This is a genomic window from Achromobacter sp. EB05 (genome assembly GCF_044232075.1).
In the GTDB taxonomy this organism is placed as follows: Bacteria; Pseudomonadota; Gammaproteobacteria; order Burkholderiales; family Burkholderiaceae_B; genus Achromobacter; species Achromobacter dolens.
Genome location: NZ_CP155917.1, coordinates 1,863,614 through 2,768,611, shown reverse-complemented (window position 1 = coordinate 2,768,611; position 904,998 = coordinate 1,863,614). Strand labels below are relative to the sequence as shown.

At 67.5% G+C, this 904,998-nt stretch carries 821 protein-coding genes, 6 tRNA genes, 3 rRNA genes and 8 pseudogenes (1 of these 838 running past the window's edge); 360 read left to right on the top strand and 478 right to left on the bottom strand.

From position 1 onward, the window contains the following. The 12 genes from AAID08_RS12780 to AAID08_RS12725 all read right to left on the bottom strand — a co-directional run. Positions 1-201 carry the start of an MFS transporter gene (locus AAID08_RS12780; protein ID WP_054502685.1) on the bottom strand. 1,017 nt of this gene lie to the left of the window's left edge, so 201 of the gene's 1,218 nt are visible here — the first part of the coding sequence; its start codon is at positions 199-201; its stop codon lies off the left edge, out of view. Between the two features lie 123 nt (positions 202-324). Then, positions 325-1,929, bottom strand: coding sequence for an ABC-F family ATPase (locus AAID08_RS12775; protein WP_054502686.1), 1,605 nt, complete (start codon positions 1,927-1,929; stop codon positions 325-327). A 145-nt stretch (positions 1,930-2,074) separates the two neighbouring features. Then, positions 2,075-3,124, bottom strand: coding sequence for an LD-carboxypeptidase (locus AAID08_RS12770; protein WP_116793049.1), 1,050 nt, complete (start codon positions 3,122-3,124; stop codon positions 2,075-2,077). Next, positions 3,121-3,612: a tRNA adenosine(34) deaminase TadA gene (tadA, locus tag AAID08_RS12765; protein ID WP_064527664.1), complete on the bottom strand. Its 492-nt coding sequence runs from the start codon at positions 3,610-3,612 to the stop codon at positions 3,121-3,123. Before tadA ends, AAID08_RS12770 begins: the two co-directional genes overlap by 4 nt. A 10-nt stretch (positions 3,613-3,622) precedes the next feature. Then, positions 3,623-4,471 carry an HAD family hydrolase gene (locus tag AAID08_RS12760; protein ID WP_054502690.1) on the bottom strand — a complete coding sequence of 283 codons (849 nt, stop codon included), beginning with the start codon at positions 4,469-4,471 and terminating at the stop codon, positions 3,623-3,625. Positions 4,472-4,585: 114 nt separating this feature from the next. Further along, a complete protein-coding gene (locus AAID08_RS12755) occupies positions 4,586-5,089 on the bottom strand; it encodes a hypothetical protein (protein ID WP_372413505.1) in 504 nt (167 codons plus the stop codon). A 228-nt stretch (positions 5,090-5,317) separates the two neighbouring features. Further along, a complete protein-coding gene (gene mnhG / locus AAID08_RS12750) occupies positions 5,318-5,656 on the bottom strand; it encodes a monovalent cation/H(+) antiporter subunit G (protein WP_054502692.1) in 339 nt (112 codons plus the stop codon). Further along, positions 5,653-5,934: a K+/H+ antiporter subunit F gene (locus tag AAID08_RS12745; protein WP_006394683.1), complete on the bottom strand. Its 282-nt coding sequence runs from the start codon at positions 5,932-5,934 to the stop codon at positions 5,653-5,655. The genes mnhG and AAID08_RS12745 overlap by 4 nt, the downstream gene beginning before the upstream one ends. Then, positions 5,931-6,413, bottom strand: a complete 483-nt coding sequence (locus AAID08_RS12740) for a Na+/H+ antiporter subunit E (RefSeq protein ID WP_054502693.1) — start codon at positions 6,411-6,413, stop codon at positions 5,931-5,933. Before AAID08_RS12740 ends, AAID08_RS12745 begins: the two co-directional genes overlap by 4 nt. Beyond that, the gene (locus AAID08_RS12735; RefSeq protein WP_175188725.1) at positions 6,413-8,044 is read right to left on the bottom strand and encodes a monovalent cation/H+ antiporter subunit D; all 1,632 of its coding nucleotides are present in this window, start codon (positions 8,042-8,044) and stop codon (positions 6,413-6,415) included. The genes AAID08_RS12740 and AAID08_RS12735 overlap by 1 nt, the downstream gene beginning before the upstream one ends. After that, on the bottom strand, positions 8,041-8,385 hold the full coding sequence (locus AAID08_RS12730; RefSeq protein WP_006227452.1) for a Na+/H+ antiporter subunit C: 345 nt from the start codon (positions 8,383-8,385) through the stop codon (positions 8,041-8,043). Before AAID08_RS12730 ends, AAID08_RS12735 begins: the two co-directional genes overlap by 4 nt. Further along, a complete protein-coding gene (locus AAID08_RS12725) occupies positions 8,385-11,300 on the bottom strand; it encodes a monovalent cation/H+ antiporter subunit A (protein ID WP_054502695.1) in 2,916 nt (971 codons plus the stop codon). The genes AAID08_RS12730 and AAID08_RS12725 overlap by 1 nt, the downstream gene beginning before the upstream one ends. A gap of 551 nt (positions 11,301-11,851) precedes the next feature. Between AAID08_RS12725 and AAID08_RS12720 the strand changes: the two genes are divergently transcribed. Together AAID08_RS12720 and AAID08_RS12715 are read left to right on the top strand one after the other, a co-directional pair. After that, positions 11,852-12,838 (top strand): tripartite tricarboxylate transporter substrate binding protein, encoded by a 987-nt coding sequence (locus tag AAID08_RS12720; protein ID WP_144655060.1) that lies wholly within the window; start codon positions 11,852-11,854, stop codon positions 12,836-12,838. Positions 12,839-13,356: 518 nt separating this feature from the next. Beyond that, on the top strand, positions 13,357-14,238 hold the full coding sequence (locus tag AAID08_RS12715; RefSeq protein WP_395757707.1) for a hypothetical protein: 882 nt from the start codon (positions 13,357-13,359) through the stop codon (positions 14,236-14,238). A gap of 122 nt (positions 14,239-14,360) precedes the next feature. Here the strand turns inward: AAID08_RS12715 and AAID08_RS12710 are convergent, their stop codons facing one another. The 5 genes from AAID08_RS12710 to AAID08_RS12690 all read right to left on the bottom strand — a co-directional run bounded on the left by AAID08_RS12710 (position 14,361) and on the right by AAID08_RS12690 (position 21,004). Then, complete coding sequence (locus AAID08_RS12710) at positions 14,361-15,233, bottom strand: DMT family transporter (RefSeq protein WP_175142412.1); 873 nt, start codon at positions 15,231-15,233, stop codon at positions 14,361-14,363. 170 nt (positions 15,234-15,403) lie between these two features. Further along, positions 15,404-15,598, bottom strand: a complete 195-nt coding sequence (locus tag AAID08_RS12705) for a hypothetical protein (protein ID WP_175142413.1) — start codon at positions 15,596-15,598, stop codon at positions 15,404-15,406. Between the two features lie 168 nt (positions 15,599-15,766). After that, positions 15,767-18,394 carry an AAA family ATPase gene (locus AAID08_RS12700; protein ID WP_175142414.1) on the bottom strand — a complete coding sequence of 876 codons (2,628 nt, stop codon included), beginning with the start codon at positions 18,392-18,394 and terminating at the stop codon, positions 15,767-15,769. Further along, positions 18,391-19,518: an exonuclease SbcCD subunit D gene (locus AAID08_RS12695; RefSeq protein WP_395757706.1), complete on the bottom strand. Its 1,128-nt coding sequence runs from the start codon at positions 19,516-19,518 to the stop codon at positions 18,391-18,393. The genes AAID08_RS12700 and AAID08_RS12695 overlap by 4 nt, the downstream gene beginning before the upstream one ends. Before the next feature lie 184 nt (positions 19,519-19,702). Further along, positions 19,703-21,004 carry a D-amino acid dehydrogenase gene (locus tag AAID08_RS12690; RefSeq protein WP_395757705.1) on the bottom strand — a complete coding sequence of 434 codons (1,302 nt, stop codon included), beginning with the start codon at positions 21,002-21,004 and terminating at the stop codon, positions 19,703-19,705. A gap of 135 nt (positions 21,005-21,139) precedes the next feature. Between AAID08_RS12690 and AAID08_RS12685 the strand changes: the two genes are divergently transcribed. The 6 genes from AAID08_RS12685 to AAID08_RS12660 all read left to right on the top strand — a co-directional run bounded on the left by AAID08_RS12685 (position 21,140) and on the right by AAID08_RS12660 (position 25,660). After that, on the top strand, positions 21,140-21,607 hold the full coding sequence (locus AAID08_RS12685) for a winged helix-turn-helix transcriptional regulator (protein ID WP_006394672.1): 468 nt from the start codon (positions 21,140-21,142) through the stop codon (positions 21,605-21,607). Positions 21,608-21,714: 107 nt separating this feature from the next. After that, positions 21,715-22,398 carry a DUF502 domain-containing protein gene (locus tag AAID08_RS12680; protein ID WP_395757815.1) on the top strand — a complete coding sequence of 228 codons (684 nt, stop codon included), beginning with the start codon at positions 21,715-21,717 and terminating at the stop codon, positions 22,396-22,398. 34 nt (positions 22,399-22,432) lie between these two features. Further along, on the top strand, positions 22,433-22,657 hold the full coding sequence (locus AAID08_RS12675) for an RNA-binding S4 domain-containing protein (protein ID WP_049073430.1): 225 nt from the start codon (positions 22,433-22,435) through the stop codon (positions 22,655-22,657). Next, positions 22,654-23,229, top strand: coding sequence for a restriction endonuclease (locus tag AAID08_RS12670; RefSeq protein WP_054502704.1), 576 nt, complete (start codon positions 22,654-22,656; stop codon positions 23,227-23,229). The genes AAID08_RS12675 and AAID08_RS12670 overlap by 4 nt, the downstream gene beginning before the upstream one ends. 113 nt (positions 23,230-23,342) lie before the next feature. After that, positions 23,343-23,735, top strand: a complete 393-nt coding sequence (locus tag AAID08_RS12665) for a DUF2784 domain-containing protein (RefSeq protein ID WP_116793171.1) — start codon at positions 23,343-23,345, stop codon at positions 23,733-23,735. 11 nt (positions 23,736-23,746) lie between these two features. Then, positions 23,747-25,660: a tetratricopeptide repeat protein gene (locus AAID08_RS12660; protein WP_395757704.1), complete on the top strand. Its 1,914-nt coding sequence runs from the start codon at positions 23,747-23,749 to the stop codon at positions 25,658-25,660. A gap of 96 nt (positions 25,661-25,756) precedes the next feature. On the opposite strand, the gene AAID08_RS12655 is transcribed toward AAID08_RS12660, so the two are convergent. Together AAID08_RS12655 and AAID08_RS12650 are read right to left on the bottom strand one after the other, a co-directional pair. Further along, positions 25,757-26,884 (bottom strand): acyl-CoA dehydrogenase family protein, encoded by a 1,128-nt coding sequence (locus AAID08_RS12655; protein ID WP_175167388.1) that lies wholly within the window; start codon positions 26,882-26,884, stop codon positions 25,757-25,759. A 132-nt stretch (positions 26,885-27,016) separates the two neighbouring features. Continuing rightward, positions 27,017-27,922, bottom strand: a complete 906-nt coding sequence (locus AAID08_RS12650) for a LysR family transcriptional regulator (RefSeq protein WP_064528109.1) — start codon at positions 27,920-27,922, stop codon at positions 27,017-27,019. Between the two features lie 134 nt (positions 27,923-28,056). On the opposite strand from AAID08_RS12650, the gene AAID08_RS12645 reads away from it, so the two are divergent. Then, the gene (locus tag AAID08_RS12645; RefSeq protein ID WP_054502708.1) at positions 28,057-28,941 is read left to right on the top strand and encodes an NAD(P)H-binding protein; all 885 of its coding nucleotides are present in this window, start codon (positions 28,057-28,059) and stop codon (positions 28,939-28,941) included. Here AAID08_RS12645 and AAID08_RS12640 read toward each other — a convergent pair. Then, on the bottom strand, positions 28,916-29,356 hold the full coding sequence (locus AAID08_RS12640; protein WP_054502709.1) for an Rrf2 family transcriptional regulator: 441 nt from the start codon (positions 29,354-29,356) through the stop codon (positions 28,916-28,918). The two genes, AAID08_RS12645 and AAID08_RS12640, sit on opposite strands and share 26 nt — an antisense overlap. A 93-nt stretch (positions 29,357-29,449) precedes the next feature. Between AAID08_RS12640 and AAID08_RS12635 the strand changes: the two genes are divergently transcribed. Beyond that, positions 29,450-30,409 carry an NAD(P)/FAD-dependent oxidoreductase gene (locus tag AAID08_RS12635; protein ID WP_169536305.1) on the top strand — a complete coding sequence of 320 codons (960 nt, stop codon included), beginning with the start codon at positions 29,450-29,452 and terminating at the stop codon, positions 30,407-30,409. 75 nt (positions 30,410-30,484) lie between these two features. On the opposite strand, the gene AAID08_RS12630 is transcribed toward AAID08_RS12635, so the two are convergent. Together AAID08_RS12630 and AAID08_RS12625 are read right to left on the bottom strand one after the other, a co-directional pair. Then, entirely contained in the window at positions 30,485-31,840 is a 1,356-nt protein-coding gene (locus AAID08_RS12630) for a hypothetical protein (RefSeq protein ID WP_395757703.1), read from the bottom strand. Then, on the bottom strand, positions 31,837-32,472 hold the full coding sequence (locus tag AAID08_RS12625; protein ID WP_395757702.1) for a DUF2971 domain-containing protein: 636 nt from the start codon (positions 32,470-32,472) through the stop codon (positions 31,837-31,839). The genes AAID08_RS12630 and AAID08_RS12625 overlap by 4 nt, the downstream gene beginning before the upstream one ends. 90 nt (positions 32,473-32,562) lie before the next feature. On the opposite strand from AAID08_RS12625, the gene AAID08_RS12620 reads away from it, so the two are divergent. Beyond that, positions 32,563-33,015: a hypothetical protein gene (locus AAID08_RS12620; RefSeq protein WP_144655065.1), complete on the top strand. Its 453-nt coding sequence runs from the start codon at positions 32,563-32,565 to the stop codon at positions 33,013-33,015. Between the two features lie 68 nt (positions 33,016-33,083). Here the strand turns inward: AAID08_RS12620 and AAID08_RS12615 are convergent, their stop codons facing one another. Next, positions 33,084-34,043, bottom strand: a complete 960-nt coding sequence (locus AAID08_RS12615; RefSeq protein ID WP_343719198.1) for a serine aminopeptidase domain-containing protein — start codon at positions 34,041-34,043, stop codon at positions 33,084-33,086. A gap of 61 nt (positions 34,044-34,104) precedes the next feature. Beyond that, positions 34,105-35,349, bottom strand: coding sequence for a hypothetical protein (locus AAID08_RS12610; RefSeq protein ID WP_343719199.1), 1,245 nt, complete (start codon positions 35,347-35,349; stop codon positions 34,105-34,107). Between the two features lie 158 nt (positions 35,350-35,507). On the opposite strand from AAID08_RS12610, the gene catB reads away from it, so the two are divergent. Then, on the top strand, positions 35,508-36,158 hold the full coding sequence (gene catB / locus AAID08_RS12605; RefSeq protein ID WP_064528087.1) for a type B chloramphenicol O-acetyltransferase: 651 nt from the start codon (positions 35,508-35,510) through the stop codon (positions 36,156-36,158). On the opposite strand, the gene AAID08_RS12600 is transcribed toward catB, so the two are convergent. Both AAID08_RS12600 and AAID08_RS12595 read right to left on the bottom strand, forming a co-directional pair. Further along, positions 36,133-36,495 carry a winged helix-turn-helix domain-containing protein gene (locus AAID08_RS12600; protein ID WP_064528084.1) on the bottom strand — a complete coding sequence of 121 codons (363 nt, stop codon included), beginning with the start codon at positions 36,493-36,495 and terminating at the stop codon, positions 36,133-36,135. The two genes, catB and AAID08_RS12600, sit on opposite strands and share 26 nt — an antisense overlap. Positions 36,496-36,516: 21 nt before the next feature. Continuing rightward, entirely contained in the window at positions 36,517-36,822 is a 306-nt protein-coding gene (locus AAID08_RS12595; RefSeq protein ID WP_064528081.1) for a DUF4148 domain-containing protein, read from the bottom strand. 221 nt (positions 36,823-37,043) lie between these two features. On the opposite strand from AAID08_RS12595, the gene AAID08_RS12590 reads away from it, so the two are divergent. Next, positions 37,044-38,432 (top strand): hypothetical protein, encoded by a 1,389-nt coding sequence (locus AAID08_RS12590; RefSeq protein ID WP_155755610.1) that lies wholly within the window; start codon positions 37,044-37,046, stop codon positions 38,430-38,432. 45 nt (positions 38,433-38,477) lie between these two features. Here AAID08_RS12590 and AAID08_RS12585 read toward each other — a convergent pair whose 3' ends face one another. The 6 genes from AAID08_RS12585 to AAID08_RS12560 all read right to left on the bottom strand — a co-directional run bounded on the left by AAID08_RS12585 (position 38,478) and on the right by AAID08_RS12560 (position 44,509). Then, positions 38,478-40,208 (bottom strand): ABC transporter substrate-binding protein, encoded by a 1,731-nt coding sequence (locus AAID08_RS12585; RefSeq protein ID WP_054502716.1) that lies wholly within the window; start codon positions 40,206-40,208, stop codon positions 38,478-38,480. 111 nt (positions 40,209-40,319) lie between these two features. Beyond that, the gene (locus tag AAID08_RS12580; RefSeq protein ID WP_054502717.1) at positions 40,320-40,628 is read right to left on the bottom strand and encodes a DUF2160 domain-containing protein; all 309 of its coding nucleotides are present in this window, start codon (positions 40,626-40,628) and stop codon (positions 40,320-40,322) included. A 15-nt stretch (positions 40,629-40,643) separates the two neighbouring features. Further along, complete coding sequence (locus AAID08_RS12575; protein ID WP_006385279.1) at positions 40,644-41,456, bottom strand: carbohydrate ABC transporter permease; 813 nt, start codon at positions 41,454-41,456, stop codon at positions 40,644-40,646. Then, positions 41,449-42,339 (bottom strand): carbohydrate ABC transporter permease, encoded by an 891-nt coding sequence (locus AAID08_RS12570; protein WP_006385278.1) that lies wholly within the window; start codon positions 42,337-42,339, stop codon positions 41,449-41,451. Before AAID08_RS12570 ends, AAID08_RS12575 begins: the two co-directional genes overlap by 8 nt. Further along, a complete protein-coding gene (locus tag AAID08_RS12565; RefSeq protein ID WP_395757701.1) occupies positions 42,336-43,424 on the bottom strand; it encodes an ABC transporter ATP-binding protein in 1,089 nt (362 codons plus the stop codon). Before AAID08_RS12565 ends, AAID08_RS12570 begins: the two co-directional genes overlap by 4 nt. Continuing rightward, on the bottom strand, positions 43,424-44,509 hold the full coding sequence (locus tag AAID08_RS12560) for an ABC transporter ATP-binding protein (RefSeq protein ID WP_175142422.1): 1,086 nt from the start codon (positions 44,507-44,509) through the stop codon (positions 43,424-43,426). The genes AAID08_RS12565 and AAID08_RS12560 overlap by 1 nt, the downstream gene beginning before the upstream one ends. A 230-nt stretch (positions 44,510-44,739) precedes the next feature. Between AAID08_RS12560 and AAID08_RS12555 the strand changes: the two genes are divergently transcribed. Together AAID08_RS12555 and AAID08_RS12550 are read left to right on the top strand one after the other, a co-directional pair. Beyond that, positions 44,740-45,531, top strand: coding sequence for a DeoR/GlpR family DNA-binding transcription regulator (locus tag AAID08_RS12555; RefSeq protein WP_054502720.1), 792 nt, complete (start codon positions 44,740-44,742; stop codon positions 45,529-45,531). Positions 45,532-45,634: 103 nt separating this feature from the next. Then, positions 45,635-47,233, top strand: coding sequence for a glycerol-3-phosphate dehydrogenase/oxidase (locus AAID08_RS12550; protein ID WP_054502721.1), 1,599 nt, complete (start codon positions 45,635-45,637; stop codon positions 47,231-47,233). Between the two features lie 155 nt (positions 47,234-47,388). On the opposite strand, the gene AAID08_RS12545 is transcribed toward AAID08_RS12550, so the two are convergent. From AAID08_RS12545 to AAID08_RS12535, 3 genes are all read right to left on the bottom strand, one after another. Beyond that, positions 47,389-48,003, bottom strand: coding sequence for an HD-GYP domain-containing protein (locus tag AAID08_RS12545; RefSeq protein WP_054502722.1), 615 nt, complete (start codon positions 48,001-48,003; stop codon positions 47,389-47,391). Between the two features lie 136 nt (positions 48,004-48,139). After that, a complete protein-coding gene (locus AAID08_RS12540) occupies positions 48,140-48,820 on the bottom strand; it encodes a type 1 glutamine amidotransferase domain-containing protein (RefSeq protein ID WP_054502723.1) in 681 nt (226 codons plus the stop codon). Between the two features lie 23 nt (positions 48,821-48,843). Next, entirely contained in the window at positions 48,844-49,881 is a 1,038-nt protein-coding gene (locus AAID08_RS12535; protein ID WP_064528071.1) for an NADP-dependent oxidoreductase, read from the bottom strand. Between the two features lie 121 nt (positions 49,882-50,002). Here AAID08_RS12535 and AAID08_RS12530 point away from each other — a divergent pair, with 121 nt between their 5' ends. From AAID08_RS12530 to AAID08_RS12485, 10 genes are all read left to right on the top strand, one after another. Continuing rightward, positions 50,003-50,788 carry a TetR/AcrR family transcriptional regulator gene (locus AAID08_RS12530; RefSeq protein ID WP_175142424.1) on the top strand — a complete coding sequence of 262 codons (786 nt, stop codon included), beginning with the start codon at positions 50,003-50,005 and terminating at the stop codon, positions 50,786-50,788. Between the two features lie 2 nt (positions 50,789-50,790). After that, a complete protein-coding gene (locus tag AAID08_RS12525; RefSeq protein ID WP_064523332.1) occupies positions 50,791-51,762 on the top strand; it encodes an HlyD family secretion protein in 972 nt (323 codons plus the stop codon). Next, complete coding sequence (locus AAID08_RS12520; protein WP_064523321.1) at positions 51,759-52,721, top strand: ABC transporter ATP-binding protein; 963 nt, start codon at positions 51,759-51,761, stop codon at positions 52,719-52,721. The genes AAID08_RS12525 and AAID08_RS12520 overlap by 4 nt, the downstream gene beginning before the upstream one ends. Continuing rightward, positions 52,718-53,863 (top strand): ABC transporter permease, encoded by a 1,146-nt coding sequence (locus tag AAID08_RS12515; RefSeq protein ID WP_395757700.1) that lies wholly within the window; start codon positions 52,718-52,720, stop codon positions 53,861-53,863. Before AAID08_RS12520 ends, AAID08_RS12515 begins: the two co-directional genes overlap by 4 nt. An 8-nt stretch (positions 53,864-53,871) precedes the next feature. Then, positions 53,872-55,353, top strand: coding sequence for an efflux transporter outer membrane subunit (locus tag AAID08_RS12510; RefSeq protein WP_064523326.1), 1,482 nt, complete (start codon positions 53,872-53,874; stop codon positions 55,351-55,353). Positions 55,354-55,496: 143 nt separating this feature from the next. Then, positions 55,497-56,216, top strand: coding sequence for a response regulator transcription factor (locus AAID08_RS12505; protein ID WP_054502730.1), 720 nt, complete (start codon positions 55,497-55,499; stop codon positions 56,214-56,216). 88 nt (positions 56,217-56,304) lie between these two features. Beyond that, on the top strand, positions 56,305-56,793 hold the full coding sequence (locus AAID08_RS12500; protein WP_054502731.1) for a YbaK/prolyl-tRNA synthetase associated domain-containing protein: 489 nt from the start codon (positions 56,305-56,307) through the stop codon (positions 56,791-56,793). Between the two features lie 79 nt (positions 56,794-56,872). Next, complete coding sequence (locus AAID08_RS12495; RefSeq protein WP_395757699.1) at positions 56,873-58,801, top strand: FUSC family protein; 1,929 nt, start codon at positions 56,873-56,875, stop codon at positions 58,799-58,801. Positions 58,802-58,804: 3 nt separating this feature from the next. Then, positions 58,805-59,614, top strand: a complete 810-nt coding sequence (locus AAID08_RS12490) for an NRDE family protein (RefSeq protein ID WP_064523922.1) — start codon at positions 58,805-58,807, stop codon at positions 59,612-59,614. Positions 59,615-59,691: 77 nt separating this feature from the next. Further along, positions 59,692-60,126: a carboxypeptidase-like regulatory domain-containing protein gene (locus tag AAID08_RS12485; RefSeq protein ID WP_064523924.1), complete on the top strand. Its 435-nt coding sequence runs from the start codon at positions 59,692-59,694 to the stop codon at positions 60,124-60,126. A gap of 71 nt (positions 60,127-60,197) precedes the next feature. Here the strand turns inward: AAID08_RS12485 and AAID08_RS12480 are convergent, their stop codons facing one another. After that, on the bottom strand, positions 60,198-60,572 hold the full coding sequence (locus tag AAID08_RS12480) for an MAPEG family protein (RefSeq protein WP_054502733.1): 375 nt from the start codon (positions 60,570-60,572) through the stop codon (positions 60,198-60,200). A 229-nt stretch (positions 60,573-60,801) separates the two neighbouring features. Here AAID08_RS12480 and AAID08_RS12475 point away from each other — a divergent pair, with 229 nt between their 5' ends. Continuing rightward, positions 60,802-61,653, top strand: a complete 852-nt coding sequence (locus AAID08_RS12475; protein WP_395757698.1) for a CPBP family intramembrane glutamic endopeptidase — start codon at positions 60,802-60,804, stop codon at positions 61,651-61,653. Between the two features lie 49 nt (positions 61,654-61,702). On the opposite strand, the gene AAID08_RS12470 is transcribed toward AAID08_RS12475, so the two are convergent. From AAID08_RS12470 to arfB, 3 genes are all read right to left on the bottom strand, one after another. Beyond that, positions 61,703-62,761: an alkene reductase gene (locus AAID08_RS12470; RefSeq protein WP_054502735.1), complete on the bottom strand. Its 1,059-nt coding sequence runs from the start codon at positions 62,759-62,761 to the stop codon at positions 61,703-61,705. A 45-nt stretch (positions 62,762-62,806) separates the two neighbouring features. Beyond that, positions 62,807-63,148 (bottom strand): helix-turn-helix transcriptional regulator, encoded by a 342-nt coding sequence (locus AAID08_RS12465; protein ID WP_054502736.1) that lies wholly within the window; start codon positions 63,146-63,148, stop codon positions 62,807-62,809. A 99-nt stretch (positions 63,149-63,247) separates the two neighbouring features. Then, entirely contained in the window at positions 63,248-63,664 is a 417-nt protein-coding gene (gene arfB / locus AAID08_RS12460) for an alternative ribosome rescue aminoacyl-tRNA hydrolase ArfB (protein ID WP_049073397.1), read from the bottom strand. A gap of 618 nt (positions 63,665-64,282) precedes the next feature. Here arfB and AAID08_RS12455 point away from each other — a divergent pair. The 12 genes from AAID08_RS12455 (at position 64,283) to AAID08_RS12400 (ending at position 77,072) form a co-directional block, all read left to right on the top strand. After that, positions 64,283-65,638 carry an IS110 family transposase gene (locus tag AAID08_RS12455; RefSeq protein WP_049073553.1) on the top strand — a complete coding sequence of 452 codons (1,356 nt, stop codon included), beginning with the start codon at positions 64,283-64,285 and terminating at the stop codon, positions 65,636-65,638. A 274-nt stretch (positions 65,639-65,912) separates the two neighbouring features. Further along, a complete protein-coding gene (gene queE / locus AAID08_RS12450; RefSeq protein ID WP_049073396.1) occupies positions 65,913-66,545 on the top strand; it encodes a 7-carboxy-7-deazaguanine synthase in 633 nt (210 codons plus the stop codon). Further along, a complete protein-coding gene (gene queD / locus AAID08_RS12445; protein ID WP_054502738.1) occupies positions 66,542-66,985 on the top strand; it encodes a 6-carboxytetrahydropterin synthase QueD in 444 nt (147 codons plus the stop codon). The genes queE and queD overlap by 4 nt, the downstream gene beginning before the upstream one ends. A 176-nt stretch (positions 66,986-67,161) precedes the next feature. Then, the gene (locus AAID08_RS12440) at positions 67,162-67,635 is read left to right on the top strand and encodes a MarR family winged helix-turn-helix transcriptional regulator (RefSeq protein ID WP_006387237.1); all 474 of its coding nucleotides are present in this window, start codon (positions 67,162-67,164) and stop codon (positions 67,633-67,635) included. Next, the gene (locus AAID08_RS12435) at positions 67,632-69,683 is read left to right on the top strand and encodes an FUSC family protein (RefSeq protein WP_144658086.1); all 2,052 of its coding nucleotides are present in this window, start codon (positions 67,632-67,634) and stop codon (positions 69,681-69,683) included. Before AAID08_RS12440 ends, AAID08_RS12435 begins: the two co-directional genes overlap by 4 nt. Beyond that, a complete protein-coding gene (locus AAID08_RS12430; RefSeq protein ID WP_020927916.1) occupies positions 69,680-69,892 on the top strand; it encodes a DUF1656 domain-containing protein in 213 nt (70 codons plus the stop codon). The genes AAID08_RS12435 and AAID08_RS12430 overlap by 4 nt, the downstream gene beginning before the upstream one ends. A 2-nt stretch (positions 69,893-69,894) precedes the next feature. Next, on the top strand, positions 69,895-70,815 hold the full coding sequence (locus tag AAID08_RS12425; RefSeq protein WP_049073393.1) for an HlyD family secretion protein: 921 nt from the start codon (positions 69,895-69,897) through the stop codon (positions 70,813-70,815). A gap of 55 nt (positions 70,816-70,870) precedes the next feature. After that, positions 70,871-72,292, top strand: a complete 1,422-nt coding sequence (locus AAID08_RS12420; protein ID WP_054502741.1) for an efflux transporter outer membrane subunit — start codon at positions 70,871-70,873, stop codon at positions 72,290-72,292. A gap of 383 nt (positions 72,293-72,675) precedes the next feature. Then, positions 72,676-73,539 carry a hypothetical protein gene (locus AAID08_RS12415; protein ID WP_395757697.1) on the top strand — a complete coding sequence of 288 codons (864 nt, stop codon included), beginning with the start codon at positions 72,676-72,678 and terminating at the stop codon, positions 73,537-73,539. Beyond that, positions 73,523-75,256, top strand: coding sequence for a thiamine pyrophosphate-binding protein (locus tag AAID08_RS12410; RefSeq protein WP_395757696.1), 1,734 nt, complete (start codon positions 73,523-73,525; stop codon positions 75,254-75,256). The genes AAID08_RS12415 and AAID08_RS12410 overlap by 17 nt, the downstream gene beginning before the upstream one ends. Positions 75,257-75,298: 42 nt before the next feature. Next, the gene (locus tag AAID08_RS12405; protein WP_047990922.1) at positions 75,299-76,276 is read left to right on the top strand and encodes a tripartite tricarboxylate transporter substrate binding protein; all 978 of its coding nucleotides are present in this window, start codon (positions 75,299-75,301) and stop codon (positions 76,274-76,276) included. Position 76,277: 1 nt separating this feature from the next. Continuing rightward, positions 76,278-77,072, top strand: coding sequence for an SDR family NAD(P)-dependent oxidoreductase (locus AAID08_RS12400; RefSeq protein WP_054444730.1), 795 nt, complete (start codon positions 76,278-76,280; stop codon positions 77,070-77,072). Positions 77,073-77,102: 30 nt separating this feature from the next. Here AAID08_RS12400 and AAID08_RS12395 read toward each other — a convergent pair whose 3' ends face one another. Together AAID08_RS12395 and ypfH are read right to left on the bottom strand one after the other, a co-directional pair. Further along, positions 77,103-77,909: an IclR family transcriptional regulator gene (locus AAID08_RS12395; protein WP_372413542.1), complete on the bottom strand. Its 807-nt coding sequence runs from the start codon at positions 77,907-77,909 to the stop codon at positions 77,103-77,105. 10 nt (positions 77,910-77,919) lie between these two features. Further along, positions 77,920-78,639 carry an esterase gene (gene ypfH / locus AAID08_RS12390; protein WP_054502746.1) on the bottom strand — a complete coding sequence of 240 codons (720 nt, stop codon included), beginning with the start codon at positions 78,637-78,639 and terminating at the stop codon, positions 77,920-77,922. 161 nt (positions 78,640-78,800) lie between these two features. Here ypfH and AAID08_RS12385 point away from each other — a divergent pair, with 161 nt between their 5' ends. After that, on the top strand, positions 78,801-80,342 hold the full coding sequence (locus tag AAID08_RS12385; protein ID WP_244976894.1) for an amino acid permease: 1,542 nt from the start codon (positions 78,801-78,803) through the stop codon (positions 80,340-80,342). 64 nt (positions 80,343-80,406) lie between these two features. Here the strand turns inward: AAID08_RS12385 and AAID08_RS12380 are convergent, their stop codons facing one another. Further along, complete coding sequence (locus tag AAID08_RS12380; protein WP_175167405.1) at positions 80,407-81,459, bottom strand: methyl-accepting chemotaxis protein; 1,053 nt, start codon at positions 81,457-81,459, stop codon at positions 80,407-80,409. Between the two features lie 326 nt (positions 81,460-81,785). Here AAID08_RS12380 and imuA point away from each other — a divergent pair, with 326 nt between their 5' ends. From imuA to AAID08_RS12355, 5 genes are all read left to right on the top strand, one after another. Next, complete coding sequence (gene imuA / locus AAID08_RS12375; RefSeq protein WP_054502749.1) at positions 81,786-82,484, top strand: translesion DNA synthesis-associated protein ImuA; 699 nt, start codon at positions 81,786-81,788, stop codon at positions 82,482-82,484. Beyond that, positions 82,414-83,883, top strand: coding sequence for a DNA polymerase Y family protein (locus AAID08_RS12370; protein WP_049073384.1), 1,470 nt, complete (start codon positions 82,414-82,416; stop codon positions 83,881-83,883). The genes imuA and AAID08_RS12370 overlap by 71 nt, the downstream gene beginning before the upstream one ends. 7 nt (positions 83,884-83,890) lie before the next feature. After that, positions 83,891-87,118: an error-prone DNA polymerase gene (locus AAID08_RS12365; RefSeq protein ID WP_395757695.1), complete on the top strand. Its 3,228-nt coding sequence runs from the start codon at positions 83,891-83,893 to the stop codon at positions 87,116-87,118. Positions 87,119-87,271: 153 nt separating this feature from the next. Further along, positions 87,272-87,652 (top strand): I78 family peptidase inhibitor, encoded by a 381-nt coding sequence (locus tag AAID08_RS12360; protein ID WP_049073382.1) that lies wholly within the window; start codon positions 87,272-87,274, stop codon positions 87,650-87,652. A 311-nt stretch (positions 87,653-87,963) separates the two neighbouring features. Beyond that, complete coding sequence (locus AAID08_RS12355) at positions 87,964-88,992, top strand: MerR family transcriptional regulator (protein WP_175167408.1); 1,029 nt, start codon at positions 87,964-87,966, stop codon at positions 88,990-88,992. Between the two features lie 138 nt (positions 88,993-89,130). On the opposite strand, the gene AAID08_RS12350 is transcribed toward AAID08_RS12355, so the two are convergent. Then, complete coding sequence (locus tag AAID08_RS12350) at positions 89,131-90,030, bottom strand: LysR family transcriptional regulator (RefSeq protein WP_175167409.1); 900 nt, start codon at positions 90,028-90,030, stop codon at positions 89,131-89,133. Between the two features lie 108 nt (positions 90,031-90,138). Between AAID08_RS12350 and AAID08_RS12345 the strand changes: the two genes are divergently transcribed. From AAID08_RS12345 to AAID08_RS12325, 5 genes are all read left to right on the top strand, one after another. Beyond that, complete coding sequence (locus AAID08_RS12345; RefSeq protein WP_144658095.1) at positions 90,139-91,011, top strand: aldo/keto reductase family oxidoreductase; 873 nt, start codon at positions 90,139-90,141, stop codon at positions 91,009-91,011. Between the two features lie 72 nt (positions 91,012-91,083). Then, positions 91,084-91,734, top strand: coding sequence for an NUDIX domain-containing protein (locus AAID08_RS12340; RefSeq protein WP_049073378.1), 651 nt, complete (start codon positions 91,084-91,086; stop codon positions 91,732-91,734). Positions 91,735-91,824: 90 nt separating this feature from the next. Further along, positions 91,825-92,667 carry a ribose-phosphate diphosphokinase gene (prs, locus tag AAID08_RS12335; RefSeq protein ID WP_395757694.1) on the top strand — a complete coding sequence of 281 codons (843 nt, stop codon included), beginning with the start codon at positions 91,825-91,827 and terminating at the stop codon, positions 92,665-92,667. Between the two features lie 20 nt (positions 92,668-92,687). Continuing rightward, the gene (locus AAID08_RS12330; RefSeq protein WP_395757693.1) at positions 92,688-94,379 is read left to right on the top strand and encodes a nicotinate phosphoribosyltransferase; all 1,692 of its coding nucleotides are present in this window, start codon (positions 92,688-92,690) and stop codon (positions 94,377-94,379) included. Between the two features lie 115 nt (positions 94,380-94,494). Then, positions 94,495-95,151, top strand: a complete 657-nt coding sequence (locus tag AAID08_RS12325) for a hypothetical protein (protein WP_064523920.1) — start codon at positions 94,495-94,497, stop codon at positions 95,149-95,151. 79 nt (positions 95,152-95,230) lie between these two features. On the opposite strand, the gene AAID08_RS12320 is transcribed toward AAID08_RS12325, so the two are convergent. The 8 genes from AAID08_RS12320 to AAID08_RS12285 all read right to left on the bottom strand — a co-directional run bounded on the left by AAID08_RS12320 (position 95,231) and on the right by AAID08_RS12285 (position 101,748). Continuing rightward, a complete protein-coding gene (locus tag AAID08_RS12320; RefSeq protein ID WP_395757692.1) occupies positions 95,231-96,196 on the bottom strand; it encodes a LysR family transcriptional regulator in 966 nt (321 codons plus the stop codon). 92 nt (positions 96,197-96,288) lie between these two features. Next, positions 96,289-97,023, bottom strand: coding sequence for an amino acid ABC transporter ATP-binding protein (locus AAID08_RS12315; protein WP_054502760.1), 735 nt, complete (start codon positions 97,021-97,023; stop codon positions 96,289-96,291). 63 nt (positions 97,024-97,086) lie between these two features. Further along, positions 97,087-97,776, bottom strand: coding sequence for an amino acid ABC transporter permease (locus AAID08_RS12310; RefSeq protein ID WP_006386294.1), 690 nt, complete (start codon positions 97,774-97,776; stop codon positions 97,087-97,089). Beyond that, the gene (locus AAID08_RS12305) at positions 97,769-98,458 is read right to left on the bottom strand and encodes an amino acid ABC transporter permease (RefSeq protein ID WP_006386293.1); all 690 of its coding nucleotides are present in this window, start codon (positions 98,456-98,458) and stop codon (positions 97,769-97,771) included. The genes AAID08_RS12310 and AAID08_RS12305 overlap by 8 nt, the downstream gene beginning before the upstream one ends. Positions 98,459-98,474: 16 nt before the next feature. Beyond that, positions 98,475-99,296 (bottom strand): ABC transporter substrate-binding protein, encoded by an 822-nt coding sequence (locus AAID08_RS12300; RefSeq protein WP_054496940.1) that lies wholly within the window; start codon positions 99,294-99,296, stop codon positions 98,475-98,477. A gap of 72 nt (positions 99,297-99,368) precedes the next feature. After that, entirely contained in the window at positions 99,369-100,622 is a 1,254-nt protein-coding gene (locus AAID08_RS12295) for an aminotransferase class I/II-fold pyridoxal phosphate-dependent enzyme (RefSeq protein WP_395757691.1), read from the bottom strand. Beyond that, a complete protein-coding gene (locus AAID08_RS12290) occupies positions 100,619-101,299 on the bottom strand; it encodes an RraA family protein (RefSeq protein WP_054498853.1) in 681 nt (226 codons plus the stop codon). The genes AAID08_RS12295 and AAID08_RS12290 overlap by 4 nt, the downstream gene beginning before the upstream one ends. A gap of 119 nt (positions 101,300-101,418) precedes the next feature. After that, positions 101,419-101,748 (bottom strand): hypothetical protein, encoded by a 330-nt coding sequence (locus AAID08_RS12285; protein ID WP_395757690.1) that lies wholly within the window; start codon positions 101,746-101,748, stop codon positions 101,419-101,421. 481 nt (positions 101,749-102,229) lie between these two features. Here AAID08_RS12285 and AAID08_RS12280 point away from each other — a divergent pair, with 481 nt between their 5' ends. Beyond that, complete coding sequence (locus tag AAID08_RS12280; protein WP_395757689.1) at positions 102,230-104,002, top strand: DUF262 domain-containing protein; 1,773 nt, start codon at positions 102,230-102,232, stop codon at positions 104,000-104,002. Between the two features lie 136 nt (positions 104,003-104,138). Here AAID08_RS12280 and AAID08_RS12275 read toward each other — a convergent pair. The 3 genes and pseudogenes from AAID08_RS12275 to AAID08_RS12265 form a co-directional block, all read right to left on the bottom strand. Then, positions 104,139-104,765 (bottom strand): annotated as a pseudogene (locus AAID08_RS12275) (tyrosine-type recombinase/integrase). Between the two features lie 176 nt (positions 104,766-104,941). After that, positions 104,942-106,231, bottom strand: coding sequence for a serine/threonine protein kinase (locus AAID08_RS12270; RefSeq protein WP_395757688.1), 1,290 nt, complete (start codon positions 106,229-106,231; stop codon positions 104,942-104,944). Positions 106,232-106,256: 25 nt separating this feature from the next. Then, positions 106,257-106,919, bottom strand: coding sequence for a HEPN domain-containing protein (locus AAID08_RS12265; RefSeq protein WP_395757687.1), 663 nt, complete (start codon positions 106,917-106,919; stop codon positions 106,257-106,259). A gap of 299 nt (positions 106,920-107,218) precedes the next feature. On the opposite strand from AAID08_RS12265, the pseudogene AAID08_RS12260 reads away from it, so the two are divergent. Further along, positions 107,219-107,590, top strand: a pseudogene (locus AAID08_RS12260) (macro domain-containing protein); the annotation flags it as partial. Between the two features lie 55 nt (positions 107,591-107,645). Here the strand turns inward: AAID08_RS12260 and AAID08_RS12255 are convergent. Continuing rightward, positions 107,646-108,896 (bottom strand): IS256 family transposase, encoded by a 1,251-nt coding sequence (locus AAID08_RS12255; protein WP_395756634.1) that lies wholly within the window; start codon positions 108,894-108,896, stop codon positions 107,646-107,648. A gap of 58 nt (positions 108,897-108,954) precedes the next feature. Here AAID08_RS12255 and AAID08_RS12250 point away from each other — a divergent pair. Continuing rightward, positions 108,955-109,125, top strand: a pseudogene (locus AAID08_RS12250) (O-acetyl-ADP-ribose deacetylase); the annotation flags it as partial. Here the strand turns inward: AAID08_RS12250 and AAID08_RS12245 are convergent. From AAID08_RS12245 to AAID08_RS12210, 8 genes and pseudogenes are all read right to left on the bottom strand, one after another. Continuing rightward, positions 109,092-109,524: pseudogene (locus AAID08_RS12245) on the bottom strand (hypothetical protein); the annotation flags it as partial. The pseudogenes AAID08_RS12250 and AAID08_RS12245 overlap by 34 nt on opposite strands. Before the next feature lie 71 nt (positions 109,525-109,595). Beyond that, the gene (locus tag AAID08_RS12240; RefSeq protein ID WP_395757686.1) at positions 109,596-110,147 is read right to left on the bottom strand and encodes a cytochrome b; all 552 of its coding nucleotides are present in this window, start codon (positions 110,145-110,147) and stop codon (positions 109,596-109,598) included. A 25-nt stretch (positions 110,148-110,172) separates the two neighbouring features. Beyond that, positions 110,173-111,150 carry a cation diffusion facilitator family transporter gene (locus AAID08_RS12235; RefSeq protein ID WP_063580756.1) on the bottom strand — a complete coding sequence of 326 codons (978 nt, stop codon included), beginning with the start codon at positions 111,148-111,150 and terminating at the stop codon, positions 110,173-110,175. Between the two features lie 124 nt (positions 111,151-111,274). Next, positions 111,275-111,466 carry a hypothetical protein gene (locus AAID08_RS12230; RefSeq protein ID WP_064524525.1) on the bottom strand — a complete coding sequence of 64 codons (192 nt, stop codon included), beginning with the start codon at positions 111,464-111,466 and terminating at the stop codon, positions 111,275-111,277. 263 nt (positions 111,467-111,729) lie between these two features. Further along, positions 111,730-112,299: a cysteine hydrolase family protein gene (locus AAID08_RS12225; RefSeq protein ID WP_241076779.1), complete on the bottom strand. Its 570-nt coding sequence runs from the start codon at positions 112,297-112,299 to the stop codon at positions 111,730-111,732. Between the two features lie 158 nt (positions 112,300-112,457). Further along, positions 112,458-114,080: a methyl-accepting chemotaxis protein gene (locus tag AAID08_RS12220; protein ID WP_395757685.1), complete on the bottom strand. Its 1,623-nt coding sequence runs from the start codon at positions 114,078-114,080 to the stop codon at positions 112,458-112,460. Between the two features lie 243 nt (positions 114,081-114,323). After that, on the bottom strand, positions 114,324-114,659 hold the full coding sequence (locus AAID08_RS12215) for a Rap1a/Tai family immunity protein (protein ID WP_244976895.1): 336 nt from the start codon (positions 114,657-114,659) through the stop codon (positions 114,324-114,326). A gap of 101 nt (positions 114,660-114,760) precedes the next feature. After that, on the bottom strand, positions 114,761-115,381 hold the full coding sequence (locus AAID08_RS12210; protein WP_395757684.1) for a hypothetical protein: 621 nt from the start codon (positions 115,379-115,381) through the stop codon (positions 114,761-114,763). Positions 115,382-115,467: 86 nt separating this feature from the next. On the opposite strand from AAID08_RS12210, the gene AAID08_RS12205 reads away from it, so the two are divergent. Continuing rightward, positions 115,468-116,007: a hypothetical protein gene (locus AAID08_RS12205; RefSeq protein WP_155755508.1), complete on the top strand. Its 540-nt coding sequence runs from the start codon at positions 115,468-115,470 to the stop codon at positions 116,005-116,007. Positions 116,008-116,031: 24 nt separating this feature from the next. Here the strand turns inward: AAID08_RS12205 and AAID08_RS12200 are convergent, their stop codons facing one another. The 11 genes from AAID08_RS12200 to AAID08_RS12150 all read right to left on the bottom strand — a co-directional run bounded on the left by AAID08_RS12200 (position 116,032) and on the right by AAID08_RS12150 (position 126,976). Beyond that, on the bottom strand, positions 116,032-116,856 hold the full coding sequence (locus AAID08_RS12200) for a hypothetical protein (RefSeq protein WP_241076781.1): 825 nt from the start codon (positions 116,854-116,856) through the stop codon (positions 116,032-116,034). Between the two features lie 37 nt (positions 116,857-116,893). Next, entirely contained in the window at positions 116,894-117,502 is a 609-nt protein-coding gene (locus AAID08_RS12195; RefSeq protein ID WP_054502769.1) for an LON peptidase substrate-binding domain-containing protein, read from the bottom strand. 9 nt (positions 117,503-117,511) lie between these two features. Continuing rightward, positions 117,512-117,919, bottom strand: coding sequence for a carboxymuconolactone decarboxylase family protein (locus AAID08_RS12190; protein WP_026384362.1), 408 nt, complete (start codon positions 117,917-117,919; stop codon positions 117,512-117,514). A 110-nt stretch (positions 117,920-118,029) separates the two neighbouring features. Further along, a complete protein-coding gene (locus tag AAID08_RS12185; RefSeq protein WP_395757683.1) occupies positions 118,030-119,523 on the bottom strand; it encodes a M81 family metallopeptidase in 1,494 nt (497 codons plus the stop codon). Further along, positions 119,520-120,173 carry an ANTAR domain-containing response regulator gene (locus AAID08_RS12180; RefSeq protein ID WP_082380490.1) on the bottom strand — a complete coding sequence of 218 codons (654 nt, stop codon included), beginning with the start codon at positions 120,171-120,173 and terminating at the stop codon, positions 119,520-119,522. Before AAID08_RS12180 ends, AAID08_RS12185 begins: the two co-directional genes overlap by 4 nt. A gap of 2 nt (positions 120,174-120,175) precedes the next feature. Beyond that, a complete protein-coding gene (locus AAID08_RS12175) occupies positions 120,176-121,336 on the bottom strand; it encodes a transporter substrate-binding domain-containing protein (RefSeq protein WP_054502884.1) in 1,161 nt (386 codons plus the stop codon). Positions 121,337-121,389: 53 nt separating this feature from the next. Continuing rightward, positions 121,390-122,100 carry an ABC transporter ATP-binding protein gene (locus AAID08_RS12170; protein WP_054502771.1) on the bottom strand — a complete coding sequence of 237 codons (711 nt, stop codon included), beginning with the start codon at positions 122,098-122,100 and terminating at the stop codon, positions 121,390-121,392. Beyond that, positions 122,097-123,998, bottom strand: a complete 1,902-nt coding sequence (locus AAID08_RS12165) for an ATP-binding cassette domain-containing protein (RefSeq protein WP_395757682.1) — start codon at positions 123,996-123,998, stop codon at positions 122,097-122,099. The genes AAID08_RS12170 and AAID08_RS12165 overlap by 4 nt, the downstream gene beginning before the upstream one ends. Next, the gene (locus AAID08_RS12160) at positions 123,991-124,824 is read right to left on the bottom strand and encodes a branched-chain amino acid ABC transporter permease (RefSeq protein ID WP_054416553.1); all 834 of its coding nucleotides are present in this window, start codon (positions 124,822-124,824) and stop codon (positions 123,991-123,993) included. The genes AAID08_RS12165 and AAID08_RS12160 overlap by 8 nt, the downstream gene beginning before the upstream one ends. A gap of 55 nt (positions 124,825-124,879) precedes the next feature. Then, positions 124,880-126,046: a substrate-binding protein gene (locus AAID08_RS12155; RefSeq protein ID WP_054502774.1), complete on the bottom strand. Its 1,167-nt coding sequence runs from the start codon at positions 126,044-126,046 to the stop codon at positions 124,880-124,882. 39 nt (positions 126,047-126,085) lie between these two features. Beyond that, entirely contained in the window at positions 126,086-126,976 is an 891-nt protein-coding gene (locus AAID08_RS12150) for a nitrilase family protein (RefSeq protein WP_116792273.1), read from the bottom strand. A 264-nt stretch (positions 126,977-127,240) separates the two neighbouring features. On the opposite strand from AAID08_RS12150, the gene AAID08_RS12145 reads away from it, so the two are divergent. The 3 genes from AAID08_RS12145 (at position 127,241) to AAID08_RS12135 (ending at position 130,441) form a co-directional block, all read left to right on the top strand. After that, entirely contained in the window at positions 127,241-127,669 is a 429-nt protein-coding gene (locus tag AAID08_RS12145) for a VOC family protein (protein ID WP_054502776.1), read from the top strand. 50 nt (positions 127,670-127,719) lie between these two features. Further along, positions 127,720-129,165, top strand: coding sequence for an MFS transporter (locus tag AAID08_RS12140; RefSeq protein ID WP_395757681.1), 1,446 nt, complete (start codon positions 127,720-127,722; stop codon positions 129,163-129,165). 100 nt (positions 129,166-129,265) lie between these two features. Beyond that, complete coding sequence (locus tag AAID08_RS12135) at positions 129,266-130,441, top strand: low temperature requirement protein A (protein WP_054502778.1); 1,176 nt, start codon at positions 129,266-129,268, stop codon at positions 130,439-130,441. Between the two features lie 36 nt (positions 130,442-130,477). On the opposite strand, the gene AAID08_RS12130 is transcribed toward AAID08_RS12135, so the two are convergent. Next, a complete protein-coding gene (locus tag AAID08_RS12130; protein WP_395757680.1) occupies positions 130,478-131,398 on the bottom strand; it encodes a helix-turn-helix transcriptional regulator in 921 nt (306 codons plus the stop codon). A gap of 211 nt (positions 131,399-131,609) precedes the next feature. Between AAID08_RS12130 and AAID08_RS12125 the strand changes: the two genes are divergently transcribed. The 3 genes from AAID08_RS12125 to AAID08_RS12115 are packed head-to-tail and all read left to right on the top strand — an operon-like array spanning position 131,610 to position 136,016. Beyond that, entirely contained in the window at positions 131,610-133,673 is a 2,064-nt protein-coding gene (locus AAID08_RS12125; RefSeq protein ID WP_395757679.1) for a TonB-dependent receptor, read from the top strand. Between the two features lie 22 nt (positions 133,674-133,695). After that, the gene (locus AAID08_RS12120) at positions 133,696-134,718 is read left to right on the top strand and encodes a class I SAM-dependent methyltransferase (protein ID WP_144658119.1); all 1,023 of its coding nucleotides are present in this window, start codon (positions 133,696-133,698) and stop codon (positions 134,716-134,718) included. Further along, positions 134,715-136,016, top strand: coding sequence for an MFS transporter (locus AAID08_RS12115; RefSeq protein ID WP_395757678.1), 1,302 nt, complete (start codon positions 134,715-134,717; stop codon positions 136,014-136,016). The genes AAID08_RS12120 and AAID08_RS12115 overlap by 4 nt, the downstream gene beginning before the upstream one ends. 20 nt (positions 136,017-136,036) lie before the next feature. Here AAID08_RS12115 and AAID08_RS12110 read toward each other — a convergent pair whose 3' ends face one another. Next, positions 136,037-136,876 (bottom strand): IclR family transcriptional regulator, encoded by an 840-nt coding sequence (locus tag AAID08_RS12110; protein WP_175167435.1) that lies wholly within the window; start codon positions 136,874-136,876, stop codon positions 136,037-136,039. A 205-nt stretch (positions 136,877-137,081) separates the two neighbouring features. Here AAID08_RS12110 and AAID08_RS12105 point away from each other — a divergent pair, with 205 nt between their 5' ends. Together AAID08_RS12105 and AAID08_RS12100 are read left to right on the top strand one after the other, a co-directional pair. Next, complete coding sequence (locus AAID08_RS12105; protein ID WP_064524493.1) at positions 137,082-138,734, top strand: GMC family oxidoreductase; 1,653 nt, start codon at positions 137,082-137,084, stop codon at positions 138,732-138,734. Between the two features lie 68 nt (positions 138,735-138,802). Beyond that, positions 138,803-140,137 (top strand): MFS transporter, encoded by a 1,335-nt coding sequence (locus tag AAID08_RS12100; RefSeq protein WP_395757677.1) that lies wholly within the window; start codon positions 138,803-138,805, stop codon positions 140,135-140,137. A gap of 40 nt (positions 140,138-140,177) precedes the next feature. Here the strand turns inward: AAID08_RS12100 and AAID08_RS12095 are convergent, their stop codons facing one another. After that, on the bottom strand, positions 140,178-141,188 hold the full coding sequence (locus tag AAID08_RS12095; RefSeq protein ID WP_395757676.1) for an aldo/keto reductase: 1,011 nt from the start codon (positions 141,186-141,188) through the stop codon (positions 140,178-140,180). Positions 141,189-141,359: 171 nt separating this feature from the next. Beyond that, positions 141,360-142,418 carry a serine hydrolase gene (locus AAID08_RS12090; protein ID WP_064524487.1) on the bottom strand — a complete coding sequence of 353 codons (1,059 nt, stop codon included), beginning with the start codon at positions 142,416-142,418 and terminating at the stop codon, positions 141,360-141,362. A gap of 190 nt (positions 142,419-142,608) precedes the next feature. Between AAID08_RS12090 and AAID08_RS12085 the strand changes: the two genes are divergently transcribed. Beyond that, complete coding sequence (locus AAID08_RS12085; RefSeq protein ID WP_395757675.1) at positions 142,609-143,628, top strand: tripartite tricarboxylate transporter substrate-binding protein; 1,020 nt, start codon at positions 142,609-142,611, stop codon at positions 143,626-143,628. A 61-nt stretch (positions 143,629-143,689) separates the two neighbouring features. Here AAID08_RS12085 and AAID08_RS12080 read toward each other — a convergent pair whose 3' ends face one another. Then, positions 143,690-144,250, bottom strand: coding sequence for a TetR/AcrR family transcriptional regulator (locus AAID08_RS12080; protein ID WP_231132919.1), 561 nt, complete (start codon positions 144,248-144,250; stop codon positions 143,690-143,692). A 103-nt stretch (positions 144,251-144,353) separates the two neighbouring features. Between AAID08_RS12080 and AAID08_RS12075 the strand changes: the two genes are divergently transcribed. Then, on the top strand, positions 144,354-144,824 hold the full coding sequence (locus tag AAID08_RS12075; RefSeq protein ID WP_064524485.1) for a hypothetical protein: 471 nt from the start codon (positions 144,354-144,356) through the stop codon (positions 144,822-144,824). A gap of 114 nt (positions 144,825-144,938) precedes the next feature. Next, positions 144,939-145,460 carry a hypothetical protein gene (locus AAID08_RS12070; RefSeq protein WP_054502789.1) on the top strand — a complete coding sequence of 174 codons (522 nt, stop codon included), beginning with the start codon at positions 144,939-144,941 and terminating at the stop codon, positions 145,458-145,460. Between the two features lie 99 nt (positions 145,461-145,559). On the opposite strand, the gene AAID08_RS12065 is transcribed toward AAID08_RS12070, so the two are convergent. The 9 genes from AAID08_RS12065 to AAID08_RS12025 all read right to left on the bottom strand — a co-directional run bounded on the left by AAID08_RS12065 (position 145,560) and on the right by AAID08_RS12025 (position 151,861). Continuing rightward, entirely contained in the window at positions 145,560-145,886 is a 327-nt protein-coding gene (locus AAID08_RS12065; protein ID WP_054502790.1) for a hypothetical protein, read from the bottom strand. Beyond that, entirely contained in the window at positions 145,876-146,382 is a 507-nt protein-coding gene (locus AAID08_RS12060) for a DUF523 domain-containing protein (protein WP_054502791.1), read from the bottom strand. The genes AAID08_RS12065 and AAID08_RS12060 overlap by 11 nt, the downstream gene beginning before the upstream one ends. A gap of 13 nt (positions 146,383-146,395) precedes the next feature. Then, positions 146,396-147,085, bottom strand: a complete 690-nt coding sequence (locus AAID08_RS12055) for a VIT family protein (RefSeq protein ID WP_054502792.1) — start codon at positions 147,083-147,085, stop codon at positions 146,396-146,398. A 58-nt stretch (positions 147,086-147,143) separates the two neighbouring features. Then, on the bottom strand, positions 147,144-147,581 hold the full coding sequence (locus tag AAID08_RS12050) for a PaaI family thioesterase (protein ID WP_054502793.1): 438 nt from the start codon (positions 147,579-147,581) through the stop codon (positions 147,144-147,146). 1 nt (position 147,582) lies between these two features. After that, positions 147,583-148,473 carry a 3-hydroxyisobutyrate dehydrogenase gene (gene mmsB / locus AAID08_RS12045; RefSeq protein WP_054502794.1) on the bottom strand — a complete coding sequence of 297 codons (891 nt, stop codon included), beginning with the start codon at positions 148,471-148,473 and terminating at the stop codon, positions 147,583-147,585. Between the two features lie 80 nt (positions 148,474-148,553). Then, a complete protein-coding gene (locus AAID08_RS12040) occupies positions 148,554-149,729 on the bottom strand; it encodes an enoyl-CoA hydratase/isomerase family protein (RefSeq protein ID WP_395757674.1) in 1,176 nt (391 codons plus the stop codon). Next, positions 149,726-150,880 carry an acyl-CoA dehydrogenase family protein gene (locus tag AAID08_RS12035; protein WP_054502796.1) on the bottom strand — a complete coding sequence of 385 codons (1,155 nt, stop codon included), beginning with the start codon at positions 150,878-150,880 and terminating at the stop codon, positions 149,726-149,728. Before AAID08_RS12035 ends, AAID08_RS12040 begins: the two co-directional genes overlap by 4 nt. Before the next feature lie 209 nt (positions 150,881-151,089). Beyond that, positions 151,090-151,437 carry an RnfH family protein gene (locus AAID08_RS12030; protein ID WP_054472210.1) on the bottom strand — a complete coding sequence of 116 codons (348 nt, stop codon included), beginning with the start codon at positions 151,435-151,437 and terminating at the stop codon, positions 151,090-151,092. Continuing rightward, on the bottom strand, positions 151,427-151,861 hold the full coding sequence (locus tag AAID08_RS12025) for a type II toxin-antitoxin system RatA family toxin (RefSeq protein ID WP_006385176.1): 435 nt from the start codon (positions 151,859-151,861) through the stop codon (positions 151,427-151,429). The genes AAID08_RS12030 and AAID08_RS12025 overlap by 11 nt, the downstream gene beginning before the upstream one ends. Before the next feature lie 104 nt (positions 151,862-151,965). Here AAID08_RS12025 and smpB point away from each other — a divergent pair, with 104 nt between their 5' ends. Next, the gene (gene smpB, locus AAID08_RS12020; protein WP_006385177.1) at positions 151,966-152,433 is read left to right on the top strand and encodes an SsrA-binding protein SmpB; all 468 of its coding nucleotides are present in this window, start codon (positions 151,966-151,968) and stop codon (positions 152,431-152,433) included. 1 nt (position 152,434) lies between these two features. Here smpB and AAID08_RS12015 read toward each other — a convergent pair whose 3' ends face one another. The 3 genes from AAID08_RS12015 to AAID08_RS12005 all read right to left on the bottom strand — a co-directional run bounded on the left by AAID08_RS12015 (position 152,435) and on the right by AAID08_RS12005 (position 155,169). Beyond that, complete coding sequence (locus AAID08_RS12015) at positions 152,435-153,625, bottom strand: GGDEF domain-containing protein (protein ID WP_054502797.1); 1,191 nt, start codon at positions 153,623-153,625, stop codon at positions 152,435-152,437. A 26-nt stretch (positions 153,626-153,651) separates the two neighbouring features. Continuing rightward, positions 153,652-154,578 carry an SPFH domain-containing protein gene (locus AAID08_RS12010; protein ID WP_006385179.1) on the bottom strand — a complete coding sequence of 309 codons (927 nt, stop codon included), beginning with the start codon at positions 154,576-154,578 and terminating at the stop codon, positions 153,652-153,654. Between the two features lie 150 nt (positions 154,579-154,728). Beyond that, entirely contained in the window at positions 154,729-155,169 is a 441-nt protein-coding gene (locus AAID08_RS12005; RefSeq protein WP_006394517.1) for an NfeD family protein, read from the bottom strand. 156 nt (positions 155,170-155,325) lie between these two features. Between AAID08_RS12005 and AAID08_RS12000 the strand changes: the two genes are divergently transcribed. Both AAID08_RS12000 and AAID08_RS11995 read left to right on the top strand, forming a co-directional pair. Continuing rightward, on the top strand, positions 155,326-156,063 hold the full coding sequence (locus AAID08_RS12000) for a glutamine amidotransferase (protein ID WP_395757673.1): 738 nt from the start codon (positions 155,326-155,328) through the stop codon (positions 156,061-156,063). 111 nt (positions 156,064-156,174) lie between these two features. Further along, a complete protein-coding gene (locus tag AAID08_RS11995; RefSeq protein ID WP_080977580.1) occupies positions 156,175-157,017 on the top strand; it encodes a bifunctional transcriptional activator/DNA repair enzyme AdaA in 843 nt (280 codons plus the stop codon). Between the two features lie 202 nt (positions 157,018-157,219). Here AAID08_RS11995 and ppsA read toward each other — a convergent pair whose 3' ends face one another. After that, the gene (ppsA, locus tag AAID08_RS11990; RefSeq protein ID WP_064524473.1) at positions 157,220-159,583 is read right to left on the bottom strand and encodes a phosphoenolpyruvate synthase; all 2,364 of its coding nucleotides are present in this window, start codon (positions 159,581-159,583) and stop codon (positions 157,220-157,222) included. Between the two features lie 192 nt (positions 159,584-159,775). Here ppsA and AAID08_RS11985 point away from each other — a divergent pair, with 192 nt between their 5' ends. Further along, positions 159,776-160,603 (top strand): pyruvate, water dikinase regulatory protein, encoded by an 828-nt coding sequence (locus tag AAID08_RS11985; protein ID WP_054502802.1) that lies wholly within the window; start codon positions 159,776-159,778, stop codon positions 160,601-160,603. Between the two features lie 73 nt (positions 160,604-160,676). Here AAID08_RS11985 and AAID08_RS11980 read toward each other — a convergent pair whose 3' ends face one another. The 17 genes from AAID08_RS11980 to rpsB all read right to left on the bottom strand — a co-directional run bounded on the left by AAID08_RS11980 (position 160,677) and on the right by rpsB (position 176,916). Beyond that, on the bottom strand, positions 160,677-161,105 hold the full coding sequence (locus tag AAID08_RS11980; protein WP_054502803.1) for a hypothetical protein: 429 nt from the start codon (positions 161,103-161,105) through the stop codon (positions 160,677-160,679). 82 nt (positions 161,106-161,187) lie between these two features. Further along, positions 161,188-161,976, bottom strand: a complete 789-nt coding sequence (locus AAID08_RS11975; protein ID WP_064524471.1) for an RNA methyltransferase — start codon at positions 161,974-161,976, stop codon at positions 161,188-161,190. Continuing rightward, positions 161,973-162,581: a ribonuclease HII gene (rnhB, locus tag AAID08_RS11970; RefSeq protein ID WP_054502805.1), complete on the bottom strand. Its 609-nt coding sequence runs from the start codon at positions 162,579-162,581 to the stop codon at positions 161,973-161,975. Before rnhB ends, AAID08_RS11975 begins: the two co-directional genes overlap by 4 nt. After that, on the bottom strand, positions 162,568-163,764 hold the full coding sequence (lpxB, locus tag AAID08_RS11965) for a lipid-A-disaccharide synthase (RefSeq protein WP_054502806.1): 1,197 nt from the start codon (positions 163,762-163,764) through the stop codon (positions 162,568-162,570). The genes rnhB and lpxB overlap by 14 nt, the downstream gene beginning before the upstream one ends. Beyond that, positions 163,761-164,555: an acyl-ACP--UDP-N-acetylglucosamine O-acyltransferase gene (lpxA, locus tag AAID08_RS11960; RefSeq protein WP_054502807.1), complete on the bottom strand. Its 795-nt coding sequence runs from the start codon at positions 164,553-164,555 to the stop codon at positions 163,761-163,763. The genes lpxB and lpxA overlap by 4 nt, the downstream gene beginning before the upstream one ends. Continuing rightward, positions 164,556-165,011, bottom strand: coding sequence for a 3-hydroxyacyl-ACP dehydratase FabZ (gene fabZ / locus AAID08_RS11955; RefSeq protein ID WP_006385190.1), 456 nt, complete (start codon positions 165,009-165,011; stop codon positions 164,556-164,558). 71 nt (positions 165,012-165,082) lie between these two features. Then, the gene (gene lpxD, locus AAID08_RS11950; protein WP_395757672.1) at positions 165,083-166,180 is read right to left on the bottom strand and encodes a UDP-3-O-(3-hydroxymyristoyl)glucosamine N-acyltransferase; all 1,098 of its coding nucleotides are present in this window, start codon (positions 166,178-166,180) and stop codon (positions 165,083-165,085) included. A gap of 14 nt (positions 166,181-166,194) precedes the next feature. Beyond that, a complete protein-coding gene (locus tag AAID08_RS11945) occupies positions 166,195-166,755 on the bottom strand; it encodes an OmpH family outer membrane protein (RefSeq protein WP_054502809.1) in 561 nt (186 codons plus the stop codon). A 110-nt stretch (positions 166,756-166,865) separates the two neighbouring features. Then, entirely contained in the window at positions 166,866-169,211 is a 2,346-nt protein-coding gene (bamA, locus tag AAID08_RS11940) for an outer membrane protein assembly factor BamA (protein WP_054502810.1), read from the bottom strand. Between the two features lie 53 nt (positions 169,212-169,264). Then, a complete protein-coding gene (rseP, locus tag AAID08_RS11935) occupies positions 169,265-170,596 on the bottom strand; it encodes an RIP metalloprotease RseP (protein WP_395757671.1) in 1,332 nt (443 codons plus the stop codon). Between the two features lie 71 nt (positions 170,597-170,667). Beyond that, complete coding sequence (locus AAID08_RS11930) at positions 170,668-171,867, bottom strand: 1-deoxy-D-xylulose-5-phosphate reductoisomerase (RefSeq protein ID WP_054502812.1); 1,200 nt, start codon at positions 171,865-171,867, stop codon at positions 170,668-170,670. Further along, the gene (locus tag AAID08_RS11925; protein ID WP_054502813.1) at positions 171,864-172,721 is read right to left on the bottom strand and encodes a phosphatidate cytidylyltransferase; all 858 of its coding nucleotides are present in this window, start codon (positions 172,719-172,721) and stop codon (positions 171,864-171,866) included. Before AAID08_RS11925 ends, AAID08_RS11930 begins: the two co-directional genes overlap by 4 nt. Before the next feature lie 64 nt (positions 172,722-172,785). Further along, on the bottom strand, positions 172,786-173,550 hold the full coding sequence (gene uppS, locus AAID08_RS11920) for a polyprenyl diphosphate synthase (protein WP_054502814.1): 765 nt from the start codon (positions 173,548-173,550) through the stop codon (positions 172,786-172,788). A 166-nt stretch (positions 173,551-173,716) separates the two neighbouring features. Continuing rightward, complete coding sequence (gene frr / locus AAID08_RS11915; RefSeq protein WP_049074267.1) at positions 173,717-174,277, bottom strand: ribosome recycling factor; 561 nt, start codon at positions 174,275-174,277, stop codon at positions 173,717-173,719. A gap of 15 nt (positions 174,278-174,292) precedes the next feature. Continuing rightward, the gene (gene pyrH, locus AAID08_RS11910; RefSeq protein ID WP_006394495.1) at positions 174,293-175,009 is read right to left on the bottom strand and encodes a UMP kinase; all 717 of its coding nucleotides are present in this window, start codon (positions 175,007-175,009) and stop codon (positions 174,293-174,295) included. Between the two features lie 97 nt (positions 175,010-175,106). Further along, on the bottom strand, positions 175,107-175,985 hold the full coding sequence (gene tsf / locus AAID08_RS11905; protein ID WP_049074268.1) for a translation elongation factor Ts: 879 nt from the start codon (positions 175,983-175,985) through the stop codon (positions 175,107-175,109). A gap of 181 nt (positions 175,986-176,166) precedes the next feature. Continuing rightward, the gene (gene rpsB / locus AAID08_RS11900; RefSeq protein WP_054502815.1) at positions 176,167-176,916 is read right to left on the bottom strand and encodes a 30S ribosomal protein S2; all 750 of its coding nucleotides are present in this window, start codon (positions 176,914-176,916) and stop codon (positions 176,167-176,169) included. Positions 176,917-177,737: 821 nt separating this feature from the next. On the opposite strand from rpsB, the gene map reads away from it, so the two are divergent. The 6 genes from map (at position 177,738) to AAID08_RS11870 (ending at position 183,436) form a co-directional block, all read left to right on the top strand. Next, positions 177,738-178,559, top strand: a complete 822-nt coding sequence (map, locus tag AAID08_RS11895; RefSeq protein ID WP_054502816.1) for a type I methionyl aminopeptidase — start codon at positions 177,738-177,740, stop codon at positions 178,557-178,559. A 19-nt stretch (positions 178,560-178,578) separates the two neighbouring features. Continuing rightward, positions 178,579-181,185, top strand: a complete 2,607-nt coding sequence (locus tag AAID08_RS11890) for a [protein-PII] uridylyltransferase (protein ID WP_054502817.1) — start codon at positions 178,579-178,581, stop codon at positions 181,183-181,185. A 75-nt stretch (positions 181,186-181,260) separates the two neighbouring features. Beyond that, positions 181,261-181,974 carry a MarC family protein gene (locus AAID08_RS11885; protein ID WP_054431130.1) on the top strand — a complete coding sequence of 238 codons (714 nt, stop codon included), beginning with the start codon at positions 181,261-181,263 and terminating at the stop codon, positions 181,972-181,974. 67 nt (positions 181,975-182,041) lie between these two features. Further along, positions 182,042-182,524, top strand: a complete 483-nt coding sequence (locus AAID08_RS11880) for a disulfide bond formation protein B (RefSeq protein ID WP_054502818.1) — start codon at positions 182,042-182,044, stop codon at positions 182,522-182,524. Positions 182,525-182,631: 107 nt separating this feature from the next. Then, positions 182,632-182,931, top strand: coding sequence for a nucleotidyltransferase family protein (locus AAID08_RS11875; protein WP_395757670.1), 300 nt, complete (start codon positions 182,632-182,634; stop codon positions 182,929-182,931). Positions 182,932-182,935: 4 nt separating this feature from the next. Then, on the top strand, positions 182,936-183,436 hold the full coding sequence (locus AAID08_RS11870; protein WP_054502820.1) for a M48 family metallopeptidase: 501 nt from the start codon (positions 182,936-182,938) through the stop codon (positions 183,434-183,436). Between the two features lie 27 nt (positions 183,437-183,463). Here the strand turns inward: AAID08_RS11870 and AAID08_RS11865 are convergent, their stop codons facing one another. The 7 genes from AAID08_RS11865 to AAID08_RS11835 form a co-directional block, all read right to left on the bottom strand. Next, complete coding sequence (locus tag AAID08_RS11865; RefSeq protein WP_395757669.1) at positions 183,464-184,885, bottom strand: efflux transporter outer membrane subunit; 1,422 nt, start codon at positions 184,883-184,885, stop codon at positions 183,464-183,466. A gap of 10 nt (positions 184,886-184,895) precedes the next feature. Next, positions 184,896-185,825 carry an efflux RND transporter periplasmic adaptor subunit gene (locus AAID08_RS11860; protein WP_395757668.1) on the bottom strand — a complete coding sequence of 310 codons (930 nt, stop codon included), beginning with the start codon at positions 185,823-185,825 and terminating at the stop codon, positions 184,896-184,898. Next, complete coding sequence (locus tag AAID08_RS11855; protein ID WP_054502823.1) at positions 185,818-186,012, bottom strand: DUF1656 domain-containing protein; 195 nt, start codon at positions 186,010-186,012, stop codon at positions 185,818-185,820. The genes AAID08_RS11860 and AAID08_RS11855 overlap by 8 nt, the downstream gene beginning before the upstream one ends. Then, positions 186,002-188,014, bottom strand: coding sequence for an FUSC family protein (locus AAID08_RS11850; RefSeq protein ID WP_395757667.1), 2,013 nt, complete (start codon positions 188,012-188,014; stop codon positions 186,002-186,004). Before AAID08_RS11850 ends, AAID08_RS11855 begins: the two co-directional genes overlap by 11 nt. 241 nt (positions 188,015-188,255) lie before the next feature. Continuing rightward, positions 188,256-189,188, bottom strand: a complete 933-nt coding sequence (locus AAID08_RS11845; RefSeq protein ID WP_395757666.1) for a LysR family transcriptional regulator — start codon at positions 189,186-189,188, stop codon at positions 188,256-188,258. A 111-nt stretch (positions 189,189-189,299) separates the two neighbouring features. Further along, positions 189,300-190,160, bottom strand: a complete 861-nt coding sequence (locus tag AAID08_RS11840) for a DMT family transporter (protein ID WP_054502825.1) — start codon at positions 190,158-190,160, stop codon at positions 189,300-189,302. A gap of 7 nt (positions 190,161-190,167) precedes the next feature. After that, on the bottom strand, positions 190,168-191,052 hold the full coding sequence (locus AAID08_RS11835) for a MurR/RpiR family transcriptional regulator (protein WP_064522888.1): 885 nt from the start codon (positions 191,050-191,052) through the stop codon (positions 190,168-190,170). A gap of 74 nt (positions 191,053-191,126) precedes the next feature. Between AAID08_RS11835 and AAID08_RS11830 the strand changes: the two genes are divergently transcribed. Next, complete coding sequence (locus tag AAID08_RS11830) at positions 191,127-192,023, top strand: oxidoreductase (protein ID WP_395757665.1); 897 nt, start codon at positions 191,127-191,129, stop codon at positions 192,021-192,023. A gap of 265 nt (positions 192,024-192,288) precedes the next feature. Here AAID08_RS11830 and purF read toward each other — a convergent pair whose 3' ends face one another. The 4 genes from purF to folC are packed head-to-tail and all read right to left on the bottom strand — an operon-like array spanning position 192,289 to position 196,487. After that, a complete protein-coding gene (gene purF / locus AAID08_RS11825; protein WP_006385207.1) occupies positions 192,289-193,809 on the bottom strand; it encodes an amidophosphoribosyltransferase in 1,521 nt (506 codons plus the stop codon). 30 nt (positions 193,810-193,839) lie between these two features. After that, positions 193,840-194,328 (bottom strand): CvpA family protein, encoded by a 489-nt coding sequence (locus AAID08_RS11820; protein WP_006385208.1) that lies wholly within the window; start codon positions 194,326-194,328, stop codon positions 193,840-193,842. Further along, on the bottom strand, positions 194,328-195,155 hold the full coding sequence (locus AAID08_RS11815; protein WP_175167450.1) for an SPOR domain-containing protein: 828 nt from the start codon (positions 195,153-195,155) through the stop codon (positions 194,328-194,330). The genes AAID08_RS11820 and AAID08_RS11815 overlap by 1 nt, the downstream gene beginning before the upstream one ends. 21 nt (positions 195,156-195,176) lie before the next feature. Continuing rightward, positions 195,177-196,487 carry a bifunctional tetrahydrofolate synthase/dihydrofolate synthase gene (gene folC, locus AAID08_RS11810; RefSeq protein WP_054502828.1) on the bottom strand — a complete coding sequence of 437 codons (1,311 nt, stop codon included), beginning with the start codon at positions 196,485-196,487 and terminating at the stop codon, positions 195,177-195,179. A gap of 164 nt (positions 196,488-196,651) precedes the next feature. Between folC and AAID08_RS11805 the strand changes: the two genes are divergently transcribed. The 4 genes from AAID08_RS11805 to AAID08_RS11790 all read left to right on the top strand — a co-directional run bounded on the left by AAID08_RS11805 (position 196,652) and on the right by AAID08_RS11790 (position 200,513). Beyond that, the gene (locus tag AAID08_RS11805) at positions 196,652-197,068 is read left to right on the top strand and encodes a cupin domain-containing protein (protein WP_054502829.1); all 417 of its coding nucleotides are present in this window, start codon (positions 196,652-196,654) and stop codon (positions 197,066-197,068) included. 78 nt (positions 197,069-197,146) lie between these two features. Next, the gene (locus AAID08_RS11800; protein WP_175167451.1) at positions 197,147-198,118 is read left to right on the top strand and encodes a tripartite tricarboxylate transporter substrate binding protein; all 972 of its coding nucleotides are present in this window, start codon (positions 197,147-197,149) and stop codon (positions 198,116-198,118) included. After that, entirely contained in the window at positions 198,115-199,347 is a 1,233-nt protein-coding gene (locus AAID08_RS11795) for a CaiB/BaiF CoA transferase family protein (protein ID WP_395757664.1), read from the top strand. Before AAID08_RS11800 ends, AAID08_RS11795 begins: the two co-directional genes overlap by 4 nt. Further along, on the top strand, positions 199,347-200,513 hold the full coding sequence (locus AAID08_RS11790) for an acyl-CoA dehydrogenase family protein (protein WP_144658140.1): 1,167 nt from the start codon (positions 199,347-199,349) through the stop codon (positions 200,511-200,513). The genes AAID08_RS11795 and AAID08_RS11790 overlap by 1 nt, the downstream gene beginning before the upstream one ends. Before the next feature lie 79 nt (positions 200,514-200,592). Here AAID08_RS11790 and AAID08_RS11785 read toward each other — a convergent pair whose 3' ends face one another. Beyond that, complete coding sequence (locus AAID08_RS11785) at positions 200,593-201,330, bottom strand: IclR family transcriptional regulator (protein ID WP_395757663.1); 738 nt, start codon at positions 201,328-201,330, stop codon at positions 200,593-200,595. 143 nt (positions 201,331-201,473) lie between these two features. On the opposite strand from AAID08_RS11785, the gene AAID08_RS11780 reads away from it, so the two are divergent. The 7 genes from AAID08_RS11780 to AAID08_RS11750 all read left to right on the top strand — a co-directional run bounded on the left by AAID08_RS11780 (position 201,474) and on the right by AAID08_RS11750 (position 206,710). Further along, entirely contained in the window at positions 201,474-201,851 is a 378-nt protein-coding gene (locus AAID08_RS11780; protein ID WP_054502834.1) for a flagellar protein FlaG, read from the top strand. A 143-nt stretch (positions 201,852-201,994) separates the two neighbouring features. Next, positions 201,995-203,383, top strand: a complete 1,389-nt coding sequence (fliD, locus tag AAID08_RS11775; RefSeq protein ID WP_064522908.1) for a flagellar filament capping protein FliD — start codon at positions 201,995-201,997, stop codon at positions 203,381-203,383. A gap of 18 nt (positions 203,384-203,401) precedes the next feature. Beyond that, a complete protein-coding gene (gene fliS / locus AAID08_RS11770) occupies positions 203,402-203,830 on the top strand; it encodes a flagellar export chaperone FliS (RefSeq protein WP_054502836.1) in 429 nt (142 codons plus the stop codon). Between the two features lie 47 nt (positions 203,831-203,877). Beyond that, positions 203,878-204,231 (top strand): flagellar protein FliT, encoded by a 354-nt coding sequence (locus AAID08_RS11765; protein ID WP_035360316.1) that lies wholly within the window; start codon positions 203,878-203,880, stop codon positions 204,229-204,231. Further along, entirely contained in the window at positions 204,228-205,574 is a 1,347-nt protein-coding gene (locus AAID08_RS11760) for a flagellar hook-length control protein FliK (protein ID WP_395757662.1), read from the top strand. Before AAID08_RS11765 ends, AAID08_RS11760 begins: the two co-directional genes overlap by 4 nt. Next, complete coding sequence (locus tag AAID08_RS11755) at positions 205,574-205,888, top strand: EscU/YscU/HrcU family type III secretion system export apparatus switch protein (protein WP_054502838.1); 315 nt, start codon at positions 205,574-205,576, stop codon at positions 205,886-205,888. The genes AAID08_RS11760 and AAID08_RS11755 overlap by 1 nt, the downstream gene beginning before the upstream one ends. 24 nt (positions 205,889-205,912) lie before the next feature. Then, positions 205,913-206,710 carry a flagellar brake protein gene (locus AAID08_RS11750; protein WP_054502839.1) on the top strand — a complete coding sequence of 266 codons (798 nt, stop codon included), beginning with the start codon at positions 205,913-205,915 and terminating at the stop codon, positions 206,708-206,710. A gap of 175 nt (positions 206,711-206,885) precedes the next feature. On the opposite strand, the gene fliE is transcribed toward AAID08_RS11750, so the two are convergent. After that, positions 206,886-207,218 (bottom strand): flagellar hook-basal body complex protein FliE, encoded by a 333-nt coding sequence (gene fliE / locus AAID08_RS11745; protein WP_035360311.1) that lies wholly within the window; start codon positions 207,216-207,218, stop codon positions 206,886-206,888. Between the two features lie 347 nt (positions 207,219-207,565). Here fliE and fliF point away from each other — a divergent pair, with 347 nt between their 5' ends. The 13 genes from fliF (at position 207,566) to fliR (ending at position 218,848) form a co-directional block, all read left to right on the top strand. Next, positions 207,566-209,239, top strand: a complete 1,674-nt coding sequence (fliF, locus tag AAID08_RS11740) for a flagellar basal-body MS-ring/collar protein FliF (protein ID WP_395757661.1) — start codon at positions 207,566-207,568, stop codon at positions 209,237-209,239. Beyond that, on the top strand, positions 209,229-210,239 hold the full coding sequence (gene fliG / locus AAID08_RS11735; RefSeq protein WP_064523625.1) for a flagellar motor switch protein FliG: 1,011 nt from the start codon (positions 209,229-209,231) through the stop codon (positions 210,237-210,239). The genes fliF and fliG overlap by 11 nt, the downstream gene beginning before the upstream one ends. Next, entirely contained in the window at positions 210,232-210,975 is a 744-nt protein-coding gene (fliH, locus tag AAID08_RS11730; RefSeq protein WP_064523621.1) for a flagellar assembly protein FliH, read from the top strand. The genes fliG and fliH overlap by 8 nt, the downstream gene beginning before the upstream one ends. Continuing rightward, positions 210,972-212,447: a flagellar protein export ATPase FliI gene (gene fliI, locus AAID08_RS11725; protein WP_054502843.1), complete on the top strand. Its 1,476-nt coding sequence runs from the start codon at positions 210,972-210,974 to the stop codon at positions 212,445-212,447. Before fliH ends, fliI begins: the two co-directional genes overlap by 4 nt. Continuing rightward, positions 212,440-212,889 carry a flagellar export protein FliJ gene (gene fliJ / locus AAID08_RS11720; protein WP_054502844.1) on the top strand — a complete coding sequence of 150 codons (450 nt, stop codon included), beginning with the start codon at positions 212,440-212,442 and terminating at the stop codon, positions 212,887-212,889. The genes fliI and fliJ overlap by 8 nt, the downstream gene beginning before the upstream one ends. A gap of 20 nt (positions 212,890-212,909) precedes the next feature. Further along, the gene (locus AAID08_RS11715; RefSeq protein ID WP_395757660.1) at positions 212,910-214,265 is read left to right on the top strand and encodes a flagellar hook-length control protein FliK; all 1,356 of its coding nucleotides are present in this window, start codon (positions 212,910-212,912) and stop codon (positions 214,263-214,265) included. A gap of 170 nt (positions 214,266-214,435) precedes the next feature. Then, a complete protein-coding gene (locus AAID08_RS11710; protein ID WP_035360305.1) occupies positions 214,436-215,044 on the top strand; it encodes a flagellar basal body-associated FliL family protein in 609 nt (202 codons plus the stop codon). Positions 215,045-215,046: 2 nt separating this feature from the next. Beyond that, entirely contained in the window at positions 215,047-216,054 is a 1,008-nt protein-coding gene (gene fliM / locus AAID08_RS11705) for a flagellar motor switch protein FliM (protein WP_006394458.1), read from the top strand. Further along, positions 216,047-216,607: a flagellar motor switch protein FliN gene (gene fliN / locus AAID08_RS11700; protein WP_395757659.1), complete on the top strand. Its 561-nt coding sequence runs from the start codon at positions 216,047-216,049 to the stop codon at positions 216,605-216,607. The genes fliM and fliN overlap by 8 nt, the downstream gene beginning before the upstream one ends. Before the next feature lie 13 nt (positions 216,608-216,620). Beyond that, the gene (gene fliO / locus AAID08_RS11695) at positions 216,621-216,944 is read left to right on the top strand and encodes a flagellar biosynthetic protein FliO (RefSeq protein ID WP_116793262.1); all 324 of its coding nucleotides are present in this window, start codon (positions 216,621-216,623) and stop codon (positions 216,942-216,944) included. A 22-nt stretch (positions 216,945-216,966) separates the two neighbouring features. Beyond that, complete coding sequence (fliP, locus tag AAID08_RS11690) at positions 216,967-217,749, top strand: flagellar type III secretion system pore protein FliP (protein ID WP_020927351.1); 783 nt, start codon at positions 216,967-216,969, stop codon at positions 217,747-217,749. Between the two features lie 9 nt (positions 217,750-217,758). Continuing rightward, positions 217,759-218,028: a flagellar biosynthesis protein FliQ gene (fliQ, locus tag AAID08_RS11685; RefSeq protein WP_025138879.1), complete on the top strand. Its 270-nt coding sequence runs from the start codon at positions 217,759-217,761 to the stop codon at positions 218,026-218,028. A gap of 31 nt (positions 218,029-218,059) precedes the next feature. Further along, entirely contained in the window at positions 218,060-218,848 is a 789-nt protein-coding gene (gene fliR / locus AAID08_RS11680) for a flagellar biosynthetic protein FliR (protein ID WP_054502848.1), read from the top strand. Between the two features lie 91 nt (positions 218,849-218,939). On the opposite strand, the gene AAID08_RS11675 is transcribed toward fliR, so the two are convergent. From AAID08_RS11675 to flgB, 16 genes are all read right to left on the bottom strand, one after another. Beyond that, positions 218,940-220,535: a PAS domain-containing methyl-accepting chemotaxis protein gene (locus AAID08_RS11675; protein ID WP_054502849.1), complete on the bottom strand. Its 1,596-nt coding sequence runs from the start codon at positions 220,533-220,535 to the stop codon at positions 218,940-218,942. Positions 220,536-220,851: 316 nt separating this feature from the next. Then, positions 220,852-222,582, bottom strand: a complete 1,731-nt coding sequence (locus tag AAID08_RS11670) for a methyl-accepting chemotaxis protein (protein WP_175167455.1) — start codon at positions 222,580-222,582, stop codon at positions 220,852-220,854. A gap of 138 nt (positions 222,583-222,720) precedes the next feature. Continuing rightward, positions 222,721-223,194: a hypothetical protein gene (locus AAID08_RS11665; protein ID WP_054504566.1), complete on the bottom strand. Its 474-nt coding sequence runs from the start codon at positions 223,192-223,194 to the stop codon at positions 222,721-222,723. A 29-nt stretch (positions 223,195-223,223) separates the two neighbouring features. Beyond that, positions 223,224-225,116 carry a methyl-accepting chemotaxis protein gene (locus AAID08_RS11660; protein WP_395757658.1) on the bottom strand — a complete coding sequence of 631 codons (1,893 nt, stop codon included), beginning with the start codon at positions 225,114-225,116 and terminating at the stop codon, positions 223,224-223,226. 114 nt (positions 225,117-225,230) lie between these two features. Beyond that, the gene (locus AAID08_RS11655) at positions 225,231-227,141 is read right to left on the bottom strand and encodes a methyl-accepting chemotaxis protein (protein ID WP_395757657.1); all 1,911 of its coding nucleotides are present in this window, start codon (positions 227,139-227,141) and stop codon (positions 225,231-225,233) included. 143 nt (positions 227,142-227,284) lie between these two features. Then, positions 227,285-228,544 carry a flagellar hook-associated protein FlgL gene (gene flgL, locus AAID08_RS11650; RefSeq protein ID WP_054504532.1) on the bottom strand — a complete coding sequence of 420 codons (1,260 nt, stop codon included), beginning with the start codon at positions 228,542-228,544 and terminating at the stop codon, positions 227,285-227,287. A 48-nt stretch (positions 228,545-228,592) separates the two neighbouring features. Further along, positions 228,593-230,269: a flagellar hook-associated protein FlgK gene (flgK, locus tag AAID08_RS11645; RefSeq protein WP_054504533.1), complete on the bottom strand. Its 1,677-nt coding sequence runs from the start codon at positions 230,267-230,269 to the stop codon at positions 228,593-228,595. Positions 230,270-230,342: 73 nt separating this feature from the next. Beyond that, on the bottom strand, positions 230,343-231,326 hold the full coding sequence (gene flgJ, locus AAID08_RS11640) for a flagellar assembly peptidoglycan hydrolase FlgJ (protein WP_054504534.1): 984 nt from the start codon (positions 231,324-231,326) through the stop codon (positions 230,343-230,345). A 5-nt stretch (positions 231,327-231,331) separates the two neighbouring features. Further along, the gene (locus tag AAID08_RS11635) at positions 231,332-232,468 is read right to left on the bottom strand and encodes a flagellar basal body P-ring protein FlgI (RefSeq protein WP_054504535.1); all 1,137 of its coding nucleotides are present in this window, start codon (positions 232,466-232,468) and stop codon (positions 231,332-231,334) included. 2 nt (positions 232,469-232,470) lie between these two features. Continuing rightward, a complete protein-coding gene (locus tag AAID08_RS11630; protein WP_054504536.1) occupies positions 232,471-233,163 on the bottom strand; it encodes a flagellar basal body L-ring protein FlgH in 693 nt (230 codons plus the stop codon). Beyond that, a complete protein-coding gene (flgG, locus tag AAID08_RS11625; RefSeq protein WP_006385244.1) occupies positions 233,163-233,948 on the bottom strand; it encodes a flagellar basal-body rod protein FlgG in 786 nt (261 codons plus the stop codon). Before flgG ends, AAID08_RS11630 begins: the two co-directional genes overlap by 1 nt. Before the next feature lie 69 nt (positions 233,949-234,017). After that, positions 234,018-234,779 (bottom strand): flagellar basal body rod protein FlgF, encoded by a 762-nt coding sequence (locus AAID08_RS11620; protein WP_054504537.1) that lies wholly within the window; start codon positions 234,777-234,779, stop codon positions 234,018-234,020. A gap of 38 nt (positions 234,780-234,817) precedes the next feature. Further along, positions 234,818-236,287 carry a flagellar hook-basal body complex protein gene (locus tag AAID08_RS11615; RefSeq protein ID WP_054504538.1) on the bottom strand — a complete coding sequence of 490 codons (1,470 nt, stop codon included), beginning with the start codon at positions 236,285-236,287 and terminating at the stop codon, positions 234,818-234,820. A gap of 70 nt (positions 236,288-236,357) precedes the next feature. After that, a complete protein-coding gene (locus tag AAID08_RS11610; protein WP_054504539.1) occupies positions 236,358-237,053 on the bottom strand; it encodes a FlgD immunoglobulin-like domain containing protein in 696 nt (231 codons plus the stop codon). Positions 237,054-237,110: 57 nt separating this feature from the next. Next, a complete protein-coding gene (flgC, locus tag AAID08_RS11605) occupies positions 237,111-237,530 on the bottom strand; it encodes a flagellar basal body rod protein FlgC (RefSeq protein ID WP_054504540.1) in 420 nt (139 codons plus the stop codon). 22 nt (positions 237,531-237,552) lie between these two features. Continuing rightward, positions 237,553-237,960 (bottom strand): flagellar basal body rod protein FlgB, encoded by a 408-nt coding sequence (gene flgB / locus AAID08_RS11600; RefSeq protein ID WP_006394438.1) that lies wholly within the window; start codon positions 237,958-237,960, stop codon positions 237,553-237,555. A 165-nt stretch (positions 237,961-238,125) separates the two neighbouring features. Here flgB and flgA point away from each other — a divergent pair, with 165 nt between their 5' ends. From flgA to AAID08_RS11585, 3 genes are all read left to right on the top strand, one after another. Continuing rightward, a complete protein-coding gene (flgA, locus tag AAID08_RS11595; RefSeq protein ID WP_054504548.1) occupies positions 238,126-238,836 on the top strand; it encodes a flagellar basal body P-ring formation chaperone FlgA in 711 nt (236 codons plus the stop codon). Positions 238,837-238,963: 127 nt separating this feature from the next. Next, complete coding sequence (gene flgM, locus AAID08_RS11590) at positions 238,964-239,257, top strand: flagellar biosynthesis anti-sigma factor FlgM (RefSeq protein ID WP_006394436.1); 294 nt, start codon at positions 238,964-238,966, stop codon at positions 239,255-239,257. 52 nt (positions 239,258-239,309) lie between these two features. After that, positions 239,310-239,786, top strand: coding sequence for a flagella synthesis protein FlgN (locus AAID08_RS11585; protein WP_054504549.1), 477 nt, complete (start codon positions 239,310-239,312; stop codon positions 239,784-239,786). Between the two features lie 76 nt (positions 239,787-239,862). Here the strand turns inward: AAID08_RS11585 and flhF are convergent, their stop codons facing one another. From flhF to flhD, 16 genes are all read right to left on the bottom strand, one after another. Further along, positions 239,863-242,742, bottom strand: coding sequence for a flagellar biosynthesis protein FlhF (gene flhF / locus AAID08_RS11580; RefSeq protein WP_395757656.1), 2,880 nt, complete (start codon positions 242,740-242,742; stop codon positions 239,863-239,865). Continuing rightward, the gene (gene flhA, locus AAID08_RS11575; RefSeq protein ID WP_054504542.1) at positions 242,739-244,859 is read right to left on the bottom strand and encodes a flagellar biosynthesis protein FlhA; all 2,121 of its coding nucleotides are present in this window, start codon (positions 244,857-244,859) and stop codon (positions 242,739-242,741) included. The genes flhF and flhA overlap by 4 nt, the downstream gene beginning before the upstream one ends. A gap of 3 nt (positions 244,860-244,862) precedes the next feature. After that, entirely contained in the window at positions 244,863-246,017 is a 1,155-nt protein-coding gene (flhB, locus tag AAID08_RS11570; protein WP_054504543.1) for a flagellar biosynthesis protein FlhB, read from the bottom strand. 197 nt (positions 246,018-246,214) lie between these two features. Further along, entirely contained in the window at positions 246,215-247,762 is a 1,548-nt protein-coding gene (locus AAID08_RS11565) for a methyl-accepting chemotaxis protein (RefSeq protein ID WP_395757655.1), read from the bottom strand. Between the two features lie 205 nt (positions 247,763-247,967). Then, positions 247,968-248,600: a protein phosphatase CheZ gene (gene cheZ / locus AAID08_RS11560; protein WP_049074394.1), complete on the bottom strand. Its 633-nt coding sequence runs from the start codon at positions 248,598-248,600 to the stop codon at positions 247,968-247,970. A gap of 8 nt (positions 248,601-248,608) precedes the next feature. Beyond that, positions 248,609-248,998 carry a chemotaxis response regulator CheY gene (gene cheY / locus AAID08_RS11555; protein WP_006387517.1) on the bottom strand — a complete coding sequence of 130 codons (390 nt, stop codon included), beginning with the start codon at positions 248,996-248,998 and terminating at the stop codon, positions 248,609-248,611. A gap of 50 nt (positions 248,999-249,048) precedes the next feature. Then, the gene (locus tag AAID08_RS11550; protein WP_049074396.1) at positions 249,049-250,107 is read right to left on the bottom strand and encodes a chemotaxis response regulator protein-glutamate methylesterase; all 1,059 of its coding nucleotides are present in this window, start codon (positions 250,105-250,107) and stop codon (positions 249,049-249,051) included. 45 nt (positions 250,108-250,152) lie between these two features. Next, positions 250,153-250,989: a CheR family methyltransferase gene (locus tag AAID08_RS11545; protein ID WP_116793268.1), complete on the bottom strand. Its 837-nt coding sequence runs from the start codon at positions 250,987-250,989 to the stop codon at positions 250,153-250,155. Between the two features lie 26 nt (positions 250,990-251,015). Next, positions 251,016-252,722 (bottom strand): methyl-accepting chemotaxis protein, encoded by a 1,707-nt coding sequence (locus AAID08_RS11540; RefSeq protein WP_064528004.1) that lies wholly within the window; start codon positions 252,720-252,722, stop codon positions 251,016-251,018. Positions 252,723-252,861: 139 nt separating this feature from the next. After that, positions 252,862-253,362, bottom strand: coding sequence for a chemotaxis protein CheW (gene cheW / locus AAID08_RS11535; RefSeq protein WP_006387513.1), 501 nt, complete (start codon positions 253,360-253,362; stop codon positions 252,862-252,864). A gap of 15 nt (positions 253,363-253,377) precedes the next feature. Then, the gene (gene cheA, locus AAID08_RS11530) at positions 253,378-255,504 is read right to left on the bottom strand and encodes a chemotaxis protein CheA (RefSeq protein ID WP_269874910.1); all 2,127 of its coding nucleotides are present in this window, start codon (positions 255,502-255,504) and stop codon (positions 253,378-253,380) included. 29 nt (positions 255,505-255,533) lie between these two features. Then, a complete protein-coding gene (locus tag AAID08_RS11525; RefSeq protein ID WP_054504153.1) occupies positions 255,534-255,914 on the bottom strand; it encodes a response regulator in 381 nt (126 codons plus the stop codon). 2 nt (positions 255,915-255,916) lie between these two features. Further along, complete coding sequence (gene motB, locus AAID08_RS11520) at positions 255,917-256,906, bottom strand: flagellar motor protein MotB (RefSeq protein ID WP_054504152.1); 990 nt, start codon at positions 256,904-256,906, stop codon at positions 255,917-255,919. 11 nt (positions 256,907-256,917) lie between these two features. Beyond that, positions 256,918-257,787 carry a flagellar motor stator protein MotA gene (gene motA, locus AAID08_RS11515; RefSeq protein WP_006387509.1) on the bottom strand — a complete coding sequence of 290 codons (870 nt, stop codon included), beginning with the start codon at positions 257,785-257,787 and terminating at the stop codon, positions 256,918-256,920. A gap of 117 nt (positions 257,788-257,904) precedes the next feature. Continuing rightward, positions 257,905-258,486 (bottom strand): flagellar transcriptional regulator FlhC, encoded by a 582-nt coding sequence (gene flhC, locus AAID08_RS11510; protein WP_054504151.1) that lies wholly within the window; start codon positions 258,484-258,486, stop codon positions 257,905-257,907. Between the two features lie 31 nt (positions 258,487-258,517). Further along, positions 258,518-258,841 (bottom strand): flagellar transcriptional regulator FlhD, encoded by a 324-nt coding sequence (flhD, locus tag AAID08_RS11505; RefSeq protein WP_006219025.1) that lies wholly within the window; start codon positions 258,839-258,841, stop codon positions 258,518-258,520. A 429-nt stretch (positions 258,842-259,270) separates the two neighbouring features. On the opposite strand from flhD, the gene AAID08_RS11500 reads away from it, so the two are divergent. From AAID08_RS11500 to rfbF, 5 genes are all read left to right on the top strand, one after another. Next, positions 259,271-260,026: an RNA polymerase sigma factor FliA gene (locus AAID08_RS11500; RefSeq protein ID WP_064525472.1), complete on the top strand. Its 756-nt coding sequence runs from the start codon at positions 259,271-259,273 to the stop codon at positions 260,024-260,026. A 194-nt stretch (positions 260,027-260,220) separates the two neighbouring features. After that, positions 260,221-261,825 carry a methyltransferase regulatory domain-containing protein gene (locus AAID08_RS11495; RefSeq protein ID WP_054460763.1) on the top strand — a complete coding sequence of 535 codons (1,605 nt, stop codon included), beginning with the start codon at positions 260,221-260,223 and terminating at the stop codon, positions 261,823-261,825. A 279-nt stretch (positions 261,826-262,104) separates the two neighbouring features. Then, positions 262,105-263,784 (top strand): flagellin, encoded by a 1,680-nt coding sequence (locus AAID08_RS11490; protein WP_116793272.1) that lies wholly within the window; start codon positions 262,105-262,107, stop codon positions 263,782-263,784. A gap of 246 nt (positions 263,785-264,030) precedes the next feature. Beyond that, on the top strand, positions 264,031-267,432 hold the full coding sequence (locus tag AAID08_RS11485; RefSeq protein WP_116793273.1) for a bifunctional class I SAM-dependent methyltransferase/glycosyltransferase: 3,402 nt from the start codon (positions 264,031-264,033) through the stop codon (positions 267,430-267,432). Then, the gene (gene rfbF, locus AAID08_RS11480) at positions 267,429-268,199 is read left to right on the top strand and encodes a glucose-1-phosphate cytidylyltransferase (protein ID WP_116793274.1); all 771 of its coding nucleotides are present in this window, start codon (positions 267,429-267,431) and stop codon (positions 268,197-268,199) included. Before AAID08_RS11485 ends, rfbF begins: the two co-directional genes overlap by 4 nt. 78 nt (positions 268,200-268,277) lie before the next feature. Here the strand turns inward: rfbF and AAID08_RS11475 are convergent, their stop codons facing one another. Continuing rightward, entirely contained in the window at positions 268,278-269,027 is a 750-nt protein-coding gene (locus AAID08_RS11475) for a class I SAM-dependent methyltransferase (RefSeq protein WP_054431985.1), read from the bottom strand. Positions 269,028-269,281: 254 nt separating this feature from the next. Here AAID08_RS11475 and rfbG point away from each other — a divergent pair, with 254 nt between their 5' ends. The 10 genes from rfbG (at position 269,282) to AAID08_RS11425 (ending at position 277,180) form a co-directional block, all read left to right on the top strand. Next, complete coding sequence (gene rfbG, locus AAID08_RS11470) at positions 269,282-270,352, top strand: CDP-glucose 4,6-dehydratase (RefSeq protein ID WP_116793275.1); 1,071 nt, start codon at positions 269,282-269,284, stop codon at positions 270,350-270,352. Continuing rightward, positions 270,349-270,906: a dTDP-4-dehydrorhamnose 3,5-epimerase gene (gene rfbC / locus AAID08_RS11465; protein WP_395757654.1), complete on the top strand. Its 558-nt coding sequence runs from the start codon at positions 270,349-270,351 to the stop codon at positions 270,904-270,906. The genes rfbG and rfbC overlap by 4 nt, the downstream gene beginning before the upstream one ends. After that, positions 270,903-272,147 (top strand): class I SAM-dependent methyltransferase, encoded by a 1,245-nt coding sequence (locus AAID08_RS11460; RefSeq protein WP_116793277.1) that lies wholly within the window; start codon positions 270,903-270,905, stop codon positions 272,145-272,147. The genes rfbC and AAID08_RS11460 overlap by 4 nt, the downstream gene beginning before the upstream one ends. After that, on the top strand, positions 272,144-272,968 hold the full coding sequence (locus AAID08_RS11455) for an NAD(P)-dependent oxidoreductase (RefSeq protein WP_116793278.1): 825 nt from the start codon (positions 272,144-272,146) through the stop codon (positions 272,966-272,968). The genes AAID08_RS11460 and AAID08_RS11455 overlap by 4 nt, the downstream gene beginning before the upstream one ends. After that, positions 272,969-273,724 carry a cephalosporin hydroxylase family protein gene (locus tag AAID08_RS11450; protein WP_116793279.1) on the top strand — a complete coding sequence of 252 codons (756 nt, stop codon included), beginning with the start codon at positions 272,969-272,971 and terminating at the stop codon, positions 273,722-273,724. Between the two features lie 19 nt (positions 273,725-273,743). Next, a complete protein-coding gene (locus AAID08_RS11445) occupies positions 273,744-274,244 on the top strand; it encodes a DapH/DapD/GlmU-related protein (RefSeq protein ID WP_116793280.1) in 501 nt (166 codons plus the stop codon). 123 nt (positions 274,245-274,367) lie between these two features. Next, entirely contained in the window at positions 274,368-275,105 is a 738-nt protein-coding gene (locus AAID08_RS11440) for a phytanoyl-CoA dioxygenase family protein (RefSeq protein ID WP_395757653.1), read from the top strand. Beyond that, the gene (locus tag AAID08_RS11435; RefSeq protein ID WP_116793282.1) at positions 275,102-275,878 is read left to right on the top strand and encodes a TylF/MycF/NovP-related O-methyltransferase; all 777 of its coding nucleotides are present in this window, start codon (positions 275,102-275,104) and stop codon (positions 275,876-275,878) included. The genes AAID08_RS11440 and AAID08_RS11435 overlap by 4 nt, the downstream gene beginning before the upstream one ends. 128 nt (positions 275,879-276,006) lie before the next feature. After that, the gene (locus AAID08_RS11430; RefSeq protein ID WP_395757652.1) at positions 276,007-276,876 is read left to right on the top strand and encodes a hypothetical protein; all 870 of its coding nucleotides are present in this window, start codon (positions 276,007-276,009) and stop codon (positions 276,874-276,876) included. A 109-nt stretch (positions 276,877-276,985) separates the two neighbouring features. Then, the gene (locus tag AAID08_RS11425) at positions 276,986-277,180 is read left to right on the top strand and encodes a putative motility protein (RefSeq protein ID WP_054431993.1); all 195 of its coding nucleotides are present in this window, start codon (positions 276,986-276,988) and stop codon (positions 277,178-277,180) included. A gap of 114 nt (positions 277,181-277,294) precedes the next feature. Here AAID08_RS11425 and AAID08_RS11420 read toward each other — a convergent pair whose 3' ends face one another. The 5 genes from AAID08_RS11420 to aceE (AAID08_RS11400) form a co-directional block, all read right to left on the bottom strand. Then, positions 277,295-278,203 carry a LysR family transcriptional regulator gene (locus AAID08_RS11420; protein WP_054418566.1) on the bottom strand — a complete coding sequence of 303 codons (909 nt, stop codon included), beginning with the start codon at positions 278,201-278,203 and terminating at the stop codon, positions 277,295-277,297. A gap of 168 nt (positions 278,204-278,371) precedes the next feature. After that, positions 278,372-279,145: an SDR family oxidoreductase gene (locus tag AAID08_RS11415; protein ID WP_054418568.1), complete on the bottom strand. Its 774-nt coding sequence runs from the start codon at positions 279,143-279,145 to the stop codon at positions 278,372-278,374. A gap of 182 nt (positions 279,146-279,327) precedes the next feature. Beyond that, positions 279,328-281,100 (bottom strand): dihydrolipoyl dehydrogenase, encoded by a 1,773-nt coding sequence (lpdA, locus tag AAID08_RS11410; protein ID WP_395757651.1) that lies wholly within the window; start codon positions 281,098-281,100, stop codon positions 279,328-279,330. Between the two features lie 12 nt (positions 281,101-281,112). Next, on the bottom strand, positions 281,113-282,771 hold the full coding sequence (gene aceF, locus AAID08_RS11405; RefSeq protein WP_395757650.1) for a dihydrolipoyllysine-residue acetyltransferase: 1,659 nt from the start codon (positions 282,769-282,771) through the stop codon (positions 281,113-281,115). Between the two features lie 12 nt (positions 282,772-282,783). After that, positions 282,784-285,492 carry a pyruvate dehydrogenase (acetyl-transferring), homodimeric type gene (gene aceE / locus AAID08_RS11400; protein ID WP_054504143.1) on the bottom strand — a complete coding sequence of 903 codons (2,709 nt, stop codon included), beginning with the start codon at positions 285,490-285,492 and terminating at the stop codon, positions 282,784-282,786. 432 nt (positions 285,493-285,924) lie between these two features. Here aceE (AAID08_RS11400) and AAID08_RS11395 point away from each other — a divergent pair, with 432 nt between their 5' ends. From AAID08_RS11395 to AAID08_RS11380, 4 genes are all read left to right on the top strand, one after another. Next, positions 285,925-287,679: a PAS domain S-box protein gene (locus AAID08_RS11395; RefSeq protein WP_020927319.1), complete on the top strand. Its 1,755-nt coding sequence runs from the start codon at positions 285,925-285,927 to the stop codon at positions 287,677-287,679. Then, a complete protein-coding gene (locus tag AAID08_RS11390) occupies positions 287,676-288,302 on the top strand; it encodes a response regulator transcription factor (protein WP_020927318.1) in 627 nt (208 codons plus the stop codon). Before AAID08_RS11395 ends, AAID08_RS11390 begins: the two co-directional genes overlap by 4 nt. 55 nt (positions 288,303-288,357) lie before the next feature. Then, complete coding sequence (folD, locus tag AAID08_RS11385) at positions 288,358-289,209, top strand: bifunctional methylenetetrahydrofolate dehydrogenase/methenyltetrahydrofolate cyclohydrolase FolD (protein WP_020927317.1); 852 nt, start codon at positions 288,358-288,360, stop codon at positions 289,207-289,209. Positions 289,210-289,426: 217 nt separating this feature from the next. Then, positions 289,427-291,493 (top strand): M3 family metallopeptidase, encoded by a 2,067-nt coding sequence (locus AAID08_RS11380; protein ID WP_336236228.1) that lies wholly within the window; start codon positions 289,427-289,429, stop codon positions 291,491-291,493. 59 nt (positions 291,494-291,552) lie between these two features. Here the strand turns inward: AAID08_RS11380 and AAID08_RS11375 are convergent, their stop codons facing one another. Then, complete coding sequence (locus tag AAID08_RS11375; RefSeq protein ID WP_343719971.1) at positions 291,553-292,284, bottom strand: methyltransferase domain-containing protein; 732 nt, start codon at positions 292,282-292,284, stop codon at positions 291,553-291,555. 221 nt (positions 292,285-292,505) lie between these two features. Between AAID08_RS11375 and AAID08_RS11370 the strand changes: the two genes are divergently transcribed. Both AAID08_RS11370 and AAID08_RS11365 read left to right on the top strand, forming a co-directional pair. Continuing rightward, complete coding sequence (locus tag AAID08_RS11370; RefSeq protein ID WP_054504173.1) at positions 292,506-293,120, top strand: SCO family protein; 615 nt, start codon at positions 292,506-292,508, stop codon at positions 293,118-293,120. A 142-nt stretch (positions 293,121-293,262) separates the two neighbouring features. Further along, positions 293,263-293,514, top strand: a complete 252-nt coding sequence (locus tag AAID08_RS11365; RefSeq protein WP_049074432.1) for a GlsB/YeaQ/YmgE family stress response membrane protein — start codon at positions 293,263-293,265, stop codon at positions 293,512-293,514. 78 nt (positions 293,515-293,592) lie between these two features. On the opposite strand, the gene adeC is transcribed toward AAID08_RS11365, so the two are convergent. From adeC to AAID08_RS11350, 3 genes are read right to left on the bottom strand one after another with little or no spacing between them, the layout of a single operon-like run. Beyond that, on the bottom strand, positions 293,593-295,083 hold the full coding sequence (gene adeC, locus AAID08_RS11360; RefSeq protein WP_054504141.1) for an AdeC/AdeK/OprM family multidrug efflux complex outer membrane factor: 1,491 nt from the start codon (positions 295,081-295,083) through the stop codon (positions 293,593-293,595). Continuing rightward, on the bottom strand, positions 295,080-298,262 hold the full coding sequence (locus AAID08_RS11355; protein ID WP_372414542.1) for an efflux RND transporter permease subunit: 3,183 nt from the start codon (positions 298,260-298,262) through the stop codon (positions 295,080-295,082). Before AAID08_RS11355 ends, adeC begins: the two co-directional genes overlap by 4 nt. A 14-nt stretch (positions 298,263-298,276) precedes the next feature. Beyond that, complete coding sequence (locus AAID08_RS11350) at positions 298,277-299,470, bottom strand: efflux RND transporter periplasmic adaptor subunit (RefSeq protein WP_049074437.1); 1,194 nt, start codon at positions 299,468-299,470, stop codon at positions 298,277-298,279. Positions 299,471-299,806: 336 nt separating this feature from the next. On the opposite strand from AAID08_RS11350, the gene AAID08_RS11345 reads away from it, so the two are divergent. Beyond that, positions 299,807-300,712 carry a LysR family transcriptional regulator gene (locus AAID08_RS11345; RefSeq protein WP_006394388.1) on the top strand — a complete coding sequence of 302 codons (906 nt, stop codon included), beginning with the start codon at positions 299,807-299,809 and terminating at the stop codon, positions 300,710-300,712. 89 nt (positions 300,713-300,801) lie between these two features. Here AAID08_RS11345 and AAID08_RS11340 read toward each other — a convergent pair whose 3' ends face one another. Beyond that, on the bottom strand, positions 300,802-301,533 hold the full coding sequence (locus AAID08_RS11340; protein ID WP_054504139.1) for a pseudouridine synthase: 732 nt from the start codon (positions 301,531-301,533) through the stop codon (positions 300,802-300,804). Between the two features lie 126 nt (positions 301,534-301,659). Between AAID08_RS11340 and AAID08_RS11335 the strand changes: the two genes are divergently transcribed. Beyond that, complete coding sequence (locus AAID08_RS11335) at positions 301,660-302,280, top strand: chorismate--pyruvate lyase family protein (protein WP_395757814.1); 621 nt, start codon at positions 301,660-301,662, stop codon at positions 302,278-302,280. Positions 302,281-302,356: 76 nt separating this feature from the next. On the opposite strand, the gene AAID08_RS11330 is transcribed toward AAID08_RS11335, so the two are convergent. The 8 genes from AAID08_RS11330 to ggt all read right to left on the bottom strand — a co-directional run bounded on the left by AAID08_RS11330 (position 302,357) and on the right by ggt (position 310,935). Continuing rightward, positions 302,357-303,775, bottom strand: coding sequence for a DHA2 family efflux MFS transporter permease subunit (locus tag AAID08_RS11330; protein WP_054504138.1), 1,419 nt, complete (start codon positions 303,773-303,775; stop codon positions 302,357-302,359). Between the two features lie 56 nt (positions 303,776-303,831). After that, positions 303,832-304,530 (bottom strand): SDR family oxidoreductase, encoded by a 699-nt coding sequence (locus AAID08_RS11325; RefSeq protein ID WP_064525525.1) that lies wholly within the window; start codon positions 304,528-304,530, stop codon positions 303,832-303,834. A 125-nt stretch (positions 304,531-304,655) separates the two neighbouring features. Beyond that, the gene (locus tag AAID08_RS11320; protein WP_054504136.1) at positions 304,656-305,255 is read right to left on the bottom strand and encodes a TetR/AcrR family transcriptional regulator; all 600 of its coding nucleotides are present in this window, start codon (positions 305,253-305,255) and stop codon (positions 304,656-304,658) included. A gap of 120 nt (positions 305,256-305,375) precedes the next feature. Beyond that, positions 305,376-305,831, bottom strand: a complete 456-nt coding sequence (locus AAID08_RS11315; RefSeq protein ID WP_395757649.1) for a hypothetical protein — start codon at positions 305,829-305,831, stop codon at positions 305,376-305,378. Between the two features lie 5 nt (positions 305,832-305,836). Further along, a complete protein-coding gene (locus AAID08_RS11310; RefSeq protein ID WP_054504133.1) occupies positions 305,837-306,715 on the bottom strand; it encodes an ABC transporter permease in 879 nt (292 codons plus the stop codon). Then, entirely contained in the window at positions 306,712-307,656 is a 945-nt protein-coding gene (locus AAID08_RS11305; protein WP_116793295.1) for an ABC transporter permease, read from the bottom strand. The genes AAID08_RS11310 and AAID08_RS11305 overlap by 4 nt, the downstream gene beginning before the upstream one ends. A 75-nt stretch (positions 307,657-307,731) precedes the next feature. Next, the gene (locus AAID08_RS11300) at positions 307,732-309,246 is read right to left on the bottom strand and encodes an ABC transporter substrate-binding protein (protein WP_054504131.1); all 1,515 of its coding nucleotides are present in this window, start codon (positions 309,244-309,246) and stop codon (positions 307,732-307,734) included. Positions 309,247-309,306: 60 nt separating this feature from the next. Further along, positions 309,307-310,935, bottom strand: a complete 1,629-nt coding sequence (ggt, locus tag AAID08_RS11295; protein ID WP_054504130.1) for a gamma-glutamyltransferase — start codon at positions 310,933-310,935, stop codon at positions 309,307-309,309. 105 nt (positions 310,936-311,040) lie between these two features. Here ggt and AAID08_RS11290 point away from each other — a divergent pair, with 105 nt between their 5' ends. Continuing rightward, positions 311,041-311,943, top strand: coding sequence for a LysR family transcriptional regulator (locus AAID08_RS11290; RefSeq protein WP_054504129.1), 903 nt, complete (start codon positions 311,041-311,043; stop codon positions 311,941-311,943). A gap of 104 nt (positions 311,944-312,047) precedes the next feature. Here the strand turns inward: AAID08_RS11290 and AAID08_RS11285 are convergent, their stop codons facing one another. From AAID08_RS11285 to AAID08_RS11275, 3 genes are read right to left on the bottom strand one after another with little or no spacing between them, the layout of a single operon-like run. Continuing rightward, positions 312,048-314,222: a phosphocholine-specific phospholipase C gene (locus tag AAID08_RS11285; protein WP_395757648.1), complete on the bottom strand. Its 2,175-nt coding sequence runs from the start codon at positions 314,220-314,222 to the stop codon at positions 312,048-312,050. Positions 314,223-314,259: 37 nt separating this feature from the next. After that, positions 314,260-314,427: a hypothetical protein gene (locus AAID08_RS11280; RefSeq protein ID WP_167517661.1), complete on the bottom strand. Its 168-nt coding sequence runs from the start codon at positions 314,425-314,427 to the stop codon at positions 314,260-314,262. Between the two features lie 21 nt (positions 314,428-314,448). Then, a complete protein-coding gene (locus tag AAID08_RS11275; protein WP_395757647.1) occupies positions 314,449-316,437 on the bottom strand; it encodes an alkaline phosphatase family protein in 1,989 nt (662 codons plus the stop codon). Positions 316,438-316,700: 263 nt separating this feature from the next. On the opposite strand from AAID08_RS11275, the gene AAID08_RS11270 reads away from it, so the two are divergent. From AAID08_RS11270 to AAID08_RS11220, 11 genes are all read left to right on the top strand, one after another. Continuing rightward, entirely contained in the window at positions 316,701-317,147 is a 447-nt protein-coding gene (locus AAID08_RS11270) for a type II secretion system protein N (RefSeq protein WP_395757646.1), read from the top strand. Positions 317,148-317,279: 132 nt separating this feature from the next. Further along, positions 317,280-317,651, top strand: coding sequence for a type II secretion system major pseudopilin GspG (gene gspG / locus AAID08_RS11265; RefSeq protein ID WP_240317415.1), 372 nt, complete (start codon positions 317,280-317,282; stop codon positions 317,649-317,651). Continuing rightward, on the top strand, positions 317,623-318,111 hold the full coding sequence (gene gspH, locus AAID08_RS11260) for a type II secretion system minor pseudopilin GspH (protein ID WP_054504125.1): 489 nt from the start codon (positions 317,623-317,625) through the stop codon (positions 318,109-318,111). Before gspG ends, gspH begins: the two co-directional genes overlap by 29 nt. Next, entirely contained in the window at positions 318,098-318,502 is a 405-nt protein-coding gene (gspI, locus tag AAID08_RS11255; RefSeq protein ID WP_064523810.1) for a type II secretion system minor pseudopilin GspI, read from the top strand. Before gspH ends, gspI begins: the two co-directional genes overlap by 14 nt. Beyond that, complete coding sequence (locus AAID08_RS11250; protein ID WP_064523807.1) at positions 318,499-319,119, top strand: prepilin-type N-terminal cleavage/methylation domain-containing protein; 621 nt, start codon at positions 318,499-318,501, stop codon at positions 319,117-319,119. Before gspI ends, AAID08_RS11250 begins: the two co-directional genes overlap by 4 nt. After that, positions 319,116-320,060, top strand: a complete 945-nt coding sequence (gene gspK / locus AAID08_RS11245) for a type II secretion system minor pseudopilin GspK (RefSeq protein ID WP_175143088.1) — start codon at positions 319,116-319,118, stop codon at positions 320,058-320,060. The genes AAID08_RS11250 and gspK overlap by 4 nt, the downstream gene beginning before the upstream one ends. Then, on the top strand, positions 320,057-321,049 hold the full coding sequence (gene gspL, locus AAID08_RS11240) for a type II secretion system protein GspL (RefSeq protein WP_175143087.1): 993 nt from the start codon (positions 320,057-320,059) through the stop codon (positions 321,047-321,049). The genes gspK and gspL overlap by 4 nt, the downstream gene beginning before the upstream one ends. Then, a complete protein-coding gene (gene gspM, locus AAID08_RS11235) occupies positions 321,046-321,633 on the top strand; it encodes a type II secretion system protein GspM (RefSeq protein WP_175143086.1) in 588 nt (195 codons plus the stop codon). The genes gspL and gspM overlap by 4 nt, the downstream gene beginning before the upstream one ends. Then, the gene (gene gspN / locus AAID08_RS11230; RefSeq protein WP_175143085.1) at positions 321,633-322,400 is read left to right on the top strand and encodes a type II secretion system protein N; all 768 of its coding nucleotides are present in this window, start codon (positions 321,633-321,635) and stop codon (positions 322,398-322,400) included. Before gspM ends, gspN begins: the two co-directional genes overlap by 1 nt. A gap of 257 nt (positions 322,401-322,657) precedes the next feature. Next, positions 322,658-324,835: a TonB-dependent siderophore receptor gene (locus tag AAID08_RS11225; protein WP_175143084.1), complete on the top strand. Its 2,178-nt coding sequence runs from the start codon at positions 322,658-322,660 to the stop codon at positions 324,833-324,835. Then, complete coding sequence (locus tag AAID08_RS11220) at positions 324,835-325,365, top strand: TlpA disulfide reductase family protein (protein ID WP_054504117.1); 531 nt, start codon at positions 324,835-324,837, stop codon at positions 325,363-325,365. Before AAID08_RS11225 ends, AAID08_RS11220 begins: the two co-directional genes overlap by 1 nt. 136 nt (positions 325,366-325,501) lie before the next feature. Here the strand turns inward: AAID08_RS11220 and gspE are convergent, their stop codons facing one another. Then, positions 325,502-326,929: a type II secretion system ATPase GspE gene (gene gspE, locus AAID08_RS11215; protein ID WP_054504116.1), complete on the bottom strand. Its 1,428-nt coding sequence runs from the start codon at positions 326,927-326,929 to the stop codon at positions 325,502-325,504. Beyond that, positions 326,926-329,547, bottom strand: coding sequence for a type II secretion system secretin GspD (gene gspD, locus AAID08_RS11210; protein WP_054504115.1), 2,622 nt, complete (start codon positions 329,545-329,547; stop codon positions 326,926-326,928). Before gspD ends, gspE begins: the two co-directional genes overlap by 4 nt. A 174-nt stretch (positions 329,548-329,721) precedes the next feature. Here gspD and gspF point away from each other — a divergent pair, with 174 nt between their 5' ends. Both gspF and AAID08_RS11200 read left to right on the top strand, forming a co-directional pair. Next, entirely contained in the window at positions 329,722-330,927 is a 1,206-nt protein-coding gene (gspF, locus tag AAID08_RS11205) for a type II secretion system inner membrane protein GspF (RefSeq protein ID WP_064523084.1), read from the top strand. 635 nt (positions 330,928-331,562) lie between these two features. Further along, complete coding sequence (locus AAID08_RS11200) at positions 331,563-332,918, top strand: IS110 family transposase (protein ID WP_049073553.1); 1,356 nt, start codon at positions 331,563-331,565, stop codon at positions 332,916-332,918. A gap of 213 nt (positions 332,919-333,131) precedes the next feature. On the opposite strand, the gene AAID08_RS11195 is transcribed toward AAID08_RS11200, so the two are convergent. From AAID08_RS11195 to AAID08_RS11185, 3 genes are all read right to left on the bottom strand, one after another. Then, positions 333,132-333,470 (bottom strand): P-II family nitrogen regulator, encoded by a 339-nt coding sequence (locus AAID08_RS11195; protein WP_006386376.1) that lies wholly within the window; start codon positions 333,468-333,470, stop codon positions 333,132-333,134. Between the two features lie 138 nt (positions 333,471-333,608). Next, positions 333,609-335,675: an NAD(+) synthase gene (locus AAID08_RS11190; RefSeq protein ID WP_395757813.1), complete on the bottom strand. Its 2,067-nt coding sequence runs from the start codon at positions 335,673-335,675 to the stop codon at positions 333,609-333,611. A 93-nt stretch (positions 335,676-335,768) separates the two neighbouring features. Then, positions 335,769-337,100 carry a mechanosensitive ion channel domain-containing protein gene (locus AAID08_RS11185; protein WP_336236237.1) on the bottom strand — a complete coding sequence of 444 codons (1,332 nt, stop codon included), beginning with the start codon at positions 337,098-337,100 and terminating at the stop codon, positions 335,769-335,771. Positions 337,101-337,361: 261 nt separating this feature from the next. Here AAID08_RS11185 and argH point away from each other — a divergent pair, with 261 nt between their 5' ends. Further along, entirely contained in the window at positions 337,362-338,780 is a 1,419-nt protein-coding gene (argH, locus tag AAID08_RS11180; RefSeq protein ID WP_006386379.1) for an argininosuccinate lyase, read from the top strand. A 177-nt stretch (positions 338,781-338,957) separates the two neighbouring features. Beyond that, positions 338,958-340,997, top strand: coding sequence for a PEP/pyruvate-binding domain-containing protein (locus tag AAID08_RS11175; protein ID WP_395757645.1), 2,040 nt, complete (start codon positions 338,958-338,960; stop codon positions 340,995-340,997). Positions 340,998-341,168: 171 nt separating this feature from the next. On the opposite strand, the gene lpdA (AAID08_RS11170) is transcribed toward AAID08_RS11175, so the two are convergent. From lpdA (AAID08_RS11170) to AAID08_RS11140, 7 genes are all read right to left on the bottom strand, one after another. Next, positions 341,169-342,572, bottom strand: coding sequence for a dihydrolipoyl dehydrogenase (gene lpdA / locus AAID08_RS11170; protein WP_064523730.1), 1,404 nt, complete (start codon positions 342,570-342,572; stop codon positions 341,169-341,171). 2 nt (positions 342,573-342,574) lie between these two features. Next, positions 342,575-343,927, bottom strand: coding sequence for a dihydrolipoamide acetyltransferase family protein (locus tag AAID08_RS11165; protein WP_064523726.1), 1,353 nt, complete (start codon positions 343,925-343,927; stop codon positions 342,575-342,577). Between the two features lies 1 nt (position 343,928). Then, positions 343,929-344,972 carry an alpha-ketoacid dehydrogenase subunit beta gene (locus AAID08_RS11160; RefSeq protein WP_395757644.1) on the bottom strand — a complete coding sequence of 348 codons (1,044 nt, stop codon included), beginning with the start codon at positions 344,970-344,972 and terminating at the stop codon, positions 343,929-343,931. Between the two features lie 3 nt (positions 344,973-344,975). Further along, positions 344,976-346,208 carry a 3-methyl-2-oxobutanoate dehydrogenase (2-methylpropanoyl-transferring) subunit alpha gene (locus AAID08_RS11155; RefSeq protein WP_006386387.1) on the bottom strand — a complete coding sequence of 411 codons (1,233 nt, stop codon included), beginning with the start codon at positions 346,206-346,208 and terminating at the stop codon, positions 344,976-344,978. 205 nt (positions 346,209-346,413) lie between these two features. After that, complete coding sequence (locus AAID08_RS11150; protein ID WP_064523723.1) at positions 346,414-348,816, bottom strand: TonB-dependent siderophore receptor; 2,403 nt, start codon at positions 348,814-348,816, stop codon at positions 346,414-346,416. A gap of 61 nt (positions 348,817-348,877) precedes the next feature. Further along, positions 348,878-349,849 carry a FecR domain-containing protein gene (locus tag AAID08_RS11145; protein ID WP_064523770.1) on the bottom strand — a complete coding sequence of 324 codons (972 nt, stop codon included), beginning with the start codon at positions 349,847-349,849 and terminating at the stop codon, positions 348,878-348,880. Further along, a complete protein-coding gene (locus tag AAID08_RS11140; protein WP_064523718.1) occupies positions 349,846-350,358 on the bottom strand; it encodes a sigma-70 family RNA polymerase sigma factor in 513 nt (170 codons plus the stop codon). Before AAID08_RS11140 ends, AAID08_RS11145 begins: the two co-directional genes overlap by 4 nt. A 221-nt stretch (positions 350,359-350,579) precedes the next feature. Between AAID08_RS11140 and AAID08_RS11135 the strand changes: the two genes are divergently transcribed. Continuing rightward, positions 350,580-350,906, top strand: coding sequence for a hypothetical protein (locus AAID08_RS11135; RefSeq protein WP_054504110.1), 327 nt, complete (start codon positions 350,580-350,582; stop codon positions 350,904-350,906). 55 nt (positions 350,907-350,961) lie between these two features. Here AAID08_RS11135 and AAID08_RS11130 read toward each other — a convergent pair whose 3' ends face one another. After that, positions 350,962-351,555: a nitroreductase gene (locus AAID08_RS11130; protein WP_064523713.1), complete on the bottom strand. Its 594-nt coding sequence runs from the start codon at positions 351,553-351,555 to the stop codon at positions 350,962-350,964. Between the two features lie 125 nt (positions 351,556-351,680). Next, complete coding sequence (gene cadR, locus AAID08_RS11125; protein WP_006386392.1) at positions 351,681-352,115, bottom strand: Cd(II)/Pb(II)-responsive transcriptional regulator; 435 nt, start codon at positions 352,113-352,115, stop codon at positions 351,681-351,683. A 98-nt stretch (positions 352,116-352,213) separates the two neighbouring features. Between cadR and AAID08_RS11120 the strand changes: the two genes are divergently transcribed. Then, entirely contained in the window at positions 352,214-354,676 is a 2,463-nt protein-coding gene (locus tag AAID08_RS11120; RefSeq protein ID WP_395757643.1) for a heavy metal translocating P-type ATPase, read from the top strand. Positions 354,677-354,735: 59 nt separating this feature from the next. On the opposite strand, the gene AAID08_RS11115 is transcribed toward AAID08_RS11120, so the two are convergent. The 4 genes from AAID08_RS11115 to AAID08_RS11100 all read right to left on the bottom strand — a co-directional run bounded on the left by AAID08_RS11115 (position 354,736) and on the right by AAID08_RS11100 (position 357,988). Next, positions 354,736-355,725, bottom strand: a complete 990-nt coding sequence (locus AAID08_RS11115) for an IS3 family transposase (protein ID WP_395757799.1) — start codon at positions 355,723-355,725, stop codon at positions 354,736-354,738. After that, entirely contained in the window at positions 355,691-356,113 is a 423-nt protein-coding gene (locus AAID08_RS11110) for a helix-turn-helix domain-containing protein (protein ID WP_395757418.1), read from the bottom strand. The genes AAID08_RS11115 and AAID08_RS11110 overlap by 35 nt, the downstream gene beginning before the upstream one ends. A gap of 149 nt (positions 356,114-356,262) precedes the next feature. Further along, the gene (gene speG / locus AAID08_RS11105) at positions 356,263-356,847 is read right to left on the bottom strand and encodes a spermidine N1-acetyltransferase (RefSeq protein ID WP_049074529.1); all 585 of its coding nucleotides are present in this window, start codon (positions 356,845-356,847) and stop codon (positions 356,263-356,265) included. Between the two features lie 226 nt (positions 356,848-357,073). Further along, entirely contained in the window at positions 357,074-357,988 is a 915-nt protein-coding gene (locus tag AAID08_RS11100) for a LysR family transcriptional regulator (protein ID WP_144655087.1), read from the bottom strand. A 258-nt stretch (positions 357,989-358,246) separates the two neighbouring features. Between AAID08_RS11100 and AAID08_RS11095 the strand changes: the two genes are divergently transcribed. Then, positions 358,247-359,548 carry an MFS transporter gene (locus AAID08_RS11095; RefSeq protein ID WP_395757642.1) on the top strand — a complete coding sequence of 434 codons (1,302 nt, stop codon included), beginning with the start codon at positions 358,247-358,249 and terminating at the stop codon, positions 359,546-359,548. An 18-nt stretch (positions 359,549-359,566) separates the two neighbouring features. Beyond that, positions 359,567-361,060: a M81 family metallopeptidase gene (locus tag AAID08_RS11090; protein ID WP_395757641.1), complete on the top strand. Its 1,494-nt coding sequence runs from the start codon at positions 359,567-359,569 to the stop codon at positions 361,058-361,060. 52 nt (positions 361,061-361,112) lie between these two features. Here AAID08_RS11090 and AAID08_RS11085 read toward each other — a convergent pair whose 3' ends face one another. After that, positions 361,113-361,817, bottom strand: coding sequence for a riboflavin synthase (locus AAID08_RS11085; protein ID WP_054499899.1), 705 nt, complete (start codon positions 361,815-361,817; stop codon positions 361,113-361,115). Between the two features lie 110 nt (positions 361,818-361,927). After that, entirely contained in the window at positions 361,928-363,361 is a 1,434-nt protein-coding gene (locus AAID08_RS11080) for an aldehyde dehydrogenase family protein (RefSeq protein WP_054504103.1), read from the bottom strand. A gap of 336 nt (positions 363,362-363,697) precedes the next feature. On the opposite strand from AAID08_RS11080, the gene AAID08_RS11075 reads away from it, so the two are divergent. Both AAID08_RS11075 and AAID08_RS11070 read left to right on the top strand, forming a co-directional pair. After that, positions 363,698-364,501 carry a FadR/GntR family transcriptional regulator gene (locus AAID08_RS11075; protein ID WP_064523704.1) on the top strand — a complete coding sequence of 268 codons (804 nt, stop codon included), beginning with the start codon at positions 363,698-363,700 and terminating at the stop codon, positions 364,499-364,501. A gap of 107 nt (positions 364,502-364,608) precedes the next feature. Further along, entirely contained in the window at positions 364,609-365,385 is a 777-nt protein-coding gene (locus AAID08_RS11070) for a 3-oxoacyl-ACP reductase (protein ID WP_064523701.1), read from the top strand. Between the two features lie 28 nt (positions 365,386-365,413). Here the strand turns inward: AAID08_RS11070 and AAID08_RS11065 are convergent, their stop codons facing one another. Beyond that, complete coding sequence (locus AAID08_RS11065) at positions 365,414-368,755, bottom strand: DEAD/DEAH box helicase (protein WP_175143077.1); 3,342 nt, start codon at positions 368,753-368,755, stop codon at positions 365,414-365,416. 426 nt (positions 368,756-369,181) lie between these two features. Between AAID08_RS11065 and AAID08_RS11060 the strand changes: the two genes are divergently transcribed. From AAID08_RS11060 to AAID08_RS11045, 4 genes are all read left to right on the top strand, one after another. Continuing rightward, the gene (locus AAID08_RS11060) at positions 369,182-369,496 is read left to right on the top strand and encodes a type II toxin-antitoxin system RelE/ParE family toxin (RefSeq protein WP_054504100.1); all 315 of its coding nucleotides are present in this window, start codon (positions 369,182-369,184) and stop codon (positions 369,494-369,496) included. Then, positions 369,493-369,804, top strand: a complete 312-nt coding sequence (locus AAID08_RS11055; RefSeq protein WP_054504099.1) for an addiction module antidote protein — start codon at positions 369,493-369,495, stop codon at positions 369,802-369,804. Before AAID08_RS11060 ends, AAID08_RS11055 begins: the two co-directional genes overlap by 4 nt. A gap of 95 nt (positions 369,805-369,899) precedes the next feature. Beyond that, complete coding sequence (gene xth, locus AAID08_RS11050; protein WP_064523698.1) at positions 369,900-370,682, top strand: exodeoxyribonuclease III; 783 nt, start codon at positions 369,900-369,902, stop codon at positions 370,680-370,682. A 70-nt stretch (positions 370,683-370,752) separates the two neighbouring features. Continuing rightward, a tRNA-Ala gene (locus AAID08_RS11045) sits at positions 370,753-370,828 on the top strand. Positions 370,829-370,904: 76 nt separating this feature from the next. Here AAID08_RS11045 and AAID08_RS11040 read toward each other — a convergent pair. From AAID08_RS11040 to AAID08_RS11000, 9 genes are read right to left on the bottom strand one after another with little or no spacing between them, the layout of a single operon-like run. Then, on the bottom strand, positions 370,905-371,894 hold the full coding sequence (locus AAID08_RS11040; RefSeq protein WP_395757799.1) for an IS3 family transposase: 990 nt from the start codon (positions 371,892-371,894) through the stop codon (positions 370,905-370,907). Continuing rightward, a complete protein-coding gene (locus AAID08_RS11035; protein ID WP_395757418.1) occupies positions 371,860-372,282 on the bottom strand; it encodes a helix-turn-helix domain-containing protein in 423 nt (140 codons plus the stop codon). The genes AAID08_RS11040 and AAID08_RS11035 overlap by 35 nt, the downstream gene beginning before the upstream one ends. Positions 372,283-372,334: 52 nt before the next feature. Next, the gene (locus AAID08_RS11030) at positions 372,335-373,009 is read right to left on the bottom strand and encodes a hypothetical protein (RefSeq protein ID WP_116793320.1); all 675 of its coding nucleotides are present in this window, start codon (positions 373,007-373,009) and stop codon (positions 372,335-372,337) included. Next, entirely contained in the window at positions 372,984-373,367 is a 384-nt protein-coding gene (locus tag AAID08_RS11025; RefSeq protein ID WP_054504096.1) for a thioesterase family protein, read from the bottom strand. Before AAID08_RS11025 ends, AAID08_RS11030 begins: the two co-directional genes overlap by 26 nt. Then, entirely contained in the window at positions 373,368-374,153 is a 786-nt protein-coding gene (locus AAID08_RS11020) for a hypothetical protein (RefSeq protein ID WP_395757640.1), read from the bottom strand. Between the two features lie 58 nt (positions 374,154-374,211). After that, positions 374,212-375,168, bottom strand: coding sequence for a nitronate monooxygenase family protein (locus AAID08_RS11015; RefSeq protein WP_054504094.1), 957 nt, complete (start codon positions 375,166-375,168; stop codon positions 374,212-374,214). Positions 375,169-375,181: 13 nt separating this feature from the next. Next, on the bottom strand, positions 375,182-376,075 hold the full coding sequence (locus AAID08_RS11010) for a diiron oxygenase (protein ID WP_064523684.1): 894 nt from the start codon (positions 376,073-376,075) through the stop codon (positions 375,182-375,184). A 19-nt stretch (positions 376,076-376,094) separates the two neighbouring features. Further along, positions 376,095-376,343, bottom strand: coding sequence for an acyl carrier protein (locus AAID08_RS11005; protein ID WP_054504092.1), 249 nt, complete (start codon positions 376,341-376,343; stop codon positions 376,095-376,097). Positions 376,344-376,374: 31 nt separating this feature from the next. After that, a complete protein-coding gene (locus AAID08_RS11000) occupies positions 376,375-377,364 on the bottom strand; it encodes a methyltransferase (RefSeq protein WP_395757639.1) in 990 nt (329 codons plus the stop codon). 340 nt (positions 377,365-377,704) lie between these two features. Here AAID08_RS11000 and AAID08_RS10995 point away from each other — a divergent pair, with 340 nt between their 5' ends. Then, entirely contained in the window at positions 377,705-378,469 is a 765-nt protein-coding gene (locus AAID08_RS10995; protein WP_006386411.1) for a sulfite exporter TauE/SafE family protein, read from the top strand. A gap of 123 nt (positions 378,470-378,592) precedes the next feature. Further along, positions 378,593-379,294 (top strand): YoaK family protein, encoded by a 702-nt coding sequence (locus AAID08_RS10990; RefSeq protein WP_047992824.1) that lies wholly within the window; start codon positions 378,593-378,595, stop codon positions 379,292-379,294. On the opposite strand, the gene AAID08_RS10985 is transcribed toward AAID08_RS10990, so the two are convergent. The 3 genes from AAID08_RS10985 to AAID08_RS10975 are packed head-to-tail and all read right to left on the bottom strand — an operon-like array spanning position 379,282 to position 381,228. Further along, complete coding sequence (locus AAID08_RS10985) at positions 379,282-379,485, bottom strand: hypothetical protein (protein ID WP_054504090.1); 204 nt, start codon at positions 379,483-379,485, stop codon at positions 379,282-379,284. The two genes, AAID08_RS10990 and AAID08_RS10985, sit on opposite strands and share 13 nt — an antisense overlap. Continuing rightward, entirely contained in the window at positions 379,482-380,546 is a 1,065-nt protein-coding gene (locus AAID08_RS10980) for a DUF4105 domain-containing protein (protein WP_064523675.1), read from the bottom strand. Before AAID08_RS10980 ends, AAID08_RS10985 begins: the two co-directional genes overlap by 4 nt. Beyond that, entirely contained in the window at positions 380,530-381,228 is a 699-nt protein-coding gene (locus AAID08_RS10975; protein WP_395757638.1) for a MarC family NAAT transporter, read from the bottom strand. The genes AAID08_RS10980 and AAID08_RS10975 overlap by 17 nt, the downstream gene beginning before the upstream one ends. 200 nt (positions 381,229-381,428) lie before the next feature. Between AAID08_RS10975 and AAID08_RS10970 the strand changes: the two genes are divergently transcribed. Continuing rightward, positions 381,429-382,823, top strand: coding sequence for a lysozyme inhibitor LprI family protein (locus AAID08_RS10970; protein WP_395757637.1), 1,395 nt, complete (start codon positions 381,429-381,431; stop codon positions 382,821-382,823). On the opposite strand, the gene AAID08_RS10965 is transcribed toward AAID08_RS10970, so the two are convergent. Together AAID08_RS10965 and AAID08_RS10960 are read right to left on the bottom strand one after the other, a co-directional pair. Then, positions 382,820-384,202: an amidase gene (locus AAID08_RS10965; RefSeq protein ID WP_395757636.1), complete on the bottom strand. Its 1,383-nt coding sequence runs from the start codon at positions 384,200-384,202 to the stop codon at positions 382,820-382,822. The two genes, AAID08_RS10970 and AAID08_RS10965, sit on opposite strands and share 4 nt — an antisense overlap. Further along, positions 384,199-385,539: an MFS transporter gene (locus AAID08_RS10960; RefSeq protein WP_064523665.1), complete on the bottom strand. Its 1,341-nt coding sequence runs from the start codon at positions 385,537-385,539 to the stop codon at positions 384,199-384,201. The genes AAID08_RS10965 and AAID08_RS10960 overlap by 4 nt, the downstream gene beginning before the upstream one ends. 140 nt (positions 385,540-385,679) lie before the next feature. Between AAID08_RS10960 and AAID08_RS10955 the strand changes: the two genes are divergently transcribed. From AAID08_RS10955 to AAID08_RS10940, 4 genes are all read left to right on the top strand, one after another. Beyond that, on the top strand, positions 385,680-386,720 hold the full coding sequence (locus AAID08_RS10955) for a LacI family DNA-binding transcriptional regulator (protein ID WP_049074573.1): 1,041 nt from the start codon (positions 385,680-385,682) through the stop codon (positions 386,718-386,720). A 132-nt stretch (positions 386,721-386,852) separates the two neighbouring features. After that, positions 386,853-387,233 carry a DUF4180 domain-containing protein gene (locus AAID08_RS10950; protein ID WP_054416029.1) on the top strand — a complete coding sequence of 127 codons (381 nt, stop codon included), beginning with the start codon at positions 386,853-386,855 and terminating at the stop codon, positions 387,231-387,233. Positions 387,234-387,417: 184 nt separating this feature from the next. After that, a complete protein-coding gene (locus tag AAID08_RS10945; protein ID WP_175143070.1) occupies positions 387,418-387,999 on the top strand; it encodes a TetR/AcrR family transcriptional regulator in 582 nt (193 codons plus the stop codon). An 86-nt stretch (positions 388,000-388,085) separates the two neighbouring features. Next, positions 388,086-389,294 (top strand): MFS transporter, encoded by a 1,209-nt coding sequence (locus AAID08_RS10940; RefSeq protein ID WP_175143069.1) that lies wholly within the window; start codon positions 388,086-388,088, stop codon positions 389,292-389,294. Here the strand turns inward: AAID08_RS10940 and AAID08_RS10935 are convergent. Then, positions 389,282-390,469: an MFS transporter gene (locus AAID08_RS10935; RefSeq protein WP_254607623.1), complete on the bottom strand. Its 1,188-nt coding sequence runs from the start codon at positions 390,467-390,469 to the stop codon at positions 389,282-389,284. The two genes, AAID08_RS10940 and AAID08_RS10935, sit on opposite strands and share 13 nt — an antisense overlap. Positions 390,470-390,658: 189 nt before the next feature. Here AAID08_RS10935 and AAID08_RS10930 point away from each other — a divergent pair, with 189 nt between their 5' ends. The 3 genes from AAID08_RS10930 (at position 390,659) to AAID08_RS10920 (ending at position 393,664) form a co-directional block, all read left to right on the top strand. Next, positions 390,659-391,588, top strand: a complete 930-nt coding sequence (locus AAID08_RS10930) for a LysR family transcriptional regulator (protein ID WP_054504085.1) — start codon at positions 390,659-390,661, stop codon at positions 391,586-391,588. Between the two features lie 241 nt (positions 391,589-391,829). Continuing rightward, on the top strand, positions 391,830-392,630 hold the full coding sequence (gene hutG, locus AAID08_RS10925) for an N-formylglutamate deformylase (protein ID WP_144655105.1): 801 nt from the start codon (positions 391,830-391,832) through the stop codon (positions 392,628-392,630). Positions 392,631-392,650: 20 nt separating this feature from the next. Then, on the top strand, positions 392,651-393,664 hold the full coding sequence (locus AAID08_RS10920; RefSeq protein ID WP_054504083.1) for a LysR family transcriptional regulator: 1,014 nt from the start codon (positions 392,651-392,653) through the stop codon (positions 393,662-393,664). A 22-nt stretch (positions 393,665-393,686) separates the two neighbouring features. On the opposite strand, the gene AAID08_RS10915 is transcribed toward AAID08_RS10920, so the two are convergent. Both AAID08_RS10915 and AAID08_RS10910 read right to left on the bottom strand, forming a co-directional pair. Then, entirely contained in the window at positions 393,687-394,874 is a 1,188-nt protein-coding gene (locus AAID08_RS10915) for an NAD(P)/FAD-dependent oxidoreductase (protein WP_395757635.1), read from the bottom strand. A 96-nt stretch (positions 394,875-394,970) separates the two neighbouring features. Continuing rightward, complete coding sequence (locus AAID08_RS10910) at positions 394,971-395,438, bottom strand: helix-turn-helix domain-containing protein (RefSeq protein ID WP_231132876.1); 468 nt, start codon at positions 395,436-395,438, stop codon at positions 394,971-394,973. A 226-nt stretch (positions 395,439-395,664) separates the two neighbouring features. Here AAID08_RS10910 and AAID08_RS10905 point away from each other — a divergent pair, with 226 nt between their 5' ends. After that, positions 395,665-396,084, top strand: a complete 420-nt coding sequence (locus tag AAID08_RS10905) for a tautomerase family protein (protein ID WP_116793335.1) — start codon at positions 395,665-395,667, stop codon at positions 396,082-396,084. Positions 396,085-396,170: 86 nt separating this feature from the next. Here the strand turns inward: AAID08_RS10905 and AAID08_RS10900 are convergent, their stop codons facing one another. Further along, positions 396,171-397,142 (bottom strand): LysR substrate-binding domain-containing protein, encoded by a 972-nt coding sequence (locus AAID08_RS10900; protein ID WP_064523640.1) that lies wholly within the window; start codon positions 397,140-397,142, stop codon positions 396,171-396,173. A gap of 93 nt (positions 397,143-397,235) precedes the next feature. Here AAID08_RS10900 and cydC point away from each other — a divergent pair, with 93 nt between their 5' ends. Continuing rightward, on the top strand, positions 397,236-400,847 hold the full coding sequence (gene cydC, locus AAID08_RS10895) for a thiol reductant ABC exporter subunit CydC (RefSeq protein ID WP_395757634.1): 3,612 nt from the start codon (positions 397,236-397,238) through the stop codon (positions 400,845-400,847). On the opposite strand, the gene AAID08_RS10890 is transcribed toward cydC, so the two are convergent. Then, positions 400,813-403,416 carry a penicillin G acylase gene (locus AAID08_RS10890; RefSeq protein WP_395757633.1) on the bottom strand — a complete coding sequence of 868 codons (2,604 nt, stop codon included), beginning with the start codon at positions 403,414-403,416 and terminating at the stop codon, positions 400,813-400,815. The two genes, cydC and AAID08_RS10890, sit on opposite strands and share 35 nt — an antisense overlap. Positions 403,417-403,566: 150 nt before the next feature. Between AAID08_RS10890 and AAID08_RS10885 the strand changes: the two genes are divergently transcribed. Then, complete coding sequence (locus AAID08_RS10885) at positions 403,567-404,529, top strand: LysR family transcriptional regulator (RefSeq protein ID WP_175188911.1); 963 nt, start codon at positions 403,567-403,569, stop codon at positions 404,527-404,529. Here the strand turns inward: AAID08_RS10885 and AAID08_RS10880 are convergent. The 7 genes from AAID08_RS10880 to AAID08_RS10850 form a co-directional block, all read right to left on the bottom strand. Next, positions 404,516-404,860: a hypothetical protein gene (locus AAID08_RS10880; RefSeq protein ID WP_020927230.1), complete on the bottom strand. Its 345-nt coding sequence runs from the start codon at positions 404,858-404,860 to the stop codon at positions 404,516-404,518. The genes AAID08_RS10885 and AAID08_RS10880 overlap by 14 nt on opposite strands. A 74-nt stretch (positions 404,861-404,934) precedes the next feature. Next, positions 404,935-405,327 carry a PPC domain-containing DNA-binding protein gene (locus tag AAID08_RS10875; protein ID WP_006387040.1) on the bottom strand — a complete coding sequence of 131 codons (393 nt, stop codon included), beginning with the start codon at positions 405,325-405,327 and terminating at the stop codon, positions 404,935-404,937. Between the two features lie 2 nt (positions 405,328-405,329). Then, positions 405,330-405,893: a PCC domain-containing protein gene (locus AAID08_RS10870; RefSeq protein ID WP_049054485.1), complete on the bottom strand. Its 564-nt coding sequence runs from the start codon at positions 405,891-405,893 to the stop codon at positions 405,330-405,332. A 58-nt stretch (positions 405,894-405,951) separates the two neighbouring features. Beyond that, positions 405,952-406,716, bottom strand: a complete 765-nt coding sequence (locus tag AAID08_RS10865) for an SDR family NAD(P)-dependent oxidoreductase (RefSeq protein ID WP_054504074.1) — start codon at positions 406,714-406,716, stop codon at positions 405,952-405,954. Between the two features lie 84 nt (positions 406,717-406,800). Beyond that, positions 406,801-408,432, bottom strand: coding sequence for an acyl-CoA synthetase (locus AAID08_RS10860; RefSeq protein ID WP_395757632.1), 1,632 nt, complete (start codon positions 408,430-408,432; stop codon positions 406,801-406,803). Then, on the bottom strand, positions 408,429-409,601 hold the full coding sequence (locus tag AAID08_RS10855) for an acetyl-CoA acetyltransferase (RefSeq protein WP_144655111.1): 1,173 nt from the start codon (positions 409,599-409,601) through the stop codon (positions 408,429-408,431). Before AAID08_RS10855 ends, AAID08_RS10860 begins: the two co-directional genes overlap by 4 nt. Positions 409,602-409,645: 44 nt before the next feature. Then, positions 409,646-410,473, bottom strand: a complete 828-nt coding sequence (locus AAID08_RS10850) for an IclR family transcriptional regulator (protein WP_231132845.1) — start codon at positions 410,471-410,473, stop codon at positions 409,646-409,648. A 235-nt stretch (positions 410,474-410,708) separates the two neighbouring features. Between AAID08_RS10850 and AAID08_RS10845 the strand changes: the two genes are divergently transcribed. The 3 genes from AAID08_RS10845 to AAID08_RS10835 all read left to right on the top strand — a co-directional run bounded on the left by AAID08_RS10845 (position 410,709) and on the right by AAID08_RS10835 (position 415,926). After that, positions 410,709-411,722: a TRAP transporter substrate-binding protein gene (locus AAID08_RS10845; RefSeq protein ID WP_064522872.1), complete on the top strand. Its 1,014-nt coding sequence runs from the start codon at positions 410,709-410,711 to the stop codon at positions 411,720-411,722. Further along, entirely contained in the window at positions 411,719-413,611 is a 1,893-nt protein-coding gene (locus AAID08_RS10840; RefSeq protein ID WP_175188908.1) for a TRAP transporter large permease subunit, read from the top strand. Before AAID08_RS10845 ends, AAID08_RS10840 begins: the two co-directional genes overlap by 4 nt. Positions 413,612-414,027: 416 nt before the next feature. Continuing rightward, positions 414,028-415,926, top strand: coding sequence for an ABC transporter ATP-binding protein (locus tag AAID08_RS10835; RefSeq protein ID WP_175188907.1), 1,899 nt, complete (start codon positions 414,028-414,030; stop codon positions 415,924-415,926). 38 nt (positions 415,927-415,964) lie between these two features. On the opposite strand, the gene AAID08_RS10830 is transcribed toward AAID08_RS10835, so the two are convergent. Further along, positions 415,965-416,594: a LysE family translocator gene (locus tag AAID08_RS10830; RefSeq protein ID WP_054504067.1), complete on the bottom strand. Its 630-nt coding sequence runs from the start codon at positions 416,592-416,594 to the stop codon at positions 415,965-415,967. A 135-nt stretch (positions 416,595-416,729) separates the two neighbouring features. Here AAID08_RS10830 and AAID08_RS10825 point away from each other — a divergent pair, with 135 nt between their 5' ends. Then, entirely contained in the window at positions 416,730-417,212 is a 483-nt protein-coding gene (locus tag AAID08_RS10825) for an Lrp/AsnC family transcriptional regulator (protein ID WP_054504066.1), read from the top strand. Here AAID08_RS10825 and AAID08_RS10820 read toward each other — a convergent pair. Further along, positions 417,169-417,873, bottom strand: a complete 705-nt coding sequence (locus tag AAID08_RS10820) for a DJ-1/PfpI family protein (RefSeq protein ID WP_395757631.1) — start codon at positions 417,871-417,873, stop codon at positions 417,169-417,171. The two genes, AAID08_RS10825 and AAID08_RS10820, sit on opposite strands and share 44 nt — an antisense overlap. Here AAID08_RS10820 and AAID08_RS10815 point away from each other — a divergent pair. Both AAID08_RS10815 and AAID08_RS10810 read left to right on the top strand, forming a co-directional pair. Continuing rightward, positions 417,868-418,842 (top strand): GlxA family transcriptional regulator, encoded by a 975-nt coding sequence (locus AAID08_RS10815; protein WP_082401991.1) that lies wholly within the window; start codon positions 417,868-417,870, stop codon positions 418,840-418,842. The two genes, AAID08_RS10820 and AAID08_RS10815, sit on opposite strands and share 6 nt — an antisense overlap. Then, positions 418,839-419,219, top strand: coding sequence for a hypothetical protein (locus AAID08_RS10810; RefSeq protein WP_054504064.1), 381 nt, complete (start codon positions 418,839-418,841; stop codon positions 419,217-419,219). Before AAID08_RS10815 ends, AAID08_RS10810 begins: the two co-directional genes overlap by 4 nt. A 45-nt stretch (positions 419,220-419,264) precedes the next feature. Here AAID08_RS10810 and AAID08_RS10805 read toward each other — a convergent pair whose 3' ends face one another. Together AAID08_RS10805 and AAID08_RS10800 are read right to left on the bottom strand one after the other, a co-directional pair. Next, a complete protein-coding gene (locus AAID08_RS10805) occupies positions 419,265-419,987 on the bottom strand; it encodes an SDR family NAD(P)-dependent oxidoreductase (protein WP_116793349.1) in 723 nt (240 codons plus the stop codon). Beyond that, positions 419,984-420,988, bottom strand: a complete 1,005-nt coding sequence (locus AAID08_RS10800) for a tripartite tricarboxylate transporter substrate binding protein (RefSeq protein WP_116793350.1) — start codon at positions 420,986-420,988, stop codon at positions 419,984-419,986. Before AAID08_RS10800 ends, AAID08_RS10805 begins: the two co-directional genes overlap by 4 nt. A 158-nt stretch (positions 420,989-421,146) precedes the next feature. Here AAID08_RS10800 and AAID08_RS10795 point away from each other — a divergent pair, with 158 nt between their 5' ends. The 4 genes from AAID08_RS10795 to AAID08_RS10780 all read left to right on the top strand — a co-directional run bounded on the left by AAID08_RS10795 (position 421,147) and on the right by AAID08_RS10780 (position 426,009). Further along, positions 421,147-422,181, top strand: a complete 1,035-nt coding sequence (locus tag AAID08_RS10795) for a cyclase family protein (RefSeq protein WP_054504061.1) — start codon at positions 421,147-421,149, stop codon at positions 422,179-422,181. Positions 422,182-422,185: 4 nt separating this feature from the next. After that, positions 422,186-423,793 (top strand): AMP-binding protein, encoded by a 1,608-nt coding sequence (locus tag AAID08_RS10790; RefSeq protein WP_175168116.1) that lies wholly within the window; start codon positions 422,186-422,188, stop codon positions 423,791-423,793. Between the two features lie 11 nt (positions 423,794-423,804). Next, the gene (locus tag AAID08_RS10785; RefSeq protein ID WP_064527991.1) at positions 423,805-424,548 is read left to right on the top strand and encodes a GntR family transcriptional regulator; all 744 of its coding nucleotides are present in this window, start codon (positions 423,805-423,807) and stop codon (positions 424,546-424,548) included. A 174-nt stretch (positions 424,549-424,722) separates the two neighbouring features. Continuing rightward, the gene (locus tag AAID08_RS10780; protein ID WP_372414669.1) at positions 424,723-426,009 is read left to right on the top strand and encodes an ABC transporter substrate-binding protein; all 1,287 of its coding nucleotides are present in this window, start codon (positions 424,723-424,725) and stop codon (positions 426,007-426,009) included. A gap of 23 nt (positions 426,010-426,032) precedes the next feature. On the opposite strand, the gene AAID08_RS10775 is transcribed toward AAID08_RS10780, so the two are convergent. The 4 genes from AAID08_RS10775 to AAID08_RS10760 all read right to left on the bottom strand — a co-directional run bounded on the left by AAID08_RS10775 (position 426,033) and on the right by AAID08_RS10760 (position 429,853). Then, positions 426,033-426,632: a 2-hydroxychromene-2-carboxylate isomerase gene (locus AAID08_RS10775; protein ID WP_175168114.1), complete on the bottom strand. Its 600-nt coding sequence runs from the start codon at positions 426,630-426,632 to the stop codon at positions 426,033-426,035. 7 nt (positions 426,633-426,639) lie between these two features. After that, entirely contained in the window at positions 426,640-427,968 is a 1,329-nt protein-coding gene (locus AAID08_RS10770; protein ID WP_175168113.1) for an MFS transporter, read from the bottom strand. A 43-nt stretch (positions 427,969-428,011) separates the two neighbouring features. Then, positions 428,012-428,791: an aldolase gene (locus AAID08_RS10765; RefSeq protein WP_395757630.1), complete on the bottom strand. Its 780-nt coding sequence runs from the start codon at positions 428,789-428,791 to the stop codon at positions 428,012-428,014. Between the two features lie 186 nt (positions 428,792-428,977). Further along, complete coding sequence (locus AAID08_RS10760) at positions 428,978-429,853, bottom strand: LysR family transcriptional regulator (protein ID WP_116793354.1); 876 nt, start codon at positions 429,851-429,853, stop codon at positions 428,978-428,980. Positions 429,854-430,140: 287 nt separating this feature from the next. Between AAID08_RS10760 and AAID08_RS10755 the strand changes: the two genes are divergently transcribed. From AAID08_RS10755 to AAID08_RS10745, 3 genes are all read left to right on the top strand, one after another. Next, complete coding sequence (locus AAID08_RS10755; RefSeq protein ID WP_064527988.1) at positions 430,141-430,587, top strand: NUDIX hydrolase; 447 nt, start codon at positions 430,141-430,143, stop codon at positions 430,585-430,587. A gap of 50 nt (positions 430,588-430,637) precedes the next feature. Continuing rightward, positions 430,638-431,447, top strand: a complete 810-nt coding sequence (locus AAID08_RS10750) for an aminoglycoside phosphotransferase family protein (protein ID WP_064527985.1) — start codon at positions 430,638-430,640, stop codon at positions 431,445-431,447. 150 nt (positions 431,448-431,597) lie between these two features. Next, complete coding sequence (locus AAID08_RS10745; protein ID WP_054504054.1) at positions 431,598-431,849, top strand: hypothetical protein; 252 nt, start codon at positions 431,598-431,600, stop codon at positions 431,847-431,849. A 55-nt stretch (positions 431,850-431,904) separates the two neighbouring features. Here AAID08_RS10745 and AAID08_RS10740 read toward each other — a convergent pair whose 3' ends face one another. Further along, positions 431,905-432,663 carry a helix-turn-helix domain-containing protein gene (locus tag AAID08_RS10740; protein WP_144655124.1) on the bottom strand — a complete coding sequence of 253 codons (759 nt, stop codon included), beginning with the start codon at positions 432,661-432,663 and terminating at the stop codon, positions 431,905-431,907. Positions 432,664-432,801: 138 nt separating this feature from the next. Between AAID08_RS10740 and AAID08_RS10735 the strand changes: the two genes are divergently transcribed. Together AAID08_RS10735 and AAID08_RS10730 are read left to right on the top strand one after the other, a co-directional pair. Next, positions 432,802-434,961, top strand: a complete 2,160-nt coding sequence (locus tag AAID08_RS10735) for a TonB-dependent siderophore receptor (protein ID WP_372414604.1) — start codon at positions 432,802-432,804, stop codon at positions 434,959-434,961. Positions 434,962-435,080: 119 nt separating this feature from the next. Beyond that, the gene (locus AAID08_RS10730) at positions 435,081-436,475 is read left to right on the top strand and encodes a GntP family permease (RefSeq protein WP_372414606.1); all 1,395 of its coding nucleotides are present in this window, start codon (positions 435,081-435,083) and stop codon (positions 436,473-436,475) included. Here the strand turns inward: AAID08_RS10730 and AAID08_RS10725 are convergent. After that, positions 436,454-437,374, bottom strand: a complete 921-nt coding sequence (locus AAID08_RS10725; protein WP_175143009.1) for a LysR family transcriptional regulator — start codon at positions 437,372-437,374, stop codon at positions 436,454-436,456. The two genes, AAID08_RS10730 and AAID08_RS10725, sit on opposite strands and share 22 nt — an antisense overlap. A gap of 110 nt (positions 437,375-437,484) precedes the next feature. Here AAID08_RS10725 and AAID08_RS10720 point away from each other — a divergent pair, with 110 nt between their 5' ends. The 3 genes from AAID08_RS10720 to AAID08_RS10710 all read left to right on the top strand — a co-directional run bounded on the left by AAID08_RS10720 (position 437,485) and on the right by AAID08_RS10710 (position 439,978). Further along, on the top strand, positions 437,485-438,228 hold the full coding sequence (locus AAID08_RS10720; RefSeq protein WP_395757629.1) for an SDR family oxidoreductase: 744 nt from the start codon (positions 437,485-437,487) through the stop codon (positions 438,226-438,228). A 27-nt stretch (positions 438,229-438,255) separates the two neighbouring features. Beyond that, positions 438,256-439,152 (top strand): SDR family NAD(P)-dependent oxidoreductase, encoded by an 897-nt coding sequence (locus AAID08_RS10715; RefSeq protein ID WP_064527979.1) that lies wholly within the window; start codon positions 438,256-438,258, stop codon positions 439,150-439,152. Positions 439,153-439,261: 109 nt separating this feature from the next. Next, a complete protein-coding gene (locus tag AAID08_RS10710; protein WP_269874520.1) occupies positions 439,262-439,978 on the top strand; it encodes a YiiX family permuted papain-like enzyme in 717 nt (238 codons plus the stop codon). 60 nt (positions 439,979-440,038) lie between these two features. Here the strand turns inward: AAID08_RS10710 and AAID08_RS10705 are convergent, their stop codons facing one another. Next, positions 440,039-440,920 (bottom strand): dienelactone hydrolase family protein, encoded by an 882-nt coding sequence (locus tag AAID08_RS10705; RefSeq protein ID WP_175168109.1) that lies wholly within the window; start codon positions 440,918-440,920, stop codon positions 440,039-440,041. 204 nt (positions 440,921-441,124) lie between these two features. Between AAID08_RS10705 and AAID08_RS10700 the strand changes: the two genes are divergently transcribed. The 4 genes from AAID08_RS10700 (at position 441,125) to AAID08_RS10685 (ending at position 445,222) form a co-directional block, all read left to right on the top strand. Next, complete coding sequence (locus tag AAID08_RS10700; protein WP_054504164.1) at positions 441,125-441,919, top strand: enoyl-CoA hydratase; 795 nt, start codon at positions 441,125-441,127, stop codon at positions 441,917-441,919. Next, positions 441,916-443,061, top strand: a complete 1,146-nt coding sequence (locus tag AAID08_RS10695; RefSeq protein WP_395757628.1) for a CaiB/BaiF CoA transferase family protein — start codon at positions 441,916-441,918, stop codon at positions 443,059-443,061. Before AAID08_RS10700 ends, AAID08_RS10695 begins: the two co-directional genes overlap by 4 nt. 73 nt (positions 443,062-443,134) lie before the next feature. After that, positions 443,135-444,079: a LysR family transcriptional regulator gene (locus AAID08_RS10690; protein ID WP_395757627.1), complete on the top strand. Its 945-nt coding sequence runs from the start codon at positions 443,135-443,137 to the stop codon at positions 444,077-444,079. A 159-nt stretch (positions 444,080-444,238) separates the two neighbouring features. Beyond that, positions 444,239-445,222: a tripartite tricarboxylate transporter substrate binding protein gene (locus AAID08_RS10685; RefSeq protein WP_054504044.1), complete on the top strand. Its 984-nt coding sequence runs from the start codon at positions 444,239-444,241 to the stop codon at positions 445,220-445,222. A 15-nt stretch (positions 445,223-445,237) separates the two neighbouring features. Here AAID08_RS10685 and AAID08_RS10680 read toward each other — a convergent pair whose 3' ends face one another. The 3 genes from AAID08_RS10680 to AAID08_RS10670 all read right to left on the bottom strand — a co-directional run bounded on the left by AAID08_RS10680 (position 445,238) and on the right by AAID08_RS10670 (position 448,164). Then, positions 445,238-445,558, bottom strand: a complete 321-nt coding sequence (locus AAID08_RS10680) for a DNA-binding protein (protein ID WP_024068535.1) — start codon at positions 445,556-445,558, stop codon at positions 445,238-445,240. Continuing rightward, positions 445,539-445,898, bottom strand: coding sequence for a type II toxin-antitoxin system RelE/ParE family toxin (locus AAID08_RS10675; RefSeq protein ID WP_006384375.1), 360 nt, complete (start codon positions 445,896-445,898; stop codon positions 445,539-445,541). Before AAID08_RS10675 ends, AAID08_RS10680 begins: the two co-directional genes overlap by 20 nt. A 166-nt stretch (positions 445,899-446,064) precedes the next feature. After that, positions 446,065-448,164, bottom strand: a complete 2,100-nt coding sequence (locus AAID08_RS10670) for a TonB-dependent siderophore receptor (RefSeq protein WP_336235968.1) — start codon at positions 448,162-448,164, stop codon at positions 446,065-446,067. A 435-nt stretch (positions 448,165-448,599) separates the two neighbouring features. On the opposite strand from AAID08_RS10670, the gene AAID08_RS10665 reads away from it, so the two are divergent. Continuing rightward, the gene (locus tag AAID08_RS10665; protein WP_054504043.1) at positions 448,600-449,484 is read left to right on the top strand and encodes a crotonase/enoyl-CoA hydratase family protein; all 885 of its coding nucleotides are present in this window, start codon (positions 448,600-448,602) and stop codon (positions 449,482-449,484) included. A gap of 21 nt (positions 449,485-449,505) precedes the next feature. Here the strand turns inward: AAID08_RS10665 and pdeR are convergent, their stop codons facing one another. Together pdeR and AAID08_RS10655 are read right to left on the bottom strand one after the other, a co-directional pair. Further along, complete coding sequence (gene pdeR, locus AAID08_RS10660) at positions 449,506-451,503, bottom strand: cyclic di-GMP phosphodiesterase (RefSeq protein WP_054504042.1); 1,998 nt, start codon at positions 451,501-451,503, stop codon at positions 449,506-449,508. Positions 451,504-451,806: 303 nt separating this feature from the next. Then, positions 451,807-452,802 (bottom strand): tripartite tricarboxylate transporter substrate binding protein, encoded by a 996-nt coding sequence (locus AAID08_RS10655; protein ID WP_054504041.1) that lies wholly within the window; start codon positions 452,800-452,802, stop codon positions 451,807-451,809. A gap of 220 nt (positions 452,803-453,022) precedes the next feature. Between AAID08_RS10655 and AAID08_RS10650 the strand changes: the two genes are divergently transcribed. Together AAID08_RS10650 and AAID08_RS10645 are read left to right on the top strand one after the other, a co-directional pair. Continuing rightward, positions 453,023-454,798 (top strand): IlvD/Edd family dehydratase, encoded by a 1,776-nt coding sequence (locus AAID08_RS10650; RefSeq protein WP_175168105.1) that lies wholly within the window; start codon positions 453,023-453,025, stop codon positions 454,796-454,798. A 17-nt stretch (positions 454,799-454,815) separates the two neighbouring features. Beyond that, positions 454,816-455,499, top strand: coding sequence for a GntR family transcriptional regulator (locus tag AAID08_RS10645; protein WP_064528476.1), 684 nt, complete (start codon positions 454,816-454,818; stop codon positions 455,497-455,499). A gap of 19 nt (positions 455,500-455,518) precedes the next feature. Here AAID08_RS10645 and AAID08_RS10640 read toward each other — a convergent pair whose 3' ends face one another. Further along, positions 455,519-456,427 carry a LysR family transcriptional regulator gene (locus tag AAID08_RS10640; protein WP_064528485.1) on the bottom strand — a complete coding sequence of 303 codons (909 nt, stop codon included), beginning with the start codon at positions 456,425-456,427 and terminating at the stop codon, positions 455,519-455,521. 173 nt (positions 456,428-456,600) lie between these two features. Here AAID08_RS10640 and AAID08_RS10635 point away from each other — a divergent pair, with 173 nt between their 5' ends. Together AAID08_RS10635 and AAID08_RS10630 are read left to right on the top strand one after the other, a co-directional pair. Further along, positions 456,601-457,563 carry a 3-hydroxyacyl-CoA dehydrogenase family protein gene (locus tag AAID08_RS10635; protein WP_054504039.1) on the top strand — a complete coding sequence of 321 codons (963 nt, stop codon included), beginning with the start codon at positions 456,601-456,603 and terminating at the stop codon, positions 457,561-457,563. Further along, on the top strand, positions 457,560-458,414 hold the full coding sequence (locus AAID08_RS10630; protein ID WP_175168103.1) for a 3-keto-5-aminohexanoate cleavage protein: 855 nt from the start codon (positions 457,560-457,562) through the stop codon (positions 458,412-458,414). Before AAID08_RS10635 ends, AAID08_RS10630 begins: the two co-directional genes overlap by 4 nt. A 73-nt stretch (positions 458,415-458,487) precedes the next feature. Here AAID08_RS10630 and AAID08_RS10625 read toward each other — a convergent pair whose 3' ends face one another. The 7 genes from AAID08_RS10625 to AAID08_RS10595 all read right to left on the bottom strand — a co-directional run bounded on the left by AAID08_RS10625 (position 458,488) and on the right by AAID08_RS10595 (position 468,316). Continuing rightward, on the bottom strand, positions 458,488-461,676 hold the full coding sequence (locus AAID08_RS10625; protein WP_395757626.1) for a tetrathionate reductase subunit A: 3,189 nt from the start codon (positions 461,674-461,676) through the stop codon (positions 458,488-458,490). A gap of 37 nt (positions 461,677-461,713) precedes the next feature. Then, positions 461,714-462,748 (bottom strand): NrfD/PsrC family molybdoenzyme membrane anchor subunit, encoded by a 1,035-nt coding sequence (nrfD, locus tag AAID08_RS10620; protein ID WP_175168101.1) that lies wholly within the window; start codon positions 462,746-462,748, stop codon positions 461,714-461,716. Between the two features lie 13 nt (positions 462,749-462,761). Continuing rightward, positions 462,762-463,529 carry a sulfate reduction electron transfer complex DsrMKJOP subunit DsrO gene (dsrO, locus tag AAID08_RS10615; RefSeq protein ID WP_049074705.1) on the bottom strand — a complete coding sequence of 256 codons (768 nt, stop codon included), beginning with the start codon at positions 463,527-463,529 and terminating at the stop codon, positions 462,762-462,764. Positions 463,530-463,631: 102 nt separating this feature from the next. Further along, positions 463,632-464,303, bottom strand: coding sequence for a molecular chaperone TorD (gene torD / locus AAID08_RS10610; RefSeq protein WP_336235964.1), 672 nt, complete (start codon positions 464,301-464,303; stop codon positions 463,632-463,634). 56 nt (positions 464,304-464,359) lie between these two features. Continuing rightward, positions 464,360-466,885, bottom strand: coding sequence for a trimethylamine-N-oxide reductase TorA (torA, locus tag AAID08_RS10605; protein WP_395757625.1), 2,526 nt, complete (start codon positions 466,883-466,885; stop codon positions 464,360-464,362). A gap of 7 nt (positions 466,886-466,892) precedes the next feature. Continuing rightward, positions 466,893-468,113: a pentaheme c-type cytochrome TorC gene (torC, locus tag AAID08_RS10600; RefSeq protein WP_175142997.1), complete on the bottom strand. Its 1,221-nt coding sequence runs from the start codon at positions 468,111-468,113 to the stop codon at positions 466,893-466,895. Between the two features lie 38 nt (positions 468,114-468,151). Beyond that, complete coding sequence (locus tag AAID08_RS10595; protein WP_269874532.1) at positions 468,152-468,316, bottom strand: periplasmic nitrate reductase, NapE protein; 165 nt, start codon at positions 468,314-468,316, stop codon at positions 468,152-468,154. A 131-nt stretch (positions 468,317-468,447) separates the two neighbouring features. Here AAID08_RS10595 and AAID08_RS10590 point away from each other — a divergent pair, with 131 nt between their 5' ends. Genes AAID08_RS10590 through ccmI form a run of 10 tightly spaced genes read left to right on the top strand, consistent with a single transcriptional unit; the run spans position 468,448 to position 475,539 of the window. Continuing rightward, complete coding sequence (locus AAID08_RS10590; protein ID WP_395757624.1) at positions 468,448-468,708, top strand: hypothetical protein; 261 nt, start codon at positions 468,448-468,450, stop codon at positions 468,706-468,708. Between the two features lie 21 nt (positions 468,709-468,729). Then, complete coding sequence (gene ccmA / locus AAID08_RS10585; protein WP_116793369.1) at positions 468,730-469,356, top strand: cytochrome c biogenesis heme-transporting ATPase CcmA; 627 nt, start codon at positions 468,730-468,732, stop codon at positions 469,354-469,356. Continuing rightward, positions 469,353-470,033 carry a heme exporter protein CcmB gene (ccmB, locus tag AAID08_RS10580; RefSeq protein WP_116793370.1) on the top strand — a complete coding sequence of 227 codons (681 nt, stop codon included), beginning with the start codon at positions 469,353-469,355 and terminating at the stop codon, positions 470,031-470,033. The genes ccmA and ccmB overlap by 4 nt, the downstream gene beginning before the upstream one ends. An 11-nt stretch (positions 470,034-470,044) precedes the next feature. Next, on the top strand, positions 470,045-470,842 hold the full coding sequence (ccmC, locus tag AAID08_RS10575) for a heme ABC transporter permease CcmC (RefSeq protein WP_343719876.1): 798 nt from the start codon (positions 470,045-470,047) through the stop codon (positions 470,840-470,842). Then, on the top strand, positions 470,839-471,048 hold the full coding sequence (gene ccmD, locus AAID08_RS10570; protein ID WP_395757623.1) for a heme exporter protein CcmD: 210 nt from the start codon (positions 470,839-470,841) through the stop codon (positions 471,046-471,048). Before ccmC ends, ccmD begins: the two co-directional genes overlap by 4 nt. Further along, positions 471,045-471,494 carry a cytochrome c maturation protein CcmE gene (gene ccmE / locus AAID08_RS10565; protein ID WP_395757622.1) on the top strand — a complete coding sequence of 150 codons (450 nt, stop codon included), beginning with the start codon at positions 471,045-471,047 and terminating at the stop codon, positions 471,492-471,494. Before ccmD ends, ccmE begins: the two co-directional genes overlap by 4 nt. Continuing rightward, positions 471,491-473,482 carry a heme lyase CcmF/NrfE family subunit gene (locus tag AAID08_RS10560; RefSeq protein WP_395757621.1) on the top strand — a complete coding sequence of 664 codons (1,992 nt, stop codon included), beginning with the start codon at positions 471,491-471,493 and terminating at the stop codon, positions 473,480-473,482. The genes ccmE and AAID08_RS10560 overlap by 4 nt, the downstream gene beginning before the upstream one ends. Next, positions 473,479-474,012, top strand: coding sequence for a DsbE family thiol:disulfide interchange protein (locus AAID08_RS10555; RefSeq protein ID WP_395757620.1), 534 nt, complete (start codon positions 473,479-473,481; stop codon positions 474,010-474,012). Before AAID08_RS10560 ends, AAID08_RS10555 begins: the two co-directional genes overlap by 4 nt. Further along, positions 474,002-474,565: a cytochrome c-type biogenesis protein gene (locus AAID08_RS10550; RefSeq protein WP_395757619.1), complete on the top strand. Its 564-nt coding sequence runs from the start codon at positions 474,002-474,004 to the stop codon at positions 474,563-474,565. The genes AAID08_RS10555 and AAID08_RS10550 overlap by 11 nt, the downstream gene beginning before the upstream one ends. Continuing rightward, entirely contained in the window at positions 474,562-475,539 is a 978-nt protein-coding gene (gene ccmI, locus AAID08_RS10545) for a c-type cytochrome biogenesis protein CcmI (RefSeq protein ID WP_395757618.1), read from the top strand. The genes AAID08_RS10550 and ccmI overlap by 4 nt, the downstream gene beginning before the upstream one ends. Before the next feature lie 118 nt (positions 475,540-475,657). On the opposite strand, the gene AAID08_RS10540 is transcribed toward ccmI, so the two are convergent. After that, positions 475,658-476,200, bottom strand: a complete 543-nt coding sequence (locus AAID08_RS10540; protein WP_054504027.1) for a DNA-deoxyinosine glycosylase — start codon at positions 476,198-476,200, stop codon at positions 475,658-475,660. 252 nt (positions 476,201-476,452) lie between these two features. On the opposite strand from AAID08_RS10540, the gene AAID08_RS10535 reads away from it, so the two are divergent. Further along, on the top strand, positions 476,453-477,316 hold the full coding sequence (locus AAID08_RS10535) for a pirin family protein (RefSeq protein ID WP_064522632.1): 864 nt from the start codon (positions 476,453-476,455) through the stop codon (positions 477,314-477,316). A gap of 495 nt (positions 477,317-477,811) precedes the next feature. Next, positions 477,812-478,012, top strand: coding sequence for a hypothetical protein (locus tag AAID08_RS10530; RefSeq protein ID WP_054485608.1), 201 nt, complete (start codon positions 477,812-477,814; stop codon positions 478,010-478,012). A gap of 220 nt (positions 478,013-478,232) precedes the next feature. Here AAID08_RS10530 and AAID08_RS10525 read toward each other — a convergent pair whose 3' ends face one another. Then, the gene (locus tag AAID08_RS10525; protein WP_045953178.1) at positions 478,233-479,651 is read right to left on the bottom strand and encodes a PLP-dependent aminotransferase family protein; all 1,419 of its coding nucleotides are present in this window, start codon (positions 479,649-479,651) and stop codon (positions 478,233-478,235) included. Between the two features lie 156 nt (positions 479,652-479,807). Here AAID08_RS10525 and AAID08_RS10520 point away from each other — a divergent pair, with 156 nt between their 5' ends. The 7 genes from AAID08_RS10520 (at position 479,808) to AAID08_RS10490 (ending at position 490,291) form a co-directional block, all read left to right on the top strand. Further along, the gene (locus AAID08_RS10520) at positions 479,808-480,254 is read left to right on the top strand and encodes a carboxymuconolactone decarboxylase family protein (RefSeq protein WP_029580638.1); all 447 of its coding nucleotides are present in this window, start codon (positions 479,808-479,810) and stop codon (positions 480,252-480,254) included. Between the two features lie 329 nt (positions 480,255-480,583). After that, positions 480,584-481,105 carry a sigma-70 family RNA polymerase sigma factor gene (locus AAID08_RS10515; protein WP_054504024.1) on the top strand — a complete coding sequence of 174 codons (522 nt, stop codon included), beginning with the start codon at positions 480,584-480,586 and terminating at the stop codon, positions 481,103-481,105. Between the two features lie 16 nt (positions 481,106-481,121). Continuing rightward, positions 481,122-482,117, top strand: coding sequence for a FecR domain-containing protein (locus tag AAID08_RS10510; RefSeq protein WP_054504023.1), 996 nt, complete (start codon positions 481,122-481,124; stop codon positions 482,115-482,117). 207 nt (positions 482,118-482,324) lie between these two features. Continuing rightward, positions 482,325-485,090 carry a TonB-dependent siderophore receptor gene (locus AAID08_RS10505; protein ID WP_395757617.1) on the top strand — a complete coding sequence of 922 codons (2,766 nt, stop codon included), beginning with the start codon at positions 482,325-482,327 and terminating at the stop codon, positions 485,088-485,090. Between the two features lie 249 nt (positions 485,091-485,339). Beyond that, on the top strand, positions 485,340-486,230 hold the full coding sequence (locus tag AAID08_RS10500) for a hypothetical protein (protein WP_054504021.1): 891 nt from the start codon (positions 485,340-485,342) through the stop codon (positions 486,228-486,230). Between the two features lie 170 nt (positions 486,231-486,400). Next, on the top strand, positions 486,401-487,933 hold the full coding sequence (locus AAID08_RS10495) for a surface lipoprotein assembly modifier (RefSeq protein WP_258955795.1): 1,533 nt from the start codon (positions 486,401-486,403) through the stop codon (positions 487,931-487,933). A gap of 729 nt (positions 487,934-488,662) precedes the next feature. Continuing rightward, positions 488,663-490,291 (top strand): diguanylate cyclase, encoded by a 1,629-nt coding sequence (locus tag AAID08_RS10490; protein ID WP_395757616.1) that lies wholly within the window; start codon positions 488,663-488,665, stop codon positions 490,289-490,291. Positions 490,292-490,341: 50 nt separating this feature from the next. Here the strand turns inward: AAID08_RS10490 and AAID08_RS10485 are convergent, their stop codons facing one another. From AAID08_RS10485 to AAID08_RS10475, 3 genes are read right to left on the bottom strand one after another with little or no spacing between them, the layout of a single operon-like run. Next, positions 490,342-490,956, bottom strand: coding sequence for a flavin reductase family protein (locus AAID08_RS10485; protein WP_054504017.1), 615 nt, complete (start codon positions 490,954-490,956; stop codon positions 490,342-490,344). A 3-nt stretch (positions 490,957-490,959) separates the two neighbouring features. Continuing rightward, positions 490,960-491,919, bottom strand: coding sequence for a carbon-nitrogen hydrolase family protein (locus tag AAID08_RS10480; protein ID WP_054504016.1), 960 nt, complete (start codon positions 491,917-491,919; stop codon positions 490,960-490,962). A 20-nt stretch (positions 491,920-491,939) separates the two neighbouring features. Continuing rightward, positions 491,940-493,592 carry an MFS transporter gene (locus AAID08_RS10475; protein ID WP_336235949.1) on the bottom strand — a complete coding sequence of 551 codons (1,653 nt, stop codon included), beginning with the start codon at positions 493,590-493,592 and terminating at the stop codon, positions 491,940-491,942. Between the two features lie 172 nt (positions 493,593-493,764). On the opposite strand from AAID08_RS10475, the gene AAID08_RS10470 reads away from it, so the two are divergent. Beyond that, entirely contained in the window at positions 493,765-494,610 is an 846-nt protein-coding gene (locus AAID08_RS10470; RefSeq protein ID WP_054504014.1) for an IclR family transcriptional regulator, read from the top strand. 85 nt (positions 494,611-494,695) lie between these two features. On the opposite strand, the gene AAID08_RS10465 is transcribed toward AAID08_RS10470, so the two are convergent. Next, positions 494,696-495,586: a LysR substrate-binding domain-containing protein gene (locus tag AAID08_RS10465; protein WP_054504013.1), complete on the bottom strand. Its 891-nt coding sequence runs from the start codon at positions 495,584-495,586 to the stop codon at positions 494,696-494,698. Between the two features lie 115 nt (positions 495,587-495,701). Between AAID08_RS10465 and AAID08_RS10460 the strand changes: the two genes are divergently transcribed. From AAID08_RS10460 to AAID08_RS10435, 6 genes are read left to right on the top strand one after another with little or no spacing between them, the layout of a single operon-like run. Beyond that, positions 495,702-496,583 carry a hypothetical protein gene (locus tag AAID08_RS10460; protein ID WP_059269900.1) on the top strand — a complete coding sequence of 294 codons (882 nt, stop codon included), beginning with the start codon at positions 495,702-495,704 and terminating at the stop codon, positions 496,581-496,583. A 42-nt stretch (positions 496,584-496,625) separates the two neighbouring features. Next, positions 496,626-498,221 (top strand): ABC transporter substrate-binding protein, encoded by a 1,596-nt coding sequence (locus AAID08_RS10455; protein WP_395757615.1) that lies wholly within the window; start codon positions 496,626-496,628, stop codon positions 498,219-498,221. A 7-nt stretch (positions 498,222-498,228) separates the two neighbouring features. Then, entirely contained in the window at positions 498,229-499,170 is a 942-nt protein-coding gene (locus AAID08_RS10450; RefSeq protein ID WP_054416094.1) for an ABC transporter permease, read from the top strand. Continuing rightward, positions 499,167-500,024, top strand: coding sequence for an ABC transporter permease (locus AAID08_RS10445; RefSeq protein ID WP_049074743.1), 858 nt, complete (start codon positions 499,167-499,169; stop codon positions 500,022-500,024). The genes AAID08_RS10450 and AAID08_RS10445 overlap by 4 nt, the downstream gene beginning before the upstream one ends. Further along, positions 500,021-501,658: an ABC transporter ATP-binding protein gene (locus tag AAID08_RS10440; RefSeq protein WP_395757614.1), complete on the top strand. Its 1,638-nt coding sequence runs from the start codon at positions 500,021-500,023 to the stop codon at positions 501,656-501,658. Before AAID08_RS10445 ends, AAID08_RS10440 begins: the two co-directional genes overlap by 4 nt. Before the next feature lie 34 nt (positions 501,659-501,692). Next, a complete protein-coding gene (locus AAID08_RS10435; protein ID WP_395757613.1) occupies positions 501,693-503,009 on the top strand; it encodes an aminotransferase class III-fold pyridoxal phosphate-dependent enzyme in 1,317 nt (438 codons plus the stop codon). Positions 503,010-503,062: 53 nt separating this feature from the next. Here the strand turns inward: AAID08_RS10435 and AAID08_RS10430 are convergent, their stop codons facing one another. Further along, positions 503,063-503,995, bottom strand: coding sequence for a LysR family transcriptional regulator (locus AAID08_RS10430; RefSeq protein WP_175168082.1), 933 nt, complete (start codon positions 503,993-503,995; stop codon positions 503,063-503,065). A gap of 191 nt (positions 503,996-504,186) precedes the next feature. Here AAID08_RS10430 and AAID08_RS10425 point away from each other — a divergent pair, with 191 nt between their 5' ends. From AAID08_RS10425 to AAID08_RS10410, 4 genes are all read left to right on the top strand, one after another. Continuing rightward, positions 504,187-505,167, top strand: coding sequence for a Bug family tripartite tricarboxylate transporter substrate binding protein (locus AAID08_RS10425; protein ID WP_395757612.1), 981 nt, complete (start codon positions 504,187-504,189; stop codon positions 505,165-505,167). After that, positions 505,167-505,952 (top strand): SDR family oxidoreductase, encoded by a 786-nt coding sequence (locus AAID08_RS10420; protein ID WP_054504006.1) that lies wholly within the window; start codon positions 505,167-505,169, stop codon positions 505,950-505,952. The genes AAID08_RS10425 and AAID08_RS10420 overlap by 1 nt, the downstream gene beginning before the upstream one ends. Before the next feature lie 12 nt (positions 505,953-505,964). Continuing rightward, a complete protein-coding gene (locus tag AAID08_RS10415) occupies positions 505,965-506,642 on the top strand; it encodes an RraA family protein (protein WP_175188876.1) in 678 nt (225 codons plus the stop codon). A 64-nt stretch (positions 506,643-506,706) separates the two neighbouring features. Beyond that, positions 506,707-507,855 carry a mandelate racemase/muconate lactonizing enzyme family protein gene (locus tag AAID08_RS10410; RefSeq protein ID WP_395757611.1) on the top strand — a complete coding sequence of 383 codons (1,149 nt, stop codon included), beginning with the start codon at positions 506,707-506,709 and terminating at the stop codon, positions 507,853-507,855. 82 nt (positions 507,856-507,937) lie between these two features. Here the strand turns inward: AAID08_RS10410 and AAID08_RS10405 are convergent, their stop codons facing one another. After that, the gene (locus tag AAID08_RS10405; RefSeq protein ID WP_395757610.1) at positions 507,938-509,095 is read right to left on the bottom strand and encodes an alpha-hydroxy acid oxidase; all 1,158 of its coding nucleotides are present in this window, start codon (positions 509,093-509,095) and stop codon (positions 507,938-507,940) included. Positions 509,096-509,267: 172 nt separating this feature from the next. Between AAID08_RS10405 and AAID08_RS10400 the strand changes: the two genes are divergently transcribed. The 5 genes from AAID08_RS10400 (at position 509,268) to AAID08_RS10380 (ending at position 514,437) form a co-directional block, all read left to right on the top strand. Continuing rightward, entirely contained in the window at positions 509,268-510,167 is a 900-nt protein-coding gene (locus tag AAID08_RS10400) for a LysR family transcriptional regulator (protein ID WP_049074773.1), read from the top strand. Positions 510,168-510,293: 126 nt separating this feature from the next. After that, a complete protein-coding gene (locus AAID08_RS10395; RefSeq protein WP_054416106.1) occupies positions 510,294-510,962 on the top strand; it encodes an RraA family protein in 669 nt (222 codons plus the stop codon). Next, positions 510,959-512,002 carry a hydroxyacid dehydrogenase gene (locus tag AAID08_RS10390; protein WP_395757609.1) on the top strand — a complete coding sequence of 348 codons (1,044 nt, stop codon included), beginning with the start codon at positions 510,959-510,961 and terminating at the stop codon, positions 512,000-512,002. Before AAID08_RS10395 ends, AAID08_RS10390 begins: the two co-directional genes overlap by 4 nt. Positions 512,003-512,079: 77 nt before the next feature. After that, positions 512,080-513,069 carry a tripartite tricarboxylate transporter substrate binding protein gene (locus AAID08_RS10385; RefSeq protein ID WP_395757608.1) on the top strand — a complete coding sequence of 330 codons (990 nt, stop codon included), beginning with the start codon at positions 512,080-512,082 and terminating at the stop codon, positions 513,067-513,069. Positions 513,070-513,369: 300 nt separating this feature from the next. After that, on the top strand, positions 513,370-514,437 hold the full coding sequence (locus AAID08_RS10380; RefSeq protein ID WP_175168079.1) for an AraC family transcriptional regulator: 1,068 nt from the start codon (positions 513,370-513,372) through the stop codon (positions 514,435-514,437). 153 nt (positions 514,438-514,590) lie between these two features. On the opposite strand, the gene AAID08_RS10375 is transcribed toward AAID08_RS10380, so the two are convergent. The 11 genes from AAID08_RS10375 to AAID08_RS10325 all read right to left on the bottom strand — a co-directional run bounded on the left by AAID08_RS10375 (position 514,591) and on the right by AAID08_RS10325 (position 527,471). Then, positions 514,591-515,016 carry a hypothetical protein gene (locus AAID08_RS10375; RefSeq protein ID WP_395757607.1) on the bottom strand — a complete coding sequence of 142 codons (426 nt, stop codon included), beginning with the start codon at positions 515,014-515,016 and terminating at the stop codon, positions 514,591-514,593. A gap of 12 nt (positions 515,017-515,028) precedes the next feature. Then, positions 515,029-515,403, bottom strand: a complete 375-nt coding sequence (locus AAID08_RS10370) for a glutathione S-transferase N-terminal domain-containing protein (protein ID WP_049074789.1) — start codon at positions 515,401-515,403, stop codon at positions 515,029-515,031. Positions 515,404-515,572: 169 nt separating this feature from the next. Beyond that, entirely contained in the window at positions 515,573-516,466 is an 894-nt protein-coding gene (locus AAID08_RS10365) for a transporter (protein WP_064523599.1), read from the bottom strand. After that, positions 516,463-518,091 carry a phytoene desaturase family protein gene (locus AAID08_RS10360; RefSeq protein WP_395757812.1) on the bottom strand — a complete coding sequence of 543 codons (1,629 nt, stop codon included), beginning with the start codon at positions 518,089-518,091 and terminating at the stop codon, positions 516,463-516,465. The genes AAID08_RS10365 and AAID08_RS10360 overlap by 4 nt, the downstream gene beginning before the upstream one ends. Continuing rightward, positions 518,091-518,594, bottom strand: coding sequence for a flavin reductase family protein (locus AAID08_RS10355; protein WP_054432234.1), 504 nt, complete (start codon positions 518,592-518,594; stop codon positions 518,091-518,093). Before AAID08_RS10355 ends, AAID08_RS10360 begins: the two co-directional genes overlap by 1 nt. Continuing rightward, the gene (locus tag AAID08_RS10350) at positions 518,594-519,835 is read right to left on the bottom strand and encodes a styrene monooxygenase/indole monooxygenase family protein (RefSeq protein WP_395757606.1); all 1,242 of its coding nucleotides are present in this window, start codon (positions 519,833-519,835) and stop codon (positions 518,594-518,596) included. The genes AAID08_RS10355 and AAID08_RS10350 overlap by 1 nt, the downstream gene beginning before the upstream one ends. A 68-nt stretch (positions 519,836-519,903) precedes the next feature. Beyond that, positions 519,904-520,692 carry an SDR family oxidoreductase gene (locus tag AAID08_RS10345; RefSeq protein ID WP_395757605.1) on the bottom strand — a complete coding sequence of 263 codons (789 nt, stop codon included), beginning with the start codon at positions 520,690-520,692 and terminating at the stop codon, positions 519,904-519,906. Positions 520,693-521,090: 398 nt separating this feature from the next. After that, complete coding sequence (locus AAID08_RS10340; RefSeq protein WP_049073553.1) at positions 521,091-522,446, bottom strand: IS110 family transposase; 1,356 nt, start codon at positions 522,444-522,446, stop codon at positions 521,091-521,093. Between the two features lie 560 nt (positions 522,447-523,006). Continuing rightward, on the bottom strand, positions 523,007-523,636 hold the full coding sequence (locus AAID08_RS10335; RefSeq protein WP_116792112.1) for a class I SAM-dependent methyltransferase: 630 nt from the start codon (positions 523,634-523,636) through the stop codon (positions 523,007-523,009). 189 nt (positions 523,637-523,825) lie between these two features. Next, positions 523,826-525,682, bottom strand: a complete 1,857-nt coding sequence (locus AAID08_RS10330) for a phosphoenolpyruvate carboxykinase (GTP) (protein ID WP_059269881.1) — start codon at positions 525,680-525,682, stop codon at positions 523,826-523,828. A gap of 166 nt (positions 525,683-525,848) precedes the next feature. After that, on the bottom strand, positions 525,849-527,471 hold the full coding sequence (locus tag AAID08_RS10325; protein WP_395757604.1) for an acyl-CoA synthetase: 1,623 nt from the start codon (positions 527,469-527,471) through the stop codon (positions 525,849-525,851). A gap of 132 nt (positions 527,472-527,603) precedes the next feature. Here AAID08_RS10325 and AAID08_RS10320 point away from each other — a divergent pair, with 132 nt between their 5' ends. Beyond that, positions 527,604-528,329, top strand: coding sequence for a TetR/AcrR family transcriptional regulator (locus AAID08_RS10320; RefSeq protein WP_395757603.1), 726 nt, complete (start codon positions 527,604-527,606; stop codon positions 528,327-528,329). Here AAID08_RS10320 and AAID08_RS10315 read toward each other — a convergent pair. Further along, positions 528,293-529,204, bottom strand: a complete 912-nt coding sequence (locus AAID08_RS10315) for an SDR family oxidoreductase (RefSeq protein ID WP_054503991.1) — start codon at positions 529,202-529,204, stop codon at positions 528,293-528,295. The genes AAID08_RS10320 and AAID08_RS10315 overlap by 37 nt on opposite strands. A 135-nt stretch (positions 529,205-529,339) precedes the next feature. Between AAID08_RS10315 and AAID08_RS10310 the strand changes: the two genes are divergently transcribed. The 4 genes from AAID08_RS10310 (at position 529,340) to AAID08_RS10295 (ending at position 532,795) form a co-directional block, all read left to right on the top strand. Then, positions 529,340-530,131, top strand: a complete 792-nt coding sequence (locus AAID08_RS10310; protein ID WP_054503990.1) for an enoyl-CoA hydratase/isomerase family protein — start codon at positions 529,340-529,342, stop codon at positions 530,129-530,131. 89 nt (positions 530,132-530,220) lie between these two features. After that, positions 530,221-531,492 (top strand): Zn-dependent hydrolase, encoded by a 1,272-nt coding sequence (locus AAID08_RS10305; RefSeq protein WP_395757602.1) that lies wholly within the window; start codon positions 530,221-530,223, stop codon positions 531,490-531,492. Positions 531,493-531,509: 17 nt separating this feature from the next. Further along, positions 531,510-531,845: a co-chaperone YbbN gene (locus tag AAID08_RS10300; RefSeq protein WP_049074821.1), complete on the top strand. Its 336-nt coding sequence runs from the start codon at positions 531,510-531,512 to the stop codon at positions 531,843-531,845. A gap of 62 nt (positions 531,846-531,907) precedes the next feature. Further along, a complete protein-coding gene (locus AAID08_RS10295; protein WP_175189732.1) occupies positions 531,908-532,795 on the top strand; it encodes a DMT family transporter in 888 nt (295 codons plus the stop codon). Between the two features lie 113 nt (positions 532,796-532,908). Here AAID08_RS10295 and AAID08_RS10290 read toward each other — a convergent pair whose 3' ends face one another. Both AAID08_RS10290 and AAID08_RS10285 read right to left on the bottom strand, forming a co-directional pair. Then, positions 532,909-533,796: a DMT family transporter gene (locus AAID08_RS10290; protein WP_054503788.1), complete on the bottom strand. Its 888-nt coding sequence runs from the start codon at positions 533,794-533,796 to the stop codon at positions 532,909-532,911. Next, positions 533,787-534,521 carry a GNAT family N-acetyltransferase gene (locus AAID08_RS10285; protein ID WP_049074824.1) on the bottom strand — a complete coding sequence of 245 codons (735 nt, stop codon included), beginning with the start codon at positions 534,519-534,521 and terminating at the stop codon, positions 533,787-533,789. Before AAID08_RS10285 ends, AAID08_RS10290 begins: the two co-directional genes overlap by 10 nt. Positions 534,522-534,643: 122 nt before the next feature. Between AAID08_RS10285 and AAID08_RS10280 the strand changes: the two genes are divergently transcribed. Further along, entirely contained in the window at positions 534,644-536,185 is a 1,542-nt protein-coding gene (locus AAID08_RS10280; RefSeq protein WP_395757601.1) for a PLP-dependent aminotransferase family protein, read from the top strand. A gap of 105 nt (positions 536,186-536,290) precedes the next feature. Here AAID08_RS10280 and AAID08_RS10275 read toward each other — a convergent pair whose 3' ends face one another. Next, positions 536,291-536,923 carry a LysE family translocator gene (locus tag AAID08_RS10275; RefSeq protein ID WP_054503790.1) on the bottom strand — a complete coding sequence of 211 codons (633 nt, stop codon included), beginning with the start codon at positions 536,921-536,923 and terminating at the stop codon, positions 536,291-536,293. Between the two features lie 306 nt (positions 536,924-537,229). Here AAID08_RS10275 and AAID08_RS10270 point away from each other — a divergent pair, with 306 nt between their 5' ends. Continuing rightward, positions 537,230-538,060 (top strand): DUF72 domain-containing protein, encoded by an 831-nt coding sequence (locus AAID08_RS10270; RefSeq protein WP_116792058.1) that lies wholly within the window; start codon positions 537,230-537,232, stop codon positions 538,058-538,060. A gap of 66 nt (positions 538,061-538,126) precedes the next feature. Here the strand turns inward: AAID08_RS10270 and gorA are convergent, their stop codons facing one another. Next, entirely contained in the window at positions 538,127-539,485 is a 1,359-nt protein-coding gene (gene gorA / locus AAID08_RS10265; protein ID WP_064526332.1) for a glutathione-disulfide reductase, read from the bottom strand. Positions 539,486-539,747: 262 nt separating this feature from the next. Between gorA and AAID08_RS10260 the strand changes: the two genes are divergently transcribed. Beyond that, positions 539,748-540,371: a LysE family translocator gene (locus tag AAID08_RS10260; RefSeq protein ID WP_395757600.1), complete on the top strand. Its 624-nt coding sequence runs from the start codon at positions 539,748-539,750 to the stop codon at positions 540,369-540,371. A gap of 8 nt (positions 540,372-540,379) precedes the next feature. Here the strand turns inward: AAID08_RS10260 and aceE (AAID08_RS10255) are convergent, their stop codons facing one another. Further along, complete coding sequence (aceE, locus tag AAID08_RS10255) at positions 540,380-543,037, bottom strand: pyruvate dehydrogenase (acetyl-transferring), homodimeric type (RefSeq protein ID WP_395757599.1); 2,658 nt, start codon at positions 543,035-543,037, stop codon at positions 540,380-540,382. Between the two features lie 257 nt (positions 543,038-543,294). Here aceE (AAID08_RS10255) and AAID08_RS10250 point away from each other — a divergent pair, with 257 nt between their 5' ends. Together AAID08_RS10250 and AAID08_RS10245 are read left to right on the top strand one after the other, a co-directional pair. Further along, positions 543,295-543,750: a MarR family winged helix-turn-helix transcriptional regulator gene (locus AAID08_RS10250; protein ID WP_175189726.1), complete on the top strand. Its 456-nt coding sequence runs from the start codon at positions 543,295-543,297 to the stop codon at positions 543,748-543,750. Positions 543,751-543,771: 21 nt separating this feature from the next. Further along, positions 543,772-544,479 carry an aspartate/glutamate racemase family protein gene (locus AAID08_RS10245; protein WP_395757598.1) on the top strand — a complete coding sequence of 236 codons (708 nt, stop codon included), beginning with the start codon at positions 543,772-543,774 and terminating at the stop codon, positions 544,477-544,479. A 36-nt stretch (positions 544,480-544,515) separates the two neighbouring features. Here the strand turns inward: AAID08_RS10245 and AAID08_RS10240 are convergent, their stop codons facing one another. Further along, a complete protein-coding gene (locus AAID08_RS10240) occupies positions 544,516-545,226 on the bottom strand; it encodes a Crp/Fnr family transcriptional regulator (protein WP_049074844.1) in 711 nt (236 codons plus the stop codon). A 461-nt stretch (positions 545,227-545,687) separates the two neighbouring features. Between AAID08_RS10240 and AAID08_RS10235 the strand changes: the two genes are divergently transcribed. The 6 genes from AAID08_RS10235 (at position 545,688) to AAID08_RS10210 (ending at position 552,305) form a co-directional block, all read left to right on the top strand. After that, positions 545,688-547,325, top strand: a complete 1,638-nt coding sequence (locus AAID08_RS10235) for an acyl-CoA synthetase (protein ID WP_116792062.1) — start codon at positions 545,688-545,690, stop codon at positions 547,323-547,325. A gap of 28 nt (positions 547,326-547,353) precedes the next feature. Next, positions 547,354-549,123, top strand: a complete 1,770-nt coding sequence (locus tag AAID08_RS10230) for an acyl-CoA dehydrogenase (protein WP_395757597.1) — start codon at positions 547,354-547,356, stop codon at positions 549,121-549,123. Next, positions 549,120-549,632: a hypothetical protein gene (locus tag AAID08_RS10225; RefSeq protein ID WP_395757596.1), complete on the top strand. Its 513-nt coding sequence runs from the start codon at positions 549,120-549,122 to the stop codon at positions 549,630-549,632. Before AAID08_RS10230 ends, AAID08_RS10225 begins: the two co-directional genes overlap by 4 nt. Before the next feature lie 116 nt (positions 549,633-549,748). Continuing rightward, the gene (locus AAID08_RS10220; protein ID WP_054503800.1) at positions 549,749-550,762 is read left to right on the top strand and encodes an ABC transporter substrate-binding protein; all 1,014 of its coding nucleotides are present in this window, start codon (positions 549,749-549,751) and stop codon (positions 550,760-550,762) included. Continuing rightward, positions 550,759-551,577: an ABC transporter permease gene (locus AAID08_RS10215; protein WP_263900725.1), complete on the top strand. Its 819-nt coding sequence runs from the start codon at positions 550,759-550,761 to the stop codon at positions 551,575-551,577. The genes AAID08_RS10220 and AAID08_RS10215 overlap by 4 nt, the downstream gene beginning before the upstream one ends. Beyond that, positions 551,565-552,305 (top strand): ABC transporter ATP-binding protein, encoded by a 741-nt coding sequence (locus AAID08_RS10210; protein ID WP_372416206.1) that lies wholly within the window; start codon positions 551,565-551,567, stop codon positions 552,303-552,305. The genes AAID08_RS10215 and AAID08_RS10210 overlap by 13 nt, the downstream gene beginning before the upstream one ends. Positions 552,306-552,326: 21 nt before the next feature. Here the strand turns inward: AAID08_RS10210 and AAID08_RS10205 are convergent, their stop codons facing one another. Next, entirely contained in the window at positions 552,327-553,523 is a 1,197-nt protein-coding gene (locus tag AAID08_RS10205; protein WP_372416228.1) for an MFS transporter, read from the bottom strand. Between the two features lie 43 nt (positions 553,524-553,566). Between AAID08_RS10205 and AAID08_RS10200 the strand changes: the two genes are divergently transcribed. Together AAID08_RS10200 and AAID08_RS10195 are read left to right on the top strand one after the other, a co-directional pair. Then, the gene (locus AAID08_RS10200) at positions 553,567-553,785 is read left to right on the top strand and encodes a hypothetical protein (protein ID WP_395757851.1); all 219 of its coding nucleotides are present in this window, start codon (positions 553,567-553,569) and stop codon (positions 553,783-553,785) included. 75 nt (positions 553,786-553,860) lie between these two features. After that, a complete protein-coding gene (locus tag AAID08_RS10195; protein ID WP_395757595.1) occupies positions 553,861-554,319 on the top strand; it encodes a winged helix-turn-helix transcriptional regulator in 459 nt (152 codons plus the stop codon). Between the two features lie 69 nt (positions 554,320-554,388). Here AAID08_RS10195 and AAID08_RS10190 read toward each other — a convergent pair whose 3' ends face one another. From AAID08_RS10190 to AAID08_RS10175, 4 genes are all read right to left on the bottom strand, one after another. Further along, positions 554,389-555,432 carry a pyridoxamine 5'-phosphate oxidase family protein gene (locus AAID08_RS10190; protein WP_240317318.1) on the bottom strand — a complete coding sequence of 348 codons (1,044 nt, stop codon included), beginning with the start codon at positions 555,430-555,432 and terminating at the stop codon, positions 554,389-554,391. Positions 555,433-555,462: 30 nt separating this feature from the next. Then, positions 555,463-556,092: a glutathione S-transferase family protein gene (locus tag AAID08_RS10185; RefSeq protein ID WP_020927112.1), complete on the bottom strand. Its 630-nt coding sequence runs from the start codon at positions 556,090-556,092 to the stop codon at positions 555,463-555,465. 101 nt (positions 556,093-556,193) lie between these two features. Continuing rightward, on the bottom strand, positions 556,194-557,081 hold the full coding sequence (locus AAID08_RS10180) for a LysR family transcriptional regulator (protein WP_144655177.1): 888 nt from the start codon (positions 557,079-557,081) through the stop codon (positions 556,194-556,196). 1 nt (position 557,082) lies between these two features. After that, a complete protein-coding gene (locus AAID08_RS10175) occupies positions 557,083-558,033 on the bottom strand; it encodes a LysR substrate-binding domain-containing protein (protein ID WP_395757811.1) in 951 nt (316 codons plus the stop codon). A gap of 97 nt (positions 558,034-558,130) precedes the next feature. On the opposite strand from AAID08_RS10175, the gene AAID08_RS10170 reads away from it, so the two are divergent. After that, entirely contained in the window at positions 558,131-559,465 is a 1,335-nt protein-coding gene (locus tag AAID08_RS10170) for an MFS transporter (protein WP_395757594.1), read from the top strand. A 37-nt stretch (positions 559,466-559,502) separates the two neighbouring features. Here AAID08_RS10170 and AAID08_RS10165 read toward each other — a convergent pair whose 3' ends face one another. After that, positions 559,503-560,387, bottom strand: a complete 885-nt coding sequence (locus AAID08_RS10165; protein ID WP_054518896.1) for a LysR substrate-binding domain-containing protein — start codon at positions 560,385-560,387, stop codon at positions 559,503-559,505. Positions 560,388-560,512: 125 nt separating this feature from the next. Here AAID08_RS10165 and AAID08_RS10160 point away from each other — a divergent pair, with 125 nt between their 5' ends. After that, positions 560,513-561,175 carry a flavodoxin family protein gene (locus tag AAID08_RS10160; RefSeq protein WP_395757593.1) on the top strand — a complete coding sequence of 221 codons (663 nt, stop codon included), beginning with the start codon at positions 560,513-560,515 and terminating at the stop codon, positions 561,173-561,175. On the opposite strand, the gene AAID08_RS10155 is transcribed toward AAID08_RS10160, so the two are convergent. The 7 genes from AAID08_RS10155 to hmpA all read right to left on the bottom strand — a co-directional run bounded on the left by AAID08_RS10155 (position 561,084) and on the right by hmpA (position 568,350). Beyond that, positions 561,084-562,022: an alpha/beta fold hydrolase gene (locus AAID08_RS10155; RefSeq protein ID WP_395757592.1), complete on the bottom strand. Its 939-nt coding sequence runs from the start codon at positions 562,020-562,022 to the stop codon at positions 561,084-561,086. The genes AAID08_RS10160 and AAID08_RS10155 overlap by 92 nt on opposite strands. Before the next feature lie 121 nt (positions 562,023-562,143). Further along, positions 562,144-562,953 carry an AraC family transcriptional regulator gene (locus AAID08_RS10150; protein ID WP_336235488.1) on the bottom strand — a complete coding sequence of 270 codons (810 nt, stop codon included), beginning with the start codon at positions 562,951-562,953 and terminating at the stop codon, positions 562,144-562,146. Between the two features lie 63 nt (positions 562,954-563,016). Next, positions 563,017-563,976: a proline dehydrogenase family protein gene (locus AAID08_RS10145; RefSeq protein WP_372416196.1), complete on the bottom strand. Its 960-nt coding sequence runs from the start codon at positions 563,974-563,976 to the stop codon at positions 563,017-563,019. Positions 563,977-564,056: 80 nt separating this feature from the next. After that, on the bottom strand, positions 564,057-564,971 hold the full coding sequence (locus AAID08_RS10140; RefSeq protein WP_054416136.1) for a DMT family transporter: 915 nt from the start codon (positions 564,969-564,971) through the stop codon (positions 564,057-564,059). Between the two features lie 283 nt (positions 564,972-565,254). Beyond that, positions 565,255-566,502 carry a D-amino acid dehydrogenase gene (locus AAID08_RS10135; protein ID WP_175142964.1) on the bottom strand — a complete coding sequence of 416 codons (1,248 nt, stop codon included), beginning with the start codon at positions 566,500-566,502 and terminating at the stop codon, positions 565,255-565,257. Positions 566,503-566,675: 173 nt separating this feature from the next. After that, a complete protein-coding gene (locus AAID08_RS10130; protein WP_054503809.1) occupies positions 566,676-567,113 on the bottom strand; it encodes an Rrf2 family transcriptional regulator in 438 nt (145 codons plus the stop codon). A 19-nt stretch (positions 567,114-567,132) separates the two neighbouring features. Continuing rightward, positions 567,133-568,350: an NO-inducible flavohemoprotein gene (hmpA, locus tag AAID08_RS10125; protein WP_175142963.1), complete on the bottom strand. Its 1,218-nt coding sequence runs from the start codon at positions 568,348-568,350 to the stop codon at positions 567,133-567,135. Between the two features lie 168 nt (positions 568,351-568,518). On the opposite strand from hmpA, the gene AAID08_RS10120 reads away from it, so the two are divergent. Further along, entirely contained in the window at positions 568,519-568,980 is a 462-nt protein-coding gene (locus AAID08_RS10120; RefSeq protein ID WP_054503811.1) for a GatB/YqeY domain-containing protein, read from the top strand. Positions 568,981-568,982: 2 nt separating this feature from the next. Next, on the top strand, positions 568,983-570,122 hold the full coding sequence (locus AAID08_RS10115; protein ID WP_395757591.1) for a hypothetical protein: 1,140 nt from the start codon (positions 568,983-568,985) through the stop codon (positions 570,120-570,122). A 22-nt stretch (positions 570,123-570,144) separates the two neighbouring features. On the opposite strand, the gene dinB is transcribed toward AAID08_RS10115, so the two are convergent. After that, a complete protein-coding gene (gene dinB, locus AAID08_RS10110; RefSeq protein WP_054503813.1) occupies positions 570,145-571,227 on the bottom strand; it encodes a DNA polymerase IV in 1,083 nt (360 codons plus the stop codon). A 167-nt stretch (positions 571,228-571,394) separates the two neighbouring features. Between dinB and AAID08_RS10105 the strand changes: the two genes are divergently transcribed. From AAID08_RS10105 to AAID08_RS10090, 4 genes are all read left to right on the top strand, one after another. Beyond that, positions 571,395-571,820 carry a PaaI family thioesterase gene (locus AAID08_RS10105; RefSeq protein ID WP_054503814.1) on the top strand — a complete coding sequence of 142 codons (426 nt, stop codon included), beginning with the start codon at positions 571,395-571,397 and terminating at the stop codon, positions 571,818-571,820. 108 nt (positions 571,821-571,928) lie between these two features. Continuing rightward, a complete protein-coding gene (locus AAID08_RS10100) occupies positions 571,929-575,810 on the top strand; it encodes a S6 family peptidase (protein ID WP_395757590.1) in 3,882 nt (1,293 codons plus the stop codon). A 458-nt stretch (positions 575,811-576,268) separates the two neighbouring features. Continuing rightward, positions 576,269-581,356, top strand: a complete 5,088-nt coding sequence (locus AAID08_RS10095; protein ID WP_395757589.1) for a S6 family peptidase — start codon at positions 576,269-576,271, stop codon at positions 581,354-581,356. Positions 581,357-581,478: 122 nt separating this feature from the next. Further along, positions 581,479-585,378, top strand: coding sequence for a S6 family peptidase (locus tag AAID08_RS10090; RefSeq protein ID WP_395757588.1), 3,900 nt, complete (start codon positions 581,479-581,481; stop codon positions 585,376-585,378). Between the two features lie 62 nt (positions 585,379-585,440). Here AAID08_RS10090 and AAID08_RS10085 read toward each other — a convergent pair whose 3' ends face one another. Then, entirely contained in the window at positions 585,441-585,896 is a 456-nt protein-coding gene (locus AAID08_RS10085) for a BPTD_2524 family lipoprotein (protein WP_054503816.1), read from the bottom strand. A 163-nt stretch (positions 585,897-586,059) separates the two neighbouring features. On the opposite strand from AAID08_RS10085, the gene AAID08_RS10080 reads away from it, so the two are divergent. Then, the gene (locus tag AAID08_RS10080; protein WP_374700857.1) at positions 586,060-587,967 is read left to right on the top strand and encodes a S9 family peptidase; all 1,908 of its coding nucleotides are present in this window, start codon (positions 586,060-586,062) and stop codon (positions 587,965-587,967) included. Here AAID08_RS10080 and AAID08_RS10075 read toward each other — a convergent pair. Beyond that, complete coding sequence (locus AAID08_RS10075) at positions 587,957-589,222, bottom strand: GGDEF domain-containing protein (RefSeq protein ID WP_175142959.1); 1,266 nt, start codon at positions 589,220-589,222, stop codon at positions 587,957-587,959. The genes AAID08_RS10080 and AAID08_RS10075 overlap by 11 nt on opposite strands. Positions 589,223-589,777: 555 nt before the next feature. Here AAID08_RS10075 and pgaA point away from each other — a divergent pair. Genes pgaA through pgaD form a run of 4 tightly spaced genes read left to right on the top strand, consistent with a single transcriptional unit; the run spans position 589,778 to position 596,103 of the window. Beyond that, a complete protein-coding gene (gene pgaA / locus AAID08_RS10070; RefSeq protein ID WP_395757587.1) occupies positions 589,778-592,285 on the top strand; it encodes a poly-beta-1,6 N-acetyl-D-glucosamine export porin PgaA in 2,508 nt (835 codons plus the stop codon). 7 nt (positions 592,286-592,292) lie between these two features. After that, positions 592,293-594,326: a poly-beta-1,6-N-acetyl-D-glucosamine N-deacetylase PgaB gene (pgaB, locus tag AAID08_RS10065; protein WP_175167688.1), complete on the top strand. Its 2,034-nt coding sequence runs from the start codon at positions 592,293-592,295 to the stop codon at positions 594,324-594,326. Then, entirely contained in the window at positions 594,323-595,660 is a 1,338-nt protein-coding gene (gene pgaC / locus AAID08_RS10060; protein ID WP_054503820.1) for a poly-beta-1,6-N-acetyl-D-glucosamine synthase, read from the top strand. Before pgaB ends, pgaC begins: the two co-directional genes overlap by 4 nt. Continuing rightward, a complete protein-coding gene (pgaD, locus tag AAID08_RS10055; protein ID WP_024068435.1) occupies positions 595,657-596,103 on the top strand; it encodes a poly-beta-1,6-N-acetyl-D-glucosamine biosynthesis protein PgaD in 447 nt (148 codons plus the stop codon). Before pgaC ends, pgaD begins: the two co-directional genes overlap by 4 nt. A gap of 60 nt (positions 596,104-596,163) precedes the next feature. Here pgaD and AAID08_RS10050 read toward each other — a convergent pair whose 3' ends face one another. After that, complete coding sequence (locus AAID08_RS10050; protein WP_395757586.1) at positions 596,164-597,417, bottom strand: MFS transporter; 1,254 nt, start codon at positions 597,415-597,417, stop codon at positions 596,164-596,166. Between the two features lie 168 nt (positions 597,418-597,585). Between AAID08_RS10050 and AAID08_RS10045 the strand changes: the two genes are divergently transcribed. The 5 genes from AAID08_RS10045 to AAID08_RS10025 all read left to right on the top strand — a co-directional run bounded on the left by AAID08_RS10045 (position 597,586) and on the right by AAID08_RS10025 (position 605,559). Next, positions 597,586-598,392, top strand: coding sequence for a helix-turn-helix domain-containing protein (locus AAID08_RS10045; protein ID WP_054503822.1), 807 nt, complete (start codon positions 597,586-597,588; stop codon positions 598,390-598,392). 214 nt (positions 598,393-598,606) lie between these two features. Beyond that, positions 598,607-601,309 (top strand): PBP1A family penicillin-binding protein, encoded by a 2,703-nt coding sequence (locus AAID08_RS10040; protein WP_395757585.1) that lies wholly within the window; start codon positions 598,607-598,609, stop codon positions 601,307-601,309. 119 nt (positions 601,310-601,428) lie between these two features. Continuing rightward, the gene (locus tag AAID08_RS10035; protein WP_175142955.1) at positions 601,429-601,944 is read left to right on the top strand and encodes a sigma-70 family RNA polymerase sigma factor; all 516 of its coding nucleotides are present in this window, start codon (positions 601,429-601,431) and stop codon (positions 601,942-601,944) included. Beyond that, on the top strand, positions 601,931-602,929 hold the full coding sequence (locus tag AAID08_RS10030) for a FecR domain-containing protein (RefSeq protein WP_395757584.1): 999 nt from the start codon (positions 601,931-601,933) through the stop codon (positions 602,927-602,929). The genes AAID08_RS10035 and AAID08_RS10030 overlap by 14 nt, the downstream gene beginning before the upstream one ends. 143 nt (positions 602,930-603,072) lie before the next feature. Beyond that, positions 603,073-605,559: a TonB-dependent siderophore receptor gene (locus AAID08_RS10025; protein WP_395757583.1), complete on the top strand. Its 2,487-nt coding sequence runs from the start codon at positions 603,073-603,075 to the stop codon at positions 605,557-605,559. Positions 605,560-605,590: 31 nt separating this feature from the next. Here the strand turns inward: AAID08_RS10025 and AAID08_RS10020 are convergent, their stop codons facing one another. Continuing rightward, complete coding sequence (locus tag AAID08_RS10020) at positions 605,591-606,310, bottom strand: metallophosphoesterase (protein ID WP_054503825.1); 720 nt, start codon at positions 606,308-606,310, stop codon at positions 605,591-605,593. 188 nt (positions 606,311-606,498) lie between these two features. Here AAID08_RS10020 and AAID08_RS10015 point away from each other — a divergent pair, with 188 nt between their 5' ends. After that, positions 606,499-607,674: a PepSY domain-containing protein gene (locus tag AAID08_RS10015; RefSeq protein ID WP_054503826.1), complete on the top strand. Its 1,176-nt coding sequence runs from the start codon at positions 606,499-606,501 to the stop codon at positions 607,672-607,674. Next, entirely contained in the window at positions 607,671-607,868 is a 198-nt protein-coding gene (locus tag AAID08_RS10010) for a hypothetical protein (protein WP_054503827.1), read from the top strand. Before AAID08_RS10015 ends, AAID08_RS10010 begins: the two co-directional genes overlap by 4 nt. A gap of 72 nt (positions 607,869-607,940) precedes the next feature. Here the strand turns inward: AAID08_RS10010 and AAID08_RS10005 are convergent, their stop codons facing one another. Continuing rightward, a complete protein-coding gene (locus AAID08_RS10005) occupies positions 607,941-608,768 on the bottom strand; it encodes an aldo/keto reductase (protein WP_049074951.1) in 828 nt (275 codons plus the stop codon). Between the two features lie 291 nt (positions 608,769-609,059). Between AAID08_RS10005 and AAID08_RS10000 the strand changes: the two genes are divergently transcribed. Both AAID08_RS10000 and AAID08_RS09995 read left to right on the top strand, forming a co-directional pair. Further along, on the top strand, positions 609,060-610,862 hold the full coding sequence (locus tag AAID08_RS10000) for an ABC transporter ATP-binding protein/permease (protein WP_162876637.1): 1,803 nt from the start codon (positions 609,060-609,062) through the stop codon (positions 610,860-610,862). A 51-nt stretch (positions 610,863-610,913) separates the two neighbouring features. Further along, entirely contained in the window at positions 610,914-611,300 is a 387-nt protein-coding gene (locus AAID08_RS09995; RefSeq protein ID WP_395757582.1) for a Rieske (2Fe-2S) protein, read from the top strand. 48 nt (positions 611,301-611,348) lie between these two features. On the opposite strand, the gene AAID08_RS09990 is transcribed toward AAID08_RS09995, so the two are convergent. Next, on the bottom strand, positions 611,349-612,335 hold the full coding sequence (locus AAID08_RS09990) for a bile acid:sodium symporter family protein (RefSeq protein WP_116792086.1): 987 nt from the start codon (positions 612,333-612,335) through the stop codon (positions 611,349-611,351). A gap of 108 nt (positions 612,336-612,443) precedes the next feature. On the opposite strand from AAID08_RS09990, the gene AAID08_RS09985 reads away from it, so the two are divergent. Beyond that, entirely contained in the window at positions 612,444-613,286 is an 843-nt protein-coding gene (locus tag AAID08_RS09985; RefSeq protein ID WP_064528673.1) for a LysR family transcriptional regulator, read from the top strand. Positions 613,287-613,358: 72 nt separating this feature from the next. Here the strand turns inward: AAID08_RS09985 and AAID08_RS09980 are convergent, their stop codons facing one another. The 8 genes from AAID08_RS09980 to AAID08_RS09945 form a co-directional block, all read right to left on the bottom strand. Beyond that, positions 613,359-613,889 (bottom strand): OsmC family protein, encoded by a 531-nt coding sequence (locus AAID08_RS09980; RefSeq protein WP_064528671.1) that lies wholly within the window; start codon positions 613,887-613,889, stop codon positions 613,359-613,361. Positions 613,890-613,958: 69 nt separating this feature from the next. Then, positions 613,959-615,389 (bottom strand): c-type cytochrome, encoded by a 1,431-nt coding sequence (locus AAID08_RS09975; RefSeq protein WP_244976917.1) that lies wholly within the window; start codon positions 615,387-615,389, stop codon positions 613,959-613,961. Continuing rightward, positions 615,383-616,180 (bottom strand): ABC transporter ATP-binding protein, encoded by a 798-nt coding sequence (locus tag AAID08_RS09970; RefSeq protein ID WP_054503833.1) that lies wholly within the window; start codon positions 616,178-616,180, stop codon positions 615,383-615,385. Before AAID08_RS09970 ends, AAID08_RS09975 begins: the two co-directional genes overlap by 7 nt. Beyond that, the gene (locus AAID08_RS09965; RefSeq protein WP_054503834.1) at positions 616,174-617,193 is read right to left on the bottom strand and encodes an ABC transporter permease; all 1,020 of its coding nucleotides are present in this window, start codon (positions 617,191-617,193) and stop codon (positions 616,174-616,176) included. The genes AAID08_RS09970 and AAID08_RS09965 overlap by 7 nt, the downstream gene beginning before the upstream one ends. Continuing rightward, positions 617,180-618,211, bottom strand: a complete 1,032-nt coding sequence (locus tag AAID08_RS09960; protein WP_175167683.1) for an ABC transporter substrate-binding protein — start codon at positions 618,209-618,211, stop codon at positions 617,180-617,182. Before AAID08_RS09960 ends, AAID08_RS09965 begins: the two co-directional genes overlap by 14 nt. A gap of 109 nt (positions 618,212-618,320) precedes the next feature. Next, positions 618,321-618,641, bottom strand: a complete 321-nt coding sequence (locus AAID08_RS09955) for a hypothetical protein (RefSeq protein WP_064528667.1) — start codon at positions 618,639-618,641, stop codon at positions 618,321-618,323. 144 nt (positions 618,642-618,785) lie between these two features. After that, on the bottom strand, positions 618,786-619,664 hold the full coding sequence (locus AAID08_RS09950; protein WP_064528665.1) for an N-formylglutamate amidohydrolase: 879 nt from the start codon (positions 619,662-619,664) through the stop codon (positions 618,786-618,788). A 2-nt stretch (positions 619,665-619,666) separates the two neighbouring features. After that, positions 619,667-620,656 carry a tripartite tricarboxylate transporter substrate binding protein gene (locus AAID08_RS09945; RefSeq protein ID WP_049074970.1) on the bottom strand — a complete coding sequence of 330 codons (990 nt, stop codon included), beginning with the start codon at positions 620,654-620,656 and terminating at the stop codon, positions 619,667-619,669. Between the two features lie 148 nt (positions 620,657-620,804). On the opposite strand from AAID08_RS09945, the gene AAID08_RS09940 reads away from it, so the two are divergent. Further along, positions 620,805-621,737, top strand: coding sequence for a LysR substrate-binding domain-containing protein (locus tag AAID08_RS09940; RefSeq protein WP_054503838.1), 933 nt, complete (start codon positions 620,805-620,807; stop codon positions 621,735-621,737). A 95-nt stretch (positions 621,738-621,832) separates the two neighbouring features. Here the strand turns inward: AAID08_RS09940 and AAID08_RS09935 are convergent, their stop codons facing one another. The 5 genes from AAID08_RS09935 to AAID08_RS09915 form a co-directional block, all read right to left on the bottom strand. Beyond that, complete coding sequence (locus AAID08_RS09935; RefSeq protein WP_006388022.1) at positions 621,833-622,048, bottom strand: hypothetical protein; 216 nt, start codon at positions 622,046-622,048, stop codon at positions 621,833-621,835. Between the two features lie 102 nt (positions 622,049-622,150). Then, complete coding sequence (locus AAID08_RS09930; RefSeq protein WP_116792092.1) at positions 622,151-623,257, bottom strand: AGE family epimerase/isomerase; 1,107 nt, start codon at positions 623,255-623,257, stop codon at positions 622,151-622,153. Positions 623,258-623,406: 149 nt separating this feature from the next. Further along, entirely contained in the window at positions 623,407-623,619 is a 213-nt protein-coding gene (locus AAID08_RS09925) for a hypothetical protein (RefSeq protein ID WP_006218759.1), read from the bottom strand. A gap of 293 nt (positions 623,620-623,912) precedes the next feature. Next, on the bottom strand, positions 623,913-624,137 hold the full coding sequence (locus tag AAID08_RS09920) for a hypothetical protein (protein ID WP_006394087.1): 225 nt from the start codon (positions 624,135-624,137) through the stop codon (positions 623,913-623,915). A 42-nt stretch (positions 624,138-624,179) separates the two neighbouring features. Further along, a complete protein-coding gene (locus tag AAID08_RS09915) occupies positions 624,180-625,091 on the bottom strand; it encodes a DMT family transporter (RefSeq protein ID WP_064528659.1) in 912 nt (303 codons plus the stop codon). Positions 625,092-625,251: 160 nt separating this feature from the next. On the opposite strand from AAID08_RS09915, the gene AAID08_RS09910 reads away from it, so the two are divergent. Together AAID08_RS09910 and AAID08_RS09905 are read left to right on the top strand one after the other, a co-directional pair. Beyond that, entirely contained in the window at positions 625,252-625,722 is a 471-nt protein-coding gene (locus tag AAID08_RS09910; protein ID WP_006388018.1) for an Lrp/AsnC family transcriptional regulator, read from the top strand. Between the two features lie 100 nt (positions 625,723-625,822). Next, positions 625,823-626,056: a hypothetical protein gene (locus tag AAID08_RS09905; protein WP_054432335.1), complete on the top strand. Its 234-nt coding sequence runs from the start codon at positions 625,823-625,825 to the stop codon at positions 626,054-626,056. A 104-nt stretch (positions 626,057-626,160) separates the two neighbouring features. Here AAID08_RS09905 and AAID08_RS09900 read toward each other — a convergent pair whose 3' ends face one another. The 3 genes from AAID08_RS09900 to AAID08_RS09890 form a co-directional block, all read right to left on the bottom strand. Then, positions 626,161-626,754: a YSC84-related protein gene (locus AAID08_RS09900; RefSeq protein ID WP_054503841.1), complete on the bottom strand. Its 594-nt coding sequence runs from the start codon at positions 626,752-626,754 to the stop codon at positions 626,161-626,163. Positions 626,755-626,996: 242 nt separating this feature from the next. After that, the gene (locus tag AAID08_RS09895; protein WP_054503842.1) at positions 626,997-627,251 is read right to left on the bottom strand and encodes a hypothetical protein; all 255 of its coding nucleotides are present in this window, start codon (positions 627,249-627,251) and stop codon (positions 626,997-626,999) included. Between the two features lie 207 nt (positions 627,252-627,458). Further along, complete coding sequence (locus AAID08_RS09890) at positions 627,459-628,322, bottom strand: MurR/RpiR family transcriptional regulator (protein ID WP_054503843.1); 864 nt, start codon at positions 628,320-628,322, stop codon at positions 627,459-627,461. Positions 628,323-628,478: 156 nt separating this feature from the next. Here AAID08_RS09890 and AAID08_RS09885 point away from each other — a divergent pair, with 156 nt between their 5' ends. The 3 genes from AAID08_RS09885 to AAID08_RS09875 are packed head-to-tail and all read left to right on the top strand — an operon-like array spanning position 628,479 to position 630,797. After that, entirely contained in the window at positions 628,479-629,477 is a 999-nt protein-coding gene (locus AAID08_RS09885; RefSeq protein ID WP_395757581.1) for a Bug family tripartite tricarboxylate transporter substrate binding protein, read from the top strand. Between the two features lie 9 nt (positions 629,478-629,486). Next, positions 629,487-630,440: a succinylglutamate desuccinylase/aspartoacylase family protein gene (locus tag AAID08_RS09880; RefSeq protein ID WP_116792095.1), complete on the top strand. Its 954-nt coding sequence runs from the start codon at positions 629,487-629,489 to the stop codon at positions 630,438-630,440. Then, the gene (locus tag AAID08_RS09875) at positions 630,441-630,797 is read left to right on the top strand and encodes a hypothetical protein (protein ID WP_116792096.1); all 357 of its coding nucleotides are present in this window, start codon (positions 630,441-630,443) and stop codon (positions 630,795-630,797) included. It abuts the gene before it with no gap. A gap of 19 nt (positions 630,798-630,816) precedes the next feature. Here AAID08_RS09875 and AAID08_RS09870 read toward each other — a convergent pair whose 3' ends face one another. The 5 genes from AAID08_RS09870 to AAID08_RS09850 all read right to left on the bottom strand — a co-directional run bounded on the left by AAID08_RS09870 (position 630,817) and on the right by AAID08_RS09850 (position 633,837). Then, positions 630,817-631,320 carry an ankyrin repeat domain-containing protein gene (locus AAID08_RS09870; RefSeq protein WP_144655197.1) on the bottom strand — a complete coding sequence of 168 codons (504 nt, stop codon included), beginning with the start codon at positions 631,318-631,320 and terminating at the stop codon, positions 630,817-630,819. Between the two features lie 53 nt (positions 631,321-631,373). Continuing rightward, on the bottom strand, positions 631,374-631,808 hold the full coding sequence (locus tag AAID08_RS09865) for a GNAT family acetyltransferase (RefSeq protein WP_049075013.1): 435 nt from the start codon (positions 631,806-631,808) through the stop codon (positions 631,374-631,376). A gap of 279 nt (positions 631,809-632,087) precedes the next feature. Beyond that, entirely contained in the window at positions 632,088-633,005 is a 918-nt protein-coding gene (locus tag AAID08_RS09860; protein ID WP_395757580.1) for a PhzF family phenazine biosynthesis protein, read from the bottom strand. A gap of 135 nt (positions 633,006-633,140) precedes the next feature. Further along, on the bottom strand, positions 633,141-633,446 hold the full coding sequence (locus AAID08_RS09855; RefSeq protein ID WP_006388009.1) for an NIPSNAP family protein: 306 nt from the start codon (positions 633,444-633,446) through the stop codon (positions 633,141-633,143). 70 nt (positions 633,447-633,516) lie between these two features. After that, a complete protein-coding gene (locus AAID08_RS09850; RefSeq protein WP_395757579.1) occupies positions 633,517-633,837 on the bottom strand; it encodes a hypothetical protein in 321 nt (106 codons plus the stop codon). A gap of 299 nt (positions 633,838-634,136) precedes the next feature. On the opposite strand from AAID08_RS09850, the gene AAID08_RS09845 reads away from it, so the two are divergent. Continuing rightward, positions 634,137-634,295: a DUF6726 family protein gene (locus AAID08_RS09845; RefSeq protein WP_064526947.1), complete on the top strand. Its 159-nt coding sequence runs from the start codon at positions 634,137-634,139 to the stop codon at positions 634,293-634,295. A 102-nt stretch (positions 634,296-634,397) separates the two neighbouring features. On the opposite strand, the gene AAID08_RS09840 is transcribed toward AAID08_RS09845, so the two are convergent. Further along, positions 634,398-635,045, bottom strand: a complete 648-nt coding sequence (locus tag AAID08_RS09840; protein WP_231133017.1) for a hypothetical protein — start codon at positions 635,043-635,045, stop codon at positions 634,398-634,400. A gap of 260 nt (positions 635,046-635,305) precedes the next feature. Here AAID08_RS09840 and AAID08_RS09835 point away from each other — a divergent pair, with 260 nt between their 5' ends. From AAID08_RS09835 to AAID08_RS09820, 4 genes and pseudogenes are all read left to right on the top strand, one after another. Further along, entirely contained in the window at positions 635,306-636,064 is a 759-nt protein-coding gene (locus AAID08_RS09835; RefSeq protein WP_395757578.1) for an MFS transporter, read from the top strand. A 285-nt stretch (positions 636,065-636,349) separates the two neighbouring features. Continuing rightward, positions 636,350-636,508, top strand: a complete 159-nt coding sequence (locus AAID08_RS09830) for a DUF6726 family protein (RefSeq protein WP_006388004.1) — start codon at positions 636,350-636,352, stop codon at positions 636,506-636,508. 210 nt (positions 636,509-636,718) lie between these two features. After that, positions 636,719-637,156: a hypothetical protein gene (locus AAID08_RS09825; protein ID WP_049051322.1), complete on the top strand. Its 438-nt coding sequence runs from the start codon at positions 636,719-636,721 to the stop codon at positions 637,154-637,156. Between the two features lie 72 nt (positions 637,157-637,228). After that, a pseudogene (locus AAID08_RS09820) lies at positions 637,229-637,768 on the top strand (hypothetical protein); the annotation flags it as partial. Positions 637,769-638,058: 290 nt separating this feature from the next. On the opposite strand, the gene AAID08_RS09815 reads toward AAID08_RS09820, so the two are convergent. Beyond that, positions 638,059-639,003 carry a hypothetical protein gene (locus AAID08_RS09815; RefSeq protein ID WP_157810491.1) on the bottom strand — a complete coding sequence of 315 codons (945 nt, stop codon included), beginning with the start codon at positions 639,001-639,003 and terminating at the stop codon, positions 638,059-638,061. Between the two features lie 121 nt (positions 639,004-639,124). On the opposite strand from AAID08_RS09815, the pseudogene AAID08_RS09810 reads away from it, so the two are divergent. Next, a pseudogene (locus AAID08_RS09810) lies at positions 639,125-639,802 on the top strand (SOS response-associated peptidase). 63 nt (positions 639,803-639,865) lie between these two features. Continuing rightward, complete coding sequence (locus tag AAID08_RS09805) at positions 639,866-640,051, top strand: hypothetical protein (RefSeq protein ID WP_395757577.1); 186 nt, start codon at positions 639,866-639,868, stop codon at positions 640,049-640,051. Between the two features lie 3 nt (positions 640,052-640,054). On the opposite strand, the gene AAID08_RS09800 is transcribed toward AAID08_RS09805, so the two are convergent. Further along, complete coding sequence (locus AAID08_RS09800; protein WP_395757576.1) at positions 640,055-640,231, bottom strand: hypothetical protein; 177 nt, start codon at positions 640,229-640,231, stop codon at positions 640,055-640,057. A gap of 227 nt (positions 640,232-640,458) precedes the next feature. Here AAID08_RS09800 and AAID08_RS09795 point away from each other — a divergent pair, with 227 nt between their 5' ends. Further along, a complete protein-coding gene (locus tag AAID08_RS09795) occupies positions 640,459-641,394 on the top strand; it encodes a hypothetical protein (protein ID WP_395757575.1) in 936 nt (311 codons plus the stop codon). Positions 641,395-641,682: 288 nt separating this feature from the next. Continuing rightward, positions 641,683-642,495 carry a hypothetical protein gene (locus tag AAID08_RS09790; RefSeq protein ID WP_395757574.1) on the top strand — a complete coding sequence of 271 codons (813 nt, stop codon included), beginning with the start codon at positions 641,683-641,685 and terminating at the stop codon, positions 642,493-642,495. On the opposite strand, the gene AAID08_RS09785 is transcribed toward AAID08_RS09790, so the two are convergent. Both AAID08_RS09785 and AAID08_RS09780 read right to left on the bottom strand, forming a co-directional pair. Then, on the bottom strand, positions 642,458-642,934 hold the full coding sequence (locus AAID08_RS09785) for a DUF488 family protein (protein ID WP_194957042.1): 477 nt from the start codon (positions 642,932-642,934) through the stop codon (positions 642,458-642,460). The genes AAID08_RS09790 and AAID08_RS09785 overlap by 38 nt on opposite strands. A 2,083-nt stretch (positions 642,935-645,017) precedes the next feature. Continuing rightward, positions 645,018-645,511: pseudogene (locus tag AAID08_RS09780) on the bottom strand (hypothetical protein). A gap of 105 nt (positions 645,512-645,616) precedes the next feature. Here AAID08_RS09780 and AAID08_RS09775 point away from each other — a divergent pair. Both AAID08_RS09775 and AAID08_RS09770 read left to right on the top strand, forming a co-directional pair. Further along, positions 645,617-646,468, top strand: coding sequence for a DUF2971 domain-containing protein (locus tag AAID08_RS09775; protein ID WP_395757573.1), 852 nt, complete (start codon positions 645,617-645,619; stop codon positions 646,466-646,468). Between the two features lie 233 nt (positions 646,469-646,701). Then, the gene (locus AAID08_RS09770; protein ID WP_395757572.1) at positions 646,702-646,968 is read left to right on the top strand and encodes a hypothetical protein; all 267 of its coding nucleotides are present in this window, start codon (positions 646,702-646,704) and stop codon (positions 646,966-646,968) included. A gap of 122 nt (positions 646,969-647,090) precedes the next feature. On the opposite strand, the gene AAID08_RS09765 is transcribed toward AAID08_RS09770, so the two are convergent. Further along, positions 647,091-647,501, bottom strand: a complete 411-nt coding sequence (locus tag AAID08_RS09765; protein ID WP_395757571.1) for a hypothetical protein — start codon at positions 647,499-647,501, stop codon at positions 647,091-647,093. Beyond that, positions 647,498-647,920: a M15 family metallopeptidase gene (locus AAID08_RS09760; RefSeq protein ID WP_395757570.1), complete on the bottom strand. Its 423-nt coding sequence runs from the start codon at positions 647,918-647,920 to the stop codon at positions 647,498-647,500. Before AAID08_RS09760 ends, AAID08_RS09765 begins: the two co-directional genes overlap by 4 nt. A gap of 49 nt (positions 647,921-647,969) precedes the next feature. Here AAID08_RS09760 and AAID08_RS09755 point away from each other — a divergent pair, with 49 nt between their 5' ends. Genes AAID08_RS09755 through AAID08_RS09745 form a run of 3 tightly spaced genes read left to right on the top strand, consistent with a single transcriptional unit; the run spans position 647,970 to position 649,300 of the window. Continuing rightward, entirely contained in the window at positions 647,970-648,179 is a 210-nt protein-coding gene (locus AAID08_RS09755; RefSeq protein ID WP_395757569.1) for a hypothetical protein, read from the top strand. Positions 648,180-648,236: 57 nt separating this feature from the next. Next, the gene (locus AAID08_RS09750) at positions 648,237-648,809 is read left to right on the top strand and encodes a 3'-5' exonuclease (RefSeq protein ID WP_395757810.1); all 573 of its coding nucleotides are present in this window, start codon (positions 648,237-648,239) and stop codon (positions 648,807-648,809) included. 14 nt (positions 648,810-648,823) lie between these two features. After that, complete coding sequence (locus AAID08_RS09745; RefSeq protein ID WP_395757568.1) at positions 648,824-649,300, top strand: hypothetical protein; 477 nt, start codon at positions 648,824-648,826, stop codon at positions 649,298-649,300. Between the two features lie 104 nt (positions 649,301-649,404). Here AAID08_RS09745 and AAID08_RS09740 read toward each other — a convergent pair whose 3' ends face one another. Then, positions 649,405-649,818, bottom strand: a complete 414-nt coding sequence (locus AAID08_RS09740; protein WP_395757567.1) for a hypothetical protein — start codon at positions 649,816-649,818, stop codon at positions 649,405-649,407. Positions 649,819-650,256: 438 nt separating this feature from the next. Between AAID08_RS09740 and AAID08_RS09735 the strand changes: the two genes are divergently transcribed. Next, positions 650,257-651,438 (top strand): tyrosine-type recombinase/integrase, encoded by a 1,182-nt coding sequence (locus tag AAID08_RS09735; protein WP_395757566.1) that lies wholly within the window; start codon positions 650,257-650,259, stop codon positions 651,436-651,438. 45 nt (positions 651,439-651,483) lie between these two features. On the opposite strand, the gene AAID08_RS09730 is transcribed toward AAID08_RS09735, so the two are convergent. The 10 genes from AAID08_RS09730 to AAID08_RS09685 all read right to left on the bottom strand — a co-directional run bounded on the left by AAID08_RS09730 (position 651,484) and on the right by AAID08_RS09685 (position 659,487). Beyond that, positions 651,484-651,560, bottom strand: a tRNA-Pro gene (locus AAID08_RS09730). A gap of 177 nt (positions 651,561-651,737) precedes the next feature. Then, positions 651,738-652,169, bottom strand: coding sequence for a MerR family transcriptional regulator (locus AAID08_RS09725; protein WP_054503851.1), 432 nt, complete (start codon positions 652,167-652,169; stop codon positions 651,738-651,740). Positions 652,170-652,226: 57 nt separating this feature from the next. Then, positions 652,227-652,565 (bottom strand): integration host factor subunit alpha, encoded by a 339-nt coding sequence (locus tag AAID08_RS09720; protein WP_006388001.1) that lies wholly within the window; start codon positions 652,563-652,565, stop codon positions 652,227-652,229. A gap of 3 nt (positions 652,566-652,568) precedes the next feature. Next, positions 652,569-654,986, bottom strand: a complete 2,418-nt coding sequence (gene pheT / locus AAID08_RS09715) for a phenylalanine--tRNA ligase subunit beta (protein ID WP_395757565.1) — start codon at positions 654,984-654,986, stop codon at positions 652,569-652,571. A 14-nt stretch (positions 654,987-655,000) separates the two neighbouring features. After that, positions 655,001-656,023, bottom strand: a complete 1,023-nt coding sequence (gene pheS, locus AAID08_RS09710; protein WP_054503853.1) for a phenylalanine--tRNA ligase subunit alpha — start codon at positions 656,021-656,023, stop codon at positions 655,001-655,003. 77 nt (positions 656,024-656,100) lie between these two features. Then, positions 656,101-656,460, bottom strand: coding sequence for a 50S ribosomal protein L20 (rplT, locus tag AAID08_RS09705; protein WP_006387998.1), 360 nt, complete (start codon positions 656,458-656,460; stop codon positions 656,101-656,103). Between the two features lie 17 nt (positions 656,461-656,477). After that, positions 656,478-656,675, bottom strand: coding sequence for a 50S ribosomal protein L35 (gene rpmI / locus AAID08_RS09700; protein ID WP_006387997.1), 198 nt, complete (start codon positions 656,673-656,675; stop codon positions 656,478-656,480). A gap of 346 nt (positions 656,676-657,021) precedes the next feature. Further along, positions 657,022-658,560, bottom strand: a complete 1,539-nt coding sequence (locus AAID08_RS09695; protein WP_064526958.1) for a YifB family Mg chelatase-like AAA ATPase — start codon at positions 658,558-658,560, stop codon at positions 657,022-657,024. Between the two features lie 86 nt (positions 658,561-658,646). Continuing rightward, positions 658,647-658,898 (bottom strand): accessory factor UbiK family protein, encoded by a 252-nt coding sequence (locus AAID08_RS09690; protein WP_006394062.1) that lies wholly within the window; start codon positions 658,896-658,898, stop codon positions 658,647-658,649. A gap of 151 nt (positions 658,899-659,049) precedes the next feature. Beyond that, positions 659,050-659,487, bottom strand: a complete 438-nt coding sequence (locus AAID08_RS09685) for a DUF5339 family protein (protein WP_064526960.1) — start codon at positions 659,485-659,487, stop codon at positions 659,050-659,052. A 546-nt stretch (positions 659,488-660,033) separates the two neighbouring features. Between AAID08_RS09685 and AAID08_RS09680 the strand changes: the two genes are divergently transcribed. Together AAID08_RS09680 and amt are read left to right on the top strand one after the other, a co-directional pair. Then, entirely contained in the window at positions 660,034-660,372 is a 339-nt protein-coding gene (locus AAID08_RS09680; RefSeq protein ID WP_006218735.1) for a P-II family nitrogen regulator, read from the top strand. 31 nt (positions 660,373-660,403) lie between these two features. Next, the gene (gene amt, locus AAID08_RS09675; protein ID WP_054503856.1) at positions 660,404-661,642 is read left to right on the top strand and encodes an ammonium transporter; all 1,239 of its coding nucleotides are present in this window, start codon (positions 660,404-660,406) and stop codon (positions 661,640-661,642) included. Between the two features lie 172 nt (positions 661,643-661,814). Here the strand turns inward: amt and ptsP are convergent, their stop codons facing one another. The 7 genes from ptsP to rfbD all read right to left on the bottom strand — a co-directional run bounded on the left by ptsP (position 661,815) and on the right by rfbD (position 669,385). Then, the gene (gene ptsP / locus AAID08_RS09670) at positions 661,815-663,509 is read right to left on the bottom strand and encodes a phosphoenolpyruvate--protein phosphotransferase (protein ID WP_395757564.1); all 1,695 of its coding nucleotides are present in this window, start codon (positions 663,507-663,509) and stop codon (positions 661,815-661,817) included. 124 nt (positions 663,510-663,633) lie between these two features. Continuing rightward, positions 663,634-663,903 carry an HPr family phosphocarrier protein gene (locus tag AAID08_RS09665; protein ID WP_006387993.1) on the bottom strand — a complete coding sequence of 90 codons (270 nt, stop codon included), beginning with the start codon at positions 663,901-663,903 and terminating at the stop codon, positions 663,634-663,636. Positions 663,904-664,013: 110 nt separating this feature from the next. Continuing rightward, complete coding sequence (locus AAID08_RS09660; protein WP_064526963.1) at positions 664,014-664,415, bottom strand: PTS sugar transporter subunit IIA; 402 nt, start codon at positions 664,413-664,415, stop codon at positions 664,014-664,016. A gap of 17 nt (positions 664,416-664,432) precedes the next feature. Continuing rightward, complete coding sequence (gene gshB / locus AAID08_RS09655) at positions 664,433-665,413, bottom strand: glutathione synthase (RefSeq protein WP_175142939.1); 981 nt, start codon at positions 665,411-665,413, stop codon at positions 664,433-664,435. A gap of 164 nt (positions 665,414-665,577) precedes the next feature. Next, positions 665,578-666,129, bottom strand: a complete 552-nt coding sequence (gene infC / locus AAID08_RS09650; RefSeq protein ID WP_076410237.1) for a translation initiation factor IF-3 — start codon at positions 666,127-666,129, stop codon at positions 665,578-665,580. Between the two features lie 20 nt (positions 666,130-666,149). Beyond that, a complete protein-coding gene (gene thrS, locus AAID08_RS09645) occupies positions 666,150-668,102 on the bottom strand; it encodes a threonine--tRNA ligase (RefSeq protein ID WP_395757563.1) in 1,953 nt (650 codons plus the stop codon). Between the two features lie 368 nt (positions 668,103-668,470). After that, entirely contained in the window at positions 668,471-669,385 is a 915-nt protein-coding gene (gene rfbD, locus AAID08_RS09640) for a dTDP-4-dehydrorhamnose reductase (RefSeq protein ID WP_395757562.1), read from the bottom strand. A gap of 290 nt (positions 669,386-669,675) precedes the next feature. On the opposite strand from rfbD, the gene AAID08_RS09635 reads away from it, so the two are divergent. Further along, positions 669,676-670,410 carry a response regulator gene (locus AAID08_RS09635; protein WP_054503862.1) on the top strand — a complete coding sequence of 245 codons (735 nt, stop codon included), beginning with the start codon at positions 669,676-669,678 and terminating at the stop codon, positions 670,408-670,410. Between the two features lie 53 nt (positions 670,411-670,463). Here AAID08_RS09635 and hemN read toward each other — a convergent pair whose 3' ends face one another. Next, complete coding sequence (gene hemN / locus AAID08_RS09630) at positions 670,464-671,891, bottom strand: oxygen-independent coproporphyrinogen III oxidase (protein ID WP_175189103.1); 1,428 nt, start codon at positions 671,889-671,891, stop codon at positions 670,464-670,466. 98 nt (positions 671,892-671,989) lie between these two features. Here hemN and AAID08_RS09625 point away from each other — a divergent pair, with 98 nt between their 5' ends. Next, entirely contained in the window at positions 671,990-672,256 is a 267-nt protein-coding gene (locus AAID08_RS09625) for a hypothetical protein (RefSeq protein WP_054503863.1), read from the top strand. 43 nt (positions 672,257-672,299) lie between these two features. On the opposite strand, the gene AAID08_RS09620 is transcribed toward AAID08_RS09625, so the two are convergent. After that, entirely contained in the window at positions 672,300-673,724 is a 1,425-nt protein-coding gene (locus AAID08_RS09620) for a glycosyltransferase family 39 protein (RefSeq protein ID WP_054503864.1), read from the bottom strand. Positions 673,725-674,077: 353 nt separating this feature from the next. Here AAID08_RS09620 and AAID08_RS09615 point away from each other — a divergent pair, with 353 nt between their 5' ends. The 11 genes from AAID08_RS09615 to AAID08_RS09565 all read left to right on the top strand — a co-directional run bounded on the left by AAID08_RS09615 (position 674,078) and on the right by AAID08_RS09565 (position 687,102). Continuing rightward, the gene (locus AAID08_RS09615; RefSeq protein ID WP_175189102.1) at positions 674,078-674,815 is read left to right on the top strand and encodes a FadR/GntR family transcriptional regulator; all 738 of its coding nucleotides are present in this window, start codon (positions 674,078-674,080) and stop codon (positions 674,813-674,815) included. Between the two features lie 96 nt (positions 674,816-674,911). Beyond that, entirely contained in the window at positions 674,912-676,627 is a 1,716-nt protein-coding gene (locus AAID08_RS09610; RefSeq protein ID WP_175142935.1) for a thiamine pyrophosphate-binding protein, read from the top strand. Positions 676,628-676,644: 17 nt separating this feature from the next. Beyond that, entirely contained in the window at positions 676,645-677,886 is a 1,242-nt protein-coding gene (locus tag AAID08_RS09605) for a Zn-dependent hydrolase (protein ID WP_064523310.1), read from the top strand. A gap of 15 nt (positions 677,887-677,901) precedes the next feature. Further along, entirely contained in the window at positions 677,902-679,401 is a 1,500-nt protein-coding gene (locus tag AAID08_RS09600) for an aldehyde dehydrogenase (protein WP_064523307.1), read from the top strand. Between the two features lie 195 nt (positions 679,402-679,596). Beyond that, positions 679,597-681,171, top strand: a complete 1,575-nt coding sequence (locus AAID08_RS09595) for an ABC transporter substrate-binding protein (protein WP_054503869.1) — start codon at positions 679,597-679,599, stop codon at positions 681,169-681,171. Between the two features lie 93 nt (positions 681,172-681,264). Continuing rightward, entirely contained in the window at positions 681,265-682,272 is a 1,008-nt protein-coding gene (locus AAID08_RS09590) for an ABC transporter permease (protein ID WP_006387978.1), read from the top strand. Continuing rightward, positions 682,269-683,108, top strand: a complete 840-nt coding sequence (locus AAID08_RS09585) for an ABC transporter permease (RefSeq protein WP_006387977.1) — start codon at positions 682,269-682,271, stop codon at positions 683,106-683,108. The genes AAID08_RS09590 and AAID08_RS09585 overlap by 4 nt, the downstream gene beginning before the upstream one ends. A 9-nt stretch (positions 683,109-683,117) precedes the next feature. Next, the gene (locus AAID08_RS09580; protein ID WP_269873625.1) at positions 683,118-684,752 is read left to right on the top strand and encodes an ABC transporter ATP-binding protein; all 1,635 of its coding nucleotides are present in this window, start codon (positions 683,118-683,120) and stop codon (positions 684,750-684,752) included. 49 nt (positions 684,753-684,801) lie between these two features. Next, the gene (locus AAID08_RS09575) at positions 684,802-685,122 is read left to right on the top strand and encodes a cupin domain-containing protein (RefSeq protein ID WP_269873626.1); all 321 of its coding nucleotides are present in this window, start codon (positions 684,802-684,804) and stop codon (positions 685,120-685,122) included. A 16-nt stretch (positions 685,123-685,138) separates the two neighbouring features. Next, positions 685,139-686,197, top strand: coding sequence for a histone deacetylase family protein (locus AAID08_RS09570; RefSeq protein WP_395757561.1), 1,059 nt, complete (start codon positions 685,139-685,141; stop codon positions 686,195-686,197). 8 nt (positions 686,198-686,205) lie between these two features. Then, complete coding sequence (locus AAID08_RS09565; RefSeq protein WP_395757560.1) at positions 686,206-687,102, top strand: DMT family transporter; 897 nt, start codon at positions 686,206-686,208, stop codon at positions 687,100-687,102. A gap of 7 nt (positions 687,103-687,109) precedes the next feature. Here AAID08_RS09565 and AAID08_RS09560 read toward each other — a convergent pair whose 3' ends face one another. After that, positions 687,110-688,135: a LacI family DNA-binding transcriptional regulator gene (locus tag AAID08_RS09560; protein ID WP_269873631.1), complete on the bottom strand. Its 1,026-nt coding sequence runs from the start codon at positions 688,133-688,135 to the stop codon at positions 687,110-687,112. 130 nt (positions 688,136-688,265) lie between these two features. Here AAID08_RS09560 and AAID08_RS09555 point away from each other — a divergent pair, with 130 nt between their 5' ends. From AAID08_RS09555 to AAID08_RS09540, 4 genes are read left to right on the top strand one after another with little or no spacing between them, the layout of a single operon-like run. Continuing rightward, positions 688,266-688,808, top strand: a complete 543-nt coding sequence (locus AAID08_RS09555; RefSeq protein WP_116793103.1) for a TRAP transporter small permease — start codon at positions 688,266-688,268, stop codon at positions 688,806-688,808. Between the two features lie 32 nt (positions 688,809-688,840). After that, positions 688,841-690,121: a TRAP transporter large permease gene (locus AAID08_RS09550; RefSeq protein ID WP_054503876.1), complete on the top strand. Its 1,281-nt coding sequence runs from the start codon at positions 688,841-688,843 to the stop codon at positions 690,119-690,121. Positions 690,122-690,180: 59 nt separating this feature from the next. Continuing rightward, positions 690,181-691,197 carry a TRAP transporter substrate-binding protein gene (locus tag AAID08_RS09545; protein ID WP_116793102.1) on the top strand — a complete coding sequence of 339 codons (1,017 nt, stop codon included), beginning with the start codon at positions 690,181-690,183 and terminating at the stop codon, positions 691,195-691,197. Between the two features lie 55 nt (positions 691,198-691,252). Continuing rightward, on the top strand, positions 691,253-693,034 hold the full coding sequence (locus tag AAID08_RS09540; protein ID WP_054503878.1) for an IlvD/Edd family dehydratase: 1,782 nt from the start codon (positions 691,253-691,255) through the stop codon (positions 693,032-693,034). Between the two features lie 9 nt (positions 693,035-693,043). Here the strand turns inward: AAID08_RS09540 and AAID08_RS09535 are convergent, their stop codons facing one another. From AAID08_RS09535 to AAID08_RS09525, 3 genes are all read right to left on the bottom strand, one after another. Beyond that, positions 693,044-693,991, bottom strand: a complete 948-nt coding sequence (locus AAID08_RS09535; protein WP_144655222.1) for an alpha/beta hydrolase — start codon at positions 693,989-693,991, stop codon at positions 693,044-693,046. Positions 693,992-694,149: 158 nt separating this feature from the next. Then, positions 694,150-694,533: a YbaN family protein gene (locus AAID08_RS09530; protein WP_395757559.1), complete on the bottom strand. Its 384-nt coding sequence runs from the start codon at positions 694,531-694,533 to the stop codon at positions 694,150-694,152. Between the two features lie 82 nt (positions 694,534-694,615). Further along, positions 694,616-695,329, bottom strand: a complete 714-nt coding sequence (locus tag AAID08_RS09525; RefSeq protein WP_054503880.1) for a hypothetical protein — start codon at positions 695,327-695,329, stop codon at positions 694,616-694,618. Positions 695,330-695,460: 131 nt separating this feature from the next. Between AAID08_RS09525 and AAID08_RS09520 the strand changes: the two genes are divergently transcribed. From AAID08_RS09520 to AAID08_RS09510, 3 genes are all read left to right on the top strand, one after another. Further along, positions 695,461-695,994, top strand: a complete 534-nt coding sequence (locus AAID08_RS09520) for a phosphonate degradation HD-domain oxygenase (protein WP_054503881.1) — start codon at positions 695,461-695,463, stop codon at positions 695,992-695,994. Positions 695,995-696,188: 194 nt separating this feature from the next. Then, positions 696,189-696,500, top strand: a complete 312-nt coding sequence (locus AAID08_RS09515; RefSeq protein ID WP_231132860.1) for a TM2 domain-containing protein — start codon at positions 696,189-696,191, stop codon at positions 696,498-696,500. Positions 696,501-696,574: 74 nt separating this feature from the next. Further along, complete coding sequence (locus AAID08_RS09510) at positions 696,575-696,787, top strand: hypothetical protein (RefSeq protein WP_395757558.1); 213 nt, start codon at positions 696,575-696,577, stop codon at positions 696,785-696,787. 33 nt (positions 696,788-696,820) lie between these two features. Here the strand turns inward: AAID08_RS09510 and AAID08_RS09505 are convergent. From AAID08_RS09505 to AAID08_RS09450, 12 genes are all read right to left on the bottom strand, one after another. Next, a tRNA-Val gene (locus tag AAID08_RS09505) sits at positions 696,821-696,897 on the bottom strand. A gap of 174 nt (positions 696,898-697,071) precedes the next feature. Then, positions 697,072-697,725, bottom strand: coding sequence for a phosphoribosylanthranilate isomerase (locus AAID08_RS09500; protein ID WP_254603868.1), 654 nt, complete (start codon positions 697,723-697,725; stop codon positions 697,072-697,074). Positions 697,726-697,826: 101 nt separating this feature from the next. After that, entirely contained in the window at positions 697,827-698,921 is a 1,095-nt protein-coding gene (locus AAID08_RS09495; protein ID WP_395757557.1) for a TRAP transporter substrate-binding protein, read from the bottom strand. Positions 698,922-698,956: 35 nt separating this feature from the next. Continuing rightward, positions 698,957-699,778: a tRNA pseudouridine(38-40) synthase TruA gene (truA, locus tag AAID08_RS09490; RefSeq protein ID WP_064523274.1), complete on the bottom strand. Its 822-nt coding sequence runs from the start codon at positions 699,776-699,778 to the stop codon at positions 698,957-698,959. A gap of 3 nt (positions 699,779-699,781) precedes the next feature. Further along, a complete protein-coding gene (locus AAID08_RS09485; RefSeq protein WP_395757556.1) occupies positions 699,782-701,587 on the bottom strand; it encodes a FimV family protein in 1,806 nt (601 codons plus the stop codon). Positions 701,588-701,837: 250 nt separating this feature from the next. Then, complete coding sequence (gene asd / locus AAID08_RS09480) at positions 701,838-702,968, bottom strand: aspartate-semialdehyde dehydrogenase (RefSeq protein ID WP_049075090.1); 1,131 nt, start codon at positions 702,966-702,968, stop codon at positions 701,838-701,840. A gap of 231 nt (positions 702,969-703,199) precedes the next feature. Continuing rightward, positions 703,200-704,276, bottom strand: a complete 1,077-nt coding sequence (gene leuB / locus AAID08_RS09475; protein WP_054503886.1) for a 3-isopropylmalate dehydrogenase — start codon at positions 704,274-704,276, stop codon at positions 703,200-703,202. A 37-nt stretch (positions 704,277-704,313) separates the two neighbouring features. Further along, positions 704,314-704,964 carry a 3-isopropylmalate dehydratase small subunit gene (gene leuD, locus AAID08_RS09470; RefSeq protein ID WP_054417925.1) on the bottom strand — a complete coding sequence of 217 codons (651 nt, stop codon included), beginning with the start codon at positions 704,962-704,964 and terminating at the stop codon, positions 704,314-704,316. 22 nt (positions 704,965-704,986) lie between these two features. Beyond that, positions 704,987-706,390 (bottom strand): 3-isopropylmalate dehydratase large subunit, encoded by a 1,404-nt coding sequence (gene leuC, locus AAID08_RS09465; RefSeq protein ID WP_395757555.1) that lies wholly within the window; start codon positions 706,388-706,390, stop codon positions 704,987-704,989. Positions 706,391-706,587: 197 nt separating this feature from the next. After that, positions 706,588-707,427, bottom strand: coding sequence for a M48 family metallopeptidase (locus tag AAID08_RS09460; RefSeq protein ID WP_054503888.1), 840 nt, complete (start codon positions 707,425-707,427; stop codon positions 706,588-706,590). Between the two features lie 42 nt (positions 707,428-707,469). Further along, positions 707,470-708,537, bottom strand: coding sequence for a chorismate synthase (gene aroC / locus AAID08_RS09455; RefSeq protein WP_054503889.1), 1,068 nt, complete (start codon positions 708,535-708,537; stop codon positions 707,470-707,472). A 36-nt stretch (positions 708,538-708,573) separates the two neighbouring features. Beyond that, a complete protein-coding gene (locus tag AAID08_RS09450; protein WP_395757809.1) occupies positions 708,574-709,983 on the bottom strand; it encodes a putative bifunctional diguanylate cyclase/phosphodiesterase in 1,410 nt (469 codons plus the stop codon). 590 nt (positions 709,984-710,573) lie between these two features. On the opposite strand from AAID08_RS09450, the gene AAID08_RS09445 reads away from it, so the two are divergent. Beyond that, positions 710,574-712,547 carry an EAL domain-containing protein gene (locus AAID08_RS09445; RefSeq protein WP_240806413.1) on the top strand — a complete coding sequence of 658 codons (1,974 nt, stop codon included), beginning with the start codon at positions 710,574-710,576 and terminating at the stop codon, positions 712,545-712,547. Positions 712,548-712,711: 164 nt separating this feature from the next. Beyond that, positions 712,712-714,094, top strand: a complete 1,383-nt coding sequence (locus tag AAID08_RS09440) for a sensor histidine kinase (protein WP_395757554.1) — start codon at positions 712,712-712,714, stop codon at positions 714,092-714,094. On the opposite strand, the gene AAID08_RS09435 is transcribed toward AAID08_RS09440, so the two are convergent. Continuing rightward, positions 714,076-714,726 carry a response regulator transcription factor gene (locus AAID08_RS09435; RefSeq protein ID WP_231132862.1) on the bottom strand — a complete coding sequence of 217 codons (651 nt, stop codon included), beginning with the start codon at positions 714,724-714,726 and terminating at the stop codon, positions 714,076-714,078. The two genes, AAID08_RS09440 and AAID08_RS09435, sit on opposite strands and share 19 nt — an antisense overlap. On the opposite strand from AAID08_RS09435, the gene AAID08_RS09430 reads away from it, so the two are divergent. Beyond that, positions 714,616-715,023 (top strand): hypothetical protein, encoded by a 408-nt coding sequence (locus tag AAID08_RS09430; protein WP_240317403.1) that lies wholly within the window; start codon positions 714,616-714,618, stop codon positions 715,021-715,023. The two genes, AAID08_RS09435 and AAID08_RS09430, sit on opposite strands and share 111 nt — an antisense overlap. Here AAID08_RS09430 and AAID08_RS09425 read toward each other — a convergent pair. After that, complete coding sequence (locus AAID08_RS09425; RefSeq protein WP_064523260.1) at positions 715,015-716,502, bottom strand: YdiU family protein; 1,488 nt, start codon at positions 716,500-716,502, stop codon at positions 715,015-715,017. The two genes, AAID08_RS09430 and AAID08_RS09425, sit on opposite strands and share 9 nt — an antisense overlap. Next, positions 716,499-716,870 (bottom strand): DUF2069 domain-containing protein, encoded by a 372-nt coding sequence (locus tag AAID08_RS09420; protein ID WP_054503895.1) that lies wholly within the window; start codon positions 716,868-716,870, stop codon positions 716,499-716,501. Before AAID08_RS09420 ends, AAID08_RS09425 begins: the two co-directional genes overlap by 4 nt. Positions 716,871-716,887: 17 nt before the next feature. On the opposite strand from AAID08_RS09420, the gene AAID08_RS09415 reads away from it, so the two are divergent. Continuing rightward, positions 716,888-718,201, top strand: a complete 1,314-nt coding sequence (locus AAID08_RS09415) for a YihY family inner membrane protein (protein WP_054503896.1) — start codon at positions 716,888-716,890, stop codon at positions 718,199-718,201. A gap of 31 nt (positions 718,202-718,232) precedes the next feature. Continuing rightward, positions 718,233-718,691, top strand: a complete 459-nt coding sequence (locus tag AAID08_RS09410) for a CBS domain-containing protein (RefSeq protein ID WP_006387928.1) — start codon at positions 718,233-718,235, stop codon at positions 718,689-718,691. A gap of 108 nt (positions 718,692-718,799) precedes the next feature. On the opposite strand, the gene dusA is transcribed toward AAID08_RS09410, so the two are convergent. Next, complete coding sequence (gene dusA / locus AAID08_RS09405) at positions 718,800-719,780, bottom strand: tRNA dihydrouridine(20/20a) synthase DusA (protein ID WP_244976920.1); 981 nt, start codon at positions 719,778-719,780, stop codon at positions 718,800-718,802. Between the two features lie 221 nt (positions 719,781-720,001). On the opposite strand from dusA, the gene AAID08_RS09400 reads away from it, so the two are divergent. Both AAID08_RS09400 and AAID08_RS09395 read left to right on the top strand, forming a co-directional pair. Beyond that, positions 720,002-720,970, top strand: coding sequence for a homoserine kinase (locus AAID08_RS09400; protein ID WP_395757553.1), 969 nt, complete (start codon positions 720,002-720,004; stop codon positions 720,968-720,970). 65 nt (positions 720,971-721,035) lie between these two features. Beyond that, positions 721,036-721,839 (top strand): BPSS1780 family membrane protein, encoded by an 804-nt coding sequence (locus AAID08_RS09395; RefSeq protein ID WP_064523254.1) that lies wholly within the window; start codon positions 721,036-721,038, stop codon positions 721,837-721,839. 6 nt (positions 721,840-721,845) lie between these two features. On the opposite strand, the pseudogene AAID08_RS09390 reads toward AAID08_RS09395, so the two are convergent. The 10 genes and pseudogenes from AAID08_RS09390 to AAID08_RS09345 all read right to left on the bottom strand — a co-directional run. Next, positions 721,846-722,010, bottom strand: a pseudogene (locus tag AAID08_RS09390) (DUF192 domain-containing protein); the annotation flags it as partial. Between the two features lie 65 nt (positions 722,011-722,075). Continuing rightward, on the bottom strand, positions 722,076-722,732 hold the full coding sequence (locus AAID08_RS09385; RefSeq protein WP_395757552.1) for a type II secretion system F family protein: 657 nt from the start codon (positions 722,730-722,732) through the stop codon (positions 722,076-722,078). A gap of 261 nt (positions 722,733-722,993) precedes the next feature. Beyond that, positions 722,994-723,839, bottom strand: a complete 846-nt coding sequence (locus tag AAID08_RS09380) for a type II secretion system F family protein (protein WP_175142925.1) — start codon at positions 723,837-723,839, stop codon at positions 722,994-722,996. Continuing rightward, positions 723,836-725,497: an ATPase, T2SS/T4P/T4SS family gene (locus tag AAID08_RS09375; RefSeq protein WP_395757551.1), complete on the bottom strand. Its 1,662-nt coding sequence runs from the start codon at positions 725,495-725,497 to the stop codon at positions 723,836-723,838. Before AAID08_RS09375 ends, AAID08_RS09380 begins: the two co-directional genes overlap by 4 nt. A gap of 4 nt (positions 725,498-725,501) precedes the next feature. Next, positions 725,502-726,863 (bottom strand): type II and III secretion system protein family protein, encoded by a 1,362-nt coding sequence (locus AAID08_RS09370; protein ID WP_395757550.1) that lies wholly within the window; start codon positions 726,861-726,863, stop codon positions 725,502-725,504. After that, the gene (gene cpaB, locus AAID08_RS09365; protein WP_395757549.1) at positions 726,860-727,750 is read right to left on the bottom strand and encodes a Flp pilus assembly protein CpaB; all 891 of its coding nucleotides are present in this window, start codon (positions 727,748-727,750) and stop codon (positions 726,860-726,862) included. Before cpaB ends, AAID08_RS09370 begins: the two co-directional genes overlap by 4 nt. After that, positions 727,690-728,349, bottom strand: coding sequence for a hypothetical protein (locus tag AAID08_RS09360; protein ID WP_395757548.1), 660 nt, complete (start codon positions 728,347-728,349; stop codon positions 727,690-727,692). The genes cpaB and AAID08_RS09360 overlap by 61 nt, the downstream gene beginning before the upstream one ends. Positions 728,350-728,459: 110 nt before the next feature. Beyond that, entirely contained in the window at positions 728,460-729,062 is a 603-nt protein-coding gene (locus AAID08_RS09355) for a TadE family protein (protein ID WP_395757547.1), read from the bottom strand. After that, positions 729,059-730,477 (bottom strand): hypothetical protein, encoded by a 1,419-nt coding sequence (locus tag AAID08_RS09350; protein WP_395757546.1) that lies wholly within the window; start codon positions 730,475-730,477, stop codon positions 729,059-729,061. The genes AAID08_RS09355 and AAID08_RS09350 overlap by 4 nt, the downstream gene beginning before the upstream one ends. Beyond that, entirely contained in the window at positions 730,474-730,704 is a 231-nt protein-coding gene (locus tag AAID08_RS09345; protein WP_006393994.1) for a hypothetical protein, read from the bottom strand. The genes AAID08_RS09350 and AAID08_RS09345 overlap by 4 nt, the downstream gene beginning before the upstream one ends. A 509-nt stretch (positions 730,705-731,213) precedes the next feature. Here AAID08_RS09345 and AAID08_RS09340 point away from each other — a divergent pair. Further along, the gene (locus AAID08_RS09340) at positions 731,214-732,350 is read left to right on the top strand and encodes an acyltransferase (protein ID WP_254603863.1); all 1,137 of its coding nucleotides are present in this window, start codon (positions 731,214-731,216) and stop codon (positions 732,348-732,350) included. 13 nt (positions 732,351-732,363) lie between these two features. Here AAID08_RS09340 and mdtD read toward each other — a convergent pair whose 3' ends face one another. Beyond that, positions 732,364-733,752: a multidrug transporter subunit MdtD gene (gene mdtD / locus AAID08_RS09335; protein WP_395757545.1), complete on the bottom strand. Its 1,389-nt coding sequence runs from the start codon at positions 733,750-733,752 to the stop codon at positions 732,364-732,366. Between the two features lie 122 nt (positions 733,753-733,874). On the opposite strand from mdtD, the gene AAID08_RS09330 reads away from it, so the two are divergent. After that, positions 733,875-734,795, top strand: a complete 921-nt coding sequence (locus tag AAID08_RS09330; RefSeq protein WP_054503907.1) for a glycosyltransferase family 9 protein — start codon at positions 733,875-733,877, stop codon at positions 734,793-734,795. A gap of 93 nt (positions 734,796-734,888) precedes the next feature. Here the strand turns inward: AAID08_RS09330 and AAID08_RS09325 are convergent, their stop codons facing one another. The 3 genes from AAID08_RS09325 to AAID08_RS09315 form a co-directional block, all read right to left on the bottom strand. Continuing rightward, the gene (locus AAID08_RS09325; protein WP_064523227.1) at positions 734,889-736,031 is read right to left on the bottom strand and encodes a glycosyltransferase family 4 protein; all 1,143 of its coding nucleotides are present in this window, start codon (positions 736,029-736,031) and stop codon (positions 734,889-734,891) included. Between the two features lie 535 nt (positions 736,032-736,566). Beyond that, positions 736,567-736,701, bottom strand: coding sequence for a hypothetical protein (locus AAID08_RS09320; protein ID WP_336235450.1), 135 nt, complete (start codon positions 736,699-736,701; stop codon positions 736,567-736,569). A gap of 137 nt (positions 736,702-736,838) precedes the next feature. Further along, positions 736,839-737,447 carry a hypothetical protein gene (locus tag AAID08_RS09315; RefSeq protein WP_269873658.1) on the bottom strand — a complete coding sequence of 203 codons (609 nt, stop codon included), beginning with the start codon at positions 737,445-737,447 and terminating at the stop codon, positions 736,839-736,841. A 211-nt stretch (positions 737,448-737,658) separates the two neighbouring features. Between AAID08_RS09315 and AAID08_RS09310 the strand changes: the two genes are divergently transcribed. The 3 genes from AAID08_RS09310 (at position 737,659) to AAID08_RS09300 (ending at position 739,090) form a co-directional block, all read left to right on the top strand. After that, the gene (locus AAID08_RS09310) at positions 737,659-737,898 is read left to right on the top strand and encodes a hypothetical protein (RefSeq protein WP_155755463.1); all 240 of its coding nucleotides are present in this window, start codon (positions 737,659-737,661) and stop codon (positions 737,896-737,898) included. A 64-nt stretch (positions 737,899-737,962) separates the two neighbouring features. After that, positions 737,963-738,244: a hypothetical protein gene (locus tag AAID08_RS09305; RefSeq protein WP_081273379.1), complete on the top strand. Its 282-nt coding sequence runs from the start codon at positions 737,963-737,965 to the stop codon at positions 738,242-738,244. A gap of 3 nt (positions 738,245-738,247) precedes the next feature. Continuing rightward, on the top strand, positions 738,248-739,090 hold the full coding sequence (locus AAID08_RS09300) for a DUF2243 domain-containing protein (RefSeq protein WP_064523219.1): 843 nt from the start codon (positions 738,248-738,250) through the stop codon (positions 739,088-739,090). 82 nt (positions 739,091-739,172) lie between these two features. Here the strand turns inward: AAID08_RS09300 and AAID08_RS09295 are convergent. The 20 genes from AAID08_RS09295 to ndk form a co-directional block, all read right to left on the bottom strand. After that, positions 739,173-739,251, bottom strand: a tRNA-Ile gene (locus AAID08_RS09295). A gap of 7 nt (positions 739,252-739,258) precedes the next feature. Further along, complete coding sequence (rpoD, locus tag AAID08_RS09290; protein ID WP_049075163.1) at positions 739,259-741,526, bottom strand: RNA polymerase sigma factor RpoD; 2,268 nt, start codon at positions 741,524-741,526, stop codon at positions 739,259-739,261. A gap of 718 nt (positions 741,527-742,244) precedes the next feature. Then, on the bottom strand, positions 742,245-744,311 hold the full coding sequence (dnaG, locus tag AAID08_RS09285) for a DNA primase (protein WP_395757544.1): 2,067 nt from the start codon (positions 744,309-744,311) through the stop codon (positions 742,245-742,247). 19 nt (positions 744,312-744,330) lie between these two features. After that, on the bottom strand, positions 744,331-744,543 hold the full coding sequence (gene rpsU / locus AAID08_RS09280; RefSeq protein ID WP_006218592.1) for a 30S ribosomal protein S21: 213 nt from the start codon (positions 744,541-744,543) through the stop codon (positions 744,331-744,333). 484 nt (positions 744,544-745,027) lie between these two features. After that, positions 745,028-745,570: a phosphoribosyltransferase gene (locus AAID08_RS09275; protein WP_006387865.1), complete on the bottom strand. Its 543-nt coding sequence runs from the start codon at positions 745,568-745,570 to the stop codon at positions 745,028-745,030. An 82-nt stretch (positions 745,571-745,652) separates the two neighbouring features. Then, the gene (locus AAID08_RS09270) at positions 745,653-746,948 is read right to left on the bottom strand and encodes an adenylosuccinate synthase (protein ID WP_054417791.1); all 1,296 of its coding nucleotides are present in this window, start codon (positions 746,946-746,948) and stop codon (positions 745,653-745,655) included. Between the two features lie 76 nt (positions 746,949-747,024). After that, positions 747,025-748,182, bottom strand: a complete 1,158-nt coding sequence (locus AAID08_RS09265; protein WP_054503914.1) for an ATP phosphoribosyltransferase regulatory subunit — start codon at positions 748,180-748,182, stop codon at positions 747,025-747,027. Positions 748,183-748,451: 269 nt separating this feature from the next. Next, positions 748,452-749,354: a protease modulator HflC gene (hflC, locus tag AAID08_RS09260; protein ID WP_064523210.1), complete on the bottom strand. Its 903-nt coding sequence runs from the start codon at positions 749,352-749,354 to the stop codon at positions 748,452-748,454. Between the two features lie 18 nt (positions 749,355-749,372). Further along, positions 749,373-750,677: an FtsH protease activity modulator HflK gene (gene hflK, locus AAID08_RS09255; RefSeq protein WP_064523207.1), complete on the bottom strand. Its 1,305-nt coding sequence runs from the start codon at positions 750,675-750,677 to the stop codon at positions 749,373-749,375. Beyond that, positions 750,643-751,749 (bottom strand): GTPase HflX, encoded by a 1,107-nt coding sequence (hflX, locus tag AAID08_RS09250; protein WP_116793124.1) that lies wholly within the window; start codon positions 751,747-751,749, stop codon positions 750,643-750,645. The genes hflK and hflX overlap by 35 nt, the downstream gene beginning before the upstream one ends. An 84-nt stretch (positions 751,750-751,833) precedes the next feature. After that, positions 751,834-752,070, bottom strand: a complete 237-nt coding sequence (hfq, locus tag AAID08_RS09245; RefSeq protein ID WP_006218585.1) for an RNA chaperone Hfq — start codon at positions 752,068-752,070, stop codon at positions 751,834-751,836. 161 nt (positions 752,071-752,231) lie between these two features. Then, positions 752,232-753,299 (bottom strand): histidinol-phosphate transaminase, encoded by a 1,068-nt coding sequence (gene hisC, locus AAID08_RS09240; protein ID WP_054503917.1) that lies wholly within the window; start codon positions 753,297-753,299, stop codon positions 752,232-752,234. Positions 753,300-753,302: 3 nt separating this feature from the next. Continuing rightward, positions 753,303-754,658 (bottom strand): ribosome biogenesis GTPase Der, encoded by a 1,356-nt coding sequence (gene der, locus AAID08_RS09235; protein ID WP_054417793.1) that lies wholly within the window; start codon positions 754,656-754,658, stop codon positions 753,303-753,305. A gap of 25 nt (positions 754,659-754,683) precedes the next feature. Continuing rightward, complete coding sequence (gene bamB / locus AAID08_RS09230; RefSeq protein WP_054503918.1) at positions 754,684-755,841, bottom strand: outer membrane protein assembly factor BamB; 1,158 nt, start codon at positions 755,839-755,841, stop codon at positions 754,684-754,686. Between the two features lie 5 nt (positions 755,842-755,846). Beyond that, on the bottom strand, positions 755,847-756,485 hold the full coding sequence (locus AAID08_RS09225) for a tetratricopeptide repeat protein (protein WP_064523204.1): 639 nt from the start codon (positions 756,483-756,485) through the stop codon (positions 755,847-755,849). Positions 756,486-756,488: 3 nt separating this feature from the next. Beyond that, positions 756,489-757,775, bottom strand: a complete 1,287-nt coding sequence (hisS, locus tag AAID08_RS09220; RefSeq protein WP_116793158.1) for a histidine--tRNA ligase — start codon at positions 757,773-757,775, stop codon at positions 756,489-756,491. A gap of 56 nt (positions 757,776-757,831) precedes the next feature. Beyond that, positions 757,832-759,118 carry a flavodoxin-dependent (E)-4-hydroxy-3-methylbut-2-enyl-diphosphate synthase gene (ispG, locus tag AAID08_RS09215; protein WP_054503921.1) on the bottom strand — a complete coding sequence of 429 codons (1,287 nt, stop codon included), beginning with the start codon at positions 759,116-759,118 and terminating at the stop codon, positions 757,832-757,834. A 15-nt stretch (positions 759,119-759,133) separates the two neighbouring features. Continuing rightward, positions 759,134-759,634, bottom strand: a complete 501-nt coding sequence (locus AAID08_RS09210) for a helix-turn-helix transcriptional regulator (protein ID WP_006387853.1) — start codon at positions 759,632-759,634, stop codon at positions 759,134-759,136. After that, positions 759,631-760,785, bottom strand: coding sequence for a 23S rRNA (adenine(2503)-C(2))-methyltransferase RlmN (gene rlmN / locus AAID08_RS09205; protein WP_049075192.1), 1,155 nt, complete (start codon positions 760,783-760,785; stop codon positions 759,631-759,633). The genes AAID08_RS09210 and rlmN overlap by 4 nt, the downstream gene beginning before the upstream one ends. Before the next feature lie 41 nt (positions 760,786-760,826). Continuing rightward, positions 760,827-761,252, bottom strand: a complete 426-nt coding sequence (gene ndk, locus AAID08_RS09200; RefSeq protein ID WP_006387851.1) for a nucleoside-diphosphate kinase — start codon at positions 761,250-761,252, stop codon at positions 760,827-760,829. 432 nt (positions 761,253-761,684) lie between these two features. Here ndk and AAID08_RS09195 point away from each other — a divergent pair, with 432 nt between their 5' ends. Beyond that, a complete protein-coding gene (locus AAID08_RS09195) occupies positions 761,685-764,579 on the top strand; it encodes a valine--tRNA ligase (protein ID WP_175167647.1) in 2,895 nt (964 codons plus the stop codon). 77 nt (positions 764,580-764,656) lie between these two features. Here the strand turns inward: AAID08_RS09195 and AAID08_RS09190 are convergent, their stop codons facing one another. The 8 genes from AAID08_RS09190 to rpsP all read right to left on the bottom strand — a co-directional run bounded on the left by AAID08_RS09190 (position 764,657) and on the right by rpsP (position 770,903). Beyond that, a complete protein-coding gene (locus tag AAID08_RS09190) occupies positions 764,657-765,946 on the bottom strand; it encodes an FAD-binding oxidoreductase (protein WP_064523199.1) in 1,290 nt (429 codons plus the stop codon). A gap of 9 nt (positions 765,947-765,955) precedes the next feature. Continuing rightward, positions 765,956-766,687: an amino acid ABC transporter ATP-binding protein gene (locus tag AAID08_RS09185; RefSeq protein ID WP_024068345.1), complete on the bottom strand. Its 732-nt coding sequence runs from the start codon at positions 766,685-766,687 to the stop codon at positions 765,956-765,958. Beyond that, positions 766,684-767,337 (bottom strand): amino acid ABC transporter permease, encoded by a 654-nt coding sequence (locus tag AAID08_RS09180; RefSeq protein WP_006393967.1) that lies wholly within the window; start codon positions 767,335-767,337, stop codon positions 766,684-766,686. Before AAID08_RS09180 ends, AAID08_RS09185 begins: the two co-directional genes overlap by 4 nt. Positions 767,338-767,457: 120 nt before the next feature. Beyond that, positions 767,458-768,210, bottom strand: coding sequence for an ABC transporter substrate-binding protein (locus AAID08_RS09175; RefSeq protein WP_024068344.1), 753 nt, complete (start codon positions 768,208-768,210; stop codon positions 767,458-767,460). Between the two features lie 90 nt (positions 768,211-768,300). After that, the gene (locus AAID08_RS09170; protein ID WP_175167646.1) at positions 768,301-768,975 is read right to left on the bottom strand and encodes a helix-turn-helix domain-containing protein; all 675 of its coding nucleotides are present in this window, start codon (positions 768,973-768,975) and stop codon (positions 768,301-768,303) included. Between the two features lie 164 nt (positions 768,976-769,139). Continuing rightward, the gene (gene trmD, locus AAID08_RS09165; protein ID WP_175189087.1) at positions 769,140-769,958 is read right to left on the bottom strand and encodes a tRNA (guanosine(37)-N1)-methyltransferase TrmD; all 819 of its coding nucleotides are present in this window, start codon (positions 769,956-769,958) and stop codon (positions 769,140-769,142) included. Next, positions 769,958-770,575, bottom strand: a complete 618-nt coding sequence (rimM, locus tag AAID08_RS09160) for a ribosome maturation factor RimM (protein ID WP_049075203.1) — start codon at positions 770,573-770,575, stop codon at positions 769,958-769,960. Before rimM ends, trmD begins: the two co-directional genes overlap by 1 nt. A 67-nt stretch (positions 770,576-770,642) precedes the next feature. Continuing rightward, positions 770,643-770,903, bottom strand: a complete 261-nt coding sequence (gene rpsP, locus AAID08_RS09155; protein WP_006387841.1) for a 30S ribosomal protein S16 — start codon at positions 770,901-770,903, stop codon at positions 770,643-770,645. 493 nt (positions 770,904-771,396) lie between these two features. On the opposite strand from rpsP, the gene AAID08_RS09150 reads away from it, so the two are divergent. After that, a complete protein-coding gene (locus AAID08_RS09150) occupies positions 771,397-771,978 on the top strand; it encodes a hypothetical protein (RefSeq protein WP_144655239.1) in 582 nt (193 codons plus the stop codon). A 77-nt stretch (positions 771,979-772,055) separates the two neighbouring features. Here AAID08_RS09150 and AAID08_RS09145 read toward each other — a convergent pair whose 3' ends face one another. The 7 genes from AAID08_RS09145 to panD all read right to left on the bottom strand — a co-directional run bounded on the left by AAID08_RS09145 (position 772,056) and on the right by panD (position 779,937). Beyond that, positions 772,056-772,325: a sulfurtransferase TusA family protein gene (locus tag AAID08_RS09145; RefSeq protein ID WP_054417798.1), complete on the bottom strand. Its 270-nt coding sequence runs from the start codon at positions 772,323-772,325 to the stop codon at positions 772,056-772,058. Next, on the bottom strand, positions 772,312-774,936 hold the full coding sequence (alaS, locus tag AAID08_RS09140; protein ID WP_049075208.1) for an alanine--tRNA ligase: 2,625 nt from the start codon (positions 774,934-774,936) through the stop codon (positions 772,312-772,314). Before alaS ends, AAID08_RS09145 begins: the two co-directional genes overlap by 14 nt. 33 nt (positions 774,937-774,969) lie before the next feature. Further along, positions 774,970-775,407, bottom strand: coding sequence for a TrbG/VirB9 family P-type conjugative transfer protein (locus tag AAID08_RS09135; RefSeq protein ID WP_054503928.1), 438 nt, complete (start codon positions 775,405-775,407; stop codon positions 774,970-774,972). A 243-nt stretch (positions 775,408-775,650) separates the two neighbouring features. Continuing rightward, a complete protein-coding gene (locus tag AAID08_RS09130) occupies positions 775,651-776,991 on the bottom strand; it encodes an extracellular solute-binding protein (protein WP_054503929.1) in 1,341 nt (446 codons plus the stop codon). Between the two features lie 4 nt (positions 776,992-776,995). Next, positions 776,996-778,252: a D-amino acid dehydrogenase gene (locus AAID08_RS09125; RefSeq protein ID WP_054503930.1), complete on the bottom strand. Its 1,257-nt coding sequence runs from the start codon at positions 778,250-778,252 to the stop codon at positions 776,996-776,998. A 194-nt stretch (positions 778,253-778,446) separates the two neighbouring features. Then, complete coding sequence (locus AAID08_RS09120; RefSeq protein ID WP_372415375.1) at positions 778,447-779,493, bottom strand: CDP-6-deoxy-delta-3,4-glucoseen reductase; 1,047 nt, start codon at positions 779,491-779,493, stop codon at positions 778,447-778,449. 75 nt (positions 779,494-779,568) lie between these two features. Further along, complete coding sequence (gene panD / locus AAID08_RS09115) at positions 779,569-779,937, bottom strand: aspartate 1-decarboxylase (protein WP_054503932.1); 369 nt, start codon at positions 779,935-779,937, stop codon at positions 779,569-779,571. Between the two features lie 267 nt (positions 779,938-780,204). On the opposite strand from panD, the gene sugE reads away from it, so the two are divergent. Then, positions 780,205-780,522, top strand: coding sequence for a quaternary ammonium compound efflux SMR transporter SugE (gene sugE, locus AAID08_RS09110; RefSeq protein ID WP_054503933.1), 318 nt, complete (start codon positions 780,205-780,207; stop codon positions 780,520-780,522). Between the two features lie 49 nt (positions 780,523-780,571). Here the strand turns inward: sugE and AAID08_RS09105 are convergent, their stop codons facing one another. The 6 genes from AAID08_RS09105 to AAID08_RS09080 form a co-directional block, all read right to left on the bottom strand. After that, positions 780,572-781,444 (bottom strand): MOSC domain-containing protein, encoded by an 873-nt coding sequence (locus tag AAID08_RS09105; RefSeq protein ID WP_395757543.1) that lies wholly within the window; start codon positions 781,442-781,444, stop codon positions 780,572-780,574. 219 nt (positions 781,445-781,663) lie between these two features. Further along, positions 781,664-782,590 carry an ectoine hydroxylase gene (gene thpD / locus AAID08_RS09100; protein ID WP_064526313.1) on the bottom strand — a complete coding sequence of 309 codons (927 nt, stop codon included), beginning with the start codon at positions 782,588-782,590 and terminating at the stop codon, positions 781,664-781,666. Positions 782,591-782,605: 15 nt separating this feature from the next. Further along, a complete protein-coding gene (locus tag AAID08_RS09095; protein WP_006387829.1) occupies positions 782,606-783,010 on the bottom strand; it encodes an ectoine synthase in 405 nt (134 codons plus the stop codon). After that, on the bottom strand, positions 783,007-784,314 hold the full coding sequence (ectB, locus tag AAID08_RS09090) for a diaminobutyrate--2-oxoglutarate transaminase (RefSeq protein WP_054503936.1): 1,308 nt from the start codon (positions 784,312-784,314) through the stop codon (positions 783,007-783,009). Before ectB ends, AAID08_RS09095 begins: the two co-directional genes overlap by 4 nt. Before the next feature lie 120 nt (positions 784,315-784,434). After that, positions 784,435-784,998, bottom strand: coding sequence for a diaminobutyrate acetyltransferase (gene ectA, locus AAID08_RS09085; RefSeq protein ID WP_144655245.1), 564 nt, complete (start codon positions 784,996-784,998; stop codon positions 784,435-784,437). Next, positions 784,995-785,543 carry a MarR family winged helix-turn-helix transcriptional regulator gene (locus tag AAID08_RS09080; protein ID WP_395757542.1) on the bottom strand — a complete coding sequence of 183 codons (549 nt, stop codon included), beginning with the start codon at positions 785,541-785,543 and terminating at the stop codon, positions 784,995-784,997. Before AAID08_RS09080 ends, ectA begins: the two co-directional genes overlap by 4 nt. 248 nt (positions 785,544-785,791) lie before the next feature. Between AAID08_RS09080 and AAID08_RS09075 the strand changes: the two genes are divergently transcribed. Then, positions 785,792-786,733: a MurR/RpiR family transcriptional regulator gene (locus tag AAID08_RS09075; RefSeq protein ID WP_054503937.1), complete on the top strand. Its 942-nt coding sequence runs from the start codon at positions 785,792-785,794 to the stop codon at positions 786,731-786,733. Between the two features lie 70 nt (positions 786,734-786,803). Next, the gene (locus AAID08_RS09070; protein ID WP_395757541.1) at positions 786,804-788,144 is read left to right on the top strand and encodes an aspartate aminotransferase family protein; all 1,341 of its coding nucleotides are present in this window, start codon (positions 786,804-786,806) and stop codon (positions 788,142-788,144) included. 12 nt (positions 788,145-788,156) lie between these two features. Here AAID08_RS09070 and AAID08_RS09065 read toward each other — a convergent pair whose 3' ends face one another. From AAID08_RS09065 to parE, 5 genes are all read right to left on the bottom strand, one after another. Beyond that, positions 788,157-789,419 (bottom strand): DUF418 domain-containing protein, encoded by a 1,263-nt coding sequence (locus tag AAID08_RS09065; protein WP_395757540.1) that lies wholly within the window; start codon positions 789,417-789,419, stop codon positions 788,157-788,159. Then, positions 789,416-790,036, bottom strand: a complete 621-nt coding sequence (locus tag AAID08_RS09060) for a TetR/AcrR family transcriptional regulator (RefSeq protein WP_064526308.1) — start codon at positions 790,034-790,036, stop codon at positions 789,416-789,418. Before AAID08_RS09060 ends, AAID08_RS09065 begins: the two co-directional genes overlap by 4 nt. A gap of 134 nt (positions 790,037-790,170) precedes the next feature. Further along, a complete protein-coding gene (gene parC / locus AAID08_RS09055; protein WP_395757539.1) occupies positions 790,171-792,492 on the bottom strand; it encodes a DNA topoisomerase IV subunit A in 2,322 nt (773 codons plus the stop codon). 35 nt (positions 792,493-792,527) lie between these two features. Beyond that, positions 792,528-793,139, bottom strand: a complete 612-nt coding sequence (locus AAID08_RS09050) for a YcxB family protein (RefSeq protein WP_054503941.1) — start codon at positions 793,137-793,139, stop codon at positions 792,528-792,530. Further along, a complete protein-coding gene (parE, locus tag AAID08_RS09045) occupies positions 793,139-795,100 on the bottom strand; it encodes a DNA topoisomerase IV subunit B (protein WP_054503942.1) in 1,962 nt (653 codons plus the stop codon). Before parE ends, AAID08_RS09050 begins: the two co-directional genes overlap by 1 nt. A gap of 326 nt (positions 795,101-795,426) precedes the next feature. On the opposite strand from parE, the gene trxA reads away from it, so the two are divergent. Together trxA and rho are read left to right on the top strand one after the other, a co-directional pair. Then, entirely contained in the window at positions 795,427-795,753 is a 327-nt protein-coding gene (trxA, locus tag AAID08_RS09040; RefSeq protein ID WP_006387817.1) for a thioredoxin TrxA, read from the top strand. Positions 795,754-795,870: 117 nt separating this feature from the next. After that, on the top strand, positions 795,871-797,130 hold the full coding sequence (gene rho, locus AAID08_RS09035) for a transcription termination factor Rho (protein WP_006387816.1): 1,260 nt from the start codon (positions 795,871-795,873) through the stop codon (positions 797,128-797,130). A gap of 197 nt (positions 797,131-797,327) precedes the next feature. Here the strand turns inward: rho and AAID08_RS09030 are convergent, their stop codons facing one another. After that, the gene (locus tag AAID08_RS09030) at positions 797,328-797,675 is read right to left on the bottom strand and encodes a hypothetical protein (RefSeq protein ID WP_081273544.1); all 348 of its coding nucleotides are present in this window, start codon (positions 797,673-797,675) and stop codon (positions 797,328-797,330) included. Between the two features lie 53 nt (positions 797,676-797,728). Then, on the bottom strand, positions 797,729-801,349 hold the full coding sequence (locus AAID08_RS09025; protein WP_395757808.1) for a YhdP family protein: 3,621 nt from the start codon (positions 801,347-801,349) through the stop codon (positions 797,729-797,731). A 100-nt stretch (positions 801,350-801,449) separates the two neighbouring features. Between AAID08_RS09025 and glnE the strand changes: the two genes are divergently transcribed. Continuing rightward, positions 801,450-804,215: a bifunctional [glutamate--ammonia ligase]-adenylyl-L-tyrosine phosphorylase/[glutamate--ammonia-ligase] adenylyltransferase gene (glnE, locus tag AAID08_RS09020; protein ID WP_175144035.1), complete on the top strand. Its 2,766-nt coding sequence runs from the start codon at positions 801,450-801,452 to the stop codon at positions 804,213-804,215. Between the two features lie 103 nt (positions 804,216-804,318). Next, positions 804,319-804,993 (top strand): epoxyqueuosine reductase QueH, encoded by a 675-nt coding sequence (locus AAID08_RS09015; protein ID WP_054503945.1) that lies wholly within the window; start codon positions 804,319-804,321, stop codon positions 804,991-804,993. 40 nt (positions 804,994-805,033) lie between these two features. On the opposite strand, the gene AAID08_RS09010 is transcribed toward AAID08_RS09015, so the two are convergent. The 10 genes from AAID08_RS09010 to AAID08_RS08965 all read right to left on the bottom strand — a co-directional run bounded on the left by AAID08_RS09010 (position 805,034) and on the right by AAID08_RS08965 (position 814,299). Continuing rightward, on the bottom strand, positions 805,034-806,005 hold the full coding sequence (locus AAID08_RS09010) for a helix-turn-helix domain-containing protein (protein ID WP_054503946.1): 972 nt from the start codon (positions 806,003-806,005) through the stop codon (positions 805,034-805,036). 139 nt (positions 806,006-806,144) lie between these two features. Beyond that, a complete protein-coding gene (locus AAID08_RS09005) occupies positions 806,145-806,735 on the bottom strand; it encodes a c-type cytochrome (protein ID WP_395757538.1) in 591 nt (196 codons plus the stop codon). Next, the gene (locus AAID08_RS09000; RefSeq protein ID WP_049075261.1) at positions 806,732-807,247 is read right to left on the bottom strand and encodes a methylamine dehydrogenase light chain; all 516 of its coding nucleotides are present in this window, start codon (positions 807,245-807,247) and stop codon (positions 806,732-806,734) included. The genes AAID08_RS09005 and AAID08_RS09000 overlap by 4 nt, the downstream gene beginning before the upstream one ends. Further along, positions 807,231-807,869, bottom strand: a complete 639-nt coding sequence (gene mauD, locus AAID08_RS08995) for a methylamine dehydrogenase accessory protein MauD (protein ID WP_064526301.1) — start codon at positions 807,867-807,869, stop codon at positions 807,231-807,233. Before mauD ends, AAID08_RS09000 begins: the two co-directional genes overlap by 17 nt. 20 nt (positions 807,870-807,889) lie before the next feature. Further along, entirely contained in the window at positions 807,890-808,447 is a 558-nt protein-coding gene (locus AAID08_RS08990; protein ID WP_144655249.1) for a MauE/DoxX family redox-associated membrane protein, read from the bottom strand. Then, on the bottom strand, positions 808,444-809,634 hold the full coding sequence (locus AAID08_RS08985; RefSeq protein WP_395757537.1) for an amine dehydrogenase large subunit: 1,191 nt from the start codon (positions 809,632-809,634) through the stop codon (positions 808,444-808,446). Before AAID08_RS08985 ends, AAID08_RS08990 begins: the two co-directional genes overlap by 4 nt. A 31-nt stretch (positions 809,635-809,665) precedes the next feature. After that, positions 809,666-810,547: a transporter gene (locus AAID08_RS08980; protein ID WP_395757536.1), complete on the bottom strand. Its 882-nt coding sequence runs from the start codon at positions 810,545-810,547 to the stop codon at positions 809,666-809,668. A gap of 67 nt (positions 810,548-810,614) precedes the next feature. After that, positions 810,615-812,111 carry a phenylacetaldehyde dehydrogenase StyD gene (gene styD, locus AAID08_RS08975; protein ID WP_395757535.1) on the bottom strand — a complete coding sequence of 499 codons (1,497 nt, stop codon included), beginning with the start codon at positions 812,109-812,111 and terminating at the stop codon, positions 810,615-810,617. A gap of 154 nt (positions 812,112-812,265) precedes the next feature. Continuing rightward, positions 812,266-813,255, bottom strand: coding sequence for a quinone oxidoreductase (locus tag AAID08_RS08970; RefSeq protein ID WP_054487367.1), 990 nt, complete (start codon positions 813,253-813,255; stop codon positions 812,266-812,268). Between the two features lie 63 nt (positions 813,256-813,318). Next, a complete protein-coding gene (locus AAID08_RS08965) occupies positions 813,319-814,299 on the bottom strand; it encodes a DMT family transporter (RefSeq protein WP_054503952.1) in 981 nt (326 codons plus the stop codon). 115 nt (positions 814,300-814,414) lie between these two features. On the opposite strand from AAID08_RS08965, the gene AAID08_RS08960 reads away from it, so the two are divergent. The 5 genes from AAID08_RS08960 to AAID08_RS08940 all read left to right on the top strand — a co-directional run bounded on the left by AAID08_RS08960 (position 814,415) and on the right by AAID08_RS08940 (position 820,278). Continuing rightward, positions 814,415-815,302, top strand: coding sequence for a DMT family transporter (locus AAID08_RS08960; protein WP_064526292.1), 888 nt, complete (start codon positions 814,415-814,417; stop codon positions 815,300-815,302). A gap of 31 nt (positions 815,303-815,333) precedes the next feature. Beyond that, positions 815,334-815,834, top strand: a complete 501-nt coding sequence (locus tag AAID08_RS08955) for a MarR family winged helix-turn-helix transcriptional regulator (protein ID WP_054503954.1) — start codon at positions 815,334-815,336, stop codon at positions 815,832-815,834. Positions 815,835-815,938: 104 nt separating this feature from the next. Continuing rightward, complete coding sequence (locus AAID08_RS08950) at positions 815,939-817,366, top strand: efflux transporter outer membrane subunit (protein WP_054503955.1); 1,428 nt, start codon at positions 815,939-815,941, stop codon at positions 817,364-817,366. A 20-nt stretch (positions 817,367-817,386) separates the two neighbouring features. Further along, the gene (locus AAID08_RS08945; RefSeq protein WP_269875969.1) at positions 817,387-818,646 is read left to right on the top strand and encodes an HlyD family efflux transporter periplasmic adaptor subunit; all 1,260 of its coding nucleotides are present in this window, start codon (positions 817,387-817,389) and stop codon (positions 818,644-818,646) included. Positions 818,647-818,658: 12 nt separating this feature from the next. Beyond that, a complete protein-coding gene (locus tag AAID08_RS08940; RefSeq protein WP_054503957.1) occupies positions 818,659-820,278 on the top strand; it encodes a DHA2 family efflux MFS transporter permease subunit in 1,620 nt (539 codons plus the stop codon). Positions 820,279-820,346: 68 nt separating this feature from the next. Here AAID08_RS08940 and AAID08_RS08935 read toward each other — a convergent pair whose 3' ends face one another. The 3 genes from AAID08_RS08935 to AAID08_RS08925 all read right to left on the bottom strand — a co-directional run bounded on the left by AAID08_RS08935 (position 820,347) and on the right by AAID08_RS08925 (position 824,065). Further along, positions 820,347-821,303, bottom strand: a complete 957-nt coding sequence (locus AAID08_RS08935) for a hypothetical protein (protein WP_116793145.1) — start codon at positions 821,301-821,303, stop codon at positions 820,347-820,349. 27 nt (positions 821,304-821,330) lie between these two features. Continuing rightward, the gene (locus AAID08_RS08930) at positions 821,331-822,398 is read right to left on the bottom strand and encodes a tartrate dehydrogenase (RefSeq protein WP_054503958.1); all 1,068 of its coding nucleotides are present in this window, start codon (positions 822,396-822,398) and stop codon (positions 821,331-821,333) included. 143 nt (positions 822,399-822,541) lie between these two features. Then, entirely contained in the window at positions 822,542-824,065 is a 1,524-nt protein-coding gene (locus AAID08_RS08925) for a helicase HerA-like C-terminal domain-containing protein (protein ID WP_395757534.1), read from the bottom strand. A gap of 159 nt (positions 824,066-824,224) precedes the next feature. Here AAID08_RS08925 and AAID08_RS08920 point away from each other — a divergent pair, with 159 nt between their 5' ends. The 7 genes from AAID08_RS08920 (at position 824,225) to AAID08_RS08890 (ending at position 829,541) form a co-directional block, all read left to right on the top strand. After that, complete coding sequence (locus AAID08_RS08920; RefSeq protein ID WP_116793147.1) at positions 824,225-824,956, top strand: YebC/PmpR family DNA-binding transcriptional regulator; 732 nt, start codon at positions 824,225-824,227, stop codon at positions 824,954-824,956. Between the two features lie 156 nt (positions 824,957-825,112). Continuing rightward, on the top strand, positions 825,113-826,420 hold the full coding sequence (gene purD / locus AAID08_RS08915; protein ID WP_049075285.1) for a phosphoribosylamine--glycine ligase: 1,308 nt from the start codon (positions 825,113-825,115) through the stop codon (positions 826,418-826,420). A 12-nt stretch (positions 826,421-826,432) separates the two neighbouring features. Next, positions 826,433-827,344 (top strand): oxygen-dependent coproporphyrinogen oxidase, encoded by a 912-nt coding sequence (gene hemF, locus AAID08_RS08910; RefSeq protein WP_054503962.1) that lies wholly within the window; start codon positions 826,433-826,435, stop codon positions 827,342-827,344. Then, positions 827,341-827,928 (top strand): nicotinate (nicotinamide) nucleotide adenylyltransferase, encoded by a 588-nt coding sequence (gene nadD, locus AAID08_RS08905; RefSeq protein ID WP_064526283.1) that lies wholly within the window; start codon positions 827,341-827,343, stop codon positions 827,926-827,928. Before hemF ends, nadD begins: the two co-directional genes overlap by 4 nt. Before the next feature lie 73 nt (positions 827,929-828,001). Beyond that, positions 828,002-828,406: a ribosome silencing factor gene (gene rsfS / locus AAID08_RS08900; RefSeq protein ID WP_049075289.1), complete on the top strand. Its 405-nt coding sequence runs from the start codon at positions 828,002-828,004 to the stop codon at positions 828,404-828,406. Positions 828,407-828,415: 9 nt separating this feature from the next. Then, positions 828,416-828,886 (top strand): 23S rRNA (pseudouridine(1915)-N(3))-methyltransferase RlmH, encoded by a 471-nt coding sequence (rlmH, locus tag AAID08_RS08895; protein ID WP_116793151.1) that lies wholly within the window; start codon positions 828,416-828,418, stop codon positions 828,884-828,886. Between the two features lie 40 nt (positions 828,887-828,926). Continuing rightward, positions 828,927-829,541, top strand: a complete 615-nt coding sequence (locus AAID08_RS08890) for a nucleoside triphosphate pyrophosphatase (protein WP_054503964.1) — start codon at positions 828,927-828,929, stop codon at positions 829,539-829,541. Positions 829,542-829,614: 73 nt separating this feature from the next. On the opposite strand, the gene AAID08_RS08885 is transcribed toward AAID08_RS08890, so the two are convergent. Beyond that, positions 829,615-830,949, bottom strand: coding sequence for a dicarboxylate/amino acid:cation symporter (locus AAID08_RS08885; protein ID WP_054503965.1), 1,335 nt, complete (start codon positions 830,947-830,949; stop codon positions 829,615-829,617). 295 nt (positions 830,950-831,244) lie between these two features. On the opposite strand from AAID08_RS08885, the gene AAID08_RS08880 reads away from it, so the two are divergent. Beyond that, positions 831,245-833,197, top strand: a complete 1,953-nt coding sequence (locus tag AAID08_RS08880; protein ID WP_395757533.1) for an ATP-binding protein — start codon at positions 831,245-831,247, stop codon at positions 833,195-833,197. Positions 833,198-833,231: 34 nt separating this feature from the next. Beyond that, on the top strand, positions 833,232-834,626 hold the full coding sequence (locus AAID08_RS08875) for a sigma-54 dependent transcriptional regulator (RefSeq protein WP_175167706.1): 1,395 nt from the start codon (positions 833,232-833,234) through the stop codon (positions 834,624-834,626). Positions 834,627-834,766: 140 nt separating this feature from the next. Here the strand turns inward: AAID08_RS08875 and rrf are convergent. The 5 genes from rrf to AAID08_RS08850 form a co-directional block, all read right to left on the bottom strand. Then, a 5S ribosomal RNA gene (rrf, locus tag AAID08_RS08870) occupies positions 834,767-834,879 on the bottom strand. A gap of 200 nt (positions 834,880-835,079) precedes the next feature. Continuing rightward, positions 835,080-837,960 (bottom strand): 23S ribosomal RNA (locus tag AAID08_RS08865). 296 nt (positions 837,961-838,256) lie between these two features. Beyond that, positions 838,257-838,332: transfer RNA gene (locus AAID08_RS08860), tRNA-Ala, on the bottom strand. A 30-nt stretch (positions 838,333-838,362) separates the two neighbouring features. After that, positions 838,363-838,439 (bottom strand) — tRNA-Ile (locus AAID08_RS08855). Between the two features lie 130 nt (positions 838,440-838,569). Next, positions 838,570-840,100: ribosomal RNA gene (locus AAID08_RS08850) — 16S ribosomal RNA — on the bottom strand. Together the 16S, 23S and 5S rRNA genes with 2 tRNA genes alongside form the textbook arrangement of a ribosomal RNA operon. A 1,239-nt stretch (positions 840,101-841,339) precedes the next feature. Between AAID08_RS08850 and rng the strand changes: the two genes are divergently transcribed. Next, positions 841,340-842,803 (top strand): ribonuclease G, encoded by a 1,464-nt coding sequence (gene rng, locus AAID08_RS08845; RefSeq protein ID WP_006393908.1) that lies wholly within the window; start codon positions 841,340-841,342, stop codon positions 842,801-842,803. Positions 842,804-843,099: 296 nt separating this feature from the next. Beyond that, positions 843,100-843,801 carry a DUF3053 domain-containing protein gene (locus tag AAID08_RS08840; RefSeq protein ID WP_054501249.1) on the top strand — a complete coding sequence of 234 codons (702 nt, stop codon included), beginning with the start codon at positions 843,100-843,102 and terminating at the stop codon, positions 843,799-843,801. Between the two features lie 85 nt (positions 843,802-843,886). Here the strand turns inward: AAID08_RS08840 and AAID08_RS08835 are convergent, their stop codons facing one another. Next, positions 843,887-845,359 carry a sensor domain-containing diguanylate cyclase gene (locus AAID08_RS08835; RefSeq protein ID WP_175144107.1) on the bottom strand — a complete coding sequence of 491 codons (1,473 nt, stop codon included), beginning with the start codon at positions 845,357-845,359 and terminating at the stop codon, positions 843,887-843,889. Positions 845,360-845,485: 126 nt separating this feature from the next. On the opposite strand from AAID08_RS08835, the gene AAID08_RS08830 reads away from it, so the two are divergent. Continuing rightward, the gene (locus tag AAID08_RS08830; protein ID WP_054501251.1) at positions 845,486-846,631 is read left to right on the top strand and encodes a GGDEF domain-containing protein; all 1,146 of its coding nucleotides are present in this window, start codon (positions 845,486-845,488) and stop codon (positions 846,629-846,631) included. Between the two features lie 51 nt (positions 846,632-846,682). Here the strand turns inward: AAID08_RS08830 and AAID08_RS08825 are convergent, their stop codons facing one another. The 3 genes from AAID08_RS08825 to msbA all read right to left on the bottom strand — a co-directional run bounded on the left by AAID08_RS08825 (position 846,683) and on the right by msbA (position 850,688). Further along, the gene (locus tag AAID08_RS08825) at positions 846,683-846,910 is read right to left on the bottom strand and encodes a hypothetical protein (RefSeq protein WP_054501923.1); all 228 of its coding nucleotides are present in this window, start codon (positions 846,908-846,910) and stop codon (positions 846,683-846,685) included. Between the two features lie 145 nt (positions 846,911-847,055). Beyond that, the gene (locus AAID08_RS08820) at positions 847,056-848,873 is read right to left on the bottom strand and encodes a monovalent cation:proton antiporter-2 (CPA2) family protein (RefSeq protein ID WP_064526532.1); all 1,818 of its coding nucleotides are present in this window, start codon (positions 848,871-848,873) and stop codon (positions 847,056-847,058) included. Between the two features lie 39 nt (positions 848,874-848,912). Continuing rightward, the gene (msbA, locus tag AAID08_RS08815) at positions 848,913-850,688 is read right to left on the bottom strand and encodes a lipid A export permease/ATP-binding protein MsbA (RefSeq protein ID WP_054501253.1); all 1,776 of its coding nucleotides are present in this window, start codon (positions 850,686-850,688) and stop codon (positions 848,913-848,915) included. Positions 850,689-850,796: 108 nt separating this feature from the next. On the opposite strand from msbA, the gene AAID08_RS08810 reads away from it, so the two are divergent. Genes AAID08_RS08810 through AAID08_RS08800 form a run of 3 tightly spaced genes read left to right on the top strand, consistent with a single transcriptional unit; the run spans position 850,797 to position 852,826 of the window. Then, positions 850,797-851,768: a glycosyltransferase family 9 protein gene (locus tag AAID08_RS08810; RefSeq protein ID WP_395757532.1), complete on the top strand. Its 972-nt coding sequence runs from the start codon at positions 850,797-850,799 to the stop codon at positions 851,766-851,768. Between the two features lie 15 nt (positions 851,769-851,783). After that, entirely contained in the window at positions 851,784-852,551 is a 768-nt protein-coding gene (locus AAID08_RS08805; RefSeq protein WP_054501254.1) for a YdcF family protein, read from the top strand. A 2-nt stretch (positions 852,552-852,553) separates the two neighbouring features. Next, positions 852,554-852,826, top strand: coding sequence for a YkgJ family cysteine cluster protein (locus tag AAID08_RS08800; RefSeq protein ID WP_054501255.1), 273 nt, complete (start codon positions 852,554-852,556; stop codon positions 852,824-852,826). A gap of 57 nt (positions 852,827-852,883) precedes the next feature. Here AAID08_RS08800 and AAID08_RS08795 read toward each other — a convergent pair whose 3' ends face one another. Genes AAID08_RS08795 through dnaE form a run of 7 tightly spaced genes read right to left on the bottom strand, consistent with a single transcriptional unit; the run spans position 852,884 to position 862,041 of the window. Beyond that, positions 852,884-854,032, bottom strand: a complete 1,149-nt coding sequence (locus AAID08_RS08795; RefSeq protein ID WP_372415765.1) for a glycosyltransferase family 4 protein — start codon at positions 854,030-854,032, stop codon at positions 852,884-852,886. Next, positions 854,007-854,732: a polysaccharide deacetylase family protein gene (locus AAID08_RS08790; RefSeq protein WP_116792804.1), complete on the bottom strand. Its 726-nt coding sequence runs from the start codon at positions 854,730-854,732 to the stop codon at positions 854,007-854,009. Before AAID08_RS08790 ends, AAID08_RS08795 begins: the two co-directional genes overlap by 26 nt. Before the next feature lie 17 nt (positions 854,733-854,749). Next, positions 854,750-855,865: a glycosyltransferase family 4 protein gene (locus AAID08_RS08785; RefSeq protein WP_054501258.1), complete on the bottom strand. Its 1,116-nt coding sequence runs from the start codon at positions 855,863-855,865 to the stop codon at positions 854,750-854,752. Next, positions 855,862-856,617: a glycosyltransferase family 2 protein gene (locus AAID08_RS08780; protein WP_054501259.1), complete on the bottom strand. Its 756-nt coding sequence runs from the start codon at positions 856,615-856,617 to the stop codon at positions 855,862-855,864. The genes AAID08_RS08785 and AAID08_RS08780 overlap by 4 nt, the downstream gene beginning before the upstream one ends. Continuing rightward, on the bottom strand, positions 856,614-857,462 hold the full coding sequence (locus AAID08_RS08775) for a polysaccharide deacetylase family protein (protein WP_064526546.1): 849 nt from the start codon (positions 857,460-857,462) through the stop codon (positions 856,614-856,616). Before AAID08_RS08775 ends, AAID08_RS08780 begins: the two co-directional genes overlap by 4 nt. Further along, positions 857,459-858,550, bottom strand: coding sequence for a glycosyltransferase family 4 protein (locus tag AAID08_RS08770; RefSeq protein WP_054501261.1), 1,092 nt, complete (start codon positions 858,548-858,550; stop codon positions 857,459-857,461). The genes AAID08_RS08775 and AAID08_RS08770 overlap by 4 nt, the downstream gene beginning before the upstream one ends. After that, positions 858,550-862,041 (bottom strand): DNA polymerase III subunit alpha, encoded by a 3,492-nt coding sequence (gene dnaE / locus AAID08_RS08765; protein WP_054501262.1) that lies wholly within the window; start codon positions 862,039-862,041, stop codon positions 858,550-858,552. The genes AAID08_RS08770 and dnaE overlap by 1 nt, the downstream gene beginning before the upstream one ends. A 129-nt stretch (positions 862,042-862,170) precedes the next feature. On the opposite strand from dnaE, the gene lpxO reads away from it, so the two are divergent. Next, a complete protein-coding gene (gene lpxO / locus AAID08_RS08760) occupies positions 862,171-863,070 on the top strand; it encodes a lipid A hydroxylase LpxO (protein ID WP_054501263.1) in 900 nt (299 codons plus the stop codon). Here the strand turns inward: lpxO and AAID08_RS08755 are convergent. The 3 genes from AAID08_RS08755 to hrpA form a co-directional block, all read right to left on the bottom strand. Next, entirely contained in the window at positions 863,057-864,430 is a 1,374-nt protein-coding gene (locus AAID08_RS08755; protein WP_395757531.1) for a nitrate/sulfonate/bicarbonate ABC transporter ATP-binding protein, read from the bottom strand. The genes lpxO and AAID08_RS08755 overlap by 14 nt on opposite strands. Before the next feature lie 8 nt (positions 864,431-864,438). Continuing rightward, entirely contained in the window at positions 864,439-866,172 is a 1,734-nt protein-coding gene (locus tag AAID08_RS08750) for an ABC transporter permease (protein WP_395757530.1), read from the bottom strand. Positions 866,173-866,341: 169 nt separating this feature from the next. Further along, a complete protein-coding gene (gene hrpA / locus AAID08_RS08745; RefSeq protein WP_395757529.1) occupies positions 866,342-870,280 on the bottom strand; it encodes an ATP-dependent RNA helicase HrpA in 3,939 nt (1,312 codons plus the stop codon). Between the two features lie 137 nt (positions 870,281-870,417). Here hrpA and argA point away from each other — a divergent pair, with 137 nt between their 5' ends. The 3 genes from argA to AAID08_RS08730 all read left to right on the top strand — a co-directional run bounded on the left by argA (position 870,418) and on the right by AAID08_RS08730 (position 874,248). Next, positions 870,418-871,776 carry an amino-acid N-acetyltransferase gene (argA, locus tag AAID08_RS08740; protein WP_059269702.1) on the top strand — a complete coding sequence of 453 codons (1,359 nt, stop codon included), beginning with the start codon at positions 870,418-870,420 and terminating at the stop codon, positions 871,774-871,776. 118 nt (positions 871,777-871,894) lie between these two features. Then, on the top strand, positions 871,895-872,167 hold the full coding sequence (locus tag AAID08_RS08735) for an oxidative damage protection protein (RefSeq protein ID WP_006384045.1): 273 nt from the start codon (positions 871,895-871,897) through the stop codon (positions 872,165-872,167). Between the two features lie 128 nt (positions 872,168-872,295). Next, the gene (locus tag AAID08_RS08730) at positions 872,296-874,248 is read left to right on the top strand and encodes a phosphocholine-specific phospholipase C (protein WP_395757528.1); all 1,953 of its coding nucleotides are present in this window, start codon (positions 872,296-872,298) and stop codon (positions 874,246-874,248) included. An 84-nt stretch (positions 874,249-874,332) separates the two neighbouring features. On the opposite strand, the gene phoU is transcribed toward AAID08_RS08730, so the two are convergent. The 5 genes from phoU to rmuC form a co-directional block, all read right to left on the bottom strand. Beyond that, positions 874,333-875,058, bottom strand: coding sequence for a phosphate signaling complex protein PhoU (gene phoU, locus AAID08_RS08725; RefSeq protein WP_049072639.1), 726 nt, complete (start codon positions 875,056-875,058; stop codon positions 874,333-874,335). Positions 875,059-875,215: 157 nt separating this feature from the next. After that, entirely contained in the window at positions 875,216-875,896 is a 681-nt protein-coding gene (gene rpiA, locus AAID08_RS08720) for a ribose-5-phosphate isomerase RpiA (protein ID WP_054501267.1), read from the bottom strand. Between the two features lie 36 nt (positions 875,897-875,932). After that, a complete protein-coding gene (locus tag AAID08_RS08715) occupies positions 875,933-877,597 on the bottom strand; it encodes an isovaleryl-CoA dehydrogenase (protein ID WP_064526560.1) in 1,665 nt (554 codons plus the stop codon). A 67-nt stretch (positions 877,598-877,664) separates the two neighbouring features. Beyond that, positions 877,665-879,194 carry an amidase gene (locus AAID08_RS08710; protein ID WP_116792797.1) on the bottom strand — a complete coding sequence of 510 codons (1,530 nt, stop codon included), beginning with the start codon at positions 879,192-879,194 and terminating at the stop codon, positions 877,665-877,667. Between the two features lie 99 nt (positions 879,195-879,293). Then, positions 879,294-880,697, bottom strand: a complete 1,404-nt coding sequence (rmuC, locus tag AAID08_RS08705; protein WP_155755567.1) for a DNA recombination protein RmuC — start codon at positions 880,695-880,697, stop codon at positions 879,294-879,296. Between the two features lie 261 nt (positions 880,698-880,958). Between rmuC and AAID08_RS08700 the strand changes: the two genes are divergently transcribed. Then, complete coding sequence (locus AAID08_RS08700; protein ID WP_231133004.1) at positions 880,959-881,606, top strand: YrbL family protein; 648 nt, start codon at positions 880,959-880,961, stop codon at positions 881,604-881,606. A 9-nt stretch (positions 881,607-881,615) separates the two neighbouring features. Here AAID08_RS08700 and AAID08_RS08695 read toward each other — a convergent pair whose 3' ends face one another. The 9 genes from AAID08_RS08695 to AAID08_RS08655 form a co-directional block, all read right to left on the bottom strand. Further along, complete coding sequence (locus AAID08_RS08695; protein ID WP_254607734.1) at positions 881,616-882,296, bottom strand: DNA-3-methyladenine glycosylase; 681 nt, start codon at positions 882,294-882,296, stop codon at positions 881,616-881,618. Between the two features lie 49 nt (positions 882,297-882,345). Continuing rightward, a complete protein-coding gene (locus tag AAID08_RS08690) occupies positions 882,346-882,702 on the bottom strand; it encodes a Spx/MgsR family RNA polymerase-binding regulatory protein (protein WP_049072630.1) in 357 nt (118 codons plus the stop codon). After that, positions 882,699-883,508 carry an ABC transporter permease subunit gene (locus AAID08_RS08685; RefSeq protein WP_006384055.1) on the bottom strand — a complete coding sequence of 270 codons (810 nt, stop codon included), beginning with the start codon at positions 883,506-883,508 and terminating at the stop codon, positions 882,699-882,701. Before AAID08_RS08685 ends, AAID08_RS08690 begins: the two co-directional genes overlap by 4 nt. Next, positions 883,505-884,425: an ABC transporter permease subunit gene (locus AAID08_RS08680; protein ID WP_049072628.1), complete on the bottom strand. Its 921-nt coding sequence runs from the start codon at positions 884,423-884,425 to the stop codon at positions 883,505-883,507. Before AAID08_RS08680 ends, AAID08_RS08685 begins: the two co-directional genes overlap by 4 nt. Continuing rightward, positions 884,422-885,549 carry an ABC transporter ATP-binding protein gene (locus AAID08_RS08675; RefSeq protein ID WP_068951450.1) on the bottom strand — a complete coding sequence of 376 codons (1,128 nt, stop codon included), beginning with the start codon at positions 885,547-885,549 and terminating at the stop codon, positions 884,422-884,424. Before AAID08_RS08675 ends, AAID08_RS08680 begins: the two co-directional genes overlap by 4 nt. Before the next feature lie 5 nt (positions 885,550-885,554). After that, a complete protein-coding gene (locus tag AAID08_RS08670; protein WP_049072626.1) occupies positions 885,555-886,658 on the bottom strand; it encodes a polyamine ABC transporter substrate-binding protein in 1,104 nt (367 codons plus the stop codon). A 150-nt stretch (positions 886,659-886,808) separates the two neighbouring features. After that, positions 886,809-887,474: a 3-deoxy-D-manno-octulosonic acid kinase gene (locus AAID08_RS08665; protein ID WP_372415894.1), complete on the bottom strand. Its 666-nt coding sequence runs from the start codon at positions 887,472-887,474 to the stop codon at positions 886,809-886,811. Positions 887,475-887,529: 55 nt separating this feature from the next. Then, positions 887,530-887,952, bottom strand: a complete 423-nt coding sequence (locus tag AAID08_RS08660; RefSeq protein WP_081273551.1) for a group II truncated hemoglobin — start codon at positions 887,950-887,952, stop codon at positions 887,530-887,532. Further along, positions 887,952-890,483: an ABC transporter permease gene (locus tag AAID08_RS08655; RefSeq protein ID WP_395757527.1), complete on the bottom strand. Its 2,532-nt coding sequence runs from the start codon at positions 890,481-890,483 to the stop codon at positions 887,952-887,954. Before AAID08_RS08655 ends, AAID08_RS08660 begins: the two co-directional genes overlap by 1 nt. A 113-nt stretch (positions 890,484-890,596) precedes the next feature. Here AAID08_RS08655 and AAID08_RS08650 point away from each other — a divergent pair, with 113 nt between their 5' ends. The 4 genes from AAID08_RS08650 (at position 890,597) to AAID08_RS08635 (ending at position 894,899) form a co-directional block, all read left to right on the top strand. Further along, positions 890,597-891,571 (top strand): TRAP transporter substrate-binding protein, encoded by a 975-nt coding sequence (locus AAID08_RS08650; protein ID WP_049072622.1) that lies wholly within the window; start codon positions 890,597-890,599, stop codon positions 891,569-891,571. A 111-nt stretch (positions 891,572-891,682) separates the two neighbouring features. Next, entirely contained in the window at positions 891,683-892,183 is a 501-nt protein-coding gene (locus AAID08_RS08645) for a TRAP transporter small permease (RefSeq protein ID WP_116792793.1), read from the top strand. A 34-nt stretch (positions 892,184-892,217) separates the two neighbouring features. After that, positions 892,218-893,495: a TRAP transporter large permease gene (locus AAID08_RS08640; protein WP_395757526.1), complete on the top strand. Its 1,278-nt coding sequence runs from the start codon at positions 892,218-892,220 to the stop codon at positions 893,493-893,495. Positions 893,496-893,648: 153 nt separating this feature from the next. Further along, the gene (locus tag AAID08_RS08635) at positions 893,649-894,899 is read left to right on the top strand and encodes an IS256 family transposase (RefSeq protein ID WP_395756634.1); all 1,251 of its coding nucleotides are present in this window, start codon (positions 893,649-893,651) and stop codon (positions 894,897-894,899) included. An 835-nt stretch (positions 894,900-895,734) separates the two neighbouring features. Here the strand turns inward: AAID08_RS08635 and AAID08_RS08630 are convergent. From AAID08_RS08630 to AAID08_RS08595, 8 genes are all read right to left on the bottom strand, one after another. Next, on the bottom strand, positions 895,735-896,718 hold the full coding sequence (locus tag AAID08_RS08630) for an oligopeptide/dipeptide ABC transporter ATP-binding protein (RefSeq protein ID WP_343719697.1): 984 nt from the start codon (positions 896,716-896,718) through the stop codon (positions 895,735-895,737). Then, positions 896,708-897,715 (bottom strand): ABC transporter ATP-binding protein, encoded by a 1,008-nt coding sequence (locus AAID08_RS08625; RefSeq protein WP_395757525.1) that lies wholly within the window; start codon positions 897,713-897,715, stop codon positions 896,708-896,710. Before AAID08_RS08625 ends, AAID08_RS08630 begins: the two co-directional genes overlap by 11 nt. Continuing rightward, positions 897,712-899,199 (bottom strand): amidohydrolase family protein, encoded by a 1,488-nt coding sequence (locus AAID08_RS08620; protein ID WP_395757524.1) that lies wholly within the window; start codon positions 899,197-899,199, stop codon positions 897,712-897,714. The genes AAID08_RS08625 and AAID08_RS08620 overlap by 4 nt, the downstream gene beginning before the upstream one ends. Next, a complete protein-coding gene (locus AAID08_RS08615; protein ID WP_395757523.1) occupies positions 899,199-900,392 on the bottom strand; it encodes an amidohydrolase family protein in 1,194 nt (397 codons plus the stop codon). Before AAID08_RS08615 ends, AAID08_RS08620 begins: the two co-directional genes overlap by 1 nt. A 30-nt stretch (positions 900,393-900,422) precedes the next feature. Then, positions 900,423-901,364 carry an ABC transporter permease gene (locus tag AAID08_RS08610; RefSeq protein ID WP_395757522.1) on the bottom strand — a complete coding sequence of 314 codons (942 nt, stop codon included), beginning with the start codon at positions 901,362-901,364 and terminating at the stop codon, positions 900,423-900,425. Beyond that, complete coding sequence (locus AAID08_RS08605; RefSeq protein WP_054434346.1) at positions 901,354-902,346, bottom strand: ABC transporter permease; 993 nt, start codon at positions 902,344-902,346, stop codon at positions 901,354-901,356. The genes AAID08_RS08610 and AAID08_RS08605 overlap by 11 nt, the downstream gene beginning before the upstream one ends. Before the next feature lie 87 nt (positions 902,347-902,433). Next, complete coding sequence (locus AAID08_RS08600) at positions 902,434-904,011, bottom strand: ABC transporter substrate-binding protein (RefSeq protein WP_064528746.1); 1,578 nt, start codon at positions 904,009-904,011, stop codon at positions 902,434-902,436. A gap of 71 nt (positions 904,012-904,082) precedes the next feature. Then, positions 904,083-904,826: an aspartate/glutamate racemase family protein gene (locus AAID08_RS08595; RefSeq protein WP_054419807.1), complete on the bottom strand. Its 744-nt coding sequence runs from the start codon at positions 904,824-904,826 to the stop codon at positions 904,083-904,085. Positions 904,827-904,998 lie beyond the last annotated feature (172 nt).

Sequence of the window (904,998 nt, the reverse complement as noted above, 5' to 3'; positions counted from 1 at the left end):
GTACTGCACGCTGATGGCCAGCCCCGCCAGCACCGAGCCGTAGCCGAGCTGGCCATGCACGTAGCCAGGCAACACCGCCAGCGGCAGGCCGATGGCGAGATAACAGATGAAGGTGAAAAAGGCGATCGCGACGATGCGCGCGGTCAAGGCGACCGTCCCGATGGGCTGGCCATCGGGCGTGGTATGCGGTGTGGGAGACATGTCGAACGGGGTGGAGCCTGGCGCAACGGGCCAGGGTTTACCCGGATGATAGCCCAGCAGGATTGCGGCAGGCTGAACGGACGCCAGCCCGCCGCATGGGCGCGGGGCTCAAGGCCCCGGGTGTCAGGCTTCGATGCCGCGCGAGGACAGGTAGTCTTCGTAGCCGCCGCGGTAGTCGACGATCTCGCCCGAGGGCAGGATTTCGATCACGCGGGTGGCCAGGCCCGACACGAATTCGCGGTCGTGCGAGACGAAGAACAGCGTGCCTTCGTACTTTTCCAGCGCGAACTGCAGTGATTCGATCGATTCCATGTCCAGGTGGTTGGTCGGCTCGTCGAGCAGCATGACGTTGTGACGGCCCAGCATCAGGCGGCCGAAGGTCATGCGGTTCTTTTCGCCGCCGGACAGCACCTTGGGCGCCTTGGGCAGGTCGTCCGCCGAGAACAGCAGGCGGCCCAGCACCGAACGGATCGACTGGTCGTCGTCGCCCGGCTGGCGATGCTCGCCCATCCAGTCGAGCAGGTTGATATCGGTCTGCAGAAACTGATCCGACACGTCCTGGGCCATGTAGCCGAGGTCCGCGTTATCCGACCACTTGACCGTGCCGGCGTCGGGCGCCAGGTCCGTGGCCAAGAGACGCAGCAAGGTGGTCTTGCCGACCCCGTTGGCGCCGATGATGGCGATCTTCTCGCCGGCGTCGACCATGGCCGAGAAGTTGCGGATCACGGGCGCGTCGTAGGACTTGGACAGATTCTCGACCGTGACCGCCAGCCGGTGCATGACCTTGTTCTGCTCGAAGCGGATGTACGGGTTCTGGCGCGACGACGGCTTGACCACGACCTGCTCGGCCTTGATGCGGTCGATCTGCTTCAGGCGCGAGGTGGCCTGGCGCGACTTGGACTTGTTGGCGGCGAAGCGGCGCACGAAGTCCTGCAGTTCGGCCACGCGTTCCTTGGCCTTGGCGTTGTTGGCCACCAGGCGCTCGCGCGCCTGCGTCGAGGCCAGCATGTAGTCGTCGTAGTTGCCCGGGTAGATGCGGATCTCGCCATAGTCCAGGTCGGCCATGTGGGTGCAGACCTGGTTCAGGAAGTGGCGGTCGTGGCTGATGATGATCATCGTGCTCTGGTAGCTGTTGAGCACGTTTTCCAGCCAGCGGATAGTGTTGATGTCCAGGTTGTTGGTCGGTTCGTCCAGCAGCAGCACGTCCGGGTTCGAGAACAGCGCCTGCGCCAGCAGCACGCGCAGCTTCCAGCCCGGCGCCACTTCGCGCATCGGCAGGTTGTGCTGGTCCACGGCGATTTCCAGGCCCAGCAGCAGCTCGCCGGCGCGGGCTTCGGCGGTGTAGCCGTCATATTCGGCGAACTTGGCCTCCAGGTCGGCCGCGCGCATGTAGTCGTCTTCCGACGCTTCCGGATTGGCGTAGATCGCGTCGCGCTCGGACATCGCGGCCCACATCTCGGTGTGGCCCATCATCACCACGTCCAGCACGCGCAGGTCCTCGAAAGCGAACTGGTCCTGGCGCAGCTTGCCCAGGCGCACGCCCGGCTCCAGCGAGACGTTGCCGGCCGACGACTCCAGGTCGCCGCCGATGATCTTCATGAACGTCGACTTGCCGGACCCGTTGGCCCCGATCAGCCCGTAGCGGTTGCCTTCCCCGAACTTGACGCTGACGTTCTCGAAAAGGGGCTTGGGACCGAACTGGATGGTGAGATTGGCGGTGGATATCACAGTGTTTTAGCAGCGGGAGAATGGATGTGGCGCCAGGATGGCGCGACAACGCCGGCATGCGGCGAAACCTGATAGTGTACCAAGCCCGGATGGCAAACCGCCCGGCGCGGGCCGGGCGGTCGGAAAAACCAGGCGGGCCGGGGCCTCAATGGTGGTGTTCGTCCAGCACCAGGTGGGCCAGGCCCTTTTCGGTGGCGATGCCGACCTTCTGGCCGATCGGCAGCGTCGCCTTGGTGGCCACGTGGCCGTACGGCAGGCCGGTCACCACCGGCACCTTGACCGTCTTGCGCAGCCAGGCCACCACTTCGTGCAGGTCGTAGCCCTTGTCGTGCGGCGCCAGCTTGTAGTCCGAGAAGCGGCCCAGCACGATGGCCTTCTGCTTGCCCAGGATGCCCGCCTGCCACAACTGGATCAGCATGCGCTCGATGCGGTACGGATGCTCGGCCACGTCTTCCAGGAACAGGATGCCGCCGCGCACCTTGGGCATGTAGGGGGTGCCCACCAGCGAGGTCAACATCGCCAGGTTGCCGCCCCACAGGATGCCGCGGCAATCGACCGGGTCGGCGTCCTGGGTCTCGAAGCTGAGGATTTCCAGCTCGCCGCGCATCACTTCGCCGAACAGCGCTTCGGTCAGGTCGTCGACCTTCTTGCCGCCGAAGTCGTAGATGGCGGTGGCGCCGGTGTAGCTGACCGCGCCGGTCTGCGCCAGCAGCGCCAGGTTGAACGCGGTGAAGTCGCTCATGCCGACGAAGCGCTTGCCGCTGTCGGCCATGGCCTTCCAGTCGATCGCGTGCAGCAGCCGGCCCATGCCATAGCCGCCGCGCGTCACCATGACGATCGGCAGTTTCTGCTTGGCGGCGCGCGTCAGGCTGGCCAGGCGCTGCGCGTCGGTGCCGGCAAAGCGCTGATGCTCGGCCAGCGCGGTGCGGTCCAGCGCGGTCTTGAAGCCCTGCGCGGCCAGGCGCTCGCGCGCCACTTCGACGGTCTGCGGGTCGCGCACCGCCGACGACGGCGAAATCAGGTAGATGCCGCGGGCGTCCGGGAAGCCGTGGACGTGGCCCGGCTCGTGGTCGTGGCTGTGATCGTGGCCGCAGGCCTCGTCGCATTCGTGGTCGTGATCGTGGCTGGCGTGGTCATGCGCCGGGGCGGCGGCCGCCTTGGCGGCGCGCGCCTTGGCGCCTCGGGTGTTGCTCATGCGATGGATTCCTTGGCGCGGCGTTCGCGGAAGAACCGGCGCAGCAGCTCGCCGCAGGGTTCCGCCAGCACGCCGCCGGTGACTGAAGTGTGATGATTGAGTTTGGGCACCGAGCCCACGTCCAGCACGCTGCCGCAGGCGCCGGTCTTGGGGTCGTAGGCGCCGAACACCACCCGCGCCAGGCGCGCGTGCAGCATGGCGCCGATGCACATGACGCAGGGCTCCAGCGTGACGTACACGGTGATGCCCGGCAGGCGGTAGTTTTCGAGCGCGCGCGCGGCGCCGCGCAAGGCGACGATCTCGGCGTGCGCGGTGGGGTCGTGGTCGATGATGGTGCGGTTGTAGCCGCGCCCCAGGATGTCGCCCTGGGCCGAGACCACCAGCGCGCCCACCGGCACCTCGCCGATGTCATAGGCCGCCTGCGCCTGTTCCAGCGCCAGCGTCATGAACTCGGCATCCTGCGCGGTCCAGGGCGGCACGGCCGCCATGGCGATCGGCTCAACCACGGTACACCCGCGATTTGAGCGCGATGCGGCCGGCCAGGCTGGTCACGGCCTCTTCCAGCCACTGGTAGAGCTCGGCGTTCTCGTCGTAGCGCGCCTGGTTCAGGTTCGACACCCGGCCTTCCTCGATGAAGCCCCAGGCGCGGCTGCGCTTGTCGCGGTGCTTCGGATCCCAGACGCCGAAGGCGTAGCCGCCGGCGCGCCGGATCAGCGAGAAGCACGGGATGTCGGTGTAGCCGTCGCCGACGAACACCATCTGGTCGAACGGCACCCGCAGGCGGTCCTCGGGCACCTTGCGGTTGACCTCGAACGGCTTGTTGCGGAAATCGCGGCCGATGATGCCCTTCTGGATGTGGAACAGGTAGCGCGTCTTGTCGGTGAAGCTGACGATGCGGCGCGGAAACTCGATGCCGCCGTCGGCGCCGTAGGTGAATTCGGAGGCCCAGATCTCGGTGAACTCGTGCGCGATGGGCGTGGAGCGCACCACGTCGCCGATGCCGCTGGAGATCAGGTAGAACTCGAGCTGCACCTGCGGCTGCGCCGCCCGCACCGCGGCGCGCAGGCGCTGGAACAGCGTGGCCACGCCGTCGTGCAGTTCGAGGCGCGCGCCCCAGTCGCGCAGCCGCTGCTGCGTGATGAGGCCGTGCTTGCCCTCGCGCGAGAGCTGGATCATCTGGTAGAGATAGGCCGGGACCGGGTCCCAGTCCTGGTGGGACAGCAGCGGATCGACCTGGTCTTTCCAGAAGGACGCCGTGTCCACCCCGATGCTGTCCAGGAAACCGGACGTGCTGTCCGAGGCCAGCGTGTCGTCGAAGTCGAAAATCAGGGCGATGACGTCGGACATGGATATGCGTGAGTAAGGGCGACAGCCGCCATTTTGCCTGATTGTGGCGGCGGCCGGGCCCCGTGGCCGCGGGGAAAGGACGCGCCGCGCCCTCCCCTGGCCCGCCCAGCGTCGTTACTGGCGCATCGGCGCGGGCGGCGGCGGCGCCATGCCCGGAGCCGGCGCCATGCCGGGCGCGGTGGCCGGCGGCGGAGGCGGCGGCACCGTGCCGGCGGTGCCGGCCGGCACCTGGATCACGGTTTCACGCAGCACGCCGCCACCCTGGACGCTGCCGCGCACCTGGGTCGGCGAGGTCATCTGCGTGATGCAGTCCTGGCGCGAATCGGCGGGCAGGCGGTTGCAGCGATCCAGCATGTTCTGCTGGTGCTGGTCGGTGGTGCCATCGCTCAGTTGCTTGCGCATGGCTTCCTGGCGGGCGGCGCCAGCCTCGCGCATGCAGGCGGAGCGCTCCTGTCCGGTGCTGCCGTTCTTGCAAGCCGCCACATCCTGTTCGTATTGCGCCTGGATGCCGGCGCGGCCGATCGGGTCGGCCGCCTGCGCCGCTCCGGCGGCCAGCATCAGGCCAGCCGCGCAAAGGGAAGCCGCAAGGCGTTTGGTGTGCATGGGACGTACATTCATGGCCAGCTCCTTGGAGAAAGAGGATTGAACCCGAACGGCGCGGGCCTGGCTGGGCCGGCACCGTCTGCTTGATACAACTATCCCACGATGGCACGACGGGGACATGTCCAGCAACGTGCAATCGTAAGCTGAAGTTTCCGCTGCTGCGGCGCAATATTCCTTGCGCCGGCGCAATTCGTCCCTAAAAAGCGCCGATACGTCCCCGTGTATCCGGCGCCGCCCTGCCCGCTACCTCGCGTCCAGATCGGCGTCGGCCTTGGTCAAACGGTTACGGTAAACCGCCGCGCGCATCAGCAGCATCGCTGTCACCGGCGACGACACGATCAGCAGCAGCGTGATGATCACCTCATGGAACACGGGCCGCGACGATAGCGCCGAGAACACCAGGATCGACGCCGCCAGCACGCAGCCGCAACCCAGCGTGTTGCCCAGCGTCGGCGCATGGATGCGGGCGTAGAAGGTCCGAAAGCGCAGCAGGCCGGCCGAGCCGGTCAGGGCCAGCAGGCCGCCCAGCACCAGCAGCACGCTGGCCGGGATGCTGGCCCACAGGGGCAGGTTCTCGATCATGGCTCGATCACCTCGCCGCGCAGCAGGAAGCGGGCCATGGCTGTCGAGCCCACGAATCCGAAAAGCGCGATCAGCAGCGCGATATCGAAGTAGACCGATGTGCCCGAGCGGATGCCGAACACCAGCATGGTCAGCATGCCGTTGATGTAGAGCGTGTCCAGCGCCAGCACGCGATCCTGCGCGGTGGGGCCGCGCAGCAGGCGGATGGCGGCAAACACCATGCCCAGCGCGAAGCACACCAGGGCAAAGGACGCCGCCCAGTAAAGTATGGCGTTCATTCGAAGATCTCCATCAAGGGGCGTTCGTAGCGATCCTGCACCAGGCGCACCCAGTCTTCCTCGTTCTGCAGGTCGAGCACGTGCAGCTTGAGGCGGTGGTCGTCGCCCAGTTCGACCCAGACAGTGCCGGGCGTGTAGGTGACGATGCAGGCCAGCATCGCCAGGCCGTGCGGATCGCGCATGGTCAGCGGAATCTTGATGAACCCGGGCGAGAAATCATTGCGCCGCGGATTCAGGATCAGCCTGGCCACCGCGATGTTGGACTTGATGATGTCCACGGTCACGTGCAGGAACAGCGGAATCGCCTTCCACAGGCGCCGCGGCCGCGCCTTCAGCGGCCGCAGGCGCGAAGCGGCCCAGGTGAACCACAGGGCCAACGCCACGCCCAGCGCAATCTGGCCGGCCGACAGGCTCTCATTGAGCACCAGCCACAGGACGAACAGGAACACCGGCAGGAAGAGGAAATACAGGCGGCGCATCAGTTTCCTCCCAGCGTGGCGCGCACCGTCTGCGCGGACATGACGGCATCGATATAACTCTTGGGCTGGTCCAGCGAACGCGCGGCGTCGTCCAGGTAGGCCGACACCGGGCCCGCGCCCGCCGCCAGGCCCACGCACAGCAGCAGCAGAACCGCCACCGGCCCCGCTTCGATCAGCCGCAGGCGCGGCGTGCTGCGGTCGTCGCTGGCCCAGAACACGCGGATGCCGGTGCGGCCCAGGCCGATCAGGCCCGCCAGGCCGGACACCAGCACGGCCGCCACCAGGATCCAGGCGTCCATCGGCGGCGCCGATTCGTTGGCCGCCGAAACCGCCGCCGACAACAGCGAAAACTTGGCCACGAAGCCCGACAGCGGCGGCAACCCGGTCACCAGCAAGGCGCAACAGATGAAGGCCAGGCCAAGAAAGGCCATGGCCGCCGGAATGGCGACGCCGACCACGTCATCCGAACGATTCACCGAGGTCGGGTCGTCCAGATCGAAAGCGTCCAGCGTCACCGCCAGCACGTTGGCGCCGAAGCTGCGGGTGCGTTCGATGAGCTCGGCCAGCATGAAGAACGCGCCCGTGGTCAGCACCGAACTGATCAGGTAGAACAGCGCCGGGCCGGTCAGCGTCACGCCGGGCATGCCCAGCGCCGTCAGCAGCGTGCCGGCCGAGACGATGACGCAATAGCCCACCATCTTCTCGAGCTGCTGCGTGGCCAGCAGGCCCAGACCGCCGAACAGCAGCGTGGCCAGGCCGGCCGCGAACATCCAGTCCAGGCTGAACGCCGCGGGCGCGCCGCTCGGCAGCAGCAGCGAACCGATGCGCAGCAGCGCGTAGATGCCGACCTTGGTCATGATCGAGAACATGGCGGCGATCGGCGCGCCGGCCGAGCCATAGCCCTTGACCAGCCAGAAGTTCAGCGGCCAGGCGCCCGCCTTCACCAGGAAGGCCACGCCCAGGATGGCGGCGCCGGCCTCGAACAGCATGCGGTCCGAACCGGTCAGGTCGCCGGCGCGCAGCGCCAGGTCGGCCATGTTGAGCGTGCCGCTCACGCCGTAGATCAGCGCGATGCTGATCAGCAGCAGGAACGAGGCCACCAGATTGACCGCGATGTACTGCAGGCCGGCGCTGACGCGCGCCACGCCCGAGCCGTGCAGCAGCAGGCCGTAGGAAGCGGCCAGCAGCACCTCGAAGAACACGAACAGGTTGAACAGGTCGCCGGTCAGGAAAGCCCCGTTCAGGCCCATCAGCAGGAACTGGAACAGGGAATGGAAATGCACCCCGGCCCGGTCCCAGCGGGCCAGCGCGTAGGTCAGCGAGGCCAGGCCCAGTACCGCGGTCAGGGTCAGCATGACCGCCGCCAGGCGGTCCACCACCAGCACGATGCCGAACGGCGCGGGCCAGTCGCCCACCAGGTAGACGCCGACCCCATGCGGCCAGACGTCCGGCACGGCGCCGCCGGCGACCGCCAGCAAGGCGATGGCCGCGGCAAGTTGGGCCAGGGTCGACAGCATGGCGATGGCGCCGCGCGTGTAGCGGCGGGTGTCGCCCAGCAGCAGCATCGCGGCGCCGGCCAGCAGCGGCGTGACGATGGGCAGGACGGGAAGGTGTTGCAGCCAGAAACTCAAGATTGGGACTCCCGTCCATCGACGTGGTCGGTGCCCGTCAAGCCGCGCGAAGCCAGCAGCACCACCAGGAACAGCGCGGTGGTGGCGAAGCCGATCACGATGGCCGTCAGCACCAGGGCCTGTGGCAGCGGATCGGCATACCAGGAAGGATCATGGGCCATGGCCGGATCCACCACCGGCGGCCGGCCCGAGGTCAGGCGGCCCATGCCGAAGATGAACAGGTTGACCGCATACGAGACCAGCGACAGGCCCATGATGAACTGGAAGGTGCGCGGCCGCAGCAGCAGCCAGACCCCCGAGCCCGCCAGGACGCCGATCGCGACGGCATAAATCAATTCCATCAGGCTTCCCCCGTTTGTGCGGCGGCCGCCTGGCTTTCGGCGGCTGCCTTGCGTTGTGCGCGCAGCGATTGGTGGGCCAGCGCCACCAGCACCAGCACGGTGGATCCGACCACCAGCATGTAGACGCCCAGGTCGAACAGCAGCACGCTGGACAGGTGCACGTGTCCCACCAGCGGCAAGGCGATGTCCCAGGCCAGCGCGGCCAGGAACGGCTTGTAGGCGAGCCAGGCCGACACCGCCGCCGTGCCCGCGAACAGCAGGCCGATGCCGATCCAGTTCTGCGGGTTCAGGCGGCTGCGCGATTCGACCCAGTAGACGCCGCCCACCATGTATTGCAGGATCACCGCGGTGGCGAAGATCAGCCCGCCGACGAAACCGCCGCCGGGCTGGTTGTGGCCGCGCAGCAGGAAATACACCGAGATCAGCGCCGCCGTCGGCAGCAACAGCCGCACCAGCACCGTCGGCACCATCATCGGGCCGGTCGGCACGATCGTCTTGATGTCCGGCGTGGCCGGCACCGGCCCGTCCTGGTCGATCTGCTGGCGCGGCAGGTCGGCGCTTTCGGCGGCCGGGCGGAAGCGGCGCAGCAGCGCGTACACCGTCAGCGCCACGATGCCCAACACCGTGATTTCGCCAAAGGTATCGAAGCCGCGGAAGTCCACCAGGATCACATTGACCACGTTGGTGCCGCCGCCGTCAGGCAGCGCGCGGTCGACGAAATATGACGAGATCGTGTCGGTCTGCGGCCGCACCAGCACCGCGTACGCCAGCGCCGCCATGCCGGTGCCGGCGGCGGTCGCCATCAGCAGGTCGCGCAGGCGGCGGCCGCGGGCGCGCAGGGTCGCCCCCAGCCCCTCGTCCTCGTCCTGCTCGATGCGGCGGGGCAGCCAGCGCAGGCCGAGCAGCAGCAGCACCAGCGTCACCACCTCGACCGACAACTGCGTCAGCGCCAGGTCGGGCGCCGAGAACCAGACGAACGTGAGACAGGTCACCAGGCCGGCGCCGCCGGCCAGCGCCAGCGACGCCAGGCGGTGATACTTGGCCTGGTAGGCCGCGGCCACCGCGCAGACGCAACCCACCAGCCACAGCAGGGCGAAGGCCGGATCGACCTCGGCCGCGCGGCCGGTGCCCTCGAGCCAGCCGCCGGCGCGCAGCGGCAGCCAGGCCACGAACAAGGTGCCCAGCACGATCAGCAGCATCTGCACCTGCAGGCGCGACGACGCGAGCCAGCGCAGCAGCCAGGCGGCGGCCACGCTGGAGCCGTCCAGCAACGCCTCGAACGAACGGCGGCCGTCCAGGCGGTAGATGAATGGCACCCGGCCCGGATTGGCGCGCTGGTGCGCGCGCAGCGCCAGGTAGAGGATCACGCCAGCGGTCATGGCCACGAAGCTCATCACCAGCGGCAGGTTGACGCCGTGCCACACGGCCAGGCTGTATTCGGGCATGTCGGCGCCCAGGATGCTCTGCGCGGCGGTGGCCAGGAACGGGCCGAGCGTCAGGCCCGGCAGGATGCCCACCACCAGGCACATCAGCACCAGCAGGCCGCTGGGCAGCAGCATCCAGCCGGGCGGCTCGTGCGGCGCGCGCGGCAGGTCGGTCGCCGGCGGGCCGAAGAACACCTGCAGGATGAAGCGCAGCGAATAGGCCACGCTGAAGGCGCCCGCCACCGTGGCCGCCAGGGGCAGGCCCACTTTCGTGATCATGTCGCCGCTGACGAAGGTGGTCTCGGCGAAGAACATTTCCTTGGAGATGAAGCCGTTGAGCAGCGGCACCCCGGCCATCGAGGCCGCCGCCACCATGGCCAGCGTGGCCGTGATCGGCATGGCCTTGTACAGTCCGGACAGCCGGCTCAGGTCGCGCGTGCCGGTCTCGTGGTCGACAATGCCCGCCGCCATGAACAGCGAGGCCTTGAAGGTGGCGTGGTTGACCATGTGGAACACCGCCGCCACCAGCGCCAGCGAGCTGTTCAGCCCCAGCAGCAAGGTGATCAGACCGAGGTGGCTGATGGTCGAGTACGCCAGCACCCCTTTCATGTCCTGCTGGAAGATGGCCGCATAGCCGCCCAGCACCAGCGTGATCAGCCCGGCGCCGCCGATGATCCAGAACCATTCGTCGGTGCCGGACAGCACCGGCCAGAAGCGCGCCAGCAGGAACACGCCGGCCTTCACCATGGTCGCCGAGTGCAGGTAGGCCGACACCGGCGTGGGCGCGGCCATGGCGTTGGGCAGCCAGAAATGGAACGGAAACTGGGCGCTCTTGGTCAGCGCGCCCAGCGCCACCAGCACCAGCACGGCGGGATACCACGGGTCGGCGCGCACCAGGTCGCCGGCGGCCAGCACACGGTCCATGTCATAGCTGCCGACGATGTGGCCCAGGATCAGCACCCCGGCCAGCAGGCACAGCCCGCCGGCGCCGGTCACCGTCAGCGCCATGCGGGCGCCGCGGCGGGCATCCAGGCGGTGATGCCAGTACGCAATCAGCATGAACGAGGCCAGGCTGGTCATTTCCCAGAACATGACCAACTGGATCAGGTTGCCCGACAGCACCACGCCCAGCATGGCGGCCATGAAGGCCTGGAAGAAGGAGAAGAAGCGCGGCACCGGGTCTTCCGGCGACATGTAGTAGCGCGCGTACAGCACCACCAGCGCGCCCATGCCGGAGACGATCAGGGCGAACAGCCAGGCGTAGCCGTCCATGCGCAGGGTGAACTGCAGGCCCAGGGCGGGCGCCCAGGGAATGTCGACGCGGACCACGCCGCCGCCGGCGACCTGCGGATAGAGACTGGCGACCAAAACCGCGCAGGCCAGGGCGATGATGCCCGCCAACCAGGCCTCGGCATTGCGGGCGTTGGAAGGCAGCAGCGCGGCGCACAGGCTGCCGGCGAACGGCAGAGCGAGGATCAGTATCAGCGACATGGCGTTCCGAGAATGTCCGGGCCCCCTCCCGCCAGCGCAGCAGCGAGAGACGAAACAGACCGGGGATTGAAAAACGGACGGAACCCTGGCCCGGTGCGTCGCTGCACTACACGTTGCCCCGCGGGGACGTCAACCTACGCCATTGAACGGCGCGGACAGAAACAAACGCAATAGTTTTCTTGCAAGACCGGCCAAGAATCTCATCCGAAAAATATCAGATTCTTGTAAGTTATGCAGAGATTTATGCGCGTACCGGGGGGATGACGACATGATCGCTGCGCAATCATTACGCATCGATGACTGGCCCCGATTTCGTTCAAGTTCTTGTCAGCATACGATTTTTTGCGCCATCGTCGCACTTCTGGCGGGCTTCTTCCGGGGTAAAAATACCCACACGCGATGCAGGGGGAATACGGATTGACCGGTTCCGCGTAACTGTGTGGAATGGCGCCCACGAAGCGTCGGCCAGGCCAGCATCCGAGCCCGGCGCGCTTCGCCGACGCCGGCCATCGTAGCCGGCCGGCTCGGATTCAATAATATGGAGAAGACTCTTGACCGTGCTGTCCCAAGCCAAGGCCGTCCTGGCCACCGCCCTCGCCGGCCTCTGTCTCAGCGGCGCCGCGCAAGCCGCTGACGCCTACCCGAACAAACCCATCCGCCTGATCGTGCCGTTCGCGGCCGGCGGCACCACCGATATCGTCGCCCGCGTGGTGGCCGAAGGCCTGGGCCGCGAACTCGGCCAGGCGGTGGTGGTGGAGAACCGCGGCGGCGGCGGCGGCTCGATCGGCGCCGACGCGCTGGTCCGCTCCGCCCCGGACGGCTATACCCTGGGCGTGGCCACTGTCAGCACCATGGCCACCAATCCGGCCACCAACCCCAAGAACCCGTACAACCCGCTCAAGGACTTCGCGCCCATCACCAATATGGTGAACGTGCCCAATGTGCTGACGGTGAACCCGGCGGTGCCGGCCAAGAACCTGGCCGAGTTCATCGCCCTGCTCAAGGCCAACCCCGGCAAGTACAGCTACGCCTCGTCCGGCGCCGGCGGCATCGGCCACCTGGACGGCGAACTGTTCAAGTCGCTGACCAAGACCGACATGGTGCACGTGCCGTACCGCGGCTCGGGTCCGGCGCTCAACGACGTGATCGCCGGCCAGGTCAACGCCCAGTTCGACAACCTGCCCTCGTCCATGCCGCACATCCAGGCCGGCAAGCTGCGCGCCCTGGCCGTGGCCGCGCCCAAGCGCCTGCCCGCCCTGCCGGACGTGCCGACCTTCTCGGAAGGCGGCCTGCCGGAAATGGACAACATGGCCTGGTACGGCCTGGTCGCGCCCGCCGGCACGCCCCAGGCGGTGATCGACCGCATCCACGACGCCACCGTCAAGGCGCTGAAGGATCCGAAGATCATCCAGCGCCTGGCCGACGGCGGCTCGCTGGTCGACGGCAACACGCCGGCCGAATACGCCGCGCAGATCAAGCGTGAACTGGAGCTGCGCCAGCGCATCGCCAAGGAGCGCAACATCCAGTCGACGAACTGAGGCTTGTCACGCGGCATCGCCGCGTGACCCGGGCGGCCAGTCCGTCTGCCCGCCGCCACGCCGTGCCGGCGGGCCCTTTCCGAGGCCGCCGGCGCAATGCGCGCCCTGCGCGGCGCCAGATTCGGACCGTCCCACGCCACATCGGCGATCGCCGGGCAGATGACGCGCCCGCGCTCTGCTACCATTTCGCCCGTGCGAATCGATTTCTCCCATCCTTCCGACACCGCTTGCGTGCTTTGCGCCCTGCGCTCGACCCTGTTGAGCTCGCAGGAAGTCGCCGCGCGTTCCGCCTACGCGCGTTCCAAGCCCGGCTAATCGCCGGCACCCCCCCTTCCCGCTTTCCGTCACCGGCCCGCCGCCGGCCGCCTGCACGCCCGTACCCTTGTCGCGCGCGTCGCGGTTCGAGGCCGGCCGGCGCGACCGCCCTGCCGCATGGTCGGGCGGTCTTGCCACGTTTTCCGTCCGCGCGCCGACTGTGACCGGCGGGCGGCGCCACGCCTTGATTGCCACCGAACGCCATGCAACTCACCAAGAAATTCGTCAAAGCCAAGAACCCCTGCGCGGGCGGCTACAAATGGTTCCTGCGCGACCACAACGGACAGGGGGACTATCAGGCCGTCCTCGATGCCCTGGTGGCCGACGGCCGCGTCGGTGACGCCTGCTGGCTGCTGGACCAGTTCGGGCCGACCGACGCGGTGTTGAAGCTGGACACGCTCGACGCCCACGCCATCGTCTTCGCCGGCACGCTGGAAGTGCGCATGGGCATCAACGTCGACAGCGTGGTGCGGGCCGGACGCAGCATCATCACCGGCGGCGGCATCCGCGCCGGGGAATCGATCGTGGCCGGCGAAAACATCACGGCCGGCGCCAACATCGCCAGCGCCGGCGACCTGCGCGCGGGCGGCGACGTGTCCGCCGAATGGGGCATCGAGGTCGCCACCGCCTTCGACTGCCGCGGCAACCTGCGCGCCAAGTGGGACATCTGCGCCGGCCAGGACCTGGCCGTGACCGGCCACTTGCGGGCCGGGCAGGACGTGCAGGTGCAAGGCGCCCTCAAATGCGGCCAGGGCATCAAGGCCGGCGGCGGCGTCCAGGCCGCCAAGGACATCGAGGCCGCCTGCGGCATCCAGGCCGGCGCCAGCATCGCCTGCGGCGGCCACCTGGCCGCGGGCTGGGGACTGATCGCGGGCGAAGACATCCGCGCCGACGGCTCGATCCGCGCCGGCGAAGGCGTGCAGGCCGACGGCCGGATCGAGGCGGGCGACGGCCATGGCGTCTATGCCGGCCTGAACGTGCGCCTGGACGCCTGGGCGGTCTGCGCCCGGGTCCAGGCGCGCGAACGGCCGGCGCAGCTGGTCAGCGGCCACTGGGCCGGCCAGGAAGAAGCCGCGCACGCGTAGCGCGGACGAAGCGGCAGGACGGCCACGTCCCGGAGCGCGCCCTCGCCCCGCCCGCGCGCGCGACGCGCACCCGGGGTATGCGCCGCGCGGCGAACATCCCGCGACGCGGCGGCAAACCGCGATCAGTCGCCCGAGCGCGCCGCCGGCGTGCGCAACACCAGCATCAGCCCCAGCAGGATCCCGGCCATGCCGCCCAGGCTCAGCAGCGACAGGCTGTTGCCCAGCACCAGGTAATCCAGCGCCGCGGTGCCGGCCGGCACCAGGTAGAACAGGCTGGTGACGTTGACCAGGTTGCCGGACTGGATCATGCGGTAGAACAGCAGCGTCGCGCCGACCGAGATCACCAGCCCCATCCACAGCAGCGGCAGCACGAATCCCAGGCTCCAATCCACGTGCAGCGGCTGGAACGGCGCGAACAGCAGGCACAGCGCCAGGCTGGCCACGTACTGCAGCGGCATCACGTCCGTCGGCGCCTGGCGCACGCGCTTTTGCAGGATGGCGCCGGCGGTCATGCTGAGCAGCGCCGCGAACGCGAAGGCCATGCCGGCGAGCGAGAAACGCGCCATGCCGATGCTCTGGAACATCACCATGCCCAATCCGCACAGGGCCAGCAGCAGCCCCGCCAGCCGCAGCGGCGGAAAGCGGCGCTCGAGCAGCGCCAGGGTCAGGATGGGTTGCGCCCCCAGCAGCGTGGCCAGCACGCCGGGCGTGATGCCGTGGTCCAGCGCCAGCAGATAGCAGATGGAATAGCTGCCGATCAGCAGCAGCCCGGTCAGCGCGACGATGCCGCGCGTGCCCGGCGCCGGCAGCCAGCGCCGGCGCCCAACGCAGAGCGCCAGCAGGACGGCCAGCGCCAGGACGAAGCGCCACAGCAGGAAACCGAAGGCCGAGGCGTGCGCCAGGCCCCATTTGGCGAAGATCGCGCCGCCGCTCCACAGCAGCACGAACAAGGAAGTGGAGCCGTAGGCGGCCCACGCATTGCGATTGAAAGACATGAAGATTTCTACCTGTCGGGTATGGAACAGGCTCCCGCGGCGCGCACGCGTCTTGCGACGCGCGAACGGATCAGGCGTGGACGCGCGGCGGGCGGGCGCGAACGCAAACGCGTCGGCGCATCAGCGCGGCGGATCCAGGCGATAAGGCGGGAGCGGGAAGTGTGCGGCGGTCAGCCGACGACGGCGACCACGGGCGGATAAGCGCCCGCGACACCGACGACGACATCGCACGGCGGCGATACGACCGTCGAGACGACAGGAGAAACAACGGGGGGCGACACGGCATGCCGCCGGCTTGCGCGCAGGCCGGCGCCGGCTGCGCGGGCAGCGAAGGCGGATTCGGCGGAAGGCGTGAAGTCGGGCATGTGAAGCGCGTCGGGTTCGGTGATGAACCCGTGTAGGCTACCGGCGCCGCGCGCCAGCGTCAAGTTGCGGGGCGCCCGCACGCGGCCGGCGACGCGCTTGACGACACCGGTCCGCCCGTGCGGGGGCGGTTTGCACGTGCGGACGCGGCTCGCACCGCCGCCAAGGCGTCAAGCGCCGATGCGGCGCTGCTCGACGCCCAGGTCGCGCCAGGCCTCGCCGTGGCAGGTGAACATCAGGATCTGGTGGCGCGTGGCGGCATCGAACAGCGCGCGCTTCATCAGGTGGCGCCGCTCGTCGTCGGTGTGCACCAGCGCATCGTCCAGCAACAACAGCGTCGGCCGTCCGGCCTCGCGCAGCAGGTCGGCGTAGGCAAAGCGCGCCAGGATGCCCAATTGCTCGCGCGTGCCGAAGCTGAGCGCGTCCAGCGGGTCCTCGCCGCCCGCGCGCTGCAGGGCCGCGGGCAGCAGCGCCTCGTCCAGGCGCAGCGCGGACTCGGGGAACAGCAGCGCCAGATAGTGGCTCAGGCGGCGCGCCAGCGGCGCCTGCAGGCGCTGGGTGGCGGCGTCGCGCTTGCCGGCCAGCAGGGTGGACAGCAGTTCGAGCGCCTGGGCGCGGCGCTGGAATTCGTCGCGGCGGCGCTGCAGGCGCTCGCAGGCGGCCTCGGCCTCGGACAAGCGTTCGCCCAGGCCCTGCGCGCCGGCCTGCTCCAGCTTGCCCAGCAACTGCTGGATCTCGCTGTGGCGTTTGTGCTGGGCGTCGCGTTCGATGGCGGCGGACTTTTCGTAGCGCTGCGCGTCCTGTTCCAGCAGTTCCGGCCGCAGCGCTTCCAGCGCGGCCTGCGCCTGGCGCAGGCGTTGTTCGAGCAGGTCGTGGCCGCTGCGGGCCTCGGCCAGCCGGCCGGCGCGGGCCTGACGCTGCGCCGCGCGTTCGGGCGATTGCAGGTCGGCGCCGCGCGCGGCGGCCTGGGTTTCGAGTAGCTGGGCGCGGGCGCTGTCGGCATCCAGGGCGCGCTGCGCGGCCGCCAGGGCCTGCTCGGCCTGCGCCGCGCTGGCTTCGGCATCGCGCAGCGCCTGGCGCGCGGCGGGCGCATCGGCATCGCCCGCCTCAGCCGCCGGCGGCAGCAACGCCAACCGCTCGGCCAGTTGCGCGCGCCGCGCCTGGGCTTCGTTGCGTTGCCCGCGCAGTGCGTCCACGCCCTTGGGCGCATGGATCGCCAGCGTCTTGCGCATGGCCTCCAGTTCGCGTTGCAAGTCGACGCCGCGCGCATGGCGTTCCTCGGCCTCGGCCACGTGCGCCACGCCCAGGCGCGACAGCAAGGCCGCGCTGGCCGCCTGCACGTCGGCCAGTTCGCGCTTGAGCGCCGGCAGGTCCTGGCCGCCCGGCTCGATGCGCAGCCGGCCCAGGCCGGGCAATTCGAGTTCAGCCGCCGCGGTCAGCAGCAACTCGCCGTTGCCGGCCAGCGCGGCGCCGTCCAACCGGGCCTCGCGGCCCGCGTCCAGCGCGTACGACAGGCGCGTGGCGATGGCCTGCTGGCGCAGTTGCAGGTCGCCCAGCGCGCGTTCGCTCTTGCGCAGGGCCTGGATGTCGGCGTCGGCGATCTCGATGCGCACGGCTTCGGCCTTCAGGATCGTGCCCTGCTCGATCAGGCGGGTGGCTTCTTCGAGCGCGCCGTCCAGGCGCTCGACGTCGCGCGCCAACTGGTCGATCTGGTGTTCGAGGTCGCGCCGGTCGGCCACGGCTTGCACCGCAGCGACCCGCTGGCGCGCCTGCTCGGCGGCGGCGGCGTGCGTGTCGCGCAGCGCGCGGGCCCGAGCCAGCGGCTCCTGGGCCTGCTGGACCGCGGCGCGGGCGGCCCGCGCCTGCGCCGCCAGGGCCTGCAATTCGGATTCGTCCTGCTGGTCGCGGCGCACCTGTTCCTGCAGCACGGCCAAGGTTTCGGCCGCCTGGCGCTGTTCGCGTTGCAGCCCTTCGAGCGCCTCGCGTTCCTTGGCCACGGCCGCGAGCCGGGCGCGCGCCTCGGCGGCGCGGGCCTCGAAGTCCTTCCAGGGCTGGCCGGCCTCGGCGCGCGCGTGTTCGGCGCGCAGCGCCGCCAGCCGGTCGACGTCGGCGTCGAGCTGGGCCTTGGCCTGGGCGCATTGGTCGCGCTCGGCCAGGGCGGCGGCGAGCGCGTCCTCGGCGTCCTTGTAGATGCCCTTGGGGCGGCCGTTGCGCGCATCCAGCAAGGCGGCGCGCTCGGCGGCGACGCGCTCGTAGAGCCGGTCGCCGTCGCCGGAGGCCAGCTCGCCCGACAACTGCGTCAGGGCCTCGCGCAGATGCCCGCCGGCGTGACTAGCGGCGGTTTGCAGGTTCTGGCCGTCGCCCTGCTGGATCCACAGCAGACCCGGCACGCCGGCCAGGTCGGGCTTGCTCTGGCCGCGCGCAGCCAGTTCGAAGCCCAGCAACGCGGCCAGTGCGTTCTCGGCTTCCTCGCCATCGAGCCGTTGCGCGCCGTCGTCGATCAGCAGTTCGCAGCGGGCCCGCGACAGGAATTGTTTTTTCAGCAGGTAATCGTGGCCCGCATGGCTGAACGCCAGTTCGACGCCGGGCCGCGCGCCGCTCTCGCCGCGCGGCGCCAGGTCGGACACGGTACGGGTGCTGTAGCGTTCCAGGAACGCGGCGCGGATGGCCGCGGCCACCGTGCTCTTGCCGGCCTCATTCGGACCGACGAACAGGTTCAGGCCGTCCTGCAAGCCATCCAGCACCAGGGGCTGGCGGAATTTGCGGAATTCTTCCAGGGCGATGCGCGTGAGCTTCATTGCGCGCCTCCCGCCGCCGCGCCTTCGCGCTGGAACCGCAGCAGCAGCCGCAGGGCCTCGCCGGCCACCGCCGCCTGGTCGGGATCGGCCTGCATGGCCTGCAGTTGCGCGGCCACTTCGCCGACGTAGCCGCTCGCGCCCAGTTGCGCCAGGTCGGCCTCGTCGGGTTCGAGCAGCAGGCCGGAGAAGTCCGGCAACACCGCCCTCGCCTGCGCCGCCGCCTGGTCCACGGCGCGTTGCAGCGCCTCCCAGGTCGGCACGTTGACGTGGCCCTGCAGTTCCAGCCGCAGCACGTCTTCGGCGCGCAGCGCCGCCAGGCGGTCGGCCAACGCCTGGGCGTCGGTCGGCAGGCTCAGGGTTTCGGTCCAGGCGGACCAGCGGTATTTGCCGGTGGCCACGCGTTCGACGCGTGGCGGGGTGCCCGGCGCATCGATGCGCACGTCCAGCGCATAGCCGGGTTCGTTGCCGCGAAAGCGGTCTTGCTCGGGCGTGCCGGCGTACCAGGTGCGTTCGTCGATGGCCAGGCAGCCGTGCCAATCGCCGAGCGCCAGGTAGTCGAGCCGCGCGCGGGCGGCGCGGTCGGGCGCGATGGGGTTGGTGGCGTCGATGGCGTCGGGCAGGCGGCCGGCGACACTGCCATGGGCCAGGCCCACGCGGACGCGGCCGGGTTCGGATTCCAGCGCGTCGAAGGCCTGGGTGACGTCGTCGTAGGTATGGCGCTGGGTCAGCGGCGCGGCCAGCACCGCGAGGTTCTGCGCTGGCAGGTCGACCACGCCAGTACGCAACGGCACCCGCACGTTGGGCGGGATGCAGCCCAGTTGCGCGGCGCGGCTCCAGACGCTGTCGGCCAACGCCGCGTCGTGGTTGCCGGCGATCATGACCCACGGCCCGGCGTAGGCGGCCAGCGCGGCGAACAGGCGGCGGATGGTGCGGTCGGACACCGCCTGGGTGTCGAACACGTCGCCGGCCACCAGCACCGCGTCGACCTGGCGCTCGGCGGCAAGCGCGGCGATGCGCGCGACGACATCGAAGCGGGCCTCGGCCAGCAAGGCGGCGTCATCGGTTTCGAACTGGCCGTACTGACGGCCGATCTGCCAATCGGCGGTATGCAGGAAATGGATCATGCCGCCGATTGTAGAGGCCGGCGCCGATTCCCTGTGGCCTCGACGGGCCTGCGAGTGTCGCGGCAATGTCGCGCCGCGCCCGCTGGAACAACGGCCCGGCCGGCATCGTGCGCCGGGCGGGCCGTCGGGACGCCGGCTTGTGGCCCGCGCCCGGGGGGAAACTGGTTGGGAAAGCAGGCCGGAATCAGGCGCCCTTGCCGTCCAGCACCAGCGGCCGTTCGGCCGGCGCGTGGCGGTCGTAGCGCGACAGCGCCAGGCCGTCGGTACGGATCTGCGGACGCTGGCCCAGCACCTGGTCGGCCACCAGCTTGCCGGAGCCGCAGGCCATGGTCCAACCCAGCGTGCCGTGGCCGGTGTTCAGGAACAGGTTGCCGTAGCGGGTCGGGCCGACCACGGGCGTGCTGTCCGGCGTCATGGGGCGCAGGCCGGTCCAGAACTCGGCGCGGGCCACGTCGCCGCTGCCGGGGAACAGGTCGTTGACCACCAGTTCGAGCGTCTTGCGGCGCGCGTCCTTCAGGCGCAGGTCGAAGCCCGACAGCTCGGCCATGCCGCCGACGCGGATGCGGTCGTCGAAGCGGGTGACGGCGATCTTGTAGGTTTCGTCGAGAATGGTGGAGACCGGCGCGGCGGCCTCGTCCTTCATGGGGATGGTCAGCGAGTAGCCCTTGACCGGGTACACCGGCAAGTCCAGGCCGAGCGGTTCCAGGAAGCCGCGCGTGTAGCTGCCAAAGGCCGCGACGTAGCGGTCGGCCGTCAGCACCTCGTTGCCGACACGCACGCCGGTCACCTGGCCGCCGGCGGTGTTCAGGCCAGTGACCGACTGGTTGTAGCGGAACTCCACGCCCAGCGCCGCGGCCATTTCGGCCAGGCGGGTGGTGAACAGGCGGCAATCGCCGGTCTCGTCATTCGGCAGGCGCAGGCCGCCGGCCAGCTTGTGCAGCGAACGCGCCAGCGCCGGCTCGGCGCTCACCAGGCGGTTGCGGTCCAGCAGCTCGTAGGGCACGCCGACCTCTTCCAGCACCGCGATGTCGCGGCGCGCGGCTTCCATCTGGGCCTCGGTGCGGAACAGTTGCAGTGTGCCGCGCGCGCGTTCTTCATAATGGATGCCGGTATCGGCGCGCAGTTCGCGCAGGCAGTCGCGGCTGTATTCGGCCAGGCGCAACATGCGTTCCTTGTTGACCGCGTAGCGATCGGCCGAGCAGTTGGCCAGCATCGCCGCCATCCACTTGAGCTGGTACAGGCTGCCGTCCAGGCGGATCGCCAGCGGCGCGTGCTTCTTGAACAGCCACTTGATGGCTTTCAGCGGGATACCGGGCGCGGCCCAGGGCGTGGAATAGCCCGGCGACACCTGGCCGGCGTTGGCGTAGCTGGTCTCCTGGGCGGCGCCGGGCTGGCGGTCCAACACCGTCACTTTGGCGCCCTGGCGGGCCAGGTAATAGGCAGTGGTGGTGCCGATGACGCCGCTGCCGAGGACGATGACGTGCATGATTCGTTCCGAAGTTTGGATTTGGTCAGGAATTTCGGTAGTCTATGAGCCTCATCACAGTGAAAATCACTGAAGATTTTCATTCGGCAGTGGTTTTTCCCGGCCAAGCTCCTTTTTTCGACCGCCAGAAGTGAAATGCGCGATCTCGATCGTATCGACCTGAAAATCCTGGATATCCTGCAGCGGGAAGGCCGTATTTCCGTCACGGAACTGGCCGAGCGCGTCAGCCTGTCGGCCACGCCCTGCTCCGACCGCGTCAAGCGCATGGAGCGCGAAGGCGTGATCTCCGGTTACCATGCGCGCGTCAACCCGGCGGCGCTCGGCAAGAACCTGCTGGTGTTCCTGGAGATCAAGCTTTCGGCCAAATCGGGCGACGTGTTCGACAAGGTCAAGAAAGAGCTGCTGTATGTGCCCGAGGTCATGGAGTGCCACCTGGTGTCGGGCGACTTCGACTACCTGGTCAAGGCCCGCCTGACCGAGATGAACGAATACCGCCGTCTGCTCGGCGAGATCCTCAAGCGCCTGCCCGCGTCGGCCGAATCGCGCAGCTATGTGGTGATGGAGGAGATCAAGGAGACGCTGTACCTGCCCGTCGACCGGTAGCAATTCCCGCGTCTTGTTACCGGACTTTGCGCCGCCTGCTGCTATGCTTTCGGCCCTTCCGGTCCGCGCGGCGCAGGACCCGACCCCGATTTCCTGGCTTCATGACTATGACCCGTCTCTACAAATACTTCTTCCGCGGCCTGATCACCGTGCTGCCGCTGGCGCTGACGATCTACCTGCTCTACATCTTCCTGGCCTGGACCGAGGCGGTGGCGCTGACCTTCCTGCGCCCGTTCATCGGCGGCTTCTATTTTCCGGGCCTGGGGCTGCTGCTGGGCATCCTGGGCATCCTGGCGATCGGCTACCTGGTGTCCAAGGAGCGCGTCAAGCGCGTGATGGCGCTGCTGGAAATGCCGTTCACCAACCTGCCGGTGGTCAAGAGCATCTACTCGTCGCTCAAGAGCTTCGCCGACTACTTCTCGCCCAGCTCCAAGGCCACCGCCCAGCAGGTCGTGATCCTGCGCATCCCGGGCCAGCAACTGGAGCTGGTCGGCCTGGTGACGCGCCGCAACCTGGACGGCCTGCCGGAAGGCTTCACGCAGGGCGACCGCGTGGCGGTGTACCTGCCGATGGGCTATATGATCGGGGGCTATACCGTATTCGTGCCGCAGGAATGGGTGCAGCCGATCCAGATGTCGGTCGAGGAAGCCATGCGCTCGTCGCTGATCGCCTGGATGGCGCGCGCAGAAGCCCCCAACGACCGCCCCGTGGCGCCCGCCGACGTGCCCCCGGCGCCCCCCGCGCCGCCGGCCCCGCCCGTTGGCGGCAACGCCCCCGGCAGCCAGGCCTGAACCGCCCGATCCCCATTCAACGCCCCTCCGTGCCATGCCCATCATCGAATTCACGCTTGCCGAAGGCAGCCCCTTTATTGAAGTCAACCAGTTGCTCAAGGCCACCGGCGTCTGCGACAGCGGCGGCGCCGGCAAGATGCTGGTGGCCGAAGGCCACGTGAGCGTGGGCGGCGTGGTCGAAACGCGCAAGACGGCCAAGATCCGTCCCGGCCAGATCGTCACCTGCGGCGACGTGCGTATCGTGGTGCGCGCGTCATGAAGTTCAAGATGTCGCAGAACTCCATCTTCGCGGTGCTGCTGCGCTCGCCGTGGTGGATGAGCGCCGGCGTGGCGCTGCTGCTGTCGGTGGGTGGATTCGCCGCGCTGCCGCTGGAGTATGCGGCCATGGGCGTGTTCGCCGCCGTGCCGTTCGCGGTAATCGCCATCATGGCGGCCTACAAGCAATTGCGCGCGCCGTCGGGCGCCCGCGTCGAGGCCGTGGCGCAGGCCGCCGCGGCCATGTCGTGGCAGCAGTTCGCCGCCACGGTCGAGGCCGGTTTTCGCCGCGATGGCTGCGAGGTCGAACGGCTGCAAGGCCCCGGCGCCGATTTCGCCTTGGCCAAGGACGGCCACGTCGCCATGGTCAGCGCCAAGCGCTGGAAGGCCGCGCGGGTCGGCGTCGAGCCGCTGCGCGAACTGCAGGCGGCGCGCGAGAAGCGCGGCGCGCGCGAAGCCATCTACATTGCGTTGGGCGAGGTGTCCGACAACGCCCTGCAATACGCCCGCGCCGAGGGCGTGTCGCTGATGACCGCGCCGGAACTGGCCAAGTTGCTGCGCGACCTGAAACCCTGACGACCGGCGCCGGCGCCATCCGCGCCCGGCGCCCCTTCCGCCCGTCGCCACGAACGCGTCGTGTCGGCCCCGTCGCCCCGGCGACAGCGGATGCCCACCAGAGGAATGCCCGCATGATCCCTCGCCTGCTGGCCGACGCCGTCCTGATCATTCACGGCCTGTTCGTCGCCTTCGTGGTGTTCGGCGGCCTGCTGGCGCTTTGGCGCTGGCGCCTGGCCTACCTGCACCTGCCGGCGCTGGCCTGGGGCGCGATGGTCGTCGGCATGGGCTGGATCTGCCCGCTGACGCCGCTGGAAGTCTCGCTGCGCCAGCAGGCGGGCCAGCAAGGCTATGCCGGCGGCTTCGTCGAGCACTATATCCTGGCGCTGATCTACCCGGACGGCCTGACGCGCGGCGTCCAGGTCGCGCTGGCGCTGCTGCTGGTCGCCGGCAACCTCGTCATCTACACCCTCTGGGCGCGTCGCCGCCTTGCCCGCCGCGTCCGCGCGGCGGGCGCCCGAACCTAGGAACCGACCCGATGAGCTTTCTGAAGAAACTGCTCGGCAAGCAAGCCGCTCCCGCCGACGCCGCCGCGCACGCCGATCAGCCCGCGCCGCAGCCCGCCGACGCGGCGGCCTCTGACACACAGGCGCCGCAGGACGCCGACATGATCCGCGCCTACGACGCCTACGGCCGCGAGATCTTCGTGCCGCGCGACCAGTGGCGCGACAACGTGCTGGCCGGCGCCATCGAGCGCCACTGGGACGACCCCGACTCGCTCGCCGGCCTGATCATCCAGTCGCTCGGCGACGGCTTCATCGATGAAATGGTCAGGCCCGCCGACCGACTGGTCGAACTGCAACCGGGCGCCGAGCGCGGCGTGGTGCTGCAGGCCATCGTCTACATGAAGACCGGCCGGCTCGACGACGCCGAACGGGTGCTGCGCGATTTCATGGCCGCGCGCGGCGAGACCGGCATCGTCCTGACCAACCTGGCCAAGATCCAGGACGAGCGCGGCGACGAGGCCGGCGCCCTGGCCACGCTGTGGCATGCGCTGGAGCTGGATCCCAACCAGGACAACGGCCTGGGCTGGTACGAGGCGATCCACCGCGAACATGGCGGCGACGCCGCCGGCGTGGCCGCCATGCGCAAGGTCGCCGCCCTGCCCGGGAGCTGGCGCGCGCAACTGTGGCTGGCGCACGGTGAACTGGGCGCGCACAACCTGTCCGGCGCGCTCGCCATGTATGAAGAATCGCTCGCCCGCGCCGGCACGCCCGCGCCCGCCGACCTGCTGGCGCAGATGAGCGGCGACCTGGGCAACGCCGGCGCGATCGAGCCGATCGTGCAACTGGCCGGGCCGCGCTTCGAGGCCGCCCACCACGGCATCCAGGTCGGCAACAACCTGATCCGCGCCTACGTCGAACTGGGCCGCCACGACGAGGCCCGCGCCATCCTCGACCAGCTCTACGCGCAGCAGCGCCCCGACTGGAAGGACAACCTGGGCTATTGGGACACCGAACTGGCGCGCGCCGCGCTGGGTGACGGCGCCGCCGAACCGGCGCAGATGCGGCTGGCGATGCTGCTGGGCCGCGGCCCGGTCTGGCTGACGCCCGATTCGCCCGCGGCGGCGCTGTTCACGCCGGTGACGCCCGACCGTCCGCTGGTGTCGTTCCTGGGCGGCTCGGCCGAGATCGGCGCCGCGCCCGAGGGCGCCGAGCGGCAACTGGCCGACGCCACCGGCCGCCTGAGCCGCGCGCTGCCGCTGTACTTCAACGAACAACTGGCGCTGCGCTGCGGCCTGCGCACGCAGACGCTGGTGCCGTGGCTGACCGAGCCGCATCCCGGCTTCCTGCTGAGCGGCGCGGCCTGGGACGACACCGACGCCATCGGCTACGCGCAGCAATGCGAGGCGCAGAGCGATTACGTGGTGATCTCGCACCTGGTCACCGTGGCCGAGCCGTGGCGCGCCGAGGTGCGCCTGGTGCGCACCGAGGACGCCGAGTGCATCGGCGCGTTGTCGGCCGAATTCCCGATGGCCGATCCGACCGCCGCGATCCAGCGCCTGACCGAGGAACTGGTGGCGCTGGTCGGCCGCGCCACCGCGCAGGCGCCGCTGGCGGCGCCTGCCAACTACACGGTGCCGGACGGCGCCGCCTTCCCGTACTACCTGTTGCGCCTGGAACAGTTGCTGGCCGTGCGCTGCAACGGCGCCGACCCGGACCAGCCGGGCCAGCTCAATGGCGAACGCGAGATCATTGACGGCAACCTGCGCCAGTGCCTGGACTTCCCGCGCAGCGTCAACGCGCGCCTGCTGCTGGCGCAGACGGTGCGCGCCATGAAGAAGGTGCGGCCGGATGTGGCGGGCGAGTTCGAGGAAAAGATCGCGCGGCTGCAACGTGAACAGCCGCTGGCGGCGCCGGCGCAGGCCGCCGTGCAGGCCTTGTTGGACTGAGCTCCCGGCAGGCCCTGCCGGCGCGCAGCGTCAACCATGCCGCCGGCGCCCGCGGGCCGCCCGCCTGGGCCGACACCGCCCACGCGTCGCGCCGTCCTACAAAGCGCGCGCGATCACCAGCCGCTGGATGTCGCTGGTGCCTTCGTAGATCTGGCACACGCGCACATCGCGGTAGATGCGTTCCACCGGGAAGTCGGCCAGGTAGCCGTAGCCGCCCAGCGTCTGGATGGCGGCCGAGCAGACCTTCTCGGCCATCTCGGAGGCGAACAGCTTGGCCATCGAGGCCTCGGTCAGCGCCGGCCTGCCGGCCTCGCGCAGCGCCGCCGCGTGCAGCACCATCTGCCGCGCGGCGTGGATCTGCGTGGCCATGTCGGCCAGCCGGAACGACACCGCCTGGTGCTCCATGATGGGCTTGCCGAAGGCCTGGCGGTCGCGCGCATAGTCGCGCGCGCATTCGAACGCCGCGCGCGCCATGCCGACCGACTGCGAGGCGATGCCGATGCGGCCGCCCTCCAGGTTCGACAGCGCGATCTTGTAGCCCTCGCCCTCCTCGCCCAGCCGCCACGCGGCGGGAATGCGCATATCCTCGAAGGCGATCTGGCAGGTGTCGGACAGGTGTTGGCCGAGCTTGTCCTCGACCCGCACCACCTGGTAGCCCGGGGTGTCGGTCGGCACGATGAAGGCCGAGATGCCGCGCTTGCCGGCCTGCGGATCGGTCACCGCGAACACGATCACCAGTTGGCCCGTGCGGCCCGAGGTGATGAACTGCTTGGCGCCGTTGAGCACGTAGTGGTCGCCGTCGCGCACCGCGCGGGTGCGCAGGCTGCTGGCGTCGGAGCCGGCCTGCGGCTCGGTCAGGGCGAAACCGCCGATGGCCGCGCCCGTGGCCAGCGGCCGCAGGAACAGGTCTTTCTGCGCGTCGCTGCCGTACTTCAGGATCGGCATGCAGGCGACCGAGTTGTGCACGCTCATGATGGTCGAGCAGGCGCCATTGCCCGCCGCGATCTCCTCGAGCGCCACGGCGTACGACAGGTAGCCGCTGGCGTTGCCGTCCCATTCCTCCGGCACCAGCATGCCGAAGAATCCCAGGTCGGCCATCTCGCGGATGGCGTCGGCCGGATAGTGGTGTTCGCGGTCCCAGCGCTCGGAATTGGGCGCCAGGCGTTCCTGGGCGAAACGGCGCGCCATGTCCTGGACGCTGAGCTGTTCTTCGGTCAATAGCATGTTCGATGTCTCCTGGTCGGGCAGTGCCGGACTGGCGCGGGTGGCCGCCGTCCGTGTTCTCTTGCGCGGGCCGGCGTCCGGGATGCGGGGCGGGCTCGCCTGCGAGGATACACCGGCAGCCGGCGGCGTGCCCTACCCCGCGGGATCGTCCAGGATGCCGACCACGAACTCGATGAACGCACGCACCTTGGCAGCGGGCAGATGGCGGGAAGGATACAGCGCGTAGAGGGCGTAGCGGTCACCGACATAGTCCGGCAATAACTCGACCAGCTCGCCTTTGCGGATCAGTTCACGCACGCCGCTGGCCTTGAAACGGGCGATGCCTGCGCCCGCCAGGCACGCGCCCAGCATCGTCCAGCCGTCGGACAGGTGCAATTGGCCCGAGGTCTGTACTTGTGTGGTCCGGCCGTTCTTGCGGTACGACCACGCCAACGGCTGGCCGGTCATGGGACTGCGCATCTGAATGCAGGCATGACGCGCCAGATCGGCTGGCGTCGCGGGCGCGCCATGCTTGCGCACATAGGACGGCGCGGCCACGGTCAGCGAACGGGTATCGAGCAGCTTGCGCGATACCAGCGAGGAAGACGGCGGCTCGCCGAAGCGGATCGCCACGTCGAAGCCCTCGGACACCAGGTCTCCCAATTGCTCGCGCGTGGCCAGATCGAGCGTCAGCTCGGGATGCGCCTGCAGAAACCGCCCCACGTGGGGCGCCAGGATCAGACGGGCGAAAAAGGCATCGGCGTTGACGCGCAGGCGGCCCTTGACCGCCACCGACGCGCCGCTGGCGCTGTCGATCGCTTCGCCGATGCCGGCGACGAGCGGATTGATCTGTTCGTACAGCCGACGCCCCTCTTCGGTCAGCGCCACCGCCCGCGTGGTGCGGTCCAGCAGTCGCACGCCAACGCCGGCCTCCAGCCGGCTCACGGCGCGGCTGACCCCGGAGGCTGTGATTCCGAGCGTTTGCGCCGCGCGCGCGAAGCTGCCGCTTTCCACCACGGCGGCCAATACGCCGATATTCGCCAATATGCGGCCATCCATCGAGACATTCCAGATAAGTGAGCAAACGTCATGAATGTTATGACTGAATTGCCATTCTCTCAATGATCACCAGCGCCTACGATGCGTTCCGGCGTGATCGATCCGCATCCCGCCCCCCACCTGGAGAGAATCCCATGTATGCCATTACCGGAATCAGCGGCAAGGTCGGCGGCGCGCTCGCCGCCTCTTTGCTGCAAGCGGGCCTGCCCGTGCGCGCCGTGCTGCGCAACCCTGCCAACGCCGCCGCCTGGATCGCCCGCGGCTGCGACGTGGCCATCGCCGACATGACCGATGCCGACGCCTTGGCGCGCGCCTTCGCCGGGGCCGACGGGGTATTCATCCTGCCGCCGTCCGAATTCGATCCGAGGCCCGGCTTTCCCGAGGCCCGCGCCGTCATCGACGCGGTCACCTCCGCCATTGCGCTGGGCCAACCCGCCAAGGTCGTATGCCTGTCGACCATCGGCGCCCAGTCCGACCAGCAGAACCTGCTGACCCAGCGCACCCTGATGGAACAGGCGCTGCGCCGCCTGCCATTGCCGGTGACGCTGCTGCGCCCGGGCTGGTTCATGGAGAACCTGGCCTGGGATGTCGCCAGCGCGCGCGACCAGGGCGTCATCGACTCGTACCTGCAACCGCTGGAGCGCGCCATTCCGATGGTGGCCACGGCCGACGTCGGCCGGGTCGGCGCGCAACTGCTGCGGGAAGACTGGACCGGCCTGCGTGTGGTGGAACTGGAGGGCCCGCAACGGGTCAGTCCGCTCGATGCCGCCCGGGCCTTTGCCGAGGTGCTGGGCCGGTCGGTGGCCGTCCGCGCCGTGCCGCGCGAGCGCTGGGGCGCGCTGTTCACGGCCCAGGGCATGCGCGATCCGATCCCCCGCATTCAGATGCTGGACGGCTTCAATGAAGGCTGGATCGACTTCGAAGGTCCGCGCGACCGGATCATCAAGGGCCAGGTCGCCCTGGTGGATGTGGTGCGCGCGCTGACGACCGCCGTCAGCCGCAATGCGGATGCTGCTTGAGCCGTTCCTGGAAGTCCCGCGCCAACTGATCCATGCGGATGGTCGCGAAGCGTTCCAGCAGCAGCCGGCGCGACTCGGCCATCGCGCCTTCCAGCCCGGCGTTGACGGCCTGCTCCACCAGGCACTTCGGTTCGCTCTGGTCCAGCCCGAGCGCGAAGATCGGCGGCTCGCCCAGCGCCTGGTAGACGTCCAGCAGCGTCAGCTCGGACAACGGGCGCGTCAGCACCCAGCCGCCGCCGTGGCCCTTTTCCGATTGCACGTAGCCGCGATCGCGCAGGCCGGACATCATGCGCCGCACCACCACGGGATTGGTGCTCAGCATCTTGCCGATGGTCTCGGAAGTCAGCGGCGCGTCCTGCTCCGCCATGTGCAGCAGCACGTGCAGCATGCGGGACAGGCGGTTATCGCTGCGCATGGAAAGACTCCTGGTTCATGGTTTGAAACATTATAAGTTGCATGACCGGGCGGGATCGCCGTATCATGCAACTTTTAAAGTATCGAGATAGCGATGAAGCCCGAAAAACTGCCCCCCTGCTACGACGCCATCATCATCGGCGGCAGCTTCGCCGGCCTGTCGGCCGCGATGCAGTTGGCCCGCGCCCGCCGCCGCATCGCGCTGGTGGATGCCGGCCTGCCACGCAACCGCTTTGCCGCGCATTCGCACGGGTTCCTGGGCCAGGACGGCAAGACGCCGGCCGAGATCGTCGCCGTTGGACGCGCCCAACTGGGCGCCTACCGCACCGTGGACTTCATTGACGGCGCCGCCGCCAGCGCCGCCGGCGAATCGGGCCGCTTCCTCGTCACCATGGAAGACGGCCGCGAACTGCGAGGCGCCCGCCTGATCCTGGCCATCGGCGTGCGCGACGAACTGCCCGCGCTACCCGGCCTGCGGGAACGCTGGGGCCAGACGGTGCTGCATTGCCCCTACTGCCATGGCTATGAAGTGGCCGACCAGCCGCTGGGCGTGCTGGCCGCCCACCCCATGTCCTCGCACCAGGCCGCGCTGCTGCCCGACTGGGGCCCCACCACCTACTTCACCCAGGGCGAGTTCGAGCCCGATGCCGAGCAGGCCGCGCTGCTGACCGCCCGTGGCGTGCGCATCGAGCGCACCCCGGTGACGCAGTTGCTCGGTTCGGCGCCACGCATCGACGCGGTGCAGTTGGCCGATGGCCGCCGCCTGCTAGTCAATGCGCTGTTCGTCGCCAGCCGCGTGCACATGGCCAGCCCGCTGGCAATGCAGCTGGGCTGCGCCTTCGACGAGGGCTTGCTGGGGCCTTACCTGCGGGTCGACGATTTCAAGCAGACCACGGTGCCGGGCGTCTACGCCGCGGGCGATGCCAGCCTGCAGATGGGCAATGCCACGCTGGCCAGCGCCTCGGGCGTGATGGCTGGGATCGGCGTGCACCAGTCGCTGGTGCGCGATGACCCCGTCAAGTGCTGGCGCGCGCAGGCCAGCCGGCCGGTGTAGGCATGCGCGCGGTCCGCGTCGCGTACGCAGTGAAAGGCGCGGCGGGGATCCCGGCTGATGCCGGCGGCGCGACGTTCAGGTGCATTGCCACAGATGCGCGCTGACGCGGCAGTGGCCGCACCAGAAGCTGTAGTTGCAGCCGCCGCTGCCCCACATCCAGTCGCCGCCGTCCGCCTGCGGCAGGTCGGAATCGAGCTGCATCGCGAACGACATGCGCTGGTCGCAATCCGGACAGGCGGGGTAGTCCGCCGACTGCACCCAGCTGGGCGGGCCGCCGACACGGCTCAGGTTCTGGCGGCCGTTGGAATCGCCCCAGTCCTGCCAGGCCCAGCGCGACGGGGCCTGGAACAGGGCCACGTCGGCCTCGCGCAGCGGTTCGGCGGGAAACTCCGGCGTCACCGGCTCGGCCCGGCGCTGCGACGGATGCGCTTGCGGCGCGCCGTCGCCGTCGTGTTGGAAGAAGAGGATCGGGCCGTCCTGTTCCCACCCCTGGCACGACAGGCAGGTGGCCAGCGTCAGCGATGTGGCGCAATCGATACCGGCCACCTCGGGCCGCGGCAAGGTCAACAGGCGATGCAAGGGTCCATGGCACAGGCCGCAGGCGGCCGCGAGCGTGCCGCCCATGCGGCCCGCCGTCACGGTGGCCATCGGCGACTCGGCGTCCGGCGCCGGCGAACCCCAGGTGGGATGCAGGCGCTGGATCTCGCGCCGCCACGCGGGTTGCGAGGCCGTCATCTGCTTGCGTTGCGCCGCGTCGAAACGGATGTGCAGGGGCTGCTCGCCATGCAGCGCGCGCGCCTGGCCGTCGTCGTCGGCATAGCCCACTTCCATCAGCCAATAGATGGCGTCGGGATCCACGCCGCCCCCGAAGCCCTGGCGCCAGGCGCGCGACACCGTCCGCGGCTGGCGCGAGTGCAACAGGGCGCGGGCGCGTAGTTGGTCCGGGGAATCCGCTTCGATCGTCGGCGGCAGTTGCGCCAGCCACGCCCGCGCCGTCTCGGCGTCCAGCGCGCGCCACGCCCGGTCGATATTGAAACGCGGGCCGCCCGCGCCGGCTTCCGCCATGGCCAGCAGCGCCGGCCAGTGGCCCGCGAACAGCTGCGGCCTTTGCAGCGCGGCTGAATCCAGCACTTCCGCCACGCCTTCCGAGGCCGGCCCGCGCAGCGCCCGCTGCCACGCCTGCCGCAACGTGGCGGCATAAGTGGCGTCGTCCATCAGGTCGAGCGCGGCGTCGATGAAGGTGGCGTGCTTGAGGCCGCGATCCAGGAACCGCGTGACCAGTTCCCCCAGCGCCGCCGGGTCATCGCGGCGCAGCCGCAACACCTGGCCCATGGGGTCGTTGTTCGTCCAGCCCAGCCGCTCAAAGGCGTCGACGATCTGCGCCGGCGACAGCGCGGCCTGCGCGGCCATCTTGTCGTTGCCGTCCGTCATGCCGGCTCCTTGCGGCCGGCGCTGGCGAATTTCTTCCAATCCTCGTTCTCGACCAGCGTCGAGCGGAACACGCGCAGTTTCTCGCAGCCCTTGATCGACTTCAGCACCTTCTTGACCTGGTCGCACACGGTGGCCGGCAGCCACGGGCTGAGCGTGACGCGCTTGATGGTCGCGGGTGCCACCGGAATGCGCAGCACCGGCGTATCGCGCGTCCTGCGGCAGACGAACAGGCGGAATTCCTTTTCATCGCGGAAGGCGTGGCGCTTGAGGAACGGCAGGTCGGCCTCGACGGGCGGCTGCTCGCGCAGCGACTTGATGGTGCGATACTGCACCGCCTCGGCCCGCAGGTCGGGCACGGCTTTGACCTGCTCCACCAGCTTTTCCTTGTCGAACTCGATGCAGACCCCGCCGCTGCCGTGCGAGAACACGCGCCAGTGGTGATAGGTCTCGGAGGCCTCGGCCAAGCACAGCGCATAGATGCCGAGCAGGCGCTTGGCGCGGGCGTATTCCTCGATGTAGAACGAGTCGTTGCGGTCGTCCCACGCCTTCGGATTAAGCAGCGCCAATTCGCCCGTCTGCAGGTAGTCGATCAGGTAGGGAAGCTCGGTGTATCTGCGCAACGAGGTGGCCAAGGCGGTGCTCCGGTGTGTACCCAGCCGCCAGTCTACCCGCATCGCCGCCGGCACGACGTTACACTGGCCCCTTGGCAAAAAGGAGACTCCATGCAGCAGAACAATGGTGAAGGAAGGCAAGCTCCCCGGCGTCACGCGCCTACCAGTCAGCGGTTCTGGTACATCGTCCTGGCGGGCACGCTGGTCACCCTCAGCTATGACCTCATGCCGCTGCTGCGCGGGCAGCTCTCGCCCCTGCTCAAGCTGATCATTCCCGGGCTGCTGCTGGCCGGGCTATACCGTGGCAGCGAATGGGCGCGATGGCTGCTGATGGTATTGCTGCTGGGCTTCGGCGTGCTGGTCATGTACCTGACGACCTCGCTGATGCCCTACTCGATCGACATCTGGCTGCACCGCTTTGTGTGCAGTGCCGCCATGATCGCGACGGGGCTGTACCTGGCGCTGGCCAGGAAGGACTTCCAGCGCTATTGCAGCTACGTGGCGTTTCGCGACGGCCCCAAGGCCGCGGCCAGGAAGCGGGCCGCCGCCGACGCCCGCCGCTAGCGCCCGGCACGCCAGGGCGCATCGACCGTCAACCGCTCACGCCGGCAGGCCGGCGCTTCCCGGCGCGTTCAGCGCAACGCGGTCTTGAAGAACGCGACCACCGCCGCGTTGAAGTCACGGTGCCACGCCGCGCGGTCGAAACCCGGCGCGTCGCGGCAGATCGCCGGCCCGGCCTCGGCCTGCGCGGCCGAGCACGGCGCCAGGAACGCGAAGTGCCCGGCGCCAGCCACCGGGCGGAACTCGGATGCCGGCAACCCCTCGCGCACCGCCTCGACACTGGCCGGCGTGACGCCGTCGCCGCCCCGCTCCGAGGCCCACAACTGCACCGGCATCGACACCGCCTTGAGCGCATCCGCGCCGAACGCGTTGAGCGGGTCGGCGATGACCAGCGCCCTGATGCGCGCATCCTTCACATAGGGTTGCGCCGGCACCTTGCCGTCGCGGATGTCGCGGCACATCGGCAGTGACGGTTCGCCGCCGCAGAGCGCCAGGCCGCGCGTGAAATCGGGCGTCGCGCCGGCCAGCACCAGGCCGGTGTAGCCGCCGCGCGAAAAGCCGAAGAAACCCACCGCGCCGTCCAGTTGCGCCCGCTGCGGCCAGGCGCCGGCCAGGTAGTCGATCAGCCGCTTGATCTCGCGCGGCCGGGTCGAGAAGATCGACAGATAGCCCTGGCGCGAGCGGTCCACCGCATTGTCGCCGACATGGTTGATCGCCGCCACCACGAAGCCGGCGTCCGCCAGCGCCGCGGCGGTGTCGTGATGGCCCAGGTACGAGCCGGCCGATCCGTGCGACATGACGATGAGCGGCTTGCGCCCGTCGGTCATCGGACAGTCCGGCGTCGCCGCGAGGGTGACGCGGCCGATGGCCACTTCCCTTGGCGGCGCGGCGCACGGATACCAGATGCCGCCCTGCAGGGCCGGGCCGTTCATGTCCATCGGCAGGTTCAGGCGCTGGAACCCCGCGGCGTGAACGCCGCCCCCGAAGGCGAACGACAGGACGAGGCAGCAGCGCAGGAAGGTCTTGAACATGGAATCGCAAGGAAATGGCGGCTTCGCGCCGCCGCGCCGGCCGCCCGAAAAGAATTTCATCCTAAACCTCCTCGATCACCGCCGTGGGCGCGAACGGCGTGCCCAGCCCCAGCGCGCGATAGATGCGCTCCAGGATGCGCTGGCGCCGCGTCGGCCTGCCCATGCGCCAGCGCGTGTCCAGGATCAGCAGCGGCAAGGCGACGCAAAGCCAGGCCACCAGCAGAAATACGAACGCCACCGCGGCCAGTTCGGGCGCCGTCTCGCGACTCGACGGCGAATCGGAGGAGGACAGCACCGCCACCACCACCAGCCAGCTCACCAGGAGCAGGATCGCCAGCAAAGACAGCATCGGCACGCGCTGCCTCAGGCCCACGCCCACGGGCGCGATGTCGGTGAAGGCGGCTCGAAAATAGTGGTGGCAGACATAGACGCGGCCGTCTTCCAGGTTGCGCAGGCCGTAGACCAGTTGCTCGGGCCCCGCGCCGGCGATCTGGCCGGCATAGGCGGCCACCTCCACCTGGTCGCCTTCGGCCAGGAACGGCAGCGCATCGCCGAAATTCTCGGCGACGTACATGATGAAGCGGCGCGCGCCCACCTGGAAGCGATAGACGCCATAACTGGGCGCGGTGCGGACCGACGGCCTGGACTCGTGCGTCAGCGACGCCAGGACGCCGCGTATCAGCAGGATCTCGGGCGACGCGTCGGCGATCAGCGTCTCGCCCTCGCCTTGCGGGTGCGAGACGGACGCCTGCGCCGTCGGCGCGACGTGCCGCACGGGGGTCTGCAGCAAGTCGCGGTACAACGCTTCGCTGCGCAGGATCGCCGCCCGATGCCGGCGGTTGTCCCACAGGCCGTAGAGCGAGTAGCCAGCCAGCAGCACGGCAACCAGTGCCACCGTCAGCGCCAGCACAAGCAACAGCACCTGCGCGAACGACGACAGGTCCAGCAGGCTGGCGCCGGCGCCGGCCACCGCGGCCACGGCCAGGCTGATGCCGATGCCGCGCCATCCCCGGCGGCGCTGATCGACGTAATAGCGCGGCGGGATGCCCCGGCCCTGCCCCGCGTTCAACCAGGAAAAATGACGCAATCCCCGAGGGCCGCCTTCAAGCACGCCGACGCGCACCGGCGCGGCCTGTTGCCGCAAGCCCTGCAGCGTGCGGATATCGGCCGGGTCGTCGAAGGTGCCGTTGACCGCCACGCCGTTGACCCGGAACCACACCTGGCCGCGGACGAAAGGCACCGCGACCCGCATCGCGTCGATGCGGCCTTCGACCGTTGCGGCCACCGTGTTCGTGCGTCTGGACATGCGCGCTGACGGGCCGCAACGCGGGCGGCCAATGTTGGAAAGCGCCCAGCATACCGCAAGCCGCGGCGGGCTCGGGAATGTGCGATCATCGACGGTTGCGAGCCGCTCCGCCAGCCGCCGCGACACCACGCGGGCCGGAGCCGGCCACCGAGACCGCCATGACCAATCACTTCGAAAGCCCCTTCAAAGGCAAGCTGCTCTCCGACGACGTCACCAACAGGAACATCAAGGTCGGCCGCTACAGCTACTATTCCGGCTACTACCACGGCCATTCGTTCGACGACTGCGCGCGCTACCTCATGCCGGACCGCGACGACGTGGATCAACTGATCATCGGCAGCTTCTGCTCCATCGGCTCGGGCGCCGCCTTCATCATGGCGGGCAACCAGGGCCATCGGTACGACTGGGCGTCGTCGTTCCCGTTCTTCTACATGAGCGAAGTGCCGGCGTTCGCGCAAGCACGCGACGCGTTCCAGAAGGCCGGCGACACCGTCATCGGCAACGACGTCTGGATCGGTTCCGAAGCCATGATCATGCCCGGCATCACGATCGGGCACGGCGCGGTGATCGGCAGCCGCGCCCTCGTCACCCGGGACGTGGAGCCCTACACGATCGTCGGCGGCAATCCCGCCAAGCCGATCAGGAAGCGCTTTGCCGATGACGATATCGCCTTGCTATTGGAAATGCAGTGGTGGGACTGGCCCGAGGACAGGCTGGCCGGCGCCATGCCCCTGCTGTGCTCGGGCGATATCAAGGGCCTGCACCGGTATTGGCGCGACGGCGTCACAACGGCGCCGCGGCCGGCATGAAGCCGCCGCCGCGGATCACGTGCAGCAAGCGCGGCCGGCTGCCGCCATCGACCTTCCTGCGCAGGCGGCGCATGGCGATCGCGACGGCCTGGCACTTGACGTGTCCCGCGCCCAGGCCGGGCGTCCGGGCCTTCCAGACCGACTCGGCCAATTGCCAACTGGTGAACACCGCGCCCGGCCTGCCCATGAGCATGGCGAGCAGCCCGAACTCCTTCGGCGTCAACAGCAGCGGTTCGCCATCCCGGTACGCGCGACAGCGCAGCAGGTCCAGCTCCAGGTCCGCGAATTGCAGCCTGTCGCCGGACTCGGGCATGCACGTCAACGAAACGTGGCCCATTTCGGCCTGACTCCGGCGCCGTTATCGGCGCAGTTCGTTCTGGCGCTGCACTTCGGCCTGGTAGTCCGGGCCCGAGCGCAGCCGCACATACTCCGAGAACGCCGCCTTGTACTCGGGACTGTAGATGTCCGGCGTGGCCTCGCCGCTCCAGAACCGGTCCACGCCGGCGCGCTTCCACAGCGCCAGGTCGGCCAGCACGTCGGCGCGCGAGAGCGACGCGCCGTAGGGGCTGGTCAGGGCCGTGGACGGCGCCTGCTGGGCCAGCGCCGTGCCGGAAACGCCCGCCGCCAGGGCCAGGATCAGTGCGGTTTTACGAAGAATCTGCATGCTTCACTCCTATGAATCGTGGGGGGTAGTGCACGGGATTCATTCTAGGAAGGCGATGCAGACAGAAAGCGGATAAGGGGATTACGTTTTTGAAAGGTGCGGAATGACCTCGATTAGCTCCTTTTTTTCCCTCCATATTTTCGAATACCTTGTCCTGGCAATGCTCTATATTTCGCGGGATCGATGCAGCAGCATCAACGTGTGATTCGGAGAGTTCCCTCGTGCACACTACATCCCAAACCGAAACGCAGCCAGATCATGCCCGCGATCAGGCCCCCTACTATCTGATTATTGAGAAGATACGTCCGGGCGATGTGCTGTTGACTCGCGGCACGACACCGCGCGCGGGCCTGATCGCCTACGGCACGAAAGGCCGGTATTCACACGCGGCGTTATGGGTCATACCGAAGGAAGGGGCCATCCCCATCCTGATGGAGGCGGACAGTGTCGGAGTCGGCCCCACATTCCTTCCAACAGTGACTTTGACAGGCCCGGACGGCTTGCCGATCTTCGCCTATGCCCTAGGTGACCTCGAGGAAATTTCCCTCTTGCGGCATCCGCAGATTCAAAACCTGGACGCCGGCATTGTGTCGGAAGTCACCGAAGAGCTCATCGAAGATGTCTGGAGCCGCCGCTATTCAGCGTTGGTTCGATTGTCGGACATGCTCGATACTTCGTATCTCAGGGGCCCAGCTCGAAAACTGTTCGCGGCGATCGATGCGGTCAATCGCGATCCTCGTGGGCACCACGGCATATTCTGCTCTGAGCTAGTGGCCATGTATTTCGAGCGTTTATCCCTGCCTCTGTTCCAGGGACGGCCTCCGTCTGCCATGTCGCCGAACCATCTGGCCGAGGCAGCGAGCGGACTTCAGCCAGTGACCGATGCCATCATCGATTCCGAAGCCGCCAGGTTCATGACAAAGGCCGCCAGTAGCGCGTTGCGGCCGACTCGTAAGGAATGGCTGGGTCCATTAGTGAACGGACGCCATCGCCACGAAGTCATGACGGCCGCGACGGATAGACTAACTGACACGCTCCAGTCGATGCGAGACCAGTGGATCTCGTTGGCGATCGATGGTAGTCAAAACATGACGATACAAATGCAAGCTGCGATTCGTCAGGCCGCTCAGGCAAGGGACCAGATTTACCTGGAAAAATTCTGCAAACACACTTGCACGCAGATTTTCTTAAACCACTTACTCGTTGTCTTGCAACAGCATTCTCAAGGCGACCAAAACGAAGATAACGCCTCCTACCGCACTGCGGCACATCAGTACCTGACGGATTTATTCAACGCGCTTAACGAAGAAAACACTCATGCCTTCTTAAGAGCCCAACACCTCTTCGCACTATCTCTAGCCAGAGATCACAAAGAAAACGGCTCCTCTTTGAGCAAACGACAAATCAGATCGACGCGCAGAAAGCTCCTGAATCAATGGCGCAAATATCGCGAAGACCGACTCAACTTACTGAGATTGGTTGACTCGCGTGCCCTCCATACTTGTCCCACTCACTCGGAACTAATTTACCGTGACACACTCCTCGCTGCTGCACTCACGGGCTCGCAAGACACATCAAGCAAAATAGGCTCGGAATTTCCATCCTCATAACAGAGGGCAACGCCGAAGACGCTGCCCTCTGTTCGCCTCACAGAATTACCGCACCTTCCCTTCCTTCCAGGCCTCCAGCAGCTTCTCGTACGCCACCGTTTCGCCCTTGGGCTTTTCATTGGCCAGCTTCTTCCACGGCGCGTGCTGGTCCGACAGCCACTTGTTCGGATCGCCCTTGGCGTTCAGCTTGGGCGCGCATTGCGCCATGCCGGCCCGCTCCAGCCGCGCCATCACCTGGTCCATTTCGTTGGCCAGGTTGTCCATCGCGGCCTGCGGCGTCTTTTCGCCGGTGACGGCGGTGGCGACGTTCTTCCACCACAGTTGCGCCAGCTTGGGATAGTCGGGCACGTTGTTGCCGGTCGGCGTCCAGGCCACCCGCGCCGGGCTGCGGTAGAACTCGATCAGGCCGCCGTAGTTGGCCGCGTTCTTGCTGAAGTAGTCGCTGTGGATGTCGCTGTCGCGGATGAAGGTCAGGCCGGTGATCGACTTCTTCAGCGACACCGTCTTGGCCGTGACGAACTGGGCGTAGAGCCAGGCGGCGGCCATCTTGTCGGGGTTGGTGGACTTGAAGAACGTCCACGAGCCCACGTCCTGGTAGCCGTTCTGCATGCCGTCCTTCCAGTACGGACCGTACGGCGACGGCGCCATGCGCCACTTGGGCGTGCCGTCCTCGTTGACCACCGGCAGGCCCTTCTTGGTCATGTCGGCGGTGAAGGCCGTGTACCAGAAGATCTGCTGCGCGATCTGGCCCTGGGCCGGCACCGGGCCGGATTCCGAGAACGTCATGCCCATGGCCTGCTGCGGCGCGTACTTCTTCATCCAGTCGACGTACTTGGTCAGCGCATAGACCGCGGCCGGACTGTTGGTGGCGCCGCCGCGCGCCACCGAGGCGCCCACCGGCGTGCACTTGTCGTCGGCCACGCGGATGCCCCACTCGTCCACCGGCATGCCGTTGGGCAGGCCCTTGTCGGCGGCGCCGGCCATTGACAGCCACGCGTCGGTGAAGCGCCAGCCCAGCGACGGGTCCTTCTTGCCGTAGTCCATGTGGCCATAGACCTTCTTGCCGTCGATCTCCTTGACGTCGTTTGAGAAGAAGTCGGCGATGTCCTCGTAGGCGGACCAGTTGGTCGGCACGCCCAGCTCGTAGCCGTACTTGGCCTTGAACTTGTCCTTCAGGTCCTGGCGCGCGAACCAGTCGGCGCGGAACCAGTAGACGTTGGCGAACTGCTGGTCGGGCAACTGGTAGAGCTTGCCGTCCGGCGCGGTGGTGAACTTGGTGCCGATGAAGTCCTTCAGGTCCAGGCCCGGATTGGTCCATTCCTTGCCCGCGCCAGCCATGTAGTCGGACAGCGGCAGGATGGCGCCGTAGCGATAGTGGGTGCCGATCAGGTCGGAGTCGGAGATCCAGCCGTCGTAGATCGACTTGCCCGACTGCATCGAGGTCTGCAGCTTCTCGACCACGTCGCCTTCCTGGATCAGGTCGTGGTTGACCTTGATGCCGGTGATCTCGGTGAAGGCCTTGGCCAGCACCTTGGACTCGTACTCGTGGGTGGTGATGGTTTCCGACACCACGTTGATTTCATTGACGCCCTTGGCCTTGAGCTTGGCGGCGGTCTCGATGAACCACTTCATCTCGGCCATCTGCTGGTCCTTGGACAGGGTCGACGGCTGGAATTCCGAATCGACCCACTTCTTCGCCTCCGGCTCGCCGGCCCAGGCCCCTGACGTACCGATCAGGGCGATGGCGGCCGCCATGGCGTGCATGCGCAATTTCATGACCTGTCTCCTCGATAAGTCCTCCCCATGGGTGCTGCGGACTTCTGGCCGGGGAAGACACTGGCCGATCGTCCTTCCAAACCGCTGATATCGCGCGGGGTCTGCGCCCCGTCAGCCTTTCCTCATGATGAAGGCCAGCAGCAGCATGGACAGCACGAAGCTGATCCACACCGATGGCGGCTCATCCAGCGAAAACCATTCCACCGCCTTCTGCCCGAACCCCAGGAACGCCAGGTTGAGCCAGGCCGCGGCCATCAGGCCGATGAAGAGGCGGTCGCCCCGGGTCGTGCGCAGCGGCAGGAAGCCCTTGCGCTCGACCGTGGGCGATTTCAGTTCCCAGACCGTCATGCCCACCAGCATCAGCACGATGCAGGAGAAGAACACGGCGACGGGGGTGGTCCATACCATCCAGCTCAACATGTGGCGTCCTCCCCCTCAGACCCGGCCCATCGCGAAGCCCTTCGCGATGTAGTGCCGCACGAACCAGATGACGATGCCGCCGGGCACGATGGTCAGCACCCCGGCCGCCGCCAGCACGCCCCAGTCCATGCCCGAGGCCGAGACCGTGCGCGTCATGGTGGCGACGATGGGCTTGGCGTTGACCGAGGTCAGCGTGCGCGCCAGCAGCAGCTCGACCCAACTGAACATGAAGCAGAAGAACGCCGCAACGCCCACGCCCGACTTGATCAGCGGCAGGAAGATCGTCAGGAAGAAGCGCGGGAACGAATAGCCGTCCACGTAGGCCGTCTCGTCGATCTCGCGCGGCACGCCGGACATGAAGCCTTCCAGGATCCACACCGCCAGCGGCACGTTGAACACCAGGTGCGCCAACGCCACCGCCAGGTGCGTGTCCATCAGCCCGAACGAGCTGTACAACTGGAAGAACGGCAGCAGGAACACCGCCGGCGGCGTCATGCGGTTGGTCAGCAGCCAGAAGAACACGTGCTTGTCGCCGATGAAGCGGTAGCGCGAGAACGCGTAGGCCGCCGGCAGCGCCACGGCCAGCGAGATGACCGTGTTGATGACCACGTAGATCAGCGAGTTGATGTAGCCCGAATACCAGGCCGGATCGGTGAAGATGGTGCGGTAGTGCTCCAGCGTGAAATCGCGCGGCCACAGCGTCAGGGTGCTGACGATCTCGGTATTGGTCTTGAACGACATGTTCAGCATCCAGTACAGCGGCAGGATGGCGAACACCAGGTACAGCGCCAGGAAGGCGCCGCGCCACCAGGTCGATTGCTCACGCATTGGCGCGCTCCTCGTCGAAACCGCCGGTGGTGCCGGCGCGCTGCATCCAGTTGTACAGAATGAAGCAGAGCAGCAGGATGATCAGGAAGTAGATGATCGAGAACGCCGCCGCCGGGCCCAGGTCGAACTGGCCCACGGCCTTCTGCGTCAGGTACTGCGACAGGAAGGTGGTGGCGTTGCCCGGCCCGCCGCCGGTCAGCACGAACGGCTCGGTGTAGATCATGAAGCTGTCCATGAAGCGCAGCAACACCGCGATCATCAGCACGCCGCGCATCTTGGGCAACTGGATGTAGCGGAACACCGCCAGGCGCGAGGCGCCATCGATGCGCGCGGCCTGGTAATAGGCGTCGGGAATGGCGCGCAGGCCGGCATAGCACAGCAGCGCCACCAGCGGCGTCCAGTGCCAGACGTCCATCACCAGCACCGTGACCCAGGCGTCGAGGTCGTTGCCGGTGTAGTTGTAGTCCACCCCCAGCCACGACAGCGTCGCCCCCAGCAGGCCGATGTCGGTGCGGCCGAACACCTGCCAGATGGTGCCCACCACGTTCCACGGGATCAGCAGCGACAGCGCGATGATGACCAGCACCGCCGAGGCGCGCCAGCCGCTGGCCGGCATCGACAGCGCCAGCAGGATGCCCAGCGGGATCTCGATGGCCAGCACCGCCAGCGAGAAGCCGATCTGGCGCAGCAGCGCGCCGTGCAGTTCCTCGTCCTGCAGCACGGCGGCGAACCATTCGGTGCCGACGAACACGCGGCGCTCGGGCGAAATGATGTCCTGCACCGAGTAGTTGACGATGGTCATCAGCGGCAGGATGGCCGAGAACGCCACGCACAGCACCACGGGCAGGACCAGGAACCAGGCCCGGTGATCGATCGGTTTCATCGGATCAGCTCCTCGTCGCGGTAGAAGCAGGTATGCGGATTGAGCGCCGACAGCCAGACCGTGGCGCCGGGCGCGATGGATGCCGCGTCGGTGCCCAGGCGGGCGCGCAGCGGCGTGCCCTCGAAGTCGGCCAGCAGCAAGGTGTAGGTGCCCACGTCCTGCACCCGCTGGACCGTGGCCGGGATGGCGCCAGGCGCGTTGGCGTCGGCCAGGCGCAGGTATTCCGGGCGCACGCCCAGCTTGACCGGGCCGGCGTCGGCCAGCCGGGTCGCCATCGCATCCGGCAGGCCGTCGACGCGGCGCTGGCCCACCATCAGGCCGCCGTCGCGCCATTGCGCCGGCAGGAAGTTCATGCCGGGCGAGCCGATGAAATGGCCGACGAAGGTATGCGCCGGCCGCTCGAACAGGTCGTCGGCGCTGCCCACCTGCACCGCGCGGCCGCGCGCCATCACCATCACCTGGTCGGCGAAGGTCAGCGCCTCGGTCTGGTCGTGCGTGACGTAGATCAGCGTCAGCTTGAACTCGTGGTGGATTTCCTTGAGCTTGCGGCGCAATTCCCACTTCAGTTGCGGGTCGATCACGGTCAGCGGTTCGTCGAACAGCACCGCCGACACGTCGTTGCGCACCAGGCCGCGCCCTAGCGAGATCTTCTGCTTGGCGTCGGCCGTCAGGCCGCTGGCGCGGCGCTCCAGCACGTGCGACATCTCCAGCATCTCGGCGATGCGGCCGACGCGCTCGCGGATCTGCTTGGCGGGCACGCCGCGGTTGCGCAGCGGGAACGCCAGGTTCTCGGCCACGGTCATGGTGTCGTACACCACCGGGAACTGGAACACCTGGGCGATGTTGCGCGCCTGCGGCGTCTTGTGGGTGAAGTCCTGGCCGTCGAACAGGATGCGGCCGTGCGAGGGCCGCAGCAGGCCCGAGACGCAATTGAGCAAGGTGGTCTTGCCGCAGCCCGAGGGACCCAGCAAGGCGTAGGCGCCGCCGTCGCGGAAGGTGAACTTGAGCGGCAGCAGCGCGTAGTCCTCGTCGGCCTGGGGATTGGCGACGTAGGAATGGGAGAGGTCCAGCTCGATCTGCGCCATCAGGCGATCCCTCCGCTGGCGTGGGGTCGGGCGGGGGCCGCCAGCAAGGCGCCGTCGGCGCCGAAGGCGTAGGTCTGGGCCGGGTCGAAGTACAGCGTCAGGCGCTGCTCCAGCGTGTAGCGATGCACGCCCGGCAATTGCGCGACCACGTCGCCGGCGGCCGTTTCGGCGTGCACGAAGGTGTCGGACCCGGAGATCTCGGCCAGCTTGACCACGCCGTCCAGGCCGATGTGGCCAGGGCGCGGCGCAATGTCCAACGCGCCCGCCCGCAAGCCGGCGGTGAGCGCCCCGCCCGCGCCGGGCGGCAGTGGCCGCGCGACGGCGACGCCGCCCTGCAGCGTGAAGCCGGCGGCGTCGCGCTGCGCGGCGAACAGGTTCATGGGTGGATCGCTGAAGGCGCGCGCCACCCGGATCGAATTGGGCCGGTGAAAGACCTCGGCGGTCGGGCCGTACTGCAGCAGTTCGCCCGCGTCCAGCACGGCGGTGTGGCCGCCCAGCAGCAACGCTTCGCCCGGCTCGGTGGTGGCGTAGACCACGGTCGAGCGGCCCTCGGCGAACAGGGCCGAGAGCTCGTCGCGCAGTTCCTCGCGCAGCTTGTAGTCCAGGTTGACCAGCGGTTCGTCCAGCAGGATCAGCGGCGCGTCCTTGACCAGGGCCCGCGCCAGCGCCACCCGCTGCTGCTGCCCGCCGGACAGTTCAGAGGGATGACGGGCCAGCAGGTGGTCGATGTGCAGGCGCGCGGCCATGGCCCCGACCTTGTCGGCGATACCCGACGCGCCGCGCAGCTTGAGCGGCGAGGCGATGTTGTCGAACACCGTCATGGACGGATAGTTGATGAATTGCTGGTACACCATGGCGACGTTGCGCTGGCGCACCGGCACCCCGGTCACGTCGACGCCGTCGGCCAGCACGCGGCCCTCGGTGGGCCGGTCGAGCCCAGCCATGATGCGCATCAGCGATGTCTTGCCCGCCAGGGTCACCCCCAGCAACACGGTCATGGCGCCCGGCACGGGGGCCAGGCTCATGGGATACAGGTGCGTCTGCGAGCCGGCTCGCAACGCAATCCTGTCCAGGGTCAGCTGCATCTGGTCTCCTCTGCCTTTAATACGTCCCCGGTTTATCAACCGGACTTCGGTACATCGGGTACAGCGGCCCTGCAGGCGCGCAAGAACGCGCCGGGTCGGGTTTTTCTTTCAGATCGCTTTCGTTTTTTGTGCGTTTTACTCAAGAAGCGAAAAAAATACAATCTTGCAGCGCGTCATTATTTTTCGCTTTTGTTGTTTTATGATGCGACTGTGACACTCCATACGCCAACATGACACTCAATCCCAGACAGAGCGCCTTGATCGAAATGGTGCGGGCCCAGGGCTCGGCCACGATCGAAGAGCTGGCCAAACGCTTCGACGTCACGCTGCAGACCGTGCGGCGCGACGTCAACATCCTGTCCGAGGCCGGCCTGCTGTCGCGCTTCCACGGCGGCGTGCGCATCGAAGCGTCGACTATCGAGAACATCGCCTATCGCAAGCGCCAGGGGCTGCACGCGGCCGGCAAGCAACGCATCGCCGAGGCCGTGGCCCGCGCCGTGCCCGACGGCTGCTCGCTGATCCTGAACATCGGCACCACCACCGAAGCCATCGCCCGCGCCCTGCTGCGCCATCGCGGCCTGCGCGTCATCACCAACAACCTGCACGTGGCCGACATCCTTTCCGACAACCCGGATTGCGAAGTCATCGTCGCCGGCGGCGTGGTGCGTTCGCGCGACCGCGGCATCGTCGGCGAGGCCACCATGGACTTCATCCGCCAGTTCCGGGTCGACATCGGCCTGATCGGCATTTCCGGCATCGAGGCCGACGGCACGCTGCGCGACTACGACTTCCGCGAAGTGCGCGTGGCCCGCACCATCATCGAACAGTCGCGCGAAGTGTGGCTGGCCGCCGACAGCAGCAAATTCAAGCGCCAGGCCATGGTGGAGCTGGCGCACATCTCGCAGATCGACCGCTTCTTCACCGACGCGCATCCGCAGGAACCGCTGGCGCAAGTGCTGCTGGACGCCGGCGTGCGCTGCGAAGTGGCCGCCGCGCCGAACGCGGCCAAGGTATCCGCCTGACCGGCTTGACCCGGACCGGAGCAAGGCGCTTGCGCCCCGCCCGGCCGGCACGAAAAGAAACGAACACCGCACCGAACCCTAGCGGCCCCGCCGCCCCACGCATATGAACCAACCGCTCGCCACCGTCACCCCGCCCGACCGCAACCGCCTGCTGGCGCAACTGGACAACACGCCCGCCTGGGACGTGATCGTCATCGGCGGCGGCGCCACCGGCCTGGGCACCGCCGTCGACGCCGCCAGCCGCGGCTACCGCACCCTGCTGATCGAGGCCGCCGACTTCGCCAAGGGCACCTCCAGCAAGGCCACCAAGCTGGTGCACGGCGGCGTGCGCTACCTGGCGCAGGGCAACATCAGCCTGGTGCGCGAAGCGCTGCACGAGCGCGGCCTGCTCAACCGCAACGCGCCGCACCTGGTGTGGCCCCTGGGCTTCGTGGTGCCGGCCTACAACCTGCTGGACCAGCCCTTCTACGGCATCGGCCTGAAGATGTACGACATGCTGGCCGGCAAGCTCAACCTGTCGCCCAGCCGCTGGCTGTCGCGCCGCGACACGCTGGCCAACGCGCCGACGCTGGCCGAGAACGTCAACGGCCGCGGCCTGAAGGGCGGCGTGCTGTACTACGACGGCCAATTCGACGACGCGCGCCTGGCGCTGAGCCTGATGCGCACCCTGTTCGACCTGGGCGGCACGGCGGTCAACTACGTGCGCGCCACCGGCCTGACCACCACCGGCGGCAAGGTCGACGGCGTCACGGCGCAGGACGCGCTGGGCGGCGCCAGCTTCACCTTGCGCGCGCGCTGCGTCATCAACGCCACCGGCGTCTGGGTCGACAGCGTGCGCCGCATGGAAGACAAGAACGCGCCCACCATGGTGGCGCCCAGCCAGGGCGTCCACCTGACGCTACCGCACGACTTCCTGCCCGGCAAGCGCGCCATCCTGATCCCCAAGACCGACGACGGCCGCGTGCTGTTCGTGGTGCCATGGAACGGCCACACCATCGTCGGCACCACCGACTCGCCGCGCAACGACCTGCCGCTGGATCCGGAAGCCGGCGCCCAGGACGTCGATTTCATCCTGAGCACCGCCGCGCGCTATCTCAGCCGCAAGCCGACCCGCGACGACGTCACCAGTGTCTGGGCCGGCCTGCGGCCGCTGGTCAAGGCCACCGGCGACGCCGCCACCAAATCGCTGTCGCGCGAGCACACCATCCTGGTGTCGCAGGCCGGGCTGGTGACGGTCACGGGCGGCAAGTGGACCACCTACCGCCGCATGGCGCAGGACGTGGTCGACACCGCCATCCAGCACCAGTTGCTGACGCAGGCCAGTTGCCGCACCGAGTCGCTGGCGCTGCATGGCGCCAACGGCCTGGCGCCGTCGCAGGAACACGCCGGCACGCCGGACAGCTACTACGGCAGCGACCTGGCCACGCTCAAGGCCCTGCCCGGCGCCGAGCGCATGCTGGTCAAGAGCAGCGGCCTGTCCGAAGCCCACGTGCGCTTCGCCGCGCGCTTCGAACTGGCGCGCAGCGCCGAGGACGTGCTGGCGCGCCGCAACCGCGCGCTGTTCCTGGACGCAGAGGCCGCCATGCTGGCCGCGCCCGAAGTGGCCCGCATCCTGGCCGAGGAACTGGGCCACGACGCCGCCTGGCAGCAGCGCACGCTGCAGGAACTGGCCGGCGTCGCCGCGCACTACCGCCTGAAATGACGCGCTGAAAAGTGACGCGCCGACAATCGACGCGCTGAAGCCGCGCGCCCGGGGCGCGCCGTGATTGTCCGCACCCGCAACGCCGCGCCGGCATGGCGCGGCGTTGTCGCATGGCGCCGGAGCCTGAGCAAGGCGCCTTGCAGGGAAAACAGGCGCTAGGGCACGCGCAGCGGACTGGACTGGATCATGGTCTCGAACACGCGCAGCAGGTCCGGATCGCACTTGGCCCCGGCCTCGCGGTTGAGGATGCGCATGATCTCGGCGTGCGTGCGCGCCGGATGATAGGGCCGCGCGTCGCCCAGCGCATCGTAGGAATCGGCCAGCGAAATGATGCGCGCGTGCAGCGGGATGTCGTGCCCCGCGAGTCCGTCGGGATAGCCCGAGCCGTCGAAATGCTCGTGATGATGGCGCACCGCCAGCGCGATGCGCTCGCGCTGGGGCATGTTGCTGTGCAGGATGATGTCCGCACCCACGGCGGCGTGCGACTTCATGATCTCCCAATCCTCTTTTTCGAGGCGCTTGGGCGAGAACAGCACGCGATCGGGGGTGCCGATCTTGCCCACGTCATGCAGGCGGGCGGCCACGGCCACGGCGTGTTGGTCATCTTCGTTCAGGCCGCAGGCCCGCGCCAGCGCCACGCTCAGCGCGACGACGCGGTGGCAATGGCGGCCGGTGGCGGCGTCGCGGGCCTGCATCGCGGCGAACAGCGCCGCTTCACAGGATCCTGCGGCCTGCGCGGCAGGCGCGCTTGGGGGGACATCTGGAGGCATCGGTCTTGGCGCGCGCGGTTGCAACGGAACCGCGCGCCTGTGTCAGAAAGTATCAATTCTGACACAAGCACGTACCGTTCCGACAACACGCCGCGCCCCTGGACGCGAACGCCCGTAACCATGCCCCGCCTTGCGTTCAGGCCCGCAGGCGTTCTAGCAGCGCCTGCGCCACGCCGACCGACGATGCCGGATTCTGCCCGGTGATCAAGAGGCCATCGGAGACGATGTGCGGTTGCCAGTCGGCGCCCTTGCTGTAGAGGCCGCCCAACAGCGCCAGCTCGTCTTCCACCAGGAATGGCACGACGGCGGTCAACTGCACCGCCGCCTCTTCCGTGTTGGAAAAGCCGGTCACCTGGCGGCCCTGCACCAGCGGCTTGCCGTCGGCGGTCTTGGCGTGGCGCAGCACGCCCGGCGCGTGGCAGACCGCCGCCACGGGCTTGCCCGCCGCCAGCATGGTCTCGATCAACGCCACCGACTTGGGGTCTTCGGCCAAGTCCCATAGCGGGCCGTGGCCGCCGGGATAGAACACCGCGTCGTAATCGGCGGCCTGCACCTCGGCCAGCCGGCGTGTGCTGGCCAGGCGCCGCTGCGCCTCGGCATCCTGGCGGAAGCGGCGCGTGTCATCGGTCTGGGCGTCGGGATCGTCACTCTTGGGATCGAGCGGCGGCTGCCCGCCCTGCGGCGAGGCCAGCGTCAGCGTGGCGCCCGCGTCCAGGAAGGCGTAGTACGGCGCGGCGAACTCCTCCAGCCAGAAGCCGGTCTTGCGGCCGGTGTCGCCCAGCGTGTCGTGGGAAGTCAGCACGATCAGGATATTCATGTTGCGCTCCTCATGTTGCGTTCCTATTCATCCGGCCCGACGCGCACGATGCGCTTGCCGGCGTTCTCGCCCTTGAGCAGGCCCATCAGCCCGCGCGGCGCATTCTCCAGGCCATCGACCACGTCTTCGCGGTACTTGATGCGGCCGTCGCGCAGCAGCTCCTGCATGGCCGCGCGGAACTCGCCGAAACGCGGCGCGTATTCGTTGAAGATGATGAAGCCCTGCATCTTGATGCGCTTGGTCAGGATGGTGCGCATCAGCAGCGGCAGGCGGTCGGGGCCGTCGGGCAGGCTGGTGGCGTTGTAGGCCGAGATCAGGCCGCATACCGGCACCCGCGCGCGCGGATTGAGCAGCGGCAGCACGGCGTCGAACACCGCGCCGCCGACGTTCTCGAAATACACGTCGATGCCCTGCGGCACCGCCTTGGCCAGCAGGTTGGCCATGGCCGGATCGCGGTGGTCGATGCAGGCGTCAAAGCCCAGTTCCTCGACCACGTAGCGGCACTTGTCGGGGCCGCCGGCGATGCCCACCGCCTTGCAGCCGTGGATCTTGGCCAACTGGCCCACCACCGCGCCGACCGCGCCGCTGGCGGCGGCCACCACCACGGTTTCGCCGGCCTTGGGCTGGCCGATGTCCAGCAGGCCCATGTAGCCGGTGAAGCCGGGCATGCCCAGCACGCCCAGCGAATACGACGGACGCTCGGGCGCCGAACCCAGCTTGAGCAGGCCGCTGCCGTCGGAGACGGCGTAGTCCTGCCAGCCGGACTGGGACAGCACCCACTCGCCCACCGGATAGTCGGCGTGGCGCGAGGCCACCACCCGGGCCACGGTGCCGCCCACCATGGGCTGGCCGACCTGCACCGGCTCGGCGTACGAAGGCGCGTCGCTCATGCGGCCGCGCATGTAGGGATCGAGGGAAAGATAGACCGTGCGCAGCAGCAGTTGGCCCGGCCCGGGTTCGGGGACCGCGCCGGTTTCCAGGCGGAAATCGCTGTCGGCGGGTTCGCCGCTTGGCCGCGAGGCCAGGACGATGCGGCGGTTGAGGGAGGACGATTGCGGCATGGCGTGCTGACTCCTTCTGTTCCGATCAGCTCATTACACCACCTCCGCCGGCCGGCCCGCCCGCCAACCCTGCCAGCCGCTGCCCTTTTAATTAATTAAGTATTTAATTAGAATCTGCCTCATGCCTGCCAAGCCATCCCCCGCGCGCCGTCCCGGCCGCCCCGCCCGCCCCGACAGCGCCGCCGTGCGCGACCAGTTGCTGGACATCGCCACCGACCTGTTCGCCACCCAGGGCGTGGCCGCCACCCGCCTGGCCCACATCGCCGAACGCGCCGGGTTCACCTCGGCCATGCTGCACTACTACTTCAAGAGCCGCGACCAGTTGCTGGACGCGGTGGTGCTGGAACGCGTGGTGCCGGTCATCGGCTACGTCTGGAGCCCGGTGCCGCAGACGGCGCGGCGCCTGGACGGTTCGGCCGACACGGCGCGCATCGTCATCACCGAGATCGTCTCGCGCATCGTGCGCTGCGGCACCGACCGCCCCTGGCTGCCGTCCTTGTGGATGCACGAGGTCGTCAACGAAGGCGGCCAGTTGCGCGAGCGCGTGCTGCGCCACCTGCCGGCCCAGCGCCTGCAGGTGTTCGCCGGCCTGATCGCCGACAGCCAGCGCGCCGGCGCCATCACCCCGGGCGTGGAGCCGCGGCTGGTGTTCCTGTCGATCCTCGGCCTGACGCTGCTGCCGCTGGCCACGTCCAGCCTGTGGCGCCGCATCTGGCAGAACGATCCGCAGGTCCAGGCCATCGACCACGACGCCATTGCCGCGCACGCCATCGCCATGCTCACTGGCGGGCTGTTTTCCCCGCCGGCCCCGGGGCCCGAGGCCCCCGGCACGCCCGCCGCGCCGGCACAGCGGACCCGGCGCGCCAAGCCGGCCGCCACCACCGAACCGCCCGCCACAGGACGCTGACCATGCGCACCCCTTCCCTCCCGCGCTATGCCCTGCCCGTCGCCGCCGCGCTCGGCCTGTCGCTGCTGGCCGCCTGCGGCAAGCGCGACGATGCCGTCTACCAGGGCTACGTCGAGGGCGAGTATCTCTACATCGCCTCGTCCGAGGCCGGCCGGCTCGACACGCTGTCGGTGCAGCGCGGCCAGCAAGTCGCCGCCGCCGCGCCGCTGTTCGCGCTGGAGGCGACGCGCGAAATCGCGGCGCGCGACCAGGCCGGCGCGCAGTTGGCGGCGGCCAGCGCGCAGTTGGAAGACATCGCCACCGGCAAGCGGCCGCCCGAGGTCGATGTCGCCCGCGCCCAACTGGCCCAGGCCGAGGCCGCCAGCCGGCGCTCGGCGGCGCAACTGGCGCGCGACACCGCGCAGTTCCGCGCCGGTGGCGTGGCGCGGGCGCAACTGGACGACAGCCGCGAGCAGGCCCGGTCGGACGCGGCCCGGGTGCGCGAGCTGCGCGCCCAACTGGAAGTGGCCAACCTGCCCGGCCGCCAGGACCAGCGCCGCGCCCAGGCCGCCCAGGTCGAGGCGGCGCGCGCGACGCTGGCGCAGGCCGACTGGACCCTGGCGCAGAAACGCCTGGCGGCGCCCACCGCCGCCCTCGTTTTCGACACGCTGTACCGCGTGGGCGAATGGGTGCCGGCCGGCAGCCCGGTGGTCAGCCTGCTGCCGCCCGGCAACATCAAGGTGCGCTTCTTCGTGCCCGAAACCGTGGTCGGCGCGCTCAAACCCGGGCAGCAGGCCACCGTGCGCTGCGACGGCTGCGGCGACCCCGTGCCGGTGCGCATCGACTACGTCTCGCCGCAGGCCGAGTACACGCCGCCGGTGATCTACAGCCGCGAAACGCGCGGCAAGCTGGTCTACATGGTCGAGGCCCGCCCCGCGCCGGATGCGGCCACGCGGCTGCATCCGGGCCAGCCGGTCGAGGCGGCGCTGCAATGAACGGCGCCCCCGCCCGCCCCGCCGCCGAGCCCGGCTACGTCATCGACGTGCACGGCCTGAACAAGCACTTCGGCAACAAGCACGTGGTCAACGACGTTTCGCTGCAAGTGCGCGAAGGCGAGATCTTCGGCTTTCTCGGCCCCAACGGCAGCGGCAAGACCACCAGCATCCGCCTGATGTGCGGCCTGCTCACGCCCGACTCGGGCAGCGGCACCTGCCTGGGCTACGACATCCTCAAGGACAGCGCCCAGATCAAGCGCCACGTCGGCTACATGACGCAGAAGTTCTCGTACTGGGACGACCTGACCATCCGCGAGAACCTGGACTTCGTGGCCCGCATGTACGGCATGCCGAACCGCCGCGAGACCGTTGACCGCGCGCTCGAGGACCTGGGCCTGCAGACCCGCGCCAACCAGCTCACCGGCGCGCTGTCCGGCGGCTGGAAGCAGCGCCTGGCGCTGGCCGCCTGCCTGCTGCACGAGCCGCGCCTGCTGCTGCTGGACGAGCCCACCGCCGGCGTCGACCCGACCGCGCGGCGCGACTTCTGGGAGCAGTTGCACGAGCTGGCCGCGCGCGGCATTTCGGTGCTGGTCAGCACCCACTACATGGACGAGGCCGAGCGCTGCCACAAGCTGGCCTACATCTCGTACGGCAAGCTGCTGATCCAGGGCACCGCCGACGAAGTCATCGCCCAGCAGCGCCTGACCACCTGGGCCATCCATGGCCATGACCTGGTGCCGCTGGCGCAGCGGCTGCGCGGCGCGCCGGGGGTGGACCAGACCGTGGCCTTCGGCACCGCGCTGCACATCAGCGGCCGCGACGCCGCCGTGCTCGAACGCACCTTGCGAGACGTCGTGGCCGGCCAGGACCTGCGCCTGGAACGCATCGACACCAGCCTGGAGGATGTCTTCATCTACCTGATGAACCGCTCCGACGACAACTACGCGAGCGCGGCATGAGACGCCACCTGGAGGGTTTCTCGTGGTCGCGCTGGTGGAGCATGGTGCTCAAGGAATTCCTGCAACTGCGGCGCGACCGCATCACCTTCGGCATGATCGTCGGCATCCCGATCATGCAACTGGCGCTGTTCGGCTACGCCATCAACACCAACCCCAAGCAACTGCCGACCGCCGTCATCGTGGCCGACCACAGCCCGTTCACCCGCAGCTTCGTGGCGGCGATGACCGCGTCCGACTACTTCGACATCGTCGAGACCCTGCCCGACGAAGAGGCCGGCCGCGCCGCGCTGGCGCAGGGCCGGGTGCTGTTCGTGCTGACCATTCCACCGGACTTCTCGCGCCAGTTGCTGCGCGGCGAGCGGCCGGCGCTGCTGATCGAGGCCGACGCCACCGACCCGATGGCCACGGGGCTGGCGATCGGCTCTGCCACCCAACTGGCGCAGGCGGTGGCGCGCAAGGACCTGACCGGCCCGCTGGCGCACCTGGCGGGCGGCCAGCCGCCGTTCGACGTGCGCGTGCACCAGCTCTACAACGAAGAACAGATCTCGCAATACAACACCGTGCCCGGCCTGATGGGCGTGATCCTGACCATGACGCTGGTGATGATGACCGGCCTGGCCATGACGCGCGAACGCGAGCGCGGCACCATGGAAAACCTGCTGGCCATGCCGGTGCGGCCGCTGGAGGTGATGACGGGCAAGATCGTGCCCTACATCGCCATCGGCCTGATCCAGTCCACCATCATCCTGCTGGCGGCGTATTTCGTGTTCCACGTGCCGTTCCTGGGCAACCTGGTCACGGTGTACGTGGGCGCGCTGATCTTCGTGGCGGCCAACCTGACCGTCGGCATCACGCTGTCGTCGCTGGCGCAGAACCAGTTGCAGGCGATGCAACTGACGATGTTCTATTTCCTGCCCAACATGCTGTTGTCCGGCTTCATGTTCCCGTTCCTGGGCATGCCCAAATGGGCGCAGTACCTGGGCAACCTGCTGCCGCTGACGCACTTCAACCGGCTGATCCGCGGCATCCTGCTCAAGGGCAACGGCTGGTGGGACCTGTGGCCCGCCATCTGGCCCATGCTGCTGTTCACCGTGGTCGTCATGACCGCCGCCGTGAAGTTCTACCGCCGCACCCTGGATTGAAGGCCGCCATGCCCCGCCCCCACCTGCCCTTCGCCCGCCGCGCCGCGCTCGTGGCCGCCTGCGCCCTGTTGCCCGGCTGCGCCGTCGGACCGGACTTCGAGCGACCCGCCACGCCGCCGGTCGCCGCCTACACGTCGCCGACCGACAGCGCCGCCCCCGCCAGCGGCGCCCAACCGCGCCTCACCGGCGCCGACATCCCGGCCCAATGGTGGCGCCTGTTCCGCTCCAATGCGCTGGACACGCTGGTGCGGCAGGCGCTGGAGGCCAGCCCGACCCTGGAACAGGCCCGCGCCCGGCTGCGCCAGGCCGGCGAGGATCTGAACGCGGAAACCGGCGGCCGCCTGCTGCCAGCCGTCGACGCCAACCTGTCGGCCACCCGGCAGAAGGTCGATCCTTCCGCCTACGGCGTGCCGGTGACCGAGCAGCCCGCGCCGTTCACGCTCTACAACGCATCGATCGACGTGTCCTACACGCTCGATGTGTTCGGCGGCAACCGCCGCGCGCTGGAGGGGCTGGCGGCGCAGGTCGACTACCAGTCGCACGAACTGCAGGCCGCGCGCATGACGCTGGCCGCCAACGTCGTGACCACCGCCATCCGCCAGGCCGACCTGGCCGCGCGCCTGGCCGACACCCGCGAGCTGCTGGCGGCCCAGCAGCGCCAGCGCGACATCATTGCGCAGCGCCTGCGGGCCGGCGGCATCGCCGAGGCCGACCTGCGCAACCAGGAACTGCTGCTGGCGCAGACCGCCGCGACCGTGCCGCCGCTGGAATACCAACTGGCCCAGGCCACGCACCAGTTGGCCACCTACCTGGGCCAGCCGCCCGCCGCCTGGCAGGCGCCGCCGCTGCGCCTGGCCGACCTGGCGCTGCCGGCCGAGATTCCCACCGGGGTGCCGTCGGCGCTGACCCGCCAGCGGCCCGACATCCTGGCCGCCGAGGCCCTGCTGCACCAGGCCTCGGCCAACGTCGGCGTGGCCACCGCCAACCAATACCCGCGCTTCACCCTGACCGCCAGCTTCGGTTCGCAACGCACCCGGGCCGGCGATATCACCGATGGCGTCAATGTCTGGAACCTGGGCCTGGGCCTGGCGCAACCGCTGTTCCATGGCGGCGAACTGCGCGCCCGCAAGCGTTCGGCCGAGGCCGCCTACGAGGCGGCGGCGGCCGGTTATCGGCAGACCGTGCTGGATGGTTTCCGCCAGGTGGCCGATGCGCTGCGCGCGGTGCAGGCCGACGCCCGGGCGTATGACGCCTACGACACCGCCTGGCGTCGCGCCGACGACGCCGCGCGCATCGCTGGCGCGCGCTACCAGGCCGGCGGCATCAGCCACCTGGCCCTGCTGGACAGCCAGCGCCAGTTGCTGCAGACGCGCATCGCCCGCGGCGCGGCCGACGCGGCGCGCTACGCGGACACCGCCGCCTTGCTGCAGGCGCTGGGCGGCGGCTGGTGGAACGAGCCGCCGGACAGTCTGGCCACTCCCGCCCGCTAGCCCGCAAACCCGCGCCAATACATACATTGCCCGGTCATGTCCGAGAATTCGGGTCAGAAAGTGGCGTTGTGCGACGTTTAGGAATCCGTTGTATCCGATGCATCATGCATGCGCTGAAGCTGCACTGATCCCGACAACGATTCATGAATGACTTACTAGACCTGATCGTCTTCTCACCCGATGCCCACCAACGCGCACGCCGCTGCGACGCGCTGGCGGGCATGGGCTTCTCGCCGCGCGGATGCGAGGACTCCAACGGCCTGTTCCGCCTGTTCCAGGCGCGCCGCACGCCGCTGCTCGTGATGGAAGCCGAGCTGACCGATCTATGCATGGCCGTCGCCGGCCTGCGCGCCATGGACACCACCGCCGGCATCGTCGCCGTCTCGACCTTCGATTCGCCTGAAAACCGCATCCTCGGCCTGCACTGCGGCGCCGACGCCTGCTTTCCGCCCGACGTGGCCACCGCCGAGATCGCCGCCGCGCTGCAGGCGCTGGTGCGCCGCGTGCCCGTGAGCGGTCGCCGGCCGGCCGACGCCGAGGCGCGCCCGGCCGCCGCCGCCCCCGCCGAGGCCACCGGCAAATGGCAGTTCCAGGATGCCGCCTGGACCCTGGTCAGCCCGCGCGGCACGCGCCTGCCGCTGACCCAGGCCGAACGCGACTTCCTGCTCAAGCTGACCACCAGCCCCGACAAGCGCCTGCCGCGCGGCGACGTGCCGCCCGGCGATCCGCAGGCCGGCCGCGAATCCGTGCGCCGCACGGACGTCGTGGTCAGCCGGCTGCGCCGCAAGGCGCAGGAGACCGACATGGAATTGCCGATTCGTACCGTCTGGGGCTGGGGCTACGCCTTCACTGGCGACATCTAGCCCGCGCCGCCGGCCCGGTGGCGGCGTATCATGCGGCATGGCCCGCCGGATCCCCGGCGCCGGCCTTGCCAACCCACCATTTCCCGCCATGGAAGTCTACGACCGCCTGCAGGCCCTGCTGACCGAGCACCAGGCCCGCTACCGCCTCATCTCCCACCCCGCCGCCGGCCGCTCCGTGGAAGTCGCCGCCGTGCGCGGCACCGCCGTCAGCCAGGGCGCCAAGGCGCTGGTCTGCCGCGTCAAGATCTCATCCAACCAGCGCCGGAACGTGCTGGCGGTGTTCCCCGCCGACCAGCAGGCCGACCTGGACGCCATCGCCCGCGCCGCGGGCGGCAAGAAGGCCTCGCTGGCCTCGCAGGACCTGGCGCGCGAGCTGACCGGCTGCGAGATCGGCGCGATCCCGCCCTTCAGCTTCAACCCCGACCTGCACCTGCTGGTGGATCCCACCCTGCGCCAGCGTCACGATGAAATCGTGTTCAACGCCGGCCGTCTCGACGCGTCCATCCTGATGGCCACCGCCGATTATTTCCGCCTGGCCGCGCCGCAGGAAGCGCCGCTGATCAAGGGCCAGGGTTAACCGGCCCGGGACCGCCGTGCCGCACTCAGCCGCCTCCCGCGAAAACCGCCGCGCGCGCGCCTCCAACATGCGCTGGCTCATGAGCCTGGCGCACATGGAACCGTCGCCGGTCAGCCGCTGGGTGGCGCTGCGCGCCGCGCTGGCCATCGGCCTGCCGACCGCCGCCGGCCTGCTGCTCGACCAGAGCGCGGCGGCCGCGCTGGTGGCGCTGGGCGCGCTGCCCGCCATCACCGGCGACAACGGCGGCCCCTACCGCAACCGCGCGCTATCCATCGGCAGCACCGTGTTCGGCGGCGCGCTGGGTTACTTCCTGGGCACGCTGCTGGCCGGCCACGGCCTGTTCAGCGTCGCCGGCATGACGCTGCTGGTGCTGCTGGCCAGCCTGGTCGGCACCTTCAATAACATCGCCGCCGTCGCCACGCTGCAATTCGCCACCTACGTGATCGTCGGCGCCAGCCTGACGTCGCCGCTGCCGCCCTGGCTGCCGCCGGCGCTGGTGGGCGCGGGCGGGCTGTTCGGCCTGGCGCTGACCCTGCTGGGCTGGGTGGTGAACCCGATCGCGCCGGAACGGGCGGCGGTGGCGCTGGCCTATCGCAAGCTGGCGGCCATGTTCGCCGCCATTGGCACCTCGCGCATCATGACGGCGCGGCGCGACATGGAAGCCGCCATGGCCGGCGCCTACGACACGGTGCTGGCGGCCCGGCGCCGCGCCGCCGGCCCCTCGCCGCGGCTGGCCCGGCTGGCCGCGCAGTTGCAGGCCTGCACGCCGCTGTCGGACGCGGCGCTGGCGCTGGCGCGGGCCGGCCGGGTACTGCCGCCCGAGTGCGCGCGGGCCATGAACCGGCTGGCCGACCATGTCGAGAACGCCACGCCGCTGGCGCCGGGCGACGACATCGCGGCCGTGCGCCGGGCCGGCGCGACCGCGCTGGCCGACGCGCTGGAGCAGGCGCGGCCGTTGCTGGAAGGCAGCGGCCCGGCGCGGCCCGACGCTTTCCCGGCCCTGCCGCCGGCCCGCCCGCGCACGCCATGGCGAGTGCTGGCGCGCACCTACCGGCCCGGTCCGACCACGCTGCGCTACCTGGCGCGGCTCGGCCTGTGCCTGGTCGTCGCCGAGGCGGTGGCTCATACCCTGGCCTTGCCGCGCTCATACTGGGTGCCGCTGATCGTGGTGGTGGTGTTCAAGCCCAATTTCGGCTCGGTCTTCGCCCGCGCGCTGCAAAGCTGCGCCGGCAGCGTGGTGGGCGTGGCGATCAGCGCCACCGTGATGGCGCTGGACCGCAGCGGCGTCACCAGCCTCGTCGCCGTGACCGCGCTGGCCGCCTTGCTGCCCTGGTCGATCCGCCGCAACTACGGCCTGTTCTCCGCCATCCTGCTGCCGATCCTGATGCTGCTGATCGGCGCGCTGCAACCCGGCAGTTGGCCGATCGCGCTGGCGCGGCTGGAGGACGTCGCGGTGGCCGCCGCCATCGTGCTGGCGGTGGGCTACCTGCCGTGGATGCGGATCGAGCGCCACAACCTGGACCAGGCCGTGGCCACCGCCATCGAGACCCTGGCCGCGTATCTCAACACCGTGTTCCAGGCCGACCCGGCCACCCGCCACGGCCTGCGCACCCAGGCTTATGCGCGCCTGTCGGACCTGCGCATCGCCCTGCAGCGCGGCCTGTCGGAGCCGCGCCTGGTGAGCCGCCGGGCGCTGGCCTGGTGGCCGGTCGAAGTGGCCCTGGAACGAGTCGCCAACGCCATTTCCGACACCGCCTGGTCGCTGCCGGCCGGACAGCCGCCGCCCGAACCGGCGCAACTGGCGCGCCTGGCCGACGCGCTGCGCGCCATGGCACAGGTGGTGATCCAAAGCGCGCCGGTCGGCGCCACGCCGGTGACGACCGATGCCCCCGCGCTGCGCGAAGCCGCCGCCGCGATCGAATCCCTGCGCGCCACGCTCGCGGGGCCAGGCTTCGCGGCCGAACCGGGCCGGCCCGCGCCGCCCGCCCCTCTCCCCCATCCGGACTGAAACATGTGCCTTGCCGTCCTCGCCCTGCATACCGTGCCGGGCATTCCCGTCCTGATCGCCGCCAATCGCGATGAATTCCACGCCCGGCCGACGCTGCCGGCGGCGCAGTGGGCCGACGCCGCCCACGTGTACGGCGGCCGCGACGCGCTGGCCGGCGGCACCTGGATGGGCGCCACCACTGGCGGGCGCTATGCGCTGGTCACCAATTTCCGCGAGCCCGGCCGCGTGGTCGCCGACGCCCCCTCGCGCGGCGCCCTGGTCGAGAACTTCCTGCGCGGCCGCGCGCCGGCCGCCGACTACATCGCCGCCGCCCATGCCGCCGGCCAGGCCTACAACGGCTTTAACCTGATCGTCGGTGACGCGCAGGGCGCCTGGTACGCCAGCAACCGCGACGGCGCGCCGCGGCCGCTGGCGGCTGGCGTCTATGCCCTGTCGAACCACCTGCTGGATACGCCATGGCCCAAGCTGGCGCGCACCAAGGCCGCCTTTGAGCGGGTGCTGGCACACGCTCCCCAGCCCGACCTGCCGGCGTTGTTCGAGGCGCTGGCCGACCGCAGCCCGGCCGACGACGCCGACCTGCCCGCCACGGGCCTGCCGCCGGATCGCGAAAAACTATTGAGCAGCCCCTTCATCGTCAGTCCGAACTATGGCACCCGCAGTTCCACCGTGCTGGCGCTGCGCGACGACGGCACCGGCCAACTGGTCGAAAAGCGCTTTGCGCCCGATGGCGCCGCCAACGGCGAGAGCGTGCTGGCATTCGCCTGGCGCGACCCCGGCGCGAGCGATACGCTTGGATCGTCCACGCCCCGGTAAAACGGGCAGCGCCGGCGAACTCGGCGCGCATATGCCGGTCGAATTTCCTGCGTGATCATCCCTTCAAGGAGAATTGCATGAACAAGCGCATCGAACGTTGCACCCTGGCCGCCGCGATGGCGGTGGGCACCATGGCCCTGGCCGGCTTCCTGACCGCCGCGCAGGCGGCGCTGCCCGCGGTGCAGCACCAGGGCAGCGTGGAATACGTCAGCGGCGGCATCGGCCTGGACGAATCCGAAGCCATGAAGGCCGCCGCCAAGGACTACCCGCTCTCGCTGACCTTCGCCGCGCAGCGCGACGGCAAGGCCGACTATGTGGCCAACGTCGCCGTCGTCATCAAGGACGGCCACGGCAAGCAGGTGCTGCAGGCCGAGTCCCAGGGCCCCTACATGCTGGTCAAGCTGCCCGCCGGCAGCTACAAGGTCTCGGCCACCTTCAACGGCAAGGCGCAGGAACGCGAAGTCAGCGTGCAGAACAGCGGCACGGCGCGCGCCGTGTTCGAATGGAAGTGAACCCCTGATGGCCATGCCGCCTGGCCAGGCGCGCGGGGCGCCCGGTGCCAGGCCGGGACCGCGTGGGCGCGCTAGACGCCCGCAAACAGGATGGCGATGACAAAGCCCACGCTGATCGTCCAGACCAGCGAGCGCAGCGCGCCCCAGCCCGCCAGGTACATCGCCAGGTAGCCCAGGCGCACGCCCAGCCAGCAGGCCATCAACGTGGCCACGTGCGCGGGCGCCGCCTGGTTGTACAGCGCGAACAGCACCGCCGCGTAGAAGAACGGCAGCGCTTCGAACGTGTTGGCCTGCGCCGCGTTGGCGCGCGCGCGCCAGCCTTCCTGCCGCGCCAGCCAGGCGCGCGGATCATTGTTGTCGAACTTCCTGCCGCCCGCCTTGGCGACGATCGTGCAGACGAACGGCAGGATCGCCGCCGCCAACATCAACCATGCGATCAATTTCATTGCTGCTCCTTGCGCGGAACGAGCCTCTTCCCGCCACCGGGCGGGACGCGCCGCTGCGGCATGGTCGCCCGAAAGCGCGGAAATGAAAAGCCGCCGGCGCGAACGGCAAACGCCAATCGGCCGCCCGCAAACGGCGGCCTCACGATGCGGCGCTTACACTTGCGGCTTTGAGCGCCTCCCGCGCACGCGATGCCGGTGACGCGCCGCCCGTTGTCTCGCAGGAAGAACCATGCCTCTCGCCTCTCCCGGCTCCCTGATGTTCCTGGCCGCCGCCCTGCTGTGGCTACCCGCCACCCGCCGCTGGGCCCTGCTGCCACTGGCGCTCGCCTATGCCTGGGCCTGGACGCAGGGCGGCATCGAGCCCGTGGCGCTGGCCTGGCCCGCGTTGCTGGCGCTGACCGCCGTGCTGGCGCGGCCGACCATGGCGGCGCCAGCTCGCGCCACTGGCCATGCGCTGTTCCTGATCCTGGCGGTGCTGCTGTTCCTGCACTGGCTGCCCGGCTACCACAACCCGCTGGTCATCCCGCGCGCCGCGCTGACGCCCGATGCCGTGCCCTTCGCCATGTACCTGAACCTGGACAAGCCGCTGGTGGCGTTCTGGGTGGTGCTGGTCGCCGCGCCCGCCATGGCCGGCGCCAGCGCGCGCGCCACGCTCACGGCGGCGCTGGCCGCGTGCGCCGGCGCGATCGCGGCCTGCCTGGGGCTGGCCCTGGCGCTGGGGGTGGTGGGATGGGCGCCGAAGTGGCCCGACTCGGGCTGGCTATGGCTGATCAACAACGCGCTGCTGGTGACGCTGGCCGAGGAAGCCCTGTTCCGCGGCTACGTGCAGGAACGGCTGACGCGCGCCTGGCGCGGCCGCCCCTGGGGCGCCACGGCCGCGCTGCTGGTCGCCGCGCTGCTGTTCGGGCTGGCGCATTATGCCGGCGGCTGGCAATGGATGCTGCTGGCCGGCCTCGCCGGCGTTGGGTATGGCATGGCCTACCGCCACGGCGGCCTGGCGGCCGCGGTGCTGGCCCACCTGGGCCTGAACGCGGCGCACTACGGTCTGTTCACCTACCCGATGCGCGCCGCGCTGCATTGAAACGCCCATGCCGTTGCCGACCCGTCGTGGCCGGCAACGGCGCGGCGCTTCAGGCCGTCGCCAGGGCCGGATAGTCGGTGTAGCCCGTCGCGCCCGAGGCGTAGAAGGTCGACGAATCCGGCGCGTTCAACGGCGCGTTCAGCGCAAAGCGGCGCACCAGGTCGGGATTGGCGATGAATTGCACGCCGAACGCCACCGCGTCGGCGCGGCCCGCGGCAATCGCCGCCTCGGCCGATTCGCGCGTGAAGCCTTCGTTGGCGATGTACACGCCGCCGAACGATTCCTTGAGCTGCGGTCCCAGGCTGTCGGCGCCCTCATGTTCGCGCGCGCACAGGAACGCCAGGCCACGGCGGCGCGCCGCCCGCGCCACGTAGTTGAAGGTCGTGGCCGGGTCCGAATCCCCCATCGAGTGGGCATCGCCACGCGGCGACAGGTGCAGGCCGACGCGGCCGCCGCCCCACACGCTGACGCACGCATCCACCACTTCCAGCATCAGGCGCGCGCGCGCTTCGAGCGAACCGCCATAGCCGTCGGTGCGATGGTTGGTGCTGTCCTGCAGGAACTGGTCCAGCAGATAACCATTGGCGCCGTGGACTTCGACGCCGTCGAAACCGGCTTCCTGCGCCAGTTGCGCGCCGCGGCGATAGGCCTCGACGATGCCCGGGATCTCATCGGTCTCGAGCGCGCGCGGCACCACGTAACCGCGCTTGGGACGCACATGGCTGACATGGCCGCCGGCCGCGATCGCGCTCGGCGCCACCGGCAGTTCGCCATTGAGGAACACCGGGTCCGAAATGCGGCCCACGTGCCACAACTGCGCGAAGATGCGGCCGCCGGCCTCGTGCACCGCCGACGTCACCTTGCGCCAGCCCTTGACCTGCTCCTGCGACCACAGCCCCGGCGTATCGGCATATCCCACGCCCTGCGGCGTCACCGAGGTGGCCTCGGTCAGGATCAGGCCGGCGGACGCGCGCTGGACGTAGTACTCGACCATCAGGTCGTTCGGCACCCGGCCCTCGCTGGCGCGCTGGCGCGTCAACGGGGCCATGATGATGCGGTTGGGCAGGGTCAGTTCCCCCACTTGCAAGGGTTCGAACAGCAGGCTCATAACAATCCTCGTGCCCGGCGGGCGGGCGTGGGTAGCGGCGGCAGGCTACATGTCTTGATTCAATTGCCGCAGGAACGCGGCAATCACGGGTTCATTGCGACGGAAGAACACCCACTGCCCCACCTTGGTGGCCGAAATCAGCCCCGCGCGCTGCAGCACCGCAAGGTGCGAAGACACGGTGGACTGCGACAGCCCGCAGCGCCCATCGATATGGCCCGCGCATACCCCGTGTTCGAAGGTATGCCCCGGACGCTCCTCGAAGTGCGCCTGCGGCGTCTTCAACCACCCCAGAATCTCGCGGCGCACGGGATTGGCCAACGCCTTGAGAATGGCGTCGACATCGATCTCCGTGGTGGCCTCGGCGGCGGGGGCAGCAGTGGTCGTCATATTGAAATATCGCAATTTATCGAATCTTATATCGAGACATCCCGATATATCGTTATACCCCTGCCGACCGAGGGGCCTTCTTCGGAATCCGAGGGACCATCACTCCCCCTGCACCCGCCCCCGCAACCGCTTCACCTCGCCGTGCAGCACCTTGCGCTGCACCCGCCGCCGCTGCGACGCCCGCGTCGGCTTCGTCGCCCGCCGCGGCTTCTCCACCTTCGCCGCCGCCCGCACCATATTCACCAGCCGCTCGATCGCCTCCGCCCGGTTCTTGTCCTGGCTGCGGAACGACTGCGACTTGATGACGATCACCCCCTCCTTCGAAATGCGATGGTCGCTCATCGCGCACAACGCATCCTTGATATCCGCCGGCAACGACGACGCCCGCACATCGAACCGCAGATGCACCGCGCTCGACACCTTGTTGACGTTCTGCCCGCCCGCGCCCTGCGCCCGGATCATCGAGAACTCAATCTCGCGCTCGTCGATATAGAGAGAATCTTGAACATGAAACATAGCGCGAGAGTATATAAGCCTTCGCCAGGCGATAAACCCTCCGCTCCCCCCACCCCATGGCGTGAAAATCCCTCACGCCACCCCGCTTGTGGCGCAAGCACATCCGGCAACAGCCCCCAAACACCGTCCCACCCGGATCCCCCCCTCGCGCATCCGCCACGCCTGCGCGCCAGCGAACCCCGCCCAACATCCCACACCGCGTATGCCTGGAGCGGCCGCCCGGGCGGCCACTCCAGGCGGGCCCAGCAAGACTTTCCAGAACCCTGAGGCCTTGCAGCACCACGACCCAAGACGCTCGCAGCCCTGGGCGCGGGCGGGTCGGGAGGCGGGCAACCTCGATGCGCCCGAGGGAATCTGAAGCCCAATAGTCGTCATTCACGACGCCCGTGACGAAGAAACTGTCTTCGTGGCTGCACCTGTGGCAAGGTGGAATGCCGCTCAGGTAAAGACCGACCTTCCAATGGTGCGTGTTTGCCCACGCCCGTACTGAAGCATGGCCCCGGGTGACGTCACCGACATTGGCGAGCACACGCTTAGCGCGTGCATCCCGTTTGAGAGAGTGAGTACAACGACGTACCCATGCCTGGCGGCATTCCGTTAGCGATGATGGAGCAAGCCATGTCACCTCGCAAGTCCGATGCAACCCTAAGCCTGGCCCATCCCGATGCCGCGGGCATCGACATCGGGTCGGCCAGCCACTTCGTTGCCGTGCCTCATGACCGCGACGACCAACCTGTCCGCGAGTTCAAGAGCTTTACGGCCGATTTGTATCGCCTAGCGCAATGGCTCAAGGACTGCGGCGTTACCGCCGTGGCCATGGAGTCCACCGGCGTTTACTGGATCCCGCTTTATGAGCTGCTCGATAGCCAGGGTTTCACCGTTTACCTGGTCAACGCCCGTCACGTGAAGAACGTCTCGGGCCGCAAGTCCGATGTCCTGGACTGCCAGTGGCTGCAACAGCTCATGAGCTATGGCCTGTTGGCCGGCGCCTTCCGTCCCTCTGACGAGATTTGCGTCTTGCGCGAGTTCTCGCGCCAGCGCGAGATGCTGCTTGCCTCGCAGGTGCGCCACGTGCAGCACATGCAGAAGGCACTTGCCCAGATGAACATTCAGCTCACGCAAGTGCTGTCGGACGTGGTCGGGGTCACCGGTCAGGCCATCATCCGCGCCATCGTCGGTGGCGAGCGCGACCCGCATGCACTGGCCCGCCTGAAGAAGCGCCAGGTCAAGGCCAGCGAGGACGATATCGCTGCCGCGCTGCAAGGCAACTGGCGTCACGAGCACTTGTTCGCGCTGCGGCAAGCGCTGGCCCTGTACGACACCTATCAACAACTGCTCAACGATTGCGATCAGCACATCCAAGCCGAACTGCACAAACTGCACCGCCATGACGGCGATCCGGGCAAGTCGCAGCGCCGCTGGCCCAAAAAGGCCATGGCCTTCGATCTGCGCACGCATCTATTTGCCATGTGCGGCGTGGACCTGACCCGCATCAACGGCATCGACGAGATGACTGCCTTTACCGTCCTGGCCGAGGTCGGTCCGGACATGAACCGCTTCCCTTCGGCCAAGCACTTCGCTTCGTGGTTAGGCTTGTGCCCGGGCACACGCATCTCCGGAGGCAAGGTTCTGAACGGCGCCACCAAACGCTCACCCAACCGCGCCGCACAGGCCCTGCGTCTGGCGGCAATGGCGCTACGTCACAGCCAGTCCGCTTTAGGCGCCTACTACCGAAGGCTGTGCGCTCGCCTGGACAAGCGGCGCGCCATCACCGCAGCCGCGCACAAACTGGCTCGACTGATTTACACCCTACTGACCAAAGGGTCCGAATACGTCGACCAAGGTGAGCTGTACTACGAAGAACGCCACCGCCAACGCGTCCTGCATCACCTGACAAAACGTGCAGAGACCATGGGCTACAGCTTGGTGCCGTTAACCGCCTCAGGAGAAACCAATGAGGTATCAATGACTTAAGTGGAGTTTCTTGAGAGGCAGTCGCCGCAGGCGACAACGAAGATGACAACGGGGCAGTCCGGAGCGAACGCTCCGGACCGCAATCGTGGGCGCCCGCCTCCCGACCCGCCCGCGCCCAGGGCGACCTACGAAGCCCCCGCCAACGTCACGCAACCACCCCAACAAACGAGAAAAAGCCCACGACATCAAGGACATCCCAGCCCCCCGCAACCAAGACCGACTAAAATAACGCCCTTTTGCCCCTCCCTGGCGCGCCATCCAGCGCCACTCCCCCATGACCTACACCGCCAAAGAAATCTTCAAAACCCTGCAAGGCGAAGGCGCCCACGCAGGCCGCGCGGCGGTCTTCTGCCGGTTCGCGGGCTGTAATCTCTGGAGCGGCCGCGAAAGCGACCGCGCCAGCGCCGCCTGCACCTTCTGCGACACCGACTTCATCGGCACCGACGGCGACGGCGGCGGCAAATTCGCCACCCCCGAGCTGCTCGCCGACGCCATCGAAGCCGCCTGGGGCCCCGACACCGCCAACCGCTACATCGTCTTCACCGGCGGCGAGCCCCTGCTGCAACTGGACGAAGCCCTGCTGGCCGTCGTCCACGCCCGCGGCTTCACCGTCGCCATCGAAACCAACGGCACCGTCCAGCCGCCCCCCGGCATCGACTGGATCTGCGTCAGCCCCAAAGGCACCGCCCCCGTCGTCATCGAACGCGGCAACGAACTCAAGCTGGTCTACCCCCAGGCCAACGCCCTGCCCCCGCGCTTCGAGCACCTGGACTTCGACCACTTCTTCCTGCAACCCATGGACGGCCCCGCCCGCCTGGCCAACACCGAACAGGCCGTCCAGTACTGCATGCAGCACCCGCAATGGCGCCTGAGCCTGCAGACCCATAAATACATAGGCATTCCATGATTTCCGTGACCCGCAGGCTTGAATTCGACGCCGGCCACCGCATTCCCGACCACCGCAGCCAGTGCCGCAACCTGCACGGCCATCGCTACGTGCTCGAAATCACGCTGACCGGCGACATCGTCCAGGCCCCCGGCGAATCCGACAACGGCATGCTGATGGACTTCGCCGACATCAAGCGCATCGCCAAGACGCATATCGTCGACGTCTGGGACCACGCCTTCCTGGTGTACGAAGGCGACACCGCCGTGCGCGGCTTCCTCGACTCGATGCCCGACCACAAGACCGTGGTGCTGGACCGCATCCCCACCGCCGAGAACCTGGCCGCCGTCATCTTCGAGATCCTCGCGCCGCACTATCACGGCCACTACGGCGCCGACCTGCGCCTGACCCGCGTGCGCCTGTACGAAACGCCCAACTGCTGGGCCGACTGCAACGGTTGATCGTCCAGGGCGGCCAGCGTGGCCGCCCCGCAAGGCGATGCGACAGCATGGCCTTGCCGCCCCGCCTTTCCACCCACGGAAAACCCACCCCTGATTTTCCCGATTGAAAAAATCAATGGAGATCTTCGCCATTTTCAATTAATAGTAAGCTAATAGATAGGATACAATCGATTTCCATGGACACCCCCACCGACTCCCAACTCATGGCCACCACTGCCAACCTGATGGTGCTGTCGCGCGCCTACCGCGGCGCCGCCGACAAGGCCCTGGCCGACTACGGCCTGTCGCAAGCCACCGCCTGGCCCGTGATCCTGGCCGGCCGGCTGGGCGACGGCGTGCGCCAGGGCGCGCTGGCCGAGGCGCTGGGGGTCGAGGGCCCGTCGCTGGTGCGCGTGCTCGACCAACTGGTCGCCGCCGGCCTGATGGAACGGCGCGAAGACCCGCATGACCGCCGCGCCAAGACCCTGCACCTGACCGACGCCGGCCACGCCCTGCGCAAGCAGGTCGAGGACGTGCTGGTGGAACTGCGCCGGCGCCTGTTCGACGGCGTCAGCGAAGCCGACCTGCAAGCCTGCCTGCGCGTGTTCGACGCACTCAAGGCCGCGCTGGGCCGCAGCGCCGCCGGGGCCCAGGAGGACCCGCGGCCATGAAACTGCCCAACGTCCGCGAGACGATCTTCTCCCTCAAGAGCTACCTGAGCGCCATCATGGCGCTCTATCTTTCGTACAGCATCGGCCTGCCACGCCCGTTCTGGGCCATGACCACCGCCTACATCGTGGCCCAGCCCTGGTCCGGCGCGGTGCGCTCGAAGGCGCTGTACCGCCTGGTCGGCACCTTCTGCGGCTCGGCCATGACCGTCTACATGGTGCCGCGCCTGTCCAATTCGCCCGTCGTCATGACCGCCGCCATGGTGGCCTGGGTCGGCTTCTGCCTGTACCTGTCGGTGCTGGACCGCACGCCGCGCTCGTATCTCTTCATGCTGGCCGGCTACACCGCCGCCATGATCGGCTTTCCCAGCGTCACCGACCCGTCGCAGGTGTTCGACACCGCGCTGGCTCGGGTCGAGGAAATCAGCCTGGGCATCGTCTGCGCCACGCTGGTCCACAGCATCGTGCTGCCGCGCGGCCTGGCGCCCGCCCTGACCTTGCAGTTGGACAAGGCGGTGCGCGACGCCAAGCTCTGGATCCACGACACCCTGAGCGGCAAGACCGCCGAACAGAAAGACCGCGACCGCCGCGAGCTGGCCAACGACATCACCCAGTTGCGCCTGCTGTCGACCCACGTGCCGTTCGACACCGGCAACCTGCGGTGGACCGCCGGCGCGGTGCGCGCCATGCAGGACCAGATCGCCGCGCTCACGCCCGCCGTGTCCGCGGTCGAAGACCGCATGCGCGCCCTGCAGGCCAACGGCCAGACGCTGCCGGAGCCGGTCTCGCAAGTGCTGGCCGACATCTCCGAATGGATCAACGCCGGCGCCAAGGCCACCCACGAAACCGCCGTGCAGTTGCGCGCCGCCGTCTCGCGCCTGACGCCCGCCATCGACAGCCGCTCCGGCTGGCGCGACGCGCTGCTGGCCAGCCTGATGACGCGGCTGCGCGAGCTGATCGACACCTACGACGAATGCCTGGCGCTGCGCCGCGAGATCCGCGCCGGCCTGGCCGGGGCGCCGCTGCGCGGCACGCGCGCCCCCGCCCGCACCGCGCCCAGCCGCACGCTGCACCGCGACCGCGGCATGGCGCTGCTGTCGGCGGCCGCCGCCGGCGTCGCCATCTCGGTCGTCTGCCTGTTCTGGATCGGCACGGCCTGGAGCAACGGCGCCACCGCCGCCCTGATGGCCGCCATCTTCAGCTGCTTCTTCGCCTCGCAGGACAACCCGGTGCCGGGCATCATGCAGTTCCTGACCTACACGGTGTATTCGATCCCGCTGTCGGCGCTGTACCTGCTGGGCATCATGCCGGCCATCCATTCGTTCGAGATGCTGGCGCTGGCGATGCTGCCCACCGCCTTCGTGCTGGGCATCTTCATCGCGCGGCCGGCCTCCACCGGCAAGGCCATGGCGGTGCTGTTCGGCTTCCTGGGCACCATGGCGCTGCAGGACACCCACACCGCCGACCTGGTGTCGTTCATCGACACGCAGGTGGCGCAGTGCATGGGCGTGGCCACCGCCGCCATCATCGCCGCCATCTTCCGCACCGTCAGCGCCGACTGGAGCGCGCGCCGCATCCAGGCCGCCAACTGGAACGAACTGGCCACGCTGGCCAGCTCGCCGCGCGCCCCGGCCCGCCACACTTATGCCGCCCGCATGCTCGACCGCATCGGCCTGCTGCAGCCGCGCCTGGCCATGGCCAAGCGCCCCGACGATCTGGTCGCCGCCGACGCGCTCAAGGACCTGCGCGTGGGCCGCGACATCACCGAACTGCAACGCGCCCGCCGCCACCTGCCCATGGCCGACGCCACCATCGCGCCGGTGCTCGACAGCCTGGCGCGCTTCTTCCGCCAACGCTCGGCCTGGCGCGGCGGCGACAAGGCGCCGGAAATGCTGGCGCAGATCGACCGGGCCCTGGCCAGCGTCAGCGCCACGCCCGGCACCGTCGCCGCGCGCGACCGCGCCGTGGTGGCCCTGGTGGGCCTGCGCCGCGCTTTCTTCCCCGACGCGGCCGATTACCAACCCGCCCATCCCACGCTGGAAACACCATGATCGGCGAATTCAACCTCTATGGCATCTACTTTCCCTGGCTGCTGGTGCTGGGCGTGGTCACCCTGGGCGTGGCCTGGGCCGTGCGCCGCGTGCTGGCGCGCGCCGGGCTGTATCGCCTGGTGTGGCACCCGGCGCTGTTCGACCTGGCGCTGTTCATCGTGCTGCTATATGGCGTCTCCCTGATTTCCCCTTATTTTCTGCAGAGATAGGTATGAAACTCCCCAATGCCCTGCGCCCCGCCGCCATCGGCAAATTCGCAGTGACCGCCGCCGTGGTCGCGGCCGCCGTCTACGCCGGCTGGCAACTGTGGGTGCACTATGAAGTCGAGCCCTGGACCCGCGATGGCCGCGTCAAGGCCTACGTGGTGCAGGTGGCGCCGGACGTGTCCGGCCTGGTGACCGCCGTGCCGGTGCACGACAACCAGGACGTCAAGGCCGGCGACGTGCTGTTCGAGATCGACCGCGCGCGCTTCCAACTGGCCTACGACCAGGCCGAAGCGTCCGTGCGCTCGCAACAGGTGGCGCGCGAACAGGCGCTGCGCGACGCCAAGCGCAACCGCTCTCTGGGCCAGTTGGTGGCCGCCGAGGCGCTGGAACAGAGCCAGACCAAGCTGCAGCAGACCGAGGCCGCGCTGGCCCAGGCCGAGGTGCAACTGAACACCGCCCGCCTGAACCTGGAACGCAGCCGCGTGCTGGCCGTGACCGACGGCCGCGTCACCAACCTCGACCTGCGCGCCGGCTCGTACGCCAGCGCCGGGCGCGGCGTGATGGCGCTGGTCGACGCCAGCTCGTTCTACGTCGAAGGCTATTTCGAGGAAACCAAGCTGCCCGGCATCCACGAAGGCGACCCCGTCACCGTCACGCTGATGGGCGACAACCGCCAGATCCGCGGCCACGTCGAGAGCATCGCGCTGGGCATTGCCGACCGCGACCGCAGCACCGGCGCCAACCTGCTGCCCAACGTCAACCCGACCTTCAACTGGGTGCGCCTGGCGCAACGCATCCCGGTGCGCGTGAAGATCGACGAAGTCCCCGCCGGCGTGCGCCTGGTGGCCGGCCAGACCGCCACCGTGGCGGTCGGCGCCGCCGCCGCGCCCGCGCAGACGCGGACCGACGCGCGCCAACCCTCTTGAGCGCGCGCTTTCACCCACTCGTCAACCACTTAGACAACGCCAAGCCGTAACCGCCATGAACACCAGATTCCTCCTGCCGCTGATGCTGTCCGCCGCGCTGGCCGGCTGCGCCGCCGTGGGCCCTGACTACCAGGTGCCCGCCGACGCGGCCGCCGCCCGGCCAGGCGCGCAGGCGCCATTCGCCGAGGCGCGGGAGGGCGTGTTCCAGCGCGACCAGGTGCCCGGCCACTGGTGGCGGCTGTACAACGATCCGGTGCTGGACGGCCTGGTGGAGAAAGCCCTCGCGGCCAACACCGACCTGCGCGTGGCCAGCGCCAACCTCGAACGCGCCCAGGCCGCCGTGCGCGAGACCGAGGCGCAGCAGCAGCCCAGCCTGGGCGTGAACGCCTCGCCCACCTTCGGCCACGTCTCCGGCATCCAGGAACTGGCGCCCGGCATCGATCCGCCCAACCGCTGGTCGTACTCGGCCGGCGCCAGCATGTCGTACCAGGTGGACCTGTTCGGCCAGATCCGGCGCGCCGTGGAAGCGGCCGGCGCCGACGCGCAGGCGGCGCAGGCCGCCTACGACGCCACCCGCGTCACGGTGGCGGCCGAAACCGCCCGCGCCTACGCCAACCTGTGTTCGGCCGGCATGCAACTGGCCTCGGCCGAGCATTCGGTGAAAGTGCAGCAGGAATCGCTGGACGCCGTCAGCCGCCTGCAACGCGCCGGCCGCGGCACCGCGCTGGACGTCACCCGGGCCCGCAGCCAGTTGGAACAACTGCGCGCCAGCCTGCCGCCGTTCCAGGCGCAGCAACGCACCGCGCTGTACCGGCTGGCGGCGCTGACCGGGCAGACCCCGGCCGAGATTCCGACCACGCTGCTGCAATGCGCCGCCGCGCCGCAATTGAGCCAGACGATCCCGGTGGGCGACGGCGCCGCGCTGCTGCGCCGCCGTCCCGACATCCGCCAGGCCGAACGCGCGCTGGCCGCCGCCACCGCGCGCATCGGCGTGGCCACCGCCGACCTGTACCCGAAGATCACGCTGGGCCTGTCCGGCGCCTCGGGCGGCCCGGCCGCCATGTTCGGCGATCGCGGCACCTTCAGTTGGAGCGTCGGTCCGCTGATCTCCTGGACCCTGCCCAACACCGGCGCGGTGCAGGCGCGCATCGCCGAGGCCGAGGCCAATACCAAGGCCGCCGTGGCGCGCTTTGACGCCTCGGTGCTGAATGCGCTGCGCGAAACCGAGAGCGCGCTGGTGGTGTACGCGCGCCAGCTCGACCGCCAGGCTGCGCTGCAAGCGGCGCGCGACCAGGCGGCGCAGGCCGCGTCGCAGGCACGCCAGTTGTTCCAGTACGGCAAGACCGACTACCTGACGGTGCTCGACGCCGAACGCACGCTGGCCAGCAATGAAAGCGCGCTGGCCGCCGGCCAGGCCGAACTCAGCAACGACCAGATCGCCGTGTTCCTGGCGCTGGGCGGCGGCTGGGAAAAGTAGGCGCGGCAGGCGATACCCGGGCGGCCAGGTCGCCGCCCGCCTGTTGTTTCCCACCGGCGCGTGGCGCCGACATCCCCGAACGGGCCGACGCGCCCGCTTCCCCGGGCTTCGCGCCCTTCCCCTCCCTTCTTCGCATGGGTCGCGCCGCGCCCGCGATGCGCGGCCATGCCACGCGCCTTTGCCCCGCGTCGGCGCGCCTGCCTCCCCGATGGATGGCGCCCCTCATTTTCAAATAGCTTCCATAATATGGAGACAGGATTGTTGGCACCGCCCATGGCCTCTTAGAATCGGTCTCACATCATTATTTCAATTCAAGCAGAGACAGATCGATTTCCTGGCGGCCTCCCGTGGCGCCACCAGGAATCAAAACAAACATCCATAATATGGAAAAACAGAACAACGCCGAACCCGCCCGCGTCATGGACAGCATCACCAAGCTGCGCGCCGAAGACGCCGGGCGCGTGGTGATCGCCGGCTCCCATGGCGGCAGCTACGCCGCCTATTGCGCCGCCCGCGGCCGCGTGCGCGCGGTGGTGCTGAACGACGCCGGCGTCGGCTGGCAACAGGCCGGCATCGCCGGGCTGGACGAACTGCAGCAGTGGGGCGTGGCCGCCGCCACCGCCGACTACCGTAGCTGCCGTATCGGCGACGGCGCCGACATGGCGCGCCACGGCATCATCAGCCACGTCAACGGCCTGGCCCATGCGCTCGGCTGCCGGCCCGGCATGGCCGTGGCGCAGGCCGCGCGGCGGCTGGCCGATGCCGACATGGCGCCGACCTGGCCGGCGCCGCGCCACGAGGCCCGCGCCGTCCTGGCCACGGCTGCCGACGGCACGCCGCGCGTGATCGGCGCCGACTCGGTCTCGCTGCTGGAGCCGGCCGACGACGGCCTGATCGCCGTCACCGCCTCGCACGGCGAACGGCTGGCGGGCCTGGCCACCGACGGCGTGCGCCCCCGCCCCTGGCTGGTGACCTTCAACGACGCCGGCATCGGCAAGGACAGCGCCGGCATCGGCCGCCTGCCCCTGCTGCAGCAGCGCGGCATCGCGGCGCTGACCGTGTCGGCCCACAGCGCCCGCATCGGCGACGCGCGCTCCTGCTACGAGGACGGCGTGGTCTCGTGCGCCAACGCCCGCGCCCGCGAACTCGGCTGCCGCATCGGCGCCCCCCTGAAATCCTTTATTGACGCCCTGCTGGCCGGGCGCGCAACCCACCTGGAGCATTCCCCGCATGTCGGAAACCCTTGAAATCACCGGCGGCGAAGCCATCGCCCGCATGTTCGCCGCGCATGACGTCGGCCTGATGTTCGGCATGGGCGGCTTCCAGCTACTGCCGTTCTACGACGCCGTGCGGCGCCTGAAGCTGAACCACAACCTGATCAACGACGAACGCTGCGCGGTGTTCGCCGCCGACGCCTACACCAAGGTCAGCGGCCGTCCCGCCGTGTGCGACGCCACGCTCGGCCCCGGCGCCACCAACCTGGTCACCGGTCTGGCCGAGGCCTACAACGCCGGCACCGCCATGGTGGCGCTGGTGGGCGACTCGCACCGCATGCATTCGTGGAAGAACATGACGCAGGAGGCGCGCCAACTGGAAGTGCTGCGCCCGGTGGTCAAGGACGTGCTGCGGGTCGAGAAGATCGAGCGCATTCCCGAACTGGTGCGGCGCGCCTTCGCGGTCGCCACCAGCGGCCGGCCCGGCCCGGTGGTGCTGGACGTGCCCGAGGACATCGCGCATGAAGTCCACGCCTTCGACGCCGCCGCCTTCCACGCCAGCGAGACCTACCGCCGCGCGCCCGCGCTGCGCTGCCGCCCGGATGCCGACGCCCTGGCGCAGGCCGCCGCCATGCTGGCCGGCGCCGACCGCCCGCTGATGCTGTGCGGCGGCGGCGTGCACATCAGCGAGGCCGCCGAGGCGGTGCAGGATTTCGCGCGGCGCTACAACTTCCCGGTGGCCCACACCATGAGCGGCAAGGGCGCCATCGCTTGCGACGATCCGCTGAACGCGGGCCTGTTCGGCCGCTACAGCCGCATCGCCAACGACCTGATCGCCAAGGCCGACTGCCTGTTCGTGGTGGGCTGCAAGCTGGGCGAAGTGGCCACGCGCCGCTATGACCTGCTGGCCACCGGCGCGCCCATCATCCACCTGGACATCGTGGCCGAGGAATTCGACCGCACCACCACGCCGGCGCTGCGGCTGTGGGGCGACGCCCGCGCCACGCTGGCCGAGCTGGACCAGGCCCTGGCCACCCAGCCCGACAACGGCGGCGCCCGCCGGGAAGGCTACGCCGCCGAAGTCGGCCAGGCGATGCACACCTGGCGCGAATCGGTGCGCGCCAAGCTGACCTCGGCCGACCGGCCCATCGGCATGGCGCGCCTGATGCACGAGATCAACGCCAGCCTGCCCGAAGACGGCGTGCTGGTGGCCGACGGCGGCTTCGCCGCGCACTGGGGCGGCCTGCTGTTCGACACCAAGCGCGCCGGGCGCGGCTTCGTGCCGGACCGGGGCTTCGCGTCGATCGGCTACGGCATCCCCGGCGCCATCGGCGCGGCCGCCGCCGCGCCCGGACGGCAGGTGGTGAGCCTGACCGGCGACGGCGGCTGCAACATGTCGCTGGGCGAACTGGAAACCGCCGTGCGCATGGGCCTGGCCTTCACCCTGGTGGTGGTCAACAATGCCGCCTCAGGCTATATCAAGGCCTTGCAGCACCTGATGTACGGCAGCGGCAGCTACCAGTCGTCCGACCTGGCCGAGACCAACTACGCCAACGTGGCGCGGGCGCTGGGCTGCAACGGCATTCGGGTGGAGGACCCGGCCGAGATTCCCGCCGCGCTGGCCGCCGCCTACGCCTGCAAGGACCGCCCCACCGTGCTGGACGTGGTGGTGACGCGCGACCCCGCGCACATGCTGCCCGGCGTGGACAGCCGCGCCGCCAAGATCAAGCCGGGCGACCGCATCGCCTGAGCCTGAATAACAACACAGACATCCCAAGCGAGGAGACAACCCATGAAGATCCGTACCTGGCTGACCGTGGCGGCCGCCGCCCTGGCCACCGTGCTGGCGCCGTCCGCCGGCGCCCAGAGCAACTATCCCGACCGTCCGATCCGCCTGATCGTGCCCTTCCCGCCCGGCGGCACCTCGGACGTGGTCGGCCGCATCTTCGCCGAGGCGCTGGGCAAGCAGATCGGCCAGCCCGTGGTGGTGGAAAACCGCGGCGGCGCCGGCGGCACGGTCGGCTCGCGCGCGGTGGCCAGCGCGCCGGCCGACGGCTACACGCTGCTGCTGGGCACCTCCAGCACCAACGGCACCAACTCGGCGGTCTACAAGAACCTGCCGTACGACGCGGTCAAGGACTTCACCCCGGTCACGCAGATCATCCGCGTGCCGGGCGTGATCGTGGTCAACAAGGACTTCCCGGCCAAGGACTACGCTTCCTTCGTGGCGCTGATCAAGGGCGCGCCGGGCAAGTATTCGTATGCCTCGTCGGGCAACGGCGGCGCCACCCACATGGCGATGGAATACTACAAATCGCTGTCGGGGCTGGACATGATGCACGTGCCGTATCGCGGCACAGGCCCGGCGCTCAACGACGTCATCGCCGGCCAGGTGCCGATCCTGTGGGACACGGCGGCCTCGTCGATGGCGCACATCCAGTCCGGCAGCCTGCGCGCCATCGTGGTGGCCGCGCGCAAGCGCCTGCCCCAACTGCCCGATGTGCCCACCTTCGCCGAGGTCGGTCTGCCGACGTATGACGCCGAAATGTGGAACGGCCTGCTGGCCCCGGCCGGGCTGCCCGCGCCGATCCTGGCCAAGCTGGGCGAGGCCTCGCGCCGCGCGCTGGCCGACCCCGAGGTGCAGGCCAAGTACGCCGGCGTGGGCGCCTACGTGGTGGCGGACAAGCCGGAGGCCTTCGCCGCGATGATCAAGGAAGACGTGGCCAAGTGGAAGAAGGTGGCCGAGTTCGCGCACATCTCGGTGGACTGACATGGGCCAGCGCATGCAAGGCAAGACCGCGCTGGTGTTCGGCGCGGGTTCTTCCGGCCCGGGCTGGAGCAACGGCCGCGCCGCCGCCGCGCTCTACGCCCGCGAAGGCGCCCACGTGTTCGCGGTCGACCTGCGTGCCGATTCCGCCGAGGAAACCCGCCGCATCATCGCCGAGGAAGGCGGCCGCTGCACCGCGCTGGCGGCCGACGTGACCGACAGCGCGCAGATCCTGGCGGCGGTGCGGGCCATGCTGGCCGAGGCTGGCCGCATCGACGTGCTGCACAACAACGTCGGCATCACCGAGATGGGCGACCCGATCGAAGCCAGCGAGGAGAGCTGGCACCGCGTCATGGACACCAACCTGACCGGCGTGTTCCTGACCTGCAAGCACGTGCTGCCGGTGATGCTGGCCCAGGGCGGCGGCAGCATCGTCAACATCTCGTCGCTGGCCTCGATCCAGGTCAACACCTACCCGTACACCTCGTACTACGCCGCCAAGGCCGGCTTGAACCATCTGACCCGCGCCCTGGCGGTGCGCTACGCGCCCGACAACATCCGCGTCAACGCGGTGCTGCCGGGCGTGATGGACACGCCGCTGATCTACACCCAGATCGCGGGCCAGTTCGAGGACGTGGAGGAAATGCGCCGGCGCCGCAACGCCGCCAGCCCCATGGGCCGCATGGGCGACGCCTGGGACGTGGCGCACGCGGCGCTGTTCCTGGCCAGCGATGAAGCGAAGTACATCACCGGCGTGTGCCTGCCGGTGGACGGCGGCAAGTCCTGCGCGGGGCGATAGCCGGCGGCGCGGGCCGGCCTGTGCCGCGCTTCAGGCCGGGCGCGGCGCCAGCTCGGCGCCCAGTTCCGTGGCGGCGCGCCGCAGCGCCGCCACCACTTCCTGCAGCCGCGCCCCCGACAGCCGCGAGCGGATCGCGGCCACGCTGAGCGCGGCCACCACGTGCTGCTCGCGGTCGTACACCGGCACGCCCACCCCCAGCATGTCCGGGATGATGCGCCCCGGGTTCAGCGCATAGCCATTCTTGCGGGCCACGGCGATGTCCTCGCGCAGCATCGCGGTGGACGGCAGGTCGGGCGCGGCCGAGGCGTCGTAGCGCGCCAGCACCCGCTCGATGTCGTCGTTGGGCAGGAACGCCAGCAGCGCCAGGCTGCCCGCCCCCACGCCGAGCGGCCGGCGGTGGCCGACCTCAAGCGTCAGGATCTTGATGGGAAAGTCGCCCGTCTTGCGGTCGACGCAGACCGCCTCGTGGCCCGACCGCACCGACAGGAAGCTGGTGTCGCCGGTCGATTGCGCCAGCCGCAGCACCGCCGATTCGGCGATCGCCTTGATGCCGTGGCGGCTTTCCGCCGCCAGGCCCAGGATGTACGACTCGCGGCCCAGGCTGTAGGTCTTGAGCTTGGGATTGAGCGCCAGGAAGCCCTCTTGCAGCAGGGCCGACAGCATGCGGTGCGCGGTGGGCGGCGTCAGGCCCAGGTCGCGCGCCACGTCGGTCAGGCCGACCCCGCGCGCGGGCGCGGCGCCCACGTACTTGAGGATGCGCAGCACCCGGAAGATGCTTTGCGCGCCGCCGACCGGATCGGCGTCGCGCGCGGTGGCGGAGGATTTGGCGGGGCTCACCGGCGCGCCTTCAATGCACCGTGGTGCCGTCGGGCGGCGACTGGTTCAGGCCCAGCGCCGCTTCCCAACTGCGCAGCGGCACGCAGGTCTGCAGCCGCTCGATGGCGCGCTGGATCAGCGCCGGATGCAGCTCGTGGCCGACCTGCGAGGCCACGTCGATGGTGGCGTCGCCATGCAGCTCGTCCAGCCGCGCCTGCGCCGCCTGGATGTGCGCCACCGGCATGACGGCGTCGGCCGCGCCGTGCAAGAGATGCAGCGTGGTGTACTGCGGCGCGGCCTTGGGCAATTGCGCATAGCGGCCCGAAAAGGCAATCACGCGGCCGGCCATGCCGTCATGCGCCTGCACCAGCTCCAGCGCCATGATGGCGCCCTGCGAGAAACCCGCCAGCGCGGTGTCGGACTGCAACAGGCCGAAGCGGGCCTGGGCCCGCTGCACGTAGGCCTCCAGCGGCGGCAGGGCCCGGGCCACGCGTTCGGGGCGGTTTTCCTCGGTGACGCCGCGCACCGAGAACCATTGCCGGCCGGCGCCGCCGCCATCGAAGGGCTCGAAGCCCTCGGGGATCAGGATCGCCGCCGCGGGGAACGCGGCGCGCACGGCCTGGGCCAGCGGCAGCAGGTTGTCGGGCGCGCCGCCGACGCCGTGCAGCAGGATGAAAAGCTGCCGCACCTCGGTGCCGGGCTCGGGCAGGAATTCGATTTCGTGGGGGGACGCGGGGGAAGAAGTGGCCATGCTACGGCTCCGGACAGGCACTGGATGGCCCCATTGTAAAATGCCCGTCATACGCAATCCTAGGCAAAGCGCCCCCCGGGCCGGCTCGTGCCCCCGGTGTCCACAAGGCGCCCAGGGGCGTGCGCGGTCGGCGCGGGGCTTTGCATCAACCTGTGCATTCCATGAAAACACCGACGACAGACTCGGGAACCCCGCCGGCCGGCAAGAACCAGTTGCATCGCGTGCTCAAGGCGCGCCACCTGACCATGATCGCCCTGGGCGGCGCCATCGGCACCGGCCTGTTCATCGCCTCGGGCGCGGCCATCGCCCAGGCCGGCCCGGGCGGCGCGCTCACGGTCTACCTGCTGATCGGCCTGATGGTCTATTTCATCATGACCAGCCTGGGCGAACTGGCCACCTTCATGCCCGTGTCGGGCTCCTTCTGCACCTATGCCTCGCGCTACGTGGACGGCGGCTTCGGCTTCGCGCTGGGCTGGAACTTCTGGCTCAGCTGGGCCACGGTGGTGGCGGTGGACGTGGTGGCCGCCCAACTGGTGATGGCGTACTGGTTCCCCGATACCCCCGGCTGGATCTGGAGCGTCGCCTTCCTGGCGCTGACCTTCGGCCTGAACGCCTTCTCGGCGCGCAGCTTCGGCGAGGCCGAGTACTGGTTCGCCATCATCAAGGTGGTGGCGGTGCTGTGCTTCATCGTGCTGGGCCTGGCCATGCTGGTGGGCATCATCCACAGCGACGCGCCGGTCGGCGTGCGCAACTGGACCGTGGGCGAGGCGCCCTTCGTCGGCAACGCCGCCACCTGGGTCGGGGTGGCCATGGTGGTGGCCTATTCGTTCCAGGGCACCGAACTGGTCGGCGTGGCCGCCGGCGAATCCGAGAACCCGCGCCGCAACGTGCCGCGCGCCATCAACCACGTGTTCTGGCGCATCCTGCTGTTCTACGTGCTGGCGATCCTGATCATCGGCCTGCTGATCCCCTATACCGACCCGCAACTGCTGCGCAACGAGGTCGAGGACATCGCCGTCAGCCCGTTCACGCTGGTGTTCCAGCACGCCGGGCTGCTGTCGGCGGCCACCGTGATGAACGCGGTGATCCTGACCTCGGTGCTGTCGGCCGGCAATTCGGGCATGTATGCCGCCACGCGGATGCTGTTCAACATGGCGGTCGAGGGCCAGGCCCCGGCCGTGTTCAAGCGCCTGACCGGCAACGGCGTGCCGCTGTACGCGCTGCTGGCCACCACCGCGCTGGCCTGCCTGTGCATGTTCAGCGTGGTCTACAGCCCCAAGGCGGTCTATATCTGGCTGCTGAATTTCGCCGGCATGACCGAGTTCATCGTCTGGCTCAGCATCGCCGTCAGCCACTACCGCTTCCGCCAGGGCTACGTGAAGCACGGCTACGACACCGCCAACCTGCCCTACAAGGCCGGACTGTTTCCGTTCGGGCCGCTGTTCGCCTTCGTGCTGTGCCTGCTGGTCACGCTGGGCCAGAACTACCAGGCCTTCCTGGACGAGCGCATCGACTGGATCGGCGTGGTCTCGACCTACCTGGCGATCCCGCTGTTCCTGGCGTTCTGGATCGGCCACCGGCTGGTGAAGAAGTCGCGCTGGATCAGCTACGAAGACATGCAGTTCTACGGCTTCGAGGCCGACCGCGCGGCGGGCGTGCCGCAGGACGAACCGGTAGCCGCCGGCCAGGCCGCGCGGACCTGAGCCGCGTGCGGGCCCGGAGGCATCCGGGGCCACGCGCCCGGCCGCCGTCCGGCCCGCGCCGCCCCTATTCGAAGCTGTCGCGCGGACGCTGCGCGATGACGCCGTACCAGCCCAGGCCGGCATAGGTTTCATAGCCCGGCGTCAGCGCGAACCCCACCAGGCCGCGATCGGCGTTTTCGTAGTAGCCGCGCGGCCGCTCGTCGTGGCGCAGCACGTACCGCTCTTTCAGCGATACCGCGCCATCCGAGGCGGCGATGACGCGCTGGCGGCTGTCGACCAGCAGGCAGCGGGTGCGTCCCCATTCCTCTTCCGACAGGCCCACCGACTTGACGATACTGTCGGCCTGCTGGCTCCAGTCGAAGAACACCCCCAGCACGCCCAGCGGTTCGCCCTGCTTGTCGGCGTCGCGCCGGATCGCGGTGGCGTAGGTGGCGACGTGGGCGCCCTCCAGCAGGCGCTCGCTGTCGATGTCCATGGCCACGTACTCGCCGCCGTCGGCCGTGGCCATCCCGCGCCGGAACCACTCGGCCTGGCTGACGTTGGCGCCGCGCGCCTGCGGATAGCGGTCGGGACGGCCGTTGGCCACCACCCGCCCCTGCGCATCGGCCACCCACAGGTCCAGGTAGACCGTATAGCTGTCCAGGATCACGCCCAGCCGGCCGCTGGCGTGGCGGGCGCTGTCGGCGCCGGGTTCCTGCAAGGCCCGCACCACCGACGAATCCGTCGCCCACCAGCGCACGTCGCAGGAACGCTCGTACAGGTTGCGGTCCATGGTCTCGATCATGTTCAGCGCCAGATCGCCCAGGCGGCGGCCCTCGTAGCCGCGGATCTCGTGCAGGGTGTTTTCGCCGATGCGGATCAGGTCGGCGATGGACCCGGCCAACTCTTCCTTGAGCGCGTCGGCGATGCCGGTGATCTGCTCGGACACGTACTGCACCTGGTTGGCCACCACCGCGAAACCGCGTCCCGCCTCGCCCGAGCGCGCGGCCTCGATGCGCGCGTTCAGCGACAGGTACTTGGCCTGCTGGTTGATGTCGACGATGCTCTCGATCTTCTCGTTCGAAATGCGCTCGACGCGGCGCGACAGTTCGACGATGCGTTCCGGTTGATGGGCCATGTTCAGCACTCCTTTTGTTGGACGTTGTTGCGTGAGGAGACGGTGACATGGGGACAGAAGCAGGAAGCGTGCCAAGCCCTGCACGGGTTAACGACCGGCACCTTCCAGGGGCGTGGCGGGGATGGCGACGGCGCCTCGCGCCTCGAAGCGGGCACTGCGGCACGCACCAATACGGTGCAAGCGACAGATACATCCGGTGCCTTCCGGGTCGGGTAAAATACTGTATATTCATACAGCGATAAGCGATTCCGGCCAGGCGCCTCTCCGCCCGGCCGTGCCGCCACCCACCGAATCTTCACCCAGGAAAACCGGGTCGTCCGCCCGCCATGCCGTCGCCAGAACAGATCCATCCCGCGTTGTGGCGCGCCACCCAGTTGGCGCGCGGCGCCGCCCGCAGCCTGCCCACCGGCCACGCCGCCCTGTCGGCCGAGCTGCCGGACGGCGGCTGGCCGCTGGGCTCGCTGATCGAGCTGCTGGCGCCGCAACCCGGCATCGGTGAAATCCGCCTGCTGCGCCCGGCCCTGGCGCAGCTCGAAACGCGCCGCGCCATCGCCCTGGTGCAGCCGCCGCACGCGCCACACATCGCCAGTTGGATGAGCTGGCGGCTCGACCCGCGCCAACTGCTCTGGGTCGCCCCCGAAAAACCGCTGGACGCCCTCTGGGCCGCCGAGCAGATCCTGAAGAACGGCAGTTGCGGCGCCCTGCTCTGTTGGCTGCCGCACGTGCGCCCCGAATCGCTGCGCCGGCTGCACCTGGCGGCCCAGGCCAGCGACCTGCTGTTCGTCGCCCTGCGCCCGGCCAGCGCCGCGCAGCACGCCACCCCCGCCCCCTTGCGCCTGGCGCTCGCGCCCGCGCCGGGCGGGCTGTCCGTCCATATCCTCAAGCGCCGCGGACCGGTCTGCGAGGCCCCGCTGTACGTGGGCCTGGAGCCCGGCGTCCTGGCGCCCACCCGCCATGCGCCTCTGGATCGCCGCCTGCCTGCGCTGCCTGCCGCTGGACGCACTGCGCCCGCACTGGCCGCTTGAGGCGCAGGCCTACGCGGTCCTCGACCAGGAACGCGTCGCCGCCCTCACGCCCGCCGCGCGCCAGGCCGGCGTGCGCGCGGGCATGCGTCGGGGCGGCGCGGCCGCCATCGCGCCCGAGGTCGAACTGCTGGCGCGCGACCCGGTGGCCGAGGCCGACACCCTGCAGGGCGCGGCGCTGGCGCTGCTGCAATACACCCCCGAGGTCGCGCTGGCGGACGCAGACACCGTGCTGCTCAACGTCGGCGCCAGCCTGCTGTTCTTCCGCGGGCCGCGCGCGCTGCACCGGCGCGTGGCCGCCACGCTGGCCGCGCTGGACCTGCGCGTGTCGCTGGGCATGGCGCCCACCGCCGCCGGCGCCTGGCTGCTGGCGCATCGCGGCGGACGCCGGCCGCCGCGCCGGGTGCTCACCCCGCGCACCCTGGCGCGCCGGCTCGACGCCCTGCCCGTGGCCCTGCTGCCCCAGGCCCGGCCGCGCCTGGACTGGCTCAACGACATCGGCTGCCACACCCTGGCCGACCTGCGCGCCCTGCCGCGTGCCGGCCTGCAACGGCGCAGCGCGCCCGACCTGCTGCAAGCGCTGGACGCGGCCTACGGCCAGTCGCCCGAACTGCATCGCTGGATCGAGCCGCCGCCGCGCTTCGAGCGCCGCATCGAGCTGATGGAATACCTCGAACACACCGACGCGGTGCTGGCCGTGGCGCGGCGCCTGGCCGAACAGTTGGGCGGCTGGCTGGCGGCGCGGCAACTGGCGGTGCGGCGCGTGCTGCTGCGCCTGGACCACGAGCGTGGCCGCCACGCGCGCCCGCCCACCGAGCTGGAACTGGCGCTGGCCCAGCCCGTCTGGCAGGCGCCGCAGATCCTCAACCTGCTGCGCGAAAAGCTCGGCCGCCTGACGCTCGAAGCGCCGGTGATCGCGGTGACGCTGCTGGCGCCCGACACCACCGAACAGCCCGCCGCCAGCACCACGCTGTTCCCCGAACCCGGCGGCACCGCCGCCGACCACGCCCGCCTGCTGGACCTGCTGACCGCGCGGCTGGGCCGCGAGCAGGTGCGCCACGCCTGTCCCCTCCCCGACCACCGGCCCGAGGCCGCCAACGCCTGGGGCGACGCGCTGGAACCGCCGCAACGCCCCGAACCGCTGCCCGAGCCCCTGGACCGCCCCTTCTGGCTGCTCGATCCGCCGCTGCCGCTCAAACTTGCCGGTCACCGCCCGCAATACGCCGGCCAGGCACTGCGGCTGATGCGCGGCCCCGAGCGCATCGAAAGCGGCTGGTGGGATCCGGTCCTGACCGTGCGCGACTACTTCGTCGCCGAGGACGCCGCCAGCGCGCGCTACTGGATCTACCGCGAGCGCGACGACGCGCACGCGCGCTGGTACCTGCACGGGCTGTACGCCTGACCCCGCCATGCACGCGCCCGACGATCCCCATGACGACGCCCCCAGTCCGCCTGCCGGACTGCCCGGCTACGCCGAACTGCAATGCCAGTCGAACTTCTCGTTCCTGCAGGGCGCCTCGCACCCCGAGGAACTGACCGCCCGCGCCGCCGAACTGGGCTATGCCGCCCTGGCCATCACCGACGAATGCAGCCTGGCCGGCGTGGTGCGCGCCCACGTCGAGGCCAAGACCCAGAAGCTGCCGCTCATCATCGGCGCCACCTTCCGGCTGCGCGCCGGCCCCGAGGCCGCGCCGCTGGACCTGACCCTGCTGGCACAGACCCGCGAGGGCTACGGCAACCTGTCCGAACTCATCACCCTGGCCCGCACCCGCGCCCCCAAGGGCGAATACCGGCTGGCGCCCGAGGACTTCACCGCTCCGCCGCCGGGCTACGAACACCTGCGCCACCTGCCCGAATGCCTGGCGATCCTGTCGCCGGTCTACGGCGACGACCCCGACCGCATGGCGCAGCAGGCGCGCTGGCTGGCCGCCACCTTCCCGCGCCGCGCCTGGGTCGGCCTGACCCTGCTGTACCGCTCGCGCGACGACCTGCACCGCGCCGCCGTCGACCGCGCCGCGCGCGCCGCCGAACTGCCGGTGGTGGCGCTGGGCCAGGTGCAGATGCACGTGCGCTCGCGCAAGCCGCTGCACGACACCCTGACCGGCATCCGCACCCACCAGTGCGTGTCGCAATGCGGCTACGCGCTGGCGGGCAACGCCGAGCAGCACCTGCGCACCCGCATGCGGCTGGCCAACCTCTATCCGCCCGAGGCGCTGGCGCAGACGCTGGTGGTGGCGCGGCGCTGCGCCTTCTCGCTGGACGAGCTGCGCTACGAATATCCCGACGAGATCATCCCGCGCGGCCACACCCCCGCCACCTACCTGCGCCAGGAAACCCTGGCCGGCGCCGCGCGGCGCTTTCCGGGCGGGACGCCGGACTACGTCAGCGAGCAGATCGAAAAGGAACTGGCGCTGATCGCCGACCTGCAATACGAGGCCTACTTCCTCACGGTCTACGACATCGTGCAGTACGCCCGCGACCACGGCATCCTGTGCCAGGGGCGCGGCTCGGCCGCCAACTCGGCGGTGTGCTACTGCCTGGGCATCACCGAGGTCGATCCGCGCCGCGGCAACAACCTGTTCGAGCGCTTCATCAGCAAGGAACGCAACGAGCCGCCCGACATCGACGTCGACTTCGAACACCAGCGGCGCGAGGAAGTGATCCAGTACATCTACCGCAAGTACGGCCGCCAGCGCGCCGCCCTGACCGCCGTGGTGATCTCGTACCGCCCGCGCAGCGTGCTGCGCGACACCGGCCGCGCGCTGGGCGTGGACCCGGGCGTGATCGACGCGGTGGCGCGCGCCCACCAGTGGTGGGACAGCAAGCAGGAAATGCTGCGCACGCTGGGCGCCTGCGGCCTGGACCCGGAATCGCAGGTGGCGCGGCAGTGGGCCGCGCTGGCCCAGACGCTGATGGGCTTTCCGCGCCACCTGTCGCAGCACCCCGGCGGCTTCGTCATCTCGCGCGGCAAGCTGTCGCGGCTGGTGCCGATCGAAAACGCCGCCATGGCCGACCGCAGCGTGGTGCAGTGGGACAAGGACGACCTGGACGCGCTCAAGCTGCTCAAGGTCGACGTGCTGGCGCTGGGCATGCTGTCGGCGCTGCGCCGCACCCTGGAACTGGCCGGCCAGCGCCGCGGCCAGCCGCTGCGGTTGCAGGACATTCCCGAAGGCGACGCCCCCACCTACGACATGATCTGCGAGGCCGACACCATCGGCGTGTTCCAGATCGAATCGCGCGCCCAGATGACCATGCTGCCGCGCCTGCGGCCGCGCGAATACTACGACCTGGTGGTGCAGGTGGCGATCGTGCGGCCCGGCCCGATCCAGGGCGGCATGGTGCATCCGTACCTGCGCCGCCGCCAGGGCAAGGAAAAGGAAAGCTACCCCAGCGAGAAAGTGCGCGGCGTGCTCAGCCGCACCATGGGCGTGCCGATCTTCCAGGAACAGGTGATGCAGATCGCGGTGGTCGCGGCCGGTTTCTCGCCCGGCGATGCCGACCAGTTGCGGCGCTCCATGGCCGCCTGGCGGCGCAAGGGCGGCGTCGACAAATACCGCGTCAAGCTGGTGGGCGGCCTGCTGGCGCACGGCTACACGCTGGACTTCGCGCAGGCGCTATTCCGCCAGATCGAGGGCTTTGGCGAATACGGCTTTCCCGAAAGCCACGCCGCCAGCTTCGCGCTGCTGGCCTACGCCAGTTCCTGGCTCAAGCGCCACGAACCCGAGGCCTTTCTGGCCGCGCTGCTCAACTCCCAGCCCATGGGCTTTTACGCGCCGGCGCAACTGGTGCAGGACGCGCGCCGCCACGGCGTGCGGGTGCTGCCGGTGGACGTGACCGTCAGCGGCTGGGACGCGGCGCTGGAAACCGCGCCCGCCGACGCGCCGCCGCGCCGGCCGCATCCTCACGCGCCCTCGCCGGACGAAATCCGCCCCGCCGTGCGCCTCGGCCTGAGCCTGATCCAGGGCCTGCACCAAGACAGCGCCCGCCGCATCGAGGCCGCCCGCGCCGAGGCCCCCTTCACCAGCACCGGCGACCTGGCCCGCCGCGCCGCCCTGACGCGCCACGACCTGAACGCCCTGGCCGCCAGCGACGCCCTGCGCACCCTGGCCGGCCACCGCCGCCAGGCCAGTTGGGAAGCCGCCGCCAGCGTCCACAGCCGCGACCTGCTGCGCGACGCCGCCATCCACGAAACCGAGATGCCGCAACTGACCGCGCCGACTGAAAACCAGACCGTGGCGGCCGACTATCGCAGCGTCGGCCTGACCCTGCGGCGCCACCCCGTCGAGCTGCTGCGGCCGCAACTGGCGGCGCGCAACTTCCAGCCGGCCAGCGTGCTCAACGGCTACCCCGACAAGCGCGTGGCCCGCGCCTGCGGCATCGTCACCGTGCGCCAGCGGCCGCAGACCTCCAAGGGCGTGATCTTCGTCACGCTGGAAGACGAAACCGGCCCGGTCAACGTGGTGGTGCGCCCCGAACTGATCGAACGCCAGCGCCGCGAGCTGCTCGGCGCCACCCTGCTGGGCGTGTATGGCTCGTGGCAGAGCGTGGACGGCGTGCGCCACCTGATCGCGCAGCGGCTGGTGGACCTGTCCGAGCTGCTGGGCGGCCTGAGCACGCCCAGCCGCAATTTCCACTGACGGCAGTGCGCGGCGGCCGGCGACGCTCCGGGAATCGACCGGACGCCACGGCCAAGCGCCGCGCGGGCGGCTGGTCTATGATGGATTTTCCGCGCCGCCCGCCCGCCCCGCGCCGGCCGCGCCGTGGAGACGTTTTCTATTTCAGGAGTGATCATGATCCGCAAGCTGATTCCCGTTCTGCTGGTTGCCACGCTGAGCGCCTGCGCCAACACCGGAGCCCCGCGTTCCTCATCCTCATCCGCCGCCTCCAGTTCCGCCAGCTCGCCCGCCGCGTCCGACAGCTCCTCCGGCGCATCGTACGGATCACCCTCCGCCCAGGCCGGCGCCCGCAAGACCTGCGACGCCGCCGCGCTGCAATCGCAGATCGGCCAGAAAGCCACCCAGTCCGTCCTGGAAGACCTGCGCACCCGCAGCGGCGCCGCCACCGCCCGCATCCTGCGCCCGGGCCAATTGGTCACCATGGAATACAACGACACCCGCCTGAACCTGATCGTCGACGACAAGGACGTGATGACGGCGATCCGCTGCGGCTGACGTCCCGGCATTCACGGCAAGACGGGCGCAACGGGCACTCGCCCGGCGCTCGCTTCTTCCAGACGGCGCGGTTGCCCGGGTCGTCCATGGACATCTTCCCGGGGCCGCCCCGCCCGCGGACAACCATCCCCAAGCGAACGACCGGCCAGCCCCACAGGCTGGGCCGGGCCGGCGCGCCAGCAAGCTTGCCGGCGCGACCGCCCCCTGCACGCCCGGCCCACGAATCGATCCACAAATCGATCCGCCAACGCTTGACCCTTACGTAACGTCATGCCCAAAAGTTCGGCCTGCGCCATTCACGAAGGAACCCCATGCGACTGAAAGTAGGAGAACTGGCCAAGCGCAGCGGACTGACGGTCCGCACGCTGCACCACTATCACGCGATCGGCCTGCTGACGCCTTCGGCGCGCGCCGACAACGGCTACCGGCTCTACGGCCGCGACGACATCGCCCGGCTGCACCAGATCCAGGCATTGCGTCGCTTCGGATTGCCGCTGGCCGAGATCGGCGCCTACCTGGACCAGCCCGGCACGCCGCTGGACGAGATCATCGCCAGACAGATCGCGATGCTCGACAGCCAGATCCAACACGCCACCCGGCTGCGCGAACGCCTCGCGCAGTTGCAAGGCCAATTGGCGATGGGAGCGGAGCCGGAACTGGCCGATTGGCTGACCACTCTGGAACTGATGAACATGTACGACAAATATTTCTCCCAGGAAGAACTGGCGCGTCTGCCCATGTACCGCCGAGGCCCGAACGACGATGCCGGCTGGCTTGCGCTCATCGCCGACGTGCGCCGGCAGATGGACGACGGCGCCCCGCCCGAGGACCCGCGTTCGCAGGCGCTGGCCCTGCGCTGGATGACGCTGCTGCTGCGCGACACCAACGGCGATGCGCGCCTGCTCGTGAAGCTCAACCAGATGCACGAACGGGAACCGGCCATGCAGGAACACATCGGTATCTCGCCCGCCATGCGCGACTACGTGGTGCGCGCCTTCTCCGAAAGCAAGCTGCGGCTCTACGAAAAACACCTGACGCCGGACGAGGCCCGGTTCATGCGGGCGCATTATCACGACCGCGCCGGCGAATGGCCGGCCCTGATGGCGCGGGTGCGCGACGCGATCGATGCCGGGCAGGCGCCCGACTCGGCCGCCGGCCGCGAACTCGCGCGGCAATGGCTGGAACTGTTTTGCAGCTACGCCGGCAACGATCCCGCGACCCACGCGAAATTCCGCCACGCCCTGATGACCGAGCCCGAACTGACCGCCGGCACCTGGGCCGATGACGCCACGCTGGCTTTCATGCGCCAGGCCATGGGCGCATTGGCGGCGGCGCGCTAAGCGGCGTCGGCGTCCGCGGACACGGACGCCGACGCGGTTACGGTCGAGGTCGTCGTCGCGGTCGAGGTCACGGTCGAGGTCGAGGTCTCGGTCGCCGTCGCGGTGACAGTCGCGGCGACAGTCGCAGCCGCGACCGCGCTACCAGCGCGCCGCCTGGACGAAATCCACGAAGGCGCGCAACGGCGCCGGCAGATAGTGCCGGCCCGGAAAATACAGCAAGGGGCCGGTGAAGCTGGGCCACCAGTCCGCCAGCACCGGCTCCAGTTCGCCCCGATCCAGGTACGGCTGCAGCCAGTCCTCGAACAGATAGACCACTCCGGCGCCCGCCACCGCCGCATCGACCGCCAGGTCCACCGCCGCCCCCAGGCTGACGATCAGCGGACCATCCACCTCCACCGTGACGGACTGGCCGTCGCGTTCAAACGCCCACGCCGGCATCGCGCCGCTGGTGAAACGGCCGCGCAGGCACAGGTGCTGGCGCAGGTCTTGCGGATGTTGCGGCCGTCCATGCCGGGCCAGATACCCCGGCGCGGCCGCCGCCGCCATCCGCTGGCGCCGCGGCCCGATCGGGACGGCCACCATGTCCTGGTCCATGCTTTCCTCGTAGCGGATGCCCGCGTCGCAGCCCGACTGCAGCAGCTCGACAAAACGATCGTCAACGATCACCTCCAGCCGGATCTCCGGATACTGCGCCAGAAACGGCGGCACGATGCGCGGCAGCACCAGCCGGGACGCCGCCAGCGGCACATTCAGCCGCAGCCGGCCCGCCGGCCGGTCACGGAAATTGTTGGCCACGTCCAGCGCCGACTCGACCGCGTCCAGCGCGGGCGTCAGTTGCTCCAGCAGGCGCTGCCCGGCCGCCGTGGTCGCCACGCTGCGCGTGGTGCGGTTCAGCAGCCGCAGGCCCAGCCGGGCTTCCAGCCGGCGCACCGCCTCGCTCAACTGCGACGCGCTGGTCCCCGTCTGGCGCGCCGCGCCACGAAAGCCCCCATGCGTGGCCACCGCGACAAAGGCGCTGATGTCTTGAAGGTTGGACACGGCAAGCCCCAATTGTTCGCTATTCCGCACAAGCTGTGCAATTACCAGGGATTGTCGCACGCCCCGCGCCGCCCTAGACTCGCTGTCATTCCCTCCCTGGAGCACGTCATGACCTCGATTCAACAAGCCGGCGCCTATGCGCTGGGCGACCTGACCGTCAACCGCCTGGGCTACGGCGCCATGCAACTGGCCGGCCCGCACGTATTCGGACCGCCCAAGGACAAGGCGCAAGCCCTGGCGGTGCTGCGCGAAGCGCTCGAACTCGGCATCAACCACATCGACACCAGCGACTTCTACGGCCCGCACATCACCAACCAACTGATCCGAGAAGCGCTGCACCCCTATCGCGACGATCTGGTCATCGTCACCAAGGTCGGCGCGCGCCGGGGCGACGATGCCTCGTGGCTGCTGGCCAATTCCCCCGCCGAACTGGAATCGGCCGTGCACGACAACCTGCGCAACCTGGGCCTGGACGTGCTGGACGTGGTCAACCTGCGCCTCATGTTCGACGTGGCCGGCCCCGCCGAAGGCGACATCGAACAGTCCTTCACCACCCTCGCGGAATTGCAGCGCAAGGGCCTGATACGCCACCTGGGCCTGAGCAACGCCACCGCGCGCCAGGTGGCGCAGGCGCGCGGCATCGCCGACATCGTCTGCGTGCAGAACCAGTACAACATCGCCCACCGCGCCGACGACGCGCTGATCGGGCAGCTTGCGCAAGATGGCATCGCCTACGTGCCGTTCTTCCCGCTGGGCGGCTTCTCGCCGCTGCAATCGGCCACGCTGGAGCGCGTGGCCGCGGAGTGCCAGGCCACGCCGATGCAGACCGCGCTGGCCTGGCTGCTGCAACGCTCACCCAACATCCTGCTGATCCCGGGCACCTCGTCGATCGAGCACCTGCGGCAGAACGCCGCCGCGGCCAGCCTGGCGCTGCCGCCGCGGGCCGTGGCCGAACTGGACGGGATCGGCGCCGCGGGCTAGTTCAATGGGCGCGGTTGACCAATCCGCCGCATAGTGGCACCTTACCCCGAAGTGCCACGCCCGGAACCCCACTTGGACCACCCACAGCCCCTCGTCACCGTCGACGCCGTCCTGCTCACCCTGCGCGAGACCGGCCTGGAAATCGCCCTGCACCCGCGCGACCGCGCGCCGTTCAAGGGCGCCATGGCCTTGCCCGGCGGCGTGGTGCACGTGGACGAAGACGCCAGCACCGAGGCCAGCATCCGCCGCGTGCTGCGCGAGAAGACCGGCTTCGAGCCGCGCTACCTGGAGCAGTTGCAGGTGTTCTCCGGCCCCGACCGCGACCCGCGCAAGTGGTCGCTGTCGGTGTCCTACGTGGCGCTGGTGCCGGCCGCCGAACTGGAGGCCGCCCCGGCGGGCTTTCGCTTCGTCAGCGTGGACGCGCTGCCGCCGCTGGCCTTCGACCACGCCGACATCGTCGCCGCCGCCGTGGCCCGCCTGCGCGGCAAATCCAGCTACTCCACCCTGCCGTTCTTCCTGCTGCCCGAACGCTTCACCCTGACCGAGCTGCAGCGCACCTACGAAGCCATCCTCCAGACCACCCTCGAGAAATCGAACTTCCGCCGCAAGATGGAAGCCTGGGATGTGCTCGAAGCCACCGACGACTACGCGCTCGGCGCGCAGCGTCCCGCCCGCCTGTACCGCCTGAAAGACTTCGCCCTGTTCGACCGCAGCGTCGGCTGACCTCGCGCCGAACTCCACTTAGTTGCAAACAAACAATAAGTAGGCTTATACTTGCCTCACTTAGTTTTAATTTGCCACTAAGGCCAAATCATGTTCACCCTCACCGCGGTAGTAGCAGGACAACGCCACACCGATACGCCCAGCGCGTTCGTATTCCCCGGCGGCGAAAGCCAGGTCACCGTGCCCGCTGCCTTGCAGGCCCGCGCCGACGCGGCCAGCGAATTCCGCATCCACGCCCTGCTGAAATCGGCCGACGACGTCATGCAGTTGCTGCTGCTGACCGACGCCTTGCGCCGCCTGAACCCGGCCGCGCCCGTGCACCTGGACCTGCCCTACGTGCCCTACGCCCGCCAGGACCGCGTCTGCAATCCGGGCGAGGCGCTCGGCGCGGCGGTGTTCTGCAAGCTGATCAACGACCAGCAATACGCCACCGTCACCGTGGTCGAACCGCACAGCGACGTCACCCCCGCCCTGCTGCAACGCGTCCGCGTCATCGACGCCGCCGCCTTCCTGAAGAACGCGCTGGCCAACCCCGCCTTTGCCAACGGCGTCACCCTGATGGCGCCCGACGCCGGCGCCCGCAAGCGCGTGCAGGCCCTGGCCAAAAAGCTGGGCGTGGCCGACGTGCGCTACGCCGAAAAAGTCCGCGACCCGCAAACCGGCCGCATCACCGAAACCCGCGTGCCCGACGACATCCCCGCGCAACCGGTGCTGGTGGTCGACGACATCTGCGACGGCGGCCGCACCTTCCTGGAACTGGCCAACGCCCTGCGCGACAAGACCGAACAGCCGCTCTATCTGTACGTCACCCACGGCCTTTTCAGCAAAGGCTTCGTCGAACTGAATGCCCGCTACGCCGGGATCTACACCGCCTATGACTGGACCGCCAGCGAAGGCGCCGGCGCGCCCGTGGTCGTCACCCCCAACAACTGAGCACGAAGAAGGACTCCATCATGAATGCCCCCGTCCCCGCCACCAAGAACGGCATCAACCCCTTGCTGCAAGCCGACTTCTACAAGACCGGCCACCCCTTCCAGTACCCCAGGGGCACCAACAAGATCCTGGCCAACTTCACCCCGCGCTCGGCCCGGCTGGCGCCGGTGCTGCCCGAACTGTTCGACAACAAGATCGTCTGGTTCGGCCTGCAAGGCTTCATCAAGGAAATCCTGATCGACCTGTTCAACCGCGAATTCTTCGGCAAGCCCGCCGGCGCCGCCGTGCGCCAGTACCAGCGCCGCGTCGACAACGCGCTGGGCAAGGGCGCGGTCACCGTCGATCACCTGCGGGCGCTGTATGACCTGGGCTATCTGCCGCTGGAAATCCGTTCCCTGCCCGAAGGCGCCCGCGTCGACATTCGCGTGCCGCCCGTCACCTTCGTCAACACCAGGCCCGAATTCGCCTGGCTGGTCACCTACATCGAAACGCTGTTCAGTTGCGAATCGTGGAAGCCGTCCACCGTGGCCACCATCGCCTTCGAATACCGCAAGCTCCTGACCTACTTCGCCCGCCTGACCGGCAGCCCGATGGACTTCGTCAACTGGCAGGGCCACGACTTCTCGATGCGCGGCATGGCCGGCCTGTACGACGCCCGCAAGAGCGGCGCCGGCCACCTGCTGTCGTTCACCGGCACCGACACCATCCCGGCCATCGACTACCTGGAAGACCTGTACGGCGCCGACTCGGACCGCGAACTGGTCGGCGGCTCGGTGCCCGCGACTGAACACTCGGTCATGTGCCTGGGCAGCAAGGAAGGCGAAATCGAAACCATCCGCCGCCTGGTCACGCAGGTCTATCCGGCCGGCATCGTGTCGGTGGTGTCGGACACCTGGGACTTCTGGCAAGTGGTCACCGACTTCGCCGCCGCATTGAAGTCGGAAATCCTGGCGCGCCAGCCTGATCCCTTCGGCAACGCCAAGGTCGTATTCCGCCCGGACTCGGGTGATCCCGTGAAGATCCTGACGGGCTACTTCTGCACCGACATACCCAGTGTGGAAGACGCCGCAGCCCTGGCCGCCGCCCGTCGCGACGGATTCGAAGCCGTGCGGGATATCGAGACCGGCCGCTACTGGCGCCTGGACGACGACGCCCGCGCCAGCCAGGCGCTGCGCGAGGCCGAAGTCAACGGCGCGGTGCAATGCCTGTGGAACATCTTCGGCGGCGTCGTCACCGAGCGCGGCTACAAGCTGCTCGACCCGCACGTCGGCCTGATCTACGGCGATTCGATCACCCTGGCGCGCGGCCGCGACATCCTGGTGCGGCTGGAAAGAAAGGGATTCGCGTCGGGCAACGTTGTGCTTGGCATTGGCTCGTACACCTATCAATACCTGACCCGCGACAGCTTCGGTTGGGCGCTGAAGGCGACGTATGCCGAGGTCAATGGCGAACCGCAGGAACTGGTGAAGGACCCGGTCACCGACTCCGGCGTGAAGCGGTCGGCCAAGGGCTTGTTGCGGGTCGATGAGACAGCGACGGGGTATGTGTTGCACGACCAGCAGACGCCGGAGCAGGCGGCCGGCGGCGCGCTGGTGCCGGTGTTCCGGGATGGGGTTCTGCTGGTGGAGCAGGATCTGGCGCAGATCCGGGAACGGTTGCAGGGGTCGTGGGTTTGTCCGGAGCCGGGGAGCATTGAATGGGGACGGCGTTGATGAGGCATACGAAGCACCCGGGACTCTGTCCGCGATAAATCTGGGAAAAATGGAAAAACTGAAAAAAATTGGCTAAGCTGGCAATCAACCTGACTGTTCGCCTGAGGAGGTGACCATGGGCCTGCCCACCCGAAAGTACCAGGCGACTCCCAAAGATGTCCGGGCGATTGTCAATGGAAGCTATCCAGGCGATCCCCACGCAGTGATCCAAAGCATGGCGTCCACGCTGGCCAAGGAGCTTTCCCCGCTCCAAAAACCTGGCCACACGGATGCCCTGCTGAGCATTCTTGTGCGACAGCTCGAAGACTGGTTGGGATGTGACGCAAATCTAGCGCTGCCTGAAGAAAAGGCGACCGCGCTGCCAGTTACCATGTGGTCTCCCGCCGAGGTGGTGGCCAAGCAAAAGCTGAGCGCGTTGACGACCCTGTATCGATACGACAAGGCCGGCAAGCTCTATTGCGTGAAGCCGTCAGCGAAGCAGAACGGGCGCATGTTCCCGGCCTGGCAGTTCGTTGATCCGGTTCCCAGCCTTTTGCCGCATGTCATCACCGAGTTGCGTGGAGTGTTGCAGTTCGAGCTTCATGCTTTTTTCGTTACCCAGCAAGACGACCTCAATGAACTATCACCCGCGGAAATGTTGGCGGGGCTGCCGTTTGAAAATCGAGGCGCAGTATCGCCCGCACAGGCGCGACTGCTCTCGCTTCCAACGGCAGAACGGTTGCAGCGGGTTCTGGCGCTTGCACGGTATGCAGGAAGGGGCATGACTGATTGAAATCGGTCGTATGCGATTTGATGAACCAACGCGTTACGAGCCGCCGTCTCACCTACAGGCACTAGTTCCCAGTACCGCCCTACTCCCCGCCCGCCCCCACCGCCGGCGGCACATGCGGCAGGAATGCCCCCGCCACCTCGAACGCGCATTCCTCCCGCGCAATATCGATCACCCGCGACACCACCGGATTGACGATGCTCTTCTTGTGCACCGCGTAGTAATTAATCGTCGGCAAATCCGGCTGCACATCCAACTGGCACAGCGCCCCGCGCTCGACCAGTGGCGCGAAATACGCCCCCGGCAGGTAGCTGATGCCCAGCCCCAGCATCGTCAACTGCGCCATCATGCCCAGGCTGTTGCAGGTCAGCACCCGCTTGACCGACAGGCCCTGCTCGGCGAACCAGGCATCGTATAGATGCGACAGCGCCGAATTGGTCGGCTGTGAGATCACCGGGTACGGCGCCAGGTCCTGCGGCGCCAGCCTTGCCGAGAAATCGATGTCCAGCGACGGGCTGGCCATCCAGACGTTGGTCACCGCGCCCAGATGGACGCAGTCGTATTGATAGCTCCAGAACGGCCCCGGCATGATGGCCAGGTCCAACTGGTCTTGCTCCAGCCGCTCGTACAGCGTGATGCCGCCATCGATCTCGGGCATCAACTGCACCTTGGGATAGCGCAGGCTGATCTGGCTGACCAGCCGCGCCAGCCAGGTCATGCCGACCAGTTCGGTCACGCCCAGCCGCACCACGCCCTCGAAGCTGGCCGGATCGGCCATGTTCTGCACGATGCGGCTGTTCAGGTCCAGCATCTCGCGCGCCAGCTCGAACAGCTTGCGGCCCTGGGCCGTCAGCACCAGCTTCTTGGCGCGGCGCTCGAACAGCGGCGCGCCGGCGAAGGCTTCAAGCTCCCCCACCCGCTTGGCGACCGCCGACTGGGTCGTGTGCAGCTTGCGCGAGGACGCGCTGAAGCTGCCCAGTTGCGAGCTCCAGTAGAACGCCTCCAACTGTTTGAGGGTGTACATCGCGGCGGTGGATGTGAAATGCATGAAGAACCCTCACATTATCGTCGACAGGCGCGCGGCTGCGCGCCGTCCGGTCCACAAGGAGCGCCGGGCGGACGGCAAGCTCCGCGCCCGCACTACCCCCGCGGATGCAGGATATCCGCCAGAAACCGCTGCGCCCGCGGATGCCGCGGCGCGCTGAAGAAGCGCTCCGGCGTATCCACCTCCAGGATCTCGCCCGCATCCATGAACACCACCCGGTCGCATACGTCCCGCGCGAAACCCATCTCGTGCGTCACGCAGACCATGGTCATGCCGTCCTTGGCCAGGCCCTTCATCACCTGCAGCACCTCGCCCACCATCTCCGGGTCGAGCGCGCTGGTGGGCTCGTCGAACAGCATCACCGGCGGTTGCAGCGCCAGCGCCCGGGCGATCGCCACGCGCTGCTGCTGGCCGCCCGACAGCGAACCGGGATAGGCGTCGATCTTGTGCTCCAGCCCGACCCGCGCCAATAGCTGGCGCGCCAGTTCGGTGGCCTGCTTGCGCGGCTGCTTGCGGATGTTGACCGGCGCGAACACCACGTTGTCCAGCACGCTCATGTGCGGAAACAGGTTGAACTGCTGGAACACGAAACCGATCTTCTGGCGCAGCGCGTTCAGGTTGACGCCCTTGCCGTAGATGTCGGCGTCGTCGATCAGGATGCGGCCCTTCTCGATGGGTTCCAGGCGGTTGATGGTGCGGATCATGGTGGACTTGCCCGAGCCCGACGGCCCGCACACCACCAGCACCTCGCCGCGCGCGACCGACAGGTCCACGTCCTTCAGAACGTGATGCACGCCATACCATTTATTGACTTTCTCAAGCTTGATCATGATGAATTCCGATAAGCGCCGGCTCAGGGCCTGTTCTCGCTAAAAGGGGCCACGCACGAGGCCCTAGGCCATGGCGCGCTGGCGGCGGATGCGCAGGTCCAGCCACGACAGGCCGCGGCTCAGGCTGAAGCACACCAGGAAATAGATGATGGCCAGGATGCCGAACACCTGCAGCGGCTTGGTCAGCACCAGGTTGTTGACCTGGTTGGCGGCGAACGTCAGTTCGTTCACGCTGATCACATACCCCAGCGAGGTCTCCTTGATGGTCGAGACGAACTGGCTGGTCATGCTGGGCAGCACGTTGAACAGCGCCTGCGGCAGCACCACCCGGCGCATCGTGGTCCAGTAGCCCACGCCCAGCGAGCGCGACGCCTCGATCTGGCCGCGCGGCACCGCCTCGATGCCCGAGCGGATCACCTCCGACAGATAGGCGCTCTCGTACACCACCAGCGCCGCGATCAGCGTCCAGAAGCCGCTGATCACCTGCCCCGTCAGCTTCGGAATGACGAAGTACGCCCAGAAGATCAGCATCAGCAGCGGCATGCCGCGCACCACGTTCACCAGCGTCTTGCTGGCCACGCGCAGCCAGCCAAACGGACTGACCCGCGCCAGCGCGATGGCCAGCGCCAGCGGCAGCGACAGCGCCAGGCCGCACAACGCCAGGATCAGCGTCAGCGCCAGGCCGCCCAGCGGCCCATTGGGGTATTGGCCGACCAGCAGCGTCGGCCAGTATTGCGACAGGAGATCAAGCACCGTGGCCTCCCCGGTTCAGGCGGTAGCGCGCATAGATGCGCGATCCGATCAGCATGATGAGGAAGGATCCCAACAGATACATGAGGGTCGCCGCGCCAAACGTGGCGAAGGTGCGGTAGGTCTCGTTCTCGATCTCGCGCGCCTGGTAGGTCAGCTCCATCACGCCGATGGCCATGGCCACGCTGGTGTTCTTGAACAGCAGCAAGGCGCGGCCCACCAGCGGCGGGATGGAAATCCGCACCGCCTGCGGCACGATCACGAAGCGCATGCATTGCAGATAGCTGGCGCCCAGCGCCCGGGCCGCCTCGAACTGCGTGCCGGGAATGGCGCGCAGCCCGCTGCGGATGTCCTCGGCGATATAGGCGGCCGACCCCAGCGCCAGCGCGATCGCCGCCAGCGACATCTCGGCGTTGTGCTGGTACAGCCACATCCGGAAACCCTCCGGCAGCAGCTCGGGCATGCCGAAGTACCAGAACAGCACCTGCACCAGCAGCGGCACGTTGCGGTGGTATTCCACATAGGCGTCGACCAGCCAGCGGCACGGCGCCAGGTTGGTGGCGCGCACCACGACCAGCGTCACCGCGATCGTGAACGCCATCACCCAGGACACCAGGAACAACTGCAGCGTCACCACCATGCCGCTGGCCAGCAACTGGTATTGCGAAGCGTCAAGTAGGCTCATTGCGCGGTACCGGCGTTCAGCCCGCGATGGGGCCGATCTTGAAACCGCGCTCGAGCTTGTACGGCGTCTGCGCGCCGAACCACTTGTCGAACAACTGCGCGGCCACGCCCGAGCTTTCCGCCTCGTCCAGCGCCTGGTTCACCACATTCAGCATGCCCGGCTCCGACTTGCGCACGCCCAGGCCCCACGGCTCGTCGAACACCGACTTGGCGATCACGCTGACCGGCGCCGTCGGCGGGCTTTGCAGCACCAGGCGCACCAGCACCAGTTCCGACGCGAACTGCGCGTCCACCTTCTTCTGCTGCAGGGCCAGATACGTGGCCGAGCTGTCGCCGTAGCCGATCACCTGCGACTTATCGAGAATGCGCTTGATCTCGCGCTCCGAACTGGAACCTTTGGTCGCGCCGACGCGGCGGCCGTTCAGCGACTCGATCGTGTCCAGCCCCGAATCCTTGCGCACCAGCAGCTTCTGCGGGCTGACGTAGTACGCGTGGCTGAAAGCGATCTGCTGGGCGCGGTCCGGCGAATAACCCAGGTTCGCCGCCAGGATGTCGACACGGCCCTCGTTCAGCTCCGGCACGCGCGCCGCCACCGACAGCAGCTTGTAGCTGATCTTCACGCCCAGCTTGTCGGCCACCAGCTTGCACACGTCCACGTCATAGCCCACCAACTGGCGCGTCGCCGCGTCCTGGAAACTGAACGGCTGCGACGTGCCCAGCGTGCCGCAGATCAATTCGCCGCGGGCCTTGATGTCCGCGACCTGGTCGGCGCGGGCGCCAGCGCCCAGCGACAACGCGGCCAGGCCCAGGCAGGCGGCGATAAGTGAATGGCGTTTCATGGTGATTCCCCTTGTGTTGTGGTTTGAACAGAAAAACGGAACCGGCCCGCTCGTCGGCGGGCCCGGGAACAACTAGGCGAGCTTGGCGCAGGCCTCGCGGATGCCCGCGCAGCCCTGCCGGATATCGTCCAGCGACGCCGCGAACGACAGCCGGAACGTGCCCGGCGCGCCATAGGCATGGCCGTCGATCACCGCCACGCCTGCCTCGCGCAGCAGGTAATGCGTCAGGTCGGTATCGGTGCGGATCTCGACGCCTGCCGGCGTGCGCTTGCCCAGCAGCCCCGAGCAATCCGGAAACACATAGAACGCGCCCTGCGGCACCACGATCGCCAGCCCGGGCGTACCGGACAGCTCCGCCACCGCCAGGTCGCGGCGCTCGCGGAAAACGCGGGCGAACTCCGTCACGCAGTCCTGCGGCCCCGACAGCGCCTCCAGCGCCGCCGCCTGGCTCACCGACGACGCGCCCGACGTGCTCTGCGACTGCAGAATCGCCATGGCCTTGATCAGCTCGTCCGGCCCGGCGCCGTAACCGATGCGCCAGCCCGTCATCGCATAGGCCTTGGACACGCCATTGACCACCAGCGTGCGCGCCGCCAGCGCCGGCGCCACCTGCAACGGATGCACCGTCGGCGCGTCAGTGAAGTTCAGCCGCGCATAAATATCGTCCGTCATCAGCCAGACATGCGGATGACGCTCCAGCACCGCGGTCAGCCCGCGCAGCTCGTCGGCAGTGTAGACCGAGCCCGTCGGATTGCTGGGCGCGTTCATCATCAGCCACTTGGTGCGCGGCGTGATGGCGCGCTCCAGCGCCTCCGGCGTCAGCTTGTAATCCGTGGCCGGCGTGGTCGGCACCGTCACCGGCACCCCGCCGTTGACCAGCACCATGTCCGGATACGACACCCAGAACGGCGCCGGAATCAGCACCTCGTCGCCGTCATTAAGCGTCGCCGCCAGCCCGTTGAAAATCACCTGCTTGGCGCCCGTGCTGACAATGATGCGCGCCGCCGGGTAATCGACGCCGGTCGCTTCCAGCAGATGCGTCCGCGCCGCCTTGCGCAGCGCCACCGTGCCCTGGGCCGGCGGATACTTGGTCTCGCCCCGGTTCATCGCGGCCGTGGCCGCCTGGCGAATATGCTCCGGCGTCGAGAAATCCGGCTCGCCGATCGTCAGGTCGATGATGCGCCGGCCCTGCTCGCGCAGCTCGGCGATGATCGCGCGCGCCGCCACGCTGGGCGACAGCTTGATGCGCTTGATGCGGTCGGCGACGATGCTGGCGGCTTGCGAGGGCTGAGTCTGAGCCTGGGTTTGCGTCGGGGCTTGGTTCACTTCGCGGCTCCCGTCTTCTCGGCCAGCGTCTTCTCCAGCCAGGGCTTGGTGTAGGTGCCGGCGCGCAGCTTCTCCTTGGCCACCGCCTCGTCGGCTTCCTTCTTGACCGCCAGCGCCAGCACCGCCGCGGCATGCTCGGCGGGAATCACCACCACGCCGTCGGCATCGCCGACCACCACGTCGCCCGGGTTGACCACCTGGCCGCCCACCGACACCGGCACATTGATCTCGCCCGGGCCATCCTTGTACGGCCCCTTGTGCGACACCGCGCGCGCAAAGCAGCCGAACTGCCCCTGCGCGAACACATCCAGGTCACGCACCGCGCCGTCGATCACGAACCCGGCGATGCCGCGCCCCTGCGCATCCATCATCATCAACTCGCCGACCAGCGCATTGCTGGTATCGCCGGCGCCATCGACCACGATCACATCGCCCGCGCCACCCAGCGAAATCGCCTTGTGGATCATCAGGTTATCGCCCGGCCGCGTCTTCACGGTCAGCGCCAGGCCGACCGTGCGCTGGTTGCCGGCGTGCAGCGGACGCAGCCCGCTGACGCCGTACAGGCGGTTCATGCAATCGCTGATCTGGGCCGAGCCAATGGCGGCAAAACCGGCCAGCACGTCAGCGGCGACGGCCGGCGCGGGCCGGGGAAGAATGCGGTATCCGATGGGATTCATAGCGAGGAATTTTCTTGAAGGCGTGAACGGCAATAAGCGAACACGCATTACAAGGCCTCGCGGGGCGATCCTCAAAACGATATAAATTCCCGGTTATGTAGGAATTATTTTCGTGGATGCTATTGGATCGCGGGGGGAGCGTTATGGGTGGGGTTGGGGGCTTCCCTGTCGTCGTCGGATTGCAGGGCCTGGTCGAGCATGGCTTCGATCAGGGTGCCGAGGTGCTCGCAGAGGCTTTCTACGCCGCCCATCAGGGCGGTGATGGCCCAGGGGTCCAGCGGTGGAGAGCCGGTGGCGTCGGGTTCGGACGCGCTGTTGCCGACCATGCGGGCGATGGTCTGGATGGCGTAGCGGGTGCGGTCTAGGTGGTGGAGGTGGGAGAGGGAGACGGGGCCGGATTCGCGGCCGGTGTCGATTAGCCAGGGGTTTTGGGTGAGGGGGTGCAGCATGGGGACTGCCTCCTATAGGGAAATTAAGCCGCAAATCGTTGCGGCTGTTCGCCTATAGCTTTCCGGCTTCCAAACCGGCACTGGAGAGGTGATAGTCATGAGTGTATGGCGACATGGCGGCATGTTGGATGCAGGCGGGACAATTTCGCCATCGGCACTTGGCGTCCTACTGCCAATGTCCACTTTCGACCCGTAAGAGACGTTCAAGCACTGGCGGCGGCAACGGCCGCTTCGAGCGGCGCAACGGGCGCGCACCGCGTGAGAAGCGACAGCTTGCGAAGGGGTATTGCGGCTAACCCGCGACTATGAACCGGTGGCGGGATATTCAGCGTTCATCAAGGAATTTCCGCGTTCGAAGATGAGTACTGAGCTCCCTTTTTGCTTACATGAAAACTCCTAAACGCCCAAGCCTGCCTTACAATAAGCGATCCGCGGGCCATTGAGCAGTTCGCTCCAGCAGCCCTTTGAAAATGAGAGAATAATGGCCGAATTAGCGTCACAACCTACGTCGATTCAGACTCTCTATGGCTGGTATAGGGAGAACAGACTTTTTGTCAACCGACGATACCAACGCAAGTTGGTATGGACACAACTCGAAAAGCAAAAGCTAATTGAGTCAATTCTCAAGAAATATCCTATTCCTGCAATTTTAGTCGCTGAAAGAGAAGACGCCGCCGGGACTTACGAAATCATCGATGGACTTCAGCGACTTCATGCCATTGTCTCGTTCATCGAAACATCATTTCCTACCCTCGATGGAAAGCTGTTCGCGCTTGAGTTCTTCCCAACAGCGATGAGCAAAGCTGACGAAGGTGTTTTTGTTCCGAATGTAAACGACTCTCTTCTTAGCCAACGCGAAGTGACAACGATACTAGATTACTCGCTCGCTCTCTCCGTTATGCGAAATGCAAGCGAGGCGGAGGTTAATGATGTGTTCGGACGGATCAATACCTACGGACATCGGCTGAGTGACCAGGAGCGTCGACAAGCGGGTGTACAGAATGATTTTTCGAATATGGTGCGGGGCATCGCTTGCACCATTCGCGGAGATGCTTCTGCGGATGTGCTCGAATTGGCGTCCATGCCGTCTATTAGCATCGATTTGCCGATGACGAAGCATGGCTATGAGATCCAAGCGGACGAGGTCGTATGGGTTACAGAAGGAATTCTAAGGTCAACCGATTTGCGTGACAGCATGGATGAGCAATGCATTGCAGATATTGCCGCATGCATTGTGGGTGGTCAGCTAATTGAGCGTTCGAAGGACGCGTTAGATGATATTTTTTCTGTGGGTAGTGATAGCAGCGACAGGATTTTGAATGCACTTAAACTTTACGGATCCGACAAATTTTCGGAGGAGTTTAAATACTGCTTTGACGAAATTCTGAAGATTTGTACGGCGGATGGATCAGCCGACAAGTTGAGAGATATTGTTTTCACGAAGAAAACCACGAACGCGTTTCCTTCCGTTTTCGCAATCTTGTTGATTTCGATTCATGAGCTTGTAGTGCTCGAGCGTAAGAAAGCTGCTGATTACTCCGGCCTCAAAAAGGCGATAACCAACATTGACGAACGGCTGTTGATTGGCAGAAAGGCCACGTCACCAGAAGAGCGGCGTCGGAACATTGACACCGTAAAGGGGCTTATGCGAGACATGTTCGTGGAGGCCGACGTCGCGGAAGAGATATACGGGAACCACGCCACTACGGACATCGACGTGATCATCCGACGTTCTGAGATCGAACTGGCAGATTATGAACTCAAACAAGGCATGCTTTCCCTCGGGAACGACCGGGCGGTCGATCATGGCTTAGTTGAAAAAGTCATCAAAACTATTGCAGCGATTGCGAACAACGGACCTGGTCGGGCCGGAAAATTAATCATAGGGGTCACGGACAAAGATGCCGACGCGGCACGGGCGAAGGAACTCGACCGAATCGAACCGAAACGCGTCGGTAAGCGTTACGTTGTCGGAGTCAACCGCGAAGCGAAGGTCATGGGGCTCTCGGTCGAAGAATATTTCTCGAAGTGGAAACATGCCATCAAGAATTCCGACCTTTCCGATCACCTCAAGGACGCGGCATTGTCAAGCATGGATTTTAATTCATACTACGATTTGGGTGTCATAGTCATATCCGTGCCTCCTCAAAAGGAATTGAGCTTTGTTGGCGATGAGCTTTACTGGCGTGACGGGGATGCAACAAAATTAGCGGATCAAGCTAAGCAAATTGCGAATTTGGCGAAGCGGTTCTGAGAATTTGCGTCGCGCATCGATGGAGTCGTGTGAGGGGCTGCTTGTTGTAGCAAAGCTGACACTCCGGCGTCAGCTTGCAAATGCGAGCCACCTTCCGAAGATGGCCGGCAAGCGTCCACTCGCCGGCCGGGATGCATCAAACCTCGGTTTGTTCAGCCATCTCAAGCGCATCGTCGACTTCGATGCCAAGGTAGCGAACTGTGCTTTCCAGCTTTGTATGCCCGAGCAGCAGTTGTACAGCCCGAAGATTCTTCGTCCGGCGGTAGATCAGCGAAGCTTTTGTACGGCGCATGGTGTGGGTGCCATATGCGGTATCGTCGAGGCCAATGGATGCGACCCAGCGATGCACAATACGGGCGTACTGCCGCGTCGACAGATGCGGCGACGTATGCAACCGGCTCGGAAACAGAAAGTCCGCCGCCTTTAGGACCCGCGCCTCGATCCATGCTTCAAGGCTCTCACGGGTTTGCTCCGTGATCTCGAATTGGACCGGACGCTGGGTCTTTTGTTGCATGACGGTGGCTCTCGCGGCCACGTGGCTCCCGTGACGGATGTCCTGCACCTGCAATCACGTGAAATCGCACGCTCGAAGCTTGCTATCGATTGCGAGATTGAACATTGCGAGTTCCCGGACGTTCGACGCCATCTTCAGTCTCGTTCGGATTGCCCAAATTTCTCCTAGCTTTAGAGGTGGCTTCTGCCCGGTGAGTTTGCCCTTGTTCCATGGCACACGACGGTCAACGGTGACATTCGCGGATTCCATGACAATCTCCTTTCGCGTAAAGGGAGATTCAGTGTGCTCCTACGGAGGGTCGCTATCCGACCCGATTCGGCCGTTCGAGATTTCATCAAGGTAACGGCTGCTTTTGAGTTGGTCAACCGCCGCCCAGTTGTCCAAATCACTCCGAGCGATGCCAGTTTAAATAGCACCGCCGCACACTATCGACCGAAAATATCGTTCAAGCCGCCAACGAATACATCTTTGATTTTTTGACGAAAAACATCACCAAAATCAGAGTTGATCATATCTGTACGCCAGATAATCTGAGGCTCACCCGTCCGATTTTCTGAAAAGACAGAGATGATGAGTTCATCAGCAACGATTTGAAAGTCAAACGCAGGGCGGAAACGCGGGTATGAAGTACCCGGAGTGTCAAAACCCATGTTGAGCCACGAGTGACGCGGTTCGGATTTATAGAATCCCGATTCTATCCCCGAGAGATGGCCTCCAACCTCTGCATCGACCTGGTTTCGGACAATGCGTATAACGTCAACAGCCGCATGTATCTTCGCGATATAAGTGCGGTTCTGCTCTGCACCCTGTGCCTCCAGCCTCTTTCTGATTTCTGAAAGGACCTCCTTGGTCGCCAGCGTCGGCTTATTTTCCATAATTCGTTTCAGCTCCTGCCTCAGTTCTCGCGCAGACTGGAATCTGCTATTCAACAGCGGGGAAAAACCACGGTCAAATAAAGCAAGCGTTGAAAGCGTCCAATCGTTGGCCACAGCGCGGATACTTTCAGATGCTCCTGGACGCTGGTGCGGTCGACGTCCGGTCTCGGACTCTTCTAACACGCTCGGACTTTTCCCCGTCAATACGTAAAAGAGAATTCCCACTACAAATGTAACGTCACTCCGTTGATCCCGTTTATTAGGACTGTCCGGTGCCAGCTCATTAAGCCTCAGGAAGCGGTTTCCGAGTTCTTGAGCATTATCAGTGGCATGGGCGCCGTCGTCTTGGGGCTGCCAAGCCAGTCCAAAGTCCACCAACACTGCATCCGCGGGCGCTCCGCCTCGGAGCAAAATATTATCCGGCTTTATGTCTCTGTGGACACCATCACGGGAATGATAGTACTCGACGATATCCAACAGACGATCTGCCATGGAGACAGCGTCCTGGAATGACATGGGTCCATTTCCTTCAATGAACTCACGCAACGTTGGACCTTGAACCAGTTCAGTTATCAGATAAAGCTTGTAGCTCGTTTCATCATAGTGAATCGAATTGCTTTCTATGAGCAATGGAATCCCCGGGTGTTTATACGTGGAAAGTGCCACCGCCTCCCGATACATGCGAGCGCGTCGCTCAGGGTCGTTTTGGCTCTTCAATACCTTCAAAAATGCCACATCACCCATGCGGGCCACGGGCCACGCCTCGCCTTGGCCGCCCTCTCTCTTTTCGCCCGTTGCTTGCCAACCGGCCAGCTTCCAAGTCCGCTGATCATTCCACACGTGGTGCACCGTTGCCTCGCCCATTCTAGTCGTAATGTTTAGTCATGAAGTCGCGTACGTCGCGCAACATTGATTCCACATCCGATTTCTCGAAATCGTCCCACTTGCCATGTGCAGCACTGTTCCGAAGATCGGCAATCGCGGTAATTCTTTTTTGCATGAGCTTTGAGTATTTTCCCTTCTTTGCCAATTCGGAATTCATCCAATCTAGCTTTGCTTTATCCGGTAATGTCACGTCGTTTGCCAGGCAGAGTTTTCGCAGGCCGTCCTCCAGGACGCTTCCAGCAAGGACAGCCGCCGGCTGAAAATAGCCTGCCTCCAATAGGTGCTCCGCTTGACCCAAGAACTCATCAAACACCTCTGCTTCGATAAGCGTCTTAATGCTGAAGATGCTGCCAGACTCGTAGTCGTCTTTCGCCGCAAGTAAAACCCCGAAAGCTTGATTAACATTCGCCCACTTAGGGTATTCCGGGAACTGCTCTTTGATGCGTTGATAGTGAGCGCTATTTTCACCTAGCACTCTGGATAGAAGATTAAGGCAACTTGTGAGCCATTGGTTTGCAAGTTGAACGTCAACGAAATCTCCGGTTAAAAAGCCGGGCGAAGGGGAGCGCCGAGTCGCTAGTACGCGTTTGCCAAACGCAACCAATTCGTCCAGGCGGGAAATAATTTTGGCGTCGACAGTCACGAAAACTTCCTCGTAATTCTGATTAGGGAATTCACACGCACGCGAGATGAGCGCAAAAAGCTAAATCATCCAGCAACGCGCGCCCCTCCAGATTCTACTCATTTTGCCGCCCATCGAATCCGACTGACCGCTTCCCGGTGCGAGGCAGTCGCTCCACCGTCCGTTATCCGAGCGCAGCGAACGACGCTTGTTGGCCGATTGCAGACTCTCCTGATCGTCTATCGCGGCGCGCTCGATGAAGGAGCTGGTGGTCTAATGCATGCAGAAAATCAATCTTCTCACGTCCAAGGAGCGTGAACATGCCTACCAACCTGCGAGCAATCCAATCGGATATTACGAAGCTTCACGTGGACGCTATCGTCAATGCCGCGAATTCCTCATTGCTTGGCGGCGGCGGGGTCGATGGCGCCATACACCGCGCCGCCGGCCCCGACCTGGTGCATGAATGCAGGCTGCTCGGTGGCTGCAAAACGGGCGATGCAAAAGCGACCAAAGCCTATCGTCTTTCCGCCCAATACATCATTCATACGGTGGGCCCTGTATGGCGGGGAGGCAACAATGGCGAACCGGCATTGCTGTCCAATTGCTATCGCCGGTGTATCGCGCTGGCGGAGGAAAGGGGTGCCGCCTCGATTGCGTTCCCAAGCATTAGCGGGAGTGTCAGTATTTTTGTGTTTAAGGCATTAAACGCCTGGCCGAGGATCGGTCAGGCTTGTTGATGCTATCTCAGCGATACGGGTCGGTGAAGCGTTCGGCATAAATGATGGCGAACTGGTTCATGGCGGTTTTCCAATCATGAGTGGCACCTCCCCAGGCCTCGGTAATGTTGCGCAGTACCAACCAGAGCAGCTTGGTGGCCGCCTCGTCGCTAGGGAAGTGGCCCCGGGTTTTGACCGCGCGCCGCAACTGCGCATTGATGCTCTCGATGGCGTTGGTGGTATAGATCACCTTGCGGATGGCCGGCGGGAACATAAAGAACGGGATCACGCGGTCCCAGGCCCGGCGCCAGGCATCCACGATCGGCGAGTAGCGTTGCCCCCACGGCCCCCGCTCGAACTCTGCCAGGGCCGCTAGTGCTGCCTCGACGGTCGGTGCGGTGTAAATGGGCTTGAGCGCCGCTGCCACGGTGCGCCGCTCCTTCCAACTGGCATAGTCCAGGCTGGCGCGGATAAGGTGCACGATGCAGGTCTGCAGCGTCGTGGCTGGGAACACCGCGTTCAGCGCCTGCTCCATGCCCTTCAAGCCGTCGGTGACCGCGATCAGGATGTCCTGCGTGCCGCGGGTCTTCAGTTCGTTGAACACCTTCATCCAGAACTTGGCGCCTTCGGTCTGCTCGATCCACAAGCCCAGGATGTCGCGCGTGCCGTCTGGCAGCACACCCAGCGCCAGGTACACCGCCTTGTTGCGCACCACCCCATCCTCGCGGATCTTGACTCGTAGAGCATCGAAGAACACCACCGGATACATCGTCTCCAGCGGCCGGGTCTGCCAGGCGGTGACCTCGTCCATGACTGCGTCGGTCACCGAGCTGATGAACTCCGGCGAGACCTCAGTGCCATACTGCTCGGCCAGGAACCCCTGGATCTCGCGCACCGTCATCCCGCGTGCGTACATCGCGATGATCTTGTCGTCGAACCCGGTAAAGCGACGTTCGTGCTTGGGGATCAGGATCGGGGCGAAGCTGCCGTCGCGGTCCCGGGGAATGTTCACGCGCAGCGGGCCGTCGTCGGTAAGCACCGTCTTGGGGCTCTTGCCATTGCGCTGGTTGGTCGCCTCCTCGGGGCGCTCCTGGCCCTGGGCATAGCCCAGGTGGTGTCCAAGCTCAGCCCCCAGGGCCCGCTCGATCAGCGCCTTCTTGAACGCCATCGACAGGTCCTGCACCGCCTCCGCGGTCATCGGGCCTTTAACGAATTGATCTACCAGGTCTGCCGGAATCGACGGCAACTCGCGCAGGGGAAGTCTCTTCTTTGTGGCCATACACATGCTCCTTGAGCGGTATGTTAGGCCTCAAACACAAAATTTATGACACTCCCGCATTAGCACCGGGATATACGGCTATCCCATCGAATTGGCGGCGCAGGTGGCTGTCAAAACCGTTCGTGAAAGCTTGTCAAAGGACTCATCCATTCAGGAGGTCATCTTCTGCTGCTTTTCGCAGGAAGACCTTCTTCACTATGAGAACATATTGAACGGGCCGCAGGCATGATGCGCCTGGACGACGCGGCGGCATGATTGGACGGCGGCAGCCCCCATCAATATCCCCTCCCCCGCCGATGCATTCCGCGCCTCAGCCCACGCCACCGTCAAATGCATCATCTTCTTCAACTGATCCCTTTCATCCGTCAGCCGCGCCAGCAACTCTCGTAACCGCGCCACCGCCGGCAAATCCGCGATATTTTCAATCGGAATATCCGGCACCGCCTCTTTCGGCGGCGGCGCCTTAGCCTGGCGCACTTCGCGCGCCGCCTGCTGCAATTCCTTTCCTGCCCCCCGCTACCGCAGCCGCCTGCCGCTCCTGCGGCAAGGTCGCGACTGCCCCCGCGGCGTTGATGGAGATCGCCCCATCCTCCCCGGCCCGCACCAGCTCCGGCGCGGCCGCTTTCTGAAACCACGGGACAGGGTTGAATAGAACTTGCTGGTACCCCGGGATCGCGCCTGCCCCCCGCCAGAAGAACCTCACCGCCTCCCCGGCAACATCCGCACCAACGTGTTATCCCGAAACACATAGTGATGCAGCAACGCCGCAGCAGCATGCAGCCCCACCAGGAAATACCCCACCGTAGCCAAGGTCTCATGCAGCTCCTTGACCTGATCCGCCAAGGCCTTATCCGGCCCCACAAGCGCCGGAACCTCCAACCCAAACAACGGAATCGCCTTCCCTCCCGCGCTGAGCGTCAGCCACCCCAGAATCGGCGTGACGATCATGAACGCATACAACGCGTAATGCATCACCCGTGAAAGCACATCCTGCCACCTCGGCATCGGCGGCCGCACGCCAGGCGCCGGGCCCGAAGCCACCCGGATAACCACCCGCAAAACCACCAGCCCGATCACACACAGCCCCAGCGAGAAATGCAGCGCCTTGACGTTGTTGTACAGATCGGTGCCTTTGGTGGCCAGCCCGCGCAATTCCATACAGGCGTAGACCAAAGCCAGGACCACGAGCATGAGCCAGTGCATGGCGATCACCAGGCCTGCGTACTGAGTATCGGTGTTCTTGATTTTCATGTTTCTTCCTTGTCGTCAAAACGCGCTACGGACAGCCTGGTTCGATAATCGCCCTGCCCTCGGCGCCCTGCGTGGGCGCGTCGGGAGGTCTCCAGGGATCAACATGGGTCATCACGTTCAAGACACGATGCCGCTGCATGACGCGTTGGCGCGCTTGCACGGCGATCTTGTGGCCTTCGTCGACGGTCAGCCCGGCGTCGATTTCCAGGTGAGCGTCAACGACGATCATATCCCCCATTTTTCGGGTGCGTAGATCGTGCACGCCTTGAATACCCGGCGTGTCCAGCAAGGTGCGCTGGATCGCGGCGGCCTCGCCTTCGTCGATGGCGCGGTCCAGCAGATCGTGCAGGGCGTCCCAGCCGAAGCTCCAACCCATTCGGGCCACCATGAAGCCCACGATGGCCGCGGCGATGGGATCCAGTATCGGGTAGCCCAGCAGGTTGCCGATGATGCCCAGGCCCACCACCAGCGACGACGCCGCATCGGAGCGCGCATGCCAGGCGTTGGCCACCAGCATGCTGGACTTCACGCGCTTGGCCACGGCAAGCATGTAGCGGAACAAGGCCTCTTTGATGACCAGGGCGGCACAGGCCACCCACAGCGCGACGAGGTGGACCTGCGGGATCGCGTCGGGCTGCTCCAGCTTGGTCACGGCGGACCACAGCATGCCGCCGCCGACCAGCAGCAACAAGACGCCCAGCGCCAGGGACGCCGCGGTCTCGTAGCGGTAGTGGCCGTAGTGGTGGTCCGCGTCGGCTGCTTTCTGGCCATGGCGGTTGGCCAGCAGCACGATAAAGTCGGCAATCAGATCGGAAGAGGAATGAATACCGTCCGCGATCAGGCCTTGGGACTTCGAGAAAATGCCGATGACGATCTGCGCGGTGGCGAGCACCACGTTCACGCCCACGCTCACCCAGGTGCTACGGGCGGCGGCGGCGGCGCGTTCGGCCGGGCTGTGTTCATCGTCCTCCGGGTCTTCCAGCGGAGGCGGAAAGGCTGTCATGGTTCATGCTCCCGTTCTTGCAATCTAGCCTTGCGGCATGCGGGCTGGAGCATAAGCACCGAACCCTGAACGGATGATGAACGTGGAGAAACCGGGCGCCGCCCCGGTCGCAACGAAGCCTGCCCTACGTTGCGCTCATCTCCTTCTCTTTCTCTTGCTCTTTCTTCATCTTTTCCTTGTCCTTTTTGGCGCCTTCGTGGTGCGACTTGATGGCGAGAAACATGCCCGTGCCCAACACGAGGATCTTGAACGTACCGAAGATTACAGGGACCCAAAAATTCATCATTTCCTCAAAACGCTGCTGCGGCAGCTGCATTTACTGCGCGTGGGCCGGGCAAAGCCAAACGGGCGATGGACGCGAGAACCACGAAACGTATCAGCCCGATTCAGCGCGGTGAGCGCCCTGCTCCCTACAAGCGTCAAATTCTACCGCCGAATCCATACAAACTCTTGAATGATTCTCTATGTATGTTTTTTATGAGCCAAAACATGGCTTAAAAATCCATACATTTGGGCCGCGCGGCGAAAAGCGGCGACTCGAACCGGGCATGGCGCGCCGCCCAGGGGCGGCAACTGCGTTCAGCGCAGAGCGCGTAACAGCGCATCCGCGGTGACGACGGTGCAGTACTCGCCGTCCAGGTTGGCGAGCGACATGGCGTGGACATCCTCGGCGCTTCGCGCCGCCCCATTCCAGTCGGTCCGCGCGAAGGTGAAACAGCCGTCGGCCACAAGCCACGCCTGCAAGCCAAGGTTGCCAGCCATGCGGACCGTCGCCTCGACGGAATTGTTCGTGATGACGCCCGCCACGACCAACGTGTCGTGGCCATGGGCGCGCAGCCGCTTTTCCAGGTCGGTGCCGATAAACGCGCTGTTCGTCTGCTTGGGAATGATCGCTTCCCCCGCGATGGGCGCTGTTTCCGGCTTGAAGGCATGCCCTGGCTGGCCCGGCCGATAGTGAGACGCGGGATCCGTGGAGTCATGCCGGACGTGCCAGACCGGCCACCCCTGGGCGCGCCAATGGGCGAGGAGCCGACCGACCTGGCGCTCGGCATCGGGATTGTTGCGCTCGCCCCAACTGGGATGGTCGATCGCGCACTGCAGATCGATCAGCAGAAGGACGGCGCCGCGTGGGGCAAGTGGGGAGCGCATGTGGACAGGCCGGGGATTTTCGAATCGTTTGGCGGGTCGAGACGGGGCCGAAAAGCCGAGCGACGCCGACTATACCGCAGGCCAACCACGGTCGCCGTGCGACGCTTCGGACGCGCCCAACGGCTTTGGGCGCGAAGTCCAGGGCCTTCGTCGGGCGATCAGGTCAACATCAGCGCGCCGCGCTCGCGCGGCCGGGCGCCGATGTCCTCGCGCCGCGCGGCATCCTCGCGCAAGCGGAACACACCGACCGCCCCCACCAATGCATGCGCCTGGTCCTGCATCGAGCCCGCCGCGGCCGCGGCTTCTTCGACCAGCGCGGCGTTCTGCTGGGTCACTTCGTCCATCTGCGACACCGCGCGGTTGACCTGCTCGATGCCGGTGGCCTGTTCCTGCGATGCCGCGGCGATCTCGCCCATGATGTCCGTCACGCGCTTGACCGAGGCGACCACCTCCTGCATGGTGGTGCCCGCGTTTTCCGCGTGGCCCGCGCCCTCGGCCACCTTGCTGACGGACGCTTCGATCAGCGTCTTGACCTCGCGCGCGGCCTGCGCGCTGCGTTGCGCCAACGACCGCACCTCGCCCGCGACCACCGCGAAGCCCTTGCCCTGCTCGCCCGCCCGGGCCGCTTCAACGGCGGCGTTCAGCGCCAGGATGTTGGTCTGGAATGCGATCCCGTCGATGACCGAGACAATCTCGGAAATCTTGCGCGAGCTGGCGGAAATATCGCCCATCGTGCTCACCACCGCCGACACGACGGCGCCGCCGCGCTGGGCGACTTCGGAGGCGCTTGCCGCCAGTTGATTGGCCTGGCGCGCGTTGTCGGCGTTCTGCTTGACGGTCGACGCCAGTTCTTCCATCGATGCGGCGGTTTCTTCCAGCGACGCGGCCTGTTCTTCGGTCCGGCTGGACAAGTCCGCGTTGCCGGCCGCGATCTGCCCCGCGGCGCTGGAGATGGTTTCGGACCCGGCGCGAATGGTGCGAACCGCGCCGGCCAGCTTGTCCTGCATATCGTGCAGCGCACGCAGCAACCGACCGGTTTCATCGCGGGTGACAGCGTGGATGGGTTGCCCCAGGTCGCCACGCGCCACGGTCTCCGCCACCGACACGGCCTGGGCAAGCGGCGCCGTGATCGACTTGGACACCCGCCACGCGAACAGGCCGCCCAGCACGACGGCCAGGCCCGACAGGATCAGGTTCAACATGCCCGCGTTGTCGATGACCTCCCGGCTGTCGGCGCTGGCGTCCGCCATCTCGGCCGCTTGAATCCGCGAAATCTCGATGATGTGGTCTTGCAGGCTGTCCAGAAGCGGAAGGGTCTCTTCCAGCAAGCGCTGGCGGGCGGCGTCGCGCTCGCCCCGCTTGAGGAGCGCGCCCACGCCCTGGAATGACTTCACGTAGCGGCCGCGCACGTCTTCCAATAGCCGCAGTCGCTGACGTTCGTCTTCGGTGCTGAACAACGGCCGCAGGGTCTCCAGCGCCTGGTCGATCACCTTCCGATTGGTGTCGATGCGGGCAAACAGCGCTTCAGCGGCGCGGGGATCGGTATTGACGATCAACTCGAGGTTCGCGCGCGCATTGGCGCGCGTCGTCACGTCAATCCTGTTGATGGCGCTTGCCTCGGCCCAAGTCTGTTCTGTGATCGCCCGGTTGATGCCGCCGATGTGGGACAGTTCGTATTGCGACAGGCCAGTGAGCGCCAGTAGCAGGACAAGTACGGTGCCGAAGCCCAGCGTCAGCCGGGTGCCAATGGAGAGGTTGCCAAGAGTGAGACGCGAGCGCATGAATTTGTATTACGACAAAGGGAAAACCCCTAGTTTAGATTTCATGTCACATATAGCAATGATTTTGTAATGGAAGTTTGCGATTTCGCATGGCGGGGCGGAATTTTCTGTGGCTGCCAGCCGCTTCGTTATTCGGGGCGGCCGCACGCCTTTTTGCTTTTTCCTACGCCCGTGCGGGCGGTAGAAGGCCCGCGGCCCTTCCCCGCTAAGTGTCGCCGGAAGGCGTATTCGCGGAAATGAACCCTACCGGCAAGCGAAAGACTGATGGAGCGCCTCGCTCACCAGCGGGCCGGCATTTTCCGCGAGACGGCTCGCCGGCAGCTTGGACAAGTAGCTGTACACCCTGTCTTTCAATTCGTGAGGAAGGACGCCGGTAGGGGCGCACCAGACCGTGCCTTGTGTCTGGTCGGCGATGCCGACGACGTAGGCCTGCGCATAGGAGGAAGCAAATTGGCGGCGAAGCGATGCATCGCGGAACTCCGAGGGCATCCGGCCTTCAAGGGCCGCGGCCAGCTCGGCGCCAGTGAAGTGCCAGGTCCTGGTTCCCTGCGCCTGGCAGACCGCGCAAGCGGACAGCATGATAACCAGTGGTAGCAATCGCATTGGAAATTCTGCCTCTTTGGCCCGCCTGGCGGCCCTGTCGTGTGTACGCGTTGTCCCTGCTGGACGCAGGTCCGGTCTCAGAGATGGTCGAGTTGATTGCGCGGGTGGAAATCCGGGTCCTCTTGGCCTTCCAGCATCGCGTCCACCATGGCCTCGAATGCGCCTGCGGCTTGGCCGAGTGCTTCGGACGCCAGGAATACGGAGCCGCCGTTTGCGGCGAGTTCCAGCGCCGCCACCGTTTTTCGTTCGTCTTCCTCGCCCCAGAGATAGTCGTGAACCACCGCAAGGCCACGGCCATCCGCCTCGAGAAAATCGGCCGCTCCGCGCGCTATCGAAAAAAAGACGATGAGGTCGTAGAGGTTTTCGGAATAGGTCAGCGAGCCTGCAACGAAGCGCGTTCCTGTACGATCGTAGGCCGCCACTTTGATGTTCTCGGCCTCCGCGGATGCCAGGATGGCCCCCAGGGCCGCGCGGTTGTCCGGATGGCGAGCCAGCATGGCGTCGCATTCCGCAATGAGCCTGCCCAGATCCTGATTGCTGGAGGCAGCCAGATCCTTGCCTTCGGAGAGATACCACTGGCCGCCGATGGAACGCCAGTCCGACCATCTTGTTGCCGCCGGCGCCGGGGCCGCGAGCCATCTGGCAAGATTCTCGCGGGGCATCTGGAGGTTGAGAAAGGCGGAATAGGGTTCGGACATGGCAGCCAACGATTCCTCAGGTTCTGATCAACTTTGCTTTTACCAAATAAGGGCTGTCAGGCCAATTCTCGACAAGATTGCAACCGATGAGCGACTCCCCGATCTACATCGTCGATCTCGATGTCACCCTTGAAGACGCGCCCGCCTTCGCCGACAGCGGCATGCGTTGGATGGAAGCAATGGGCATTGCTGTTCGTTCCACTATTGCCGAGGTCGCCTTTTCACCTGTCAGCCACGCGCCTGGCCCGGGCATCGCTCGATGGACCGATTGGGTAAACGAGCACAGCAATAACGGGATAGGGGCAATCGTGGGGCGCCGTGTCTACAACGCCGGACCGCAAAGCGTCGAGGGGCTGCGCTGCCCATGCTGCGCGGTAGAGCATGACGCAGCTTCTCTCCCTTGGAGAAAAATGATTTCCGCCTGGTATTCGGGCGAACGTGGCGCGCTCGAGTGCCCAAGCTGTCGACACTCGGACAGTATCAATCAATGGCGATTCTTGCCGCTCGCGTGGGGATTGGGAAACCTCGCGTTTGGGTTCGATGGTCCTGGCGTAGGGGACGCACTTGCCCTGGAACTGGGAAAAGTCCTGGGGCATAGGATGGTCGTCGTATTTGATAAGTTCTAGCCGCGAATAATTAACATGCGCCCGTCAATCGTCCCCTGCCTCCGCCGACGCATTCCTGGCCTCGGCCAGCGCCACCGTCAGATGCATCACCTTCTTCTTCAACTGATCCCGCTCGTCCGTCAGCCGCGCCAGCAACTCCCGTAACCGCGCCACCTCCGCCGGCAAATCCGCGATATTCTCGATCGGGATATCCGGCACCGCTTCTTTCGGCGGCGGCGCCTTGGCCTGGCGCACTTCGCGCGCCGCCTGCTGCAATTCCTTTCTGCCGCCCGCCACCGCCGCGGCCTGCCGCTCGGGCGGCAACGTCGCCACGGCCGCCGCGGCGTTGATGGAAATCGCCCCATCCTTCACCGCCCGCACCAGTTCCGGCGCGGCGGCTTTCTGGATCTTCTCGATCTGCCCCAGCGTGTTGCTGCTGATGCGCGCCTCGCGCGCCAGCGCCTGACGGCTCAGCGCGGCGGCCGGCGGGATGGGCGGCGGTTCAGGCGGCGGCGTGCTGCCGTCGTCTTCCCACGGCGGCACGCTGCGGGATTGCAGGATCTCCTTCTTGCGCAGCGCCAGCACCCCGCGCTGGAAGTCCGACACGCTGCGCCGGCCGAGGTGGTTCTCGATCATCCACAGGTGCACGTCGTCCATCGACTTGAACGAGGTGTTCTGGCGCGTTTCGAACGGAATGCCGTGCTTCATGCACAGCGCGTAGCGGTTGTGGCCGTCGATCAGCAGGTCGCCCCACAGCACCAATGCGTCGCGGCAGCCTTCGGCCAGCAGGCTGCGTTCGAGCGCCTCGCGCTCGTCGTCGGTCAAGGGGTCAATATAGGCGCGCAGGCCTTCGTCAATCCTGATATCCATGGTGTCCAAAAAACATTCAAGCGCCGCCCGCCGCTGGCTAGGCCTGCGGCCCTTCCAGCGCGATGCGCACGGCCTCCAGGCGAACGCGGGGGTCCGTCAGCGCCAGCAGCCGGGTCTTGTCGACCGCCGGCAGCGGCAGCAGTTCGCACCAGCGGTCGGCCACCCAGGCGCATTCATCCAGCCGGTACGGCGGCGCCACCGGCATGCGGTCGGCGGGCACGCCTTCCTGCTGCCATTGGGCCACCAGCCTCCCCAACGCGTCGGCGCAGGGTTGCAGCGGCGCCGGCACGGGCAGCGGCGGGTCGTCGGGGATGGGTTCGATTTCGCCCATCCAAAGACCGTATTTTGCCAGTTGGCTGGAGACCAGGCGGAAGCGGCTCGTCCCTACGCAGCGCAGTTGCAGCAAGGCGGGCATGGGCGCGTCCCAGGCGTCGACGCGGGCCAGGGTGCCGGTGTCGGCCAGGACCTCCTGGCCTTCGGGCGAGCGGACCTCGTTGCCGGACAGCAGCGCGACCACGCCGAACTCGGCGCCGTCGGCGATGCAGCGGCGGATCATGTCCAGGTAGCGCACTTCGAAGATGCGCAGGTGCAGCACGCCGGCGGGGAACAGCGCGTTCGACAGCGGGAACAGCGGAATGGTCGCCATGGCGGCGCCCTACTTCACGGTGAAGGCGTCGTCGACGGGCACCTGCATGGCGGTGACCAGCGCGTTGGTCTGGGCGGCCATGCCGATGACGGCGAGCAGTTCGGCGTGCTGGCCGTCGGTCATGCCCTTGGCGCGGGCGGCGGCGGTGTGGGAATGGATACAGTAGCTGCAGCCGTTGGCCGTCGATACCGCGATGTAGATCATCTCGCGCACCAGGGGCGGGATTTCCCCGTCGGCCATCATGACCTGCTTGAGCTGCTCCCAGACGCGCTTGAGCTGGGGCGGGTCGTTGGCCAGGGCGCGCCAGAAATTGTTGACGAAATCCGACTTGCGGGTGGCGCGGATGTCTTCGAACACCGCCCACGCCTCGGGGATCCTGCGCGCTTCTTCATCCGACAGCAGATGCACCGTAGCCATATGCCACTCCAACGGGTAAGGGGCCGGGCGGCGGCGTGCCGCCCGCGCAATGTCCCATTGAACTGGAAAGCCCGACGCGGTTCAAGGCGCGGGGCGACATCCGCCCCACCCTACGCCGACATCTGCGCCGGCTTGAACGGATCGAGCGGATAGCGCGGCCGGTTGCGCCGCTGGTAGGGGAATAGCGAGAAGTCCGAGCTGGTGACGCCGGGGCTGTCGCATTCGATCAGGGCGCACGAGATGGGCACGAACACCGGGCGGCAGTACATGCGCGACTTGACCAGGATGAAGCGGGCGGCGCGCGGGTCGATGCCCAGGCTCTCGAAAACGCCCAGGTCCCAGGGTTCGTGGGTGCGTTCGGTGATGACCAGTTGCGCGGCGCCGATGTCCAGCACGGCGCTGCGGCCCATGCAGGCGGTCTGGCCGGTGTAGGTGGGGCCGGTGATGACGTAGCTGCCGTCGGTGATGGCGCGCACCACGCCGGTCAGCGTCACCGGCGCGGCGGGCCGGCCGATGGCGGGGATGGGCAGCTTGTTGCCGACCGGCAGTTCGACCTGGGCGCCCTCCCCGGCCGCGATCATGGCGGCGACGGCTTCGGGGTCGCAGTACAGGCCGGCGACGATGCCCGTCAGGCCGGCGTCGACGGCGGCGACCAGCACGTCCATCGTGTCGCAGGTGCCGCCGGACATGCAGTTGTCGCCGTGGTCCAGCAGCAGCACGGGACGGTCGGCGCCGCGCGCCAGAGCGGCGGCGCGTTCGAGCGAGGCGGCCAGGGGTTCGGCTTCGTAGACGAAGCCGTCGCGGTCGTCCCAGATGGCGGCGGCCAGGCCCGCGGCGACGCGCTCGGCGGCCTCGGCGTCGCCGGCGGCGACCACCACCACGCTCAGGCACGGGTCGGGGATGTCGGCCAGGGCGAAGCCGGCCAGCACCGACACGGCCAGCATGCCGCCGGCCTCGGCGCCGCGCGCGGCCTGCACGGCGCGGCGCATGGCGCCTTCGGCGGTGTTGCTGCGCAGGGTGTGGCTCATGAGCGGCAGGCGGCGCCAGGCCAGGCGCGGGCGCGGGCCACCCGCGAGCCAGTCGAACAGGAGGCGGCCGGCGTGTTCGCCGGTTTCGTACATGTCGACGTGCGGGTAGGTCTTGAAGCTGACGATGACGTCGGCGTTGTCGATCATCTTCTGGGTGACGTTGCCGTGCAGGTCCAGGGCGACGGCGATCGGCACGCCGGGGGCTTGCTGGCGCAGGCGTTCGAGCAGGTCGCCTTCGCCGTCGTCGGTGGTTTCGACGGCCATGGCGCCGTGCAGGTCCAGCAGCAGCGCGTCGCAGCCGACGGCGGCGGCGACGATGCGGTCGCACAATTCACGATAGGCCTGGCCGTCGACGCGGCCGCTGGGGTAGGCGGTGGCGGATACCGGCGTGACCAGCGTGGCGCCCCGCGCTTCGGCCAGGTCGATGAAGGCGGACATGGCGGTGCGCTTGCCGTGGTTCTCTTCGTAGGCGGCGCGGTCGTAGGTGGGGCCGTCGTTGCCGAAGGCGGACAGCGGCGTGGGCACCGGCGAAAAGGTGTTGGTCTCGTGGTTCATGCGGGCGATCATGACTTTCATGCCTTGCCTCCGTTGTTGCTGTTGTTGTGCGGGTCGGGGCGCGCGCCGCCCAGGCCCAGTTTTTCCATGGCTTCGCTGGCCTCGACGATCATGGCGGCGACCTCGGCCACGCTGACCCGCAGGCCGGTGGCGCGGGTCCGCATGTGTTCGTAGGCGGCGCGCTCGTCCAGGCGCTGGTGGTCCATCAGCACGCGGATCGCCTTTTCGATCACGCGGCGCGCCTTGATGGTGCTTTCCAGCTTGTCGATCTTGTTCTGCTGGCGGTTCTGGAACTGCTTGGCCGAGCGCGCCAGCACCAGGGTGCTGAGGATGCCGGCCGAGCGGAACGGCCGCGTCAGCACGCCGTGGGCGTTGGTCTTGAGCAGTTGCTTCAAGGTGGTGGGGGTTTCGTATTCGGATAGCGCGATGAGGGTGGCGTCGACCTCGCTGGCGGACCAGGCGAACGAGTTCTGGCCGCATTGCGAGACCTGGAAGAACACCACGTCGGCGCCCGCCGGCGGTTTGTCGGGGAACGGCCAGACCAGGTGGATGCGGCAGCCGATGCGCTTGAGCTGTTCGACCAGCAGGTCGCGGTCTTCGCCGGGCGGATAGGCCACGGCGACGGCCACGCTGCGCAGGTCTTCGTAAAGGCGGCGGAGGCTATGGTCCATGATCACGCCAACCAGAACTCGTCCAGGCCGAAAGCCGTCAGGTAGGGGTCCGGCTTGACCGGTTCGCCGCTGGCCCAGACGATGTCGAAGCGGCCGTCGGCGCGGCAGACGCCGATGCGCGGGGTCAGCACGCTGTGGTTGTTTTCGGCCAGGATGGTCAGGCGGCCGCCGGGCGCGTCGAAACCCACCTGGTGCACCGCCTGCGCCAGCTTGCGCGTGTCCAGGCTGCCGGCGCGCTGCAGGGCGCGCGCGAACAGGTGCATCTGGCTGTAGCAGGCCTCGGCGTAGACGCTGGCCGGGCGGTCGCCGAAGCGGGCGCGCCAGCGGTCCAGGAAATGGGCGTTGGCGGGCGAATCGACGGTATTGAAGTAGGTGGCGGCGGTGATGTGGCCGGCGCACAGGGCCGGGCCGATCTCGGCCACCTCGGATTCGGCCATGGTGAGGCTGGCGATGGGGATGTGCGGCGCGCCCGGGTCGGCCTCGCAGGCGGCGTGGTAGCGGCGGTAGAAGCGCTGGGCATCGTCGCCGATCAGGGTCGAGAACACCACATCCGGCCTGATTCGGCGGATGTCGCGCACCACGTCGATGATCTCGCCTTCGTCGCAGCCCAGCGGCAGGTAGGTTTCGTCGAGGATCTCGCCGCCATGCTCCTCGACGGTGTCGCGCATGATGCGGTTGGTTTCGCGCGGATAGATGTAGTCGGCGCCCACCAGGAAGATGCGCTTGCCGCAGTGCTGGATCAGGTAGGCGGCCAGTTGCATGCTGCCCTGGTTGGGCGCGGCGCCGGTGTAGATGATGTTGGGCGAGTATTCGAAGCCTTCGTAGACCGAGGCATACCAGAGCAGCGCATTGTTGCGCTCGACCACCGGCAGCATGGCCTTGCGGCAGTGCGAGGTGCAGCCGCCGAAGATCACGTTGACCTCGTCGTCCAGCAGCAGCCGCGCGGCCAGGCGGCGGTATTCCTCGGCGTCGCTGCGCGGGTCGTAGACCACCGGTTCCAGCGGCCGGCCCAGCACGCCGCCGAGCGCGTTGATTTCCTCGACCGCCAGCACGGTGCCGAAGAAGTGCTGCGATTCGGTGGTGCCGGTCACGCCGCTGCGCGAATACAGCACGCCGATGCGCCATCCCGGCGTGGCGGCGTCCCTGTCAGTGCGGGAGGTCATAGGAGCTTCCTTCTGCAAGATCGTGGCCGGCGCGCCGCGGGCGCCGGGACGGTTCATACCTTCAAGTGGTCCATGATATGGCCGGCGGCCCCGGGCGCGCCAGCCTCGCCCTGGTCGACGATGGCGCCCTGCTTGAGCACCAGGTAGCGGTCGGCCACGTCCAGCGCAAAGGCCACGTTCTGTTCGACGATGAACATGGAGGTGCCGCGCCGCTCGCGTTCCCAGTTGAGCGCCCGGCCGAGCCGCTCGATCACCGAAGGCTGCAGGCCTTCGGTGATCTCGTCCAGCAGCAACAGGGCCGGCCGCTGCATCAGGCCGCGCGCCACCAGCAGCATCTTCTGCTCGCCGCCCGACAGCGTGCCGGCATGCTGGCGCAGGCGGCTGGCGAAGACCGGGAACAAGTCGGCGATTTCACCGAAGCGTTCGTCGAACAGGCGGTCGTTGGCCAGGCCCAGGCGCAGGTTGTCGCGGATGTTCAGGTCGGGGAACAGCGGCTGGTCCTGGGCCGCGTAGGCGACGCCGCGGCGCGCGACTTCGTGCGGCCGCAGGCGGGTGGCGTCGACGCCGCCCAGGCTGACGGTGCCGCGCAGCTTGGGCAGGTAGCCCATGACCGTCTTGAGCAGCGTGCTCTTGCCCATGCCATTCTTGCCCAGCAGCGCCACGCAGGCGCCGCCGGCCACCGACAGCGAGATGTCGTTCAGCACCACGGCGCCTTTGTAGCCGCTGGCGACGTTTTCCAGGCGCAAGGCCGGGGCGGCGTTCATGGTTGGGCTCCTTCGGGCGGGATGGACGGGGTTGCGGATTGGGCGCCTTGCTGCGCGGGTGGCTCAGTGGCTTGCCGACTAGCTTGCCGGGTGGCTTGCGCGGTCTTGTTCGCGGCCGGCGCATTGCCGGCGTAGATGGTGCGCACCAGTTCGGATTCGGCCGCTTCGCGGAAGCTGCCGTCCATGACGATGCGGCCCTGGTGCAGCACGATGATGCGGGTGGCCACCTCGGCCACGAAGTCCAGGTCGTGCTCGACCAGCAGGCAGCACAGGCCGTGGGTATGGGCCAGGGCCGACAGCACCTGGCCGATGCGGGCGCGTTCGTCCTTGCTGAGACCCGCGGTGGGTTCGTCCAGCAGCACCACGCGCGGCTCCAGCGCCAGCACCATGGCCAGTTCCAGCGCCTGCTGCTGGCCATGCGACAGGTCGCGCGCCACGCGGTCGAGTTGCTGGTCCAGGCCGGTCATGCGCAGCACCTCCAGCGCGTAGGCCGGCAGCGCCAAGACGGGCGCGCGGCGTCGCCATGACGGGCGCTCGCGCAGCGTGGTGGCGATGCGCAGGCTTTCGGCCACGGTCAGCGTGTCGAAGATGTTGGCGTTCTGGAACTTGCGCCCCAGGCCGTAACGCACGCACTGCTCCGGCCCGTCGCGCCTGACGGCGTGGCCGCAGAGTTCGACCGTGCCCTCGCTGCGCTCGGCGCCGTCGGCGATGCAGCGCATCAGCGTGGTCTTGCCGGCGCCGTTGGGACCGATCAGGCCCAGCAGCTCGCCGCCGCGCGCCCGCAGGTCGATACCTTCCAGCACCTTGAGGCTGCCGAAGCGCTTGGCCACGCCGGCCAGGCCCAGGCCGCTTTCGGCGGCGGCCTGGGCCGGCGCGCGCGCCACCAATTCCGGCACCGGCGCCGGCCGCCGGCGGCGCCACGGCGCCAGCAGTAACGGCAGCAGCCCGCGCGGCAGCAGCAGGATCACCAGGATGAAGGTCACGCCCAGCACCAATTGGTACAGGAACGGCATGTTGCCGCTGAGGTACGAGCCGGCCACGTTGATCAGCACGGCGCCCAGGACCGGCCCCCAGACCGTGCCGCGTCCGCCCAGCGCCACCCAGATGATGAGTTCGGTGCCGAACACGAAGCCGGTCAGTTCCGGCGCGACCACGCCGCTGAAGGCGCCGTAGCCGAAGCCCGCCAGGCTGGCGACCGCGCCGCACACCACCAGCAGCGCGATGCGCCAGTGCGCGGTGTTCAGCCCCAGGTAGCTGCAGCGGCCCTCGTTGTCGCGCAGCGCGGCCAGGATGCGGCCGCCGTCGCTGCGCACCGCGACCCAGGCCAGCAGCGCCACGATCGACAGGCCGCCGGCGGCGATGACGTACCAGGCCTCCAGCGACAGGTCGAAGGTGTCGTAGCCGGTCAGGCCGGACGACGAACCGGTGTAGGTGCCGCCCGACAGCGCCACCTGGGTCAGCACGATGGGCAATACCAGCGAGATCACGGTGGCGAAGAACGGCGAGGCGCCGCGATAGAACGACAGCCAGCCGGTGGCCAGCGCCAGCAGCGCCGCCGCGCCCACCGCCACCAGCGCGGCCGCGAGCGCGATGCCGGGCGAGAAGCCGTAATGGGTGAAGGCCAGCCCGGCCGCGTAGGCGCCGACCCCGAAGAAGGCCGACTGGCCGAAGGTCAGGTAGCCGGTGTAGCCCCACAGGATATCGACCGTGACCGCCGCCACGGCGAAGAACAGCGCCTTGATCAGCACGTTCAGCAGGTAGGTGTCGAACAGCCAGGGGCCGGCCACGGTCAGCGCCAGGCAGGCGATGGCCAGCCACAGCAGGTCGCGCCCGCGGGCGGCGCGGCGCGGGTCGGCGCGGGTCGCCAGCGCCGGTTGCGCAAGGGACGAATCAGTCATGGGCGAATCCTTTGGGACGCAGGCGCAGGGTCAGGGCCGCCAGCACCGCGATGGTGACGCCGCCCAGGATCGGGCTGATGAACACGCCCACCAGCACCTGGCAGGCGCCGTAGACCAGGCAGGTCAGGAGCAGCGCGGTGATCGAGTTGCCCGACACCATCACCAGCATGAAGGCGCTGACCAGCCACGGCAGCCCCATGTTCGGGTCGACGCTGGACAGCGGCGTGATGAGCGCGCCGGCCAGCGCGCCCAGCCCCGCGCCCAGCGCGAAGGTGGTGAAGCGGATGCGTTCGGCGTTGATGCCCAGGCCGCGTGCCAGGTCCTCGTTCATGATGACGGCGCGGGTCCGCACGCCAAAGCGCGTGCCGTTCAGCAGCAGCGTCAGCGCCACGTACAGCAGCAGCGCGCCCGGCACCAGGAACAGCCGATAGGCCGAGTATTCGGTGCCCAGGAACGGCACCGCGCCCTGGATCGGCGCATCGGCGAACTGCACCTCGCGGCCGAAGGCCATGGTGATGAGTTGGCCGATCACGATGCCCAGGCCCCAGGTCGCCAGGATGGCGTCCAGCGGCCGCTTGTACAGCGGCTGCACGATCAGGCGCTCGACCAGCATGCCCACCAGCACCCCCGCCGCCAGCGCGCACGGCAGCGCCAGCCACGGGTCCAGCCCCAGCCGCGTCACCACCAGGGCGGCGTAGCTGCCCAGTGTGATGATGGCGCCGTGGGCGAAATTGACGATCTTCATCACGCCGAAAATGATCATCAGCCCGGCCGTCACGATGAACAGCATGGCGGCCGTGCTCAGGATGTCCAGCATCAAACCCATTGTGTTCTCCTGCGCCGCCGGCGGACCGGCGGCGCGCAGGGTGTGGCTTACCGCGTTACTTCAGGTCGGGGCACTGCGCGCCCGGATCGACCTGGTCGAAGGTCTGCAGGATCTTGATGGAGCCGTCCGGCTGCACCTGGCCCAGCCGCATGGTCAGCGCGGCGTGGCGCTGGCGGTCCATCTTGACCGGGCCGCGCGGGCCGTCGAACGACACTTCGCTCAGCGCCTGCACCACCTTCTGCGGATCGAGGCTGCCGGCCTTCTCGACCGCCGCCTTGTACAGGAAGAAGGCTTCGTACTGCGGGCCCGAGAACTCGTTGGCGGTCTTGGCGTCGGCGCCGAACTTGGCCTTCAGGCCGTCGAGGAACTTGCGGTTCTGCGGCGTATCGATGCTGGTCAGGTACGAGGCCGACAGGTACATGCCGACCGCCGTGTCGCCCATGGTCTTGGCGGTGGCTTCGTCGATCGCCAGGTTGCCGTAGGGCATGGTCAGGCCGGCCGCCTTGACCTGCTTGGCCAGGCTGACGTTGGGTCCGCCGCCGGCGGTGGAGCTGATCAGCGCGTCCGGGTTGGCAGAGCGGATCTTCGAGACCACCGGCGTCCAGTCGGAGCCGTCGATGGGCAGGTATTCCTCGCCCACCACGCGCCCGCCCTGCTTCTCGATGTATTCGCGGGTGAACTTGAGCATGCCGCGGCCGAAGGCGTAGTCGCTGCCGACCAGGAAGAAGGTCTTGGCGCCGCGTTCCTTCATGAAGTGGTCCACCACCGGCGCCACCTGCTGCTCGGGCACCCAGCCGTTGACGTGCATCCAGCGGTTGCACGAGCGGCCTTCGTAGAACGAGGTGTAGATGTACGGCACCTTGCCGCGCGAGACGATGGGCAGCGCGGCGTTGCGCGCCGCGCTGGTTTCCATGGCGATGATGGCGTCCACCTTCTTCTGGAACACCAGCGTGTCGTAGGCCTTCTGCGCGCCGACCGCGCCCGAGGCGTCGTCGGCGATCTCCAGCACCACCTGGCGGCCGAGGATGCCGCCGGCGGCGTTGATTTCATCGGCGGCCAGTTGCGAGGCCTGCACCACGCCGGGCGCGACCACGCTGTTGGCGCCGGACAGGCCGACCGGCACGCCGATGCGCAAAGGGTCGGCCGCGTGCGCGCCCGCCGCGCCGGTCAGCGCGGCAATGAAGGAAAGTCGGATGAGGAAGCTGCAAGTGGGTTTTTTCATGGGGATTTCTCCTTGGGGGCCGGTTGTCCGCCGTTGTAGTCAACGCTGCCGCGGCGCCTCGGCGGCGCCCAGCAGTTCGTCGTAAAGGTCGCGGCGCCGATCGCGCAGCACGTGGTTGAAGTCGTTCAATTGCCGCGCGCGGCGCGAGGCGGCCAGGTCCACCGGCGCCACCAGCACCTCTTCGCGGTCGTGGCTGGCGGGGCCGGCCACGGTCCAGCCCTGCGAGCCGACGATCAGGCTGCGGCCGACGAAGGGCTGGCCGCGCTCGACGCCGACCCGGTCGGCGCACACCAGCGTCAGGCCGTTGCTGTGGGCGCCGGCCGCCGCCAGCGCGTGCGCCATGGCCGGGCCGTCGGGCGTCTGCCCGGGCATCGGCACCCAGTTGGTCGGCACCGCGACGATGTCGGCGCCGCGCAGCGCCAGCAGGCGGTAGACCTCGGGGAACCAGCCGTCGTAGCAGATCGCCACGCCCAGCCGGCCGAATTCGGTATGGAACACCGGCAGGCCCAGGTCGCCCGGCTCGAAGAACAGGTTCTCGTCGCCCCACAGGTGCAGCTTGCGGTAGGTGCCCAGGTAGCCGTCGGGGCCGGCGATGATGGCGGCGTTGTACAGCCGGCCGCCGCTGCGCTCGGCGATGCCGGCCACCAGGTAGATGCCCAGGCGTTGCGCCAGCGCGATCCAGGCCTGCGAGCTGGGGCCGTCGGGCACGCTTTCGGCCAGGGCGTGGGCCTCCTGGCGGCTGGCGAACACGTAGCCGGTGTTGGCCAGCTCGGGCAGCACCACCAGCCGCGCGCCCTGCGCGGCGGCCTGCTCGACCAGTTCGATGGAACGGGCCACGTTGGCGGCGACCTCGCCCATGACGGGGGCCGTCTGCACACTGGCCACGTGGATCGCGGACGCGGCGGCGTCCGGCGGCGGTGATACTTGCATGCGATCTCCCTGCAACGTTTCGGAAAACAAAAAAGCCCCCGACCACGCATCGCGTGTGAGTCGGGGGCTTCTATAGCCAGACGAAGGTTCGGGCAGCAATCATTGCTGCGGGGCACTGCCGCACCAAGCCGTGCCGGTGCGTGCGGATCAGTCCTGATCCTGTGGCGAATCATAGGGATGGGCGCGGACTGGCGGCAATAAGAGGTTTCCCGGACGGCGCCATGGGTGCGAGAATCAGGGTCGGCCATCAAGGAGGAACCCGCCATGCCCCAACTTTCCGCCTACCTCAGTTTCGACGGCAACTGCGCCGAGGCCATGCGTTTCTACGAGCGCGTGCTGGGCGGCCGCGTCGAGGCCATGGTGCGCTACGCGGATGCGCCCGCCGATGCCGCCATGCCGGCGCTGTCGACCGAAGAATCCGAACGCATCATGTACGCCCGCCTGGCGCTGGACGAACAGGTGCTGATGGCCAGCGACGCCACCGCCGGCCATCCCTACCCCGGCAAGCAGGGCATGGCGCTGTCACTGGCCTACCCCACGGTCTCGGACGCGCAACGCGTGTTCGATCTGTTGGCAGAGGGCGGCAGCGTTACCATGCCGCTCCAGAAAACCTTCTGGGCCGAAGCCTATGGCGCGCTGATTGATCGCTACGACACGCGGTGGATGGTCAGCGGCGGGCGGCTCAGCCACTGACACCCCCACTGACAACCGAATCCGCCACCAGCGGATGGAGCGAGACATCCATGACGCATGGCATACAGGGCAGGCAACGTTGGTGGGCACTGATGGTGCTGTGCCTGGGCGTATTGATGATCGTGCTGGACACCACCATCGTCAATGTTGCCCTGCCCTCGATCCGCGAAGACCTGCATTTCACCGAAACCTCGCTGGTGTGGGTGGTGAACGCCTACATGCTGACCTTCGGCGGCTTCCTGCTGCTGGGCGGGCGGCTGGGCGACCTGCTCGGCCACCGGCGCATGTTCCTGGCGGGCCTGGTGCTGTTCACGGTGGCCTCGCTGGCCTGTGGGCTGGCGCGGGGCCAGGGCCTGCTGATCGCCGCGCGCGCCGCGCAGGGGCTGGGCGGCGCGGTGGTGTCGGCGGTGTCGTTGTCGCTCATCATGAATCTCTTCACCGAGGCCGGCGAGCGCGCCCGCGCCATGGGCGTGTACGGCTTCGTCTGTGCCGGCGGCGGCAGCCTGGGCGTGCTGCTGGGCGGGCTGCTGACCAGCAAGCTGTCGTGGCACTGGATCTTCCTGGTCAACATTCCGATCGGCGTGGCCGTCTACGCGCTGTGCCTGCGGCTGTTGCCGGCGGCGCGCGGCGCGGCCGGCGGCGGCCGGCTCGACGTGGCCGGCGCGCTGGCGGTCACCGCATCGCTGATGCTGGCGGTGTATGCGGTGGTCAACGGCAACGAGGCCGGCTGGACCTCGGCGCAGTCGCTCGGCCTGCTGGGCGCGGCCGCGCTGCTGATGGCGCTGTTCCTGGCGATCGAGGCGCGCGTGGCCGAGCCGCTGATGCCGCTGGCGCTGTTCCGCCTGCGCAACGTGGCCACCGCCAACGTGGTCGGCGTGCTGTGGGCCGCGGGCATGTTCGCGTGGTTCTTCGTGTCGGCGCTGTACATGCAGTTGGTGCTGGGCTACGACGCCATGCAGGTGGGGCTGGCGTTCCTGCCGGCCAACCTGATCATGGCGGCGTTCTCGCTGGGGCTGTCGGCCAAGCTGGTGATGCGCTTTGGCATCCGCGGGCCGCTGGCCACCGGGCTGCTGATGGCGGCGCTGGGGCTGGCGCTGTTCGCGCGCGCCCCGGTCGACGGCCACTTCGCGGCGGACGTGCTGCCCGGCATGCTGCTGCTGGGCCTGGGCGCGGGCATCGCCTTCAACCCGATGCTGCTGGCCGCCATGAGCGACGTCGAGCCGAGCCAGTCGGGCCTGGCGTCCGGCGTGGTCAACACCGCCTTCATGATGGGCGGCGCGCTGGGGCTGGCGGTGCTGGCCAGCCTGGCCGCGGCGCGCACGGCCGCGCTGGCCGGCGCCGGCGCGGCCCCGGTGGCGGCGCTGGCGGGCGGCTATCGCGTGACCTTCCTGGCGGGCGCGGTGATCGCGGCCGTGGCGGCGGCGCTGGCCGCCGCGCTGGTGCGCTCGCGCAACCGCGAGCTGGGCGGACACGGCGACGCGCCGGCCGGCCACTGAGGCGTCGCGGGCGCGCCACGTCTTTTGAATTCTTTACGATTGGACGGCAAGGCCGGGAGTAATCTGGCGACGCCCCCTCCACCGGACAGGAAGCGCCGCCATGCCATTTCTCGCCAGCGCCCATCTGCTGCGTCACCGCGACGGCCATGAGGCCCGTGTCACCTTCGTCGAGCTGTTCTTCGACCTGGTCTACGTCTTCGCGGTCACTCAACTATCCCACAGCCTGCTGCACGACCTGACCCTGATGGGCGCGGTGCACACGCTGGTGCTGTGGTTCGCGGTGTGGCTGGGCTGGCAATACACCTGCTGGGTCACCAACTGGTTCGATCCCGACGCGCTACCGATGCGGCTGATGCTGTTCGGCGTGATGCTGCTAGGACTGGTGGCCGCCGCCGTGCTGCCCGGCGCCTTCGGCGAAAACGGGCTGATCTTCGCGATCTGCTACGTGCTGATCCAGGTGGGCCGCACGCTGTTCGTGGTGCTGCACCTGGGGCCGTCACATCCGCTGGCGCCGAATTTCCGCCGCATGCTGGGCTGGCTGTGCATTTCGGCGGTGTTCTGGATCGCCGGCGGATTGGCCTCGGGTGATACGCGGCTGGCGTTGTGGATCGTGGCGGTGGCCTGCGAGTATTTTTCGCCCATGGCCGGCTTCTGGCTGCCCGGCCTGGGCCGCTCCAGCACCCGCGAATGGACCATCGAGGGCGGCCACCTGGCCGAGCGCTGCCAGTTGTTCGTGATCGTGGCGCTGGGCGAGACGCTGCTGATCACCGGCGCCACGCTGGGCGAGCATCCGCACTGGGACATCCCCACCCTGATCGCGCTGCTGGCCGCGTTCCTGGGCACGGCGGCGATGTGGTGGGTGTATTTCGACACCAGCAGCAAGGACGGCAGCGAGGCCATCGCGCACCACGCCGATCCGGGCCGGGTCGGGGCCTACTTCCATTACGTGCACGTGATCCTGATCGCGGGCGTGATCGTCTCGGCAGTGGCTAACGAACTGGTCATCCTGCACCCGGACGGCCGCATCGTCACGGCGGCGGCGGCCGCGCTGCTCGGCGGCCCGGCGTTGTACCTGCTGGGCAACGGCATCTACAAGACAGTGGTGTATGGCCGCTTCCCGCTGTCACATGTGGTGGGCCTCGCGCTGCTGGCCATCCTGGCGCCGATCGCGTTCGTCACCGACAACCTGATGGTGGGCGGCCTGACGACGTTGATCATGATGCTGGTGGCCGGGTGGGAAAGCGTGTCGCGGCGGCGGATGCGGGTGGCGCACTAGAGCGGCCAGGGGCCAACGGCATCGTTGCGCGCCGCATCAACGCCGCTTGCCGAACACCGACTTCGGCGCGCGGCCATGGAAGCGGGTAAACGCAGCGCTGAAATTGGCCGGGTGGCGGTAGCCGACCCGGTACGCCGCCTGCGCCACCTGGCAGCCGGTCTCCAGCAACTCCCAGGCGCGGCGCATGCGCATCTCGGTCAGCAGCCGCATCGGGCTGTTGCCGTACAGCGCCCGAAAGCCCTGCTTGAGCTTGAATTCATTCAAGCCGGTCGCCAGGCACAGGTATTGCACCGTCAGTTCGCGATCCATCTGTTCGCGCATCAGCGCATGGGCCCGCTCCAGCCGGGCAATGTCGGCCTGGCTGAACCGGCCCGCCGCTGGCGCCGGCGCCAACGCGCGCAACTGGCGTGACAACAGGGTCAATGCCTTGATGTGGATGTCCAGCGGGTCGCTGGCCCGCGCCAGTTCGGCCGCGACGGCGGCCAGGTCGGCGCTGGTGCGGCCCTGCGCCAGCCGCCGCAGGCCGCCGGCGCCGAACAGCGCTTCGGCCTGGGCATGGCCGGCGTAGCGGCGCAGCGCCGCCTCGCCCACCAGCAGGCGCAGTTGCGAGACGGTACTGCCGCCCAGGTAGCGGCGCTCGCCCAGGTGACGGCGGAAGGCGGTTACCGTGGTCTGGCCTCCGCGGAAATCCAGCTCGGCGCCGTCCGCGCCGCGATAGGCCGAGACGCCGCCCAGGGCCAGCGTGATGACCAGCGTGCGCCCGCCATGCGCGGCGGCATTCTCCTCGATCAGGTCGTGCACGGGTGTGTATTGCGAATGCACCAGGGCCAGGCCCTCGCCCAGGTCCAGGCGGTCGGCCACGCACTCGCCCAGATCCGCCGGCAGCGCCAGCCGCGACCAGCCGGGACGGACGGCCGGACCGGGTTGGGCGAGCGTGGCGGAGATGCGCAGGGACATGGTTTCGACGGGAGGTGACGGGTGGCGGGACGGAACCGGGATGGCGCCGGGACGGGTGCCTGAAATCGGCTCAGGCGCGGCTGCGCCGGCATGCATACGAATCCATCCGGTTCGCATATGAATGCTAATGATAGGCGTTCGCATAAAGAAATACCATCTTCGGGACGGCGCCGCGCGTTCGGCCGCCGTGACTGCTTGCACAGGAATCCCGATGAATCGCCCTCTTCCCCACCCCCGCGCCGCCTGGGTTGTGCTGTGGCTTTGCGCCACGCCCGCCGCGCTGGCGCAGCCCGCCGTGCCTTCGGCGGCGCCCGCCTCCCCGCACTCTTCCGCGCCTTCCGCCGCGTCAACGCCGGTTGCCGCCGCCGCGCAACTGCCCGCCATCACCGTCACCGCCGACAAGCAGGAACGCGCCCTCGAATCGCTGCCCGGCAGCCTGTCGGTGTTCGACGGCGACATGCTCGAAAGCCAGGGCGTCGTCGACCTGGAGGGCCTGCAGCGCATCACGCCCGGCCTGTCGTTCCAGCCGTTCGGCCAGGCCGGCGTCAATGCGGCCGTGATGCGCGGTCTGTCGGCCAATTTCTTTTCGTTCTCGACCTCGACCCTGCTGGTGGTGGACGGCGTGCCCACGCTGATGGCGCAGGGCTTCGACGACCAGTTGCTGGACATCGACCGCGTCGAAGTGCTGCGCGGCCCGCAATCGGCGCTCTATGGCCGCAACGCGGAAGCCGGCGTCATCAACGTCCATACCCGCCAGCCGGGCGACAGCCTGCGCGGCAGCGTCTCGACCACCGTGGGCAGCCGCGACCTGCGCATGCTGCGCTTCGACCTGAGCGGGCCGATCATCGACGACGCGCTCTACGCCAGCGTGGCCGGCGCCTGGCGCGGCCAGGACGGCTTCATCGACAACACCTACACGGGCCGGCGCGAGGACGACCGCGAACTGCGCAACGGCAAGCTGGCGCTGCGCTGGACGCCGTCGGCGCGCACCGACGCCACCTTGCGCTATGCGCAGGTCAACTACCGCGACGGCGCCGCGCTGTGGGGCTCGCCCACGGCCTCGCGCGCCACCGTGGCGTCCGGCACGCCGAGCTGGAACCGGTCCATCGGCCGCAGCGCGTCGCTGTCGCTGCGCCACGACCTGGACGACGGCCTGCGCCTGACGTCGGTGACGGCCTGGAACGATCTGCGCGACCGCGTGCAGCAGGACACCGATTTCCAGCCCGCCGACCTGCTGCACATCGCCCGCGACCACCATTTCCGCAATCTGTCGCAGGAGCTACGGCTGGAGGGCGCGCTCGGCCGCGCCCACTGGCTCGTGGGGCTGTACGCCGACGGCGACGACCATGACCTGCGCAACACCCAGAAGATGCCGCGCGGCCTGACCGAAAGCGTGGTGCGGCTGCGCGGCCAGTCCGGCGCCGCCTTCACCCACTGGAGCGTGCCGCTGGCCGAGCGCTGGGCCCTGGAGGCCGGCGCCCGCGTCGAACGCGACGCCGTGCGCTTCACGCCGCAAGGCGACAGCGCGCGCCGCGCCGACTGGACCCGCGTCACGCCCAAGCTGGCGCTGCAATACGCCTTCGCGCCACGCCAGCAGGTCTATGCCTCGGTCGCGGATGGCTTTCGCGCCGGCGGCTACAACGTGTTTTCGCCAGCGGCGGACTACGCCGCCTACCAGCCGGAAACGCTGCGCGCGTACGAGATCGGCGCCAAGGGCTGGCTGCCCGGCAACCGCCTGCGCTACGCCGCCGCCTTCTACGTGATGACGGTCGACAACATGCAGGTGCAGCAGATGCCGCTGCCGGGCCTGGTGTACGTCACCAACGCCGCGTCGGCGCGTTCGATCGGGGCGGAATTCGAGCTCGAATACCTGCTGGGCCAGGGCTGGTCCTTGCAGACCGGATTGGGCCTGAACCGCACCCGCTTCAGCCACTTCCGCGACGGCGCCAACGACTACAGCGGCAACCAGAACCCGTTCGCGCCGCGCCTGAACGGCCACCTGACCGCGCGCTACGACGCGCCGGCCGGCTGGTACGCGCAGGCCTCGCTCAGCGGCACCGGCCCGGTCTACCTGGACGCCGCCAACCGCTACCGCCGCAACGGCTACGCGCTGGTCAACCTGGCCGCCGGCGTCACCGTTCGACAGGTGGAAATCGCCGCCTACGTCAACAACCTCGCCAACCGCCGCTACGACGCGGTGGGCTACCAGAACGGCATCGTCACCGTCTACAGCCCGCCGCGCGAAGTTGGCCTGCGCCTGACCTGGCGCCTTTGATCGTCAACACAAGGAACCCGCCATGCCGACTTCCCCCCTGCCCCTGCAACGCTATTGGGACCTGGCCGCCGCGCCGGTCGAAACCGCCGCGCTCGACGCCGCCCTGGAACTGGACCTGTTCGCGCACCTGGTCGCGCCGGCCAGCGCCGCGCACGTCGCGCAGGCGCTGGCGCTGCGCCCCGCCGCCGCCGAGCACCTGCTGGACCTGCTGTGGAGCCTGCGCCTGCTGCACCGCATCGCCGGCGAGCCGCCGCTCTACCGCTGCGGGGTCACCGCGCGCGACCACTTCGTGGCGGGACGGCCCCACTACTGCGGCGACGCCTGGCGCTACCGGCGCCGCGCGCTGGCGCAGTCCGGCGAGCAGTTGATGCAACGGTTGCGCCAGGATCCCGCCGCAACACCCGCCGCCCCGTCCGAGGCCGGCGCCTGGGCCAACGCGGCGCGCGTGCAGATCGGCCAGGAGCAACGCGCCCTGGCCGTGGCGGCGGCGCGCGAGGCGGTCGCCTGCGTGCCCGGCGCCGACGCGGCGCGCCGCATCCTCGACCTGGGCGGCGGTCCGGGCCTCATCGGCATCGCGCTGGTGCAGGACCGCCCGCAGGCCAGCGGCGTGGTGTTCGACTGGCCCGAGACCGCCGCCGTGGCGCGCGAGAACATCGCCGCCGCCGGGCTGGCGGCGCGCATGGTGGCGGTGGGCGGCGACCTGGCCACGGCCGATATCGGCGCCGGCTACGACCTGATCTGGTGCTCGTCGGTGCTGCATTTCGTGCCCGACGCCGCCGCCACGATCCGCAAGATGCACGACGCCCTAGCACCGGGCGGGCTGCTGGTGATGGCGCATGCCGAGGTCCCGGACGACGCCGACGCCGCCGCGCGCGTGTTGCGCTATTACCTGCCGATGCTGCTGCTGGGGCGGCGCGTGACGCGCCAGGGCCAGTTGGCGCAAGCGCTGCGCGCCGCCGGCTTCGCCGACGTGCGCGGCTTCGATTCCGACCGCTTTCCGCTGGCGCCGCTGCATGTGCTGTCGGCGCGCCGGACCGCGCCATGACGCCGCGCCTGCGCCACGGCCTGGCCCAGGCCCTGTTCGGCTGGCTCAACCTGGCGCTGACCGCGCCGGGCGTCTATCTGTGGCTGGGGCTGCCGCTGGTGCTGCGCCAGCACGGCTGGTCCGGCACCGCCCTGGGCCTGTTCCAACTGGCCAGCCTGCCGACCGTGTTCAAGTTCCTGCTGGCGATGCCGCTGGACCGGCGCGGCGCGGGCCAGTGCGGCTACCGGCGCTGGACGGTGGCGCTGCTGCTGGCCTACGCCGCCGTGCTGCTGGCGCTGGGCTGGCGCGACCTGCTGAATGACGGCGTCACGCTGTTCGCGCTGGCGGCCGCCGCCGCGCTCGCCGGCACCTGGGCCGACGTGCCCGTCAACGCGCTGGCGATCCGCGTGCTGCCTGCGGCCGGCCGCGCCTCGGCGGGCGGCATCCGCTCGATGGCGCTGTGCCTGGGCGCCATCGCCGGCGGCGGCCTGATGCTGCTGGCGCAGGCGCGCTGGGGCTGGCAGGCGCCGTTCCTGATCATGGCGGGCGCGCTGGCGCTGGCCGCGGCGCTGACCTTGCTGCTGCGGGAGAGCATGGATGCCGGGCGAGCCGACGACGGCGCGATTGCCTCGCGCGACGAACACCTCGACACGAACGACGCGGCGACACTGGATGACACCAAGGGGCAACCCCGCTCGCCCCCGCAAGCCGCCGACACCACCTCGACCACGCGCCACGCCATCGCTTACCTGCGCCTGCCCGCCAGCCGCCGCTGGCTGCCGCTGCTGGCCCTGCTGTTCCCCTTCATCGGCGCCGGCTGGTTCTATCTGAAGCCGCTGCTGCTGGACCAGGGGCTGGCGCCGCAACGCGTGGCCTGGCTGGTCGGCGTCGCGGGCGGCGCGGTGGGCGCCGTGGCCAGCATCGCGGGCGCGCGGCTGCTCAAGCGCCTGGGCGCGGGCCGCGCGGTGCGGCTGCATGCCGGCGCCGGGGCCGCCGCGTTGCTGGCGTTGACGCTGGCAATCGGCCTGAACGCGACGCCGGCCGTGCTGGCGGCCTGCGCCATGATGGTGGCCGCGGCCATGGGCGCCACCGCCGCCCTGGCGTTCGGCCTGATGATGTCGCATGCCAGGCCGGGCCTGCAGGCGCTGGACTACGGCATCCAGTCCAGCGTGTTCGCACTGACGCGCATCGCCGCGCCGCTGGCGGCCGGGATCCTGCTCGACATGGCCGGACCGGTCGCGATGCTGGCGGCGCTGACGACAGGCGCGGCGGCGGTGCTGGCGCTGGCTTGGCGGCGGGCGGCCGCGCTGCCGGGCTAGGGGTTCGCGGCGCGGCGCCCTCAACCGCCCGGCCGGTGCCCCGCCAGCACCGCGCTCATGGACTGCGCCGCGCCCTGCAAGACCGGCACCGCGCGCAGCAGGTCGTCGAGCATCAGCCGCGCGGTGGGCGCATGGCACGCCACCGCCGCCACCACGCGGTCCTGCGCGTCGCGCACCGGCACCGCCACCGCGCTCATGCCGCGCACGAACTCCTCGTTGTCGATGCCGATGCCGCGCGCGGCCAACCGTTCCAGTTCGTCTTCCAGCCGCGCCGGATCGGTCAGCGTGCGCGGCGTGTTGCGCGTCAGCGGCAGGCGCGCCAGCACCCGGCCGCGTTCGAGCCGGTTCATCGACGCCAGGAACAGCTTGCCGCTGGCGGTGCAATGCATCGGCACGTGGCTGCCGACCGCGAAGAACAGGCGCAGCGGTTCGGTGGTCTCGACCCGCTCCATGTAGATCACCTGGTCGCCGTCGGGCGCGGTGAGATTGCAGGTTTCACCCAGCTTGCCGACCAGTTGCGCCAGCACCGCGCGGCAGGCGCGCGTGAAGGCCGAGGCGTGCAGCGTCGCCAGCGCCAGCGCGGTGGCCTGCGGCCCCGGCACGAAGCCGTTTTCAGTGGGCGTGGCGGCGACAAAACCGGCGCGCTGCATGGCCGCCAGCAAACGCATCAGGGTGGACTTGGGCATGTCCAGGCGCTGCGCCAGTTGCGCCAGCGTGGGCGGATGCTGGGCGCGGGCCAGGTAGTCCAGCACCAGCAGCGCGCGCAGCGAACGCGCGGCATCCTGCGGCTCGTCGGCGTCGTGCCTCCGCGCCGATGCTGCACTGCGATTTTGAAACCGAAGATCCATGTTCTGTGCCATTTCGCCGTTCCCGCGCTTGCCGCGCTTTCTTTCCCGTGGCGGCTTCCTAGAATCGCCACAGATACGGAACCTTTGCGCGTCGCCGCGCCCCCCTCGCATCAGGCCAGTATATAAGTGCGCGGCGATGCGGCAAGCAGGGTAAACGCGCCGTCCGGACGAGGGACTCCCCGCGTCACGGCACGGCCAGGCCAAGGAGGAAGCAGACATGTCCGATGCCGTGGACTACATCGTGGTGGGGGCCGGTTCCGCCGGCTGCGTGCTGGCGAACCGCTTGAGCGCCAATGGCCAGCACAGCGTGTGCCTGCTGGAGGCGGGACCGCCGGACCGCTCGCCGTGGATCCACATCCCCATCGGCTACGGCAAGACCATGTTCCACAAGGTGCTGAACTGGGGCTACTACACCGAGCCCGACCCCAACATGCTGGACCGCCGCATCTACTGGCCGCGCGGCCGCACGCTGGGCGGTTCCAGCGCCATCAACGGCCTGATCTACATCCGCGGCCAGCGCCAGGACTACGATGCCTGGGTCGCCGCCGGCAACCCGGGCTGGAGCTGGGAGGAATGCCTGCCCTACTTCCGCAAGCTCGAGAACAACGACCTCGGCCCGGGCGCCACGCGCGGCACCGAAGGCCCCCTGAACGCCACCTCCATCAAGACGCCGCACCCGCTGGTCGAAGGCCTGATCGGCGCGGCGCGCGCGCTCGGCCTGCCACACGTGACCGACTTCAACAACGGCGACCAGGAAGGAGTGGGCTACTACCAGCTCACCACCCGCAATGGCCGCCGTTGCTCCACCGCGGTGGCCTATCTGCGCCCGGCACGCGGCCGCGCCAACCTGCGTGTCGAGACCGGCGCGCACACGATGGCGGTGCTGTTCGAGGGCAGCCGCGCCTGCGGCGTGCGCTACCGCCAGGACGGCCAGGTGCGCACGCTGCGCGCCCGCCGCGAGGTGATCCTGTGCGCCGGCGCGCTGCAATCGCCGCAACTGCTGCAACTGTCGGGCGTAGGGCCGGCCGCGTTGCTGCGCCGCTTCGGTATCGGCGTGGTGCGCGACCTGCCCGGCGTGGGCGAGAACCTGCAGGACCACCTGCAGATCCGCCTCATCTACGAGACGCGCCGCCCCATCACCACCAACGACCAACTGCGCACGCTGCACGGCCGCGCCGCGATGGGGCTGCAATGGCTGCTGTTCCGCGGCGGGCCGCTGGCGGTGGGCATCAACCAGGGCGGCCTGTTCTGCCGCGTCGATCCGGCCAGCGCCACGCCCGACACCCAGTTCCATTTCGCCACGCTGTCGGCCGACATGGCCGGCGGCAAGGTGCATCCGTTCTCGGGCTGCACCTATTCGGTGTGTCAACTGCGGCCGTCCTCGCGCGGCACGGTGCGGTTGCGCAGCGCCGATCCATTCGAGGCGCCCGCCATGCAGCCCAACTACCTGTCCACCGAGCTGGACCGGCGCATGACGGTGGCGGCGGTCAAGTACGCGCGCCGGCTGGCCGCCACCGAACCGCTGGCCGGCCTGATGAAGCGCGAATTCCGGCCCGGGCCCGAGGTGCGGAGCGACGACGAGATCCTGCACTTCTGCCGCGAGTACGGCGCAACCATCTTCCACCCCTCAGGCACCGCGAAAATGGGGCCGCGCGAGGACCCCATGGCCGTGGTCGACGAGCGCCTGCGGGTGCACGGCGTGAGCGGACTGCGGGTGGTGGATTGCTCCATCATGCCGACGCTGGTCTCGGGCAACACCAACGTGCCGGTGGTGATGCTGGCCGAGCGCGCGGCCGACTTCATCCTGCAGGACCTGCACGCGGCGCGGCCGCGCGCGCAGGCGCAACCGGCATTGCAACAGGCGGCATGACATGAGCTGACCGCAACCCGCGGAGCGGCGCCGCAGAGCGCCGCCCGCTTCCACCAAAGGAGACAGGCATGGCCAAGCAGAACGAAACCGCGGTGAGAAAAGTCGTCGCCGCGTCGCTGATCGGCGCCACCATCGAGTGGTACGACTTCTTCCTGTACGGCGTAGTCGCCGGCATCGTGTTCAACAAGCTGTACTTCCCCACCGGCGACCCGCTCATCTCGACCATGCTGGCCTACACCACCTTTGCGGTGGGCTTCATCACCCGGCCGCTGGGCGGGCTGGTGTTCGGGCATTTCGGCGACCGCATCGGCCGAAAGAGCATGCTGGTGGTGACGCTGATGATCATGGGCGTGTCGACCTTCCTGATCGGCCTGGTGCCCACCTATGAGAGCATCGGCCTCTGGGCGCCGATCCTGCTGCTGCTGTTGCGCGTGTTCCAGGGCATCGGCCTGGGCGGCGAATGGGGCGGCGCGGTGCTGATGGCCTACGAATACGCCCCGCCCGACAAGAAGGGCTTCTATGCCTCGCTGCCGCAGATCGGCCTGGCGATCGGCCTGTGCCTGGCGTCCGGCACGGTGGCGCTGCTGTCGACGCTGCTGACCGACGCGCAGTTCATGGCCTGGGGCTGGCGCCTGGCGTTCCTGGCCTCGGCGGCGATGGTGGCGGTCGGCATGTACATCCGCCTGAACATCAAGGAAACGCCCGAGTTCACCGCGGTCAAGCGTGAGAACGCCGAAAGCCGCATTCCGTTCATGGACATGATCCGCCGCTATCCCGGCAACGTCGCCAAGGGCATGGGCGCGCGCTACATCGACGGCGTGTTCTTCAACGTTTTCGGCGTGTTCTCAATCTCGTACCTGACCCAGACATTGCAGATCACGCGCACGGAGGCGCTGACCGGGGTGATGGCGGCGGCGCTGGTGATGTGCTTCACCATCCCCTACTTCGGCCGGCTGTCCGACCGCATCGGGCGCACGCGGGTGTATTTCTGGGGCTCGCTGGTCACGGCGGTGGCCGCCTTCCCCGGCTTCTGGCTGATGCTCAACAGCCAGGGCAGCGTGATGCTGGTGTGGCTGGCCATCATCATTCCGTTCGGCATCTTCTACGCCGCCGTCTACGGGCCCGAGGCCGCGCTGTTCTGCGAGCTGTTCGACGCCAAGGTGCGCTACACCGGCATCTCGTTCGTCTACCAGTTCTCGGGCATCTTCGCCTCGGGCATCACGCCCATCATCGCCACCGCGCTGCTCAAGACCGGCAATGGCCAGCCGTGGCTGATCTGCCTGTACGTGCTGTTCTCGGGCGTGGTGTCGGCGTTGTGCGCCTGGCTGATCGGGCGCGGCGGGCGCACCGCGGCGCAGGACGGGCTGGCCCCGCCGGCCAGCGCGACCCTGCGCAAGGCCTAACCGGCGCGCGGGCGGCGCCACGCGCCGCCCCTGCCCGCCGTCAGGCCACCGTGACCGGACGGCCGTGGAACGGATAGTTGGGATCGTTGTAGCCGTGGGTCGAGGCGTGGCCCGGCGTGACCCAGCTGTCCACCAGCGCCTCGTCCTCGGGCGTGATGGCGACGTCCAGCGCGGCGTAGTAATCGTCCATTTGCGCCAGCGTGCGCGGGCCGGCGATGACGCCGGTGACGATCGGATTGGCCAGCACCCAGGCGGTGGCGAAATGGCCCGGCTGCACGCCGCGTGCGGCGCTGTGCTCGAGCAGCCGCTGCGCGATCCGCAACGACTCTTCCCGGAACTCGGTGGCCAGGATGCGGCGGTCGCCGCGCCCGGCGCGGGTGTCGGCGGCCGGCGCCTGGCCCGGCAGGTACTTGCCGGTGAGCACGCCGCGCGCGATCGGGCTGTACGGCACCACGCCCAGGCCGTAGTGCTGGCAGGCCGGCAGGATCTCGACCTCGGGGCCGCGATTGAGCATGTTGTAGTACGGCTGGCACACCACCGGCTGCGGCACGCCCAGTTTTTCGCACAGGCGCAGGGTTTCGGCGATGCGCCAGCCGCGGAAGTTCGACAGCCCGAAGCTGCGCAGCTTGCCGGCGCGGATCAGGTCGCCCAGCGCCCACAGCGCTTCTTCCAGGTTTTCCTCGTGGTAGTCGCGGTGCAGGTACAGGATGTCCAGGAAATCCGTGCCCAGCCGCGCCAGGCTCTGCTCCACGCCGCGGATCAGCCACTGGCGCGAATAGTGCGACTGGTTCGGGCCCTTGCCCACCACGTTGCCGATCTTGCTGGCCAGCACCCAGTCGTGGCGCTGCCCTTGCAGCAGCTTGCCCACCACTTGCTCGGAACGGCCGTCGTTGTAGACGTCGGCGGTGTCGATGAAATTCAGGCCGTGGTCGCGCGCGGAAGCGACGATGCGCGCGGCCTCGTCATCGGGCGTCTGCTCGCCGAACATCATGGTGCCCAGGCACAGGGGCGATACGCGAAGGTTGCTTGATCCGAGACGGCGGTAGTTCATGGCGAAATCCTTGGTCGGCGCGCGGGGTGCGCGGGGGAAGCGAAACAGGAAGCGGTGCGGCGCGCCCGGGGCGCGGCGGGGCAAAGGGTCATGTTGCCAGAAGCCGGCCGGCATGCCGCTGAAAATCCCTGCCCCGGGCAGGGACTCCACCGACGACGCGTCGGCGGCGTGTCAGGCCGGCTGGGCGTCCACCGCCGCCAGGATCCTGCCGAACAGCGCGTCTGCGTGCGCCGAATCGAGCCAGCGCACGATCGCCACCAGCTTGCGTTCGGGCTCGACCCAGGTGAACGAACTGCCCGCGCCCACGCCGAAGAAACTGGACGCCGGCACGCTCGGAAACACGCGGCCCTCGTGGTTCAGCCAGATCAGGTAGCCATAGTACGGCGCGATCGCGCAGGGCTGGCGCATGGCGTTGATCCATTCCGGCGACAGCACCTGGCGGCCGTCGGCCGCGCGGCCCTGGTTCAGCAGCATCTGGCCGATCAGCGCCTGGTCGCGGGCGCTGATCGACATGCCGCCGCCCCAGTGCGAGCCGCCCGGCACCGACGGCATGCGCTGGCCGTCGATCTCGACCCAGGCGTTGTCGTAGCCGACCCACTGCCAGTTCTCGCTGGCGCCCAGCGGCCGCGTGACGGCCTCGCGGAACACCTCGGGCAAGGGCCTGCGGAACAAGTGCAGCAGCGCATACGACAGTTGGTTGATGCGCACGTCGTTGTATTCCCAGTACGTGCCCGGCGCCTGCAAGGGACGGGCCTCGCCCTTTTTGCCGTCGGGCGGCACGCCGAAGGTGACGGCGCGATAGCGGTCGGCCTGGTCGGAGACGCCGAAGCGCTCGCCTTCCCATTCGCTGGTCTGCTGCAGCAGATGGCGCCAGGTGATGTCGGCGTTGCGTCCATGATCGAAGCCGATGCCGGGCACGCGCTTGCCCACCGGCTCGTCGACGTCCGGCAGCAGGCCGCGGTCGTGCGCCAACCCGGCCAGGATCGCCAGGTACAGCTTGGCCACGCTGAAGGTCAGGTCGGCGCGGTCGGGATCGCCCCACGCGGCGATCTCGCGGCCCTCGCGCAGCACCACGCCCGACACCGGGCCCCGGTCGTGCAGCGGGCCCAGCAGGCGGTTCCAGGGCGGCGGATCGTTCTGGTGCACGCCGAAGACCCCGTTGACGCTGCGGTCCCAGGCGGTTTCGTGGTCGTTGGCGAACTGGATCGCCTGCTGCATGAGCGCGTTCATTGTTTTCCCTTGTGTCGTCGTCGGGTGTTGGCTGATGGCGCTAGCGAGTATATCCACCCGGCCGCGCCGCAGCGCCCGTCCGCGCGTTATGGCCACGGGCAATAAGCAACTCGGGAATCAATCGTTGGCGCGCGCCGCCGCGAACGGTAGAGTCCAACGCCCCGCATCCCTCGATGACATTTTCCGCCTCATGCCTGATCGCTTCATCTCTATCGCCGAGCGCGCCGCCCGCGCGACCTTGCCGGCCCTGCGCGGCGCCCGTGTCCGCCTCGGCGCCGCCTTGCTGGCGCTGGCCGCCTGCAACGGCGCCGCGCACGCCGAATCGCGCGTCGTGCGCATCGTCGTGCCGTACGGCACCGGCGCGGTGCAGGACACCATCGCCCGCGCCATCAGCGACGAACTCGGCCGCGCCCTGGATGCGTCCATCGTGGTCGAGAACCGCGCCGGCGCCGGCGGCACCGTCGGCACCGCGCAAGTGGCGCGCGCGGCTCCCGACGGCAACACGCTGGTGCTGGCCGCGGCCAGCCACCACATCGCCGGCTACCTGTACAAGAACCTGAGCTACGACCCCTACAAGGATTTCACCGGCGTCGCCTACCTGGGCAACACCGGCTACATCCTGCTGGCGTCCTCGACGCTGAAGGTGGCCAACACCGCCGAATTCATCCAGGCCGTCAAGGCCAAGCCCGACGCCTACGACTACGCCTCGGCCGGCAACGGCAGCGCCTCGCACCTGGGCATGGCCTCGCTGCTGGCCGCCGCCGGCGCGCGGATGCAGCACATCCCGATGAAGTCCACCGGCGACGCCGTGACCGAGCTGCTGGCCGGCCGGGTGCAGGCCGTCACCGCCGCCACCATCGGCGTCACCGGCTACCGCAACGATCCGCGCGTGACCTTCCTGGCCTACACCGGCAAGCAGCGCTCGCGCTTCGCCCCCGACCTGCCGACCGTGGCCGAGAGCGGCCTGCCCGGGTTTGCCTTCGATTCGTGGCTCGGATTGCTGGCGCCGGCCGGCATCGCCCCGGCCGAACGCGACCGCATCAACGCCGCCGTCAACCAGGCGCTGTCCGATCCCAAAGTACAGGCGCGCCTGGCGGCGCTGGGCGTCGAAGCCGAAGCCAAATCGCCCGCGCAATTCCAGCAGTTGCTGAAAGCGGACTGGGAGGCCACAGGCGGCCTGGTGGCCGCCTCCGGCGCCCGCGTCGAATAGGCGGAACGAAAGATGTTCCCGGCAGGCCGCCGGCAGCGGCCGCTCGGCCGGGATACGCCGGCTAGCGCTGGCGCACGCCTTCCAGGAACATATCCGTGATGAAATCGGCCAGCGCCTCGCGCTCTTCGGCATTGGGCTCGCGGCGCGTGAAGCGCTCGATCACCCCCATGAACGCGTGCGACAGCCATTCCGGCGGAATGTCCTTGCGGAACACGCCCGCGCGCTGGTCGATGCGCACGTTCTCGGAAATCATCTCGACCAGCTCGTCCTTGAGCGCCTCGGCCGCATCGACCTGGAAAAAACCGATGCGCGTCAGGTTGGGATCCTCTTGCAGGATCGCCAGCCAATTGCTGACACCGCGGCGCACCCGCACCTCGACCGGCAGGTCCTGGTCGTCGGACAGCCGCGCCTGGCAGACCTCCTGCCGCAACCGCTGCGCGAACATGCCCACGAGCTCATCGTACGCCGCCTGCTTGCTGGCGAAATACTGGTAAAAAACGGGTTGCGTCACCCCCGCGCGGGCAACAATATCGCTGATCCGGGTGTGCTGGAAACCGCGCTCGGCGAACTCCGCCGCCGCCACTTCCAGCAGTTGCAACCGGGTGCGCTCACCTTTCGTCAAACGCTTTTCTTGCGGTACAGATGGGGGTATTGCCGTCGTCATCGCGTGAAAATACTCTCATTCCGGCTTTTTTGCCATACATTCCTGCATACATAGGATCCTGATGCGCCGACTATCGCGCCCGCTGCACGCTTTCTGCGCCGCCGTGCTCCTGCCGGCCCTGGCGGGCTGTGTACCTTACCCCACTTACAAGACCCTGCAGCCGCGTGCGGCCATCGCTGTGCAGGACGAAGCCGGGCAACCACTGGCCGGCGCCCGCGTGGTGCTGATCGCCGGCGCCTACCCCTATGGCTACGACCGATACCGAGTCGAACAGCGCACCGGCGCCGACGGCCGAGCGGACTTCGATGCGCGCCATGAATGGCGGGTGGAGGTGCTGGCGATCCATGGCTCGGAACAGTTCTTCTGGAACTGGTGCGTCGAAAAGGCCGGCTACGAGACTTACGCCACCCACGACCGCAATGCCGAGGCCTTCGACGCCAAGGCGGTCGTCCGGCTCAAGGCCGGTGTGTCGCAAACCTGCGACAACCCCAATGGTTCGCCGTTCATGCGCGAGACCCGCACAAGCCCCTGAAATCACTTGAAATCTTCGTAATTCTTGACACAACTATTGCGTCGCCTCGGCGTTACAGTACGGTATCGTCGGCCGCCGCAGCACGTGGACGTCCGACGGCTCAGGAGCAAGATCATGAAGCGGTTTACAGGTCGTATGGTCGGCGTCGCGCTGGCACTGGCCTTGGCAAGTTCCCCCGCGCTGGCGGGCGGGTATCGTGGCGGCTATCACCATCACCACGGCGGTGGCGGCGGCAACGGCTGGTGGATTGGTGGCGCGTTTGCGCTCGCGGCCACCGGGCTGATCCTGGCGGCCAATAACTCCGGACCGAGCTACGTACAGACCGGCGTCTACGCCCCGGGCGTGGCCTACTACCCGCCCCCGGTGTACACGGCGCCCGTGTACGAGGCGCCGCCTGTCTATGAAGCGCCGCCCGTCTACCAGGCCCCGGCACAATACGCTCCGGTGCAGTACGAACCGACCCCTCCGGTCAACCGGGCGCAGGCCAGCGCCTCGGCCGACTGCCAGCGCTGGGCCATGAACCAGAGCGGCTACGACCCGGCAACCATTTCGCAATGGACCACCCAGGTCATGGTGGACACCTACAACCGCGCGCTGGATTCCTGCATGAACAGCCGCGGTTACCGGGCCAACTGACGACCATCGCGCCCACGGCGCGTCAGCCAGGGAGGAGCCCCGCCAGGGCCTCCTCCCTGTTGTTTTCACGGCCGTTGACGCCCGCGTGCATGGCGCCCCTCAACCGCGCCCGCCGCCCCATCCGCGCCAGGCGAAAAACGCCCCGGCCAACAGGGCCAGCGCGGCCGGCAGCACCCAGACGAAGCCGCTGTCGGTGTAGACAACCCCATCGACCGGATCGTAGTAGCGGCCCAGCTCGTTGAAATCCCACTTCAGGTACTGCGCGTACCAGAGCCAGAAGAAGAACGCCGACAGCGCCAACGACACCACCGCCCCGGCCCGCGCCAGCAGGCGCCCGCGGCCGGTGCCCGCGATCAGCCGCCAAGCCGACAGTACGCCGGCCGCCACGGCTACCAGGACCAGCCAGTCGCCGACGTTAAAGCCCATGCCCCGCCTCCAGGCGCGCCAGGCAGGCAGCGGCGTCCGCCCATTGCCCTTCGCTGAACACGCGCACCCCGGCATCGGCCAGCAATTGCGCGGTCACGCCCACGCCCGGCCGCCGCTGCCCCGAAAAGCTGCCGTCGTAGACATACCCGCTGCCGCAGGACGGACTGCCCTCCTTGAGCACCGCAATGCGGATGCCGCGCTCGCGCGCAGCGGCCAGCGCCAGGTGCGCGCCGCGCAGGAACGGCACGGTGGCATCCTCGCCCGACACCGCCATCACGCGGGCGCGGCCGCCCAGCACGTCAGCGGCATTGGCGCCCGGCTCGATCTCGGCGGGCGGGCGCGGAATCGGCATGCCACCCGCCACCTCCGGACAGACTGGCACGACCCGGCCTTCATCGAGCCAGCGCGCCAGGATCGCGTGGCCTCGCGGCGCCGAGCGGCCGTCGTAGCGCACGGGGTGGCCCAACAGACAGGCGCTGACCAGGACGTATTGCATGAGCGGGAAACCCCTAGACCACGGTGCCGAACAAGGCGCCGACGCCAGCCGTCACCGCCATCGCCAGCGCGCCCAATATCGTCACCCGCACCGCCGCCGGCCCCTTGGGCGCGCCCCCGGCGCCAGCCGCCAGGGCCCCCAGACAGGCCAGACAGGCCACGGACGCGCCGATCACCCAGCCGATAAGCTGCGGCAACGGCGCCACCGCGGCCACCGCAAGCGGCAACGCGGCGCCGCCGGCGAACGAGGCGGCCGAGGCCACCGCCGCCTGCACCGGCCGGGCGCGATTGTGGATCGAGATGCCGAGTTCGTCGCGCGCATGCGCGTCAAGCGCGTCGTGGCGCGTCAGTTGCCGCGCGACCTGCTCGGCCAGGTCCCGCGACAGCCCGCGGCCGACGTAGATCTCGACCAGTTCCTCGAGCTCTTCGCCCGAGTTGCGCTTGAGCGAACGCTGCTCCATGCGCAGGTCGGCGGCCTCGATATCGGATTGCGACCGCACCGAGACGTATTCACCCGCCGCCATCGACAGCGCCCCGGCCACCAGGCCGGCCAGGCCCGAGGTCAGCACCGCCTCGTGCGAGGCCTGGGCGGCCGCGACGCCGGTGATGAGGCTCGCGGTGGAGACGATGCCGTCGTTGGCGCCGAGCACCGCGGCGCGCAGCCAGTTGCTGCGGAAAATCCGGTGATGTTCTTTGGAAGGCATTGCCGTGGACCCGTTCAAGGCGCGACAAGGCTGGCGGCGGACGGCCGCCGCCAGCGGCTCAACGCGGCGTCACGCGCACCGCGGTGAGCAAGCCTATCACGCAAAGCGTGGCCTGTTCGCCCTCGTAGGCATGCACTTCGACCTGGCAGATCGACAGGCGCTTGCCCGGCTTGACCACGCGGCCGCTGGCCACGTAGCGCTCGCCCTTGGCGGGCGCCAGGAAGTTCATCTTGAACTCCGAGGTCAACACGTCCTCGCCCGGGTGGAACAGGCTGAAGGCGGCATAGCCGCCGGCCGAATCGGCGATGGTGGTGGAGATGCCGGCGTGCAGGAAACCGTTCTGCTGGCACAGATCGGCGCGGTACGGCAGCACGATGTCCACCCTGCCCGGCTCGACCACGTCCAGGCTCGCGCCGAGCAGCCGCATGATGCTCTGCCGCTCGAAGCTCGCCTGGACCCGCCCGGCCGGATCGACACAAGTCGCGGGCGCGGCCATGTCAGTCCTGGTCGCGCTTGACCAGATTGACGATGCTGGAGAAGTCCAGCCGGCCCGAGCCGCCCGCGCTGTGCAGCGAATACAGGTTGCGCGCCAGTTCCCCCAGCGGGATCGAGGCGCGCGCCGACAGCGCCGCCTCGGCCGCCAGGCCCAGGTCCTTGAGCATCAGGTCGACGCCGAAGCCGCCGGCGTAGCCCTTGGAGGCCGGGGCGTGTTCCATCACGCCGGGCCACGGGTTGTACAGCTCGGTGGCCCAGTTGCGGCCAGAGCTCTTGGCGATGATGTCCGACAGCACCTTGGGATCGAGGCCGTTGGCCACGCCCAGCGCCAGCGCCTCGGAGGTGCCGGCCATGAGGATGCCGAGCAGCATGTTGTTGCAGATCTTGGCGACCTGGCCGGCGCCCGCGGGCCCGGCGTGGAAGATGTTCTTGCCCATCTTCTCCAGCACCGGACGGGCGCGCTCCAGCGCGGCGGACTGGCCGCCGACGATGAAGGTCAGCGTGCCCGCGGCGGCGCCGCCGGTGCCGCCCGAGACCGGCGCGTCGATCATGGCGATGCCGCGCACCTCGGCGGCCTGCGCCACCTTGCGGGCCGAGTCCGGCGCGATGGTGCTGCACTCGATCACGAGCGCGCTGGACGCAATCTTGCCCAGCAGGTCCTGGTCCAGGTACAGGCCTTCGACGTGTTTGCTGGCCGGCAGCATCGAGATCACCACCTCGGCCCCCTTGACCGCCTCGGCGGCCGAGGCCGCGGCCTTGGCGCCCGCATCGGTCAGCACCTTGACCGCCGCCGGCACCAGGTCGAACACCGTCAGGCTGTGGCCGGCCTTGACCAGATTCAATGCCATGGGCGCGCCCATGTTGCCCAAACCGATAAACGCGATACTGCTCATGATGTCCTGTCTCCTGTTGCTATTGCTGTAGGTATGAAATCAGTGTTGCGACGCGATGCCGGCCCGCTCCGCGGCGGACGTCAGCGGCCTTCCTTGCCCAGGTCGTCCAGCGGATGCGGCTGGCCCTCGGGCCAGGGCTCGTCGAAGAACTTCTGCACCCAGGCCTCGGTGGCCATGTCCAGCACCGCAGGGTTCCAGCGCGGCGTCTTGTCCTTGTCGATCAGCAGCGCGCGGATGCCCTCGGCGAAATCGCCATGCGCGGTGCAATGGAGCGCGGCGATGTACTCCGCGCGGAAAACATCGTCCAGCGACCGCAGCCGCATGCGCTGCTGCAGCGCGAACGACAGCCGCAGCGAACCGGGCGAACCGGCCAGCATGGTGGCGGCGGCGCGCGCCAGCCACGGGTCGGCATGGTCCTTCAGGCCGGCCAGTTCCTCGTAGATCTCGTCCAGGCGGTTGCCACTGCACAGGCTGTTGATCATGAACGAGTGCTGGCGCAGGTGACCGCCCTCCAGCGGCGTCTGCGGTTCGAGCGCCGTCAGCGCCCGGCGCAACAGGCCGTCGTTGATCGAGCGCGGCGGGATCGCATCCTCCGCGCCGCCTGCGGCCTGGCCGGCCCAGGGCTGTTCCTCCAGCGAAGCCAGCAGCTTGGGCCAGTCTTCGTGGTTCAGGCGGAAGTCCGCCAGGCCGGCGAAAAACGCGTCGGCGGTATTGATCTGCGCGCCGGTCAGCGCCAGGAACACCCCGATGCGGCCCGGCATGCGGTTCAGCAGCCAGCTACCGCCGACATCGGGAAACAGGCCGATGGAGATTTCCGGCATCGCCAGGCGCGAGGTCTCGCTGACCACGCGGTGGCTGGCGCCCATCATCAGGCCGATGCCGCCGCCCATGACGATGCCGTGGCCCCAGCACAGCACCGGCTTGGGGTAGCTGTGGATGCGGTAGTCCAGGCGGTATTCATGCTCGAAAAAACGGCGCGCGTAGGCATTGCCCCACGCGCCCTTGCCGGCGTTCTCGGTCATGCTGCGGTACAGGCCATGCAGGTCGCCGCCGGCGCAGAAGGCCTTCTCGCCCGCGCCCTGAAGCACCACCAGCGCCACCGCCGGATCGCGCGCCCAGGCGTCCAGGCGCTCTGCCAGCAGGTCGACCATCTCCAGCGACAGCCCGTTCAGGGTCTGCGGCGAATTCAGCGTCGCGATCCCGAAGCGCATTCCATTGGCGGTGGCCCTTTCTTCGAACAGCACCGGTGCATTCATCTTATGTCGGCTCCTTTTTCCAACAATTGGCGGGCGATGATCACGCGCATGATCTCGTTTGTCCCCTCCAGAATCTGATGTACGCGAGTATCGCGCACCAGACGCTCCAAGGGATAGTCCCGCAGGTAGCCATAGCCGCCGTGGATCTGCTGGGCGTCCAGGCAGATCTGGAAGCCCATGTCGGTGGCAAAGCGCTTGGCCATCGCGCAGTAGGTGGCCGCGTCGGGCGCGCCGGCGTCCAGCTTGCAGGCCGCCAGCCGCACCATCTGGCGCGCCGCCACCAGGTGGGTGGCCATGTCCGCCAGCTTGAATTGCAGCGCCTGGAATTCCGCCAGGCGGCGGTTGAACTGGCGCCGCTCGTCCATGTAGCGGCGGGCCGCGTCCAGCGCGCCCTGGGCCGCGCCCACCGAGCAGGTGCCGATATTGATGCGGCCGCCGTCCAGGCCCTTCATGGCGATCTTGAAGCCCTCGCCCTCCTCGCCCAGCAGGTTGCCGGCGGGCACACGCACGTTCTCGAACACAATCGGACGGGTGGACTGGCTGTTCCAGCCCATCTTCTCTTCCTTGCGGCCGTAGCTGATGCCCTCGCTGTCGGCGGGCACGGCAAAGGCGCTGATGCCGCCCGCGCCCTCGCCGCCGCTGCGCGCCATCACCACCAGCAGGTCGGTATCGCCGCCGCCCGAAATGAAGGCCTTGGCACCATTGAGCAGGTAGTGGTCGCCCTGGCGCTGCGCCCGGGTCGACAGCGACGCGGCGTCGGAGCCGGCGCCCGGTTCGGTCAGGCAGTACGAGGCCAGCTTCTGGCCGCTGGCCAGCAGCGGCCCCCAGGCCTCGCGCAGGGCCGGCTGGCCCCACTTGCCGACCATCCAGGTGGCCATGTTGTGGATCGTCAGGAACGCGGTGGTCGACGGATCGACGGCGGCCATTTCCTCGAACACCAGGGTGGCGTCCAGGCGCGGCAGCCCCAGGCCGCCGATGTCCTCGCTGGCATAGATGGCGCAGAAGCCCATCTCGCCGGCGCGCGCGAACGCCTCCTTGGGGAAGATGCCCTCGGCATCCCACTGCGCCGCATGGGGCGCCAGTTCGCCCTCGGCATAGTCGCGCGCGGCCTGCGCGAACGCGCGCTGCTCGTCGGTCAGTTCCAAGTCCACAGCCTGTCTCCTGATGTCATCGGTATTGTCTGTTGGCGTTGCTGCCGTCTCGTGAACGTCAGCCAGGCCATTTTGACATGACGTTGACGTAAACGTAAGTGTGCGGCGCAGTCAATCTTACGCCGGAAGCGCCGGCGCGATTTGTCCTATTGATGACAATGTGGCGGCAGCCCGCCGGGCTCCGGCGGCGCGCGCCCCGGGGCCGACTGCTACAGCAATCCGGCCGGACGCACGCGGCCGTTGCGAGCGGTCCTGGCGCGCCGGTGCTCGGCGCGGCGGCGGCGCGATTCCTTGGGATCGAAGCTCAGCCCGCGGTAGATCTCCACCCGGTCGCCGTCCGCCAGCGGCGTGGCGGCCTCGACCGCGCGGCCGAACACGCCCACGCCCCGCTCCCAGGGCTGGACCACCGGGAAGGCCTGGGCGAAGCCGCTGGCGCGCAGGGCGTCCGCCACGGTCGCGCCGGCCGGCAGCCGCACCTCGCGCAGCCAGACCTGGGCCGACAGGGCATAGCAGACCGACACGGCGATCTGTCCGTCGGCGGACGGCTCATTCCCCATACTTGGCCTGCGCGCGCTTGGTGAAGGAATCGATGAAGCTGGTGGCGATGCGGTTGAACACCGGCCCCACCACCATCTCCAGCGCCCGGTTGGAAAAGGCGTATTCCATGGTGAACAGCACCTTGCAGGCATCCTCGGCCAACGGCTGGAACTCCCAGTGCCCCACCAGGCTGGAAAAAGGGCCATCGACCAGTTCCAGGTCGATGCGGTCGGGGTAGACGTGCCGGTTGCGCGTGGTGAAGCGCTGCTTCATACCCGCGAAACTGATCAGGATGGACGCCTGCATGCCGTGCTCGTCGCGCGTCTGCACCTCGGCGCCGCCACACCACGGCATGAACTCGGGGTACTTTTCCACGTCGGCGACCAGGTCGAACATCTGGGCGGCGCTGTAGGGCACCAGGACGGATCGCTGTACTTTGTGCATCGACTATCGCAAATGGCTAGAATGATAGGATTTTACCGGCACTGCGCCGCCGGGGCGCAAACGAGCACAAACGAAGAACAAACGGGCATATTGGGCCCCACAAGATGAGCATTATCGATAACCGCAAGGCCACGCACGACTATTTCATCGAAGACCGCTACGAAGCCGGCCTGGTTCTCCAGGGCTGGGAAGTCAAGGCGATCCGCGATGGCCGCGTGCAGCTCAAGGAAAGCTACGTCATCGTGCGCGATGGCGAACTGTTCCTGCTGGGCATGCACGTCAGCCCCCTGCCCACCGCGTCCACGCACATCCACCCGGACGCCATGCGCACCCGCAAGCTGCTGCTCAAGGCCGAGGAAATCAGCAAGCTGATCGGCAAGGTCGAGCAGCGCGGCTACACGCTGGTGCCGCTCAACCTGCACTACAAGAACGGCCGCATCAAGCTCGACTTCGCGCTGGGCCGCGGCAAGAAGCTCTTTGACAAGCGCGACACCGCACGCGAGAAGGACTGGCAGCGCGAGAAGGAGCGCATCATGAAGCACGACACGCGGGCGTCGCGCAAAGACAGTTGAATCAGGCGGCCGCCGGCAGCGGCACGCGCTCGGCCGGCTGCATGCCCGGCCCCAGCACCCGGTTGCGGCCGCCCTGCTTGGCCGCGTACAGCATGCGGTCGGCGCGCTCAAAAAAGGCCTGCAGGTTCTCGCCCGGCAGCCACTCCGCCACCCCGGCGCTGAACGTATAGGCAATCACGCTGCCGCCATGGGCGCAGGGCGTGCGCTGCACCGAGTCGAGCAAGCGCTGCGCCACGTCCATCACGGCGTCGCTGCGCAAATCGGCGAACAGCACGCTGAATTCCTCGCCCCCCACCCGGCCGACATGATCGCCGGTTCGCAACGTGGCCGTGGCAAGCAGGCCGAAATGGCGTAGCACCGCGTCGCCGGCGGCATGGCCGTGCGTATCGTTGATCCGCTTGAAGTGGTCGATATCCAGCAGCATCAGGGACAATGGCCGCCGCGTGCGCAGCGCCTGGGCGCAAAAGCGCTCCGCCTGCAGCCACCATGCCTTGCGCGACATCAACCCTGTCAGGAAATCGGTGCTGGCCTCATGCTCGCGATCGGCCAGCATGCGGTCGTGGATGATCATGATGGTGCCCAGCGTCAGGCAGGGCATCGCCAGCACGCCCAGCGTCATGAACACAATGTTCCAGTTGGTTGGCTGCAGCAGGAAATCGGCCCGGGCCACGCCGGACGCGAACAGCACCGACCGCAGCGCGCAGGTCAGGCCGGAGATCATCGCCACCGACCAGACGAAGTAATAGCTGTAGCGCGAACGGTTGGCGGGCAGCCCCCGCCACACCGCCGCCGCCACCGCGAACATGAAGCCCATCTGCAGCGTCGACATGGCCACGATGCGGGGCGCCACCTGGTTGTCCAGGTAGGTATATCCCGCCAGCACCAGCCAGGCCGCGCCGCAGGCCAGCCCCATCAGGTGGCGCGGCACCCGCTGCCCCAGCAGGCGCCGGATCCCGGTGTAGTAGGCGCACAGCGCCAGGCCGATCAGCACATTGGGCAGCACGATCGACAGCCAGCGCGGCGCCTCGGTGGCCTGCAGCCCGAACAGAAAAAACGCCAACAGCGTGAGCAGGTTGGCGCGTATGGTTTCGCGGATCCCGGCCATGCCGCTGCGCGCCAGGGACCCCAGGACACACAGCGATAGCACTCCCGTCAGTACTGCGATCGACAGCAAATGGACGGGAGCGATCATGGGCAATGCGCCAGGCGGCGCGCGGTTCAGCTATTGCGGGTGGACTTGACGATGGTCATGGCCGAGGCAATCATGCCGCCCACGTCCGACAGGTTGGCCGGCAGGATCAGCGTGTTGCCTTCCTTGGCCACGTTGCCGAAGGCCTCGACGTAGCGCTCGGCCACCTTCAGGTTGACCGCTTCCATGCCGCCGGGCTGGCGCACGGCGTCGGCCACCTGCGTGATGGCCTTGGCGGTGGCTTCGGCGATCGCCAGCACCGCCGCGGCCTCGCCCTGGGCCTGGTTGATCTGGGCCTGCTTCTCGCCTTCCGAACGGGCGATGGCCGCTTCGCGTTCGCCCGTGGCGATGTTGATCTGTTCCTGGCGGCGGCCTTCCGAGGCCGCGATCAGCGCGCGCTTCTCGCGCTCGGCGGTGATCTGCGCCTGCATCGAGCGCAGGATCTCGTTGGGCGGGGTCAGGTCCTTGATCTCATAGCGCAGCACCTTCACGCCCCAGTTCAGCGCCGCCTCGTCCAGCGACGACACGATGGTGCTGTTGATGGCGTCGCGTTCCTCGAAGGTGCGGTCCAGTTCCATCTTGCCGATCACCGAGCGCAGCGTGGTCTGCGCCAGTTGCGTGATGGCCGAGATGTAATTGGACGAACCGTACGACGCGCGCATCGGGTCGGTCACCTGGAAGTACAGCACGCCGTCCACCTGCAGTTGGGTGTTGTCGCGCGTGATGCAGACCTGGCTCGGCACGTCCAGCGGGATTTCCTTGAGCGAATGCTTGTACGACACGCGCTCGATGAACGGGATCACGAAGCCGGCGCCCGGCGACAGTACGCGGTCGAACTTGCCCAGACGCTCGACCACCCAGGCGTGCTGCTGGGGGACGATGGCGATCGCCTTGATGACGATCAGGATCGCCAGTGCGACGATAACGAGCAGGACGATAGTGGAAGTGTCCATCATGGTGTAGTGCCTCTTCTGGGGTGAATGCGGTGACGCGCCTGCCCGCGATAGCCAGGGCGCCTGCTGCGGCCGGCCCGTCTGCGCGGGTCCGGGTCCTGCCTTGGAACGGGCCGGCGCGCAAAGGCAAGGAGCCTTCCACGCCGCCACGCCCTAGCGCGTGGCGCCGGTCGCGTCCCCCTTCGGAGTCAGGACCAGGCGCGTGCCGCGCATTTCGGTGATGATGTGTTCGCCGCCGTGGGCCGGCTGTCCCTCGGCCAGTTCCGCCTGCCAGTGCGCGCCGCGGTACCAGACGCGCGCGGTGCCGTCCTGGCTCCAGGCTTCCACCTTGACGGTCTGGCCGATGTCCAGGTTGACGTCGGCGTTGCGCGAGGCGTCGACCTCGCGCTTTTTCAGGACGCGCGTCTTGCGCAGCACCAGCAGGCCCAGCAGCAGCACGACGCCACACGCCACCAGTTGCCATTCCAGGCCCGCCAGCAGCCAGGCGGCGACGCCGCCCGCGGCCAATCCCAGCGCCACCAATAGCAGGTAGAAGGTTCCTGTCGCCAGTTCGCCGATGAGCGCCAGCGCGGCCAGCCCTAACCAAATCCACATAGTTACGTTTGCCTGAAAGGATGAGTCGGTCAGCGGATTGTACGTATTTCCATGACGCCGCGGTGACGCCCCCGCCCACCTCGGACAATCGCCTGGATTATGATGTGCGCTGGCTGCCGTCCCCGGCCGCTGGCATTTACCACGCATACACCCCCAATGACCGCTGCAATCTCCCCCGCCCGTCCCGTCCTCATCCTGCACACGGGCGACCCGGACGATACGCTCAAGAGCCAGTTCGGCGGCTATGCCGAACAGTTGGCGCGGGCCTCCGGCCTGGCGCCCGACGCCCTCGAAGTGGTCGCCGTCCACGCCGGCGAACGGCCGCGCGCGCCGGACCAGTACCGCGCCGCCCTGATCACCGGGTCGCCGGCCATGGTCACCGACCTGGAACCCTGGAGCGAAGACACCGCCGCCTGGTTGCGCGAAGCCGCCGCGGCCGACCTGCCGATGTTCGGCATCTGCTACGGCCACCAGCTCCTGGCGCACGCCCTGGGCGGCAAGGTGGGCTACAACCCCGCCGGCCGCGAAGTCGGCACCCAGACGGTCGAACTGCTGCCCGCCGCCGCTGGCGACAAACTGCTGGCCGGCCTGCCGCCCACCTTCCCGGCCCAGATGCTGCATGCGCAGACCGTGCTGCAGTTGCCGCCCGGCGCCGCCGTGCTGGCGCGTTCCGACCTGGACCCGCACCAGATGATCCGCATCGGCCGCAACATCTTCTCGACCCAGTTCCACCCCGAATTCGGCCCCGATTTCGTGCGCGCCCACCTCGAACGCTTCGGCCGCCGCTACGCCGCCGAAAACCTCGACGTGCCCGGCCTGTCCGCCAACGTGCGCGCCACCCCGGTGTCGGGCGAACTGGTGCGCCGCTTCCTGGACGCCTACGCGCCCGCCTGAGGCCCCGGCCAGGGGCACAGGCCGCTCCCGGCAACAACCGGAGTGCGGCGCGGGCAGGCCTTTGAGAACATGGTCGAAAGCGCGCAAACCGGCGCGCCCCTGGAGCCCGACATGACCCACGCCGCCCCCTTGAGCAAACAGCACGCCGCCGCCGTCGAACGCGCCTGCCGGGCGCTGGAGGCCGAGCAGCCGCCCGACCTGAACACGCTGGCCGAACAGGCCGGCATGAGCCGCTTCCATTTCCACCGCATCTTCAAGGCGGCCACCGGCATCACGCCCAAGGCCTACGCCAACGCGCTGCGCGCCGACCGCGCCCGCCAGCAGCTGCGCCAGAGCGCCAGCGTCACCGACGCCATGTACGGCGCCGGCTTCAACTCCAGCGGCCGCTTCTACGAGGCGGCGCCGGCCATCCTCGGCATGACGCCCACCGCCTTCCGAAAGGACGGCGAAGGCGTCGAAATCCGCTTCGCCGTGGGCCAGTGCGCGCTGGGCGCCCTGCTGGTGGCGGCCAGCGACACCGGCATCTGCGAAATCGCGCTGCACGAAGACCCCGAACAACTGGTGCGCAACCTGCAGGACCGCTTCAAGGCCGCCCGGCTGATCGGCGCCGACCGCGAATTCGAGCAATGGATGGCGGCGGTGGTCGGTTTCGTCGAAAACCCCTCGGTGGGCCTGCACCTGCCGCTGGACGTGCGCGGCACCGCGTTCCAGCGCCGCGTCTGGGAGGCGCTGCGCGAGATCCCGGTGGGCACTACCGTCACCTACACCGACATCGCCGAACGCATCGGCTCGCCGCGTTCGGTGCGCGCGGTGGCGCGGGCCTGCGCCACCAACAACATCGCGCTGGCGATTCCCTGCCACCGCGTGGTGCGCACCGACGGCTCGCTGGCCGGCTACCGCTGGGGCATCGAGCGCAAGCGCGAACTGATCGAGCGCGAGGCCAAGGCGGCCTGATTCCAGGGCGCGCCCCCACACGGCGCGGTCGGCCGCGGCGCCCGCCTCTTCCAACGCCGCGCGCGCCAGGCGCCAGGCGCCAAGCGCAAGCCTCGCACGCGCCACCGCCGTGCCCCAGGCGACGTTTTCACCTTGGGACGGCCCGATGGCAAAAAAAACCCGCGCCATCCCTGGCGCGGGTTTTTTGCATGCGGACCGGCGATTACTTCGCCAGGCGCTGCCAGGTGTCGACCACCGTGTCCGGGTTCAGCGACATCGACAGGATGCCTTCGTCCTTGAGCCACTGCGCGAAATCCGGGTGATCGCTGGGGCCCTGGCCGCAGATGCCGACGTACTTGTTGGCGGCCAGGCAAGCCTTGATCGCGCGGCGCAGCATGAACTTGACGGCGTCGTCGCGTTCGTCGAAATCGGCCGCCAGCAGTTCCATGCCGGAGTCGCGGTCCAGGCCCAGGGTCAGCTGGGTCATGTCGTTCGAACCGATCGAGAAGCCGTCGAAGTACTGCAGGAACTCGTCGGCCAGGATGGCGTTGGACGGCACTTCACACATCATGATCAGCTTCAGGCCGTTCTCGCCGCGCGCCAGGCCGTGCTTGGCGAGCAGGTTGACCACCTTTTCCGCCTGGCCCAGGGTGCGCACGAACGGCACCATGATCTCGACGTTGGTCAGGCCCATGTCATCGCGCACCTTCTTGAGCGCTTCGCATTCCATGCGGAAACACTCGGCGAAGTCGTCGGCGATGTAGCGCGAGGCGCCGCGGAAGCCCAGCATCGGGTTCTCTTCCTCGGGCTCGTAGCGCGAACCGCCGACCAGCTTGCGGTACTCGTTGGACTTGAAGTCCGACATGCGCACGATCACGGGCTTCGGGTAGAAGGCCGCCGCGATGGTGGCCACGCCTTCGGCCATCTTCTCGACGAAGAAGGCGCGCGGGCTGGCATGGCCGCGGGCGGCCGATTCCACGGCCTTCTTCAGCTCGCCGTCGACGTTCGGGTAGTCCAGCACCGCCTTCGGGTGGATGCCGATGTTGTTGTTGATGATGAATTCCAGGCGCGCCAGGCCGACGCCGCCGTTGGGGATCTGGGCGAAGTCGAACGCCAACTGGGGGTTGCCCACGTTCATCATGATCTTCAGATCGATGGCCGGCATCTCGCCGCGGCGCACTTCCTCGACTTCGGTCTCGATCAGGCCGTCATAGATGCGGCCTTCGTCGCCCTCGGCGCACGACACGGTCACGGCCTGGCCTTCCTTGAGCACGTCGGTGGCGTTGCCGCAGCCCACCACGGCCGGAATGCCGAGTTCGCGCGCGATGATGGCCGCGTGGCAGGTACGGCCGCCACGGTTGGTCACGATCGCCGAGGCGCGCTTCATGACGGGTTCCCAGTTGGGGTCGGTCATGTCGGTGACCAGCACGTCGCCGGGCTGCACCTTGTCCATGTCGGAGATGTCGCCGACCACGCGCACCGGGCCCGAGCCGATCTTCTGGCCAATGGCGCGGCCGGTGATCAGGACCTGGCCGGTGGCCTTCAGGCGGTAGCGCTGCTGCACGTCGTTGGCGCCCTGCTGCGACTTCACCGTTTCCGGACGCGCCTGCAGGATGTAGATCTTGCCGTCGACGCCGTCGCGGCCCCACTCGATGTCCATCGGGCGGCCATAGTGCTTCTCGATGATGACAGCGTAGCGGGCCAGCTCGATGACCTCGTCGTCGGTCAGCGAGTAGCGGTTGCGCTCGGACACCGGCACGTCGACCGTGCGCACGGCGCGGCCTTCCGGACGCTCGGGGTCGAATTCCATCTTGATCAGCTTGGAACCGATGCGGCGGCCGACGATGGGGAAATGGCCCTGGGCCAGCGTGGGCTTGAAGACGTAGAACTCGTCGGGGTTGACGGCGCCCTGCACCACGGTTTCGCCCAGGCCGTACGACGAGGTGATGAACACCACGTCCTGGAAGCCCGATTCGGTGTCGATGGTGAACATCACGCCGGCGCTGCCCTTGTCCGAACGCACCATGCGCTGGATGCCGGCCGACAGGGCCACATCGGCGTGGGCATAGCCCTTGTGCACGCGGTAGGAGATGGCGCGGTCGTTGTAGAGCGAGGCGAACACGTGGCGGATCTTGTCCAGCACGTCGTCGATGCCGACCACGTTCAGGAAGGTTTCCTGCTGGCCGGCGAACGAAGCGTCGGGCAGGTCTTCGGCGGTGGCGGACGAGCGCACCGCGAACGAGCCCTTGCCGTCGGCGTCGAGCTTGGCGAAGGCGTCGCGGATCTGGGTTTCGAATTCGGCCGAGAACGGCGCTTCGACGATCCATTGACGGATCTGCGCGCCGGCGTTGGCCAGCTCGCGCACGTCTTCGGGGTTCAGCGTGGTCAGGCGTTCGGCGATGCGCTTGTCCAGGCCCGAGGCCTTGAGGAAGTCGCGGAAGGCGTCAGCGGTCGTGGCAAAGCCGCCTGGCACGCGGACACCCGCGCCAGACAACTGGCTGATCATTTCGCCTAGTGATGCGTTCTTGCCTCCTACCGAGTCCACGTCCGTCATGCGGAGCTGCTCGAACAAAACAACGTACGACATTGAAGTCACCTTTTACAATGGAATGAAAGCGAGTTTGGTCAATGCAGATTCGACGCCGGCTTACCGCCCGGATTTCGCCGATCCGCCTGCGCTGACCAAACTGGCCTTGGACCGCCCTTGGGGTGACTTATAGGGGCCTGATTGTACTCGGAGGAGCACATCCGGCCATCCGCCTGGTTGGAATTTTTACATATGACATCTACCCCGATCGTACGCACGGTATACATCGTTTCCGACAGTACCGGCATCACCGCGGAAACCTTCAGCCAGTCGGTGCTTTCCCAGTTCGAACAAGTCGATTTCAAGCCGGTGCGGCTGCCGTTTGTCGACACGCTGGAAAAAGCCGCCGAAGTGGCCATGCGCATCGACCGCAGCGCCCAGGAAGCCGGGGTGCCGCCGATCGTCTTCAGCACCCTGGTCAATCCCGACATCCTCGCCCGTGTTCGCCAGGCGAACGGCATTTTCCTCGACCTGTTCGGCACCTTCGTCAGCCACATCGAGCAGGCGCTGGGGCTCAAATCCAGCCATTCCATCGGCCGCTCGCACATGCAGGCCAATTCGGAAAAGTACCGCAACCGGATCGACGCCATCAACTTCAGCCTGGCGCACGACGACGGCCAGTTCGTCAACCAGCTCGACCAGGCCGACGTCATCCTGGTGGGCGTGTCGCGCTGCGGCAAGACTCCGACCAGCCTGTACCTGGCCATGCAGTACGCCATCAAGGCCGCCAACTTCCCCCTGACGCCGGACGATTTCGAGCGCGGCACCCTGCCCTCGACCATCGCGCCGCACCGCGCCAAGCTGTTCGGCCTGTCGATCCAGCCCGAGCGCCTGGCCGAGGTGCGCAACGAACGCCGTCCCAACAGCCGCTACGCGCAACTGGAGCAGTGCCGCTATGAAGTGGCCGAGGCCGAGCGCATGATGCGCCGCGAGGGTATCTCCTGGCTGTCCACCACCACCAAGTCGATCGAGGAGATCTCGACCACGGTGCTGCAGGAAGTCGGCCTGGATCGCGGCTGAAAATGACAGGGTCCGGCTATGGGCGCCGGCCCCCCTCCGTCGCGCAACCGGCGATCGCCGGCCGCGCGCGCCGTCACTGCCGCACCGCTCCAGGCAGGACGACGGGGCGGGACAGCTCGATGTAACTGCTGTCGGCCGGCAGGTAGAACCCCACCAGCTTGCCGGACGAGGCCACCAGATAGGCGTCCGTGCGGCGCGGCAAGGCAATCGCGAACGGACCGCCCAGCGGCCGGAACACGTCGCCTTGCACGATGGCGCCGGCCCGCCGCCATTGCGAGCCGGAAGGCAGCGTCACGGCGGCGTCGTTGGGCAGCTTCGCCACCACCTCACGCGACAATTGCAGCCGGCCGGCCGATTCGGTCATGTCGACCGGCACCAGACTGACCCGTTGCGGTGCGCCCGAGGCGCATCCGCCCAGCGCCAGCGCGCACAGGCAGGCGGCAAGCAATGACTGGCAGCGGGCGCGGCCTGGCAGGGAGTGAGCGACCGGCAATGACGCCATGGAACACCTAGGGAGCGGCAAAGCGTCGAGTATATGCCGGCCAGGCGCCCGCCTGGCGGGTCAGACACGCACCAATGCAGAATCAGCGCGCCGCGTCCGCCAGCGCCTGGCGGCGGTGCTCGAACAGGCAGATGGCGGCGGCGGCGCCCACATTGAGCGACTCGACTGCGGCCATGTCGTGGGGAATGCGCAGCCTGAGCCGCGCCGCCGCCAGCAACTCGGCCGCGACGCCCTGGCCCTCATGGCCGAAGACCCAGGCGCAACGCTCGGGCAGGCGCCCGGCGTACAGGTCCTGGGCGCCTTCCAGCGCGGTCGCCACCAGCGGCACGCGCAACCGGGGCAGCAGCGCCTGCAGGTCCACGTGCTCGTGGATCGCCAGCGCGAAATGCGCCCCCTGGCCGCTGCGCAACACCTTGGACGACCAGGCCGCGGCCGTGCCGGTGGCCAGGAACACGCGCTTGACCCCGGCCGCGGCACAGGTGCGCAGCAAGGTGCCGACATTGCCCGGGTCCTGGATGCGATCGAACAGCACGCAATTCTCGTCCACCGCCTCAGGCAGGGACGGCAACGGCGGCGTCACCACAAAGGCCACGCCCTGCCCGCTTTCCACGCTGGCCAGCGCCTGCATCAGGCGCGCGTCCAGCGCCAGGCAGCGGGCCTCCGGCACGGCGGCCGCCAGCGCCGCGATATCGGGCTGCGACAGGCGGTCGACGTCGAAGATGGCCTGGTCCGGCGCGCCATGGTGCTGCAACCACGCCTGGCACAGGTGCACGCCGTCCAGCAGCACGGGCGCGCCGCGCTTGCCCGCGGTGCCGGCGAGCTTGACCAGCGCCTTGACCGCGGGATTGTCGCGGGAACTGATGTGTTTCATGAGACCAGGCCGAAGGCCTTGATGGGCGCGAAACTGCGGCGGTGCTCGACACAGGGACCGTGCTCGCGCAGCATCTGCAAGTGCAAGGCGGTGCCATAGCCCTTGTGCTGGTCGAACGCATACTGCGGGTACAGCGCATGCAGGCGCAGCAGATCCGCGTCGCGCGCGGTCTTGGCCAGGATCGACGCGGCGGAGATCGCAGGCACCAGGGCATCGCCCTTGATCACCGTCTGCACCGTGCAACCCAGCTTGGGGGCCTGGTTGCCATCCACCAGCGCCAACTGAGGCGCCGTCGACAGGCCCTCGACGGCGCGGCGCATCGCCAGCAGGGTGGCGCGCAGGATGTTCAGGCTGTCGATTTCGGCCACGCTGGCGCTGGCCACGCACCAGGCCAGCGCATGCGCCTGGATCTCGAGGGCCAGCGCCTCGCGCGTGGCGGCCTTCAGCACCTTGGAGTCGGCCAGGCCGTCGATGGGCCGCGCCGGATCCAGGATCACGGCGGCCGCGTATACCGCGCCCGCCAGCGGACCGCGGCCGGCTTCATCGACGCCGGCCGTCACCAGGGCCGGCTGCGCCGGCGCGGCAAACAGGTCAGGCTGCTCCACCGGCCACCTCCAGGATCGCCTGGGCCGCGAGCGCCGGCGTGTCGCGCAGCAGCTCCTGGTGCAGCGCCGTGAAGCGGGCCTCGATACGCGCCGCCAAGGCCTCGTCGGTCAACGCCGCCCAGGTGGCCTCGGCCAGCTTCTCGGGCGTGGCGTCGTCCTGCAACAGCTCGGGCACCGCGAAGTCGCGCAGCAGCACGTTGGGCAGCCCCACCCACGGCAGATAGGGCCGTTCCTGGCCGGACTTCCAGGCCATGATGCGACGCATCAGCGGCGACAGCACGTAGGAAATCACCATGGGCCGCTTGTACAGCGCGGTTTCCAGGGTGGCGGTGCCGCTGGCCACCAGCACCGCGGTGCTGGCTTCCATCACCGACCACGCCACCGGCGCCTGGCGATCGCCATCCGCGCCGTGCAGATCCTGCGCGGTCACGCAGCGCAACCCCGGCACGGGATACTTGGCCAGGATCGCCTGGAATTCGGCGCGGCGCTGGTCGTTGACCATCGGCACCACGCATTGCAGCGCAGGATCGCGCTTCTGCAGCATCTGCGCGGCCTGCAGGAAGCGCGGCGCCAGCAGGCGAATCTCGGACGAACGGCTACCCGGCAGGATCGCCAGCACGCGCGCGTCCTGGTCGATGCCCAGCCGCGCGCGCGCCGCCGCGCGGTCCGGCTGCATCGGCACCGCGCCGGCCAGCGGATGGCCGACATAGGTGACCGGAATGCCTTCCTTGCGGTAGATCTCTTCCTCGAACGGGAACAGCACCAGCATGTGCGACACCGATTCGCGGATCTTGTGGATGCGATCGTAGCGCCAGGCCCAGATCGAGGGGCCGACGAAATGGACGGTCGGCGTGCCGGCCTGGCGCAGTTGGTGTTCCAAACGCAGGTTGAAATCGGGCGCGTCGATGCCGACGAACACCGACGGCGGCTCGGCCAGCCAGCGACGCGACACGTCGCGATAGGTGCGCAGCAGACTGGGCAGACGCTTGAGCGCGTCGACGTAGCCGAACACCGTCAGCGCATGCATCGGATGCCAGGTATCGAAATCGCGGGCCTGCATCTGCGGGCCGCCGATGCCCTCGCACAGCACGCCCGGGGCGCGCTGCTGCAGACCGGCAATGATGCGGCCGGCCAGCAGATCGCCCGAGGGCTCGCCGGCCACCATGCCGATCCGCATGTTCATGGACGGATGATGCCGCGCGACGCGACGTCGAGGAAATCCAGCAGCGTCTGCAGATGCTCGGCGACTTCGGGCTCGGCCTGCTGGCGGGCGCGCAGTTCGGCCCGGGCCGTATCCAGCGGCAAGCCGCGGCGATAGATGATCTTGTAGGCGTCGCGCAGCGCCGACACCTGGGCGGGCGTGAAGCCGCGGCGCTTCAGGCCTTCGACGTTGATGCCGACCGGCCGGCACGGATTGCCCGCGGCCAGCACGAACGGCGGCGTGTCCTGCATCAGCGAGCTGTTGCCGCCGGTCATGCTGTGCGCGCCGATGCGCGAGAACTGGTGCACGCCGGTCAGGCCGCCCACGATGGCCCAGTCACCCACATGGACGTGGCCGCCCAGTTGCACGGAGTTGGCCAGGATGGTGTTGTTGCCCACGTGGCAATCGTGCGCGATGTGCACGTAGGCCATGATCCAGTTGTCATCGCCCAGCGTGGTGGCGCCGCCATCCTGCACCGTGCCGGTGTTCAGCGTGACGAATTCGCGCACCGTGTTGCGGTCGCCGATGATCAGCCGGGTCGGCTCGCCCTTGTACTTCTTGTCCTGCGGCATCCCGCCGATCGAGCAATACCGATAGAAGCGGTTGTCGCGTCCGATGGTGGTCACGCCATCGACCATGCAATACGGGCCGAGCTCGGTGCCGGCGCCGATCGTCACATCGGGGCCCACGACGCAGAACGCGCCGATGACCACGCTGGGGTCGATTTTCGCCGCCGGATCGACGACGGCGGTAGGATGGATGTTTCCTGCCATTTACTCTTCCAGGCTGCGGATCGCGCACATGAGCTTGGCCGACGCCACTTCCTGCCCGTCCACCGTGGCACGCGCTTGGTATTTACAGATGCTGCGGCTCAGGCGCTCGGCTTCGACCTCGATGCGCAACTGGTCACCCGGCACCACCGGGCGGCGGAAACGCGCGCCGTCGATGCCCACCAGGTAGTACGCCGTCTTGGCGCCTTCGCACTTCAGGCCGCCGTTCTCGTCGGTGAACGAGAACAACGCCGAAGCCTGGGCCATGGCTTCCACGATGAGCACGCCCGGCATCACCGGATGGTGGGGAAAGTGGCCGTTGAAAAACGGTTCATTGATCGAGACGTTCTTGATGGCGACGATGGATTTGCCGGGCACCATTTCGACGACGCGATCAATCAGCAGCATCGGGTAACGATGCGGCAGCCTCTCCATGATCCCCTTGATGTCGAGTTCCATTTTTCTGTGAATTCCTGCGTAATGAATTAAATCTGTCGGCGCCGCGAGCGCCAGGGCGGCATGGCGGCGCCCTAGTCTTTTTCCAGCGTCCGCAAGCGGCGGCGCAATTGCGCCAACTGTTGTATCACGGCGGCGTTGCGCTGCCATTCGCCATGTTCCGCATACGGGTACACCCCGGTATAGCGGCCAGGCTTGGAAACATTGGACGTCACCGCGGTGCCGCCCGAAATGTGTACGTCGTCGCCCAGCGTCAGGTGCCCTGACAGCATGGCCGCGCCGCCGATGGTGCAGCGCTCGCCGATGGTCGTGGACCCCGCCACGCCGACGCACGCCGCGATCGCGGTGTAGGCGCCGATACGGCAGTTGTGGGCCACCATGATCTGGTTGTCGAGCTTGACGCCATTGCCCACGACGGTGTCTTCGAGCGCGCCGCGGTCGATGGTCGTATTGGCCCCGATTTCGACGTCGTCGCCCACCGTCACCCCGCCCAACTGGGGAATCTTGCCCCAGGCGCCCTTGCCCAGCGACGGATCCGGCGCGAAACCGAAGCCGTCTGCGCCGAGCACCGCGCCGCTGTGGATGATGGCGCGCGCGCCGATCTTGACGCCTTCGTACAGCGTGACATGCGCATGCAGGCGGCTGTCCGGGCCGATCGACGAGCCAACGCCGATCACGCAGCCGGCGCCCAGCACGCTGCCGCGGCCGATGCGCGCGCCCGATTCGATCACGCAATTCGGACCGATACGCACGTCTTCCTCGATGTGCGCATCAGGCGCGACCACGGCCGAGGGATGCGTGGACGCGGGCAGGGCCGGACGCCGCGCGGCGTCGAACCACTGCGCCACGCGGGCGTAAAGCAGATACGGATGCTTGCAGACGACCAGCGTGAAACGCGGCCGATCGGCGCCGGCGGCTTCCAGCGTCTCGGCCACGTCGGCCGAGACGATCACCGCCCCCGCCTGCGTGGCGGCGAGCTGGCTCTGGTACTTGGGATTGGCCAGGAAACTGATCTCATGGCCGCTGGCCGAAGCCAGGGTGCCGATGCCGCAGACCCGCAAGGGGTCTGCGCCGGCGGGCGCGCTGATGCGCCAGTCCATGCCCTGGGTATTGGCGGCGCTCAACAGCGCTTCGAGCGTCGGCGCGCGGGCAAGATCCAGTAGAACCGGCATACGGCGACTGCAGCTTACTTGCCCAGGCTCTGGATCACCTTGTCGGTGATGTCGATGCGCGGGTTGACCGTGACGGCGTCCTGGATGATCAGGTCGTAGTTTTCCTGTTCAGCGATGCGCTTGATGGCCTCGTTGGCCTTCGTCACGATGCTGGAAAACTCTTCGTTGCGGCGGCGGTTGAAGTCTTCCTGGAATTCGCGGCGCTTGCGCTGCAGGTCGGTATCCAGGTTCGACAGCTCCCGCTGGCGCTTGACGCGGTCGGACTCGGACAGCACGGGCGCATCCTTGTCGAACTTCTCGGCTTGCGAACGCAGGCTGGAGTTCAGACGCTGCAGTTCGTCGTCACGCTTCTTGAATTCGGCTTCGATCTTGCTTTGCGCCGTCTTGGCCGGACCGGATTCACGCAGGATCCGCTCGGTGTTGACGAAGCCGATCTTGGTGTTCTGAGCCTGAGCGGGCACCGCCGCGACGGAACCGAGAATGAGCGCACCCACCAGGGCAATGGAGCCGCCCAGCTTGCCACGACGATTAACGCGCGGCGAATTCGATGATTTAAGTGCGAAGTCAGACATCATGAAAATCTCACCTTCCAGTAAGGCAAAGCCAAAGTATGTATTGTGCCACTAAACGACAAGGGAGCCGGGCCAGGAGGCCTCTCCCTTGTTTTCAAGCGTAACGCCAGCGCTTAGAACCCGGTTCCGATCTGGAACTGGAAGCTCTGCTTGTCGTCGCCCGGCTTGGCATTGAGCGGACGCGCGTACGACAGTTGCAGCGGGCCCATCGGCGACTGCCACGACAGGCCGATACCCGCCGAGAAACGCCAGCCGCAAGGATCGTCGACCTCGCTGCCCGGCTTGCCGTTGGTGCACGACAGGCCGCTGCCCGCGCCCACCTGGCCCGCATCGCTGAAGATGAACCAGCGCAGCGTGCGGTCCTTGGACGCGCCCGGGAACGGCAGGTACAACTGCGCGTTCGCCACGATGCGGCGCGAACCGCCCAGGTAGTCGCCCGTGACCGGATCGCGCGGACCCAGCGACGAACCTTCGTAGCCGCGCACCGTGCCAATACCGCCGGCGTACACGTCCTTGATGATCGGGTAGTCCTTGCCGCCGTAGCTCTGGCCCCAGTCGACCATGCCGTTCAGCGCCAGGGTGTACGAATTGCCCAGCGGGATGAAGTACTGCTGCTGACCGGTGAGCATGTAGTACTTCAGGTCGACCGTCGAGAAGTCGCTCTTCAAGCGGGTGTACGAACCCTTGGTCGGCGCCAGGGCGCTGTCGCGGGTGTCGTTGGACCAGCCGGCGGTGAAGATCACCGAGTTGGTCGCATCGCCGTACTGGTCGACGAACTTGCGGTAGGCCAGCGGCGAATTCGAGAACAGATCGATCTGGTTGCGCTCGAGGTTGGCGCCCAGGAAGATCCGGTCGTACTCGGAGATCGGCACGCCGAAGTTCATGCCCAGGCCCATGGACTTGACGCGGTAGTCGCCGTCGTTGTTGTTCCAGGGCTCGGTCACGCGGTAGTAAGCGGACGTGGTGCGGCTGATGCCGTCCTTGGTCCAGTACGGGTCGGTGTGCGACAGCACCACCGCGCGGTTGCTCTTGCTGGTGTTCAGTTGCAGCGTGAGGTTGGTGCCGCTGCCGAACACGTTGTCTTCGCTGATGCCGGCCGACAGGATCGCCTTTTCGGACGAACCGTAGCCCACGCCCAGGTTGATCATGCCGGTGGGCTTTTCCTTCACGTCGACGTTGACGTCGACCTGGTCGGGCGAGCCCGGCACCGGATCGGTCTTGACGTTGACGTCGCTGAAGTAGCCCAGGCGGTCGACGCGGTCGCGCGAGGTCTTGATGTCCTTGGCGTCGTACCAGGCGGCTTCCTGCTGGCGCATTTCGCGGCGCACGACTTCGTCGCGCGTGCGGGTGTTGCCGCCGATCTGGATGCGGCGCACGTAAACGCGGCGGCTCGGATCGACGTAGAACGTCAGGTCGGCCTCGTGCTTGGCGCGGTCGAGCTGCGGGTTCGGGTTGACGTTGGCGAAGGCGTAGCCCAGTTCACCCAGGTAGTCGGTGATGGCCTTGGCCGAATCGTTGGCCTTGGCCGCCGAGAACGTTTCGTCGGGCTTGATCTTGACCAGGTTGTTGATTTCCTGGTCCAGGCCGATCAGATTGCCCGCCAGCTTGACGCTGCGCACCTTGTACGGCTCGCCTTCATGGACCGTGATGGTGATGCGGATGTCCTTGCGGTCGGGCGAGATCGTCACCTGGGGCGGCTCGACCGTGAATTCCAGGTAGCCGCGGTCCAGGTAGAACGAACGCAGGCGTTCGAGGTCGCCTTCGAGCTTTTCCCGCGAGTACTTGTCGGTATCGGTGTACCAGGTCAGCCAGCCCGGCGTGGTCAGCTTGAATTCGTCGAGCAGGTCGCTTTCCGAGAAGGCCTTGTTGCCGACGAAGCGGATTTCCTGGATGCGGGCGACCGAGCCTTCGAACACGTCGAAGCTCACGCCAACGCGGTTGCGCGGCAGCGGCGTGACGGTGGAGGTGACCTCGACGCCGTACTTGCCCTTGGACAGATACTGCTGCTTGAGTTCGTATTCGGCGCGCTCGAGCATCGAGCGGTCGAAAATCCGGCCTTCGGCGAAACCCACCTGCCCCAGCGACTTGGTAATGGCCTTGGAATCGAACTCACGCATGCCGTTGAAATTCACGGATGCAATCGTCGGACGCTCCTGGACCACCACGACCACGACATTATTGTCGGTCTGGATCTGCACGTCGGTGAAAAATCCCGTGCCGTACAGGCGGCGAACGGCCTCGGTGGCCTCTTCCTCGGTGAATTTCTCACCGACCTTGACGGGCAGATAACCGAAGACGGTGCCGGCGTCGGTTCGCTGGATCCCCTCTACGCGGATATCCCGCACGACAAAAGGGTCGAAGGCGTGAGCCATGCCTGGCAGCAGCAATGCGGCGATCAGACTCGGCACTACGCCCGGCAGTACACCCTTTTTGTGATGAAACATCCGGCGAAAAGACATCCTTGAGTATCCTCGGTCGTGCAAATGGCGGGGGATTTTATGCTAATTGGCGCTTAAGTGAACAAGCGCGTGAAATCATTGAACAACGCAAGCCCCATCAGGCTTGCCAATAAACCAATGCCTGCGCGCTGTCCGATATCGATCCACCGTGCGGGCGGCGGACTGCCCCGCACAATTTCGACGAGATAGTACAGCAGATGGCCACCGTCCAGCATAGGAATGGGCAGCAAATTTAGTACGCCCAGGCTGATGCTGATCAACGCGATATAGGCGATATACGCAACAATGCCGATGCGGGCGGTCTGGCCGGCATAATCGGCGATCGTGACCGGGCCGCTGACATTGCGCCAGGAAACGTCCCCCGTGACCATGCGGCCCATCATGCGCAGCGAAAACAGGGCGGTGTCCCAGGTGCGGACGGCGCCGCGCCAGAGGCTGTCGAAGACGCCGTAGCGCACCGTCACCATGGGCACGTCGCCGCCTAGCTGGACGCCGAGCCGGCCGATGACCTGGCCGTTGACCGTTTCGGCGCGCGGCGTGACATTCACGGAAATCTGGGCGCCATCGCGCGCCACCGTCAGGGCCAGCGTCTTGCCCGCGCTGTCCTGGATCTGCTTTACCAGCGCGCCGGTGTCCAGCGTGGGCTGGCCATCGACGGCCAGGATCAGGTCGCCCGCGCGCAGGCCGGCCGCCTGCCCTTCGCCGCCATCGTTGACGACGCGCACGGCGGGCTTGGGTTGGGCCAGGCGGATGCCGGCGGCCAGCAGCGGATCGCCGCCGGCCGGATCCATGGCGTTGGCCGGCAGGGTCAGTTCCCGTTGCTGCGATGCACCACCGGGGGTGCCGACTTCGATCTGGGTGCGGCCACCCGTGGCCATCACGTCCATCAGGCGCCAGCGGGCGTCCGACCACGACGCGACCTCCTGGCCGTCGATGGCCAGGATGCGGTCGCCCGCCACCAACCCGGCGCGCGCCGCGGGCGTATCGGCAGCGGGTTGGGCGATGACAGCCACCGGCTCCTCGGTGCCCGCCATGTTCAGGCCGGCATACAGGAAGACCGCGAGGATGAGATTGAAAATGGGACCGGCGGCAACGATCGCGATGCGCTTGCCGACCGATTTGTTGTTGAAGGCGCCTGCCGCTTCGGCCGGGCTGGCGCCCGCCGGGGCATCGTCCTGCATCTTGACATAGCCGCCCAGGGGCAAGGCCGACAGGGCCCATTCGGTGCCATGGCGGTCGGTGCGGCGCAGGACCACCTTGCCGAAGCCGACCGAAAAGCGCAGCACCTTGACGCCGCACAGCCGCGCCACCCAATAGTGCCCCAACTCATGGAAAATGATCAGGGAGCCAAGCGCAACGGCAAAGGCCAGCAGGGTGAAAAGCATCGGGGTCAGGAAATCAAGGAATCAACGCACGGGAAAAACGGCGCACGGTCCGGGGAACGATCCATGCGCCATCACGCCAGGCCGAGATTGCCGGCGTAAACGCGCGCGGCGGCATCCAGCGCCAGCACATCGTCAAGACTATTGAGCGTAACAGATGATTGCCCCCCCTGCCACTCCAGGGTCGCCTCGATAACCCGCGGTATCCAGGTATACCCCAGACGGCCCGCCAGGAAGGCGTCCACCGCCACCTCATTGGCCGCGTTCAGGGCGATGCAGGCGCCCTGCCCGGCACGCAGCGCCTCGAACGCCAGCGCCAGGCACGGGAATCGCGCCAGGTCCGGCTTTTCGAAATCGAGCCGGCCCAGACGGGTCAGGTCCAGCGGCCCCACGCCGCTGTCCAGGCGCTCGGGAAAGCCCAAGCCGTAGGAGATCGGCGTGCGCATGTCGGGCTGGCCCAATTGCGCCAGGATCGAGCCGTCGTCGTATTCGACCATGGAGTGAATCACGCTCTGCGGATGCACCACGACCTCGATGCGGTCGGCCGGCATGGCAAACAGCCAGTGCGCCTCGATCACCTCCAGGCCTTTGTTCAGCATGGTGGCGGAATCGACCGAGATCTTGCGGCCCATGCTCCAGTTGGGATGGGCGCAGGCCTGCGCCGGCGTCACCTCGTGCAGGTCCTCCAGGTCGCGGCCCCGGAACGGGCCGCCGGAGGCGGTCAGCAGCAGTCGGCGCACGCCCGGCGCCGGCGCATCGGGCGCCCCGGCCCGGCCGCCATGGGGCAGACACTGGAAAATCGCATTGTGTTCGCTGTCGATGGGGAGCAATTCGGCGCCGTTGTCGCGAATTGCCTGCATGAACAGCGAGCCGGCGGCGACCAGCGCTTCCTTGTTGGCCAGCAAGACCCGCTTGCCGGCACGCGCCGCGGCCAAGGCCGCGGGCAGGCCGGCAGCGCCGACGATGGCCGCCATGACGGCGTCGCACTGCGCATCCGCCGCCGTATCGGCCAGGGCCTGCGCGCCGATCCGGATTTCCGGCGCGGCCTGCCCGGCCGGCCAGGCCGCCACGAATTTGTCACGCGCCTTGGCATCGGGCACCACGACCACCGCGGCGCGGCTGGCCAACGCCTGCTCGGCCAGCCGTTCCATGCGGCTGTAGGCAGACAGGGCATACACCGCCAGGCGATCCGGATGGCGAGCGATCACGTCCAGCGTGCTCTCGCCAATCGAGCCGGTCGATCCCAGCACCACGACGCGTTGAAAAGCCGTCAAAACAACACTCCAGACAAGATTAGCGCCAACGGCGCGACCGGCAGGATCGCGTCGATACGGTCATAGACCCCGCCGTGCCCCGGCAGCAGCGCGCTGGAATCCTTGCGGCCCGCGCGGCGCTTGAGCAACGACTCGAACAGGTCGCCGATGATGGATAGCACGCCCAGCAACGCCGCGATCGGCAGCGCCAGCCAGAACGACCAGTGCGCCACCAGCGCATGGCCGAACGTGCCGTCCCACAGGCTCGACAGGCCGATCCAGATGACGGCGCCCAGCACGCCGGCGACCGCGCCGGCCACCGTCTTGCCCGGGCTGACCCGCGGCGCCAGTTTACGCTTGCCGAATGCGCGGCCGGCGAAATAGGCGGCGATATCGGCGACCCAGACCAGGGCCAGCAACGACACCACGAAGGCGGCGCCGCGCGCCATGAACATCTGGGCCAGCACCGCCCAGGCGGTGAACGCGGCGGGGACCGAAAACAGCGACCACCCCAGATTCGCCGGCGCCGCGTCGGATCGGCCGCGCACCACGGCGGCGGTGGCCCCGAACAGCCAGACCACGGCAACCAGCGGCGCGGCGTAGCGCAGGATCCAGGACGGATCCGCGATGCCGTCGCGCTGGCCCGACAACCAGGCCGACGCCAGGGCCAGCATGGCCGCGAACAACAGGACGGGAATGCCCGCGGCGATCACGGACGACGGCGGTTGCGGCAGCGTCAGGCGCAGCCACTCCCAATTGGCGCAGGCCGCCGCCAGCGCGAGCAACGCCACGAACCACCAGGGATTGGCGCTCATCATTGCGGCCGCCAGGACGGCGAGCAGGACGATGGCGGTAACGATACGCTGGCCCAACATGGTGACGATCTCCTCGGGTCGACCCACAGCCGCCGCGCGCGGGGCACGGCGAGCCGCGGCCGGACTATTTTTCGCCGGTTTCGGTGAGCTGGGCGCTGGTGCGGCCGAAGCGGCGCTCGCGCGTCCGGTACCAGTCAAATGCCTGGCGCAGTTCGTCGGCGCCGAAATCCGGCCAGTAGCGGTCCGTGAAATAGAACTCCGCGTACGCCATCTGCCAGATCAGGAAATTGGAAATGCGCTGCTCGCCGCCGGTGCGGATGAACAGGTCGGGCTCGGGCGCCCAGGACATGGAAAGATGCCGCGCCAGGCGCTCTTCGTCGACCCGCTCCGGATGCGCCGCCAGCTCGGGCTCGGCCGCCAGCATCGCGCGGGTGGCCTGCAGGATGTCCCAGCGACCGCCGTAGTTGGCGGCCACCGTCAGGTGCAGGCGGTCATTGTGGGCGGTGCGCGCCTGAGCGGCGAAGATCAGTTCCTGCAGGCGCGGCTCGAACGCGGACAGATCGCCGATGACGTGCAGGCGCACGCCCTGCTCTTCCAGCTTGCCGACTTCGCGCTCCAGCGCCTGCACGAACAGGCGCATCAGCAGCGACACCTCCTCGGCAGGCCGGCGCCAGTTCTCGGAACTGAAGGCGAACAGCGTCAGGTAGCGCACCCCCGCGCGGCCGCAGGCCTCGACCACGCGGCGCACCGCCTGCACCCCCTTGGCATGCCCGGCCGTGCGTGGCAACAGCCGCCGCGTCGCCCATCTGCCGTTGCCATCCATGATGATGGCCACGTGCTCCGGGATGTCGCGGGTATCGGGAACCGCCTGGGTAGAACTGGTTGCCATGGGTCTGGGGAGCGCCGTCGACCGGCGTAAAACAGGGAATACGGGGAAAAACCCGCGCCGTCGATCCACCGCTGCGTCAGTGTGCTGCGAAGCAATGGATAGGACGGCGCGAAGGCAAAAATCCTGGGACCGGGGCGGCTTGCTGCCCGCTCCGGCTCTGCAAGGATTATACGGTCATGATTTCCGCTTCTTTTTGGGCAACCATCTTGTCGATGTCGGCCACGTTGCGGTCGGTCAGCTTCTGGACGTCGTCCTGGGCGCGACGCTCGTCGTCCTCGGAGATTTCCTTGTCCTTGACCAGCTTCTTCAAGGTGTCGTTGGCTTCGCGGCGCAGATTGCGCACGGCCACCTTGGCGTCCTCGCCTTCGCTGCGCACGACCTTGGTCAGGTCGCGGCGGCGCTCTTCGGTCAGGGCCGGCATCGGCACGCGGATGGTATCGCCCATGGACATGGGGTTCAGGCCCAGGTCCGATTCGCGGATGGCCTTCTCGATCGCGGCGGCCATGCTCTTTTCGTAGGGCTGGACGCTGATGGTGCGCGCGTCGATCAGGTTCACGTTGCCGACCTGGCTGATCGGCACGGGCGAACCGTAGTACTCGACCTGCACGTGGTCCAGGATGCCGGTGTGGGCGCGGCCCGTGCGGATCTTGGCCAGGTTGGTCTTGAGCGTGTCAAGCGACTTGGCCATCCTGGCTTCGGCGGATTTGCGGATTTCTGCGACGCTCATGGATTTTCCTTTTCTTTAAACGTGTACCAACGTGCCTTCGTCTTCGCCGCTGACGACGCGCTTGAGCGCGCCCGACTTATTGATCGAAAACACCTTGATCGGCAGCTTCTGGTCGCGGCACAGGGCGAACGCCGTGGCGTCCATGACTTCCAGGCGGCGGACGATGGCCTCGTCGAAGCTGATGCGCGCGTAGCGCGTGGCGGAAGGATCCTTGTTGGGATCCGCGCTGTAGATGCCGTCGACCTTGGTGGCCTTCAGCACGATCTCCGCGCCGATCTCGGCGCCACGCAGGGCGGCCGCGGTATCGGTCGTGAAGAAGGGGTTGCCGGTGCCCGCGGCGAAGATGACGACCTTGCCTTCTTCGAGGTAACGCAGGGCCTTGGGGCGGATGTACGGTTCGACGACCTGGTCGATGTTCAGGGCCGACTGCACGCGGGTGTCGATACCCTTGTGCTTGAGCGCGTCCTGCAGGGCAAGCGCGTTCATGATGGTGGCCATCATGCCCATGTAGTCGGCGGTGGCGCGGTCCATGCCCTGCGCACCCGGGGCGACGCCACGGAAGATGTTGCCACCGCCGATGACGATGGCCAGCTCGACGCCAGTGGCGGCGACTTCGGCGATCTCATCGGTCATGCGGACGATGGTGGCGCGATTGATGCCGAATGCATCGTCGCCCATCAGCGCCTCGCCGGAAAGTTTGAGAAGAACCCGTTTGTATGATCTGCTGCTCATAGGTGATATCCCGAAGAACATTCCGACGAAAGTGTAAGACAAGAAATAGGCCGGACTAGAAAATATCTAGCGCCGGCCTGTAAGGACTACCCCGAGATCAGGCGCGGCCGGCGGCGGCGGCGGCAACCTCAGCGGCGAAGTCGCTGGTCTTCTTCTCGATACCTTCGCCGACGACGAACAGCACGAACTTGGTGATCGAGGCGCCCTTGGCCTTGAGCATCTGTTCGACGGTGTTCTTGTCGTCCTTGACGAAAGGTTGCGACAGCAGCGTGACTTCCTTCAGGAACTTCTGCACCGAGCCTTCGACCATCTTGGCGACGATTTCAGCCGGCTTGCCCGATTCGGCGGCCTTCTGCTCGGCGACCGAGCGTTCGGCGGCGATGTCGGCCGGGTTCACGCCGTCGGCGTTCAGGGCCTTCGGCTTGGTCGCGGCGATGTGCATCGCCAGGTCCTTGCCCACTTCCTCGGCGCCGGCGTATTCCACCAGCACGCCGATCTTGCCGCCGTGCACGTAGCTGGCCAGCGCGTTCGGGGTCTGGATGCGCTCGAAGCGGCGGATCGAGATGTTTTCGCCGATCTTGCCGATCAGGGCGGTACGGGTCGATTCGATGGTGCCGTCGCCGTAGGGCAGCGCCGACAGGGCGGCCACGTCGGCGGGGTTCTGGGTGGCGACCAGCTCGGCCAGCTTGTTGACGAATGCGACGAAGTCGTCGTTCTTGGCAACGAAGTCGGTTTCGCAGTTCACTTCGATGACGGCGCCTTGCTTGGCGTCGGCCGAGATGAACAGGCCGATCAGGCCTTCGGCCGTGACGCGGGCGGCAGCCTTGCTGGCCTTGTTGCCCAGCTTGACGCGCAGGATCTCTTCAGCGCGGGCCAGGTCGCCTTCGGCTTCCGTCAGGGCCTTCTTGCACTCCATCATGGGCGCATCGGTCTTTTCGCGCAGTTCCTTGACCAGGGCGGCGGTAATTTCAGCCATGTTAGCTCCAAATTTTGCTAAGACATGCCCCGGCGGGCCGGGGCATTGGTGTGATTCGATGAGACGTCCGCAAGCTGCGGATGAGGAAGGCGGGAGTCCGCCTTCGCACTGCCGGCGAGGCGGGGGCACGCCGCATTCCGCGACCGCCCCCTGACACTAACCGCCGGACATGACAGCAGGCTTAGGCCTGGTTGTCCTGCACTTCGACGAACTCTTCCTGGCCTTCGCCGATTTCCTCGACCAGACCGTTCAGGTTCTGTTCGCGGCCTTCCAGCACGGCGTCGGCGATGCCCTTGGCGTACAGCGCGATGGCCTTGGCCGAGTCGTCGTTGCCGGGGATCACGTAGTCGATGCCGTCGGGCGAGTGGTTGGTGTCAACCACGGCGACCACGGGGATGCCCAGGGTCTTGGCTTCGGCGATGGCGATCTTGTGGTAGCCGACGTCGATCACGAACATGGCATCGGGCAGGCCGTTCATGTCCTTGATGCCGCCGATCGACTTGTTCAGCTTTTCCAGTTCGCGCTGGAACAGCAGGCCTTCCTTCTTGATCATGCGCTCGGCGCCGCCTTCGGCGACCACGGCTTCCATGTCCTTCAGGCGCTTGACCGAGGTCTTGACCGTCTTGAAGTTGGTCAGCATGCCGCCGAGCCAGCGGGCATCGACGTAGGGCATGCCGCAACGGGCGGCTTCGGCGGCGACCAGCTCGCGGGCGGCGCGCTTGGTGCCGACGAACAGGATGTTGCCACCGCGAGCAGCAAGCTGCTTCACGAACTTGGTGGCTTCCTGGTACTTATCAACCGTCTTTTCCAGGTTGATGATGTGAATCTTGTTGCGATGGCCGAAGATGAAGGGGGCCATCTTGGGGTTCCAGTAGCGGGTCTGGTGACCGAAGTGGACACCCGCTTCCAGCATTTCGCGCATCAAAGACATAACTTTCTCCAAGGGTTGATTTCTTGCGCCGCACCTGCATCAGCCTGTGGCTGACACCCTGGGTGGTGTTGCGCGCGATTTCCCGCACCTGCGGGATGAACAGAATTTTAACCGGGCCGGCCGATCACTGCCGCACTACTCCGACGTGCCGGGCATGTGCCCTGCGCGCCTTGCTGCCACGCTGCCGCGATAAACCCAGACGGCCGCCACGACGAAGCGCCTGGCGCCGCTTGCACGCATCGCGCCGTCCGACCCGCCAGGAAATTCCTGGCAGTTTCTTCCAGCGCACCCGGACCTGTTTTGTTGGCAGCGAAATCCAGTTCATTCGCGCCATGGCTTTTCAACCATTGCGCGCATCAGTCGCCGGGGGCGGTTCTTCAGGAAAACCTCCAGGAACTGGAAACCTTCCAAGAACTTAAGCCGGCAGCCACCTTGAACCTGCATCGCTGCTCGAAAACGTGACCGGGCTTGCGAGCACGCAGCGCCCCGACCTGTGTCGATGCAAGCCCCCCGCCCGCCCCGGCCCGCCGCCTGCTCTCGTCCGCTGTGCCGCCGTGCTTCCCGGAACCTGGCGACTGGCCCGAACCCCCACCACAACCTTCGCTTGCGATGAAACTCCGAAGCCCGCCACCGATCTCACAAGAAGCGGTGTGGCCCAACGTACCAAATCAGACAACCAACCGGGTGGCCTGGAAGATTCCATCCCCACCCGCCGGGATCGGCGCTTGCCGCTACCCAGATTGCTCCCCAAAATTTTAGGGAAGCCTATAATTCTACTATTCTTTCAAGCAGACATTCAAGCGAGATTCGTCAGTCATTCCATGGGCACCATTACCAATCCGGCCGACCTGGCCAAGATGCGCGCGGCCTGCCAGGACGCCGCCAAAGTCCTCGATTTCATCACCCCCTACGTCAAGCCTGGCGTCACCACCGGGGAACTGGACCGCCTCTGCCTGGAATACCTGACCGACGAACTCAAGGTGAAGTCCGCCACGGTGGGCTATGCCCCGCCCGGCTACCCGCCCTTCCCTGGCGCCATCTGCACCTCGGTCAATCACCAGGTGTGCCACGGCATCCCGGGCGACAAGGCCTTGAAAAACGGGGACTCCCTCAACATCGACGTCACCATCATCAAGGACGGCTGGTTCGGCGACACCAGCCGCATGTACGCCGTGGGCGAACAGTCGATCCTGTCGCGCCGCCTGACCGACATCACCTTCGAGTGCATGTGGAAAGGCATCCAGCAGGTAAAAAACGGGGCCACATTAGGCGACATCGGCAACGCCATCCAGAAGCATGCCGAGTCCAACGGCTTTTCGGTGGTGCGCGAGTTCTGCGGCCACGGCATCGGCCAGCGCTTTCACGAAGACCCGCAAGTGCTGCACTACGGCAAGCCGGGCACCGGAGTGAAATTGGTGACGGGTATGCTGTTCACCATCGAGCCCATGATCAACGCCGGCCGCCGCGAGATCCGCCAGTTGTCCGACGGCTGGACGGTCGTGACGCGCGACCACAGCCTGTCGGCGCAATGGGAGCATGCTGTGTGCGTCACCGACACCGGCTACGAGGTCCTGACCCTGTCGCCCGGCATGCCCAAGCCGCCTGCCTTCATCACCGAACCGATCGTCATCCCCGCCGTCTGACCCCGGCCCGTCCGCCACCATGACCGCCGACATTCTCAGCACCCTGCGCGAACGCATCCAGGAATCCCGGCGCGCCGCGGTGGCCCAGTTCCGCGAGCACGAACGCCCCGATACGCTGCTGGGCGAACTGCGCCGCATCGTGGACGCGGCGCTGCGCGACCTGGTCAAGCACTATCCCCTGCCCGCCGGCGCCACGCTGGCCGCGGTGGGCGGCTACGGCCGCGGCGAACTGTATCCGCACTCGGACGTCGACCTGCTGATCCTGCTGCCGCACGCCCCCACCGCCGACGACGAATCCGCCATCGAGCAACTGGTCGCCTCGCTCTGGGACCTGGGCCTGGAGCCCGGCCACAGCGTGCGCACCATCGAGGACTGCGAGCGCGAGGCCGACGCCGACATCACGGTGGAAACCGCGCTGCTGGAATCGCGCTGGCTGGCCGGCAGCCGCGCGCTGATGAAAAAGTTCGAGGCCGCCACCCAGTCGCGACTGGACGCGCGCGCGTTCTTTCGCGCCAAGCGCGTCGAGATGCAGCAGCGCCACGCGCGCTACCAGGACACGCCCTATGCGCTCGAACCCAATTGCAAGGAATCGCCCGGCGGCCTGCGCGACCTGCAGGTGATCCTGTGGATGGCGCGCGCGGCCGGCTTCGGCGAGAACTGGCGCGCGGTGGCGCAGGCAGGTCTGCTGACCCCGTCCGAGGCGCGCGACCTGCGCAAGGCGGAACAGGCTTTCAAGCGCCTGCGCATCGAATTGCACCTGCTGGCCAAGCGGCGCGAGGACCGCGTGCTGTTCGACCTGCAGCCGGCCCTGGCCGAGGTCTACGGCATCCACGCCACGGCCACCCGGCGCGGCAGCGAACTGCTGATGCAGCGCTACTACTGGGCCGCGCGCCTGGTGACGCAGCTCAACGGCATCCTGGTGCAGAACATCGAGGAACGCCTGTTCCCGCGCCCCGACAGCGATGCGCGCGACATCGACGACGATTTCCGCAACCTGCGCGACCGCCTCGACATCATTCGCGACGACGGCTTCGAGCGCAACCCGACGCTGTTGCTGCGCGCCTTCCTGGTGATGCAGCAGCATCCCGAGCTGACCGGCATGTCGGCGCGCACACTGCGCGCCATCTGGCACTCGCGCCATCGCATCGACGCGCAGTTCCGCCGCAACCCGGTCAACCGCAAGCTGTTCCTGCAGATCCTGCAGCAGCCGCGCGGCGTCGTGCACGAGCTGCGCCGCATGACCATGCTGAACATCCTGCCGCGTTACCTGCCGGTATTCCGCCGCATCGTCGGCCAGATGCAGCACGACCTGTTCCACGCCTACACGGTGGACCAGCACACGCTGGCGGTGGTGCGCAACCTGCGCCGCTTCACCATGCCCGAGCACGCCCAGGAATATCCGCTGGCCAGCCAACTGATCGCCGGCCTGGACCGCCATTGGCTGCTGTACGTCGCGGCGCTGTTCCATGACATCGCCAAGGGCCGCGGCGGCGACCACTCCGAGCTGGGCGCGCGCGAGGTGCGCAAGTTCGCCCACGACCATGGCATGGAGCCGGAAGACGCCAAGCTGGTTGAATTCCTGGTGCGCCAGCACCTGCTGATGTCGGCCGTGGCGCAAAAGCGCGACCTGTCCGATCCCGCCGTGATCCAGGACTTCGCCGCCACGGTCAAGGACGAACGCCACCTGACCGCGCTATACCTGCTGACAGTGGCCGATATCCGCGGCACCAGTCCCAAGGTCTGGAACGCCTGGAAGGGCAAGCTGCTCGAGGACCTGTACAAGCTGACCCTGGCCGCGCTGGGCGGCGCCCATGCCGATGCCCACACCGTCCTGACCGAACGCCGCGAGGAGGCCGCGCGCCTGACCCGCCTGGCGGGCCTGCGCGACGACGCGCGCGAAGCGTTCTGGAGCCAGCTCGACGTGGCCTACTTCCTGCGCCACGACGCCTCCGATATCGCCTGGCATACGCGCCACCTGTATCACCAGGTGGCGCCGGCCCACGCGGTGGTGCGCGCCCGCCCCACCGAACAAGGCGAAGGCCTGCAGATCATGGTCTACACGCGCGACGTGCCCGACCTGTTCGTGGCCATCTGCGGCTACTTCGACGCCAAGTCGCTGTCGGTGCAGGACGCCCGCATCCACACCACCCGCCACGGCTGGGCGCTGGACAGCTTCATCGTGCTGCTGCCCGAAGGCGCCAGCGACCTGCGCGCGCAGGCCACGCTGGTCGAGCACGAACTGGCCGAGCGCCTGAAGGACGCCAAGACGGCCGCCCAGGCCCCCGCCGCCCGCGGCGGCTACTACGGCCGCGGCCGCCAGTCGCGCATGTCGCGGGTGTTCCCGATCATGCCGCAGGCCGAGCTGCAGCCGGACGAGCGCAGCACCTCGTGGCGCCTGTCGGTCACCGCGACCGACCGCCCCGGCCTGCTGCACGCCCTGGCGCGGGTCTTCGCCCAGCATGAAGTGAACCTGCTGATGGCCAAGATCATGACGCTGGGCGACCGCGTGGAGGACGTCTTCATCGTCGATGGCGCGACGCTGACGCGGCCGCGCAGCCAGATGCAGTTCGAGCGCGACATCCTCGATGCGCTGGCCGGCGACGAGGTCCGGCAACAGGCCGCCTGAAGCCGGACCGGCGCCCCATCGCCAGACAGCCGCCGACCGCATACAATCCGGTTTTCGGCTTGGCGATACCGTGCGATGGAGCTAAACGAATACCTGCGGGTGCTGGGAACCAGCTTCTTTTTCGCGCTGGCGACGCTGCTGCCGTTTCTGAACCCGCCGGCGATCGCGCCCATCTTCCTGTCCCTGACCGAAGGCGCCTCGTCCGCCACCCGCACGGTGCTGGCCAAGCGCGTCGCCGTCAACGTCGGCCTGATGCTCATCGTCGCCATGGTCGCCGGCAACGTGCTGTTGAGCTTTTTCGGCATTTCGCTGTCGATCGTGCGGGTGGGCGGCGGCATGCTGGTCATCGCCAGCGCCTGGCGCCTGGTCAATTCCCCCGATGCCGACACCGAGCGCGTGGCCCGCATGGCCGAATCCTTCACGCCGGAAATGGCCAAGGCGCGCGCTTTCTACCCGCTGACCTTTCCCATCAGTTGCGGTCCCGGCTCGATCGCCGCGGCCATCACGGTAGGCGTGTCGCTGCGCGACCAGAACCACGTGCTGAGCCTGCTGCGCCTGGGGGGTTCGATTCCCGGCATCGTGGTCGTTTCGCTGACCTTGTACGTCTGCCTGCGCTTTGCGGCGCAGATGCTGCACCGGCTGGGCGATAATGGCACCGCCGTTTTCATGCGCATGTCAGCCTTCATCATGCTGTGCCTGGGCGTGCAGATCTTCTGGGAAGGCTCGCGCGAGCTGCTGCTGGGGGTATTGCAGCAGGTCATGCAACCAATTCCGATTCCCAAGGCCTAACGCCTGGCGGCCGGACCGGCCATCCCCCGGGGCCCCGCCCCCGCGAACCCCTTACCTTGCAACAACCATGACTTCTCGTTCAGAACGCCTGCTCCGCCTGATCGCCCTTTTCAGCTTCGGCGCCGTCGGCATCGCCCTGATTTCCCAGTACGTCTTCGACATGCCGCCTTGCGCCTGGTGCGTGATGCAGCGCCTGATCTACCTGGTGATCGGCGTCATCGCCCTGATCGGCGGTTTCGGCGGCGGCCGCGCGCTGACGCGCATCTGCGCGTCCCTGGCCGCCCTGCTGTCGATCAGCGGCATCGCCGCGGCCTGGTACCAGTACACCGTGGCCGCCAAGATGCTGTCGTGCGACCAGACTTTCGCCGACCGCTTCATGACCGGCATCGGCCTGGACGGCAGCGTGCCGTGGCTGTTCGGCATCTACGCCACCTGCATGGACGCGGTCGTGCCGGTGCTGGGCATCGAGTATGCGCTGTGGAGCCTGGCGCTTTTCGTGATCCTGCTGGTCATGGCGCTGGCCGCGGCGTTCGGCCGTGGCCGCGCCTGAGCCGCACGCCTCGCCATTGGAAGCGCCCCACGCCGAACGCCTGCGCGCCCTGGTCCGCTATCGCGCACCGCCTGGGCGGCGCCGCGCCGGACGCGCCCTGGGAGGTGGTGAACCAGGCGCGGGTCCACCTGTGGCGCCGCGACGGCGGCATTGCGCCGCCCCCGCTGGCGTCGCTCGCGGCCGGCATCGCCACCTGGCCGGAGACCGCCACCTGTATCGACGTATCGCTGGACGCCGGCGATCACCTGCGCATCCTGGCGCCGCACGGCCTGGAGGACCTGTTCGACCTGGTGCTGCGGCCCAGCCCCGGACTGCGCGACCCCGCCCTCTACACCCAACGGCTGCGGGCCAAGCGCTACACCGAAAAATGGCCGCGCCTGCGTGTGCGGCACCTGCCTCTTTCCTGACGCGATGAAATACCTGACCGGCTATCCGGAAACGCTGCTGGCGCAGGCTCGCGCGCTGCTCGACCAGGGCAAGCTCGGGCCGGCGTTGCGGGCCCGCTATCCCGCCGGCGCGCATGGCGTGCGCACCGACAAGGCGCTGTACGACTATGTGGTGGACCTGAAGAACACCTACATCCGCAACGGCGCGCCGCTCAGCAAGATCGCCTTCGACAGCAAGATCCACGTGATCCAGCACGCCCTGGGCCAGCATACGTTCATCTCGCGGGTCCAGGGCGGCAAGCTCAAAGCCAAGCACGAGATCCGCGTGGCCACGCTGTTCAAGACGGTGCCGGAGGAATTCCTGAAGATGATCACGGTGCACGAACTGGCGCACCTGAAGGAAAAGGACCACAACAAGGCCTTCTACAACCTGTGCCGCTTGATGGAGCCGCAGTATCACCAGTATGAATTCGACCTGCGGCTGTACCTGACCCACCTGGAGGCCAGCGGCGAGAGCCTGTGGTGAAGCCAGCAAGAATGAGGGAGCAATGCCCTACCCTCCCGCGCCCAGCGCCTTGTACAAGGCAATGCCTGCTTGCAACTGCGCCAGTTGACTGAGGGCAAGCGACTCGCGCACCTGGTTCAGGCTGCGCTGGGCCAGCAGCACCGGCGGGTAGGCGCTTAACCCACGCGCATAGAGCCGGGTCGCCTGTTGCAGGGCCTGTTGGCTATCGGCTGCGGCCTTCTGCAACGCGGCTTGCCGCTGGCGCTCGCTGGTCCATGCCGTCAAGGCGTCTTCCACGTCACGCAAGGCCGCACGCACGTCCCGCTCGTAGACGCGCCGCACGGCGTCGGCGTTGGCCTGCGCCGCCGTCACGCCTGCCTTCGCGCGGCCGGCGTCGAAGAGGGACTGGCTGCCTTGCATCGCCGCCGACCACGCCAGGCTGGCGCCCGAGAACAGGTCGTGGATAACGCTGGCGGTGGTGCCGAACCCCAGGGGAATGCGGAACGAGGGAAAGCGCGCGGCCTCGGCCACGCCGATCTGCGCGGTGGCGGCGGCAAGGCGTCGTTCGTCCGCACGCAGGTCGGGGCGTTGGCGAATGAGGTCCGAAGGCAGTGACAGCGGCAAGTCTTTCGGCATGGGCAAAACGGGCGCGGGCGTTGCGAGGTCGGCATGCCAATCGCCGGGAAATCCGCCCGTCAGCACACCGATGGCATGGCTGAAACGGGCGATGTCCGCATCCAGCAGAGGTGGTAGCGCCTCGGCCGCTTCGCGCTCGGCGCGGGCCTGGGTGACGTCGGCCAGCGTGCCCAGGCCGCTGCGGTGCGCCCATTCGGCCAAGCGCTCGGCTTCGGCCAACGTGCGGATATTGTCCTGCGCGATGGCCAAACGCAGTTGCGCGGCGCGCAGCCCGGCGTAATCGGATGCCAGTTCGGCCACCAGGCTCACTTGCAGCGCGCGATGGTCCTCCGCCAGCGCCTGGATGCCGGCATCGGCGGCCTCGACCGCCCGGCGCGTGCCGCCGAATAGGTCCAGCTCCCAACTGGCATCGAATCCCAGGCGCCAGGTTCGTGCCTGCCCGCCGGGCTGCGCGCCGAGCGCCTTGCTGCCACGCACGGCCTCGCCGGCGGCGCCGACCGAGATTTCAGGCATGGCGGCCGAGGCGATCTGCACGCGTTCGGCGCGGGCCTGACGCAGGCGCGCCAAGGCAATATCCAGGTCCTGGTTATGTGTCAGGGCCTGATCGACCAGGCGGTCGAGCAAGGGATCCTGGAAGGCGCGCCACCAGGAACGCAGGCCATCATGGTCGCCATCGGACATGGCGGCGTCGGCCTCGATCCAGTGCGCGGGCACGTCCAGCACCGGCGGGTGGTAGTCCGGACCCACGGCGGTGCAGCCGGTCAGGGCCGCCAACAGCGAGGCCAGCATTGCCTGTCGAAGGCGCGGCGGCGTGCGAGGGACGGGTGCATGCATGGCTTTGTCCTCACATCCAGCGGTGCAGCAGCGAAATCAGCCGGCCCTGCGGGACCGGCGTGCCTGCGGAAGGCGTGACCTCAATGCTGCCGGTCATGCCGGCGGCCAGCACGACCTCGCGCGGGACATGCTCGAACTCGACGCGCACGGGAATGCGCTGCGCCAGCCGGACCCAACTGAAGCTGGGCTCCACACTCGGCAGACCCTGTGCGTCGGCCTGCTGGTTGCTATCGGCGATGCCACGCCCGATGCTGGCTACCCGCCCTGGCAATACCTGGTCGAAGCCCATCAGGCGGATGCGCGCTGCCGCGCCGGGCTGGATGCCGCGCAGCTTGGTTTCCTCGAAATAGCCGGTGATCCAGAAGCTGTGGGCGTCGATCAGGGCGAGGTTCGGCTGGCCCGCCACGGCGTAGTCGCCCTTGTTCAAGCGCAGGCGCGTGACGTAGCCATCGGTCGGCGCACGCAGTTCGGTACGCGCCAGATCCAGCTTCGCCCTGTCCACGGCGACCCGCGCACCGCGCAGTTCGGCCTGGGCAATGGCAACGGCCTGATTCGCCCGCTGGATGTCCTCGGCAGGCACCAGGCTTTCCATGCCCCGGCGCCGCCGCGCCTCCTCGGTTTTCTGGCGCAGGGATGCCTCGGCCGCTGCCAGCCGCGCCTCGGCCTGGGCCAATTCCAGCGTGAAGCTGGCATTGTCGATGCGATAGAGCACCTCACCCCGATTGACGTATTGGTCGTCCGCGACCGAGACTTCGGCGACGGTGCCTGACACTTCGGGAGCGATGCGCACGATCTGCGCGCTGACGCGGCCATCACGGGTCCATGGGGCGACGACGTAGGCACGCCACAGCGCGCTGACCAGGAACCCCGCGGCAACGACCGCTGCGAGAGTGAGTCCTGCCCGCAGCAGGCCCCGGGCGGGAAATGAACGTTCAGACATAAAGCACCAACAGGGAAACAAGGCAAAGGGAAAGGGCGAACTCGAACAGGCCTGGATGCCACACCCAGCGCAGCATCCCGCTGCGCGCCAGCACGAACCGAAGGCCCAGATAGATCGGCAGAGCCAGGCAGGCGTAGGCAAAGAAGGGCGGCAGGTAGATGCCCGCCAACGAGAATTCACTGAGCATGGGTTTGGCCTCCAGAGGGGGACTGAGCGTCGTTTGCATGGCGCTCCAGCAGCGCGGCGATGTCGAGCAGCACGGCTGTCACGCGCCGCGCGTCATCCATCGAGGCGCCGGACCGCGCCGGCAAACGCGCCAAGGAGGCCGCCGCGCGGCGGGCATGGCGCGCGGCCCGCAGCGGATCACCGGCCCGCTGGCGCATATGGCGCAGCGCGCGTGTCGCCAAGCGCGCCCACTCGGCGTCCTGGGGCGCCTGGCCAAGCCAGCGTCGCAGGCGCAGGACTTCCCGGCCCAGATGCAGGCTGGTCAGCGCCCGGGCAATAGCACGATCCATCGCCTGCGGCTGCGTTTTGAGCAAGGCGCCGAGTTGCGCGATGCGATGCTGCTGGCGCCATTGCCAGGCCGACGCGTCTGCCGGGTCGCCGCCCAAGGCGCCCAGCGCCGCGTCGCGGATGCGCTGGCGCAGGCGCGTGACGTCGCGAGCCCCGTTGCGCGGCAGCACGATCCTGAAGCCCAGCAGCGTGAAACACGTCGCCAGGATCCAGGCGACGGCACCATTGAGGAACAGCGCAAAGTCGTAGCGCATCGGGTTGTCAGCCGCCGCCAGCGTCGTGAACGCCACCAGGTAGGCCACGCCCGCCAAGGCATGGCGCGGCATCGTGGTGGCATACACACCGGGCAGCCAGAACAGGCTCAGGATCACCAGCAGCAGCGGCAGGCCCGAGACGTGAGGCAGCACGATGAAGGTGCACAGGAAGGCCATCGCCACGGCGGCCACCGTGCCCTTGATGAATTCGACCGCACCCAGCGCGGGATTGGGCGCGGTGGACAGCAGCGCGCAGGCCGCCGCCAACCCCGCCAGCATCATGTTGCCTTCCGTCCAGCCGGTGGCGATCCAGAAGGCGCCGCCCATCAGCACGGTCAACAAAGCGCGTACGCCGTTCTGAAGGGCTGCCACCGTGTCGCGGTGGAATGGCACGGACACGCGCGCCGGCGTCGGCCTGGGTTGGTGGAAACGCTCGTTGCCTTCGAGGGCTTGCTGGTAATCGTCGAGTTGCTCGAGCAAGCGATCGCCCGCGATCATTAGTGTGGCCTGCTCGGAGGCGTCGTCGAACGAGGTGGCGGTGAGCGCGGCCACCAGCCGGGCGCGCAGGTCGGTCAACAGCCGGATGGCACGCGCTCTTCCGGCCGAGCCAGGCTCCTGCGCCAGCGACTGGCCCACCTCCCGCCATGCCCTTTCCCAGTCCGGCCGCAACGCTCTCAGTGCAGCGAGACTGGCGCTTTGCCCGCTCAGGGGCGGCGCACCGCCCACAAGAGCGGAAAACAACGACACCATTACCTGCCGCACCGTGCCGGCACGATGGGCCAGGTCGGCGGATTCGGCCTTGCCCAGCGCCAGCAGATCGTCCACGCCATAGACCTCGGTGATGAGAGAGCGCCGTCCGGCATCGAGGGGCTTGGCCTCTGCGGCGTCGCTGCCTTGAATGGCCTGGTGATGCGTCGCAAGCACTCCCGCCGTGGCGACCGCAAGACGGTCGAGCGCCGCGGCCAGGCGGCTGTGCACGCTGCGGCTGCTGAAGAGAGCCGAGACCAGCGCCAGGCAGACCACGCCGATCATCACGGATGCCCCGCGTCCCATTACTTGGTCGAAGGTGCGCTCCGGGTGCTGCATGGCGCCGTAGGCCGCCAGGCCCACGGTATAGCCCGCCAGCGCGGCGCCATAGGCCCGGAAATGACGCAGCAGGGTCATGCCCACCACGCACACCCCCAGCCACAGGCCGAAACCGAGCAGGAACAGCCAGGGCATCTGGCCGAAGGCGCTCATCAGCACGAAGGCCGCCAGCATGCCGATCAGCGTGCCCAGTACGCGCCACACCCCCTTGCCCATCACGCCTCCCTGGACGGGGTTGATGACCAGCAGCACGCTGGAAGCCGCCGCGTAGGGCGCGTGCAGTTCCAGCAGATAGGCCACCACCAAGGCCAGGCAGGCGGCCAGGAGCGAACGCATCACATAGGTCGCCCGCGGGGTGGTCAGATCGAGATAAGGCAGGCCATGCGCCAAGCCCTCCCGAAGCCGAGAGCGGCGTAAAGAGGCGCCTGAATCCGCGTCAGGCACGTTAGCCGAATGCACGATGCAACCCTTCCACAGTGATCAATACGCGTCACTGTAGGCAAGGCTGAGCATTGCTAAAAGTGAATTTATTGCACTCGGATGATTGCTCAAAACGCACGCATAGCGCGGCGCTTGGTCAGGGCTTGACGCGCTTGGCGGCCTGCGCGTGATCCTCGTTGCAAAGCGTATGGATGGTCTGCCGCAGCCATTGATGGGCCGGATCGCCTTCAAGGCGCGGGTGCCAGGCCTGGGTCAGCAGCACCGTTTCCAGCGGTGTCGGCAGGTCGAACACGCGAATACGCAAGCCCGCCGACAGCGCGGTACTGGCCAGATGCCGGGGCAACGGCAACAGCAGATCCGAATCTTGCAATGCGAACAGCGCCGTGTACGGATTGGGCAGCACCAGGGCGACGTGTCGGCGCAGCCCCTGCGCCTCCAGTGCGGCATCGACCGGCCCGGCGGCCTTGCCACGCCGCGACACGTTGATGTGCTCCCAGCGCGTGAGGCGCTCGGGCGTGATTTCTTCGTCGAAGATGGGATGATTGACGCGCGCGACGCCCACGAACGTCGTGGTGAACAGGGCTTGAACCCGAATTTCCGGTCCGAGCTTGCGCGAGGCGCTGATGAACAGGTCGATGCGGCCGCTGCGCAGCGCCTCCTCGTCCACATCGTCCTCCTCTGGCGAAAAGCGCAGCATCGCCCGCGGCATGTCCCGTGCCATTGCATCCAGGAGATGACCCAGATGGATGCTCACGAACTCATCGGTGGCGCGGACGCTGAAACGCCGATCCAGCGATTTCAGGTCGATCTCGGCATCGGCAGCGAACACCTGCGAGGCCTGTTCGACCGCCAGCCGCACCTGCTCACGCATTGCCAGAGCCTTGGGCGTGGGTATGAGCCTGCGGCCGACCTGGACGAACACCGGGTCGCCCAACGCCTCACGGATACGGCCCAAGGTGCGGCTCATCGCCGGCGCGCTCAAATGCATGCGGCGCGCGGCACCGATGACGCTGCCCTCGTCGAGCAGCGCATCCAGCGCCAGCAGGAGATTGAGATCAGGACGCGACATGGCTGGCCCTATGATTTACCTTCATGCAATCATAGGCTCTTCCGAATAGCGAATGAAGCATTCAACGGCAAGACTGTATTCCGTTCATCATCAACTGATGAACAACAGGCATTACAGACTGATCGCCACGATTCCGATCAGCACGATGCCCGCACCCACGATGCGGCGCGCGAGATGGCCCTCACGAAAGATCAGATACGCGAAGAGGGAACCGACGATGATGGACGACTCGCGCAAGGGGGCGACGAGCGCAATGGGAGCCGCCTGCATGGCGTTCAGCACCAGGATGTAGGCCAGTGGGGAGAAGACAGCCACAATGAGAATAGGCGCGGCATTGGCACGAAGTGCCGCGGGCATGTGCCGCCGATGCCGCAGCGCGCCCGGTGTCAGAGCCAGGCTTTGCAGCAGAAGCGTTCCCGCGTAGTAGCTCACTGGCGCGACATGCAGCGACGTGACCGCGTAGCTGTCCCAGAGGGTGTAGCTGGCGATGGTGGCACCCGTGGCGGCCCCCCAGAGCATCCCCTGGAGTGGACGGGGACTGCCGCTGCGGAACGGGTTGCCAGTGACGACAAGCACGCCTGAAACGACCAGGAGCGCGCCGAACACCGCGACGACGTTCAGCCGCTCGCCCAGAACGAGAATCGCGAACAGCATCGTCAGCACCGGCCCCGTGCCACGCGCGATCGGATAAACCACCCCAAGATCGGCGCGATCGTAGCCGGCCTGCAAGGTCAGCGAGTACGCGATGTGCAATGCCGCCGAAACAGCCGCGGCCATCGCGAGCTGCCCATCCATCGTCCGCAGCCCGTGCGCCATGAGACCGACCGCGATAGGGATCCACAACAGTGTCGACGCGAAGCTGTACGCCCAGACGAACAGCAAGGTGTTCCCCTGTTTGTACTTCGACGCCAGGTTCCACACCGCATGCGCTACCGCTGCGGCAAGAACCATGGCAATGGTGTCGGGCTGCATCAGGGCTTCAGGAAATGTCAGGCAGATCAATGCCTGCCCGCTCGGCCAGGCGGCTGCGATCTGGATCGCGCAGCGCGAGGGTGGCGACCAGCGCGTCAAGCACGACGAGTTGGGCCAACCGGCTTGCCGCAGCGGCCATCTGTGCCGGTAGCGGCGCGCCGCCGACGACAAGCGCGACGTCCGCGAGGGCTGCCAAAGGCGTGTCGTACTGGTTGGTGATGGCAATCAGCGAGGCGCCGGCCGATGACGCCGCATCGGCAACGGCAAGCGTGGATGACGTGCGGCCAGTCGAACTGACGGCGATGACGACGTCCTCGGCGCCCAGGAGCCGCGCCGCAATCATGGCCGACAAGTGATCGGTGATGCCTACCGTCATCACGCCGACCGCGCGCAGACGGAAAACAGCATCGGCGGCCACCGTCGAGGAAGGGCCGGCACCGAACGCAAAGACCTGCCGCGCGCGCTGGATCAAACCCACGGCCTTATCCAGCGCAGGGAGTTCGATGGCCCCGCCCAGCGCAGTGAGTGCATCGGCGCCGGCACGGATGGAGGTTTCCAGCACGGAGCCCGACGTCGCATCCGCGCCGAGCACTTCGGGCGGAGCGAAGAACCGGGCTGTGCCGCGGGCACGGGCTATCTCGATCTTCAGCTCGGCAAAGCCGCTGAACCCAAGCGCACGCGCCGCGCGGATCACCGTTGGCGGCGAAACGCCGGCCTGGGCGGCAACCTGAGCGGTCGTGCTGACGCCAACAAACAAAGGATCGGTGAGCAGCAGATCGACAACCTTCGCCTCGCTCGCGGCGAGGTCGCCGCTTCGCGCTTGAATGCTGCCGATCCATTGCTGCAATCGGCGCTCGCCTTCTGTAATAGAATTACCATTATCTTTATTCATAGGTAATATATTACATGCACCGCATGAGGGGCACAACGGCCCATGCACAGATGGCGTTAAAGGAATCCGCGTTCATGAACACTGAAATCAACACTGCTGTCGCCATCGTGGGACCCGGTGCGATCGGCACCACGGTCGCGGCGATGCTGCATGAGATCGACTGCACGCCCTTGCTGTGTGGACGGACTCCCCGCGATCACCTGACGCTGCTGGAAGACGGCCGCACCATCAGCGTCCCCGGCCCGGTTCGCACGAGCCCGAAGCAGATCACTCGCCCGGCTGATCTTGTGTTTCTGGCAGTCAAGGCCACGCAGATCGAGGCGGCCGCAGACTGGCTTGCCGCGCTGGTCGGGCCGCAAACCGTGGTGTGCGTCTTGCAGAACGGGATCGAACAGGTGGAGAGGGTTCGCTCACACGTGCCAAGCGGGCACATCGTTCCCGCTGTCGTGTGGTTTCCGGCCCAGGCGCAATCCGATGGCTCGGTGCGCCTGCGCGGCGAGGCACGCCTGACTCTGCCAGACACGGCTGGCGCGCGTGTCGTGGCGCGGGCACTGCAAGGCACGCGGTGCGCCGTGGACTTGGCGGAAAACTTCAGCGCGCTCGCCTGGCGCAAGCTGTTGCAGAACGCGGTGGCGGGCCTCATGGCGCTCACGCATCGTCGCTCGGGCATGTTCAGCCGCGCCGACATTGCCGGGCTGGCGCTGACCTATTTGCGCGAATGCCTGGCCGTGGCACGCGCAGAGGGCATTGAACTCGGCGAGGAAGTATCGCAAGAGATCCTAGGCAAATTCCAGTTGGCCCCTGCCGACATGGGCACCTCCATCCTCACTGATCGGGAAGCAGGCCGGCCACTGGAATGGGATATCCGCAACGGCATCATCGCGCGTCGCGGCCGGGTTCATGGCGTTCCGACGCCGATCAGCGACATCCTGGTGCCGCTGCTCGCGGCCGCGAGTGACGGCCCAGGCTGACGTTACCGCCTACGCTCTCGCTGTCGCTCGGTTTCCTCCTCGCGCTTGGCGCAGGCGTCTTCTTTGCCCAGCATGGCGATCGCCTCTCTGTTCGGCAGTATCGAACGAGTGATCGCCTGGCGGCATGAAATTCGTTGGCGACCGGTGCCTGCCTGCCCGCTGACCGGCGTTTTCTCAGCCGCGTCAGGCGCGCGATGACAGCGTCATCGTGAAACAAAAAAAAGCCGCTCCCCGGGGAGCGGCTTTGGCATGGAGCGCGTCGAACTCAGGCGTCGTTGGCGGCATAGCCCATGTTGAACTGCAGGCCGCTGGCGCCTTCGCCGTCGCCCGACTCCGCGCGCGACTGGCCCAGGCGAGCCAGGTATTCCGCGGTGATGTCGCCGGTGATGTACTCGCCATCGAAGCACGACGCCTCGAAGCGCGAGAGCTTCGGGTTGAGGTCGCGCACCGCCTGCTGCATGTCGTGCAGGTCCTGGTAGACCAGGCTGTCGGCGCCGATCGCGCGGGCGATTTCCTCGTCGCTGCGGCCGGTGGCGATCAGTTCGCTCTGCGTCGGCATGTCGATGCCGTAGACGTTGGGGAAGCGCACCGGAGGCGCGGCCGAGGCGAAGTACACCTTGTTGGCGCCGGCGGCGCGCGCCATGTCGACGATCTCGCGGCTGGTGGTGCCGCGCACGATGGAGTCGTCCACCAGCAGCACGTTCTTGCCCTTGAACTCCATGCCGATGGCATTGAGCTTCTGGCGCACCGATTTACGGCGCACGGCCTGGCCGGGCATGATGAAGGTGCGGCCGACGTAGCGGTTCTTGATCAGGCCTTCGCGGTAGTCCAGGTTCAGGCGCGCGGCCAGTTGCATGGCGGCCGGACGCGAGGAATCGGGGATCGGCATGACCACGTCGATGTCGCCCAGGCGCATGTTGCGCGCAACCTTGTCCGCCAGGTACTCGCCCATGCGCAGGCGCGCGTCGTACACCGACACGCCGTCGATCAGCGAATCGGGACGGGCGAAGTAGACGTATTCGAAGATGCAGGGCACCAGTTGCGGATTGTCGGCGCACTGGCGGCTGACGAAGCGGCCGTCCAGGTCGACGAACACCGCTTCGCCCGGCTCGACGTCGCGCACGAAGGCGAAACCGCTGCCTTCCAGCGCCACGGATTCCGAGGCCACCATCCACTCGACGCCTTCGTCGGTTTCCTGGCGGCCGATGCACAGCGGACGGATGCCGTTGGGATCGCGGAACGCCAGCAGGCCGTAACCGGAAATCTGCGCCACCACGGCGTAGGCGCCACGCACGCGCTTGTGCACGGCGGCAACGGCGCGGAACATGGCGTCGTCATCGAGCGAGACGCCGCTGGCGGCCGATTGCAGCTCGTGGGCCAGCACGTTCAGCAGCACTTCCGAGTCGGAATTGGTGTTGATGTGGCGGCGGTCGACGCGGTAGAGCGACTCACGCAGCTCGCGCCAGTTGGTCAGGTTGCCGTTGTGGGCGAACATGATGCCGAACGGGGCGTTGACGTAGAACGGTTGGGCCTCTTCCTCGCTGGCGCTGGAGCCGGCGGTGGGATAACGCACCTGGCCCACGCCCGAGGTGCCCGGCAGGGCACGCATGTTGCGCGTGCGGAATACGTCGCGCACCAGGCCGTGCGCCTTGTACATATTGAACTGGTTGCCTTGCGACGTCGCGATGCCCGCGGCATCCTGCCCGCGATGCTGCAACAGCAGCAAGCTGTCATAGAGCAGCTGGTTGACCGGCCCGCGCCCGATGACCCCTACGATTCCACACATGGTGAGATTTCCTGGTTGATGTGAAGCTAATCAATACGGCAGCCATGTCGCCAGGGACGGCGGCAGCCACGTCTTGATATGTTTGATGGCCTCGATGGCCGAATGCGAAAACATGGCGTCCTGCCACCACGGCTCCTGCGGCAACGGCGTATAGCCGGCGGCGGCGACCAGCGCCAGCACGATGAGCAGCCCCCGGGCCAGTCCGAACATGCCGCCCAGGCCGTGATCGGCCGGGCTCAGCCCGGTGCTGCGGATCAAGGCGGCAAGCGTCATGTTGACCAACCCCACGCCGAGCAGCACGATAATGAAGACCACCGCGTACGAGACACCCATGCGCAGCAGCGTTGTTTCGATATAGGGCTCCAGCCAGGTATAGACCGTGGGCCCCCACCAGATCGCGGCCACGAAGGCCAGCAGATACGCGACCAGCGACAGCACTTCCTTGAGCAGGCCGCGCACCAGGCCCAGCACACCCGATACCACCAGGATGGCCAGCACGACGAAGTCGAAGCCGGTCACTACTGGGCGGCGATGAAACCGTTGTCATAGCCCAGGGTGCGCAACCGCGCCTGGGCCGCCTGGGCCGCCTCGCGCGAGGGGAACGGCCCCACCCGCAGACGGTACTGCTGCTTGCCCCCGATGGAAGCCTGCTCGACGAACGCGTTGGTGACGCCCGCCTGATGCAGCTTGCTGCGCCGCGACTGGGCGTCCTCGGACGTCGTGTAGGCGGCGATCTGCAGCACGAAATTGCCCTTGGCGGCCTGCGGCTTGGGCGCCGACGTCGCGGCGGGCGCGGAACGGCCTTCGAGCAACGCCAGGGCGCGGGCGCCGTCGTCCGAGCGGGTCTCGGGCTTGGGCGTGGCCGGCTTCGGCTCGGGCTTGGGTTCGGGCTTGGGCGGCGGGGTGCGCGGCGGCGTGGCGGCGGGCGGGGTCGTGGCGGGCGGCGTCGTGACCGGCGGCGGCGTCGTGGTGGACGGCGTCGCGGCCTGCGGCGCGGCGGCTTGCGGCGAGGTCACAGGCGGCGGCGTCGCGACACCGGACGACTCGCCAGGCGTGGCGCCTTGCGTCGGCGCGGCGGGCGCGGTCGCCTGCGGCTCGCTCACCTGCGGCTGGAATGGCGTGGTGCGTTCCGGCACCTTGATGGGGATGTTGTCGGCCACGGGCGTCGGCTGGGAATCCAGCACCATCGGCAGGACGATGACGGCCGCCAGCACCAATGCGATGGCGCCCGCGAGCCGGCGACGGGCGCGCCCGCGCAACTCGGCCGCCTGAACCTCGCTCGGCACGGCCGCTCGCTTGGAGGGTTGCGCCTGGTCGGCAGGATCCTTGCGTTTGAAAAAACCCATGTTTGCCTATGCCGCTCTTGCCTACGCCTTGCGACCCAGAGACTGCAAAACCGAGGCCACGGTGAGAAATGATCCGAACACCACGATTCTATCATTCTCCCCTGCCCGTTCGCGCGCCGCGGCAAAGGCCTGGGCGGGATCGGCGTAGGCCGAGACGCCCGGCGCCTCAGCCCCGGCGGGCGCGGCTGGCAGGCCGGCCGCCACCCGTTCGGCCAGGTGTTCGCCGGAGCCGCCGCGCGGTCCCGGCAGGCCGGCGCAGAACCAGTGGTCGATGCGCGTGCCGATCTTGGCCAGCACACCCGCCAGGTCCTTGTCATTGAGCATGCCGAACACCGCATAGGTATACGGATGGAAACCCATGTTATCCAGGTTCTGGGCCAGCACCGCGGCCGCATGCGGGTTGTGCGCCACGTCCAGGATCACCGTGGGTTGGCCCGGCAGGATCTGGAAACGGCCGGGCAGCGAGGCCTGCAACAGGCCCTGGCGCACCGCCTGCTGCGGCACCGGCAGGCGGTCGCGCACCGATTCCAGCGCGGCCAGGGCCGCCGACGCGTTCAGCAACTGGTTGGCGCCGCGCAGCGCGGGATAGGCCAGCGCGCTGCGGCGCTGTTCGCGGCCGCCATAGGCCCACTGCTGACGGTCGCCGGAATAGTTGTAGTCGCGGCTGAACAGCCACAGGTCGGCGCCGATCTGCTCGACGTAATCAAGCAGCGACTGCGGCGGCACCGGATCGGCACAGATGGCCGGCCGGCCGGCGCGGTAGATATGGGCCTTTTCGAAACCGATCTTCTCGCGCGTGTCGCCCAGGTACTCGATGTGGTCCAGGTCGACGCTGGTGACGATGGCACAGTCGGCATCGATGATGTTGACGGCGTCCAGGCGGCCGCCCAGACCGACTTCCAGCACCACCGCGTCCAGCCGCGATTGCGAGAACAGGCGCAGGATGGCCAGCGTGGTGAATTCGAAGTACGTCAGGGACGTCTCGCCGCGCGCGGCCTCGACCGCGATGAACTGCTCGATCAGGGCCTCGTCCGAGGCGATCTGCCCATTGACGCGCGCGCGCTCGTTGAAATCGATGAGGTGCGGCGAGGTGTATAGCCCGACCTTGTAACCCGCGGCCAGCAGGATCGACTCCAGCATCGCGCAGGTCGAGCCCTTGCCATTGGTCCCGCCCACCACGAACTTCACGCCCGGCAGTTCCAGGTTCATCCGGGCAGCCACTTCCCGCACGCGCTCCAGGCCCATGTCGATCGCGGTGGCGTGGATCGATTCCAGGTACTGCAGCCAATCGGACAGGGTGGCGCCGGCGGCGGGCTTGAGTGCGGAAGACATGAGGCGGGATCGCAAAGGTGAACAGCCCATGATTTTAGCAGCGCATGCCCGGTGTTTTCCCTAATCCCCCTGGGACGCCGCGGGATCGCCGGGAAAACCCGCTTGCCGATGTTTTTCTCATACGTGAAAATGAATTCACATATGAAAACTAACAAGGATGAGACATGACGCAGCGCAAAACCCCCGCCTGGCTGGTCCGCGAGGCCGAGGTGCCCGGCTACCACCCGGCCAACCATACCGGCACCCTCAACCGCCGCCTGATCGGCCCCGACACGGTGGGCTCGCGCGGCGTGGAAGTGCTGCTGGGCGTGATCGACAAAGGCCAGGGCGCGCTGCCGCACGCCCACCCGGGCATCGAGCAGGTCTGTTACCTGCTGTCGGGCAGCGCCCGCGCGCAGGTCGGGGACGAATGGGCCGACATGGGCCCGGGCGACTGCTGCTATTTCCCGCCGGACATTCCGCACGTATTCACCGTGACCAGTGACGAGCCCGCGCGGCTGCTGGTGATCTACACGCCTCCTTACGAGGAATCCCCGGACCGCGTGATCCGCGGTTTCCCCGCATCGACCGCTGGCGCCTGAAGGCGCCACGGAGACCGGCCCATCCCGGGCAGCGGCCGCAGAAGCCGCGCCCGCTTCGCATCCCCCTGGAGACAAACCATGCGACTACTACGCCTGCTGGGCGCCACCCTGGTCGGCGGCGCCATCGCCCTGGCCCTGCCAGCGGCACACGCCGCGGACTATCCGAACAAACCCATCACCCTGATCGTGCCGTTCCCCGCCGGCTCCGGCACCGATGCGGTCGGCCGCATCTTTGGCGCCGAACTGTCGACCATCCTGGGCCAGCAGATCGTGGTGGAGAACAAGCCCGGCGCCAACGCCACCATCGCCGCCAGCTACGTGGCGCGCGCCAGGCCGGACGGCTACACGCTGTTCGTGACCACCAATACCTCGCATTCGGCCGCCCCCTGGCTGATGAAGAACATCCCCTACGATCCGGTCAAGGATTTCACCCCCATCGCGCGCGGCGGCAACCTGCCCTTCATCCTCGTCGTCAATCCCAAGCGGCCGTGGAAGACCGTGGCCGACCTGGTCGCCGACGCGCGCCAGCACCCCGGCCGCATCACCTACGCCAGCGGCAACAGCACCGGCATCGTCGCCGGCGCCACCCTGGCCAACCGCGCCAAGATCGACATCCTGCACGTGCCCTATAAAGGCACGCCGCAAGGCCTGACCGACGTAGTCGGCGGCCAGGTCGATTTCATGTTCACCGACCTGGCGTCCGGCCTGCCGTTCGTGCAGTCGGGCCAGTTGCGGGCGCTGGCGGTGTCCACCGCCGAGCGCAGCGCGATCGTGCCGGACCTGCCTTCCATGGCCGAGTCGGGCGTGCCGGACTTCGACCTGAATTCGTGGAACGGCTACTTCGGCCCGGCCGGAATGCCGCCCGAGGTGGTGGCCAAGCTCAACGACGCCATCAAGCAGGTGGTGGCCAAGCCAGACGTGCGCAAGCGCCTGGCGGGCCTGGGCTTTGACGCGTTTTCCAGTTCGCCCGAGGCCTTCGGCCGGTTCGTCGGCGAGCAACGCGACCTGTGGGGCAAACTGATCCGCGACGCGGGGATCGAGCAGCAATGACAATGTCCGCCGCCGCATCCCCGCAGGCCGCCGGCCCCCTGTCCGGCGTACGCATCCTGGACCTCAGTTCGGTTGTGATGGGTCCTTACGCCACCCAGGTGCTGGCCGACCTGGGCGCCGACGTCATCAAGGTCGAGTCGCCCGCCGGCGACAACATGCGGGCCGTCGGCCCGATGCGCAACCCGGGCATGGGCCACCTGTACCTGCACCTGAACCGCAACAAGCGCTCGGTGGTGCTGGACCTGAAGACGCCGGAAGGCCGCGAGGCCTGCCTGCGCTTGGCCGAGACCTGCGACGCCCTGCTCTACAACATCCGCCCCCAGGCCATGACGCGCCTGGGCCTGTCGTACGAGGCGGTGGCGGCGCGCAACCCGCGCATCGTCTACCTGGGCGCCTACGGCTTCGGCGAGGCCGGCCCCTACGCCGGCCGGCCCGCCTACGATGACCTGATCCAGGGCCAGACCGGCATCGCCGCGCTGGCGGCGCAGCAGAGCGGCGACGTGCCGCGCTACGCGCCGCTGACGCTGGCCGACCGCGCCGTGGGCCTGCATGTGGGCATCGCGCTGGTGTCGGCGGTGCTGCACGCCCGCGCCAGCGGCCAGGGCCAGCAGGTCGAGATCCCGATGTTCGAGGGCATGGCGCACCTGGTGCTGGGCGACCACCTGGGCGGCGCCACCTTCGAACCGCCGCTCGGCCCCACCGGCTACGCCCGGTTGCTGGCGCCGCACCGCCGGCCCTACGCCACCGCCGACGGCTACATCTGCCTGCTGATCTACAACGACAAGCACTGGCGCAACTTCTTCGCGCTGATCGGCCAGCCGGAACTGGCGCAGGATCCGCGCTTTCACACCCACGGCGCCCGCGCCGCCCATATCGACGAGGTCTACGCCTTCGTCGCCGACGTGATCCGCACCCGCGCCAGCCAGGACTGGCTGCGCGAGCTGGCGGACGCCGACATCCCCGCATCGCAGCTCTACACGGTCGACGACCTGCTGCAGGACGAGCACCTGGCCGCCACCGGCTTCGTGCAGGACCACCAGCACCCGACCGAGGGCCGCCTGCGCACCCCCGCCCCCCTCGGCCGCTACCAGGGCACGCCGACCGCCATCCGGCGCCCGGCGCCGACGCTGGGCCAGCACAGCCGCGAAGTGCTGGCCGAGGCCGGCTACGACCCCGCCGGCATCGACGTGCTCTTTGCCAATCGCATCACCCAGGATGGAACCGACTGATGGACTTTGCATTCACCCCCGATCAATTGGCGCTGCGCGACGCAGTATCCCGCATCTGCGCCCGCTATCCCGACGAATACTGGCTGGAACGCGACCGTGAAGGCGGCTTCCCTGAACCCCTGCACGCCGACCTGGCGCGCGACGGCTGGCTCGGCATCGCCATGCCGCCGGAGCATGGCGGCGCCGGCCTGGGCATGACCGAGGCCGCGCTGATGATGCAGACCATCGCCGCCTCGGGCGCGGGCTTCACCGGCGCGTCGGCCGTGCACATGAACATCTTCGGCCTCAATCCCGTGGTCGTGTTCGGCAACGACGCGCAGCGCGCCCGCTGGCTGCCGCCGCTGATCGCCGGTCAACAAAAGGCCTGCTTCGCCGTCACCGAGCCCGACGCCGGCCTGGACACCACCAAGCTCGGCACCCGCGCCGTGCGCCAGGGCGACGAGTACGTGGTGCATGGCCGCAAGATCTGGATCTCGACCGCCCAGGTGGCCGACAAGATGCTGCTGCTGGCGCGTACCACCCCGCTGTCCGAGGTGGCCAAGCCGACGCAGGGCTTGTCGCTGTTCTACACCGACCTGGACCGCGGCAAGGTCGAGGTGCGTGAAATCGAGAAGATGGGCCGCAAGGCGGTGGACTCGAACATGCTGTTCATCGACGGCCTGCGGATCCCGCTGGCGGACCGCATCGGTGAGGAAGGCCGCGGCTTCGAATACATCCTGCATGGCCTGAACCCGGAACGCATCCTGATCGCGGCCGAGGCTGTCGGCATCGGCCGCGCCGCCCTGGAGCGCGCGGTGCGCTACGCCGGCGAGCGCCATGTATTCGGCCGGCCGATCGGCCAGAACCAGGGCATCCAGCACCCGCTGGCGCAGGCCTGGATGCAGTTGGAGGCGGCCGACCTGATGGTGTTCAAGGCCGCCAGCCTGTATGACGCCGGCCAGCCCTGCGGCCCCAGCGCCAACGCCGCCAAGTATCTGGCGGCCGAGGCCGGCTACAACGCCTGCCAGACCGCGGTAATGACGCTGGGCGGCATGGGCTACGCCAAGGAATATCACGTGGAACGCCTGCTGCGCGAGAGCTTCATCCCGCGCATCGCGCCGGTCAGCCCGCAACTGATCATGTGCTTTATCGCGGAAAAGGTGCTGGGCCTGCCCAAGTCCTATTGAGGCCCCTGCCGGCCGGCGCGCACGCCGGACGCGCCGGCCGCCCGGGCCACGCGCCTTGCGCGCCGCCCCCGGCGCCCTCTCAGGACTGCTGTTCCAGCCCGGTGCACGCCGCCCGCAGGATGCAGGCGTATTCCTCCTGGCACGGCTCGATCCGGTAGATGGGGCCGCCCACGGAGATGGCATAGTGCTCGCCCGAGAGCGTCACCGGCCAGGCGATGGCGCCGACGTCGGGAATCGACTCGCCGCTGTTCATGAACCAGCCGCGCTGGCGCGACAGCGTCAGATCCTGCAGCACCGCTTCGCGCGTAACCAGCGTGCGCTCGTTGTAGCGCGTCAAGGGGCCGCTGCCGAGCAGCGCGTCACGGGCCGGCTCATCCATCAGGGACATGAGCGCCTTGCCCAGCGAATTGGCGTGTACGTCCTTGAACTCGCCGGCAACCGGCGCGTATCGGATCGTGTGCGGCGAATCCAGCACGTCCAGGTAGACCACCCGGCCGTCCTGCGTCAACTTGGCGAATACGACGGTTTCCCGGGTTGCGTCCCTTAATTCAACCAGGCTCGGATAGACCCGGTCCAGCACCGGGTCGGCGCGGGCGATGCGTTGCGCCATCGCCAACAGGCGCCCGGTTGGGTAGTAGCCCTGGCGGCGGCCGGTTTCGTAGAGATAGCCCAGGCCGGTCAGGGTGCGGATCAGGGCCAGGCAGCTTGATACCGGCACGTCCAGCAGCCGGGCCAGTTCCGACAGGGGCAGTGCGCGCTTTTCCCGGGCATAGGTTTCGATGATTTCGATGACTCGCAACGCCGTCTTGACACTCATTGCCCGATCCCAACTTGTTAGCACATGAAACAGCCCGCTGTGACGAGGGCTAAAGTTCCCTGCGGCGCTGCCGTAATCGTAGCTGAGAATTCCCTGAAAACAGCGCGTTCCTCCGAGACGCCCGCACAGCCGCTGGAGTGATCATGGCCGTAACCCCCTTAGCCCCCGCTACGTTCGCACCGGCGCCGGTCGCGGCCGTGCCAGTCGTCGCAGATCCATCCGTCACCGTCGCCCCGCCCGCCGCCAGCACCAATGGCAGCGGCACCGATTCCGCGACGTCGGAGCAGTCGAATTCGCAGAAGCTGCCGCTCGACAAGGCGCTGGACGAAATCAACGAGCAGATGAAGGCGTGGTCGACCCAGTTGCAGTTCGAGGTCGACCCGGACGTGCACCAGGTGGTGGTATCGGTGGTGGACGCCAAGTCCGGGGACGTCATTCGCACCATCCCCAGCGAAGCTGTGCTCAAGATCGCCAAAATGATCGTGAACATGCAGGGAAATGGCATCAAGACCTCGGCTTGACATGAATTCCCGTACTTTCTTCTGTGCCCGTTTTGGCGCCAATCGATGATGGAATCATCGAATTAGGCCCGCCTTATGCCCTTACCCGGCCAATCGCCGGCACCCTATTTTTGACAGAATCGCATCGCTAGGAAGGATTTCACATGGCCTCTATCACTAACCTCGGTTCAGTTTCCGGCTTGCCCCTGGAAAAGATCCTGTCGGACCTGCAGGCCGCCGAGGACAAGAAACTCTCGATCTACACCACCCGCGCCTCCAGCTACAAGACTCGCATCGACGCCTACGCGCAGCTGCAAAGCTCGCTGGAAGCCCTGCAGAAGTCGGCTGCGGTACTGGGCAAGACCGAGACGATGGCTGCCATCAAGGGCAGCGTCACCGGCGGCACCGCCTTGACGGCCACTGTGGCCGCCGAGGGCGCCGTCGCGGGCCAATACGTCATCGAAGTGAACAACCTGGCGCGCGCCCAGAGCCTGCAATCGGGCGCCGTGGCCGACCGCACCGCCAAGCACGGCGACACCGGCTCGTTCGAAATCGAGCTGGCCGACGGTACCAAGCGCACCATCGACCTCAAGGGCGACACCTCGCTCAACGGCATCGTCAAGGCCATCAACGCCGACGACAAGTCCGGCCTGCGCGCCACCGTCATCAACGACGGCAATGGCAACAACTACCTGATGCTGACGGCCAAGGACACCGGCGTCCAGGCCTCGGTCAAGAACATCACCGTCACCGGCGACCAGTCGCTCAAGGACATCCTGTCCTTCAGCACCGCCGCCGACGGCACCACCACCGGCATGGCCAACACCAAGGCCGAAGACGCCCAGCTCACCATCAACGGCCTGGCCGTCAAGAGCGGTTCGAACAACGTGGCCAACGTCATCGACGGCGTCACGCTGAACCTGACCGACAAGACCGAGGCCGGCAAGCCGATCACGCTGAAGCTCGAATCCGATACGTCGGTCGCCAACAAGGCCATCCAGGACTTCGTCAAGACCTACAACGCGCTGCAGACGACCATCAAGAACCTGACGGCCTTCGACGCCAAGGCGGCCACCAACCAGCCGCTGACCGGAGACGGCACCACGCGTTCGATCCAGTCTTCGGTGACCGGCGCGCTGCAGGCCGTGCTGGGCTCGGGCACTGTCCGCTCGCTGGCCGACCTGGGCATCACCACCGATCCGCAGACGCGCCAGCTCAAGCTCGACCAGACCAAGCTGGACAAGGCACTGAGCGGCAGCCCGGCCGACGTCACCAAGCTGCTGACCGGCGACAACGGCCTGGCCAAGAATTTCGAAAAGGCGTTCAAGGACGTGTTGGGCAGCACCGGTTCGCTCAAGACGCGCACCGACGGCCTGACCAAGTCGATGAGCGATCTGGACGCCCAGCAAAAGCGGGCCAAGGCCGCCAGCGATGCCGAGATCGACCAGATGCGTACCCGCTTCGTGGCGCTGGACAAGTTCTACATGCAAATGCAGACCACCGCCAACTACCTGACCCAACAATTTGCGGCGATGAACAAATCGAGCAAATAACCTGTAGAAGATGCATTAATGACTTACGCCGCCCGCCGCCCCACAGGGTCCCAATCCGTCCGCTCCTACGCCGATATCGGCCTGGAAACCCAGGTGCTGGGCGCGAGTCCCGAGCGGCTGATCACCCTGCTGTACATGGGTGCCCGGGCGGCGATCGGGCAGGCACGCATCCACCTGCAGGAAGGCCGGGTCGCCGAGCGCGGCGCGGCCATCTCGAAAGCGATCAAGATCGTCGATGAAGGCTTGAAGACCGGGTTGAACATGGAGGCCGGCGGCGAGATCGCCGCCAACCTCGCCCGTCTCTACGATTACATCGTCCGCACCTTGCTGACGGCAAATCTGAAAGCGAACGCCGAGCAACTCGATATCGCCGACCGCCTGCTGGCGGATCTGGCCGAGGCTTGGCAGACTTCCGTCGACCGACCGGCTGGCCTCACCCAGCCCTGATGGCCAAAAACACAAATCCAGCCAGCCATCGAACGCCCGAGATTTCCATGACGTCCCTTACCCAGTACTCATCCCCTATTCTGGAACACTACCAGGAGATCGCCCTCATCACGGGCGAGATGTTGACGGCCGCCCAGGCCGGCGACTGGGATACGGCGATGGCCCACGGGCAGCAATACTGCGAGCTGGTCGAACGCCTGCGGATCGCGGAGCCGACCGCGCCGCTGGACGAAGCCGGCCGCGCCATGAAGTACGACCTGCTGGTGCGCATCCTCGAAAACGACGCGCTCACGCGGGACCTGGCGCTCCCGCAACTGGCCCGGCTGGGCGAACTGCTGGGCCGCATGAAGCGCCAGCAGACGCTGTTGTCGGCCTACGGCTACCAGGCGCCTGAAGCATGAGCGTAGGTCCCGCGGCACTCGGCAACGTCCTAGTGCAGCGGTTGGACGCCGTGCTTGGCACGACGATGTCCGCCGCCAGCGCCAACCAGGTGTCGGGCGCGCGGCCGGATGCGGTCAGCCAGCCCGGCAACCTGGACAAGCCCGGCTCGGCCGACGGCTCCAATCGTGACCCGCGACAAGGCATCCAGACCGGCGGCGCCCGCGGCGACCGCCCGCCCACCGTCCTGGACGCCAAGACCGCCGCCGCGCTGGCGCTGGCCGCCCGCGGCCTGGTCACCAGTAGCGACACCACGGCCTCGGCCCCCACCACGCTGGGCACGACCGCGCGCGCGATCCTGGCGTTGCTGGCCCAGTATCCCGACGCCGCGCCGCCGGTGCAGGGCCGCGCTCCCTTGTGGTCGGCCAACGCGCCGGCCCAGCCTGGCACCGACCAGGCCGCCGCACAGCCGGCGCAACCCGGACAACCCCAGCCCCCCGCCACCGGCGCGGCGGCTCCCGCCACGACCCCGGCCACCAGCGCGGCCGCGGCCCTGGCCACCGCCGCGGCAGCCAGCGCCGACCTCGAAGCCGATACCCCGCTCGGCGCCAAGCCCGGCCGCCCTGGCGGCGCGGCCGACGCCTCCGGCGGCGCCAAGGGCGCCGACGCCACGGCCCACGCCAGCCTGGCGGCGGCCGGACCGTCCGCCCGCGCGCTGGGCCAGGCGCTGCGCGTGGCGCTGCAGACCAGCGGCCTGTTCTACGAATCGCACCTGACCGACATGGTCTTCGGCCGCAGCAATCCGGCCCAATTGCAGCAGGAGCCGCAAGCCAAGCTCACGCGCAGCGGCGTTCCCAGCGAAGCCGACCTGGCCCGGCCGCGCGCCGACAGCGCCGGCACCTCCGCCAACCGCGCGGGCGGCGAGGCGCCGACGACGGGCGGCGGCGCCCACACCCCCGCGCCCGGCACGCCGGTCAGCGGCATCCACCAGGATCTCACCGTGCTGGTGCGCCAGCAGCTCGACGTGCTGGCCAACCAGGCATTGACCTGGCAAGGCGAAGCCTGGCCCGGCGCCCCCATGGAGTGGGAAGTCGAACGCGAGCCCTACGGCGGCGACCCGGAATCCGGCGTGCCCACCTGGGCGACCCGCCTGAAGCTGGACCTGCCCCGCCTGGGCCTGGTGGACGCGCGCCTGAACCTGGCCGGCGACCAGATCGTGCTGCAATTGGTCGCCCCCCATGGCGCGGCCGAACTCAATGAGTCCTCGGACCAACTGCGTTCGCGCCTGCTGGCCGCCGGCCTCACGCTCAGCCACCTGGTGGTGAACGTGGTCGATCCGCGTCCCGTCATGCCCACGGATTTCTGATGCGCACCGCCCCGCCTCCCGACCAGGGTCCCAACGCCAACCGCAACGCCGCGGTCGCGCTCTCGTATGACGACAAGGACGCCGCTCCCCGCGTCGTGGCCAAGGGTTACGGCCAGTTGGCCGACACCATCGTGCGCGCCGCCGAGGAAAACGGACTCTATGTCCACGAATCGCGCGAACTCGTCGGCCTGCTGATGCAAGTGGACCTGGATGCGCATATTCCTCCCCAACTCTACGTAGCGGTGGCAGAATTGCTGGCCTGGCTGTACCGCCTCGAATCGCGCGAGCTTCCCGACGCCGCGCCGCCAGCCTGACCCCTATTTTCCAAGGACATCACTGTGTTGGATGCCAGCGATCCGGAATTCCTGCTCACGCGGCCGGAAGACATGCGCGCCGCCCTCTTCGAACTGACGCACCCGGACAGCCATATCCTGGTGCGCGACGCCGCCGATCGCGAGATGGCGGTACTGGTGCTGGGCGCCGACAAGCAGACCCGCCAGTTCTTCTGGCGCCCGCGCGACTACGCCGGGGCCGACTTCGAACAGTCCGACAGCATGGGCCTGCTGAGCGGCACGACCTTCCATTTCCACGCCACCGCCTACGGCGGCGTGCAGATCCGCTTCCGCGTCGAGCGCCCCGAAGTCATCCATTTCGATGACGGCAGCGCCGCCTTGATGTCGCCCTTCCCCGAACACCTTGCCCGCATCCAGCGCCGCAAGATGTTCCGCGCCTCGCTGATCAGCAACGCCAACCGCTGCCAGGCGTCGTGGCAACCCGACCCGGCCGAGAAGCCGATCAGTTTCTCGGTGCGCGATCTGTCGGTGGACGGCGTCGGCCTGCGGGTGGAACTGGCGGTGCAGGCCCTGCCGGAACGCGGGTCGGTGCTGGAGGACGTGCGACTGGACTTCGGCGACCTGGGCAAGCTCAACGCGCACCTCGAAGTGCGCAATGTGTACCCGATTTCGGGCCAACCCATGGTCCAGTCCGATAACCCCGACGAGCCGGCGCCGCCCCATGTGTCGCTGACCGGCGAACCGCCCATGAGCCACCTGGGCGCGGTGTTCCTGAACCTGGACGCGCGGCAGGAAAACTGGCTGCAACAGGTCGTCTGGCGCCTGGAAAAAAACGCAAGGTAGTGTTGCCCCCACGCGGCGAGTGTTGTGAGCCCCCACGCGGCGCACGCTACGCGTGCTTGCTGCCCCCAGAGGGGGCTGCCCCGCCTACGGGCGGCCGGGCGGCGGGGCGGACGTTCTGGCCTAGATTGGGTTGTGTTCTAGCCAAGGCAGGGCCGTTCTGGCCCTGCCTGCGCCATTACACGGCCATCGACGAGATTTCCTTGTAGGCCGCGACCAGCTTGTTGCGGACCTGGACGGCCGTCTGGAAGCCGATGCTGGCTTTTTGCAGGTCGATCATCACGTCGTTGAGCGAGACGTCGGGCGCGCCCATTTCGAATGCCTTGGCCTGCGCCGTGGCGGCATTCTGCGCGCCGGTGACGCGGCGGATGGAGCGTTGCAGCTCGGCGGCAAAGCCGTCGGGCTGGGCCACCGCCTCGCCGGCGGCGAGGTTGCCGGTTTCGGCCTTGGTGACGGCCACGCGCATCTGCTGGAGCATGCTCTCGATGCCGGACAAGCCTGATACAGCCATTACGTTATTCCTTGCAGGTGGGGCGTGGACTACGCCAACAATGCACGCAGCGTAACCCGGCAACCCCGGCGTCATAGCGACTAAAAGCCGCCAAAACACCCGATATTTCCCCGAATGCGCCGCCCCCGCCGGCGCGCGCCGCCACCCCGCCCGCCCCACCGCCGCGGTCGCTTGTCTACATAGGGGATAAGTAACGCCAAAAAACCGCTGTTTTCGACGATTGGGTTTGCTAACGCAGCAGCAATAATCCAGGCTCTCCCCAGACCAGAAGCACGTTGCATGTGTAATCTGCCCTACCCGAACATGAAGTCCTTTTCCCTGCTCCGCGAAGCCAGCGGGAGCCGCCAATGAATCAGCAGGCTACCCTGAGCGCGTCGCTTCTGGCGAAGTTTCCCGTGTTGGAAAAGATCCGCGCCCTGCCCAAGCCGGTCCTGCTGGGCGCGGCAGCCGCGGTGGTCGCGCTCATCGTCGCCGTGGCGATGTGGAGCAGCGAGCCCAAGTACAAGGTGCTGTTCTCGAATCTGGACGACCGCGATGGCGGCGCCATCGTGACGGCCCTGGGCACCATGAACGTGCCCTACAAGTACAACGACACCGGCACCGCCCTGCTGGTGCCGGCCGACCGCGTCTACGACGCCCGCCTGCAACTGGCGTCCCAGGGCCTGCCGCGCGGCGGCTCGGTCGGCTTCGAGCTGATGGACAATGCCCGCTTCGGCGCCAGCCAGTTCGCCGAGCAGATCAATTACCAGCGTGGCCTGGAAGGCGAGCTGGCGCGCTCGATCGAATCCATGCACACCGTGCAGCACGCCCGCGTGCACCTGGCCATGCCGCGCCAGTCGCTGTTCGTGCGTGAACGCCAGCCGCCCACCGCCTCGGTGCTGCTGAACGTCTACCCCGGCCGCAGCCTCAGCGATGCCCAGGTCTCGGCCATTTCGTGGCTGGTCGCCTCCAGCGTGCCGGAACTGACCGCCGAGAACGTCTCGGTCGTCGACCAGAACGGACGCCTGCTGTCCTCGCCGCTGGGCGAAGGCCGCGGCATGGACGCCGACCAGATGCGCATGGTCCGCGAAACCGAACAGCGCACCGTCGAACGCATCCTGACCATCCTCAATCCGCTGGTCGGCCCGGGCAACGTGCACGCCCAGGCCAGCGCCGAAATGGACTTCGCCCGCCGCGAGGAAACGTCCGAGGTTTACCGTCCCAACCAGGAACCCGGCCAGGCCGCCATCCGCAGCCAGCAGACCAGCGATCAGAACCAACGCGGCATCAATCCCGCCCAGGGCGTGCCCGGCGCACTGTCCAACCAGCCCCCGGGCAACGCCCAGGCTCCCATCGCCAATCCGCCGCAAACCCAGCCGCCGCGCCCGGGCCAGCCGCAGCAGCAAGGCCAGCAACAACAGCAGCAACAGACGGCCACCGGCGCCCAGAACGCCGGCGGCACCATCAACGATCGCCGCGACGCCACCACCAACTACGAAGTCGACCGCACCATCAGCCACATCAAGCAACCGGTCGGCACCGTCAAACGCCTTTCGGTCGCCGTGGTGGTGAACTACGTGCGCGACAAGGATGGCGACCTCAAGGCCCTGCCGCCCGAGGAACTGAGCAAACTGACGAACCTTGTGCGCGAGGCGATGGGTTACTCGGAAAGCCGCGGCGATTCGCTGAACCTGGTCAACAGTCAGTTCAACGACGGTCCGCCGGCCCTGCCGATCTGGCGCGATCCGGAAATGATCTCGCTGTTCAAGACCATCCTGGCATGGCTGGTCGGTGGCGTCCTGGCCCTGTGGCTGTACCGCAAGGTGCGCCGTTCGGTGGGCGACTACCTGTACCCGCCGGTCGATCCGGAAGTGGCCGAGGCCGAACGCATCGAAGCCCAGCGCGAGGCCCAGGACCTGGCCCGCGCCAAGGAAACCGACCGTTACCAGGACAACCTGGAACGCGCCCGCACGATGGCGAACAAGGATCCGCGCGCCGTCGCGATGGTCCTGCGCACCTGGATGACCAAAGATGAAAAATGATTCCAAGCCCATGGACGGCATGACGCGCAGCGCCGTCCTGATGATGTCGCTGGGTGAAGACGCCGCGGCCGAGGTCTTCAAGTACCTCACCGCCCGCGAAGTCCAGCAGGTCGGCGCCGCCATGGCCAGCCTCAAGCAGGTCACCCGCAACGACGTGGCCGTGGTGCTGGAGGAATTCCGCCAGGAAGCCGACCAGTTCATGGCCGTCACGCTGGGTTCGGACGACTACATCCGCACCGTGCTGACCAAGGCGCTGGGCAGCGACCGCGCCGCCGGCCTGATCGAAGACATCCTGGAAGCCGGCGAAGGCGGCAGCGGCATCGACGCCCTGAACTGGCTCGATCCGCACACCGTGGCCGAGCTGATCGGCGACGAGCACCCGCAGATCATCGCCACCATCCTGGTGCACCTGGAGCGCGACCGCGCCGCCGGCGTGCTGGCGCTGCTGACCGACCGCCTGCGCAACGACGTCATGCTGCGCATCGCCACCTTCGGCGGCGTGCAGCCCGCGGCGCTGTCGGAACTGACCGAAGTGCTCAATTCGGTGCTGGCCGGCCAGGGCGCCAAGCGCAGCAAGATGGGCGGCGTGCGCACCGCGGCCGAGATTCTCAACATGATGAATTCGGCCGAGGAGGAAACCGTGGTCGCCAGCCTGCGCGAACGCGACAGCGACCTGGCGCAGAAGATCATCGACGAGATGTTCGTGTTCGACAACCTGCTCGACGTCGAGGATCGCGCCATCCAGCTCATCCTCAAGGAAATCGACAACGACACCCTCATGGTCGCGCTCAAGGGCGCCCAGGAAGAGCTGCGCGCCAAGTTCCTGCGCAACATGTCCAGCCGCGCCGCAGAAATGCTGCGCGAAGACCTGGAAGCGCAAGGCCCGATCCGCATGTCGAAGGTCGAGACCGAGCAGAAGAAGATCCTGCAGATCGCCCGCCGCCTGGCCGAGAGCGGCCAGATCGTGCTGGGCAACTCCGGAGACGACGCGTATGTCTGAAGCGGATACCGGCCAGTCGACGCTCATCTCGCGCAGTGCCGCCTGGCGGCGCTGGCAGATGCTGTCGTTCGACGAGCCGCCGCCCGTCGAAGTCGAACCCGAGCCCGAACCCGATCCGGGCCCCGACCCGGAAGTGGTGATGGCCCAACTGCGCGCCCAGGCCATCGCCGAGGGCCGCGAGGAAGGCTACGCGCAGGGTCATGCCGCCGGCCTGGAAGCGGGCCGCGCCGAAGGCCATGAAGCGGGCCTGGCGGCCGGCCGCGAAGCCGGCTATGCCGAAGGCCTGGCCCAGGCGCGCGAACAAGGCGCCCAGGAAGCGCAGCAGTTGCACGCGCTGATGCAGGCCTGCGCCGAGTCGGTCGGCTCGCTGGAAGAAAAGATGGGCCAGAGCCTGCTGACTCTGGCGCTGGACATCGCCCAGCAGGTCGTGCGCACCACCCTGGCCGAGCAGCCCGACACCGTGGCCAGCGCCGTCCGCGAAGTGCTGCACATCAACCCCACCGCCGGCGGCCAGATGCGCCTGTGGGCCAACCCCGCCGACATCGAGCTGATCCGCCTGCACCTGGCCGACGAACTCAAGGAAGGCCACTGGCGCGTGCTGGCCGACGAATCCATCGCCCGCGGCGGCTGCCGCGCCGAGACGCCGTTCGGCGACATCGACGCCACTTTGCAGACCCGCTGGCGCCGCGTCGCGGCCTCGCTGGGCCGCAACGTCCACTGGGAGGATCCGGCGTGAGCGCCAATCCGGCCCCCGCGCAGCCCGGCCAACCGGCCGTGCCCGTGATCGACCGCTGGCAGACCCAACTGCAGATCGGCTCGATCCGCGCCGCGTCGACCGACCCCTGGCTGGTCAGCGGCAAGATCACGCGCGCCACGGGCCTGGTGCTGCACGCCACGGGGCTGCGCCTGCCGGTGGGCGCCGCCGCCCGCATCGAGATCGCCCGCGGCCACGACCACTGGGCCGACGCCGAAGTGGTCGGTTTCGACGGCCACACCCTGTACCTGATGCCGCAGGCCGACATTTCCGGCCTGCCGCCCGGCGCTCGCGTGGTGCCCGGCGAACCGCCCGTGCAGCGCCAGATCCCGCTGCCGCGCAAGGCCGAACTCAATGGCAACGCCAAGCCCCAGTTGGGCCGCCACTTGCCGGTGGGCAACGCCCTGCTGGGCCGTGTGCTGGACGGCGCCGGCCGGCCGCTGGACGGCCTCGGTCCGCTGACCGGCGCCGAACTGGCGCCGCTATCGGCGCAGCCGATCAACCCGCTGTCGCGCGCCCCGATCGACACCGTGCTCGATACCGGCGTGCGCGCCATCAATGGCCTGCTCACCGTCGGCCGCGGCCAGCGCATGGGCCTGTTCGCCGGCTCCGGCGTCGGCAAGAGCGTGCTGCTCGGCATGATGGCCCGCTACACCAAGGCCGACATCATCGTGGTCGGCCTGATCGGCGAACGCGGCCGCGAAGTCAAGGAATTCATCGAGCACAACCTGGGCCCCGAGGGCCTGGCGCGCTCGGTGGTAGTGGCCGCCCCGGCCGACGTCTCGGCGCTGTTGCGCCTTCAGGGCGCGGCCTATGCCACGCGCCTGGCGGAACACTTCCGCGACCAGGGCCTGGACGTGCTGCTGATCATGGACTCGCTCACCCGCTACGCCATGGCGCAACGCGAAATCGCGCTGGCCATCGGCGAGCCGCCCGCCACCAAGGGCTATCCGCCATCGGTGTTCGCCAAGCTGCCGACCCTGGTCGAACGCGCCGGCATGGGCGCGCCCGGCCCCAGCGGCAAGGCCGGCTCGATCACCGCGTTCTACACCGTGCTGGCGGAAGGCGACGACCAGCAGGATCCGATCGCCGACTCGGCCCGCGCCATCCTGGACGGCCACGTGGTGCTGTCGCGCCATCTGGCCGAAGCCGGCCACTACCCCGCCATCGACATCGAGGCCTCCATTTCGCGCGCCATGACCTCGCTGATCACGCCGCAGCAGTTCTCGGTGGTGCGCCGTTTCAAGCAGACGCTGTCGCGCTACCAGCGCAACCGCGACCTGATCGCCGTGGGCGCCTACGCCGCCGGCAACGACCCGCAACTGGACGACGCCATCGCCCGCTACCCGCGCCTCGAAGCGTTCCTGCAACAGGATATCGGCGAGAACGTCGGCTACGAGGACGCGGTGGAACAGTTGCGCGCCAGCTTTGAATTGAGGGACACCTATGCCTAGCCAATTGCCCCTGGACATGCTGATCAACCTGGCCAAGGAGAGCACGGACGAAGCCGCCCGCCTGCTTGGCCGCCTCAGCACCGAGCGCACCAATGCCGAACGCCAGCTCGGCATGCTGCAGGACTATCGCCAGGACTACCTGGAACGCCTGCAGCAAGCCATGACCACCGGCATGTCCGCCAGCGATTGCCACAACTACCAGCGCTTCATCGGCACGCTGGACGACGCCATCAGCCAGCAGCAAGGCGTGCTGCGCCAGGCCGACGATAACCTGGCCAAGGGCCGGCTCTACTGGCAGCAGGAAAAGCGCAAGCTCAACTCGTACGACGCCCTGGCGCAGCGCGAATTGCGCGCCCAGGCCGTGGTCGAATCCCGCCGCGAACAGCGCGCCAACGACGAATACTCCGCCCGCCTGGTCCAGCGCCGGGCCGGGATGCATTAATTGCCCACAGGAAGCCCGCCATGACCGCTCCCCTGCCCACCCCCGCCATCGCGCCCGCCGCGCCGGTCTCGATCGCCGACACCCTTGGCGCCAAGGCCGCGCCGGCCACATCCAAGAAAGGTCCGTCCTTCTCGGACGTGCTGGCCCAGCAGCGCCCCAATCCGTCCGCCGACGCGCGTCCCGCCGCCAACGGCGGCGCCAAGACGCCGGCCAGCGGCAAGAATTCGGGTGGCGCCGCCGGCAACGCCGAGGATGCCGCCGCGCAGGCCATCGACAATGCCGTGCAGACTGCCGCCCAGGCCGAAGCGGGCGCGCTTGCCGTCGCCGCGCAGCAGCCGGCGGCGCCGGTGCTGCCGCAGCAGGCCCTGGAGATTGCCGCCCAGGCCGCCGAACAGACGCAGTTGGCGCGCGGCACCGCCCAGGCCGCCGCCACGGCCATCAGCGCTGGCGCCGCCGTGGTGCAGGCCGCCCTGACCGCCAACGATGCGATCGCCACGCCGCGCGCGCCGGTGCCCGCCACCGCGCAACAGGCCGAAGCCGCCGCCGCACTGGCCAGCCGCGATGCCCAGGCCGCCCTGCCGGTGGTCACCGCCGCGGCCAAGCCCGGCTCCGCCCCGGTCGCCGAGATCGCCGCCAAGACCGCGCCCGCCGGCGAATTGCCGCGCCCCGCGCCCGAACCCGCGCAGCCCCGCGCAGCCGACGTGCGCGTGGCCGCCGAACCGACGCCGGCCGCCCCCCACCATGTGCGCGCCGAAGAGGAATCCGACGCGCCGGTGCTCAGCACCGCGCAGCAGTTCCAGGTTCCGCAGCACGCCGCCAACGCCCAGGATCACCTGGCCCAGGCCATCGCCGCCGCCTCGCAGCGCCAGCAACCCGCGCCCATCCCCAACCCCGCCAGCATCGCCGTGCCCAACGTGCCGGTCGTGCTGCAGGTCGCCACCCCCGTGGGCGGCACCCACTGGGGCACCGAACTGGGCCAGCAGATGGTCGTCATGAGCAACAACGTGCGCCAGGGCACCCAGACCGCCGAACTGCGCCTGGATCCGCCCGATCTCGGCCCGCTGCGCGTCAGCATCAACCTGGCCGACGGTGTGGCCAGCGCGTCGTTCGTCTCGGCTCACGCCTCGGTGCGCCAGGCCATCGAAACCGCCATCCCGCAGTTGCAGCAGGCGCTGGCCCAGGCCGGCATCTCGCTGGGCCAGACCAGCGTCGGCGAACAGGCCGCGCAACAGGAATTCGCGCAGCAGAACGGCGGCGGTTCCCAGCGCCAGGGTGGCGGCAACGGCGCTGCCGTGGCCGACGGCGCGATCGATGGCCAGCCGGTCGCCGTGACGGCTTCGCGCAACGCCAATGCGCTGGTCGACACCTTCGCGTAACAATCGCGCGGCCCGCGGCCGGCAACGGTTGCGGGCGGTGCAGCAATAGCTTGAGATACACGGCTTTCGCCCTGTTTTTCGCCTCCAAGCCGGGGGCGCATTTCGGGCAGAATGCTTTCATCCACTAAGAATCCGTTTTCATCAGCGGCAAAACACGCATCGACACCGAGATGGCGACTTCCAAACCCACAACCATGCCGCCGCGCGGCGCGCTTCCGACACGCTCCGGCGGCATTGGCCGAATCCTTCGTCCGTTGCTCATGATATTGGTGCTGTTGCTGGTGGCGGCCGCGAGCGCGGGCGCGACCTGGTTCGTCGCGCAGCGCATGCAGCCGCAAGGCGGCGCGCCGGTGCAGTTGGGCGTCGGTCAGACCGGCGGCCAGCCGGGCCAGCCCGGCGCCGCGGGTCCGCAAGCCACGCCGACCACCTTCGTCGCCCCGCCCACCACTCCGGCCGCGGTGCCCGCGCCGATCTTCGTGCCGATCGAGGCCTTCACCGTCACGCTGCAGAACGCCGACACCGAACGCATCATGCACGTCGGCCTGACCCTGCGCGTCAGCGACGAACAGACCCGTATCCGTCTCGAAAAGTACATGCCTGAAGTGCGCAGCCGCATCCTGATGGTGCTGTCTTCGCAATCGCCCACCGGCGTGCAGACGCAACAGGGCAAGACCGACATGGCCAACGCCATCAAGCAAGCCGTCAACCGCCCGTTCGCGCCCCTGCCGGACGGCCAGTATGTCACCGACGTACTGTATACGGCGTTCGTGGTGCAATAAGCATGGCCTACGAGGCGTTTCTTTCGCAGGACGAAGTCGACGCGCTGCTGGCCGGCGTCACGGGCGAGAGCGACAGCAAAAAGGAATCCGCGGGCCCCAACGACGGCGCCCGTGCCTATGACCTGAGCTCGCCCGACCGCGTGGTGCGCCGGCGCATGCAGACGCTGGAACTCATCAACGAACGCTTTGCGCGCCAGATGCGCAGCGTGTTGCTGAACTTCATGCGCCGCAGCGCCGACATCACCGTCGGTTCCATCAAGATCCAGAAGTACGCGGACTTCGAGCGCAACCTGCCCGTGCCCAGCAACCTGAACATGGTGCAGATGAAACCGCTGCGCGGCACGGCCCTGTTCACCTACGACCCGAACCTGGTGTTCCTGGTCATCGACAGCCTGTTCGGCGGCGACGGCCGCTATCACACGCGCGTCGAGGGCCGGGACTTCACCACCACCGAACAGCGCATCATCCGGCGCCTGCTCAACCTGACCCTGGAGAGCTACGGCAAGTCCTGGGACCCCGTCTATCCGATCGAGTTCGACTACGTCCGCTCGGAGATGCACACCAAGTTCGCCAGCATCACCGGCAACAATGAAGTGGTGGTCGTCACCTCGTTCCACATCGAATTCGGCGCGACCGGCGGCGACCTGAACATCTGCCTGCCCTACTCCATGATCGAACCCGTGCGCGACCTGCTCACGCGGCCGCTGCAGGAAACCACGCTGGAAGAAGTGGACCAGCGCTGGTCGCAACAGCTTTCGCGCCAGGTGCGCAGCGCCGACATCGACGTGGTCGCCGAATTCGCGCGCATTCCGTCCAATATCCGCGAACTGATGCGCATGAAGGTTGGCGACATCCTGCCCGTGGATGTGCCGCAGACCGTCATTGCCCATGTCGACGGCGTGCCGCTGATGGAATGCGGTTACGGCGTCTTTAACGGCCAGTACGCCCTGCGCGTGCAGAACATGTTTACCTACGATACCGAATCTAACGAGGCCCCCGACCATGACTGACAAGAACGAGCCCGGCTCCGGCTCGTCCCCGGCCGACGACTGGGCCGACGCGCTCGCCGAACAATCCCGCGCCAATCCGCCCACCCAGGCGGATGGCCTGAAGCCCGCTCAGGACGACTGGGCCGCCGCCATGGCCGAGCAGACCGCGGCCACGCCGCCGGCCGCTGCCGCCACCCCGGCGCCTGCCCCGGCAGCGCCCGCCACGCCCGCCCCGACCGCGCCCGCCGCCCAATCGGCCGCGCAGTCGGTGTTCAAGCCGCTGGCCGGCGCCGCATCGGGCGCCGGCACCGATATCGACCTGATCATGGACGTGCCCGTCCAACTGACGGTCGAGCTGGGCCGCACCCGCCTGACCATCAAGAACCTGCTGCAACTGGGCCAAGGCTCGGTGGTCGAGCTGGACGGCCTGGCCGGCGAGCCGATGGACATCTTCGTCAACGGCTACCTGATCGCCCAGGGCGAAGTGGTGGTGGTGGAAGACAAGTACGGCATCCGCCTGACCGACATCATCACCCCGTCCGAACGCATCAACCGCCTCAACAACCGCCGTTGAAGCCACGCCCGTGATGAACGATTCCGCCCTGCTGCGCGTCATCATCGGCCTGGTGCTGGTGCTGGCGGCCATCCTGGCCGCGGCCTGGCTGGCGCGCCGCGCCGGCCTGACGCAGCGCGGCGGCGGTAACCTGCTCAAGCAGGTCGCCAGCCTGCCGATCGGCGCGCGGCAGAGCATCGTCGTCGTCGAGATCGAAAACACCTGGGTGGTCGTGGGCGTCAGCCCCGGCCAGCTCAACACCCTGCATACCCTGCCCGCCGGCGAACTGCCGCAAGCCGCGACCTTGCCCGCCGCCGCCTTCGCGGCCAAGCTGGGCCAGGCGCTCAAGCGCCGCTAGCCGGCGCGCGCATTTCCACACCATGAGCTTGCCCAACTCCCCTCGCGCCCGCCGCGGTGCGCTCCCCCTGCTGGGCGCCGCCGCCCTGCTGGGCCTGGCCCTGTTCCCCGCCGGCGTGGTGGCGCAGGCGACCCTGCCGGCCCTGACCGCGACGCCGGGCCCGGGCGGTTCCGAAACCTATTCGCTCAGCATGCAGACGCTGCTGCTGATGACATCGCTGTCGTTCCTGCCGGCGGCGCTGCTGATGATGACCGGCTTCACCCGCATCATCATCGTGCTGGGCCTGCTGCGCAGCGCCATGGGCACCGCGATGTCGCCGCCCAACCATGTTCTGATCGGGCTGGCGCTGTTCCTGACCTTCTACACAATGTCGCCGGTGTTCGACAAGATCTACACCGACGCCTACAAACCGCTGTCCGAGGGCTCGATCCAGTTCGAGGCCGCGGTCGAGCGCGCCGCCGGCCCGCTGCGCACCTTCATGCTGCACCAGACCCGCGAGAACGACCTGGCGCTGTTCGCCAACCTGGCCAAGCAGCCGGCGCTGGAGGATCCGTCGCAGGTGCCGCTGCGCATCCTGGTGCCGGCATTCATCACCAGCGAGCTCAAGACCGCGTTCCAGATCGGCTTCACCATCTTCATCCCGTTCCTCATCATCGACCTGGTGGTCGCCAGCGTGCTGATGGCACTGGGCATGATGATGGTGCCGCCCGTGACCGTGGCGCTGCCGTTCAAGCTGATGCTGTTCGTGCTGGCCGACGGCTGGAACCTGCTGATGGGCTCGCTGGCCCAGAGCTTCTATCAATAGGGAATCGCCATGACCGCCGAAACCGTCATGACCATGACCTACCAGGCGATGAAAGTCGCGCTGGCGATGGCCGGCCCGCTGCTGATCATCACCCTGATCGTGGGCCTGGTGATCAGCATCTTCCAGGCCGCCACGCAGATCAACGAAATGACGTTGTCGTTCATCCCCAAGCTGCTGGCCATGTGCGGCGTGCTGGTGCTGCTGGGCCCCTGGCTGATCGGCATCATGGTCGACTACATCCGCCAGCTCATCGGCCAGATCCCCGGCCTGGTGTCGTAGCGGCGCGCCGCCGGCCCCGGGACGCGTCGCCATGTTCTCCTTCACCATCGAGCAGCTCAATGGCTGGATCGGCCAGTTCCTCTGGCCGTTCGTGCGCATCCTGGCGCTGGTGGGCACCGCTCCCCTCTTCTCCGAATCGATCATCCCGGTCAAGGTCAAGATCGGCCTGGCCTTCGTGCTGGCGGTCGCCGTCAGCCCGGCGCTCGACCCCGCGCCACCCATCGCGCCGGGCTCGTTCGCCGGCCTCTGGATGGTGATGCAGCAAGTGCTGATCGGCATCGCCATGGGCTTTTCCATGCGCCTGGTGTTCGCGGCGGTGCAGACCGCCGGCGAATTCGTCGGCCTGCAGATGGGCCTGTCGTTCGCCTCGTTCTTCGATCCCAGCACCGGCGCCAACACGGCGGTGCTGTCGCGCCTGTTCAACATCGTGGCGATGCTGACGTTCCTGGCCCTGGACGGCCACCTGCTGGTGCTGGCGGCCCTGGTGCGCTCGTTCGACACCCTGCCGGTGGCGGCGATCCAGTTGCACCAAAACGGCTGGGGCGTGGTGGTGGAATGGGGCAAGACCGTGTTCGTGTCGGGCCTGCTGCTGGCCCTGCCGCTGATCTGCGCGCTGCTGACCATCAACCTGGCCATGGGCATCCTGAACCGCGCCGCGCCACAACTGTCGGTGTTCTCGGTGGGTTTTCCGGTCAGCCTGATCGTGGGCGTGGTGCTGCTGACCGTGGTGCTGCCCAATTCCGGCCCGTTCCTGGAATCGCTGTTCGAATCCGGCCTGTCGGCGATGAGCCGCGTGACGGACGCGCTGGCGGGCAGATAGCGCCACGACCGACGCCGCCGGCTTTGCCACGCGCAACGCGCCATGAAAAAGCCGGCCCGAAGGCCGGCTTTTTCATGCGTCCTTCGCAGACCTACTGCTGTCCGGTCAGGCGGAACACCCGGATGGTCTCGCGCAAGGTGCCCGACTGGTTGCCCAACTGCAGCACGGCGCCGCCCAGCTCCTGCACCAGCGCGGTGTTCTGCACCGTCATCACGTCCATCTGCGATACCGCGCTATCAACCTGCTCGATGCCGCTGGACTGTTCCTGGGACGCCTGCGAGATCTCGCCGATGATGTCGGTGACGCGATGCACCGCCGCCACGATCTCTTCCATCGTCGCGCCGGCCTGCTCGGCCTGGGCCGAGCCTTCGGTCACGCGCTCGACCGAATCCTCGATCAGGCCCTTGATCTCCTTGGCGGCCTGGGCGCTCTTTTGCGCCAGGCTGCGCACTTCGCCGGCCACCACCGCGAATCCCTTGCCGGACTCGCCGGCGCGGGCCGCTTCGACCGCCGCGTTCAGCGCCAGGATGTTGGTCTGAAAGGCAATGCCCTCGATGATGCTGACGATGTCGACGATCTTGCGCGAGCTGTCGGAAATGCCATGCATGGTGCTGACCACCTGGCCCACCGCGACACCGCCGCGACGCGCCACGTCCATGCTGCTGGCCGCGAGCTGGTTGGCCTGGCGGGCGTTGTCGGCGTTCTGGCGCACGGTCGAGGTCAACTGCTCCATGCTCGCCGCAGTCTGCTGCAACGAGGCGGCCTGCCCCTCGGTGCGTCCGGCCAGTTCCTGGTTGCCGCGGGCAATGTGCACCGCGGCCTGAGTCGTGCCCTCGATGCCGCGGTACACGTCCTGCGCGATGCCGATCAAACTCTTGCGCATGACCTCGAGCGAGAACTTCAGGCTGCCGATCTCGTCATCGGAGTCGGCCACGATCTGGGTGGTCAGGTTGCCGGCGGCGACCTGGCGCGCCATGTTGGCGGCGTCGACCATCGGATCCAGCAGCGAACGGCTCAGGCTCCAGCCCAGGCCGAAGATTCCGGCCACGCCCAACGCCAGCAGGCCACAGGCCAGGCCGGCGCCGGCGGCATCCAGCGAGGCCCAGTTGGCGTTCAGGCCATAGGCGCCGGCCGCCACGACGATGCCCGACGACAGCAGCGCGTGCCGGAACATGCGGCTGCGCACGTTGCGCTTGAACGGGAAGGCCAGCAAGTCCAGGCTGCGGCGCCAGCCGGCGCGCACCGGCCGGCCGCGCACGATGCGCACGCCGCGGGCGCGGCCTTCGCGGATGCGTTCGTACAGCGCCTCGGCCATCTCGATCTGTTCGTCGCTCGGCCGCACGCGCACCGACGAATACGCCACCACTTCGCCGTTCTCGACGATCGGCGTGGCATTGGCGAGCACCCAGTAGTAGCCGCCGTCCTTGCGGCGGTTCTTGACCAGGCCGAGCCAGGACTCGCCGGCTTCGAGCGTCTGCCACAGGTCGGCATAGGCTTCCGGCGGCATGTCGGGATGGCGCACGATGTTGTGCGCCTTGCCGATCAGTTCCTCGCGGGAGAATCCGCTGACTTCGATAAATGCCGGATTCGCGTAGAGGATGCGGCCCTTGGTATCGGTACGCGAGATCAGGTATTGATCCTCTCGCAGCTTGGTTTCCACGTCATTGACAGGAAGGTTTACGCGCACAGCTTGTCTCCGGTTGCATCATGGTGCAGCGAACGATCCGCGAAGGTCGACCCGGACCGGGTGCCCCGCCGCACCGCGTCCGCGCCGTGCCCCGGGGGCTGCGCATGCCGATGCGCGGCGCGACCTGGGCCGGTTCACTGCCCTTGTCCTGGGCGTTATGACCATGAACGGCAATATTTTCGAAAACTTAAGCTGTTCATGACAAAAATCAGACCCACATAAGACATTCGACCCGGCGGCCGCGAACGGGCGCCGGGTCGGCGGAAGCCGCGACCAACAGGCCGGGCTTCGCATCGCGGGGCTCGCGCCCCGATGATCAGTCCTGCGTCAGCGTCGGCGCCTGGTAGCCGCCCAGTTGCTGGGCCGGCACTTCAATCACTTCGCCCGCGTTGATCTTGAACACGGCCACCGCCTCGGCCAGCCGGTGCGCCTGTTCCTGCAGCGAGCCGGCCGCGGCCGCCGCTTCCTCCACCAGCGCCGCGTTCTGCTGCGTCACCTCGTCCATCTGCGAAACCGCGCGATTGACCTGGTCAATGCCGCTGGACTGCTCCTCGGACGCCGCCGAGATCTCGCCCATGATGTCCGTCACGCGCTTGACCGACGCCACGATCTCCTGCATCGTCGCGCCCGCCCGTTCGACCTGCTGCGAACCCGCGCCAACCTTGGTCACCGAGTCCTCGATCAGGCCCTTGATTTCCTTGGCCGCCTGCGCGCTGCGCTGCGCCAGCGAGCGCACTTCGCCCGCCACCACCGCGAAGCCCTTGCCCTGCTCGCCGGCACGGGCCGCTTCCACCGCCGCGTTCAGCGCCAGGATGTTGGTCTGGAAGGCGATGCCGTCGATCACCGACACGATCTCGGAGATCTTGCGCGAACTGGCCGAGATGCCCTGCATCGTGTTGACCACTTCGGCCACCGCCGAACCGCCACGCTCGGCCACGTCCGACGCGCTGGCCGCCAACTGGTTGGCCTGGCGCGCGTTGTCGGCGTTCTGCTTGACCGTCGAGGCAAGCTCTTCCATCGAAGCGGCGGTCTCTTCCAGCGAAGCCGCCTGCTCTTCCGTGCGGCTCGACAGGTCGGTGTTGCCGGCCGAGATCTCGCGCGAACCCACCGTGATTTCATCGACGCCGCGGCGCACCGTGGCCACCGTGCGCGTCAGGCTTTCCTGCATGCGCTTGAGCGCGGCGAACAACTGGCCGATTTCGTTGTGCGAACGCACTTCGACGCGGCTGGTCAGGTCGCCGGCGGCGATCTTGTCGAAATGCTGGCCGGCCTCGACCAGCGGACGGACCACCAGGCGGCCGAACAGCACGCGGCAGAACACCATCAGGGCCAGCGCCAACGCCACCGCGACGGCAACGGCCACCATGGCGCGGTTGAAGTTGTCCTCGGCCTGCTGGATCGTGGCTTCCTGCTGGTCGGCAATGTACTTGCTGAATTCGCCGATGGCCTCGATGAAGGCGGCGCTGCGCGGCGTGCCGTATTCATTGTTGACCATGTAGAAGGTCGAGTAGTCCTCGCTGCGCAGCGCTTCCACCATGGTGTCGACGCCGTCATCGATATACGAACGGTAGCGGCGCACCAGGTTCATCGATAGCTGGCGGCCGGTGTCATCCTGAAGCATGTTCTTCTGGAAGTCGGCGAAGCGGCTGCGCACGCCGGTCAGCAGATCGGTGGCGCCCTTGAGCGCCGCGGCCGCGTCGCGCGCCGAGTTCTCGCCGCTGCCCCAGCCCGACTCCTGCAGGTGGCGGGCCGCGACCATCAGGCTGACGCGGGCGCGCAGCATGTCGCTGTTGATCACATCCACTTGCTTGGAACGCTCGGTCAGCGCATTGACCTCGCGGATGGACTCGTAGTTATGCTGCAGGAAGAAGGCGGCCAGGCCGCCCACCGCCGCGATCAGCACCGCGAAGAATGCCATGACCCACAACAGCATCGTGCCGACGCGTGCGTCGCGCAGTCTCAGCTTGCGTTTCACCTTGGGCGCACGCGAGGCCTTTTTCTTACCGACCTTGCCTGACTTCGCTCCGGATTCCAGACTCGCTTCTATATTCTTTCCCCATCCCTCAGGTACAGCTCTGACCAAATGAAAAACCACCCTGGCGTGCCTTCCTGGCGGAAGTGGCACGCATCAGGGCGACGTACGCGGCGGCCTCCGGGGCCGGCACGCTCTCCGCGAAAACGGGACCTAACGGCCCTGGCGCATCGGCTCGGGCGACACGACGGCCGGCCCCGGTATGACGATGGTTTCCACCTGGACCTCCGGCGCGGGCTGCTGCGCCCATTCCTGACTGACGTCAGGCACAGGCGCGGGGCCCAGCAACTTCTGGCGTTCCCAGGGTTCCAGCAGAATATTGGTGCTGTCCACGAGGCGCATCAGGCGGCCGTCGGGGCCGAACTGCAGCAGCGCTTCCTTGCGGCTGTACAAGCCGTCCGGGACAAACGTGATCTTGAAGGACCAGAGGGCGAGGAAGGTGCCGTCGGTCTGCTTGTAGAACTTGTCGGGCGGGGCGGTGAGCGCCCGCGAGGCTTCTTCCAGCGTCGTCTGCCCCGGCGTCAGGGTCGACAGCTTGCCGGGGTCGAAATTGTGGCCCGTCGCCGAGCAGCCGACGATCAATGCCGTGATCGCCGCTGCCGCCAGAAGATGTAGATAGCCTCGCATACCTGCCCATTTACCGGTCATTGCCGGCGTCAAAAAGATTCCCAGTCATCGTCTGCCGGCGCCTGGCGGCGGGTCGCCGCCGGCGTCGCCGGTTTGGCGTCGTTTGCCGCGGCCGTGGCCGTGGCGGCGCGCGGCGCCGGACGGCGCAGCGGACGCGCCGCGCTCGCCGCCTCCGCCCCGGACGCCGGCTTGGCGCGCGGCGCGGTGTGCGTCAGGCGGACAGCCGGCGCGGCCTGGCGCGGCGCCGGCTCGACGGGCGCCGCAGCTTTCTGTTGCGCGGGCGCCGTTTCCTCGACCGTCGGCGCAACCACGCGCGGGGCGCTGCGCTGCTGCGCCAACTGGCGCGCCGGCACCTCGATCACGTCGCCGGCGTTGATCTTGAACACGGCCACCGCTTCGGCCAGGCGCTGCGCCTGTTCCTGCAGCGAGCCGGCCGCGGCCGCCGCTTCTTCCACCAGCGCCGCGTTCTGCTGCGTCACCTCGTCCATCTGCGAAACCGCGCGATTGACCTGGTCGATGCCGCTGGACTGCTCCTCGGACGCCGCCGAGATCTCGCCCATGATGTCCGTCACGCGCTTGACCGACGCCACGATCTCCTGCATCGTCGCGCCCGCCCGTTCGACCTGCTGCGAACCCGCGCCAACCTTGCTCACCGAGTCCTCGATCAGGCCCTTGATTTCCTTGGCCGCCTGCGCGCTGCGCTGCGCCAGCGAGCGCACTTCGCCCGCCACCACCGCAAAGCCCTTGCCCTGCTCGCCGGCACGGGCCGCTTCCACCGCCGCGTTCAGCGCCAGGATGTTGGTCTGGAAGGCGATGCCGTCGATCACCGACACGATCTCGGAGATCTTGCGCGAACTGGCCGAGATGCCCTGCATCGTGTTGACCACTTCGGCCACCGCCGAACCGCCGCGCTCGGCCACGTCCGACGCGCTGGCCGCCAACTGGTTGGCCTGGCGCGCATTGTCGGCGTTCTGCTTGACCGTCGAGGCAAGTTCTTCCATCGAAGCGGCGGTCTCTTCCAGCGAAGCCGCCTGCTCTTCCGTGCGGCTGGACAGGTCGGTGTTGCCGGCCGAGATCTCGCGCGAGCCAACGTTGATCTCGTCGACGCCACGGCGCACGGTCGACACCGTGCGCGCCAGGCTTTCCTGCATGCGCTTGACCGCCGCCATCAGGGCGCCGATCTCGTTGGTCGATTGCACCTCGACGCGAGTGGTCAGGTCGCCGCCGGCGATCCGGTCAAAGCTCTCGCCGACGGCCCGCAGCGGCCGCAGCACGACGCGGTTCATGAACAGGAAGGCGCCCAGCGACACGGCCAGGATTACCAGGACCAGCGCGAGGTAGACATACGCCATGACCGCGCCCTCCGAGCGCGACGCCGCCACCCGCTCTTCGCTATAGGTGGTGATCGCGGTCGCGAATTCGGTCAACTGCTTGGAAAACGCGCCGCTGGCCGCGGCGGTCTTGGTGTTCTTCAGGTTCAGGTATTCGGCGTTGTCCCCCCGGTCCAGCGCGCCCAGCATGGCCTGCAGGCCTTCGGCAAAGCCGTTGAACGAGGCCAGCAGTTGGCCTTCGGCGGCGCGGCCGATATCGGTGGTCTTTGGAATCGCCTTGAACTTCTCGAGCTTGGCCTTGCCGTCGGTCAGCAACTGCTGGACGATGCGGGTGTTCTCGGCCGCGCCCGCCTTGTCGCCGGCGGCGCGCTGGGCCGCGGCGATGTCCGCGCGGATGGTGGCGCGCAGCATCTGCACATAAGAGTCCTTGACCAGATTGCTCTGCTGGACGCTGAGGCTATCCAAAGCGTTGATCGCTTCGGCGTTGGATCGCATGCTGTTCCAACCCAGGGCGATGGCAACCAGCGCGGCCACGGCGACTGCCAATTGGGCAAGCATCAAACCCGTGCGCACCTTCAGATTGCTTAACATTTTCCGATATTTCCGGTAACCGCCGAGGCGACATGTTGACGTCGCCCCGTCGTAAAAGGGATGTGTTTTCTACTACCTATTCAATGCAACAAAAAACCTTGGCCGAACACGCCGTCAGAAGGATTCCCAATCGTCATCCGCCGGCGGCGCTCGGCGCGAGGATGCCGGGACCGGCTTGACCGCCTTGACGTCGGTGGCGTCGCTGGTCTTGACGACCGGGCGTCGCAGCGGACGCGCCGCGGTGGCGCCGCTATTCGGGGTGGGCCGGGCGCGGGCCGGCTGGGCCAGGCGCGGCGCCGGCGCGGCGGCGGGCTTGGCCGCACGCTGGGCCGGTTCAGCCGCCGCTTCCGGCCTCGCGGCCGGCGCAGCCACGGCCGGAGCCGCTGCCGCAGGCGCGTTTTCTTCCTTCGGCGCCGACACACGCGGGGCGCTGTGCTGCTGCGCCAACTGGCGCGCCGGCACCTCGATCACGTCGCCAGCGTTGATCTTGAACACGGCCACCGCCTCGGCCAGGCGCTGCGCCTGTTCCTGCAGCGAGCCGGCCGCGGCCGCCGCTTCTTCCACCAGCGCCGCGTTCTGCTGCGTCACTTCGTCCATCTGCGACACCGCGCGGTTCACCTGGTCGATGCCGCTGGACTGCTCCTCGGACGCCGCCGAGATCTCGCCCATGATGTCCGTCACGCGCTTGACCGACGCCACGATCTCCTGCATCGTCGCGCCTGCCCGTTCGACCTGCTGCGAACCCGCGCCAACCTTGGTCACCGAGTCCTCGATCAGGCCCTTGATTTCCTTGGCCGCCTGCGCGCTGCGCTGCGCCAGCGAGCGCACTTCGCCCGCCACCACCGCAAAGCCCTTGCCCTGCTCGCCGGCACGGGCCGCTTCCACCGCCGCGTTCAGCGCCAGGATGTTGGTCTGGAAGGCGATGCCGTCGATCACCGACACGATCTCGGAGATCTTGCGCGAACTGGCCGAGATGCCCTGCATCGTGTTGACCACTTCGGCCACCGCCGAACCGCCGCGCTCGGCCACGTCCGACGCGCTGGCCGCCAACTGGTTGGCCTGGCGCGCGTTGTCGGCGTTCTGCTTGACCGTCGAGGCCAACTGCTCCATCGAGGCCGCGGTCTCTTCCAGCGAAGCCGCCTGCTGTTCGGTGCGGCTGGACAGGTCGGTGTTGCCGGCCGAGATCTCGCGCGAGCCGACGTTGATCTCGTCAACGCCACGGCGCACCGTGGCCACCGTGCGCGTCAGGCTCTCCTGCATGCGCTTGACGGCGCCGAACATCTGGCCGATCTCGTTGGTGCTGCGCACATCGATGCGGCCGGTGAAATCGCCGCCGGCAATCTTCTCGAAATGATCACCCGCCTCGTGCAAGGGGCGCAGCACCGTGCGATTGATGAAGATCCAACAGCCGATCGCCAGCAGCGCCGCGATAACGAGCAGCGCGATCGTGACACTGCGCGAGATGTTGTGGTCCACCTGGGCTTGCGCCGCCAACTCATCAGTGCGTTTGTCGACGAAGTCCAGGTACTTTTCGACGGCTTCGCGGAACTTGGTGTTGACGTTGCTGGCGGCGTCGTTGAGATTCAGGTAATCCTGGATCGCCATGTTCGCCAGGGCCTTGGCCTGGCCCTTGAGCACTGCGTCGTATTCCTTGAGCGCGACGTCGACCGCCTGCCCCAGGGCTTCCGTGCCCGGCAACTGGGGCGCCTTGCGGAACTCGTCCATCATCTTGAAGGCATCCTGCATCAGGCCTTCGGAACGCTTGGCCTGGGCGGTCGCCTGTTCGGTCTTGCCCTGCTGCATGTCCATCAACGAGGTGGACAACAGCAGGCGCGCGCGCAGGAAGACGGTATAGGCACGAGTCAGCGGCACCGCCTGGTCGGTGTAGGCCGCGTTGATCTGGTCCAGCTTGTCATTGCTGGAATTCAATCCCATCCAGGCCACGCCATTGGATGCGAACATGGCACCCGTGAAGAGCAACAGCACCAGGATGATGCAGGTGCGAACTTTCAAATTGACAAGCATGAAATATCCGAGCGTTAAGCGTGTGAAACGACAAAATTCCTACCCTGTACGCACACACGGACGCTCCGGCATACCACCGGAAGCGTCCGTAAGGGCGCAACATGCCGAGCCCGCCATCGGGCACGGCCTATGGACTCACCGCATTATTTGCGGCTGAAAAGACTCGACCCCTGGATCGTCATGAAGGCCGCCGACGCCGCCTGCAAAGCCACCTGCCGCAAGGCCAACTGGCTGGCGCCCGAGTAGTAGTCGAGGTCTTCGAGGTCGGACAGCGACTTCGAGTACGACAGGCCCTTCTGCGTACCGGTGGCGTCCAACGCCTCCAGTTCGTTCATGCGAGCGCCGACGGACGCGGCCACGGTCTGCACGTTGTCGTAGTTGGTAGACAGCTTCTTGTTCGCGGTGGCCAGTTCGTTGTTCAGCTTGGCCAGCGCCACGGGGTCGCCGGCGATCGGCGAGTCCAGCGTCTTGATAAGGCTGTCCAGGGTGTTGAAGATGTCGACGTCGGCGGACTGCACGCTTTGCACGTCGATCACGTCGCCGTTCTGCGGCGTTCCCTTGACCACGACCGAGACACCGCCGAAGTCGATCGATGCATCCGGCGTGTACGCGGTCGGGGCGGCCGGCGGCGCGGGCGTGGTAACCGGCGGCACCGGCGGATTGGCGTTGGGATCGGTCGTGATGACGCGATAGCCCATGTTGCCCGTGGCCGGATCCGACTCGAACTGCAGGCTGAAATTCTTGCCGATGTTGGGGCTGCCCGGCGTCACCGACACGGTGCTGAACTGCGCGGTGCCCGTGTTGTGCGCGGCTGCCGTGCTGACGTAGGCCTGCGAACCCGGATTGGCGCGATTGAAGATGTCGCTGCCGATGTCGCTGGTGGACATCTGGCGCGACTGGTCGACCTGCACTGTGCGCTCGCCGGTGGCGCCGCTGTAGACGATCTTGCCAGTGGCGTCCTGGGCGTAGGGGATGACGCCGCCCTGGTAGCCGGAGAACAGGTACTGGCCATTGCCATCGGTGCTGTTGGCCAGGCCCAGCAATGCGTCGCGGGCATTTTTCAGCGCGGTGGACAAGGCCTGGCGATCGCTGTCGGCGAAGGTGCCGTTACCGGCCTGCACCACGCGGGTGCGCACGTCGGCCAGCGCCGTCGTGATCGAATCCAGGACGTTGTTTTCCTGGGACAGGTTGGTCTTGGCGGTGTTGCGGTTGAGCTGGTACGTCGCGTTCATGCTCTGCGTCTGCGCCACGTTGATCGACAACGAGGCGGCCAGCGGATCATCCGCCGGCGTCAGGAACTTCTTGCCGCTGCCGACCTGTTCGACCAGGCGGTTCATGTCGGATTCCTGAGCGAGGACGCCCTTGAGTCCGTTCGAGTACATCATGGAGGTGCTCAGGCGCATGGGGATACTCCGAATTTGTCTTGATGGGTCACGATGTCAACGATCCGATCAGCCGCGCAGGCCCAGCAGCGTATCGAACAGCGTGCTGGCGACGTCGATGATGCGGGCGCTGGCCTGGTATTGCTCCTGGTAGAGCGACAGGCTCACGTATTCTTCGTTCAGGTTGACGCCCGACACCGCCTGCTGGGCCTCGAGCTTCTGGGCGACGAGGTTGGACTGGGCGGTGTTGGCCGACTTGATCTGCGCGGTCTGCACACCAACGGTGTTGACCACCTGCGAGAACATCTCGTTGATGCTCATCGTGCCGTGGCCCAGCACCTTCTTGGTCTGCAGTTGCGCCAGCGCCAGTGCGTTCTTGCCGTTGGCGTCACCACCGGCAGCGTCTGCCGCGGCGACCTTTTCCGGATCGGTGATCAGCACGTTGATGTCACGGGCGGCGTCGCGCGTGGGCGACAGCGACCACTTGTCGCCGGCTTGCGGCGGCGAGTCGATCGTCAGCGTGACGCCCATTTCAGCACTCAGGTCCAGCGTGGCGGTGGGCGGGGTGCCGGTTGCCGGGCCGTTGTACACCTGGGTGCCTTCGGGCAGGCGCGTCACGCGGTAGTTGGCGCCGTCGAAGCTGATTTCGTAGTCTTTGGCATTGATGTTGTTCACGTCGGTGAACGTGCCGCTGATCTGCGCGCCGCTCTTGTTGGCGGCGTTCGGCACGCCTTGCGGCGAGCCGATGCTGAAGAAGTCCGTGCCCGGGTTGCCGGCGGTGTCCAGGCCCTGGCGGTGCTGCTCGTTGAACGACATCGCCAGGCCGACGGCCATCTGGCCCAACTGGGCCTGCATGACGTCCAGCGACGAGGCGCGGAACTGCAGCAGGCCGCCCAGCTTGCCGCCGGTGACGTCGGCGTCGTTCAGCTCGACCGATACGGTCTTGCCGCCCGAGCCAGCCGGCAGCGTGTAGGCGACGACGGTGCGGCTGACGTCCTTGGCGGACGCCACGGCCTGCAGCGGATAGATGGTGTTGCCCGACAGCAGCGCCTGGCCGCCCGAGGCCAGCGAAATGTTGAGCTTGTCGCCCTGCTCGTAGGTCGTGATGCCGATCAGTTGGTTCAATTCCGACACGGCCTGGTCGCGCTGGTCCAGCAGGTCGTTGGGCGGATTGCCGCCAGCCTTGGCGCGGGCGGTGGAGATCTGGTTGTTCAGGTCGTCGATGCGGGTCAGGTAGCTGTTGACCTGGTCGACGGTGGTCGAGATCTGCGTGTTCAGGCCCAGGCGCTGGTTCTGCATTTCCTGGTAGGCCGAGCGGATCTGGGTGGTCAGGCTGTTGGCCTTGCCCAGCAAGTCCTGGCGCGCGGCGGGATCCGCCGGCTTGCTGGCCACCGTGTTCATGCTGGTGAAGAAATTCGACAGGCCCGGGGCGATGCCCACGGTGCGGTCGGCGAACAGGTTGTTGACCTGGGAAATCTGGTCGAACTGGGTCTGAAGCTGGGCGCTGCTGCCCTGCGCGCCGACGAGCTGCTTGTACAGGAAGCTGTCGTAGCTGCGCACCACGGTGTCCACCTGGACGCCGCGACCGATGAAGCCATTGCTGGTGGCCTGGGCGCCGGCGGTCGAGATCATGACGCGCTGGCGGTTGTAACCGACCGTGGTGGCATTGTTGATGTTGTGGCCGGTGGTTGCCAGGCCCGCCTGGGACGCGTTCAGCCCGCCCAATGCCAATTTGTACAGATTCATGCTGACAATGCCCCGTATGTAACCGCGACTGATATTTCTGGATACCCGATTAACGGCAGCAGGTAGTCCAAATTTAGAGTCCTTCCAACATCTGACGCGAAATATCGACCTTGGCGGCCGCGCCCCGCAACTGGCTCATGACGCCGATCAATTTCTGCGCGTACTGCGGGTCGGTGGCGTAGCCGGAACTCTGGATGCGGCGGGCCGCCTCGATTTCGTTGCGCGCCTGCGTCACGCTCTCGTAGCGCGGGCTGGTGCCGATCAGGCGGGCGTAGTCGGCGAACGATTCCTCGTAGGACGAGTAGGCCCGGAAGGGTTGCGTCACCTTTTTCGCCACGCCGCCTTCGTATTCGGTGGTCAGCACATTGACGACCTTGCCCTTCCAGCTCGGCCCCGCCTTGATGCCGAACAGGTTGTAGCTGGTGCGCCCGTCCTCGTGCTTGATCTCGCGCTGGCCCCAGCCGGACTCCAGGGCCGCCTGGCCCATGATGAGACGGGCCGGCACGCCGCTCTGCTGCGAGGCCAGGGTGGCCGCGCGCGACATCTTCGACACGAAATTGATGACGTGCTCGGGCGCGCCCTCGGCCGCCGCCAGGGCGCGGTCGCTGGCGCGGTTGTTGCGCATCACGTCCATCAGCGCCGACACCTGGCGCGAGCCGCCCGTCTGGAAATCCAGGTCGGTGCCCTGCCCCAGGCGTTGCACGGCCTCGGCCGGCAGGTCGCCGGGCTTGCCCTGCTGCATCTGCGCCAGGATCGATTGCGACAGGCCGATGCCCGGCGTGGCCAGGTGCAGCGCCAGTTGCTCGTCGGCCATGGATTGCAGCATCTGGGTCTGCTGCGAGTCGAACAGCCCTTCCTTGGGCGTTGCCTCGCGCATCCGCTTGAGCATCATCTGCAGGAACAGGGCCTCGAACTGCTTGGCCACCTGCTTCTGCTGCTCGGTGCCGGGATTGGCTGGGTCCTTCGTCACATCGCGCTTCAGATCCGACAGGCGCCCCATGTCGAACACGGAATCCTGGCGACTGCCCAGGGCCGCGGAGGTGTTGGTGTAACCCATGGCGGTCAGATGATTTCCAGCTCGGCGCGCAGGGCGCCGGCGCTCTTCATGGCCTGCAGGATCGCCAGCAGGTCCTGCGGCGTGGCGCCCAGGGCGTTCAGGCCCTTGACCACGTCAGCCAGGTTGGCGCTGGTGCTCACGCGCTGCAGCGAACCGTTTTCCTGGCGCACCTCGATCTGGGTGTTGGGCACCACCACGGTCTGCCCCTCGGTGAACGGCGTATCCGGTTGCGACACCTGGTTCTGGCGGTTGATGATGACCGACAGGTTGCCGTGCGCCACGGCGGCTTCCTCGATCATGACCGTGCGGTTCATGACCACCGAGCCGGTGCGGGCGTTGATGATGACCTTGGCCACGGTCGGCGCGCGCGCCACCTGGAGGTCCTCGACCTGCGACAGGAAGCGCGCCTGCGCCGATTGTTCCATCGGGCTGCGCACCTGCACCACGCGGCCGTCCAGCGCCGTGGCCGTGCCCTGCCCGAACTTGCGGTTCAGCGCCGCCACCACGTTCTGGGCGGTGCCGAAGTCGGTGTTGTTCATTTCCAGGTAGATGTAACCGTCGCGGGCGAAGGTGGTCGGCACCCCGCGCTCGACGATGGCGCCGCCGCTGATGCGGCCGCCGTTGAGCTGGTTGATCTGCACACTGGAACCGCCGGCCGAGGCGCCGGCGCCGCCGACCAGGATGTTGCCCTGGGCGATCGCATAGACCTGGCTGTCGGCGCCCTTGAGCGGCGTCATCAGCAGCGTGCCGCCGCGCAGGCTTTTGGCGTTGCCCATGGAGGACACCACCACGTCGAGCGTCTGGCCCGGACGGGCGAACGCCGGCAGGGTCGTGGTGACCATGACCGCCGCCACGTTCTTGAGCTGCATGTTGCTGCCGGCGGGAACGGTGATGCCCAGTTGCGACAGCATGTTGGTCAGGCTCTGCTGCGTGAACGGCGTCTGGCGCACCTGGTCACCGCTGCCGTCCAGACCCACCACCAGGCCATAGCCGATCAACTGGTTGCCACGCACACCCTGGATGGATGCCAGGTCCTTGAGCCGCTCGGCATGCGCCGCCGAGGCGCCGGCCAGCAGCCCCGCCGCGACACAGACGCGCGCCAGCAGGGACAACATGGCGGAAATCGGAGTGGGTTGTTTCATGGTCAGAACGGCGAGGCGATCAGGAAGAAGCGTTGCAGCCAGCCCATGGTCTGGACCTCATCCATGACGCCCTTGCTGCGGTATTCGATGCGGGCGTCGGCTACCTGGGTAGACGACACGGTGTTCGTGCCGGTGATCGAGCGGGGATCGACCACCCCCGAGAAGCGCACGTACTCGCTGCCCCGGTTGATGGCGATCTGCTTTTCGCCGGCCACTTGCAGGTTGCCGTTGGACATCACCCCCACCACCGTGGTGGTGATGGTGCCGGTGAAGGCGTTGTTGGCCGTGCTGTCGCCCTTGCCCTGCGACACGTTGCCGCCCTTGGCGTCGGTGTTCAGGTTGGCATTGGCCCAGCTATCCATGAACGACGGCGCGGCGGCGATGCCCAGGCTGGCATTGCCGCTGCGGTTGGTGTTGGTCGCGACGTTCTTGGAGGCGTTGGTCTTCTCGTTCAGGACGATGGTGACGATGTCGCCGACGTTGCGCGGCCGGCGATCCTCGAACAGGGGGTAGTTGCCGTAAGTCGTCGGCTGGTAGATCGAGCCCGTGGGCTGCGCCGTGGGCATCGGCGGCGGCGGCGGCGCGGCCGTCGTCGGCCCCGTCACGATGGGCTCGGGCGGGATCATGGCGCAACCGGCCACCAGCAACGCCAGGGCCGCACACGAAACCAGACGCAGGACAGACGACATAGGCATCACAGTTGAGTCAGGCGGGCCAGCATTTCGTCCGAGGTCTTGACGGCTTTGCTGTTCATTTCGTAGGCGCGCTGGGTCGTGATCATGTTGACCAGTTCCTCGGCCACGTTCACGTTGGATGTCTCGACGTAGTTCTGCATGAACGTGCCGGCGCCGTCGACACCCGGCTGAAGCAGGTTCGCCGGACCGGAGGCATCGGTTTCCAGGTACAGGTTCTCGCCGACGCTCTGCAAGCCGGTCGGGTTGATGAAAGTGGCGATCTGCAACTGGCCGATCTGCACGTTGACGCCGGCCGCGCCGGGCTGCGTCACCGAGACAATGCCGTCCTTGCCGATGGAGATCGACAGGGCATTGTCGGGCACGTTCATGGGGGGCTGGATCACGTAGCCGCTGACCGTGGTCAACTGGCCGTTCTGGTCGCGTTGCAGCGCGCCGTCGCGGGTATAGGCCTGGGTGCCGTCCGGCAGTTCGACCTGCAGGAAGCCGCGGCCATTGATCGCCACGTCCAGCTCGCCGCCGGTGTTGTTCAGGCCGCCGGTGGTGTGGATGCGCTCGGTGGCGGCCACGCGGGCGCCGGTGCCCAACTGCAGGCCCGACGGCAACTGCGTGGCGTCGCCGACCTGGGCGCCAGGCTGGCGCAGCGTCTGGTACATCAGGTCCTGGAACACGGCGCGACCGCGCTTGAAGCCGTTGGTCGCGACGTTGGCCAAGTTGTTGGAAATCACGTCCATCGAGGTCTGTTGACCTTCCAGGCCCGTCTTGGCAATCCACAGCGAACGCATCATGATGAAGTACTCCTGGTGCGGCGGCCCGGCCGCGCGCGAAAATTATTGGGTTCGGATCGGCTGACCGGATCAGGAAACCGAGAGAATGCCGTTGGCGCGCTCGGCGTTGCGGTCCGCCTGCTGCACCACCTGCATCTGCTGCTCGAAGCGGCGGGCGTTCTCGATCATGCCCACCATCGCCGCCATGGGATTGGTGTTGCTGCCTTCCAGCACGCCGGACAACACCCGCAGGCTGGGATCAGCGGGGGCCGGCGGGGCCGGCTGGCCGTTGACCGGCGCCAGGCGGAACACGCCGTCGTCGCCGTGCACCAGTTGCGCTTCCGGCGGGTTGGCGAGCTTGATGCGACCCAGGTTGAGGATGTTGTTGGGGGCATCGCCGGCGCCGATGGCGGTGATGGTGCCATCCGAGGTGATCGTCAGCGCCGCCTGGTCGGGCACGTCGATGATGCCGTTCTGGTCGGACATCACGGGCTGGCCCAGCGAGGTCTGCAGCAGGCCGTTGATGCCCACCTGCAGGCTGCCGGCGCGGGTGTAGGCCTCGCCTTGCGGGGTCTGCACGGCGATCCAGCCGTTGGAACTGGCCAGGGCCACGTCCAGGTCGCGGCCCGTGGTCTGCATGTTGCCCATTTCAAAGTTGTTGCGGGGCGTCGACGCCACCGTCGAAACACGCGTCGGCAGGCTCACGCCGTCGTTCACCGGAACCGACCGGTACAACGCGATCTGCTCGCGAAAGCCCGGCGTGTTCACGTTGGCCATGTTGTTGGAGAGCGCGGCCTGGTGCTCCGTGATCCGCGCTGCGCCATTCATGGCGGTGTAGATGATTCGATCCATTGCCTATTCCGTCGGTGTCGTCGCGTGCCCGTCAGCCATTACTTCAGGTTCATCAGGACTTGCATGATCTCGTCCTGCGTCTTGATGGTCTGCGAGTTGGCCTGGTAGGTGCGCTGGGCGATGATCATGTTGACCAGCTCCTTGCTCATGTCGACGTTCGAGGCTTCGGTCGCCTGGCCCACCACCTTGGACATGCCGTTGCTGCCCGGCTGGCCCAGGATCGGCTGGCCCGACGAGGCGGTTTCCTTCCAGGCGTTGTTGCCCACCGGCTGCAGGCCCTGGAGGTTGGCGAAGTCGGCCAGCACGATGGTGCCGACGATCGAGGTCTCGCCGTTGGTGTAGCTGGCCACCAGGCTGCCGTCGGCGCCGATGTTGATGCCGCGGAACTCGCCCGAGGTGTAGCCGTCCGGCTGGGCCTTGAGCGCATAGGCGCTGCCGTACTGCGTGGTGCCGGTGTAGTTCACGGCGACCGCCAGCGGATCGGCCGGGGTGGTGCCACCGCCCGGCGTCGCGAACGACAGGTTGACCGTGGCGGCGCTGGTCATCACGCCGGCCTTGTTGAACGTGAACTGGGTCGGGTTGCCCCACACGCCGGCCGCTTCGGTGGTCGGCGCCATGGCCTGGCCGTCGATCGTGTAGTAGACGTCGTAGACGCTGTTGCCGGCGGCATCGGCGGCGCGCTTGGCGAAGTACTGCATCACCTGGTGCGAGTTGCCCAGCGAGTCGTAGACCGTCATGGGCGAGGCGTTGGTGTAGCTGCCGGGAACCTTGGGGTCGAACGGCTTGCCGACTTCGGTCACGGCGGCCGTGTAGTCGACGAAGCCGGGGATGACGTTCAGGTTGCCGGCGGTGACCTGGCCGGTGCCGTCGATGGTGACGGTATTGGGCGCGGTGCCGTAGGTGGCCGCCGGCGGGTTGCCCGGGGTCCAGGTGATCGCGCCGCCGGGCGCCTTGGTGAAGGTGTAGGCGGTGCCGCCAAGTGTCACGGAGCCGGGCACGGCCGGCGACGTCACGGTGTCGACCTGGTAGATGACCTTGGCGTTGGCGTCCAGGTTCGCCACGGTGGTGGCGGTGGAGGTGGCCTTGGGCGCCACGTTGGCGGTCGGCAACTGCAGCTCGACCGGGTTGGCGCCGATGCCGCCGTTGGGGTAGCCCGTCAGGCGATAGCCCTGCGCGTTGACGATGAAGTTGTTCTTGTCGACCAGGAACTCGCCGTTGCGGGTGTACATCACGGCGCCGCTCTGGTCGGTGACGCGGAACATGCCCTTGGCGCCATCGATGGCGATGTCATATTCGCCGCCGCCGCCGTTGACCGTGCCCACCGTGAAGCGCTGGGTGATCGCCGACACCTTGGTGCCCAGGCCGACGCGCGAGCTGGCGTAGACGTCCGCGAACGACGCGGTCGACGACTTGAAGCCGACGGTGCCCGAGTTGGCGATGTTGTTGCCGATGACGTCCAGGTTCTGCGCCGCGGCGTTCAGGCCGCTCAATCCTTGTCCGAAACCCATGTTCTCTCTCGCTAATCTTTAAGGGGGAAACCGCCGCCGTGGCGCCGGCTGATAATCAAACCGGCTGGCCTCAGCCGATCACCTTGCGCACATCCAGCATGCTGGTCTGGCCATCCAGGCCCATATCCAGACGCAGGCCGTTGGTGGAGTAAGCCACGCTCTTGACCTTGCCGTACTTCAGCACTTCGGCGGCCACCTTCTTGTCGTCGCCATCCGTGGCCAGGACGGACACGGTGTAGGCGCCCGCTTCCAGCGCCGCGCCGGCGTCGTTCTTGCCGTCCCAGTCCAGCGTGTACACGCCGGCCTTCTGCTCGCCCAGCTCGATGGTGCGCACGACCTGGCCGTTGGCGTCGGAGATGCGCACCTGGACCTTGGCGGCATCCTTCTGCAGGTCGATGCCGTAGGGCGTGACCACGCGCTCGGAGGGATGCTCGGCATCCACGCCGACCTTGACGTTCGAACCGGGAACCAGCACGCCCTTGCCGATCATCGCGACCGCGTTCATGGACTGCGACACGTCGATCTGGCCGCTGATGGCCAGCATGGTGTTCTTGAGGTTGGTGATGCCTTCCACCGTGGAGATCTGCGCCAGCTGCGAGGTCAGCTCGGCGTTCTGCATCGGGTTCAGCGGATCCTGGTTCTTGAGCTGCGTGACCAGCAGCTTCAGGAACTGATCCTGCAGGCCCTGGGCGGTGCTGGTGCCGTTGGCGCCGCTTTGCGCCAGGCCCAGGCCGGTCTTGCTCGTGGATTGGTCGACGGTGGTCATGGTTTCACTTCTTCAAAAACTTCCGCGCGGGCGGCGCGGCGCGCGGAATCAGGCGGGTCAGGATTGGCCGATGGTGAGGGTTTTCTGCATCAGGCTCTTGGCGGTGTTCAGCACCTCGACGTTGGCCTGGTACGAACGCGACGCCGCGATCATGTTGACGGTTTCGGCGACGGGATCGACGTTGGGCATGCTGACGTAGCCCTGCGCGTCGGCCATCGGATGCTTGGGGTCGTAGACCTGCTTGAGCGGGGACTGGTCCACCACCACCCCGGCCACGCGCACGCCACCGATCTCGCGGCCCTGCGCCTGGCCGGCCGGCGGGTTGACCTGGAACACCACCTGGCGGGCCCGGTACGGCTGGCCGTCGGGACCGACCACGCTGTCGGCGTTGGCCATGTTGCTGGCTGCCACGTTCATGCGCTGTGACTGCGCGCTCAGCGCCGAACCGGCGATATCGAAAATGCTCAACAAGGACATTGCCTGCGGTTCCCTATGAAAATCAATCCTGGATGGCGGCCATCATGGTCCGGATGCGACCCGACAGCAGTTGCATCGTGCTCTGGTAGTGCAAGGTGTTGTCGGCGAACTGGACCCGCTCGATGTCCATGTCGACCGTGTTGCCGTCCATGCTGGGCTGGTACGGCAGGCGATACAGCAGATCGGTCGGCCCCTGCGACACGGCCTTGGCCGGAATGTGGCGAGCCGACGTCAGGGTCAGCGAGGTGTCCGGCAGGCGCTTGGTGCCTTCCATGGCGTTCTGCATCGCCGTCTTGAAATCGAAGTCGCGCGCCTTGTAGTTGGGCGTGTCGGCATTGGCGATGTTCGAGGACAGCACTTCCTGGCGCTGCGCGCGCAGCCCCAGGGACTGCTGGAAGAAGCGGAAATCTTCGTTAAGCCGGTCTAGCATCGGATCGCCTTCAATACGGATGGAGTCCGGGACAGCGGACGCACCGTTATCCCATTGGATGACGGCATCATAGGGGCGGGTGGCAGAACACAATCAGCCAAATAACCCGTCATTTCTCATCCAATTCACGTATTGCCAAGCGGCGCGGGCTTCTACAATTCGGACATGAGGAAATTCCCCGCAAATCTCCGCGCGCGCGCCGCCTGCCTGGCCGCCCTGCTGCTGGCCCCGGCGGCCCAGGCGCAGGACGCCGCCGTCCAGGCGCCCGAGGCGATCATCATCGCCGCGCAGACCTATTTGCTGGAACAACTGGCCTCCCTGCCCGGCCAGGCCTCGGTGAGCATCGATCCGCCGCGGGCGGAGCGCCTGGCACCGTGCGATACTTTGTCCCCATTTATGCCGTCCGGCATGAAGCTGCGCTCGCGCATGACGGTCGGCGTGCGCTGCAACGCGCCCAAGCCCTGGACCACTTACGTGCAGGCCACGGTCAGCGTGCCGGGCTACTACTATGTCGCGTCGCGCATGATCGCGGCGGGCCAGGCCCTGACGCCCGCCGACCTGGCGCCGCGCGACGGCGACCTGGTGGCCCTGCCCCCGGGGGTCATCACCAATCCCGATACGGTGGTCGGCATGACCGCGGCCTACCGGATCAACGCCGGCCAACCGGTCAAGGGCGCCGCCCTGCGCAACGCCCAATCGGTGGTGCGCGGCTCGAACGTCCGTATCAACGCCCGCGGCAAGGGTTTCGTGGTCAGCAGCGAGGGGCAGGCCCTGGACAATGCGGCGCCGGGCGCGACGGTCCAGGTCCGCACCGCCAACGGACAGGTGGTCAGCGGCGTGGTGCGCAACGCAGGCCTGGTCGAAATACAACTTTAGGCAATGTTACATATCGCGTTGCGGCTAGCGCCCTCCTACCCTAAAGTTCCTTCCGACCCGGTCGTTACAGAGACATAAGTAGGCGGAGCCGTCGCAAACCGACCCAGGACGCCCTGCGGAGAAAACCTTGAAAATCAATTCGACAACCAACCGGCCCATCTCGGCAGATGCGGTCAGCCCTCGCGCCGAGTCCGCGGTCGCTCAGGCCTACGGCGCCGGCAGCGGCAGTGGCGCCAGCAGCTCGCAGGTCGCGCTGAGCTCGGCCTCGCGCAAGATGCTGGCCCTGCAAGACGGTTCGAACGACATCAACGTCGAGCGCGTCGCCGCGATTCGCGCCGCCATCGCCTCGGGCCAGCTCAAGATCGACACCAGCCGCATCGCCGATGGCCTGATCGCCAGCGCCCGTGACCTGCTGAAGTAATACTGCCTTTGCAAGATCGCCGTTTTTTCGACCCGTCCGCCCGAGTATGACCATGAGCCCTGTCGAATCCCTGCAAGCCTGCATGAAGCAGGAAGATGCCCTGATCACCGAGTTTTCCGCCATCCTGGAAGAAGAAACCAAGGTGCTGGTCGGGCCGGGCAACGTCGACGCGCTGCATGACATCACCGAGCGCAAGGGCAATATCGCCCAGCAGTTGGTCGACCTCAGCCACACGCGCGATGGCCTGCTCGCCGAAATCGGCCTGCCCGCCGGCCATGCCGGCACCGAGCAGGCCGCCGTGCAGCACCCACAACTGTCCGACGTCTGGCAGGCGCTGCTGGCCAAGTCGGCATCGGCCAACGAAATCAATATGCGCAACGGCGCCCTGATCGACGTGCACCTGCGCTATACCCAGCAATCGCTGGACGCCCTGCGTCAGATCGGCGGCCTGGGCGGCACCTCGACCTACGACGCCCAGGGCCGCGGCGCCCGCGCCACGCCGGGCCGCAAGCCCATCGTCGCCGGCTGAGCCGGATCCCGACGTCCCAATGCAAACAGCCCGCTTTCGCGGGCTGCTTGCATTGAAGGCCCCGCGTCGAAGCGCCCTAGACGCCGCCGGCCATCTCCAGCATCGCGAACATCTTCAACAGCGCGACCGGCAGCAGGCGTCCGGACAGCTTGCGCTCCGGGCTGACGACGCCGGCCAGGGTGGCGCGCACGCCGTCCGCCGCCGAGGCATGCGCCAACTGCCAGCAGGCCGCGCCCAACTGGCCGGCCATCAGCGACTGCCGCGCCAGCGTATGCGCGCCATCGACCGCGGGCAGCGCCTGCCAGGCATTGGCCATGTAGCGGAACCCGGCGCGCGCCTCTTCCTGCAGCACCAGCCAGCGCGCCACCGTGGCGGCGTCCGCCTGGCCGGCGGCAAGGTTGGTCAGGCCGAACAACTGGCCGGCCACTTCGCCACTGGCGGTATCGATCAGGCGGGCGCACACCAGGCGGAAGCGGGTTTCGTCGCCGCGGCCAGGCAGGCCGATCTCGGTGCCCGAGGCCCACAGCGCCAACGGCGCCGGACGGGTGCCGGGCACGGCGCGCAGGCCGGGCATGTCGCCCGGCTGGCCCACCGGCAGATAGCCGACACTCTTGCCCACCGCGTTCAGATTGGTCGGACATTCGTCCTGGATCACGCGCATGCCGCCCGGACTGCGCGCCACCCACGACACGCCCTGCTCGCTCAGGCTCTGCCACAGCGCCGAGGTGCCGGCTTCCAACATGTGCACGGCCGGCACCTGGGCCAGTTGTTCGTTCAGCCAGCGCACCCGCGCCTCCAGGGCCAGCGCCGTGTCCGGCTGCGCGGCGGCGGCCGGCGCGAACGACGACAACATGCCATGGGGCAGCACCAACTGCTGCGCAGGCGCGGCCAGGGCCGCGCCGCGATCGCTCATCAGCACCGCGCTCAGCAGCGTGCCCCCGGGCAAGGCCTCGCCCTTCATGCTGGCCTTGCCGTGCATGACCAGCAGATTGCGGCTGCAAGTGGTTGAGAATTCGCGCCGCACCATCGCCAGCGGCGTTTCGCCCAGCGCCGCGAGGCTCGACCCCGCGCCGTCGCTGACATACTCGCGCCACGAGGCGCGGGCCTGCACGCAGGCAGGGTCGCTGTCGAGCCAGCTCAGGGTGTCGTCCAGGTTCTGCGCGGCTTCGATCGTGCCGGCGCCGCCCTGCGGACGCAGGATCGCCGAAGCCAGCAATTGGCGGCGGCGCGCGGGATCGACACTCGCTTCGGTCTCGCGCGACGTCGACCACAGCGACGCCATGTCGGCCTCGCTGGGCGAATACAGGGCGCGGGCGCGCTCGACCATGGCGAAGGCGCGATCGATGAGCGCGTCGGCGCGCGCCAGCTCCAGGTGCTCCGGCACCTTCTGGCCGATCGACGAATAGTGGATGGGCAGGCGGTGGCGGATCGCCGTGTCCAGTGCCGCACCCAGGCGCGAAGCCTCGTCGAGCTTGGTGATGATGCAGCCGGCCACGTCCTCGCCGACGCCGTTGCGATAGGCGTGGGCGACTTCGTCGAGCGTGTCGCCCTGGCTGGCGGCGTTGAGCACCAGCAGGCGGCGCACCGGCTTGCCGGCGTTGCACAGCATCGCGGCCTGCTCGGCCACCTGGCGGTCGCGCTGGCTGATGCCGGTGGTGTCGATCAGCACGATCTTGCGGTTGCCCAGCTCGGCCAGGACGCGGCGCAGTTCGCCGGCGTCGCGCACGGAGTGCGCCGGCACGCCCATCAGGCGGCCGTAGATCTGCAGTTGTTCGAGCGCACCGATCCGAAAATTGTCGGTGGTCAGCATGGCCACCTGCTCGCGGCCTTCGCGCGCGACGCAGCGCGCCGCCAGCTTGGCCAGCGTGGTGGTCTTGCCGACGCCGGTCGGGCCGACCAGCGCGTACACGCCGCCGCCCAGGAATTCATCTTCCGATCCCAGCACCGGCAGGTGCGTGACCAGTTCATTGCGGGCCCAGGCCAGCGCGGATTCGGCGCTCATGCCCTGCGGCATGCGCTCGACCAGCGCGCGGACCAGCTTGGTGCTGAAACCGGCGTCCAGCAGGCTGCGGAACAAGGCGGCGCCCGCCGGCTCGCGGCCCGGCCCCTGGCGTCCGCCCCACAGCAAGCCGTCCATGCGGCTTTCGAGCGCGCCGCGCAAGGCGCTGATGGCGTCCTGCAAGCCCGCCGCCGCATCGCTGGGCAGCGCCGCGGGCGGCACCCCCGGACCATTGCGCAGCGGCGCATCCGGCATGCGCGCCATCGGCGACGGCGCCACGGGCGGCACCTCTCGCGCCGGCGGCAAGGCCGGCATTTCCATCCGCACCGGCGCGGCGGGCGCCATCACCGCGGGCGCGGCCGCTTCCGCCGTCACGGCGGGCGGCGCCTGACGCGCGACGGGTTCCGCCGACACCTCCGGCTCGGGCTGAGACTGCGCGGCGTAGGCCGACTGGTAGGCGGCGATCGAACGCGACGGCACCGCGTAGGCGGGCTGCGCATCGGCGACGGGCGCAGGCGGCGCTCCGTAGGCCGGTTGCGAGACGCTCGGCGCCGCACCATAGGCGGGTCGCGGCGCGACCGGCTGCGGCGCGGCGGCGGCCGGCGCGACATAACCGGACTGCGCGCCATAAGGCGGTTGCGAGGCCGTGGTCGGGGTGGCGCCATAGGGAGGCGGCGCCAGGTTGGCGGGCGCGGCGTGACCGTACGGCGCGGGCGCCTGCGGCGGCACCGGCGCGGCCGGAGCGCGAGCCGGCGCGTGGCCGTCGGCATACCCCTGCGGCGTCGGCGTCTGCGCCTGCGGCGACGCGTCGTCGAACGCGCCCTCCACCGTGGCCAGCACCTCGATGCCGCCATCGACGCTGCGGTTCGACACGATCAGCGCGTCGGGACCGAGCACCTGGCGCACCTGGCGCATGACGTCACGGCTGTTCGCGCCAAAGAAGCGACTTATTTTCATTGACCATTACCTCCGCCGATGAGCGCCGTCACACGGACCATGCGCTCATCCGGAATTTCCGTATTCGACAACACGCCCAACTGCGGCAGGTGGTGGCGCAGGAAGCGCGACAGCGGCGCGCGCAGCACCGGCGACACCAGCAGCACCGGCGCGTTGCCCTGCGATTCCTGGCGCTCGACCGCCGCCTGGGTTTCGCGCAGCAGGGTATCCGCCAGGCCAGGCTCCAGGCCGCCGCTGGTGGTGAGCGCCTGCGACAGCACGCGTTCGAGCTTGACGTCCAGGCCGATCACGCGCAGTTCGCCCTCGCCCGGGAACCATTGCTGGGTGATGGCGCGACCCAATGACCGGCGCGTCAGCGCGATCAGCTCGTTGATGTCGGGCTGGCCGCCCGTGCCGGCTGCCAGCGCCGCCAGGCGCGGACCGTGCTCGGACAGGGTGTCGATGATGGTGCGCATGTCGCGGATCGGCACTTCCTCGGCCAGCAGGCCCTGCAGCACCTTCTGCAAGGCGGTGAGCGACAGCGTCTTGGGCACCAGGTCTTCGACCAGCTTGGGCGCGTCGCGGCCGATGCGGTCCAGCAACTGCTGCACTTCCTGGCGGCCCAGCAGGTTGGAGCCGTGGCGGTGCATCAGGTGGTTCAGGTGGGTGGCGACCACGGTGCCGGCATCCACCACCGTGTAACCGACCACCTGGGCCTGGTCGCGCAGGCTGCCGTCGATCCACAGCGCCGGCAGGCCAAAGGCCGGGTCGGTGGTGGGCGTGCCCTTGATCTGCATGGTCACGCCGCCCGGGTCGATCGCCAGCCACTGGCCCGGCATCGCCACGCCGTGGCCGATCTCGACGCCGGACAGCAGGATGCGGTAATCGTTGGGCTTGAGTTCGAGGTTGTCGCGGATATGCACCACCGGCGGCAGGAAACCCACGTCCTGGGCGAATTTCTTGCGCAGGCTGCGGATGCGGTGCAGCAGCTCGCCGTTCTGGGCGTGGTCGACCAGCGGGATCAGGCGGTAGCCGACCTCCAGGCCAAGCTGGTCCACCATCGAGACGTCATCCCAACTGGCTTCGGCCGCGGCGGCCTGCGCCTGCGTCACGGCCTGTTGCGGCACCTCGCTGGCCGCCACCTCAGCGGCCTTGCGCCGCTTGTGCATCGCCCAGCCGCCCCAGGCCAGCGCGCCGGCCAGCGTCAGGAAGGCGATGTGCGGCATGTTGGGAATCAGGCCCATGATGCCGATGATGCCGGCCGTCAGGAACATCACGCTGGGGTTGGAGAACAGTTGGCTGATGATCTGCTGGCCGATGTCCTGGTCGGTCGACACGCGCGACACCACCACGCCGGCGGCGGTCGAGATCACCAGCGCCGGGATCTGCGCCACCAGGCCGTCGCCGATGGTCAGCAGCGTGTAGACGCGAGCCGAGTCGCTCATCGACATGTCGTGCTGGGCCACGCCCACGATCAGGCCGCCGATGATGTTGATCGCCATGATCAGCAGGCCGGCGATGGCGTCGCCGCGCACGAATTTGCTGGCGCCGTCCATCGAGCCGAAGAAGTCGGATTCCTGCGACACCTCGGCGCGGCGCTTGCGGGCCTCGTCCTCGCCGATCAGGCCGGCGTTCAGGTCGGCGTCGATGGCCATCTGCTTGCCCGGCATCGCGTCCAGGGTGAAACGCGCGCCGACTTCGGCGATCCGCCCCGCGCCCTTGGTGATGACGATGAAGTTGATGATGGTCAGGATGATGAAGACGATGATGCCGACGGCAAAGTTGCCGCCCACCAGGAAATGACCGAAGGCCTCGATCACCTTGCCCGCCGCGTCCGGGCCGGTGTGGCCGTGCAGCAGCACCACCCGGGTCGAGGCGACGTTCAGCGACAGGCGCAGCAGCGTGGCGAACAGCAGCACGGCCGGGAAGGCGGCGAAATCCAGCGGCTTGCGGGTGAACATGGCCACCAGCAGGATCATCACCGACAGCGCGATGTTGAAGGTGAACAGCAGGTCCAGCAGGAAGGTGGGCAGCGGCAGCACCATCATGCCCAGCACCATCACGATCAGGATGGGACCGGCCAGGAGCCGCGCGTGCGTGGCTCCGTTGCTTTTCAACATGGTGAGCAGAGCGCTCATTCCTTAAGCTCCTTGTGCTGCGGTCTTTGCCTGCGGGTCCAGCGCGGCCGGCACGGGCAGGGACTTGGGCGCCGTCGGTTCGACCCCCCATCCCGAGCGCCACGAGCGCAACTGGAAAACCCACGCCAGCACTTCCGCGACCGCGGTATATAGCTCGGCCGGGATTTCATGCCCCAGCTCGACGTGTTGATACAGGGCGCGCGCCAGGGGCGGCGCTTCCAATGTGGGAATGCGATGCTCGGCGGCCAGTTCGCGGATCTTGGCCGCCACCAGCCCGGTGCCCTTGGCCAGCACTCGCGGCGCGCCGTTCTTGTCTTCCTCGTACTTGAGCGCCACGGCATAGTGGGTCGGGTTGGTCACGACCACGTCGGCCTTGGGCACCTCGGACATCATGCGGCGGCGCGCGGCCTGGCGCTGCTGCTGGCGGATGCGGGCCTTGGTGTGCGGATCGCCTTCGCTTTCCTTGTGTTCCTGGCGCACGTCTTCCTTGGACATGCGCAGCTTCTTCAGGTGGCTCCAGATCTGCCACGGCACGTCCAGCAGCACGATCACCAGCAGCGAAGCGACGATGAAGGCGCTGCACATCGCCACCAGGCTCAGCGCCTTGGTCAGGGCGGCGGCCGGCGCCACGTGCATCAGGCCCAGCATGTCGTCGTGGTAGCGCCAGATGATCCACACCGCCACGCCGCCCACCAGCAGGGCCTTGGCCAGCGCCTTGATCAGCTCGACCACGGTCTGCGACGAGAACATGCGCTTGAGGCCGGCGAACAGGCTGAGCTTGGAGAAATTCGGCGACAGCGGCTTGCCCGAGATGACAATGCCCCCCAGCAACACGCTGGACAGCACGGCGATCACCGCCAGCAGGCCGAAGATCGGCAGAATCACCATCAGGGCCTGGCCGAAGCCGTTGACGGCCTGCTCGACCATCACGCCCGGGTCGGCCACCACGCGCTGGTCGAACGCCAGGCCGTTGCGCAGCACCCCGCTCAGTCCCTTATAAATCGTGCCGCCGCCGGCCCAGATCGCCGCGACACCGGCGGCCAGCATCATGAACGTGCCCAGTTCCCGGGAACGCGCAATCTGCCCCTCCTCGCGCGCCTTTTCCAGGCGCCTGGGAGAGGCGGCTTCGGTTTTCTCGAGGTCGCTTTCTTCGGCCATGCTCTGCGGTGTCGTTGCGGCTCGCGGATTGACGGATTACGAGCTACCCGCCGAGATTCTAGGAGGCCTGGGCCTTGGGCGATAAGCCAAGAAACGGGGGGAAAGCGGCGCTATTCCCGGATGCGCCCGGGCCGGGCCGGCCAGGGCGGGCCGGCGACCGGACGCCCTGCCCCGCCAGCCTGGCGGATCGGTCTGGTTCAGCCGGCCGCCGCGACCACCGGCCGCGCCGATCCGCCGGCGTCCAGGGTGGCCTGAAAACGCACGTAATCGAGCCCGATCCGCACTGCGCCCCAGTGCTCGCCGCCCAGGAACAGGGGCACGGAGATGTCGTTGACGATCTCGCCGGTATCACGGGAGTAGGTCTGAAACAGCAGGGTTTCGGTGTTGGCGGCCAGCCGCGCTCCGACCGGGTCGTCGAAGATGCGCTTGTGCCGCACCCGGGCGATGTCCTGGGCCGGATCGCCGCTGGGCGGGTGCGAATAGCGGCTGTTGTGCGCCGGGGCATACCCGCGCGCGTCCACCAGCAGCGCATAGCTGCCGCCCGGCACGGCCTCCAGCACGCGGTCCAGCAGGCGGGTCAGCGCCTCGTCGATGCCGCGGTCATAGCCGGTGTGGTAGCGCGGCGGCTCGCTGCCCGCGATCCGCTGGTAATGGCGGTCGAACACGTCCAGGCCGCGCTCGCGGGCATGGTCGAGCAGCCGGATCGCCGCCAGCCGGAAAGCGTCCAGCGTCTCGGACAGGCGGTCGAAGGCGGTATTGCCGGTGCGCATGTCCGACAGCACCTCCTGCACGCTTTCGGTCTGGCGCCGGATGCGGTCGATCTCGCCGGACATGCTGGCCACCCGCTCGCGCACGTCGGCGCTCAGCGCGGCGATGCGGCTGACGTCCTGGCTCATGCCATGGTTGGTGGCGTCGACCTCGCCGATCGCCTGCACCACCTCGCCCACCTGGCGGTTCATGCTGTCGAAGTCGCGCACGAAGTGCTGGAAATCCTGGCGCGTCTTGTCCAGCACCGCGCCGGACGCGTCCACGTCCTCGCGCAGGGTGCCGGTCTGGCGCTGGGTCGTATCGACCAGCTCCAGCATCTCGCCGGTATGGCGGCCGATGTCGCTGGTGGCGGCGTTGACCCGCTCGGCCAGCCGGCCCACCTCGCTGGCCACCACCGCGAAACCGCGCCCGGCGTCGCCGGCGCGAGCCGCCTCCACCCCGGCGTTCAGCGCCAGCAACTGGGTCTGCAGGGCGATGTCCTTGATGAGCTTGCTGATGTCGCCGACCGAACGCGCCCGGCCGGTCAGCTGCGCCACCACGTCGGTGAACGCCGCCATCTCGCGCGTCATGCGGTCGACCCGCTCCTTGACCTCGGACAGCTCGGCCAGCGCCTGCTCGGCCGCCCGCAGGTTCTGCCCGGAGACCTGGGCGATCTCGCGCGCATGGGTCGAGGTGGACGCCGACAGCGCCGCGATCTGGGCGCCGCTGGCCGCCAGCGCCTCGGCCGCGCGCGCCTGCTCCTGGGCCAGCAGCGCGCAGCGGCCGGCCTGGAACTGGGTGCGGGCGGCGTTCAGCGCGATCTCGATGCTGGATTGCCGCACCGTGGCGATGCGGCTACGGACGCCGGCCAGGAAGCGGTACAGCGGCCAGGCGGCCGGGCTGAGGGAAATCGGGCGTTCGGACAGCGTGGCGCGGCCACGGTTGAGCCGGCGCAACAAACCCCAGATGCCCCCGAATCGGAATACGGATCTGGCCAAGATGGCACCTCCTTGTGCGGCCCGGATCGCCTTCTGTGGGCATCCGTTGCCTGGGCGCGATGCGCCCTGTCTCCTGCTGCGGCCCCGATTCTTGTTGTGTTGCAGTCTACCCAAGGGCGCGCGTTCGCACCCTTAGGGAATACGACCATGCCCCGCCAGCGGGCATGGCGGCAGGCGGGCCCGCGCGGCCCGCCGCCCGGCGGGCTCAGAAGCCCAGGCTGGCCAGCAGGTCGTCGACCTGGTCCTGGCTGGTGACCACGTCGGCCTTGCCCTGCGGGCTGACCTGCGGGCCGTTGAGCAGGCTGTTGGCTTCGTCGCGACGCTCTTGCGGCACGTTGTCCAGCAGCACCTGCAGCAGCTCGCGCTCGATCGCGCCGACCACGTCCATCATGCGCATGATGACCTGGCCGGTGAGATCCTGGAAGTCCTGCGCCATGATGATTTCCATCAGCTTGGACTGGGTCTGCTGCGTCTGCTTGGGCACGTCCTGCAGGAAGGCGCGGGTGTCCTTGACCAGTTCACGGGCCTCGGGCAGTTCCAGCGGCTGGTCATACCATTGCTGCCAGCGGCTATCCAGCGCCTGGGCCGAGCGCGACATGCCGTCCTGGATCGGACCGGCCGCCTCGGTCGCGTTCAGCACGCGGTTGGCGGCCTGTTCGGTCATCTGCGCCACGTAGCGCAGGCGGTCGCGGGCATCGGGGATGGCGTTGGCCGCGTCCTTGATCGCCTGGTCCAGGCCCAGTTCGCGCATGCTGTCGCGCAGCATGCGGGTGAGCGAGGCGATACGGTGGATCAGGTCGGGCGATTCCGTCGAGTCAACATTCTGCGTCGTGCTCATTGCACACCTCAGCCGCCAATTTTCTCGAAGATCTTGACCAGCTTCTCTTCCAGCGTCGCCGCGGTGAAAGGCTTGACCACGTAACCGTTGGCGCCGGCCTGGGCCGCCGCGACGATGTTTTCCTTCTTGGCCTCGGCCGTCACCATCAGCACCGGCAGCGAGGCCAGGCTGGCGTCGGCGCGGATCTGCTTGAGCATTTCCAGGCCGTCCAGGTTGGGCATGTTCCAGTCGGACACGACGAACTGGAAGCCGCCGTTGCGCAGCTTCTCCAGCCCGATCGCGCCGTCTTCGGCCTCATCCACGTTTTCGAAACCCAGCTCTTTGAGCAGGTTGCGGATGATCCGCCGCATGGTGGGGAAGTCATCCACCACCAGAATCTTGATGCCCTTGTCTACCATCTTTTACTCCAGAAGAAATTTGCTTGAGATCGATCGGGATCACAACCGCGTCAAACGCGGTGTCCCCGGTCGCCCAGGCGAGTCAGAATGCGCTCACTCATTGCCGACAGCGGCACCACTTCGTCAGCCGCACCGATTGCGATGGCCTCCCGGGGCATGCCGAAGACCACGCAACTGGCTTCATCCTGCGCAATGGTATGGGCGCCGGCGCGGTGCATGGCCAGCATGCCGGCCGCCCCGTCCTTGCCCATCCCGGTCAGGATGACGCCGATGGCGTTCTTGCCCGCCGCCACGGCGGCGGAATTGAACAACACATCCACCGACGGGCGGTGGCGATTGACCGGTTCGCTGGCCTCCAGCTCGATCACGTAGTTGGCGCCGCTGCGCCCCAGGCGCATGTGCATCTCGCCGCCTGGCGCCAGGTACACGTGGCCCGGCAGCACGCGCTCGCCGTGCACGGCCTCGCGCACCGTCACCGCGCACAGGGCGTCCAGGCGCTGCGCGAACGAGCGCGTGAAACCGGCCGGCATGTGCTGCGTGATCAGGATCGCCGGGCTATCCGGCGGCAGCGGCTGCAACACTTCGCGGATGGCCTCGGTGCCACCGGTGGAGGCGCCCACGATGACCAGCTTTTCCGAGCTGGCCAGCGGCCGGCGCAGCATCGGCGCCGGCGCGGCGGCCGGGGCGTGCGGGCTGGGCGTGCGCAGTTTGGCGCGCGAAGCCGCGCGGATCTTGTCGGCAATGATCTCGGTGTATTCCAGCAACCCGTCGCGGATGCCCAGCTTGGGCTTGGTGACGAAGTCGATGGCGCCCAGTTCGAGCGCGCGCAGCGTGATTTCGCCGCCGCGTTCGGTCAGCGACGACACCATCACCACCGGCATCGGCCGCAGGCGCATCAGCTTCTCAAGGAAATCCAGCCCGTCCATGCGGGGCATTTCCACGTCCAGCGTCAGCACATCCGGATTGTGCTTTTTGATCAGCTCGCGCGCCACCAACGGATCGGGCGCGGTCGCAACCACTTCCATATCCGGCTGGCTGTTGATGATCTCGGTCATCAGTCCGCGCACGAGCGCGGAATCATCCACACATAGAACTCTGATTTTCTGCATTGTTTACCGCCTCAGTCTGGCCAGGAGCTTGCCCCGAAGGCGCGCCTAGGCCTTACCCGCGCATTCGTAGACTGTCTGCCCGCGCAGACGGAAATCCCGGCTGATATAGGTGAAGTTCTCGGAATGGCCCGCGAACAGCAGGCCGCCCGGCTTGAGCAGCGGCACGAACCGCTCCAGGATCTTCGCCTGGGTCGGCTTGTCGAAGTAAATCATCACGTTGCGGCAGAAGATGACGTCGAACTTCTCGCTGATCGGCCAGGAAGGCGCCAGCAGGTTCAACGTCTCGTACCGCACCATGTCGGCAATCTCGGGACGCACCCGGACCTGTCCGGCGTTGGCGCCGCGGCCCTTCAGGAAGAAGCGCTTGAGGCGGCTCTCTTCCATCTTGGCCACGCGCTCGGCCGGATAGACCGCCGTGCGCGCCCGGTTCAACACGTTGGTGTCGATATCGGTCGCCAGCACCGAGCAGGCGCTGGCGCGCGGGCCCAGGGCCTCGGCCAAAGTGATCGCGATGGAGTATGGCTCTTCGCCCGTGGACGCCGCGCAACACCACACCGACACCGGGCCGCCGCGCTTTTGCGCGAAGTCGGCCAGGATCGGGAAGTGGTGCGACTCGCGGAAGAACGCGGTCAGGTTGGTCGTCAGGGCGTTGACGAAATCTTCCCATTCGGCCGCGTCCGGCTCGTTCTCCAGTTGGTCCAGATAGCTGGCAAAGTCCTGCCGGCCCAGCGCGCGCAGGCGCCGCGCCAGCCGGCTGTAGACCATTTCGCGCTTGTGCGCGCCCAGCGAGATGCCGGCACGCGCGTGAATCATCTTGCGCACGCGGGTGAAGTCCGCGTCGCGAAAATCGAATTGGCGGTCCACCGGAATGGACGGCGCCATGTTTGCTGCTGTCGCCACTGCCGCCCTCAGCGCTCAAGAGCAAGCGCGTCTGGCGCTTGCAGCCGTGAATCGTCGCCGGCGGCGGAGCGACCCGAAGACAGGCGATGGGCCGGCACTTCGATCACTTCGCCGACGTTGATCTTGAACACCGCCACCGCCTCGGCCAGGCGCTGCGCCTGTTCCTGCAGCGAGCCGGCCGCGGCCGCCGCTTCTTCCACCAGCGCCGCGTTCTGTTGCGTCACTTCGTCCATCTGCGACACCGCGCGGTTCACCTGGTCGATGCCGCTGGACTGCTCCTCGGACGCCGCCGAGATCTCGCCCATGATGTCCGTCACGCGCTTGACCGACGCCACGATCTCCTGCATCGTCGCGCCCGCCCGTTCGACCTGCTCGGAACCCGCGCCGACCTTGGTCACCGAGTCCTCGATCAGGCCCTTGATTTCCTTGGCCGCCTGCGCGCTGCGCTGCGCCAGCGAGCGCACTTCGCCCGCCACCACCGCGAAGCCCTTGCCCTGCTCGCCGGCACGGGCCGCTTCCACCGCCGCGTTCAACGCCAGGATGTTGGTCTGGAAGGCGATGCCGTCGATCACCGACACGATCTCGGAGATCTTGCGCGAACTGGCGGAAATGCCGTGCATGGTGTTGACCACTTCCGCCACGGCCGAACCGCCGCGCTCGGCCACGTCCGACGCGCTGGCCGCCAATTGGTTGGCCTGGCGCGCGTTGTCGGCGTTCTGCTTGACCGTCGAGGCCAGCTCTTCCATCGAAGCGGCGGTCTCTTCCAGCGAGGCAGCCTGCTGCTCGGTGCGGCTGGACAGGTCGGTGTTGCCGGCGGCGATCTCGTGCGAACCGGTATTGATCTCGTCGACGCCCCGACGCACCGAGGCCACCGTGCGCGTCAGGCTTTCCTGCATGCGCTTGAGCGCGGCGAAAAGCTGGCCGATCTCATTGGTGTTGCGGACTTCGACGCGCGCGGTCAGGTCGCCGCCGGCGATGCGGTCAAAATGATGGCCGGCGTCCTTGAGCGGCTGCAGCACGCGGCGGCGCAGGAACACATAGGTGGCGAACACCAGCAGCGCGGCGATCACGCCGCCCGCGCTCACCGCCAGCAGCACGAACTGGTAGCGCACCTGGGCCACCTCGAACGCGTCCAGCATCTTGCTGGCGCGCCAGAAATCAAAGCCTTCGACAGCGCGGGCGAAGCGCCCTTCGAGCGCATCCTGCACCTTCTGCACCTGCGCCTGGTAGGCCGGCATGTCGGCCTTTTCAAGCGCGGCGGTCAGCGGCACCACGCCCTGCTGCACCAGCGCGCCATACGAGTCCTCGACTTCCTTGAGGGACTCGGCCGCCTCGGCCGGTCGCGGCAGGGTCTTGAAATAGTCGAACTCCGCCTGGCCCTTGTTCTGCGCCGCCTTGGCGCGTTCCAGCAGGCCGGCTGCCTCGCTCGACAGGCCCTGCGCCAGCAGCGTGGGCTGACCGACGCTGCGGACGATGTCGCCATAATTGGACGTGGCCGCGCGGCCCAGGCCATTGAGGGTGTCCTTGTAGCTCAAGACGACACGGCCCAGCGCGTCGTTCAGTTCTTGCGATTGCTTGATTTCCGCCAGCGTCGCATTGCTGATGCGCAACGACAACACGCCCAGTGCGGCTCCGATCACCAACATGAATGAGAAGAACGCCAGCACCCACAACAGGCTGCTGCGTATCGTCATGTTCGCGAGAAACTTGCGCATCACAAGCACCACTCCTGACTGCAAACGTTAAGGAAAAGCGCCATATCGATTCCCCAATATGGCGCGCCCATCTCCCTAGGAGGTCGCCACCGCCGGGGCCCCGCCCCGCCGGTCGCGCATCCGGGTCCGGTCCTTCCGATCAGGAAGCGACCTTCTCCACCAGGGCCATTTCATCGCTGGTCATCATCTTCTCGATGTCGACCAGGATCAGCATGCGTTCGTCGACCGTGCCCAGGCCCGTCAGGTATTCGGTGGACAGGGTGGCGCCGAACTCCGGCGCCGGGCGGATCTGGCCGGCGTTGAGCATCAGCACGTCCGACACGCCATCGACGACGATGCCGACCACGCGGCGATCGAGGTTCAGGATGATGACGACGGTCTGCTCGTTGTATTCGACGCTGCCCAGGTTGAACTTGATGCGCAGGTCGACGATCGGAACGATGATGCCGCGCAGGTTGGTCACGCCCTTGATGAACGGCGGAACATTGGCGATGCGGGTTACCGTGTCGGCATCGTAGCCGCGGATTTCCTGCACCTTCAGAATGTCGATGCCGTACTCTTCGTCGCCCAGCGTGAACACCAGGAACTCGTTGCCGACATCTTCATTGCGCGCGGCTTGCGCTTGCGGTTTGGCTGCCATGGGGCTATTTCTCCATCAATTCAGAATGGCTTCGGGCTGCGACCAACGCTCACGGTTGGCGCGCGCAAGCGCAAATACGTCGACGATCAGCGCCACGCTGCCATCGCCCAGGATGGTGGCGGCGGAGATGCCGGGGACCTTGCGGTAATTCGACTCTAGGTTCTTCACCACCACCTGGTGCTGGCCGATCAGGTGATCCACCAGCAACGCGAAACGGCGGTCTTCGGCCTGCATGATGACGGCGATGGCCTGGGTCGGGTCGGTCTGGGCCTCGCTGACCGAGAACACGCGGTGCATTTCGACCAGCGGCAGGTACTCGCCGCGCACGTGCATGACGCGCTCGTTGCCAGCCACGGAGTAGATCTGGTCGTTGGTCGGCTGCAGCGATTCGGTCACGTGGTTCAGCGGCAGGATGAAGGTCTCTTCGCCCACCCGCACCGACATGCCGTCCAGGATCGCCAGCGTCAGCGGCAGCACGATGCGCGTGGTGGTGCCGTTGCCCGGCTCGCACGACAATTGCACGTGGCCGCCCATGTCCTGGATGTTCCGGCGCACCACGTCCATGCCGACGCCGCGGCCGGAGATGTCGGTGACCTTCTCGGCCGTGGAGAAGCCCGGCGCGAAGATCAGTTGCCAGATTTCGTCGTCCGGCGAGTTCTCGTTGACAGGCAGGCCCTGGGCCATGGCCTTCTTGAGGATCTTCTCGCGATTCAGGCCGGCGCCGTCGTCGCTGACCTCGATGACGATGTTGCCGCCATTGTGCTGGGCAGACAGCACCAGTTGGCCGACCGGATCCTTGCCGGCGGCGACGCGCTTCTCGGGCGTCTCGATGCCGTGGTCCAGGCTGTTGCGCACCAGGTGCGTCAGCGGATCGATGATGCGCTCGATCAGGCTCTTGTCGAGTTCGGTGGCGCGGCCGTAGGTCTGCAATTCGATCTGCTTGCCCATCTTGCCGGCGATGTCGCGCACCAGGCGCGGGAAGCGGCTGAAGACGTAGTCCATCGGCATCATGCGGATCGACATGACGGCTTCCTGCAGGTCGCGCGCGTTGCGCTCGAGCTGCTCCATGCCATTGAGCAGGCGGTCGTGCAGCACCGGGTCCAGCGTCGACGCGGTCTGCGCCAGCATGGCCTGGGTGATGACCAGTTCGCCCACCAGGTTGATGACCTGGTCGACTTTTTCCACGCCGACGCGGATCGAGGTGGATTCCTTGTCGACGTGGGCCGGAGCCGCGGCGCGGCTGGTGCGCGAGGCCTGCGAGATGGCTTCGGCAGCGGCGGCCGACTCGGCCACGGCGGGCGCGGCAACAGGCGCCGGCGCGGGTTCAGGGGCCACCGCCGGGGCCACGGCGGGCGCCGCCGCCGCGACGGGCGCGGGCGCCGCCTCTGCCGCGCTGGCCGGCGGCGCTTCACGGGCGATGTTGAGCTGGTCGGCGTCGACGATGAAGCAGCAGACGGCCTCGATGTCGTCCGGGGTGCAGGTGCTGTCGACCCAGACGGTCAGCACGCCGTTGGCACGCTGGCTGGCCTTGACCTGGCCGAGGTTGCCCATCTCTTCGAGCAGCGACTCGGCGTCCTTGTCCGACACCTTGGTGATGCGCACGCGCAGCGGCAGGCCGGCGGCATCGGCGGCAGGAGCCGCCTCGACCACGGGCGCGGGCTCGACCACGGGCGGGGCCTGCACCGGCGGCGGGGCGACCGGCGCAGGCGCGGCGGCCGGGGCTGCGGCAGCCGCAGGATCCTTGTGCTCGAGGGCGAGCTGCCTCAACACCGCGCAGATGCGCTCAAACACGGCTTCATCGGGCTCTTCGGAGGCCCGGTAGGCATCCAGTTGGCTTTTGAGCACGTCTTTCGTTTCCAAGAAAATATCAATCATGTCCGTACGCAGCGCCATTTCGCCGCGACGGATCGCGTCCAGAAGGTTTTCAAGCAGATGGGTGGTGCCCGCCAGCTGGTTGAAGCAGCCGAACGTCGCCGCGCCGCCCTTGATCGAGTGGGCCGCGCGGAAAATGGCATTGAGCTGCTCGATGTCGGGCGCGCCGACGTCGAGCTCGAGCAGCAACTGCTCCATTTGCGCGAGCAGTTCGTCCGCCTCGTCGAAAAAGGTCTCGTAAAACTGACTGAGGTCCAAACCAGAACTCATGACCCGTACGCCTTCATAAATGAACTTGCCTACGCGCCGGATTGCTCATCGAGCAATTCGGACGCCAATTCCACCAGCACATCGGGATCGACCGGCTTGGACAGCCAGCCGCATACGCCCAGATCCCGCGCCGCCATCTTGCTGTCCACGTCGTCTTCGGTGGTCAGCACCAGCACCGGCACGTCCAGGTACTGTTCCTGTTCGCGCAGGCCCTGGATCAGTTGCAGGCCGCCCATCACGGGCATGTTCCAGTCGCTCACCACCAGGTCCACCGGATGGTTTTTGGCCACCTCCAGCGCTTCCTGGCCGTTGCCGGCCGTCAATACCTTCCATCCCGCGCCCGTCAGCGTCGCCTGGACGATCATTCTCATCGTCGCCGAATCGTCCGCCACCAGAATCGTTGCCGCCATTGCTATCGAGCCCCTTCGGCGGGCGGCGTTGCCGCCGCGTCGCCCTGCTTGGTTGCCGTCGTGGCCTGGGCGGCGGCGTTCACCGCCTCCACGGCCGTTCCAACCTCGCGGGCATCCTTGGCGCTGACGTCCGCGGCCGCGGCGTTCTCGCTTTCGATGCGCCGCTGGGTGCTCTGGTTGAGCACCACTAGGCTGATACGTCTATTAACGGCCGCATATGGATCATCTTTAACGAGACTCATGCTCGAGGACAGACCCTGGATGCGCATGACCTTGCTTTCATTCATGCCGCCGGCCACCAGTTCCTGGCGCGAGGCGTTCGCACGATCGGCCGAAAGTTCCCAGTTGCTATAGGCGCGCTCGCCGCGGGCGTACTGCGACGCGTCGGTGTGGCCCGAGATGCTGACCTTGTTGGGCAGCTCGTTCAGAACCGGCCCCAATTCCCGCAGGATGTCGCGCATGTAGGGCTGCACCTCGGCGCGACCGGTGGCGAACATGGGGCGGTTCTGGTTGTCGATGATCTGGATCCGCAGACCTTCGGTGGTCAGGTCGATCAGCAATTGGGGCCGGAAGCTCTTGAGCACCGGACTGTTCTCGATGACGTTTTCCAGCCGCCTCTTGAGGTTTTCCAGGCGGTGCTGGTCGCGCCGTTCGGCATCACCCATCGGCTGGGCCTCGACCCGGTTGCCCTGGGCGCGGCGCTCGTCGCCGTCGCTGCGCAGCGGGTCGCGGCCGCCCCCGGGGACCGCGCTGGTCTCGGCCGAGCTGCTGGGACCGCCGGTCAGCGCCACGCGCAAGGGCATGCGGAAGTATTCGGCGATGCCCTTGAGTTCCTCGCGCGGCACGATGCTGATCAGCCACATCACCAGGAAGAACGCCATCATCGCCGTGATGAAGTCGGCGTAGGCGATCTTCCAGCTTCCGCCGTGGTGTCCGCCGCCGTGGACTTTCTTGCGGCGGATCACCACACGGTGGTTGTTTACCGTGCTCATGGCCCGCTCCGTCAGGCCTTGGCGGTGGACTTGGTCTGCCGGACGTGCTCTTCCAGCTCACCGAAAGTCGGCCGCACCGACGAATACAGCACCTTGCGGCCGAATTCGACCGCGAGCTGCGGCGGGTAGCCGTTCATGCTGGCCAGCAGCGTGGTCTTGATACATTCCAGCACCTTCATGGCCTCGTCCGTGCGGCGCTCGATGCGCGAGGCCAGCGGACCGACGAAGCCGTAGGCAAGCAGAATGCCCAGGAAGGTGCCCACCATGGCCTTGGAAATCAGGTCGCCGAGAATGGCGGGCGGCTGATCCACGGCGGCCAGTGCCTTGATCACGCCCAGCACCGCGGCCACGATACCGAACGCAGGCAGGCCGTCGGCCATCTGCCGGATCATGCTGGCAGGCACTTCGCGCTCGTGGCGGTAGGTTTCGATTTCCTCGTCCATGAGCGTTTCGATCTCGAACGAGCTCATGTTGCCGCTGATCATGATGCGCAGGTAGTCCGTGATGAACTCCATGAGCTTCTCGTCCTTGGCGATGCGCGGATACTCGCTGAAGATCGGACTGGAGGCAGGATCCTCGATGTGCGATTCGATCGCCATCAGGCCTTCGCGGCGCGCCTTGTTCAGCAGCACGTACAGGAGCGCCATGAGCTCCATGTAGACGTCCTTGCCGTAGCGCGAGCTTTTCAGCGTGTCGGGCAGCGCCTTCTTCACGAGCATCAGCGATTTCTTGCTGTTGCCGGCCAGGAAGGCGCCGAAGGCCGCGCCGAAGATCAGCGTCAACTCGAACGGCTGGTAAAGCGCGCCCATGTGGCCGCCCAGCGCTACGAAGCTGCCGATGACCGACACGATCACCACTAGAAAACCGATAACAATCAACACATCAGGCCCCTGCCAACGAAGTCTAAAACCGGCGTCAATGATCCCCTGTTCCCCCCGTCCCAAAAAGGCGGGTTACGGGGAGTTTTCCAGGGCTTTTGATGTATTTGGACGCGCCGCTCAGGAACGGGCGGCGTCTACGGCTGGCACGGATCGGCTGCCCGCGCGCGCCTTGGCGGCGGCACGGGTCTTGCCGGCCCGGGGTGGCGGACGGCAGATTGCGCACACGAAATCCGACTGCGGATCATGCGCGTGCGCAATGAAATGCCCGCCACACTGGCGGCAGGCGGAAAGCTGCAGCATGCCGCTATCGAAGAACCGCACCAGCATCCAGGCCCGGGTGAAGCTCAGCACGGGCTCGGCGGATTCGGCGTTGTCCACGCCGGCGTTCTCGAGATAGAGGCGGTACGCGTCGATGATGGCGCGGATGCCCTTGCTGCTGGTGCGCGTGTTCAGGAACGAATACACGTTGTAGAACAGCGAGGAATGGATGTTCGGCAACCAGGTCATGAACCAGTCGACCGAAAAAGGCAGCATGCCCTTCGGTGGCGAGCAACCGCGGATTTCGCGGTACAGACGTGCCAGGCGGTCGTGGCTGAGGCTGGTTTCAGCCTCCAACACCTGCAGCCGCGCGCCCAGAGTGATCATGGAGCTGGCTAGCAGGATGTCATCCGCTTCCTGCGAAACGCTCTTGGTGGCCATTACACGTGTCCGAGTGGGAATCGACAGGCCGTCAGGCCAGTTCTTCAACAGGTTGCTTGGCCAGCAGGATCGTCGCGTGCGCTTGCTGCAGCGCGCCGCCCAGCACGTCGTGGGTCAGGGCCGACAGCAGGCTGTAGTCGTCGAAACGGAAACGGCACAGGAGCGAACTGGAGCTGGCCAGCTTCACCAGCTGAGCCGGAGAAAGACGCATCAGGATATCGGCAACCTCGTTGCTGAAACCCAGACGGAACATCGATGCAGCATAGTCATCGCGCAGCATGCGCTGCGCGAGAAGCAGGTAGGACAGATTCACCTCACGGATATCTGCCAGCAAAGAATTTTCGACTTGTTGCACGCCCGACTCCCTATTCCCTATCCCACCGAAGGGGCTTGATAACCAAGGACAATGGCAACGTTTGTTGCACAGTGTCCGCTGCATCCTGTTTTAATGCGAAATGTATCATTTGTTCGCAATTTAAGTAAAATTTACCACAGGTCATGTCATTTTCTATGACTTATATGACAAATCTTTGTTGATATCGCGCAACTTGAGACTTTAGATACACCTTGACATAGAAAGTCCTGACAAATGTACGTCAATTTGGCAAATAAGCATTCAAAACGTTGCGTGCTTTAAGGAATGAAATACCGGCTTTTGCCGACAATGACACCTTTCGATCACAAAATATTGCTAGCTTTAGCGTAGCCGCGCGTTTGTCGACAATGTCGCAAATTGACAACAACCGACAATGCGTCACGATGGACACCGCCTGACACTCCCGCAATGCCCCACGCAGATGACAGCTTGGTCGAATATGCCCCGCTAGTGCGGAAGCTGGCCCTGCAATTGCTCGCCCGGCTGCCGGCCAGCGTCGAACTCGACGACCTGATCCAGGCCGGCATGATCGGCCTCTTGGATGCGGTGCGCCGCTACCAGGAGACCGCCGACGCCCAGTTCGAGACCTACGCCACCACCCGCATCCGCGGCGCCATGCTCGACGAACTGCGTGGCCAGGACTGGCTGCCGCGCAGCGTGCGCGCCAAGGCACGCAAGATCGAACAGGCCATCCAGCAACTCGAACAACGCCTGATGCGCGCGCCCTCCGAAGCCGAGATCGCGCAGCAGATGGAGATGCCGCTGGCTGAATATCAGACGCTGTTACACGACGCCCAGGGCGTGCAGATCGTCCACTACGAAGACTTCGCCACCGAGCCCGACACCGCGTCGGGCCAGACCGACTGGACCGCCACGCTGAATCACGGCACCGCCGGCGGCAACCCGCTGGACTCGCTGCTGGCCGGCGATTTCCGCCAGGCGCTGATCCTGGCGATCGACACCCTGCCCGACCGCGAGAAACTGCTGTTGTCGCTGTGCTACGAGCAGGGCCTGAACCTGAAGGAAATCGGCGCGATCATGAACGTGACCGAGGCCCGCGTCTGCCAGCTCCGGTCGCAGGCCACGGCGCGCATCCGCGCCAAGCTGCGCGAACAGGCCTGGCAACACCTGCCCCAGGAAGGGCAGATCGCGCAGATTATCTGACGGGCGCAGCCGCCGGACCGGATGCCCCGTCCGACGCCCAGGCGGCGCGCCTTGCGTCCGGAATTCCGGGAAAATCGGACGTTGTTCATGCCATTACGCCCCCGGCGCCCTTGTTAGCCTTCCACGCTGACACCAATAATGGTGCGCGCGGCGATCCGCCGCCGGCCGCGCACCGCGATCCCTGGAATTTCGCCATGAGCGCACCCGACGTCCTGACGCAGGCCATTTCCGACGCCTACGACGAAACCCCGTACATTTCCCTGCCCTTTTCCTACACCTCGCCCGGCAACCTGCGCGCGGTCGCGCACCTGTACCAGTTGCCGGCGCCGGCGCTGGAGCAGGCCCGGGTGCTGGAACTGGGCTGCGCCGCCGGCGGCAACCTGTTGCCATTCGCGCTGGCCTACCCCGAGGCCCGCGTCGTCGGCATCGACCTGTCGCCGCAGCAGATTGACGCGGGCCGGCTGATCGCGGAAGCGGCGGGCGCGCGTAATCTCGACCTGCGGGCCATGAGCCTGACGGACATCACCGCCGACTTCGGCACTTTCGACTACATCATCTGCCACGGCGTGTTCAGCTGGGTGCCGCCGGAGGTGCGTGACGCGATCCTGCGCATCTGCCGCGAAAACCTGGCGCCGCAAGGCATCGCCTACGTCAGCTACAACACCTATCCGGGCTGGAAGGCGTCCGACGTGATCCGCGACGCCATGATCCTGAACAGCTTCGGCGCGGAAACGCCGCAGGACAAGCTGGTTCGCGCCAAGGCCATGCTGGAATTGATCGAGGGCGGCCTGTGGCAGAGCAACCCGCTGCGCTCGGCGCTGCAGGAAGCCGCCCGCAAGTTGCGCGGACAGACCGATCACTATCTGCTGCACGAATACCTGGAGGCGATCAACACGCCCTGCTATTTCCTGGAATTCGCCGCCGCGGCGCAACAAGCCGGCCTGGCCTACGTGACAGATGCCGAACCGCAATTGACGTTCCCCTCCACGTTCGGCGGCACCGTGGCGCTGGGCCTGAACGGGCTGTCGGTCAACGCCGGCCGGGAAATGCGCGAGCAATACCTCGATTTCGCCATCGGCCGCTCGTTCCGCAAGAGCCTGCTGGTGCATGCCGAGCGCGCCGGCGACATTCTCGACCAACCCGAGGGCGGCGCCTTTGTCGCCATGCATTTCGCCGCCGACCTAACGCCGCTGCCCGGCGCGGCGGGCGCCCCGGCCGGGCAACGCCAGTTCCGCACCGCCGCCGGGACCGCCATCACCACCCAGGATCCGGGCATGATCGCGTTGATGGAAACGCTGGCCCAGGCCTGGCCGCGATCGCTGCCGTTCGCCGCGCTGCTCGAAACCCAGCGCGGACACGCGGCCGACGCGGCGGCCGACACCCTGGCCAACGCGATGATCGGCCACCTGGTGACGCTGGTGCAGGCCAGCGCCCTCCACTACCGCCTGGAACCGGCCGCCTACCAACCCGCGCAGGCCAAGCCGCGCCTGATCCCCGGCGCCCTGCAATTACTACAAGAAGTAACAAAACCGAATTCCCAGGTCGGCATGCACAACCTCTGGCATCACCCGGTCACGGCGCCCACCGACGCCCTGCACCAATATCTGATGCGCCACATCGACGGCGAGCACAGCAGCGCCGAACTGCGCACCCTGGCGCGCGACGCGCTGACCGCGGGACGCCATCCGCACCCGGACGGCAAATCCTACAAGGGCGCCCGCAACCTGGATCCGGTGGCCCAGGAAATCGTCAACAGCCTGCTGGCCGCCCTGCGCCGCGCCGGCCTGCTGCTGCACTGACAGGCCCGTCCGGCGGCCGTGCTCCGGCCGTCGGACAAGTCTGTATATGGTGCTTCCTCACCCGTCCGGTCGCCCGGCCAGACCGTAAGACCAGTCTGTAAGTGGTATCCAACAACATTTTGCGAATACCAAAAAAAAGCCCTAAAGATTGATTTGCGACTGCCGTAATCCTTGCAACGGAGAAATTCGAAGACGCAAGAAATCGAATTCTTCCCGTTACAACGATGGGCGGCCCCGCTGCCCGGTTTGAAGAAGCCTTTCTCTCTTGGGAGCCTAAACATGGCTGCAGTCATTAACACCAACTACTTGTCGCTGGTTGCTCAGAACAACCTGAACAAGTCGCAATCTTCCCTGGGTACCGCCATCGAACGCCTGTCGTCGGGCCTGCGCATCAACAGCGCCAAGGACGACGCCGCCGGTATGGCCATTGCCAACCGCTTCACCGCCAACGTGAAGGGTCTGACCCAAGCCGCTCGTAACGCCAACGACGGTATCTCGCTGGCCCAGACGACGGAAGGCGCCGCCTCCGAAATCAACACCCACCTGCAGCGCGTTCGCGAACTGTCGGTGCAAGCCGGCAACGGCAGCTACTCGCAAGAGCAGCTGAACTCGATGCAAGACGAAATCAACCAGCGTCTGTCGGACATCGACCGCATCTCGCAACAGACCGACTTCAACGGCGTGAAGGTTCTGTCGGCCAACGCCAAGCCCCTGACGCTGCAAGTCGGCGCCAACGACGGCGAAACCATCACCCTGAACCTGTCGGAAATCAGCGTCAAGACGCTGGGTCTGGACGGCTTCAACGTGAACGGCACCGGCGTGACGCAAAACCGCACCGCCACCGTGTCCGACCTGCAAGCCGCTGGCGGTTCCGCCACCGGCAACGACTGGACCGTGACCACGAACCACGCCAGCGCCACCGCTGACCAAGTGTTCGCCAAGCTGGAAGGCGGCAACAAGGTCACCATCGGTACCGGCACCGCCGCTACCGTCTACAGCTACGACGCCGCCAACAAGAACTTCACGTTCACCGACAAGTCGGCCTCGAACGCCGCCACCGTCACCTCGCTGGCCAACTCGCTGCGCCCGGCCACCGGCACCACGACCGCCACCTACACCCACAGCAACGGCTCCGCTTCGACCTCGTTCGAAGTCGACGCCACGGGCAAGGTCACCATCGGCGGTCAAGCCGCCTACCTGGACGCCGCCGGCAACCTGACGACCAACAGCGCCAGCGCCACCGCCGCCACGCTCGACTCCGTCATGACCGCTGCGTCGAACAACACCGGCGCCGCCGGTTCGTCGTCGGTCTCCATCAATGGCAAGACGTACTCCAACACGGGTACGGCCAACCAACTGACGTTCACCAACACCATCGCTTCCGATGCGCTGCTGGCCAACGTCAAGGCTGCCGCCAACTCGACGATCCAGCTGGGTCAAGGCATCACCAGCGCCACGGTCACGCTGGCCAACGGCACCTCGTCCGACACGTACGTCGACGACAAGGGCGCGTTCACGACCACCAAGAACTACACCACCGTCTACACCGTCGATCCCAACACGGGCAAGGCCACGGTCAAGAGCGGCACGGGCACGGGCGACTACGCTCCCAAGGTTGGTTCCACCGCCTACGTCAGCGCCTCGGGCAAGCTGACCACGGACACGACCAGCAAGGGCACGCTGACCACCGATCCGCTGAAGACGCTGGACGCCGCCTTCACCAAGCTGGACAAGCTGACCGGTGAACTGGGTGCCGTGCAGAACCGCCTGGAATCGACCATCGCCAACCTGAACAACGTGGTCAACAACCTGTCCAACGCCCGTTCGCGTATCCAGGACGCCGACTACGCCACGGAAGTGTCGAACATGTCGAAGGCCCAGATCCTGCAACAGGCTGGCACCTCGGTTCTGGCGCAAGCCAACCAAGTGCCGCAAACCGTGCTGTCGCTCCTGCGTTAATTCACGGCAAAGCAGTACGGACGGGGGAAGCTCCGGCTTCCCCCCGGCCAGCCGGCCACGGCCCTTCGCGCCATGGCCGGCCCCTCGAACCCGCCTCCCGGCGGGTTTTTTCATTCCCGCTCGCTTCGATCGGTTTCATCCAAACTGGCGGGGAATTGGCATGCTGATTCGCTGAATGGGCGCGGGCCGGCGTCCATAGAATGAGCGCAATAGTCTCCCGAGGCTCGCCCCTCCTTCGCACGCCACATGTCTTATCCGGCCCATACCCAACGACAAGCCGCCGCCGACCCCGGACGCCTGGCTCCCAGCCACTCCCCCGCCCGGTTGCGCGCGACCGCCCATCTGTACGGGGTCGACAGCGTCCCCCTGGAACATGCCCGCGTGCTGGCGATCGGCTGCGGCGATGGCGCCGGCCTGCTGCCCTTCGCCCTGGCCCATCCGCAGGCCCAGGCGGTCGGCATCGACGCATCCGAGGCCCTGGTGGCCCAGGGCACGGCGGCCGCCCAGCGGCTGGGCGCGGCCAACCTGCGGCTGTACGTGGGAGAAGCCGCCGACATCGGCACCCAGCTGGGCCAGTTCGACTACGTGATCGTCACCGGCCTCTATAGTTACCTGCCGGCGCCGGCGCAGCAGGTATTGCTGCAGGCCTGCGGACAGCTGCTGTCGCCGCAGGGCATCCTCTACCTGGACAGCCACGTCTATCCGGGCGCCAAGTCGCTGGAAGTGGTGCGCGACGCCATCATGCTGCACGGCCACGCCGCGCAGAACGACGCCGAACTGCGCCAGAGCGCCACGGCGGCGCTGTCCCTGTTCAAGGACGGCCTGGCGGCGTCCAACCCGCACGCCTCGACCCTGGCGGCCGCGGCGGAGCAATTCGCCCGCGCGCTTAGCGACACGGCGGCCGGCGCCAACCCGCTGTCCTGCAACCCCAGCTATTTCGTCGAACTGGCCGGCGTGGCCGCCCAGGCGGGGCTCGCCTATCTGGGTGATGCACAGCCGCTGAGCGAATTGCCGCTGTCGTTCGGCCAGGGAGTGTCGCTCAACCACAGCCTGCTGGCCATGGGACAGCCGGTTACGGTGCGCCAGCAATACCTCGACTTCGCCACCGGGCGCGCGTTCCGCCAGGGCCTCTGGCTGCGTGACGAACGGGCCGCCGAGGTCCAGCGTCCGGACCTGGCGCGGCTGCGCGACCTGCGTTTCGCGTCCGGCCCGATCCGGCTGGCCGCCAATGGCCAGGAACAAGGCGCCACCTATGTGAATCACCTGGGCCGCGCCCTGGTCACGCACGACGCCGACGTGGTGACGGTGGTGGACACGTTGGCGCATGCCTGGCCCGGCTCGCTGCCCTACAGCACCCTGCTGGCGGTCCTGCTGTACCGCAACCAGATCGACAACGATGCCGGGACCAGGATCCTGCAGCGCGTCCTGCAGACGCTGCTCGAGCACGATCTGGCGCACTACTGCCTCGACCGCGGTCCCTATGACACCGAGGGCGGCGACACCTTCCACCTGCTGCCGTTCATGACCGAAGCGGTGGCGGACGGCGAACCCGCGCTGCCCCGCTTCAATCTCTGGCACGAGGCCGTCAACTACCTGCCGCCGCCCGAGCAGGCGGCGGTCGTGGCCAACCTCGCGGCGGGCCGCCTGCCCAGCGCCGCAGCCGACTTCGGCCCCGCCCCCGAGCCCGCGGACGTGGCGGAGACCCTGGCGCTGCTCAAGCGTTATGCCTTGACCCAAGGCGGCCCCAAGGCCTGGGCCGATCTGCTGCGCCGCACGCTCGAGGCCGCGGGGGAAACCTATATGCCGCTGGCGGGCATGTACGCCAGCGCGCGGGCCTGCCAGAGCCTGAATTCCCGGGTGCTGCAGGCCAGCGGACACCAGTCGAACCCGCCCGCCAGCATCGCGGCCCCCGTCAAGCGCATGCACGAACTGATGGTGCAGAAGGCCTACCTCGAGGCGGAACCCGTGGCGCGCCAGCTGACCAAGCTGTCGCCGCGGTTCTGGGATGCCTGGGAAGTCCTGACCGTCGCCTTGTTCAGCACCTTCCGCAGCCCGCAGGCCCTGCTGCCGGCGCTGAGCATGCTGGACCTGGCGCCGGCCGACCCGCAGAGCCACATCGTGCTCGCCGCCGTCCTGACCCAGCTGGGGCGCACCTCCGAGGCGATCGGCGTGGCCCGCCGCGCGATCGAACTGGATCCGCGCAGCGCCGAAACCCATTCGGCCCTGGCCGACGCGCTGGCCGCCGAGCGCCGCTACAAGGAAGCCGAGGCCTGCAACCAGACCGCGCTGGCCCTCGATCCGACCCACCGCAAGGCGCTCATCAACCTGAGCAAGATCTACATCGACTCGGGCGAGGTAACGCAGGCCGAGCTGATGACCCGCCGGACCCTCACGCACTATCCGACTGCTCCCGTGGCCCGCAACAACCTGTTGTTCGCCATGAACTATTCGGACGATCGCACGGCCGAAGAGGTGTTCCAGGCCTACCGCGACTACGACACCGACCTGTGCGTGCCGCTGCGTTCGACCTGGAAGCCGCACGCCAACAAGCGGGATCCGGCGCGCAAGCTGAAGGTCGGTTATGTCTCGCCCGACTTCCGCCAGCATTCCGGCAACTACTTCATCGAGCCGGTGTTCGCCCACCATGACCGCGAGCGCTTCGAGCTGACCGCCTACGCGGAGCTGGTGGCCGAGGACGCCACCACGCCACGCCTGAAGGCCTATTTCGACCACTGGGTGCCCACGGCGGCGCTGACCGACGTGCAACTGGCCGAACGCATCCGCGCCGACGGCATCGACATCCTGATCGACGTCGCCGGCCATACCGCCGGCAACCGCCTGGGCGCGTTCGCGCGCAAGCCGGCGCCGGTATCGCTGACCTGGCTGGGCTTCGGCTACACCACCGGGCTGTCGGCGATCGACTACATCATGACGGACGGCGTCATGCTGCCCGAGGGCTACGAGCACCTGTTCTCGGAAAAGCCCTGGCGGCTGCCGCAAGGCAATTTCATCTACCGCCCTGGCGGCGGCATGGGCGATCCCGGCCCGTTGCCGGCCCTGAAGAATGGTTACGTGACCCTGGGCACGCTGACCCGCGCGATCCGCATGAACGACCGCACGGTCAAGGTCTGGTCCGAGATCCTGCGCCGCCTGCCGCAGGCGCACCTGGTGGTCAACAGCACCAGCTACCGCGACGGCCCGATGTGCGAGCAGTTGATCCGCCGCTTCGAGGCCCACGGCATCGAGCGCCAGCGCCTGGAGATCGGCTGCACCAGCCCGGCCTGGGACGTGCTGCGCGGCATGGACATCGGGCTGGACTGCTTCCCCCACAATTCCGGCGTCACGCTGGTCGAGACCCTCTACATGGGCGTGCCCTACGTGACGCTGGCCGACCGTCCCAGCGTCGGCCGCATCGGCGCCTCGGTGCTCCAGAGTGTCGGCCACCCCGAATGGATCGCCGACAACGAGGCCGCCTACATCGACAAGGTCGTGGCGCTGGCCGGCGACATCCCGGCGTTGCAAACCCTGCGCGGCACGCTGCGCGAGCAGATGCACGCCAGCCCCCTCATGGACGAGCCGGCCTTCGCCCGCAAGTTCGAAGCCGCCCTGCGCGGCATGTTCACGAATTGGTGCGAGAACCAAGCATGAAAGCAATCATTCTGGCCGGCGGCCTGGGCACCCGTATTTCCGAGGAAACGCATACGCGTCCCAAGCCGATGATCGAGATCGGCGGCCGCCCGATCCTGTGGCACATCATGAAAACCTACTCCGCCCACGGCGTGAACGAGTTCGTGATCTGCTGCGGCTACAAGGGCTACATGATCAAGGAGTATTTCGCCAACTACTTCCTGCACATGTCCGACGTCACCTTCGACATGGCCGACAACCACATGGAAGTGCATCAGCGCAAGGCCGAACCCTGGCGCGTGACGCTGGTCGACACCGGCGAGAACACCATGACCGGCGGCCGCCTCAAGCGCGTGGCCGACTACGTCAAGGAAGAAGAGGCGTTCTGCTTCACCTACGGCGACGGCGTGGCGGATGTCGACATCAGCGCCCTCATCGCGTTCCACCGCCGCCATGGCGGCCAGGCGACCGTCACCGCGGTGCAGCCCCCCGGCCGCTATGGCGCGCTGCGGCGCGAAGGCGACCGGGTCACCGGCTTCACCGAGAAGCCGCGCGGCGACGGCGGCCTGATCAATGGCGGCTTCTTCGTGCTGTCGCCCAGCGTGCTGTCGCTGATCGAGAGCGACGACACCAGCTGGGAAGCGGCGCCGCTCGAAGCCCTGAGCCGCGACGGCCAGTTGCACGCCTATGAACACCTGGGCTTCTGGCAGCCGATGGACACGCTGCGCGAGAAGAACCTGCTCGAGTCGTTGTGGAACACGGGCAAGGCGCCATGGAAAGTCTGGTAAGCAGGGACGGCCCGACGTCCCTGCCACCACCGCGCGCGCCCTTGCGGGCGGCGCGGCGTCACTCGAAACGCCCGCTTTTCATTTGATCACCAGGCCCTGCCCGGTGGGCAGTTCCAATACCCGATACCCACGCTTGGCAAACCAGGGATCTTCGGCGTCCTTCTGGGCGCGATACGCCAACCAACCATAGTCGTCCAGGATCAGGACCGCACCGGGAACCATGCGATCGAACAGTATTTCCAGCGCGCCGATTTCCGCGTCGGCATTATTCAGGTCCAGATGCATGAAGGCGATCTTCTCGGGCGCGACATCGTGCAGGACTTCCGGAACCTTGCCCTGGCTGACGGTGACGTTGGGCAGATCGGCAAAACGCTGCGTCACCCAGCTGAACAGTTGCTTGCTGTGTTCGGGCATGGCGTGATGCGGCTGGGACGGATCGTGATCGAACAGATCGTAAAGATAGTAGTGGCGATCGGGATGGGACGAAAAATCGACCGCATCGCAAACGATCCGCGCCGTCGTGCCCTTGTAACAAGCACACTCGACGAAATCGCCTTCCAGGCGCAGGCCATTGCGCACACCCCACAGGACGACGGAAATCCGCCACAGCACCGCCTGTTCGATCGAGGTGCTGGCGTGGTTGCCAAATGCCGTCATCAGAGCGTCGTCTTCCAGAAAGCCCAGATTACGATGATACGTAAAGAGATTGTCCCCGGCGTAGGCCCCGGACACCGCCCCAATTCCATTCAGGGCCGTCTGGATACCTTCATAAAACATATTGGGGTCCTGCAGCCCGAAAAACACTGTCTTCAGGTGATTCTTGCTCATGTCGGATACGCTCAAAACGAATATTGAATGTGATCGCTCAATCATCCGGAAAATTGGATGGTTTTGCGCTGGGTTGCCTTGGTACTGATGTTACAGAAAGCACCTCGCATTTGGACGAAAAACTAGGGGCCGATTTCTCGACTGATCCCCCTATTGCCGCGCACCCATGTCACTAGAATGGGCAGTGTCGCGGAGAACGTCCCTAGAAATCCCATCCACACCATCGCTCGCACCTGATTCCCACTTAAGTACTCATGACCGGGTCCCCCTTGCCCTCTCCCACTTTCTGGCGCGACAAGCGCGTTTTGCTGACCGGTCACACAGGTTTCAAAGGCGGCTGGTTGGCGCTGTGGCTGCACCGGCTGGGCGCACGCGTCACGGGCATCTCCCTTGCGGCCGAAACGACTCCGGCGCTCCACCAGGCCGCGCGCATCGACAGCCTGATCGACGGCCGGCACTGCGACATCCGCGATGCCGCCGCCCTGCGACAACAGGCCCTGGAGGCGCGACCCGAAATCGTGCTGCACCTGGCCGCCCAGGCGCTGGTGCGGCCCAGCTACGCCGAACCGGTGGACACGTTCGCCACCAACGTGATGGGCACCGCGCACCTGCTGGACGCGCTGCGCTCGGCGCCGGACGCCAGGGTGGCCGTCATGGTCACCACCGACAAGGTCTACCGCAACAACGAATGGCCCTACCCGTACCGCGAGCACGACACGCTGGGCGGCCACGATCCCTATAGCGCCAGCAAGGCGGCCAGCGAACTGGTCATCGCCTCGTACCGCGACGCCTTCCTGAAACAACAGGGCCTGGCGGTCGCCAGCGCGCGCGCCGGCAACGTGATCGGCGGCGGCGACTGGTCGGTCGACCGCCTGCTGCCCGACGCCGTGCGCGCCTGGCGCGATGGCGGCGAGCTGCACGTGCGCCGGCCCCAATCGGTGCGGCCGTGGCAACACGTGCTGGAACCCTTGGCCGGCTACCTGACCCTGGCGGAGACGCTATGGCGGGATCCGGCGCTGGCCGACGCCTACAACTTCGGACCGGATGCCGCCGAGGCCGCGCCGGTGCGCACGGTCATCGACCTGGCGCAGGCCGCCTATGGCCGCGGCCGCACGGTCTATGCCGAGCATCCGCAAGGACCGCACGAAGCCGGCCTGCTGACGCTGGATACCTCCAAGGCCCGCGCCGTGCTTGGCGTGGCGCCGCGCTGGCCGCTGGCCACGGCGGTGGCGCGCAGCATGGACTGGTATCGCCGCTTCGACGCGGGCGAGGACGCGCTGGCGCTTTGCCACGCCGACATCGACCGCTACACGGGGCCGCAATGAGCCTGGAAATCCATGACACGCCGCTGGCCGGCCTGAAGCGCGTGCGGCGCCACCCGCGCGGCGATACGCGCGGCTTCCTGGCGCGCCTGTTCGATGCCGAGGCCCTGCGGGCCGCCGGCTGGGACGGCGCCATCGCGCAGGTCAACCATACCCATACCGCCCAGGCCGGCACGGTGCGCGGCATGCACTACCAGTTGCCGCCGCACGCCGAGATGAAGCTGGTCAGTTGCATCCGCGGCGAAGTGTGGGACGTGGCGGTGGACCTGCGCCGCGGCTCGCCCACCTTCCTGCAATGGCACGCCGAGCGCCTGTCCGCCGACAACGGCTGCGCGCTGCTGATCCCGCAGGGTTTCGCCCATGGCTTCCAGACGCTCGGCGACGACGTCGAGATGCTGTATTGCCATTCCGCGGCCTACGCCCCGCAGGCCGAGGCCGGCCTGCATTTCCAGGATGCCCGCCTGGGCATTGCCTGGCCCCTGCCCCCTACCCTGGTGTCCGAGCGCGATCAGAACCATCCGCGCCTGGATGCCGCTTTCCCGGGAGTAGCACTGTGAAGTGCCGCCATTGCCAGGCCGAATTGAGCCTGCCTTTTCTCGACCTGGGCCACGCGCCGCCGTCCAATGCCTACCTGAGCGCCGATGCGCTGCGCGGCCCGGAAACCTGGTTTCCGCTGCGCCTGCTGGTGTGCGAATCGTGCTGGCTGGTCCAGACCGAGGACCACGCCGGCCGCGAAGCCCTGTTCACCGACGACTACGCCTACTTCAGCTCGTTCTCGTCGTCGTGGCTGGCGCATTCGCGCCGCTACGTCGACGCCATGACGGGCCGTTTCGGCCTGGGCCCGCAAAGCATGGTGTGCGAGATCGCCGCCAACGACGGCTACCTGCTGCAGTACGTCCAGGCCGCCGGCATCCCCTGCTACGGCGTCGAACCCACCGCCAGCACGGCGCAGGCCGCGCGCGAACGCGGTATCGACATCGTGCAGCGCTTCTTTGGCGTCGAACTGGGCGACGAGCTGGCCAGCACTGGCCGCGCGGCCGACCTGATCGCCGCCAACAACGTGCTGGCGCACGTGCCGGACATCAACGATTTCGTCTCGGGCTTCGCCGCGCTGCTCAAGCCCCAGGGCGTGGCCACCTTCGAATTCCCGCACCTGCTGCGCATGGTGCGCGAGAACCAGTTCGACACGGCCTATCACGAACACTATTCCTACCTGTCGCTGACCGCGGTCGCGCGCATCTTCCGCGCCAACGGCCTGGCGGTGTTCGACGTCGAGCACCTGCCCACCCACGGCGGCAGCCTGCGCGTGTATGCCCAGCGGCTCGACACCGGCAAGCATGAGGTGACGGCGGAGGTGGCGCGTACGCTGGACGAGGAGCAACAGGCCGGCATGACCGGCGCGGCCTTCTACGAGCGCTTCCAGCAGCAGGCCGAGCGCATCAAGAACGACCTGCTGGCGCTCCTGGTGGAGCTGCGCCGCAACGGCAAGCGGGTGGCCGCCTATGGCGCCGCCGCCAAGGGCAACACGCTGCTGAACTTCGCCGGCGTGCGGCCGGACCTGCTGCCCTACGTGGTGGACCTGAACCCGGCCAAGCAGGGCAAGTACCTGCCGGGCAGCCACATTCCCATCGTCGCCGAGGACGTGCTGCGCCAGGACCAGCCCGAATACATCGTGGTGCTGCCGTGGAACCTGAAGACGGAGGTCTCGCAGCAACTGGCCTACGCGCGCGAGGGCTGGCACGCCAAGCTGGTCACGGCCGTGCCCGGCCTGGCGATCGACGGCGGCCACGACGCATGAACACCGCGCCGGTCACCGTCCTGGGGGCAACGGGCTTCATCGGCCGCCACCTGCTGGCGCGCCTGCGCGCCGACGGCGTCGCCTGCGAGGCGCCGGCGCGAAATGATGCCGGCCTGTTCGACCGCCCCCTGGGTCACGTGATCTACGCCATCGGCCTGACCTCGGACTTCCGCGGCCGGCCGCTGGACACGGTAGAAGCCCACGTCTGCCTGCTGCGGCGCCTGATCGCCGCCGGCCACTTCGACAGCCTGACCTACCTGTCCAGCACCCGCGTATATGCCGGCGCCAGCGACACCCGCGAACAGGCCGCGCTGACGGTCAATCCGAACCACGCCAGCGATCTCTACAACCTCTCAAAGCTGATGGGCGAGTCCCTGTGCCTGCACGGCGGCCATCCGCGGGCCCGGGTAGCGCGCCTGTCCAATATCGTGGGCCTGCGCGACGCGCCCGACAGTTTCATCGACCAACTGCTCGAGGAAGGCGCGCGCGACGGCCGGATCACGCTGCACACCACGCTGTCCTCGCGCAAGGACTACCTGTACATCGACGATGCCGTGGCCCAGATCCTGGCCCTGGCGCAATCGGACGCCACCGGCATTTTCAACGTCGCCCACGGCCAGGGCGTGGACAACCGCGCCATCGCCGACTGCCTGGAAGCCACCCTGGGCTACCGCGTCACCGAAGCGGCCGACGCGCAGCCCTGGGCCTTCGCCGATATCGACACCCAACGCATGCGCACCCGCTTCGGCCTCGCGCCGCGCGCGTTTTCCGATTATTTCCCGCTTTTTCTGGCGCAGTACCGCCAACGCAAAGGAATCTGAATGTCCTACCTTGAAACCACGCCCGACGCGCATCCCGAATACCGCCAGGAAAAGGCCGCCCGCATCGGCTCGTTCGCGACCGACCAGGAATTCCGCGAACTGTCGATCGCCTGGCGCCAGATGGCGCTGGAGCGCAAGTACATGAACAACTTCTCGTGGGCTGGCCGGCCGCTGATCCAACTGCCCATGGACGCCATGGCCATGCAGGAACTGATCTGGGCGGTCAAGCCGGACCTCATCATCGAGACCGGCATCGCCCACGGCGGCTCGCTGATGCTGTCGGCCTCGATGCTGCAGTTGCTGGGCGCCGGCGAGGTGGTCGGCGTGGACATCGAGATCCGCGATCACAACCGTCGCGCCATCGAGGCCCACCCGCTGGCCGGCCGCATCCACCTGATCGAAGGCTCCAGCATCGACCCGGCCACCATCGCCCAGGTCCGTGCGCATGCCGAGGGCAAGAAGAACATCATGGTGTGCCTGGATTCGAACCACACGCACGACCACGTGCTGGCCGAGCTGAACGCCTATGCCGACCTGGTCAGCGTGGGCAGCTACTGCGTGGTGTTCGACACCTTCGTCGAGGACATGCCGGCCGACTACGAATGGCCGGGCCGCCATTGGGGCAAGGGCAACAACCCCAAGACCGCCGTCTGGGAATGGATCAAGAGCCACCCGGAATTCGAGATCGACCGCTCGGTCGAGGATCGGCTGCTGGTGACCTCGGCGCCCGACGGCTTCCTGCGCCGCAAGGCCTGACCGCGCCACAGGCGGCATCATGATCGAGATCGATCCGAGCGCCCGCGTATCGCCGCTGGCCGACATCGAGGATTCCACCCGCGGCACGCGGATCGTGATCGGCCCCGGCGCCGTGGTGGATTCCTTCGTCAAGATCAAGCCCGCCGGCGGCGCCGGGGACGTCATCATCGGCCCCGACTGCGTCATCAATTCCGGCTGCGTGCTCTATACCGGCAACGGCATCCGGATGGGCGCGCGCGTGGCCGTCGCGGCCAACTGCACCTTCGCCCCCGCCAACCACGAATTCCGCCGGCGCGACCTGCCGATCCGGCAACAGGGTTTCCGCCCCAGCAAGGGCGGCATCGTCATCGAGGACGACGTCTGGATCGGCGCCAACTGCGTGCTGCTGGACGGCGCCATCCTGCGCGAAGGCTGCGTCATTGCCGCCGGCAGCATCGTGCGCGGAGAAATCGCCGCTTTCTCGATACAGGGCGGCAACCCCATGCAGGTGTTGGGTTGGCGCGAAGAAACCAAAGATTGATCTATACCCACGGCGCACAGACGCCCGGAACGTCGCAGACAAGCCCTACGATCGTACATCATGTACGAACGATTCGAAGCAGACGGCTTTTTAGTCCTCCGGGACTTTTGGCAGCACGGCGAGTTGGACACGCTGGAAATGCAATTGCGCGAGTTGGGACGACGCATCGTCGGCCCGCAATTCAGCGTGCACGACGTCAGCCGCTACCAACTTGAGCCCGCCATGCAATCGCTGCTATATGACCGCCTGAAATATTTGCCGGCGCTGGCATGCATGTCTGGCAGCGCGGCCGTGGACCGGCTATGCCGCACGCTGGGGCTGGCACATCCCGGCCTGATGGGCTGCTGCAACATGCGCCTGGACAAGCCGGCCGACGCCCGCCACCTGTTCGCCTGGCATCAGGACACGCTCTACCTGCTGGGCTCCGAAAACGCGGTGACGCTCTGGGTCCCGCTCCAGGACGTCAACCTGGCGTCCGGCACCATCCAGGTCATCCCCGGCAGCCACAAGCGCGGTCTTTATCCCTTCAAGCGCATCAGCGACAAGGTGATCGCGCCCTACGTGCCGTTCCTGCAGCGCGACCTGAGCCTGGACTACGACGTAACGGAAACGCCCGAAACCATCACCGCCGCGCGCGGCGACGTGGTCATCTTCAAGCAATTGCTGCTCCATCGCAGCACGCCCAACCTGGGTCAACAGATCCGCTGGACCACGCAGTTGCGCATCACGGACCTGGCCGACGCCGAATACCGACGCCAGCGCTACCCGACCGGCGATCGCGGCAACATCTTCTATGTCGACTACCCCGGGCACGATGCCCAGCGCCGTCGCGAACAGGAATCCGAGAGAACCGCAGCATGACCGACACCACCGACCCTTCCCGCTTCCGCCAGGATGGTCGCAGCACCACCGGCGAGGTGGGTTACCGCGCAGAACTGGGCGCATTCTTCGACGCGGCGGGCGGCAGCACCGTCGAAAAACTCGAGAACTTCGCCAATTTCGTGCCGCGCCAGAGCCTGGCGCGCTTCCTGTGCTTGACTGAACTGTTCAAGATGGCCTTGCACGTACAGGGCGACATCATGGAATGCGGCGTCAATTGGGGCGGCGGCCTGATGACCTTCGCCCAACTGAGCGCCACGCTGGAGCCGGTCAACCTGCAACGCCGCATCGTCGGCTTTGACACTTTTTCCGGCTTCACCGGCATCGCCGACCAGGATCGCCATGCCGTGGTGCAGACCACGGAGCGCCGCGAACACGGCTACCAGGCCGACAGCTACACGGATCTGCAGCGCGCCATCGCGCTGTTCGACGCCAACCGCTTCATCGGCCACATCCAGAAGGTCGAACTGGTCAAGGGGGATGTCGCCCAGAGCGTGCCCGAATACCTGGCGCGCGAACCGCAGACCGTGGTGTCGCTCCTGCATCTGGACCTGGACCTGTACGAACCCACGAAGATCTGCCTGGAGCATTTCCTGCCGCGCATGCCCAAGGGCGGCGTCATCGTCTTCGATGAGCTGAACAATCGGACCTGGCCCGGCGAGACGCTGGCCGTGATGGAGAAGCTGGGCCTGAACCGGCTGCGGATCCAGCGTTTCACCTACGAACCGCACATCAGCTACGCCATCCTCGAGTAGCCGGCCCACACGCGCCACGACATGATTGGTCGGAAGCCGGCATTTTTGCCGGCTTATTCCTTTTTTGCACGGTCTGGCTGGCGGTCATAATTGCACTCGTACAATTTTGTATCTATATTTTTCGTAACATGACCACCACGCCTCCCGATCCACTCGCTACGCGGCATGACGACACCACGGATCCAGACGACCAGGCGCCGGTGGACGCGCACACTCAGCGCCTGCGCGACGAGAACCGCGCCCTGCGCGAGCTGCTGGCGGCGCAGGTGCAGGCCTCGCTCCCGCGGCCCAGCCTGTGCAAGCGGCTGGGCTGGGCGCTGATCAGCGCGCCCGGCGCCGCCCTGGTGCGCTGGCGCAGCCTGATCGGCCGCGAGGACGCCACCCCGATCACCGGCAAGCGCGTGGGCTACGCCACCCTGACCGTCCTCTACACGCTCGCGATCTATGGCGCGCTGGTGTTGCTGGTGGTGTCGTGGAGCACGCCGAATGCCGCGCGCACCGGCGTGAACGCCGCCGGGCCGGTGCGGGTGCCGCTGGACGGCCCGCCAAGCGCGGGCCAGAAAGCGGCGGGCCCCGCGGCCCCGACCGACTGGAACAGCGGCGACGGCGCCGCCGCTACGCCGCCCAGGGAAGCCGAACGGCCGCCCGTTCCAGAGCAGGCGCGGCAAGATACGTCCCAGGAGGACGACCCGGCAACCGCCACGCCGTCGGACCCGGCCGGCACGCCGGCCGCGCGTCCCGCCACCGCCGCCGGCGCCAATGCCGCGCCGCCTCCCGCCCGCGACCCCGCGCCAGACGCGCCCAAGCCGACGCTGCGGATCACCGAGATTCCCGCCGAGAATCCGCTGGCCTGGCTCGACAGCCTGAAAACCGAGCTGGCGCGCTGCGCCACCCTGGGCTTTTTCGACCGCCCCGATTGCGCCTGGGCCGCGCGCAAGCAATATTGCGGCCCCAACCAGGGTTGGGGTGCGGTCAAGGAATGCCCGCCGCAGCCCTGACGCCGACGCCGACGCCGACGCCGGAAAATTCTGCCGCGATGCCGCAAACTTTGCGATAATCGCTGAACCCCGGGCTTCGGCCCGGACAGCCTTCCACAGGACACCCGCCATGGATCTTTCCATCAGCAACACCGTGAACACCGGCCTGGCCATGCGCGACGCGCAACTGATGCAGGAAGTCCAGGCCCGCGTCACCAAGAAGGCCATCAACGCCCAGGCCGACACCGTCGCCACGCTGATGCAGTCGCTGCCGGTGGTCGCCATCGACGGCAAGATCGGCACCCGCATCAATACCCAGGCGTAAGCCACGCCGGCGCACGCGGCAACGATTGCCGCGCCCGGTCCTCCCGGCCCCTCTCTTCGGCCCCCTTCTTCGCTCTTCCTCCGCGAGTCCCTGTTCCCGCCCGGGCTCCGGCCGTCAGGCCTCCAGGTGCCTGCGCATCAGTTCCTCGAACCACTCCAGAAAAACCGCCAGCCGTCTCGAGCGCTGCCGCCGGTGCGGATACAGCAGCGCCACCGGCATGGACGCGGCGCGATGCGCTGGCATGACTTCCACCAGTTCGCCGGCGTCCAGCAGGTGCTGCACGTCGAAGCGCGGAATCTGGATCAATCCCAGGCCCGCCAGGCAGCAGGCGATATAGCTTTCGGCATTGTTGACCACCACCCGGCTGGGCACCGTGATGGCCTGGCGGTCGCCGTCGCCGGCCGCCACCTCCCAGGGCAGTTCGCGGCCGGTGGTCGGCGAAGCGTATCCCACCATCCAGTGATCCGTCGGCAGCGTGTCCGGCGCCCGCGGCTCGCCCTGCTCACGCAGGTAGGCGGGGCTGGCGCAATTGACCAGGGCGATGTTGCCCAATGGCCGCGACACCAGGCTGCTGTCATGCAGCGCGCCGATGCGCACCGCGCAATCGACGCCTTCCTGGATCAGGTCGATGGCGCGGTCGCTGGACCCCAATGCCAGTTGCAGCCGGGGATGGCGCCGCAACAGGCCGGGCAACGCAGGCGCCACCAGGCGGCGCGCAATGCGGCTGGGCACGTCGACGTTGAGTCGCCCGGAAACCTGGCGCTGGCTTTGCTGGAACAGGTGGTCAATGTCCTCGACCTCGGCCAGCAACGGCCGGACCCGTTCCAGCAATTGGGCGCCGTCGGCGGTCAGGCGCACCTGGCGTGTGGTCCGGTGCAGCAGCCGCGCGCCCAACTGGGCCTCGAGCTGCTGCACGGCGGCCGAGACCGAGGCGCGCGGCAGCTCCAGCGCGTTGGCCGCCTTGATGAAGCTGCCCATCTCCGCCACCTGCGCGAAGACGCGGTACTGTTCGAATCTGTCCATGCTCCCCCGGGAGTCCCCCAGCGCCGGCGGCACGACGCCGCCCGTGACAGCATAGCCGGTTCGCGGGACATCGCAGACACGGGAAATGGCGCCCGCGCCAGGCAGGCCGGGCCAGACCCACGGGGCCTCGAATCGCGGGCGCCAGGCGCCCCCCGTGCGCCAGGCCGGTTACTTGGTGGTGTAGCCGCCGTTGATCAGGATGGTCTGGCCGGTGATCCACCAGCCATCGCTGACCAGGTGGCGGATGAACGGCACCACGTCCTCGATGTCGGTCAGGCCGGTCTTGGAGAACGGCGACAGCGCGGCGGCGGTCTTGTGGTACGCCACGGCATCGGCGCCTTCGGCCGGATAGAAGAACGGCGTGTCCATCGGGCCGGGCCCGACCGCCGTCACCGAGATGCCGCGCGCGCCGAATTCCTTGGCGGCCGCGCGCGTGTAGTGCTCGACCGGCGCCTTGGAGCCGGCATAGGCGGCGTAGAACGGCGTGAACGCGCCCAGCAGCGAGGTCACCAGGGTGCAGACCTTGCCGTTGTCGTTGACGTGGCGGCCGGCCTCTTTCAGAAAGAAGAACGCCGACTTGGCGTTGACCGCGCTCATCTCGTCGTATTCGGCTTCGCTGATTTCGGTCAGCGGCTTCTTGAGCACCTTGCCGACGGTGTTGATGGCGATGTCGGGCCGGCCCACCGCCGCGACCGCGTCGGCGAACAGTTTCTCGACGGCGCCGGCCGTGGTCAGGTCGGCCTGGAATGCGACGCCCCTGGCGCCGGCGGCCTGGATCGCGGCCACGGTGGCGTCGGCGTCGGCCTTGGACGCCGCGCTGTTGTAGTGGATGGCGACGGCCTTGGCGCCCTGTTGCGCCAGGTCACGCGCGATCAGGCCGCCCAGGTTCTTGGCCCCGCCGGCGATCAGGACGACTTTGCCCTTGATGGAATGGTCTGCCATGGAAAATCTCCCGCATGTGTGTCGATGGAGATTCGATTCTAGGCAGCGGCGGGACCGGGATCAGCCGGGCATGGCCGGATGGATTATCCAGAAAAACGTCCCAATGAAAAACAGCCCGAAGGCCGGGAGGCGCTTCGGGCTGCGGTGCCTGCGTCCGGATGCAAGATCCGGCCAGTCAGGGTTTACTTCTTCTTCATCGGCGGCAGGTCGGTGCACACGCCTTCGGCCACTTCGGCCGCCATGCCCACCGATTCACCCAGCGTCGGGTGCGGGTGGATGGTCTTGGCGATGTCGATGACGTCCGCGCCCATTTCCACGGCCAGCGCCACTTCGCTGATCAGGTCGCCGGCATGGGTGCCGACGATGCCGCCGCCCAGGATGCGGTGCGTCTCGGCGTCGAACAGCAGCTTGGTGAAGCCTTCGTCGCGGCCGTTGGCGATGGCGCGGCCGGAAGCGGCCCACGGGAACACGCCCTTCTCGACCTTGATGCCCTGCTTCTTGGCCTCGTCTTCGGTCAGGCCGACCCACGCCACTTCCGGATCGGTGTAGGCCACCGACGGAATCACGCGGGCGTCGAAGAACGACTTCTGGCCGGCGGCGGCTTCGGCCGCCACGTGGCCTTCATGCACCGCCTTGTGCGCCAGCATCGGCTGGCCGACGATGTCGCCGATGGCGAAGATGTGCGGCACGTTGGTGCGCATCTGGCGATCGACCTCGATGAAGCCGCGGTCGGTCACGGCCACGCCCGCCTTGTCGGCGCCGATCTTCTTGCCGTTGGGGCTGCGGCCCACGGCCTGGAGCACCAGGTCGTAGCGCTGCGGTTCCTTCGGCGCGCCCTCGCCTTCGAAGGTGACGTAGATGCCGTCTTTCCGGGCTTCCGCGCCGACCGTCTTGGTCTTGAGCATGATGTTGTCGAAGCGGCCGGCGTTCTTCTTCTGCCAGACCTTGACCAGGTCGCGGTCGGCGCCCTGCATCAGGCCGTCCAGCATTTCCACCACGTCCAGGCGCGCGCCCAGCGTGGAGTACACCGTGCCCATTTCCAGGCCGATGATGCCGCCGCCGATGATCAGCATCTTCTTGGGGATTTCACGCAGCAGCAAGGCGCCGGTGGAATCGACGATGCGCTCGTCCTGCGGCAGGAACGGCAGCTTCACCGACTGGCTGCCGGCGGCGATGATGGCCTGCTTGAAGCGGATGGTCTGCGACTTGCCGTCGGCGCCCTTGACCGCCAGGTGGTTGGCATCGGCGAATTCGCCCACGCCCGTCACCACGGTCACCTTGCGCGCCTTGGCCATGCCGGCCAGGCCGCCGGTCAGCTTGGCGACCACGCTGTCCTTGTAGCCGCGCAGCTTGTCCAGGTCGATCTTGGGTTCGCCGAAGCTGATGCCGTGGGCGGCCAGTTCGCGCGCCTCGTCGATGATGGCGGCGTTGTGCAGCAGCGCCTTGGACGGGATGCAGCCCACGTTCAGGCAGACGCCGCCCAGCGTGGCGTAGCGTTCGACCAGCACCACGGACAGGCCGAGATCGGCGGCGCGGAAGGCGGCCGAATAGCCGCCGGGGCCCGCGCCCAGCACCAGCATGTCGTACTCGGCGTCGGCCGAACCCTTGAAGGTCGCGGCGGCGGGGGCCGCGGCGGCCGGATTGGCGTCGGCCTTGGGGGCCTCGGCCTGCGGCGCGTCGGCCTTGGGCGCTTGCTTGGCGGCCGGGGCAGCCTCGGCCGCCTCGACTTCCAGCACCACCGAGCCTTCGGCGACCTTGTCGCCGACCTTGACGCTGATGGACTTGACCACGCCGCCCGTGGAGGCGGGGATTTCCATCGAGGCCTTGTCGGACTCGACCGTGATCAGGCTCTGTTCGGCCTTGATGGTATCGCCCACGGCGACCAGCACTTCGATGACTTCGACTTCCTTGAAGTCACCGATGTCCGGCACTTTGATTTGAACGGTATTGCTCATAGGGCTCCCCGTTTACAGCGCGATGCGGCGGAAGTCGGCCAGCAAGGCGCCCAGATAGGCGTTGAAGCGGGCAGCGGCGGCGCCGTCGATGACGCGGTGGTCATAGGACAGCGACAGCGGCACGATCAGGCGCGGCACGAACTGCTTGCCGTCCCAGACCGGCTTGTGCGACGAACGCGACACGCCCAGGATGGCCACTTCGGGCGCATTGATGATGGGCGTGAACGAGGTGCCGCCGATGCCGCCCAGCGAGGAGATCGAGAAGCAGCCGCCCTGCATGTCGGCGGGCGAGATCTTGCCTTCGCGCGCCTTCTTGGACAGGTCGGTCATTTCCTGGGCGATCTGCAGAATGCCCTTCTTGTCGGCATCGCGGATCACCGGCACCACCAGCCCGTTGGGCGTGTCGGCGGCGAAGCCGATGTGGTAGTACTGCTTGAGCACCAGGTTGTCGCCATCCAGCGAGGCGTTGAACTCGGGGAACTTCTTCAGGGCCGCGACCACGGCCTTGATCAGGAAGGCCAGCATCGTGACCTTGATGCCCGACTTCTCGTTTTCCTTGTTCAGCGTGACGCGCAGCGCTTCCAGGTCGGTGATGTCCGCTTCGTCGTTGTTGGTGACGTGCGGGATCATGACCCAGTTGCGGTGCAGGTTCGCGCCGGAGATCTTCTTGATGCGCGACAGCGGCTTGGCTTCGACCGGGCCGAACTTGGTGAAGTCGACCTTGGGCCACGGCAGCAGGCCCAGCGCGGCGCCATCGGCCGAGCCACCGGCGGCGGCCACCGGGCCGGCGGCCAGCGCCTGCTTGACGAAACCGCGCACGTCGTCGGCGGTGATGCGGTCCTTGGGACCGGTGCCCTTGACCTTGCTGAGGTTCACGCCCAGTTCGCGGGCGAACTTGCGCACCGACGGCGAGGCGTGCGGCAGTTGGCCGGGCTTGAGGTTGGCGTCTTCCAGCGCGGCGGCGGGAGCCGGACGCGAGCCGGCGGCGGGCGTGGCCGGGGCGGCGGGCGCTTCGGCCTTGGCGGCCGGGGCTTCGGCCTTGGCCGGCGCGGCCTCTGCCTTGGCGGCCGGCGCGGCGGCGGGCGCGCTGCCCTCCACCACGACCACGACCGAGCCCTTGGCGACCTTGTCGCCGACCTTGACCTTCACTTCCTTGACCACCCCGCCCTGCGAGGCCGGGATCTCCATCGAGGCCTTGTCGGACTCGACGGTGATCAGGCTCTGCTCGGCCTTGATGGTGTCGCCGACGGCGACCATGACTTCGATGACTTCCACTTCCTTGAAGTCGCCGATGTCCGGCACTTCGATCTCGACCGGACCGCTGCTGGCGGCCGGCGCGGCGGCCTCGGCCTTGGCGGCGGGCGCGGCGGCGGCAGCCTGCTTCGGGGCTTCGGCCTTGGGCGCTTCCTTGGCGGCCGGGGCGGTGGCATCGGCCGCTTCGACCTCCAGCACCACCGAGCCTTCAGCGACCTTGTCGCCGACCTTGACGCTGATGGACTTGACCACGCCCCCGGTGGAGGCGGGAATTTCCATCGAGGCCTTGTCGGACTCGACGGTAATCAGGCTCTGCTCGGCCTTGATCGTGTCGCCCACCGCCACCAGCACTTCAATGACTTCCACTTCCTTGAAGTCGCCGATGTCGGGAACCTTGATTTGCACGACGTTGCTCATGTCTCTTTACCCTCAGGCGTATTGCGGGTTGGCTTTGTTCGGGTTGATGCCGTACTTCTTGATGGCTTCGGCCACCTTGGCAACCGGCACCTTGCCTTCGTCGGCCAGCGCGCGCAGCGCGGCGACCACGACGAAGTGGCGATCCACTTCGAAGTGCTCACGCAGCTTGGCGCGGAAATCCGAACGGCCGAAACCGTCGGTGCCCAGCACCTTGTATTCGCGGCCCTTGGGCACGAACGGACGGATCTGGTCCGCAAACAGCTTCATGTAGTCGGTCGAGGCGATGATCGGGCCTTCCGTCTTGGCGAGCTGTTCCGTGACGTAGGCCACCTGCGGCTTCTTCTCGTCGGGGTGCAGCATGTTGTGGCGCTCGGCGTCCAGGCCGTTGCGGCGCAGTTCGGTGAAGCTGGTGACGCTCCACAGGTCCGAGGCCACGCCCCAGTCGGCTTCCAGCAGTTCCTGGGCGGCCATGACTTCGCGCAGGATCGTGCCCGAGCCCATCAGTTGCACGCGGTTCTTGCCCTTGCCGTGCGACTTGAGCTTGTACATGCCCTTGATGATGCCTTCCTCGTCGCCGGCGGTCAGGCCAGGCTGCGGGTAGTTTTCGTTCATCACCGTCAGGTAGTAGTAGACGTTTTCCTGGTCTTCCACCATGCGCTTGAGGCCATGCTGGATGATCACGGCCAGTTCGTGGCCGAAGGTCGGGTCGTACGAGACGCAGTTGGGGATGGTCGAGGCCAGGATGTGGCTGTGACCGTCTTCGTGCTGCAGGCCTTCGCCGTTGAGCGTGGTGCGCCCGGCGGTGCCGCCCAAGAGGAAGCCGCGCGCCTGCATGTCGCCGGCCGCCCAGGCCAGGTCGCCGATGCGCTGGAACCCGAACATCGAGTAGTAGATGAAGAACGGGATCATGATGCGGTTGTTCGAGGAGTACGACGTGGCCGCCGCGATCCACGAGCTCATCGCGCCCGCTTCGTTGATGCCTTCCTGCAGGAGCTGGCCGTCGGCCGCTTCCTTGTAGTACATGACCTGGTCCTTGTCGACCGGCACGTACTTCTGGCCTTCCGGCGCGTAGATGCCGATCTGGCGGAACAGGCCTTCCATGCCGAAGGTGCGCGATTCGTCGGCCAGGATCGGCACGACGCGCGGACCCAGTTCCTTGTCGCGCAGCACCTGGTTCAGGATGCGCACGAAGGCTTGCGTGGTGGAGATCTCACGGCCTTCGGCGGTGGGTTCCAGCACGGCCTTGAAGGCATCCAGCGCCGGGGCCTTGAGCTGCTCGTCAGCCTTGGCGCGGCGGCGCGGCAGGTAGCCGCCCAGCGCGGCGCGGCGCTCGTGCAGGTACTTCATTTCGGGCGAGTCTTCCGCCGGCTTGAAGTACGGCAGGTCGGCCAGCTTGTCGTCCGGGATGGGGATGCCGAAGCGGTCGCGGAATTCGCGGATCGAGTCCAGTTCCAGCTTCTTCTGCTGGTGGGTCGGGTTCTTGGCCTGGCCCACGTGGCCCATGCCGTAGCCCTTGATGGTCTTGGCCAGGATGACGGTCGGCTGGCCTTCATGCTTGGAGGCGGCGTCGAACGCGGCGTAGACCTTGTGCGGATCGTGGCCGCCACGGTTCAGGCGCCAGATGTCCTCGTCGCTCATGCGCGAGACGGCTTCCAGCAGCTTGGGGTGCTTGCCGAAGAAATGCTCGCGCACGAACTTGCCGTCGTTGGCCTTGTACGCCTGGTACTCGCCGTCGACGGTTTCTTCCATGATCTTGCGCAGGATGCCTTCCTTGTCGTGCGCCAGCAGCGGATCCCAATAGCCACCCCAGATCAGCTTGATCACGTTCCAGCCCGAACCGCGGAAGTCGCCTTCCAGTTCCTGGATGATCTTGCCGTTGCCGCGCACCGGACCGTCCAGGCGCTGCAGGTTGCAGTTGATGACGAAGATCAGGTTGTCGAGCTTTTCACGGGCCGCCAGGGCGATGGCGCCGAGCGACTCGGGTTCGTCCATTTCGCCGTCGCCGCAGAACACCCAGACCTTGCGCTTGCTCGTGTCGGCGATGCCGCGGGCGTGCAGGTACTTGAGGAAGCGGGCCTGGTAGATGGCCATCAGCGGGCCCAGGCCCATCGACACGGTGGGGAACTGCCAGAAGTCCGGCATCAGCTTCGGATGCGGGTACGAGGACAGGCCCTTGCCGTCCACTTCCTGGCGGAAGTGGTTCAGTTGGTCTTCGGTCAGGCGGCCTTCGAGGTAGGCGCGGCCGTACATGCCGGGCGAGGTGTGGCCCTGGAAGTAGACCAGGTCGCCGCCGTGGTTTTCGTTCTCGGCGTGCCAGAAGTGGTTCTGGCCGCAGCCGATCATGGTGGCCAGCGAGGCGAACGAGGCGATGTGGCCGCCCAGGTCGCCGCCGTCCGGCGGGTTGTGCTTGTTGGCCTTGACCACCATGGCCATGGCGTTCCAGCGCACGTACGAGCGGATGCGCGATTCCAGTTCCAGGTTGCCCGGATGCGCCGGCTCCAGGCCGGGCGGGATCGTGTTGACGTAAGCGGTGTTGGGCGAGAACGGGATGTGGGCGCCGGAACGACGGGCTTCGTCGATCAGGCGTTCCAGCAGGTAGTGCGCGCGCTGCGGTCCTTCGCGATCAAGGACTGCCGCCAGGGCTTCGAGCCACTCCTGGGTTTCTAGGGTGTCTTCGTCGTTGGCAGCCTGCACGGCGCCAGCCTGGGCGAAAGAGGACATCGTGTGTCTCCTGTTGGGGTTCGTTCGTGACCGCACCCGCTTATTTATCTACTCGCGGACATGCCATGGTAGTCGGGATCATCCGGGCTACCATGCCATGCATGGGTCGGGGTGTTGTGCTAGAGACCAGCTACTCGGGAGCGGTTTCCCTATCAGCCGGCATTCTAAGAAAGAAGATTAACCGGTCGCAAGGAAAATTTCATGTTGCGGTACGGCATTTCATAATGCGAAAATATGAATGGAAGCTGAAAAGGATGGAAGGCACTTTTTTAGCCCATCTCCCTTCTGAAGGGCTTGATTCCCGGCAATTCCCGCCGACACGCACTAAAATGCCCCCCACGCCGCGCCTTCGGCTTGCTGCCCCAGCCGGGGCGTTTTCATCTTGAGGCGGCCCGGCGACGAAAAATGCCCGGCCTATCCGGCCCAAACTACATGTCCAGCGCGCCCAAGTCCAATATACCCACACCGTTCCACGACCACGCCCGCACGCGCCGCCGCGGGGTGTACTGGGTCACGCCCGCGATGGTGCTGATCCTCTATATCTGTGTGATGGGGGTGTTCTTCTGGCTGCAGCGCATCCATGACGACAGCGTCATGTTCGTGACCATCGACCAGGAAATGCGGCAGCAGCGCCTGATCTGGGTGGTGCTGGCGCTGTCGTGCGTGATCGTCATCAGCCTGCTGATGCTATGGCGCTATACGCGCTTCCGTTCCGCCGCCGAGGCCGCCCTGATCGCCGAGACCGGCTTCCGCCGCGCCATGGAGAACTCCATGTCCACCGGCATGCGCGTGCTGGATATGGAGGGCCGCATCGCCTACGTCAATCCGGCCTTCTGCCGCATGATCGGCTGGAACGAGGCCGACCTGATCGGCCGCAGCCCGCCCTTCCCCTACTGGGTGCCGGGCCGCCATGAACAGCACCAGCACACCCTGGACGTGCTGATGTCCGGCAAGACGCCCAGCAGCGGCCTGGAAGTCGAGGCCCAGCGCCGCGACGGCTCGCGCTTCACGGCGCGCATGTACGTGTCGCCGCTGCTGGACCCCAACGGCAACCAGATCGGCTGGATGACGTCGATGACCGACATCACCGAGCCCAAGCGCATCCGCGAGGCCCTGACCGCCGCGCACGAGCGCTTCATGACGGTGCTGGAAGGTCTGGACGACGCCATCTCGGTCACCGCCGACACCCACGATGGCCTGGAGCTGCTGTTCGCCAACCGCACCTACCGCCGCGTGTTCGGCGCCCAGACCGGCGGCCACGACGAGCTGCTGGCCGGCCGCCGCGGCCGCTTCACGGATGAATCCGTGGAAGTCTTCGCGCCCTCGGTGCAGCGCTGGTTCGAAGTGCACCACCGCATGCTGGCCTGGACCGACGGCCGCCGCGTGCGCATGCAGGTGGCGCGCGACATCACCGAGCGCCGCACCCACGAAGAGGCCTCGCGCGTGCAGCAGGAAAAGATCCAGCTCACCAGCCGCCTGACCACCATGGGCGAGATGGCCTCGTCGCTGGCGCACGAACTGAACCAGCCGCTGACCGCTATCGCCAACTACAGCATGGGCGCGGTGGCCCTGGTCAAGGCCGGCCACACCAGCCCCAATATGCTGCTGCCGGCGCTGGAGAAGGCCGCCTCGCAGGCCGAGCGCGCCGGCAAGATCATCAGCCGCATCCGCGAATTCGTGAAGCGCAGCGAGCCGCGCCGCCAGCGCGTGGCGATCGGCCGCATCGTCGACAACGCCATCGGTTTCGCCGAGATCGACGCCCGCAAGCGCCGCATCCGCATCGACAGCTTCGTGCCGTCGAACGCGCCTGACGTGCTGGCCGACCCGATCCTGATCGAACAGGTGCTGCTGAACCTGCTCAAGAACGGCCTGGAAGCCATGGAAAAGAGCGAGTCCGACGAGCTCAAGGTGGCCGTGATCCTGCACGAACAGCACATCGAGGTCGCGGTGGTCGACCGCGGCCATGGCCTGGCCGAGCCGGAGCGCCTGTTCGAGCCCTTCTTCAGCACCAAGACCCAGGGCCTGGGCATGGGACTGAATATCTGCCGTACCATTATCGAATCGCACCACGGCCGCCTGTGGGCGGACCCGAACCCCGCCGGCGGTACTATTTTCCGCTTTACCCTGCCCTGCGCTGCGTCCCAGACGCAGGCCCAGAATGATCAGTCCGAGGAGTTGCACGCATGAACACGCCCCACCTGTCGAGCACGGTATTCATTGTTGACGACGACGAAGCGGTCCGCGATTCGCTGCGCTGGCTGCTGGAGGCCAATGGCTACCGGGTTCGCGCCTACGCCAGCGGCGAGTCGTTCCTGGAAGACTATGACCCCAGCCAGATCGGCGTGCTGATCGCCGACGTGCGCATGCCCGGCATGAGCGGCCTGGAGCTGCAGGAACAACTGATCGCCCGCAACGCCCCCCTGCCTATCGTCTTCATCACCGGCCATGGCGACGTGCCGATGGCCGTGTCGACCATGAAGAAGGGGGCCGTCGACTTCCTCGAGAAGCCGTTCAACGAATCCGATCTGCGCGAAATCGTGGCGCGCATGCTGGAGCAGGCCACGCAGCGCGTGAGCAAGCACCAGGCCCAGAAAGACCACGAAGCCATGCTGGCGCGCCTGACCGCGCGCGAGCAGCAGGTGCTGGAGCGCATCGTCGCCGGCCGCTTGAACAAGCAGATCGCCGACGACCTCGGCATCAGCATCAAGACCGTCGAGGCGCACCGCGCCAACATCATGGAAAAACTTGAAGTGACCACTGTTGCCGACCTGATGAAAGTGGCCCTGGCCAAACCGGAGGCGCATGCATGAGCCGCCGGGCCGTTCCCAAGGCGAATACCGTAGCGCACCGCGCGGAGGTTGCCTAATGTCCGCCAGGATTATTGATGGCGCCGCCCTGTCGCAGCGCATTCGCGAAGAAGTCGCCCAACGCGTCGCCGCCCTGGCCGCCAAGGGCACCCGCCCCGGCCTGGCCGTGGTGCTGGTGGGCGAAGACCCCGCCTCCCAGGTGTACGTGCGCAATAAAGTCGCGGCGTGCGAGAAGGCCGGCCTGCATTCCGTCAAGGAACAGTACCCCGCCGACATGACCGAGGCCGAACTGCTGGCCCGCATCGACAAGCTGAACCGCGATCCGTCCATCCACGGCATCCTGGTGCAGTTGCCGCTGCCCAAGCACATGGACGCGCACAAGGTCATCGAAGCCATCGCCGCCGAGAAGGACGTGGATGGCTTTCACGTCAGCAACGCCGGCCTGCTGATGACCGGCCAGCCGCTGTTCCGCCCCTGCACGCCCTACGGCGTGATGAAGATGCTGGAATCGGAAGGCGTGGCCCTGCGCGGCGCCGAGGCCGTGATCGTCGGCGCCAGCAACATCGTCGGCAAGCCCATGGCCATGCTGCTGCTGGCCGCGGGCGCCACCATCACGATCTGCAACTCCAAGACCCGCGACCTGGCGGCGCAGACCCGCCGCGCCGACGTGCTGGTGGTGGCCACCGGCAAGCCCGGCATGATCGACGGCTCGATGATCAAGCCCGGCGCGGTCGTCATCGACGTGGGCATCAACCGCGGCGCCGACGGCAAGCTGTGCGGCGACGTCGACTTCGCCTCCGCCAGCCAGGTGGCCGGCGCCATCACCCCCGTGCCGGGCGGTGTCGGCCCCATGACCATCGCCATGCTGCTGGTCAACACCGTCGAAGCGGCGGAACGGGCCGCGGCCTGAAGACCGGTCCCGCGCCCCGCCGTGGCACCCCTGTGGGTTTGCCCCGCGCCCTTCCGGGGGCCGGGGGCAAACCCACAGTCGTCTCTGGACCCGCCGCGCGGAACCGGGCGCGCCCAGGGCCGGCCCTTGCTTTTCGGCCTGCCGCCCCAACCTGATCCTTATGCCTGCCGGCGCGCTCGCTTGCTGCCCGCCCTCCTCTCACGCTATTGGTAACACCATGACCCAGAATCCCTTGCTCGCCCCCGTCTCAGAACTGGTCGACTACCAGGCGGTCAAGCCCGCTCACGTGGTGCCCGCCATCGAGGAACTGCTGGGCGTCGCCCGTCAGGCCGTGGACCGCGCCGCCGATCCGGCGCTGGCGCCCACCTGGGAAGCCGTGGTCGAGCCGCTGGATACCGCCTCCGAACGGCTGTGGCGCGCGTGGTCGGTGGCCGGCCACCTGAACGCCGTGGTCAACACGCCCGAACTGCGCGAGGCCTACAACGCCGCCCTGCCCCTGGTGACCGAGTTCTCGACCTGGGTCGGCCTGCACGAAGGCCTGTACCAGCAGTACCAGCGCCTGGCCGCCGCGCCCGATTTCGCGTCGTGGTCGCCGGTGCGCCGCCGCATCGTCGAGATGGCCCTGCGCGACTTCCGCCTGAGCGGCGTCGAACTGCGCGGCGCCGACCGCGAGCGCTACGCCGCGATTTCCGACCGCGAAGCGCAGGCCTCGCAGAAATTCTCCGAGAACGTACTGGACGCCATCGACGCCTGGTCGCTGCTGATCGAGGACGAGGCCCGCCTGGCCGGCATTCCCGCCGACGTGCGGGCCGCCGCGCGCGCCGCCGCCGAGGAAGACGGCAAGCCGGGCTGGAAGCTGACGCTGAAGATGCCCTGCTACCTGCCCGTCATGCAGTACGCGCAGGACCGCTCGCTGCGCGAGGCGCTGTATCGCGGCTACGGCACGGTGGCGTCCGAACAGGGCGATGCCCGGTTCGACAACTCGCCCCTGATCGAGGAACTGCTGGCCCTGCGCGCCGAGGAATCCACCCTGCTGGGCCTGGGCACCTTCGCCGCGCTGCGCCTGCAGACGCGCATGGCGCGCGACGCCAAGGAGGTCACCACCTTCCTGCGCGACCTGGCCGCCCGCGCCAAGCCCTACGCCCAGCGCGACCTGGCCGAGCTGAAGGCCTACGCCGCGGCCGAACTCGGCCTGGCCGAATTGCAGCCGTGGGACGTGGCCTATGCTTCCGAGCGCCTGCGCGAGTCGCGCTACGCCTACTCCGAAGACGAGGTGAAGCAGTACTTCACCGAGCCGCGCGTGCTGGCCGGCCTGTTCGAAGTGATCGAGACGCTGTTCGACGTGCGCCTGGCCGAAACGCCGGTGTCGTCGTGGCATGCCGATGTGCGCGGCGTGCGCGTCGAAAGCCCCCAGGGCGACCTGATCGGCTACCTCTACCTGGACCTGTACGCCCGCGCCGGCAAGCAGAGCGGCGCCTGGGTCGACAGCGAGCGCACGCGCCGCGTGGTCGCCGGCCGCGTGCAGACGCCGATCGCCTACCTGACCTGCAATTTCTCGCGCCCCAACGGCGACCGCGCCGCCGTGCTGACGCACGATGACGTCATCACCCTGTTCCACGAAACCGGCCACGCCCTGCACGCGCTGCTGTCGGAGGTGGACGAGCCCGGCGCCGCCGCCTTCGCCAGCGTCGAATGGGACGCCATCGAACTGCCCTCGCAATTCATGGAGAACTTCTGCTGGGAATGGGCCGTGGTGCAGAAGCTGTCGGCCCACGTCGACAGCGGCGAACCGCTGCCGCGCGCGCTCTACGACCGCCTGGTCGCGGCCCGCAACTACCAGAGCGGCATGCAGACCGTGCGCCAGATCGAGTTCGCGCTGTTCGACATGTTGATGCACGACCGCGCCAAGGGCGCCAGCATCAGCGAAGTGCTGGCCCTGCTGCAGGAAGTGCGCGCCGAGGTCGCGGTGCTGTTCCCGCCAGCCTGGCACCGCCTGCCGCATGCCTTCTCGCACCTGTTCGCGGGCGGCTACGGCGCCGGCTACTACAGCTACAAGTGGGCCGAGGTGCTGTCCGCCGACGCCTACGAGGCGTTCGAGGAAGCCGCGGCCAGGCAGGCCGGCAACGCCCTGGGCACGCTCGATCCGGCCACCGGCGCGCGTTTCCGCCGCGAAGTGCTGGCCGTCGGCGGCTCGCGTCCCGCGGCCGAGTCGTTCGCGGCCTTCCGCGGCCGCGCCCCGCGCATCGATGCGCTGCTGCGCCACAGCGGCATGAGCGCGGGTTGATCGATTCGCGCATGATCCATGGCCCGCTTGCGAGCGGGCCATTTTTTTGGCTGGCCGCGCTAGCGCTCCCCCGGCCGGCGCGCCGATACCACCAGCCAGTTCCCATGCGCCGACGGTTCCGAGCCGGCCTGGCGCCAGAAGTGGCGGCTGTCCTCGTCCTGCGCGTGTTTCAGACGCGCCTGGCAATAGCGCCGCGCGGGCCAGGCCAGCAGATGATCGAGCCAGCGCCCTTGCCTGGTTTCGGCCACGGAATGCAGGGTGATGTCGTGGAATCCATGGTGCGCCAGCAATTGATGCAGTTGGGCAAAGCCCAGGGGGAACAGCGCGCCTTCCGTGCGCGCCGCGGCGCTCCAGGGATCGACGTGCACACCGCGCAGCAGCGCCCGCAGGCGGACCCGCACGCGGCCCGCGTTGGGCGTGGTCAGAACCAGCGTGCCGCCCGGGCGCAGCGCGTCATGAAAGCCGCGCACCAGCAGTCCGGGGTTGGACGCCAGGTGGATCGCTTCGCTGCAGACCACGGCGTCGTAGGGCACGGCCGCGGGCAGCGGCGTTTCCAGGTCATGCACGGTCAGGCGCCGGTAGCCATTGGCCGAGGCCGGCAACCCGGCCGGACCGATGCCATCGAGTTCGACATCGCGTCCGGTCGCCGGGCGCACCATGTCGCCCAGCCAGCCGCGGTTGCAAGGCGCGTCCAGCACACGCCCCGCCAGGCGGCTGCGCAGGATGTCGAGCACCACGGGGTAATACGGAAAATAGGGATAGCCCAGCGCATGACTGGCCGCGGTGTTCATAGAGTGGCACCTCGCCGGTAACTGACAATATCCTGACTGTAGCTGTCAACAACCGTTCGCATGGCCCGATTTGCCACTTCTCCAACAATATTTCGACAAAGCTTCACAAGTGCGCCGCACGCGCCTTGCGGCGGGACAAACACCAGCGTTGGCGGCGCGCGGCCAACGCGCCGCCAACGGGTAGAATCGACGGGTTTATCCCCCAACCGGCGATGGAACCCATGCGACACCTGCTTACCGGACGCGCCTGGCGCGGCCTCTTCCTGGCCCTGTGCATGCTGCTTGCCGCCTGCGGCGACCGCAATGTCGATTGGACGCTCTACAACGTCAAGGGCCACCTGCCCGACCTGAAGTTCTCGTTGCCGGGCGCGGGCGGCAAGACCGTCAGCAGCGACGACCTCAAGGGCAAGACCGTGCTGCTGTTCTTCGGCTACGCCAGTTGCCCGGACATCTGCCCCACCACCATGGCGCAGTTGACGGCGGTGCTGCAGAACCTGGGCGACAAGGCGCGCGACGTGCGCATCGTGTTCGTCAGCGTCGACCCGCACCGCGACACGCCGGATATCCTGCAGGCCTACGTCAACGCCTTCAACAGCAACGCCATTGGCGTCACCGGCAACGAAAAGCAGGTGGCCGACCTGGCGCGCCGCTACCGCGTGGCCTACCAGATCGAAAAGCCCCGTCCCGGCGATGACGCCGACCAGTACGAAGTGACCCACAGCCGCGGCGTGTACATTTTCGACAATCAGGGCCGCGCCCGCCTGCTGGCCTCGGACACCGACAGCATCGAGGCGATGACCAAGGACCTGCGCCAGTTGATCGACCTGACTTCGTAAGGCGAGGTGCAACATTGCTGCATGGGCCATGCGGCGCAGCATGTTGCGTCCAGACCCCAAACACCAGTTGTTACAGCCCCGCTGGCGCGCGCGTGGGTAATATCAGGGCACATCGCCCTTTACCCTCGCAAGGAGTACGCGCATGAGCATCATCATCATGATCATCGTCGGCTTCATCGTCGGGCTGCTCGCCCGCGCGATCATGCCCGGAGACCAGAACATGGGGATCATCATGACCACCATACTGGGCATCGTGGGCGCGGTCGTGGCCGGCTTCCTCGGCCAGAAGCTGGGCTGGTACGCCCCGGGCGAACCGGCCGGCTGGATCGGCTCGGTGGTCGGCGCGATCATCGTCCTGTTCGTGGTCGGCCTGATCGCCAAGAAACGCACCTGACGCGCCGCGCGCGCACCACGCAAAGCGGGCCGATCTTTCGATCGGCCCGCTTTTTTTCGCTGTCGGACTGCCCGGGGATCAGCCCCGCTGGCCGTTGGCGGCGGGCGCGGCGTCCGGCCCCGGCTGCGCCGCCGTGACGGTGCGCTCGGTCCAGCCGCCGCCCAGCACCTTGTATAAGGTGACCAGGTTCGACAGCCGCGCCAGGCGCGTATCGACCAGCGACTGCTGCGCGGTGTAGAGCGAACGCTGCGAATCGAGCACCGTCAGGTAGTCGTCGATGCCCTGGCGGAAGCGCTGCTCGGACAGGTCGTAGGCGCGCTGGTTGGCGGCCACCAGCAGTTGCTGCGCCTGGATCTGCTCGTCCAGCGTGCCGCGGCCGGCGAGCGCGTCCGCCACTTCGCGAAATCCCGTCTGGATCGTTTTCTCGTACTGCGCGATCTGGATGTTCTTCTGCACCTTGGCCAGGTCCAAGCCCGCCAGCAGCGAGCCGCCGGCGAAGATCGGCACCGTGATCTGCGGCACGAAGCTCCAGGCGCCCGAACCCGCGTTGAACAAGCCGCCCAGGCTGGCGCTGGCGGTGCCGGCGTTGCCCGTCAGGCTGATGGTCGGAAAGAATGCGGCGCGGGCCGCGCCGATGTTGGCATTGGCGCCCTTGAGCTGGTGCTCGGCGGCGCGGATGTCCGGACGGCGCGCCAGCAGCTCGGACGGCAGGCCGGCCGGCAGCGCGGTCGGCAGCATGCCGTCGTCAAGCTTGACGGCGTTGTCCAGCGCCGCCGAGATTTCCGGCGACAGCGGCTGGCCCACCAGCAGCACCAGCGCGTTGCGGTCCTGCGCGGCCTGGCGCGTGTACTGCGACAGGTTGCGCTGGGCGGTGCGCAGCGACACTTCGGCCTGGCTCAGGTCGAGCGCGGTGGACAGGCCCTGGTCGTAGCTCTGCTTGGTGAGCTTGTAGGAATCATCCTGGCTCTTGAGCGTGTCGCGCGTCAGGCTCAGCAACTCCTGGTCAGCGCGCAGCGTCAGGTAGGCGTTGGCTACTTCGGCGATCAGCGTCAGTTGGGTCGCGGTGCGGGTTTCGTCCAGCGCCAGGTACGATTCCAGCGCCTTGTCGCTCAGGCTGCGGATGCGGCCGAACAGGTCCAGCTCCCACGAGGACAGCGCGGCGCCGACCTGGTAGTTGTGGCTGGTGGTGGCCTGGCCGCTGGGCGACAGGTCGGCCGGCGTGCGCTGGGCGGTTTCCTTGCCGGCGATGCCGACGCTGGGCAGCAGGTCGGCGCGCTGGATGCGGTACTGGGCCCGCGCGGCCTCGACATTCAAGGCCGCCACGCGCAGGTCGCGGTTGTTGGCCAGCGACTGCTCGATCAGTTGCTGGAGCAAGGGATCGGCGAAGAAGTCGCGCCAGCCGATGTCGGCGGTGGCCACCGGACCGGCGGCATCGGCCTTGTAGGCCGGGCCGGCCGGATAGGCCGCCGAGACCGGCGCGTCGGGCCGTTCGTAGGTCGGGGCCAGCGAGCAGCCCGCCAGGGCCGCCGCCAGGGAAAGGGAAACCAGGGTTCTCATCTGCAGCTTCATTGCGGTTTTCCTTCGACGGACACGTCCTGCGCGTCGTTGGCGCTGGGGTCGTGCGGATCGCGTCGCGCGCTCATGCGTTCCACCTTGAACAGGCGCAGCATGATCACGAAGAACGCGGGGACGAAGAAGATGGCTAGGAAGGTCGCGGTCAGCATGCCGCCGATCACGCCCGTGCCGATGGCGTTCTGGCTGCCCGAACCGGCGCCCGAGGAGATCGCGAGCGGCACCACGCCCAGGATGAACGCCAGCGACGTCATCAGGATCGGGCGCAGGCGCTGGCGGGCAGCGTGGATCGCCGATTCCGTCAGACTCGCCCCGGCCTCGTAGTGCTCCTTGGCGAACTCCACGATCAGGATGGCGTTCTTGGCCGCCAGCCCGATCGTTGTCAGCAGGCCCACCTGGAAGTACACGTCGTTGGACAGGCCGCGCAGCAGCGTCGCGCCCAGCGCCCCGATGATGCCCAGGGGCACCACCAGCATGACCGCGGACGGAATCGTCCAGCTTTCATACAGCGCCGCCAGGCACAGGAACACCACGATCAGCGAGATCGCGTACAGCGCCGGCGCCTGGGCGCCCGACAGGCGTTCTTCGTACGACATGCCGGTCCACTCGAAGCCCACGCCGGTGGGCAGCTTGCTGGCGATGCGTTCCATCTCGTCCATGGCCGCGCCCGAGCTGTAGCCCGGCGCCGCGCCGCCCTGGATGTTGTAGGAAGGCACGCCGTTGTAGCGGTTCAGCTTCTGCGGGCCGAAGCTCCAGGTGGCCTTGGCGAACGCCGAGAACGGCACCATGTCGCCATCCTTGTTGCGCACGTACCACTTGTCCAGATCGTCGGGCAGCATGCGGGCCGAGGCCTCGCCCTGCGCGAACACCTTCTTGACGCGGCCGCGGTCGATGAAGTCGTTGACGTACGACGAACCCCAGGCGGTGGACAGCGTGCTGTTGATGTCCGACACGGCCACGCCCAGCGCGCGCGCCTTTTCGCGGTCGATGTCGAGCTGGTACTGCGGCGCGTCCTCGATGCCGTTGGGGCGCACGCCCTGCAGGATCTTGCTCTGCGCCGCCTCGCCCAGCAACTGGTTGCGCGCGGCCAGCAGTTTTTCATGGCCCACGCCGGCGCGGTCCATCAACTGGAAGTCGAAACCGTCGACGTTGCCCAGTTCCATCACCGAAGGCGGCGGCACCACGAACAGTTGGGCGTCGCGCTCGGTCTTGCGGAAGTGCGCATTGGCGCGCGCCGCCACGGCGGCCGCCTTGAGATTGGCGGCGCCGCGGTCTTCCCAGTCGCGCAGCTTGATGAACAGGATCGAGGCATTCTGGCCGCGGCCGCCGAAGTTGAAGCCGTTGACCGCGAACACCGAGGTGACGGCATCCTTCTCTTCGGTCAGCAGGTAGTTGGTGGCCTCGTCGATGACGGCCTTGGTGCGCTCGGCGGTGGCGCCGGCGGGCGTCTGGATCTGGGCGAACAGGATGCCCTGGTCCTCGGCCGGCAGGAACGCGGTCGGGATGCGGGTGAACAGCCAGCCCATGGCGATGACGATGGCCAGGTACACCACCATCAGGCGCTTGGTGCGGCCCAGGCCGCGCGCCACGGTATTGGCGTAGGCGTGGCTGCTGCGGTCGAAACTGCGGTTGAACCAGCCGAAGAAGCCGCGCTTGGTGCCATGGTGGCCCTTCGGGATGGGCTTGAGCAGCGTGGCGCACAGCGCCGGCGTGAAGACGATGGCGACGATCACCGACAGCACCATCGAGGACACGATGGTGATGGAGAACTGGCGATAGATCACGCCAGTCGAGCCGCCGAAGAACGCCATCGGGATGAACACCGCGGCCAGCACCATGGCGATGCCGATCAGCGCGCCGGTGATCTGGGTCATGGACTTGCGCGTGGCCTGCTTGGGCGTGAGGCCCTCCTCGGCCATCACCCGCTCGACGTTTTCCACCACCACGATGGCGTCGTCCACCAGCAGGCCGATGGCCAGCACCATGCCGAACATGGTCAGGGTGTTGATGGAATAGCCGAACGCGGCCAGCACGCCGAAGGTGCCCAGCAGCACCACCGGCACCGCCAGCGTCGGGATCAGTGTGGCGCGGAAGTTCTGGAGGAACAGGTACATCACCAGGAACACCAGGATGATGGCTTCCACCAGCGTCTTGAACACTTCCTCGATCGACAGGCTGACGAACGGCGTGGTGTCGTACGGATAGACCACGTCCATGCCCGGCGGGAAGTACGGCTTCAGGTTGTTGATGGTGTCACGCACCGCCTGCGCCGTATCCAGCGCGTTGGCGCCGGGGGCCAGCTTGATCGCCAGGCCCGAGGCGGGCTTGCCGTTGTAGTAGCTGTCGATGGCGTAGGTCTGGCCGCCCAGTTCGATGCGAGCGACGTTGGCCAGGCGCACCTGGGAACCGTCGGCATTGACCTTGAGCAGGATGCGGCCGAAGTCTTCCGGCTTTTCCAGGCGCGAGGGGCCGATGATGGTGGCGTTGAGCTGCTGGCCGCGCACCGCGGGCAGGCCGCCCAACTGGCCGGACGACACCTGGACGTTCTGTTCCTTGATGGCGTTGACCACGTCGACCGTGGTCAGGCCGTAGTTCACCAGCTTGGCCGGATCCAGCCAGATGCGCATGGCGTACTGCGAGCCAAACAACTGGAAGTCACCCACGCCCTGCGTGCGGCTGATGGGATCCTGGACGTACGAGGCGACGTAGTCGGCCAGGTCGTCCTTGGTCATCGTGCCGTCGGTGGACACGAAGCCCGCCACGATCAGGAAGTTCTTGGTGGCCTTGGTGACGCGGATGCCCTGCTGCTGCACTTCCTGCGGCAAGAGCGGCTGCGCCAGCGACAGCTTGTTCTGCACCTGCACCTGCGCGGTGTCGGGGTTGGTGCCCTGGCGGAACGTCAGCGTGATGGACATGCTGCCGTCGGCGTTGCTTTCCGAGGAGATGTACTCCAGGCCGTCGAGGCCGTTCATCTGCTGCTCGATCACCTGCACCACGGTGTCCTGCACCGTCTGCGCCGAGGCGCCCGGGTAGGTCACCGCGATGCCGATGGCCGGCGGCGCGATGTTCGGATACTGCGAAACCGGCAGCTTCAGGATGGACAACGCGCCGGCCATCATCAGCACGATCGCGATCACCCATGCGAAAACCGGTCTATCGATAAAAAACTTTGCCATGCAAGGCTCCCTGACTACTGCTTGGCCGCCGCGGCGCCCGCCTGCGGTTGCTGCGCCGGCTTGGCGCTGGCTTCAGAGGCAACCACCTCGACGCCCGGGCGCACCATCTGCACGCCTTCCACGATGACCTTGTCACCGGCCTTCAGGCCGTCGGTGACCAGCCACTGGTCGCCAATGGCGCGGTCGGTCTTGATTTCACGCAGTTCCACTTTGTTCTCGGCATTGACCACCAGCGCCGTCGGCAGGCCGCGCTGGTTGCGCGTCACGCCGCGTTGCGGCACCAGCAGGCCGTCGGCGGCAACGCCGTCGACCAGGCGGGCGCGCACGAACATGCCGGGCAACAGGCGGCGGTCCGGGTTGGGGAACACCGCGCGCAGCGTGACCGAGCCGGTGCCCGGGTCGACGGTGACTTCGGAGAACTGCAGCTTGCCCTGCTGGGTGTATTGCGAGCCGTCTTCCAGCGTCAGCGTGACCAGCGCGGCCTGCTCGCCCTCGGCCTTCTTCAGTTGACCGCTGGAGAGCGCGTTCTGCAGGCGCAGCAATTGCACGCTGGACTGGGTCACGTCGACGTAGATGGGGTCGATCTGCTGCACGGCGGCCAGGGCCGTGGCCTGGTTGGCCGTGACCAGCGCGCCCTCGGTGACGGAGGAACGGCCGATGATGCCGCTGATCGGCGACAGCACCTTGGTGTAGACCAGGTTGATGCGCGCGGTGTCGAGCGCGGCCTTGGCCGACAGCACGTCGGCGACGGCCTGGTCGCGCGCCGCCACGGCGTTGTCGTAGGTCTGCTGGCTGACGGCGCGGGTGGCCACCAGCGGCTTGTAGCGTTCGGCCAGCAGCGCGGCGGTCTTCTGCTGCGCCTGGGCACGCGCCAGGGCGGCCTTCTGGCTGTCGAAGCTGGCCTGGTAGAGCGCGGGGTCGATCTGGTAGAGCTGGTCGCCGGCCTTGACCTCGCCGCCCTCGGTGAACAGGCGCTTCTGCACGATGCCGTTGACCTGCGGCCGCACTTCGGCGACGCGGAACGGCGAGGTGCGGCCCGGCAATTCAGTGGTCAGGGAAACCGGCTTGGTGGTGAGCGTGACGACCGTCACCTGCGGCTTGCCCGCCTGGGGTGCTTCCTGTTTCTTGCCGCAAGCGGCCAACGTCAGGGCCGATGCCGTCAGCGTAAGCACCGCCGCACCGCGCCACATCGCGCTTTTCTTGTTCATAGATTGCATTCCCGATTTCCAACTAAAAAGGTAGCGTCATACCCGCCCGCCGTGGCCTGCGCCCGCGGGGCGACCGCGGTGTCCGCCGGGCAACCGGCGACAGCAACGGCGCCACCCGGACCGCGCATCGTTGCGGCTCGTGAGGATTGACTGGGGTGTGGTTTCGCCTCAGACATTCAGGCAGGGCTTCGACGCTTTGCTGCATTGCAGAATCGGCATTTTGCGTTATCCCGCCCGAGAAACAAAGGGGCATATTGAGAAAACATCATTCCAGATATGGGACAATAAATCGCCCCATCGTGTGACAGAATCCCTTCCATGAAACGTCTACAAGGCATGGAACTCTTCGTGGAAGTCGCCAAGACGCACAGTTTTAGCCGTGCGGCGGCCGCCCTGGGGGTGCCCAAATCGACATTGTCTCGCCAGGTGGCCGAACTGGAACGGTCGGTGGGCCTGCGCCTGCTCAGCCGCACCACCCGCAAGGTGGAGCTGACCGACGCCGGCCGGCTGTATTTCGAGCGCTGCCAGCGCATCGTCGCCGAGGCCCAGATCGCCCACGAGGAACTGCAGAAGCTGGTCGACACGCCGTCCGGCCCCCTGCGGGTGAACATGCCGGCCGATTTCGGCACCGATTTCCTGGCTGAATCGTTCATGGAATTCTCGCGCCGTTATCCCGACGTCACGTTTTTCCTGGATCTTGCCAATCCCGATCACGCGCAGCGCGTGTTCCAGACCTGCGATATTTCCATCGAGATCGGCGAACTGCCCGATTCGACGCAGATCGCGAGACTGCTGGGCATGCTGCCCGCCCATCTGTACGCCTCGCGCGAATACCTGGAGAAGCACGGGGAACCGAAGCACCCCAGCGACCTGACCCGCCACGAGTGCATCGAGTTCCGCGCCGAAGGCGCCGGCCGCGTCACCCGCTGGCCGCTGAACAGCGGCGACCAGCACATCCAGTTCACGCCCGGCAACCGCTTTTCCGTGAACGGCGTGGCCATGGCCCGGCGCCTGGCGATGCTGGGCGCCGGCATCACCGTGCTGGTCGGCGGCCAGACCGCCGAACAGAAATCGGGCCAGTTGCGGCGCGTGCTGCCGGACTGGCAACTGGGCCCGTTCCCGGTGTATGCCGTCACGGAAACCCGGCTGCTGCCCGCCAAGACCCGGATCTTCATCGAATTCCTGATGGAGCGCCTGGGCGGAGACGGGCAAGCGAAGGATACCGCGCCGTTCATGAAATGACGGCGGCTCGGAAACAGACTGAAAAACTTGCTCGCGGCCGGGCGGCGGCGGCCCGGCAAGCGCGCGCCGGCGCCGGGCCGGCGCCGCGTTCAGAAGCGTTCGTCGTCGCGCAGGTAGCGCCACTGGCCCAGCGGCAGGTCGCCCAGGGCCACTCGGCCGATGCGCACGCGTTTCAGGCCCACCACCTTCAGCCCGACCAGTTCGCACATGCGGCGGATCTGGCGTTTCTTGCCCTCGCGCAGCACGAAGCGCAACTGGTCGTGGTTCTGCCAGCGCACCTGGGCCGGCTTGAGCGCCTTGCCGTCCAGCGACAGGCCGTGGTTCAGCAGCGCGAGACCGTTCTCGGACAGTTCGCCCTGCACCCGCACCAGGTATTCCTTGTCGATGCTGGAATCTTCGCCGATCAGCAGCTTGGCCACGCGGCCGTCCTGCGTGAGCACCAGGAGCCCCTGCGAATCGATGTCCAGCCGCCCGGCCACGGCCAGGCCGTCCAGGTGGCCGCGCTCGAAGCGCTGCGGGCTGCGGTCGCCGGCAAAGCGCGAACGCGCGTCGATCAGCGCCACCGCGGGCGTGTAGCCCTTTTCGGCCTGCCCCGAGACGTAGCCCACCGGCTTGTTGATGAGGATGGTGACGCGCGATGTCTGGCGCGCCTGCGCGGCGCGTTCCAGCGTAATGACCTGGTGCGGGAAGGCGCGCGCGCCCAGCTCGGACACCACCTCGCCGTCGACCCGCACCCAGCCGCGCTCGATATAGCTGTCGGCCTCGCGGCGCGAACAGAGTCCACGCTCGGACATGAGCTTGGAGATTCGTACTTTTTCCATGGCCAGTATTGTATGCGCAGGCCCCGCCCGCGCCGCCGCCCTGCGGCCGCCAGCGCCCCTGCGGCAATCGGCCACAGGCCGCGACGGCCAGGCCGCGCGCCGGCCTTGGCATAATACGCAGCCATGATGACCTCAGCAGCAGCACATCGCCCTCCCCTGGCCGCCGGCTGGCTGGCCAGCGCCCCGCCCGTCCTGACCCTTGCCCAGCGCCATTGGCTGTTCCGTCCCGGCGCCCTGACCGCCGGCCTGCGCCAGGTCGGCCAGGTGCGCCTGCGGGTGCTGGCCGAGTACGCGGACGGCGCGCCCGCCGACGAAGCGCACGCCATGCGCATCGCGCCCGGCGCGCCCGTCTGGGTGCGCGAGGTGCTGATGTCGGTGGACGGCATCGACAGCGTGCCGGCGCGCAGCCTGACGCCGCTGCGCGCCTCGCACGGCGCCTGGCAGGGCATGCGGCGGCTGCTGACGCGGCCGTTGGCGGACATGCTGTATCACGACAGCACCGTGATCCGCTCGCCGTTCGCGTGCCGCCGGCTGGCCTCGCCGGTGCCGTTTTACGCCACCGCCGCTGGCGCGCTGGCCGCCAATGGCCGCCGGTGCGACGCCGAGCGGGTCTGGGCGCGACGCTCGGTGTTCTGGCGCCAGGGCCAGCCGCTGCTGGTGGCGGAATGCTTCCTGCCGGATTTTTGGCGCCTGGTGGCCGGCCGCGCGGCGCCGCCGCTGGTGCCTCACCAGCGCACGCCGCGCTAGCCGCGAGGCGCCGCCGGGCGCCGCGCCGCACGCCTCCGCCCAGCACACCCCCGCCTCGTTCCCGCCGCGCAGGCGCTTACGCATGCGCGGGGCGCGGCCGGGTGTCCACCGCCAGGCAGAGCAGGCCCGTCAGCAGCGCCAGCCCCACATGGCCGATATACAGCGGATCGAAGTCCGCGTGGCTCAGCGCCCCCTTGCCCAGCAACAGCACCGTCAACGCCACCCCCAGCACCGCGCCGATCTGGCGCGTGGCCTGGTTGACCGCGCTGCCGACCGCGTAGTGCTGCGGCGGCAGGCGGTTGACGGCGGCGCCGGCCAGCGACGGCAGCACCAGGCCCACGCCCAGCCCGCTCAGGATCAAGCCGGGCAGCCAATGCGCCAGGTAGGCGGGCTCGGCGCCCGGCACCAGCAGGAACCACAGTCCGCTGGCGGCGTACACCAGCGAGCCGCCCACCAGGAACGGGCGATGGCCCAGGCGCGCCGCCAGCTTGCCGGTGATGATCGCGGTGGGCATCACCAGCAGCGGGCCCGGCGTCACGGCCAGGCCCGCGCGCGGCAGACTGTAGTGCCAGACGCCGGTCATGTAGAAGAAGAAGGCGAAGAACATCATCGCGAAGGCGATGCCGAAGCTGAGCGTGGCCAGGTTCACGTAGCGATAGGTGCGATGCTTGAACAGCGCCAGATCGACCAGCGGATGCGGCGTGCTGCGGGCCCAGCCCACGAAGGCCGCCAGCGACACCAGCCCCATCGCCGCCACCATCCACAGCTCGCCACGGCTCCAGTGCGGGGATTCCGACTGCACGATGGCCAGCGCCACCGCGCCCACGCCCACCATCAGCAGCGCCATGCCGACGCCGTCGACGCGCCGCCGCGCTTCGGGCCGCACCGATTCCTTGAGGCGGCTGGCGCCGAACCAGAGCGACAACGCGCCCAACGGCAGGTTGATGTAGAAGGCCCACGGCCAGCCGGCGGCATCGACCACGAACGCGCCCAGGCTGGGACCGACCGCCGCCGCCAGCGCGGCCACCGCGCCCCACAGGCTCACCGCCACCGAGCGCTGCGAGGCCGGAAATGCGGCAAGCACGATGGACAGCGAGGCCGGCGTCAGCAGCGCCGCGCCGACCGCCTGCGCCACGCGCGCCGCGATCAGCCAACCGACGCTGCCCGCCAGGCCGCAGGCAGCCGAGGCCGCCAGGAACAGCAGCACCCCGACCATGAACATGCGCTTGCGTCCATGCGTATCGGCCAGCCCGCCGGACGGGATCAGCATGGCGGCGTAGACCACCGTGTAGGCGTTCAGCACCCAGGACATGTCGGCGGCCGAGGCCTGCGGAAAGCCGGCGCGCATGGCGCCGAACGCGGCATAGAGCATGGTTGCGTCCAGGGAAACCAGGAACACGGCCACGCTGGCGATCCAGAAGATCGGCCAGGGAGATTGGGCCGCGAGCGGCGCGGCGGCGGCATGGGGAGCCGCGGAGGTGGCATTGGAATGCATGTCGATCGGACTCGGAAATGGCGTCGGAAAGGTCGCGAGGGCGTAGCGTCCGCGGCTCATGCCTGCAGGTAGACGGGCGGCTCGGCCGCGAGGCCCTGCTTGACCCGGCGCGTGGCGTCGTCGGCCAGCACTTCCTCGGCCCCGGCTTCGAGCGCGTCGAAGGCCTGGCGCACCACCGAGTCAGGAGTGCTCTTGGGCGCGTCCAGTCCCCGCGTCAGGTCGGTATCGACAAACCCCATGTGCAGGCCAAGCACCTGCGTGCCCTGCTCGCGCAGTTCGTGGCGCAGGCCGTTGGTCAGGGCCCAGGCGGCCGACTTGCTCATGCCGTACACGCCCAGCATCGGCCGGTTGATCCAACTGGCGATCGACAGCACGTTCAGCAGCGCGCCGCCGCCGTTGGCCGCGAGCACCGGCGCAAAGCCCTGCGCCACGCGCAGCGAGCCCAGCAGATTGGTTTCCAGGTGGCGGCGCGCCGATTCGATGCTGCCTTCGGCCAGGAAGCCGCCCATGGCGGCGATGCCGGCATTGTTGATGACCAGCGTGACGTCCTTGGCCAGCGCGGCCGCGGCGGCCACGTCCTGGTCGCTGGTGACGTCGAGCTGGATGGCCTGCACGCCCGGCAGCGTGACGCTGGCCGGATCGCGCGCGCCGGCGTAGACCTTGCGGGCGCCGCGGGCCAGCGCCTCGCGGGCGAAGGCCAGGCCGATGCCGCGGTTGGCGCCGGTGATGAGGACGGTGGCGTTCTTCAGTTGCATGATGTCTTTCCTTGGGTGCTGCGTTCTGGCGGGGGGCCGGAAACACCGGCCGGTTATATGAATATGACGATCATCATATTCATGGAGTGAAGAAAGGCCGCGCGCGGCGGCCCGGAAAAAGGGGTTCAGTGGGCGGCTTGACGGCCCTCGCTGTCGTACTGGTCCAGGATCGACTGGCGCGCGGCCGCCAGCATGGCCCGGCCCTGCTCGTTGTCGCCGAGCGCGCGGGCCAGTTGCATGGCGCCGACCAGGTTGCTGGTGATCGCCATCGCCGCATGCGGGCCGGCGTCGGCCGGCAGCGCCTGCCGCACCACGCCGACCAGGCCGGACACCCGGCTGGCCGAGATGTCGCGGACCTCGGGCGACTGGCGCGGCATCTCCGAGGCGAGCGCCGAAATCGGGCAACCGCTCTCGCACCCCAGCAGATGCTTCTCGGACAGATAGCTTTCGACGAGGGCCCGCAGCGGGCTGGCGCCTTCGGCGCGGCGCCGCGCCATGCCCTGCGCCATGCGCGCCGCGCCATCCCGGCCGGCGCGTTCCATCGCCGCCACCAGCATGGCATCGCGCGACGGGAAATGCGCGTAGAAGCCGCCGTGCGTGAGCCCGGCCTCTTTCATGACGTCGGCCACGCCGACGCCGGCGTAGCCTTCCCGACGAATGGCGCGCGCGGCCGCTTCCACGATGCGGTCATGGGATATCTCTTTGCGGGAAGCGGGGCCGGCCATGGTCGGGACTCCGAAATATGATGGCCATAATATAAACCTGCCCCGCACACTTTGCACGCTTTTTTTGTTGCGATGCAAGATCGGGCGCGGAACGTTCCCTGGGCGCGGCGGAGAAGCCCCTCAGGGCGCGCTGAAGCTGTCCAGCACCTTGCGGAACGTCCCGGCCGTGCGGTCGAACCCCTCCCGGGCGACGCCCGGGTGATAGGCTCCAGACGAGCACATGAGGGACCAGGTGTAGCCGTCCGCCAACCGCAGCCGCACCAGCGCCACCTGGCGGTCGTCACCCTGGGTGAGGGTCAGCAGGGCCTGGTGCGCCGGCAGCCCGGCCAGGGTCGACACCCCGTTCTCGAGCACATTCACCTGCTGGTCGGAATACATCATGCTCCAGGCGACTTCGGGCAGGACGGCATCCTGCTCGCCCAGCGGCTCCGGGGGATCGATGGTGCGCAGCGAGACCGAACACGTCTGGTTGTCGGCCGCGGTGGCGCCAGGCCTGGCGATCATGATCATTTCCTGGCCAGCCTGCGCCGGCCCCTGCGCCACCTGGACGACGCGTTTGGGATCCATGGTTGCCATGATGATTACTTGTCCTGACGGGGATCCAGCGCGTCGCGCAGCCCGTCGCCCAGCAGATTGAAGCCCAGCACCACCAGGAAAATGGCCGATCCGGGGAAGATCGACATCCAGGGCGCCTGGGTCATGAAGTTCTTGGCGGTGTTCAGCATCGAGCCCCACGACGGATTCGGCGGCTGCAGGCCCAGGCCCAGGAACGACAGGCTGGCCTCGGCGATGATGGCCGTGGCGATGGTGATGGTGGCCTGCACGATCAGCGGCGGCATGACGTTCGGGAACACGTGGCGGCAGATGATGCGCAGGTCCGAGGCGCCCAGCGCGCGGGCGCTCTGCACGTAGTCCTCGCTCTTGACGGCCAGCACCTGCCCGCGCGTGAGCCGGATGAACTTGGGCGCGGCCGACACGCCGATGGCGATCATGGCGTTGGTCAGGCTCGGGCCGAGGAAGGCGGCCAGCGCGATGGCCAGGATCAGGAACGGGATCGCCAGCAGCGCCTCGGTGGCGCGCGAGATGCAGCTATCGGTCCAGCCGCCGAAATAGCCGGCGGCCAGGCCGAACGGCACGCCCACCACCAGCGCGATCAGCACCGACACCAGGCCGGCCATGAGCGAGGCGCGCGCGCCATAGACCATGCGGCTGAAGATATCGCGGCCGAGCTCGTCGGTGCCCAGCCAGTAGGACGCCGACGGCGCCTTGCGGATGGTGGTAAAGCTGGTCTGGAACGGGTCGTGGTTGGCGATCAGCGGCGCCAGCAGCGCCAGCAGCACGAAGAACAGCACGATCCCCAGGCCCAGCATGGCGACGTGATTGCGTTTGAACTTGCCCCAGGCGCGGTTGCGGCTGCGGGGCGGCGTGACGGCAGCGGCCGTTGCGGGAATGGCGCTCATGCGTGCCTCAGGCGGGGATTGACCAGGATGTAGAGGATGTCGGCCAGCAGGTTCATCAGGATGAAACCCACCGCGACGCAGAGCACCACGCCCTGCACCACCGCGTAGTCGCGCGTGAAGACCGCGTCGACCACCAGCTTGCCGAAGCCCGGGATGGTGAAGACCTGTTCGGTCAGCACCGCGCCCGCCAGCAATTCGCCGAACAACAGCGTCACCAGGGTGACGATCGGCATCAGCGCATTGCGCAGCGCGTGCCGCAGCACCACGCGGCGCGGCGATACGCCCTTGGCGCGGGCGGTGCGCACGTAATCGGCCGACAGCGCCTCGAGCATGGCCGACCGGGTGTGGCGCATGAGATAGGCGGCAATCGCGGTGGACAGCACCAGCGACGGCATCAGCATGGTCTTGATCGACAGCCAGAAGTCCTCGGCCGGCGACACGTAGCCCGAGGCCGGCAGCAGCTTCCATTGCACCGACACCACCATGATGAGGATGATGCCGAGCCAGAAATTGGGAATCGACATGCCTGACAGCGCGGCGATGTTGGCCCCCATCTCGACCGGCCTGCCCTTGCGCACGGCGGCCACGATGCCCATGGGGATGCCCACCAGCAGCGCGAAGAACATGGCCATCGCCGCCAGTTGCAGGGTCACCGGCAGCTTCTGGGCGATCAGCGTGGTCACCGGCACGTCGGTGCGCAGCGACTTGCCCAGGTCGCCTTGCAGCACCTGCCCGGCCCAGGCGGCGTACTGCATCGGCAGCGGATCGTTGAGACGGTATTTGTCGCGCAGATAATCCAGCACGGCGGGATCGCGCTCTTCGCCGGCCAGGGTCAGCACCGGATCGCCGGGCAGGATTTTCTGCAGCATGAAGACGATCATCGACACCAGTATCAGGGTCGGTATCGCGACGATCATGCGGCGCAAGATGAGTTTAAGCATGGGGAAAAACCGTAGAAAACAAAAGGCCACGCGCGCGTGGCCGGCGGGCGCGGCGGCGAACCGCCGCGCACCGGTTTACTTCTGGGCGAACGTCACGCCCTTCAGGCGGATCATGCCGTCCGGATACGGCACGAAGCCCTTGACCTTCTTGGCCAGCGCGAACGGCCACGGCTGGTAGTAGTTGTACACGCCGGGCAGTTCGTCCTGGATGATCGTCTGCGCCTGGTCGTAGATGGCGCGGCGCTTGGTTTCATCCGGCACCGTGCGGGCCTCGTTGAGCAGCTTGTCGACTTCCGGGTTGCAATAGTGGCCGTCGTTGAGCGCGCCCTTGCAGGTCACGAAGCTGTGGATGTTGCCGTCCGGATCGACCCGTCCCGACCAGCCCAGCATCACCACCTGGAAGTTGCCGCCGGCCGATTCCTTCTGCAGGGCGGCGTACTCGGTGGGCCGCAGCGACAGGTCGAAGCCGGCCTCGGAGGCCATGGCCTGCACCATCTCGGCCACCGACGAGGTGGTGGTGTTGTTGCCGAACATGACCTCGGCCTTGACGCGGTCGAAGCCGGCCTGCTTGAGCAGCGCGCGGGCCTTGGCCACGTCGCGCTTGGTCACGGGGAACTTGTCGCTGTGGTAGGGGCTGGCGGGCGGGAACGGCTGCTGCGCCGGTTCGAAGATGCCGCCGCCGGCCACTTCGTTGATGGCGTTGCGGTCGATGGCGAGCTGGAACGCCTGGCGCACCAGCTTGTTCTTGAACGGATTGTCCTCGGCGCGCTTGCCGTTGGCGACGTTGAACATGAACTGCTGGAAGCCCAGGCCGGCCACCGGCGCGAAGGTCAGGCTGGCATCGTTCTTGACCTGCGGCGCGTCGGACGGGTTCAGGCGCTCGAGCAGGTCCAGGTCGCCGGCGCGCAGGTTCGACAGGCGCACGGTGGTATCGGGGATCGGCAGGAAGGTGATGCGCTTGAAGGCGTAGTCCTTGGCGTCGTAGTACTGGTCGAATTTCTCCAGCACGACGCGGTCGTTCTGGATGCGCTCGACGAACTTGTACGGACCCGAGCAGATCGGCTTGCGGCCGACCGCGGCCACGTCGGCGTCGGCGAACGACTTGGGCGACAGCATCATGCCGGCGCGGTCGGACAGTTGCGCCAGCAGCGTGGCGTCGGGCTGCTTGAGGGTCAGCACCAGGGTGCTGGCGTCGGGCGCCTCGACTTTCTCGACCGAGGCCAGCTCGCCCTTGCGCAGGCTGTCGGGCAGCGTCATGGCGCGTTCCAGGTTGGCCTTGGCGGCGGCGGCGTCGAACTTGCTGCCGTCATGGAACAGCGCGTCTTCGCGCAGCTTGAAGGTCAGCACCTTGTTGTCCGGGCTGAACGACCACGAGGTGGCCAGTTGCGGCACGAAGTGCAGCTTGGGATCGATGTCCACCAGCTTGTCGCACAGCGAGGTGAAGACGATGCGGCCGACGTAGGTGCGGGCGCGGTGCGGGTCCAGCACGTCCGGATCTTCCTGCAGGCCGATGCGGATGTTCTGCGCGCAGGCGGCGCCGGCGGCCAGCGCCAGCACGCTGGCGCCGAAGGTCATGGTCAAGCGTTTCATTGTGTTTATTCCCCTTGTGGCTGCAATGCCTGGCTGCGATGCCAGGCGGCAAAGCGCCTGTCAGAAGCCCACGGCCTGGCCGTCGCGGCGGCTGTCGCTGGCGGCGACGTAGCCAAGCTCGTTGTCGCTTTCGGACATGCGCCAGATGAATTGGCCGGCGCCAAAATCCATGTACGGATCGTCCACGGATTTCAAAGCATGCCCGAGGTCTTTCAGGCCCGCAATAGTGGAAGCCTTCATATTGGTCTCGATATCCAGCGTGAAATCGCGGTTGACCTTCCAGCGCGGCGCGCAGCAGGCGGCCTGCGGGTTCTGGTGGTAGTCGACCATGCGGATCACGGTCTGCAGGTGGCCCTGCGGCTGCATGTCGCCGCCCATCACGCCGAAGCTCATGACCGGCTTGCCGCCGCGCGTCAGGAAACCCGGGATGATGGTGTGGAACGGCCGCTTGCCGCCCTCGACCACGTTGGCCGACTTGGGATCCATCGAGAAGCCGACGCCGCGGTTCTGCAGGCTGATGCCCGTGCCCGGCACCACCACGCCCGAGCCGAAACCCATGTAGTTGGACTGGATGAACGAGATCATCATGCCGTTCTCGTCGGCGGCGGTCAGGTAGACGGTGCCGCCGGCGGCCGGGCGGCCCGCGCCGAAATGGGTGGCGCCGTCCAGGCGGATCAGCTTGGCGCGGCTGTCCAGGTAGTCGTCCGACAGCATCTGCTCGGGCGTGACTTCCATCGAGCGCGGGTCGGCCACGTACTTGTAGAGGTCGGCGAAAGCCAGCTTCATGGCCTCGATCTGCAGGTGCTGCGACTGCACCGAGTCGACCGGCATGTCGGCAATGTTGAAGCGTTCGACGATGCCCAGGGCGATCAGGGCGGCGATGCCCTGTCCGTTCGGCGGGATCTCATGCAGCTCGTAGCCGCGGTAGGAACGGGAGATCGGCTTGACCCATTCCGGGCGGTAGGCGCGCAGGTCTTCCAGCGTCATGGCGGCGCCGCATTCCTGGCTGAAGGCGGCGATGCGCTCGGCCAGCTCGCCTTCGTAGAAATCGCGGCCCTTGGAGGCGGCGATGCGGCGCAGCGTGTTGGCCGCGTCCGGAAAGCGGAAGTGCTCGCCGACCTTGGGCGCGCGGCCCTCGGGCATGAAGGCCTGGGCGTAGCCCGGCTGGTTGCTCAGTTCATTGGCGGCGGCGGCCCACTTGTGCGCCACCACCGGCGGCACGGCATAGCCGCGCTCGGCGATCTCGATGGCCGGTTCGAACAGTTGCTCGAACGGCAGCTTGCCGAGCTTTTCGTGCAGCGCGGACCAGCCGGCCACCACGCCCGGCACCGTGACCGCGTCCCAGCCGCGCTTGGGCTGGATCGCCAGGCCGTCGGCGCCGACGCCGTACTTGCGCTTGAAGTATTCGACATTCCACGCGGCGGGGGCCACGCCCGAGGAATTCAGGCCATGCAGTTCCTTGCCGTCCCAGACGATGGCAAAGCAGTCGCCCCCCAGGCCGCAGGAGACCGGCTCGACCAGCACGATGGCGGCGGCGGCGGCGATGGCGGCGTCGACCGCGTTGCCGCCCTTGAGCAGCATGCGCAGGCCAGCCTGGGCCGCCAGGGGGTGCGACGTGGACACCACGTTACGCGCGAACAGCGGGATACGGATGGAGGGATACGGGTTGACCCAGTCGAAGGATTTCATGGCGCCTGTCTCATAGAGGTAAGCAGGCGAAGGTACTCCCGTGATCTAATTAAATCAATTTGATTTTTTGTTCAGTAATAAAAGAAATTTTTGTGAATTGACCCCATGAGCACCATCCGTTTCCTGCGCACCTTTCTGGCCGTCGCCCACCATGGATCCTTCTCCGAAGCGGCCGAGCAGGTGGCCCTCACGCAGGCCGCCGTCAGCTTCCAGATGCGCTCGCTGGAGGCCGAACTGGGGCGCGAGCTGTTCGACCGCAGCGGCCGGCTGGCCATCCTGAACGCGGCGGGCCGGGAATTGCTGCCGGAAATCAAGCACTTGCTGGATTTATACGACCGCATGCGGCTGCCGCGCACCGTGCCGGGCGAACTGGCGGGGTCGGTCTCGGTGGGCAGCATCGTCTCCTGCATGGGCACGCTGTCCAAGGTGGTGTCGGGCATGAAGAAGTCGCACCCGAGGCTGGACGTGCGCATCCTGTCGGGCAAGGCCAGCGAACTGGCCGGCAAGGTCGAGGACGGCGAACTGGACGCGGCCTTCCTGGTGGAGGCCGGCCGCAAGATGGCCAGCACCCGCTGGACCCCGCTGTATGAAGAACCGCTGGTGGTGATCGCCCCGCCCTCGGCCGCCGGCCACGACGCGCGCCAGGTGCTGGCGGGCAACCCCTTCCTGCGCTTTGACCGCACCCAGCGCACCGGCCTGCAGATCGACCGCCTGCTGCGGCGCCTGGCGGTGCCGCTGGACGAATTCCTGGAACTGAACGCGATCGAGACTCTGATCGAACTGGTGCGCCAGGAGGTCGGGGTGACGCTGCTGCCGCTCATCAACGGCTCGAACTGGCGCGACAGCCCGCAGTTGCGCATCCTGCCGTTGCCCGACGACCTGGGGCCGTCGGCCCGCGCCATCGGCATGCTGGAGCGGCGCGAGCATGCCCGCCAGGGCATCACCACGGCCATCTGCGAGGCATGCGCCGCCGCATTCCGGGCGCGCGAGCCGCAGGCCATCCCGTAACCGGCGCGCCGCACGCAAGCACGCCCCGCCTCGCGCCCCGGACGGGAGCGAGGCGGGGCATTGCGCCCGGCGCGGCCGCTGCCGGCCCGCCGCGGGGGGCGCGCTTACAGGCCCATCGCCGGATCGGTGACCGACGGCTTGCCCGTCTCCACCCGGCCGGCGAAGCGGCGGAGATAGGCCGGATCCTCGTTCAGGCGCGCGGTGAAGTCGAACCAGGCGCCGCTCGCCTTGAGCGACCACGACTGCTCGACCTGGCTGCCCGCCGGCACCGTCAACGTCCACTTCTCGTTGTTGGTGTAGTAGGCATTGGGCGTGATGACGAAGGTGCAGGCCTTCTTGCCGTTGTTGATGAAGCTGGTATAGACGTCGCCGTTGGCGATGTCGTAGCAGACACGGATTTCCGCGTCCAACTGCTCGGTGCGGGCCAGCGCCAGGTCGCCGGCAAAATGGCGCAGGTAGCCGTTCGGGCCCATCACCCACAGGTCGTACTTGCCGCCGTCCGCGGCGGCGTCCCAGCTACCTTCCAATTGCTTGCCCGGCTCGACCGCGTAGCGGCGCGGCAGCCGATCCAGGTGCAGGCGGTCATAGACGTGGAACACCGCGGCCGCGCTGCCGGTGTTGGCGAACACCAGCCACATGGCGCTGGTGCCGGGCTGGGCGCGGCCGCTGGTGTGCAGTTCGTAGGGCAGCGCGCGCGAATAGCGCACGCCGGTTTCCTGCTTAGGCTTGACCTGGGTACTGGTGTCCGGCAGCGGCACCTGCGCCAGGGCCTGCTGATCGGCGCGGGTCTGGTCGGCCTGGGCCTTGGTCAGCAGCGTCAGGTCGGGCAGTTGCTCATTGTTGGGCGTGGCGAAGTTGAAGGCCGAGGTCAGGTCGCCCAGCACCGCGCGGCGGTAGGCGCTGATGTTCTTTTCGGCCACGCCGAAACGCGCCTCCAGGAAACGCAGCACCGAAGTATGGTCGAAGGCCTGCGAGTTGACCCAGCCGCCGCGGCTCCAGGGCGAGACGACGTACATCGGCACGCGCGGACCGGGACCGTACACTCGGTTGTCGGCCGCGTCCTGCAGCGACGGTTTGACGTGGCGCTCCAGGTCGGTGTTGATGGTCGAGGCGCCCGCCATCGAACCGTCCGGATTGAGCGACGGCGCGGCCGGCGACGGCACATGGTCGAAGAAGCCGTCGTTCTCGTCGAAGTTGACCAGCAGCACGGTCTTGCTCCAGACGTCCGGATTGGCCGTCAGGGCGTTGAGCGTCTCCTGGATGTACCAGGCGCCCTGCACCGGGCTCGACGGGCCGGGGTGCTCGGAATAGGCCGCGGGCGCCACGATCCACGACACCTGCGGCAGCGCGCCGTTGGCCACGTCGTCGCGCAACGCCTGCAGGAAGCCGCCATCGGGCATGGTGTTGGCCGTGCCTTTGTACAACGGGTTGGCGGCCTCGGATGCCGGCGTCCAGGCCGGCGGATTGGGGTCGACATTGGGATCATTGCCGGCCAGCTCATAGGCCTTGCGGAACTGGCGGAAGCCGGCCAACGGATTGTCGGTGAAATTGTCCGGCAGGTTCTGGTAGACCTTCCAGCTCACGCCGGCTTCCTGCAGGCGCTCGGGATACGTCTTCCAGGTCCAGCCGATCGTCGACGGGCCCAGGTCGTCCCATTGGTTGCGAGTCGAGGGGCCGTTGCCCTGCGCCAGCGGATCGTTGGTTCCGGTCCAATGGAACAGGCGATTGGTGTTGGTGCCGCCGTGCGAAGAACAGTGGTACGCGTCGCACAGCGTGAAGGCCTCGGCCAACGCATACTGGAACGCCAGTTCCTGCCGCGTGTAGTAGCCCATCGACTGGTTCTGCTTGTAGCGCGGCCATTGGTACAGGCGGCCGCCGTCCCAGGCATTCTGGGCGTCGAGATAGTCGTGCGGGGTGCCTGACACGCGCTGGGCGTTGCCTTTGGTGCTGTCCAGGTGATACGGCAGCACTACGCGGGTGCCGTTGGTCTGTTCCCAGACCGAGCGGTTCTGGGGCAGCGGCACCGTGATGCGGTCGCCGAAGCCGCGCACGCCCTTGAACGAGCCGAAGTACATGTCGAACGAGCGGTTCTCCTGCATCAGGATGACCACGTGCTCGACGTCATTGATCGTGCCGGTGCGGTTGTTGGCGGGAATGGCGAGCGCCCGGCGGATGGCCGGCGGGAACATCGACAAGGCGGTCAGGCCGGCGCCGGAGGCGGCGGCGTTGCGCAGGAAGCGGCGCTTGCCGGCGTGGATCGGTTCTTTATGGGACGTCACGGATGCGTTTCCTTGAATGCTGAAAAATGGCGCGGCGTCAGGGCGCGCAACGCAGGAGGGGCTTGGCGGGCTGGGTCGGCGTGTCGGGCTGGCTGCCGGTGTCGTCGTCGTCCTTGTCGCCGCCGCAGGCGGTCAAGGTGGCGGCCAGCATCAGCATGGCGCCCAGGCGCAGGAAGGCGCGCAGGATCGGGGAAGCGGTATTCATGTCGTGTCTATCCTCGGGACATCAGGGGAACAATTCGGAAACCGATTTGCCGGACATGGCCAGCGACTTGACCTCGGTTTCGGTCAGGGCGCGCGACCAGAAGGCCAGGTCGTCGAAATACATGGTGTAGGGGCCCTTGGTGCCGGCGCAGCACACGCCGTAGGTCCCCTTGCCGTCCTCGTTCAGGCCCAGGTGCGGGCCGAACACCCCGGCGATCTGGGCGAAGTTGACGGCGCCGGTGGAAATCGAGCGGCTGAACCAGCCCATTTCCGTGTCGTAGACATAGGCGGCCATGGTCTTGGCGGTCTTGTCGATGACCATCGCCACGTAGACCGGTTTGTTGGCCGTGAACTTCACGCCGTTGATGTCGACGCGGCTGCCGCCGGCCAGGTTGAAGCGCAGCTCGGGGCCAGCCCACTGGGCGATGGTGATGCCGGGGTTGCCGCCGGAGTTGTAGTCTTTGTTGCCCAGGATGGAGCGGTCGTTGGCGGTGCCATCGGACTGGTACCAGAAGCCGATGGTGAACGCCTGGACGCTGTCGAGCAGGCCCGCCGGATAGTCCAGCTTGAAGGCGCCGGTCGGATCGCCCGAGCGCTGGTTCTGGAACATCTTGCCGAACACCCCGCGGTCGCTGAACGCCGGCGCCTGGACGCCGTCGTACGGCGTGATGGCGCCGCCGCCGGCGGCCTTGTCGGTCAGGTTGCCCTCGAACGGGAACAGCATCGCCAGGCCGGTGCGCAGCGACGGCAGCAACGGCACCGGCGCCGTGTAGACCACGGTGGCGCGCACCGCCGTCACGGCGTTGCCGACCGAGATGGCGTAGTTCAGTTCGTGCAGCCCTTCGGTGGTGAAGGTGAAGCCCGTATCGGCGTAGTCGGTGGCGGTGCCCGGCAGGCGCGCGATTTCCGTGCCGTCGCGGGTGATCACGATCTCGCCGGTGGGCGTGCCGACGCGCGTCCAGTTCAGCGCCACGCTCTTGTTGTCCATTGACGTGCGGCTGGTCGCGCGGCGCAGCGCCACCGGCTCGAACAGCGAGGCGCCCGCCAGGTCGTACTGGCCGGCCACGGGCGAAGCGCCCAGGTGCGCCAGGATGGTCGGCGCGGCGTCGGCGCCGCTGGGCAGACCGTACCAGGCGATATTCCAGGCGCCGTCGAACGAGGCGTCGTCGGCGCTGCCGCCCAGCATCTGCGGGCGGTTCACGGCCAGCAGCGTGGTCTTGTTAAGCGACAGCGGCAGGCCGTCGCTGCCGCCGGTGCGATCCAGGCCATGGCTGGAGGCCACCACCACGAGCCAGTTCTCGTCCGGATGGGTATTGCGGCGATCGGCCACCTGAGCCAGCAGCGCGCCGATGGCGGCGTCGGTCTGGCGCAGGATCGCCTGGTAGCCGGCGCCGAAACCGCCGCTCGCGGCGGCGCGCTCGGCCGCGCCGAACTGCGCCAGCACCACGTCATACCCTTCGGTGATGCGGTCGCGCGCCTGGCTGGCGACGCAATCGTCGACGCCGCCGCAGTCCGTCAGGCTCTGCAGGAAACCCGCGTCGCGGTCATTGCCCGTCAGGCTGGCCAGCAGCGACGAGTTGAATGCCGCCGCGGTGCGCGCGGCGGGCTTGGCCGTCCGCACGCGCTGGAACAGCGTCGGGGTCTTGGGCGCCTGGCCCAGCGCGTTGCTGCGCACGCCATGCTGGTCCGCCCACTGGCCGGTCAGCAGCGTGGCCCAGCCGGGCGCCGACAGCGTCGGCTGTTGCGTGACCGCGCCGGTGACGCCGCCGGTCCACGACCGGGTCGCCGTCAATTGCGCCAGGTTGGGCAAGGATTTGTCCGCCGCGCCCTGGCGATAGGCGTCATAGGTCAGGCCGTCCACGCCGATGAACAACACCTTGGCGGCCGAGCCGCCGCCCGCCTGCGCGGCCGGCGCCGGCGTGTCGTCGTCGCTCTTGTCGCCGCCGCAACCGGCCAACGCGCCCAGGGTCGCCAACGCGACGCCCCAGCGCTTCCAATTCGATACCTGCATGTCTTTCCCTTTCCAAACCCGCTTTGTGAGTGGCCCACATAGTGGCGTCGCAAGGTGAACGACCGATGAAGCAAAGAAAGGAATCGTTGATCGACGGATCAGCTTTTTTTCCCAGTGCGATACAGACGGCAACAAACGCAGGGGACCAGCCAGCCGGTCCCCTGCAGGCAGCCCACGCGCTTTCGCGGACTTGTCACGATCGGCTGTTAGAGTCGCGCGCATCGTGGCGCTTGCGCGCCAATCCTCTTTCCGCCGTTTCATTGATGCCTTTTTCCCTGCGCCTGTCCCCGCCCGCGGCCCCCGCCGTCTGCCGTGTCGTTGCCATGCTGGCGTTGGCCGCCGGGCTGGGTGCCTGGGGCGCGGTGCTGCTCGCGCCCAAGCCCCCCGCCCTGCCCGCCGCCGTATCCGCGCCGCCCCCGCGCGCCGCCGACAACATGCCGGTGGCGCTGTGGTTCGGCCGCGATGAAGTGCTGCGCACGCAGATCAGCGTGCTCGGCGTGATCGCCGCCGGCGCCGACGGCGCCGCGGTGTTCAGCGTCGACGGCGGCCCGCCCGCGGCCTGGCGCGTCGGCGACGAAGTCGCGCCGGGCATCGTGCTCAAGGAGGTCGGCGCCGACGCCGTCACGGTCGAGCAAGGCGGCCGGCCCAGCCGGCTGGCCGCGCCCGCCTCGCCGGCGCCGGAAGGCGGCATCACGCGCGCCGCCAAGTGATCCCCGCGCCTCATATTGCTGTCATATTTCATGTCCACAATCGCACGCTTCTCACTGAAATACCGGAGTCGTGAAGTGCGACAGTCATCGCGCGGGCTCGCCCGCCAGCAAGGTTTCACCCTGATCGAGATCATGGTGGTCATCGTGATCATGGGGATTCTTGCCGCCCTGATCGTGCCGCGCGTGCTGGACCGTCCCGACCAGGCCCGCCAGGTCGCGGCGCGCCAGGACATCGCCGGCATCATGCAGGCGCTCAAGCTGTACCGACTGGACAACGGCCGCTATCCCACCACCGCCCAGGGCCTGCGCGCGCTGGCGGAAAAGCCGGAAGGCGCCTCCAACTGGCGTGGTTACCTGGACAAGCTGCCCAATGACCCCTGGGGCCATCCGTACCAATACCTGAATCCCGGCGTCAAAGGCGACATCGATGTGTTCTCGTTCGGCGCCGACAACAAGCCCGGCGGGGAAGGCGGCGATGCCGACATCGGTTCGTGGGAACTCTGAGCGCGGTTTCACGCTAGTCGAAGTCCTGGTGGTGCTGGTGATCGTCGCCATCGCCGCCAGCATGGTGAGCCTGTCCATCGGCAAGCGCGCCGACCCGTTGCGCGACGACGCGCAACGCCTGGTCGACGCCTTCACGGTGGCCGAAGGCGAAGCCCGCAGCGATGGCAGATCGATACGCTGGCAGCCCGCCAGCGGCGGCTGGTCGTTCGAGCGCCAGGGCCGCTCCAATGCCCCCTCCGCCCAGGACGACACGCCCTTGCCCGTCGACACGCTTGAGCGCGACGAGGCCCTGCGCCCGCAGGCCTGGCTGGCGCGCCAGGTGCGGTTGCGGCTGTCGCCCGACCGTCCGCTGGTCTTCAACACCGAATGGGTGGCCGACCCGTTCAGCGTGCAACTGCGCGCGGGCGATTCGCTCGTGACGGTGACGCGCGACGCCGCCGGACGCTATGAGATCCGCTGAATTTATTCCCATCCGCCCCCCGCGGCGCCAACGCCAGCGTGGCTTCACCCTGATCGAGGTGCTGGTGGCGCTGGCCATCATCGCCGTGGCGATGGGCGCGGCCTTGCGCGCCACCGGCGTCATGGCCGCCAACAACCGCGCGCTGCAGGACAAGACGCTGGCGCTGCTGGCCGCGCAGAACGCGCTGACCCAACTGCGGCTGGAGCAGACCCTGCCGCGCGCCGGTTCGCAGACCGTTCCCTGTCCGCAAGGCGGCCTGGCGCTGCAATGCGAACTGGTGTTCACCAATTCCCTGAACCGCAGCTTCCGCCAGGTGTCGGTCAAGGTCCGCGACGCGGGCAATGGCGCGGCCCTGCTGCAACTGGACGGCCTGCTGTCGAGCCTGCGATGACCGCCCGCCGCTGCCGCGCCCGCGCCCGCGCCCAGGCGGGCTTCACCCTGATCGAAGTGCTGGTGGCACTGGCGCTGATGGCGCTCGTCAGCCTGATGGCCTGGCGCGGCCTGGACAGCGTCTCCAGCGCGCGCGACTGGATCGCGCAGCAGGCCGACGACACCGACGCCATCGTGCGCACGCTCGGCCAGATGGGACGCGATGTCGAACTGGCCTACAACGGCCCGTCGTTCGCCGCGCCGGGCATCGACGCGCACGTCTTCACGACGGGCGTGCGCCTGTTGCGCGACGCCGCCGGCGCGCAGCGCCTGGAGATCCTGCGGCCCGCCGCGGATGGCGACGGCCGCTGGCAACGGGTGCAATGGTCGGTGCGCAAGGACGGTCTGTGGCGCGCCAGCGGCCCGCCGGCCGAACAGGGACCGCTGCCGCCCGTCGGCAATGGCGCGCTGCTGCTGCCCGGCGTGCGCGCGCTGACGCTGCGCGGCTGGGTGCCTGGCGCGGGCTGGATGGACACCCGCGCGCCATTTTCCGCCACGCCCAGCGGCATCGAGATCACGCTCGACCGGGGCCCGGCTGGCGACGCGCGGCGCTACAGCCGCATCCTGGAGCTGCCATGAAAACGGCCCCGCCGCGCGAACGCGGCGCCGCCGTCGTCAGCGCGCTGATCATCGTCGCCATTGTCGCGGCGCTGACCACCAGTCTGTTCCAGCGCCAGACCGCCAGCACGCGCCGCATCGAGAACGAAATGGCGCGGGTGCAGGCGCGCATGCTGCTGGCCGGGGGCATCGACTGGGCCCGCCTGGTGGTGCGCGATCACGGCAAGCGCGAGTCGACCACCCGCGGCGACCAGATCTGGGCCACGCCGGTGCTGGACACCCGCATCGAGCGCCCCGGCGACGACCGCGTGGCGGTGTTCTCGGGCAAGGTGCAGGACGAACAGGGCAAGTACAACCTGACCAACCTGGCCAGCAACGGCGTGCCGCAACCGGAACAGGAGCGGGTGTTGCGGCGCTTGCTGGGCGCTCTGCGCCTGCCCGACACGCTGGCGGGACGCATCATCGAGGTCATCGCCGCCAGCCAGCCGCCGGCGCCGGCCGCGGGCGCGCCCACGCCGGCCCAGGGCGGCCAGGCGCCGGATGCGCGCGCGCCGCTGCCGCGCGGCATCGACGACGTGGCCGCGCTGCTGGGGCTGGAGCCCGCCGCTCGCGGCGAACTGCGGCGCACGATGACGGTGCTGCCCAGCGCCACCAACGTCAACGTCAATACCGCGCCGCCCGAAGTCATCGCCGCGCTGGTGACGGGCCTGTCGCTCAGCCAGGCCCGCGCCATCACCGGCGAACGCGACCGCGGCAACTGGTTCAACAACGCCGGCGACTTCGCCAACCGGCTGGCCGCCACCGGCGTCAAGACGCCCGCGCCCGCCGTCAGCACGACCAGCGGCTGGTTCCTGGCCAGCGGCGCCGTCGTCTACGAACGGGCGCGGGTCTCGATGCAGGCGCTGATACGCAGCGCGCCGCCCGCCGCGCCCGACACCATCTGGACAAGAGAAGCCCCTTGAAGAATTCCTTGCGTATCGCGCTGGCCCCACTCGCCGAACTCGGCCCGGGCTCGCTGCTGCCCTTTGCCTGGTTCGATCGCCGCGGCCGCTGCGCGCGCCAGGGCGAGCTGACGCTGCACGCGCTGGGCCAGGCCTACCCGCAGGCCGCCTGCGAGGCCGTGCTGCACCCGGCCGACGTCATCGCCGCCACCGTCCAGGTGCCAGCGGTGGCCAAGGCCCGCTTCGCCGCCGCGGTGCGCGGCGCGCTGGAGCCGCTGGTGCTGAGCGACCTGGACGACCTGGCGATCGGCCATGGCCCGCGCGACGCCCACGGCAACGTGGCGCTGGCCTGGGCGCCGCGCGAACCGGTGCGTCGTGCGTGGGGCCTGCTGAACGCGCAGGGCTTGCGCGCCCACGCCCTGATCGCGCCGCAGACGCTGGCGCCGGACGACACGACGCCTCTGCGCGATCCGGCCGACCCGCGCTGGCAGGCGCCGTCGCCTTCATGGTCGCTGGCGATGCCCCAACTGGCGCCGGCGCGCGTGTCGCGCTGGCGGCCGGCTTGGCGCTGGAGCGCCGTCGCGGCCGCGGTCTGGATCGGCGGCCTGAACCTGCATGCGGCGCAACTGCGCGGCGAGGCGCAGTCGCTGCGCGACGGCATGCGCCGCCAGGTGCTGGCGGCGTTTCCCGAACTGCCGGTGGTGCTGGACCCCGCGCGCCAGGCGCAGCAAGGCCTGGACGCGCTGCAGACCCGCCGCGGCGGCGCCAACGCCGGCGACTTCCTGCCGCTGGCGCGCGCCGCCGCCCAGGCGCTGCCGTTCGCCGCCGACAACGTCGCCCGCCTGTCCTATGCCGGCCAGGCGCTGACCCTGCAACTGGCCGATGCCGGCGCCCAGGCCCAGCGCGTGGCCGAAACGCCCGCGCTGATCCAGCAGGCAGCCTCCCAGGGCCTGAAGCTGGAACGCGGCGACACCGACAACACCTGGCGCATCACGCGCAGCCAACCATGACGCCCACTGAACGCCTGAACGCCGCCTGCCGCGCCGTCCTCACCCCGCTGGCGCCGGCCGCCGACCGCGCGCGCCAGCGCTACCAGGCCCTGGCGCCGCGCGAACGGCGGCTGGTCAACGGCGCTGGCGCCCTGCTGGGCGCGGTGCTGGTCTTCACCCTGCTGGTCGAACCCGCGCTGGACTCGGTGCGCAAGCTGCGCGAGGAACTGCCGCGCCTGCGCAGCCAGGCCGCCGCCGTGGCGGCCATCACCACGCAGGCGATGTCCCTGCGCGGCAGGGCCGCCGCGCCGGCCGCCGCCCTGCCGGCCGTCGCCGACATCGGCGCCAGCCTCGAACGCGCGGGCCTGCCGGCCGACCGCTGGAAGCTGGATCATCCCGGCCAGGGCGACAGCGTCACGCTGGTCGTGACCGAAGTGCCCTCTTCGGCGCTGCTGCGATGGCTCGAGCATGCCGCCGGCGATTGGGGCCTGGCGGTCGGGCAGGTGGAGCTGACACGCGCCGCCAACGTCAATGGCCGGCCATTGCCCGGCCTGGTCAACGGCAGCATCAAGCTGGCCTTGCCGGCCCCGCAGGCCCGCTCCTGATGCGTCTGCCGCGACGCCCCCGCCTCCTGCCCAGGCGCAGCGGCCTGGCGCTGGCCTGCGCCGCCTGCGCCCTCACGGCCGCGGCCGCCGTGCTGCCGGCGCGCTGGCTGCTGGCCTTTTTGCCCGCCGACGCGCCAGTGGCGCTGGCCGACGCCGCCGGCACCGTCTGGAACGGCAGCGCCTGGCTGGCGCTCGGCCCGCCCGGCGCGCGCCGCATGCTGCCGCAGGCCCTTCACTGGCAGTGGCGCTGGTCATCGCTGACGCTGGAACTGTCGCACCCCTGGCTGCGTGGACCGGTGCGCGCCGGCCTGGGCTGGGACGGCCTGTCGCTGTCGGCGCAATCGCTGCGGTTGCCCGCCACGGTGTTGCCGGCGCTGGGCGCGCCCTGGAACACGCTGGCGCCCGAAGGCACGCTGGAACTCGACTGGCAGACGCTGCGCCTGGGCGGCGCCCTGCCCGACGCGCCCCTGGCCGAACTGCGCTGGCGCGACGCCGCCACCGCCTTGTCACCCGTGGCCCCGGTCGGCACCTACGTACTGCGGGTGCGCGGCAACGGCCGGGCCGGCGCCACGCTGGCGCTCAGCACCGAGAGCGGTCCGCTGGCGGTCACAGGCCAGGGCAGCGTCAATGCCCGCGGCGTGCGTTTTCAGGGCCAGGCGACCTTCGCGGCCGGGACCAGCGAGGCCGAGCGCAGCGCGCTCGACGGCCTGATGTCGACCCTCGGCCGGCGCAGCGACGACGTGGTGGTCTTCGGCATCGGCAAGTAGTTTCAGTGTCACGGCCCTGGCGGACGCCCTCGCCGCGGCGCACCGCTCACTATCAGACCGGCTGACGTTGACGCAAATTTTCATAAACCATAACGTTTTGAATTCTTTGCATCACGACAGATCCGCGTCATCCCATGGGCATGCCATCCCGCCTCACGGTCCCCTCCTGTATCAACTGAACGCGCCGCGGCGCGGACGCGCTGCGTCCGCCGCCCGATCGTTCGCACCAGGAAACCGTTCGTCCGATGCCTCCCGCCATGCCTTCCGTCTTCTCCTCTCGCACGCCGTCCCGTTTCCGGCTAGCCGCCCTGGCGGCGGCCCTGACCACCGCCGGCGCCGCCCAGGCCCAGGCCCCATCGGCCGCCGACAACACCGCCACGCTACCCGCCATCACCGTCATCGACCGCTCCAACCAGGGTTCGATGCGGCCCGGCGCCTTGCGCGACGAACTGGTCAAGACGGAATCCATCAGTGAACGCGCCATCGCCAAGGCCGGCGCCACCAACATCAACGAAGCGCTCGACAAGAATCCCGGCATCGCGGTGCAGGTGGAATGCTCGATCTGCAATGTGCGCAACGTGCTGTTGAACAACCTGCCCGGCCGCTACACCACGATGATGATCGACGGCGTGCCGATCTTCTCCTCGGTATCGTCGGCCTATGGACTGGACAGCGTAAGCGTCTACGGCGTCGAGCGCATCGACGTCGCGCGCGGCGCAGGCGCCAGCCTGATCGCCCCGGAAGCCCTGTCCGGCTCGGTCAACATCGTCACCAAGCGCCCCACCGAGGCCGAGAACCGCGCCCGCGCGCAGATCGGCAGCTACGGGTCGCGCCAGGGCGACGCCTACCTGGCGCGACCGTTCGAGGGCGGCGCCATCACCGCCACGCTCAACTACAACAAGCACGACTCGGTCGACGCCGACCACAACGGCATCTCGGAATACACCGGCTACGACCGCAGGCTGGGCGGCATCGGCTTCTTCCTGGACGACGCGGGCGGCTTCAAGGTCCGCGGGCGGATCGACGTGGTCAACGAAAAGCGCGGCGGCGGCGCGCTGGGCGCCGATTATTCGGCCATCAAGCACAGCACCACGGGCAACCCCTTCAACTGGAGCGGCGGCGTACACGGCTCGCCCGACCGCAACGGCTGGGTCAGGCCGGAAGACGGCACCATCGTTGACTACGACGAGGGCCCGGACGGCGATCGCGGCGGCCGCGGCGGCATGTCCGAGATCATCTTCACGGATCGCGTGCAGTTCATCTCCACCGGTGAAAAGCACTTCGGCGACAGCCTGTTGCGCCTGGCCCTCGGCGCGGCAGAGCACAAGCAGGACAGCTTTTACGAGCTGGCCACCTACATCGCCCGCCAGAAGCAGTATTACGCCGAAGCCAGTTGGCAGACGCCCATCGCCGGCTGGTTGACCACCACCGGCGCCAATTTCCGCTACGAAGACCTGAAAAGCCACGGCAGCATGGAAGACGGCACCGCCGTGCGCGGCGTCGACGACTATGCCTATCGCACGCCCGCGCTGTTCGTGCAGGCCTACCGCGCCTTCCTGGACGACGCGCTGGAAATCAACGGCTCCGTGCGCTATGACCGCCACAACGTCTTCGGCGGCATCACCTCGCCGCGCCTGAACGCGCTCTATCACCACACGGCCGAGCTCTCCAGCCGCTTCAGCATCGGCAAGGGCTTCCGCGCGCCCACCAGCTTCTTCGAGCAGGAGCACGGCATCCTCAACACCATCCGCATCGACCGGCGGATCACCAAGCCAGAGGAGTCCCTGAACGCCAGCTATGCGCTCAACTACGCCGACGACCGGCTGGCGGTGACCGGCTCCTACAACTACAACCGCATCAAGAACTTCGCCATGCTCGACCCGAGCCAGATAGATGCCAACGGCGACCCGATCACGGTGTTCAGCAGCGCGCGGCAATCCGTCATCGTGCAAGGCGTAGACGTGACGCTGTCCTACCTGGTCACGCCCGCCCTGTCGGTCATGGCCGCCGCCGAAGGCTTCAACTACCGCTTCCCGGCGGGCTCGCTGATCTTCGCGCGGCCATACGCCAAGGCTTACCTCGGCCTGGACTACGACCGCGGCAGCCTCGACCTGAACGCCAAGCTGGTCTGGACCGGCCCCATGAACCTGCGCAAGTTCCACGGCGACGGCTCGGACGGCCCGAACCGCTACAACCTCGACGGCACGCCCAAGCGCGACAAGAGTCCCGGTTTCTTCACGCTCGACCTGCGCGGCGAATACGCCATCAACAAGAACTTCACCTTCTACGCCGGTGTCGACAACGTGTTCGACTACAAGCAGTCGGACAAGGAAAGCCCGCTGTTCGTCGACAGCGCGGGCGATATCGACGTGACGCAGTTGTGGGGGCCAAGCCGCGGGCGCTACCTGTACGCCGGCACCAAGATCAGCTTCTGATGCGCCGCGGACTGCTGCACGCCTGCCTGGCACTGTGCGCCGCGCCGCTCATGGCGGGCGCACAGTCGCCGCCGGGGTCGCCTCTGCCGGCCGGGCGCGCCTGGGACTTCTCGCTGCCAACGCTGGCCGGCGACCGCTTCGTGCGGCTGGCGGCGCTGGACGGCCCGGTCCTGGTCAATTTCTGGAGCCGCGACTGCCCGCCGTGCGTCGCCGAGCTGCCGCGGCTGCAGGCCTTCGCCGCCGACCATCCGGCGTGGGCCGTGCTGCTAGTCAGCACCGATACGCCGGCCGTCGCCACGGAATTCGCGCGGCGCCACGACATCACTCTGCCGGTATTGCGTCCGGGCGGCAATGTCCTCGCCCTGATGCGCGCCGCCGGCAACCGGGGCGGCGCCCTGCCATTCACGGTGGCGACCCGCGCCGCCCACATCTGCGACGGACAGCTCGGCGCGCTGTCCACGGCGGATCTGCAACGCCTCACGGCGCGCTGCGCAACGGCGCCGGCTACGCCCGTCGCGCCCGGCCCGTGACGCCGCCGCGCCGGGCGCGACGGGCGCGCCATGCGCGCATTGGCCGCCGCCGGTCACGCGGCGCGCTGCATGCCACGCGACACCCGCACCGCCCCGCCTGCTGGCAGGGACGGCCCGGCCGCCATGGCGTGGCCGGCTAGGCGTCGCGTGTCACCCGCAGGATCTCTTCCGGCGAGGTCTCCCCGCTTTCGACCCAGCGCGCGCCATCCTCGCGCATGCTGAACATGCCGGCAGCGCTGGCGGCGCGGCGCAGTTCGCGCTCGTCGCTGCCTTCGTGGATCAGGCGGCGCGCCTCGTCATCCACGGTGAACAGTTCATGGATGCCGGAACGGCCGGCGTAGCCGGTATGGTTGCAGGCTTCGCAGCCCACCGGCTGGAATACCCTCGCACCGTCCCGCATAGACGGCTTCTTGCAGGCTGCGCACAGCTTGCGCACCAGCCGCTGGGCCAGCACCCCCAGCAGCGACGAGGACAGCAGGAACGGCTCCACCCCCATGTCGGTCAGGCGCGTCACCGCCGACACCGCGTCGTTGGTGTGCAGCGTGGCCAGCACCAGGTGGCCCGTCAGCGACGCCTGCACCGCGATCTGCGCGGTCTCCAGGTCGCGGATTTCCCCGATCATGATGACGTCCGGATCCTGGCGCAGAATGGCGCGCAGCGCCAGCGCGAAGCTCATGTCGATCTTGGCGTTGACCTGGGTCTGGCTGATGCCGGGCAGGTCGTACTCGATCGGGTCTTCCACGGTCAGGATGTTGCTGGTGGAGGCGTCCAGCCGGCTCAGCGCGGCGTACAGCGTGGTGGTCTTGCCGCTGCCGGTCGGGCCGGTCACCAGCACGATGCCGTGCGGCTGGCGGATCAGCCGGTCCAGTTGCCGCAGCACACCGGGCGCCATGCCCAGCTTCTCCAGCCGCAGGCGGCCGGCTTCCTTGTCCAGCAGGCGCAGCACCGCGCGCTCGCCATGCCCGGTGGGCAGGGTCGAGACGCGCACGTCGATCGGCCGGCCGCCTACCCGCAGCGCGATGCGGCCATCCTGCGGCAGGCGCTTTTCGGCGATGTCCAGATGGGCCATGATCTTGATGCGCGAGATCAGCGCCGCGTGCAGCGCCTTGCGCGGCGAGACCACGTCGCGCAGCGTGCCGTCGACCCGGTAGCGCACCACCGAATGGGTCTCGAACGGCTCGATGTGGATATCGCTGGCGCCGTCGCGCGCCGCCTGCGCGAACAGCGCGTTGATCATGCGGATCACCGGCGCGTCGTCCTGCGCATCCAGCAGGTCGGCAACCTCGGGCATGTCCTGCAGCAGTCGGTCCAGGTCGATCTCGTTCTCGGCCACGCCCATCACCGAGGCGGCGTCCTCGGCGTGGCTGTAGGCAGCCGCCAACAGCGTTTCCAGGGCGTCGTCGTCCACCCGCGCCACGGCGATGTCGCCATGGCAGCGCTGGATCTCGCGCACCGCCCATTCGGGCGTGCGCGGGCTGACCGTCAATTGCGCGTGGCCGGCGCGCAGCGACAGCACCGCCCGCTGCGCGCGCGCCCAGGCGTAGGGCAAGGGATGCGCGCTCATAGATGCGAGACCAGTTCGCCCTTGAAGCCCAGTTCCTTGAGCAGCGCGGTCGCGGTGGAGATCGTGCCGGGGTCCTTGGACACCTGGCTGCGCACCACGTAACCCATGCCGCCCGGCCCCGTCTGCACGTAGGCCTGCAGCCCGCTGGCCTGCACCCGCTGGGCGATGCGGTCGGCCTCGGCGCGCGTCTTGACCGAGGCGAACTGCAGCGTCGCGCTGGCGCTCTCGGCTTCGCCGTAGAGCGAGGACGGATCGCGCGCCACGCTCACTCCCAGCGGCAGGCTGGCGCGGATCGGCTGCGCCGGATCGCTGGTCTGGCGCGCCGCCGGGTACTGGCGCACCGCGAACGACTCGACCGTCGTGGGCGGCGGACGCCGCATGGTCTCGGCCAATTGGTCGGGACGCATGTCATAGGCATTGTTGGACACCGACGGCGCCGACCCGGGCGGCGGCAGCATCGGCGCCTGCATGTTCGGCAGCAGCCAGTGGTCCCCCGGTTGCGCGCCGCCCTGGGCGCGGCGCATGTAGTCGTAGCGGTCCATCGTCACGCCCGCGCTCTGGCGCGCATCGCGCACCACGTAGGGCCGCAGGAACACCATCAGGTTGGTCTTGGTGCGCTTGCGGCTGTCGTACTTGAACAGCGAGCCCAGCACCGGAATCGAGCTCAGGCCCGGCACGTTGTTGGAGGTCAGCGTCACGTTGTCTTCGAGCAGGCCGCCCAGCACGATGATCTGGCCATCGTCGATCAGCACGCTGGTGTCGATGGCGCGCTTGTTGGTGACGATGCCGGTGGTCGCCGACGAACTGCTCTCGTCGATGCTGCTGACTTCCTGATAGATGTCGAGCTTGACCGCGCCGCCTTCGGAAATCTGCGGCCGGATGTTCAGCTTCAGGCCGACGTCCTCGCGCTGGATGGTCTGGAACGGATTGGAGCTGCCATTGCTGCCGCTAGTGACGTACTGGCCGGTCACGAAAGGCACCGTCTTGCCCACCAGAATGCTGGCAGACTGGTTGTCCAGCGTCAGCAGGTTCGGCGTGGACAGGATGTTGGCTTCGCCACTGTTCTGCATCGCGCGGGCCAGCACGCCCAGGTTGATGACCTTGTTGCCAAGCACGTCAACCGTGCCCTTGACCACGCCCAGGCTCAGGCCGCCGCCCAGCGCGTCGATCGAGGTCGGGCCCTTGCCCGACAGGCCGCTGCCGCCAAGGTTGGTGCCGCCGATGAAGCTGGTGCCGCCGCTGTTGATGTTGCCGGCACCGGTCATCCACTGGATGCCGAATTCGGCCGCCGCCTGCTCGCTGACCTCGACGATCAGGCTTTCGACCAGCACCTGCGCACGGCGCTGGTCGAGCTGATCGATCACTTCCCGCAGGCTGCGGTACAGCGGCTCGGGCGCCGCGATGATGAGCGAGTTGGTGGCCGGATCCGCCTGGATCGTCGCGCCGCCGGCGGAGTAGGACACGGCCTGATTGCCCGAGTCATCCCGCGCGATGCGGTCCTGGTCGCCGGACAGGCCGCCCTTGCCATTGCCGGACCCATTTGGCGTATTGGACGACATGCCCAGGCCCGAAGCGGGATTGGCGCCGCCACCGGACGATTGCGACGGGCGATTGCCGCCGGCCTGTCCGGAATTGCCGCCCGCGCCAGCGGTGTTGGCGCCGGGCGCCGAATTGGCCTGACCGGCCAGCAGCCCGCCCAGCACCTCGGCGATACGGGTGGCCTGCGCGTTGCGCATGTAGACCACGTGCAGGTTGCCGGCGCGGTTCTGCTGCGCGTCCAGCTTGGTGATGAGATCGCGCGCCAGGCGCGTGCGCGCCGGACTGCCGGCGCGGACCAGCACGCTGTTGCTGCGCGGGTCGGCCACCACCGCGATGCGTTGGGTCGGGTCGCTGCTCTGCGTGTCAAGCAATTGCGACGCCAGGATGGCGATGTCGGAGGCGATGCCCGAACGCACCGGCACCACGTCGGTATCGATCGAGCTGGGCACGTCGATGCGCGCGATCACGGCCGCGATGCGGTCGAGGTTGTCGGCATAGTCCGTCACCACCAGCGTATTGTTGCCGGGATACGCGTTGATCGGGTTGTTGGGCGGCACCATCGGGCGCAGCACCGGCACCAGGTTGGCCGCATTCTCGTACTTCAGCGGGAACACCCGCGTCAGCATCTCGCCGCTATTGCCCGAGCGGCCGCGCGCGAAGTCCGCGACCGGCACCGGCGCCTTGCCCGCGCCGCCGGCGGCGGGCGCCGGGCGCGGATCGCCCACCACCGCGCTGCCCTGCAGCTTGGCGTCGGCCTCCGGCACCACGCGGGTCACGCCGTCCACATCGACGATCGCGAAGCCTTGCAACCGCAGCGCGCCGGTCAACATCGACAGCGCCTGTCCGCTATCGACCGGCCGGTCCGACACCAGCGTGAGCTTGCCCTTCACGCGCGGATCCACCAGGAAATTGCGCTTGGTGAACAGCGACAGCGCACGCAGCACGGCGGGGATGTCCGTGTCCACGAAGTTCAGGCTGACACGATTGTCCGCCTGTTGAGCATGGGCCAGACTGGCCGCGGGTCCGAGTTGGCTTGCCGCTAGCAAGACCGCAAGGCTGAGTTGCGCGAGATGACGCATGACGAGATGTGCCTGAGACGTGAAGTCGTGTGAAAAAACGTGAAAGCGCGTCGGAGTATACGGGGTGACACTGCAACACTACGGTCATAATCCAGAGGCAAGGTGACGGGCTGCAAAGCCTTGATTTACGGGCCTTTCCGCCAATCGGCGACGGCCCCGAGCCACCTTCCCACCATGCCATCCTTTCGTTACGAAGCGACTGACGCGCTCGGCAAGATCGTGCACGGCACGATCGACGCCGACAGTGAACGCGGCGCCCGCAACCAGTTGCGCGGCCGCGGCCTGCTGCCCCTGTCCACCACCCCCGCCGCGCGCGTCGAAGGCCTGGGCGCCGCGCTGCGCACGCGGCTGTCCGATGCCGACCTGGCCTGGCTCACGCGCCAGCTCGCCAGCCTGCTGGCCGCCCGCCTGCCGCTGGACGCCGCGCTCGGCGCCACGCTCGAACAGGCCGAGAAGAAACACATCGCCGCCACGCTCGAAGGCGTGCGCGACGATGTCCGCGCCGGCCATCGCCTGTCCACCGCGCTGGCCTCGCGCCCGCGCGACTTTCCCGAGATCTACCGCGCCCTGATCGGCGCCGGCGAGGAATCCGGCGACCTGGCGCAGGTCATGGAGAAACTGGCGGACTACATCGAAGAACGCAACACGCTGCGCAGCAAGGTCATGACGGCGTTCATCTATCCCGCCGTGGTGGCCTGCGTCTCGGTCATCATCGTGATCTTCCTGCTGGGCTACGTCGTGCCGCAGGTGGTATCCGCCTTCAACCACGCCAAGCAGCAACTGCCGCTGCTGACCCGCATCATGCTGGCGCTGTCCGACTACGTGCGCGACTGGGGCCTGGCCACCGGCGCCGTCATCGCGCTGGCCATCGTGCTGTGGCGCTACTCCCTGCGCGCGCCCGCCGCCCGCCGCGCCTGGCACGCCCGCGTCCTGCGCCTGCCCCTGGCCGGCCGCTTCGTGCTCGGCGTCAACGCCGCCCGCTTCGCCTCCACCCTGGCCATCCTCTGCGGCAGCGGCGTCGCCCTGCTCACCGCCCTCGAAGCCGCCCGCCGCACCCTCGGCAACGACGTCCTGCGCGGCGCCGTCGACGAAGCCGCGGCCCGCGTGCGCGAAGGCGCCTCGCTATCGGCCTCGCTGGCCGCGCAGAAAGCCTTCCCCTCGCTCCTCATCCACCTCATCGCCAGCGGCGAAAAGACCGGCCAGCTCCCCGAACTGCTGGACCGCGGCGCGCAGAACCTCTCACGCGACCTCGAACGCCGCGCCATGGCCATGACCGCCCTGCTCGAACCCGCCCTCATCCTGCTGATGGGCGGCTTCGTCCTGCTGATCGTGCTGGCCGTGATGATGCCGATCCTCGAAATGAATCAACTGATCCGCTAGACGCACAAAAGGAAAAGGCCCGCGTCCACCCGCGGGCCTCACAGATCAAACACGAACGCCAGCAGGCACATCAACGCAGCGAACGAAGCAGCCGCGCGCAAACAAGCAGAAAGGCCCGCGCACCAAAGAAATAGCAGCGCCCCAAAAGCCGCCGTCCTCCCATCCCCTCTCTCTTGCCCCCTGCGCGAAGCGCCCCCCTCCCAACGCCCCACCACCGCGTATGCCCGGGACGGCCGCCCGCGCGGCCGTCCCGGGCGGGCCCCGAAAACCCCCACGCAGGCAACCGCCGCAGCAGCGCTTCATTTCTCAATGGTGCGAGCCCGGCGCGCAGGCGCAGCGGGTGCGGGCGCCGTCGATGCGCCCGAGGGAATCTGAAGCCCAATAGTCGTCATTCACGACGCCCGTGACGAAGAAACTGTCTTCGTGGCTGCACCTGTGGCAAGGTGGAATGCCGCTCAGGTAAAGACCGACCTTCCAATGGTGCGTGTTTGCCCACGCCCGTACTGAAGCATGGCCCCGGGTGACGTCACCGACATTGGTGAGCACACGCTTAGCGCGTGCATCCCGTTTGAGAGAGTGAGTACAACGACGTACCCATGCCTGGCGGCATTCCGTTAGCGATGATGGAGCAAGCCATGTCACCTCGCAAGTCCGATGCAACCCTAAGCCTGGCCCATCCCGATGCCGCGGGCATCGACATCGGGTCGGCCAGCCACTTCGTCGCCGTGCCTCATGACCGCGACGACCAACCTGTCCGCGAGTTCAAGAGCTTTACGGCCGATTTGTATCGCCTAGCGCAATGGCTCAAGGACTGCGGCGTTACCGCCGTGGCCATGGAGTCCACCGGCGTTTACTGGATCCCGCTTTATGAGCTGCTCGATAGCCAGGGTTTCACCGTTTACCTGGTCAACGCCCGTCACGTGAAGAACGTCTCGGGCCGCAAGTCCGATGTCCTGGACTGCCAGTGGCTGCAACAGCTCATGAGCTATGGCCTGTTGGCCGGCGCCTTCCGTCCCTCTGACGAGATTTGCGTCTTGCGCGAGTTCTCGCGCCAGCGCGAGATGCTGCTTGCTTCGCAGGTGCGCCACGTGCAGCACATGCAGAAGGCACTTGCCCAGATGAACATTCAGCTCACGCAAGTGCTGTCGGACGTGGTCGGGGTCACCGGTCAGGCCATCATCCGCGCCATCGTCGGTGGCGAGCGCGACCCGCATGCACTGGCCCGCCTGAAGAAGCGCCAGGTCAAGGCCAGCGAGGACGATATCGCTGCCGCGCTGCAAGGCAACTGGCGTCACGAGCACTTGTTCGCGTTGCGGCAAGCGCTGGCCCTGTACGACACCTATCAACAACTGCTCAACGATTGCGATCAGCACATCCAAGCCGAACTGCACAAACTGCACCGCCATGACGGCGATCCGGGCAAGTCGCAGCGCCGCTGGCCCAAAAAGGCCATGGCCTTCGATCTGCGCACGCATCTATTTGCCATGTGCGGCGTGGACCTGACCCGCATCAACGGCATCGACGAGATGACTGCCTTTACCGTCCTGGCCGAGGTCGGTCCGGACATGAACCGCTTCCCTTCGGCCAAGCACTTCGCTTCGTGGTTAGGCTTGTGCCCGGGCACACGCATCTCCGGAGGCAAGGTTCTGAACGGCGCCACCAAACGCTCACCCAACCGCGCCGCACAGGCCCTGCGTCTGGCGGCAATGGCGCTACGTCACAGCCAGTCCGCTTTAGGCGCCTACTACCGAAGGCTGTGCGCTCGCCTGGACAAGCGGCGCGCCATCACCGCAGCCGCGCACAAACTGGCTCGACTGATTTACACCCTACTGACCAAAGGGTCCGAATACGTCGACCAAGGTGAGCTGTACTACGAAGAACGCCACCGCCAACGCGTCCTGCATCACCTGACAAAACGTGCAGAGACCATGGGCTACAGCTTGGTGCCGTTAACCGCCTCAGGAGAAACCAATGAGGTATCAATGACTTAAGTGGAGTTTCTTGAGAGGCAGTCGCCGAAGGCGACAACGAAGATGACGAAGGGGCAGTCCGGAGCGAACGCTCCGGACCGCAATCGTTGGCGCCCGCACCCGCTGCGCCTGCGCGCCGGGCGCCTCAAGAACGCAACCACCCGCCCAAAAAAACAGCGGGGCGACCACTACGATCACCCCGACAGTCAACCCAAAACCGAATCCAGCGCAAACTCAAAGCGCCTCTTCGTCGCTCTCCCCCGTCCGAATCCGGATCGCCTGCTCCACCGGCGTCACGAAGATCTTGCCATCCCCGATCTTGCCAGTGCGGGCCGCCTTCACCACCGCCTCGATCGCCGCCTCGACCTGGTCATCCGGCAGCACCACCTCGACGCGAATCTTCGGCAGGAAATCCACCACGTATTCGGCCCCGCGGTAGAGCTCGGTATGCCCTTTCTGGCGCCCGAACCCCTTCACTTCGGTCACGGTCAGCCCGCTGACGCCGACCTCGGCCAGCGCTTCGCGGACTTCGTCGAGCTTGAAGGGTTTGATGATGGCGGTGACTTGTTTCACGTTGGTCGTCCTGATTGTTCGATCTGTTGCGGCGCCCCGGGGTACATATCGGACCAGGGCACAATGATTGAGAGAATACCACCGGCGCCCGGCCCGCCAAGCCCGGCGCCTCGCCTGCCGGGAAAACCCGCAGACCGGTCAGGCCGGCGGCGTCTGGTCGGGAATCCGGTCGGCGTCGCGCATCCACACCGCCGACTCCGAATCGCTCGGCGCGCGCCAGTCGCCGCGCGGCGACAGCGACCCGCCCGAGCCCACCTTGGGCGCGTTCGGCACGCAGGCGCGCTTGAACTGGCTGAGCCGGAAGAACCGGTCCAGGAAGATCTTCAGGTTGCGCTTGATCGCCGCCAGGTCGTATTGGTTGCGCGCCACGTGGCCGCCTTCCGGCCAGGCGCCGGCATCGCGGTCGCGCCAGGCCGCCAGCGCCAGGAACGCCACCTTGGTCGGCGCGAAACCATAGCGCAAGGTGTAGTACAGGTTGAAATCCTGCAGCTCGTAGGGCCCGATCGTGTCTTCGCTCTTCTGCGTCGGCTTGCCATCATCGCCACCCGGCACCAATTCGGGGCTGACGTCCGTGCCCAGCACGTCCAGCAGCACCGCCGCGCCGGCTTCGCCCAGGCGGCCGGATTCGGCCACCCAGCGCACCAGGTGCGTGATGAGCGTCTTGGGCACGCTGGCGTTGACGCTGTAGTGCGACATGTGATCGCCCACGCCATAGGTGCACCAGCCCAGCGCCAGCTCGCTCAGGTCGCCGGTGCCAATGACAATGGCGTTGTTGAAATTGGCGATGCGGAACAGGTGGTTGGTGCGCTCGCCGGCCTGCACGTTCTCGAAGGTGATGTCGTACACCGGCTGGCCAGCGGCATAGGGATGGCCGAGATCCTTGAGCATCTGCAGGCAACTCGGACGGATGTCGACCTCGGAGGCCGTGCAGCCCACCACCGCCATCAACTGGCGCGCCTGCTGCAGCGTGCGCGTACTGGTGGCGAAACCCGGCATGGTCACGGCCAGGATGTTGGCGCGCGGCAGCCCCAGCGTGTCCATGGCCTGGGCGCAGACCAGCAGCGCGTGGGTCGAATCCAGCCCACCCGAGATGCCGATGACCACCTTGGACATGCCGCTGGCCGAGAGCCGCTGCGCCAGCGCCTGCACCTGGATGTTGTAGACCTCCTTGCAGCGCTCATCGCGGCGCCGGGGGTCGGCCGGCACGTACGGAAAGCGCGCCACGCGCCGCTCCAGCGGCAGCTCGGCGTCCTCCAGCGGCGCCGCGACCGGCACCAGCACCTGGCGGAACTTGCGCACTTCGTCGCGGTGACGGCGCGCCGACTGGCCGAAGGTGGTCTGGTGCATGCGCTCGCGCGACAGGCGCTCCAGGTCGACGTCGGCAAACAGCAGGTGAGATTCGTTCAGGAAGCGCTCGGATTCGCCGAGCAGTTCGCCGTTTTCGTAGATCAGCGCCTGGCCGTCCCAGGCCAGGTCGGTGGACGACTCGCCGCGGCCGGCCGAGGTATACATGTAGGCCGCCAGGCAGCGCGCCGACTGCTGCGCCACCAGTTGGTGGCGGTAGGCCGACTTGCCGACCACGATGTTCGAGGCCGACAGGTTCACCAGCACCGTGGCGCCGGCCAGCGCCGCGAACGAGGACGGCGGGATCGGCACCCAGACGTCTTCGCAGATCTCGACGTGGAACTGGAACAGCGGCAGCTTTTCCATCTGGAACAGCAGCTCGGCGCCGAACGGCACGGTCTGGTCCAGCAGGCGGATCTCGGTGGCGACGGCGCAATCGGCCGCGCTGAACTGGCGCGCTTCGTAGAATTCGCTGTAGTTGGGCAGGAAACTCTTGGGCACCACGCCCAGGATGCGGCCGCCGGCGATGACCACGGCGCAGTTGTACAGTTGGTGCGCCACCCGCAGCGGCGCGCCGACGATGACCGCGATATCCAGCTCGGCCGTGGCCCGCGCCACCTGGTCCAGCGCCGCCTCGCAGGCGTCCAGGAGGGCCTTCTGGTGGAACAGGTCGTCGCAGGTATAGGCGGACAGGCCGAGTTCGGGGAACGCCACCAGCACGGCGCCGCCCTGGGCCGCCTGCTGCGCCAGCGCGATGGTCTGCGCGGCGTTGAAGGCCGGGTCCGCGACCTTGCACTCGGGCACGCCCACGGCGACCCGGGCGAAGCCATGGGAATACAGGTTGAAGAACGGGTTCGACATCGGATCCATCGCCTGGGGCGCCTTGATACGGAACTGCACGAAACGGGCCTGCTGCAGGCCCCGGGAATCCTACCTGGCGATTATCTCACGGCGTCATGCGCCGGACGGCGGCGCCAGGCGCTCCGGATCGGCCCGGTGATGCGCGCCTTCGGCCACCAGCGCCGCCTGGACGGCGCCCTCGCGCAGGTAGGTGCCCATGGCGCCGATGTCCGCGCCAGACGGCTGCTGGTACAGCCGCAGGCCCAGTTCCGGCAGGATCGCCAGCAGATGGTCGAAGATGTCGCCCTGGATGCGTTCGTACTCGACCCAGGCGGTGACGGCCGTGAAGCAATAGACCTCGACCGGAATGCCATCGGCGGTGGGTTCCATCATGCGCACCATCATCGCCATGTCCTGGCGCACCTCGGGGTTCTGCTTCAGGTAGGCCAGGCCGTAGGCGCGGAAGGTGCCGATATTGGTCAGGCGGCGGCGGTTGGCCGGCACGCTGGCCAGCTCGCCCATGGTCTGGTTGGCCTGGGCGATGTCCTGGGTCTTGACCCGCAGGTAGTCGTGCAGCAGCCGGAAGCGCATCAACTGCTGGGCTTCCTCATCGGTCAGAAAGCGCACGCTGCTGGCGTCGATGCGCAGGGTGCGCTTGATGCGCCGGCCGCCCGATTCGAACATGTGGCGGTAGTTGCGGTAGCTTTCCGAGAACAGCTTGTAGGTCGGCACCGTGGTGACGGTGTTGTCCCAGTTCTGCACCTTGACCGTATGCAGGGCGATGTCCTTGACGAAGCCGTCGGCGTTGGACTGCGGCATCTCGATCCAGTCGCCGATGCGCAGCATGTCGTTGCTGGTGAGCTGGGTGCTGGCCACCAGCGACAGCAGCGTGTCCTTGAACACCAGCAGCAGCACCGCCGACAGCGCGCCCAGGCCGGAGATCATCCACAGCGGCGAGCGGTCGATCAGGATCGACAGCACCAACACGGTGCATACCGCCATCAGGATCAGCTTGCTGATCTGGATATAGCCCTTGATCGAGCGGGTCTGCGCCCGGGTGGTGGCCGAATAGGTGTCCTGCCAGGCGCTCAGCACCCCGGAAAACGCCACGAACACGCAGATCCAGGCGCCGGCGTGGGCCAGCCGCCCGACCAGCGTGGCCGCCTTCTCGACGTGCGGGACCAGTTCGATTCCCACCGACACCACCGCGAACGGCACCGCGTACCACAGGTTCTGATAGGCGCGACGGCGCTGCAGCGCCTTGTCCCAGTCCTCGTGGCCGCTGACCACCAGCAGCCGGTGCGCCAGCAGCAGCACCACCCGCGCGACCACCCACTGGACGAACAACGCCGTCAGGATCAGCACGCCGATGCCGACCAGCGTCTGCGCCCACGGCTGGTGCGGCATATAGGTATCCAGTTCGGTGGCCAGCTGTTCCCATTCCATGGGCATAGGTCGTGTGCTCTCTTTCAGGTGACTAAGTGGGAAGGCGCCGACAGCCGCCGGGGAAAGCCCCGCCGCCTTGGGCGTGCCGCCCCCGGAGGGGCGTGTTTCATCCTGAGGCGGCTCGGCGATGGAAAAACGCCGTAGACCGCCGGATATGACCCTGAATTATCCGACAACTCGCGTGGCCGCGCGTTTCCAGCCGCAACAGCGGGGCGCCGGATTCGTCAGGCGCCCGAGGCAGGCCCTATAATCCCCGCCATCATGGCAAACACTCCCTCCCCCGATCAAAACCAGTTCGCCAACAAGGCGCAGGCCTGGTCCGCCCGGTTCTCGGAACCGGTTTCCGAACTCGTCAAACGCTACACGGCGTCCGTGGACTTCGACAAGCGCCTGGCGCGCGTCGACATCCAGGGTTCGCTGGCGCACGCCGACATGCTGGCGGCCCAGGGCATCATCGGCGCCCAGGACCTGGCCGACATCCAGCGCGGCATGACCCAGATCCTGTCGGAAATCGATGCCGGCAGCTTCCAGTGGCTGCTCGATCTCGAAGACGTGCACCTGAACATCGAGAAGCGCCTGGTCGAGCTGGTCGGCGATGCCGGCAAGCGCCTGCACACCGGCCGTTCGCGCAACGACCAGGTGGCCACCGACATCCGCCTGTGGCTGCGCGGCGAGATCGACACGCTGATCGACCTGCTGCGCCAGTTGCGCCACGCGCTGGCCACGGTGGCGCTGGACAACGCCGCCACCATCATGCCGGGCTTCACCCACCTGCAGGTGGCCCAGCCCGTCACGTTCGGTCACCACCTGCTGGCCTACGCCGAGATGTTCGGCCGCGACGCCGAGCGCCTGGCCGACTGCCGCCGCCGCGTCAACCGCCTGCCGCTGGGCGCCGCCGCCCTGGCCGGCACCTCGTTCCCGATCGACCGCGAACGCGTCGCCAAGACGCTGGGCTTTGACGGCGTCTGCCGCAATTCGCTCGACGCCGTCTCCGACCGCGACTTCGCCATCGAGTTCTGCGCCGCCGGCGCGCTGATCATGACGCACGTCTCGCGCCTGTCCGAAGAACTGGTGCTGTGGATGAGCCCGCGCGTCGGCTTCATCGACCTGGCCGACCGCTTCTGCACCGGCAGCTCGATCATGCCGCAGAAGAAAAACCCCGACGTGCCCGAACTGGCGCGGGGCAAGACCGGCCGCGTCAACGGCAACCTGGTCGCCCTGCTGACCTTGATGAAAGGCCAGCCCCTGGCCTACAACAAGGACAACCAGGAAGACAAGGAAGGCCTGTTCGACACCGTCGACACGGTGCGCGACACGCTGACGATCTTCGCCGACATGGCCGCCGGCATCAAGGTCAAGGCCGACAACATGCGCGCCGCCGCGCTGCAGGGCTTCGCCACCGCCACCGACCTGGCCGACTACCTGGTCAAGCGCGGCGTGCCGTTCCGCGATGCCCACGAAGTGGTGGCCCACGCCGTGCGCGACTGCGAACAGCGCGGCTGCGACCTGGCCGATCTGTCGCTGGATGAGCTCAAGGCCTATCACCCGACCATCGGCGACGACGTGCACCAGGTGCTGACGCTGGAAGGCTCGGTCGCCGCGCGCAAGCACGTGGGCGGCACCGCCCCCGAACGCGTGGCCGAGGAAGCCCGCCGCGTGCTGCAGGAAACGGCGGCGTAACACGCCGGCGATTCCCTGGCGGGAAAACAAGCGGCCTCGGATTTCCGGGGCCGTTTTCTTTTGTGGCCACGCTACGCAAATGACCTGTCACGGCGTGTCATTCCTCGTTTCGGATCTCGCACAGGCGGCGGGGACGGGTTCGCTATGATGGGCGCTTTTCCACTCAGCCCCTGCCCCATGCCAGCCCTGCGCGCGTCCTGGTTTCCGTCGCCCCTGTCCCGTCCGGCCATCCTGACGACCGCCTGCCTGCTGGCGCTTGCCGCCCTCCCCGCCGCCCAGGCGCAGACGGCGCGCAAGCCGTCGCCGTACGAAAACAACGTCATCGAGCCCTTCAGGGCCCCCCGGCCGCTGACCCCCGAGGAGATTGCGGCGCGCAAGGCCGAGGACGCGCGCCGCGGCGGTCCCGCCTTCATGGCGCGCATCGACGACGAAGCCGCGTTCCGCCAGTTGGCGCGCGTCTACAACGCCGGCACGCCGCTGGAAATCCCGCACGTGCTGTTCGTGATCGACCGCCAGCGCGGCAATCGCATCCATTACCTGGACACGCCGCGCTACGGGCTGCACGAGACCTTCGCGCGCGAGCGCCGCCTGCTGCCCGGCAAGGACAAGGCCGCGCTGACCGCGCAATACAAGGATCCGAACCGCCGCCTGCTGTTCGGCACCCTCAGCTGGCAGCGCGACCTGCCCGGCTACACCTATGAATTCTGGGAAGGCGACCGCCTCACCCCCGAACTGCTGAAGCTGGCCGACGAGGTGGTCGCCAAGAGCTTTTATGCCCCGGTCCGCTTCAAGACCAACTCGACGCTGCACGAACAGGCCGCCGCTACCGCCGGCCTGACCTTCGTGACCCAGGAAGCGCTGCTGCGCGAACAGGCGTTTCTGCCGCTGAACCCCGGCAGCGCGCAGGGCCGGCTGCGCATCGTCGCCTCGGTCGAGGCCACGCCCGACCTCAAGCGCGACGACATCGTGGTGCTGGACGAAGTGCCGATCGCCATCCCGCCCGTGGCCGGCCTGATCACGCAGCGCCCGTCCACGCTGCTGTCGCACGTCAACCTGCTGGCCAAGGGCTGGGGCATTCCCAACGCCTACGTGCGCGACGCCACCACCGCACTGCGCCAGTACGACGGCCAGTGGGTCACGCTGACTGTCAGCGGCAACGACTACCAGGTGCGGCCCAGCGACAAGCCCGCCAGCCAACCGCCGGCCACGCCGCCCAAGCCGCGCGCGCAACTGCCCAAGCCGGACCTGACGGTGCAGGCGCTCCAGCCGCTCGATGCCCTGGCGGTGCGCGACAGCCGCCATTGCGGCGTCAAGGCCGCCAACCTGGGCGCGCTCCGCTCCGCATTGCCGCCGGCCGCCAGCGTGCCGGACGGCTTCTGCATCCCGTTCGCGCAATACGCCGCCTTCATGAAGCGGCTGAACGTGGCGCAACGGGTGGCGGCGCTGGAACAGCGCGCTGACTTCGTGGCCGACGCCGAAGTCCGGCGCAAGGAACTGGCGGCCCTGCGCCAGGACATCATGCAGGCCGCCGTCGACCCGGCGCAGGCCGAGTCCTGGCGCGCGCTGTGGCAATCGCGCCTGAAGGGCGCGGGCGTGTTCGTGCGCAGCTCGTCCAATTCCGAGGACCTGCCTGGCTTCAGCGGCGCCGGCCTGTACACCACCGTGCCCAACGTCACCCAGCCTGACGCGCTGGCCAAGGCGGTGCAGACCGTGTGGGCCTCGGTCTACAACTTCGACGCCTACGAGGCGCGGCGCGCGGCGGGCATCCCCCAGGACGCGGTGGTGATGGCCGTGCTGGTGCAATTGGCGGCGCCGTCCGACAGCTCCGGCGTCATGATCACGCGCGATCCGTTCGACGCCAGCCGCCGCTACGTGACCTACATCTCGGCCAAGCGCGGCCTGGGCATCAAGGTGGTGGAAGGCAAGCGCCAGGCCGAGCAAGTGATGTATTCGAGCTGGTCCAAGGCGGTGCAGGTGCTGAGCCGCTCGGCCGAGGACACGCAGTTGGTGGCGGACGCCGGCGGCGGCGTGCGCGAAGTGCCGATCGCGGCGGACGCGCGCCAGGTGCTGAACGACGCGCTGGTGGCGCGGCTGGCCGCCGTGGGCCGGCAGGTCAAGCAGCGCCTGGGCCAGGTCGACCAGGACATCGAATGGGCGGTGGTCGGCGACAGGATCATCATCCTGCAGGCGCGGCCCTACATCGACGCGCGCCGCTAGCGAGCACGAAGGCGGGCGTTCCAGGCCTGTTGCCTTGAACGCGTCCGCGCCGCGTGTCCTGCGCGCATCACGGGCAACCCATGCCGTCCGGCAAACGGGCCCGCACAGGAAAAAGCCGCGGCGGCGGGCAGGATGCCCACCACCACGGCTCCGGATACGCCGCGACAGCTTCTAGATGTGCAGCGCGTGCCCCAGCGCCTTGAGCGCGGCTTCCTGCACCGCTTCGCCCAGGGTCGGATGGGCATGGATCGTGCCCGCCACGTCCTCCAGCGTCGCGCCCATTTCGAGCGACTGGCCGAACGCCGTCGACAGTTCCGACACGCCCCGCCCCACCGCCTGCCAGCCCACGATCAGGTGGTTGTCGCGACGGGCCACCACCCGCACGAAACCGTCGGTGGACTCCAGCGTCATGGCGCGGCCGTTGGCGGCGAACGGGAACGAGGCCGCCAGGCAATCCAGCCCGGCCGCTTCGGCCTCGGCCGGCGACAGGCCGGCCACCACGACTTCGGGGTCGGTGAAGCACACCGCCGGGATCGCGGCCGGCTGGAAGTGGCGGCGCTTGCCCGCCACCAGCTCGGCCACCATCTCGCCCTGCGCCATGGCGCGGTGCGCCAGCATCGGCTCGCCGGCGAGGTCGCCAATGGCCCAGACGTCGCGCATGGAGGTGCGGCACTGGTCGTCGATGCGCAGCGCGTTGCCCTTGCGGTCAAGCTGCAGATTCTCCAGGCCCCAGCCCTGCGTGCGCGGACGCCGGCCGACGGCGATCAGCACCCGGTCGGCCAGCAGCGCGGTCTCGGCGCCGCTGGCATCCTGGATCCGCACCGCCGTGCCTGCGCCATTCAGCCCCAGCACCTTGCGGCCCAGGTGCAGCTCGACGCCCAGCCTGGCCAGCGCGGCGGCGACGGGCTTGGTGAGTTCCGCGTCGTAGGTCGGCAGAATGCGGTCCTGCGCCTCGACCACGGCCACCTCGGCGCCCAGCTTGCGGTACACCGTGCCCAGCTCCAGGCCGATGTAGCCGCCGCCCACCACCACCAGCTTCTTCGGGATGTCGGCCGGCGACAGCGCCTCGGTCGAGGACACCACCATGCCGCCGAACGGCACCGAGGGCAGCGGCGTCGGCTCGGAGCCGGCCGCCAGCAGCAGGTGCTCGCACTGGATGCGCTGGCGGCTGCCGTCGGCGCTCTCGACCTCGACGGTCTTGCCGTCCAGCAGGCTGGCCCAGCCCTGCACCACCTGCACGCCGTTCTTCTTGAGCAGCGCGCCCACGCCGCCGGTCAGCTTGCCGACGATGCCGTCCTTCCAGGCCACGGTGCGGCCAATGTCGATGGCGGGCGCCGACACCGAGATGCCCAGCGCCGACTGGCCGGCGTAATGCCGCGCCTTGTCGAATTCCTCGGCCGCGTGGATCAGCGCCTTGGACGGAATGCAGCCGATGTTCAGGCAGGTGCCGCCCAGCCGGTCGCCCTCGACCAGGATGGTGGGCACGCCCAGTTGCCCGGCGCGGATCGCGGCCACATAGCCGCCAGGCCCACCGCCGATCACCAGCAGGGTTGTCGTCTTGGTAGTCTGGCTCATGCTTACTCCACGAAAAGCAGCGCGGGTTGCTCCAGCAGCGCGCGCACGGCCTGGATGAAGCGGGCCGCGTCCATGCCGTCGACCACGCGGTGGTCGAACGAGGACGACAGGTTCATCAGCTTGCGCGCCACCACGGCGCCATTGCGGAAGGCGGGCCGCTCGACGATACGGTTCACGCCCACGATGCCGACCTCGGGATGGTTGATGACCGGCGTGGTGACGATGCCGCCCAGCGGCCCCAGGCTGGTGATGGTGATGGTCGAACCGGACAGCTCGTTGCGTCCGGCGCTGCCGGCGCGCACCGCCTGCGCCAGCCGGCCGATCTCGGCCGCCATCGACCACAGGTCGCGGGTTTCGGCGTGGCGCATCACCGGCACCATCAGGCCGCCGTCGCTCTGCGTGGCGATGCCGATGTGCACGGCGCCATAGCGCGTCACCTGGCCGGCCTCGTCGTCATAGCGGGCGTTGATCTGCGGGAAGTCGCGCAGCGCGATCACCATGGCGCGCGCCAGCAGCGGCAGCAGCGTCAGCTTGCCGCGCGACTCGCCGAACTTCGCGTTCAGGCTGACGCGCAGGTCCTCGAGCTCGGTGACGTCGATTTCCTCCACGTAGCTGAAATGCGGAATGCGGCGCTTGGACTCGGCCATCTTCTGCGCGATCTTGCGGCGCAGGCCGATCACCGGCACCTGCTCTTCGTCGTTGCGCTCGGCGTAGGCCGGGCCGCGCGCGGTCGTGGCCGCGCCCTGCCCTTGCAGGTAAGCGTCCAGGTCCTCGTGCATGACGCGGCCGGCCGGGCCGCTGCCGTGCACGTAGCGCAACTCGATGCCCAGGTCCCAGGCGCGCTTGCGCACCGCCGGCGAGGCCAGCGGCTTTTCGCCGGGTTGGCGGGCCGCGGCGGGCGCCTGGCGCGCGGCGGTCGGACGGCTGGACGGCGCTTGCGGCGCGGCGGCGGACGATTGCAGCGACGCGGCGATCTGGCCGGCAACGCCGCCGGCCGGGGCCTTGTCGGCCTTGGCCGGCGCCGGTGCGGCGGCCGGCGCGCTCGCCGCCGGAGCCGGCGCGGCCGCGGCCTGCGGTTTCTGCGCCGCCGCCTCGCCCTTGACGTTACCCTCGCCTTCCACTTCCAGGCGGATCAGTTCGCCGCCCACCGCCATGACCTGGCCGACTTCGCCGCCCAGCGCGACCACGCGGCCGACCACGGGCGACGGGATCTCGACCGTGGCCTTGTCGGTCATGACGTCGGCCAGCGGCTGGTCCTCGGCGACCGTGTCGCCCACCTTGACGTGCCAGCCCACCAGTTCGACCTCGGCAATGCCTTCGCCGATGTCGGGCATCTTGATGACATGAATCCCCATCTCACACCTCCATCGCGCGCTTGAACGCTTCGCCGACCCGGCGCGGGCCGGGGAAATACGCCCATTCCTGCGCGTGCGGATAGGGAGTGTCCCAACCGGTCACGCGCTCGACGGGCGCTTCGAGGTGATGGAAGCAGTGTTCTTGCACCAGCGCGATCAGTTCGGCGCCGAAGCCGCAGGTGCGCGTGGCTTCGTGCACCACGACGCAGCGACCGGTCTTCCTGACCGAGTTGACGATGGTCTCCAGGTCCAGCGGCCACAGGCTGCGCAGGTCGATGACCTCGGCGTCGATGCCGGTTTCCTCGGCCGCGGTCAGCGACACGTGCACCGTGGTGCCGTAGGTCAGCACCGTCAGCGCGTTGCCCGGCCGCACGATCGCGGCGGTGTCCAGCGGCACGGTGTAGTAGCCGGTCGGCACCACGCTGCCCGGGCGTCCGGTCCACGGCGTCACGGGACGGTCGTGGTGGCCGTCGAACGGGCCGTTGTACAGGCGCTTGGGTTCCAGGAAGATGACCGGATCGTCGTTTTCGATGGACGCGATCAGCAGGCCCTTGGCGTCGTACGGGTTGGACGGCATCACCGTGCGCAGCCCGCAGACCTGGGTGAACATGGCCTCGGGGCTCTGGCTGTGGGTCTGGCCGCCGTAGATACCGCCACCGCAGGGCATGCGGATGGTCATGGGCGCGATGAATTCGCCCACCGAGCGGTAGCGCAGGCGCGCCGCTTCCGACACGATCTGGTCGGAAGCCGGATAGAAATAGTCGGCGAACTGGATCTCGCACACCGGCCGCAGGCCGTAGGCGCCCATGCCCACCGCCACGCCGACGATGCCGCCTTCGGAGATCGGCGTGTCGAACACGCGCGAGCTGCCGTATTTGGCCTGCAGGCCCTCGGTGCAGCGGAACACGCCGCCGAAATAGCCCACGTCCTGGCCGAACACCACCACGTTGCCGTCACGCTCCAGCATCACATCCATGGCCGAGCGCAAAGCCTGGATCATGGTCATCGGCGCGGCCGCCGGACCAACATTGTTATCGATAGCCATGACTCACACTCCGAGCTGCTGACGTTGCCGGCGCAGGTGCTCCGGCATGTCCTTGTAGACGTCTTCAAAGATGCTGGCGGCGCTGGGGACGTGGCCGTCCACCAGGGTGCCGTAGCTTTCCGCTTCCTTCTGCGCCGCCTGGATCTCGGCGTCGAGCTCGGCGCGCACCGCGTCGTGCTCGGCCTCGGACCAGATGCCACGCAGGATCAGGTGCTTCTTGAAGCGCTCGATCGGGTCGCCCAGCGGGAAGTGGCTCCAGTCGTCGCCGGGACGGTACTTGGAGGGATCGTCGGAGGTGGAGTGCGGGCCCGCGCGGTAGGTCACCCATTCGATCAGGGTGGGGCCGAGGTTGCGGCGGGCGCGTTCGGCGGCCCAGCGCGAGGCGGCGTAGACCGCCAGGAAATCGTTGCCGTCCACCCGCAACGAGGCGATGCCGCAGCCGACGCCGCGGCCGGCGAAGGTGGCGCCCTCGCCCCCGGCGATGGCCTGGAAGGTCGAGATGGCCCACTGGTTGTTGACCACGTTCAGGATCACCGGCGCGCGGTACACGTGGGCAAAGGTCAGCGCGGTGTGGAAGTCCGCCTCGGCGGTGGCGCCGTCGCCGATCCAGCCCGACGCGATGCGGGTGTCGCCCTTGATGGCCGAGGCCATGCCCCAGCCCACCGCCTGGATGAACTGCGTGGCCAGGTTGCCCGAGATGGTGAAGAAGCCATTCTCGCGGTCGGAATACATGACCGGCAACTGGCGCCCCTTGAGCGGATCGCGCTCGTTGGACATGAGCTGGCACATCATGGTCACCAGCGACACGTCGCGCGCCAGCAGGATGCTCTGCTGGCGGTAGGTCGGGAAACACATGTCGCCCTGTTCCAGCGCCAGCGCGTGGGCCGAGCCGATGGCCTCTTCGCCCAGGCTCTGCATGTAGAAGGAGATCTTCTTCTTGCGCTGGGCGGTCAGCATGCGGCCATCGAAGATGCGCGTCTTGAGCATGGTGCGCATGCCTCGGCGCAACAGCTCGTCGCTGATCTCCGGCGCCCACGGGCCGACGGCGCGGCCGTCGTCGTCGATGACCCGCACCAGGCTGTAGGCCAGGCTGCCGGTGTCGATCGCGGCGACATCAATGGGGGGTTTGGGCACCTCGCCGGGCGGCGACAGGCGCAGGTAGGAAAAGTCGGTCTTGCAACCCGGACGCCCGGTGGGCTCGGGGACGTGCAACTTCAGCGGCCCGTATTGGCTCATGAATTGTCTCCACGCTTGATCGTGTCATGCGCATTCTTCTTACCAAGACACTGCCCGGGGGGGTGACCTCGGACATTGCCATCGTCGGCCTGTGCAAAGGGATGAACATGCACGGCCGGGAGCCAGAGTAGCACAGGGCGCGGCCCCGAGACAGGGGCCGGCCGGCGCGCGCGGCAGGGGATTGCACTCCCCTGCCGGCCCGCTATCACCAGCGGTAGGTCGCCGTGCCGATCACGCGGCGCGGCTCGCCGTAGAAGCAACCATAGGTGCAGTTGCCGATGTAGGTCTTGTCGGCCAGGTTGGTGGCGTTGAGCGCGAATCGCCATGGCCCGGAGGTGTAGCTGACCATGGCGTCGAACAGCGTAAAGGATGGCACCTCGACCGCCGTGCCGTGCGCCAGGCCGCGCGTGCTGCCGACGTAGCGCACGCCCGCGCCGATCCGCAGCCCCGGCAGGCCGAAGGCGCCGAAGCCGTAGTCGCCCCAGACCGAGAACTGGTTGAACGGCACCGAATTCAGACGCTTTCCGACCTCGTCCGGTTGCAGCGGGCTGGCCTTGAGGGTGCGCGCATCGGTGTAGGCGTAGGCGGCGATCAGGTTGGCGTGGCGGCCGAGGCGGGTGCGCGCTTCCAGCTCCAATCCGCGGGCGCGCGCCTGACCTGCCTGGATCTCGTAGTTCGTGTCGAACGGGTCGGTCACGTTCACGTTCTTGCGGGTGAGCTGGTACACCGCCGCCGACAGCATGGTGTCCGCCCCCGCCGGCTGGTAGCGCACCCCGGCTTCGTACTGCTGACCGGTGGTGGGCTTGAAACGGCTGCCCTGGCGATCCTGGCCGCTGGTCGGCTCGAACGATTCGCTGTAGCTCAGGAACGGCGCCAGGCCGTTGTCGGCCAGGTAGACGATGCCGGCGCGGCCGGTGAAGGCCTGGCTCTTTTCATTGTCCGCGATCTTTTCGCCGGTGAAGAAATTGCGTTCGTTGACCGTGACCCAATCGTGCCGTCCGCCCAGCAGCACCACCCACTTATCGGCGATCTTGACCTGATCCTGCAGGTACACCCCCAGGCGCTTCATGTCGGTTTTCGAGGACGACCACGGGAACGGCGTGGCCGGTCCCAGGGGGACGCCATAGACCGGGTCATAGAGATCGATATTGGTATTGCTGCGCAGGTAGCGCTCGGTCTCGTGCCTGGGCAGCGAGTAGTCCAGGCCCGCCAGCAGCGTGTGGCGCAGCGGGCCGGTCGTGGCGTCGTACTGCAGCGAGGTATCGGCCACAACCGCCGAAGACCGATCCCAGCGCGGCATCGCGCCGCGATCGGCGGTGTGGCGCTGGTCGGCCTGTAGCTGCCAGATGTCGGTGGAGAAATAGGTGCTGTCCGCGTGGAAGTAGCGCACGCTGTTGCGCAGCTTGAGCTGGTCCGTGAACGCGTGTTCGAACAGGTAGCCGATCGAATAGCGCTTCATGATGAACTTGTCGAAGCCAGGTTCCCCCGTGAATCGATTGCGGGGAATCCTGCCGTTGGGATTGGGCAGGACCGTGCCCTGGCCAGGCAGGCCGTATACGTAGGCCGTGCGGTCCTCCTGGTATTCCGCCAGCAGGGTCAGCGAAGTGGCATCGCTGGGTTGCCACTTGAGGGCCGGGGCCACGTAGGTCCGGTCGTCCGGCACGTAATCGATGAAGGTGTCGCTGTCGCGCTTCAAGGCGGTCAGGCGGTAAGACCATTTACCCTCGTCATCGAGCGCGCCGCCGAAGTCGCCGGAGATCTGCTTGCGGCGGAAGTTGCCCGCCTCGACGTTCAGTTCATGCAGCGGCTCGGTCGTGGGCCGCTTGCTGACCGTGTTGATGACCCCGCCCGGCGGCGCCGCGCCGTAGAGCACCGAGGCGGCGCCCTTGAGGAACTCGACCCGTTCCAGCCCGTACAGTTCCTGCCGTCCGTTGTAGATGTTCACGGTGTACAGCGTGCCATCGCGATAGTAGCTGCCCTGACTGCCGCGAAAGCCGCGCAGGAACAGGCTGTCGGAGGTGCGATCCTGGCCTTCCGCGCGGCTCACGCCCGCCACGTAGCCCAGCGCGTCCTGCAGGCTCTGCGCCTTGAGCGTCTCGATTTCCTCGGCGCCGACCACCGTGATCGACTGCGGCGTCTCGATGATGGGCGTATCGGTCTTGGTGCCGGTGGCGCTGACGCGGGCGGCGTAGCCATGCAGCGGGCCGGAGGGCGATTCGGCCGCGCCGGTCACGCGCACCGGCGCCAGCAGGGTGGCGTCGCCCGCCTGCGGCAGGGGCCGCGCGCTGAAGGTGCCATTGGCGGTGACGCGCAATTCCAGGCCGCTGCCCGCCAGCGCCTGGCGCAAGGCCTGCTCGGCGGTGTAGGTGCCGGCCACGGCCGGGGCCTGACGGCCCGCCACCAGCGCCGGATCGACCGACACCGCCTGGCCGCTCTGGCGCGCGATACGGGTCAGGGTCTCGGCCAGCGGCGCGGCGGGCAGATCGTAGCGCTGCGCCATGGGCGCGCCCGATTGGTCGCCCGCCTGGGCCTGGGCGATACCGGCCGGCGCGGCCAGGGCGATGAGGAACGCGGCCGCAAGCTGCGGCGCGGGACGAACGGGGAACATGGAATCTCCTGCGACAAGGGGGTGCTTCAGGAGGTATGTCCAGCGAGCCCGCCGCAAGCGATCATTTTTTTTTGGCGGCATCGGCGCGCAGGTCGATGCTGACCAGCCAGCCGCCCAGCGTGGCGACCTCGATCGGCAGCGTCTGGCGCAGGGATTCCAGCACGCGGTCGGTGTTGTCCAACGGAAACGCGCCCAGCACCCGCAGCCGGGCGGCCTCGGGAGAGATGCGCAAAAAGCCGCGCCGGTATGGCCGCAATGCCGCCACCACCTCGCCCAGCGACTGGTCGCGCACCACCAGCATGCCGTCGTGCCAGGCGGCGGCCTCGGCCAGCGCGGCGTTCGGCGCGCCGATGCCATCCGCGCCGAAGCGCGCGCCCTCGCCCGCCGCCAGCGTGCGCCGCTGGCCTGCCGCGCGGATCTCGACACTGTGCTCGATCACACAGGCGACACTGCCCCGCGCATCGCGCGCCACCCCGAACACCGTGCCCAAGGCCTGCACCTCGCCATCGCGACTGGCGACGATGAAGGGCCGCGCGGCGTCCGCCGCCACCCGCACGTAGACCGCGCCCTCGCGCAACCGCAGCACGCGGACGCGGTCATCGAACTGCAGGTCGACGGCGGAGCGCGCGTTCAGGGTGACCACGCTGCCGTCCGGCAGCGGATAGGCGCGGCGTTCGCCGGTGCCGGTGCGCAGGTCGGCGGCCAGGGTCCGCAACGGCGTCTGGCGATCGACCAGGGCGGCCAGCCCGCCGGCCGCCAGCGCCAGCATCAAGGCATTGCGCAGCGCCCGGCGGCGAGAGGTCGGCGCCAGCAGCGCCGCGCCGGCCGCCCGGGACGAGGCGCCCTCGCCCAGCGGCGCAAAGGTGCTGTCGAGGGCGCCGGTGACCAGGTCCCAGGCGGCGGCGTGGCGCGGGTCGGTCCGGTGCCAGGCCTCGAACCGGGCGCGGTCGGCGGCGCTTGCCTCGCCCGACGACAGCAGCACCATCCAGTCGACCGCCGCCTCGACGGCGGCCGGCAGCGCGGGCGCGCTCATGCGGCCAGGCGCGCGGCCACGCACAGCGTGATGGCCTGCTTCATGCCGCGCCGGACGGTGATGGCCGACACGCCGAGCTGCTCGGCGATCTGCGGATAGGTCAGTTCGTGCAACTGGCTCAGGAGGAATATCTGGCGGGTGCGCGCCGGCAGGCGTTGCAGGGCGCGGTCGATCTGCATCAGGGCCTCGACCACCAGCGCGCGCTGTTCCTCGCTGGGCGCGCAGGCTTGCGGCAGGGATTCGAGGCTGTCGAGATAGGCGCGCTCGAGCTCGCGGCGGCGCCAGAAGGTATACAGCGTGCGCTGCGCCAGCGTGGTCAGGAACGCGCGGGGTTCGTGGATCGGCTCGGTCTGGCGCCCGGCCAACACCCGCAGGAAGGTATCGTGCGCCAGGTCGGCGGCGTCATGGCGGCAGCCCAACCGGCGCCGCAGCCATTCCAGCAGCCACGGATGATGGGCCTCGTACAGCTGGGCGGCGGGGTGCGGCGTCGGCTGCGCGGGATGGGACATGGCGGGGAATGGGAGGGCGGGCTAATCAACAATAAGAATTATTGTCATTTATTGGTGGCCGCGCAAGCCTGCCCGGTGCAGCCGGATGGCGAGCAACGTCGGCCTGGCTCGGTGTCGTGGCTCGGTGTCGTGGCTCGGTGGCTTGGCTGGGCGGCTTGGCTCGCTGGACCGCATCTGGCCGACCTCTATACTTGCGGCTTCCGATTCTCCTGGAAACCGACGTGCCTCGATTGACTGCCTCGAAAGGGTTCAGCTGGACCGGCATCGTGTTTGCCGCGCTTTACCTCGCCATCGTCATCCTCTGCATCGCCGGCGCGCTGTCGGCCGACGGCGACGACAAGGGCCGCTTCGTGCTGCTGCAATTGCCATTGGCCTTGCAGCTTGCGCTGCTGCACGAACTGAACCTGGACCGGCTGCTCGGTGAGCTGTCCTGGGTCGGCGGCTACCTGCTGATCGGGCTGCCGACGCTGGCCCTCTTCTATGCCGTGGGCTGGGGCCTGGAGAAACTCGTGCGCGCGGCCTTCCGGCCCATCGCGTCGCAACGGTAAGCGACGCACGCAAAAAAACCGGCCAGCAGCCGGTTTTTTTGCGCCACGACGCGCCTCAGACCGGACCGGTCCACTCGGTGACGAACTCGCGGTAGTCCGGGCGGTTGGCCGGCGGCACCGCGCACGCCGGCGTGCCGATCGCCAGGAAGCCGAGGAAGCGATAGTCGAGCGAATCCAGGCCCAGCGCCGCCTGCACGTCTTCGACGTAGGTGCCGATGCCGGTGCTCCAGAACGCGCCGTAGCCCAGCATGTGGGCGGCGTTCAGGATGTTCATGGTGGCGCAGCCGGTTGCCAGCAGTTGCTCGGCCTCGGGGATCTTGGTGTTGTCGTGGGCGATCTTCTGCGCCACGGCGACGAATAGCGGCACGCCGGCCATCCACTCGCGCACCGACTTTTCCTTTTCCGGCGTCATGCGCGGATCGCCGCTGCGCTTGACGGCTTCCAGCGCCACGTCGGCCAGCTTGCCGATGGACTCGCCCTGGATCACCACGAAGCGCCACGGGCGCAGCGCGCCGTGGTCGGGGGCCGACATGGCGGCCTGCAGGATCTGTTCAAGCTCGGCGGGTTTGGGCGCCGGACCCCGCAGGAACTTCACGGAACGGCGCGAGGTGATGGCATGCAGGGGCGTGGCGGTGGCGGTCTGGGTCATGGAGTCAGGCACAGGTAACAGGATTCTGGCGGTTTCCCAAATGGGAAAGAGAAGGGTTCTCATATTACGCCATGGCCGCGCGGGGGACGGCTATCCCCCTGCCCGGCGCATGGCGACTGGCGGATTCAACCCAGGTGGGTGTGGCGTTCCTGGCGTTCCTCGACCTGCATTTCCGACAGGCCGTGCAGGATGCCGCAGTCTTCCGCGTCGGGCCGCGCCGACAGGCAGCGCTGGCGCAGATCGGTCAATTGCGTCTTCAACTGGGTCAGCTCGGCGATGCGCTCGTCCACGTGGGAGATGTGCTCATCGAACAGTTCATTAATGGGGCCACATCCTGCCTGGTGATTGTCGGCCAGCGACAGGATGGCGCGGATCTCGTCCTGCGTCATGTCCAGCGCGCGGCAGTTGCGGATCAGCCGCAGGCGCTCCAGGTGGGGCTGGCCGTAGCTGCGGTAGTTGTTCAGTCCCCGTTCCGGGGCGGGCAGCAGCCCTTCCTTTTCGTAATACCTGACGGTTTCGACCGTGGTGCCGGCCGCCGTGGCCAATTCGCCGATACGCATCGTGCCTCCCGGACGCATCCGATGGATTAAAGGGGGTTGACCCTATAGTAACTCCAAGGTGTGGAATACGGTCAATGGCTTACGAAAAGGCAACGCGAATGTCTTGCGCAACGAACAAACATACCGATCCCACCGCTTCCGAACGACCGAACGCCTGCTGCGGCGCCAAGACCCCGGCTGCGTCCGGCGGGCATGACCACGCTGGCGCATGCTGCGGCCCCGCGCAAGGCAAGGCCGCCGTGGCCGACGGCCATCGCCACGAAGGCGCCGGCCATGATCACGATCACGGCCACGATCACGATCACAGCCACGACCACGACCGCGATCACGGCCATGCCCATGCGGGGACGCATGACCACGGCGCCTCGGCCTGCTGCGGCCACGATGCCGGCAACATCCAGATGTCCGCCGGCGGCGCGGCCGTGCTGCAGGCCGGCCCGGGCCAGTTGCTGGCGCGCCTGCGCATCGGCCAGATGGACTGCCCGACCGAGGAAACGCTGATCCGCAAGAAGCTCGACAGCGTCGACGGCGTGCACGCGCTGGACTTCAACCTGATGCAGCGCATCCTGACGGTGGTGCACGCCGAGGGCGCGCTGGAGCGCATCACGGCGGCCATCAAGTCGCTGGGCATGACGCCTGAACCGCTGGCCGACGACGCGCCGCGCACGCCGGCCCCGGCCGCCGCGCGCGTGAACTGGTGGGCCATCGGCGGCGCCGGCGTGCTGGCCGCGCTGTCCGAAGCCTCGCACTTCGCCGGCATGCACTGGGGCGTCACCGCCGCGCTGGCGGTCGCCGCCATCCTGGCCTGCGGCATCAGCACCTACCGCAAGGGCTGGATCGCCGTGCGCAACGGCAACCTCAACATCAACGCGCTCATGAGCATCGCCGTCACCGGCGCGGTGCTGATCGGCCAGTGGCCGGAAGCGGCCATGGTGATGTTCCTGTTCAATGTGGCTGAACTGATCGAGGCCCGTTCGCTCGACCGCGCCCGCAACGCCATCCGCGGCCTGCTGGACCTGGCGCCCGAAACCGCCACCGTGCGCCAGGCCGACGGCGGCTGGCAATCGGTGCCGGCGGCGCAACTGCAGGTCGACGACGTGGTGCGCGTGCGACCGGGCGAACGCATCGCCGCCGACGGCATCATCGTCAGCGGCCGCTCGGCGGTGGACCAGTCCCCCATCACGGGCGAAAGCCTGCCGGTGGAAAAGGCCGAGGGCGATCAGGTGTATGCGGCCACCGTCAACACGGCCGGCTCGTTCGACTACCGCGTCACCGCGGCGGCGGGCAACACCACGCTGGCGCGCATCATCCACGCGGTCGAACAGGCCCAGGGCGCGCGCGCGCCAACCCAGCGCTTCATCGACCGTTTCTCGCGCATCTACACGCCTGCCGTGGTGGGCGTGGCGGTGCTGGTGGCGGTGCTGCCGCCGCTGCTGTGGGCGCAGCCCTGGTTCGACGCGATCTATCGCGCCCTCGCGCTGCTGATCATCGCCTGCCCCTGCGCCCTGGTGATCTCCACGCCGGTCAGCATCGTCAGCGGCCTGACGGCGGCCTCGCGCCGCGGCATCCTGGTCAAGGGCGGCGTGTACCTGGAGGAAGGCCGCAACCTGAAGTGGCTGGCGCTGGACAAGACCGGCACGCTGACCCATGGCAAGCCGGTGCAGACCGACCTGCAGGACTGGGACGTCTCCGACCTGACGCGCCAGCCCGCTGCGCGGATTGCCGCCAGCCTGGCGGCGCGCTCGGACCACCCGGTCTCGCTGGCCGTGGCCAACGCCGCGCGCGACGCCGGCCAGGCCCTGCTGGACGTGGACGACTTCACCGCCCTGCCCGGCCGTGGCGTCAGCGGCAAGGTGGACGGCGTGCTGTTCCAGTTGGGCAACCGCCGCCTGATGCGCGAGCTGGGCGTGTCGGACGAAAAGCTGGAAGCCCGTTTCGACGAACTGGAACAGCAGGGCAAGAGCGCCATCGCGCTCAGCGATGGCCAGCGCGTGCTGGCGCTGGCGGCGGTGGCCGACACGGTCAAGCCCACCAGCGCGGCCGCCATCGCCGACCTGCACGCGCTGGGCGTGCGCACCCTGATGCTGACGGGCGACAACACGCCCACGGCGCAAGCCATCGCGCGCCAGGTCGGCATCGACGAAGCGCGCGGCGATCAACTGCCGGAAGACAAGCTGGCCGCCATCGAAAGCAAGCTGGCGCCCGCCGGCAAGGTCGGCATGGTCGGCGACGGCATCAACGACGCCCCGGCCCTGGCCCGCGCCGATATCGGCTTCGCCATGGGCGCGGCCGGCACCGGCACCGCCATCGAAACGGCCGACGTGGCGCTGATGGACGACGACCTGCGCAAGATCGGCACCTTCCTGCGCCTGTCGCGCGCCACCCACCGCGTGCTGGTGCAGAACATCGCGCTGGCGCTCGGCATCAAGGTGGTGTTCCTGGCGCTGGCGATGACCGGCAACGCCACGCTGTGGATGGCGGTGTTCGCCGACGTCGGCGCCAGCCTGCTGGTGGTGGCCAACGGCTTGCGGCTGCTGCGGGCCGCCCCGGCGGCGAACTGAAGCGAAACGCCCCGGCAGGAATCTCCTGCTGAACTGACCCCCAGAAGTTGGACAGTCAGCTAAAGCCCGAAGGCCTGAGCTCGGTATTGCACCGGGCTCAGGCCTTTTAGCTTGAGCTTGATGCGATCGTGATTGTAGTAACGGATGTACTGTCGAATGCCGGCTTGCAACTGCTCGATGCTTTCGAAGCGATTCAAGTGGAAGAACTCAGCCTTGAGCGTGCCGAAGAAGCTTTCCATAGCGGCATTGTCCAGGCAGTTTCCCTTGCGTGACATGCTTTGCGTCACCGATCTATCTGCCAGCATCCGCCTGTAGTTCTGCTGCTGGTACTGCCAGCCCTGATCGGAGTGCAGCACTGGACGCTCCGTCGGCAGCAGCCGCGCCAGCGCCTTCTTCAGCATGCTGCCCACGAGCTTGAACACCGGCCGGCGGCTGGTCTCGTAGGCCACGATCTCGCCGTTGTATAGGTCCATCACCGGCGACAGGTACAGCTTCTCGCCTCGTACGTTGAACTCGGTCACATCGGTGACCCACTTTTGGTTCGGACGCGCCGCCTCGAAGTCGCGCGCCAACACGTTGGCCGCCACGTGGTGTGATTGGCCTCGGTAGGACCGGTACTTCTTGGCGCGCACCAGCGACTTCAAGCCTAGCGCCTGCATCAGCTTCTGCACGGTCTTGTGGTTCACTAGCTCACCGGCCTGGCGCAAGACCGCCGTAATCCGGCGGTAGCCGTAGCGGCCCTTGTGACGGGCGTAGACCGCGCTGATGCGCTGCTTGAGCTCGGCGTACGGGTCCACGGCTCCGAACGACTTCAGGTGGTAATAAAACGTGCTGCGCGACAGCTTGGCGACGCGTAGCAGTAGTGCCAGCGGATGCTTGGGCCTTAATCCTTGGACCACTTGCGCTTTCCAACCAGCGCCCGGGTCTTCTCCGCTTCGATCAAGGCCTTCATTTTTTTTAGGTAATCGTTCTCCGCGCGCAGATAGGCCAGCTCTTGCTCGAGTTCTTCCTTGGTCATGTCCTTGGACACCGGCTCTGGGGGTACTTATGCGGCATGCTTGCTCCTCGGCGCTTGCGCGCCAGCGCCTCTATACCCCCAGCATCATACTGGGCGCGCCATTTCGTAATGTGCCCTGTATGACGAATCCCCAGCAACACCGCTGCCTGCGTGTCCGACAGACCTTCGCGCCGGATCTTGATCAGCACCGATTGTTTGAAGGCCGCGCTGTACGAGCCAGATTGCCTGCGCAACCCGTTAACGCCATGCGCTCGAAAACTCCCGACCCAGCGCCGCACCATTGAGTGCGGCACTTCGTATCGGCGCGCCACCGATTTGAAGCCGTCCGTGCCTTGCAGGTACGCCTGCACCACTTTGATCTTGAATTGCTCTTCATACTTCGCCATGTAAAAACCCCCGAAGGTCGGATCAATATCCAACTTTCGGGGGTCAGTTCATGCCGGGGCGTTTTTCCACATCGGCGCGGCGTCGCGCTTTCGCGCCGTTCGATCGTTCTAGGCGCACTGCGCGGGAAGGCGGCCTCGGCCGCCTCGATCATGCGGGGATGCAACGCCGATCGCGCCGCGCGTCAGCCGGTCTGTTCTTCCTGCGGCCAGTCGCGCAGCACCGGCGCATCCGGCGCGCCCGGCCCGACCTCGCGCAGGTGATCGTGCTGCAGCAGTGCCATGCGGTAGGCGTCGCGGTAGGCGCCGTTGGAAAAGAACTCTTCCTTGAGCAGCCCTTCGATCTGGAAGCCGCAGCGCTCGTAGATGTGCACGGCGGCGCGGTTGTCCTTGTCCACCACCAGGTAGACCTTGTGCAGGTTCAGCACGCGGAAGGCGTAGCCCACCGCGATGCGGGTGGCGGCCTTGGCGTAGCCGCGCCCCTGGTAGCTGGGCGCGATGATGATCTGGAATTCGGCGCGGCGGTGGATGTAGTCGATTTCCACCAGTTCCACCAGGCCGGCCGGCTGACCGGTGTCGTGCTCGATGATGAAGCGCCGCTCGTTCTGGTCATGCAAGTGGCGGTCATAGAGGGCGACCAGTTCGTCGTAGGCCTCGTAGGGCTCTTCGAACCAATAACGCATGATGACGTCGTTATTGTTGATCTTGTGCACGAAGTGCAGGTCGCCGCGCTCCAGGGGGCGTATTTTGATATCGGATATTACCGACATAGAAACCTCCGAAAGTGCTGCCATTGTAGCTGACACCACCCCGAAAAGCCCATTAGATGGCGATTTCACTAGAAGAATGGCTTGTTTATTGACCTACAGCAGAAAAATGGCTGAAAAAGCGCATGAATACTGGAACTTTCAATATTCACGCGCCGCCATCCGTAACGAAATCCACCCGCAGCCCGGGCCGGGCATTACCCCCCTGCCCTTGGCACACATGCCGCCGTCACGGCGCCGCGAATGCCGGCAGGCGCTGTTCGATGCGACGCACCACCTCGTTGGCGGCCGATGACAGCGGCCGCCCCAGACGCAGCAGCATCTGGCACTCGGGCGCGCTGAGGATCGGATGCGCGATCGGCAGCGCCACCAGTTCGCCGCTGGCCAATTCGTGGTGCACGCCCAGGTTCGGCATCAGCGTCACCCCGGCGCCGCTGATCGCGTACTGCTTGAGCACGCGCAGCGAATTGGTGGTCAGGCTGGGCGTCAGGTGGATGCGTTCCGTGAATTCCAGCAGGTCGACCGCCTGGCGCAAGCCATACGGCGCGGACATCAGCGCGAATGGATACGGCAGGATGTCGGCGATGGTGAGCGGCGCGCGGCGCCGCGCCAGCGCATGGCCGGGCACCGCCAGCAGGCAGACCGGATGCTTGCGGCTGGCGCGGCAGCGCAGCCGCGGATCGACCGGCGGGTTGTAGGCCAGGCCGATGTGCGCGGCATCCGTGGCCACCGCCTCGACCACCTCGTTGACCGAGCCGACGTTGACGCTGACGTTGATGCGCGGGTGTTCGATGCAGAACGGCCCCACCACGTGCTCCATCAGACTGTCGATGAAGCCCTCGCTGATCATCAGATGGACGTTGCCGCGCCGCATGCCGCGCAGTTCCTGCAGGCGCGTGTTCAGGTGTTCCTGCTGGGCGCGACAGGCGCGGTGGTATTCCAGCAGCATGTCGGCGGCCTCGGTCGGCGTCAGTCCGCGCGCGCGGCGCTCGAACAGCGCCACACCCAGTTCCTTTTCCAGCAACTGGATCTGGCGACTGATGACCGAGGGCGCGGTGCCGAGCTTGTCGGCCGCGCCGCGGATCGAGCCACAGGCCACGACCTCGTTGAAGTACTTCAGCCGCGTCTGGCTGATTTCCGCCATGGTTTCCCCTTTTTTGTGGTTATGAACGTGCGGCGCCAGGAACCCGCCGCCCGCCATGGTTTGTCATGGAGGCCGGAACATGGCCGGCGTCTCTTTCTGTTGCCCGTATGTTGCCCTGAAGACAACGATAATTTATCACCCAGGTCATTGTTTCGAACACTGCATGCTCGCAATATGGACGCCGCGCGGACCCGCCCGGGCCCCGCCGCCATCCCACCCACCGCGGCGGGCGCAGACTCGCCCGCGAGGAGACACGCAATGCCCCATCAGGCCACGCCAGGCGCCGATCCGCGCCTGGGTCCGCTATACCGCAAGATCACCTGGCGGCTGCTGCCGTTCCTGCTGCTCTGTTATGTGTTCGCCTACCTGGACCGCATCAACATCGGCTTCGCCAAGCTGCAGATGCAGCAGGACATCGGCATCTCGGATGCCGTCTACGGCCTGGGCGCCGGCATCTTCTTTCTCGGCTACGTGATGTTCGAGGTGCCCAGCAACCTGCTGCTGACGCGCATCGGCGCGCGCCGCACCATCAGCCGCATCATGGTGCTGTGGGGCCTGACCTCGGCCTCCATGCTGTTCGTGCAGGGCGAATGGAGCTTCTACGTCCTGCGCTTCATGCTGGGCGTGTTCGAGGCCGGCTTCGCCCCCGGCATGATCTTCTACCTGACTTACTGGTACTCGCAATCGCGCATGGCCGGCGTCATGGCGGTGGTGATGCTGGCCGGCCCGATCGGCGGCATCGTCGGCGGCCCGGTCTCGGCCTGGATCATGACGGCCTTCTCCGGCGCGCACGGGCTGGACGGCTGGCAATGGATGTTCCTGCTCGAAGGCCTGCCCTGTGTGCTGCTGGGCGTCATCGCCTTCCGCTACCTGGACGACAAGCCGGCCGAGGCGCGCTGGCTCAGCGCCGAGGAGAAGGCGCTGCTGGCCGCCGACCTGGACAGCCGCGGCGCGCACAAGAAGCACGCCTTCGCCCAGGTACTGCGCGACCCGGCCATCTACGGCATGGCGCTGACCTACTTCTGCCTGATCTGCGGCATCTACGCCGTCAGCTTCTGGCTGCCGACGCTGCTCAAGCTGGCCGGGGTGCAGGACACCATGCAGATCGGCCTGTACTCGGCGATCCCGTACGTGGCCGCGGCGGTCTTCATGCTGGGGTTCGCGCGCAGTTCCGACCGCCTGCGCGAACGCCGCTGGCACACGCTGGTGCCGGCGCTGCTGGCCGGCGTGGCGCTGTGCATCGCCACCGCGGCGCCGACGCAATTCGCGCTATCCCTGACGGCCATCACGCTGGCCACCGGCTTCATGTGGGCCGCCTACACGGTATTCTGGGCGATTCCGTCGCAGTACCTGCAAGGGGAAGCCGCGGCGGGCGGCATCGCGCTGATCAACAGCATCGGCCTGCTGGGCGGCTTTCTCAGCCCGTCCATCATCGGCTGGGTCAAGGAATCCACCGGCAGCCTGGCCGGCGGCCTGTACGCGATCTCCGCCCTGCTGGTGGCCGGCGCCCTGCTGCTGCTGGTGAACCGTCCTGCCCAATCCGCGCCCGCGCGCGCCTGACGCTCAAAGGAATCGATCATGCATATTCTGGTGGCTGGCTTCCAGCACGAGACCAATACCTTCGCGCCGTCCAAGGCGGCCTACGAGAACTTCGTGCGCGGCGAGGGCTTTCCCGCCATGGTGCGCGGCGAGGACATGCTGGCGCTGCGCGAGGTCAACATCCCCGCCGGCGGCTTCATCAACGCCGCGCTGGCGCAGGGCCACACCGTGCGCACGGTGATCTGGGCCGGCGCCAGCCCGTCAGCCCACGTCACCCGCGACGCCTACGAACGCATCGCCGGCGAGATCGTGGACGCGGCGCGCGCCGGCGGCTTCGACGCCATCTACCTGGACCTGCACGGCGCCATGGTGGCCGAGCATTTGGACGACGGCGAAGGCGAACTGCTGGCCCGGGTGCGCGCGCTGGTCGGCCCCGGCGTGCCGGTGGTCGGCAGCCTGGACCTGCATGCCAACGTCACCGCGCGGATGCTGCGCGAGGCCGACGGCCTGGCCGCCTTCCGCACCTACCCGCACGTGGACATGGCGGTGACCGGCGAGCACGCCGCGCGCCTGCTGGCCGCGCGCGTCGCGGCCGGCGACAAGTGGGTGCGCGCCGAACGCCGCCTGCCCTTCCTGATTCCCATCAACGGCATGTGCACGATGCTGCAGCCGTCACAGGGCGTGTACGAAGAACTCGAACGCCTGGAACAGACGCCGGGCGTGGCCTCGATCTCGTTCGCGCCGGGCTTTCCCGCGGCCGACTTTCCCGAATGCGGCCCGGTGGTGTGGGCCTACGGCACCGACGCCGACGCGGTCGAACGCGTGACCGAGGCGCTGTACCAGCGCGTGCTGGAACTGGAACCGCAATGGTCGCCCGACTTCCTGGCGCCGGCCGACGCCGTCAAGCGGGCCCAGGCGCTGGCGGCGGGCGCGTCGCGCCCCGTGGTCATCGCCGACACCCAGGACAATCCGGGCGCGGGTGGCGACGCCAACACCACCGGCATGCTGCGCGCGCTGGTCGAGGCCGACGCGCAGAACGCCGCGCTGGGCCTGTTCTACGATCCCGAGGCCGTGCGCCAGGCGACCGCCGCCGGCATCGGCAGCAAGGTGAAGCTGCGCCTGGGCGGCCAGTCCGGCGTGGCCGGCGACGCGCCGTTCGAGGGCGAATTCGTGGTCGAGACGCTGTCGCCGGGCAAACTGCGCTTCGATGGCCCGATGATGAACGGCATGGACGTGGACCTGGAGGCGGTGGCCGGGCTGCGCCTGGGCGGCGTGCGCGTGGTGGTCAGCGCCACCAAGTCGCAGATGCTGGACCGCAACCTGTTCCGCGTCGGCGGCGTGCAGCCCGAGGAGATGGCGATCCTGGTGGTGAAAAGCTCGGTGCACTTCCGCGCCGACTTCCAGCCCATCGCGCATGAGGTGCTGGTGGCCAAGGCCCCGGGCCCGATGCAGGCCGATCCCGCCGACCTGCCCTGGACCCGGCTGCAACCGGGCATCCGCATCAAGCCGATGGGGCCGGCATTCGCGGCTTGAATTCGCGGCCTGGTCTTGAACGGAACGCGGATGGAACGCGAACGGCCGCGTCCTACTTGAGCTTGCCCTGCGGGCTGACGAAATCTTCCAGCGTCAGCCCTTTTTCCTTGAGAATGGCTTCCAGCAGCGGCTGCAGCTTGCCCAGGCTTTCCTGGACCGTCTCGCGCACGGTGTCCACCACCACCTGGGTGCTGCGCTCGATCTCGATGTTGACGTGGTCGCCCACCTGCTTATCCTCGAACACCGTCATGCGGCGGGTCTCGGGGATCAGCCAGACTTCGAACCAGCCTTCGGCGCGGTTGACCTCGGACACGGTCAGGCTGGCGCCGTTGATGGCGATGTAGCCCTTGGCGAACACGTACTTGCGAAAGGCCTCGGGGATGCTGAAGCGCATCAGGCGATTGGTGTCCGAGGACTTCACCATCACCACTTCCGAGGTGAAATCGACGTGGCCGGAGAGCGGATGCCCGCCGATCTCGGCGCCATCCTTGGCGGCGCGCTCGACGTTGGCGCGGTCGCCTTCCTGGTAGCTGCCCAGCGTGGTGATGGCCAGGCTTTGCAGCATGACATCGAAGGTGGCCTGGTTGGCGTCGAGGATTTCGGTGACCGTCAGGCAGACGCCGTCGGTGGAGACGCTGGCGCCGACCGCCAGGTCCTTGCAGAAGCCGTCGGGAAACGCCAGCGTAAACGTGCGCAGGCCTTCGCGGTCCGCGATTTTCGCGATCTTCGCGGTGCCTTGGACAATACCGGTGAACATGCTGATCCTGGATACGGGGCGTGGCGCCCCTGGCAAAACATCAAAGGTAACCGATATTTTGCCACCGGGCGCCCGCCCCTGTCGGGGCGGCGCGCCCGGCCGCCGCCGGATCAGTGGCGGATGGCGATGGTCTTCAGGGTGGTGAAGCCGTACAGCGCCTCGAAGCCCTTTTCACGGCCGTAGCCCGACTGGCGCGAACCGCCGAACGGCAGCTCGACGCCGCCGCCGGCGCCGTAGTTGTTGACGAACACCTGGCCGGCGCGCAGCTTGCGCGCCAGGCGCAACTGGCGGCCGCCGTCGCGGGTCCAGACGCCGGCCACCAGGCCGTAGAGCGTGCCGTTGGCGATTTCCAGCGCTTCCTCCTCGGTGTCGAACACCATGGCGGCCAGCACCGGGCCGAACACTTCTTCCTGCGCCAGCCGGCTCTTGGGCGGCACGTCGCGGAACAGCACCGGCGGCTGGTAGAAGCCGCTGTCGGGCGCGCCGTCCTTGAGCTTGCCGCGCGCGGCGACCTTCAGGCCCTCGGCTTCGGCCTCGGCCAGGAAGCCGCGCACGCGGTCGTGCTGGCGGGCGCTGATCAGCGGGCCGACGTCCAGGTCCTGCGCGGCCGGGCCGGTGACGGTGGCCGAGAACGCCTCGCCCAGGCGCGCCAGCACTTTCTCGTAGACGCCGCGCTGGATCAGCACGCGGCTGCCGGCCGAGCAGGTCTGGCCGGCGTTCTGGATGATGGCGGCCAGCAGCACCGGCATGGCGGCGTCCAGGTCGGCGTCATCGAACACGATCTGCGGCGACTTGCCGCCCAGTTCCAGCGTCACCGGCACGTGGTTCTCGGCGGCGGCGTGCGCCACCATCTTGCCGGTCTGCGGCGAGCCGGTGAACGAGATGTGGTCGATGCCCGGGTGCGCCGACAAGGCGGCGCCGGCCTCGTGGCCGTAGCCGGTGCAGATGTTCAGCGCGCCGGCTGGCAGGCCCACCTCGGCGGCGATCTCGGCCACCTTGAGCAGCGACAGGCAGGCGTCCTCGGCCGGCTTGACCACGCAGGCGTTGCCCGCGGCCAGCGCCGCGCCGACGCTGCGGCCGAAGATCTGCAGCGGATAGTTCCACGGCACGATGTGGCCGGTCACGCCATGCGCTTCGCGCACGGTCAGCACGGTGAAGCCCGGGGTATAGGGAATGGTCTCGCCGTGCAGCTTGTCGACCGCGCCGGCATAGAACTCGAAATAGCGCGCCACGGCGGCCGCGTCGGCGCGGGCCTGCTTGATCGGCTTGCCGGCGTCGGCCGATTCCAGTTGTGCCAGTTCTTCCTGGCGATCGAGCAAGGCGAAGGCGATGCGCATCAGCAGGCGGCTGCGGGCGGCCGGAGCCATCTGGCCCCACTCGCCCTCGAAGGCCGCGCGCGCGGCGACCACGGCGCGGTCCACATCCGCCTCGCCCGAGCGGGCGATGGCATCGAACGCCTTGCCATCGGAAGGGTTCAGCACGGGGATGGTTTCGCCGCTGGCGGCGGGCACCCATTGGTTGGCGATAAAGTTCTTCTGAGTCACGGTGTGCGGAGTAAAGTAGCGGCCGTTGGCCGATTGCGGAACGCGCGGATGCGGGGGTCTCCTGGCGCGGCCGGCGAAGCCGGATCGCGCCACCCGGGCGTCGGTGGCGCGCGGTGTGGTTATGGGGGTGCTGCGGATCCATCCAAGGTAAGGGAGCGCCCCACAATTTGTCAATTGAATTGACAGCTTTCGTCCCACGCTTCAGGATATTTTTCGTCCAACTCGGGTTATCCCTAGGATTTCAAAACCATAAGGCGTTCGTCCCACGGCGGGACGCCTGGTCAGATTTGTCATGACACCGAACAAACCCGGCGCCCGCGCCATGGGAGCAAGTCAATGAGCAAAGTGCGCGATCCGCAGCTGGACAAGCTGCTCACCGCGGCCAGCCGGCCGCGGCCGGAACTTGAGGTCCTGGCCGAAGTGGCCTCGGGCCTGGGCTACGTGCGCGCCGAACGCTTCGCCGAACGGGTCTACGAAAGCCTGTTCTACGCCATCGCCACGGGCAAGATCGCGCCGGGCGCCAAGCTGCCGACCGAACTGGAACTGGCCGCGCTGTTCGAGGTATCGCGGCCGGTGGTGCGCCAGGCGCTGGACCGCCTGCGGGAAGACCAGTTGGTCGAGTCGGTGCGCGGCTCGGGCAGCTACGTGCGCGCCAAGCCCGACCTGATGGGCGGCATGCCCGCCGTCGACCCGGCGCGCCGCGTCGGCCACATCCTGGAAGGGCTGGAATTGCGCATGGTGATCGAACCGGAATGCGCCTACCTGGCCGCGTTGCGCCGCACCGACGACGACCTGCTGGAAATGGACCGCATGCTGGCCGGCTACGAAGCCGCCGACGCCGCCGGCGCCATCGCCCACCATCACGACTATGGCTTTCACCGCGCGATCGCGGCGGCCACCGGCAACCAGCGCTTCGTCCAGGTGCTCAAATCACTGGAGTACGACGTCAGCCACGCCGTCAACATGATGCGCCACCTGGTCCACAGCGAACCCTGGAAGCGCACCCGCGCCGCCATCGACGAACACCGCCAGATTTACCGCCTGATCCGCGAACAGGACGCCGAGGGCGCCCGCAACATCATGCGCGCGCATATCGAAAAAGCCCGCAGCCGCATGCTCAACAGCGGCTCGGAACATTGAGGCGGCGCCGGCGCTGCCCCGTCCGCGCGGCGGCTCATGCGGTCCGTCCGGCGCCACCGCATTTTTCCTGACCCGATTCACTGCCTGATTTCCGCCTGATTCCCACCATGCCCAGCCTTCCCCTCCCCCTGGACCAGCAACTCGTCATCGTCACCGGCGCCAGCCGCGGCCTGGGCGCGGCCATTGCCCGCGCCTTTCTGCGAGAAGGCGCGCGGGTGGTCATCAATTATCTGAACAGCGACGCCGCGGCGCGCGAACTGGCCGCCACCGCCCCGGACCGCGCGCTGGCCGTGCAGGCCGATGTGCGCGATGGCGAGGCCGTCGCCGCCATGGTGGCGCGCGCCAGCGAACATTTCGGCCGGCCGGTCGGCACCGTGGTCAACAACGCCCTGCCCGCCTTCCAGTTCGACGGCGACGCCCGCCCCCACGCCGACACGCTCGACTGGGCGCGCATGAACGCGCAACTGGAAGGCAGCGTGCGCGCCGCCCTGAACACCACCCAGGCCGTGCTGCCGTCGATGCGCGCCGCCGGCGGCGGCCGCATCATCAACGTCGGCACCAACCTGGTCCAGAACCCCGTGGTGCCGTACCACGACTACACCGCGGCCAAGGCCGCGCTGCTGGCGTTCACGCGCACGCTGTCGCACGAGTTGGGCGCGGACGGCATCACCGTCAACATGGTGTCCGGCGGGCTGCTGCGCACCACCGACGCCTCGGCCGCCACGCCGGCGGCGGTGTTCGACCTGATCGCCGCCAGCACGCCGCTACGCGAAGTGACCACGCCGGAACAGTTCGCCGACGCGGTGCTGTTTTTCGCCAGCCCGTGGTCGCGCGCGGTGACCGGGCAGAATTTGATTGTGGACGGGGGGCTGGTCAAGGGGTGATGCGGCCGCGTCGCGTCGACGAATGTAGTTAATGCGAGGGCGGCTCGCTGCCGATACCAAGGCGCTGGTCAAGAACGCGGAAATAGGGGCGTTGGCCCCAAGCGGCACGATCGCCGATCACATACAGCCGGGCCTTGGCCCGGCTGACCGCCACATTGAGCAGGTTGGGGCTTTGCGCAGCCCAATCCTTGGCCCCCGGGCGCTGCGGGTTGCCGCCCAGCACCAGGATAACGATTTCGGCCTCCTTGCCCTGGGTCGTGTGCACCGTCCCGGTCTTGGCAGGGTCGAGTCCCAGCATCCGGGCCATCGCGCGCAGTTGCGTCGCCGCATCCTTGAACGGCGAGATCAGGAAAATGTCCTTGGGCGCGACCTGATGCTCAGCCTGCAACGACCGCAATAGCTTCCTGGCAGCCTCCCCTTCCTCGGGCACCCAATTGCCCACACTGGTTTGCGCGCGTACGTCGATCCAATGGCAATGCGGCCACGAATGGGCGGACGGCGATTTCCCTTGAACCATCAGCCCGTCATAAGCAATGTCGTTGCTGATGGAGAACATCGGATCATCGCAACGGCGGTGCACACGCAGAGGCGAACCGACCCAGACTTTCCCGTTCTCCTTGCCAGGCAGCCAGGTCCCCATCGACATGCTCTGATCCGACAGGCACTGCGCCGATGTGAAGCTGGGCCACCAATCCCGAGGTACTTCATAGTGCCGAGCCAGTGCGCCCTCGACCGCCGCCGGCATGCCCAGCACGGGTTCAAGCTGGTTGGGATCGCCCACCACGACGGTGCGCGCCGAGCGCCAAATGGCGCCGGCGGCCTGTTGTGGCAGCGCCTGGCCGGCTTCGTCGATCAAAAGCCAGCCGATCGACTCCCGGCCAAGCGAATGGAACATGCGAGGAATCGAGGCAAAGGTCGTGGAAATCACCGGCACCACGAGCGCGAGGCTACCGAGCGCCACCCGCGCCATGTCTTCAGGCATGCCCTTACCTTGGAGCCAGTTCGAGGCCAAGCCAAGGTTGTCGATGATCTCCTGGGGATGTGACTCGATGAAAGCGCGATGCACATCCAATCCGGCCAGAAACAGATCTTGCCGCGCGCGGCGCCAAGCCGGCGTTGACCAGGGCGAAGACAATTCGCGGGCGGCGTCATCGGCGCTGGATTGCGGCCAGTACGCCCCCAAGCGTTGCATTGCCTGCAGACATGCATGCCTGGCAGCGTCAAGCCGGTCCAATGCCTCCTGATGAGCGACCTGCTTTTGCCGCAAGGCTGTCCTAAGCTTCTCGTCCCCACCGGCCGCATCCTGATGAGCCGCCTTGGCCTTCTTGCACTCCGCGGCCAGGGCATCGTGATCGGCCCTGGATTGCCTGACTTGAGCATCGATCTGGCTGCGCCTGTTCCACCAATCCCGGTGCGAGCGTCCCCAGGTCGAAAGCCAGATCAGCAATCCAGGCCTGGCCCGATCGTGGCTGGCCAATTCAGCTTGTGCCGCCGCACACTGCTTAAGCGCGCCGGCCATCCGCGCTCGCAGGTCGTCGACGCGCTCCCGTAGCGTCGGCAGCGCGGCCTGTCGCGCCGCGAGTTCGACCTCGATAGCTCGCGCGCCACGCTCTAGTTCCTCGGCCTGAGCGCGCGCCTTGACGACGGCCTCCGGAAGTTTCGCGTTCGCCTCCAAGACGCTTCGGCATTGACGTTCGGCCTCCTGCGCCTGTTCGAACCGGGCCACGGCCTGTGCCCAACCGATCACCGGCTTGCGTCCGCCGTCGATGATCCGGCTCAGGTGATAGCGCAGCCCTTCCCCGCCCTCGACAAAGGGATTGGCGTCCCATCGAGCCAGAAGCGCCGCTTGCGTGGGATCGTCTTGCGCGTCCGGCTGATTTTTCCTGGAATGGACGCCAGGGGGATTCTTCCACCAGAAGCTGTTCATGAACGCGCCACGGTTGGCCTTCGATCCCATGCGCGCGGCCAGGAGGCCCCAGGCGGCATTGCCCAGGACGTTGCCGGCCAGGCACTGGTAATAACCATCCGGATGCGCGCTGCGTCCGGCCGCATCGGCGGGTACGGCCTTGACGCCAGGCAGTTCCAGCGAAATGTTCTCCACCGCGCCGTTGTTGGCCGAGGCCACAACGATGGCGAACCCGCTCAGGTCAGCGTGCAACGGTCGATAGTTGCACCAGAATTCACCCAGTTTCTTTGTCGTCCGCCCGGCAAAGGCCTGCCCTCCCAACCGGGCAAGGTGCGCCGCGCGCGCAGTGACAACCGCCGCCACCACATCGCGTAGCAAGGTGGTCTTGCCCGTGCCCGGCGGTCCATTGATCGCAAAAATTCCAGGCTTGGCTTCGAGCTGGCGCCACAGTTCGTTGACGGCCAGTTGCTGGCTGAACGCAAGCGGATGATCCGAAGGCCAACTTCCCGCAGGAAAAGCCGGAGGATTCAACGCCGCGAAGGCAGTCGCCACTCCATGAGCCTCGCGCAGATCCACGCGCGCAGGATCCACCTTTGCCGCCGCCTGGATATATTCGGCCAGCCCTTTCCCGACATTGCCATCGACCCAGGCTCGGCGCAGCGCGTTGAGATCGCCCACAAAGAAACTATTCAGCAGATCATCGCCCGGCTGGGGATCGGACGTGCCCTGATCTCCCGTCGCGTCGGCTCTCTTGACCTGGACGCATTTGGCGGCGTGGGTCGAGGAGATCATCCCCTCGGGCAGTAGACAAAGGGCGGCAATGCGCCCGCTCAACGCATCGAGCCAGGCACGGGTGGGCGGCGCTTTTTTCTCTCGCGCCGCGGCCGTGGCGCCGACGAGCCACTGCATAAGCCGGCGGACCAGCATGTCGAAGCCCGCATAGCCGCTGTTCGGGCTCGGGATCTCGGGATTGGCCTCTGGCAAGCCGGCGGTGACGATCCTGCCGCCCTCTTCCAGCACCGCGATGCCGTCAGGGTAATGCAGGATCTGCCCTGCAGCCCAACATGCCAGGGACAGCACAAAACTCTGTGGCAGAGGATAGCCGTCTTCGTCGAAAGCCAGGTCAAAGAGGCGGCCTTGGCCACTGGGGCGGCGCTCGTCGAATACATCCTCGTGCGAACCAACCTTGACTTCCAGCAATGCCGCAAACCGCTCGATCTCGTAGAGCCCCGCCTGCAGCGTGTAGCGCCAGGCAAGGCGCGGCGCAATGCGTTTGGCCCGGTGTTTTGGATCGAACCAGGGCAAGGACTCGTCCGCGCGCAACCGGTAGACAGGCTCGGTGAGGTGGGAGGGATTGGCTTTCTCGGCCTTTTGCGGGACGCACGCCTCGACGGCGCGCCAGAACCCTAATATTCGCGGGGCTTGAGATATCGCAGGCTGCCGGCCCTGCTGTTGTTCTGCCATTGTTTTGTTCTCTTTTGAGGACTGCGGAACTTCCGATAAAAGTCGGATATTGGCGTTCTTTAAATTATACAAATTGATAATAATTTATACGGATGCGGTGGCTTTCCGGTTTGAACGGAACCCGCCTTCTGTTCGCGCAAATTACAGAAAGGAGTGAACCATGCGTGAAGCGCTGCCCGTCAACGCTTCCCACGGTTTCGGACGCCCAGAAGGGACGACTCGCCAAAACTCACTGCTTCCGTTGCTAGACTGCCGACAGGGCATTAGTCACCCGCAGGTTCAATGCCTTGGCTCGCGCATTGGCCACACCTTCCAGTGGTACGCGACTCATTCGAGCGCTACCCGCAGGCATCTCGTGCAGGTCAGGCACCGGCATCACTTCGCCGATCCGCTTGTCAAAAAAGTATCCGATCGAATACACTACCCATGTACCACATAAAGCCGCTGCCAGAGTTCGACGCTTGGTTCGACACCCTGACAGACCCGACTACGCGGGCCCGCCTGATCCGCAGGCTTGAAAAGGCCGCACGGGGTTTGCTGGGCGATGTGAAACCGGTCGGAGAGGGCGTGAGCGAGATGCGCGAGTTCTTTGGCCCCGGCTGGCGCATGTATTACGTCGAACGGGGCAATGTGCTGATCGTCATGCTGGGTGGCGGCACCAAGGGCACACAAAGCCGTGACGTCAAACAGGCCAAGGAATTGGCGCGGGCCCTGAGAAACGACGAAGAAGACCAATCATGAGCAAGAAAACGATCAAGGTTTCCGAACTGCCCACCTTCGACCCCGCGCGTTACCTGCGCGACGACAAGGACATCGCCGCCTACTTGACGCAGGTGATCGAGGACGGAGACTTCAGTGAGCTTGCCCAGGCGCTGGGAGTTGCCGCGCGCGCTCGTGGCATGACGCAAATTGCCGAGACGACTGGCATTGGCCGAGAATCGCTATACAAGGCCCTGCGCGCCGGCGCGAGCCCGCGCTTTGACACCATCGCCAAGGTATGCAAGGCATTGGGCGTGCGTCTCGTCGTCCAGGCCAAGCATCCGGCCTAGGCACGCATGACGAGCGTGGCCGGGCCAGTAGCCGGAAACCAAGATTTCCTAGAGAATCCCTCCCACCTTCCGCAACGATAAACTGCATTCCCCCCATGAAATTAGCCACCTGGAACGTCAACTCCCTGAACGTGCGCCTGCCGCAAGTGCTGGACTGGCTGGGCGCCAATCCCGTCGACGTGCTGTGCATCCAGGAACTGAAGCTGACCGACGACAAGTTTCCCGAGGATGCCTTCAAGGAAGCCGGTTACCACGCCGTCTGGGCCGGCCAGAAGACCTACAACGGCGTCGCCATCGTGTCGCGCGTGCCGGGCACGTCCATGGTGCGCAACCTGCCCACCTACGAAGACCCGCAGCAGCGCGTGCTGGCCCTGACCTTCCCCAGCGCCGACGGCGAGGTGCGCGTGGTCTGCGCCTATTGCCCCAATGGCCAATCGGTCGGTTCCGACAAGTATGCCTACAAGCTCGAATGGTTCGCCGCCATGCGCGCCTGGCTGGCCGACGAGATCAAGCAGTACCCGCGCCTGGCGGTGCTCGGCGACTACAACGTCGCGCCGGCCGACGAGGACGTGCACAACCCCGAGAAATGGGAAGGCCAGGTGCTGGTCTCCGAACCCGAGCGCCAGGCGCTGCGCGAGCTGATCGACCTGGGTCTGGCCGACTCCTTCCGCCTGTTCGAGCAGCCCGAGAAATCGTTTTCGTGGTGGGATTACCGCCAATTCGCGTTCCGCCGCAATGCCGGCCTGCGCATCGACCACATCCTGCTGTCGGCGCCGCTGGTCAAGCGCTGCACCGCCTGCGTGATCGACAAGGAGCCGCGCCGCAACGAACAGCCGTCCGACCACGCGCCGGTGGTGGCCACGCTGACGTTCGATTGAGCCAAAAATCTTGCGCGCCGGCTTGCACGGCGCGCGGAAATTCCTGTATAGTTGCGCTCTTGCTTGATTTGGGGCGGTAGCTCAGCTGGGAGAGCGTCGCGTTCGCAATGCGAAGGTCGGGAGTTCGATCCTCCTCCGCTCCACCAATTCAATCTCCAGAGTGATCTGGGCAAGTCCGGAACAGCGCCTTAATGAACTGACCCCCAGAAGTTGGACAGTCAGCTAAAGCCCGAAGGCCTGAGCTCGGTATTGCACCGGGCTCAGGCCTTTTAGCTTGAGCTTGATGCGATCGTGATTGTAGTAACGGATGTACTGTCGAATGCCGGCTTGCAACTGCTCGATGCTTTCGAAGCGATTCAAGTGGAAGAACTCAGCCTTGAGCGTGCCGAAGAAGCTTTCCATAGCGGCATTGTCCAGGCAGTTTCCCTTGCGTGACATGCTTTGCGTCACCGATCTATCTGCCAGCATCCGCCTGTAGTTCTGCTGCTGGTACTGCCAGCCCTGATCGGAGTGCAGCACTGGACGCTCCGTCGGCAGCAGCCGCGCCAGCGCCTTCTTCAGCATGCTGCCCACGAGCTTGAACACCGGCCGGCGGCTGGTCTCGTAGGCCACGATCTCGCCGTTGTATAGGTCCATCACCGGCGACAGGTACAGCTTCTCGCCTCGTACGTTGAACTCGGTCACATCGGTGACCCACTTTTGGTTCGGACGCGCCGCCTCGAAGTCGCGCGCCAACACGTTGGCCGCCACGTGGTGTGATTGGCCTCGGTAGGACCGGTACTTCTTGGCGCGCACCAGCGACTTCAAGCCTAGCGCCTGCATCAGCTTCTGCACGGTCTTGTGGTTCACTAGCTCACCGGCCTGGCGCAAGACCGCCGTAATCCGGCGGTAGCCGTAGCGGCCCTTGTGACGGGCGTAGACCGCGCTGATGCGCTGCTTGAGCTCGGCGTACGGGTCCACGGCTCCGAACGACTTCAGGTGGTAATAAAACGTGCTGCGCGACAGCTTGGCGACGCGTAGCAGTAGTGCCAGCGGATGCTTGGGCCTTAATCCTTGGACCACTTGCGCTTTCCAACCAGCGCCCGGGTCTTCTCCGCTTCGATCAAGGCCTTCATTTTTTTTAGGTAATCGTTCTCCGCGCGCAGATAGGCCAGCTCTTGCTCGAGTTCTTCCTTGGTCATGTCCTTGGACACCGGCTCTGGGGGTACTTATGCGGCATGCTTGCTCCTCGGCGCTTGCGCGCCAGCGCCTCTATACCCCCAGCATCATACTGGGCGCGCCATTTCGTAATGTGCCCTGTATGACGAATCCCCAGCAACACCGCTGCCTGCGTGTCCGACAGACCTTCGCGCCGGATCTTGATCAGCACCGATTGTTTGAAGGCCGCGCTGTACGAGCCAGATTGCCTGCGCAACCCGTTAACGCCATGCGCTCGAAAACTCCCGACCCAGCGCCGCACCATTGAGTGCGGCACTTCGTATCGGCGCGCCACCGATTTGAAGCCGTCCGTGCCTTGCAGGTACGCCTGCACCACTTTGATCTTGAATTGCTCTTCATACTTCGCCATGTAAAAACCCCCGAAGGTCGGATCAATATCCAACTTTCGGGGGTCAGTTCATGCCGGGGCGTTTTTGTTTGGTCGCTTGGCCTGACTATTTCCGGCCAGCGCCCAGGATCCGGCCAGTCCCCACGACTGAAAGGCTGGCGGCCGTTGGGCTGCCGGCCACGGGACTACCGGCCACGGGACTACCGACCACGGGACTACCGGCCACGGCGCCGGCTGCGCCAAGGCCGGGCTGCAGCAAGGATATGGCGGGCTTGCCATATTCCTCCCGGTAACCCACACATAGCAGCACCCTGCCGACACGCTCGCACCGCGCGACGAATCGCCAGCGGCTCAATACCAGGCCGATTTCTTGCGCCCCGTCCTGGCCGCAAGGCCGGGCCCAGGCGATGGACAAGCGCGGCAGCGCGTGCAGCAGCCCCAGCCCCACGCTTTTTGCGCAAGCCTCGCGGGCGACCCAGCCGACCAGGAAGTCCACCACGACGAGGTCCCGCCGCGCCAGCCAAGCCGCCAGGCGGCGTTGGCGGGCGGCCAGATCGGGCCGGTCCAGATGCTCGATATCAATGCCCACATACTTGCGATTGGCATATAGCCGCGCCTGCACGCCGGCACTGTGGCTCACGCCGAAACCGGCAAGGCCGGGAAGGTACGGCTTGCCCAACCGGGTGCGCAGGATCGGGGCGCGCGCGGCCCGCCCGACCAGCACCGGATCGGGACGGCCCAGCACTACCGTGACGTCAAAGTTCGACGAGGGTGCGGTCATGCGTGCCGGTCGCGATCAGGGTGTCGGCCTCGCCCGCCACGGCGCGGGCGCTGAACCGCAGGGAATGGCCGAACATCGCCTCCACCGTGATCGTCAGCCGCACCGCGCTGCCCGGGTGCGCGGGCGCAACGTGGCGCACGCTGACCGCATGCCCGACCGACCCGCAGCGCCCGTCGCCCGCCAGCCGGATGCACTCGGTCGCGTAAGACTCGATCCAATAGACAATCACCGGGGTGGCCAGCACATCCCGATCTCCTCCATAGTTCAATGCGCTTGCGGCGGCATCGACCATGCAGGTTTTCGTGAACTGCTGTCCCGTCTCGAACAGCGCCTGCGCCTGTAGCGTCGGGCCATCCATCTAGGCGCGCTCCAGCGCGGCGAGCGCATCCGCCGCATTGCCGAAACGATCCTTGAACATGGAGATCCATCGCTCCAATCCAAACGCGACACAACTGGTATGCACGAAGCTGTCGGCCAGGCGGATATCGAACTTTTCTCCGAAGTAGTTGCGGTGATAGTTCAGCGACGACACGGCATGGCCGTCGAACACCAGCTCACGCTTGGTGGGCGTCAGCGCCGACAGGCGCGCCACGGCGCTGCCGGAATCAAAGAAGGGATCGTTGGCTTCTTCACAACCCGCGCTGATCCCAAGTTGCGCGAACAGGGAGAACAGGCGGTCGCACCCCGCTTCCAGGTGCGCCTGCGCGCCCTGCGCGGTGCCCAGGTACACGTATTCCTTCATGGTGAAGTTGAAAGCGCGGTAACGATCCAGCGCCTTGTCCTCGTGCCGGAAGCAGCGCGCGATGCAGGACTCCACCCGCGCGTCTTCGAGGTGCTGCCCTTGCAGCCCCAGGTAGACCTTGTAGCAGGTGGCCGGCAACAGCGCCACGTCGGCGCAAAGCGCCTTGAAATCCTGGTCCAGCTTGCGCTGGCCGCGCGCGAACCCCAGCAACTCGCCCTTTTCTATCGAGCACATGACGCAGGTCAGGTGCGGGAAATTGCGCACGTAACCCAGCGCATTGATCTCTTCATGGGCCAGCAAGCTGTCGAACTCGGTGGTGGCGTCGGGCGCAATCGAGAATATGTCGTCCAGTTTGGCCTGCAGCACGTTCTTTACCTGGTGCCATTGCTTTTCGATAATCACGATTCAATCTCCTGAAAATCCCTGAAAGCACTTGAGTGAATGCATGCACGACCCGGCCTTACGCCGTCAGGTCAGCCAGCACCTGGCGGACGGTTCGGATGGAATGCGTGTCCTTGCAGGACGTGCCGCAATACAACGCCATTTCCTCGATCAAACCCTCGGTGTGCACGGTGGGTACCGCAACGCTGTAACGCAGGATGGGATAACGCTTGCCAAAGTAATGCGCGGAACCGATGACACTGGCCGGCAGCGATTGCTCGCAACTGGCATTGCGGATAACCCGGTGGCGATGGGTGTGCCAGCCGATGCTGAAGCGGTCGGTGACCACGGTATCGCCGGGCGTGGCGTTCACGATCGCCTGCTTGTAGCGCTCGTGCGCGGCGGACTCCCGGGCGGCCGCGAATACGGTGCCGCACAGCGCGCCGGAAAATCCGGCCTGCACCACCTGGCGCAACTCCGCCGCATTGCTGATGCCGCCGCTTAGAAACACCATGCGCCTGTCGACGCCATGGCGGCCGGCCTGGTCCAGCGCCTGTCCGCGCGCGGTCGAGCCCAGGTGATGGCCGCCCGCCTCCGTCGTCTGCAACACGCCAAAACGCGCGCCGGCATCGAACCCCGCTTCCAGCTCCTCCCAGGTCCCGCCTTGCACGCCATATTCCATGCCGGCCGGCAAGGCCCGCAGCACGGGGGCATCCGGCAGGCCGAAGAAGGTCACGACCGGCCGCTCCGGGCGGTCCGCCAGAAAGGCGAGCCGCTCCAGCAACGCGTCCGCGTCCAGTACGAAGGGCACCAGATTCACGCCGAAGCGCGCGCGGGTCAGTTGGGCCGTGCGCGCAAGCAACGCGCCGATCTCGTCGAGCGTGTGGCGATACAGGCCTATCATGCCGAACGCGCCCGCCTCGCACACGGCGGCCGCCAGTTCCGGCTGCGCCACGCCGCCCATGCCGGCCTGCAGGACAGGCAAGCACGCGCCAAAAAACGCCTCCACCTCGGGACTGCTGGCAATCCGCGCCATGGTGAGCCTCCGCCTATAGCGCAGCCAGATTCAAGTCCGTCACCAGCCCCTGTTTGGTGAAGTAGGCGGCGCTACGCTTGAACCATTGCTCGTGGATGGCCTTGCGCGCCGGATGCGACCGCAGCGCGTTGCGCATGGCGTTGCCGTTGCGAAACCCCAGCGGCTCGTAGACCTTGGCATCATCATAGACGGCGGGGTTGTACATCAGGCTGATGAAGTACCGGAACATATTCGTTACCGTGCGCGCCACCTCCGCCCGCGTCGCGTCGGGATCGCCGCTGCGCTCCAAGGCCAGCCGATACAGGCGCGGCACCATTTCCCGGCCGAAGGACACGTGGCGGGACTCATCGACATGGTGCTGGTAGTTGATCTGCTTGAGGATCTCGGTGATGCCGTCCGTGGTGCCGACCTTATGGTTGTAGTAGTCGACAAACTCCTCGAAGATCAGCGTGCTGGCGAACATGTACAAGTCGTCCAACTCTGGCGTGGCGGCCTGCGCATCGCCCTGCAACTGAATGGATGGATATATCTTTCCCGCATAATCCAGGCAGGCCTTGGCGAAATACCACATATGGAAATTCTCTTCGCCCATGAAGACATGCAGGTATTCGGAGACATCGGCATAGCGCTCTTCATAGATGCAGCGGCTGACAAAGCCCAGCACCCCTTTGATGCCATGCACGTTCAGGCTGAAGAAATTGACCGCTTCCCACTTGCTGAGCCGTATCTGCTGCGCGGCGTCCAATTGCTCCTGCAAGGGCGTTCCATAGGTGGTGAGCAAGTCATTGCTGCACCAGGGCTGGTCATCCGGGATACGGGCGGGCCACTCGAAACGCTCGTAGGGATCATGCGAACGCCCCTTGGATAGCGTCTTCAGGCGTTCGATTCTTGAGTAGTCGAATGTCATGGTGCGCTCCTCGCTCGGCCTAGCGCTGTGCCTGGACGAAGTTGACGATGGCATCCACAGTGCGCAGGTCGTCGACGGTGATGGCGGTCGAGACATCACGCCCGACCAGTTCGCCCAGGAACATGATGAAATCCAGGAACTGCATGCTGTCCAGGATGCGCTCTTCGATCAGGTTCTTCTCCTTGATGCCTTCGACCTGCGCATTGCGGTTTTCCTTCAGCCAGGCGATCACTTCGGCTTCGGTATCGGTGACGGTCTGTGTGGACATAGGGACTCCGGTTCAATAGGTGGATAACGCGTCAGACCTTGACGGCCGACAGCAGGCAGAACCCGCTGCTCTCCTGGCGCAGCACGGCCTGGCGCTCAAACCCCGCACCCGCGATCCGCGCCTGCATGTCGCCCACCGTCCAACTGCGCCCGCCGTCCCACAGCGCCAGCGCGGACAGGTTGTGCAAGGTGGTGAACAACGGCGCGCGCCGGTCCTCGGCAAGGAAGTAGCCTTGCACCAGCAAGGTTCCGCCCGGGCGCAATGCCTGCCTTGCGCGGTCCAGCATCGATCGGCACACCTGCGCGCTCTCCTGATGCAGCACGTTCGAAAAAAGCAGCGCGTCGGCCGCCTCGCCAAAGCCGTCCTGCCGATAATCGGCCACCTTGGCGCTCACGCGGTCCGCCAGGCCGGCTGCGCGCACGGTTTCGCGCGTGATCTCGACAACCGGCGCCAGATCCAGAACCTGCGCGGTTACATCGGGCCACGCCGCGCACAAGGCAATCGAATACGTGCCCGCGCCCCCGCCCACATCCACCAGATGGCGAATGGGCACGTCTTGCAGGGCCTGCGCGAACGCGGGGCCGGAACGGGACGCGAACTGGTGCATGCCGAGGATGAAATCGCGCATGAACTGGGGGTCCTCGCCCAACCACTTGGATTGGTTGTCCACCGCCTCGCCTCGCCGCACCGCCTCGGCCAGTTGCGTCCAGGGCTGTTTCCAGCGCGCCATGACGCGCAGCCAGCACAACAGGGATTCGGGGCTGTCCTCGGTGAGGAAACGCGCACTGAGATCGGTATTGGCGTAGCGCTCGCCGTCGCATGCCAGCAGCTTTTGCGCGACCGCGCAGTCCAGCAAGCGTTCCAGCGGCTCGGATTCGCAACCGATTTCCCGAGCCAGCTCGGCGCAGGTACGGGGTTCGGTCAAACGCTGGGCAATCCCCAGATCGGCCAGGGCATACAAGGGTTGCCCCTCCCAATGCCCGAATGCCAACCGGGAAAACGCCATGAAGCTCACATCCATCGAGATTCCCTCCTGATTCAACGGTGATGGCCCGCAGGGCCAGACAGGTGAACACGCAACAACTCCGGGGACGGAGTTGGAAACCAGCGATCAGGACGGGATACACGCAAAGCCGATGCAGATCCGGCCGCATGCGCCATCCTGGGGAGTGACAGCGATCTTGCGGGGGCGGCTAAAAGGCGTCGCCGGAGTTTCAATATGGTCCATATATTGGACCATTATTTATTGTTTAATTTTCGAGCATTCTATACCCACGCAGAAAATAGGCAATAATAAATTTCACCCGATATTTTGGTCCATTATATGGACCATAAACATTGTTTAACGAAGAGGTGTGGGCATGGAGTGGACCATCGCGGCACTGCTGGCCGGCGCGGGCACGCTGGGCGGCGTCATCAATGCGCTGGCGGGCGGCGCCACATTGATTACCTTTCCCGCGATGGTGGCGGCGGGCCTGCCGCCCGTCATCGCCAATGCCTCCAGCGCGGTCGCCATCTCACCCGGCCATATCCTCGCGGCGCTGGCGGATCGTGAAAATCTGCCCGCTCCCGATCGGCGCTTCTGGCTGTTATCCATCGCCACCACCGCGGGCGGCGCGCTGGGCGCATTCATCCTGCTTGCCATTCCCCCCGCCTATTTCATCCTGCCCGTGCCGGCCCTGATCGCGTTCGCCACCCTGCTGTTCGCCTTTGCGCCCCAGGTGCAGGCCTGGAGCGCGCGCCGACGCGGCGGCCAGGCGCAGGACGGCCCCGCGCGCGGCGTGCTGCCGATCGCGCTGGCCTCCGTGTATGGCGGTTTTTTCGGCGCCGGGCTGGGCGTGATCCTGACCGCGGTGATTTCCATCACGGATCCCGGAAACCTGCGCGCCATCAAATCGCTGAAAAACCTGCTGGCCACGTTTGTCACCGCCGCGGCAATCGTCATCTTCATCGTGCAGGGTTCGGTGCATTGGCCGGCCACGCTATGCATGCTGGCCGGCGCGCTGGCGGGCGGCTACCTGGGCGGCCACTTGATACGCGTCCTGCCGGCTTCGGCCATCCGGGCGTTCGTGATCGTCACGGGCGCCGCCATGACCGTGATCTATGCGGCGAAGTACTGGTTCTGAACGCCCCGCGCCATCGCCGGCCTGGGCGCATCACCGGCGTCATCGGAACATCGTCCTGCGTGCGTGAACGCCGCAACTGCGATACAACGGTAGGCACTCTGCCGTCACCCGGATGGAACACCGATGCCCGCGCCCGCCACCGCCGCTCCCCCTGCCGCTCCCGCCGGCGAACGCCTGCCGCTGCTGCTGAGCCTGAACGCGGGCTACGTCGACACCCTGGGGTTCATCGCGCTGCACGGCCTGTTTTCCGCGCACGTGACGGGCAACTTCGTCACCATCGGCTACGCGCTCGGCAACGGCGCCTCGGGCGCCTGGACCAAGCTGGCGGCCCTGCCGATGTTTTGCCTGGGCGTGTTCCTGGCGCGCCTGTATGGCCAGGCGCGACGCGACGCGGGCAAGCCGGCGTTCATGCGGCTGCTCACGGCCAAGACGCTGCTGCTGTGCGTGGCGGCCGCGCTGGCCCTGGCGCTGGGGCCGTTTCCGATGGGTGATAGCTGGGGGTTGTTCGCCACCGGCATGACGCTGGTGCTGGCGATGTCGATCCAGAACGCGGTGCACCGCGTCCACCTGGGCGCGGCGCCGCCCTCGACGCTGATGACTGGCACCACCACGCAGATCATGCTGGACCTGGCGGACGCCGCGCGCGGCCAGGCCGACGAAGCGGTCAAGCGCCGCATGGGGCGCATGGGACGGGCTGTGCTGGCGTTCGCGATCGGTTGCGGCGCGGCGGCGCTATTGCACGTGTCGATCGGATTGTGGGCGTTCGTGCTGCCGCCGCTGGTGTCGCTGGCGGGACAGGCGCTGGCGCGGCCCTACCCCGGCTGACGCGCCTGGCTGGCGCGCCGGGCCTGGGCGCCCTTGCCCTGCGGGCGCGGATCGCGCGGCGCCCGGCCGGCCCGCCGGCCGCGCAGGCGGCGGGCAATGGCGTCATAGAGCCGCACGCCGGGCGTGCGCATCAGCAGGAACACCAGTACGCCCGCCAACAGGAGCCACAATACGGCGCGCAGCCAGATCATGGCGTGCCTCCCGCCGGTTCGGCGCGCAGGTGGCGCCGGATCGACCGCGAGAAACCGATCGAGTCTTCGCCCAGGATCGGCGGAATGCCGACAAAGCCGCGTTCACGCAGCGTCTGCAGGGGCTGTCGGGTATCGAGTCCGCCCTGCTCATAGAGATATTCGGGCAGGTAGCCCGACAACAGGATGCGGTAGTCCAGCGGCAGCCCGGGCACGATGGCCCGCACCATGCGATAGACCAGCGTGGTGCAGTTGGCGGTGACCGTATGGTAGAAGCGCGGCGTGTCGGCCAGCTCGTTGGCGGTGCGCACGTACGACAGGAACAGTTCGCGCATGGCATCGACCGGCATCTGCACCGGGTAGATGTAGACATTCTCCGCGCGCGGGCCGGCGCGCACGTAGAGCACGTCACGCTCGTCGGCGGCCACCACGCTCAGTTCGAATTTCTTGAAGAAGCCGCCCAGTTCGGAGAACTGTTCGCCGCGTTCCTTGCGGATCTCGACCGAGAACACCACATGGCGGCCATCGGCGAAACCGAACGAGACCAGGGTGTGGGCGATGGCCGGACCGTCCCAGTACGACAGCACCATGTCCACCGAGCGCAGGTCGTTCAGGTCGTAGACCCGGGTTTCCCAGCGCTGCGTGTAGTCGCTGTCCGAACGCCACTTGAAGTCGCGCACATTGTCCAGCGTGACGATGCTGCCCGCGACACTGCCGCGCAGGGTGCGGGCCACGTCGTCGGCCCAGACCCGGTCATTGGAGGGCGCGATGCCCTGCCACCAGGCCGCCAGCGCGATCACTGCCAACAGATAGGCCCACAGCGCGGGGCGGCGGCGCAAGCGACCGACGCCATGCCACAGCCGCAGCAAGGCATACAGCCCCAGGGCGACCCAGGCCAGCATCAGCACCGCCCTGGCCCAGACGGCCCCGGGCCCCTGATACCAGAACGCCAGGCAGGCCCATGCCATCGAGAACAGCATCAGCAGGCTGAGCGCCAGGCGCCCCGCCAAGCGCAGGCAGCGCCAGGCCCGGCCGGCGCGTTCGCGGTCAGGCACCGGCGCCATGTTGACTCACGATTTCCAGCACGCCATTGATGACGAACTGCACGCCCATGCACACCAGCAGGAACCCCATGATGCGCGAGATGGCTTCGACCCCGCCGTTGCCGATCAGGGCGACAATGCGGCCGGCCGAACGCAGGCAGATCCAGAACAACACGCCCAGCAGCGAAAAGACGATGATCGGCGTGACGGCGATGGTCCAGGCGGGATACTCGCTGGCGGCCTGGCTGCCGACCGTCGAGGCGGCGCTGATGATCATGGCGATGGTGCCCGGGCCCGCCGTGCCCGGCAGCGCCAAGGGCACGAAAGCAATGTTGGGCACCTGGCGATGGATCGCGACATCGGCGGCCACGTCAGCCTCGCGCTCGTCGCTGGCGGCGCTGGCCGCCGCCGGAAACAGCATGGAGAAGCCGATGCTGACCACGATCAGCCCGCCGGCGATGCGCAGACCCGGGATCGAGATGCCGAACGTGGCCATGATCCAGGCGCCGGCGTAGTACGTCACCAGCATGATGCCCACGACATAACAGGCGGCCTGCCGGATCTGGCGTTCGCGTTCTTTGTAGGGAATGTGCTGCCCGAGAGACAGCAGCATGGTCATGGAGGTCAAGGGGTTGGCCAGCGGCAGCATCAGCGCCAGGCCCAGGCTGACCAGCTTGCCCAGTTGAACCAGATCATCAATCATCGCGGCGGAGGAAAAAACGGCGGGTCGGAACGGCTGCGCGGCGCCGTGCCGCAAGGGGCATCAACCACGCTACACCGCACAGTGTAATGTAAGCAAAGGAAATCTCCCGTAATTACCCGGGCCCGCGCTCTTACCCGGGCCCGCGCTCCGGTACGATGCGCCCTTGGCCGCCTGCGGCCCGTCACTGACAGGAGTTTTCCGTGCCCCTCCTCCGTTTGCGCGCGCTGCCCGTCGCCCTGCTGCTCGCGCTCACTCCCTTCGCTGCGTCCGCGGCAGCCGGCATGGATTGCGGCCAGGCGCGCACGCCCACCGAAAAAGCGCTGTGCGCCGACGCCGCACTGCACCGGCTCGACGCCGAGCTGGGCGCGGTCTACGGCAAGCTGCGCGCGGCCCGGCCGCAACAGGCCGATGCCTTGCGCCAGACCCAGCGCGGCTGGCTGAAGCAGCGCGACCTGTGCGGCGCCGATGGCGACTGCCTGCGCCAGCGCTACGAGACCCGGCTGGCCGAATTGCAGGGCCAACTGCGGCGCGCCCAGGGCTACCAACCCGACGCCACCGACAAACTGGCGTTGGAGGACCTGCGCCAGGCGGTGGCCGCTGCCGCCCGGAAGGACCCGGAGATGCCGCTGGAATCCGTGCTGGTGGCGTTCTCGACGCGGGCCGAATCGACCACGTTCGCCAATGTGCGCGCCGCGGATGGCGACGGCCAGGCCCGCCTGCCCGACCAGCGGCCGCCGGGCGTGACAGAGGACGAATGGCGCGCCGTGCTGGCGTCGGGCCTGGACACCGATAGCGACGCCGAAGGCGGCAACGTCTCCTATACCCTGCTGGACCTGGACGGCGACGGCCAGCGCGACCTCGTCGTCGATACCTACATCGGCGGCACCGGCCTGTTCTCCGCCATCGGCGCGTTGCGTCGCGACGGCGCGCGCTTCGTTCCCGCCGATGCCAACGGCGCGCCGGACGCCGGCGGCTCGCTTTACACGATCAACGGCCGCGGCGCCAATCAGTCGGGCGACTGGATCCGGCTGCGCGGCCGGGTCTATGCCACCTACCGGGTCGGCAGCTACGGCGAAGACCGCTTGTATCTATTGCGGCCGCTGCACCTCGTGGGCGATGTGCCGACGCTGGCCGTCCGCTACCGCTACGACCTGTCGGTGCCACGGCAGCAGACGCGGCAGGACACGGGCGCGGCCAGGACGCTGGACGAAGCGCTGCACGCGGCATTGACCCGGGCGCTGGCCGGCCTGCCGCCCGGGCCGGCCAAGGGCGACGCGCCCGGCAGCCAGCCGCTGTGCCCGGTGCCGGCCGGCACGCGCCGGGACGAGCGCGAGGCCTACAACGGCTACGGACCCGGGCATTACAGCTACGAGACGGTCGGCGACCTGACGGTGCAGGTCGGCCCGCGCTGCTACATAGGCCGGGTGGTGGACTGGTTCGGCGACTACAGCGCCAAAGGCGGCCTGTCCGCGCAGCTCTGGATTCGTGATCCGGATCCCGCCGGCAAGCAGGACGCGTTCGACCTGCGCGGCAAACGCCGCGCGGTCGATATCGAGACGTCGATCGGCCCGGTGCAGGGCGACAACGGCGTCTAGGGCCGGCGCCAGTGCCGCGCCGCCAGCGCCAGCAGGCGCGCGTCGGCGCCTTCGGCGGCCACCAGTTGCAGCGCCACCGGCAGGCCGTCGACGAAGCCGGCCGGCAAGGCGATGGCCGGCAGACCCAGCAGGTTCCAAGGATTGGTCAAGCCCAGCAGCGTCTCGCGCACGGCGGCGCTGCCCGGGCCGGCCACGCTGCGCTGTTGCAGCGCCGGCGCGGTGATCGCCACCGCCGGCAACGCCAGCACGTCGACCCGCTCGAACAGGTCCGCGAACACGCCCCGCAACTGCTCGCGCGTATTGCGCGCACGGACGTATTCCCAGCCCTGCACCGGACGCGAGGCGCGCAGGCGCTCCAGCACTTCGGGGTCGAACTTGCCGGGCTCGTCCTCCACGCGCTCGGCATGCACCGCGTAGGCTTCCGAACGCTGGATGGCGCCCAGCGCCGCCTGCAGCGCGCGGGCGTGGCGCGTGACCTCGGCGCCATCCACCAGCTCGCCGCCAAAGCCTTCGGCGGCGGCGCGGACGCACGCCGTGACGGCCGCCTCGTCGATCGCGAACGGCGCGTTCGGCACCCACATCATGCGCGGCGCGGCCAGGCCGGGATCGGCCGCGTCGGCATAAGCGCCGATGGCGCCGCCGGACACCGCCTGCATGAACGCCTGCGCGTCTTCGACGCTGTTGGCCAGCACACCGACATCCTCGATGCTGGGCGCCAGCGGGAACACGCCGCGCGCCGACACGCGGCCGTGGGTCGGCTTGAAACCGACCACGCCGCACAGCGCGGCGGGCACCCGCACCGAGCCGCCGGTGTCGGTGCCCAGCGCCAGCGGCACCATGCCGGCGGCCACCGCGGCGCCGCTGCCCGCGCTGGAACCGCCGGTGATCTGGGTGGTGCGCCACGGATTGCGCGCCGCGCCCTGGACGCTGCGGTCGCCAGTGGGCCCGTAGGCGAATTCGTGCGTGAGCGTCTTGCCGATGACGATGGCGCCGGCCGCGCGCAGCAAGGCCACGCACTCGGCATCGGCGGCCGGCCGGTGCCCCAGGAAATGCGCCGCGCCCATGGTGGTGGGCATGTCGCCGGTGTCGACGTTGTCCTTGATGGCGACCGGGATGCCATGCAGCGGCCCGCGCACCTGGCCACGGGCCCGCTCGGCGTCCAGCACGCGGGCGGCGGCCAGGGCGGCATCGACGTCCACATGCACGAAGGCGTTCAGTTGCGGGTTCAGGCGCTCGATGGCGGCCGCCGCGTGGCGCACCAGCGCTTCGGCGTCAAGCGCGCCCTGGCGCATGGCGTCCTGCAGCTCGGCGACGGTGCGGCCCGCGAAAAAGCCGGGTTCGACGGCCAGCGCCGGAATGGGGTTCGATTGCGGATTCATCGGGTGGCTCCCTGGTAATTGGCGGGCAGGCGCGGGCCGACGCCCGGACGCACCTGCAGCATGGCGATCATGCCGACGGCGGTGGCGACGGAGGCGGCCACGAACATCACGGAATAACCATGGCGCGCCGCCAGATAGCCGGTGAGCGTCGGCGCCAGGATCGAAGCGATATTGGCGAAGAAGTGCATCAGGCCGCTGAAGGTGCCGACGCGGCTGGCCGGGGCGGTGTCGATCACCACGGCCCAATAGACCGAATTCGGCATGGCGTTCAGGGCATTGGCCAGCGTCATCAGCGCGATCACGGCGAACACCGACTGCGCCTGCGACACCATCAGGAAGCACAGCGTGGTGGCCAGCAGGCAGCCGGCGGCGAACCAGCTACGGGCAATCTTCAGGTTGCCGGTGCGCCTGGCCAGCATGTCCGAAATGCGGCCGCCCAGCAGCACGGTGACGCAGGCGCCGGTCCAGGGAATCATGCCCATGTACCAGAGCGAGGACAGGCTGTAGCCGAAGGTGTCCTGCAGGTACTTGGGGGTCCAGGTCAGCAGCAGGAAGTTGACGTAGTTGAACGAAAAATAGCCCAGCGTGTTCAGCAGCAGGGTCTTGCTGCGAAAGAAGCTCCACCACGGCAGCGCCGGCGCGTCGCCGCCCTGCCCGGCCGCCGCCTGCTCGGCGCGCGCCGCCTGGATCTCGCGCAGTTCGGCCGGGGACACGCGCGGGTTGGTGTCGGGGCGGTCGGTGAAGATGCGCATGAACAGCACCAGCACGATCAGGCCGGCCGCGCCCAGGATGTAGAACATGGCGCGCCAGCTGCCGGTCAGGCTCAGCAGGCCCACCGCCACCGGCGCCGTCAGCAGCGCGCCCAGCGGCGTGCTGAGCAGGCCGAAGCCGACCACGAAGCCGCGTTCGCGCGGAGTGGCCCAGTTGGCGATGGTCTTGTTGATGATGGAATACGCCGGGCCCTCGGCCGCGCCGAACAGAATGCGGATGGTGGCAAAGCCCGCCAGCGCCGAGCCGCCCAGGAAGGCCAGGCCGAAGTCGCCGGCCCAGGCGGTCGCGATCTCGAAGATCGACCAGGTCACGCCGGCCACGATCCAGACCTTGCGCGGGCCGAAACGGTCGGCCAGCATGCCGCCAAACAGCGCGCCGACCATGTAGCCGTAACCGAAGTAGCCCAGCACGGCGCCCCAGTCGCCCCGGTCCAGGCCGTATTCGCCGGTGATGTGGGCGGCGGCATAGGACATGGCGCCGCGGTCGATGTAGTTGATCAGTGCCAGCAGCACGACCATGGTGAAAATTCGGTAACGGAACCGCGAGTTCCGGGATTCAAGCGTCATTGCGATCCATCCAGTCGATTTACCCAAACGTTTGGGTTGCGCAATGCTAAGGGGTCGGAAAACAAAAATCGACACCGTGTAAACCCTAGGTTGCCGCCAAAGACCCTGAGACGGTATTCGTGCGTGTATCCTCCAGCCCCATGAACAAATCCCGCCCTGTCACGCTGCAAAGCCTGGCGCGGCAGCTCGGTCTGAACGTGTCGACCGTCTCCCGCGTCCTCAACGGTTCCGAGGATGACGCGCGCGCCGCCGCCGCCCCCGACACGGTCAAACGGGTCCGGGCGCTCGCCGCCGAGTTGCAATATCGGACCAATCCGCACGCAGCCAGCCTCAAGACGCGCCGCAGCCGCACCATCGGCGTGCTGGTGCCGAGACTGTCGGACATGGTGCTGGCCACCATCTACGAAGGCATCGACGAAGCCGCCGCCGAACACGGCTACCTGACCTTCGTTTCCAACACCCAGGATGCGCCCGACAAGCAGCGCAAGCTGATCGACATGGCGCTGGCGCGGCGCGTGGACGGCCTGATCCTGGGCGACGCCCACAGCCACGAGGGCGCGGCGCCCAATCCGCTGCTGGCCGACCTGGCGCAACGCGACGTGCCGTTCGTGCTGGTCAGCCGCCACGCCGATGACCATTGCGCCGTGACCTGCGATGATCTCGAAGGCGGACGGCTGGCGGCGGAGCATCTGTTGGCGATGGGCCATCGGCGCATCGCGGTGATGGTGGGCGAACCCTTCACCAGCACGGGCCGCGACCGCTCGGCGGGCTTTTTCGCGGCCTGCGCGCGGCACGGGGTTCAGGTGCCCGCCCAATGGCGCATCGAAAGCCCGTTCGATACCGACGCCGGCCGCCTGGTCGGCGCCCGCCTGCTGGCCGGTCCCGACCGCCCCACCGCCATCTTCGCGGTCAACGATTTCCTGGCGGTGGGGGTGATGGGCGCGGCGCGCGAGCATGGCCTGGAGGCCGGCCGCGACGTGGCCGTGGTGGGCTACAACGACACGCCGCTGGCGGGCGCCCTGCCCATCGGCCTGACCACCATCCATTCACCCATGCACGAGATGGGGCGGCTGGGGCTGGAACTGCTGCTGCAGAAGATCGACGGCGGCGCCCCGCGCAGCGTGCGGCTGGCGCCGTCGCTGGTGGTGCGCGGCAGCAGCGATCGGCCGATACCGGGCTGAACCGCGCCTGCGGGCAGAGGCCCCGACCGTGGCCGCGGTTCGGCCCGGGCGACCGTGGCTGGCGTTCTTCGTGGGCGCCAGGGATATCATGTTCGCCCCAAGACAACACATGCCGATACTGCCATCCACGCCATGATCAATTCTTCCACGCTCGTCGATATCGGCGGCAAGCGCGTCCTGCAATTCGACGCGACCGGCCCCGCCCTGGCCACCGGCCAGGACACCAACGACCTGATCAGCGCCGCCTGGGAACACGAGGCCGAATGGCTGGCGCTGCCCGCCGCGCGCGTGCATCCCGATTTCTTCCGCCTGGAAACGCGCATCGCCGGCGAGCTGATCCAGAAGTTCGTCAACTACCGCCTGCATTGCGCGGTGGTGGGCGATATCTCGGCCTATCTGGCGGACAGCAAGTCGCTGCGCGATTTCGCCTACGAGACCAACCGCGGCCGCGTGTTCTGGATGCTGGATGACATGGCGGCGCTGACGGCGCGGCTGACGGCAAGCCAGGGCTGAGCGGGTCATAGGCCGGCTGTCTGGCGCGGCCAATGGTTATTACCCGCATGGAAAAAACGGAAGGTCAGGGAAAGCGCCAAGCCCGGCCCAATGCGCAAAGCCCCTTCGGCGCGAACGGTCTTGCTTGACGCAGCACCGCTGCGGACCGTATCGTTATTTGAACGATCATTCCAAAAACAACGCCATGCGTACCAAGGATTTCGAACCCGACGACGTCGCCGACGCCGCCATGCAGGTGTTCTGGCGGCGCGGCTACGCCGCGACCTCCGTGCAGGACCTGGTGGACGGCACCGGGCTGGGACGCGGCAGTCTCTACAACGCCTTCGGCAGCAAGCAGGGCCTGTACGAAGCCGCGCTGCGGCGCTATCACGAACTGACGGCCGCCAACCTCGACCTGCTCGCCCGCCCCGGCAATGCGCGCGAGCGCATCGGCCGGCTGCTCGACTTCATCGCCGACGACGAACTGCGCGAGGCCAGCCGGCGCGGCTGCCTGGTGGCCAACGCCTCGCTGGAAATGGCGGGTCAGGATGACGTGGTGGCCGAACTGGTGCGGCGTAACTTCCAGCGCCTGGAAAAGGCGCTGGAGAAGATCCTGGCCGAAGGCCAGGCCAACGGCGAGATCGACAGCGGCAAGTCGCCGCGCGCGCTGGCCCGCTTCATCGTCACCACCATCCAGGGCCTGCGCGTGGTGGCCAAGGGCAGCAATGCGCGCGAACGCCGCCAATGGCTGGGCGACGTGGTCTCGGTGGCGCTGGGCGCGGTCTAGGCATACCGCGGCATTTCCGTGCCGCCGGTTTTTTTTGGTCTTTTCTGGAACGATCGTTCCATTTCAACCGCAACCGGAGTTTCCGAATGAGTTTCACCCCACCCCTGCCCGCCGGCGCCTGCCCCCAGGATGACGCCGACGGTTTACCGCTGGGCAAGCTGCTGGCCCTGGCGCTGGCGGGTTTCATCACCATCATGACCGAGACCGTGCCCGCCGGCCTGCTGCCGCAGATCGGCCGGGGCCTGGGCGTCTCCGAGGCGCTGGCCGGGCAATTGGTCACCCTGTTCGCGGCCGGCTCGGTGCTGGCGGCGATCCCCATCATCGCCGCCACCCGCGGCTGGAACCGCCGACCGTTGCTGTTGCTGGCGATTGCCGGCCTGTCCGCGTTCAACGTGGTCACCGCGCTGTCGACCCATTACGCGCTGACGTTGGCGGCGCGCTTTGCCGGCGGCATGGCGGCCGGGCTGCTGTGGGGCCTGTTGGCCGGCTATGCGCGCCGCATGGTGGCCTCGCGCCAACAGGGCCGCGCCCTGGCGGTGGTGGGCGCTGGGCAGCCGCTGGCCCTGTGCATCGGCGTGCCCGCCGGCGCCTGGCTCGGCGGCCTGATGGACTGGCGCGGCGTGTTCTGGCTGATGGCCGCCGTGTCGCTGACGCTGCTGCTCTGGGTGCGCGCGGCCGTGCCCGACTTCGCCGGCCAGGCCACGCGCCAGCGTCAACCGATCGCGCGCACCTTCCTGCTGCCGGGCATCCGCCCGATCCTGTTCGTGCTGTTCACCTGGATCCTGGCGCACAACGTGCTCTATACCTACATCGCGCCGTACCTGATCCACCTGGGCAAACCAGCCTCGGTCGACCTGGCGCTGCTGGTGTTCGGCGCCAGCGCGGTCGCCGGCCTGTGGCTGACCGGCATGCTGGTGGACCGGCGCCTGCGCCTGCTGACGCTGCTTTCGCTGGCGCTGTTCGCGCTGACCGCCTGCGCGCTGGGCCTGGCCGGCGGCAACCCGGCGGTGCTGTTGACCGGCGTGGCGTTGTGGGGCTTGAGTTTCGGCGGCGCGCCGACGCTGTTGCAGACCGCCCTCGCCGATGCCGCCGGCGAGCATTCCGACGTGGCGCAGTCGATGCTGGTCACGATCTTCAACCTCGGCATCGCCTGCGGCGGCATGCTCGGCGGCGCCCTGCTGGACACGGCCGGCGCCGGCTCCTTCACCTGGACCGTCGCCGCGCTGGCCGTGATCGCGCTGCTGGCCGCATGGCGCGCGCGCGATCACGGCTTCCGTCCCGGTCACCGGCGGTAGCGTCCGGCCACCGCCGCCAACGCCGCCAGCATGCAGGCGGCGGCCGCGAGCAGCGTGGCGGGCAAACCCCAGTGATCGACGCTGGCCCCGCCCGCCAGCGCGCCCAGCGCGATGGCCAGGTTGAACACGCCGACGAACAGCGACGTCGCCGCTTCGACCGCGCCGCGCGCGGCCTGCATCACCCAGGTCTGCAAGGCGACCGAGACGCCGCCGTACGACAGCCCCCACAGCAGCAGCAAGGCCGCGGCGGCGCCGCGCAGGTCGCCCAGCCAGGGCAGCAGCGCCAGGGTCGCCAGCAGGCCTAGCGTGATCGCCAGCAGCGTCGCGCGCGGATGCCGCGCCGCCGCGCCGCCCGCCACGAAGTTGCCGGCGATGCCGGCCACGCCGTAGGCGAACAGCAGCGGGCCGATCCAGTCCGCCGCGAACCCCGCCATCGTCTGCAGCACGGGACGCACGAAGGTGTAGGCCATGAAATGCCCCGCCACCAGGAACAGGGTGATGAACAGCCCGCGCCGCAGGCCTGGATTGCGCAGTTGATCCACCAATTGGCGCGCCGTGACCGACTGCGCCACCGGCAGCGGCGGCAACGCCAGCGCGGCGAACAGCAGCGCCGCCGCGCTCAGCGCCGCCATCGCGCCGAAGGCGCTGCGCCAGCCCGCCAGATTGCCGATCAACGCGCCCAGCGGCACGCCCAGCACCGACGCCACCGCCACGCCACCGAAGATGACCGCGGTGGCCATGCCGACGGACGCGGCGGGAACCAGCCGGCCCGCCAGGCCGCCGGCCACCGCCCAGATGCCGCCAATGCAGAGGCCGACCAGGACGCGCGCGGCCAGGAACCCTGCCAGGCCCGGCGCCAGCGCGCTGCCCAGGTTGGCAAGGGCCAGCAACAGCAGCAGGCCGCACAGGATCCGGCGCCGGTCGATGCCGCGCGCGCCGACCACCACCAGCGGCGCGCACAGCGCGGCCAGCAGGCCGGGCGCCACCATCAGCCAGCCCACGCGGCCCACCGACACGTCCAGGCTGGCGGCGATCGGCACCAGCAGCCCCACCGGCAGCATCTCCGTGGTGACGACGCAGAACGTCGCCATGCCGGCCGCCAGCACGCCGGCCCAGGCGCCGCGGGACGATTCGCCGCGCGCGGCGGCCGGATTCAGGGAAATACCGCGGGTCATGGAAAGCCTCTCGCCAAACAGGAACAGGAAAAGAACGCCGGGCGGGCGGTCGCGCCAGGCCGTCCGACGGCGCTGGCCCGGCCAGTCTACTGTTTCCATTTCGCTGATAAAGTAGGCTTTCAAAGAAACAAAAGGGACGAATCGTCGCCAATACGCCGCGACATCGCCGCCCTGCCCTGGAGCCGTTCCATGACGCCATCCGCCCCTCCCACCGGCATCGACCACCTCGGCGATGTGATCGCCTTCATCCGCGTCGCCGACGCGCAGAGCTTCACGCTGGCCTCGGAACGCCTGGGGCTGTCGCGCTCGGCCATCGGCAAATGCATCGCGCGGCTCGAACAGGGCCTGGGCGCACGACTGCTGCATCGCAGTACCCGCAGCGTCAGCCTCAGCGACGAAGGCCGGCTGTTCTACGAACACGCGCAGCGCATCGTGGCCGAGGTCGACAACGCCACCGGCGCCATGGCCAGCCGCCAGGAAACGCCGCGCGGCCGCTTGCGCATCGACCTGCCGGTGGCCCTGGGCCGGTTGCACATCCTGCCGCTGGTGGCCGACTACTTGCGGCAATGGCCCGAGGTCGAGGCCGACATCAGCTTTACCGACGACTACACCGACCTGGTGCGCGACGGCATCGACGTCGCCATCCGCATCGGCGGCGAGGTCGACAGCCGGCTGGTGCGTCGCGTGCTGGCGCCGCACCGGCTCATCACCTGCGCCGCCCCGGACTACCTGGCGCGCCACGGCGCGCCGGCCTCGCCCGACGACCTGGCGCGCCACCAGACCCTGGCCTTCACCCACATGGGCGCGCCAGTCCCGTGGCGCTACGCCGGCTCTGGCCAGGAACGCGCTGTCGCAGTCGCCGGCCGCCTGCGGCTGGGCAACACCGAGGCATTGCGCGATGCCGCATTGGCAGGCGCGGGCATCGTCCAGCTTGGCGCCTTCCTGGTGGGCGACGACCTGCGGCAAGGCCGCCTGGTGGCCGTGCTGGAGTCCCACGCGCCACCGGGCGCGCCCGTCTGCGCCGTGTATCCGCACCGGCGCCACCTGGCGCCCAAGGTGCGGTTGCTGATCGACGGCATCGTGGCGCGCTGGCAACACGGCGCGCCCTGGCCGGCGTGAGGGCCGCGCGTGCCGGCATGGCAATTGGGCTTCGGGAACAAACGTCCGGATGCGCACGGCGCCGCCCTCATTTGCATCAGCGATACCGATCATCTATATCCACTAAACTGATGCAAAACCTCTGGCGGGTGGTCCTGTCTAGAGTGCTGTCCGGTCTCCGCGGGACAGCGCTCCGGCGCAAGGGCGCCCGCCATCCGCGGCCCAGCCCGCGGTGCCTTGCCCTTGCCACCCGGAGTTTTTCTTGAGCGACATCTACCACTTCAGCCGCGGCACCGCCCCGCTGCTGATCTCCATTCCCCACCTGGGCAGCCAGCTTCCCGACGCCCAGCGTGCCCGCATGACCGCCGCCGGCCAACAGTCCGGCGACACCGACTGGCATCTGGACACGCTGTACCAGTTCGCCGACGCGCTGGGCGCGTCCGTGCTCGGCGCCCGCTATTCGCGGTACGTGATCGACCTGAATCGCTCGCCCGACGACGAAAGCCTGTACCCCGGCCAGACCAAGACCGGCCTGTGCCCGACCCATACCTTCCGCGGCGAGCCGCTGTACCTGAACGACACCAGCCTGACCGACGACGAGCGCTCGCACCGCCTGCAGACCTACTGGCAGCCCTATCACGCCAAGCTGCGCGAAGAGCTCGACCGCATCCGCGCCGAACACGGCACGGTGCTGCTGTGGGAAGCCCATTCCATCGCCAGCGTGCTGCCGCGCCTGTTCGAGGGCAAGCTGCCCGACCTGAACCTCGGCACCGCGGACGGCGCCAGTTGCGCCCCCGACATCCTCGAGGCCATCGCCGAGCGCCTGCCGGACTGCGGCTACACCTCGGCCGTCAACGGCCGTTTCAAGGGCGGCTACATCACCCGCCACTACGGCTCGCCGGCCGAGGACATCCACGCGGTGCAACTGGAAATGTGCCAGTCGACCTACATGGACGAGTCCTACCCCTATGGCTACCGGGCCAACGCCGCCGCCAAGGTCATCCCGGTCGTGGAAGGCATGGTGCGCGCCGCGCTGGCGCAGACGCTGGCGCGCAAGCGCTGACCCGCCACCGGACCGCGCCGATGCAGCGCCTGCCGTACCGCGACGCCGACCCCTACCCGGAGTGGAGCCTGCTGCTGACCTGGGTGGCGGTGGTGCAGGCGGCGTCGGTATCGGGCGCGGCGCAGTTGCTGGGCCTGTCGCAGGCCGCGGTATCGCAGCGGATCAAGCAGCTTGAGGCCGCGCTGTCCACCGACCTGCTCGACCGCAGCACGCGCCCGGCCCGCCCCACGCCGGCGGGCGACCTGCTGTTCGACCACGCGTCGCGACTGCTGGCGCAGGCCGGCGACATGACTGAAAGCGTGCGCAACCTGAGCCGCGCGCGCCGCAACATCGTGCGCGTCGGCTGCGTCGACTCGTTCGCGGGCACGCTCGGCCCCACCCTGATCCACGGGCTGTCCGGCACGTCGCGCCAGATCCGGCTCTGGTCGGGCATCACACCGGTACTGGACAAGCAACTGGAGGAACGCCTGCTGGACCTGGTCATCAGCACCAGCGCCGCCGCCGAGCCAACCGCCATCCGCAAGCTCGGGCTGTTCAGCGAGCCCTATCTGCTGGTGCTGCCTCGCGCCCTGCCGTGGGAGGGCGCGCCGTCGCTGGCGCAACTGGGACGCCGCAGCCAGTTCATCCGCTACAGCGCGCGCTCGCACATCGGCGCGGCCATCGACCGCCTGCTGGAAGCGCGCGGCATCGTCATTGAACGCACGTTCGAATTCGACAATACCGATCCCCTGCTCAGCCTGGTCACCGCCGGCCTGGGCTTTGCCATCAGCACGCCGCTGTGCATCTGGCAATCACGCCATTTCATCGACCAGCTACGGGTGCTGCCGCTGGCGCCCTGGCTGGACAAGGCCCGCGCCGACGACCCCGACCTGGCGCGCGCCTTCTATCTGGCGGCGCGGCCGCAAGAGGCAGGCAAGCTGCCGGCAGAGGCCCGCAACGTGATCCTGGTGGCGGTCGAGCGCCTGATGCAGCACGACATCGCGCCGGCGCTCGGCCTGCCGCCGGCCTCGCTGTGGCGCAGCCTGCGGCGCTGACCTGTCCGGACCGCCACGCCGCTCACGACACCGCGCCCCGGCCGTACCTGCCGGTCAGCAACGCCCCGCGCGCGAACCGCGCCAGCGCGTAGGGCGCCAGCGGCACATCCGTCGCCAGTCCCAGGGCTTCCTGCGCCAGCACCCGGCCGACCGCGGGCGACAGCTTGAAGCCGTGGCCGGAAAACCCGAATCCCGCCACCAGCCCCTCCACGCCGTCGATGCGGCCCAGCACCGGGTTCCAGTCCGGCGTCACGTCGTACACGCCGGTCCAGGACGATGCCAGGCCGGCCTCGGCATACGCCGGAAAGCGCGCCGCCACCTGCTCGCCAACCGCCGCCACGTAATCCAGCGGGATGTCGCCCTGCTCGGTCTGGCCGGGCGCCAGCGTTTCACCGGCCGTGCCCTCGCTGACCAGCATCTGGCTGCCGCCATAGCTGCGGCAGTACAGCATGCCGGGCGAAGCCAGGTCCTTGTAGACCGGCATGGAATAGGCATAGGGCGCCGCCGCGCATTCCAGCGCCAGCACCGCGTGGCGCTCGGGCGCCAGCGGCAGCGCCAGGCCGGTCCACGCCGCCAGTTCGGCGCTCCAGATGTTCTGGGTGCTGACGACCACGCCGCAGGCGTAGTCGCCCTCGGATGTGGCCACGCCGGTCACGCGCCCGCCTTGCCACGACAGGCCATGCACGGCGACGTTCTCGCGGATCGTGACGCCACGCCGGCGCGCCGCCCGGGCAAAGCTGGTGGCGACCAGATAGGCGTCGGCGAAGCCGGCGTCGGGCTCGAAGCCGATCAACGCGGCGTCGCGGAAATCGGCGATCGGAAGCAGATCGCGCGCCTGCGCCGCGTCCAGCCGCTGCACCGGAATGCCCTGCGCCTGCTGCTGCGCCAGCGCCTCGGCCAGCGGCGCGCGCTTGTCGTCGTCGGCCGCCGCGATCAGGTAGCCGCAGCGCACCAGGCCGCTGGCCGCGTCTTCGTCGCCGACATAGGCGGCGAAATCGGTGAAGGCGCCCCACGAGCGCCGCGCCAGCTCGACGTTTTCGCGCACCGAATAATGGGTGCGCAGGATGCCCGATGACTGCGCCGTGGTGCCGGCGCCGACGGTGGCGCGGTCCAGCACCAACACGCTGTTCGCGCCCAGGGCCGCCAGGTGGAAGGCGACCGAACTGCCGACCACGCCCGCGCCGATCACAATCACGTCATAACGCTTCATGCCCACGCTCCCCAGGGAAGAATGGCGGCAGTGTGACGCCGGCGGCGGCCGGCGGCCTCTACATCAGCGCGACAAATATTGAATAAAAGCGCGGCTTCATGCGCGCTCCGTCTTCTGCGACAGCCGCCAGCGCATCAGGTCGTCCGCGCCGGGGCCGGCTTCCACCCGCAGGTCCTGGTGGCGCACGCGCGCGCCGGAGCCTTCCTCGACCAGCCCCAGTTCGACGCGGCGGCCGGTCTGCGCGTTCATGAAGCGCAGCGGCGATCCGCCGTCAGGCCGCCATTGGTCGCCGACCTGGGCCAGCGCCTGCAGCACCAGCGCGATGTCGCGGCCCTTGGCGGTGGGCAGGTATTCATGGCGGTCGGGACCGCTCTGGTACAGGCGGCGCTCGATCAGCCCGTTCTGTTCCAACTGCCTGAGCCGGTCGGCCAGCGTCGCGTTGGCGATGCCGGTCGAACGGCGCAGGTCGTCGTAGCGCCGCAGGCCGAGCACCAAATCGCGCAGGATCAGCATGGCCCAGCGGTCGCCGACGGCATCGAGCACCGTGGCGATGGAGCAGACCATTCCTTCAAAACTCTTGGAGCGCATGGATTCCCTTTGCCGTGCCGCCGGAGCGCGGCCATCGCAGTATCGCAGCCGCGCGGACAACGCTCAAGCGTCCCTGCCGCGGCCTTTGCTTTACAACTTCAATAATTGAAGTCAATAATTATACCTACTGCTCGACACAGCCCTTTTCCCCTGCCGCCCTTGCCGGACGGCCTTTGCCCCTTCCCCGAAAGGAACCCCCGCCATGCCGCTCTGGAACATCTATCACCCGCAGGACGCCTTCTCCGACGAAGACAAGCAGGCCATCGCCGAGCGCATCACTGCGCTCTACACCGACCTGCCGAAGTTCTACGTCGGGCTGGTATTCCATCCCGTGCCCAGGTCCTCGTTCTTCATCGGCGGCGAACGCGCCGACGACTTCGTGCGCATCTCGGTCGACCATATCGCCCGCCAGATCCACGAGGACGAGACCCGGCGCCGGTTCCTGGCTGCGGTTGGCCGGCTGCTGGCCCCGTATGTCGCGGACCGCGGGCTGCGCTGGGAAATCCATATCGATGAAACGCCGTTCGGCCTGTGGACCATCCAGGACATGCGTCCGCCCGTGCCCGGCACGCCGCAAAGCGAGCAATGGCGCGCCGACAACCGGCCGACCGCGCCAGCCTGACGGCGCCGCTCCCGGCGTGACCGCAGCAGCCTGCCGCGCTCGGATGCCTTGTGGTTCCGCCGCTGCGGCGCGTCGGCGCGGCCGCGCTAGCGCGCGGCGATGACCGGGTCACGCCACGCCACCGTGGCCCCGCGCCCTTCCTCTGCCAGGAATTCCACCAGCGCCGGCAGCGACGCGTCCATCGGCCGATTGGCGTGGATGCGCATCACGTAGCCCCACGAGCCCGGCATGCGCAGGCCCGGCGTCAGCGCCACCAGCCGGCCGCTGGCCAGTTCCTCGTCGATCAGCGGCGCGCGTCCCAGCGCGATCCCGACGCCGGCCGCGGCCGCCGCCACCACCGTGCTCAGGCCGCTCAGCACCAGCGGATCCTGGCCGGCGCTTTCCGCCAGGCCCAGGCGTGGGCGCCAGGTGCGCCAGTCGGTCTCCGGGCTGTCGATGTGCTTTTCCTCGAGCCAGCGATGACGCGTGAAGACGGCGGGATCGTCGCGCTCGTCAGGCGCGACCAGCGCCGGGCTGCACACCGGCACCACGGTTTCCGTCATTAGCGGAATGTCGCCGGGCGCGGCCAGGTGCGGCCCCAGGGCGCGCACGTGCAGGAACGCCAGGTCGATGTCCTGGGCCTTCCAGGCCGGGTCCTGGCTGGCGTGCAGGAACACCTGGATATCGATGTCGGGGTGCAATTCGATGAAGCGGCCGATACGCGGCGCCAGCCACAGCGCCGCCAGCGACGGATTGGCCGACACGTTCAGGTTGTAACGCCGTTTGCCGCGGGCGCTGGCCCGGGCATTGCGGCAGGCGGTCTCCAGCAGGGTCAAGGCCTGTTGTACCGAAGCCAGCAACGCGGCGCCGGCCTCGGTGGTTTCCGCGCGGCGCACCGTGCCGCCCCGGCGCAACAGGCTCACGCCCAGGTCGGCCTCCAGCGCGCGCAACTGGTGGCTGACGGCGCTCTTGGTGACATTGAGCTCGGCCGCGGCGCGGCTGAGGCTGCCCAGGCGGGCGACGGCCTCGAAGGCGCGCAGCGCCGCCAGCGGCGGCATATGGGTGGGCAGGGTCGACATGGGTTGAGTTTATCTCAACCCATGATTGAATAACTATCGCTATCGCCAGCGCGCCGGATGCGTGACCATGCAGGCTCTGGAGGGAGCATTGATATGTATTTCGATTCGAGGCTTTGGCAACTGACCGCGGGGCTGCGCGCCGGCATGGCGGGCGGCATTTTCCTCGGCCTGCTGGCATTGGCGGCGGGCATCGCCCGCTATGTGTTCCTGGGCCAGTTGCTGGCAAGGGTGTTCGACGGCGCGCCCTGGCAGGACTGGCTCGCGCCGGCCCTGTGCGCCGGCGCCATGGTGCTGCTGCGCGCCCTGCTCGACCACCTGCGCACGGTGCAGGCCAACCGCTGCTCGGCCCAGGTACAGCAGACGCTGCGCGCGCGGCTCTACGATCGCATCGTCGCATTGGGGCCGGCCTGGTTCGCCAACCAGCGCACCGGCGGCGTGATGCTGACGGTGGTGGACGGCGTGGAGCAACTGCAGACCTTCTTCGGCCAATACCTGCCGCAGGTCGCCATCGCCGCGGCCGCGCCGTTCGCCATCTTCGCCGTCATCGCCTTCTGGGACGTGCCGACCGCGCTGGTGTTCCTGGTGGCGGCGCTGTTCGCGCTGTTCGGGCCGATGGCCGTGCACATGCTCGACCGCCGCGCCAGCCTGGCGCGCACGCGCTCGCTGAACGAGTTCGGCGAGGAATTCCTGGACGCCGTCCAGGGCCTGCCGACGCTCAAGTCGTACGGCCAGGGCAAGACCTTTGGCCAGCGCCTGGCCGCGCGCGCCCGCGCCCTGTCGGACAACACCTTCTGGGTGCTGTCGGTGAGCCTGCTGACGCGCGGCATCAGTGACCTGGGCGTGGCGCTGGGCGCCGCGCTGGCGCTGACGGTCGGCGCCTGGCGCGTGGCCGCCGGCGACATGAGCGTGGAAGCGCTGCTGATCGTGCTGATGGCCGGCACCGAGATCTTCCGCCCGCTGCGCGACCTGCGCTCGGTGCTGCACCGGGGCATGCTGGGCCAGTCGGCCGCCGCCAGCATCCACGCGCTGATGGACGCGCAGCCGCTGACCGCCGCCCCCGCCGTGCTGGCGGGCTCCGCCCCCGCGCGGCTCGACCCCACCATCGAATTCGACGCGGTGGCGTTCTCGTATTCGCCGCAACGCCCGGCGCACCAGGGCCTGTCGTTCCGCGTCGCCGCCGGCGAACGCGTCGGCATCGTCGGCCCCAGCGGCGCCGGCAAATCCACCATCGTGCGCCTGCTGCTGCGCGAATGCGTGCCGCAGGCCGGCGCCATCCGCGTCGGCGGCCACGACGTCAACCAGCTCGACACGCAGACGCTGCTGGGCCAGATGGCGCTGGTCAGCCAGGACATCACGCTATTCCACGGCACCATCGATGAGAACCTGCGACTGGGCCGGCCCGACGCCAGCCACGAACAGGTACGCGCCGCCGCCCGCGCCGCCAATATCGACGACTTCATCATGGCGCTGCCGCAGGGCTATGCCACCCGCATCGGCGAACGCGGCCTGCAACTGTCGGGTGGCCAGCGCCAGCGTGTGGCGATCGCCCGCGCGCTGCTGCGCGACGCGCCCATCCTGATCCTGGACGAGGCGCTGTCGTCGGTCGACACCGAGAACGAAGCGCTGATCCAGCAGGCGCTGGACCGCCTCATGGCCGGCCGCACCACGCTGATCCTGGCGCACCGCCTGGCCAGCGTGATCGGCGCCGACCGCTGCCTGGTGCTGGACCAGGGCCGCGTGGTCGAGCAAGGCCCGCATGATGCGCTGATGCGCCAGCATGGCCTGTATTACCGCCTGATGCACGAACAGGCCCTGGCCTTGAGCGCGCCGAGCGCGCCGCTCGTCGCCACGGCGCGCGACACCACGCCCGCCGCGCACGCCACTGACGATGAATCCGGCGGCCAGGGCCCGGCGCTGCGCCCGCTGGACGCCGACGCCGAACAGGTCGGCTGGCGCGCCACGCTGGCCACGCTGCTGTCGGTGGTGCAACCGTGGCGCGGCACCCTGATCGCCACCATCCTGCTGGGCGTGGCGCGCGTGGCCGCCTTCATCGGCGTCGGCGTGCTGAGCGCGCTGGTGGTGGCCGCCATCCGCGACGGCCGCGACACGTCGGCGCTGATCATCGGCCTGCTGATCGCCGCGCCGCTGGCCGCGCTGTTCCACTGGCTCGAATCGTGGCTGGCGCACGCCATGGCCTACCAGTTGCTGGCGGACATGCGCGTCAAGCTCTACGACAAGCTGGAGCGGCTGGCGCCCGCCTATCTGCTGCAACGCCGCTCGGGCGACCTGGTGGCGCTGGCGACGCAGGACGTGGAGATGGTCGAGTACTTCTACGCCCACACCATCGCCCCGGCCATCGTCTCGGTGCTGGTGCCGCTGTCGGTGCTGGGCTTCCTGGCGTTCTACAGTTGGCCGGTGGCGCTGGCGCTGCTGCCGTTCCTGGCCTATGCGCTGGTGTCGCCGGTGCGCGGCCGCCGCAAGGTCGACGCGCTGGGCGACCGCGCCCGCCACGCCCTGGGCGAGATGAGCGCGCACACCACCGACACCATCCAGGGCCTGGCCGACCTGACCGCCTTCCAGGCCACCGGCCGCCGCCGCGAGGAATTCCTCAGGGTCGCCGACCAGTACCGCGTGCGCCGCCTGGACATCCTGCGCGACCTGTCGCGCCAGACCGCCTGGTTCGAGACCGCCATGGGCCTGGGCGGGTTGGCGGTGGCCGTGGTCGGCGCGCTGCAGGTGTCGGCCGGCGCCCTCTCGGCAAGCATGCTGCCGCTGCTGGTGCTGATCGCGCTGGCGACCTTCCTGCCGGTGTCGGAGATCTCGCAGGTCAGCCGCCAACTGGCCGACACCATCGCCGCCACCCGCCGCCTGCACGTGGTCAACAACGAACCCGAGCCGGTCACCGACGGCCCGCTGCCGCCGCCGGCGGCGCCGCACGGCCTGTCGCTGGCGTTCGACCACGTGTATTTCACCTATCCCGGCAAAAGCCAGGACACGCTGCGCGACCTGAGCTTCACCGTGCCGGCCGGCGCCACCGTGGCCGTGGTCGGCGCCTCGGGCGCGGGCAAGAGCACCGTGGCCAGCCTGCTGCTGCGCTTCTGGGATCCGCGCCAGGGCGCGGTCAAGCTCGACGGCGTGGACGTGCGCCAACTGCGGCTGGACGGCCTGCGCGAACGCGTCGCGCTGGTGACGCAGGACACCTACCTGTTCAACGACACGCTCGAAGGCAACATCCGCCTGGCGCGCCCCGACGCCAGCCCCGAGGAACTGGCGCGGGCACTGGAACAGGCCGCGCTCGGCGATTTCGTGCGCAGCCTGCCCGAAGGCCTGGCCACGCGCGTCGGCGAGCGCGGCATGCAGTTGTCGGGCGGTCAGCGCCAGCGCATCTCGATCGCGCGCGCCTTCCTGAAGAACGCGCCGGTGCTGATCCTGGACGAAGCCACCTCGCACCTGGACACCCTGTCGGAGATGCAGGTGCGCGGCGCGCTGGACGTGCTGATGCGGCACCGGACCACGCTGGTGATCGCGCACCGCCTGGCCACCATCCGCGACGCCGACCTGATCCTGGTGCTGGACAACGGCACCCTGGCCGAGGCCGGCACCCATGACCAACTGCTGCGCAAGCAAGGCGCCTACGCCCGGCTTGCCAGCCACCAGGGCGCGCGCGACCTTACCGCCGGTAGCGCAACGTCTCTTCCGACGTAGCGTTGCGCCGCACCTCGTCCGCCGTGAACCACACCCGCTTGCTGCCGAAGGTGTTGTACAGGTCGAACTGGTCGCGGGTGTGCGGCGACGGGGTGCCGTCCGGCGCGACGAAGCCGCTCTGCCCCGGCGCCACCACGTCCACCGCCCGCACAGATTTGCCGTCGAACACCGTCATGTTGTTCTCGGTGCCGCGGTTCTGCGTGGCCGGGTAGCTCAGCACCGCCTTGGCGTCGGCCTGCGGCACGCCCAGGAAGTTCTTGGGCGCGAACACCATCGGCGGCGCCGGGATCTTCCACGCGGCCGGATCCTGCCCATAGGCCTGGCGCAACGCCGCCAGCGCATCGTCCAGCGCCGCCAGGATGACGTCGTCGGCGCGCGCGCCGTTGAAGAAGTCATAGCGCTGCGGCACCCCGGCCTCGGGGCCGGCCAGGGCGTTGAACAGCACCTTGACGCCGGCGGTCAGGTTGAGCGAACCGGTGGCCGGCGCCTGCGGCGTCGGGTAGCCGGTGGCGCTGTACCACTTGAAGAAGTCGGCCGGCATCTCGTCGGCCAGCGTGCGCTTGAGCATGGCGCGCAGCCAGGCGTCCATCACCGCCGGACCGGCGTTGTCGAAGTAGCCCGGCTGGCGCTCGCTGGTCGCCATGCCGTCCCACGCCGCCAGCCCCGCCACCAGCCGCGCGCGCGGATCGTCGGCCGGCAGCCCTCGCACGGCGCGCTGCAGGAACGGCAGGAAGTGGCGGCGGTTGACGTCGGCGTAGCTGGTAGTGCGGATCAGGTCCCACATCTGCTGCGCGCTGACCTTGCCGCCGTTGGCGGTCATGGCCTTCAGGCGCGTCTCGATCTCGGCGTAGCGGTCGGCCTGGCCCCAGACGATGGCGAACAGGTCGGTGGACGGGTAGCCGCGCATCGGCTGGTTGTTCCAGTTGGCGATGAAGCCCTGGCGCGGGTTGTAGACCTGCGGATTGGTCGAGAACGGCAGCAGGCCCTGCCAGTCCATCTCGCCCGTGCCCGGCACCGGCAGGCGCGGGTCGTGGCCCGGGCGGCGCCTTGGATAGAAGCCGGTATGGGCGTAGCCGATGTTGCCGCGGTCGTCGGCGTAGTACCAGTTGATGGTCAACGCGTGGCGCGCCGCCTGCGCCTTCCATTGTTCCCAGTTGGCCGACTGCGTCTTGCGGGTCCAGGCCATCAGCGACTGCAATTCGAAGCCTTCCCAGGCGCGCGCCTTGGCGTAGGCCACGTGCTGCGCGTCGTCGAACTTGACGATCAGGCCGTGCACGCTGCGGTACACGTCCAGCGTCACCGGCGCCGCGTCCTTCACCAGGATCAGGTCGGTGCGTTTTTCCAGCGTCTTCCATTGCCCGTCGTGGAAATAACGGGTGCGGTCGGCCGGATCGAGCTTTTCCGCGAAGATGTCGACGTCATCGCCGAAACCGGCGGTCGAGCCCCAGGCCACATGCGCGTTGTGGCCGAACAGAATGCCGGGATAGGCGAACGGCGTGTTGCCGACCACGTCGAAGCCGGCGCCGTGCAGGCCGATGCCGTAGGTGTAGGCCGGGTTCCACCAGCCGAACTGCGGGCCGTTCAGCAGGATCGAACGGGCGTCCTTGGCATGGTCGCGGCCCACGATCCACATGTTGCTGGTGGTGGGAAAGCCGGCGATGCCCGGCTGGCCCGATTGCGCGTACTGCTCCGCCAGTTGCGCCCGCAGTGTCGCCGGCGCGCCATCGACCACGCCGCGCGTGGCCGGATCGCGCACCACGCGTTCGAGCATCGGCGGCGTGCCGTCGTAGCGCGGCAGCGCGTAGGCCAGCCTGTCCGCGCCGTCCGGCTGGAACACGGCCGGCTGGTAGCTGCCCGCTTCGGGCGGCACCGTGGTCGGCGCGCGGCTGTCGGTCAGCCAGCGCAGTTGGTTGAAGATGCGCATGGCCTCGGCGTCGCCGTGCCTGTCCTTGAGCGCCGTCAGCAGCGCCAGGTTGTCGATCTCGCTGTTGGCGTCCGAGAAGCGGTTGGCCATGGTGCCGATGAAGATCATCGCCACGTCGTAGGCGGTCCAGTCGGCCGGCGCGAAGCCCAGGTCGTTGAACTCCTTGGGCATCAACGTGCCGGGCTCGGCCCGCACCCGCGCCAGCCAGGCGTTCATGCCGGCCGCGTAGCCGTCCAGCACCTGGCGGTCCGAGGCCGGCAGCGCCGCCAATTGGCGTTGGATGCGCTCGGGCGAGAAATTGGCGCGGATCGACTTGTCGAACCCCACCATCGACGCGCCCAGCACCTCGGCCACCCGGCCCTGGGTGCTGCGGCGCGCCATCTCCATCTGGAACAGCCGGTCCTGCGCCACCGCGTAGCCGTAGCCATAGAAGATGCCGTACACCGTGTCCGCATAGACGTGCGGCATGCCATAGGCGTCACGCCGGATCGTGACCTTGCCATCGGCGCCCTGCGGCGGCGCCGCGACGGCCTCGGCGGCCTGTCCGGCGGCCGTCGCCACGGGTTGCGCCACGGCCTGCGCCGCCATCGCGGGCAGGCACGAACTGGCCGCCAACAGGGCGGCCGACAACACATGCTGCTTCATTGAATCTGTCTCCGTATCGAATGGGACCGCGCCGCGAGCCTGCCGCGGGCGATGGCGGCGCCTCTGCCGGGCGCCGTCCGCGGACCATCATACGGAGGCCCAATCTATAATTCCAATGCATTTGATTCATATGATTCATGCGGTTGGCACATGGACTTCCAGAAACTCAAGCACCTGCTCGCCGTGGTCGAACACGGCACCTTTTCGCGCGCCGCCGACAAGGTCAACCTGTCGCAACCCGCGCTCAGCCGCAGCATCCAGGCGCTGGAGGCCGAGCTTGGCCTGCCGCTGCTGGACCGCGGCACCCGCCAGGTGCGCCTCACGCCTTACGGCGCCTGCGTCGCGGAACGCGCCCGCCGCATGCGCTACGAAGAAGCCGAGCTGCGGCGCGAGCTCAAGACACTGGCCGGCGGCGAATCGGGCACCCTGTCTATCGGACTCAGTCCCACCCCCGCCTCGCTGTTGCTGACGCCGTTCCTGGCGCACATGGCCGCTCGCCATCCGCAGGTGCGCGTGGCGGCCGAACTCGGCACCACCGCCACCCTGCTCGATCTGCTGCGCGCCGAACGCATCGACGCCATGGTCTGCGACGCCCGCATGCTGTACGGCGCCGCCGACATCGAGACCCGGCCGCTCGCGCCCCTGCGCGCCGGCATGGTCTGTCGCAAGGATCACCCCATCCTGGCCCACCGCCGCCCCACCATCGATCACATCCGCCAGTACCCCGTCGCCTCCAGCACCCTCAGCCCCGAGGTCGCCCTGCGCCTGGCCGAAACCCTCGGCCCCGCCGGCGCCCCCGAGCAGATGGTCAGCGTGCGCTGCGAAAGCCTGGCCCCCCTGGTCCACCTGGCCCTCGCCACCGACACCCTGCTGCTGGGCGTCATCTGCGTCACCCGCCGGGAGCAGCAGGCCGGCCAGCTCGTGGAAGTGCCGCTGCCGCCCGATCCCCAGCGCCAGGGCCACTACGTCCTCGCGCGGCTGGCCGGCCGCAGCCCGCTGAAGGCGCAGGACGCGCTCTACAGCTACACGCAGCAGTGCTGGAGCGGCTTTGCCGGATTTCGCGCGAAGCAGCCGGCGGCGCGGCCGCGGCCAGGGCCGGTCAAGGACCCGTGACGCGCGTGATCCAGTACGGCGCGAGATAGCCGAGCAGGACGCCCAGCGCGACAGCCAGCAGGTAGCCGTCGATGCCGGCGCCGAGCAGGGCCGCGACCAGCAGGCATCCCGCCACGGCGCAGCCGACCTGCCACAGCGCCGGATAGCGGAACGCTTTCGGCTCGATGGCCGGCGCCCCGATCGCGCCGAAGATGGCGCCGGTCAGCGCCAGCCAGATCACGCTTTCCAACGAATAGCCCGTGGTCCAGCCGCCGACGACGGCAAACAGCGCGGCGAAGATCAGGCAGGCCGCAAGGGCCAGTCTGATGCCGGCCGACAGGGTGCGTTTCATGTCATTTTCCTTGGCGCATGGGTGGCCAAGTGTATCCGTCCCGGCCGCCGCATCGCGCCTCACCCGTCCGCGCCTCAGCCGCCGTCCGGCAGCCACTCCTCCAACGTCACCTCGAACGTCATACAGACAGGGTTCGCCCCAGGGACGAACACCCCGCCGTGCACCCGCCCCGCCGGGTCCGCCACCACCCCCGACAGCGAGGCCACCACCGACCCGTCCGCCTGCGCGCGCACCTCTCCCGCCAGGCTCACGATCTCCACCGCCGGCCCCTCAAGCTGCCGCACCTCCCCGCCCCGCGCATACAGGCAGGCATCCACCAGGCTCCCAAGCGCGCCGCGCACGAAGGCATTGCGAAACCCCTCCGCCAGGCACAGCTTCTCGACCCCCTGCACCAGATCCTCGTTGGGCCCGATGCGCGCATACGCCACCCGCCCCATGCTTCCGCTTTCGACCTCGGCCGGCATCATCGTCAGATCTCCCGCGGCTGCAGTAGCCGCAAATTGGTTTCGGCGTCATAAGTGGCGCGCAGTTCGAAGCCTTCCAGCGCCGTCACCAGCACCGTCACCGGCCCCGCGCCCACGATCGATGTCTGCGGAATCAGGTGCCCGCCCAGCAGCGCCCCGCCCTGATCGCAGAACGCGGCGTGACAGTGCACCAGCGGCTCGCCGTTGTCGCCCTTGCCCAGCGTGGCGTTGCCGAAGATCAGCGTGGCCGCGCCCGCCGCGATCGGCGCGGTGTACGCCACCACTCGCAGATGCGCCGGGTCCGGCGGCGCGGTGCAGTAGTCGAGATGGCTGAATTCGCCGCTCAGCAGCGTCATCGAGGCGTTCTCCACGCCCAGCGGCGCCAGGCCATTGACCAGCGCCTCGAACAGGCTGGCGCCGGGCTGCAGCGCCAGCCGGACATGGCGGCCGCGCCGCGCGCAGCGGCTGTGTATCCGTACCGGGTTGAAGGCTCCCGGGTGTATCAGCGTCCTGGGGCGGGGCAATACTGGTGATCCCCGCAACGAACGATCCACGGTGGTGGTTCGCATGATGTGCACTCCGTGCGCTTGTGGCGCAAGATGGGAATGAAAGCTGAAAACGCGGGCGTCAATGCACCGCCGGCAGCATGCCCGCCGCGGTGAAGCCGCCGTCCACACAAATCACCTGCCCCGTCACGTAGCTGGACAGCGAATCGTCGAGCAGCCAGCCGATGGTGCCGTTCAGTTCCTCCGGCGCGGCGTAGCGATGCTGCGGCACCACCTGGCGCCAGGCCGCGCGCGCCTCGTCGGTATGCATCTGCCCCACCAGCGGCGTCTCGATCGGCCCCGGCGCCACCGCGTTCACGCGGATACCGTACGCGGCCAGTTCCACCGCCATCACCCGCGTCAGCGTCACCACGCCTCCCTTGGAAGCCCCGTACGCCGCGCGGCCCGCGTTGCCGCGGATGCCCGACACGGACGCGATGTTGACGATCGAGCCGCGGCCGCGTTCGCGCATGCGCCGGGCCGCCTCGCGCGCCACCACGAACGAGCCCACCAGGTTAACTTCCAGGATCCGCCGCAGCAACGCCGTGTCCGTCTCCAGGAACGGCACATCGCGGCCGATGCCGGCCGAGTTGACCAGCCCGGCGATCGGACCGAAATCGGCTTCCAGTCGCGTCATGACCTCGGTCACCTGCGCCTCGTCGGATACGTCCAGCCGCACGCACCCCAGGCGTTCCGCGGGCGCCAGGCCCCGCACCTCGTCCAGCCGTTCCTGCGACACGTCCGCCACCAGCACCCGGCGTCCCGCGCCCAGCAGGCCCCGCGCGACGGCCAGGCCGATGCCCGACGCGCCCCCCGTGACCAGCACCGCTTCCTGCGCTCCATCCATGATTCGGTCTCCTCGTTGTCTGCTCGCAATGTGTTCGCGATGTCCGCACCCTCTTGCGCGGCCGCCGCGCGGCGGCTCCGTTTCCTAGGCGGGCGCCAGGCAGCCCCGCTCGCGCAGGGCCTCGCGCACCAGCTTCTTGGTGATCTTGCCGTAGCCCGACCGCGGCAGCGCATCCCAGAAGAACACCTGGCGCGGCAGCTTGTAGCGCGCCATGCGCGATCCGAGCCAGGCCAGCAGGGCCTCCTCTTCCAGTGTCTCGCCGGGTCGCAGCACGCACACCATCACCCCCACCTCGCCCCACACCGGATCCGGCACCCCCAGCACCGCCGCCTCCGCGATCGCCGGATGCGCCAGCACCTTTTCCTCGACCTCGCGCGGATAGATATTGGAGCCGCCCGAGATGTACATGTCGGATTCGCGGCCGGTGATGTAGAGGTAGCCCGCGTCGTCCAGGTAGCCCAGGTCGCCGGTGCGGAACCAGCCGTTGCGGAAGGCCTTGGCATTGGCGCCCGGGTTGTCGTAATAGCCGGCGAACACCGCCGGCCCGCAGACGCAGATCTCGCCCGTCCGGCCCGCCGGCAACGGATTGCCGGCCTCGTCCTGGATGCTGACCTGCATGCCGATGCGCTCGTAGCCGCAGGTGCCCACGCGCGCCTCGGGGCCGTCGCCATCATGGTGCTGCTCCGGCGGCAGCACGGTGATGTTGCCCGTGACCTCGCCCAGCCCGAAGTACTGCACCAGCACCCGGCCCAGCTTGGCCAGCGCGCGCTTCTGGTCTTCGCGGTACATGGGCGCGCCGGCGTAGATCACGTAGCGCAGGCTGGAGTGGTCGAAGGCGTCCACCGCCGGGTGCTCGACCAGCAGCTTGACGATGGTCGGCACGGTGAACATGTTGGTCACCCGGTGCGCCTGCACCAGGCGCCAGGCCTCTTCCGGGTCGAAGCGCTCGCCCTCGGGCAGCACGGTGGCGGCGGCGCGCGCCACCTGGGTCAGGAAATGGATGCCCGCGCCATGCGACAACGGCGCCACCACCAGGCTGACGTCGTGCTCGGTGGTGCCCGGCATCAGATCGCACAGGTGGTTGGTCAGCACGAAGGCCATCTGCCCATGCGTCAGCACCGCCGCCTTCGGATGGCCGGTGGTGCCGGAGGTAAAGAAGAACCAGCAGGGATCGTCATAGTCCACGTCGGCGCAGGCCGCCGGCGCGTCATCCAGATGCGCCGCGATCAGGGAAGCGGTGTCGGCCTCGCCGAACTCGCCGGGACCCAGCCGCGCCAGCAAGGCCAGGTCGGGCATGGCCTGCGCCACGGCCGCCGCGTGCCCGGGGGACTGGCCTTCGCACAGGAAGGCCTTGACCCCGGCCGCCCGCGCCAGATAGACCGCCTCGTCCGGCGAGATGCGGCAATTGGTCGGCACCCAGACCGCGCCCAGCCGCAGCACGGCGAACAGGGTTTCGGCGAACGCGAAGCTGTTGCGCGCGTGCACCAGCACCCGGTCGCCCTTGCCCACGCCGCGCTCGGCCAGCGCCCGCGCCAGGGCGGCCGTGCGCGTGTCCAGCTCGCGCCAGTTCAGGCGGGCCTCGCCGCAGACCAGCGCTGCGCGCGTGGGGTGGCGGCGCGCCGCCTGCACCAGGAAATGCGCCAGGTTCATCACCCGCCGCGATACCGGCGCCACGCCGCCGGGCGGCGCCGCGACCTGCTGCAACGGGCCGCTCATTTGACGCGCTCCAGGATGCTGACGTAATTGGCCACGGCCGCGCCGCCCATGTTGAAGACGCCGGCCAGCGTCGCGTCCGGCACCTGCATGGCGCCGGCCTCGCCGGCCAGTTGCAGACACGCCATGACGTGCAGCGACACGCCGGTGGCGCCCACCGGATGGCCCTTCGCCTTGAGCCCGCCCGACGGGTTGACCGGCAGGCGTCCGCCCTTCTGCACCCAGCCTTCCCGCAGCGCCCGCACGCCGTGGCCGCGCGGCGCCAGGCCCATGGCCTCGTACTCGATCAGTTCGGCGATGGTGAAGCAGTCATGCGTCTCCACCAGGCTCAGGTCATCCAGGGTCGCGCCGGCATCGGCCAGCGCCTCACGCCAGGCGCGCGCCGCGCCCTCGAACGCGATCGGATCGCGCCGGCTCAGCGGCAGGAAGTCATTGACGTGGCGCCGGGCGCGAAAGCCGATGGCGCGGCGCAGGCCCGCCGCGGTTTCCGCGTCGGCCAGCACCAGCGCCGCCGCGCCATCGGAAATAGGCGAGCAATCGGTACGGCGCAACGGCGCCGCCACATAAGGGTTTTTCTCGGAGACGGTATTGCAGAACGCGAAGCCCAGGTCCTTGCGGATCTGCGCGTAGGGGTTGTCCAGCGCATTGGCGTGGTTCTTGGCCGCGATGCGGGCCAGCGCCTCGCCGTGGTCGCCATGGCGCTCGAAATAGGCGGTGGCGATGCGGCTGAACACGCCGGCAAAGCCGCCCGGCAGGTTGGCCTCTTCCTTGCGGTAGCTGGCATTGAGCAGAATGTCGCCGGTGTCCTCGGTGGAACGCGCGGTCATCTTCTCGGCCCCCACCACCAGCGCCACGCGGCCGCGTCCGGCCTCGATGAAATCCATGGCCGCGTACAGCGCGGCCGAGCCGGTGGCGCAGGCATTCTCCAGCCGCGTCGCCGGCACATACGCCAGCGCCGGCTCGGCCAGCGCCACCAGCGCCGCCTGGAAATCCTGTTTCTGGAAACCGCTGTTCATGACGCCGGCATAGATGCCGTCCACCGCCTCGGGGCTGATGCCCGCGTGGTCGAGCGCGGCGCCGGATACCCGCGCCATCAGGCTTTCGGTGTCGGGGTCGTCGAGTTTGCCGAACGGGGTGTGCGACCACCCCACGATGACGGCACGCTTGCTCATTGCTGTCTCCTCTGTTGGCAGCCCCGCCCCGCCGGCACGGCGGATCAGGGCCTGGGCTTGGCGGCCTGCGGGCGCGCCCGCGCCTCGCGGCCTGCCGGGTTGGCCTGCGCAAGCAGGCGTTTGGCCTCGCGTGACAACAGCTTGGCCAGTTGGAACTGTCTTTCCTCGTCCATGCGCGATTCGACCGCGGCGATGCTGAGCGCGCCCAGCACGTGTCCCTGTTCATCGCGCAGCGGCATGCCGATGCCCCACGAGCCCGGCACCACCAGGCCGCGGTTGACGGCATAGCCCTGCTCGCGCACCTCATCGACCAGCGTGCGGATCAGCGCCACGGAGTAATGCGGATAGCGCCGCTCGATCAGGGCCGCATTGGCCTGCAGGCAGGCATCGACCTCGTCGTCGGGCAACGCCGCCAGGATCGCCAGGCTGCCGGCGCCGATGCCCAGCGGATGCCGGTCGCCCGGCAGCAGCACGTGGGTCTTGAGCGGATAGTCGCCATCCTCGCGCAGCACGCAGACCGCGAACACGTCGCGGCGCAGTGAAAAGAAGGCGGAATCGCCGCACTCGTGCGCCAGTCGCGCCACCACCGGCGCGGCCAGCCGGTTGATGCCGAAGCGCTCGCTGGCGATGTTGCCCAGCACGTGGCATTCGGGGCCCAGAAAGTAGCGGCGGCTGGCCAGGTCCTGTTCGACCATGCCTTCGGCGGCCAGGGCGGCCAGGATGCGGTGCACGGTGGGCTTGCTCATGCCCGTGTCGCGCGTCAACGCCAGCAGGCCCGCGCCTTCGCCGCGGGTGCGCGACACCGCGCGCAGCACCAGCATGGCGCGGGATATCGCCTGAGTGCCACCGACCTGGGATGAGGTCTCCGTCACGTCTCCGCCTGTGTTTTCATCAGGTCCATTTTGTGGACCATCAATATGATTTTGTTTTTTCATTCTGCACCAGTTTTATTGATTTACGCTAGTGAATCAATGTGATTAAATGAATTTAAGGGTAGTACGCAGGTCCACATAATGGACCTCATGCAAAGATAAAGCAACAAGCCTGGCAAGGCGCTTTATCCGGCCGTCCTCGACGGCGGCCGGATCTCATAACCAAGGAGACAGCATGAACACGACTCGACGCAACCTCATGCGCGCCGCGGGAGGCGGCGCGCTGCTCGCCCTGGCCCCGTTCCAGCGCACGCTGGCGGCGCCCCAGTTCCGTTACAAGTACGCCAACAACCTGCCCCCCTCGCACCCGATGAACCTGCGCGCCAACGAGGCCGCGCAGAACATCCTCAAGGACACCGGCGGCCGCTTCGAACTGGCGGTGTTCCCCAGCAGCCAGCTCGGCTCGGACACCGACACCCTGAGCCAGTTGCGCGCCGGCGCCGTCGAGTTCTTCACCCTGTCGGGCCTGATCCTGTCGACCCTGGTGCCCAGCGCCTCGATCAGCGGCGTCGGCTTCGCCTTTCCCGACTACGCCGCGGTCTGGAAGGCCATGGACGGCGACCTGGGCGCGCACATCCGCGCCGACATCAACGCCAAGGGCCTGTTCGTCATGGACCGCATCTGGGACAACGGCTTTCGCCAGGTCACCACCAGCTCGCGCGCCATCAGCGGCCCCGGTGATTTCCGCGACCTGAAGATCCGCGTGCCTGTCAGCCCGCTGTGGACCTCGATGTTCAAGGCGCTGGGCTCGTCGCCGGCCAGCATCAACTTCAACGAAACCTATTCCGCGCTGCAGACCCGCGTGGTGGACGCGCAGGAAAACCCGCTGGCCATCATCCAGACCGCCAAGCTGTACGAAGTGCAGAAATACTGCTCGATGACCAACCATATGTGGGACGGCTTCTGGTTCCTGGGCAACCGCCGCGCCTGGGAAAAGCTGCCGGCCGACATCCGCGAGGTCGTCGCCAAACACATCAACGCCGCCGGCATGGCCGAGCGCGCCGACGTGCTGGCGCTGAACAACCAACTGCAGGCCAAGCTGGCCGAGGAAGGCCTGACCTTCAACACGCCCGACCCCGCGCCCATCCGCGACGCGCTGCGCCGCGCTGGCTTCTATGCCGGCTGGAAGGAAAAATACGGCGACAAGGCCTGGGGTCTGCTGGAGCAGGCGGCCGGGAGTCTGTCATGAGGGCTGCGCTGACGCATCCGGCGGCGCTGCGGGCCGAGGCGGGTCCGGCGCCCGGCGCGCGCCGCCCCTGGGCCATCACGCTGGACAACGCCCTGGGCCACCTGGTGGAGATTCCCGCGGCCATCCTGGTGGTCGCGGAGATCGTCATCCTGTTCTCGGGCATCGTGGCGCGCTACGTGCTGCACACGCCGCTGGTATGGTCCGACGAACTGGCCTCGATCCTGTTCCTGTGGCTGGCCATGCTGGGCGCGGTGATCGCCTTTCGCCGCGGCGAGCACATGCGCATGGGCGCGCTGGTCAACCACGCCTCGCCCGGCGCCCGCGCGCTGCTGGACATGGTGGCCGTGGCGGCGGCGCTGGCGTTCCTGCTGCTGCTGCAGGCGCCGGGCTACGAGTACGCCTCGGAGGAACAGTACGTCACCACCGCCGCGCTGGAAATCCCCAACGTCTGGCGCGCCGCCGCCTTGCCGGTGGGCACCGCGCTGATGCTGCTGATCGCGCTGCTGCGGCTGGTCGAACGCGCGCAGTGGCGCGTCACCGGCCTGGCGCTGCTGCTGGTCGGCGGCGTGGTGGCCGCCATGACGGCGCTGCAGCCGGTGCTGGCGGGCCTGGGCAACCTCAACCTGCTGATCTTCTTCGTCGGCGTGGTGGCGGCCACGGTGTTCGCGGGCGTGCCGATCGCCTTCTCGTTCGGGCTGGCCACCTTCGGCTATCTGTCGCTGACCACCGACGTGCCGATGATGGTGGTGGTCGGACGCATGGACGAAGGCATGTCGCACCTGATCCTGCTGGCGGTGCCGCTGTTCGTGTTCCTGGGCGTGCTGATCGAGATGACCGGCATGGCCAAGCGCATGGTGGCGTTCCTGGCCAGCCTGCTGGGGCATGTGCGCGGCGGCCTGTCGTACGTGCTGATCGGCGCCATGTACGTGGTCTCGGGCATTTCCGGCGCCAAGGCCGCCGACATGGCGGCGGTGGCGCCGGTGCTGTTCCCGGAAATGCGCGAGCGCGGCGCCGACGAGGGCGACCTGGTGGCGCTGCTGTCGGCCACCGGCGCGCAGACCGAGACCGTGCCGCCCAGCCTGGTGCTGATCACCATCGGCTCGGTCACCGGCGTGTCGATCACGGCGCTGTTCACGGGCGGCCTGCTGCCCGGGCTGGTGCTGGGCGTGATGCTGTGCCTGGTGGTCTGGTGGCGCAACCGCCGCGAAGACCTGAGCGCGGTGCGCAAGGCCAGCGGCCGCCAGATCGGGCGCGCCCTGCTGGTGGCGCTGCCGGCGCTGGCGTTGCCCTTCGTGATCCGCGCGGCCGTGGTCGAGGGCGTGGCCACCGCCACCGAGGTCTCGACCATCGGCATCGTCTACGCCGCGCTGATCGGGCTGCTGGTCTACCGCTGCTTCGACGTCAAGCGACTCAAGCCCATGCTGGTCGACACCGCCTGCCTGTCCGGATCGATCCTGCTGATCATCGGCACCGCCACCGCCATGGCCTGGGCCCTGACGCAATCGGGCTTCTCGACCCAGCTCGCGCAGGCCATGGCGGGCCTGCCCGGCGGCGCCGCCACCTTCATGGCGGTGTCGATCGTGGCGTTCGTCATCCTGGGCAGCGTGCTGGAAGGCATCCCCGCCATCGTGCTGTTCGGGCCGCTGCTGTTCCCCATCGCGCACCAGATGGGCATCCACGAGGTGCACTACGCGATGGTGGTGATCCTGTCGATGGGCCTGGGCCTGTTCGCGCCGCCGTTCGGGGTGGGTTACTACGCCGCCTGCGCCATCGGCCGGGTCGCGCCCGAAGCCGGCATCCGGCCCATCCTGGGCTACCTGGGTTCGATGGCGGTCGGCATCGTGGTCATCGCCGCGGTGCCGTGGATCTCGACCGGGTTCCTGAAGTAGCCCGCCTGGTCGGCCGCCGCGCCTTCGCGGCGGCCGACCCTTCAGCCATTGCGCCTCGCGGCCAGACGCCATCGCCGTGGGGAAAAACCCACACGCCGGCAATCCCCCACCGTCCGCGCGGTTGATCCGCCTACACCACTTCTATAGAATCTTCAATTCGGGCCTGTGCCCATTCTTTTTTCCCTTCACCTACACCTGGGAGGCGCAAGATGATGAATCCGCATACCGCCATCCCGCGCGTATCTCCGCGACGCCATTAAGTCGTCGCCCGCGCGGCCCCATCGCCAGACTACCTGGCGACTGGTCCGCCGTGCCCGCCCCAAACCCCTGAACGCAATGCCCGCGCCCTGAGGCGCAGGTCGTATCACCTTCTTCCCACAAGGAAACCGGCGCCTTCGCGTTGCCGGGCGATCGCAATGAATCGAACAAAAATCGATCTGCGAGGACAAGCCTTCAAGGACGTCCTCGGCTTTACCTTCCGCTATTGGCGCGCCCAACCCTGGCGCACCGCGTTGATCGTCGGGCTGGCGCTGCTGTCGGCCCTGGCCGACGTGCTGACCCCGCTGTACGCGGGCCGCCTGGTCGACGCCGTGGCGTCCGGCGCCGCGGCCGACCAGCAGGCCTGGAGCGCGGCCATCACCGCGTTCTGGCTGCTGATCGCGCTGGGCATCGGCGGCACGCTGCTGCGCCAGGGCGTGTTCCAGAACATCATCGTCTTCACCCTGAAGATGATGAACGGCATGGTCTCCAACGCCTTCTACCGCGTGCAGCGCTTTTCGACCGACTGGCACGCCAACAGCTTCGCCGGCTCGACCGTGCGCAAGATCACCCGCGGCATGTGGGCGGTGGACCTGCTGAACGACACGCTGCTGGTGGCGCTGCTGCCCTCGGTCATCATGCTGGTCGGCGCCACCGTGCTGCTGGGCATCCACTGGCCGGTGATGGGCCTGGTGGTCGGCCTGGGGTCGGTGCTGTACATCGCGGTCACGGCGGCGCTGTCGCTGGGCTACGTGGCGCCGGCGGCGCGGCTGGGCAACGCCTGGGACACGCGCATGGGCGGCGCGCTGGCCGACGCGGTGAGCTGTAACCCGGTCGTCAAGGCCTTCGGCGCCGAGACGCGCGAGGAAGCGCGCCTGGAGCGCGTGGTCGACAAGTGGCGCCGCCGCACGCGCCGCACCTGGATCCGCGCCACGATCAACGGCGGCATCCAGGGCGCGATGCTGGTGGCGATGCAGGCCGGCATCCTGGGCGCGGCGCTGCTGCTGTGGTCGCGCAACCAGGCCAGCGTCGGCGACGTGACCTTCGCGCTGACGATGTTCTTCATGCTGCAGGGCCACCTGCGCGACGTAGGCATGCACATCCGCAACCTGCAGCGCTCGGTCAACGACATGGAGGAACTGGTGGCGCTGGAGAAGCAGCCGCTGGGCGTGGACGACCGTCCCGGCGCGGGCCGGATCCGCGTCACCGCCGGCGAGATCCGCTTCGAGGACGTGACCTTCCGCTACGGCCGCCACGAGGCGCCGCTTTACGACGGCTTCTCGACGCGCATCGCGCCGGGCGAACGGGTCGGACTGGTGGGCCATTCGGGATCGGGCAAGACCACGTTCATCAAGCTGATCCAGCGCCTGTATGACGTCAACGGCGGCCGCATCACCATCGACGGGCAGGACATCGCCCAGGTGAAGCAGGCCTCGCTGCGCAGCCAGATCGCGATCGTGCAACAGGAGCCGGTGCTGTTTCACCGCACGCTGGCCGAGAACATCGCCTACGCCCGCCCCGGCGCGACGCAGGCCGAGATCGAGCAGGCGGCGCGGCTGGCCAGCGCGCACGACTTCATCATGGCGCTGCCCAAGGGCTACGAGACGCTGGTGGGCGAGCGCGGCGTGAAGCTGTCGGGCGGCGAGCGCCAGCGCGTGGCGATCGCCCGCGCCTTCCTGGCCGACGCGCCGATCCTGATCCTGGACGAGGCCACCTCGAGCCTGGACAGCGAAAGCGAGGTGCTGATCCAGCAGGCCATGGAACGCCTGATGGTGGGCCGCACCACGCTGGTGGTGGCGCACCGCCTGTCGACGGTGCGCGCGCTGGACCGCCTGCTGGTGATGGACCGCGGCCGCATCATCGAGGAAGGCAGCCATGACCAGTTGATCCGCTTGAAGGGCGGCCTGTACCGGCGCTTGTTCGAGCGCCAGGCCCTGGAGCTGACCAAGGGCCTGACGCAGGCGGAGATGCTGGCCGACGGCGCGCGTCCCCTGCCGGCACGCGCCGACGACGAGGACCAGGACGAGGACGAAACGTCCCTGGCCTTCGGCAAGTAGGGAAAGGCCTGGCGCGGGTCAAGCATGTGTCGGCCCGCTCAGCGGCTCAGCGTCAACCGCAGGCCGAAAGCGATCAGGGCGCCGCCAAACGCGGCGCCCTGCCATTTCTGCACGCGCGGATGGGCCGCCATCCAGCGCCCCAGCGCGCCGCCAGCCAGCGCGCACAATACGTCGAACGCCAGGCCCAGGCTCACCAGGATCACGCCCAGCAGGGCGAACTGCCGGCCGATCGGCCCTTGCGCCGGCGAGATGAATTGCGGCAGCAGGACCGAGCAGAACAGCAATGCCTTGGGATTGAGGAAGTTGGTCAGCACGCCGCTGAAAAACGCCGCGCCCAGGCCCGGCCCGTGCGCGGCCGCCTGCGCCGCGTGCGCCACGCCATAAGAGAGCGGCCCGGCGCGCAGCAATCGCGCGCCCAGCCAGATCAGATAGCAACCGCCCACGGTGCGCGCCGCGTCGAAAGCCCAGGGATGGGCCTTGAACAGCGCCGCCAGCCCCAGCGCCGCCAGCGTCACGTGAGCGGCGCGGGCGACCGCCAGCCCCCCGGCCACCGCCAGCGCCTGGCCGCGCCCGCGCAGGGCGCCGGTCTCGAGCAGCAGGATCATGTCCGGCCCGGGCACCACATAGACAATCAACAGTGCCCCAAGAAACAACGCCATATCGGCCATGATGCGCCACGCTCCGTGCTGCGGGAAATGGCGATCATTCTAGGGAAAAGGCATCGGCATGTGCTTGCTATTCATACCAACCTGGATAACATGATTGGCATACTGAACCAATCAATCCTGCCTAATCCAAATTTCATGCCAAAACGCCAATTGGACGCCTATGATCGGCGCATTCTCGAGGCCCTGCAGCACAACGGCCGCCTCACCAACGTCGAGCTGGCCGAACAGATCGGCCTGTCGCCTTCCCCCTGCCTGCGGCGGGTACGGCTGATGGAAGAGGCCGGCGTGATCCAGGGCTACGAGGCCCGGCTGGCGCCGGACGAGGTCGGGCTGGGCCTGACCGTATTCGTCGGCGTCAAGGTCGAGCGCCACCACGAGCGCGACGCCGAGCAGTTCCGCAAGGAAGTCTGCGCCCTGCCCGAAGTGGTGGCGGCCCATTTGGTGTCAGGCGAATCCGACTTCCTGCTCCAGGTGGTGCTGCCCGACCTGCGCGCCTATGAACGCTTCCTGCTCGGCACGCTGCTCAAGCTGCCCGGCGTCAAGGACATCCGCAGCAACTTCGCGATCCAGACCGTCAAGCCGCAGAGTCCGCTGCCGCTGGACCACCTGGGACATTGAGCGCCGCCTGCCGCACCTTGGCGCTGCGCTGTTCGAAACGCGCCTGCGACTGCGACAGGTAGCGCTGCACGATGGCCGGTTCCGAGGTCCTGGGCGTGCCGCCGGGAAATGGCGGCTGCGGGTCGTATTCGATCTGAAGCTGGATCAGCTTGGCGACATCGTCGCCGCACAGCGTGGCCACCACTTTCAAGGCCATGTCGATGCCCGAGGTGACGCCGCCGGCGGTGAAAACGTTGCCGTCCACGCACAACCGCGCATCGGTCGGCACGGCGCCGAAATGCGCCAGCAGTTCGCGCGCCCGCCAATGGCTGGAGGCGCGCTTGCCGCGCAGCAGGCCGGCCGCGCCCAGCAGCAGCGAACCGGTGCAGATGCCGAAGACGTAGCGCGCGCCCAACGCCTGCCGGCGCGTGAAGGCTACCCAGTCCGGGTCGAGGATGGCATCATCCGTGCCCGGCCCGCCGGGCACCACCAGCAGATCGCAGGGCGGCGCCGACGCCAGGGTCTGGGTCGGCACGAAACGCAGGCCGCGGTCGCTGCGTACCGGATCGGGCGTTTTTGCGACAAAATCGACGCTGAACCCGGGCGCGGCGGCGAGCACCTCGTATGGCCCGGTCATATCGAGCTGGGTCAGCCCTTCGAACAAGAGAATATTTACATGCACGACGATGCTCCTTCGCAGAACGGAACCGCCAGCGTAGCCCCAGGCGCCGGCGCGCGTGCGCCAAATACCCCCAAGATCGCGCCAAAACGCATCGTCTTCCTGCTCTACGACGGTTTCCAGCCGCTCGACCTGGCCGGCCCGTGGCAGGCCTTCAGCGGCGCCAACGAGGAAGGCGGCGCGGGCTATCAGTTGAGCACCGTCGCGGCGGCGCCGGTGGTCGCCACCTGGGACCAGGGCCTGCGCATGCAGGTCGACGCCACCTTCGCCGAGGACGACGACGCGCCGATCGACATGCTGTTCGTGCCGGGCGGCCCCGGCATCGATCAGGCCAGCGCCCATGGCGAGACACTGGCCTGGCTGCGCCGCCGCGGCCCGCAGGCGCGCCGCACCTGCAGCGTCTGCACCGGGGCCTTCCTGCTGGCCGCCGCCGGCCTGCTGCACGGCCGCCGCGTCACCACCCACTGGCGCTCGGCCGACCGGCTGCGCCAACTGTATCCGGGCCTGCGGGTGGAAGACGACCGCATCTTCATCGAAAGCGGCGTCGTCTGGACCTCGGCCGGCGTCACCGCCGGCATCGACCTGGCGCTGGCCCTGATAGAGCGCGACGTCGGGGCGCAGGTTTCGCAGGACGTGGCGCGCCGCCTGGTGGTGTTCATGCGCCGCAACGGCGACCAGCGCCAATACAGCCAGACGCTGCGGCTGCAGGATCGCGTGGCCGCGCCGTTCCGCGACCTGGTCGAGAAGATCGAGGCAAGCCTGTCGGCGCGCTGGTCGGTGGACGACATGGCCGATGCCTGCCACATGTCGCGGCGCACCTTCCAGCGCAAATTCGCGGCGCATTTCGGCGTGACGCCGAGCGAGGTGCTGCGCCAGTTGCGGCGCGAACGGGACGGCGCGCTGCGCGCCGCGGGCCGGACCTCCGACAGCGGGCCGCGCCATGTGTTCCGGGCCGCCCCACGCACGCCATGACCCCGCCCGCCTCCCCCTGTCCCGAATGCGGCCAGCCCCAGGTCATCAGCGAACAGGGGCTGAGCCTGATCGCGCGCTGTAGCGGCTGCGGCTGGATGGTGGCGACCACCAATCCGAACCACCCGATCATGGACCGCACGCCTTACACGCTGCGGGCGCGGCCCGGCGCCCTGGCCACGGCCAGCGCCATCGCCCGCCTGGCGGTGGCGCTGGGCATCGGCGTCAAGCGGGCGCGCGAGCTGATCGCCCAGGACCTGCCGGTGGCCGAGAACGTCCTGGCGCTGGAAGTCATCCGGCTGCACGGGGTACTGGCCGGCGCGGGGCTGCAAGTGGAGATCACGCCGGCCTTCCGCTGGCCGCTGGACCCGCGCGACTGACGCGGCGCCGCCTGCCCGAGCCGCCCCCGGCTCCCCGTGGCGGTCCTACCCCGCCAGCCCCACCGACATGCCGCCGCAGACGTACAGCACCTGCCCGGTCATGAAACCGGCGCGCCGGTCCAGGAACGAGGACACGGCGTGCGCCACGTCCTCGGGCCGGCCGATGCGGCCGACCGGAATGGCGGCTTCCAGCGCCACGGTCCTGGGGTCGCCCGGCGGGTTGGACTGGTCGAACAGCTCGGTGGCGATCGGCCCGGGCGCCACGGTGTTCACCGTGATGCCGGCCTTGCCCAGCTCCAGCGCCCAGGTGCGCGTCATGCCCACCAGGCCGGACTTGGTGGCGCCGTAGACCGTGCGGCCCGGCTTGCCCAGGCCGGCGCGGCTGCCGATGTTGACGACCCGGCCGTAGCCGGCCTGGCGCATGCCGGGCAGCAGCGCCTGCATCAACAGCAGCGGCGCGGTCAGGTTCACGGCCACCATGCGCGCCAGTTCATCCTGGGTCACGGCCTCGATGTCGGCGACCTGGATCATGCCGGCGTTGTTGACCAGGTGCAGCACCGGCCGCGCCGCCGCCAGCGCGGAGGCCGCCGCGGCCGTGGCGGCGGCGTCGCCCAGGTCCACCGACTGGAAGCGCTCGCCGGGCAACGCCGATTCCGGCGGCCGGCGGCTGAAATTGACGACCTCGAAGCCGTCCTGCAACAGGCGCGCGACGATGGCGCGGCCGATGCCCCGGCTGCCGCCGGTGACCAATGCGATGGGGGTTGTCATTGCGCGCTGATTCCCTTGTCCTTGATGAGGCCGCCCCACTTGGCGCGCTCCTGGCGCTCGAACGCGGCCAGATCCGCGCCGAACAGCGTGCCGGGCCGGGCGCCCATGGTAGCGAAATTGGTGGCGATGGCGGGCGTGGCCAGGCCGCTGCGCGCCGCCTCGATCAGTTGCCGCACCACCGGCTCGGGCGTGCCGCGCGGCGCGTACAGCGCGAACCACGCCGTCACGTCGAAACCTGACAGGCCGGACTCGGCCACGGTCGGCAGGTCCGGCAGCGACGGATCGCGCGCGGCCGACGTGACCGCCACGCCGCGCACCAGGTTGCCGTCCTTGATCTGCGCCAGCGCGCCGGGCAGGTTGTCGAACAGCAGGTCGACCTGGCCGCCGGCCACCGCCGGCAGCGACGCCGAGGTGCCCTTGAACGGCACGTGCAGCATCGTCACGCCAGCCATGGCCTCGAAATAAGCGCCGGTCAGGTGCACCGACGACCCCACGCCCGGCGAGGCGTAGGTCAGCTTCCTGTCCCTGGACTGGCGCGCCGCCTGGATCACGTCGGCCACCGTCCTGTAGGGCGACTTGGCGCTGACGGCAATGACGTTGGGCGTGGTCGACACCAGCGCGATCGGCACCAGGTCGCGCTCGGGATCGAACGTCATGTTGCTGTAGAGGAACTGGTTGATGGTCTGGGTGCCGATGGTGCCCAGGCCCAGGGTGTAGCCGTCAGCCTTGGCGCGCGCCACGTAGGCCATGCCGATGTTGCCGCCCGCGCCCGGCTTGTTCTCGACCAGCACGGTCTGCTTGAGCGCCGGCTGCAGCGCATTGGCGATGGCGCGGCCAAAAATATCGGCGCCGCCGCCCGGCGGATACGGCACGACCACGGTGACGGGATGCTCCGGATAACCGGCCGCCTGGACCGCAGGGATCGGGGCCGCGGCCAGCACGGCCAGCGCCGCCGCGGCCAGCGCGCGCCGCCCGGCGCGCCTGTGCAGGGAATGCGTCATGGATCTGTCTCCTCGCGAATCCGCTCGGGGCGGATTTCTTCTGGCTCCGCCTGGGGGCGGATGCTGTCGATGGGCGTCCGCGGGATGCGGACACTTCCTATAGTACGTAAATACGTACTATATTCACAAGAACACGAAAAACCCATTGGAGACAGACCATGAAACGCTGGACGCGCCGTCCCGAGGGATCGACCTGGGGCGACTTCGGGCCGGACGACGAGATCGGCCGCCTGAACCTGCTGACCGAAGAGAAAGTGCTGCAAGCGGTGCGCGAAGTGCGGGCTGGCAAGGTCTTCTGCCTGTCGCTGCCGCTGGACCTGCCCGGCGGCAACGTGCTCAACCCGCGCCGCCATCCACCGCAGCTCAAGCCGACCTTCCGCGACGGCACGCCCTACCTGAACTTCGCCATGGCGCGCCTGCAGCCCGAGGCCGTGGACGTGCTGTCGGATGACCAGGTCACGCTCAGCCTGCAATACTCGACCCAGTGGGACGGCCTGTGCCACGTCGGCGCGCAGTTCGACATCCAGGGCGACGGCCAGGCCCGCCGCGTCTACTACAACGGTTATGCCGCGGGCGTGGACGTGTTCGGCGGCGATGATGCCGCACCCGACGCCTGCTGCCCGCCGGGCGGCTCGTACGCGCGCAAGCTCGGCATCAACCGCTACGCCGAGAAAGGCATGCAGGGCCGCGGCGTGCTGGTCGACCTGGCGCGCGCCTTCGGCCCCGGCCGCACCCTGGTGGGCCATACCCAGCTACAGGCGGCGATGCGCGAGCAGCGCGTGGTGGTCGAGCCGGGCGACATGCTGGTGCTGCGCACCGGTTTCGCCGAGACACTGGTGGAGATGGACGGCCAGCCCGACCCGCACCGCCTGGAGCAGACCGGCGCGGTGCTGGACGGCGCCGATCCGGCGCTGCTGGAATGGATCACCGACAGCGGCATCGCGGCGATCTGCGCCGACAACTACGCGGTGGAGGCCTATCCGGCCCGCACCGCCGGCCCCGGCCATTCGATCCTGCCGCTGCATCATCACTGCCTGTTCAAGCTGGGCGTGCCGCTGGCCGAGCTGTGGTACCTGAAGGCGCTGGCCGACTGGCTGCACGCGCAGGGCCGCACCCGCTTCCTGCTGACCGCGCCGCCGCTGCGCCTGCCGGGCGCCGTGGGCTCGCCCGTGACCCCCATCGCCACGGTGTAGGCCCATGACGTCGCTCCCCGCCCTGTTTTCGCGGCACCTCGACGCGCTGGCCGCGCACCACCCCGACCGCCCTGCCCTGATCGACCGCGACCAGGCCATCAGCCACGCCGACCTGCGCGCGCGCAGCCGCGCCCTGGCCGCCGGCCTGGCGCGCATCGGCGTGCGGCCCGGCCAGCGCGTGGCGGTATGGCTGCCCAACTGCGCCGCGTGGGTCGAGACCTTCCTGGCCTGCGCCCACCTGGGCGCGCTGATGCTGGCGGTCAACACCCGCTTTCGCGCGCGGGAACTGGCCGACATCCTGGGCCGCGGCGGCGCCGACTGGCTGGTGTTCTGGCCCGGCTTCAAGGGCATCGACTTCCAGGGCATCCTGGACGGCGTCGCGCCCGAGTCGCTGGCGCGGCTGCAAGGCATCGTCGCCGTGTCCGAGACGGACGAGCCCATCGCCGCAGCGCTGCGCGGCAAGCCGGTGCACCGCTATGCCGAGCTGCGCGCCTGCGCCGACACGCCCCCGCCGCCCCAGCCCGACGCGGGCGTGCTGTGCTTCACCACGTCCGGCACCACCTCGCAACCGAAGTTCGTGCTGCACGACCAGCACACGCTGCTGCGCCATGGCGCCACCGTGGCGCAGGCGTTCGGCTACGACGAGCACAGCCGCGTGCTGGCCAGCGCGCCATTCTGCGGCGCGTTCGGCTTCGCCACGCTGGCGGGCGGGCTGGCGCACGGCGTGCCGGTGGTGTGCGCGCCGGTGTTCGACGCGGCCGAGTCGGCCGCCGCGATCCGGCGCCACCGGGTCACCCACACCTACGCCAACAACGAAGCGCTGGTCGCCATGATGCGCGCGGCCGCGCCAGGCGCATTCGCCTCGGCGCGGCTGTTCGGCTTCGCCAGCTTCACGCCGGCGCTGGACCACATGCTGGATCTGGCGCGCGAGGCCGGCGTGCCGCTGACCGGGCTGTATGGGTCAAGCGAACTGATCGCCCTGGTCGCCGGCCAGCCGCGCGACCCTGCCGAGGGCGATGTGGCCGCGCGCCACCAGCCTGGCGGCACGCTGATCTATCCCGAGGCCCGCGTGCGGGCGCGCGACCCGGCCAGCGGCCAGGTGCTGCCGCACGGCGAATCGGGCGAGCTGGAAATCCTGTCGCCCAGCCTGATGCGCGGCTACCTCGACAACCCCGAGGCCACCGCCCGCGCCTGCACCGACGACGGCTACTTCCGGACCGGCGACCTGGGCTACACCCTGAACCCGCGCCAGTTCGTGTTCCAGACCCGCATGGGCGACTCGCTGCGCCTGTCCGGCTTCCTGGTGAACCCGGTCGAGATCGAGCAGATGGTGGAGTCGCTGCCCGGCGTGCGCGCCTGCCAGGTGGTCGGCGCGACCCGCGACGGCAAGACCGTGCCCTACGCCTTCGTGCTGCTGCGGGACGGCGCCAGCGCCGATGCGCCCGGTTGGACGGCGGCCTGCAAACAGGCCATGGCCGGCTTCAAGGTGCCGGCCGGTTTCACGGTGCTGGACGCGTTCCCCTCGGTGGAAAGCGCCAATTCGGTCAAAATCCAGAAACACCGGCTGCGCGAGATGGCCGACGCCCTGCTCGCCGCCCCCGCCACCTCCTGACCGATCCGACCATGCCCGCGCGCCCGCTTTTCTCGCACAGCCCCCAACCGCTCTACCTGCAGGCCGCGGCGCTGTTTCGCAGCCATATCCAGAACCGCACCTGGCGGCCGGGCCAGCAGATCCCGCCGCTGGAAGCGCTGATGGAAACCTACGGCATCTCGCGCGCCACCATCCGCCAGGCCCTCGGCCAACTGGAACAGGACGGCCTGATCCGGCGCTCGCGCGGCTCCGGCACCTTCGTCAACGCCGACCTGCCCGAGACGCCAACGCTGCTGATTCCCAAGACCTGGGCCGAAACCGTCGAACTGAGCAACCAGCTCGGCACGGTATCGCTGGTGGAGTCGAGCGCCGACTCGCCGCTGCCCGACACCCTGGGCATGCCGTGCGCGGCGGACCGCGGCGGCCGTTTCCAGTACCTGCGGCGCGTGCACACCACCGAGGCCGGGCCGTTCTGCTACAGCGAGGTATTTTTGGAAAGCAGCCTGTTCCGCAAGCACCGCGCCCGCATCCAGAAAAGCACCGTGGCGCCGGTGCTGGACCAGTTCTACGGCGCCCGCATCAGCGAGGCGCGCCAGGTGCTCAACGTGACCGAGGCCGGCCAGGAATCGGCCGAATCGCTGCGCATCCCGGTGTCCTCGCCCGTGGCCGAGCTGCGCCGCTACGCCTGCATCGACGGCCGCGTGGTGTATTTCGCGCGATTGGAGTTTCCCTTCCGCAAGGTGCGCATGGAGTTCGACCTGTTGAGCCAGCGCTAGGCCGCATCGCATCGAGAGGAACCAGGCCAGACACGCCAGGCGGCCGCGGAGGGCACCCCGGCTTTGCCCGCCCGCCATCCGATCATCCCACTATAAAAGCGCCGCCCTCCAGCCAAGCGCCGCAGTACCCGCAAGCATCCGGCATAACCATAAATGGAGACAACCATGACCCCCATGCCCCGGATTTCGCAGCAACGCAGCAACCCGACAACCCGCATCCCGCTGGCCAAACCCCTGGCGGCCGCGGCCGCCGCCTGCGGCGCCAGCCTGCTGCTCAGCAGCGCGGCCCTGGCGCAGGCCGCGCCCGCCGCCATCTCCGACGACACGGTTCGTCTCGGCCTGATCCTGGACATGAGCGGCATCTACGCCGACGTGACCGGCAAGGGCAGCGCCACCGCCGCGCAGATGGCCATCGACGACTTCGGCGGCACCGTGCTGGGCAAGAAGATCGACCTGCTGGTGGCGGACCACCAGAACAAGGCCGATATCGCCGCCGCCCGCGCCCGCGAGTGGTACGACACGCAAAGAGTCGACGCCATCATGGACGTGGCCGGCTCGGCTCCGGCGCTGGCGGTGCTGGAAGTGGCGCGCGAGAAGAAGAAGATCGTGGTCTTCAGCGGCCCCGGCACCGAACGCATCACCAACGACCTGTGTTCGCCCTATTCGGTGCACTACACCTACGACACCTGGTCGCTGGCCAACACCACCGCCCGCGCCACCGTCGACCGCGGCGGCAAGAGCTGGTACTTCCTGACCGCCGACTATGCATTCGGCCACACCCTGCAGGCCTCGGCCACAGAGGTCGTCAAGGCCCGCGGCGGCACGGTGCTGGGCGCCGCGCGCCACCCCATCGGCACCAGCGACTTCGCCTCGTACCTCCTGCAGGCGCAGGCCAGCCGCGCCCAGGTGGTCGGCCTGGCCAATGCCGGCGGCGACACGGTCAACGCCATCAAGGCGGCGCGCGAATTCGGCCTGACGCAAAGCGGCCAGAAGATGGCCGGCCTGCTGCTGTACATCAACGACATCCACGCCATCGGCCTGGACGCGGCCGCCGGCCTGATGCTGACCGAGGCCTTCTACTGGGACATGAATGACCAGACCCGCGCCTGGTCGCAGCGCTACTACGACAAGCTCAAGAAAATGCCCAACATGAGCCAGGCCGGCACCTATTCCTCGGTGATGCACTACCTGAAGGCGGTGCAGGCGGCCGGCACCGATGCCCCGGACGCGGTGATGAAGCAGATGAAGGCCATGCCGATCAATGACTTCTTCGCCGCCAACGGCCGCATCCGCGAGGACGGCCGCATGGTGCACGACATGTACCTGTTCGAGGTCAAGACCCCGGCCGAATCCAGGCGGCCCTGGGACTACTACAAGCTGGTGGCGACGCTGCCGGGCGACGAGGCCTTCATGCCGCTGTCCAAGTCGACCTGCCCGCTGGTGAAGGCGGCGGCGAAGTGAACGATCGGTCGCCCCGGGGCGGCTCAGGCCGCCCGGGCGACCGCCTCTTCCAGCATCTCCAGCCGGTCCTGGCCCCAGAACAGCTCGCCGCGATAGAGGTACGACGGCGAACCGAACACGCCGGCAGCCACCGCCGCGTCGGTATTGTCGCGGTAGGCCTGACGCGCCGCCGGTTGTTCGGCGGCGGCCATCAGCGCCTCGGCGTCCAGCCCCTGCTCCCGCAGGATGGCGCGCAGCGTGTCCGGCGACGAGATATCCCGGTCCTCGCACCATTCGGCCGCCAGGATGGCCTTGTACAAGCCCGCCACCGGCAGGCCTCGCGCATCGGCCGCGATCACGATGCGCGAGGCCAATCCGGCGTCCGGGCACATGTAGGCCGGCGTCGGATTGACGTGGATGCCCAGCTTGCGGCACCAGCGCGCCAGCTCGACCACCCGGTAGGCCTGGCGCTCGGGCGCGCGCTGGCCCAGCAGCACGCCGCCGGTGCGTGCGTAGACATCGGGCAGGTCCACCGGCAGGTAGCGGATGCGCGCCTGGTGGCGCGCCGCCAGGGCCTCCAGCCGGTCCGCGCCCAGATAGGCCCAGTCGGAATTCATCCAGAAGTAATAGTCGATGGTCTTCATGTCTTCCTCAGGTCCGCGCGCCGGCAGGCACGGCCAGCGCGGCCCGCGCCGGCGCGTCGCCGCGCATGCGCCAGGCGCTGAACACCGCGACCACGCCCAGCGCGCTCAGGTACCACACCACGTATTTCGGATCGCCGCCGGCGCGCGCCAGCAGCCAGGTCGCGACGATCGGCGCCAGGCCGCCGCCGATCGCTCCCGACACCTGCACCGCCAGCGAAATGCCGGTGTAGCGCACCTCGGCCGGGAACTGGCTGGAGAACAGCGTGCCCTCCGGGCCGTACAGGCAAGCGTAGACCAATCCCACCGCCAGGCATACCGCGACGATGATCCAGCCGGTCTGGCCCGTGGCCAGCAACTGGAAGAACAGCGGCGCGCACGCCAGGATGCCGACCGAGCCGGCCATGAACACCCACTTGTGGCCGACGCGGTCGCCCAGCATGCCGAACAGCGGCATGGTGAACAGCGCCAGCGCCGCGCCCCAGATGGTGGCGTCCAGCATCACCGAACGGGGGATGCCCAGCGTGCCGGTGGCGTAGGCCAGCGAAAACGTGACCACGGTATAGAACCACGTGACTTCGGCCAGCCGCGCGCCCACCACCGTCCACAGCGCGCGCCGGTGATGCTTGAGGACTTCGGCCACCGGCACCTCGACCTTGGCGCCCTGCTCGCGCATCCGCTCGAAGTCGGGCGACTCGGCCACCTTGACGCGAATAAACCAGCCCACCGCCAGCAGCACCACGCTGGCCAGGAATGGCAGGCGCCAGCCCCAGGACAGCATGTCCTGCTCCGGCAACCCGGCCACCGCGCCCATCGCCAGCGACGACAGGATCAGGCCCGGCGCCACGCCGGCTTGGGGCAGGCTGCCGAAAAAGCCCTTCTTGCCCTCGGGCGCGTGCTCGACGGCCATCAGTACCGCCCCGCCCCACTCGCCGCCCACGGCAATGCCTTGCAGGAAGCGCATCAGCACCAGCAACACCGCGGCCCAGTAGCCGATCTGGTCATAGGAGGGAATCAGGCCGATCAGGATGGTGGGCACGCCCATCAGCAGCAGCGTGATCAGCAGCATCGATTTGCGGCCGATCTTGTCGCCGTAGTGGCCAAAGATCACTCCGCCCAGCGGCCGCGCGAAAAAGCCCACCGAATAGGTGGCGAACGCCGCCAGCGTGCCGGTCAGCGGATCGAACGACGGAAAGAAGATCTTGTTGAAGATCAGCGCGGCGGCCGTGCCGTAGAGAAAAAAGTCGTACCACTCGATGGTGGTGCCCATCATGCTGGCCAGGCCGGCCGTTACGTAGTCCCGGCGCGAACGCGCGCGCGGCGTCTTGGTCGTCATCATCGTGACTTCCCCTTGAAAGTATCGTTGTGGGTACGGCTGGGTATCAGCGGGCCGGCAGCGGCGCGATGCCGTGGGTCTGGCGGCACCAGTAGTCGAAGGTGGCGCGCACGATCGACGGCTTGAGCAGGTAGTCGTGCGCCTCGCGCGCCAGCGCGTCGTCCACCGGCGTCAGCGGACCGAAGGCCCGCGCGCGGATCTGCATGCGGGCCGCGCGCTCCAGGTAGACCGACAGGTAGGTCGCCTCCTCGCAGCTGGCGCCGGCCGTCAGGTAGCCGTGGTGCGCCAGGATGATGGCGCGCTTGGCGCCCAGCGCGCCCGAGATGATGACGCCCTCCTGGTCGGCGATCGGCACCCCGGGCCACTCGCCCAGGAAGGCACAGTCGTCGTGCAGCGGCGTCATGTCCATCTGCGCGATCACCAGCGGCTGGCGCGCCGCCGCCAGCGCCGAGGCCCAGGGCGAATGGGTGTGGATGATGGATTGCACGTCGGGCCGCGCCTCGTAGACCCACAGGTGGAAACGCGTCGCCGGATTGGCCATGCCTTCGCCCGTGAGCGTGTGCAGGTCGCGGTCGACCTCGATGAAGTCGGCCGGCGTGGCCTCGTCGAAGCCCAGGCCGAAGCGCAGCGTCCAGTAGGCGCCGGGGCGCTCCGAACGCACGCTGATCTGGCCGGCCAGGCCGGCCTCCTGCTCGGTCATCGCCAGGATGCGACAGGCGTAGGCCATGGTCTCCTGGATGCTGCGCGGCACGGCGCGCAGGTGCTGCGCCATCTCCTGGGTGGCGCGGGTGTCGAAGTACGCTTTTTCGCGCAGGGTGTTGTCCATGCGGCTGCCTCCTGATGCGGTTCGGGATGGCGCGGACGGATACCGCGCCTTGCCGCACAGTATGGAAAGCGCCCCCGCCTCGAGCCATGCAGCCGGGCTCATAGCAGCTATTCGACGCGGCCGCGCCAGGGGACGACGGCGCGGCCCGAGGGTAAACGAGGATCCCGCGGACGCAACCGGACGGACTCAGTCCCGCGCGATGCCGCGGGCGCAGTCCAGCAGCTCGCGCACCAGCGGCAGCGGCTCGCGTTGCGCCAGCGTGACTGCGACCACGCGCCGGCGCAGCACCGGGCTGCCAATGGCGACCTGGCGCAGTCCGTAATCGGTCAGCAGCTTTTGCGGGATGCGCGAGGGCAGGATACAGGCGCCCACCCCCGAGGACACCAGCTTGAGCATGGCGTCGATGGTCTCGGCCTCGGCCACGAATTCCGGCTGCAGGCCGGCGCTGTGGATCATCTTGCGCAGCGCGTAGTGCGAGGGAAAGCCCACCAGCCGCAGCGCCATCGCGCCCAGGTCGACGCCGTCCTCGGCCGCGACGCCGTCGCGCACGATCAGGCACATATCGTCGTCGAACAGCGGCGTCGAGGCCAGCGCGTCCGACGCCACGGCGGCGTCGTAGACGAAGCCGATATCGGCCTTGCCGCTTTCCACCAGCGTCACCACCTCGGGCGAACTGCGGCCCATGACCGACAGATTGACGTGCTCGCGGCTGCTGACGAACTGCGCCACCACGTCGGCCATGAAGTAGTAGCTGAGCGTGTGGACGGTGGCCAGCCGCACCGATCCCTGCGTCACGCCCTCGCGCTGGCGCACCGCCTCCAACGCCTGGTCGATGGCGCGGTAGGCCGGCTGGATGCCTTCCAGCAGGCGCGCGCCCGCTTCGGTCAGTTCGACCCCGCGCCCGGTGCGCACGAACAGCGGCTTGCCCACGTGGGCCTCCAGCGCCGCCAACTGGCGGCTCAGGCCGGACTGGGTCTGGTCCAGGTCCTCGGCGGCGCGCGAAAGCGATTTCAATTCGGCAATGCGCACGAAATAGCGCAATTGCCGGTCCGGCGTGTCCATGCGGCTTCCCCAACGGGCCCGCGCGGGCCCTGTCTTTATTCATCGCGCTCGAATCGGCGCGGCAGGGACAGTGTGCATCAAGGGCCGCGCCGCCACTACCGGGATTTGCGCTAACGCCTGTTCAGCCGGGCAGGAAGGCATAATTCATCAAGCCGGGCCGGAACGTTCATGGCCCAATCGCAGCGCGATGCCGCCACCGCCAACGCGCTCGAATGCCTCGACGAAGTGGGCGTGGACGGCGGGGCTCCCCGCCCAGCGCCAACGGCCCACGCCCAAGGACAACCGACATGACAACCCCCGCCTCGCGTCCCATCCCCGCCACCATCGCCGCCGTGGTGCGCGATGGCCATGTGCTGCTGGTGCGGCGCGCCAACCCGCCCGACCAGGGCCGCTGGGCCTTTCCCGGCGGCAAGATCGAAGCCGGCGAACGGCTCGAGGATGCCGCCGCGCGCGAACTGTTCGAGGAATGCGGGGTGCGCGCGCGGCCGCTGCAAGTCTTCGACGCGGTCGACGTGTTCGACCATGACGAGGCCGGCGCGCTGCGGCGGCACTACATCCTGATCGCGATGCTGTGCCGCTGGCAGGCCGGCGAGCCGGTGGCCGGCGATGATGCGATGGACGCGCGCTGGGTGCCGCTGGCTGAACTGGACGGCCACACCCTGGCCACCAGCTTCGGCGTCGCGGCGCTGGCGCGCAAGGCGGCGGCGCTGGCCGCGGAGGCCGGCATTCTCTGATACCGTAGCCGTTCCGTTGCCGACGATCCGGCGCCCTCCGCGTCCGCCCCATGTTCGAACCCTACCTGTCCCGCTGGAACCTCGTGCCCGACGGCGCTCCCATCACGACCCATGCCGCCCGGCTGCTGCCAGTGCGCCAGGCCGGCGTGCCCGCGATGCTGAAGGTCGCGGTCGAGGAAGACGAGCGCCAGGGCGGCGTGCTGATGACCTGGTGGGATGGCCACGGCGCCGCGCAAGTGCTGGCGCACGAGGGCGACGCGATCCTGCTCGAACGCGCCATGGGCACGCGTTCGCTCGCCGAATACGCCCGCAACGGCCGCGACGACGAGGCCACCCGCATCCTCTGCGGCGTGCTGCGCGAACTGCACGCGCCGCGCGCCCGGCCGCTGCCGCCGCTGCGGCCGCTGGAGGAATGGTTCGTCGAACTGTGGCCGATGGCGCGGGCCCGCGGCGGCATCCTGGCGCACAGCGCGCGCCACGCCCGCGCGCTGCTGGACGATCCGCGCGACCCGGTGGTGCTGCACGGCGACGTGCACCACGACAACATCCTCGACTTCGGCGCGCGCGGCTGGCTGGTGATCGACCCCAAGCGGCTCCATGGCGAGCGCGCCTTCGACTACGCCAACATCTTCTGCAACCCCGACCTGGCCGACCCGGAGCCGCCGGTGGCCATCGTGCCGGGCCGTTTCGAACGCAGGCTCGGGATCGTGCTGGAAGAGTCGGGACTGGAGCGCCGCCGGCTGCTGCAATGGGTGGTGGCCTGGTGCGGGCTGTCGGCGGCGTGGTTCATGGGCGACGGCGACGACGCCGCCATCGACCTGGAGATCGCGCGGCAGGCGCTGTCGTTGCTGGAAGGCTAGCGCGGCCCGTCAAGGACGCGCGCGCCGCCGGCGCGGAAATACGATGAAACGACCAGCCGGTGTGATCCGGCGCGTATTGCGAGTAAGGTATGGAAAAGCGGCCTTGATTGCCTGGCACGTCGGCCGGTGCCGCCAGCAGGAACCCGAATCATGAATACCCTACGTTCAACACTGCGGCCCCTCCTCGCGGTGATCGCCTGCGCGTCGATCACCGCGTGCGCGAGCCGGCCGCCCGCGCAGACCGACCTGCAATACCGCAGTCGGCCGGCCCCGCAGGCGCAGGGCGCGGCCGGCGCCCCGGGCGCATCGGACCAGCGCCTGACCATCCAGTCCGGCGAGGGAGAACGGCTCAACCTGCCCTGGTTCATCCGCGACACGCAGGAATGGATCAACACCAACTGACCCGGGCCCGCCCACCTGAGCGCGCCGGTCACGCGGCGTCCGTCCCGCCCGAGGCTCATGCGCCCGCGATCTGCTCCAGATACCGCGTCGGCGACACCCCCATCGCATTGCGGAACATATAGACGAAGGCGCTGGCGCTGGCATACCCCAGGGCTCGCGCCACGCTCACCACCGACTGCCCCTGCAGCAGCCGGCAGATGCCCTCGTCGATGCGCACCTGCAGGCGCCAGTTGTGAAAGCTCATGCCGGTCTCGTCTTTCATGCGCCGCGCCAGCGTGCGCGCGCTGGCGCCCATCCGTTCGCCCCACTGCTCCAGCGTGTCGTCGTTGCCGGGCGATTGCAGCACGGCGGCGCAGACCTTGCGCAGGCGCCGGTCGAACGGCAGCGGCAACTGGCGATGCTGCCGCTCGGTGCCGGCCAGCAGGTTCAGCAGCAGCTCGGCGCTCAGGCGCTGCACCGGCCCGTGGCGCGCCGCCGGCTGGTTCAGCGCCAGGATCAGTTCGCGCATCAGCGGCGCCACGTCCAGCGCGCAGGTATCTTTCCAAAGCCAGGGCGCGGCGTCCGGCGCGATGAAGGCCGAACGCATCGTCACCTGGCCGACCATGCGCACCTCGTGCGCCACGCCGGGCGGAATCCACAGCGCGCGCATCGGCGCCAGCAGCCAGGCGCCGTCCTCGGTCATGACGCGCATGATGCCGGTGGGCGAATACATCAACTGGATGCGCTCGTGCGAATGCGGCTCTTGCCGCTGGCCATCTTCATAGTGGAACGAGCGCGCCACCACCGGCGGCGCCTCGACGGGAAACTCACGCATTGGCGGGATTTCGATAGCAAGGATTGATCGGCCCGCAATCCAGCCAGTTATGTCCGTTTTTCGACATTTTCTGTCCAGCAAACAGGGAACTTGCTTTTTATCATTAATGCAAATGATTCCCATTGTTTTCAAAAGAAAATGACGCCCCCCGCACTTCCCCCTGTCGCATTTGCCCCACGCCGCCTTCCCGCCTTCCGCCTGACCCTCGCCGCCGCCCTGCTGGCCCAGGCCGGCCTGCCCGTCCTGACCCGCGCCGCCGACGATGTCCCGCAACTGAGTCCCGTGCGGGTCACCGGCACGGCCGAGAAACTCTCGGATCCCGGCCAGACCGAGGGTTCCCAGTCGTACACCGCCAATACCGTCACCGTCGGCAAGACCGGCGCCAACGTGCGCGACATCCCCAACTCGGTGTCGGTGGTGACGCGCCAGCGCATGGACGACCAGAACATGGTCACGGTGGAGGACGCGCTGCGCGAAACCACCGGCGTCAGCGCCATGACCTATGGCGACGGCACCGCCTACTTCACCGCGCGCGGCTACGAGACCGACGTGCAGTTCGACGGCGTTCCCGCCAACGGCGCGCTGCAATACCTGCCGCAGTTCGACCTGGCGCTGTACGACCGCGTCGAGGTGCTGCGCGGCCCGGCCGGCCTGCTGCAGGGCTTCGGCAGCCCGGCCGGCACCGTCAACCTGGTGCGCAAGCGGCCGCTGGACACCTTCAGCCTGACCGGCGCGGTGATGGCCGGCTCGTGGAACAACTACCGCACCGAGCTGGACGCGACCGGCCCCGTCACGGCCGACGGCCGGGTGCGCGCCCGCGCCGGCTTCGCCGCGCAGGACCGCGACTTCTTCTTCGACAAGGCCCACAATCGCCAGGGCCTGGCCTACAGCTCGCTCGAATTCGATCTGACCGCCAACACCACCCTGACGCTGGCGGCGGCCTACCAGCGCCAGCGCGAGGCGCCGTTCGACTACGGCCTGTCGATCTACTCGAACGGCCACATCATCGACTCGCCGCGCAAGGGCTTCTACGGCACCGACTGGTCGCGCGGCGACACCACCCTGTCGGAAATCTATTCGGAACTGAGCCACCGCTTCGCCAATGGCTGGACCGGCCAGGTGTCGATGAACTACCGCTCGACCGACATGGACAGCCGCTACGGCTACGTCAACGGGCCGGTCAATCCCGCCAACGACCGCGCCGGCTACCGCCTGCAGGTGCAGAAGGACCAGATCCGCTGGATCGGCTTCGACACCCATGCCTCGGGCCCCTTCAGCCTGCTGGGCCGCACCCACCAGGCCATGATCGGCGCCAACTACGCCGAACGGCGCCAGGACAGCCGCTCGGGCGGCATGAGCCTCGGCAACGTGTCGATCTACGACATCGACGTGCCCAATCCGGACCTGCCCTACACCTCGGGCGACGACTCCAAGTCCAGCCAGATGGGCGTCTACGGCCAGTTGAGCTTCAACGTGGCCGACCCGCTCACGCTGATCGTGGGCGGACGCCAGAGCTGGTACCGCAACGCCACCCAGGCCATCCTGCCGGTGGCGGGCGACACGCAGCGCGATCCCGAGGTGCGCAAGTTCGTGCCCTACTATGGCGCGGTGGCGCAGTTGAATTCGTGGCTGTCGGCCTACGCCAGCTATTCGGACATCTACGCCTTCTCGGAGGCCTGGCAGATGACGGCCGACGGCAAGCCGCTCAAGCCGCGCACCGGCAAGCAGTACGAGATCGGCCTGAAGGGCCAGTTCCTGGACGGCGCGGCCAATGCCTCGCTGGCGCTGTTCCGCATCCGCGACAAGGACCGCGCGGTGGCCGACGACGCCAACCCGGGCCGCTACCTGGCGCAGGGCGAGGCCCAGAGCCAGGGCGTCGAGGCCGAGGTCAGCGGCCGCCTGCTGCCGAACTGGGACCTGTACGCCGGCTACACCTATCTGCAGACCCGCTACCTGTCCGACCCGACGCAGGAAGGCCAGATCGTCAACCCGGAAACGCCCAAGCACCTGTTCAAGGTCTGGACCACCTATCGCTTCACGCCCGACGTGCTGCCGGGCTGGCGCGTCGGCGGCGGCGTGCGCACGCAGAGCCGCACCAGCCGCAACAACGTCTCGTGGCAAGGCGGCTACGCGGTGGTCGACGCGCAGATCGGCTACAAGGTCAATCGCAACCTGGACGCCTCGCTGACGCTGAACAACGTCTTCGACCGCCACTACTACGCCCGCGTGCCGTCCAACTTCTACGGCATCTATGGCGAACCGCGCAATGTGATGCTGACGCTGCGCGCCACCTACTGACGCGCGCATGGGGTCCGGTCCGACAACGGGCCGGCGCCCCGCCCTGTCAAACGGACGCCGGGAGCGATCGGTTAAGGTGTAGCCCCACACCCCTTAACCCTTCATTCCTGGAGTAATGAATGACCGGATTGATTATCGTGGTGGCGGCGCTGGCATTCCTGATGCTGGCGGCGTATCGAGGCTACAGCGTCATCCTGTGCGCGCCCATCGCGGCCATGGGCGCGGTGCTGCTGACCGACCCGTCGGCGCTGGCGCCGGTGTTCTCGGGCATCTTCATGGAGCGCATGGCGGGCTTCGCCAAGCTCTATTTCCCGGTGTTCCTGCTGGGCGCGGTGTTCGGCAAGCTGATCGAGCTGTCCGGCTTCTCGCGCGCCATCGTGCAGGCGGTGCTGCGGCTGATCGGCGCCGAGCGCGCCATCATCGCCATCGTGCTGGTGTGCGCGGTGCTGACCTACGGCGGCGTGTCGCTGTTCGTGGTGGTGTTCGCGGTCTACCCGTTCGCGGCCGAGATGTTCCGCCAGGGCGGCATTCCCAAGCGGCTGATGCCGGGCGCGATCGCGCTGGGCGCGTTCACCTTCACCATGACGGCGCTGCCCGGCACGCCGCAGATCCAGAACATCATCCCCACCACCTTCTTCGAGACCACCACCTGGGCCGCGCCCTGGCTGGGGCTGATCGGCGCGGCCTTCACGCTGACCGTCGGGGTGGCCTACCTGGAATGGCGCCGCAAGCGCGCCGCGCTGGCGGGCGAAGGCTACGGCACCGAGTTGCGCAACGAGCCGGACACGCCGACCGGCGGACGCGAGCATCACCCGCTGGTCGCGCTGCTGCCGCTGGTGGTGGTGGGCGTGGCCAACTACCTGCTGACGCGCTGGATTCCCGGCTGGTACCCGGCCGGCTCGCAGGTCGAACTACCCGGCCTGCCGCAGCCCCTGCCGGTCAACGCCCATGACCAGGTGGCGCTGTGGGCGGTGATGGGCGCGCTGATCGCCGGCATCGCCACCATCCTGCTGTTCTCGTTCTCGCACATCAAGGCGCATTTCGCCGAAGGCAGCAAGAGCGCGGTCTCGGGCGCGCTGCTGGCGTCCATGAATACCGCCGCCGAATACGGCTTTGGCGGCGTGATCGCGGCGCTGCCCGGGTTCCTGATGGTGGCCAGCGCGCTCAAGGCGATTCCCGACCCGCTGGTGGGCGAGGCGGTGGCGGTAACCTCGCTGGCCGGCATCACCGGCTCGGCCTCCGGCGGCATGAGCATCGCGCTGGCGGCCATGGCGCAGACCTTCATCGATGGCGCCCAGGCGGCCGGCATTCCCATGGAAGTGCTGCACCGCATCGCCGCCATGGCCTCGGGCGGCATGGACACGCTGCCGCATAACGGCGCCGTCATCACGCTGCTGGCCGTCACCGGCCTGACGCACCGCCAGTCCTACGGCGACATCTTCGCCATCACGCTGATCTCGACGCTGTCGGTGTTCCTGGTGATCGCCGTGTACTACCTGACCGGCATCGTCTGAGCGGCCGGCCCGAAGGCCTGGCCGAAGATCTCGGCCAGCCACTGGCTGAACACGCGTACCCGCGCCGACACCTGGCGATTCTGCGGGTACAGCACCGACACCGGCATCGGCGCCGGCGGCAGGTCGGGCAGCACCACCCGCAACCGGCCCGCCGCCAGCGCATCGGCCACCCGGTAGCGCGGCACCTGCGCCAGGCCCAGCCCGGCCAGCGCCGCGCTGGCGTAGAGTTCCGCGCCATTGACGCTGACCACCGACCCGGGCCGCGCCAGCACGTTGCGGCCATCCACCATGAAGTCCAGCGGCAGGCTGCGGCCGGTGGATGACGAGATGTAGTCCACCGCCCGGTGGCCCTCCAGGTCTTCCAGCGTGGCCGGCTCGCCGTAGCGCGCCAGATAGGCCGGGCTGGCCACGGTGACCTGCGGCATCAGGGCGATCTGACGCCCCACCAGCGACGAGTCCTGCAGCGTGCCGGCGCGCAGCACGCAGTCCACGCCCTCGCGCACCAGGTCGACCAGCCGATCGTCTTCGCCCAGGTGCAGCACGATGTCGGGATAGCGTTCGAGAAAGGCCGGCAGGCCCGGCATGACGAACACCCGCGCCAGCGTGCCTTGCAGGTTGACCCGCAGCAGTCCCTTGGGCGCGGTGTTCAGGAAGGCGCCGTCCGCCTCCTCCAGGTCGGCCAGCAGGCGCACGCAGCGCCGGTAATAGGCCTCGCCGTCATGGGTCAGCCGCACCTGGCGCGTGGTGCGCTCCAGCAGGCGCGCGCCCAGGCGTTTTTCCATGCGCTTGACCAGGTTGGTGACGGTCGCGCGGGGAATCCGCAGGTCTTCCGACGCCTTGGAGAAACTGCGCCGTTCGGCGATGCGGACGAATACCTGCATTTCCTGGAAGCGATCCATGCGCCCTCTATTATTAATGTAGATGAAATTATGTTAGCAAAATCCGGATAATTATCTTTTGTTTGGAATAGTCCATGATTCGTCTCACCCACTCACCCCAAGGACAATCCATGACTTCCCAAGCTTCCCAACGCGTCGCCCTGGTCACCGGCGCCTCGCGCGGCATCGGCGCCGCCATCGTCCGCCGCCTGGCCGCCGACGGTTTTGCCGTCGCCATCAACTACGCTTCCAGCGCGGCCGAGGCCGACGCCCTCGCCGCTGAAGTCCGCCAGGCCGGCGGCCGGGCCCTGGCGGTGCGCGCCGACGTCGCCAAGGCCGCCGAGGTGCGCGCCATGTTCGACCAGGTCGAAGCCGGCCTGGGACGCATCGACGTGCTGGTCAACAGCGCCGGCGTGCTCAAGCAGCAGACGCTGGCCGAGGCCACCGACGAGATCTACGACCAGACCTTCGACATCAACACCCGCGGCACCTTCAACACCCTGCGCGAGGCCGGCGCGCGGCTGGCCGACGGCGGCAGCATCGTCAACGTCTCCAGCACCACGCTGGCGCTGAACATGCCCACCTACGGCATCTACATCGCCAGCAAGGCCGCGGTGGAAAGCTTCACCCGCGTGTTCGCCAAGGAACTGCGCGGCCGCCGCATCACGGTCAACGCCGTGGCGCCCGGCCCCGTCGCCACCGACCTGTTCAAGCAGGGCAAGAGCCCGGAACTGATCGAGCATTTCGCCAAGATGCCGCCGCTGGAGCGCCTGGGCGAACCCGAGGACATCGCCGGCGTGGTGTCGTTCCTGGCCAGCGCCGACGGCGGCTGGATCAATGGCCAGGTGCTGCGCGCCAACGGCGGCCTGGCCTGACGGCAGGCGCGTTTCCCGGAGATTTCCATGGCATCCGTCATCCTCATCACCGGCGCCGGCAGCGGCATCGGCAAGCTGTCCGCCGAAACCCTGGCCCGCGCCGGCCACACCGTCTACGCCACCATGCGCGACATCGCCGGCCGCAACGCCGGCCGCGCCCAGGCCATGCGTGACTGGGCCGCGGCCCACGGCGCCGATCTGCATCCGCTGGAACTGGACGTGCTGTCGCAGGCGTCCGCCGACGCCGCCGTGGCCGCCATCGTGCGCGAACAGGGCCGGCTCGACGTGGTCATGCAGAACGCCGGTCACCTGGTGATCGGCCCGACCGAGGCGTTCACCGCCGAAGACATGCAGCACGCCTTCGACACCAACTTCTACGGCGCCCAGCGCGTCAACCGCGCCGCCCTGCCGCAACTGCGCCGGCAGCAGTCGGGCCTGATGCTGTGGATCAGCAGCACCACCACCAAGGGCGGCTTCCCGCCGTTCATGGGGCCGTACGGCGCGGCCAAGGCGGCGATGGATTCGCTGGCGGTGAGCCTGTCGTACGAACTGGCGCGCTTCGGCATCGAGACCTCGATCGTGGTGCCGGGCGCCTTCACCCGCGGCACCGAGCACTTCCCCAGCGCCGGCAAGCCCAGCGACCAGGCCCGCGTGGCGGCCTATGCGCGCTACGACGGCGTGATGGACCAGGTCGGCGCGCGCCTGAGCGCGCTCACGCCCGACGACGCCACGCCGCAGGCGGTGGCCGACGAGATTGCCCGCATCGTCGACCTGCCGGCGGGCAGCCGGCCGGCGCGCTCGGTGGTCGACTTCGTCGGCGATGGCGCCGAGGAGGTGCTGGCGCTGGCCGAGGAACTGCGGATCGCCTTCGCCGAACGCATCGGCATCGCCGACCTGCTGCGTCCGTCGACGCCGCGCGCTTGAAAAAAGCGGCGCCCTGGCCGCGCGGCAACCCGGGCGGGAACGGTAGAATCCCGCATCCCTCGCGCTTGCTCGACGACGCGCGACGAATGGCTTTTCATGGGGAACCGCCATGCCGGCACCGCAACCATCCGCATTGCCACAAGACCGCCACGCCGCGCGCGACGAGCGCCAGGAACAAGCCCCCGCGTGGCCACGCATCGGACGACGCAAGCCGGCCGGCGCGTGGGCCGGCGCCTTCGTCGCGGCCGCGCTGTGCGCCGCGTCCTGGGTCGCCCGCGCCGCGCCGGACGTGCAGACCGGCGACCTGATCTTCCAGCAATCCCGCTCCGCCCAGAGCCTGGCGATCCAGCAGGCCACTCATTCGCCCTACAGCCACATGGGCATGATCGTGATGCGCCAGGGCGCGCCCTACGTGCTGGAAGCCGCCGCCACGGTCAGCTACACGCCGCTGGCGCAATGGGCGGCGCAGGGCGAAAACGGAAAATACGTCGTCAAGCGCCTGCGCGACGCGTCGCGGCTGACGCCCGAGACGCGCGAACAGTTGGCGGGCACCGGCGCGCGCTATCTCGGCAAGCCGTACGACGCGGCCTTCGGCTGGTCGGACGACCGGATCTATTGCTCCGAGCTGGTCTGGAAGATCTACCAGCGCACGCTGGGCCTGCAGATCGGCGCGCTGCAACCCCTGAAGCAGTTCGACCTGAGCTCGCCCACCGTGCGCGCCACGATGCAGGCGCGCTACGGCAAGGACATCCCGTGGGAGGAACCCATCATCTCCCCGGCCGCGATGTTCGACTCGCCGCTATTGGCCACGGTCCCGGACCGCTGAGGCGGCGGGCGGCGCGGCCGATCGCGCAATCGGCGGCGCCGCCGGCCGCTCGGGCCACGCCTATTGCGGCATGTCGAAGCCCTGCTCGCGCAGGTATTTGGCCACCACCGGCTGCCACTTCTGCGGCGCGTGCGTGAACAGGCTGTGGCCGTTCTCGCCGTCCGGCCCCATGGGCACGAAGGTGGCGCGGCCGCCGGCCTGGTTGTAGGCCTCGACCCAGCGCCTGGGCCAGTCCGGCCCCCAGTACAGGTCGTTCTCGGTATAGATCCACAACATCGGCAGCCGCGTGGCCTGGCCATAGCCCGCGTACGTGGCCTGCAGGCGCTCGGGACCGCACGGCTTGCCGGGCGAGCGCACCGGATCGCCACCCGAGCCGCCCGCGAAGTTGATGGCGGTCTTCACCCCCGCGGGGTTCTGCGCCGCCAGCGCCACGGTCGAGCCGCCGCCCACCGACTGCCCCAGCACCACCACCCTGGCCGGGTCCACGTCCGGACGCTGCGCCATGACCCGCAGCACCTGGTCGATCTGGCTGGCGGCGCGGTCGAACATCGGGGTGAAGCGGCGCTCGCCGCAGGGGCCGCTGTTCTCCAGGTCCGGCCCGCCGGTGACGCCATAGCCCAGGCGCACCGGCAGCGCGACCACGAAGCCGGCATCGGTGAAGAACCTGGACGCCGCCGCGTAGCGCGCCCGTCCCAGCTTGGCGCGGCCGGCGGCGTCGCCGGCCCGGCCATGGTTGATCACGATCAGCGGATGACGGCCCTCGCCCGCAGGCGTGAAGACGGTCACCACGACTTCGCCCGTGGCGGTGCCGCCGTTCTCCAGCGCCACCCGCACCGGCACCTTCTGCACGCTTTCGTTGGCAGCCAGCTTGGGCGGCGGCGCGGCGCACGCCGTCAAGAGTCCCAGTCCGCCGATCATCGTGATTCTTGCCAGAACACCCATGTTGCCCCTCGTCAGGAATAGGCTCGCCGCCCGGGTGAGCGCAAGATACTCCGAGCGCGCCCGCCCCGCCATCGTCGCGAACCCGGCCCGCGGCGATTTATTCCAGGCCGGACTCATTCCATGAAAATTACTTGTTTGTCGTGATCAACGGCCAGCCCTAGCATGAGCGGCATCGCCCACGATTCCAACGGAGACAGCAAGCCCATGAGCGCCCCGATTCCCGCCTTCCCCCACAGCCACATCGAGCGCGACGCGCGCGGCGTCTACACGCTGCGGATCGACGACGCCAAGAGCCTGAACATCCTGGCCTCGCCGGTCACGCTGGGCCTGACCGCCGCCGTGCGCTGGATCGCCGCGCAGGCCGACGCCCGCGCGCTGGTGCTGCGCGGCAGCGGCGACAAGGCCTTCGTCGGCGGCGCCAACATCCATGAAATGGCCGAGCTGGATCCGGACGGCGGCCGCGCCTTCATCACCCGCCTGCGCGACCTGTGCGAAGCGGTGCGCGCGGTGCCGGTGCCGACCATCGCCCGCCTGCCCGGCTTCTGCCTGGGCGCCGGCATGGAACTGGCGGCGGCCTGCGACATCCGCCTGGGTTCGCGCGACGGCGTCTTCGGCATGCCCGAGGTGCAGGTCGGCATTCCGTCGGTGATCCACGCCGTGCTGTTGCCGTCACTGATCGGCCCGGGCGCCACCCACTGGCTGCTCCTGACCGGCGCCACGGTCGACGCCGAGCAGGCGCTGCGCTGGGGCTTCCTGCAATTCCTGTGCGAGGCCGGCGAGCTGGACGCGCTGGTCGAGCGCACGGTCGCGCCCATCGCGGCCAGCGGGCCGCTGGCGGTGCGCTCGCAGAAGGCGCTGCTGCGCTACTGGGAGACCTCCACGGTCGAGGCCGGCCTGGACCGCAGCGTCGACGCCTTCGGCGCGGCCTTCGCCACCGACGAGCCGCGCCGCTACATGGCGCCGTTCCTGGCCCGCAAGCGCGCGCGGGAGGCGCAATGACGGCCCCGGCCAGCGGCCCGCTGGCCGGCGTGCGGGTGGTCGACATGACCTCGGTCGGCATGGGCCCCTACGCCACCCAGATCCTGGGCGACATGGGCGCCGAGATCATCAAGGTCGAAGCGCCCGAGGGCGATGTGTTCCGCGCCTCGGCGCCAGCCGCCTCGCCCGGCATGGGCGCGGTCTACCTGAACCTGAACCGCAACAAGCACAGCGTCACCCTGAACGCCAAGGACCCGGACGACCGGCAACGGCTGCTGCGGCTGGTCGACGGCGCCGACGTCTTCATCTCCAACGTGCGGCCGCGCGCGCTGGCGCGGATCGGCCTGGACGCCGCCAGCCTGCGCGCGCGCAACCCGCGCCTGGTCTATTGCTCGGCGGTCGGCTTCGGCCAGGACGGCCCCTACGCCGCCCGGCCGGCCTTCGACGACATCATCCAGGCCATGAGCGGCCTGGCCGACCTGCAGGGCCGCAACAGCGGCGCGCCGGCCTACATCAACACCATCATGGCCGACAAGGTGGCCGGGCTGACGCTGGCCTACGCCATCCCGATGGCGCTGTACGAGCGCGAGAAATCCGGCCAGGGCCAGGCCATCGAGGTGCCGATGTTCGAGACGCTGGTGTCCTTCACCCTGATCGAGCACCTGGGCGGGCGCACCTTCGACCCGCCGCGCGGCGGCATGGGCTACAGCCGCGTGCTGTCGCCCGAGCGCCGGCCCTACCGCACCCGCGACGGTTTCCTGGCGCTGCTGCCGTATACGGACGCGCAATGGCAGCGCTTCTTCACCCTGGCCGAACGCGCCGACCTGGCCGCCGATCCGCGCTACGCCAGCGCCCGGACCCGCGCCCGCCACTTCGACGCGCTGTACAGCGACCTGGCCGCCATCGTCGCGCTGCGCGGCACCGAAGACTGGCTGGCGCTGCTGGCGGACGCCGACATTCCTCATTCGCGCGTCAATCCGCCCGAGGCGCTATTCGACGACCCGCACCTGGCCGCCACCGGCTTTTTCCAACGGGTCGAGCATCCCACCGAGGGCACGCTCACGGCCACCGCGATCCCGGTGCGCTTCTCGCGCACGCCCGGGTCGATCCGCCGCCTGGCGCCACGCCAGGACGCGGATCGCGATATGCTCGATCCGGATTGACCCCCCGGAACGTGGCGGATGCGGGCTTGCGCGCGCCGGCCCCCGGGGCGCCCGCCCCCTTTTCGTCCGGACCATGAACATCACCCTGAAGCAGTTGCGCGTGTTCTGCGCGCTCTACGAGTTGCGCAGCTTCACCGCCGCCGCCCGCGCCGCCTTCGTCACGCAATCGGCCGTCAGCAAGCTGTGCGCCGAACTCGAGGCCGAGGTCGGCCAGCCCTTGTTCGAGCGCTCGACCCGCAGCGTGACGCCGTGCGAGGGCGCGGCCGACTTCTATGCCTATGCCCAGGAGATCCTGGGCACGGTGCGCGCGGCCGAGCGCAGCATGTCCGGCCTGCGCTCGCTGGAGCGCGGCGTGGTCGGCGTGGCCTGCTCGCCGATGATGATGGTCGGCCTGCTGGGCGGCGTGATCGCGCGCTACCACCGGCGCCATCCGGGCGTGAAGCTGGACCTGTTCGAACTGAACACCGACGAGACCATCGAGCATGTGCGGCACGGCCGCGCCGACTTCGGCATCGTCTCCACCGACATCGACGGCGACGAGCTGGCCGCGCGCGTGATCTACCGCGACACCATGCATGCCGTCTTCGCGCCCGACCATCCGCTGGCGCGCCGCAAGCAGGTGCGCTGGGCCGACCTGGCCGCCCACGAACACATCACGCTGCGCAACGTCTACAGCGTGCGCCGCGCGGTGGACCGCATCAGCGGCGAACTCAGCCTGCAATTCCAGTCCGGCATCGAGGCCGGCATGCTGACCTCGGTGCTGAACCTGGTGCGCGCGGGCCTGGGCATCACCGTGGTGCCCGGCTACGTCTGCGCCTTCGCGCGCCAGTTGGGACTGGCCACCGCGCCCATCGGCGGCGCCGGCCAGCGCAGCCACGCACTGTGGCTGATCCAGCGCCACAACGCGCGCCTGTCGCGGGCGGCGGACGCGTTCCTGGCCGACCTGGAGACGACGCTGCGGGCGCGCGAGGCGGCGCCCGACCCGACCCGCTACGACGAGGACGCCGCCGGCCAGTGAGGCCGCGCCGGGCCGAGGCGCACGGCGCGGGACTTATCCGGATACGGAATAGGTCTATGAAAATTAGTCCCTTGTTGCGATAAGCCGCGCGGCCGCATGATGGCGGAAATCGCGGCCGCCACCTGCCATCGCGGCCGCAGAAAAACACAGGAGACTCTCATGACCCGCCCCCCGCAACGCAGCCGCATGCGCCGGTTCGCCGCCTGCTGCGCCCTGGCCCTGGCCGCCGCCACCGGCGCCGCGCAGGCCGACGGCGCCTATCCCGACAAGCCCATCACCATCGTGGTGCCGTTCTCGCCCGGCAGCGCCACCGACACCAGCGCCCGCATCCTGACCGAAAAGCTCGGCCCGCGCCTGGGCGTGCCGATCGTGATCGAGAACAAGCCGGGCGCGTCCGGCACCATCGGTTCGTCCACCGCCGCGCGCGCCGCGCCCGACGGCTACACCCTGATCCTGACCAGCAGCTCCACGCACTCGGCCACGCCGGCCCTGTTCCGCAAGCTGCCCTATGACCCCACCGGCGATTTCATCCACGTCATCCGCATCGCCACCATTCCCATGATGCTGGTGGTGCGCGCCGATTCGCCCTACGGCTCGGTGTCGCAACTGGTCCAGGCCACCCGCGCCAGGCCGCTGAACTATGCCTACGGCTCGCCCACCAGCCAGATCGCCGGGGCCACCTTCAACAGCGTCGCCGGCGCCGCCGCCAACGCGGTGCCCTACAAGAGCCAGCCGCCCGCCGTCACCGACCTGCTGGGCGGCCACGTCGATTATTTGTTCGCCGACCTGTCGGTGGTGACGTCGTTCATGCACGGCGGCAAGCTCAGGGGCATCGCCTTCACCGGCCAGGCGCGCTCGAAGGACTTCCCCGACGTGCCGACGCTGGCCGAACTGGGCTACAGGAATTTCGACCTGGTGGTATGGGTGGGCGTGGCCGCGCCCAAGGACACGCCGGCGCCGGTGGTCGAGCGCCTGAACCGCGAGATCACGCGCATCCTGAGCGAGCCCGACAGCATCGCCAAGTTCGAGGCGCTGGGCATGCAGGTCGCGCCCAACACGCTGGCCGAACACCAGGCCTTCGCCCAGTCTCAGCGCCAGATCTGGACCCAGCGCGCGATCGACGCGAAGATCGAGCCGCAATAACCGCGCCCGGCGGCCTCAGCCCATCCGGACCGGGGCGGCCGCATTGGCCAGCGGCATCACGGCCAGGCGCAGGCCCATCGCCTTGAGAATCGCCAGCAGGCTGGCCAGCGACGGATTGCCCTTGGGCGACAGCGTGCGGTAGAGCTGGGTCGGGTTCAGCCGCGCCTGCTCCGCCACGGCCTGCATGCCGCCGAACGCCTGGGTCATCTGGCGCAGCACCACCAGCAGTTCGCCCTGATCGCCATCGGCCAGGATGCTGTTGATCGTCTCCAGCGCAAGGGCGGGGTCGCTGCGATAGACCTCGACCATTGCTTCATCATGGGGCTTGCTTCTCATCATCCGTTCTCCGTTGCCAGTCATGCCAATATTCCACCGCGCGGTGGATGTCGGCATCCTGCGTGCGCTTGCTGCCTCCGGCCAGCAACAACACCAGCCGTTCACCGGACAGCGCGTAGTAGACGCGCAGGCCCGGCCCCGTATCGATACGCAATTCCCACACGCCCTCGCGGCAGAACCGGTGATCGCCGAAATTCCCCGATGCCAGACGCGCTACACGGCGGATGACCGCCACCTTGTCGCGCATGCCACGCAGGCCGCGTAGCCAGGTGGCATAGGAATCCTTGAGTTTTCCAGGAGTGAGGTAGTGTTCGATTCGGTACATACGATATTCGTCCATAGACGAATTCCAGTCAAGTCAGCGCAGTCAGTTCGCCAACAAGATAGGACACTCCCTTGGTTCCTGCTGGACGGTGCGTGATCTTTTCCTCCCCCACTCATGCCTTCTCCCAACAAAAAACGGGCGCCAAAGCGCCCGTCCGTCCTGCCTGGATCCTGCCTACCCGTCAGAACCGATACTGCGCCGTGGCGATCACCGTGCGCGGCTCGCCCACGCGGATCTGGCCGGCGCTGGTGGCCGAGGCGTAGTAGGTCTTGTCGGTGATGTTGCGCACCGCCAGGCGCCAGTCCCACTGGCCGGCGCGGTAGCCGACCAGCGCGTCCCAGGTGGCATAGCCAGGCAGCACCGCCGTGTTGGCGTTGTCGGCGTAGCGCTGGCCGACGAAGGTCAGGCCGGTCTCGCCATACAGGCCCTCGGCCGGCTTGTAGGTCAGGAACACGCTGCCGTTGCGCCGCGCCACGTTGCTGACGCGGTTGCCGGCCAGGCCGTTGTTGTCCTCGACGATGGACGCGTTCTGCAGGCCGATGCCGCCGCGCAGGTACCAGTTGCCGGTCAGGCGCCCTGCCGCGGTCAGCTCGATGCCGCGCGAACGTTGCTTGCCGGTCAGCAGCACGATGGTCGGATCGACCGGATCGGAGGTGCGGCGGTTGTAGAGCTCGAGCTGGTACAGCGCCAGCGTGGTGCTCAGATTCCCGTCCAGCCAGTCGCTCTTGACGCCCACTTCGTACTGGCGGGTCTGCTCCGGATCCACGTCATTGGTATTGCCGCGCGCGTTCGGCGTGATGCCGATGAGGCTGCCGCCGACCGGCGAGAAGGTCTTGCTGTACGACGCGTAGAACGAGTGATCGCGCGCCGGCGTCCACACCACGCCGGCGCGCGGGCTCAGGCCACGGCTGTCGCGGCGGGCCGAGAGGTCCAGCATGCGGTTGGTGGAATCGACGCTGAAGCGGTCCATGCGCAGCCCCAGCAGCACCTGCCAGGCGTCGTCCAGCTTGATCTGGTCCTGCACGTAGTAGCCCTGGCTGCGGGTCTTGTGACGGGCCGAACTGCTGAGCGTCATGGCGCCGTTGTGCTGCTGGGACAGGTCCGGGTCGTACAGGTCCAGCGTCGGCACCGGCTGCGCGCCCGGGCCCCGCGCCAGCGTGGTGTAGAGGTCGGGCGTGCGCGCCTGATTGGCCACGTCCACGCCGAACAGCACCCGGTGCTCGATGGCGCCGGTATGGAACAGGCCCTCGGCTTCCAGGTTGTTGCTGATGCTGCGGGTAGTCAGGTCCTGCTGCCAGCGGGTGCGGGAGACCTTGCCGGTGGCGGCGTTGTAGCCGGTCAGGTAGGTGTTGTCGAACTTGCTGTCGAGCGCGAACACGCCCAGCGTGTAGCGCAACTGCCAGCCCGGCGCCAGCGTGTAGGCCAGGCGCGAGCGGAACGATTGCGCGCGATCGTCGATGTAGTCGCGGTCGGGATCGCCGTAGACGGTCGATCGGCCGACGTCGGCGGGCCGGCCGTTGACGCTGGGGATGCCGCGATCCGGAGTACGGTCATAGCGGCTGTATTCGTATTGCACCAGCCAGTCCAGGTCGGGCGTGATGCGCCAGTTCAGCGACGGCGCCACCAGTTGGCGGGTGCCGCCGATCTTGTGGCGGAAGCTGTTGCTGTCCTCCTGGCCGATGTTCAGGCGCACGCTGACGTGCTCGCCGGGATCCGCGCTCAGGTCGCCGTAGAAGCTGCGCAGGTCCCAACTGCCGGCCTGGGCCTCGAGCGTGGACTCGCGGCCCGGCTGCGGCGCCTTGCTGATACGGTTGACGATCCCGCCCTGGCTGCCCCGGCCGTACAGCACCGCGGCCGGGCCCTTGAGCACGTCGATGCGCTCGATGTTGTGCAGGTCGCGCACGTACTGGCTGTCGTCGCGGATGCCGTCCAGGTAGAAGTCGTTGCTGGCGTCGAAGCCGCGGATGCGCAGCGAGTCGAAGCGGGTGTCCGAGGCGTTGCTGACATTGGGGATGCCGGACAGGGCCTCGCCGAGGGTGCTGATGCCGTAGTTCTGCAGGTTCTCGACCTTGACCGTGTCGATGGCCTGCGGCACGTAGCGCGCGGCGGTCTGGGTGCGGGTGGCGGTGGTGACTTCGGGCACCCGTGGATCGTCGGCGTTGGCGCCTTCGACGCTGATGGCGGGGAGATGGATGGGGTCGGCGTGGGCGGGAACGACAGGGGCCATCAGGGCCAGCGCGGCCCCCAGGGTCAGGGCGCGCGGGACGGGAAAAACAGGCATCGCAAGCTTTCTGTAAGTTTTATCGAGCCGCGATCATATCGACAATGAATCTCATTTGTATATGAGATTGTTCTCATTGCCCGCAAAGCCGCGGCGGATGTTGCTGTGTCACAACGACCCGGCCCGGCCGGGCCGCCGGCGCCCCGCCCCCGCGCCGTCGCCCCCGCCATTTGCATGAGTCCGGCGCGCCGGCGGCGGCCGCGCCAACCCTCGCGAATTTGCGACGGTCCTCATCCAACCCGGCGAGGCGCGCGTCATCCAGGCGGACGACGGCGACATCATCATCGCCGTGTTTTTCCAACAATCACTCCGATGTTTGCCCTACGGATAACTCTGGCCGGTCGGACGAGGTTTGCATGAGCGGAACGGGGCGCCGGCTGTATTAGGCTGGCCCCGCAGTACTCCGACTCACCTTGATCGATTGGACGAAAGCAAATGAATCAACTCATTCATCCGGACTGCCATCCCTTTACCGCCGCAGGCAATTTGAAGCAAGTCTCCGCGTTCTATGAGGAAGGACGACGTGTCATGTGGATGATGCTGCGCGCCCAGCCGCGCCCCTGCTTCAATCACGAACTGATCGACGAAATCATGACCCTGGCGCGCGCCGCCAGGGACTCCGGCCTGCCCATCGATTTCTGGGTCACGGGCTCGCTGGTGCCGCAGATCTACAACGTCGGCGGCGACCTCAACTTTTTCGCCGAGGCCATCCGCACGGGCCGCCGCGAGGCGCTGCGCGCCTACGCCCGCGCCTGCGTCGATTGCGTGCATGCCGCCACCCGCGGCTTCGACACCGGCGCCGTATCGCTGGCCATGATCGAGGGCACCGCGCTGGGCGGCGGCTTCGAGGCGGCGCTGGCGCACCACTTCGTGCTGGCGCAGAACAACGCCCGCATGGGCTTCCCCGAAATGGCCTTCAACCTGTTCCCGGGCATGGGCGGCTATTCGCTGGTGGCGCGGCGCTCGGGCATGAAGCTGGCCGAGGAACTGATCGGCAGCGGCGAATCGCACACCGCCGAATGGTTCCAGGCGCGCGGCCTGGTGGACGTGCTGTTCGAGCCGGGCGACGCCTACAAGGCCACCCGCACCTTCATCGACGTGATGCGGCCCAAGCTCAACGGCATGCGCGCCATGCTGCGGGCGCGCCAGCGTGTGCTGCAACTGACGCGCTCGGAACTGATGGATATCACCGAGGACTGGGTCGACGCCGCCTTCTCGATCGATCCGAAGGACCGCGCCTACATGGAACGGCTGGTGATGGCGCAGAACCGTCGGTCACCCGCGGGCCCCGATGGCCTGATCGACGCCACCATGCATTGAGGTCGGCGCGCGCCGGCCGCGTCAGGCAATCAGATGCAGCCGGCGCCGCTGCGCCAGCCAGGTGGTCAGCTCGGCAGCCGGCATGGGCTTGGCATACAGGTAGCCCTGCTTGGCGTCCACCCCCAGCGTATCCAGGAAGGCGGTTTCCTCCTGGGTCTCGACGCCCTCGGCGATCACCTTCAGCTCGAGCGTGCGGGCCACCGCGACGATGGCCCGCGCCAGCGCCTGCGACACCGGGTTCTCGTTGACGCCGCGCACGAAGCTGGCATCCAGCTTGATCGCGTCCAGCGGAATGCGGGCCAGTTGCGACAGTGACGAATAGCCCGTGCCGAAGTCGTCCAGGTGCACGCACGCGCCCAACTGGCGGAACTGCTTCATCAGCTCGATCGCGGCGACCTCGTCCTCGATCAGGCAGCTTTCGGTGAGTTCAATGTCGAGCAGGCAGGGATCGAGGCCGGCATCGTTGACCGCGCGCATGAATTCGCTGACCACGCCCTTGTCGTCCAGTTGCCGCGCCGACATGTTGATGGCGACCCGCAGGTCCAGGCCCTCGCGCTTCCAGGCCGCGGCCTGGCGCGCCGCTTCGCGCATCACCCACACGCCCAGTTGCGAGATCAGGCCGGATTCCTCCGCATAAGGAATGAAAACGCTGGGGCAGATCATCCCGCGTTCGGGCGAGCGCCAGCGCAGCAGCGCCTCGACGCCATCAATCTCGCCGCCGCGGCCGGTGAGCTTGGGCTGGTAGTACAGCATCAAGTGGCCTTCGGCCAGCGCCTTGCGCAGGTTGGTGTCGAGCCAGACATAGTCGGCGTTGCGCCGGTCCATCTCGGGCTGGAACACACGGTAGGTATGGCGCCCGGCTTCCTTGGCCACGTACATGGCGATGTCGGCGCTGCGCACCACGCTGTCGAGGTCGTCGCCGTGCTCGGGGTACATGGCGATGCCGATGGAGCAGCTTGTGTAGACCTCGATCAGCTCCTGGCGGAATGGCTCGCGCAGGCGCTCGATGATGCGCGCGGCGGTGGCCTCCAGGTGCCAGGCCTCGGCGCCTTCCTGCAGCACCAGGAATTCGTCGCCGCCCAGCCGCGCCAGCGTCTGGCCGGGCGACAGGCAACTGGAGATCGCCACCGCCACCGACTTGAGCAGGCGGTCGCCGAAGCCGTGGCCGTAGTGGTCGTTGATGCGCTTGAAATTGTCCAGGTCCAGGAACAGCACGCCGCCGCTGGCGCCCTCGCCTTCGGCCAGCGCCGCTTTCAGGCGGGTGGTGATGGCGTGGCGGTTGGGCAGGTTGGTCAGCACGTCGGTGTTGGCCAGCACCCGCAGGCGTTCCTGCGCCTGGCGTTCCTCGGTGATGTCGGTGCCCGAGCAGATCAGGTAGACACGCTTCTCGCCGCTGCCGCTGGTGACGAACTTGTTGCGGAACAGGAACAGCCGCGGGCCCTTGACCGTGTTGATCAGGCGCTCGACCTCGTACGACTGTCCGCGCTTGTAGAACTCGGCGATGTTGCGACGCGAGGCCGCGGCCTCTTCGCGCGTCATGAACATCTCGAACACGCTGCGCCCGACGATGTCCTGCTCGCGTTTGCCGGTGTATTCCTCGCTGACCTTGTTGAAGCGTTGCACGCGGCCGTGCTGGTCGACGATGACGATGACCGAGTTGGCCTCGGACACCACGGTCTCGGCGAACGACAGGCCTTCGACCAGGTCGCGCGCGACCGAATCGGTGTCAGTGTGCGCCGACGCCGTGCCGGCCCATTCGGTGGGGTTGATCTTGCGGCCGACCAGCCGCAACTGGATGGGATCGCCGTACAGGACGATGTCGATGCGCAGGCTGGCGGTGATGCCGGTCAGGGCGCGAATGGCCTGCGCCTGCTCGGGCTGCAGCGCCAATGCAATGTTGGTTGCGCCTTTGACGGCGGCCAGTTCGATCGCGTTGCTGTCGGCCGCCAACCGCCAATAGGGGCTGGACGTACCGAAATGCAGGTACAGGATCGATTTTTCGTCCTGAGTCTCAGTCATTGGTGTCCCCCGCCATCCCAGGAAGGCCTGCGTGAAACATACGGCCTAGTCAGTTCGGGGTCAACCACCCGCCGGAACGGCGTTCGCGCTGTATTGCGGATTATTTCAACTGGCTTGGCAACTGTCTTCCCCTGCCCTCATGCGGCGCTACGCCCGTTTCGCGCGAGAAAGGCAGGCTTGGCAAGCGTTGCGCATACGGCGGCGCAGCATGCAAACAATATCGTCGAAAATTTGTGACCATTTCCTGCGCGTGGCGTAAAAGAAGCAACAAGGGGGGACATATGTCCCCCTTGTCCATATCGCTTATTCCGGCTTGACCCCGGCTTCGTCGATGACCTTGGTCCAGCGCGCCAGTTCGGCGGACACGCGGGCGCCGGCATCGGCGGGCGTGGTCCACTCGGCGATGGCGCCCTGGTTCAGCAGCGACGCCTTGACCGTCGGCTTGGCCAGGATCTTCTTGAGCTCGCCGTTCAGACGGTCGATCACCGGCGCCGGCGTGCCGGCCGGCGCCACGATGCCGAACATGGAGCTGACCTCGAAGCCCGGCAGGCCGGCCTCGGCCGCGGTCGGCACGTCCGGCAGCGCCTCGACGCGTTGCGCCGAGGTCACCGCCAGCGCGCGCAGCTTGCCGGCCTTGATGCTGGCCTGCGAGGCCGGCACGGTCTCGATCATGCTGAGCACCTGGCCGCCCATCAGATCGGTCATGGCCGGGCCGCTGCCCTTGTAGGGCACGTGCAGGATATCCACGCCGGCGGTGCGCTTGAACATTTCGCCGGCCAGGTGCTGCGGCGAGCCGTTGCCCGCCGACGCCATGGTGACGTAGCCCGGACGCGCCTTGGCCAGCGCGATCAGTTGCTTCAGGTCATTGGCCTGCACCGACGGGTTGACCACGAACACCAGCGGCACGGTGCCGACGATGGACACCGGCGCGAAGCTCTTTTCCACGTCGTAGGTGACGCGGCCGCGGTACAGCGCCGCGTTGATCGAATGGCTGGTGAGCGCGCCCATCAGCAGCGTGTAGCCGTCGGGCTGGGCCTTGGCGACCTGGTCGGCGCCGATGTTGCCGGCGGCGCCGGCGCGGTTCTCGACGATCACCGACTGGCCCAGCGCGCCGGTCAGTTCCTGCGCCAGCACGCGGCCGATCACGTCGGTGGCGCCCCCGGGCGGGTACGGCACGATCAGGCGGATGGGCTTGTCGGGATAGGCGTCGGCGGCCACGGCGGGCGCCGCGGCCCCGGTACACAAGGCCAACAGGGAAAGCAGCAAGGCGCGGCGGGGCCGCAGACGCAGGTCTGACATGTAGGTCTCCTGCCGGGATGGGTATAGGAATGGAACGGACGCCCGGCTCGTCAACGGCGCCAGTGTAGGAGGCCAATCTTGATTGATGAATCAGAATTTTTCTATCGACTGATCTTTTTATTAGATCAATAAAAATTCCGATGAAAAACGCTTGCCTGGCATTTCCAAGGGTGGATATGATCGCAGCCCTGGATTATCAATAATATTATCGGGAAGAAAAATGACGGACGAGACCAAGGGCGGCAAGCCCGCCAAGGGCCCCTTCGACAGCGACGGCGCGCGCAGCACCGGCGTGGCGCGCGGGCTGACCAACTACGGCGACACCGGCTTTTCGCTGTTCCTGCGCAAGGCCTTCATCAAGGGCGCCGGCCTGTCCGACGACGCGCTGGCGCGTCCCATCATCGGCATCGTCAACACCGGCAGCAGCTACAACCCGTGCCACGGCAACGCGCCGCAACTGATCGAGGCGGTCAAGCGCGGCGTGATGCTGGCCGGCGGCCTGCCGATGGACTTCCCCACCATCTCGGTGCACGAGAGCTTCTCGCAGCCCACCAGCATGTACCTGCGCAACCTCATGTCGATGGACACGGAGGAAATGATCCGCGCCCAGCCGATGGACGCGGTGGTGCTGATCGGCGGTTGCGACAAGACCGTGCCGGCGCAGTTGATGGGCGCTTCGTCCGCCGGCGTGCCCGCGATCCAGTTGGTGACCGGCTCGATGCTGACCGGCTCGCACCGCGGCGAACGGGTCGGCGCCTGCACCGACTGCCGCCGCTACTGGGGCCGCTACCGCGCCGAGGAGATCGACGCGCCCGAGATCGCCGACGTCAACAACCAGTTGGTGGCCAGCGTCGGCACCTGTTCGGTGATGGGCACCGCCAGCACCATGGCCTGCCTGACCGAGGCGATGGGCATGATGGTGTCCGGCGGCGCGTCCGCCCCGGCCGTCACCGCCGACCGCGTGCGCGTGGCCGAGCGCACCGGCGCCACCGCCGTCGCCATGGCGGCCGCGCGCCTGACGCCCGACCGCATCATCACCGGCAAGTCCATCGAGAACGCGCTGCGCGTGCTGCTGGCCATCGGCGGCTCGACCAACGGCATCGTGCACCTGACCGCCATCGCCGGCCGCCTGGGCATCAATATCGACCTGGCCGGGCTCGACCGCATGAGCCGCGAGACGCCCGTGCTGGTGGACCTCAAGCCCTCCGGCCAGCACTACATGGAAGACTTCCACCACGCTGGCGGCATGCTGGCGCTGCTGCGCGAACTGCGCCCGCTGCTGCACCTGGACGCGCTGACGGTGTCGGGCCGCACCCTGGGCGAGGAACTGGACGACGCCCCCGCGCCGTTCGAGCAGGACGTGATCCGCAGCGTCGCCGCGCCGATCTATCCGGTAGGCGGCCTGGCCGTGCTGCGCGGCAACCTGGCACCCGGCGGCGCCATCATCAAGCAGTCGGCCGCCAATCCCAAGCTGATGGAGCATGAAGGCCGCGCCGTGGTGTTCGAGGACGCCGAGGACATGGCCCGCCGCATCGACGACGAGGCGCTCGACGTGACCGCCGACGACGTGCTGGTGCTCAAGCGCATCGGCCCCACCGGCGCGCCCGGCATGCCCGAGGCCGGCTACATGCCGATCCCCAAGAAGCTGGCGCGCGCCGGCGTCAAGGACATGGTGCGGATATCCGACGGCCGCATGAGCGGCACGGCGGCAGGCACCATCGTGCTGCACGTCACCCCGGAGGCCGCGATTGGCGGACCGCTCGCCTACGTGCAAAATGGCGACCGGATCCGCCTGTCGGTGGCGCGGCGCGAAATCGCCCTGCTGGTCGAGGATGCCGAGCTGGCGCGCCGCATGGCGGCCGGCCCGGTCGAGCGTCCGGCGGCCGAGCGCGGCTACCGCAAGCTGTTCCTGCAGACCGTGACGCAGGCCGACCAGGGCGTGGACTTCGACTTCCTGCGCGCCGGCGCCACCCGCGACACCGTGCCCAAGCAATAACGCTTTTCCTCTCGCCCATGAACGCCATCAGCCCCGCCGCCCTCGAACCCCAAGCGCCCGACGCCCTGGCGGCGGCGGTTGCCGCGCTGGAGGAAGACATCGTCTTCGGCCGGCTGCATCCGCGCGAGCGGCTGACCGAGGACGAGCTGATGGCGCGCTTCGACATGAAGCGCCACGCGGTGCGCCAGGTGCTGGTGGAGCTGGAGCTGCTGGGGGTGGTCGAGCGCAAGCGCAACGTCGGCGCGGTGGTGCGGGCTTTCTCGGCGCGCGAGGTGATGGAGCTGTATGCGCTGCGCGAAGTGCTGGAAGTGCATGCCGCCAGCCTGATGCCGCTGCCGGTGCCGCCGGCGCGGCTGGCGGCGTTAATCGCGGTGCAGCGCGAGCACGACGCCGCCGTGGCCGATGGCGACGCGCGCCGCGTGTTCCGCAGCAACCAGCGCTTTCACCGCGAGTTGTTCGGGCTGCTGGACAACGCCGTGCTGGGCCAGGCCATCGAGGAATACGCGCGCCGCACCCATCCGATCCGCTTCGGCTCGCTGGCGGCCGCCAATTACCGCGAACGCGCCCGCCAGGAACACTGGGCCATGATCCACGCGCTGCGCGACGGCGACCGCGCCGCGCTGATGGCGCTGTGCCGCGAGCACCTGCTGCCCTCGCGCGACGCCTACCTGGCGTCGGAACAGGCGCGCCGCGGCGCCTGACACCATACCCGCCGCGACCTCACCGCGCCTCTTCAGCCAGATACTGCCGCAGCATCGCCACCAGCGCCGCGGCCGCCGGCGGCAGGCTGCGGTTGCGCGCCGTCACCAGCCCGATCGAGCGCTCGGCCACCGGACCGATCAGCGGCCGCTGCACGATGCCGTTCTGCGCCACCGCGCCCGCCGCGATCTCGGGCAGCGCCGCCACCCCGAAACCGCACTCCACCATGGCCACGATGGTGGTCAGGTGCTCGGCCTCGAAGGCCGGCGTGAAGCGGATGCGGTTCTGCAGGAAGGCCCATTCGGTGTACTGGCGCACGCTGCTCGGGTGCACCATCGACACGTGCGCCGCGCTGGCCGTGTCGGCCCAGCGCAGCGGCCCCCGGGCGCGCGCCAGCGCATGCCCCTCGGGGATCAGCAGCAGGAAACTGTCGGACATCAAGGGCTGGTAATGCAGGTCGGCGTGCTGCGGATCGGCGGCGGTCAGCGCGAAGTCCACGTCGCCGGCGCGCACCAGGTCGAAGGCTGGCCCCGACAGCGTGTCGCGCACCTTCAGCGCCACCTGCGGATGCGCCTGGCGGTAGGCCATCAACACCCGCGGCAACAGGCGCGCGGCCAGCGAAGGCAGCGCCGCCACCGAGACCTGGCCATGCTCGGCGCTGGCGATGCCGCTGACCGCGGCGATCGCGTCGCGAAAGGCCACCTGCAGCGCGGCGGCCTGCTGCATGAAGACCTCGCCCGCCGCCGTCAGCCGCACGGTGCGGGTGGTGCGGTCGAACAGCCGCACGCCCAGCGCGTCCTCGATGCGCTGGATCTGCGTCGACAGCGCCGATTGCGACAGGTGCAGTTGCGCCGCCGCCTGGCGGAAGTTGAGGGTGCGGCCCAGCACCAGGGTGGTGTCGATGTCGCGCATCGAAAGATTGATCTGCATGCCGTCCAGCGCCTGGCTCATTGATCCGATTCGTCGATCATTCTATCCAAAAAATCTGATTCATCAATCAAACAAGCTTCTCTACACTCGGCGCCCAATACGGTCATGCGCGCAGACACAAGCGCGGACACAGACGAGAGAAGCAACAGCGGTTTCAGAACAAGGAGCAAACCATGCAGACGGACGCGAAGGCCCTGCCCAATCCGGGCGCGGCGCATGCGGTGGTGGTGGGCGGCGGCACCATGGGCGCCGACGTGGCGGTGGTGCTGACGCGCGCCGCCTGCCGCACCACGGTGATCGAGCCGGACGCGGCGCGCGCGGCCGCCCTGCCGGCGCGCGTGGCCGACAATCTCAGGACCATCGGCCGCGAGGCCCAGGTGGCGCAACTGGCCACGGCGGCCAGCCTGGACCAGGTGGACTGGGCCAGCGTCGACCTGGTGATCGAGTGCGTGCCGGAGCGGCTGGACATCAAGCAGGCGCTGTTTGCGGAACTGGTGCAACGCGCCCGGCCCGACGCCATCCTGGCGAGCAACAGCTCCAGCTTCCCGATCAGCGCCATCGGCCAGGGCCTGGCCACGCGCGAGCGCATGCTGGGCCTGCACTTCTTCATGCCGGCGCACCTGGTGCCGCTGGTCGAGGTGGTGATGGCCGAGACCAGCGACGAGGCCCGCGCCGACGCGCTGATCGCCTTCATGCGCCGCTGCGGCAGTGTGCCGGTGAAGGTGCGCCAGGACCTGCCGGGTTTCCTGGCCAACCGCCTGCAGCACGCGCTGTCGCGCGAGGCCTTCAACCTGATCGACCGCGGCATCGCCTCGCCCGAGGACGTGGACGCGGCGGTGCGCTTCGGCTTCGGCTTCCGCTTCCTGGCGGCCGGGCCGGTGATGCAGCGCGACCACGCCGGCATCGACGTGCACGCGGCGGCCGGCGCGACCATGTACCCGACGTTCTGCAATGACGACCATCCGGCGCGCTGCCTGACCGAGCGCGCCGCCGATGGTCGCCATGGCATGAAGGCGGGCGAAGGCTTCTACGCCTGGACACCGGACACCATCGCCGCCGAACGCGCGCGCTATGACCGCCTGTTGCGCGCGGGCCTGGACCTGATCGCGCCGGAACTGCCGGAGATCCAGCCATGAACGCCGTGGACATCCCCCGCCCTGCCCTGGCCGAGTCGCCCGTCATCGTGACGGTGGCGCCCAACGGCGCCTACAAGAAGGCCGCCGACCACCCGGCCGTGCCGCTGACGGCCGAGGCCCTGGCGCAGGAAGCCCGCGCCTGCCTGGACGCGGGCGCGGCGATGATGCACATGCACGTGCGCAAGCCGGACGGCAGCCATCTGCTGGACGCGCAGGCCTACCGCGATGCGCTGGCGGCGGTGCGCCGCGCGGTCGGCGACGAGCTGCTGGTGCAGGTGACGAGCGAGGCGGCTGGCGTGTACAAGGCGGCCGAGCAGATGGCGCTGGTGCGCGAGCTGCAGCCGGAAGCGGTGTCGATCGGCCTGCGCGAGATCGCGGTGCCGGAGATTGCCGAAGGCGAGCTGGCGGCGTTCCTGGCCTGGGTCGCCGAGCGCCGCATCATGACGCAGATCATTCTGTACGACGAGGGCGACGTGCGGCGCTGGCTGTCGCTGCGGGCGCGCGGGCTGGTGCCGCCGGGCGCGTGGTCGGTGCTGTTCGTGCTGGGACGCTACAGCGTGGGGCAGACCTCGTCGGCCTATGACCTGCTGCCGTTCCTGGCGGCCTACGATCATTCGCTGCCCTGGGCGGTGTGCGCGTTCGGGGCGCAGGAGAACGCCTGCGTGACGACGGCGGCGGCCTTCGGCGGGCATATGCGGGTGGGGTTCGAGAACAATCTGAAGCTGCGGGACGGAAGCATCGCCAGCGGCAATGCCGACCTGGTGCGCCAGGCCGTCGAGGGCGCGCGCGCGCTGGGACGGCCGTTGGCGGACGCGGCGCAGGCGCGCCGGATCTACGGCGCGATTGCCTGACGCCAGGACAAGCCCCCGGGGCGGTGGCGCGCCAAACACCCCGGCTGGCCCTGTCAGCCCGGCCGGGCTCGCCCTAGGCACGCTCGATGCGCGCCGGCAACCCCTGCCGCACCGCCGCGCCCGAGACCCAGTCGATCCAGACGTTGGCGTGCTCGCCGCGCGTCGCATCGCCGAAGCCCAGGTCGTTCAGGTTCACGCCGGCCGCCAGCGCCGGATCGTGCGGCATCGGCTTGCCATCGATCAGGTGGGCGCGCGCGCCCAGTTCGGTGTGGCCATAGCCGTGCTCGACGCCGACCGCGCCCGGCTGGATGCCGTCGCGCAGCAGCGCCAGGCCGGTCACCGACCCGCCCGGCGTGACGATGCGCACCCGATCGCCGTTGCGCAGGCCCAGCCGCTCGCCGTCCTGCCGGTTGATCGACACCGGATTGTGCGGATGCACCTGGCGCAGCCGGTCCACGCCGATGGACATCGAACTCATCAGGTTGGACTTGAACGAACTCAACAGGAACGGCCAGTCGGCGCGTGGATACTGCTGGCGCACGTCGCGCCCGTCGGCCAGCCGCGCCGGATACCAGGTGGGGCAGCCGCTGTAGCGCTCGCCGGTCATGGCATGGCGAAAGCCCGCCAGTTCCTCGCTCCATATCTGCAAGGGCTTGGCCCAGGCCTGGCGGGTCTGGCCGGCGTCGCTCCAGGCGTCGCGCACGCGGTCGAAACGCCCGCCCCGGCTCATCACCATCGCCACGCGGCGCCACTCCTCGGGCTTGAGCTTGCCCTGCAGCGCGTCGCGATAGCGCGCCACGCCGGTCAGTTCAAGATCGTCGTCGCTGGCCTCGGGCACCGGCCGCCCGGCGCCGAAGGCGATGTTGGCGATGCCGCGCAGGAAGAAGTCCTCGGCCGTGTCCAGCGGATAGCGGTTGCCGTCCGCATCGGCGATGGCGTTGGCGCCAAAGCCCGGCATGCCGATGCGCTTGGCGCAGGCGATCAGGAACGACTCCAGGCACACCGGCGCGCCGTCGGCGCTGCGCGCCACGCGGGGTTGGACCGCCGGCCAGCGCACCGTCGACGCCTTGGCCACCACGTCGGCCCACGGCGCCGACACGCCCCAGCTTTCGTAGGTGACGGTATCGGGCACGATGTAGTCGGCCAGCGCGTTGGTCTCGTTGATGAACGGATTGATCGACACCGCCAGCGGCAGGATCTTCGGGTCCTTCAGCTTGTCCAGCAGCACGTTCCTGAACCCGGCAATGCCGTAGACCGGGTTGCTCATGTGATTGAACCAGACCTTGGCGCGGTACGGGTAGCCGGCCAGCGCCGACGCCAGCATCTCGGAACTGAGGCCGCCGGTGGCCGGGTACCAGGGCGCGGCGGCCGGATAGACCGGCTGGCCGGCGGCCTGCTTGCGCTTGAACTCGCTCGACTTCTCGTAGGGAAAGCGGTTGCGCGACAGGGCCACGCCCTTGGGCGTGGCTCGGTTGGCGAAGCCCGCGATGTTGTAGCGCGGCCCCGCGCCATAGGGCGGGAAAGGGCCGGCGTCCAGCACCAGGCCGCCCTCGACGTTGAGGTTGCCCACCAGCGTGTTGAGCATGGCGATGGCGTAGGCGGTGTAGAAGCCCGCGCCGCTCATGGTGCCGCCGTGCGCATCCGCCACCGCGCGCTTGCCGTGGCTGGTGAAGCGCTCGGCCAGTTCGGCGATCTTGGCCGCCGGCACGCCGCACAGCGCGGCGTATTCGTCCAGCGACTTGCGCTGCGCCTCCTGGCGCAGCAGCGACAGCGCGCTGCACACGCGCAGCGCGGCCGGCGCGCCCGCCAGGCCCGGCGCCGCCACCGCCTCGTCAACGAACAGCGTGGCCGGCGTGGCGCCGGTATGCGGGGCCAGCGTGCCGTCCTCCAGCCGCACCACGTACACGTCCTCCCACTTTTCACCCGCATCGGCCGGCCTGGCCCAGTCCAGGTCGGCGCCGCGCAGGAAAGTGCCCTGGCGCGCATGCCCTGGCTCGGCGATCACCAGGTGCGTGGCATTGGTCCACGCCGCCTCGCCCGCCGCCTTCATGGCCGCCGGGCCGGGCTGCGCCAGCGCGCGCGCATCGAAGCGCTCGTTGTCGAGAATCCAGCGGATCAGGCCCATCGCCAGCGCCAGGTCGCTGGCCGGATTGACCGGCACCCATTCATTGCCCGATCCCGCCGACAGGCTGGAGGACGCGGGTAGCATCGGCGCCACCACCACATAGGTGAAGCTGGCCTCCTCGGGCCGGGTGCGGGCCTCGGCCAGTTGGCGCGCCTGGCGCTGGAACGGGTTGCCGGCCTGCGCCGGCGCCGCGCCGATGAACAGGCCGAAGCGGGCGTTGTCCCAATCCGGCTTGCCGTGCGGCATGCCCTTCAGGTCGCCCAGCGCCGCGCCCGCGCCGACGCGGAAGCTCTGGCCACAATAGGAACCGTGGTTGCTGAAGTTGACGGTGCCGAACGACTGGCCGGCAAAGCGCTGGATGAGCGGCGTGCGGCCTTCGTTGGACGCGTCGGTGAACAGGAACTGGTTGACCTTGGCCCCGTACTCCGGGTTGGCCGGATCCAGCGGCGTGTCGCGGTCGAAGATGGCGCGCAGGCCATCCACGTGGCCCTCGCCGAACAGGTCGCCGCCTTCGCACACCTCCTGCACCAACTGCTCGAAGGAAATCGTCTGCCACTTGCCTTCGCCGCGGCCGCCGACGCGCTTGAGCGGTTGCAGCACGCGGTACGGGCTATGCAACTGCTCCAGCATGGCCGAGCCGCGCGCACAGGACGTGGCGCGCCCTTCCAGGCCGTTGTCGCCGCCCAGTTGCGCGTAGGTCTCGCGCACCGGCGCGTCCATCGCGGCCGGGCGCGTGGTGGCCAGCGGATGATACGGGTTGCCGGCCACCCGCAGGATGCGGTTGGCCTTGGTATCGACGCGCAGCCGCACGCCGCACTGCGTCCAGCAGCCCAGGCAACTGGAGGGGCTGACGGTCTGGCCCGGCTGGGTCGACAGCAGGCCCGTGACCGGGTCGATGCGGAATTCCGGCGTCAGCGAGTTGCCGCGCACGGCGTGCACGGTGGGCACGCCGGCAGTGCCTTGCGCCAGGCCCTTGACGGCCTTGCCAACGGTTTCGCCGTAGCCGGCCGCGAACGCGGCCAGGCCGCCGGCGACCACGCCGCCGCGCGCGATCAGCTTGCGGCGCGCGGCGTTGTCGGGTTGATCGGGTCCGTCGGCGTGGGCGTCGGGCGTGTCGTCTCGGTGTTGCTTGTCCATGGTCATCTCGATGCGAATTCTTGTCGGGGCCGGCGGCTCAGGCCGCCAGGCCGCGGGTGCGGGCCGGGAACCGTTCCAGCGCATAGGTCACGGCGGCCATCAGCGCGGTGCACAGGCCCAGCACGCCGATCATGCCGAGCAGGCCGTCGCTGCCCCAGGGCATGTCGTACAGGTACAGGCCGGCGCCATACTTGGGCACGCCCTGCACGCTCATGAACACGACCCAGCGGAAGATCCAGGCGGCGGCCAGCATGGTCAGCGCCAGCACGGCCGACGGCAAGGGCGCCGCCAGGGTGCGCGGCGCGCGCTGCAACAGCGCGATCATGCAGAACGCGGTGGCCACGGCGCCGGCCAGGCTGGCGCGCCATACCGGGAACTCGCCGAACAGGCGCAACGCGGCCTCGAACGACGGGTCCGCGCCCAGCAGTCCCAGCAGGATCCACGCGCCCACGCCAATGGCCATCATCACCACCGCCGTCACGCTCAGGCGGCGCAACAGGTCGACCGGCAGCGCCTTCAGGCCGCCGGGCAGCCAGCGGCCCACCAGGAACATCGCCCCCAACGCGCCCAGCCACGCGGTCAGCGCGAAGTTCAGCGGCAGGAACGGCGTGTGCCACAGCGGACGGGCGCGCAGCACCATCACCTCGGCGCCGGTGTAGACCAGGATCGACACCGCCGACAGCGCCAGCGCGATGCCCAGCAGCCGTACCCAGACCATGCGCCCCCACCACCAGGCGGCGCAGAACAGCACGGCCAGCCCGGTGAAGACCGGCAGCAGCAGCGCCCCCAGCCACATCCACGACCACGGCGTCAGCCGGGTATAGAAATGCCAGAAGCGGCCCGGCTGGTGCAGGTCGGCCAGCAGCGACACGGGCGCGGCGATGGCGCACACCAGCAGCACGGTCACGGCCGCCGGCAGCAAGCGGCGGGCCGGCGAGCCGGCCTCGCCAAACGCGGCGCCGGCCGCCGTCAACGCGGCAGTGGCGGCGATGCCGATAAGAAAGAAATACTGCACCGCCCACGGCAGCCAGGCGGCGTCATAAACGGGCGTCAGCAATTCGGTGATCTGCATGCGCGTCCCCTTCTCAATGGCCGCCGGCCAGGCGCACGCCGGCCTGGCCGTCAATGTGGTGCACGAAGGCATCGGGCAGGCCGATGTAATAGACGTGCGGGTCGGTCTTCATCTCCGGCTTGAGCACCTTGATGTCGGCGCGATGCTCGGCCATCAGCCGCGAAATGGCGCTGTCCGGATCGTTCAGGTCGCCGATGACACGGGCGCCGCCCACGCAGCTTTCGACGCAGGCCGGCAGCAGGCCGGCTTCGAGCCGGTGCTCGCAGAAGGTGCACTTGTCGGCGGTCTGGGTGTCGTGGTTGATGAAACGGGCGTCGTACGGACAGGCCTGCACGCAATAGCCGCAGCCGACGCAGCGCTGGTTGTCGACCAGCACGATGCCGTCCTCGCGCTGGAACGTGGCCTGCACCGGACACACCGGCACACAGGGCGGGTTGTCGCAGTGGTTGCACAGGCGCGGCAGCATCACCATGGCGCAGGGGCCTCCATTGTCGGGCCGCACTTCGTATTGCAGGACGGTGGTGCGGAACTGACCGACGGGCGGCAGGTTTTCCAGCGAACAACTGACCGTACAGGACTGGCAGCCGATGCATTTGCGCAGGTCGACCAGCATGCCGTAGCGCTTGCCAGGGATGCCGGGACGACGAGGGGGTTGCTGGTTGATGCCGGTGCCGGCTTCGGCACGGATGGGGATGATGGTGGCCGCGGCGCTCAGGCCGAGCAGGTTCTTCAGGAAACCACGTTTGCCCGGGAGGGGGACTTCGGGTGGGGGGTGAGGCACAGACTTCTCCGCGAATTATGTCGTTGTGCCATTAACTTATCGCTTTTAGTTATATAGAGAGTTGATGCCGATCAATGGGGGACGGGTTTATTTCAGACGTTCTTATGCCTCCACCTCGAAAGACCGCAGGAAGTCGCGATCCTGGCGCAAAAACGCGGCCAGCAGCGCGCCGACGGCCGGATAGAAACGGAACGTCAGGGACTTGATGGCGTGCATGCGCGCCAGCCAGGCGTCGATCCAGGACAACAGGGCTGATTCAATGAACGCGGCCTGCTCCCGCGCCTGGCTCGCGAGGTCGGCGGGCCGATCGCAGGCCCTGGCCCAATGGGACATCAATGCCAGCATGACGGCGAGATGGTCTTCCGGCTCCTTGAATGGTTCGTCGAGCCGCAACCGATTGGACGCCAGCATCGCGCGCATCAACAGCGCCGGTTTGCCGTACAACTGTCCGCCGCCATCCAGATAGTGCGAGGCGTAAGGAAGCGGGCAGGCACGGCCCTCCATCAGGAACAGGGTGGCGAAGTCGGCGGCGTTCTCGACCGCGGCATCCGCGTGCCGCGCCCACTCCTGGAACACGCCAGCCACGGCGTCCGCCTCGCACCCCATTCCGAGTTCGGCAAGGACGGCCATGATATCCGCGGCGCCCCCGCCCTGGTAAAGCGCCATGGCGTCCCGCCCCAGCTCCCGGGCGAAGAGGGTGGAAAACCATCCATACAACTGCGACCGCAGAGAGGACGCCGCCACCCATTCCGGGTCGATGTGCTCGCTGTTCAATTGCTGCTCCGCGAAAAAGAGGGAGGGCAACACGCCCTCCCCGGCTATCCCAGCTCTCAAAGGCTGGCCTTGAGCTTGCCGTCGATATCGACTTCGGCCGGACCGCCGAATGCCGTCACCGCCGGCGCGGCGCCCTTGAACAGCTCGATTTCCACCAGGCAGGTATTGGCGCTGGTCGCCTGCGCCAGCTCGGATGAGCCGATGTCCAGCGTCAATGTATTGGGATCGCCGTAGGTATCCAGCGCGCCGATCTCGGGTCCGGTGGGCCCATACCAGGCGCCCTCGTGAATGCGGACCACCCCGGGCGGGAAGTCGCTGGAGACGGCGGCCCCCGCCAGTAATTGCCCGCGGTCGTTGAAGACCCGCACCAGGTCGCCCTGGCGGATGCCGCGCTGCCGCGCGTCCTCGGGGCTGATATAGACGGGCTCGCGCCCCTGGATGGTGTAGGTCGCCCGCCGCGACGGTGATTCGCACGTCTGCGAATGCAGGCGCTCGTTGGGATGCGAGGACTGCATCCAGAGCGGGTACTTGTCCGAACGTGGACCGCTGTGCGACCGCTCGGCCTTTTCCATCCAGAGCGGATGCCCCTTGCAGTCGCGGTAGCCGAAGCTGGCGAGCTTGCGGCTGTAGATTTCGATGAACCCGGACGGCGTGCCCAGGGCGTTGACTTCCGGATCCTCGCGGAAATCGGCATGCCGCACCCACGGCTTGCCCTCCGGGAACAGCACGTAGCCCTGTTCCCAGAACTGCGCGAAGGGCGGCATGGCGAAGCCCTTGCCGGCGTTCTCCTTGCGGCACTCCTCGTACAGGAATTCGACCCACTGCATCTCATTCATGTTGCGGGTGTATTCCACATCGCGCTGCATGCGCTTGCAGAAGTCGGTCCAGATGTCGAAATCCGAACGCGAGTGAAACAGCGGATCGACCAGCTTGTGCATGGCGATCACGCCCCGGTTGGAGAAGGTCCCGTAGGCATCGATGTCATTGCGCTCGAACGGCGTGCAGGCCGGCAACACAATGTCCGCGAAGCGGCAGGTGGCCGTCCAGTTGTAGTCGATCGCGACCACGGTCTCCAGCTTCTGGTAGGCCCGCTTCATGCGATTGCGGTCCTGCTGCCGGTGCCACTGGTTGCCGCCCGAGAAAATGGCCATCTTGTAGGGCGGCAGCTTGACCTTGTGGCCGTTGTAGTTGATTTCCTTGCCCGGCTCCAGCAGCGCGTCGATCACGCGGGCCACCGGCACCACCGCGCTGTAGCCTTGATAGTCGTCGTTCTCGTGCCGCGGTTTGCGGCCCGGATCCAGGTTCAGCGGGAACGAGCCCGGCATCGACGCCCCCGAAGCCGGCACGCCCGCCGAACTGTAGTGGTGGACGTAGCTGATGCCGCCTCCCGGCAAGCCGATCTGGCCCAGCATCGTGGCCAGGATCGCGGCCATCCAGTAAGGCTGTTCGCCGTGCTGCTGGCGCTGGATCGCCCAGCCGAAGATCAACTGCGTGCGATTGCCCGCCATCAGGCGCGCCAGCTCGCGGATGCGCCCGGCCGGCACGCCGCAGATGGACTCGGCCCATTCGGGGGTGCGCTCGATCTTGTCCTCGGTCTTGCCTTCGACATAGGCGATGAATTCCTCGAAGCCCACGGCATAGGTCTCGATGAATTTCTTGTCGTACAACGCCTCTTTCCACAGGGTATGGATAAGGCCCAGCATCAGCGCCACGTCCGTCATGGGGTTGACGTACTGGTGTTCGCAGCCCAGGTAGTTGCGCGTCTTGCTTTTCACCGGGTCGACGCTGATCACCGAGATCTCGCCGCTGGCCACCTTCTGCTTGAGCCGCGCCAGATGCTCGTAGGCCTCGTGCGTTTCGGTGTTCCACCCCACCTGCAGGTTCTTGATCGGGTCGCTGGCCCAGAACACCAGCACCTGCGTCTCCTTCAGGATGATCTCCCACGACGTGCCCTGCGAGTACACCTCGGTCGACCCGAGCACATAGGGCAGGATGGTCTGGCCGGCGCCGGTGGAGTAGTCGCCGGCCGTGCCGACGCTGTTGCCGTGCATCCCCATCGCCCGCAGCATATGGTTGCCGCAGCTATGCATCAGGCCCACCGCGTGCCAGCCGACGTTGCCCACGTGCAGCGCCCACGGACCGTAGTCTTTCTGGATACGCTCCAGCTCGTCATAGACCAGGTCCAGGGCTTCGTCCCAGCCCACCCGGATGAACCGGTTGTCGCCCCGCGACGCCTGGCCGGCCTGGCTCGGGGCCGCCCCCGCGCGCCGGTTGCGATACCAGTCCAGGCGCACCATCGGGTATCGCACCCGCGATGGGCTGTACAGCACGTCGAGCGTGCCGTCCATAATCGGCGTGGGGTGCTTGTCGAACTCGAACGGCTTTATTTCCACCACGTGGCCGGCCACGACCCGGGCCCGGAAGGCGCCCCAATGCGCGCCCGAGAACTTCCAGCGGCCAGGATCGGCCGCGGTGGCGCCCGCGGCCCGCACGACATTGCCATTGCGCAGAAGCGGCGGCACCACGAAGGAACCCAGTGAAGCGGCGACACCGCCCATGAAACGTCGACGGGAGATTTTCATTTCTTGCTCAGTGGGCCGAAGCCACACCGTCCTTGGCTACGAAATCGGAGGAATGCAACTGCAGGTACTTCAGGACCAGCTTGGCGGTCGGGTCATCCATGTTGGTGAAGCCGACCATGCCGCCGAACAGCCCCGGCCATTGGTTGGCGTCGTGCGAGGCCTCGTTCGGCTGGCGATGGCACACGCTGCAGCTTTGCGAATAGCTCTTGCGCGCCACCGCCCAGATCGGCTCGACGTCAGCCACCAGGCCGCCGCCGCGCAGCCAGACCGTCGCGGAGATCTTCTGCCACTGCAGGCCGGTCACGTCGTCGATCCGGCTTTCGATCACATGGACCACGCCGTCGTCGCGCGACACGTCCTGGCTCAGCACGGCGCTGGTGATATTCATGCCGAACCGGCCGTACAGCACGCGGGCGTAACCCTTGTTCTTTCGCCAGAGCTGCAACTCGACCTGCACCGCGTCCTTTTTCTTCTGCAGCACCTTCACGCCGGTGGCGATCTCGATGGCGCCGATCTCGCGGGCCAGGCCCTCGTCCGCGTAAATCGGCTGCGGCATGACGCTGTAGTAGTCGCGGCCGGCGTCGATGGCGGCGCCGCGAGCGTCGGCGGTGAGCGCCGCCAGCGCCGGGTTGCCCTGCGACTTGACCTCTGGCAGCCGGTGCGCGATGCCCTTGTGGCAGTCGACGCAACTGGCATCGCGTTCGGCCGCGCCGTGCATGGTGGTCTGCGAGGTCACCCGCATCTTGTCGAAATCCATGCTGGCGTAATCATGGCAATTGCGGCATTCCTTGGAGTTGTTCGCCTTGAAGCGGGCCCACTCGCGCGTGGCCAGCACGATGCGGTGTTCCTGGAATTTCTCGGGCGTGCCGATGGTGCCCATCAGGTGCCCGAGCACTTCGCGCGAGGCCTGCATCTTGCGCGCGACCTTGGAGGTGAAGTCATGCGGCACATGGCAGTCCGGACAGTGGGCGCGCACGCCCGAGCGGTTCTTCCAGTGCACGCTCTGCTGCAGCTCGGGCAGCACCGTGTCACGCATCGAGTGGCAGGAAATACAGAAGGCCTCGGTGTTGGTGGCGTTCATGCCGGTATTGAACAGGGCCAGGAACGTCACGCCGCCCAGGAACCCGCCGATGACCAGCACGCCCAGGCCGATGCGGGTGGCGGGACGCAGCAGCAGCGCGCCCGTCCATTGGATGACGGATTTGGCGATCTTGAAGGGATTTTTCATGTCGGTGGCTCAGGCTGCGGCTTTGTAGAACGGAGCATTCATGCCGGCGGCCCCCAGAACAGGATCTGCCCGAACCAGACGACGAATCCGTAGATGCAGATCATCAGGAACGCCACGACGGGACACGCCACAAAGGCCAGCGACAGGAACTTTGCCCACTCGGCCCCACCACCATTACTGCTGTGCTTGGGTTTGCTTTTCACGGAGTACAACTATTTGGATATGAACGGCGACTGCGTCGAACCGCGTCGCGGCACAAGCAAGGCCGGCGGTCCCCGCGAGGGCCGTTGGCGGTTCGATGCCTTTTCATGATCGACGCGCGGCCGACCCTCGCATGTTGATCTCCGTCAAGCGCCGCAGGCCGCACGCGCCATCGCGCCCATTACTCAGACCGATCCGAAACCACGGCCGGATGACCTCCGAAAAACGCATATCGTGGCGCGGCGATCTGCACCATGGTGAGGCCGACGGTAAACGCGTCCGACATAAATCCAAATGCGCCGCGGCCAAGCAAAACGGCGATCCGGATTCATTAATATCCGATCCCGTTGTCGGCTTCGCGCCGCCCTTGATGCAGCGGGGATTGTTGTCATGACTATCTGGATGGGCACCGGCCATGCTTGAAGCGCAGGGGCTCACCTGTTCGAAAGGAACCCGTCTGCTGTTCGAAGACGTGTCGTTCCAGCTATGCGCGGGGCAACTGCTGCGCGTGACCGCGCCCAACGGCCATGGCAAGACCAGCCTGCTGCGCATCCTGTGCGGCCTGGCGCACGCCGATGCCGGCACGGTGTGCTGGCGCGGGGCCGACATCCACCGCCTGGGGCCGGCCTACCGCCAGCACCTGCTCTACCTGGGCCATGCCGACGCGCTCGCCGATTCCCTGACCCCACTCGAAAACCTGCGCTTCCTGTGCCAGGCCCAGGCCGATGCCGTCTCCGCGGCGGCCTGTCGCGACGCGCTGTGCCGGATGGGCCTGGCGGCGATGCTCGACCTGCCGACGCGCCTGCTGTCGCGCGGCCAGCGGCGCCGCGTGATGCTGGCGCGGCTGTCGCTGCGTCCGGCGCGGCCGCTGTGGATCCTGGACGAACCCTTCAACCTGCTCGACGCGGCCACGGTGGCGGCGCTGACGCGGACGCTGGCAAACCATTGCGACAACGGCGGGTGCGTCCTCCTGACCACACACCAGGAGGTGGCCTTCGACCGGCCGGTGCGCACCCTCGATCTTGGTCCAGGCGCGCCATGACGCGGCCGGCCAGTCCCTTCTTCGCCGTCCTGCGGCGCGATCTGCTGCTGCTTGGCCGAGGCCGGGCCGACGCCGTCGTCTCGCTGCTTTTCTTCGTGCTGGTCGCCTGCCTGTTCCCGCTGGGCGTGGGCGCCGATGCGGCCTTGCTGCGCACGCTCGGGCCCGGCGTTCTATGGGTCGCCGCGCTGCTCGCCGCGCTGTTATCGCAGCATCGACTGTTCGCGCAGGACCACGCCGACGGCACGCTCGAACAGCTACTGCTTTCGCCGGGCGCCGCCACGCTCTGGGTGCTGGCCAAGATCACGGCGCACTGGATCGGAACCGGTCTGCCTTTGATCGCCGTGGCGCCCGTCATGGGCCTGCTGTTTGACCTGGGTCAGTGTTCGCGCCTGACCCTGTCGCTATCTTTCGCGCTGGGAACGCCGGTGCTGGCCCTGGTCGGCGCGATCGGCGCCGCGCTATCCCTCGGGATGCGCGGCGGCGGCGTGCTGCAGGCCCTGTTGCTGCTGCCCTGGTTCGTGCCTGTGCTGATCTTCGGCGCGGGCTCGGTGGCCTCGTGTGGCACCGGCCAGCCGCCCGCCACCCCGTTCCTGCTGCTTGGCGGCGCGCTGCTGGCGGCGCTGGCGCTGGCCCCGCCCGCCTGTGTCCTGGCGCTGCGCTTTGCCGTCGAAGAATGAAGATGCCTCCCATGCCTGTCCTCCCGCCCCCCGCGCCACCCGCCCGCCGCGCCACCCGTCTGCTGCGGTACGCCGCGCCACAGGCCTTTTATCCGCTGGCGGGCAGGCTGGTTCCCTGGTGTGGCGGGCTCGCCATCCTGCTTGGCGCATGCGGCCTGGCGATCGGCTTTTTCGTCGCGCCCACCGATGCCACCCAGGGCGAGGTCTACCGCATCATTTTCATCCACGTCGCCGCCGCGTGGATGTCGCTGTTCATCTATCTGCTGATGGCGTTCTGGTCCGCGCTCGGCCTGATCCTGCGCACCCGCCTGTCGTTCATCATGGCGCGCGCGCTGGCTCCCACCGGCGCGCTGTTCTGCTTCGTCGCGCTCTGGAGCGGCGCGCTATGGGGCCGGCCAACCTGGGGCGCTTACTGGGTCTGGGACGCGCGGCTCACCTCGCAACTGATCCTGGGGTTCCTGTACCTGGGTTACCTCGCGCTGACCGCCCTGACCGTCGATCCCCATCGCGGCGACCGCGCCGGGGCGCTGGTGGCCCTGGTGGGCGCCATCAACGTACCGGTCATCTATTTCTCGGTGTCCTGGTGGAGCACGCTGCACCAGGGCGCTTCGGTCAGCCTGACGCGCGCGCCGTCCATGGCGGCGACCATGCTGGCCGCCATGCTGCTCATGGCCCTGGCCGCGTGGGCCTACACCGCCGCCGTGGCGCTGGCGCGCGCGCGCGTCATGATGCTGGAACGGGAGTGGCCGGCCGGCTGGGTGCGCGAGCTGGCGCGCCGCGAGACGGCGATGCGCAAGGAGCCGGCATGATGCACTGGCAGTCCTGGGCCGCGTTCTGGCACATGGGTGGGCGCGCCTCCTTCGTCTGGGGCAGCTACGGCATGCTGGCCCTGCTGGCGCTGGCCGAATGCGTGTCGCTGGTCCGGCGGCGGCGCCGCGCGCTGCGGCGCCTGGCGGCGCTGGCTAGCGCCAATCCCACGGCCAGGCAGCAATCACACGACGGAGGACCGGCATGACTTCCCCCCGCCGCCGGCGCCTGCTCCTGCTGCTCTGTGCCTTCGCGCTGCTGAGCGCGGCAGCCGCCCTGATCCTGACGGCCATGCGCCAGAACCTGGTGTTCTTCCACACGCCCAGCGAAATCGCGCGCGGCGAGGCGCCACGGCAGCGGCTGTTCCGCGTCGGCGGCATGGTGCTGGCCGGCTCGCTGCAACGCGAGGCCGACGGCCTGGGCGTGCGCTTCATCGTCACCGACACCGCCCACGAGGTCCCCGTGGTGTATCGCGGCGCCCTGCCCGACCTGTTCCGCGAAGGCACGGGCGTGGTGGCCCAGGGCACGCTGGACGCCGACGGCGTGTTCACCGCGACCAGCGTGCTGGCCCGCCATGACGAGAACTACACGCCGATCGAAGTGCGCGACGCCATCGCGCGCGCCCACGACGCCGGCGGGACGGTGCGGCCATGATCGCCGAAGTCGGCCACTTTTCCCTGGTGCTTGGCTTCGCGCTGGCGCTGGTGCAGGCCATCGTGCCACTGTATGGCGCCTGGCGCGGCCGCGCGGCGCTGATGGCGGTCGGCCGCGGCGCCGCGCGCGGGCAACTGCTGTTCGTGCTGCTGTCATACGCCTGCCTGCACCTGCTGTTCATCGCCAATGATTTCTCCGTGCGGCTGGTGGCGGACAACAGCCACAGCCGCACGCCGCTGATCTACCGGATCACCGCGGTCTGGGGCAACCACGAGGGCTCCATGTTGCTGTGGATCGTTTCGCTGTCGCTGTGGACGGTGGCGGTGACGCGCTGGAGCCGAGGGCTGCCCGAGGCCTTCACGGCGCGGGTCCTGGGCGTGCTGGGCGCGGTCGGGGCGGGCTTCACCGCCTTCACGCTGCTGACCTCCAACCCCTTCGCCCGCCTGCTGCCCGCGGCGCGCGAGGGCCGCGACCTGAACCCGCTGTTGCAGGACCCCGGCATGATCATCCACCCGCCCTTGCTGTACCTGGGCTACGTGGGCTTCAGCATCGCCTTCGCCTTTGCCATCGCGGCCCTGATGACGGGACGCCTGGATGCCGCCTGGGCGCGCTGGTCGCGGCCCTGGACCGTGGCCGCCTGGGTGCTGCTGACCGCCGGCATCGCGGTGGGATCGAGCTGGGCCTATTACGAGCTGGGCTGGGGCGGCTGGTGGTTCTGGGATCCGGTCGAGAACGCCTCGTTCATGCCGTGGCTGCTGGGCACCGCGCTGATCCACTCGCTGGTCGTGACCGAAAAGCGCGGCGCGTTCCGCGGCTGGACCGTGCTGCTGGCGATCGGCACCTTCTCGCTATCGCTGCTGGGCACGTTCCTGGTGCGATCCGGCGTCGTCACCTCGGTGCACGCCTTCGCCACCGACCCGGCGCGCGGCCTGTTCATCCTGTGCCTGCTGGTGACGGTGGTGGGCGCATCGCTACTGCTATACGCCTGGCGCGCGCCGCGGCTGCAAGGCGGCGGCCACTTCCAATTGGTATCGCGCGACGCCGCCTTGCTGGCCAACAACGCGCTGCTGTCCGTGGCCTGCGCGGCGGTGCTGCTCGGCACCCTCTACCCGCTGTTGCTCGACGCCCTGGGCCTGGGCAAGATTTCGGTGGGACCGCCCTACTTCGACACCACCTTCGTGCCCTTGATGACGCCGGTGCTCGCGCTGCTGGTGCCCGGCGCCGTGGCGCGCTGGAAGGCCGACACCTGGCAACGGCTGGCGCGCCGCCTGGGGCCGGCCGCGCTCGCCAGCGCGCTGCTGGGCCCGGCGCTGGGCTACGGGCTCGGGCACTTCACCTGGCGCGCCTGCCTGGGCCTGGCGCTGGCGGCCTGGATCGTGCTGGGCAGCCTGCACTTGCTGGCGGAGCGCCTGCGCGGCGGCGGGCGGGCCGACATCGCCACCCGCCTGCGCGGCATCCCCGGGAGCTGGTGGGGCATGTGGCTGGCGCATCTGGGCCTGGGCGTGTTCATCATCGGCGTCACCATGGTCAACAGCTTCCAGTCACAGCTCGACGTGCGCATGCTGCCCGGCCAGACAGCCCATCTGGCCGGGTACGCCTTCACCTTCGGCGGCGTCGAGCAGGTCGCCGGCCCCAACTGGATCGCCGCGCGCGCCACCCTCGACGTCGCGCGCGGGGGCAGGCATGTCGCCACGCTGCGGCCGGAGACCCGCCACTACGTGACCCAGGCGATGCCGATGACGCAATCGGCCATCGACGTCGGCCCCTTGCGCGATCTCTACACCGCGCTGGGCGAAGGCCTGCCCGACGGCGGCTGGATCGTGAACCTGTTCCACAAGCCGTTCATCAGTTGGATCTGGGCCGGCTGCGCGCTGATGATCCTGGGCGGCCTGGCCGCCGCCGCCGACCGCCGCTACCGCAAGCCGGCTTCGCGGCGCGACGCCGCGCCCACGGGCCACGGCCGGCCGCCTCAAAGCGAACAGCCATGAAACTACGATCCCTCGTGCCCCTGCTGTTGTTCCTCGGGCTGGCGGTCATGCTTGCAATCGGCCTGGGCCTGGACCCGCGCGAGCTGCCCTCGCCCCTGGTGCGCCAGCCCGCGCCGCCCTTCACGCTGGCGCGGCTGGACGCGCCGGGAAGCCAGTTCGGGCTGGACGACATGCGCGGCCGGGTCTGGCTGCTCAACGTCTGGGCCAGTTGGTGCGTCGCCTGCCGCGTCGAACACCCCGTGCTGCTGCGCGCCGCCCGCGAAGGCCGCATTGCCATCGTCGGGCTGGACTACAAGGACGAAGACAGCGCGGCGCGCGAATGGCTGGCGCGCCTGGGCAACCCCTACACCGCCACGGTGCTCGACCCGCGCGGCAAACTCGGCATCGACTATGGCGTGTACGGCGTGCCCGAGACCTTTCTCATCGACGCCCAGGGCGTCATCCGCTACAAGCACGTCGGGCCGGTCACGCAGGACGTGCTCGACAATATCCTGATCCCCCGGGCGCGGGAGGCGCTGAATGAACCCTGACATCCCCCGCCAGCCTCGCCCCACGATAGGACGCACCGCCGTGGCCAGCGGTTGGCACGCGACCGGCCGCGGCATCGCGCTGGCGCTATTCATTGCGGCCCGGGCCGTGGCCGGCGAGGCGCCCGCCGCCGCGTCCGACCCCGCCCTGGAAGCGCACGTCCAGGCCTTCACGCGCGACCTGCGCTGCCTGGTGTGCCAGAACGAATCCCTGGCGGACTCGCGCGCGCCGCTGGCGCGCGACCTGCGCGACGAAGTGCGTCGCCTGTTCCGCTCGGGTCGGGACGAGGTCCAGGTGCGCCAGTTCCTGGTATCGCGCTATGGCGACTACGTGCTCTATCGCCCGCCGCTGAAAGCCCGCACCGCGCTGCTGTGGATCGGGCCCGGCGTGCTGCTTGCCGGCGCCATGGGCGGCCTGCTGTGGCGTTTGCGGCGCCATGCCCGCGCGCCGGAGCCGCCCTTGCCCGCGCCGCAAGCGCAGGCGGCCCGGGCCCTGCTGGCCGAGCCCCCGCAAGACGCCGCGCCGTCCGCCGCCAGCGGAGAGCGCGCCCCATGATCCTGTTCTGGCTCCTCGCGGCCGGCATGGTCGCCGTCGCCCTGCTGTTCGTGCTGCCGCCCCTGCTGGCGCCAGAAGCCGCCGGCCGGCGCGGCGGCTCGCACCAGGCGCAGGCATCGCTGGCGGTGTTGCGCGAACAACTGGCGCAATTGCAGGCCGACCATGCCAGCGGGCGAATCGCCCCGGACCACTATGCCCAGGCGCGCGCCGAGATCGAGCGGCGCGCCCTGCGGGAAGGATGCGCGGCGCCGGACCGCCTCGATACCCGGCCCGCGCCCCGCTGTGCCCTGGCGGTGGCCTTGGGGCTGGGCGCGATCAGCGTCGGCCTGTACGCCGCGCTCGGCGACCCGGCGGCCCTGACGCCGGCAGACGCCGACCCGCACGCGTCGCCCTCCGCCAGCGCCGGGCACGACGCCGGCGATCCCATGGCCGAACGGCTGGCCGGCTTGATCCAGCACCTGCAGGCCCACCCGGACGACACCGAGGGCTGGATGACATTGGCCCACACCTACGCGACGCTGGGGGATTTCGCCGGCGGCGCGGCAACCTGGGCGCGCATGGGCGCCCGGGCGCCGCAGGATCCCGGCGTGCTGGCGGACTGGGCCGACCTCCTGGCCACCGCGGCGGACGGGGATTTTTCGGGCGAACCCGACCGCCTGATCGGCCGGCTGCTGGCGCTTGCGCCCGACGACGTGAAAGGCCTGGCCCTGGCCGGCACCAGCGCGTTTTTCCGCGGCGACTTCCACGGCGCCATCGACGCCTGGGAACGCCTGCTGCCGCTGGTCGACCCGGATGGCCCCGTCCACGAGCAGGTCCAGGCCAGCCTGGCGCAGGCCCGCCGGGCGGCCGAGGGTGCGGCGACCGATGGTGGAGCGGCTGATCGTACAGCGGCTGATCGCGCGGCGGCCGGCGCGGAAGGCCCCGCCTTCCCGCCGGGGGCTCGCGCCAGTGGCGGCCGCGGCCGGGAGGATTGACCGTCCGCATTCCTCACGGCCAATCCACGCCCGCCTCCCGCTGTTCCCGTTGCCCCTTCGGCGCGAGATCTCCCGCCGTGCGTCGCTGCCCGGGCGACGCCAGCGCCCGGGCGCAGGATCAGGCAGGCACCGTCAACGCCTCGCGCCAGGCGGCCAGCTTCTTCTCGAACGACGCGGCCGCGTGGGCCGGGCTGGTGGATGGCAGGTCGACGTATTCCAGCGGCCGCGCCGGCAGGCGCGGCAACACATGGCGGCGGTAGAGGCTGGCCGCCTTGGCGCCGTTGAAGCAGACCCGCACCAGGCGCGGATGCGCCAACAGGAACGCCGCGAAGTCGTTGGGCACCAGGGTATCGCCGCGGATGTCCGCATCCAGGCTGCCCGGCCGTTCGCAGGCCTGCAGCACGTCCCAGAGCGCGACGCCGGCGAATCGCAGCGCTTGCAGGCGCCGCGGGTAGTCGGCGGCGGGATCGAACCCCAGCACCTGGCCCGCGATGGGCCAGAAGGCGTTGCGCGGATGGGCGTAATAACGCGCCTGCCGCAGCGAGGCGACGCCGGGCATGGAGCCCAGCACCAGGATGCGGGCGTCGGCGGCGGCAACCGGGGCGAAGCCCTGGACGTGGGCATATCGGTCGGCCACGGTGGTATCGGCAATTCGTTGCATGGCGCAAGAATACCCGGGTTCGCGGGCCTTCCGCCGCCGCCCGCGCCGGCCACCGGAACGGGTCCGGGCCCGGAATCCTCCCGGCTCCGCGCGTGCCTCACTGGCAACACCAGCCCAGGTCTGGCGCTATCAGTGTCCTATTCCTGGAACAGTGCTTATCAATGGCGGGGACTACCGAAAGCGGCCTCCCGCCCTTATCTTGATGGGTATGACGAACGGCCCCGCAGGGGCCGCGCAACAGGAATGACGATCATGAAGAAGATTCTGGGTGTGCATGCCAGCCCGCGTCCCCACTGGGTGGGCGACGGCTTTCCGGTGCGCTCGATGTTCTCGTACAACGACAAGGGCAAGAACGTCAGCCCGTTCCTGCTCCTGGACTACGCCGGCCCGGCGCAATTTGCGCCGGCCACGCAACCGCGCGGCGTCGGCCAGCATCCGCACCGCGGCTTCGAAACCGTGACCATCGTCTACAGCGGCGAGGTCGAGCACCGCGACTCCACCGGCAACGGCGGCGTCATCGGGCCTGGCGACGTGCAGTGGATGACGGCCGCCTCGGGTATCCTGCATGAAGAGTTCCACTCCCCCGCGTTCACCCGCCAGGGCGGCGAGCTGGAGATGGTGCAGTTGTGGGTCAATCTGCCGGCCAAGGACAAGAAGGCGCCGGCCGGCTACCAGAGCCTGCTGAACGCGGATATCCCGGTGGTGTCGCTGCCTGGCGATGCCGGCTCGCTGCGCGTCATCGCCGGCAGCTACGGCGGCCAGACCGGTCCGGCGCGCACCTTCACGCCGATCGACGTGTGGGACGTGCGCCTGTCCGCCGGCAAGACCGCGACCTTCGCGATCCCGACGGGCCGCAACAGCATGCTGGTGATGCTGCGCGGCACGGTGCTGGTCAACGGCGAAGCCGTGGCGCGCGACGCGCAACTGACGCTGTTCTCGCAGGATGGCGACGAGATCACGGTCGAAGCCAACAACGACGCCGTGTTCCTGGTGTTGAGCGGCGAGCCGATCGACGAGCCGGTGGTGGGATACGGGCCGTTTGTGATGAATTCGCAGGCGGAGATCGTCGAGGCGATCCAGGACTTCAATGCCGGGAAGTATGGGCAGATGCATTAAAGGGCGGGACCGGCGATAGCTGGTCGGTCCTGCTGGATGAGGCCGCGTTTCCTGGGTTGGGGAACGCGGCTTTTTGTTGGGCTATGGAGTTACGTGAAAGTGGCATTACGATCCGCCGCCTGAGCGGCTGCTGTGCGTTTCTTCTTCATCGGCATATCCATGATCTTTAGTCCTCATGATATGCCCCGCACACAAAATTGCGGATAGGCCCGCCTTGATTGAAAACCCGTCCCTCGCGGACTCAAGCCCGTCTTTGGCCGGAAGCTGCCCCGCGCGGATGCCAGCTTCCGACCCAAAGTGGCCAATCGGCAGTTCTTTATCTGGCAGGCACCCCGGCTTCAGGCTGCCTTTCAAACAGCCTCGCGTCCAGGCATGGCAAGCGGGCTGTTGACGCGCCCACAGACCCGACGGAGAATCCATATCAGGAGCGGGCCTCATGTGCCCAGAGAAGAAGCACCATAAGAACCTGTGCGCTCACTTTCGAGGAGTGCCGATATGACCATCACCGACGATTGGCTGCTGCAGTGGCAAACCCCCAAAGGTGGCTATAAAAAGCGGCAGCTCGCATTGATCGATGTGCCATGGCCGCCGAGGCGAGGGTGGAAATACGACGTGATCGGCATGGAAATACCCGACGAGACGGCGCGAGCGTTCGAGCAGGCGTCGGGGCGAGACAACGGCATTTATGCGATTTGAAGGCGACGCGCTGCTGCGTAAGGCAGGTTTCACTGTCCGGGTGGGTGCCGCAAATCCGGCCGCGCGGGGCCGCGAGAGCGCGATGCTTTGCTATACCGTCCGCGAACGGCGGCTCCTGGCCGTCGGCGGAACTTCGCCGACGACCGCGGACGTCAGTTTCCGCGAGAACCGGACGCTCCGACGCCGCGTGCATGATCCACGGGGATATGCGGTCCAGGATTCAATGAGACGCAACGATTCTTGCAAGCGTCACGCATGCGGTTTCTATGTTGTGGGGGTGCAGGTTCGTCACGCTGAGTAGCAAGCCACGTTGAGCGTACCCGCGGCTAAGGTGCCAAGCGGAGAGCGCCGAGGGCGCGAGGCCATGTGCGCGGGCGATACGCACCACGGCGATGTCGTCGGCAATCTGTGGCAGCGGTGCGATCACGCCCAGGCCAGCCGCCAGCGTGCCCGGCAGAAGCCTGTTTACATGCGTTAGCGCGAGGTTGCGGCGCTCGGCATAGAGAGCCTTCATCTGCCGCAGGTGCCGCAGGAAGTGCCCATTGGATAGAAACTCCATAACAGCCAACTGGGTGATCCGGTTCGGAGCCGGGGCCAACACGGCGGCAACCTCGACCAGACGTTCCGCCAGCGAACGTGGGGCGACGACGAAACCGAGGCCGAGCGTCGGACTGAGCGTTTTGCTGAACGACCCGATGTGAATCACACGCTCGGCGCCTGCGCCTGAGGCAAGGGCCGGTGCAGCCCTACCGTCGAGCTGAAGTTCCCCAAGATAGTCATCTTCGATGATCCAGGCGCCACTTGACGCCGCCCAGTCGAGCAAGGCGTGTCTTCGTGCGCGCGATAGGGTCACGCCTAGCGGTGCGTGTTGGCCTGGGGTGACCAGTGCCAGCATGGCGTCTGGGGCCCGGGCGATGCCATCGTCCACGCGCAGCCCCTCGGCGTCAACAGCCACAGGTTCGAGCGTGGCGCCGATTAGCTCGAGCCCGCGCCTTCCCAGCGGATAACCTGGCTCTTCGATCCACGCCTTGCGCCCTTGGGCGCGTAGCGCCGTGAGGGCAAGCAGCAGGCCCTGCCGGTATCCACCGGTGACGATGATTTGATCGGGATGGCATTGCATTTGTCGGCTGATGGCAAGGTGGCTCGCGATCTGGGCCCGCAGCACGGGTTCGCCTCGCGGGTCAGCGTAGGCCGTGTTAGTGCTCGCGTCGTCGCGTAGGGCACGCGCTCGCATGCGGGCCCACAGCTTGGCTGGAAAAGCGTCATGAGCGGGTACGCCCATTTGGAAGGGCCGTGGGGCGCTCGAAAATGGACGGTTGAAAGCCGCCAAAGGTCCGTCGATTGGCAAGTCGTCGACCGCTTCGATGGTAGGCGGCCGAGCGCTTACGCGCGTTCCAGCGGGGCCGGCACCGAATACCAGGTTCTCGGCGATTAGCCGATCGTATGCCACGCGGATTGTGCCGCGCGCGACACCAAGCTGCGCGGCGAGGTCTCGACCGGAAGGCAAACGCTGTCCTGGCGCAAGCCGGCCGTCGAGGATCGCCTGTCGCAGGCTCGCATGGATCTGCTCGCCGATTGCCGCGACGGCGGCTCGGTCCACCTGAATCGACAGTGCATCGAACGTACTTAAGTCAGTCATCTTGGGTCAGTCGTTTCGGCAGTTTTTGGGCCTGTTTCTCCAACAGCCGGTGGAGTAACGTCTGCTTATGTCATGGATCGCGGTCGAAGTCGATAGGCGGCCTTCGGGGCGCGCTGGCCGCGATCCGACAATCATAAACAACAGCAAAGGACTGTGATGACCCGTTTGAACTGGCAAGAGATCGCACCTGAAGGCGCAAAGGCACTTTTCGGTATCCACCACTATGTCACGAGGAGGACGAACCTTCCGGAGGAACTCGTGCACCTCGTGTTCCTCCGCGTTTCGCAAATCAATGGCTGCGCACACTGCATCGATATGCATAGTCGCGATCTAAGAAAAACCATGTCGATCGACAAGATCAGTTTGGTACCGGTATGGGACGAGGTGCACCATTTGTTCTCTGAGCAGGAGCGCGCCGCGCTAGCCTGGGCTGAAGAGGTGACCCGTGTCAGCGAGACGCACGCGTCTGATGAAGCGTATGCCGCCGCCTCGGCACAATTCGCGCCCAAGGATCTGGTTGATCTCACGATCACGATCGCCGCAATGAACGCGTTCAATCGGCTGGGAGCGCCATTTCGAGTTCCTGTCGCTGCCCAGTCGTGATATGGTTTCCACACGCAGATTGGAAGTGATGCTTCACGGGCTCGAAGATTGCAGAATCCTAGGCGTCGATGATGCATTTCAGTCTGAGCTGCGCGGAGGGCAGCTTTGGAAAATCGCCTGCGAGCGTCTGCTTCTGGCCGGCAGCGGTCGTTGCCAAATCACATCAGTGACCCACATTAAGCTGACCAAGCACTTCCCCGACAGCCACGACGCCGCCCTCCCACCTCAGACAAACCCGATTTCCCCCAGCCCCCCGCCCATCCCCCTACCCCATCGACTATAAAAACAAAACACTTCCCATTCGCACTTCACTCCCCGCCGTCCCCACCATGAAAAAGTGCCTCGCCCCCACCGCCCACCAGGTCGGTGGCCTATACCGCGAGCATCACGGTTGGCTGCGCAACTGGCTTCGCACTAAAGTCCGCCGCGCCGAAGACGCCGACGATCTGACCCAGGACACTTTCGTCCGCGTGCTGTGCGCCGCCACTCCCCTCCACATCGACACATCCCCCCTGCGCGAACCGCGCGCCTATCTGGCTACCGTGGCCGGACGGCTGGTGGCCAATTTCTACCGGCGGCAGGCGCTGGAAATCGCCTATCTCGAAGTCCTGGCCTCCCTGCCTTCGCAACAGGTGCCTTCCCTCGAAACCCAGGCCCTGGTGCGCGAGGCGTTGTTCGAGTTCGATCGCATGCTCGACGGCCTCGACCCGAAGGTGCGGCAGGCCCTGGTGCTATCGCAGTTCCAGGGGTTGCCCTACACGCAGATCGCCGTGAATCTGAATGTCTCGCTGCGCACGGTGAAGAACTACATCGCGCGCGCCATGGCGCACTGCTGCCTGGCGGCCTTCTGATCCCCCGGCAGGTTGCATGGCCGAGTCCCGCCCGCCGTCGTCCGCCGAGGAATCGGCCGTACACGAAGCCGCCCGCTGGTTTGCCTGCCTCATGGCCGAAGACGCGACGCCGCGCGATCGCGTTGACTGGCAGGCCTGGCTCGACGCCAGCCCGACGCATCGCCAGGCCTGGGAACGGCTGCAGAAGATGCGGGGCGCCTTCAGCCGCGTGCCGGCTAATGTCGCCACGGCCGTGCTCACCCCGTCCGCGCGCCGGCGCGCGCAGCGCCGCAGCCTGCTGTCGTTGATGGGGATGGGCCTGCTGGCCACCGGCACCTATGGCGTCATGCGGTCAGGGGAGTCGGACATCTGGCAGACCGCGACCGGCGAGCTGCGCCAATTTCAACTGGACGACGGCTCGCAGCTCTATCTAAACACCGCCACCCGCGTGACGCTGGATTTCAGCGACGCGCGGCGTCGGGTGGTGCTGCGTGCCGGCGAGATCCTGATGCAGGTCCATCAGGACCAGACCTCGCGGGCCATGCCGCGCCCGTTCGTCGTCAGCACGCCGCATGGCGACATCCTGCCGCAGGAGGCCCGCTTCACGGTGCGGCTGGATACCCGCGACACGCGGGTGCAGGTGTTGCAACATTCGGCCACCATCCTGCCTGGCCAGACGCAGAATCACCCTTCGATCCGCATCCCTGCGGTGCTGCTGCGCGCCGGTCAGGCGGTGTCGTTCGATGCCGACGGCGCGGGGCCGGTGGGCGCCGCGTCCTTGGATGCGCAGGCTTGGCTGCATGGCCGTCTGGTTGTAGAGGATCGGCCACTGGCCGAGGTCGTCGCCGAACTGGCGCGTTATCGGCCCGGCATTCTGCGGTGCGATCCGGCGGTGGCCGATCTGAAGGTCTCCGGGGTCTTCTCATTGCGGGACACCGACGAGGCGCTGGAAGCAATCTCGGACAGTTTCCCTGTGCAGGTGCGGCGGCATACGCGCTACTGGGTGACGGTGCTGGCGCGCCCAGGGGCGTAGCCGGGGCGGTGGCGCAGGCGGCGGCCTCGTGCCCGACGCCACGGGTCAAGCGTAAAAGCGATCACATAAGTATTTTTTTAAATCGCATTTGCACTTTCGTAGTACGTCGCGTGTCCTCAATGACGATGGCGCTCGCCATGGACGCGAACCGAACCGGTTCCGGCCATGGCCTCGCTTCCCGTTCAATCACTATGCCGCGATATGTCCATGCACGATCACCCCTCCACTTCACCGGCCTGCGCGCCTGGCCGCTCCTCGCACCCTGCCGCGCCGGGCGCGCGCCAGTTCACGCTGAATCTCACGCTCATATGCCTGTTGGCCGCCTTCACGCCGCTGCGCGCCGCCCACGCGCAAACGCCCTCGGCAGCCCTCGCCGCCAGCACCTTGCAGGTGGACATCCCGGCCGGTCCGCTGACCACGGTGCTGAACCAGTACGCGCAGGCGGTCGACGTCAGCCTGTCGTTCGACGCCTCGCTGCTTGCGGGAAAGGAATCCGCCGGGTTGCGGGGAAGTGTTGAGGTGGAGGCGGGTTTCCGCCGCATCCTCCAAGGCAGCGGATTCGAAGCGGTGGCGCGTGCGCCGGGGCGCTACATGCTGCGCGGCTTGCCGAAGGCGGCAGGCGAGGACGCCACCGATGTGACCCAGCTGAACGCCGTCACCGTCAGCGGCTACCGCGAAGGCGACGCGCCCAACCGGGGCTACACCGTCAGCAGCACGTCCAGCGCCACCAAGCTAGACCTGGCGCCAAAGGAAACGCCGCAGAGCATCACCACGTTCACGGCGCAGCAGATTCAGGATCAGGGGTTGTTGACGGTCAGTGAAGTGCTGGACCAGACGCCAGGCATCACACTGATTACCGCCGGCGTGGCGGGCGCCGGGAACCAACCTGTCTATTCACGGACTTTTCCGGTCACTTCGGTGCAACTGGATGGCGTCATGGCCAGCAGCTACATACTGTCCGGCTCCGCCAACGGCAACATCGGGCTGCAGGATTCCTTTCTGTACGAGCGCATCGATGTGATCCGCGGCTCCAACAGCCTGACCGGCGGCGAAGGCGATGCGTCGGCCAGCCTGAACTTCGTGCGCAAGTATCCCTACCTGGATCGTCACCTGTCGGCGAATTTGAAATACGGCAGCTGGAATAATCGCCGCGCCGAGCTGGACCTCTCCACGCCGGTCAACGACCGGTTCCGGGTGCGGCTGGCGGCAGCCATGCAAAAGGGTAATCACTGGGTCGAGCGGGTCAAGAGCAATCGAGGCGCGGTGTCGCTGATCGGGCAATTGGATGTGACGGAGAACAACCGCATCAGCGCCGGCGTGACGCAATTCGACTTCAAGCTGGACGGGGCCTCGCCGCATGGCTTGGCGAGGTATTCGGAAGTGTCAAACAACAGATTCCGGCCTGGAGAAAAAGAATTTCTACCGGAGGGCATACGCGACCTGCCACCAGGCGACAGCGTATTGCCAACCAGAGGCGTCTCGCGCGGCTTCAATAACGCAACCCCTTGGTCACACACCCATCGTAATTACACCAATCTGTTTCTCACCTGGGACCATGATTTCAACGACGACTGGTCATTCAAGGCCAGCTACAACCATGCCAGCAACATGGACGACCAGTTGTACGGGGAAATGGGATCCCGCTATTACGTGCCCCAAGCGGGGTTGGCCAGCTACGTTGCCAAACGCGACCATCAAGAGAACATCGTCAATGCCGTGGATGTTCACCTGAAAGGCCGTATTGAGGCATTCGGCCGAGACCAGGAATTCGTCGTGGGCGCCAATGCCTATAACGTGAATCACATGGTCTACGGTGGCTATGATTCCTTCGGGACGGCGGAATACCCCCTACTCGCTTTCGAGTCATGTGGCCGCCGCAATCGCTCTTGCCTCCCACCGAGGTCGCCCATGGACCGCACGTCGATAGGTGCAATTCCCATCAAAGGCTGGACCTCTCGCCTTCCCGAGGAATCAGAGTTGGCCGGCTCCCGCAGGGACATGTACAGCGCCAGGGAACGATATATCACCAAGCGCCGGCAAACCGGGTACTACTTCAGCAGCCATTTGCGACCGATTTCGCGCGTTCATCTCATTCTGGGCGGGCGTTGGGCCAAGGATGTGGAGACGGACCATGTCGACACCGACTGTCTAGTCGACCACTGCAACTCCACCCACTTCCTTCCCAATTCCACCAACCCCACCATGCGCCCGAAGTTCCTGCCCTATGGCGGTCTGATCGTCGAACTGACGCCGCAGATCAATGCCTACGGCAGCTATACAACGTCCTACGTGCGCGACCCCGTCTATAACGGTTCAAACGGTGGCACCAACGCCATTACCGGCGATTACCTCCCCCCGGTGCGCTCGATCACCGAGGAGGGAGGCCTCAAAGGCGCATTTTTCGACGAACGCCTCAATATCGCAGCATCCTACTTCAGGATGACACAAAAGGACTTTCCCTTTCAAAGCTACGACCCCAACGCCCCGACTACTGACAACAACGGCTGGCGCGTCTATGGATGGGAATTCAATGCCACCGGCGCTATCACGAAAGACTGGAATATCGCCGTGGGCTACGTCAAACAAAAACAGGTCCTGCCGCCATTCAAGGGGGAGATCATGTTTTCGGCGGTTGACGACCTGACCGGCAGCTATCGCGCGCCCGAACAATCCTTCAAGTTGTTCACCACCTATCGCGTCAAACGCCTGACCATGGGCGCGGGCGTGCGCTGGCAGAGCCGCACACAGTCCGCCTGGATTCCCATGGACTTAGAGCACCGCAAGCAGGACTACCTGATGCGACAGGACGCCTACTACGTCGTCGACCTAATGGCGCGCTACCAGATCGACCGGCACTTCAGCATGCAACTGAACGTCAACAACATATTCGACAAGGTCTACTACCAGCATGAACGCTCCTTTAATTCAGCACCGCCACGGAATGCGTTGCTGACCTTGAGCTACCGCTTGTGAAGGTATCCGGATCATCCGACGCGCAGCCGTCCTCTGCCGCATATAACCGAATCGGACGAAAGGCTGCATGGGTTTGCCACACGGCGTGCACTTTCACCACTGGTCGCGTGTCCTCCTAGATGTGTGGATCCTAGCCGATCAGGTCCCAGTCCTGGCGACAACGCTGGCTGCCGGGTTCACCCAGGTCCCCAAAAATCAACCCTTGTTGCCACTGGGGATCGTTCATCATCCCTTTTCAAGGACACGACCATGCGCAAACTCGCCTCACTTTCCGCTGCCTTGCTGATGACCGGATCCGCCGGCGTCGCCTCCGCAGGCTGGAACCAATTGGACCTCGACCAACCCAGCAACCTGGAAGAACAAGCAAATGTCGTTTACCAGGGCTCGTTCAATTACAACGGTCAGACCTACGGTCCCTCCACTTCCGCGGCCGTTCCGACTCAGGCCAGCACAGGCATTTCCAACGTATTCGATCTGAACTCCCTGCAAGCCTTCACCCTGTACGGCAAGAACGGCCCCGCAGGCACAGGTCGCAACGATGATCTGAGCCTGACCTCCAATGACAATTCCGCGGCCGCCGGCGTCAAGTCTCCGGTGGTATACCGCGTCTACCGCCAGAACTATTCGGCGGCGGTGGTCAACCTTGCACGTGGCACAGTGGGCCGCCACTTCGTCAAGAGCATCGTCGGCGAACAGACCGTGCCGGACACGCTGGTAAATGGCACCTACAACTACGCCGGTGTGACCTTCTCGAACTTCCCGCGTGGCATGTTCGATTACCAGGTCACGGTAACGGGCCCCAGCTCCGCCACGGGCCAGGGGTCATTCTCGTTGGACGAGATCAAGATTCCTGCCAAGATATCCTCGACCGGCAAGGACATTGTCTTCAACATCAATAACGGCAAGCTGGATCCGACGGCTTTGGATGCGACCGGCAACGGTCTGGTCTTCGCCGGAGACGTGACTATCACCACGAACGACGTCAGCAATCCCGACGCGTGGAAGGAAATCGGTGGTCTCGTAGCGAAGCCGGAATATGACCTGACGCTCTTTGGCCCCAACGGCGCGGAAATCGCAGGCGCCATCAACGGTCTGCCTGACCGCGTCGGCTCTGTCGCGGTCATCGGCGCAAAACAGTAACCGCTACTAGAAGGGCGGAGCAATATCTCTTCAACATCAAATAGATAGCGACCCAAATCGGACTGCTATTTGATATTGGCCGCCATTGAATTGCGATCGCTCCCATCACGGACTGCAGGGATTCCCCTGCAGTCCTTTTGCCTATTCAAGCCGCCGCATCCGGAAGACCCGTGCCGCACCCTCTCTGGTCCAACCCCTCTCGCCGTCATTCACTGTTCACGGCAATCGTCGTCAGCCTGTTGGTCACGGGCTACCCGCTTACGCTCCAGGCCCAACCCGCCACGCCGTCACCCGCCGTCCTGCCCGCTCCCGTCCGCCCCCTGGAGCCGGACACCCCGACGCTCCCCCCTCCACCTCGCCCCACGCCCGCCATCACGCACCGCCAGCCCACCCAACCAGCCCAGCCCCCCGTCGAACTGACCGACCAGGACCTGGCCGACGACCTCAAGCTGACCGAACGCATCCTCAACCAGGCGATGTTGCAAGAGGACTGGAGCACCCTGCGTCGGGTGATGCGCTTCTACCCCTGGATCGCCGGCGTCGATCCGATCCTGCGCGACTACGTGCATGGCGCGCTGCTTCGCCACGACGGGCGGCTGGCCGAGGCCATCGCGTTGTACCGCCAACTGGTGGCGCAGCATCCCGACCTGGGCTACGTACGGCTGGAACTGGCCACCATGCTGATGGAGGATCGCCAATTCGCGCAATCCGACGCCGAGCTGGCCGACCTGCGGCTGGGGTCGCTGGAGCCGGCGGCGCAGCGCAGCGTCATGCTTTACCGTCAGGCATTGGCGCAGCAGCGCCGCTGGAATTTCCGCCTGGGCGCGGGCACGGTCTACAGCAACAACGTCAATTCGGCCAACCGCGACCCGATGCTGTACCTGCCGGTCGCGACACGGCAAGGTCCCTTGTGGGTGCCGTTCGCGAAGGGCCGCGACGCGTTGCCCAAGGCGGATTGGGGGTTGAAATACAGCAGCAGCGCCAATGTCGAACGCAATCTCGGCGGGCATCACTACTACACGCTGGGCGCGGATATCGACGGCACCGCGTATCGCGTGCAACGCGACTACAGCGACCGCTCCCTGACCTTGCGCGGCGGCTACAAGTGGCAGGATGCCACGCGCTGGTTTGCCGCGACGCCCCAGGCGGGCCGCAGCTGGATGGGCAGCCGGCGCTATAGCCACAACCGCGGCTTGAGCCTGGAGTACGGGTGGCGGCCAACGCCGGGGTGGCAGTTGATGGGGGCCTGGCTGTGGCTCAAGCGCGGCTATGACGATCGGGCCTATGCCGCCTATGACGGCCATCTGGACGTGCTGTCGCTGACGGCCATCCGCGTGTTCTCGCCAGCGCTGTTGGCTTACGCCAGCGTCGGGCTGCAGCGCGAGGCGGTGGCGGCGGGCGAATACACCTATCGCTTTCCCTGGGCGCAGCTGGGCGTGGTCAAGACCTTTGGGCAAATGTTGGGCACGCGCTTGAGCGCCCGCTATGGCCGCCAGGCGTATGAGGCGCCCTACGCCCTGTTCCTGAACCAGCGGCGGCGCGATCATGAACTGCGCGTGGACGCCTCGGTCTGGAGGACGGACCTCAAGATAGCCGGGATGGAGCCGAAGCTGAACCTCAGTTACCTCAAGATCACCAGCAATCTGCCCATGTATGCGCGGGACCGGACCGAGGTCAGCCTGATGCTGGAGAGGCGGTTCTAAACAGCATCCGTGTCGGCGACCAGGGCAACAATCCGTCCACGCTCACACGTTCTGGCCCTTTCTCACTGCCATGGATATCTCCTTGAGCATCCAGGCGAAAGTCGTCGCGGCGCGAGTCCCCCCTGCTCCCTTCGGCCACGGCAAGCGGAGTTGTCGAAACAATTCCGGCTGCGTGATAGGGACGAAATTGCCGCGCCCGAAGCCCGTCGCCGCCGTTTCAGGAACGATGTCCCAAGCTGCCCATCCCCGGAGACCGCCAGGAGCGACTCCGTGCTATCCGTTTCCGCCGCTATCGGCAATTGCACATTGGCGGCCTTGAACGCGTCTTCGATCAGCATGTGCGTCGAGAATTTCGGCGGGAACAGGGCTAACGGAATCGAAGCCAGAACGGTCTCCGGTCCGTACTTTCACGCCGATCGAGGCCGTTTGTGATGAATTCTCAGGCGGAGATCGTCCTGGCAATCCAGGATTTCAATGCCGGAAAGCATGGGCAAATGCACTGGGAGGCCGGATCGGCGTTGACGCGCCAGCGCGCCTCGGCCGGGTAGTCTCGGCCAGAAAGTCTCATGACGCGCCCCGAATCACTGCCAAAATGATGCAATTTTCGCGAGGAACGTGACAGAATATCGGGCACCCGCGTCACGGCTGTACCGCCGAACCCCGTATTGATCAGGTCCTGAAATGCCCGTTATCGGCGATCCGCCTCCAACCCGACCTCCTGGCGAGGGCGTGGGCAGCGGCCATGGCGGGTCCGACGGCGCCCTGGAGCGGCTGGCGCGCCTGGCGCGGCGACTGTTCAATGTCGACACGGCGATCGTTGCCCGCGCCGACGCCGCGGGCGCATGCGAGGCGATGGCCGGCACGCCCCCCGCTTCGCCGCAGCCATGGTCCATGCAATCCCCCATCCGCGCCGCCGACGGACGCGTGCTGGGTAGCGTGCGCCTGCTGCACGGACAGGATCGCGCTTTCACGGATGAAGACAGCCGGAACCTGCAAGACCTGGCGGACCTCGCGGCGACCGCTATCGCCCCCCAAGCGCGCGAGCGCGCCGACGAAATCGCCTGGCGGGAGGAAGCCAGGAAGTTGTCGCTGGCCATCGCCGGTAGCGGCACGGGGGTCTGGGACCGCAACGTGGTGACCGGCGAGATCACCTATTCGCCCGGCTGGAAGGCCTTGCTCGGCTATTCCGAGTCCGAACTCACGACCCGCATCGAAGACGCCTACCAGCGCCTGCACCCGGACGACCTGGGTTTCGTGCAAGCCGCCATGCAGGACCATTTCGACGGCAAGACCGAAAGCTACGAGGTCGAGCACCGCATCCGCTGCAAGGATGGCAGCTACAAGTGGATCTGCAGCCGGGGCAAGGTGGTCAGTCGCGACGAGGCCGGCAAGGCGCTGCGCATGATGGGCACCACCACCGACATCAGCGCGGTGCGCGCCCTGGCGGAACGGCTCAAGCTCACGGCGGACCTGGTCGTCAACCTCACCGACGCCGTGCCCGGCCTGGTCTTTCAGTGCCAGGCCGTGACCGAGGGCGGCGCGAGGTTCTCGTATGTCAGCGCCGGCATCCGCGACATGTTCGAGCTGACCGCCGACGACGTGCGCGCCAGCGCCACCGCGATCGAACAGCGCGTCCATCCCGAGGACCTGCCCGCCTACCGGGCATCGCTGCAGCAGGCGACCGCCGCGCTCACGCGCTGGCACCTGGAGTTCCGCGTTTGCCTGCCGCGACAGGGGGTGCGGTGGCGGCTGGGCGACGCCAGCCCGAGCCGCGAGGCCGGCGGGGGCGTGGTCTGGCACGGCTTCGTCACGGACATCACCGACCGCAAGCGCGCTGAACTGGAATTGCGCGAACTCGCCGCCACCGACGCGCTGACCAGCCTGCCGAACCGCCGCCATTTCATGTCGCGCATCGCCGCGGAGCTTGCGCGTATCAAGAGCGACGGCGGCCACGGTTCGGCGGTGCTGATGTGCGACCTGGACCACTTCAAGCACATCAACGACACCTGGGGCCACGCCATCGGCGACGGCGTGCTGCAGCACTTCGCCCGCATGCTGCGTGCCCAGTTGCGCGAGATCGACCTGGTGGGCCGTATTGGCGGCGAGGAATTCGCCGTCGTGCTGCCGGACACCGACATCGAAAGCGCGCACCTGTTCGCCCACGACGTACAGCGCCGCATCGCGGATACGCCCTATCTGACGGGCGGACAGCGCATTCCGCTGACGGTCAGCATCGGCATTTCCGCGCTGCATACGCACGACGACGACGCGGAACTGGCGCTCAGCCGCAGCGATCGCGCGCTGTATTACGCCAAGCAACGCGGCCGGAACAGGATCGAATCGGTGTTTTTCAGGTAGCGCCAGCCCGACGCATGGGTTTGCCTGACCCGCAGGTTCCGCGGAGCCAATCAAGGAGAGGACGGCCGCGTCAACTGAAAGCGGTCAGTACTACGAGCGTACCAGCCGCCGCCATGCATGCGCGCGACCAGCCCCATCGCCGGGGTATCCACGTGCCCTCGCTGTGCGTCCAGCACATAGGCATCGGACACATGAGCACCCAACACCCGGCCAATCACCACCAGCTGGCGAGGCCCCGTGACGATCGTTGCCTGACTGATGCATTCGAGCGCCACCGGGCAGCCGTCTATCAAGGGAGGCGCCACGCTTCGCGCGGGCCTGGCCGTCAGCCCGGCCGCGGCCAGCTCATCGACGTCGGCCGGATAGTCCGCGCAAGTCTGATTCATCTGCTCGATCAGCGGCTCGGGCACAAGGTTCACCACGAACTCGCCGTTTTCGATGATGTTGGCGCTGGAGTCCTTCAGTTCACCGCTGGAATGACGCATCAAGCCGATCGCGACGGTCGGCGGCTGATGGCCCATGACATTGAAGAAGCTGAATGGCGCCGCGTTTACCACTCCCTGGCCGGACAGCGTCGTCAACCAGGCGATCGGGCGCGGGGTGACGGTGGATGTCAGCACGTTATAGACCGTCTGCGCCGGCAGCGCGCTGAAGTCGAAATGCATGAATCAGGCCTCCTGTTGGCGAACGGCGCAATGACTGGAAACCGCACGCTTTTCGCCGACATCGACATGCAACTGGAACACGTCGGGACGCGCGTAATGGCCCGCCACGTCGAAGTCGTATTTGCCGCGCAGGATCTGATTGGGATCGATGTCGGCGTACAGGATGGTCTCGGCATCGAAATCCGGCCCCGCCACCACTTCGCCCAGAGGATCGATGATGGCGCTGCCGCCACGCATCAGCACGGTGTCGGGCGCGTCGCCCAGCGCACACTCGAAGTCCTCGGGATAAGCGTTGCGACGCAGGTGCTGGCATGCGGTCAGGACATAGCAGCGCCCCTCCAGTGCGATGTGGCGCATGCTGGGAATCCAGGAATCACGATCATCCGCGGTCGGGGCGCAGTACAGCGCCACGCCCTGGCTGTACATGTACATGCGCAGCATCGGCATGTAGTTTTCCCAGCAGATGACGGCGCCGACCTTGCCGAACGGAGTGTCCAGGACGGGCAAGGTCGAGCCGTCGCCGAACCCCCAGATCAGGCGTTCGCCGGCGGTGGGCATCAACTTGCGGTGCTTGCCCGCCAGGCCTTCACGGCCGTTGAAATACAGGACCGTGCAGTACAGTGTGCCGCCATCGGCCTCGATGCAGCCCATCACCACGACACTGTCGGTGTCCGCCGCGGCCTGCGCCACCAGCGCGACTTCCTCGCCGTCCAGACGGATGGCCTGGCTGTGATACCGGGAATAGGCATCGCGGCCTTCGGGCTTGCGCATGCCGATAGGGGCGCCGAAGGAATTTCCCTTGGGATACCCTCCCAGGAAGGCTTCGGGAAACACCAACACCCGCGCTCCCCGCTGCGCCGCCTGACGGATCAATGACGCCGCCTTTTGCGCGCTGGCAATGCTGTCTGTCGGAATGGAAGCCGCCTGAATCACGGCAGCCTTGAAACGCTGTTGCTGGGACATGTTTTTCCTTTTTTATCGGTTCAGTGCGCGGGGTCTTCGTCAATGGCACGAGCGCGGGTGTTTGGCAGGAACAGCGTGCCGACGATACCGACCACCGCGGTCACGATGACGGGATACATCAGGCCGCCAAAGATGTCGCCGCTGGCCTGGGCCAGGTAAGTGGCAGTGAAGGGCACGATGCCGCCGAATATGCCGGCACCAATGTGATACGGGAAGGACAGCGCGGTATAGCGGATGCGGGCCGGGAACAGCTCAACCAGGTAGGATGCGACCGGACCGTAGACCATCGCCACAACGGCGGTCATCAACACCAGGATCAAGATGATGGTGGCGCGATCGACGCGTGCGGGATCCGCACGGTCGGGATAGCCGGCAGAGGTCAGCGCGCGGGCATAAGCGGCGCGGTCAAAGCCGTTGACCGTGGTGGCCCCCACGCTCATGGCAATGGACTGGCCAGGCAAGGGCGCGGCGTACTCAAAACTGATGCCCTTGCCAACCAGGAATTTCTTGGCTTGCACGCAAACCTTCTTATGGTCTGCGTGGCTGCCGATCATGGCGGCTTGCAGCCCGAAGTCGCAGGCCCCGCCGCTGGCGTCGGCGTGTATGCGCACCGGCGTGCTCTGCATGGCTTGCGCCAAGGCGGGGTTGCCAGCCTTGAGCAGCGCGTCGAACATCGAGTGATAGCCGATCGCCGCAATGAACAGTCCGGCCATCATGATCCACTTGCGGCCTATGCGGTCGGACAACCAACCGAACAGCACGAAAGTCGGCGCACCAATGATGAAACCGATCAGGATCAGTGTATAGACGCTGGTCTGATCCAATTGCACGGCCTGCTGCATGAAGATCATGACGTAAAACTGGCCGGTGAAATACGTCGCCCCCTGCCCCGCGGTCACGCCCACTAGCGCCAGCAGCACCAGTTTCAGGCTGGGCCATTGGCCGAAGGTCTCCTTGACCGGATTTCGGGACAAACGGTTCTGCTGCTTCATGCGGGTGAACACAGGCGACTCGTGCAACTTGGCCCGCACGTAGATCGAGACGGCCAACATCACGATCGACAGAATGAACGGCAAGCGCCAGCCCCATTGACGAAACTCCTCCACGCTCATGGAGGCCTGAGTGCAGAGAATCACGACCAGGGACAAGATCAGTCCCGTCGAGGACGTGATCTGGATCCATCCGGTCAGCAGCCCGCGACGCTTCGGCTCGCAGTGTTCCGCCACATAGATCACGGCTCCCCCGTACTCGCCACCCACGGCCAGGCCCTGTACCACACGCAAAGTCAGCAGCAGGATCCACGACAAGTGTCCCGCCGATTGATAGCTGGGCAGACAACCGATCAGCACCGTCGCGCCGCCCATCATCACCACCGTGATCAAAAAGGTGTACTTGCGGCCCAACTTGTCGCCCAGATAGCCGAACATGACCGCGCCCAGTGGCCTGATGATGAACCCCACCGCCAGCGCACCCAACGCCGCCAGCAACGCGACAGTGGGATTGTCCTGCGGAAACAGCACTTGGCTCATGAAGACAGCCAGGGTCCCGTAGATGAAGAAGTCATACCACTCGAACAGCGTGCCCAGTGTCGACGCCACAACCACCTGGCGTTCTTCCCTTCTGCTGAGCATCGAACCCGTGCCGGTCCCTTGCATCGCGACGTGCGCTTCCATGCGTGTATTCCCCGAAGTTATAAATTGATAATGCTGTATCGCTTAACTATTATCAAACTCGCGAACGGCTTTTCAGAACTAGGGGAAACCCCTGGCAGCCACAAGGGCCCCGCGCGGAACGCGCCTGGGTCACTGTTACACTTCTCGCCACAGGATTCGAGGAGGGGGGTGCATGGCCAAGTCCGCCATTACGGCGAAAAACGATTCGGAACAGGCGACGGCCCCGGGTCGCCGAGGTATTCAATCGATAGAAGTGGGCTTTCGTATCCTTGACGTCATCCGCAAGGCTGGCCGCCCCACGCCCCTGAAGGACATCGCCGACGCCTGTGACCTGACCGTGCCCAACGTCCATTACTACCTGGTGAGCTTCCAGAAGGTGGGCGTCGTCCAGCAGCACGCCGACACAGGCCACTACGGCCTGGGGCCGTATGCCCTGCGACTGGGGCTGGCAGCCCTGGAGCAATTCGATGTGTTCAGCAGTGCGCGCCCGATCATGGAGGAAGTCGCCGCGATCACCGGCCACACGGTATTTCTGGGCGTGTGGGGCAACAAAGGCCCAACTATCGTTTATCGCGTCGAAGGCGCCCGCAGCCGTCCGTTGCTGGAACTGCGCGTGGGCAGCGTGCTGCCTCTGTTGTCATCCGCGCTGGGGCGCAACTTTCTGGCGCACCTGCCGGCGGCGAGTACGCGCGAACTCCTCGACATTGAAATGGAGACGCCGGCAGACCGCTATGACGCACAGGCCGCGCATCGCTATACGCCCCAGGAGGTCGAGGCGATTCGCGAAGAAGTGAGAAAACATCACATCAGCCGCTGCCGACATGCGCTGCTCCCGCATTTCACGTCCTTGTCGGCGCCTGTATTCGACATGCTAGGCTCCATGACGGCCGGCATCACGCTGATGGGGCCGGTGGGCGCGATTGATGACGACTTGGCGTCCGATACGGCGCAGTTGCTGCTCGAAAAGTCCCGCGCCATTTCCAGACTGGCAGGGTGGACCGAAGACGCGGCGCCCTGAGTACGTCGGACGTCCGCCTCTCAAGCGCCCCGGCAACGGCCGCCGTGGGGTAACGCCTGCTTGCTGCCTGGGCCAGAGACGCGATCTAGGGCGAGCCGCGCAGGTCGAAAGCCATGCGCAACAACCTGTTGATTTCGCCAGTCAGATGGCGTTTGCGCCCCTGTTCCACGATGCTGATGCTGCGAAACTCCTGTGGCCCCGGCAACGGCAGCACTTTCAATGCCGGGTCTTTGTTCCAATGGACGTTTTGCAACAAGGGCACCAAGCTGACGCCCACTTGCTGGCGCACCAGCGCCGCAATGCCAAGGATCGAGTTCAGCTCCAGGATTTCCTGCGGTTTGACTCGCAATCGGTGCAGCACCCGATCGGCTTTGGAACCGGTGGCGGTATTGCGGTCATAGCGGATGTAGGGCTGAGTGGCCAGCAGCTCGGTGATGTCCGGCGTTTTTGCATGGGCCTGCGCGCTGGCCAGCAGGATCAGCGGTTCGTCATAGAGCCGCGAGCAGCTCAGCCCTTTGAATTCCTGCCTGGGCGACTTCACCACGACCGCCGCATCCAGCTCGCCGGCCAGCAGCAGCGGCGCCAGCTCATCAGAACGCGCGCTGGTCAGCGTGACCGACACTTTGGGATGGATGGCCTTTAGCTGCACCAGGCAATTGGCCAGCAGCCCCATGGCCGAAATGATGCCGCCCACGGTGATTTCGCCTTCCATGCGCAAATCCCGATCCGGGTCTTCAAGCATTGCTTCGTAATCGGCCACCAAGCGCCTGGCGCGCGGAAGCAGCAGCGTCCCGTCGCGACTCAAACTCGTCTGTCTGTGATTGCGCTCGAACAACGTACGGCGCATTTCGTCTTCAAGCGCGCGCATTTGCTGACCGACGGCGGCGCTAGTCAACGCGACCCGGTCGGCCGCGGCGGCAAAGCTGCCCTCCTCCGCGACGGCAATGAATGTTCTGAGAAACCGGATGCTGCTCATGGCGCGAGGCGATTTTTATATAAAGATTTACTTTACTCTAATTAAAACTAAATTAGATTTTCTTTGTATAGGCACTGGCGGATACTGCGGGTCTTCTCATTGAATGGTGTAGACCATGAGCACTGCTACCCCGGATTCCCAGGCCGACCTGCTGGCGCGGCAAAACGCGCGGCGTCTATACGACCAAGGGCCGACAACGGTCTATGCCCATGCGGGCGACAAACGCTTCGCCTATTGTCTTTACGTTCCCGAATCCATCGAAGACGCAACGCGTCCCGTGGATCTCGTGGTGGTCGTGCACGGGTCCAACCGCGCGATGGAAACCTACCGGAACAGCTTTGCCGAGTTTGGCCGCTGGAACGACTGCGTCATCCTGGCGCCGCTGTTTCCGGTGGGCGTGCTGGGCGATGGCAACGGCGACGGCTACAAGCAGATTCTTGAAGGGGATATCCGCTATGACCAGATCCTGCTGGATATGGTCGCCGAGGTCGGCAAGAAGTACGGCCGCAACTTCGACACCTTTGCCCTCTTTGGCTATTCGGGCGGCGGCCAGTTCACCAATCGCTTCTGCTACCTGCACCCCGACAGGCTCTGGGCCGCATCGATCGGCGCGCCGGGTTCGGTCACGCTGCTGGACACCGCGCGCAAGTGGTGGGTGGGCGTCGCGGACATGGAGACGCGGTTTGGCAAGGCGCTGAACCTTGATGCGCTGCGTCAGGTCCCCATCCACATGGTGGTCGGCGCGGCGGATCTCGAAACCTGGGAAATCACCCATCGCCCCGGCGGCAAGCACTACATGGAAGGCGCCAACGACGCCGGCCGCACCCGGCCCGAGCGGCTGGAACGCCTGCGCGCCAGCTTCGAAGCGGCGGGGGTGAGCGCCACGCTGGATCAGATTCCCAACGTGCCCCACATGGGCATCAAAGTCATGCCGGCCGCGCAGAAATTTTTCGCGGCGGTGTTGCGCGAACGGCGGGCTCGCCAGGCGCAGCAATAAGCACAAGCGGCACGGCCAGGTCCTGGCCGCGCCGCCCACCCATTGAAGGAGGATTACTTCATGCGCAACAGTGTAAAGGCCGCCCTGGGGTACGCCGCGCTGGCGTTGACGCTGGCAACGGCCGGAAGTCTCGCCGCCGAGCCATCACGGATTCAGGTCGGCATCAGCGGTGATATCCGCAGCACCGACCCCGGCGTCAACCGGGACGAGAACACCGACGCCGTCGTCATGCATATAGTGGAAGGCCTGGTGGCCTACCGCGAAGACGCGACCGTGGGGCCGTTGCTGGCCGACTCGATCACGGTTTCTGATGATGGACGCAGCTACCGCTTCAAACTGCGCGAGGGCGTGCGGTTTCATAACGGGGCGCCGCTGACCGCCGCCGAAGTCTTGTGGACCTGGCGCCGCTACCTCGATCCCAAGACGCAATGGCGCTGCCTGGGCGACTTCGACGGCCGCGGCTTGCTAAAGGTGCAGGACATCAGCAGCCCGGACCCGATGACCGTGGTGTTCACCCTGGAACAGCCCAACGCCTTGTTTCTGGCGACGATGGCCAGAACCGATTGCGGGGGCACGGGCATTCTGCATCCGGATTCGCTGACGCCGGAAGGCGCGTGGCGCTCGCCGGTGGGAACCGGGCCGTTCAAGCTGGGGCAATGGCAACGCGGGCAATATGTGGAGCTGCAACGCTTTGCTGACTATGCGCCGCGTGCCGAGGCAAAGCCTGACGGGTATACCGGCAACAAGGCCGCGCTGGTGGACCAGGTGCGCTTTGTCGTGATCCCCGACAATGCGACGGCCAAGGCCGCGCTGATGGCGCGCGGCGTCGATCTGCTGCCCGACGTAACGGCGACCGACGCGGCTGACTTGAAGCAGGTCAAGGGGTTGACCGTCCAGGTCAGCCCGGCAATGTCCATCAACGGCCTGCTGTTCCAGACCCGCGACCCTTTGCTCAAGGATGTGCGTATCCGCCGCGCCATTGCGCTGTCGCTGGACTACGGCCAGATGGTGGCCACGCTGTCCAGCGGACTGTCCAAGGTCAACAATTCGGCCGTGCCCAGCAGCAGCACCTACTATGACGCGGCGACGGCCAAGGGCTACCGCACCGATCTGGCCGAGGCCCGCGCCTTGCTGAGCGCGGCCGGCTATCGCGGTCAGCCGATCAAGATGATTGTGAACAAGCGCTACCCGCAGATGTTCGATATGGGCATTCTGAGTCAGGCCATGCTGGCGGCCGTGGGCATCAACATCCAGATGGAGACGCTGGAGTGGGGCACGCAGCTTGAACGCTACCAGAGCGGCAACTATCAGATGATGGCGTTCTCGTATTCTCCCCGCTTCGACCCGGCCTTGAGTTTCGAGCAGATACTGGGTGACAAGTCCAGGGAGGCCCGCAAGGTCTGGGACAACGGTGAAGCCATCGACATCCTGCGCCAGGCCATGCGCGAAGCCGATCCGGCCAGGCGCCAGGCGCTATTCGATCGGTTGCACGACATGCTGATCAAGGACGTGCCCATGGTCATCATCTACAACGGGACCGCCATCGGCGCCTTCCGTGATGGCGTCCAGGGCTATCGAACCTGGCCGATTTCCAAGCCGCGCCTGTGGGGCGTGTCTTTGGCGGCGACCACGAAATAGGCCCGTCATGTTGCGATTCTTCATTCAGCGCCTGGGCATGGCGCTGCCCACCCTGCTGCTGATCTCGATCATGGTTTTCGGCCTGATCCGCTTCATCCCGGGCGACCCCGCCCTGCTGATGCTGGGGGATATGGCGGACGCGCAAAGCCTTGCCGACATGCGCAAGGCCCTGGGACTGGATCACTCATTCGTGACCCAGTACCTGATCTGGATACGGGCGGTGCTGGGCGGCGACTTCGGCTTGTCGATCAGTAGCAGCCAGCCGGTGCTGGGCCTCCTGGTCGAGCGCTTCAGCGTCAGCGCCGTCATCGTGCTGATCTCGGTGGGACTGGCAGTGCTGCTGGCCGTTCCCGTGGGCCTTTACGCCGCCTGGAAGCAGAACAGCCTGATGGATCTGGGCCTGGTCGCCGGCGCCACCCTGCTGCTGTCAATTCCCGCCTTCTGGCTGGGCTTGCTGCTGCTGTACTGCTTCGGCATGACGCTAGGGTGGCTGCCCATCGTCGGCTACGTCAGTGTCAGCGCGGATCCGTTGCGCGGCCTGAGCTATCTGGTCCTGCCGGTGGTGACGCTGACGCTCGTGGAGTTCGGCTCCATCGCCCGCATGGCCCGCGCCAGCACGATCGAGGTCTTGCGGCTGGAATACATCGCCCACGCCCGCGCCAAGGGCCTGTCGGAATCGGCGGTGCTGTGGGGCCATGCCTTGCGTAACGCCTTTGCGCCGACCTGGACGCTCGTGGGCCTGATCCTGGGCAATCTGCTGGGCGGCATTGCGGTGTTGGAAACCGTCTTCACCCTGCCCGGCATCGGCCGGCTCATGGTGGATTCGATCTTTGCCCGTGACTATCCGGTCCTGCAGGGGTGTCTTTTGTTGATCACCAGCATCTATGTGGTGGTGAATTTGATCGTTGACCTGCTGTATCCGGTCTTTGATCCCAGGGTGAAACTATGAATGGCGACGTCATCTCCTTGCCGGCCGCCCCCGTGCGGCGCCGCGGCCTGCCCGCGCTCAATGCCTTGATTGGCGGCGGCCTTCTGCTGGGATTGGTCGCGCTGGCGCTGCTGGGCCTGGTGTGGACGCCGTACGACCCGCTCAAGCTCGATCTGAGCCTTCGGCTGCAGGCGCCCGGCGCGCGGCACTGGCTGGGCACGGACGAGTTCGGCCGCGACGTCCTGAGCCGGCTGATCATCGGCGCATCGACCAGCCTGTGGATCAGCCTCCTGTCCGTGGCGGTGGCGTTGGGATGCGGCACCCTGATCGGTATGCTGGCCGGCTACCTGCGCGGCTGGACCGACCGCATCCTGATGATGTTCAACGACGCCCTGCTGGCCTTTCCCGGCATTTTGCTGGCCCTGGGCATTATGGCCGTGCTGGGCGCCAGCCAGTACAGCATCGTCCTGGCGTTGGGCATGGCCTACACGCCGTCGGTGGTGCGGGTGGTTCGCGGCAGCGTGCTGTCGCTGCGTGAGCGCGAATTCATCGAGGCCTCCCGGGTCATTGGCAATTCCGAGCTATACACGATGTTCCGCCACATCGTTCCCAACTGCCTCGCGCCCGTGTGCGTGCTGGCCACCAGCATGTTCGGCTGGGCCTTGCTGTCCGAAAGCGCACTGAGCTTTCTCGGACTGGGCGTACCGCCGCCCGCGGCCACCTGGGGCAGCATGCTGGCGGCCAGCCGTCCCTACATTGCGTCGGCCGCATGGCTGGGCGTGTTTCCCGGTGTGCTGATCAGCATGGCCCTGCTGGGTATCAATCTGTTTGGCGATGCCCTGCGTGATCGCCTCGATCCGCGCATGAGGAAATGAACATGACCGAGAACGCACCCCTGTTGTCTGTGAAGCACCTGAAGATTCGTGCCGGCGTGGATGGCCCGCTGGCCGTGAACGATGTCAGCTTCGAGCTGGCGCCAGGCGAAATCCTGGCGCTGGTGGGAGAGTCGGGCAGCGGCAAAACCATGGCGGCGCGCGCCGTCATCGGCCTGTTGCCCGCCCCCATGCAGGTGGCGGACGGCAGCATCGGCTTCAAGGGCCGGACGCTGGACACGCGCAATGCCCGCGCCTTGCGCCGGGTTCGCGGGGCCGAGATCGGCATGGTTTTCCAGGAACCCATGGTGTCGCTCAACCCGGCACTGACCATCGGCCGCCAAATGAGCGAAGCGCTCAAGCTGCATACGCGGCTCGGCGCGGCCGAGATCCGCCAGCGTTGTCTCACCATGCTGGAGCGCATCGGCATCAAGGACCCGGTACGCTGCCTGACCGCTTATCCGCATGAGTTCTCGGGCGGCATGCGCCAGCGCATCATGCTGGCGTCCGTCATGCTGCTGCGTCCGGCGTTGCTGATCGCGGATGAGCCCACCACGGCGCTTGACTGCCTGGCCCAGCTCGATGTCATCGAACTGATGCTGGAGCTCACGCGTGAACAAGGCACGGCCGTGCTGTTCATCAGCCATGACCTTTCGCTGGTGGCGCGCTATGCCCACAAGGTTGTGGTCATGCGAAATGGGCAGGCGGTCGAACAGGGGCCCACGGCCTCGATCCTGTTGAACCCGCGAGCCGAATACACCCGTCAGTTGCTGGAGGCACTGCCCCGCCGCGGTGTCCTGCCGCCCTTGCCCCATGCCAGCGCACCGCTGGTCGAGGTCAAGGACGTATGCGTCGAGTACCCCGGTCCGCGCAGCTTCTGGCAGCGCGGCGCCGCCTATCGCGTGGTGCGCGGCGTGGACCTGAGCATCGCGCCAGGTGAAACGCTGGCGCTTGTCGGAGGCAGCGGTTCCGGCAAGACGACGCTGGGGCGCGCGGTGGCCGGATTGGTCAAACCCCGCGCCGGGAGCATCAGGTTCGAAGGCGTGGACCTGCTCAAGTCCGTCAACCGCCGCGCCCGCCTGCAATGCCAGATGATCTTTCAGGATCCGTATTCCTCGCTGGACCCGCGCATGCGAATCGGGCAGATCCTGGCCGAACCCCTGCGGCATTGCGATGACTTGAACGACGCGCAGCGCCGCGCGCGCGTGGCGGAAACGCTGAACGACGTCGGCCTGAATCCGTCGTTCCGGGACCGCTTCCCACATCAACTGTCTGGCGGCCAGCGTCAGCGTGTGGCCATCGGCCGCGCCCTGGTACGCCGGCCGAAGATGGTCATTGCCGATGAGCCGATCTCGGCATTGGACATGACCATCCAGAAGCAGATTCTGGATCTGTTCGAGCGTCTGCAGCAGCAATACGGCTTTGCCTGCCTGTTCATCTCGCACGATCTGGCCGCGGTCGAACGCATCGCGCATCGCGTGGCGGTGATGAGCCAGGGCGAAATTGTCGAAATCGCCGCCCGCGACGCCTTGTTCGACACGCCGCAACACCCTTACACCCGCAAATTGCTGGCCGCGGCCAGCCCGCTGGAAAAGCTGGCCAACGGGGGCTATCGCATCCGCCCGGCCCAAGCCTGAGCCGGCCGCCGGCTCAACCCATCAAGGAGATTCCATGACCGACGCCAGTCCCGTTTCCAATGCCTTCTGGGCGCCTTTCACCCCGATGCGGCAGTTTCACCAACAGCCCATGATGTTCGACAGCGCCGAAGGCATGTACTACCGCACGCCCGACGGCCGCCAGATTCTCGACGCCATGGCCGGCCTGTGGTGCGTCAACGCCGGCCACGGCCAGGCGAGCATCGTTCAAGCCATTCAAGAGGCCGCCGCGCGCCTGGACTTCGTTTCCTCGTTCAAGATGAGCCATCCGGGCGCGCAGGCCATGTCGGATGCCTTGATTGCCCTGGCGCCCGAGGGCATGACCAGAGTGTTCTTCACCAACTCCGGCTCCGAAGCCGTCGACACCGCCTTGAAAATTGCGCGCGCCTATCATCAGGCTCGTGGCGACAGCCGCCGCACCAAGTTCATCGGCCGGGCCAAGGGCTATCACGGCATGGGATTTGGCGGCTTGTCCGTCTCGGGCATCGGGCGCCAGAAGCGCGACTTCGGGCCGCTGCTGGGCGAGGTCAGCCATTTGCCGCTGCCGTATGACGCCAGCATGCGCTTTAGCGCCGGGCAACCGGATCATGGCGCCGGCTATGCGGAAGCGCTGGCGCAGTTGCTGGACATCCAGGACCCCGGCACGGTGGCCGCCGTCATTGTCGAGCCGGTCACCGGTTCCGGCGGCGTGTATCCGCCCCCGGTCGGCTACCTGCAACGCTTGCGCGAGCTGTGCACGCAACATGGCGTGCTGTTGATCTTTGACGAAGTGATCACCGGTTTTGGGCGCGTGGGCGACAACTTCGCCTCGCAGGTGTTTGGCGTTACCCCAGACCTGATGACCGTGGCCAAAGGCCTGACCAACGGCGCGGTGCCCATGGGCGGCGTCATCGTCGGCGGCGCCGTCTACGAAGCGTTCATGGCCGGACCGCCGCAGGTGGTGGAGCTGATGCACGGCTACACCTATTCCGCCCATCCGCTGGCGTGCGCGGCCGGCCTGGCGACGCTGCGTCTGCACCAGGACCTGGAGATCAACGCCCGGGTGCGGCAGATCAGCTCCCATTGGCAGTCGCAAGCGCTGGCGCTCGAAGGTCTGCCGCATGTGAACGATGTGCGCAGCATCGGCCTGCTGTGCGCCGTCGACCTCGCGCCGCGCGCCGGCGCGGCCGGCATGCGGGGCGCGGATGTCGCCCGCCATTGCTTTGAGCAGGGCGTACTGGTGCGGGCGTCCGGCGACATGATCGTCATTTCGCCGCCGCTGATCATCAGCCCTGCCCAGGTCGAACAGATTTTTGAATGCTTGCGACGAGCGCTTCTTGTTGACGGCATCTGACCGGGCCGGCGGCTGATGCGAAGAACATGGAGCAGCGATAAAAAACGAACGCGTCACAACCCCGGCGGCGGATCTGAAGCGTATCCCTTCAAATGGGCAAGAAACGCCCGGGAGGCCACAGTAAGCGTGTCCTCCAGATAGACAACCTCCAGACTGGTATCGAGCAATTTGCTTGGGTCGCGTAGCGCCACCGCGACCACATCTTTCCGGGCGGAGCGCGCCGCGGTGGACGGAACCAGCGCCACGCCCAATTTTCCGGCGACCAGCGCGATGATCGTGTGGATATGCGCCGCTTCCTGAACGATCTGCGGTTGGAATCCCGCTTCGAGGCACGCGGCGCTGATGCGTTGGTGAAAGGCTGGCACGCGACTGGCAGAGAAAGATACGAATCGCTCGTCACTGAGTTCAGCCAGACGGATCGCTTTGCGAGAAGCAAACGGATGCCCGCGAGGCAACAGCGCCACCAGGCGGTCTCGAGAGACCGGGAAATGAAGGCTTCCGGCAGGATAGGGAACGGGCGGCGTCAGCACCCCCAGGTCGATTTTGCCCTCGTCCACCATTGAGGCGATCTCGATGGATACGCCTTCAACCAATCGAAGCCGTACTGCCGGGTGAGACGAAGAGAACCGCGCCAAGACTGCAGGAAGCAGGTCGACCATCGCCGACGTGATGAACCCAACCCTGACCTCTCCGAGTTCCCCGCGTCCGACCGCGCGAGCCATGTCGAAAGCGCGAACGCCGTGCGCGATCAGCTTTTCCGCCTCCCCTTTAAGCACAACCCCGGCGGCGGTGAGCTGCACGCCCACCGCGGACCGCACGAACAGCGACGTTCCCACGGCCTGCTCCAACTGCCGCATGGCGACACTGAGCGGAGGCTGTGACATCCGCAACGCTTCCGCTGCCTTGCGCAGGCTTCCACACTCGGAAACCGCCAGGAACTGGCGTAACACCCGAAGATCCGGGATGGCTGAGGGTATATGTCCCATGTATCGCCTAGATCATGAACGATATTAGACGCGATGATCCCATCCACGTAAATTGCTGGCAAGCACCAAAGGCGCCGCACTGGATCGACGGCTTGGTGCGAAGCAACATCCAAGCCAGTATTCATGAAAGTTACCGCGACCCTTGAAGAGTTGCCGTCCGAGAGTTGCTGTCCGCTCATATGGAGCCATACATGCGCTTTGCTCCCATCGCTTTGTCCGTAATTTGCACGTTTTCCGCGTCGGTGTCGTTTGCACAGGGGGAAACCTATCCGGCAAAGCCCATTCGTATTGTTGTTGCGACCCCGCCCGGTTCGACCCCCGATGTGGGCGGGCGGCTCGTGGCTGCGCGCCTGTCGGCCGATCTGAAACAGGCCGTGATCGTTGAAAACCGTCCCGGCGTCAATGGACTGCTCGCAGCCCGCGAGGTGCTCCGCAGTGCCCACGACGGCTACACGCTGCTGCTCGCGCCATCGAGCACCATGGCGATCTCTCCCTACATCCACCCCAAACAGGCGGGATCACTCCCCGCCGATTTCGCCGCCGTCAGCCAGATATACAAGACGGACTTCAGCCTGATAACGCGCGCGGGATCGGGGCTGGAGTCCGTGTCCGACATCATCGCCGCAGCCAAAAACCGGCCTGGAAAGCTGGTCGGCGCGTTTGCCGCGGTGGGCAGCGCCTCGCACGTATCGCTTGAGCTTTTCAAGCAGATGGCCGGTGTCGATATCTACGCGGTGCCCTTCAATGGCAGCCCGGCCGCGTCCCTGGGCGTCGCGTCTGGCGAGGCGGACCTCCTTTTTGAGACGGTTCCATCCACCGAACCCGTGGTGTCTTCTGGAAAGGCGCGACGTATCGCCATGACGGGCCCGGAGCGCTTCGCGTTGGCGCCGTCAATCCCGACGGTGGGCGAAAGCGGATTGCCGGGCTTTGTGGTGACGACATGGGCAGGAATCTTCGCGCCGAAGGACGTGCCAGCGGACCGGATTCAACGGATATCGGATTCGATCGACAGCGTCTTTCAGGACGCGGCTGTCGTGCAGCAGATGGCGGCATCCTCGCTGCTGCCAGGGGAGCCCTCCGCCACGCGATTCCAGGCGATCTGGCTGTCCGATCTTGAAATGTCGAAAAAGGTGGTGGCAGCCGCCCCGGAACTACAGCAGGAGAACAAGTGATGGATTTGGGAATTGATGGCAGGACCGCCCTGGTGATGGGTGCTGGGGGTGGGCTGGGTAGCGCCATTGCCAAAGCGCTCGCGCAAGAGGGGTGCCGCGTGATTCTGGCCGATGTGGATCTTGCTTCGGCGCAGCGGGCGGCTTATGCGATTGCCGAGCTTGGCGGGATCGCGCAGCCCGTCGCCTGGGATCTGTCGGATGTCGGGTCGATCAGCCGCCAAGTGATGCTGGTGAAACAGGAGAATGGGCCGATCGATATCCTGGTGAACAATTCGGGCGGCCCCGCGCCTGGCATGACCCACGACATCACCGAACAGCAATGGCATCGCTACTTCGATTCGATGGTGCTGTCGTTGATGACGCTGACCCGGCTGCTTGTGCCGGATATGCAGGCGCGGCGCTGGGGACGGGTGATCACGTCAACCTCCTCGGGAGTCGTCACTCCGATACCGGGTCTTGCGGCTTCCAATGCCTTGCGGCTCGCCTTGGTGGGCTGGTCGAAATCGCTGGCGCAGGAAGTGGCGAAAGACGGGGTGACCGTCAACGTGGTGATTCCCGGGCGCATCGCCACCCAGCGAATTGCCGCGCTCGATCAGTCTCGCGCCAAAGCGGCCGGGCTGACGCAGGAGATGGTCGCCGCCAGCAGCACATCGACCATTCCGGCTGGCCGCTACGGGGAGCCCGCCGAGTACGCCAACGCCGTGGCGTTTCTTGCAAGCCAATGTGCGTCCTACATCACGGGGACGTCGCTGCGCGTGGACGGTGGGCTGATTCCCGCCATTTGAACGAGAGAAGACATGACTATTGATGCACAAAGCCGACGCGAGATTCGCGCGCGATTCTTGAAGGTTGACACCGCCAATGTGGCGGACGTCATGGACACCATGGGCCTGATGGACCAGAGTCTTGCGCCAGAGTTCAGGCAATTCACCGGCACGGACAAGCTGGCGGGCTGGGCGTATACCATTCGCGGCCAGATGGTCCCCGGCCCGCTCGGCGGCGACGAACAGAAGATGCAGGCCTGCCAACAGGTGTCCGAGGATGAAGTGACCGTCTGGAGCGGCGATGGCAAAGGCGTCTGCTACTTCGGCGAACTGATCGCCCTTGGCATGCGGGAGCGGGGAGCCGTGGGGGCTTTGATCGACGGGGGAATCCGCGATATTCATTGGCTGCACAAGATGAACTTTCCCATCTTCGCCAAATACCGGACGCCGACGCAATCCATCGGCCGCTGGCGCGTTACCGGGTTTCGCGAGACCGTCTACCTCGCGGGAGCCACCAGCGCGCTCGTCTCCGTCAGCCCGGGCGACTTCATTCTTGCCGACGCCGACGGCGCGATCGTTATTCCCGCGCGGCATGTCAACGACGTGCTCGCCGAGGCGGAACGGCTCACCGCCCAGGAACTGCAACTGCGCGCCGAGCTGAACCACGGCCTTACCCTGTCGGACGCCCTTGCCAAGTACGGACATGTCTGAGCTTTCGTTTCGCCCCCGCCATGCAGACGAGTCCATCGGATCAGCGCGGGCGACCGCGGCCACAATGGTTTCCGCGCTGCCGACCACGACCGTGACTGGCGTTTCGCTCTATGCGTACGTCGCGCCGGCCGAGTCGATCGCGTCGTCCTTTGGCGTACGCAGCGAACGCGGCGCCGTTCTGATCCGGGTCGAGGACGCATCCGGATCCTTCGGTTGGGGCGAAGTGTGGTCGGGCATGCCGGCTTCCGGCGCCTTGCACCGGCTGAATCTGCTTCGCGAGTTCGTCGCCCCCGCGCTGGTGGGCACAACATTCCAGGCGGTGCAGCCAGCCATCGCACGCCTGCGCAGCCTGACGCTGCCGATCATTCGCCTGGCGGGAGAGCGAGGGCCTGTCGCGCAGATTCTTGGCGGCATGGACACGGCGCTCTGGGATCTCCAGGCCAGGCGAATGGGTCTGCCCCTGTATCGCGTACTCGGGGGCACGCAAGCCCGCATGCGCTGCTATGCGAGCGGCCTGGCCCCGGACACGCCGGCCGCTCGCCTGGATGTCTTGCGGCAGGCGGGATATAACGCATTCAAGTTCAAGGCCGGATTCGACGATGCCAGGTCTATCCCGCTATTGCTCCGGCAACGGCGGGCGCTGGCGCCAACAGAGGCGATGATGCTCGATGCAAATTGCGGGTGGGATCTCGCCACTGCCACGCAAGCGCTGGCGCAGTTGGATGACGGCGATTTTTCCTGGATCGAGGAACCGCTGGGCCCGGAATGTCCCGCCGCCGAATGGCAGGCGCTCAAAGCCAGGACGCGAATCCCGATTGCTGCCGGTGAGAACCTTGCCGATATCGACGAATTCGTCGCCGCCCTGTCCTGGCTCGATGTCATTCAACCCGACGCGGCGAAATGGGGAGGAATCAGCGGCGCTCACGAAGTCGGACTTCGCGCCATCGCCGCGAACAGGCAGTTCTGCCCCCATTCGTTCGGAACCCAGGTCGCCGCCATTGCGTCCGCTCACGTCCTCGCCGCGACGGGAGGGGGAGGATACCTGGAGCTGGACGTCAACCACAACCCGCTTCGGGCCACGTCCACTTACGGGGAATGGATCAAAGACGGCGTGCTGTCGCTGACCGAAGCGCCCGGCTTGGGATTCGAACTTGATCTGCGCGGTATCGAACCTTACTGCCGCGCTTCCTGCGTGATCGGCGCGAACGCATGAAGGACGGCCTCCAGCACGGTATCTGACTGGCGCGCGGTGTCGGACAAAAAGCGCCCAACGTGGCCTGGCACCGTCCGCACGGCTATCGGCAGCGTTGCAACAAGCTCTCGTTGATCTCCCGCAGATCGACGATACCCAGCAAACCCATGTCGCGCCTGATTTCCTCGGAGATCAGCGCGATGGCATGGGCCACGCCGCGCTCGCCCGCCACCGTGGCCGCATAGTTGAACGGCCGGCCGACGAATACGCAGCGCGCGCCCAGCGCCATCGCCTTCAGCACGTCCGTGCCGCGTCGCACGCCGCTGTCGAGCATGACGTCCATGCCGCCCGCGGCGTCCACGATCGCGGGCAAGGCCTGCAGGGGCGCCAGGCTGCCGTCCAGTTGCCGCCCCCCATGGTTGGACACGATGACCGCGTCCATGCCGTGCGCGCGCGCGGTGCGCGCGTCGTCCGGATGCAGGATGCCCTTCAGGACCATCTGGCCTTTCCAGGTCTTGCGTATGGCGGCGACGTGCTGCCAGTTCAGGTGCCCGCGATCGGAAAAGTCGCGCAGCACATGCCTGGACAGAATTGGCGCGCCGCGCGTCGCGTAGTTGTTTTCGAAGTGCGGCATGCCGTGGCGGGCCAGCGTGCGCAGCAGGGTCCCGATCAACCAACGCGGGTGCGTGATGCCCTGCCAGGCCAGGCCTATGCTGGGTCGCAGCGGAGTGGAAAACCCCGCTCGCACGTTGTTCTCGCGATTGGCGGCCACCGGCGTGTCGACCGTCAGCACCAATGTTTCCACGCCGGCGGCGGCGACACGGTCGATCAATGCGGCAATCTGGGCGCTGTCGCCGGGCAGGTAGGCCTGGAACCAGGTCCCCGGGGCCGCCGCCATCACGGTTTCCAGGCGGATCAGCGAGGACCCGCTCATGATGCAGGGCACGCCCGCCGCGGCCGCGGCGCGGGCGAGCGCCACGTCCCCGCGATAGCTGGTCAGCGCCGCAATGCCCATGGGCGCCACGCCGACGGGCGCCGCATACTCGCGGCCCAATATCGTGCAGCGGGTATGACGGCGCGACACGTCCACCAGCACCTTCGGGCGGAACCCGTATTCGCCGAAGGCCTGCCGGTTGCTCCGCTCGGACTGCCCGTCTTCCACCGCGCCCGACACATAGGCATACAGGGGCTTGGGCAGGATCCGCCGGGCGGCGGCTTCGAAGTCGTGCAGGCTGAGCATGCGGCGCAGCGGGTCTGGCATGGCGGGGGTTCCTGGCGGGGCCCGGCGGACGATCCGCCGCGCAAGGGTCATGGGTAACGGCGAACGAATATAGGCCGGCCCGAGGTTTGAATAAAGTGACTTTATTGATGTTCGTTATTACACTTTTCCTCGCCCTCAATCGCCTTGCAGTCGCCCCGACCCTTCACTTCCCATGACGCTCAAGCAACTCGAGGCCTTTTACTGGGCCGCCACCTGCAAGAACTTTGCCATCGCCGCGAATCGCCTGAATATTTCGGTGTCGTCGTTGTCCAAGCGGATCGGCGAGCTGGAATCCTCGATCGGCGCCGCGCTGTTCAGCCGCAGCGCCCGCAGCGCCACCCTGACCGCGCTGGGCGAGCAACTGGTGCCCCATGCCAAGGACCTGCTGCGCAACGCGGACCAGTTCATGCAGCAGGCCAGCAACAACCTCAGCTACTCCGGCCGTTGCCGCTTCGGCGCCGGCGAGCTGACCGCCATGACGTGGATGGCCGGACTGATCGCCGTCATCCAGCAGGCCCACCCCAACCTGCTGGTCGAGCCCTTCGTGGGCGTGGGCGAACTGGTCGAGCGCGGACTGGAGGAAGGCGAGCTCGACTTCGCGGTGATCGCGGGCCCGTCGTCCCGAGCGTCGCTCGCCTCGCGCGTGATCGGCAGCGCCCATTTCGAATGGGTGGTATCGGCCCGGGCCGTGCCCGACGCGGCCTCGCTTGAACCGGCCGATCTGCCGGGCCTGACGCTCATCACCCTGCCGCAAAGCTCGGGCGCGATCCGCATTCTCGACGACTGGCTGACCGAGCAGCGCGTGTCGCCCGGCCGCAATCAATGCTGCAATAGCTGGCCGGGCATCGCCGCCATGCTGCGGCAAGGGCTGGGGCTGGGCTTCCTGCCTGCCGCCTGGGCCCAGGTGTTGATCCAGCGCGGCGACTTGCAGCCGCTGTCGCGCTTTCCGCCCTTGCGCCCCCTGGCCTATACCTTCCAATGGCGCCGCGACGACACCCGGCCCATGCTGGAAAGCCTGCGCACGCACGCGCAGGCCTGCCTGGACTTTCACGCCCCTGCCGGAATGCTCTAGCCCGGGCGCGAGCCGCATGCAACACTTTCCAAAAAGCGTTGTTTTCGACATCAAATTATTCGCTTTAAACCGCCATGAGCCCGGCGTAGAGTCCCCCCGGACAAACATCCAAGGAGACAAAGCGCCATGTCGGAGTTCGGATTCACCCTGCAGGCATGCCCCGCCGGCCCCAGCCGCGAAACGCTCGCGGCCTATCAGGCGTTGGCCGTGGCCAACATCAGCGACGCGATGAGCCGCGCGACCGGCACCTCGGCCCTGCGCCCGATGCATCGCTCGCGCCGCATCCTCGGCCGCGCCTACACCGTGCGCACGCGGCCGGGCGACAACCTGATGGTGCACAAGGCGATCGATTCCGCCGAGCCGGGCGACGTGATCGTGGTCGATGCCGGCGGCGACATGAACAATGCCATCATCGGCGAGATCATGGTTGGCTGGGCCGCCCGGCGCGGGCTGGCCGGTTTCGTGATCGACGGCGCCATCCGCGATAGCGAAACGATCGGCGCGGGCGATTTTCCCGTCTATGCGCGCGGGGTCGCGCATCGCGGCCCCTACAAGGACGGCCCCGGCGCCATCAACGTGCCGATCGCGATCGACGGCATGGTGGTCCTGCCCGGCGACCTGCTGGTGGGCGATGCCGACGGATTGCTGGCCATCCGTCCCGACGAGGCCCCCGCCATCGCGGAGCGCGTGCGCGCGATCGCCGCGGCGGAAGCCCGCGTGCTGGAGGACATCGCGCGCGGCGCGCTGGACCGCGCCTGGGTCGACGCCACGCTCAAGGCGCGGGGCGTGCTGTGAACGCGGCGTCTTCCTCCCAGACCGCCCGGCTCTGCCGCCTGGACCTCTGGCTCAATCCGGTGTTCGACGAGATCATCGGCGCCGCGCCCGGCGTCTCGCTGTCGGTGCTGCCGGCAAGGGGCGACGATGCGCGCACGCTGGCCGGCCTGAAGTCGGCCCATGCGTATCACGTTTCCGCGGCCAAGGACGAACTGCCGCGGCAATGGTTCGTCAATGCCGACCTGATCGCGCAATGCCCGGACCTGGTGTGCGTCTCGTCCGGTGGCGCGGGCTACGACACCATCGACGTGGCGGCCTGCACCGCGGCGGGCATCGCCGTGGTCAACCAGGCGGGCGGCAACGCGGAATCTGTGGCCGAGCACACGTACGCGCTGCTGCTCGCCGTGCAGCGGCGCGTGGTGGAATCGCACCAGCGCCTGCGCCACGATGCCGGCTTCACGCGCGAGGATCTCATGGGCCATGAAATCCATGGCCTCGTCCTCGGCCTGGTCGGCATCGGCAAGATCGGCACCAGCGTCGCCCGCATTGCGCGCGGCTTCGGCCTGCGCGTGATCGCGCACGATCCGCTGCTGTCCGCCGACGCCATCCGCGACCGCGGCGCCGAGCCGGTGTCGCTGGACGAGTTGCTGGCGCGGTCCGACGTGGTGTCGCTGCATTGCCCCCTGGACGCCTCCACGCGCGGCCTGTTCGGCGCCAAGGCCTTCGCGGCCATGAAACGCGATGCGGTGTTCCTCTCGACCGCGCGCGGCGGCATCCACGACGAAGCGGCACTGCACGACGCGCTGCGCGCCGGGCATCTGCGCGGCGCCGGGCTGGACGTCTGGGAACAGGAGCCGCCCGAACGCGACGCCCCGCTGCTGGGCCTGCCCAACGTCGTCGCCACCTTCCACACCGCCGGCGTCACCCACGAAGCCCGGCGCAACGTCGCCCGTTCATCGGCCACGCAGCTCGTTGCGATGCTGCGCGGCGAACGCCCACCGCAACTCGTCAATCCGGAGGTCTGGCCGCTGGCGGCCAAACGCATCGCAAATCTGGCATGACCACGCGGCTTGAGCCATCGCCGGCATCGCAACGCACGAGGCAGGCAGGCCCCGGCCACATACCAAGGAGACAAACCATGCAAAAACACAATAAACGCGGGACGCTGCGCGCGCTGGCAGCCTTGCTGGCGGGCGCCGCCCTGTTCAGCGGCGGCGCGCAAGCGGCCGGCTACCCCGAACATCCGATCAACCTGATCGTGTCTTACGGGCCGGGCGGCGGCACCGACCTGGTGGCGCGCATGATGGCGCCCTATCTGCAAAAATACCTGGGCGGCGATGCCCGCATCGTCGTGCTGAACCGCCCTGGCGCGGGCGGCGCGATTGGTTTCTCGGAGCTGGCGCGGGCCCAGCCCGACGGCTACACCATCGGCTTCATCAACACGCCGAACCTGTTGACGATTCCCATCGAACGCAAGACCAGCTTCACCTGGCGCAGCTTCGATCTGCTGGGCAACCTGATCGACGATCCCGGCGCGTTTTCGGTGCGGAACGACAATCCGATCAAGACCCTGGCCGACCTTTCCGCCTACGCCAAGAAGAACCCGGGCAAGGTCACGGTGGGCACCACCGGCACGGGCTCCGACGACCACCTGGCCATGCTGCGCTTCGAACGCGTGTCCGGCAGCAAGCTCAGCCACATCCCCTACAAGGGCGCGGGCGAGGTGCGGGGCGCGCTGGCCAGCGGCGAGATCACGATCGGCGCCATCAACGTGGGCGAAGCGCTGCAGTACCAGAAAGGCGGCACCCCATTGCGCATGCTGGGGCAGATGGGCAAGACGCGTTCGGCGGCGCTGCCGGACGTGCCTACCTTCAAGGAACAGGGCTTCGATTTCGAACTGGCGTCGCTGCGAGGACTGGCCGCGCCCAAGGGCTTGCCCGACGACGTGCGCGCCAAGCTCGTCGCCGCCGTGAAACGCACGGTGGACGATCCGGAGTTCCAGGCCAAGGCCAGGGACATGTTCGCGCCGCTGCGTTATCTGGCGCCCCCGGAGTACGCCAAGGAACTGGCGGCCGGCGAAGCGGAATTCCAGGCGCTCTGGAAGGAAGCGCCCTGGCTCGATAAGTAGGCGGTTCGAGGGCTGGCGCGGGCGGGTTCCCGCGCCAGCCCGCCGGCTGACCGAACCGGTGTCCATCTGCCTCGAGCGTTAACGGCCGGCCGGCGCCGGACGCTTTCCCGCACGCCCTGGACAGCCAGCGCAAAAAACGGATAGTCCCATGCCCGGCGGGACGGGTTTTCCAGCAGTCCCGCCCGGGGCGCGGCGTTTTACTATGAGGACCATCATAAAGGCGCGCCACGGACGTGGCCGCCAGGGGAACCGGCGGCCGCTGCCCGCCGGACATCAGGACCTGAGCAAGGAATCCCGGCCATGCTGAACACGACGCAGTCCGATGCCGAGACATCATGGCAAGCCGCCGGGCCGCGCGCGGCCGCCGGGGCCATGGCCGGCGCCGCGGGGTGGCGCATCGACACCATCCTGGCGACACCCGCGCAGCAACTGTTCGCCTCGGGCGACCTGGACGAAGCACGCGCCATGGTGGGCCGCGTGATGCGGCCGCACCACCTGGGCGTGGTCGGATCGACGCAGCGCCTGAATGCGCGCATGCATCACCAGCCGCTGGGCGAAGTATCGCTGAACCGGCTGCGCTACGGCGCGAACGTCGAGATCCGGCCGGGCCCGCTGGAGGACTTCTTCCTGGTGCAGATGCCGCTGTCGGGCGCCGCGCTGATCGAGAGCGGGCCGCAGCGGGTGGATTCGACCCCGGACGTGGCATCGGTGGTGAGCCCGGATGACGACCTGGCGATGCATTGGGCCGACGACAACGACCAGTTCATGTTGCGGGTGGGCCGCTCCCTGCTGGAACGCACCCTGGTGGGCCACCTGGGCTGTACGCTGGATCGGCCGCTGCGCTTCCAACTGGGGTTCCGCTGGCGCGAGTGTCCGGCCTGGCGCTGCCTGATGGCGTATCTGCTGGACTGTTCCTCGCAGCACGCCGACCTGGCCGAGCACAAGCTGATCGTGCACCAGATGGAACAACTGGTGGCGGCGACGCTGCTGTCCGCCCTGCCCCACAACTACAGCGCCACGCCGGCGGGCCGCCGCGGCGCGGTGCTGCCGCGCCACGTGCGCTGCGTGCAGGATTACTTGCAGGCGCATGCGCACGAGCCGGTCAGCGCCGAGCAGTTGGCGCGCATCGCGGGAGTCAGCGTGCGCAGCCTGTATGCCGGCTTCAAGGAATTCCTGGGCATCAGCCCCATGCACTATCTGCGCGATCTGCGCATGGAGCGGGCGCGCGCCGAACTGCTGTCAGGCGAATGCCAGAACGTCGCGGGCGTGGCGTTGCGCTGGGGTTTTGCGCACCTGGGACGTTTCAGCGCCGGCTACAAGGCGCGTTACGGCGAAAGCCCCAGCCAGAGCGTGCGCCGGCACGGCTGACGCGGCAACTTTGTCAGGACTGGCCAGGCCTTGCGTTCAGACAACCCTGGGGATGGCCAATCGCAAACGATCGTCCGCTCACGCTGACGGCGTTCATTGCGGCATTCCGTTCGGCATTCAACGTGGCGTTCAGTGCGACGTTCAGCGTGGCGTTCAGCGCGGCTTCCAGGTCAGCCCGTCGGTCGAGCGGTATTCCGGGGTGCCGGTGCAGCAGCCGCCGGCGCCGAACGCCTGGCGGCCGATGAAGGCCTGCACGAAGCCCTTGCCCGCCGTCAGTTCCTGGCGCACGCAGAGTGTGGGCAACAGGGAGAAATCGCCTTCCAGCACCTGCGTCCAGGCGACGTTATCGCCTTCCGCCGGTTCCACCTTGTAGACCTTGCATTCATGCATGAGCAGGTGGATGGGCTTGCCCGCCAAGGTGCCCTTGAACTGGCGTTCGGGCGGCGTTTCCTGGGTGGCCAGGGTTTCCGCCGTGAGCCTGGACCCGGCGGGCGGCGGCGGCAGCGACGAGTCGCAGCCCGCCAGCGCCACGGCCGCGCACAGGGTCAGGAGAGCCAGGCGGCGGGCGGGGCGTGTCATGGAGCCGCCGCGTCAGGCCACGTTGGCGTAGCGTTGTTCAAGGTAGGCGATGATGTCGCTGGACTCGTACATCCAGCGCGTGCCGCCCGCTTCCTCGATGCGCAGGCACGGCACCTTGACCTTGCCGCCGCCGGCCTGCAATTCGGCGCGCGCCTGGGGATCCCCCTTGGCATCGCGCAGCGCCACGGGCACGTTCAGGCGGTGGATGGCGCGCCGCGTCTTGACGCAGAACGGACAGGCATGGAACTGGTAGAGCGACAGCGCGGCCGCCTCGCGGTCGACGGCGGCCTGGCCTTGGGCCGAGCGTTGCCGCGGGCGCGGGCGCGTCAGCGCATCGCCCAGGACAATCAGTTGACCCACACCGGCACGCAAGGCTTTGACAATCATGGATGGCTGCTTGAAGCGAAGAGAGCCTTGAGTCTAGCCCATTCGCGGCGGCGGGCGGGCGACGCCCGCCTTGCCACCGCCCCCTTCCCCGAGGCGGGCCCGCTGCCGGCCCGGCCCGCCGCAGGTAGCCCAAGGGCCTGTCTATCCTGAAAGGAGCCGGGCGCGGGCCCTAGAACGGAATCGCCAGTTTGACGTACAGCTGCGCGCCCTCCGGCCGGTTCTTGACCTGGAATTCCTGCTGCCACTTGGCGGTGAACAGCCAGCCGCGGTCGTTCATGTAGCGCACCGACGGCCCAACGCCGAAAGCGCGGGCGCGGCCGGCGGCGCTGTTGGGACCCGTGTCGTCGGTGACCTGCTGGAAGGCATGCCCGCCCACGCCCAGCACCCAGCCCTTGCCCACGCCCCAACCCACCGCGTAGTCGGCGTGGATGGCCTGGCCCGAGCGGGTGTCGGTGGCGGAGTTGCGGAAATTGAAGTCGTACATCAGCTTCAGGTCGGCATTGAAGCCGTCCGGGCTGATGCGGCTGAGCGCGAACACGGGCTGGGCGGTCCAGTAGTTCTTGCCGAGGCTGGACGGGTCCTTGCGGTCGTATTCGCCGGTGGGCGCGTACATGTCCAGGCCGACCACGTAGTGCAGCGATTCGGACAGGTGATAGCCCAGCGCCACGCCCAGCGTCATGTCGCCCAGGCCGGTGCTGCGGTAGCGCTGGCCGCCGGCCTTGAAGGTGACGTCCAGCAGCGGCGCGATGGCGTGGAAGGCCAGTTGGCCGCCCAGCACCTGCTGCGGCGTGACCCAGATCAGGCGCGGGGCCAGCACGTTGACGTCGACCTTGAAGTCCGGCACCGGCAGGCGCTCGCCGTCGTTGCCGCGCAGCTTGTCGTAGCGCGCGCCGCCGCCGTAGACCAGCATGTGCACCCCGGGCGGCGGCAGCGCGCCCGACATGAAGTTCTCCAGGCCGTCCGGATAGATGCCCAGGCCGCCGCCTTCGGTGGCTTGCGCCACGCCGCCGGCCAGCGCCAATGCCGCGGCGCAAGCCAGCCGCCGTGTCAGGTGTCTCTTCATGTTCCGCTCGTGCCCCCGCGGGGCGCGAGATGTTGTGCGACGAGATAGCCGGAACCGCCGCCCAGTCCGGGACCCGGGTGGGTGGCGGCGCCGATGTGGAAAAGGTTGCGCAGCGGCGTGCGGTGGCCACGCGCGCCCTGGCTGCCGGCGAACGGGCGCAGCCAGAAGAACTGGTCGGGCGAACAGATGCCCGCGTAAGGATCGCCGCCCACCAGGTTGCAGTTCAGCGCCTCCAGGTCGGCCGGCGAGTAGCTGCGGCGGCCGACGATGCGTTGCGCCAGGCCGGGCATGACCGGCTCCAGCCGCGCCTGCACGCGATCGGCGACGGCCTCGCGCAGGGCCTCGGTCCAGCGGCCGTCGGCGGGCGTGTCGATCAGGCCGGCGGCATCGCCCTTGACGCGCGCCGGCAGCTCCTGCATCTGCACCCACAGGATCCAGCCGCCGGCCGGCGCGCGCGACGGATCGACGGCGACCGGCTGGCCGATGGCCAGCGTGGGCCGCGCCGGCAACAGGCCGTTGTTGGCCTCGGTGACCGACGCGCAGACCTGCTCCATGCTCTCGGTCAGGTGCACCAGCGGCACGTGGCGCAGTTCGGGCGTGCGCCAGCCGGGCGGCGCGTCGAGCGCGAAATGGATCTGCATGCCGCCGCGGCCATGGCGGTAGCCGGCGGCGCGGCGCCGCACCGGCTCGGGCGCGTCGGGCAGCAGCGTGCCGTACAACTGGCCGGGCGTGACGTTGCAGACCACGGCCTCGCCGGCGCGGTACTCGCGGCCGGCGGCCACGACGCCGACGGCGCGGCGGCGGCGGCCTTCGCCATGCGTCAGGATGCGTTCGACGGCGGCGCCGGTCCGCAACCGGCCGCCGTGGTGCTCGATGACCTTGACCAGGGCGTCCACCACGCCCTGGCTGCCGCCCTTGACCACCGGCATGCCGCCGGCCACCACCGCGGCGAAGGTCAGCTTGCCGATCAGCGCCGAACAGGCGTCGTCCGGTCCCAGGCCGGTGTGCAGCACCCAGGGCGCGATCAGCGCGCGCGCCGCGTCGGATTGCAATTCACGGTCCGACCAGCGGCGAAAGCTCTCCAGCGAATCGGCGGCGAACGCCATCAGCCCGTCCAGGCCGCGCCGGCGCCACTCGCCGAACAGCAGCTTGAGCATGCCGGCGCCATAGGGGTTCTGGCCCAGCAGGCCGAAGGTCAGCGCGGCGTCTTCGCCGAACAGGCGTTGCGCCATGGCGCCGAACGCGGCGCCGTCGCCGGGCGCCCACGCGTCCAGGCGCCGCGCGCTGTCCGCGATGTCCTGCTTGAGGGCGATGCCGCTGCCGTCGGGCAGCGCCAGGCCGGTGGCGTAGTCGCACTGGGCGAATTCCAGGCCGGCCGCCTGCAGGGCCGGCTTGAGGGCGGCGTAGGCGGGACCGCCGACAAACAGCGGATACCAGCTCGACAGCACGTCATGGCGGTAGCCGGGAAACAGTTCCTCGGTGCGGATGCAGCCGCCCAGGCGGTCGTTGCGCTCCAGCACCAGCACCGATTTGCCGCGCTGCGCCAGCAGCGCGGCGCACACCAGCGAATTCATGCCGCTGCCCACCACGATGATCTGGGCGTCGGAGGCGGAAGATAAGGGCATCATAGGGTCAGCGCCGTGAAGCGTCCCGCGTGAAACACCAGCGGCGTGGCCTCCAGGCTGGCCACGCGCAGCACCCGGCCGAACAGCAGCAGGTGGTCGCCCGCCGGACTCTGCTGGTCGTTGGCGCAGACCAGCGTGGCCACGGCGCCGGCGATGGCGGGCACGCCCTCGGGCACCTCGTGCAGCTCGGCGCCTTCGAACTTGTCGGGCACCGCCGGATCGGCGAAGCGCCGCGCCAGCGCCTCCTGGCCGCAGGCCAGCACGCTGATGGTGAAGTGGTCGCAGTCGCGGAACGCCGCCAGGTTGGGCGAGCGGTTCACCAGGCTCCACAGCACCAGCGGCGGATCGAGCGACAGCGAGGCGAAGGAGTTGATGGTCAGCCCGACCTTGCGGCCGTCCGGACAGCGCGTGGCGACGATGGCCACGCCCGTCGGATAGCTGCCCAGCACGCCGCGCAGGACCTTGGGGTGCAGGTCGGTGCTGCCCCAGTCCAGGGCCGCCATCACGCCGCCGCCCGGGTGGATTTTTCGGCGATGAAGGCCTCGCAGGCGGTGGCGTCGGTCCACCACGGAAAGAAGTTGGGCGGATGGTTGAAGCCGTTGGCGATGGCGCTGGCCAGCGCGGGCGCGTCGCCGGCGGCCTGCAGCAGGTGCAGCAGATGCGGCGGCGGCGGCAGCAGCATCGAGTTGGTCCAGTCGACCACGGCGCTGGCGTAGTCCCAGAAGCGCTCGAAGGTCTGCCGCATCCAGTCGGCGGTGAAGGGCTGGTCGCCGCGCGCCAGGATCGCCTCCAGGTAGACGGCGCAGGCCTTGGTGGCGTTGTTCGAGCCCTGGCCGGTGATGGGGTCGTTGGTGACAACGGCGTCGCCCAGGCCGAACACCAGGCGGCCGGACGGCAGGGTCATGACCGGCTTGCGCACCGTGGGCGCGAAGCTGCCGGCCAGGATGCCGTTGGCGTCGGTCAGTTCGACCGATGCGCAGCGCTCGGCCTCCCAGGGCAGGAAGGTGCGCAGGATGTCCAGGCTCCTGGCCAGATGGTCCTGCGGCGTCTTGATATCGCGCCAGCAGTCCATCGGGCCGCCCGGCACGCCTTCGAACACCATGATTTCGCAGGGGCCGGTGGTGGTGAGCGCGGGAAACACGAAGTACTCGCCGACGCCGGGAATCAGGTTGAAGGCGACCCGCGAGAACACCGGCGCCGGGCGCATGCCGTGCACGTAGGTCAAGGCCAGCGCGCGCTGCGGCTTGTCGAAGCGCGAGCGCGCGGTGTCGCGCTCGAACAGCCTGACCACGTCGCCCTTGCCGGCGGCCAGCAGCACCAGGTCATGCGAGGCGGCCAGCAGCTCCAGCTCGGCCACGCCGCCATCCTGGATCAGCAGGCGGCCGCCGCGGGCGGCGAACAATTCCATCCAGGCCGGCATCTTGATGCGCTGGTCCACCGCCTGCGCCGGACGGTCCAGGCGCGCGGCCCAGTCGATCAGCTTGTGGCCGGGGCGCTCGGGATGCGGCACGGCCAGGCCGATGCCTTCGACCGGCGGACAGTCGGCTTCCCACTGGTTCAGGCCCAGGTCGCGCTCGATCTGCAGCGAGGCATCGAACATGCACTGGCTGGACATGACCTTGCCGCGGCGGATGTCATCGGGCTCGCGGTTGGTGACCACGGTCACCTCGTAGCCCTTGTCCAGCAGGCCCAGGGCCAACGGCAGGCCGGCCTGCCCTCCTCCGACGATCGCGATTCGACGCATGATGCTTCTCCTGTTTGGTGTGCGGGTCCGCCGGGATCCTGGCGGGCCGATGAGCGGTGAGGCCGGCCTTATTCGGCCAGGCGCGGGATGGCGGGACGGGCCTGTTCGGGGCCCATGGCGGAGTAGCCGCCGTCGACGGCGTAGTCGGCGCCGGTGACGAAGCTGGCGTGGTCCGACAGCAGGAAGGCGACCACCTCGGCCACTTCGGCCGGATCGCCGGCGCGGCCCAGCAGGTGGAAGTCGGCGGCGACCCGATCGGTCTTGGCGCGGTCGCCCTGGGTCAGTTCGTCCATGACCCGCGACCAGGTCCAGCCGGGCGACACGGAATTGACGCGGATGCGGCCGCCGGCGTAGTCCATCGCCAGGCTGCGGGTGACCTGCAGCAGCGCGGCCTTGGAGACCGGGTAGAGCCAGCGGCCGGTCTGCGCCACGCGCGACGAGATGCTGGTGAAGTTGACGATGGCGCCGCCGCCGGCGGCCACCAGGTGCGGATGCACGGCGCGGGCGGCCATGACGGCGCTGACGACGTTGATGTCCAGGGCGCGCAGCCAGTCGGCGCGGCCGGAGGCGGCGCCGTCGTCGAGGTAGGTGGCGGCGAGGTTTACCAGGTAATCGATGCGGCCGAAGTGGACGGCGACCTCGGCGACGGCGCGGGCCAGTTGCGCGTCGTCGGTGATGTCGAGCGGCCAGGCGCGGATGCCGTCGGGGTCGGTGGCGGCGACGCGGGCGGCGCCGTCGGCGTCGATGTCGAAGATGGCGACGCGTACGCCGTTGGCGCGCAGCGCGGCGACGACGCCGGCGCCGATCAGCGTGGCGCCGCCGGTGACGATGGCGGTTTTGTGGGCCAGTCCCTTCATTTGCTTGCCTCCTGGATTGCTGAGATCGTGAGGCGGATGTTGCGGCTGGGCGCTTGCTGGGGGGTAGCCGGATTTGGCGGTGGGTATCCGGGGAGTGCGGGTATTGCGGGGGGGTTGATGGCCGTCAGGGGGGGATGGCCGGTGGCTGCGGTGGGTATCCGGTTTGTGCTTTGCTTTGTTCGCCTGGGAAGGGGGTGGTCAGGGTGATGGGCTTCGTAGGCCGGCTCTGCTTCGTAGGCCGGCTCTGCTTCGTAGGCCGGCTCTGCTTCGTAGGCTGCCCCTCGGGCGGGCGCAGTCGGTGGCGGGCGCCCACGATTGCGGTCCGGAGCGTTCGCTCCGGACTGCCCCGTTGTCATCTTCGTTGTCGCCTGCGGCGACTGCCTCTCAAGAAACTCCACTTAAGTCATTGATACCTCATTGGTTTCTCCTGAGGCGGTTAACGGCACCAAGCTGTAGCCCATGGTCTCTGCACGTTTTGTCAGGTGATGCAGGACGCGTTGGCGGTGGCGTTCTTCGTAGTACAGCTCACCTTGGTCGACGTATTCGGACCCTTTGGTCAGTAGGGTGTAAATCAGTCGAGCCAGTTTGTGCGCGGCTGCGGTGATGGCGCGCCGCTTGTCCAGGCGAGCGCACAGCCTTCGGTAGTAGGCGCCTAAAGCGGACTGGCTGTGACGTAGCGCCATTGCCGCCAGACGCAGGGCCTGTGCGGCGCGGTTGGGTGAGCGTTTGGTGGCGCCGTTCAGAACCTTGCCTCCGGAGATGCGTGTGCCCGGGCACAAGCCTAACCACGAAGCGAAGTGCTTGGCCGAAGGGAAGCGGTTCATGTCCGGACCGACCTCGGCCAGGACGGTAAAGGCAGTCATCTCGTCGATGCCGTTGATGCGGGTCAGGTCCACGCCGCACATGGCAAATAGATGCGTGCGCAGATCGAAGGCCATGGCCTTTTTGGGCCAGCGGCGCTGCGACTTGCCCGGATCGCCGTCATGGCGGTGCAGTTTGTGCAGTTCGGCTTGGATGTGCTGATCGCAATCGTTGAGCAGTTGTTGATAGGTGTCGTACAGGGCCAGCGCTTGCCGCAGCGCGAACAAGTGCTCGTGACGCCAGTTGCCTTGCAGCGCGGCAGCGATATCGTCCTCGCTGGCCTTGACCTGGCGCTTCTTCAGGCGGGCCAGTGCATGCGGGTCGCGCTCGCCACCGACGATGGCGCGGATGATGGCCTGACCGGTGACCCCGACCACGTCCGACAGCACTTGCGTGAGCTGAATGTTCATCTGGGCAAGTGCCTTCTGCATGTGCTGCACGTGGCGCACCTGCGAGGCAAGCAGCATCTCGCGCTGGCGCGAGAACTCGCGCAAGACGCAAATCTCGTCAGAGGGACGGAAGGCGCCGGCCAACAGGCCATAGCTCATGAGCTGTTGCAGCCACTGGCAGTCCAGGACATCGGACTTGCGGCCCGAGACGTTCTTCACGTGACGGGCGTTGACCAGGTAAACGGTGAAACCCTGGCTATCGAGCAGCTCATAAAGCGGGATCCAGTAAACGCCGGTGGACTCCATGGCCACGGCGGTAACGCCGCAGTCCTTGAGCCATTGCGCTAGGCGATACAAATCGGCCGTAAAGCTCTTGAACTCGCGGACAGGTTGGTCGTCGCGGTCATGAGGCACGGCAACGAAGTGGCTGGCCGACCCGATGTCGATGCCCGCGGCATCGGGATGGGCCAGGCTTAGGGTTGCATCGGACTTGCGAGGTGACATGGCTTGCTCCATCATCGCTAACGGAATGCCGCCAGGCATGGGTACGTCGTTGTACTCACTCTCTCAAACGGGATGCACGCGCTAAGCGTGTGCTCGCCAATGTCGGTGACGTCACCCGGGGCCATGCTTCAGTACGGGCGTGGGCAAACACGCACCATTGGAAGGTCGGTCTTTACCTGAGCGGCATTCCACCTTGCCACAGGTGCAGCCACGAAGACAGTTTCTTCGTCACGGGCGTCGTGAATGACGACTATTGGGCTTCAGATTCCCTCGGGCGCATCGAGGTTGCCCGCCACCGACTGCGCCCGCCCGAGGGGCTACGTGCGTCTTGGTCTGTCGCGCTGCAGGACCTGTGGTCAGGGAAGGGAATTTTCAGGGCTGCCAATCCTGGCCGCGCGGGCGGCCAAGATTGGCGTCCAAGCGTTTGAGGGGGTGGCGAATGCGCTGCGCGCCGGTGATCGATGCATATCCATCTTCCGCAACTTGCTGGGAGATAGAGAGAGGTTGGCCATTTCACCGATGCGGGGAGCGGAAGGTGACGCGTGTATCGCGTCGTGCGGTCAGTCCGCCCTTCTCCACACACTGGCGAGCCAGGGTTGTTGTTCGCGAGGGAGGCCGTCGGGGCGGTAGTAGTGTTCGAGTTCTTCGAAGCCCGCGGCTTGCAGCAGGGTGCGCCAGCCGGCCAGGTCGTGGTAGGCGCCGTAGCGGCCGCGGTTCCAGCCTTCCTGGTTGCCGCCGCGGGGGTTGGAGCTGAAGAGGACGCCGCCGGGTTTGAGGGTGGCGCGCAGGTCGCGCAGGACGCGGGGCAGTTCCTGGGTGGGGACGTGGAACAGGACGGCGTTGGCGAAGATGCCGTCGAAGCGGGCCGCGGGCAGTTGCAGGCGTAGGAAGTCCTGGTGCCAGACTTCACGGCCGCTGGCGGCGCGGGCCATGGCGACGAAGCTGGGGGTGCCGTCCAGGCCGACGGGGCGGTGGCCGAGGGCGGCGAAGGTCTTGAGGTCGCGGCCGGGGCCGCAGCCGAGGTCGAGGATGTCGTAGGGCGGCTCGCCGTCGATATGGCGCAGCAGCGCGGCGATGTTCTGGCTGACGTCGTGGTCGCGCGTGCCGGCCTCGAAGGACTGGGCGCTTTCTTCGTAGTGGGCCAGGGTCAGTTCGGTGATCTTGGCGAGGTCTTCGGCGTCGAGGTGCATGGAACGATTGTGCCGTAAAAAAACCCGCGCACGTCACCCTGCGCGGGTTTGGGGTCGGGCGCGGCCGGCTCAGGCGTGGCCGGCTGAGGTGCGGCCGGCTTGGGCGCGGCCGGCTGACGCGTGGCCGATATCAGCGCGACCGGCGCAGACGCGGGCGGCTGACCTGCGGTCGCCCGCGGCGCGGCAGGCTCAGGCGGCCAGACGGCCTTCGATCCGGGCCTTGGCGGCGGGCAGGTCGTCGGGCAGGCCCTGGGCCAGTTGGCCGAACAGCTCGTCGTGCAGCGCCAGTTCGTCGCGCCAGGCGCCGTCGTCGACCGACATGACCTGTTCGAACTTGTCGGGGCTGAATTCCAGGCCGGTCCAGTCGATGTCCTGGTAGCTGGGCGAGATGCCGAACACCTGGTCGACGCCGCCGGCCTGGCCGTCGATGCGGCCCAGCATCCAGCGCAGCACGCGCATGTTCTCGCCGAAGCCGGGCCAGACGAACTTGCCGTCGGGGCCCTTGCGGAACCAGTTGACGCAGTAGATGCGCGGCAGCGTGGCGCCGGCGGCTTCGAGCTGCTTGCCCAGCTTGAGCCAGTGCGTGAAGTAGTCGCTCATGTTGTAGCCGCAGAACGGCAGCATGGCGAACGGATCGCGCCGCACCACGCCCTGCTGGCCGACGGCGGCGGCGGTGGTTTCCGAGCCCATGGTGGCGGCCATGTAGACGCCTTCGACCCAGTTGCGCGCCTCGGTCACCAGCGGCACGGTGGTGGAGCGGCGGCCGCCGAAGATGAAGGCGTCGATCACCACGCCCTGCGGGTTTTCCCACTCGGGGTCGATCGACGGGCACTGCGCCGCCGGGGCGGTGAAGCGCGCGTTGGGGTGGGCGGCCTTGCGGCCGGTTTCGCGGGCGATGGCGGGCGTCCAGTCCTGGCCCTGCCAGTCGATCAGGTGCGCCGGCGGCGTGTCGGTCATGCCTTCCCACCAGACGTCGCCGTCGTCGGTCAGGGCGACGTTGGTGAAGATGACGTTGGCCTTGAGCGTGGCCATGGCGTTGAAGTTGGTCTGCTCGCTGGTGCCCGGGGCCACGCCGAAATAGCCGGCCTCGGGGTTGATGGCGTGCAGGCGGCCGTCGGCGCCCGGCTTGATCCAGGCGATGTCGTCGCCGATGGTGGTGACCTTCCAGCCGTCCATGCCCTGCGGCGGGATCAGCATGGCGAAGTTGGTCTTGCCGCAGGCCGACGGGAACGCGGCGGCGACGTGGTACTTGCGGCCCTTGGGCGAGGTCACGCCCAGGATCAGCATGTGTTCGGCCAGCCAGCCCTGGTCGCGGCCCATGGTGGAGGCGATGCGCAGCGCGAAGCACTTCTTGCCCAGCAGCGCGTTGCCGCCGTAGCCCGAGCCGAAGCTCCAGATCTCGCGGCTCTTGGGGAAGTGAACGATGTACTTGGTGGCGTTGCAGGGCCAGGCCACGTCGGCCTCGCCGGCGGCCAGCGGCTTGCCGACCGAGTGCACGCACGGCACGAAGTCGCCGTCGGCGCCGAGCACGTCGTAGACCTGCTTGCCCATGCGCGTCATGATGCGCATGTTGACCACGACGTAGGGGCTGTCGGACAGTTCGACGCCGATGTGGGCGATGTCCGAACCCAGCGGCCCCATCGAGAACGGCACCACGTACAGCGTGCGGCCGCGCATGGCGCCGTCGAACAGGCCGTTGAGGGTGGCGCGCATTTCGGCCGGGTCGGCCCAGTTGTTGGTCGGGCCGGCGTCCTCGGGACGGTCGGAGCAGATGAAGGTGCGGTCTTCGACGCGCGCCACGTCCGACGGGTCGGAACAGGCCAGGAAGGAATTGGGCCGCTTGGCCGGGTTGAGGCGGCGCATGGTGCCGGCCTGGACCATCTGTTCGCAGAGGCGGTCGTATTCTTCCTGCGAACCATCGCACCATTCGACGCGGTCCGGCTTGGCCAGCGCCACGACGCTGGCGACCCAGTCGATCAGGCCGCGATGCTTGACGTACGCGGGTACGTTCAAGGCCGCCAGGCCCCCGTCCAAGGGTTTATTCATCAGGGTTATCTCCATACTAAGGCTAATGGCGATACGGCCCCGTTTGACTGGGGCCGTATACATGTTTGCGCCATCATACTTGCAGCGCCGGGCAGGCCGTCAACCCGACCAAACGGACGAGTTTGTCACCGGGTTTGTCACCCGGTTTTCGCCGCGCCGCCAGGACTCAGGCATAGCTGCCGTCGCGCAGGGAACGGCGGATGATCTTGCCGGTGGCGGTGGTCGGCAAACTCGTTACAAAGCGGATGCGGCGCGGGTATTCATGAGCCGCCAGGCGGTTGCGTACGTGCGCCTGCAAGGTCTTGACCAGCGCCTCGTCGCCGGCCACGCCGTCGTGCAGCACCACGTAGGCCATCACCACCTCGGTGCGCTCGGCGTCGGGCACGCCCACCACGGCGGCCATGCGCACCGCGGGGTGGCCCAGCAGGCAGTCCTCGATCGGCCCGGGGCCGATGCGGTAGCCGGCGCTGGTGATGACGTCGTCGTTGCGGCCGACGAAGCGGATGAAGCCGTCGGCGTCGCGCACGCCCATGTCGCCGGTCAGCAGGTAATCGCCGGCGAATTTCTCGGCGGTGGCCTGCGGGTTGTTCCAGTAGCCCAGGAACATCACCGGATCGGGCCGCAATACGCCGATATTGCCTTCCTGCCCATCGGCCATTTCGGCGCCCTGCTCGTCCACGATGGCGACCCGGTGGCCGGGCGCGGCGCGGCCGATGCTGCCGATGCGCGGCGCGAACAGGGATGAGCACGACGACACCAGCATGTTGCATTCGGTCTGGCCGTAGAACTCGTTGATGGTCACGCCCAGCACCCGGCGGCCCCAGTCGATCAGCTCGGCGCCGAGCGATTCGCCGCCGCTGGCCACCGAGCGCAGCGCCAGCGCGCCCGGCGCCGGCGGATGGGCTACGCCGCGCATCATCTTGAGCGCGGTGGGCGGCAGGAAAGTGTGCGTGACGCCATGGCGCGCCATCAGGTCGAAGGCCGCGGCGCCGTCGAATTTCTCGAAGCGCCGCGCCAGCACCGGCACGCCGTGGTGCCAGGCCGGCAGCAGCACGTCCAGCAGGCCGCCGATCCAGGCCCAGTCGGCCGGCGTCCACATCAGCGAGGCGTGCTCGGGAAAGAACTCGTGCGACATCTCCACGCCCGGCAGGTGGCCGAGCAGCACGCGGTGGGCGTGCAGCGCGCCCTTGGGCTTGCCGGTGGTGCCCGACGTGTAGATGATGACGGCCGGGTCGTCGGCCGCGGTGGGTTCGGCTTCGAACTGCGCGGATTCGGCGTCGAGCGAGGCGTGAAACGGCAGCGCCCCGCCCTCGCCCGGACCGTCGATGCAATAGACCGTCCGCAGGGCCGGCAGCGTGGCGCGGATCTCGCGCAGGCGGCGGCAGCCCTCGGCGTCGGTGACCAGCGCGGCGGCGCCGCTGTCGGCCAGCCGGTACTGGATCGCATCAACGCCGAACAAGGTGAACAGCGGCACCGCCACCGCGCCCAGCTTGTACACGGCGATGTGGGTCACGGCGGTCTCGGGCGCCTGGGGCAGGTACACCGCCACCCGGTCGCCGCGCCGCACGCCCTGGCGCCGCAGCGCGTTGGCCAGCTGATTGGCGCGCGCCTTGATGTCGTCGAAGCTGTAGCGCGTCTGGCTGCCGTCGCTTTTCTCGTGGATCAGCGCCAGGCGGCCGCTGCCGTCGGCCCACTTGTCGCAGGCGTCCACGCCGATGTTGTAGGCCGCCGGCACGCGCCATTGGAAGGAAGACGCCAACTGCGCGTAGGTTTCGGTTCTGGACAGCATGATGCTCGGGTCTCCGTGTCGCGGTTCTTGTGTTCGCTGTTCTTTTGTATTCGTGGCGGGGGCTTTGAGGCGCGGCGCCGCGGGTCGTTATGATAGTAAGCCCTGGCCACTTCCCATCGCCCCGCCGCCCCCATGGAAAAAACCGCCGCCGTCCCGATGCGCCGCCCGCCGGCCAGCGCCAAGTCCGAGCAACGGATACGGGACATCCTGCGGGTCGCGCGGCAGGTGTTTTCCGAGGCCGGCTTCCAGGCCGCCACCACCACCGAGATCGCGCAGCGGCTGGGCGTGTCCGAAGGCACGGTGTTCACCTACTTCGGCGGCAAGCGCGAGCTGTGCGTGCGCGTCATCAGCGACTGGTACGACGAGATCATCGCCAAGGTCGAGGACTACCTGCCGCACGTGCAGGGCGCGCGGGCCCAGCTGCACTACCTGGTGCATGCGCACCTGCGCCACCTGCTGGCCGAGGGCACCGGGCTGTGCGCCTTCATCCTGTCCGAAGGCCGGGCCCGCAACGACGATTTCGGCGAGATCTACGCCGGCCTGCAGCGGCGCTACACCGCGCCGTTGATGCGCATCCTGGCGCAAGGCCAGGCCGACGGCCACATTCGCCAGGACATGCCGCTGCGCCTGCTGCGCTCGGCCATCTATGGCCCGATGGAACACGTGCTGTGGGACGCCATCCTGCGCGGAACGCGGGTCGACGTGGCGACCACCGCCGACCAGCTGGTCGACTTCCTGTGGCAGGCGCTGCAGCCGCCGCGCCGCGACGCGCTGGCGCTGGCGCAATTCCGGGGCGAGGTGCAAGACGCCCTGCATCGGCTTCAGTCCGCCGAGAACAAGGACGGCGGCGCGTACTGAGGAAAGCCGTCGTAGGTCTCGCCGCGCGCGGCCGGCGCCAGCGTCCAGGAATGGCGCGCGTTGGGCACGCCGCCATCCACGCGGATGACGCTGCCGTTGATGAAGGCCGCCGCCGGCGACAGCAGGAACACCACCGCCGCCGCCAGCTCGGCCTCGGTGCCGAAGCGCTGCAACGGCACCTTGGCGGCCAGGCCGCGCAGCACCGCGCGGTAGTCCTCGTCGTAGCTGTCCATGCCGCTGGAGGCGATCCAGCCCGGCGCCACCGCGTTCACGCGCACGCCGGCGTGGGCCCATTCGCAGGCCGCCGTTTCGGTCAGGTTCCAGACGCCGGCGCGGGCCGCGCCGGAATGCCCCATGCCGGGCATGCCGCCCCAGATGTCGGCCAGCATGTTGACGATGGCGCCGCCATGCTGGCGCATGTGCTGGGTGTAGACCTCGCGCGCCATCAGGAAGGTGCCGTGCAGGTTGTTCTGCACCACCGCGTTCCAGCCGTTGAAGCTGATCTGGTCCAGCGGCGCGGGGAACTGGCCCCCGGCGCAATTGAACAGGCCGTCGATGGCGCCATGCGCGGCCAGCGCGTCGGCCACCGCGCCCCGCACGCCGGTCTCGCCGCGGATGTCGCAGGCGTGCAGCGTGATGCGGCCCGCGGCCTCGGGATAGATGCGCGCCAGTTCATCGCGCGCGGCCTCCAGCTTTTCCGGCTTGCGGCCCACCAGCGCCAGGCGCGCGCCCAGCGAAGCCAGCTCGTGCGCGGTGCAGCGCCCCAGGCCGCTGCCGCCGCCCGTGACCATGACGGTCTTGCCGTCGAACAGGCCCGGCCGGAAGACCGACGCGTAGCGCGACGCCGCGGCGGCGCCGTCGGGGGATGGGTTCATGTCTCGCTCCATTATTTTTTTGAGGATAACTCAATAACCTGACAATAAGTTCATCATTTAGGCGTATTACCCTATGGAAACAATGCATCGATTCAGGCTATTAGTTGAGCCTTTATCAATAATTCGGAGACTCGCATGAGCACGCCGACCCCGCTGCTGGTGGACCGCGACGGCCCCGTCGCCCGCCTGACGCTGAACCGCCCGGACATGCGCAACGCCTTCGACGAAACGCTGATCGCGGCGCTGACCACGGCGGTGCGCGAGGCGGCGGACGACCCGGCCGTGCGGGTGCTGCTGCTGACCGGCGCCGGCAAGGCGTTCTGCGCCGGCGGCGACCTGAACTGGATGCGCAGGATGGCCACGCTGACCGACGCCGACAATCGCGCCGACGCCGACCGCCTGGCGCGGATGCTGCGCGCCATCTGGTCCTGCCCCAAACCCGTGGTGGCGGCGGTCAACGGCGACGCCTATGCGGGCGGCATGGGCCTGGTGGCGGCCTGCGACGTCGCCATCGCCGCCGATCAGGCGCAGTTCTGCCTGTCGGAAACGCGCCTGGGCCTGCTGCCCGCCACCATCAGCCCCTACGTGATCCGCGCCATGGGCGAACGCGCGGCCAACCGCTACTTCCTGACCGCCGAACGCTTCGACGCCGCCGCCGCGTACCGCATGGGGCTGCTGCATGGCATCGTGCCGCTGGCGCGGCTGCAGGACGAAGCCGACGCCGTCTGCCGCGCGCTGTGCGACAACGGCCCGCAGGCAGTGCAGGCCAGCAAGCGGCTGGTGCGCGACTTTGCCGGGCGGCCGCTGGATGACGCGCTGGTGGCCGATTCGGTCGAACGCATCGCCGCGGTGCGTGCGTCGGATGAAGCGCGGGAAGGCGTCAGCGCGTTCCTGGAAAAGCGCCCGCCGGCCTGGCGCGCGTCCTGAGGCAAGGCGAGGCGGCGCGTCCGCGCCGCGGCGAACATGGCGGCCGTATCCCACATGCCATAATCGCCGATGCAAATCCTGGAATCTCCATGCCCACCGCCTTACCCGTTTTCCCCCCATTGAATGCCGAGCGCCTGTGGTCGCGCGTCGAGACCCTGTCGCGCTACACCCTGCCCGACCAACCCTGGACCCGCCGCGCCTTTTCGCCGCTGTTCCTGCAAGCGCGCGAGTGGCTGCGCGGCGAGTTCGAGGCCGCCGGCCTGGCCACCCGCCTGGACGCCGGCGGCAACCTCATCGGCACGCGCGCCGGCCGCAACGCGCACCGCAAGGCCATCGCCACCGGCTCGCACTGCGACACCGTGATGAGCGGCGGCCGCTTCGACGGCATCATCGGCGTGCTGGCCGGCATCGAGGTCGCCCACACCATGCGGGAACACGGCATCGAACTGGAACACCCGTTCGAGGTCATCGACTTCCTGTCGGAAGAACCCAGCGACTACGGCATCTCCTGCGTCGGCAGCCGCGCCCTGAGCGGTCAGCTCAGCGCCGACATGCTGGCTGCCCGCAACGCCGACGGCGAGACGCTGGCGCAGGGCATCGCCCGCATCGGCGGCGATCCCAGCGCGCTGGCCCGGCCCCTGCGCGGCCCGGACGGCACCGCCGCCTTCGTCGAACTGCACATCGAACAAGGTCCCGTGCTGGAAAGCCGCCAGTTGCCCATCGGCGTGGTCACCAACATCGTCGGCATCCGCCGCGTGCTGATCACGGTCGAAGGCCAGCCCGACCACGCCGGCACCACGCCCATGGACATCCGCCGCGACGCGCTGGTCGGCGCGGCCCGCATCATCGACGCCGCCAGCCGCCAGGCCAGCGCCGCCAGCGGCCATCCGCACTACGTGGTCGCCACCGTCGGCAAGCTCGCCATGACGCCCAACGCCGCCAACGCCGTGCCCGGCCGCGTCGAGCTGACGCTGGAAATGCGCAGCGACAGCAACGCGGTGCTGGACGCCTTCCCCGAAACCCTGATGGCCGGCGTGGCCGCCGACCTGAAGGCCCTGCGCCTGACCGCCGGCTTCGCGCAGTTGAGCCGGGCCCAGCCCACCGACTGCACCCCGCTGGTGATGGACGCGGTGCAGGCCGCCGCCGACCAGCTCGGCTACGCCAGCACGCGCCTGCCCAGCGGCGCCGGCCACGACGCCGTCTACATGGCGCCCACCGGCCCCATCGGCATGATCTTCATCCCCTGCCTGAACGGACGCAGCCACTGCCCCGAGGAGTGGATCGAGCCGGCGCAGTTGCTGGACGGCACCCGCGTGCTGTATCAGACCGTGCTGGAGCTGGATCGCCGGCTGTCCCGATAACCCACCCTGATGCCGCCATGGAACAGATAGAACTGAACGACAGCACCGCCGACCGCTACCTGCTGGACACCCCCGGCCTGACGCTGCTGGTGTTCCACAGCCGCACCTGCGGCACCTGCCGCATCGCGCGCGAACAGTTGCCCAAGCTGGACCTGCCGGTGGAACGCGTGTGCTGGGTCGATGCGGGCGAGAACGGCGGCCTGGTCGAACGCTACGAGGTCTTCCACCTGCCGGCCATGTTCGTCACGCGCGACGGCGCCTTCTTCGGCCCGGTGCAGGCCAGCCTGGCCGAATGGGATCTGCGCCAGCAGATCGGACTGGCGCTGGACAGCTACCCGGCCGAACTGCCGTGAGCGCCGTCGCCGCCCTCGCGGCCCCTACCCGCCGTCCGCTGGACTCGCTGGCCACCGGCGTGATGCTGCTGCTGTGCGTCTGCTGGGGTTTCCAGCAGATCGCCATCAAGCTGGTGGCCGCCGACATCTCGCCCATCATGCAGGTCGGCCTGCGCTCGGCCTTCGCGGCGCTGGTGCTGGGCGCGGTGGTGTGGCGCGCCGAAGGCTCGCGCGCGCTGCGCGATGGCACGCTGGGCGCGGGCGTGCTGGTGGGCCTGCTGTTCGGCTTCGAGTTCCTGGCGATCGCGCAGGGGCTGGTCTACACCACGGCCTCGCACATGTCGGTGTTCCTGTACACCGCGCCGATCTTCACCGCGCTGGGCCTGCACTGGCGCGTGCCGGAAGAACGCATGGCGCCGCTGCAATGGCTGGGCGTGGCGGTGGCCTTCGGCGGCATCGCCGTGGCCTTCCTGGGCAACGGACAGCCGCAGGCCGCGGCCGCCAGCAACATGCTGCTGGGCGACAGCCTCGGACTGCTGGGCGGGCTGCTGTGGGGCGCCACCACGGTGGCGATCCGCCGCACCGCGCTGTCGGAAGCGGCGCCGTCCAAGACGCTGTTCTACCAGATGGCGATCGCCGCGCTGGTGCTCCTGGTCTATGCCGCGGCCACCGGCAACGCCGGCATCCGCTACACCCCGTCGGCGATGCTGAGCGTGGCGTTCCAGTCGGTGGTGGTGGCGTTGTCGAGCTACCTGGCCTGGTTCTGGCTGCTGCGGCGCTACCTGGCCTCGCGCCTGTCGATCCTGTCGTTCATGACGCCGCTGTTCGGGGTGTCGTTCGGCGTGCTGATCCTGGACGAGCCGCTGGACGGCGCCTTCGTCCTGGGCGCGCTGATGGTGCTGGCCGGCATCTCGCTGGTGAGCGGCGCCGGCCTGCTGCGCGAGAAACTGCGGCGCGGCCGGCGCGCCTGAGCGGCGCGGGGTGACCGTAGTGGGATGGCAGGCGCGGGCCGGGTCGCGGGCTGACCCGCCGCCTGGCGCGCCGGTCCTTGCCGTGACCGGCGCGCGTTCGACGCGCCGGCCCTTCAGGCCCGGCGCGGACCGCCCAGGTTCAAGACGATCAGCGCCGCGCCCGCCAGCACCAGCGCGAAGCCCCACCAGTCGGCCACGGCGGGGCGATCGCCCACCAGCGCCATCGCGCCCAGCACGCCGACCACCGGCACCATCAGCGTGGTCAGGGCCGCCACCGTGGCGCTGACCCGTTCGCTCAGCACGAACCACAGCCAATACGCCACCGCCGTGCCCAGCACGATGTGGAACGTCAGCGCCGCCGCCACCCGCGGGCTCCAGCCCTGCGTTGGAAAGGTCTCGCCCGCCAGCAGCATGCCGGCCAGCGCGCAGGCCGCGCCCACCGCCAGTTGCCATGCCGTCACCACGATGCGGTGCCCCGTCACCGGCCAGCGCTTCAGGTAGACCGTGCCGGCGGCCCACCCGAAGGCGGCGGTGAGCGGAAACGCCAGGCCGCGCGCGGCGGCCAGGTCGTGATCGGCGAAGATGGCGCGCAGCACCGGCCAGGCCAGCACCGCCACGCCCAGCCCGCCCAACAGCAGCGCCAGGCCGCGGCGGCGGTCCAGCCGTTCGCCCAGCACGGCCCAGGCCAGCAGCGCCGACATCATCGGCATGGTGAAGGTCAGCACCGCGGCGCGCGAGGTGCTGGTGCTGAGCTGGGCCCAGGCCACCGCCAGGTTGAACACCGCCACGGCCAGGATGCCGCCGATGACGATCCCCCGCCACGAGGCGCGCGGCGGCAACAGCGCCAATCCCTTGGCGCGCGCCAGGATCAGCAGCAGCGCGGCGCCGCTGCCCAGTCCCAGCAGCCGAAGGGTGAACGGCGGGCAGATCGACAGCACGATCTTGACCGCCGGCCAGTTCAGGCCCCAGAACAGCGCCAGCGCAACCGGGATCAGGCGCACGCGGCCTTTTCCCGGGCGATCAGGTCCGCCAGGCCCTGGCGCTGACGGCCTTCGGCGTCGAAGTTGGCGGGATCGAGCCAGCTTTCGTAGGCGGCGCGCAACGCCGGCCATTCACTGTCGATGATCGAGAACCAGGCGGTGTCGCGGCTGCGGCCCTTATAGACCGTGGCCTGGCGGAAGATGCCTTCAAACTGGAAACCCAGCCGCGCGGCGGCGGCGCGCGACGGCGCGTTCAGGCTGTCGCATTTCCATTCGTAGCGGCGGTAGCCCAGCTCGTCGAAGGCGCGGCGCATCAACAGGAACTGCGCCTCGGTGGCGATGCGGGTGCGCTTGAGCAACGGCGAAAATGCCACGAAGCCGACTTCGATCACGCCGCTGGCCGGGTCAATGCGCATCAGCGACAGCGAGCCGATCGCGCGGCCGCTGGCCAGGTCGATGACGGCATGATGCATCGGGTCGCTGGCGGCATGGGCCTGCGCCTGCTCGGCGAACTGGCGGTAGGCGGCGGCGTCCGCAAAGGGGCCGACGCTCATGTAGGTCCAGTCGCGGCCGTCGGGCGCCTGGCTGAAGGCGGCGTACAGGTCCGCCGCGTGGCGCTCGGCCGATAGCGGTTCGAGGCGGCAGTAGCGGCCCTGCGCGGGGGCCAGCGGCGGTCGCGGACGCGGTGTCCAGCCGGACAGATCGGCGCCGATGGGTTGTTCGAATGCGTTGACGCGGGGTTGCATGCTGCGAGACCTCATCCTGGTGGCAAGCGGGTTGGGGAAAGCGCCGCCGCCAAGGCGGACGCGCGCCAGGGTTTTTCGTCGTGACAGGCCCTGGCATGCTCCCACGATAGCCAAACCGTGGCATGATAAAAAGCACCACGATTCCTGAATTTAATAGAGCCATGACCGACCGAGCCGCCCTGCTCTCCAGTCCCCTGGCGCGTGGGCCGGGCGCCCCGCCGCGTCAGCGCCAGTTGATCCAGCGGCTCAAGCAGGCCATCCTGGCGGGCCAGTTGCCCGCTGGCGGCAAGCTGCCGGCCTCGCGCGTGCTGGCCGACGAGCTGGACATCTCGCGCAACACGGTGCTGATCGCCTACGAACAGTTGACCGCCGAAGGCTACGTCATCGCCGACCGCCAGGGCACCCGCGTGGCGCCGTTGTCGACCGCCGCCGCCAGCGCCGCCCGGCAGGCCGTGCGACAAGCCGCCGCGCAAGCGGCCGGACAGTCCGGCGCCGCCGACGCGCCGGCCTTGCGCACCGCCGCGCGGCTGTCGCGCATCGTCTCGACGCGCGCGCCCAATGACGGCTCGCTGCCGCTCACGCCCGGCACGCCGGCGCTGACCCAGTTTCCCATCAATGCCTGGCGCCGGGCCCAGGACCGGGCGCTGCAGGCCGCTCCCGCCGCCACGCTGGGCTACGGCCCCCCGGTGGGGGAACCGGCGCTGCGCGAAGCCATCGCCCAATATCTGCGGGTGTCGCGCGGGGTTCACTGCGACGCCTCGCGCATCGTCATCACGGAAGGCGCGCAGGGCGCGCTGGCGCTGTGCGTGCAACTGCTGACCAATCCCGGCGACACCGCCTGGCTGGAGGAACCCGGCTACCGGGGCGCCAAGTCGGCCTTCCACGCGGGCGACCTGAATGTGGTGGCGATTCGGGTCGACGCCGACGGCGTCGCCATCACCGACGAAGACTGGCGCACCCGGCCGCCGCGCCTGATCCAGACCACGCCGACGCACCAATACCCCACCGGCGCCGTGCTGTCGCTGGCGCGCCGCCTCGACCTGCTGGAGCGGGCGCGCCGCGCCGGCGCCTGGATCATCGAGGACGACTACGACAGCGAATTCCGCCACCAGGGCGAGCCGATCGCCGCCATGCAGGGCCTGCTGCCGGACGCGCCGGTGCTGTACGTGGGGACCTTCAGCAAGACCATGTTCCCCGCGCTGCGGCTGGGCTTCCTGGTGCTGCCGCAGTCCATCGCCGGGCCCGCGATGCCGTCGATCACGGAAATGCTGCGCGGCGGGCACCGGCTGGAACAACTGACCATGGCCGCCTTCATCGACAATGGCCAATTCTCGCGCCACCTGGGCCGCATGCGGCGGCTGTACCGCGACCGCCAGGCCGCCCTGCGCGACGCGCTGGCGCGGCACCTGGGCATCGATCACGAGGTGCTGGGCGGCCACAGCGGCCTGCATCTGACGGTGCGGCTGCCGCCGGACGTGCCCGACCGCGCCATCGTCGAACAGGCGCGCCGGCTGGGCATGAACCCCAACGCGCTATCGACCTTCGCCATCAACCCGCGGCCGCAGGACAACGGCCTGGTGATCGGCTACGGCAACACCAGCGCCGACCGCTTCCCGGCGCTGGTCCGGCAACTGGGCAAGCTGGCCGCGACGTTGCGGACCTGAATCGCGGCCGGCGGCGTTGCAGGATTCGCCTTCCGGCCGGCGGCGCGCATCCTGCCCCGGTCCGTCGACCGGGCGCGGCCAGGCGTGGCGCCGCGGCGCCCCGCATCAGCGCCGCGAATCGAGCGCCATGCGCACGGCCAGGCCGGCCAGCACCGTGCCCATCAGCCAGCGCTGGATCACCATCCACAGCGGCCGGCCGGCCAGGAAACCGGCAATGGACCCGGCCATGATGGCGATGACCGCGTTGACCGACAGGCTGATGGCCACCTGCGTCAGCCCCAGCGCGATCGACTGGGTGAACACGCTGCCATGGTCGGGCTGGATGAATTGCGGCAGCAGCGACACGTACAGCACGGCGATCTTGGGATTGAGCAGGTTGGTCACCAGCCCCATCGTGAACAGCGTGCGCGGGCTGCTGGCCGGTAGCTCGCGCACCTGGAACGGCGAGCGGCCGCCCGGGCGCACCGCCTGCCAGGCCAGGTACAGCAGGTATAGCGCGCCGCCGAAGCGCAGCGCGTCGTAGGCATAGGGCACCGACATCAGCAGCACGGTCAGGCCGAAGGCCGCGCACAGCACGTAGAAGATGAAACCCACCGCCACCCCGGACAGCGAAATCAGGCCGGCCTTGGGGCCCTGCGAAATCGAGCGCGACACCAGGTAGATCATGTTGGGCCCGGGCGTGAGCACCATGCCCAGGGCGACCAGGGCGAACGTCAGGAGATTGGCGATGTCAGGCATGATGCGCCGGCGCGGGCCGGTCGGTAGTGGCAGGATGATGCATCACATTATCTGAAATCTGTATCGGAACAGCGGGGTTTTTTGCGGCCGCGGCGCGCGTGTTGCGCGCCCGCGGCAGGCCTGGGCGCGCCGGCGGCGACGGCCGCGTTCAACGACCACGCCGCCGGGATACAACAACCGCGCCACTTTTAAATGTGGCCGGATGGGAGCGGCGGCTGGACCGGGATACAGTGGTCGGATCGCCCCGCCCGCAGGACGCGCGGGCGGCGCCGTTGAATGTCGACTCGATCCAGGGAGGATCCGCCCATGCCGCCACGATCATCGTCTTCGTCCGCCGCCCGCGCCGGCGCCATCCGCGTCGGCATCGGCGGCTGGACCTACGCGCCGTGGCGCGGCCCCTTTTACCCGGAAGGCCTGCCGCACGCGCGCGAGCTTGAATACGCCAGCCGGCAGCTCACCGCCATCGAGATCAACGGCACCTATTACAGCAGCCAGAAGCCGGCCACCTTCGCCAAATGGCGCGACGAGACGCCCGATGATTTCGTGTTCTCGCTCAAGGCTTCGCGCTACGCCACCAACCGCCGCGAACTGGCCGGCGCCGGCGAGTCGGTCCATCGCTTCGTGCACGGCGGCATCGCCGAGCTTGGCCCCAAGCTGGGGCCGATCGTGTGGCAGTTCGCGCCCACCAAGGCGTTCGACGCCGGGGATTTCGGCGCCTTCCTGGCGCTGCTGCCCGACCAGGTCGACGGCCTGCCGCTGCGCCACGTGATCGACGTGCGTCACGCCAGTTTCGCCTGCCAGGCCTACCTGGACCTGGCGCGGCGCCACGGCGTGGCCACGGTCTACACCGACAGCGAGGACTATCCCTCGCTGGCCGACCGCACCGCCGATTTCGTCTACGCCCGGCTGATGCGCGCCAGCACCGCCTTCAAGGCCGGCTACGCGCCCAAGGCGTTGGACGCGTGGGCGGACCGCCTGCGCACCTGGGCAAGCGGCGGCGATCCGGCCGACCTGCCGCGGGTGGACCCGCGCAAGCCGCCCGGCGTGGCGCATGCGCGCGACGTGTTCGCGTTCTTCATCAATGGCGCCAAGGAACGCGCGCCGGCGGCGGCGCGCGCCATGATCGAACGCCTGTAGCCGACGCGCCGCGCCGGCCTGGCCTTTGGCGGCAAGGCCGGCCCCGGGAGACGGCCGGCAACCGCCTCAATCGGCGACCGGCGTGCGCAGCGTCACGAACTCTTCGGCGGCGGTCGGGTGGATGCCGATGGTGTCGTCGAACACGCGCTTGGTGGCGCCGGCCTTGAGCGCGATGGCGATGCCCTGCACGATCTCGCCGGCCTCGGGGCCGACCATGTGCACGCCCAGCACCTTGTCGGTGTCGGCGTCGACGATCAGCTTCATCAGGGTCTTTTCCTGCGATTCGGTCAGCGTCAGCTTCATGGGGCGGAAGCGGCTTTCGAACAGTTTGATCTTGTGGCCGGCGGCGCGCGCCTCTTCGGTCGTCATGCCGACGGTGCCGATGTTGGGCAGGCTGAACACGGCGGTCGGGATCAGCTTGTAGTCGACCTTGCGGTATTCCTCGGGACGGAACAGGCGGCGCGCCACCGCCATGCCCTCGGCCAGCGCCACCGGCGTCAGCGGCACGCGGCCGATGACGTCGCCAATGGCCAGGATCGACGGTTCGCTGGTGCGGTATTCGTCGTCCACCGCGACAAAACCCTTGCCGTCAAGCTTGACGCCGGTGTTCTCCAGGCCCAGGTTGTCCAGCATCGGCCGGCGGCCGGTGGCGTAGAACACGCAATCGGTCTCGACCACGCTGCCATCCTTGAGGGTGGCGGCCAGGGTGCCGTCGGCGCGCTTGTCGATGCGCGCCACGTCGGCGTCGAACTTCAGGTCGATGCCCTTCTTGACCAGTTCATCGCGCAGGTGCTCGCGCACCGCCTGGTCGAAACCGCGCAGGAACAGCGGGCCGCGGTAGACCTGGGTGGTCTGCGCGCCCATGCCGTTGAAGATGGAGGCGAATTCGACCGCGATGTAGCCGCCGCCCACCACCAGCACGCGGCGCGGCAGCGCCTTCAGGAAGAAGGCCTCGTTCGAGGTGATGGCGTGTTCCTTGCCGGGGATGTCCGGCACCTGCGGCCAGCCGCCGGTGGCCACCAGGATATGCGCGGCGGTGTAGGACTTGCCGTCCACCTCCACCGTGTGCGGATCCTTGATGCGGGCGTGGGCTTCCAGCAGCGTCACGCCGCTATTGACCAGCAAGTTGCGGTAAATGCCGTTAAGACGCTCGATCTCGCGGTTCTTGTTGGCGATCAGCGTGGGCCAGTCGAAGCGGGGTTCGTCCACGCTCCAGCCGAAGCCGTGGGCCTGCTCGAAGTCTTCGCTGTAGTGCGCGCCGTAGACCAGCAGCTTCTTGGGCACGCAGCCCACGTTGACGCAGGTGCCGCCCAGGTAGCGGCTTTCGGCCACCGCCACGCGCGCGCCGAAGCCGGCCGCGAAGCGGGCCGCGCGCACGCCGCCGGAGCCCGCGCCGATCACAAACAGGTCGAAATCGAATGCCATGGTGTTTCCTTCGCCGTCCCGCTGCCGGGACGCGTTCACTGTCGGGAGAAGCGCTATTTTGCACCAGTGCGCCGGCGACCGCCGGCTTGCCCCCACGGCCAACCGGCGGTCGCCGGCCGGTGGGGCAGCGCCGGAAGCGGGCCCACGTTGCGCGGACGCGCCCGCTCGGGCCGCCGCCATCCTCCCTGGCGCGCGCCACCTTGGGCTACAGTAATCGTCCGGGGCGCGGTCGCCGCCCCTCCCTCTCACTGGAGTCGTCCCGATGTCGCTTGAAACCTGGCTGGCCTTCCTCGGCGCATCCGCCCTGCTGCTGATGCTGCCCGGCCCCACCATCCTGACTGTCATCAGCTATTCCCTGACCCATGGCAAGCGCGCCCGCCTGCCGTTGGTGCTCGCGGTGGCGCTGGGCGACTCCACCGCCCTGGCGCTGTCGCTGCTGGGCCTGGGCGCGCTGCTGTCGGCGTCGGCCTTCTGGTTCACCGTGGTCAAGACCGTGGGCGGCCTTTACCTGCTGTACCTGGGCTTCAAGTTGCTGCGCGCCGGCGTTTCGCCCGCCACGCTGCCGCAGGCCGGCGCGGCCGGATCGCGCTGGAGGCTGTTCGCCAACACCTACCTGGTGACGGCGCTGAACCCCAAGGGCATCATCTTCTTCGTGGCCTTCCTGCCGCAGTTCATCGACCCGGCCGGCGACGTCACGCGCCAGCTATGGATGCTGTCGGCCACCTTCGTGACCTGCGCCGGCATCAACGCCACCGCCTACGCGCTGTTCGCCGGCTCGGCGCGCCGTCTGCTGGCATCGACGCGCGCGCAGCGCGGCTTCAACCTGGGCGGCGGCGCGCTGTTGTCGGCCGCCGGGGTCTGGGCATTGCTGGCGCGTCGCGCCTGACACCTGCTTCAAGGCAAGGCCGCCGACGCCGCTTCCGGATCCAGGCCGTAACGCCGGATCGCCTCGGCCGCCCGCTCGGCCGGCAATGCGCCCTCGTCCGACAGCGCCTTGAGCGTGGCCAGCACGATATGGTGCCGGTCCACCTCGAAGAATGCCCGCAGCGCCTGGCGCGTGTCCGAGCGGCCGAAGCCGTCGGTGCCCAGCGTCACATAACGGCGCCCCACGAAAGGCCGGATCTGCTCGGCCACCGTCTTCATGTAGTCGGTGGCCGCGATCACCGGCCCCCGCGTATCGGCCAGGCTCGTCTGGACGAAGCCCTGGCGCGCCTCGTCCAGCGGATGCAGGCGATTCCAGCGCTCGGTCTCCTGGCCGTCGCGGCGCAGCTCGGAATAGCTGGTGACGCTCCAGACGTCGGCCGCCACGCCGAAGTCCTGTTGCAGCAGGTCGGCGGCGGCCAGGGTCTCGCCCAGGATGGCGCCGCTGCCCAGCAGTTGCGCGCGGACCTCGCCCGGCGCGCCCTCGCGCAGGCGGTACATGCCCTTGAGGATGCCGGCCTCGGCGCCTTCCGGCATCGGCGGATGGGCGGTCTTCTCGTTGATCAGCGTCAGGTAGTAGAAGACGTCCTCTTCCTCCTGGTACATGCGGCGCATGCCGTCCTGCACGATCACGGCGATCTCGTAGGCATAGGCCGGGTCGTAGGCGATGCACGGCGGGATCACCGAGGCCAGCACGTGGCTGTGGCCGTCGTCATGCTGCAGGCCCTCGCCTTCCAGCGTGGTGCGGCCCGAGGTCGCGCCCAGCAGGAAGCCGCGCGCGCGGATGTCGCCGGCCGCCCAGGCCAGGTCGCCAACGCGCTGGAAGCCGAACATCGAATAGAAAATGTAGAACGGAATCGTCGCCACGCCGTGGGTGCTGTAGGCGGTGGCGGCGGCGATCCACGAGGCCATGGCGCCCGACTCGTTGATGCCTTCCTGCAGGATCTGGCCGCGCCGGTCCTCGCGGTAGACGCTGAGCTGGTCGGCGTCCTGCGGCGTGTACAGTTGGCCCACGTGCGAGTAGATGCCGACCTGGCGGAACATGCCGTCCATGCCGAAGGTGCGCGATTCATCCGGCACGATGGGCACCACGCGCGCGCCGATCTGCGGGTCCTTGAGCAGTTGCGCCAGGATGCGCACGAACGCCATGGTGGTGGAGAATTCGCGGCCGTCGCTGCCCTTCAGGTGCGCGGCAAAGGCTTCCAGGCCCGGCGTGGCCTGCGGGCCGGGGCCGGCCGGGCGCAGCGGCAGGTGGCCGCCGGCGCGGCGGATGGCGGCTTCCAGGTAGGCCTGTTCGGGGCTGCCGGGTTCCGGCTTGATGTAAGGGATCTCCTCCAGGCGCTCGTCCGGCACCGGCAGGTCGAAGCGGTCGCGGTAGGCGCGCACCGCCGCGTCGGCCATCTTCTTCTGCTGGTGGTTGGTGTTGGCGGCCTCGCCGGCCGCGCCCATGCCGTAGCCCTTGACCGTCTTGGCCAGGATCACCGTGGGCTGGCCGCGATGCGCCAGCGCCGCGGCGTAGGCGGCGTGCATCTTGACCGGATCGTGGCCGCCGCGGTTGAGCGCGCCGATCTCCTCGTCGCTCAGGTGCGCCACGCGTTCCAGCAGCACCGGGTCGGCGCCGAAGAAGTGTTCGCGCACATAGGCGCCGCCGCGCGCCTTGAAGACCTGGTATTCGCCGTCCACGCATTCCATCATGCGGCGACGCAGGCGGCCGTCGTGGTCCTGCGCCAGCAGCGCGTCCCAGCCGCCGCCCCAGATCACCTTGATGACGTTCCAGCCGGCGCCGCGATAGACGCTTTCCAGCTCCTGGATGATCTTGGCGTTGCCGCGCACCGGGCCGTCCAGGCGCTGCAGGTTGCAGTTGACCACGAAGATCAGGTTGTCGAGTTTTTCGCGGCCGGCCATGGCGACGGCCGCCAGCGTCTCGGGCTGGTCCTGCTCGCCGTCGCCCAGGAAGCCCCAGACGCGCCGGTCCTGCGCCGCGATCAGGCCGCGGTCTTCCAGGTAGCGCATGTAGCGCGCCTGGTAGGCCGCCATCAACGGGCCCAGGCCCATCGACACGGTCGGGAACTGCCAGAAGCCGGGCATGGTGCGCGGGTGCGGATACGACGCCAGCCCGCCGCCGATCTCGCGGCGGAAGCGGTCCAGCTCCGCTTCGGACAGGCGCCCTTCCAGGTAGGCGCGGGCGTAGATGCCGGGCGCCGAATGGCCCTGGATGTAGAGCATGTCGCCCAGGTAGTCCGGCGTGGCGGCGCGGAAGAAATGGCGGTAGCCGGTTTCGTACAGCGTGGTGGCCGAGGCGTAGGTGGCGATGTGCCCGCCCACGCCCGAATGCTTGCCGGCGCGCAGCACCATCGCCATGGCGTTCCAGCGCAGGTAGGCATCCAGCCGCGCCTCGATGCGGGTGTCGCCGGGGAACGGCGCCTGGGCCGGCAGGCCGATGGTGTTGACGTAGGGCGTGACGCCGGCCGCGGCATAGCCGCCGCTGCGGGCGCGGTCCTGCTCGATCAGGCGGTCCAGCAGGTAGTGCGTGCGCGGCAGGCCTTCGTGCGCCAGCACCGCCTGCATCGCGTCCAGCCACTCGCTGGTTTCTTCGGGGTCGATGTCGACGCAGTCGATCTCGGGTTCCATGGGCATCCTCCTTGTGGTGCGCAAGCGGCGCCTGGACACGGAAAGGCCGGCGCCATCATTTCACATCGTGAATTGCATTTGCATAATGTGCAATTGCAATCGTAGGGAGGTTTTCGAACAATTGCAAGTGCAACTATTAAGGAAAATGGCGGCTCGCGCGCGGCATGAATGCGCGTGACGGACCGCCCGCCGCGCGCCACGGCTGCAGGGCCTCTACAATCCCGGACAACGAAATCCCTGGAAAAGGAAGCGACCGCATGGCCACGGGCAAGCCCGACGCGTGGAGCCTCTTTCTCACCGCGCATGCGCTGGTGGTGGAAGAGATCGAAAAACGACTGTCCGCCGCCGGCCTGCCGCCGCTGGCGTGGTACGACGCGCTGTGGGCGCTGGAACGCGCGCCCGACGGCACCGCGCGCATGTTCGAGATGGCCGAGCGCATGGTCATCGCGCGCTACAACCTGACGCGCCTGATGGACCGCATCGAGTCCGCCGGGCTGGTCGAGCGCTTCCGTTCCGACGAGGACCGCCGCGCCACCTACGCCCGCATCACGCCTGAAGGCCTGGCGCTGCGGCGCAAGATGTGGAAGGTGTATGGCCCGGCCATCGACGAACTGTTCCTGTCGCAACTGCCGCCGGCGCAGCAGGACGCCATGGCCGAGCAGTTCCGCCAGATCGCCCGCCATGTGCGGGCCTTGTCCAGAACCCCGGCTTGACCTGACCGCCACGGAGTCCGCATGCCCGTCCGTCCGCCCCTGCACATCGGCATCGTCGCCTGCTCGGCCGAGGGCGCGGCGCTCTGCTACCGCACGATCTGCGCCGAAGGCGCGCAGCGCCTGGGGCCGCACGCGCACCCCGAGGTGTCGCTGCACAGCTTGTCGCTGGCGGATTACGTGGCCTGCCTGGAGCGCAATGACCTGGCCGGCGTCGGCGCGCTGATGCGGACCTCCGCCGACCGGCTGGCGCGCGCCGGCGCGGATTTCCTGATCTGCCCCGACAACACCATCCACCAGGCCCTGGGCCACGTGCTGCCGCAATCGCCGCTGCCGTGGCTGCACATCGCCGAGGAAGTCGCCGCCCAGGCCGCCGCGCGCGGGCGGCGCCGCATCGGCATCCTGGGGACGCGCTGGCTGGTCGACAGTCCGGTCTACCCCGACAAACTGCAGGCGCGCGGCCTGGACTACGTGCGTCCCGCGCCGGCCGACCGCGATCTGCTGGCGCGCGTCATCATGGACGAACTGGTCTACGGCGTCTTCAAGCCCGAATCGGTCTCGTTGCTGCAAGGCGTGGTCGCGCGGCTGCGCGATGCCGGCTGCGACGCGGTGGTGCTGGGCTGCACCGAACTGCCGCTCGTGCTGAACGACGCCAACTGCGTCTTGCCGACGCTCGATTCCACCCGCATCCTGGCGCGCGCCGCGCTGGACCGCGCCCTGGCTCAGGCCTGACCTGGCGTCCCGGCCCCGCCTGAACCCCGCCCGCGGTCAGAGCTGGTCCAGCCCGTACTGGCGCAGGCGATCCAGGTCCAGCACCTTGATCTGGTTGTACGACAGCGCCAGCACCCCTTGGTCCGCCAGCGTCTGCAGCGCCTGGTTGACGCGCTGGCGCGACAGGCCGGTCAGGTAGCCCAGTTCTTCCTGTGAAATCGCCAGCGTCAGGTCGGTGGACGGATAAAGTTGTGGATTGAACAATTGCGCCAGCGACTGCGCCACGCGCGCATCGGCGTCCAGCAGTCGATGGTTCTGGATCGAGGCGATGAACTCGCCCATGCGGTCATTCAACTGGCCGATGACGAAATGCGAGAACGGCAGGCTGGCCGCCAGCAGCGCATGGAAGGTGGCGGCCGGCACCAGCAGCACCAGCGACGGCTGGATCGCCACCACGTCGTACTTGCGCAGCTCGCGCTTGATGACGCTGCCCTCGCCGAACCAGCCGCCCGGCGGCACTCCCGAGAACGTGCAACTGCGTCCCGACTCGTTGTAGATCGCCAGCTTCAGCAGGCCGCTGTGCACCCCCAGCCAGTAATCCGACGGCGCGTTGCGGCGCGCGATCCAGGCGCCGCTGGCCACATGTTCGGCGCGCGCCGTGGCCAGCACCAAATCCTGGTGCGGCGCGTCCAGCGCGGCGAACCAGGCGCAGCCGCGCAGCAGTCCGGCCAGCTCGGTCTGGGAAACAATGTTTGAAACATCGGACATGGAAAGAACCGTGTAAAACTGCGGGTTGGGCGCCTGGAAAAAGGTCTGTCATGCAGGCGACAGACACCATTTTCCGGCGGCCGATAAGCTAGGGGGCACCAACCTTCACAGGAGCCTCGCACAGGCAGGTAATCGGCCGCCAGGCCAGGCGTGGTCGCCGCCGCGTGGCTTTGCCACGCAAGGTGAGCGCAACGACGCCTGGCGGCCGATTACCTGCCTGCCCGTAGGGTGAGCGCCAAAATGAGCGCCTCTCTACGTTGCGAATGCTCGCCGTGGTCCCGCCACGACTGCGCTTCGCGCCTTGATAGTCGCTCATTTTGGCACTCATGCGAGGCTCCTGTGAAGGTTGGTGCCCCCTGGCAAGCAGCGGGATTCCGGCTACAGATCAACCCCGGCGATCCAGATCAAGTTTCCCGCACAAAAGCATATCCGGGCGCCCCCGCGCCCCACAGGAGACAAGCATGAGCAGCCTGTTCGACCACGGCCTGGCACGCCGTGACGCCAACTACGAGCCCCTCACCCCGGTCGACTTCATCGCGCGCGCCGCGCAGGTCTATGGCAACCGCCTGGCCGTGGTGCATGGCGCCGTGCGCCGCACCTGGGCCCAGACCTACGAGCGCGCGCAACGCCTGGCCGGCGCGCTGGCCGCCGCCGGCATCCAGCGCGGCGACACGGTGGCGGTGATGCTGCCGAACATCCCCGCCATGGTCGAGGCGCACTTCGGCGTGCCGATGCTGGGCGCCGTGCTCAATACCCTCAACACGCGCCTGGATACGCCCAGCGTGCTGTTCATGCTGGGCCACGGCGAGGCCCGCGCGCTGATCGTCGACACCGAATACGCCGAGCTGGCGCAGCGCGCCCGCGCCGAATTCCCTCACCTGAAAGTGATTTCGGTGCACGACCTGGACGGCGCCCCGGCCGCCCTGCCCGGCGCCACCGACTACGAGGCCTTCCTGGCCGCCGCCCCCGCCACGTTCGACTGGCGCCCGCCGGCCGACGAATGGGACGCGATCGCGCTGAACTACACCTCTGGCACCACCGGCGATCCCAAGGGCGTGGTCTACCACTACCGCGGCGCGTATCTGAACGCCGTCAGCAACATCCTCGAATGGGACATGCCCAAGCATCCGGTCTACCTGTGGACGCTGCCGCTGTTCCACTGCAACGGCTGGTGCTTCGCCTGGACCGTGGCGGCGCGCGCCGGCGTCAACGTCTGCCTACGCAAGTTCGACCCCAAGACCGTGTTCGACCTGATCCGCGCCGAGGGCGTGACCCACTACTGCGGCGCGCCCATCGTGCAAAGCGCGTTGGCCAACGCGCCGGCCGAGCTGCGCGCCGGCATCCGCCACACCGTGCGCACAATGGTGGCCGGCGCCGCGCCCGCGCCGGCGGTGATCGCCAAGATGAAGGAAATCGGCTTCGAGCTGACCCACGTCTACGGCCTGACCGAGGTCTACGGCCCGGCCGCGGTGTGCGCCCCGCAGGAAGCCTGGAACGACCTGGAGGACGAACAGCGCGCGCTGCTGACCGCGCGCCAGGGCGTGCGCTACCACCTGCAGGCCGGCGTCTCGGTGCGCAACCCCGACACCATGGAGGAAGTGCCGGCCGACGAGCAGACCGTGGGCGAGATCATGTTCCGCGGCAACATCTGCATGAAGGGCTACCTGAAGAACGAACGCGCCACTGACGAGGCCTTCGGCGGCGGCTGGTTCCACACCGGCGACCTGGGCGTGATGACGCCCGACGGCTACATCCGCATCAAGGACCGCAGCAAGGACATCATCATCTCGGGCGGCGAGAACATCTCCAGCATCGAGGTCGAGGACGCCCTCTATCGCCATCCGGCCGTGGCCGCCGTGGCGGTGGTGGCCATGCCCGACCCGAAATGGGGCGAAACGCCCTGCGCCTTCGTCGAGCTCAAGCCCGGCCACAGCGCCACCGCCGAAGAGATCATCGCGCACTGCAAGCTGCTGCTGCCCGGCTTCAAGGTGCCGCGCGCGGTGCGCTTCGGCGAACTGCCCAAGACCTCGACCGGCAAGATCCAGAAATTCGAACTGCGCGCCGCGGTGGGTTCCACCCGCGCCATCGACGCCACCTGATTCCCTTCCTACCCGGAGCTCCGACGCCATGACGTACCAAGCCCCCGTGAAAGACATGCTGTTCGTGCTGAACCACCTGGCCGGCCTGCCGCAGGTGGCGGCGCTGCCGCAATATGCCGAAGCCACGCCCGACACCGCCCAGGCCGTGCTGGAGGAAGCCGCCACCTTCGCCGGCGACGTGCTGGCGCCGCTGAACCACCCCGCCGACCGCGAGCCCAGCGCCTGGCGCGACGGCGCGGTCACCACCTCGCCCGGCTTCAAGCAGGCCTTCCGCCAATATGCCGAAGCCGGCTGGCAGGGCATGACGCACCCGGTCGAATACGGCGGCCAGGGCCTGCCCGGCCTGCTGGGCGCGCCCTGCTCCGAAATGCTCAACGCCGCCAACCTGTCGTTCGCCCTGTGTCCGCTCTTGACCAACGGCGCGGTCGAGGCGCTGCTGACGGCCGGCTCGCCCGAACTGCGCGAGCGCTTCATCGGCCCGATGCTGTCGGGCCGGTGGACCGGCACCATGAACCTGACCGAGCCGCAGGCCGGCTCCGACCTGGCGCTGCTGCGCACCCGCGCGCAGCCGGTCGGCGACGGCACCTACCGCATCTCCGGCACCAAGATCTTCATCACCTACGGCGAGCACGACCTGGCCGAGAACATCGTCCACCTGGTGCTGGCGCGCCTGCCGGACGCGCCAGAGGGCGTCAAGGGCATCTCGCTGTTCCTGGTGCCCAAGTTCCTGGTCAACGACGACGGCTCGCTGGGCGCGCGCAACGACGTTACCTGCGTGTCGATCGAGCACAAGCTGGGCATCAAGGCCAGCCCCACCGCCACGCTGCAGTTCGGCGACGCCGGCGGCGCCATCGGCTACCTGGTGGGCCAGGAAAACCGCGGCCTGGACGCCATGTTCATCATGATGAACGCGGCCCGCTTCGCCGTCGGCGTGCAGGGCATCGCGGTGGCCGACCGCGCCTACCAGCACGCGCTGGCCTACGCCGCCGAACGCGTGCAGAGCCGCCCGGTGGACGGCTCCTCGCGCGACGCCGTGCCGATTATTCAGCACCCGGACGTGCGCCGCATGCTGGGCACCATGCGCGGCCTGACCGAGGCCGGCCGTGCGCTGGCCTACTACACCGCCGGCCACGCCGACCTGGCCCACGCCAGTGCCGACCCGGCCGCCCGCGCCCGCCACCTGGCGGTGCAGGAATTCCTGGTGCCGATCGTCAAGGGCTGGTGCACCGAGGCGTCCATCGACGTGGCCAGCCTGGGCGTGCAGGTGCACGGCGGCATGGGCTTCATTGAAGAGACCGGCGCCGCGCAGTATTACCGCGACGCCCGCATCCTGACCATCTACGAAGGCACCACCGCCATCCAGGCCAACGACCTGGTCGGCCGCAAGACGCTGCGCGACGGCGGCGCGGTGGCGCAGGCCCTGATCGAAGAGATCCGCAAGACGGAAGAAGCGCTGCAAGCGCGCAGCGAACCGGCCGCCCGGCTGGTGCTGACGCCGCTGCGCCAGGGCCGCCTGGCGCTGGCCAACACGGTCGACTTCGTGGTGGCCAACGCCGCCGCCCATCCCAACGCGGTGTTCGGTTCGGCCGTGCCCTACCTGTTGCTGGCCGGCACGGTGCTGGCCGGCTGGCAGATGGCGCGCGCGCTGCTCGCATCGCTGGACCACCTGGACGAGGACCCGGCCTTCCACCAGGCCAAGATCGCCACGGCCCAGACCTACGCGCTGCACAAGCTGACCCAGGCTCCCGGCCTGGCGGCGGTGGTGGCGGGATCGAACGAGTACGCCGTGCAGCCATGAGCGTGGTCGACGCCGGATCGCGCATCGACGCGCTGGTGGCGCTGGGCGCGTCGGCGCCGCTGGTCCGGCTGGCCAGCGGCGACTGCGTGCATCCGTTGCTGCGCGGCGCGTGCCTGGGTCCGCCGTTCCACTCCTATCACGGCGCCCGCGCGCCGCAAGGGGCGCCGCTGGCGCCGCTGTGGGACGATGGCGACCAGGTCTACGCCCTGCGAGGCACGGCGACCGGCCGCGAGTTCATCCGGTTCAGTATCGAAGCCCCGCAATCCGTCGACGTGCTGGCCCTGACGGAACAGGGATTCTGGGCGCACCGCTTCGACTTTCTCTATGAAACCGATGCGCCGCTGGACGACTTGCGGGCCGCCGCCGGCGCGGTGCAATTCCGCCACGTCGAGGCCTACCTGGCCGCGCGCGAGGCATTCGAAGACCCGCCGGGCCACGTCCCGACGCATCGGGATTGGCTGACGCGGACAATCGCCAGCATCGACCGGCGCGCGCGGTTAAACATATAACCAAAAAGAATAAATAAAAGAAATAAACATATCTAAAATTATTAAGCGGTCATCGGAAATCCTGCCCGCAGGCAAGACGCCAGCCGTACCAAGGCGTAGTTCAGGACCCTTCCCCCATGCTTCGCAAGCTGCTTTCCGCCGCGCTCATCGCCACCGCTTTCGCCGTTGCCCCCGCCCACGCCGCGCCGCCCGCGCTGGAAATCGGCTACCTGCCGATCCTGCCCGACGCGCAATTGTTCGTGGCGCTGGAAGAAGGCACCTTGCAGGCCAAGGGCGCGCCCGCGCCCAAGCTGGTGCAGTTCCAGAGCGGCCCCGCGCTGACGCAGGCGCTGCTGGCCGGCCAGTTGGATGTGGCCTACGTCGGCATCGGCCCGGCGCTGGTGGCCAGCGCCAAGGGCGCCGGCATCAAGGTGGTGGCCTCCAACATCGTCGAGCAGGTCAACGTGGTCGCGCTGGGCGCGCTGGCGCCGTATTTCGCCTCGGGCGATCCGGCCACCGCGTTCGCCCGCTTTGCCAAGGACAAGGGCAGAAAGCCCGTCATCGCCAGCTACCCCAAGGGCGCCGTGCCCGAGGCCGCGCTGCAATACTGGCTGCGCAACCGCCTCAAGGCCGACCCGGCCAGCCTGGAACTGATCTACCAGGGCGAGGCGCAGATCCAGCAGTCGCTGCTGACCGGCGCCATCGACGGCGCCGCCATCCTCGAACCCACCGTCACCACCGTGCTGACCCGCGCGCCCGATTCGCGCGTGGTGGCGCGCGGCTCGCAACTATTCCCGAACCAGCCCGGCGCCGTGCTGCTGGTGCGCGACAAGCTGATCGCCGAGCACCCCGAGGCCGTGCAGCAACTGGTCGACGCCCAGCTCGCCGCCACCGCCCTACTCAAGAACGATCCGGCCCGCGCCGCGGGCCACGTGCAGAAGTACGTTGGCGGCGGCCGCCTGGATCGTGCGCTGGTCGAAAAGGCCATCCGCAATTCGCATGACCAGTTCGTGGCCGATCCGCACGCCATCGTCGATGCCACCGCCGAGCTGCAGACCTTCCAGGCCAGCCTGGGCACGGTCGAGGCCGCCAAGGTCGACGTCAAGCAGTTGTTCGACACCCGCTTCTACGACAAGGCCGGGAAGCCATGAGCCAGACCGCCCCCGCCCTGGCCGCGCCCGCGCCGCAGGCCCGCAAGGGCGCGCCGCCGGGCTTCGCCGCCGCGCGCCGCGCGGCTTACGGCATCGGCGGACTGGCCCTCTTCATCGCCATCTGGAAGGCCGCGCTGATCTGGCAATGGGCCCCCGCGGGCACCCTGCCCGATCCCTTCGCGCTGCCCGCCACGCTGGTCCAGGAATGGCAGTCGGGCCGGCTGCTGCCGGCCATCGGCTCCAGCCTGGTGCATTACTTCTGGGGCCTGGCCGCGGGCACCGCGCTGGGCTTCGGCGTGGGCCTGGCGGCCGCGACGCTGCCGCGCTTCGACCTGGCGCAAGCCTATCTGGCGCGCATCCTGCGGCCGATCCCGCCGCTGGCCTGGGTGGTGTTCGCCATCGCCTGGTTCAAGGTCAGCCATGCCGGCGCCGCCTTCGTCATCGCCATCGGCGTGTTCTGGGTCAACTACTTCGCCACCTACAGCGCGGTGCGCAACGTCGATCCGCGCTATTACGAACTGGCGCGCGCCTTCGGCCACGGCGGCTACCTGGCGCGCGCGCTGGGCGTGACGCTGCCGGCCATCGCGCCCGGCGCGCTGTCGGGCGTGCGCACCGGCATCGGCCAGGCCTGGATGACGCTGATCGCCGCCGAACTGCTGGGCGTGCCCGGCATGGGCCAGGAAATGAATGCCGCCGCCGGCGTCGGCGCCTACGACGCGGTGGTGGTCTACATGCTGATCATCTCGCTGGTCTACACGCTGTGCGACCTGGCGTTCTCGATGGTTGAAAGCAAGGTGCTGCAATGGCGTCCGTGATCGAATTCTCGAAACTCTCGTACCAACATCCGGGCGCCGACGCGCCCGTGATCCAGGGCCTGTCGCTGGCGATCGAGGCGGGCAGTTTCGTGGCCGTGGTGGGCGGCTCGGGCGTGGGCAAATCCACGCTGCTGCGCGCGGCGGCCGGCCTGGCCGACCCCGCCAGCGGCGAAGTGCGCTTCCAGGCGCCCGCGCGCCCCGGGCGCCGCAGCCGCGCCGTGGTGTTTCAGGACAGCCGCCTGATGCCGTGGCGCACGGTCGGCGGCAACGTCGGCTATGGCCTGGAAGGATTGGGGCTGGACCGCCAGGAACGCCAACAGCGCATCGATGCCGCGCTGCAACTGACCGGCCTGGGCGACTACGGCCGCCGCTGGCCGCACCAGTTGTCCGGCGGCCAGGCGCAGCGCGTCGGCATCGCCCGCGCCTTGGCCGTCAAGCCCGACCTGCTGCTGATGGACGAACCCTTCAGCGCGGTCGACGCCATCACCCGCCGCAACCTGCAGCAGGAGCTGATCCGCGTGTGGCAGGCCTCCGGCGCGGCGGTGCTGTTCGTCACCCACGACATCGAGGAAGCGGTGTTCCTGGCCGACAAGGTGGTGGTGCTGGGCGGCCGCCCGGCCAACATCGCAGGCCACTACGACATCGACCTGCCGCGGCCGCGCGACCGCGGCGATCCGGCGTTCGCGCGGCAGGTGGCGGCCATCGCCCACACGCTCGAACATCACTGAGCGGACCGCGCCGGCGTTCCGTCACGCCCGCGGCGCAACCGCGCAGCCGGGCGCCGGCGCCGCCTTGCGCGGCAGCGTCAGCGCCCAGAACAGCGTCGCCGCCAGGCTCAGTCCCAGGCCCAGCGCGCACACGCCCAGCCAGCCCGCGCGCGCATAGACGAAGGTCGAGGCGATCGACCCGAGTCCGCTGCCCACCGCATAAAACATCATGTAGCCGCCGACCAGCCGGCTGTGCGCCTGCGCGCTGATGGAAAAGATCATGGCCTGGTTGGTCACGTGCAGCGCCTGCGCCGCGATGTCCAGCACCAGCACGCCCAGCGCCAGCGCCCACAGGCTGCGGTCCAGGAAGGCGATCGGCACCCACGCCAGGCACAGCAGCGCCAGGCCCGCGCCGGTGGTCAGTTGCGCATGGCCGCGATCGGCCAGCCGCCCCGCCCGCGCCGCCACCAGCACCCCGGCCACGCCCACCAGCCCGAACGCGCCCACCGCGGCGTGCGTCAGTGAATACGGCGGCGCGCTCAGCGGCAGCACCAGCGCCGTCCAGAACGCGCTGAAGACGGCGAACATCAACAGCGCGATCATGCCGCGCACCCGCAGCACCCGCTCGTGCGCCAGCAGCGTGAACATCGAGCGCAGCAGCGCGCCGTAGCCCAGTCCCGCGGCCGGCAAGGCGCGGCGCGGCAGCCAGCGGGCCAGCGCCAGCGCCAGCAACGCGGCCAGGCTGGCGGACACCAGGTAGACCGCGCGCCATCCCCACAGGTCGGCCACGGCGCCCGCCAGAGTCCGCGCCAGCAGCAGGCCGATCACCACTCCGCCCTGCACCGCGCCGACGACCCGCCCGCGCTCGTGCGGCGCGGCCAGCGCCGCCGACAGCGCCAGCAAGCCCTGGGTCATCGCGGTGCCGAGCAGGCCCAGCGCCAGCATCCCGGCCAGCAGCCACGGCGCGGCGGACGCCAGCGCCACCGCGGCCAGCGCCAGCACCAGCAGCCCAAGTTGCGCCAGCATCAGGCGGCGCCGGTCGAGCAGGTCGCCCAGCGGCACCACCAGCACCAGCGCCAGCGCGCAGCCCAGTTGCGTCGCGGTGACGACGATGCCCACCGCGCCCTCGTCCAGGCGGAACTCGCGGCCCATGGCGTCCAGTAGCGGTTGCGCGTAGTAGACGTTGGCCACGCTCAAGGCGCAGGCCACGGCCAGCAGCAGCACCAGGGCGGCGGGCAGGCGATCGGCGGATGGCGTGGCGGGCGCAGATGCGGCAGATGCCGTGGATGCAGCGGATGCCGTGGATGCCGCAGAGGCCCTGGGTGCCGCAGAGGCCGCGAATGCCGCGGATGCTGTGGATTCCTTGGACGCCGGCGACGAAGGCGATGAAGACGATGAAGTAGATGAAGGCGATGAAGGAGATGGCGGAGCAGCAGGGGCAGGATCGGTCTGGTCTGGCATGATGGCCTCAAGTGGTTTCATTACAAAACCAGAATGCTAGACCTTGAGGTTTTATAATGCAACCAAACATTCGACATCTTTCCCCGCCGCGATGCGCGGCAAAGGTCAGGACGACATGGTCAAACGCACCAGTCTCGAAGGCGCCGCCTGCCCGGTGGCGCGCGCGCTGGACGCCATCGGCGACTGGTGGTCGCTATTGATCGTGCGCGACGCCTTCGACGGCGTGCGCCGCTTCGGTGAATTCCAGAAAAGCCTCGGCGTGGCCAAGAACATCCTCAGCGACCGCCTGCGCACCCTGGTCGCGCACGACATCCTGGCGGCCGCGCCGGCGTCCGACGGCAGCGCCTACCAGGAATACGTACTGACGGAAAAAGGCCAGGCGCTGTTTCCCGTCATCGTCGGCCTGCGCCAATGGGGCGAAGACCATTACTACGGCCCCGCCGAGCCGCACTCCACACTCATCGACCGCAAGCGCGGCCAGCCGGTGCGGCGCCTGGAGATCCGCGCCCAGGACGGCCGCGCGCTGGCGCCGGACGACACCGTGGTGCGCAAGGTCGGCGCCGACCGCGCCTGACCCTGGCGCCCCCCCGCCATTGGCCGCTCAAGCAGTCGCCGCGCGCGGCGCCCGGCGAGCGGCCCCGCGTCAGGCCGTGGCGGCCTGCGGCCACTGCCCCGTGGCCAACGCGGTCGGCGAATAGCCGCCAAAGCGCCAACGCAGCGCCAGCGCGCCCGGCCTGGCCCGCACCCGCCGCACGTGGACGCGCCACAACCGCTCGGCCCCCGCGAAGGTGGCGATCTCCGGACTGTCCAGGATCACCTCGGCGCGCCCCGACACCTGCAACACGTCGCCGCGCTCGAAATCGATGAACAGCAGCCCGGCGCGCGGATTGAGCACCATGTTGCCCAGCGTATTGAAAAAGCGGTTGCCGGAGAAATCCGGGATCGTCAGCGTGTCGCCGTCGACGCGCACGAACCCCGGCATGCCGCCACGGTGCGAGACGTCGATCCGGCGGCCGGCCTCGTCGGTGTCGGCATAGGTCGCCACGAACAGCGTGTCGGCGCGCGCGATCAGCGCCCGGTCGGCGTCGGCCAGACCGGTCCGCTCGCGCGCCGCCCCCGGAAAACGCAGGGACGGCGAGCGCGAGAAATGGAAATCGCGCGCCTGGATGTACTGCGGGCAGTTGCCGAACGACTCGGCCACCGTGACCGCGAAACGCCTGCCGTCCCAGGCGGTGATGCGGCCGTTCATGCGGTTGCGGCGGCGCGTGTGCAGTTCGATGCCCAGCAGGCCCACCGGCTGGTCCGGCCCCAGGCCGGCGCGCAGCGGATCATCGGCATCCGGCAGCGCGGCCACCTGCAGGGTCTGCGGGTCCGGCGACACGGCGAAGCCCGGCTCGCCCTCCAGCACGCCCGCCCAGGGATCGCCCTGGCCATCGACCGCGCCCGCCACCAGGAACGGCAGTTGCGCGAAGAAGGCGCGGTGCTGGTCCGGCATGTACGGCCGGATCACTTTCGCGCCCACCTGCGCCATGCGCTCGGCCATGCCGATATGCGCCTGCAACCGCAGTTCGCCCGCGTGCCAGGGCGTCGCGGGCGCGGCCGCGGCCGGCTGGCCGGTCGCCGTCGTGGCGGCCGTCGAACCGCCGGCCGGCGCGGCGCCAAGCGGACTCGTCGTGGTCGTATTCATGTCAGGCTCCTTGCGCGCGGGCGCTTGCGTTCACGCCGCCCGCAATCCCACGGGAGACGCCACCATCGGCACGAAGCGCGGCAGCGCCTCGATCCGCGCCAGCCAGTCGCGCACCCGCGGATAATCCGCCAGCGACACGTTGCCTTCCGGCGCATGCGCCACGTAGGTGTAGCAGGCCACGTCGGCCAGCGTCGGCGCGGCGCCGGCCAGGTAGCCGGTGGCCGCAAGCTCCCGCTCCATCACCGCCAGCAAGGCATGCGCGCGCGCCAGCGTGGCCGGCACGTCATACGGGGCGCCGAACACCGTCACCAGCCGCGCCGCGGCCGGGCCGGCCGCCAGCGGGCCGGAGGCGGCCGACAGCCAGCGCTGCACCGCCGCCGCGCCCACCGCGTCCTCGGGCAGCCAGGCCTGGCCGTTGTAGCGCTTGCAGAGGTACACCAGGATCGCGGTGGAATCGGCCACCACCACACCGTTGTCGTCGATCACCGGCACCTGGCCGAACGCGTTCAGCGCCAGGAACTCGGGCCGCTTCTGCGCGCCGCTGCGCAGATCGACTTCGACATTGCGGTGCGGCACATCGAGCAGCGACAGCATCAGGGCCACGCGGTGCGAATGGCCGGACAGGGGAAAACTGTAGAACGTCAGGGGAGCGGCGGACATGGGGTATCTCGGATAGAGGAAACAGGCCTCCATCTTGAACCGCCCGCGCCCGCCGGGGAACGGCCACGGCGCGCAAGACACCATTGCCGCCAGTGAAAGGATCAAGCCGGCAGGGCCGCCAGGTCGCGGCGCAGCGCGTCGACGCAGAAGTCGACGAAGCTGCGCACCTTGGCCGAACTCTTGCGCCCTTCCGGATACACCACGTGCACCGGCAGCGGCGCCATTTCGTAGTCGCGCAGCACCACCTGCAAAGCGCCGCTGGCCAGGTCGCGCGCCACCTGGTAGGACACCACCTGGGTCAGCCCCCAGCCCTCGCAGGCCGCCGCCACCGCGGCCTGGAACGAAGTCACCGTCAACTGCGATGCCAGCGGCAGGCGCCGCGGCTGGCCGTCCTGCAGGAAACGCCATTGCGCGCCGCGCCCTTCCATCGCGGCCGTGATGGTGCAAAAGCGCGCCAGCGCGTCGGGACTGTCGGGCGTGCCGTGGCGCTGCAGGAAGTCGGGCGAGGCGCACACCACCCGCCGCACCTGCCCCACCGGCACCGCCGTCAGGGTGGAGTCGGGCAAGGCGCCGATGCGCACCGCCACGTCCACGCCCTCGTCCAGCAGATTCACCACGCGGTCCACCAGCAGGGCGTTCACCGACACCTCGCGGTGCTGGCGCAGGTAGCCCAGCACCGCCGGCATCACGTGCAGTTCACCGAAGCGCGCCGGCGCGGTGATGCGCAGCGATCCGCGCGGCGCCGCCATCGCCCCGGCGGCGGCGTCGTCGGCCTGCTCCACGGCTTCAAGAATGGCGCGGCAATCGGCCGCGTAGCGCTGGCCGGCTTCGGTCAGGCGCAGGCTGCGGGTGGTGCGCACCAGCAGCAGCGTGCCCAGCCGGCGCTCCAGCGCCGCGACGCTGCGCGTCACGCTCGGCGCCGACATCGCCAGCCGGCGCGCGGCGGCGGCAAAGCTCTGGGCCTCGGCCACCGCCAGGAAGACAGTCATTTCATGGAATCGGTTCAAGGCGCTCGGCCTCCTCGGAAGGGATGCGCGCCGGCAGGCCCGGCATGGCCGGCAGCGCCGCGACGCTGTCGCGCACGCAGCGCCGCACGATATCGGCCAGGGCCGCGGCCACCGGGCCGGGCCGGCCTTGCGCGTGATACAGCGACAGCGACAACGGCGGCAACGACGGCAGGCCCTGCTCGCCCGGCGCCATTACCCGCAACCCGGCGGGCAGCCCCAGCGGCGTGCGCACCATCAGCCCCAGCCCCGCGCTGACCGCCGCCCACAGGCCCGCCAGGCTGGGGCTGATGAAAGCCGAGGTCCAGGCGATGCCGGCGCGGTCCAGGGCATCGGTGGCGCGGCTGCGGAACAGGCAGGGCGCCTCGAACGCCACCAGCGGCCAGGCGCCATCGGCATCGCGCGCCGGGCCCGTCGCGGCCGGACCGATCCAGCACTGCGGCAGTTCAGCCAGCCGCTGGCCATGCGGCCGCGCCGCGTCATGGTCCCAGGCCAGCGCCAGGTCCAGTTCGCCCGCCGCCACGCGTTCGAGCAGCTCGGCATTGCGCGCCACCCGCGCTTCGATCCGCACCTGCGGATGGGCGCGGGCGAACTGGCCCAGCACGCGCGGCAGCAGGATCTCGCCGAAATCCTCCTGCAGCCCCAGGCGCACCCGCCCCTGCAAGCGCGTGCCGCGCACCGCCACCGAAGCCTGATCGTTCAGATCCAGCAGCCGGCGCGCGTACGCCAGCATGGTCTCGCCCGCGTCGGTCAGCGCCAGGCCGCGACCGGCCTTGCGCAGCAGCGGCACGCCGGCCTGTTCCTCGAGTTTTTTCAACTGCGCGCTGACGGCCGAAGTCGAGCGCCCGAGGCGGTCGGCCGCGCGGCCGAAGCTGCCCAGCTCCACCCCCGCGACGAAGCTGCGCAGCACGTCCAGGTCAAAGGTGACAGGCCTTATCATCCTGTTTTTCAAAACCTTTAGTTAAAAATTTCCCGATTTTCAGAATGATGTTACGGGCGCAGACTTTGCCGCGTCAATCCCATCTGGAACCGTAATGTCCCTGCCCGCCTCCGCGCTCTCCGCCCCAACCCCTGCCGTGCGCCCCACCCACCGCTGGAAGGTGCTGGCGGTGGGGGTGGCCGCCAATGCTGCCTTCTCCGCGGCGGCGGCCGGCCTGCCCGCCACCGCCGTCTTCCTGCGCGCGGACTATCAACTGGACAACGACGCCCTGGGCCTGGCGCTCGGCGTGCTCGGCCTGGGCGTGGCGTTGTTCGAGCTGCCCTGGGGCCTGCTGGCCGACCGCTGGGGCGACCGGCCGGTGCTGCTGGGCGGCCTGGGCGCGACGGCCGCGGCGCTGGCCTGGATGAGTCTGTTCGCCGCGCCGGCCCACGGCGTCGCGCCCGCCTTGTGGCTGCTGGCGCTGGGCCTGCTGCTGGTGGGCGTGATGGGCGGCAGCGTCAACGGCGCCAGCGGTCGCGCGGTGATGGCGTGGTTCGACGAAGGTGAGCGCGGCCTGGCGATGAGCATCCGCCAGACCGCCGTGCCGCTGGGCGGCGGACTGGGCGCGCTGGTGCTGCCCTGGCTGGCGTCGCGGGCCGGTTTCGGCGCGGTCTTCGGCCTGCTGGCCGGCCTGTGCGCGGGCGCCGCGCTGCTGACGCTGGGATGGCTGCGCGAGCCGGATCGGGCGCACCCCGCCACGGCGGCCGGCTCCACCGCAGCCTCCCACGCCGGCGACAACACCCCGACAACCTCCCCGCCCTCGCGAGCCGCAACCCACACGCCGATCGCCGCCGCGTCGAGCCCCCTGCGCGACGCCAGGGTATGGCGCGCGGCGGTGGCGATCGGCCTGCTCTGCTGCCCGCAATTCGCGGTGCTGACGTTCGCCACCGTATTCCTGCATGACTTCAGCGGCGCCGGCATCGCCACGCTGACCGCCGTGATGGTGGCGGTGCAACTGGGCGCCATGGTGGCGCGCATCGCCGGCGGCCGCTGGACCGACCGCCACGGCAATCGCCGCGCCTACCTGCGCGGCTGCGTCTGGCTGGGCTGTGTGTTGTTCGTGGCGCTGGCGGCCGCGGCCTGGCTCCAGGGCGCGGTTCCCGGCAACCGCGCGGCGCTGCTGGCCGTGCCCGTGCTGCTGGCCGCCGCCGGCATCTGCGCCTCGGCCTGGCACGGCGTGGCCTACACCGAACTGGTCACGCTGGCCGGCGCCGCCCGCGCCGGCACCGCGCTGGGGCTGGCCAACACCTGCGGCTACCTGGGATTGTTCCTGACGCCGCTGGCGCTGCCGCGGCTGGTGGCGGCCACGTCCTGGCCGCTGGCCTGGCTGGCCGCCGGCGGCGCCATGCTGGCAATCTTGCCGCTGTTGCCGCGACCGGCACGGCCGTGAATGCGCGTCGACCGGCACGCATCGACCAACGCCGCCGCTAGTCCTTGAATTCCTGCCGCAGCCACGCCAGGAACGCCTTGACCGGCGGATGGCGCTCGCGCCCCGGCGCGCACAGCGCGGTGTAGGCCGCGCCGGCCACGCTGACCTCGGGACGCAGCGGCACCAGCGTGCCGGCCGCGACACTATCCGAAACCATGACCGAACTGGCCAGCACCAGTCCCTGCCCCGCGATGGCCGCCTGCAACGCGTAGTGCTCTTCCGCATAGGCGTGCAGCGCCGCCGGTTTGCGCCAGGCCGGCAGCCCGGCCGCCTCGCACCACTGCAGCCAGCCCTCGTCATACAGCGCCGAATCGCGCCAACGCACGGTCACCAGCGCGGGGCGCGCCCGCCGCGCCTGCGCCACCACCGCGGGCGCGCCGTAGACCCCGAACCGCTCCTGCAGCGTGCACGCCGCATGCAGCAGGGGATAGCGCTGGCGGCTGTAGCGGATCGCCACGTCGACGCTGGCGTCCTGCAGCAGGTCGATCGTCTCGGCCTGCGCCTGCAGGCGCAATTGGTACTGCGGATAGGCCTGGTAGAAGCGGCCCAGCCGCGGCACCAGCCAGAGCGCCGCGAACGAATGCGTGGTGGACAGCGTCAGCGCGCCGGCCGCGCTGGCCGGCCGCAGCGCATCCAGCGTCTGGGCGATGTCCAGCAAGGCGCCGTGCGCGCTGGCGAACAGCCGCGCGCCGGCGTCGGTCAGGCGCACGCCCTGCGGCACCCGGTCGAACAAGGCCACGCCGGCGTGGCGCTCCAGCGCCTTGATCTGATGCGAAACCGCCGTGGGCGTCACGGCCAGCTCGGCCGCGGCCGCCTTGAAGCTGCGCAAGCGCGCGGCGGCCTCGAAGGCGCGCAGGGCGGTGACCGGCAGGGAAGCAAACATGGCGTGCCATCCAGATGAATTCAACTCATCTTAGTCAAGAAATCCTCGTTTGTCCCGATGCGCGCCGCTGCGTAAATTTTGCCTCGTATCTTCCCTTTTCGTTTCACTCATCGAGGCATACAAACATGAATCCAGCTCATCAATCAAAGCGCCTGCTGATTCTGGCCGGCAGCCCTCGCCGCGACGGCAACAGCGCCGCGCTCGGCGCCGCGGCGCAACGCGGCGCGCAGGCCGCCGGCAGCCACGCCAGCCTGCTGTTCCTGGACGATTACATCAAGGGTTTCCTGCCGGACCTGCGCCATGCCTCGGCGCCGGACGACCGCTACGCCGAGCTGTTCCTGGAACACTTCCTGCCCGCCGACGGCGTGCTGTTCTGCACCCCGCTCTACTGGTACGGCATGTCGGCGCAGACCAAGGCATTCTTCGACCGCTCGTTCACGCATTACGCCGGCACCGGCCCCGAACCCGGGGCGGTCAAGGCGCGCATGGCCGGCAAGCGCCTGGCCCTGGCGGTGGCGTCCGAGGAAACCTATCCCGGCGCGATCCTGGGCGTGGTGCACCAGGTGCAGGAATTCGCGCGCTACACCCACGCCGATTTCGTCGGGGTGGTCCACGGCGCCGGCAACAGCCGAGGCGAGATCGCGGCGGATCCCCGCAATCCGTTGCTGGCGGCCGAAACACTGGGCGCGGAGTTCTTCAAGCGGAAATACTCGGACTATCGGCTAGAGACGCCACGCAGTCACAACGTATGGGCGTCGCCCCCGCCAGCCGCCGCTCCCCGCGGCTGAGCCAGCCCAGGGCGATCGGCCACAGCGTGTCGCGAAAGCGGTCATGGAAAAAGGCGAAATGGCCGATCGCGTCCAACCCCAGCGAGGCCGGCGCCAGGCGCAGGTGGGTGCGGGCGCTGCCGGTGAAATACGCCAGCAGCCGGGCGATGGCGGCTTCGGTGCCGAATTCGTCATCGGTGACGCTGAGCGCCAGGATCGGGGCGGTCACCGCCGCCATCGCGGCGACGCGGCGATCCGGCCCGCCGCGCCCCTCGAAGCGCGCGCCCATGAAACTCCAGTCACGCACCACCCCGCGAGGCGTGTCCTCCAGCCAGCCCAGCCGACGCCCGGGGAAGTAACCCAGGCAGGCGGCCAGCAGCGGCATCACCACATGCCACTTGGCCAGCATGCGCAGGCGCTGGCCGGCAGCGTAATCGCGCCAGTAGGCATATTGCGCCCCCATGGTGAAAATGCGCCGCAACCCGCTGGCCGACGGCGCCAGCCCGGTGACGAAGCCGCCGATGCTGTGCGCCACCACGTCCACCGGCTGGCCCGGAAAATGGTGGCGCACATACCCCAGCACCGCCTCGAAATCCTTCTCGCCCCAATCCATCCAGGACGCCCGGAAACGGCGCAGCGACGCCGGACGCGACTCGCCGATGCCGCGATAGTCGTAGGTCAGCACATCGAAACCGTGTTGGTGCAGGTAGGCCGCGAAGCGCGCGTAATAGCGGCAGCGCACCGAGGTGGCGGCATTGATGACCACCACCGGACGCGGGCCGGCCGGATCGGGGTCGGCGTGACGCCACACGTAGCCTCCCAGCGGCACGCCGTCCGCGGCGCGCAGCGTGATGCGTTGCGAGTCCATCTTCACATTCCCTTGAATCAATCAATACGGCGTCGACGGACGCCATATGATGCGATTAAATCCGGTAAAAACCCCTGATTCAACCGATCATTCATCGCTCATTACATGAGCCATGGGAATGTCATTCGGCGGCTTTGCGGGCCGCCGATCGACGCAGCACGCCGGGCGGACTGCCATAGACCTGCTTGAACACCCGCGTCAGGTGCGCCTGGTCGGCAAAGCCCACCGCCAGCGCCGCCTCGGCCAGCGGCAGCCCGCCGCGCAGCAGCGCGCGGGCGCGCGCCACCCGCCAATTGCGCAGCCAGGCCTGCGGCGGCAGACCGTAGCGGCGCGCGAACTGCTTGACCAGGGTGCTGCGGTGGCGGCCATCGGCCCGCGCCAGCGCCTCCAGGTCGGGCGCGCAGGCAGGATCGGCGCGCATCCTTTGCCACAGCAGTTCGCACACGTCGGCGCCATCTCGCGCCGCCTCGGCGGGCGCCCGCCCATGCGCCGCCAACAGCCGGAACAGCGCCGCCGACAGGTCGCCGCGGCGCGCCGCGTCATCGGTATGGTCAGGCGCCAGCGCGGCCAGCCATTGCGCGCACAGGGGCGCGTCGCGGATCACCGGCCCGGGCAGGTCCAGTCCGCCCTCGCGCAGCGCCAGGGCGTGCTGCTGGAACCAGGCCGGCTCGATGTACGCCATGCGGTAGGCGAGCAGGCCGGCCGACGTGCCGCCGGTATGCACCTGGCCCGGCGCGATCACCACCAGATCGCCCTCGCCCGCCTCGAAGGGGCGGCCGTGCACCGTGAAGGCGCAGCGCCCGCGCGCGATGGCGCCGATCGACCAGGCGTCGTGGAAATGCGCGTCGTACCGGTAGGCGCGCAGGTCGGCGATCAGCACATCGCCGGGCAGGCCGGCGCCGCAATGCCAGATATGTTGGGAAACCGCCATCGGAAAACCGCCAGTGAAAAACGCTCGGGCGCGGCCTCGGCAAGCCCGGCCACTGGCGACAGGCTACCCGAAATAGTCCCCTTCCGCGGCCAACGACCGCGCCAGCAGCCATGCATTGCGCGGATGCTCGCCCACCCGCCGGACCGCATAGGGCCACCAGTCCGCCCCGAATGGCAGGTACACCCGGACGGCGTAGCCCAGGCGCCGCAGCGCCAGTTGCCAGTCGGGCCGCACGCCATAGAGCATCTCGAACTCGAACTCGTCCGCCCCCCACCCCCGCTCGCGCGCCAAGGCCATGATGGCGCCGGCCAGGCGGTCGTCATGGGTGCCGAAGACCGGAAGGAAGCCGGCCGCGCGCGCCTGGGGCGACAGCATGATGGCGGCCGCGTCCAGGTAGGCCTGGTCGATATGGGCGCGGCCGGCATGATCCAGCGCGCGTTCCGGGAACGCCCCCTTGACCAGCCGCAGCGAGGTGCGCTGGCCGATGGCCCACGCCAGGTCGACCGGCGTGCGGCGCCGGCGCGCCTGCAGCGTCAGGCCGGCGGGCAGGCCGGCGCCCAGCAGTTCCGCGTGCAAGGCGCAGGTGCGTTCGCGCAGGCCCGAGTCCTCCATGTCCAGCACCACCCAGTCGCGCCCGCCGCCCGCGGCCTGGCGCGCCGCCGCCGCGATACGCCGGGCATTGCCGCGCCCCAGCGCATCGTCGCGCATGTAGCCAATGGCGGTGGGATCGATCGACACGTGCACGTCCAGCCCCGCCCGGCCCAGCGCGGCGCAGGCCTGCATGGCCTGTTGCGTGTTGTGTTCGATCGCCGCCGGGTCGGCCACGTATTCGCCCAGGTAGAACAGCGAAGCGCGGATGCCGTGCGCCTCGCGCAGCCGCGCGGCGGTGCGCACCGCCGCCTCGACATCGGCGCCGCCGACGAAGCGGCGCGCCAGCGGGGTGCGCGCGGCCAATGCGCGCATGGCGCGTCCGGCGCCCGGGCTGCGCGCCAGGGCGATGGCGGTTTTCTGGAAAAGGCTCATGGGCTCTCCGTTCAAAGAGAGCCACTATGCGGCGCCGGCCCCGTCCCGTCTTGAACGGGAGTGAACCGCGCCGGCGCCCGTCACGCCTTGCCGGCAGCCAGCGCGGCGGCCCGGGCGCGGCCGAACAGCGGCCGCTGCACCGTCTGCGCCAGCAGCACGCCCAGCAAGGTCACCGCGCCGCCCAGCAGGTGGTAGGAATGCAGTTGCTCGCGCAGCAACACGAACGCGGCCAGCGCGGTGAACAACGGCAGCAGGTTGATGAAGATGCTGCAGCGGTTCGGCCCCAGGCGGTGCACGCCCTCGATCCACAGGAACGACAGCAGCACCGAAGAGAAAATGCCGGCATACAGGATCAGCGGAATCGTCTTCATGTCCAGCGCCGCCTGCGCGGCCGGCACCCGCAGGTACAGCGGCAGCATGTACAGCAGCGCGAAAATCGACTGCACGAAGGTCGACTGCCACGCCGGCAGCGGCACTTTCCAGTGGCGCAGCAGCACGCCGTACAGCGCGTAGGAAAACGCCGCCATCAGCATCAGGCCGTCGCCCACGTGGATGCCGTGCTGGAACACGCTCAGCATCTCGCCCTGCCCCACCAGGTACAGCAGGCCCAGGAATGACAGCGCGCCGCCGACCGCCATGCCCAGGGTCAGCGGATCGCGCAGGATGACCACGCTCAGCAGCATGCTCAGCAGCGGGATCAACGCGGTCAGGATCGCCATGTTGGTGGCGGTGGTGGTCTCGGCGGCGCGGTACGACAGCGCCTGGAACAGCGCCGACGACAGTCCGCCGTACAGCGCCAGCTTGGGCCAGTGGCGCAGGATCACATGGCGGTTGCGCCAGGCCGGCACGGCCGTGAACAGGCCCATGATCGCCAGCGCCAGGATCAGCCGGTAGAACGTAATGGCGGTGGGCGAAATGGCGCTGGCCGCCATCTTGGAGACGATGACATTGCCCGCCCAGAACAGGATGGCGAACAATGGAAACAGGTAGGACATGATGGGTTCACTCGCGGAAGGGAAATCGGCTCTCCGCCGCGGCGCTCGGCGCCGCGCAGGTGGCGGATGACCGGTATCCTATTGAGCGCGCGAGCGCCCGTCTGCCGATGAACAGGCAGGGACTACCTTGAAATGGACATTCCCGAGGCCGCCATATCCCAGGCCGTCGTGGGCGGGGAACGCAGGCCTGGGACGCAGAGACCCAGGCAGCGGAGGCCCGGGAAATACCAGCCCCCGAAGTGCCGGCCCGCGAGTTGCAGCCCCCCGCGGCGCGGCCCCACCCTCACGGTCTGAACGGCAGCGGGTCCAGCGGCGTATCCAGCCCCGCCATCTGCGCCGTCAGCAGCGCCGCGCTGCCGCAGGCCAGGGTGAAGCCAAGCGCGCCCTGGCCAATGTTCAGCCACAGGTTGTCGGCGGCGGAACTGCGTCCGATCAGCGGTTTGCCGGTGGGCGTGGCCGGGCGCAGCCCGGCCCAGGGAATCGCCTGCGCCAGGTCCAGCGCCGGAAACGCCTCGCGCACCTGGCGCTTGAGCAGCGCGATGCGAGCCGGATCGATGTCGGCATTGGCGCTGCCGATGTCCACCATGGCCGCGATCCGCAGCACCCCGCCGACCCGCGCATAGACGATGCGGCGCTCGTAGTCGGTGACGCTGATGCGCGGCGCCACGGTATCGTCGTCCGCCAGCGGCACGGTCAGGCTGTAGCCCTTGAGCGGATACAGCGGCACATCGTGGCCCAGCGGTCGCAGCAAGGCGCGCGTGCCGATGCCCGTGGCCAGCACCACCGCGTCGGCGCCGATGTCGCCGTCCTGGGCGTGCACCGCGACGATGCGCCGGCCCTCGCGCTGCAGGCCGGCGACGGGATTGGACATGGCGCAATGCACGTTGGGCAGCGCTTGCAGCCGCTCGAACAGCGCCTGCGTGAATTGGCGGCAGTCGCCCGCCTCTTCGCTCGGGGTGTAGATGGCGCCGGCCAGGCTGGCGCCCATGCCGGCCAGCGCCGGCTCGCGCTGCAACGTCTGGGCGGCGTCCAGCACCTGCTGCTCGGCGCCGTGGGTCGCCTGGTAGGCGACCAGCGCGCGCGCCTTGTCCAGCAGGGCCGCGCTGCGGTAGGCGATCAGCTTGCCGTTGCGCAGATGGCCGAATTCCAGGTTTTCCTGTTCCAGCAAGGCATGCATGGCGTCGCGGCTGAGAAAGGACAGCGCCTGCAATTGCGCGGTGGACTCGCGCGCCACCGAGGCGCGACAGGCCAGCGCGAAGCGCAGGCACCAGCGCCACTGATGCGGGTCCAGCCGCGGCCGGAAACGCAGCGGCGAATCCTCGCGCAGCAGCCAGCCCGGCACGCTCGGCAACACGCCCGGCCCGGCCAGCGGCGCGACGTAGCTGTAGCTGAGCTGGCCGCCGTTGGCGTAGCTGGAAACCTCGGCCGGATGGGCGTGGCTATCGACCAGCACGACCTCGTGGCCCTGGCGGGCAAGGAAATAAGCCGAGGTCACGCCCACGACCCCGGCGCCGATCACGCATACCCGCATAGCCTGCATCCCGATAAGAAAATGGCGACGGTCTTATTCTGAAGCGGGGGACGGATGACCGCAAATCACCAAAGCCCCAGCACCCATAACCGCGGCTCATGGACGGCGCTCATGGCCCGGCCTCGCCGCCAAACGTCACGCCCACGGCCCCCGGCGAGCCGCCGGCGCCGCCGTCAGGCGGCGCGATGCAGCCTGATGATGGCCGCGGCGGTCGGATCGCGCACCAGGTCCGCCAGGGTATAGCCATTGAGCGCGTCGTAGAACGCCTGCAGGGTCTGCGCCAGCACCCCCGCCAGGCGGCAGGCGCCGTCCAGCGCACAGGGCGGCTCGCGGCAGTCGATCAGCGGGCCCTGCTGTTCCAGTTCGCGCACCAGGTCGCCCAGCCGGTACTCGCCGGCCGGGCGCGCCAGCGCCAGGCCGCCCCCCTTGCCGCGCGCCGTGCTGACCCAGCCGCGCTGCGACATGAAATGCACCACCTTGACCAGGTGGTTGCGCGACAGGTCGAAGCGCGTGGCGATCTCCGGAATGGTGACCGCCGCGGGCCGGTCGCGGCACTGCGTCAGATACATCAGCACGCGCAGGCCGAAGTCGGTGAATCGGGTCAGTTGCATGGACGCCAGGATACACCGCTCAGGCCGGCGCGCCGCCGCTGCCGAAGGCCTCGGCGTGGATGCGGCCCGGCGCCACGCCCAGCGCCAGCAGCGTTTCGCGCTGCGCCCGCATGAAACCGGACGGGCCGCACAGGTAGTAATCGGCATCCGGCACGATGGCCTCGTCGCGGATGGCGCGCAGGTCGACCCGGCCATGATGGTCGTAGTCGCGGCCCGGGCGGTCGGCGTCGCCGACTTGCTCGTAGAACACCGCCTTGCGCACGTTGCCGCGGCGCGCGGCGATGTCGTTGACATGATCTTTCATGGCGTGCGCCGCGGCATTGCGACAGCCGTGCACGAAGCGGATCTGGCGCGCATCGCCGTTGGCCACCAAGTGGTTCAGGATCGACACCATGGGCGTCAGCCCGACCCCGCCGCTCAGCAGCACCACCGGCGCGTCGCCGTCCTCGCGCAGGTGGAAGTCGCCCTGCGGCGGCGCCACGTCCAGCACGCCGCCTTCCTCCAGGCGGTCGTGCAGCGCATTGGACACGCGTCCGGCCGGACCGTGCGCGCCGCCCGCTTCGCGCTTGACCGAGATCCGCAGGCGGTCCTGGCCCGGCGCGTCCGACAGGCTGTACTGACGCGGCTGCATCAATCCCAGCTCCGGCACGTAGACGCGCACCGACACATACTGGCCGGGGAGATAGGCCGGCACCGCGCCGCCATCGGCCGGCGCCAGGTAGAACGAGGTGATCTCGGCGCTTTCGGGCTGCTTGCCGACCACGCGGAACGCGCGCCAGCCGGTCCAGCCGCCCGGTTTGGCGGCCGACTCGGCGTACAACCGCGCCTCGGCGGCGATCAGCATGTCGGCCAACTGGCCATAGGCGGCGGCCCAGGCGTCGACCAGTTCATCGGTGGCGGCCTCGCCCAGCACTTCGCGGATCGAGGCCAGCAGGTGCTTGCCGACAATGGCGTAGTGCTCGGGCCGGATGCCCAGGCTGACGTGCTTGTGAACGATGCGCGTCACCACCGGCGCCAGCACCGACGGGTCGTCGATATGCTCGGCGTAGGCCGCGACCGCGCCGGCCAACGCCTGCTGCTGCTCGCCGCCCGCCTGGTGCCCCTGGTTGAAGATGTGCTTGAGTTCCGGATTGTGCTGGAACATGCGCGCGTAGAAATGGCGCGTCAGGGCCTCGCCATGGGTTTTCAGGACGGGGGCCGTGGCCTTGACCAGGACGCGGATCTGCGGGCTCAACATTGACTGCTCCTTGCGCTGCGGACGGCGCCTGGGCCATCCTTTTTAAAGATGCATTAATAATACATGTTTAAAAAGGAGGCGCAAAATCCGCGCCCGCCGGGGCCGCCCCACGGATCACCGCCCCACGGTTACACTGCGCCTTTGACGCAACACCACAAAGGTTCCCCCATGAGCACCGCTACGCTCAAGACCCGCCTCTCCGACGCCGTCAAGGACGCCATGCGCGCCAAGGCGGCCGAGCGCCTCGCCACCCTGCGTTTCCTGCTGGCCGCCGTCAAGCAGAAAGAAGTCGACGAACGCCGCGACCTGACCGACGCCGAGATCACCGCCATCATCGAGAAGCAGGTCAAGCAGCGCCGCGAATCCATCGCCGCGTTCGAGCAGGCCGGCCGCACCGAGACCGCCGAGCAGGAAAAGGCCGAACTGGTCGTGCTGCAGGAATTCCTGCCGCAGGCCGCCACGCCCGAGGAAGTGTCTGCCGCCATCGACGCCGCGCTGGCCGAAGTGGCCGCGCAGGGCGTCACCGGCGCCCCGGCCATGGGCAAGGTCATGGCGCTGCTCAAGCAGTCGCTGGCCGGCCGCGCCGACATGACCGCGTTGTCGCAGCAGGTCAAGGGCCGGCTCGCGTGAGCATGGCCGGCGCCGCCGACACGCTGGACGCCCTGGCCCCGCCGCTGCGCGGGGCGATCGGCGACTGCGTGGCGGCGATCAACCTGGCGCGGCAGCATTTCGAGTCGCGCTATGACGCCACCCTGCCCGATCCACTGCAGGCCGACCCCGCGGCCCTGCGCCGCCTGTCGGACGCCATCGCGCCCGTGATCGAACGCCTGGCCGCCGAGCCGGACAACGGCCACGGCTGGGGCGCGGGCGGCGGCTCGGCGCTGGGCTACCGCGAGCCGCGCCCAGTGACGCTGGGCCTGTGGCGCGGCAGCCATGGCCGCCCCGGCGACGCCGATGGCACGCTGGATTACACCCGCTGCCTGTACCTGCTGTTCCAGGCCACCCGCCTGGCGCCCGCCGCGATGGCGCAGGCCATCGCGCCGATGCGCGACGACATCGTCTTCAATCACATCACCCTGCACATCATCGAAGACGCGCTGGCACTGGCCCTGCACTCGGGCGCCAGCCAGGCGGCGCGCGCCGCCGCGGCCGAACCCCACATCCAGCAGTTGCGCGTCACCCATATCTTCCGCGAGGAAGACAACCGCTACCAGGGCTACCGCATCCTGCTGCGCGACGCGGCCGACCATGGCGACGCCGCCGCCGCGCTCAAGCTGCTGCCCCAGTGCAACACGCGCAGCGAGCGCCACGAAATCGATACGATCAAGAGTCGGCTGGTGGCCGCCGTCAGCGCCCGCGACGGCCTGCAGGCCGCGCTCGATCTGTGCGCCAACAAGCGCATCGGCCCGGCCTGCCGCGAATATGCGCTGCAGCCGGTCATCGACGCCGGCGACTACGACGCGCTGCGGGCCGCGCTGGCGCAACACCCCGATCTGGCCACGCCCGACAACGGCGACGGCCTGAGTGTCCTGGTGCCCGCCTTCTGCGTCCGAGAAAAAGGCGCCGGCGCCTCGCGCGATAGCCAGGAATTCGACGCCCTGTTCGCGCGCGTCGATGCCATGGATCCCAGGCTCAAGCACGGCGACGCGCGGCTGCGCGACTGGCTGCTGCTGGAACTGGGACTGGCCTGCGCCAACGACCCGGCCTACGTCGCCCGCTGCCGCAAGGCCATCAAGAACGCCTCGATCAAGCGCGAACTCGACGCCGCCTGACAGCGCGCGCTGCCCCCGCCCCTCAGAACGCGCCGCCGAACAGATCCGGCTGGCGCGTCTGCTCCTGCGGGTCGGCGAAATTGCTCATGCCCACGCCGGCCAGCCGGTACAGCGTCTGCGCCGGCAGGTCGACACGCTCGCACAGCAGCCGCGCCAGCGCCGCCAGTTCGGCGGCCGACGCCGGCGGATGCGGGCTGGTCTGGCTGCGCGTCAGGATGCGGAAACGGTCGGTCTTGAGCTTGAGCACCACCGTGCGGCCCAGCGCGCCTTTTTTCAGCGCCTGGCTCCAGACCTTCTCGGCCATGCGGTCCAGGGCCTCGCCGATCGCGTCCAGCCGCACGTCTTCGGAAAACGTGGTCTCGGCCGACACCTGCTGCAGCGGCTGGTCGGTCTGCACCTCGCGCTCGTCGATGCCGCGCGCCAGCTCATACAGGCGGCGGCCGTAGCGGCCAAAGTAGTGTTCCAGTTCCTGGACCCCATGCGTGGCGAGGTCGCCCACCGTCTGGATGCCCAGTTGCTCCAGGCGCGCCTGCGTCACCTTGCCCACGCCCGGCACCTTGCGCACCGGCAGCGGCTGCAGGAATTCCAGCACCCGGTTCGGACGGATCACGAACTGGCCGTCCGGCTTGTTCCAGTCGGATGCGATCTTGGCCAGGAACTTGTTGGGCGCCACCCCGGCCGACGCGGTCAGGCCGGTCTCGGCGCGGATCTGCTGGCGGATCACCTGCGCCACCTCGGTGGCCGACGGCAGCCCCAGCTTGTTGACGGTGACGTCCAGGTAGGCTTCGTCCAGCGACAGTGGCTCGATCAGGTCGGTATGGCGGGCGAAGATCTGGCGGATCTGGCGCGAGACCTCGCGGTAGCGGTTGAAGTCGGGCGGCACGTAGACCGCCTGCGGACAGAGCCGCTGCGCGCGCACCGCCGACATGGCCGAATGCACGCCGAAGCGGCGCGCCTCGTAGGACGCCGCGCACACCACCGAGCGCGGCCCGGTCCACGCCACCACCACCGGCTGGCCGCGCAGTTCGGGGTTGTCGCGCTGTTCCACGGAGGCGTAGAACGCGTCCATGTCGATATGTACGATCTTGCGGGTGACGTCGCTCATGTCGGCGGAAAACGGATCGGCGACCGCATGGCGCGCACACGGGCGCGAAAAGTACGGTCACCGAAAAAAACGGCCATGGCCGCCGCATCCTCGCGGGCCGGCGGCGTAAAAGTGGATATTATGACCGCCAAATTCCCGTCGTTCCCTTTCCCTGCGTGCCCACCTCCATGACTGCAACCGCAACCCCCGCCACCGGCGAATATTTCGGCCTGGCCATCCCGTTCATGAGCTTCATCGGCCTGGTGCCCGAAAGCATCGCGCCGGCCTACGCCCGCACCTCGCTGCCCTGGCGCCAGGACCTGACCAACAGCCGCGGCGACGTGCACGGCGGCACCCTGATGAGCGTGCTGGACTTCACCCTGAGCGCGGCCGCGCGTGGTTCGGCCGATGCCACCGAGGGCATGGCCACCATCGACATGAACACCACCTTCCTGTCGCCCGGCACCGGCGACCTGGTGATCGAGGCGCGCTGCCTGCGCCGCGGCGGATCCATCGCCTTCTGTGAGGGCGACATCCGCCGCGCCGACGGCGAACTGGTGGCGCGCGCCACCGCCACCTTCAAGATCATCCGCCGCCGTCCCGGCGGCGACTGAAGCGGCGGCCCGGTCCGCGGCGGGGTCCGGACACCACATTATCGGACTCGCCGTGAGACGCCAATCCATGACAATGAGCGCTCCCGAATGCCTCATTGAAAGCGCCGCATGGATTGCAAACACAAGCCGCCCAGCATCCGCCACGTCACCGCCAAGGCCCCCGGCGGCCGCTTCCGCGACAGCCTCGGCCCGTTCCTGGGCCGCGCGTCGATCGTGATGGCGGCGCTGGGCGCCACGCCGATCCATGCTTCCGTCGTCGGCACCGACCTCCCCTATCAGACCTATCGCGACTTCGCTGAAAACAAGGGCGCCTTCCAGCCGGGCGCCCAGGACATCCCGCTGTACGACAAGGCGGGCAAGCCCTATGCCAGCTTGAATCGCGCTCCCATGATCGATTTCGGTTCCGTGGACCGGACCGGCGTCGCCACCCTGGTGTCGCCCGGACACATCATCAGCGTCAAGCACAACCGCGGCTATCGGCGCGTGATCTTTGGCAATCGCGACGACACCACCTACACGATCGTCAACCGCAACGAACATGCGCGGCTCGATTTCCATACGCCCAGGCTTAACAAGATCGTGACCGAGGCAGCGCCCCTGGACATGACCCGCGCCGGCAGATTGCCCGTCTATGGCGACCAGACCCGCTTTCCCGTCTTCTATCGCGTGGGGGCCGGCCACCAATACCTTCGGGACCGGACCGGCAAGATCACCGACCTCCAGCGCGCCTACTTCTACCGCACGGGCGGCACGGTCGGAAGCCCTTTTTTTTCGTTCTGGACATTCCTTTCCCATTCCGGCGACCTGTACGACCCGGCCCAGGGACCGATGGCGTCCTACGGCGTGCCCGGCGATAGCGGATCGCCGCTCTTCGCCTGGGACGCCCGCGACGGCAAATGGGTCGTGCTGGGCGTGTTGAGCGGCTATACCGAGATAACCGGAATCACCACCCACCATACGGTGATCCCCCTCGAAGACATCCTCGACGTCATGCAGCAGCGGACCGCGGCGCCCGTCATCACGGCCCCCGCCGATGGCGACCTCCTCTGGACCCACGACGAGGCCACCGGCGCCGGCGCGCTGACCCAGGGCCCGGCCTCGTGGGACGTGCGCGGCCGGCTCGACGCCGCCGGCCCCGACGCCCTGGACAACGGCCAGGACGTGACGTTTCAGGGCGGCGGCACTATCGTCCTGGCGCAGCCGGTGGACCAGGGGGCCGGCGCGCTCACCTTCGACGGCGACTACACCGTCAAGCCCGCCGATATCCAGACCTGGCGGGGCGGCGGCATCGTCGTGAACGAAGGCAGCACGGTCAACTGGCAAGTCAACGGCGTCGAGGCGGACAGCCTCCACAAGCTGGGCGCCGGCACCCTCAGGATCGCCGCCACCGGGGCCAACCCCGGCAAGTTGAATGTCGGCGACGGCACGGTCATCCTGGCGCAACAGGCGGATGCGGCCGGAACGCAGCAAGCGTTCAGCGCCGCCCGCATCGTCAGCGGTCGCCCCACCCTGGTCCTGACCGACGGCCGGCAAATCGATCCCGACAACATCAGTTGGGGTTACCGCGGGGGCAAGCTCGACATCAACGGCAACGACCTCGTCTTCCATCAATTGAACGGCGCCGACGAAGGCGCCATCCTCGCCAACAGCGGCCCGCTGGCCACCGTGAACCTGGACTTCAGCCGGCCCGGCGTCACCCACGCCGCCACCATGTGGCATGGCCATTTCGCCGGCAACATCAACATCGCCAATACCGTCGATGCGAGCGCCCAAGACAGCTTCGCCATCGATGGCGGTATCGACACCACCGGCACGGTCGTCCAGCACAACGGCCAGCTTTACCTGCAGGGGCACCCGGTCACCCATGCCGCCAGCACGGTCGCCATCGCGAACAAGCTCAAGGCCACGGGCGATGATTCGGTGTTGACCCAACCCGTGTCCTTCACGCAACCCGACTGGCAGACACGCCGGTTCCGCATGGCGTCGCTCGAACTGCGGGACGCGGACTTCCATCTTGGCCGGAATGCCGACCTCGCCACCGATATCCATGCCGACCGCTCCTCCGTCACCCTCGGCAGCAGCTTCGTGTACATCGACCTGAACGACGGCAATGGCATCAAGACCACGCCGACTGCCGGTGAATCGAAGGCCGGCGACGATGCGGATCGCAGCCGGTTCAAGGGGCAGGTGACGCTGGCGAACCACTCCACGCTCCACATCGCGGATTACTTCAGCGGCGGCATCGATGGCAGCGACAGCGAAACGTATATCGCTTCGGCCCACACGGTGCTGGACCGCCCCAGCCGGTTCGCCGGTTCCCGGGTGCGCCTGCAGGACAACGCCAGGGTGACCAGCCATGCCGGCATCATTTCCGATGGCGTGGTGCAAGTGGAAACCGCTGCCGCGCTGTCGATGCTGGCCGCGGCCGCCGCCGATGCGCCCTGGACGACCTACTCGGCCGCATCCTGGGCCCTGACCGGCCACGACAGCCGCCTCGATACCGGGTCCCGTACCCGCCTGTTCGGCGACATTCTGTCCAGCCACGCCGCGCACATCGACCTGGGCGGCAGCGAACCCGCCGCCCAGGACGGGCCGCGCGCGGCCTATGCCGGTGACATCGCGGCGCCGGCCTCCGACGTGGCCATGCGAAACCTGTTCTGGCAGGTGAAGTCGGCATCGTCGGCAAAATCGGCGCAGCTCGACCGCGTCCAGGTGGATATGGCCAGCGGACCTGGCTTCACGTCCCTCAGCGTCGATTCGCTTGCCCTGGACGACAGTCGGGTGTTCATAGCCACCGACGGCCAGTCCGCCGACCGCATCACGGTATCGCAGTCCCTGACCGGCCAGAACAACGCGCTGCATGTCCGGCTGGCCCCCTCGCTGGCTCCCGCCCTGACCCGCTCCTCGGCCAATCCCGCCGCGCCCGTCGTCCTGGTCGCCGCGCCCAAGGGCTCCCGCAACGACGTCTTCACCATCAGCGCGCCCGAGCGGGAGTTCGCCTTCCATCGCCTGATCCCGCTGGTGGGCGTCGTCGAGACCGACACCGCCACGCAATGGGTGCTGCAAGGCGTCGACAGGCGGCGGGTCGAAAAAAACGTCGACAACGGCCGCAACTTCATGGACGTCCACTATCGCAATTTTCTGACCGAAGTGAATCACCTGAACCGCCGCATGGGGGACCTGCGCGACGCCCCTGGCGAGACCGGCGGCTGGGCCCGCGTGATGAGCGGTTCCGGTTCGGCCCGGACCGGCTATTCGAACCGCTATACGCTTCTGCAGGTCGGCGCCGACCGCAAATTCACGTTCAGCGGGGCCAGCGTCTTCGCCGGCGCCACCTTGACCCACACCGACAACCGCTACAGCGGCGACGCCTTCTCCGGCCAGACCCGATCCACCGGCGGCGGCCTCTACGCCTCGACCCTGTTCCGCTCCGGGCTGTATATCGACGTGATCGGCAAATACCTGCGCAACCTCGACCGCTACGCCATGCCGGCGATGGGCCTGTCGCGTCAGGAGCGCAGCTCGCATTCCTGGTATCTCGGCGCCGAAACCGGATGGCGCCTCGCCGTCGCCAAGGGCATGTACGTCGAACCCCAGGTCGAACTGGTGTACGGCGCAGTGCCCGGCCACCGCTTCGACTGGCAGCACAACGCGTCCAACGTCAGCGTGCGGCATGGGCGGGACAACCCGTTGATCGGGCGCGTCGGCGTGGCGGCCGGCAAGACGTTCCAGGGCGCGCACTGGGAACTGACCTCGTTCGCGGGGCTCAGCTACCAATACGACCTGCGCGCCCCCGGCGTGACAGTACTGCGTGACGATGCCGGCGAAACCCGCGTCAGCCACGGCAAGGATGGCCGGATGCTGATGGAGCTTGGCGTGAACGCCAGGATCAGGAAACACACCCGGCTCAGCCTGGGCTTCGAACGCTCCGCCTTCGGCAAGTACAACGTCGACAAGGCGGTCAACGCGAACATGCGCTACGCCTTCTGAGACGCGGGCATGCAAAATCATTCCTCGCCCCCTGGGGCGGGCGACTGGCCGGACAAGCGAGCAGCAACAATATAGGACTCGCGCGCCACATTATCAGACCCGCGGTGGGACGCTATTCCCCGACAATGAGGGCTCTTCATCAAGCCTCATTGACAGCGTCCCATGGATTGGACACACCCGCCACTCGCCGCCGCCGCGGCACCTCCCGCCCCGGGTAGGCGCACCCCGTCCCATGCGGGCGGCCCACGCCCCTGCCCCGTGATGCCCCCGCGCGAAGGGCAACTCCGAGCGATGCCGGCCAAGCCGGGCTGACGTCTGCGCCCTTGCCGGCGCCCGCGCATCCCCAACCTCCGCAATCCGCTTCAACACTCCCGACGCTAAACGGCGCCGGGGCGAGCGCGTGCGCCCATTTTTCCTCGCGTCCGCGCCCAGGAGAGGCGCAATAACCGGAAAGCAGTATGAACAAGATCTACGCACTGAAGAAAAACGCCAGGCAACAAGTCGTTCCGGTCGCCGAGATTCGGCGCGGCGTGAAAAAGACCGGCCGTTCAAGGCGCCAGCGAAAAGCGCTTGCGCTGTGCGGAGTGTCGATCCTGGCCAGCATGTTGGGCTCCCTCCCGCTTCACGCATCCATCGTCGGCACCGATCTCCCCTACCAGACCTATCGCGATTTCAGCGAGAACAAGGGCGCATTCCAGCCCGGGGCGACAAATATCACCCTGTACGACAAGACCGGCGTTCCTTATGCCGTCCTGGATCGCGCGCCCATGATCGATTTCAGCGGCGTCGACCGCAAGGCCATCGCGACGCTGGCATCGCCGCAGTACATCGTCAGCGTCAAGCACAATACCGCTTACGGCAGCGTCAACTTCGGTTATGCGGACGATACGCTCTATCGATTCGCAAACCGCAATAATGACGATTACGCACGCGATTTCCATAGTCCCCGGCTGGTCAAGATCGTGACCGAAGTGGCGCCGATGCCCCTGACAGCCGCCGGCACCGCGCAGGGCACCTACCAGAACAAGAATCGCTTTCCGGTGTTCTACCGGGTAGGGACGGGGTACCAGTATGTCAAGAACCGGGACGGCACGCTGACGAATCTCCAGGGCGCCTACCAGTATCGGACCGGCGGGACGATTGGTTCGCCCAGTATTTCCGATTGGAGTATTGTGTCGAGCCCCGGCAACACCTACAACCCCGCTCAAGGCCCGATGGCGTCATACGGGGCCCCCGGAGACAGCGGCTCCCCGCTATTCGCCTGGGACGCCAAGGAGAACAGATGGGTGCTGGTCGCTGTCACCAGAACGTACAGCGAGCCCCAGGGAGCCGCCAATTCGTTCGTGGTCATCCTCGTCGACGAGTTCAACGCCGTCATGGCAAAGAACCGCGATGCCCCCGTCGTCACCCAACCCACCCTGGGCGACATCCTCTGGTCCTATGACGCCACCCAGGGCACCGGCAGCCTGACGCAGGCAGACAATGCATGGGCGATGCATGGCAAGCATGGCGCCACCATCACGGCGGCGCTCGACCACGGCAAGGACCTGATCTTCAGCGGCGGTGGCACCGTGATCCTGCAGAACTCGGTGGACCAGGGCGCCGGCTCGCTGACCTTCGATGACGACTACACCGTCAAGCCCGTCGATAGCCAGACCTGGATGGGCGCCGGCATTTTCGTCAACGACAATCACGTCGTCGATTGGGGCATCAACGGCGTGCCCGCCGACAGCCTGCACAAACTCGGAACCGGCACGCTGCGGATCAATGGCGTGGGGATGAATCCCGGGAAACTGAGCGTCGGCGACGGCACCGTCATTCTGGCGCAACGCGCCGATGCCGAAGGGCGGGTCCAGGCCTTCGATGCAATCCATATCGTCAGCGGCCGTCCGACCGTCGTTCTTGGCGATGCCGGGCAGGTCGACCCCGACAACATCAACTGGGGCTATCGCGGCGGCCAGCTCGATGTCAACGGCAACGATATCACCGCTCACCGTCTCAACGGCGCCGACAAGGGCGCGATCCTGACGAACCGCGGCGCGCAGGCGACGCTCAACCTTGACTTCAATCGCACGGATACCGTTGCAACCGATACCGCGGCAACCGATACCGAGGCAACGGCCACCGCTGCCATCGCCAATATCTGGCACGGCCATTTCACTGGCAATCTGAACGTGGTGAACCGCGTCGAAGCGGGCACGAAGAACGATTTCGCGATCGACGGCGGCACCCGGATCGCCGGCGCCCTGCACCAGACCAATGGACAACTCTTCCTGCAGGGCCATCCCGTCATCCATGCCGTCAACCAGAAGCCGATCGTCGCCAAGCTCAGCAAGATGGGGGACGACTCACTGTTGACCCAACCCGTCTCCTTCGACCAGGACGACTGGGAAACGCGGCATTTCACGATGGAATCCCTCGTCCTGAAGGACGCGGGGCTGCACCTTGGGAGAAATGCCACGCTCGCCGCAAACATCCTGGCGCAGAACGCCAACGTGACCTTGGGCAGTGACGAACTCTACATCGATCTCGAAGACGGCAACGGCGTGCAGACCCGGCCCGTACTGGGCAAGTCGAAGGCGCTCGCCCCGGCTGACCAAAGCCGTTTCGAAGGCAGGGTGCAACTGACGGACGGATCCACGCTCAGCATCAACCACTCGTTCATTGGCGGCATCGACAGCGTCGACAGCGCCATCCGCGTGGCCTCGACCCAGGCCGAGCTGACGCAGCCCAGCGAGTTCACCCGCTCCTTGCTGGCGCTGGCCGACGACGCCAGGCTGACGAGCCGCGCCGCCCTCCATTCCGACGGCGACGTGCAGGTTGGCTCGGACGCACTCCTGTCAATGCAGGCAGCGCCGCAAGATGCCGCGTCGTGGACCACCTACAGCGCCGCCGCTTGGCGATTGCAAGGCGCCCATGGCGCCCTCGACGCCGGCGCGGGCACCCGCCTGTTTGGCGACATCGTCGCGGATGACGACGCCAGCATCAACCTGGGCGGCGGCGATGCCGCCATCACGTCCGAGTCCACCGCTGCCGCGGTCTACGCTGGCGCTGTCAGCGCCAACCAGGCGGGCATGCGGATCCACGATGACGGCCACTGGTTCATCACCGGGGACTCGGCCTTGAATCGGCTACAGGCAAGCAACGCGCTACTGAGTTTCGGTGACAGCCGCCTGCTCGACCGCGATTTCCCGCCGCAGGCGAATTCCGCCAAGGCGTTGGCCATGGGCCTGATCGAGGCCACGCCCGCGAATCCGCCTCATGCCCTGACGGTCGACACGCTTGCCGCATCCGACAGTGTCTTTGTCTTTCGCGTGGATCCCTATAGCGGCGCCCATGACGAAATGACCGTCACCGCGCTGCTCGAGGGCAGCGGCAACCGCTTGCGGGCCGCCTATTCCGGCCAGGCGCAAGCCAGCGGTCCGGCACAAGCCAGGGAAACCCTGGTGTTCAGCGCACCCGCCGCCACGCCCGCGGATCGCTTTGCGCCGGAAAAGTACTTCGTCAAGAGCGATGCCTCCGACACCCCTGCGTCAAGCGATCCCTGGCGCAGCGGCCTGGCGGTCAGCCATGCGGCCGATCAACGGCAATGGTGGCTCATCAGCATGAGCGACGAAGCGCCGTGGAAGCTGACGGAGAATCGCGAGTTCGACTTGTTGCACCTGCCGACGGCGGAAAGGGTGGAGTTGTCGCAACCCGGACCGGCATGGACCCCGCATGCACTGCGGGTCGACACGCTGATTGCCAGCGGCGTGCGCTTCGCCATGACCGCCAGGCCGCAGACCCACGAAAGCGACAGTATCCATATCGCCTCCTTGGCGCAGGGCGACGACAACCGACTGGACCTTACTCTCCTCGTGCACGATCCGGTCCCCGCCGACGACAGCGGTGTCTTGCTGTTGGCGACAGCGCCCGCGGCCACGTTGGACAGCTACTTCAAGTCGGGTCCCGTCACGCAGGGACTCACGCTCTACGTGCCCAACCTTGAGATCGTCAGCACCGACACGGAGAAAAGATGGCAATTGACGTACAGGGCGGTCGAACCGGTCGTCACGCCCGACCAGACGCCGCCCCCCGACGACGCGCCTGATGCGGCCACGCCTGACGAGGGCAATTCTGCCGAAAAACCGGCGGAGCCGCCGGTCGAAAAGCCCGCTGACCCGCCCGCCGAAAAACCGGCGGAGCCGCCGGTCGAAAAGCCCGCAGACCCGCCCGCCGAAAAGCCGGCGGAGCCGCCAGTCGAAAAGCCCGCAGACCCGCCCGCCGAAAAGCCGGCGGAACCGCCCGCCGAAAAACCTGCGGAACCGCCAGTCGAAAAGCCCGCTGAACCGCCCGCCGAAAAACCGGCGGAACCGCCGGTCGAAAAGCCCGCGGACCCGCCCGCCGAAAAGCCGGCGGAGCCGCCAGTCGAGAAGCCCGCTGACCCGCCCGCCGAAAAACCGGCGGAACCACCAGTCGAAAAACCCGCTGACCCGCCAGTCCAAACCCACAGGCCACACGCCGGGGGACTGTCGCTGTTCACGCCGTATTCATTGAGGCTGTCCGAACTGGGCATCCTGCGGTCGCGCGACGAGATCATCGGCCGCTTGCGCCAAGCCGGCATCGTCGCGGACGACGACATCGTCAACCAGATCAACGCGGTACGCCAGCAAATCAACCGCACCGCCGCGTTGGCCAGCCTGCCGAAGATCGCGTTCGTGCTGGAAACCAACCAGCTCAACAAACGCCTGGGCGACGTGCGTCAATTGCACGAAGCAGCCGGACTATGGATCAAGACCAGCCATGGACAGGCCGATTATCAGCAAGTGCGCCTGAAGCACGATACGCTGCAGTTGGGCGTGGACCGCAAGGATGGCATGCAGTTGTACGGCGTCATGGGAAGCTATACCCAAGGCTCGGGGCATGGCGATGCGGGCCTGTCGGAAAAGCACACCACCGGCGGCATCGGTGTCTACTATGCCTTGATCAACGAGGACGGCCCCTTCGTCGACTTCATCGCCAAGTACCTGAGGACCAACCATACCTACCACATGCCCGCCAATCTTCGCATCGAAGGGCATGGCGCGCACTCGAATTCGGTGCTGGCCAGCGTGCAGGCGGGATGGCGGATGAACCTGTTCAATGATCGCGCCTTCATTGAACCGTCAGTGGAAGTGGTCACGGGCTATACGAGCGGCTACACGCTGCATGGCGACAAGAGCACCGTCGACGTACGGGTCAATGCCAGCGCGCCGGTCTATGCCAAGATCGGCGCCGCCGCCGGGTTGAATTTCCAGTCGGACGAACAACGCGGACTGACGCTTTCAGCCGGGCTGTTCCGGCTTCAGAATCTGCGGCGCGGCGGCAGCGTCGATGTCCTGAACAACAGCGTCCGAGGAGATATGCTGCGCACACCGATGGCTGACGACAGCCGCTATCTGGTCAATGTATCGCTCAATGCCAGGCTGTCGCCCAACTGGCGTTTCTATAGCCAGGTGGAAAGCAGCTTTGCCGGCAAACTGAAACACGACTACAGCGGCCAGGTCGGCGTGCGCTATCAGTTTTGAGGCGGAAAGGTTGGCCGGTCGGTCGGGCGGGCGCAGGCCCTGCGGCATCCCATTATCAGACCTGGGTTCGGACCCTGATCCATGACAATGGGCGCTTTCGCTTATCGTGTTGAAAGCGCCGCATGGGCTGGAAATCTCTGTCACCTGGCCGCAACGCCCTCCCCTCCCTCCCGGCCAGCCCGGCAAGACCTGATCCACGCGACAAGCCGGGCCGCCATGGCGCGCCCCGCCTGACCTTCCGGCCGATCTGCCACGGGCTGTCGATCCTGGCGGGTCTGCTGGCAGCGGCGCCGTTGCAGGCCGCCATGGTCGGCACGGATCTGCCTTACCAGACCTATCGCGACTTCGCGGAGAACAAAGGGGAGTTCCGGCCCGGCGCGCAGGGCATCCCGCTGCATGACAAGGCCGGAGCGCCCTACGCGATCCTGGACCGCGCGCCCATGATCGATTTCAGCGTGGCCGACACCTCGGGCATCGCAACGCTGGTGGCGCCGCAATACGTCGTCAGCGTCAAACACAACGGCGGCTACGCCGGCGTGGCCTTTGGCTATCGCGGTGATACCCGCTATACCCTGGTCAACCGCAACAACCACCGTTGGGAGGACTTCCATTCCCCGCGCCTGAACAAGGTCGTGACCGAAGTGTCGCCCATCGCCATGACCGACGCCGGCGATGCCGCCGGAACCTATACTGACCTGTCCCGCTTCCCGGTGTTCTACCGGGTCGGCTCCGGCGTGCAGCGGGTCCAGGACCGGTCCGGCGTGCGCACACGCATCGCGGGCGGCTACGCCTACCTGACCGGCGGCACGGTGGGATCGCCCGAGGATTCCTACTGGTTCCTGAGGGCGCTGCCGGGCGCCACCTACTCGCCCAAGCAGGGTCCAATGGCCTCATACGGCGGGCCCGGTGACAGCGGCTCTCCGCTGTTTGCCTGGGACGCGCAACGCGGGCGGTGGACCCTGGTAGCGGTGCAGACCGGCTGGTCTGGCGAGGCCGCGACGCTCAGCGCGTTCAATGTGATTCCGGTCCCGGACGTCATGGATGTCATCGACGGCAAGACCGATGCGCCGGTGGTCACCCAAAGGCCCGATGACGAGATTCATTGGACCTACGACAGGGCCAGCGGAACCGGCGCATTGAGCCAGGCGGAGAACGCCTGGACCATGCATGGCAGGTTCGGGGCGAATCAGGCCGCCGCGCTGGATCACGGCAAGGATCTGGCCTTTCGCGGCGGCGGCATCGTCACGCTGGAAAGCACGGTCGACCAAGGCGCCGGCGCCCTCACATTCGACGGCCGCTACGCCGTCAGGCCCACGGATACCCAGACCTGGCGAGGCGGCGGCATCACGGTGAACGCGGAAGCGTTCGTCGACTGGCAGGTCAACGGCGTGGAGGCCGACAGCCTGCACAAGCTGGGCGCCGGCACACTGAAGATCAGCGCTTCAGGGATCAACCCGGGCACGTTGAACATTGGCGATGGCACCGTCATCCTGGCGCAACGCGCCGATGCCAGCGACCGGGTTCAGGCCTTCGCGGCGGTCCGCATCGTCAGCGGCCGCCCAACCCTGGTGCTGGCCGACAGCCGCCAGATCGATCCGGACAACATCCAGTGGGGATTCCGTGGGGGCAAGCTCGACATCAACGGCAACGATCTCACCTTCCATCGATTGAACGGCGCCGACGCCGGCGCCGTGCTCACCAATAGCGGTTCCCCCGCCACCGTGAACCTGGCCTTCGACCCACCCGGCGGCGCCAATGCCACGACCCTCTGGCACGGCCATTTCACCGGCAATCTCGACATCGCCAACACCGCCACGCCGCAGGGCCGCTTCGCCATCGACGGAGGTATCGACAGCACTGGCGCGTTCATCCAGCAGAACGGCCTGCTGTACCTGCAAGGGCACCCGCTTGTCCACGCCGCCAATACCGCCGCCGTCGCGGACAAGCTCAAGTCCATGGGCGATGACTCGCTGCGGACCCGCCCCGTCTCCTTCGCTCAGCCCGACTGGGAAACGCGCCACTTCCGCATGGCATCGCTGCAACTGCGCAACGCGCGCCTCCATCTCGGCCGCAACGCCGTGCTCGCCACCGATATCCTCGCCGATAATTCCATCGTCACCCTGGGCAGCGCCTCTGTCTTCATCGACCTGAACGACGGCACCGCCATCAATACGGCGCCGGCCGCCGGCGAATCGAGGGCTGGCACAGACGCCGGGACAAGCAGATTCGAGGGAGGGGTGACCCTGGCGAACCACTCCACCCTGCACATCGCGGAGCGCTTCAACGGGGGCATCGACAGCGCCGATAGCGAAACGCATGTCTCTTCCCCCCACGCGGTGCTCGACCGCCACAGCGTATTCACCCGCTCGCTGCTGAACCTGCGCGAGGACGCCAGGGTGACAAGCCATGCCGGCCTCGCCTCGGATGGCGAAGTGCGCGTGGGGGCCCGCGCCATCCTGTCGATGCGGGCGGCGGCGGTCCCCGCCCTTCCCGCAACGACCTACTCGGCCGAATCCTGGAGACTGAATGGTCCGGATGCCAGCCTCGAGGCGGGAGCCGGCACCCGCCTTGCCGGCAACATTGTGTCCGACGATGCCGCGCACATCCGCCTTGGCGGTGGCGAATCCGTCGGCCCGACCGCGCCGCGCGCCGCTTACCTCGGCGACATCGCCGCGCCCGCGTCCGACGTGACCATGCAAGACCTGTCCTGGCAGGTGAGGTCCACGTCGTCGGCGAAATCGTTGCGGTTCGATCGTGCCGACCTGGCTCTCGCTGGTGCGTCCGACTTCAGATCGCTGGACGTCGACGTCCTGACCATGGACGACAGCCAAGTGTTCATGCGGACCGACGGGCTGTCCGCCGACCGCATCACGGTCAGGCAGTCCCTGGCGGGCCGGAACAATGCGCTGCACGTCCTGCTGGCCCGGTCGCTGGCCAGCCTAACCCCCTCGCCCACGCCCCTGGTGACAGCCCCGCCCGGCACCCGTGGTGACGTTTTCACCCTGGACGCGCCCACGCGCGAACTCGGCTTTCATCGCCTCACCCCGCAAGTCGCAGTCGTCGCCACCGACACCGCGACACAATGGGTGTTGCAAGGCTTCGCGCTGAAGCGGGACGAAGCCGCGCTCCAGGGCGGCACGGGACTGACGGACGTCGGCCGCCAGAACTTCCTGACCGAAGTGAACAACCTCAACCGGCGCATGGGGGATCTGCGTCACGCCCAGGGCAATGCCGGCGGCTGGGCGCGCCTGATGAACGGCTCAGGCAGCTCGGCGCGCGGGGGATCCACGAGCCGCTATACCCATTTGCAACTCGGCGCCGACCGGAAGTTCGCTTTTGCCGGGGCCAACGTCTACGCCGGCGCCACCATGACATTCACCGACAACCGCCATAACGGCCGGGCCTTCTCGGGCAAGACCCGATCCTCGGGCGGCGGTCTTTATGCCTCCGCCCTGTTCGATGCCGGATGGTATGTCGACGTGATCGGCAAATACGTGCTCAACCGCAACCACTATGGGATGCCGGCCATGGGCCTGGCGGCGCAGGATTACGGCGGGCATTCCTGGTATCTGGGCGCGGAAGCCGGACGGCGCATCACCCTGGTCGACCGCGCGTTCGTCGAACCCCAGGTCGAGCTAGTGTACGGCACGGTGCCCGGCCATCGGTTCGATTGGCAATACCACGGCGCCAACGTCAGCGTACGGCAGGGACGCTTCACCCCCCTGATCGGGCGCGTGGGTTTGGCGGCCGGCAAGTCCTTCGAGGGCACGGCGTGGCAACTGACCTCGCTGGCCGCCCTGAGTTACCAATTTGACCTGCGCGCCCCCGGCGCGACGTCGTTGCGCGACGATCTGGGGCAGATCCACGCCAGCCACGGCAAGGATGGCAGGATGTTGATGGAGTTGGGAGTGAACGCCAGGATCAGGGGCGGCACCCGCCTCAGCTTGAGCATGGAACGTTCCGCCTTCGGCAGATACAACACGGACAAGGCGATCAACGCGAATATCCGCCACGCCTTCTGATCGGCGCCAGGCCGGGCGGCGGCCTGACCGCGGCCGCCGCGATCGGGCCGCCGCCCGCCGCGTTACTTCGGCAGGTCGCGCGACGGCTTGACCGGCGGCCGCGGATCCAGCGGCATGTAGCTGGCGCACGAGCTCATGCCGTAGTAGATCGCGTCCTGCATGGCGCGCATCGCCGCGGCGTCCCAGGTGCCCTTGCCCCACATCACGATGCGGGTTTCGGTGGTCTTGGGACCGGCGGCCTTCAGGTCGACCCGCGTCATTTCATTGTCGCTGTACGGGGCCAGCACCCGCACCACGGCGGACTGGGCGCCCTCGTCCAGGCTCGAGACCACGCGATAGGCGTTGTCGGTGCTGCGCAGGCAGGCGTTGGCCTGGCGCACCGTGGTGGCATAGGCGTCCTTGAAGGCAACGGGCGCCTTGAACTCGCTGTGCGGCGACGAGCCATCCTGCGAAATGCCCAGCGAGCAGCCCGCCAGCCCCAGGGCCAGCGCCGACGCCACGACCAGATTCCGAACCATGTGTTTCTCCAGATTGATAGCCGCGATTATCCCGCAAACCGGCCACCGGCATAAGTGGCCGGGGCGGTTCGACACCCCGGCCGAGGCTATGGCATTATCGATCAGTAGTCCGGCGGCGCCCGCGGCCGGGTGGAATCGTCGGAGGTATGCCTTGCTCTCATTCATGAAACACACCATCCTGGCCGCCGGTATCGTCGGCGCCTCCCTGGGCGCCAGCGCCGCCGCGCAGCCGCCCCGGGCCTACCCCCTGAAAGACTTTTTCCGCAATCCGGAACGCGGCTTCTTCCGCCTGGCCGACGACGGCAAGACCCTGGGCTTCATGCAGCCCACCAGCGTCGACGGCAAGCCGCCGCGCATGAACATCTACGTCCAGGCACTGGAAGGCAGCAAGCCGGTGGGCGAACCGCGCAAGCTGACCAGCGAGTCGGCCCGCGACATCAGCAACTTCTTCTGGAAAGGCCCCGACGTGGTGCTGTACCAGAAGGACTTCGGCGGCGACGAGAACTTCCACGTCCTGGCGGTGGACGCCAAGACCGGCAAGGTCACCGACCTGACCCCCTACGACGGCGTGCGCGCCAGCATCGAGGACGACCTCGAAGACGACCCCGACCACATCCTGATCAGTCACAACCAGCGCGATCCGCAGGTGTTCGACGTCTACCGCGTCAACGTGCACACCGGCGCCGGCGTGCTGGTGGCGCAGAACCCCGGCAATATCGTCGGCTGGCAGACCGACCACGCCGGCAAGGTGCGCGCGGCCGTCACCAGCGACGGCCTGAACACCACCCTGCTCTACCGCGACAACGAGGCCTCGGAGTTCCGCCCGCTGTTCACCACCGACTACCGCACCAGCGTCAGCCCGGCTTTCTTCACCTTCGACGACAAGAAGTTCTACGCTCTGTCCAACCGCGGCCGCGACAAGCTCGCGCTGGTGGTGATCGACCCGGCCAGCCCCGACAAGGAAGACGAGATCTTCACCCCGGACACGGTCGACCTGGACGCGGCCGGTTTCTCGCGCAAGCGCCGCGTGCTGACGGTGGCCTCCTACCAGACCGACAAGCCGCAGTACAAGTTCTTCGACGCCGAGACCGAAACCCTGTTCAAGAAGCTGTCAGCCCAGCTCGAGGGCTACCAGTTCGCCATCCAGGGCGCCAACCGCGACGAAGACAAGTTCATCGTCGCCGCCTACAACGACCGCACGCCCGGCTCGCGCTACATCTACGACGCCCGCGCCGACACCCTCAGCAAGCTGGCCGACATCAACCCGGCCATCCCCGAGGCCGACATGTCGCGGGTGCAGCCCATCAGCTACCAGAGCCGCGACGGCCTCACCATCCATGGCTACCTGACGCTGCCGGCCGGGCGCGACCCCAAGAACCTGCCATGCATCGTCAACCCGCACGGCGGCCCGTGGGCGCGCGACGGCTGGGGCTACAACCCCGAGGTGCAGTTCCTGGCCAACCGCGGTTTCTGCGTGCTGCAGATGAACTTCCGCGGCTCCACCGGCTATGGCCGCGCCTTCTGGGAAGCCAGTTTCGGCCAATGGGGCCTGAAGATGCAGGACGACATCACCGATGGCGTCCAATGGCTGGTCAAGCAGGGCATCGCCGATCCCAAGCGCATCGGCATCTACGGCGCCAGTTACGGCGGCTACGCGACGCTGGCCGGCGTGACCTTCACACCCGACCTGTACGCGGCCGCCGTCGACTACGTCGGCGTGTCCAACCTGTTCACGTTCATGAAGTCGATTCCGCCCTACTGGAAGCCGATGCTCGACAAGATGCAGGACATGGTCGGCGACCCGGTGCGCGACAAGGACCGCCTGGCCGCCACCTCGCCGGCCCTGCACGCCGACAAGATCAAGACGCCGCTGTTCATCGCCCAGGGCGCCAAGGACCCGCGCGTCAACAAGGACGAGAGCGACCAGATGGTCAAGGCGTTGAAGGCCCGCGGCGTCGAGGTGGAATACATGGTCAAGGACAACGAAGGCCACGGCTTCCACAACGACGAAAACAAGTTCGAGTTCTACGCGGCCATGGAAAAGTTCTTCACCGAGCACCTCAAGCCGTAAGGTTGGAGCCCTCCGCGGCCAACGCGCCCCCCTCGGGGCTGGCGCCTTCCCGCGCGGCGCCTTCCTCCCCCTGCTCCCGGGCCGCCTGCGGGCGGCCCGTGGCGCGTCCGCTCCAGGCCATCTCGACGCGATCGCGGCCCAGCTCCTTGGCCTTGTACAACGCCAGGTCGGCGCGGGCCAGAATGCCGTCGGCGGTGTCGCCTGGCTGGAATGTCGCCACGCCGCCGCTGACGGTCATGCGCAACGCCTGCCCCTGCAGGTACAGCGGCGAATCGCGCAGGGCATCGCAGACGCGCTGCGCCTGCACCAGCGCATAGGCGGCGTCGCAGCCGTACATCAGCAGCACGAATTCCTCGCCGCCCAGGCGGCCGAAACGGTCGCTGGCGCGCACGGCCTTGGGCACCGCCTGCGCAAAATGCCGCAGGGCGGCGTCGCCGGTCGCATGGCCGTGACGGTCGTTGATCGACTTGAAGTGGTCGATGTCCAGCACCAGCACCGCCAGCCGGCCGTCGCCGCGCTCGCAACGCAGCAGCTCATGCTCCAGCTCGTCGAGGATGCTGCGTCGGGAATAGGCGCCCGTCAGGCTGTCGAAGGTCAGCGCCGCCTGCATTCTTTCCGACAGCGCGGTCTGGATCAGCAACAGCAAGGCCAGGAACAGCGCCGGCACCGTCACCGACCCACAGACGATGAAGAACAGGCCCCAGGGCGCCGGATCCAGCAGCGACGACACCGGCACCCACCCACTGCCATACACCGCCACGCGCAGGGCATGCAGCAGCGCCAGGCCGGTCATCGCCAGCAGCACGTAGAGCACCACCCCGGGGGTCTGGATCTGCTTGCGCTGGCGATACACCACGCCGCCCGTGGCGAGCATCAGCACACAGGTGAAGGTGGAGAACACCACCATGCGGCCCACCAGGTAGTCCTGCCGGTACAGCATGGCCGCCATCGCCACGATACACAGCGCCGCCGCCAGGCCCACGCGCGCGCCCTGCGGCCGCAGGCCGAAGAACTGCCGCACGCCCACGTACACCAGGCTTACGGACGCCAGCCAGGCGGCGTTGGACACCATCACATAGGCGCCGGGCGGCATGATTTCGGACGACGCGTAAGCCAGCATCGACAGCACCGCCAGGCCGTTGGCGATTGTGAACGCCTGCACGCCGCCGACGCCGCGCGTCCGCAGCGGCAGCAGCAAGGGTAGCGCCAGGGCCGTCGCCAGCCCCCACACCAGGAAAAATAAGGAAGTCGTCATGTTGTTTACCGGCTCGCGCGTTCGCATGCGCTCGCCGTCGCTAGGTGTTGCACCGGAGGCAGTGTCGTAGTCACGTTACAGACCTGCACTTTTGACGTTTTTTGTTACTTTCAGGGCGAACCATGTGAACCCATTCCGTCGCGCGCACAACGTTCCGTGCCCGGGTTGCCCCAATACCGGCATACCGCCACGACGGTTGCGCGGTATGCGACAGAGAATACGTCAAGCTTCGTAACAACGGCGCCGCCCTTTGCACTAATTGACAGTTGGATTGACCGAAAACCCATAAAGTTCGGGCTGTTGACGGCGCCGCCAGAAGCGTCGCAACCACGCCCCACGGGCGTGGCGCGTACTAGCCATGCACTCCCTCGTGCGAGTGCGAAGGTCCCCGCAGCGGGCGCCGCGCAGTCACTACCCAACGCTCTCCCATCCGCCGCCGGCGCCCTTGCTTGCGTCCGTGCCGCGCCTTCGGCGACGCGCCCTGCGCGTCCGGCCGGCGGAGCCGTGAGCGCCCTCGTCGCAACTGCGGAAGTACTACGGATGCTGAAAGGAACAATGCCCCCCCGGGGCCACGCGGGCCCCGACATGGCGGCCGCCACGCAGGCGGCCCCGCGACAGCGCGCCGCCGCCACGGCCGTGCGCGCCTTCACGGCCGGCGCGCTGCTGGCTCCCGCCCTGGCGCTGGCCGCCCCTGGCGCCGACTATGACGCCCTGATCACGCGCGCCCGCGCCGGCGACTACGAGCCGGCGCTGGCCATGCTGCGCCAACAAGGCGCGGGCGCCGGCCGCCAGGCGATCTACGACCACATCGTCATCGCCGGCTGGGCCGGCCGGCCCGGCGAGGCGGTCGCCGCCTACGAATCCCTGCCCCGGGCCGCCGCCGTGCCCGCCGACATCCAGTTGGCGGCGGCGCGCGCCTACCGCGACCTGCGTCGCTGGCCCGAGGCCCTGGCGGCCTACCGCGCCGGCCTGAGCCGCCATCCCGGCCAGACCGCCTTCGCCGCCGGCGAGATCATGACCCTCGCCGACGCCGACCAGACCGAGGCCGCGCTCGCCGCCGGCCAGGCCTGGGTCAAGCGCGCGCCGCGCGACGCCGACGCGCGCCTGGCGTTGGCCTATGTCCATGCGCGGCTGCGCCAGCCGTATGAGGCCCTGCACCAGGCCGACCAGGCGCTGTCGATCGCGCCCGGCACGCCCTACGTGCTGCGCGAATATATCGACGCCCTCAGCCGCGCCCGCCTGGCGCAGCCGGCGCTGGATCTGGCCCGCCAGCATTCCGACCTGTTCGACGCCGCGCAGTTGCGCCGGATGGAGGGTGACGCGCTGGCCCAGCAGGTCCGGCTGGCCGCCATGCCCACCCGCACCGAGGCCGAGCGCTTCGCCATCGCCGACCGCGCGCTGGCCCGCTACGACGCGCTGATCCCCGCCTGGCAAGCCCTGGGCGAGCCGGCGCGCCAGGACGTGCTGCGCGCCCGCATCGACCGTCTGCACGCGCTGCATGCGCGGGTCCGCATGGCCGACGTGGTGCGGGAATACGAGGCCCTGCGCGCCCAGGACGTGGCGGTGCCACGCTATGCGCTGAATGACGTCGCCTCGGCCTACCTGTACCTGCGCCAGCCGGAAAAGGCCCGCGACCTCTACCGCCAGGTCGGCGCCGACGGCGCCAGCCGCGACGACGATGCCGAAGACCGACTCAACACCGAGACCGGCCTGTACTACGCGCTGGCCGAAGCCGAGGAATTCGACCGCACCGATGCCGTCACCGACGCCATCGAATCCGGCTACGCGCCCTGGCTGTACTTCAAGGGCCAGGCCACCCGCAACCCCAACGACCTCAAGCTCGAAAGCGCCCAGACCGTGGCCGCCGCGCGCCAGTTGGCCGACGACACGGTCGCCGCCGAGCAGCGCCTGCGCGGCATGGTCGAGAACGCGCCCAACAACTCGACGCTGCGCGCCGACCTGGCCTCGCTGTATCGCCGCCGCGACCTGCCGCGCGCCTCGGAACGCGAACTGAAGATGGCCGAAACCCTGGCGCCGCGCGCGCTGCAGGTCGAAAACGGCCAGGGCTTCACCGCCATGGACCTGCAGGAATGGCGCCAGGCCGAGGCGTTGTCGGCCGACACCCTGGCGCGCGCCCCCGAGAACCTGACCAGCCGCCGCCTGGCGCGCGAATGGGAAGTGCACAACAAGGCCGAGCTGCGCATCAGCGGCTACCGCGGCCTGGCCTCGGACAGCCCGGTCAACGGCAATGGCGACTTCGGCATCGACGCGGTGCTGTATTCGCCGCCCATCGACTACAACTGGCGCGCCTTCGGCGGCGGCGGCTACGCCACCGGCGACTTCGAGGAAGGACGCGGCAACTACCGCTGGTTGCGCACCGGCGTGCAATGGCGCGGCCGCGACCTGACGGTCGAAGGCGAAGTCTCGACCCACAGCTACGGCCACGGCGTCAAACCGGGCCTGCGCCTGTCGGCCGCCTATGACATCGACGACCACTGGCAGGTGGGCGGCTCGGGCGAGCTGCTGTCGCGCGAGACCCCGCTGCGGGCCTTGACCAACGACATCACCGCCAACCGCCTGACCGGCTTCGTGCGCTGGCGCGCCAACGAGCGGCGCGAATGGACCCTGTCGCTGTCGCCGTCGCGTTTTTCCGACGGCAACCAGCGCTGGGAACTGGGACTGGACGGGCGCGAGCGCGTCTACACCGCGCCGCACCTGAAGGCCGACCTGACGCTGGACCTGTCGACCCAGCGCAACAGCCGCGACGACGCGCCCTACTACAACCCGCGCTCGGACCTGATGGCGCTGCCCGGCGCGCGCGTCACGCACACGCTGTACCGCCGCTACGAAACCGCCTGGGAACAGATCGGCACCATCGGCGCTGGCACCTACACCCAGCAGGGCCACGGCACCGGCGGCGTCATCGCCCTCGGCTATGGCCAGCGCTTTCGCGCCAACGACGTGCTCGACATGGGCGCGATGGTCACCGGCATCAGCCGCCCGTACGACGGCCAGCGCGAGCGCGAACTGCGCATCGTGTTCGACCTTGCCTACCGCTTCTGAGACCGCCATGTTGCTCAAGCTATCCACCCGACTCCTGCTGGCGGCCCTGCTGCTGCTGGCCATCCTGGCGCTGACCGCCTGCGCCAAGGACATCCCGGTCTACACGCCGCCGTCCGAACGGCCCGTGGCGGCCGCCGAACAACCCTGGGTCCAGGGAAATTTCCTGGCCCTGGCCTACCACGACGTCGAGGACGACGACCCCGACCAGGGCTTTCTGAGCGTGCGCACCGACCGCCTGGTCGACCAACTGGCCTGGCTGCGCGAAAACGGCTACCAGGCCGTCTCCGTCGACCAGATCCTGGCCGCGCGCCAGGGCGGCAAGCCGCTGCCCGAGCGCGCGGTGCTGCTGTCGTTCGATGACGGCTACCGCAGCTTCTACACCCGCGTGCTGCCGATCCTGAAGGCCTACCGCTGGCCGGCGTTGCTGGCGCCGGTGGGCACCTGGATGGATACTCCCGCGGACAAGCGCGTGGACTTCGGCGGCAGCCCCGAGCCGCGCCAGCGCTTCCTGAACTGGGACGAAGTGCGCGCCATCTCGCAGTCCGGGCTGGTCGAGATCGCCGCCCATACCGACGCCTCGCACTACGGCGCGCTGGCCAACCCGCAGGGCAACACCGAGCCGGCCGCCGCGATCCGCGCCTACGACGCCAAGACCGGCCGCTACGAGACCGAGGCGCAATTCAAGGCCCGCATGGGCGGCGACGTGCGCGCCATCAGCCGCAAGATCGAACAGGTCACCGGCAAAAAGCCGCGCGTCTGGGTCTGGCCCTACGGCGCCGAGGGCGGCAGCACGCTGCGCATCGCCGCCGACAACGGCTACCAGTTGGCGCTGACGCTGGAAGACGGCCCCGGCCGCCTCGGCCGCCTGATGTCCACGCCGCGCATGCTGCTGGCCAGCGACCCGCCGCTCAAGCCGTTCGCCAACAGCATCGTCGGCATGGAAGCCACCCCCTTCATGCGGGTCGCCCACGTCGACCTGGACTACGTCTACGACCCCGATCCGGCGCAGACCGACCGCAATCTTGGCGAACTGGTGCAGCGCATCCTCGACCTGCAGATCAACACCGTGTTCCTGCAGGCGTATTCGGACCCCACCGGCGACGGCCTGGTGCGCTCGGTGTACTTCCCCAACCGCTGGCTGCCGGTGCGCGCCGACCTGTTCAACCGCGCCGCCTGGCAGTTGCACAACCGCGCCAACGTCATGGTGTACGCCTGGATGCCGGTGCTGGCCTACGACCTGGACGCCTCGATCCCGCGCGTCACGCGCTGGCAGCCCGGCCAGGCCGAGGCGCGGCCCGATCCGGACCAGTACCGCCGCCTGTCGCCGTTCGACGCCACCGCGCGCGCCCGCATCGGCGACCTGTACGAGGACCTGGCGCGCCACGCCATTTTCGACGGCATCCTGTTCCACGACGACGCCGTGCTGTCCGACTTCGAGGACGCAAGCCCCGGCGCGCTGGCGGCCTACCGCGCCGCCGGCCTGCCCGGCGACATCGGCCAGTTGCGCGCCGACCCGGACACGCTGCAACGCTGGACGCGCGTCAAGAGCCGCGCCCTGGTCGACTTCACCGCCGAGCTGACCGACCGCGTGCGCGCCGTGCGCGGCCCGCAGATCAAGACCGCCCGCAACATCTTCGCCATGCCGATCCTGGAGCCGCAGTCGGAAACCTGGTTCGCGCAGAACCTGGACGACTTCCTGGCCGCCTACGACTGGACCGCGCCCATGGCCATGCCGCTGATGGAGAACGTGCCCAAGGGCCAGGAAAACGCCTGGCTCGACCGGTTGGTCGACGCCGTGGCGCGGCGCCCCGGCGCGCTCGACCGGACCGTGTTCGAGTTGCAGGCGCGCGACTGGCGCACCGGCCCCGGCCGCCCCGAGGCCACGCCCGTCGACACCGCGGTGCTGGCCGGCTGGATGCAACGCCTGCAACTGCGCGGCGCCCGCAGCTTCGGCTACTACCCCGACGATTTCTCGCAAGACCAGCCCCGGTTGCAAGGCATCCGGCCCGCCATCTCCGAAGCCTGGTATCCCCTCCGATGATCGACCGTCTGATTGCCCTGATTATCCTGCTGGCGGTGCTGGGCGCGCCGTTCGGCTTCACCATGATGCTGACCGGCCAGGCGCTGCTGGGCTTCGTCTTCTTCTACCCGCTGTTCATGTCCGGCATGTGGATGGCCGGCGGCCTGTACTTCTGGTGGCATTGGGAACGGCGCTGGCAGTGGGGGCCCGGATCGGCGCCGCCGGCGCTGGCCGGCGATCCGCTGGTGTCGATCCTGGTGCCCTGCTACAACGAAGCCGACAACGGCGAAGAGACCCTGCTGGCCGCCCTCAACCAGCGCTATCCGAACATCGAGGTCATCGCCGTCAACGATGGTTCCAGCGATGGCACCGGGGCCATGCTGGACCGCCTGGCTGAACAGCACCCCCGCCTGCGCGTGGTGCACCTGGCGCAGAACCAGGGCAAGGCCATGGCGCTGCGCATGGGCGCGCTGGCCGCGCGCAGCGAATACCTGGTCTGCATCGACGGCGACGCGGTGCTCGATCCGGACGCCGCCGCCTACCTGGTGGCGCCGCTGATCGACAACCCGCGCGTGGGCGCCGTCACCGGCAACCCGCGCATCCGCACCCGCTCGACCCTGATCGGCCGCGTCCAGGTGGGCGAGTTCTCCTCCATCATCGGCCTGATCAAGCGTACCCAGCGCGTCTACGGCCAGGTCTTCACCGTGTCGGGCGTGGTCGCCGCCTTCCGCCGCGCCGCGCTCGACCGGGTCGGTTACTGGAGCCTGGACATGATCACCGAAGACATCGACATCAGTTGGAAGCTGCAGCGCGACCACTGGTCGATCTTCTACGAACCGCGCGGCCTGTGCTGGATCCTGATGCCCGAGACGCTGCGCGGGATCTGGAAGCAGCGCCTGCGCTGGGCGCAGGGCGGCGCCGAGGTGTTCCTGAAGAACCTGCGCTCGATCTGGAGCTGGCGCCACCGCCGCCTGTGGCCGCTGATGCTGGAATTCTGCCTGTCGACCGCCTGGGCCTTCGCCTTCGGCATCTCGGTGCTGCTGTGGCTCATCAGCCAGATCGTGACCCTGCCCAACAACATGCACATCGCCAGCCTGATGCCGCCCGCCTTCACCGGCATGATGCTGGCGATGGTGTGCCTGCTGCAATTCGCCATCAGCATCCTGATCGACCGCCGCTACGAGCCGGGCCTGTGGCGCGCGCTCTACTGGGTCATCTGGTATCCCCTGGCCTACTGGATGGTGAGCCTGCTCACCACCCTGGTCAGTTTCCCCAAAGTCATGCTGCGCAAGCAGGCCGAGCGCGCGCGCTGGACCAGCCCCGACCGCGGCATCAAATCACCGGACGCATCATGATCATCACGACCAAACGCTCGCGCGCGGGCTATCTGTTCGACCTGCTGCTGACCGCGGTCGGCTGGCTCGCCTTCGTCTACCTGTTCGGCGCCGGCATCGTCGCCATCCTGCGCGGCGCGGCCAGCGGGCCGCAGGCGCCGCTCTGGCCGACCTTCCTGCCGACGCTGCAGACGCTCGGCAGCTACGCCGTGCTGGCCCTGCTGAATGCGGCGGTGCTGGTGCTGTGGGCGGCCTACAACCACCTGCGCTTCGGCGGCAAGGACCGCCGCCAGCCCATCGCGCCGCTGGACGATCACCGGCTGGCGCTGAGCTTCGCCGTCACGCCGCGCCAGATCGCCCAACTGCGCGCCGCCCGCGTCGCCGTCATCCATCATGGCGGCGACGGCGAGATCCAGGCCATCGAGGCGGCCCGCCCGCGCCTGGCCGCCGTGCCGGCGGCCTGAGGGCGGATAGCGCCCGGAGCGCGCGGGCGGCCGTCACGGGCCGTCGCGCGCCCCCGCTCCTCAGGCGCGCTTGCGCTCCACGTCCGGCAGCAGCACCGCCACGATGCCCAGCAGCGGCAGATAGGCGCACGCCTGGTACACATAGCCGATGCTGGTGGCATCGGCCAGCTTGCCCAGCGCCGCCGCGCCCAGCCCGCCCATGCCGAAGGCGAAGCCGAAGAACAGGCCGGCGATCATGCCGACCTTGCCCGGCACCAGTTCCTGCGCGTACACCACGATGGCCGAAAAAGCCGACGCCAGCACCACGCCGATGATCACCACCAGCACGCCGGTCCAGAACAGGTTGGCATGCGGCAACAGCAGCGTGAACGGCGCCACGCCCAGGATCGACACCCAGATCACGATCTTGCGGCCGATGCGGTCGCCCACCGGCCCGCCCACCACCGTGCCCACCGCCACCGCGGCCAGGAACAGGAACAGGTACAACTGCGCCTCGCGCACCGACAGCGCGAACTTGTCGATCAGGTAGAAGGTGAAATAGCTGTTCAGGCTGGCCAGGTAGAAGTACTTCGAGAACACCAGCAGGCCCAGCACGCCCAGCGCGCCCAGCACCTGGTTGCGCGTCAGGCCGTGGCCGCTGCCCTCGCGCCGGGCGCGCGGCTTCAGGCGCACGCGGTTGGCGCTGTACCAGCGGCCGATGCCGGTCAGCACCACGATGCCGAACAGCGCCGCCAGCGAGAACCAGGCCACGCTGCGCTGGCCGTGCGGAATGATGAACAGCGCCGCCAGCAGCGGCCCCAGCGCCGAGCCGACGTTGCCGCCCACCTGGAACAGCGACTGCGCCAGCCCGTGGCGCCCGCCCGAGGCCATGCGCGCCACCCGCGACGACTCGGGGTGGAACACCGACGAGCCCGTGCCCACCAGCACCGCCGCCACCAGCAGCCAGCCGAACGACGGCGCCACCGACAGCAACAGCAGCCCCGCCAGCGTGAAGCCCATGCCCACCGGCAGCGAATACGGCTTGGGATTGCGGTCGGTGTAGAAGCCGATGAACGGCTGCAGCAGCGAGGCCGCCAACTGGTACACCAGGGTAATCAGGCCGATCTGCGCGAAGGACAGGCTGAACGAATCCTTGAGCATGGGATAGATGGCCAACAGGATCGACTGGATCATGTCGTTCATCAGGTGCGCCACGCTGATCGCGCCCAATACCGCGAACGCGGTGGAAGGATCGGCAACGGCGGGACTCGGCGCGGGCGCGGCGGACGCGGTGCGGTCCGGCAACGCGGCGGCGGGATTCTGGGCGGAGTTCATGGATAGGGAACGAAAAAAGAAAACGGGAATGCGTCCGACCTCACGCCGGGGCCTGGCCAGTGTAGGAACGGCGCGCTTCCAGCGTCTGACATTTTTCGTCGAGAAAGTGACAAAATAGCGTTTCCCCTACCATGAAATCGGCTTCCTCCTTTTGTCGGAAGTGACACCATGCCCACCCGGCCCGCGCGCCTCGACCCGGCTCGCAGCATCGACGCCCAGGACTACCAGGACCGCCCCCGCGACGTGACGGCGATGGCCAAGGAATTCGCCGCCGGCGCCCGCACCGGCGCCCACTCCCATCCGCGCGCCCAACTCATCTACGCCGTCGAAGGCGTGATGCGCGTCACCACGCCAAGCGGCTTCTGGGCCCTGCCGCCGCTGCGCGCGCTGTGGGTGCCGGCCGGCGTGCCGCATGGCGTCGACATGATCGGCGCGGTCTCGATGCGCTCGCTGTACATCCATGCCGACGCCGCGCGGGCCTATTGGCCGCAATGCCAGGTGATCGAGGTCAGCGGCCTGCTGCGCGAACTGATCCTGGCGCTGACCGCCGAGCCCATCGACTATCCGCTGGGCGGACGGGCCGGGCAGGTGGCCGCGCTGATCCTGTCCGAACTGACCGCCGCCCGCGTGGTGCCCATCCAGATCCCCTGGCCGCGCGACCGCCGCCTGCAGACGATCTGCGAGGCCATCCTCGACCGGCCCGGCCTGCAACGCGGCATCGAGGGCTGGGCCGGCGAGGTCGGCGCCAGCGCGCGCACGCTGATCCGGCTGTTCCAGGCTGAATTGGGACTGAATTATCGGCAATGGGTGCAGCAGGTCCGCCTGGCCGACGCCGTCTGCCGCCTGTCGCTGGGCGTACCCGTGGCGCGCATCGCCGCCGACCTGGGCTATCGCAGCCCCAGCGCCTTCAGCGCCATGTTCCACCGCGCCCTGGGCGCGCCGCCGCAACGCTATCTGCGGGCGAATGTCGCATGACACTGCAACCGGCCTTGCCGTTTGTCACGGCGCGCAATACATTTCAGCGCGCGCTTGCAGCCGGCCGCTGCGCGAAACCCGCGCGGCGCGTATGCTCAAACCCGTCCCCATATGCCTTGCCCGCGGCGCGAACCGTCCCCGCGGGCAAGTTTGGTTACCGAAACCTTCCGGCCCCGTCGCCGGTCTATAGCGTTCTGCCCTAGAATCGCCAGCAATGAGCACCCCCCAGCAATCCTCCGCCAACCCGGGCGGCAAATCGGGCTTTCCCTGGAAACGACTCCTGATCAAGGCCGGCGTCGCCGTCGCCGGCCTCGGCGTCTGCGGGGCGCTGCTGGTCGGCCTGGCGCTGGCGATCGCCTGGCCCAGCCTGCCGGACCTGCACGCCATGACCGACTACCGGCCGCGGGTGCCGCTGCGCATCTACACCGCCGACAAGGTCCTGATCGGCGAATACGGCGAAGAACACCGCAACGTGCTGCGCTTCGACGAAATCCCGGCGGTGATGCGCCAGGCCGTGCTGGCGGCCGAGGACGACCGCTTCTACCAGCACGGCGGCGTCGACTGGATGGGCATGGTGCGCGCCGTGCTCGTGAACCTCGTCAAGCAATCCAAGACCCAGGGCGGCAGCACGATCACCATGCAGGTGGCGCGCAACTTCTACCTGTCGTCCGAAAAGACCTATTCGCGCAAGTTCTACGAACTGCTGCTGACCTACAAGATTGAATCCGAGCTCACCAAGGACCAGATCCTCGAGCTCTACATGAACCAGATCTACCTGGGCCACCGCGCCTACGGCTTTGCCGCCGCCTCGCGCACCTACCTCGGCAAGCCGCTGTCCGAGGTCACGCCGGCCGAGGCCGCGATGCTGGCCGGCATTCCCAAGGCGCCTTCGCGCTTCAACCCCATCACCAACTTCCCGCGCGCCGAGATCCGCCAGCACTACGTGCTGGGCCGCATGAAGACGCTGGGCTACCTGACGCCGGAACAGACCGAAGAAGCCCTCAAGCAGCATGTGGTGATCCGCGGCGCCGACGGCGCCAGCCTGCGCGGCTTCGCCATCCACGGCGAATACCCGGCCGAACTGGCGCGCCAGTTGATGTACGGCGTGTTCCAGGAGCAGACCTACTCCAAGGGCATCGACGTCTACACCACGATCGACTCCAAGGACCAGGAAGCCGCCTACCGCGCCGTGCGCGACGGCGTGCTGGACTACACCCGCCGCGCGCCCTACCCCGGGCCGGAAGACCAGATCGAGCTGCCCGACGGCGTCGAAAAGGATGCCGCGGCATTCGACGACATCCTCGACGGCGTGCAGGACAAAACGCCCGACAGCGAAGACCTGCTCACCGCCGTGGTGCTGGCCGCCAGCCCGCAGGAAGTGACCGTGGCGCGCAGCGCGCGCGAGATCATCACCATTTCCGACAAGAAGGCGCTGGCCGTGGTGGCGCGCGCCCTCAACCCCAAGGCCGGCGACAGCCAGCGCATCCAGCGCGGCTCGGTGGTCTACATCCACAAGAACGGCAACGGCTGGGAAATCATCAACATGCCGGCGCTGCAGGCGGCGCTGGTGTCAATGGTGCCGCAGGACGGCGCCATCCGCGCCATGATCGGCGGCTTCGACTACAACCGCGGCACCTTCAACCGCGTCACGCAGGCCTGGCGCCAGCCGGGCTCGAACATCAAGCCGTTCGTCTACGCCGCCGCCCTGGAGCGCGGCCTGACGCCCGCCACGCAGATCTCCGACCAGCCCTTCATGCTGACCGCCGCGCAGACCGGCTCGAAGGACTGGCAGCCCAAGAACGACGGCAACCGCTACGAGCCGATGCTGACGCTGCGCCAGGGCCTGTACAAGTCCAAGAACATGGTCACCATCCGCATCCTGCAGGCCATCGGCCCGCAGTACGCGCAGGACTACCTGACCCGTTTCGGCTTCGACAAGGCGCGCTGGCCGGCGGTGCTGCCGCTGGGCCTGGGCGCCGGCGGCGCCACGCCGCTGCAGGTGGTCAACGGCTACAGCGTGTTCGCCAACGGCGGCTACCGCGTCACGCCCTACCTGATCGACAAGGTCACCGACCGCTCGGGCAATGTGCTGATGCAGGCGCAGCCGGTGGTGGCGGGCGACGCCGCCGCGCGCGCCATCGACCCGCGCACCGCCTGGGTCATGGACGACATCCTGCGCGGCGTCACCACCAGCGGCACCGCGGCGCGCGCGCACCAGGTGCTCAAGCGCAACGACATCGGCGGCAAGACCGGCACCACCAACGAAGCGGTCGACGTCTGGTTCTCCGGCTTCACCCCCACCCTGGCCACCACGGTCTGGATGGGCTTTGACCAGCCCAAGTCGCTGGGCACCAACGAATTCGGCAGCGGCCTGGCCCTGACCACCTGGCTCGACTACATGCAGCCGGCGCTCAAGGGCGTGCCCGAGGCCAAGCCGGCGCCGCGTCCCGACGGCCTGCTGGTGGACAACGGCGAATACTATTTCAACGAATTCCCGCCGGGCCAGGCGGTGGCCTCGCTCGACCTGTCCAGCGGCGACCCGCTGACCGACTTCCTCAACAACAACCGCTCCACCGACGGCGTCGACAACTCGGTGCGGCCCCTGCCCGCGCCGGGCGCGACGCTGCCGCCGGCGACTCAGCCCCAGGCGGGCGCGCCGCAGCAGACGCCCGTGCAGCAGACGCCCGCACAGCCGGCGCCGGGCCAGCAGGCGCCGGTGGCGCAGCCGATTCCGATCCCGGCCGCGGGCAGCGGCACGCTGGGCGGCGCCTTGGGTGGCGCTTCCGGGGGCAACCCGGGCGGCGACGGCGGCAACACCCCGATCCCGCCGATCCCGGTGCCGCGCGTCGACGCCGACATCCCGGCCCGCGCCAGCGCCGTCAACGGCACCGGGCCGCTGGCCGCGCGGCCGCTCTAACCCCCCCGATCCGCCCGGGAAAGACCGGCTTGCCGGCGCGCGCGCGGATCAACTATGATCCGGAATAATTCGCATTCCGGATCATGGGATGCGCCGCGCCAACGCCACGCCAGTCCATCATGTCCGCGACCGGGACCTCTCCCCAGCCCATCGAAGTGCTTTACGGTGACCACCACGGCTGGCTGCGCGGCTGGTTGCGCAAGCGGCTGGGCAACGCCTTCGACGCCGCCGATCTGGCGCACGACACCTACGTCCGCATCCTGGCCTCCGGCGCCACGCCGCAGCCGGACCAGTCCCGCCGCCACCTGACCCAGATCGCCAACGGCCTGCTGATCGACCTGTATCGCCGCCGCGGCATCGAAGCCGCCTACCTCGAGGCCATCGCCGCGCTGCCGGTGGCGCTGGCGCCGTCCGAGGAAGTCCGCGCCCTGGCGGTCGAGGCCCTGATCGAAGTCGACACCATCCTGCACAAGCTGCCGCCCAAGGCCCGCATGGCGCTGCTGCTGTGCAAGCTCGACGGCCTGAGCTACCGAGAGATCGCCGAACGGCTGCACGTGTCCGTCTCCTCGGTCGAGAAGTACGTCGCGGCGGCGCTGCTGGCGTGCTACCAGGCCCTCTACAATGGCGCGCACTGACGCGGCCGCCGGCCAGGGGCCGGCGATCGATCCCGCGGTCGTGCGCCGCGCCTCGGCCTGGATGGCGCGGCTGTGGTCGGGCGAGGCGAGCGCGGCCGACCGCGCGGCCTGTGACGCCTGGCTGGCCGCCCATCCCGACCACCTGCGCGCCTGGCGCCGCCTGCAGGTCATGGACGCCAAGCTGGCCGGGGTCTCCGAGCCGGCCTCCCGCACGGTGCTGCTCGACGCTCGTCCGCAGGCCTATGCCGCGCGCCGCAAAGCGCTGCGGACACTGGGCATCGCGGTGGCCACCACCGCCGGGGCCACCCTGCTGTGGCGCGAAAGCGGGCGCTGGGGCATGCTGGCCGCCGACCACCGCAGCGCCGTCGGCGAGATCCGCGACATCACCCTGGCCGATGGCTCCCGCGTCGTGCTCGACAGCGGCTCGGCCATCGACGTGCGCTTCGACCGCCACGAGCGCCGCATCCTGCTGCTGGCCGGGGAAATCCTGGTGTCGACCGCTGTCGATGCCCAGGGCAGGCCGTTGCGCGTGCAGAGCCGGCAAGGCATGGTGCAGGCGCTGGGCACCCGCTTCACCCTGCGCGACGCCGGCCCACAGGCGCACCTGGCGGTCTACCAGGGCGCGGTCGACGTCTATCCCGGCGCGGCCGCCCAGGCGGTCCTGCGGGTGCATGAGGGCGAGCGCACGCGCTTCGACCCGCAGCGCGCCGAGCCGCCCGCCGCGGCGCGCGAGGCCGACGCCGCCTGGACGCGCGGCGTGCTGCTGGCCGAGGACATGCGGCTGGCGGACTTCACCGCGCGGCTGGCCCGCTACCGCAGCGGCTTCCTGCGCTGCGACCCGGCCGTCGCCGAGCTCCGCGTCACCGGGGTCTTCCCCCTGCGCGACACCGACCGCGCCCTGCACAACCTGACGCTGGGCGTGCCAGTCGACATCCACACGCTCAGCCGCTATTGGGTCACCGTCGGCCCCCGGGCAGCACGCTAGGGCGCATCGACCGCCAGAAGCGCCCCGCGCAAACCCTGGCCCCTGTTGCAATTTTTGTTGGCGCGGCATTGAGGAAATCGCCCGCTCGTCCGGAAGACATAGCAGTCGCAACACTTTCTTCCGTACTTTCTGGGATCGACCCGATGGCGAGCCGCCACCTTTCCTCTCCGTTCCGCATCACCGCGCCCCTCTCCGCGCGGCCCACCGCCCCCCGCCTGCTCCCGCGCCGCGCCGCGCTCTGCCTGGCGCTGGGCGGCGCCCTCCTGGCCACCTCGCCGGCGCCAGCCCAGGTAGCGCCTGCGCCCGCCGGGACGCAGACACCGGTGCGCACCTACCAGATCCCATCCGGGCCGCTGGACCAGACCCTGACCCGCTACACCAGCGAGGCGGGGATCGAGCTGTCGGCCGACGGCGCCCTGACCCGCGGCAAGACCAGCCCCGGCCTGAACGGCGCCTATTCCGTGCAGGACGGCTTCGCCACCCTGCTGCAGGGCCAGGGCCTGCGCGTCGTGCGCGGCGCCAACGGCGCCTATGCGCTGCGTCCGGCGCCCACCGCCGACAGCCCCGCCACGCTGCCGGCCGTCACCGTCACCGGCCGCCCCGAAACGGCCTGGAGCCCGGTGGACGGCTATGTGGCCAGCCGCAGCGCCACCGGCACCAAGACCGACAGCAGCATTCTCGAAACGCCGCAGTCGATCTCCGTCGTCACCGCCGATTTCATCCGCGAAACCGGCGCCTCGCGCCTGAAGGAAAGCCTGGCCTACACCCCGGGCATCAACACCCTGCCCTGGGGCGCCGACACGCGCTTTGACTGGACCATCATCCGCGGCTTCGACGCGCAGACGCCGGGCTACTACCTGGACGGCCTGCAGCTGCGCAACAACAACAGCTGGGCGGTCTGGCAGACCGAGGTCTACGGCGCCGAGCGCATCGAGGTGCTGCGCGGCCCGACCTCGGTGCTGTACGGCCAGAACGGCGCGGGCGGCATGATCAACGTCGTCAGCAAGCGCCCCACCGACGAACCCCTGCACGAACTGGAAGCGCAGGTCGGCGACCATTCGCGGCGCCAGGTGGCCGGCGACTTCTCGGGCCCGCTGGATGACAACGGCAAGGTGCTCTACCGCATCACGGGCCTGGCGCGCGACGCCGAGCTGCCCGCCAGCGGCCTGCCCAACGACCGGTTCTTCATCGCGCCGGCGCTGACCCTCAAGCCATCGAGCGACACCACCCTGACCCTGCTGTCGCACTATCTGCGGGTGCGCGACGGCAGTTCCTACGGCAGCTTTCCCGAGATCGGCACGCAGCTACCCAATCCGAACGGGAAATTCTCGCGCAATACCTATGTGGGCGAACCGGGCTTCGACCGCTTCAACCAGGAACAGTGGATGGTCGGCTATCTGCTGGAACACCGCCTGAACGACACCTGGACCGTGCGCCAGAACACGCGCTACGGCTACACCAGCGTCGATTACCGCCAGGTCTACGTGCGCGGCGGCTTCGCCACGGTCAACCCCGCCAACCCGGACGACCCCGCCAACTTCCGCCTGCTGGAACGGTTCCCGTTCGGCAGCCAGGAAAACGCGCGGCTCTTCACCATCGACAACCAGGCGCAGGCCAAGGTCGCCCTGGGCGACTGGACCCACACCTTCCTGTTCGGACTGGACTACCAGCGTTCGCGCAATTACCAGCGCACCTACAACGACGGCGTGGTCGCGCCCATCGACGGCTATTCGCCGTCCTACGGCAGCCCGGTCGAGACCGCCGCGCCCTGGTTCGACGCCACCACCCGGCTGGCCCAGACCGGCTTCTACCTGCAGGACCAGATCAAATGGGGCAACTGGGTGGCCACGCTCGGCGGCCGCTACGACAAGGCCAGCGCGGACGTGGACAGCAACATCGACGGCTCCCGCACCAAGATCTCCGAGCACTATTTCAGCAAGCGCGCCGGCCTGGTCTACCTGCATCCGAGCGGCATCGCGCCGTACTTCAGCTACGCCGAATCGTTCTCGCCCACCGCCACCATCGACCCGGTGACCAACAGCCCGATGCGGCCGGAAACCGGGCGCCAGTACGAACTCGGCATCCGTTACGAGCCGCCCGGCGGGCGCAGCCGCTACAGCGCGGCGGTGTTCGACCTGCGGCGCCACAACTACATCACCTATACGCCCGAGTTCCTGCCCAAGCAGACCGGCGAGGTGCAGGTGCGTGGCCTGGAGTTGGAAGCCGCGTTCCGGCCGCTGCCGCAGATGAACGTGGTGGCCGCCTACACGTACACGCCCAAGGCCGAGGTCACGGCCAGCAGCACGCCCAGCGAAGTCGGCAAGCAGATGCAGGCGGTGTCGCGCAACCAGATCGCGCTGTGGACCGACTACCGCTTCGCATCCGGCATCAAGATCGGCCTGGGCGCGCGCTACACCGGACCGAACTGGGGCTACCAGGAGTCGGCCGCAGAGAAGCTGCCGGGCTACACGCTGTTCGACGCGATGATCGGCTACCAGGTACAGGGCTGGAACCTGGCGCTGAACGTGCGCAACCTGGGCAACAAGACCTATCTCAGCAATTGCAGCGCTGGCGCCTGCCGCTATGGCGATCAGCGCACGGTGCTGGCGACCGCGACCTACCGCTGGTAGGCGCGGCCGGATCGAGGGCGCGCGGCCCGCGTCAGCGGACCGCTTCCGTATCCGGCTCGGTCACCACCGCGCGCGGCCAGGCCTGCAGCGTTGCCAGGTCGAGGAAGGTGAAGTAGCCGTCCTTCCAGCCCTCGGTATCGATGTGATAGACGTTGCCCAGCGCCAGCGGCGCGGCCACGGGCGTGTGGCCCGCCACCACGGCGCGCACGCCGCGCACCCCGGTGCGGTCCAGTTGCCGCAGCCGCTCGCGCGACCACTGGCAGGCCGCGCTGGTGCGCTTGTAGCGGTCCTGCAGCGCCGATTCCAGGCGTGGCCAGAACAGCACCGGACAGTCCGCGTGCAGCAGCCCCACCGGACCGGCCGAGGTGTCCACCTCGATCGCGATGGGCAACTGCCCGAAGGCTTCCGCATAGACCTGCTGGCGGTCGGCAGGCAGGTCCAGGAACCAGCCGCCGCCGTAGCCGCGCCAGTTCACCACGTCCACCTGCCCGGTGCGCACGTGGCGCACGGCATAGTCCTCGTGGTTGCCCTGCACCGCGTAGAACCAGGGCTGCGCCAGCCACTCCAGCGCGGCCTCGCTCTCCGGCCCCCGGTCGACCAGGTCGCCAACAGAAAACAGCCGGTCGCGGCTGGCGTCGAACCCCATCCGCCCCAGGCTGTCCTGCAGGCGGGTAAAACAACCATGCACGTCGCCCACCGCGAAATCACGGCCCAGCTCGTTGCGCGGCACTTTCAGAAAACGTTGCTGCATGATGATCCAGCCCGCCCAATCGGGCCCATGTTTCTTTTTAACCCGCTTTTATACGTCCCCGATTACACCTGGCTTTCACACGCGCATTCGCAAAATTGCGTTACGAGAATAGCTATTATTCGTGATAATGTTCCGTCTTTCCCAAAATCCATCCTGAAGGGGGCCGCGCCAGCCGCCCCGCCGTCGCCATGACCGCCGCCTCCACCATCAAAACCTGGTACCTGGTCCACAAGTGGACCAGTCTGGTCTGTACGATCTTCCTGCTCATCATCTGCCTGACCGGCCTGCCGCTGGTGTTCCACCACGAAATCGAGCACTGGCTCGACGATGCCAAGCCCTTGTCGGACGTGCCCGCCTCCACCCCGCCGGCCAATCTGGACACCCTGGTCGAGCGCGCCAAGTCCATGTATCCGGGCGAAGTGGTCGACTACCTGTTCTTCGATCCCGACGAACCCCAGGTCTACGTCGGCATGGCCAAGAAGCCTGGCGACGGCCAGGTCTCCGGCCACGCGGTGCGCATGGACGGCCGCACCGGCGACGTGCTGCTCGATGGCCCGCTCTACACCGAAGACAAGTTCTCTTTCATGGGCATCATGCTGGCCCTGCACGTCGACCTGTTCGCCAGCCTGCCGGGCGAGCTGTTCCTGGGCTTCATGGGTCTGCTGTTCTGTATCGCCATCGTTTCCGGCGTGGTGCTGTACGGCCCCTTCATGAAGAAGCTGGAATTCGGCACCGTGCGCGCCGGCCGCTCCACCCGCCTCAAATGGCTCGACCTGCACAACCTGCTCGGCATCGTGACGCTGGTGTGGGCCTTCGTGGTGGGCCTGACCGGCGTCATCAACGAACTGTCCACGCCGCTGTTCCGCCTGTGGCAATCCACCGAACTGGTGCGCATCCTCGAACCCTACAAGGGCCAGGGCGTGCCCGCCGAACTGTCGTCGGCCCAGAGCGCGGCGGACACCGCGCGCAAGGCCCTGCCAGGCAACGAAGTGTCGTTCATCGCCTTCCCCGGCAACGCCTTCGGCAGTCCGCACCACTACATCACCTGGATGCGCGGCGCCACGCCCCTGACCTCCAAGATGAACACGCCCGTGCTGATCGACGGCCGCAGCGGCGAGCTGACCACCATCGCGAAAATGCCCTGGTACCTGACCGCGCTGGAATTGTCGCGTCCGCTGCACTTCGGCGACTACGGCGGCCTGCCCCTGAAGATCATCTGGGCCGTGCTCGATCTGATCACCATCGTGGTGCTGGTCAGCGGCCTCTACCTGTGGCTGGCGCGGCGCCGCGCCACCGAAGCCCGCATCGCCGAACTGGTGCGCAAGCACCAGGCCGCCGCCACCCCGCAACGGAGTCCCGCATGAACAAGAAATCCCCGCGCGGCTTCCTGTTCGTCTGGGGCGTGCCGATCCTCCTGGGTGTGCTCAGCATCTTCGGCCTGCTGGCGGCGCTGCTGGGCACCGGCGCCTGGCACTGGGCCTCGTGGACGGCGCTGACCATCCTGCTGGTGGTCATCGTGCGCTACTGGTTCTTCCCGCCCAGGCAACCCGAGGCGTAGGGCCGGTCGATACGGGAATCCGCCTCGCGCAAGCCCCGGGCACGCCGGCGGCGCCCGCCGCCCGCGTCCGTCCTACTTGCCGAACTTCTCCGGATCGGGTCCCAGGCGGGGCCCTTCCTTGATGGCGTCGATCGCCGCCATCTCCGCGCCCGACAACTCGAAATCGAACACGTCGATGTTCTCGCGGATGCGCGCCGGCGTCACCGACTTCGGGATCACGATCAGGCCGTGCTGCAGATGCCATCGCAGCGTCACCTGGGCCGGCGACTTGCCATGCTTGCGCGCCAGCTCCAGGATGGTCTTGTCCTGGGTGATCTTGCCTTGCGCCAGCGGACTCCAGGACTCGGTGGCGATGCCATGCCTGTCGTGAAAGGCCCGCAACTCGCGCTGCGCGAAGCCCGGATGCAGTTCGATCTGGTTGACCGCTGGCGTGACGCCGGTGGCATCGATCAGCCGTTCCAGGTTGGCCTGGGTGAAATTGGACACGCCGATCGAACGGGCGCGGCCGTCTTCCTTCATCTCGATCATGGCGCGCCAGGCGTCCACGAACTTGTCGCTGCCCGCCACCGGCCAGTGGATCAGATATAGGTCCACATAGGCCAGGCCGAGCTTTTCCAGGCTTTCATCCATCGCCTGGTGGGCGGCATCGAACCCGTGCCTGTCGTTCCACAGCTTGGTGGTGATGAACAGATCCTTGCGCGCCACGCCCGCCGCGCGCAGCCCGGCGCCCACGCCGGATTCGTTGCCGTAGATCGCGGCGGTGTCCACCGAACGGTAGCCGGCCGCCAGCGCTTCCTTGACGCTGGCCGCGGCCTGGTCATCGGGCACCTGCCACACACCCAGGCCCAATTGCGGAATCTTGCCGCCGTCGTTCAGTTTCACTGTGGGTACCTTCGCCATAACACCCTCCGAAGCTTGCGACGCGACGCTCGCACGGCGAAATCGCGCCAGGTCGCGCAGCCAGGGATGTTGCCGGGCGTACCCCTGGCCTACCGTTGATAACGGGCCCGCCCTGCTGCGCCCGTATGGAAAAACAATGCGAAAACCGGATGGAAAACCCCCGGGAGTGATACGTCCATCCCAGGGGTTTTCAACTAGATCATAGCGCTGGTGCCCGATAATGGGCCTTTTCGGGGCCTGTCACCCCCACTGGAACCCTGGCCCGCCCCCGCCTGAGCAGCTCTCGCCCCCATGACCGCACCTGATTCCCGCACGCCCGGCCGCGGTGGCTTCGCCACCCTGCGCACCCTCTTTCCGTACCTCTGGCCGCCCGGCCAGGCAGGCCTCAAGGCGCGCGTGGTGGCCGCCCTGCTTTGCCTGTTCGCCGCCAAGGCGGCCACCGTGTACGTGCCTGTGCTCTACAAGCACGCCATCGACGCACTGGGCCAGGGCGCGCCGGGCGCGGTGACGGTGCCGCTGGGCCTGATCCTGGCCTATGGCGGCGCGCGGGTCCTGTCCCTGCTGTTCTCGGAACTGCGCGATGCCCTCTTCGCCCGCGTCGGCCAGCACGCCATCCGTTCGGTCGGCCTGCGCATCTTCCGTCACCTGCACGGCCTGGCGCTGCGTTTCCACCTGACACGCCAGACCGGCGGCCTGACCCGCGCCATCGAGCGCGGCACCAAGGGCATCCAGACGCTGCTGTCGTTCCTGCTGTTCAACATCCTGCCGACCTTCTTCGAGATCGGCCTGGTCTGCGTCGTGCTGTGGCGCATGTTCGACGCCTGGCTGGCGCTGGCCACCGGCGCGACGGTGATCCTGTACATGGCCTACACGCTGGCCGTCACCGAATGGCGCGCCAAGTTCCGCCGGCTCATGAACGAAACCGACTCCGAGGCCAACACCAAGGCCATCGAGAGCCTGCTGAACTACGAGACGGTCAAGTACTTCGGCAACGAGGAACACGAAGCGCGCCGCTACGACGCCTCGCTCACCCGCTACGAGCGCGCCGCGGTGCGCAGCCAGGTGAGCCTGTCGATCCTCAACGTCGGCCAGGCCATCATCATCTCCGCCGGGCTCACGCTGGTGATGTGGATGGCCGCCAACGGCATCGCCGCGGGCCGCTACACCCTGGGCGACTTCGTGCTGGTCAACACCTACCTGCTGCAGTTGTACTCGCCGCTCAGTTTCTTCGGCTTCATCTACCGCGAAATCAAGCAGGCCATGATCGACATGGAACGCATGTTCGAGCTGCTGGGACAGGACCGCGAAGTGGCGGACCGCCCGGACGCGCAGCCGCTGCGCGTGGAAGGCGGCGCGGTCGAATTCCGCGACGTGCGCTTTGGCTACGACGAACGCCGGCCCATCCTCAAGGGCGTGAGCTTCACGCTGCCGGCCGGCAAGACCGTGGCCGTGGTCGGCACCTCGGGCGCGGGCAAGTCCACCATCGCGCGGCTGCTGTTCCGCTTCTACGACGCCGACGCCGGCGCCATCCTGGTCGACGGCCAGGACATCCGCGACGTCACCCAGTCCAGCCTGCGCGCCGCCATCGGCGTGGTGCCGCAGGACACCGTGCTGTTCAACGACACCATCCGCTACAACATCGGCTACGGCCGTCCCGGCGCCACTGACGCCGAGATCGAGCACGCCGCCCGGCTGGCGCACATCCACGACCTGATCATGGCCATGCCCGACGGCTACCAGACCATGGTGGGCGAACGCGGCCTCAAGCTGTCCGGCGGCGAAAAGCAGCGCGTGGCCATCGCCCGCACCCTGCTCAAGGACCCGGCCATCTTCCTGTTCGACGAGGCCACCAGCGCGCTCGATACCCGCACCGAGCGCGACATCCAGGCCAACCTGCGCGAAGTCAGCCGCGGCCGCAGCACGCTCATCATCGCCCACCGCCTGTCCACCGTGGCCGATGCCGACGAGATCATCGTGCTGGAGGATGGCCGCATCGCCGAACGCGGCCGCCACACGTACTTGCTGGCCGCGGGCGGCCTGTATGCCGCGATGTGGGCGCGGCAGCAGGAAAACACCGCCGCGCCGGCCGATTGACAAGCCCCGCCCCCTGACCCAAGATCGCACCCTTTGATTCCAAGGCCTTCCATGCAGGATTCACGCATCGCTCCCGAAGTCCGCGTCTGCGCCGCCACCGACCTGGTCAATGGCGGGCTGGGCGTCAAACTGCCGGTCTCCGACAGCGCGGGGCAGACCACGGCGTTCTTCGTGCGCTACCAGGACCGGGTCCATGGCTATCTGAACCGCTGCGCGCACATGGGCGTGGAACTCGACTGGGAAGGCAGTTTCTTCACGCGCGCCGGCGACCTGATCATGTGCGCGCGCCACGGCGCCACCTACCAGCCCGACACCGGCCTGTGCGTGGGCGGCCCCTGTAAGAACGGCCGCCTCACGGTGCTGACGGTGCAGGAGCGCGACGGCGCCGTCTACTGGCAGCCCAGCGGCAAGATCCAGCCGCTGGCCAGCGGCGGCTGACCCGTCAGGCGCGTGCCGGCGCGGCCTCAGGCGCGGACCGGCGCGGCGTCAGGCGCGGGCCGGTTCGGCCGCCTGCGCCGGTTCGGCGCGATCGGCATAGCGGCGCGCCAGCACCGCGCAGACCATCAACTGCATCTGGTGGAAGATCATCAGCGGCAGCACCACAATGCCCATCTGCGAGGTGCCGAACAGCACGGTGGCCAGCGGAATGCCGGACGCCAGCGACTTCTTCGAGCCGCAGAACACCAGCGTGATCTCGTTCTCCTTGGACAGTCCCAGCTTGCGGCTGCCCCACGTCGTGATCAGCAGCACCGCCCCCAGCAGCAACGCATTGACCAGCACCATGGTCGCCAGGTCGATCGCCGGGAACGCGTGCCAGATGCCCTGCGCCACCGCTTCGCTGAACGCGGTATAGACCGCCAGCAGGATCGAACTGCGGTCCACTTTCGACAGGATGCGGCTGTTGCGCTGCGCCCAGGCGCCGATCCACGGCCGCAGCAGGCTGCCCACCGCGAACGGCAGCAGCAACTGCAGCAGGATGCGGCCGGCATCGGCCAGGCCGTGGCCCCCGCCCTGGCGATGCAGCAGCACCGCCACCAGCAGCGGCGTCAGCACCGTGCCCAGCAGGTTGGATGCAGTGGCCGCGCAAATGGCGCCCGGCACGTTGCCGCGCGCCATCGACGTGAAGGCGATCGACGACTGCACCGTGGAGGACAGCGTGCACACGAAGATCACGCCCAGCCACAGCGACGGCGTCAGCAGCCCGGGAAACACGGCCCGCAGCGCCAGCCCCAGCGCCGGGAACAGGATGAAGGTGCAGCCCAGGATCAGCGCATGCAGCCGCACGTCCTTGACCCCGGCCACGATCGCGTCCGTCGACAGGCGCGCGCCGTGCAGGAAGAACAGCAGCGAAATCGCCACGTTGCTGGCCACCATCATGAACGACGCGCCCTTGCCCACGGCGGGGAAAAAGCTGGCGAACGCCACGGTGGCGATCAGGATGAGGGTGAACTGGTCAGGCAGGAAGCGGCGCATGGCGGGAGGTTTCCGGGAAGGTTGCGGAAACTATAGGCGCGCCGCTTGCTATCGTGAAGGCCGCTGGTTACTTTAGCTGCTATCGGACTTTCCTATAAGCAGGCCGCCATGCTCAATCCGCTCTGGCTCAAGACCTTCGCCGCCGCCGCGGGCGCGCCCAGCTTCAGCGAGGCGGCGCGCCGCCTCGGCCTGACCCAGCCCACCGTCAGCGAACACATCCGCCAACTGGAGCTGGCCCTGAACCGCCGCCTGTTCCTGCGCGACACCCACTCGCTGGCCCTGACCAGCGACGGCCGCAGCCTCTTGGTGCATGCCGAGATCATCCTCGACGCGCACGAGCGCGCCGAACGGCTGTTCGACGCCCCGCGGCTGCGCGGCCGCGTACGGCTCGGCACCTCCGACGACCTGGCGATGGGGCCGCTGCCCGACGTGCTGGCCGCGTTCCGACAGGCGCATCCCGAAGTGGAGCTGGACATCACCATCGGCGTCACCAGCGACCTCTACCGCCTGCTGGACGACAACGGCCTGGACGTGATGATCGGCAAGCGCCGCCGCGGCGACCGCCGCGGCCAGACCCTGCACAAGGAGGCCCTGCTGTGGCGCGCCAAGGAAGGGCTGCGCCTGGCGTCCGACGCGCCGCTGCCGCTGATCCTGCTGCGCGAGCCGAGCGTCACCCGCACCCTGGCGCTGGATGCGCTGGCGCGCGCCGGCCGCGGCTGGCAGATCGTCTGTACCAGCACCAGCTATGCCGGCTGCCAGGCGGCCGCCCGCGCCGGCCTGGGCATCACCGTGCAGCCTTCGCACCTTTCCACCGCCGGGCTGGCCGCGCCGGCCGGCGCGCTGGCCCTGCCGGCGCTGCCGCAGGTCGAATTCATCGTCATCTCGGCGCCCACGCCCAACAAGCCCACCCGGGCCTTGACCGAGATCCTGATGCGCAGCTCGCTGACCTGAACCCCTCTCCATCGGCCTGGCCTGGCGTCCCGGCCCGGCCGGCGCGCCACGCGCAGCGCGAATGGCCGCCGCTCAAGCCCCCGGCCGGGTGTGCCGCACGCTGCCTTGCAGCGGCTGCGGTTGCTTGAGCAGGTTGAGGATCGGGCACCACTGCTCCACCGCCTCATGCACCGCCCGCACCGCCTGCGGATCGGCCGGCGACACGATGTGCGCCGTGTAGCGGATGTTGTGCGGGTAGAACGGCACCTTCTCATAGCCCGGCTTGCCGCCGCGCGGATCCAGGTCGCCTTCGATCTCGACTTCCAGCGAGTCCAGCGGCAACTCCAGCTCGGCCGCCTTGATCAGGAAGATGTGCGTCAGGCAACTGCCCAGCGATCCCAGCAGCAGCTCCGGCGAACTCGGCCCCAGGTCGTAGCCGGCGAAATCCGCCGGGCTGTCGCTCACCACCTGATGGTCGCGGATGCGTATGCGGCGCACGCCGCTGCGCCCTTCGGCGCTGACATGCGCGCGCAGCTTCACCGGCGTCACCGTGCCCGGATCACGCGCATTGCGCGCCAGCACCGCCTCGCGCTTCTGGCCCAGGTATTCGTTCAACGTACTCATCTTGCCTGCCTCGCGGTAGTAAAGGGTGAAAGGAAAAGATGCCCGGCCGCCACGCCGCGCGATGGCGCGTCAATGCCTGCGCCGCGTATCCGGAATATCGATGGGGGAACGATCCATCGCCTGCAACAGCGCGCCCAGTCCCTGGGCCGAGGTGTTCTCCATGCGCCCGCCCGGACCGCAGACGTTGTCCGCGCTGGTCCAGGCCGGCGCCGCGCCCGGCAGCCGTCGCGCCCGCAGCCAGCCGCGCCGGTCCACCATGAACTGCGCGCCCGCCAGGTCGGCCGGCGCCACGCCCGCGGCCAGCGCATAGGCCTCCCACGCCGCCTCACTCGCCGCCACGCAATCGGCTTCCGCCGCCGGCGTGCCGCCGCGCGTCAATGCGACGGTCAGCAGGCGCGGATCCAGGGGCTCTGGCGGCGCGTCGGGGCGGAAGGCCGCCACCCGCACCGGCAGGCCGCGCAGCTCCGACAACGTGACGGCGCGCCCATCGCGGCAGGCCAACGCCACCACCGGCGCCGGAATCGCCGGCATCCCCGCGCCGCCGCTGACGCCATAGGCCTGCACGCGAAGATAGTCCAGCACCAGCCAGACCTGGTCCGGCGACAGCGCCTTCCCTGGCGCCACCGCGCCGCCGTGCGCCGCGCCCTCGCGCGCCAGGCGCGCATGCAACTCGCCCTCCAGCCGGTTGTCGAACAACGCCGCGCCCAGCACGCTGGGCCAGGCGGGCAGTGCGGCCGCGAGCACGCCGCGCCCATCCGCCCGGACCCCATGGCAAGCCGCGCAATGCGCCTGGTACAGGCGCGCGCCCCGCAGCAGGTTGTCATCCGAAAACACCAGCGGCGAACGCTGATAGGACGTGTGCGTCGCCTCCGTCAACAAGAGCCGCGGCGCGGGCCAACTGGCGCTGGCCAATAATCCCGCGGCGGCCGTCAGCAATACCAGCCTGCCGCGCCGCGCGAACAAAGCCGCGGTCAGCAGCGCCAGCGCCACCAGCGTCAATCCCAGCGCCAGCCACAGGCGGCGCCAGGTGTGGCCGCTGACCGGCAGGTCGGCGTCGTAGCGCCACGCGAACGGCCAATGCGCGATCGCCAGCGCTTCATCCGACTGCCAGGCAATCGCCACGGCCAGCAACGCCGCCAGCAGCGCCATCGTGCCCAGCAGCGTGGCGCCGGCCCGGCGCCACTCGGCCCGCGCCGCGCGTTCCGGCGCGCGGCTATGCAGCCAGGCGGCGGCCAGCCCCGCCAGCAACAACAACGCCGCCGCGGCCAACGCCAGGTGTCCGAGCCGAGACCCCAACAGCCCGGGCGCCCCCTGCGTTCGCTGCCAGCCCAGCGCCACCACGCCAATCGCGGCCGCCAGGGCCAGCGCCGCCAGCACCGGCAACGGCAGGCCGGCCGTGATCGCCTGACCGTCGGCGCGTCGGCGAGCGGCGGCCAGGCACGCCAGCATGCTGGCCGGCGCCAACGCGACAGCCAGCGCCAACCCCGCGTTGCTCACCACGTCGCATCCAGTCCCAACAACGCCAGCGCGCGGCGCCGCAGCTCGGCCAGGCGCGGATCGCCGCGATGGCGCGGATACGGCAGGTCATTGACGATCTCGTCCTTGATGCGCGCCGGCCGCTCGCTCAGCACGATGATGCGCGATGCCATGAACAGCGCCTCTTCCACGTCGTGCGTTACCAGCAAGGCGGTGAAACCGCTGCGCTGCCACAGTTCCACCAGCTCGGACTGCATCGCGATCCGCGTCAGCGAATCGAGCTTGCCCAGCGGCTCGTCCAGGATCAGGATGCGCGGATCGTTCACCAGCGCGCGCGCCAATGCCGCGCGCTGCGCCATGCCGCCCGACAGTTGGTGCGGATAGGCCTGGCCGAAGGCCGCCAGGCCCACGCGCTGCAGCGCGTCGTCGACGCGGGCGCGCTGCGTCTTCAACAGACCCCGCGCCTGCAGGCCGAGCGCCACGTTGTGCCAGACCGTGCGCCATGGATACAGCGTCGGATCCTGGAACACCACGATGCGCGATGGCGATGGCCCGTCTATCGGCTCGTCATCGGCCAGCAGATCCCCCTGCGCCGGCGGCTCCAGCCCCGCCACCAGCCGCAGCAGGGTCGACTTGCCGCAGCCGCTGGGGCCCAGCAGCGCGACGAATTCGCCGGGCCGCACCTCCAGGTCAATGTCGTCCAGCACCGGCAACGCCGCGCCGTCCAGCTCGAAACGATGGTTTACGCCGCGCACCGCCAGCGCCGCGCCGCGCGCCGCGGATGCCGCAGTGCCTTCCAGTGCCGCCACTACCATTTCACCACTCCCTTCTGCCAGGCCAGCAGGCGGTCGCGCCCCGCGAACAGCAGCGTGATCAGTCCCGAGAACACCAGCGCCATCACGATCAGCGCGCCGTACATGTTGGCGTACGAGGCCCACCCCTGCGCCCACGACAGGTACCAGCCCAAGCCGGACTTGACGCCCATCATCTCGGCCGCCACGAGCACCGAGAAAGACGCGCCCAGCCCCATGAACAGTCCGACGAACACCTGCGGCAACGCCGCTGGAATCGCCACCCGCAGCACCAGAAACCACTCGCTCGCGCCCATGGTGCGCGCCACGTCGTAATAGGCGCGGTTCACGCCGGCCACGCCCGACCACGTCAACACCGTGACCGGAAACCACGTCGCCAGGGCGATCAGAAACACCGCCGCCGACCAACCCGACGGAAAGAAGAAGAACGCCATCGGCAGCAGCGCCGTCGACGGCACCGGCCCCAGGAACCGCAGCACCGGATGCACCCAGTATCCCAGGCCGCGCGACCAGCCGATCGCCACGCCCGTCAGGAAGCCCGCCGCCGCGCCCAGGCCGAAGCCATTGAGCAGCAGCCACAGCGAATTGCCCAGGCTGTCCGCCAGCCGCTTGTAGTCGGTCGCGTAGACCTCGATCAGCGACTGCGGCGGCGCGAAGAACGGGCTGGGCAGCAACGCCAGCTTGGCCGTCGCGATCTCCCACGCCCCAACCGCCAGCGCCAGCAGCACCAGCCACGGCCCGCCGCGATGCAGCGCACGCGCCGGCCGGCGCCGGCCAGCGCCGGCCACCGCCACCAGCAGCAGCAATGCCGCCAGCACCAGCGCCGCGATGCCGAATTCCCGCGTATACCCCCACGAAACGAAACCCACCTCGACGTTGGGCCAGCGCAATGTCACCGCGCCCACCGCGGCCCACAGCGCCGCCGCGACCACGCCGGTCTTCCACAGGCGCCAGGGATGCGCGGCGGCCGGCGCGCCGCGCAACGCGGCCACCGCCAGCGCGTCAGCCGAGGACATTGGGCACCACCGCTTGCGCGTACTTGTTGATGTCGAGGTTGGCGCTGAGCACCTTGATCGTCTTCAGGTCCTTGGCATAACCCACGATCTCGTCGCGCAGCGCTGCGCCGGTCGACGCATGGCCATGGCTGTGGCTGCGCAGAATCGCCGCCACGCGCTCGGCCGGCACCTTGCCCGGCACGTACGGCGCGAAGATGCGCGCGGTCTCGTCGGGGTTGGACGCGGTCCAGCGTTGCGCGTCGATCACGGCGCGCGTGATGGCCGCCGCCGACTCGGGATCATTGCGGACCAGGTCGCCGCGCAAGCCCAGCACGCAGCAGGTGCGATTCTCGTAGTCGCCCTCGATGTTGGTGGCGATCTCGCGCAGCTTGTTGTCCTCGCGCAGCGTGTAGATCAGCGGATCATCGCCCGCGATCGCATCGACTTCCCCCTTTCTCAGCACCTCGCCGAACAGGTCCTGCGGATACTGGCGCCAGTCCACCGATTCCGGATCGATGCCCAGTTGCGCCACGCGGATCGCGAAAAAGTTCTTCACCGGGCTGGCCTGGTCCGACACCGCGACGCGGCGGCCCTTCAGGTCCTGCACGCGCTTGACCGGCGAATCCGCCGCCGTCAGCAGGCGCATGCAGCCGCCATGCGTGCCCACCGCCAGCTTGACGTCGAAGCCCTGCTCCAGCGGCTTGAGCCAGCGCAGCGCCATGCCGATGCCGCCGTCGGCGTGGCCGGTGGCGATGGCTTCGAGCAATTGATCGGTCGAGCCGCTGAAATTGATGCGTTCGACCTTGAGGTTGTACTTGTCGAAGAAGCCGCGCTCCAGCGCCACCGAGACTGGCGACTGGCACACCGCGGTCTGGCTCCACGCGATCTTATAGGTGCGCGGCGCGCCATTGGCCGCCAGCACCCGCGATCCCAGCATGCCGAGCGGCGCGGCCAGGCCGGCCACGGTCGCCGCGCGCAGCAACGAGCGGCGCGAAATACCGCGCGCCGGATTGGCGCGCGCTTGGACGTTCGTATTCATCAACCTTCCTTTTGAGCAGACTGTGAATGGCGATGCTTGCCATGCGGCATCATCGGCCCGTGCTCAGGCGTTCGACAAATACAAAGTGGGGATAACAATATGGGCTGCGTCAGTCCGGCAGGTGATCCGGCACGCCGTGCTCATCCACGGACTTGACGCGATCCAGCGCGTTGCGCGCCGCCGACATCGCTTCGACCGCGCCGCGAAAACGGCGCGTCACGAAGATCTCGAAGGCCAGGCTTTCCGGCTCATCCGCGTCATCCTGCGTCTGGCCGTCCTCGTCCTGATCCGCTTGCGGCGCAGGCTTGGCCGCGGCATCGCCCTTGGCCGGCAACCGTCGCGTTTCCAGGAAGGCGCGCGCCGGGATGCGCCCCTCGGGTTGTGTCGCATACGCCACGACGGAAAAACCATTGATGATCTTCTCGGCCATACCGGTTTCCTTTAGGCCGCGCCAATCGGCGGCGCAGCTCGTTGTTAGCGACAACGGCCCGGCGTCGGGAAACTTAAGCGGAGGCGCGGCCGCGATTGATTGATCTCAATCGCGGCCGAGCGGCCACACAATATTCAACCGAGTCTATTTTGTCGACGATACGGCGGCCATGCGCGAGCGCACATATTGCGCCACTTGCGCCAGTACCTGCGACAGGTCCGCGCGCAGCGGCTCGAAGCCCTCATTGCGTTCGCGCGTAACCTCGTCCATGTACAGCGGACGCCGGATCTCGATCTGCAGGCTGTGGCGGTTCAACGCCGGCTGGCCGATCTGCGCAATCAACTGCACGCCCTTGTAGGGATCGTTGCGCGCCACCGTGTAGCCGCGGTCGCGCAGCGCCGTCTCGATCAGCGCGATGAATTCCGGTTCGCAGGTGGTGCCGTCGCGATCGCCCAGCACGAAGTCCGCCAGCGGATGCGCGCTCTCCCGGCCCAGGCGTTCGTAGGCGTCGTTCGGCATCGAGTGCAGATTCAGGTGCCAGACCGCGCCGAAATCGCGTTGCGCGGTTTCGATGGCCTGCGCCAGCGCCGCGTGATACGGCTCGTAGTACGCCTGGATGCGGTGGCGCACTTCGGCCAGCGACAGCTTGCGGTCGTAGATCGGCGTGGCCTTGTCCATGCGGCGCCAGATCAGGCCCTTGCCCAGGCGGGTCTTCTCGCCGGGGTCGAGCGGCTCGGGCCAGGGCTCGGCCAGCAGCTCCGGATCCAGATCGCGCAGCGTGCGGTTGGGATCGATGTAGACGCGCGGAAAGTGCGCCGCCACCAGCGTGGCGCCCAATGCCGGCGCCGCCGACCACAAGGCGTCCACGTGCGTGTCCTCGCCCTGGCGCAGTTGCGCCAGGCTGGCCGCGGCACCGAAATCGGCGGGATATCGCTCGCCGCTGTGCGGCGAATCACACACCAGCGGCAGCGCCGGCGCGGTCGGGGCATGCACGGAAACAGCTTGGAAGTCGGCGTTCGTCATCGTCAGTCAGCCTGGATGTTGGCGGCCTTGGCGACTTTGGCGTAGCGCGCCAGGGCCTGTTCGATCTGGACCTTGAATTCCTGCGGCGTGGTCGGCATCAGCGTACCACCGACGTCCTCGGCCTTCTTGCGGAACTCCGGATCCTGCATCGCCGCGCGCACGGCCTGGTTCAAGCGCTCGACCACCGCCGGCGGCGTGCCGGCCGGCGCCACCAGGCCGAACCAGCCGCCCGTGCCCATGTCGGGATAGCCCAGCTCGATGTAGGTCGGCACGTCCGGCAGCAGCGGCGAACGCTCGGCGCCCAACACCGCCAGCGGCCGCAGCTTGCCGCCCAGCACCTGCGGCAAGGTCGAGGACAGGTTGTCGGTGATGGCGTCCACCTGCCCGCCCATCACGTCATTGAGCGCCGGGCCCGCGCCGCGATACGGCACGTGCAGCAGCTTGATGCCGGCCAGCATCATGAAGTTCTCGATGTTCACGTGCCCCAGCGATCCCACGCCCGGCGAGGCGAAGCTGTACTTGTCCGCCTGGCCCTTGGCCAGGGCGACGAACTCGGCCATGTTCTTGGCGGGGACCTGCGGATTGATCGCGAAGATGCTGGGCACGGCCAGCACGTTGGCCACCGGCTCGAAGTCCTTGAGCGGGTCGTAGTTCATCTTGCGGTAGACCGCCGGATTGGAACCGTGCGTGCTCATCGTCGCCATGCCGATGGTGTAGCCGTCGGCGGTCGAACGCGCCACCTGCTCCATGCCGAGCGAACCGCCCGCGCCAGCCTTGTTCTCGACCACGATGGTCTGCTTCAGGTCGCGGCCGGCGTACTCGGCCACCAGGCGCGCCACGATGTCGGTCGAACCGCCCGCGGCGAACGGCACCACCAGCTTGATGGGGCGGGAAGGATAGTCGGCGGCGTGCGCCGGACCAGCGAAAGACAGCGCGGCGCAGACGCCGGCAAGCGCGATGCGCGCGGAACAGCCGAAAAAGCGGCGGGACATGGAGCGACTCCGGAAAAGGTGCAGGGCTTGCTGCGAGGCCGCCAGTGTCCGAACTTTACGATCCGCTTTCAAACGACTATATTGCACGCCTTCATTACCAACGCTCATGCTAGGGCCGCGCTCGCGCCCTGCTGGAACCCGTCGCGCCATGCGCCTGCATTCGCCGTCCATGTCCGAACTGCACGCCTTCATGACGGCGGCGCGGCTGGGCAGCTTCACGCAGGCGGCCGAGACCCTGTGCGTGACCCAGGGCGCCGTCAGCCGCGCCATCGCGCGGCTCGAAGCACATTTCGGCCAGCCGCTGATGCGCCGCAACGCCCATGGGCTGACCCTGACCGAAACCGGCCGCAAGCTCTACGAAGGCGGCCTGGCGCCGCTGCAGGCCATCGAGGCGCTCAGCGCCGAACTGCGCGCCGACGACCGCCGCCTGCGGCTGACGCTGTCCAGCGTGCCGACCCTGGCCAGCGCCTGGCTGGTGCCGCGCCTGCCCGACTTCCATCGGCGTCATCCCGAAATCCAGTTGGATTTCGCGGCCTACCGCCGCAACGAGGATTTCTCGGGCGCCACGCCCGACGCCAGCATCCTCTCGGGCGTGGCCGGCCAATGGCCCGGCTGGCAGGCCGACTACGTGATCGGCCGCGAAATGATCGCCATCTGCAGCCCCGCCCGGTTGGCCGCCCGTCGTGCCGCGGGCCTGTGGGACAGCCCCGCGGGCCTGCTCGGCGAGCCGTTGCTGTACCACGCCAACGGCCAGGACAACTGGGACCGCTGGTTCGAGGCCGCTGGCGTGCGCCGCGCCCCGCTCAAGCTTGCCAGCGGTTTCGACCAGGTCAGCATCCTGGTGCGCGCCGTCATGGCCGACATGGGCATCGCCGTGTTGCAACGCTGCCTGGTGCAGGACGACCTGCAGGCCGGCCGCGTGGCCGCCCCCTTCCCCGATCTGCGCATCGCCATCGCACGCGGCTATCACCTGTGCGCCCCGCCGCAACGGCGCGACCACTACGCCCTGGCCTGTTTCCGCGAGTGGCTTCTCGATACCGCCGGACAGGATCCCGAAGCCACAGTCGAGCCGCCGGCCTGAAATTACGACGATACATTACAAAACAAAACGGGCCCCGACAGGGGCCCGATCATGACAGGCGATTCGCGGCCTCTTGGCCGGCGTGTTGCGGCGCGTCAGGGCGCCAGTTTGAATCCCAGGTCCACGCCCCACTTGTCCGTCTCGCGCAGCCACTTCGCGCCGCAGTTCAAGCAGCGAAAATGGTCCTCGCGGCTTTCCTCACGGCCCTTCTGAGTCGGGTTGGTGAATCCCTGATGCCCCAGGTGCGAATGCGGTGCGACACCCGCCAACCCGGGGTTGATGCGTTGGCAAGCCAAGCACATAACGCTCATTGATGCTTCCCCAATAACTTGGTTACCAAATTGTAAGGGATTTCACCAATTTTTTTCTATAAAAACCTATTCCCGGTTAGACAAAAATTGTTAACGGCGCAATTAAACAACGGCTGGCAAGGCCGCCAGGCAGGTTGCGAGGTGGTAGGGCGAGGTCGAAGGCATATCCGCCCGCGCCACCGCGCCCTCACGGTCCAGGCATTCGTACCAGCCGCCGGGGTGCAGGAAACGGGCGCGAAAGCCGGCCAGCGCCTGGTTCAACGCCGGCAGGTCGCCCAGCACCGCCAGCACGCGCAGGTACTCGGTCTGCGCCCAGATCCGGCGGGTGTCGTCCAGCACCGCGCCCCGCTCGTCCAGTGCGGCCAGCACGCCCCCCGCGTCCACGCCGTGGCCACGGGCCCAGTGCACGCCGCGCGGCAGCGACTCCAGCAGATCGAGGCCGTCGAACACCTCGGCCGACTCGCGCACCAGCGACAGCCACTCGAACTGGTGGCCCGGCTCGATGCGATTGCCAGGCGTGCCCTGCGGCAGTTCGGCAATGCACTGCGTCGGCGCGCTCAGGAACACCTGGCTCATGACCTGCGCCAGGCCGCGCAGGCGGGCCGCGAACAGCGCCGGCTCAGCTACCTGGGCCGCGGCCAGGTAGGCCTCGGTCAGGTGCATCATGGGATTCTGTGCAGGCCCGCGCAACGCCTCGCCCCAATCATGGCTCAGCGCGGCTTGATAGCGCCCGTCGCTCATCCTGAAGCGCGATTCGATGGTCTCGGCCGTGGCCAGCAGCAGCTTGCGCGCCTGCGCGTTGCGCGAACGGCGGAAATACGCGGCGCAGGCGAACACAATGAAGGCATGGGTATACAGGTCCTGCGTCGGGTCGAGCGGCCGGCCGTCCGCATCCACGCTGTAGCGCCAGCCGCCATGCTCCTCATCGCGGAACACGCGGCACATCGAGGCGAACAAGCGGTCGGCATGCGCGCCCGCGGCGGCGCCCGGCGCGCCTGCATACACATACAACTGACGCGCGCAGGCCATGGCGCGATAGCGCTCGGCGGGCAGCGGCTCGCCGGTGGCGGCATCCAGGGATTCGAAGGGAAGACCCAAGGCGTCATTGAAGCCCCGCCCCATCCACATGGGCAGGATGACCGAGTCGAAATGCTCGTGAAAAGCGTTGATGTGCTCCGCCAGCGCGGAATTGGTCTGTGCGGCAGTCATCTTGGAATGACGCAGGCCCGATGAGAGCCATTTGTTTTGAAGCAGCGACGATAACCGAAATTTCCGCCGCCATCTCTGGAACGCCATTCTGAGCGTCATGCGCACACAGACCGGTACAGCCGTTCAGCTTCCTTCAAGCGCGGATGCGCCTATCGGAAGATGTTTTCCTCGACCCAGTTCTGCGCGAATATTTCCGCGCGATCGCGTGCTTCGTCCAACGAAGCGCAGTTGCCCAAGTGGGAAAACGCGGCATCCACTTCGGTGCCGCCCTCAGCCGTTACCGTCAGCAATACGCCATATCCGCCGGTATCCATGGCCGCTGTGGAAACGTCGATCAGTACTTCCTGGTCACGATGCTGCATGTGCTACCTCCCAGTCGGTTACCTAAACGCGTGAACCACGCGTGACGTAGCGGGTGCAGAATTCCCGCGCAAATGAATAGACCTGAATTCGTCACGCAAGTTCATCTTACCGGCGACATGCTGGCGGCGATACGTCCGGACGCTGCCAAATCGAACAAACCGTCTCAGGAGATTCCCGTAGCCCATCTGGCTGAGCCCGGCCGCGCGCTCGATTGGAACGCGCAGACATTCGCAATAAATGCACCAATTCGTGACGCGCCAACGCGGTCACAAACATGCAGTGGAAATCGGGATTAACGCAGATGGATGGCGCCGGGCTCTTCCATGCGCAGCGCCAGCTTGCCCTTTTCAGTGATCCGCCAGGCGCCGTCGGGGCCGGGATCGATACAGCGCAGCGTCTGCAAGGCTTCGGCCACATGCGCGGGCACGGTGGTCTGGACGGCGCCCGGTTCCGAATTGTCGGCAACGATGCGCAGCCAATGTCCCAGTTCGCCTTTCTCGAAACGATGCAATGCCATGCGTGACTCTCAGTTCAATACCGCAACGATAGCATGCCGCTCCTACGACGGCCGCAGCGCCAGCGGACGTTTCACGCGCGCCGCCGCGGCCGACGCGGCCACGCTCAGCGCAATCAATCCCAGGCCCAGCATCAGGTCTGGCGAGAGGTGTTCATGGAACACCACCGACGACACGATCAGGCCGATGACCGGCACGCAGAGCATCGCAATCGAGGTCGCCACCGGCGGCAGTTTCTGCGTCATGCCCAGCACCACGATGAAGGTCAGCGCCGTGGCCAATGGCCCGGTGTACAGGATCACCGGCCAGGCGTCTGGCACGCCCAGGAATGCCGGAGCGCCGTCGCGCAGCCAGGCCAGCGCGGCCAGCGGCACGGTGGCGATCGCGGTCTGCCACGGAATCATGTCGGCGCCCAGGCGCACGTGGCGATTGCCGCGCAACTGGATGATGTTGCAGGCCCAGGCAAACGAGGCGCCCAGCAGCATCACCAGGCCGATGACGGTATGCGCTTGCCACGGGCTGAAGGCCGGCGCGACGATCACGCCGATGCCCGCGTAGCTGAGCGCGGTGGCCAGCCACTGCGCCGGCGACAGCCGTTCCTTGAGCACCAGCGACGACAGCGGAATGACCCAGATCGACGTGGCGTAGGCAATCACCGATGCGCGCCCCGGCGCCACATACTGCAATGCCCACAAGGCCAGCGCGGTGAACGCGCCCATCTGCAAAAGGGCCACGCCCGCCACCAGCGGCCATTCCTGGCGCGTCGGCAACCGCAACCGTCCCAGCAGCGCCAGCACCGCCGCGCTGATCAACGCGGCCGACCCGAACCGGCTGGCCGCCAGCCACAACGGGCTCATGTGCGCCAGGCCCAGTTTCATGACGGGCCAGTTGCCGCCCCAGATCATGACCGCCCCGGCCAGGGGCAAGAACTTGCGCAAGGTACTGTGCTGACTCATCGCTACTGCTGCTACCGCTTGAATATTCCGTGCTTTGGCCGATTCGCCAAAGAAAGCGGTAGTCTATAGGGTAAACCCCAGCATATTTCACCTCAATTTGCCGCCATACCATGCATACTCAGCACAAGTGCATGGTTCTCTACACAATTACAGGTCTCTTATGCCGGATATCAACCTGGATGCCACCGACATCCGTATCCTCAACGAACTCCAGCGCGACGCGAGGCTCACCAATGTCGAGCTGGCCGCGCGCGTGAATCTGTCGGCCTCGCCCTGTCTGGCGCGGGTGCGCCGGCTTGAAACCGAAGGCTTGATCGACCGCCGCGTCACACTGCTGAACGCCCGCAAGCTCGGCTTGAAGGTCAACGTGTTCATCCAGATCTCGCTGGACAAGCAGCGCAAGGCCGCGCTCGACGTGTTCGAACGCGAAATCGCGGTGCTGCCGGAAATCATGGAGTGCTATCTGATGTCGGGCGACGCCGACTACCTGATCCGCGCCCTGGTGCCCGACGTCGATGCGCTCGAGCGGCTGATCGTCGAACACATCACGCGCATTCCCGGCGTGGCCAGCATCCGCTCCAGCTTCGCGCTCAAGCAGGTGCTCTACACCACCGCCGTGCCGCTTGGTTGACGGCGCTTGCGGGATCGCCCCGGCCAGCCCAAAATGAAAAGGTCCGCCGCCGGTTCCGGCCGGCGCCGGCGTCCCTCCATCGCTTAGCAAGGAGCACACCATGCCTGAAACCGAATGGTTCCCCGGCAGCACGCTACCCGATCGTCAGGGCTACTTCGAAGTGGCGTTCGACACCGGCGAAACCGAGATCACGCGCTACGGCATCCTGGGTTGGGAACCCGCCGAGGAACGCGGCCGCATCCTGCGGTGGCGCGGCCTGGATCCGAAGATCGAAGCCGCGGAAATCGAACGCGAGAGCGCCGTGCGCAATCACGGCGACGACATCCTGCGCTGACGCGTCGACCCCGCACAAAAAAATGCCGCGGCTGGCCACCGCGGCATTTTTTTCTCACAGGCATCGGCATGGCCCGGACGTGACTGTCCGGGCATCGATGATCCTTACATATCGATCTTCGCGATCTTGGTGCCTTCCAGCGACACGCCCGCCATCAGGCCGCCGTTGTTGAGCACGAAACCCACCACCGGCTGCTGCGCGGTGTTGGTGTCGATACGGCCGTTGGCGCCGATGTTCACCACCGCCACCGTGGCGTCCGCGCCCACCGTCCAGCCATTGCTGTTGCGGAACTTGTTCAAAGCCTCGTCCGTCATGAACAGCACGAACATCGCCTTGGACTGCGCGCCCGCCTGGAAGCCGATCGAGCCGGCGGTGGTGCTGTAGTAGCCGGCGTTGGCGCCGCCCACGCGCAGCACGCCCTTGCCGTGTTGCGCGCCGATGAAGAAGCTGCCGCTCAACACGTCAGGGAAGATCAGCACGCCCTTGGCGCGCGCGACCAGATCCTTGGATTGCGGCGCGGCCTGGTAGAGCTTGCCCAGCGATGCGTTGGCCGCGCTGTTGATGGATTGCCGTTGTTCGGATGCCGTGGCATTGGACTGCGGCGTGGTGGTGGTGCAACCGGCGAACAGCAGGCCGGCGACGCTGATTGTCGCGGCGGCCATGCCGACGCGGCGGAAACGAGGAAAAGTGTCGAACATGGAACTCTCCTTTTTGTTGTCATCCGTTGTCCACTGTACCGAGCGCACACAAGGGCGCAAGGCACATCTTGTGATAAAGGAAACAAAACCTACCGTGCCGCCATCCGCGAAATCGTGCCGAGCGCGGCGGCGGCGCATGACGGCACATGCATGCGCCACGCCGCGCGCGGCAACATTTGGTATGTCAATCTTCGTCTCGATACCAGACTGCAAGCCAATCGACACCGCTTGGCGACCACGCGCTACAGAATGCCGTAGCGCGGCTCGCCCGTCGCCGGGTCGACCGACACGATGCCGGACAACACCAGTTCCGCGTGCCGACGGGCAACACCGGCGTCCACGAACGTCACGAAACGCGGCAAGGGCCAACGCTGCTGGAAGTCCGTTTCGCCGGGCCGCGACACACTGACTTCTATCGCCAACGCCCCGGCATCGAGACTGACCACCTCACACATCACTTCGAAGCCGTCAATGTGACGTTGCGGCCACGGGTTCATTCCTGCGCTCCTGAATCTGCTTTGCCCGGCCGCAATATGCCAAAAATAATTTGGCTTGAAAAGCAATGTTTTCAAGGGGTTATGGCGTACTAGATGAGCTGGTGCCGTTGCACCTGGACAAGCGCGAAAACCCCTTGAATCCGGGGCAATTCGAGGCATTTCAGGATATGCGCGCCAACCGGCGCGCGTCATGCAAAGCGCGGCGCGTCAACGCGCCGGCGGGTGAATCCACTGCGAATCCCACAAGGCCTCGCCGCGCTCCAGCGTCGCGGCCAGTTCCTTTTTCCGGCGCAGGGCCACCGCCGCCAGCAACGCATTGCAGATCGACAGCGCGGCCACATGGGAATCGAACGGCGATGCGCTCGACGTGCGCGCCAACAGCACGTGGTGTGCCTGCGCGGCAGCGGGCGCGGCGGCGGAATCGGTGATCAGCACCACTTTGCCGCCGCGTTCGCGGAACACCTTGACGGCATTGGCCGCCGCCACCGAATAGCGCCGGAAGGTGAACGCCAGCAGCACGTCGTGCGGCTCCAGCCAGAGCAACTGGTCTTCCAGGAACATCGACCCCGACGCGGCCATCGCCTTGACGTCGGGCAGGCACAGGTTGAGATAGAGCGCCATGTGATTGGCCAGCGGCGCCGCCTGGCGCAGGCCCAGCACATGCACCCGGGCGCGGCGCTGCGTCAACAGCCGCACCGCTGCCTCGAACGCCGCCACGTCGATCGAGGCGAAGGTCGTCTCCAGGTTGTGCTGGTCATGCAGCAACGCATTGCGCAGGCATGCCTGCGCCGACGGATTGTCGACGCTGACGGCATCGGCGCGCTCGCCCGGCGAGGCCAACAGCGCCGTGAGTTCGGCGCGCGCCTGCATTTGCGCCTGGGCATAGCTGTCGTAGCCGAGCTTGGCCAGCAGGCGCACCACCGTCGATGCGCTGGTGCCGACGTTGCGCGCCAGCGCGGTCGCGGATTCGAGCAGGCCCTGCGGGTAGCGCGCCTGCATGTCCTCGACCAGGCGCCGTTCGGTCTTGGTCAGCTTCCGGTCGTAGGCGGCGATGCGTTGATGCAGATTCATGATGGCAAGGTCCCTGGGCCGGTTTCCACCTTGGAATGCCTCGCACGGGCCCTAGGTGATAACCCCAAATTCAACAACGTTCATTGCAGACTATATTTAGTTCTGCAATATTCTTTGCAGAATAGACTGAACTGTTCATCACCACAAGAGAGCTTCATGAAGCACCCATCCGAGGCCGCGTCGCCCGCCCGCCGCAATCTGCTCATCGCGGGCATGGCCGCCGCCCTGCTGCCGCTGTCCGCGCGCGCCGACGCCTATCCGTCGCGCCCCATCTCCCTCGTCGTGCCCTTCCCCGCCGGTGGCTCGGTCGACCTGGTCGGCCGCCTCTACGCCGAAATGCTGGGCAAGATCCTGGGCGTGACCGTGGTGGTCGAGAACCGCGATGGCGCCGGCGGCGCCATCGGCAGCCAGCGCGTGGCGCGCGCCAAACCTGATGGCTACACGCTGGTCGCGTCCTCGCAGAGTTCGCACCTGGCCAATCCGCTGATGCATCCCAACCTGGGCTACGACCCGATCAAGGATTTCACGTCCATCTCGCAGTTGGCGCGCACGCCCAATGTGCTGGTCACCAGCGCCGCCCTGCCCGTCAAGGACTTCGCGCAATTCGTCGCCTACCTGAAGGCGCATCCGGACGATGTCCACTTCGCCACGGCCGGCGTCGGCAGCATGGGCCAGTTGAACGCCGAGCTGCTCAAGCACACCCTGCAACTGCGCGCGGTGCACGTGCCCTATCGCGGCGGCGCGCCGCTGCTCAATGCGCTGCTGGCCAACGAGGCCCAGTTCGCGCTGGACAACCTGGCCCCCTTCCTGCCGCACATCCAGACCGGCAAGATGCGCGCGCTGGCCGTGGCCGCGCCCACGCGCCAGGAGGCGCTGCCCGACGTGCCCACCTTCGCCGAACTCGGCTACCCGGTGCTGAACGCGATGTCGTGGATCGGCCTTGCCGCTCCGGCCGGCACCCCGCCCGAAATCACCCAGAAACTGCTGGCCGCGGTGCAGACCGCGGCGCGCCAGGACAGCACCGTGCAGTCGCTGGAAAAGAGCGGCGCGCTGCCGCCCGAACTGCAGACGCCCCAACAATTCACCGACATGATGTCGCAGCGCCTGGCCTTGTATAAAGACCTGATCGACCGCGCCGGCATCCGTCCGGAATAGGATCCCCACATGACCCACCCCGCTTTCGCCCCCGACACCGCGCCCCTCGAGGTCCTGCCGCGCGACCTGTCCGCCTACCGCCAGGGCAACACCGGCATCGACTACGTGCACCGCTTCGAATCGGGCAAGCCCGGTCCGCATGTGCTGGTCAACGCTCTGACGCACGGCAACGAGATCTGCGGCATGGTGGCGGCCACGCACCTGCTCGATACGGGCGTGCGCCCGAAGATCGGCACGCTCACCGTGAGTTTTGCCAACATGGAGGCGTACAACGCCTTCGACATTGATAATCCCTACGAAAACCGCCAACTGGTTCACAACCTGAACCGCATCTGGTCGCCCGAATGGCTCGACGGCAGCGAGCAGAGCCCGGAGCTGCGGCGCGCGCGCGAGTTGCGCCCGGTGCTGGACGCGGCCGACTACGTGCTCGATATCCATTCGACGCGGGCGCCGGTGCAGCCGTTCTGGGTTTATCCGGAAATGGACCGCAACACCGCGCTGGCCGCCGCCGTCGGCGCCCCCGCGGTGCAACTGGTGATGCCGGCCGGCCGCTTCCCCGGCACCGGCGTGCTGAACTACGGCCGTCATGGCGACCCCGCTTCGGACAGCGGCGGCGCGCTGGTGGTCGAATGCGGCCAGCACTTCGCGCAATCGGCCGCCCTGCTCGCCACCGACGTCACGCTGCGCTTCCTCGCGCACCTGGGCCTGATCGACGCCCCGGCCAACAGCGCGCCCGCGGCGCCCGCGCAGCCGTTCCGGCTGCTCGAGGTGCACATGGTCAAGTCCGAGGACTTCACCTTCACGCGGCCGCTGCTGGGCTTCGAGGTGTTCAACAAGGGCGAGCTCATCGCCATCAACGCCGGCGAGGAAATCCGCTCGCCGTGCGACAACTGCACCATTTTCATGCCGACCCGCATGCCCATCGTCGGCCGTGAAGCGGTGTACCTGACCGAGCCGATGTAAATGTGGGAGCCCCATCCCTGGGACCTGGACGACGCCGCCGCTGACATCCAGCGGCAGGGTTTCCATGTCCGCGGGATGGTGGCCGTCGGCTGGCAAAGCATCCCGTTCGGCGACTTGCCGGCCGAGGGACTGTTCGGCCTGACCGCGGATCAACTGCGCTCGGCCGAAGCCGTCTGCCATGCCACCGTGCAGGACGAGCATTGGGTGCTGACCCAACGGCTCTGGCATGACTTTCCCGATCCGCCCGAATGGGGACTGTGGACCCGACCGCGGGACGCAGCCGGACAACCCTGGACCTCCTGGGGTCAGTTCGCCGCCCTTCCGCCGGCGTGGCGCCTGCCGCCCGGCGTCGACTGAGCGCGCGGGGCGACGGGCTCTACGCCTCGGGGAACGCCGGCTCGGCGCCCGCCTCCTCCAGCAGGTCCGCCACGTCCTGCGCGCCCTTCTCGATGGCCCAGGCCCAGGCGTTCCAGCCTTCTTCGTCGCGGCGGTCGGCCTCGGCGCCATGCGCCAGCAGCAACGCGGTGATGGCGGCATTGCCGCGCGCCGCGGCCGCCATCAAGGGCGTGCCGCCGTCGTCGGACGCGGCATCCACCTGCGCCCCCGCCTCCAGCAGCAAGGCCACCAGCTCCAGGTGCTCCCAGCCCGCGGCCTGATGCAACGCGGTCAATCCATGCCCCGCCTGGCAGGCCGTGTCCGCGCCCTGCGCCAGCAGCAGGCGCGCCGCCTCGGCCGCGCCGGCGGTCGCCGCGCAGAACAGCGGCGTGGCGCCGAACGCATTGCGCGTGTCCACCGCCGCGCCAAGCGCCAGCGCCTGCGCCACGCCCGGCGCGTCGCCGGCCGTCGCCGCCTGCAGCAGTTGTTCGTCTGGTGTCGTCATGAAAAACCCGTCATCGGAAAGGAATCGAAGGCGCCCATTAGACACCGCCCGGCTCACAGATCGGGAATCAGGCGCTTGCCCAGGCTGATCACCTCGTCCTGCTGGAACCCCAGGCTGGCATAGAAGTCCTTGACCGCCAGGTTACTGGCGCGGATCAGCAGGTTGATCTTGGGGCAGCCCATCTCCAGGAACTTGCGCTCCAGCGCCCGCATCAACGCCGAGGCATAGCCGCGGCGCTGATGCGCCGGCGACACCGCCAGGTAATTGACCCAGCCGCGGTGGCCATCGTAGCCACCCATCAGCGTGCCGACGATGACGCCGTCCGCCTCGCCCACCAGGAACAGGTCGGCTTGCACGGTCAGCTTGCGCGCCACGTCCTTGCGCGGATCGTTCCAGGGGCGCGTCAGCCCGCAATCGGTCCACAACTGGATGATGGCGGCTTCGTCCGCCGGATGAAAAGACCGGATGGCCAGTTCGGGATGCTTCATGCTTCGTTCCTCTTGAAGGAAAAACGAAGGCCGGGCGCTACGCCTCGATGGCTGGAAAGCAAAGCGCGCATGCCGCGCAAACAAAAAGGCCACGAGGGGTATCGTGGCCTTCTGGAGGGAACACCGGGGATCCGGCGTTCGAACACGGCTTGCCACTCAACGCAGGCGTCGAGTGATTCGTCGGTTGTCTGCCCGGGCCGGCGCGGCCGGCGGGGCAATGAGAATGCGGTTCATGGCGGGCAGCATACACGACCCCGGCCCGCCGCGCCAAGCGGCCGCTCAGGCCGCGGCGGGCGCCGGCAGCGTGCCTTCCATCACCACCACCGCCTGGCCCGCCACGCCGGCCCACACGCCGTCATCGCGGACCTCGGCGTGCGCCAGCAACAGGCTGGCGCGGCCCATGTCGACGCCCTGCGCCACCCGCAGGCGCAACTCGCCCTTGCCGCGCAGGGCCGCCCGCAATGCCGTGGCGGCGCCAGTCGCGCTGCCGGTGGCCGGGTCCTCGGTCATGCGGCCGGTGAACATGCGCGCCTGGATGTCGGTCGGCCCCAGCGGCGTCTCGGCGCCACAATCGGTGGTGTAGGCATAGATGGAACGGGCGCCGTCCAGCGGCAGCAATGCCGCATAACCGGCCGGATCCGGCCGCGCACGGCGCAACGCATCGCGGCTGGCCAGTTGCACCACCAGGAAGATCAGGCCTACGGACACCACCTGGGGCGCATGCTCGGACAGCAGGATATCGTCCGGCGCCAGGCCGAGGGCGCGCGCCGCGGCCTCGGCCGTCACCTGGCTGGCGCGCGTCAACGGCTGCGGCGCGGCCAGCTCGGCGCCGAGCAGGCGGCCGTCCGCGCCATAGCGCAGGTCGATGCGCACCAGGCCCGCCTCTTCCTCGAACACGAAGCGCGCCGGCGCCGGCTTGCCGGCCGCGATCATCTCGCGCGCCAGCACCACCGCCGTGCCCACGTTCGGGTGGCCGGCGAACGGCACCTCGCGGTCGGGCGTGAAGATGCGCACCCAGGCCGTGTGTGCGGCATCGCGCGCCGGCAGCACGAAACTGGTTTCGGAATAATTGAATTCGCGGGCGATGCGCTGCATCTGCGCGGTATCGAGGCCCTCGGCCTCCAGCACCACCGCGAGCGGGTTGCCCTGGTAGGCATGCTCGGTGAAGACATCGGCGGTGACGTAGCGGTAGCGCATGCGGGTTCCTTCAAAGGGATGGCGGATGCGGAAAATTATCCGCGCCGCCCGCCCCGCGCGACAGACACAGAGCCGCAGAAATCCGGGCATAACAGGCGCGCGGTCGGATCAGGCCCGCCACGCGCCGCGCAATGCTCAGTCGAACACGGGGCGAAAGAAGCTGCGCTCATAGCTCAGGATGCAGCGCGTGTCTTCGGCGTACTTGAACGCCGCCTGGCATTGCGCGTCCTGCATCGACTGCTGGCGATAGCGCTCGTATTCGGCCAGGCTGGGGAACGTGAACAAGGCCAGCGCGATGTTGTTGGCGCCCTCGGACGGCAGGAAGTACCCATGGTGCGTGCCGCCGAACTTCTCCACCAGCGGAATCCACATCTTGCCGTAGGCTTCGAATTCCTTGAGGCGGCTGGGGTCGATGACGTAACGCAGATAGCAGGTAACCATGAAGACTCCAATAGCGGATGACTGTGGCGCGAACGCGCCGCGGCATCCTAGCTCGCGGGGCGAATCCCGGTCAATCGGTCGAGCGCGGCGGCGGCAGGCCAAGCGCCTGCATGCGCTCGGCAAAGCGCCGTGCAACGTCATCCGGCAGGCCGGTGACCGTCACAACGAACGCGTGGTACCACGGATTGGCATGCGCGGTATCGAACTCGAAAGCCAGCGGGTACTGGTTCTCTGCCGCCGACACCTCACGCAAGGCCTCGGCCACGTGGTCGCCGGCATCATCGAAATTGCCGTGGCCGTATCGCGCCTCGATGTCCTGGCAGGCAAAGCGGTAATGACGCACGGCGGCATCCGGTTTCGGCGGGTGGGGCATGGAATTCGACGGCGTCATCAATTTATGCGACGGCAGGATAACCTACCTCCCGCGGAAGGCGCGGACGACGTCAGCGGCGTCCTGGCCCGCGCGCCCATGGCTGACCGACACGCCACACGCATGCTGCCCCTCAGGGGCGCAACCAGGCAATTCCGCGACCATGGGTGCAGGCCCCGGTTACATCCTGATTGATCGCAGGCAAACGTCATTACATTCGCCCATCAATTCCCCACTATTGCCAGCAGGCCCGCAACGCACAATCTCCCCACTGCACCCTGGCCTCGCCGACGGTGCCAACATCCGCCGGCGCATATCCCATGAAGTGGTTGCTGATCTGCCTGCTCTGCCTGCCCTGCACGGGCTGCGGCCTCGCCGCCGCGCCTTGTCGCGTCACGTCCGCCGTGATCAAGATCGTGCCGGTCGTCGGCGGCGTCGCGGCCGCGCCGACGGATGCGTGCGCGGAGGTTATCGACTGATGGCGAGCGGCCCCACGCTTCGCTCGCTCCGAGTCTGAACGCATTGACAACGAGACCACGCACTACACGCATGCCGCGAGTATCCCCGAAATGCAAAAGCAGCTATTTCGACGGCAGCAGTAAGACCAGCGCTTCACCTTTGTCCAGCGCGGACCGGGCGGAAACGTCAGACAGCGTGATAAGGAAATCGCCGCCGCGCTTTATGGTCAGGCTATTGATGACATGGGGAGTCTGGTCGATATACGCCGCCAAAGCCGTGAATGCGAAATCCTTGCCCGTATCGTTCTTGACCCGAATGACAAACTTCAGGTCCAGCCCGCCCACGGGCGATCGCTTCTGCGCGTTGATGATGCGGGCCTTCACCTGATCCGGAACGCTGACTCGCAGCAAGGCCTTCTCGTTCGAAATCAGGTTGATATGGGAAGGCGATGCCGGCTTGCCATCCAGGTCCTTATCGAGAAATATCGGTACCGAAAATCGCGCGTAGGAATCGAAACCCTTTCGAAAGCACTCTTGGTATTTGGCATCGGAGAAAATACCGGGCATGGCCTTTTGGACATCCTGCACCGAGGTCGATGGCAGCCGCGAATCCTCATGGCTTTGGCAGCTCGGCACCTCCACATACAAATTGCCGGATAGCTGCTTGCTCGGCGCAGTCAGTAGGTCAGAAAGGCTGACCGCGGTCTCGACTGTAGTCTTGCACCCGGAAATCAAGGCGGCAACGCATGCCAGCACGGCAATTCTCTTCATCCTCGACATTTTTTCTCCATTCGGCCAGCAACGGATGGCGTTGCGTGTAGCTCGATTAATCAAAAGCAGAACCCTGAATTTTAACTATCAATGAAAAATTATATCTAATTGATTAATCGCGCGACAAACGCGGCAGGGCGGCGCGACTCGACACGAATCGCTGATGCAGTTGAAGCAAATGGCCGATTTTGCCGCGCCATATCTGCAAATAGCCGTGCCCGTACCACGCGTATGTTTCCGTCTTTGGGATGGCTGAAGGAATGCACAATGCGAGCGGTGGAAGCGAGCGACCTGACCGTACTGGAACAGGATTTCCTAAACTTGATGAACGTACTTTCCGACTGGCGCTGATCGCCCTGTTCGCCTTCGGCCAGACCCTCGCGCGGCATCCGCTGCTGCCCCTGGACATCTTCAAGTCGCGCCGTTACTCCTTCGCGGTGCTGACGTCCCTGACCATGTTCGTCTCGCAAGGCATCGCGCTGGTCGCGCTGCCGTTCGTGCTGCAGGACGCCTACGGCTACACCGCCCTGGAATCCGCGCTGGTCTTCACCCCGTGGCCCATCGCGGTCGCCGTCTGCGCGCCGTTCGCCGGGAGGCTCGCGAACCGCTTCAACGCCACCCAGGTCTCCAGCATCGGCGTCTTCACCTTCTGCCTGGGACTCGGCTCACTCGTGCTGCTGCCCGCCGATCCGGGCACCGGCGATTTCCTATGGCGCGTGGCGCTGTGCGGCATGGGCTACGGCTTCTTCCTGCCGCCCAACAACAAGGAAATGTTCGCCAACGCCGCCAGGAACCGCACCGCCACCGCCTCCGGCGCCCTGTCGACCGCGCGCACCACGGGCCAATCGCTGGGCGCGGCGCTGGTGGCCGTGGTGATCGCCCTGCTCGGCAAGGAAACCGGCGCCGCCTCGGGGCAATTCTCGCGCTCCGTCTTCGCCCTGGCCTGCGGCATCGCCGCGCTGTCGTTCTCCGCCAGCCTGCCGCGCGTGTACCGCCAGCGCGGCCAGGCGCCGCTGTGAGCGGCGTCGCCAATGGCGGATGCAAGCTGAAAAGAAAAGGCGGAACGCTGAAAGGGCAGAACACTCGATAGGCTGAACGTTCACGGCGGGTTGAGCATGATGAGGATGGCGTGACCATCACTTTCACTCGTATTGCCCCCCCCGCGTTACATCCTGTGCGCCCTCGCGCAAACGTCATTACATTCGCCGCTCAATTCCCCACTATTCGGGACCGGCCCGCGGCGCAAAATCCAGGCATTGCGCCACGGCCCCGCCCGCGGCGCCAATCCCTCGCCGACGAATCCCATGAAGTGGTTGCTGATTTCCCTGCTCTGCCTGTCCTGTACGGGCTGCGGCCTCGCCGCCGCGCCCTGCCGCGTCACCTCCGCGGTCATCAAGATCGTGCCGGTGGTGGGCGGCGTCGCCGCCGCGCCGACCGACGCCTGCGCGGAAGTCATCGACTGACCGCGACCCGCGTCAACCGGACTGGAAAAACGCGTAACGCTTGCCCGCGCGATGCGGACCAACGTAAAAGAATATCCGCGTCCTGCTGACGGCCTTCTGACTATTGGAACGAAACTTTACCGATGTGCTCATCTGGTTTTTTTGCCTTCTCAAAGGCAAAACGCGCTGACTATACTCGCGCACCCAACGTGCTCGACCCGAGGCTTCCAAATGCTAAAAAGCATCTGCCGCATTGCTCCCGCCGTCATCCTGCCGCTCACGCTGTCCGCCTGCATGGGCCTGTCCGTCTACTCGCCCACGCGCAACAAGCTCGATGCGCAGGTCGGCAAGAACATCAATGAAATGCTGCCCGCCTGGCCGCCCGAGACCGGCGCCAAGCCGTTCGTGAACAAGGTCGATGACCAGACCACGAGCTACACGTATGTCTATGGCTACCATCCGGGCCACTACGAAGGCCGCGGCTATTCCACCAACGGCCCGATGGGCACGACGTATGGGTCCTACAGCGCCTACGTGCCCGAATACACCGACTGCGCGGTGATCTTCTACACCGACAAGGCCGGCACCGTGCTGCGCTACGACATGAAGACGAATGGGAAGATCAGCTACAACTCGTGCGGGGAATACATCAGCGGGTTCAGGTTCTGAGCGCACTGATTCTATTCCTACGTCGTTGATCACGACCACGGCAGGTCGCCGAATCCCGAAAGCGGATTCTGCACCCTCGTGCACTGCATGTACAAAAAGCCAGGCGGCACGAACAATATTGTCGAAATGGCAAAGGTGGGCGACTGGGTCATGGGAACCGCCGGCGCGAGCAGAGCCAGTGCCGGCCACGGGAAGATCATCTATCTTATGCGTGTGGACGAGAAACTCCCCTTCAAGGATTTCCTGGTCGATCCCCGCTTCAATGGCCGTTGGGATCAGCGCGATGACCATCGCGGCAATCAGTGGGCGCTGGTATCCAGCCATTTCCACTACTTCGGCAAGGATGCCCTGAGCATCGCCCAACTTCCCCGCTCTCTAAGCAGTCTCAAGCTGGAGAAAAAAGGACCTCGGTATCGGCGCGACTTACCCGAAGACAAGGTTCTCGCGTTGACACAATGGTTGGCGAAAAACCGGCCCCTTGGCAAATCCGGTGAACCGTGCGCCCCGCTGACTCCCACGAAGTGTTCGCCTATTTGCATTCCCTCGGACTGCGATGACAAGCGCAACGGAACGCGACCCGCATCTGTAGCGAAATGCCGGTCAAGCTGCTGACTTGACCACATTCCTTCCCGGCGTTCTGCGAATGCGAGCATGACGCCCATTTAATGCAAGCCACAAAAATGAAAAAGGCCGTCAGTGATTTCTCACTGACGGCCTTTTGAACTACTGGTCGGGACGGCGGGATTCGAACTCGCGACCCCTTGCACCCCATGCAAAGAGGCGAAATAGAAACCTTTATTTTTCAATAACTTAGCGCGGCGCTCGCATGCAACCGTGCTCTCTTTTGACTATGTGAGAGCAGCCATGCCCCCATGAAAGTCCCCACCGCATCTAGCTGCCCTTTACCCTACTGGCCCCAGGACCTTCAACGTTATCGCTCTCACTTGAGCGTCATTCAAGGAAGGGATGTGTTCCTTAACCAGCTTATCTATGAGATCTAGATTGGCAGGCGCGCTGCCGATTGGTGCCAACCCTTGTTCTGCAATCGCATGCCGAAGGCGAAGTCGCATCGCTTTAGTAATGCCGATGTCGTCACCTTTCTTGTAAAGATCGGGATCCGTAGTGAATTCACGCCAGGAGTCTGCAAGCATGTTGCTCCGTCCGTGCTCGGAACTCCAAGGCGCCCAGGCTGCCGCAGCTGCGATTTTCTTGACCTGCTGCTGCACGTTATCCAACCTCTCGAGCATCAACTCACCTAACGAAACCTCTTGAGTTTTCAGCTGTGCAACCTTGATCGGCCCGAAACTTGAAAGATAGCTAGACTCATCACCACCTTCCGCAGCTTTCTTATACGTAGCCACGACCTTACTTGCCAGTTCAGTTTTAAATTTCTGCACATCGTTATACCTCAAATCTCTACGGTAGATTAGATGAGCGATAGGTCCTATATCGAATGAGAAATCCGTTTGGTCGTCTTTGATCAATACAACAGGCTTATCGAAGGCAACGCGCATCCCCAGTTCGAACATTACGTTGGGATTTCTACCACTGACGTCGCACACTACAATATCGTTCGTATTCAGATTTCGGACGATACTTGCTTGAATGACTGCGGATTCATTGGCGTTGCTCACCATGTCGCACTCAAATTCATACTCACTAATCGATTCGATAGCCTCCTGAATAATCGATCGGACTTCGGCCCAGTGTTGCGGTGGGCAGTTGTCAGTATTTGCGAGTGGCATCACCAAACCACAGACTAGTTTTTTTGAATCCACCGCCGAGGGAGCAGCCGGACTGGAATTAGCTGTGTCTGTCGTAGAGTTGGGAGCGCGGTCGCGAGGCATCTTAGTAATCTCCAAGTTTGCGAGATCGTAACCCATTGAAGCGAAAAAATACCAACACCACATCCCAAGATACCGACGAGGTTGGACTTATACTGGGCCTTCCTGTGCCCAGGAATGCGCTATGTGCGGTCGCATCGTACAGAAGTCCGGACCGCTCGATTACGTCGAGCGCATATTCCCCAATCCTCGAGCCTTGTTTGCCGACCCGACCGGCCCCCGCTACAACATCCCGCCAGGGACGCGGCCCATGGCAATGCACCGCCTCGCCGGCGACTTCGAACTGGAGCGGCTGCCCTGGGGCTGGCGCCCCCACAATTCCAAGTACCTCATGTCAAACGCGAGGCTGGACAAGATCCTCGCCAACGCCTGGCCGTGGAAGTTGCTCACGGCCCATGGCCGTATCCTGGTGCCGGCGGACGGCTGGTATGAATGAAAGCCCCTGGCCGATGGGTCGAAGCCGCCCAAGCAGCCGTACTACATCCACGCCACCGACAACGCGCCCCTTTTCTTCGCCGGCCTGAGCAACTGGCGGCCGGACGCCGAGAAGGACGAGGCCCACGGTTTCGCCATCGTGACCAATGACGCCGCGGGCGGCATGACCGACGTCCACGACCGCCGGCCGGTGGCGCTGCCGCCCGGCCTGGCTACCCACTGGATGGATCCGGAATTTCCCGCCGCCCAGGCGCTTGCGCTGTTGGAGCACGGCCTACCGGAAGCGGCCTTCACCTGGCACCCGGTGAGACAGGAAGTCGGCAATTCCAAGTACCAGATGCCCGATGCGATCAAGCAAATCGAATAGAGCCGGGCATACTGGAGGACGCCAAGAACGGGCCCCTCCATCAACCCACTACAAGGAGACTTGATGAAAGACTATTTCGAGCCGCACTGGAAGAAGCAATTCACCCAAAAGGTTCTCCGGATCCCTACACGGGACCTCATCGCCGCTTACGGGGAGGACTATCTGCCCCATCTCACCGCGTTCGCGGACGCCGAACTGAGCTGCGTCTCGCGTCAAGGCGCAGAATTCTGCGACCTGACCCGGGAATAGGCTTCAACCCTTCACTTTGTCATATAGCAGGATCGCCTTGGCCAACGTCGGCTCCATACCGTGGCGCGTGCCGTTTGCCGCCCAGACCTCGTACTGCCACCGGTTCTGCGCGAACACCCGGCAGATGGTCCAACCGCCAAGCCCTGCCCAGTAGTATTCGTCCCGCTGCTGCCAGTCCATCGCGTCAGCTATGTTCCGTCCGCTATCGGTCGAAATGGGTCCGAATTGCGCGAATTCTGGACTTGATTACACTGCACGCCTATTGGTCTTTGAATCAGAGGTGAGCGATGCGGGACGGATTTGGTAGAAAGGCCGCCTGGGTGGTCCGAATGGCATGTTGCATATGGGTACAGCTCGCTCTACCCGCACAAGCGACGGAGATCTCCGTCACGCCGCGTCAGCAGAACATGTTGACCGCGATATGGAACACGAGCGAATTTGCCAAGTCTTGGAATGAATCTCACGTTGTGTTTTCGTCAATGGAAGACTCTTTGCGACGCTCGGCATTGATCCGACGATGCCTGCCACGCCCGGATGAAACGCGCCTCTTCCGGCCGCCCTACCGGCAGTATGTCGAGACAGTGGGGGTGGCTTTCTACCGCTATCAGCGAAAGCCGGCCGGTTCGGCCGCACGTATTCTGGGGCAGCGGGGTACCCTTTGGGCAATTGACCAGTTAAGCGAGGAGCAATATGAACATTCAATGCGGCTGCTGACCGCTGCGGATTTCGCAAAGGCCAGAGCCGTAGTGGATCTTGGCTGGACGCTGGGCAGCATGACGACACCAGAAAACTTGATAGACATCTCCAGCGGATATAGGAATGTGGCCTTGCTGGCCCTGTTCAAACAGACGCTGGTCCAGACCGGCCAGCTAAAACCGGTGCTTGCCGCACTGGGCACCGCGGATCCCACCCTGCCAGAGGCGTTCGCCTCCTTGGAATTTCTGTGGCCAGTACCGCCAGACAAGTGGAATCACTGGCAGGATCTCGCGTTCAGACTAGAAAAGAATAGCGAGCGCATACAGTTGGCATATTGGGCGAGTTGGCCCGAACCCATGCGCAAGCAAGTGGACACCTACCTGGGCAATCCTCTTTTCAAACACATAGATGATGCGCAAGCGGCCGAGCGGGAATGGGCGAGCCGCATGAGGAATTTGCACGATGCGCATGTAGACGTGCGCACCTTGAACGACACTGAAAAGTTGGGGCGACAGATTTACTTCTATTTCGGCGAGGCCAAGGAGAAGGATTCCGATGCCGAATTGCTCAAAGCCTACGAGTGGCTTCGGCAACAGTCAATGGCGTACCTAGACACACATAAAGAGCAACTTTGCGCAAAGCCATAGATATTCTCTCATTCCGCCGCAGCCGCGTGGCAACCGCATCCTGGCCGTCCTCACCGCAATTGCTGGAATGGTCCGGCAGCGCGTGATAGATTTATCACGCTCGCGACGCCCATGCCGGCCGCCGCAGAGCATTCGCCCCAGCCCCCTCACGGGTTGGGGCGTTTTCATTTCGGCACCGCGTTATCTCCCAAGTCCTACCACTCTCCACACAAAACCGTTCGTAACTCCTGGTAAATTAGAGTTCAAGGGCTGACTACAAAGCAGTATTCAACGACGAGGAGGCACGACGTGGCACTTCAGCGAGAACGTATCCTGATCTTGGCGAAAACATATCCCTCGCCAAGTGCCAACTACATCGAAACATCCTGCGTCGCCGGCATCAATTCAACCGGCCAAATGCGGCGTCTGTTCCCAGTCCCATTTCGCCTACTTGATGATGAGCAGCAATTCTCAAAGTGGCAATGGATTGACGCCAACGTCGAAAAGGCGCGAAACGACCATCGCCCGGAGAGCTTCCGGATAGATGTTGGCACTCTTGAATGCCGGGAAAGGATCGCGCCGAAAAATGAATGGAGGGAACGGCGCGAGTGGATCGGCCGACTTCCTCAGTTCGAGTCTTTTTCGGCACTAGAGAGCTGGTCTTCCGAAACGAAGGGCTCGCTAGCCCTGCTACGACCAACAGAGTTGAAAGCCCTCGATATCGTTCCCGCTCGACGAATCGATTGGTCCGAAGACGAAATCTCCAAGCTTACACGTGCCCAGAGTCAAAGCAGCTTGTTGACTGAACCGGAAGCTCGCGTAGAAATCGCGATGCTGAATAAATTGCCCTGCGACTTCTACTATCGCTACGCCTGTACCGATGGCATAGAGCGTCGTCACAAAATAGTGGATTGGGAAGCTGGTCAACTCTATCGGCGCTGTTTGAAAGACTATGGTCTGGAATGCGACGACATGTTCAGACAAAAGCTGCTCGACTCAATGCTCGCCAAAGACACAATGCTGCTGATGGGAAATCAACACCGTTTTCAAGATCAATGGCTCGTCATCAGCCTAATCTATCCCCCTAAGCAAACACCCACGAATCAGTACGCCCTGTTTTGACCGGCACACTCGCAGCTATGTGTTTCACCTTCGATCCTGACACGGCCGCCACCGCATTTGCGACCATCGATCGATGGCAATAGTTGTGGTCAGACTCAAAACAAAGAAGTGCGCAATTGGAGCTGGCTGACAACGCGGCCAGCTCCGCTATCGCCGTCTCTTGTGACTCAAGATAGCGGAGAAATCCCTTCTTATATCGGAGCCAGTCGCCATCAGCCCGATACTGGTTTCTGACATCTTTCGGGCAGCCTAGAGCAGCGATATGCGTGTACTCGAAGCCAGATAGATTGAGCGCCGCTCTCAGCGCTGTCTTAGAAAAACCGGGTTTGCGGGAAAGCGGCATCTCTCGGATGTCGACCAAGGTTTCTACACCATGGTGTGCGAGCAGAGAGATGAACCGAGGCAAATCTATTCCCTCATAGCCAATGGTGAAGATCATGATTGCATTGCTCGTATCAACATAGTGGGAGTGTAGCCTCAATATTGCCTGGCGCCGAAATTCCCTTTGAAATCAATGGGTCTTCGCCGCGTAATCGCGCACTGCCTCCGGTGAGTTCCACGTAGAGGGGCAGCGCCCCAGTCGCGCTCGAACACTTAGCACCGAACCGGCGTGAACGTCTGGTCGACCTACGCAACTGAGTTGACACAGACCCACTGCGCACGATCGGAGCATTCAACCATGCCCCTGACCACCGGGTCCACCCGTTCAGCTAGCGCAATTTGCTTTAAAAGTTGCACGTCGTCCTAAACTGAGCCCGACCGGCTCAGACATGAGAGTTGCAAGGGGTAGCCTTAGCTACATGCACCCCTGGCCCTTCGACACCATCACGCCCGAGCGCTGGGCGCCCCTTCCGGATGAAGACAAGGCAATGTCGAGGCATTGACCGCCACGTTCATTGCCGCGGTGGCGCGCCAGCGCCAAGTTGATACTCGCGCGCCTGCCTCCGATGACCGCCCCTACCCTGCCCGCCGGTGAGCCTTCTCGTATTCAGCGATCACGGCTACCGCAAAATTCAGCAATGCCTGCATCGAGGCCAACATCTGCCGTACGGCTTCAATAGGGTCAGTCATTGATTGCGCAACCCGCTCCGCTGGTGCCGCGGCAGCAGGTTTACGGATCGAAGCTACCCCGCGGGGCAACCGTCCTCGCCGCGCTGCGGTCTTCACGGGCTGCGGGCCAGCGGTAGGTAGATACGCAACCTCCGGCGCCTGGGACGCTTGAGCGAATTTTGAGTCGGTGCTAACTTCCATTTGTGATTCTTCTTTGTCCTACAGGGCTTGTCACAGACCTAACGCCTCGCTGGTTGCCGCCAGCGCGGCGTTTCCTATTGGGTCCGCCAGATCAGTATGCCTAACCGATCGCTCGATCCAAATTCCCTATACGACTTTGGGTCTCTAATGAGACTGTTGTTATGGACATCAGTGTCCCGAAGTTGTTTAGGATATCGCCGGCGAATTTCTGGAGCAGCCATGCTCGCTACGTAAGGAGATGGAGCACCGATAGCTGGTGGAGAATACCTGAGTGCGCCACGACCAAGGCAGTGAATACTATGGACTGCAGATCCAAGGAGAAGCCAGATATAAAGAACACAGCCGAATCAAACTTGACTAAAAATCAAAAACCTTCATTATGTGAACCCAGGTTCCAAGGTGGAACTCAAAAAACCTAAAGAGATAGGAAGACGCACTTATGGTGTACGGAGTAATTTACCCCGAAGATGACGCCCCTCGCGTATATCTTTCCCTCGTAAACGAGGCAATTGCCTCTAATGGCTCCACCGCACTTGCTTTATTGCTAAACGAAATCAAGAGCGCCTTCGACAAAAAGGGGAGTTTTCTCGTTCTTCGCGATCGGACTCAGGAAGTTTTGCGCAACCTGGTCCGTGAGAATGAAGTGGAACGTTTTTGTGACGAATGCAGGGATGCTCACGAAGAGGGGACCCTGCTGACGTAAGGTGAAAGCTAATTGCACCAACACCTGCGTCCGGCGCATAGCAATACGGACGCAGTACACCGCCAGCGCTACATGGAGAGGGGGGAGAAAACTCTTATACGCGATGGAATGGTGTCATGGATCTGGCGCTCCGTAGCCTCGGATGATGCGCTACTACATAGCGCGATTTCGTCTCAATGCATACCGCATACCGCTCGCCACGTTTCATCCATCTCTAGCCCTTGACGACGCACGTCTGCCGGCGTCTGGTCAATATGCGCAGCTGAGTCGAAGTAGATCGGCCGCGCGTCGTCGCAATACTCAACGCCCCCCCTGGCCGGGGCCGCGCACCCAGTCAGACTTAAGTTCAGCAACGACAGCATCATCGTCCATACGGGCAACCTCATCCTCCACATTGCGCACCTCCTGGCGGGCTTTCGCCGCCTGTTCGTTGATCTGTTCTGTGCGGTCCCGACGCTCGTCAGCTCGGCCGCGCTGCGCCCACGCAGGTAGACCAGCACCACTGCGGCAACCGCCGCCGCCGCGGCGACGACGTAGCCCCATATCCTCTGCATGAATGCGGGCATGGTCACACCTCCACCGCAGCTGTGGCCTGGGCATACAGGGGCGGCCATGTCTTCGGATGCGGTCGCCCCGGCCGCCAGGTGCGCAGGTACAGCGACCAAGCAGCCTCCCCATCGCCGATGGCCGGCAGCGCCTTGGGGTCGGTCCACAGCAGCAGCCGCGCCACGCCGGCCGCCAGCACGTCGTCATATTCCAGCGCCGCATAGATAGCGTCAGGGTCGCAGGCCACGCTACGGGCCTTGCACAGAGCCGCCAGGAGGCCCTTGCTCGCTGGGTGCAGATACACGCCCCACACTCCGCCGCAGCTGACCAGCGTGCCCTTCTCGAATTGCCAGAAGCCCCTCGCCGGTCCGCCGATCTGGCGCCGATGCACGAAGCGGCTTTCCTGCAGACCGATATGGCCAGAAGCATGACGCGTTCGGCCGGCGTGTCCATGGCGGCCGGCAGCAGCGCCAGCGCCGGGGTAATCGCGGTTTCAATGATCGTCTTGAGGCCCATGAACGGCTCCAATGGGAATAAGCCATCTGTGGCGCACGGCCTGCGCTGATGAATTTTCGTCAATCGGCCGCTAGAATGCCGAAGTCGAAAAATAGAAGAACGCAAATGAATATCTGCCTTGGCCCCGGCATACACGAGGACACCGCGATCGCTCGATATATGAGCCTTCCCGCCTTCCTGTACATGATCCAGTTCGGGCAGGCATTTCTCCCGAGTATTGCCAATCTCCGCAGCACGGCGGGCAATCAAGGCGATCCGACAGAGGGCATTTGGGGAGTTGTGGACCAGATGCAGCGTGATGGTTCTGGGGAGACGCTGCGTAGCCTCATTGAAAGACTCTATGGCCTCATAGTCGAAGGCAAGAAATACACGCCGCCGTTGTCTGGCCCGACCGAGCTGCAAATCCCAAGCCCTTTTGGACTGCATACCATCTCCCGCGAGCCAGGCGCACTCCGGGCATTCAATGACAAAGAATGCAGGTGGCTAGATGCGTGGTGCTGGCATAGATTCCGCCAGGAACACATGAGCATGTGGCGTCAGTATGGAGCAGGCGATGGCGCTGTCTGCATCTTGACGACAGTGGGCCGACTGCTCAATTCAATGACAGTCTCACCCAACGAGCGTGCCTACGTGGGGAAAATGCTCTATACGCGCCCTTTGGGTCTTACCCCGCGTAAACACGAGCAATACTCGCTTTTCTTGCAAAAAATGAACGCCTACGAGTACGAACGCGAAATCCGGATTCTCGTGTACGACCCCAAATCGCCGCTCGAAGAGAGCCGCGCTGTCCCAGGAAGATACGTGCCAATCGACATGAAAATGCTGTGCGACGCCGTCCTCGTACATCCAGATGCACCAGTATGGATATTTGAATTGGTCACCGAAATACTCGAATCGCGCTTCGGGCGGGGAGCAATGCCATCCTCCATACAAATAAGGAGAGAAGGCCAGTTCTAACAAGGAAACCCCCACCGAGGAGGGGCGGCTACGGGCTCCAACTTCTGGACGTGACCCCGTTCGGCGCTGGGCCTTCTCGTACTCAGCCAGCCGCGCGACGGCAAAGTCTAGCGACGCCTGCATCCAGGTAAAGAAGGTGCGCAAACATGAGGATTGTAAGATTTGCTGCGCCGCAGCGGGACATTTTTTTCCGCTATATGCTGGCTGCACTTTCATGCAATAAGGGGAACCAAATGCAAAGTGAAGTGTACGTGTCCAACGAAATGGCCAGGACCATCCGCAACGCGCTGAACACGCTGGAAGTCAACGCTGGTGACATCGTTTCCGAAGAGACCTTGAAGGAAGCCTTCGGCGTGCCCGAAGGCCTTCTCCTGAAGCAGTGCTTCGGCGCAGTCGAAGCGATGGGCTTGGTCGCTGTCAGCCAAAACGGCGACCCGAAGTCCTACGTCATCGATCCCGGCTGGGTCGTTCTGCGCAATGCGCCTAAACGGTCTATTTAGGCCATGCCTGCACAGTAGCGCGGTGCCGCGCGGCGCAGATTCCGTATGCCACCAAAACCTGACCCTGCATCCAAACCTGCCAGTCGTCGTAGCTGGCAGGGTCTTGGGGCGGATCAGGGATCTCAGGGCACGGCGCTGCCAGGCCTCCGTCCAGCGGCGGCACCACGCGCGGCACGTACAGATTCCGTGAGGCTTCGCACCCGGTCAGTATCAGGGCGACAGCCAGCAGGCAGAGGATTCGCATTTTTCACAGCCTTCGAGAATGCGTCGATCGACGCGGTAAGTTCAGGGCCGGTGGCTGCCGCGGCGCGCGCGTTCGCGGCCATGGCAAGCAGATCGTCGTTGGTCTGCTCGATTGCCTCGCGCGCCACGGACAAGTCGTCGCGCGACTGCTCGAGCCGCAGTTCGGCAATCTCGCGTCCGTGGAACGCGTCCAACACGAACCAAGTTGCTGCGGCCCCCACAGCAACGGCGGTCGCGTAGCCTCGCCACCCCACCAACAGGCCGACCACCTTTTCGCCGGCGGCCATCATGCTGCTGCCTTCCAGCCGCGCGGCAGCTGGAAGTGCGGGCCGTCCTTGAGCGATTTCCAGTCCCCGCCCCACTCCATCGGCATACCCAGCTCGGCCGCGCAGGCCTTGACGACGTCGGCCAGTCGGCGGAACTGCTCCCAGTCGTTCCACGGGATCGCGCCACCGACCAGCGGCGCCAGGTCGACGGCGTGGCCATAGCCGTCCTGCTGCTTGAGGTGCAGGCTGTTCTGCGTCTGGCTGGCGCCTTGGGCGACCAACTCGCGCTGGCGTTCGGGCGTGCGCACACCCTCGACCACAGTGAAATCGACCGCGGTGCGTTGGATCGCCAGTTTGACGATTTCGACAAGTCGGGGGTGTACCCCATCCAGGCGCTGCAGGCTGCGCGACGAAAGGCTGAATGCGGCCGAGCGCTGGCGCACGGACGCCCTGATCGGGCTCGCGCTGGCCACCCAGTCCGGGCTGCGCTGCGTGCTGCTGGACCGGTTCGATTGCCTGGACCAGCCCGGCCGCGGCGACCTGCTGGGGTTGCTCGACACCCTGGCCGCCGACGGCGAACTCGACACCGCCCTGGTGCTGGGCACCCTGAAATCTGCCCCGCCCGCTCCCACCGACCTTTTCACCAGCCACTGGATCGACCACGGCACCAACGCCCAGCCCGCGCTGCGCGCCGCCGCCTGACACGAGGACTACGACATGCAAAACCTGGCGCTTTTCTAAGACACCGAAACCACCGGCCTGCCGCTGTTCAAGGATCCGTCTGAACACCCCGACGAGCCCCACATTGTGCAGCTGGCCGCGGCGCTGGTCGACCTGGACTCGCGCGAGACGGTCGCCAGCCTGGACCTGGTCGTCCGGCCGGACGGCTGGAGCATCCCCGATGAGGTCACCGAGGTCCACGGCATCACCACCGAGTACGCCATGGCGGTGGGCGTGCCCGAGGCGCTGGCCCTGTCCCTGTTCCTGGAAATGTGGGCCGGACGCAAGCGCATCGCACACAACGAGTCCTTCGATGCCCGCATCATCCGCATCGCCCAGCACCGCGCCGGCGAGCTGGAACACGACCTGGAACGCTGGAAAACCGGCACGGCCGAGTGCACCGCGCGCCTGGCCACGCCCATCCTGAAACTGCCGCCCACCGCCAAGATGGTGGCCGCCAATCGCCACCACTACAAGACGGCCAACCTGAGCGAGGCGGTGCTGTTCTTCACCGGCAAGCCGCTGGAGAACGCGCACAGTGCCCTGGCGGACGTGCGCGGCTGCATGGACGTCTATTTCGGCATCCAGGACCTGCAGAGGGAGGCCGCTTAATCATGCATCCCTACATGAATCGCAAGGACCGGCGCTTGGTCCAGCGCATTGAAACGCGGCGCGCACGTGTGCGCCGCCTGGAGCGCCGCGAGGCGTCGCCCATGATTGTCGGCGCGGAAATCGTGATGCGGCCGCTTGAGCAATTGTTCGATGAACTGGACCGCACCGGCAAGGTTTCCGTCAACGCGAAAGGCTATCCCGACTTCCTGGCGTGCGACGGGCGTCGGTACGAGGCCGCGCCGGCGATTGAGGGGCTTATCTGGCACTTTGAGATGTGGAGCATCCGCCACGGCAAGGAATTGCCACTGCAGCCCCTGCGCGACCTGCACATTGCCCTGCACTACCTGGTGCCGATCCGCGAAAGCACTATCGAAGGTTTGCGCGAGGCGCTTCCGGCGTTGCGCCGCGTTAATGCGCCGGGCGAGCTAGCGGACCAAGTCGGCCCGTTTCCGCATAAGCAGCTCGAGGCCGCAATAGGCGGACGGATATGAGCGGAGCCGAGCTCACTGAGTTTAGAGTTCCAAAACATAAAGAAATAGAACTCAAGTTGGAATGCGTCGTAGAAGCATGCATCACAGCCGCCAGGAAAATGCGCTCAGATCCCCCACACACGTCGCACTTGCTGCTCGTAACGCCCGCAATCATTAATCGCGTCCTGTTGCTGAGGCCGTGGGATCTCCAATCCAAAATTCGCCACATGTCCGCTTGGAAACATCACTTCAAGCAGTCCCACGAAGTCGCCAACCGAATCCCGGGAAATGGTGTATGTGAAAACAATGCCATTGAGCATGCGGTCAATCGTGAGCTTCACATCAGTTTCGACGACCGGGAAAAGCTGCACAGCCGAGCCAATGTCGGATGCCGCACGTTTAGTCAGACCGAGAGTACGACCGGTCACAAGAGGGTACTCGATGGGTCCAAAAACAACCTCTCCCATTGCGAAATGCTGGCCGCTTTGGTCTTGCTGATGGAACACGTGGTAACTAAAAGTCTTGTACACACCGCGCATTTACAACCTCTCAGAATGAATTACGACCGTCACTGTAACAGGATAATTCTTTTGTCGTGATAGATCGATACCACCTGCACCTTGCCAATCTTCACGAGCAGCAGAAGGCGATCAACAAAGCCATCGCCCTCGCGCCTCGCCCTCGTGCCTGCGGCAAAACTTTATAAGGACCAGACAAATGTCTGACGTTCAACCGCGATTCATACGAATGGGAAAAGCGCCCGCCTACCTCGGTATGTGCCGCAGGGTGTTCAACCAGGACGCACGCCCTTTTCTGCGTGAAATCACCATCGGAAAACAAGGAATCGCCTTCGACCGCGTAGAACTCGATCGCTTCGCCGACGAGTACGCCGAGCGTATGGCAATTGACAAGGCAGCACCTGCAGGCAACGATAGCCCTCGCAGCGAGCGCCGCCATAGCAATGGAGCATCAAGCTTATGGGGCAAAAAACAATCACCGGCCTCACGCTCAAAGACGGCCTCTGGCACATCGACAAAGTCGTCCGCGGGATTGGCCGAATTCGAGGCAGCACTGGCACAAGCACGCGCGCAGACGCGGAGCAATTCCTCCTCTCGCGCATCGCCGAAGCCCAGGCGGCCCAAGCCGCGAAACGCAACGGCCGCCGCACCTTCCGCGAAGCCGCGACCCTCTATTTGAAGGAATATGCGCAGCATCCATCAATTTGGCATACCGGCATCTATCTCAAGCAGCTCGATCCTTACATCGGTGAGCTGTACCTGGATGAATTGGACGACGAAGCCCTGCAGCCCTATATCGAGGACCGGCTGGAATTGGGCCGGGCACCGCGGACGATCAATATCGCGCTGCAGCGCGTCGTGAGGGTGCTCAACGTCTGCGCCAGGAAATGGCGCGACGAAGACCGCAGGCCTTGGCTATCGGTTGTACCCATGATCGAAATGCTCAGTGAAAAATCGCGCCGGCAACCCTACCCCTTGTCGTGGGAGGAACAGGCCATGCTGTTCAAGGAGCTACCCGACCACCTTCAGGCCATGGCCTTGTACAAGGTGAACACCGGGTGCCGCGAGCAGGAGGTCTGCAAACTGCGATGGGAATGGGAAATCAAGGTGCCCGAGCTGGAAACCAGCGTCTTTCTGATCCCCGCTGATTTTGGTGGACGGTTCGAAGATTCGGGCGTCAAGAACGGCGAGGAGCGCCTGGTGGTGCTGAACGACGTGGCCAGGTCAATCGTTCGCAAGCAGCGCGGCCTGGATCCCGAATGGGTGTTTCCCTACGAGGGCCGCGCGCTGCACAGGATGAACGATACGGCTTGGCGCAGTGCACGCAAGCGCGCTGCGGAAAACTGGAAGACGTCGCACGGTGTCCCAGCGCATCCAGGCTTTGGACGTGTCCGCGTGCATGATTTGAAGCACACCTTCGGGCGTCGACTGCGCGCCGCTGATGTCCCGGAGGAGGATCGCAAGGCACTGCTGGGCCCCACCGATGGAAGTATCACTTCGCACTACTCGGCGGCCGAGCTGACCAAGCTGATCGAGTATGCAAATCGCATCGCAGCAACCGACACGCGCAGTCCGGCGTTGACGGTGCTCAAGCGAGGGGCGGCTTTAACCGGGAAGTCCCCGCAAAAGTCCCCACAATGAGAAAGGGGGTTAGTGATTACTATCACTAACCCCCTAGGGTATTGCTGGTCGGGACGGCGGGATTCGAACTCGCGACCCCTTGCACCCCATGCAAGTGCGCTACCAGGCTGCGCTACGCCCCGAAAGAAAAAGAGTATAGCAGACCTAAAAATTGTTTGCACGCATTGGTGCAAAAAAAGTGCCGAATACTCAAAAAAATTTGCGTGCCTTACGCGATGCCGGCAACACTCACAGGCAAGGCTCGCGCATGGCGCGGGGCCATCAACTCGGATAGACGACGGTGCAATGCACCGCCATGCTCAGGCCGTGGCGTTGACGCTCACCGCATTGTCGTTCGAAGCCGTCGCGGCCGAACCCAGGGCCTCGGCCAGCATCGCCGACACATCGCCCAACTCGTTGCGCAGGGCCTGCATCTCGGCGCCAGTCAGACGCACCGCGGCGTCCTGATCGTGCGGCGTGTCGCGCGCATCGCCCAGGCGGTTGCGCGCGCCGCTGATGGTGAAGCCCTGCTCGTACAGCAAGGAACGGATACGACGGATCAGCAGCACTTCGTGATGCTGGTAGTAGCGACGGTTGCCGCGCCGCTTGACCGGCTTGAGCTGCGTGAACTCCTGCTCCCAATACCGCAGCACATGCGGCTTGACGCCGCACAGGTCGCTGACCTCACCGATGGTGAAGTAACGCTTGGCGGGAATGGGCGGTAAGGTAACGGTGGATTCGGTACGTGTCATAAGAGAATTCTATGCCGCGATGCGTCGAGTGCCGATAACAATTACCGACAAAGCGTATCACTCCTCGGCATCTGGCGCTGCGGGAGTGGCCTGCTCCACCACGCTCTTGAGTTTCTGACTTGCGTGGAACGTGACCACGCGGCGTGCGGCGATAGGGATGGTCTCGCCGGTCTTGGGATTGCGCCCCGGGCGGGGCGGCTTGTCGCGCACCTGGAAATTTCCGAAGCCCGAAAGCTTGACGGAATCTCCGCGCGCCAAGGCGTCGCGGATTTCCTCGAAGAAGGTGTCGACGATGTCCTTGGCCTCGCGCTTATTCAGGCCGACCCGCTCAAAGAGCAGTTCGGCCAGCTCGGCCTTGGTCAGGGTACGCGGCTCGGCAAGCATACTGTTCCCCATGGTTCAAGCGCGCTGGCGCGCGCCGTGGGCACTGACCAAAGCGTCTTTGATGCGCGCCAGGCAATCGGCCACTCGGGCTTCGTCCAGTGTGACCTCAGTGTCCTGTAGCCAGAAACGGAACGCAAGGCTTTTCTCGGCCACGGGCTGTTCGCCCTGGGCCTTTTCGCGCCAGACGTCGAACAGGCGCACGTCCTGCACCACGGCCAGTTGCGGATCGGCCTTGACCGTCGCCGCCACCGTGTCCAGCATGGACTGCACCGTCACGGGCGCGTCGACCCAGAGGGCCAGGTCGCGCACCACCACCGGTTGGCGCGACAGTTCGCGCACCTGCGGCAGTTCGCCTTCGGACAGGGCGTCCACGTCCAGCTCGAACACCACCGGCGCGTGTGCCAGGTCTGCCTGCTGCGCCCAACGCGGATGCAGCTCACCGATCCAGCCGACCTGCTTGCCATCCAGCGTGACGCGGGCGCTGCGGCCCGGATGCAGCGCGGGATGCGCCGCCGCTTCGAAGCGCAGGCGCGCGCCGCGGGCGCCGAACAACGCCTGGACGTCCATCTTCACGTCGAAGAAATCGACCTGTCGGGTGGGTACGCCCCACTGCTCTTCCACCGACGGGCCCCACGCGGCGCCCGCCAGCTTGAGCGGCTGGCGCACGCCGGCCACTTCCAGCGGACCGTCCTGCGCCGCGTCATCGCGCGCGAAGACGCGGCCAAGCTCGAACAGGCGCACGCGCGTCTGCTTGCGGTTGGCGTTGTGGCGGATGTTGGCCACCAGGCCGGCGATCAGGCTCGAACGCATCACCGACAGGTGGCTGGCGATCGGGTTGACCAGCTTGACCGGCGTGTCGTTGCCCGCGTAGTCGCGTTCCCACTCGGCTTCGACGAAGCTGTAGTTGACGACTTCCTGGTAGTCCTGCGCGGCGGCCAGGCGGCGCAGCGCGTGCGGACCGCGGCGCACTTCGGGTTGCGAGAACATCTTGGCGCGCGCCAGCGGCGGCACCGTGGGAATGTTCTCGAAGCCGTAGATGCGGGCCACTTCTTCGATCAGGTCTTCCTCGATCTCGAGGTCGAAGCGATACGACGGCGGAGTGACGATGAAGTCATCGCCATCGAGCGTGAATTCCAGCCCCAGGCTGCCGAAGATCTTGGCGACTTCGGCCTGCGTGACGGGCACGCCCAGCACGCGGTGGCAGCGCGCCAGGCGCATGCGAACCGGCTCGCGCTTGGGCAGGTTGACGATCTGGTCGTCCAGCGGACCGACCTGCCCGCCGCAGATGTCGACGATCAGGCGCGTGATGAATTCGATGTGCTGCGGGATCGTGGCGAAGTCCACGCCGCGCTCGCCGCGGTGGCTGGCCTCGGAACTGAACTTGAAGCGGCGCGCGCGGCCGGCCAGCGATTGCGGCCACCAGAACGCGGCTTCCAGGTAGATGTTCTGCGTGTCGAGCGTGACCGCCGTGGCCTCGCCGCCCATGATGCCGGCCAGGCTTTCGACCTGATCGCCGGCCACCACCACGCCGACCTTCGAATCCAGCGTGACGGTCTGGCCGTTCAGCAGCTCGAGCGTCTCGCCTTCGCGCGCCCAGCGCACCGACAGGTCGCCATGGATCTTGTCCAGGTCGAACACGTGCGAGGGACGGCCCAGTTCCAGCATGACGTAGTTGGAGATGTCCACCAGCGCCGACACCGAACGCTGGCCGGCGCGCTCCAGGCGCGTCTTCATCCACGCGGGGGTCTGCGCGCGGGCGTTCACGCCGCGGATCACGCGGCCGCCAAAGCGTCCACACAGGTCGGGCGCCTCGATCCTGACCGGACGCAGCTCGTCCAGCGTCACGGGCACGGCCTTGGCGGTCGGCACCGACAGCGGCGCGCCGGTCAGCGCGGCGACTTCGCGCGCCACGCCCAGGATCGACAGGCAATCGGCGCGGTTGGGCGTCATCTTCAGCGTGAAGAGCGTGTCGTCCAGGTCCAGCGCTTCGCGGATCGACTGGCCCGGCGCCATATCGGCCGGCAGCTCCAGCAGGCCGGCATGGTCCTGCGACAGGCCCAGTTCGCGCGCCGAGCACAGCATGCCCGACGATTGCACGCCGCGCATCTTGGCCACGCCGATCTTCATGCCGCCGGGCAGTTCCGCGCCGACGCGGGCCAGCGGCACCTTCAGGCCGGCGGCCGCGTTGGGCGCGCCGCAGACGATCTGCAGCAGCGCGCCGGAGCCGTCATCGACTTGGCAGACGCGCAGCTTGTCGGCGTCGGGGTGCGGGGCGATCTCGACGATGTGCGCGACCACCACGCCCGTGAACGCGGGCGCGGCCGGCACGGTGTCTTCGACTTCCAGGCCGGCCATGGTGAGCCGGTGCGCGAGTTCATCGGTTGCGATCGGAGGATTGACCAGCGTACGCAGCCAGGATTCGGGAAATTGCATGATCTAGCCGTCTGTTATTCGTTGAACTGGCGCAGGAAGCGCAAATCGCCTTCGTAGAACTGGCGCAGGTCGTTGACGCCGTAGCGCAGCATCGTCAGGCGCTCCAGGCCGGAACCGAAGGCAAAGCCGATGTAACGCTCGGGGTCCAGGCCGAAGTTGCGCACCACCTGCGGGTGCACCTGGCCCGAGCCGGAGATCTCCAGCCAGCGGCCGCGGTTCGGGCCCGAGGTGAACATCATGTCGATTTCGGCCGACGGCTCGGTGAACGGGAAGAACGACGGGCGGAAACGCACGACGAGATCGTCGCTTTCGAAGAAGCAACGCAGGAAATCGGTGTACACGCCCTTCAGGTCGGCGAACGAGATATCCTCGGCGATCCAGAGCCCTTCCACCTGGTGGAACATGGGCGAGTGCGTGGCGTCGCTGTCGACGCGGTAGGTGCGCCCCGGCGCGATGACCTTGATGGGCGGCTTGTGCATGCGGGCGTAACGCACCTGCATGGGGCTGGTGTGCGTGCGCAGCAGCAGCGGCAGGCCGTCGGCGTCTTTCATGTCGACGTAGAACGTGTCCTGCATGGAACGCGCCGGATGGTCCAGCGGGTTGTTGAGCGCGGTGAAATTGGTCCAGTCGTTCTCGACTTCGGGGCCGTCGGCCACATCAAAGCCGATGGAGCGGAAGATCTCTTCGACACGCTCCCAGGTGCGGATGACCGGATGGATGCCGCCCGGCACGCGGCCACGGCCCGGCAACGATACGTCAATGGTTTCGGACGCCAGTCGGGCATCCAGTTCTGCTTGCACCAGGGCCGCGCGGCGCAGGTTCAGGAGCTCTTCGACCTTCTGCTTGGCCTGATTGATGCGGGCGCCCATGTCGCGCTTCTGCTCGGGATCGAGCTTGCCCAGGCCCTTGAGCAGGACCGTCAGCGCGCCGTCCTTGCCCAGGAAGCGGGCCTTTGCGTTTTCGAGCGCGGCGGCATTGTTGGCCGCGGCGAACAGTTCCTGCGCCTGGGAAACCAGGTCGTCAACCGATTGAGTCATGAAATCCAGCCTTCAAAACGCAAACGGGGCCATTACAGCCCCGTTTGCAGCGATGCGCGATGAGTTAAAGCGCGCGATCAGGCAGCCAAGGCAGCCTTGGCTTGCTGCACGATGGCGGCAAAGCCGGCCTTGTCGCGCACGGCCAGATCGGCCAGGACCTTGCGGTCGAGTTCGATCGCAGCCTTCTTCAGGCCGGCGATGAACACGCTGTAGCTGACGCCGTGTTCGCGGACGGCGGCGTTGATACGCGTGATCCACAGCGCGCGGAACGTGCGCTTCTTGTTGCGGCGGTCGCGGTAGGCGTATTGGCCAGCGCGCATGACCGCTTGCTTGGCGATACGGAACACATTACCGCGGCGGCCACGGTAACCCTTGGCGGCGGAAATGACTTTCTTGTGACGTGCGCGGGCGGTAACGCCGCGTTTGACGCGAGGCATAGTAGATCTCCCTTATATCAAGCGAAAGGCATCATGGCTTTCACGGAAGCCACGTTGGTCTCGTGAACCGCCGCCGAACCGCGCAGTTGGCGCTTGTTCTTGGTGGTCTTCTTGGTCAGGATGTGACGCTTGAACGCCTGACCACGCTTGATGGATCCGCTGCCGCGAACCTGAAAGCGCTTTGCGGCGCTTTTCTTGGTTTTCATCTTGGGCATGATGATTCCCTAAACTGAACACTATTGTTGATTTACATGACGCGAGGTGCTTGTCGCAAGGCGGTTGGCGCCGCGCTCGACCATCAAGGCGAGCACGTTCGACCTACACCATTGCGGCAAAACTTGATGACCTCTTGCCACTTCTGGGGGTACTTCCACTGCTGAGGTACTGCAACTTTCCCCGATGGCCCGGGCGAAAAAAATTGCCTGGATCCGGGAAAGCCTTTGATTATATGGTGATTTCCCTGGTTTTGTCGAGCCGGATCGGGTCTGGCGGGCAGGCGCACGGAAACATTCCGGGACGGAACCCATCCTCCCTGCCGACGGCAATGGCCTGCCCTGCGCATCATGCCCCCGGGCGCCGGTATTGCACCGCCTGCGCGACATGGTGCGTCGCCAGTTCGTCGGCGGCCTCGAGATCGGCGATGGTCCGGGCGACACGCAAGGCGCGATGCATGGCGCGGCCAGAGCCCGCCAGCCGACGCATGGCCTGCAGCAACAGGTCGCGGGCCGGCGGCTCCAGCGGGCAGTGGCGCTCCAGTTCCGCGCCGGCCAACGCCGCATTCGGCTTGCCCTGACGCGCCATCTGCCGCTCGCGGCAACGCGCCACGCGCGCCCTGACCGGCTCGGACGCCTCGCCGGGCGGCCCCTGCAGGCTTTCCAGGTCGGCCGGCGGCAACGCCACATGCAGATCGATCCGGTCGAGCAGCGGGCCTGAGACCTTACCGGCGTAACGCGCGACCTGGTCGGGCGTGCACTGGCAGGCCCGGCGCGGATGGCCGCGCCAGCCGCAGGGGCATGGATTCATCGCGGCCACCAGTTGGAAGCGGGCGGGAAACTGCGCCGTCTGCAGCGCCCGGGCGATGACCACCCTGCCCGTCTCCAGCGGCTCGCGCAGCGCCTCCAGTGTGCGGCGGCTGAATTCCGGCAGTTCGTCGAGAAACAGCACTCCGTGATGGGCCAGACTGATCTCCCCCGGCCGGGGCCGCCCGCCACCGCCCACCAGGGCGATGGCGGACGCCGAGTGGTGCGGCGCGCGGAACGGCGGCGTGCCCATCCTGACCGGTGGCGCGCCCGCCAGCGCGGCCAGGGCCGCGACCTCGAGCGCCTGCGCGCGCGCCAGCGGCGGCAGCAGGCCCGGCAGGCGCGCAGCCAGCATGCTTTTGCCGGCCCCGGGCGGCCCTATCATCAACAGGCTATGGCCGCCCGCCGCCGCGACTTCCAGCGCGCGCCGCGCCCCGGGCTGCCCGCGCACGTCCGCCAGGCAGGGCATCGGCGGCGCCTCGGGCCAGGTGTCGGGCAAGGCGTCCGGCAGGCGGCAATGACCCGCCACGTGTGCCGCCACGTCCGCCAGACTGCGCGCCGACAGCACGCGCAGGCCCTCGACCCAGGCCGCCTGTCCGGCGCTGCCGGCGGGCAGGATCAAGGTGGCGCCGGGGGATTCCCGCGCCACGCTCAATGCGATCACCAGGGCCGCCGCGACCGGCACCAGCGCGCCGGTCAGGGACAGCTCCCCGGCGAGCACCAGACCGGCCAACAGTGGATCCGGCGCCGGCATGTTGGCGGCCTCGGTTGCCGCCCCCTCGCCCGGCGGCGCCAGTTGCCCCGCGGCCAGCAACAGGCCGACGGCGATGGGCAGGTCGAAACGGCCCGATTCCTTGGGGATGTCGGCGGGGGACAGGTTGACCGTGATGCGGCCCGCGGGAAAATTGAAGCCGCTGTTGATGATGGCCGCGCGCACCCGCTCGCGGCTTTCGCGCACCTCGGTGTCGGGCAGGCCGACCACGTTGAAGCTGGGCAGTCCCGGCCCCAGGTGGGTTTCGACCCGCACCGCGTGGGCGTGCAGGCCGCTGAGGGTGCGGCTGGCGATTACGGCTAGGGTCAAGGCAGTCTCCGATGGCAGTCGAAGACGAGTATGGCGAAAACAAAAACGGCCGCGCAGGCGGCCGTGGCAAAAGTGTCCCGCGCGGATCACTTGTCCAGGGCGGACAGGCGCGACTCCAGTTGCTCGACGGTGGCAGCCAGTTGATCAACGCGGGCACGCGTGCGCGCCAGCAGATCGGCCTGCACATCGAATTCCTCGCGAGTGACCAGATCGAGCTTCGAGAATGCCTGCGTCATCATGGCGCGGACGTTGCGCTCGACATCCGCGGCCGGGCTGCGGGCGATCAGGTCGGAAATGTTCTTCTGGATGTCTTCCATCCACTGGGTGCGATTGTTCATAGCGGCCTCACGATGTTCTTGGTGCCTCAAGTGTAGTGCTTTCCACAAGCCGGGCAGCGGGCAAAAAAAAGGGCGGGCCGCATGCGGTGACCGCCCATCAAAGCACAGGAGAAAACCGGGCCGCCTTGGGGGCAGCCCCCTACCAACATCGTTACTCGCAGCCCATCTGCTTGGCCGACTGCGCGAACAGGTCGGCCGATTGCTTGCACTGGGACGCCAACTGCGTCTTGTCGCTGATCGTGGCCCACTGCGTCTTGGCCGCGTCGAGCTGCTGCTTGAAGCTGGCCGCCGCGGGGTTGGACGCGCCCAGCTTGTCCATGCACGCGCTGACTTTGGTCAGGTAGGCGTCGCATTCGGCGGGCAGGCCGGCGGTGGAACTGGCGGCCGGGGCCGAACTGGACGGCGCGGGCGTGGAGGCCGGCGGCGTGGCGGCCGCGGGCGGCGTACCCGGCGTCGTGGTCGACGGCGCCGGCGTGGTCGATGCCGCGGGCGGCGCGGCCTTTTCATCGCTCTTGTTGCAGCCGGCCAGGGCGGCCAGCGCGGCGGTCAGCGCCAACACGGCAAAGGTCTTGCGTTGGATCGTCATCATTCCTCTTTCCTTTCTTGCTTTTCGTCTTTGTTCAGAGAGCCGCGACGCCGGTGTCTTTTGCCGCGGCCGATCAGGCCCAGATACCGCCATGAGCTGGACTTGATTCTTCTTCAGCCTACCTTTGGCAACAAGCTTATGCGTGTAAACCCTCGTATCACGCCCCGCCCCCGTTTTGACGGTGCGTCCGAACCGCTTTCAAACGCCTGACATCTGCGCCATGCGCCGCCCGAAGCCCGGCCAGCAACGTTCAGCGGCCTGTCGGGGCAGACCGCGGCCACGGTTGCCACGCATCCGGCAAACGCGACAAAGGACTACCGCGCCGGCATCAACTCGCAACAAATGGCGGCGGCAAAACATATTCCGTTGCATTCCTCACTTTGCCCGGCCGTGCACCAACTTGAGGCTGATGTCGAGTGCATGAAGCACTATATTGGTGCAATCAGGCACAACAAATGCGCCTGCCTTTCCGCTTTCCGGGCACCGGACCGTATGGCATGGAATTTGCTTGATTGACGATGCCAACGTGCAACCATGAGAGGAAATGCCATGAAACTCATCATCGCCATCATCAAGCCCTTCAAGCTCGACGAAGTGCGGGTGGCTCTATCCGGAATCGGCGTCCAGGGCCTCACCGTTACCGAAGTGAAAGGGTTCGGGCGCCAGAAGGGCCACACCGAGCTGTATCGCGGCGCGGAATACGCCGTCGACTTCCTGCCCAAACTGCGTGTCGAGGCCGCCGTGCCCGACCATCTGGTCGACCAGGTCATCGAAGCCATCGAACAAGCCGCCCGCACCGGCAAGATCGGCGACGGCAAGATCTTCGCCGCCCCCCTTGAACAAGTGATCCGTATCCGCACGGGCGAAGCCGGCGAAGCTGCGCTGTAGACAAATAAGAAAGACTCATTGGAGCCTGAAAATGGATAAAGCAGATATCTCCTGGTTGCTCGTCTCTACCCTCCTCGTATTGATGATGGCCGTACCCGGTCTGGCGATGTTCTATGGCGGCCTGGTACGCAGCAAGAACGTGCTGTCGGTACTGCTGCAAGTGTTGTGCACGTTCGTGCTGGGCCTGGTCCTCTGGTTCATCTACGGTTATTCCCTTGCCTTCACCGAAGGCAATGCGTTCTTCGGCGGCCTCTCGCGCGCCTTCTTCTCGGGCATGTTCAACCCGGCGGACGGCAAGTACGCCATGTCGAACTCGCTGACCGAACTGCTGTTCGCCTCGTTCCAGGCCACGTTCGCCGGCATCACCTGCGCGCTGATCGTCGGCAGCTTCGCCGAACGCGCCCGCTTTTCGGCGGTGCTGGTGTTCACGGTGATCTGGTTCACCTTCGCCTATATTCCCATCGCGCACATGGTCTGGTTCGCGTCCGAAACGGCCCCGGGCCTGCTCAACGCCAAGGGCGCGCTGGACTTCGCCGGCGGCACCGTGGTGCACATCAACGCTGGCGTGGCCGGCCTGGTGGGCGCCTATGTGGTCGGCAAGCGCGTCGGTTATGGCCGTGAAGCCATGCAGCCGCACAACCTGCCGATGACGTTCGTCGGCGCCGCCCTGCTGTGGGTGGGCTGGTTCGGCTTCAATGCCGGTTCCGCCCTGGCCGCCAACGAGAACGCCACCCTGGCCTTCTTCAACACCATGATCGCCACCGCCGGCGCCGTGCTGGCCTGGCTGTTCACCGAATGGGCCATCAAGGGCAAGCCCTCGATGCTGGGCGCCGCCTCCGGCGCCATCGCCGGCCTGGTGGGCATCACCCCGGCGGCCGGCCTGGTCGGCCCGGTGGGCGCGCTGATCATCGGCGTGATCGCCGGCATCGTCTGCGTCTGGGGCGTCAATGGCCTGAAGCGCCTGCTGCGCGCCGATGACGCGCTCGATGTGTTCGGCGTGCACGGCGTGGGCGGCATCGTCGGCGCCCTGCTGACCGGCATCTTCAACGCCCAGGTCCTGGGCGGCCCCGGCCTGGCGGAACCCGGCATGATCCTGGGCCAACTGTGGGTGCAGCTCGAAGGCGTGCTGCTGACCATCGTCTGGTCCGGCGTGGTCGCCTGGATCGCCTACAAGATCGCCAACGCCCTGTGCGGCCTGCGCGTGCCGGAAGACCAGGAACGCGAAGGGCTGGACGTCACCAGCCACGGCGAATCGGCCTACCACAGCTGATCGTCTCCCCCGCCCGCTGCCGGGCGGGACCATGGAAAGCCCCCTCTTCGCAGGGGGCTTTTTTTCGTCAGGGCGATCCTGTTTGGAGGGCCGGGCCCGCCGACGCAAAAAAAACCCGGCGCATGCGCCGGGCTTTCCGTTCGTCGGAGCCACGCCCCGGCACCAATGGCCCTCAGGCCAGATCGAGCGTATCCAGATCCACCGGCAAGGCCCGGTTCAAGGCGCTGGCCACCTTCACGCGCAGCGCGTTGGTATGCGCCCGCCGGACCTCCCGCTTCACGTCCAGCAGTTGCTGCGGATGCATGGAAAACTCGGTCAGGCCGAGCCCCAGCAGCAACCGCGTCATGCGCGAATCGCCGGCCATTTCGCCGCATACCGCAACCGGCTTGCCGGCTCGCTCGCCGGCATTGATGGTGTGGGCCACCAGCCGCAGCACCGCCGGATGCAGCGGATCGTAAAGGGACGCCACGTCGTGATCGCCGCGGTCGATGGCCAGCGTGTACTGGATCAGGTCGTTGGTGCCGATCGACAGGAAATCCAGCGCCTGCGCGAAGGGTTCGATGGCGATGGCGATGGCCGGCACCTCGACCATGGCGCCCACTTCCATGTGCGCCGCGTAGGCCTGGCCACGCGCATCCAGCTCGCGCCGCGCCGATTCGATGGCGGCCCGCGTCGCCACCACCTCGTGCATGTGGGCGATCATCGGGATCAGCAGGCGCACCGGCCCGTGGGCCGAGGCCCGCAGAATGGCGCGCAACTGCGTCGCGAACATCTCGGGCCGCGCCAGGCAGTAGCGGATCGCGCGCTGCCCCAGCGCCGGATTGGTGGCCACCGTGGCCTCGCCGTCCAGCGTCTTGTCCGAGCCGATGTCGAGCGTGCGGATGGTAACGGGACGGCCGGCCATGACCTTCACGACGGACGAGTAAGCCTCGTACTGCTCTTCCTCGCCCGGCAGATCCGGACGCCCCATGAACAGGAATTCGCTGCGGAACAGGCCGATGCCGTGCGCTCCGGCAGCCAACGCCAGCGCGGCCTCTTCCGGCAGCTCGATGTTGGCGTGCAACACGATATCGATGCCATCGAGGGTGACGGACGGCTCATCGCGCAGCAAGCTGAGTTCGGCGCGCTCGTCGGCGTAGGCGGCCTGGCGGCGGCGGTATTCCTGCAGGATGCGCTCCGACGGATTGACCACCACGGCGCCGGCGGCGCCGTCGATGATCAGCATGTCGCCGTCGCGCACCAGCTCGCGCACGTTGCCCATGGCCACCACGGCCGGCACGCCCATGCTGCGCGCCACGATGGCGGTGTGCGAGGTCGGCCCGCCCAGGTCGGTGACGAAAGCGGCGAAGCGCCCGCCGCGCAGGCGCAACATGTCGGCCGGCGAGATGTCGTGCGCCACCACCACCAGCGCCTCGTCGCCGCCCATGTGCGACATGTCCGGCAGGATGGCCGAGGTGCCGGACAGCACGTGCAGCACCCGCTCGATCACCTGGCGCACGTCCGCGCCGCGTTCGCGCAGGTATTCGTCTTCCATCGCGTCGAACTGCTGGCCCAGGATCTGGCCCTGCGTGGTCAGCGCCCATTCGGCGTTGTAGTGCCGCTCGGCGATCAGCGCCAAAGTCTGCTCGGCCAGCAGCGGATCGCCCAGCAACAGGCTGTGCACATTGAGCATCGCGCCCAGCTCGCGCGGCGCATCGGCCGGCAGGGTGTCGGCCAGTTGCCGCAATTCCTGCTGGGCCGAGGCCAGCGCCTCGGTCAGGCGGCTGCTCTCGGCCGGCACGTCCTCGGGCGCGATGCGGTAGTGCGCCACTTCCAGCGCCGCCGCGCCCATGACCACCGCGCGGCCGATGGCATAACCGCGGGCCACGCCTTTGCCGTACAAACAAATAACGGGGCTGGCAGAGCCAGCCCCGTCGTGCTTGTCGACCGCGGCGCCGGCCGCGGACATGCCGGCCCCGACATTGTCAGGGCCGGCGGATTCGGAAGCGCCGCTATTCCTGTTCACCGAATTTGCTATCGAACAGAGTTTCAATTTCGGAGAGCGCCTGCTCGGCATCGCTGCCCGAGGCCTCCAGCTTGACCGTCACGCCCAGGCCGGCGGCCAGCATCATGACCCCCATGATGCTCTTGGCATTCACGCGCTGCGCGCCGCGCGAGATGAAGATCTCGCTGGAAAACTTGCTGGCCAGTTGCGTCAGTTTGGCGGCCGCCCGCGCATGCAAACCCAGTTTATTGCTGATGACAATGTCTGTATTAGGCATAGGATTTATGGTGACCACGGCATCACACCGCAGTTGGTGATTGCAGCAAATTGTCCAAGCGCTCTTCGGCTTGAAATATTAGCCGAAATAATAGGACAAGTTCCTGCCCGTCAGTCTACCCGCAAGACCCCTTGCACCCCGCCCGCCAGCGCCTTCTCACGGGTCTCGGCCAGCGAGAGATTCCGGTAGGTCAGCGCGCGCAGCAACATGGGGGTATTCAGGCCCGCCAGCACACAGCACTGGATACCCTGTGCCTGGGCGTCGGCCACCGCCCGCTTCGAGATATTGGCGGGCGTCGCGCCGATCAGGTCGGTCAGCACCAGCACGCCAGCGCCGTGGTCCTGCTCGAGGATGTCCTTGAGCACCGCCGGCGCCAGGTCGTCCGGCCGGTCCTCGGGCTGGATGTCGTGGATCGCCAACATGCCGTCGAGGTTGCCCATGACGTGGCTGGCGCATTCGCGCATGGCCGCGCCCAGGGGCGCGTGCACGACAATGACAATACCCGTGGTCATGACAGGTTCCAGGAAGGTCAGGCCGCGGCCGGAACCGAGGCGCCGGCCGCCACCGCTTTTTCGAGCGCCTGGACGAACATGCCCGCGACGTCGAAACCGGTCTGTTCGGCGATTTCCACGAAACAGGTGGGGCTGGTGACATTGACCTCGGTGACGTAGTCACCGATGACGTCCAGGCCGACCAGCAGCAGGCCGCGCGCGGCCAGCTTGGGCGCGACGGCCTCGGCGATCTCGCGGTCGCGCGGCGACAGCGGCTGCGCCACGCCCCGGCCGCCAGCGGCCAGGTTGCCGCGGGTCTCGCCGGCCAGCGGGATGCGCGCCAGCGAATACGGCACCGGTTCGCCGCCGATCAGCAGGATGCGCTTGTCGCCCTTGACGATCTCGGGAATGTAACGCTGCGCCATGATGGTGCGCGCGCCGTTGTCGGTCAGCGTTTCCAGGATGGCGTTGAGGTTGGGGTCCTTGGGCTGCAGGCGGAACACCCCGGTGCCGCCCATGCCGTCCAGCGGCTTGACGATGACGTCGTGGTGCGTGTCGTGGAAGGCCTTCAGGCGCGCCATGTTGCGCGTCACCAGCGTCGGCGCGGTGAACTCGCTGATCTCGGTGATGGCCAGCTTCTCGGGATGGTTGCGGATCGCCGCGCCGCTGTTGAACACCTTGGCGCCTTGCGCCTGGGCGTATTCGAGCAGATGGGTGGAATACACGTATTCCATGTCGAAAGGCGGGTCTTTGCGCATAACCACCGCGCCGAAATCGGCCAGCGGCAGATCCTGGGGCGCCGATTCGCGCCACCAGTCATGGCCGTGCAGGTCGGCGTCTGCCACCAGCTCGATGGGCGTGGTGACGGCCTTGACCGTGCCGGTCTCGATGTACAGGTCGCCCTGCATGGCCACGCTGAGCGTATGGCCGCGCGCCACCAGGGCACGCATCATGGCGACAGAACTGTCCTTGTACGCCTTCAAGAGCGGCAAGGGATCCAAAACGAACAAAACATGCATCGCGACACCCCGAACGTACGCCGCCTTCCCTTTCGGGAAGGCGGCTATCTATGACATCGTAGCGCAGAGCCGCCCAATAAGCGAACCCGCCGAACATGGGCTGGACGGCGGGTCGCGGGGCAAGAGCGACCAGGCCTTCCCGGACGGGAAGGCCTGCAGGAGCCTTATGCCGCCGATTCCGGCTTGCCCGCGGGGGCAGCCTTCTTCTTGGGCGCCAGCACCATGACCATCTGACGGCCTTCGAGCTTCGGCATGGCTTCGACCTGGGCCAATTCCAGCAGATCGTCGCGCACACGCTCAAGTACCCGCATGCCCAGTTCCTGGTGAGCCATTTCACGGCCACGGAACCGCAGCGTCACCTTGGCCTTGTCGCCTTCCTCGAGGAAGCGGCGCAGGTTGCGCAGCTTGACCTGGTAGTCGCCCTCGTCGGTGGCCGGACGGAATTTGACTTCCTTGACCTGGATGACCTTCTGCTTCGAACGAGCTTCGGCCTGACGCTTCTGCTCTTGGTACTTGAACTTACCGTAGTCCATCAAACGGCAGACCGGCGGCTCGGCGTTCGGCGCGATTTCCACCAGATCCACGTCGTTTTGCTCGGAAAGACGGAACGCGTCGGCAATCTTGACGATGCCCAGCTGTTCTCCGTCCAGACCTATCAGGCGCACCTCGGGGACGCGGATTTCACCGTTGATGCGATTGGCTTTTTCAGTGGCGATGTTGAAAGCTCCTAGAAATGTTAAGCAGCGCTGCCATCGGGTTGATTGACGTCGCGGCGGGTGGATACGTCTTCGGACAGGCGGGCGACGAAGTCGTCGAACGCGATGGCGCCGAGGTCCAGACCGCCCAATCCGCGTACGGCGACGGTACCGTTTTGCTTCTCCTTGTCGCCGACGACGAGGATGTACGGCACCTTCTGCAGGCTGTGCTCCCGAATTTTACGAGTGATTTTTTCACCGCGCAAATCGGACTCTACTCTAAAGCCTTGTTTTTTCAGGCTTTGCGTGATTTCAGCCGCATAATCGGCCGAAGGTTCGGAAATGCAGCACACCACGGCCTGCACCGGCGCCAGCCAGGGCGGCATCGCGCCGGCGTGGTTTTCGATCAGCATGCCGATGAAACGCTCGAGCGAACCCAGGATGGCGCGGTGCAGCATCACGGGCGGACGGCGCTGGTCGTTCTGGTCCACGTACTCGGCGCCCAGGCGCACGGGCATGGAGAAGTCGACCTGGATCGTGCCGCACTGCCAGTGGCGGCCGATGGCGTCCTTCAGCGTGTATTCGACCTTCGGGCCATAGAACGCGCCCTCTCCCGGGGAGATCTCGAATTCGCAGCCGGTGCGGCGCAGGCTTTCCATCAGGGCCTGTTCGGCCGTGTCCCAGACCTCGTCCGAGCCGATGCGCTTTTCCGGACGCGTGGCGACCTTGTACAGCACTTCGGTAAAGCCGAAGTCGCGGTAGACCTTCTGCAGCAGGGCCGTGAAGTCGGCGCATTCGTCCTGCAACTGTTCTTCGGTACAGAAGATGTGGCCGTCGTCCTGCGTGAAACCGCGCACGCGCATCATGCCGTGCAGCGAGCCGGACGGTTCGTTGCGGTGGCACTGGCCGAATTCACCGTAGCGCAACGGCAGTTCGCGATACGAGTGCAGGCCGGCGTTGAAGATCTGCACGTGGCCCGGGCAGTTCATGGGCTTGAGGCCATAGACGCGGTTCTCGGACTCCGTCGTGAACATGTTTTCACGGTAGTTGTCCCAGTGGCCCGTCTTCTTCCAGAGCGAGATGTCGAGGATCTGCGGCGCCTTCACTTCCTGGTAGCCGTTGTCGCGATAGACGGAGCGCATGTACTGCTCCACCTGCTGCCACAGGGCCCAGCCCTTGGGATGCCAGAAAATCAGACCGGGTGCTTCATCCTGGAAGTGGAACAGGTCGAGTTCGCGGCCGATCTTGCGGTGATCGCGGCGCTCGGCCTCTTCCAGCATGTGCAGGTAGGCTTCCTGTTCTTCCTTGGTGGCCCAGGCCGTGCCGTAGATGCGCTGAAGCATCTCATTCTTGCTGTCGCCGCGCCAGTAGGCGCCGGCCACCTTCATCAGCTTGAAGACCTTCAGCTTGCCGGTGGACGGCACGTGCGGGCCGCGGCACAGGTCGATGAAGTCGCCTTCGCGATACAGGCTGAGCGGCTCGTTCGACGGGATCGAGGCGATGATCTCGGCCTTGTACTTTTCGCCGATGCCCTTGAAGAACTCGACGGCGTCGTCGCGCGACCAGACTTCGCGCGTCACGACTTCGTCCTTCTTGGCCAGCTCGGCCATCTTCTTCTCGATGGTCGTCAGGTCTTCGGGCGTGAACGGGCGCTTGTACGAGAAGTCGTAGTAGAAGCCGTTGTCGATCACGGGGCCGATGGTGACCTGCGCGTCCGGGAACAGCTCCTTGACGGCGTAGGCCAGCAAGTGGGCCGTGGAATGGCGGATCATGTCCAGGCCGTCGGCGTCCTTGGCGGTCACGATGGCCAGGCGGGCGTCGCCCTCGATGCGGTAGCTGGTGTCGACCAGCGTGGAATCGGCGCCTTCAAAGGTCACGCGGCCGCCCAAGGCGGCTTTGGCCAATCCCGCGCCGATCGATTGCGCCACTTCGGCGACCGTGACCGGTCCCGGGTATTGGCGCTGCGAACCATCGGGCAATGTGATCTGTACCATCGGGAGTGCTTCCTGGGGTTCTTGGGAAAAATACGAAATTCAGAAACGACAAACGCGGCTGGTAGCCGCGTTCATTTGGTTGTCTTGCTGAGTCTTACCGCTGACCTGACACGGTGAAACCCGACGCACGAAAAACTAACGCGACATAGGGCGAAAGTTCCGGGTCGTAGTTCGTGCCAGCGGGAAAAACATGATGCTCGGGCCTTCGGGATTGACTTGCGGTGCGCAGCGCCGGGATAAATGGCGTGCTTATCGTTGCCGATTGTAGCACCCTTTGGGCCTATTTCGTGACATTTGCGCGACAAAAGGGGCGGCTGATGGCGCGAACATGGCCCGTCGGCGAGCGCAGGAGGGAGCAACCGAGCCCCTCAGGCCAGGTTGCGGCTGCCGGCGATGGCGGCCAGCGCATGCAGCACGCCCTCTTCCCAGTGCGGCGCGCGCAGCCCGAAGGTGCGCTCCAGCAGGCGGCAGTCCAACCGGGAATTCAGGGGCCGACGCGCCGAGGTGGGATATTGGTCGGACGACACCGCCTGGATATCGCCCGGCGTCAGCGTCACCGCCAGACCGGCGCGCCGGGCCTGCTGCGCGATGAAACAGGCGTATTCGTGCCAACTGGCGTCGCCGGTGGCCGCCATGTGGTACAGGCCGAAGGGAAACTCTCCCCCGGCCGGCCGCGCCAGATAGCGCGCCACGACCTGCGCGGTGGCATCCGCGATGTACGCGGCGCCGGTGGGCGCGCCGCGCTGGTCGCTCACGACGCGCAGCGCTTCCGGCTGGCGCAGCGCCATCAGCATGGTCTTCAGGAAGCTCTTGCCGTACACGCCGTAGACCCACGACGTGCGCAACACCAGGTGGGCCGGGTTCAGCGCCCGCACCGCCTGCTCGCCGGCAAGCTTGCTGCGGCCATAGACGTTCAACGGCGCGGGTTCGTCCCGCTCGTCGTAGACGCCCGCCTTGGCGCCGTCGAACACGTAGTCGGAAGAATAGTGGACGATGAGGGCGCCGCGGTCGGCCGCCAGCGCGGCCAGTTCGCCCGCGGCCTCGGCGTTCACGCGCATGGCGCGTGCCGCGTCTTCCTCGGCGCGCTCGACCGCGGTATAGGCGGCCGCGTTGACGATGACGTCAGGCTTCTCGCGCCGCACCAGGCGCGCGATCTGCAGGGGATAGGTCAGGTCGCAGTCGGTCCGCCCGACCGCCGTCACCACGCCCAGCGGAGCGAGGCTGCGCCGCAGCTCGAAGCCGAGCTGGCCGTCCCTGCCGATCACGAGAATTTTACTGGGCATCCGCCGTCCGCCGCCTCGCCAGTCCTGCGCCACGGGCTGGCAACAGGCCGGCCCGGAAATGCTGCGATTTTATGCCTTGCGGGCAAGCCCTCGCGAGGCCGATTTAACGTCGCGCATCGCGACCTCTTGCATCGCTTAGTCTGATTCTCTCTTAGTTTTCGTCTGTATGGCGCCGTAAGACCATAAGCTTCGCACTCGAATTTCGGACTGGTTACGGCGTGTGCGCGGCCCCGCCTCTTGGGCGCCCCCTCTGCGCACCGATGTGTGCCTTTCCATTCTGTGGAGCCTAGATGAATACTCCCTCAGCGCCGGACAACGCCGTCTCGTCCGAGCCGCGATCCCCCGATGCGGTTGACCGCCCCAATTCCCGCAAGCACCTGCTGCTGTCACGCCCGCCCCCCGTCATCCGGGTGGCGATCCTGGACGACCACCCCGTCGTGGCGCTGGGCCTGGGCGCCTACCTCGACGCCCGCCCCGGCTTCCGCGTCATCCACCAGGAAACCTCCGCCCGCCGGCTGCTCGACAAGCTGGCGACCACGCCATGCGACATCGCCCTGATCGACTTCTACCTGCCGCAGGAACCGTGGGACGGCGTCAACTACCTGCGCCGGCTGCGGCGCTACCATCCGAATCTGGCGATCATCACTTTCTCGGCCGGTAACCGCCAGGAAACCCAGTACGCCGCCTTCCGTGCCGGGGCCAACGGCTACCTGGCCAAGCAATGGGGCATGCTGCTGCTGCCCGAGATGATCCACGGCGTCCTCAGCAAGAAGAACCCGTTCCTGTCGGTGCACGAGGGCAAGATCCGGCCAGTGTCGCCGCGGCCGCCGCACGCCTTGCTGACGACGTCGGAAGTTGAAGTGCTGCGTCACATCAGCCAGGGCATGTCGGTCACGCAGATCGCGATGCGCCTGAAGCGCAGCAAGAAGACCGTCAGCACCCACAAGCGCCGCGCCATGCGCAAGCTGCAGCTATCGGACGACCTGGCGCTGGCCCTGTACCTGCGGGAAAAGTTCGCCGAATAGCAACGTGGCCGACGCGAGGTCGGCCACCGTTTCATGGCGAGGCGCCAGGCGTCTCAGATGATGCGCGAATAGCTGGCGCTGGTGCTGACCGTGCGCAGATAGCCGTCGAACGCCATGGCCACGGCCCTGACGAAGTACCAGCCCAGGCCAGTCACGCGCAGTTCGCCGGCCCGCAGGTTGACCAGGCCGAGCTCGGCCAGGTTGGCCACCTGTGACAGCTCCGGCCCGAAGTAGTCGCCGAACCGCAGGCCATGGCGCGCCTCGACGCGGGCGAAATCCACCCGCCCCTGGCACATGATGTCCATGATGACTTCACGTCGCGCGAGGTCGTCGGCGCTGAGCGCCAGGCCCCGCTCGATGGCGAAGCGGCCGGACTCGATCGCGGCGTAGTAGCCGTCCAGGTCCTTGGCGTTCTGGCTGTAGGTGTTGCCGATGCGGCCGATGGCCGATACGCCCAACGCGACCAGGTCGCGGTCGGGCTGGGTGCTGTAGCCCTGGAAGTTTCGGTGCAGCTCGCCGCGCTGCTTGGCGATGGCCAAGGCGTCGGTGTTGAGCGCGAAATGATCCATGCCGATGTAGGTGTAGCCCTGCTTGAGGAAGCCTTCGATGGCGGCGCTCAAGAGGCCGACGCGCGTGGCGCGGTCGGGCAGGTCCAGCGGATTGATGCGGCGCTGCGGCTTGAAGCGTTCGGGCAGGTGGGCGTAGGCGTAGAGCGCGATGCGGTCAGGCCGCAGCGCGCTGACCTGCGCGATGGTTCGGGCGAACGATTCGGTGGTCTGCAGCGGCAGGCCATAGATTAGGTCGACGTTGACCGAGGCATAGCCCAGCGTGCGGGCGCTGTGCATCAGGTCGCGCACGTCCTCGAACGACTGCACGCGATGGACCGCCACCTGCACCTTGGCATCGAAATCCTGCACGCCGAAACTGAGCCGGTTGAAACCCAGCTTGCGCAGCCGCTCCAGCCGCTGGGGCGTGGCGGTGCGGGGATCCACCTCGATGGAGATTTCGGCATCGAGCTCGAAGCGGAAGGCGCCGCGCAGGTCCGCCATCAGGCGATCGAGCTCTTCGTCGGACAGGAAGGTGGGCGTGCCCCCGCCGAAATGCAGTTGCGATACCGGCACGCCGGGACCCAGCTCGGCCACGTGCAGCGCGATTTCCCGCGCCAGCGCGTCCAGGTAGCGGGCGGCACGGTCGTGATGGCGGGTCACGACCTTGTTACAGGCACAGTAGTAGCAGACCGAGTCGCAGAACGGGATGTGCACGTAGAGCGACAGCGGCTCGGTCGTACAGGAATCGCGGCGCTGGCGCAGGGCCTGGCGGTACTGCTCGACGCCGAAATCGCCACGGTAGCGATCCGCCGTGGGATAGGAGGTGTAGCGGGGTCCGTTCTTGTCCAGGCGCGCCAGCAACTGGGGCGGAAAGAAAGGTTCGGCGGCGGCGGCCGCAGGATCGGCGAAGGCTGGGCGTAGGGCGGCTTGCATACCTCGAATTATTCGCTTGTGCCGCCCCACCCGCCTTGATCTTGCGCAAACGCGCCGCCCCGTAGAATGGCGGGATTCTTCATTACAAGGACATCCTCGTGGAAACCGAACTTGACGGCCGCCTGCTCGCCCTGCGGCAGGCGATGGCGATCGCCATCGCCCTCTCCACCCGCGGCAGCCCCCAGGCCACCGACATGGCGCTGGAACTGCTGGGCGACCTGAAGACGAACCTGGACAACGCGCCGTCGGACAGCCCTTTCGAGCAACCCGAATGGGTGCTCGGCGCGCACGACGAACTGGAAGGCATCGCGCGCCTGGTGCGGGCCTTCACGCAGACGCCCGAACCGGACAGCGACGGCGCGTAAGGCCCCCTCCGCCTGACCCTTTCCGCGCCACCTCGCCCCGCGGCTAGCGCTCGGGGCCGGCGCCGCAAGCCGCGGCAGGCGGCTTGACGCGCCAATGCAGATTGGGGAACCCGCCCCCGACCGGCTCGAACCCCTCGGGCGACACCCGCGCCTTGCTCAACTCCAGCGCGCCGCAGTCAGCCACCAGGTGGGCGCCGACCCACGGACTGAATCGCAGTTGCCCGTTGATCAGCACCAGCGGCCTTTCGGGCAGCCGCAGCGACAACGCGCCCGATTCTTCCCAGGGACCGGAAATGACCCGGACCGGCCCGCCCAGCGCGCTCACGGCGCGGTCATGCAGCGCGTCCGCCAACGCCTGCGCATCGAAGTAGCGCCAATCCGTCGGGCGCCGCAGCAGGCCCGCGCCATTGGGCGCCGTCAGTTCCACCCGCAGCATCAGCAGCAACTGGATGACGCTGAACACCAGCGCCACGCGGTACGGCCGGAAGGGCCCGCGCCAGGCCGGGCGCGCCCATTCCATCGCGGCCGGCACAATGAAGAGCAGGAACGGCGTGCCCCAATGCAACTGGATGTGCGATCCCGAGATCAGGGCCATGACGCTGACAAACACCAGCGGGGTCAAACCGAACGACAGCAGCAGGGCGCGCCCCGGATCGCCCGCGACGGCGTCCGGCGGCGCGGCATGGCGTCGTCGCTCGCGGCTGCCCGCCAGCCACAGCACTCCCAGGAACAGCCAGGCCGGCAGGGCCCGGTTCAGCAGTTGATCACCCCACCACTTGGCGACCTCCTGCCCTCGGGCGAGCCACGGCAGGCCAGCCGCCAGCGACGATGACATGGCGTAGTTCAACGGCTCGAAGTCATGATGGATCAGCCAGATCAGATGCGGCGCGAACACCGCCAAAGCGGTCAGGCCCGCCACCTGCAGGCCGAAGACGTGCATGGGATCGCGCCACGCCTTGCGGATGCACCAGAACACCAGCACCGCCAGTCCGGCGACCGCGATCTGGTACTTGGCCAGCGCGCCCAGCCCCAGGCAGGCGCCCAGCGCGAGCCACCAGCCGATCTTGCGAGTCGTGTAGGCCTTCCAGCAGGCCAGCGCACAACCGGCCACCAGCGGGATCAGGACGATCTCGTGGTTATAGAAGTACAGCCGGCCGTTGTAGAAGGTGACGCACAGGCCCGCCAGCGCGGCGGTGGCGGCATGGGCCTCGCCGCGCATGTCGCGCAACAGGCGCCACATCAGCGCGAACGCGCCCAGCGCACAGGCCGCGCCCATGACATACGTGGCCCAGGCGGTCCCACCCAGCAGTTGCACCACCGGCCACAACAGCCAGGTCGGCAGCGGCGGATGCTTGTAGTAACCCCACTCCAGGCTGCGCACCCAGATGAGTTGCTCGATGTTGTCCGTTGGCGGGGCCAGCACGGCCCGGTCCAGCAGCCAAAGCCAGGCACCCGCGAACACCAGCATGCCGATTCCGACCCGCCAAGGATTCGGCTTCCAGGCCTCTTCGCCATTCCGTCGCACGCCACACTCCCCGTCATGGCGTCCGCAAAGCCCCGCCGCCTCGCCCCGGTTTCCGGAACGCAGGGATTATCGGATCCGGACCACGTCACGACGTTGACGATTTGTCCGGCAATTGTTCGAAAACTGTAAAGCGCGGGGCCGGAACCCCATCGCCTAACTGGCCTGACCACTGGATAGGAAGAGGGGGAATCCCTCTGATCGTTTTCCCTCAATAAAGCGATTTTTACTTTTATTTCAAGGACACGATGCCTATATTGGTGGCCTGACCACCAGACCATTCGTACCGCATCACCACGATGAACACCTTCCAAGCCGTTGCCGTCACCCGGCTCTATCGCATGATCGCCGACCAGATCGCCGGACGGATCCGCGCGGGCGATTTTCCGCGCGGGGGCCGGCTGCCGTCGGAGCGCGAGCTGGCCGAGCAATTGCAGGTCAGCCGCGCCTCTATCCGCGAGGCGCTGATCGCCTTGGAAATCGAAGGCTATGTCGAGGTGCGCGTCGGCACCGGCGTGTTCGTCACCGCCACCCGTGAAAGCGCCGCCCTGCCCGCCATGGCCGGCCAGGCCGCGACGCAGCAGGACGACATCGGCCCCTTCGACCTGCTGGAAGCGCGCATGCTGATCGAACCCGAATGCGCGGCGCTGGCGGCGCAGCAGGGGTCGGCCGCCCAGCTCGCCGCCATCCGCGGCGCCCATGAGGCCATGTCGCTGACGGATGCCCCGGGCTGGCATGACCGCGAGTTCCACGGCGCCATCGCCGCCGCCTGCGGCAATGCGGCGCTGGCGGCGTCGGTGGCCCACCTGTGGAACCTGAGCCTGGCCAGCCCGGTGTTCAGCCGCATGCAGGACTACTTCGTCAACACCAAGGTGTGGGCCGTTGCCCACGCCGAGCACCAGCGCATCCTGACCGCCATCCTGGCGCGCGATCCGATCCGCGCGCGCCATGCCATGCATGCGCACCTCATCGGCATCCTCGCCCGTCTGCGGGAAGACTTCGGCGACGACGACGGGAGCATCCGGCCCGATATCTAGGCTCAACACCGCGACCCGCCGGCGGCGCCGTCCGCCCCCTGCCACGAAACCCAAACCCGCGCCCGGCGCGGGCAGCCCCCTCCCGGGAGTGTTTGCATGACGGTTGTATCCCCCCTGCCGCGCAACGGCGGACAGATCCTGATGCAGCAACTGCGCATCCACGGCACGCGCCGCATCTTCATGATTCCAGGCGAGAGCTACCTGCCCTGCATCGATGCGCTGAACGAGCACCGCGGCGCCATCGAGCCGGTGGTGTGCCGCCAGGAAAGCGGCGCTGCCTACATGGCCGAGGCCTACGGCAAGCTCACCGGCGAGCCCGGCGTGTGCTTCGTGACCCGTGGCCCGGGCGCCACCAATGCCAGCATCGGCGTGCATACCGCTTTCCAGGATTCGACGCCGATGATCCTGTTCGTCGGCCAGGTCGGCAACGACTTCTACGAACGCGAAGCCTTCCAGGAGATCGACTATCGCCGCATGTTCGGCCAGATGGCCAAGTGGGTGGCGCAGATCGATCGCACCGACCGCATCCCGGAATTCGTGGCGCGCGCCTACGCCACCGCCACCAGCGGCCGCCCCGGCCCGGTGGTGCTGGCGCTGCCGGAAGACACGCTGTGGGGCACGGCGGCGGTGGCCGACATGCCGCGCTACCACCGCGTCGCCGCCGGCCCTGGCAAACCCGACCTGGACCGCATGCGCCAACTGCTGGACCAGGCTGAACGGCCCGTCATGGTGCTGGGCGGCAGCGGCTGGAACGCCGACGCGATCCAGCAGGTCGCCGCTTTCGCCAAACGCTTCGAATTGCCCGTGGCGACCGCCTGGCGCCGGCTCGAGTGCTTTGACCAACGCCATCCCAACGCCGCTGGCCAGATGGGCTGGGGCATGACCGACGCGCTGCGCGCCCGCATCAAGATGGCCGACCTGATCCTGGCGGTCGGCACGCGCCTGGGCGAAGCCACCACCGAGGGCTATCAACTCGTCGAGAGTCCCTTGCCGCGCCAGGCGCTGATCCATGTCTATCCGGACCCGCAAGAGCTGGGCCGCGTCTACGCGCCGACGCAGGCGATCGTCGCCAGCGTCGCCGGCTTCGCGCAGGCGCTGGCCACGCTGCAACCGGCCCACGCCATGCCGCGCGGCGCCGCGGTGCGCGCGGCCCACGCCGAATACCTGGATTCGCTCGAACCGTTGCCGTCACCCGGCCCGCTGGGCCTGGACGCCGTGGCCGCGCTGGTCAACCAACGCCTGGCGCCGGACGCCTGCGTCACGGTGGGCGCGGGCAACTACGCGCTGTATCCGCACCGCTATCGCCAGTTCACCGGCCCGGGCACCAGCCTGGCGCCCACTGTCGGTTCGATGGGCTACGGACTGCCGGCGGCCGTGTCCGCCAAGCTGGAGCACCCGGACAAGACCGTGGTCTGCTACGCCGGCGACGGGTGCTTCCAGATGAACCTGCAGGAACTGGGCGTGGCCCAGCAGTACCGGCTGGGCATCGTGGTGCTGGTGTTCAACAACGGCATGTGGGGCACGATCCGCGCGCATCAGGAGCGCGAATTCCCGGGCCGTCCGATCGCGCTGGATTTCGACAATCCCGATTTCACCCAGATCGTGCGCGGCTATGGCGGCTACGGCGAGGCGGTCGAACGCACCGAGGACTTCGCCGCGGCTTTCGACCGCGCGCTGGCTTACGCCGAGCGCGAACGCCGGCCCGCGCTGCTGGAAATCCGCTACGACGCCGACGGCATCGCCCCCGGCCAGACGCTCACCGCCATCCGCGAGGCCGCGCTGGCGCGCCAGGCCGCCGCATCCACCCACTGACCCGAACGAGGCTCCCCATGACTTCATCCCTGTCCGTCAACGGCAACCGGCTCTGGCAATCCCTGATGGATCTGGCCGAGATCGGCGCCACGCCCAAGGGCGGCAACTGCCGCCTGGCCCTGACCGCGCTCGACGGCCAGGGCCGCGATCTGGTCACCGGCTGGATGCGCGACGCCGGCCTGACGATCCGCGTGGACCAGGTGGGCAATATCTTCGCGCGCCGCGCCGGCCGCAACGACGCGCTGCCCCCGGTGATGACCGGCAGCCACATCGACACGCAGCCCACCGGCGGCAAGTTCGACGGCTGCTTCGGCGTGCTGGCCGGCCTGGAAGTGATGCGCACGCTGAACGATGCCGGCGTGCAGACGGAGGCGCCGCTGGAGCTGGCCATCTGGACCAACGAGGAAGGCTCGCGCTTCGTGCCGGTGATGATGGGGTCGGGCGTGTTCGCCGGCAAGTTCTCGCTGGAGACGGCGCTGAGCGCGCGCGACGCCAAGGGACTGGCGGTGCGCGACGAGCTGCAGGCCATCGGCTACGCGGGCACGGAACCGGTCGGCGGCCGCCCGGTGGATGCCTATTTCGAGGCTCACATCGAGCAGGGTCCGATCCTGGAGCACGAAGAAAAAGTGATCGGCGCGGTGACCGGTTCGCTCGGCCTGCGCTGGTACGACGTCACCGTGACCGGCATGGAGATGCATGCCGGCCCCACGCCCATGGGCATCCGCCGCGACGCGCTGTTCGCCGCCAGCTATCTGCTGCAGGCCGTGGTCAACATCGCCAACGCGCACCAGCCGCACGGGCGCGGCACGGTGGGCGAGATCCATGCCCACCCGGGCTCTCGCAACGTGATTCCGGGCCAGGTGCGCTTCACCACCGACCTGCGCCATGAGGACGAGGCCACGCTCACGCGCATGGACCAGCAATGGCGCGAGGCCTGCCGCGAGATCGCCGACAGGCACGGCGTGCAGGTGGACGTGAAGGACGTGCAGTACTTCCGCCCCACCCCGTTCGATCCCGATCTGGTGGAGAAGGTGCGCCAGGGCGCCGCGCGTCGCGGCCTGCCGGCCATGGACATCGTCACCGGCGCCGGCCACGACGCCGTCTACATGGCGGCGGTGGCGCCCACCGCCATGATCTTCGTGCCGTGCAAGGACGGCATCAGCCACAACGAAATCGAAGACGCGCAGCCCGCGCACCTGGAAGCCGGCTGCAACGTGCTGCTGGACGCCATGGTGGCCCGCGCCAACGCCGCGCGCTGAACCGAGGACCTCGTCATGACCCTGCATACCCTCGACTACTGGCAAGCCCGCGCCGCTGCGCTGACGCTGCGCGGCCAGGCCTACATCGATGGCGCCTACGCCGACGCCGCCGACGGCGCCACCTTCGCGGCAACCAGCCCGATCGACGGCCGCAAGCTGGCCGATGTGGCCGCCTGCGGCAAGGCCGATGTCGACCGCGCCGTGGCGGCCGCCCGCCGCGCCTTCGAGGCCGGCGTCTGGTCCGGCCTGGCGCCGCGCGAGCGCAAGACGCGCCTGGTGCGACTGGCGCAGCTCATCACGGAACACAGCGAAGAGCTGGCGCTGATCGAGACCCTGGACATGGGCAAGCCGATCCGCGACGCGCTGGCCTTCGACCTGCCCGAAACCGCGCATTGCTACGCCTGGTATGGCGAGGCCATCGACAAGCGCTACGACGAGATCGCGCCGACGGGCGGCAATGCCCTGGCCACGGTCACGCGCGAACCCCTCGGCGTGGTGGCCGCCGTGGTTCCCTGGAACTATCCGCTGCTGATGGCGGCCTGGAAGGTCGCGCCGGCACTGGCCGCGGGCAACAGCGTGATCCTCAAGCCGGCCGAGCAGTCGTCGTTGAGCGCATTGCGGCTGGCGGCGCTGGCCGAGCAGGCCGGCATCCCGGCGGGCGTGTTCAACGTGGTGCCCGGCACGGGCCCGGTGGCGGGAAGCGCGCTGGGCCTGCATCCGGACGTGGACTGCGTGGCATTCACCGGCTCGACCGCAACCGGCAAGCGCTTCATGAGCTATTCGGGCGAATCGAATCTGAAGCGCGTGTGGCTCGAATGCGGCGGCAAGTCGCCCCATATCGTCTTCGAGGACTGCCCCGACCTGGACCGCGCCGCGCTGATCGCCGCGCTGGCGATCTTCTCGAACCAGGGCGAAGTGTGTATCGCCGGCTCGCGCCTCTACGTGCACGACGCCATCTACGACGCCTTCATGGAGAAAGTGGCCCGGCATGCCGCCGAGATGCGGCCGGGCAATCCGCTGGATCCGGCCACGGCGCTGGGCGCCATGGTCGACGAGCGCCAGACGCGCTCGGTCATGGCGCGCATCGCGGCCGGCCAGGCCGAGGGCGCGACGCTGCGCATCGGCGGACGCCAGTTGCACACCGACAGCGGCGGCTTCTATATCGAGCCCACCATCTTCGATTGCGCCGACGCCTCCAGCGCGTTGATCCGCGAGGAGATCTTCGGCCCGGTGCTGGCGGCGCAGCGCTTCCGTACGGAAGACGAAGCCATCGCATTGGCCAACGATTCCTCGTATGGCCTGGGCGCCGGCCTGTGGACCGCCAACCTGGGCCGCGCGCATCGCCTGTCGCGCCGCCTGCGCGCCGGCCTGGTGTGGGTCAATTGCTATGCCGACGGCGACATCACGGTCCCGTTCGGCGGTGTCAAGCAGTCGGGCTTCGGCCGCGACAAATCGCTGCACGCGCTGGACAAGTACAGCGACCTGAAAACCACCTGGATCGACATCACCCAATAGCGCGGCCGCCGTGCACCTCGTCTATCGCCGCATTGGTGCGCGGCGCCGTCTCTGCACTCATACGCAGCATTGTTGTAGCAGCTCCACCCCGCAGTTCCCCGAGAAACAGGTGGCACGAGGTTTGCTTGTCATAGCCGGCACACGCCGCGTGACGCGCGGCCACCTGACAACCCTCTTCCAGCCCGGAGGCTCGCAGTGAAATCGAAGACTTGGTTCTCCCTCAGCATCGGCGCCCTGATCCTGGCGGCCGCCTTGCCCGCCACGCAGGCGCTGGCCCAGACCAAGGGCGGCACGCTCAACATGATCGTCCAGCCCGAGCCGCCCGTGATCGTCACGGCCATCAACCAGCAGGGTCCGACGCAGTTCGTCGCCGGCAAGATCTATGAAAGCCTGCTGACCTACACCACCGACCTCAAGCCGCAACCGGGCCTGGCCAAGTCGTGGGAGGCCTCGAGCGACGGCCTGACCTACACCTTCCACCTGCAGGACAACGTCAAGTGGCACGACGGCAAGCCGTTCACCGCCGACGACGTGGTCTTCACCCTGTCGGACATGCTGCCCAAGACCCATGCGCGGGCCCGCGTGATCCTGAACAAGTTCGTCGACTCGGTGCAGGCCACCGACCCGAAGACCGTGGTCATCAAGCTGAAGTCGCCGTTCCCGGCCTTCATGCTGATGTTCGAGCCGGGCTTCGCGCCGATGATGCCCAAGCACATCTACGCCGGCACCGACTACATGACCAACCCGGCCAACCAGAAACCGATCGGCACGGGCCCGTTCATGTTCAAGGAATGGAAGCGCGGCGAATACATCAAGCTGGCGCGCAACCCCGATTACTGGAAACCCGGCAAGCCCTACCTGGATGAGCTGGTGTTCAACGTGATCCCCGACGCGGCCTCGCGCGCGGTGGCGTTCGAACGCGGCAGCGTCGACGTGCTGCGCGGCGGCGACGTCGACAACGTCGACATCAAGCGCCTGCGCGCCCTGCCCAAGGTCGAGTACACGACGGCCGGCTGGGAGATGTTCTCGCCCCAGGCCTACCTGATCTTCAACATGCGCAAGCCGCCCTTCGACAACCTGAAGGTGCGCCAGGCGGTGATGGCCGCGATCAACCGCAACATGGTGGTCAACAACATCTTCTTCGGCCTGGGCAAGGTCTCGACCAGCCCGTTCGTGACCACCGAGATGTTCTACGACAAGAACATGCCGCCGATGCCGTTCGACATGAAGAAGGCGCGCGCGCTGATCAAGGAATCGGGCATCAAGCCCGGCGACTACACCATCCGCCAGTTGAGCTTCCCGTACGGCTCGACCTGGGACCGCCTGGGCGAATACACCAAGCAGGCGCTCGAGCAGCTGGGCTTCAAGGTCAACCTGGAATCGACCGATGCCGGCGGCTGGGCCAGCCGCACCGGCAACTGGGACTTCGACCTGACCACCAACTTCACCTACCAGTACGGCGATCCGGCGCTGGGCGTGCAGCGCCTGTACATCTCGTCCAACATCGTCAAGGGATCGCCGTTCGCCAACGTGCAGGGCTACAGCAACCCCGAGACCGACAAGCAGTGGGAAGCCGCCGCGTCCGAGGTCGACCCGGCCAAACGCCAGGCGCTCTACACGCAACTGCAGACCACGCTGGTCAATGAAGTCGCCAACGGCTTCCTGGTGGACATGGAGTTCCCCACGCTGTATCGCGCCAACGTCAAGAACCTGGTCAAGACGGCCATCGGCCTGAACGAATCGTTCGACGACGTCTACATCGAGAAGTAAGCGCCGCAAGCCGCAAGCGCAGCCAACCCCGGCTCGCTTGCGGCGCCCGGCCGCGCGACGGACGTCCGCGCCCGTCCACGGAGGACCCTGAGCATGAAATTCCTGTCTTTCCTGGTTTCACGCATCGGCAAGGCCCTGGTGGTCGTGCTGGGCGTGGTCATCATCAATTTCTTCCTGATCCGCCTGGCGCCCGGCGACCCCGCCGCCGTGCTGGCGGGCCAGGCCGGCGCGGGCGATGCCGCCTACGTCGAGCAACTGCGCGTCGCGTTCGGACTGGACAAGCCGGTGCTGACGCAGCTGTTCCTGTACCTGAAGGGCGTGGTCCAGCTGGACCTGGGCTTTTCCTACCGCAACCATGTTCCGGTGCTGGACCTGATCGTCGAACGCCTGCCCGCCACCTTCCTGCTGATGTCCTGCGCCTTCGTCTTCTCGATCGTGCTGGGCGTGCTGCTGGGCGTGGTCGCGGCCAAGGCGCGCTACCGCAACAAACGCCGCTGGATCGACAGCTCGGTCATGACGGGCGCGCTGCTGCTGTATGCCACGCCGCTGTTCTGGCTGTCGTTGATGGGCATCCTGCTGTTCTCGGTGGTGCTGGGCTGGCTGCCGGCCTTCGGCATGGAAACCGTGGGCGCCGGCCTGACCGGCTGGGCACGCGCGGCCGACATCGCGCAGCACCTGATCCTGCCGACGGTGACGCTGGGCTGCTTCTTCATGGCGGTGTACGTGCGCCTGACGCGCGCCTCGATGCTGGAGGTGATCGGCATGGACTTCGTCAAGACCGCGCGCGCCAAGGGCGTCAGCCCCGGCCGCGTGATCCGCGCCCACGTGCTGCGCAACGCGCTGCTGCCGGTGATCACCTTCGCTGGCATCCAGCTGGGCCAGATGGCCGGCGGCGCGGTGCTGACCGAGACCGTGTTCGCCTGGCCCGGCATCGGCCGACTGATGTTCGACGCGCTGCTGCAACGCGATTACCAGCTGCTGCTGGGCATTTTCCTGGTGACCTCGATCATGGTGGTGGTGTTCAACCTGTTGACCGACGTGCTGTACCGCCTGATCGATCCGCGCATCAGCGCGGGCGCGCAACAAGGAGCCGCGGCATGAAGCAATTCGCCCGACGCTATATGCGCAACTACGGCGCAGTGGCCGGACTGGCCATCGTGCTGGCCGTGGTGATCGTGGCGCTGGCCGCGCCGCTGCTGTACGAGGATTCGCCCTGGATGATGGTGGCCGATCCGCTGATTCCGCCCTTCACCGACGCCGCCTACCCGTTCGGCACCGACATGCTGGGCCGCGACATCACCGCCGGCCTGGTGTGGGGCGCGCGGGTCTCGCTGATGGTGGGCCTGCTGTCGACCGCCGTGGCGCTGGTGTTCGGCATCGTCGTTGGCGCCATCGCCGGCTACTGCGGCGGCCGGGTCGACGACGCGTTGATGCGCTTCACCGAGTTCTTCCAGACCATCCCGCAACTGGCGATGGCGGTGGTGCTGGTGGCGATCCTCGGGCCGTCGATGTATTCCATCATGGGCGCGATCGCGGTGGTGTCCTGGCCACCCGCGGCACGGCTGGTTCGGTCCGAGTTCATGACGCTCAAGCAGCGCGAATTCGTGCAGGCCGCCATCGTCATCGGCCAGACGCCGGCGCGCATCGTCGGCACGCAGATCCTGCCGAACGCCATGTCGCCCATCATCGTCTCGGCCTCGTTCATGGTGGCCACCGCCATCCTGACCGAATCATCGCTGTCCTTCCTGGGGCTGGGCGACCGCAACGAGATGAGCTGGGGCTTCATGATCGGCGCGGCCCGCACCATGATCCGCGAAGCCTGGTGGATGAGCGTGTGGCCGGGCGTGGCCATCCTGCTGACCGTGCTGGCGATCAACCTGATCGGCGAAGGCCTGAACGACGCCCTCAACCCGCAACTGCGCAAGCGCGGCGAATAGGAGACCGGCATGAACGCTTCCCCGCCCCTGCTGTCCATCCAGAACCTCAGCATCGCCCTGCCCCGCGGCGGCGACCGCCCGTTCGCGGTGCAGGACGTGTCATACGACATCCACGCCGGCGAGATCCTCTGCATCGTCGGCGAGTCCGGCTCGGGCAAGTCCATGAGCGCCAACGCCATCATGGGCCTGCTGCCCGACTACCTGACGCCGCAACAGGGCCGCATCCTGTTCCGCGGCACCGACCTGCTGCGCCAGGACGAAGCCACCCTGCAAGGCATGCGCGGCAAGGACATGGCCATGATCTTCCAGGAACCGCTGTCGGCGCTGAATCCGCTGATGACGGTGGGCGAACAGATCAACGAGGTCATGCGCGTCCACAACGCCTACCCCGGTCCGGAACGCATGCGGCGCACGCTGGAACTGCTGGCCTTCGTCGGCCTGCCGGATCCGGCCACGCTCTACCACGTGTACCCCTTCCGCCTGTCGGGCGGCCAGCGCCAGCGCGTCATGATCGCCATGGCGCTGGCGCTGGAACCGGCGCTGCTGATCGCCGACGAGCCGACCACCGCGCTGGACGTCACCACCCAGGCCCAGATCCTGGCGCTGATCGCCCGCATCCAGAAGGAAAAGGGCATGGGCGTGATGTTCGTCACCCATGATTTCGGCGTGGTGGCCGAGATCGCGCACCGGGTGGCGGTGATGGAAAAAGGCGTGCTGGTCGAACAGGGCCCGGCCGAGGAGGTGCTGAACCGCCCGCGCCATCCCTACACCCAGCGCCTGATCGCCGCGGTGCCGCACCGCCGCGGCGAGGAACGCGCCGCCGCCACGCCGGAACAACCGGTGCTGGAGGTGAAGGACCTGAGAAAGACCTACGTCGTCGGCCATGGCTGGCTGGGCGGCAAGCGCGAGGTGCATGCGGTCGACGGCGTCAGCTTCAGCGTGCGGCGCGGCGAGACGCTGGGCATCGTCGGCGAGTCCGGCTCGGGCAAGTCGACCATCGGCAAGTGCCTGCTCAAGCTGGTCGGCATCAACGGCGGCCAATTGATCTTCAATGGCCAGGACATCGCCGCCATGCCGGAGTCGCGCTTCCGGCCGCTGCGCAAGGACATCCAGATGATCTTCCAGGATCCCTTCGCGTCGCTCAACCCGCGCCATACCGTGGGCCGCATCATCAGCGACGGCCCGGTCGCCAACGGCGTGCCGCGCGCCCAGGCCGAGGCCCGCGTGCGCGAGCTGCTGTCGCTGGTGGGTCTGGACCCGTCGGCGTTCGACCGCTACCCCAACCAGTTCTCGGGCGGCCAGCGCCAGCGCATCGGCATCGCCCGCGCCCTGGCGCTGGAGCCCAAGGTGCTGGTGGCCGACGAATCGGTATCGGCGCTGGACGTGTCGGTGCAGGCGCAGGTGCTGCAACTGCTGCACGACCTGCAGCAGCGGCTGAAGATCGCGCTGGTGTTCATCACCCACGACCTGCGCGTGGCCGCCCAGATCTGCAATTCGGTGCTGGTCATGCACCGGGGCAAAGTGGTGGAATACGGATCGCCCAGCCAGATCTTCGACAACCCGCAGCACGCCTACACGCAACAACTCATCGCCGCCGTGCCTGGCCAGCACTGGGATCCGACCCAGGCGCAGGCCGCGGCGTGAACCGCATGACCCGCCGCGACGCTCGCGGCACCCCAACCAGGAGACTCGCATGCAACGCCCGCCCGCCGTGCCCACCGTCCAGATCGACAACGAGCAGGTCACCGTCACCGAATGGCGCTTTCCGCCCGGCGGTGAAACCGGCTGGCACCGCCACGGCATGAACTACGTGGTGGTGCCGCAGACCACCGGCCCGCTGCTGCTGGACACGCCCAACGGCCAGGTCACCAGCCAGCTCACCACCGGCGTGTCCTACTACCGGCCGGTGGGCGTGGAACACAACGTCATCAACCCGGGCGACACCGAATTCGTGTTCGTCGAGATCGAGATCAAGCAGCCGGGGCAAGCCCCCGCCGGCGGCTGCTCGCACTGACGCGCAAAGGAACACCATGAAGGCGTTTTTCTCGGAAGAACAACTGCTGCACACCCCCCAGCAGTTCATGCGGCTGGGCCGCATCAGCGCCCCCACCGACCTGCCCTCTCGCGCCCACAGCCTGCAAGGCGCGCTGGCCGCCCGCGGCATCGCGGTCGAGACGCCGCCCGACTACGGCCGCCAGCCGCTCGAGGCCATCCACAGCGCGGACTACCTGGACTACCTGGAAACCGCCTTCGCCCGCTGGCAGGCGCTCAAGGCCCCGGGCGTCGACCCCGGCCCCGAAGTGCTGCCGAACCTGTCGCCCTACTACAGCGGCCGCGTCGAAGCGGCCGGGCGCGGCCCCTGCCCGTCGCCGTCGATCGTGGCGCAGACCGGCTACTACCTGAGCGACCTGTCCTGCCCCATCGGCCCGCACACCTGGCGCTCGGCGCTGCGCTCCACCCACAGCGCGGTGGCCGCGGCCGAGCACGTGGCCGCCAGCGGCGGCGCGGCCTATGCCCTGTGCCGGCCATCGGGCCATCACGCCCATCGCGACCGCGCCGGCGGCTTCTGCTACCTGAACAGCAGCGCGGCCGCCGCCGCCCGGCTGTTGCAGAGCTGGTCCAAAGTGGCGGTGCTGGACGTCGACGCGCACCATGGCGACGGCACCCAGAACATCTTCTACCAGCGCGCCGACGTCATGACGGTGTCGTTGCATGCCGATCCCGCCGGCTACTACCCGTTCTACACCGGCTATGCGCACGAACGCGGCCACGGCGCCGGCGAAGGCTGCAATCTCAACCTGCCGCTGCCTCACGGCGCCGGCAACGACCCGTTCCTGCGGACGCTGGACACGGCGCTGGCGGCGCTGGCCGGCTACGGGCCGCAGGCGCTGGTGCTGGCGCTGGGGTTCGACACTTACAAGGACGATCCCATCAGCGTCCTGAAACTGGACATCGACGCCTACCGCGACATCGGCGCGCGCGTGGCCAGCCTGGGCGTGCCCACGGTGGTGGTGCAGGAAGGCGGCTACATGGTGCAGGCCATCGGCCCGGCGCTGGACGCATTCCTGCAAGGCCTGGCCCGCGCCTGAACCCCGCCATGGCCATCACCTCCGCCACGGCGCCCGGCGCCATCCCGGCCGCCGGTTCACGGCGGGCCGGCATCCTGCTGTTCTTCGCGGCGCTGGTGGCCTTCGCCACTTTCGACGCCGGCTCCAAGCAGATGCTGATGCGCTACCCGGCGCCGTTCCTGAACATCATGCGCTATCTCGCCGTGGCGACGCTGGCGCTGGGGCTGCTGTGGCGCCATGGCTGGCCCGACCTGCGCGCCGCGCCGCAAAAGCCCCTGCTGATCCTGCGCGGCCTGATGCTGGCCACCGTCGGCACCTGCTTCATGACGGCGCTGATCTGGATGCCGCTGTCCGAGGCCACGGCGATCTACTTCACCTCGCCCCTCATCATGGTCGCGCTGTCGCCCTGGCTGCTGGGCGAACGGGTGCGGCCGGTGCAATGGATGGCGGTGGCGGCCGGCTTCGCCGGCATGCTGCTGATCGTGCGGCCGGGCGCCGATCTGCCTGCGCTGGGCACGCTGCTGATGGCGGTCTCGGCGATCAGCTACGCCATCTTCCAGGTGCTGACCCGCAAGCTGTCTGGCAAGGTGGCCGGACCGGTGCAATACGCCTACACCGCCTTCATCTGCCTGATTGTCACCGCCCTGCCCGCGCCGTTCTTCCTGCCGGATCGCTGGCCCGACCTGACGGACATGGCCTTGATCGTGGGCCTGGGCGCCTGCAGCGGACTGGCGCAGATCCTGCTCATTGCCGCGTTCCAACGCGTCGCGGCGGCCACGCTGGCGCCGCTGAACTACTTCCAATTGCTGCTGGCGGTGGCCTTCAGCACCTTCTGGTTCCAGCGTCCGCCCGACGCGCTGGCGCTGACCGGCATCGCCATGATCATGGCGTCCGGCGTGTTCCTGGCGCTGCGCCGCGCCGGCTGAGGCGGAATCAGGTGGTTTCGCGCCGCACCAGCGTGAAGCCCAGGTCGATGTGGGGTTGCTCGATGGGCTGGCCGGCCAGGTGGCGCATCAGCAAGAGCGCCGCCTCGCGGCCGATCTCGTAGCGCGGCGTGGCGATGGTCGACAGCGGCGGCGTGGTCCAGGCCGTGCCCGCGAAATCATGGAAGCCGACCAGCGCCATCTGGTCCGGCACGCTCACGCCCAGGCGGCCGCACTGGAACACCGCGCCCTGCGCCAGGTCGTCATTGCAGAAAAACACCGCGTCGCAATCGGGATGTCCGGCCAGCAGCGTTTCCAGCAGCGCCGCCCCCAGCGCGATCGACGACTTCTCGGGCGTCATGATCTCCAGCGCCGGATCGTACAGGCCGGCGTCGCGCAACGCCTGCCGGCAGCCTTCGCAGCGCCGCAGCGAGCGCGGATCGAGCTGGGCGCCGACGATGCCGATGCGCTTGCGGCCGCGTTCGACCAGGTGACGGCCGGCGGCGTAGCCAGACTCGAACTGAGAAAACCCGACGCTCATGCCGTCGCTGCCTTCGAGCGTCTCGATGGTGTGGACCGTGGGCATGCACTGCGCCCGCAGCAGTTCCCAGACCCCCGGGTTGTGGTCGATGCCGGTCAGGATCAGGCCATCGGGCAGGTGCTGCAGGTACTTGCGCAGCAACACCTCCTCGGCATCGGGCGAATACCCGGTGACGCCGATCAGCAGGTGGTAGCCCTGCTCGTCCAGCACTTCCTTGATGCCGCTGATGATGTCGACGAACACCACGTTGCTCAATGACGGGATCAGCACCACGATGGTCTGCGAGCGCGCCGACGCCAGCGCACTGGCCGCGTGGTTGGGCACGTAACCGAGTTCCTGGCAGACCTCGGCGATGCGCTGGCGCACGGCCTCGGCCACTTTGTCGGGGGTGCGCAAGGCGCGCGACACGGTGATCGCGCTGACCCCGGCACGGCGCGCAACCTCTTGCATGGTCACGCGCCCGGCGCGGGTGCTGCGGGGCTTTCGGATGGACATCGGCCGTTCTGAGCGGTTGGCGAGCACGTAGTCTGACCTAAAGATCGGGGCTTGCCAAACCAAAAATGTTAGCGCTAACATCAGCCTCGCGATATCCATAAGAATTCCGGAAAACGGAGAGGAGACAAGCATGCATGGTTCCCCCAAGGGGCGGCCCGGCGTCGCCCCGTTGGCGCGCGCGGCCGACTGGTGCGCCAGGTTGCAGACCTGGCTGATGGCCGCCTGCCTGGTGGTCATGGTGGTGTTGCTGTTCGGCAATGTCGCCATGCGCTACCTGTTCAATTCCGGCATCAACGTGTCCGACGAAATCTCCCGCCTGGCCTTCGTCTGGATGATCTTCCTGGGTTCGGTGCTGGCGTTGCGCGACCACCAGCACATCGGCGTCACGATGCTGGTGGACCGCTTCGGCCCCGCCGCCCGCCGTGTCTCGCACGTCGTCTGCCAATTGCTGGTGCTGTGGATGCTGTGGCTGCTGGCCGATGGCGGCTGGGCACAGACCGTGATCGGCCTGGACACCCGCCTGCCGGTGACCGGGATGCCGCTGGCGGTATTCAACGCCGCCGCGCTCTATGCAGCCGTCGCGATGGGGCTGTTGACCCTGGTCGACCTGATCCGCGTGCTGGCCGGGGGCCCGTTGCCCGCCGAATCCAGCCCCGAAGACCCGCTGGTCTGACCCTTCCCCGCCCCTCGCTCGGACCCGCCCACATGATCCTGACCGTCTTCCTGCTGGTGCTGCTCGGCTTCATCGCCCTGGGCATGCCGATCGCGTTCGCGCTGCTATTGAGCGCGATCGCCATGATGTTCCAACTCGATTTCTTCGACACCCAGATCCTGGCGCAGAACATGCTGTCGGGCGCCAACAGCTTCACGCTGATGGCGGTGCCGCTGTTCATGCTGGCCGGCGAACTGATGAACGCCGGCGGCATCTCGCGCCGCATCGTCAACCTGGCCAGCATGTTCGTCGGCCATATCCAGGGCGGGCTGGGCTACGTCGCGATCTTCGCCAGCGTGCTGCTGGCGGCGCTTTCCGGCTCGGCCGTGGCCGACGCCGCCGCGCTCGGATCGCTGCTGATCCCGATGCTGCGCGAGAAAGGCTACGACGCCGGCCAGGCCTCGGGGCTGATTGCCGCAGGCGGCATCATCGCGCCGATCATCCCGCCGTCGATCTCGTTCATCATCTTCGGCGTCGCCACCAACGTCTCCATCACCAAGCTGTTCTTCGCCGGCATCGCCCCCGGCCTGATGATGGGCATGACATTGGTGGCGGTGTGGACCTGGGTGGCGCGCAAGCACGGCGCCATCAAGCCCGCGCCGCGCCAGCCCTGGAGCGCCCGGCTGCGGGCGCTGCGCGAATCGGCCTGGGCGCTGCTGCTGCCCGTCATCATCATCGGCGGCCTGCGCGGCGGCATCTTCACCCCCACCGAAGCGGCGGTGGTGGCCGCCGTCTACGCGCTGCTGATCAGCCTGTTCGTCTACCGCGAGATCGGCCTGCGCCACCTGCTGCCGCTGTTCATCAACGCCGCCCGCACCACCGCCGTGGTCATGTTCCTGGTGGCCGCCGCCATGGTCTCGTCCTACATGATCACCCTGGCCGACATGCCGCAGGACCTGATCGCGCTGCTGGAACCGGTGCTGGACCATCCCAAGCTGCTGATGTTCGCGCTGCTGGTGCTGCTGACACTGGTCGGCACGGTCATGGACCTGACGCCCACCATCCTGATCCTGGCGCCGGTGCTCATGCCGGTCGTCACCCAGGCCGGCATCGACCCGGTGTATTTCGGCGTCATGTTCGTCATGGTGGGCTGCGTCGGCCTGCTCACGCCGCCGGTCGGCACCGTGCTCAACGTGGTCTGCGGCGTCGCCCGCATCAACATGGAAACCATCTGCAGGGGCGTGTGGCGCTACGTCGTGGCCTACACGCTGCTGCTGGTACTGCTGGTGATCTTCCCCGAACTGATCACCGTCCCCGCGAGCTGGATGCACTGAGGCCCGTACACAGAGGCGCCGACCCGGCGCCATTCAGAAGAAGCCAAGGAGGAACAACCATGAACATCCGTTTCAAGACCCGCCTCATCGTGCTGGCCACGGCGCTGTCCTGCGCCTTCGCCGGGGCCGCCGCGGCCGCCGACGTCAAGCCGCGCCTGATCCGCTTCGGCTACGGCCTGAACGAGGACAGCGTGCAGGGCCGCGCCGCGCGCCATCTGGCGCAGGAGCTGGAGAAGATCAGCGGCGGCAAGCTCAAGATGAAGACCTTCGGCTCGGCCAACCTCGGCTCGGACGAACAGATGCAGGGCGCGCTGGTCGGCGGCGCGCAGGAAATGATGGTCGGCTCCACCGCGCCGCTGGCCGGCATGGTCAAGGAATTCGGCGTGTTCGACCTGCCGTTCCTGTTCAACAGCGAAAAGGAAGCCGATGCGGTGCTCGATGGGCAGCTTGGGCAGGACCTGCTCAAGAAGCTGGAAGCCAAGGGCCTGGTGGGGCTGGTGTATTGGGAAAACGGCTTTCGCAACATGACCAACTCCAAGCACCCCATCGTGCGCGCCGAGGACATGCAAGGCATCAAACTGCGCGTGATGCAGAACCAGATCGCGCTGGGCGTCTTCAACACCCTGGGCGCGAACGCGGTGCCGATGCCGTTCTCGGAATTGTTCACGGCGCTGGAAACGCGCACGGTCGATGGCCAGGAAAACCCCATCACCACCATCCAGAGCAGCAAGTTCTACGAGGTGCAGCCCTATCTGACCATCACCCGCCACGTCTACACGCCCTGGGTGGTGATGGCATCCAAGAAATGGTGGGACAAGCTGTCGCCCGACGAACAAAAGCTGGTGCGCCAGGCCGCCGAAGCCTCGCGCGACTTCGAACGCAAGGACAGCCGCGCCGATTCGCTCAAGGCGATGGGCACGCTGGAAAAGGCCGGCATGAAGATCAACACCGTGTCGCCCGAGGAGGTGGCGCGGATGCGCGAGAAGGTGCAGCCCGTGGTCGACAAGTACACCCAGGAACTCGGCCCGGACCTGGTCCGGCAACTGAACACCGAGATCAGCAAGGCACGCAATTAGGTCCCCGGCGCGCCCGCTGGCGCGCCACGCATCACAGAAGCACACGAGGCACCCCATGACCGACACCCCCCGCAAGCTGCGCAGCCAGAAATGGTTCGACGATCCCGCCCACGCCGACATGACGGCGATCTACGTCGAGCGCTACCTGAACTACGGCCTGACGCGCCAGGAACTGCAATCGGGCCGCCCCATCATCGGCATCGCCCAGACCGGCAGCGACCTGGCGCCCTGCAACCGCCACCACCTGGCGCTGGCCGAGCGCGTCAAGGCCGGCATCCGCGATGCCGGCGGCATCCCGATGGAGTTCCCGGTGCATCCGCTGGCCGAACAGGGCCGCCGCCCGACCGCGGCGCTGGATCGCAACCTGGCCTACCTGGGCCTGGTCGAGATCCTGCACGGCTATCCGCTGGACGGCGTGGTGCTGACCACCGGCTGCGACAAGACCACGCCCGCCTGCCTGATGGCGGCGGCCACCGTCGACATTCCCGCCATCGTGCTGTCGGGCGGCCCCATGCTGGACGGCTGGCACGACGGCCAACGGGTCGGCTCCGGCACGGTCATCTGGCACGCCCGCAACCTGATGGCGGCGGGCAAGCTGGACTACGAGGGTTTCATGACGCTGGCCACGGCGTCTTCGCCGTCGGTGGGCCACTGCAACACCATGGGCACTGCGCTGTCCATGAACTCGCTGGCCGAGGCGCTGGGCATGTCGCTGCCCACCTGCGCCAGCATCCCGGCGCCCTATCGCGAACGCGGTCAGATGGCCTACGCCACCGGCCTGCGCATCTGCGACATGGTGCGCGAGGACTTGCGCCCGTCCCATATCCTGACGCGCGAGGCCTTCGAAAACGCGATTGTCGTGGCCTCGGCGCTGGGCGCGTCCAGCAACTGTCCGCCGCACCTGATCGCCATGGCGCGCCATGCCGGCATCGACCTGAGCCTGGACGACTGGCAGCGGCTGGGCGAAGACGTGCCGCTCCTGGTGAACTGCGTGCCCGCCGGCGAACACCTGGGCGAAGGCTTCCACCGCGCCGGCGGCGTCCCCGCCGTGATGCACGAATTGCTGGTCGCCGGCCGCCTGCACGCCGAATGCGCCACCGTGTCCGGCAAGACCATGGGCGAAATCGCGGCCAACGCCAAGACGCACGACACGGACGTCATCCGTGGCTGCGACGCGCCCCTCAAGCATCGCGCCGGCTTCATCGTGCTTTCCGGCAATTTCTTCGACAGCGCGGTCATCAAGATGTCGGTGGTGGGCGAAGCGTTCCGCCGCGCCTATCTGTCCGCGCCCGGCGACGAGAACGCCTTCGAGGCGCGCGCCATCGTGTTCGAGGGCCCGGAGGATTACCACGCGCGCATCGAGGACCCCGCGCTGAACATCGACGAACACTGCATTCTGGTCATCCGCGGCGCCGGCACCGTCGGCTATCCGGGCAGCGCGGAGGTCGTCAACATGGCGCCCCCGTCGCATCTGATCAAGCGCGGCATCGACTCGCTGCCCTGCCTGGGCGATGGCCGCCAGAGCGGCACCTCGGCCAGCCCGTCGATCCTGAACATGTCGCCCGAGGCCGCGGTAGGCGGCGGCCTGGCCCTGCTGCGCACCGGCGACCGCATCCGCGTCGACCTGAACCAGCGCAGCGTGATCGCGCTGGTGGACGAGGCCGAAATGGAACGGCGCCGGCAGGACCCGCCCTATCAGCCGCCAGCGGCGCAGACGCCGTGGCAGGAACTCTACCGGCAACTGGTGGGCCAGTTGTCCACCGGCGGCTGCCTGGAGCCGGCGACGCTGTACCTCAAGGTGGTCGAGACCCGCGGCGACCCGCGCCACTCGCACTGACAGCGGGCGTCAAGCCTTGAAGAACTGATTGAACGCCGCCCATTGCGTGAACAGGGCGGGCCACGCATGCACCAGCGAGTCCGGCTTGCCCATGCCCCAGCCGTGCTTGCCGGCCGCGAAAATATGCATCTCGGCCGGCACGCCCAGGCGCCTTAACGCGCCGAACATCAGCAGGCTGTTGTCCACCGGCGCGATCGGATCGTCCTGCGCCTGCGCCAGGAAGGTCGGCGGCATCAGCGCCGTCGCCAGATGGTCCACCGAGAACGCCGCGCTCTGCTCGGCGGAGGGGTGGTCGCCGACGATCGAACGGCGCGCATGGGTATGGTCGAACGGCGGCATGAACGTCAGCACCGGATAGATCAGCCCGGCAAAGTCGGGCCTCGACGACAGCTTGTCGGCCTCGTCGACCGGCTGGTAGCGCGCCACGCCCGGGGTGGCGGCGGTCATGCCCGCCAGATGGCCGCCCGCGGAAAACCCCAGCACGCCAATATGTCCGGTATCCAGGCCGAACGCCTGCGCCGACGCGCGGATCACGCGCATGGCGCGCTGGCCGTCCTGCAGCGGCGCCACGGCGGGCCAATGCTCGCCGGGCAGGCGGTACACCAGTTCAAAGGCGGTCACGCCCTGCGACTGCAGCCACAGGCTGGCGGGTGTGCTTTCCGTGCCCCGCTCGATGTGGGCATAGCCGCCGCCCGCGATCACCAGCATCGCGCTACCGTTGGGACGCTCCGGCCGGTACACCACCAGCCGTGGCCGCGACACCCGCGTGACCGAGCCCTTGGCGCTGACCTTCTCGGCCTCTTGCGGACCGGGTCCGCCGGGTGCGCGATTGTCCGGCCACAGGTCGATGCTTTGCTGGCCGCTGGGCGCGGCGATGGCCATCGCTGGTTCGGTCATCATGCCCAACGCGGCGCTTGAAAGGCCGGCCAACAGGAGTTCTCGTCGTTTGATATGCATGGATCTTCCTCGCGCGCCCACAGGGCCGGGCGGGCGACACACCCGCCGGCCCGGCGGCGCTGCAAGCCATTTAAGCAGAGAAAGACACCCGCCAAGGCAGGCGGCAAAGTCAGGTTGGTTTCGACGCGTTACGCGCGTCGCCAGCTTTCAATAAGGCCTCAGGCGCCTGCCGCCGGGCCATCCCGATCGACGCGGGTTTTCATTTCGGAATCAAGCGATTGCGGCCGGGGACGCGTCAGCACATAAGCGGCGCTTGCAAGGAAAAACAGCCCCACGCCGGATGCAAGCCAAAGCGACGGCTTCGCGCCCCACCAAAACAGGCCATAACCCACCGCCATGCCGAGCGACGCATAGCATTTGCCCTTGCGCGACACCGCGCCCTGTTCGCGCCAGGCGCGCAGCGACGGCCCATACGTCGGACTGTCCAGCAGCCAACGCTCCAGGCGCGGCGACGAACGCGAAAAGCAACCCACCGCCAGGATCAGGAAAATCGTCGTCGGCATCACCGGCAGGAAGGCGCCAATCACGCCCAGCGCCAGCATCACGCAACCCAGGATCAGCCACAGTGCTCTCATCATGATGAGGTGCAGGATAACGCAGTTGCATGCGCGCGCCACGACGCCGTCAGTGCTGCGCGGGCTCCGGCATCTTCGCCCGCAGCATCTCCAGGAACTGCGGATTGCCGCGCCCGCCCGCCTGCCGCGCCTTGGCGACCATGGTCCAGGCATCCGCGTACTGGCCGTTCCAGTAGTACGCCGTGGCCCACGAGTAGTACAGATAGCCCTTGTCCGGCTCCACCCGCTCGCCATTGCGATACAGGGCATCCGAACGCGCGATCATGGCCGCGCGCTCCGGGCCGGTCAACGTCGGATCCTGCGCCGCGCAACGCGCGGCGATGCGTCCGGCATCGGCATAGATGCCACGGAACGACGGCGGCTTCAGGACCAGCGCTTTCTCCATCATTTTCATCGCGTCGCAGAACCTGTCCTGGTCGTGCAGCACCGCCGCGAATCCCGTGTAGACGCCGGGATTGTCCGGATTCATCAGCCAGGCCTGGTTGAAGCGCCGCGTGGCCATGCCCAGTTGGTCCGCCTGGTAGAACCGGAAGCCCTGCTCCACCCACGCCTGCGCCGCGCTGGCGCGCGAGCCGAAGGCGCTCGTCGCGTCCGCGATCAGCTTGTCATCCGCCGCCTTCACCGCCGGCGCGGAACGATCGACACCGCCATACATCGGAATCTCGTCCGCGCGCGGCTGCTGCGCGACCGGCGCGGTGGCCACGCATCCCGACAGCGACAGGCAGGCGCTCGCGACGGCAAGCTTGAACGGTAAGACGCGCATTGATTCCCCCTGGTGAGGCCCAAGACTATCACCGAAACCGGCGCGGCTGGATTGCGCCCGGCGCGCTCTAGTCATCTAGATGTCACCAGGGAGCGATATCGTCGCTCGCTCCCTGTCCACGAAGGCATCCCATGCTCACCCTGCCCATCATCGAGAACCTGTTCGCCCACCACGGCGCCGCTTACTACGGCGGCGAGGCCATCAGCCAGACCGAGCACGCGCTGCAATGCGCGCAACTGGCCGAGCAGGCCGGGGAGCCCGAAGCCGTGATCGTCGCCGCGCTGCTGCATGACATCGGCCACCTCATGCTCGCCGAGAGCATCACCGCCGACATGCGGCACCAGGAAATCGCCGCCGACGCCCTGGCCCCCCTGTTCGGCGACGATGTCACCACCCCGGTGCGCCTGCACGTCGCCGCCAAGCGCTACCTGGGCGCGATCGAGCCGGCCTACCTGAATACATTGTCGCCAGCATCCGTGCAAAGCCTCGAACTGCAAGGCGGCGTCTTCACGCCGGTCCAGGCCGAAGCCTTCGCCACCCAGCCGCACGCCCTGGATGCCGTGCGGCTGCGTCGCTACGATGACCAGGCCAAGGTGGTCGGTTTATCGACGCCGAGGCTGGGACACTACATGGAAATGGCGGGGCGCTGTTTGCGGACGCGCTGAACGGCCAACGCGCGCCGGATTGAATGACAACCCTGGCGCACGTTATCCCCGGACTGTCTGCGGGTCCGAAATATGGTCCCCTTATATGGCAGGCCATGAAGAAAGAACCAATCATTTGACGCGGCGTGGATCCGACCAAACGCCAATTCAAATCGCGCCGTTCAAAACGCGCCCAGGTTCTTTCCGGAGATAACGTGAACAATCCCGCCCTGCAAACCATGATGTACGACGCCAATCGTAAAAGCGTCGGCGTGGCCTATCTGCTGTGGTTCTTCCTGGGCGGCTTTGGCGGTCATCGCTTCTATACCGGCAGGGCCGCCAGCGCTGGCGCCATGGTCATCCTGACACTGCTGGGCATCGCGCTCAGCGTGCTCGGCGTGGGTTTCATCATGCTGCTCGCCGTCAGCGCCTGGGCGATCGTGGATGCCTTCCTGATTCCGGGATGGATCCGCAGCATCAACATGGAACTTGCGGCGAAACTCACGAGCGGAGCGTTGCCCCGATGACAGCGCATTTGGCCGGCAGCGCATTGGGCCGACAGCGTATTGGGCCGACAGCGTATTTGCCAGCGGCACGACCCATGCGCATCGAAAAATCCCTGTTGACCGGCGGCCATCCTTCTTTATCGGTAAATCTCGACAAAGCGGGCTCGACAAAGCGGGCTCGACGAAGCGGGCTCGATAATCACGTGATTGATATTGCCGCCGTCGCGGGACGAGGCGGGAAATATCCAGGCAAAAAGCAAAAAGCCGCGAAAGTCTCAGACTATCGCGGCTTTTCAGGTGGTGCATGACTAGCTCTATCACGCACTCACTTTGCAGGAATTTGGTAGGCGGTATTGGAATCGAACCAACGACCTCCACGATGTCAACGTGGCGCTCTAACCAGCTGAGCTAACCGCCTGCAAAGAAGAAGAATTATATAGTGCTTTTTTAAACTCTGCAAATCGTCTTTTCAGATTTTTTGCTGTTTTTATTGCGTTTCATAAGCGTCGCGAGCGTTCACTCGCATTATCTTCAAACGCATCGGCCGGGCTCGAAAACGTATTTCCACGCACCCGCCAGCACTACAAACTTCCTATCTCTTCGCGTCTGCGGCATGCACCGCAGCAACGAAGAACGAGATTCTATCAGAACTTTTTATTCCTTGCTCGACTTCGACGCCACTGCTCACATCGACCGCCCACGGCCGCACGGATTGCACCGCGGCGGCGACGTTGTCGGGGTTCAGCCCCCCGGACAGGATGAGCGGACGGGACACGGAATCGGCCTTCACGTCGGCGAGCAGGCTGTAGTCAAAGCCATGGCCGCTGCCGCCATAACCCGCGCTGTAGCTGTCGAACAACCAGCCGGCCGCTTCGCCATAGGCGCGGCAATAGGAGGCCAGGTCCTCGGGCGTCGCCAGGCCCGGCGCGCCCGCGCGAAACGCGCGCAGATAGCGGCGGCCATAGCGGGCGCACTGCTGCGGCGTCTCATCGCCGTGGAACTGCAGCAGTTCCGGACCGGCCTCGTCCAGCACGGCCTGCACATCGGCCGGATCGGGATTCACGAACAGCGCCACCACGTCGACGAAGGCCGGCACGGCGCGGCGCAGTTGCGCGGCGCGGGTCGGCGTGACATAGCGCTTGCTCTTGGGATAGAAGACGAAACCGATCGCATCGACGCCGGCTGAGACGGCAGCGTCGATGTCTTCTTCGCGGGTCAGGCCGCAGATCTTGATGCGTGTGCGCATGGAGTTCATCGCTTGCGTCGCCCAGCGCGACGGATGCGGTCAGTATAAGGCGAGCCGGCCCGCGCCCCGACGCCTGCCGGGTCAAGGCAACCCGCCGGGCCTTACCCTCCCGGCTGCGCCAGGTTGGCCATGAGCGAATCGAATCCGCCCTCGGCCACGCGAAACCAGGGAATGTCCCTGTCACGAAAGGCGGTCATGCTCTCGTACAGCTTCTTGAACATGGGGTCCTTGGCGCTCAATTCCTGATAGAGCTTGAGCGCGGCCTCATGCGCGGCCTGCAGCATCGGTTTGGGAAAGGCCTTGAGCTGCGCGCCGCGCTGCACCAATCGGCGCAGCGCATCGGGGTTGCCGGCATCGTACTTGGCGATCATGTTGGCGCTGGCCATCTGCGAGGCCAACCCGAGCGCCGCCTGGTAGGCCTTGGGCAGCTCGTCATGCGCGGCCTGGTTCACGTAGAGCGACAACTGCAACGTGCCCGCCCACCAGCCGGGAAAATAGTAGTTCCGAGCGACCTTGTAGAGCGCCAGGCTCTCGTCGTCGTGCGGACCGATCCAGGCCACGGCGTCGACGCCGCCCTGCTCCAGCGCCGCGTAAGTCTCCGCGATGGGCAGGTCGACGGGCTCGGCGCCCATGCGGGCCAGCACCTGGCGGGCAAAGCCGCCTGCCTTGATCTTCAGGCCGCGCAGGTCGTCCAGCGTCTTGACCTCGCCCCGGAACCAGCCTCCCATCTGCGCGCCGGTGAATCCGCAGGGAAAGTTCAGGATGCCGTATTTGTCGAACAGTACCCGCGTCAACGCCAGCCCTTCGCCCTGGAGCATCCAGGCATTCATCTGCCGGGTGTTCAGGCCGAACGGCACGCCGGCATCGAAGCACAGCGCGGGATCGGTGTCGAAAAAGCGCGTCGACGCGGTGTGGCCGCAGTCGACGATGCGATGCTGGACCGCGTCCAGCACCTGGCCGGCGTCGACCAGGTCGCCGGCCGGGAAAATCTCGATGCGGAACTTGCCATCGGTGACGTCGCTGACGTAGCGCGCCACGTCCTCGGCGCCAGCGAACAGGGTCGGTGATTCGTTCGGAAAGCTGGAGGCCAGCCGCCACGAGACGGCAGGCGCTTCCTGCGCGTAGACGGGCGCGGCAATCACCACGCCGCTCGCGGCCCCCAGGGCGGTTCGCTTCAAAAACGCACGGCGTTGCATGAGACAGTCCTCCTGTGGGCGCCCGCGGCGTCCGGCTAGGACGCGCTGCCCGGCGCCTGCGTGAAGGGCGCCAGCAGCACAGCCCCGCCGTCCAGGTCATCCAGGCCGAATTCGTCCGGATACTCGATGGCCGACAGATACAGGCCATCGGGGGAAAAAGTGGGCGCGCCGCGCCGGCGGTCGCGCCACGACAGCAACTGCGCCATCCAGTCCACCGACTCGCGGCCCTGGCCGATCTGCAGCAGCGCGCCCATGATGTTGCGCACCATGTGATGCAGGAACGCGTTGGCGCGCAGCGTGAACACCAGGAACGGTCCGCGTTCTTCGATATCGAGCCGGTGCATCACGCGCACCGGATGCTTGGCCTGGCACTGCGACGAACGGAAACTGGAAAAATCGTGCTCGCCCAGCAAGGCGCCGGCGGCCGCGCGCATCGCCTCGACATCGAGCGGGTGGTGGCACCAGCCGGCGCGGCCGGCCCACAGCGCCGGACGCACGCGCCCGCGCCAGAGCAGGTAGACGTAGGTGCGGGCACGGGCGGAGAAGCGAGCGTGAAAATCGTCCGACACCGCCTTGGCCCATTGTACGGAAATGGTCGGCGGCAGGAACGCATTGACGCCACGTACCCACGACTCCATGCGGCGCTGCAGGAGCGTGTCCAGATGAACCACCTGCATCGCGCCATGCACGCCCGTATCGGTGCGACCGGCGCAAATGGTGGGTACCGCCTCCGCCACGCCGCAGAACTGCGCCAACGCGGCTTCCAATGTGTCCTGCACCGTCTGCCGGTGCGGCTGGGTCTGCCAACCCTGCCAGGCGGAGCCGTCGTATGCCAGCCCCAATGCAACTCTAGACATCGTTCAAACCCGAGGACCGCTGACCGGGCGCGGTTCGTCCGTGGGCGGCTCATCCAGGTCGAGGCTGATGGAATCGAGCTTGCGGTTCAACGCCGCCGTATCCAGCGCCGGCTCGTTGTAGGCGTAGGTTTCCTCGTCATCGTCGCCGCGCCGCGCACCCGCGCGCCGCAGCACCCAGGCGATGGCGAAGGCGATCAGCGCCAGGACGGCGGTGACGATAACGAGAAGATTGTCGGCCAGCCAGGCCGGCATGGAAGAAGTCAAATCCTTATCCTTGGTGTTGCTGGCCGCCGCATCCGCGGCCGCCTTGTCTTGTTGCGCGGCGGCCGTCGACGCGCCGGGGGTACCGGCGGCGCCTGGAGCACCCGAGGCGCCAGGCGTGCCTGCCGCGCCCGTGGCGCCGGTTGCGCCAGCGGCCCCCGCGATTCCCGTGGCGCCGGCCGCCCCTGCGGCGCCTGTCGCGCCCGATGCGCCCGAAGTCCCTGTCGTGCCGGTCGCGCCAGTCGCGCCCGAAGCGCCTGCTGTTCCGCTTGCGCCGGCCGGACCAGGAGCACCTGCGGCGCCGCTTGCGCCTGTCGCCCCCGGCGCACCAGCGGCACCCGTCGCGCCCGGCGTGCCAGTCGCTCCAGCGGCGCCCGATGCGCCCGTTGCTCCCGAGGCCCCCGCAGCGCCAGCCGCTCCGGCCGCGCCCGTGGCCCCAGCAGCGCCGGTCGCCCCCGTGGCGCCCGATGCCCCGGCAGCGCCAGAGGCGCCGCCGCCCGACCCGGACGCGCCCTGCCCGCCCACGGCCTTGTTCAATTCATCGACGTTGCTCTGCAACTGATTCACGCGCCCCTCGGCATCCGCCATGGCGCGCTGGTTGGACGTGCGCTGATCCGCCTGCGCATCGGCCTGCGCCGCCGCGCCATCCTGCGCCTGGCCCGAGGACAGGCGCACCCGGTCCTGCGGCGGCGAGGCGCTCGCCACGCCGGTGTCGCCGGGCTTGGTCACCGTGCCGGACGCCGCGTCCTGCCCCTTGACCACCGACGGATTGGCGCCGGCCGCCGCGCCGATGCGCGCGCGGTAGCGGGCGAACGCCTCGGCATGTTCATTGAAGATGCGGCGCGCTTCGGCCGGATCCACCGCGCGGACCGTGGCCGCATCGGGGATCACCAGTTTCTGACCCGCGCGCACCAGATTCATGTTGTTCTGGATGAAGGCGTCAGGATTGGCGCGCCACAGCGCCACCAGCATCTGGTAGATCGAGGCGTTCGGCACCGCATTGCGCTGGGCGATGGCGAACAGCGTATCGCCCGACTTGACGTTGACCGCCCCCGCCGCGCCACCCGCCCGGCCTGGCGTGCCCACGGCGGCCGGCGTGACGTCGGCGCCCGCGCCGCGCAGCGGCACCAGGATGCTGACCTGCACCTGCCGCTGGCCCGAACTGGAACTGATGTCGAGCAGCAGGTCGACCGCGCCGCCCGCCGGCGCCTGCGTCGACCGCACCCGCAGGTTCTTGCGGGTCGGGTCCAGGCCATCCTCGACCCGCACCACCAGACTGGCCAGCGGCGCCGGTGGCTTCAGGCCGGCGCGTTGCCAGGCGGCTTCGTCGGCCACCGACACCCGCAGCGACGACACCTCGTCGGGCGTCAGTTCCTGCAGCCCGACCAGCGCCTGCAACGGCGTGCCCGGCGCCGACACCACCCGCGAATGCCCCACCCGCATCGCCAACGCCGGACTGCAAGCGCCCGCGCCGATCGCCAGCGCGATCGCCCACTGGAGGGCCTTCAAACGGCGGGCATGCTTCACTTGGCGCGAACGCTGGGTCATAAGCTGGAATTCCGTTCTTATCGTCGATTTTCGGGCGGGACCTGTTCATCGCCATTACGTGAGAACAAGCCTCAATTCACCGGAAAAGTGTAATGGATCGAGCGCGTTTCACAAACCTGAAAGGCGCATCGGCGTTGGCTGGCGGGCACATTGGCGCCCGGTCCGATACGCTGCAAACGACAAAGGCACCCGCGGGTGCCTTTGTCGAAGCGGCCTACGGGGCAGGACGGCATGCGCCGCCCGCCAGGCCTCAGGCTTCGGCCAGCGCGATGCGCAGCATGCGGCGCAGCGGCTCGGCGGCGCCCCATAGCAACTGGTCGCCGACGGTGAAGGCGCTCAGGTATTGCGGGCCCATCGACATCTTGCGCAGGCGGCCCACCGGAATGTCCAGCGTGCCCGTGACCGCGACCGGGGTCAGCTCGCGGATGGTTTCTTCCTTGGTGTTGGGAATCACCTTGGCCCACTGCGTGCCTTGGGCGATCAGCGCTTCGATCTCGTCCAGCGGCAGGTCGCGCTTGAGCTTGATGGTCAGCGCCTGGCTGTGGCAGCGCATCGCGCCGATGCGCACGCACAGGCCGTCGATCGGGGTGGCGGCGGTGCCGAAGGCGGCGCCGCGGCCGAGGATCTTGTTGGTCTCGACCTCGCCCTTCCACTCTTCCTTGGACATGCCGTTGCCCAGGTCCTTGTCGATCCACGGGATCAGGCTGCCGCCCAGCGGCACGCCGAAGTGCTCGTGGGGCAGCGCCGCGTCCTTCTGCTTGGCCAGGATGCCGCGGTCGATTTCCAGGATGGCCGAGGCCGGATCGTCCAGCAGCGGCTTGACGGCGTGGTTCAGCTCGCCGAACTGGGTCAGCAGCTCGCGCATGTGCTGCGCGCCGCCGCCGGAGGCGGCCTGGTAGGTCATGGTGGTCATCCACTCGACCAGGTCGTTGTTGAACAGGCCGGCCAGGCCCATCAGCATGCAACTGACCGTGCAATTGCCGCCGATGAAGTTGCGCACGCCGCGCTTGAGCGCCGCGTCGATCACGGGACGGTTGACCGGGTCCAGCACGATGATGGCGTCATCGGCCATGCGCAGCGTGCTGGCGGCGTCGATCCAGATGCCATTCCAGCCCGCGCCGCGCAGCTTCGGGTAGACCTCGGAGGTGTAGTCGCCGCCTTGCGCCGTCACGATGATCGGCAGTTTTTTCAGAGCGTCGATGTTGTAGGCGTCTTGCAGCGGGCCCGCGCCAGTCGCCCAAGTGGGGGCGGCGCCGCCAGCGTTGCTGGTGGAGAAAAACACCGGTTCGATCAGTGCGAAGTCGTTCTCGTCGCGCATGCGTTGCATGAGCACCGAGCCGACCATACCGCGCCAGCCGACAAGGCCTACTGCTTGATTCATTTCAATCGCTCTTTAAAGGTGGGGACAAGGTGTGGTGAAAAAACGTGCAGGAATCCAACAATTTATCAGAATGCACGCAGGGATGTTGCGGCGCAGCTTGAAAAAACGGGGCCACAATGAAAGCCAACCCGCTTTCGCGGCGCGGCGGCAACACCGGCATGAAAAAAGGGCCGCCCCGCGGGCGGCCCCTGGAATCGGGACCGCGCCGCAAGGGCGCGTCCCTTGCAGGCATCAGGCCAGGGCTTTGAGGACGGCGTCGCCCATGCCCGAGGTGCTGACTTTGGTGGTGCCGGGTTCGAAGATGTCGGCGGTGCGCAGGCCATCGGCCAGCACGCGGCGCACGGCGGCTTCGATACGGTCGGCCTGCGGCGCCAGGTTCAGCGAGTAGCGCAGCAGCATGGCGGCTGACAGGATGGTCGCCAGCGGATTGGCGATGCCCTGCCCGGCGATGTCCGGGGCCGAGCCGTGGCTGGGCTCGTACAGGCCCTGGCCGCCGGCATTCAGCGAGGCCGACGGCAGCATGCCGATGGAGCCGGTCAGCATGGCGGCCTCGTCCGACAGGATGTCGCCGAACAGGTTGCCGGTGACGATCACGTCGAACTGGCGCGGGTTGCGCACCAGTTGCATGGCGGCGTTGTCGACGTACATGTGCGACAGCTCGACGTCCGGATACTCGCGCGCCACTTCGATGACGATGTCGCGCCAGAACTGCGAGGTCTCGAGCACGTTGGCCTTGTCCACGCTGCACAGCTTCTTGTTGCGCTTCCTGGCGGATTCGAAGCCGATGCGGGCGATGCGGCGCACTTCCGATTCAGCGTAGCGCATCGTGTCGTAGCCTTCGCGTTCGCCGCTGAAGGCGCCATCCGGCGACGAGCGCACGCCGCGCGGCGTGCCGAAATAGATGTCGCCGGTCAGTTCGCGGATGATCAGGATGTCCAGCCCGGACACGATCTCGGGCTTGAGCGACGAAGCGCTTGCCAGCTCGGGATACAGGATGGCGGGACGCAGGTTGGCGAACAGGCCGAGCGCCTTGCGCAGGCCCAGGATGGCCTGCTCGGGGCGGAATTCGCGCGGCAGGCTGTCGTACTTCCAGTCGCCGACGGCGCCGAACAGCACGGCGTGCGATTCCTTGGCCAGCTTCAGCGTGGCCGGGGGCAGCGGGTGCTCGAACTCGTCGAACGCCGCGCCGCCGACGGCGGCCTGCTTGATGTCGAACGGCACGTCCAGCGCCTTCAGGACGCGCACGGCCTGCTCGACGATTTCGGGGCCGATGCCGTCGCCCGGCAGGACTGCGATGTTGTGAGTCATGGAAAAAACGATCCTATGGTCGATGGGATGAGTCGGATCAGGCGATCGGACGGCTTTCCAGCCAGGGATGACGGGCCAGGCGCTCGGCCTCGAAGGCGCGGATCTTGTCCGAATGGCGCAGGGTCAGGCCGATGTCGTCGAAACCGTTCAGCAGGCAGTACTTGCGGAACGGCTCGATGTCGAACTTCATGGCGCGGCCGTCGGCCGCCACCACAACCTGGCGATCCAGGTCGATGTTGAGCTTGTAGCCCGGGAAGGCCTTCACTTCGTCGAACAGGCGCGCCACTTCGAGCTCGGACAGCACGATCGGCAGCAGGCCGTTCTTGAAGCTGTTGTTGAAGAAGATGTCGGCGTACGACGGCGCGATGATGGCGCGAAAACCGAACTGCGTCAGCGCCCAGGGCGCGTGCTCGCGGCTCGAGCCGCAGCCGAAGTTCTTGCGCGCCAGCAGCACCGAGGCGCCCTGGTAGCGCTGCTGGTTCAGCACGAAATCGGGGTTGAGCGGACGCTTGCTGTTGTCCATGCCCGGCTCGCCGTGGTCCAGGTAGCGCAGCTCGTCGAACAGGTTCGGGCCGAAGCCGGTGCGCTTGATGGACTTGAGGAACTGCTTGGGGATGATGAGGTCCGTGTCGACGTTTTCGCGGTCGAGCGGAGCCACCAGGCCTTCGTGAGTGGTGAATGCTTGCATGATGTCGGTACTCGGTGGGCGCTTAACGGAACGTGCGGACGTCGACGAAATGGCCGGCCACGGCGGCGGCGGCGGCCATCGCCGGGCTGACCAGGTGGGTGCGGCCACCCTGGCCCTGGCGGCCTTCGAAGTTGCGGTTCGAGGTCGAGGCGCAGCGCTCGCCCGGCTCGAGCCGGTCGGCGTTCATGGCCAGGCACATCGAGCAGCCCGGCTCGCGCCATTCGAAGCCCGCCTCGATGAAGATCTTGTCCAGGCCTTCGCGTTCGGCCTGCTGCTTGACCAGGCCGGAGCCCGACACCACCATGGCCTGGCGCACGTTGGAGGCCACGCGCTTGCCGCGCGCCACGACGGCGGCGGCGCGCAGGTCCTCGATGCGCGAGTTGGTGCAGGAGCCGATGAAGACGCGGTCCACGCGGATGTCGGTCAGGGGCGTGTTGGGCTTGAGGCCCATGTATTCCAGCGCGCGCTCCATGCCGCTGCGGCGCACGTCGTCTTTTTCGCGGTCGGGGTCCGGCACGCGCGAATCGACCGGCAGCACCATTTCGGGCGAGGTGCCCCAGGTGACCTGCGGCTTGATGTCGCGGGCGTTGACGTTGACCACGGTGTCGAACCTGGCGCCTTCGTCGGTGTGCAGCGTGCGCCAGTAGGCCACGGCGTGATCCCACAGCACGCCCGACGGCGCGAACGGACGGCCGCGGAAGTATTCGATGGTCTTGTCGTCGACGGCGACCATGCCGGAGCGGGCGCCGGCTTCGATGGCCATGTTGCAGACCGTCATGCGGCCTTCCACCGACAGCGCGCGGATGGTGCTGCCGGCGAACTCGATGGCGTGGCCGGTGCCGCCGGCGGTGCCGATGATGCCGATGATGTGCAGGACGACGTCCTTGGCCGTACAGCCGAACGGCAGCTCGCCTTCGACCTTGATCAGCATGCTCTTGGCTTTCTTCATGAGCAGCGTCTGCGTGGCCAGCACGTGTTCGACTTCGGAGGTGCCGATGCCGAACGCCAGCGCGCCCAGCGCGCCGTGCGTGCTGGTGTGCGAGTCGCCACAGACCACGGTCATGCCCGGCAGGGTGGCGCCCTGCTCCGGCCCGATGACGTGGACGATGCCCTGGCGCAGGTCGTTCATGCGGAATTCGGTGATGCCGTACTTGTCGCAGTTGGCGTCGAGCGTGTCGACCTGCAGGCGCGAGATCGGATCGTCGATGCCCTGGGCGCGGTTCATCGTGGGCACGTTGTGGTCGGCCACCGCCAGGTTGGCGCCGTTGCGCCACGGCTTGCGCCCGGCCATGGCCAGGCCCTCGAACGCCTGCGGGCTGGTCACTTCGTGCAGCAGGTGGCGGTCGATATAGAGCAGACAGGTGCCGTCTGATTCCTGGTGGACGATGTGGGCGTCCCAGAGTTTGTCGTAAAGGGTTTGGGCCATGGATGCGCTCAGCAAATAGACAATCCGGCTCGTGCCTCGCATGGAGCGAATCCCTCGCATCCACGCCGGCCGCTGCGGCATGTGAGGCATTATGCCCAGCCTCTGAACCTAGTACAATCACACCGAATATACTAGTACTGGCAATACCACGGTGAGCCCCCGAGACGGCAGGACGCCGCCCGGGGCGCAACCAATGCCTAGCGCGACGCGCGGCCCTTGGATTGCTCGTACAGCGGCAGCACCTGTTGCGCCGCCGCCTGCAGGTCGGTGATACGCGAGGCGGCCGACGGGTGGGTCGAGAGGATCTCGGGCGGTGCGCTGCCGTTGTCCGCGGCCCCCATCTTCTGCCACAGCGTGACCGCGGCGCGCGGATCAAAGCCGGCCCGAGCGGCCAGTTCCACGCCCATGCGGTCGGCTTCGGTTTCGTGGGTGCGGCTGTTGGGCAACGTGAACATCACGTCGCTGAGCTTGCCGCCCAGGTCCGAGGCGGCGCTCGATCCGGTGGCGATCGACAACACCTGCAACCCGAGGTTGGTGGCCATCTGCTGCGAGACGCGCTCGCGCGCGTGCTCGCGCAGCGCGTGAGAAATCTCGTGGCCCAGCACCGCGGCCAGCTCATCATCCGTCGGCTTGATCTTGTTGATCAGGCCGGTGTAAACGGCGATCTTGCCGCCCGGCATGCACCACGCGTTGATCTCGTCGCTGGTCAGGACGTGCACTTCCCATTTCCAGCCGGACGCGTCGGGGCGGAAAACGCCGGTCTGCGCGATCAGGCGCTGCGAGATCGCTCGCACCCGCGCCACCTGCTGAGCGTCGCGATCCAGCAGGTTCTTGGCCTGCGCCTGCTTGAGGATGTCGGCGTACTGCTGGTTCGCTTCCTGCTCCAGCGCCTGAGACGGCACCATGCTGGACATGTACTGCGTCCGGTTGACGCCGATGGCGCCCGACTGGGTGGTGTTCATCCCGGTGCAGCCCGCCAGGGCAGCCAGGAACAGCGCCGCCGCCAAGCGGCGCAACGGATAGCGATTACGGCTCATGTCAGCCTCCAACAGTCAGGAACAACGGGACGCGCGCAGGCCTCAACCCTGATCGCCGCACTGGCCGCGGTGGCGCAGGGCGTGGTCGATCAGCACCAGGGCCAGCATGGCCTCGGCGATTGGCGTGGCGCGAATGCCGACGCAGGGGTCGTGGCGACCGAGCGTCTGCACCATCACCGGCTCGTTGGCGCGGTTCACGGAACGGCGCTCGACCCGGATGCTGGACGTGGGCTTGATGGCCAGCGACACCGTCACCGGCTGGCCCGTCGATATGCCGCCCAGCACGCCGCCGGCATGGTTGGTGACGAAGCCGTCGGGGGTGATCTCGTCGCCATGCTCGGAACCGCGCTGCGCGATGCAGTCGAAACCGGCGCCGATCGACACGCCCTTGACGGCATTCAGGCCCATCATCACGTGCGCGATGTCGGCATCCAGGCGGTCATAGATGGGCTCGCCCCAGCCGGCCGGCAGGTTCTCGGCCACCACCTCGATACGCGCGCCGACCGAATCGCCGTCGCGGCGCAACTGGTCCATGTAGGCCTCGAGCTCCGGCACGATGTCGGCGTTGGGCGCGTAGAAGGGATTGTTCGGCACCTCGTCCCAAGAGACGAAGGGAATCGGGATCGGGCCCAGTTGGCTCATGTAGCCGCGCACTTTCACGCCGTATTGCTCGGCCAGCCACTTCTTGGCCACGGCGCCCGCCGCCACCGTCGGCGCGGTCAGCCGCGCGGACGAACGGCCGCCGCCGCGAGGATCGCGCAGGCCGAACTTGCGCCAGTAGGCGTAGTCGGCGTGGCCCGGCCGGAACGTGTCGGTGATATTGGAATAGTCCTTGCTGCGCGCATCGGTGTTGCGGATCAGCAGCCCGATGGGCGTACCCGTGGTCAGCCCCTCGAACACGCCGGACAGGATCTCGACCTGGTCGGCTTCCTGGCGCTGGGTGACGTGACGCGAGGTGCCGGGGCGGCGGCGGTCCAGTTCGTGCTGGATGTCGGCCGCTTCCAGCGGCAATCCGGGCGGGCAGCCATCGATGACGCAACCGATCGCCGGCCCGTGGGATTCGCCAAAATTCGTGACGGTGAACAGGGTACCGAGGGTATTGCCGGGCATAGGAAATCAACAGGTGGGGTTTGCAAGCAACCCCGATTATGACACCGCCGACGCCAAAGCCTGAATTTCCGCGGCGGGCGCGGGACGTCCCAGCAGGAAACCCTGCATCACGCGGCAACCCAGCGACTTGAGGATCTCGCGCTGCCCTTCGGTCTCGACGCCTTCGGCGACCACCGGCAGGTGCATCGCCTGGCACAATCCGAACAACGCCGACACCACCTCGCGGCTGCCGGCATCGGATTCGAGAGCGGAGATGAAGCTGCGGTCGATCTTGACCCAGTCTATCGGCAGGTGCCGCAGATGGTTCAGGCTGGAATAGCCGCAGCCGAAATCGTCCAGCGCCACGCCGATGCCCTTGGCCCTCAGAGTGTTCAGGATCTTCACGTGGCGCTCGTAGTGCAGGATGAAGATCGATTCGGTGATCTCCAGCACCAGCTTGCGCGGCGCCAGCTTGGTCGCGGCCAGCACGTCGGAGACCAGTTGCACCAGGCCGTCCTCGTTCATCTGCTTGACCGACAGATTCACGTGCACGCGCCACGCCGCCGGCCACAGCGCCGCCTGTGAGCAGGCGCGTTCCAGGATCCAGGCGCCCAGGGGCACGATCAGCCCGCTGCGTTCGGCCAGCTCGATGGTCACGGCCGGCGACACGCTGCCCAGCTCGGGGTGATGCCAGCGCAGCAACGCCTCGCAGCCCTGCACCACCCCGGAGCCGCTGTCGCAGACAGGCTGGTAGTACAACTCGAATTGGTCCATCGAGGCAGTCGTCAGGGCCAGTCGCAGGTCATTCTCCAGACCCTGCTGGTCACGCTGACGCGCCAGCATGCGGAAGTCGAACATGTTCCAGCCGGGGCCGCCACGCTCCTTGAGCGGCACCATGGCCACCTGCACGCAACGTTGTAATTCCTCGACACTGCGACCGTGGTCCGGATACAACGCCGCCCCCACGCGGAACACCGCGATCAGGGGGCGGCCACCCAGCTCGTAGGGCACGGAAAGGTCCTCGAGCAGCTTGGCCGACACCTGGGCCGCGCCCTCCTCATCGACGTCGGGAATGCACACGGTGAAGGTGTCGGTGCCCGTGCGGGCCACCATGCCGCCCAGCGCGCGGGTCAACAGGCTGAGCCGATCGGCCACCATCACCAGCAGGGCCTGGTCTTCGCCGGCCCGCAGCATCGCGCTGATCTCGGCGTACTGGTCAAAACTGACCAGGAAAAACGCGCCAATGCCGCGCGAGCCCGAACGGGCGCGCGCGATACCCAGGGAGTCCTGGTGGTCCTGCGCCGGTCCGCCAGGGCCGAACACCCCCCGGCCAGCCTGCCGCTCCGACTGGACCAGCCACGCGCGCGCGCGGCGATGCAGCTCCCGCTGGCTCAGGACGCCGGTCAATTCATCACGCGTCAATCGCCCGCGCAGGACGCGTTCCCGGCGGACGAAAAACAAACTTATCGCTGCAAGTGCGCCCACGAGCGTCAGGCACAGTGCGAGCAGGTAACTCTCACGCACGGAGCCCCCTATCTAGAAACCCTTGGCGTTGTGGTCCGGAAAGAAACCCAAGGGCTGTAACATTTTTTAAATTATGCATTATTTTCGCAAAAAAACGCCACACTTCAGGAGCAACGCGCTCCCTTTCCTTCGATTCCTGCCCTGATCTGGTTGCTCGTTGGGGGTCATGACGGTCCTTGGATAGCAGTCGCTGGCCGGTCCTTTGCGCCATGCCGTGCCCTTACTACGACAGCCGAAGCCCGAAAATTAATACGGCCTGTCTCAATAGTTATCATCCGGGCAATTATCACGAGCGAAATAATTGCACAGGTTGTCTGATATCGCAGTTGATTTCGTAATATTCTGTATGTTCTGTGACATACGGAATTACAGCGTGCGCGGCGACACTGAGGTATTAGTAACGTGTGTCACGTTTCTTATCCAGCATTTTTCCCGTCAGGGCACTTGCGCTGCCCGACGTCTCCCCTTTCACTGGCAGGCCGGCATTGCACGGCACCGGCAACGGTGCGGGCCACGAAGGGAACCTCTAATCCATGTCCACACTACGCCGGCTGATCCTCTGCACCGCTCTCCTGACTGCCTTCATCCTGCTTGGCGCACAGGCGTTGGGGATGCTGGCCGCCCACCGTTATCTGAACACCCAGTTGGCCCAGCAGGGCCAGGCCGGCGCCAGCGCGCTGGCCTGGGCGCTGTCGCACGACCCGGGAGGCGTGCAGGACAAGCGTCAGTTGGCCGACGAGCTGTTCGGGGCCGGCATGTATGCGCTGGTGCGCATTTCCGGTGAGAACGGGGACACGGAGGCCGAACGCCGCGAACCCGCGCAGAAAGGGCAAGCCGGGGCTGCGCGCGACTGGCGCGACACCTGGCTATCCATGGACGCCCCCGCGGCCACCCGCCCCTATCTGGGGCCGGATGGCCGGCGCCTGGGCACGGTCACGGTGCAGGCGGACGCGCGGCCGGCGCGCGACACCCTGTGGCAAGGCGGCGTCCGTGTCATCGGCCTGAGCCTGGCCGCTGGCGTGTTCTGGACACTGTTCGCCGCCAACCTGATGCGCTGGCTCGAGGCGAAGACCGGGCGGCACGGCCTGGGCCGCGCCGGCCCGCTGGCGCGGGGCGAAGCGGATAACCCGCAACCGCGCGGGCCCGCCGGCATCGACGAGGCGCTGATCGATGCCCAGCGCAAGGCCGCCGCCACGGTGCAGGAACAGAACGCCCGCATCGAATCGCTCGAAAGCGAAATCCAGCGCGACGCCGTCACCCGGTTGCCCAACCGCAAGTATTTCATCGACCACTTCCGCCAGGCGCTGACCGGCCAGGCGGCCGATACCGGCGGCCACATCCTGATGTTCCGGCAACGCGATCTGGCGCAGATCAACCGGCACCTGTCGCGCGCCTTCACAGACCAGTGGCTGCGCTCATCCGCCGACCGGCTGCGCAGGCTGGTGGACGCCAACGGCGGCGGCGCCATGACGCTGGCGCGGATCGGCGGTTCCGACTTCGCCCTGTTGATGCCGCGCACGTCCGCCCCCCAGGCCGGCCTGCTGGCCGAACGGGTCCGGCATGAACTGCGATCCTTGCGCGTGCCCATGGACAAGCACGGCTGGTGCCGCTGGGCGCTGGCGATGGCGGCCTTTACGCCCGACGACAACGTCAGCGACACGCTGGCCAGGCTCGATCACGCCCTGATGTGCGCCGAGAGCGCCGACGATGACCAGATCGCCCCCGCCAGCCAGGCGCCCGACAGTACCCGCATCGGCGAATACAGTTGGCACGATGCGCTCTCCACGGCCCTGGAACAGCACCGCTTCTCGTTGACGGTGCAGGCGCTGACGGACGTGCGCGGGGATGTGCTGCATTACGAAGCGAGCCTGACGCTGCACGATAGCCGCGGCGCCGATCCGGTGCCGGCCGCGATCTTCATGCCGCCCGCGGTGCGCCTGGGCCTATCGGCCGAATGCGACATCCAGGCCGTGCGCCTGGGCCTGGACTGGCTCTACACCCACGACGCCGCGCTGACGGTGCACGTATCGCGCGCCTCGCTGGCGCAGGCCGCATTCCTGTCGCGGCTGGAACGCATGCTGGCGGACCGGCCGGCCCTGTCCCCGCGGCTGATCGTCGAAACGGACGCGGGCGCGCTGGTGGAATTGGGCGACGAAATGCGCCAACTGTGCCGCATCGTCACCGCGGCCGGCGGCCGTGTCGGCCTGTCGCGCCTGTCACGGCAATTCGGCGCGATGGAACACCTGCACGAATACCCCCTCTCGTACGTCAAGCTGTGTGGCGGCTTCATTACCGGCATTCTGCACAGCCCGGGCAGCCAGCACCTGGCCGCGACCGTCGTGGCGACCGCCGCCTCGCTCGGCATGTCGGTGTACGCTGAGGACGTTCCCGACGACGCCACCCGCGCCACGCTTGAGAAAATCGGTGTCCACGCGATTCGCGGCGCTGTCGTAAACTTCGCCCGCGCGAACGACCACGCGCCTGACCAACAATGGGTTCCTAGTTGACGGAAGGATTGTTTCTTCGCACCCTTTGGCGCTCGCGCCAATGCCGCGCTGACCGCGCGGCCGCCCAGCGCGCAGCGCGCTCCGCGTGGCCCGTATGGCCGGCAGGCCTGCTCTTGTGGCCCGGCGCGGCACTGGCCGACGCGCCCGGCCACGCATCTGCCGATTTGCTGATCGGCCTTACCGCCGGCATCGCGCTGGCCTGCGCCGTAGCCAGCGCCATCGCCTGGCTCTACACCCGCGCCGTGATCTACGGCGCCGGCCTGGCCTTCGCGCTGGTCGAGGGCATCCTGCGCACCCAACCGACACTGTTCCCGGCGGGCGCGCTGCAGGCGGGCTCGTACGCGGCGTTGCTGGCCATGTCCGTTTCTCTCATCGCTGCGGGCCAGCCGGGCGCCGCGCGCCTGGCCACCGCCTGCCGCTGGACTTGCATCGGGCTGACCGGACTGGCGGCGCTGGCGCTGATCTTCGTCTATGACTCCGATGACGGCATGATGCCCACCCTGATCGCCGGCGCCGGAGCCGCCGCCAGCGTGGTGCTGGCGGCCTGGTTTCTGGCCGTCGCCGCCCGCCCCTGTCCGCGCCGCGCCGCGACGCTGGCGCTGGGCGCGGTACATCTGTCATCGGCCTGGATCCTGGCCCACGACGCCTGGTCCGGGTCGACGGACGGCGGGCCGGTGATGCCGCTGGCGCGGCTGCTCCTGGCGCTGGCCGCCTTGCTGCTGGCGGGACTGGAACGGCGGACGCAGGCGGATCCCGCCCGCCAGCAAACGGACGATGCCCAGCAGTTGGTCCAGGGCGAATTGCGGCTGGTGGAAATGACGGGCGCGCTGGACGCCCAACGGCAGATGAACGCCCTGATCTCCCACGAACTGCGCGCCCCGCTAGCCACCATCAGCGCGGCGGCGCAGTCCCTGGACATGATCCTGTCGGGCAGCGGTGAAGCCGTCGACAACCGGCTGGCGCGGATCCACCGCTCGGTGACCCGCATGACGGAACTGATGGAACAATTGCTGAACCAGGACCGGCTCGGCGAACAGGCCTGGACTCCGCGCGGCGAGCAGACCGACATGTCCGAGCTGGCGGTCGACGTCGTCGCGGCCATGCAACCCGATACCGCCCACGCGCTGCGGCTGCAGGCCGGCGGCGCGCCGCTGCCCGTCTATTGCGACCGCGCGCTGACGAGCGTGGTGGTGCGCAACCTCATCCACAACGCCATCAAGTACTCGCCCGCCAGTGAGCCGATCCGGATCGAGACGGGCGAAACCGAGGCGCAGGGCGTGCCGATGGCCTGGGTGGCCGTGACCGATCGCGGCCCCGGCATTGGCGTGGAGGAACAGGCCCGCATCTTCGAGCCGCGCTTTCGCCGCGCGGCCCATCGCGAAACCCAGGGCATGGGCATCGGCCTGTATCTGGCGCGACGCATCTGCCAGAGCCAGGGCGGCTCGCTGGTCATGCACAGCGAAGTGGGCGTGGGGACGCGTTTCGTCATCACCCTGCCCGCCCGGCCTCCCGAGCCCGATGCGCAGGCTCAGGCCGCGAACACGTAACCCTGGCCGCGCACCGACAGCACCGGCAGCTTCAGCCCGGCGCTCTGCGCCTTGGCGCGCAGCCGGCTCACCAGCACGTCGATACGCCGCAGCTCGAACCCGCCCGGGCTGTCCGGCAGGAACAGCTCGGCCAGGGCCTGTCGGCTGACCGCCGAACCGGCCGCATCCATCAACGCCATGAGAAAGGTCCGTTCCTGGGCGCTCAGGTGCAGCGATGCGCCGTCCGGCGCCACCAGGATCCAGCCGCCATCCTGCAGCGACCAGGAGGTGTCGGCAGCCGCCGCGCGGGTCTCGGCGTCGGCCGGACGCGGCGCCTTGGCCAGGCGCATGCGGCGCGCCAGGCTGCGGATGACGGAACTGAGCTCCAGCAGGTCGACGGGCTTGGTCATGTAGACATCGGCGCCGCCTTCCAGGCCGCGCACCCGGTCCTCGAGCGCGCTGCGGCCCGTCAGCATGACGATCCCCACCGGACTCAACGCGCGCAGGCGCGTCGCGACGGAAAAACCGTCTTCTCCAGGAAGATGGGCGTCAAGTATGACGATATCGCAGGGTTGCTCCTGCAAGCGACGGTAGAACGCCGCGGCATTGTCACAGGCGAACGCCACACGGAAACCGTACCCGCCCAGGCCCAACGCCAACTCCTCCCGGAAGTCCGCATCATCCTCAAGCAGGCCGATACACAGCAAACCATCTGCGCCAGGCATATTCAGAGTGCTTTTATATTGAAAATTGTCGACAAATGCCCCAGTGACAGGCATGCCATCCTGAGTGTCCCGCAGGCGACAATCTTACGACTTTTACAATGGAAACGAATGTTTGCAGAGAAAAAAACCGCGATTTTTCGTCTCAATGCGCCAATTTTCTGCGTTTTACGCCCTCAAAATGGCCGCTTTGTCATCAATACGCGCGCGCAGCGAACATCAGGATGAACAGCTCACCTCGATGCCGTTGGCCCAGTCCGGCGGCAGGCTGGCGTACTTTTCGTAGCCAGCGCGGGCCGTGAACGGCTCGCGCAGCAACGTCATCAGCGTCTCGATTTCGCCCGCGTCGCCCGTCTTGGCGGCGCGGATCGCCTCCTCGGCCAGGTGATTGCGCAATACATATAGGGGGTTGACCCGATTCATGGCCTCGGCCACCTCGGTCGCCGGACGTCCGTCCTGCGCGTGGCGCGCCAGCAGGCGATCGAGCCAGCCCGCGGCCGCCTCGCGGTCGATGAACAGATCCTGGAATGGCGCGCGGTTGCCAGACACAGCATCCGCCAGCCGCCGCCAGGCCAGCGTGAAATCGGCCTGGTTGGCGTCCATCAGCTTGAGCAGGTCGTCCAGCAGCGGCTCATCCGCCGGGCGCCAGGCCGCCAGGCCCATCTTGGCGCCCATGCGGTCATGAAACGCGCGCGTGAACACGCCCTCGAATTCGTCCAGCACCGCGCGCAGGGCGTCGACGTCCTGCACCAGCGTATGCAGGCTGCCGCCCAGCCGGTAGAGATTCCACAGCGCCACGGACGGCTGGCGGTTCCAGGAATAGCGGCCCTCGGAATCGGAATGGTTGCAGACATGGCCAAGCCGGAAGCCGTCCATGAAACCGTAAGGGCCGTAATCCAGGGTCAGCCCCAGGATGGACATGTTGTCGGTGTTCATGACGCCATGGCAGAACCCCACGGCCTGCCAGTCCGCCATCAGCAGCGCGGTGCGGCGGGTGACCTCGCGCAGCAGGCGCACGTAGGGCGCGGTGTCGCTTGGCGCCTCGCCGGCGGGCACGGCACGGCATTCGGGGTAGTAGCGGTCGATGACATAGTCGGCCAGCGTCTTGAGCAGGTCCGGCTGACGGCGCGAAGACCAGTGCTCGAACGAGCCGAATCGCACGAAGCTGGGCGACATGCGCGTCACGATGGCCGCCGTTTCCACGGTTTCGCGCCAAACCGGGTCGTCCGAGGCCACCAGCGCCAGTGCGCGGGTGGTCGGAATGCCCAGGCCGTGCATCGCTTCGCTGGCGAGGTATTCGCGCACCGACGAGCGCAGCACCGCGCGGCCATCGCCCATCCGCGAATACGGCGTCTTGCCGGCGCCCTTGAGCTGCAATTCCCAAGCCCCCGCCGGCCCCCGCACCTCGCCCAGCAGGTGGGCGCGGCCATCGCCCAACTGTCCGGCCCACACGCCGAACTGGTGGCCGCTGTAGACCGCCGCCAGGGTGTCGCCGCCTGGCAGCGGCTGCGCCCCGGAAAACACCCGCAGGAATTCCGGCGTCCGCAGCGCGGCCGGGTCCAGCCCGATCAACGCGGCGGCCTCGGCATTGGCATGCAGCAGCCGCGGATTGTTCAGCGGTTGCGGCTCCAGCCGCGTATAGAACGCGGCCGGCAGCGCCGCGAACGAGTTGACGGCTTGCAGTTCGGACAGGGAATGGGCGCTCATGCGCGTTGGCTCCTGGCGGCCCGCTTGGCCGGCCGCACGTAGAAAATGGCGCTGACGAAGAACAGCGTCGACAGCAGGATCTCGCCCCACGCCATCAATACCGACAGCGGCGCCGGATCCGACATGGCGCGCACCACGCCCTCCATCAGGTAGAGCAGCGACAGCATTGAGGCCCACTGATACGTATAGAGGTTGCCGCGCACGACGCCGCGCAGCGGCAGCACCAGCGGCAAGGCCTTGAGCAGCATCCAGGAACCGCCCGGGCGCAGCGGCGCCACCAGCGTTTCCCAGGTGACGCACAGCACGATCAGGGCGAACAGCGACACCGAGGCCGCCAGGCGCAAGCGGGGGTTGAGTTCAGGGTTCATGCTGCTATTATCGCCTGATGAACCGCCCCGCCGAGCCTGCCGCCGCCTCGCCGGCGGCCCCCGAGTCCCCGCCCCCGCGCGCATCGTGGGCGGCGCGGGTCGGGCGTGCCTTTGTCTTCACCGCGCAGCGCGCCGACGAGGAAAAGCTGCTGCAGGTCGCCTCCAGCCTCACCTTCACCACGGTGCTGGCGATCGTGCCGATGCTGGCCGTGGTGCTGTCGCTGTTCACGGCCTTCCCGGTGTTCCAGGAGTTCCGGGTAGCGCTCGAGGACTTCCTCGCCAACAGCCTGATGCCGCCGTCCGTCTCGGACAACATCATGGAGTACCTGAACCAGTTCGCCCGCCAGGCCTCGCGCCTGACCGCGATTGGCGGCGCGTTCCTGCTGGTGACCTCGCTGCTGCTGATCATGACGATCGACACGGCTTTCAACGACATCTGGCATGTCACCCGGCAGCGCCCGCTGCCGCAGCGGGCGCTGGTCTACTGGGCCGTCATCACGCTGGGGCCGGTGGTGGCCGGCGCCAGCCTCTGGGCCACCTCGTTCGTGGCGCGCGAATCGCTGGGACTGGTGCGCGACGTGCCGGAAATCGTCAGCGTGGCCATCTCGTTCATTCCGCTGGTGCTGACGGCCCTGGGCTTCGCCGCCCTGTTCATGGTGGTGCCGAACCGCCAGGTGCTGTGGCGCGACGCCCTCATTGGCGGCTGCGTCACGGCGATCGCGCTGGAAGTCATGAAGTCGGCCTTCGCCTACTACCTGACGCGGTTTCCCACCTATACCGTCATCTACGGCGCGTTCGCCACGCTGCCGATCTTCCTGTTGTGGATCTATCTGTCCTGGCTGGCGGTGCTGCTGGGCGCCACCCTGGCGGCCAGCGCGCCGCTGATCCGCCTGGGACGCTGGGAATTCAACCGTTATGCCGGCGCCCCCTTCGTCGATGCGCTGGACGTGCTGCGCGTGTTGCGCCGCGCCCAGTCCCGCACGCCCCCCGGCCTACCGGCCGGCCAACTGGCCTCGAAACTGAAACTGCACCAGGACGAACTGAACGATGTCCTGGAGACGCTGTGTGACATGAACCTGGTTACACGCACCCCGGACGATCTCTGGGTGCTAACCTGCGACGCCCGCGAGACCTCGCTGGCGCCGGTGGTGGACCGTTTCCTGCTCGATCGCGGCCAGCCGCGGGTGCGCGACGATGGTGAAATCCTGCGGGTCGCGGCAGCCGTGATTTCCCGGGAAAATGCGCCCGTGCTGGAAGAAGTCTGCGGAGAAGCGCAAAATACCGGAAATGGCGTCGCCCCGGTATTGCAGCTGGAAGCGAACAAGAAATAGCAATCAGGGCACCACCGCCCAGGAGAAACCGATGTTGAAGGTCAGCGAGATTCTGCGCGTCAAGGGAGACACGCTTTACACGGCATCGCCGGACATGCCCGTGTCCCAGGCCGTGCAAACCATGAGCGAGCAGGATATCGGCTCGCTCGTCATCATGGAATTCGGCACGCTGGTCGGCATGCTGACGTTCCGCGAGATCATCCGCCACATGCACGCGCATGGCGGCGCGGGCGAAACCACCATCCGTTCCATCATGGACGACGCGCCGGTCAGCGTATCGCCCAACACCAGCGCCGACGAAGTGCAGCGCCTGATGCTCGAAAAGCACGCGCGCTACATCCCGGTCATGGACGGCCCCACGCTGATGGGCGTGATTTCGTTCTACGACATGGCCCAGGCCATCGTGGCGGCCCAGCAGTTCGAAAACAACATGCTCAAGGCCTACATCCGCGACTGGCCCGCCGAAAGCGCGGAGTCGACCCAGTCCTGAGCCACCGGCGGGCGGCGTCATCGCCGGCCCGCGGCGATCGTCCAATGGACAACGCCCAGGCGACCTCGCGGCCGCCTGGGCGTTGTTGCATTCAGGAGGGAGGCGCGTTCAGACGCCCGCCGGCGCCGCCGCCAGCGCGGCGCCGCGTTCCGGCGGCGCATGCCGCTGGCTGCGCCAGGCGTCGTAGATCAGCGCGGGATCGTTCGCGGCCAGCAGCGCTGGATCCGACAACATGCGGCGCCAGCGCCGCGCGCCCGACTGGCCATTCACCAGTCCCAGCATGGGCCGCGTCATGACCCGTAGCGGCACGCCCCGCGCCACCTGGCGCGCGGCGTATTCCATCATCGCGTCGACCACCTGGGCATCGCTGGGCAGGCGCACCGACGGCCACAACTGCAGGGATACTTCGGACAACACCCGGGGCGTGTGCCAGGCCGCGCGGCCCAGCATCACGCCGTCGAAATCGGCGGCCGCGCGCACCGACTGCGCCGCATCGGCCAGCCCGCCGTTCAGCACGAACACGCAGTCCGGGAAGTCCCGCTTGAGCTGGCTCACCACGTCGTAGCGCAGCGGCGGAATCTCGCGATTGTCCTTGGGCGAGAGCCCCTTGAGCACGGCATTGCGCGCATGAGCGATGAACACCCGGCAGCCGGTGTCGTAGATCTTGCCGACGAAATCGCGCACGAAGGCGTACGACTCGTCATAGTCCAGCCCCAGGCGGTGCTTGACCGTCACCGGAATGTCGACCGCATCCTGCATCGCCTTGATGCAGTCGGCGACCAGGGCGGGCTCGGCCATCAGGCAGGCGCCGAAAGCGCCTTTCTGAACCCGTTCCGAAGGACAGCCGCAGTTCAGGTTGATTTCATCGTAGCCCCATTGCCGCCCCAACTTGGCCGACTGCGCCAGGGCGTCAGGCTCGCTGCCGCCCAGTTGCAACGCGACCGGATGCTCGGCCTCGTCGAAGTCCAGGTGACGCGCGACGTTGCCATACAGCAAGGCGCCGGTGGTGATCATTTCGGTGTACAGACGCGCGCGCGGCGCCAGCAGCCGGTGGAAATAGCGGCAATGCCGGTCGGTCACATCGATCATCGGGGCGACGCAAAGCCGCCAGTCGGGGGAGTCCAAGAATCACTCGTCAAAACAAGGGGATGCGGTATTTTACGGTGCTTGGCGGGATTCTGCCCGGCAAGCTGGCCGACGATAGCGCCGCCGCCGCGGGCCATGTGGTCTAAAATTGCGCCGCCGCCGCGCGCAAGCGAGCGCCCGCGCCCGTGGCACACGTCCGCCAACTCCCCTCTTCTCGTAGATCAATGGCCGTATTCACCCCCGTATCCGATGACGACGCACGCGCCCTGCTGGGGCATTTCGACCTGGGTGAGTTCGTCTCGCTGCGGGGGATCACGGCGGGTATCGAGAACACCAATTACTTCCTGTACACCAGCCGTGGCGAGTACGTGCTGACGCTGTTCGAAGTGCTGACGCAGGCCCAGTTGCCGTTCTATATCGAACTGATGTATCACCTGGCCAGCCGCGGCATTCCGGTGCCGCAGCCGCAGACGCTGCGCAACGGCACCCGCCTGACCACGCTGCACGGCAAGCCCTGCGCGATCGTCACACGCCTGCCCGGCGGCTACGAACCCGCCCCGGGCGTCGCCCATTGCGCCCTGGCCGGGGCCACCCTGGCCCGTGCCCACCTGGCGGCGCGGGACTTCCCGATCCAGCAGCCCAACCTGCGCGGCCTGTCCTGGTGGACCGAGACGGCACCCAAGGTTCTGCCATTCCTCGAAGCCGGCCAGGCGAAGTTGCTGCAGTCCGAGCTGGCCGCGCAACAGGCCGCGGCCGCCAGTCCCGCGTGGCAGGCACTGCCCGCCGGTCCCGCGCACTGCGACCTATTCCGCGACAACGTGCTGTTTGCCGGCACCTTCGAGGATCCGCTCATGGGCGGCATCATCGACTTCTACTTCGCCGGCTGCGACACCTGGCTGTTCGACGTCGCGGTCGGGGTGAACGACTGGTGCATCGAACGCGGCACGGGTGAATTTATCCCCGAACTGGTCGAATCCTGGCTCGATGCCTATGCCAGCGTGCGCCCGTTCACCGACGCCGAGCGCCAGGCATGGCCGCTGATGCTGCGTGGCGCCGCCCTGCGCTTCTGGCTGTCGCGCCTGTACGACTTTTTCCTGCCGCGCCCGGCCCAGACGCTCAAGCCGCACGACCCCCGCCATTTCGAAAGAGTGTTGCAAGCGCGCCACCGCCCCGGCCTGCCGGTATTGCCGTAATCGTTATGCCCCCCATAATTGGGGGTAGCACGTCCCTTATTGAGAGATCACTTCCCAAGAGAGCCATGCAAGCAGCATTCCTACCCGCGTCTTCCGGCTGGCAATGGGTTCGAGACGGCTTCCGTCTGTTCCGCAAGCAACCCCTGGCCATGTACACCTGGGCGCTGGTCAACAGTCTCCTGGTCATTTTTGCCTTCGCGGCGCAGATCGTCGGTCCGATCCTGTTCATTGCCCTCATGCCGTCGGTCACGCTGATGAGCCTGGCGGCCTGCAAACACGTCGAGGCAGACCGCGTCATGCTGCCCTCGATGTGGGCCAAGCCGCTCAAGCAGCCGGGAGTGTTCCGCAAGCTGTTCCTGATGGGCCTGCTGTACGCGGCCGTCAGCCTGGCGGCCGGGCTCGCCACCTTCCTGCCGTTCTCGGCCGCCTTTTCGGAAGGCATGCGCATCGCGTCCATCGAAAACAGCATGGAACCCGTCCTGATGGCCTTGCGCGCCCCGCTCATCATTTTCACGATTCTCTACATCGTGATCGCGGCGCTTTTCTGGTATGCGCCGGTACTGGTCGCCTGGCACGGCTTGCGACTGACGCAGGCGCTGTTCTTTTCCGGCATCGCCTGCTGGCGCAACAAGTGGGCCTTCCTGGTTTATGCCGCCACCTGGGTCCTGATCGCCCTGTTCCTGGACCTGTGCTCCGGGCTGCTGGTCGCCCTCGGCCTGTCGCCACAATTGGCCAGCACGCTGCAGATCCCGTTCACGATCGCCGCGGCAGGCGTGTTCTATTGCAGCTTCTACCCGTCGTATACCTCCGTGTTCGGCATCAACAGTCCCAGCCCGAATCTCGACAACGGCCACGGCGCCCAGGCATAACGCCACCCGGCAGGGCGCCAGCGCCCTGCACACCTTCACCACCCGCCGATCGCGCGCCACGAACACCACGTCGATGGGATGGCGCATGCCAAAGGTATGCACCGCCCGGCAAGGCGCCAACAACAGGCCTGAACGCGGCCCCGGGGGCCGGCGCCCCAGCAATCCGCGCATCCGGCCTGGCCAGCTCCCGACCCGCAGCAGCCGCAACCGTGCCCGGGGCCACGGCAGGCGGGCGCTCACCAAGTCCCCTGCAGCAATCGCGCGGCGATGGGAAACGCCAGCACGATGAACGTGCACGGAAAGATGCAGCCTATCAACGGCAACAGCATCTTCACCGGCGCCTGCAGCGCCAGTTGCTCGGCGCGCCACTGGCGCTCGCTGCGGCATTGCCTGCTCTGCGCCCGCAATACCGGCCCCAGGCTGATACCGAGTGCATCCGCCTGGGCCAGGGCCGCGGTCCACTGGCGTACCAGCGGAATGCCGCAGCGATCCGCCATGGCCTGCAGCGCGGCGGCCCGGGACACGCCGGCGCGCATGTCCGCCAGCGCCTCGCCCAGGACGTCGCGCAGCGGCCCGCGGGGACCGTTCGTGGCGGCCATTTGCAAGGCGCCATGCGTGCTCAGGCCGGCCTCGACGCACAAGACCATCAGTTCGAGGACGAACGGCAAACCCTGTTCGATCCGGCGCTGGCGTTCCCGTATCCGGCCTCGGAGCCATATTGCCGGCTGCACGCCCGCCATGAGCGCGCCGGCGACGGCCCCCGCGATGTAGTAGCCAATGGCCAATGCATCCCTCGGCGGCGCTCCGGCCAACATGCCACTGCCTCGCAACGCCAACATCGCCAGGCCCGCGAACGCGGTCCCCGCCATTGCGGCCGCCAGACTCAGCGCCATGATGTGCTCGCCGTGCACGGTCGCAGGCAGCCCCGCCCGGGCGGCCATCGCGGCCAGGCGTGTCCGCCAGGTTCGCGGACAAAACCGTCCCACCGCTGGCGCCGTCCACGCGAGCCCGGGCCAGGCCAGACGCCACCACTCCGGCAAATTGGCGACTGCCGGCATGCCGCGTCCGCTGGAGCGCAAAACCCGCCACGCGCATAGCGCTCCGCCCAGCGCAAGGACAACCATGTCCAGATATCGCCACATCACCGCCCTCTCTTAAAAATCGATCCGAACGATCCGCCGGATCAGCAGGACGCCCGCGGCTTCCAGCGTCGCCAGCAGGGCGAGCACCATCCAGCCTTGCCTCGTATGCCAGAGCAACGCCATGCTGTCCGGCTCCAAGCGGTCCAGCACCGCGAGCAGCAACACCGGCAAACCGCCGACGATCCAGGCCTGCATGCGGCCCTGCGAAGTCAGGGCCCGCACTTTCGCTTGCCACTGCAATCCCGCCCGCACCGCCTGCGCGATACCGTCGAGCGCCTCGGCCAGGTCGCCGCCGGATTGCGCGGCGACACGCATTGCCACCACCACGAGTGTGGTCGAATCAGCCGCCATCCGCGTGTTCAGATGTTCCAGCGCCTCGTCCCAAGCCACGCCCAGCCGCTGCTCGCGCAGCACCAGCGCAAACTCCTGCGCCAGCGGCGCATCGCCCTGAGCCACCACCTGCCGCAACGCGGGCGTCAAGGCGATGCCGGCGCGCAGGGCCGAGGCCAGCATCAGCAAGGCCATCGGCAGTTGCTGTTCGAAGCGCCGGATACGCCGTCGTCGCCAGGCGTCCATCAACACGCGCGGCGCCCGCAGGACCAAAGCTGCCGCCAATAACGTGCCGCCGGCGCTGGAGGTGACCATGAAGGCCACCGCCGCCACGAGGACCGACAGCGCCATCGCGCCCGTCCATAGCCATGCCGGGTCGACATACAGGAACAACTCGCCGAGGCGCCCTTGCGCCTCGTGCGTGTAATGCTCGCGCCAGCGCCGCAATACCGGTGCGAGCCAGCACTGCACGCTCCAGGCCAATGCCGTGCCGCACACCGTCGCCGCCAGAGCGGCGAGCCAGATCACGACGAACGCGCCGCGCAAACGGCGTCCGCGGCCCCCCCGTCAACGGCGAACCAGGAAACATCCAGGCCGTGGCCCGCCTCCTGCCATGCCTGCGCGAAGCTGGGCACGACCCCGCATCCGGCGAACCCGCCATGACGCTCATGCCGGAACAGTTCCTGCAACTGGATGCGCCCGCTCTCCATACCGGTGACTTCGGCGACGGACACCACCACGCGCCGCCCGTCGGACAATCGCGCCTGCTGCACGATGATGTCGATGCTGGCCGCGATGTGCTCACGCACGACGGCCAGTGGCAGATCCAGCCCTGCCATCAGCACCATCGACTCCAGGCGAGCCAGCGCATCCCTGGTGGAATTGGCGTGCAAAGTGGTCAAGGAGCCTTCGTGCCCGGTATTCATGGCCGTCAACATGTCGAAGGCCTCGGCGCCGCGGCACTCCCCGACCACGATCCTGTCCGGCCGCATGCGCAGCGCATTGCGCACCAGTTCGCGGATATCTATGCGCCCGCGCCCCTCCTGATTGGATGGCCTGGCCTCGAGCGACACCAGATGTTCATGGCTCAACCGTAGTTCCGCCGCGTCCTCGATGGTGACGATGCGCTCGCCTTCCGGGATTTCGTTGGACAGAACGTTCAGCAGCGTCGTCTTGCCCGCTCCCGTTCCGCCTGAGACCAGCAGGTTCTTGCGCAGGCGTACGCATCCGGTAAGGAATTGCGCCATGGCCTCGCTGAGCGTGCCAGCCGCCAACAGGTCCGCCATCTCCGGCCGGCGCTTCGGGAATTTGCGGATGGTCAGGCTCGCGCCTTTCAATGCAACCGGGGGAATGATGGCGTGCACCCGGGATCCGTCGGGCAACCGCGCGTCCACCATGGGCGAGCTTTCGTCGATGCGGCGCCCCAACGGAGTAACGATGCGCTCGATGACCCGGCGCACCGACTGTTCGCTGGTGAAGGCTGCGGCATGGCGCCACAGCCGGCCATCGCGCTCGACGTAGATTTCGTCATGCCGATTGACCATGATCTCGGTGACATCCGGCGCCGCCAACAATGGTTCCAACGGCCCCAGCCCGACCGCTTCGTCCAGTACCTCGCGGCACAGGGCCTCCCGGTCGATGGCCAGCGGCAATCCGGCATCCTCGGCCACGATCAGCGTCAACAGGCGCGTGGCTTCGGCGCGCAGCGAGGCGTCGCTCATACCCGCCACATCGCGCCGGCGAAGGTCCAGCGCGCCCAGCAGCGCGGCGTGCAGCCGGCGGCGCCATTGCAGGGAGGGCGACGACGGGACAAGCAGGCGTATCGCTGCTGCCTCCCGCACGGGGGGTGACGGCGGAGGTGACGCCGCAGGCACTGCCGCGTTGCGCTCGTCGTCGTGCGTGACGGGCGCCACCTTCAAGCGGCAGGGACCGATCAGGATCTCGTCGCCCGCCCCCACCGGCACATGGCTCGCCACGCGCAGGCCGTTGACGAAGGTGCCGCCAAGCGCACCGAGATCCTCGAGCACGACCGCCGACGCTTCGCGCCGCAGCCGCGCATGCTGGCGGCCTACGCGCCAATTGGCAATGCGCAGGTCGCAGTGGACGCCGCGGCCGATCAGCACGGGCGCCGCAGCCACGATTCGTCGCGTGGCCGCGTCATCAACAGTCATCTGGATTTCAAGCATGGTGCTACTCCTGGTTGGCCGGCGCGGGCTTCGGCTCGTCATCGTCCCACTGCGACCCCGCCCCGGCGCGGGTGTTCCAGCCCGCGGTCGCGCGCGACGCGGTTCCCAACCGGGACGGTTGCGGAAATGCGGCGTCAACCAGCGCGTGCGCACGCCGCACCCGATCCGCCATGGCGGGCTCGTCGCGCGACACGATCTGCGGGGTTACAAAAATCGCCAGCTCGGTCTCGCGCAGTTGGTAACGCCGCGACGAGAACAGCGCGCCCAGAATCGGGATGTCTCTCAAGCCGGGAATGCCACTGGCATCGTCAGCGCGCTCGCGCGACAGGAAGCCGCCGATGACCAGCGTGTCGCCGGAGCGCACGTTGAATTCGGTGGAAGCCCGGCGTGTCCGCAGCGCCGGCCCGCCCGCGGCGGTCAGCGCCATGTCGACGGAACTGGCCTCGACCTCGATCAGCGAGCGAATGACGCCATTGCGATCGATGCGCGGCGTGATCCGCAACGATACGCCGTAGGGTTTGAACAGCGTCGTCGGATTGCCGCGCGAGTCGGTCGAGACATAAGGCACCTCGCCACCCGCCAGGAACGTTGCGCTGGCGCCGCTGCGAGCCAACAGTTGCGGCTGCGCCAGCATGACGGCCTCGCCGCTCTGGGCCAGCGCGGCAATACGGGCCGACAACAGCGCATTGACGCCGAAGTAGCCTGCGGCGGATGACAACGGCGCCGGCGCTTGGACCACCTGCTCGCCGGGCCGCGCCATGCGGCCAAGCGACCCGGCATCCCATGCCAGCGCGGCGTTCAGGCCACCCTGCGTCGTGCCGTCCCAGCGGACCCCGAGCTCGCGCAACCTCGACGAGGGGATCTCCACTACCTGCACGTCCAGCAGCACCATGCTGTCCCACCCCACCTGGCCCGTGAAATCGACGACCTCGGGATAGCGCTGCGCCAACGCGGCGATACGGTCACGGTCGTCATCGGACAGGTCATCCCCCTCGATCACGATGCGTCCGCCCACCACCGAACTGCGGGCCCTGGGAATGCGCGACAACAGGGATTCGATTTCCGCCCGCAACCGCGGAGCCCCCGCCGGCACCACTTCGACCGCGTAGGTCTTGACGCCGCCGTCGGCCCACACCTGGACCGACGACATACCTTCGGCGCGTGCGAAAACCACAACCTCGCGACCCGCGGTGGCGACGGCGCTGAGCACCTCGCCATTGCCGATGGCCACCTGGGTCACGCCGGGCGCCGCCAACACGCGGCTTTCCCCGACTTGCATGTCGAGCGCCTGCCCGGCGGACCATGCGGGAAATACGACTGTCCACAGGCACACTGCGGACAGCGCCGCGATCATTCCGACGTTCATGGAAATTCCGATTCAAGGTCCGTTGACGAGACGATCGCTGCATCCGCCCCTTCGCCCAGGCGATCGCCATACAGGATGACCACCCGCGGCGCCGGCCGGGACTTGCGACCGCCATCCAGCAGCGACATCAATTCAGCTGGCGGCATGGCCTCGCTGGCCACGGCATCGGCCGCGTTCCGCAACACGGCGGTCAACGTGCCAGCCTGTCTGGCCATGAGGTAGCTAGCGATCTGATCCGCCGATGCCGCCAACGTGATCGGAGGGTTTGCATCGACCGCGGAGGCATCGGTCGCGGCCAGCACCCGCACGCCTCGCAACACGGGCACGACCGCGCCCGGGCCGCGGCGCGGCAGCGTCAGATATACATCGATGGCGTCTCCGGCCCGCAACGTCGCGGCCAGGCTTCCGAGATCGGCGGCCTGCGCCACGAAGGCGCGCTGGCCCGCCTCGAGCCGCGACGCCAACGATGGCTTGACCAGGGAATCCGCAGCGGCGAGGCAGCCATTGAGCACCAGTTCGCCGCCAGTGAGCGCTCCCGCCAGCCGCATGCCCAGCACGCTGTCGATGGCGCCAGGCTCGAGGCTGCTCGCCGGCGCCCACTGCCCCGGAATGTCACGCACAGCGAGATGCCGCTCCTCCAGCACCGTGCCGGCTGCCAGATCGTGCGCGGCGACCAGGCGACTGACCAGCGGAACACGTCCCGCTGCTTCCAGGTCTTCGACACGCTGGCGCACATGTTCACGCACTGCCCAGGCGGACAACAGGCCGGCCGCCAACGCCAGCGCGAAGATGGCTATCTGGCGCGCACCAGGCACGACTCGGCGGGTCATGGCGCCCACCGCCGTATCCACAAACCACTGCCGCCATCCAGCGGTGTCAACATCCATTGCAAGCGCGCGCCGCGCTGCTGCCATGATTGCCAGGCGACGGCCCAACCCCTATCGAGCTCCTGCCAACCCGCGCGCAGCAATCCCTGCCGCAACACCGGCGCCAGACGCGACGGCGCAAGAAAATGGCGCCATATCGACTCAACGACAGTCCCCCGCCCTTGCCGCACGGTGAAATCCAGCATCGGCTGCGCATCGGCCGGCAGCCAGTCGGGCACGTCAGTGACGACGGCCGCCACCGGAGTGATCGACGAAACGCTTCCGATGCTGCGACCGCCCTCAGGGCTGCCCAATTGCGCCACCCAAAAGGCGCCGCCGACCCAGCCGGACAGGATCGCCTGTCCCTGCCGTATCTGCAGATCGCTGAATGCGGGTTGCTGGCGCGACAAGACTTTGATCAATTCCGGCACATCGACGGGCGCATCGAATACCAATGCCTGCATCGGCGCGCCATTCAGCCACATGCGATCCGCCAGGGGTTCGACCCGAGAACCGGGAGGGAAGCGCAATCCGGCCAAAGATGCCGGGTTCGATGACGCGAGGCCGGCCTGCGTAGCGGCTCCGGCGAAGGCCACCGGCCACGCCAGCGCCACCCACATGATCAATATCGAGGCGCCCCGTACGCACGGCGTAGAGCGCCGGTGCGCGCCGCGCGACCGCCCGCGGCCTGAAGGGCCATGCCAATGCCCGCCGGGGAATGGCCGCGCACTCATCGGGTCGCCCTCTCGCTTCCTGCCAATCCTTCCGCAGGCACCACGTCGACCCAGGAAGACAGCCAATCCAGGGAAAGCGCCGGCCGCTGCCAGGGGCCATCCGCGATCATCAACTGATCGCTGATCTCGTGGGCCAGCGACCGGGAGCGCTCCGCAGCCTGCGCCCAGGAAATCGCCGCCGCGCCGATACGGCGACGCAAATCGTCGTCGCCGTCCGCGTTGCCGGCGCCTGCTGCGACACGGATGCGCCGCTCGATACGCAGCGCGCGCCAAGGTCCTACGCCCGCCACGTCGGCGTGTGCTGTAACCGACACCGAGCGGGCCTCGGCACCCAGCCACTCAGCCAGCAAAGGCGCCAATCGCGGATCCCCTGCATCGACCGACGGCCCGGCCAGAACGAACGATCCAGATTGCGCGGGAACAATCCCGCCCGCGGCGGCGACCATCGCGGTCGAGCGGCTTGCAACGCCAACCTGTTGCGCGGTGAACAGCAACTGCCCCAGCCACGCCACCGCCATGAAGGAGAGGATCAACACGGGCAGCAAAGCCAACGCCTCGACCAACGCCTGGCCGCTTTGCCATACTGCAAGAGTTTTCATGGCGCCTCCCGGGCCCGCAGGGCCTCTTCAGCCGTCACCGAAGCCAGCCGGGCCTGCCAATACGGGAGAAACAGCGTCGGCGGTTCCTCGGGATCGCCGGGATGCGGCTCGGGTCGCGCGAAGTAGGTCTCGGCAGCACTGGTGACCCTCAACCACGCACCCGGACCGGCGCTCGCGCCGCGAGGCGTGCGCACAGGCGCTGCGAAGTCCACATGCCCGAGCCCACCGCGCGCCGCGCTGACCGCCACGGCAAATCGCAGGGGCTCTGCGCCTCGCGCGCTTGCCACCTCGTAATAACCAGGCAAACCCGATCCGGGCCAAGGCCGCAGTTGCGCCATGGCACGGGAATTGGCCAGAGGATTACCTGTGCCGCCACGGAGGTCCCAGGTGGTGGACCGCCTCACCCAGTGCCAGAAGTCCTGGGATGTGAAATTGTCAGGCGGATTCTCGACATACTCCAGCCCATCCGGGCCCGTGGATCCGGGCGCCGACACCACGCCCCAGCCCATCGCATATTCGCGGTAGTAACACCCCGCCCAACGGTTGAAGCGCTGGGAATGGAACGACTGCGTATCCACCGCGCCCCAGCGCCCGTCTGCACCGAGCCAGGTGGCGCCACGGCGACGCAGTTGATGCCGCGCCAGCGGACACTGCGCATTCACGGTCGCGGAACTGACGCGCGTCGCATCACGGCCCGCGAGAAAGCCGTAACGCCCAACGGCCAGCTCGACGGCCGAACGCAGGGCGCTACCGGGCAACGCCGCGCGACGCTGGAGAAATTGCGGCCAGCCATCGCTCAACAGGCGGATCGTCGGCATGTCGGCCGCGGCCCGCGCCGATCCTGTCCGCGGCGCCGCGCCTGCCGCCGAATAGTTTTCGCGCAGCACAGCCCGCATGAGGCGATCGCGCGCAGCAGGCAACTCCGCCACCGCCGAAGCGGCCCCCGCCTCGAGCACCTGGTGCACGACACGGTCATGCTCGGCATAGGCGCGCATCAACGCCGCCTGCGCTCCCGGTGCGGCGCGTGCCGCGCCATAAGCCAGTCCGATGTCACGACCGAACAGCGTGGACAGCAGGCGCGCGGGCGGATTGTTACGCCCGCGTTGGTCGGCAAGCGTGTGCGCGAACGACAGCGACGCCCCCAGCGTGACCAGATGCGCCATCGCGATCTGATGGGCGATCTGCGTGCGATTCGCATAAGCCAGGAAATTCAGCTGACGGGCCTGCTCCAGCGCGCCGCTGTAGGCCGCGGCATCCGCGGCGTGGATCAAGTGCGCCCGCGCCTCGACGGTGCGCCCCAGCGTATACAGCATGACCAGCGCCGCCGAGACCGTGGCCGCGAGCATCACGCCCAGCATCAACGCCTGGCCTCGTTGAACGGTGCGCGGCGCCGCGCGCGTCGCCAGGCCCGTCATTGATCCGCCGCCGCATTGCCCGTGAAGGACTTGAGCGAACGCGCCTTGGTCTGGCCCGCCGCCTTTTGCACCGCCAGTCTCGCGGCGTTCGACTGCGCGCTGCCGTCCTCGCCCGCCAGCTCCCGCGCCATGGCCGCCGTCTGCGACCGCACCACCTGGCCAAGCGACTGGTAGACGGCGATCGCCGCAACCGCCACCAGGGCCACGACCACGATGTACTCCGTCATGCCTTGTCCGGCTTGACGCTTCAGGTATCCCCACACTGTCGATCTCCGCTCGCGATGAATTGAGGGATCCAGTGTCGGTGGATGGGGAATGCGCAACAATTCGCGGATGCCGAGCTGGATGAATTCGTCCCAAGTCCTTGACGATCCGCCAGGCAACGGTCATTGCCGCGTCTCTCTCTCGCGAATGGCGCGGAGAAAATGTTGTAACCCTCTAATTTGTATCGGGTTTTCCCTATTGCCGCCCCTCTGGAGCGGCAGTAGATTGGACTTGCCGGGCTGTCTGACACCCATCGCGTGCGAAGCCGGGCAGGAGCGCCCCAGACTCATCTCGAGCTGGGGCGCTCTTCCATTGGCGGGCTGCGGCGCATCGCGGAGATTGCTTCCCCGCCATTACAAAATCTATACACAGTCGCCCAATCCCCTCACAGTGCGCTGGCTAGCATGGCGTCTTTCCGTATCCAGACTGATCGATGCCTGCTTTCGCCCCACCGCCCAGGGCCGAGCGCCCCGTGCGGGGCGCCTCCCGCAATCCCGCCATCGATGCCCTGCGGGGCATCTCGATCCTGAGCGTCGTGCTGCTGCACGTGCAGATCCACATCCCGCAGGAACAAAGCCTGCTGGGCAAGGTGCTACCCGCCGCCCTCTTCAATATCGTCTATCGCAGCGGCTATTACGGCGTCATCATCTTCTTCGTGATCTCGGGCTATCTCATCACCGGCGCGGCCATCGAGCGCTGGGGCTGCCTCGAAGCCGTCCGCTGGGGCGAGTTCCTGCGCCGCCGTTTCGCCCGCATCTATCCCTGCCTGCTGTTGCTGCTGGCATTGCTGGCCATACTGCATGCGATCGAGATGCCGGGATTCGTCATCGAGAACACCAGCCTGGCGCGCGCCATCATCAGCGCGCTGACGTTGCACCTGAATTGGCTGGAGGCGCAGGTAGGCTACCTGCCGGCGGCCTGGAACGTGCTGTGGTCGCTGTCCATCGAGGAAGTCTTCTACCTGGCCTTTCCCGCGATCTGCCTGCTGTCGCTGGCGGCGGGCCAGCGCGCGCTGGTCATGGTCTTACTGCTGTTCGTCGCGCTCGGGCCGTTCGCCCGCGTCGCCTTCACCAGCAACGCGATCTGGGCCGACCACGCCTACCTGGCCGGCATGGACGGCATTGCCATCGGTTGCCTGGCCGCACTGTATGCCGCGCGGCCCGCCGCCCGCGGCCGACCAGCCCGCAAGCTGTTACTGGTCGGCGCCACGCTGTTCGTGCTGGTTTTCTTCCTGCGCAAGGCCACCGGCATGCTGGGGCTCACCGCGCTGGGCCTGAATGTGACCGCGTTGGAAATCGGCGTGGCCTGCCTGCTGATCGGCTGGACCCGCAACCCTCGCCCGACGCGTCCCAACCCGCTTCTCGCCGCATTGCGATGGGCCGGCCAGAACAGCTACGAGATCTATCTGACGCACATGTTCCCGGTCCTGCTGCTGGCGGCGGCGTCCTGCCGCAACTCGGGAGGCGTCGTGTCGACCTGGTGGCGCGCCGGCGCGCTGACCGCCGCCAGCGTGCTGGCGATCCTGCTCTCGGCGATGCTGGGTGGGCTGGTGGCGCGCTATTACTCGACGCCTCTGCGCCGTTGGATCGCGGGAGCCAGAACGCCATGAGCGGGGCGACGCGCTAGCCCGCCGCGCGCCGGCCCGAGCCATTCAGGCTCTCGGCGTCCAGGCGCCGGAACACCAGAGCCGATAACAGCGTGATGGCGCCGACACACAGGAACGCCAGCGTGAACGCGCGGGCCAGCAGGGCATCATCCGCGCCCGAGAACACGCCGACCAGCCCCCCGCCAATGGTCACCCCCAAGCCGATGGCCAGCATCTGCACCATCGAGAACAGACTATTGCCACTGCCCGCGCCGCGTGCGTTCAGGCCCTTGAGGGTGACGCTGTTCATGGCCGCGAACTGCATGGAATTGGCCGCGCCGAACAACGCCAGTTGCGCGATCTGCAGCGGCAATGGCCAATCGTGCGAGATCGCGGCGAACGACATGATGGCGTCGCCGACCAGCACGGTATTGGCGAGCAGGAACGCGTCGTAGCCGAAGCGCCGCACCAGCGGCGCGATCCAGGACTTCGAGATGGCGCCCGCGATGGCGGCGGGCAGCATCATCAGCCCGGACTGCAGCGGCGTGTAGCCCAACTGCAGTTGCAACAGCAGGGGCAGCAGGAAAGGCACCGCACTGCTGCCAACCCGACACACCAGGTTGCCGACCAACCCGACGCTGAAATTGGGCTCACGGAACAGGCGTAGCTCGAACAGCGGGTTGTCGCGCCGCCGCGCATGCGCCACATACAGCAGCACGGTCAACAGGCTCAACGCGAACAGCGCAGACGACCAGCCCGTGCGGCCCTCGCCAGCGGGCAGGTCCAGCGCCAGGGAGAAGGACACCATGCAAAGCGACAGCAGCCCGCAGCCCAGCACGTCGAACGGCGCCACATCGGCCAGCGCATCCTCGGGTAGATAGCGCCGCACGGCCATCACCCCCAACAGGCCGATCGGCACGTTGATCATGAAGATCCAATGCCAACTGGCCACCTGCACCAGCAGCCCGCCCAACGTCGGCCCGAAAATCGGCCCGATCTGGCCCGCGATCGAGACAAACGCCAGGGCCGAGATGTACTGGTCGCCCGGCACCCGCCGCAGCACTGCCAGGCGTCCGATGGGCAGCAACATTGAGCCGCCCACGCCCTGCACCACGCGAGCGATCGTCAACTGCGCCAGGGTCTGGGCCAGTCCGCAGAACACCGAACCGACCGCGAACACAAGGATCGCGGCCAGGTAGACGCGGCGCGTGCCGAACCGGTCGGCCAGCCAGCCCGATGCCGGCGTGAGCATCGCCATCGTCAACGTATAGGCCACCACCACCGGCTTGAGAGCCAGCACGTCCTCCCCCAGGCTGCGCGCCATTGCGGGCAAGGCGGTATTGACGATGGTCGTGTCCAGCGTCTGCATGAAGAAACAGGCGGCGACGACCCAGAGCAGGGCTCGCTGGGGGGGAGGCGTAGGCATGCCTGAAATCGTACTCCCGCCCAGCCCACGCGCCGCTGACACGCCGGCCGGGGCCCGGCCGGCGCAAACCTGAGAAACAATCGGTTATTCTCCGCAGCGAAAACAACGAGGATGAACCGCAAGTGAGCACCGCCCCTTCCCTACAGACCGGCAATGTGGCGCTGGTCCTCTCCAACCGCCTTGGCGACTCGCTGTACCAGATGACGCTCGCCAACAACCTGCGCAAGGCCGGCCGCGACATCACCGTCTACGGCGTGCACGGCTACGCCCTGCGCGAATGGTTTCCCGATTTCGACATCCAGCCCTTGCCGGCGGACATCACCAGCCTGGCGGGCTACGACACCATCGTGCAGATGGATCCGGACAGCCCGTTCGACGGCCTCACCCGCGTCTGTCGCCGCTTCCTGAGCACCAAGGAATGGGGCAAGATCCGCGCGGCGCCACGCAAGCACGCTTCGCCCAATGGCATCCTCGATGAATTCCGGCGTTTCTCGGTCGATGCCTTCGGCCTGACGGAATGGAGCGACGACAACGGCCTGCGGGCCCCGGCCCGCCTCAAGGCCCGGCGCCACGACAAGCGCGTGATCCTGCATCCGACCTCGAGCGAAGCGGAGCGCTGCTGGACGCCAGGCAAATACGTGGTCGTCGCCCGCCGGCTGCGTGCCATGGGCTACGAGCCGGTCTTCGTGCTGGCGCCGGCGGAACGCGCCCACTGGCTACCCCTGCTGGAACAGGCCCATGCCGGCCTTGTGGAAGCGCCGTCAATCGACGGCGTCGCCGCCGAGGTCTACGAGTCCGGTTGGTTCATCGGCACCGATTCCGGCATCGGCCATCTGGCCTCATGCTGTGGATTGTCGACGGTCACCATCGTCGACCGCCCCCGCAACATGCCCCGCTGGCGCCCGGCCTGGGCCGACAACGTGGTGGTCCAACCCTGGTGGCTGCCGCTGCGTTCCCTGCGCCGCAAATACTGGCGCGAAGCCACCACGGTCGCCGCGGTCATGCGCTGCTTCGGCCGGATGGTGCGGCGACGCGATCGCTGACGGGAAAATTCCTGGGCGCAACCGGCCCGCTTACATGAAACGGCGGCCGCAACCAGGAGCCGCCCTCCAGACGCGCGTTTTCCGCGCGCGATCTCAGGCCATCACTTCCACGTTCCTGGCCGAGCGCGCATCCTCCATGGCGATCTGGTAGGCGTCGAGCGTCTCCGCCATTTTCTGGGACAGCATCAGATGCCGGTCGGCGAACGTGCGGGCCTGCTCGGCGATCCTGGCGGCCTGCTCGGGATGCGACCAGATCCAGGCCAGGTGCTCGGCGAAACCCGCGACATCCTGCGCCGGCGCCAGCCAGCCGGTGTCGCCGGGACGCACAATCTCAGGCAGGCCGCCGACTGCGCTGGCCACCACCGGACACCGGGACGCATAGGCTTCCGGCACAACGCGCGACCAGGCTTCGTTGATCGATGGCACCAGCATCGCGTCGGCGGCATGGATGATGTTCGAAATGTCTTCCCGATGCCCGGCAAAGGTCACGGAGTCGCCGATCCCGAGTTCCGCGACCAGGTCATGCAGCTTCTGCCCGTAGGCAGCCGTCGCGCGCGTGGGCATGCCGACCACCAGCGCCCGCGCGGGCACGCCGCGCTGGCGCAGGGCGTGTACCACGCGCAGCAGATCCTCCTGCCGCTTGTCGGGCCGAAGCATGCCGATGGTGGCCACCACGAACGAGGCGGGATCCAGGCCCAGCTCCTGCCGCATGGCGCGGCGCATCGCCCGCTTGTCGACGTCGGCGAAGAATCCATGGTCGGCCCACTCGCCCACCACGCTGATCCGCTTATGCCCGGCAAAGCCCGCCGCGACGATATCCTGGGCGCCGCCCTGACTGGTGGTGATAACGCGATGACAACCCAGGCGCCACTCCAGCCGTCGCCGCCACGACGTGCGCAGCGGGCGGGAGAAATGCCAGGTCCGCACCAGGGAACACAGGTCGCGGCAGAGTGCGCTGGCTTTCGCATCAGGCGTGCCATGCGCGTCAATGATCTGGATGCGCAGGTCCTTCACGAGTTGGCGCAGCTTGAGCACACCCGACCACGAATAAGGGGCACTGAAATTCATGCCAATCGTGGCCAACCCCCAGCTACGCGCCAGCTTGAGGGTGTCACTCCCAGGCGGCGCGGCAATTGCCACGGCGTGGCCTTGCTCTTGCAGCCAACGCGACTGGTCCAGGACCCGAAACTCCAATCCCCCCAGATTGGGGCCAGAGAGCGTGTGCAGAATTTGCATGGGAATCAACAGCAGAGAAACGCGAACCGCCGTGCCGCGCGGGCCAAAACCGCAGGCATGGCAAGCCGGATCCCTGTTACATCAGGCGCGGCGTGCGGCGGCGGGAGCGACGAGGAAACAAAAACGGGGGGCATCGCAGGGGCGGCTTGGTAAGATCGGCTCTAATTGTTTGCCGGACGGGGGCTATCGCATCGCCGAAACCGACTGAAACGCCATTTTTGTGAAATTTAGCTACGAGTCAGGAATATAGGCGCGCGGTATGGCAAGAGTTGGAGAGAACTTTTAACCATTGTGAATATTTTTGCTTTTTATGTAACCAAATAAATCAATCCTGCTGTACCGCCAGCCCCCGCTTCAACAGTACGTTCGCCTCGCGCGCCAATATCGGCCGACAGCCGCTGACGGCCGCAAGAACGCCCGCCAGCCGTCGGGCAGGCGAAATCGGGAAAGGGAAAGGGGCGCCACGAGCCTTCGGCACCAGACGGGCGCGCTGAACGCGCCGGATCAGGTCATCCGACAGGACTGGAAACCCGGTTCAGAAGATGCAATACCGTCCCAACCCCAGCGTCAGCCAGTCAACCCGCGTCAGCAGGAGGGCCACCGCGGCAAAAATCGCGACGAGGAGGATCGTCAGGCGATTGCCGGGCTTGATGAACGAGCTAGCGGTCATGGATGTCGTTTGAAACGGAACGAACGATTCGGCGCAACCGCCTGAAAACCGACGATACACTACGGAGCCGTGAGATTTCCCGCGGCGGCGCCCGCACGCCTGCGAGCACGCTGACGCGGGACGCGCCACCCGGGACGTCAAAGCATCTTGTCTCGCGCCTGCTCTGCTCTCGACGCACCTATCGCCGTCTCCACGTTCCTGGCCTCCTCTGGAGGAGGCAGCACCGCCGGGAACCCGAGCGATTGAATCCAGAGCTCACGGGCCCACCCCTTCGTGTGATAGAGATGGTGGTCTTCATCTTTTTCCACCGCGTCATAGGCGCGCTGCAGCACTTTCGCCTGCGGCCCGGACAGCTTTTCCGCCACCAGGCCAATCAGCTCCCAGTTTTGGTGGTCCTTGGTCTCGGCGAGCACGACGCACTCCGCCGCCACCAGTTGAGCCGCCTCAGGATTTCCCTGCGACTTCGCCAATTCGATCGCAACAACAAGGCTCTCGCCATGGTGCTTGACCACAGCGCGGCTGGGCACCGCCGCGTTCGGGTCAAGGTGGAGCTCCTCGAATACGGTCAGCAACACGCGCTGGTGCGTCTTCGTTTCGTCTAAATACCCCTGCCACTCCTCGCGCAGGTCGTCGTTGACCGCACATTCGAGTGCCGCCTTGTAAACAAGCTCTCCGCCCAGTTCAGTTTCAAGCGCTTGGTACAGAAGGTCGTGGATTTGCTCGAGGTTGCCAGCTTTCTTCGCCATATTGCCCTCCCGGGGGTGACGTCCATTGGGACCACCTGTGGAGCAAGTTCCGTTCCTGCCGAGCCCCTTCCGCTGACGGCTACCGCACTACATCAGTCGGCCGATTGGGCCAGGATTGCGAACGTGTTAATTATTGGAACCGTCCAGCGGCCACAGAGCCGGACGTGCAAACCCACCCTGGTCCCTGGACTGTCACTCCTGGAGAAGCCATATGGCCGCCGGCACGCGCCTTTCGAACGTCATCATCAAAATGCCAGATCGCTCAACCGTCACGGTTGAAAGGCGACTACTGAGAAGAAACGGACCTCTCGCGGAAAAGACGATGCAGCACGTATGCACGCTGGCGAGCGGCGAAGCCGTCGACTGGCTCGGCGGTGGAAAGTATCAGTTGCCCGACGGCAGGGTTGGCATTGCAGTAGCGCATCGCCGCGCGACCGACGCACAGGACTAGTTTCGAGAATTCGGATGGGCATGCCGCTTGCCGATGATGCCACGAGCTATCAACGGAGACAGCCATGGACCAATCACCCAACCGCGACCCGCGCAAGCCGGTTCAACCCGCCCCCGAACCCAGAGACGAAGACCAAGTCGATATTGCATCCGATGTTCAACGAGGATTGGAGAAAGCGAATAAAAAATCCGAAAGCGATCGGCAAACCCCTCCCGGTGGCCATAAGGCTACCGAGTTCGATGGATCGCCGAACCCGCGCGCAGATGAGGGCGCCCGGGTATTCAAACCCGCCGATGACACGCCCGCCGTGATGCCCACACGCCAAGGGCCAAAGAACCCGGAGTAGGACATGCCTATTCCCGCCACTACTTTGTCAACTTCCGACCGCCGAATGCGACGTGCGGGCGGCCTCCTCGGCTTTGCAATGGGCGGCTTCTTCGACGGCATCCTGCTGCATCAGATATTGCAATGGCACCACCTTTTGTCGGCTGTCCGTACCGGAGTCTTCGGGGACCTACGGGTTCAGGTTGCGGCCGACGGGTTCTTTCATGCTCTGATGTACGTCATTGCGGCGGCCGGCTTGTGGACGCTCTATCATGCGCGCGCCAACACACCAGTGGCGTCGATGCGGCCGCTCTGGCCGACGTTCTGGATGGGCTTCGGAGGCTGGCATATTGTCGACGCGCTGTTCTCGCATTGGATCACCGGCATTCACCGAATTCGGATGGATTCGGATATGCCCCTGTTCTGGGACCTGACCTGGTTGGCGGTGTTCGGATTGATACCGTTTATCCTGGGCTGGCGCAGCCGTTCTGCGGGGGGAAGCCCGCCGCAACGCGGACAACACGCGTCGATACGATTGCTGCTTGTTGCACTGGTCGGGGCTGCGGCGGCGAACCTGTTTCCTCCACGTGGCGATAACGACACAACTGTCGTGGCACTGATGCCGAACGCGTCAACCGCCAGACTATTGCTGGCCCTGAACGGTACGCAGGCCCGTATTCTCTGGGCTGACACGGCCGGCGGCGTATGGGTGATGAAGGGCCTTTCAATGCGCCAGGGCCTCGCGCTGTACCGTTCCGGCGCGCTCTTCGTCAGCGGCACGGCCTCGCCGGCAGGTTGTGCCGCGTGGGTGCGGTCAACGCAGGAAGCGCCAACCCGACCGGCAACCGCTTTCACGGAACCGACATGACCTTGCGCCGATTTGCGGAAAAGGCCCGGGATCGTGGAAAAGACAACGGGTCTTGGATTGCTCCAAGACCCGCATGTTTCTTTGGTAGGCCCCCCGAGAGTCGAACTCGGCACCAACGGATTATGAGTCCGCTGCTCTAACCAGGCATGAGCTAGAGGCCCAGGAAACTTATTGCCCTTCCAGGAAGCTCTTCAGCTTGTCGGCCCGGCTCGGGTGACGCAGCTTGCGCAGCGCTTTAGCCTCTATTTGGCGGATGCGCTCACGCGTGACGTCGAACTGCTTGCCCACTTCTTCCAGGGTCTGGTCGGTGCTCATTTCGATACCGAAACGCATGCGCAGCACCTTGGCTTCCCGCGGGGTCAGGGAGTCTAGCACTTCCTTGACCACGTCGCGCATGGAACCATGCAGCGCGGCGTCCGAAGGCGCCAGGGTCGAGGTGTCTTCGATGAAATCGCCCAGGTGCGAGTCGTCGTCGTCGCCGATCGGCGTTTCCATGGAGATCGGCTCCTTGGCGATCTTCAGGATCTTGCGGATCTTGTCCTCGGGCATGTCCATCTTCTGCGCCAGGGTCGCGGGATCCGGCTCGGCGCCGGTTTCCTGCAGGATCTGGCGGCTGATCCGGTTCATCTTGTTGATCGTTTCGATCATGTGGACCGGAATACGGATGGTGCGCGCCTGGTCGGCGATGGAGCGGGTGATGGCCTGACGGATCCACCACGTCGCGTAGGTCGAGAACTTGTAGCCGCGACGGTACTCGAACTTGTCCACCGCCTTCATCAGGCCGATGTTGCCTTCCTGGATCAGGTCCAGGAACTGCAGGCCACGGTTCGTGTACTTCTTGGCGATCGAGATCACCAGGCGCAGGTTGGCCTCGGTCATTTCGCGCTTGGCCTTGCGGGCCTTGGCTTCGCCAGTGGCCATGCGCTTGTTGACGTCCTTGAGGTCCTTGAGCGGCAGCACCACGCGGGTCTGCAGGTCGATCAGCTTCTGCTGCAGTTCCTGCACGGCGGGGATCTGGCGCTCCAGCGTTTCGGCGTACGGATGGCCGGCGGCCACTTCATCGACGACCCACTGCAGATTGGTTTCGTTGCCCGGGAATACCTTGATGAAATGCGTGCGCGGCATGCCGGCACGGTCCACACACGTGTGCAGGACGGCGCGCTCGAGCTGGCGCACTTCTTCCACCTGGTTGCGCAGCGTGTCGGCCAGCTTCTCGACCATCTTGGCGGTGAAGCGGATGCCCATCAGTTCGTTCTGGATCGACTCCTGCGCGCGCACGTAGACGTCCGACTTGTAGCCGTCCTTTTCGTACGACAGGCGCATCTTGTCGAACTGCTTGCCGACCTCGTCGAATTTGGCCAATGCCTTCACGCGCAGGTCTTCCAGCTGCTTGCTGGACATGCCGCCAGCGGGGCCGTCATCGCTCTCGTCTTCATCGGCGGTGACGCCGGCGCCGGCATACTCTTCGCCGTCTTCCGGATCGACCAGGCCGTCGACCACTTCGTCGATCTGCGCCTGGCCTTCACGCACGCGCATGACATGAGCGAGGATTTCGTTAATGGTGGTCGGGCAGGCCGAGATGGCCATGACCATGTGCTTCAGGCCGTCTTCGATGCGCTTGGCGATCTCGATTTCGCCCTCGCGCGTCAGCAGTTCCACCGAGCCCATTTCGCGCATGTACATACGCACGGGGTCGGTGGTGCGGCCGAAGTCGGAGTCCACGGTGGTCAGCGCGGCTTCGGCTTCGTCTTCGACGTCATCGTCGTTGGAGGCAACCGGCGCGTTTTCGCTCATCAGCAGCGTTTCGGCATCGGGCGCCTGGTCATAGACCGCGATGCCCATGTCGCTGAACGTGCTGATGATGCCGTCGATGGCTTCGGCGTCGACCAGGTCATCAGGCAGATGGTCGTTGATTTCGCCGTAGGTCAGGTAGCCGCGATCCTTGCCCAGCTTGATCAGCTGCTTGAGGCGGTTGCGGCGGGCTTCGTATTCTTCGGCCGAGACGGGGCCGCGGGCGATCAGATCCTTGGGATCCGCCTTGCCGCGCTTGCCACCGCGCTTGGGCGGCTTCAGGTCCGGCAGGACTTCGCCTTCGCCGTCCATGGTGTCGTCGAAACCGTCGGAATCGTTGTTGGCGTTCTTGGCCGGGCGACCCGGGCGGCGGCCGCTGGGGGCCGGACGCGCGCTGCCGACCAGATCGGCCAGCTTGTCCTCGGCCTTCTTGGCACGCGCCTTGGTCACCTTCTCGGGCTTGTCTGCCGCCGCCGTCTTGGCAGCCGCCTTCTTGGCGGCCGTCTTAGCGGCAGGCTTGGCGACCTTCACCGCCGTCTTGGCGGGCGCTTTTTCCGCCGCCATGCTGACGACACGCTTGGCCTTGGTGGCCTGGGTGTCGGTCGCATCAATTGCAGAGGAGGATTTGCCGGTGGATTTGGTCATAGTCGCTTCCGTGGTCGTCGCAACCCGTTCGGGCATGTGCACCGCATGAAACCGCTGCCGGGCAAAGGCCCATCGCGGCATCCATGCGGGTAAAACTGGTGAATCGGCGGAACCCCTGCGGCTGCGTTGTTCGCGGCACAAGCTCTTGCGAGCCCGCCTGGCGTCATTGCGGTCCGTGACCGGCTGAACGCCTGGCGTGCATGGTTTCATCCAGCCGCGGACTCCCGGCATCGAGGGGGGCTGTCTGCCTATAAATAGGCGTTGCTTGCCTGGCGGGCCTTGCCCTTGGCAGCTAGATAGACACAGCACCCAAACCTCAGACGCGACGCGAAGATAACCGCCGCCGAACTGCGTGATTCACCACTCAGCTATAGTAATTAACTATGTAACAAATTTGATGCGCACGTCCGCTTTTTTTCGCGCTGGCGCTTGGGGCTCATCCACCCCAGACCGACCCGTTCAACCGGTATCCGCCTTGCCCGCCAGCCCGGCATCGCTTCAGCCGACCTGCCCATCAAACCCTAAAACTATTAGATTCCAGCAACGGAAATAGATTCCGTCCGCCGTTCTTTTTCCTGCCGCTTGCGCAGTCGTTTTCGCACAACCGTGCCCCAACACTGGCGCGATAGCGAAGACTCATCGCAATACAGCCAACAACTACAGCCACACAACGGTTTGCGGCAATGCCGCGGCGGGAAAACCCTTGATTTTACCGCATTTAGCGTATGCCGGCACCTTTGAGCACCAGCATCCGGCTCGACAGCTCCAGGTAGCGCTTGCGCGCCTCCTCGGTTGCCAAGCCGGCCGCGGCCAGCTTGGCCATTTCCGCCTTCGCCGAATCGAATTCGATGCGCCGCAGCGCATCGTCCCATTCGGTTTGCGGATCCGGCAGATCTTCCTGGGACAAAATGTCGACCCGCAGCCCCTTGAGCACGGTGGCGAGATCCGAGTCCGGCTCGGCCGCTTCCAGCAAGGCGCCCACATGGCGGGCGCCGCTGGATTGGGCCAGCATGATCAGATCCCTTACCAATCCTAGATGGGGGCCGTGGTCGATGACTTCAAGCTGCTGGTCGCCCATCGAGTCGACCAGTTCCGGGTGGGCCAGCAACAGACTCAACAGGCGCTTGGCCAGCGAAGGCATGGTGCGGCGCCCTTCGAAGCCGCCGACGTCATCGCGCTTGCCCTTCCAGTTGCCCTTGCCGCCTTTCCAGTCGCTTTTGCCCTTCCAGTCGCTCTTGCCCTTCCAATCGCCCTTGCCTTTCCAGTCCTGCTTGCCACCGCCGCCACTCCAGCCGCCGCCCGATTCGCCGCCTGGCGACGAGAATTGGCCATAGTCCACGTACTCGCCATCGTCGGCGGGAATGTCGTGAAAATCGTGGCCAGCGAAGTCGTAGCCGCCTTCGTGCGGCACGCTACCCTCCTGCGGCGCCGGTGCGCCGGCGATGCCCGCCTCGCCCGCGGCCGGCTTGGCCGGCGCGCCGAACGGCTTGGCGGGTTGCTGCGCCAGCACCTGCGCCATTTCCTCCGGCGTCAGCTGCACCAGCTTGGCCATCTCGCGTTCGATCTGCACGCGCAGCGCGCATTCCGGAATCGACGCCAGCAGGGGCTTGGCCTCATGCAGGCAGCTGGCGCGCCCTTCGGCTTCGTCCATGTTATGGCGCGATGCCAGCTCGTCCAGCAGGAAGCGCGACAACGCCACCGCCTCGCCCAGGCAAGCGCGGAACGCTTCGGCGCCCAGTTCGCGCACATACGAATCCGGGTCATGCTCGGTTGGCAGGAACAGGAAGCGGATGGCGATGTCGTCGCGCAGCGCCGGCAGGCACGCCTGCAGCGCGCGCCACGCGGCCCGGCGGCCGGCGCCATCACCGTCGAAGCTGAAGATCACCTTGTCGCTGGTGCGCAGCAGCTTCTTGACGTGATCCGGGGTGGTCGCGGTGCCTAGCGTGGCAACGGCATTGGCGATACCCTGCTGCGCCAGGCCGACCACATCCATGTAGCCTTCGACCACGATGACCTGACCTTCCTGGCGGATCGCCTGACGCGCTTCCCACAGCCCGTACAGCTCCTGACCCTTGGAAAACAGCGGGGTTTCCGGCGAATTCAGGTACTTGGGCTCGCCCTTGCCGATGATGCGGCCGCCAAAGCCGATCAGGCTGCCGCGCGCATTGCGGATCGGGAACATGATCCGTTCGCGGAAGCGGTCGTAGCGCCGGCCGTCCTCGGACTCGATGACCAGGCCCGACTCCACCAGGGTCGGATCTTCGTAATTCGGAAAAACCTGCGACAGCCCATGCCGGTCCGTGCCGGACCAGCCCAGGCCGAAATGCGCCGCGATCTCGCCGGTCAGGCCACGTTGCTTCAGATAGCGGATCGCGGCGGGCGATGCGCGCAACTGCTTCAGGTAATGGGCTTGAGCGGCGTCCAGCACCTGCGTATGGCGGGACTCCTCGGCCTTGCGGCGCGCGGTTTCCTGCTGCTGGCGGGGACTGCGATTTTCTTCGGGGACCGTCATTCCCGCCGAAGCCGCGAGCGTGCGCACGGCCTCGGGGAAACTGGCGCCCGTATGTTCCATCAGGAAGGTGATGGCACTGCCGTGGGCGCCGCAACCGAAGCAGTGATAGAACTGCTTGGTGGGGCTGACAGTGAACGACGGACTTTTTTCGTTATGAAAGGGGCACAGGCCAAGCAAGTTGGCCCCACCCTTTCGCAACTGCACGTATCGCCCGACAACATCGACAACGTCGACCCGGGCGAGTAGTTCCTGGATGAATGATTCTGGAATCAATAGATTCGGGAATCAGAAATCAATACAGGCGCGGGGGCAGTTGCTGGCTACGGATGCGCTTGTAGTGGCGCTTCACAGCGGCGGCGTGCTTGCGCTTGCGCTCGGCCGTGGGCTTCTCATAGAACTCGCGCGAGCGCAGTTCGGTGAGCAAACCGGTCTTTTCGATGGTGCGCTTGAAGCGGCGCAGAGCGGCTTCAAACGGTTCGTTTTCCTTCAGTCGAACGATAGGCATAAAGTGATTGGCCTGCTTGTAGGGTAACAAAAGTTGATGACAAACCTGGCTTGCTTACCAGCAACGCCACGTGGTTCCGGACGGCGAACCGCCTGTAAGCTCAGGCCGCAGACTACGCACGCAACAATAGTAATCGCGCATGCTGTCCGGACCAAGAGTTCAAGAGCCCCGCGCACAGGATTCCCTGCCCGCCGGCCCCTTCGCTTCCAGGCGCCAGCGCCAAGAGCCTTGCAGCGCTAAAGTCCTAAAATCGGCTGGCTCTAGGGCCGGCTGGCTGCTGACTGGCAAAAGTCTCCAGGGCCGGTTGCGTTACCCAAAGACTACCTAAAGAGTAACAAGCCAAGTTCGGTTTAGCGATAACCAGCGATTCTAGCATGGTCATGGCTATTTTGACTACCGGGGGAACAGTCTGGCACCCTGCCCTCGCACGATCGCGCCGCGCATTGGCGGCGGGGATCGCCAGACCATCCGTCCCCCTATGATTTCAGCCCTTCGAACCCTTGCGGATCCAGGCTTCCAGCTGGTGCGGACGCAGGCTGTCGTAATCCTCGAACGGCTGATGGATCCAGGGGTTGGTCGGCAGCTTGTCGACGTAATAATCGGGCTGCGCCTGGGAATGCCCCTTCCACCACAGCACGGCGCTGCGCAATTCGGTGATGTCGGCGAACTGGCTCTTGAGGTGGTCGTACACCTTCATGAACGTCTTGCCGGTATCCACCATGTCGTCCACCAGCAACACCCGCCCGGACAGCGTGCCGCGCGTGATGGTGATGAACTGCGCGATATCCATATCGCCCTGCTTGGTGCCCGCGGCTTCGCGGTAGCTGCTGGTCGCCAGAATGCCCAACGGCACATCAAAAATACGGGACATAACGTCGCCCACGCGCATGCCGCCACGCGCCAGGCACAAAATCTTGTCGAACTCCCAACCGGACTGATGCACCTGCAAGGCCAGGCGCTCGATCAAGCGGTTGTAGTCGTCCCACGTCACCCACAGATGGCTATCGTCACTGGTTGGCGCGCTCATAGGCAAGGATCTCCTGCGTGAAAATACGAAAAGGCCGCCGCCGGTATGAGCCGGCGGCGGCCTTGCGAATGATAACCCGATGTCAGCCCTTCAGGGGATGACGCAGCACAATGGTTTCGTTGCGGTCGGGACCGGTGGACACCAGGTCGATCGGCACGCCGCAGACTTCGGCCACGCGCTCCAGGTAGCGACGGGCGGCCTCGGGCAGCTTGTCGTACTCGGTGATGCCGACGGTGGATTCGCTCCAGCCCGGCAGCTCTTCCAGCACCGGCTGGGCTTGCGCCACGGCATGGGCGCCGTAGGGCAGCACGTCGCGGAATTCACCGTTGACGCGATAGCCCACGCCCAACTGGATGGTTTCCAGGCCGTCGAGCACGTCCAGCTTGGTGATGCACAGGCCGGTGATGCCGTTCAGGCGGACCGAGCGCTTGAGCGCGGCTCCATCGAACCAGCCGCAACGGCGCGGACGGCCGGTGACCGAACCGAATTCCTTGCCAATGGTGGCCAGGCGGGTGCCGATCTCATCGACCAGCTCCGTGGGGAACGGGCCCGAGCCGACGCGCGTGGTGTAGGCCTTGGTGATGCCCAGGACGTAGTCCAGCGACTGCGGACCGACGCCCGCGCCCGCCGAAGCGGCGCCTGCGACGCAGTTGCTGCTGGTGACGAACGGATAGGTGCCGTGGTCGACATCCAGCAACGCGCCCTGCGCGCCTTCGAACAGCAGGCGCTTGCCTTCCTGCTGCATGGCGAACAGCGTGCTGGAGACGTCCGCGACCATCGGAGCGATCGCCGGCGCCAGCGCCATGGCCTGATCGCGCACTTCGTTGGCCGACACGGCTTCGGCGCCAAGATATTGGGTCAGCACGAAGTTGTGGTAGTCCAGCACTTCGGCGAGCTTTTCGTCGAACAGCGCGGGATTGAACAGGTCCTGCACACGCAGCGCGCGGCGGGCGACCTTGTCCTCGTAGGCCGGGCCGATGCCGCGACCGGTCGTGCCGATCTTGCCATCGCCCTTGCGCGCTTCGCGGGCCTTGTCGACGGCCACGTGGTACGGCAGGATCAGCGGGCAGATCTCGGAGATGCGCAGACGCGAGCGCACGTCCAGGCCGGCGGCCTCGAGCTCTTCGATTTCCTTGAGCAGGGCCTCGGGCGACAGCACCACGCCATTGCCGATGAAGCAGGTGACGCCGGGATGCATGATGCCCGACGGGATCAGGCGAAGAATCGTCTTCTTGCCATTGATCCACAGCGTGTGGCCGGCGTTGTGGCCGCCCTGGAAGCGAACCACGCCCTGGACGGATTCCGCCAGCCAGTCGACGATCTTACCCTTGCCCTCGTCACCCCACTGGGTGCCGATTACGACTACGTTCTTGCTCATGTTACGAATCAATATCGAGTTTCTCGGGAAATCCGGAAATCTCCCCGCGGCCCTCTCGTTAACGAGAGGGAGTTAGTCACAGCGTTCTGACCGTCCAGGCGCCATCCTGCAGCGCCAGCTCGCGATCGCAAACGAATTCGTCCTGATCCTGCTCGTGACCGGGCAATACCTGAACGACGATTTCCCCTGACCGGCGCAGGCGGCGGACCGCCTCGACCAGGGCGGGGGCTTGCCCCCAGGGCGCGCGAACCGCACGCGCCCGTTCCGCCGGCGGCAAACCCGCCGCCAGCTTGCGTAAATCCAGACTGAAGCCAGTGGCCGGACGGGCGCGCCCGAACGCCAGGCTGACGTCGTCATAGCGGCCGCCGCGCACCAGCGCGTCGCGCCAGCCTTCGGCGTACAGCGCGAACTTGACGCCGGAGTGGTAGCCGTAGCCGTCCACGTCCGCGAGATCGACACCGAAATCGACGTTCGGCTGGCCGTCCACCAGCACCTGCAGCGCATCCAGTGCGGCGACGACGCCCGGCAGCAGCGGCAGGTCGTGGCGGGCCCGCTTCAGCACCTCGGGACCGCCATAAAGCTTGGGCAGCAACTGCAACGCCTTCAACGTTTCAGCGCGCATGCCGGGGGTGCGCGCGGCCAGTTCGGTCAGGCCCGGCACGTCTTTCTCGCGCATCAGGCGGATGACGTCCTGCGAGACCGCGGCAGCGGCCGGATCGGCTTCGACGATGCCGCGCAGCACGCCCGGATGGCACAACACCAGGCGCGGATTGCGCACGCCGGCAATGGCCACCGTTTCCAGCACTAGCTGGATGATTTCGAGGTCGGCTTCGAAACCGGCATGACCGTAGATTTCGGCGCCGATCTGCAGCAGCTCGCGGCTGGACAACAGGTCCGCCGGGCGGGCATGCAGCACGTTGCCGCAGTAGCACAGGCGGGTCACGCCAGCGCGGTTCAACAAGTGCGCGTCGATGCGCGTGACCTGGGGCGTCATGTCGGCGCGAACGCCCAGCGTGCGGCCCGACAATTGATCCACCAGCTTGCAGGTACGCAGATCCAGATCGCTGCCGGTGCCGGACAGCAATGAATCAATGTATTCGACCAGCGGCGGCGCGACCAGCTCGAAACCGTAAGTGCGGTACAGATCGAGAAGTTCGCGGCGTACTTCCTCGATGCGCCGGGCCTCTGCCGGAAGTACGTCGGCAAGGCTCTCGGGCAGCAACCAGTTACCCATGAATGTTTACCTGAATAACGCCTAGAGATGCGTGGGCGTCGCCCAAACGAAAAAGCGGCTGAGGGGGCGTAAGCCCGCTCAGCCGCTGCGGAATGTTTTCTAGCTTACGGGGTATTGTACATGGTTCAGGCGGCAGCGCCAGCCGGGAAAGCCAGCGGCGCAACACCGTCCCCGATTGCGGAGGCGGCCACCGGACCCTGCCTGGCACGCCAGGAAAAAGCCCCTTGGCGCAGGCCAAGGGGCTTCGGGATACCGCAAGCGGTGCCGCCTTACTTGGCGGGCACGGTCACCGGCGCCAGCGCCTGGCCGGTGGGATCCTTCATGAACTGGAAGAAGCTGGAACTGGGGTCGACCACCAGCACGTCGCCCGGCTTCGAGAACGAAGCGCGATAGGCTTCCAGGCTCTTGTAGTACGTGTAGAACTGAGGGTTCTTGCCGTAGGCCTGCGAGTAGATCGCGGCGGCCGCGGCGTCACCCTCGCCCATGATCGTCTGGGCCTTGGCGTAGGCCTGGGCCACGATCACTTCGCGCTGGCGGTCGGCTTCGGCGCGGATCTTCTCGCCCTCGGCGGCGCCGATCGAGCGCAGCTCGTTGGCGACACGGGTACGTTCGGCTTCCATGCGGCGGTACACCGATTCCGAGATCTCGGGCGCGAACTCGATGCGGCGCAGGCGCACGTCGACGATCTGCACGCCCAACGGCTCGGCGCGCTTGGCGACGTTGGTCAGGATTTCGGCCATGATCTTGTCGCGTTCGGTCGAGACCACGTCACGTACCGTGCGCACGTTGACCGAGGCGTTGAGCGCGTCGCGGATCTGCGCTTGCAGGCGTTCCTGCGCGGCGCGTTCGTTGCCGCCGAAGGTCACGTAGTACAGGCGGGGATCCGCGATGCGCCACTTGACGTACGAGTCGATCAGCAGGTTCTTCTTTTCGGAAGTCTGGATGCGCTCGGCTTCGTTGGTTTCGATCGTCAGGATGCGCTTGTCCAGCGTCACCACGTTCTGGAATGGCGGCGGCGCCTTGAAGTACAGGCCGGGCTCGTTGATGACCTTGCGCACTTCACCCAGTGAGAACACCAGGGCGTAGTCGCGCTCGCGCACCACGAACACGCAGGAAGAAAGGGCGGCCAGCACGATGAGCAGGCCAACCAGGATGGGCATAAGACGTTGCATGATCAAGAATCCTCCGGGTTAGCGCGACTGGCGGTCGCGGGGCAGCGCGTTGCTATTGCTGCTGCCGGAGGGTTGCGGCGCCGGCGCCGCGCCGCCACGCAGTGGCGCTTGGAGCGGCGGACTGACCAATGCGGGCGATCCGGGGTTGCCTACCGCGGACTTGCTGGCATCCTGGGCGGCCAGATGCATGATCTTGTCCAAGGGCAGATACAACATGTTGTTGTTGCTCTTGGTGTCGACCATGACCTTGCTGGCGCGCGTGAAGATGTCCTGCATGCTCTCCAGATACATGCGCTGGCGCATGACCACCGGGGATTTCTCGTACTCGCCGAGGATGCTGGTGAAGCGCGCGGTATTACCCTGCGCGTCGCCCGTCACCTTGGCGCGGTAGCCTTCGGCCTGCTCCAGCATGCGCGAGGCCTGGCCGCTGGCCAGCGGCACGACCTGGTTGGCGTAGGCCTGGCCTTCGTTGATCTGGCGCTCGCGATCCTGGCCCGCCTTGACGGCATCGTCGAAGGCGGCCTGCACCTGCTCGGGCGGCTGCACGTTCTGAATGGCGACGGTGCTGACCTGCACGCCGGTCTGGTAGCGGTCGAGGATCTGCTGCATCAGCGCCTGGACCTGGGTGGCGACCGTGGTACGACCTTCGTACAGCACGAAGTCCATGGACTGCTTGCCGACCACTTCGCGCATGGCGGTTTCAGACGCCTGGCGCACGGAATCGTCCGGGTCGCGCGTCATGAAAAGGTAGTCGGGCGCGCCATCGGCACGCAGGCGGTACTGCACGACGAACTGCATGTCGACGATGTTCTCGTCCGTCGTGAGCATCAACGCCTCGGGCAGCACCTTGTTGCGGGCGCCGCCACGGAAACCGACTTCGAACGTGCGCAGTTGCGACACGTTGACCATTTCATGGCTCTGGATGGGGTACGGCAGGCGCCACTGGAAGCCGGCTTGTGAGGTGCTCTTGTATTTGCCGAACTGCGTGACGACCGCGACCTGGCCTTCCTGGACGATATAGAAGCCGCTGGCCGCCCAGATGCCGACCGCGACCAGGGCGATCACTCCCAGTCCGATGCGCGCGCCACGCGGCGACGGCGGCGTCATGCCACCGCGATTGCCACCCGGGCGGTTGTTGCCGCCCCCGCCCTTGCGGCCGAATAACGATCCGATGCGATTATTGAAATCGCGCCAGACCTCGTCGAGGTCGGGCGGACCGTCTCCGTTGCCTTGGGGCCGCTTGGGCGGCGGCTCGGAGCCATTATTGTTTCCACGACCCCAACCGGGGTCATTCAGATTGAAGAGTTTGATAATTCGAGGCATTGTTTCCCACAATCTGTCCGGTCTCCGCAATTGCCCCGCGCAACGCGTCCAAACCGGCGCGCTCGGTGGCGCTTACAAATACTCGCGCAATCGTACCATGGGCATCGCGCTCCGCCCGGGGTTCCAGGCCAGCGCGATCGATCTTGTTGTATACCAGAATGGTGGGAATCGCGGCAGCCCCGATTTCGGCCAGAACCTTGTTGACCTCGAAGATCTGCTCGTCACGCTGCGGACTGGCCGCGTCGACCACGTGCAGCAGCAGATCGGCGTGCACGGTCTCCTCGAGCGTGGCGCGGAACGCGGCGATCAGGTCGTGAGGCAGGTCGCGGATGAAGCCCACCGTATCCGACACCACCACATTGCCCGCCCCTTCAATCCAGATGCGGCGCGTCGTGGTGTCGAGCGTGGCGAACAACTGGTCCGCCGCGTAGGTGTCGGCGCGGGTCAAGGCATTGAACAGGGTCGACTTGCCCGCGTTGGTATACCCCACCAGCGACACCGACAATGCGCCGCCGCGCGCCCGCGCGCGCCGCTGCGTGATGCGCTGGCGCTCGACGCGGTCAAGGCGCTCGCGCAGCGTCTTGACCTTGGCGCCGATCATGCGGCGGTCCATTTCGAGCTGCGATTCGCCGGGACCGCGCATGCCGATGCCGCCGCGCTGGCGCTCCAGGTGGCTCCACATGCGGGTCAGGCGCGTGGCCAGGTGCTGCAACTGGGCCAGTTCGACCTGCAGCTTGCCTTCGTGGCTCTTGGCGCGCAGCGCGAAAATATCCAGGATCAACGCCACGCGATCCACCACGCGCAGGTTGAAGACCCGTTCCAGGTTGCGCTGCTGGGCCGGCGACAGCGGCTGGTCGAACAGCACGATGTCGGCCAGCAACGCCTGGGCCATGCCCACGCCTTCGTCGGCCTTGCCGGAACCGATGAAGAACTTGGCGTCGGGGCGGTCGCGCCGAGCCGTGAGCGTGCCGACGATTTCCGCGCCGGCGCCCTTGGCCAGCATGGCGAATTCCTCGGCGTGGGCGGCGAAGTCGGGATCACCCAGATCCACGCTGATGATCAGTGCGCGCATACATGCACCATTTTGGAGCCAAAGCGAAAATGCCCGCCGACGTGGAACGCCTGGCGGGCAATAAAAGGTACTGCGGGAGCGAGATTACTCAGCAGGGACTTCCACCTGGAAATTCACGGCGCGGGCGGGAACGACGGTGGAAATGGCGTGCTTGTAGACCATTTGCGTGACCGTGTTACGCAGCAGCACCACGTATTGGTCGAAAGATTCGATTTGCCCTTGAAGCTTGATACCGTTCACCAGGTAGATCGACACCGGCACATGATCCTTGCGCAGCGTGTTCAGGAACGGATCTTGCAGAGTTTGCCCTTTATTGCTCATTGGCCAGGCTCCATTTGTTTGTTATTGAGTGGTGACGCGCTTTTTACAGGTGGGGCACGCCGAAGCATGTACTCTACAGGGTTTTCCCGGCCCGTGCTACTTGTGTCGGATGCAAAAGATGACACCAGAGTTTTCCGCCGGAAAGGCCCTGGCGCTGGGGTTCAGACGAGCTCGGCGAGCGCTTTCAGGAGCAATTCGCACTGCTCGTCCGTGCCCACTGTAATACGCAGAAACTGGTCGATGCGCGGCAGGCGGAAATGGCGCACGATGATGCTGCGTTCGCGCAGGCCGGCGGCCAGCGCGGCGGCATCGCGCGAGGCGTGCCGGGCGAACACGAAATTGGCGCTGGACGGCAGCACCTCGAAGCCCAGGGCCTCCAGGCCGGCTGTCATCCGCACGCGAGTCTGGATCACCGCCTGGCGGGTCCGTTCGAAATACTCGACATCCTCGAGCGCCGCGACCGCGCCGGCCGAAGCCAGGCGATCCACCGGATAGGAATTGAAGCTGTTCTTAACGCGTTCCAGGCCGTCGATCAGCGCCGGGCTGCCGACCGCGAAGCCGACGCGCAGGCCCGCCAGCGAACGCGATTTGGACAAGGTCTGGATGACCAGCAGGTTGTCGTAACGCGCGGTCAGCGCAATGGCCGATTCGGCGCCGAAATCGACGTAGGCCTCGTCCACCACCACCACGCAATCCGGATTGCCCGCCAGCACGCGCTCGATCTCCGCCAGCGTCAACGCACGGCCGGTCGGCGCGTTGGGATTGGGGAAAATGATGGCGCCTGCCTGGCCATGACGGCCAGGCAGGTAGTCTTCGACGTCGATGCGGAAATCGTCCGTCAGCGGCAGCGTTTCGTAGTCGATGCCGTACAGGCCGCAGTAGACGGGATAGAAGCTATAGGTGATGTCCGGAAAACGCAGGGGACGCTCGTGCTTGAGCAACGCCAGGAAGGCATGCGCCAGCACCTCATCCGAACCGTTGCCGACGAAGACACTGGCCGGCGCCACGCCGACGGCCGTCGCCACCGCCTGGCGCAGGCGGTCGGACGACGGATCGGGATAGAGCTTGAGCGTGTCGTCGCACGCCGCGCGGATCGCCTCGAGCACCTTGGGCGACGGCCCGTAGGGGTGCTCGTTGGTGTTCAGCTTGACCAGGTTCTGAAGCTTGGGCTGCTCGCCCGGCACATACGGACTGAGCGTCCCGACCACGGGACTCCAGAAACGGCTCATGGATCAGCTTTCCTGCGCGTAGGGGTTGTGCGAAGACTTGAATTCGATCCGCAGCGGCGTGCCGGCCAGATCGAAAGCGTTGCGGAAACGGGTTTCCAGGTAGCGGCGGTACGAATCGGGCACCGCGTCCAGCGCGTTGCCGTGGATGACCACCAGCGGGGGATTCTGCCCGCCCTGGTGCGCATAGCGCATCTTGGGACGGAAGATGCCCTTGCGCGGAGGCGGCTGCTGCTCGACGGCGGCTTGCAGCTCGCGCGTCAGCTTGGGCGTGGACAGCTTGGCGAAGGCCGCGGCGTGGGCGGCATTGACCGACTTGAGCAGCGGCTTGATGCCCTGGCCGCGCAGGGCGGAAATGGTGTGCACGCGAGCGAACGACAGGAAGCGCAGTTTGCGCATGAACTCGCGCTCGATGCGTTCCTTTTCCTCGCCGTCCAGGCCATCCCACTTGTTGACGGCCACGACCACGGCGCGCCCGGTTTCCAGCACGAAGCCCGCGATGTGGGCGTCCTGTTCGGAGATTTCGGTCTGCGCGTCCAGCATCAGCAGCACGACGTTGCTGGCCTCGATGGCCTGCAGCGTCTTGATGACCGAGAACTTCTCGACCGCCTCGAACACCTTGCCGCGCTTGCGCAGGCCGGCGGTGTCGATCAGCGTGTAGCGGCGGCCATCGCGTTCGAAGTCGATCTCGATGGCGTCGCGCGTGGTGCCGGGCATGTCGAACGCGATCACGCGCTCTTCGCCCATCAGGGTGTTGATCAGCGTCGACTTGCCGACGTTGGGACGGCCGACGATGGCCAGCTTGATGCGGTGGTCGTGCTCGCCCTCTTCGGCCGGCTCTTCTTCCTCGGCCGGCGGCTCGGCCAGGTCCTGCAGCGCGAGTTCGATCAGGTCGACGATGCCGTCACCGTGCGCCGCCGAGATGGGATAGGGTTGCCCCAGACCCAGCTCGTGGAATTCGGCGATGGCGGCGCCCGCCCCCATGCCTTCGGCCTTGTTCACCGCCAGCAGCACGCGCTGCTGTCCCGACTTGCGCAGCAGCGTCGCGATCTCGTGGTCATGCGCGTTCAGGCCGGCGCGGGCGTCCACCAGGAACACCACGACGTCGGCCTCGGCGATGGCCTGCCGGGTCTGGCGTGCCATCTCCAGCAGGATGCCGTCCTTGGCGACCGGCTCGAAACCGCCCGTGTCGATGACGATGAAGGGGATATCGCCCACCCTGCCCTCGCCGTAGTGGCGATCGCGGGTCAGGCCGGAAAAATCGGCCACCAGCGCGGCGCGCGATCGCGTCAGGCGATTGAATAGGGTCGATTTCCCCACATTGGGGCGGCCGACCAGGGCAACGACAGGCTTGAAAGACACGGTGTAAGGCTTTGTTCTTGAGGGTTTAGTTGGTGCCGATCAGGACGAGATTGCCATTGCCCGTCTGGACCAGCACACCTTGGGAAGTCGTCTGCGGCGGCGAAACGATGGCACCGCCGCCCACCGACAGGCGCGCCATCAGGCTGCCGTCGCTGCGCGACAGGAAATGCACGTAGCCGTCCAGGTCGCCGACCGCGAGCGCGCCGCCCAGCAGGGCCGGCGCGGTGAGCTGGCGATTCTTCAGCGCAGCCTGCTTCCAGACATTGCCGCCGTTGTCCAGCGCAAAGGCGTTGACCACGCTGTTCTGGTCGGCAGAGTAGGCAAAACGCTGATCCAGGGTCATGCCACTGACGCTGGAGAAGTCCTTCGCCCAGATCGGACGGCCGCCGGCCGTGACGTCAAAGCACACGATACGCCCTTGGTAGGCCACCGCGCAAAGCAGATTGCCGGCGATGCGTGGCGCGCCGACCACGTCGGTCAGGCGTTCCAGGTCGCTGGCGCCGCGCGGGGTGGCGACGGTGCCTTCCCATTGCACGTTGCCGCTGTCGGAGGCGATGGCCATCATCTTGCCGCCGGGCAGGCCAGTGATGACGAGGCCTTCGGCCAGCACCATCTGCGCGGCGCTGCGCAGGGCCAGCGCCGGGCCGGGCCGCTGCACGCTCCAGAGACGCTCGCCGTTGTTGGCGTCGAAGGCCTGGATGCGGTAGTCGCCGCTGCGGACCACGACGATGCCATAACCCACCACTGGCGGGATGTTGACGTCGCTGGTGGCGCGCACCTTCCATTTGACCTTGCCGCTGTCGTCGAAGGCGACCACGTCGCCGTCGGGGGAGGCCACGGCCGTGGTGGTGCCGTCGCTGCCCGCGCCCGCGGTCAGCTTCACGCCGGCCTGCGACTTCCAGATGGGACGACCGCTCTGCAGGTCGAACTTGCCGACCGAGCCATCGGGCGTGGCGGCGTAGACCGCGTTCTCGAGCACCGTGGGCGCAAAGCCGAGGCCGGAGCCGCTGCCGATCGAGGTCGACCAGACCTGGCGCACCGACATGCCGGCCTTGTATTCGGTCAGGGGAGCAGGGTCGTAACGGCCGTCGTCATGGGAAAACAGGCCGCAACCGCCCAGGGCGAGCAAGCTCGTCAGGCAAACAGCGCCACGCCACGTCCGGCCAAAGGCAAATTTACGCATTACAGTCACGCTCCGCTCAGGGCATCCAGTTTCAGTTGCACAACCTGGGTCAGCGGATTCGCCGTGCCCAGGCCATCAATGGCGCTTTGCCATGCCGCACGCGCGTCCTCGCGCTTGCCTTGCGCCGCGAGGATATCGCCACGGCGGTCGGCGAACAAGGCGGCGAACGCGGCCGGGGCGTTGTTCAGTTGGCCCAGCGCGGCGTCGTATTGCTTCTGATCGAGCAACAGACCCGCCAGGCGCAGCCGGGCGACGGCCTGCATGGACGGGTTCTTGGATTGACTGGCCAGCCACTCGAGCTGCTGGCGGGCGCCGTCGACGTCCTTTTGGGCCTGCAGCGCCTGGGCCGCCACCAGCGCGCCGCGGGCGGCGTAGCCGGTCGAGCCGTATTGGTCGCGCAAGGTCGCCGCGGCGGCCTTGATGCGCACCGACGAATCGGCGCCACCCAGGCGGGCGGCGTCTTCGAGCGCCTCGAAATAACCCATGGCCTGGTTGGCCTTGTGCGACTGGTAGGCCTTGGCGCCCCACCAGCCGCCCCATGCCACCGCCACGGCGGCCACCAGCGACAGCATCAGCGTGCCGTAACGAGCCCACCACGCCTTGATCGCGTCGAGTTTTTCCTGTTCTTCCAGATCGTATGCCATGCCCTAACCCTTGATATTCAATACGTCGGCCAAGCCCGCCAACGGGACTTGCTGCTGCGCGGCGTCGCCTTGGGCGTCGGCGCGCAGGAATTTGATGCTGGCGGTCTGCGAAGCCACTTCATCGGCGCCAAGGATAACCGCAACCCGGGCGCCGCTGGCGTCCGCGCGCTTGAATTGGGACTTGAAGCTGGCGGCGCCGGCATGCACCACCACCGACAGGCCGGCGTCGCGCAGGTCTTCGCCGACCCGGGCGGCCAGGCGCTGCGCCGCTTCGCCCTGGTGCACGACATACACCTCGCATTCGGCAGGCGACTCGATCTGCACGCTCTGCTCCCACAGGTCCAGCAGGCGTTCCATGCCGATGGCGAAACCGACGGCCGGCGCGGGCTTGCCGCCCAGCAGCTCGATCAGGCCGTCATAGCGGCCGCCGCCGCAGACGGTGCCCTGGGAGCCGAGGCGGTCGGTCACCCATTCGAAGACGGTCAGGTTGTAGTAGTCCAGCCCGCGCACCAGGCGCGGGTTGAGGCGGTATTCGATGCCGGCGTCGGTCAGGCGCTGGCACACGCCCTCGAAGTGCGCGCGCGATTCCTCGCCCAGGAAGTCGAACAGGCGCGGGGCGCTGTCGGCCATTTCCTGCATGGCGGGGTTCTTGGTGTCCAGCACGCGCAGCGGATTGGTATACAGGCGGCGCTTGCCATCCTCATCGAGGATGTCAACGTGCTTTTCCAGGTGCGCGATCAGGGCGGCGCGGTGCGCGGCGCGCTCGGCCGGCTGGCCCAGCGAATTCAGTTCGAGGCGCACGTCGGTCAGGCCCAGCAGCTTCCACAGGCGGGCCAGCATGACGATCAGTTCGGCGTCCACATCGGGGCCGGCGAAGCCCAGGGCCTCGACGTCGATCTGGTGGAACTGGCGGTAGCGGCCGCGCTGCGGGCGCTCGTGGCGGAACACCGGGCCGATCGAGTAGACGCGCTGCGGGCGGTCGTACAGCAGGTTGTGCTCGATCGAGGCGCGCACGATGCCGGCGGTCATCTCGGGCCGCATGGTCAGCGATTCGCCGTTGAGCGCGTCGGTGAACGTGTACATCTCTTTTTCGACGATGTCGGTCACTTCGCCAATGCCGCGCGTGAACAGGCGCGTATGCTCAAGCACGGGCGTACGCACATTGCGATAGCCGTAGCCGCGCAGCCAGCCGCGCACGATTTCCTCGAATTGCTCCCAGCGGGCGCTGGCCCCTGGCAGCAGGTCATTCATGCCGCGAATGGCGGCGACTTTCTGGAAAGCTTGAGTCATCTTGATCATGCCGCTCCGCGCGCCGGCAAGCGCGCCTCGCGGCCACACCCTTTCTTTTAATGAGAGGCGAGCGCGCCGTAGCGACGCGCAACGTAGTCTTCAACGATGGCCTGGAATTCTTCGGCGATGTGGTCGCCCTTCAGGGTGACCGTGCGCTCGCCGTCGACGAACACCGGCGCGGCCGGCACCTCGCCGGTGCCCGGCAGGCTGATGCCGATGTCCGCGTGGCGGCTTTCGCCAGGCCCGTTGACCACACAGCCCATGACCGCGACGTTCATGCTTTCGACGCCGGGGTACTGGGCGCGCCACACCGGCATCTGCCGGCGCAGGTAGGACTGGATGCTATCGGCCAGTTCCTGGAAGAACGTGCTGCTGGTGCGGCCGCAACCGGGGCAGGCCACCACCATGGGCGTGAACGCGCGCAGGCCCATGGTCTGCAGGATCTCCTGCGCCACCACGGCCTCGCGGCCGCGGTCGCCGCCCGGTTCCGGCGTCAGCGAGATGCGGATGGTGTCGCCAATGCCCTGCTGCAGCAGCACGGCCAGCGCGGCGGTCGAGGCGACGATGCCCTTGCTGCCCATGCCGGCTTCGGTCAGGCCCAGGTGCAGCGGATAGTCGCAACGCGCCGACAGGTCGCGGTAGACCGCGATCAGGTCCTGCACGTGACTGACCTTGCACGACAGGATGATGGCATCGCGGCGCAGGCCGAGTTCCTCGGCGCGCTGGGCGTTGCTGATGGCGGACACCACCAGCGCGTCGCGCATCACCGCCTGCGCTTCCCAGGGCTGGGCGCGGCGGCTGTTTTCGTCCATCTTGCGCGCCATCAGCTCGTGATCCAGGCTGCCCCAGTTCACGCCGATGCGCACCGGCTTGTCGTAGCGGCAGGCCACTTCGATCATCTGGGCGAAATTGTCGTCACGACGCTTGCCGCCGCCCATGTTGCCCGGATTGATGCGGTACTTGGACAGCGCCTGGGCGCAGTCCGGGAATTGCGTCAGCAGCTTGTGGCCGTTGTAGTGGAAGTCGCCCACCAGCGGCACGTCCACGCCCATGCGGTCGAGCTGCTCGCGGATCGCCATGACTTCCCTGGCGGCTTCGGGCGTGTTGACGGTGATGCGCACCATCTCGGAGCCGGCCAGCGCCAATTCCTTGACCTGGATCGCCGTGGCGATGGCATCGGCGGTGTCGGTGTTGGTCATGGACTGGACCACCACCGGCGCGTCGCCGCCGATCATGACCGTGCGGTCGCCCCACTTCACCGCCACCGAACGCGTGGCGCGGCGGGGAGCCGCGCCCACGGCGGGCGGCGGCGCATCCTGGCAAGGCAGAGAGGAATCTTGCATCGGCGAAACCGGTATTTACTTGGACAGCTTGGGAAGCCAGTCGAACGCCAGCCATTGCTGCGGCAGCCAACCCTGCCAGAAGGCATAGGCGACGCCGGCGGCAAGCACCAGCACGATGGCGATCAGCCAGCCCCAGGAGGTCGAGGACGCGCGATCGTCGTCGGCGCCGGACTGGGGAATGGAATGGGCCGAATGCAGCGCCCCCGGACTCAGCTTGACCGGGCCGGTGACGCGGGCCTTGGGGTCGAGCGAATCAACGATTGCCTGCGAATCGGCGCCCAGCATGCGGGCGTAGTTGCGGATCAGGCCGCGCAGCGAGACGCCGGTGGGCAGTTCGCCCCACTGTTCGTTCTCGAGGGCCTCGATCTGCTTGGCCGAAAACTTGATGCGGCTGGACACTTCGTCGAGCGACCAGCCCTTGGATTGGCGCAGCGTGCGCAGCGCCGAGCCCACATTGCCCGAACCGCCCGCGCTCGCGGGCGTCTCTGAAACTGCAGAAGCGATATCCTGCGTCATGCATGCACCTGTCTAATTGGTATGGTCTGGCGCTGCGCGGCGTTCCGCTCGGTGATGCGGGTACGGTCGCGCACTTCTCCAGCCAGTTGACCACAAGCGGCGTCGATATCGTCCCCCCGGGTCTTGCGCACCGTCGTGATGATGCCGGCGTCCATCAGACGCTGGGCGAACACCTTGACGCGGGCCGAAGGCGAACGCTTCAGGCCGGAGGCGGGGAAGGGATTGAACGGGATCAGATTGAGCTTGCAGCGGATCTGGCGGGCAATGTGTATCAGTTCCTTGGCGTGCTGGTCGGTATCGTTGATGCCATCCAGCATGCAGTATTCAAACGTGATGAAGTCGCGCGGCGCGAAAGCCAGGTAGCGTTCGCACGCGGCCAGCAACTCCTTCAACGGATATTTCTTGTTCAGCGGCACCAGCTCGTCGCGCAGCGCGTCGTTGGGCGCATGCAGCGACACGGCCAGCGCCACCGGACAGTCCTGCGACAAGCGGTCCATCATGGGCACCACGCCCGACGTGGACACCGTGACGCGGCGGCGCGACAGGCCATAGGCATTGTCGTCGAGCATCAGGCGCAGGGCCGGCAGCACCTGGTCGTAGTTGAGCAGGGGCTCGCCCATGCCCATCATGACCACGTTGCTGATGACGCGGGTGTCTTCGGTAGCGCGCGCGCCTTCCAGGCGCGCGGTGCCGACGTCGGCTTCCAGCACGCGCTTGGCCCACCACAACTGGCCGATGATCTCGCTGGTCTTGAGGTTGCGGTTGAACCCCTGGTGGCCGGTCGAGCAGAAACGGCAGTTCACCACGCAGCCCGCCTGGCTGGAGATGCACAAGGTGCCGCGGTCGTCCTCGGGGATGAAGACGGTTTCGATGGCGTTGCCCTGCCCCACGTCGAACAGCCACTTGCGGGTGCCGTCCGACGAGCGCTGCTCGGTGTTGACCGCCAGCGCCTCGATGACGCAACGGGACGCCAACTGGCCGCGGAAATCGCGGGCCAGGTCGGTCATGGCGTCGAACGAATCGGCGCCGCGCTGGTGCATCCAGCGCTGCAACTGGCGGGCGCGAAACGGCTTGCCGCCCCACTGCCCGACGAGTTCGGACAGGGCGGAGCCATCCAGCCCCAACAGGTTGATTCGTTCGACGGATTCCATGACCAGGGTAATGCTATGACGCTAAAGGAATTTCCGGGAAATCAACGGCTGTGGATGTTGATTTCGGGGAAGAAGAAAGCCACTTCGACAGCGGCCGTTTCCGGCGCGTCCGAGCCGTGCACGGCGTTGGCGTCGATGCTGTCGGCGAAGTCGGCGCGGATGGTGCCCGGGGCGGCCTTCTTGGGATCGGTGGCGCCCATCAGGTCGCGGTTCTTCTGGATGGCGTCTTCGCCTTCCAGCACTTGCACGAACACGGGGCCCGAGACCATGAAGTCAACCAGGTCCTTGAAGAAGGGGCGCTCTTTGTGGACGGCGTAGAAACGCTCGGCGTCGGCGCGCGACAGTTGGGCCAGGCGGGCGGCGATGACCTTCAGGCCGGCTTGCTCGAAGCGGGCGACGATCTGGCCGATGACGTTCTTGGCGACGGCGTCGGGCTTGATGATCGAGAGGGTGCGTTGGACGGACATGAGAACTCCAAAAACGGATACTGACTGGTTTCTATGATTGCCTGGCGTGGCCTGCGCTCGTTGGTGTCACCCTTCAAGCGGCAGCGCGCCATGGGCGCGCAAGCGACTCGGAACAACTGCGTTGACAGCGCGTTCCGGGCCGTCCCGGCCGCCTGTGCCAAGGCGGGGATTCGACACTGCCAACCCTTCGGAGTGATCCCGGGGTTGCCCCCGGGCTGTCCCACCTCGAATGCTTCGCTCGATTCATTGCGCTGAAATTCGCAGCGTTTTTTCAATGAACTTTTGGCGAAACCTCAATGAATTCAGGGACTTCTAAAAGGTTTACAGTAACCCGGTATTCTAACACGCCGATACGACCGCATTACATCTTAAAATGAGCGGTTTGCTTGCCCGTTTCCATCGACCGGGCGCCCTGTCTGCCGGAACCCTGTAATGACTCAAGCCGCTCCCCCGAACGCCGCGTCCGCCGCGACCGACTCCCCGGAACTCTCCAAGAGCTTCGAACCTGCCGAACTCGAATCCCGCTGGTACGCCGAGTGGGAAAAGCGCGGCTACTTCGCCGCGGGGTCGCACGTAAAAACGGGGACCGAAGGCCAGCCTTACGTCATCCAGTTCCCGCCGCCCAACGTGACGGGCACCCTGCACATGGGCCATGCGTTCAACCAGACCATCATGGATGGCCTGATCCGCTACCACCGCATGCTGGGCGACGACACCGTTTTCATTCCGGGGACGGATCACGCCGGCATCGCCACGCAGATCGTGGTTGAAAGACAGCTCGACGCGCAGAAGGTTTCGCGCCACGACCTCGGCCGCGAGAAATTCGTCGAAAAAGTGTGGGAGTGGAAGGAAAAGTCGGGCAACGCCATCACCGGCCAGGTGCGCCGGCTGGGCGCCTCGGCCGACTGGCCGCGCGAGTACTTCACCATGGACGACCGCATGTCGCGCGGCGTGGTGGAGACCTTCGTGCGCCTGCATAAACAGGGCCTGATCTACCGCGGCAAGCGCCTGGTCAACTGGGATCCCAAGCTGCTGACGGCCGTGTCCGACCTGGAAGTCCAGTCGGAAGAGACCGACGGCCACATGTGGCACATCCTCTACCCCTTCGTCGACGGTCCGCAGACCATCGTCGACAAGGACGGCCAGACGGTCACCCTGCGCGGCATGACCATCGCCACCACCCGCCCCGAGACCATGCTGGCCGACGGCGCGCTGTGCGTGCACCCTGAAGACCCGCGCTACAAGCACCTGGTCGGCAAGGAAGTCGAACTGCCGCTGTGCGACCGCAACATCCCCATCATCGCGGATGACTTCGTCGACCCCGAATTCGGCACCGGTTGCGTCAAGATCACCGGCGCGCACGACTTCAACGACTACGCCTGCGCGATGCGCCACGACCTGCCGCTGATCGTGATCTTCACGCTCGACGCGCACATCAACGAGAACGGCCCCAAGCAGTTCCAGGGCATGGAGCGCTACGAGGCCCGCAAGGCCGTGGTGGCCCAACTGGAAGCCGAAGGCTACCTCGTCAAGGTCGAGCCGCACAAGATGATGCAGCCCAAGGGCGACCGCACCGGCGTCGTGCTCGAGCCCATGCTGACCGACCAGTGGTTCGTCGCCATGAGCAAGCCGGCCCCCGAGGGCACGCTCAACCCGGGCAAGAGCATCACCGAAGTGGCGCTGGAGGTCGTCGCCGACGGCCGCATCCAGTTCTACCCGGACAACTGGACCACCATCTACAACCAGTGGCTCAACAACATCCAGGACTGGTGCATTTCGCGCCAACTGTGGTGGGGTCACCAGATTCCCGCCTGGTACTCGGATGACGGCCAGGTGTTCGTCGCGCACGATGAGGCCGAAGCCGTCCAGCAGGCCCGCGCCGCCGGCGTCACCGGCGAACTCAAGCGCGATCCGGACGTGCTGGACACGTGGTTCTCATCGGGCCTGGTGCCCTTCACCACGCTTGGCTGGCCCGACAAGACGGCCGACCTGGCGCGCTACCTGCCGTCCAGCGTGCTGGTCACCGGCTTTGACATCATCTTCTTCTGGGTCGCGCGCATGGTCATGCTGACCACGCACCTGACCGGCCAGATCCCGTTCAAGCACGTCTACGTGCACGGCCTGATCCGCGACGCCGACGGCCAGAAGATGAGCAAGTCCAAGGGCAACACGCTGGATCCGGTCGACCTGATCGACGGCATCGACCTGGACGGCCTGGTGGCCAAGCGCACCTACGGCCTGATGAATCCCAAGCAGGCCGGCGCCATCGAAAAGGCCACGCGCCGCCAGTACCCGGACGGCATTCCCGCCTTCGGCACCGACGCACTGCGCTTCACCATGGCCGCCTACGCGACCCTGGGCCGCAACATCAACTTCGACCTGAAGCGTTGCGAGGGCTATCGCAACTTCTGCAACAAGCTCTGGAACGCCACCCGTTTCGTGCTGATGAACACCGAAGGCCACGACCTGACCGGTCCGGACGCGGGCGAAACCTCGTTCGTCGACCGCTGGATCGTCAGCCAGCTACAGGCGCTGGAAGCCGAGGTGGCCCGCGGCTTCGCCGACTACCGTTTCGACAACGTGGCCAACGCGCTGTACCGCTACGTCTGGGACGAATACTGCGACTGGTACCTGGAACTGGCCAAGGTGCAGATCCAGACCGGCACGCCGGCCCAGCAACTGGGCACGCGCCGCACGCTGATCCGCGTGCTGGAAGGCGTGCTGCGCCTGGCCCACCCGATCATTCCGTTCATCACGGAAGAGCTGTGGCAGAAGGTCTCGGTGGTGGCCGGCAAGCGCAAGCAAGGCGTGGCAGACAGTGTCAGCGTGCAGCCGTACCCGCAGGCCAATCCGGCCGCCGTGGACACCGCCGCCGAAGCCGACGTGGCCGAACTGAAGGCCCAGGTCGAGGCCGTGCGCGCGCTGCGCGGCGAGATGAACCTGTCGCCGGCGCAGAAAGTGCCGCTGTGCGCCCAGGGCGACGCGCCCACGCTGACGCGCAACGCCCCCTACCTGGCCGCGCTGGCCAAGCTCAGCCAGGTGGACGTGCTGGACGCCCTGCCCGACGCTGGCGCGCCGGTGCAGGTGGTGGGCGCCAGCCGCCTGATGTTGCATGTCGAGATCGACGTGGCCGCCGAGCGCGTGCGCCTGGACAAGGAAATCGCCCGCCTGGAAGGCGAGATCGCCAAGGCCAACGGCAAGCTGTCCAACGCCAGCTTCGTTGAACGCGCCCCGGCCGCCGTGGTCGAGCAGGAAAAGGCCCGCCTGGCTCAATTCGGCGAGACGCTGCAGAAGGTGCGCGAACAGCGCGGCAAGCTGGGCAACTGATCGCCCGGCAATGCGTTCATGCAAAGGGCCCCGGATCCTCTCCGGGGCTTTTTTTCGCGCGGCCTGATCGCATCGGCCTATACGCCGCCGTCGGTCATCCGGTACCAGGTGACCACGGCGTTCACGTACAGGCGGCGCAGTCCATAGAGCGGAAACGGCTTTACGGGCGACAACGGCACCGGCAGCGCCTTGGCGTCGCCGCTGACGAGGTACTGCGCCATGGCGCGGCCCATGCTGGTCTGCAGGCCCACGCCGCGCCCCTGGCAGCCGATATCCACCAGCAGCCCGGGCTGCGGCTCGTGCAGGTGCGGCAGATAGTCGCGGGTGATGGCCACGCGGCCGCACCAGCGGTACTCGAACGGCGTGCCGGCCACCTGCGGGAACATCTTCACCATCACCCGTTCCAGGTGGGCCCAGTCCTGCGGCCCCTTGGGCTCGCGGAAGGGCCCACGCCCGCCCATCAGCAGGCGGCCCTGGTGGTCCAGGCGAAAATACAGCAGCAGGTTGCGGGTATCGGACGTGACGTGGCCTTCCGGAAAGATGCCTGCGCGCAGGCGCTCCGGCAGCGGCGTGGTGGCGACCTGGAAGGTATTGGCGTCGATGATCGAGGTCTTCAAGCCCGGCAGCAGATCGGCGCCGTAGGCGTTGGTGCACATCACCACGCGGTCGGCGGTCACGCTGGCGCCGCCGGGAGTCGTGGCGGTCCACTTGCCGCCGTCGCGCTTCAGACCGGTGACTGGCGTGTCGGTATGAATCACGGCGCCGGCATTCAGGGCGGCGCGGGCCAGTCCGCGCGCATAGCTCAGCGGCTGCACCGCGCCCGCGCGGCGGTCGACCCAGCCGCCCAGGTAGCGGTCGGCCCCGATCAGCCGCGCCACCTCGGCCCGGTCCAACGGCTGCGCGTCGGCGCCATGGCGCGCCCATTGCGCGGCGCGGGCGTGCGCCAGTTCCAGCGCGGCGGGATTGTGCGCGCCCTGGATCCACCCCCTGCGCACATGCGGCACGTCCATGGCATGCCGTTCGATCAGGTTGAACACCGCGTCGGCGGTGGCGCCAGCGAAGCGCACCAGGCGTTCGCCGCGCTCGGCGCCGAACATCGAAACGAGCGCATCGGGATCGTACTTGAGGCCGGGAATGACCTGGCCGCCGTTGCGCCCCGAGCCCCCGAAGCCGATCTCGCGCGCTTCCAGCAGCACCACCCGCACGCCCTGCTCGGCCAGGTGCAGCGCGGTGCTCAGGCCGGCGTAGCCGCCGCCCACCACCAGCACGTCGGCCTGCTCGGACTGCGTCAGCGGCTGCGTGTCCGGCGGCGGCGCCGCGGTGGCGGCCCAGAGCGACGGGGAAAGCGGAAACGGCGTCTGCGACATGATGGTTCCTCACATGGGATGCAGCACGCGGCGCAGGAAATCCTGCGTGCGCGGGTGCTGCGGCTGATTCAGCACTTCACGGGCGGCGCCCTGCTCCACCATCACGCCGCCGTCAAAGAACATGACGCGGTCGGCAACCTCGCGCGCGAAGCTCATCTCGTGCGTCACGACGACCATGGTCATGCCGGCCTCGGCCAGCTTGCGCATCACGCCCAGCACGTCGCCCACCAGCTCGGGGTCGAGCGCCGAGGTCGGTTCGTCGAACAGGATCGCCTTCGGCTGCATCGCCAGGGCCCGCGCGATCGCCACGCGCTGCTGCTGGCCGCCGGACAGTTGCGGCGGATGGGCGTCGGCCTTGTCGGCCAGGCCGACACTGGCGAGCAATTCACGGCCGCGCTCCAGCGCCTGCGCGCGCGGCTCGCCCTTCACGTAGATCGGACCTTCCACCACGTTCTCCAGCGCGGTGCGATGCGGGAACAGGTTGAAGCGCTGGAACACCATCGCCACCTGCGTGCGGATGGAAACGATGGAGGCCGCATCGCAGTCCACCAGTTCGCCATCCACGGTGATGCGGCCGGCGTTGTAGCGCTCCAGCCCGTTGATGCAGCGCAGGATGGTGGACTTGCCCGAGCCGGATGGCCCGATCACGCATACGACTTCGCCCTTGCTGACCGAGGCATCGATGCCCTTGAGCACCTCCAGCGACCCGAAGCTCTTGCGCACGCCCTTGAGTTCGATCATTTGGCGGCACTCCTCTTTTCCAGATGCCGCACCAGCAGGATCAGCGGCACGCACATCACCAGGTACATCAGCGCCACCAGCGAGAACACGGTGGCGTTCTTGAACGTCGACACGGCAATCAGCTTGCCTTGCAGGGCAAGCTCGGCCACCGTGATGGTGGACGCCTGCGACGAGTCCTTGAGCATCATGATCATGATGTTGCCGTAGGGCGGCAGCACGATCTTGACGGCCTGCGGCAGCACCACGCGGCGCATGGTCATGCTCCAGCTCATACCCATCGCCATGGCCGCCTCGATCTGGCCGCGGTCGATGGCTTCGATCCCCGCGCGGAAGTTCTCGGCCTGGTAGGCCGAGTAGGCGATGCCCAGCCCGATGATGGCCGCCTGCACCGCCGTCAGGGCGATGCCCATGTCCGGCATCACGAAATAGATGTAGAACAGCAGCACGATGATCGGGATGCCGCGCAGCAGGTTGATCACGCCCGCGCTGAACTTGGACAGGTATTTGTTGCCGGAGACGCGCATCAGCGCCCACACCAGCCCCAGCAGCGTGGACAGGACCAGCGACCCGAGCGTCACCAGGATGGTGAGCTTGGCGCCCTGCAACAGGATCGGCAGGTATTCCGCCGCGTCTTTGAAGAATTCCGTCATGACTCGATTCACCCCAACTGGGCCGCCTCCGGAAACCCGGGGACGCGGCCGGTCCGCGCGCCAGGGCGCGCAGTCCGGGCGGACGCCTGCCGCGGCGCCACGCCCGCCATCAAACGGCCGTCAGCCGCCCAGCCCCCACTTCTTCAGGATCTGGTCGATGGCGCCATCGGCCTTGAGCTTGGCCAGCGCCTTGTTGATGCGTTCGAGCAAGGCGGTGTCGTCCTTGCGCGTGGCCAGGCCCAGGCTGCCCATGACGGTGGGCTGGTAGGACTGCGCCATCTTCAGGTTGGGATAGTTGCCCTGGGTCAGGATGTAGGCGGCGATGGGATAGTCCATGAACCCGCCCTGGATGCGGCCGGCGTTGGCGTCGCGCATCATGTCCGGCGGATTGTCGTAGAGCTTCACCTCCTTGAACACGCCGCTCTTCTGGATCGGCTCGACAAATGCGGTGCCGACCTGCACCCCCACCGTCATGCCCTTCATGTCGGCGAATGACTTGTATTCCTTGTTGTCGCTCTTGAGCACCATCAGGCCTTCGCCATAGCGATAGACCGGCTCCGAGAAACTCACCACCTGCTGGCGCTGCGGCGTGATGAACATGGCCGCCGAGACGATGTCGATGCGCTTGGAAGTCAGCGAACCGATCAGCGCCGAAAACGCCATGGGCTCGATCTGCACCTCGAAGCCAGCCTCCTTGCCGACCGCTTTAACAATATCGACCATCACCCCCTCGATGGAGTTGGTCTTGGTGTCAAGAAAAGTGAACGGACTGCCGGTGGGCGTGGATCCCACCTTCAACACCGTCTGGGCCTGCGCGGCCGTGGCCGTGGACAATGCTGCGAATACAGAGACAACCAGAGTCTTGAATTTCATGACATTTCCTCATCTAGGCAAAGCGTTCCGGAGCGTGCCCGGAAGGCGGATGATCCCCAGTGTCATCGCGCCGATTCACTGCCCGCGCGCTCAAGGCGGCGGTTGCGTCATATCCCCCGCGGCTTGATTGATATTCGAGATGGCCCAGATGACTTCGGTCACCTGCGAGCCGGGATTGCGCCAGCGCCGCGGCGTGCTGCTGGCATAGCAGAAACTGTCGCCCTCCTTGAGCAGCACGACGCGGTCGCCCACCCAGAGTTCGAGCGCGCCCTTGAGCACCACGCCGATCTGCTCGCCCTGCCCGGTCACGAACAGTTCGTTGCCGGTCGAGCCGCCGGGCTCGATGGTGGCGCGGCACAGGTCCATGCTGCGGCACGCGGGCGGCGTGTACATCTCCTTGACGATGCCTTTCTCGCGCAGGTCGATATAGCGGTGCGTGCCGGCGCGGGCGACGCGGCCGCCGTCCTCGCCTTCGGTGTGCTCGGCGTTGCGCAGCAAGGCGTTGACCGACACGCCGAACTCGCGCGCCAGTTGGTGCAGCGTCTTGACCGACGCGGAGCTCAGCCCGCGCTCGATCTGGCTGAGCAGCCCCAGCGACATGCCGCAGGCCTGCGCCACGTCCGCCAGCGAGCGGCCCTGCTGCTTGCGCAACTGGCGCAACTGCTGGCCCAGCCACATGTCGACGGCGGACTCAGGGCGACCCGCCGCCAGCGCTGGCTTGGAGAGCGCGGCGGCATCACGCGGCACGGGAGAGGATCGGCTCATATGAAAATTTCATTTTTATGTAATTTTCAATACTAAGGAGCGCGCCGAGTCGCTACAACCTAGGAGCATCCCTAGGCTGATCGGGTCTTGGAAAATGGGAAAAGGCTTGCGAAGAAAGCCGGGCTTGAGTGGGGGGGGGGGCGGGGGGGGATGCGCCTGCCGGCTCAGGAAGCCTTGGGCTTGGACCCGCGGCGGCGCTTGGCGGGCAGCGGCGGCAACGGCTCGCCGGCCAGCTCGGCCAGGAAGCGCTCGTCGGCGAGCGACAGCCACCCCTGGGCGCGGGCCGACTCGATCAGCTCGGGACGTCGCGCAACGGTCAACGCCAGCGAGCGTTCACGGCGCCAGCGCGAGATGTTGGCATGGTGGCCGCTGAGCAGCGGCGCCGGCACGGGCGCGCCCTCGTAGACTTCGGGGCGCGTGTAATGCGGGCTGTCCAGCAGGCCGGACAGCGTGTCGTTGAAGGAGTCCTGCAGCGCGGAGTCGCCGTCGTTCAGCACGCCCGGCAACAGGCGCACCGCGGCGTCGATCACGGCCAGCGCCGCGATCTCGCCGCCGGACAACACGAAGTCGCCCAGCGAGATTTCGTGGGTGACACAACGCTCGATGAAGCGCTGGTCGACCCCTTCGTAGCGACCGCAGATGAGAATCAGGCCGTCGCTGGCAGCCAGCGCCTCGGCGCCGGCCTGATCGTAACGCTTGCCCACGGGCGCGAGCAGCGCCACCGGGGCCGGCCCCAGGCCTTGGGCCGCGCGCGCCGCCTGGGCGGCGCTGACGGCGGCTTCCAGCGGAGCCGCCATCATCACCATGCCGGGGCCGCCGCCATAGGGGCGGTCGTCCACGGTACGGTGGGGATCAGTGGTGAAATCTCGCGGATTCCACGCATGCAGCGCCCACCGGCCCTGGGCATGGGCCCGGCCGGTGACGCCGAAGTCGCGCACCACCCCGAACATCTCGGGAAAGAGCGTCACGACATCGATGCGCATCAGAGATCCGCGGGCCAGTCGCTGTCGATGCGGCGCGCGGCCAGATCGACGGCTTGGATGTGCGCGCGCACGAACGGAACGAGCATTTCGGCGGGCTTTCCCTTGGCGTTCAGCAAGGTTTCGGGGCCGTCGGCTCCGACCTTCTGGCGCAAGACCTTCAAGACGGCGTGAGCGCCGTTATCCAGGACCTCGTCCACCACACCAATGAGCGCGGCGTCGCCATCCGCCGTGGTATACAGCGAACAGCCAATGAGATCGACCCAGTAGTATTCGTCTTCTTCGGGCGCGGGGAAGGAACCCCGCGGCGCCTGCACGGAATAACCGCGCAGCGCTTCGGCCTGGTCACGGTCGGCGATGCCGGCCAACTGGGCCACCACGGTGGCGCCCTGCGAACGGACTTGCACGACCTTGTATGCGACAGGCGCAGACGCGACAGCGCCCCGCGCCAATTCAGGCACAGGGCGAGTCAACCACCATTGAGAAGCTGAGAGCAGCACTTCGGCATTGGCCGAATGCGGCTGCACCTTGACCCAGCCTTTCACACCGTAGGCCGCACTGATGCGGCCCAACTCGATCAAGTCCGCAGGCGCCGCGTTGGAATGTGCGGCATCAGACATGTATCGGGCTATCGGTTTCGTACAGCGTAGCTAGAAACTAGCAGGGTTCAGGCGTGCGACGCAGGCATTAAGCCGCGGCGGAAACCTTGGCCGAGTAGTCCTTGACCAGACGCTCGACGGCCGGCGACAGCTGGGCGCCGTTGCTGGTCCAGTGTTGCACGCGATCCAGCGCGATGCGCAGGTTTTCCGCGCCTTCGTTGCCGACGGGGTTGTAGAAACCCACGCGCTCGATGAAACGGCCGTCGCGACGGTTACGCGAATCGGTGGCCACCAGGTTGTAGAACGGACGCTTCTTGGACCCACCGCGGGCCAGGCGAATCACCACCATAGGTAATCCCTTGAATTAGTTGTGAAAAACGGGAAATTCTAGCACTTAAACAAGCCGACTGGCAAATGCGCATGCTGAATATCGGAAGGCGCGGCGCGATTTATACGCGAAAACACCACATATGCACCACATACGGGTATTCTACAAAATCCGGGCAGGAGCCCGCCGCAGACAGAGTGTAGCCCGTCACGGGCCGCCGTGCTGCGCCGGGGCGCATGAAAATCGCCCGGCGGCGTTGCCATCCGGGACGCGCCGCCCGACCGGCACCCTTTGCAAGTGCGTGTGAAGCATTTCCCCGATTGGAGAGATCGGAATGTCATCCTACGCCACATCCGCAAGCCCGCTCCCCCCGGCCGCGCCGCAACGGTGTTGCCCTTCCCCGCCCTCACGCACCGCATGCCCGCGCGAACGTCCCCGTTTTCGCAGGGGCTGATCGCGCCCTGTTTCTCCCCAGCGTTTTCCCACAACTTCCTCTACCGGAGGGTGCTACACCATGAAGAACCGTAAAACTGTCTTCACCCCTGTCGCGCGCCTGGCGGCAACAGGTTTGCTGGCGGGCATGCTGGCGCTGCCGGTGGCGGCCCAGGCCCGGGTGGTCGGCGCCGCGTTGACCACCGCCACCGGCAAGGTCACCGCGGTGGATCCCGCCACCCGCACCATCACCCTGCAGGGCGCCAATGGCAACGTAGTGGATATCCAGGCCGGATCTAACGTGCGCAACTTCAAGCAAATCAAGCCGGGCGATTCGCTTACGTTGGACTATTACGAATCGGTCGCCATCGACGTGCGGCGCGCGGGTTCCGGCGCGCCGGAGGTGGTCACCGAGACCGCCGCCACGCGTAGCGCCAAGGGCGCCAAGCCGGGTGGCGCGATGGGCCGGCAGACCACCATCACCGCGGAAATCTGGCACATCAACAAGAGCGCCAATCTCGTGACACTGAAGGGTCCGCAAGGCGGCCTGCGCACGATCCAGGTGCAGGACCCCGCCTTGCAGGCCCGGTTGGCGCAGCTCAAGGAAGGCGACCTGGTGGACTTCACCATCACGCAAGCCGTGGCAGCGGCGATTCATAAATAAGGCGCGACGAGCGCCGACAAAAAAGGCCAGCCTGGGGAGAGGCTGGCCTTTTTCATGTGTCGCGCGCAACTGCGTGGCTAGCGGCGGCGCAGGAAATGCACGCCGCGACCGTCGGCCTCGTGTTGCGCGACCAGCACGTTGCCGGTCTGGCGCGAAAAGGCCTGGAAATCGCGGATGGCGTTGCGGTCGGTGGTGACGACACGCAGCACCTGCCCGCTTTCCATCTGCGCCAAGGCTTTCTTGGCGCGCAGGATGGGCAAGGGGCAGGTCAGGCCGCTGGCATCCACCTCCTGGTCGAACGACGGCGCCGTGGCGCCTGACGCGTTGTCCATGTCAGAGGCGCTCATCGACCCACTTCTGCACGCTGGCGATCGCGGCGGGCAGCGCCGCCAGATCGGTGCCGCCGCCCATGGCCATGTCCGGACGACCGCCGCCCTTGCCGCCCACCTGGCTGGCGACGAAGCCCACCAGGTCGCCGGCCTTGATGCGGTTGGTCAGGTCGGCCGTGACGCCGCCGACGACGCTGATCTTGCCGTCGGCCGAGCCGGTGGCCAGCAGCACCACGGCGGGCTTGAGGCGGTCTTTCAGGTTGTCGACCATGCCGCGCAGGGCCTTGGGGTCGACGTCGCCGATGCTGGCGGCCAGCAGCTTGATGCCCTTGACCTCGACGGCCGCGGAGCTGGCCAGGTCATTGCCGGCGCTGGCGGCGAGCTTGCTGCGCGATTGTTCCAGGTCTTTCTCGAGCTGCTTGACCTGGTCCTGCACCTGCGCGATGCGGGCCGGCAGGTCGGCCGGCGTGCTGCGCAGCATGCCGGCCACCTGGGCCAGCAACGCGCTCTGGTTCTGCACCCAGGCCAGGGCGTTGTCGCCCGTGATGGCCTCGATACGGCGCACGCCGGCAGCCACGCCGCCTTCGGACACGATCTTGAACAGGCCGATGTCGCCGGTGCGGCTGACGTGGGTGCCACCGCACAGTTCACGCGAGAAACCGATGTCGAGCACGCGCACGGTGTCGCCGTACTTTTCGCCGAACAGCGCCATGGCGCCGCCCTTGACGGCGTCATCGTAGGCCATGACCTGAGCCACGGTGGGCTGGTTGGCGAGGATCTCGGCATTGACGATGGCCTCGACGCGAGCGATCTGCTCGGCCGTCAGGGGCGCGTCCTGCGCGAAGTCGAAACGGGTCTTGTCGGGGTCGACCAGCGAGCCGCGCTGCTGTACGTGCGCGCCCAGCACCTGGCGCAGGGCCTTGTGCATCAAATGGGTGGCCGAGTGGTTGCGCACGGTGCGGGCGCGGCGCACCGCGTCCACGCGCGCCAGCACTGTGTCGCCGACCGCCAGCTTGCCCTCTTCCAGCGTGCCGTGATGGCCGAACACGCCGGACTGGATCTTGAGCGTGTCGCCCACGGCGAAACGCACGCCGACCGCTTCGAGCAGGCCGGTGTCACCGACCTGGCCGCCGGACTCGGCGTAGAACGGGGTGGCGTCCAGCACCACCACGGCGCTCTGGCCGGCCTGCACCTGCTGCACCTGGGTGCCGTCGACGTACAGGGCCGTGACCTTGACGTTGTCGAGTTCGAGCTTTTCGTAGCCTTCGAAACGCGTTTCCGCGCCTTCGTAGCTCAGGCCTTCGGCCATCTTGAACTTGCCGGCCGCGCGCGCCTGGTCGCGCTGGCGTTCCATGGCGACTTCGAAGCCGGCCATGTCGACGTCGACTTCGCGTTCGCGGCAGATGTCGGCGGTCAGGTCTACCGGGAAGCCGTAGGTGTCGTACAGCGTGAACAGCGTGGTGCCGTCCAACTGGCCGCCCTTGGGCACGTTGGCCAGCGCGCCGTCAAGGATGCGCATGCCGTGTTCCAGCGTTTCGCCGAAGCGCTCTTCTTCCTGCTTGAGCACCTGCGCCACGCGCTCGGCGGTGGCAGCCAGCTCGGGATAGGCTTCGCCCATCTCGGCGACCAGGTCGGGCACCAGGCGGTGGAAGAACGGCTTGGTCTGGCCCAGCTTGTAGCCGTGGCGCAGCGCGCGGCGGACGATGCGGCGCAGCACGTAGCCGCGGCCTTCGTTGCTGGGGATGACGCCGTCGACGATCAGGAACGAGCAGGCGCGGATGTGGTCGGCGATGACCTTGAGCGAATTGTTCGCAAGGTCCTTGACGCCGGTTTCGCGCGCGGCGGCGGCGATCAGGTTCTGGAACAGGTCGATTTCGTAGTTGGAGTGGACGTGCTGCAGCACGGCCGCGATGCGCTCCAGGCCCATGCCGGTATCGACACAGGGACGCGGCAGGCGCGGCATGTTGCCGGCGGCGTCGCGCTCGAACTGCATGAACACCAGGTTCCAGATCTCGATGTAGCGGTCGCCGTCTTCCTCGGGCGATCCCGGGGGGCCGCCCCAGATCTCGGGGCCGTGGTCGTAGAAGATTTCCGAGCACGGGCCGCAGGGACCGGTGTCGGCCATCTGCCAGAAGTTGTCCGACGCGTAGCGGGCGCCCTTGTTGTCGCCGATGCGGATGATGCGCTCGGCCGGCACGCCGACTTCCTTGGCCCAGATGTCATAGGCCTCGTCGTCTTCCTGGTAGACGGTGACCCAGAGCTTCTCGGCCGGCAGCTTGTAGACCTGCGTCAGCAGTTCCCAGGCGTACTGGATGGCGTCGCGCTTGAAGTAGTCGCCAAAGCTGAAATTGCCCAGCATTTCGAAGAACGTATGGTGGCGGGCGGTGTAGCCCACGTTCTCCAGGTCGTTGTGCTTGCCGCCGGCGCGCACGCTGCGCTGCGACGACGTGGCACGCGTGTACGACCGCGATTCCTTGCCCGTGAAGACGTCCTTGAACTGGACCATGCCCGAATTGGTGAAAAGCAGGGTCGGATCGTTGCCCGGCACGAGCGACGACGAAGGAACGATGGTGTGTCCCTTGGACTTGAAGAATTGCAGGAACTGCTGGCGAATCTCGGAGGATTTCATCGTGGATGAAGCAGAATTTAGGCGAATCTTTGATTATAGAGGGTTGTCGGCGCCTTGCGCCGTCGGGGACGACCCGCAGGCGTCGCGGCCTTCCTGGAGCGGACGCGACGCGCGGCGCGCCCGCGCCGCCAGCCGCCCGCCGCGGAACACCAGGGCGTCCCAGCAGCCGGCCAACACCAGATAGGGGTCACGACGCGCGTAAGGCAGCACTCGCATGCCGCCGGGATCGACGCCGAAAATGGCCGGCACAGGCTGGTCCGGCGCGAATTGCAGCCAGATTTCGCGGCCGTCGTCGAACACCTGCAACGGCGCCACGGCCGGATCGCCGGAGAGCCGCCAACCGAAATCGTACTCCCGCGACGCGGCCGCGGCCGACCGCCAGGCCGCCTCGGTCGCCGGCCGAGCGGACGGCCAGGCCGCGCATCCAGCCAGGCCCGCCAGCCCCGCCGCCAGGAAGAATCTTCGTACCATCCACGCCACCCTCGTAAAGACGGCGGCCCGGAAGCGGACCGCACCGCCATCATGGTGCAGGCGTGCCGGCCATCCTCACAGACCGGCATGTACGCAGGGAGCAATCCATCCCTCCCCCGCCGGCGCCGCGCAACCTCGCCCCCCCTCCGCGCCGAGGGTCACGGGCATGAAAAAAGCCCGGTTCGGAAACCGGGCTTTCGGATGGCCGGGCGGCGCCGGGGCGCCTGCCCGACGGGCCTGCGATCAACGCTGCGTGGCGATGGCGCGGGCCTGGTTGGCGGCGTTGTTCAGCGCCGACACCGGCGGCGTCTTGCCTTCCAGCGCGTCGTTGAGTTGCTGGTTGAACACGGGCTCGATGCGGTCGTAGTTGGCCATGCGGAAACCGCGGCTGTTGGCGACCGGGCGGGTGCTCATCGAGGCCACCACGGCTTGCGCGCCGGGGATGCTCTTGTAGAACGACACGTCCGAGGCGCGGAACGCGGCTTCGGTCAGCGGCAGGTAGCCGGTGCGCTGATGCCATTCCGCCGCGATCACGGGCTTGGACAGCCAGGCCAGGAACTGCGCCGTGGCCTTTTCCTCGTCCTTGGGACGACCATCCAGGGCCCACAGGGCCGAGCCGCTCACGAACGGCTGGCCGCCGGTCTGGGTGGCCTGGTCGTAATAAGGCAGCGGCGCCACGCCGAAGGCCAGCGACTTGGTGTTCAGGAACTGGCCAAACGAGCCCGAGTTGCCCGTCAGCACCGCGCATTCGCCCTTGGCGAACAGCTTGTCGGCGCTGTTGTCGGCGGTGTGCGCCATGAACAGCAGCGAACGCTTCCAACTGACCATCAGCGAGATGTGGCGCATGTAGAGCGTGTCGAACTGCATCGCCGGCGCCGCGCTCTTCTTGGTGACCGCGTCCAGGCCGTTGTTGTTGCTGGTGTACTGCTGGTTGTTTACCGGCGCCAGGTTTTCCAGGTGAATCGAGACCTGGTCGCTGGAGGCGTAGGGACAGTCGAGGTCGGCCACGTCGCGCAGCTTCAACAGCTCGCCCTGCAGGCCGGTCCAGGTGCGGGCGGGCTTGTTGGGATCGAGGCCGGCCTTCTTGTAGGCGGCGGTGTTGTAGAACATCACCGGCACTTCGGCCATCCAGGGGAACGCCAGCAGGCGGCCCTTGCCGTCGCGCACGAAGCTGCTGGTGGCCGGCACGAACCAGTTCAGGTCCTTGACCGGATACTTGGCCAGCAATTCGTACATCGGCAGGATGGCCTTGTGTTCAGCCACGACTTCCGGCGAGTGGTTGTCGTTCAACTGCACCAGGTTGGGGGCCTTCTTGGCCTTGACCGCTGCGGTGGCTTCCTGCTGCAGTTGCGCCTGCGAGGCGAAGGCGCGCAGGGTCACTTTGACCTGGTCCTGCTCCTTGTTGTACTGCTTGGCGAGCTTCTCGAACTCGGCCTTGTTGGCGTCCGGCAGCGTGTGCCAGACCTGGATTTCGACGGGGGCGGCATGGACCGCGCCCGCGACCGCCATGGCGGCGCCAAAGACCCATGTGCGCCGGCTGGCGAACATCGCGCGGGCAATGCCCGCCAATTGCAATTTCTTCATAGGTTCATAGACCAAGAAAAGGGAATTCCGGTTCTGGACGACGTCCGCTCAGCAGGTCGGCCAGTGCCCGGCCCGAGCCGACGCCCATCGTCCAGCCGAGAGTACCGTGTCCGGTATTGATATACAAATTGGGAATGCGGCTGCGGCCGATGATGGGCACGTTCGAGGGAGTGGACGGGCGCAGGCCCGACCAATAGCTGACGCGCTCGAAATCGAGCGCGTCGGGAAAGAGTTCGCGGGCCAGCCGCGTCATGGCTTCGCAGCGACCGGTATTCAGGCCGCGCGAATAGCCGGACAGCTCGGCCGTGCCGGCCATGCGCAGGCGGTCGCCCAGGCGCGAGAACACCACCTTGTGGCTGCTGTCGGTCAGGCTGACCGTGGGCGCGCCACCGGGGTTCAGGACCGGGAAGGTCGCCGAATAGCCCTTGGCGGGGTAGACGTTGCAGGGGATGCCGAGCGGGCGCAGCAGCGACGGGCTGAAACTGCCCATGGCCACCACGTAGGCGTCGGCCGCCAGGGCGCCGTAGCGGCCGTCGGGCTCGATCAGTTCGACGCCGCTGACCGCCCCGGCTTCGGTGATGAGCCGGGTGACGCGGGTGCTGTAGCGGAATTCGACGCCGGCGCGCGCGCAGCGTTCGGCCAGCGCGACGGTGAACAGATGCACGTCGCCGCTTTCGTCCTCGGGGGTGTAGTCGCCCCCGACGATGGTGTTGCGATGCGGCGCCAGGGCCGGTTCGATGGCGATGACCTCGTCCGTCGAGACGACGCGGCGCTCGACGCCGAAATCGCGCATCAGGCCGGCAGCGCGCTGCGAGTTCTCGAATTCGTGCTGGTCGCGGTAGAAATTCAGGATGCCGCGCTCGAGGTGGTCGTATTCGATGCCCAGCTCGGCGCGCATGCCGCGCAGCGTGGCGCGGCTGTATTCGGCCATGCGGACCATGGCGCGGATGTTCGGCGCCAGGCGGCCCGGCAGGCACTCGCGCAGGAAGGCCAGGCCCCACATCCACTGGCGCCAGTCCAGTTGCGGGCGGAACAGCAGCGGCGCATTGTCCTGGAACATCCACTTGAGCAGCTTCAGGGGCGCCTGCGGATTGGCCCAGGGCTCCGCATAGGAAACCGAAATCTGTGCGCCGTTGGCGAGGCTGGTCTCCTGGGCGGGTCCGGTGCAGCGGTCGATGACCACGACGTCGTGGCCGGCCTGGCTCAGCCACCAGGCGCTGGAGATTCCGATGATGCCGCTACCCAATACCGCTACTTTCATGCCCGCATTGCTCCCTGCGTACCCGCTGAGCCCGCGGACACGATGTCCGCCTCCCGCGGCAAGCCGCTGCCAAGATGACACCGCAGTTTACCCCGGCGCCCCGCCCCCGCCTACGGCCGATTCCATCAAAAAAAGGGAAGGAACCCGCCACCGCCGGATTGCTTCCCTTTTGCGTCATGCGCCGTCCTGCTGATTCAGGGCGCGGCCTTTGCCAGATCGGCCTCGGACGTGAAGGCATCGGCGTAGAACTCTTCCGGAGGCAGGCCGCACTGGGCGCTGAATTCGCGCCGGGCGGCGTCCACCATCGGCGGCGCGCCGCAGGCGTAGACCTGATGGCCCGACATGTCGGGGATGTCCTGCAGCACGGCCTCGTGGACGAAGCCGTCACGGCCGGTCCAGCCGTCTTCCTCGAGCGCGTTCGACACCACGGGCACGTAACGGAAATCCGGCAGGTCGCGGGCCCACGACTTCGCCAGTTCGTCCATGTACAGGTCGCGCGGGCGGCGGCCGCCCCAGTACAGCGAGACCGGCCGGCGGATGTTCTTGTGGATCATGTGCTCGACGATGGCCTTGACCGGCGCGAAGCCGGTGCCGCTGGCCAGCAGGATGATCGGCTTGTCGCTGTCTTCGCGCAGGAAGAACGAACCGAACGGGCCTTCCAGGCGCAGGATCTCGCGCTCTTTCATCTGCGTGTCGCCGGCGCCGAACACGTGGTCGGTGAACACGCCGCCCGGCAGGTGACGGATGTGCAATTCCAGCGGGCTGCCGGTGTGCGGCGCGCCGGCCATGGAATAGCTGCGGCGACGGCCATCCTTGAGGATGACTTCGATGTACTGGCCGGCGTAGTAGCGGAACTGCTCCGAGGCGGGCAATTGCAGCTTGAGCACGATCACGTCCGGCGCCGCGCGTTCCATCGTCTGCACACGCGAAGGCAACTTGCGGATCTGGATGTCGCTGGCCAGGCGCACTTCGGTGGACTCGACCACCAGATCGGAGGCGGGCCGGGCCTGACAGAACAGGGTGTAGCCATCGGCCAGTTCCTCGGGCGACAGGATCTGCGCGGGGTACTGGCCGGCGTCGAACTCCCCGGACACCACTTTGCCCTTGCAGGTGGAGCAGGCGCCGTTGCGGCAACTGTAGGGCAGCACGATGCCCGCGGCCAGGGCGCCGTCGAGCACGGTCTGGCCGGGCTCGACCGGGAATTGATGCTTGCTGGGTTGGATGATGACCTGGAAGCTCATGATGAAACGTATCAGGGGGGATCAGGGTTGACGGCGCTCGCGGGACCCGCCCGCGGCGCGCCGCCCGGCCCGGCCTCAGGCCGGGAACTTGCGGATTTCCTTGACGCGGTTGGCGTCGTCCACCAGCACGACCTGCGGCTTGTGGGTGGCGGATTCTTCTTCGGACATGGGACCATAGGTGCAGATGATCATCAGGTCGCCGACCTGCGCCCGGCGCGCGGCCGCGCCATTGAGCGAAATGATGCCGCTGCCGCGGGCCGCCTTGATGATGTAGGTGTCGAAGCGTTCGCCGTTGTTGATGTTGTAGAGCTCGATGCGTTCGAACTCGCGCATGCCGGCGGCGTCCAGCAGGTCTTCGTCGATGCCGCAAGACCCTTCGTAGTGCAGGTCGGCTTCGGTGACCGTGACGCGGTGCAGCTTCGCCCGCAGCATGATGCGTTGCATGATGGGAATATCCTGGTTTCGCGTGCCGGAACGCGAAGTGATGCGATGAATGCGAAACACCCGCGGATGGCGCGCACCTGCGGGCATGCAGCCGAACGGCACCCGGTTTTGCCGTCGGAAGCCGGTATTCTATAATTTTTGCCGCGACGGGACGGCCCGTTGCTGCGCTGGCCGCCACATGGCGGCATTTGCCATCGGCAACGACGGCATTGGCCATTGCCGCGGGCGCACCAATCCGGGGACGACCCCTCTCAAGTAGGAGTCGTCATGACCTGGATCATCCTCATCCTGGCCGGCCTGTTCGAAATCGTCTGGGCCGTCGGCCTCAAATACACGCACGGATTCACCCGCCTGGTGCCGTCGGCCGTCACTGTCGGCGGCATGCTCATCAGCTTCTGGCTGCTGGCGCTGGCGATGAAGACGCTGCCGCTGGGCACCGCCTACGCGGTATGGGTCGGCATCGGCACCGTCGGCGCCTTCGTGGCCGGCATCATCCTGTTCGGAGAATCCATCAGCTGGCTGCGCATCGCCAGCGTGGCATTGATCGTCGTGGGCCTGATCGGCCTCAAACTGTCCTCGGCCTGATCAGCGGGCGGATGCCGCCGCCCCGGCCGCCCGCCGGGGCGGCGACGGGCTAGAAATCCAGTTCGATCTCGACCGCGTCGCCCACCTTCAGGCGGGCGCCGGCCGGCGCATCGACAATCGCATTCTGGCCGAACACCACCCCGATCTCCAGATTGCGATAACCCGCCAGTGTGCGGCCCGGCTCGTCGTGCTGCACGGCGGTGCGCTGGTCGATGTCGGGAATCGAGCAGCGCGTGCAAGGCTTGACGAACGCCATGCTGACCGCGCCCGTGGTGATCATGGCGGTATGGTCTTCCTCGAAGGCCTCCCAGTCGCCCTGCACCACGATGTTGGGACGGAACCGATCCATCGGCACCGGGGCCACGCCCTTGGCCTGCAGGCGGGCATTCAGGTCATCGAGCGACGCCTGGTTCGCCACCAGCAACGGGAAGCCATCGGCGAAGCCGAAGAAGTGATCTCCCCCGAACGTCTGCGCCAGGTCTGGATGGCTTTCGGCCCACTTGTCGACCCATTCCGGCTTGGCGGGCCGCGTCGCGCCGGTGTCGACCTTGTACAGGCGACAAGGCGTCTTGAGGAAATCCGAGCACCACTGCGCCGCCGCCTCGCTCTCGCGGCGCGCGTCGAGCGTGTCCTTCCAGACGCCCACGCTTTCGACCCCGGGCTGCAGCGCCGAGCCGTCCAGCGGCACGTCCAGGTCGGGCATGCCGGGCGCCGAAAGCCGCAGCGTGTCGGCCGTGAGCGCCGTGCGGATCAAGGCCATGGCCGCCCACTGGCGCTGCGTCATGAAATGGCCGTCCGCCCCCACCAGCATCCAGCGACGGTCGTGGGCCAACCCGGCGCGGCCCACCGGCGACTCGGACAGGTCGATACCGGCACAGGATTTGACGGGGTAGATATGCAGACTGAGGATGCGGGCGGACATGGTGCGGCTTCCGGCAGGGAAAGACGGCAGAGCATAGCGGAACGACGAAAAAAAGCCCAGGCCGAACGGCCTGGGCTGCGGCGCACGCAAGCGGCGCGGGCGTTCTTTCCCTCACGGGAAAGCGCGCAGCGGGAACGGCATGGGTCGCCCCCGCGCGCGGCCGGCCAGGCCACGCCCCGACCAGCGCCGGCAAGCATCCGCCGCGGACAACGTGCCGCGCTAGCTGCCGACCAGCTTCAACGTATCGAGCGGCGTGACCGCCTTGAACGCCTTGCGGGTGGCGATGTGCTCGGGACGCGGGGTCAGTCCGTACTTGGGCGGCTCCAGCGTGTTTTCCATGCTGTTGTAGACCATGAACACGTTGGCGCGCGGCCACGGCGAGATGTTGCTGTTCGAACCGTGCATGGTGTTGCAGTCGAAGAACACCACCGAGCCGGCCTTGGCCGTCATGGTGCGGATGCCGCCCTGCTCGACCAGCAACTGCAGGCTGACAGGATCCGGCACGCCGTATTCCTGCTTTTTCAGCGACTGCTTGTAGTGCTCGTTCGGCGTTTCGCCGACGCACGAGATGAACTGCCGGTGCGAACCCGGCACCAGCATCAGCGGGCCGTTGCAATCATTGTTCTCGGTCAGCAGCACCGAGCAACTGAGCGCGCGCATCGACGGCATGCCGTCTTCCACGTGCCAGGTCTCGAAATCCGAGTGCCAGTAGAACTCCTTGCCCTTGAAGCCGGGCTTCATGTTGGCGCGGGACTGGTGGATGTAGACCTCGGAACCCAGGATCTGGCGCGCCACGTTGACCAGCCGCGGATCGCGCACCAGGCGCGCCAGCACGGGGTTGAGCACGTGCACCATGAAAATCGAGCGCACGGCGTTGCTGCCGGGCTCGGTGATCGACTCTTCGCGGCGGATGATCGACGGGTCGCGCGTCATGCGCTCGACCTCGGCCGACAGCGCCCGCACTTCGGCTTCGGAGAACACGTCCTCCAGCAGCAGGAAGCCATCGCGCTCATAGCTGCCGACCTGTTCGCCGCTCAGGGCGTTGGCGTACTTGCCTTCTCCGTAGACCACCGGATCCTGGCGGGAAATGATGGCGGAACTGCGATCCGTACGGGAGGCGTACGGATCCTGCGCAGGTGAGATCATGCGAACCTCCTTGTATCAGGCCGCTTGGGCTTCGGCTTCAGGCAGGGCGTAGACGCCCTCTTTGTCGTGCACTTCCTGGCCGGTCAGCGGCGGGTTGAAGACGCAGATGACGCGCAGCGGCTCCTTGCCGCCGCACAGCCAGTGCTCGTCATGCTCGTTCAGCGCGTAGACCACGCCCGGGCCGAGTTCATACTTCTTGCCGTCGGCAATCGTCTCGATGGAGCCGTCGCCCTCGATGCACCACACCGCCTCCAGGTGATTCTTGTAGTGGATGTGGGTGCGACCGCCCGGAAAGATGGTGGTCTCGTGGAAGGAAAAGCCCATGCCGTCCTTCTTGAGCAGCACGCGGCGGCTGACCCAGGTATCGGTGCGGACTTCGTCGGCGGTGCCGATCACATCTTTGACATTGCGTACGATCATTGACGTTTTCCTCCAAATTTCAGGATGCGGGCGGACTGCCCCTCTTCGGCCAGCGCGTCGGCCACGCTGGCCTCGATCACTTCCAGGCCCTTGGACAGCAGTTCTTCCTCGATGGTCAGGGCCGGCAGCAGCTTGAGCACTTCGTCATGCGCGCCCGAGGTCTCGATGACCACGCCGCGCTTGAAGGCGTTGGCGGCGATGCGGTTGGACAGCGCCGGGGTGGCATTGCTGACCAGGCCCTGGATCAGGCCGCGGCCACGCACCGACAGGCCGGCGTTGGGATAGCTGTGCACCAGGTTTTCCAGCCAGTCGCGCACCAGGCGCTCCTTGCGCTGGATCTCGGCGGTGAACGCGGTGTTGGTCCAGTAGGTTTCCAGCGCCTGGGTGGCGGTGACGAAGGCCAGGTTGTTGCCGCGGAAAGTGCCGCTATGGGCGCCGGGCTTCCAGACGTCCAGCTCGGGCTTCATCAGCACCAGCGACATCGGCAGGCCAAAGCCCGACAGCGACTTGGACAGCGTGATGATGTCGGGGCGGATGCCGGCGGCCTCGAAGCTGAAGAAGGTGCCGGTGCGGCCGCAGCCGACCTGGATGTCGTCCACGATCAGCAGCATGTCGTGGCGCTTGCAGAGCTTGTCCAGTTCCTTGAGCCAGCGCAGCGTGGCGACATTGACGCCGCCCTCGCCCTGCACCGTCTCGACGATGACGGCGGCGGGCTTGTCCATGCCGCTGCTGGGATCTTCCAGCATGCGCTCCAGGTAGGCCATGGTGTCCACGTCCGGGCCGAAGTAGCCGTCATAGGGCATGAAGGTGGTGTTGGCCAGCGGGTAGCCGGAGGCGTCGCGGAACTTCATGTTGGCGGTCACCGCCAGCGAGCCGCCGCTGACGCCGTGAAAGCCGTGCGTGAAGGAAATCACATTGGGACGCCCCTTCACCTGGCGCGCGATCTTGAGCGCCGCCTCGACCGCGTTGGTGCCGGTGGGGCCGGTGAACTGCAGGGTGTATTGCCAGTTGCGCGGCTTGAGCAGCACGCGGTCGACCGCCTCGAGGAAGCTTTTCTTGGCGCTGGTGGCCATGTCCAGGCCATGCACCACGCCGTCCGCCTGCACGTACTCGAGCAGCTTTTCCTTGAAGATGGGATTGTTGTGGCCGTAGTTCAACGTGCCGGCGCCGCTGAAGAAGTCGATGTACTCGCCACCGTCCTCATCCACCAGCGTCGATCCCCTGGCCTGGCTGAAGATCACGGGAAACGACCGGATATAGCCCCGTACTTCCGACTCCATCCGGTCGAAGATTTTCAAGTCCATGTGATTATTCCTCCCTTTCATCTCATAAGTTGACAGACGGCCAGATCCCCTCCGCATGCGCGCCATGCGCATCCGGATGCGTCAAAGCCATCCCGGTTTTCGACAGGTCCGCGTTGCCGCCTAGGGAGCGGGCAAGGTGAACGGGCCTATCCTCAACAACATCTCGTCGTCATGGTCCGCGCCGCCGAACAGTTGCCGGTCGAAGAACGGCTGCTCGGAGACGTGGGCGCCCAATTCGCCGGCCAGGCCGGCGAAGGTGCGGCGCGAGGCCTGGTTGTCAGGCGCCACCGTGGTTTCAAGATGACGAACATGCGCGAGCCCCTCGCGTTGCAAGAGCGCCCGAAGCATGGCGCGGCCTAACCGTTGGCCGCGTGCGCGGGTGTGCACGGCGACCTGCCAGACGAACAACACGTCGGGCCGGTCGGCAAGCACGTAAGCGGAGATAAATCCATCGATGCGTCCTCCGGCGCTTTCGGCCAGGACGCAGGTGCCGCGGTTGTGCTCGCACAGGAGCAGGTACGCGTATAGGGAATTGAGGTCGAGTGGCGGGCACTCGGAAATGAGCTGGTGGATCGCGGCGCCGTCCTTGCGGCGGGGCTCACGCAACAGATGCGTTTTGCTGCCCGCCGCCGGCGCCACGGCACTTGAGTTCGTAATGGTGTCGTGCAGTTCGTTTGCTCTCATACAACCAATCCTGATTCGGGAGGCGCGCCACCGGTGGGCACCTCGAGGATGGGCGACGACGCGTCGCCCTGGGGTTCCGTCGCCACCCCGCGCTCTTCTTCCATGAGCGCGACGATGCGCTCGAGCGACAGGGTGATGGTGGCCTGCTCCAGCTCCGGCAACGCGTTGAGCGCGTCGGCCAGGTGCTTTTGCAGCGGCGACGGCGCCTGCTGCGCGACCTCGCGGCCGGCGTCGGTGGCAGTCACGAAAACAATGCGGCGGTCTTCACGGCCGCGTTCGCGGCGGATCAGGCCCTTGTCCTCCAGGCGGTCGAGAATGCCGACGACCGTGCTGGGGCTGACATGGATCTCGCGGCTGATCGCCGTGGCCGTCATCGGCCCATTGGCAATGACCGTGCGCAGGCACATCAGCTGCGGCGCGGTGATATGACTCACCGCCGACAACTGGCGCGAATGCAACGCGATGGATCGTGTGATCCGGCGCAGCGCCCGCAGGATGCGCAGGTCATATTGCTGCGCGGGGTCGGTTACGGTCTGTTTATTCATGACTGAATTAGTTCAGCTAAATTGATTTCTATACGAATGATATGGGTGACCTATCCCCGTGTCAAACCGGATCGACCCTCATTTTGTAATCATTTCCGCGCATTCCGTCGTCAAGTCGCCGGGGCGTTCCCGGGAACGGCGGTCGTTACGATTTGCGGGAATCGTTCTACATTTCGCAAATAAAACATCTGTTTTATTTTTATCCAGACAGCGGTAGCATTTGTTTTATTCCTTTCACTTTTTCCGCCATGATCGCGCCCCTGCAAGACCACCTGCGCCGCCTCAGCGCCACCCTGCCCGCCGAATTGCAGCGCGCGGCGCATTGGGTGCTGGCCAATCCGGCCGAAGTGGGACTGTGGTCGATGCGCCGGCAGGCGCAGGCAGTGGGCGTCTCCCCCGCCACCATGCTGCGCCTGGCGCGCGCTGCCGGGCATGACAGCTACGAGGCCTTCCGCGCGCCATTCCAACGCGCTTTGGCCGGCGCCGCCGACAACGGCTTGCGCGAGCGCGCGGCGCGTCTGCAGGCCGCGCACGCCCACCCGGCCGGCGGCACGGGGCAGGATGCGCTGACGCAATGGCAGACGGCGGCCCTGGCCTCGGTCTGGCAAGCCAACGACGCGATGGCGTTCGACGCCGCCGTCGATACCTTGCTGCGGGCGCGCCAGGTCGGCTTCCTGGGGACGCGCTCGGCCTTCGGCGTCGCCTTCCAGATGCGCTATGCCTACCACCTGCTGCGCCGCAACGGCATCCTGATCGATGGTTTGGGCGGCGCCGCGGCCGAGGATGCCGACAGCCTGCAGGCCGGCGACGCCCTCGTGGTGATATCGCAGGCCCCTTATCCGACCGCGACGGTGCGCCTGACCCGCGAGATCGCCGCCCGCGGCGTCGCCGTGCTGGCGCTGACCGACAGCGACACCAGCCCGGTGGCGCGGGCCGCCCGCCATGTGTTGCGCTTCACCCGTCCCGCCGACACCGGGCCGGATGACGGCGAGGCGCGGGATCCCGCGTCCTTCTTCCACAGCACCGCGGGTCTGCTGGGCCTGGCCGAACACCTGATCGCGCGGCTCGCGGCCCGCGGCGGCGAGGCGGTGCTGCAACGCCTGGACGAGATCGAGGCGCGGCTGCAGGCCGACGGCGCCTATTGGCGCGAGCCGCCGCGCGGGCGCAGCGCGGCGCCGGCTCCGGAATGACCCCGCCGCGCGCCGCTTCCCACCTCTTCGCCATCCGTCATCCGCCCTTCCCGCTCCGGAGTTCCTCATCATGACCCATACCCGAGTCCTTCATCGTTCCCTGCGCAGCACGCCCCCGGTCGCGGTCCGCGGCCAGGGCGCCTGGCTCTATGACCAGGACGGCCGCGCCTATCTGGACGGTTCGGGAGGCGCCGCGGTCTCGTGCCTGGGGCACAACCATCCCGACGTGCAGGCCGCGATGCACGCGCAGATCGACGCGCTGGCCTATGCCCACACCAGCTTCTTCACCACCGAGGTCGCCGAGCGGTTGGCCGCGACGCTGGTCGCCGACGCGCCGGCCGGCACCTCGCATGCGTACTTCGTCTCCGGCGGCTCGGAGGCGATCGAGGCCGCGCTGAAGATGGCGCGCCAGTACTACGTCGAGATCGGCCAGCCCCAGCGCCGCCACATCGTGGCCCGGCGCCAGAGCTACCACGGCAACACGCTGGGCGCGCTGGCGGTGGGCGGCAACGCCTGGCGCCGGGCGCAGTTCGCGCCGCTGCTGATCGACGTGGCGCACGTGTCGCCGTGCTATGCCTACCGCGACCAAACGGCTGGCGAAACCGATGACCAATACGCCGAACGCCTGGCGCAGGAACTGGAGCAGACCTTCCAGCGTCTCGGCCCCGACAGCGTGATGGCCTTCGTCGCCGAGCCGGTGGTGGGCGCGACCTCGGGCGCGGTGACCGCGGTGCCGGGCTATTTCCGCCGCATCCGCGAGGTCTGCGACCGCCACGGCGTGCTGTTGATCGCCGATGAGGTGATGTGCGGCATGGGCCGCACCGGTACGCTGTATGCCGTCGAACAGGAAGGCATCACGCCCGACCTGATCACCATCGCCAAGGGCCTGGGCGGCGGTTACCAGCCGATCGGCGCGGTCATGGCGCAGGAACGCATCGTGCAGGCGATGCAGCGGGGCAGCGGCTTCTTCCAGCACGGCCACACCTACCTGGGCCATGCCACCGCGTGCGCGGCCTCGCTGGCGGTGCAGCAGGTGATCAAGCGCGACAACCTGCTGGCGCGCGTGCGCGCCCAGGGCGAGGGGCTGCGCCAGCGCCTGCACCAGGCGCTGGGCGACCATCCGCACGTCGGCGATATCCGCGGCCGCGGACTGTTCATGGGCGTGGAGCTGGTGCAGGACCGCGCCAGCAAGGCGACCTTCGACCCGGCTCTGTCGCTGCATGCGCGCATCAAGCGCGAAGCCATGGCGCGCGGCCTGATGGTCTATCCGATGGGCGGCACCATCGACGGCCGCCAGGGCGATCACGTGCTGCTGGCCCCGCCCTTCATCATCACCGACGACGAACTGGACCAGTTGACCGAACGCCTGGCTGGCGCCATCGACGCCGCCATTGCCGACAGTGGCCGCTGAGCCGCAGGCGACCTAGCCGGCCCCTGGCGCCGACTGCCGGCGCCACGCCGGCCAGGCGGCGATGGTCAGCGCGCGCAGCAGCCATTCGACCGGGCCGTAGGCGTGGCGGCGCAGCCACCACGCCGACAGCGGCAACTGCGCCAGAAAGATCGCCACGGCGATCGCCAGGCCCGCCCCCGGCGACACGCTGCCCGTCAGGCGCAGGCCCCAGCCTGTGAAAAGGAAGGCGCACACGACCGACTGCATCAGGTAGTTGCTCAGCGCCATGCGGCCGGCCGGCGCCAGCATGCGCGCCAGCGCCGCGCCCGGCCGCGTGCGCATCGCCAACAGCAACGCCGCCGCATACGACATGCTCAGTAGCGGCGCCGTGAACAGGTCCATGGCCAGGCCCGGGGTTTCCCACAATGGGGATATCGACGGCAAGGCGGAGGTCGCATAAGCGGCGGACCCGGCCAGCCCGGGCAACGCTCCCAGCGCGCACAGCAGCCACAACGCGCGCGGCTGGCGCCACGGATCGGCCAGCGCCTGGCGGCGGCCCAGCGCGTAGCCGACCAGGAACATGGCAAAGACAAACGGTCCCTGCACCAGCAGGATGACGCCCCAGATGCTGGTGGTCAGCTCATGCCAATGGCGAGCGACCGTGCTGCCGATGGTGCCGCGATAGGCCTCGATGGCGGCCTGCGCATCCGCCACGGAAACCCCATTGGCGGCACGGCTCAATTCGACGGTGCCGGCGGGATCGAGCAGGCTCAACGCTCCCAACACGGCCCAGGCCAGCGACGCCAGTCCGATCAGCCATAGCGCGCGGCGCAAGGCGCGCCCCGGCTCCATGCGGCGGCAGGCCATCAACAGCAGCCCCAGCACCGCGTACGTCAGCAGGATGTCCCCCTGGTAGAACAGGACCGCATGCGCCAGCCCCAGCAGCGCCAGGCCGGCCAGGCGCCGCAGGAAACGCGGCCCGAACGCGGCGCCGCCGCGTTCAGCCGCGCTCATCTGCAAGGTGAAGCTGTAGCCGAACAGAAACGAGAAAAGCAGGTAGAACTTGGTCTCGAACAACCACGCCACCAGCCAACGCACTGCCACGTCCCACGCCCCCGAGAAGCCGGGGTCGGTGATGCCGTTGGCGTAGAACGGCGAGGCGAACACGCCGATGTTGACGACAAGAATGCCGAACAGCGCGAAGCCGCGCAGCGCGTCGACATGGGCAAGGCGCTGCGGCGCGGTCGCGGCGGCGCCAGCAGCGGCGCTGGCAGGAGCGTTCAGGGGGACGCTCATGGCCGCCCTCCCGCCGCGCCGGGCGCCGGCGGCAGGCACCCCTGCAATGCCGCGTCGAGCAACCGCCCGCCGGCCGCCGCGTCGAACCGCGGATCCACCACCGAACGGCTATAGATGCCGTCCAGCAGCAGCAACAGCAGGTCGGCCATTTCGGACACGGGTCGCGGCATGGCGTCCGGCGGCACGTCCCGCCATACCGCCGCCAGCAGCGCCGCGAGCGACGCCTTGCGTTCGCTTTCGTTGGCCATGACCAACGCGTGCACCCGGGGGTTGCGCACCGCCTCGGCCAGGATTTCCATGCCGAGGCGGACGAAACCGGGATCGCGGTACTGCGCCAGGTTTGCGTCGACCCAGCCAGTCAGCGCGGCGCGCGCATCGCCCGCGTCGCCGGCCTCGCGGCGTTCGCGCAGCGTGTCGGTGTCGGACGCGATCAGCGCCTCGATGATCTCGGCCTTGCTGGCGTAGTAGTGGAACAGGTTGCCGGGGCTCATCGCCGCGCGCGCGCAGATCTGCGCGGTCGAGGTGGCATGAAAGCCGTTTTCGGCGAAACACTCGGCGGCGGCGGCCAGGATCTGGCGGCGCCGCTCCTGCTGCCGGGCGGGATCGATTTTGCGCATGCTGCGAAGGTGTTTATTAATAGACTGATTGGTCTATCTATTAAATATCGGCGACGCGAGCACGGTCAAGCGCACCCCAGAAAAAAGGCGGCCCCCAGGGGCCGCCGTTCATCGATGGCGCCGACCGGCCGCGGTCAGCCGAACACCGGCGACAGCAGCGGCTGCTTGGGCCGCACGTCCAGCGCCCGCCCCTTGCGGGCGCGCTTGCCCACGTACACCGCCAGCGCCGCGCCCGCCAGGATGTCCTCGGTGTGCTTGTTGCGGTAGATGCCCGCCGCCCGCAGGCCCAGCGCGCCGATCGGCACGGTCTGATCCAGCTTGTCGGCGCCATCCAGCCCCATCAGGATGGTGCCGCGTCCGCCGCCGGACAACGATTTGACCTCGTCCAGCCCGAACACCAGGAACTTGCCCTTCTGCGACAGCAGCGCCAGTTGCGTGGCGCCCTCGAACAGCGGCACCGGACGCAACAGTTCGTCGCCCGCCTCCAGCGTGATGAACTGCTTGCCGGCGCGCTGGCGGCTGGTCATGTCCGACAGCTTGGCGGCAAAGCCATAGCCGCCGCGCGTGGCCAGCAACCAGCGGCTGTCGGCCGCCGCCGCGATGGTATGGACGATGCGGGTGCCGCTTTCCAGGTCGATCATGGTGGTGACCGGCTGGCCGTCGCCGCGCGCCGACGGCAGGCCGGATACCGGCACCGAATAGACACGGCCGTTGTCGCCCATGGCGATCAACGTGTCGGTGGTGCGGCATTCGAAGGCGCCGTAGAGATCGTCGCCCTGCTTGAAGGCGAATTGCGAGGCGTCGTGGCCGTGGCCCTGGCGCGCGCGCAGCCAGCCCTTCTGCGACACGATCACGGTGACCGGCTCGTCCAGCACCTTGGTCTCGAGCACGGCGCGCTCGGCGGTCTCGATCAGGGTACGGCGGTCGTCGCCATACTGCTTGGCGTCGGCCTCGATTTCCTTGATCAACAGACGCTTGAGGGTGTTGGGATTATCCAGCAGTTCCTGCAACGCAACCTGCTCCTTGCGCTTGTCCTCGAGCTCCTGCTCGATCTTGAAGCCTTCCAGGCGCGCCAACTGACGCAGGCGCATTTCCAGGATGTCCTCGGCCTGCCGCTCGGACAGATTGAAGCGCTCCATCAAGGCCGCGCGCGGCTCGTCCGATTCGCGGATGGTCTGGATCACCTCGTCCACATTCAGGTAGACCACCATGCGGCCTTCCAGCACGTGGATACGGTCGATGACCTTGTCCAGGCGGAAGCGGGTGCGGCGCATCACGGTGTTGGTGCGGAACGCCAGCCATTCGGTGAGGATGTCGCGCAGGCCCTTCTGGCGCGGGCGACCGTCGGTGCCGATGCAGACCAGGTTGACCGAGGCGCTGCTTTCCATGCTGGTCTGCGCCAGCAGCGTGTTGACGAACTCGTCGCGGTCGACGCGCGAGGTCTTGGGTTCAAACACGAGGCGCACGGCGGCGTCCTTGCCGGATTCGTCGCGCACTGCGTCCAGCAGGTTCAGCATGACGGCCTTGGCCTGCGTCTGCTCCGGCGTCAGGCTCTTCTTGCCGCTCTTGACCTTGGGGTTGGTGATTTCCTCGATCTCTTCGAGCACCTTCTGGCACGAGGTGCCCGGCGGCAGCTCGGTGACCACCAATTGCCACTGGCCGCGCGCCATTTCCTCGAACTGCCAGCGCGCCCGCACCTTGAGCGAGCCGCGCCCGCCGGCGTAGATCTGCGCGATGTCGGCGGCCGGCGTGATGATCTGGCCGCCGCCGGCGAAGTCCGGGCCGGGGATCATGCCGAACAGCTCGGCGTCCGGCAGTTGCGGCTGCTTGATCAGCGCCACGCAGGCCTGCGCCACTTCGCGCAGGTTGTGCGGCGGGATCTCGGTGGCCATGCCGACCGCAATGCCTGAGGCGCCGTTCAGCAGCATCACCGGCAGGCGCGCCGGCAGCATCTGCGGCTCCTGCTGGCTGCCGTCGTAGTTGGGCACGAAATCGACCGTGCCTTCGTCCAGCTCGTCCAGCAGCAGCTTGGCGATCGGCGTCAGGCGCGCTTCGGTGTAGCGCATGGCGGCGGCGTTGTCGCCGTCGCGCGAGCCGAAGTTGCCCTGGCCATCGATGAGCGGATAGCGCAGGGAGAAGTCTTGCGCCATGCGCACCATGGCGTCATAGGCCGCCTGGTCGCCGTGCGGGTGGTATTTACCCAGCACGTCGCCGACGACGCGGGCCGACTTGACGGGCTTGGCGCCCGCGCCCAGTCCCATGGCCTGCATCGCGAACAGGATGCGGCGCTGCACGGGCTTCTGCCCGTCGCCGACGTCCGGCAGGGCGCGGCCCCGCACCACGGACACTGCATAGTCCAGATAGGCCTGTTCGGCATAGCGCGCCAGGGTGATGGCGGCATCGCCGCCCCCGTCGGGCGTGGCGTCGAACAAACCTTGTTGATTGCTGTCGGTCATGATGGTTTCAGGTAGACAAATTCATTGAAACGGCGTCATTGGGGACGCGCGGCGCCCAGCAACTGGGTATCGGCCACGTGCTCACGCAACTGGGCGCGCACCGCGTCCAGGGTGGCGGCGTCCTGCCCGCGCTTGGGAATGATCACGCCTTGCAGCGTCCCCAGGATGACATACAGATGCTGCGGCGTTTCCTCGACCCGCCGCACGTCGCCCCAGTCGATGCGCCCCGAGGCGTCGGCAATGCTGTCCTCGATGCCGTCGGCGCCGAACACCAGTTGGTGGCGCCCCAGGAACAAGCCGTCGGGCCGCTTGGCCAGCATGCGGCGCGTGTTCATGCGCACCAGGCCCGGCAGCACGAACTCGTAGGCCAGCGCCAGCAGCGCCAGGATGCCCAGGCCGACCGCCAACCCCTCGAAGTACACCGGCAGCAGCAGGCCCCAGTTCGGGCCGTGCCCGTCCCAGGTCTGCCAGACCAGGTAGCCCAGCAGCACCACCACCATCAACACCGCGAAACGCAGGTGCGACAGGTAGCGGCGCCGGCGCAATTCGGGCCGCTTGTACACGTAGGCCGCAAATTCGGCGTAGTCGTCGGCGGTCAGGTCGACCGCCATGGCGGCGGACGGCGGCGGGGACGAGGGCAACGACATCAGATGTCCAGCTCCGCCAGGTTGCCCTTCTCTTCGATCCAGGCGCGGCGTTGCGAGGACTCGCCCTTGCCCATCAGCATGTCGAACATGCGGGTGGTGTCTTCAGGCGTCTGGTCGCCGTAGCCCACCGGCAGCAGCCGGCGCGTGTCCGGATTCATGGTGGTTTCCCACAACTGCTCGGGGTTCATTTCGCCCAGGCCCTTGAAGCGGCTGACCGACCAACTGCTTTCGCGCGAGCCTTCCTTGCGCAGCTTGTCCTGCGCCGCTTCCAGCTCGCCTTCGTCCAGGCAGTAGATCTTGCGCGCCGGGCGCTTGCCCTGCGCCGGCACGTCCAGGCGGAACAGCGGCGGCTTGGCGACGTAGACGTGGCCGGCCTCGACCAGCTTGGGAAAGTGCTTGTAGAACAGCGTCAGCAGCAGCACCTGGATGTGCGAACCGTCGACATCGGCGTCGGACAGGATGCAGATGCGGCCGTAGCGCAGCCCCGACAGGTCAGGCGTGTCGCCCGGGCCGTGCGGGTCGACGCCGATGGCGACGGAGATGTCGTGGATCTCGTTGTTGGCGAACAGGCGGTCGCGGTCGACCTCCCAGGAATTGAGCACCTTGCCGCGCAGCGGCAGGATGGCCTGGAATTCCTTGTCGCGGCCCATCTTGGCCGAGCCGCCGGCCGAATCGCCCTCGACCAGGAAGACCTCCGTGCGGGCGGCATCGCTGGATTCGCAGTCGGTCAGCTTGCCGGGCAGCACCGCCACGCCGGAACTCTTACGCTTTTCGACCTTCTGCGCCGAACGCTGGCGCGCCTGCGCCTGGCGGATGGCCAGTTCGGCCAGCTTCTTGCCGTATTCGACATTGCTGTGCAGCCACAGGTCGAGCGCGCTCTTGGCGAACCCGCCCACCAGGCGCACGGCGTCGCGGCTGTTCAGGCGTTCCTTGATCTGACCCTGGAATTGCGGGTCCAGCACCTTGGCGGACAGCACGAAGCTGGCGCGAGCGAACACGTCTTCGGGCAGCAGCTTCACGCCCTTGGGCAGCAGGCTGTGCAGTTCGGCAAAGCCCTTGACGGCGCCGAACAGGCCTTCGCGCAGACCCGACTCGTGGGTGCCGCCGGCCGGCGTCGGGATCAGGTTGACGTACGACTCGCGCACCGCGTTGCCGTCCTCGGTCCAGGCCACCACCCATTGGGCGCCCTCGCCTTCGGCGAAGGTTTCGTGGTCGGCGCCGGCGTACTGCTGGCCCTCGAAGAACGGCACCATCAGTTCCGCGCCCGCCAGCGCCTCGGACAGGTAGCCGCGCAGGCCGTCCTGGTACTGCCAGGTCTTGGTGTCGCCGGTCTTTTCGTTGACCAGCGAGACCTTCACGCCCGGCAGCAGCACGGCCTTGCTGCGCAGCAGGTGGGTCAGCTCGCCCAGCGGGATATTGGGGCTGTCGAAATATTTGGCGTCGGGCCAGACCCGCACGCGGGTGCCGGATTTCTTGCGGCCGCCTTGGTCGTAGGGCGCCAGCGGTTCGGCGACGTCGCCGCCCTTGAACACCAGGCGATTGACGGCGCCGTCGCGCCAGACCACCACTTCGAGGCGGGTGGCCAGGGCGTTGGTGACGGACACGCCGACGCCGTGCAGGCCGCCGGAAAAGGCGTAGGCGCCGCCGCCAGCCTTGTCGAACTTGCCGCCCGCGTGCAGCCGGGTGAAGACCAGCTCGACCACGGGGGCGTTTTCCTCGGGGTGCAGGCCCACGGGAATGCCGCGGCCGTCGTCCTCGACGGAGACGCTGCCATCGATGTGCAGCGTGACCAGGATCTGTTTGCCGTGACCGGCCAGGGCCTCGTCCGCGGCGTTGTCGATGACTTCCTGCACGATGTGCAGGGGGTTTTCGGTGCGGGTGTACATGCCCGGGCGCTGCCGCACGGGCTCCAGCCCCTTCAGGACGCGGATGGACGCCTCGTTGTAACGTGGAGTGGCCAAGTTATCCCCAACATCTGTGGAAAAAAACCGACATTTTACGGATAAGCCCAGATTCTGCGCGGCTCCGGGTGGGATGCGCACGACCTGACCAGCTCCGAATTCGGTAGGATGACGATAGAGACACAGCCAGCGGATCCGGGTTCAACGCCCCGGATCGCGATAACTGCGCCGCGATATCCTACACAAAAGCGGCGAATACTGTTGTTATAAACAGTGGTATGCCTGTTGTTTTTGACAGTGGTATGCTTTAATCCAATCCACAAACAAGAACAACGGCAAGGCGTCCCTCTTTTCGCCTTTTGCTGCCGAACCCGAGAATCACCATCATGAGCGACCAAATCAAGAACGTCAGTGACGCGAGCTTCGATGCCGATGTGTTGAAGTCCGGCCAGCCGGTGCTGGTGGACTACTGGGCTGCCTGGTGCGGCCCCTGCAAGATGATCGCCCCGATCCTGGAAGAAGTCGCCACCGAATACGCCGGTCGCCTGACGATCGCCAAGCTCAACGTGGACGAAAACCAGGGCACCGCCGCCAAGTACGGCATCCGTGGCATCCCCACCCTCATGCTCTTTAAAGACGGCCAGGCTGCCGCCACCAAGGTTGGCGCGCTGTCGAAGTCGCAACTCACCGCATTCCTGGACGGCGCGTTGTAAACTGCGTGCTGTGAACGAAGGCGCCGCCCTGGGGGCGGCGCGCATTCAATACCGCGCGAGCCCGTCCGTGGCGCGCCGCCAGAACCCTCCTTTACTTTTCCCCCAACACTCACCGCGATGCACCTCAACGAACTGAAGGCGCTGCATGTCTCGCAGCTGCTGGAAATGGCCGCTGGCCTGGAAATCGAGAACGCCAACCGCCTGCGCAAGCAGGAGCTGATGTTCGCCATCATGAAGCGGCGCGCCAAGCAGGGCGAGCAGATCTTTGGCGACGGCGTGCTGGAAGTCCTGCCCGACGGCTTCGGTTTCCTGCGCTCGCCCGAGACCTCGTATCTGGCCAGCACGGACGACATCTACATCTCGCCGTCCCAGATCCGCCGCTTCAACCTGCACACCGGCGACTCGATCGAAGGCGAAGTCCGCACGCCCAAGGATGGCGAGCGCTATTTTGCGCTGGTCAAGGTGGACAAGGTCAACGGCGTGGCGCCCGAGGCGATCAAGCATCGCATCATGTTCGAGAACCTGACGCCGCTGCATCCGAACCAGCCGCTGCGCCTGGAACGCGACATCAAGAGCGAGGAAAACCTCACCGGCCGTATCCTCGACGTCTTCGCCCCCATCGGCAAGGGCCAGCGCGGCCTGATCGTCGCCAGCCCCAAGTCCGGCAAGACGGTGATGATGCAGCACATCGCGCACGCCATCACCACCAACTATCCCGACGCGGTCATGATCGTCCTGCTGGTGGACGAGCGCCCCGAGGAAGTGACCGAAATGCAGCGCACCGTGCGCGGCGAAGTGGTCGCCTCGACCTTCGATGAGCCCGCCACCCGCCACGTGCAGGTCGCCGAAATGGTCATCGAAAAGGCCAAGCGCCTGGTCGAAATGAAGAAGGACGTGGTGATCCTGCTGGACTCGATCACCCGCCTGGCCCGCGCCTACAACACCGTGGTGCCGGCCTCCGGCAAGGTGCTGACCGGCGGTGTCGACGCCAACGCCCTGCAACGTCCCAAGCGCTTCTTCGGCGCCGCGCGCAACCTCGAGGAAGGCGGTTCGCTGACCATCCTGGGCACCGCGCTGATCGAGACCGGCAGCCGCATGGACGAAGTCATCTACGAAGAATTCAAGGGCACCGGCAACTCCGAAGTGCACCTGGAACGCCGCCTGGCGGAAAAGCGCGTCTACCCGTCCATCAACCTGAACAAGTCGGGCACCCGCCGCGAAGAACTGCTGATCGCGCCGGACCTGCTGCAGAAGGTCTGGGTGCTGCGCAAGTTCATCCACGACATGGACGAAGTCCAGTCCATGGAATTCATCCTGGACAAGATGCGCGCCACCAAGACCAATGCCGAATTCTTCGACATGATGAAGAAGAAGTAAGCCGTCGCCGCCCGGCGCGCCGGGCGCACGCATCGATCTGGCGAGGATTGCCCCACGGCGGTCCTCGCCAAATGCTTTTTGGGCCGGCGTTTCGAGCCGGCCCGCATTGAATCCACGCAGGGGGGCCCGTCGGCCCGCACACTATCCGCGGCGGCGCGCACGGCCGGTCCGCAACCGATCCGCCGCCCGGCCGTCGTTCAGCGCAACTTGGGATCGGGGAACGGCAGCTTGTCCTGGGACATGCTGGGCTGGGCCTTCCACGTCTTGCCCTGCCTGTAGAAGTCCATCTGGTTCTCGTTGACCGCGGCGCCCATCGTCACCGCCACCGTGCAGGCGACCTGCCCCGGGTGGCTGGCCTGCTCGGCGGCCACGCAGGTGCCCAGCTTGACCTCGGACGGGCGCGACAGGCCGGTGCCCGCGAGCATGTCGACGATCGCATCCGTCGCCTCCGGAATGGTGGGCAGGGCCAGGTTTTGGGCCTGGGCCCAGGCGGAAACACTCGTCAATGCGACGACGGTTGCCAGGCGGATGCGGGACTTGGCCATGCGAAGACTCCATCCGGTCTGTATCCCAATGTCAGGTGGCGGCGGCCGCCGGATCAGTGCTCGATGAACTCTTCCAGGCTGCGCGGCTTGGGTGTCTGCTTGGGCGCCGGCTTGCCCGAGTCGTCGATCGGGTCGATCTTGGGATCGTCCCAACTGCCGGTCACGGCGTATTCCATGGTCATGGCGCGGGCCAGCGGCTGCTTGAGCAACCATTGCGTCACGAAGGCGCCCAGGCCGATCAGCGGGTTGACCGCCAGCGCCGTCACCATCGCCGCGCCGCTGGCGTCCAGGTTGGGAATCACCACCGCCTTCAGGTTCCAGCGCTCCTGCACGATATTGACGTCGCCCGCCAGCACGATGGCGGCGACCGGGCCGTTGATCTTGTAGCCCTCGGTCTTGAGCGCGCCGTCCGCCAGCTTGAGCTGTCCGCGCACGGTGTCGAACGGGAAACCGTCGCGCAGCAGGTTGGTCGGGTTGACGTCGAGCCGCGCCAGGCGCTGCAGCGATTGCAGCGACAGCAGCTCCAGCAGGCGCGCCGTGCGCGAATTGACGTGCATGAAGCGGCCCTTGTCCAGGGAGATCTCGGCATCGCCGATGACGTCGGCGATATCGTGGGTCCAGGGCAAGTTGCGCCACGTCACATTGGCCTTGACGGCGCCGGTGCCGCCCGACACCACGCGCTCGAAGCCGATGCGGTCCATGAAGCTGCCTACGTTCTCGAACTTGGCAGTGGCATCCACCGTCAGGCCGCGGTCCGGCCCTTCGAGGCGCCAGGCGCCGGTGGCGTTCAAGGTGGCGGCGTCATTGGTGATCGACAGCTTGTCCAGGCGCCACTGGCGGCCGCGTTCGAGGTTGGTGCCCAGCACCTGCAGCTCCCCCAGGTTCTTGCCATACAGGCGGAATTCCTTGGCCTGCAGGTCGATCGCCGGAATGTCCGACAGGTCGTTGCCCGAGGACAGCGCCTTGTCGGCCTCGTTGGCGTCGTCCGCGCCGCCCAGCGCCAGGTGCTTGAAGCGCGCGGTGATCTGGCCGGCGATGGCGCCGGAGGCTTCGCGCCACGACAGCGAGCCCGCCGCCTGGCGCGACTGGATATCCACGCGCCATTGGGCCGGGGCCGGCCGGGTGGCGTACAGGCTCAGGTCGTTGAGCGTATAGCCGCTGGCGCGCAGCACGCCGGTGGCCAGGCTGATGCGCTCGGCCACGGGCAGCAGCGGCCGCGGCGCCGCGCGTCCCTTGACGGGTGGCGGGTCGAAACCGTCGGACACCTTCTCCCAGGCATCCATGTCCAGTTCCGGCAGGCTGGCGCTCAGGCTCAGGCCGCGCTCGGGCAGGCTGGCCGGACGGTCGATGCCGAGCGCGCCGCGCGCGAAGTACGACGGCGCGGCATCGGCCGGATCGCGCTCGAACAGCGCGTTGATGTTGTCGCCCAGGCTGGCGGTCAGCCAGCGCCGGCCCTTGGCGCCGCGGTCCTGCGCCGCGCCCCATTGCAATTTGAGCGGCCGCGCCAGCGGCGCCGTCTTGCCGACGGGCGCCGGCATGTCGATGGCCAGTCCGGTCAGGTCGGACTCCATCGACAGCTCCACCGAACCGCCGCGCTGGTAGCCGACCTTGCCCTTGTAGGCGGTCTTGCCCGAAAAGCGCCCCATCGACGGCGTATTGCTGATCTGCGTCAGTCCGGACCCGGCCAGCACGCCCTCGAAGCGCAGGGCATCCGTCGGCTGCGCCAAGCTGCCCGAGATCTTGACCGGGCCGCCCAGGAACTGCGCGCGGATTTCCTTGGTGCGCACGCCCTTTTCCGAAAACTCCAGGTCGCCGTGCATCTGGCTGAGCAGCGGCATTTCCGGCATGAAAGTGAAGGTGTTGTCGGCGAATTGGATCTTGCCTTCGACCTGGGTGTCGTCGGTGTTCATCAACGGCACTTTCAGCTTGAGCGGCATGCGCCAGTTGCCCGTGCCGCGCGCCTCGTCGAGCGCGCCGTCCAGCAACTGGCCCAGCGGCGAGCTGTCCGACAGCGCCAGGTAGGCCGGCACCGTCCCGCTGGTGTCGCCGCTGACCGTCAACTCGGCGTTGTGCTCCATGTCGGGAATGCTGGCGGTAACCGCCCCCAGCGTCACCGTCTGGCCCGGCCCGGTATGGGCCACCGCGCCGCCCGGACTGTCGAGCACCAGCCCGACCTTGTCGACTCGGAAGTTGCCCGACAGGTTCTCCAGCATCGGCCAGCCCTTGCGATGCGGCCGGGCCGGCGCGTAATCGACCTTGGCGCCGGTGTAGGCGCCGGCGATGACAAACTCTCCGGTGGAACCTGGAGCGCCGAAGGGGAATTCGTCCAGGTCGCCCTTGAGGGTGATGGCGGCCGACTCCATCTGGCCGGCCGGCAAGCCGGTCGCGAGCCATTCGCGCGCGTCCGCATTGACCTCCAGCGGCAGGTAGCGGTGGATCGCATTCATGGCGCCACGCACCAGCGTGCCGCGCATGTCGACGCTGCCCGCGGCGCTCTTGCCTTCCTTGCGCCACTGGCCCCGCAAGCGGACGTCGAGATCGTCGTTGACGACCCGCAGCTGGCCCACCTCGACAAACCAGTCGCGCGCGTCGGCGCCTTTGACGTGGGCATCCAGCGCGATCTCGCTGGCGCCCAGCTCGGGCTGTTCGAAGATGCCGGGCAAGGCCACGCGCAATTGCTCGACGCGGCCGCTGACCGACAGGTCCGCCGCCCCCGCGCTGCGCGCCAGCGGCACCTGCTCGCTCTGAACGAAATCGCCCGGCGTGCCTTCGATGCGGAACTGCGCGTAGCCGGCCCGCGCCGCCGGGCCATCCGGCGCCGGCGCCCAATCGACGCCACGCGCCGCGACGTCGGTGGTCAGCTTGGTGAAGGCGCCATGATCCAACTGCAGCCAGGCGCGGGCGCTGACGCGCCCCTTGATGGCCGGCGGCGATATCCAGGGCGCCCAGGCCATCGGCTCGGCGTCATCCAGGGCAGCGTAGACCTGCCCGCTCCAGTTGGCCGGACTGGCGGCGCTGGCGCTGAACAGGCTGCGGTTGAACTCGCCGCGCAGGTCCACCCTGCGCGCCAGCGCCGGATCGGCATCGGCGCGCAGCACGAAACGGTGCGACAGGCTGCCGTTGCGCACCAGGAAATCGACATTGCTCAGGACCAGTTCAGGCGCCCGGCGCAGTTCGTCCTGCCAGCGGATGCGGGCGCCACGCACCAGCAGTTCGCGCTGCGCGGTCAGCCAGCGCAGCGCCGGATGATCCAGGTCCGAGCGGTGATCGCTGGCATTCAGGTCGATGCCCTGCCCCGCCACCCACAGGCGGTTGTCGGCATCGCGGCGCAGGGTCAGTTCGGGTTGTTCCAGGCGTAGCCGCACCAACTTCGGTGACAGCGTCAGCAGGCTGCGCCAGGCCAGCACCGCCGACACCGAAGGCAGCGTCAGCACCGGCGCGGCCTGGTCGTCGTAGACCTGGACCGAGGAAAGATCCAGGCGCGGATTGAGCCCCTGCCAGTCCGCCTGGATGGCGCCGATCGTGACGCGGGCGCCCAACGCCTGGCTGGCGTAGGCTTCGATCTGGGGACGCCACTGGTCCACGCGCGGCAAGACCCAATAGCGCACGCCCAGGAGCCCGATGGCCACGACGCCGTACACGGTCAGCGCCGCCCAGAACAGGCAGCAGAGCACTTTTTTTGAAACAGACACGGATCGGTGGGCAGGAGAATAGTCTTGCGGTATCGTCCCCACTTATACCTGAAACGCGTCCATTCGTCTCCGTCCGATCGCCATGTCCACGCCCGCCCTGTTTGCCCCCGCCCTCGCCTGGTCCGGCCATCTGCGCCGCCGTCTCGACGCCCATCCGGATCTGGCCGCCTGGCTGGCCGAAGCGGTGCAACAGCCGGTCACAGCCGAGCGGCTGGCGCAATGGCAGGCGGAGCTGGCCGGCCCCGGCGCGCCCGACGTCCTGCCGGTGGATCTGTGCCGCCAGGTGCTGCGCAAATTGCGCGAACGCGTCTTCAGCACCCTGATCGTGCGCGACCTGTCCGGCCAGGCGCCCCTGGAAGAAGTGGTGGGCGCGATGACGGCGCTGGCCGACGCGGCGGTGGCCGCCGCCTACCGCAGCGTGGCCGCCGACCTGGCAGCGGTGCACGGCGTGCCGCGCGATCCGGCCACCGGCCTGCCGCAGGAAATGCTGATCGTCGGCATGGGCAAACTGGGCGGCGGTGAATTGAATGTCTCGTCCGATATCGACCTGATCATGCTGTACGGCGAGGAGGGCGACACCGACGGCCCGCGCCGCATCAGCCACCACGAGTTCTATGGCCGCCTGACGCGGCGCATGATGCCGGTGCTGTCCGAAGTCGACGCCCACGGCCAGGTCTTCCGCACCGACCTGCGCCTGCGCCCGGACGGCGACGCCGGCCCGCTGGCCTGGAGCCTGGACGCGTTGGAACACTACCTGATCGGCCAGGGCCGTGAATGGGAGCGCTACGCCTGGCTCAAGGCCCGCCTGATGCCGGCCCAGGCCTTCGAGGGCAGCGACAGCGCGGCCCAGGCCCGCCAACTGGAAAGCCTGCGCGTGCCGTTCGTCTACCGCAAGTATTTCGATTTCGACGCGCTGGCCGCGCTGCGCGCGCTGCGCGAGCGCATCCGCCAGGACTGGCAGCGCCGCGCCTCGGCCCGCAACGGCATTGACAGCGCCAACAACATCAAGCTGGGCGACGGCGGCATCCGCGAAATCGAGTTCGTGGTGCAACTGGCGCAATTGATCCGCGGCGGCCGCATGCCGGCGCTGCAGCAGCGCGGGCTGCTGGCGGCGCTGCACGCCGAACAGGTCGCCGGGCTGGTGCCCGAGGACGACGCGCGCCGCCTGGAGGAGGCCTACCGCTTCCTGCGCCGCACCGAACACGCGCTGCAATACCGCGAGGATGAGCAGACCCACCTGCTGCCGGGCGACCCTGGCCAGCGCGCCGCGCTGGCCGCCGCGCTGGGGCTGAGCCCGCAGGATTTCGAAAGCACGCTGGCCGCGCACCGCCAATTCGTCTCGCGTACCTTCCGTAACGTGTTCCGCATGGTGGGCATGGACAAGGAGGACACCGCCGATGCCGGCGCCGACACGCCCGCCGACGAACCCGACGAGGAATGCGCCCTGGCCGAGCAGATCCGCCAGGCCTTCGGCGAGCAGGCCGACGACCTGTTGCGACGCGCCGAAACGCTGCTGGGCAGCCACCGCGTGCGCAGCCTGCCCGAGAGCAGCCGGCGCCGCCTGGAAACGCTGCTGCCGGCCGCGCTGCGCGCCGCGCGCCAGACCAGCGCGCCGCTGGACGCCGCGGTGCGCCTGTTCGACCTGATCGAGAAGATCGCCCAGCGCAGCGCCTACCTGGCCCTGCTGGCCGAATATCCGGACACCCTGGCGCGGGTCGCGCGCATGGTCGCGGCCAGCCCCTGGGCGGCCCAGTACCTGACGCAGCACCCGCTGCTGCTGGACAGCCTGATCGACTGGCGCACGCTGTTCGAGCCGCTCGACTTCGCCCAGATCGCGCGCCAGTTGTCCGCCGACCTCGACGCCTGCCGCCTGCCCGATGGCGACCCGGACATCGAGCGCCAGATGAACCTGATGCGCGACGTGCAGCGCCAGGCCAGCTTCCAGTTGCTGGCGCAGGACCTGGAAGGCGAGCTGACCGTTGAAAAGCTCGCCGACCAACTGTCGGCGCTGGCCGACCTGCTGCTGACGGAAACCATCCGCCGCACCTGGCCGCTGGTGAACAAGGTCGCCGGCGCCACGCCGCGCTTCGCCGTCATCGCCTACGGCAAGCTGGGCGGCAAGGAACTGGGCTACGCCTCGGACCTGGACCTGGTGTTCCTGTATGACGATCCGCGCGAGGATGCCGCCGAGGTCTACGCCAAGCTGGGCCGCCGCATGACCTCGTGGCTGTCCACGATGACCTCGTCGGGCCGCCTGTACGAGGTCGACCTGCGCCTGCGCCCGGACGGCGACGCCGGCCTGCTGGCGGTGTCAGTCGAGGCCTTCGAGCAGTACCAGCAGAAGCACGCCTGGGCCTGGGAACACCAGGCCCTGACGCGTGCCCGTTACGCGTCCGGCGACGCCGGGGTCGGCCAGCGCTTCGAGCAGATCCGCGAGGCCATACTGGTGATGCCGCGCGACACGGCCAAGCTGCGCCAGGAAGTGCTGGCAATGCGTGAGAAGATCAACGCCGGGCATCCCAACAGCACCGACAGGTTCGACCTGAAGCACGACGCCGGCGGCATGGTCGACGTCGAATTCGTGACCCAGTACCTGGTGCTGTGCCACGCGGGCACCCATCCCCTGCTGGTGCGCAACCTGGGCAACATCACCCTGCTGCGCCTGGCCGGCGAGGCCGGGCTGATCGATCCGGCGCTGGCCGCCCGGGCCGGCGACGCCTACCGCACGCTGCGGCGCGTGCAGCACCAGTTGCGCATGCAGGGCGTGGAGAAAGCCCGCGTGGCGCCCGACCAGTTGCAGGCCGAACGCGCCGCGGTGCGCGAGCTATGGGACGCGGTGCTGGGGTAAGCCGCGGCAAGGGCTTGCTGGCGGCGCGGGCCGCCGCCCCAAGGCCAAGGCGGCAACTCAGCGTAAAATAAGGACTTTTCCGCCTTACCGCCTGCTTTCAATCATGTCCGAATTCGTGCGCCCCAAACTCGACCTGCCCGCCGGCCGCCGCAAGGTGCTGATGCACTCGTGCTGCGCGCCCTGTTCCGGCGAGGTCATGGAAGCCATGACGGCTTCCGGCATCGACTACTCGATCTACTTCTACAACCCGAACATCCATCCGGTCAAGGAGTACGAGATCCGCAAGCAGGAGAATATCCGCTTCGCCGAGCAGCACGGCATCGAGTTCATCGACGCCGACTACGACATGGACAACTGGTTCGAGCGCGTCAAGGGCATGGAAAACGCCCCCGAGCGCGGCGAGCGCTGCACCGCCTGCTTCGACATGCGCTTCGAGCGCACCGCGCTGTACGCCCACGAGCATGGCTTTGACACCATCACCAGCTCGCTCGGCATCTCGCGCTGGAAGGACATGAACCAGATCAACGGCTGCGGCGAACGCGCGGCCGCGCGCTACGACGACCTGATCTACTGGACCTACAACTGGCGCAAGGGCGGCGGCTCGTCGCGCATGATCGAGATCAGCAAGCGCGAGAACTTCTACCAGCAGGAATACTGCGGCTGCGTCTATTCGCTGCGCGACACCAATCGCCACCGCCGTGCGCAGGGGCGCGAGCGCATCCACATCGGCGTGAAGTTCTACGGCAAGGAAGACCTCATCAACGAGGAAAACCTCTGATCATGCCGGGTCGTCCCGCCCGCGGGCGGTAGCTCCCGCATCAGGCCGATTCGCCCGGCAGGCGCCCCTGGCGCCGGTATTCCGACGGCGATACCCCATAGCGGTTGCGGAACGCGTGGCTGAAACGCGCCGCATCCGAAAACCCATGACGAAACGCGATCTCGCCGATCTGGCGCCCGGTCTGCGCGGCGTCGGCCAGCATGTCGCGGCAACGCTCCAGGCGCGCGCTGAGGATGAAATCGGCCGGCGTCGTAGCGGCCTGCGCGAACAGGTTGTATAGATAGCGGCGCGACACGCGCAGGGCCTCGGCCGCAGTCGCCGGGGACAGGTCCGGGTCATGCAGGTTTTCGATCAGGTACTGCTGCACGCGGCGCAATTGCGCCTGGCGCATTTCGCGTTGGTCCAGCGCGCCCGCGCCGCCGGCCCGCTCGCTGATATCCAGCCCCATCATCTGCATGACGGCGTTGGCCGCATCGCGCGCCGCGCTGTCCGACAGATGGGCGTGCTCGCTCAGCGCCACCCGCAAGAGGTCCATGGCCATGCGGCCGCAACCGTGGCGGGCGCTGAAGCTGCGCGCCACCGCGTTGCGCATGGCCGGCAGCCAGGCCTCGGATTGCTTGCCCGGCACCTGCATCACCAGGAAATGGGCGTCGTCGTCGACGTCGACTTCGTACGGACGGGTGGTGTCGTAGATGCCCCACTCGCCCGGCATCAGCAAGGCGGTGCGCGCCGCCTGCCGGATCTCGCTGCGGCCATCGAGCTGCAGCGTGACCTTGTAGCCGGACGCCTCGGCACGCTCCGCGAGCAAGCGCGTGCGGCGCACGCGCTGCGCGCCGGTGCGCATTTCGCAGACCTGCATCCAGCCCAGCGAATCCACCGCCACGCTGCTGCGAAAACGCTTTGGATCGGCGGCCGACACCTCCAGCGGCACAAAGGTGTTGCTGATGTTTTCCTTCCAGCTTGCGCAATCCAGGAACTGCTGGGGCGCGCTGCGTAAGAGAGGGTGGGACATGGCGACTCCGGCGCGCGGCATGGAACAAAAGGCGGTCTTCTTTCTATCACCGAGCCCCCGGCCGGGAGTATCCGTGACAACCCCTAGGGCCAGCTCACCCTGCCAGGATCCCCACACAGGCTCCGGGCGCCGCGCGGCCTCAGGGCTTGCGGGCGCTGCCATATGAATAGTCGGACAACGCCAGGCCCAGCGCCGCCAGCTCGCGCGCCAGGCCATGGCGCACCGGCACCACGTCGTCGTAGCGGCGCGGCCGCGCCGCCGCCACCTCGCTCTCCGTATAGGGCGTGAAATCGGCCGGCAATTGCGCTGGACTGAACGTGAGCAAAAGCCAGTTCAACACATTGGCCAACTCGGCATTGCTCAACTGCGAGTAGGCCGCGCCCGGGACCCGGACCAGGTATTCGCGTCCGGCCGGCAGGTGCGTGAAGGCGCCCACCGAATTGCGAAAATCGGGAATGCCGTGCGGCGTGCTGCCGCGGCCGTCGACCCGGTGGCAGCCGGCGCATTGCAGCACGTAGTCCGCGCGCGCGGCCTGCCTCAGCGTGTCGGCGCCGGGCACGCCATTCGCCGCTGCCAGCGGCCCCGCGGCGGCCTGCGCGGCCGCAGGCACCGCTTCGTCGGCGAGCGCCGCCGCCCCCACGGCCGCCGCCCCGATCGCCGCGCAGGCCAGCCCGGCAGCGGCCGCGCGCCACCGCCCTCGCCCGCCGCCCCGTCCCGCCGCGTCCATCATGGCTTCTTCTTGGCCAACCCCACGATCACGGAGGTGGTGCAGTGGAAGATCGACGACTCGTTGGACATGCACCAGTTGACGTCGTTGTGCAGGAACATCTGGTAGCCCGGCCGCTCGCGTTCGGCCGAGGCGCACATGCACTTGCCGCAGGCCGTCTTGCCGCAGCAGTCGTTGTAACTGATGAGGTAGTCCTTGCCATCCAGCGGGTTGTGGCAGGTGCCGACCCACGACACCGCCGACGGCGAGGTGCCCGGCGGGCAAGAGGTCATGCTGCCGCCGCAGCACGAGCACAGGAAGCCATCCACCGCGCAATAGCGCCAGTAGTCGCAGGCGGTCTCGTCGGTCTGCGGCTTCTTGGCCGCCGCCGGCGCGGATCGGGCCACCGGCAGCACCGGCACCAGGAAGGCGGTGCCGACCAGCACGCGACCGATGCGGTTGAGCACGCTGCGACGCGACGTGGCGTGGGCGACGGAGCGCGTGGCGCGCTCTCCAAGCTTATCCAACCAGCGCATTGCCGTTCTCCTTGCGTGAAATGCGGGTCTCTTCCAGCGCGCCGCCGGCCAGGAATTCCTGCACCGAGGCCACGCCCAGCTCCTTGGCCGTGAACAGGCTTTCCAACTGTTCGCGCGAATTGATCAGGCCCTTGGCGCGGATCACGCCGGACTCGTCGATCAACACCGCGTACGGCAGCTTGCTGATCTGGAACTTCATGCCCAGCTCGGTCGACAGCAGGTAGGGAAAGCGCTCCAGCCCGGCCTGGCGGTAGAACGCCAGATGCTCCGGCATCTCGCCGTCGCTGGCCAGGACGATGCGCAACCACGCGCTTTCCGTGCCGGCCACCGACTTGAGGATCGGCAAGAGCTTCTTGCACACCGGGCAGGTCGGCGACAGGAAGAACAGCAGTTGGCTGTGCTGGCCGCGCTCGCCGATAGTCAGGCGCCGGCCCAGCAGGTCGGCCAGTTCGAAGCGCGGTGCGGCTTCGCCCACCGCCGGCCCCTTGTCCATGGTCAGCGCCCCCATCGGCGCCACGCGTTCATACAGCACGCCGATCTGGCGCGACAGCGCCAGGATGACCAGCAGCAGGCAGAGCACCACGCCCCACAGCAGAAAATTGGAAATGATCAAGGCTTCCATATCGTGTCGCTCCGTTGTTCCTAGATGTGCAGGTGCCGCAGTTTCAGGTGCGAAGCCAGCAGGTGGTTGGCGGTGAAATACAGGGCCACGGCGCTCATCGCCAGGCCGAAGACCGAGGCGGCGTCGGTCCATTGGAGGCTGCGTGACGCGCCCTGCGCGGCGGCGAACACCGGCAGCGTCCACGACGCCAGCAGGGCATTGCGCAGCACCATCCACCAGGACAGCCCGGCGCCGCGCGCCGCCGCGCCCCGGAAGGCGGGACCGCCGCAGCCGCAATCGATATCGCGGCGGCCGCGCGCCAGGTTCAGGGCCACGCCAGCCGTCGCCAGGGCCAGCACCAGCAATGCCAGCGCGGCCCCCGCCGCACGCAGGCCCGGCGCCAGCAGCAAGGCGCCGGCCAGCGCCTCGGCCAGCACATAGCCCCACGAGAAAAGGCTGGCCAACCCGGTCGGCAAAATGTCGTAGGCATGCACGGCAGCGCTGAACGCCGCCATATCCTTGAGTTTTTCCAGCGCGCCGAGCAGCAGCACGCAGGCCAGCGCCGCGCTGGCGGCATAGAGCAGCACGGGATCGGTCATTGCGCGCCTCCCGGCTGCGGCTCGACCTGCAGCGCCGTCTCGCCGGCGCCCTGGATCGTGCCCTTGAGCACCGGCGCCGCTGGCGCCGCGTCATAGATGTTGACATTGCCGCCGTCGATGGTGAACAGGCGCGGCTTGTCGTCCTGCGACACGGACATCGACAACGCGTTCTTGCCGGGAATGCGCGCCAGCCGCTTGTGCGTGGCCAGGTCGTAGACCCAGATCTCGGCCGCCGGCGTCTTGTGCGTTCCCTCGGCGCCATTCGGATGCATGCCCACGTACAGCCGCTTGCTGGCGCGATTCACCGCCAGCAGGTTGTAGCCGCCGGGACGCCAGCCGCGATCCTTGCCCGAAGCGTCCAGCAGCGACCAGCGCTCGCCGAAGCGGGCCTGTTCGCCGCTGAAATCGGCGCTGTAGACGTTGCCGTTGTATGAGACGAAGTAGAAGGTGTCGCCCAGGCGATCGGTATGCGTGAAGATCGGATCCTTCTCGACCTCGAACATGGGCTTGCTGCGCTGCTGGCCCGACGGCTTGCCGGCGGCGTCCAGGTCGACCGTGACGAACGAGCCGTCGCCGCAGATGCTGGCGAAGCTGCGCGGCCGCGACGGCGGCACGATGATGCTCCAGCAGCCGGCGGCCGCGGTCACTTCGTCGGCGAACTTGCGCGTCTTCAGGTCGACCACCGTGACCGACGAGGCCGGCGTGGCGTTCTGCACGAACAACAGGCCGCCGTCGGAACTCTGCTGCAGGTAGTTGCGGTAGTTCAGCGCCTGCGCGCGTTTCTCGGGTATCGGCACCTCGTACTTGGGCGTCAGCGTCTCGGCGTCCCAGGCCTCGACCACGTCGGTGCGCTTGCCGCGGTTCAGGCGCTCGTAATAGGTGGTCATGATGTAGATGTCCTTGCCGTCCGCCGACACCGTCATGTGGCCGTTGAACGACGAGGGCACCAGCCCCAGGAATTTCAGGGTGTCGCCGTCGTAGATGTTGACGCGGCTGTCGACCAGGTGATTGAACACCGCGTCCATCACGTACAGCCGGTGCGGCGTGGCGGGCGGCAGGCGGGTGCCGCCCTTGAGCTCCTCGACCGGCAGGTCGGCGCGGGCAAGCCCGGCGGCCGCGGCCAGGGCCGCGCACAGCGCCCATTTGCCCGCCCGCGCGGCACCGCTGTTGGCACAAAGCGCAATCATTGGATCTCTCCTGCTGTCATGTCCGTTGCTCCTAGAAGGCGTAGACGTAGCGCATCTGCACGCCCCGCATGCGCGGGCCGTTCTCGACCTTGAGGTCGTGGATGTACTGCATCTGGATCTGGTTGGCGTCGTTGATCTGGTGCGTCAGCTCCAGCGCCAGTTGGTGGTTGCGGGCGCGGCTGGTCACCGTTTCGCCGGCGGCGCGCTCGCGGCCGCCGGTCTCGTAGCGGTAGCGGATGCCGGTGTAGGTGTTGTCCGTGATATTGGTGGAGGCCAGCGCGAAGAAGCGAAAGGACGGGTCTTTCTTGAGGGTCTGGCTCATCCAGTCGCTGTTGCGGCCGTAGATCTCCACTTCGCCGATGGCCTCCAGGAAGGTGGATTCGCCAACGCCCTTGACGAAGGAGAAGTCCTGGATGGTGGACCAGCGGTTCTTGCCCGGCGACGTGTCCGGGCGCGAACCGTCGTAGCGGCCCACCGGCACCACCACGAACGGCTCCCAGGCAAACCAGGTCTTGGTCTGCTCATTGTTGTAGAGCCAGATGGCCGACCCCAGCGTCACATCGCCGACGCCGGTCTGGCGGTCGCGCGGGGCGCCCGGCAGTTCCATCGTGGTGCGCGACATCGGCACGATGAACTCAAGCTGCACGGTCTTGCCGAACAGCTCCCGGTAATGCATCTGGCGGTAGATCAGCGCGTCCACGTCCACCGAGGCGCCGTCGATGCGCTTGCCCGCCGAGTACAGCCCCGACGAGCGCAGTCCGGCCAGATAGCCGGCGATGATGTTGGTGCCCACCGGCGCGGGTATCCAGTCGCGCGCGCTCGGGTCTCCGGCCCATGTCGCCTGCGCCAGGGCCAGGCCCGCCAGCAGCAATGCTGTGCGCGCCCCAGCCCGGCAATTGGTCTTGCCTGCCATGCACTTCCCCTTGGTTGCGCGGCCGCGCGCGCCGGTATCTCCCGGCTTGTCTCGCGCGGCCGTCAGTCTAGTAAGCGATACAAACGGACTTCTTCTCCAGGTACATGTCCAGTACGGCGCGGCCGTGCTCACGGCCGATGCCGGACTGCTTGAAGCCCCCGAACGGCATGTTCGGGTCCAGCATGTTGTGGGTGTTGATCCAGAGCGTGCCCGCGTCGATGCGCGGGATCAGGCGCTGGACCCGCGTCAGGTCGTTGCTCCAGAGGCTGGCGCCCAGGCCGAAGGCGCTGTCGTTGGCCAGCCGCACGGCGTCGTCGAGCGTATCGAACGGCTGCGCCACCACCACGGGGCCGAAGATCTCCTCGCGGACAATGCGGGCGCCGGGCGCCACGTCGGCGAACACCGTCGGCCGCACGAAATAGCCGGCGCCCTCGCCCGCGGCGCCGCCCGCCAGCACCTTGCCGCCCTCGGCCCGGCCGATGCCGATGTAGTCCATCACGCGCTGCTGGTGGCGCGCCGACACCAGCGGCCCCACCTGCGTATCCGGGGCAAAACCGGAACCCAGCTTCATGCCGGCGGCCAGGTCGGCCAGCCGCTGCACCACCTTGGCGTACAGGCCCTTCTGCACGTACAGCCGCGAACCGGCGGTGCAGACCTGCCCCTGGTTGAAGAAGATGGCGGCGGCCGCGCCCTGCGCGGCCACGTCGGGGTCGCAGTCATCCAGCACGATCACGGGCGACTTGCCGCCCAGTTCCAGCGACACGCGCTTCATGTCGTCCATGGCGGCGCGGCCGATGAGCTTGCCGACCTCGGTGGAGCCGGTAAAGGCGATCTTGTCCACGCCCGGATGTGCCACCAGCGCCGCGCCGGCGGTCTCGCCACGACCGGTCACCACGTTGACCACGCCCGGCGGAAAGCCCGCCTCCAGCACCAGTTCGGCCAGGCGCAAGGCGGTCAGCGGGGTTTCCTCGGCGGGCTTGAGCACCACCGTGCAGCCGGCGGCCAGCGCCGGCGCGATCTTCCAGATTGCCATCAGCAGGGGGAAATTCCACGGGATGATCGCCGCCACCACGCCAACCGGTTGCGGCAGCGTGTAGGCGCTGTACTTCACGCCGGGCGGGAACGGGATCGACAGCGCCAGCGTGTCACCGGTCAACTTGGTGGCCCAGCCCGCCATGTAGCGCAGCCATTGCGCGCCGGAGCCGACCTCCAGCCCCTGGGCCACGCCCAGCAGCTTGCCGTTGTTCAGGGTCTCGAGCCGCGCCAGTTCCTCGCCGTGGCGTTCCACCAGGTCCGCCAGGTTCAGCAGCAGGCGCTCACGCCCGGCCGGCAGCATGTCGCGCCATGGCCCGCTGGCAAACGCCCGGCGCGCGGCCTGCACCGCCAGGTCGATCTGCGCCGGACCGGCGTCGAGCTGGGTGGCGATGACCTCGTCGGTGGCCGGGTCGTGCACGGCAATGGGGTCGCCCTGCCCCTGGCGCAGCGGCTTGCCGTCAACGATCATGTATTCCCGGATGGCGGCCAGTTCCGGGCGGCCGGAGGCGGAGGGATGGGCGGACGACATGCGTGAGGCTCCAACGGATAGGGTGAAGCCAGGATAGCAACGGCCCACCGCGCTGGCTTGTCCGCCCGTGCATGGAGATTTGTCCCGCTGCGCACGAAAAAAACGGGACGCGCCATGCGTCCCGCCTTGTCCGTGGCGCCAGGGGCGCGCCGGATCAGTCCAGCATCAGCACCGTGGCGCCGGTGGTCTTGCGCGAGGCCAGCGCGGTCTGCGCTTCGCCGGCCTGTTCCAGGCTGTAGCGCTGGTCGATGCGAACCTTGATCTTCTTCTTCAGCACCAGGTCGAACAGCTCTTCCGAGGCGGCCTGCAGCTTTTCCAGCGTATTGACGTGCACGCCCAGCGACGGCCGCGTCACGTACAGGCTGCCCTTCTGGTTCAGGATGCCCAGGTTCACGCCCGCCACCGGACCGGAGGCGTTGCCGAAGCTGACCATCAGGCCGCGCGGCTCCAGGCTGTCCAGCGAGGTTTCCCAGGTGTCCTTGCCGACGCCGTCATAAACCACCGGCACCTTCTTGCCGCCGGTCAGTTCGAGCACGCGCTCGGCCACGTTCTCGCGCGAATAGTCGATGGTTTCCCAGGCGCCGTTGGCGCGGGCCAGCTCGGCCTTCTCGGGGCTGGAGACCGTGCCGATCAGCTTTACGCCGAGCGCGCGCGCCCACTGGCAGGCGATCAGGCCCACGCCGCCGGCGGCGGCGTGGAACAGGATGGTTTCGCCGCCTTGCAGGCGATAGGTCTGGCGGAACAGGTACTGCACCGTCAGGCCCTTGAGCATGAGCGCGGCGGCTTCGTCGAAGCCGATGCCCTTGGGCACCTTCACGACCTGGTTGGCCGGCACGTTGCGGGCCTTGGCGTAGGCGCCGATCGGGCTCTGGCCGTAGGCCACGCGATCGCCCTTCTTCAGGTGCTTGACGTCGGCGCCCACGGCGGTGACCACGCCCGCGCCCTCGAAGCCCAGGCCATGCGGCAGCGGATGGGGATACAAGCCCGTGCGGAAATAGATATCGATGAAGTTCAGCCCGGCCGCGTGCTGGTCGATGGTGACCTCATTGGCGGCCGGCGGCGGCACCTCGACTTCGACCAGTTTCAGGACCTCGGGACCGCCATGCTGCTCGATACGAATTGCCTTGACGAGATTGCTGGCCATGCTGGCCTCCTTTCATTGAAATGTTGCGACGCAAGCTTGAAAATCAAATACGCAATTCGGACGTCAGCGCGCGGACGCGCTGCCGCCCGGCGCGGCGGGCGGCGGCTTGGCGGCCCCGCCCCCCATCAATACGAATACCCCGGCCAGGACCAGCGCGGTGCCGGCCATCTGCCAGACCGTCACGGGCTCGTGCAGGAACCACGACGCCAGGAACAGCACCGACACCGGTCCCAGCATCCCCAGCAGCGACGCGGTCGGCGCGCCGATCAGCGCCACCGCCCACATCAGCATGAAGACCGGCACCACCGTGTTCAGGGTGGCATGGATGATCGAGTAGCCGTACACGCCCATCGGCTGCACCAGCACGGAGGCCGGATGGATCACGAAGAACTGCACGATGCAGGCCACGCACGACACCAGCATGGCATACGCCACCAGCCGGGTCGGCCCGACACGCTTGATCAGTTCTCCGGAGCAAATCAGGTACACAGAATAGCTGAGCGCCGAACCGAAGACGAATAAAGACCCTAACAGCACCTCGGCGGAACCGCCAAAGCTCAGATCATGCGCGAAAACCAGCACCACGCCGGCATACGACAGCGTCATCGCCAGCCACTGCCGGCGCTCGACCGGCCGTTTGAACCAGAAGGCCGAGATCAGCACCACCAGCGATGGCGACAGGAACAGGATCAGCCGCTCAAGGCTGGCGGTGATGTAGCGCAGGCCGAGGAAATCCAGGAAGCTGGACAGGTAGTATCCCAACAGGCCCAGCAGGCAGACCTGGATGCGTTCCTTCCAGGTCATGACCACGATCTCGCCGCGAGCCGCCAGGCGCGACTGGTGCCACGCCACGGCCGCGAAGAACGGCATGGCGAACAGCATGCGGAAGGCGATCAGGGTGACCGCGTCGATCCCGTAGCGGTAGGTGAACTTGACGACGATGGCCTTGGCGGAGAACAGGATGGCGCCAAGCGCGGCCATGAAAAATCCGGCCGCGCGGCTGGAGGGACGAGAGGCCGGCAAAAGCTTGGCAATGCGATTCATGCGATGATTTTAGATTCAGCGCCGCGGGATTTGCACGCCTGGCGCGCATTTTCAGCCTGCCGCGGCCGGCCATGAACCGGCTCCGCCCCTTCCGTTCCCTGCCCTCTCCCTGCGAATGACCCGACACCGCGCCCTGACTTACATCCATATCGCCGCCATCCTGTTCGGCCTGACCGGCGTCTTCGGCGAGCTGATCCAGGCCAGCGCGGCAGTCATCACACTGGGGCGGGCAGTCTTCGCGGTGATCTCGCTCGGCCTGTTCGCCCGCATGCGCCGGCGCCCGCTGCTGGGCGCCCTGACGCCAGCCCAATTGTTCGTGCTGGTGATCGCGGGCGCCCTGCTGGCGGCCCACTGGGTCACCTTCTTCATTTCGGTCAAGGTCGGTGGCATCGCCATCGCCACGCTAGGCTTCGCGAGTTTCCCGGCCTTCATCACGCTGTTCGAGGGATTGATCTTCCGGGAACGCGTGCGGTTGGCCGAATGGCTGCTGCTGGGCCTGGTCACTGCCGGCCTGGTGCTGGTCACGCCGTCGTTCGACCTGGCCGACCAGGGCACCATCGGCCTGGCCTGGGGCCTGCTGTCGGGTCTGACCTTCGCCCTGCTGGCCCTGAGCAATCGGCGCTCGGCCTCGGGCATGGATCCGATGCAGGTCGCCTGCTGGCAAAACCTGGTGGTGGCGCTGGTGATGCTGCCGTTCGCCGTCGGCCAGTTGCCCGCCCTGCCCGCCATGGACTGGTTCTGGCTGGCGCTGCTGGGCGTGTTCTGCACCGGCCTGTCACACTTCCTGTTCGTCTCCAGCCTGACTCGCCTGAACGCCCGCAGCGCCGGCCTGGTGATCGCGCTGGAACCGGTCTACGCCATCGCCTTCGCCTGGGCGCTGTTCAGCCAGCAGCCGACGGTGCGCATGATGGCCGGCGCCGCCCTGATCGTGGCCGCCATCGTCTGGTCCGGGCTGCGCAAGGCCCCGGCCGCCCCCGAAAGCGCCCCTCGAAAGCAGCCTTGACAATTACTGCCTGGGCAGTAAAATCCGCTGCATGAATGCCTCGTCACGCCCTGAATCCTCCGAAAATCCGGTTCACTATCGCGGTGATACCCGCTGCATGATGGAAGAAAACGCCGGCTACCTGATCAAACTGGTGGCCAACTCCCTGAACCGCATGCTGGACCAGGAAATGGCGCCGCTCGACCTCACCGCGATGCAGTGGCGGCCGATCGCCATGGTTGCCCTGGGCCGGGCCGATACGCCCGCCGAACTGGCCCGGCTCAACGGCGTCGACACCGGCGCCATGACCCGCACGCTCGACCGGCTCGAGGCCAAAGGCCTGCTGCGACGGGCCCGCAACCAGCTCGACCGGCGCGTCGTGAAGATCGAATTGACGGAACTGGGCGAAACCAAGGCGCGGGCGATCCCGCCCAATATCGCCCGCGTGCTGAACCACCACCTGCGTGGTTTCTCCACCGACGAAGTGACGCAGTTGATGCACCTGCTGCGCCGCATGATCGCCAACGGCTCCGCCTCCGCGCCCGAGCGCTGACGACGCCCGCTTGAGTCGCCCGCCCCTGCAAAAGGGGTTTTATTTGACGTAATATTTGCCTAGGCAAATACAGATTAATCAATTACTTTCAGCAGATTGTCAGGATGAAACGCCTTCTTTCTACCGCATTAGCGCTGGCCTTGAGCGGTTGTGCCCTGATGGAACCCGGCCCCGAGCCGGTGGCCGCCCTGAATGAAACCAAGCTGGGCCTGACCGCCCAGGACGTCGCCTGGCCTGACACGCAATGGTGGCATCGCTACGGCGACAGCCAGCTCAACGCGCTGATGGACGAAGCGCTGGCCAACAGCCCGTCCATGACTGCCGCCCAGGCGCGCCTGGCCAAGGCCAATGCCGCCGTCAGCACGGCCCGCGCTCCCCTGATGCCGCGCGTGGACGCCAACTACACGCTGAACCGCGAGCACCTGTCGAGCGACTACATTTACCCGGCGCCGCTGGGCGGATCGGTCGTCAGCGACAACCGCCTGGCGCTGGACTTCAGCTACGAGCTCGATTTCTGGGGCAAGAACCGCTCGCGCCTGAAGGCCGCGGTCTCGCAGCAGGCCGCCGCCGCGGCCGACGCGCAGGCAGCGCGCAACGTGCTGGCCAGCGCCACCGTGCGCGCCTATCTCAACCTGCAGGACGCCTTCGCCCAGCGCGACGTCATCAAGCGCGTGCTGGCCCAGCGCGAGGAAGTGCTGTCGCTGACCCGCGGCCGCTATTCCGCCGGCCTGGACACCCAAGTCGAGGTGAAGCAGGCCGAATCGTCGCTGGCCGCCGGCCAGGTCGAGCTGACCCAGACCGAGACCACGCTGGCGCAACTGCGCAATCAGGTCGCGGCACTGGCAGGCGCCGGCCCGCAGCGCGGCCAGTCGCTGGTGGAAGCGGCGCTGACCGCGCCCGCCGGCGGCGTGCCAGCGAGCGTACCGCTGGACCTGCTGGGCCACCGTCCCGACGTGGTCGCCGCGCGCTGGCGCGCCGAGGCCGCCCGGCACCAGATCGACAGCGCCCGCGCCGAGTTCTACCCCAATGTCAACCTCGTGGCCTTCGCCGGCTTCCAGGCCATCGGCACCGGCAACCTGCTCGGCGCCGCCGCCCGCACCGCCGGCATCGGCCCCGCCATCACCCTGCCGATCTTCCACGGCGGCGAATTGAACGCCAACCTGGCCGGCCGCCGCGCCGATGCCGACCTCGCCGTCTCCGACTACAACCAGACCGTGCTCGACGCCGTGCACCAGGTCGCCGACGCGCTCGACGGCCTGCGCCTGCTGGAGCAGGAACGAGCGCAGCAGCGCCAGGCGCGCGAAGCCATCGAGGCCGCTTATGAACTGGCCGTCAACCGCTACAAGGCCGGCATGGGCAACTACCTGACCGTCCTGGTCGCGCAGACCGGCGTACTGACCCAGGCACGGCTCGACACCGACCTGCGCATCCGCGCCTATCAGCTCGACGCCAACCTGGCCAACGCGCTGGGCGGCGGCTACGTCCCCGCCCCCGCGCAGCAGCCCGCGCCCGCCACGAACTCCACTCATTGAACGCTCCGGATTCAGACGTCATGAACGCAGCCACTTCCACGACCAATCCCGCCCGCAAACGCCTGCTGCTGATCGCGACCGGCGTTTTCATCCTCATCGCGATCGCCTACGGCATCTGGTGGGCGCTGTTCGGCGCCCACTTCGAAAGCACCGACGACGCCTACGTGCACGGCAACCTGGTGCAGATCACGCCACAGGTGCCCGGCACCGTGGTGGCCATCGAGGCCGACGACACCGAAACCGTCACCGCCGGCCAGCCGCTCGTGCGCATCGACCCGGCCGACACACAGGTCGCCTTGCAACAGGCCGAGGCCAAGCTGGCTCAGACCGTGCGCCAGGTCCGCACCTACTATGTCCAGAACGATGCGCTGGCGGCTGACGTCGACCTGCGCCAGGCCGACATCCAACGCGCCCAGGCCGAACTGACCCGCGCCCAGAGCGACGTCACCCGCCGCCAGCAACTGGCCAAGTCCGGCGGCGTCAGCGGCGAGGAAATCCTGCACGCCGAAGCCGCGCTGAAGACCGCGCAATCCGGGCTGGCGCAGGCCCGCGCCGCGCTGGCCGCCTCGCGCGCCAAGCTGGCGACCAACCAGGCGCTGACGCAAGGCACCACGGTGGCCGAGCACCCTGACGTGCGCCAGGCCGTTGCCGGCCTGCGCAACGCATGGCTGGCCCAATCGCGCACGGTCCTGCCCGCCCCCGTGGGCGGCGTGATCGCCCGCCGCACCGTCCAGGTGGGCCAGCGCGTGGCCCCGGGCGCCGCGCTCATGACGGTGGTGCCGCTGGACCAGGTCTGGGTCGAAGCCAACTTCAAGGAAGGCCAGTTGCGCAAAATGCGCATCGGCCAGCCGGTCAAGATGACGGCCGACCTGTACGGCAGTTCGATCACCTACCACGGCACCGTCGCCGGACTGGACGCAGGCACCGGCAGCGCCTTCGCCCTGCTGCCTGCACAGAACGCCACCGGCAACTGGATCAAGGTGGTGCAGCGCGTGCCCGTGCGCATCGCGCTCGATCCCGAGGATCTGAAGACGCATCCGCTGCGCGTGGGCCTGTCGATGGACGTGGAAGTCGACGTCGGCAAGCAGGACGGCGCAGCGCTGACCGCCGCCACCCGCAAGGAACCGGCCTGGTCGACGCGCGCGTTCGAACCGGCCCATGACGAGGTCGACGCCCTGATCGGCAAGATCATCCAGGCCAACCTCGCCTCCGACGAATTCACGCCGCAGGCGGCGCAATCGCCCGTGGCCAAAGAGGGCTTGGCGCGCGGCGCCAAGTAAGGGGATCTTCCCATGAGCACCACCGCTCAGCCCGCGGCCGGCGGCGCCCCCGCCGAGCCCACCGTACTTCCGCCCGGGACCTACCCGCCACTGGAAGGCGCCACCCGCATCATCGGGTCGATCGCCCTGTCCACGGCGGTGTTCATGAACGTGCTGGACACCTCGATCGCGAACGTGTCCATTCCCACCATTTCCGGCGATCTTGGCGTCAGTTCCAGCCAGGGCACCTGGGTCATCACGTCGTTCGCCGTGGCCAACGCCATCACGGTGCCGCTGACCGGCTGGCTGACGCAGCGCTTCGGCCAGGTCCGGCTGTTCCTGATATCCACCCTGCTGTTCGTGCTGGCGTCGTGGCTGTGCGGCTTCTCGCCCTCGCTCGAAGCGCTGATCGCATTCCGCGTGCTGCAAGGCGCCGTGGCCGGGCCGATGATCCCGCTATCGCAAACGTTGATGCTGGCCAGCTTCCCCAAGTCCAAGGCGGGCATGGCGCTGGCGGTCTGGTCGATGACGACACTGGTGGCGCCAGTGGCGGGACCGCTGCTGGGCGGCTGGATCTCCGACAACTACACCTGGCCGTGGATCTTCTACATCAACGTGCCGGTGGGCCTGCTGGCGGCATGGATCAGCTGGCGCATCTACGGCAACCGCGAATCGCTGACCCGCAAGTTGCCGATCGACAAGCTCGGCCTGGTGCTGCTGGTGGTGTGGGTTGGCGCGCTGCAGATCATGCTCGACAAGGGCAAGGAACTGGACTGGTTCGCCAGCCCCACCATCATCGCCCTGGCCGCCATCGCTTTCGTGGCATTCGTGTTCTTCCTGATCTGGGAATTGACCGACGCGCATCCGGTGGTCGACCTGCGCCTGTTCAAGATCCGCAACTTCACGGTCGGGGCGCTGACGCTGGCGGTGGCCTATGGCGTGTTCTTCGGCAACGTGGTGCTGCTGCCCTTGTGGCTGCAGAGCTACATGGGCTACACGGCCACCTATGCCGGCCTGGTGACCGCGCCGGTGGGCCTGCTGGCCATCCTGCTCACGCCGATGGTGGGCAAGATGCTGGCCACGCGCGACCCGCGCCAGATCGTGACAGTGGCGTTCCTGATCTTTGCGCTGGTGTGCTTCATGCGTTCGGGCTTCAACACCCAGACCGACGTGCGCACGCTGATGATCCCGACCATCATCCAGGGCGCGGCCATGGCGGCGTTCTTCGTGCCGTTGACGTCGATCACGCTGTCGAGCATCGAGCCTTGGCGCATCCCGGCCGCCTCGGGCCTGTCGAACTTCCTGCGGCTGACCGCGGGCGCCTTCGGCACCTCGATCGCGACTACGCTGTGGGAGAACCGCGCCACGCTGCACCATGTGCAATTGACCGAGGCGGCGCGGCCCGGCCAGCAGGCGTTTGACCAGACACTCAACGTGCTGCAGAACACGGTCGGCATGTCGCACCAGCAGGCCTTGAGCACGGTCGACCGGCTGATCAACGCGCAGGCGTTCACGATGTCCGCGGTGGATGTGTTCTACGCCTCGGCGGTGATCTTCCTGTTGCTGACTGGCCTGGTCTGGTTCGCCCGGCCACGCTCGGCCAAGGCGGGCGGTGGCGGCGGCGCGGCCGAAGCCGCGGCGGGCGCCCACTGATCGCCGCCCAGCCCTGTCCCTGACAGGGCGCGCACCCAAAAAAAGGCCCGGCGGATGCCGGGCCTTTTTCAATGTTTAAGCAGCGTGTGCCAGTCCTGCCGTTCGATCACCTCCGGCGGCAGCGCGCTCACCGGCGACAGGTTGATCACCGACACGCCGCGCCCACGCCACTGCTGCGCGGCGAAGCGGAACGAGGGCTCGATCAGGCGGGCGAAGTTGCGCGCCAACCGGCTGGCCTGCGGCGTCTCGCCTTCGTCGTAGAAGCGCATGCCGTGCTGCAGTGTCAGGTCCAGACCGTGCAGATAGACCTTGCGCGCGCCCCCCGAAATCATCACCTGCAGCGCCACGTAAGCCACCGTGTCCGCGTCGAACACGCCGAGCGACGCGTCGAAGCTGTAGCCCAGGCCCTGCTTGGCGTCCAGCAGCCGCAGGTCGGGCGAGGCGGCCACCATGCGCTTGAGCACCGCGGGCGCGGCGCTGCGCTGGTAGGCGCGCTCGGAAATGAACTCGATGATGCAGATGCGGCAGCGGATCTCTTCCTGCGCAATCCCCTGCATAATGTAGCGCAGCACGTCGGGCAGCACATACAGCGTCAGGTCACAGGCGACGATCTCGCGCACCAGATCGATGCGGTCCCTCACGAAATTCTGGTCGATGATGCAGTAGTACTTGAACTGCAGATTGAACTTGCGCGCCAGCGCGATCGAACCATTCACCCCCATGGCTGCCCGGATGTCCAGGCGGTCATAGGGAATCTCGGCGATCGACGGCCCGCTCAGGATCAGGTGCATCTCGTCGTCGTCGGGGTCGTACCCCTGCTCCAACGGCGTGATGGGCACCGAGCGGCCGAACGCGCGGAAACCACAGATCACCCCCGCGGGATTGCGCCAGATGCGCACGAACGGCCACAGGTGCTGATTGTGGCGCTGCGTGCGCGACCGCAACATCCGGAACAGCTTGCGGGCGAAACGGTCGGCACGGCTGCCACCCACCGGGGCGGAGCGGGAGGCGATGGAATCGACCATGGTCTGGGCCCCGGTCAACGCATCGCGCTAGGTCGCCGCGATCAGCGACGCAATGGCGTCGCCTACTTCGGCAGTTGACGCAGTGCCCTTCATGTCGCGCGTGCGCGGGCCATCGGCCAGCACCGTTTCAATGGCGCGGACCACGGCCGCCGAGGCGGCGTCATAACCCAGGAAGTCGAGCATCAGCGCGCCGCTCCAGATCTGGCCGATCGGGTTGGCGATGCCTTTGCCATAGATATCGGGTGCGGAGCCATGCACGGGCTCGAACAGGGACGGGAACTTGCGCTCGGGGTTCAGGTTGGCCGACGGCGCGATGCCGATCGTCCCCGTGCAGGCGGGGCCGAGATCGGAAAGGATATCGCCGAAAAGGTTGGAAGCCACGACCACGTCGAACCAGTCAGGATGCTGCACGAAATGCGCGCAGAGGATATCGATGTGATATTTGTCCCAGCGGACATCCGGATAGTTCCCAGCCATTTCCGCCACGCGCTGGTCCCACCATGGCATCGAAATCGAAATGCCGTTGGACTTGGTCGCCGCCGTCAGGTGCTTGCCGCGCTTGCGGGCCAGTTCGAAGGCGAATTTCAGTACGCGCTCGGCGCCGATGCGGGTAAATACGCTTTCCTGGATGACCACTTCGCGCTCGGTGCCGCCAAACAGGACGCCGCCGCTGTTGGAATATTCACCTTCGGTGTTTTCACGCACGATGAAGAAATCGATCTCGCCGGGCTGGCGGCCGGCCAGCGGCGAAGGCACGCCGGGCATCAGGCGCACCGGGCGCAGATTGATGTACTGGTCGAATTCGCGGCGGAACTTGAACAATGATCCCCACAACGCCTCGTGGTCCGGCACTGTGGCGGGCCAGCCGATGGCGCCGAAGAAAATCGCTTCATGCTGGCCGATCTGCCGTTGCCAATCGTCCGGCATCATTTTGCCGTGCTTGGCGTAGTAATCGCAGCTCCAGTCGAAGTGGTCCCACTGGAAATCAATGCCGAAGCGCGACGCAACGGCGTCAAGCACTTTCAGGCCTTCCGGAACGACTTCCTTGCCGATTCCGTCCCCTGGGATCACCGCAATCTTGTGTTTTTTTGCCACCACCGTTTCCTTTGTAATCCTGGATTGCACCGCCCAGAATCATAGGCATAAATGGCGGTAACGCAATACCCCAAGTTACAAACAACGTACTACCCGACGTTACAGCGCCGGGTACAGTTTGTTCCGGAGATGGAATACAGAATTCAGCGACGCGTCTTGGAGCCCAGCAGCGATCCCAGGATGCCGCGCGCCAGTTGCGTCGCGATCGAACGCGCCGTGCTCTTGGCGAAAGTCTGCACCACCCCATCGCGCTTGCCGCCGCGCGGGCCGGTGGAGCCGAACAGCACATCGTTCAGGCTGTCCATCAGGCCGCCGCCCTGCGCCTGGCCCGGCGCGCCGCCCGCAGTCGGCGTCGGCGCGGCCTTCCCGGACGCCTGATCGGCCGGGGCCGCGGCGCGTCCGGCCAGCACTTCGTAGGCGGATTCGCGGTCGATGGCCTTGTCATACTTGGCCGACATCGGGCTGCCCTGGCGCAGGGCCAGGCGCTCGGCGTCGGTGGCCGGGCCGATGCGGCTGCCTGGCGGCACGATCCAGGCGCGCTCGGTCGGCATCGGGCGGCCCTTGGCATCCAGCAGCGAGACCAGCGCTTCGCCCACGCCCAGTTCGGTGATGGCCGCCTCGATATCCAGTCCCGGATTGGGCCGCATGGTCTGGGCCGCGGTCTTGACAGCCTTCTGGTCGCGCGGCGTGAAGGCGCGCAACGCGTGCTGCACCCGGTTGCCCAACTGGCCCAGCACGGTGTCCGGAATGTCCAGCGGGTTCTGCGTCACGAAACAGACGCCCACGCCCTTGGAACGCACCAGCCGCACCACCTGTTCGATCTTGGTCAGCAACGCTGGCGGCGCGTCGTTGAACAGCAGGTGCGCCTCGTCGAAGAAGAACACCAGCTTGGGCTGGTCGACGTCGCCCACTTCCGGCAGTTTCTCGTACAGGTCGGCCAGCAGCCACAGCAGGAAGATGGCGTACAGCCGCGGCGCCTGCATCAGTTTGTCGGCGGCCAGCACGTTGACGATGCCACGTCCCTGGGCGTCGGTGCGCATCAGGTCGGCGACGTCCAGCATCGGCTCGCCGAAGAATTTCTCGGCGCCCTGCGACTCCAACGCCAGCAGGCCGCGCTGGATCGCGCCGACGCTGGCGGCGGACACGTTGCCATAGCGGGTCTTGAGCTCGGCGGCGCGGTCGGCGACGTTCTGCAGCATGGCGCGCAGGTCTTTCAGGTCCAGCAGCAGTTGGCCTTCGTCATCCGCCACCTTGAACACCAGCGTCAGCACGCCTTCCTGGGTGTCGTTCAGCTCGAGGATGCGCGCAAGCAGCAGCGGCCCCATGTCGGTGATGGTGGCGCGCACCGGCGTGCCCTGCTCGCCGAACACGTCCCACAGCGCGACCGGGCTGGCGCCCCAGGCCGGCTCGTCCAGGCCCAGGTTCTTGAGCCGCTCCTGCAGCTTGGGGCTGGCCGCCCCCGCCTGCGAAATGCCGGTCAGGTCGCCCTTGACGTCGGCCATGAAGACCGGCGTGCCGATGCGGGAGAAGGATTCGGCCAGCACCTGCAGGGTGACGGTCTTGCCGGTACCGGTGGCGCCAGTGATGCAGCCGTGGCGGTTGGCCAGGGCGGGCAAGAGGGCCAATTCGGTCTGCGCGTTCTTGGCGATGACGATGGGATTGGGCATGGACTGCTCTCCGGACCGGAATGACTCAGATGCCCAAGTGTAGAGCCTGCGATGACGGTTGTGCGCGTGGCAATATGGACACAGGCGGCCCGCTCCCGGGCGCGGAGGCCGCCGGCACGGTAAAATGCCGTTTTTGCAGACAATTTATCCTGGGAAGCCATGGCCGGACACAGCAAATGGGCCAATATTCAGCACCGCAAAGGCCGTCAAGACGCCAAACGCGGAAAGCTCTGGACCAAGATCATTCGTGAAATCACCGTGGCGGCGCGCGCCGGCGGCCCCGACCCGGACAGCAACCCGCGCTTGCGCATGGCCTGGGACAAGGCCACCGACGCCAACATGCCCAAGGACAACATCCAGCGCGCCATCCAGCGCGGCGCGGGCGGCGCGGACGGCGAAGCGTACGAAGAAGTGCGCTACGAGGGCTACGGCATCGGCGGCGCGGCGGTCATCGTCGACTGCATGACCGACAACCGCACCCGCACCGTGGCCGAAGTGCGCCACGCCTTCGCCAAGAACGGCGGCAACCTGGGCCAGGAAGGCTCGGTCGCCTTCATGTTCAAGCACTGCGGCCAATTCGTGTTCGCCCCCGGCACGCCGGAAGACAAGGTCATGGAAGCCGCGCTCGAGGCCGGCGCCGAAGACGTCGCCACCGACGAGGAAGGCGTGATCGAAGTCATCTGCGCCCCGACCGACTACGCCGCCGTGCGCAAGGCGTTCGACGACGCCGGCCTGAAGGCCGAAGTCGACGGCATCGTCATGAAGGCCCTGAACGAAACCGAACTGGCCGGCGAAGACGCCATCAAGATGCAGAAGCTGCTCGACGCCCTGGAAGGCCTGGACGACGTGCAGGAAGTCTATACCACCGTCATTTTCGACGAAGCGCAGTAACTTTCCGCAGTCTTTTTCCATTACCCCGGCGCGCTGCGGGCTTATGCCTTCCAGGCGCCGCGCTGTCACCGGATCCGGGCCCGCCCGGATCCGTGGCCTATTTCTCGGGCAGGTGTCTGACGACACTCGACTGGCAACCTTAAGAATCACGCAACAATGAAACTCCTGGTAATTGGCTCGGGCGGCCGCGAACATGCCCTCGCCTGGCGACTGGCCCGCTCCCCCCGCGTACACAAGGTGTACGTGGCGCCGGGCAACGGCGGCACGCAACGGGCCGAGCAGATGGAAAACATCCCGCTCACCAATGCCGAGGAATTGGCCGATTTCGTCCAGCGCGAAGGCATCGCCCTGACGGTCGTGGGCCCCGAGGCGCCGCTGGCCGCCGGTGTGGTCGACGTCTTCCGCGCCCGCGGCCTGAAGATCTTCGGCCCGACCAAGGCCGCCGCGCAACTGGAAAGCTCCAAGGACTACGCCAAGGCCTTCATGGTCCGGCACAACATCCCGACCGCGCGCTATGCCACCTTCACCGACCCGGCCCAGGCGCATGCCTACATCGACCAGGAAGGCGCCCCCATCGTGATCAAGGCCGACGGCCTGGCCGCCGGCAAGGGCGTGGTGGTCGCCGCCACGCTCGAAGAGGCCCACGCCGCCGTCGACGCCATGCTGGGCGACGGCTCCATGGGCGAAGCCGGGGCGCGCGTCGTCATCGAGGAATGCCTGGTCGGCGAGGAAGCCAGCTTCATCGTCATGTGCGACGGCCGCAATGTGCTGGCGCTGGCCACCAGCCAGGACCACAAGCGCCTGCAGGACGGCGACCAGGGCCCGAACACCGGCGGCATGGGCGCCTACTCGCCCGCCCCGATCGTCACGCCCGAGCTGCACCACCGCATCATGCGCGAAATCATCCTGCCGACCGTGCAGGGCATGACGCGCGACGGCATCCCCTACACCGGCTTCCTGTACGCCGGCCTGATGATCGCCCCCGGCGATGATCCCGACCGCGACATCAAGACGCTGGAATTCAACTGCCGCATGGGCGACCCGGAAACCCAGCCGATCATGATGCGCGTCAAGAGCGACCTGCTGGACGCGCTCGAGCACGCCGTCGAGGGCACGCTGGACCAGGCCGACATCACCTGGGACCGCCGCACCGCCCTGGGCGTGGTGCTGGCCTCGCACAACTATCCCAACACCCCGCGCACCGGCGACGTCATCCGCGGCCTGCCCGCCGACGCCGACGACTGCATGGTGTTCCACGCGGCCACCCGCCTGGAAGGCGACGAAACCCAGACCACCGGCGGCCGCGTGCTGTGCGTCACGGCGCTGGGCGACTCGGTCAAGATGGCGCGCGACCGTGTGTACGAAGCCATCGACGGCATCCACTTCGACGGCCGCCAGTACCGCAGCGACATCGGCTGGCGCGCGCTCAAGCCGTCGCAGCAGAAGCCCAAGTCCAACGCGTAACCGGAAGCGCCGATGAACGCCTTGCCCGTCGCCGACGTCCGCGGCTACCTCACCGGCCTGCAAGCCCGCATCGTCGCCGCGCTGGAGGCCGCCGAAGGCGGCCCCTTCCGCAGCGACGAATGGGTCAGGCCCGAAGGCGGCGGCGGCCTGTCGCGCCTGCTCGAAGGCGGCCAGTTGTTCGAGCGCGCCGGCGTGCTGTTCAGCCACGTCCAGGGTTCGAAGCTGCCGCCGTCGGCCAGCGCGCACCGGCCCGAGCTGGCTGGCCGCTCCTGGGAAGCCATGGGCGTGTCGATGGTGCTGCACCCGCGCAACCCGTACGTGCCCACCACGCACATGAACGTGCGCATGTTCGTCGCCGCGGCCCGTCCCGGCCATGACGAGGCCGACGTGTTCTGGTTCGGCGGCGGCATCGACCTGACGCCTTACTACCCTTTCGAGGAAGACGCGCGCCACTTCCACACCGTGTGCCGCGACGCCCTGGCCGGGCATGGCGCCGACTACTACCCGCGCTACAAGCGCTGGTGCGACGAGTACTTCTTCCTCAAGCACCGCAACGAAACCCGGGGCATCGGCGGCATTTTCTTCGATGACCTGAACGCTCCCGGCTTCGACGCCTCGTTCGCCCTGACGCGCTCGGTCGGCGACGCCTTCCTCGACAGCTACCTGCCGATCGTCGAACGTCGCCGCCACACGCCCTACGGCGAACGCGAACGCGACTTCCAGGCCTACCGCCGCGGCCGCTACGTCGAATTCAACCTGGTGTTCGACCGCGGCACACTGTTCGGCCTGCAGTCCGGCGGCCGCACCGAGTCGATCCTGCTGTCCATGCCGCCACTGGCGCAATGGCGCTACGACTGGCAGCCGGAGACGGGCACGCCCGAGGCCGAGCTGGCTGCCTACCTGACGCCGCGGGACTGGGTGTGAAGCGTATCGGGCTCCTGGGCGGCAGTTTCGACCCCGTCCACGTCGCGCATGTCGCGCTGGCCGACAACGCGCTGCGGGCGCTCGGCCTGGCGCAAGTGCAACTGATCCCGGCGGCCAACCCCTGGCAGCGCGCCGCCTTGCACGCCACCGCGGACCAGCGCCGCGCCATGCTGGAACTGGCCATCGCCGGCCACGATGGCTTGGCGGTCAATCCGATCGAACTCGAACGCGGCGGCGCCACCTACACCATCGACACCCTGCGCGCCCTGCCCGCGGATGCCCGCTATGTCTGGCTGCTGGGCGCCGACCAGTTGGCCAATTTCTGCACCTGGCAGTCATGGCGCGAAATCGCCAGCCTGGTCGACCTGGCGGTGGCCACACGCCCCGGCACGCCGCTGGCGCCGCCGGCGGAACTGGCCGACTGGCTGCGTGGCCAGGGACGCCAGCTCGAAGAATTGCCTTTCGCCCCGATGCCGGTTTCAGCCTCGCAGATCCGCGAGCGCCTGGCCCGGGGCGAATCGACCGACGGCCTGCTGGCCGCGCCCGTCGCCGCCTATATTGCGGCGCACCATCTTTACCGATAAACCCATCCCGCCCTGGCGCGCAGCGCCACGGAAACCGGCACTCGCCGTCCGTCAGCGGGTTATATTTGCAGCTATGGATATACAGAAACTCCAACGCGCCGTCATCGACGCCCTCGAAGACGTCAAGGCGCAAGACATCAAGGTCTTCAACACCACGCATCTGACCAGCCTGTTCGATCGCGTCGTGATTGCAAGCGCCACCTCCAATCGCCAGACGCGGGCGCTGGCCTCCAGCGTGGCAGACCGCGGCCGCGCGCTCGACCTCTCCGGCATCACGATCGAAGGCGAGGACACCGGCGAATGGGTCGTCGTCGACCTGGGCGACGTCGTGGTCCACATCATGCAGCCCGCCATCCGCCAGTACTACAACCTGGAAGAGATCTGGGGCGGCAAGCCGGTGCGCGTCAAGCTGCTGCCGGAATCCACCCGGGTCGCGCCAATCGCCAGCGACAGCGCCTACGACAGCACCGACGATTAAGAGCGCGTCGTGAAGCTGATCGTCGCCGCCGTGGGCACGCGCATGCCAGACTGGGTGCAGACCGCCTGGGACGACTACGCCAAGCGCCTGCCGCCCGACTGCGCGCTCGAACTGCGCGAGATCAAGCCCGAACCCCGCACCACCGGCAAGACCCCGGCCCAGATGATGGCCGCCGAGGCCAAGCGCATCGAGGCCGCGCTGCCGGCCAGTGCGCTACGCCTGGCGCTGGACGAACGCGGCCGCGACCTCACCACCATGGCGTTGTCACAGAGGCTCGAACAATGGCGCGCGGGCGGTCAGGATGTCGCCTTCCTGGTCGGCGGCCCCGACGGCCTGGATGCCGAGCTCAAGGCTTCGTGCAGCGGCCAGTTGCGCCTGTCGTCACTAACGCTGCCGCATCCCATGGTGCGCGTGGTGCTGGCTGAACAGCTCTACCGCGCCTGGGCCATCATGACCAACCATCCCTATCATCGCGCCTGAGGCATGACGCCGGACGCCAGCCTGGCGCGCGCCGCTTCCCATGACTGACGCTCCCCCTCCCGCACGCCTGTACCTCGCCTCCGCCAGCCCGCGCCGGCGCGAACTGCTGACGCAGATCGGCCTCGCGCACGACGTGCTGCGCGTGCCGGCGCCGCCCGGTGAAGACGAACCCCAGCACCCCGGCGAAAGCGCCGCCGACTACGTGCAGCGCACCGCGCGCGACAAGGCCGAACGCGGCCGCGACTGGCTGCGCGCGCAAGCCTTGCCGGCCTTGCCGCTGCTGGCCGCCGACACCACCGTCATCCTCGACGGCCAGGTGCTGGGCAAGCCCGCCGACCGCGACGACGCCATCCGCATCCTGCAGGCGTTGTCGGGCCAGACGCACCAAGTCCACACCGCCGTCGCGCTATGGACGGGCGATCGCCTGCTGGAAGCGGTTTCGATCACCCAGGTGCAGATGCGCCCCTTGCAACCTGACGAAATCGCGCGCTACTGCGACAGCGGCGAGCCTTACGGCAAAGCCGGCGCCTATGGCATCCAGGGCCTGGCGGGCACTTTCATCGCGCGCATCGACGGCAGCTACACCGGCGTCATGGGCCTGCCGCTATTCGAGACCGCCAACCTGTTGCGGGCCGCGGGCATCGCGATTCCCTGATTCCGCGCAATCCCATGAAAAAAGCCCCCGGGCCTTGCGGTCCCGGGGGCTTTTTGACGTGGTCAGGCGGCGATCAGCTCTGCGACGTCGACACCCGCGCCATCGCCTGCGGCTGCGCGGCCGGCGCCTCGCCTTCGAGCGCCGCATGCAGTTGGTCCTTGTCCAACTCGCCTTCCCAGCGCGCCACCACGACCGCGGCGGTGGCGTTGCCGACCAGGTTGGTCAGCGCGCGGCATTCCGACATGAAGCGGTCCACGCCCAGGATCAGCGCCATGCCGGCCACCGGCACTGTCGGCACCACCGACAGCGTCGCGGCCAGGGTGATGAAGCCGGCGCCCGTCACGCCCGCGGCGCCCTTGGAGCTCAGCATCGCCACCAGCAGCAACAGGATCTGGTCGCCCAGCGACAGCGGAATGTCGCAGGCCTGCGCGATGAACAGCGCCGCCATCGTCATGTAGATGTTGGTGCCATCCAGGTTGAACGAATAACCGGTGGGCACCACCAGGCCAACCACCGACTTCGAGCAGCCGGCGCGTTCCATCTTCTGCATCAGCGTCGGCAGCGCCGCTTCCGACGAGCTCGTGCCCAGCACCAGCAGCAGTTCTTCGCGGATGTAGCGCACCAGCTTCAGGATCGAGAAGCCGTTGTAGCGCGCCACCAGGCCCAGCACCACGACCACGAACAGCACCGAGGTGGCGTAGAAGGTGCCCACCAGCATCGCCAGGTTGATGATCGACTTGATGCCGTACTTGCCGATGGTGAACGCCATCGCGCCAAATGCGCCGATGGGCGCGGCCTTCATCAGGATGGCGACCAGCTTGAAGATCGGTTGGGCCAGCGCCGTCAGGAAGTCCAGCACCGGCTTGCCGCGCTCGCCGACCTGAGCCAGCGCGATGCCGAACAGCACCGCCACGAACAGCACCTGCAGGATGTCGCCGCCGACGAAGGGGCTGAAGATCGTGGTGGGGATGACGTTCAGCAGGAAACCCGTGATGGTCGAGTCATGCGCCTTGGCAACATAGCCCGACACCGCCTTCTGGTCCAGCGTGGCCGGATTGATGTGCATGCCGGCGCCCGGCTGCACGATGTGGCTCACCACCATGCCTACGATCAGGGCCAGGGTCGAGAACACCAGGAAGTACAGCATGGCCTTGCCCGCCACGCGCCCGACCTTCTTGAGGTCGCTCATGGCCGCGATGCCGGTCGCCACGGTCAGGAAGATCACCGGGGCGATGATCATCTTCACCAGCTTGATGAAGCCGTCACCCAGGGGCTGCATGGCCTGCCCGAGGTCGGGCTTGAAATAGCCCAGCAAGATGCCGATCACGATCGCGAAAAGCACCTGCACATACAGAATTTGATAGAACTTGAGCTTGCGCGCAGGCGCGCCTTGATCCACTTCGATCATCGGGATTTGTCCCCACCAGGGCCCCAGGCTCCATGCGACGATGCGCAGCGGGTATCGGGGGCGTTATCTCTTTTAAAGCCTTGCGTATCTCCGCAGGCCGATTTCACCCGATGAGCAATATCGCCGGGCTTGCACTGTCATATGCAAATGGCGTGCCAAGCCACGGTTGATCGGATATAGAACTCAAGTCTTTGATTCAAATGTGATTTTTCTGGCTGACAGGGGTTGCCGCCGAAAAGATTGGCGAAATACCACACAGAACTCCGCTAAAATGTGCGAAAAACCGCACACCACCATGCCCACTCGTCCTCGCTCCCAGCAGGCGTCCGCCGCTGCGCCCGCGCAAGCGGATGCCGCCGCGTCCCGCCGCCGTCCGGCCTGGCCGTGGGCGCTTCTGATTCTGGCGGTCGTGGCGGTGGTGTTCGGTATCCTGCATGCCGCCAGCGAATGGGCGCGCGACGGCGCTCTCAAGGAAGCCTACCTGCAGGCCCGCAGCGCCGGCCAGATCAACGCCGCCCTGCTGCGCAACAACCTGGACAAATTCCGTGCGCTGCCCTTCGTCCTCACTCGCGACGTCGACCTGCGCGCCACGCTGCAGAACCCCACAGCGGCGCAGATCGAGTCGCTCGACGAAAAACTCGACAGCCTGAGCCGCGGCGTGGGCGCCTCGGCGATCTACGTCCTGGACCAGACGGGCTACGCCATCGCCGCCAGCAACTGGCGCGAACCCGCCACCTTCGTCGGCGTCGATTACCAGTTCCGGCCGTACTTTCGCGGCGCCGTGGCGCACGGATCCGCTGAGCACTTCGCGCTTGGCACCATCAGCCACGAAGCCGGCCTTTACCTGTCGCGGCGGGTCGACGACACCAGCGGCACGATGCTGGGCGTCGTGGTGTTGAAAGTCGATTTCCGTGACCTCGAAGCCGACTGGCGCCAGTCGAACGCGCCCATCTTCGTCACCGACGAACATGGCGTCGTGCTGCTGGGCAGCGTGCCCGACTGGCGCTTCCGCGTGCTCAAGCCGCTGGCGCCCGACCTGGCCCAGACGCTGCGCACCAGCCTGCAGTTCGGCGACGCCATGTTCCAGCCGCTGCCCTTGCGGCCCGCCCCGACGACGGTCAGTGGCGGCCAACTGCTGCGATCGGCCGAAGCCCTGCCACAGATTCCGGCCGGCGCGCCGCTGCTGCACACCACACTCCCCATCGTCGAATCGCCGGGCTGGACGCTGCACCTGCTGTCCCCCGTGCAGTCGGCGCTCAACCGCGCCACCGCCAACGCGCAACTGGGCGCGCTGCTGGCCCAGGGCGTGCTATCCGCCGTCATCGGCATCCTGCTTTACCGCCGCCATCGCAACCGTGAACGCGCCTCCCAGCAGATGGCGGTACGCCAGCAGTTGGCCGCCCAGGTCGAAGAGCGCACCGCGCAACTGCGCGAGGTCAACCAGCAACTGCTGGCGCAAATGGACGAACGCCAGCGCACCGAGGCGCGTCTGCACACCATGCAGGACGAACTGGTGCAAGCCAGCAAGCTCGCGCTGCTGGGCCAGGTTGCCGCCGGCGTCGCGCACGAAATCAACCAGCCGGTGGCCGCGATCCGCGCCTATGCCGACAACGCCGCTGAATTCCTGCGCCGCCAGGATCCGGCCTCCGTCCAGGAAAACCTGGGCACCATCGCCTCGCTCACCGACCGCATCGGCCATATCACCGGCGAGCTGCGCGCGTTCTCGCGCAAGGCAGGCGCCTCGGTCGGCCCCACCAGCCTGAAAGAGACGCTGGATGGCGCACTGCTGCTGGTCGGCCCCCGGGCCAGGCGCCAGCGCGTAGTGTTGCAACGCCCGCCTGTGGAACAAGACTACCTGGTGCAGGCCAACCGCATCCGCCTCGAGCAGGTGCTGGTGAACCTCCTGCAGAACGGCATGGATGCACTCGAAGGCCAGGCCGACGGCCGCATCATCATCGCGCTGCAGGACATGGGCACCTCGGTGCAACTGTTCGTCAACGACAACGGCCCGGGCCTGTCGCCCGAAGCCAGCGCGCGCCTGTTCACGCCGTTTCACACCACCAAGGCCGAGGGCCTGGGGCTGGGCCTGGTGATTTCACGCGACATCGTCGCCGAATTCGGCGGCGACCTGCGTGCCGCCCATCCCGGCGATGCCATTTTCCCCGCGCCCCACGGCCCCGGCCGCGGCGCGATGTTCACCCTGACGCTGCGCAAAGCGCCGCCTTCGATCCATGACCCGCGTACCTGACACCGACCACTCCCAGCCCCTGCCGCCAGGCGCCATGCCTGGAGCCGCCCTGCTGGAAGATCCCCGCGCCAAGCCCGCCGCACCACGTGTCGCCTTCATTGACGACGACGAGGACCTGCGCCGCGCCAACGTGCAGACGCTCAAGCTGCACGGCATCGCGGTCGAAGCCCATGCCAGCGCGCGCGGCGCGCTCGCCACGATCAATCGCGACTTCGACGGCGTGGTGGTCACCGATATCCGCATGCCCGACATCGATGGGCTGCAACTGTTCCAGCGCCTGCGGGCCATCGACCCGGAGATCCCCGTCATCCTCATCACCGGCCACGGCGACATCGCCATGGCGGTGCAATGCATGCGCGACGGCGCCTATGATTTCCTGGCCAAACCCTATCCCCCGGATCGCCTGGTCACCGCCATCTCACACGCAGCCGAAAAGCGTCACCTGGTGCTGGAGAACCGCCGCCTGCGCGAGGCCGCGTTCGCGGTCGAAGCCGACGAAGTGCCCTTCATAGGCACCACCCCGGCCATGCAGCGCATCAAGCAGACGCTGCGCCACATCGCCGACGCCGACGTCGACGTGCTGGTTGAGGGTGAAACCGGCACCGGCAAGGAAGTGGTCGCCACCGCCCTGCACCGCCTGAGCCGCCGGCGGCATCGCGCGCTGGTCGCGATCAACTGTGGAGCGCTACCGGAAAGCGTGATCGAAAGCGAGCTGTTCGGCCACGAGGCCGGCGCCTTCACCGGCGCGCAGAAGCGGCGCATAGGCCGCATCGAGCACGCCAGCGGCGGCACCCTGTTCCTCGACGAAATCGAGAGCATGCCCCTGGCGGTGCAGGTCAAGCTGCTGCGCGTCCTCGAATCGCGACAGATCACCCCGCTGGGCAGCAACGAAGTCCGCAACCTGGACCTGCGCGTCGTCGCCGCCACCAAGGAAGACCTGGGCAGCCCGGCCGTTCGCGCCAAATTCCGCGAAGACCTGTTCTACCGCCTGAATGTGGTCACCATCCGCATTCCGCCCCTGCGCGAACGCCGCGAGGACATCCCTCTGCTGCTGGCCCACTACCTGGGTCATGCCTCGCGCCGCTTCCAACGCGACATTCCCGACATGCCCACGGACATCAAGCGCCATCTATTGACACATGACTGGCCCGGCAATGTGCGAGAACTCGCACACTTCGCCGAACGCTTCGTCCTGGGCGTGCTGAACACCCCCACCGCCACGGCCCCCGAACCCGCAATCAGCGCCGGCACCCTGCCGGAAAAGATGGAGCGTTTCGAAGCCCAGCTCATCCGTGAAGCGCTCGCCGCCCACCGGGGCGACGTCCGCGCAACGCTGGAAGCGTTGGGCATTCCTCGCAAGACGTTCTACGACAAGCTGCAGCGTCACGGCATTGACCGTCAGGACTACACCGGAACGGCACCGCTCTGACGCATTGTCCCGGCCAACAAAAACCCCCGTGCGGCGCAAGCCGCATGGGGGTTTCTTTTCGGGGTTTCTTTTCAGGGTGTGGCGCGCCCCAAAAGACAAAACCCCACAGGCGTTAGCCTGCGGGGTTTTGAGCAATAAAAGCCTGACGATGACCTACTTTCACAGACGTCCGTCCACTATCATCGGCGCAAAGGCGTTTCACTGTCCTGTTCGGGATGGGAAGGAGTGGTACCACCTTGCTATGGTCGTCAGGCGTAACGGGTTGAGAGATTGTCTTTGAGGACAACCGCTCCAATCTTGGAAGAAGCGCAACGTGTGGCGATCAGAGTGTGACTCGATGATCAACGCACAGTGGGTGTAATTGGTGTTGGCTGGCTGCTGACGGGGCAGCCAGATTTTGTATTGAACGACACTTGGAACGCTATATCACCAGGTCATAACCATCAGTGTTATAGGATCAAGCCTCACGAGCAATTAGTATCGGTTAGCTTAACGCATTACTGCGCTTCCACACCCGACCTATCAACGTCCTGGTCTCGAACGACTCTTTAGGGGGATCAAGTCCCCGGGATACCTAATCTTCAGACGAGTTTCCCGCTTAGATGCCTTCAGCGGTTATCTCTTCCGTACTTAGCTACCCGGCAATGCCATTGGCATGACAACCGGTACACCAGAGGTACGTCCACTCCGGTCCTCTCGTACTAGGAGCAGGCTCCGTCAAGTATCCAACGCCCACGGCAGATAGGGACCAAACTGTCTCACGACGTTTTAAACCCAGCTCACGTACCTCTTTAAATGGCGAACAGCCATACCCTTGGGACCGGCTACAGCCCCAGGATGAGATGAGCCGACATCGAGGTGCCAAACACCGCCGTCGATATGAACTCTTGGGCGGTATCAGCCTGTTATCCCCAGAGTACCTTTTATCCGTTGAGCGATGGCCCTTCCATTCAGAACCACCGGATCACTATGTCCTGCTTTCGCACCTGTTCGACTTGTCAGTCTCACAGTCAAGCACGCTTATGCCATTGCACTATCAGCACGATTTCCGACCGTACCTAGCGTACCTTCGAACTCCTCCGTTACACTTTGGGAGGAGACCGCCCCAGTCAAACTGCCCACCATGCACTGTCCCCGATCCGGATAACGGACCAAGGTTAGAACCGCAAACAAACCAGGGTGGTATTTCAAGGATGGCTCCACGTGATCTAGCGACCACGCTTCAAAGCCTCCCACCTATCCTACACAGGCCGGTTCACAGTCCAATGCAAAGCTACAGTAAAGGTTCATGGGGTCTTTCCGTCTAGCCGCGGGTAGATTGCATCATCACAAACACTTCAACTTCGCTGAGTCTCAGGAGGAGACAGTGTGGCCATCGTTACGCCATTCGTGCAGGTCGGAACTTACCCGACAAGGAATTTCGCTACCTTAGGACCGTTATAGTTACGGCCGCCGTTTACCGGGGCTTCGATCAAGAGCTTGCACCCCATCACTTAACCTTCCGGCACCGGGCAGGCGTCACACCCTATACGTCGACTTTCGTCTTTGCAGAGTGCTGTGTTTTTAATAAACAGTCGCAGCCACCGATTCTCTGCGACCCCATCATGCTAAGCGCGCAGGCGCTTCACACTACCGGGGTATACCTTCTCCCGAAGTTACGGTATCAATTTGCCGAGTTCCTTCTCCTGAGTTCTCTCAAGCGCCTTGGAATATTCATCCCGTCCACCTGTGTCGGTTTGCGGTACGGTCTCGTACAGCTGAAGCTTAGAGGCTTTTCTTGGAACCACTTCCAATCACTTCGCAAGCAATGCTCGCTCGTGCCGTACCCTTGATTTACGCGCCCGGATTTGCCTAAGCGCCATCTTCGATACGTCAACAGGGACATCCAACACCCTGATGATCTTCCGCGATCCGTCCCCCCATCGCACTGTACGACGGTGCTGGAATATTAACCAGCTTCCCATCAGCTACGCATCTCTGCCTCGCCTTAGGGGCCGACTCACCCTGCGCCGATGAACGTTGCGCAGGAAACCTTGGACTTACGGCGAGGGGGCTTTTCACCCCCTTTATCGCTACTCATGTCAGCATTCGCACTTCTGATACCTCCAGCAGCCTTTACAAGCCACCTTCGCAGGCTTACAGAACGCTCTCCTACCGCGTGCACAAAGTGCACACCCGCAGCTTCGGTTTATCGCTTAGCCCCGTTACATCTTCCGCGCAGGACGACTCGATCAGTGAGCTATTACGCTTTCTTTAAAGGATGGCTGCTTCTAAGCCAACCTCCTGACTGTCTATGCCTTCCCACTTCGTTTCCCACTTAGCGATAATTTGGGACCTTAGCTGGCGGTCTGGGTTGTTTCCCTCTTGAGTCCGGACGTTAGCACCCGGTGCTCTGTCTCCCAAGCTGTACTTGCGGGTATTCGGAGTTTGCCATAGTTTGGTAAGTCGCCATGACCCCCTAGCTATAACAGTGCTCTACCCCCCGCAGTAATACTTGAGGCACTACCTAAATAGTTTTCGGAGAGAACCAGCTATTTCCAGATTTGTTTAGCCTTTCACCCCTATCCACAGCTCATCCCCTAATTTTTCAACATTAGTGGGTTCGGTCCTCCAGCACGTGTTACCGTGCCTTCAACCTGGCCATGGATAGATCATCTGGTTTCGGGTCTACACCCAGCGACTGAATCGCCCTATTCGGACTCGCTTTCGCTACGGCTTCCCTATTCGGTTAACCTTGCCACTGAATGTAAGTCGCTGACCCATTATACAAAAGGTACGCAGTCACCCCACAAGGAGGCTCCTACTGTTTGTATGCATACGGTTTCAGGATCTATTTCACTCCCCTTCCGGGGTTCTTTTCGCCTTTCCCTCACGGTACTGGTTCACTATCGGTCGATCACGAGTATTTAGCCTTGGAGGATGGTCCCCCCATCTTCAAACAGGATTTCACGTGTCCCGCCCTACTTTTCTCACGCTTAGTTCCACACACAAAATTTCGTCTACAGGGCTATCACCTGCTACGGCCGGACTTTCCATTCCGTTCGACTATCTTGCATGCTAAAACGTGAAGGCTCTTCCGATTTCGCTCGCCACTACTTTCGGAATCTCGGTTGATTTCTTTTCCTCGAGCTACTGAGATGTTTCAGTTCACCCGGTTCGCTTCCACTGACCTATGTATTCAGTCAGGGATACTCCTTGCGGAGTGGGTTTCCCCATTCGGATATCTGCGGATCAAAGCTTGTTTGCCAGCTCCCCGCAGCTTTTCGCAGGCTACTACGTCCTTCATCGCCTGTGATCGCCAAGGCATCCACCATATGCACTTAGTCGCTTGATCCTATAACGCTGTAGGCTATAGGACCTGAGTATTAGCGTTTGTGCCGTTCATAAGTTTCAAAGCAGTCTGAGGTTATTCACCCCAGTCTTGAGAACTTGGAACAAAATTAATGCAATCACAACCCGTACCCATCTTCATCAGCAAGCTGATTACTCGATGAGCACATTTCGTTGTGCTTCTTCCAGATTGTTAAAGAACGAATATAGCTGTTGAGTAAAACCCAACTCATAAGACCGGGCAGATATTATCCGCACGACGCTATGAGTTAGCCTCTACATCCCACCAGGCGCAGGTCTTGGTGGAGGTGAACGGGATCGAACCGATGACATCCTGCTTGCAAAGCAGGCGCTCTCCCAGCTGAGCTACACCCCCATATCCACGGCATCTCTACCTGCGAATACTTGGTGGGTCTGGTTGGATTCGAACCAACGACCCCCGCCTTATCAAGACGGTGCTCTAACCGACTGAGCTACAGACCCAAAACCTTCCCGGATCAGTAGTCAGAAGTCATGGACACAGGGAGGAGTCCCTCTACCCAAGCCCACAACCGATCCCAGCTATATCAAACAACCGATAAGAGTGGACGCTTAACACGAGCACTAAGCTCTGAAAGGAGGTGATCCAGCCGCACCTTCCGATACGGCTACCTTGTTACGACTTCACCCCAGTCATGAATCCTACCGTGGTAATCGCCCCCCTTGCGGTTAGGCTAACTACTTCTGGTAAAACCCACTCCCATGGTGTGACGGGCGGTGTGTACAAGACCCGGGAACGTATTCACCGCGACATGCTGATCCGCGATTACTAGCGATTCCGACTTCACGCAGTCGAGTTGCAGACTGCGATCCGGACTACGATCGGGTTTCTGGGATTGGCTCCCCCTCGCGGGTTGGCGACCCTCTGTCCCGACCATTGTATGACGTGTGAAGCCCTACCCATAAGGGCCATGAGGACTTGACGTCATCCCCACCTTCCTCCGGTTTGTCACCGGCAGTCTCATTAGAGTGCCCTTTCGTAGCAACTAATGACAAGGGTTGCGCTCGTTGCGGGACTTAACCCAACATCTCACGACACGAGCTGACGACAGCCATGCAGCACCTGTGTTCCGGTTCTCTTGCGAGCACTGCCAAATCTCTTCGGCATTCCAGACATGTCAAGGGTAGGTAAGGTTTTTCGCGTTGCATCGAATTAATCCACATCATCCACCGCTTGTGCGGGTCCCCGTCAATTCCTTTGAGTTTTAATCTTGCGACCGTACTCCCCAGGCGGTCAACTTCACGCGTTAGCTGCGCTACCAAGGCCCGAAGGCCCCAACAGCTAGTTGACATCGTTTAGGGCGTGGACTACCAGGGTATCTAATCCTGTTTGCTCCCCACGCTTTCGTGCATGAGCGTCAGTGTTATCCCAGGAGGCTGCCTTCGCCATCGGTGTTCCTCCGCATATCTACGCATTTCACTGCTACACGCGGAATTCCACCTCCCTCTGACACACTCTAGCCCGGTAGTTAAAAATGCAGTTCCAAAGTTAAGCTCTGGGATTTCACATCTTTCTTTCCGAACCGCCTGCGCACGCTTTACGCCCAGTAATTCCGATTAACGCTTGCACCCTACGTATTACCGCGGCTGCTGGCACGTAGTTAGCCGGTGCTTATTCTGCAGGTACCGTCAGTTTCGCGGGGTATTAACCCACGACGTTTCTTTCCTGCCAAAAGTGCTTTACAACCCGAAGGCCTTCATCGCACACGCGGGATGGCTGGATCAGGGTTTCCCCCATTGTCCAAAATTCCCCACTGCTGCCTCCCGTAGGAGTCTGGGCCGTGTCTCAGTCCCAGTGTGGCTGGTCGTCCTCTCAAACCAGCTACGGATCGTCGCCTTGGTGAGCCGTTACCCCACCAACTAGCTAATCCGATATCGGCCGCTCCAATAGTGCAAGGTCTTGCGATCCCCTGCTTTCCCCCGTAGGGCGTATGCGGTATTAGCTACGCTTTCGCGTAGTTATCCCCCGCTACTGGGCACGTTCCGATACATTACTCACCCGTTCGCCACTCGCCACCAGACCGAAGTCCGTGCTGCCGTTCGACTTGCATGTGTAAGGCATCCCGCTAGCGTTCAATCTGAGCCAGGATCAAACTCTTCAGTTTAATCTCTGTATTTGTTTCGTATTTCTTAGTTCCGAAGAACCGAGTCATACGTCGCTACTCAAAGGAAGTGAGGTATGTGCTTAGACTTGACATCTAAGGTACTTCACTTCTAGTGAGCACTTGATTTCATTGTGCTTGTGAAAGGGTTTAAAACCCAATCACTGTGCACTCGCATCAAGCGCCCACACTTATCGGTTGTTTAATTGTTAAAGAGCGGTACTGCTAAATTCTGTACTACTTACTGCATCTTCTGCCTTCTTCGGCGATTTCGCTTTCGCGTCGATCGCTGTGTCAGCAGCAGAGAAACGAGATTATGAAGAAGTTTTTATCGTTTGTCAAGTCAGCGTTGCTTGCCTCACTTCGCTGCCTTGCCTACGACCTCTTCAGATCTCACCAGGCTCGCACCCGGCCCTCTCTTTAGCAGCTATCGAAATATCAGGGTTAACCCTAAGTTTTCGGTAACTGCCAAGCCTGAAACTATAACACAACTTTTGCAGATTATGCAACCGGCTTTTGCCTAATTTGCATCCTATCTTGCAACCCCGCCGCTTTGTGAATCGCTTCACTTCGCAGCAGCCCCGGATCGCTCCAGAGGTTGGTTACCGCCCAGTCGGCTTGCAACGCTGCTCAGACCACCCTATCGGGTAAACCCTGATTCGCCGTCACCAACCAAGCCCAAGACTATAGCACAATTTTTGCAGATCGTGCAACTGGCTTCTGCCTGATTTGCACCGACTTACGCAAAATTCGCTGACCGCCGGTTCGAGAGAATCATCGCTGATTCACCGCCTTGCTGCCCTGCGGCAGATTCGTCGCCATAGCGCCGAATCCGTTGCACTTGCCTGGCTTCGCGGCTCACAAAACTGCGTGAACTGCGAAGGAGCGAGACTATAGCACAGAAATTTGGGCTGTCACACGCCGGACGCAAAAAGCCTGCTGAATTTGCAGACCGCCCGATACGAGAGAGCCCCTTGCCTGCCCTCTGCCTGCTCTCCGCCCGCCCCTCCCCCGCCCACGCACTTGCCCAATGCCGCGTCTCTCTATATAGATAGTGTTGTGCTCGCCTGTCCCACGGCGCGATCGCCAATATCCACGCGGCGGCGCATGTCTATATATAGATAGGTCGTCTTGCCTGTAGGCTATTGCGTTGCTTGCCAGGCGCACCCGTACGTTTACTATTCGCCTTGCGCCGCACAGTCCTTACCTGGAGAAGATGCCCCCATGCCCCCAACCATCGCGTTGAGCGAAGATATCCTGATCAACGTCACGCCCTTCGAGACTCGCGTTGCGCTGGTCGAGCAGGGATCGGTGCAGGAGCTGCACGTGGAACGCAGCATCCAGCGCGGCCACGTCGGCAATATCTATCTGGGACGGGTGGTCCGGGTGCTGCCGGGCATGCAGAGCGCCTTTATCGACATCGGCCTGGAGCGCGCCGCCTTCATCCATATCGCCGATCTGCGCGAAAACCGGGGCGAACGCAGCCAGGGCCTGACGCCCACGCCGATCGAAAAACTGCTGTTCGAGGGGCAGACCATCATGGTCCAGGTGGTCAAGGACCCCCTGGGCACCAAGGGCGCGCGGCTATCGACCCAGATCAGCATGGCGGGCCGCATGCTGGTCTACCTGCCGCATGATCCGCATATCGGAATTTCGCAAAAGATCGACTCGGAGTCCGAGCGCACGCAGTTGCGCGAGCGGCTGCAGGCGCTGATGCCCAGCGAGGAGAAAGGCGGCTTCATCGTGCGCACCCAGGCCGAGGGCGCCAATGATGAGGAACTGGCCGCCGACCTGGAATACCTGCGCAAGCTGTGGACCAGCGTGCAGGCCGCTGCCCGCACCCAGCCGGCGCCGGCGCTGCTGCACCAGGACCTGACGCTGGCGCAGCGGGTGCTGCGCGACATGGTGGGGCCGTCAACCGGCAGCATCCTGGTCGATTCCCGCACCACGACGGCCGCGATGCTCGAGTGGGCGCGCATCTATACGCCGTCCGTGGTTGATCGCATCCAGCATTACAGCGGCGAGCGCCCCCTGTTCGATACCGCCAATGTCGACGAGGAGATCGCGAGAGCGCTATCGCGCCGCGTGGACCTGAAGTCGGGCGGCTACCTGATCATCGACCAGACCGAGGCGCTGACCACGGTCGACGTCAACACCGGCGGCTTCGTCGGCGGACGCAATTTCGACGACACCATCTTCAAGACCAACCTTGAAGCGGCCCAGGCCATCGCGCGCCAACTGCGGCTGCGCAACCTGGGCGGGATCGTGATCCTGGACTTCATCGACATGGAGGAACAGGAGCATCGCGAGACCGTATTGGCGGAACTGAAGAAGGCGTTGGCGCGCGACCGCACCCGGATGACGGTCAACGGCTTCACGCAACTGGGCCTGGTGGAGATGACGCGCAAGCGCACCCGCGACTCGCTCGCGCACCAGTTGTGCGAGCCCTGCCCCATGTGCGAGTCGCGCGGCAACGTGCGCACGCCGCGCACGGTGTGCTACGAAATCCTGCGCGAGATCCTGCGCGAAGCGCGCCAGTTCAACCCCAAGGAATTCCGCATCCTGGCGTCGCAGGACGTGGTGGATCTGTTCCTCGAAGAGGAAAGCCAGCACCTGGCAATGCTGGGTGACTTCGTGGGCAAGCGGGTGTCGCTGGAAGTCGAGAGCACCTATTCCCAGGAAAAATACGACATCATCCTAGTTTGAGGCTCGACGCCTTGCCGGCCTGCGGGCCCGTGACGCAATATCCTTGATGCCGGAAAGCCGCGATAGCGGCTTTTCTTCTTTGTGCGCGGCCCGCTCCGCCTGCCCACTCGCCACATACCAGCTACGGCGCAAACTTTCACGTCAATATGTGTGAAGTTTGTATCGCGGCGATTCGATTGCAATGAAGTTTGAAACCGGTGGCGACCGGAAGGGCGACCCGATAAGCTCGCCACCGGCTGGCAGGCCCCGGGGTTGAGGGGCCCTGCCATTTCCCATGTTTTCCGGAGAATCACGTAATGAAAACCCTATTCCGTCCGTTCCTGCTGCTGGCCCTGGCCTTGCCGCTGGTGCTGGCCGCCTGCGGCAGCAAAGAACCCGAACAGCGCGCCGCGTTCACGCAGTTCCTGCAGACGCGCATCGTCGACAAGCCGGGGGTGCGGGTGCCGAAGCTGACGGAGGAAGAGAAGAAGTCGTTCGGCGACTACGCCGCGCAGTACGCCGTGATCACCGACTTCAATGCCGCCATGGATGCATCCGTCAAGCCGATGGGCAACCTGATGCAGAAAGGCGCCGTGCGCTCGCTGAACGACGTCATCGCGCGCCGCGACGACATCAAGACCGTCCAGACCGCGCTCAAGGACATGAGCGAGGCCCTGGCCAAGGAACAGGCCAAGGCGGATGCCGCCCGCGCGCAGCTCAAGCAGCCCGATGACCTGAAGGCGGTCTACGACAAGGCCTACGCCAAGACCGTCACGGTGCCGGCCGAGACGTTCCGCGAAGTGCTGCCGCAGATCAGCGGCACGTTGGACAGCAGCCTGAAACTGGCCGAATACGTGGAAGCGCACAAGGCGCAGATCGACCTGTCGGGCCCGATGCCGAAGGTGCAGGATCCGACGGTGCTGGCCGAGCTGAACAAGCTGCTGCAGGACCTGACCGCCCAGGCGCAGAAGGTGCAACAGGCGCAGACACGCCTGCAGGCGGTGATGCTGGGCGGCTGATCACCAACGCCCCAGTCTTGCCGGGACGACCTCGAAAGGGGTCGTCTTTTTTTTGCCGCGGCCAATCGGTGGCGTCGCGAGACCGTCATGCGTCCGCCATCATGACCCGGTTGCGGCCGGCCTCCTTGGCGCGGTAGACGGCAGCATCGGCCGCCTCCACCAGCGCGGCGGCATCGTCGCCCGGCTGCGGCCGCAACGTGGCCACGCCGATGCTGACGGTGACGATGCCGCCCTCGTTGTCTTCATGCGGCGCCCCCAGGCCGGCCACGGCCTGGCGGATGTTCTCGGCGATGACCCGGGCGCGCTCGCTGGTCGTGTCGGGCAGCAAGGCGACGAACTCCTCGCCGCCATAGCGCGCCGCCAGGTCGCGCGGTCGCCTAGCCTTGCCGCGCACCGTGAGCGCCAGCATCTTGAGCAGCTCGTCGCCTTCCTGATGACCGTAGCGGTCGTTGTAGCGCTTGAAATGGTCGGCATCCAGGAACAGCAGCGACAGCGGCTGGCCATCGCGCATGGCGCTGGACCATTCGCGCGCCAGCGCCTCGTCGAAGGTGCGGCGGTTGGCGATACCGGTCAGGCCATCGGTCTGGGCCTCCTTTTCGAGCCGGCTCTCGGCCTCCTGGCGCAGGCGGGTCTCGCGCCGGTACAGCACGATCTGCGCCATCACCGAGGCGAACAGCGCCAGCGTGATGGGGATGATCAGCATGGCGCGCCGCACCCAGGGTTCGAGGACTTCGTCGACCGCCATCGCCACGTCGATCACCAGCGGCGTGCCGGGCACGCTCTCGAAGGTATAGAGGCGGTCGACGCCGTCGGGCGCCAGCACGCCGACGAAGACGCCCTCGCGACGAATGAGGAACTGTTGGAAATCCAGTTCCTGACCGATATCGGCGCCCAGGTCGGCCGACGAATACGGCGTGCGGGCGAGGACGGCGCCATCGTTGCGGAAGATGGTGATGGCGTCGCGCGGGCCGATCGACAGCCCCGCGAAGCGGTCGCGGAAATAGGCCAGCCGCAACGAACCGGTGACGACACCGGCGAAACTGCCGTCCGGATTGGACAGCCGCCGGCTGATGCCGATGCTTTCATCGCCGCCGCGCAGGCGGCTGAGGTAGGGGCGGCCGACATACATGCCCGCATCGGGGTGATCCCGATGGACCTGGAAGAAATCGCGGTCGGCGAAGTTCAGCGTGACGGGCTCGGTGCTTTGCGAGTCGTAGCGGACGTTGCCGTCGCGATCGAGAATGAGGATGGTGCCCAGGTATTCGGCGCTCGCGGCGCGGTCGAACAGGAAGCGGTGCAGCGTGCCGCGCGGCAGAGACTCGATATCGGGTTCATTCAGGCGCTCGATGACGCCCTGCAGCGACAGATCGTAGACGCGGATGGTGCGGCCGATGTCGGCGGCCAGCACTTCGGTGAGATTGCCAGCGGAGACATAGGCCTGGTTCCAGGTCGTGCGCCGGTCCATCCAGAGCAGCGCCACCGCCGCGGCACAGATGCCGACCGCGATCAGCCCCGCCAGGGCATACAGAGTTCGGTGCAATAACCCATGGGACTTCAATACGGCGCTCCTTCGCTATCGCGGTAGGGGTCGTGGCATTTTTAGCGGTCATAATGCCGCAAGGCCATGCGGGCAGGCAAGATGGCGCCGACAGCGCCGCGCCCGCCGTTCCCATTCGACGAACCTATGAACACCCAGGACAGGATTTACAGCGTACCCACCCTGCGGTTCACGCGGTGGCTGGTCGACCCCGGCCGCAACGTGCCGCCGGAAATCCGCGTAGCGCTGGTGGGAGGCCTGTTCGGATCCCTGCCGATCTTCTTTGGCGGCATCATCAATACCCTGCTGGTGGCAGCGCTGATTACGCTGCGGCGACCCGAGCCGCCATTCCTGCTGTGGCTGGCGATGGAGGCGCTGATCTGCGCCAGCCGCATCCTGGTGCTGGTATCGGCGCGGCGCGCCGCGCTGGCCCGCCGGCCTACCCCGACCGACCTGTATGTAGTGCTGGCGCTCTTGTGGGCCGCCAGCGTGGGCTACGGCACCTTCATCAGCCTGACCAGCGGCGACTGGATCGCGGCGACGCTGGCCTGTCTGTCGGCGGCCTCGATGGTCGGAGGCATCTGCGTGCGCAATTTCGGCGCGCCGCGGCTGTCGGCGGCGATGGTGGCGCTGAGCGTGGGCCCCTGCGCACTGGCGGCCCTGTTTACCCGGGAGCCGATTTTCTGGCTGGTGCTGGTGCAGGTGCCGCTCTACATGACCTCGATGTCGATGGCCTCGTACCGGCTCAACGGCATGCTGGTGTCGACCATGCTGGCAGAACGCGAAAACGAACGCCAGGCGCGGCAGGATTCGCTGACCGGGCTGCTGAACCGCTACGGCCTGCTGCGCGCGCTGGACCAGGCGGTGGGCCGGGCGAGCCAGGACAAGGCAGAGTTCGCGGTGTTGTACCTCGACCTGGACGGCTTCAAGTCGGTCAACGATACCTATGGCCATGGCGTCGGCGACATGCTGCTCCGGCAGGTGTCCGAGCGCCTGCAGGCGCTCAAGCCGCCGGACGCCGAGGCCGGCCGCATCGGCGGCGACGAATTCGTGCTGTTGATGGGGCTGGACGGCAACCAGGACATCCGGCGGTTTTCCGAACGGATCATCGACAGCGTCAGGCAGCCGTATGACCTGCAGCAGGCCATGCCGGTGTACATCGGCGGCAGCATCGGCATCGCGCTGATCCCGCGCCACGGCGCCGACACGGCCGCGGTGCTGCACGCCGCGGACCAGGCGTTGTACCTGGCCAAGTCGGCCGGTAAAAGCCGGGCGGCGATGGCGCAGCTCTGACGACCGGCGAGCCGGGCGCGCGCCCCCACGGCCACGCGCCCGCGCCAGCGTTCAGGATGCCGTGGCGGCGATCCGGAAAGGAAAGGCCTTGGCGCCACGCGCCTTGTCGGTTTCGCGGTGGGCGTTGATGGCCCACGCCGGGCCGGCCCCACGCGTCGACTGGACTAATTGGCGCATCGCGCCGGCGGAAAATCCGCAGCGCAGGGTCATGGCTTGCCGCCGCGCAAGCTCAAGCCCGACAGCGTGCGGGGTCGTGGAAATCCGATCGGATTGCAGCATGGCTGGCCCCTGGCAGAGGCGCTTCGGGAGTGAAGCGCCGATGGAGATCAATCTACCTCAGCCGCCGCGGCTTGCGCGTGAAATGAAGCGTAAAGTAATGAAAAGACGCTGTAATACATCATCCAAAAGACCTGTCATACGCGGGTCATGCCGGCGCGCCAGGTTCGGCGTGCCCGGCCGGCGCCACGGTTTCCCGGTCGGGCTGGTCGTTGCGGCCGTCCGCCGGGCCGGTCATGTTGCCGTACAGCAGCGAGCGGCCGGCGAACAGCCCCCCCGCCACTTCCAGCGCGAACCGGTCGGTGTCGCGCTTGCGCACGTCCGCCAGGACCTCGGCGGCTTCGTCCGCAGGCACGCCGATGACGCGTAGCGCCGCTTCGCCGAACACCAGGGCGGATTCCAGCGTCTCGCGGACCTGGTAATCGACCCCCTCCCTGGCCAGCGCCAGGGAATGGATGCGGTCATAGGCCCGCACCACCAGTTGCACCAGCGGGAATTCGGCCTTGATCAGCTTGACCATGTGATTGACCGATTGCGGATTGTCGATGCAGATCAGGATGACCTTGGCGGTTTCGGCGCCTGCGGTGCGCAGCATGTCGATGCGAGTTCCGTCCCCGTAATAGACCTTGACGCCCCACTTGGCGGCGGCGCGGATAGCATCGGTGTCGGTATCCAGGATCGATACCTTGATGTCGCGCGCCAGCATCGCCTGCGTCACGATCTGGCCGAAGCGGCCGAAACCGACGATCAGCGCGCAGCCGTCCAGGTCCTGGGCGACATCCACTCCCTCCATCGACGGCGCCGGCTTGGGCAGCAGCCAGCGCAGCGCCAGCACGCACAGCGGCGTCAGCGCCATGGAAATGATGACCACCGCGATCAGCACGGCCGCCAGGTGCGCGTCGAAGATGCCTGCGGCCGCGGCGGCGCCATACAGCACGAAGGCGAATTCGCCGCCCTGTGCCAGAAGGGCCGCGCGGGTCAGCGCCTCGGCGTGGCTGGCGCGCAACAGGCGGGCGATCAGGTAGACGCCCACCGACTTGACCGCCATGAACACCACCACGCCGGCCAGGATCAACTGCCATTCGCGCGCCACGGCGGCCAGGTCCAGCGACATGCCCACGCCCAGGAAGAACAGGCCCAGCAGGATGCCGCGGAAGGGTTCGACCTCGGCTTCGAGCTGGTGGCGGAAGGTGGATTCGGACAGCAGCACGCCGGCCAGGAATGCGCCCATGGCCATCGACAGGCCGCCGAATTCCATCAACAGCGCCGCCCCCAGCACCACCAGCAGGGCCGCGGCCGTCATGACTTCGCGCGCATGCGCGGCGGCCAGCAGCCGGAACAGCGGATTGAGCAGCCAGCGCCCCGCCGCCAGCAGCGCCAGCACGCAACCGAGGGCGATGGCCGACTGCAGCCAGGGATCGCCATGCTCGCTGGCGCCGGCCGGCGCCAGCAGCGCCACCAGGGCCAGCAGCGGCACGATGGCCAGGTCTTCGAGCAACAGGATGGAAACGATGCGCTGGCCCTGGGCGCTGGCGGTCTCGTCGCGCTCGGCCAGGATCTGCATGACGATGGCGGTGGACGACAGCACGAAGCCCATTGCCGCCATGAAGGCCGCCGGGCCTGACAGGCCGGCGGCCAGGCCGACCGCGGTCAGCAATGCGCCGCAGGCCACCACCTGGGCCACGCCCAGGCCAAAGATTTCGCCGCGCAGCTTCCACAGCCGCGACGGCTGCATCTCCAGGCCGATGATGAAGAGGAACATCACCACGCCCAGTTCGGCCACGTGCAGGATGGAACGGGGATCGGAGAACCAGCCGATGCCGAACGGACCGATGGCCAGGCCGGCGGCCAGGTAGCCGAGGACCGAGCCGAGCCCCAGGCGCTTGAACAGGGGCACCGCGATGACCGCCGCCCCCAGCAGAACGACGACGTTGACGAGCTGGTTGCCTTCTGCGGGCAGGGACATGGGCGGCTCCTGGGTGGCCTGGCGCGGCGCCGCGCGCGATCAGTCTTCGCGGAACTGCATGTTGTAGAGCGAGGCGTACAGGCCGTCGGCGGCCAGCAGCTCGGCATGCGGGCCCTGTTCGACGATCTTGCCGGCGTCCAGCACGATGATGCGGTCGGCGTTCTGCACGGTCGACAGGCGGTGCGCGATGACCAGCGTGGTGCGGCCCTTCATCAGGCGTTCGAGCGAAGCCTGCACCTGGCGTTCGGACTCGTTATCGAGCGCCGAGGTGGCTTCGTCGAGGATGAGGATGGGCGCGTTCTTGATCAGGGCGCGGGCGATCGCCAGGCGCTGGCGCTGGCCGCCGGACAGGCGTGCGGCGTTTTCGCCAACGGGGGTGTTGATGCCCTGCGGCAGGCCTTCGACGAAGTCCAGCAGGTTGGCGGCGGCGAGCGCGTCGCGCACCTGCTGTTCGCTGGCCTCGCCCAGGGCGCCGTAGCCGACGTTGGCGGCGATGGTGTCGTCGAACAGCACCACGTCCTGGCTGACCAGCGACAGGTGCGAACGCAGGCTGCGCAGCTTCAGGTCGTTGATCGGCACGTCGTCGACGTAGATGGCGCCGCTGTCGGCCAGCACGAAGCGCGGCAGCATGTTGACCAGCGTGGTCTTGCCGCTGCCGGAGCGTCCCACCAGCGCCACGGTCTGGCCGGGTTCGACCACGAACGACACGTCATTGACGGTGTCGCGGTCGGCGTCGGAAAAGCGATGGGTGACGTTGCGGAATTCGACCTTGCCGCGCACGGGTTCGGGCAGCTCGCGCGTGCCGGTGTCGCTTTCGGGCACCTGGTCGATCAGGGTGAACACGCTTTCGGCCGACACCAGCATCTTCTGCATGCGGGCGGCCAGGTTGGTCAGGCGCTTGATGGGGTCGAAGATCTGCGCCAGCGCGGCCATGAAGGAGGCGAAGCTGCCGACCGTGAGCGAGCCGTTGTTGGCCTGGCCCAGGGCGACGGCGATGACCGCGCCCACCGAGATCGAGATGCACACCTGCGTCAGGGGCGTCAGGGCGGCGTCGGCGGTGGCGGTGCGCATGGCGAAGCGGCGCAGGCGGCCGCTGACGAAATCGAAGCGGCCGCGTTCGACCTCGTAGCCGTCGAACAGCTTGATGACGCGCTGGCCGTCGATGCCCTCGCTGACCACGCGGGTCAGTTCGGCGTTCATGTTGACGGTGTCGCGGTTGATGCGGCGCAGGCGCTTGATGAAGGTGCGCGCGATCAGCACCGAGACGGGCAGCATGATCAGGATGATCAGGGTCAGCACCCACGAGGTGTACAGCAGCACGCAGATCAGGGCGATGACCACCAGGGTTTCTCGCACCAGCACCGTGATGACGTCGGTGGCGTAGCCGGTGACGTTGCCCGCGTCGATGGTGAAGCGGTTCAGCAGGCGGCCGGTGTCGCCGCGCTTGAAATCGGCGTCCGGCAGGCCCAGCAGGCGTTCGAACATGTCGCGCCGCATGCCCAGCAGGACGTTGTTGGCCACCCAGGCCAGCAGGTAATCGCTGAAGAAGTTACAGACCCCGCGCAGGAAGATCAGGCCCACCACCGCCAGCGGCAGTGCCCAGACGTAGTAGGGTTTGGCGCCCGAGAAGCCGTCGTCCAGCAGGGGCTTCATAATGACGGCCAGCGTGGGCTGCGTGGCGGCGGCGCCGGCCATCAGCAGGGTCGCCAGCACCAGCCCCTTCCAGTAGGAACCAACCCGGCTATAGATACGGCTCCAGAGTTCGGCTCTGACGGGCTGGGAGCCCGCGGGCGTGTTGCGTGCGGCAGAATTCAATGGAATCACTCGCTTTTATACAATTGTGCCCCGGATTGTACTGGCTACGCGTTGCCGCGCGGGGCCGGGCGTCCCCCTTTCAGTTCCTATCGCGCGGTGCGCCTGTCCATGTCCGAAATCAGTTGCCTCTACGTCCGCCTGCCCAATTGGGTGGGCGATGTCTGCATGAGCCTGCCCAGCCTGCGGGCCTTGCAGGCCGCCGGCCTGCCCCTGGTGATCTGTGCCCGCCCCTGGGCGCGGGACCTGTTGGACGGGATCGACAAACGGGAGTTCCTGCCAATGCTGGGAAAAATGGGGCCGGATAGAGCCACAATCAGCGCCCATCGCCGCGCCCTGGGCGCCGAGGGCCGGCGCGCCCGCGGCCTGTTGTTGCCGGATTCGCTGTCCAGCGCGCTGGTGTTCCGGCTGGCGGGAGTGCCATCGGCGGGCTATCGCGACGACGGCCGCAGCTTTCTGTTGCGCTGGCCGGTGGCCAAGCCGGACGGCGGGCTGCACGCGGTGCAGTCCTGGCACCATCTGACCCGCGAGGCGCTGGCCCGCTGGGGGCTGCCGACCGGCCCTGCCGAGCCCGGCCCGACGCTGGACCTGCCGCTGACGCCGGCCCATCACCAGACCGCCAGCCTGGCCCTGGAAGCGGCCGGCCTGGCCGGCCAGCGCTTCGTCCTGATCGCGCCCACCGCGACCGGGCTGCACAAAGGCAGGGTCAAGGTGTGGCCGGGATTCGATACACTTACCCGCGCGTTGCAAGCCCGAGGCCATACCGTGGTAATGTGCCCCCCTCCGGCGGAAGCCGAGGAAGCCCGGCGCAATGCGCCGACGGCGCAGTTGCTGCCTGCGCTGCCGCTGGGCGCGTTCGCCGCGCTGACGGCACGCGCGGCGTTGGTGATTTGCAACGACTCCGGCGTCTCGCACGTGGCCGCCGCGGCGGGCGCACGCGAGTTGACGCTGTTTGGCGTCACCCGCCCCGGCCGCACCGGTCCGTGGTCGCCCCGCGCGGTATGCGTCGGTTCGGAAACGGCCTGGCCGTCCATCGAGGAGGTGGAACATCAGGCCGGCCAGTTACTGGACGGCGCGCAGTAAACGCTTAGTTTTGAAATGACCATCATGTCCAGCTACCTCACGAATCTGATCATTCCCTACAACCTGTGCCTGACCCTGGTGGTGGTCGGCCTGGTGCTGGGCCTGTTCCGGCTGCGCAAGACCGGCGGCGCCCTGATCGTCGCCGGCCTGCTGTGGGCGCTGGCCTGGTCGCTGCCGGCCACCTCGCTGTGGCTGGGCGGCGCGCTGGAAAGCCGCTATCCGCACCTGAAGCCGACCGAATCGCCCACGGCGGACGCGATCGTGGTGCTGGGCGGCAATACCGCCAATGGTCGCGCCAACTGGTTCCTGCCTTACGACAAGGACACCGCGGTGGTGCGCGTGGACACCGCGGCGCAGTTGTACCTGGCCGGCCGCGCCCCCAAGGTGGTGCTGTCCGGCGGCGCCCTGGAAGGCGATGTCAGCGAGGCCCGCGGCATGGCCCATGCCATCCGCCAGCAGGGCGTCCCGGAATCGGCCCTGATCCTGGAAAACGCCAGCCGCACCACCTACGAGAACGCGGCCCTGACCGAAGACCAGCTCAAGACCCGCGGCATCGGCAAGGTGCTGCTGGTGACCTCCGCGCTGCACATGCCGCGCGCCATGGCGGCCTTCTCCAAGCAGGGCGTGGTCGCCATCGCCGCCCCCGCGCCGCCGCAGATCGTGGCGCCGGCCGACGGGTCGCTCAACCCCTGGTTGCCCGACCAGCGCACTTTCGACGCCAGCCGTTCGATCATCAAGGAATACGCGGGCCTGTTCGTGTACTGGCTGCGCGGGTGGGTTTGAGCATGGCGACGGCCCTGGCGTGCCGGCCGGGATGCGGCGCCTGTTGCATCGCGCCGTCGATCACCCGACCGATTCCGGGAATGCCGGATGGCAAGCCGGCCGGCGTGCCCTGTATCCAGTTGCTGCCGGACATGCGCTGCGCGATATTCGGCCTGCCGTCACGGCCGGACTTCTGCGGCGGACTGCAGGCCCAGGCCGAGATGTGCGGGCCGGATCGGGAATATGCCGTGCGCTGGCTGGGCGAGCTGGAACGGGCCACGGCACCGGCGCACTGAATGCACAACGGGACCTCGCGGTCCCGTTGTCGTTTCTGGCGCGCCTGGCGACCGGCGTCAGGCGCGCTCGGACAGCACTGCCTGGTACAGGTCTTCGTAGCGGGCCGCCACGGTTTCCCAGCTCTGGTCGCGGGCGATCGCCAGGCCGCGCTCGGACAGCGCCGCGCGCAGCTCGGGCTCGTCGCCCAGGCGTTGCAGGGCCTGCGCCAGTTGTGCTCCATCGCGCGGATCCTGCAGGATCAGCGCGTCCTTGCCGGCCGACAGGTATTGCGCGAAGCCGCAATAGGCCGGCGAACTGACCACCACCGGCAGGCCGTGCGACATGGCTTCCAGCGGCGCCATGGCGTAGCTGTCGTTGAGCGTGGGATGGGCGTAGATATCGGCCGCGGCGAAATAGCGGGCGACCTCGGGCGTGGGATCCACCAACGTGACGCGGCTGGCCACCGCGCCGGCCGCCCGCACGCGCTCGCGGGTGGCCTCGTCGGCGCCCACTACCAGCAGGCGGTACGGCGCCGGCAGCAGCGCGAGGGCGTCGAGCAGCGCGGGCAGCCCTTTGCGCAGCGGATTGCGGGCCACCAGCAGGCAGCCGATGGTGGCGTCGTCCCAGCCGAGCTGGGCGCGGGTGGCGGGGCGGGCCGCGGCGGCCTCGGGCGCCGGCAGCTTGACGCCGGGCGCGATGATCTCGACCGGCAGTTGCGGACCGTAGCTGCGGTGCAACTGGTCCATGATCAGGCCGGACACCGCCACCACCCGCCGCGCGGGCGCGCGGCGCACACGGAATTTCTCCAGCAGCAGGTAGGTGGCCAGCCGCGGGCTGAGCCAGGCCAGCGCGCGCTTGACCGGCTTGACCCGGGTCAGGCGGTTGTAGCGCACCGGGGTGACGTGCATCACCTGGATTTCGCCGGCCCAGCCATTCATGTGCGAGTGCACGATGTCGTAGCGGCCCCGGGTCAGGCGATCGGCCTTCCAGGCGAAATACAGCACCCGCATCCAACTGGGCAGCCATCCGGGGAAGCGCACGGGCAGGAAGGGGAACGACAGGTCGCTGTCGTAGTCGCGCGCCACCACGGAAATATCGTGGCGCTCGCCCAGCACGCGCATCAGCTCGACGCCGTAGGCCTCGGCGCCGCCGAAACGGTTGCCGAAGCGGTCGACCAGCAGTGCGATGCGCAGCCGCCGCTCAGCCGCGCCCGCGGATGTCTTCATAGCGCGTCAGGCATTTCTGCAGGAAACGGAAGATGCCGGTCGAACGCGACACCGTCACCCGCGGCAGGCCGAAGGGGTCATCGCTGGCGTTGGCCAGGCCGCGCTTGGTCAGCGTGGCGTTGTCGTAGCCCGCTTCGCGCGCCATGACCAGGTGTTCCGGGCCATGGTCGCCATAGGGATAGCAGAAGGCGGTGACGGGCGCGCCCAGCGCCTGCTCGAGCACGTCCTTGGACTCGACCATCTGGCGGCGCGCCTCGTCGGGCGTCATTTCGGGCAGATGGACGTGGTCCAGGGTGTGCGAGCCGACCTCGTGGCCGGATGCGGCCCATTGGCGCATTTCGTCGACCGTCATCAGCGGCGAGAAGGGGATGCCGATCTTGGCGTCCCAGACGTTGCCGCCGTCGAACTGGTTGGCCACCAGATAGTTGGTGGCGGTGAAGCCCAGCCTGTCGAGCACCGGCATCGCGTTCTGGACCACATTGCGGTAGCCGTCGTCGAAGGTCAGGCCGAACACCTTGCCGCGGCGCTCGCCGCGCACGTACGGCATGACGTCGCGCATCGACAGGCCGCGATAGCCCAGGAAACGCATCCAGCGCATCTGACGCGCGAAATCATCCGGGTGCACCGTCAGGCCGCGAAACGGCGTGCCCTTGGGGTTGGGCTCGCCGATCTGGTGGTACATGAGAATTGGGATAGACATGGCACGATTATAGAGGCTCAGTGTCCACCCAATGTTCGTTGGTAGACGTCGACCGTGGCTTGCGCGAAACGCGCCAGGTTGAAGTCGCGCTCGGCGGTCTGGCGGGCGTTCTGTCCCATCGCCCGCACCTGCGCGGGGTCATCCAGCATGAGGCGCAGGCGCGCGGTCATGGCGGCCACGTCGCGCACCGGCACGATCCAGCCGTCGACGCCGTCGGTCACGTTCTCGGGCAGGCCGCCGGCGTCGGTCACCAGCGCCGGCAGGCCCAGGCCCATGATCTCGCGGCAGGCGAAAGACAGCGCCTCGCGGTACGACAACACGAAGCCGGCATGGCAAGAGGCCAGCGCCGCCCGCACGTCGTCCAGCAGCCCAGGGAAGCGCACCTGGTCGATCATGCCGAGCTCGCGCACCCGGTCGAGCTTGGCCTCGGACGGCGGGTCGCCGGCCACCAGCAGCAGCACGCGCTCGCGGTCGCCCGGCGGCAGCGCCGCCACGGCGGCCACCAGATCCAGCCAGCCCTTGTCGTAGTCGGTGCCGCCGGCGCTGCCGAGCAGCAGTTTGCCGCGCCAGTCCGGTCCGAAGAATATCTCGCGCAGCTTGTCCAGGCTGTCCGGCGGCGGCGGCGCGAAAAAGCGCGTGTCGATGCCGTGGCGGATGGTGGTGATGGGCCGCTTGCTATAGGGCGAATCGGCCAGCAGCCGATGGATGTAGTCGCTGACCGCGATGCTGTGATCGGTGGCCAGCGCCACGCGCAGCTTGTGGCCGAAGCTGGCGACCGGATGGTCGTTGTGCTTGGTGAAGACGATGCGCGGGCGACGCGGCATGGCCAGCGTCGCCAGCATCACCTGCTTGTGGTCGGCCGAGCCGTTGGCGTGGATGATGTCGAAGCGGCCGTCCCGGATGAGGCGGCGCAGCCGCGCGCGGTCCCTGAACCAGGACGAGGGGCGCGTGGTGTAGCGCATTTCCACCACGGTCACGCCCGGGATCGCCTTGGCGTAGCGGTACAGGCGGCTGGTGGCGGGCGCGGCGACCGTGATCTGGTGCTCGGCGGCCAGGGCGCGCGCCAGGTTGATGATATAGGTGACGTGCCCGCCGCCGTTGTTGGCGTGGAAGTTGGTGTAGAGGATTCTCACTTGTTCTTCTCGGCCAGGAACATCAGCTTCGAATAGCGGAAGAAGCTGCCTGCGGCGGCGGTCACCGCCAGCACCAGGCCATGGCGGCCATCGAGAAAACCGCGCCGGATCAGATAGATGCGCACGAAGGTCCAGAAGCTGTGGCCGAGCGCGCCGAACACGGAGGTGCGGCGGCCCTTGGCGTACATCATCGCGGCGGCGTCGGACGAGTAGCGGTTGATCTTGGTGATCAGCGCATCCAGGTTGTCGTACGGGTAATGCCGGAAGTGGCCGGCGAGCCGCAGCGGCGGCTGGCCGTTGGACGGCACGACCCGTTCGTGCACCGCCACGTCGTTGAATCGCGCCGTGCCGCGCTTGAACAGACGCAGCACGTAATCGGGCCACCAGCCGCTGTGGCGAATGTCGCGGCCGCAGAAATTCGACAGGCGGGCGATCTCGTAGACCTCGCCGCGCGGCGCGGCGATGGTGTCCAGGATCTCACGGGCCAGCTCGGGCGTGACGCGCTCGTCGGCGTCGATCGACAGCACCCAGTCGCCGGTGGCCAGGTCGAGCGCGCGGTTCTTCTGCCGGCCGAACCCGGGCCAGTCGGCCGTCACTTCGACGCGCGCCCCCAGGGCGCGCGCCAGTTCGACCGTGCCGTCGGTGCTGCCGGAATCCACCACGATGAACTCGTCGGCGAAGGCAACCGACTTGAGGCAATCGGCAATGTTGGCCGCTTCGTTCTTGGTGATGACAATGACTGATAACTTCATCCGCGATTCCTAAGACGCTTTTTCCAGGCTTTCCAGGCGTGATAGCGCGGCCCCCAGAAGGGGTCGCGCGACAGCCAGATGCGCCGGTTCAGCCAGGTGCCGCCCTGGTTGCGCACCGCGAAGCGGTAGATGTGCCCGGGATCGGCGCCGGGCGTGTTCTGCCCGAACGGGTCGGTGGTGTACAGGTGGCGGAAGCCCGCCTGGCGGGCGGCCGCCACGTAGTCGGCGTCGAAATAGCCCTGCGGCCAGCAGAGGTGGTCGCTGACCTGCCCCAAGCGGCGCATCAGCGTCTCGCGCGAATCGGCCAGCTCCTGGACGATGTGGGCACGCTTGGCCTCGGTATCGGCGCCGCAGACCTTGTCCCAGCGCGTGTGGGTGTGGGTATGCGAATGGAATTCGAAGGTGCCGGCGGCCCGCATCGCCTCGATTTCGCTCCAGCGCAGCATGACGTCGTCGGCGCGGCCGTCGGCGATCAGCTTCTTGCTGGCGTCGTGGTCGGGCGTGGCGGGCAGCGGCAGACCCTGGCCGGCATGCGGACGCACCGGGCCGTCGCCGATCCAGCCGGTGATGGTGAACAGCACGGCGCGCATGCCATGGCGCGCCAGCACCGGATGGGCGTGGACCCAGTTGTTGAGATAGCCGTCGTCGAAGGTGATCAGCACCGAGCGCTCGGGCGCCGGCGCGCCGGCCAGGTAGGCGGCGAACTGGTCGGCCGACAGCGACTGGTAGCCGGCGCGCGCCAGGCGCGCGATCTGGGCCTCGAACACGTCGGGCATGGCGTTGATCATGCCGCCGGCCGGCGTGACGTGGTGGTACATCAGCACCGGGACGTTGGGCGCATTCATCGGCGCCGCTCCGCCAGCCAGCGGGTGTAGACGGCCTCGGTGGTCTCGGCCAGGCGGGCGGGCGAGAACACGCCCTCTTCCCAGACCATCTTGCGGCCGGCCTCGCCCATGCGCTGGCGCAAGGCGGCGTCGTCGATCAGTCTTTCGAGCGCGGCGGTGAGCGCGGCCGGGTCCTTGGGCGGCACCAGGATGCCGGTTTCGCCGTCGCGGAACATCTCGGACACGCCGCCGACGTCGGTGCCGATGACCGGCAGGCCGCTGGCCTGGGCTTCGACGTAGACGGTGCCGGAGGCCTCCTGCTGGGTCGCCAGCGCGAACAGGTCGCAGCCGGCCAGCAGATTGGGCACGTCGCGGCGCGTGCCCATCAGGTGGATGCGATCGGCCAGGCCGCGTTCGGCCACGTAGGCCTGGGTCTGCTCGAACACTGGCGAGCCGCCGCCCACGAACACCAGGTGCAGCTTGGGCCGGGTCGCCATCAGCGGCGCGATGGCGTCGATCAGGTCCTTGTGGCCCTTGGTGGCGCGCATCACGGCGACACAGCCGACCACCAGATCGTCCGGCGCCAGCCCGAGTTCCTCGCGCAGGGTCGAATGCTCGACCGGCGGCGGCAGCACGATCGGCGAATAGACCGTGGCGACGCGATCGGCCGGCACGCCGCGTTCGATCAGGTGCTCGCGCACGTGGTCGCTGACGGTGGTGACGCGATGCGGCAGGCGCGTGTACGACCAGAGCGAGCCGACCTTGTTGGACAGGTGGCGGGTGCGCACGATCAGCGGCGTGCCCGCCAGGCGGCCGGCCGCCGCGGCGATCACGGTGTCGCGCCGGCTGTGGGTGTTGAGCACGTCGAAGCGCCCTTCGCGCAGGATGCGGCGGATGGCGGCGACGCCCTTCAGGTAGTTGACCGGCCCGTCCATCTCCAGCGTGTGGACGGTGAAGCCGGCGTCCGACAGGCGCTCGGCCAGTAGCGCGGTCGGCTGGCAGATGGCTTCCAGGTGATGGCCACGCGCGCGCATGGCGTTCATCTCCTTGAAGATGCGGCCTTCCTGGCCGCCGAAACTGGTGGCGGCTTCCGAGTGGACGATGCGCATCAGTACGTGACCTCCACGCCGTTCGGCTTGGTCCAGGCGTTCAGGTTCTCGAGCAGCGTGTCGGCCATGCGCACGCGCCATTCCTCGCCCAGCCGCACCGTGCAGAGGAAATTGTTCTTGGTGTAGACGATGTCCACCGGCACGCCGGGGATGCCGTTCTCGGGCTCGGCGCGGAACGGGTTGAGCATCTGGCGCAGGCGCGCGGCGTCGGCGCCGCCATTGAGCTTGACGCGCAGCGACTTGGCGCGCGCCTCGCGCGCCAGTTGCAGGTCGTACAGTTGCTCGGCGACGATGCGCATGCCGCCCGAATAGTCATCGTTGCTGACCTTGCCCTGGACGATGACCAGTTGGTCTTCGCGCAGGCGGTTGCGGTGCTTTTCGTAGAGTTCGTTGAAAACCGAGATCTCGACCTGCGCGGTGCCGTCGTCCAGCACCGCGAACACCATCTTGCCCCGGCGCGTCATCATGACGCGCACGCTGGCCAGCACCCCGCACATCCATTGCAGGTCGCGCTGCGGCTCGACCCGCGCGAGCTGCATCGGCACGATCTGGCGCACTTCGTCGCGCCAGGCGTCGAACAGATGGCCGCTGTAGTAATAGCCCAGCGCCGATTTTTCCTCGGTGAGCTTCTTGTGCAGGTCCCACGGCGCCACCTTGGCCAGCTCGCCGGCCACCACGTCGCTGCTGTCGTCGCCGAACAGCGAGGACTGGTTGGCGCTGCGCGCGGCCTGCTCGGCCGCTTCCATGGCGGTCGGGACCGAGGCCAGCATGGCGGCGCGGTTCGGCTCGATGGTGTCGAACGCGCCGGCCTTGATCAGGGCCTCGATGGTGCGGCGGTTCACCGCGTGCTTGCTGACGCGGCGGCAGAAGTCGAACAGGTTCTGGAACGGGCCGCCTTCCTTGCGGGCGCGCAGGATGTCCTCGACCGCGCCCTGGCCGGTGCCCTTGACCGCCCCCAGGCCGTAGCGCATGGTGCGCGGCGGCTTGCCCTTTTCGGTGTACTTGTCGGCCACCGGCTCGAAGCGGTAGCCCGAGAAGTTGACGTCCGGCGGCAGCACCTCGACGCCGTTGTCCTGGGCGTCGCGGCAGAAGATCTGGACCTTGTCGGTGTCGTCCATGTCGGAGGACATGGTAGCGGCCAGGAACTCGGTCGGGTGGTAGGCCTTGAGCCAAGCGGTCTGGTACGAGATCAGCGCGTACGCGGCCGAGTGCGACTTGTTGAAGCCGTAGCCCGCGAACTTCTCCATCAGGTCGAACAGCTTGACCGCGAGATCCGGATCGTGGCCCTTTTCCTTGGCGCCCTTCTCGAACAGCTCGCGGTGCTTGGCCATTTCCTCGGGCTTTTTCTTGCCCATGGCGCGGCGCAGCAGGTCGGCGCCGCCCAGCGAGTAGCCGCCGATGATCTGCGAGATCAGCATCACCTGTTCCTGGTAGACGATGACCCCGTAGGTGCTCTTGAGGGTCGCTTCCAGATCCGGGTGGAAATAGTCGACGGCCGCGCGGCCGTGCTTGCGGTTGACGAAGTCGTCCACCATGCCCGATTCCAGCGGCCCCGGACGGTACAGGGCCAGCATGGCGATGATGTCTTCGAAGGTGTTGGGCCGCAGCTTCTTGAGCAGTTCCTTCATGCCGCGCGATTCAAGCTGGAACACCGCGGTGGTGTTGGCGTCGCACAGGATCTTGTAGGCGGCCGGATCGTCGAGGCTGAGCGCCATGACGTCGAAGTCGCGCTTGTCCTCGTTGAACTGGCGCACGTAGCGCACGGCCCAGTCCAGGATGGTCAGGTTGCGCAGGCCCAGGAAGTCGAACTTGACCAGGCCGGCGGCTTCGACGTCGTCCTTGTCGAACTGCGAGACGGCGCTGTTTTCCTGTCCCGGCTGGCAATACAGCGGGCAGAAGTCGGTGAGCTTGCCGGGCGCAATCAGCACGCCGCCGGCGTGCATGCCGATGTTGCGGGTCAGGCCTTCGAGCGGCTTGGCCAGGTCGACCAGCGCACGCACTTCCTCTTCCTGCTCGTAGCGGTCCTTGAAGGCCGGCTCGTCCTTCAGGGTGCGTTCGAGCGTCCACGGATCCATCGGGTTGAACGGGATCAGCTTGGACAGGCCGTCGCAGAACATGTAGGGCATATCCAGCACCCGGCCGGCATCGCGCACCACGGCCTTGGCGCCCAGCGTGCCGAAGGTGGCGATCTGGCTCACGGCGGCGCGGCCGTACTTTTCCTTGACGTAGTCGATGACGCGTTCGCGGTTGTCCTGGCAGAAGTCGATATCGAAGTCGGGCATCGAGACCCGCTCGGGGTTCAGGAAGCGCTCGAACAGCAAGTCATAGCGGATCGGGTCCAGGTCGGTGATGCCGAGCGCGTACGCCACCAGCGAACCGGCGCCCGAACCCCGGCCCGGGCCGACCGGCACGCCGTTGTTCTTGCCCCAGTTGATGAAGTCCTGCACGATCAGGAAGTAGCCCGGGAAGCCCATCTGGATGATGGTCTTGCATTCCCAGCGCAGGCGTTCGTAGTATTGCTCGCGCTTGGACGCGCGCTCGGCCTCGTCCGGGAACAGGAAGGCCATGCGCTTTTCCAGGCCCTCTTCGGACAGTTGCACCAGGTAGTCGTCCAGCGACACGCCGTCGGGCGTGGGGAAATTCGGCAGGCGCGGCTTGCCCAGCACCAGGCTGAGGTTGCAGCGCTTGGCGATCTCGACCGTATTGGCCAGCGCCGAGGGCACGTCGGCGAAGCGGCGCGCCATTTCCTCGGAACTGAGCAGATACTGCTCTTTGGTAAAGCGGCGCACGCGGCGCGGATTGGCCAGGATCTCGCCTTCGGCGATGCAGACGCGGGCTTCGTGCGCCTGGAATTCGTATTCGTCCAGGAACTGCACCGGGTGCGTGGCCACCACCGGCAGGCCGGCCTCGGCCGCCAGGCGCATGGCGGCCTGGGTGTAGGCTTCGTCGCCGTCCATGCCGACGCGCTGCAGCTCGATGTAGTAGCTGCCCGGGAACATGTGCGCCCACTGGCGCGCCAGCGCCAGCGCCGACACCGCGTTGCCGGCGTCCAGCGCCTGGCCGACGTCGCCGCCGCGGCCGCCCGACAGCACGATCAGGCCGTCCTGGCCCTGCAGCCATTCGCGGCGGATTTCGGCGCGGCCCTTGCCCTGGTTGGTCAGGAACGCGCGCGACAGCAGTTCGCACAGGTTCAGGTAGCCCTGGTGGTTGCGCACCAGCAGCAGCACGCGGAACGGCTTGGCGGGATCTTCGTCGTTGCTCAGCCAGACGTCACAGCCGGCGATGGGCTTGATGCCCGCGCCGCGCGCGCCCTTGTAGAACTTGATCAGGCCGAACAGGTTCGACAGATCGGTCAGGGCGACCGCGGGCTGGCCCAGCTTGGCCACGCGCTTGATGAGGTCGGGGATGCGCACGATGCCATCCACCACCGAGAACTCGGAGTGGACACGCAGGTGAACAAATGGGGACGGGGTTGTTACGGCTTCGGACATAGCGGGAATTGTACCCAGTCGCAAGAGCGAAAACCGCCGCTGCGACGATTCGCCCCGGGCCTGCCGGGCGCCCCTGTGTAACAATAGGCGATTGGACCTGACTCACCCGCCGCAGGACGAGATTTACGTATGAAATGGCTGATACCCGGGATCTGGCTCGCCGCCATCCTGTTCGCGCACTTCCGTGGCCGCGTCAAGCTGCCGCTGGGCCGGCAATTGCTGGATCACTCGGTGCTGCTGGCGCCGATCAACGCCTTCATGGTGCTGAGTTCGCGCGTGCCGTCGACGCCCTACCTGACCACCAGCGAAATCGCCGAGCTCAAGGTGCTAGACGACAACTGGGAGACGATCCGCGACGAAGCCCTGCAGATGGCCGAGATGCGCCGCATCAAGGCGGCCGACAGCCACAACGACATCGGCTTCAATTCGTTCTTCAAGTACGGCTGGAAGCGCTTCTACCTGAAGTGGTATGACGCCCGCCACCCCTCGGCCGAGGAACTGTGCCCCAAGACGGTGGCCATCCTGAAGACGCTGCCCAAGGTCAAGGCGGCCATGTTCGCCGAACTGCCGCCCGGCGGCCAGCTCAACCCGCACCGCGACCCGTTCGCCGGGTCGCTGCGCTACCACCTGGGCCTGGCCACGCCCAACGACGACCGCTGCCACATCATCGTCGACGGCGAATCCTATAGCTGGCGCGACGGCGAAAGCGTGGTGTTCGACGAGACCTACGTGCACGAGGCCTACAACCACACCGACCAGAACCGCATCATCCTGTTCTGCGACGTCGAGCGACCGCTCAAGTGGGGCTGGGCCGAGGCCTTCAACCGCTGGTTCGGCCGCGTGGTGATGTCGGCGGCCAGCTCGCCCAACGACGGCGGCGACCAGACCGGCGCCATCAACAAGCTGACCCATGCGCACTGGGTCATCGACCAGAAGCGCAAGGCCTTCAAGGCCTGGAACCGCAACGTCTACAAGGCCACCAAGTACGGCCTCATCATCCTGGTGATCGCGGGCTTCATCGCCCTGTGATCGGGCCGACCGCGCGGATCGCGCGGTCATCACGCCAGCACGGCGGGCCGTCCGGCCCGCCGCTTCCCACCCTACCCCGCTCCGGCAAGGTCAGCAGGCCGGTGTGGTAGTCGTAGCCGTAGATTTCGCCATAGCGCCCCCATTCCACCGCGATCTTCAGCACGCGCTCGGCTTCGTCGGGCTTGAGGAATTCCTCCAGCGAATCCAGGAAGTTCTTTTCCGGCAACTCGCCGGCAGGCTCCTGTTCCAGGCTGTGGCGGATGTGCGCGGCCAGCGGCACGTGCGCCAGCAACTGACGGCCGAAGATGGCCTGCTTCTGGCCCTGGTCGGCCTGCACGTAGCGCTGGCCCAGCGGCGTCAGGAAGATGTCGCCCTTGTCGATCTGGGCCAGGCCGAACAGGCCCAGCGCTTCGCAGGCCGGCAGCAGGTCGTCGTCGGAGATCTCGGCTTCCTCGGCCAGCTTGGGCAGGTCGGCGCGGCCATTGAACGGCGCCTCGGCCAGCACGTCCAGCACGCCTTCCATGCGCTCGACCTCGGTCTGCGGAAAGCGGTAGCCCAGGCCCTGCTGGCGCGGCGTCGGCATGTCGTGGGCCGGGCGCTGCGTCATCAGCGCGTAGACCTCGTCGATCAGCGCCCGCACCTGCGGCGAATCGGCATTGCGCGGCCGCGGCAGGCCGATCTGCACCTGGCTGCGGATGCGGCCGGGGTCGCTGGAGAACACGATGATGCGGTCGGCCATCATGACCGCTTCCTCGATGTTGTGCGAAACGATCAGGATGCCCTTGGTCGAGATGCGGCTCTCGTCCCACAGCTCCAGCATGTCGTCGCGCAGCGTTTCGCCGGTCAGCACGTCCAGGGCCGAGAAGGCTTCGTCCATCAACAGCACGTCCGGGTTCATGACCAGCGCGCGGGCGATGCCGACGCGCTGGCGCATGCCGCCGGACAGCTCGCGCGGCAAGGCGCCGCCGAAACCGCCCAGGCCCATCAGGTCGAGCACCGCATCGGCGCGCCTGGCGCGTTCGGCCGGCGCCACGCCCTGGGCCTCCAGGCCCAGCTCGACGTTCTGCTGCGCGGTCAGCCAGGGAAACAGCGCGAACGACTGGAACACCATGGCGATGCCCGCCGCCGGGCCGTACACCGGCTGGCCGCGGTAGGTGACGGAGCCCTGGTCGGCGTTGACCAGCCCCGCCATGATGCGCAGCAGCGTCGACTTGCCCGAGCCGGACTTGCCCAGCAGGGCCACGATCTCGCCTTCGCGCAACGTGAAATCCACGTGTTCCAGCACGTGCCGGGCGGTGCCGTCCGCGGCGCGGAACGACTTGCCGACGTCGTGCAGTTCGATCAGGAAATTGGAATTCATGAGGACTCCTACCGGCCGCGGTCTTCGGCCAGCAAATACAGTTTGCGCCAGAAAAACCGGTTCAGCAGCATGACGAAAATGCTCATGACGCCGATGCCGAGCGCGATGCGGTGGAAATCGCCCTGCTCGGTCATCTGCTTGATGTAGCTGCCCAGGCCATCGGCCACCAGGGAGGTATTGCCCCAGGACACGTACTCGGCCACGATGCTGGCGTTCCAGGAGCCGCCGCTGGCCGTGATGGCGCCGGTGATGAAGCTGGGGAACACCGCCGGCAGGTACACCCGGCGCCATAGCAGCCAGCCCTTCAGGCCGAGGTTGCTGGCGACCAGGCGCAGTTCGTTCGGAATGGTCGAGGCGCCGGCCACCACGTTGAACAGGATGTACCACTGGGTGCCGAAGATGATCAGCGGGCTGAGCCAGATGTTGGGGTTGAGCTTCAACGCCACCATCACGAACACCACCGCCGGGAACAGCAGGTTGACCGGGAATGCCGCCAGGAACTGCGCCACCGCCTGCACCCGCTGCGAATACTTGGGCCGCAGGCCGATCCAGACCGCGATCGGCACCCAGATCATCGACGCCAGCCCGATCAGCACCATCACCCGCACCAGGGTGATGCCGCCCAGGCCGACCACATGCAGCACCTCGCTCCAGCCCACTTCGGCGTGCACGAACACCACCAGCTTGTAGGTGGCCAGCAAGGCGCCGGCGGCCAGCAGCGCATCCCAGACGCGCGTCCAGCGCGGGTCTGGCGCCTTGGCGCGGGCGCGGATCGAGGTGCCGTCGTACGACACGCTGAACCAGCCCAGCGCGCGCCGCATCTGCGCCCAGAACATATTGGACAGCGCCTGCATCCAGCGGCTGCGGCGGGTCCAGTCCAGCAGCCAGGACTGCTGCGCCACGTCGGCCTGCGATTCCTCGAAGCGGAACTTGTCGGCCCAGGCCAGCAGCGGCCGGAAGAACAACTGGTCGTAGAGCAGGATGCCGGCCATCATGGCGCCGATGGCCCAGGCGATGGCGCGGCCGTTCTCGGCGTCGATGGCCACCGCGATGTAGGAGCCGATGCCGGGCAGCTTGATGTCCTGCCCGGCCACCGAGATGGCCTCGGCCGCCACCAGGAAGAACCAGCCGCCCGACATGGACATCATCATGTTCCACAGCAGGCCCGGGGTGGCGTACGGCAGTTCCAGCCGCCAGAAGCGCTGCCAGCCGGACAGCCGGAACACGCGCGCGGCCTCGTTCAGTTCGGCCGGCACGGTGCGCATCGACTGGTACAGGCTGAACGCCATGTTCCAGGCCTGCGAGGTGAAGATGGCGAAGATCGCCGCGCACTCGACCCCCAGCAGGTTGCCGGGAAACAGCGCGATGAAGGGCGCGATGGCGATGGCCTGGAAACCCAGGATGGGCACCGATTGCAGGATGTCCAGCATCGGGATCATGGCTTTTTCGGCGGTGCGGAACTTGGCCGCGATGGCCGCGAAGATGAAGCTGAACAGCAGCGAAAAGGCCAGCGCCGTGAACATGCGCAGGATGGTGCGCAGCAGGTAATACGGCAGGTAGATCGGATCCAGCGAGATCGGCAGCGCTTCGCCGACGGCGAAGGGACGGCTCATCTGCGAGGCGCCGTAGGCCATGGCGGCCAGCACCACCAGCACCAAAGGCAGGAGCGCCCAATCCCAGCGGTTGGGCGCGGAGCGGGACGACGAGGACGGGCGCGTCCGGGTGCTGAAGAGCTCGAACATGTCGGCAATGCTCCAGGGAGCGGGGGTGAAGGCCCGCGAATTGAAGCATAACCAGATGACGCGTCACTGAACAGAAAACGACTGAAATCTGGCGGTAATACGGGACGGCTCGCGCCGCCCCGCATTGCCCCGCGAGGAGGCCGCGGCCGCCCCGGCCCGAATCCGCAATTCAGCGTTGCAGGGACTCCCAGCTTTTCATCAGGCGCTTGACCGAGACCGGCATCGGGGTGCGCAGCTCCTGCGCAAACAGGGCCACCCGCAACTCTTCCAGCAGCCAACGGAACTCGTCAAGGCGGGGATCGGGCGCGCCCTTCAGGGCCGAGCGCGCACGCTGGTACTGAGTCACGAGCGGCGCCATCTCGGCCACCAGCTTGGCGTCGCGGCCGGGATCGGCGCGCAGCTTGTCGATGCGCGCCACCGCCGCCTTCAGATAGCGCGGAAAGTGCGACAGTTGCGCATAGGGGGTGTCGCGGATGAACCACTTGGGCATCAGCGCCCCCAACTGCTGCTGCAGGTCGGCGTAGGCCGCGGCGTGCGGTTTGGCCTGCGGCAGCTTGCGCTGCAGGGCCGCGTATTCCGTCAGCACCGCGCCCGCCAGGCGCGCCACTTCCTGGGCCAGCAGGCCCAGCCGGCCCTTGCCCTCGGCCCGGCGCGCCTCGAACTGCTGTTCATTGACCGGCCAGGGCTCGGCCAGGCAAGCCTGGCCGAGCGCGCAGTCGATGATCTGGTCGCGCAGTTCCTCCTGCGTGCCCAGCGTCATGTAGAGCATGCTGATCTTGGTGAGGTCGGCCAGGTTCTTTTCCAGGAACTTGACCTGCTCGCGCAGGCCCAGCCGGAACAGCTTGAGCAGGCCGGCGCGGTGCGCCTTGCGCGCCTCGTCCGGGTCGTCGTACACGTCCAGGTCGCAATGCGCGCCGCGATCGACCAGCGCCGGGTAGCCGATGACCGACTGGCCGCGGCGCTTGATCTCCATGATTTCCGGCAGCGGACCGAAGGTCCAGGCGGTCAGGTTCTCGTGCGCCAGCGCCTGCGCCACCTGGGTGTCGCTGGCGGCCAGCTGCTGGAAGGTGGCCTGGGCCTGCTTGCCGAACTCGGCGCGCAGCTGCGCCAGGTTGCGGCCGGCGGCCAGCATGCGGCCGTGCTCGTCGACCACGCGGAAATTCATGAACAGGTGCGCCGGCAGCGTCTCGAGCTTGAAGTCGGCGGCGGCCGGGCGCACCTGCACCTGATCCCACATGTCGGCGATCAGCGCATCCACCAGGCCGGTCTGCGGGTCGCCCAGGCGCTCGAACCAGCGGTCGTAGAAGCCGGCGGCATAGTCGGGCAGCGGCACGCAGTGGCGGCGCAGCTTCTGCGGCAGCGACTTGAGCAGCAGGTGCACCTTCTCCTTGAGCATGCCGGGCACCAGCCATTCGCAGCGCGCCGGATCGATCTGGTTCAGGGCGAACAGCGGCACCGCCAGCGTCACGCCGTCGCGCGGCGAGCCGGGCTCGAAGTGGTAATCGAGCGCCATCGACACGCCCTGCCACTCCACCTTCTTGGGGAAGACGTCGGTGGTGACGCCGGCGGCCTCGTGCCGCATCAGTTCGTCGCGCGTCAGCAGCAGCCTGGCGGCTTCGGCCTTGTCGAGGCCGTTGACCCACTTTTCAAGCGTCGCCGTCTGCGAGATGTCGGCCGGCAGCTGGCGGTCGTAGAAGGCGTAGATCAGCTCGTCGTCGACCAGGATGTCTGGGCGGCGGGTCTGGTGTTCCAGCTTTTCGATGCCGGCGATCAGCTTGCGGTTGTGGGCCACGAAGGCCAGGCGCGTGTCGATCTCGCCCGGCACCAGCGCCTGGCGGATGAACAGCTCGCGCGCCTCGCGCGGATGGACCCGGCCGTACTGGATGCGACGGCCGCTGTAGATGGTCAGGCCGTAGAGCGTGGCGCGTTCGTTGGCCACCACCTGGCCGGCCTTCTTTTCCCAGCGCGGGTCGGACCAGTTCTTGCGGATCAGGTGGGCGCCGACCTTTTCCAGCCAGACCGGGTCGATGCGCGCGACGCAGCGCGCGTACAGCCGGGTGGTCTCGACCAGCTCGGCGGCGACGATCCAGCGCCCGGCTTTCTTCACCAGGCGCGAGCCCGGATGGATGTGGAAGCGGATCTCGCGGGCGCCCTGGTAATGGCCGCCCTCGTCGCTCTTGAAGCCGATGTTGCCCAACAGGCCCGACAGCAGCGCCATGTGCAACTGCTCGTAGGTGGCCTCGACCTGATTGACGCGCCAGCCCTGCTCGCCCACCAGGGCGGCCAGCTGGGTGTGGACGTCGTGCCATTCGCGCAGCCGGATGGGCGACAGGAAGTTCTGCCGCAGCAGGCCCACCAGCTTGCGCTGCGAGGCCTTGTGCTGCACCTGCTCGCCGTACCAGCGCCACAGCTTGAGGAAGGAAATGAATTCGGACTTGTCGTCGGCGAACTTGGCGTGCGCGGCCTCGGCCGCCTCGCGCTCCTGCATAGGGCGGTCGCGCGCGTCCTGCACCGACAGCGCCGAGGCGATGATCAGCATTTCCGCCAGGCACTGGTGCTCGCGCGCGGCCAGGATCATGCGGCCGATGCGCGGGTCCACCGGCAGCTTGGCCAGTTCGTGGCCGGTGCGGGTCAGGACGAACGAGGCGCCGGTGCGGCTGGCGTCGTCGCCGTCGTCGGCCGCGGCCAGCTCGATCGCGCCCAGCTCCTGCAGCAGGTGGTAGCCGTCGGCCACCGCGCGCCCGGGCGGGGCCTCGACGAACGGGAACTGCTCGATGTCGTCCAGCTTGAGCGACTTCATCCGCAGGATCACGGAGGCCAGCGAGGAACGCAGCACCTCGGGGTCGGTGAAGGCGGCGCGGGCGTTGAAGTCGGCCTCGTCGTAGAGGCGGATGCAGAGGCCCGGGCCCACGCGGCCGCAACGGCCGGCGCGCTGGTTGGCCGAGGCGCGGCTGACCGGCTCGATGCGCAGTTGCTCGACCTTGTTGCGCCAGGAATAGCGCTTGACCCGCGCCAGGCCGCTGTCGACCACGAAGCGGATGCCGGGCACCGTCAGCGAGGTTTCGGCCACGTTGGTGGCCAGCACGATGCGGCGCGCGTTGCCGCGCGGATGGAAGATCTGTTCCTGCTCGGCCTGCGACAGGCGCGCGTACAGCGGCAATACCTCGGTGCCGGCCGGGTGGCGCTTGCGCAGCGCCTCGGCCGATTCGCGGATCTCGCGCTCGCCCGGCAGGAATACCAGCACATCGCCGGGGCCATGGCGGGCGCATTCGTCGACCGCATCGACGATGGCGTCGATCAGGTCGCGTTCCTCGTCGCCCGACATGCGCTCGCGGTCGCGGCCCGGCTTGGCCGGCGCGGCGTCTTCCTCGGCTTCCTCGCGCACCGGGCGGTAACGCACCTCGACCGGGTACAGCCGGCCCGAGACCTCGATCACCGGCGCCGGCTTGTCCTCCGACGCGGCGAAATGGCGGGCGAAGCGCTCGGCGTCGATGGTGGCCGAGGTGATGATGACTTTCAGGTCGGGGCGGCGCGGCAGTAGCTGCTTCAGATAACCCAGCAGGAAGTCGATGTTCAGGCTGCGTTCGTGCGCCTCGTCGATGATGATGGTGTCGTAGCGGCGCAGGAGCGGGTCACGCTGCGACTCCGCCAGCAGGATGCCGTCGGTCATCAGCTTGATCGACGCATTGGGGCCGGTGCGATCGTTGAAGCGCACCTGGTAGCCCACCACCTCGCCCATCGGCGTATTCAGCTCCTCGGCGATGCGCTTGGCCACCGAGGTGGCGGCCAGCCGCCGCGGCTGGGTGTGGCCGATCATCTTCTGGCGGCCGCGGCCCAGTTCCAAGCAGATCTTGGGCAATTGGGTGGTCTTGCCCGAGCCGGTCTCGCCGCTGACGATGACCACCTGATGGCCGGCGATGGCGCGCGCGATTTCCTGGCGCCGCGCGCTGACGGGCAGGTCCTCGGGGTAGGTCACGGCGGGAATGGGCCGCTCGGGGCGGGGCGCCTGGCGCGCCGCCGGGGCCGCGGCGTCGGCGCGCGGCTTGCCCGGGGCCCGGGTCGGCCCGTCGGCCTGTACGGGCGGCCGCGGGCGGGAAGATTCTGGCATGTACGATTTGTCCGGTTAGCTGCCTATTATATAAACGCCGCGCGGCCATATAATTTCGCCACGCCGTCCCGTGACGGCGCGTTGACGCGGCCCCCGGGGCCGCGTTGTTGCCACTCTCAGGAATTGCCCCACCCATCATGCCCGACCTGGAACCAGACACCGTCTCTGCCCTTGAAGCCCCCGAATTCGCCCCTGCCCAGTTCGTCCGATGGTTCCGAGACGTCGCGCCCTACGTGCATGCGTTCCGAGGCAAGACCTTCGTGGTGGCGTTTGGCGGTGAGTTGGTGCAGGCCGGGGCGCTGAACGCGCTGGTGCAGGACCTGTCGCTGCTGTCGTCGCTGGGCATCCGCCTGGTGCTGGTGCACGGCTCGCGCCCCCAGGTCAATGAACAATTGCGCCTGAAGGGCTTCACCCAGCAGTTCGACCGCGGCCTGGCGCCCACCGACGCCGCGGCGCTGGAATGCGCCAAGGAAGCCGCCGGCGAGATCCGCCTGGACATCGAGGCCGCCTTCAGCCAGGGCCTGCCCAACACGCCGATGTCCCACGCGCACATCCGTGTCATTTCTGGCAATTTCGTCACGGCGCGTCCCACCGGCGTGCTGGACGGGGTCGATTACAAGCACACCGGCCAGGTGCGCAAGATCGACGTCGACGCGCTCAAGTTCGCCATCGAGAAGGGTTCGTCGGTGGTGCTGCTGTCGCCGCTGGGTTTCTCGCCCACCGGCGACGCCTTCAACCTGGCCATGGAAGACCTGGCCACCAGCGTGGCGGTGGCGCTGCGCGCCGAAAAGCTGATCTTCCTGTCCAGCGAACAGGGCGTGCTCAATGACGACGGCTCGGTCGACACCGAGCTGGCCCGGGTCGACGCCGACGCGCTGCTGGCGGCCGGCTCGCTGGACGAGGAAACCGGCGCCTACCTGCAATACGCGTCGCTGGCGGTCAAGCGCGGGGTGGCCCGCGCCCACCTGGTGCCGTTCTCGCTGGACGGCAGCGTGCTGCTGGAGATCTTCACCCACGATGGCGTCGGCACCATGGTGGTCGAAGACACGCTGGACGACCTGCGCCCGGCCACGCTGGATGACGTCGGCGCCATCCTCAGCCTGATCGAGCCGCTGGAAGCCGACGGCACGCTGGTGCCGCGCCCGCGCAGCGTGATCGAACGCGACGTCGAGAACTTCACCGTGCTCGAGCACGACGGCGTGATCTACGGTTGCGCGACGCTGCACAACTTCCCCGAGGATCACATGGCCGAGATGGCCTGCCTGATCGTGCACCCCGAATGGCAGGGGTCCGGCGAGGGCGAGATCCTGCTGCGCCACATGGAATCGCGCGCCCGCGCTTCCGGCGCCAAGCGGCTGTTCGTGCTGACCACGCGCACCTCGCACTGGTTCATGAAGCGCGGCTTCGTGCAGGGCGGCATCACCGACCTGCCGCGCGAAAAGCAGAACAACTACAACCGCTCGCGCAACAGCCTGGTGTTCATCAAGAAGCTGTGACGCGGCCCCGCCCCGGGCTGGCCCCGGGGCCTAACCGCAGTACCCGCAGGGGCTTGGCGGCCTTCCGGCGCCAAGCCCGCTAAAATGGCGCATTACCCATTCTTTCCGGCAGCGAACCATGGCCCGTACCGTCAACTGTGTGAAATTGAAGCGTGAAGCCGAAGGGCTCGATTTTCCGCCCTACCCCGGCGAACTCGGCACCCGCATCTGGCAGAGCATCTCCAAGGAGGCTTGGGAAGAGTGGAAGCAGGTGCAGACCCGCCTGGTCAACGAAAACCGCCTGAACCTGGCCGACGCCCGCGCCCGCAAGTACCTGCAGCAGCAGATGGAACGCTTCCTGTTCGAGGACGGCAGCGTCGAAGCCCAGGGCTACGTTCCGCCCTCGGCCTGATGCCGCCGCGCCGCCATGCGCGGCACGCCTGCGAAGCCCCTCGTCCGCGAGGGGCTTCTTGCTTCTGGCCGGTGCGCCCGGCCGCCCTGCCTTAAGATTGCGCCATTGCTGGCCGTACTAATGCCGTCATGAAAGAAGAACCGAGTTCCGCCGACGCCTCCGACCTGCCCCCGGCCATCCGGCGCGCGCTTGCAGTCACCGCCGACCGCAAGACCGGCACGATCAACGATGTGCGGCACGTCGTCATCCTGATGCAGGAGAACCGTTCCTTCGACCACTATTTCGGCGCCCTGCCAGGCGTGCGCGGCTTTGCCGACCCGTATCCCGCGCCGACACTGGCCGGCGACGTGCTGACCCAGGCCGACGGCGCCCAGCGGCTGCGTCCCTATGCGCTGCAGGGCGAGTACGCCAGCGACACGCCGGTGGGCTACATCACCCCGCATACCTGGGACGACGCCCAGCGCGCCTGGAACGACGGCCGCATGGATCAATGGCTGGCGGCCAAGAGCCGCCTCGGCCTGGGCGCCTACCGTCCCGCCGAAGTGCCTTTCCAGACGGCGCTGGCCAATGCCTTCACGCTGTGCGACGCCTACCATTGCTCGATCCAGGCCGGCACCAATCCGAACCGGCTGTTCCTGTGGACCGGCACCAACGATCCGCTGGGACGCGCGGGCGGTCCGGCATTGGTCAACACCTTCGACCGCCTCGGGCCGGCCGACCTGGGCTACGGCTGGACCACCTACCCGGAACGCCTGCAGGCCGCCGGCATCGACTGGCGCATCTACCAGGACATGGCGGACAACTTCCACGACAATCCGCTGGCCGGCTTTCGCCAGTTCCGCCGCCAGCACGATGCCGGCGGCGCCGACGCGCCGCTGCGCGACCGGGGCCTGTCCACCCACACCCTGGACGACCTGGCGCGCGACGTGGAACAGGGCGCGCTGCCGCAGGTCTCCTGGATCATCGCCCCCGCCGCCGACTCGGAACATCCCGAAGTCTCGTCGCCGCGCCAGGGCGGCGCCTACACCGAACGCGTGCTCGAGATCCTGGCCCGCAACCCCGAGGTCTGGAGCGGCTGTGTGTTCCTGGTCACCTACGACGAGAACGACTGTTTCTTCGATCACATGCCGCCTCCGGCCCCGCCGGCGCGCGCCCCCGACGGGCGCTCGGGCGGCCTGTCAACCATCGAGCTGGACGGCGAATACCACGACGTGCGCCACGGCCCCAGCGCCGCCACCCCGGACGATCCGCCCGCCCTGCACGGCCGCGCTTTCGGCATGGGCCCGCGCGTGCCGATGCTGGTGGTGTCGCCCTGGAGCCGCGGCGGCTGGGTCAATTCGCAGGTGTTCGACCACACCTCGGTGATCCGCTTCCTCGAAGCCCGCTTCGGCGTGGCCGAGCCCAATATCAGCGCCTGGCGCCGCGCCGTGGCCGGCGATCTGACCTCGGCCTTCGATTTCGCCGGGGACCGCGCCCTGCAACACGCCGACAGCGTGCGTCACGCCTGTGCCCTGCCCTACGCGCTGGAGACGGTGGGCCGCATGACCGCCGACGGCGAGCACTACCGCCTGACCTTCCGCAATGCCGGCACGGTCGGCGCCGTGCTGCACGTCTACGACCGGCGGGCGCTGGCGCACGCGCCGCGCCGCTACACGGTGGGCGCGGGCGCGCGGCTGGACGACGGCTGGCGCCTGGATGCCGACGGCATCTACGACCTGTGGCTGCTGGGCCCGGATGGCTTCCATCGCCACTTCCGCGGCGACCGCCGCGACGCCGGCCTGCTGGAAACGCAACTGGTGCCGGTGACCTCGGGACTGCGCCTGCGCCTCATCAACCATGGCGACGCGCACCAGCCGGTGCATATCGAATCGCGCATGGGCGACGGCTGGCGCGCCATGGCGCACGTGCAGGCCGGCGGCGCGCTCGAGTTGAAATACGCCGGCTGCGAAGGCTGGTACGACCTGGAGGTCAGCGCGCAGGGCCTGCCGCGGTTTGGCCGCCGGCTGGCCGGCCGCATCAACGCGGGCAAGTCCGGCGTGCCGGACCCGCGCCTGTGCCAGGGCGCCGACCTGCCGCTGTAGGCGCGCGCGCAAAGAAAAACCCCAAGCGCCAAGGCGGCTTGGGGTTTTTTTGCCTGACGGCGGGCGACCGGTCGGCCGCGGCGATCAGTCGTCCTGTTCAGGGGTATCTTCTTCGCCGCGCGCCAGGCGCTCGGTGTTCTTGACGCCGGTGTGGCGCACGTCGGCGCCCTTGACCATGTAGATCACGCGTTCGGACATGTTCTTGGCATGGTCGCCGATGCGTTCGAGCGCGCGGGCGATGAAGATCATGTCGATGGCGCGCGAGATGGTGCGCGGGTCTTCGATCATGTAGGTGATCAGGTGGCGCAGCGCGCCCTTCCATTCCTTGTCCACTTCCTTGTCGCTGCGCACGACGGCGGCGGCCAGGATGGGATCGAGGCGGGCGAACGCGTCCAGCGCCTGGTGCAGCATGGTGCGCACGTTCGAGGCCATGTGGCGCAGTTCGATCACCGGGATGTGGCGGACTTCCGATTCGTGGATGCGGCGCGCCACGGTGGCCACCTTCTCGGCCTCGTCGCCGGAGCGCTCCATGTCGGTCAGCATCTTCGAGACGGCCATCAGCATGCGCAGGTCGATGGCGGTGGGCTGGTGGCGGGCGAGGATGCGGCTGATGCTTTCGTCGATCTCCACTTCGTGGCGATTGACTTCCTTTTCGCGCTCGCGCACCTTTTCAACCAGCGTCAGGTCGCCGCTGGCCAGAGCGTCGATGGCCTCCTGGATCATGGCCTCGACCACGCCGCCCATTTGCAAGAATTGCGAACGGACGCTTTCCAGATCAGCGTCGAACTGCTTGTTTGTATGCTCCGTCATCCGGGCTCCCTGCGTGGTTGGTCTCATTGCATTGCCCCGATATGAAAGCGTTTCAAGTATGGGCCTGCACAATCCGCAAGGTTATGACCCAAGTGTGACAGGATTATGAATCGCGGCCTGACCGCCCGCAAGGGCGGCCGGGACGCGCGATTTGCGCTCAGGCGCGGCGATCCAGGCGGCGGATGCCGTTCTGGGTGGCCAGCAGCGCCACGTCGGCGCCGGCAATGGCGAACAGGCCGCAGGTGACCACGCCCGGCAGGTTGTTGACGCGGGCCTCCAGGCCCGGCGCGTCGGTGATCGACAGCCCGGAGACGTCCAGGATGATGTTGCCATTGTCGGTCACGAAACCTTCGCGCAGGCGCGGCTGCCCGCCCATGGCCGTCATGGCGCGCGCCACCGATTCACGGGCCATCGGGATGACCTCGATCGGCAGCGGGAACTTGCCCATGACCTCGACCAGCTTGGATTCGTCCGCAATGCAGACGAATCGGTCGGCAACCGAGGCCACGATCTTTTCGCGCGTCAGCGCGCCGCCACCGCCCTTGATCATGTGCAGGTTGGCATCGATCTCGTCGGCGCCGTCCACGTAGATCGGCATCGACGCCACGTCGTTCAGGTCCAGCACTTTCAGGCCATGGCCGGCCAGGCGCGCGGCGCTGCGCTCGGAGCTGGCGACGGTGCCGCCGATACGGCCCTTGAAGCGCGCCAGGCCGTCGATGAAGAGATCGGCGGTCGAGCCGGTGCCCACGCCGATGATGACATCGGGGCCCGCGACCTGTTCAACGAGTTCCAGGGCGGCGTCTGCGGCTTGCTGCTTGAGTTCTTGCTGGGAGAGCATGGCGAAAATGCGGAAAGGTGAGTGAAGCAGGGAAATTTAGCATGCGACCGCCGCCGGCCAGGCCCGCGCCAGGATCGCGGCCACCTCGGTGCCGGCCGCCAGCTCGCCGAACACGCCGCCCGCCGCGCCCAACCGGCTGCCGACGAAACCCCGCGCCACCGGCTCGGGCGCATGCCGGATCAACAGCGCCGCCTGCCACAGGCGCGCCAGGTCGCAGGCAATGCGGCGGGCCTGGAACTCGGCCTGGCCCGAATCGGCCAGCAGCGCGCGCCACCGCGCCAGGGCCGCATCGAATTCCGGGTAGCGGCCGGCGGCGGGCGCGAATTCGCCCTCCAGCGCCGGCAGCGCCTCGGGTTCGCGTTGCAGCGCGCGCAGCACGTCCAGCGCCATGACGTTGCCCGAACCCTCCCAGATCGAATTGACCGGCGTTTCGCGGTACAGGCGCGGCATCGGGCCTTCCTCGACGTAGCCGTTGCCGCCCCAGGCCTCCATGCATTCGGCCACCGCCGCGATCGCGCGCTTGCAGATCCACAGCTTGGCGGCCGGCGTGCCGACCCGCGCCAGGGCCCGCGCCCCAGGGTCGCCACGCTCGTCCACCGCGCGCGCCAGGCGCAGCGCCAGCGCCTGGGCGGCTTCCGACTCCAGCGCGAGGTCGCCCAGCACATTGCGCATCAGCGGCTGCGCCAGCAACGGCTTGCCGAAAGCCTGGCGGTGCCCGGCGTGGTGCAGCGACTGCACCAGCGCCTGGCGCAGCAGCGCGGCGCTGCCCAGCACGCAGTCGAGTCGGGTGGTGGCGGCCATCTCCAGCAGCACCGCCAGGCCGCGGCCGGGCTCGCCGACCATGACGCCCCAGGCATCCTCGAACTCGACCTCGGCGCTGGCATTGCTGTGGTTGCCCAGCTTGTCTTTCAGGCGACGGATGCGGACCGCGTTGCGCGGGCCTTCCGGAATCCAGCGCGGCACCAGAAAGCAGCTAAGGCCCTCGTCGGTCTGCGCCAGCACCAGATGGGCGTCGGCCTGCGGCACCGAGAAGAACCATTTGTGGCCCACCAGCGAATAGGGACAACCACGCCCGATGGCGCCCAGCGGCGCGGCGCGTGTCGTGACCGCGCGCAGGTCGGAGCCGCCCTGTTTCTCGGTCAGGCCCATGCCGATCAGCGCGCCGCGCTTGCCCGCCAGCGGCGCGTCGGCGCCATCGAATTCACGCGAATAGAGCGCGGGCAGCCAGTCGCCGGTGTAGTCGATCACGCCCGCCGGCTCGCGTTGCAGCAGCGGCACGGCGGCAAAGGTCATGGTGGTGGGGCACAGCGTGCCGGCCTCGACCTGGCCCTGCATCAGGTAGGCCGCGGCCCGCGCCACCTGCGCCCCCGGCACCGGCTGCGCCCAGGCACGGCTGTGCAGGCCGCGCGCCACGATGCCGCTCATCAACAACTGCCAGGCGGGATGGAAATCAACGTGGTCGACGCGATGGCCGGCCCGGTCATAGGCCTGCAGCCGCGGCGGATAGCGGTTGGCGTCGACGCCAGCAGCCAGGGTCTGGGCGCGGCCGAGCCAGGCGCCATGCGCGGCCAGGTCGCCGCTCCAGGCGCCGGCGCCCTCGCGCGCGGCGGCCTCGCGCAGCGCCGGGTCGGTGTCGAACAACGAATAGTCTTCCAGGGGCGGGACCTGGTTGAGGACGGTATGGGTCACGAACGACGGCATGCTGGTGCTCCTATTCGCTATTCATTCGTCGGCGCGCCCCCGGCTGACGACGCGCCCCGCCCCGCGCCTATCGGGCGATGGGCGCGACCCGCTGCCAGGGCCGCAGGGCCTCGACCTGGGCGGCCAGTTCCAGCAGCCAGGCCTCGCTGCCCAGCGGGCCCATGACCTGGATACCGATCGGCAGCCCGTCGGCCGACAGGCCGAACGGAATCGAAATGGCGGGCATGCCGGTCAGGTTGGCCAGCGGCGCGAACGGCGAATAGCCGATCACGCCCTTCTTGCCCAGACGGTAGGCCAGGTAGTCGGCGTTGTCCATCGCATAGCGGCCGAGCGGCGCCGGCAACTGCGCCAGCACCGGCGACAGGAACAGGTCATGGCCCTGCGTGCCTTCGCGATGCAGGAAGCGGCCGATGCGGCGCGTGATCTCGTGGCAGGTGTCGACGCAGGCCACGTACTGGGCGCCGGAAATGGCGCGGGCGTATTCGCGCGCGCCGAGCGTGGTGGGCTGCAATTCGTCGGCGGCGAGCCGGCGGTTGCGGGCGCCGACGTGGCTGTCGATGGCGTTGGCCGCGGCGCTGGCGATCAGCGGCAGCATCGGCGACAGCACTTCCTCCGACCCCACCGGCGGCGCGGCCGGAACCAGTTCGTGGCCGAGGCCGGCGAATAGGCGCGCGGCCTCATCGACCGCCGCCGCGACCTCGGGATGGATCGCCCCGCCTTCGTAGGTGGTGTTGATGTAGGCAATGCGGCGGCGCGGCGACGAGCGCGGATCGGCCGACACCCGCGCCACGATGTCGCGATACGATTCGCCCGGTCTGGCCGGCGCCGCATAGGGCGCGCCGACGTCGGCGCCAGCGCTGATATCCAGCGCCGCCGCGCAGTCGCGCACCGACAGGGTCATCATGTGTTCGGTGGCCAGCCCGCCCCAGCCCTCGCCCTTGAGCGGTCCCAGCGGCATCATGCCGCGCGAGGGCTTCAGGCCCAGCACGCCGCAGCACGAGGCCGGGATGCGGATCGAGCCGCCGCCGTCGCTGCCGTGGGCGATGCGCACCATGCCGCTGGCCAGCGCCGCGCCCGCGCCGCCGCTGGAGCCGCCGGCGCTGTGGCCGGCCTTCCATGGATTCTGGGTGGGCGCGCCGTAGACCGGGGATTCGCTGGTGGGGCTCAGGCCCAGTTCGGCGCTGGTGCTGCGGCCGAACGGGATCAGGCCGGCGCGCCGATAGCGCTTGACGATCTCGGCGTCGACGCTCCAGTCGACCTTGCCGTACAGCACCGAGCCCATGGCGCTGGGCAGGCCCAGCGCGGCGGTGCCGAGGTCCTTGAGCAGGGTTGGCACGCCCAGGAACGGACGCTCGTCCAGCAGGGCCAGCCGCTGCTGGGCGGTCAGCGCCGCCAGCTCGCCGTCCAGCGCGCGCGCCAGATCCAGGCCCAGTTCGGCCTGCACGCCGCAGGCCGCGTTGATCGCTGGATTGCGCGCCGCCACCCGCTCGAGCGCCTGCTGCATCGCGGCATGCGCCGTCGTGGCTCCCTGGGCGATATCGGCGCCCAGCGCCATCGCGTCGAAGGAAGAGGAATCAACTCGGTCAGCCGTGCCCATGCTTACGATGCTCCAGATATCGACGGCGGAATGCCGCAACGATGAGGATATCGACAGAGCGGCCGGGTCACAAGCCGGGCCGGGCGACCGGCGCGCGAATCAGGCGCCGGAACCGTGGGCAGCCTTCGTGGCCGGCGCGTCGTCCGTGGCGGCGGCCTCGTCCGCGCCCTCGTCGGCCGTGGCGCCCTCGCCGCCCAGCAGGCGCAGCGCCTCGGCCTCGGGCAAGGCCTCGACGCTCTTCAGGTTACGCAGCATGGCGCGCGTGCGCACCTCGGTCTGGCCGATCTTGCTGCTGGCGGTGTCCAGCGTTTTCTTGACGCCGGCCAGCGCGTCGCCGAACTTGCCGAACTCGGTCTTGACCGCGCGCAGCACCTGCCAGACCTCGGACGAGCGCTGCTCGATGGCCAGCGTGCGAAAGCCCATCTGCAGGCTGTTGAGCAGCGCCGCCAGATTGCTCGGACCGGCCACGTTGATGCGCAGGTCGTGCAGGCGGTCAAGCAACCCCGGGCGCCGCAGCACTTCGGCATACAGGCTTTCGGTCGGCAGGAACATGATGGCGAAGTCGGTGGTGTGCGGCGGCGCCACGTACTTGCCGGCGATCAGCCGCGCCTGCACCTCCACCGCCTTGCCCAACGCGGCGCCGGCCGCCTTCACGCCCTCGGCGTCGGCGGCTTCCTGCGCATCCATCAGGCGCTCGTACTCTTCTTTCGGAAACTTGGCATCGATCGGCAGCCAGACCGGCGCGCCGCCATCGCCGCGCCCCGGCAGGCGGATGGCGAATTCGACTACCGCGTCGCTGCCCGGCACCGGCTTGATGTTGGCGGCGTACTGCTCGGGAGTCATGTTGTCTTCAATCAGCCGCGCCAGTTGCACCTCGCCCCAGGTGCCGCGCGACTTGACGTTGGTCAGCACCCGCTTGAGGTCGCCCACGCCGGCGGCCAGCGCCTGCATCTCGCCCAGCCCCTTGTGCACGGCCTCGAGGCGGTCGGATACCTGCTTGAAGGATTCCCCCAGGCGCTGCTCGAGCGTGGCGTGGAGCTTTTCGTCGACGGTGCGGCGCATATCGTCCAGCTTCGCACTGTTGTCATTTTGCAACGCCTGCAGGCGCTGATCGACGGTGGTTCGCACCTCCATCAGGCGTCGCTCGTTGATCTGGATCAGCCCTTGCAACTGCTCGCCGAAACCGGCGGCGAAGCGCGCCAGCGACTCGGCCGATTCGGCCCGCGCCGCCTGCGCGTCCCGCGTCAGGGCGGCGCGCAGGTCGCCGTGGGATTGGGCAAGTTCCTGGCGCAGGCCGCGGGTGGATTCGGCAAACTCGGCGCGCAGGCCGCGCTGGCTTTCCGCCATATCGGCGCGCAGGGCCCGCTCTGTGCGCTCCAGCCCCTCGAGCAGCGCGTCGAGCCGGTCATCGCGCGCCGGCCGCGACAACCATGCCGACAAGGCGATCAGGCAAGCCAGCACCGCGCCGCCGGCGGCAACCCACAGCAGAACTTCATTCGACAAAGTGGCCCCTTTTCAACGCCGCGCACCCACGCCGGGCGCGTGAAATTATAGGACTCTAATCCGCCCCCCCGTAGCCATCGGAAACGACTTCCCAGACCCATTAAAAGGCGAAAAGCAAGCAACGGCATTAAACTGTTAACAACTTACATATAACCTTAAAAACAGTTGAATACAGCTGATCTTTCCACACTCTGTCCTCCCCCGGTCGCCTTCGGCTCGGTCTTCGGTCCATTGAATCTCAATGACGAAACGCCGGTCGCGATGGGGGGGGACCGACATATCTTCCAGCATCCCCACGCGCCGTCCCTGCTGGTCAAGGTCATGGACATGCAGGCGCGTGCCGTCTATCTCGAAACCCGCCCGTTCAAGCGCTGGTACAAGCAGTACCAGCGCGAAAGCGCGTACCGCGTCTACCTGAACGAAATCACCGAATACGTCACCACCACCACGCGCCCGTCGGGCGTATGGCAAGTGCCGATGGCGCGCATCCTGGGCGTGGCCCAGACCTCGCTGGGCCTGGGCCTGCTGGTCGAAAAGATCACGGACGAAGCCGGCAACATCGCGCCCACCGTGGCCGACCTGGCGCGCCAGGGCAAGATGAACGAAACCTTGTCGGCGCAGTTGGACGAATTCATCGAGGACCTGGCCGACGCCCACGTGGTGCTGCACGACCTGTCGCCCAGCAACATCGCCTGCGGCTTGAATGCCGACGGCAAGTCGGGCCTGTTCCTGATCGACGGCTTCGGCGTACTGCCGCTGGTGCCGGTATACGCCTGGAGCAAGCGCCTGAACCGCAGGCGCATCCAGCGCAAGTATGCCGATATGCGGGCCGCCATGGCGCGGCGCGCGCGGGAAGCGGCGCTCAGGGCCGCAGGCCGCGCCGACGGCGGCGGCGCCCCCACGACCTGAATCGCGCGCTCAGGGCGCCCGCTCCAGCGGCCTGCCCTGCAGGTCTACCCAGTGATAGTCCCGCCCCGCCTGCTGCCCGCGCCGCAGGGGATTGCGGGTGCACCACGCCGCGTAGGCCGGATCGACGTAACGGTATTCCAGGTGTTCGTCGCGTCCGGCCGGAATGCCCAGACGGGTGGTGCTGATCAGGACCTGCGGCGACTCTCCCACGTCCTCGACGTACAGCGCCTCGGGATCGAAGCGCCGCGCGTCCCAGTCCGGCACCTTCAGACCCAGCGCGCGGCACAGCAACGTCTGGCCGGCGCACAGCCTGCCCGGCGGGCGTGGCCGACCCTGGGCATCGGGATTCAGGGCCTGCATGCGCGCCAGCGCGTCGGGACCGGACAGGGCGTCGACCCAGGGATAGGCGGACTTGATCAGCACGGCATTGCCGGGACCGCCGGCGCTGAAGTTGAGCGAGTCGCCGCCGCGGGCGTAATACATGTAGACCACGCCGCCATCCATGAACAGGGCACGGCGCTTGTGGGTGTAGCCGAGCGAGGCGTGGCTGCCCTTTTCTTCCAGATAGTAGGCCTCGGTCTCGATGATGCGCGCCGACAGCCACAGGCCGTCGACCCGATGGCGCACCACCTTGCCCAGCAGTTCGCGCGCCACCTGGCGCGCATCGCGATTGAAAAAGGCATCGGGCAACGCCTTGCCGGCGCCGCGCGATGCCTTGTCGGCCCTGGCCGCCACGGGATCAGGCGAAGCGTTCGCCGTAGCGCTTTTCGCTGAAACCGACGCCGACCTCGCCATCGGGCGTCACCGCCACCGGGCGGCGCACCAGCGCCGGGAACTCGGCGATCAGCTTGGTCCACTGCGCGTCGGTGCTGGCGGTCTTGCGCTCGTCGGGCAGGTTGCGCCAGGTCATCGAGGCGCGGTTGACCAGCTTTTCCCAGCCGCCGAGCTGGCCGGCCCATTCCTTCAGGGTGGCCGCCGGCACCGGATGATCGCGATAGTCGATGAACTGGTGGTCGACGCCGTGCGCGGTCAGCCACTCGCGCGCCTTGACGCAGGTGCTGCACTTGGTCAGGCCATACAGGGTGGTTTGCTTCATTTGGGTTCGGACTCCTTGCGCCATTGCATGCGGTTGGCCAGGATGACGCAGGTGCCCACCGCCAGGATGAACAGCGTCGCCAACGCATTGATCTCGGGTTTCAGGCCCAGCCGCACGCGCGAGAAGACTTCCATCGGCAGCGTGCTGGAGCTGGGGCCGGACAGGAACGACGCCAGCACCACGTCGTCCAGCGACAGCGTGAAGGATAGCAGCCAGGCCGAGGCCAGCGCCGGCGCGATCAGCGGCAGCGTGATCTTGAAGAACACCGTGATCGGCGTGGCGCCCAGGTCCAGCGCGGCCTCTTCGAGCGAACGATCGAGGTCGCGGATGCGGGTCTGGATCACCACCGCCACGAAGGCCATGCACAGCGTCACGTGGCCGACCCAGATGGTGAAGATGCCGTTCTCGGCCGGCCAGCCCAGGTGGCCGCGCAACTCCACGAACATCAGCAGCAGCGAGATGCCCAGCACCACTTCGGGGATCACCAGCGGCGCGCTCAGCATGCCCACGTACAGCGCGAAGCCGCGGAAACGGCCCATGCGTCCCAGCACGTAGCCGGCCCAGGTGCCGATGATGACGGCCGCGGTGGCGGTCATGGCCGCGATGCGGAACGACAGCCAGGCCGCGCGCAACAGCGCGTCGTCGTTGAACAGCGAGTGGTACCAGCGGAACGAGAAACCGGTCCAGGAAGTGACGGCGGGCGACTCATTGAACGAGAACACCATCAGGCTGATGATGGGCACGTACAGGAAGAAGTAGCCCAGCCCCAGCACCACGGCGCGCAGGGTCTTGTTGGGACCGTTCATTTGCGCCCCCCGCTGGCCAGTTCCTGCTGCTTGACCTGGTTGTACTGGAACAGCGCCAGCGGCACCAGCAACAACAGCACCATCACGCAGGTCACCGCCGAGGCCATCGGCCAGTCGGTATTGTTGAAGAACTCGTTCCACATGACGCGGCCCATCATCAGCGTGTTGGCGCCGCCCAGCATTTCGGGGATGACGTATTCGCCGACCGCCGGGATGAACACCAGCATGGCGCCGGCGATGACCCCCTGGCGCGACAGCGGCACGGTGATCTGCCAGAACGCCTGCCACGGCTTGGCGCCCAGGTCGTAGGCGGCTTCCAGCAGGCGCAGGTCCATCTTCACCAGCGTGGCGTACAGCGGCAGGATGAAGAACGGCAGGTACGCATAGACCATGCCGATGTACACGGCCAGGTCGGTGCGGTAGATCTCCAGCGGGCTGGAGATGATGCCGAGCCATTGCAGGAAGTTGTTCAAGAGGCCGTCGTTGCGCAGGATGCCGACCCAGGCGTACACGCGCAACAGCAGCGAGGTCCAGAACGGCAGGATCACGCCCAGCAGCAGCAGGTTGCGCACGCGCGGCGACGAGCGCGCGATGTAGTACGCCATGGGATAACCGATCAGCACACAGGCCAGCGTGGTGATGGCGGCGATCTTGACCGAGCTGAGGTAGGTGGCGAAATACAGGCTGTCGGTGAACAGCAGGATGTAGCCGCGCAGGTGCAGGCTGAACTGCACCGCCTCGTCCTTGAATTCGGCCAGCGAGGTGTACGGCGGAATGCCGAACTTGAGCTCGGCGAAGCTGATCTTGAACACCAGCAGGAACGGCACCAGCAGGAACAGCACCAGCCAGGCGAACGGCGGCACCACCGCCAGCGCCCGGCCCGAGGGCAGCCAGTCGCGGGGCGAGAAGCGGCTCATGACGCCAGCACCGTCGCGCTGTCGGCGTCCCAACTGACGAAGATGTCTTCGTCGATGCCCGGGGCGTCCAGTTGGGCCAGTTGCAGGCTGGGTACGCTGGCCTCGACCATGGCGCCGGAGTCCAGGCGGATCTGGTAGAGCGCGTAGCTGCCCATCCAGGCCATGTGGCTGACCATGCCGTGGGCCCAGTTGTAGTCGCCCGTCGGCTGTTCGCGCGACACCACCATGCGCTCGGGGCGGATGGAGACGTGCACGTCCATGCCCAGCGGCTCGCTGACCCCGTGGCTGACGTACAGCGGGCGGCTCAGCTCGGGACTTTCGATGGCGACGTGGTCGGGTTCATCGACCACGATGGTGCCGGTGAACATGTTGGTCGAGCCAATGAAGCTGGCGACGAAGCGCGAGTTGGGAAAGGCGTAGACATCCTGCGGCGTGCCGCACTGGACGATCTGGCCTTCGGTCATGACCGCCAGGCGATGCGCCATGGTCATGGCCTCTTCCTGGTCGTGGGTGACCATGATGCAGGTCACGCCGACCTGCTCCAGGATCTTGACCAGCTCGATCTGGGTCTTCTGGCGGATCTGCTTGTCCAGCGCCGACATCGGCTCGTCCAGCAGCAGCAGCTTGGGCCGCTTGACCAGGCTGCGCGCCAGCGCCACGCGCTGCTGCTGGCCGCCGGACAACTGATTGGGCTTGCGGCGCGAATAGCCGGCCATCTGCACCAGGTCGAGCGCCTCGAACACGCGGTCGTGGATCTCGGCGCGGTCCACGCCTTCCTGCTTCAGGCCGAAGGCCACGTTGGCCTCGACCGTCATGTGCGGGAACAGCGCGTACGACTGGAACATCATGTTGACCGGCCGCCGGTACGGCGGCACGTTGGTGATGTCCTCGCCATCGAGCAGGATCTGGCCCGAGGTGGCTTCCTCGAAACCGGCCAGCATGCGCAGCAGCGTCGACTTGCCGCTGCCGGAACTGCCCAGCAGCGCGAAGATCTCGTTGCGCTTGACCGAGAGATTGACGGAACGGACGGCGACCACGTCGCCGAAGATCTTGACCACGTCGGCGACGCGGACGAACTCGTCCGGATCGGCCGCATGCTGCGCCGAGTAACGGCTATCGCTCATGATGCTCAGCGCCCCGACTTCAGCTCGGCCCACATGCGCGTCTGCAGGCGCTGGATGTTCAAGGGCTGGGCCTTGATGACATACAGCGACTTGGAGACCTCGGGCGACGGGTAGATCATGGGGTTGTCGGCCACGTCCTTGACCACGTACTTGCGCGCCTCTTTGTTGGCGTTGGGGTAGAACATGGTGTTGGTGATGGCGGCGTGCACCTGCGGCGTCTCGATGTAGTTGATGAACGCCAGGGCCTCTTCCGGATGCGGCGCGTCCTTCGGAATGACCATCAGGTCGAACCAGGCCGGGGCGCCACCCTTGGGAATGAAGTAGTTCACTTCATACGGCTTCTTGGCCTCCTGGGCGCGCTTGCGGGCGATCATGACGTCGCCCGAGAAGCCGTAGACCATGCACAGGTCGCCCACGGCCAGCTCGTCGATGTAGCCCGACGAGCTGAACTGGCGGATGTACGGGCGGATCTGCTTGAGCACGTCCAGCGCGGCCTTGTAGTCGTCCGGGTTGGCGCTGTTGGGGTCCTTGCCCAGGTACTTGAGCACCGCCGGGAACACCTGCGCGGCCTCGTCCAGCATCGAGATGCCGCATTCCTTGAGCTTGGCGGCGTTCTCGGGCTTGAAGATCATGTCCCAGTTGGCCAGGTCGACGTTGTCGCCCATGATCTGCTTGACCTTGGTGACGTTGTAGCCCAGGCCGTTGGTGCCGTAGCCCCACGGAATGGCGTATTCGTTGCCGGGATCGACCGAGGCGACCAGCGCCATGACGTCGGGATCCAGGTACTTCCAGTTGGGGATCTTGGACTTGTCCAGCTTCTGGAACAGGCCGGCCTCGATCTGGCGCGAGGCGTAATGCGTGGACGGGACAACGACGTCGTAACCCGATTTGCCGGCCAGCAGCTTGGCCTGCAGCGTGTCGTTGCTGTCGTAGACGTCGTAACGGACCTTGATGCCGGTTTCCTTCTCGAAACCCGAGATCGTGTCCGGGGCCGTGTACTCGGCCCAGTTGTAGACGTTGACGACCTTGTTCTGCGCCATCGCCGCCGACGTGGCTGCCGCGACCAGCATCGTCCCCAGCGCCCAGCGCATTCCCGCCCGTAGTTTCATTACCAGCCCCCCAGCGATATGCCGTAAGTTACAGGAGTACCAAAAGGCGGAATCATAAAGCCTTTTAGCGCTGGCCTGCCCAACTTTACCGGGAGATTTAGCGTAATTTGGCGCAATTGGGCCCGGATCAGGCCCGCGGCGCTGCCTGCCTCAAGGCTGTACGCCAACCCCCCAGGCGGTCCAGTAGCTATCGCGCAGTTTGAGCCAGAAACGCTCGCCGTCCTCCCCGGCCACCTTGACCAGGGAGCGGCGCAGCCGTTCCAGGTTGCCCTGGCGCTGGCGGTCGGACAGCCCGCCCTGGGTGCCGCGGTCGAAATCGATCAGCCAGACCCGGCCGTCCGAGCCGATCAGGATGTTGAAGGCGTTCAGGTCGGCGTGCCAGACGCCGGCCCGGTGCATGCGCACGATGGCCTCGGCCACCGGCTGCCACAGGGGTTCGGCCAGCGCCTGGGCCAGCGGCCGCACGCCCGGGATGCGCTCGACCACGATGGCGGCGCGGTAGGTCGGCCCCTGGCGCCAGTAGGCCGCGGCCAGCGGCGCCGGCACCGGCAGCCCCTGGGCACGCATGGCGGCCAGCAGGCGGAATTCACGGAAGCTGCGGGTGCGCGCCTCGCCCGCCCACAGGTAGGTGTCGCGGCTGAGCCGGGCGATCAGGCCGCCGCGCCGGTAGCGCCGCAGCACGCCCTGCCAGCCCTGCCCCTGCACGAACCAGGCCGCCTGGCGGCCGCCGGCGTCCACCGGCCGGGCGCGCTCGCCATAGTGGGCCGGGTTGAACAGTTCCGGGCCGGATTCGCCCAGGCGCGGATCGGCCAGCATGGCGCCGGCCAGCGGCGCCGGCCAGCGGTGGCGCCGGGCGCCGGAAGGATCCCGCTCAGCCTTCACGGTTGCGCATCCAGTCGGCCACGCCGAAGAACGATTGCAGCAGGCGCTCGACCAGGGCGGGGTCGATGCCCTCGTCCTCCATGGCGCGGCCCATGCAGGCCACCCATTGGTCGCGCTCGATCTCGCCGATCGAGAACGGCAGGTGCCGCGCCCGCAGGCGCGGATGGCCGAAGCGCTCTATATAGTGGTCGGGGCCGCCGAAATAGCCGCACAGGAACCAGAACAGCTTGTCGCGGGCCTCGTCCAGGCTGGGGCCGTGGGCGGCGCGCAGTTCCTTCAGGTCCGGCTCCATGTCCATCAGGTCGTAGAAGCGGTCGACCAGGGCGCGCACGCCGGGTTCGCCGCCCAGGAGATCGAAAATGCTGCGGGAGGTTTCCACGGGTTCGGTAGGGGTTTGGACGGAAGACGTCATCAGGTTTCTCTCAGGGTGACCAGCGGCGGGGTGCGCAGCACGCCGCGCAGCGCCAGCGCGCCACCGGCCCAGGCGCCGAGCATACCCGCGCCGATCCCCACCAGCCAGGGCCAGAGGCTGAGGGTAATCGTGAAATCGAACACCTGGGTTGATAAAACCCAAGCGATCGCGCTGGCGCCGGCCGCCGCCAGCAGGCCGGCCAGGCCACCCACGGCCCACAGCTCGATGCGCTGCGAACGCGCCAACTGGCGCCGGGTGGCGCCCAGGGCGCGCAGCACCGCGGCTTCGCGCATGCGTTCGTCGCGGGTGGCGGTCAGGGCGGCCGACAGCACCAGCACGCCGGCTGCCAGCGTGAACAGGAACAGTAGCTGCACCGCGCGGCCGACCTCATTGAGCACCGATTGCAACTGTTGCAGGATGGCGCCCACGTCGAACACCGTCAGGTTCGGGAACTGCCGCACCAGCGCGGGCAGCACCTGGGCCTTTTCCGGCGGCAGGTAGAAGGACGTGATCCAGCTTTGCGGCATGTCGGCCAGGGTTTCAGGCGTCAGGATGGCGAAAAAATTGACGCGCATCGTATCCCAATCCACCCGCCGGGTGCTGGAGACGGCCACCTCGAACTGCTGGCCGGCCACGTCGAAGGTCATCTTGTCGCCCAGCTTGATGCCCAGGGTCTTGGCCAGGCCCGACTCCAGCGACACCTCGGCCGAGCCCGGCTTGAGCCAGCGGCCCTGCTCGATGAGGTTGGACGACGGCATCTGCTCGCCGTAGGACAGGTTGAATTCGCGGTCCACCAGGCGCTTGGCGCGCGGTTCCTCGTAATCGTCCGGTCCCACCGGCTTGCCGTTGACGGCGATCAGGCGGCCCCGCACCATCGGCGACAGCACGATCCGGCCCAGCCCCTCGCGGGTCAGCGCGTCGGTCACGGCCTGGCGCTGGTCGGGCTGCACATTGATGAGGAAGCGGTTGGGCGCGTCCGGCGGCAGCGTGCGCTGCCAGCCCTGGATCAGGTCGGTGCGGGTCATGGCCAGCAGCAGCAGGGCCATCAGGCCCACCGCCAGCGCGCACACCTGGGTGATGGTGGCGGCGCGCCGGCGCACCACGCCGGCCAGCGCGAACCGCAGCGCCGGCAGGCCGGCGGCCAGGCCGCGCAGGCGCGCCAGGCCCAGGATGCAGAGCCAGGCCACCAGCGCGAACAGCGCGAACGCCCCCAGGAACCCGCCCGCCACCACGCCGCCCAGCCTGGCGTCGCCGGCGAACCACCAGATCAGCAGCGCGAAGCCGACCGCGCCGACGCCGTAGCCGAGCGCGCTGCGCGCGCTGATGACGTCGGCGTCGCGCCGCAGCACCCGCGCCGGCGGCACGTGGCGCAACTGCGCCAGGGCCGGCAGGGCGAAGCCCAGCAACAGCAGGAGGCCGGTCAGCAGGCCCTGCAGGGCCGGAACGGCCGAGGGCGCCGGCAAGGTCGTGTCGATGAGCGAACCCAGCACCATCACCAGCACCTGGTGGACCGCATAGCCCAGCAGGCAGCCCGCCGCCGACGCGAACAGGCCGACCAGCGCGAATTCCAGGGTCAGCATGCGCGAGACCTGCGACTGCACCGCCCCCAGGCAGCGCATCACGGCGATGCCGTCGCGATGCCGGGTCATGTAGCGGCCCGCCGCCAGCGCCACCGCCACGGCCGAGATCAGCACCGCCAGCAGCGCCACCAGCGACAGGAAGCGCTGCGCCCGGTCCAGGGTGCGGCGCACCTCGGGCCGGCCCGATTCCAGGGTGGCGACCTTCTGGCCGCGCTTGAGGTTCTGGCCCAGCCAGGCCGAGTAGCCGGCCACCGCGTCCGGCTGGCCCGCCACCAGCAGGGCGTAGCCGATGCGGCTGCCGGGCGCGATCAGCCCGGTGGCCGGCAGGTCGCTGGCGCGCAGCATGACCCGCGGCGCGACGTTGACGAACTGCATGCCGCGGTCCGGCTCATAGGTGATGACCCGGTCGATGCGCAGGTGGGTGTCCCCCACGTTGAGGGTGTCGCCGACCTTCAGGCCCAGCAGCGACAGCAGTTGGCCGTCCACCCAGACCGCGCCCTCGGGGGGGATGTCGCGGGTGGGGCCGTCGGGGTTGAACGGCGCGTCGGTCACCCGCAGGGCGCCGCGCAGCGGATAGCCCGGCTCGACCGCCTTCAGGGCCGCCAACTGGGCGCCGTCGCCGGCGCTGACCATGGACGGGAACTGCCAGGTATTGGAGACGGACAGGCCCCGCTCGCGGGCCTGATCGAGGAACGCCGCCGGCACCGGTTCGTCCGCGTCCAGCACCAGGTCGGCGCCCAGCATCTGCCCGGCGTCGCGCTCCAGCGCCCGGCTGACGCGGTCGGCCAGGAAGCCGACGCTGGTGACGGCGGCCACCGCCACCACCAGGGCCAGCACCAGCAGCCGCAGCTCGCCGGCGCGGGCGTCGCGCATCATCATGCGGGCGCCCAGCGCCAGGGTGGTCCAAAAGCCGGGGCGCCTGGCCCGTGAGACATCAGGGAAATCCATCATCTGCCAATGTTAACCAACGGCCGGAATGGGGGCCGAATCCCGCTATCATGCGCGAAGCGCCTTGCGGCGCCGCATACCCACTGCAAAAAAATACCGAATCCCTGGAGAAGACAATGCGTAAATCCTGGCTCGCGGCCACGATCCTGGCCGCCTGCGCGGTCGCCGCGCCCCTGGCCGCCTCGGCCCAGACTCCCCTGAAGATGGCCTATGCCCTGTCCACGTCGTCGCACTATGGCGCCGGCGCCGACGCCCTGGCCAAGTCGATCGAGGCGTCCAGCAACGGCAAGTACAAGGTACAGCAATTCGCCAACAGCGCGCTGGGCGGCGAACGCGAGGTGATCGAGGGCTTGCAGATCGGCACCATCGACCTGGCGATCGTCTCGACCGGCGCCACCCTGAACTTCGTGCCCGAGACCGGCGTCTTCGACATCCCCTTCCTGCTGCGCGACCTGCCGCATGCGCGCAACGTGCTCGACAGCAAGATCGGACAGGATATGCTGGCAAAGTTCCCCAGCCGCGGCATCATCGCGCTGGCCTGGGGCGAACAGGGCTTTCGCCACCTGACCAACAACGTGCGCCCGGTCAAGACGCCGGCCGATGCCAAGGGCCTGAAGATCCGCACCACGGAAAACCCGATCCACATCACCGCCTTCCGCCAGATCGGCATCCTGCCGACCCCGATGGCCTGGCCGGAAGTGGCCACCGCCCTGCAGCAGGGCACCATCGACGGCCAGGAAAACCCGCTGTCGGTGATCACCTCGGCCAAGCTGTCGCAGATGCAGAAATACCTGTCGCTGACCGGCCACGTCTACGGCCCGGCGCTGGTGCTGATGTCGGCCAACGTCTATGACGGCCTGTCGGCCGACGACAAGGCCAAGTTCGACAAGGCCGGCAAGGAATCGGCCCAGGCCATGCGCGCCTACGTCGACAACATCGAGAAGACCGGCGTCGAGCAGCTCAAGAAGGAAGGCATGCAGGTCACGGAAGTCGACCGCGCCGCCTTCGCCGCCGCCGTCGAGCCGGCCTACCCCGAGTACTACAAGAAGTTCGACAAGAAGCTGATCGAGTCGATCCGCGACACCAAGTAAGCGCAAGGCCGGCACGGCGCGAGGCGCCGGGATGACGAAAGCGAATTTCGTCCCCGGCGGCGCCTGCCGCTCCGCCCTCCGCGCGCTCCGCCATCCGTCCTGGAAACCCCCATGCGTCTGCTCTGCGCCTTCGACCGCATCCTGTTCAAGCTGGTGTCGGTCATCGCCCAACTCCTGCTGGTGGCCGCCGCGGCCGCCGCCTTCTACCAGGTCATCGCCCGCTTCGTGCTGCATTCGCCAGCCGACTGGAGCGAGGTGCTGACCCGCGCCCTGCTGATCTGGACGGTGCTGCTGGGCGTGGCCCTGGCCTTCCGCCACGGCGCCATGATCAGCGTCGAACTGCTGCGCAACCTGCTGGGCGGCATGCGCCGCCGCATCCTGGAAGCCGTCATCGGCCTGGTCTGCGCCGGCTTTCTCGGCTTCATCGCCTGGATCGGCGGCCAGATGACCTACCGCGTGCGTTTCCAGAACGTGCCCAGCCTGGACATCTCGATTTCCTGGATCTACCTGGCGATCCCGGTGGGCGCGACGCTCGCCGCCATCGCCGTGCTGGCGCGCTGGTGCGCCGGCGAGGAAGACAACACGCCCGTGCGCAACGACGCGCAGGGTTGAGCCCCCGTCCCGAATCCAAGCAGCCGATATCGCCATGTCCCAATTAATGATTGTCTCGATGCTGATTTTCTTCGGGCTGTCCGTGCCGGTCGCCGTGTCGATCGGGCTGGCCAGCCTGGCGGGGGTCGGCGCCGCCAACCTGCCCTGGCTGGTGGTGGCCCAGCAGCTCTATGCCGCGCTGGACAAGTACCCGCTGGTCGCGATCCCGTTCTTCATCCTGGCCGGCAACCTGATGGAAGCCGGCGGCATCTCCGAACGCATGGTGGAGTTCGCCAAGAGCGTGGTCGGCGGCATCCAGGGCGGCCTGGCCTGCACCTGCGTGCTGACCTGCATGATCTTCGCCGCCGTGGCCGGCTCCAGCGTCGCCACCACCTTCGCGGTGGGCGCCATCCTGATCCCGGCCATGATCCGCCACGGCTATCCCGCCCCCTTCGCCGCGTCATTGCAGGCCAGCGCGGCCGAGCTGGGCGTGATTATCCCGCCGTCGATCCCGATGATCCTGTTCGCGGTGTCCACCGACACCTCCACCGGCGAGCTGTTCATCGCCGGCGTCATGCCCGGCATCCTGATCGGCCTGGCGCTGATGTTCTACGTCTGGTTCTACGCCAAGCGCAACAACCTGGGCAAGCGCGACGGCGAAGGCCGCCTGCCGCTGTGGCCAGCCTTCAAGCGCGCCTGGCTGGCGCTGATGATGCCGGTGATCATCCTGGGCGGCATCTACGGCGGCGTCTTCACCCCGACCGAGGCCTCCGTGGTGGCGGTGATGTACGCGGTGGTGGTGGGCAAGTTCATCTACCGCCGCCTGAGCTTCAAGCAGTTGTCGGACACGCTGCACAAGTCGGTCGTGTCCACCGCCGTGATCATGTTCGTGATCGCCAACGCCGGCGTGTTCAGCTTCCTGCTGAACCGCGCCGGCATCCCCGATGCGTTGGGCGTGTGGCTGGCGCAATTGTTCGACACCCAGTTCTCGTTCCTGATGGGCGTGAACCTGGCGCTGTTCGTGATCGGCATGTTCATCGAGACCTCGGCCTCGATCGTGGTGCTGGCCCCGCTGCTGCTGCCGGTGGCGCTGAAGTTCGGCGTGGACCCGGTGCACTTCGGCATCATCATGGTGGTCAACCTGGCCCTGGGCATGATCACGCCGCCGTTCGGGGTGAATCTGTTCGCGGCCTGCGCGGTGGCGAAGCTGCCGTTGGAGCGGTTGATCAAGCCGTTGATTCCGTTCGTGGGGGTGGTGATTGTTTGTCTGATGGTGATTACTTATTGGCCGGGGTTGTCGTTGGGACTACGGGATTTGGTTTATTCGAAGTAGGTTTTTTGATTGCGGGGGGGCTTCGTAGGCCGCCTGTTGCGGCGGGGTGGGCCGGGTGGGGCGCCAACGATTGCGGTCCGGAGCGTTCGCTCTGGACGGGAGTGTCATAAATTTTGTGTTTGAGGCCTAACATACCGCTCAAGGAGCATGTGTATGGCCACAAAGAAGAGACTTCCCCTGCGCGAGTTGCCGTCGATTCCGGCAGACCTGGTAGATCAATTCGTTAAAGGCCCGATGACCGCGGAGGCGGTGCAGGACCTGTCGATGGCGTTCAAGAAGGCGCTGATCGAGCGGGCCCTGGGGGCTGAGCTTGGACACCACCTGGGCTATGCCCAGGGCCAGGAGCGCCCCGAGGAGGCGACCAACCAGCGCAATGGCAAGAGCCCCAAGACGGTGCTTACCGACGACGGCCCGCTGCGCGTGAACATTCCCCGGGACCGCGACGGCAGCTTCGCCCCGATCCTGATCCCCAAGCACGAACGTCGCTTTACCGGGTTCGACGACAAGATCATCGCGATGTACGCACGCGGGATGACGGTGCGCGAGATCCAGGGGTTCCTGGCCGAGCAGTATGGCACTGAGGTCTCGCCGGAGTTCATCAGCTCGGTGACCGACGCAGTCATGGACGAGGTCACCGCCTGGCAGACCCGGCCGCTGGAGACGATGTATCCGGTGGTGTTCTTCGATGCTCTACGAGTCAAGATCCGCGAGGATGGGGTGGTGCGCAACAAGGCGGTGTACCTGGCGCTGGGTGTGCTGCCAGACGGCACGCGCGACATCCTGGGCTTGTGGATCGAGCAGACCGAAGGCGCCAAGTTCTGGATGAAGGTGTTCAACGAACTGAAGACCCGCGGCACGCAGGACATCCTGATCGCGGTCACCGACGGCTTGAAGGGCATGGAGCAGGCGCTGAACGCGGTGTTCCCAGCCACGACGCTGCAGACCTGCATCGTGCACCTTATCCGCGCCAGCCTGGACTATGCCAGTTGGAAGGAGCGGCGCACCGTGGCAGCGGCGCTCAAGCCCATTTACACCGCACCGACCGTCGAGGCAGCACTAGCGGCCCTGGCAGAGTTCGAGCGGGGGCCGTGGGGGCAACGCTACTCGCCGATCGTGGATGCCTGGCGCCGGGCCTGGGACCGCGTGATCCCGTTCTTTATGTTCCCGCCGGCCATCCGCAAGGTGATCTATACCACCAACGCCATCGAGAGCATCAATGCGCAGTTGCGGCGCGCGGTCAAAACCCGGGGCCACTTCCCTAGCGACGAGGCGGCCACCAAGCTGCTCTGGTTGGTACTGCGCAACATTACCGAGGCCTGGGGAGGTGCCACTCATGATTGGAAAACCGCCATGAACCAGTTCGCCATCATTTATGCCGAACGCTTCACCGACCCGTATCGCTGAGATAGCATCAACAAGCCTGACCGATCCTCGGCCAGGCGTTTAATGCCTTAAACACAAAAATACTGACACTCCCCTCTGGACTTGCCTAGGCGGCCCCCCCATCCTCATCCTTGTAGTCGCCTGCGGCGACTGCCTTCGGATTCCGTCGGGCGCATCGACGGCGCCCCACCCGGCCCACCCCGCCGCAACAGGCTACCGGCATCCAGACATGGGGCGCTGCTACATCGAGGTGTGGGGAGAGAGATTTGCGGGGCCCGCCCCAGGCCGGCCGCGCGGGCGGCCTTTTGGGGCTTACGCGGGGTCTTGCGTCGGGATGATGACGCTATCGCGTGTGGGAACGGCGAAATCGAGTGCTATTGAGAGATCGTTGGCACCAAGACTGTTTGTGGTCGGCGCGCGAAGATCCTCACAAGCAATACGGTGCACATCGCGCCGACCACCACCGCCCCTCCCCCTGACGTGCGGAACCACCAGAAAACCGCTCGCCGCCCGCGCACAGCGCCCCCGCCCCACTTTCAGATGCACAGACGCCCAGCGTGGCCGCCCGCGCGGCCGCGATGGGCAGCCCTGTAGATTTCATGCCCTGCACACAAGTCTAGCAACGCAACAAGCCAAGACGCTCGCAGCCCCTCGGTCGGGCGGACCCGATGGCGGGCAACCTCGATGCGCCCGACGGAATCCGAAGGAGTCGCCGAAGGCGAGGACGAGGATGAGGATGGGGCAGTCCGGAGCGAACGCTCCGGACCGCAATCGTGGGCGCCCGCCATCGGGTCCGCGCGACCGAGGGGCGACCTACGAAGCCCGCTCCCGCACCCAAACCCCACCAGGAAAGCCATCAAGCCGCCCGCAACATCGCCCACTCCACGGCATGACACCGCACCTCACGCCCGCCAACAACCGCCACCTCAGGCGCCCTCTCCCGACACACCGCCCTCGCATTCGGGCACCTCGGATGAAACGTGCATCCGCTTGGCGGCTGAATCGGATTCGGCACCTCGCCGCCCATCGGCTCGCGGTCGCGCCTGGGGGAGTCCAGATCTGGAATCGTATCCAGCAGCATTCTTGTGTACGGATGTTCCGGCGCATCGAACAACTCGTCCGCCGGCGCCTGCTCCACGATCCGGCCCAGATACATCACCGCCACCCGGTCCGACACGTGGCGCACCACCGACAGATTGTGGCTGATGAACACATACGTCAGGCCGAACTCCTTCTGCAGATCGCCCATCAGGTTCAGGATCTGCGCCTGCACCGACACATCCAGCGCCGAGGTCGGCTCGTCGCACACCAGGAATTCGGCCTGCGTCGCCAGCGCCCGCGCGATCGAAATGCGTTGGCGCTGGCCGCCCGAGAACTCGTGCGGATAGCGCGACGCGTCGTTCGGCGACAAGCCCACCAGAGTCAGCAGCTCCTCCACCCGGCGCCGCGTGTCCGCCGGCGTGGCGCGCAGGCCTAGCGTGACGATAGGCTCGGCCACGATCGCGCCCACCCGCCAGCGCGGATTCAGGCTGGCATACGGGTCCTGGAAAATCATCTGCGGATGCAGCGCGCCGCCCGTACGGCTGCAACCATAACGCAGCGTGCCGCGGGTCGGCGCCACCAGGCCCACCAGCAGCTTGGCCAGCGTCGACTTGCCGCAGCCGGACTCGCCGACAATGCTCAGCGTGGTGCCGCGCGGCACCGCCAGCGACACGCCGTCCACCGCCTTGAGCGTCTGCGGCGGCTGGCGCGACAGGGTGCGTTCGAGCCAGGGCGGCGAAACGTCGAACCAGCAGGCCAGGTCATCGGCCCGCAACAGGATGTCATGGTCATGCGGCATGGGCAACGCCTCCTTGGTGCAGCCAGCAGGCGCTGAGGGTCGCGCCCGACGGAGTGGACGCCAGCGCCGGGCGGTCCATGCCGCAGCGCGGACCGGCCTGGCCGCAGCGCGGATGGAACGCGCAGCCGTCCGGCATCGCGTGCAGGCGCGGCATGGCGCCGTCGATCTGGTTCAGACGCGCGGCGCGCTGGCGCAGGCCGGGAATCGCGTTCATCAGGCCCTGGGTGTACGGATGGCCGGGGCGCCGCAGCACCTCCAGCACCGGGCCGATCTCGACGATGCGGCCGGCGTACATCACCGCCACCCGATCGGCCGTCTCGGCGATCACGCCCATGTCGTGCGTCACCAGCAGCACCGAGGTGCCCTGCTCGCGGCACAGCCGGCGCAGCAGCGCGGTGATCTGCGCCTGCACCGACACGTCCAGCGCGGTGGTCGGCTCGTCGGCGATGATCAGCCGCGGCCGCGCCGCCAGCGCCAGCGCGATCACCACCCGCTGACGCATGCCGCCGGAGAACTGGTGCGGATAGTGGTCGATGCGACGGTCCGCCGCCGGAATGCCGACCGCCAGCAGCAGTTCGAGCGCGCGCTGGCGGGCCGCGGCGGCCGACACCTTGTCGTGGTGGCGGACGGTCTCGACCAGTTGGTCCCCTACGGTGAACAGCGGGTGCAGGCTGGTCAGCGGATCCTGGAAGATCGAGCCGATCTCCTTGCCACGCAGTTGCTGACGCGCGCGGGCCGGCAGGTTGTCGATGCGGCGGCCAGCCAGGTGGATCTCGCCGCCGCCCAGGCGGCCCGGCGGTTCCAGCAGGCCGATCACGGCCATGCCGGTCAGCGACTTGCCGGCGCCGGACTCGCCCACCATGCCCAGGATCTCGCCCGGCTGGATGTCGAAACTGATATCGCGCGTGGCCACCAGGAGGCCGTGGCGGGAAGGAAACTCCACCGACAGGCCGCGCACCGACAGGGTGGGCGCGGCGGGATTCGGAACGGTCGTCATGACGGGCTCCTGGGAAATCTCGGGTAGCTGGAGGAAAAGATCTCGTCGACCGGCGGATGGCCCCAGGTACGGTCGGGGTAGCGCGCCACCAGCCGGTCCAACTGCGCTTGCGCCTGGTCCTGCGCCAGCCGGGCATCGAAGCCGGGAATGCGGCCATTGACCATGACGAAGCGGCCGTCGATCACCACCTGCGACACGTCGCGGCCGCTGCCGCCGACCATCAGCGTCTGGATCGGATCGATCAACTGGCCGTTGCGGTCGTGGGAAAAATCGAACACCACGATGTCAGCCTTGGCGCCCGCCGCCAGCCGCCCCAGGTCGGCGCGGCCCAGCGCGTCGGCCCCGCCCACCGTGGCGGCGTCGTAATAGTCTTCCGAGCGCACCGCCTCGGTGGACTGGTCCATCACCCGGCACAGCATCATGCCGACCTGCATGTTCAGCACCATGTCCGGCGGCCAGGTGTCGGTGCCCATGCCGATCTTCACGCCCAGCTTGCGATAGCGGGCGAACGATTCCAGCGTGGCGCCGTGGCGCGCCGACACCAGCGGACAGTGCACCACCGTGGCGCCGCCGTCGCGGATGATCTCCAGGTCCTGCCCCGGCCGTTCGATCTGGCGCGAGCCGGACACATAGATGCCGTGCGGCAGCAGCGCGCGCTCGGACAGGAAGCCCAGGCTGCGCAGCCATTCGGGCGGGCTCATGCCGTGCTGCGCCAGCACCAGGTCGTATTCCAGGCGCGACTGGCAGCAATGCAGGCGGATCGGGATGGCGCGTTCACGCGCCGCGGCGGCCGAGGCGCGCAGCAGCTCGGGCGTGCAGGTCTCGATGCGGTCCGGCGACAGCATGGCGCGCACCCGGCCGTCGTACAGGCCCTCGACCTCGTCGGCGAACGCCACCGCCTGTTCCAGTCCGGCCATGCCGCGCGCCGCATCGTAATGGCAGCGGATGCGTCCTTCCCCGTCCACATAGGTGTGGCCGCTGCGATAGGCCGGCCCCAGGTAGACGCGCAGCCCCAGTTCGCCGGCGGTGCGCGCCGCCGACAGGAATTCCTCGCGGGTCTCGCCCCACACGCGGTAGAACAGCGAGGCGATCGGCAGCGCGGTGGTGATGCCGTTGCGGATCAACTGGGCGAAGGCATAGCGCTTCTGGAACGCCAGCTCGTTCGGCGTATACATCTCGTACGGGCCGCGCTGCATATACGTGTCAGGCCAGATGCGGCCCTTGCGCCAGGCCGGCGAGTTGTCGAAACCCAGGATGGTCGTGTCCAGGTCCGACAGCGCATCCAGGTCGACGAAGCCCGGGCCGATCAGGGCGCGGCCGTAGTCGTGGCGCCGCGCCACCGGGCCCGGATAGCGCGGACCGACATAGACGATGCGGTCGCCCTGGAACACCACCTCGCCATTCTCGTAGAGGCAGTGGCGGCCGTTTTCGTGGCCGACCACCCAGCGCGCGGTCAGCAGCGTGGCGTCGTCGCGAGCGGCCATCACGGCGCCTCCACCAGCGCGCGGCCATCGCGCGCCACCACCCGGCCGCGCTTGACCACCAGCTTGCGCACCGGGCGCGAGACGATCGCCTCGGCCACCGTCTCGGCGTCCACCAGCACGAAGTCGGCGTGGCAGCCCGGCGCCAGGCCGTAGTCCGCCAGGTCCATGACGCACGCATTGCCATAGGTCGCCACGTGTAGCGCCAGCGCCAGTTCGTCGTCGCGGCGGAAGTTGTTGCGCAGGCCCACCAGCATGGTGCGTTCCAGCATGTCCGGCTTGCCGTACGGGCCCCAGGTGTCGCGCATGCCGTCGTTGCCGGTACAGACGGTGACCCCGGCCGCGTGCAGCCGCGCCACATTGGGCACCGGACGCGAGGCCGAGCCGGTCGTCATGATGTGCACGCCCGCCTCCACCAGCCCGTCCACCAGCCCCTGCACCGCCTGCGCGTCGGGCATGCCCAGGCAGAACGAATGCGACAGCGTCACCTTGCCCTGCATGCCCAGCGCCAGCACCCGGTCGATGGTCATCTGCATCGAGAACGCGCCCAGCTCGCCCGCCTCGTGCAGATGGATGTCGATCGGCTTGCCATGCTTGTCGGCCAGGGCGAAGACCGCGTCCAGGTGGCCCTTGGGGTCGCGGTCCATGCCGGCCGGGTCGAGCCCGCCGACCACGTCCGCCCCCATCCGCAGGGCCTGCTCCATCAGTTCCAGCGTGCCCGGGCGGATCAGCAGCCCGCTCTGCGGAAACGCCACGATCTGCACGTCGATCTGGTCGCGGTACTGGTCGCGGGCGCGCATCACGCCCTCGATCGCCGCCACGCCGATGTCGGTGTCCACGTCGACGTGGCTGCGGATGTGGCTGGTGCCGTCGGCCACCGACATCACCAGTTGCCGCGCCGCTTGGCGATAGGGATCGATCCCCAGGCGGCGCTTCTCGGCGCGCTCGTTCTCGATCTTGTCGATCAGGCGCGGGCCCACCTCGTTGCGGTACCAGGGCATGCCGTACAGGGTCTTGTCCAGGTGCGCGTGGGCGTCGATCAGGCCGGGCAGCAGCAGCGCGCCGCCGCCATCGACGCGCGGCACGCTGTCCGGCACCGCGCCGTCCATGGCCGCGAAGCGGCCGTCGCGCACCAGCACCGAGGTGGCTTCGCCACCCGCCGGGCGGACATGGGTATACAGGGTTGCGTTGTCCATGGTTCTCTTGTCTCCGTGTTCTTGCCGCGCTCAGCGCAGGCGGGGATTGAGGGCATCGCGCAGCCAGTCGCCCAGCAGGTTCACCACCAGCACCACCAGGCTCAGGTACAGCGCGGGAAACACCACCACCCACCACTGCCCCGAGAACAGGAACTGGTTGCCCAGCCGGATCAGGGTACCCAGCGACGGCTCGGTCGGCGGCATGCCCACGCTCAGGAAGCTCAGGGTGGCCTCGATCAGGATCGCCAGGCCCAGGTTCAGGGTCGCGGTCACCATCACTGGCGTCAGCGTGTTCGGCAGGATGTGGGTCAGCATGATGCGCAGCGGGCTGACCCGGATCAGCCGCGCCGCCTGTACGTATTCCTTGCCGCGCTCGACCAGCGCCGAGGCGCGCACGGTGCGGGCGTACTGCACCCAGTTGGTCATCGAGATCGCCAGGATCAGGATCACCGCCGATAGCGTCTCGCGCAGGCCCGGCGGCAGCAGTTGCCGGAACACCGCCGTCACCAGGATCGCCACCAGGATGGTGGGAATGCTCAGCAGCGTGTCGCCCAGGCGCATCAGCGCATTGTCGATCCAGCCGCCGAAATAGCCGGCCGCCAGCCCCACCAGCAGACCGATCGCCAGCGACAGCACCACCGTGGCCAGCCCGATCACCAGCGACATGCGCGAGCCATACAGGATCGCCGACCAGACATCGCGCCCCTGGGTGTCGGTGCCCAGCAGGAACTGAGCCTCGCCGCCCGCGATCCAGCGCGGCGGCAGCTCGGCGTTGAGCAGGTCGAGTTGGGCCAGGTCGTAGGGATTCTGCGGCGCGATCCAGGGCGCGAACAGCGCCAGCAGCACCACGGCGATCAGCACCACGCCCGCCCCCATCGCCACCGGATCCTGCCGCAGGCTCCACCACAGGTCGCCCTGGAAGAAGCGCGCCAGCCGGCCGCGGCCCGCGTTCGACATCGGTTTAGTGAGCATTGGCGCCTCCCTTGACGTGCTGGCTGCGCAGGCGCGGATCGACCACGCCGTACATCATGTCCACCAGCGTGTTCAGCGCCACGAAGATGAAGGACACGATCACCAGATAGGCGGCCATGACGGGAATGTCCACGAACATGACCGATTGGATGAACAGCAGGCCCATGCCGGGCCACTGGAACACGGTTTCCGTGATGAGCGCGAAGGCGATCAGGTTGCCGATCTGCATGCCGGTCACGGTGATGACCGGCATCAGGCAATTGCGCAGCGCCAGCCGGAAATGCACCACCCGGTCCGGCAGGCCGCGGGCGCGGGCGAATTTGATGAACTCGGTGCGCAGCGTCTCCAGCATCTCGGCCCGCACCAGCCGCATGATCAGCGTGATCTGAAACAGCGCCAGCGTGATCGACGGCAGCACCAGCGCGGCGCGGCCCGAGGGCGTCAGCAGGCCGGTGGTCCAGCCGCCGATGCGCACCGTGTCGCCGCGCCCGAAACCGGGCAGCCAGCCCAACTGCACCGAGAACACCAGGATCAGCATGATGCCGACCACGAAGCTGGGCAGCGAAATCCCCAGGATCGAGACGAACTGCAGCGCCTGCGCCAGGCGCGACTTGCGGTAGATGGCGGTCAGCACGCCCAGCGGCACCCCGATCACCAATGACAGCAGCGTCGCCATCATCACCAGCTCGAACGTCGCCGGGAAGCGCTCGGCCACCAGCGCGAACACATCCTGCTGGTTGCGGTAGGAAATGCCGAACTCGCCGCGCGCCGCGTTGGCGACGAAGTGCACGAACTGCATACCGACCGAGGCGTTCAGGCCCAGCCGCTCGCGCAGCTCGTCGCGCTGCGTCTGCGAGGCCTGCTCGTTGAGCATCATGTCGACCGGGTCGCCGACGAAACGGAAAATCACGAAGGCCAGCAACGCCACGGCCAGCATCACGCCGACCGCATTGCAGACCCGCCTAACTATGAACGCCAGCATGTGCGCCTCCTGTCAGCCCCTTGGGGGGCATCTCGACATTCCAAGCCAGGAGCGCCGCGGCCGATGCAGGACGCGGCGCCTTGCCCATCACTTCATGCGCACCGTCCACAGCCGCGCCTTGTTGTCGGGCATCTGCAGCACGTCGCCGACGTTGGCGCCCACCGCCCAGGCCATGGGCTGCTGGTGCAGCGGCAGGAAGCGCACGTCGTCGTGCAGGGTCTGCAGGATGTCGCTCATCATCTGCACGCGCTTGGGGCGGTCCATCTCGGCGGCGGCGGCATCGATGCGCGCGTCCAGCGCCGGATCGCCCCACTGCCCCCAGTTGAAGACCCCGGCCGGGCCGGTGCGGCTGTGCATCACCTGCAGCAGGATCGACAGCGCGTCGATCTGCGGCTCGTTGGCCCAACCGTGGATGGTGATGTCGAACTCGCCACGCGAGCGCTTGGGGTTCTGCAGCGAACGCGGACCGCTGGCCAGCGAAGCCTTCACGCCGATGCGCGCCCACATTGAGGCGGCGGCCTGGCACAGTTCCTCTTCGTTGACGAACATGTCGTTCGAGCACAGCAGCGACAACGTAAAGCCGTCGGGGTACCCCGCCTCGGCCAGCAGCTTCTTGGCGCGGGCGGCATCGAATGGCAGGCGTTCCTCCTGCCGGGCGTCATAGCCCGGGATCGACGGCGCCACCAGCGCGCCGGTTGTGCGCGACAGCCCGCGCATCACACGCTTTTGCAGCAGCTCGGGCGACAGCGCCATGTACAGCGCCTGGCGCACGCGCAGGTCCTTGAGCGGGTTCTTGTCGGTGATGTTGGAGCCGACCAGCTTGTCGCCCAGGTTGAAGCCGAAATACAGCGTGCGCAGCTCGGTCGCGGCCAGCACCTTGACGTTGGGCGCGGCGCGCAGGCGGTCCAGGTCCTGCAGCGGCGCGTTCTCGGTGAAGTTGATGTCGCCCGACAGCAGCGCCGCCACCCGCGTCGGCGCCGAGGCGATCGGCGTGAACTCGATGCGGTCCAGGTTGTGGCGCGGCTTGTCCCACCAGTCCGGATTCACCACCAGCACGGTGCGGGTGTCGGGCCGGTACGACTCCACCTTGAAGGGGCCGGTGCCATTGGCGTGGTGGGTGGCGTAGCCCTCGATCTTCTTGGCCGCGTCGGTGGGCTTCAGGCTGTTGTTGTCCACCAGCCACTGGCGGTTGAAGATGAAGATGTTGGTCAGGTCGTTGAGCATCAGCGGGTACGGATGCGTCATCTCGATGTCGACGGTGTAGTCATCCACCTTGCGCGCCGCCTTGAAGGCCGGCAGGTTGCCCTTGAGCGGCGAGGCGTCGTCGGACACGCGGGTCATGGACGCCACCACGTCGTCGGCCGAGAACGGCGCGCCGTTGTGGAACTTGACGCCGCGGCGCAGGTGGAAGCGCAGCACCGTCGGCGACGGCGACTCCCACGACTCGGCCAGCGCCGGCGTGATGTTGAACTTGTCGTCGTAGCGGATCAGCGCTTCGTACACGTGGTTCAGGAACGCCAGGTTGAAGGTGCTGCCGTAGGAATACGGATCGAGCGAGTCGAGGTCGCGGGCGGCGCCCCACTTCAGGGTGTTGGCGGCGGATGCCCCGGTGATGGCCGATAGCGCGATCACGGCCCCGGCGGTCCACTTCAGCAGCGTCTTCATGATGGCAATGCTCCCTTGGAGGTGGGTATGGAATACGTCTGGAGGCCGGCGCGGACGGCCGGCGGCGGTAATCAGTGGCCGGCGGTCTGGCGCTGGGCGCGCTCGAGCGTGGCCAGCGCCAGCACCTGCGACAGGGCGGCGCGATAGGAATCGATCACGGGCACGGCGGGCAGGCGCGGCAGGCTGGGCAGGAAACCCGCCAGCGCGGCGCCGGCCACGATGACCACGTCGGCGCCCTGGGCGACCGCGTCGTCCAGCGCCTGGCCCACGGCGGCGATGGTCGCGGGCGAGCGCGTGACGTAGTCGAGCGCATTGCCCGGCAGCGCCAGCAGGCCGGCGCAGCGCGACTCCAGCCCGAGCTGGCGGATCTGCTCGCGCAGCATGCCCGGCCACAGCCGCCCCACCGTCACGATGGCGTAGCGGTCGCCACGCTGCAGGGCGGTCAGGATGGCGGCCTCGGCCATGCCGGCCACCGGCATGCGCAGGCGCTCGCGCACCGCGCCGATGCCGGGTTCGCCGAAACAGGCCAGCAGGCAGGCGTCGAATGGCTCGCCAGCGGCCTCGGCCTGGGTGGCCTCGCGCTCGGCGGTTTCGCAGACGGCGTGGGCCGACACCGCGGCCTGCGCCCGGCTGGCGATATAAGCGGGCCCGAACGGCACCGTCACGGCATGCACCCGGGCCGCGTCGCCAAAAAAGGCGCGCGCCTGCTCGGCGAGGCTGGCGGTCAGGTCGGCGGTGGTGTTGCCATTGATCACCAGCAGGCGGCTGGGCGTGACGGCCAGGCGGTCGGGAAGGACGGCGGGTGCTGCGGACATGAATCGGACCCCTGATGGTTTGTATACAAATCCACCCTTACAAAACCCACGGATTCCTGAATTTTGTATAAATGTTTGTATACGATTTATGCCGACAATGTACGCCATTGGTCCGACGCTTCAAGCTATCGCTAACCCTTAGCGGCTGATGGTGTATGCTGTTTCACACCTA

What these genes read in the sequence shown, in the direction of transcription:
- AAID08_RS12770 (WP_116793049.1), bottom strand. Translation starts at nt 3,124, where the DNA reads ATGAGCAACACCCGAGGCGCCAAGGCGCGCGCCGCCAAGGCGGCCGCC.
- tadA (WP_064527664.1), bottom strand. Translation starts at nt 3,612, where the DNA reads ATGGCGGCCGTGCCGCCCTGGACCGCGCAGGATGCCGAGTTCATGACG.
- AAID08_RS12760 (WP_054502690.1), bottom strand. Translation starts at nt 4,471, where the DNA reads ATGTCCGACGTCATCGCCCTGATTTTCGACTTCGACGACACGCTGGCC.
- AAID08_RS12755 (WP_372413505.1), bottom strand. Translation starts at nt 5,089, where the DNA reads ATGAATGTACGTCCCATGCACACCAAACGCCTTGCGGCTTCCCTTTGC.
- mnhG (WP_054502692.1), bottom strand. Translation starts at nt 5,656, where the DNA reads ATGATCGAGAACCTGCCCCTGTGGGCCAGCATCCCGGCCAGCGTGCTG.
- AAID08_RS12745 (WP_006394683.1), bottom strand. Translation starts at nt 5,934, where the DNA reads ATGAACGCCATACTTTACTGGGCGGCGTCCTTTGCCCTGGTGTGCTTC.
- AAID08_RS12740 (WP_054502693.1), bottom strand. Translation starts at nt 6,413, where the DNA reads ATGCGCCGCCTGTATTTCCTCTTCCTGCCGGTGTTCCTGTTCGTCCTG.
- AAID08_RS12730 (WP_006227452.1), bottom strand. Translation starts at nt 8,385, where the DNA reads ATGGAATTGATTTATGCCGTCGCGATCGGCGTCCTGGCGGGCTCGGGG.
- AAID08_RS12725 (WP_054502695.1), bottom strand. Translation starts at nt 11,300, where the DNA reads ATGTCGCTGATACTGATCCTCGCTCTGCCGTTCGCCGGCAGCCTGTGC.
- AAID08_RS12715 (WP_395757707.1), top strand. Translation starts at nt 13,357, where the DNA reads ATGCAACTCACCAAGAAATTCGTCAAAGCCAAGAACCCCTGCGCGGGC.
- AAID08_RS12710 (WP_175142412.1), bottom strand. Translation starts at nt 15,233, where the DNA reads ATGTCTTTCAATCGCAATGCGTGGGCCGCCTACGGCTCCACTTCCTTG.
- AAID08_RS12705 (WP_175142413.1), bottom strand. Translation starts at nt 15,598, where the DNA reads ATGCCCGACTTCACGCCTTCCGCCGAATCCGCCTTCGCTGCCCGCGCA.
- AAID08_RS12700 (WP_175142414.1), bottom strand. Translation starts at nt 18,394, where the DNA reads ATGAAGCTCACGCGCATCGCCCTGGAAGAATTCCGCAAATTCCGCCAG.
- AAID08_RS12695 (WP_395757706.1), bottom strand. Translation starts at nt 19,518, where the DNA reads ATGATCCATTTCCTGCATACCGCCGATTGGCAGATCGGCCGTCAGTAC.
- AAID08_RS12690 (WP_395757705.1), bottom strand. Translation starts at nt 21,004, where the DNA reads ATGCACGTCATCGTCCTCGGCAGCGGCGTCATCGGCACCACCACTGCC.
- AAID08_RS12685 (WP_006394672.1), top strand. Translation starts at nt 21,140, where the DNA reads ATGCGCGATCTCGATCGTATCGACCTGAAAATCCTGGATATCCTGCAG.
- AAID08_RS12680 (WP_395757815.1), top strand. Translation starts at nt 21,715, where the DNA reads ATGACCCGTCTCTACAAATACTTCTTCCGCGGCCTGATCACCGTGCTG.
- AAID08_RS12675 (WP_049073430.1), top strand. Translation starts at nt 22,433, where the DNA reads ATGCCCATCATCGAATTCACGCTTGCCGAAGGCAGCCCCTTTATTGAA.
- AAID08_RS12670 (WP_054502704.1), top strand. Translation starts at nt 22,654, where the DNA reads ATGAAGTTCAAGATGTCGCAGAACTCCATCTTCGCGGTGCTGCTGCGC.
- AAID08_RS12665 (WP_116793171.1), top strand. Translation starts at nt 23,343, where the DNA reads ATGATCCCTCGCCTGCTGGCCGACGCCGTCCTGATCATTCACGGCCTG.
- AAID08_RS12660 (WP_395757704.1), top strand. Translation starts at nt 23,747, where the DNA reads ATGAGCTTTCTGAAGAAACTGCTCGGCAAGCAAGCCGCTCCCGCCGAC.
- AAID08_RS12655 (WP_175167388.1), bottom strand. Translation starts at nt 26,884, where the DNA reads ATGCTATTGACCGAAGAACAGCTCAGCGTCCAGGACATGGCGCGCCGT.
- AAID08_RS12650 (WP_064528109.1), bottom strand. Translation starts at nt 27,922, where the DNA reads ATGGATGGCCGCATATTGGCGAATATCGGCGTATTGGCCGCCGTGGTG.
- AAID08_RS12645 (WP_054502708.1), top strand. Translation starts at nt 28,057, where the DNA reads ATGTATGCCATTACCGGAATCAGCGGCAAGGTCGGCGGCGCGCTCGCC.
- AAID08_RS12640 (WP_054502709.1), bottom strand. Translation starts at nt 29,356, where the DNA reads ATGCGCAGCGATAACCGCCTGTCCCGCATGCTGCACGTGCTGCTGCAC.
- AAID08_RS12635 (WP_169536305.1), top strand. Translation starts at nt 29,450, where the DNA reads ATGAAGCCCGAAAAACTGCCCCCCTGCTACGACGCCATCATCATCGGC.
- AAID08_RS12630 (WP_395757703.1), bottom strand. Translation starts at nt 31,840, where the DNA reads ATGACGGACGGCAACGACAAGATGGCCGCGCAGGCCGCGCTGTCGCCG.
- AAID08_RS12620 (WP_144655065.1), top strand. Translation starts at nt 32,563, where the DNA reads ATGCAGCAGAACAATGGTGAAGGAAGGCAAGCTCCCCGGCGTCACGCG.
- AAID08_RS12615 (WP_343719198.1), bottom strand. Translation starts at nt 34,043, where the DNA reads ATGTTCAAGACCTTCCTGCGCTGCTGCCTCGTCCTGTCGTTCGCCTTC.
- AAID08_RS12610 (WP_343719199.1), bottom strand. Translation starts at nt 35,349, where the DNA reads ATGTCCAGACGCACGAACACGGTGGCCGCAACGGTCGAAGGCCGCATC.
- catB (WP_064528087.1), top strand. Translation starts at nt 35,508, where the DNA reads ATGACCAATCACTTCGAAAGCCCCTTCAAAGGCAAGCTGCTCTCCGAC.
- AAID08_RS12600 (WP_064528084.1), bottom strand. Translation starts at nt 36,495, where the DNA reads ATGGGCCACGTTTCGTTGACGTGCATGCCCGAGTCCGGCGACAGGCTG.
- AAID08_RS12595 (WP_064528081.1), bottom strand. Translation starts at nt 36,822, where the DNA reads ATGCAGATTCTTCGTAAAACCGCACTGATCCTGGCCCTGGCGGCGGGC.
- AAID08_RS12585 (WP_054502716.1), bottom strand. Translation starts at nt 40,208, where the DNA reads ATGAAATTGCGCATGCACGCCATGGCGGCCGCCATCGCCCTGATCGGT.
- AAID08_RS12580 (WP_054502717.1), bottom strand. Translation starts at nt 40,628, where the DNA reads ATGTTGAGCTGGATGGTATGGACCACCCCCGTCGCCGTGTTCTTCTCC.
- AAID08_RS12575 (WP_006385279.1), bottom strand. Translation starts at nt 41,456, where the DNA reads ATGCGTGAGCAATCGACCTGGTGGCGCGGCGCCTTCCTGGCGCTGTAC.
- AAID08_RS12570 (WP_006385278.1), bottom strand. Translation starts at nt 42,339, where the DNA reads ATGAAACCGATCGATCACCGGGCCTGGTTCCTGGTCCTGCCCGTGGTG.
- AAID08_RS12565 (WP_395757701.1), bottom strand. Translation starts at nt 43,424, where the DNA reads ATGGCGCAGATCGAGCTGGACCTCTCCCATTCCTACGTCGCCAATCCC.
- AAID08_RS12560 (WP_175142422.1), bottom strand. Translation starts at nt 44,509, where the DNA reads ATGCAGCTGACCCTGGACAGGATTGCGTTGCGAGCCGGCTCGCAGACG.
- AAID08_RS12555 (WP_054502720.1), top strand. Translation starts at nt 44,740, where the DNA reads ATGACACTCAATCCCAGACAGAGCGCCTTGATCGAAATGGTGCGGGCC.
- AAID08_RS12550 (WP_054502721.1), top strand. Translation starts at nt 45,635, where the DNA reads ATGAACCAACCGCTCGCCACCGTCACCCCGCCCGACCGCAACCGCCTG.
- AAID08_RS12545 (WP_054502722.1), bottom strand. Translation starts at nt 48,003, where the DNA reads ATGCCTCCAGATGTCCCCCCAAGCGCGCCTGCCGCGCAGGCCGCAGGA.
- AAID08_RS12540 (WP_054502723.1), bottom strand. Translation starts at nt 48,820, where the DNA reads ATGAATATCCTGATCGTGCTGACTTCCCACGACACGCTGGGCGACACC.
- AAID08_RS12535 (WP_064528071.1), bottom strand. Translation starts at nt 49,881, where the DNA reads ATGCCGCAATCGTCCTCCCTCAACCGCCGCATCGTCCTGGCCTCGCGG.
- AAID08_RS12530 (WP_175142424.1), top strand. Translation starts at nt 50,003, where the DNA reads ATGCCTGCCAAGCCATCCCCCGCGCGCCGTCCCGGCCGCCCCGCCCGC.
- AAID08_RS12525 (WP_064523332.1), top strand. Translation starts at nt 50,791, where the DNA reads ATGCGCACCCCTTCCCTCCCGCGCTATGCCCTGCCCGTCGCCGCCGCG.
- AAID08_RS12520 (WP_064523321.1), top strand. Translation starts at nt 51,759, where the DNA reads ATGAACGGCGCCCCCGCCCGCCCCGCCGCCGAGCCCGGCTACGTCATC.
- AAID08_RS12515 (WP_395757700.1), top strand. Translation starts at nt 52,718, where the DNA reads ATGAGACGCCACCTGGAGGGTTTCTCGTGGTCGCGCTGGTGGAGCATG.
- AAID08_RS12510 (WP_064523326.1), top strand. Translation starts at nt 53,872, where the DNA reads ATGCCCCGCCCCCACCTGCCCTTCGCCCGCCGCGCCGCGCTCGTGGCC.
- AAID08_RS12505 (WP_054502730.1), top strand. Translation starts at nt 55,497, where the DNA reads ATGAATGACTTACTAGACCTGATCGTCTTCTCACCCGATGCCCACCAA.
- AAID08_RS12500 (WP_054502731.1), top strand. Translation starts at nt 56,305, where the DNA reads ATGGAAGTCTACGACCGCCTGCAGGCCCTGCTGACCGAGCACCAGGCC.
- AAID08_RS12495 (WP_395757699.1), top strand. Translation starts at nt 56,873, where the DNA reads ATGAGCCTGGCGCACATGGAACCGTCGCCGGTCAGCCGCTGGGTGGCG.
- AAID08_RS12490 (WP_064523922.1), top strand. Translation starts at nt 58,805, where the DNA reads ATGTGCCTTGCCGTCCTCGCCCTGCATACCGTGCCGGGCATTCCCGTC.
- AAID08_RS12485 (WP_064523924.1), top strand. Translation starts at nt 59,692, where the DNA reads ATGAACAAGCGCATCGAACGTTGCACCCTGGCCGCCGCGATGGCGGTG.
- AAID08_RS12480 (WP_054502733.1), bottom strand. Translation starts at nt 60,572, where the DNA reads ATGAAATTGATCGCATGGTTGATGTTGGCGGCGGCGATCCTGCCGTTC.
- AAID08_RS12475 (WP_395757698.1), top strand. Translation starts at nt 60,802, where the DNA reads ATGCCTCTCGCCTCTCCCGGCTCCCTGATGTTCCTGGCCGCCGCCCTG.
- AAID08_RS12470 (WP_054502735.1), bottom strand. Translation starts at nt 62,761, where the DNA reads ATGAGCCTGCTGTTCGAACCCTTGCAAGTGGGGGAACTGACCCTGCCC.
- AAID08_RS12465 (WP_054502736.1), bottom strand. Translation starts at nt 63,148, where the DNA reads ATGACGACCACTGCTGCCCCCGCCGCCGAGGCCACCACGGAGATCGAT.
- arfB (WP_049073397.1), bottom strand. Translation starts at nt 63,664, where the DNA reads ATGTTTCATGTTCAAGATTCTCTCTATATCGACGAGCGCGAGATTGAG.
- AAID08_RS12455 (WP_049073553.1), top strand. Translation starts at nt 64,283, where the DNA reads ATGTCACCTCGCAAGTCCGATGCAACCCTAAGCCTGGCCCATCCCGAT.
- queE (WP_049073396.1), top strand. Translation starts at nt 65,913, where the DNA reads ATGACCTACACCGCCAAAGAAATCTTCAAAACCCTGCAAGGCGAAGGC.
- queD (WP_054502738.1), top strand. Translation starts at nt 66,542, where the DNA reads ATGATTTCCGTGACCCGCAGGCTTGAATTCGACGCCGGCCACCGCATT.
- AAID08_RS12440 (WP_006387237.1), top strand. Translation starts at nt 67,162, where the DNA reads ATGGACACCCCCACCGACTCCCAACTCATGGCCACCACTGCCAACCTG.
- AAID08_RS12435 (WP_144658086.1), top strand. Translation starts at nt 67,632, where the DNA reads ATGAAACTGCCCAACGTCCGCGAGACGATCTTCTCCCTCAAGAGCTAC.
- AAID08_RS12430 (WP_020927916.1), top strand. Translation starts at nt 69,680, where the DNA reads ATGATCGGCGAATTCAACCTCTATGGCATCTACTTTCCCTGGCTGCTG.
- AAID08_RS12425 (WP_049073393.1), top strand. Translation starts at nt 69,895, where the DNA reads ATGAAACTCCCCAATGCCCTGCGCCCCGCCGCCATCGGCAAATTCGCA.
- AAID08_RS12420 (WP_054502741.1), top strand. Translation starts at nt 70,871, where the DNA reads ATGAACACCAGATTCCTCCTGCCGCTGATGCTGTCCGCCGCGCTGGCC.
- AAID08_RS12415 (WP_395757697.1), top strand. Translation starts at nt 72,676, where the DNA reads ATGGAAAAACAGAACAACGCCGAACCCGCCCGCGTCATGGACAGCATC.
- AAID08_RS12410 (WP_395757696.1), top strand. Translation starts at nt 73,523, where the DNA reads ATGTCGGAAACCCTTGAAATCACCGGCGGCGAAGCCATCGCCCGCATG.
- AAID08_RS12405 (WP_047990922.1), top strand. Translation starts at nt 75,299, where the DNA reads ATGAAGATCCGTACCTGGCTGACCGTGGCGGCCGCCGCCCTGGCCACC.
- AAID08_RS12400 (WP_054444730.1), top strand. Translation starts at nt 76,278, where the DNA reads ATGGGCCAGCGCATGCAAGGCAAGACCGCGCTGGTGTTCGGCGCGGGT.
- ypfH (WP_054502746.1), bottom strand. Translation starts at nt 78,639, where the DNA reads ATGGCCACTTCTTCCCCCGCGTCCCCCCACGAAATCGAATTCCTGCCC.
- AAID08_RS12385 (WP_244976894.1), top strand. Translation starts at nt 78,801, where the DNA reads ATGAAAACACCGACGACAGACTCGGGAACCCCGCCGGCCGGCAAGAAC.
- AAID08_RS12380 (WP_175167405.1), bottom strand. Translation starts at nt 81,459, where the DNA reads ATGGCCCATCAACCGGAACGCATCGTCGAACTGTCGCGCCGCGTCGAG.
- imuA (WP_054502749.1), top strand. Translation starts at nt 81,786, where the DNA reads ATGCCGTCGCCAGAACAGATCCATCCCGCGTTGTGGCGCGCCACCCAG.
- AAID08_RS12370 (WP_049073384.1), top strand. Translation starts at nt 82,414, where the DNA reads ATGCGCCTCTGGATCGCCGCCTGCCTGCGCTGCCTGCCGCTGGACGCA.
- AAID08_RS12365 (WP_395757695.1), top strand. Translation starts at nt 83,891, where the DNA reads ATGCACGCGCCCGACGATCCCCATGACGACGCCCCCAGTCCGCCTGCC.
- AAID08_RS12360 (WP_049073382.1), top strand. Translation starts at nt 87,272, where the DNA reads ATGATCCGCAAGCTGATTCCCGTTCTGCTGGTTGCCACGCTGAGCGCC.
- AAID08_RS12355 (WP_175167408.1), top strand. Translation starts at nt 87,964, where the DNA reads ATGCGACTGAAAGTAGGAGAACTGGCCAAGCGCAGCGGACTGACGGTC.
- AAID08_RS12345 (WP_144658095.1), top strand. Translation starts at nt 90,139, where the DNA reads ATGACCTCGATTCAACAAGCCGGCGCCTATGCGCTGGGCGACCTGACC.
- prs (WP_395757694.1), top strand. Translation starts at nt 91,825, where the DNA reads ATGTTCACCCTCACCGCGGTAGTAGCAGGACAACGCCACACCGATACG.
- AAID08_RS12330 (WP_395757693.1), top strand. Translation starts at nt 92,688, where the DNA reads ATGAATGCCCCCGTCCCCGCCACCAAGAACGGCATCAACCCCTTGCTG.
- AAID08_RS12325 (WP_064523920.1), top strand. Translation starts at nt 94,495, where the DNA reads ATGGGCCTGCCCACCCGAAAGTACCAGGCGACTCCCAAAGATGTCCGG.
- AAID08_RS12320 (WP_395757692.1), bottom strand. Translation starts at nt 96,196, where the DNA reads ATGCATTTCACATCCACCGCCGCGATGTACACCCTCAAACAGTTGGAG.
- AAID08_RS12315 (WP_054502760.1), bottom strand. Translation starts at nt 97,023, where the DNA reads ATGATCAAGCTTGAGAAAGTCAATAAATGGTATGGCGTGCATCACGTT.
- AAID08_RS12305 (WP_006386293.1), bottom strand. Translation starts at nt 98,458, where the DNA reads ATGAGCCTACTTGACGCTTCGCAATACCAGTTGCTGGCCAGCGGCATG.
- AAID08_RS12300 (WP_054496940.1), bottom strand. Translation starts at nt 99,296, where the DNA reads ATGAAACGCCATTCACTTATCGCCGCCTGCCTGGGCCTGGCCGCGTTG.
- AAID08_RS12290 (WP_054498853.1), bottom strand. Translation starts at nt 101,299, where the DNA reads ATGAATCCCATCGGATACCGCATTCTTCCCCGGCCCGCGCCGGCCGTC.
- AAID08_RS12285 (WP_395757690.1), bottom strand. Translation starts at nt 101,748, where the DNA reads ATGCTGCACCCCCTCACCCAAAACCCCTGGCTAATCGACACCGGCCGC.
- AAID08_RS12280 (WP_395757689.1), top strand. Translation starts at nt 102,230, where the DNA reads ATGGCCGAATTAGCGTCACAACCTACGTCGATTCAGACTCTCTATGGC.
- AAID08_RS12255 (WP_395756634.1), bottom strand. Translation starts at nt 108,896, where the DNA reads ATGGCCACAAAGAAGAGACTTCCCCTGCGCGAGTTGCCGTCGATTCCG.
- AAID08_RS12240 (WP_395757686.1), bottom strand. Translation starts at nt 110,147, where the DNA reads ATGAAAATCAAGAACACCGATACTCAGTACGCAGGCCTGGTGATCGCC.
- AAID08_RS12235 (WP_063580756.1), bottom strand. Translation starts at nt 111,150, where the DNA reads ATGACAGCCTTTCCGCCTCCGCTGGAAGACCCGGAGGACGATGAACAC.
- AAID08_RS12230 (WP_064524525.1), bottom strand. Translation starts at nt 111,466, where the DNA reads ATGCAGCTGCCGCAGCAGCGTTTTGAGGAAATGATGAATTTTTGGGTC.
- AAID08_RS12225 (WP_241076779.1), bottom strand. Translation starts at nt 112,299, where the DNA reads ATGCGCTCCCCACTTGCCCCACGCGGCGCCGTCCTTCTGCTGATCGAT.
- AAID08_RS12220 (WP_395757685.1), bottom strand. Translation starts at nt 114,080, where the DNA reads ATGCGCTCGCGTCTCACTCTTGGCAACCTCTCCATTGGCACCCGGCTG.
- AAID08_RS12215 (WP_244976895.1), bottom strand. Translation starts at nt 114,659, where the DNA reads ATGCTGTCCGCTTGCGCGGTCTGCCAGGCGCAGGGAACCAGGACCTGG.
- AAID08_RS12210 (WP_395757684.1), bottom strand. Translation starts at nt 115,381, where the DNA reads ATGTCCGAACCCTATTCCGCCTTTCTCAACCTCCAGATGCCCCGCGAG.
- AAID08_RS12205 (WP_155755508.1), top strand. Translation starts at nt 115,468, where the DNA reads ATGAGCGACTCCCCGATCTACATCGTCGATCTCGATGTCACCCTTGAA.
- AAID08_RS12200 (WP_241076781.1), bottom strand. Translation starts at nt 116,856, where the DNA reads ATGGATATCAGGATTGACGAAGGCCTGCGCGCCTATATTGACCCCTTG.
- AAID08_RS12195 (WP_054502769.1), bottom strand. Translation starts at nt 117,502, where the DNA reads ATGGCGACCATTCCGCTGTTCCCGCTGTCGAACGCGCTGTTCCCCGCC.
- AAID08_RS12190 (WP_026384362.1), bottom strand. Translation starts at nt 117,919, where the DNA reads ATGGCTACGGTGCATCTGCTGTCGGATGAAGAAGCGCGCAGGATCCCC.
- AAID08_RS12185 (WP_395757683.1), bottom strand. Translation starts at nt 119,523, where the DNA reads ATGAAAGTCATGATCGCCCGCATGAACCACGAGACCAACACCTTTTCG.
- AAID08_RS12180 (WP_082380490.1), bottom strand. Translation starts at nt 120,173, where the DNA reads ATGGACCATAGCCTCCGCCGCCTTTACGAAGACCTGCGCAGCGTGGCC.
- AAID08_RS12175 (WP_054502884.1), bottom strand. Translation starts at nt 121,336, where the DNA reads ATGACCTCCCGCACTGACAGGGACGCCGCCACGCCGGGATGGCGCATC.
- AAID08_RS12170 (WP_054502771.1), bottom strand. Translation starts at nt 122,100, where the DNA reads ATGAACGCCGCCCCGGCCTTGCGCCTGGAAAACGTCGCCAGCGGCTAC.
- AAID08_RS12165 (WP_395757682.1), bottom strand. Translation starts at nt 123,998, where the DNA reads ATGACTGATTCGTCCCTTGCGCAACCGGCGCTGGCGACCCGCGCCGAC.
- AAID08_RS12160 (WP_054416553.1), bottom strand. Translation starts at nt 124,824, where the DNA reads ATGGGTTTGATGCTGGACATCCTGAGCACGGCCGCCATGCTGTTCATC.
- AAID08_RS12155 (WP_054502774.1), bottom strand. Translation starts at nt 126,046, where the DNA reads ATGAAAAAACCCACTTGCAGCTTCCTCATCCGACTTTCCTTCATTGCC.
- AAID08_RS12150 (WP_116792273.1), bottom strand. Translation starts at nt 126,976, where the DNA reads ATGCAAGTATCACCGCCGCCGGACGCCGCCGCGTCCGCGATCCACGTG.
- AAID08_RS12145 (WP_054502776.1), top strand. Translation starts at nt 127,241, where the DNA reads ATGCCCCAACTTTCCGCCTACCTCAGTTTCGACGGCAACTGCGCCGAG.
- AAID08_RS12140 (WP_395757681.1), top strand. Translation starts at nt 127,720, where the DNA reads ATGACGCATGGCATACAGGGCAGGCAACGTTGGTGGGCACTGATGGTG.
- AAID08_RS12135 (WP_054502778.1), top strand. Translation starts at nt 129,266, where the DNA reads ATGCCATTTCTCGCCAGCGCCCATCTGCTGCGTCACCGCGACGGCCAT.
- AAID08_RS12130 (WP_395757680.1), bottom strand. Translation starts at nt 131,398, where the DNA reads ATGTCCCTGCGCATCTCCGCCACGCTCGCCCAACCCGGTCCGGCCGTC.
- AAID08_RS12125 (WP_395757679.1), top strand. Translation starts at nt 131,610, where the DNA reads ATGAATCGCCCTCTTCCCCACCCCCGCGCCGCCTGGGTTGTGCTGTGG.
- AAID08_RS12120 (WP_144658119.1), top strand. Translation starts at nt 133,696, where the DNA reads ATGCCGACTTCCCCCCTGCCCCTGCAACGCTATTGGGACCTGGCCGCC.
- AAID08_RS12115 (WP_395757678.1), top strand. Translation starts at nt 134,715, where the DNA reads ATGACGCCGCGCCTGCGCCACGGCCTGGCCCAGGCCCTGTTCGGCTGG.
- AAID08_RS12110 (WP_175167435.1), bottom strand. Translation starts at nt 136,876, where the DNA reads ATGGCACAGAACATGGATCTTCGGTTTCAAAATCGCAGTGCAGCATCG.
- AAID08_RS12105 (WP_064524493.1), top strand. Translation starts at nt 137,082, where the DNA reads ATGTCCGATGCCGTGGACTACATCGTGGTGGGGGCCGGTTCCGCCGGC.
- AAID08_RS12100 (WP_395757677.1), top strand. Translation starts at nt 138,803, where the DNA reads ATGGCCAAGCAGAACGAAACCGCGGTGAGAAAAGTCGTCGCCGCGTCG.
- AAID08_RS12095 (WP_395757676.1), bottom strand. Translation starts at nt 141,188, where the DNA reads ATGAACTACCGCCGTCTCGGATCAAGCAACCTTCGCGTATCGCCCCTG.
- AAID08_RS12090 (WP_064524487.1), bottom strand. Translation starts at nt 142,418, where the DNA reads ATGAACGCGCTCATGCAGCAGGCGATCCAGTTCGCCAACGACCACGAA.
- AAID08_RS12085 (WP_395757675.1), top strand. Translation starts at nt 142,609, where the DNA reads ATGCCTGATCGCTTCATCTCTATCGCCGAGCGCGCCGCCCGCGCGACC.
- AAID08_RS12075 (WP_064524485.1), top strand. Translation starts at nt 144,354, where the DNA reads ATGCGCCGACTATCGCGCCCGCTGCACGCTTTCTGCGCCGCCGTGCTC.
- AAID08_RS12070 (WP_054502789.1), top strand. Translation starts at nt 144,939, where the DNA reads ATGAAGCGGTTTACAGGTCGTATGGTCGGCGTCGCGCTGGCACTGGCC.
- AAID08_RS12065 (WP_054502790.1), bottom strand. Translation starts at nt 145,886, where the DNA reads ATGGGCTTTAACGTCGGCGACTGGCTGGTCCTGGTAGCCGTGGCGGCC.
- AAID08_RS12060 (WP_054502791.1), bottom strand. Translation starts at nt 146,382, where the DNA reads ATGCAATACGTCCTGGTCAGCGCCTGTCTGTTGGGCCACCCCGTGCGC.
- AAID08_RS12055 (WP_054502792.1), bottom strand. Translation starts at nt 147,085, where the DNA reads ATGCCTTCCAAAGAACATCACCGGATTTTCCGCAGCAACTGGCTGCGC.
- AAID08_RS12050 (WP_054502793.1), bottom strand. Translation starts at nt 147,581, where the DNA reads ATGGCCGCGCCCGCGACTTGTGTCGATCCGGCCGGGCGGGTCCAGGCG.
- mmsB (WP_054502794.1), bottom strand. Translation starts at nt 148,473, where the DNA reads ATGAGCAGTATCGCGTTTATCGGTTTGGGCAACATGGGCGCGCCCATG.
- AAID08_RS12040 (WP_395757674.1), bottom strand. Translation starts at nt 149,729, where the DNA reads ATGAATGCACCGGTGCTGTTCGAAGAAAGGGCCACCGCCAATGGAATG.
- AAID08_RS12030 (WP_054472210.1), bottom strand. Translation starts at nt 151,437, where the DNA reads ATGGGGAATGAGCCGTCCGCCGACGGACAGATCGCCGTGTCGGTCTGC.
- AAID08_RS12025 (WP_006385176.1), bottom strand. Translation starts at nt 151,861, where the DNA reads ATGCACAAAGTACAGCGATCCGTCCTGGTGCCCTACAGCGCCGCCCAG.
- smpB (WP_006385177.1), top strand. Translation starts at nt 151,966, where the DNA reads ATGAGCATTATCGATAACCGCAAGGCCACGCACGACTATTTCATCGAA.
- AAID08_RS12015 (WP_054502797.1), bottom strand. Translation starts at nt 153,625, where the DNA reads ATGATCGCTCCCGTCCATTTGCTGTCGATCGCAGTACTGACGGGAGTG.
- AAID08_RS12010 (WP_006385179.1), bottom strand. Translation starts at nt 154,578, where the DNA reads ATGATGGACACTTCCACTATCGTCCTGCTCGTTATCGTCGCACTGGCG.
- AAID08_RS12005 (WP_006394517.1), bottom strand. Translation starts at nt 155,169, where the DNA reads ATGTGGATTTGGTTAGGGCTGGCCGCGCTGGCGCTCATCGGCGAACTG.
- AAID08_RS12000 (WP_395757673.1), top strand. Translation starts at nt 155,326, where the DNA reads ATGACCGCTGCAATCTCCCCCGCCCGTCCCGTCCTCATCCTGCACACG.
- AAID08_RS11995 (WP_080977580.1), top strand. Translation starts at nt 156,175, where the DNA reads ATGACCCACGCCGCCCCCTTGAGCAAACAGCACGCCGCCGCCGTCGAA.
- ppsA (WP_064524473.1), bottom strand. Translation starts at nt 159,583, where the DNA reads ATGTCGTACGTTGTTTTGTTCGAGCAGCTCCGCATGACGGACGTGGAC.
- AAID08_RS11985 (WP_054502802.1), top strand. Translation starts at nt 159,776, where the DNA reads ATGACATCTACCCCGATCGTACGCACGGTATACATCGTTTCCGACAGT.
- AAID08_RS11980 (WP_054502803.1), bottom strand. Translation starts at nt 161,105, where the DNA reads ATGGCGTCATTGCCGGTCGCTCACTCCCTGCCAGGCCGCGCCCGCTGC.
- AAID08_RS11975 (WP_064524471.1), bottom strand. Translation starts at nt 161,976, where the DNA reads ATGAAACACATCAGTTCCCGCGACAATCCCGCGGTCAAGGCGCTGGTC.
- lpxB (WP_054502806.1), bottom strand. Translation starts at nt 163,764, where the DNA reads ATGAACATGCGGATCGGCATGGTGGCCGGCGAGCCCTCGGGCGATCTG.
- lpxA (WP_054502807.1), bottom strand. Translation starts at nt 164,555, where the DNA reads ATGGCAGGAAACATCCATCCTACCGCCGTCGTCGATCCGGCGGCGAAA.
- fabZ (WP_006385190.1), bottom strand. Translation starts at nt 165,011, where the DNA reads ATGGAACTCGACATCAAGGGGATCATGGAGAGGCTGCCGCATCGTTAC.
- lpxD (WP_395757672.1), bottom strand. Translation starts at nt 166,180, where the DNA reads ATGCCGGTTCTACTGGATCTTGCCCGCGCGCCGACGCTCGAAGCGCTG.
- AAID08_RS11945 (WP_054502809.1), bottom strand. Translation starts at nt 166,755, where the DNA reads ATGATGTCTGACTTCGCACTTAAATCATCGAATTCGCCGCGCGTTAAT.
- bamA (WP_054502810.1), bottom strand. Translation starts at nt 169,211, where the DNA reads ATGTCTTTTCGCCGGATGTTTCATCACAAAAAGGGTGTACTGCCGGGC.
- rseP (WP_395757671.1), bottom strand. Translation starts at nt 170,596, where the DNA reads ATGCTTTTCACCCTGCTGGCCTTTGCCGTTGCGCTTGGCTCCCTGATC.
- AAID08_RS11925 (WP_054502813.1), bottom strand. Translation starts at nt 172,721, where the DNA reads ATGTTGGGCCAGCGTATCGTTACCGCCATCGTCCTGCTCGCCGTCCTG.
- uppS (WP_054502814.1), bottom strand. Translation starts at nt 173,550, where the DNA reads ATGGCAACCAGTTCTACCCAGGCGGTTCCCGATACCCGCGACATCCCG.
- frr (WP_049074267.1), bottom strand. Translation starts at nt 174,277, where the DNA reads ATGAGCGTCGCAGAAATCCGCAAATCCGCCGAAGCCAGGATGGCCAAG.
- pyrH (WP_006394495.1), bottom strand. Translation starts at nt 175,009, where the DNA reads ATGAGCAGCAGATCATACAAACGGGTTCTTCTCAAACTTTCCGGCGAG.
- tsf (WP_049074268.1), bottom strand. Translation starts at nt 175,985, where the DNA reads ATGGCTGAAATTACCGCCGCCCTGGTCAAGGAACTGCGCGAAAAGACC.
- rpsB (WP_054502815.1), bottom strand. Translation starts at nt 176,916, where the DNA reads ATGTCTTTGATGCGCGAAATGCTGGAAGCGGGTGTCCACTTCGGTCAC.
- map (WP_054502816.1), top strand. Translation starts at nt 177,738, where the DNA reads ATGGGCACCATTACCAATCCGGCCGACCTGGCCAAGATGCGCGCGGCC.
- AAID08_RS11890 (WP_054502817.1), top strand. Translation starts at nt 178,579, where the DNA reads ATGACCGCCGACATTCTCAGCACCCTGCGCGAACGCATCCAGGAATCC.
- AAID08_RS11885 (WP_054431130.1), top strand. Translation starts at nt 181,261, where the DNA reads ATGGAGCTAAACGAATACCTGCGGGTGCTGGGAACCAGCTTCTTTTTC.
- AAID08_RS11880 (WP_054502818.1), top strand. Translation starts at nt 182,042, where the DNA reads ATGACTTCTCGTTCAGAACGCCTGCTCCGCCTGATCGCCCTTTTCAGC.
- AAID08_RS11870 (WP_054502820.1), top strand. Translation starts at nt 182,936, where the DNA reads ATGAAATACCTGACCGGCTATCCGGAAACGCTGCTGGCGCAGGCTCGC.
- AAID08_RS11865 (WP_395757669.1), bottom strand. Translation starts at nt 184,885, where the DNA reads ATGCATGCACCCGTCCCTCGCACGCCGCCGCGCCTTCGACAGGCAATG.
- AAID08_RS11860 (WP_395757668.1), bottom strand. Translation starts at nt 185,825, where the DNA reads ATGTCTGAACGTTCATTTCCCGCCCGGGGCCTGCTGCGGGCAGGACTC.
- AAID08_RS11855 (WP_054502823.1), bottom strand. Translation starts at nt 186,012, where the DNA reads ATGCTCAGTGAATTCTCGTTGGCGGGCATCTACCTGCCGCCCTTCTTT.
- AAID08_RS11850 (WP_395757667.1), bottom strand. Translation starts at nt 188,014, where the DNA reads ATGCGTTCGCTCCTGGCCGCCTGCCTGGCCTTGGTGGTGGCCTATCTG.
- AAID08_RS11845 (WP_395757666.1), bottom strand. Translation starts at nt 189,188, where the DNA reads ATGTCGCGTCCTGATCTCAATCTCCTGCTGGCGCTGGATGCGCTGCTC.
- AAID08_RS11840 (WP_054502825.1), bottom strand. Translation starts at nt 190,160, where the DNA reads ATGCAGCCCGACACCATTGCCATGGTTCTTGCCGCAGCGGTAGCGCAT.
- AAID08_RS11835 (WP_064522888.1), bottom strand. Translation starts at nt 191,052, where the DNA reads ATGAATAAAGATAATGGTAATTCTATTACAGAAGGCGAGCGCCGATTG.
- AAID08_RS11830 (WP_395757665.1), top strand. Translation starts at nt 191,127, where the DNA reads ATGAACACTGAAATCAACACTGCTGTCGCCATCGTGGGACCCGGTGCG.
- purF (WP_006385207.1), bottom strand. Translation starts at nt 193,809, where the DNA reads ATGTGTGGAATCGTAGGGGTCATCGGGCGCGGGCCGGTCAACCAGCTG.
- AAID08_RS11815 (WP_175167450.1), bottom strand. Translation starts at nt 195,155, where the DNA reads ATGGGTTTTTTCAAACGCAAGGATCCTGCCGACCAGGCGCAACCCTCC.
- folC (WP_054502828.1), bottom strand. Translation starts at nt 196,487, where the DNA reads ATGTCTTCCGCACTCAAGCCCGCCGCCGGCGCCACCCTGTCCGATTGG.
- AAID08_RS11805 (WP_054502829.1), top strand. Translation starts at nt 196,652, where the DNA reads ATGACGCAGCGCAAAACCCCCGCCTGGCTGGTCCGCGAGGCCGAGGTG.
- AAID08_RS11800 (WP_175167451.1), top strand. Translation starts at nt 197,147, where the DNA reads ATGCGACTACTACGCCTGCTGGGCGCCACCCTGGTCGGCGGCGCCATC.
- AAID08_RS11795 (WP_395757664.1), top strand. Translation starts at nt 198,115, where the DNA reads ATGACAATGTCCGCCGCCGCATCCCCGCAGGCCGCCGGCCCCCTGTCC.
- AAID08_RS11790 (WP_144658140.1), top strand. Translation starts at nt 199,347, where the DNA reads ATGGACTTTGCATTCACCCCCGATCAATTGGCGCTGCGCGACGCAGTA.
- AAID08_RS11785 (WP_395757663.1), bottom strand. Translation starts at nt 201,330, where the DNA reads ATGAGTGTCAAGACGGCGTTGCGAGTCATCGAAATCATCGAAACCTAT.
- AAID08_RS11780 (WP_054502834.1), top strand. Translation starts at nt 201,474, where the DNA reads ATGGCCGTAACCCCCTTAGCCCCCGCTACGTTCGCACCGGCGCCGGTC.
- fliD (WP_064522908.1), top strand. Translation starts at nt 201,995, where the DNA reads ATGGCCTCTATCACTAACCTCGGTTCAGTTTCCGGCTTGCCCCTGGAA.
- fliS (WP_054502836.1), top strand. Translation starts at nt 203,402, where the DNA reads ATGACTTACGCCGCCCGCCGCCCCACAGGGTCCCAATCCGTCCGCTCC.
- AAID08_RS11765 (WP_035360316.1), top strand. Translation starts at nt 203,878, where the DNA reads ATGACGTCCCTTACCCAGTACTCATCCCCTATTCTGGAACACTACCAG.
- AAID08_RS11760 (WP_395757662.1), top strand. Translation starts at nt 204,228, where the DNA reads ATGAGCGTAGGTCCCGCGGCACTCGGCAACGTCCTAGTGCAGCGGTTG.
- AAID08_RS11755 (WP_054502838.1), top strand. Translation starts at nt 205,574, where the DNA reads ATGCGCACCGCCCCGCCTCCCGACCAGGGTCCCAACGCCAACCGCAAC.
- fliE (WP_035360311.1), bottom strand. Translation starts at nt 207,218, where the DNA reads ATGGCTGTATCAGGCTTGTCCGGCATCGAGAGCATGCTCCAGCAGATG.
- fliF (WP_395757661.1), top strand. Translation starts at nt 207,566, where the DNA reads ATGAATCAGCAGGCTACCCTGAGCGCGTCGCTTCTGGCGAAGTTTCCC.
- fliG (WP_064523625.1), top strand. Translation starts at nt 209,229, where the DNA reads ATGAAAAATGATTCCAAGCCCATGGACGGCATGACGCGCAGCGCCGTC.
- fliH (WP_064523621.1), top strand. Translation starts at nt 210,232, where the DNA reads ATGTCTGAAGCGGATACCGGCCAGTCGACGCTCATCTCGCGCAGTGCC.
- fliJ (WP_054502844.1), top strand. Translation starts at nt 212,440, where the DNA reads ATGCCTAGCCAATTGCCCCTGGACATGCTGATCAACCTGGCCAAGGAG.
- AAID08_RS11715 (WP_395757660.1), top strand. Translation starts at nt 212,910, where the DNA reads ATGACCGCTCCCCTGCCCACCCCCGCCATCGCGCCCGCCGCGCCGGTC.
- AAID08_RS11710 (WP_035360305.1), top strand. Translation starts at nt 214,436, where the DNA reads ATGGCGACTTCCAAACCCACAACCATGCCGCCGCGCGGCGCGCTTCCG.
- fliM (WP_006394458.1), top strand. Translation starts at nt 215,047, where the DNA reads ATGGCCTACGAGGCGTTTCTTTCGCAGGACGAAGTCGACGCGCTGCTG.
- fliN (WP_395757659.1), top strand. Translation starts at nt 216,047, where the DNA reads ATGACTGACAAGAACGAGCCCGGCTCCGGCTCGTCCCCGGCCGACGAC.
- fliO (WP_116793262.1), top strand. Translation starts at nt 216,621, where the DNA reads ATGAACGATTCCGCCCTGCTGCGCGTCATCATCGGCCTGGTGCTGGTG.
- fliP (WP_020927351.1), top strand. Translation starts at nt 216,967, where the DNA reads ATGAGCTTGCCCAACTCCCCTCGCGCCCGCCGCGGTGCGCTCCCCCTG.
- fliQ (WP_025138879.1), top strand. Translation starts at nt 217,759, where the DNA reads ATGACCGCCGAAACCGTCATGACCATGACCTACCAGGCGATGAAAGTC.
- fliR (WP_054502848.1), top strand. Translation starts at nt 218,060, where the DNA reads ATGTTCTCCTTCACCATCGAGCAGCTCAATGGCTGGATCGGCCAGTTC.
- AAID08_RS11665 (WP_054504566.1), bottom strand. Translation starts at nt 223,194, where the DNA reads ATGCGAGGCTATCTACATCTTCTGGCGGCAGCGGCGATCACGGCATTG.
- AAID08_RS11660 (WP_395757658.1), bottom strand. Translation starts at nt 225,116, where the DNA reads ATGTTAAGCAATCTGAAGGTGCGCACGGGTTTGATGCTTGCCCAATTG.
- AAID08_RS11655 (WP_395757657.1), bottom strand. Translation starts at nt 227,141, where the DNA reads ATGCTTGTCAATTTGAAAGTTCGCACCTGCATCATCCTGGTGCTGTTG.
- flgL (WP_054504532.1), bottom strand. Translation starts at nt 228,544, where the DNA reads ATGCGCCTGAGCACCTCCATGATGTACTCGAACGGACTCAAGGGCGTC.
- flgK (WP_054504533.1), bottom strand. Translation starts at nt 230,269, where the DNA reads ATGAATCTGTACAAATTGGCATTGGGCGGGCTGAACGCGTCCCAGGCG.
- flgJ (WP_054504534.1), bottom strand. Translation starts at nt 231,326, where the DNA reads ATGGGTTACACCAACACCTCCGCGGCCCTGGGCAGTCGCCAGGATTCC.
- AAID08_RS11635 (WP_054504535.1), bottom strand. Translation starts at nt 232,468, where the DNA reads ATGAAACAACCCACTCCGATTTCCGCCATGTTGTCCCTGCTGGCGCGC.
- AAID08_RS11630 (WP_054504536.1), bottom strand. Translation starts at nt 233,163, where the DNA reads ATGCCTATGTCGTCTGTCCTGCGTCTGGTTTCGTGTGCGGCCCTGGCG.
- flgG (WP_006385244.1), bottom strand. Translation starts at nt 233,948, where the DNA reads ATGATGCGTTCGCTGTGGATTGCCAAGACGGGCCTGGAAGGTCAACAG.
- AAID08_RS11620 (WP_054504537.1), bottom strand. Translation starts at nt 234,779, where the DNA reads ATGGATCGAATCATCTACACCGCCATGAATGGCGCAGCGCGGATCACG.
- AAID08_RS11615 (WP_054504538.1), bottom strand. Translation starts at nt 236,287, where the DNA reads ATGGGTTTCGGACAAGGATTGAGCGGCCTGAACGCCGCGGCGCAGAAC.
- AAID08_RS11610 (WP_054504539.1), bottom strand. Translation starts at nt 237,053, where the DNA reads ATGACCACCGTCGACCAATCCACGAGCAAGACCGGCCTGGGCCTGGCG.
- flgC (WP_054504540.1), bottom strand. Translation starts at nt 237,530, where the DNA reads ATGTCCTTGTTGAGCATTTTCGATATCGCCGGTTCGGCGCTGAGCGCG.
- flgB (WP_006394438.1), bottom strand. Translation starts at nt 237,960, where the DNA reads ATGCTAGACCGGCTTAACGAAGATTTCCGCTTCTTCCAGCAGTCCCTG.
- flgA (WP_054504548.1), top strand. Translation starts at nt 238,126, where the DNA reads ATGAGGAAATTCCCCGCAAATCTCCGCGCGCGCGCCGCCTGCCTGGCC.
- AAID08_RS11585 (WP_054504549.1), top strand. Translation starts at nt 239,310, where the DNA reads ATGAGCCCTGTCGAATCCCTGCAAGCCTGCATGAAGCAGGAAGATGCC.
- flhF (WP_395757656.1), bottom strand. Translation starts at nt 242,742, where the DNA reads ATGAAAATAAGTCGCTTCTTTGGCGCGAACAGCCGTGACGTCATGCGC.
- flhA (WP_054504542.1), bottom strand. Translation starts at nt 244,859, where the DNA reads ATGAGCGCTCTGCTCACCATGTTGAAAAGCAACGGAGCCACGCACGCG.
- flhB (WP_054504543.1), bottom strand. Translation starts at nt 246,017, where the DNA reads ATGGCCGAAGAAAGCGACCTCGAGAAAACCGAAGCCGCCTCTCCCAGG.
- cheZ (WP_049074394.1), bottom strand. Translation starts at nt 248,600, where the DNA reads ATGAGCACGACGCAGAATGTTGACTCGACGGAATCGCCCGACCTGATC.
- cheY (WP_006387517.1), bottom strand. Translation starts at nt 248,998, where the DNA reads ATGGTAGACAAGGGCATCAAGATTCTGGTGGTGGATGACTTCCCCACC.
- AAID08_RS11550 (WP_049074396.1), bottom strand. Translation starts at nt 250,107, where the DNA reads ATGCAGAAAATCAGAGTTCTATGTGTGGATGATTCCGCGCTCGTGCGC.
- AAID08_RS11545 (WP_116793268.1), bottom strand. Translation starts at nt 250,989, where the DNA reads ATGGCGCCGTCCATTCCGGTGGACCGCCAATTCGATTTTCGCGACGCG.
- AAID08_RS11540 (WP_064528004.1), bottom strand. Translation starts at nt 252,722, where the DNA reads ATGCGCAAGTTTCTCGCGAACATGACGATACGCAGCAGCCTGTTGTGG.
- cheW (WP_006387513.1), bottom strand. Translation starts at nt 253,362, where the DNA reads ATGGCAGCCAAACCGCAAGCGCAAGCCGCGCGCAATGAAGATGTCGGC.
- cheA (WP_269874910.1), bottom strand. Translation starts at nt 255,504, where the DNA reads ATGAGTTCTGGTTTGGACCTCAGTCAGTTTTACGAGACCTTTTTCGAC.
- AAID08_RS11525 (WP_054504153.1), bottom strand. Translation starts at nt 255,914, where the DNA reads ATGGCGGCAACGATTCTGGTGGCGGACGATTCGGCGACGATGAGAATG.
- motB (WP_054504152.1), bottom strand. Translation starts at nt 256,906, where the DNA reads ATGAGCACGGTAAACAACCACCGTGTGGTGATCCGCCGCAAGAAAGTC.
- flhC (WP_054504151.1), bottom strand. Translation starts at nt 258,486, where the DNA reads ATGGCCACCAAGAGCGTTTCGCAGGAAGCGGATGACATCCTGCTAGCC.
- AAID08_RS11500 (WP_064525472.1), top strand. Translation starts at nt 259,271, where the DNA reads ATGCCCCACGCAGATGACAGCTTGGTCGAATATGCCCCGCTAGTGCGG.
- AAID08_RS11495 (WP_054460763.1), top strand. Translation starts at nt 260,221, where the DNA reads ATGAGCGCACCCGACGTCCTGACGCAGGCCATTTCCGACGCCTACGAC.
- AAID08_RS11490 (WP_116793272.1), top strand. Translation starts at nt 262,105, where the DNA reads ATGGCTGCAGTCATTAACACCAACTACTTGTCGCTGGTTGCTCAGAAC.
- AAID08_RS11485 (WP_116793273.1), top strand. Translation starts at nt 264,031, where the DNA reads ATGTCTTATCCGGCCCATACCCAACGACAAGCCGCCGCCGACCCCGGA.
- rfbF (WP_116793274.1), top strand. Translation starts at nt 267,429, where the DNA reads ATGAAAGCAATCATTCTGGCCGGCGGCCTGGGCACCCGTATTTCCGAG.
- AAID08_RS11475 (WP_054431985.1), bottom strand. Translation starts at nt 269,027, where the DNA reads ATGAGCAAGAATCACCTGAAGACAGTGTTTTTCGGGCTGCAGGACCCC.
- rfbG (WP_116793275.1), top strand. Translation starts at nt 269,282, where the DNA reads ATGACCGGGTCCCCCTTGCCCTCTCCCACTTTCTGGCGCGACAAGCGC.
- rfbC (WP_395757654.1), top strand. Translation starts at nt 270,349, where the DNA reads ATGAGCCTGGAAATCCATGACACGCCGCTGGCCGGCCTGAAGCGCGTG.
- AAID08_RS11455 (WP_116793278.1), top strand. Translation starts at nt 272,144, where the DNA reads ATGAACACCGCGCCGGTCACCGTCCTGGGGGCAACGGGCTTCATCGGC.
- AAID08_RS11450 (WP_116793279.1), top strand. Translation starts at nt 272,969, where the DNA reads ATGTCCTACCTTGAAACCACGCCCGACGCGCATCCCGAATACCGCCAG.
- AAID08_RS11445 (WP_116793280.1), top strand. Translation starts at nt 273,744, where the DNA reads ATGATCGAGATCGATCCGAGCGCCCGCGTATCGCCGCTGGCCGACATC.
- AAID08_RS11435 (WP_116793282.1), top strand. Translation starts at nt 275,102, where the DNA reads ATGACCGACACCACCGACCCTTCCCGCTTCCGCCAGGATGGTCGCAGC.
- AAID08_RS11430 (WP_395757652.1), top strand. Translation starts at nt 276,007, where the DNA reads ATGACCACCACGCCTCCCGATCCACTCGCTACGCGGCATGACGACACC.
- AAID08_RS11425 (WP_054431993.1), top strand. Translation starts at nt 276,986, where the DNA reads ATGGATCTTTCCATCAGCAACACCGTGAACACCGGCCTGGCCATGCGC.
- AAID08_RS11420 (WP_054418566.1), bottom strand. Translation starts at nt 278,203, where the DNA reads ATGGACAGATTCGAACAGTACCGCGTCTTCGCGCAGGTGGCGGAGATG.
- AAID08_RS11415 (WP_054418568.1), bottom strand. Translation starts at nt 279,145, where the DNA reads ATGGCAGACCATTCCATCAAGGGCAAAGTCGTCCTGATCGCCGGCGGG.
- lpdA (WP_395757651.1), bottom strand. Translation starts at nt 281,100, where the DNA reads ATGAGCAATACCGTTCAAATCAAAGTGCCGGACATCGGTGACTTCAAG.
- aceF (WP_395757650.1), bottom strand. Translation starts at nt 282,771, where the DNA reads ATGAGCAACGTCGTGCAAATCAAGGTTCCCGACATCGGCGACTTCAAG.
- aceE (WP_054504143.1), bottom strand. Translation starts at nt 285,492, where the DNA reads ATGTCCTCTTTCGCCCAGGCTGGCGCCGTGCAGGCTGCCAACGACGAA.
- AAID08_RS11395 (WP_020927319.1), top strand. Translation starts at nt 285,925, where the DNA reads ATGTCCAGCGCGCCCAAGTCCAATATACCCACACCGTTCCACGACCAC.
- AAID08_RS11390 (WP_020927318.1), top strand. Translation starts at nt 287,676, where the DNA reads ATGAACACGCCCCACCTGTCGAGCACGGTATTCATTGTTGACGACGAC.
- folD (WP_020927317.1), top strand. Translation starts at nt 288,358, where the DNA reads ATGTCCGCCAGGATTATTGATGGCGCCGCCCTGTCGCAGCGCATTCGC.
- AAID08_RS11380 (WP_336236228.1), top strand. Translation starts at nt 289,427, where the DNA reads ATGACCCAGAATCCCTTGCTCGCCCCCGTCTCAGAACTGGTCGACTAC.
- AAID08_RS11375 (WP_343719971.1), bottom strand. Translation starts at nt 292,284, where the DNA reads ATGAACACCGCGGCCAGTCATGCGCTGGGCTATCCCTATTTTCCGTAT.
- AAID08_RS11370 (WP_054504173.1), top strand. Translation starts at nt 292,506, where the DNA reads ATGCGACACCTGCTTACCGGACGCGCCTGGCGCGGCCTCTTCCTGGCC.
- AAID08_RS11365 (WP_049074432.1), top strand. Translation starts at nt 293,263, where the DNA reads ATGAGCATCATCATCATGATCATCGTCGGCTTCATCGTCGGGCTGCTC.
- adeC (WP_054504141.1), bottom strand. Translation starts at nt 295,083, where the DNA reads ATGAAGCTGCAGATGAGAACCCTGGTTTCCCTTTCCCTGGCGGCGGCC.
- AAID08_RS11355 (WP_372414542.1), bottom strand. Translation starts at nt 298,262, where the DNA reads ATGGCAAAGTTTTTTATCGATAGACCGGTTTTCGCATGGGTGATCGCG.
- AAID08_RS11350 (WP_049074437.1), bottom strand. Translation starts at nt 299,470, where the DNA reads ATGAACAAGAAAAGCGCGATGTGGCGCGGTGCGGCGGTGCTTACGCTG.
- AAID08_RS11345 (WP_006394388.1), top strand. Translation starts at nt 299,807, where the DNA reads ATGGAACTCTTCGTGGAAGTCGCCAAGACGCACAGTTTTAGCCGTGCG.
- AAID08_RS11340 (WP_054504139.1), bottom strand. Translation starts at nt 301,533, where the DNA reads ATGGAAAAAGTACGAATCTCCAAGCTCATGTCCGAGCGTGGACTCTGT.
- AAID08_RS11335 (WP_395757814.1), top strand. Translation starts at nt 301,660, where the DNA reads ATGACCTCAGCAGCAGCACATCGCCCTCCCCTGGCCGCCGGCTGGCTG.
- AAID08_RS11330 (WP_054504138.1), bottom strand. Translation starts at nt 303,775, where the DNA reads ATGCATTCCAATGCCACCTCCGCGGCTCCCCATGCCGCCGCCGCGCCG.
- AAID08_RS11325 (WP_064525525.1), bottom strand. Translation starts at nt 304,530, where the DNA reads ATGCAACTGAAGAACGCCACCGTCCTCATCACCGGCGCCAACCGCGGC.
- AAID08_RS11320 (WP_054504136.1), bottom strand. Translation starts at nt 305,255, where the DNA reads ATGGCCGGCCCCGCTTCCCGCAAAGAGATATCCCATGACCGCATCGTG.
- AAID08_RS11315 (WP_395757649.1), bottom strand. Translation starts at nt 305,831, where the DNA reads ATGGCAACCATGGATCCCAAACGCGTCGTCCAGGTGGCGCAGGGGCCG.
- AAID08_RS11310 (WP_054504133.1), bottom strand. Translation starts at nt 306,715, where the DNA reads ATGAGCGCCATTCCCGCAACGGCCGCTGCCGTCACGCCGCCCCGCAGC.
- AAID08_RS11305 (WP_116793295.1), bottom strand. Translation starts at nt 307,656, where the DNA reads ATGCTTAAACTCATCTTGCGCCGCATGATCGTCGCGATACCGACCCTG.
- AAID08_RS11300 (WP_054504131.1), bottom strand. Translation starts at nt 309,246, where the DNA reads ATGAAACGCTTGACCATGACCTTCGGCGCCAGCGTGCTGGCGCTGGCC.
- ggt (WP_054504130.1), bottom strand. Translation starts at nt 310,935, where the DNA reads ATGAAATCCTTCGACTGGGTCAACCCGTATCCCTCCATCCGTATCCCG.
- AAID08_RS11290 (WP_054504129.1), top strand. Translation starts at nt 311,041, where the DNA reads ATGAGCACCATCCGTTTCCTGCGCACCTTTCTGGCCGTCGCCCACCAT.
- AAID08_RS11280 (WP_167517661.1), bottom strand. Translation starts at nt 314,427, where the DNA reads ATGAATACCGCTTCCCCGATCCTGCGCGCCTTCCTGCGCCTGGGCGCC.
- AAID08_RS11275 (WP_395757647.1), bottom strand. Translation starts at nt 316,437, where the DNA reads ATGCAGGTATCGAATTGGAAGCGCTGGGGCGTCGCGTTGGCGACCCTG.
- AAID08_RS11270 (WP_395757646.1), top strand. Translation starts at nt 316,701, where the DNA reads ATGCCTTTTTCCCTGCGCCTGTCCCCGCCCGCGGCCCCCGCCGTCTGC.
- gspG (WP_240317415.1), top strand. Translation starts at nt 317,280, where the DNA reads ATGGTGGTCATCGTGATCATGGGGATTCTTGCCGCCCTGATCGTGCCG.
- gspH (WP_054504125.1), top strand. Translation starts at nt 317,623, where the DNA reads ATGCCGACATCGGTTCGTGGGAACTCTGAGCGCGGTTTCACGCTAGTC.
- gspI (WP_064523810.1), top strand. Translation starts at nt 318,098, where the DNA reads ATGAGATCCGCTGAATTTATTCCCATCCGCCCCCCGCGGCGCCAACGC.
- AAID08_RS11250 (WP_064523807.1), top strand. Translation starts at nt 318,499, where the DNA reads ATGACCGCCCGCCGCTGCCGCGCCCGCGCCCGCGCCCAGGCGGGCTTC.
- gspK (WP_175143088.1), top strand. Translation starts at nt 319,116, where the DNA reads ATGAAAACGGCCCCGCCGCGCGAACGCGGCGCCGCCGTCGTCAGCGCG.
- gspM (WP_175143086.1), top strand. Translation starts at nt 321,046, where the DNA reads ATGACGCCCACTGAACGCCTGAACGCCGCCTGCCGCGCCGTCCTCACC.
- gspN (WP_175143085.1), top strand. Translation starts at nt 321,633, where the DNA reads ATGCGTCTGCCGCGACGCCCCCGCCTCCTGCCCAGGCGCAGCGGCCTG.
- AAID08_RS11225 (WP_175143084.1), top strand. Translation starts at nt 322,658, where the DNA reads ATGCCTTCCGTCTTCTCCTCTCGCACGCCGTCCCGTTTCCGGCTAGCC.
- AAID08_RS11220 (WP_054504117.1), top strand. Translation starts at nt 324,835, where the DNA reads ATGCGCCGCGGACTGCTGCACGCCTGCCTGGCACTGTGCGCCGCGCCG.
- gspE (WP_054504116.1), bottom strand. Translation starts at nt 326,929, where the DNA reads ATGAGCGCGCATCCCTTGCCCTACGCCTGGGCGCGCGCGCAGCGGGCG.
- gspD (WP_054504115.1), bottom strand. Translation starts at nt 329,547, where the DNA reads ATGCGTCATCTCGCGCAACTCAGCCTTGCGGTCTTGCTAGCGGCAAGC.
- gspF (WP_064523084.1), top strand. Translation starts at nt 329,722, where the DNA reads ATGCCATCCTTTCGTTACGAAGCGACTGACGCGCTCGGCAAGATCGTG.
- AAID08_RS11200 (WP_049073553.1), top strand. Translation starts at nt 331,563, where the DNA reads ATGTCACCTCGCAAGTCCGATGCAACCCTAAGCCTGGCCCATCCCGAT.
- AAID08_RS11190 (WP_395757813.1), bottom strand. Translation starts at nt 335,675, where the DNA reads ATGTCGAACCCGTTCTTCAACCTGTATTCCCATGGCTTCGCCCGGGTC.
- AAID08_RS11185 (WP_336236237.1), bottom strand. Translation starts at nt 337,100, where the DNA reads ATGGAATGGGAACAGCTGGCCACCGAACTGGATACCTATATGCCGCAC.
- argH (WP_006386379.1), top strand. Translation starts at nt 337,362, where the DNA reads ATGGCAAACACTCCCTCCCCCGATCAAAACCAGTTCGCCAACAAGGCG.
- AAID08_RS11175 (WP_395757645.1), top strand. Translation starts at nt 338,958, where the DNA reads ATGCCAGCCCTGCGCGCGTCCTGGTTTCCGTCGCCCCTGTCCCGTCCG.
- lpdA (WP_064523730.1), bottom strand. Translation starts at nt 342,572, where the DNA reads ATGAGCCAGACTACCAAGACGACAACCCTGCTGGTGATCGGCGGTGGG.
- AAID08_RS11165 (WP_064523726.1), bottom strand. Translation starts at nt 343,927, where the DNA reads ATGGGGATTCATGTCATCAAGATGCCCGACATCGGCGAAGGCATTGCC.
- AAID08_RS11160 (WP_395757644.1), bottom strand. Translation starts at nt 344,972, where the DNA reads ATGGCTATCGATAACAATGTTGGTCCGGCGGCCGCGCCGATGACCATG.
- AAID08_RS11155 (WP_006386387.1), bottom strand. Translation starts at nt 346,208, where the DNA reads ATGAGCCAATACGGGCCGCTGAAGTTGCACGTCCCCGAGCCCACCGGG.
- AAID08_RS11150 (WP_064523723.1), bottom strand. Translation starts at nt 348,816, where the DNA reads ATGTTCCCCGTTCGTCCCGCGCCGCAGCTTGCGGCCGCGTTCCTCATC.
- AAID08_RS11145 (WP_064523770.1), bottom strand. Translation starts at nt 349,849, where the DNA reads ATGAGCGCGCCCGCGCTGCCGGCCGCCGTCGAGGCGGCGGTCGACTGG.
- AAID08_RS11140 (WP_064523718.1), bottom strand. Translation starts at nt 350,358, where the DNA reads ATGTCCCATCCCGCGCAGCCGACGCCGCACCCCGCCGCCCAGCTGTAC.
- AAID08_RS11130 (WP_064523713.1), bottom strand. Translation starts at nt 351,555, where the DNA reads ATGACCCAGACCGCCACCGCCACGCCCCTGCATGCCATCACCTCGCGC.
- cadR (WP_006386392.1), bottom strand. Translation starts at nt 352,115, where the DNA reads ATGCGTATCGGCGAATTGGCCACGGCGGCCGGCACCACGGTCGAAACC.
- AAID08_RS11120 (WP_395757643.1), top strand. Translation starts at nt 352,214, where the DNA reads ATGTCTTGCGCAACGAACAAACATACCGATCCCACCGCTTCCGAACGA.
- speG (WP_049074529.1), bottom strand. Translation starts at nt 356,847, where the DNA reads ATGTCGGTAATATCCGATATCAAAATACGCCCCCTGGAGCGCGGCGAC.
- AAID08_RS11100 (WP_144655087.1), bottom strand. Translation starts at nt 357,988, where the DNA reads ATGGCGGAAATCAGCCAGACGCGGCTGAAGTACTTCAACGAGGTCGTG.
- AAID08_RS11095 (WP_395757642.1), top strand. Translation starts at nt 358,247, where the DNA reads ATGCCCCATCAGGCCACGCCAGGCGCCGATCCGCGCCTGGGTCCGCTA.
- AAID08_RS11090 (WP_395757641.1), top strand. Translation starts at nt 359,567, where the DNA reads ATGCATATTCTGGTGGCTGGCTTCCAGCACGAGACCAATACCTTCGCG.
- AAID08_RS11085 (WP_054499899.1), bottom strand. Translation starts at nt 361,817, where the DNA reads ATGTTCACCGGTATTGTCCAAGGCACCGCGAAGATCGCGAAAATCGCG.
- AAID08_RS11075 (WP_064523704.1), top strand. Translation starts at nt 363,698, where the DNA reads ATGAGCAAAGTGCGCGATCCGCAGCTGGACAAGCTGCTCACCGCGGCC.
- AAID08_RS11070 (WP_064523701.1), top strand. Translation starts at nt 364,609, where the DNA reads ATGCCCAGCCTTCCCCTCCCCCTGGACCAGCAACTCGTCATCGTCACC.
- AAID08_RS11065 (WP_175143077.1), bottom strand. Translation starts at nt 368,755, where the DNA reads ATGGCAGAACAACAGCAGGGCCGGCAGCCTGCGATATCTCAAGCCCCG.
- AAID08_RS11060 (WP_054504100.1), top strand. Translation starts at nt 369,182, where the DNA reads ATGTACCACATAAAGCCGCTGCCAGAGTTCGACGCTTGGTTCGACACC.
- AAID08_RS11055 (WP_054504099.1), top strand. Translation starts at nt 369,493, where the DNA reads ATGAGCAAGAAAACGATCAAGGTTTCCGAACTGCCCACCTTCGACCCC.
- xth (WP_064523698.1), top strand. Translation starts at nt 369,900, where the DNA reads ATGAAATTAGCCACCTGGAACGTCAACTCCCTGAACGTGCGCCTGCCG.
- AAID08_RS11030 (WP_116793320.1), bottom strand. Translation starts at nt 373,009, where the DNA reads ATGACCGCACCCTCGTCGAACTTTGACGTCACGGTAGTGCTGGGCCGT.
- AAID08_RS11025 (WP_054504096.1), bottom strand. Translation starts at nt 373,367, where the DNA reads ATGGATGGCCCGACGCTACAGGCGCAGGCGCTGTTCGAGACGGGACAG.
- AAID08_RS11015 (WP_054504094.1), bottom strand. Translation starts at nt 375,168, where the DNA reads ATGGCGCGGATTGCCAGCAGTCCCGAGGTGGAGGCGTTTTTTGGCGCG.
- AAID08_RS11010 (WP_064523684.1), bottom strand. Translation starts at nt 376,075, where the DNA reads ATGACATTCGACTACTCAAGAATCGAACGCCTGAAGACGCTATCCAAG.
- AAID08_RS11005 (WP_054504092.1), bottom strand. Translation starts at nt 376,343, where the DNA reads ATGTCCACACAGACCGTCACCGATACCGAAGCCGAAGTGATCGCCTGG.
- AAID08_RS11000 (WP_395757639.1), bottom strand. Translation starts at nt 377,364, where the DNA reads ATGGATGTGAGCTTCATGGCGTTTTCCCGGTTGGCATTCGGGCATTGG.
- AAID08_RS10995 (WP_006386411.1), top strand. Translation starts at nt 377,705, where the DNA reads ATGGAGTGGACCATCGCGGCACTGCTGGCCGGCGCGGGCACGCTGGGC.
- AAID08_RS10990 (WP_047992824.1), top strand. Translation starts at nt 378,593, where the DNA reads ATGCCCGCGCCCGCCACCGCCGCTCCCCCTGCCGCTCCCGCCGGCGAA.
- AAID08_RS10985 (WP_054504090.1), bottom strand. Translation starts at nt 379,485, where the DNA reads ATGATCTGGCTGCGCGCCGTATTGTGGCTCCTGTTGGCGGGCGTACTG.
- AAID08_RS10980 (WP_064523675.1), bottom strand. Translation starts at nt 380,546, where the DNA reads ATGGCGCCGGTGCCTGACCGCGAACGCGCCGGCCGGGCCTGGCGCTGC.
- AAID08_RS10975 (WP_395757638.1), bottom strand. Translation starts at nt 381,228, where the DNA reads ATGATTGATGATCTGGTTCAACTGGGCAAGCTGGTCAGCCTGGGCCTG.
- AAID08_RS10965 (WP_395757636.1), bottom strand. Translation starts at nt 384,202, where the DNA reads ATGAATCCGCAATCGAACCCCATTCCGGCGCTGGCCGTCGAACCCGGC.
- AAID08_RS10960 (WP_064523665.1), bottom strand. Translation starts at nt 385,539, where the DNA reads ATGACGCTTGAATCCCGGAACTCGCGGTTCCGTTACCGAATTTTCACC.
- AAID08_RS10955 (WP_049074573.1), top strand. Translation starts at nt 385,680, where the DNA reads ATGAACAAATCCCGCCCTGTCACGCTGCAAAGCCTGGCGCGGCAGCTC.
- AAID08_RS10950 (WP_054416029.1), top strand. Translation starts at nt 386,853, where the DNA reads ATGATCAATTCTTCCACGCTCGTCGATATCGGCGGCAAGCGCGTCCTG.
- AAID08_RS10945 (WP_175143070.1), top strand. Translation starts at nt 387,418, where the DNA reads ATGCGTACCAAGGATTTCGAACCCGACGACGTCGCCGACGCCGCCATG.
- AAID08_RS10940 (WP_175143069.1), top strand. Translation starts at nt 388,086, where the DNA reads ATGAGTTTCACCCCACCCCTGCCCGCCGGCGCCTGCCCCCAGGATGAC.
- AAID08_RS10935 (WP_254607623.1), bottom strand. Translation starts at nt 390,469, where the DNA reads ATGACCCGCGGTATTTCCCTGAATCCGGCCGCCGCGCGCGGCGAATCG.
- AAID08_RS10930 (WP_054504085.1), top strand. Translation starts at nt 390,659, where the DNA reads ATGACGCCATCCGCCCCTCCCACCGGCATCGACCACCTCGGCGATGTG.
- AAID08_RS10920 (WP_054504083.1), top strand. Translation starts at nt 392,651, where the DNA reads ATGCAGCGCCTGCCGTACCGCGACGCCGACCCCTACCCGGAGTGGAGC.
- AAID08_RS10915 (WP_395757635.1), bottom strand. Translation starts at nt 394,874, where the DNA reads ATGAAGCGTTATGACGTGATTGTGATCGGCGCGGGCGTGGTCGGCAGT.
- AAID08_RS10910 (WP_231132876.1), bottom strand. Translation starts at nt 395,438, where the DNA reads ATGGTCTGCTCCATCGCCACGGTGCTCGATGCCGTCGGCGACCGCTGG.
- AAID08_RS10905 (WP_116793335.1), top strand. Translation starts at nt 395,665, where the DNA reads ATGCCGCTCTGGAACATCTATCACCCGCAGGACGCCTTCTCCGACGAA.
- AAID08_RS10900 (WP_064523640.1), bottom strand. Translation starts at nt 397,142, where the DNA reads ATGTCGACCCTGCCCACCCATATGCCGCCGCTGGCGGCGCTGCGCGCC.
- cydC (WP_395757634.1), top strand. Translation starts at nt 397,236, where the DNA reads ATGTATTTCGATTCGAGGCTTTGGCAACTGACCGCGGGGCTGCGCGCC.
- AAID08_RS10890 (WP_395757633.1), bottom strand. Translation starts at nt 403,416, where the DNA reads ATGAAGCAGCATGTGTTGTCGGCCGCCCTGTTGGCGGCCAGTTCGTGC.
- AAID08_RS10885 (WP_175188911.1), top strand. Translation starts at nt 403,567, where the DNA reads ATGGACTTCCAGAAACTCAAGCACCTGCTCGCCGTGGTCGAACACGGC.
- AAID08_RS10880 (WP_020927230.1), bottom strand. Translation starts at nt 404,860, where the DNA reads ATGAAACGCACCCTGTCGGCCGGCATCAGACTGGCCCTTGCGGCCTGC.
- AAID08_RS10875 (WP_006387040.1), bottom strand. Translation starts at nt 405,327, where the DNA reads ATGATGCCGGCCGAGGTCGAAAGCGGAAGCATGGGGCGGGTGGCGTAT.
- AAID08_RS10870 (WP_049054485.1), bottom strand. Translation starts at nt 405,893, where the DNA reads ATGCGAACCACCACCGTGGATCGTTCGTTGCGGGGATCACCAGTATTG.
- AAID08_RS10865 (WP_054504074.1), bottom strand. Translation starts at nt 406,716, where the DNA reads ATGGATGGAGCGCAGGAAGCGGTGCTGGTCACGGGGGGCGCGTCGGGC.
- AAID08_RS10860 (WP_395757632.1), bottom strand. Translation starts at nt 408,432, where the DNA reads ATGAGCGGCCCGTTGCAGCAGGTCGCGGCGCCGCCCGGCGGCGTGGCG.
- AAID08_RS10855 (WP_144655111.1), bottom strand. Translation starts at nt 409,601, where the DNA reads ATGAGCAAGCGTGCCGTCATCGTGGGGTGGTCGCACACCCCGTTCGGC.
- AAID08_RS10845 (WP_064522872.1), top strand. Translation starts at nt 410,709, where the DNA reads ATGAACACGACTCGACGCAACCTCATGCGCGCCGCGGGAGGCGGCGCG.
- AAID08_RS10840 (WP_175188908.1), top strand. Translation starts at nt 411,719, where the DNA reads ATGAGGGCTGCGCTGACGCATCCGGCGGCGCTGCGGGCCGAGGCGGGT.
- AAID08_RS10835 (WP_175188907.1), top strand. Translation starts at nt 414,028, where the DNA reads ATGAATCGAACAAAAATCGATCTGCGAGGACAAGCCTTCAAGGACGTC.
- AAID08_RS10830 (WP_054504067.1), bottom strand. Translation starts at nt 416,594, where the DNA reads ATGGCCGATATGGCGTTGTTTCTTGGGGCACTGTTGATTGTCTATGTG.
- AAID08_RS10825 (WP_054504066.1), top strand. Translation starts at nt 416,730, where the DNA reads ATGCCAAAACGCCAATTGGACGCCTATGATCGGCGCATTCTCGAGGCC.
- AAID08_RS10815 (WP_082401991.1), top strand. Translation starts at nt 417,868, where the DNA reads ATGCACGACGATGCTCCTTCGCAGAACGGAACCGCCAGCGTAGCCCCA.
- AAID08_RS10810 (WP_054504064.1), top strand. Translation starts at nt 418,839, where the DNA reads ATGACCCCGCCCGCCTCCCCCTGTCCCGAATGCGGCCAGCCCCAGGTC.
- AAID08_RS10805 (WP_116793349.1), bottom strand. Translation starts at nt 419,987, where the DNA reads ATGACAACCCCCATCGCATTGGTCACCGGCGGCAGCCGGGGCATCGGC.
- AAID08_RS10800 (WP_116793350.1), bottom strand. Translation starts at nt 420,988, where the DNA reads ATGACGCATTCCCTGCACAGGCGCGCCGGGCGGCGCGCGCTGGCCGCG.
- AAID08_RS10795 (WP_054504061.1), top strand. Translation starts at nt 421,147, where the DNA reads ATGAAACGCTGGACGCGCCGTCCCGAGGGATCGACCTGGGGCGACTTC.
- AAID08_RS10790 (WP_175168116.1), top strand. Translation starts at nt 422,186, where the DNA reads ATGACGTCGCTCCCCGCCCTGTTTTCGCGGCACCTCGACGCGCTGGCC.
- AAID08_RS10785 (WP_064527991.1), top strand. Translation starts at nt 423,805, where the DNA reads ATGCCCGCGCGCCCGCTTTTCTCGCACAGCCCCCAACCGCTCTACCTG.
- AAID08_RS10780 (WP_372414669.1), top strand. Translation starts at nt 424,723, where the DNA reads ATGCCCCGGATTTCGCAGCAACGCAGCAACCCGACAACCCGCATCCCG.
- AAID08_RS10775 (WP_175168114.1), bottom strand. Translation starts at nt 426,632, where the DNA reads ATGAAGACCATCGACTATTACTTCTGGATGAATTCCGACTGGGCCTAT.
- AAID08_RS10770 (WP_175168113.1), bottom strand. Translation starts at nt 427,968, where the DNA reads ATGATGACGACCAAGACGCCGCGCGCGCGTTCGCGCCGGGACTACGTA.
- AAID08_RS10765 (WP_395757630.1), bottom strand. Translation starts at nt 428,791, where the DNA reads ATGGACAACACCCTGCGCGAAAAAGCGTACTTCGACACCCGCGCCACC.
- AAID08_RS10760 (WP_116793354.1), bottom strand. Translation starts at nt 429,853, where the DNA reads ATGGACACGCCGGACCGGCAATTGCGCTATTTCGTGCGCATTGCCGAA.
- AAID08_RS10755 (WP_064527988.1), top strand. Translation starts at nt 430,141, where the DNA reads ATGACAACCCCCGCCTCGCGTCCCATCCCCGCCACCATCGCCGCCGTG.
- AAID08_RS10750 (WP_064527985.1), top strand. Translation starts at nt 430,638, where the DNA reads ATGTTCGAACCCTACCTGTCCCGCTGGAACCTCGTGCCCGACGGCGCT.
- AAID08_RS10745 (WP_054504054.1), top strand. Translation starts at nt 431,598, where the DNA reads ATGAATACCCTACGTTCAACACTGCGGCCCCTCCTCGCGGTGATCGCC.
- AAID08_RS10740 (WP_144655124.1), bottom strand. Translation starts at nt 432,663, where the DNA reads ATGCGTGAGTTTCCCGTCGAGGCGCCGCCGGTGGTGGCGCGCTCGTTC.
- AAID08_RS10735 (WP_372414604.1), top strand. Translation starts at nt 432,802, where the DNA reads ATGACGCCCCCCGCACTTCCCCCTGTCGCATTTGCCCCACGCCGCCTT.
- AAID08_RS10730 (WP_372414606.1), top strand. Translation starts at nt 435,081, where the DNA reads ATGACCGGATTGATTATCGTGGTGGCGGCGCTGGCATTCCTGATGCTG.
- AAID08_RS10725 (WP_175143009.1), bottom strand. Translation starts at nt 437,374, where the DNA reads ATGGATCGCTTCCAGGAAATGCAGGTATTCGTCCGCATCGCCGAACGG.
- AAID08_RS10720 (WP_395757629.1), top strand. Translation starts at nt 437,485, where the DNA reads ATGACTTCCCAAGCTTCCCAACGCGTCGCCCTGGTCACCGGCGCCTCG.
- AAID08_RS10715 (WP_064527979.1), top strand. Translation starts at nt 438,256, where the DNA reads ATGGCATCCGTCATCCTCATCACCGGCGCCGGCAGCGGCATCGGCAAG.
- AAID08_RS10710 (WP_269874520.1), top strand. Translation starts at nt 439,262, where the DNA reads ATGCCGGCACCGCAACCATCCGCATTGCCACAAGACCGCCACGCCGCG.
- AAID08_RS10705 (WP_175168109.1), bottom strand. Translation starts at nt 440,920, where the DNA reads ATGGGTGTTCTGGCAAGAATCACGATGATCGGCGGACTGGGACTCTTG.
- AAID08_RS10700 (WP_054504164.1), top strand. Translation starts at nt 441,125, where the DNA reads ATGAGCGCCCCGATTCCCGCCTTCCCCCACAGCCACATCGAGCGCGAC.
- AAID08_RS10695 (WP_395757628.1), top strand. Translation starts at nt 441,916, where the DNA reads ATGACGGCCCCGGCCAGCGGCCCGCTGGCCGGCGTGCGGGTGGTCGAC.
- AAID08_RS10690 (WP_395757627.1), top strand. Translation starts at nt 443,135, where the DNA reads ATGAACATCACCCTGAAGCAGTTGCGCGTGTTCTGCGCGCTCTACGAG.
- AAID08_RS10685 (WP_054504044.1), top strand. Translation starts at nt 444,239, where the DNA reads ATGACCCGCCCCCCGCAACGCAGCCGCATGCGCCGGTTCGCCGCCTGC.
- AAID08_RS10680 (WP_024068535.1), bottom strand. Translation starts at nt 445,558, where the DNA reads ATGAGAAGCAAGCCCCATGATGAAGCAATGGTCGAGGTCTATCGCAGC.
- AAID08_RS10675 (WP_006384375.1), bottom strand. Translation starts at nt 445,898, where the DNA reads ATGGACGAATATCGTATGTACCGAATCGAACACTACCTCACTCCTGGA.
- AAID08_RS10670 (WP_336235968.1), bottom strand. Translation starts at nt 448,164, where the DNA reads ATGCCTGTTTTTCCCGTCCCGCGCGCCCTGACCCTGGGGGCCGCGCTG.
- AAID08_RS10665 (WP_054504043.1), top strand. Translation starts at nt 448,600, where the DNA reads ATGAATCAACTCATTCATCCGGACTGCCATCCCTTTACCGCCGCAGGC.
- pdeR (WP_054504042.1), bottom strand. Translation starts at nt 451,503, where the DNA reads ATGACTGAGACTCAGGACGAAAAATCGATCCTGTACCTGCATTTCGGT.
- AAID08_RS10655 (WP_054504041.1), bottom strand. Translation starts at nt 452,802, where the DNA reads ATGTCAGACCTGCGTCTGCGGCCCCGCCGCGCCTTGCTGCTTTCCCTG.
- AAID08_RS10650 (WP_175168105.1), top strand. Translation starts at nt 453,023, where the DNA reads ATGACGGACGAGACCAAGGGCGGCAAGCCCGCCAAGGGCCCCTTCGAC.
- AAID08_RS10645 (WP_064528476.1), top strand. Translation starts at nt 454,816, where the DNA reads ATGAACGCCATCAGCCCCGCCGCCCTCGAACCCCAAGCGCCCGACGCC.
- AAID08_RS10640 (WP_064528485.1), bottom strand. Translation starts at nt 456,427, where the DNA reads ATGCAGATCAATCTTTCGATGCGCGACATCGACACCACCCTGGTGCTG.
- AAID08_RS10635 (WP_054504039.1), top strand. Translation starts at nt 456,601, where the DNA reads ATGCAGACGGACGCGAAGGCCCTGCCCAATCCGGGCGCGGCGCATGCG.
- AAID08_RS10630 (WP_175168103.1), top strand. Translation starts at nt 457,560, where the DNA reads ATGAACGCCGTGGACATCCCCCGCCCTGCCCTGGCCGAGTCGCCCGTC.
- AAID08_RS10625 (WP_395757626.1), bottom strand. Translation starts at nt 461,676, where the DNA reads ATGGACAAGCAACACCGAGACGACACGCCCGACGCCCACGCCGACGGA.
- nrfD (WP_175168101.1), bottom strand. Translation starts at nt 462,748, where the DNA reads ATGCAGATCACCGAATTGCTGACGCCCGTTTATGACGCCGCCTGGCTG.
- torA (WP_395757625.1), bottom strand. Translation starts at nt 466,885, where the DNA reads ATGAAAATCTCCCGTCGACGTTTCATGGGCGGTGTCGCCGCTTCACTG.
- torC (WP_175142997.1), bottom strand. Translation starts at nt 468,113, where the DNA reads ATGAAAAATCCCTTCAAGATCGCCAAATCCGTCATCCAATGGACGGGC.
- AAID08_RS10590 (WP_395757624.1), top strand. Translation starts at nt 468,448, where the DNA reads ATGTTGATCTCCGTCAAGCGCCGCAGGCCGCACGCGCCATCGCGCCCA.
- ccmA (WP_116793369.1), top strand. Translation starts at nt 468,730, where the DNA reads ATGCTTGAAGCGCAGGGGCTCACCTGTTCGAAAGGAACCCGTCTGCTG.
- ccmB (WP_116793370.1), top strand. Translation starts at nt 469,353, where the DNA reads ATGACGCGGCCGGCCAGTCCCTTCTTCGCCGTCCTGCGGCGCGATCTG.
- ccmC (WP_343719876.1), top strand. Translation starts at nt 470,045, where the DNA reads ATGCCTGTCCTCCCGCCCCCCGCGCCACCCGCCCGCCGCGCCACCCGT.
- ccmD (WP_395757623.1), top strand. Translation starts at nt 470,839, where the DNA reads ATGATGCACTGGCAGTCCTGGGCCGCGTTCTGGCACATGGGTGGGCGC.
- ccmE (WP_395757622.1), top strand. Translation starts at nt 471,045, where the DNA reads ATGACTTCCCCCCGCCGCCGGCGCCTGCTCCTGCTGCTCTGTGCCTTC.
- AAID08_RS10560 (WP_395757621.1), top strand. Translation starts at nt 471,491, where the DNA reads ATGATCGCCGAAGTCGGCCACTTTTCCCTGGTGCTTGGCTTCGCGCTG.
- AAID08_RS10555 (WP_395757620.1), top strand. Translation starts at nt 473,479, where the DNA reads ATGAAACTACGATCCCTCGTGCCCCTGCTGTTGTTCCTCGGGCTGGCG.
- AAID08_RS10550 (WP_395757619.1), top strand. Translation starts at nt 474,002, where the DNA reads ATGAACCCTGACATCCCCCGCCAGCCTCGCCCCACGATAGGACGCACC.
- ccmI (WP_395757618.1), top strand. Translation starts at nt 474,562, where the DNA reads ATGATCCTGTTCTGGCTCCTCGCGGCCGGCATGGTCGCCGTCGCCCTG.
- AAID08_RS10540 (WP_054504027.1), bottom strand. Translation starts at nt 476,200, where the DNA reads ATGCAACGAATTGCCGATACCACCGTGGCCGACCGATATGCCCACGTC.
- AAID08_RS10535 (WP_064522632.1), top strand. Translation starts at nt 476,453, where the DNA reads ATGAAGAAGATTCTGGGTGTGCATGCCAGCCCGCGTCCCCACTGGGTG.
- AAID08_RS10530 (WP_054485608.1), top strand. Translation starts at nt 477,812, where the DNA reads ATGACCATCACCGACGATTGGCTGCTGCAGTGGCAAACCCCCAAAGGT.
- AAID08_RS10525 (WP_045953178.1), bottom strand. Translation starts at nt 479,651, where the DNA reads ATGACTGACTTAAGTACGTTCGATGCACTGTCGATTCAGGTGGACCGA.
- AAID08_RS10520 (WP_029580638.1), top strand. Translation starts at nt 479,808, where the DNA reads ATGACCCGTTTGAACTGGCAAGAGATCGCACCTGAAGGCGCAAAGGCA.
- AAID08_RS10515 (WP_054504024.1), top strand. Translation starts at nt 480,584, where the DNA reads ATGAAAAAGTGCCTCGCCCCCACCGCCCACCAGGTCGGTGGCCTATAC.
- AAID08_RS10510 (WP_054504023.1), top strand. Translation starts at nt 481,122, where the DNA reads ATGGCCGAGTCCCGCCCGCCGTCGTCCGCCGAGGAATCGGCCGTACAC.
- AAID08_RS10505 (WP_395757617.1), top strand. Translation starts at nt 482,325, where the DNA reads ATGCACGATCACCCCTCCACTTCACCGGCCTGCGCGCCTGGCCGCTCC.
- AAID08_RS10500 (WP_054504021.1), top strand. Translation starts at nt 485,340, where the DNA reads ATGCGCAAACTCGCCTCACTTTCCGCTGCCTTGCTGATGACCGGATCC.
- AAID08_RS10485 (WP_054504017.1), bottom strand. Translation starts at nt 490,956, where the DNA reads ATGCATTTCGACTTCAGCGCGCTGCCGGCGCAGACGGTCTATAACGTG.
- AAID08_RS10480 (WP_054504016.1), bottom strand. Translation starts at nt 491,919, where the DNA reads ATGTCCCAGCAACAGCGTTTCAAGGCTGCCGTGATTCAGGCGGCTTCC.
- AAID08_RS10475 (WP_336235949.1), bottom strand. Translation starts at nt 493,592, where the DNA reads ATGGAAGCGCACGTCGCGATGCAAGGGACCGGCACGGGTTCGATGCTC.
- AAID08_RS10470 (WP_054504014.1), top strand. Translation starts at nt 493,765, where the DNA reads ATGGCCAAGTCCGCCATTACGGCGAAAAACGATTCGGAACAGGCGACG.
- AAID08_RS10465 (WP_054504013.1), bottom strand. Translation starts at nt 495,586, where the DNA reads ATGAGCAGCATCCGGTTTCTCAGAACATTCATTGCCGTCGCGGAGGAG.
- AAID08_RS10460 (WP_059269900.1), top strand. Translation starts at nt 495,702, where the DNA reads ATGAGCACTGCTACCCCGGATTCCCAGGCCGACCTGCTGGCGCGGCAA.
- AAID08_RS10450 (WP_054416094.1), top strand. Translation starts at nt 498,229, where the DNA reads ATGTTGCGATTCTTCATTCAGCGCCTGGGCATGGCGCTGCCCACCCTG.
- AAID08_RS10445 (WP_049074743.1), top strand. Translation starts at nt 499,167, where the DNA reads ATGAATGGCGACGTCATCTCCTTGCCGGCCGCCCCCGTGCGGCGCCGC.
- AAID08_RS10440 (WP_395757614.1), top strand. Translation starts at nt 500,021, where the DNA reads ATGAACATGACCGAGAACGCACCCCTGTTGTCTGTGAAGCACCTGAAG.
- AAID08_RS10435 (WP_395757613.1), top strand. Translation starts at nt 501,693, where the DNA reads ATGACCGACGCCAGTCCCGTTTCCAATGCCTTCTGGGCGCCTTTCACC.
- AAID08_RS10430 (WP_175168082.1), bottom strand. Translation starts at nt 503,995, where the DNA reads ATGGGACATATACCCTCAGCCATCCCGGATCTTCGGGTGTTACGCCAG.
- AAID08_RS10425 (WP_395757612.1), top strand. Translation starts at nt 504,187, where the DNA reads ATGCGCTTTGCTCCCATCGCTTTGTCCGTAATTTGCACGTTTTCCGCG.
- AAID08_RS10420 (WP_054504006.1), top strand. Translation starts at nt 505,167, where the DNA reads ATGGATTTGGGAATTGATGGCAGGACCGCCCTGGTGATGGGTGCTGGG.
- AAID08_RS10415 (WP_175188876.1), top strand. Translation starts at nt 505,965, where the DNA reads ATGACTATTGATGCACAAAGCCGACGCGAGATTCGCGCGCGATTCTTG.
- AAID08_RS10410 (WP_395757611.1), top strand. Translation starts at nt 506,707, where the DNA reads ATGGTTTCCGCGCTGCCGACCACGACCGTGACTGGCGTTTCGCTCTAT.
- AAID08_RS10405 (WP_395757610.1), bottom strand. Translation starts at nt 509,095, where the DNA reads ATGCCAGACCCGCTGCGCCGCATGCTCAGCCTGCACGACTTCGAAGCC.
- AAID08_RS10400 (WP_049074773.1), top strand. Translation starts at nt 509,268, where the DNA reads ATGACGCTCAAGCAACTCGAGGCCTTTTACTGGGCCGCCACCTGCAAG.
- AAID08_RS10395 (WP_054416106.1), top strand. Translation starts at nt 510,294, where the DNA reads ATGTCGGAGTTCGGATTCACCCTGCAGGCATGCCCCGCCGGCCCCAGC.
- AAID08_RS10385 (WP_395757608.1), top strand. Translation starts at nt 512,080, where the DNA reads ATGCAAAAACACAATAAACGCGGGACGCTGCGCGCGCTGGCAGCCTTG.
- AAID08_RS10380 (WP_175168079.1), top strand. Translation starts at nt 513,370, where the DNA reads ATGCTGAACACGACGCAGTCCGATGCCGAGACATCATGGCAAGCCGCC.
- AAID08_RS10375 (WP_395757607.1), bottom strand. Translation starts at nt 515,016, where the DNA reads ATGACACGCCCCGCCCGCCGCCTGGCTCTCCTGACCCTGTGCGCGGCC.
- AAID08_RS10370 (WP_049074789.1), bottom strand. Translation starts at nt 515,403, where the DNA reads ATGATTGTCAAAGCCTTGCGTGCCGGTGTGGGTCAACTGATTGTCCTG.
- AAID08_RS10365 (WP_064523599.1), bottom strand. Translation starts at nt 516,466, where the DNA reads ATGAAGAGACACCTGACACGGCGGCTGGCTTGCGCCGCGGCATTGGCG.
- AAID08_RS10360 (WP_395757812.1), bottom strand. Translation starts at nt 518,091, where the DNA reads ATGCCCTTATCTTCCGCCTCCGACGCCCAGATCATCGTGGTGGGCAGC.
- AAID08_RS10355 (WP_054432234.1), bottom strand. Translation starts at nt 518,594, where the DNA reads ATGGCGGCCCTGGACTGGGGCAGCACCGACCTGCACCCCAAGGTCCTG.
- AAID08_RS10350 (WP_395757606.1), bottom strand. Translation starts at nt 519,835, where the DNA reads ATGCGTCGAATCGCGATCGTCGGAGGAGGGCAGGCCGGCCTGCCGTTG.
- AAID08_RS10345 (WP_395757605.1), bottom strand. Translation starts at nt 520,692, where the DNA reads ATGAAGGGACTGGCCCACAAAACCGCCATCGTCACCGGCGGCGCCACG.
- AAID08_RS10340 (WP_049073553.1), bottom strand. Translation starts at nt 522,446, where the DNA reads ATGTCACCTCGCAAGTCCGATGCAACCCTAAGCCTGGCCCATCCCGAT.
- AAID08_RS10335 (WP_116792112.1), bottom strand. Translation starts at nt 523,636, where the DNA reads ATGCACCTCGACGCCGAAGACCTCGCCAAGATCACCGAACTGACCCTG.
- AAID08_RS10330 (WP_059269881.1), bottom strand. Translation starts at nt 525,682, where the DNA reads ATGAATAAACCCTTGGACGGGGGCCTGGCGGCCTTGAACGTACCCGCG.
- AAID08_RS10325 (WP_395757604.1), bottom strand. Translation starts at nt 527,471, where the DNA reads ATGCTGTCCAGAACCGAAACCTACGCGCAGTTGGCGTCTTCCTTCCAA.
- AAID08_RS10320 (WP_395757603.1), top strand. Translation starts at nt 527,604, where the DNA reads ATGGAAAAAACCGCCGCCGTCCCGATGCGCCGCCCGCCGGCCAGCGCC.
- AAID08_RS10315 (WP_054503991.1), bottom strand. Translation starts at nt 529,204, where the DNA reads ATGAACCCATCCCCCGACGGCGCCGCCGCGGCGTCGCGCTACGCGTCG.
- AAID08_RS10310 (WP_054503990.1), top strand. Translation starts at nt 529,340, where the DNA reads ATGAGCACGCCGACCCCGCTGCTGGTGGACCGCGACGGCCCCGTCGCC.
- AAID08_RS10305 (WP_395757602.1), top strand. Translation starts at nt 530,221, where the DNA reads ATGCCCACCGCCTTACCCGTTTTCCCCCCATTGAATGCCGAGCGCCTG.
- AAID08_RS10300 (WP_049074821.1), top strand. Translation starts at nt 531,510, where the DNA reads ATGGAACAGATAGAACTGAACGACAGCACCGCCGACCGCTACCTGCTG.
- AAID08_RS10295 (WP_175189732.1), top strand. Translation starts at nt 531,908, where the DNA reads ATGCTGCTGCTGTGCGTCTGCTGGGGTTTCCAGCAGATCGCCATCAAG.
- AAID08_RS10285 (WP_049074824.1), bottom strand. Translation starts at nt 534,521, where the DNA reads ATGCAACCCCGCGTCAACGCATTCGAACAACCCATCGGCGCCGATCTG.
- AAID08_RS10280 (WP_395757601.1), top strand. Translation starts at nt 534,644, where the DNA reads ATGATAAAAAGCACCACGATTCCTGAATTTAATAGAGCCATGACCGAC.
- AAID08_RS10275 (WP_054503790.1), bottom strand. Translation starts at nt 536,923, where the DNA reads ATGCCTGACATCGCCAATCTCCTGACGTTCGCCCTGGTCGCCCTGGGC.
- AAID08_RS10270 (WP_116792058.1), top strand. Translation starts at nt 537,230, where the DNA reads ATGCCGCCACGATCATCGTCTTCGTCCGCCGCCCGCGCCGGCGCCATC.
- gorA (WP_064526332.1), bottom strand. Translation starts at nt 539,485, where the DNA reads ATGGCATTCGATTTCGACCTGTTTGTGATCGGCGCGGGCTCCGGCGGC.
- AAID08_RS10260 (WP_395757600.1), top strand. Translation starts at nt 539,748, where the DNA reads ATGTCGCTTGAAACCTGGCTGGCCTTCCTCGGCGCATCCGCCCTGCTG.
- aceE (WP_395757599.1), bottom strand. Translation starts at nt 543,037, where the DNA reads ATGGAACCCGAGATCGACTGCGTCGACATCGACCCCGAAGAAACCAGC.
- AAID08_RS10250 (WP_175189726.1), top strand. Translation starts at nt 543,295, where the DNA reads ATGGCCACGGGCAAGCCCGACGCGTGGAGCCTCTTTCTCACCGCGCAT.
- AAID08_RS10245 (WP_395757598.1), top strand. Translation starts at nt 543,772, where the DNA reads ATGCCCGTCCGTCCGCCCCTGCACATCGGCATCGTCGCCTGCTCGGCC.
- AAID08_RS10240 (WP_049074844.1), bottom strand. Translation starts at nt 545,226, where the DNA reads ATGTCCGATGTTTCAAACATTGTTTCCCAGACCGAGCTGGCCGGACTG.
- AAID08_RS10235 (WP_116792062.1), top strand. Translation starts at nt 545,688, where the DNA reads ATGAGCAGCCTGTTCGACCACGGCCTGGCACGCCGTGACGCCAACTAC.
- AAID08_RS10230 (WP_395757597.1), top strand. Translation starts at nt 547,354, where the DNA reads ATGACGTACCAAGCCCCCGTGAAAGACATGCTGTTCGTGCTGAACCAC.
- AAID08_RS10225 (WP_395757596.1), top strand. Translation starts at nt 549,120, where the DNA reads ATGAGCGTGGTCGACGCCGGATCGCGCATCGACGCGCTGGTGGCGCTG.
- AAID08_RS10220 (WP_054503800.1), top strand. Translation starts at nt 549,749, where the DNA reads ATGCTTCGCAAGCTGCTTTCCGCCGCGCTCATCGCCACCGCTTTCGCC.
- AAID08_RS10215 (WP_263900725.1), top strand. Translation starts at nt 550,759, where the DNA reads ATGAGCCAGACCGCCCCCGCCCTGGCCGCGCCCGCGCCGCAGGCCCGC.
- AAID08_RS10210 (WP_372416206.1), top strand. Translation starts at nt 551,565, where the DNA reads ATGGCGTCCGTGATCGAATTCTCGAAACTCTCGTACCAACATCCGGGC.
- AAID08_RS10195 (WP_395757595.1), top strand. Translation starts at nt 553,861, where the DNA reads ATGGTCAAACGCACCAGTCTCGAAGGCGCCGCCTGCCCGGTGGCGCGC.
- AAID08_RS10190 (WP_240317318.1), bottom strand. Translation starts at nt 555,432, where the DNA reads ATGAATACGACCACGACGAGTCCGCTTGGCGCCGCGCCGGCCGGCGGT.
- AAID08_RS10185 (WP_020927112.1), bottom strand. Translation starts at nt 556,092, where the DNA reads ATGTCCGCCGCTCCCCTGACGTTCTACAGTTTTCCCCTGTCCGGCCAT.
- AAID08_RS10180 (WP_144655177.1), bottom strand. Translation starts at nt 557,081, where the DNA reads ATGACTGTCTTCCTGGCGGTGGCCGAGGCCCAGAGCTTTGCCGCCGCC.
- AAID08_RS10170 (WP_395757594.1), top strand. Translation starts at nt 558,131, where the DNA reads ATGTCCCTGCCCGCCTCCGCGCTCTCCGCCCCAACCCCTGCCGTGCGC.
- AAID08_RS10165 (WP_054518896.1), bottom strand. Translation starts at nt 560,387, where the DNA reads ATGTTTGCTTCCCTGCCGGTCACCGCCCTGCGCGCCTTCGAGGCCGCC.
- AAID08_RS10160 (WP_395757593.1), top strand. Translation starts at nt 560,513, where the DNA reads ATGAATCCAGCTCATCAATCAAAGCGCCTGCTGATTCTGGCCGGCAGC.
- AAID08_RS10155 (WP_395757592.1), bottom strand. Translation starts at nt 562,022, where the DNA reads ATGGACTCGCAACGCATCACGCTGCGCGCCGCGGACGGCGTGCCGCTG.
- AAID08_RS10150 (WP_336235488.1), bottom strand. Translation starts at nt 562,953, where the DNA reads ATGGCGGTTTCCCAACATATCTGGCATTGCGGCGCCGGCCTGCCCGGC.
- AAID08_RS10145 (WP_372416196.1), bottom strand. Translation starts at nt 563,976, where the DNA reads ATGAGCCTTTTCCAGAAAACCGCCATCGCCCTGGCGCGCAGCCCGGGC.
- AAID08_RS10140 (WP_054416136.1), bottom strand. Translation starts at nt 564,971, where the DNA reads ATGTCCTACCTGTTTCCATTGTTCGCCATCCTGTTCTGGGCGGGCAAT.
- AAID08_RS10135 (WP_175142964.1), bottom strand. Translation starts at nt 566,502, where the DNA reads ATGCGGGTATGCGTGATCGGCGCCGGGGTCGTGGGCGTGACCTCGGCT.
- AAID08_RS10130 (WP_054503809.1), bottom strand. Translation starts at nt 567,113, where the DNA reads ATGCAACTGACCCGATTCACCGACTTCGGCCTGCGCGTGCTGATGTAT.
- hmpA (WP_175142963.1), bottom strand. Translation starts at nt 568,350, where the DNA reads ATGTTGAGCCCGCAGATCCGCGTCCTGGTCAAGGCCACGGCCCCCGTC.
- AAID08_RS10120 (WP_054503811.1), top strand. Translation starts at nt 568,519, where the DNA reads ATGAGCACCGCTACGCTCAAGACCCGCCTCTCCGACGCCGTCAAGGAC.
- AAID08_RS10115 (WP_395757591.1), top strand. Translation starts at nt 568,983, where the DNA reads ATGGCCGGCGCCGCCGACACGCTGGACGCCCTGGCCCCGCCGCTGCGC.
- dinB (WP_054503813.1), bottom strand. Translation starts at nt 571,227, where the DNA reads ATGAGCGACGTCACCCGCAAGATCGTACATATCGACATGGACGCGTTC.
- AAID08_RS10105 (WP_054503814.1), top strand. Translation starts at nt 571,395, where the DNA reads ATGACTGCAACCGCAACCCCCGCCACCGGCGAATATTTCGGCCTGGCC.
- AAID08_RS10100 (WP_395757590.1), top strand. Translation starts at nt 571,929, where the DNA reads ATGGATTGCAAACACAAGCCGCCCAGCATCCGCCACGTCACCGCCAAG.
- AAID08_RS10095 (WP_395757589.1), top strand. Translation starts at nt 576,269, where the DNA reads ATGAACAAGATCTACGCACTGAAGAAAAACGCCAGGCAACAAGTCGTT.
- AAID08_RS10090 (WP_395757588.1), top strand. Translation starts at nt 581,479, where the DNA reads ATGGGCTGGAAATCTCTGTCACCTGGCCGCAACGCCCTCCCCTCCCTC.
- AAID08_RS10085 (WP_054503816.1), bottom strand. Translation starts at nt 585,896, where the DNA reads ATGGTTCGGAATCTGGTCGTGGCGTCGGCGCTGGCCCTGGGGCTGGCG.
- AAID08_RS10080 (WP_374700857.1), top strand. Translation starts at nt 586,060, where the DNA reads ATGAAACACACCATCCTGGCCGCCGGTATCGTCGGCGCCTCCCTGGGC.
- AAID08_RS10075 (WP_175142959.1), bottom strand. Translation starts at nt 589,222, where the DNA reads ATGACGACTTCCTTATTTTTCCTGGTGTGGGGGCTGGCGACGGCCCTG.
- pgaA (WP_395757587.1), top strand. Translation starts at nt 589,778, where the DNA reads ATGCCCCCCCGGGGCCACGCGGGCCCCGACATGGCGGCCGCCACGCAG.
- pgaB (WP_175167688.1), top strand. Translation starts at nt 592,293, where the DNA reads ATGTTGCTCAAGCTATCCACCCGACTCCTGCTGGCGGCCCTGCTGCTG.
- pgaC (WP_054503820.1), top strand. Translation starts at nt 594,323, where the DNA reads ATGATCGACCGTCTGATTGCCCTGATTATCCTGCTGGCGGTGCTGGGC.
- pgaD (WP_024068435.1), top strand. Translation starts at nt 595,657, where the DNA reads ATGATCATCACGACCAAACGCTCGCGCGCGGGCTATCTGTTCGACCTG.
- AAID08_RS10050 (WP_395757586.1), bottom strand. Translation starts at nt 597,417, where the DNA reads ATGAACTCCGCCCAGAATCCCGCCGCCGCGTTGCCGGACCGCACCGCG.
- AAID08_RS10045 (WP_054503822.1), top strand. Translation starts at nt 597,586, where the DNA reads ATGCCCACCCGGCCCGCGCGCCTCGACCCGGCTCGCAGCATCGACGCC.
- AAID08_RS10040 (WP_395757585.1), top strand. Translation starts at nt 598,607, where the DNA reads ATGAGCACCCCCCAGCAATCCTCCGCCAACCCGGGCGGCAAATCGGGC.
- AAID08_RS10035 (WP_175142955.1), top strand. Translation starts at nt 601,429, where the DNA reads ATGTCCGCGACCGGGACCTCTCCCCAGCCCATCGAAGTGCTTTACGGT.
- AAID08_RS10030 (WP_395757584.1), top strand. Translation starts at nt 601,931, where the DNA reads ATGGCGCGCACTGACGCGGCCGCCGGCCAGGGGCCGGCGATCGATCCC.
- AAID08_RS10025 (WP_395757583.1), top strand. Translation starts at nt 603,073, where the DNA reads ATGGCGAGCCGCCACCTTTCCTCTCCGTTCCGCATCACCGCGCCCCTC.
- AAID08_RS10020 (WP_054503825.1), bottom strand. Translation starts at nt 606,310, where the DNA reads ATGCAGCAACGTTTTCTGAAAGTGCCGCGCAACGAGCTGGGCCGTGAT.
- AAID08_RS10015 (WP_054503826.1), top strand. Translation starts at nt 606,499, where the DNA reads ATGACCGCCGCCTCCACCATCAAAACCTGGTACCTGGTCCACAAGTGG.
- AAID08_RS10010 (WP_054503827.1), top strand. Translation starts at nt 607,671, where the DNA reads ATGAACAAGAAATCCCCGCGCGGCTTCCTGTTCGTCTGGGGCGTGCCG.
- AAID08_RS10005 (WP_049074951.1), bottom strand. Translation starts at nt 608,768, where the DNA reads ATGGCGAAGGTACCCACAGTGAAACTGAACGACGGCGGCAAGATTCCG.
- AAID08_RS10000 (WP_162876637.1), top strand. Translation starts at nt 609,060, where the DNA reads ATGACCGCACCTGATTCCCGCACGCCCGGCCGCGGTGGCTTCGCCACC.
- AAID08_RS09995 (WP_395757582.1), top strand. Translation starts at nt 610,914, where the DNA reads ATGCAGGATTCACGCATCGCTCCCGAAGTCCGCGTCTGCGCCGCCACC.
- AAID08_RS09990 (WP_116792086.1), bottom strand. Translation starts at nt 612,335, where the DNA reads ATGCGCCGCTTCCTGCCTGACCAGTTCACCCTCATCCTGATCGCCACC.
- AAID08_RS09985 (WP_064528673.1), top strand. Translation starts at nt 612,444, where the DNA reads ATGCTCAATCCGCTCTGGCTCAAGACCTTCGCCGCCGCCGCGGGCGCG.
- AAID08_RS09980 (WP_064528671.1), bottom strand. Translation starts at nt 613,889, where the DNA reads ATGAGTACGTTGAACGAATACCTGGGCCAGAAGCGCGAGGCGGTGCTG.
- AAID08_RS09970 (WP_054503833.1), bottom strand. Translation starts at nt 616,180, where the DNA reads ATGGTAGTGGCGGCACTGGAAGGCACTGCGGCATCCGCGGCGCGCGGC.
- AAID08_RS09965 (WP_054503834.1), bottom strand. Translation starts at nt 617,193, where the DNA reads ATGTCCTCGGCTGACGCGCTGGCGGTGGCCGCGTTGCGCGGCGCGCCG.
- AAID08_RS09960 (WP_175167683.1), bottom strand. Translation starts at nt 618,211, where the DNA reads ATGAATACGAACGTCCAAGCGCGCGCCAATCCGGCGCGCGGTATTTCG.
- AAID08_RS09955 (WP_064528667.1), bottom strand. Translation starts at nt 618,641, where the DNA reads ATGGCCGAGAAGATCATCAATGGTTTTTCCGTCGTGGCGTATGCGACA.
- AAID08_RS09950 (WP_064528665.1), bottom strand. Translation starts at nt 619,664, where the DNA reads ATGACGAACGCCGACTTCCAAGCTGTTTCCGTGCATGCCCCGACCGCG.
- AAID08_RS09945 (WP_049074970.1), bottom strand. Translation starts at nt 620,656, where the DNA reads ATGTCCCGCCGCTTTTTCGGCTGTTCCGCGCGCATCGCGCTTGCCGGC.
- AAID08_RS09940 (WP_054503838.1), top strand. Translation starts at nt 620,805, where the DNA reads ATGCGCCTGCATTCGCCGTCCATGTCCGAACTGCACGCCTTCATGACG.
- AAID08_RS09935 (WP_006388022.1), bottom strand. Translation starts at nt 622,048, where the DNA reads ATGAGCGTTATGTGCTTGGCTTGCCAACGCATCAACCCCGGGTTGGCG.
- AAID08_RS09930 (WP_116792092.1), bottom strand. Translation starts at nt 623,257, where the DNA reads ATGACTGCCGCACAGACCAATTCCGCGCTGGCGGAGCACATCAACGCT.
- AAID08_RS09925 (WP_006218759.1), bottom strand. Translation starts at nt 623,619, where the DNA reads ATGCAGCATCGTGACCAGGAAGTACTGATCGACGTTTCCACAGCGGCC.
- AAID08_RS09920 (WP_006394087.1), bottom strand. Translation starts at nt 624,137, where the DNA reads ATGGCATTGCATCGTTTCGAGAAAGGCGAACTGGGACATTGGCTGCGC.
- AAID08_RS09915 (WP_064528659.1), bottom strand. Translation starts at nt 625,091, where the DNA reads ATGAGTCAGCACAGTACCTTGCGCAAGTTCTTGCCCCTGGCCGGGGCG.
- AAID08_RS09910 (WP_006388018.1), top strand. Translation starts at nt 625,252, where the DNA reads ATGCCGGATATCAACCTGGATGCCACCGACATCCGTATCCTCAACGAA.
- AAID08_RS09905 (WP_054432335.1), top strand. Translation starts at nt 625,823, where the DNA reads ATGCCTGAAACCGAATGGTTCCCCGGCAGCACGCTACCCGATCGTCAG.
- AAID08_RS09900 (WP_054503841.1), bottom strand. Translation starts at nt 626,754, where the DNA reads ATGTTCGACACTTTTCCTCGTTTCCGCCGCGTCGGCATGGCCGCCGCG.
- AAID08_RS09895 (WP_054503842.1), bottom strand. Translation starts at nt 627,251, where the DNA reads ATGAACCCGTGGCCGCAACGTCACATTGACGGCTTCGAAGTGATGTGT.
- AAID08_RS09890 (WP_054503843.1), bottom strand. Translation starts at nt 628,322, where the DNA reads ATGAATCTGCATCAACGCATCGCCGCCTACGACCGGAAGCTGACCAAG.
- AAID08_RS09885 (WP_395757581.1), top strand. Translation starts at nt 628,479, where the DNA reads ATGAAGCACCCATCCGAGGCCGCGTCGCCCGCCCGCCGCAATCTGCTC.
- AAID08_RS09880 (WP_116792095.1), top strand. Translation starts at nt 629,487, where the DNA reads ATGACCCACCCCGCTTTCGCCCCCGACACCGCGCCCCTCGAGGTCCTG.
- AAID08_RS09875 (WP_116792096.1), top strand. Translation starts at nt 630,441, where the DNA reads ATGTGGGAGCCCCATCCCTGGGACCTGGACGACGCCGCCGCTGACATC.
- AAID08_RS09870 (WP_144655197.1), bottom strand. Translation starts at nt 631,320, where the DNA reads ATGACGACACCAGACGAACAACTGCTGCAGGCGGCGACGGCCGGCGAC.
- AAID08_RS09865 (WP_049075013.1), bottom strand. Translation starts at nt 631,808, where the DNA reads ATGAAGCATCCCGAACTGGCCATCCGGTCTTTTCATCCGGCGGACGAA.
- AAID08_RS09860 (WP_395757580.1), bottom strand. Translation starts at nt 633,005, where the DNA reads ATGCGCTACCGCTACGTCACCGCCGATGTCTTCACCGAGCATGCCTAC.
- AAID08_RS09855 (WP_006388009.1), bottom strand. Translation starts at nt 633,446, where the DNA reads ATGGTTACCTGCTATCTGCGTTACGTCATCGACCCCAGCCGCCTCAAG.
- AAID08_RS09850 (WP_395757579.1), bottom strand. Translation starts at nt 633,837, where the DNA reads ATGACGCCGTCGAATTCCATGCCCCACCCGCCGAAACCGGATGCCGCC.
- AAID08_RS09845 (WP_064526947.1), top strand. Translation starts at nt 634,137, where the DNA reads ATGAAGTGGTTGCTGATCTGCCTGCTCTGCCTGCCCTGCACGGGCTGC.
- AAID08_RS09840 (WP_231133017.1), bottom strand. Translation starts at nt 635,045, where the DNA reads ATGAAGAGAATTGCCGTGCTGGCATGCGTTGCCGCCTTGATTTCCGGG.
- AAID08_RS09835 (WP_395757578.1), top strand. Translation starts at nt 635,306, where the DNA reads ATGCACAATGCGAGCGGTGGAAGCGAGCGACCTGACCGTACTGGAACA.
- AAID08_RS09830 (WP_006388004.1), top strand. Translation starts at nt 636,350, where the DNA reads ATGAAGTGGTTGCTGATTTCCCTGCTCTGCCTGTCCTGTACGGGCTGC.
- AAID08_RS09825 (WP_049051322.1), top strand. Translation starts at nt 636,719, where the DNA reads ATGCTAAAAAGCATCTGCCGCATTGCTCCCGCCGTCATCCTGCCGCTC.
- AAID08_RS09815 (WP_157810491.1), bottom strand. Translation starts at nt 639,003, where the DNA reads ATGCCTCGCGACCGCGCTCCCAACTCTACGACAGACACAGCTAATTCC.
- AAID08_RS09805 (WP_395757577.1), top strand. Translation starts at nt 639,866, where the DNA reads ATGAAAGACTATTTCGAGCCGCACTGGAAGAAGCAATTCACCCAAAAG.
- AAID08_RS09800 (WP_395757576.1), bottom strand. Translation starts at nt 640,231, where the DNA reads ATGGACTGGCAGCAGCGGGACGAATACTACTGGGCAGGGCTTGGCGGT.
- AAID08_RS09795 (WP_395757575.1), top strand. Translation starts at nt 640,459, where the DNA reads ATGTTGACCGCGATATGGAACACGAGCGAATTTGCCAAGTCTTGGAAT.
- AAID08_RS09785 (WP_194957042.1), bottom strand. Translation starts at nt 642,934, where the DNA reads ATGATCTTCACCATTGGCTATGAGGGAATAGATTTGCCTCGGTTCATC.
- AAID08_RS09775 (WP_395757573.1), top strand. Translation starts at nt 645,617, where the DNA reads ATGAATATCTGCCTTGGCCCCGGCATACACGAGGACACCGCGATCGCT.
- AAID08_RS09770 (WP_395757572.1), top strand. Translation starts at nt 646,702, where the DNA reads ATGCAAAGTGAAGTGTACGTGTCCAACGAAATGGCCAGGACCATCCGC.
- AAID08_RS09765 (WP_395757571.1), bottom strand. Translation starts at nt 647,501, where the DNA reads ATGATGGCCGCCGGCGAAAAGGTGGTCGGCCTGTTGGTGGGGTGGCGA.
- AAID08_RS09745 (WP_395757568.1), top strand. Translation starts at nt 648,824, where the DNA reads ATGAATCGCAAGGACCGGCGCTTGGTCCAGCGCATTGAAACGCGGCGC.
- AAID08_RS09740 (WP_395757567.1), bottom strand. Translation starts at nt 649,818, where the DNA reads ATGCGCGGTGTGTACAAGACTTTTAGTTACCACGTGTTCCATCAGCAA.
- AAID08_RS09735 (WP_395757566.1), top strand. Translation starts at nt 650,257, where the DNA reads ATGGGGCAAAAAACAATCACCGGCCTCACGCTCAAAGACGGCCTCTGG.
- AAID08_RS09725 (WP_054503851.1), bottom strand. Translation starts at nt 652,169, where the DNA reads ATGACACGTACCGAATCCACCGTTACCTTACCGCCCATTCCCGCCAAG.
- AAID08_RS09720 (WP_006388001.1), bottom strand. Translation starts at nt 652,565, where the DNA reads ATGGGGAACAGTATGCTTGCCGAGCCGCGTACCCTGACCAAGGCCGAG.
- pheT (WP_395757565.1), bottom strand. Translation starts at nt 654,986, where the DNA reads ATGCAATTTCCCGAATCCTGGCTGCGTACGCTGGTCAATCCTCCGATC.
- pheS (WP_054503853.1), bottom strand. Translation starts at nt 656,023, where the DNA reads ATGACTCAATCGGTTGACGACCTGGTTTCCCAGGCGCAGGAACTGTTC.
- rplT (WP_006387998.1), bottom strand. Translation starts at nt 656,460, where the DNA reads ATGCCTCGCGTCAAACGCGGCGTTACCGCCCGCGCACGTCACAAGAAA.
- rpmI (WP_006387997.1), bottom strand. Translation starts at nt 656,675, where the DNA reads ATGCCCAAGATGAAAACCAAGAAAAGCGCCGCAAAGCGCTTTCAGGTT.
- AAID08_RS09690 (WP_006394062.1), bottom strand. Translation starts at nt 658,898, where the DNA reads ATGAACAATCGCACCCAGTGGATGGAAGACATCCAGAAGAACATTTCC.
- AAID08_RS09685 (WP_064526960.1), bottom strand. Translation starts at nt 659,487, where the DNA reads ATGATGACGATCCAACGCAAGACCTTTGCCGTGTTGGCGCTGACCGCC.
- AAID08_RS09680 (WP_006218735.1), top strand. Translation starts at nt 660,034, where the DNA reads ATGAAACTCATCATCGCCATCATCAAGCCCTTCAAGCTCGACGAAGTG.
- amt (WP_054503856.1), top strand. Translation starts at nt 660,404, where the DNA reads ATGGATAAAGCAGATATCTCCTGGTTGCTCGTCTCTACCCTCCTCGTA.
- AAID08_RS09665 (WP_006387993.1), bottom strand. Translation starts at nt 663,903, where the DNA reads ATGCCTAATACAGACATTGTCATCAGCAATAAACTGGGTTTGCATGCG.
- AAID08_RS09660 (WP_064526963.1), bottom strand. Translation starts at nt 664,415, where the DNA reads ATGACCACGGGTATTGTCATTGTCGTGCACGCGCCCCTGGGCGCGGCC.
- gshB (WP_175142939.1), bottom strand. Translation starts at nt 665,413, where the DNA reads ATGCATGTTTTGTTCGTTTTGGATCCCTTGCCGCTCTTGAAGGCGTAC.
- thrS (WP_395757563.1), bottom strand. Translation starts at nt 668,102, where the DNA reads ATGGTACAGATCACATTGCCCGATGGTTCGCAGCGCCAATACCCGGGA.
- rfbD (WP_395757562.1), bottom strand. Translation starts at nt 669,385, where the DNA reads ATGCCCAGTAAAATTCTCGTGATCGGCAGGGACGGCCAGCTCGGCTTC.
- AAID08_RS09635 (WP_054503862.1), top strand. Translation starts at nt 669,676, where the DNA reads ATGAATACTCCCTCAGCGCCGGACAACGCCGTCTCGTCCGAGCCGCGA.
- hemN (WP_175189103.1), bottom strand. Translation starts at nt 671,891, where the DNA reads ATGCAAGCCGCCCTACGCCCAGCCTTCGCCGATCCTGCGGCCGCCGCC.
- AAID08_RS09620 (WP_054503864.1), bottom strand. Translation starts at nt 673,724, where the DNA reads ATGCTGGTGTTCGCGGGTGCCTGGCTTTGGCTGCTGGACCGGGCCGTG.
- AAID08_RS09615 (WP_175189102.1), top strand. Translation starts at nt 674,078, where the DNA reads ATGAACACCTTCCAAGCCGTTGCCGTCACCCGGCTCTATCGCATGATC.
- AAID08_RS09610 (WP_175142935.1), top strand. Translation starts at nt 674,912, where the DNA reads ATGACGGTTGTATCCCCCCTGCCGCGCAACGGCGGACAGATCCTGATG.
- AAID08_RS09605 (WP_064523310.1), top strand. Translation starts at nt 676,645, where the DNA reads ATGACTTCATCCCTGTCCGTCAACGGCAACCGGCTCTGGCAATCCCTG.
- AAID08_RS09600 (WP_064523307.1), top strand. Translation starts at nt 677,902, where the DNA reads ATGACCCTGCATACCCTCGACTACTGGCAAGCCCGCGCCGCTGCGCTG.
- AAID08_RS09590 (WP_006387978.1), top strand. Translation starts at nt 681,265, where the DNA reads ATGAAATTCCTGTCTTTCCTGGTTTCACGCATCGGCAAGGCCCTGGTG.
- AAID08_RS09585 (WP_006387977.1), top strand. Translation starts at nt 682,269, where the DNA reads ATGAAGCAATTCGCCCGACGCTATATGCGCAACTACGGCGCAGTGGCC.
- AAID08_RS09580 (WP_269873625.1), top strand. Translation starts at nt 683,118, where the DNA reads ATGAACGCTTCCCCGCCCCTGCTGTCCATCCAGAACCTCAGCATCGCC.
- AAID08_RS09575 (WP_269873626.1), top strand. Translation starts at nt 684,802, where the DNA reads ATGCAACGCCCGCCCGCCGTGCCCACCGTCCAGATCGACAACGAGCAG.
- AAID08_RS09570 (WP_395757561.1), top strand. Translation starts at nt 685,139, where the DNA reads ATGAAGGCGTTTTTCTCGGAAGAACAACTGCTGCACACCCCCCAGCAG.
- AAID08_RS09565 (WP_395757560.1), top strand. Translation starts at nt 686,206, where the DNA reads ATGGCCATCACCTCCGCCACGGCGCCCGGCGCCATCCCGGCCGCCGGT.
- AAID08_RS09560 (WP_269873631.1), bottom strand. Translation starts at nt 688,135, where the DNA reads ATGTCCATCCGAAAGCCCCGCAGCACCCGCGCCGGGCGCGTGACCATG.
- AAID08_RS09555 (WP_116793103.1), top strand. Translation starts at nt 688,266, where the DNA reads ATGCATGGTTCCCCCAAGGGGCGGCCCGGCGTCGCCCCGTTGGCGCGC.
- AAID08_RS09550 (WP_054503876.1), top strand. Translation starts at nt 688,841, where the DNA reads ATGATCCTGACCGTCTTCCTGCTGGTGCTGCTCGGCTTCATCGCCCTG.
- AAID08_RS09545 (WP_116793102.1), top strand. Translation starts at nt 690,181, where the DNA reads ATGAACATCCGTTTCAAGACCCGCCTCATCGTGCTGGCCACGGCGCTG.
- AAID08_RS09540 (WP_054503878.1), top strand. Translation starts at nt 691,253, where the DNA reads ATGACCGACACCCCCCGCAAGCTGCGCAGCCAGAAATGGTTCGACGAT.
- AAID08_RS09535 (WP_144655222.1), bottom strand. Translation starts at nt 693,991, where the DNA reads ATGCATATCAAACGACGAGAACTCCTGTTGGCCGGCCTTTCAAGCGCC.
- AAID08_RS09530 (WP_395757559.1), bottom strand. Translation starts at nt 694,533, where the DNA reads ATGCTGGCGCTGGGCGTGATTGGCGCCTTCCTGCCGGTGATGCCGACG.
- AAID08_RS09525 (WP_054503880.1), bottom strand. Translation starts at nt 695,329, where the DNA reads ATGCGCGTCTTACCGTTCAAGCTTGCCGTCGCGAGCGCCTGCCTGTCG.
- AAID08_RS09520 (WP_054503881.1), top strand. Translation starts at nt 695,461, where the DNA reads ATGCTCACCCTGCCCATCATCGAGAACCTGTTCGCCCACCACGGCGCC.
- AAID08_RS09510 (WP_395757558.1), top strand. Translation starts at nt 696,575, where the DNA reads ATGCGCATCGAAAAATCCCTGTTGACCGGCGGCCATCCTTCTTTATCG.
- AAID08_RS09500 (WP_254603868.1), bottom strand. Translation starts at nt 697,725, where the DNA reads ATGCGCACACGCATCAAGATCTGCGGCCTGACCCGCGAAGAAGACATC.
- AAID08_RS09495 (WP_395757557.1), bottom strand. Translation starts at nt 698,921, where the DNA reads ATGCAACGCCGTGCGTTTTTGAAGCGAACCGCCCTGGGGGCCGCGAGC.
- truA (WP_064523274.1), bottom strand. Translation starts at nt 699,778, where the DNA reads ATGTCTAGAGTTGCATTGGGGCTGGCATACGACGGCTCCGCCTGGCAG.
- AAID08_RS09485 (WP_395757556.1), bottom strand. Translation starts at nt 701,587, where the DNA reads ATGACCCAGCGTTCGCGCCAAGTGAAGCATGCCCGCCGTTTGAAGGCC.
- asd (WP_049075090.1), bottom strand. Translation starts at nt 702,968, where the DNA reads ATGAATCAAGCAGTAGGCCTTGTCGGCTGGCGCGGTATGGTCGGCTCG.
- leuB (WP_054503886.1), bottom strand. Translation starts at nt 704,276, where the DNA reads ATGACTCACAACATCGCAGTCCTGCCGGGCGACGGCATCGGCCCCGAA.
- leuD (WP_054417925.1), bottom strand. Translation starts at nt 704,964, where the DNA reads ATGCAAGCATTCACCACTCACGAAGGCCTGGTGGCTCCGCTCGACCGC.
- leuC (WP_395757555.1), bottom strand. Translation starts at nt 706,390, where the DNA reads ATGGCCCAAACCCTTTACGACAAACTCTGGGACGCCCACATCGTCCAC.
- AAID08_RS09460 (WP_054503888.1), bottom strand. Translation starts at nt 707,427, where the DNA reads ATGAGCCGTAATCGCTATCCGTTGCGCCGCTTGGCGGCGGCGCTGTTC.
- aroC (WP_054503889.1), bottom strand. Translation starts at nt 708,537, where the DNA reads ATGCCCGGCAATACCCTCGGTACCCTGTTCACCGTCACGAATTTTGGC.
- AAID08_RS09445 (WP_240806413.1), top strand. Translation starts at nt 710,574, where the DNA reads ATGTCCACACTACGCCGGCTGATCCTCTGCACCGCTCTCCTGACTGCC.
- AAID08_RS09430 (WP_240317403.1), top strand. Translation starts at nt 714,616, where the DNA reads ATGGGCGTCAAGTATGACGATATCGCAGGGTTGCTCCTGCAAGCGACG.
- AAID08_RS09425 (WP_064523260.1), bottom strand. Translation starts at nt 716,502, where the DNA reads ATGAGCGCCCATTCCCTGTCCGAACTGCAAGCCGTCAACTCGTTCGCG.
- AAID08_RS09420 (WP_054503895.1), bottom strand. Translation starts at nt 716,870, where the DNA reads ATGAACCCTGAACTCAACCCCCGCTTGCGCCTGGCGGCCTCGGTGTCG.
- AAID08_RS09415 (WP_054503896.1), top strand. Translation starts at nt 716,888, where the DNA reads ATGAACCGCCCCGCCGAGCCTGCCGCCGCCTCGCCGGCGGCCCCCGAG.
- AAID08_RS09410 (WP_006387928.1), top strand. Translation starts at nt 718,233, where the DNA reads ATGTTGAAGGTCAGCGAGATTCTGCGCGTCAAGGGAGACACGCTTTAC.
- dusA (WP_244976920.1), bottom strand. Translation starts at nt 719,780, where the DNA reads ATGATCGATGTGACCGACCGGCATTGCCGCTATTTCCACCGGCTGCTG.
- AAID08_RS09400 (WP_395757553.1), top strand. Translation starts at nt 720,002, where the DNA reads ATGGCCGTATTCACCCCCGTATCCGATGACGACGCACGCGCCCTGCTG.
- AAID08_RS09395 (WP_064523254.1), top strand. Translation starts at nt 721,036, where the DNA reads ATGCAAGCAGCATTCCTACCCGCGTCTTCCGGCTGGCAATGGGTTCGA.
- AAID08_RS09385 (WP_395757552.1), bottom strand. Translation starts at nt 722,732, where the DNA reads ATGGCGCTGAGTCTGGCGGCCGCAATGGCGGGGACCGCGTTCGCGGGC.
- AAID08_RS09375 (WP_395757551.1), bottom strand. Translation starts at nt 725,497, where the DNA reads ATGCTTGAAATCCAGATGACTGTTGATGACGCGGCCACGCGACGAATC.
- AAID08_RS09370 (WP_395757550.1), bottom strand. Translation starts at nt 726,863, where the DNA reads ATGAACGTCGGAATGATCGCGGCGCTGTCCGCAGTGTGCCTGTGGACA.
- cpaB (WP_395757549.1), bottom strand. Translation starts at nt 727,750, where the DNA reads ATGGATGTTGACACCGCTGGATGGCGGCAGTGGTTTGTGGATACGGCG.
- AAID08_RS09360 (WP_395757548.1), bottom strand. Translation starts at nt 728,349, where the DNA reads ATGTGGGTGGCGCTGGCGTGGCCGGTGGCCTTCGCCGGAGCCGCTACG.
- AAID08_RS09355 (WP_395757547.1), bottom strand. Translation starts at nt 729,062, where the DNA reads ATGAAAACTCTTGCAGTATGGCAAAGCGGCCAGGCGTTGGTCGAGGCG.
- AAID08_RS09350 (WP_395757546.1), bottom strand. Translation starts at nt 730,477, where the DNA reads ATGACGGGCCTGGCGACGCGCGCGGCGCCGCGCACCGTTCAACGAGGC.
- AAID08_RS09345 (WP_006393994.1), bottom strand. Translation starts at nt 730,704, where the DNA reads ATGACGGAGTACATCGTGGTCGTGGCCCTGGTGGCGGTTGCGGCGATC.
- mdtD (WP_395757545.1), bottom strand. Translation starts at nt 733,752, where the DNA reads ATGCCTACGCCTCCCCCCCAGCGAGCCCTGCTCTGGGTCGTCGCCGCC.
- AAID08_RS09325 (WP_064523227.1), bottom strand. Translation starts at nt 736,031, where the DNA reads ATGCAAATTCTGCACACGCTCTCTGGCCCCAATCTGGGGGGATTGGAG.
- AAID08_RS09320 (WP_336235450.1), bottom strand. Translation starts at nt 736,701, where the DNA reads ATGACCGCTAGCTCGTTCATCAAGCCCGGCAATCGCCTGACGATCCTC.
- AAID08_RS09315 (WP_269873658.1), bottom strand. Translation starts at nt 737,447, where the DNA reads ATGGCGAAGAAAGCTGGCAACCTCGAGCAAATCCACGACCTTCTGTAC.
- AAID08_RS09310 (WP_155755463.1), top strand. Translation starts at nt 737,659, where the DNA reads ATGGCCGCCGGCACGCGCCTTTCGAACGTCATCATCAAAATGCCAGAT.
- AAID08_RS09305 (WP_081273379.1), top strand. Translation starts at nt 737,963, where the DNA reads ATGGACCAATCACCCAACCGCGACCCGCGCAAGCCGGTTCAACCCGCC.
- AAID08_RS09300 (WP_064523219.1), top strand. Translation starts at nt 738,248, where the DNA reads ATGCCTATTCCCGCCACTACTTTGTCAACTTCCGACCGCCGAATGCGA.
- rpoD (WP_049075163.1), bottom strand. Translation starts at nt 741,526, where the DNA reads ATGACCAAATCCACCGGCAAATCCTCCTCTGCAATTGATGCGACCGAC.
- rpsU (WP_006218592.1), bottom strand. Translation starts at nt 744,543, where the DNA reads ATGCCTATCGTTCGACTGAAGGAAAACGAACCGTTTGAAGCCGCTCTG.
- AAID08_RS09275 (WP_006387865.1), bottom strand. Translation starts at nt 745,570, where the DNA reads ATGAGCGCGCCAACCAGTGACGATAGCCATCTGTGGGTGACGTGGGAC.
- AAID08_RS09270 (WP_054417791.1), bottom strand. Translation starts at nt 746,948, where the DNA reads ATGAGCAAGAACGTAGTCGTAATCGGCACCCAGTGGGGTGACGAGGGC.
- AAID08_RS09265 (WP_054503914.1), bottom strand. Translation starts at nt 748,182, where the DNA reads ATGGGTAACTGGTTGCTGCCCGAGAGCCTTGCCGACGTACTTCCGGCA.
- hflC (WP_064523210.1), bottom strand. Translation starts at nt 749,354, where the DNA reads ATGCAACGTCTTATGCCCATCCTGGTTGGCCTGCTCATCGTGCTGGCC.
- hflK (WP_064523207.1), bottom strand. Translation starts at nt 750,677, where the DNA reads ATGCCTCGAATTATCAAACTCTTCAATCTGAATGACCCCGGTTGGGGT.
- hflX (WP_116793124.1), bottom strand. Translation starts at nt 751,749, where the DNA reads ATGCGCGCACTGATCATCAGCGTGGATCTGGGTGATCCCGACTTCGCC.
- hfq (WP_006218585.1), bottom strand. Translation starts at nt 752,070, where the DNA reads ATGAGCAATAAAGGGCAAACTCTGCAAGATCCGTTCCTGAACACGCTG.
- hisC (WP_054503917.1), bottom strand. Translation starts at nt 753,299, where the DNA reads ATGAGCCGTTTCTGGAGTCCCGTGGTCGGGACGCTCAGTCCGTATGTG.
- bamB (WP_054503918.1), bottom strand. Translation starts at nt 755,841, where the DNA reads ATGCGTAAATTTGCCTTTGGCCGGACGTGGCGTGGCGCTGTTTGCCTG.
- AAID08_RS09225 (WP_064523204.1), bottom strand. Translation starts at nt 756,485, where the DNA reads ATGGCATACGATCTGGAAGAACAGGAAAAACTCGACGCGATCAAGGCG.
- hisS (WP_116793158.1), bottom strand. Translation starts at nt 757,775, where the DNA reads ATGACTCAAGCTTTCCAGAAAGTCGCCGCCATTCGCGGCATGAATGAC.
- ispG (WP_054503921.1), bottom strand. Translation starts at nt 759,118, where the DNA reads ATGCAAGATTCCTCTCTGCCTTGCCAGGATGCGCCGCCGCCCGCCGTG.
- AAID08_RS09210 (WP_006387853.1), bottom strand. Translation starts at nt 759,634, where the DNA reads ATGACGCAGGATATCGCTTCTGCAGTTTCAGAGACGCCCGCGAGCGCG.
- rlmN (WP_049075192.1), bottom strand. Translation starts at nt 760,785, where the DNA reads ATGGAATCCGTCGAACGAATCAACCTGTTGGGGCTGGATGGCTCCGCC.
- ndk (WP_006387851.1), bottom strand. Translation starts at nt 761,252, where the DNA reads ATGTCCGTCCAACGCACCCTCTCGATCATCAAGCCCGACGCCGTCGCC.
- AAID08_RS09195 (WP_175167647.1), top strand. Translation starts at nt 761,685, where the DNA reads ATGACTCAAGCCGCTCCCCCGAACGCCGCGTCCGCCGCGACCGACTCC.
- AAID08_RS09190 (WP_064523199.1), bottom strand. Translation starts at nt 765,946, where the DNA reads ATGTCGCAGACGCCGTTTCCGCTTTCCCCGTCGCTCTGGGCCGCCACC.
- AAID08_RS09185 (WP_024068345.1), bottom strand. Translation starts at nt 766,687, where the DNA reads ATGATCGAACTCAAGGGCGTGCGCAAGAGCTTCGGGTCGCTGGAGGTG.
- AAID08_RS09180 (WP_006393967.1), bottom strand. Translation starts at nt 767,337, where the DNA reads ATGACGGAATTCTTCAAAGACGCGGCGGAATACCTGCCGATCCTGTTG.
- AAID08_RS09175 (WP_024068344.1), bottom strand. Translation starts at nt 768,210, where the DNA reads ATGAAATTCAAGACTCTGGTTGTCTCTGTATTCGCAGCATTGTCCACG.
- AAID08_RS09170 (WP_175167646.1), bottom strand. Translation starts at nt 768,975, where the DNA reads ATGAGCCGATCCTCTCCCGTGCCGCGTGATGCCGCCGCGCTCTCCAAG.
- trmD (WP_175189087.1), bottom strand. Translation starts at nt 769,958, where the DNA reads ATGCGCATCGATGTCGTGACGCTCTTTCCCGAGATGTTCGGGGTGGTG.
- rimM (WP_049075203.1), bottom strand. Translation starts at nt 770,575, where the DNA reads ATGTCTGATGCCGCACATTCCAACGCGGCGCCTGCGGACTTGATCGAG.
- rpsP (WP_006387841.1), bottom strand. Translation starts at nt 770,903, where the DNA reads ATGGTGGTGATTCGCCTGGCCCGCGGTGGGTCCAAGAAGCGTCCGTTC.
- AAID08_RS09150 (WP_144655239.1), top strand. Translation starts at nt 771,397, where the DNA reads ATGAAGAACCGTAAAACTGTCTTCACCCCTGTCGCGCGCCTGGCGGCA.
- AAID08_RS09145 (WP_054417798.1), bottom strand. Translation starts at nt 772,325, where the DNA reads ATGAGCGCCTCTGACATGGACAACGCGTCAGGCGCCACGGCGCCGTCG.
- alaS (WP_049075208.1), bottom strand. Translation starts at nt 774,936, where the DNA reads ATGAAATCCTCCGAGATTCGCCAGCAGTTCCTGCAATTCTTCAAGTCC.
- AAID08_RS09135 (WP_054503928.1), bottom strand. Translation starts at nt 775,407, where the DNA reads ATGGTACGAAGATTCTTCCTGGCGGCGGGGCTGGCGGGCCTGGCTGGA.
- AAID08_RS09130 (WP_054503929.1), bottom strand. Translation starts at nt 776,991, where the DNA reads ATGAAGAAATTGCAATTGGCGGGCATTGCCCGCGCGATGTTCGCCAGC.
- AAID08_RS09125 (WP_054503930.1), bottom strand. Translation starts at nt 778,252, where the DNA reads ATGAAAGTAGCGGTATTGGGTAGCGGCATCATCGGAATCTCCAGCGCC.
- AAID08_RS09120 (WP_372415375.1), bottom strand. Translation starts at nt 779,493, where the DNA reads ATGAGCTTCCAGGTCATCATCCAACCCAGCAAGCATCAATTCCCGGTC.
- panD (WP_054503932.1), bottom strand. Translation starts at nt 779,937, where the DNA reads ATGCAACGCATCATGCTGCGGGCGAAGCTGCACCGCGTCACGGTCACC.
- sugE (WP_054503933.1), top strand. Translation starts at nt 780,205, where the DNA reads ATGACCTGGATCATCCTCATCCTGGCCGGCCTGTTCGAAATCGTCTGG.
- AAID08_RS09105 (WP_395757543.1), bottom strand. Translation starts at nt 781,444, where the DNA reads ATGTCCGCCCGCATCCTCAGTCTGCATATCTACCCCGTCAAATCCTGT.
- thpD (WP_064526313.1), bottom strand. Translation starts at nt 782,590, where the DNA reads ATGATCTCACCTGCGCAGGATCCGTACGCCTCCCGTACGGATCGCAGT.
- AAID08_RS09095 (WP_006387829.1), bottom strand. Translation starts at nt 783,010, where the DNA reads ATGATCGTACGCAATGTCAAAGATGTGATCGGCACCGCCGACGAAGTC.
- ectB (WP_054503936.1), bottom strand. Translation starts at nt 784,314, where the DNA reads ATGGACTTGAAAATCTTCGACCGGATGGAGTCGGAAGTACGGGGCTAT.
- ectA (WP_144655245.1), bottom strand. Translation starts at nt 784,998, where the DNA reads ATGAGAGCAAACGAACTGCACGACACCATTACGAACTCAAGTGCCGTG.
- AAID08_RS09080 (WP_395757542.1), bottom strand. Translation starts at nt 785,543, where the DNA reads ATGAATAAACAGACCGTAACCGACCCCGCGCAGCAATATGACCTGCGC.
- AAID08_RS09075 (WP_054503937.1), top strand. Translation starts at nt 785,792, where the DNA reads ATGATCGCGCCCCTGCAAGACCACCTGCGCCGCCTCAGCGCCACCCTG.
- AAID08_RS09070 (WP_395757541.1), top strand. Translation starts at nt 786,804, where the DNA reads ATGACCCATACCCGAGTCCTTCATCGTTCCCTGCGCAGCACGCCCCCG.
- AAID08_RS09065 (WP_395757540.1), bottom strand. Translation starts at nt 789,419, where the DNA reads ATGAGCGTCCCCCTGAACGCTCCTGCCAGCGCCGCTGCTGGCGCCGCC.
- AAID08_RS09060 (WP_064526308.1), bottom strand. Translation starts at nt 790,036, where the DNA reads ATGCGCAAAATCGATCCCGCCCGGCAGCAGGAGCGGCGCCGCCAGATC.
- parC (WP_395757539.1), bottom strand. Translation starts at nt 792,492, where the DNA reads ATGACCGACAGCAATCAACAAGGTTTGTTCGACGCCACGCCCGACGGG.
- AAID08_RS09050 (WP_054503941.1), bottom strand. Translation starts at nt 793,139, where the DNA reads ATGTCGTTGCCCTCGTCCCCGCCGCCGTCCGCCGCCATGGCGGTCGAC.
- trxA (WP_006387817.1), top strand. Translation starts at nt 795,427, where the DNA reads ATGAGCGACCAAATCAAGAACGTCAGTGACGCGAGCTTCGATGCCGAT.
- rho (WP_006387816.1), top strand. Translation starts at nt 795,871, where the DNA reads ATGCACCTCAACGAACTGAAGGCGCTGCATGTCTCGCAGCTGCTGGAA.
- AAID08_RS09030 (WP_081273544.1), bottom strand. Translation starts at nt 797,675, where the DNA reads ATGGCCAAGTCCCGCATCCGCCTGGCAACCGTCGTCGCATTGACGAGT.
- glnE (WP_175144035.1), top strand. Translation starts at nt 801,450, where the DNA reads ATGTCCACGCCCGCCCTGTTTGCCCCCGCCCTCGCCTGGTCCGGCCAT.
- AAID08_RS09015 (WP_054503945.1), top strand. Translation starts at nt 804,319, where the DNA reads ATGTCCGAATTCGTGCGCCCCAAACTCGACCTGCCCGCCGGCCGCCGC.
- AAID08_RS09010 (WP_054503946.1), bottom strand. Translation starts at nt 806,005, where the DNA reads ATGTCCCACCCTCTCTTACGCAGCGCGCCCCAGCAGTTCCTGGATTGC.
- AAID08_RS09005 (WP_395757538.1), bottom strand. Translation starts at nt 806,735, where the DNA reads ATGATGGACGCGGCGGGACGGGGCGGCGGGCGAGGGCGGTGGCGCGCG.
- AAID08_RS09000 (WP_049075261.1), bottom strand. Translation starts at nt 807,247, where the DNA reads ATGCGCTGGTTGGATAAGCTTGGAGAGCGCGCCACGCGCTCCGTCGCC.
- mauD (WP_064526301.1), bottom strand. Translation starts at nt 807,869, where the DNA reads ATGGAAGCCTTGATCATTTCCAATTTTCTGCTGTGGGGCGTGGTGCTC.
- AAID08_RS08990 (WP_144655249.1), bottom strand. Translation starts at nt 808,447, where the DNA reads ATGACCGATCCCGTGCTGCTCTATGCCGCCAGCGCGGCGCTGGCCTGC.
- AAID08_RS08985 (WP_395757537.1), bottom strand. Translation starts at nt 809,634, where the DNA reads ATGATTGCGCTTTGTGCCAACAGCGGTGCCGCGCGGGCGGGCAAATGG.
- AAID08_RS08980 (WP_395757536.1), bottom strand. Translation starts at nt 810,547, where the DNA reads ATGGCAGGCAAGACCAATTGCCGGGCTGGGGCGCGCACAGCATTGCTG.
- styD (WP_395757535.1), bottom strand. Translation starts at nt 812,111, where the DNA reads ATGTCGTCCGCCCATCCCTCCGCCTCCGGCCGCCCGGAACTGGCCGCC.
- AAID08_RS08970 (WP_054487367.1), bottom strand. Translation starts at nt 813,255, where the DNA reads ATGGCCAGCAATCTCGTCAAGGCAATTCGTATCGAGCAGCATGGCGGT.
- AAID08_RS08965 (WP_054503952.1), bottom strand. Translation starts at nt 814,299, where the DNA reads ATGAATCGCATTGCCAAGCTTTTGCCGGCCTCTCGTCCCTCCAGCCGC.
- AAID08_RS08960 (WP_064526292.1), top strand. Translation starts at nt 814,415, where the DNA reads ATGACCCGACACCGCGCCCTGACTTACATCCATATCGCCGCCATCCTG.
- AAID08_RS08955 (WP_054503954.1), top strand. Translation starts at nt 815,334, where the DNA reads ATGAATGCCTCGTCACGCCCTGAATCCTCCGAAAATCCGGTTCACTAT.
- AAID08_RS08950 (WP_054503955.1), top strand. Translation starts at nt 815,939, where the DNA reads ATGAAACGCCTTCTTTCTACCGCATTAGCGCTGGCCTTGAGCGGTTGT.
- AAID08_RS08945 (WP_269875969.1), top strand. Translation starts at nt 817,387, where the DNA reads ATGAACGCAGCCACTTCCACGACCAATCCCGCCCGCAAACGCCTGCTG.
- AAID08_RS08940 (WP_054503957.1), top strand. Translation starts at nt 818,659, where the DNA reads ATGAGCACCACCGCTCAGCCCGCGGCCGGCGGCGCCCCCGCCGAGCCC.
- AAID08_RS08935 (WP_116793145.1), bottom strand. Translation starts at nt 821,303, where the DNA reads ATGGTCGATTCCATCGCCTCCCGCTCCGCCCCGGTGGGTGGCAGCCGT.
- AAID08_RS08925 (WP_395757534.1), bottom strand. Translation starts at nt 824,065, where the DNA reads ATGCCCAATCCCATCGTCATCGCCAAGAACGCGCAGACCGAATTGGCC.
- AAID08_RS08920 (WP_116793147.1), top strand. Translation starts at nt 824,225, where the DNA reads ATGGCCGGACACAGCAAATGGGCCAATATTCAGCACCGCAAAGGCCGT.
- purD (WP_049075285.1), top strand. Translation starts at nt 825,113, where the DNA reads ATGAAACTCCTGGTAATTGGCTCGGGCGGCCGCGAACATGCCCTCGCC.
- hemF (WP_054503962.1), top strand. Translation starts at nt 826,433, where the DNA reads ATGAACGCCTTGCCCGTCGCCGACGTCCGCGGCTACCTCACCGGCCTG.
- rsfS (WP_049075289.1), top strand. Translation starts at nt 828,002, where the DNA reads ATGGATATACAGAAACTCCAACGCGCCGTCATCGACGCCCTCGAAGAC.
- AAID08_RS08890 (WP_054503964.1), top strand. Translation starts at nt 828,927, where the DNA reads ATGACTGACGCTCCCCCTCCCGCACGCCTGTACCTCGCCTCCGCCAGC.
- AAID08_RS08885 (WP_054503965.1), bottom strand. Translation starts at nt 830,949, where the DNA reads ATGATCGAAGTGGATCAAGGCGCGCCTGCGCGCAAGCTCAAGTTCTAT.
- AAID08_RS08880 (WP_395757533.1), top strand. Translation starts at nt 831,245, where the DNA reads ATGCCCACTCGTCCTCGCTCCCAGCAGGCGTCCGCCGCTGCGCCCGCG.
- AAID08_RS08875 (WP_175167706.1), top strand. Translation starts at nt 833,232, where the DNA reads ATGCCTGGAGCCGCCCTGCTGGAAGATCCCCGCGCCAAGCCCGCCGCA.
- AAID08_RS08840 (WP_054501249.1), top strand. Translation starts at nt 843,100, where the DNA reads ATGAAAACCCTATTCCGTCCGTTCCTGCTGCTGGCCCTGGCCTTGCCG.
- AAID08_RS08830 (WP_054501251.1), top strand. Translation starts at nt 845,486, where the DNA reads ATGAACACCCAGGACAGGATTTACAGCGTACCCACCCTGCGGTTCACG.
- AAID08_RS08825 (WP_054501923.1), bottom strand. Translation starts at nt 846,910, where the DNA reads ATGCTGCAATCCGATCGGATTTCCACGACCCCGCACGCTGTCGGGCTT.
- AAID08_RS08820 (WP_064526532.1), bottom strand. Translation starts at nt 848,873, where the DNA reads ATGTCCCTGCCCGCAGAAGGCAACCAGCTCGTCAACGTCGTCGTTCTG.
- AAID08_RS08810 (WP_395757532.1), top strand. Translation starts at nt 850,797, where the DNA reads ATGTCCGAAATCAGTTGCCTCTACGTCCGCCTGCCCAATTGGGTGGGC.
- AAID08_RS08805 (WP_054501254.1), top strand. Translation starts at nt 851,784, where the DNA reads ATGACCATCATGTCCAGCTACCTCACGAATCTGATCATTCCCTACAAC.
- AAID08_RS08800 (WP_054501255.1), top strand. Translation starts at nt 852,554, where the DNA reads ATGGCGACGGCCCTGGCGTGCCGGCCGGGATGCGGCGCCTGTTGCATC.
- AAID08_RS08795 (WP_372415765.1), bottom strand. Translation starts at nt 854,032, where the DNA reads ATGAAGACATCCGCGGGCGCGGCTGAGCGGCGGCTGCGCATCGCACTG.
- AAID08_RS08790 (WP_116792804.1), bottom strand. Translation starts at nt 854,732, where the DNA reads ATGTCTATCCCAATTCTCATGTACCACCAGATCGGCGAGCCCAACCCC.
- AAID08_RS08780 (WP_054501259.1), bottom strand. Translation starts at nt 856,617, where the DNA reads ATGAAGTTATCAGTCATTGTCATCACCAAGAACGAAGCGGCCAACATT.
- AAID08_RS08775 (WP_064526546.1), bottom strand. Translation starts at nt 857,462, where the DNA reads ATGAATGCGCCCAACGTCCCGGTGCTGATGTACCACCACGTCACGCCG.
- AAID08_RS08770 (WP_054501261.1), bottom strand. Translation starts at nt 858,550, where the DNA reads ATGCGCATCGTCCACTCGGAAGCCGCCACCAGTTTCGGCGGCCAGGAA.
- dnaE (WP_054501262.1), bottom strand. Translation starts at nt 862,041, where the DNA reads ATGTCCGAAGCCGTAACAACCCCGTCCCCATTTGTTCACCTGCGTGTC.
- lpxO (WP_054501263.1), top strand. Translation starts at nt 862,171, where the DNA reads ATGAAATGGCTGATACCCGGGATCTGGCTCGCCGCCATCCTGTTCGCG.
- AAID08_RS08755 (WP_395757531.1), bottom strand. Translation starts at nt 864,430, where the DNA reads ATGAATTCCAATTTCCTGATCGAACTGCACGACGTCGGCAAGTCGTTC.
- AAID08_RS08750 (WP_395757530.1), bottom strand. Translation starts at nt 866,172, where the DNA reads ATGTTCGAGCTCTTCAGCACCCGGACGCGCCCGTCCTCGTCGTCCCGC.
- hrpA (WP_395757529.1), bottom strand. Translation starts at nt 870,280, where the DNA reads ATGCCAGAATCTTCCCGCCCGCGGCCGCCCGTACAGGCCGACGGGCCG.
- argA (WP_059269702.1), top strand. Translation starts at nt 870,418, where the DNA reads ATGCCCGACCTGGAACCAGACACCGTCTCTGCCCTTGAAGCCCCCGAA.
- AAID08_RS08735 (WP_006384045.1), top strand. Translation starts at nt 871,895, where the DNA reads ATGGCCCGTACCGTCAACTGTGTGAAATTGAAGCGTGAAGCCGAAGGG.
- AAID08_RS08730 (WP_395757528.1), top strand. Translation starts at nt 872,296, where the DNA reads ATGAAAGAAGAACCGAGTTCCGCCGACGCCTCCGACCTGCCCCCGGCC.
- phoU (WP_049072639.1), bottom strand. Translation starts at nt 875,058, where the DNA reads ATGACGGAGCATACAAACAAGCAGTTCGACGCTGATCTGGAAAGCGTC.
- rpiA (WP_054501267.1), bottom strand. Translation starts at nt 875,896, where the DNA reads ATGCTCTCCCAGCAAGAACTCAAGCAGCAAGCCGCAGACGCCGCCCTG.
- AAID08_RS08715 (WP_064526560.1), bottom strand. Translation starts at nt 877,597, where the DNA reads ATGCCGTCGTTCGTGACCCATACCGTCCTCAACCAGGTCCCGCCCCTG.
- AAID08_RS08710 (WP_116792797.1), bottom strand. Translation starts at nt 879,194, where the DNA reads ATGGGCACGGCTGACCGAGTTGATTCCTCTTCCTTCGACGCGATGGCG.
- AAID08_RS08700 (WP_231133004.1), top strand. Translation starts at nt 880,959, where the DNA reads ATGGGGGGGGACCGACATATCTTCCAGCATCCCCACGCGCCGTCCCTG.
- AAID08_RS08690 (WP_049072630.1), bottom strand. Translation starts at nt 882,702, where the DNA reads ATGAAGCAAACCACCCTGTATGGCCTGACCAAGTGCAGCACCTGCGTC.
- AAID08_RS08685 (WP_006384055.1), bottom strand. Translation starts at nt 883,508, where the DNA reads ATGAACGGTCCCAACAAGACCCTGCGCGCCGTGGTGCTGGGGCTGGGC.
- AAID08_RS08680 (WP_049072628.1), bottom strand. Translation starts at nt 884,425, where the DNA reads ATGAGCCGCTTCTCGCCCCGCGACTGGCTGCCCTCGGGCCGGGCGCTG.
- AAID08_RS08675 (WP_068951450.1), bottom strand. Translation starts at nt 885,549, where the DNA reads ATGAGCGATAGCCGTTACTCGGCGCAGCATGCGGCCGATCCGGACGAG.
- AAID08_RS08670 (WP_049072626.1), bottom strand. Translation starts at nt 886,658, where the DNA reads ATGAAACTACGGGCGGGAATGCGCTGGGCGCTGGGGACGATGCTGGTC.
- AAID08_RS08665 (WP_372415894.1), bottom strand. Translation starts at nt 887,474, where the DNA reads ATGCTGGCCGATCCGCGCCTGGGCGAATCCGGCCCGGAACTGTTCAAC.
- AAID08_RS08660 (WP_081273551.1), bottom strand. Translation starts at nt 887,952, where the DNA reads ATGACGTCTTCCGTCCAAACCCCTACCGAACCCGTGGAAACCTCCCGC.
- AAID08_RS08655 (WP_395757527.1), bottom strand. Translation starts at nt 890,483, where the DNA reads ATGATGGATTTCCCTGATGTCTCACGGGCCAGGCGCCCCGGCTTTTGG.
- AAID08_RS08650 (WP_049072622.1), top strand. Translation starts at nt 890,597, where the DNA reads ATGCGTAAATCCTGGCTCGCGGCCACGATCCTGGCCGCCTGCGCGGTC.
- AAID08_RS08645 (WP_116792793.1), top strand. Translation starts at nt 891,683, where the DNA reads ATGCGTCTGCTCTGCGCCTTCGACCGCATCCTGTTCAAGCTGGTGTCG.
- AAID08_RS08640 (WP_395757526.1), top strand. Translation starts at nt 892,218, where the DNA reads ATGTCCCAATTAATGATTGTCTCGATGCTGATTTTCTTCGGGCTGTCC.
- AAID08_RS08635 (WP_395756634.1), top strand. Translation starts at nt 893,649, where the DNA reads ATGGCCACAAAGAAGAGACTTCCCCTGCGCGAGTTGCCGTCGATTCCG.
- AAID08_RS08630 (WP_343719697.1), bottom strand. Translation starts at nt 896,718, where the DNA reads ATGCCGCATGACCATGACATCCTGTTGCGGGCCGATGACCTGGCCTGC.
- AAID08_RS08625 (WP_395757525.1), bottom strand. Translation starts at nt 897,715, where the DNA reads ATGACGACCGTTCCGAATCCCGCCGCGCCCACCCTGTCGGTGCGCGGC.
- AAID08_RS08620 (WP_395757524.1), bottom strand. Translation starts at nt 899,199, where the DNA reads ATGGCCGCTCGCGACGACGCCACGCTGCTGACCGCGCGCTGGGTGGTC.
- AAID08_RS08615 (WP_395757523.1), bottom strand. Translation starts at nt 900,392, where the DNA reads ATGGACAACGCAACCCTGTATACCCATGTCCGCCCGGCGGGTGGCGAA.
- AAID08_RS08610 (WP_395757522.1), bottom strand. Translation starts at nt 901,364, where the DNA reads ATGCTCACTAAACCGATGTCGAACGCGGGCCGCGGCCGGCTGGCGCGC.
- AAID08_RS08605 (WP_054434346.1), bottom strand. Translation starts at nt 902,346, where the DNA reads ATGCTGGCGTTCATAGTTAGGCGGGTCTGCAATGCGGTCGGCGTGATG.
- AAID08_RS08600 (WP_064528746.1), bottom strand. Translation starts at nt 904,011, where the DNA reads ATGAAGACGCTGCTGAAGTGGACCGCCGGGGCCGTGATCGCGCTATCG.
- AAID08_RS08595 (WP_054419807.1), bottom strand. Translation starts at nt 904,826, where the DNA reads ATGTCCGCAGCACCCGCCGTCCTTCCCGACCGCCTGGCCGTCACGCCC.